The 909,376-nt window shown below is 59.5% G+C and carries 828 protein-coding genes, 9 tRNA genes, 3 rRNA genes, 1 other RNA gene, 8 pseudogenes and 1 riboswitch (2 of these 850 cut by a window edge); of the genes and pseudogenes, 454 read left to right on the forward strand and 395 right to left on the reverse strand.

The window, feature by feature from the left end:
- Together PFAS1_RS11460 and PFAS1_RS11465 are read right to left on the reverse strand one after the other, a co-directional pair.
- Positions 1–139 carry the 5' end (the start) of an amino acid ABC transporter permease gene (locus PFAS1_RS11460; protein ID WP_074872130.1) on the reverse strand. 698 nt of this gene lie to the left of the window's left edge, so 139 of the gene's 837 nt are visible here — the first part of the coding sequence; its start codon is at positions 137–139; its stop codon lies off the left edge, out of view.
- Positions 136–957, reverse strand: coding sequence for an ABC transporter substrate-binding protein (locus PFAS1_RS11465; RefSeq protein ID WP_076029235.1), 822 nt, complete (start codon positions 955–957; stop codon positions 136–138). Before PFAS1_RS11465 ends, PFAS1_RS11460 begins: the two co-directional genes overlap by 4 nt.
- 112 nt (positions 958–1,069) lie before the next feature.
- Here PFAS1_RS11465 and PFAS1_RS11470 point away from each other — a divergent pair, with 112 nt between their 5' ends.
- A complete protein-coding gene (locus tag PFAS1_RS11470) occupies positions 1,070–1,969 on the forward strand; it encodes a homocysteine S-methyltransferase family protein (RefSeq protein WP_076029236.1) in 900 nt (299 codons plus the stop codon).
- 120 nt (positions 1,970–2,089) lie between these two features.
- Here the strand turns inward: PFAS1_RS11470 and PFAS1_RS11475 are convergent, their stop codons facing one another.
- Genes PFAS1_RS11475 through PFAS1_RS11485 form a run of 3 tightly spaced genes read right to left on the reverse strand, consistent with a single transcriptional unit; the run spans position 2,090 to position 3,858 of the window.
- A complete protein-coding gene (locus tag PFAS1_RS11475; RefSeq protein WP_076029237.1) occupies positions 2,090–2,761 on the reverse strand; it encodes a GNAT family N-acetyltransferase in 672 nt (223 codons plus the stop codon).
- Between the two features lie 17 nt (positions 2,762–2,778).
- Positions 2,779–3,225, reverse strand: coding sequence for a GNAT family N-acetyltransferase (locus PFAS1_RS11480; RefSeq protein ID WP_076029238.1), 447 nt, complete (start codon positions 3,223–3,225; stop codon positions 2,779–2,781).
- A 9-nt stretch (positions 3,226–3,234) separates the two neighbouring features.
- Positions 3,235–3,858: an FMN-binding negative transcriptional regulator gene (locus tag PFAS1_RS11485; RefSeq protein WP_076029239.1), complete on the reverse strand. Its 624-nt coding sequence runs from the start codon at positions 3,856–3,858 to the stop codon at positions 3,235–3,237.
- A 90-nt stretch (positions 3,859–3,948) separates the two neighbouring features.
- Here PFAS1_RS11485 and pdxR (PFAS1_RS11490) point away from each other — a divergent pair, with 90 nt between their 5' ends.
- Positions 3,949–5,499 (forward strand): MocR-like pyridoxine biosynthesis transcription factor PdxR, encoded by a 1,551-nt coding sequence (gene pdxR / locus PFAS1_RS11490; protein WP_076029240.1) that lies wholly within the window; start codon positions 3,949–3,951, stop codon positions 5,497–5,499.
- Positions 5,500–5,621: 122 nt separating this feature from the next.
- On the opposite strand, the gene PFAS1_RS11495 is transcribed toward pdxR (PFAS1_RS11490), so the two are convergent.
- From PFAS1_RS11495 to aspA, 7 genes are all read right to left on the reverse strand, one after another.
- The gene (locus PFAS1_RS11495) at positions 5,622–10,247 is read right to left on the reverse strand and encodes a dermonecrotic toxin domain-containing protein (protein ID WP_076029241.1); all 4,626 of its coding nucleotides are present in this window, start codon (positions 10,245–10,247) and stop codon (positions 5,622–5,624) included.
- Positions 10,248–10,406: 159 nt separating this feature from the next.
- The gene (locus PFAS1_RS11500) at positions 10,407–11,507 is read right to left on the reverse strand and encodes a polyamine ABC transporter substrate-binding protein (protein WP_076029242.1); all 1,101 of its coding nucleotides are present in this window, start codon (positions 11,505–11,507) and stop codon (positions 10,407–10,409) included.
- Between the two features lie 12 nt (positions 11,508–11,519).
- Positions 11,520–12,551 (reverse strand): histone deacetylase family protein, encoded by a 1,032-nt coding sequence (locus PFAS1_RS11505; protein ID WP_076029243.1) that lies wholly within the window; start codon positions 12,549–12,551, stop codon positions 11,520–11,522.
- Positions 12,552–12,808: 257 nt separating this feature from the next.
- A complete protein-coding gene (locus tag PFAS1_RS11510; protein WP_076029244.1) occupies positions 12,809–13,801 on the reverse strand; it encodes an AraC family transcriptional regulator in 993 nt (330 codons plus the stop codon).
- 175 nt (positions 13,802–13,976) lie between these two features.
- Complete coding sequence (locus tag PFAS1_RS11515; RefSeq protein WP_076029245.1) at positions 13,977–14,981, reverse strand: asparaginase; 1,005 nt, start codon at positions 14,979–14,981, stop codon at positions 13,977–13,979.
- A gap of 131 nt (positions 14,982–15,112) precedes the next feature.
- Positions 15,113–16,561, reverse strand: coding sequence for an alanine/glycine:cation symporter family protein (locus PFAS1_RS11520; protein ID WP_076029246.1), 1,449 nt, complete (start codon positions 16,559–16,561; stop codon positions 15,113–15,115).
- Between the two features lie 533 nt (positions 16,562–17,094).
- The gene (gene aspA / locus PFAS1_RS11525; RefSeq protein ID WP_008150027.1) at positions 17,095–18,519 is read right to left on the reverse strand and encodes an aspartate ammonia-lyase; all 1,425 of its coding nucleotides are present in this window, start codon (positions 18,517–18,519) and stop codon (positions 17,095–17,097) included.
- A gap of 180 nt (positions 18,520–18,699) precedes the next feature.
- Between aspA and PFAS1_RS11530 the strand changes: the two genes are divergently transcribed.
- From PFAS1_RS11530 to PFAS1_RS11550, 5 genes are all read left to right on the forward strand, one after another.
- Positions 18,700–19,608: a LysR substrate-binding domain-containing protein gene (locus PFAS1_RS11530; protein ID WP_074872107.1), complete on the forward strand. Its 909-nt coding sequence runs from the start codon at positions 18,700–18,702 to the stop codon at positions 19,606–19,608.
- 328 nt (positions 19,609–19,936) lie between these two features.
- On the forward strand, positions 19,937–20,428 hold the full coding sequence (purE, locus tag PFAS1_RS11535; protein ID WP_008150032.1) for a 5-(carboxyamino)imidazole ribonucleotide mutase: 492 nt from the start codon (positions 19,937–19,939) through the stop codon (positions 20,426–20,428).
- Between the two features lie 11 nt (positions 20,429–20,439).
- The gene (locus PFAS1_RS11540; protein ID WP_074872103.1) at positions 20,440–21,522 is read left to right on the forward strand and encodes a 5-(carboxyamino)imidazole ribonucleotide synthase; all 1,083 of its coding nucleotides are present in this window, start codon (positions 20,440–20,442) and stop codon (positions 21,520–21,522) included.
- A 109-nt stretch (positions 21,523–21,631) separates the two neighbouring features.
- The gene (locus PFAS1_RS11545; protein WP_074872101.1) at positions 21,632–21,877 is read left to right on the forward strand and encodes a GlsB/YeaQ/YmgE family stress response membrane protein; all 246 of its coding nucleotides are present in this window, start codon (positions 21,632–21,634) and stop codon (positions 21,875–21,877) included.
- 89 nt (positions 21,878–21,966) lie between these two features.
- A complete protein-coding gene (locus PFAS1_RS11550) occupies positions 21,967–22,503 on the forward strand; it encodes a DUF3299 domain-containing protein (RefSeq protein WP_076031523.1) in 537 nt (178 codons plus the stop codon).
- Between the two features lie 130 nt (positions 22,504–22,633).
- Here PFAS1_RS11550 and PFAS1_RS11555 read toward each other — a convergent pair whose 3' ends face one another.
- Positions 22,634–23,533 carry a D-hexose-6-phosphate mutarotase gene (locus tag PFAS1_RS11555; protein ID WP_076029247.1) on the reverse strand — a complete coding sequence of 300 codons (900 nt, stop codon included), beginning with the start codon at positions 23,531–23,533 and terminating at the stop codon, positions 22,634–22,636.
- A gap of 57 nt (positions 23,534–23,590) precedes the next feature.
- Positions 23,591–23,995 carry an acyl-CoA thioesterase gene (locus PFAS1_RS11560; protein WP_003177184.1) on the reverse strand — a complete coding sequence of 135 codons (405 nt, stop codon included), beginning with the start codon at positions 23,993–23,995 and terminating at the stop codon, positions 23,591–23,593.
- A gap of 362 nt (positions 23,996–24,357) precedes the next feature.
- Between PFAS1_RS11560 and PFAS1_RS11565 the strand changes: the two genes are divergently transcribed.
- The 8 genes from PFAS1_RS11565 (at position 24,358) to PFAS1_RS11600 (ending at position 35,073) form a co-directional block, all read left to right on the forward strand.
- Complete coding sequence (locus tag PFAS1_RS11565) at positions 24,358–25,656, forward strand: MFS transporter (protein WP_076029248.1); 1,299 nt, start codon at positions 24,358–24,360, stop codon at positions 25,654–25,656.
- A gap of 233 nt (positions 25,657–25,889) precedes the next feature.
- Entirely contained in the window at positions 25,890–26,888 is a 999-nt protein-coding gene (locus PFAS1_RS11570) for a phosphate ABC transporter substrate-binding protein PstS (RefSeq protein WP_074872095.1), read from the forward strand.
- A 224-nt stretch (positions 26,889–27,112) separates the two neighbouring features.
- Positions 27,113–29,395: an ABC transporter permease subunit gene (locus tag PFAS1_RS11575; protein ID WP_076029249.1), complete on the forward strand. Its 2,283-nt coding sequence runs from the start codon at positions 27,113–27,115 to the stop codon at positions 29,393–29,395.
- A 15-nt stretch (positions 29,396–29,410) separates the two neighbouring features.
- Positions 29,411–31,081 carry a phosphate ABC transporter permease PstA gene (gene pstA, locus PFAS1_RS11580; protein WP_076029250.1) on the forward strand — a complete coding sequence of 557 codons (1,671 nt, stop codon included), beginning with the start codon at positions 29,411–29,413 and terminating at the stop codon, positions 31,079–31,081.
- Positions 31,082–31,269: 188 nt separating this feature from the next.
- The gene (gene pstB / locus PFAS1_RS11585; protein WP_007896484.1) at positions 31,270–32,103 is read left to right on the forward strand and encodes a phosphate ABC transporter ATP-binding protein PstB; all 834 of its coding nucleotides are present in this window, start codon (positions 31,270–31,272) and stop codon (positions 32,101–32,103) included.
- A 71-nt stretch (positions 32,104–32,174) separates the two neighbouring features.
- Complete coding sequence (phoU, locus tag PFAS1_RS11590; protein WP_008150055.1) at positions 32,175–32,936, forward strand: phosphate signaling complex protein PhoU; 762 nt, start codon at positions 32,175–32,177, stop codon at positions 32,934–32,936.
- 167 nt (positions 32,937–33,103) lie between these two features.
- Positions 33,104–34,054, forward strand: coding sequence for a response regulator (locus tag PFAS1_RS11595; protein ID WP_076029251.1), 951 nt, complete (start codon positions 33,104–33,106; stop codon positions 34,052–34,054).
- A gap of 122 nt (positions 34,055–34,176) precedes the next feature.
- Positions 34,177–35,073: a peptidoglycan DD-metalloendopeptidase family protein gene (locus PFAS1_RS11600; protein ID WP_076029252.1), complete on the forward strand. Its 897-nt coding sequence runs from the start codon at positions 34,177–34,179 to the stop codon at positions 35,071–35,073.
- Between the two features lie 113 nt (positions 35,074–35,186).
- Here PFAS1_RS11600 and PFAS1_RS11605 read toward each other — a convergent pair whose 3' ends face one another.
- From PFAS1_RS11605 to phoB, 3 genes are all read right to left on the reverse strand, one after another.
- Positions 35,187–36,527: a hemolysin family protein gene (locus PFAS1_RS11605; protein ID WP_076029253.1), complete on the reverse strand. Its 1,341-nt coding sequence runs from the start codon at positions 36,525–36,527 to the stop codon at positions 35,187–35,189.
- A gap of 123 nt (positions 36,528–36,650) precedes the next feature.
- Complete coding sequence (gene phoR, locus PFAS1_RS11610) at positions 36,651–37,937, reverse strand: phosphate regulon sensor histidine kinase PhoR (protein ID WP_232252249.1); 1,287 nt, start codon at positions 37,935–37,937, stop codon at positions 36,651–36,653.
- A gap of 81 nt (positions 37,938–38,018) precedes the next feature.
- A complete protein-coding gene (gene phoB / locus PFAS1_RS11615; RefSeq protein ID WP_046045002.1) occupies positions 38,019–38,708 on the reverse strand; it encodes a phosphate regulon transcriptional regulator PhoB in 690 nt (229 codons plus the stop codon).
- Positions 38,709–38,860: 152 nt separating this feature from the next.
- On the opposite strand from phoB, the gene PFAS1_RS11620 reads away from it, so the two are divergent.
- Entirely contained in the window at positions 38,861–39,247 is a 387-nt protein-coding gene (locus PFAS1_RS11620) for a COG4315 family predicted lipoprotein (RefSeq protein WP_076029254.1), read from the forward strand.
- 155 nt (positions 39,248–39,402) lie between these two features.
- On the opposite strand, the gene ubiA is transcribed toward PFAS1_RS11620, so the two are convergent.
- Both ubiA and PFAS1_RS11630 read right to left on the reverse strand, forming a co-directional pair.
- The gene (gene ubiA, locus PFAS1_RS11625) at positions 39,403–40,293 is read right to left on the reverse strand and encodes a 4-hydroxybenzoate octaprenyltransferase (protein WP_076029255.1); all 891 of its coding nucleotides are present in this window, start codon (positions 40,291–40,293) and stop codon (positions 39,403–39,405) included.
- Complete coding sequence (locus tag PFAS1_RS11630) at positions 40,293–40,856, reverse strand: chorismate--pyruvate lyase family protein (RefSeq protein WP_076029256.1); 564 nt, start codon at positions 40,854–40,856, stop codon at positions 40,293–40,295. The genes ubiA and PFAS1_RS11630 overlap by 1 nt, the downstream gene beginning before the upstream one ends.
- 200 nt (positions 40,857–41,056) lie before the next feature.
- On the opposite strand from PFAS1_RS11630, the gene PFAS1_RS11635 reads away from it, so the two are divergent.
- The 3 genes from PFAS1_RS11635 (at position 41,057) to PFAS1_RS11645 (ending at position 42,861) form a co-directional block, all read left to right on the forward strand.
- Positions 41,057–41,224 carry a rubredoxin gene (locus PFAS1_RS11635; protein WP_074872076.1) on the forward strand — a complete coding sequence of 56 codons (168 nt, stop codon included), beginning with the start codon at positions 41,057–41,059 and terminating at the stop codon, positions 41,222–41,224.
- Positions 41,225–41,244: 20 nt separating this feature from the next.
- The gene (locus PFAS1_RS11640) at positions 41,245–42,393 is read left to right on the forward strand and encodes an NAD(P)/FAD-dependent oxidoreductase (RefSeq protein ID WP_076029257.1); all 1,149 of its coding nucleotides are present in this window, start codon (positions 41,245–41,247) and stop codon (positions 42,391–42,393) included.
- Between the two features lie 192 nt (positions 42,394–42,585).
- Positions 42,586–42,861: an HU family DNA-binding protein gene (locus PFAS1_RS11645; RefSeq protein ID WP_003213368.1), complete on the forward strand. Its 276-nt coding sequence runs from the start codon at positions 42,586–42,588 to the stop codon at positions 42,859–42,861.
- Between the two features lie 89 nt (positions 42,862–42,950).
- Here PFAS1_RS11645 and PFAS1_RS11650 read toward each other — a convergent pair whose 3' ends face one another.
- The 20 genes and pseudogenes from PFAS1_RS11650 to tssA form a co-directional block, all read right to left on the reverse strand.
- A complete protein-coding gene (locus PFAS1_RS11650) occupies positions 42,951–43,346 on the reverse strand; it encodes a DUF6124 family protein (RefSeq protein ID WP_076029258.1) in 396 nt (131 codons plus the stop codon).
- Between the two features lie 473 nt (positions 43,347–43,819).
- Entirely contained in the window at positions 43,820–44,254 is a 435-nt protein-coding gene (locus PFAS1_RS11655) for a tetratricopeptide repeat protein (RefSeq protein ID WP_076029259.1), read from the reverse strand.
- Between the two features lie 35 nt (positions 44,255–44,289).
- Positions 44,290–44,547 (reverse strand): annotated as a pseudogene (locus tag PFAS1_RS30390) (hypothetical protein); the annotation flags it as partial.
- 195 nt (positions 44,548–44,742) lie between these two features.
- Positions 44,743–45,276, reverse strand: a complete 534-nt coding sequence (locus PFAS1_RS11665) for an SMI1/KNR4 family protein (RefSeq protein ID WP_232252229.1) — start codon at positions 45,274–45,276, stop codon at positions 44,743–44,745.
- Between the two features lie 85 nt (positions 45,277–45,361).
- The gene (locus PFAS1_RS11670; protein WP_076029260.1) at positions 45,362–45,973 is read right to left on the reverse strand and encodes an Imm43 family immunity protein; all 612 of its coding nucleotides are present in this window, start codon (positions 45,971–45,973) and stop codon (positions 45,362–45,364) included.
- 31 nt (positions 45,974–46,004) lie between these two features.
- The gene (locus tag PFAS1_RS11675; RefSeq protein ID WP_076029261.1) at positions 46,005–46,616 is read right to left on the reverse strand and encodes an imm11 family protein; all 612 of its coding nucleotides are present in this window, start codon (positions 46,614–46,616) and stop codon (positions 46,005–46,007) included.
- Between the two features lie 11 nt (positions 46,617–46,627).
- Positions 46,628–51,043, reverse strand: coding sequence for an RHS repeat-associated core domain-containing protein (locus PFAS1_RS11685; protein ID WP_083671737.1), 4,416 nt, complete (start codon positions 51,041–51,043; stop codon positions 46,628–46,630).
- A gap of 12 nt (positions 51,044–51,055) precedes the next feature.
- Entirely contained in the window at positions 51,056–51,490 is a 435-nt protein-coding gene (locus tag PFAS1_RS11690) for a DcrB-related protein (protein ID WP_008007718.1), read from the reverse strand.
- Between the two features lie 18 nt (positions 51,491–51,508).
- On the reverse strand, positions 51,509–53,446 hold the full coding sequence (locus tag PFAS1_RS11695; RefSeq protein ID WP_076029262.1) for a type VI secretion system Vgr family protein: 1,938 nt from the start codon (positions 53,444–53,446) through the stop codon (positions 51,509–51,511).
- A gap of 162 nt (positions 53,447–53,608) precedes the next feature.
- Complete coding sequence (gene tssH / locus PFAS1_RS11700; protein ID WP_076029263.1) at positions 53,609–56,287, reverse strand: type VI secretion system ATPase TssH; 2,679 nt, start codon at positions 56,285–56,287, stop codon at positions 53,609–53,611.
- Between the two features lie 4 nt (positions 56,288–56,291).
- Positions 56,292–57,332, reverse strand: coding sequence for a type VI secretion system baseplate subunit TssG (gene tssG / locus PFAS1_RS11705; protein WP_076029264.1), 1,041 nt, complete (start codon positions 57,330–57,332; stop codon positions 56,292–56,294).
- Positions 57,296–59,155, reverse strand: coding sequence for a type VI secretion system baseplate subunit TssF (gene tssF / locus PFAS1_RS11710; RefSeq protein WP_076029265.1), 1,860 nt, complete (start codon positions 59,153–59,155; stop codon positions 57,296–57,298). Before tssF ends, tssG begins: the two co-directional genes overlap by 37 nt.
- Positions 59,152–59,664 carry a type VI secretion system baseplate subunit TssE gene (gene tssE, locus PFAS1_RS11715; protein ID WP_076029266.1) on the reverse strand — a complete coding sequence of 171 codons (513 nt, stop codon included), beginning with the start codon at positions 59,662–59,664 and terminating at the stop codon, positions 59,152–59,154. Before tssE ends, tssF begins: the two co-directional genes overlap by 4 nt.
- Positions 59,658–60,155, reverse strand: a complete 498-nt coding sequence (locus tag PFAS1_RS11720) for a hypothetical protein (protein WP_232252230.1) — start codon at positions 60,153–60,155, stop codon at positions 59,658–59,660. The genes tssE and PFAS1_RS11720 overlap by 7 nt, the downstream gene beginning before the upstream one ends.
- Positions 60,156–60,165: 10 nt before the next feature.
- Positions 60,166–60,606 (reverse strand): hypothetical protein, encoded by a 441-nt coding sequence (locus PFAS1_RS11725; RefSeq protein WP_074872055.1) that lies wholly within the window; start codon positions 60,604–60,606, stop codon positions 60,166–60,168.
- Positions 60,603–61,061: a type VI secretion system amidase effector protein Tae4 gene (locus PFAS1_RS11730; RefSeq protein WP_076029268.1), complete on the reverse strand. Its 459-nt coding sequence runs from the start codon at positions 61,059–61,061 to the stop codon at positions 60,603–60,605. Before PFAS1_RS11730 ends, PFAS1_RS11725 begins: the two co-directional genes overlap by 4 nt.
- Positions 61,062–61,142: 81 nt before the next feature.
- Positions 61,143–61,631 carry an Hcp family type VI secretion system effector gene (locus PFAS1_RS11735; RefSeq protein WP_074872051.1) on the reverse strand — a complete coding sequence of 163 codons (489 nt, stop codon included), beginning with the start codon at positions 61,629–61,631 and terminating at the stop codon, positions 61,143–61,145.
- A gap of 205 nt (positions 61,632–61,836) precedes the next feature.
- Positions 61,837–63,330, reverse strand: coding sequence for a type VI secretion system contractile sheath large subunit (tssC, locus tag PFAS1_RS11740; RefSeq protein ID WP_074872049.1), 1,494 nt, complete (start codon positions 63,328–63,330; stop codon positions 61,837–61,839).
- A gap of 15 nt (positions 63,331–63,345) precedes the next feature.
- Positions 63,346–63,855 carry a type VI secretion system contractile sheath small subunit gene (tssB, locus tag PFAS1_RS11745; RefSeq protein WP_007894500.1) on the reverse strand — a complete coding sequence of 170 codons (510 nt, stop codon included), beginning with the start codon at positions 63,853–63,855 and terminating at the stop codon, positions 63,346–63,348.
- A gap of 80 nt (positions 63,856–63,935) precedes the next feature.
- Positions 63,936–64,970, reverse strand: coding sequence for a type VI secretion system protein TssA (gene tssA, locus PFAS1_RS11750; protein WP_076029269.1), 1,035 nt, complete (start codon positions 64,968–64,970; stop codon positions 63,936–63,938).
- Positions 64,971–65,373: 403 nt separating this feature from the next.
- On the opposite strand from tssA, the gene tagH reads away from it, so the two are divergent.
- From tagH to tagQ, 12 genes are all read left to right on the forward strand, one after another.
- The gene (tagH, locus tag PFAS1_RS11755; protein ID WP_076029270.1) at positions 65,374–66,774 is read left to right on the forward strand and encodes a type VI secretion system-associated FHA domain protein TagH; all 1,401 of its coding nucleotides are present in this window, start codon (positions 65,374–65,376) and stop codon (positions 66,772–66,774) included.
- Positions 66,775–66,835: 61 nt separating this feature from the next.
- On the forward strand, positions 66,836–67,342 hold the full coding sequence (tssJ, locus tag PFAS1_RS11760; protein ID WP_076029271.1) for a type VI secretion system lipoprotein TssJ: 507 nt from the start codon (positions 66,836–66,838) through the stop codon (positions 67,340–67,342).
- A 16-nt stretch (positions 67,343–67,358) separates the two neighbouring features.
- A complete protein-coding gene (gene tssK, locus PFAS1_RS11765) occupies positions 67,359–68,693 on the forward strand; it encodes a type VI secretion system baseplate subunit TssK (protein ID WP_076029272.1) in 1,335 nt (444 codons plus the stop codon).
- A gap of 6 nt (positions 68,694–68,699) precedes the next feature.
- Entirely contained in the window at positions 68,700–69,998 is a 1,299-nt protein-coding gene (locus PFAS1_RS11770; protein ID WP_076029273.1) for a DotU family type VI secretion system protein, read from the forward strand.
- Entirely contained in the window at positions 69,995–73,495 is a 3,501-nt protein-coding gene (gene tssM / locus PFAS1_RS11775; protein ID WP_076029274.1) for a type VI secretion system membrane subunit TssM, read from the forward strand. Before PFAS1_RS11770 ends, tssM begins: the two co-directional genes overlap by 4 nt.
- A complete protein-coding gene (gene tagF, locus PFAS1_RS11780; RefSeq protein WP_076029275.1) occupies positions 73,492–74,145 on the forward strand; it encodes a type VI secretion system-associated protein TagF in 654 nt (217 codons plus the stop codon). Before tssM ends, tagF begins: the two co-directional genes overlap by 4 nt.
- Entirely contained in the window at positions 74,146–74,877 is a 732-nt protein-coding gene (locus PFAS1_RS11785) for a PP2C family protein-serine/threonine phosphatase (protein WP_076029276.1), read from the forward strand.
- Positions 74,874–77,948 (forward strand): serine/threonine-protein kinase, encoded by a 3,075-nt coding sequence (locus tag PFAS1_RS11790; protein ID WP_076029277.1) that lies wholly within the window; start codon positions 74,874–74,876, stop codon positions 77,946–77,948. The genes PFAS1_RS11785 and PFAS1_RS11790 overlap by 4 nt, the downstream gene beginning before the upstream one ends.
- Positions 77,948–78,664, forward strand: coding sequence for an ABC transporter ATP-binding protein (locus PFAS1_RS11795; RefSeq protein ID WP_076029278.1), 717 nt, complete (start codon positions 77,948–77,950; stop codon positions 78,662–78,664). Before PFAS1_RS11790 ends, PFAS1_RS11795 begins: the two co-directional genes overlap by 1 nt.
- A complete protein-coding gene (locus PFAS1_RS11800) occupies positions 78,664–79,857 on the forward strand; it encodes an ABC transporter permease (protein ID WP_076029279.1) in 1,194 nt (397 codons plus the stop codon). Before PFAS1_RS11795 ends, PFAS1_RS11800 begins: the two co-directional genes overlap by 1 nt.
- A gap of 37 nt (positions 79,858–79,894) precedes the next feature.
- Positions 79,895–81,592 carry a formylglycine-generating enzyme family protein gene (locus PFAS1_RS11805; protein ID WP_232252253.1) on the forward strand — a complete coding sequence of 566 codons (1,698 nt, stop codon included), beginning with the start codon at positions 79,895–79,897 and terminating at the stop codon, positions 81,590–81,592.
- An 84-nt stretch (positions 81,593–81,676) separates the two neighbouring features.
- Complete coding sequence (gene tagQ / locus PFAS1_RS11810) at positions 81,677–82,606, forward strand: type VI secretion system-associated lipoprotein TagQ (RefSeq protein ID WP_074872025.1); 930 nt, start codon at positions 81,677–81,679, stop codon at positions 82,604–82,606.
- A 138-nt stretch (positions 82,607–82,744) separates the two neighbouring features.
- On the opposite strand, the gene PFAS1_RS11815 is transcribed toward tagQ, so the two are convergent.
- Positions 82,745–83,140 (reverse strand): DUF6124 family protein, encoded by a 396-nt coding sequence (locus tag PFAS1_RS11815; protein WP_076029281.1) that lies wholly within the window; start codon positions 83,138–83,140, stop codon positions 82,745–82,747.
- A gap of 474 nt (positions 83,141–83,614) precedes the next feature.
- Here PFAS1_RS11815 and PFAS1_RS11820 point away from each other — a divergent pair.
- Both PFAS1_RS11820 and PFAS1_RS11825 read left to right on the forward strand, forming a co-directional pair.
- Positions 83,615–83,854 (forward strand): annotated as a pseudogene (locus PFAS1_RS11820) (hypothetical protein); the annotation flags it as partial.
- A 291-nt stretch (positions 83,855–84,145) separates the two neighbouring features.
- Positions 84,146–84,535, forward strand: a complete 390-nt coding sequence (locus tag PFAS1_RS11825) for a hypothetical protein (protein WP_056738657.1) — start codon at positions 84,146–84,148, stop codon at positions 84,533–84,535.
- Positions 84,536–84,787: 252 nt separating this feature from the next.
- Here the strand turns inward: PFAS1_RS11825 and PFAS1_RS11830 are convergent, their stop codons facing one another.
- The 6 genes from PFAS1_RS11830 to exbB form a co-directional block, all read right to left on the reverse strand.
- On the reverse strand, positions 84,788–86,188 hold the full coding sequence (locus tag PFAS1_RS11830; protein WP_076029282.1) for an aminoacyl-tRNA deacylase and HDOD domain-containing protein: 1,401 nt from the start codon (positions 86,186–86,188) through the stop codon (positions 84,788–84,790).
- A gap of 78 nt (positions 86,189–86,266) precedes the next feature.
- Positions 86,267–88,342, reverse strand: coding sequence for an ATP-dependent DNA helicase RecG (gene recG, locus PFAS1_RS11835; RefSeq protein ID WP_074871985.1), 2,076 nt, complete (start codon positions 88,340–88,342; stop codon positions 86,267–86,269).
- A 9-nt stretch (positions 88,343–88,351) separates the two neighbouring features.
- Positions 88,352–89,281, reverse strand: a complete 930-nt coding sequence (locus PFAS1_RS11840; protein WP_008150125.1) for a hydrogen peroxide-inducible genes activator — start codon at positions 89,279–89,281, stop codon at positions 88,352–88,354.
- A gap of 276 nt (positions 89,282–89,557) precedes the next feature.
- Positions 89,558–90,307, reverse strand: a complete 750-nt coding sequence (locus tag PFAS1_RS11845; RefSeq protein ID WP_076029283.1) for a TonB family protein — start codon at positions 90,305–90,307, stop codon at positions 89,558–89,560.
- Complete coding sequence (gene exbD / locus PFAS1_RS11850) at positions 90,304–90,732, reverse strand: TonB system transport protein ExbD (RefSeq protein WP_010465232.1); 429 nt, start codon at positions 90,730–90,732, stop codon at positions 90,304–90,306. The genes PFAS1_RS11845 and exbD overlap by 4 nt, the downstream gene beginning before the upstream one ends.
- A gap of 6 nt (positions 90,733–90,738) precedes the next feature.
- The gene (exbB, locus tag PFAS1_RS11855; protein ID WP_076029284.1) at positions 90,739–91,707 is read right to left on the reverse strand and encodes a tonB-system energizer ExbB; all 969 of its coding nucleotides are present in this window, start codon (positions 91,705–91,707) and stop codon (positions 90,739–90,741) included.
- 191 nt (positions 91,708–91,898) lie between these two features.
- On the opposite strand from exbB, the gene PFAS1_RS11860 reads away from it, so the two are divergent.
- Positions 91,899–92,756: an SDR family oxidoreductase gene (locus tag PFAS1_RS11860; protein ID WP_076029285.1), complete on the forward strand. Its 858-nt coding sequence runs from the start codon at positions 91,899–91,901 to the stop codon at positions 92,754–92,756.
- A gap of 51 nt (positions 92,757–92,807) precedes the next feature.
- Here PFAS1_RS11860 and PFAS1_RS11865 read toward each other — a convergent pair whose 3' ends face one another.
- The 7 genes from PFAS1_RS11865 to PFAS1_RS11895 form a co-directional block, all read right to left on the reverse strand.
- On the reverse strand, positions 92,808–93,542 hold the full coding sequence (locus PFAS1_RS11865; RefSeq protein WP_076029286.1) for a hypothetical protein: 735 nt from the start codon (positions 93,540–93,542) through the stop codon (positions 92,808–92,810).
- A 77-nt stretch (positions 93,543–93,619) separates the two neighbouring features.
- Positions 93,620–94,360 carry a hypothetical protein gene (locus PFAS1_RS11870; RefSeq protein ID WP_074871972.1) on the reverse strand — a complete coding sequence of 247 codons (741 nt, stop codon included), beginning with the start codon at positions 94,358–94,360 and terminating at the stop codon, positions 93,620–93,622.
- Between the two features lie 57 nt (positions 94,361–94,417).
- The gene (locus tag PFAS1_RS11875; RefSeq protein ID WP_003229509.1) at positions 94,418–94,798 is read right to left on the reverse strand and encodes a RidA family protein; all 381 of its coding nucleotides are present in this window, start codon (positions 94,796–94,798) and stop codon (positions 94,418–94,420) included.
- Positions 94,799–94,823: 25 nt separating this feature from the next.
- Positions 94,824–96,929, reverse strand: coding sequence for a bifunctional GTP diphosphokinase/guanosine-3',5'-bis pyrophosphate 3'-pyrophosphohydrolase (spoT, locus tag PFAS1_RS11880; protein WP_033059343.1), 2,106 nt, complete (start codon positions 96,927–96,929; stop codon positions 94,824–94,826).
- Between the two features lie 56 nt (positions 96,930–96,985).
- Positions 96,986–97,249 carry a DNA-directed RNA polymerase subunit omega gene (gene rpoZ / locus PFAS1_RS11885; RefSeq protein WP_007894670.1) on the reverse strand — a complete coding sequence of 88 codons (264 nt, stop codon included), beginning with the start codon at positions 97,247–97,249 and terminating at the stop codon, positions 96,986–96,988.
- 167 nt (positions 97,250–97,416) lie between these two features.
- Entirely contained in the window at positions 97,417–98,037 is a 621-nt protein-coding gene (gmk, locus tag PFAS1_RS11890) for a guanylate kinase (RefSeq protein WP_076029287.1), read from the reverse strand.
- A 12-nt stretch (positions 98,038–98,049) separates the two neighbouring features.
- Entirely contained in the window at positions 98,050–98,913 is an 864-nt protein-coding gene (locus PFAS1_RS11895; protein ID WP_008150145.1) for a YicC/YloC family endoribonuclease, read from the reverse strand.
- Between the two features lie 269 nt (positions 98,914–99,182).
- Here PFAS1_RS11895 and rph point away from each other — a divergent pair, with 269 nt between their 5' ends.
- Complete coding sequence (gene rph, locus PFAS1_RS11900; RefSeq protein ID WP_074871968.1) at positions 99,183–99,905, forward strand: ribonuclease PH; 723 nt, start codon at positions 99,183–99,185, stop codon at positions 99,903–99,905.
- A 28-nt stretch (positions 99,906–99,933) separates the two neighbouring features.
- Positions 99,934–100,302 (forward strand): DUF4870 domain-containing protein, encoded by a 369-nt coding sequence (locus PFAS1_RS11905; RefSeq protein ID WP_074871966.1) that lies wholly within the window; start codon positions 99,934–99,936, stop codon positions 100,300–100,302.
- Positions 100,303–100,483: 181 nt separating this feature from the next.
- Here PFAS1_RS11905 and PFAS1_RS11910 read toward each other — a convergent pair whose 3' ends face one another.
- Complete coding sequence (locus tag PFAS1_RS11910) at positions 100,484–101,263, reverse strand: exodeoxyribonuclease III (protein WP_007934608.1); 780 nt, start codon at positions 101,261–101,263, stop codon at positions 100,484–100,486.
- 82 nt (positions 101,264–101,345) lie between these two features.
- On the opposite strand from PFAS1_RS11910, the gene pyrE reads away from it, so the two are divergent.
- Positions 101,346–101,990: an orotate phosphoribosyltransferase gene (gene pyrE, locus PFAS1_RS11915; RefSeq protein WP_076029288.1), complete on the forward strand. Its 645-nt coding sequence runs from the start codon at positions 101,346–101,348 to the stop codon at positions 101,988–101,990.
- 115 nt (positions 101,991–102,105) lie between these two features.
- Here the strand turns inward: pyrE and PFAS1_RS11920 are convergent, their stop codons facing one another.
- From PFAS1_RS11920 to coaBC, 7 genes and pseudogenes are all read right to left on the reverse strand, one after another.
- The gene (locus PFAS1_RS11920) at positions 102,106–102,489 is read right to left on the reverse strand and encodes a hypothetical protein (RefSeq protein ID WP_076029289.1); all 384 of its coding nucleotides are present in this window, start codon (positions 102,487–102,489) and stop codon (positions 102,106–102,108) included.
- Positions 102,476–103,048 carry a hypothetical protein gene (locus tag PFAS1_RS11925; RefSeq protein WP_076029290.1) on the reverse strand — a complete coding sequence of 191 codons (573 nt, stop codon included), beginning with the start codon at positions 103,046–103,048 and terminating at the stop codon, positions 102,476–102,478. The genes PFAS1_RS11920 and PFAS1_RS11925 overlap by 14 nt, the downstream gene beginning before the upstream one ends.
- Positions 103,049–103,065: 17 nt before the next feature.
- Positions 103,066–103,278 carry a hypothetical protein gene (locus tag PFAS1_RS11930; protein ID WP_074871958.1) on the reverse strand — a complete coding sequence of 71 codons (213 nt, stop codon included), beginning with the start codon at positions 103,276–103,278 and terminating at the stop codon, positions 103,066–103,068.
- Between the two features lie 191 nt (positions 103,279–103,469).
- Positions 103,470–104,375, reverse strand: coding sequence for an acetylglutamate kinase (gene argB, locus PFAS1_RS11935; protein WP_076029291.1), 906 nt, complete (start codon positions 104,373–104,375; stop codon positions 103,470–103,472).
- Positions 104,376–104,400: 25 nt separating this feature from the next.
- A pseudogene (locus tag PFAS1_RS11940) lies at positions 104,401–105,777 on the reverse strand (phosphomannomutase/phosphoglucomutase); the annotation flags it as partial.
- Between the two features lie 345 nt (positions 105,778–106,122).
- Positions 106,123–106,578, reverse strand: coding sequence for a dUTP diphosphatase (gene dut / locus PFAS1_RS11945; protein ID WP_007894692.1), 456 nt, complete (start codon positions 106,576–106,578; stop codon positions 106,123–106,125).
- A 5-nt stretch (positions 106,579–106,583) separates the two neighbouring features.
- Positions 106,584–107,792, reverse strand: coding sequence for a bifunctional phosphopantothenoylcysteine decarboxylase/phosphopantothenate--cysteine ligase CoaBC (coaBC, locus tag PFAS1_RS11950; RefSeq protein WP_074871951.1), 1,209 nt, complete (start codon positions 107,790–107,792; stop codon positions 106,584–106,586).
- Between the two features lie 136 nt (positions 107,793–107,928).
- Here coaBC and radC point away from each other — a divergent pair, with 136 nt between their 5' ends.
- The gene (gene radC, locus PFAS1_RS11955; protein WP_076029293.1) at positions 107,929–108,603 is read left to right on the forward strand and encodes a RadC family protein; all 675 of its coding nucleotides are present in this window, start codon (positions 107,929–107,931) and stop codon (positions 108,601–108,603) included.
- Between the two features lie 38 nt (positions 108,604–108,641).
- On the opposite strand, the gene PFAS1_RS11960 is transcribed toward radC, so the two are convergent.
- On the reverse strand, positions 108,642–110,228 hold the full coding sequence (locus PFAS1_RS11960) for an ABC transporter substrate-binding protein (protein WP_076029294.1): 1,587 nt from the start codon (positions 110,226–110,228) through the stop codon (positions 108,642–108,644).
- Between the two features lie 445 nt (positions 110,229–110,673).
- Between PFAS1_RS11960 and rpmB the strand changes: the two genes are divergently transcribed.
- Positions 110,674–110,907, forward strand: a complete 234-nt coding sequence (rpmB, locus tag PFAS1_RS11965; protein ID WP_007894701.1) for a 50S ribosomal protein L28 — start codon at positions 110,674–110,676, stop codon at positions 110,905–110,907.
- Between the two features lie 11 nt (positions 110,908–110,918).
- Entirely contained in the window at positions 110,919–111,074 is a 156-nt protein-coding gene (rpmG, locus tag PFAS1_RS11970; RefSeq protein ID WP_008150173.1) for a 50S ribosomal protein L33, read from the forward strand.
- A gap of 84 nt (positions 111,075–111,158) precedes the next feature.
- On the opposite strand, the gene PFAS1_RS11975 is transcribed toward rpmG, so the two are convergent.
- Positions 111,159–111,443: a hypothetical protein gene (locus PFAS1_RS11975; RefSeq protein ID WP_076029295.1), complete on the reverse strand. Its 285-nt coding sequence runs from the start codon at positions 111,441–111,443 to the stop codon at positions 111,159–111,161.
- Positions 111,444–111,628: 185 nt separating this feature from the next.
- Entirely contained in the window at positions 111,629–111,991 is a 363-nt protein-coding gene (locus tag PFAS1_RS11980; protein ID WP_076029296.1) for a cupin domain-containing protein, read from the reverse strand.
- A 237-nt stretch (positions 111,992–112,228) separates the two neighbouring features.
- On the opposite strand from PFAS1_RS11980, the gene PFAS1_RS11985 reads away from it, so the two are divergent.
- Complete coding sequence (locus PFAS1_RS11985) at positions 112,229–113,722, forward strand: aldehyde dehydrogenase (protein WP_074871942.1); 1,494 nt, start codon at positions 112,229–112,231, stop codon at positions 113,720–113,722.
- 160 nt (positions 113,723–113,882) lie between these two features.
- A complete protein-coding gene (locus tag PFAS1_RS11990) occupies positions 113,883–115,028 on the forward strand; it encodes an MFS transporter (RefSeq protein ID WP_074871940.1) in 1,146 nt (381 codons plus the stop codon).
- 130 nt (positions 115,029–115,158) lie between these two features.
- Here the strand turns inward: PFAS1_RS11990 and PFAS1_RS11995 are convergent, their stop codons facing one another.
- Positions 115,159–116,727 carry a phospholipase D family protein gene (locus tag PFAS1_RS11995; protein ID WP_076029297.1) on the reverse strand — a complete coding sequence of 523 codons (1,569 nt, stop codon included), beginning with the start codon at positions 116,725–116,727 and terminating at the stop codon, positions 115,159–115,161.
- Between the two features lie 60 nt (positions 116,728–116,787).
- A complete protein-coding gene (locus tag PFAS1_RS12000) occupies positions 116,788–118,221 on the reverse strand; it encodes an aminotransferase-like domain-containing protein (RefSeq protein ID WP_074871937.1) in 1,434 nt (477 codons plus the stop codon).
- A gap of 179 nt (positions 118,222–118,400) precedes the next feature.
- Between PFAS1_RS12000 and PFAS1_RS12005 the strand changes: the two genes are divergently transcribed.
- The gene (locus tag PFAS1_RS12005; protein ID WP_074871935.1) at positions 118,401–118,646 is read left to right on the forward strand and encodes a DUF1127 domain-containing protein; all 246 of its coding nucleotides are present in this window, start codon (positions 118,401–118,403) and stop codon (positions 118,644–118,646) included.
- A gap of 183 nt (positions 118,647–118,829) precedes the next feature.
- Here the strand turns inward: PFAS1_RS12005 and PFAS1_RS12010 are convergent, their stop codons facing one another.
- Positions 118,830–120,143: an NAD(P)/FAD-dependent oxidoreductase gene (locus PFAS1_RS12010; protein ID WP_076029298.1), complete on the reverse strand. Its 1,314-nt coding sequence runs from the start codon at positions 120,141–120,143 to the stop codon at positions 118,830–118,832.
- A gap of 147 nt (positions 120,144–120,290) precedes the next feature.
- Between PFAS1_RS12010 and PFAS1_RS12015 the strand changes: the two genes are divergently transcribed.
- The gene (locus PFAS1_RS12015) at positions 120,291–120,644 is read left to right on the forward strand and encodes a YkgJ family cysteine cluster protein (RefSeq protein ID WP_007947437.1); all 354 of its coding nucleotides are present in this window, start codon (positions 120,291–120,293) and stop codon (positions 120,642–120,644) included.
- Between the two features lie 52 nt (positions 120,645–120,696).
- Here the strand turns inward: PFAS1_RS12015 and PFAS1_RS12020 are convergent, their stop codons facing one another.
- On the reverse strand, positions 120,697–121,185 hold the full coding sequence (locus PFAS1_RS12020; protein WP_003176896.1) for an Lrp/AsnC ligand binding domain-containing protein: 489 nt from the start codon (positions 121,183–121,185) through the stop codon (positions 120,697–120,699).
- Between the two features lie 157 nt (positions 121,186–121,342).
- Between PFAS1_RS12020 and dadA the strand changes: the two genes are divergently transcribed.
- From dadA to PFAS1_RS12050, 6 genes are all read left to right on the forward strand, one after another.
- A complete protein-coding gene (gene dadA / locus PFAS1_RS12025) occupies positions 121,343–122,647 on the forward strand; it encodes a D-amino acid dehydrogenase (protein WP_046053837.1) in 1,305 nt (434 codons plus the stop codon).
- Positions 122,619–122,972 carry a RidA family protein gene (locus PFAS1_RS12030; protein WP_076029299.1) on the forward strand — a complete coding sequence of 118 codons (354 nt, stop codon included), beginning with the start codon at positions 122,619–122,621 and terminating at the stop codon, positions 122,970–122,972. The genes dadA and PFAS1_RS12030 overlap by 29 nt, the downstream gene beginning before the upstream one ends.
- A 95-nt stretch (positions 122,973–123,067) precedes the next feature.
- The gene (gene alr / locus PFAS1_RS12035) at positions 123,068–124,141 is read left to right on the forward strand and encodes an alanine racemase (protein WP_008150193.1); all 1,074 of its coding nucleotides are present in this window, start codon (positions 123,068–123,070) and stop codon (positions 124,139–124,141) included.
- 125 nt (positions 124,142–124,266) lie between these two features.
- Positions 124,267–124,815, forward strand: a complete 549-nt coding sequence (locus PFAS1_RS12040; RefSeq protein ID WP_064680419.1) for a cupin domain-containing protein — start codon at positions 124,267–124,269, stop codon at positions 124,813–124,815.
- A gap of 168 nt (positions 124,816–124,983) precedes the next feature.
- A complete protein-coding gene (locus PFAS1_RS12045; RefSeq protein ID WP_074871930.1) occupies positions 124,984–125,409 on the forward strand; it encodes a c-type cytochrome in 426 nt (141 codons plus the stop codon).
- Positions 125,410–125,543: 134 nt separating this feature from the next.
- Entirely contained in the window at positions 125,544–127,466 is a 1,923-nt protein-coding gene (locus PFAS1_RS12050; protein WP_076029300.1) for an acetyl-CoA hydrolase/transferase C-terminal domain-containing protein, read from the forward strand.
- A gap of 129 nt (positions 127,467–127,595) precedes the next feature.
- Here PFAS1_RS12050 and PFAS1_RS12055 read toward each other — a convergent pair whose 3' ends face one another.
- Complete coding sequence (locus tag PFAS1_RS12055; protein ID WP_008150200.1) at positions 127,596–128,168, reverse strand: xanthine phosphoribosyltransferase; 573 nt, start codon at positions 128,166–128,168, stop codon at positions 127,596–127,598.
- Positions 128,169–128,224: 56 nt separating this feature from the next.
- Positions 128,225–130,234 (reverse strand): DNA helicase Rep, encoded by a 2,010-nt coding sequence (rep, locus tag PFAS1_RS12060; protein ID WP_008150203.1) that lies wholly within the window; start codon positions 130,232–130,234, stop codon positions 128,225–128,227.
- Between the two features lie 263 nt (positions 130,235–130,497).
- Here rep and PFAS1_RS12065 point away from each other — a divergent pair, with 263 nt between their 5' ends.
- Entirely contained in the window at positions 130,498–132,171 is a 1,674-nt protein-coding gene (locus PFAS1_RS12065; RefSeq protein WP_076029301.1) for a putative bifunctional diguanylate cyclase/phosphodiesterase, read from the forward strand.
- Between the two features lie 108 nt (positions 132,172–132,279).
- Here PFAS1_RS12065 and PFAS1_RS12070 read toward each other — a convergent pair whose 3' ends face one another.
- Positions 132,280–133,677 (reverse strand): NorM family multidrug efflux MATE transporter, encoded by a 1,398-nt coding sequence (locus tag PFAS1_RS12070; protein ID WP_076029302.1) that lies wholly within the window; start codon positions 133,675–133,677, stop codon positions 132,280–132,282.
- Positions 133,678–133,835: 158 nt separating this feature from the next.
- On the opposite strand from PFAS1_RS12070, the gene PFAS1_RS12075 reads away from it, so the two are divergent.
- Positions 133,836–134,756 (forward strand): LysR substrate-binding domain-containing protein, encoded by a 921-nt coding sequence (locus PFAS1_RS12075; RefSeq protein ID WP_008150208.1) that lies wholly within the window; start codon positions 133,836–133,838, stop codon positions 134,754–134,756.
- An 82-nt stretch (positions 134,757–134,838) separates the two neighbouring features.
- Here PFAS1_RS12075 and PFAS1_RS12080 read toward each other — a convergent pair whose 3' ends face one another.
- From PFAS1_RS12080 to PFAS1_RS12095, 4 genes are all read right to left on the reverse strand, one after another.
- Positions 134,839–135,399, reverse strand: a complete 561-nt coding sequence (locus PFAS1_RS12080; RefSeq protein WP_074871923.1) for a lipid-binding SYLF domain-containing protein — start codon at positions 135,397–135,399, stop codon at positions 134,839–134,841.
- A gap of 259 nt (positions 135,400–135,658) precedes the next feature.
- Entirely contained in the window at positions 135,659–137,464 is a 1,806-nt protein-coding gene (locus PFAS1_RS12085; protein WP_076029303.1) for a DAHL domain-containing protein, read from the reverse strand.
- 228 nt (positions 137,465–137,692) lie between these two features.
- The gene (ftsH, locus tag PFAS1_RS12090; RefSeq protein WP_076029304.1) at positions 137,693–139,519 is read right to left on the reverse strand and encodes an ATP-dependent zinc metalloprotease FtsH; all 1,827 of its coding nucleotides are present in this window, start codon (positions 139,517–139,519) and stop codon (positions 137,693–137,695) included.
- Positions 139,520–139,818: 299 nt separating this feature from the next.
- Entirely contained in the window at positions 139,819–140,367 is a 549-nt protein-coding gene (locus tag PFAS1_RS12095) for an Hsp20/alpha crystallin family protein (RefSeq protein ID WP_076029305.1), read from the reverse strand.
- A 376-nt stretch (positions 140,368–140,743) separates the two neighbouring features.
- Here PFAS1_RS12095 and PFAS1_RS12105 point away from each other — a divergent pair, with 376 nt between their 5' ends.
- Both PFAS1_RS12105 and PFAS1_RS12110 read left to right on the forward strand, forming a co-directional pair.
- Positions 140,744–142,720, forward strand: coding sequence for a methyl-accepting chemotaxis protein (locus PFAS1_RS12105; RefSeq protein ID WP_076029306.1), 1,977 nt, complete (start codon positions 140,744–140,746; stop codon positions 142,718–142,720).
- 267 nt (positions 142,721–142,987) lie between these two features.
- Entirely contained in the window at positions 142,988–144,202 is a 1,215-nt protein-coding gene (locus PFAS1_RS12110) for an aldose 1-epimerase family protein (protein WP_076029307.1), read from the forward strand.
- A gap of 6 nt (positions 144,203–144,208) precedes the next feature.
- On the opposite strand, the gene PFAS1_RS12115 is transcribed toward PFAS1_RS12110, so the two are convergent.
- Positions 144,209–145,702, reverse strand: a complete 1,494-nt coding sequence (locus tag PFAS1_RS12115; protein WP_076029308.1) for a YifB family Mg chelatase-like AAA ATPase — start codon at positions 145,700–145,702, stop codon at positions 144,209–144,211.
- 284 nt (positions 145,703–145,986) lie between these two features.
- On the opposite strand from PFAS1_RS12115, the gene PFAS1_RS29485 reads away from it, so the two are divergent.
- From PFAS1_RS29485 to PFAS1_RS12155, 9 genes are all read left to right on the forward strand, one after another.
- Positions 145,987–146,148, forward strand: a complete 162-nt coding sequence (locus tag PFAS1_RS29485) for a hypothetical protein (protein WP_156886717.1) — start codon at positions 145,987–145,989, stop codon at positions 146,146–146,148.
- Between the two features lie 3 nt (positions 146,149–146,151).
- Complete coding sequence (locus PFAS1_RS12120) at positions 146,152–146,736, forward strand: HalD/BesD family halogenase (protein ID WP_076029309.1); 585 nt, start codon at positions 146,152–146,154, stop codon at positions 146,734–146,736.
- Between the two features lie 22 nt (positions 146,737–146,758).
- Positions 146,759–147,217: a VOC family protein gene (locus PFAS1_RS12125; RefSeq protein ID WP_076029310.1), complete on the forward strand. Its 459-nt coding sequence runs from the start codon at positions 146,759–146,761 to the stop codon at positions 147,215–147,217.
- A gap of 59 nt (positions 147,218–147,276) precedes the next feature.
- Positions 147,277–147,660: a DUF3291 domain-containing protein gene (locus PFAS1_RS12130; RefSeq protein WP_232252231.1), complete on the forward strand. Its 384-nt coding sequence runs from the start codon at positions 147,277–147,279 to the stop codon at positions 147,658–147,660.
- 11 nt (positions 147,661–147,671) lie between these two features.
- A complete protein-coding gene (locus PFAS1_RS12135; protein WP_076029312.1) occupies positions 147,672–148,544 on the forward strand; it encodes an iron-containing redox enzyme family protein in 873 nt (290 codons plus the stop codon).
- A complete protein-coding gene (locus PFAS1_RS12140; RefSeq protein ID WP_076029313.1) occupies positions 148,544–149,779 on the forward strand; it encodes an ATP-grasp domain-containing protein in 1,236 nt (411 codons plus the stop codon). The genes PFAS1_RS12135 and PFAS1_RS12140 overlap by 1 nt, the downstream gene beginning before the upstream one ends.
- Positions 149,780–149,863: 84 nt before the next feature.
- Positions 149,864–151,114, forward strand: coding sequence for a cation:proton antiporter domain-containing protein (locus PFAS1_RS12145; RefSeq protein WP_076029314.1), 1,251 nt, complete (start codon positions 149,864–149,866; stop codon positions 151,112–151,114).
- A gap of 94 nt (positions 151,115–151,208) precedes the next feature.
- Complete coding sequence (locus tag PFAS1_RS12150) at positions 151,209–152,063, forward strand: DMT family transporter (protein WP_076031525.1); 855 nt, start codon at positions 151,209–151,211, stop codon at positions 152,061–152,063.
- A 267-nt stretch (positions 152,064–152,330) separates the two neighbouring features.
- The gene (locus PFAS1_RS12155; protein ID WP_076029315.1) at positions 152,331–153,239 is read left to right on the forward strand and encodes a LysR family transcriptional regulator; all 909 of its coding nucleotides are present in this window, start codon (positions 152,331–152,333) and stop codon (positions 153,237–153,239) included.
- A 76-nt stretch (positions 153,240–153,315) separates the two neighbouring features.
- Here PFAS1_RS12155 and PFAS1_RS12160 read toward each other — a convergent pair whose 3' ends face one another.
- A complete protein-coding gene (locus tag PFAS1_RS12160; RefSeq protein WP_008076132.1) occupies positions 153,316–153,576 on the reverse strand; it encodes an accessory factor UbiK family protein in 261 nt (86 codons plus the stop codon).
- A gap of 421 nt (positions 153,577–153,997) precedes the next feature.
- On the opposite strand from PFAS1_RS12160, the gene glnK reads away from it, so the two are divergent.
- The 4 genes from glnK (at position 153,998) to sutA (ending at position 156,776) form a co-directional block, all read left to right on the forward strand.
- Positions 153,998–154,336, forward strand: a complete 339-nt coding sequence (glnK, locus tag PFAS1_RS12165; protein WP_002555808.1) for a P-II family nitrogen regulator — start codon at positions 153,998–154,000, stop codon at positions 154,334–154,336.
- A 35-nt stretch (positions 154,337–154,371) separates the two neighbouring features.
- Positions 154,372–155,709 carry an ammonium transporter gene (locus tag PFAS1_RS12170; RefSeq protein ID WP_076029316.1) on the forward strand — a complete coding sequence of 446 codons (1,338 nt, stop codon included), beginning with the start codon at positions 154,372–154,374 and terminating at the stop codon, positions 155,707–155,709.
- Between the two features lie 214 nt (positions 155,710–155,923).
- On the forward strand, positions 155,924–156,349 hold the full coding sequence (locus tag PFAS1_RS12175) for a secondary thiamine-phosphate synthase enzyme YjbQ (RefSeq protein ID WP_076029317.1): 426 nt from the start codon (positions 155,924–155,926) through the stop codon (positions 156,347–156,349).
- 103 nt (positions 156,350–156,452) lie between these two features.
- Positions 156,453–156,776 (forward strand): transcriptional regulator SutA, encoded by a 324-nt coding sequence (gene sutA, locus PFAS1_RS12180; protein ID WP_046045079.1) that lies wholly within the window; start codon positions 156,453–156,455, stop codon positions 156,774–156,776.
- A gap of 201 nt (positions 156,777–156,977) precedes the next feature.
- Here sutA and PFAS1_RS12185 read toward each other — a convergent pair whose 3' ends face one another.
- Genes PFAS1_RS12185 through lptM form a run of 6 tightly spaced genes read right to left on the reverse strand, consistent with a single transcriptional unit; the run spans position 156,978 to position 161,582 of the window.
- Entirely contained in the window at positions 156,978–157,682 is a 705-nt protein-coding gene (locus PFAS1_RS12185) for an HAD family hydrolase (RefSeq protein ID WP_076029318.1), read from the reverse strand.
- Positions 157,679–158,578: a tyrosine recombinase XerC gene (gene xerC, locus PFAS1_RS12190; protein ID WP_076029319.1), complete on the reverse strand. Its 900-nt coding sequence runs from the start codon at positions 158,576–158,578 to the stop codon at positions 157,679–157,681. Before xerC ends, PFAS1_RS12185 begins: the two co-directional genes overlap by 4 nt.
- Positions 158,579–158,580: 2 nt before the next feature.
- Positions 158,581–159,306 carry a DUF484 family protein gene (locus tag PFAS1_RS12195; protein WP_074871905.1) on the reverse strand — a complete coding sequence of 242 codons (726 nt, stop codon included), beginning with the start codon at positions 159,304–159,306 and terminating at the stop codon, positions 158,581–158,583.
- Between the two features lie 13 nt (positions 159,307–159,319).
- Entirely contained in the window at positions 159,320–160,150 is an 831-nt protein-coding gene (gene dapF, locus PFAS1_RS12200) for a diaminopimelate epimerase (protein WP_076029320.1), read from the reverse strand.
- Between the two features lie 4 nt (positions 160,151–160,154).
- Complete coding sequence (gene lysA / locus PFAS1_RS12205) at positions 160,155–161,402, reverse strand: diaminopimelate decarboxylase (RefSeq protein ID WP_076029321.1); 1,248 nt, start codon at positions 161,400–161,402, stop codon at positions 160,155–160,157.
- A gap of 9 nt (positions 161,403–161,411) precedes the next feature.
- Positions 161,412–161,582: an LPS translocon maturation chaperone LptM gene (gene lptM, locus PFAS1_RS12210; RefSeq protein ID WP_074871901.1), complete on the reverse strand. Its 171-nt coding sequence runs from the start codon at positions 161,580–161,582 to the stop codon at positions 161,412–161,414.
- 330 nt (positions 161,583–161,912) lie between these two features.
- Between lptM and cyaY the strand changes: the two genes are divergently transcribed.
- From cyaY to rnk, 3 genes are all read left to right on the forward strand, one after another.
- Entirely contained in the window at positions 161,913–162,245 is a 333-nt protein-coding gene (gene cyaY / locus PFAS1_RS12220; protein WP_046053810.1) for an iron donor protein CyaY, read from the forward strand.
- A 4-nt stretch (positions 162,246–162,249) separates the two neighbouring features.
- Complete coding sequence (locus PFAS1_RS12225; RefSeq protein ID WP_076029323.1) at positions 162,250–162,468, forward strand: DUF1289 domain-containing protein; 219 nt, start codon at positions 162,250–162,252, stop codon at positions 162,466–162,468.
- Positions 162,469–162,737: 269 nt separating this feature from the next.
- Positions 162,738–163,148: a nucleoside diphosphate kinase regulator gene (rnk, locus tag PFAS1_RS12230; RefSeq protein WP_076029324.1), complete on the forward strand. Its 411-nt coding sequence runs from the start codon at positions 162,738–162,740 to the stop codon at positions 163,146–163,148.
- 4 nt (positions 163,149–163,152) lie between these two features.
- Here the strand turns inward: rnk and PFAS1_RS12235 are convergent, their stop codons facing one another.
- From PFAS1_RS12235 to PFAS1_RS12245, 3 genes are all read right to left on the reverse strand, one after another.
- A complete protein-coding gene (locus PFAS1_RS12235; protein ID WP_076029325.1) occupies positions 163,153–165,993 on the reverse strand; it encodes a class I adenylate cyclase in 2,841 nt (946 codons plus the stop codon).
- 205 nt (positions 165,994–166,198) lie between these two features.
- Positions 166,199–166,444, reverse strand: a complete 246-nt coding sequence (locus tag PFAS1_RS12240) for a TIGR02647 family protein (RefSeq protein ID WP_008150272.1) — start codon at positions 166,442–166,444, stop codon at positions 166,199–166,201.
- Positions 166,445–166,803: 359 nt separating this feature from the next.
- A complete protein-coding gene (locus tag PFAS1_RS12245; RefSeq protein WP_074871893.1) occupies positions 166,804–167,100 on the reverse strand; it encodes a hypothetical protein in 297 nt (98 codons plus the stop codon).
- 124 nt (positions 167,101–167,224) lie between these two features.
- Between PFAS1_RS12245 and PFAS1_RS12250 the strand changes: the two genes are divergently transcribed.
- Entirely contained in the window at positions 167,225–167,884 is a 660-nt protein-coding gene (locus tag PFAS1_RS12250) for a glutathione S-transferase family protein (protein ID WP_076029326.1), read from the forward strand.
- A 114-nt stretch (positions 167,885–167,998) separates the two neighbouring features.
- Here PFAS1_RS12250 and argH read toward each other — a convergent pair whose 3' ends face one another.
- A complete protein-coding gene (gene argH, locus PFAS1_RS12255) occupies positions 167,999–169,393 on the reverse strand; it encodes an argininosuccinate lyase (protein ID WP_033060676.1) in 1,395 nt (464 codons plus the stop codon).
- Between the two features lie 144 nt (positions 169,394–169,537).
- On the opposite strand from argH, the pseudogene PFAS1_RS30395 reads away from it, so the two are divergent.
- From PFAS1_RS30395 to PFAS1_RS12290, 8 genes and pseudogenes are all read left to right on the forward strand, one after another.
- Positions 169,538–169,857: pseudogene (locus PFAS1_RS30395) on the forward strand (sensor histidine kinase); the annotation flags it as partial.
- A complete protein-coding gene (locus PFAS1_RS12260; protein WP_046045093.1) occupies positions 169,854–170,600 on the forward strand; it encodes a LytR/AlgR family response regulator transcription factor in 747 nt (248 codons plus the stop codon). The pseudogene PFAS1_RS30395 and the gene PFAS1_RS12260, both read left to right, overlap by 4 nt.
- A 138-nt stretch (positions 170,601–170,738) precedes the next feature.
- On the forward strand, positions 170,739–171,680 hold the full coding sequence (gene hemC, locus PFAS1_RS12265) for a hydroxymethylbilane synthase (protein ID WP_076029327.1): 942 nt from the start codon (positions 170,739–170,741) through the stop codon (positions 171,678–171,680).
- The gene (locus tag PFAS1_RS12270; RefSeq protein ID WP_076029328.1) at positions 171,677–172,444 is read left to right on the forward strand and encodes a uroporphyrinogen-III synthase; all 768 of its coding nucleotides are present in this window, start codon (positions 171,677–171,679) and stop codon (positions 172,442–172,444) included. Before hemC ends, PFAS1_RS12270 begins: the two co-directional genes overlap by 4 nt.
- Before the next feature lie 16 nt (positions 172,445–172,460).
- On the forward strand, positions 172,461–173,615 hold the full coding sequence (locus PFAS1_RS12275; protein ID WP_076029329.1) for a uroporphyrinogen-III C-methyltransferase: 1,155 nt from the start codon (positions 172,461–172,463) through the stop codon (positions 173,613–173,615).
- Positions 173,612–174,850: a heme biosynthesis protein HemY gene (locus PFAS1_RS12280; RefSeq protein ID WP_074871886.1), complete on the forward strand. Its 1,239-nt coding sequence runs from the start codon at positions 173,612–173,614 to the stop codon at positions 174,848–174,850. The genes PFAS1_RS12275 and PFAS1_RS12280 overlap by 4 nt, the downstream gene beginning before the upstream one ends.
- A 229-nt stretch (positions 174,851–175,079) precedes the next feature.
- Complete coding sequence (locus PFAS1_RS12285; protein WP_074871884.1) at positions 175,080–175,631, forward strand: disulfide bond formation protein B; 552 nt, start codon at positions 175,080–175,082, stop codon at positions 175,629–175,631.
- Positions 175,632–175,809: 178 nt separating this feature from the next.
- Positions 175,810–176,268: an Rsd/AlgQ family anti-sigma factor gene (locus tag PFAS1_RS12290; RefSeq protein ID WP_033053386.1), complete on the forward strand. Its 459-nt coding sequence runs from the start codon at positions 175,810–175,812 to the stop codon at positions 176,266–176,268.
- A 63-nt stretch (positions 176,269–176,331) separates the two neighbouring features.
- Here PFAS1_RS12290 and PFAS1_RS12295 read toward each other — a convergent pair whose 3' ends face one another.
- Positions 176,332–176,997: an FKBP-type peptidyl-prolyl cis-trans isomerase gene (locus PFAS1_RS12295; protein WP_076029330.1), complete on the reverse strand. Its 666-nt coding sequence runs from the start codon at positions 176,995–176,997 to the stop codon at positions 176,332–176,334.
- A gap of 192 nt (positions 176,998–177,189) precedes the next feature.
- Here PFAS1_RS12295 and PFAS1_RS12300 point away from each other — a divergent pair, with 192 nt between their 5' ends.
- Positions 177,190–178,311, forward strand: a complete 1,122-nt coding sequence (locus PFAS1_RS12300; protein WP_076029331.1) for an AlgP family protein — start codon at positions 177,190–177,192, stop codon at positions 178,309–178,311.
- On the opposite strand, the gene PFAS1_RS12305 is transcribed toward PFAS1_RS12300, so the two are convergent.
- A complete protein-coding gene (locus PFAS1_RS12305) occupies positions 178,308–178,772 on the reverse strand; it encodes a TIGR02444 family protein (RefSeq protein WP_076029332.1) in 465 nt (154 codons plus the stop codon). The genes PFAS1_RS12300 and PFAS1_RS12305 overlap by 4 nt on opposite strands.
- Before the next feature lie 50 nt (positions 178,773–178,822).
- Here PFAS1_RS12305 and PFAS1_RS12310 point away from each other — a divergent pair, with 50 nt between their 5' ends.
- The 3 genes from PFAS1_RS12310 to PFAS1_RS12320 all read left to right on the forward strand — a co-directional run bounded on the left by PFAS1_RS12310 (position 178,823) and on the right by PFAS1_RS12320 (position 182,185).
- Positions 178,823–180,733: an ATP-binding cassette domain-containing protein gene (locus PFAS1_RS12310; protein WP_074871876.1), complete on the forward strand. Its 1,911-nt coding sequence runs from the start codon at positions 178,823–178,825 to the stop codon at positions 180,731–180,733.
- Complete coding sequence (locus PFAS1_RS12315; protein ID WP_076029333.1) at positions 180,733–181,314, forward strand: mechanosensitive ion channel family protein; 582 nt, start codon at positions 180,733–180,735, stop codon at positions 181,312–181,314. Before PFAS1_RS12310 ends, PFAS1_RS12315 begins: the two co-directional genes overlap by 1 nt.
- A 238-nt stretch (positions 181,315–181,552) precedes the next feature.
- Positions 181,553–182,185, forward strand: coding sequence for a LysE family transporter (locus PFAS1_RS12320; protein WP_076029334.1), 633 nt, complete (start codon positions 181,553–181,555; stop codon positions 182,183–182,185).
- A 214-nt stretch (positions 182,186–182,399) separates the two neighbouring features.
- Here PFAS1_RS12320 and PFAS1_RS12325 read toward each other — a convergent pair whose 3' ends face one another.
- Genes PFAS1_RS12325 through PFAS1_RS12340 form a run of 4 tightly spaced genes read right to left on the reverse strand, consistent with a single transcriptional unit; the run spans position 182,400 to position 185,555 of the window.
- Positions 182,400–183,143: a penicillin-binding protein activator LpoB gene (locus PFAS1_RS12325; protein WP_076029335.1), complete on the reverse strand. Its 744-nt coding sequence runs from the start codon at positions 183,141–183,143 to the stop codon at positions 182,400–182,402.
- 3 nt (positions 183,144–183,146) lie between these two features.
- Positions 183,147–183,734, reverse strand: a complete 588-nt coding sequence (gene lpoB / locus PFAS1_RS12330; protein ID WP_076029336.1) for a penicillin-binding protein activator LpoB — start codon at positions 183,732–183,734, stop codon at positions 183,147–183,149.
- Positions 183,735–183,773: 39 nt separating this feature from the next.
- Positions 183,774–184,145: a YcfL family putative periplasmic lipoprotein gene (locus PFAS1_RS12335; RefSeq protein ID WP_076029337.1), complete on the reverse strand. Its 372-nt coding sequence runs from the start codon at positions 184,143–184,145 to the stop codon at positions 183,774–183,776.
- A gap of 15 nt (positions 184,146–184,160) precedes the next feature.
- A complete protein-coding gene (locus PFAS1_RS12340; RefSeq protein WP_076029338.1) occupies positions 184,161–185,555 on the reverse strand; it encodes a COG3014 family protein in 1,395 nt (464 codons plus the stop codon).
- A gap of 317 nt (positions 185,556–185,872) precedes the next feature.
- On the opposite strand from PFAS1_RS12340, the gene PFAS1_RS12345 reads away from it, so the two are divergent.
- A complete protein-coding gene (locus tag PFAS1_RS12345) occupies positions 185,873–187,771 on the forward strand; it encodes an FTR1 family protein (protein WP_076029339.1) in 1,899 nt (632 codons plus the stop codon).
- Positions 187,772–187,881: 110 nt separating this feature from the next.
- The gene (locus PFAS1_RS12350; RefSeq protein ID WP_074871863.1) at positions 187,882–188,337 is read left to right on the forward strand and encodes a YaiI/YqxD family protein; all 456 of its coding nucleotides are present in this window, start codon (positions 187,882–187,884) and stop codon (positions 188,335–188,337) included.
- A 107-nt stretch (positions 188,338–188,444) separates the two neighbouring features.
- On the opposite strand, the gene elbB is transcribed toward PFAS1_RS12350, so the two are convergent.
- Positions 188,445–189,113: an isoprenoid biosynthesis glyoxalase ElbB gene (gene elbB, locus PFAS1_RS12355; RefSeq protein ID WP_074871861.1), complete on the reverse strand. Its 669-nt coding sequence runs from the start codon at positions 189,111–189,113 to the stop codon at positions 188,445–188,447.
- A gap of 115 nt (positions 189,114–189,228) precedes the next feature.
- Here elbB and PFAS1_RS12360 point away from each other — a divergent pair, with 115 nt between their 5' ends.
- Positions 189,229–190,464 carry a sterol desaturase family protein gene (locus PFAS1_RS12360; RefSeq protein ID WP_076029340.1) on the forward strand — a complete coding sequence of 412 codons (1,236 nt, stop codon included), beginning with the start codon at positions 189,229–189,231 and terminating at the stop codon, positions 190,462–190,464.
- Here PFAS1_RS12360 and PFAS1_RS12365 read toward each other — a convergent pair.
- A complete protein-coding gene (locus PFAS1_RS12365) occupies positions 190,445–191,068 on the reverse strand; it encodes a DedA family protein (protein ID WP_074871857.1) in 624 nt (207 codons plus the stop codon). The genes PFAS1_RS12360 and PFAS1_RS12365 overlap by 20 nt on opposite strands.
- Positions 191,069–191,276: 208 nt before the next feature.
- Here PFAS1_RS12365 and hemB point away from each other — a divergent pair, with 208 nt between their 5' ends.
- A complete protein-coding gene (hemB, locus tag PFAS1_RS12370) occupies positions 191,277–192,290 on the forward strand; it encodes a porphobilinogen synthase (protein ID WP_007899362.1) in 1,014 nt (337 codons plus the stop codon).
- An 18-nt stretch (positions 192,291–192,308) separates the two neighbouring features.
- Positions 192,309–194,531, forward strand: a complete 2,223-nt coding sequence (gene ppk1 / locus PFAS1_RS12375) for a polyphosphate kinase 1 (protein ID WP_076029341.1) — start codon at positions 192,309–192,311, stop codon at positions 194,529–194,531.
- A 171-nt stretch (positions 194,532–194,702) separates the two neighbouring features.
- On the opposite strand, the gene ppx is transcribed toward ppk1, so the two are convergent.
- From ppx to PFAS1_RS12400, 5 genes are all read right to left on the reverse strand, one after another.
- On the reverse strand, positions 194,703–196,205 hold the full coding sequence (gene ppx / locus PFAS1_RS12380) for an exopolyphosphatase (RefSeq protein WP_074871853.1): 1,503 nt from the start codon (positions 196,203–196,205) through the stop codon (positions 194,703–194,705).
- A gap of 234 nt (positions 196,206–196,439) precedes the next feature.
- A complete protein-coding gene (locus PFAS1_RS12385) occupies positions 196,440–197,177 on the reverse strand; it encodes an amino acid ABC transporter ATP-binding protein (RefSeq protein ID WP_076029342.1) in 738 nt (245 codons plus the stop codon).
- Complete coding sequence (locus PFAS1_RS12390) at positions 197,164–197,814, reverse strand: amino acid ABC transporter permease (RefSeq protein ID WP_076029343.1); 651 nt, start codon at positions 197,812–197,814, stop codon at positions 197,164–197,166. Before PFAS1_RS12390 ends, PFAS1_RS12385 begins: the two co-directional genes overlap by 14 nt.
- Positions 197,811–198,479 carry an amino acid ABC transporter permease gene (locus PFAS1_RS12395; RefSeq protein ID WP_076029344.1) on the reverse strand — a complete coding sequence of 223 codons (669 nt, stop codon included), beginning with the start codon at positions 198,477–198,479 and terminating at the stop codon, positions 197,811–197,813. The genes PFAS1_RS12390 and PFAS1_RS12395 overlap by 4 nt, the downstream gene beginning before the upstream one ends.
- 21 nt (positions 198,480–198,500) lie before the next feature.
- Positions 198,501–199,286 (reverse strand): transporter substrate-binding domain-containing protein, encoded by a 786-nt coding sequence (locus PFAS1_RS12400; RefSeq protein WP_076029345.1) that lies wholly within the window; start codon positions 199,284–199,286, stop codon positions 198,501–198,503.
- A gap of 256 nt (positions 199,287–199,542) precedes the next feature.
- On the opposite strand from PFAS1_RS12400, the gene PFAS1_RS12405 reads away from it, so the two are divergent.
- From PFAS1_RS12405 to PFAS1_RS12430, 6 genes are all read left to right on the forward strand, one after another.
- On the forward strand, positions 199,543–200,250 hold the full coding sequence (locus PFAS1_RS12405) for a FadR/GntR family transcriptional regulator (RefSeq protein WP_076029346.1): 708 nt from the start codon (positions 199,543–199,545) through the stop codon (positions 200,248–200,250).
- Positions 200,251–200,370: 120 nt separating this feature from the next.
- Positions 200,371–200,700: a thioredoxin TrxA gene (gene trxA, locus PFAS1_RS12410; RefSeq protein ID WP_008150340.1), complete on the forward strand. Its 330-nt coding sequence runs from the start codon at positions 200,371–200,373 to the stop codon at positions 200,698–200,700.
- Positions 200,701–200,949: 249 nt separating this feature from the next.
- Positions 200,950–202,209, forward strand: coding sequence for a transcription termination factor Rho (rho, locus tag PFAS1_RS12415; protein WP_007942421.1), 1,260 nt, complete (start codon positions 200,950–200,952; stop codon positions 202,207–202,209).
- A 139-nt stretch (positions 202,210–202,348) separates the two neighbouring features.
- Complete coding sequence (ubiD, locus tag PFAS1_RS12420) at positions 202,349–203,815, forward strand: 4-hydroxy-3-polyprenylbenzoate decarboxylase (protein ID WP_074871848.1); 1,467 nt, start codon at positions 202,349–202,351, stop codon at positions 203,813–203,815.
- Positions 203,815–204,783, forward strand: a complete 969-nt coding sequence (locus tag PFAS1_RS12425; RefSeq protein WP_076029347.1) for a CDP-6-deoxy-delta-3,4-glucoseen reductase — start codon at positions 203,815–203,817, stop codon at positions 204,781–204,783. Before ubiD ends, PFAS1_RS12425 begins: the two co-directional genes overlap by 1 nt.
- Before the next feature lie 248 nt (positions 204,784–205,031).
- Positions 205,032–205,700, forward strand: a complete 669-nt coding sequence (locus tag PFAS1_RS12430; protein WP_076029348.1) for a gamma-glutamylcyclotransferase — start codon at positions 205,032–205,034, stop codon at positions 205,698–205,700.
- On the opposite strand, the gene glpT is transcribed toward PFAS1_RS12430, so the two are convergent.
- Together glpT and PFAS1_RS12440 are read right to left on the reverse strand one after the other, a co-directional pair.
- Positions 205,676–207,025 (reverse strand): glycerol-3-phosphate transporter, encoded by a 1,350-nt coding sequence (glpT, locus tag PFAS1_RS12435; RefSeq protein WP_074871843.1) that lies wholly within the window; start codon positions 207,023–207,025, stop codon positions 205,676–205,678. The two genes, PFAS1_RS12430 and glpT, sit on opposite strands and share 25 nt — an antisense overlap.
- A 319-nt stretch (positions 207,026–207,344) precedes the next feature.
- Positions 207,345–208,322, reverse strand: coding sequence for an NADPH:quinone oxidoreductase family protein (locus tag PFAS1_RS12440; protein WP_074871841.1), 978 nt, complete (start codon positions 208,320–208,322; stop codon positions 207,345–207,347).
- Positions 208,323–208,472: 150 nt separating this feature from the next.
- Here PFAS1_RS12440 and PFAS1_RS12445 point away from each other — a divergent pair, with 150 nt between their 5' ends.
- Positions 208,473–208,880 carry a flagellar basal body-associated protein FliL gene (locus tag PFAS1_RS12445; RefSeq protein WP_076029349.1) on the forward strand — a complete coding sequence of 136 codons (408 nt, stop codon included), beginning with the start codon at positions 208,473–208,475 and terminating at the stop codon, positions 208,878–208,880.
- Between the two features lie 78 nt (positions 208,881–208,958).
- Here PFAS1_RS12445 and PFAS1_RS12450 read toward each other — a convergent pair whose 3' ends face one another.
- From PFAS1_RS12450 to PFAS1_RS12465, 4 genes and pseudogenes are all read right to left on the reverse strand, one after another.
- A complete protein-coding gene (locus PFAS1_RS12450) occupies positions 208,959–210,077 on the reverse strand; it encodes an ABC transporter permease (RefSeq protein ID WP_076029350.1) in 1,119 nt (372 codons plus the stop codon).
- Positions 210,077–212,800 (reverse strand): ribosome-associated ATPase/putative transporter RbbA, encoded by a 2,724-nt coding sequence (gene rbbA, locus PFAS1_RS12455; protein ID WP_076029351.1) that lies wholly within the window; start codon positions 212,798–212,800, stop codon positions 210,077–210,079. The genes PFAS1_RS12450 and rbbA overlap by 1 nt, the downstream gene beginning before the upstream one ends.
- Positions 212,797–213,761 (reverse strand): annotated as a pseudogene (locus PFAS1_RS12460) (HlyD family secretion protein). The gene rbbA and the pseudogene PFAS1_RS12460 overlap by 4 nt, the downstream one beginning before the upstream one ends.
- Before the next feature lie 132 nt (positions 213,762–213,893).
- The gene (locus PFAS1_RS12465) at positions 213,894–214,343 is read right to left on the reverse strand and encodes an EVE domain-containing protein (RefSeq protein ID WP_076029352.1); all 450 of its coding nucleotides are present in this window, start codon (positions 214,341–214,343) and stop codon (positions 213,894–213,896) included.
- 200 nt (positions 214,344–214,543) lie between these two features.
- On the opposite strand from PFAS1_RS12465, the gene PFAS1_RS29495 reads away from it, so the two are divergent.
- Positions 214,544–214,696, forward strand: a complete 153-nt coding sequence (locus PFAS1_RS29495; RefSeq protein WP_008024268.1) for a hypothetical protein — start codon at positions 214,544–214,546, stop codon at positions 214,694–214,696.
- 34 nt (positions 214,697–214,730) lie between these two features.
- Here the strand turns inward: PFAS1_RS29495 and PFAS1_RS12470 are convergent, their stop codons facing one another.
- The 4 genes from PFAS1_RS12470 to PFAS1_RS12485 form a co-directional block, all read right to left on the reverse strand.
- Entirely contained in the window at positions 214,731–215,336 is a 606-nt protein-coding gene (locus PFAS1_RS12470) for a 5-formyltetrahydrofolate cyclo-ligase (RefSeq protein ID WP_074871830.1), read from the reverse strand.
- An 85-nt stretch (positions 215,337–215,421) separates the two neighbouring features.
- Positions 215,422–215,600: non-coding RNA, 6S RNA (gene ssrS, locus PFAS1_RS12475), on the reverse strand.
- Between the two features lie 30 nt (positions 215,601–215,630).
- Positions 215,631–215,948, reverse strand: coding sequence for a cell division protein ZapA (locus tag PFAS1_RS12480; RefSeq protein ID WP_007942435.1), 318 nt, complete (start codon positions 215,946–215,948; stop codon positions 215,631–215,633).
- On the reverse strand, positions 215,945–216,154 hold the full coding sequence (locus PFAS1_RS12485; protein ID WP_007942437.1) for a TIGR02449 family protein: 210 nt from the start codon (positions 216,152–216,154) through the stop codon (positions 215,945–215,947). The genes PFAS1_RS12480 and PFAS1_RS12485 overlap by 4 nt, the downstream gene beginning before the upstream one ends.
- Positions 216,155–216,282: 128 nt before the next feature.
- Between PFAS1_RS12485 and PFAS1_RS12490 the strand changes: the two genes are divergently transcribed.
- The 9 genes from PFAS1_RS12490 (at position 216,283) to gcvP (ending at position 228,466) form a co-directional block, all read left to right on the forward strand.
- Complete coding sequence (locus PFAS1_RS12490; protein WP_074871828.1) at positions 216,283–216,843, forward strand: YecA/YgfB family protein; 561 nt, start codon at positions 216,283–216,285, stop codon at positions 216,841–216,843.
- A gap of 27 nt (positions 216,844–216,870) precedes the next feature.
- A complete protein-coding gene (gene pepP / locus PFAS1_RS12495) occupies positions 216,871–218,205 on the forward strand; it encodes a Xaa-Pro aminopeptidase (protein ID WP_076029353.1) in 1,335 nt (444 codons plus the stop codon).
- Positions 218,202–219,389 carry a 2-octaprenyl-6-methoxyphenyl hydroxylase gene (gene ubiH, locus PFAS1_RS12500; protein WP_076029354.1) on the forward strand — a complete coding sequence of 396 codons (1,188 nt, stop codon included), beginning with the start codon at positions 218,202–218,204 and terminating at the stop codon, positions 219,387–219,389. Before pepP ends, ubiH begins: the two co-directional genes overlap by 4 nt.
- A gap of 103 nt (positions 219,390–219,492) precedes the next feature.
- Positions 219,493–220,710: a 2-octaprenyl-3-methyl-6-methoxy-1,4-benzoquinol hydroxylase gene (locus PFAS1_RS12505; RefSeq protein ID WP_198044980.1), complete on the forward strand. Its 1,218-nt coding sequence runs from the start codon at positions 219,493–219,495 to the stop codon at positions 220,708–220,710.
- 234 nt (positions 220,711–220,944) lie between these two features.
- On the forward strand, positions 220,945–221,949 hold the full coding sequence (locus PFAS1_RS12510; protein WP_074871821.1) for an extracellular solute-binding protein: 1,005 nt from the start codon (positions 220,945–220,947) through the stop codon (positions 221,947–221,949).
- A 213-nt stretch (positions 221,950–222,162) separates the two neighbouring features.
- Entirely contained in the window at positions 222,163–223,779 is a 1,617-nt protein-coding gene (locus tag PFAS1_RS12515; RefSeq protein WP_076029356.1) for an ABC transporter permease, read from the forward strand.
- Between the two features lie 156 nt (positions 223,780–223,935).
- The gene (gene gcvT, locus PFAS1_RS12520; RefSeq protein ID WP_076029357.1) at positions 223,936–225,018 is read left to right on the forward strand and encodes a glycine cleavage system aminomethyltransferase GcvT; all 1,083 of its coding nucleotides are present in this window, start codon (positions 223,936–223,938) and stop codon (positions 225,016–225,018) included.
- Between the two features lie 50 nt (positions 225,019–225,068).
- Positions 225,069–225,452 (forward strand): glycine cleavage system protein GcvH, encoded by a 384-nt coding sequence (gene gcvH, locus PFAS1_RS12525; RefSeq protein ID WP_074871817.1) that lies wholly within the window; start codon positions 225,069–225,071, stop codon positions 225,450–225,452.
- Positions 225,453–225,592: 140 nt separating this feature from the next.
- Entirely contained in the window at positions 225,593–228,466 is a 2,874-nt protein-coding gene (gene gcvP / locus PFAS1_RS12530) for an aminomethyl-transferring glycine dehydrogenase (protein ID WP_076029358.1), read from the forward strand.
- 176 nt (positions 228,467–228,642) lie between these two features.
- Here the strand turns inward: gcvP and PFAS1_RS12535 are convergent, their stop codons facing one another.
- The 3 genes from PFAS1_RS12535 to PFAS1_RS12545 form a co-directional block, all read right to left on the reverse strand.
- Positions 228,643–228,960 (reverse strand): DUF2388 domain-containing protein, encoded by a 318-nt coding sequence (locus PFAS1_RS12535; protein WP_074871813.1) that lies wholly within the window; start codon positions 228,958–228,960, stop codon positions 228,643–228,645.
- Positions 228,961–229,033: 73 nt separating this feature from the next.
- Positions 229,034–230,818: a type IV pilus assembly ATPase TfpB gene (gene tfpB, locus PFAS1_RS12540; RefSeq protein ID WP_076029359.1), complete on the reverse strand. Its 1,785-nt coding sequence runs from the start codon at positions 230,816–230,818 to the stop codon at positions 229,034–229,036.
- Positions 230,819–230,908: 90 nt separating this feature from the next.
- Positions 230,909–231,247: a hypothetical protein gene (locus PFAS1_RS12545; RefSeq protein ID WP_076029360.1), complete on the reverse strand. Its 339-nt coding sequence runs from the start codon at positions 231,245–231,247 to the stop codon at positions 230,909–230,911.
- Between the two features lie 126 nt (positions 231,248–231,373).
- On the opposite strand from PFAS1_RS12545, the gene PFAS1_RS12550 reads away from it, so the two are divergent.
- Positions 231,374–231,844, forward strand: a complete 471-nt coding sequence (locus PFAS1_RS12550) for an Lrp/AsnC family transcriptional regulator (RefSeq protein WP_018927598.1) — start codon at positions 231,374–231,376, stop codon at positions 231,842–231,844.
- Between the two features lie 52 nt (positions 231,845–231,896).
- Here PFAS1_RS12550 and PFAS1_RS12555 read toward each other — a convergent pair whose 3' ends face one another.
- Positions 231,897–233,264, reverse strand: coding sequence for a CYTH domain-containing protein (locus tag PFAS1_RS12555; RefSeq protein WP_074871808.1), 1,368 nt, complete (start codon positions 233,262–233,264; stop codon positions 231,897–231,899).
- A gap of 157 nt (positions 233,265–233,421) precedes the next feature.
- Between PFAS1_RS12555 and argE the strand changes: the two genes are divergently transcribed.
- Positions 233,422–234,591 (forward strand): acetylornithine deacetylase, encoded by a 1,170-nt coding sequence (gene argE / locus PFAS1_RS12560; RefSeq protein ID WP_074871807.1) that lies wholly within the window; start codon positions 233,422–233,424, stop codon positions 234,589–234,591.
- Between the two features lie 265 nt (positions 234,592–234,856).
- On the forward strand, positions 234,857–236,155 hold the full coding sequence (gene argA, locus PFAS1_RS12565; RefSeq protein ID WP_076029361.1) for an amino-acid N-acetyltransferase: 1,299 nt from the start codon (positions 234,857–234,859) through the stop codon (positions 236,153–236,155).
- A gap of 133 nt (positions 236,156–236,288) precedes the next feature.
- Here argA and tauA read toward each other — a convergent pair whose 3' ends face one another.
- Positions 236,289–237,278 (reverse strand): taurine ABC transporter substrate-binding protein, encoded by a 990-nt coding sequence (gene tauA, locus PFAS1_RS12570; RefSeq protein WP_074871803.1) that lies wholly within the window; start codon positions 237,276–237,278, stop codon positions 236,289–236,291.
- Positions 237,279–237,628: 350 nt separating this feature from the next.
- On the opposite strand from tauA, the gene PFAS1_RS12575 reads away from it, so the two are divergent.
- From PFAS1_RS12575 to PFAS1_RS12615, 9 genes are all read left to right on the forward strand, one after another.
- Positions 237,629–238,957, forward strand: a complete 1,329-nt coding sequence (locus PFAS1_RS12575; protein WP_076029362.1) for an OprD family porin — start codon at positions 237,629–237,631, stop codon at positions 238,955–238,957.
- A 348-nt stretch (positions 238,958–239,305) separates the two neighbouring features.
- Positions 239,306–240,649 carry an OprD family porin gene (locus PFAS1_RS12580; protein WP_076029363.1) on the forward strand — a complete coding sequence of 448 codons (1,344 nt, stop codon included), beginning with the start codon at positions 239,306–239,308 and terminating at the stop codon, positions 240,647–240,649.
- Positions 240,650–240,943: 294 nt separating this feature from the next.
- Positions 240,944–241,582 carry a peroxiredoxin gene (locus tag PFAS1_RS12585; RefSeq protein WP_076029364.1) on the forward strand — a complete coding sequence of 213 codons (639 nt, stop codon included), beginning with the start codon at positions 240,944–240,946 and terminating at the stop codon, positions 241,580–241,582.
- Between the two features lie 237 nt (positions 241,583–241,819).
- Complete coding sequence (ssuE, locus tag PFAS1_RS12590; protein ID WP_076029365.1) at positions 241,820–242,413, forward strand: NADPH-dependent FMN reductase; 594 nt, start codon at positions 241,820–241,822, stop codon at positions 242,411–242,413.
- 101 nt (positions 242,414–242,514) lie between these two features.
- Entirely contained in the window at positions 242,515–243,480 is a 966-nt protein-coding gene (locus PFAS1_RS12595) for a sulfonate ABC transporter substrate-binding protein (RefSeq protein WP_076029366.1), read from the forward strand.
- A 26-nt stretch (positions 243,481–243,506) separates the two neighbouring features.
- A complete protein-coding gene (gene ssuD / locus PFAS1_RS12600) occupies positions 243,507–244,655 on the forward strand; it encodes an FMNH2-dependent alkanesulfonate monooxygenase (protein ID WP_008026018.1) in 1,149 nt (382 codons plus the stop codon).
- Between the two features lie 8 nt (positions 244,656–244,663).
- Complete coding sequence (ssuC, locus tag PFAS1_RS12605; protein ID WP_076029367.1) at positions 244,664–245,446, forward strand: aliphatic sulfonate ABC transporter permease SsuC; 783 nt, start codon at positions 244,664–244,666, stop codon at positions 245,444–245,446.
- A complete protein-coding gene (gene ssuB, locus PFAS1_RS12610) occupies positions 245,443–246,249 on the forward strand; it encodes an aliphatic sulfonates ABC transporter ATP-binding protein (protein WP_076029368.1) in 807 nt (268 codons plus the stop codon). The genes ssuC and ssuB overlap by 4 nt, the downstream gene beginning before the upstream one ends.
- 33 nt (positions 246,250–246,282) lie before the next feature.
- Positions 246,283–246,498, forward strand: a complete 216-nt coding sequence (locus tag PFAS1_RS12615; protein WP_003229256.1) for a TOBE domain-containing protein — start codon at positions 246,283–246,285, stop codon at positions 246,496–246,498.
- A gap of 94 nt (positions 246,499–246,592) precedes the next feature.
- Here PFAS1_RS12615 and PFAS1_RS12620 read toward each other — a convergent pair whose 3' ends face one another.
- The 3 genes from PFAS1_RS12620 to PFAS1_RS12630 form a co-directional block, all read right to left on the reverse strand.
- Positions 246,593–247,357, reverse strand: a complete 765-nt coding sequence (locus tag PFAS1_RS12620) for a hypothetical protein (RefSeq protein ID WP_076029369.1) — start codon at positions 247,355–247,357, stop codon at positions 246,593–246,595.
- 15 nt (positions 247,358–247,372) lie between these two features.
- The gene (locus tag PFAS1_RS12625) at positions 247,373–248,005 is read right to left on the reverse strand and encodes a TetR/AcrR family transcriptional regulator (RefSeq protein ID WP_074871789.1); all 633 of its coding nucleotides are present in this window, start codon (positions 248,003–248,005) and stop codon (positions 247,373–247,375) included.
- A gap of 243 nt (positions 248,006–248,248) precedes the next feature.
- Positions 248,249–249,625: a glutamine synthetase family protein gene (locus PFAS1_RS12630; protein ID WP_008150449.1), complete on the reverse strand. Its 1,377-nt coding sequence runs from the start codon at positions 249,623–249,625 to the stop codon at positions 248,249–248,251.
- 278 nt (positions 249,626–249,903) lie between these two features.
- On the opposite strand from PFAS1_RS12630, the gene PFAS1_RS12635 reads away from it, so the two are divergent.
- From PFAS1_RS12635 to PFAS1_RS12670, 8 genes are all read left to right on the forward strand, one after another.
- Entirely contained in the window at positions 249,904–250,680 is a 777-nt protein-coding gene (locus PFAS1_RS12635; protein WP_074871787.1) for a gamma-glutamyl-gamma-aminobutyrate hydrolase family protein, read from the forward strand.
- Between the two features lie 37 nt (positions 250,681–250,717).
- Positions 250,718–252,076, forward strand: coding sequence for a glutamine synthetase family protein (locus PFAS1_RS12640; protein WP_076029370.1), 1,359 nt, complete (start codon positions 250,718–250,720; stop codon positions 252,074–252,076).
- 59 nt (positions 252,077–252,135) lie between these two features.
- Positions 252,136–253,500 (forward strand): aspartate aminotransferase family protein, encoded by a 1,365-nt coding sequence (locus PFAS1_RS12645; protein ID WP_076029371.1) that lies wholly within the window; start codon positions 252,136–252,138, stop codon positions 253,498–253,500.
- A gap of 197 nt (positions 253,501–253,697) precedes the next feature.
- On the forward strand, positions 253,698–254,795 hold the full coding sequence (locus PFAS1_RS12650) for a polyamine ABC transporter substrate-binding protein (protein ID WP_074871782.1): 1,098 nt from the start codon (positions 253,698–253,700) through the stop codon (positions 254,793–254,795).
- Between the two features lie 188 nt (positions 254,796–254,983).
- The gene (locus tag PFAS1_RS12655; protein ID WP_076029372.1) at positions 254,984–256,081 is read left to right on the forward strand and encodes a polyamine ABC transporter substrate-binding protein; all 1,098 of its coding nucleotides are present in this window, start codon (positions 254,984–254,986) and stop codon (positions 256,079–256,081) included.
- A 73-nt stretch (positions 256,082–256,154) separates the two neighbouring features.
- A complete protein-coding gene (locus tag PFAS1_RS12660) occupies positions 256,155–257,297 on the forward strand; it encodes an ABC transporter ATP-binding protein (RefSeq protein ID WP_076029373.1) in 1,143 nt (380 codons plus the stop codon).
- 35 nt (positions 257,298–257,332) lie between these two features.
- The gene (locus PFAS1_RS12665) at positions 257,333–258,214 is read left to right on the forward strand and encodes an ABC transporter permease subunit (RefSeq protein WP_232252254.1); all 882 of its coding nucleotides are present in this window, start codon (positions 257,333–257,335) and stop codon (positions 258,212–258,214) included.
- Positions 258,211–259,104 carry an ABC transporter permease subunit gene (locus tag PFAS1_RS12670; protein WP_074871774.1) on the forward strand — a complete coding sequence of 298 codons (894 nt, stop codon included), beginning with the start codon at positions 258,211–258,213 and terminating at the stop codon, positions 259,102–259,104. The genes PFAS1_RS12665 and PFAS1_RS12670 overlap by 4 nt, the downstream gene beginning before the upstream one ends.
- A gap of 124 nt (positions 259,105–259,228) precedes the next feature.
- On the opposite strand, the gene PFAS1_RS12675 is transcribed toward PFAS1_RS12670, so the two are convergent.
- Positions 259,229–259,870: an HD domain-containing protein gene (locus tag PFAS1_RS12675; RefSeq protein ID WP_076029374.1), complete on the reverse strand. Its 642-nt coding sequence runs from the start codon at positions 259,868–259,870 to the stop codon at positions 259,229–259,231.
- Between the two features lie 260 nt (positions 259,871–260,130).
- Here PFAS1_RS12675 and PFAS1_RS12680 point away from each other — a divergent pair, with 260 nt between their 5' ends.
- A complete protein-coding gene (locus tag PFAS1_RS12680) occupies positions 260,131–261,096 on the forward strand; it encodes a GlxA family transcriptional regulator (RefSeq protein ID WP_076029375.1) in 966 nt (321 codons plus the stop codon).
- Between the two features lie 122 nt (positions 261,097–261,218).
- Here PFAS1_RS12680 and PFAS1_RS12685 read toward each other — a convergent pair whose 3' ends face one another.
- Both PFAS1_RS12685 and PFAS1_RS12690 read right to left on the reverse strand, forming a co-directional pair.
- Complete coding sequence (locus PFAS1_RS12685; RefSeq protein ID WP_076029376.1) at positions 261,219–263,630, reverse strand: penicillin acylase family protein; 2,412 nt, start codon at positions 263,628–263,630, stop codon at positions 261,219–261,221.
- 78 nt (positions 263,631–263,708) lie between these two features.
- A complete protein-coding gene (locus PFAS1_RS12690; RefSeq protein ID WP_076029377.1) occupies positions 263,709–264,320 on the reverse strand; it encodes a DUF6436 domain-containing protein in 612 nt (203 codons plus the stop codon).
- Between the two features lie 97 nt (positions 264,321–264,417).
- Between PFAS1_RS12690 and bipL the strand changes: the two genes are divergently transcribed.
- A complete protein-coding gene (gene bipL / locus PFAS1_RS12695) occupies positions 264,418–265,365 on the forward strand; it encodes a phospholipase BipL (RefSeq protein WP_076029378.1) in 948 nt (315 codons plus the stop codon).
- A 144-nt stretch (positions 265,366–265,509) separates the two neighbouring features.
- Here the strand turns inward: bipL and PFAS1_RS12700 are convergent, their stop codons facing one another.
- Positions 265,510–266,262: a DUF2059 domain-containing protein gene (locus tag PFAS1_RS12700; RefSeq protein ID WP_076029379.1), complete on the reverse strand. Its 753-nt coding sequence runs from the start codon at positions 266,260–266,262 to the stop codon at positions 265,510–265,512.
- A gap of 108 nt (positions 266,263–266,370) precedes the next feature.
- On the opposite strand from PFAS1_RS12700, the gene PFAS1_RS12705 reads away from it, so the two are divergent.
- Together PFAS1_RS12705 and PFAS1_RS12710 are read left to right on the forward strand one after the other, a co-directional pair.
- Positions 266,371–267,003, forward strand: a complete 633-nt coding sequence (locus PFAS1_RS12705; protein WP_076029380.1) for a 2OG-Fe(II) oxygenase — start codon at positions 266,371–266,373, stop codon at positions 267,001–267,003.
- A 2-nt stretch (positions 267,004–267,005) separates the two neighbouring features.
- Positions 267,006–267,491 (forward strand): 2-thiouracil desulfurase family protein, encoded by a 486-nt coding sequence (locus tag PFAS1_RS12710; RefSeq protein WP_076029381.1) that lies wholly within the window; start codon positions 267,006–267,008, stop codon positions 267,489–267,491.
- 128 nt (positions 267,492–267,619) lie between these two features.
- On the opposite strand, the gene PFAS1_RS12715 is transcribed toward PFAS1_RS12710, so the two are convergent.
- On the reverse strand, positions 267,620–268,204 hold the full coding sequence (locus PFAS1_RS12715; RefSeq protein WP_074871762.1) for a transporter substrate-binding domain-containing protein: 585 nt from the start codon (positions 268,202–268,204) through the stop codon (positions 267,620–267,622).
- A gap of 135 nt (positions 268,205–268,339) precedes the next feature.
- Between PFAS1_RS12715 and PFAS1_RS12720 the strand changes: the two genes are divergently transcribed.
- Positions 268,340–268,765 (forward strand): DUF4399 domain-containing protein, encoded by a 426-nt coding sequence (locus PFAS1_RS12720; RefSeq protein WP_008150497.1) that lies wholly within the window; start codon positions 268,340–268,342, stop codon positions 268,763–268,765.
- A gap of 63 nt (positions 268,766–268,828) precedes the next feature.
- On the opposite strand, the gene serA is transcribed toward PFAS1_RS12720, so the two are convergent.
- The gene (gene serA, locus PFAS1_RS12725; RefSeq protein ID WP_076029382.1) at positions 268,829–270,058 is read right to left on the reverse strand and encodes a phosphoglycerate dehydrogenase; all 1,230 of its coding nucleotides are present in this window, start codon (positions 270,056–270,058) and stop codon (positions 268,829–268,831) included.
- A gap of 204 nt (positions 270,059–270,262) precedes the next feature.
- Between serA and PFAS1_RS12735 the strand changes: the two genes are divergently transcribed.
- From PFAS1_RS12735 to PFAS1_RS12750, 4 genes are all read left to right on the forward strand, one after another.
- Positions 270,263–271,657: an FAD-binding oxidoreductase gene (locus PFAS1_RS12735; RefSeq protein ID WP_076029383.1), complete on the forward strand. Its 1,395-nt coding sequence runs from the start codon at positions 270,263–270,265 to the stop codon at positions 271,655–271,657.
- Positions 271,658–271,693: 36 nt separating this feature from the next.
- On the forward strand, positions 271,694–272,359 hold the full coding sequence (locus PFAS1_RS12740; RefSeq protein WP_074871756.1) for a fumarylacetoacetate hydrolase family protein: 666 nt from the start codon (positions 271,694–271,696) through the stop codon (positions 272,357–272,359).
- Between the two features lie 281 nt (positions 272,360–272,640).
- Positions 272,641–273,570 (forward strand): SdiA-regulated domain-containing protein, encoded by a 930-nt coding sequence (locus tag PFAS1_RS12745; RefSeq protein ID WP_076029384.1) that lies wholly within the window; start codon positions 272,641–272,643, stop codon positions 273,568–273,570.
- A gap of 130 nt (positions 273,571–273,700) precedes the next feature.
- Positions 273,701–274,618: an SdiA-regulated domain-containing protein gene (locus PFAS1_RS12750; RefSeq protein ID WP_076029385.1), complete on the forward strand. Its 918-nt coding sequence runs from the start codon at positions 273,701–273,703 to the stop codon at positions 274,616–274,618.
- Positions 274,619–274,741: 123 nt separating this feature from the next.
- Here the strand turns inward: PFAS1_RS12750 and rpiA are convergent, their stop codons facing one another.
- The gene (rpiA, locus tag PFAS1_RS12755; protein ID WP_076029386.1) at positions 274,742–275,416 is read right to left on the reverse strand and encodes a ribose-5-phosphate isomerase RpiA; all 675 of its coding nucleotides are present in this window, start codon (positions 275,414–275,416) and stop codon (positions 274,742–274,744) included.
- Between the two features lie 338 nt (positions 275,417–275,754).
- On the opposite strand from rpiA, the gene ilvA reads away from it, so the two are divergent.
- Positions 275,755–277,269: a threonine ammonia-lyase, biosynthetic gene (gene ilvA, locus PFAS1_RS12765; protein WP_076029387.1), complete on the forward strand. Its 1,515-nt coding sequence runs from the start codon at positions 275,755–275,757 to the stop codon at positions 277,267–277,269.
- A 39-nt stretch (positions 277,270–277,308) separates the two neighbouring features.
- Entirely contained in the window at positions 277,309–277,737 is a 429-nt protein-coding gene (locus tag PFAS1_RS12770; RefSeq protein ID WP_076029388.1) for a DUF2269 domain-containing protein, read from the forward strand.
- 104 nt (positions 277,738–277,841) lie between these two features.
- Here the strand turns inward: PFAS1_RS12770 and PFAS1_RS12775 are convergent, their stop codons facing one another.
- Positions 277,842–278,498 carry a histidinol-phosphatase gene (locus PFAS1_RS12775; protein ID WP_076029389.1) on the reverse strand — a complete coding sequence of 219 codons (657 nt, stop codon included), beginning with the start codon at positions 278,496–278,498 and terminating at the stop codon, positions 277,842–277,844.
- A 143-nt stretch (positions 278,499–278,641) separates the two neighbouring features.
- Here PFAS1_RS12775 and PFAS1_RS12780 point away from each other — a divergent pair, with 143 nt between their 5' ends.
- Positions 278,642–279,121, forward strand: a complete 480-nt coding sequence (locus PFAS1_RS12780) for an RNA pyrophosphohydrolase (RefSeq protein ID WP_008150514.1) — start codon at positions 278,642–278,644, stop codon at positions 279,119–279,121.
- 22 nt (positions 279,122–279,143) lie between these two features.
- Positions 279,144–281,423 (forward strand): phosphoenolpyruvate--protein phosphotransferase, encoded by a 2,280-nt coding sequence (ptsP, locus tag PFAS1_RS12785; RefSeq protein WP_074871745.1) that lies wholly within the window; start codon positions 279,144–279,146, stop codon positions 281,421–281,423.
- A gap of 114 nt (positions 281,424–281,537) precedes the next feature.
- On the opposite strand, the gene PFAS1_RS12790 is transcribed toward ptsP, so the two are convergent.
- Positions 281,538–282,284 carry an NRDE family protein gene (locus tag PFAS1_RS12790; RefSeq protein WP_076029390.1) on the reverse strand — a complete coding sequence of 249 codons (747 nt, stop codon included), beginning with the start codon at positions 282,282–282,284 and terminating at the stop codon, positions 281,538–281,540.
- Between the two features lie 134 nt (positions 282,285–282,418).
- Between PFAS1_RS12790 and PFAS1_RS12795 the strand changes: the two genes are divergently transcribed.
- The 3 genes from PFAS1_RS12795 to PFAS1_RS12805 all read left to right on the forward strand — a co-directional run bounded on the left by PFAS1_RS12795 (position 282,419) and on the right by PFAS1_RS12805 (position 285,110).
- A complete protein-coding gene (locus PFAS1_RS12795) occupies positions 282,419–283,201 on the forward strand; it encodes a sulfite exporter TauE/SafE family protein (RefSeq protein ID WP_076031527.1) in 783 nt (260 codons plus the stop codon).
- A gap of 82 nt (positions 283,202–283,283) precedes the next feature.
- Positions 283,284–284,090: a prolipoprotein diacylglyceryl transferase gene (lgt, locus tag PFAS1_RS12800; RefSeq protein WP_076029391.1), complete on the forward strand. Its 807-nt coding sequence runs from the start codon at positions 283,284–283,286 to the stop codon at positions 284,088–284,090.
- Positions 284,091–284,138: 48 nt separating this feature from the next.
- Positions 284,139–285,110, forward strand: coding sequence for a thymidylate synthase (locus PFAS1_RS12805; RefSeq protein WP_033060541.1), 972 nt, complete (start codon positions 284,139–284,141; stop codon positions 285,108–285,110).
- Between the two features lie 125 nt (positions 285,111–285,235).
- Here PFAS1_RS12805 and cadR read toward each other — a convergent pair whose 3' ends face one another.
- Positions 285,236–285,685, reverse strand: a complete 450-nt coding sequence (gene cadR / locus PFAS1_RS12810) for a Cd(II)/Pb(II)-responsive transcriptional regulator (protein ID WP_076029392.1) — start codon at positions 285,683–285,685, stop codon at positions 285,236–285,238.
- A gap of 85 nt (positions 285,686–285,770) precedes the next feature.
- Between cadR and PFAS1_RS12815 the strand changes: the two genes are divergently transcribed.
- The 8 genes from PFAS1_RS12815 to PFAS1_RS12850 all read left to right on the forward strand — a co-directional run bounded on the left by PFAS1_RS12815 (position 285,771) and on the right by PFAS1_RS12850 (position 295,348).
- Positions 285,771–288,056 carry a heavy metal translocating P-type ATPase gene (locus tag PFAS1_RS12815; RefSeq protein WP_076029393.1) on the forward strand — a complete coding sequence of 762 codons (2,286 nt, stop codon included), beginning with the start codon at positions 285,771–285,773 and terminating at the stop codon, positions 288,054–288,056.
- Positions 288,057–288,072: 16 nt separating this feature from the next.
- Complete coding sequence (locus PFAS1_RS12820) at positions 288,073–288,936, forward strand: LysR family transcriptional regulator (protein WP_076029394.1); 864 nt, start codon at positions 288,073–288,075, stop codon at positions 288,934–288,936.
- A gap of 221 nt (positions 288,937–289,157) precedes the next feature.
- Positions 289,158–290,234, forward strand: a complete 1,077-nt coding sequence (locus tag PFAS1_RS12825; protein ID WP_076029395.1) for a putative 2-aminoethylphosphonate ABC transporter ATP-binding protein — start codon at positions 289,158–289,160, stop codon at positions 290,232–290,234.
- The gene (locus PFAS1_RS12830; protein ID WP_076029396.1) at positions 290,234–291,958 is read left to right on the forward strand and encodes a putative 2-aminoethylphosphonate ABC transporter permease subunit; all 1,725 of its coding nucleotides are present in this window, start codon (positions 290,234–290,236) and stop codon (positions 291,956–291,958) included. The genes PFAS1_RS12825 and PFAS1_RS12830 overlap by 1 nt, the downstream gene beginning before the upstream one ends.
- Before the next feature lie 31 nt (positions 291,959–291,989).
- A complete protein-coding gene (locus PFAS1_RS12835) occupies positions 291,990–293,015 on the forward strand; it encodes a putative 2-aminoethylphosphonate ABC transporter substrate-binding protein (RefSeq protein ID WP_076029397.1) in 1,026 nt (341 codons plus the stop codon).
- Positions 293,016–293,140: 125 nt separating this feature from the next.
- Complete coding sequence (locus PFAS1_RS12840) at positions 293,141–294,274, forward strand: TIGR03364 family FAD-dependent oxidoreductase (protein WP_076029398.1); 1,134 nt, start codon at positions 293,141–293,143, stop codon at positions 294,272–294,274.
- Positions 294,274–294,840 (forward strand): phosphonate degradation HD-domain oxygenase, encoded by a 567-nt coding sequence (locus PFAS1_RS12845; protein WP_076029399.1) that lies wholly within the window; start codon positions 294,274–294,276, stop codon positions 294,838–294,840. Before PFAS1_RS12840 ends, PFAS1_RS12845 begins: the two co-directional genes overlap by 1 nt.
- An 85-nt stretch (positions 294,841–294,925) precedes the next feature.
- Entirely contained in the window at positions 294,926–295,348 is a 423-nt protein-coding gene (locus PFAS1_RS12850; protein ID WP_076029400.1) for a hypothetical protein, read from the forward strand.
- Between the two features lie 112 nt (positions 295,349–295,460).
- Here the strand turns inward: PFAS1_RS12850 and PFAS1_RS12855 are convergent, their stop codons facing one another.
- Together PFAS1_RS12855 and PFAS1_RS12860 are read right to left on the reverse strand one after the other, a co-directional pair.
- Positions 295,461–296,837, reverse strand: a complete 1,377-nt coding sequence (locus PFAS1_RS12855) for a GTPase/DUF3482 domain-containing protein (protein WP_076029401.1) — start codon at positions 296,835–296,837, stop codon at positions 295,461–295,463.
- Positions 296,830–298,209, reverse strand: coding sequence for a DUF2868 domain-containing protein (locus PFAS1_RS12860; protein ID WP_076029402.1), 1,380 nt, complete (start codon positions 298,207–298,209; stop codon positions 296,830–296,832). The genes PFAS1_RS12855 and PFAS1_RS12860 overlap by 8 nt, the downstream gene beginning before the upstream one ends.
- Before the next feature lie 85 nt (positions 298,210–298,294).
- On the opposite strand from PFAS1_RS12860, the gene PFAS1_RS12865 reads away from it, so the two are divergent.
- Positions 298,295–298,807: a dihydrofolate reductase gene (locus tag PFAS1_RS12865; RefSeq protein ID WP_076029403.1), complete on the forward strand. Its 513-nt coding sequence runs from the start codon at positions 298,295–298,297 to the stop codon at positions 298,805–298,807.
- 110 nt (positions 298,808–298,917) lie between these two features.
- Here the strand turns inward: PFAS1_RS12865 and PFAS1_RS12870 are convergent, their stop codons facing one another.
- Positions 298,918–300,309 (reverse strand): L-cystine transporter, encoded by a 1,392-nt coding sequence (locus PFAS1_RS12870; protein WP_076029404.1) that lies wholly within the window; start codon positions 300,307–300,309, stop codon positions 298,918–298,920.
- 254 nt (positions 300,310–300,563) lie between these two features.
- On the opposite strand from PFAS1_RS12870, the gene PFAS1_RS12875 reads away from it, so the two are divergent.
- Positions 300,564–301,619 (forward strand): HAD family hydrolase, encoded by a 1,056-nt coding sequence (locus tag PFAS1_RS12875; protein WP_076029405.1) that lies wholly within the window; start codon positions 300,564–300,566, stop codon positions 301,617–301,619.
- A 171-nt stretch (positions 301,620–301,790) separates the two neighbouring features.
- Here the strand turns inward: PFAS1_RS12875 and ilvD are convergent, their stop codons facing one another.
- From ilvD to PFAS1_RS12900, 5 genes are all read right to left on the reverse strand, one after another.
- Positions 301,791–303,632 carry a dihydroxy-acid dehydratase gene (gene ilvD, locus PFAS1_RS12880; protein WP_074871713.1) on the reverse strand — a complete coding sequence of 614 codons (1,842 nt, stop codon included), beginning with the start codon at positions 303,630–303,632 and terminating at the stop codon, positions 301,791–301,793.
- A gap of 258 nt (positions 303,633–303,890) precedes the next feature.
- Positions 303,891–305,096 (reverse strand): multidrug effflux MFS transporter, encoded by a 1,206-nt coding sequence (locus tag PFAS1_RS12885; protein WP_076029406.1) that lies wholly within the window; start codon positions 305,094–305,096, stop codon positions 303,891–303,893.
- On the reverse strand, positions 305,089–306,066 hold the full coding sequence (locus tag PFAS1_RS12890; RefSeq protein WP_076029407.1) for a diiron oxygenase: 978 nt from the start codon (positions 306,064–306,066) through the stop codon (positions 305,089–305,091). Before PFAS1_RS12890 ends, PFAS1_RS12885 begins: the two co-directional genes overlap by 8 nt.
- On the reverse strand, positions 306,063–307,142 hold the full coding sequence (locus PFAS1_RS12895; RefSeq protein WP_076029408.1) for a SagB family peptide dehydrogenase: 1,080 nt from the start codon (positions 307,140–307,142) through the stop codon (positions 306,063–306,065). The genes PFAS1_RS12890 and PFAS1_RS12895 overlap by 4 nt, the downstream gene beginning before the upstream one ends.
- Before the next feature lie 424 nt (positions 307,143–307,566).
- A complete protein-coding gene (locus tag PFAS1_RS12900; protein ID WP_033060516.1) occupies positions 307,567–308,763 on the reverse strand; it encodes a class I SAM-dependent rRNA methyltransferase in 1,197 nt (398 codons plus the stop codon).
- A gap of 322 nt (positions 308,764–309,085) precedes the next feature.
- Between PFAS1_RS12900 and PFAS1_RS12905 the strand changes: the two genes are divergently transcribed.
- From PFAS1_RS12905 to PFAS1_RS12915, 3 genes are read left to right on the forward strand one after another with little or no spacing between them, the layout of a single operon-like run.
- On the forward strand, positions 309,086–309,901 hold the full coding sequence (locus PFAS1_RS12905) for an HDOD domain-containing protein (protein WP_198044981.1): 816 nt from the start codon (positions 309,086–309,088) through the stop codon (positions 309,899–309,901).
- A 28-nt stretch (positions 309,902–309,929) separates the two neighbouring features.
- Positions 309,930–310,742: a bifunctional DNA-formamidopyrimidine glycosylase/DNA-(apurinic or apyrimidinic site) lyase gene (mutM, locus tag PFAS1_RS12910; RefSeq protein WP_074871703.1), complete on the forward strand. Its 813-nt coding sequence runs from the start codon at positions 309,930–309,932 to the stop codon at positions 310,740–310,742.
- Between the two features lie 53 nt (positions 310,743–310,795).
- Positions 310,796–311,119 (forward strand): multidrug transporter, encoded by a 324-nt coding sequence (locus PFAS1_RS12915; protein ID WP_076029410.1) that lies wholly within the window; start codon positions 310,796–310,798, stop codon positions 311,117–311,119.
- A 142-nt stretch (positions 311,120–311,261) separates the two neighbouring features.
- Here PFAS1_RS12915 and PFAS1_RS12920 read toward each other — a convergent pair whose 3' ends face one another.
- From PFAS1_RS12920 to PFAS1_RS12940, 5 genes are all read right to left on the reverse strand, one after another.
- Positions 311,262–311,513, reverse strand: a complete 252-nt coding sequence (locus tag PFAS1_RS12920; RefSeq protein WP_038358877.1) for a YfhL family 4Fe-4S dicluster ferredoxin — start codon at positions 311,511–311,513, stop codon at positions 311,262–311,264.
- 103 nt (positions 311,514–311,616) lie between these two features.
- Positions 311,617–312,096 carry a pantetheine-phosphate adenylyltransferase gene (gene coaD, locus PFAS1_RS12925; protein ID WP_074871700.1) on the reverse strand — a complete coding sequence of 160 codons (480 nt, stop codon included), beginning with the start codon at positions 312,094–312,096 and terminating at the stop codon, positions 311,617–311,619.
- Positions 312,097–312,211: 115 nt separating this feature from the next.
- Positions 312,212–313,807, reverse strand: a complete 1,596-nt coding sequence (locus PFAS1_RS12930) for a GMC family oxidoreductase (RefSeq protein WP_076029411.1) — start codon at positions 313,805–313,807, stop codon at positions 312,212–312,214.
- Between the two features lie 129 nt (positions 313,808–313,936).
- Positions 313,937–314,482 (reverse strand): twin-arginine translocation pathway signal protein, encoded by a 546-nt coding sequence (locus PFAS1_RS12935; RefSeq protein WP_076029412.1) that lies wholly within the window; start codon positions 314,480–314,482, stop codon positions 313,937–313,939.
- Between the two features lie 28 nt (positions 314,483–314,510).
- A complete protein-coding gene (locus PFAS1_RS12940; RefSeq protein ID WP_076029413.1) occupies positions 314,511–315,941 on the reverse strand; it encodes a coniferyl aldehyde dehydrogenase in 1,431 nt (476 codons plus the stop codon).
- Positions 315,942–316,087: 146 nt separating this feature from the next.
- Here PFAS1_RS12940 and PFAS1_RS12945 point away from each other — a divergent pair, with 146 nt between their 5' ends.
- Both PFAS1_RS12945 and PFAS1_RS12950 read left to right on the forward strand, forming a co-directional pair.
- Positions 316,088–316,759, forward strand: a complete 672-nt coding sequence (locus PFAS1_RS12945; RefSeq protein WP_074871692.1) for a TetR/AcrR family transcriptional regulator — start codon at positions 316,088–316,090, stop codon at positions 316,757–316,759.
- A 44-nt stretch (positions 316,760–316,803) separates the two neighbouring features.
- Positions 316,804–317,658 (forward strand): sulfurtransferase, encoded by an 855-nt coding sequence (locus tag PFAS1_RS12950; protein ID WP_076029414.1) that lies wholly within the window; start codon positions 316,804–316,806, stop codon positions 317,656–317,658.
- Positions 317,659–317,779: 121 nt separating this feature from the next.
- Here the strand turns inward: PFAS1_RS12950 and PFAS1_RS12955 are convergent, their stop codons facing one another.
- The 5 genes from PFAS1_RS12955 to PFAS1_RS12975 form a co-directional block, all read right to left on the reverse strand.
- Positions 317,780–318,616, reverse strand: a complete 837-nt coding sequence (locus PFAS1_RS12955) for an AraC family transcriptional regulator (protein WP_076029415.1) — start codon at positions 318,614–318,616, stop codon at positions 317,780–317,782.
- Positions 318,617–318,618: 2 nt separating this feature from the next.
- Positions 318,619–319,617, reverse strand: a complete 999-nt coding sequence (locus tag PFAS1_RS12960; RefSeq protein ID WP_076029416.1) for a hydrolase — start codon at positions 319,615–319,617, stop codon at positions 318,619–318,621.
- Positions 319,618–319,680: 63 nt separating this feature from the next.
- Complete coding sequence (rsmD, locus tag PFAS1_RS12965) at positions 319,681–320,292, reverse strand: 16S rRNA (guanine(966)-N(2))-methyltransferase RsmD (RefSeq protein WP_033060498.1); 612 nt, start codon at positions 320,290–320,292, stop codon at positions 319,681–319,683.
- Entirely contained in the window at positions 320,292–321,782 is a 1,491-nt protein-coding gene (locus PFAS1_RS12970; protein WP_076029417.1) for a M16 family metallopeptidase, read from the reverse strand. Before PFAS1_RS12970 ends, rsmD begins: the two co-directional genes overlap by 1 nt.
- On the reverse strand, positions 321,775–323,130 hold the full coding sequence (locus PFAS1_RS12975; protein ID WP_074871683.1) for a M16 family metallopeptidase: 1,356 nt from the start codon (positions 323,128–323,130) through the stop codon (positions 321,775–321,777). Before PFAS1_RS12975 ends, PFAS1_RS12970 begins: the two co-directional genes overlap by 8 nt.
- 344 nt (positions 323,131–323,474) lie before the next feature.
- Here PFAS1_RS12975 and ftsY point away from each other — a divergent pair, with 344 nt between their 5' ends.
- The 4 genes from ftsY (at position 323,475) to rpoH (ending at position 327,629) form a co-directional block, all read left to right on the forward strand.
- Positions 323,475–324,974: a signal recognition particle-docking protein FtsY gene (gene ftsY, locus PFAS1_RS12985; protein WP_076029418.1), complete on the forward strand. Its 1,500-nt coding sequence runs from the start codon at positions 323,475–323,477 to the stop codon at positions 324,972–324,974.
- Positions 324,971–325,642 carry a cell division ATP-binding protein FtsE gene (gene ftsE / locus PFAS1_RS12990; protein WP_056738938.1) on the forward strand — a complete coding sequence of 224 codons (672 nt, stop codon included), beginning with the start codon at positions 324,971–324,973 and terminating at the stop codon, positions 325,640–325,642. The genes ftsY and ftsE overlap by 4 nt, the downstream gene beginning before the upstream one ends.
- Positions 325,639–326,661 carry a permease-like cell division protein FtsX gene (ftsX, locus tag PFAS1_RS12995; RefSeq protein WP_074871679.1) on the forward strand — a complete coding sequence of 341 codons (1,023 nt, stop codon included), beginning with the start codon at positions 325,639–325,641 and terminating at the stop codon, positions 326,659–326,661. Before ftsE ends, ftsX begins: the two co-directional genes overlap by 4 nt.
- A gap of 113 nt (positions 326,662–326,774) precedes the next feature.
- Entirely contained in the window at positions 326,775–327,629 is an 855-nt protein-coding gene (rpoH, locus tag PFAS1_RS13000; RefSeq protein ID WP_007897890.1) for an RNA polymerase sigma factor RpoH, read from the forward strand.
- A 210-nt stretch (positions 327,630–327,839) separates the two neighbouring features.
- Here the strand turns inward: rpoH and mtgA are convergent, their stop codons facing one another.
- Positions 327,840–328,562: a monofunctional biosynthetic peptidoglycan transglycosylase gene (gene mtgA / locus PFAS1_RS13005; RefSeq protein WP_076029419.1), complete on the reverse strand. Its 723-nt coding sequence runs from the start codon at positions 328,560–328,562 to the stop codon at positions 327,840–327,842.
- Between the two features lie 74 nt (positions 328,563–328,636).
- Here mtgA and PFAS1_RS13010 point away from each other — a divergent pair, with 74 nt between their 5' ends.
- The 4 genes from PFAS1_RS13010 to trmB all read left to right on the forward strand — a co-directional run bounded on the left by PFAS1_RS13010 (position 328,637) and on the right by trmB (position 330,889).
- Positions 328,637–329,008: a DUF423 domain-containing protein gene (locus PFAS1_RS13010; protein WP_076029420.1), complete on the forward strand. Its 372-nt coding sequence runs from the start codon at positions 328,637–328,639 to the stop codon at positions 329,006–329,008.
- 90 nt (positions 329,009–329,098) lie between these two features.
- Positions 329,099–329,299 (forward strand): sulfur carrier protein ThiS, encoded by a 201-nt coding sequence (thiS, locus tag PFAS1_RS13015; RefSeq protein ID WP_168185100.1) that lies wholly within the window; start codon positions 329,099–329,101, stop codon positions 329,297–329,299.
- 60 nt (positions 329,300–329,359) lie between these two features.
- Complete coding sequence (locus PFAS1_RS13020; protein WP_008068101.1) at positions 329,360–330,154, forward strand: thiazole synthase; 795 nt, start codon at positions 329,360–329,362, stop codon at positions 330,152–330,154.
- 9 nt (positions 330,155–330,163) lie between these two features.
- Positions 330,164–330,889, forward strand: a complete 726-nt coding sequence (trmB, locus tag PFAS1_RS13025; protein WP_076029421.1) for a tRNA (guanosine(46)-N7)-methyltransferase TrmB — start codon at positions 330,164–330,166, stop codon at positions 330,887–330,889.
- A gap of 131 nt (positions 330,890–331,020) precedes the next feature.
- Here trmB and PFAS1_RS13030 read toward each other — a convergent pair whose 3' ends face one another.
- The 10 genes from PFAS1_RS13030 to PFAS1_RS13080 all read right to left on the reverse strand — a co-directional run bounded on the left by PFAS1_RS13030 (position 331,021) and on the right by PFAS1_RS13080 (position 338,037).
- Complete coding sequence (locus tag PFAS1_RS13030; RefSeq protein WP_074871666.1) at positions 331,021–331,344, reverse strand: DUF3392 domain-containing protein; 324 nt, start codon at positions 331,342–331,344, stop codon at positions 331,021–331,023.
- A 22-nt stretch (positions 331,345–331,366) separates the two neighbouring features.
- Complete coding sequence (gene hemW / locus PFAS1_RS13035) at positions 331,367–332,572, reverse strand: radical SAM family heme chaperone HemW (RefSeq protein WP_046053676.1); 1,206 nt, start codon at positions 332,570–332,572, stop codon at positions 331,367–331,369.
- Positions 332,569–333,165: an RdgB/HAM1 family non-canonical purine NTP pyrophosphatase gene (rdgB, locus tag PFAS1_RS13040; RefSeq protein ID WP_076029422.1), complete on the reverse strand. Its 597-nt coding sequence runs from the start codon at positions 333,163–333,165 to the stop codon at positions 332,569–332,571. The genes hemW and rdgB overlap by 4 nt, the downstream gene beginning before the upstream one ends.
- Complete coding sequence (locus PFAS1_RS13045) at positions 333,162–333,596, reverse strand: DUF4426 domain-containing protein (RefSeq protein ID WP_074871661.1); 435 nt, start codon at positions 333,594–333,596, stop codon at positions 333,162–333,164. Before PFAS1_RS13045 ends, rdgB begins: the two co-directional genes overlap by 4 nt.
- A gap of 26 nt (positions 333,597–333,622) precedes the next feature.
- On the reverse strand, positions 333,623–334,243 hold the full coding sequence (metW, locus tag PFAS1_RS13050; protein WP_074871659.1) for a methionine biosynthesis protein MetW: 621 nt from the start codon (positions 334,241–334,243) through the stop codon (positions 333,623–333,625).
- A gap of 7 nt (positions 334,244–334,250) precedes the next feature.
- Positions 334,251–335,390 carry a homoserine O-succinyltransferase MetX gene (gene metX, locus PFAS1_RS13055; RefSeq protein ID WP_076029423.1) on the reverse strand — a complete coding sequence of 380 codons (1,140 nt, stop codon included), beginning with the start codon at positions 335,388–335,390 and terminating at the stop codon, positions 334,251–334,253.
- Between the two features lie 198 nt (positions 335,391–335,588).
- A complete protein-coding gene (locus PFAS1_RS13065; RefSeq protein ID WP_076029425.1) occupies positions 335,589–335,885 on the reverse strand; it encodes a DUF167 domain-containing protein in 297 nt (98 codons plus the stop codon).
- Positions 335,885–336,472, reverse strand: a complete 588-nt coding sequence (locus PFAS1_RS13070; protein ID WP_074871653.1) for a YggT family protein — start codon at positions 336,470–336,472, stop codon at positions 335,885–335,887. The genes PFAS1_RS13065 and PFAS1_RS13070 overlap by 1 nt, the downstream gene beginning before the upstream one ends.
- Before the next feature lie 24 nt (positions 336,473–336,496).
- A complete protein-coding gene (proC, locus tag PFAS1_RS13075; RefSeq protein ID WP_076029426.1) occupies positions 336,497–337,315 on the reverse strand; it encodes a pyrroline-5-carboxylate reductase in 819 nt (272 codons plus the stop codon).
- Between the two features lie 35 nt (positions 337,316–337,350).
- Positions 337,351–338,037 (reverse strand): YggS family pyridoxal phosphate-dependent enzyme, encoded by a 687-nt coding sequence (locus PFAS1_RS13080; RefSeq protein ID WP_076029427.1) that lies wholly within the window; start codon positions 338,035–338,037, stop codon positions 337,351–337,353.
- A gap of 55 nt (positions 338,038–338,092) precedes the next feature.
- Here PFAS1_RS13080 and PFAS1_RS13085 point away from each other — a divergent pair, with 55 nt between their 5' ends.
- Positions 338,093–339,127 carry a type IV pilus twitching motility protein PilT gene (locus PFAS1_RS13085; RefSeq protein ID WP_076029428.1) on the forward strand — a complete coding sequence of 345 codons (1,035 nt, stop codon included), beginning with the start codon at positions 338,093–338,095 and terminating at the stop codon, positions 339,125–339,127.
- 128 nt (positions 339,128–339,255) lie between these two features.
- On the opposite strand, the gene PFAS1_RS13095 is transcribed toward PFAS1_RS13085, so the two are convergent.
- On the reverse strand, positions 339,256–339,873 hold the full coding sequence (locus tag PFAS1_RS13095) for a C40 family peptidase (protein WP_076029429.1): 618 nt from the start codon (positions 339,871–339,873) through the stop codon (positions 339,256–339,258).
- Positions 339,874–340,123: 250 nt separating this feature from the next.
- On the opposite strand from PFAS1_RS13095, the gene PFAS1_RS13100 reads away from it, so the two are divergent.
- On the forward strand, positions 340,124–340,555 hold the full coding sequence (locus PFAS1_RS13100) for an NINE protein (protein WP_076029430.1): 432 nt from the start codon (positions 340,124–340,126) through the stop codon (positions 340,553–340,555).
- A gap of 101 nt (positions 340,556–340,656) precedes the next feature.
- On the opposite strand, the gene PFAS1_RS13105 is transcribed toward PFAS1_RS13100, so the two are convergent.
- The 7 genes from PFAS1_RS13105 to gshB all read right to left on the reverse strand — a co-directional run bounded on the left by PFAS1_RS13105 (position 340,657) and on the right by gshB (position 346,753).
- Positions 340,657–341,928 (reverse strand): dihydroorotase, encoded by a 1,272-nt coding sequence (locus PFAS1_RS13105; protein WP_076029431.1) that lies wholly within the window; start codon positions 341,926–341,928, stop codon positions 340,657–340,659.
- Complete coding sequence (locus PFAS1_RS13110) at positions 341,925–342,929, reverse strand: aspartate carbamoyltransferase catalytic subunit (RefSeq protein WP_074871640.1); 1,005 nt, start codon at positions 342,927–342,929, stop codon at positions 341,925–341,927. Before PFAS1_RS13110 ends, PFAS1_RS13105 begins: the two co-directional genes overlap by 4 nt.
- 27 nt (positions 342,930–342,956) lie before the next feature.
- Positions 342,957–343,460 (reverse strand): bifunctional pyr operon transcriptional regulator/uracil phosphoribosyltransferase PyrR, encoded by a 504-nt coding sequence (gene pyrR, locus PFAS1_RS13115; RefSeq protein ID WP_008152613.1) that lies wholly within the window; start codon positions 343,458–343,460, stop codon positions 342,957–342,959.
- An 84-nt stretch (positions 343,461–343,544) separates the two neighbouring features.
- Entirely contained in the window at positions 343,545–343,982 is a 438-nt protein-coding gene (gene ruvX, locus PFAS1_RS13120) for a Holliday junction resolvase RuvX (protein WP_005792259.1), read from the reverse strand.
- The gene (locus tag PFAS1_RS13125) at positions 343,982–344,554 is read right to left on the reverse strand and encodes a YqgE/AlgH family protein (RefSeq protein ID WP_074871638.1); all 573 of its coding nucleotides are present in this window, start codon (positions 344,552–344,554) and stop codon (positions 343,982–343,984) included. The genes ruvX and PFAS1_RS13125 overlap by 1 nt, the downstream gene beginning before the upstream one ends.
- A gap of 268 nt (positions 344,555–344,822) precedes the next feature.
- Positions 344,823–345,722 carry an energy transducer TonB gene (locus tag PFAS1_RS13130; RefSeq protein WP_076029432.1) on the reverse strand — a complete coding sequence of 300 codons (900 nt, stop codon included), beginning with the start codon at positions 345,720–345,722 and terminating at the stop codon, positions 344,823–344,825.
- A gap of 77 nt (positions 345,723–345,799) precedes the next feature.
- Positions 345,800–346,753: a glutathione synthase gene (gene gshB, locus PFAS1_RS13135; RefSeq protein ID WP_074871634.1), complete on the reverse strand. Its 954-nt coding sequence runs from the start codon at positions 346,751–346,753 to the stop codon at positions 345,800–345,802.
- A 234-nt stretch (positions 346,754–346,987) separates the two neighbouring features.
- Between gshB and pilG the strand changes: the two genes are divergently transcribed.
- The 6 genes from pilG (at position 346,988) to PFAS1_RS13165 (ending at position 356,999) form a co-directional block, all read left to right on the forward strand.
- Positions 346,988–347,392 carry a twitching motility response regulator PilG gene (gene pilG, locus PFAS1_RS13140; protein WP_008152601.1) on the forward strand — a complete coding sequence of 135 codons (405 nt, stop codon included), beginning with the start codon at positions 346,988–346,990 and terminating at the stop codon, positions 347,390–347,392.
- Positions 347,393–347,449: 57 nt separating this feature from the next.
- Entirely contained in the window at positions 347,450–347,815 is a 366-nt protein-coding gene (pilH, locus tag PFAS1_RS13145) for a twitching motility response regulator PilH (RefSeq protein ID WP_008068134.1), read from the forward strand.
- Between the two features lie 10 nt (positions 347,816–347,825).
- On the forward strand, positions 347,826–348,374 hold the full coding sequence (locus PFAS1_RS13150) for a chemotaxis protein CheW (protein ID WP_076029433.1): 549 nt from the start codon (positions 347,826–347,828) through the stop codon (positions 348,372–348,374).
- 156 nt (positions 348,375–348,530) lie between these two features.
- The gene (locus PFAS1_RS13155; protein ID WP_076029434.1) at positions 348,531–350,588 is read left to right on the forward strand and encodes a methyl-accepting chemotaxis protein; all 2,058 of its coding nucleotides are present in this window, start codon (positions 348,531–348,533) and stop codon (positions 350,586–350,588) included.
- 53 nt (positions 350,589–350,641) lie between these two features.
- A complete protein-coding gene (locus PFAS1_RS13160) occupies positions 350,642–356,548 on the forward strand; it encodes an Hpt domain-containing protein (RefSeq protein ID WP_076029435.1) in 5,907 nt (1,968 codons plus the stop codon).
- Positions 356,541–356,999 (forward strand): chemotaxis protein CheW, encoded by a 459-nt coding sequence (locus PFAS1_RS13165; RefSeq protein WP_074871622.1) that lies wholly within the window; start codon positions 356,541–356,543, stop codon positions 356,997–356,999. The genes PFAS1_RS13160 and PFAS1_RS13165 overlap by 8 nt, the downstream gene beginning before the upstream one ends.
- Positions 357,000–357,148: 149 nt before the next feature.
- Here the strand turns inward: PFAS1_RS13165 and PFAS1_RS13170 are convergent, their stop codons facing one another.
- A complete protein-coding gene (locus PFAS1_RS13170; RefSeq protein ID WP_076029436.1) occupies positions 357,149–357,526 on the reverse strand; it encodes a DUF6124 family protein in 378 nt (125 codons plus the stop codon).
- Positions 357,527–358,065: 539 nt separating this feature from the next.
- Between PFAS1_RS13170 and PFAS1_RS13175 the strand changes: the two genes are divergently transcribed.
- The 11 genes from PFAS1_RS13175 to madM all read left to right on the forward strand — a co-directional run bounded on the left by PFAS1_RS13175 (position 358,066) and on the right by madM (position 366,577).
- Positions 358,066–358,695, forward strand: a complete 630-nt coding sequence (locus tag PFAS1_RS13175; RefSeq protein ID WP_076029437.1) for a nucleotidyltransferase domain-containing protein — start codon at positions 358,066–358,068, stop codon at positions 358,693–358,695.
- Complete coding sequence (locus tag PFAS1_RS13180; protein WP_076029438.1) at positions 358,658–359,083, forward strand: hypothetical protein; 426 nt, start codon at positions 358,658–358,660, stop codon at positions 359,081–359,083. Before PFAS1_RS13175 ends, PFAS1_RS13180 begins: the two co-directional genes overlap by 38 nt.
- 262 nt (positions 359,084–359,345) lie before the next feature.
- The gene (mdcA, locus tag PFAS1_RS13185; protein ID WP_076029439.1) at positions 359,346–361,016 is read left to right on the forward strand and encodes a malonate decarboxylase subunit alpha; all 1,671 of its coding nucleotides are present in this window, start codon (positions 359,346–359,348) and stop codon (positions 361,014–361,016) included.
- The gene (locus PFAS1_RS13190) at positions 361,016–361,873 is read left to right on the forward strand and encodes a triphosphoribosyl-dephospho-CoA synthase (RefSeq protein WP_076029440.1); all 858 of its coding nucleotides are present in this window, start codon (positions 361,016–361,018) and stop codon (positions 361,871–361,873) included. The genes mdcA and PFAS1_RS13190 overlap by 1 nt, the downstream gene beginning before the upstream one ends.
- Positions 361,873–362,172, forward strand: a complete 300-nt coding sequence (locus PFAS1_RS13195; protein ID WP_076029441.1) for a malonate decarboxylase subunit delta — start codon at positions 361,873–361,875, stop codon at positions 362,170–362,172. The genes PFAS1_RS13190 and PFAS1_RS13195 overlap by 1 nt, the downstream gene beginning before the upstream one ends.
- Positions 362,165–363,007, forward strand: coding sequence for a biotin-independent malonate decarboxylase subunit beta (locus tag PFAS1_RS13200; RefSeq protein ID WP_076029442.1), 843 nt, complete (start codon positions 362,165–362,167; stop codon positions 363,005–363,007). Before PFAS1_RS13195 ends, PFAS1_RS13200 begins: the two co-directional genes overlap by 8 nt.
- Positions 363,004–363,807: a biotin-independent malonate decarboxylase subunit gamma gene (mdcE, locus tag PFAS1_RS13205; RefSeq protein WP_076029443.1), complete on the forward strand. Its 804-nt coding sequence runs from the start codon at positions 363,004–363,006 to the stop codon at positions 363,805–363,807. The genes PFAS1_RS13200 and mdcE overlap by 4 nt, the downstream gene beginning before the upstream one ends.
- Complete coding sequence (locus PFAS1_RS13210; protein WP_076029444.1) at positions 363,801–364,421, forward strand: malonate decarboxylase holo-ACP synthase; 621 nt, start codon at positions 363,801–363,803, stop codon at positions 364,419–364,421. The genes mdcE and PFAS1_RS13210 overlap by 7 nt, the downstream gene beginning before the upstream one ends.
- Positions 364,418–365,329 (forward strand): malonate decarboxylase subunit epsilon, encoded by a 912-nt coding sequence (mdcH, locus tag PFAS1_RS13215; RefSeq protein WP_076029445.1) that lies wholly within the window; start codon positions 364,418–364,420, stop codon positions 365,327–365,329. The genes PFAS1_RS13210 and mdcH overlap by 4 nt, the downstream gene beginning before the upstream one ends.
- Positions 365,330–365,394: 65 nt before the next feature.
- Positions 365,395–365,811 carry a malonate transporter subunit MadL gene (gene madL, locus PFAS1_RS13220; RefSeq protein WP_033060440.1) on the forward strand — a complete coding sequence of 139 codons (417 nt, stop codon included), beginning with the start codon at positions 365,395–365,397 and terminating at the stop codon, positions 365,809–365,811.
- A 1-nt stretch (position 365,812) separates the two neighbouring features.
- Entirely contained in the window at positions 365,813–366,577 is a 765-nt protein-coding gene (madM, locus tag PFAS1_RS13225; RefSeq protein ID WP_076029446.1) for a malonate transporter subunit MadM, read from the forward strand.
- Positions 366,578–366,761: 184 nt separating this feature from the next.
- Here madM and PFAS1_RS13230 read toward each other — a convergent pair whose 3' ends face one another.
- Positions 366,762–367,682 carry a LysR family transcriptional regulator gene (locus PFAS1_RS13230; protein ID WP_076031528.1) on the reverse strand — a complete coding sequence of 307 codons (921 nt, stop codon included), beginning with the start codon at positions 367,680–367,682 and terminating at the stop codon, positions 366,762–366,764.
- A gap of 200 nt (positions 367,683–367,882) precedes the next feature.
- On the opposite strand from PFAS1_RS13230, the gene trhA reads away from it, so the two are divergent.
- On the forward strand, positions 367,883–368,500 hold the full coding sequence (trhA, locus tag PFAS1_RS13235) for a PAQR family membrane homeostasis protein TrhA (protein WP_076029447.1): 618 nt from the start codon (positions 367,883–367,885) through the stop codon (positions 368,498–368,500).
- A 59-nt stretch (positions 368,501–368,559) separates the two neighbouring features.
- Here trhA and PFAS1_RS13240 read toward each other — a convergent pair whose 3' ends face one another.
- Positions 368,560–369,522, reverse strand: a complete 963-nt coding sequence (locus tag PFAS1_RS13240; protein ID WP_076029448.1) for a LysR family transcriptional regulator — start codon at positions 369,520–369,522, stop codon at positions 368,560–368,562.
- A gap of 107 nt (positions 369,523–369,629) precedes the next feature.
- Here PFAS1_RS13240 and PFAS1_RS13245 point away from each other — a divergent pair, with 107 nt between their 5' ends.
- The 3 genes from PFAS1_RS13245 to PFAS1_RS13255 are packed head-to-tail and all read left to right on the forward strand — an operon-like array spanning position 369,630 to position 372,170.
- Positions 369,630–370,892 carry a D-amino acid dehydrogenase gene (locus tag PFAS1_RS13245; protein ID WP_076029449.1) on the forward strand — a complete coding sequence of 421 codons (1,263 nt, stop codon included), beginning with the start codon at positions 369,630–369,632 and terminating at the stop codon, positions 370,890–370,892.
- A complete protein-coding gene (locus tag PFAS1_RS13250) occupies positions 370,889–371,239 on the forward strand; it encodes a RidA family protein (RefSeq protein WP_074871612.1) in 351 nt (116 codons plus the stop codon). Before PFAS1_RS13245 ends, PFAS1_RS13250 begins: the two co-directional genes overlap by 4 nt.
- A gap of 28 nt (positions 371,240–371,267) precedes the next feature.
- A complete protein-coding gene (locus PFAS1_RS13255) occupies positions 371,268–372,170 on the forward strand; it encodes a transporter substrate-binding domain-containing protein (RefSeq protein WP_076029450.1) in 903 nt (300 codons plus the stop codon).
- A 117-nt stretch (positions 372,171–372,287) separates the two neighbouring features.
- Here PFAS1_RS13255 and PFAS1_RS13260 read toward each other — a convergent pair whose 3' ends face one another.
- Positions 372,288–373,007, reverse strand: a complete 720-nt coding sequence (locus PFAS1_RS13260; RefSeq protein WP_074871609.1) for a 16S rRNA (uracil(1498)-N(3))-methyltransferase — start codon at positions 373,005–373,007, stop codon at positions 372,288–372,290.
- A gap of 134 nt (positions 373,008–373,141) precedes the next feature.
- A complete protein-coding gene (locus tag PFAS1_RS13265) occupies positions 373,142–374,548 on the reverse strand; it encodes an adenosylmethionine--8-amino-7-oxononanoate transaminase (RefSeq protein ID WP_076029451.1) in 1,407 nt (468 codons plus the stop codon).
- Positions 374,549–374,771: 223 nt separating this feature from the next.
- On the opposite strand from PFAS1_RS13265, the gene PFAS1_RS13270 reads away from it, so the two are divergent.
- Entirely contained in the window at positions 374,772–376,526 is a 1,755-nt protein-coding gene (locus PFAS1_RS13270) for an FAD-dependent oxidoreductase (protein WP_076029452.1), read from the forward strand.
- A 357-nt stretch (positions 376,527–376,883) separates the two neighbouring features.
- Here PFAS1_RS13270 and llpB read toward each other — a convergent pair whose 3' ends face one another.
- Positions 376,884–377,396: a lectin-like bacteriocin LlpB gene (gene llpB / locus PFAS1_RS13275; protein WP_076029453.1), complete on the reverse strand. Its 513-nt coding sequence runs from the start codon at positions 377,394–377,396 to the stop codon at positions 376,884–376,886.
- A 465-nt stretch (positions 377,397–377,861) separates the two neighbouring features.
- Between llpB and PFAS1_RS13280 the strand changes: the two genes are divergently transcribed.
- The 3 genes from PFAS1_RS13280 to PFAS1_RS13290 all read left to right on the forward strand — a co-directional run bounded on the left by PFAS1_RS13280 (position 377,862) and on the right by PFAS1_RS13290 (position 379,954).
- A complete protein-coding gene (locus tag PFAS1_RS13280) occupies positions 377,862–378,413 on the forward strand; it encodes a cytochrome b (protein ID WP_076029454.1) in 552 nt (183 codons plus the stop codon).
- Between the two features lie 32 nt (positions 378,414–378,445).
- Positions 378,446–379,039: a YceI family protein gene (locus PFAS1_RS13285; protein WP_074871600.1), complete on the forward strand. Its 594-nt coding sequence runs from the start codon at positions 378,446–378,448 to the stop codon at positions 379,037–379,039.
- Positions 379,040–379,357: 318 nt separating this feature from the next.
- Positions 379,358–379,954 carry a YceI family protein gene (locus PFAS1_RS13290; RefSeq protein ID WP_076029455.1) on the forward strand — a complete coding sequence of 199 codons (597 nt, stop codon included), beginning with the start codon at positions 379,358–379,360 and terminating at the stop codon, positions 379,952–379,954.
- Between the two features lie 182 nt (positions 379,955–380,136).
- Here the strand turns inward: PFAS1_RS13290 and PFAS1_RS13295 are convergent, their stop codons facing one another.
- The 4 genes from PFAS1_RS13295 to ahcY form a co-directional block, all read right to left on the reverse strand.
- On the reverse strand, positions 380,137–382,017 hold the full coding sequence (locus PFAS1_RS13295) for a DEAD/DEAH box helicase (protein WP_074871595.1): 1,881 nt from the start codon (positions 382,015–382,017) through the stop codon (positions 380,137–380,139).
- Positions 382,018–382,240: 223 nt separating this feature from the next.
- Positions 382,241–383,056, reverse strand: a complete 816-nt coding sequence (locus PFAS1_RS13300) for a substrate-binding periplasmic protein (RefSeq protein ID WP_074871594.1) — start codon at positions 383,054–383,056, stop codon at positions 382,241–382,243.
- Between the two features lie 193 nt (positions 383,057–383,249).
- Entirely contained in the window at positions 383,250–384,095 is an 846-nt protein-coding gene (metF, locus tag PFAS1_RS13305; RefSeq protein WP_074871592.1) for a methylenetetrahydrofolate reductase [NAD(P)H], read from the reverse strand.
- 161 nt (positions 384,096–384,256) lie between these two features.
- Positions 384,257–385,666 carry an adenosylhomocysteinase gene (gene ahcY, locus PFAS1_RS13310; RefSeq protein WP_046045260.1) on the reverse strand — a complete coding sequence of 470 codons (1,410 nt, stop codon included), beginning with the start codon at positions 385,664–385,666 and terminating at the stop codon, positions 384,257–384,259.
- Positions 385,667–385,689: 23 nt separating this feature from the next.
- Positions 385,690–385,792, reverse strand: a riboswitch (S-adenosyl-L-homocysteine riboswitch).
- 198 nt (positions 385,793–385,990) lie between these two features.
- Between ahcY and PFAS1_RS13315 the strand changes: the two genes are divergently transcribed.
- Entirely contained in the window at positions 385,991–386,395 is a 405-nt protein-coding gene (locus PFAS1_RS13315; protein ID WP_076029456.1) for an acyl-CoA thioesterase, read from the forward strand.
- Between the two features lie 204 nt (positions 386,396–386,599).
- Positions 386,600–387,484: a formate/nitrite transporter family protein gene (locus PFAS1_RS13320; RefSeq protein WP_076029457.1), complete on the forward strand. Its 885-nt coding sequence runs from the start codon at positions 386,600–386,602 to the stop codon at positions 387,482–387,484.
- A gap of 115 nt (positions 387,485–387,599) precedes the next feature.
- Here the strand turns inward: PFAS1_RS13320 and PFAS1_RS13325 are convergent, their stop codons facing one another.
- On the reverse strand, positions 387,600–388,769 hold the full coding sequence (locus PFAS1_RS13325; RefSeq protein WP_076029458.1) for an MFS transporter: 1,170 nt from the start codon (positions 388,767–388,769) through the stop codon (positions 387,600–387,602).
- A 285-nt stretch (positions 388,770–389,054) separates the two neighbouring features.
- On the opposite strand from PFAS1_RS13325, the gene PFAS1_RS13330 reads away from it, so the two are divergent.
- Together PFAS1_RS13330 and PFAS1_RS13335 are read left to right on the forward strand one after the other, a co-directional pair.
- Positions 389,055–389,888 carry an EamA family transporter gene (locus PFAS1_RS13330; protein ID WP_076029459.1) on the forward strand — a complete coding sequence of 278 codons (834 nt, stop codon included), beginning with the start codon at positions 389,055–389,057 and terminating at the stop codon, positions 389,886–389,888.
- Between the two features lie 40 nt (positions 389,889–389,928).
- Positions 389,929–390,312 (forward strand): MAPEG family protein, encoded by a 384-nt coding sequence (locus PFAS1_RS13335; RefSeq protein WP_074871585.1) that lies wholly within the window; start codon positions 389,929–389,931, stop codon positions 390,310–390,312.
- Positions 390,313–390,458: 146 nt separating this feature from the next.
- Here PFAS1_RS13335 and mltA read toward each other — a convergent pair whose 3' ends face one another.
- A complete protein-coding gene (mltA, locus tag PFAS1_RS13340) occupies positions 390,459–391,643 on the reverse strand; it encodes a murein transglycosylase A (RefSeq protein ID WP_076029460.1) in 1,185 nt (394 codons plus the stop codon).
- A 127-nt stretch (positions 391,644–391,770) separates the two neighbouring features.
- Here mltA and PFAS1_RS13345 point away from each other — a divergent pair, with 127 nt between their 5' ends.
- On the forward strand, positions 391,771–392,220 hold the full coding sequence (locus tag PFAS1_RS13345) for a c-type cytochrome (protein WP_074871582.1): 450 nt from the start codon (positions 391,771–391,773) through the stop codon (positions 392,218–392,220).
- Positions 392,221–392,352: 132 nt separating this feature from the next.
- On the opposite strand, the gene PFAS1_RS13350 is transcribed toward PFAS1_RS13345, so the two are convergent.
- From PFAS1_RS13350 to PFAS1_RS13365, 4 genes are all read right to left on the reverse strand, one after another.
- A complete protein-coding gene (locus PFAS1_RS13350) occupies positions 392,353–392,748 on the reverse strand; it encodes a DUF1090 domain-containing protein (RefSeq protein WP_076029461.1) in 396 nt (131 codons plus the stop codon).
- A gap of 98 nt (positions 392,749–392,846) precedes the next feature.
- Positions 392,847–394,520 carry an NAD-dependent DNA ligase LigB gene (gene ligB, locus PFAS1_RS13355; RefSeq protein ID WP_076029462.1) on the reverse strand — a complete coding sequence of 558 codons (1,674 nt, stop codon included), beginning with the start codon at positions 394,518–394,520 and terminating at the stop codon, positions 392,847–392,849.
- A gap of 213 nt (positions 394,521–394,733) precedes the next feature.
- Positions 394,734–395,924, reverse strand: coding sequence for a methionine adenosyltransferase (metK, locus tag PFAS1_RS13360; protein WP_076029463.1), 1,191 nt, complete (start codon positions 395,922–395,924; stop codon positions 394,734–394,736).
- Positions 395,925–395,942: 18 nt separating this feature from the next.
- Entirely contained in the window at positions 395,943–396,938 is a 996-nt protein-coding gene (locus PFAS1_RS13365) for an ArsR/SmtB family transcription factor (protein ID WP_076029464.1), read from the reverse strand.
- A 273-nt stretch (positions 396,939–397,211) separates the two neighbouring features.
- Between PFAS1_RS13365 and tkt the strand changes: the two genes are divergently transcribed.
- From tkt to fba, 6 genes are all read left to right on the forward strand, one after another.
- On the forward strand, positions 397,212–399,209 hold the full coding sequence (tkt, locus tag PFAS1_RS13370; RefSeq protein ID WP_076029465.1) for a transketolase: 1,998 nt from the start codon (positions 397,212–397,214) through the stop codon (positions 399,207–399,209).
- Positions 399,210–399,359: 150 nt separating this feature from the next.
- The gene (gene epd, locus PFAS1_RS13375) at positions 399,360–400,412 is read left to right on the forward strand and encodes an erythrose-4-phosphate dehydrogenase (RefSeq protein ID WP_076029466.1); all 1,053 of its coding nucleotides are present in this window, start codon (positions 399,360–399,362) and stop codon (positions 400,410–400,412) included.
- A gap of 12 nt (positions 400,413–400,424) precedes the next feature.
- Complete coding sequence (locus PFAS1_RS13380; RefSeq protein WP_074871570.1) at positions 400,425–401,588, forward strand: phosphoglycerate kinase; 1,164 nt, start codon at positions 400,425–400,427, stop codon at positions 401,586–401,588.
- 34 nt (positions 401,589–401,622) lie between these two features.
- Positions 401,623–401,844 (forward strand): hypothetical protein, encoded by a 222-nt coding sequence (locus PFAS1_RS13385; protein WP_046045274.1) that lies wholly within the window; start codon positions 401,623–401,625, stop codon positions 401,842–401,844.
- A 56-nt stretch (positions 401,845–401,900) separates the two neighbouring features.
- Positions 401,901–402,233, forward strand: coding sequence for an MliC family protein (locus tag PFAS1_RS13390; RefSeq protein ID WP_076029467.1), 333 nt, complete (start codon positions 401,901–401,903; stop codon positions 402,231–402,233).
- A gap of 129 nt (positions 402,234–402,362) precedes the next feature.
- Positions 402,363–403,427: a class II fructose-bisphosphate aldolase gene (gene fba / locus PFAS1_RS13395; protein ID WP_007975467.1), complete on the forward strand. Its 1,065-nt coding sequence runs from the start codon at positions 402,363–402,365 to the stop codon at positions 403,425–403,427.
- Between the two features lie 208 nt (positions 403,428–403,635).
- Here fba and PFAS1_RS13400 read toward each other — a convergent pair whose 3' ends face one another.
- The 3 genes from PFAS1_RS13400 to PFAS1_RS13410 all read right to left on the reverse strand — a co-directional run bounded on the left by PFAS1_RS13400 (position 403,636) and on the right by PFAS1_RS13410 (position 405,710).
- The gene (locus tag PFAS1_RS13400) at positions 403,636–403,950 is read right to left on the reverse strand and encodes a hypothetical protein (protein ID WP_076029468.1); all 315 of its coding nucleotides are present in this window, start codon (positions 403,948–403,950) and stop codon (positions 403,636–403,638) included.
- Positions 403,951–404,190: 240 nt separating this feature from the next.
- A complete protein-coding gene (locus PFAS1_RS13405; protein WP_076029469.1) occupies positions 404,191–404,484 on the reverse strand; it encodes a fructose-bisphosphate aldolase in 294 nt (97 codons plus the stop codon).
- Between the two features lie 557 nt (positions 404,485–405,041).
- Complete coding sequence (locus PFAS1_RS13410; RefSeq protein ID WP_076029470.1) at positions 405,042–405,710, reverse strand: polysaccharide lyase family 7 protein; 669 nt, start codon at positions 405,708–405,710, stop codon at positions 405,042–405,044.
- 323 nt (positions 405,711–406,033) lie between these two features.
- On the opposite strand from PFAS1_RS13410, the gene PFAS1_RS13415 reads away from it, so the two are divergent.
- The 3 genes and pseudogenes from PFAS1_RS13415 (at position 406,034) to PFAS1_RS13425 (ending at position 409,021) form a co-directional block, all read left to right on the forward strand.
- Complete coding sequence (locus PFAS1_RS13415) at positions 406,034–408,157, forward strand: putative bifunctional diguanylate cyclase/phosphodiesterase (RefSeq protein WP_076029471.1); 2,124 nt, start codon at positions 406,034–406,036, stop codon at positions 408,155–408,157.
- A gap of 45 nt (positions 408,158–408,202) precedes the next feature.
- Positions 408,203–408,694 (forward strand): M48 metallopeptidase family protein, encoded by a 492-nt coding sequence (locus tag PFAS1_RS13420; RefSeq protein WP_076029472.1) that lies wholly within the window; start codon positions 408,203–408,205, stop codon positions 408,692–408,694.
- Between the two features lie 31 nt (positions 408,695–408,725).
- Positions 408,726–409,021, forward strand: a pseudogene (locus tag PFAS1_RS13425) (winged helix-turn-helix domain-containing protein).
- A gap of 123 nt (positions 409,022–409,144) precedes the next feature.
- Here the strand turns inward: PFAS1_RS13425 and PFAS1_RS13430 are convergent.
- Entirely contained in the window at positions 409,145–409,597 is a 453-nt protein-coding gene (locus PFAS1_RS13430) for a GNAT family N-acetyltransferase (RefSeq protein ID WP_074871556.1), read from the reverse strand.
- A gap of 171 nt (positions 409,598–409,768) precedes the next feature.
- On the opposite strand from PFAS1_RS13430, the gene PFAS1_RS13435 reads away from it, so the two are divergent.
- Positions 409,769–410,506 carry a substrate-binding periplasmic protein gene (locus tag PFAS1_RS13435; RefSeq protein ID WP_076029473.1) on the forward strand — a complete coding sequence of 246 codons (738 nt, stop codon included), beginning with the start codon at positions 409,769–409,771 and terminating at the stop codon, positions 410,504–410,506.
- A gap of 138 nt (positions 410,507–410,644) precedes the next feature.
- Here PFAS1_RS13435 and yccS read toward each other — a convergent pair whose 3' ends face one another.
- From yccS to betI, 9 genes are all read right to left on the reverse strand, one after another.
- Complete coding sequence (gene yccS / locus PFAS1_RS13440) at positions 410,645–412,828, reverse strand: YccS family putative transporter (RefSeq protein WP_076029474.1); 2,184 nt, start codon at positions 412,826–412,828, stop codon at positions 410,645–410,647.
- Positions 412,829–413,124: 296 nt separating this feature from the next.
- On the reverse strand, positions 413,125–414,303 hold the full coding sequence (locus tag PFAS1_RS13445) for a BaiN/RdsA family NAD(P)/FAD-dependent oxidoreductase (RefSeq protein WP_074871549.1): 1,179 nt from the start codon (positions 414,301–414,303) through the stop codon (positions 413,125–413,127).
- 132 nt (positions 414,304–414,435) lie between these two features.
- Positions 414,436–415,773 (reverse strand): ATP-dependent RNA helicase DbpA, encoded by a 1,338-nt coding sequence (gene dbpA / locus PFAS1_RS13450; protein ID WP_232252256.1) that lies wholly within the window; start codon positions 415,771–415,773, stop codon positions 414,436–414,438.
- Between the two features lie 105 nt (positions 415,774–415,878).
- Positions 415,879–417,306, reverse strand: a complete 1,428-nt coding sequence (gene mdtD, locus PFAS1_RS13455; protein WP_074871546.1) for a multidrug transporter subunit MdtD — start codon at positions 417,304–417,306, stop codon at positions 415,879–415,881.
- A 65-nt stretch (positions 417,307–417,371) separates the two neighbouring features.
- A complete protein-coding gene (locus PFAS1_RS13460; protein ID WP_076029475.1) occupies positions 417,372–418,721 on the reverse strand; it encodes a TldD/PmbA family protein in 1,350 nt (449 codons plus the stop codon).
- Positions 418,721–420,163: a TldD/PmbA family protein gene (locus tag PFAS1_RS13465; RefSeq protein WP_074871540.1), complete on the reverse strand. Its 1,443-nt coding sequence runs from the start codon at positions 420,161–420,163 to the stop codon at positions 418,721–418,723. The genes PFAS1_RS13460 and PFAS1_RS13465 overlap by 1 nt, the downstream gene beginning before the upstream one ends.
- Positions 420,164–420,428: 265 nt before the next feature.
- Entirely contained in the window at positions 420,429–422,132 is a 1,704-nt protein-coding gene (betA, locus tag PFAS1_RS13470) for a choline dehydrogenase (RefSeq protein ID WP_074871538.1), read from the reverse strand.
- Between the two features lie 144 nt (positions 422,133–422,276).
- Positions 422,277–423,749, reverse strand: a complete 1,473-nt coding sequence (betB, locus tag PFAS1_RS13475) for a betaine-aldehyde dehydrogenase (RefSeq protein ID WP_074871536.1) — start codon at positions 423,747–423,749, stop codon at positions 422,277–422,279.
- A 107-nt stretch (positions 423,750–423,856) separates the two neighbouring features.
- The gene (betI, locus tag PFAS1_RS13480) at positions 423,857–424,450 is read right to left on the reverse strand and encodes a transcriptional regulator BetI (RefSeq protein WP_033060362.1); all 594 of its coding nucleotides are present in this window, start codon (positions 424,448–424,450) and stop codon (positions 423,857–423,859) included.
- 379 nt (positions 424,451–424,829) lie between these two features.
- Between betI and PFAS1_RS13485 the strand changes: the two genes are divergently transcribed.
- Positions 424,830–426,779: a BCCT family transporter gene (locus PFAS1_RS13485; protein WP_232252259.1), complete on the forward strand. Its 1,950-nt coding sequence runs from the start codon at positions 424,830–424,832 to the stop codon at positions 426,777–426,779.
- A gap of 187 nt (positions 426,780–426,966) precedes the next feature.
- On the opposite strand, the gene choV is transcribed toward PFAS1_RS13485, so the two are convergent.
- The 3 genes from choV to PFAS1_RS13500 all read right to left on the reverse strand — a co-directional run bounded on the left by choV (position 426,967) and on the right by PFAS1_RS13500 (position 430,015).
- A complete protein-coding gene (choV, locus tag PFAS1_RS13490; RefSeq protein ID WP_074871534.1) occupies positions 426,967–428,145 on the reverse strand; it encodes a choline ABC transporter ATP-binding protein in 1,179 nt (392 codons plus the stop codon).
- Positions 428,142–428,987, reverse strand: a complete 846-nt coding sequence (gene choW / locus PFAS1_RS13495) for a choline ABC transporter permease subunit (RefSeq protein WP_074871533.1) — start codon at positions 428,985–428,987, stop codon at positions 428,142–428,144. Before choW ends, choV begins: the two co-directional genes overlap by 4 nt.
- A gap of 77 nt (positions 428,988–429,064) precedes the next feature.
- Entirely contained in the window at positions 429,065–430,015 is a 951-nt protein-coding gene (locus PFAS1_RS13500; protein ID WP_076029477.1) for a choline ABC transporter substrate-binding protein, read from the reverse strand.
- 438 nt (positions 430,016–430,453) lie between these two features.
- Between PFAS1_RS13500 and PFAS1_RS13505 the strand changes: the two genes are divergently transcribed.
- Both PFAS1_RS13505 and gbdR read left to right on the forward strand, forming a co-directional pair.
- On the forward strand, positions 430,454–431,830 hold the full coding sequence (locus PFAS1_RS13505; RefSeq protein WP_076029478.1) for an L-serine ammonia-lyase: 1,377 nt from the start codon (positions 430,454–430,456) through the stop codon (positions 431,828–431,830).
- Positions 431,831–432,403: 573 nt separating this feature from the next.
- Positions 432,404–433,507, forward strand: coding sequence for a choline metabolism transcriptional regulator GbdR (gbdR, locus tag PFAS1_RS13515; protein WP_074871528.1), 1,104 nt, complete (start codon positions 432,404–432,406; stop codon positions 433,505–433,507).
- A gap of 157 nt (positions 433,508–433,664) precedes the next feature.
- Here the strand turns inward: gbdR and PFAS1_RS13520 are convergent, their stop codons facing one another.
- The 6 genes from PFAS1_RS13520 to PFAS1_RS13545 all read right to left on the reverse strand — a co-directional run bounded on the left by PFAS1_RS13520 (position 433,665) and on the right by PFAS1_RS13545 (position 439,132).
- Positions 433,665–433,928, reverse strand: a complete 264-nt coding sequence (locus PFAS1_RS13520) for a hypothetical protein (RefSeq protein WP_074871527.1) — start codon at positions 433,926–433,928, stop codon at positions 433,665–433,667.
- Between the two features lie 389 nt (positions 433,929–434,317).
- Positions 434,318–435,481: a gamma-butyrobetaine dioxygenase gene (locus PFAS1_RS13525; RefSeq protein ID WP_076029479.1), complete on the reverse strand. Its 1,164-nt coding sequence runs from the start codon at positions 435,479–435,481 to the stop codon at positions 434,318–434,320.
- 14 nt (positions 435,482–435,495) lie between these two features.
- Entirely contained in the window at positions 435,496–435,972 is a 477-nt protein-coding gene (locus PFAS1_RS13530) for a thioesterase family protein (RefSeq protein WP_076029480.1), read from the reverse strand.
- A gap of 144 nt (positions 435,973–436,116) precedes the next feature.
- Positions 436,117–437,082 carry an L-carnitine dehydrogenase gene (locus PFAS1_RS13535; RefSeq protein ID WP_076029481.1) on the reverse strand — a complete coding sequence of 322 codons (966 nt, stop codon included), beginning with the start codon at positions 437,080–437,082 and terminating at the stop codon, positions 436,117–436,119.
- A gap of 142 nt (positions 437,083–437,224) precedes the next feature.
- The gene (gene cdhC, locus PFAS1_RS13540; protein ID WP_008151915.1) at positions 437,225–438,112 is read right to left on the reverse strand and encodes a 3-dehydrocarnitine:acetyl-CoA trimethylamine transferase CdhC; all 888 of its coding nucleotides are present in this window, start codon (positions 438,110–438,112) and stop codon (positions 437,225–437,227) included.
- A gap of 75 nt (positions 438,113–438,187) precedes the next feature.
- The gene (locus PFAS1_RS13545) at positions 438,188–439,132 is read right to left on the reverse strand and encodes a choline ABC transporter substrate-binding protein (RefSeq protein ID WP_076029482.1); all 945 of its coding nucleotides are present in this window, start codon (positions 439,130–439,132) and stop codon (positions 438,188–438,190) included.
- Between the two features lie 222 nt (positions 439,133–439,354).
- On the opposite strand from PFAS1_RS13545, the gene PFAS1_RS13550 reads away from it, so the two are divergent.
- A complete protein-coding gene (locus tag PFAS1_RS13550) occupies positions 439,355–440,314 on the forward strand; it encodes a GlxA family transcriptional regulator (RefSeq protein ID WP_076029483.1) in 960 nt (319 codons plus the stop codon).
- A gap of 128 nt (positions 440,315–440,442) precedes the next feature.
- On the opposite strand, the gene PFAS1_RS13555 is transcribed toward PFAS1_RS13550, so the two are convergent.
- Positions 440,443–440,859, reverse strand: coding sequence for a DUF3010 family protein (locus PFAS1_RS13555; protein ID WP_076029484.1), 417 nt, complete (start codon positions 440,857–440,859; stop codon positions 440,443–440,445).
- Between the two features lie 61 nt (positions 440,860–440,920).
- The gene (locus tag PFAS1_RS13560; protein ID WP_074871517.1) at positions 440,921–441,322 is read right to left on the reverse strand and encodes a lysozyme inhibitor LprI family protein; all 402 of its coding nucleotides are present in this window, start codon (positions 441,320–441,322) and stop codon (positions 440,921–440,923) included.
- Positions 441,323–441,558: 236 nt separating this feature from the next.
- Between PFAS1_RS13560 and PFAS1_RS13570 the strand changes: the two genes are divergently transcribed.
- The 7 genes from PFAS1_RS13570 (at position 441,559) to PFAS1_RS13600 (ending at position 450,087) form a co-directional block, all read left to right on the forward strand.
- Positions 441,559–442,536, forward strand: coding sequence for a dipeptidase (locus PFAS1_RS13570; RefSeq protein ID WP_007907542.1), 978 nt, complete (start codon positions 441,559–441,561; stop codon positions 442,534–442,536).
- A 78-nt stretch (positions 442,537–442,614) separates the two neighbouring features.
- Positions 442,615–443,145, forward strand: coding sequence for a DUF5943 domain-containing protein (locus PFAS1_RS13575; RefSeq protein WP_008033249.1), 531 nt, complete (start codon positions 442,615–442,617; stop codon positions 443,143–443,145).
- Between the two features lie 15 nt (positions 443,146–443,160).
- A complete protein-coding gene (gene dgcA, locus PFAS1_RS13580; RefSeq protein ID WP_076029485.1) occupies positions 443,161–445,221 on the forward strand; it encodes a dimethylglycine demethylation protein DgcA in 2,061 nt (686 codons plus the stop codon).
- Positions 445,222–445,442: 221 nt separating this feature from the next.
- Positions 445,443–447,392, forward strand: coding sequence for a dimethylglycine demethylation protein DgcB (gene dgcB / locus PFAS1_RS13585; RefSeq protein WP_076029486.1), 1,950 nt, complete (start codon positions 445,443–445,445; stop codon positions 447,390–447,392).
- Positions 447,392–448,612, forward strand: coding sequence for an electron transfer flavoprotein subunit alpha (etfA, locus tag PFAS1_RS13590; protein ID WP_076029487.1), 1,221 nt, complete (start codon positions 447,392–447,394; stop codon positions 448,610–448,612). Before dgcB ends, etfA begins: the two co-directional genes overlap by 1 nt.
- Before the next feature lie 15 nt (positions 448,613–448,627).
- Positions 448,628–449,398, forward strand: a complete 771-nt coding sequence (gene etfB / locus PFAS1_RS13595; RefSeq protein ID WP_030128552.1) for an electron transfer flavoprotein subunit beta — start codon at positions 448,628–448,630, stop codon at positions 449,396–449,398.
- 122 nt (positions 449,399–449,520) lie between these two features.
- On the forward strand, positions 449,521–450,087 hold the full coding sequence (locus tag PFAS1_RS13600) for a GNAT family N-acetyltransferase (RefSeq protein ID WP_076029488.1): 567 nt from the start codon (positions 449,521–449,523) through the stop codon (positions 450,085–450,087).
- Between the two features lie 841 nt (positions 450,088–450,928).
- On the opposite strand, the gene gbcA is transcribed toward PFAS1_RS13600, so the two are convergent.
- Positions 450,929–452,224, reverse strand: a complete 1,296-nt coding sequence (gene gbcA / locus PFAS1_RS13605) for a glycine-betaine demethylase subunit GbcA (protein ID WP_038981128.1) — start codon at positions 452,222–452,224, stop codon at positions 450,929–450,931.
- Between the two features lie 282 nt (positions 452,225–452,506).
- Between gbcA and gbcB the strand changes: the two genes are divergently transcribed.
- On the forward strand, positions 452,507–453,607 hold the full coding sequence (gene gbcB / locus PFAS1_RS13615) for a glycine-betaine demethylase subunit GbcB (protein ID WP_074871501.1): 1,101 nt from the start codon (positions 452,507–452,509) through the stop codon (positions 453,605–453,607).
- 105 nt (positions 453,608–453,712) lie between these two features.
- Here gbcB and PFAS1_RS13620 read toward each other — a convergent pair whose 3' ends face one another.
- The 3 genes and pseudogenes from PFAS1_RS13620 to PFAS1_RS13630 all read right to left on the reverse strand — a co-directional run bounded on the left by PFAS1_RS13620 (position 453,713) and on the right by PFAS1_RS13630 (position 456,578).
- Complete coding sequence (locus tag PFAS1_RS13620) at positions 453,713–454,537, reverse strand: SDR family oxidoreductase (RefSeq protein ID WP_076029489.1); 825 nt, start codon at positions 454,535–454,537, stop codon at positions 453,713–453,715.
- Between the two features lie 217 nt (positions 454,538–454,754).
- Positions 454,755–455,288: pseudogene (locus PFAS1_RS13625) on the reverse strand (REP-associated tyrosine transposase).
- Between the two features lie 249 nt (positions 455,289–455,537).
- Positions 455,538–456,578: a threonine aldolase family protein gene (locus PFAS1_RS13630; protein WP_046045314.1), complete on the reverse strand. Its 1,041-nt coding sequence runs from the start codon at positions 456,576–456,578 to the stop codon at positions 455,538–455,540.
- Between the two features lie 131 nt (positions 456,579–456,709).
- On the opposite strand from PFAS1_RS13630, the gene PFAS1_RS13635 reads away from it, so the two are divergent.
- The 9 genes from PFAS1_RS13635 (at position 456,710) to PFAS1_RS13675 (ending at position 467,686) form a co-directional block, all read left to right on the forward strand.
- Entirely contained in the window at positions 456,710–457,426 is a 717-nt protein-coding gene (locus PFAS1_RS13635; protein WP_076029490.1) for a TraX family protein, read from the forward strand.
- 285 nt (positions 457,427–457,711) lie between these two features.
- Positions 457,712–458,965: a serine hydroxymethyltransferase gene (glyA, locus tag PFAS1_RS13640; RefSeq protein ID WP_074871495.1), complete on the forward strand. Its 1,254-nt coding sequence runs from the start codon at positions 457,712–457,714 to the stop codon at positions 458,963–458,965.
- A 23-nt stretch (positions 458,966–458,988) separates the two neighbouring features.
- Complete coding sequence (locus PFAS1_RS13645; RefSeq protein ID WP_007947735.1) at positions 458,989–460,239, forward strand: sarcosine oxidase subunit beta; 1,251 nt, start codon at positions 458,989–458,991, stop codon at positions 460,237–460,239.
- 14 nt (positions 460,240–460,253) lie between these two features.
- Positions 460,254–460,583 (forward strand): sarcosine oxidase subunit delta, encoded by a 330-nt coding sequence (locus tag PFAS1_RS13650; RefSeq protein WP_033053963.1) that lies wholly within the window; start codon positions 460,254–460,256, stop codon positions 460,581–460,583.
- Positions 460,580–463,597 (forward strand): sarcosine oxidase subunit alpha, encoded by a 3,018-nt coding sequence (locus tag PFAS1_RS13655; RefSeq protein WP_076029491.1) that lies wholly within the window; start codon positions 460,580–460,582, stop codon positions 463,595–463,597. Before PFAS1_RS13650 ends, PFAS1_RS13655 begins: the two co-directional genes overlap by 4 nt.
- Positions 463,598–463,772: 175 nt before the next feature.
- Positions 463,773–464,405, forward strand: a complete 633-nt coding sequence (locus PFAS1_RS13660) for a sarcosine oxidase subunit gamma (RefSeq protein ID WP_076029492.1) — start codon at positions 463,773–463,775, stop codon at positions 464,403–464,405.
- Positions 464,406–464,538: 133 nt separating this feature from the next.
- Positions 464,539–465,396 carry a formyltetrahydrofolate deformylase gene (purU, locus tag PFAS1_RS13665; RefSeq protein ID WP_074871490.1) on the forward strand — a complete coding sequence of 286 codons (858 nt, stop codon included), beginning with the start codon at positions 464,539–464,541 and terminating at the stop codon, positions 465,394–465,396.
- 205 nt (positions 465,397–465,601) lie between these two features.
- On the forward strand, positions 465,602–466,801 hold the full coding sequence (fdhA, locus tag PFAS1_RS13670; RefSeq protein WP_074871488.1) for a formaldehyde dehydrogenase, glutathione-independent: 1,200 nt from the start codon (positions 465,602–465,604) through the stop codon (positions 466,799–466,801).
- A gap of 324 nt (positions 466,802–467,125) precedes the next feature.
- Positions 467,126–467,686 (forward strand): DUF2780 domain-containing protein, encoded by a 561-nt coding sequence (locus PFAS1_RS13675; protein WP_076029493.1) that lies wholly within the window; start codon positions 467,126–467,128, stop codon positions 467,684–467,686.
- Position 467,687: 1 nt separating this feature from the next.
- Here PFAS1_RS13675 and PFAS1_RS13680 read toward each other — a convergent pair whose 3' ends face one another.
- A complete protein-coding gene (locus PFAS1_RS13680; protein ID WP_076029494.1) occupies positions 467,688–468,575 on the reverse strand; it encodes an acyltransferase in 888 nt (295 codons plus the stop codon).
- Between the two features lie 270 nt (positions 468,576–468,845).
- Between PFAS1_RS13680 and rloA2 the strand changes: the two genes are divergently transcribed.
- The 4 genes from rloA2 to creD all read left to right on the forward strand — a co-directional run bounded on the left by rloA2 (position 468,846) and on the right by creD (position 473,106).
- Positions 468,846–469,352 (forward strand): retropepsin-like aspartic peptidase RloA2, encoded by a 507-nt coding sequence (rloA2, locus tag PFAS1_RS13685; protein WP_076029495.1) that lies wholly within the window; start codon positions 468,846–468,848, stop codon positions 469,350–469,352.
- Positions 469,353–469,426: 74 nt separating this feature from the next.
- Entirely contained in the window at positions 469,427–470,107 is a 681-nt protein-coding gene (creB, locus tag PFAS1_RS13690) for a two-component system response regulator CreB (protein WP_076029496.1), read from the forward strand.
- A complete protein-coding gene (gene creC, locus PFAS1_RS13695; protein ID WP_076029497.1) occupies positions 470,107–471,528 on the forward strand; it encodes a two-component system sensor histidine kinase CreC in 1,422 nt (473 codons plus the stop codon). Before creB ends, creC begins: the two co-directional genes overlap by 1 nt.
- Positions 471,529–471,735: 207 nt before the next feature.
- Positions 471,736–473,106, forward strand: a complete 1,371-nt coding sequence (creD, locus tag PFAS1_RS13700; RefSeq protein WP_076029498.1) for a cell envelope integrity protein CreD — start codon at positions 471,736–471,738, stop codon at positions 473,104–473,106.
- Between the two features lie 210 nt (positions 473,107–473,316).
- Here creD and PFAS1_RS13710 read toward each other — a convergent pair whose 3' ends face one another.
- The 8 genes from PFAS1_RS13710 to PFAS1_RS13745 all read right to left on the reverse strand — a co-directional run bounded on the left by PFAS1_RS13710 (position 473,317) and on the right by PFAS1_RS13745 (position 482,551).
- Positions 473,317–473,946, reverse strand: coding sequence for a glutathione S-transferase (locus PFAS1_RS13710; protein ID WP_076029500.1), 630 nt, complete (start codon positions 473,944–473,946; stop codon positions 473,317–473,319).
- A gap of 176 nt (positions 473,947–474,122) precedes the next feature.
- Complete coding sequence (locus PFAS1_RS13715; RefSeq protein ID WP_076029501.1) at positions 474,123–474,302, reverse strand: hypothetical protein; 180 nt, start codon at positions 474,300–474,302, stop codon at positions 474,123–474,125.
- Positions 474,299–475,429, reverse strand: coding sequence for a PepSY-associated TM helix domain-containing protein (locus PFAS1_RS13720; protein WP_076029502.1), 1,131 nt, complete (start codon positions 475,427–475,429; stop codon positions 474,299–474,301). Before PFAS1_RS13720 ends, PFAS1_RS13715 begins: the two co-directional genes overlap by 4 nt.
- A 72-nt stretch (positions 475,430–475,501) precedes the next feature.
- On the reverse strand, positions 475,502–477,937 hold the full coding sequence (locus tag PFAS1_RS13725; protein WP_076029503.1) for a TonB-dependent siderophore receptor: 2,436 nt from the start codon (positions 477,935–477,937) through the stop codon (positions 475,502–475,504).
- Between the two features lie 235 nt (positions 477,938–478,172).
- Positions 478,173–479,144, reverse strand: a complete 972-nt coding sequence (locus PFAS1_RS13730) for a FecR domain-containing protein (protein ID WP_076029504.1) — start codon at positions 479,142–479,144, stop codon at positions 478,173–478,175.
- Positions 479,141–479,659 carry an RNA polymerase sigma factor gene (locus tag PFAS1_RS13735; RefSeq protein WP_076029505.1) on the reverse strand — a complete coding sequence of 173 codons (519 nt, stop codon included), beginning with the start codon at positions 479,657–479,659 and terminating at the stop codon, positions 479,141–479,143. The genes PFAS1_RS13730 and PFAS1_RS13735 overlap by 4 nt, the downstream gene beginning before the upstream one ends.
- 247 nt (positions 479,660–479,906) lie before the next feature.
- Positions 479,907–480,614: a 3'-5' exonuclease gene (locus tag PFAS1_RS13740; protein WP_076029506.1), complete on the reverse strand. Its 708-nt coding sequence runs from the start codon at positions 480,612–480,614 to the stop codon at positions 479,907–479,909.
- Positions 480,611–482,551, reverse strand: coding sequence for a putative nucleotidyltransferase substrate binding domain-containing protein (locus PFAS1_RS13745; protein WP_076031529.1), 1,941 nt, complete (start codon positions 482,549–482,551; stop codon positions 480,611–480,613). Before PFAS1_RS13745 ends, PFAS1_RS13740 begins: the two co-directional genes overlap by 4 nt.
- Before the next feature lie 250 nt (positions 482,552–482,801).
- Here PFAS1_RS13745 and PFAS1_RS13750 point away from each other — a divergent pair, with 250 nt between their 5' ends.
- On the forward strand, positions 482,802–483,263 hold the full coding sequence (locus PFAS1_RS13750; protein WP_074871465.1) for a response regulator: 462 nt from the start codon (positions 482,802–482,804) through the stop codon (positions 483,261–483,263).
- Positions 483,264–483,334: 71 nt separating this feature from the next.
- On the opposite strand, the gene PFAS1_RS13755 is transcribed toward PFAS1_RS13750, so the two are convergent.
- Entirely contained in the window at positions 483,335–485,512 is a 2,178-nt protein-coding gene (locus PFAS1_RS13755; RefSeq protein ID WP_076029507.1) for a malate synthase G, read from the reverse strand.
- 599 nt (positions 485,513–486,111) lie between these two features.
- Here PFAS1_RS13755 and PFAS1_RS13760 point away from each other — a divergent pair.
- Entirely contained in the window at positions 486,112–486,630 is a 519-nt protein-coding gene (locus PFAS1_RS13760; protein ID WP_007947710.1) for a glycine cleavage system transcriptional repressor, read from the forward strand.
- 215 nt (positions 486,631–486,845) lie between these two features.
- Here PFAS1_RS13760 and rarD read toward each other — a convergent pair whose 3' ends face one another.
- From rarD to PFAS1_RS13785, 5 genes are all read right to left on the reverse strand, one after another.
- Positions 486,846–487,733, reverse strand: a complete 888-nt coding sequence (gene rarD / locus PFAS1_RS13765; RefSeq protein ID WP_076029508.1) for an EamA family transporter RarD — start codon at positions 487,731–487,733, stop codon at positions 486,846–486,848.
- 207 nt (positions 487,734–487,940) lie between these two features.
- Complete coding sequence (locus tag PFAS1_RS13770) at positions 487,941–488,915, reverse strand: serine/threonine protein kinase (protein WP_076029509.1); 975 nt, start codon at positions 488,913–488,915, stop codon at positions 487,941–487,943.
- Positions 488,916–489,112: 197 nt separating this feature from the next.
- A complete protein-coding gene (locus PFAS1_RS13775) occupies positions 489,113–491,014 on the reverse strand; it encodes a PhoX family protein (protein ID WP_076029510.1) in 1,902 nt (633 codons plus the stop codon).
- 58 nt (positions 491,015–491,072) lie between these two features.
- Positions 491,073–491,837, reverse strand: a complete 765-nt coding sequence (locus tag PFAS1_RS13780; protein WP_076029511.1) for a TOBE domain-containing protein — start codon at positions 491,835–491,837, stop codon at positions 491,073–491,075.
- Between the two features lie 190 nt (positions 491,838–492,027).
- Entirely contained in the window at positions 492,028–492,768 is a 741-nt protein-coding gene (locus PFAS1_RS13785) for a ComF family protein (protein WP_076029512.1), read from the reverse strand.
- A gap of 92 nt (positions 492,769–492,860) precedes the next feature.
- On the opposite strand from PFAS1_RS13785, the gene bioB reads away from it, so the two are divergent.
- The 10 genes from bioB to PFAS1_RS13835 all read left to right on the forward strand — a co-directional run bounded on the left by bioB (position 492,861) and on the right by PFAS1_RS13835 (position 505,300).
- On the forward strand, positions 492,861–493,916 hold the full coding sequence (gene bioB / locus PFAS1_RS13790; RefSeq protein WP_008147151.1) for a biotin synthase BioB: 1,056 nt from the start codon (positions 492,861–492,863) through the stop codon (positions 493,914–493,916).
- 156 nt (positions 493,917–494,072) lie between these two features.
- Positions 494,073–495,251 (forward strand): 8-amino-7-oxononanoate synthase, encoded by a 1,179-nt coding sequence (gene bioF, locus PFAS1_RS13795; RefSeq protein ID WP_076029513.1) that lies wholly within the window; start codon positions 494,073–494,075, stop codon positions 495,249–495,251.
- A complete protein-coding gene (locus PFAS1_RS13800) occupies positions 495,244–495,975 on the forward strand; it encodes an alpha/beta fold hydrolase (RefSeq protein ID WP_076029514.1) in 732 nt (243 codons plus the stop codon). Before bioF ends, PFAS1_RS13800 begins: the two co-directional genes overlap by 8 nt.
- Entirely contained in the window at positions 495,968–496,780 is an 813-nt protein-coding gene (gene bioC, locus PFAS1_RS13805; RefSeq protein WP_076029515.1) for a malonyl-ACP O-methyltransferase BioC, read from the forward strand. Before PFAS1_RS13800 ends, bioC begins: the two co-directional genes overlap by 8 nt.
- The gene (bioD, locus tag PFAS1_RS13810; protein ID WP_076029516.1) at positions 496,777–497,457 is read left to right on the forward strand and encodes a dethiobiotin synthase; all 681 of its coding nucleotides are present in this window, start codon (positions 496,777–496,779) and stop codon (positions 497,455–497,457) included. Before bioC ends, bioD begins: the two co-directional genes overlap by 4 nt.
- A 120-nt stretch (positions 497,458–497,577) precedes the next feature.
- Positions 497,578–497,874, forward strand: coding sequence for a pyrroloquinoline quinone biosynthesis protein PqqE (locus tag PFAS1_RS13815; protein ID WP_076029517.1), 297 nt, complete (start codon positions 497,578–497,580; stop codon positions 497,872–497,874).
- 277 nt (positions 497,875–498,151) lie between these two features.
- Positions 498,152–499,957: a phenylacyl-CoA dehydrogenase gene (locus PFAS1_RS13820; protein ID WP_076029518.1), complete on the forward strand. Its 1,806-nt coding sequence runs from the start codon at positions 498,152–498,154 to the stop codon at positions 499,955–499,957.
- Positions 499,958–500,156: 199 nt separating this feature from the next.
- Positions 500,157–501,446 (forward strand): GGDEF domain-containing protein, encoded by a 1,290-nt coding sequence (locus PFAS1_RS13825; RefSeq protein WP_074871439.1) that lies wholly within the window; start codon positions 500,157–500,159, stop codon positions 501,444–501,446.
- A gap of 90 nt (positions 501,447–501,536) precedes the next feature.
- Positions 501,537–503,333 (forward strand): acyl-CoA dehydrogenase C-terminal domain-containing protein, encoded by a 1,797-nt coding sequence (locus PFAS1_RS13830; protein WP_076029519.1) that lies wholly within the window; start codon positions 501,537–501,539, stop codon positions 503,331–503,333.
- Positions 503,334–503,521: 188 nt separating this feature from the next.
- Complete coding sequence (locus PFAS1_RS13835) at positions 503,522–505,300, forward strand: acyl-CoA dehydrogenase C-terminal domain-containing protein (protein WP_076029520.1); 1,779 nt, start codon at positions 503,522–503,524, stop codon at positions 505,298–505,300.
- A gap of 227 nt (positions 505,301–505,527) precedes the next feature.
- Here PFAS1_RS13835 and PFAS1_RS13840 read toward each other — a convergent pair whose 3' ends face one another.
- The gene (locus PFAS1_RS13840; RefSeq protein WP_074871434.1) at positions 505,528–506,457 is read right to left on the reverse strand and encodes a LysR family transcriptional regulator; all 930 of its coding nucleotides are present in this window, start codon (positions 506,455–506,457) and stop codon (positions 505,528–505,530) included.
- Between the two features lie 169 nt (positions 506,458–506,626).
- Here PFAS1_RS13840 and PFAS1_RS13845 point away from each other — a divergent pair, with 169 nt between their 5' ends.
- Positions 506,627–507,910 (forward strand): aspartate aminotransferase family protein, encoded by a 1,284-nt coding sequence (locus PFAS1_RS13845; RefSeq protein WP_076029521.1) that lies wholly within the window; start codon positions 506,627–506,629, stop codon positions 507,908–507,910.
- Between the two features lie 208 nt (positions 507,911–508,118).
- Positions 508,119–508,277, forward strand: a complete 159-nt coding sequence (locus PFAS1_RS13850; RefSeq protein WP_007904205.1) for a YqaE/Pmp3 family membrane protein — start codon at positions 508,119–508,121, stop codon at positions 508,275–508,277.
- A gap of 148 nt (positions 508,278–508,425) precedes the next feature.
- Here the strand turns inward: PFAS1_RS13850 and PFAS1_RS13855 are convergent, their stop codons facing one another.
- From PFAS1_RS13855 to PFAS1_RS13900, 10 genes are all read right to left on the reverse strand, one after another.
- Positions 508,426–510,252, reverse strand: coding sequence for a S9 family peptidase (locus PFAS1_RS13855; RefSeq protein WP_076029522.1), 1,827 nt, complete (start codon positions 510,250–510,252; stop codon positions 508,426–508,428).
- Positions 510,218–511,393: a pyrroloquinoline quinone biosynthesis protein PqqE gene (pqqE, locus tag PFAS1_RS13860; protein ID WP_076029523.1), complete on the reverse strand. Its 1,176-nt coding sequence runs from the start codon at positions 511,391–511,393 to the stop codon at positions 510,218–510,220. Before pqqE ends, PFAS1_RS13855 begins: the two co-directional genes overlap by 35 nt.
- A complete protein-coding gene (gene pqqD, locus PFAS1_RS13865; RefSeq protein ID WP_008024193.1) occupies positions 511,365–511,640 on the reverse strand; it encodes a pyrroloquinoline quinone biosynthesis peptide chaperone PqqD in 276 nt (91 codons plus the stop codon). Before pqqD ends, pqqE begins: the two co-directional genes overlap by 29 nt.
- On the reverse strand, positions 511,637–512,389 hold the full coding sequence (gene pqqC, locus PFAS1_RS13870; protein ID WP_074871423.1) for a pyrroloquinoline-quinone synthase PqqC: 753 nt from the start codon (positions 512,387–512,389) through the stop codon (positions 511,637–511,639). The genes pqqD and pqqC overlap by 4 nt, the downstream gene beginning before the upstream one ends.
- A gap of 126 nt (positions 512,390–512,515) precedes the next feature.
- Positions 512,516–513,427 carry a pyrroloquinoline quinone biosynthesis protein PqqB gene (pqqB, locus tag PFAS1_RS13875; RefSeq protein ID WP_076029524.1) on the reverse strand — a complete coding sequence of 304 codons (912 nt, stop codon included), beginning with the start codon at positions 513,425–513,427 and terminating at the stop codon, positions 512,516–512,518.
- Positions 513,428–513,503: 76 nt separating this feature from the next.
- Positions 513,504–513,578 carry a pyrroloquinoline quinone precursor peptide PqqA gene (pqqA, locus tag PFAS1_RS13880; RefSeq protein WP_009045898.1) on the reverse strand — a complete coding sequence of 25 codons (75 nt, stop codon included), beginning with the start codon at positions 513,576–513,578 and terminating at the stop codon, positions 513,504–513,506.
- 155 nt (positions 513,579–513,733) lie between these two features.
- On the reverse strand, positions 513,734–516,166 hold the full coding sequence (gene pqqF, locus PFAS1_RS13885) for a pyrroloquinoline quinone biosynthesis protein PqqF (RefSeq protein ID WP_076029525.1): 2,433 nt from the start codon (positions 516,164–516,166) through the stop codon (positions 513,734–513,736).
- Between the two features lie 48 nt (positions 516,167–516,214).
- The gene (locus tag PFAS1_RS13890; RefSeq protein WP_074871418.1) at positions 516,215–517,009 is read right to left on the reverse strand and encodes a carbon-nitrogen hydrolase family protein; all 795 of its coding nucleotides are present in this window, start codon (positions 517,007–517,009) and stop codon (positions 516,215–516,217) included.
- Positions 517,010–517,021: 12 nt separating this feature from the next.
- Positions 517,022–518,704: a flavin monoamine oxidase family protein gene (locus tag PFAS1_RS13895; protein WP_076029526.1), complete on the reverse strand. Its 1,683-nt coding sequence runs from the start codon at positions 518,702–518,704 to the stop codon at positions 517,022–517,024.
- Positions 518,705–518,925: 221 nt separating this feature from the next.
- Positions 518,926–519,387 carry an Lrp/AsnC family transcriptional regulator gene (locus PFAS1_RS13900; protein WP_007980298.1) on the reverse strand — a complete coding sequence of 154 codons (462 nt, stop codon included), beginning with the start codon at positions 519,385–519,387 and terminating at the stop codon, positions 518,926–518,928.
- A 204-nt stretch (positions 519,388–519,591) separates the two neighbouring features.
- Here PFAS1_RS13900 and PFAS1_RS13905 point away from each other — a divergent pair, with 204 nt between their 5' ends.
- Positions 519,592–520,239, forward strand: a complete 648-nt coding sequence (locus PFAS1_RS13905) for a peptidase M41 (protein ID WP_076031530.1) — start codon at positions 519,592–519,594, stop codon at positions 520,237–520,239.
- 93 nt (positions 520,240–520,332) lie between these two features.
- Here PFAS1_RS13905 and PFAS1_RS13910 read toward each other — a convergent pair.
- The 5 genes from PFAS1_RS13910 to rpsU form a co-directional block, all read right to left on the reverse strand.
- Positions 520,333–520,409: transfer RNA gene (locus PFAS1_RS13910), tRNA-Ile, on the reverse strand.
- Between the two features lie 15 nt (positions 520,410–520,424).
- Positions 520,425–524,171 carry a bifunctional diguanylate cyclase/phosphodiesterase gene (locus PFAS1_RS13915; protein WP_076029527.1) on the reverse strand — a complete coding sequence of 1,249 codons (3,747 nt, stop codon included), beginning with the start codon at positions 524,169–524,171 and terminating at the stop codon, positions 520,425–520,427.
- A gap of 121 nt (positions 524,172–524,292) precedes the next feature.
- Positions 524,293–526,143 carry an RNA polymerase sigma factor RpoD gene (gene rpoD / locus PFAS1_RS13920; RefSeq protein WP_074871412.1) on the reverse strand — a complete coding sequence of 617 codons (1,851 nt, stop codon included), beginning with the start codon at positions 526,141–526,143 and terminating at the stop codon, positions 524,293–524,295.
- 67 nt (positions 526,144–526,210) lie between these two features.
- Positions 526,211–528,178 (reverse strand): DNA primase, encoded by a 1,968-nt coding sequence (dnaG, locus tag PFAS1_RS13925; protein WP_076029528.1) that lies wholly within the window; start codon positions 528,176–528,178, stop codon positions 526,211–526,213.
- A 482-nt stretch (positions 528,179–528,660) separates the two neighbouring features.
- Complete coding sequence (rpsU, locus tag PFAS1_RS13930) at positions 528,661–528,876, reverse strand: 30S ribosomal protein S21 (RefSeq protein ID WP_002551877.1); 216 nt, start codon at positions 528,874–528,876, stop codon at positions 528,661–528,663.
- A 199-nt stretch (positions 528,877–529,075) separates the two neighbouring features.
- Between rpsU and tsaD the strand changes: the two genes are divergently transcribed.
- Positions 529,076–530,101 (forward strand): tRNA (adenosine(37)-N6)-threonylcarbamoyltransferase complex transferase subunit TsaD, encoded by a 1,026-nt coding sequence (gene tsaD / locus PFAS1_RS13935; protein ID WP_046045367.1) that lies wholly within the window; start codon positions 529,076–529,078, stop codon positions 530,099–530,101.
- Positions 530,102–530,124: 23 nt separating this feature from the next.
- Here the strand turns inward: tsaD and plsY are convergent, their stop codons facing one another.
- Entirely contained in the window at positions 530,125–530,694 is a 570-nt protein-coding gene (gene plsY, locus PFAS1_RS13940; RefSeq protein WP_076029529.1) for a glycerol-3-phosphate 1-O-acyltransferase PlsY, read from the reverse strand.
- A gap of 74 nt (positions 530,695–530,768) precedes the next feature.
- Here plsY and folB point away from each other — a divergent pair, with 74 nt between their 5' ends.
- Both folB and folK (PFAS1_RS13950) read left to right on the forward strand, forming a co-directional pair.
- Complete coding sequence (gene folB, locus PFAS1_RS13945; RefSeq protein ID WP_008008297.1) at positions 530,769–531,125, forward strand: dihydroneopterin aldolase; 357 nt, start codon at positions 530,769–530,771, stop codon at positions 531,123–531,125.
- The gene (gene folK, locus PFAS1_RS13950) at positions 531,116–531,634 is read left to right on the forward strand and encodes a 2-amino-4-hydroxy-6-hydroxymethyldihydropteridine diphosphokinase (RefSeq protein WP_076029530.1); all 519 of its coding nucleotides are present in this window, start codon (positions 531,116–531,118) and stop codon (positions 531,632–531,634) included. The genes folB and folK (PFAS1_RS13950) overlap by 10 nt, the downstream gene beginning before the upstream one ends.
- Positions 531,635–531,717: 83 nt before the next feature.
- On the opposite strand, the gene PFAS1_RS13955 is transcribed toward folK (PFAS1_RS13950), so the two are convergent.
- The 11 genes from PFAS1_RS13955 to PFAS1_RS14005 all read right to left on the reverse strand — a co-directional run bounded on the left by PFAS1_RS13955 (position 531,718) and on the right by PFAS1_RS14005 (position 545,909).
- Positions 531,718–532,947, reverse strand: a complete 1,230-nt coding sequence (locus PFAS1_RS13955) for a multifunctional CCA addition/repair protein (RefSeq protein WP_076029531.1) — start codon at positions 532,945–532,947, stop codon at positions 531,718–531,720.
- Between the two features lie 63 nt (positions 532,948–533,010).
- Positions 533,011–534,573, reverse strand: coding sequence for a SpoVR family protein (locus PFAS1_RS13960; protein WP_074871405.1), 1,563 nt, complete (start codon positions 534,571–534,573; stop codon positions 533,011–533,013).
- Positions 534,570–535,841, reverse strand: coding sequence for a YeaH/YhbH family protein (locus PFAS1_RS13965; protein ID WP_076029532.1), 1,272 nt, complete (start codon positions 535,839–535,841; stop codon positions 534,570–534,572). Before PFAS1_RS13965 ends, PFAS1_RS13960 begins: the two co-directional genes overlap by 4 nt.
- A 201-nt stretch (positions 535,842–536,042) precedes the next feature.
- Positions 536,043–537,965: a PrkA family serine protein kinase gene (locus PFAS1_RS13970; RefSeq protein WP_033056218.1), complete on the reverse strand. Its 1,923-nt coding sequence runs from the start codon at positions 537,963–537,965 to the stop codon at positions 536,043–536,045.
- Between the two features lie 296 nt (positions 537,966–538,261).
- Positions 538,262–538,591 (reverse strand): thiosulfate sulfurtransferase GlpE, encoded by a 330-nt coding sequence (gene glpE, locus PFAS1_RS13975; protein ID WP_074871401.1) that lies wholly within the window; start codon positions 538,589–538,591, stop codon positions 538,262–538,264.
- Between the two features lie 33 nt (positions 538,592–538,624).
- Positions 538,625–539,506: a symmetrical bis(5'-nucleosyl)-tetraphosphatase gene (locus tag PFAS1_RS13980; RefSeq protein ID WP_074871399.1), complete on the reverse strand. Its 882-nt coding sequence runs from the start codon at positions 539,504–539,506 to the stop codon at positions 538,625–538,627.
- On the reverse strand, positions 539,506–539,886 hold the full coding sequence (apaG, locus tag PFAS1_RS13985) for a Co2+/Mg2+ efflux protein ApaG (RefSeq protein WP_074871397.1): 381 nt from the start codon (positions 539,884–539,886) through the stop codon (positions 539,506–539,508). The genes PFAS1_RS13980 and apaG overlap by 1 nt, the downstream gene beginning before the upstream one ends.
- Before the next feature lie 123 nt (positions 539,887–540,009).
- The gene (rsmA, locus tag PFAS1_RS13990; protein WP_076029533.1) at positions 540,010–540,828 is read right to left on the reverse strand and encodes a 16S rRNA (adenine(1518)-N(6)/adenine(1519)-N(6))-dimethyltransferase RsmA; all 819 of its coding nucleotides are present in this window, start codon (positions 540,826–540,828) and stop codon (positions 540,010–540,012) included.
- Positions 540,825–541,814: a 4-hydroxythreonine-4-phosphate dehydrogenase PdxA gene (gene pdxA / locus PFAS1_RS13995; protein ID WP_076029534.1), complete on the reverse strand. Its 990-nt coding sequence runs from the start codon at positions 541,812–541,814 to the stop codon at positions 540,825–540,827. The genes rsmA and pdxA overlap by 4 nt, the downstream gene beginning before the upstream one ends.
- On the reverse strand, positions 541,811–543,127 hold the full coding sequence (surA, locus tag PFAS1_RS14000) for a peptidylprolyl isomerase SurA (protein WP_156886719.1): 1,317 nt from the start codon (positions 543,125–543,127) through the stop codon (positions 541,811–541,813). Before surA ends, pdxA begins: the two co-directional genes overlap by 4 nt.
- A complete protein-coding gene (locus PFAS1_RS14005) occupies positions 543,108–545,909 on the reverse strand; it encodes an LPS-assembly protein LptD (protein ID WP_076029535.1) in 2,802 nt (933 codons plus the stop codon). The genes surA and PFAS1_RS14005 overlap by 20 nt, the downstream gene beginning before the upstream one ends.
- 130 nt (positions 545,910–546,039) lie before the next feature.
- Between PFAS1_RS14005 and PFAS1_RS14010 the strand changes: the two genes are divergently transcribed.
- The 3 genes from PFAS1_RS14010 to PFAS1_RS14020 are packed head-to-tail and all read left to right on the forward strand — an operon-like array spanning position 546,040 to position 548,496.
- Complete coding sequence (locus tag PFAS1_RS14010; RefSeq protein ID WP_076029536.1) at positions 546,040–547,059, forward strand: aminoglycoside phosphotransferase family protein; 1,020 nt, start codon at positions 546,040–546,042, stop codon at positions 547,057–547,059.
- Positions 547,056–547,727 carry an N-acetylmuramate alpha-1-phosphate uridylyltransferase MurU gene (murU, locus tag PFAS1_RS14015; RefSeq protein ID WP_076029537.1) on the forward strand — a complete coding sequence of 224 codons (672 nt, stop codon included), beginning with the start codon at positions 547,056–547,058 and terminating at the stop codon, positions 547,725–547,727. Before PFAS1_RS14010 ends, murU begins: the two co-directional genes overlap by 4 nt.
- A gap of 1 nt (position 547,728) precedes the next feature.
- Positions 547,729–548,496, forward strand: a complete 768-nt coding sequence (locus PFAS1_RS14020; protein ID WP_076029538.1) for a TerB family tellurite resistance protein — start codon at positions 547,729–547,731, stop codon at positions 548,494–548,496.
- A gap of 156 nt (positions 548,497–548,652) precedes the next feature.
- Here PFAS1_RS14020 and PFAS1_RS14025 read toward each other — a convergent pair whose 3' ends face one another.
- Entirely contained in the window at positions 548,653–549,645 is a 993-nt protein-coding gene (locus tag PFAS1_RS14025; RefSeq protein WP_076029539.1) for an alpha/beta hydrolase family protein, read from the reverse strand.
- A gap of 73 nt (positions 549,646–549,718) precedes the next feature.
- On the opposite strand from PFAS1_RS14025, the gene PFAS1_RS14030 reads away from it, so the two are divergent.
- The 10 genes from PFAS1_RS14030 (at position 549,719) to trpE (ending at position 562,086) form a co-directional block, all read left to right on the forward strand.
- The gene (locus tag PFAS1_RS14030) at positions 549,719–552,118 is read left to right on the forward strand and encodes a PAS domain-containing sensor histidine kinase (protein ID WP_076029540.1); all 2,400 of its coding nucleotides are present in this window, start codon (positions 549,719–549,721) and stop codon (positions 552,116–552,118) included.
- Entirely contained in the window at positions 552,119–552,748 is a 630-nt protein-coding gene (locus tag PFAS1_RS14035; RefSeq protein ID WP_003210977.1) for a response regulator, read from the forward strand.
- 341 nt (positions 552,749–553,089) lie between these two features.
- Positions 553,090–554,214: an ABC transporter ATP-binding protein gene (locus PFAS1_RS14040; RefSeq protein ID WP_076029541.1), complete on the forward strand. Its 1,125-nt coding sequence runs from the start codon at positions 553,090–553,092 to the stop codon at positions 554,212–554,214.
- A 49-nt stretch (positions 554,215–554,263) separates the two neighbouring features.
- The gene (locus PFAS1_RS14045) at positions 554,264–555,307 is read left to right on the forward strand and encodes an ABC transporter substrate-binding protein (protein WP_074871379.1); all 1,044 of its coding nucleotides are present in this window, start codon (positions 554,264–554,266) and stop codon (positions 555,305–555,307) included.
- Between the two features lie 198 nt (positions 555,308–555,505).
- Positions 555,506–556,753: an ABC transporter permease gene (locus tag PFAS1_RS14050; protein WP_074871377.1), complete on the forward strand. Its 1,248-nt coding sequence runs from the start codon at positions 555,506–555,508 to the stop codon at positions 556,751–556,753.
- 12 nt (positions 556,754–556,765) lie between these two features.
- A complete protein-coding gene (locus tag PFAS1_RS14055) occupies positions 556,766–557,590 on the forward strand; it encodes an ABC transporter permease (protein ID WP_074871376.1) in 825 nt (274 codons plus the stop codon).
- Between the two features lie 224 nt (positions 557,591–557,814).
- Complete coding sequence (locus PFAS1_RS14060) at positions 557,815–558,963, forward strand: iron-containing alcohol dehydrogenase (RefSeq protein WP_076029542.1); 1,149 nt, start codon at positions 557,815–557,817, stop codon at positions 558,961–558,963.
- A gap of 80 nt (positions 558,964–559,043) precedes the next feature.
- A complete protein-coding gene (gene rpe, locus PFAS1_RS14065) occupies positions 559,044–559,718 on the forward strand; it encodes a ribulose-phosphate 3-epimerase (protein WP_008027088.1) in 675 nt (224 codons plus the stop codon).
- On the forward strand, positions 559,715–560,533 hold the full coding sequence (locus PFAS1_RS14070) for a phosphoglycolate phosphatase (protein ID WP_074871372.1): 819 nt from the start codon (positions 559,715–559,717) through the stop codon (positions 560,531–560,533). The genes rpe and PFAS1_RS14070 overlap by 4 nt, the downstream gene beginning before the upstream one ends.
- Positions 560,534–560,604: 71 nt before the next feature.
- Positions 560,605–562,086: an anthranilate synthase component I gene (gene trpE / locus PFAS1_RS14075; protein WP_076029543.1), complete on the forward strand. Its 1,482-nt coding sequence runs from the start codon at positions 560,605–560,607 to the stop codon at positions 562,084–562,086.
- An 80-nt stretch (positions 562,087–562,166) separates the two neighbouring features.
- Here the strand turns inward: trpE and estP are convergent, their stop codons facing one another.
- Positions 562,167–564,074: an esterase EstP gene (gene estP / locus PFAS1_RS14080; RefSeq protein WP_076029544.1), complete on the reverse strand. Its 1,908-nt coding sequence runs from the start codon at positions 564,072–564,074 to the stop codon at positions 562,167–562,169.
- Positions 564,075–564,479: 405 nt separating this feature from the next.
- On the opposite strand from estP, the gene PFAS1_RS14085 reads away from it, so the two are divergent.
- The 4 genes from PFAS1_RS14085 (at position 564,480) to PFAS1_RS14100 (ending at position 567,734) form a co-directional block, all read left to right on the forward strand.
- Positions 564,480–565,073 carry an aminodeoxychorismate/anthranilate synthase component II gene (locus PFAS1_RS14085; protein ID WP_074871366.1) on the forward strand — a complete coding sequence of 198 codons (594 nt, stop codon included), beginning with the start codon at positions 564,480–564,482 and terminating at the stop codon, positions 565,071–565,073.
- A gap of 9 nt (positions 565,074–565,082) precedes the next feature.
- Positions 565,083–566,132, forward strand: coding sequence for an anthranilate phosphoribosyltransferase (gene trpD, locus PFAS1_RS14090; RefSeq protein WP_056741323.1), 1,050 nt, complete (start codon positions 565,083–565,085; stop codon positions 566,130–566,132).
- Positions 566,129–566,965, forward strand: coding sequence for an indole-3-glycerol phosphate synthase TrpC (trpC, locus tag PFAS1_RS14095; protein WP_076029545.1), 837 nt, complete (start codon positions 566,129–566,131; stop codon positions 566,963–566,965). The genes trpD and trpC overlap by 4 nt, the downstream gene beginning before the upstream one ends.
- Positions 566,966–567,032: 67 nt before the next feature.
- A complete protein-coding gene (locus PFAS1_RS14100; RefSeq protein WP_076029546.1) occupies positions 567,033–567,734 on the forward strand; it encodes a lipoate--protein ligase family protein in 702 nt (233 codons plus the stop codon).
- On the opposite strand, the gene crp is transcribed toward PFAS1_RS14100, so the two are convergent.
- Positions 567,731–568,375 carry a cAMP-activated global transcriptional regulator CRP gene (gene crp, locus PFAS1_RS14105; protein WP_074871360.1) on the reverse strand — a complete coding sequence of 215 codons (645 nt, stop codon included), beginning with the start codon at positions 568,373–568,375 and terminating at the stop codon, positions 567,731–567,733. The genes PFAS1_RS14100 and crp overlap by 4 nt on opposite strands.
- A 223-nt stretch (positions 568,376–568,598) precedes the next feature.
- On the opposite strand from crp, the gene PFAS1_RS14110 reads away from it, so the two are divergent.
- The gene (locus tag PFAS1_RS14110) at positions 568,599–569,021 is read left to right on the forward strand and encodes an OsmC family protein (RefSeq protein ID WP_007941657.1); all 423 of its coding nucleotides are present in this window, start codon (positions 568,599–568,601) and stop codon (positions 569,019–569,021) included.
- Positions 569,022–569,137: 116 nt separating this feature from the next.
- Here the strand turns inward: PFAS1_RS14110 and coq7 are convergent, their stop codons facing one another.
- The 6 genes from coq7 to hemJ all read right to left on the reverse strand — a co-directional run bounded on the left by coq7 (position 569,138) and on the right by hemJ (position 573,637).
- Positions 569,138–569,785: a 2-polyprenyl-3-methyl-6-methoxy-1,4-benzoquinone monooxygenase gene (coq7, locus tag PFAS1_RS14115; RefSeq protein ID WP_008147238.1), complete on the reverse strand. Its 648-nt coding sequence runs from the start codon at positions 569,783–569,785 to the stop codon at positions 569,138–569,140.
- 128 nt (positions 569,786–569,913) lie between these two features.
- Positions 569,914–570,252 (reverse strand): histidine triad nucleotide-binding protein, encoded by a 339-nt coding sequence (locus PFAS1_RS14120; protein ID WP_008147240.1) that lies wholly within the window; start codon positions 570,250–570,252, stop codon positions 569,914–569,916.
- Between the two features lie 81 nt (positions 570,253–570,333).
- A complete protein-coding gene (locus tag PFAS1_RS14125; RefSeq protein WP_074871358.1) occupies positions 570,334–571,122 on the reverse strand; it encodes an SDR family NAD(P)-dependent oxidoreductase in 789 nt (262 codons plus the stop codon).
- A gap of 62 nt (positions 571,123–571,184) precedes the next feature.
- Positions 571,185–572,150: a DUF805 domain-containing protein gene (locus PFAS1_RS14130; protein WP_076029547.1), complete on the reverse strand. Its 966-nt coding sequence runs from the start codon at positions 572,148–572,150 to the stop codon at positions 571,185–571,187.
- Positions 572,151–572,206: 56 nt separating this feature from the next.
- Complete coding sequence (locus PFAS1_RS14135) at positions 572,207–573,175, reverse strand: NAD(P)H-dependent flavin oxidoreductase (protein ID WP_076029548.1); 969 nt, start codon at positions 573,173–573,175, stop codon at positions 572,207–572,209.
- Positions 573,176–573,208: 33 nt separating this feature from the next.
- The gene (hemJ, locus tag PFAS1_RS14140) at positions 573,209–573,637 is read right to left on the reverse strand and encodes a protoporphyrinogen oxidase HemJ (RefSeq protein ID WP_076029549.1); all 429 of its coding nucleotides are present in this window, start codon (positions 573,635–573,637) and stop codon (positions 573,209–573,211) included.
- Between the two features lie 135 nt (positions 573,638–573,772).
- Here hemJ and argC point away from each other — a divergent pair, with 135 nt between their 5' ends.
- Together argC and erpA are read left to right on the forward strand one after the other, a co-directional pair.
- On the forward strand, positions 573,773–574,807 hold the full coding sequence (gene argC, locus PFAS1_RS14145) for an N-acetyl-gamma-glutamyl-phosphate reductase (RefSeq protein WP_076029550.1): 1,035 nt from the start codon (positions 573,773–573,775) through the stop codon (positions 574,805–574,807).
- A gap of 166 nt (positions 574,808–574,973) precedes the next feature.
- The gene (gene erpA, locus PFAS1_RS14150) at positions 574,974–575,324 is read left to right on the forward strand and encodes an iron-sulfur cluster insertion protein ErpA (protein ID WP_007947969.1); all 351 of its coding nucleotides are present in this window, start codon (positions 574,974–574,976) and stop codon (positions 575,322–575,324) included.
- Positions 575,325–575,390: 66 nt separating this feature from the next.
- Here erpA and PFAS1_RS14155 read toward each other — a convergent pair whose 3' ends face one another.
- Complete coding sequence (locus PFAS1_RS14155; RefSeq protein ID WP_076029551.1) at positions 575,391–576,482, reverse strand: anhydro-N-acetylmuramic acid kinase; 1,092 nt, start codon at positions 576,480–576,482, stop codon at positions 575,391–575,393.
- 3 nt (positions 576,483–576,485) lie between these two features.
- A complete protein-coding gene (locus tag PFAS1_RS14160) occupies positions 576,486–577,910 on the reverse strand; it encodes a peptidoglycan DD-metalloendopeptidase family protein (protein WP_076029552.1) in 1,425 nt (474 codons plus the stop codon).
- 212 nt (positions 577,911–578,122) lie between these two features.
- Here PFAS1_RS14160 and tyrS point away from each other — a divergent pair, with 212 nt between their 5' ends.
- From tyrS to bfr, 54 genes are all read left to right on the forward strand, one after another.
- Positions 578,123–579,322, forward strand: a complete 1,200-nt coding sequence (gene tyrS, locus PFAS1_RS14165; RefSeq protein WP_076029553.1) for a tyrosine--tRNA ligase — start codon at positions 578,123–578,125, stop codon at positions 579,320–579,322.
- A gap of 552 nt (positions 579,323–579,874) precedes the next feature.
- Positions 579,875–581,413 (forward strand): 16S ribosomal RNA (locus PFAS1_RS14175).
- Between the two features lie 314 nt (positions 581,414–581,727).
- Positions 581,728–584,619, forward strand: a 23S ribosomal RNA gene (locus PFAS1_RS14180).
- A 168-nt stretch (positions 584,620–584,787) separates the two neighbouring features.
- Positions 584,788–584,903: ribosomal RNA gene (gene rrf, locus PFAS1_RS14185) — 5S ribosomal RNA — on the forward strand.
- The 16S, 23S and 5S rRNA genes sit together here, the layout of an rRNA operon.
- A 134-nt stretch (positions 584,904–585,037) precedes the next feature.
- Entirely contained in the window at positions 585,038–585,997 is a 960-nt protein-coding gene (gene birA, locus PFAS1_RS14190) for a bifunctional biotin--[acetyl-CoA-carboxylase] ligase/biotin operon repressor BirA (protein ID WP_076029554.1), read from the forward strand.
- On the forward strand, positions 585,987–586,736 hold the full coding sequence (locus PFAS1_RS14195; protein ID WP_076029555.1) for a pantothenate kinase: 750 nt from the start codon (positions 585,987–585,989) through the stop codon (positions 586,734–586,736). The genes birA and PFAS1_RS14195 overlap by 11 nt, the downstream gene beginning before the upstream one ends.
- 7 nt (positions 586,737–586,743) lie before the next feature.
- Positions 586,744–587,184, forward strand: a complete 441-nt coding sequence (locus tag PFAS1_RS14200) for a hypothetical protein (RefSeq protein ID WP_076029556.1) — start codon at positions 586,744–586,746, stop codon at positions 587,182–587,184.
- A 142-nt stretch (positions 587,185–587,326) separates the two neighbouring features.
- Positions 587,327–587,411: transfer RNA gene (locus PFAS1_RS14205), tRNA-Tyr, on the forward strand.
- Between the two features lie 24 nt (positions 587,412–587,435).
- Positions 587,436–587,509 (forward strand) — tRNA-Gly (locus PFAS1_RS14210).
- A 26-nt stretch (positions 587,510–587,535) separates the two neighbouring features.
- A tRNA-Thr gene (locus tag PFAS1_RS14215) sits at positions 587,536–587,611 on the forward strand.
- A gap of 84 nt (positions 587,612–587,695) precedes the next feature.
- Entirely contained in the window at positions 587,696–588,889 is a 1,194-nt protein-coding gene (gene tuf, locus PFAS1_RS14220) for an elongation factor Tu (protein ID WP_007896619.1), read from the forward strand.
- A 54-nt stretch (positions 588,890–588,943) separates the two neighbouring features.
- Positions 588,944–589,019, forward strand: a tRNA-Trp gene (locus PFAS1_RS14225).
- A gap of 45 nt (positions 589,020–589,064) precedes the next feature.
- A complete protein-coding gene (gene secE, locus PFAS1_RS14230) occupies positions 589,065–589,433 on the forward strand; it encodes a preprotein translocase subunit SecE (protein WP_008145488.1) in 369 nt (122 codons plus the stop codon).
- A gap of 9 nt (positions 589,434–589,442) precedes the next feature.
- Entirely contained in the window at positions 589,443–589,976 is a 534-nt protein-coding gene (gene nusG, locus PFAS1_RS14235; protein WP_007896622.1) for a transcription termination/antitermination protein NusG, read from the forward strand.
- 117 nt (positions 589,977–590,093) lie between these two features.
- Complete coding sequence (gene rplK, locus PFAS1_RS14240) at positions 590,094–590,525, forward strand: 50S ribosomal protein L11 (RefSeq protein WP_003210097.1); 432 nt, start codon at positions 590,094–590,096, stop codon at positions 590,523–590,525.
- Entirely contained in the window at positions 590,525–591,220 is a 696-nt protein-coding gene (gene rplA / locus PFAS1_RS14245) for a 50S ribosomal protein L1 (protein WP_007896626.1), read from the forward strand. Before rplK ends, rplA begins: the two co-directional genes overlap by 1 nt.
- Before the next feature lie 198 nt (positions 591,221–591,418).
- Entirely contained in the window at positions 591,419–591,919 is a 501-nt protein-coding gene (rplJ, locus tag PFAS1_RS14250; protein WP_008145489.1) for a 50S ribosomal protein L10, read from the forward strand.
- 80 nt (positions 591,920–591,999) lie between these two features.
- Positions 592,000–592,365 (forward strand): 50S ribosomal protein L7/L12, encoded by a 366-nt coding sequence (gene rplL / locus PFAS1_RS14255; RefSeq protein ID WP_008145490.1) that lies wholly within the window; start codon positions 592,000–592,002, stop codon positions 592,363–592,365.
- Between the two features lie 220 nt (positions 592,366–592,585).
- Positions 592,586–596,659 carry a DNA-directed RNA polymerase subunit beta gene (rpoB, locus tag PFAS1_RS14260; protein WP_046053257.1) on the forward strand — a complete coding sequence of 1,358 codons (4,074 nt, stop codon included), beginning with the start codon at positions 592,586–592,588 and terminating at the stop codon, positions 596,657–596,659.
- Between the two features lie 64 nt (positions 596,660–596,723).
- Positions 596,724–600,923 carry a DNA-directed RNA polymerase subunit beta' gene (gene rpoC / locus PFAS1_RS14265; RefSeq protein WP_007896632.1) on the forward strand — a complete coding sequence of 1,400 codons (4,200 nt, stop codon included), beginning with the start codon at positions 596,724–596,726 and terminating at the stop codon, positions 600,921–600,923.
- Between the two features lie 216 nt (positions 600,924–601,139).
- On the forward strand, positions 601,140–601,511 hold the full coding sequence (gene rpsL / locus PFAS1_RS14270; RefSeq protein ID WP_002555494.1) for a 30S ribosomal protein S12: 372 nt from the start codon (positions 601,140–601,142) through the stop codon (positions 601,509–601,511).
- A gap of 118 nt (positions 601,512–601,629) precedes the next feature.
- Positions 601,630–602,100 carry a 30S ribosomal protein S7 gene (rpsG, locus tag PFAS1_RS14275; RefSeq protein ID WP_002555493.1) on the forward strand — a complete coding sequence of 157 codons (471 nt, stop codon included), beginning with the start codon at positions 601,630–601,632 and terminating at the stop codon, positions 602,098–602,100.
- 30 nt (positions 602,101–602,130) lie between these two features.
- Complete coding sequence (gene fusA / locus PFAS1_RS14280) at positions 602,131–604,236, forward strand: elongation factor G (RefSeq protein ID WP_074871335.1); 2,106 nt, start codon at positions 602,131–602,133, stop codon at positions 604,234–604,236.
- Between the two features lie 31 nt (positions 604,237–604,267).
- Positions 604,268–605,461: an elongation factor Tu gene (gene tuf / locus PFAS1_RS14285; RefSeq protein WP_008145495.1), complete on the forward strand. Its 1,194-nt coding sequence runs from the start codon at positions 604,268–604,270 to the stop codon at positions 605,459–605,461.
- 141 nt (positions 605,462–605,602) lie between these two features.
- The gene (gene rpsJ / locus PFAS1_RS14290; RefSeq protein WP_003186070.1) at positions 605,603–605,914 is read left to right on the forward strand and encodes a 30S ribosomal protein S10; all 312 of its coding nucleotides are present in this window, start codon (positions 605,603–605,605) and stop codon (positions 605,912–605,914) included.
- Between the two features lie 80 nt (positions 605,915–605,994).
- Positions 605,995–606,630 (forward strand): 50S ribosomal protein L3, encoded by a 636-nt coding sequence (gene rplC, locus PFAS1_RS14295; RefSeq protein WP_003186059.1) that lies wholly within the window; start codon positions 605,995–605,997, stop codon positions 606,628–606,630.
- 12 nt (positions 606,631–606,642) lie between these two features.
- Positions 606,643–607,245: a 50S ribosomal protein L4 gene (gene rplD / locus PFAS1_RS14300; protein WP_007896707.1), complete on the forward strand. Its 603-nt coding sequence runs from the start codon at positions 606,643–606,645 to the stop codon at positions 607,243–607,245.
- Positions 607,242–607,541, forward strand: coding sequence for a 50S ribosomal protein L23 (gene rplW / locus PFAS1_RS14305; protein ID WP_002555488.1), 300 nt, complete (start codon positions 607,242–607,244; stop codon positions 607,539–607,541). Before rplD ends, rplW begins: the two co-directional genes overlap by 4 nt.
- Before the next feature lie 14 nt (positions 607,542–607,555).
- Positions 607,556–608,380: a 50S ribosomal protein L2 gene (gene rplB, locus PFAS1_RS14310; RefSeq protein WP_003176423.1), complete on the forward strand. Its 825-nt coding sequence runs from the start codon at positions 607,556–607,558 to the stop codon at positions 608,378–608,380.
- A 16-nt stretch (positions 608,381–608,396) separates the two neighbouring features.
- Positions 608,397–608,672: a 30S ribosomal protein S19 gene (rpsS, locus tag PFAS1_RS14315; protein ID WP_002555486.1), complete on the forward strand. Its 276-nt coding sequence runs from the start codon at positions 608,397–608,399 to the stop codon at positions 608,670–608,672.
- Between the two features lie 13 nt (positions 608,673–608,685).
- Positions 608,686–609,018: a 50S ribosomal protein L22 gene (gene rplV / locus PFAS1_RS14320; protein WP_003103908.1), complete on the forward strand. Its 333-nt coding sequence runs from the start codon at positions 608,686–608,688 to the stop codon at positions 609,016–609,018.
- A 13-nt stretch (positions 609,019–609,031) separates the two neighbouring features.
- On the forward strand, positions 609,032–609,718 hold the full coding sequence (gene rpsC, locus PFAS1_RS14325; RefSeq protein ID WP_003176422.1) for a 30S ribosomal protein S3: 687 nt from the start codon (positions 609,032–609,034) through the stop codon (positions 609,716–609,718).
- Between the two features lie 12 nt (positions 609,719–609,730).
- Positions 609,731–610,144 carry a 50S ribosomal protein L16 gene (gene rplP, locus PFAS1_RS14330; protein ID WP_008145497.1) on the forward strand — a complete coding sequence of 138 codons (414 nt, stop codon included), beginning with the start codon at positions 609,731–609,733 and terminating at the stop codon, positions 610,142–610,144.
- On the forward strand, positions 610,144–610,335 hold the full coding sequence (gene rpmC, locus PFAS1_RS14335; RefSeq protein ID WP_002555481.1) for a 50S ribosomal protein L29: 192 nt from the start codon (positions 610,144–610,146) through the stop codon (positions 610,333–610,335). The genes rplP and rpmC overlap by 1 nt, the downstream gene beginning before the upstream one ends.
- A gap of 2 nt (positions 610,336–610,337) precedes the next feature.
- Positions 610,338–610,604 (forward strand): 30S ribosomal protein S17, encoded by a 267-nt coding sequence (gene rpsQ / locus PFAS1_RS14340; RefSeq protein ID WP_003176419.1) that lies wholly within the window; start codon positions 610,338–610,340, stop codon positions 610,602–610,604.
- A gap of 23 nt (positions 610,605–610,627) precedes the next feature.
- On the forward strand, positions 610,628–610,996 hold the full coding sequence (gene rplN / locus PFAS1_RS14345; protein ID WP_002555479.1) for a 50S ribosomal protein L14: 369 nt from the start codon (positions 610,628–610,630) through the stop codon (positions 610,994–610,996).
- Between the two features lie 11 nt (positions 610,997–611,007).
- Positions 611,008–611,322, forward strand: a complete 315-nt coding sequence (gene rplX / locus PFAS1_RS14350; protein WP_008145498.1) for a 50S ribosomal protein L24 — start codon at positions 611,008–611,010, stop codon at positions 611,320–611,322.
- A gap of 20 nt (positions 611,323–611,342) precedes the next feature.
- Positions 611,343–611,882: a 50S ribosomal protein L5 gene (gene rplE, locus PFAS1_RS14355; RefSeq protein WP_003176415.1), complete on the forward strand. Its 540-nt coding sequence runs from the start codon at positions 611,343–611,345 to the stop codon at positions 611,880–611,882.
- A 13-nt stretch (positions 611,883–611,895) separates the two neighbouring features.
- Positions 611,896–612,201 carry a 30S ribosomal protein S14 gene (gene rpsN, locus PFAS1_RS14360; protein WP_003176414.1) on the forward strand — a complete coding sequence of 102 codons (306 nt, stop codon included), beginning with the start codon at positions 611,896–611,898 and terminating at the stop codon, positions 612,199–612,201.
- Positions 612,202–612,410: 209 nt separating this feature from the next.
- Positions 612,411–612,803 (forward strand): 30S ribosomal protein S8, encoded by a 393-nt coding sequence (gene rpsH / locus PFAS1_RS14365; RefSeq protein ID WP_003186040.1) that lies wholly within the window; start codon positions 612,411–612,413, stop codon positions 612,801–612,803.
- A 12-nt stretch (positions 612,804–612,815) separates the two neighbouring features.
- Complete coding sequence (rplF, locus tag PFAS1_RS14370) at positions 612,816–613,349, forward strand: 50S ribosomal protein L6 (RefSeq protein ID WP_003176412.1); 534 nt, start codon at positions 612,816–612,818, stop codon at positions 613,347–613,349.
- A gap of 10 nt (positions 613,350–613,359) precedes the next feature.
- On the forward strand, positions 613,360–613,710 hold the full coding sequence (rplR, locus tag PFAS1_RS14375; protein ID WP_003186037.1) for a 50S ribosomal protein L18: 351 nt from the start codon (positions 613,360–613,362) through the stop codon (positions 613,708–613,710).
- 3 nt (positions 613,711–613,713) lie between these two features.
- Positions 613,714–614,214, forward strand: coding sequence for a 30S ribosomal protein S5 (rpsE, locus tag PFAS1_RS14380; protein ID WP_007943782.1), 501 nt, complete (start codon positions 613,714–613,716; stop codon positions 614,212–614,214).
- Positions 614,215–614,216: 2 nt separating this feature from the next.
- Positions 614,217–614,393 (forward strand): 50S ribosomal protein L30, encoded by a 177-nt coding sequence (gene rpmD / locus PFAS1_RS14385; protein WP_003186033.1) that lies wholly within the window; start codon positions 614,217–614,219, stop codon positions 614,391–614,393.
- A gap of 3 nt (positions 614,394–614,396) precedes the next feature.
- On the forward strand, positions 614,397–614,834 hold the full coding sequence (gene rplO / locus PFAS1_RS14390; RefSeq protein WP_007896782.1) for a 50S ribosomal protein L15: 438 nt from the start codon (positions 614,397–614,399) through the stop codon (positions 614,832–614,834).
- Entirely contained in the window at positions 614,835–616,163 is a 1,329-nt protein-coding gene (secY, locus tag PFAS1_RS14395) for a preprotein translocase subunit SecY (RefSeq protein ID WP_007896784.1), read from the forward strand.
- 27 nt (positions 616,164–616,190) lie between these two features.
- Positions 616,191–616,307 carry a 50S ribosomal protein L36 gene (gene rpmJ / locus PFAS1_RS14400; RefSeq protein ID WP_002555468.1) on the forward strand — a complete coding sequence of 39 codons (117 nt, stop codon included), beginning with the start codon at positions 616,191–616,193 and terminating at the stop codon, positions 616,305–616,307.
- A 130-nt stretch (positions 616,308–616,437) separates the two neighbouring features.
- Positions 616,438–616,794, forward strand: a complete 357-nt coding sequence (gene rpsM / locus PFAS1_RS14405; RefSeq protein ID WP_003186020.1) for a 30S ribosomal protein S13 — start codon at positions 616,438–616,440, stop codon at positions 616,792–616,794.
- A 30-nt stretch (positions 616,795–616,824) separates the two neighbouring features.
- Positions 616,825–617,214 (forward strand): 30S ribosomal protein S11, encoded by a 390-nt coding sequence (gene rpsK, locus PFAS1_RS14410; RefSeq protein WP_002555466.1) that lies wholly within the window; start codon positions 616,825–616,827, stop codon positions 617,212–617,214.
- A gap of 18 nt (positions 617,215–617,232) precedes the next feature.
- Positions 617,233–617,853 carry a 30S ribosomal protein S4 gene (gene rpsD, locus PFAS1_RS14415; RefSeq protein ID WP_003210056.1) on the forward strand — a complete coding sequence of 207 codons (621 nt, stop codon included), beginning with the start codon at positions 617,233–617,235 and terminating at the stop codon, positions 617,851–617,853.
- A gap of 22 nt (positions 617,854–617,875) precedes the next feature.
- Positions 617,876–618,877, forward strand: coding sequence for a DNA-directed RNA polymerase subunit alpha (locus PFAS1_RS14420; protein WP_003186012.1), 1,002 nt, complete (start codon positions 617,876–617,878; stop codon positions 618,875–618,877).
- A 42-nt stretch (positions 618,878–618,919) separates the two neighbouring features.
- A complete protein-coding gene (rplQ, locus tag PFAS1_RS14425; RefSeq protein ID WP_008145500.1) occupies positions 618,920–619,306 on the forward strand; it encodes a 50S ribosomal protein L17 in 387 nt (128 codons plus the stop codon).
- A gap of 209 nt (positions 619,307–619,515) precedes the next feature.
- A complete protein-coding gene (locus tag PFAS1_RS14430) occupies positions 619,516–620,970 on the forward strand; it encodes a catalase (protein ID WP_076029557.1) in 1,455 nt (484 codons plus the stop codon).
- Positions 620,971–621,119: 149 nt separating this feature from the next.
- Positions 621,120–621,584, forward strand: coding sequence for a bacterioferritin (gene bfr, locus PFAS1_RS14435; RefSeq protein WP_076029558.1), 465 nt, complete (start codon positions 621,120–621,122; stop codon positions 621,582–621,584).
- A 140-nt stretch (positions 621,585–621,724) separates the two neighbouring features.
- On the opposite strand, the gene uvrA is transcribed toward bfr, so the two are convergent.
- Positions 621,725–624,559 (reverse strand): excinuclease ABC subunit UvrA, encoded by a 2,835-nt coding sequence (gene uvrA, locus PFAS1_RS14440; RefSeq protein ID WP_076029559.1) that lies wholly within the window; start codon positions 624,557–624,559, stop codon positions 621,725–621,727.
- A gap of 191 nt (positions 624,560–624,750) precedes the next feature.
- Between uvrA and PFAS1_RS14445 the strand changes: the two genes are divergently transcribed.
- Complete coding sequence (locus PFAS1_RS14445; protein ID WP_076029560.1) at positions 624,751–626,148, forward strand: MFS transporter; 1,398 nt, start codon at positions 624,751–624,753, stop codon at positions 626,146–626,148.
- Positions 626,149–626,157: 9 nt separating this feature from the next.
- Positions 626,158–626,688 (forward strand): single-stranded DNA-binding protein, encoded by a 531-nt coding sequence (locus PFAS1_RS14450; protein WP_008145505.1) that lies wholly within the window; start codon positions 626,158–626,160, stop codon positions 626,686–626,688.
- 187 nt (positions 626,689–626,875) lie between these two features.
- Here the strand turns inward: PFAS1_RS14450 and PFAS1_RS14455 are convergent, their stop codons facing one another.
- The 5 genes from PFAS1_RS14455 to PFAS1_RS14475 all read right to left on the reverse strand — a co-directional run bounded on the left by PFAS1_RS14455 (position 626,876) and on the right by PFAS1_RS14475 (position 631,462).
- Positions 626,876–627,244: an antibiotic biosynthesis monooxygenase family protein gene (locus PFAS1_RS14455; RefSeq protein WP_076029561.1), complete on the reverse strand. Its 369-nt coding sequence runs from the start codon at positions 627,242–627,244 to the stop codon at positions 626,876–626,878.
- A 79-nt stretch (positions 627,245–627,323) separates the two neighbouring features.
- Positions 627,324–628,034: a glutamine amidotransferase gene (locus PFAS1_RS14460; protein WP_076029562.1), complete on the reverse strand. Its 711-nt coding sequence runs from the start codon at positions 628,032–628,034 to the stop codon at positions 627,324–627,326.
- Between the two features lie 37 nt (positions 628,035–628,071).
- Positions 628,072–629,133 (reverse strand): 2Fe-2S iron-sulfur cluster-binding protein, encoded by a 1,062-nt coding sequence (locus PFAS1_RS14465; protein ID WP_076029563.1) that lies wholly within the window; start codon positions 629,131–629,133, stop codon positions 628,072–628,074.
- Positions 629,130–630,092, reverse strand: coding sequence for an AurF N-oxygenase family protein (locus PFAS1_RS14470; RefSeq protein ID WP_076029564.1), 963 nt, complete (start codon positions 630,090–630,092; stop codon positions 629,130–629,132). The genes PFAS1_RS14465 and PFAS1_RS14470 overlap by 4 nt, the downstream gene beginning before the upstream one ends.
- Before the next feature lie 38 nt (positions 630,093–630,130).
- Complete coding sequence (locus tag PFAS1_RS14475) at positions 630,131–631,462, reverse strand: MFS transporter (protein ID WP_232252131.1); 1,332 nt, start codon at positions 631,460–631,462, stop codon at positions 630,131–630,133.
- Between the two features lie 260 nt (positions 631,463–631,722).
- Here PFAS1_RS14475 and PFAS1_RS14480 point away from each other — a divergent pair, with 260 nt between their 5' ends.
- A complete protein-coding gene (locus tag PFAS1_RS14480; RefSeq protein ID WP_076029565.1) occupies positions 631,723–633,021 on the forward strand; it encodes a serine hydroxymethyltransferase in 1,299 nt (432 codons plus the stop codon).
- A 30-nt stretch (positions 633,022–633,051) separates the two neighbouring features.
- On the forward strand, positions 633,052–633,228 hold the full coding sequence (locus PFAS1_RS29740) for a hypothetical protein (RefSeq protein ID WP_198044911.1): 177 nt from the start codon (positions 633,052–633,054) through the stop codon (positions 633,226–633,228).
- Here PFAS1_RS29740 and pdxR (PFAS1_RS14485) read toward each other — a convergent pair.
- Entirely contained in the window at positions 633,225–634,721 is a 1,497-nt protein-coding gene (gene pdxR / locus PFAS1_RS14485; RefSeq protein ID WP_076029566.1) for a MocR-like pyridoxine biosynthesis transcription factor PdxR, read from the reverse strand. The two genes, PFAS1_RS29740 and pdxR (PFAS1_RS14485), sit on opposite strands and share 4 nt — an antisense overlap.
- Positions 634,722–634,856: 135 nt before the next feature.
- Between pdxR (PFAS1_RS14485) and serC the strand changes: the two genes are divergently transcribed.
- The 6 genes from serC to PFAS1_RS14515 all read left to right on the forward strand — a co-directional run bounded on the left by serC (position 634,857) and on the right by PFAS1_RS14515 (position 641,600).
- On the forward strand, positions 634,857–635,939 hold the full coding sequence (serC, locus tag PFAS1_RS14490) for a 3-phosphoserine/phosphohydroxythreonine transaminase (RefSeq protein WP_076029567.1): 1,083 nt from the start codon (positions 634,857–634,859) through the stop codon (positions 635,937–635,939).
- A 124-nt stretch (positions 635,940–636,063) separates the two neighbouring features.
- Positions 636,064–637,317: a benzoate/H(+) symporter BenE family transporter gene (locus PFAS1_RS14495; RefSeq protein ID WP_076029568.1), complete on the forward strand. Its 1,254-nt coding sequence runs from the start codon at positions 636,064–636,066 to the stop codon at positions 637,315–637,317.
- On the forward strand, positions 637,317–638,162 hold the full coding sequence (locus tag PFAS1_RS14500) for a YggS family pyridoxal phosphate-dependent enzyme (protein ID WP_076029569.1): 846 nt from the start codon (positions 637,317–637,319) through the stop codon (positions 638,160–638,162). Before PFAS1_RS14495 ends, PFAS1_RS14500 begins: the two co-directional genes overlap by 1 nt.
- Before the next feature lie 24 nt (positions 638,163–638,186).
- On the forward strand, positions 638,187–639,368 hold the full coding sequence (locus PFAS1_RS14505) for an aspartate aminotransferase family protein (protein ID WP_076029570.1): 1,182 nt from the start codon (positions 638,187–638,189) through the stop codon (positions 639,366–639,368).
- Positions 639,369–639,393: 25 nt separating this feature from the next.
- Positions 639,394–640,659 carry a serine hydroxymethyltransferase gene (gene glyA, locus PFAS1_RS14510; protein ID WP_076029571.1) on the forward strand — a complete coding sequence of 422 codons (1,266 nt, stop codon included), beginning with the start codon at positions 639,394–639,396 and terminating at the stop codon, positions 640,657–640,659.
- A gap of 251 nt (positions 640,660–640,910) precedes the next feature.
- On the forward strand, positions 640,911–641,600 hold the full coding sequence (locus PFAS1_RS14515; protein WP_076029572.1) for a flavodoxin family protein: 690 nt from the start codon (positions 640,911–640,913) through the stop codon (positions 641,598–641,600).
- A gap of 50 nt (positions 641,601–641,650) precedes the next feature.
- Here PFAS1_RS14515 and PFAS1_RS14520 read toward each other — a convergent pair whose 3' ends face one another.
- The 4 genes from PFAS1_RS14520 to PFAS1_RS14535 all read right to left on the reverse strand — a co-directional run bounded on the left by PFAS1_RS14520 (position 641,651) and on the right by PFAS1_RS14535 (position 646,683).
- Positions 641,651–642,541 carry an alpha/beta hydrolase family protein gene (locus PFAS1_RS14520; RefSeq protein WP_076029573.1) on the reverse strand — a complete coding sequence of 297 codons (891 nt, stop codon included), beginning with the start codon at positions 642,539–642,541 and terminating at the stop codon, positions 641,651–641,653.
- A gap of 64 nt (positions 642,542–642,605) precedes the next feature.
- Positions 642,606–643,595, reverse strand: coding sequence for an MBL fold metallo-hydrolase (locus PFAS1_RS14525; RefSeq protein ID WP_198044912.1), 990 nt, complete (start codon positions 643,593–643,595; stop codon positions 642,606–642,608).
- A 189-nt stretch (positions 643,596–643,784) separates the two neighbouring features.
- Positions 643,785–645,989: an OsmC domain/YcaO domain-containing protein gene (locus PFAS1_RS14530; RefSeq protein WP_076029574.1), complete on the reverse strand. Its 2,205-nt coding sequence runs from the start codon at positions 645,987–645,989 to the stop codon at positions 643,785–643,787.
- 139 nt (positions 645,990–646,128) lie between these two features.
- Positions 646,129–646,683, reverse strand: coding sequence for a cysteine hydrolase family protein (locus tag PFAS1_RS14535; RefSeq protein ID WP_076029575.1), 555 nt, complete (start codon positions 646,681–646,683; stop codon positions 646,129–646,131).
- A 102-nt stretch (positions 646,684–646,785) separates the two neighbouring features.
- Here PFAS1_RS14535 and PFAS1_RS14540 point away from each other — a divergent pair, with 102 nt between their 5' ends.
- The 3 genes from PFAS1_RS14540 (at position 646,786) to PFAS1_RS14550 (ending at position 649,843) form a co-directional block, all read left to right on the forward strand.
- Positions 646,786–647,778 carry a GlxA family transcriptional regulator gene (locus tag PFAS1_RS14540; RefSeq protein WP_076029576.1) on the forward strand — a complete coding sequence of 331 codons (993 nt, stop codon included), beginning with the start codon at positions 646,786–646,788 and terminating at the stop codon, positions 647,776–647,778.
- Between the two features lie 207 nt (positions 647,779–647,985).
- A complete protein-coding gene (locus PFAS1_RS14545) occupies positions 647,986–649,095 on the forward strand; it encodes a DUF3182 family protein (RefSeq protein ID WP_076029577.1) in 1,110 nt (369 codons plus the stop codon).
- Entirely contained in the window at positions 649,085–649,843 is a 759-nt protein-coding gene (locus PFAS1_RS14550; protein ID WP_074871310.1) for an alpha/beta hydrolase family protein, read from the forward strand. Before PFAS1_RS14545 ends, PFAS1_RS14550 begins: the two co-directional genes overlap by 11 nt.
- Before the next feature lie 44 nt (positions 649,844–649,887).
- Here the strand turns inward: PFAS1_RS14550 and PFAS1_RS14555 are convergent, their stop codons facing one another.
- The 5 genes and pseudogenes from PFAS1_RS14555 to PFAS1_RS14575 all read right to left on the reverse strand — a co-directional run bounded on the left by PFAS1_RS14555 (position 649,888) and on the right by PFAS1_RS14575 (position 655,297).
- Entirely contained in the window at positions 649,888–650,874 is a 987-nt protein-coding gene (locus tag PFAS1_RS14555; protein WP_076029578.1) for a lysylphosphatidylglycerol synthase domain-containing protein, read from the reverse strand.
- Positions 650,874–652,157, reverse strand: a complete 1,284-nt coding sequence (clsB, locus tag PFAS1_RS14560) for a cardiolipin synthase ClsB (protein WP_076029579.1) — start codon at positions 652,155–652,157, stop codon at positions 650,874–650,876. The genes PFAS1_RS14555 and clsB overlap by 1 nt, the downstream gene beginning before the upstream one ends.
- Entirely contained in the window at positions 652,154–652,951 is a 798-nt protein-coding gene (locus tag PFAS1_RS14565; protein ID WP_076029580.1) for an endonuclease/exonuclease/phosphatase family protein, read from the reverse strand. Before PFAS1_RS14565 ends, clsB begins: the two co-directional genes overlap by 4 nt.
- Positions 652,948–653,873 (reverse strand): annotated as a pseudogene (locus PFAS1_RS14570) (DUF72 domain-containing protein). Before PFAS1_RS14570 ends, PFAS1_RS14565 begins: the two are co-directional and overlap by 4 nt.
- Before the next feature lie 212 nt (positions 653,874–654,085).
- Positions 654,086–655,297, reverse strand: coding sequence for an MFS transporter (locus PFAS1_RS14575; protein ID WP_076029581.1), 1,212 nt, complete (start codon positions 655,295–655,297; stop codon positions 654,086–654,088).
- 355 nt (positions 655,298–655,652) lie between these two features.
- Here PFAS1_RS14575 and PFAS1_RS14580 point away from each other — a divergent pair, with 355 nt between their 5' ends.
- On the forward strand, positions 655,653–657,779 hold the full coding sequence (locus PFAS1_RS14580; protein ID WP_076029582.1) for a mechanosensitive ion channel family protein: 2,127 nt from the start codon (positions 655,653–655,655) through the stop codon (positions 657,777–657,779).
- A 123-nt stretch (positions 657,780–657,902) separates the two neighbouring features.
- Here PFAS1_RS14580 and PFAS1_RS14590 read toward each other — a convergent pair whose 3' ends face one another.
- Positions 657,903–662,219, reverse strand: a complete 4,317-nt coding sequence (locus tag PFAS1_RS14590) for an Lhr family helicase (protein WP_076029584.1) — start codon at positions 662,217–662,219, stop codon at positions 657,903–657,905.
- A gap of 327 nt (positions 662,220–662,546) precedes the next feature.
- On the opposite strand from PFAS1_RS14590, the gene PFAS1_RS14595 reads away from it, so the two are divergent.
- Both PFAS1_RS14595 and PFAS1_RS14600 read left to right on the forward strand, forming a co-directional pair.
- Positions 662,547–663,431 carry a sugar nucleotide-binding protein gene (locus tag PFAS1_RS14595; protein ID WP_046047341.1) on the forward strand — a complete coding sequence of 295 codons (885 nt, stop codon included), beginning with the start codon at positions 662,547–662,549 and terminating at the stop codon, positions 663,429–663,431.
- Positions 663,424–664,353: an NAD-dependent epimerase/dehydratase family protein gene (locus PFAS1_RS14600; protein WP_076029585.1), complete on the forward strand. Its 930-nt coding sequence runs from the start codon at positions 663,424–663,426 to the stop codon at positions 664,351–664,353. The genes PFAS1_RS14595 and PFAS1_RS14600 overlap by 8 nt, the downstream gene beginning before the upstream one ends.
- Before the next feature lie 149 nt (positions 664,354–664,502).
- On the opposite strand, the gene PFAS1_RS14605 is transcribed toward PFAS1_RS14600, so the two are convergent.
- The 5 genes from PFAS1_RS14605 to PFAS1_RS14625 all read right to left on the reverse strand — a co-directional run bounded on the left by PFAS1_RS14605 (position 664,503) and on the right by PFAS1_RS14625 (position 668,643).
- Positions 664,503–665,201: an OmpW/AlkL family protein gene (locus PFAS1_RS14605; protein ID WP_074871293.1), complete on the reverse strand. Its 699-nt coding sequence runs from the start codon at positions 665,199–665,201 to the stop codon at positions 664,503–664,505.
- A gap of 231 nt (positions 665,202–665,432) precedes the next feature.
- Positions 665,433–665,951, reverse strand: a complete 519-nt coding sequence (locus PFAS1_RS14610; RefSeq protein ID WP_076029586.1) for a DUF3299 domain-containing protein — start codon at positions 665,949–665,951, stop codon at positions 665,433–665,435.
- Positions 665,952–665,962: 11 nt separating this feature from the next.
- Complete coding sequence (locus PFAS1_RS14615; protein ID WP_076029587.1) at positions 665,963–667,228, reverse strand: ABC transporter permease; 1,266 nt, start codon at positions 667,226–667,228, stop codon at positions 665,963–665,965.
- A gap of 1 nt (position 667,229) precedes the next feature.
- A complete protein-coding gene (locus tag PFAS1_RS14620; protein WP_074871287.1) occupies positions 667,230–667,940 on the reverse strand; it encodes an ABC transporter ATP-binding protein in 711 nt (236 codons plus the stop codon).
- Between the two features lie 136 nt (positions 667,941–668,076).
- A complete protein-coding gene (locus tag PFAS1_RS14625) occupies positions 668,077–668,643 on the reverse strand; it encodes a DUF2796 domain-containing protein (protein WP_076029588.1) in 567 nt (188 codons plus the stop codon).
- A 136-nt stretch (positions 668,644–668,779) separates the two neighbouring features.
- On the opposite strand from PFAS1_RS14625, the gene PFAS1_RS14630 reads away from it, so the two are divergent.
- Positions 668,780–669,130, forward strand: a complete 351-nt coding sequence (locus PFAS1_RS14630; protein ID WP_076029589.1) for a hypothetical protein — start codon at positions 668,780–668,782, stop codon at positions 669,128–669,130.
- Here PFAS1_RS14630 and trxA (PFAS1_RS14635) read toward each other — a convergent pair.
- The 3 genes from trxA (PFAS1_RS14635) to PFAS1_RS14645 form a co-directional block, all read right to left on the reverse strand.
- Positions 669,127–669,999, reverse strand: coding sequence for a thioredoxin (gene trxA / locus PFAS1_RS14635; protein WP_076029590.1), 873 nt, complete (start codon positions 669,997–669,999; stop codon positions 669,127–669,129). The genes PFAS1_RS14630 and trxA (PFAS1_RS14635) overlap by 4 nt on opposite strands.
- Positions 670,000–670,195: 196 nt before the next feature.
- Positions 670,196–670,852: a class I SAM-dependent methyltransferase gene (locus tag PFAS1_RS14640; protein WP_076029591.1), complete on the reverse strand. Its 657-nt coding sequence runs from the start codon at positions 670,850–670,852 to the stop codon at positions 670,196–670,198.
- Positions 670,849–671,313 carry a YbaY family lipoprotein gene (locus PFAS1_RS14645; protein ID WP_076031533.1) on the reverse strand — a complete coding sequence of 155 codons (465 nt, stop codon included), beginning with the start codon at positions 671,311–671,313 and terminating at the stop codon, positions 670,849–670,851. Before PFAS1_RS14645 ends, PFAS1_RS14640 begins: the two co-directional genes overlap by 4 nt.
- Positions 671,314–671,441: 128 nt before the next feature.
- Between PFAS1_RS14645 and nrdR the strand changes: the two genes are divergently transcribed.
- The 11 genes from nrdR to PFAS1_RS14700 all read left to right on the forward strand — a co-directional run bounded on the left by nrdR (position 671,442) and on the right by PFAS1_RS14700 (position 679,707).
- Complete coding sequence (gene nrdR, locus PFAS1_RS14650; protein ID WP_003228656.1) at positions 671,442–671,906, forward strand: transcriptional regulator NrdR; 465 nt, start codon at positions 671,442–671,444, stop codon at positions 671,904–671,906.
- Positions 671,903–673,036 (forward strand): bifunctional diaminohydroxyphosphoribosylaminopyrimidine deaminase/5-amino-6-(5-phosphoribosylamino)uracil reductase RibD, encoded by a 1,134-nt coding sequence (ribD, locus tag PFAS1_RS14655; protein WP_076029592.1) that lies wholly within the window; start codon positions 671,903–671,905, stop codon positions 673,034–673,036. Before nrdR ends, ribD begins: the two co-directional genes overlap by 4 nt.
- A 46-nt stretch (positions 673,037–673,082) precedes the next feature.
- Positions 673,083–673,748, forward strand: a complete 666-nt coding sequence (locus PFAS1_RS14660; RefSeq protein ID WP_074871276.1) for a riboflavin synthase — start codon at positions 673,083–673,085, stop codon at positions 673,746–673,748.
- Positions 673,749–673,779: 31 nt separating this feature from the next.
- Positions 673,780–674,871, forward strand: coding sequence for a bifunctional 3,4-dihydroxy-2-butanone-4-phosphate synthase/GTP cyclohydrolase II (gene ribBA, locus PFAS1_RS14665; protein ID WP_033059428.1), 1,092 nt, complete (start codon positions 673,780–673,782; stop codon positions 674,869–674,871).
- A 91-nt stretch (positions 674,872–674,962) separates the two neighbouring features.
- Complete coding sequence (gene ribH / locus PFAS1_RS14670; protein ID WP_074871273.1) at positions 674,963–675,439, forward strand: 6,7-dimethyl-8-ribityllumazine synthase; 477 nt, start codon at positions 674,963–674,965, stop codon at positions 675,437–675,439.
- Complete coding sequence (nusB, locus tag PFAS1_RS14675) at positions 675,436–675,936, forward strand: transcription antitermination factor NusB (RefSeq protein ID WP_008153530.1); 501 nt, start codon at positions 675,436–675,438, stop codon at positions 675,934–675,936. The genes ribH and nusB overlap by 4 nt, the downstream gene beginning before the upstream one ends.
- A gap of 186 nt (positions 675,937–676,122) precedes the next feature.
- Entirely contained in the window at positions 676,123–677,088 is a 966-nt protein-coding gene (gene thiL / locus PFAS1_RS14680; protein WP_076029593.1) for a thiamine-phosphate kinase, read from the forward strand.
- Positions 677,085–677,588 carry a phosphatidylglycerophosphatase A family protein gene (locus tag PFAS1_RS14685; protein WP_008033735.1) on the forward strand — a complete coding sequence of 168 codons (504 nt, stop codon included), beginning with the start codon at positions 677,085–677,087 and terminating at the stop codon, positions 677,586–677,588. The genes thiL and PFAS1_RS14685 overlap by 4 nt, the downstream gene beginning before the upstream one ends.
- A gap of 285 nt (positions 677,589–677,873) precedes the next feature.
- The gene (gene ribA / locus PFAS1_RS14690; RefSeq protein ID WP_076029594.1) at positions 677,874–678,491 is read left to right on the forward strand and encodes a GTP cyclohydrolase II; all 618 of its coding nucleotides are present in this window, start codon (positions 677,874–677,876) and stop codon (positions 678,489–678,491) included.
- Positions 678,488–678,907 (forward strand): MFS transporter, encoded by a 420-nt coding sequence (locus tag PFAS1_RS14695; RefSeq protein WP_076029595.1) that lies wholly within the window; start codon positions 678,488–678,490, stop codon positions 678,905–678,907. Before ribA ends, PFAS1_RS14695 begins: the two co-directional genes overlap by 4 nt.
- Entirely contained in the window at positions 678,907–679,707 is an 801-nt protein-coding gene (locus PFAS1_RS14700) for a cobalamin-binding protein (RefSeq protein WP_076029596.1), read from the forward strand. Before PFAS1_RS14695 ends, PFAS1_RS14700 begins: the two co-directional genes overlap by 1 nt.
- Before the next feature lie 114 nt (positions 679,708–679,821).
- Here the strand turns inward: PFAS1_RS14700 and PFAS1_RS14705 are convergent, their stop codons facing one another.
- The 4 genes from PFAS1_RS14705 to PFAS1_RS14720 all read right to left on the reverse strand — a co-directional run bounded on the left by PFAS1_RS14705 (position 679,822) and on the right by PFAS1_RS14720 (position 684,991).
- Entirely contained in the window at positions 679,822–681,705 is a 1,884-nt protein-coding gene (locus tag PFAS1_RS14705) for a TonB-dependent receptor domain-containing protein (RefSeq protein ID WP_076029597.1), read from the reverse strand.
- 153 nt (positions 681,706–681,858) lie between these two features.
- Positions 681,859–683,757 (reverse strand): 1-deoxy-D-xylulose-5-phosphate synthase, encoded by a 1,899-nt coding sequence (dxs, locus tag PFAS1_RS14710; protein ID WP_076029598.1) that lies wholly within the window; start codon positions 683,755–683,757, stop codon positions 681,859–681,861.
- Between the two features lie 92 nt (positions 683,758–683,849).
- Positions 683,850–684,752, reverse strand: coding sequence for a (2E,6E)-farnesyl diphosphate synthase (ispA, locus tag PFAS1_RS14715; RefSeq protein ID WP_076029599.1), 903 nt, complete (start codon positions 684,750–684,752; stop codon positions 683,850–683,852).
- A complete protein-coding gene (locus PFAS1_RS14720) occupies positions 684,749–684,991 on the reverse strand; it encodes an exodeoxyribonuclease VII small subunit (RefSeq protein WP_007894317.1) in 243 nt (80 codons plus the stop codon). The genes ispA and PFAS1_RS14720 overlap by 4 nt, the downstream gene beginning before the upstream one ends.
- Before the next feature lie 508 nt (positions 684,992–685,499).
- Between PFAS1_RS14720 and PFAS1_RS14725 the strand changes: the two genes are divergently transcribed.
- Genes PFAS1_RS14725 through PFAS1_RS14750 form a run of 6 tightly spaced genes read left to right on the forward strand, consistent with a single transcriptional unit; the run spans position 685,500 to position 695,672 of the window.
- On the forward strand, positions 685,500–686,291 hold the full coding sequence (locus tag PFAS1_RS14725; RefSeq protein ID WP_076029600.1) for a YfaP family protein: 792 nt from the start codon (positions 685,500–685,502) through the stop codon (positions 686,289–686,291).
- A gap of 37 nt (positions 686,292–686,328) precedes the next feature.
- A complete protein-coding gene (locus PFAS1_RS14730; protein WP_076029601.1) occupies positions 686,329–688,041 on the forward strand; it encodes a DUF2138 domain-containing protein in 1,713 nt (570 codons plus the stop codon).
- Positions 688,026–688,676, forward strand: coding sequence for a DUF1175 domain-containing protein (locus PFAS1_RS14735; RefSeq protein ID WP_074871252.1), 651 nt, complete (start codon positions 688,026–688,028; stop codon positions 688,674–688,676). The genes PFAS1_RS14730 and PFAS1_RS14735 overlap by 16 nt, the downstream gene beginning before the upstream one ends.
- Positions 688,673–693,235: an alpha-2-macroglobulin family protein gene (locus PFAS1_RS14740; protein ID WP_076029602.1), complete on the forward strand. Its 4,563-nt coding sequence runs from the start codon at positions 688,673–688,675 to the stop codon at positions 693,233–693,235. The genes PFAS1_RS14735 and PFAS1_RS14740 overlap by 4 nt, the downstream gene beginning before the upstream one ends.
- Before the next feature lies 1 nt (position 693,236).
- Entirely contained in the window at positions 693,237–694,856 is a 1,620-nt protein-coding gene (locus PFAS1_RS14745; RefSeq protein WP_076029603.1) for a DUF2300 domain-containing protein, read from the forward strand.
- Between the two features lie 3 nt (positions 694,857–694,859).
- Positions 694,860–695,672 (forward strand): YfaP family protein, encoded by an 813-nt coding sequence (locus PFAS1_RS14750; RefSeq protein WP_076029604.1) that lies wholly within the window; start codon positions 694,860–694,862, stop codon positions 695,670–695,672.
- A gap of 82 nt (positions 695,673–695,754) precedes the next feature.
- On the opposite strand, the gene darG is transcribed toward PFAS1_RS14750, so the two are convergent.
- From darG to exaC, 13 genes are all read right to left on the reverse strand, one after another.
- A complete protein-coding gene (darG, locus tag PFAS1_RS14755) occupies positions 695,755–696,843 on the reverse strand; it encodes a type II toxin-antitoxin system antitoxin DNA ADP-ribosyl glycohydrolase DarG (RefSeq protein WP_076029605.1) in 1,089 nt (362 codons plus the stop codon).
- Positions 696,840–697,484, reverse strand: coding sequence for a type II toxin-antitoxin system toxin DNA ADP-ribosyl transferase DarT (darT, locus tag PFAS1_RS14760; RefSeq protein ID WP_076029606.1), 645 nt, complete (start codon positions 697,482–697,484; stop codon positions 696,840–696,842). Before darT ends, darG begins: the two co-directional genes overlap by 4 nt.
- Entirely contained in the window at positions 697,481–698,062 is a 582-nt protein-coding gene (locus PFAS1_RS14765; RefSeq protein ID WP_076029607.1) for a DarT ssDNA thymidine ADP-ribosyltransferase family protein, read from the reverse strand. Before PFAS1_RS14765 ends, darT begins: the two co-directional genes overlap by 4 nt.
- 164 nt (positions 698,063–698,226) lie before the next feature.
- Entirely contained in the window at positions 698,227–699,147 is a 921-nt protein-coding gene (locus PFAS1_RS14770) for a restriction endonuclease (protein WP_076029608.1), read from the reverse strand.
- A gap of 765 nt (positions 699,148–699,912) precedes the next feature.
- A complete protein-coding gene (locus tag PFAS1_RS14775) occupies positions 699,913–700,665 on the reverse strand; it encodes a S24 family peptidase (RefSeq protein WP_074871240.1) in 753 nt (250 codons plus the stop codon).
- A 223-nt stretch (positions 700,666–700,888) separates the two neighbouring features.
- Complete coding sequence (gene ppa / locus PFAS1_RS14780; protein WP_028620880.1) at positions 700,889–701,416, reverse strand: inorganic diphosphatase; 528 nt, start codon at positions 701,414–701,416, stop codon at positions 700,889–700,891.
- A 113-nt stretch (positions 701,417–701,529) separates the two neighbouring features.
- The gene (locus PFAS1_RS14785; protein ID WP_076029609.1) at positions 701,530–702,342 is read right to left on the reverse strand and encodes a M90 family metallopeptidase; all 813 of its coding nucleotides are present in this window, start codon (positions 702,340–702,342) and stop codon (positions 701,530–701,532) included.
- A 6-nt stretch (positions 702,343–702,348) separates the two neighbouring features.
- Positions 702,349–703,005: a DedA family protein gene (locus PFAS1_RS14790; protein WP_076029610.1), complete on the reverse strand. Its 657-nt coding sequence runs from the start codon at positions 703,003–703,005 to the stop codon at positions 702,349–702,351.
- 240 nt (positions 703,006–703,245) lie between these two features.
- A complete protein-coding gene (locus PFAS1_RS14795) occupies positions 703,246–703,707 on the reverse strand; it encodes a GNAT family N-acetyltransferase (RefSeq protein WP_074871233.1) in 462 nt (153 codons plus the stop codon).
- Positions 703,708–703,819: 112 nt separating this feature from the next.
- Complete coding sequence (gene eutC / locus PFAS1_RS14800; RefSeq protein WP_198044913.1) at positions 703,820–704,644, reverse strand: ethanolamine ammonia-lyase subunit EutC; 825 nt, start codon at positions 704,642–704,644, stop codon at positions 703,820–703,822.
- 8 nt (positions 704,645–704,652) lie between these two features.
- The gene (locus tag PFAS1_RS14805) at positions 704,653–706,047 is read right to left on the reverse strand and encodes an ethanolamine ammonia-lyase subunit EutB (protein ID WP_076029612.1); all 1,395 of its coding nucleotides are present in this window, start codon (positions 706,045–706,047) and stop codon (positions 704,653–704,655) included.
- Between the two features lie 51 nt (positions 706,048–706,098).
- Entirely contained in the window at positions 706,099–707,547 is a 1,449-nt protein-coding gene (gene eat, locus PFAS1_RS14810; protein ID WP_074871226.1) for an ethanolamine permease, read from the reverse strand.
- A 116-nt stretch (positions 707,548–707,663) separates the two neighbouring features.
- Positions 707,664–709,184: an acetaldehyde dehydrogenase ExaC gene (exaC, locus tag PFAS1_RS14815; protein WP_076029613.1), complete on the reverse strand. Its 1,521-nt coding sequence runs from the start codon at positions 709,182–709,184 to the stop codon at positions 707,664–707,666.
- A gap of 366 nt (positions 709,185–709,550) precedes the next feature.
- Here exaC and PFAS1_RS14820 point away from each other — a divergent pair, with 366 nt between their 5' ends.
- The 4 genes from PFAS1_RS14820 to PFAS1_RS14835 all read left to right on the forward strand — a co-directional run bounded on the left by PFAS1_RS14820 (position 709,551) and on the right by PFAS1_RS14835 (position 713,915).
- On the forward strand, positions 709,551–711,464 hold the full coding sequence (locus PFAS1_RS14820) for a sigma-54-dependent Fis family transcriptional regulator (protein ID WP_076029614.1): 1,914 nt from the start codon (positions 709,551–709,553) through the stop codon (positions 711,462–711,464).
- Between the two features lie 195 nt (positions 711,465–711,659).
- Positions 711,660–713,009 carry a UDP-N-acetylmuramate:L-alanyl-gamma-D-glutamyl-meso-diaminopimelate ligase gene (gene mpl / locus PFAS1_RS14825; RefSeq protein WP_076029615.1) on the forward strand — a complete coding sequence of 450 codons (1,350 nt, stop codon included), beginning with the start codon at positions 711,660–711,662 and terminating at the stop codon, positions 713,007–713,009.
- Complete coding sequence (gene ubiX / locus PFAS1_RS14830) at positions 713,006–713,638, forward strand: flavin prenyltransferase UbiX (RefSeq protein ID WP_074871217.1); 633 nt, start codon at positions 713,006–713,008, stop codon at positions 713,636–713,638. The genes mpl and ubiX overlap by 4 nt, the downstream gene beginning before the upstream one ends.
- Positions 713,631–713,915 carry a YceK/YidQ family lipoprotein gene (locus PFAS1_RS14835; RefSeq protein ID WP_074871215.1) on the forward strand — a complete coding sequence of 95 codons (285 nt, stop codon included), beginning with the start codon at positions 713,631–713,633 and terminating at the stop codon, positions 713,913–713,915. The genes ubiX and PFAS1_RS14835 overlap by 8 nt, the downstream gene beginning before the upstream one ends.
- 127 nt (positions 713,916–714,042) lie before the next feature.
- Here the strand turns inward: PFAS1_RS14835 and PFAS1_RS14840 are convergent, their stop codons facing one another.
- From PFAS1_RS14840 to PFAS1_RS14850, 3 genes are all read right to left on the reverse strand, one after another.
- Positions 714,043–714,684, reverse strand: a complete 642-nt coding sequence (locus tag PFAS1_RS14840) for an oxidoreductase (RefSeq protein ID WP_076029616.1) — start codon at positions 714,682–714,684, stop codon at positions 714,043–714,045.
- A 27-nt stretch (positions 714,685–714,711) separates the two neighbouring features.
- Positions 714,712–716,430: a C13 family peptidase gene (locus tag PFAS1_RS14845; protein WP_076029617.1), complete on the reverse strand. Its 1,719-nt coding sequence runs from the start codon at positions 716,428–716,430 to the stop codon at positions 714,712–714,714.
- 112 nt (positions 716,431–716,542) lie between these two features.
- Positions 716,543–716,998, reverse strand: a complete 456-nt coding sequence (locus PFAS1_RS14850) for a MaoC family dehydratase (RefSeq protein WP_074871210.1) — start codon at positions 716,996–716,998, stop codon at positions 716,543–716,545.
- A 196-nt stretch (positions 716,999–717,194) separates the two neighbouring features.
- Here PFAS1_RS14850 and PFAS1_RS14855 point away from each other — a divergent pair, with 196 nt between their 5' ends.
- Genes PFAS1_RS14855 through PFAS1_RS14865 form a run of 3 tightly spaced genes read left to right on the forward strand, consistent with a single transcriptional unit; the run spans position 717,195 to position 718,871 of the window.
- Entirely contained in the window at positions 717,195–717,557 is a 363-nt protein-coding gene (locus PFAS1_RS14855) for a CidA/LrgA family protein (RefSeq protein WP_076029618.1), read from the forward strand.
- Entirely contained in the window at positions 717,554–718,270 is a 717-nt protein-coding gene (locus tag PFAS1_RS14860; protein ID WP_074871207.1) for an LrgB family protein, read from the forward strand. The genes PFAS1_RS14855 and PFAS1_RS14860 overlap by 4 nt, the downstream gene beginning before the upstream one ends.
- Before the next feature lie 10 nt (positions 718,271–718,280).
- Positions 718,281–718,871 (forward strand): LON peptidase substrate-binding domain-containing protein, encoded by a 591-nt coding sequence (locus tag PFAS1_RS14865; protein ID WP_076029619.1) that lies wholly within the window; start codon positions 718,281–718,283, stop codon positions 718,869–718,871.
- A gap of 15 nt (positions 718,872–718,886) precedes the next feature.
- Here the strand turns inward: PFAS1_RS14865 and PFAS1_RS14870 are convergent, their stop codons facing one another.
- The 5 genes from PFAS1_RS14870 to PFAS1_RS14895 form a co-directional block, all read right to left on the reverse strand.
- Positions 718,887–720,923, reverse strand: a complete 2,037-nt coding sequence (locus tag PFAS1_RS14870) for a hypothetical protein (RefSeq protein ID WP_076029620.1) — start codon at positions 720,921–720,923, stop codon at positions 718,887–718,889.
- A 476-nt stretch (positions 720,924–721,399) separates the two neighbouring features.
- Complete coding sequence (locus PFAS1_RS14875) at positions 721,400–723,751, reverse strand: hypothetical protein (protein ID WP_156886720.1); 2,352 nt, start codon at positions 723,749–723,751, stop codon at positions 721,400–721,402.
- Positions 723,752–723,812: 61 nt separating this feature from the next.
- Positions 723,813–727,256, reverse strand: a complete 3,444-nt coding sequence (locus tag PFAS1_RS14880) for a calcium-binding protein (RefSeq protein ID WP_156886721.1) — start codon at positions 727,254–727,256, stop codon at positions 723,813–723,815.
- Positions 727,257–727,580: 324 nt separating this feature from the next.
- Positions 727,581–728,897 (reverse strand): bifunctional DedA family/phosphatase PAP2 family protein, encoded by a 1,317-nt coding sequence (locus tag PFAS1_RS14890; protein WP_076029623.1) that lies wholly within the window; start codon positions 728,895–728,897, stop codon positions 727,581–727,583.
- Between the two features lie 177 nt (positions 728,898–729,074).
- Positions 729,075–729,773, reverse strand: a complete 699-nt coding sequence (locus PFAS1_RS14895) for a DNA-3-methyladenine glycosylase (protein WP_076029624.1) — start codon at positions 729,771–729,773, stop codon at positions 729,075–729,077.
- 189 nt (positions 729,774–729,962) lie between these two features.
- On the opposite strand from PFAS1_RS14895, the gene PFAS1_RS14900 reads away from it, so the two are divergent.
- From PFAS1_RS14900 to PFAS1_RS14960, 13 genes are all read left to right on the forward strand, one after another.
- The gene (locus PFAS1_RS14900; RefSeq protein WP_076029625.1) at positions 729,963–731,234 is read left to right on the forward strand and encodes a glutamate-5-semialdehyde dehydrogenase; all 1,272 of its coding nucleotides are present in this window, start codon (positions 729,963–729,965) and stop codon (positions 731,232–731,234) included.
- A 64-nt stretch (positions 731,235–731,298) separates the two neighbouring features.
- Complete coding sequence (nadD, locus tag PFAS1_RS14905; RefSeq protein ID WP_162439956.1) at positions 731,299–731,925, forward strand: nicotinate-nucleotide adenylyltransferase; 627 nt, start codon at positions 731,299–731,301, stop codon at positions 731,923–731,925.
- 72 nt (positions 731,926–731,997) lie between these two features.
- On the forward strand, positions 731,998–732,492 hold the full coding sequence (rsfS, locus tag PFAS1_RS14910) for a ribosome silencing factor (protein ID WP_008152812.1): 495 nt from the start codon (positions 731,998–732,000) through the stop codon (positions 732,490–732,492).
- A 9-nt stretch (positions 732,493–732,501) separates the two neighbouring features.
- Positions 732,502–732,969 carry a 23S rRNA (pseudouridine(1915)-N(3))-methyltransferase RlmH gene (rlmH, locus tag PFAS1_RS14915; RefSeq protein WP_007937439.1) on the forward strand — a complete coding sequence of 156 codons (468 nt, stop codon included), beginning with the start codon at positions 732,502–732,504 and terminating at the stop codon, positions 732,967–732,969.
- Positions 732,970–732,979: 10 nt separating this feature from the next.
- Positions 732,980–734,875, forward strand: coding sequence for a penicillin-binding protein 2 (gene mrdA / locus PFAS1_RS14920; protein WP_074871193.1), 1,896 nt, complete (start codon positions 732,980–732,982; stop codon positions 734,873–734,875).
- Positions 734,876–734,906: 31 nt separating this feature from the next.
- Positions 734,907–736,010: a rod shape-determining protein RodA gene (gene rodA, locus PFAS1_RS14925; protein ID WP_074880374.1), complete on the forward strand. Its 1,104-nt coding sequence runs from the start codon at positions 734,907–734,909 to the stop codon at positions 736,008–736,010.
- Positions 736,011–736,027: 17 nt separating this feature from the next.
- Positions 736,028–737,038, forward strand: a complete 1,011-nt coding sequence (gene mltB, locus PFAS1_RS14930; protein ID WP_074871191.1) for a lytic murein transglycosylase B — start codon at positions 736,028–736,030, stop codon at positions 737,036–737,038.
- Positions 737,038–738,048, forward strand: coding sequence for a septal ring lytic transglycosylase RlpA family protein (locus PFAS1_RS14935; RefSeq protein WP_076029626.1), 1,011 nt, complete (start codon positions 737,038–737,040; stop codon positions 738,046–738,048). The genes mltB and PFAS1_RS14935 overlap by 1 nt, the downstream gene beginning before the upstream one ends.
- Before the next feature lie 180 nt (positions 738,049–738,228).
- On the forward strand, positions 738,229–739,386 hold the full coding sequence (locus tag PFAS1_RS14940) for a D-alanyl-D-alanine carboxypeptidase family protein (RefSeq protein ID WP_076029627.1): 1,158 nt from the start codon (positions 738,229–738,231) through the stop codon (positions 739,384–739,386).
- 80 nt (positions 739,387–739,466) lie between these two features.
- Positions 739,467–739,742 (forward strand): DUF493 domain-containing protein, encoded by a 276-nt coding sequence (locus PFAS1_RS14945; RefSeq protein ID WP_074871185.1) that lies wholly within the window; start codon positions 739,467–739,469, stop codon positions 739,740–739,742.
- Entirely contained in the window at positions 739,742–740,389 is a 648-nt protein-coding gene (lipB, locus tag PFAS1_RS14950; protein WP_076029628.1) for a lipoyl(octanoyl) transferase LipB, read from the forward strand. Before PFAS1_RS14945 ends, lipB begins: the two co-directional genes overlap by 1 nt.
- A gap of 1 nt (position 740,390) precedes the next feature.
- On the forward strand, positions 740,391–741,413 hold the full coding sequence (gene lipA, locus PFAS1_RS14955; protein WP_059402097.1) for a lipoyl synthase: 1,023 nt from the start codon (positions 740,391–740,393) through the stop codon (positions 741,411–741,413).
- A gap of 173 nt (positions 741,414–741,586) precedes the next feature.
- Positions 741,587–742,537 carry a S66 peptidase family protein gene (locus PFAS1_RS14960; protein ID WP_076029629.1) on the forward strand — a complete coding sequence of 317 codons (951 nt, stop codon included), beginning with the start codon at positions 741,587–741,589 and terminating at the stop codon, positions 742,535–742,537.
- Between the two features lie 71 nt (positions 742,538–742,608).
- On the opposite strand, the gene PFAS1_RS14965 is transcribed toward PFAS1_RS14960, so the two are convergent.
- From PFAS1_RS14965 to leuS, 5 genes are all read right to left on the reverse strand, one after another.
- Positions 742,609–743,931: a lytic murein transglycosylase gene (locus PFAS1_RS14965; RefSeq protein ID WP_076029630.1), complete on the reverse strand. Its 1,323-nt coding sequence runs from the start codon at positions 743,929–743,931 to the stop codon at positions 742,609–742,611.
- Positions 743,932–743,993: 62 nt separating this feature from the next.
- Entirely contained in the window at positions 743,994–744,158 is a 165-nt protein-coding gene (gene arfA / locus PFAS1_RS14970; RefSeq protein ID WP_047533707.1) for an alternative ribosome rescue factor ArfA, read from the reverse strand.
- Positions 744,159–744,345: 187 nt separating this feature from the next.
- Positions 744,346–745,383 (reverse strand): DNA polymerase III subunit delta, encoded by a 1,038-nt coding sequence (gene holA / locus PFAS1_RS14975; protein ID WP_076029631.1) that lies wholly within the window; start codon positions 745,381–745,383, stop codon positions 744,346–744,348.
- Positions 745,384–745,422: 39 nt separating this feature from the next.
- On the reverse strand, positions 745,423–746,028 hold the full coding sequence (locus tag PFAS1_RS14980; protein WP_076029632.1) for an LPS-assembly lipoprotein LptE: 606 nt from the start codon (positions 746,026–746,028) through the stop codon (positions 745,423–745,425).
- Between the two features lie 88 nt (positions 746,029–746,116).
- Positions 746,117–748,723, reverse strand: a complete 2,607-nt coding sequence (leuS, locus tag PFAS1_RS14985; RefSeq protein WP_076029633.1) for a leucine--tRNA ligase — start codon at positions 748,721–748,723, stop codon at positions 746,117–746,119.
- A gap of 279 nt (positions 748,724–749,002) precedes the next feature.
- On the opposite strand from leuS, the gene PFAS1_RS14990 reads away from it, so the two are divergent.
- Positions 749,003–749,323 (forward strand): hypothetical protein, encoded by a 321-nt coding sequence (locus PFAS1_RS14990; RefSeq protein WP_076029634.1) that lies wholly within the window; start codon positions 749,003–749,005, stop codon positions 749,321–749,323.
- Between the two features lie 108 nt (positions 749,324–749,431).
- Positions 749,432–750,211, forward strand: coding sequence for a YdcF family protein (locus PFAS1_RS14995; RefSeq protein ID WP_076029635.1), 780 nt, complete (start codon positions 749,432–749,434; stop codon positions 750,209–750,211).
- Between the two features lie 113 nt (positions 750,212–750,324).
- On the opposite strand, the gene lnt is transcribed toward PFAS1_RS14995, so the two are convergent.
- The 5 genes from lnt to miaB form a co-directional block, all read right to left on the reverse strand.
- Positions 750,325–751,848, reverse strand: a complete 1,524-nt coding sequence (lnt, locus tag PFAS1_RS15000; RefSeq protein WP_076029636.1) for an apolipoprotein N-acyltransferase — start codon at positions 751,846–751,848, stop codon at positions 750,325–750,327.
- A gap of 14 nt (positions 751,849–751,862) precedes the next feature.
- Entirely contained in the window at positions 751,863–752,702 is an 840-nt protein-coding gene (locus PFAS1_RS15005) for an HlyC/CorC family transporter (RefSeq protein ID WP_074871170.1), read from the reverse strand.
- A gap of 5 nt (positions 752,703–752,707) precedes the next feature.
- On the reverse strand, positions 752,708–753,202 hold the full coding sequence (ybeY, locus tag PFAS1_RS15010; RefSeq protein WP_074871169.1) for an rRNA maturation RNase YbeY: 495 nt from the start codon (positions 753,200–753,202) through the stop codon (positions 752,708–752,710).
- A complete protein-coding gene (locus tag PFAS1_RS15015) occupies positions 753,195–754,211 on the reverse strand; it encodes a PhoH family protein (protein WP_076029637.1) in 1,017 nt (338 codons plus the stop codon). Before PFAS1_RS15015 ends, ybeY begins: the two co-directional genes overlap by 8 nt.
- Before the next feature lie 215 nt (positions 754,212–754,426).
- The gene (miaB, locus tag PFAS1_RS15020) at positions 754,427–755,755 is read right to left on the reverse strand and encodes a tRNA (N6-isopentenyl adenosine(37)-C2)-methylthiotransferase MiaB (RefSeq protein ID WP_033053447.1); all 1,329 of its coding nucleotides are present in this window, start codon (positions 755,753–755,755) and stop codon (positions 754,427–754,429) included.
- A gap of 135 nt (positions 755,756–755,890) precedes the next feature.
- Between miaB and PFAS1_RS15025 the strand changes: the two genes are divergently transcribed.
- A complete protein-coding gene (locus tag PFAS1_RS15025; protein ID WP_007894425.1) occupies positions 755,891–756,220 on the forward strand; it encodes a DUF1820 family protein in 330 nt (109 codons plus the stop codon).
- A 124-nt stretch (positions 756,221–756,344) separates the two neighbouring features.
- On the opposite strand, the gene PFAS1_RS15030 is transcribed toward PFAS1_RS15025, so the two are convergent.
- The 4 genes from PFAS1_RS15030 to PFAS1_RS15045 form a co-directional block, all read right to left on the reverse strand.
- Positions 756,345–756,899: a tetratricopeptide repeat protein gene (locus tag PFAS1_RS15030; RefSeq protein ID WP_074871163.1), complete on the reverse strand. Its 555-nt coding sequence runs from the start codon at positions 756,897–756,899 to the stop codon at positions 756,345–756,347.
- A gap of 223 nt (positions 756,900–757,122) precedes the next feature.
- Positions 757,123–758,406, reverse strand: a complete 1,284-nt coding sequence (gene hemL / locus PFAS1_RS15035) for a glutamate-1-semialdehyde 2,1-aminomutase (protein WP_076029638.1) — start codon at positions 758,404–758,406, stop codon at positions 757,123–757,125.
- Positions 758,407–758,421: 15 nt separating this feature from the next.
- The gene (gene thiE, locus PFAS1_RS15040) at positions 758,422–759,045 is read right to left on the reverse strand and encodes a thiamine phosphate synthase (protein WP_076029639.1); all 624 of its coding nucleotides are present in this window, start codon (positions 759,043–759,045) and stop codon (positions 758,422–758,424) included.
- A 32-nt stretch (positions 759,046–759,077) separates the two neighbouring features.
- Complete coding sequence (locus PFAS1_RS15045; protein ID WP_076029640.1) at positions 759,078–759,875, reverse strand: hydroxymethylpyrimidine/phosphomethylpyrimidine kinase; 798 nt, start codon at positions 759,873–759,875, stop codon at positions 759,078–759,080.
- A gap of 429 nt (positions 759,876–760,304) precedes the next feature.
- Here PFAS1_RS15045 and PFAS1_RS15050 point away from each other — a divergent pair, with 429 nt between their 5' ends.
- The 4 genes from PFAS1_RS15050 (at position 760,305) to PFAS1_RS15065 (ending at position 766,812) form a co-directional block, all read left to right on the forward strand.
- Complete coding sequence (locus PFAS1_RS15050) at positions 760,305–762,689, forward strand: hybrid sensor histidine kinase/response regulator (RefSeq protein ID WP_076029641.1); 2,385 nt, start codon at positions 760,305–760,307, stop codon at positions 762,687–762,689.
- A 74-nt stretch (positions 762,690–762,763) separates the two neighbouring features.
- A complete protein-coding gene (locus PFAS1_RS15055) occupies positions 762,764–764,413 on the forward strand; it encodes an acyl-CoA dehydrogenase family protein (protein ID WP_076029642.1) in 1,650 nt (549 codons plus the stop codon).
- 187 nt (positions 764,414–764,600) lie between these two features.
- Positions 764,601–766,100 (forward strand): AMP nucleosidase, encoded by a 1,500-nt coding sequence (gene amn / locus PFAS1_RS15060; RefSeq protein ID WP_173860464.1) that lies wholly within the window; start codon positions 764,601–764,603, stop codon positions 766,098–766,100.
- A gap of 70 nt (positions 766,101–766,170) precedes the next feature.
- Positions 766,171–766,812: a pseudouridine synthase gene (locus PFAS1_RS15065; protein ID WP_033054187.1), complete on the forward strand. Its 642-nt coding sequence runs from the start codon at positions 766,171–766,173 to the stop codon at positions 766,810–766,812.
- Here PFAS1_RS15065 and PFAS1_RS15070 read toward each other — a convergent pair.
- Together PFAS1_RS15070 and PFAS1_RS15075 are read right to left on the reverse strand one after the other, a co-directional pair.
- The gene (locus tag PFAS1_RS15070) at positions 766,807–767,016 is read right to left on the reverse strand and encodes a DUF2788 domain-containing protein (protein WP_007937369.1); all 210 of its coding nucleotides are present in this window, start codon (positions 767,014–767,016) and stop codon (positions 766,807–766,809) included. The two genes, PFAS1_RS15065 and PFAS1_RS15070, sit on opposite strands and share 6 nt — an antisense overlap.
- Positions 767,017–767,253: 237 nt before the next feature.
- Positions 767,254–767,733, reverse strand: a complete 480-nt coding sequence (locus PFAS1_RS15075) for an Lrp/AsnC family transcriptional regulator (protein WP_007937367.1) — start codon at positions 767,731–767,733, stop codon at positions 767,254–767,256.
- Between the two features lie 436 nt (positions 767,734–768,169).
- Between PFAS1_RS15075 and PFAS1_RS15080 the strand changes: the two genes are divergently transcribed.
- A complete protein-coding gene (locus tag PFAS1_RS15080; RefSeq protein ID WP_076029643.1) occupies positions 768,170–769,174 on the forward strand; it encodes a DUF6515 family protein in 1,005 nt (334 codons plus the stop codon).
- On the opposite strand, the gene PFAS1_RS15085 is transcribed toward PFAS1_RS15080, so the two are convergent.
- Together PFAS1_RS15085 and PFAS1_RS15090 are read right to left on the reverse strand one after the other, a co-directional pair.
- The gene (locus tag PFAS1_RS15085; RefSeq protein WP_076029644.1) at positions 769,159–770,064 is read right to left on the reverse strand and encodes a cation diffusion facilitator family transporter; all 906 of its coding nucleotides are present in this window, start codon (positions 770,062–770,064) and stop codon (positions 769,159–769,161) included. The two genes, PFAS1_RS15080 and PFAS1_RS15085, sit on opposite strands and share 16 nt — an antisense overlap.
- Before the next feature lie 29 nt (positions 770,065–770,093).
- Complete coding sequence (locus PFAS1_RS15090) at positions 770,094–770,513, reverse strand: polyribonucleotide nucleotidyltransferase (RefSeq protein WP_076029645.1); 420 nt, start codon at positions 770,511–770,513, stop codon at positions 770,094–770,096.
- 109 nt (positions 770,514–770,622) lie between these two features.
- On the opposite strand from PFAS1_RS15090, the gene hrpB reads away from it, so the two are divergent.
- Positions 770,623–773,142: an ATP-dependent helicase HrpB gene (hrpB, locus tag PFAS1_RS15095; protein ID WP_076029646.1), complete on the forward strand. Its 2,520-nt coding sequence runs from the start codon at positions 770,623–770,625 to the stop codon at positions 773,140–773,142.
- 148 nt (positions 773,143–773,290) lie between these two features.
- On the opposite strand, the gene PFAS1_RS15100 is transcribed toward hrpB, so the two are convergent.
- A complete protein-coding gene (locus PFAS1_RS15100; protein WP_076031535.1) occupies positions 773,291–774,211 on the reverse strand; it encodes a LysR substrate-binding domain-containing protein in 921 nt (306 codons plus the stop codon).
- A 226-nt stretch (positions 774,212–774,437) separates the two neighbouring features.
- On the opposite strand from PFAS1_RS15100, the gene PFAS1_RS15105 reads away from it, so the two are divergent.
- The 5 genes from PFAS1_RS15105 (at position 774,438) to PFAS1_RS15125 (ending at position 780,356) form a co-directional block, all read left to right on the forward strand.
- A complete protein-coding gene (locus PFAS1_RS15105) occupies positions 774,438–775,931 on the forward strand; it encodes an aldehyde dehydrogenase (RefSeq protein WP_076031536.1) in 1,494 nt (497 codons plus the stop codon).
- A 31-nt stretch (positions 775,932–775,962) separates the two neighbouring features.
- Positions 775,963–777,333, forward strand: a complete 1,371-nt coding sequence (locus tag PFAS1_RS15110; RefSeq protein WP_076029647.1) for an aspartate aminotransferase family protein — start codon at positions 775,963–775,965, stop codon at positions 777,331–777,333.
- A gap of 399 nt (positions 777,334–777,732) precedes the next feature.
- Positions 777,733–778,719, forward strand: a complete 987-nt coding sequence (locus PFAS1_RS15115) for an ABC transporter substrate-binding protein (RefSeq protein ID WP_076029648.1) — start codon at positions 777,733–777,735, stop codon at positions 778,717–778,719.
- 9 nt (positions 778,720–778,728) lie between these two features.
- Positions 778,729–779,532: an ABC transporter permease gene (locus PFAS1_RS15120; RefSeq protein ID WP_008149230.1), complete on the forward strand. Its 804-nt coding sequence runs from the start codon at positions 778,729–778,731 to the stop codon at positions 779,530–779,532.
- Entirely contained in the window at positions 779,520–780,356 is an 837-nt protein-coding gene (locus PFAS1_RS15125) for an ABC transporter ATP-binding protein (RefSeq protein WP_076029649.1), read from the forward strand. The genes PFAS1_RS15120 and PFAS1_RS15125 overlap by 13 nt, the downstream gene beginning before the upstream one ends.
- Positions 780,357–780,496: 140 nt before the next feature.
- Here the strand turns inward: PFAS1_RS15125 and PFAS1_RS15130 are convergent, their stop codons facing one another.
- Positions 780,497–781,576: an endonuclease/exonuclease/phosphatase family protein gene (locus PFAS1_RS15130; RefSeq protein WP_076029650.1), complete on the reverse strand. Its 1,080-nt coding sequence runs from the start codon at positions 781,574–781,576 to the stop codon at positions 780,497–780,499.
- A gap of 202 nt (positions 781,577–781,778) precedes the next feature.
- Positions 781,779–782,453 carry a YciC family protein gene (locus PFAS1_RS15135; RefSeq protein ID WP_076031537.1) on the reverse strand — a complete coding sequence of 225 codons (675 nt, stop codon included), beginning with the start codon at positions 782,451–782,453 and terminating at the stop codon, positions 781,779–781,781.
- A 178-nt stretch (positions 782,454–782,631) separates the two neighbouring features.
- Here PFAS1_RS15135 and PFAS1_RS15140 point away from each other — a divergent pair, with 178 nt between their 5' ends.
- From PFAS1_RS15140 to PFAS1_RS15150, 3 genes are all read left to right on the forward strand, one after another.
- Complete coding sequence (locus PFAS1_RS15140; protein WP_076029651.1) at positions 782,632–783,387, forward strand: DUF2076 domain-containing protein; 756 nt, start codon at positions 782,632–782,634, stop codon at positions 783,385–783,387.
- Between the two features lie 211 nt (positions 783,388–783,598).
- Positions 783,599–784,078 (forward strand): LabA-like NYN domain-containing protein, encoded by a 480-nt coding sequence (locus PFAS1_RS15145; RefSeq protein ID WP_008149222.1) that lies wholly within the window; start codon positions 783,599–783,601, stop codon positions 784,076–784,078.
- 22 nt (positions 784,079–784,100) lie between these two features.
- A complete protein-coding gene (locus PFAS1_RS15150) occupies positions 784,101–784,712 on the forward strand; it encodes a 3'-5' exonuclease (protein WP_074871130.1) in 612 nt (203 codons plus the stop codon).
- Between the two features lie 122 nt (positions 784,713–784,834).
- Here the strand turns inward: PFAS1_RS15150 and PFAS1_RS15155 are convergent, their stop codons facing one another.
- Complete coding sequence (locus PFAS1_RS15155; RefSeq protein WP_074871128.1) at positions 784,835–785,284, reverse strand: Lrp/AsnC family transcriptional regulator; 450 nt, start codon at positions 785,282–785,284, stop codon at positions 784,835–784,837.
- A 163-nt stretch (positions 785,285–785,447) separates the two neighbouring features.
- Between PFAS1_RS15155 and yedA the strand changes: the two genes are divergently transcribed.
- Together yedA and PFAS1_RS15165 are read left to right on the forward strand one after the other, a co-directional pair.
- On the forward strand, positions 785,448–786,374 hold the full coding sequence (gene yedA, locus PFAS1_RS15160; protein WP_074871126.1) for a drug/metabolite exporter YedA: 927 nt from the start codon (positions 785,448–785,450) through the stop codon (positions 786,372–786,374).
- A gap of 52 nt (positions 786,375–786,426) precedes the next feature.
- Positions 786,427–787,761 (forward strand): DEAD/DEAH box helicase, encoded by a 1,335-nt coding sequence (locus PFAS1_RS15165; RefSeq protein WP_076029652.1) that lies wholly within the window; start codon positions 786,427–786,429, stop codon positions 787,759–787,761.
- A gap of 116 nt (positions 787,762–787,877) precedes the next feature.
- On the opposite strand, the gene PFAS1_RS15170 is transcribed toward PFAS1_RS15165, so the two are convergent.
- The gene (locus PFAS1_RS15170) at positions 787,878–789,116 is read right to left on the reverse strand and encodes a TIGR03862 family flavoprotein (RefSeq protein WP_198044914.1); all 1,239 of its coding nucleotides are present in this window, start codon (positions 789,114–789,116) and stop codon (positions 787,878–787,880) included.
- A 282-nt stretch (positions 789,117–789,398) separates the two neighbouring features.
- Positions 789,399–790,319: a histone deacetylase family protein gene (locus PFAS1_RS15175; RefSeq protein ID WP_033054220.1), complete on the reverse strand. Its 921-nt coding sequence runs from the start codon at positions 790,317–790,319 to the stop codon at positions 789,399–789,401.
- A gap of 74 nt (positions 790,320–790,393) precedes the next feature.
- On the opposite strand from PFAS1_RS15175, the gene PFAS1_RS15180 reads away from it, so the two are divergent.
- The 3 genes from PFAS1_RS15180 (at position 790,394) to PFAS1_RS15190 (ending at position 792,526) form a co-directional block, all read left to right on the forward strand.
- Positions 790,394–790,963: a GNAT family N-acetyltransferase gene (locus tag PFAS1_RS15180; RefSeq protein ID WP_076029654.1), complete on the forward strand. Its 570-nt coding sequence runs from the start codon at positions 790,394–790,396 to the stop codon at positions 790,961–790,963.
- A 103-nt stretch (positions 790,964–791,066) separates the two neighbouring features.
- Entirely contained in the window at positions 791,067–791,936 is an 870-nt protein-coding gene (gene tesB, locus PFAS1_RS15185) for an acyl-CoA thioesterase II (protein ID WP_008149206.1), read from the forward strand.
- On the forward strand, positions 791,933–792,526 hold the full coding sequence (locus tag PFAS1_RS15190; protein ID WP_076029655.1) for an HAD family hydrolase: 594 nt from the start codon (positions 791,933–791,935) through the stop codon (positions 792,524–792,526). Before tesB ends, PFAS1_RS15190 begins: the two co-directional genes overlap by 4 nt.
- Before the next feature lie 122 nt (positions 792,527–792,648).
- Here PFAS1_RS15190 and PFAS1_RS15195 read toward each other — a convergent pair whose 3' ends face one another.
- Together PFAS1_RS15195 and ypfJ are read right to left on the reverse strand one after the other, a co-directional pair.
- Positions 792,649–793,608 (reverse strand): alpha/beta hydrolase, encoded by a 960-nt coding sequence (locus PFAS1_RS15195; protein WP_076029656.1) that lies wholly within the window; start codon positions 793,606–793,608, stop codon positions 792,649–792,651.
- Positions 793,609–794,502 carry a KPN_02809 family neutral zinc metallopeptidase gene (gene ypfJ, locus PFAS1_RS15200; RefSeq protein WP_076029657.1) on the reverse strand — a complete coding sequence of 298 codons (894 nt, stop codon included), beginning with the start codon at positions 794,500–794,502 and terminating at the stop codon, positions 793,609–793,611.
- A 289-nt stretch (positions 794,503–794,791) separates the two neighbouring features.
- Here ypfJ and PFAS1_RS15205 point away from each other — a divergent pair, with 289 nt between their 5' ends.
- Together PFAS1_RS15205 and PFAS1_RS15210 are read left to right on the forward strand one after the other, a co-directional pair.
- The gene (locus PFAS1_RS15205) at positions 794,792–795,568 is read left to right on the forward strand and encodes an IclR family transcriptional regulator (protein ID WP_074871110.1); all 777 of its coding nucleotides are present in this window, start codon (positions 794,792–794,794) and stop codon (positions 795,566–795,568) included.
- Positions 795,569–795,713: 145 nt separating this feature from the next.
- Positions 795,714–796,592, forward strand: a complete 879-nt coding sequence (locus PFAS1_RS15210; RefSeq protein WP_076029658.1) for a DMT family transporter — start codon at positions 795,714–795,716, stop codon at positions 796,590–796,592.
- A gap of 46 nt (positions 796,593–796,638) precedes the next feature.
- On the opposite strand, the gene PFAS1_RS15215 is transcribed toward PFAS1_RS15210, so the two are convergent.
- Positions 796,639–797,940, reverse strand: coding sequence for an MFS transporter (locus PFAS1_RS15215; RefSeq protein ID WP_232252136.1), 1,302 nt, complete (start codon positions 797,938–797,940; stop codon positions 796,639–796,641).
- A 387-nt stretch (positions 797,941–798,327) separates the two neighbouring features.
- Here PFAS1_RS15215 and quiC point away from each other — a divergent pair, with 387 nt between their 5' ends.
- Positions 798,328–800,229: a 3-dehydroshikimate dehydratase QuiC gene (quiC, locus tag PFAS1_RS15220; RefSeq protein ID WP_076029660.1), complete on the forward strand. Its 1,902-nt coding sequence runs from the start codon at positions 798,328–798,330 to the stop codon at positions 800,227–800,229.
- A gap of 102 nt (positions 800,230–800,331) precedes the next feature.
- A complete protein-coding gene (locus PFAS1_RS15225; RefSeq protein WP_076029661.1) occupies positions 800,332–801,009 on the forward strand; it encodes a TetR/AcrR family transcriptional regulator in 678 nt (225 codons plus the stop codon).
- Between the two features lie 12 nt (positions 801,010–801,021).
- On the opposite strand, the gene PFAS1_RS15230 is transcribed toward PFAS1_RS15225, so the two are convergent.
- The 3 genes from PFAS1_RS15230 to PFAS1_RS15240 all read right to left on the reverse strand — a co-directional run bounded on the left by PFAS1_RS15230 (position 801,022) and on the right by PFAS1_RS15240 (position 803,375).
- Positions 801,022–801,885 (reverse strand): shikimate dehydrogenase, encoded by an 864-nt coding sequence (locus PFAS1_RS15230; protein ID WP_418328555.1) that lies wholly within the window; start codon positions 801,883–801,885, stop codon positions 801,022–801,024.
- The gene (gene aroQ, locus PFAS1_RS15235) at positions 801,882–802,322 is read right to left on the reverse strand and encodes a type II 3-dehydroquinate dehydratase (RefSeq protein ID WP_074871101.1); all 441 of its coding nucleotides are present in this window, start codon (positions 802,320–802,322) and stop codon (positions 801,882–801,884) included. Before aroQ ends, PFAS1_RS15230 begins: the two co-directional genes overlap by 4 nt.
- A gap of 141 nt (positions 802,323–802,463) precedes the next feature.
- A complete protein-coding gene (locus PFAS1_RS15240) occupies positions 802,464–803,375 on the reverse strand; it encodes a LysR family transcriptional regulator (RefSeq protein ID WP_076029662.1) in 912 nt (303 codons plus the stop codon).
- A gap of 315 nt (positions 803,376–803,690) precedes the next feature.
- On the opposite strand from PFAS1_RS15240, the gene PFAS1_RS15245 reads away from it, so the two are divergent.
- Positions 803,691–804,119 (forward strand): hypothetical protein, encoded by a 429-nt coding sequence (locus PFAS1_RS15245; RefSeq protein ID WP_056744643.1) that lies wholly within the window; start codon positions 803,691–803,693, stop codon positions 804,117–804,119.
- Positions 804,116–804,562 carry a DUF2442 domain-containing protein gene (locus PFAS1_RS15250; protein WP_076029663.1) on the forward strand — a complete coding sequence of 149 codons (447 nt, stop codon included), beginning with the start codon at positions 804,116–804,118 and terminating at the stop codon, positions 804,560–804,562. The genes PFAS1_RS15245 and PFAS1_RS15250 overlap by 4 nt, the downstream gene beginning before the upstream one ends.
- Positions 804,563–804,616: 54 nt before the next feature.
- Here PFAS1_RS15250 and trmA read toward each other — a convergent pair whose 3' ends face one another.
- Positions 804,617–805,696, reverse strand: coding sequence for a tRNA (uridine(54)-C5)-methyltransferase TrmA (gene trmA, locus PFAS1_RS15255; RefSeq protein ID WP_076029664.1), 1,080 nt, complete (start codon positions 805,694–805,696; stop codon positions 804,617–804,619).
- Positions 805,693–806,988, reverse strand: coding sequence for an NCS2 family permease (locus tag PFAS1_RS15260; protein ID WP_076029665.1), 1,296 nt, complete (start codon positions 806,986–806,988; stop codon positions 805,693–805,695). The genes trmA and PFAS1_RS15260 overlap by 4 nt, the downstream gene beginning before the upstream one ends.
- A gap of 214 nt (positions 806,989–807,202) precedes the next feature.
- Between PFAS1_RS15260 and PFAS1_RS15265 the strand changes: the two genes are divergently transcribed.
- Both PFAS1_RS15265 and PFAS1_RS15270 read left to right on the forward strand, forming a co-directional pair.
- On the forward strand, positions 807,203–807,658 hold the full coding sequence (locus tag PFAS1_RS15265) for a DUF4879 domain-containing protein (protein ID WP_076029666.1): 456 nt from the start codon (positions 807,203–807,205) through the stop codon (positions 807,656–807,658).
- Between the two features lie 66 nt (positions 807,659–807,724).
- Complete coding sequence (locus PFAS1_RS15270; protein ID WP_076029667.1) at positions 807,725–808,276, forward strand: DJ-1 family glyoxalase III; 552 nt, start codon at positions 807,725–807,727, stop codon at positions 808,274–808,276.
- Between the two features lie 6 nt (positions 808,277–808,282).
- Here the strand turns inward: PFAS1_RS15270 and PFAS1_RS15275 are convergent, their stop codons facing one another.
- From PFAS1_RS15275 to PFAS1_RS15285, 3 genes are all read right to left on the reverse strand, one after another.
- Entirely contained in the window at positions 808,283–808,570 is a 288-nt protein-coding gene (locus PFAS1_RS15275) for a HigA family addiction module antitoxin (RefSeq protein ID WP_076029668.1), read from the reverse strand.
- Between the two features lie 13 nt (positions 808,571–808,583).
- A complete protein-coding gene (locus PFAS1_RS15280; protein ID WP_076029669.1) occupies positions 808,584–808,862 on the reverse strand; it encodes a type II toxin-antitoxin system RelE/ParE family toxin in 279 nt (92 codons plus the stop codon).
- A gap of 84 nt (positions 808,863–808,946) precedes the next feature.
- Positions 808,947–810,185, reverse strand: a complete 1,239-nt coding sequence (locus PFAS1_RS15285; RefSeq protein WP_076029670.1) for an MFS transporter — start codon at positions 810,183–810,185, stop codon at positions 808,947–808,949.
- 484 nt (positions 810,186–810,669) lie between these two features.
- Between PFAS1_RS15285 and PFAS1_RS15290 the strand changes: the two genes are divergently transcribed.
- The 3 genes from PFAS1_RS15290 to PFAS1_RS15300 are packed head-to-tail and all read left to right on the forward strand — an operon-like array spanning position 810,670 to position 813,348.
- Entirely contained in the window at positions 810,670–812,109 is a 1,440-nt protein-coding gene (locus PFAS1_RS15290; RefSeq protein WP_076029671.1) for a cytochrome ubiquinol oxidase subunit I, read from the forward strand.
- 3 nt (positions 812,110–812,112) lie between these two features.
- Positions 812,113–813,120 carry a cytochrome d ubiquinol oxidase subunit II gene (cydB, locus tag PFAS1_RS15295; RefSeq protein ID WP_076029672.1) on the forward strand — a complete coding sequence of 336 codons (1,008 nt, stop codon included), beginning with the start codon at positions 812,113–812,115 and terminating at the stop codon, positions 813,118–813,120.
- Positions 813,121–813,180: 60 nt separating this feature from the next.
- Positions 813,181–813,348, forward strand: a complete 168-nt coding sequence (locus PFAS1_RS15300; protein ID WP_074880353.1) for a DUF2474 domain-containing protein — start codon at positions 813,181–813,183, stop codon at positions 813,346–813,348.
- A gap of 82 nt (positions 813,349–813,430) precedes the next feature.
- On the opposite strand, the gene PFAS1_RS15305 is transcribed toward PFAS1_RS15300, so the two are convergent.
- Both PFAS1_RS15305 and PFAS1_RS15310 read right to left on the reverse strand, forming a co-directional pair.
- The gene (locus PFAS1_RS15305; protein WP_076029673.1) at positions 813,431–814,555 is read right to left on the reverse strand and encodes a methyltransferase; all 1,125 of its coding nucleotides are present in this window, start codon (positions 814,553–814,555) and stop codon (positions 813,431–813,433) included.
- Between the two features lie 175 nt (positions 814,556–814,730).
- The gene (locus tag PFAS1_RS15310) at positions 814,731–815,462 is read right to left on the reverse strand and encodes a helix-turn-helix transcriptional regulator (RefSeq protein WP_076029674.1); all 732 of its coding nucleotides are present in this window, start codon (positions 815,460–815,462) and stop codon (positions 814,731–814,733) included.
- 317 nt (positions 815,463–815,779) lie between these two features.
- Here PFAS1_RS15310 and PFAS1_RS15315 point away from each other — a divergent pair, with 317 nt between their 5' ends.
- Positions 815,780–816,556 (forward strand): ferredoxin--NADP reductase, encoded by a 777-nt coding sequence (locus PFAS1_RS15315; protein WP_076029675.1) that lies wholly within the window; start codon positions 815,780–815,782, stop codon positions 816,554–816,556.
- Between the two features lie 46 nt (positions 816,557–816,602).
- Here PFAS1_RS15315 and mscL read toward each other — a convergent pair whose 3' ends face one another.
- Positions 816,603–817,016: a large-conductance mechanosensitive channel protein MscL gene (gene mscL / locus PFAS1_RS15320; RefSeq protein WP_008149145.1), complete on the reverse strand. Its 414-nt coding sequence runs from the start codon at positions 817,014–817,016 to the stop codon at positions 816,603–816,605.
- A gap of 629 nt (positions 817,017–817,645) precedes the next feature.
- Here mscL and radA point away from each other — a divergent pair.
- Entirely contained in the window at positions 817,646–819,013 is a 1,368-nt protein-coding gene (gene radA, locus PFAS1_RS15325; protein ID WP_076029676.1) for a DNA repair protein RadA, read from the forward strand.
- A 129-nt stretch (positions 819,014–819,142) separates the two neighbouring features.
- Here the strand turns inward: radA and PFAS1_RS15330 are convergent, their stop codons facing one another.
- Positions 819,143–819,511 carry a PilZ domain-containing protein gene (locus PFAS1_RS15330; RefSeq protein ID WP_076029677.1) on the reverse strand — a complete coding sequence of 123 codons (369 nt, stop codon included), beginning with the start codon at positions 819,509–819,511 and terminating at the stop codon, positions 819,143–819,145.
- 159 nt (positions 819,512–819,670) lie between these two features.
- Between PFAS1_RS15330 and PFAS1_RS15335 the strand changes: the two genes are divergently transcribed.
- The 3 genes from PFAS1_RS15335 (at position 819,671) to yjiA (ending at position 823,081) form a co-directional block, all read left to right on the forward strand.
- Positions 819,671–821,737, forward strand: coding sequence for a carbon starvation CstA family protein (locus PFAS1_RS15335; protein ID WP_076029678.1), 2,067 nt, complete (start codon positions 819,671–819,673; stop codon positions 821,735–821,737).
- Between the two features lie 14 nt (positions 821,738–821,751).
- Positions 821,752–821,949: a YbdD/YjiX family protein gene (locus PFAS1_RS15340; RefSeq protein WP_008154232.1), complete on the forward strand. Its 198-nt coding sequence runs from the start codon at positions 821,752–821,754 to the stop codon at positions 821,947–821,949.
- Between the two features lie 163 nt (positions 821,950–822,112).
- Entirely contained in the window at positions 822,113–823,081 is a 969-nt protein-coding gene (gene yjiA, locus PFAS1_RS15345; RefSeq protein ID WP_076029679.1) for a GTPase, read from the forward strand.
- Positions 823,082–823,155: 74 nt separating this feature from the next.
- On the opposite strand, the gene PFAS1_RS15350 is transcribed toward yjiA, so the two are convergent.
- The 6 genes from PFAS1_RS15350 to PFAS1_RS15375 all read right to left on the reverse strand — a co-directional run bounded on the left by PFAS1_RS15350 (position 823,156) and on the right by PFAS1_RS15375 (position 832,558).
- A complete protein-coding gene (locus PFAS1_RS15350) occupies positions 823,156–823,701 on the reverse strand; it encodes a hypothetical protein (protein WP_076029680.1) in 546 nt (181 codons plus the stop codon).
- Positions 823,702–824,177: 476 nt separating this feature from the next.
- Complete coding sequence (locus PFAS1_RS15355; protein WP_076029681.1) at positions 824,178–824,873, reverse strand: GntR family transcriptional regulator; 696 nt, start codon at positions 824,871–824,873, stop codon at positions 824,178–824,180.
- A gap of 44 nt (positions 824,874–824,917) precedes the next feature.
- Positions 824,918–825,622 (reverse strand): FadR/GntR family transcriptional regulator, encoded by a 705-nt coding sequence (locus tag PFAS1_RS15360; RefSeq protein WP_074871066.1) that lies wholly within the window; start codon positions 825,620–825,622, stop codon positions 824,918–824,920.
- A 67-nt stretch (positions 825,623–825,689) separates the two neighbouring features.
- On the reverse strand, positions 825,690–827,003 hold the full coding sequence (locus PFAS1_RS15365; protein ID WP_076029682.1) for a C4-dicarboxylate transporter DctA: 1,314 nt from the start codon (positions 827,001–827,003) through the stop codon (positions 825,690–825,692).
- 278 nt (positions 827,004–827,281) lie between these two features.
- Entirely contained in the window at positions 827,282–828,535 is a 1,254-nt protein-coding gene (glyA, locus tag PFAS1_RS15370) for a serine hydroxymethyltransferase (protein ID WP_033054266.1), read from the reverse strand.
- 174 nt (positions 828,536–828,709) lie between these two features.
- Positions 828,710–832,558, reverse strand: coding sequence for a sensor domain-containing protein (locus PFAS1_RS15375; protein WP_076029683.1), 3,849 nt, complete (start codon positions 832,556–832,558; stop codon positions 828,710–828,712).
- 285 nt (positions 832,559–832,843) lie between these two features.
- Here PFAS1_RS15375 and ettA point away from each other — a divergent pair, with 285 nt between their 5' ends.
- Both ettA and gdhA read left to right on the forward strand, forming a co-directional pair.
- Positions 832,844–834,508, forward strand: coding sequence for an energy-dependent translational throttle protein EttA (gene ettA / locus PFAS1_RS15380; protein WP_074871060.1), 1,665 nt, complete (start codon positions 832,844–832,846; stop codon positions 834,506–834,508).
- Between the two features lie 370 nt (positions 834,509–834,878).
- Positions 834,879–836,216, forward strand: coding sequence for an NADP-specific glutamate dehydrogenase (gene gdhA, locus PFAS1_RS15390; protein WP_076029685.1), 1,338 nt, complete (start codon positions 834,879–834,881; stop codon positions 836,214–836,216).
- Here gdhA and PFAS1_RS15395 read toward each other — a convergent pair.
- From PFAS1_RS15395 to PFAS1_RS15415, 5 genes are all read right to left on the reverse strand, one after another.
- Positions 836,213–836,707: a GreA/GreB family elongation factor gene (locus PFAS1_RS15395; RefSeq protein ID WP_076029686.1), complete on the reverse strand. Its 495-nt coding sequence runs from the start codon at positions 836,705–836,707 to the stop codon at positions 836,213–836,215. The two genes, gdhA and PFAS1_RS15395, sit on opposite strands and share 4 nt — an antisense overlap.
- Before the next feature lie 70 nt (positions 836,708–836,777).
- Positions 836,778–837,134 carry a hypothetical protein gene (locus PFAS1_RS15400; RefSeq protein ID WP_074871055.1) on the reverse strand — a complete coding sequence of 119 codons (357 nt, stop codon included), beginning with the start codon at positions 837,132–837,134 and terminating at the stop codon, positions 836,778–836,780.
- Between the two features lie 78 nt (positions 837,135–837,212).
- The gene (locus PFAS1_RS15405; protein ID WP_076029687.1) at positions 837,213–837,518 is read right to left on the reverse strand and encodes a chorismate mutase; all 306 of its coding nucleotides are present in this window, start codon (positions 837,516–837,518) and stop codon (positions 837,213–837,215) included.
- A gap of 34 nt (positions 837,519–837,552) precedes the next feature.
- Positions 837,553–839,406 carry an Lnb N-terminal periplasmic domain-containing protein gene (locus PFAS1_RS15410; RefSeq protein WP_076029688.1) on the reverse strand — a complete coding sequence of 618 codons (1,854 nt, stop codon included), beginning with the start codon at positions 839,404–839,406 and terminating at the stop codon, positions 837,553–837,555.
- Between the two features lie 105 nt (positions 839,407–839,511).
- A complete protein-coding gene (locus PFAS1_RS15415) occupies positions 839,512–840,000 on the reverse strand; it encodes a DUF3015 domain-containing protein (RefSeq protein WP_017340868.1) in 489 nt (162 codons plus the stop codon).
- A 276-nt stretch (positions 840,001–840,276) separates the two neighbouring features.
- Between PFAS1_RS15415 and PFAS1_RS15420 the strand changes: the two genes are divergently transcribed.
- Both PFAS1_RS15420 and PFAS1_RS15425 read left to right on the forward strand, forming a co-directional pair.
- Positions 840,277–842,715 (forward strand): Lon protease family protein, encoded by a 2,439-nt coding sequence (locus PFAS1_RS15420; protein ID WP_074871050.1) that lies wholly within the window; start codon positions 840,277–840,279, stop codon positions 842,713–842,715.
- Between the two features lie 291 nt (positions 842,716–843,006).
- Positions 843,007–843,348: a PA4575 family protein gene (locus PFAS1_RS15425; RefSeq protein ID WP_074871047.1), complete on the forward strand. Its 342-nt coding sequence runs from the start codon at positions 843,007–843,009 to the stop codon at positions 843,346–843,348.
- Between the two features lie 5 nt (positions 843,349–843,353).
- On the opposite strand, the gene PFAS1_RS15430 is transcribed toward PFAS1_RS15425, so the two are convergent.
- Complete coding sequence (locus PFAS1_RS15430; protein ID WP_076029689.1) at positions 843,354–845,183, reverse strand: hypothetical protein; 1,830 nt, start codon at positions 845,181–845,183, stop codon at positions 843,354–843,356.
- Between the two features lie 171 nt (positions 845,184–845,354).
- Between PFAS1_RS15430 and PFAS1_RS15435 the strand changes: the two genes are divergently transcribed.
- The 3 genes from PFAS1_RS15435 to PFAS1_RS15445 all read left to right on the forward strand — a co-directional run bounded on the left by PFAS1_RS15435 (position 845,355) and on the right by PFAS1_RS15445 (position 847,014).
- Positions 845,355–845,843 carry a TIGR00645 family protein gene (locus PFAS1_RS15435; protein WP_033054284.1) on the forward strand — a complete coding sequence of 163 codons (489 nt, stop codon included), beginning with the start codon at positions 845,355–845,357 and terminating at the stop codon, positions 845,841–845,843.
- Between the two features lie 132 nt (positions 845,844–845,975).
- Positions 845,976–846,275 (forward strand): DUF6482 family protein, encoded by a 300-nt coding sequence (locus PFAS1_RS15440; protein ID WP_074871044.1) that lies wholly within the window; start codon positions 845,976–845,978, stop codon positions 846,273–846,275.
- Positions 846,276–846,396: 121 nt separating this feature from the next.
- Complete coding sequence (locus tag PFAS1_RS15445) at positions 846,397–847,014, forward strand: FKBP-type peptidyl-prolyl cis-trans isomerase (RefSeq protein ID WP_046048787.1); 618 nt, start codon at positions 846,397–846,399, stop codon at positions 847,012–847,014.
- A 134-nt stretch (positions 847,015–847,148) separates the two neighbouring features.
- Here the strand turns inward: PFAS1_RS15445 and PFAS1_RS15450 are convergent, their stop codons facing one another.
- The 3 genes from PFAS1_RS15450 to PFAS1_RS15460 form a co-directional block, all read right to left on the reverse strand.
- The gene (locus PFAS1_RS15450; RefSeq protein ID WP_018925879.1) at positions 847,149–847,406 is read right to left on the reverse strand and encodes a PA4570 family protein; all 258 of its coding nucleotides are present in this window, start codon (positions 847,404–847,406) and stop codon (positions 847,149–847,151) included.
- Between the two features lie 206 nt (positions 847,407–847,612).
- On the reverse strand, positions 847,613–847,954 hold the full coding sequence (locus PFAS1_RS15455; RefSeq protein WP_008154270.1) for a zinc ribbon domain-containing protein YjdM: 342 nt from the start codon (positions 847,952–847,954) through the stop codon (positions 847,613–847,615).
- Between the two features lie 195 nt (positions 847,955–848,149).
- A complete protein-coding gene (locus PFAS1_RS15460; RefSeq protein ID WP_033054288.1) occupies positions 848,150–849,118 on the reverse strand; it encodes a polyprenyl synthetase family protein in 969 nt (322 codons plus the stop codon).
- A 240-nt stretch (positions 849,119–849,358) separates the two neighbouring features.
- On the opposite strand from PFAS1_RS15460, the gene rplU reads away from it, so the two are divergent.
- The 5 genes from rplU (at position 849,359) to PFAS1_RS15485 (ending at position 853,134) form a co-directional block, all read left to right on the forward strand.
- Positions 849,359–849,673: a 50S ribosomal protein L21 gene (gene rplU / locus PFAS1_RS15465; RefSeq protein WP_003176051.1), complete on the forward strand. Its 315-nt coding sequence runs from the start codon at positions 849,359–849,361 to the stop codon at positions 849,671–849,673.
- 34 nt (positions 849,674–849,707) lie between these two features.
- A complete protein-coding gene (gene rpmA / locus PFAS1_RS15470) occupies positions 849,708–849,983 on the forward strand; it encodes a 50S ribosomal protein L27 (protein ID WP_017340859.1) in 276 nt (91 codons plus the stop codon).
- A 194-nt stretch (positions 849,984–850,177) separates the two neighbouring features.
- The gene (gene cgtA, locus PFAS1_RS15475) at positions 850,178–851,401 is read left to right on the forward strand and encodes an Obg family GTPase CgtA (RefSeq protein ID WP_076029690.1); all 1,224 of its coding nucleotides are present in this window, start codon (positions 850,178–850,180) and stop codon (positions 851,399–851,401) included.
- A gap of 137 nt (positions 851,402–851,538) precedes the next feature.
- The gene (gene proB, locus PFAS1_RS15480; protein WP_076029691.1) at positions 851,539–852,657 is read left to right on the forward strand and encodes a glutamate 5-kinase; all 1,119 of its coding nucleotides are present in this window, start codon (positions 851,539–851,541) and stop codon (positions 852,655–852,657) included.
- 12 nt (positions 852,658–852,669) lie between these two features.
- Positions 852,670–853,134 (forward strand): CreA family protein, encoded by a 465-nt coding sequence (locus tag PFAS1_RS15485; RefSeq protein ID WP_076029692.1) that lies wholly within the window; start codon positions 852,670–852,672, stop codon positions 853,132–853,134.
- A 185-nt stretch (positions 853,135–853,319) separates the two neighbouring features.
- Here the strand turns inward: PFAS1_RS15485 and rpsT are convergent, their stop codons facing one another.
- Complete coding sequence (gene rpsT / locus PFAS1_RS15490) at positions 853,320–853,598, reverse strand: 30S ribosomal protein S20 (protein WP_008154937.1); 279 nt, start codon at positions 853,596–853,598, stop codon at positions 853,320–853,322.
- Positions 853,599–853,850: 252 nt separating this feature from the next.
- Here rpsT and murJ point away from each other — a divergent pair, with 252 nt between their 5' ends.
- From murJ to ispH, 6 genes are all read left to right on the forward strand, one after another.
- Positions 853,851–855,389, forward strand: coding sequence for a murein biosynthesis integral membrane protein MurJ (gene murJ, locus PFAS1_RS15500; protein ID WP_076029693.1), 1,539 nt, complete (start codon positions 853,851–853,853; stop codon positions 855,387–855,389).
- Between the two features lie 129 nt (positions 855,390–855,518).
- A complete protein-coding gene (ribF, locus tag PFAS1_RS15505; RefSeq protein ID WP_074871032.1) occupies positions 855,519–856,469 on the forward strand; it encodes a bifunctional riboflavin kinase/FAD synthetase in 951 nt (316 codons plus the stop codon).
- Positions 856,470–859,301, forward strand: coding sequence for an isoleucine--tRNA ligase (gene ileS / locus PFAS1_RS15510; protein ID WP_076029694.1), 2,832 nt, complete (start codon positions 856,470–856,472; stop codon positions 859,299–859,301). It abuts the gene before it with no gap.
- Positions 859,294–859,806 carry a signal peptidase II gene (lspA, locus tag PFAS1_RS15515; protein ID WP_074871028.1) on the forward strand — a complete coding sequence of 171 codons (513 nt, stop codon included), beginning with the start codon at positions 859,294–859,296 and terminating at the stop codon, positions 859,804–859,806. Before ileS ends, lspA begins: the two co-directional genes overlap by 8 nt.
- A gap of 7 nt (positions 859,807–859,813) precedes the next feature.
- On the forward strand, positions 859,814–860,251 hold the full coding sequence (gene fkpB, locus PFAS1_RS15520; protein WP_174553778.1) for an FKBP-type peptidyl-prolyl cis-trans isomerase: 438 nt from the start codon (positions 859,814–859,816) through the stop codon (positions 860,249–860,251).
- Positions 860,252–860,445: 194 nt separating this feature from the next.
- The gene (gene ispH, locus PFAS1_RS15525; RefSeq protein ID WP_076029695.1) at positions 860,446–861,393 is read left to right on the forward strand and encodes a 4-hydroxy-3-methylbut-2-enyl diphosphate reductase; all 948 of its coding nucleotides are present in this window, start codon (positions 860,446–860,448) and stop codon (positions 861,391–861,393) included.
- On the opposite strand, the gene PFAS1_RS15530 is transcribed toward ispH, so the two are convergent.
- Positions 861,362–861,919 carry a GspH/FimT family pseudopilin gene (locus PFAS1_RS15530; protein ID WP_076029696.1) on the reverse strand — a complete coding sequence of 186 codons (558 nt, stop codon included), beginning with the start codon at positions 861,917–861,919 and terminating at the stop codon, positions 861,362–861,364. The genes ispH and PFAS1_RS15530 overlap by 32 nt on opposite strands.
- Positions 861,920–862,050: 131 nt before the next feature.
- Between PFAS1_RS15530 and PFAS1_RS15535 the strand changes: the two genes are divergently transcribed.
- Genes PFAS1_RS15535 through thiO form a run of 7 tightly spaced genes read left to right on the forward strand, consistent with a single transcriptional unit; the run spans position 862,051 to position 868,853 of the window.
- Positions 862,051–862,524, forward strand: coding sequence for a GspH/FimT family pseudopilin (locus PFAS1_RS15535; protein WP_076029697.1), 474 nt, complete (start codon positions 862,051–862,053; stop codon positions 862,522–862,524).
- Positions 862,521–862,979: a type IV pilus modification protein PilV gene (gene pilV, locus PFAS1_RS15540; protein ID WP_076029698.1), complete on the forward strand. Its 459-nt coding sequence runs from the start codon at positions 862,521–862,523 to the stop codon at positions 862,977–862,979. Before PFAS1_RS15535 ends, pilV begins: the two co-directional genes overlap by 4 nt.
- Positions 862,976–863,689, forward strand: a complete 714-nt coding sequence (locus PFAS1_RS15545) for a PilW family protein (protein ID WP_076029699.1) — start codon at positions 862,976–862,978, stop codon at positions 863,687–863,689. Before pilV ends, PFAS1_RS15545 begins: the two co-directional genes overlap by 4 nt.
- 11 nt (positions 863,690–863,700) lie before the next feature.
- Entirely contained in the window at positions 863,701–864,180 is a 480-nt protein-coding gene (locus tag PFAS1_RS15550; protein ID WP_076029700.1) for a pilus assembly PilX family protein, read from the forward strand.
- Complete coding sequence (locus PFAS1_RS15555) at positions 864,167–867,286, forward strand: pilus assembly protein (protein ID WP_076029701.1); 3,120 nt, start codon at positions 864,167–864,169, stop codon at positions 867,284–867,286. The genes PFAS1_RS15550 and PFAS1_RS15555 overlap by 14 nt, the downstream gene beginning before the upstream one ends.
- 14 nt (positions 867,287–867,300) lie before the next feature.
- Positions 867,301–867,696, forward strand: a complete 396-nt coding sequence (locus tag PFAS1_RS15560) for a type IV pilin protein (protein WP_076029702.1) — start codon at positions 867,301–867,303, stop codon at positions 867,694–867,696.
- A gap of 56 nt (positions 867,697–867,752) precedes the next feature.
- Complete coding sequence (gene thiO, locus PFAS1_RS15565; protein ID WP_076029703.1) at positions 867,753–868,853, forward strand: glycine oxidase ThiO; 1,101 nt, start codon at positions 867,753–867,755, stop codon at positions 868,851–868,853.
- 37 nt (positions 868,854–868,890) lie between these two features.
- On the opposite strand, the gene PFAS1_RS15570 is transcribed toward thiO, so the two are convergent.
- The 4 genes from PFAS1_RS15570 to PFAS1_RS15585 form a co-directional block, all read right to left on the reverse strand.
- Positions 868,891–870,231 carry a sigma-54-dependent transcriptional regulator gene (locus PFAS1_RS15570; RefSeq protein ID WP_076029704.1) on the reverse strand — a complete coding sequence of 447 codons (1,341 nt, stop codon included), beginning with the start codon at positions 870,229–870,231 and terminating at the stop codon, positions 868,891–868,893.
- Between the two features lie 2 nt (positions 870,232–870,233).
- Positions 870,234–871,823 carry a sensor histidine kinase gene (locus tag PFAS1_RS15575; RefSeq protein ID WP_076029705.1) on the reverse strand — a complete coding sequence of 530 codons (1,590 nt, stop codon included), beginning with the start codon at positions 871,821–871,823 and terminating at the stop codon, positions 870,234–870,236.
- The gene (locus PFAS1_RS15580) at positions 871,813–872,046 is read right to left on the reverse strand and encodes a PP0621 family protein (protein ID WP_074871005.1); all 234 of its coding nucleotides are present in this window, start codon (positions 872,044–872,046) and stop codon (positions 871,813–871,815) included. The genes PFAS1_RS15575 and PFAS1_RS15580 overlap by 11 nt, the downstream gene beginning before the upstream one ends.
- Before the next feature lie 122 nt (positions 872,047–872,168).
- Positions 872,169–873,191, reverse strand: coding sequence for an outer membrane protein assembly factor BamD (locus tag PFAS1_RS15585; protein ID WP_076029706.1), 1,023 nt, complete (start codon positions 873,189–873,191; stop codon positions 872,169–872,171).
- Between the two features lie 151 nt (positions 873,192–873,342).
- Between PFAS1_RS15585 and rluD the strand changes: the two genes are divergently transcribed.
- From rluD to PFAS1_RS15620, 7 genes are all read left to right on the forward strand, one after another.
- On the forward strand, positions 873,343–874,305 hold the full coding sequence (gene rluD, locus PFAS1_RS15590; protein WP_007942311.1) for a 23S rRNA pseudouridine(1911/1915/1917) synthase RluD: 963 nt from the start codon (positions 873,343–873,345) through the stop codon (positions 874,303–874,305).
- Positions 874,302–875,027 carry a peptidoglycan editing factor PgeF gene (pgeF, locus tag PFAS1_RS15595; protein WP_076029707.1) on the forward strand — a complete coding sequence of 242 codons (726 nt, stop codon included), beginning with the start codon at positions 874,302–874,304 and terminating at the stop codon, positions 875,025–875,027. The genes rluD and pgeF overlap by 4 nt, the downstream gene beginning before the upstream one ends.
- 129 nt (positions 875,028–875,156) lie before the next feature.
- The gene (gene clpB, locus PFAS1_RS15600) at positions 875,157–877,721 is read left to right on the forward strand and encodes an ATP-dependent chaperone ClpB (protein ID WP_076029708.1); all 2,565 of its coding nucleotides are present in this window, start codon (positions 875,157–875,159) and stop codon (positions 877,719–877,721) included.
- Between the two features lie 298 nt (positions 877,722–878,019).
- Positions 878,020–878,095 (forward strand) — tRNA-Asn (locus tag PFAS1_RS15605).
- Between the two features lie 9 nt (positions 878,096–878,104).
- Positions 878,105–878,181, forward strand: a tRNA-Pro gene (locus PFAS1_RS15610).
- Between the two features lie 5 nt (positions 878,182–878,186).
- Positions 878,187–878,262, forward strand: a tRNA-Lys gene (locus PFAS1_RS15615).
- Between the two features lie 97 nt (positions 878,263–878,359).
- Positions 878,360–878,436 (forward strand) — tRNA-Pro (locus PFAS1_RS15620).
- Positions 878,437–878,551: 115 nt separating this feature from the next.
- Here PFAS1_RS15620 and PFAS1_RS15625 read toward each other — a convergent pair.
- From PFAS1_RS15625 to PFAS1_RS15645, 5 genes are all read right to left on the reverse strand, one after another.
- A complete protein-coding gene (locus PFAS1_RS15625) occupies positions 878,552–878,950 on the reverse strand; it encodes an HvfA family oxazolone/thioamide-modified RiPP metallophore (RefSeq protein WP_076029709.1) in 399 nt (132 codons plus the stop codon).
- A 316-nt stretch (positions 878,951–879,266) separates the two neighbouring features.
- Entirely contained in the window at positions 879,267–880,565 is a 1,299-nt protein-coding gene (locus tag PFAS1_RS15630) for an NAD(P)/FAD-dependent oxidoreductase (protein WP_076029710.1), read from the reverse strand.
- A gap of 60 nt (positions 880,566–880,625) precedes the next feature.
- Positions 880,626–880,799, reverse strand: a complete 174-nt coding sequence (locus PFAS1_RS15635) for a DUF3094 domain-containing protein (RefSeq protein ID WP_008154890.1) — start codon at positions 880,797–880,799, stop codon at positions 880,626–880,628.
- Between the two features lie 54 nt (positions 880,800–880,853).
- A complete protein-coding gene (locus tag PFAS1_RS15640; protein WP_076029711.1) occupies positions 880,854–881,381 on the reverse strand; it encodes an MOSC domain-containing protein in 528 nt (175 codons plus the stop codon).
- Positions 881,378–882,004, reverse strand: a complete 627-nt coding sequence (locus PFAS1_RS15645; protein WP_008154887.1) for a DUF1780 domain-containing protein — start codon at positions 882,002–882,004, stop codon at positions 881,378–881,380. The genes PFAS1_RS15640 and PFAS1_RS15645 overlap by 4 nt, the downstream gene beginning before the upstream one ends.
- A 253-nt stretch (positions 882,005–882,257) precedes the next feature.
- Between PFAS1_RS15645 and PFAS1_RS15650 the strand changes: the two genes are divergently transcribed.
- From PFAS1_RS15650 to PFAS1_RS15660, 3 genes are read left to right on the forward strand one after another with little or no spacing between them, the layout of a single operon-like run.
- A complete protein-coding gene (locus tag PFAS1_RS15650) occupies positions 882,258–883,622 on the forward strand; it encodes an aromatic acid/H+ symport family MFS transporter (protein ID WP_076029712.1) in 1,365 nt (454 codons plus the stop codon).
- Entirely contained in the window at positions 883,619–884,839 is a 1,221-nt protein-coding gene (locus PFAS1_RS15655; protein ID WP_076029713.1) for a benzoate/H(+) symporter BenE family transporter, read from the forward strand. The genes PFAS1_RS15650 and PFAS1_RS15655 overlap by 4 nt, the downstream gene beginning before the upstream one ends.
- A 16-nt stretch (positions 884,840–884,855) precedes the next feature.
- Positions 884,856–886,124 (forward strand): OprD family porin, encoded by a 1,269-nt coding sequence (locus tag PFAS1_RS15660; RefSeq protein WP_076029714.1) that lies wholly within the window; start codon positions 884,856–884,858, stop codon positions 886,122–886,124.
- Positions 886,125–886,586: 462 nt separating this feature from the next.
- Here the strand turns inward: PFAS1_RS15660 and PFAS1_RS15665 are convergent, their stop codons facing one another.
- Positions 886,587–888,041: a TrkH family potassium uptake protein gene (locus PFAS1_RS15665; RefSeq protein ID WP_076029715.1), complete on the reverse strand. Its 1,455-nt coding sequence runs from the start codon at positions 888,039–888,041 to the stop codon at positions 886,587–886,589.
- A gap of 245 nt (positions 888,042–888,286) precedes the next feature.
- Here PFAS1_RS15665 and PFAS1_RS15670 point away from each other — a divergent pair, with 245 nt between their 5' ends.
- Positions 888,287–888,976, forward strand: coding sequence for an energy-coupling factor ABC transporter permease (locus tag PFAS1_RS15670; RefSeq protein ID WP_074870976.1), 690 nt, complete (start codon positions 888,287–888,289; stop codon positions 888,974–888,976).
- 63 nt (positions 888,977–889,039) lie between these two features.
- The gene (locus PFAS1_RS15675) at positions 889,040–889,255 is read left to right on the forward strand and encodes a hypothetical protein (RefSeq protein WP_008153324.1); all 216 of its coding nucleotides are present in this window, start codon (positions 889,040–889,042) and stop codon (positions 889,253–889,255) included.
- Positions 889,256–889,258: 3 nt separating this feature from the next.
- Here the strand turns inward: PFAS1_RS15675 and yacG are convergent, their stop codons facing one another.
- Genes yacG through pilB form a run of 5 tightly spaced genes read right to left on the reverse strand, consistent with a single transcriptional unit; the run spans position 889,259 to position 893,870 of the window.
- The gene (gene yacG / locus PFAS1_RS15680) at positions 889,259–889,459 is read right to left on the reverse strand and encodes a DNA gyrase inhibitor YacG (protein ID WP_008153323.1); all 201 of its coding nucleotides are present in this window, start codon (positions 889,457–889,459) and stop codon (positions 889,259–889,261) included.
- A complete protein-coding gene (coaE, locus tag PFAS1_RS15685) occupies positions 889,456–890,079 on the reverse strand; it encodes a dephospho-CoA kinase (protein WP_074870974.1) in 624 nt (207 codons plus the stop codon). The genes yacG and coaE overlap by 4 nt, the downstream gene beginning before the upstream one ends.
- On the reverse strand, positions 890,076–890,948 hold the full coding sequence (locus tag PFAS1_RS15690) for a prepilin peptidase (protein ID WP_076029716.1): 873 nt from the start codon (positions 890,946–890,948) through the stop codon (positions 890,076–890,078). The genes coaE and PFAS1_RS15690 overlap by 4 nt, the downstream gene beginning before the upstream one ends.
- Before the next feature lies 1 nt (position 890,949).
- A complete protein-coding gene (locus tag PFAS1_RS15695; protein WP_076029717.1) occupies positions 890,950–892,167 on the reverse strand; it encodes a type II secretion system F family protein in 1,218 nt (405 codons plus the stop codon).
- Positions 892,168–892,169: 2 nt separating this feature from the next.
- Positions 892,170–893,870, reverse strand: a complete 1,701-nt coding sequence (pilB, locus tag PFAS1_RS15700) for a type IV-A pilus assembly ATPase PilB (RefSeq protein ID WP_076029718.1) — start codon at positions 893,868–893,870, stop codon at positions 892,170–892,172.
- 225 nt (positions 893,871–894,095) lie between these two features.
- On the opposite strand from pilB, the gene PFAS1_RS15705 reads away from it, so the two are divergent.
- Both PFAS1_RS15705 and PFAS1_RS15710 read left to right on the forward strand, forming a co-directional pair.
- The gene (locus tag PFAS1_RS15705) at positions 894,096–894,524 is read left to right on the forward strand and encodes a pilin (protein WP_076029719.1); all 429 of its coding nucleotides are present in this window, start codon (positions 894,096–894,098) and stop codon (positions 894,522–894,524) included.
- 733 nt (positions 894,525–895,257) lie between these two features.
- Positions 895,258–895,611 (forward strand): BON domain-containing protein, encoded by a 354-nt coding sequence (locus PFAS1_RS15710; RefSeq protein WP_076029720.1) that lies wholly within the window; start codon positions 895,258–895,260, stop codon positions 895,609–895,611.
- 283 nt (positions 895,612–895,894) lie between these two features.
- Here PFAS1_RS15710 and PFAS1_RS15715 read toward each other — a convergent pair whose 3' ends face one another.
- From PFAS1_RS15715 to PFAS1_RS15770, 11 genes are all read right to left on the reverse strand, one after another.
- Positions 895,895–896,194 (reverse strand): DUF2845 domain-containing protein, encoded by a 300-nt coding sequence (locus PFAS1_RS15715; RefSeq protein ID WP_076029721.1) that lies wholly within the window; start codon positions 896,192–896,194, stop codon positions 895,895–895,897.
- Entirely contained in the window at positions 896,191–899,142 is a 2,952-nt protein-coding gene (locus PFAS1_RS15720; RefSeq protein ID WP_076029722.1) for a DUF748 domain-containing protein, read from the reverse strand. Before PFAS1_RS15720 ends, PFAS1_RS15715 begins: the two co-directional genes overlap by 4 nt.
- Before the next feature lie 93 nt (positions 899,143–899,235).
- The gene (locus PFAS1_RS15725; RefSeq protein ID WP_076029723.1) at positions 899,236–900,252 is read right to left on the reverse strand and encodes a class I SAM-dependent rRNA methyltransferase; all 1,017 of its coding nucleotides are present in this window, start codon (positions 900,250–900,252) and stop codon (positions 899,236–899,238) included.
- A gap of 316 nt (positions 900,253–900,568) precedes the next feature.
- Complete coding sequence (locus PFAS1_RS15735) at positions 900,569–901,438, reverse strand: oxygenase MpaB family protein (protein WP_076029725.1); 870 nt, start codon at positions 901,436–901,438, stop codon at positions 900,569–900,571.
- Positions 901,439–901,503: 65 nt separating this feature from the next.
- Positions 901,504–903,441 (reverse strand): acetate--CoA ligase, encoded by a 1,938-nt coding sequence (gene acs / locus PFAS1_RS15740; RefSeq protein WP_076029726.1) that lies wholly within the window; start codon positions 903,439–903,441, stop codon positions 901,504–901,506.
- Positions 903,442–903,674: 233 nt separating this feature from the next.
- The gene (gene pgi / locus PFAS1_RS15745) at positions 903,675–905,339 is read right to left on the reverse strand and encodes a glucose-6-phosphate isomerase (RefSeq protein ID WP_076029727.1); all 1,665 of its coding nucleotides are present in this window, start codon (positions 905,337–905,339) and stop codon (positions 903,675–903,677) included.
- A gap of 230 nt (positions 905,340–905,569) precedes the next feature.
- Positions 905,570–905,950 (reverse strand): aspartate 1-decarboxylase, encoded by a 381-nt coding sequence (gene panD, locus PFAS1_RS15750; RefSeq protein ID WP_008153310.1) that lies wholly within the window; start codon positions 905,948–905,950, stop codon positions 905,570–905,572.
- A 196-nt stretch (positions 905,951–906,146) separates the two neighbouring features.
- A complete protein-coding gene (panC, locus tag PFAS1_RS15755; RefSeq protein WP_076029728.1) occupies positions 906,147–907,007 on the reverse strand; it encodes a pantoate--beta-alanine ligase in 861 nt (286 codons plus the stop codon).
- Positions 907,004–907,804 (reverse strand): 3-methyl-2-oxobutanoate hydroxymethyltransferase, encoded by an 801-nt coding sequence (panB, locus tag PFAS1_RS15760; RefSeq protein WP_076029729.1) that lies wholly within the window; start codon positions 907,802–907,804, stop codon positions 907,004–907,006. The genes panC and panB overlap by 4 nt, the downstream gene beginning before the upstream one ends.
- 368 nt (positions 907,805–908,172) lie before the next feature.
- Positions 908,173–908,658: a 2-amino-4-hydroxy-6-hydroxymethyldihydropteridine diphosphokinase gene (folK, locus tag PFAS1_RS15765; RefSeq protein WP_076029730.1), complete on the reverse strand. Its 486-nt coding sequence runs from the start codon at positions 908,656–908,658 to the stop codon at positions 908,173–908,175.
- Positions 908,659–908,661: 3 nt separating this feature from the next.
- Positions 908,662–909,376 carry the 3' portion of a polynucleotide adenylyltransferase PcnB gene (locus PFAS1_RS15770; protein WP_076029731.1) on the reverse strand. It continues 686 nt past the right edge of the window, so only the last 715 of its 1,401 coding nucleotides appear in the window; its start codon lies off the right edge, out of view — the gene reads right to left on this strand; it ends in the stop codon at positions 908,662–908,664.

Here is a 909,376-nt window from a genome sequence, read left to right on the forward strand (position 1 = left end):
AGCTCAGGAAGAAGCTGGCGAACAACCCGAGCATCACTGCCCAGGTCAGGTACAGCCGCGTGCGGAAACCGAAGATCCGTTGCAGTCGCGACTCAGCCACCGGTTGCGGCGGCTGGGGAGGTGTTGGGAAAGAAGTCATTTACTGATGTCGGCGCCGATCCATTTTTGCGACAGCTTGCTCAGGGTGCCGTCCTGTTTCAGCTGAGCGAAGACGTCACGCACTTTGGCGTCCCACTGGGCGTCGCCTTTTTCAATGGCCACCGAGTTCGGTTCCGAGTACAGCGGCTCGCCGGCGAGCTTGAAGCGTTTGTCTTCGGTCAGGCGCGGCTGGGCGGTGACAAGGTTGGTGAGGATCGCGTCCAGTCGAACGCCAGTGCCCAGGCCCAAGTCCTGGAATGCCACGTTGTCAGTGTCATACGGCGCAATCTGCACGTCCTCGAACGGGTACTGCAATTGCGTGTCTTCGGCGCCTTCGATCACCAGGTTCTTGTTCAGGTAGCTTTCGTAGCTGGAGGCGCTGGTGAGGCCGACTTTCTTGCCGCTCAGGTCCTTGGCGCCGTGGATGCTGTCGTCCTTGGCGTTGACCACAATCACCGCTGGCGAGGCGTAGTACTCGACCGGGAAATCGAAGACTTCGGCGCGGGCCTTGCTCGGGGTCATGGAGCAGATGCAGATGTCGTAGCGCCCGCTCCAGCGGCCGGCGGCGATCACGTCCCAGGACGGGGTTTCGAGGCGCAGTTTGACGCCCAGTTTGTCTGCCACGGCCTTGGCCACATCGACGTCGAATCCATCGAGCTGGTTCTGATCATTGAGGAACGAGAAGGGTGGATAGCTTTCCATCAACACGCCCACCAGTTCTTTTTTTTGCTCGACGCGATCCAGCGTGGCGCCGCCAAAGGCTTGGGTGGAGGCAGCCAGAATCGTCAGGCCCAGGGCCAGTAGCGGTTGGAATTTCACAGTCGATCCCTGATAAAAAAGAGGTTGTTATTAACCGAATGGTGCGTATTAAATAGTTATAAGAACGACTCCGATAGTGAGTAATTTTCATAAGCTTATGAGTGAAAAGCATATGGGCGCAGCAAGCACGGTAATTCTGGATGGCGGTATGGGTCGTGAGTTGCAGCGTCGAGGCGCGCCGTTCAGACAGCCCGAGTGGTCGGCACTGGCCTTGAGCGAAGCGCCGCAAGCGGTAGAGGCGGTGCACACGGCTTATATCGAAAGCGGTGCGAACGTGATCACCAGCAACAGTTACGCGGTGGTGCCGTTTCACATTGGCGAAGAACGTTTTGCAGCAGAAGGGCAGGCGCTCGCGGCGTTGGCCGGTGAGCTGGCGCGGCGAGCTGTAGAGGCTTCGGGCAAAGCGGTGCGTGTGGCCGGTTCATTGCCGCCGCTGTTTGGGTCCTATCGTCCGGACCTTTTCGACGCTGCTCGAGCGACTGAATTGTTGGCGCCGCTGGTGAAGGGGTTGGCGCCTCATGTCGATCTGTGGCTGGCGGAGACCCAGAGCTCGATCGTTGAAGCGCGAGCGATCCACGCCGGTCTGCCAACGGACGGCAAGCCGTTCTGGCTGTCGTTTACCCTGAAGGATGAAGACACGGACGAAGTGCCGCGCTTGCGTTCGGGTGAGCCGGTGGCTGAAGCCGCAGCCGCGGCGGCTGAGCTGGGCGTCGAGACGTTGCTGTTCAATTGCAGCCAGCCGGAAGTGATTGGTGCTGCGATTGATGCCGCGCGGGAAACCTTCGAGCGTTTGGGGGTGAAGATTCACATCGGCGCCTACGCCAATGCCTTCCCGCCGCAACCGAAAGAGGCCACGGCTAACGACGGTCTGGACCCGCTGCGCGAAGACCTCGATCCGCCGGGTTATTTGCAATGGGCGGCAGACTGGAAAGAACGCGGCGCCAGTCATTTGGGCGGTTGCTGCGGGATTGGGCCGGAGCATATTGCGGTGCTTGCCCAGAAATTGGCGTGAAGCCAATCGCGAGCAGGCTCGCTCCCACATTGGATTGGGGCTGGTCACAATTTTGTGGTCAACCCAAAACCCTGTGGGAGCGAGCCTGCTCGCGATGGCGTCCGTCCAGGCGCCGCTGATTTACCCGCGGCACTCCGCCAGGGTTCTCACTTGCCCCGAATCCGTCTGGTTCTCATCGGACAGCCAGCGCTCAAACCCCGCCCCGATTGCCGGCCATTCCGAGTCCAGAATCGAATACCACGCCGTATCCCGGTTCTGCCCCTTGACCACCATGTGCTGGCGAAATACCCCTTCAAAACTGAACCCCAGCCGCTCGGCCGCGTATTTGGAGCGGGCGTTGCCGTTGTTGCACTTCCACTCCAGCCGTCGATAACCCAGCGCAAAGGATTCCTTGGCGAGCAGATAAACCGCCTCGGTGCTTTTCGGCGAGCGCTGCATCGGCGCGCCGAAAGTGACATGGCCGATCTCGATCCGGCCTTGCGAAGGAACAATCGACATCAAACTGAGGAGGCCTTGCACATCGCCGCTGGCACGGTCGATCACGCTGAAGAAATACGGATCGCTATTGGCCGCATGATTGTTCAGCCAATCGTTGAACGCGCTGCGCTCCGGGAAAGGCCCATAAGGCAAATAGTCCCAGAGTTTCGGGTCGGAGCCGGGGCCTTGCAGGGCTTTCCACAAACCGTCGGCGTGACGCGCCGGGTCGAGTTTTTCCAGGCGGATGAAACGCCCTTCGAGGGTTTGGACGGATGGCGCCGGAACGCCTTTCCAGTCGGCGAGTGAAATCGACATGCTGTTCTCCTTGAACCTTACAGGGCTTTGCGAAACTGGATGAAACCGGGGCGTTCGGCGATGCGCTCGTAGAGCTGGATCGCGGTGGCGTTGGTTTCGTGGGTCAGCCAATGGACCTTGCAGCAACCGTCCTCTTTGGCTGTGGCGTAAACGTATTCGATCAACTGCCGGCCGACGCCAGTGCCGCGGGTTTCAGGCGTTACCAACAGGTCTTGCAGGTAGCAGGAGTTTTCGATGCTCCAGTTCGAGCGATGGTAGATGAAGTGCACCATGCCCACCGCTTTGCCATCGGCCCAGGCCAGCGCGGCATGGGTCGGCTCGCTCGGGTCGAGCAGGCGCTGCCAGGTGCTTTGGGTGACGGCCTCTGGCAGTTCGGTGTTGTAGAAACGCAGGTACGCTTGCCACAAGGGTAACCAGGCGGCGTGCTCGTCGGCGGTGACCTGGCGGATGTCGATCTGACTCATGTTCATTCCTTAACGCATCAAGTGGGCGAGGGCCTGGTCGTGCACATCAGGGCTGGCGGCAAGCCCCTCGCGCACTCCGGTGATGTCTGCGGCGTTGCGGTTCTGGCTGAGCTTGCGTTTGCCTTCCAGGCGCTGGATCGGCAAGGCAAAACCGACGATGGCCTTGAGCATTCCGTCAATGTAGTCAGCGGGGGCATCAGCGACTTTCCATGGATTGGCGCGACCCGCTTCATGACGATCGGTCAGCGCACTGACCAGAGTGCGCAGGCGATCGGCGTCGGTGAACACTTCGGCCGTACCGTATGCATGTACGGCAACGTAGTTCCAGGTCGGCACGACTTTGCCGTGCTCGGCCTTGCTCGGGTAAAACCCAGGGCTGATGTAAGCGTCGGCACCGGCAAAAATCACCAGGACTTCGGCGCCGTTTTGCAGTTCCTTCCATTGCGGATTGGCCTTGGCGAAGTGTCCATAAAGGGTGCCATTCGGGCCTTGGTCTGAACTCAGCAGCAGCGGTAAATGGCTGGCTTGCAGACCTTGTTCCCCGTGTGTGACCAATACCGCGAGGCGGGTGCCGAGTATCTGCTGGTGCAGTTCATGCAAATCATCGATGGCAAAGTTGCTGGGCGTGTACATGGAGATTTCCCTTGGCGAATGCCTGCATCCTAGGCAGGCTATTGGTCTGTTGTAAGAGCCATTAACGGCCAATTTCATAGGTCCATTGCCATGACCAGCGAGCCACTGTCCTTGTCATTCAACCCGGCGGGTATCGAACTCGATCGCCGTCAGGGTTTGAGTCGTCAGCTCTATCAAGCCCTGCGGGTGCGAGTGCTCGACGGTCGGCTGGCCAGCGGTACGCGATTACCGGCCAGTCGCGATCTGGCGGCGGCGTTGTCGATTTCCCGAAACAGCGTGGTCCGGGCCTACGATCAGCTCTACGCCGAGGGCTTTATTGAAGGGCGTGTGGGTGACGGGACGTATGTCGCGCAATTGCCTCAATCAGTGTTGCCGGTGAAAAAACTATCCACAAAAGTATCCACAGGGTTGTCAACAGGGTTACCCACAGCCTTATCCACAAATTGGCTGGATTTACCTGTGGTTTCATCCAGCAAAGTTATCCACAGCGGTGCGCTGGGGCGCGTGGAAAAGAACCATTTGGCCTTGCCGCCGAGTGGTCCGCCTCGTGCGTTTCGGGTCGGTGTTCCGGCGTTCGACCTGTTTCCTTTCGAGGTTTGGGCCAAGCTGAATGCGGCTTTCTGGCGTAAGCCGGATCTGCAGCAGTTGTGTTACGGCGATCCGGCAGGCGACGCCCGTTTACGCGGTCTGATTGCCGCGTATTTGCGCAGCTCCCGGGGGATGCAGTGCACGGCTGAGCAAATAGTGATCACCAGTGGCGCACAGCAAGGGATTAGCCTTTGTGCACAGCTGCTGGTAGAGCCGGGCGATGGCGTCGCGATCGAGAATCCGGGGTATCGGGCGGCGGGTCATGCGTTCGCCGTGGCCGGTGCGCGATTGCACGGGGTGGCGGTGGACAGCGAGGGTATCGACTGCACCGAATTGAACGGGCTCAAGGATTGTCGATTGGCCTATGTCACGCCGTCGCATCAATACCCGACCGGGGTGGTGATGAGTCTGGCGCGGCGCCTGGAGTTGTTGGCCTGGGCCGAGCGAACCGAAGGTTGGATCGTCGAGGACGATTACGATGGCGAATACCGTTACAGCGGCGCACCACTGGCCCCGCTGGCTGCGCTTGATCGCCACGGGCGGGTGCTCTACGTCGGCACGTTCGGCAAAGTGGCTTTCCCGGCATTGCGCCTGGGCTATCTGGTGCTGCCAGCAGCCTTGGTGGACGCTTTCGCCCAGCGCCGCGCGGTCGATGTTCGGCATTCCGAGGTAAGCACCCAAGCCGTCATGGCCGAGTTCATGGCGGCCGGGCATTTCCAGCGGCACATCCGCCGCATGCGCCGCGCCGCGTTGAGTCGTCGCAATACACTTCTGGCTAACTGGCCCGCGGACGTTTCCGGGGTTGGCAGCCTGCCGAATGTCGCGGCAGGGCTGCACTTGACGGTGGCGGTCGCCACTCAGGCCCGTGAACGCGAATTGATTGAAGCCGCCGCCAGCGTCGATGTCGAGATCAACGGCCTGAGCAGTTACTGGCTACCGGATTCGAGCACTCCGGTGGATCAGCGAGCGGGACTGGTGCTGGGTTTTGCGGCGGTGCCGGAGGCGGCCATCGAATCAGCGCTTGCGCGTTTGCGCAGTGCCTGGTGCCGGTAAAGGGCGCACTGGTGATTCGACGCAGTACGTAGTCGGCTGCAAGATCGTCTTTTCATCTCGCTGTGCAATGTCTTCGACGCTGACAGCGAGATGAACGGGAGAGCTGGTCGGTGGAGGGTGCGTCAGGAAGTGCTCACCTTGGGAAAGAACAGCGATCGGGCCAGCTGAGGGCTGATTCTGCTGCGATAGATCTCGATCGCTTCCTGGTTGCTGGTGCTTGCCCCTATATCGACACTGCCCAGCAGCCGTTGCTCGCGGGTTTTCAAATGAGCGGCGGTATAGGCCTGGACCTCGTCCTTGAGCTGGGCGTAGTGAAAGTGGGCGTACCAAAGCACGCGGGCAGTGGTGGCCTCCCGCACTTCGTATTCCTGCAGATAATCCCGGCGCTGCCCTTTGAGTCGACGTCGGTCTCCCACGCGCACGATGTCGACTTCGCCTTTGCTGTGTAACCATTCGACGCGGGCGGCGGTAGGCGGTTGTCGTTTGGTCATCTCAAGCCGCAGGCGATGGCCTTCGGCATAGAGTCGGGTGGTTTGTGTGGCCAGTTGCGTCAATACCGGTTGTGCCTCGTTCGCATGATCCTGCGTGGCATTGCTTTGGATGAGCGCTGCGTTGATCGCTTTGGCGGCGTCTTCAAGGCGAGAGGCCTGCTGGTGGAACACTTCCTCTATTTCCACCGGGAGCTGCCAGGACTGTTTTGAGTCAGCTTCGGCACGTTGCATAAAGGCGGGCAGAGAATCCAGCAGCGATTGTCCTGCCGTTATGCGTGCCCCCGGGTCAGGCAGGCGCCCTTTGGGAGCCTGCGGTTTCTTCGTCAACCGTTCGACCCAGACCCCAGGGGTCTTTTCGTGGAAAGTGGCGATCACCTTGCCGGTCACCGGGGCGGTGACGTCCACGAGGACCATTTTTCCGGGCGCGTTTTTACGGGTCTGGCCGATCACGGTGCCTTTGAAGCGCGTCGTGATGACTCTCTTGTTTGACGCCGATGAGGTGCGTGACGGGCCGGGTGCAGGCTCCAGGAGTCGCTGCTCGCGCAGCAAGTCCGCCAGATGCCCTACGGTCTGCTGATGGAACTCCTCGATACGGCCCTGCAGTCGCTCAAATTGCTTTTGCTCGATCTGCTCCTGGTAGGTCGCTGTGAAGCTCTTGAGGCGTTGTTCGATGGCGGCGAACTGATCGACCAGATTGTTCAAGGCCTCGATCCGGTCACCCATGTTCAGCAGCTGCTCATCACCCATCAACTCCATTGCACTATTCACCGTCAGATCGGCATCTTCGACAATCTGCTCGATGGAAGCTTTGGCTGCGGACCGTTCGGGCGTTTCGCCAGATTTGAGGCACAGCTCGCGGGCCAGCGTGACCTGCAGGGACTTGAGGTCCGGGAGGTTGAATTTAGGCAGTTGTTTTTGGTAATCGAGGAGCAACTGCTCAGCGTTTTTGCCCAGTCGTCTCAACTCCTGGAAGCGCAACTGAGCGAACTCGACCTTCTGAATAATCCCTTGGGTCAGGTCTGACATGGCTTCAAACGTCCCGGTGGGAGGAGGGGAGCCGCTTTTTTCTTCGGCATCGAGATGTTCCATGGTCAGCTTCAGGGCATCGACGAAGGCCGGGTATTTCTCGTCGATCCAGGTTTGGTTGAAAAACAGTTGAGTTCCCAGCATTTCGATCATCGCGACACGGTAGTTGGGCACTTCCTCGACCAGATTGAGCGATTTGACTTTCTCGATCGTGGTTTCATATTCGGCGGTGCGCTCCTCCAGTTTTTCGAGAAATGTTTGTCGAGCGGCAGCGATTGCCTCTGGGGGGGCGTCTTTCATGGTTTTGTAGGCGTCGGTAATACTTTTTCGTTTGTCCGCCATCTGCGCATCGAAAACGGCCAGATAAGTCTTGATCTCGGCGGTTTTGCTTGCGTTGGCTTTTTGTAATGCCTTGAGCCTGCTTTTCTTGCCGCCGCCCCGCAGGCGCAGCCTGATATCGATGACCCATTCGCCTTTGGAATTGCTGATCAACAAGGGGCCGGTGATGGACGGTTGCTTGCGGGTATCAATGATCTGAACGATTTCATCGTCGTTCACGAAGACTTCGAACCATCGTTCGCCCACCGGGGCATAGTATTTGGACTGATGTTCATAGAGGTGTTTGTACAAGCCTTCGGTACTGGCCTCTCCGAGTCCTTGCGGTTTGGGGATTTTGTATCGGTCCAGGGTTGGCCCAAGCCCTGCGCTGTTGCTATTGAGCACGGTCGTGGGGTGAAGCGAGGTCTGGTGTTCAACCGGCAGATAATCGTCCGCAATATCAGGCAGTTGTATGCTGGCCGGGGTCTGGGCCGGAGGAGTTTTCTGCGCGCTGGCAATGATGGGTTTTTCGGTCTGCGATACGCGGTCTCGCGCGGGTTGGCGGCGGGCGGTCGCGTGGTGAGCCAGCACCATGCCCAGGGTCAGGAACAAGTCGGTCAGGGCGGACCATTGTGCCGTCGTATCCTGGTTTTCCCGGGCGTCGATGCCTTCTTGCAGATCGTCCAGAATCTGCCAGATCCACGCAGCCGTTCCGGCGGTTCGACCGAGAAACGGCAACACGGCGCTGAATATCATCCAGGCGTGTTGTTTGAAACTGGCCCAGCGGCTTTCGGCATTGGACACCGAGTCCCGCTCGCTCTTCATGATCAGTGCGTTGGCGTTGGCCTTGAACAGTTTCATCAGGCGGTCGTGCTCGATCACTTTCTGCCCGAAGGACACCGGCCCGCTCATCTGCCGAGAGATGTCTGGGTCGACCAGCAGTTGTGACAACGTCCAGACCGAGGGTAATTCCCCCGGGAAGACATACTGCGAATAGTTGAACCGAACGTCGTCCGGCAACCATGCCAGGGTTGATGCCCGCAGCTCCTTGGAGTGTTTGATTGCATACAGCAGGTTGGCGGCCGTGGGGTACTGCGTCAGCGGTTGCTCAAGCAGTGGGCGATAGAGAATGCAGGGCCCCTTGGCCATGTCCCGTGGCCCGATCACAAACATGTTGGTGACTTCATCAGGGGTTTTGTTATTCCGCTGGCTGGGAATGAACGCCAGCGGACGGATCACGATCTCTTGCCCGTCGACCCACCGGTCGGCATTCAGCACATTCATTGCCGCCACGACGTAGCGATAGCCCTTTTCGTCGATGCCATGTTCGCCAAGGATTTTGCTTTGCAATGCTTGTAGCGCCAGTTGGATACGCAAGTTACTGGCGTAGAGGCGTTGACGGCGCAGCGATTCCAGCGGGTCATCCAGTAGCTTGCTCTTGACCCACGCGGGGTAGGCCGCACCGATATCGACGGCGCTGATGGCCGTCTTGACATAGTCGGGCGTCATCCAGGTCGGCACCGCTGTGCCGTCTTTGTACTGCACCGACTGGTTACCCAGAGGAAGGGCGATGAGGTTTTCGAGCGCCAGTTCGGCAAGGCCCAGGCGTTTGGTCTCGTTCATGCCGGGAGCCGTGAATGTCCCCCATACCACTTGACTGTCAATAACGATCTCGACGTTCTCAAGCTTCATGCTGGCTACATCACTGTGGCTTTTGAGCATGTGGGCTCGAAGTGCATCCAGCGTGAATGTCTTGATCGGAGCAATATCGTCGTCGAAGGATTTTCCGTTGTTACGCAGTTGCAGCAGCGCCAGATCAAACAGGTGTCGGCTGTAGCAACCCAGATCGAATGGCGAAGCGTCGTTCAGCCATTCGGGGATCAGCCGCTGCACCTTTTCGAAGTGCGAAACCTGGGTGGTTTGAGTCCTGCCGCTCACCTCTGTTGCGGGATGGGTGAGGGCGGGAATCGCCGGCCTGCTGGTCCGTTTTGCAAACTCCAGGCTGGCAATGGCATCCGTCTGAAGAGCAATCAGTGCGACGGCCTGATGATCGAAAAAATTCCCGGCGGGTTCGAACAGGCGCCATTGGAGCGTGGCCTCGGGAGGCAGTTCTTCAACATACTTCGGCAAATCCTCGCCGAGTTTTTCCAGCGACTCATATGTCCCAAAGCCTGACGCGATGGAGTGGGTCAGAATGATTGTGCGTGTCCCGACGGTGCCGATCACGACGGTCAGATCCGTACGATTGAGGTGGCTGGACACTGCGCCATCGAGCCGGTCGAAGTCGATCAGGCAGACCCGAATCTTGTAGGTGTCATGGGGGGTACGCAACTTTGCATCGGGATAGTTGAAGACGTTGCGCGCAATGGCTAGCTGGTGCGTATCCCAGCCCTCAACCTTTTCAACATTCCAGACCTGGCGCAATGACTGCGACAACGTCTGCCAACGCAGGGTCGTGCCTTGGGCGGGCTGGTCCCAGTATTCGAGTTGTTGTTCCTGGTAAGCCACCAACAGGAGGGGGGACAGTTTATTGATCAGGCGTCCTATCGCATCGATCTTGACCGGAAGGTGGATAGGCGTGGTCGCTCCGGGATTCAGGCTCAGGAAATGTTCACCGTCGAGATAGGTCACTGATCCGCCTGAGCCGGAGTGCCGCAGCAACGTGTCAGTCAATGACTCGAATCTCATTGATCCGGGGTGGACAGTCCCGGCGATGATTTTCCAGGTCGGTGTGACGACCATCGCCATAGCGGGGTTAATGTCCAATTGTGGATACAGCTTTTTCAGGTCGTCTCGAAGAATACGAGTGGCCACCTCCCTGATAGAGGGGCCAGTGACCAGTTGGGTGAGCAGATCATTTGGATTGCTGGATGCCGGATCGGCTTCGACTGCATTCGTTTCGGTAGAAGACATGTGCATTCCTTTCTGAGTGGCTGGGACGTGCGCGTCAACGCGCCGGTCAGGTTCGGAAAGTAGCGGGGTGGGGGGGCGGTCGGGCGGTACTTAAATATCGTCAGGTAAAAAAAGACCCGCACGGGGCGGGTCTTCAAGGGTGCGTAAATGATGGTTTGCTCAAGTCCCGGATTTGATCTTGGTCCAGGCCCGGGTCCGTGCCCGTTCGGCGTCACGGGGCAGCGGTTGCAGGGTGTACAGCGTGCTCATCGCCGCTTCGGTCGGGTACAGGTTCGGGTTGTTGCGGATCGCCGGGTCGACCAGTTCGGTGGCGTCCTTGTTCGGGTTCGGGTAGCCGACGAAGTCGCTGACCGGCGCAATCACTTGCGGCTGCAACAAGTAGTTGATGAAGGTGTAGGCGTCTTCCGGGTTCTTCGCGCCTTTGGGGATGGAGAGCATGTCGAACCAGATCGGCGCGCCTTCTTTGGGCAGGCGCATGTCGACGATCACGCCGTTCTTGGCTTCCTTGGCGCGGTTGGCGGCCTGGGAGAAGCTGCCGGAATAACCGACCGCGACGCAGATGTCACCGTTGGCAATGTCGGCCATGTACTTCGAGGAATGGAAGTAGGTGATGTACGGACGAATCTTCATCAACAGCGCTTCAGCCTTTTCGTAGTCCGCCGGTTTCTTGCTGTTGGGGTCCAGGCCGAGGTGTTGCAGGGCCAGTGGCAGGATCTCCGACGGCGAGTCGAGCAAAGCCACGCCGCACTGCTTGAGCTTGCTGATGTTCTCTTCCTTGAAGATCAGGTCCCAGCTGTCCACCGGTGCGTTGTCGCCCAAAGCCGTCTTGATCTTGTCCGGGTTGAAGCCGATCAGAATGGTCCCGTACATGTAGGGCACGGCGAATTTATTGCCCGGGTCGTTGGCTTCGATCAGCTTCATCAGCTTGGGGTCGAGGTGGTTCCAGTTCGGCAATTTGCTGCGGTCCAGCGGCTGGAACACTCCGGCTTCGATCTGCTTGGCGAGGAATACATTGGACGGTACCACCACGTCGTAACCGGAGTTGCCGGTCAGCAGCTTGGCCTCCAGGGCTTCGTTGGTGTCGAAGATGTCGTAGACCAGTTTGGTCTGGGGGTTCTGGGCCTTGAAATCTTCCAGCGCTTTGGGGGTGATGTAGTCGAACCAGTTGTAGACGCGCAACGTTCGCTCTTCAGCATGAACGGCGCCACTGAGCACGGTGGCACACAGGGCGGGCGCGATAAAACGCTTGAGACTGATCATTGTTCCAATTCCTCATTGGGCGCTTTCAAAACCTTCGAGAACGTTCACGGCATTGATGCCGATTTCTTCTACCGCGTAGCCGCCTTCCATCACGAACAGCGTCGGCTTGCCGAGGCCCGCGATGCGTGCGCCCATGGCCAGGTAATCCGGGCTGTCGAGCTTGAACTGGGAGATCGGATCGTCCTTGAACGTATCGACGCCCAGGGAAACGACGACGATATCGGCGCCGTACTTTTCGATCTCTTTGCAGGCTTGTTCCAGCGCGGCACTCCAGCTGTCCCAACCGCTCCCTGCCGGCAAAGGGTAGTTGAAGTTGAAGCCTTCGCCGGCGCCTTCACCCAGCTCATCTTCATAGCCGAGGAAGAACGGGAACTCGGCTTCCGGATGGCCATGGATCGAGGTGAACAGCACATCACTGCGCTCGTAGAAAATCGATTGAGTGCCGTTGCCGTGGTGGTAATCGACGTCGAGGATCGCGACCTTTTTATGGCCTTGGTCGAGGAAGGCTTGAGCGGCGATGGCGGCGTTGTTGAGGTAGCAATAACCGCCCATCAAATCGCTGGCGGCGTGGTGTCCCGGTGGCCGACACAGGGCGAAGGCACTGCGCGCGCCGCGTTGAATGGCGGCTTGGGCGGTCAACGCGACTTGCGCCGCACTGTATGCCGCTTGCCAGGTGCCGGCGGTAATCGGTGCGCCGCCGTCGAAGCTGTAATAGCCGAGCTGGCCGTGCAGGCTGGTGGGGATGATCCGGCGCAGGGTGCGGGCCGGCCAGGTGTAGGGCAGCAAATCGCCGTCAGTACCGAATTCGGTCCAGCGCGCCCAGGCACCTTTGAAGAAGTCGAGGTAGTCGCGGCTGTGGATGCGCGCGATCGGGTCGAGACCGAAATCCTGCGGCGCTTCGACCGGGCCGAGGTCGCGGTGCTGCACACGCTGCAGAACATGATCGGCTCGCGAAGGCATTTCGAAGCAGGGCATCAGTTGCCCGTCCATCAATTCACAACGGCCGTGGTGCAGGTGGTGATCGTGCGAGTAGATCGTCAGCATTTTCTTGTTCTCCGCAGGCTGATTCGGTTGAACACAGTCTTGCGGCGCGCGGCGTATGAGAGAACGGCAGGAAAGGCCAAAAGGGGATCGATATGGCCAAAAGAATTGACCGAAATTCGCCCCTTCCCTTATTGGCGCAAACCCTGGCCGATGTTTCCCATGCTCCGCGTGGGAATGCCTCTTGGGACGCTCCGCGTCCCGGTGACGCAGAGCGTCACTGGCTGCATTCCCACGCAGAGCGTGGGAACGATCAGTCGTCAGGGTCTGAACTGGCTCGGCGCTACACCGCTCCAGCGCACGAACGCATGACGGAAGCTCGCGGTCTCGCTGAAGCCCAATGCCTCGGCGATTTGATAGATCGGCAGTTGGTCATCGCAGAGCATGCGTTTGGCCTGCTCGAACCGCAGTTCATCAAGCAATTCCTGATAACTGCAGCCCAGATCCTTCAGATGCCGACGCAAGGTGCGCGCCGAGCAATTCATCTGCTCGGCCAAACCTTCGAGGCCGGGCGCCGCATTCAACTGCGCGCCGAGTAACTGGCGGATTCGCCCCAGCCACACCTGGCGACCGGTGAACTCGGTGTTTTGTTTGCGGCAGCGTTCGGCCATGGCCTGATGGGTGATGGCGTCGGCCAGAGGCAAGGGTTGATCGAGCCAGCGTTTATCAAAGGCAAAGGCGTTGGACGTAGCGTCGAACTGCAAGGGGCAATCGAAACGTTCGGTGTAGCGTGCCTGATAGTCCGGCGCCGGGTATTCGAAGCGGGCGCCAAGCAGCGGCAACGGTTGGCCGAGCAGGTCTTCGCAAGTGATCTTCATCGAAACCAGGCAGAACTCGACATTGAAGGGCGCCAGCGCAGGGTTTTCCCGATAGTCGCCAGCGGTGAGCCAGATGCGCTCGTTGTCTTCTTCCAGGCTCAACTCGAACAGTGTTCCCAATAGCGCCGGGTAGTGCAGTGCCAGCCGCAAGGCGTCACCTAAAGTGGCGCTGGTGAGTAAGGCGTACCCGAGCATGCCGTAGGACGAAACGTGCATCCGCCGGCCCAGTTCCAGGCCGATGTCACGCTTGAGCGCGACGGCGTTGGCGCAGACCTGCATCTCCTGATTGGTGGTGATGCGCGTGTCCGCCCGGCTCAGATCCGCCGGGCTTATGCCGCTGCCGGCCAGCAAGGCTTCGCTGGATAAGCCCTCGGCCTTGAAGGTGTTGAGCACCAGAGAGACGGCGTTGAGGGTGGTGAGGTGGGAGTGGAGCATGGGGTGTGTTCCAGCCGTTAAGTAGCTGGAGGCGAGCAAGTTATATGCCCAACGACGATCCTGTGGGAGCGGGCTTGCTCGCGAAAGCGTCCTGTCAGTCACATTGATGCAGGATATGCAGCCGTCTTCGCGAGCAAGCCCGCTCCCACAGGGTTTTGTATTGTGTCAGCTCAATTCAGCTCAGTTCGCCGCAGAGGTCGAGTTCAGCAAGCCGCCGCACTTCAGCGGTGTCGAGCCCGGCACCCAGCAGGCCATGCAACTTGCCGAACGCCGCTTCGCGCGTCATGCCTCCACCGGACAACACGCCGACACCGCGCAAGCGACTGCCAGCCTCGTAAACATCCAGCTCGACGCCACCTTCATGGCATTGGGTGACGGCTACAACGACAACACCTTTGTCCCGCGCCCGTTCCAGGCTCGCGAGGAATTCTGGATTGTCGCTGGGCCCGGTACCGCTGCCGTAGCACTCCAGCACCAGGCCTTGAATGCCGCTGTCGAGCAGGCCGTCCAGCATTTCGGCACTGATGCCGGGGAACAACGGCAGCACCGCGACTTTCGCCAATTGCCTGGGTTGGTTGTAGGTCAGCGACGCCGGAATTGAAGACGCCTTCTCACCGCCACTCTGGCGCTCAAGCCGCTTGAACGGATGACGACCGAAACTGCGCACCTTCGCGCAACGGGTAGGGTCCAGCTGCTCACCGTGGAAGTACAGGTGAACGCCCGGCGCCAGGCCGTGACCCAAAGCAACCAGTGCGCCACTGAGGTTCTCCCAGGCATCACTGTCGGTCACGCCGGCCGGCAGCATGGAACCGGTGAACACCACGCGGGCGTGAAGGCCGAGCAATTGAAAACTCATGGCCGCCGCGCTGTAGGCGAGGGTGTCGGTGCCATGCAGGATCAGCACGCTGTCGCAACCCTGGACATCGACGGCATCGACCACCGCTTCACGCAGTTGCTGCCAGTAAACCGGGGTCATGTTGGCGCTGTCGATCAGCGGCGACATCTCGCGAAAGCGCCATTGCGGCACGACCAGGTCAGGCTGGCTGTGCAGATACTCGCGCATCCGGGCTTCGAAACCGGACGCCGGGGCCAGGCCGCGGGCGCTGGCTTGCATGCCGATGGTGCCGCCGGTGTAGAGCACCATGACGTGCTGGGCGGCAGGGTAGGAATTGGGAGTCATGGGGGAAATCTCCTGGCAGGTGGGAGCGAGCCTGCTCGCGATAGCGGTATGTTAGACACTAATGTGTTATCTGACAGTCCGTCATCGCCAGCAGGCTGGCTCCCACAGGTTGTGCACCCGTCGTTTACTGATCAGCGTTGCGCTGCGGGTACGCCTTGCGGCTGGGCTTGAGCCTTGGTGGCGGCTGGCGGATTGGCTGGCCAGGCTTTCAGATCCAGGTCCAGGTCCGGGAATTTGCTCGAATCGAACACCGGGGTCTTGATGCCGGCTGCGCGCTGGTCATCGTAGTCACGCAGGATGCGCATGCCGACCTTGAACAGCAGGAACAGCGCGATCAGGTTCACGAACGCCAGCATCGTCATGGTGATGTCGGCGAAGGCGAACACGGTGCCGAGGTTTTCGATGGCACCCCAGAAGATCAATACCAGTACCAGTGCGCGGTAACCGATCAGCGCCTTGCGGTTTTCACCCAGCATGAAGCGCAGGTTGTTCTCGCCCAGATAGTAGTTGTAGAGGATCGAGGTGAACACGAACAACGACAGAGCCACCGAAATGAAGACCCGGCCCCAGTCACCGACCACGGCGGCCAGGGAGTTCTGGGTCAGGGCAATGCCATCGCCTTCGAAGCCTGGGGTATAGAAGCCCGACAGCAGGATCAGCAATGCAGTGCAGGTGCAGATCACGAAGGTGTCGAGGAACACGCTGAACGCCTGAACCACGCCTTGCGATACCGGGTGCTCGACCGAGGCCACAGCGGCCACGTTCGGCGCACTGCCCAGGCCTGCTTCGTTAGCGAACACGCCGCGCTTCACGCCCATGACGATGGCGCTGCCGATCAGGCCGCCGAAGGCTTGATCCAGGCCGAAGGCGCTTTTGACGATGGTCATCAACATGCCCGGAACGTGGTCGAACTGCAGCACGATCACGTAGAGGGTCACGCCGATGTACGCCAGGGTTTTCACCGGCACCAGCAGGTCAGCGACCTTGGCGATCCGCTTGATACCGCCGACGAACACCAGACCCAGCAACACCGCCAGTGCCAGCCCGGTGTAAGTGGTGTCGAAGCCGAACGCGTTATTCAGCGAGTGGGTCACGGCATGGGCTTGCAGGCCGTTGAAGGCGAAGCCAAAGGTGATCAGCAGCAGGAACGCCATAATCATGCCCAGCCAGCGTTTCTGCAGGCCGTGCTGGATGTAAAAGGACGGGCCTCCACGATACTGGCCTTCGGAGTCGCAGCGCTTGTAAAGCTGGCCGAGGGAGCATTCGAAGAAGCTGCTGGACATGCCGACCAGCGCGGTCACCCACATCCAGAACACGGCACCGGGGCCACCGAGGGTCACGGCGATACCGACACCGGCGATGTTACCTGCACCGACGCGGCCGGCGAGGCTGAGCATCAGGGCCTGGAACGAACTGAGCTGGCCAGCGCTGCTTTTGAGGCTGTCGCGGAACACCGCGAACATGTGGAAGAAATGGCGGAACTGAACGAAACGCGAGCGGATCGTGAAGTAGCTACCGAGCCCGACAATGAGCACGATCAGTACTTTCCCTGAGAGGAAGTCGTTAATGACTTCGAGCATGGATTATTCCTCGCTGTTTTTTGTGTAGGCAAATGCTGTGCGGTCAGAAATATCGCGTTACACCGCTTTGCACGCGGCAAAACAGGCTAGGCGAAGGTTCGTCCCGATTTCATATTGCGGGTTTGTTATTAGTTCGGGTTTCGCATGGGTTTGGGCCTCGTTACCGACGACCGCTCACGCGAAGAGGGGCGGCACTATACCTATGAGTGTGCCGTCCGTCTGCACGGTTGTGGTGCAAGCGATGAATCGAAGCCTTTGAAACACCTGACATTTTCGGTGTCAGGTTTATGCGGGAGCTGCTTTTCTGTGGGAGCGGGCTTGCTCGCGAAGGCGGTGTATCAGCCACAGAGTTGCCGGATGTGCCGCCGTCTTCGCGAGCAAGCCCGCTCCCACATTTCTCATCTCCCACAGGTTCTGCGTTGCTGCCAAAAAGTTAAAAAAAAGGGCTTGGGGAACAAATCCCCAAGCCCTCAAAAGGTGAGAGGTGTCTAGTCCCTCGACCTGGTGAGCGGTGCTACAAGTAACGCGTCGGATCAGGCTTTAAGCGGAACCAGACGCGGAGCAATCATGTTTTCCGGGCGCAGGATGTCGGCGAGCATTTCGTCGTCGAGCAAGCCTTCTTCGCGCACCAGTTCCAGCACGCCGCGGCCGCTTTCGAGGGCGATACGGGCGATACGGGTAGCGTTTTCATAGCCGATGTACGGGTTCAGCGCGGTGACCAGGCCGATCGAGTGCTCGACCAGTTCGCGGCAGCGCTCTTCGTTGGCGGTGATGCCGACGATGCAGTGCTCGCGCAGCATGTCCATAGCGCGCTGCAGCAGGCGGATCGAGTCGAAGATCTTGAAGGCGATCAGCGGCTCCATCACGTTCAGTTGCAGTTGGCCGCCTTCGGCTGCGATGGTCAGCGCCAGGTCGTTGCCGATGATCTGGAACGCCACCTGATTGACCGCTTCCGGGATCACCGGGTTGACCTTGCCGGGCATGATCGAGCTGCCTGGCTGACGCGCTGGCAGGTTGATTTCGTTGATGCCGGTGCGTGGGCCGCTGGACAGCAGGCGCAGGTCGTTGCAGATCTTCGACAGCTTCACCGCGGTGCGCTTGAGCATGCCGGAGAACAGCACGAAGGCGCCCATGTCGGAGGTGGCTTCGATCAGGTCGGCAGCTGGAACCAGCGGTTGACCGCTGATCAGCGCCAGACGCTCAACGGCCAGGTGCTGGTAGCGCGGGTCGGCGTTGATGCCGGTACCGATCGCGGTGCCGCCCAGGTTCACTTCGGTCAGCAGTTCCGGGGCCAGCGTCTTCAGACGGGCCAGGTCTTCGCCCAGTGTGGTGGCGAATGCGCGGAATTCCTGGCCGAGGGTCATCGGCACGGCGTCTTGCAGTTGGGTACGGCCCATTTTCAGGACGTGAGCGAACTCTTGGCCCTTGGCAGCGAACGCCTGGATCAGGCTGTCGAGGCTGGCCAGCAGCGCGTCGTGACCCAGCAGCAGACCCAGACGGATCGCGGTCGGGTAGGCGTCGTTGGTCGACTGCGCCATGTTCACGTCATTGTTCGGGTGCAGGTATTGGTATTCGCCCTTCTGGTGACCCATGGCCTCCAGCGCGATGTTGGCGATGACTTCGTTGGCATTCATGTTGGTTGAAGTGCCAGCGCCGCCTTGAATCATGTCCACGACGAACTCTTCGTGGAAATCGCCGCGGATCAAACGGGCACAGGCTTCGCTGATGGCAGCGTGCTTGGCTTCGCTCAGGTGACCCAGCTCGCGGTTGGCGTCAGCGGCGGCTTGTTTAACCATCGCCAGGCCGACAACCAGCTTCGGGTAATGCGAAATCGGAACGCCGGAGAGACGGAAGTTGTTCACCGCTCGCAGGGTCTGGATGCCGTAGTACGCTTGAGCAGGTACTTCGAGTACGCCAAGCAGGTCTTTTTCTGTGCGGAAAGATGCAGCGGAGGACATGATAGAAATCATCTCGATATGGACCCGGTCTGTGCCGGAACGCTGCAAATGCTAGGCTTGTGGAGAATTTTGGGCCAATGCTGTTAAACACTAGCCTATGCACATTCGGCATAATGCCCATGTGACGCCGTGTCTGTGGCGAGCGTGTGACCTAAATTGGTGCGTGTCCGGGAGGCCGTGATGAACCTTGAAAGTAAATGGCTGGAGGACTTTAGTGCCCTGGCTGCCACCCGCAGCTTCTCCCAGGCTGCCGAACGACGCTTCGTGACGCAGCCGGCATTCAGTCGACGGATCCGCAGCCTTGAAGCCGCATTGGGGCTGACCCTGGTCAATCGCTCGCGCACGCCGATCGAGCTGACGGCGGCAGGGCAGCTGTTCCTGGTCACCGCGCGGACGGTGGTCGAGCAGCTCGGTGAAGTGCTGCGTCACCTTCATCACCTGGAAGGCGGGCAGGGCGAGGTGATGCAGGTCGCCGCCGCTCACTCCCTGGCGCTGGGTTTCTTCCCGCGCTGGATCGCGCAGTTGCGTAACGAAGGCCTGAACATCGCGACGCGCCTGGTGGCGACCAACGTCGGCGATGCCGTGCATGCCCTGCGTGAAGGCGGTTGCGATCTGATGCTGGCGTTCTACGACCCGGATGCGGCGATGCAGATGGACCCGGAAATCTTTCCGTCGCTGCACCTTGGCAACACCGAAATGCTTCCGGTCTGCGCGGCGGACGCCGACGGCAAGCCACTGTTCGATCTGGAAGGCGAAGGCAGTGTGCCGCTGCTCGCCTACAGCGCCGGTGCATTTCTCGGGCGTTCGGTGAACATGCTGCTGCGCCAGCGCGCGCTGCGCTTCACCACCATTTACGAGACGGCCATGGCCGACAGTCTTAAAAGCATGGCGCTGGAAGGATTGGGCATTGCCTGGGTGCCGCGACTCAGCGTGCGCGCCGAACTGGCTCGGGGTGAACTGGTAGTGTGCGGCGGCCCGCAATGGCATGTGCCGCTGGAGATTCGCTTGTACCGCTGCGCGCTGGTGCGCAAGGCGAACGTGCGATTGCTGTGGCGCAAACTGGAAGGCGGCGCAGCGCAGAGTTCTTGAACATGTCGACTAACCCTGTGGGAGTGAGCCTGCTCGCGATAGCGGACTAATATTCAACGCAAATGTCGACCGGGCCGACGCCATCGCGAGCAGGCTCGCTCCCACAGGGAATGATGTTGTATTGACTGACTCTGAAGTCAATAAAACCGGCGCTTTGCGTCGTATGACAGATGGTCGTCTCGGGGGCTGTTTATCTGCCTCATTGAGGTATACTGCGCGGCCTTCGGCCGGTTCGTCCGGCCATAATTCGTACAATCAAGCCACGCATATTGCGTGGCTTGTTGTTTTTTGACGCGCCTGCGGGCGCCCAGAGAGAAGAGGCACGACGATGAGCGCACTGGTTGGCGTGATCATGGGCTCCAAGTCCGATTGGTCCACCCTTAGCCACACCGCCGATATGCTGGAAAAGCTCGGCATTCCTTACGAGGTGAAAGTGGTCTCTGCCCACCGCACCCCGGACCTGCTCTTCCAGTACGCCGAAGAGGCTGAGGCGCGTGGCATCGAGGTGATCATCGCCGGTGCCGGCGGCGCGGCCCACTTGCCAGGCATGTGTGCGGCCAAGACCCACCTGCCGGTACTGGGTGTGCCGGTGCAGTCGTCGATGCTCTCGGGCGTCGATTCGCTGCTGTCTATCGTGCAGATGCCCGCGGGCATTCCGGTTGCCACCCTGGCCATCGGCAAGGCCGGCGCGATCAACGCAGCGCTGCTCTCGGCGAGCATTCTCGGCGCCAAGCACCCGCAGTTCCACGCGGTGCTGAAAAAATTCCGCGCTGAACAGACAGACAGCGTCCTGGAAAATCCAGACCCACGCATCGCCTGAGGTTGTTGACGATGAAGATCGGTGTAATCGGTGGCGGCCAGTTGGGTCGCATGTTGGCGCTGGCGGGTACTCCGCTGGGCATGAACTTCGCTTTCCTGGACCCTGCGCCGGATGCTTGTGCAGCCGCGTTGGGCGAACACCTGCGGGCCGATTACGGCGATCAGGATCACCTGCGTCAGCTGGCCGATGAAGTCGATCTGGTGACTTTCGAGTTCGAAAGTGTCCCGGCCGAAACCGTCGCATTCCTCTCGCAATTCGTCCCGGTCTACCCGAGCGCCGAAGCCCTGCGCATCGCCCGTGATCGCTGGTTCGAGAAGAGCATGTTCAAGGACCTGGGGATTCCCACCCCGGCGTTCGCCGACATTCAATCGCAAGCCGACCTGGACGCTGCCGTAGCTTCGATCGGTCTGCCGGCCGTGCTGAAAACCCGCACCCTGGGTTACGACGGCAAGGGCCAGAAAGTCCTGCGCAAGCCTGAAGACGTGGCCGGTACGTTCGCCGAACTGGGCAGCGTGGCTTGCCTGCTGGAAGGCTTCGTGCCGTTTACCGGCGAAGTCTCGCTGATTGCCGTGCGTGCCCGCGATGGCGAAACCAGGTTCTATCCGCTGGTTCACAACACCCACGACAGCGGCATCCTCAAGTTGTCCGTGGCCAGCACCGACCATCCGCTGCAAGCCTTGGCGGAAGACTATTCCAGCCGTGTGCTCAAGCAGCTGAATTACGTTGGCGTGATGGCGTTCGAGTTCTTTGAAGTCGACGGTGGCCTCAAGGCCAACGAGATCGCCCCGCGTGTACACAACTCGGGTCACTGGACCACTGAAGGTGCCGAGTGCAGCCAGTTCGAAAACCACCTGCGGGCCGTTGCCGGTCTGCCGCTGGGTTCGACGGCCAAGGTCGGCGAGAGCGCGATGCTCAACTTCATCGGCAAAGTGCCGGAGACCGAGAAAGTCCTGGCCATCGCCGATTGCCATCTGCATCACTACGGCAAGGCGTTCAAGGTCGGTCGCAAGGTCGGTCACGCCAACCTGCGTTGTGCAGACCGCGAAACACTGGCTGCGCAGATCCTCAAGGTCGAAGCCCTCATCGCCGAGTAAACAGTTTCATGTGGCAGCGGTGGAACCATTCAGGGGCCGCCGTTCTCTCATGGCAAGATGCCAAAGTCTGACTAGGCTTGGACGTAGCACTTAATCAGAGGGAAATGCCATGGGAATTATCGGAACCATCTTTATCGGCTTGATCGTCGGCCTGCTGGCGCGGTTCCTGAAGCCGGGCGATGACAAAATGGGTTGGATCATGACCATCCTGCTCGGTATTGGCGGTTCGCTGGCGGCCACTTACGGCGGCCAGGCTCTGGGCATCTATCATGCGGGCGAAGGTGCAGGCTTCATCGGTGCGCTGGTTGGCGCGGTGGTGTTGCTGGTGATCTACGGTTTGATCAAAAAGAACTGATTCAAAGCGACAAAGCCCCCTCTGCGCTGCAGGCAGAGCGGGCTAGAATGCTCGGCGTTGCACTGTCCTCTCCTTTGCCGAGCACCTTCATGCGCCGTCTTCTGCTGACTTTTCTTTTACTGGGCTCGGGCCTCGCCCATGCTGGCGAACTGCCGGAAACCGACTGGCTCGAACTGATGCCCAAGTCGGACCAGAAAGCCCTCGAGGCCATGCCCGAAATCGATCACAACTCCCCCGAAGCCAATGGCACTTTTACCGAAAAGGGTGGCATGAAGCAGAGCAAAGGCCTGCCGGCGGTGATGTATTCGAGCAAAACCGTGGCGTCGATGAACGACAAGAATATCCGCATCGGAGGTTATCCGGTGCCGCTGGAGTCCGACGCCCAGGGCCGCAGCACACTGTTCTTCCTCGTGCCGTATCCGGGCGCCTGCATCCACGTGCCGCCACCACCCCCAAATCAATTGGTGTTGGTGCGTTATCCCAAAGGTTTGAAGCTGAATGACATCTACACGCCGCTGTGGGTGACCGGCACGCTGAAGGTCGAGAAGGTCAACAACGACCTGGCTGATGCAGCGTATGCGCTGGATGCGGCGAAGGTGAGAGTGGTCAAAGAATCGGATCTGTAACGCCAGTAGCTCTGACACCAATCAAATGTGGGAGCGGGCTTGCTCGCGAAGGCGGTGTGTCATTCAACTTTTATGTCGACTGGCACGACGCCTTCGCGAGCAAGCCCGCTCCCACATTGGTTTTGGGGTGTTACAGGGGTTTGCTGCCGATGTTGACACCCAGGGTATGACTCGCACCCGGCGCCAGCGTCACCACATCATCCATCACGTTCGCCGTTTCAATGCACAGCATGCGCTGCCAGCCATCATCGGCCATGTCACTGAACGCTGCGGCGCGTTCAATCCACGGATTCCAGATCACCGCCGAGCGTGAACCGCTGCTGGTCAGCTCGATGCGCCGTTCCCAGGCCGGATCGATAATGCTCAGCTTCGCAGGGGTATTGAGGTAGATACGGTCGGTCTCGCCGGCAAAACGCAGATCGCCGGTCTGAGTGACGGCTTTCCAGTCGTCCAGGGTTTCGATGTAACTCAAGCCATCCAGCCCTTCGACATGTACTTCGCGTACATCGCTGACCGCGAAATAGCTGTGCAGCGCCTGGCTGATGGTGACGCTGTCAGCACCCTGGTTATGGCTGGTCAGGCTGATATGCAGTTGCTCGTCCAGACGGATGCTCAGCTTCAAATCCACCTGATGCGGCCAGCCCGGGAAGCCGTCTTCGGGGTAGGGCAGAAGGAATTCCACCTTCAGGCTTTCGCCTTCGGTTTCGATGCCGCCCAGTTCCCAGTCCATTGTCCGGACAAAACCGTGGGCGGTTGGCGCTTCGTTGCCGACGCGCATGGCCTGAACGCTCTGCGGGTTGCGCGACAGATTGCCGAACCACGGCCAGCACACCGGAACCCCGGCGCGGATGCTCTTGCCAGTCTTGAACACGGCCTCGTCGTTGAGCCAGATCAACGGCGGTTCCCCGGCCACTTGATAACTGAGGATGTGTGCGCCCTGCTGGGCAACCAGCAATTCGGCCTGACCGTGGCGGATGCGCCAGCAGTTCAGTTCATCCAGTTTCACGGCTTCAACGTTGGGCGTGCTCATGGGGCAACTCTCGATCAGGAACAATGACTGCAATGGACCGCAGAAAGGTCGCAGTGTTTAACGAGCTCTTGGCGGAACAGAACGGGTGCGACCGCTGCCGTCGATCGCGACAAACACAAACACGGCTTCAGTCACCTTACGCCATTCGCTGGACAGCGGATCGTCACTCCAGACCTCGACCATCATCTGAATCGAGCTGCGGCCGATTTCCAACGCCTGGGTATAAAAGGAGAGCTGAGCGCCCACCGCTACCGGAACCAGAAACGCCATGCGGTCGATCGCAACCGTAGCCACGCGGCCACCCGCGACTTTGCTGGCCATTGCGGTGCCGGCCAAATCCATCTGCGACACCAGCCAACCGCCGAAAATATCGCCGAAGCCGTTGGTTTCGCGGGGAAGCGCGGTAATTTGCAGGGCCAGGTCGCCTTGCGGGATTGGATCTTCTTGTTCGAGCTCTATCATGCCGGGGGTGCCTCTGACCCGTGACTCTCATAAGTACTTCAGGTGAATAGCCGTCTCAAGGAAAAACGATTCAGCCCCGAACATACTACGTTCGTCACGTTTTTCGTAAGGCGCCTAAAGGGAAACTCTGCGAAATCGACTGGTAGAGCCAGCAGCGTCTTCGCACAGCAACCCTTGCAAGCTGTCGCAAGATTGCGAGTATATCGATCGGTAGACTCCGAGACGACCGTCCGGTTCTCATTTCGACCGTCAATTACGCACCTCTATGTGCTTTTTCGAACAATTTGCTATCGTGCCGGACCTGCCCAAGCCTCAGCCAGCGTTGTTGGGGTTGCAGATCCGACTATAAGAGAAGCCTTGCCATGACCACAGCGCCCTCGAGCATCGCGCAGCCCACTCAATCCGCACGTCCGCTGACCCGCAGCGATTACAAGACTTTATCGCTGTCTGCCCTGGGCGGTGCGCTGGAGTTTTACGACTTCATCATCTTCGTGTTCTTCGCCACGGTGGTCGGCAAGCTGTTCTTCCCGGCCGACATGCCCGAGTGGCTGCGCTTGATGCAGACTTTCGGGATCTTTGCCGCCGGCTACCTGGCGCGGCCGCTGGGCGGCATCGTCATGGCGCATTTTGGCGACCTGCTGGGACGCAAGAAGATGTTCACCCTGAGCATTTTCATGATGGCGGTGCCGACCCTGATCATGGGTCTGCTGCCGACTTACGCGCAGATCGGCATGTGGGCGCCGATCCTGTTGCTGCTGATGCGCGTGATTCAGGGCGCTGCGATTGGCGGTGAAGTGCCGGGCGCGTGGGTATTCGTTTCCGAACACGTGCCGCAGCGGCACATTGGCTACGCCTGCGGCACCCTGACCTGCGGCCTGACGGCCGGTATCCTGCTGGGCTCGCTGGTCGCCACCGCGATCAACAGCATTTACACCCCGGTCGAAGTCTCGGATTACGCCTGGCGGATTCCTTTCCTGCTGGGTGGCGTATTCGGCCTGTTCTCGGTTTACCTGCGCCGCTGGTTGCACGAGACGCCGGTATTCGCCGAGCTGCAACTGCGCAAGGCCCTGGCAGAAGAAGTGCCGCTGCGGGCCGTGTTGCGCGACCATCGCGGGGCGATCCTGATTTCCATGCTGCTGACCTGGCTGCTGTCCGCCGGCATCATCGTGGTCATCCTCATGACCCCGACCGTGCTGCAGACCGTCTACCACTTCTCGCCAACCACCGCGTTACAGGCCAACAGCCTGGCGATCGTATTTCTGAGCCTGGGCTGTGTCGCCTCCGGTGTACTGGCGGACCGCTTCGGCGCGGGTCGTGTCTTCGTGTTCGGCAGTGCTGCGTTGCTGATCAGTTCCTGGACCTTTTACCACAGCCTGTTCAACCACCCGGACTGGCTGTTTCCGATGTACGCCTTGACCGGTTTGCTGGTCGGCACCATCGGTGCGGTGCCGTATGTGATGGTCAAAGCCTTCCCGGCGGTGGTGCGCTTCAGCGGGTTGTCGTTCTCCTACAACCTGGCCTACGCCATCTTCGGCGGCCTGACCCCGATGGTTGTCACCTTGCTGCTCAAGGAAAGCCCGATGGGACCTGCCTATTACGTAGCGATCATCTGCGGTGTCGGGGTTCTGGTGGGCGCGTATCTCTGGAAGAAAGGTCGCTGAACACGTAACCGATCGTTCCCATGCTCCGCGTGGGAATGCATCCCGTGACGCTCCGCGTCACCTCTCACAGCGGACGCAGAGCGTCCATGGCGGCATTCCCACGCAGAGCATGGGAACGATCTGTCGCTACATGCTGGCCTTTCATCTAATTGTCATATTTCAGCCATAGAGTGTTCACACGGCCTGCTGATACTTGGCCCCGACTTAACACACCTATCTGCTAGGAGTAAGGCATGAAACTGAAGCGTTTGATGGCGGCAATGACTTTTGTCGCTGCTGGCGTTGCGACTGCCAACGCGGTTGCCGCTGTTGACCCTGCTATCCCGAGCTACACCAAGACCACTGGTGTGTCGGGCAACCTGTCCAGCGTCGGCTCCGATACCCTGGCCAACCTCATGACCCTGTGGGCTGAGAACTACAAAAAAGAATACCCGAACGTAAATATCCAGATTCAGGCTGCCGGTTCTTCTACCGCGCCACCTGCGTTGACTGAAGGCACCGCTAACCTGGGCCCGATGAGCCGCAAGATGAAGGACAACGAACTTCAGGCCTTCGAAACCAAGTATGGCTACAAGCCAACCGCAATCCCGGTTGCCGTGGATGCCCTGGCGGTCTTCGTTCACAAAGACAACCCGATCCAGCACATGACCATGGAACAGGTCGACGCGATCTTCTCCTCGACGCGTCTGTGCGGCGCCAAAGCCGACGTGAAAACCTGGGGCGACCTGGGTGTGACCGGCGACCTGGCCAACAAGCCGGTTCAACTGTTTGGTCGTAACTCGGTATCCGGCACCTATGGCTACTTCAAAGAAGAAGCCCTGTGCAAAGGCGACTACAAGCCAAACGTCAACGAACAACCAGGCTCGGCTTCGGTCGTGCAGTCGATCAGCTCCTCGCTGAACGGCGTGGGTTACTCGGGTATCGGCTACAAGACCGCCAGCGTGAAGACCGTGGCCCTGGCCAAGAAAGGCAGCACCGAGTTCGTTGAAGACACCGAAGAAAACGCCCTGAACGGCAAGTACCCGCTGTCGCGTTTCCTCTACGTTTACGTCAACAAAGCCCCGAACAAGCCTCTGGCCCCGCTGGAAGCCGAGTTCGTGAAGCTGATTCTGTCCAAACAGGGTCAGGAAGTGGTTGTGAAAGACGGCTACATCCCGCTGCCAGCCAAGGTTGCTGCAAAAGCACTGGCTGACCTGGGTCTGCAAGAAGGTAACAACGTAGCAAAAAAGTAAAACCTTGAGTCCGGGGTAAACCCGGACTCAATGTGGGAGCGGGCTTGCTCGCGAAAGCGGTGGATCAATCGACATTGATGTTGAAAGTGACGGCCCCTTCGCGAGCAAGCCCGCTCCCACATACCCCCCAAATTTCCGGTCCACTGCCAGTTCCCGCTGGCGGCGGATTTGTTGCGTCACTGCATTGTCATCTTTCTGTCATACAGGATCGCTAGGGTGTGCGAATGAATGATCTGGCCAACTCCACCATGACTACAAATCCCCCCAAGCGAATTGACTTCAATACGCCTGAGCTGCAACGCAAGCGCCGTATTCGTGCGCTTAAAGATCGCCTGACCCGCTGGTACGTCCTCGTGGGCGGCCTCGCCGTTCTCGGCGCGATCACGCTGATCTTTTTCTTCCTCGCTTACGTTGTCGCACCGCTGTTCCAGGGTGCCGACCTGACCTCCAAGGACGCCATCACGCCCGCCTGGATGCAAGACGCCGGCAAGCCGTTGATGATCTCCCTGGAAGAACAGAACCAGGTCGCCATGCGGGTTTCCGACAAGGGCCAGGCGCTGTTCTTCGATATCGACAGTGGCGCTGAACTCAAGCGTGTCGATCTGTTGATTCCGGCCGGCACCACCGTGACCTCGATCGGCGAAGACCAACCGGGCCATCCCTTGGTGGCGGTGGGCTTGTCCAACGGCCAGGCGCTGGTGTTCCGTCACACTTATAAAGTCAGCTACCCGGACGGCAAGAAAACCATCTCGCCAGCCATTGAATACCCGTACGGTGAAACGCCGATCGTGCTGAACGAGGCGGGCGGAGCCCTTGAGCACGTCAGCCTCAACGCGAGCGATTCGACGCTGATGCTGGTCGGCTCCACCGGTTCTCAGCTCAATGTTTTGTCGCTGACCAGCGAAGAAAACATGATGACCGGCGAAATCACCCACGAGCAGAAGCGCATCGATCTGCCGCAAATGACCGAGCCGGTGAAGAACATCTTCGTCGACCCGCGTCAGCAGTGGCTGTACGTGATTAACGGTCGTGCCCAGGCCGACGTGTTCAGCCTGCGCGACAAGAGCCTCAACGGTCGCTACAAACTGCTGGAAAACGGTGACGCCCAAATCACCGCCGCCACTCAATTGGTGGGCGGCATTTCCTTGATCATCGGCGACTCCTCCGGCGGCCTGGCCCAGTGGTTCATGGCGCGCGACCCGGATGGCGAACTGCGTCTGAAGCAAATTCGAACGTTCCAGATGGGCACCACGCCAATCGTTGAAATCTCGGCCGAAGAACGTCGCAAAGGCTTCATCGCCCTGGATGCTTCCGGCAAGCTCGGCGTGTTCCACAGCACCGCCCACCGCACCTTGCTGGTGGACCAAGTCGTCGAAGGCCAAGGCATTTTCGGTCTGTCGCCACGGGCCAACCGGGTGATCGTGGAAGCGGGCGGCAAGATTCAACCGTTGCTGCTCGACAACCCACACCCGGAGGTTTCCTGGAGCGCGTTGTGGAGCAAGGTCTGGTACGAGAACTACGACGAGCCTAAATACGTCTGGCAATCGACCGCCGCCAACACTGACTTCGAACCCAAGCTGAGCCTGTCTCCGCTGACGTTCGGTACCTTGAAAGCTGCGTTCTACGCCATGCTGCTGGCCGCTCCACTGGCCGTCGCCGCTGCGATCTACACCGCGTACTTCATGGCCCCGGGCATGCGCCGCAAGGTCAAACCGGTGATCGAGCTGATGGAAGCGATGCCGACGGTAATCCTCGGTTTCTTCGCCGGTCTGTTCCTCGCACCGTATGTGGAAGGACATCTGCCGGGCATCTTCAGCCTGTTGCTGTTGATGCCGATCGGCATCCTGGTCGCCGGTTTCACCTTCAGTCGCCTGCCTGAATCGCTGCGCCTGCGGGTGCCGGACGGTTGGGAAAGTGCGATCCTGATTCCGGTGATCCTGTTGGTGGGCTGGCTCTCGCTGTACATGAGCCCGTACATGGAAACCTGGTTCTTCGGCGGCGACATGCGCATGTGGATCTCCCACGACCTGGGCATCACCTACGACCAGCGCAACGCTCTGGTGGTCGGTCTGGCCATGGGCTTCGCGGTGATCCCGAACATCTACTCCATCGCCGAAGACGCCGTGTTCAGCGTGCCTCGCGGGTTGACCCTCGGTTCCCTGGCCCTCGGCGCCACGCCGTGGCAGACCATGACGCGCGTGGTGATCCTCACCGCCAGCCCGGGCATCTTCTCGGCGCTGATGATCGGCATGGGCCGTGCGGTGGGTGAAACCATGATCGTGCTGATGGCCACCGGCAACACCCCGGTCATGGAAATGAACCTGTTCGAAGGCCTGCGCACCCTGGCCGCCAACGTTGCGGTGGAAATGCCCGAATCGGAAGTCGGCGGCAGCCACTACCGCGTGCTTTTCCTCTCGGCGCTGGTGCTGCTGTTGTTCACCTTCGTCATGAACACCCTCGCGGAACTGATTCGTCAGCGTCTGCGCAAGAAATACTCGTCGCTTTAAGAAAGGTAGAAGTCTGTGAAACAGAACTCCCTGAAAGGATGGTTCAAGAGCGGCGCCCCTGGCGTCTGGATCAGCGGTGGCGCGGTGTCCATCGCGGTCATCATGACCATTGGCTTGCTGGCAGTGATTGCCGTGCGCGGCCTGGGCCATTTCTGGCCGGCGGACCTGGTGCACGCCAGTTACGACGTGCCGGGCCAGGCCAACCACCTCGTCATCGGCGAAGTGGTGCAGAAAGAACAAGTGCCGCGCGAGCGCCTGAAAAGCGCTGGCCTGCCGGTGCCCGATCAGGGCCCGGAGTTCATGACCCGCGAGCTGATCAAGGTCGGCAACCGTGACCTGAACGGCAACGACTTCACCTGGATCGTCGGCGAGTGGCTGACCAATCAGAAGACGCCACCCGAGTTGATGGCCATCGAGCGTCGCGAGTGGGGCAACTTCTACGGCTACCTGGTTAACGTCAAACAGGACGGCAAGGTCATCGCTGAAGGCGAAGCGGCATGGCCTGAATTGCAGGCCCGTGTCGCGCGCGTCAACCAGCTTGCCGCACAGCTCAAGAGCCTGGAAAAATCCGACATTGGCGCGATCAACGCTGGCCTCGAGCGCGTCCGTCTGAACGGTCGCAAACTGGAACTGGCCGGGACGATGGACGCTGCCGCGCAAGCGGACATGGAGTCCGAGCGTGCCGAACTGAACGCGCGTTATCAGGACATCGAAGCCCGCCTGAACGACCTGCACGCCCAATTCAACCGCGATAGCCTGACGGCCCGCGACGCGAACGGCAAAGAGATCGAAATCGGTATCGGCAAAGTGGTTCACGCCTATCAGCCGAACGCCATGAACACCTTCACCAAGATCGGCTTCTATATCAGCAAGGTCTGGGAGTTCTTGAGCGACGACCCGCGTGAAGCGAACACTGAAGGCGGGATCTTCCCGGCGATTTTCGGCACCGTGATGATGACGTTGATCATGGCGATGATCGTGACCCCGTTTGGCGTACTGGCCGCGGTTTACCTGCGTGAATATGCCAAACAGAACACCATGACGCGCTTGATCCGCATCGCCGTGAACAACCTGGCGGGCGTTCCGGCCATCGTTTACGGCGTGTTCGGTCTGGGCTTCTTTGTCTATGTGCTGGGCGGTTCGGTCGACCGGTTGTTCTTCCCGGAAGCACTGCCGGCGCCGACCTTTGGTACGCCGGGTCTGCTCTGGGCGTCCCTGACCCTGGCGCTGCTGGCAGTACCGGTGGTGATCGTGGCCACGGAAGAAGGCCTGGCGCGGATTCCCCGCACCGTGCGCGAAGGCTCGTTGGCCCTCGGCGCAACCAAGGCTGAAACCTTGTGGAAAATCGTACTGCCGATGGCCAGCCCGGCGATGATGACCGGCATGATCCTCGCCGTGGCTCGCGCCGCCGGTGAAGTGGCGCCGCTGATGCTGGTGGGTGTGGTGAAACTGGCGCCGTCGCTGCCGGTGGATGGCAACTACCCGTACTTGCACCTGGACCAGAAGATCATGCACTTGGGCTTCCACATCTATGACGTCGGCTTCCAGAGCCCGAACGTCGAGGCCGCACGGCCGCTGGTGTACGCCACGGCGCTGCTGCTGGTGCTGGTGATCGCGACATTGAACCTGTCGGCCGTCTATATCCGTAACCACCTGCGCGAAAAATACAAAGCGCTGGATAGTTAACAGGTCGGCGCGGACCCTGTGGGAGCGGGTTTGCTCGCGAAGACGTCGGCACATCCAGCGGCGATGTGACTGACAGATCGCTTTCGCGAGCAAGCCCGCTCCCACATTGGACCGCGTTCAACCGAACATTTATTGGCATGCCGCAAAGCGGTGTTCCGAACCGAATTTGTTAGCACAGGGAGCCTCCCATGCAGCACGAAGCACACACCCACGGCATCAACATGTCGGCCCTGGGCCGCGACAAACAGAGCCTGAGCCTCGAGCAGGAAACCGTCGCCATTGAAGTGCCGGGCCTGAGCCTGTTCTACGGCGACAAACAAGCGCTGTTCGACGTCAGCATGAACATCCCGAAACAGCGCGTGACCGCCTTCATCGGCCCGTCCGGCTGCGGCAAGTCCACGCTGCTGCGCACCTTCAACCGCATGAACGACCTGGTGGATGGCTGCCGCGTCGAAGGCGCGATCAACCTCTACGGCAACAACATCTACCGCAAGGGCGAAGACGTGGCCGAGCTGCGTCGTCGCGTTGGCATGGTGTTCCAGAAGCCCAACCCGTTCCCGAAAACCATCTACGAGAACGTGGTCTACGGCCTGCGCATCCAGGGCATCAACAAGAAGCGCATCCTCGACGAAGCCGTCGAATGGGCGTTGAAAGGCGCGGCGCTGTGGGACGAAGTCAAAGACCGTCTGCACGAGTCGGCACTTGGCCTGTCCGGTGGTCAGCAACAACGTCTGGTGATCGCTCGCACCATCGCCGTGGAGCCGGAAGTGCTGCTGCTCGACGAACCGTGCTCGGCACTTGACCCGATCTCCACGTTGAAAGTCGAAGAGCTGATCTACGAACTGAAATCGAAGTTCACCATTGTCATCGTGACCCACAACATGCAACAGGCCGCGCGGGTTTCCGATTACACGGCGTTCATGTACATGGGCAAACTGGTGGAATTCGGCGACACCGACACCCTGTTCACCAATCCGGCGAAGAAGCAGACCGAAGACTACATCACGGGTCGCTACGGCTAGGAAGCTGTTGTTGCTCACTGAACTGACGCTGCGGTCCACCGCACCTTACCGGACGCTCCAAGGACGCCAACATGATTAGTAAAGAAGGCCTTACCCATCACATCTCCGCGCAGTTCAACGCTGAGCTCGAGGAAGTGCGCAGCCACCTCCTGGCCATGGGCGGGCTGGTGGAAAAGCAGGTCAACGACGCGGTCACCGCGCTGATCGAGGCCGACTCCGGCCTGGCCCAGCAGGTTCGCGAAATCGACGACCAGATCAACCAGATGGAACGCAACATCGACGAAGAATGCCTGCGCATTCTGGCCCGTCGTCAGCCGGCGGCGTCGGACTTGCGTTTGATCATCAGCATCTCCAAGTCGGTGATCGACCTGGAGCGCATCGGTGACGAAGCGACCAAGATCGCCCGTCGTGCCATCCAGTTGTGCGAAGAAGGCGAAGCCCCACGGGGTTACGTCGAGGTTCGTCACATCGGCGACCAGGTCCGCAACATGGTTCGCGATGCACTGGACGCCTTTGCCCGCTTCGACGCCGACCTGGCGTTGTCGGTGGCCCAATACGACAAGATCATCGACCGCGAATACAAGACCGCGCTGCGTGAACTTGCCACCTACATGATGGAAGACCCGCGCTCTATCTCGCGGGTTTTGAGCATCATTTGGGTGCTGCGTTCGCTGGAGCGGATCGGCGACCACGCGCGCAATATTTCGGAACTGGTGATTTACCTGGTGCGCGGCACAGACGTGCGGCACCTGGGCCTCAAGCGCATGAAAGAAGAAGTTGAAGGCACAAGTGGCGAAACCGCTAATGTTCCGGGCAAAGCTGACGATAAGTAAGATTGCCTGAGAAAAGCGCCCGGCCTTTTGGCCGGGCGTTTTTGTTTGTGGTCGATGAATTCGAAAGCAGCACCCGCGAACGAAAAGTCCCGGCGTGACTGAAGGTTTTTGGCAATGTGCCATCAGCAAAGCGCTATGCTTGCCGGGATTTTTTAAAGGGGTGATGGATGAGTAAGGTCAGTGTGTTGGTCGTGGACGACGCGTCGTTCATTCGTGACCTGGTGAAGAAGTGCTTGCGCAACTACTTCCCGGGGATCCGGATCGAAGACGCGGTCAACGGCAAAAAGGCTCAGGCCTTGCTGGCCCGGGAAGCGTTCGACCTGGTCCTGTGCGACTGGGAAATGCCGGAAATGTCCGGCCTGGAGCTGCTGACCTGGTGCCGCGAGCAGGACAACCTCAAGACCATGCCGTTCGTGATGGTGACCAGCCGTGGCGATAAAGAAAACGTCGTCCAGGCGATCCAGGCCGGGGTTTCCGGCTACGTCAGCAAGCCGTTCACCAACGAGCAACTGCTGACCAAGGTCAAGCAGGCCCTGAACAAGGTCGGCAAGCTCGACACTTTGATGAACAGCGCGCCGACCAAAATGAACTCGGCGTTCGGCAACGATTCCCTGAGCGCATTGACCGGTGGCAAGGCTGCCGTGGTCGCACCCGCCGCGGCGCCGGTCAACCCGTTCGCCAAACCTGTTGCCGCCGCGCCAGCCCCGGCGGCTGCGCCGTCTCGCGGTCTGCTCAACAGCCCGCCGATCAAGCCTCCAGCGACCTCCGCAGCGCCGACGGGCGGTCGTGGCCAGGGCCAGCTACGCTTGCCGAACGGCATTCAGCAATGCGTGATCAAGGCCCTGAGCCTCAAGGAAGCGTTGCTGGTGGTGAAACGCACCGACACCCTGCCGCAAGTGCTCGACAGCGCCGTGCTCGACCTGGAGCAGGGCGATAACGCCGAAACCGCTCGTCTGAATGGCTACCTGCACGCCATCGTCGCCCACGAGCCGAAACCCGACAGCGACTGGCTGCAACTGACCTTCCGTTTCGTCGACCAGGACGCGCAGAAGCTCGACTACATCTCCCGTTTGATCGCACGTGGCACGGCGCAGAAGCATTTCGTACCGGGCGCGTAATCCCTACCGTTGATCGTTCCCACGCAGAGCGTGGGAACGATCATTTGAAACATCTGCCGACTACCCGGGTCCATTGCAGCTGCTAGGCTCCTACCCAGGACTTACTCGACAGAATCTTGCCCATGCTCGCGCGCCTGCTGTTTTTTTGCGGTCTTTTCATGGCCTCCCTCTCGGCGATGGCCATGACGATCTACAAGTCCACCGACGCCAATGGCGTGGTCTCCTACAGCGACCGCCCCACGACGGGCTCCAAGGTGTTCGTTTTTCGTGATCGCATGGTCGAGAACCTGGAGCGCCAGGTGTACGTGGTCATCACCAAAAAGAAGGGCGTGGACAGCGTTTACGTACGCAATGACCTGTACGCGCCGGTTGAAATCGAGTTGAGCTTCGCCGGCCTGAAGAACGTCAGTGGTGCACCCAGCCGACCGATTCGCCGGGTGATGCCGGCACGCAGCAGTATTCGTCTGGCGCTGCTCACGGCCACGAAGTCCGGTAAGCCGCTCGCGTACACCCCGAAATTCGAATACTCCCTGGGCGACCCCTCAGGGGCCGCCATGGCCTATCGATACCCGTTGCCCTGGCGCGGTGGACCGTTTCGGTTGAGTCAGGGCGCCAACGGTCAATACAGCCACTTCGGTCCCAAGAACCGCTACGCCATGGACATCGCCATGCCCGTAGGCACGCCGATCGTCGCGGCGCGTGGCGGTGTGGTGGTGAAAACCGAGAATGCGCAGACCGGGCGCGGCACCGATCCGTCGGGTAATTTCGTGCGGGTGCTGCACAACGACGGGACGATGGGCGTGTATCTGCACCTCAAACAAGGTTCGGTGAGCGTTCGGGAGGGGCAACGGGTGTCAGTGGGGAGTCCGCTGGCCCTGTCCGGCAATACCGGCAACAGCAGCGGGCCGCACCTGCATTTCGTGGTGCAGCGCAATACCGGGTTGGGGCTGGTGTCGATTCCGTACCAGTTCAATCAACCGGTGGGCGCATTGCCCAACTTTGCGTTGGGCAAGCAGTGATGTGTTGCCTGTTCTGACGCCTTCGCGAGCAAGCCCGCTCCCACATTGGAATGCATTTCAATGTGGGAGCGGGCTTGCTCGCGAAGGGATCGACGCGGATCCGGATCAGCCTATCAATCCAGCATCAACACCTTGGCCAGAATGATCTTCGGCCCTTTCATCTTCTTGATGATGATCCGCAAGCCTTCGACTTCCAGCACTTCTTCCTCTTCCGGCACCCGTTTCAGGGTTTCGTAGACCAGCCCGGCGAGGGTTTCGGCTTCGATGTGGTCCAGATCGATGCCCAGCAGGCGCTCGACCTTGAACAGCGGCGTGTCGCCACGCACCAGCAGCTTGCCCGGCTGGTACGCGAGGATCCCGCGCTCAGCCTTGCGGTGTTCGTCCTGAATGTCGCCGACCAGTACTTCCAGCACGTCTTCCATGGTCAGGTAGCCGATGATGTTGCCATCGGCTTCTTCGACCAGGGCGAAGTGCGAGCCGCCCTTGCGGAACTGTTCCAGCAACTGCGACAACGGCATATGGCGCGAAACCCGCTCCAGCGGCCGGGTCAGTTCGGCGAGGTTGAACGACTCGGGAATGTGGTCCAGGGCCGCCAGTTCCAGCAACAGATCCTTGATGTGCAGCAGGCCGACGAACTCCTGGCTATCGCTGTCGTACACCGGATAGCGGCTGAACTTGTGGCGACGGAACATCGCCAGGATTTCCTTCAGCGGCGCGTTGAATTCCAGCGTCACCAGGTCTTCCCGGGAATTGGCCCAGTCGACCACTTCCAGCTCGCCCATTTCCACCGCCGAGGCCAAAACACGCATGCCTTGGTCGCTCGGGTCCTGGCCACGGCTGGAGTGCAGGATCAGTTTCAGTTCTTCACGGCTGTAATGGTGCTCGTGATGAGGGCCGGGTTCGCCTTGGCCGGCGATCCGCAGGATCGTGTTGGCGCTGGCGTTGAGCAGGTAAATGGCTGGGTACATCGCCCAATAGAACAGGTACAGCGGCACGGCGGTCCACAGCGACAGCAGCTCGGGTTTGCGGATGGCCCAGGATTTTGGGGCCAGCTCACCGACCACGATGTGCAGGTACGAGATGACGAAGAACGCGGCGAAGAACGACACGCCTTTGATCACTTCGGGCGACTGCACGCCGACGGCTTCAAGGATCGGTTCGAGGATGTGCGCGAACGCCGGTTCACCGACCCAGCCGAGGCCGAGGGAGGCGAGGGTGATACCCAATTGGCAGGCCGACAGGTAAGCATCGAGCTGACTGTGAACGGTGCGCAGGATGTGTCCGCGCCAGCCGTTTTTTTCAGCGATGGCTTCGACCCGGGTCGAGCGCAATTTGACCATGGCGAATTCGGCGGCAACGAAAAAACCGTTGAGCAAAACCAGGATCAGAGCAAAAAGAATCATGCCGAAATCGGCGAAGAGTGTCGCAAGGGTCAAGCCAGGGGAAGGGTCCATGATGGAGTTTTGCGGGTTCCGTGTATTCGAAAGGAAAGAAAAAAGTGCGCCTGAAGGGCAGGCACAAGTCAGCCAATGTAGCGGCTGACCAAGTGATTGACTAGTGGCGCGTGCCGGCCGGTATCAGTCGGTGGTGCTGATGACCCGGGATTTGGTGACCTGGGCCGGCGCAAAATGGCAGGTAAACGTGCTGCCGTGGCCCGGTACACTGCTGATTTCCATCCGCGCGCGGTGGCGCAGCAGCACGTGTTTGACGATCGCCAGCCCGAGTCCCGTACCGCCAGTGTTGGAGTTGCGGCTGGAATCGACGCGGTAGAAGCGTTCGGTCAGGCGCGGCAGGTGTTTGCTGTCGATGCCGATGCCCGAGTCCTGCACGCTCAGGTGTGCGCCTTGCTCATCCCCCCACCAGCGAATGCGGATGTTGCCCTCGGCCGGGGTGTATTTCACCGCGTTGAACACCAAATTGGAAAATGCACTGCGCAACTCGGCTTCGCTGCCCTTGAGCAGAATCGTCGGGTCGGCTTCCAGGGTGATCTTCTGATTGCGCTGGGCGGACAGTTGCTGAGCGTCGCTCTTGATCGATTGCAGCAAGCCGTCGATGGCCACCGGCTGGTTGTCCGAGGGGTAATCGGTGGCTTCCAGTTTGGCCAACAGCAGCAAATCGTTAAGCAACGTCTGCATGCGCCCGCCTTGCTGCTGCATTTGTTGCAGGGCACGGGACCAGCGCGGGTTTACGTCCTCGACGTTGTCGAGCAGGGTTTCCAGATAACCGCAGATCACCGTCAACGGCGTGCGCAGTTCATGGGAGACGTTGGCGATGAAGTCTTTGCGCATCTGTTCCAGTTGATGGATGCGCGTCACGTCGCGCACCAGCATCAAGTGTTCGTTGTTGCCGTAGCGGGTGATGTACAGCTGAATGCGCAGGCGATCATTGATCGGTGAAGGGATTTCCAGCGGCTCGGCGTAGCTGTCCTGCTCGAAGTATTCCTTGAAGCGCGGATGACGCACGAGGTTGGTTACCGGTTGGCCGCTGTCTTGCGGGGTCTTGAGGCCGAGCAGGGTTTCGGCGGCGCGGTTCCACCATTCGAGGTTGCCGTCGCTGTCGAGCATGATCACCGCGTCTTTCAGCGCGGCAGTCGATTCCTGGACCCGGTCGATCACCGCTTGCAGGCGCCCGCGCACACGCTGATCGCGACGTTGCAGGTGATAGATGCTGTCGAATACTTCGCCCCACAGGCCATAGCCATCGGGCGGTGCTTCATCGGGTTTGTGCAGGCGCAGCCATTCGTGCAGACGCAGCAGTTGCTTGAGCGTCCAGGCCAGGTAAAGGCCCAGGCCCGCGGCGAGGCTCCAGCCGTAATAGCCGGTAATCAGGCCGATCACCAGGCAACCGGTCACCAGCAAAAGCATGTGGCGGATCAGGGTGCCATGCCAGTTTTGGTTCACTTGAACGCGCGTCCTTGTCAGCTTGTCGAGCGGGATAGATCCGGATCAGGCTTTGGTGGAGAACCGGTAACCGGTGCCGCGCACGGTTTGTACCAGATTTTCGTAAGCATCACCCAGGGCTTTGCGCAGGCGGCGGATGTGCACGTCGACGGTGCGCTCTTCGACATAAACGTTGCCACCCCAGACCTGGTCCAGCAACTGGCCACGGGTGTAGGCACGTTCCTGGTGGGTCATGAAGAATTGCAGCAGGCGGTATTCGGTGGGGCCCATCTCGGCGGGTTTGCCGTCGATGGTCACGCGGTGGCTGATCGGGTCCAGTAGCAGGCCGCCAACTTCGATTGGCGTTTCGCCATCGGTTGGCCCGGCACGGCGCAGCACGGCCTTCAGGCGCGCAACCAGCTCACGTGGGGAAAAAGGTTTGGTGATGTAGTCATCGGCGCCGACTTCCAGGCCCTGGATCTTGTTGTCCTCTTCGCCCTTGGCGGTGAGCATGATGATCGGGATGTCCCCGGTCAGCTCATCGCGCTTGAGACGTCGGGCCAGCTCGATGCCGGACGTGCCGGGCAGCATCCAGTCGAGCAGGATCAGGTCCGGCTTGCGGTCGACAATGATGGCGTGGGCCTGCTGCGAGTTCTCAGCCTCCATGCAGTCATAGCCGGCCATTTCCAACGCAACGGCGATCATTTCGCGAATGGGCGCTTCGTCGTCGACGATCAGAATGCTCCTGCCAACCATGCGTTAATCCTCTTGTCATTTAACTGTCTTGCGCCGCATTAGATAACGGAATTATTGCAGTCGTGTGACAGTATTTTAGTCGCCCGGCGATTGTCCTGATCCTGAACTAAGCTCTAAGTCCGAATCCTGACAACCACAAAAGGAAGGTTTTCATGAAGCACATCGCTCAATCCTGGAAGGCGCTGCTGGTCACTGCTGCGCTAATGATGCCGACAATGGCCTTCGCCGCAGACCCGGGCATGGTTAAAGACGGCATGTTGGTCGACCACAAGGGCATGACGTTGTACACCTTCGACAACGACACTGGCGGCAAGTCGGCGTGCACCGGCAAGTGCGCAGAAAACTGGCCCCCGCTCAAAGCCACCGCCGCCGACAAGGATGAAGGCAAGTGGACCATTATCACGCGTGACGATGGCACGAAGCAGTGGGCGTTCGACGGCAAGCCGCTGTACTACTTCGTTCAGGACAAGAAGCCTGGAGACATGACCGGCGACAAGAAAATGGACAAGTGGCACATCCTGCAAGGGCCGAAAATGTAACGAGTTCAATATCCGCAAACCTGCTGCCATTGGCGGGAGCAGGCTTTTGTGGCGAGGGAGCTTGCTCCCGTTCGGCTGCGAAGCAGTCGTCGCTTTCAGGGCCGCTTCGCGGCCCAGCGGGAGCAAGCTCCCTCGCCACAGGGCTTGGTGTTTCTTCAGCGGGTCGCGTAATCCAGTACGATCCCCACAAAAATCGCCAACCCGGCCCAGTGGTTGTGCAAAAACGCCTTGAAGCAACGCATCCGATCCTTGCCACGGGTGTACCAGAACTCCCACGCAAAACAGCCCGCCGCCGCCAGCAATCCCAAGTGGAACCAGCCACCGAGCTCGAATTTCGACCCGGCCAGCAGCAGGCAACCCAGTGCCAGCCCCTGCAGAATCAGAATGATCACCCGATCCGCTTCGCCAAACAGAATCGCCGTGGATTTCACGCCGATCTTTAAGTCGTCGTCGCGGTCAGTCATCGCGTAATAAGTGTCGTAGCCCACTGTCCACAGCAGGTTGGCGATCCACAGCAACCACGCCGCCGCCGGCAGTTCACCGGTTTCGGCGGTGAATGCCATCGGCATGCCCCAGGAAAACGCGGCGCCCAGCACCACTTGCGGGTAATAGGTGTAGCGCTTCATGAGCGGGTAAGTGAGGGCCAGTGCCAAACCGCCGAACGACAGCCAGACCGTTGCCGCATTGGTGCACAACACCAACAGGAAACTCACGCCCATCAGCAGCGCGAAGAACACCAGCGCTTCTTTGGAGCTGATCTTGCCGCTCACCAAGGGCCGCTGTTCGGTGCGTTTCACGTAACCGTCGACCTTGCGATCCGCCCAATCATTGATCACGCAACCGCCAGCGCGGGTCAGCACCACGCCCAGGACGAAAATCACGATATTGGCCAGCGACGGCGAACCTTTACCAGCAATCCACAGCGCCCACAGCGTCGGCCACAGCAGCAGATAAATGCCGATCGGTTTGTCCATACGGGTCAGCTGAATGAAATCCCAGGCCCGTGGATTCAAGCGATTCAGGGACTTGAGCAGGCTTTGGTACATCAGCAATTCTCCGGATGGGCGCGGGTGGCGTTCCACAAGGTCGGCAAGAAAATTTCGGCCACCAGCACGCTCAAGGCCCCGCGGTCGAAACGCGAACGGCGGCCCCACAGTTCCGGTGCTCGGGACTCCACCGGCAGCCACTCCTGAGGATAGTGACAAACCTCAATGGCGCGGCGTTGAAATGCCTGATCGCAAAACAGCAATTCGCCCAGGGATCGGCTGCCCAATTCGTCCATGTGCAGGCCGTCGCCCTGCAACGCACTGCGCGCCGCCACGCTGCGGGCAAACACCCAGGCTTCGCCGTGGCCGCGCAGATACACCTCGCGCACCCAGCCTTCGCTGCCTTCGGCCAGCTCCAGCGCGGCACATTCGTCGGCGCGCAGCGGTTGCCAGCCTTCGAAGAGTGGCGTGACGCTGAAGCCGTCATTCGACAGACGGATCAGCCGTCGAGTCAAAGAGCCTTCGTCGAACAACCAGTCGAGGGTAGACGTGTCGGGGAGGGGCGTCAGTTGGCTTCGAGGGAGCCAAAGCGGGGTCACGGCGGGGGATTTTGAGTGCGGCACAGTGAGTCATTATTGGCAGCAAATGAGGCGGCGAGCTTACCATGTCAGCCTGCGATTTTGATTGATCCGGCCGGCCATTGCGTCGAACAGGCTTGCATCTGCCGGGCCCGATCAGTACAAAACGCCCTGAGCCGGACGGCAGCGCTCCAACCATCGACCGTTCGCGCCGGCAAAAGCCTGAATCCTGAGGATGTACGTGAATGAAAAAGTGGCAATGTGTGGTCTGCGGCCTGATTTATAACGAAGCCGACGGCTGGCCGGATGACGGCATTGCGCCGGGCACCCAATGGCAAGACGTGCCGGAAGACTGGCTATGCCCGGACTGCGGCGTAGGCAAGATGGATTTCGAAATGATCGAAATCAACTAAGACTTTTAGAGGAGCAAGGAATGAACGCACCTGTCGTGATCGTCGGCACCGGGCTGGCTGGCTACAACCTGGCCCGGGAGTTTCGCAAACTCGATGGCGAAACCCCGCTGCTGCTGATTACGGCCGATGACGGACGCTCCTACTCCAAGCCGATGCTCTCCACCGGTTTCGGCAAAAACAAAGACGCTGACGGCCTGAGCATGGCCGAACCCGGTGCCATGGCTGAGCAGTTGAAGGCCGAAGTGCGCACGCACACGCGCATCAGCGGCATCGATCCTGGTCACAAGCGTCTGTGGATCGGGGAGGAAGCGGTGTTTTACCGTGACCTGATCCTCGCCTGGGGCGCGGAAACCGTGCGGGTGCCGATCGAAGGCAATGCGACTGACGCCGTTTTCCCGATCAACGACCTGGAAGACTACGCACGCTTTCGTGCCGCGGCGGCCGGCAAACGTCGGGTGTTGTTGCTCGGTGCTGGCCTGATCGGCTGCGAATTCGCCAACGACCTGATCCTTGGCGGCTACGAGGTGCAACTGGTTGCACCGTGCGAGCAGGTCATGCCGACCTTGTTGCACCCGGCAGCGGCCGCTGCGGTCCAGGCCGGACTGGAAAGCCTGGGCGCACGTTTCCACCTCGGGCCGGTGCTCAATCGTTTGCAGCGTGTTGAAGATGGACTGGAAGCACATCTATCCGATGGCCAGGTGATCCCTTGCGATGTGGTGGTGTCGGCCATTGGCCTGCGCCCGCGCATCGATCTGGCGGCTGCGGCCGGTGTGCAGGTCAATCGCGGCGTGGTGGTCGATCGTCAGCTGAAAACCTCTCACGCCAATATCTATGCCTTGGGCGACTGCGCCGAGGTCGATGGGCTGAATCTGTTGTACGTCATGCCCCTCATGAGCTGTGCGAGAGCGCTGGCCCAGACCCTCGCCGGAAACCCGACGGCGGTGAGCTATGGACCGATGCCCATCACCGTCAAAACGCCGGTCTGCCCATTGGTGGTTTCACCGCCACCACGGGGTTTGGAGGGCGTCTGGACAGTCGAAGGGCAGGGCGCGGACATCAAGGTCTTGTGCCGCGATGCCAGCGGCAAACTGCTGGGTTATGCCCTGACAGGCGCGGCGGTGATGGAAAAACTGGCCCTGAACAAAGAGCTTCCGGCACTGCTGGCGTAAATACCGGTCGTTCTGTCGGAATCACCCCTCTTTTGCCCTTACAAAGGTCGCGCCGAGACTGGCGCGGCTCTTCACTGCGTGCCATCCTCACTCCCGTCTGCCGCAGAGTAGAGCACCTGCGGCGCTTTGGGCGCTGTTCCAACGAGAACAGCACGGACATAACAACAAAAAACCGTCAAAGGGGCTTCACTAATGCGTAAACCAGAACTCGCCGCTGCAATTGCTGAAAAAGCAGACCTCACCAAAGAGCAGGCCAACCGCGTCCTCAACGCTGTTCTCGAAGAAATCACCGGCGCTCTGCACCGCAAGGACAGCGTCACGCTGGTGGGCTTCGGCACCTTCCTGCAACGCCATCGCGGTGCCCGCACCGGCAAAAACCCGCAAACCGGTGAGCCCGTCAAAATCAAGGCCAGCAACACTGTTGCGTTCAAGCCAGGCAAGTCGTTGAAAGACAGCGTTAATCCGTAATACGCACCGACTTCCCGCGTAGCGGGTTAGCGGGATAAAAAATGGGCACGCCAACCAGGTTGGGTGCCCATTTTTTTATGGGTGGCGGATTAGATGGCGCGGCTTTGTTGCTTGGCGAAGATCGCCGCTATCTCCGGTTCATCCAGATGATCCAGCATTCGCTCCACCAACAAATGCACCCCGTCAGCCATGCGGCTGAGCGCCAGGGCTACGGAGCGGCGTGAGCCGTCCACATCGTCGGCGAGGTTGGCGGCGATGGCGCTGATGGACAGCAAATCTTCCGAGGCATTGGCGAGAAGGGTTTCAGGGTTGATGCCCGGGCTGACGCTGAAGAGCTGACCATTGCGTCTGGGTGGTTTGGGGTCGGCTGGCGGGAAGTGATGGTCGAGGGCGCGCTCGGCGGCGTCGTTGAGTTTTTTTGAATTGGGACTTTCATATGGGGAGACCGGATCGGTGTCCGGTGGGTTGGGTGTAACTTTGAACATGATCTTCAATTCCTTGAGTGATGCTGACACCTCTTCGCCGACTAAACGAAGGGGGTGGCAGCTGTACGCAGGTTAGTCGGACCGGGGAATTGAAGAAGCCGGCGCACCCAAAGGTGCCCTACGCACAGCTACCATCAAATGCAGGTAGGAAATACCTGTCTGACGGACGCTTGAACAACTTCAATTACCAGCGGGCGACTAAACCCGACCACTGACGATCAGTGACACGAATCAAGTTACCGACCGGCCCCAAAGCGCACAAGCCGGCGGATTCTGGCGTAGCCGTAGGCAACGACGCAAGGTGTTGTAGCTTTCACGACGTTACCTACAAGGCTTTTAAACAAGCACTGTCAGGCATTGGCGTGGGACCGACTGGAAAACCATTTTTGATCAGGATTGGGGTTGCCTACGTAATCGTCAGGCAGAAGGTACCGTCGATCTCGGTGAATCGGTCCTAGAGCCCTCGGTCATGGTCAGGCTTTTTTATTTAAATAGAACTTCAGATATTTTTTTGGTCTTTCTTGAAAGGCTCGTGCCTTACCGAAGCTATAAGCATCGTCAAAGTATTTATAAGCCTGTGAATGATCTTCCAGTTCAAAGTAGACCATTCCCAAGTTGATCAACGGACCTGTATCGATATCTGACTCTCGGCCATCCAAGGTCTTTTGTGCCCAATCTTTAGCGGTCTCAAAGTCACCGTTGTCGAAGTGCAGGTTGAAAAAAGAACCTGTGACCCATGACGACAGAGGTGTCCATTCAAGTTTTGGCTCAGGAAGCAAGTCCCATGCTTTTTGGTACAAGGTTTGGGCTTCATCTTTTTTGTTTTGCACGTCGAGCTCATTGCCCGAGGCCATGATGGCCACTATTTCATCTGCCAGCGTGGGTTTTTTATCTGCTAAATCTTTCATATAACAATCCTTTCCTGATATATGGGGTCTTCAACCTCGCCGAGTGGGTAGCCGTTGGTGTCGTGCTCGGTTTTTTCGATGCGCCGGCCCAGCGGGTCGTAGGTCATCCTGACCACACTGCCGTTTTTGTTGCGCACTTCAATCAATCGACTCTCGGCGTCGTAACCTAAGCGCTACAGGTCCCGTTTAGCGCTGCGTTTTTCGATCATCCGGCCAGACGCGTCATAGCGGTAATGCTTATCCCGGTAGGTCAGCAGTTTGTTGTGCACCACCAGCCCGGCGCCATGCTTCGGGCTGCCCTACAGTTCGTGGCGAGGGAGCTTGCTCCCGCTCGGCGGCGCAGCCGTCGTAAACCGGCTGATGCGGTCTACCTGGAAGAATGTATCAACCCTTTTGGGGCGGCTGCGCCACCCAACGGGAGCAAGCTCCCTCGCCACAGGGGATCTGCGTTTCTAACCAAGTCCGCTACTTGTGCGGCATTGGCTCATTCACTTCTCGTCCAAATCTTCCTCATCGATCAGCCCTTGAACAAACCGAAGGAAATTCGAGCAGACCAGCTTTTCGGATTCAGCCTGATTTTCTTCAGGGCTTAGGTCACTATCAAAGCTGTCAGTGGTGAAGTAACTAACGGCCTCCGTATCAAGATTCAGGCAAAAGAAGTTACCACCCCAGTCGTTCGCGAAAGGCAGAAGGTGTGCAGGAAGTACCTGTTTTTTTAGCATCAACTGGTAGGTGGATAGCAGCGAGGAGTCGCCACCGGGAATTGGCTTGAATGCAGCCACTTCCAGTGGCTCGTCAAAATCTTCGCTGACCCAATAGGTCCGCTCCGGTACACCTCCGTTGTACTTGAGATAATGGTTTTTAAAGGGCGTCGGTAGCTTCTTACCAATGGCGCATTCCAGGTGATCCAGATCCGCTGGCGTAATGGCCGCCTCGTCATTCGAAAATGTGTTTTCGAGCATCATTAATCTCAGCGTTAATGGATCCTCACCGTTCTGATCCACTTTTTCATAAGGGATCAATGCAGCCGCCCTTGAGTCAATCGATTGGTTTGGTTTCGGTTAGTTGGATCTTGAAAAGGGTAATCACCTGCATGCTGAGTGAAACCTAGGCCCTATCTATTGAGCCGACCTTCTCCGTATCGACCACTTCTGCACCTACCAGATCTAGTTCTTTAAGCACAGTGGCGGCGTGAGGCGAAAGAAATACGAATCCAAGTAAAGTTATTTCATCGATACTAAAAAAATCGATGCTGACATTTTCTTTGATTGTCAGGCTGATGATATTTTTGATTTCGCCGCTCGCTCGAAAATTAATCTTCGACTGTGTCTGATCGATCACGTCCACAGGCTCCTTGTCTATTCGTTGCTGGCGCATAAAAAAATATTGGCGCTGTGCGACCGAAACGCCTTTTGGGTTGACAATCTCCAGTTCTGCGATCTCCCATCGGGAAGTCTTGAGGGTCTGGAAGACTTTCAGGAAGCGCTCACTGACAATATGCCCCTCAATGGCTGTGCAAAAGTCAAAGTCATAGCGCTTGTCCTTGGTAATCAGCACCAGCTTTTTCGGGAGGGGAGCGAGAGCTTCGTCGGGGCCCGCGTCGTGCCAGTCGGCATCCATCGCATCGTCATAGGCGCCAGGGCTGAACGACTCATGAATGACGCCATCAATGAAGGTGGGGCAGTTTTTGTCTTTCTTGAATGCAAGGGTATAGAACATGAAAGCCTCTTGTCTCATGAGGGCCAGAAGCCTAGGCCTGATTTTTATAAGGGACAAACGTGCGGTTGGCGATATAGAAACCCAAGCCTTTGTTGCTTTTGAATTTTTTCTCGATCATAGAATCGGCCAACTGCTGAGAGATCAGAAGGTCTCCTGACTCTGGCTCACGAGCGATTCCGCGCATGCCGGCAGCATCGTCCAGGAACCAGGTTTTAGTGAAATAGATGATCGATCCGTCATCATCCCGTTCAGCGGCAGATTGCCCTTGATCTATCGCGTTGACGGTATTGATTGCATTCACTATGAAAAAAGCTTCGTCGACCTCTTCCCCGTCTGCAATGACGACAGCAGGTTGAATGAGTTGAATGTCCTGAGCAGATTGATGGGTGAGAAAATCCGCAAGTCGCTCAGTGACTAATGGGACTCCCCCAAGTAGCCATAGGCAGTCATACGCAAGCAGCTTTTTTTTCTTGCACGGAAAATAGACCTTTGGCTTGTCCATATTCAATGGATAGGGTTTTCCCGCCAACAATGACAGGTAGTCAAAATTCGAACCGGCGGTTTCATAAGAACCGCTTTCGATGTCATACGAGCCGATCAGTTGTTCGCTGTAATAGGTAGGGGCTTTCCAACTTAAGATCATGCTTGATTTTCCTAATCGTAATAAGCGCCGGGACGGGCATTTTTGTTCAGTTGCCTCTCGCCGGAACGGAGTAGTTTGCGCTCATCGGAAACTATTTTATCCAGGGCCTTGCGATATTGCGCCTGGTTCCAGTTGTTCCGCTTGCCGGCTTTCTCTACTTGGGTCATTCGTCCGGCCAGGTTGTCGTTGACTCTGCCGGCGTGGCGTCCCTCATGGATTGATCGGCGTCCGTCGGTCATGGCGGTAGCCTTATTGGGTAGGAAAATTTTATTTTGTCTGCTTTGCAAGTCAAATCCAGCTAACTTGAGCAGCGGATGATTTTTGGTGCTGGCGTGTTTATCACTCAGTATGTGATGGTCCTGATAGCCCTGTTTTTTCAGCTTGTTGATTCGTTTGTTAATGGATGACGAGCAACTCCATCCCAACGGGTCCACCCACTCGAGTGGGTTGGCCGCATACAGATATAGATTGATTCCCCCTGCCAACCCAATCGGATCCGGCGTAGTAAACCGCCCCACATCCGGATCATAAAACCTGAACGTATTGAAATGCAGCCCCGTCTCCCGGTCCAGGTACTGCCCCTGAAACCGCAGGTTCTGCTCTTCGATGTAGTACGGCTCGCGCACCTCTTCTAACGTGTTGCCCCACACCCGATAAGTCGCCTGCCAGACGTTGTGGCCGTCCGCCTCGGTGAGTTGTTCCGGCAGGCCATTGAGGTCGTTGTGGTAGTAGCGGATTTTTTGCAGCGGGCCGGTGCCGTCGACCCGGGCCAGAGGTTCGTAGCCTTCGTCCTCGTAGAGGTAGAGGCTGGTCTGCTGATGGCGATGTTCCTGCAACAGGCGCAGGCCGTCCCAGGTGAAGCGGGTTTCGCCGAGTGGGTAGCCATTGGTGTCGTGCTCGGTTTTTTCGATGCGCCGACCCAGTGGGTCGTAGGTCATCCTGAGCACGCTGCCGTTTTCATTGCGCACTTCAATCAATCGGCTTTCGGCGTCGTAACCGAAGCGCTGCACGCCCCGTTTAGCGCTGCGTTTTTCGATCATCCGGCCGAAGGCGTCGTAGCGGTAACGTTTGTCCTGATAGGTCAGCAGTTTGTTGTGCACCACCAGCCCGGCGCCGGGTTGCGGGCTGTCCAGCAGGTTGGCGGCGGCGTCGTAGGCGAAGGTTTCGCGCTGGCCGTGCAGGCTGTCCTGGCTGGCGATGATGCGGCCGGTGGCGTCGTAGTGCAGCAGTTGGCGGTGTTGCGCGGCGGGTTGCTGGTCGAGTTTGCCGATCAGGTTGTCGGCGGGGTCGTACTCGAAATGTTTCTGCACGGCGGCCGGCATCAGCGATGGCTGGCTGGTGTGTCGGCGTTGGCGTGAGCGTAAACGCCCGCTGCGATCGTATTCGCTGCGGGTGCTGATCTGGCCTTGGGTGCGCAGCACTTCGCGGTGCAGGCGGTCGCGTTCGAAGTCGCTGATGACCTGGCCGTCGAGGTTGATCTGGTGCAGGTGGCCGCTGCCGTAGTACAGGCGATTGATCCAGCGGCCGTCGGGCAGTTGGGTCTGGATCAGGTTGCCGAGTTCGTCATAGTGATATTGCAGGCTGCCAGCCGCGCTTTGTTCTTCGAGCAACTGGCCGAGGGCGTCGTAAGCGAAGCTCAGGGTTTGTGCGTTGCCGTGGTGGTCGGTGAAGGTGACGGCGGTGAGCTGGTCCAGTGGGTCGTAGCTGTAGTCGGTGCGGCCATCGTCAGTGATTTTGGCGATCAGCCGGCCAACGGCATCGCGTTCCAGCCGATGAACGATGGGGACCAGGGGCGTCTCGGGGACGACGGCCAAGCCGTTGCCGTAAGGTGCCGGAACAGCCGTTATCGTCGCGACGTTATCCAACGGGTCATAGGCGTAGCGCTTGGCGCTGCCGTCGAGGTCTTGTTGTTCGGTCAGTCGATCGCCGGCGTCCCAGGCAAACCGATAACTCTCGCCGTTCTCATTGGTCAGCGCTTGCAGCCGCCCGTAGCTGTCATACGCGAATTGCACCTGCCGGCCGTGGGCGTCGGTGCGCTGACGCACCTGGCCGCGACGATTGTGTTGATAGAGCGTGGTGTGCCCGGCCGGGTCGGTATAACCGGTCAACTGGCCGCTGACGTCGCGCTGATACTGCTCGGTGCGGCCGTCCGGCAATTGGCTGCTGAGCAACCGCCCCTGGGCGTCGTAGCTGAATTGGGTGCGCTCGCCGAGGGCATCGGTGATGGTTTGCAGATTGCCCCGGTTGTCGTAGCTGAACCGCGTCGGATAACCCGAGCAATCGATGTGTTCGATCAATTGACCGAACGGGTTCCAACGCAGCTTTTTGCTTTTGCCGGTGGCATCGATGATCTCGACGACCTGACCGTGGGGGTCGTAGCGGTAGCGGGTGATGTGGCCCAGCGGATCGGTTTCGGCGATACAGTTGCCGCGCTGATCGTAGCGGTACTGCCAGCTGTTGCCGGCAGCGTCGGTTTGCACCAGCGGCAAGGCCCAGTGTTCGAGCCACAAGGTCGAATCGCTGCGGCCCAGCGGGTCGGTTTCGCCGATCAGGTTGCCGGCATCGTCGTAGCTGTATTCATAGCGACCGCCCTGTGGGTCGGTGGCGCTGAGCAATTGGCGCTCGTCGTTCCATTCGAACTGCCAGGTCTGGCCGAGGTTGTCGGTGTACTCGGTGATCTGGTGCTGGGCGTTCCAGCGGCGAGTACTGATGCGCTGTAAGCCGTCGGTGATGCGCGTGATACCGGCGGCGAGGTCATAGTCGAACTGGTAGGCGTCGCCGTCGTCGGTCCAGTGCCGGACCACGCGCCATTCTTTTTCCTCGATGCAAGCCCACTGATAAAAACAGCGAAGGCCTGTGGGCAACTGATGCTCAGTCATCCGCCGCTCACTGTCGTAAACGAAACGGCGCTGTATCTGGCCTGCGGTATCGCGCACTTCTGTCAGGTTGCCTGACGGATCGTAGCCATAACTCACCAGCACTTCGCGGTGTTGGTCAGGGTAGACCCGTTCCACCTGACTGACCCGTGTCTGAAGGTAGGTCAATTCCACCTGAACCAAGTCAAAGGTGTCGCGCAGTTTTACAAGGCGTCCGGTGGCGTCATAGTCGAGGTGAACCCGGTTGTCATTACGATCACCCAGCTGGCTAAGGCGCAGTGCCGATGAATTTCCAGGTGTTGCATCGAACAGTCGATACAGTCCGCTGTCGCTTTCAATCAACAACTGCCCATTGCGATGCCGTCGAACACTCAGCCCTTCGCCCGCGCTGAACACCGCACCACCCAGAGGGATCGAGCCCATGTCGATGCGCCGACCCTGTTCATCGGTGTAGACCAGCGTTTCACCACCCTCGGGGTGAGGCAGGATTTCAACCCGCACCTCATAGGACACACTCCAACCCGCGCCAAACAACCCATCGCGCCGCTCGTCACGGCTGTTGTAAAAGCGCTGCCAATCTATCGGCAGCACCCCCGGCAACACGAAATCCAACTCTTCATCACCACCCAGCACCTTGGCCCCGGTCGCCGCATGCACCGGGTTCGACGAGCCCATGGCGGCGTTGGCCATGGCGCCCATCGCGCTGCTGACGGCCATCGACGTCGCGCCACCGATCAGCATGCACGGCAATTTGCTGAAGAATTTGCCCTTGCCGCCCTTGAGCATCAGCAGCGCCGTGACCGCCAGCCCTACACCCGGGGTCTTGCCGCTGCGGATCTCGCGCACCACCACCGAACCGCCGCCAATGGTCACGTTGGAAGAGATCAGCCCGGACGATACGACCTTGGCATCGCAGGTGCTGCGATCGCCGCTGCGCACGGCGGGTTGGCCGTTGATGGTGACCTTGTCCGAGCCCTCGGCCAGAAACTGCGGCGGCATCGGCGGATGCTTCATGCAGACGAGCAGGTCCAGCGGCTTGGGCACCGCGCCGGGCGCCGGGGTGGCGACGGTGGGGCGCCACATCTGGGAGAAGAAGCTCTCGGCCATGTCGAGGTAACTGGCTTCGGCTTCCGGCTCGGGCATTTCCAGTTCGGTGCCGGCCGGCGCGACATGGGACGGGATTGCCCCGGCGGCCCGTGCGGCGGGAATGTTATTGGTGAGGGTGTTGGTGGAGCCGGTGAGAATGTTCGCCTGCACCGTGGGCGGAAACAGCGCGTTACTGAAGCTCTCGCACAAATTGCTCAGGCCCTTGTCGGCCCCGGTCTTGCTCATGGCAAGGCCGACGATCGTGCCCACCACCAGGCCAAGCACGACGCAACCCAGCCCCCCGGTGACGACCGTGATGCCCGTGGCCGCCACCACGGCAGCGGTAGCCAGTGCGGTGATCGCGATGTTGGCCGCGACCTCCAGCACGCCGCCGAGGATGTCGGCCATCATCGAGGTGTGGTCGAGCGCATCGCCCAGCCGGGCGGCCCAGAGTGCGTCAGGCATGCAGGGTGCTCATCAGGCCGGAACGTCGAACAACAGCGAACTCTTGATGGTCGCCCAATGCGCGGCTTCGGCATCGCCGAGTTTTTCGGCCTTCACGTAGCTCAGGGCGAGCATTTTGCGGGTGCCGGGCAACACCAGTGCCAACTGGTATTGGAAGACTTTGTCGTTGCCCTTGTTGAACTGGCTGCGCAACTCGATGCCTTCGACTTCCTGGCTGGCACCCAGGCGCACGGCGACGCCCGGTTGGAAACGCAAGTCTTGCACTTGTTTTTCCAGACGCTTGAGCTGGTCGTCGAAGTTGCTTTGCAGGGTTTCACCCTCGGCCAGCAAGCTGCGGCTGACAATCAGCGAAGTACCCAGTTCAGGGAACTTGAGGATGTTGATCGAGGCATCTTGCAGTTCGCCTGCCGGCAGTTGGAACTGGAATTCATTGATTCGGTAAGTCATGGAACACAGATCTCGTGATTAGCCCTTGGGCTTGGGAAACGCGGCGTTGATGTTGGCGTCGATGCTGGCCTTGACGCCCTGGCCATCAGGCGTGGCGCCAGCGCCGCCGCCGTTGTTCAGGTGCAGCACGCCGCCGGTGTTGAACTCGGCATCACCGCTGGCATAGAAGCTGATTTGCACGCCGGTCAGGTTGATCTGGCCGCTGGCATTGAGCTCCAGGATGCTTTCACCACAGACCAGCCGCAGGTTCTCGCCCACTTCAATGACGTAGCTCTGGCTGATGCTGTCGGTCTTGCGCTGGCCCACCGAAAGAATGTCTTCCTGTTTGACGATACGCAGGCGGTTGTTGCCAATGGTCACCGTCTCGTTATGCCCAATGCTCTTGTTGCGGTCGTGACCTACCGAGTGGCTTTCATCCACCTCGACCACGATGTCCTGATTGCGCTCGGCATGGATGTACAGCTGCTCGGCGCCTTTCTTGTCTTCCATGCGGATTTCGTTGAAGTTCGCCGGTGTGCCGCCCTTGCTCGAACGGCTTTTCATGCCGCTTTGGGTGGCGTTTTCGGGCAAGTCGTAGGGCACGGTTTGTTCGGCGTTGTAGACGCGGCCGGTGATGATCGGCCGGTCCGGGTCGCCTTCGAGGAAGCTGACGATCACTTCCTGGCCGATCCGCGGGATCTGCATCGAGCCCCAGTTTTTCCCGGCCCAGGATTGCGACACGCGAATCCAGCACGAACTGTTTTCGTTGGACTGGTCGTGGCGGTCCCAATAGAAATGCACCTTCACCCGGCCGAACTGGTCGGTCCAGATTTCCTCGCCCTTGGGGCCGACCACCAATGCGGTCTGCGGACCTTTGACGATAGGCCGGTGGGTGTTGGGCAGGGGACGGTAGCTTTGTTGCGCGTCGATGCAGGTCAGGCTGCTTTCGAACTGTGCCGAAGCAGCAGCGCCGCCGGTTTCCCCGCTTTCCTGGGCGACGTAGTAACGGGCGCCGACGATCAGGTATTCGCGGTTCTGGTCCTGGCGGCTGAAGCCCGTGAGGCTGAACAAATGTCCCGACCCCAAACCCCGGGCGTTGCCGGCGAACTCGACCTGTTCGTGCAAGGTCTGCAAGGCTTCGATGCGGGTGCGGGCGTAATGTTCGCCGTCCGCGCTTTGCACATAAGTGCCGGGGTAGTCGTACAGCGGATAGTCGCCGGCGGTGTGCGGACGAGGCATGGTCGAGCGCACGTCAATTCGCGCGCTGGGGCGCTGGAAGTCATAGTCGTTGAGTTCCAGCGAACCTGGCTGGACTTCCTGGGCCAGGTGCCAATCGTGGATGTGATCGCGTTCGCGCTGCTGTTCATTCTTGGGGTAGTAGGGCACTGAGGCATAGCCGGGCGCACTGGTATGGGCGCCGTAAGCATCGGCCAGTACCAGCACATGACGACCCTGTTCATGGCGGAAGAAGTAGTAGATCCCTTCCTGTTCCATCAGGCGGCTGACGAAATCGAAGCTGGTTTCGCGATACTGCACGCAGTATTCCCACTCGCGATAAGGCCGGCTCAGGGCATCTTCGAAATCGGAAAAACCCAGGTCGCGAAACACCTGCTTGATGATCTGCGGGATGGTCAGGTTCTGGAAAATCCGGCAATCGGAGGTGCGGGTCAGCAGCCAAAGCCAAGGCCGCAGCGTGGCTTGATAGCTGGCGAACTGGCCCTGGTCGACGTTCTGGCTGCAGCGGGCAACGATGCCATGGAAATGACGTTCGCCACCGCCCTCCAGTTGCAGGCTCAGGCACATGGGTTTGCCCAGCAACTGGTTGAGGTCGATGGCGTTGTCCAGCGAGTGCAGTTGCAGCTCATAGTTGAACAGCCGCCCCAGCTCTTCGCCGCCGCCCATGTCCTTGAGCAACAGCACATCCGGCCCCAGGGGGCTGGTGATTTTTGCCAGGCGTGAGAGTTGCTTGAATAGCATCAGTTATCCCGTAAACGTTTCGTTGCTTTCTTACTGCCGGAACCGGACTTAGTGTGGGAGCGGGCTTGCTCGCGAAGGGGCCATGACATCCAGCATCAATGTTGAATGTCAGTCCGCCTTCGCGAGCAAGCCCGCTCCCACATTGACCGTGTTCCAGGCCGGTCAGGCCGCGTCGCTGAAGTCGTAGTGCAATTCGTTATCCCGGGCGCTAATCCGTACGCCTGCCAGCGCTTTGCCTTCGAGCATGCGGGTGAGGAACTCGCGGCTCATGTCCGGCAACAGGCTGTTGGTCAGGATGGTGTCGATCATCCGCCCGCCGCTTTCGGTTTCGGTGCAGCGGGAGACGATCAGGTCGATCACCGCGTCGTCGTAGTCGAAGGCCACTTTATGGGTGTTCTCCACGCGCTTTTTGATGCGGTTGAGTTGCAGGCGGGTAATGGCCTTGAGCATGTCGTCGTTGAGCGGGTAGTACGGAATGGTCACCAGGCGGCCCAACAATGCCGGCGGGAAAATCTCCAGCAGCGGCTGGCGCAGGGCCTTGGCGATTTCTTCGGGCTCGGGCACGTTTTGCGGGTCTTTGCAGACCTGGGCAATCAGATCGGTACCCGCGTTGGTGGTCAGCAGGATCAAGGTGTTCTTGAAGTCGATCACCCGGCCTTCACCGTCCTCCATCACGCCTTTGTCGAAGACCTGGAAGAAGATCTCATGCACGTCCGGGTGGGCTTTTTCCACCTCGTCCAGCAGCACCACGCTGTAGGGTTTGCGCCGCACGGCTTCGGTCAGCACGCCGCCTTCGCCATAGCCGATGTAGCCCGGTGGCGCGCCCTTGAGGGTGGACACGGTGTGAGCTTCCTGGAATTCGCTCATGTTGATGGTGATGACGTTCTGCTCGCCGCCGTACATGGCTTCGGCCAAGGCCAGGGCGGTTTCGGTCTTGCCCACGCCGGAAGTGCCCGCGAGCATGAACACGCCAATCGGTTTGCTCGGATTGTCGAGGCCGGCGCGGGAGGTCTGGATGCGCTTGGCGATCATCTGCAAGGCATGGTCCTGGCCGATGATGCGCTTCTTCAGGTGCTGGTCGAGGTTGAGCACGGTTTCCAGTTCGTTACGGGCCATGCGGCCCACCGGGATACCGGTCCAGTCGGCGACCACCGAGGCCACGGCCTGGTAATCGACCGTCGGCAGAATCAACGGGGTTTCCCCTTGCAGAGCGCTCAGACGCTGTTGCAGGTCCACCAGTTTCTCGCGCAGAGCGTGGCTGTCTTCACTGCCAACGTCGCGGTCTACCACGCCGACGCTTTCGCGCAGGGTGGCGCGGGTGGCGAGCAGTTCGTCCACCAGGGTTTTCTCTTCGGCCCAGCGGCTTTCGAGTTCGGCCAGGCGTTCGCGCTCGGCGGCCAGCAGGTTTTCGCTGTTGGTCTGACGGGCGCCGATGACGATGCCGATGGCGTGCTCGCGGGCGATGATTTGCAGTTCGGTTTCCAGCGCCTCGATGCGGCGACGGCTGTCGTCCACTTCGGCCGGCACGGCGTGCAGGCTGATGGCGACCCGGGCGCAAGCGGTGTCCAGCAGGCTCACGGATTTGTCCGGCAACTGGCGCGCCGGGATGTAGCGATGGGACAGCTTGACCGAGGCTTCCAGAGCTTCGTCGAGGATCTGCACCTGATGGTGTTTCTCCATGGTCGAGGCCACGCCGCGCATCATCAACAGCGCCTTGTCTTCGGACGGCTCGGCGACTTGCACCACCTGGAAGCGGCGGGTCAGGGCCGGGTCTTTCTCGATATGTTTTTTGTACTCGGCCCAGGTGGTGGCGGCCACGGTGCGCAGGGTGCCCCGGGCCAAGGCTGGCTTGAGCAAATTGGCCGCGTCCCCGGTGCCGGCGGCGCCACCGGCACCGACCAGCGTGTGGGCTTCGTCGATAAACAGGATGATCGGTTTTGGCGAGGCCTGGACGTCTTCGATGACCTGGCGCAGGCGCTGTTCGAATTCACCTTTCATGCTCGCGCCGGCCTGCAACAGGCCGACGTCGAGGCTGCGCAGTTCCACGTCTTTAAGCGCTGGCGGTACATCACCGGCGACAATGCGCAGGGCAAAACCTTCAACCACGGCGGTTTTACCGACGCCGGCTTCACCGGTCAGAATCGGGTTGTTCTGCCGACGGCGCATGAGGATGTCCACCAGTTGGCGGATCTCTTCGTCACGCCCGACAATCGGGTCAAGCTTGCCACTGCGGGCCTGCTCGGTGAGATCGACGGTAAAACGCTTGAGTGCTTCCTGCTTGCCCATGGCGCTGGGGGCCATGGCGCCGCTGGCTTCACCGGGCACGCTGCTGGCGTTGAAACCGTCGCTGGCGCTGAGCGCATTTTCCGGCGAGTCACCGACGTATTCGTCAAAACGCTCGCTCAGGGCCTCGACCTTGATTTTGTCGAACTCTGCCGACAGCCCGAGCAGCCCGTGGCGCAGACTCGGTGTCTTGAGGATGCCCAACACCAGGTAACCGGTACGCACCTGGCTTTCGCCGAACATCAGGCTGCCGTAGACCCAGCCACGTTCCACGGCTTCTTCCACATGAGAGGACAAGTCAGTGATAGAAGTCGAGCCCCGTGGCAAACGGTCCAGGGCTTCGGTCAGGTCCCGGGCCAGGCGTGCCGGCTCGATATTGAACTGGCGGATGAGGCGGTGCAGGTCCGAGTCCTGCAATTGCAGCAACTGATGAAACCAGTGGGCCAGTTCCACATAAGGGTTGCCGCGCAGTTTGCAGAATACGGTGGCGGCTTCGATGGCTTTGTAGGCCACGCTGTTGAGTTTGCCGAACAACGCGGCGCGACTGATTTCACCCATGCTCTTAGCTCCTTGAGGTTTGTGAGGTGTTGGCCTGCTCGGCGTAATGCCGGGCCAGTATTAAGTCCTTGGCATCTTTTTCGGGCTTGCCCAGCCAGGTATTGAACCCCAGGCGGAAGCGGCCATTGAGCTGCAGCGCCGGTACTTCGGGCTGTTTCAGAATCAGGTTCAAATCCCAGTCCAGTTCATGGCCCAGGTATTCGGCGACCCAGGCCACCAGCTCATTGAAGGGTTGGCTGCCGGGCAACATGCCCATGTAGTCATCCAGCTTGAGTGGCCCCAGGCGAATGCGGAATTTGTGCTGGCGATCCCAGACGTAACGGCCCAGGCAAAAATCCACGCCCAATTGATGGGCGCTGACGCCCACGCGGCTGCGTTCCGGCAGTTCCAGCCATTGGCCGACGTACTCTTCGATCTCCACCGGCAGGCCGAAGTACTCGCTGAGAATGGCTTTCAAACCATCCGGGTAGCGGGTTTGTGCCGACAGATGACCGCTGTAATGCAACTTCGCCGTGTCGGGGATCAGCCCTTGTTTGAGCAGGCTCGGCATGCCCCGGCCGCTCAGTGCGGCCAGGCGTGCGGACCAGTAGTCATCGTCCGGACGGTCATGGCTGACCGTCGGCCGCGCTTCGGCCCAGGCCCGGTAAAACAGGCTCAGCAGGCGGTGATGGAACACATCCAGGAAGCGTTTGCTGGTGCTGTCGGCGTTGTTGCGCTGGCGTTCGCGCACATATTCGGTGAGGTGCAGCGGCAACGGACCGTTGGGGCCGCCGAGGCCGAAAAAAAACTGCTCCAGGCGCGCTGGCGCGCCGTCGACGCCCGGCTGGACCGACGCCAGGGTCGCCGGGGCGAAGGTGCATTCGGCCTGCTGCCCAAGGCGCAGCGGATCATCGGCCAGGCGCAACGAATGGCCCAGGCGCGGCAGTTCGGGCGATTCGCACTCGATGCGCCGCAACGCCTGGAAGAAGTCGTATTCCCAGGGCTCCTGGTGCATCGCGTCCAGGGTACTCACAGGGTCGGACGGCGTCCGGGCTTGGCTTTCCATCGCATGATCTCGCCGCGTTCGGTGGTACGGATCACCGTCTCGGTAAAACTGTTGATCGACACGTAGCGTGCCAGGAAGCGCTCGAACACTGCACCGAGCAAAAAGACGCCAGTGCCGCGAAACGCGTTTTCATCGAATTCCAGGGTGATCTCCAGGCCACGACCAAACACGATCGGGCCAGGCATTGGCAGCCGTCGGGTGCAGGCCTTGCTGCTGACTTCGCGCAGGCCTTCGATCTGCAATTGCAACGCCGCGTCGTTGCTGTCGCCGTACAGGCGCAGCAGCTCGCGCAGGGCGGCGGCGCCCTGGCCTTGTTCGCTGAGGGACAGGTAATTCAGCGACAGCTGGCTGATCAATCGCCACGCCTTGGCGTCATGGGCATGGCTGGCGCGTGGGCGGCTCGGGCCTGCCACGCAACGCACCGCCGCGACAGGTGCGCTGTCGGCCAGGGTGAAGTCGGTCTTGCTGTTGCCCACACTCATGAACAGCGGCAGGTCGCGGTTGGTGCACAACGCGGTGACGCCCAATTGGCGCAAGTCGTGGCGATAAGGCGCCTGCTGGCTGTCCACCAGGCTGACGAAGGTTTCGCTGCCGATGTACGTCGAGCGCGGGCCGTTGCGCCGCTGGCCGCTGGACAGCACGCGGGGTTCGCGCCGCACCGTGTACCAGGCCTGGTCGCGGCCGTAGCGAGATGGATCGCGTACCGCATAGAACGGCAGAAAAGGCTGCTCCGACCCGGTGCCGTGGCCGGTGAGGGTGGTCAGGGAATGAATCTCGAAATCCATTGGCCGGGTGCGGTCGGCGATCACATGGTGTTCATTGACCCGATCCGAAAGATGGATGCGATCCAGGCGCTTGGGAAACAGGTTGATGGCCGGGGTGCAGAACGGCAGGAACTGCGCGGCTCCGACGCTGCCTTCCAGGCTTGGATCGTGACGGTCGAACAGCACGATCAATTCCAGTTCCTGGCCATCGCAGCGTTTGACCGCCCGGCTCAACTGGGTGAAGTCGACAAACAGAAAGCGCTGGGGCAGGGCGAAGTATTCCTGCAACAGGCGATAGCCCTGGAAGGCTCGCGAGACCACTGGCAGCGCGGCGTCGGTATCGTCGAATCCCTGGGAGCGCAGTGCGTCCTGCGGCAGGCGTTCCACCCAGTCGGCGCCGGGCTGGCGGACGAACACGGCACAGGCATTGCCCAGCAACTGTTCATAGAGACGGAAGGGCTGCTCGTCTGCGCCACTGAGGTACAGCGGCAGGTTGTCCAGGGCCAGACTGTTGAACGGCAGTTCGGCGCCGGTGCGCAGGGTCAGGCGCAGACCGGCCTTGGCCTTGGGTTCACTGGCGACCAAGCGCCCGAGCACGGCGGACGGGTTGCCGAAGTACTCGGCCTGGCTGACCTGCAACGGCCACAACGTCACCGCATGGGCGGTGCGGTACTCGCAGCAGGTTTGGCTTTCGCGGCCCAGGGCGGTGCGCAGGACTGTGTCCCGGGGCAGCGGGAAGCCGCTGCTCAGCGAGCCTTCATCGGGGTCGGCCTGCAATTGCACCACGGTCATCGACGGGGTCGGCGCCAGGTAATGGGGGTAAGCGATTTCCAGCAGGTTGTGGGTGAAGGTTGGGTATTCAGCGTCGAGCTTGAGCTGTACCCGCGCCGTCAGGTAGGCGAACCCTTCCAGCAAGCGCTCGACGTACGGGTCGGCGCAGTCCATGCCGGACAACGTCAGCCGACTGGCGATCTTCGGGTATTCCTGAGCGAACTCCGCCGCGCTTTCGCGCACGTGGTGCAATTCCTGGTTGTACAGCTCCAGCAGGCGCGGGTTCATGAGCGTCTCCGCTGATCGGCGTTGATCACGCGCACATGGCCGGATTCCAGGTCCAGGTCAGTCTGCAGCATCAGGCGCAGCGGCACTGGCTGCGCCCAGAGATCGCCTTCGATCTCGAAACTCAGGGCGTTGTGGTTCATCTCGGCGGATGTCCGGGCCCGCACGCGCAAGGTGTTACGCAGGATCCGCGGCTCGAACGTGGCGATGGCCTGGTGGATCAACGCTTCAAGCGCCGCGATATCGACATTCGACGCGCTGTTGCCGGCCAGGGCTGGCAGCCCGAAGTTGATCACCGACGTGCCGGCCGGGGTGTGCAACGTCGCATCAGCGCCGAGCAATGAAGTGGTGTTGAGCAGCCACGCCAGGTCCCGCAGCACCGAGGCTTTCAGTTGGGTCAGGGAGAGCACGCGCTTGTCGGCGCTTTCCTTGAGGTTGCTCGGGTCGTCATCGGTCAACCGGTCCAGCAGGGACGGTTGCAGGCGATCGCGGGTGGCGATTTCGGTTACCACGAGAAATGCGCCACGAAACTTTTCTGGTCCATGACGCCGGTCATGCAGCCAGCACTATGAGCGACTTTCGACACTTCCATGGGCTGGTCTTTGATTTGGCGGATGGCCTGATACCGAGCGTCACAATCATGGCTCGGAGCGGGTTCGGGTGTGGAGTGTTCCACGATAATGATTTGGGCGTTGTTGAAGATTTCGACCCGTGGCTGACCTTTTCGGTCGACACTCAGAAAACAAGGCCACGGCATGTCTAGTTTCAAGAGGCTTTGGTCCTGTTTGCGCAAGGCGCATTGCTGATCGTGGTTTTCCAGGGTCAGTGTTTGTCCGGCAAAAATGATTTGATTGCTGGGTGCCGCGAGTTGCTTTTGTTCGGCCCAGGCATTAGCGCTCAACAGGAGGCCGCTAGAGAGCAGAATCAACAGGGTTCGCTTAGTCATTTCAAGCCTCAAAGCCAACCTGTCATGAGTGATACGCAAAGTCGTGGGCGATTGCATGTGAAGTCGCTTACCAAGTGAAAAGCGCTGTGTAGTCTTTCTGATCGCCTGCACCGCGCAAGCAACTGGCACTGGGTGCGACGATCGAAGGTTCGAGCTGGCCGTTGATTTGACGAATGGCGCGGTACTCGGACCGGCATTCACGACTGTTCGCTGGGTCAACGTTCACATGCAGCACGATCACGATCGGTACGTTGTTGAAGGATTCGACGTGAGGTTTGCCCTGTCGGTCGACAGCAAATTGGCAAGGCCATGGCATTTCGAGGGGCAGCACGCTCTGATCCGGTTTACGCAACACGCATTGCTTCTGATCGTTCTCCAGCATCAATCGTTGTCCGCCCAAGGTGACGACTTGATCCTCGGAAGCTGGAGTAGTTTCCTGGCCGGCACACGCCCACAGGCTCGGCAACACGCAGCACAAGGCCGCCAGGTTTCGGCTGGATTTGATCATGTCAGCTCCCAGAACCAGATGGCTCTGGATTGGTAGGTAAGGTCGCTGTAACGGCCGATGGTAAAACCGCGATTCCAAAGGTCGATATGGTCGCCCGTGCGATTTTCTGCAGCTTCCCCAGGCTGCCGGAAACAGTCCTTGAAGAAGATGAGCCCGGTCTTGTCTTTCAACTTGCGGCGTTCTTCGGCACTTCCACCGAGAATCAGTGGCCGCCCCAGATGGTGCTTCCATAACCAGTTCGCCAGCGACTCGGCTCCCCTGGCATGTTCATGCGCACATTTGGGTTCGGTATAGGTAGATTTATTGACCTTGATGGTCAGCTCCGCATTGAGCGTCATGCTCATACGGATAGCGCACTGGTTTGCCCACGGACCGTCGCAAGGCTTTGCGTCAGGATGAGTAACCAGCAGATCGGAATACGCTTTCCACAAATTAATAAACGAAGGCTTGGCCATGACTCAGACACCGCAGGGAAAGGATTGGATTCGAGCAAGCACCAAAACACCCCCGGCGCATAACGCCGGGGGCCTCTTCGATTACACCTTGACGTTCTGGCGGATGTTCCAGCCGAACTTGACCGGCCCGCCGTCCTTGGTGCCGTCGGCTTTTTGTGGCTGATAGTCCACCAGCACCTTGGCGAAGTTCAGGGTGACGTTTTCGGTCAGGCGATCATCGCTGCCCGAGCCGCCGGTGCTCAGGGAAGTGATCAGCACTTCTTCCAGGTTGATGATCATGTACTCGACCTGGCTTTCACCGCCGGCCTTGCGCACGGTCAGCTTGACCTTGTCGATGTGCTTGCCGCTGGCGCAGTGCATCATCAGGTTCGGCGTGGCCTTGTCGACGTATTTGGTCAGCGACAGGTCCTGGATATTCACCTTGCCGGCACCGCCGCCGCTGCCCACGTGCATGTTGCCGGACTGAGCCATGCCCCAGCTCCAGTTCAAGACGTCGATTTCGTCCTTGTGGGCCTTGTCCATGGACTCGCCCTTGATGTCGCCGATCTTGATGAAAATATCAACAGCCATGTTTTCTCCCTGTGTGGTCTCTACCACATTGTTTGGTTGACGCCGACCTTGCGAAATCTCTTTGAATGTCAGGCAAGACACAGAACCTGTGGGAGCGGGCTTGCTCGCGAAAGCGTCGGATCAGTCGACATCAATGTTGAATGATCCGACGCTTTCGCGAGCAAGCCCGCTCCCACATTTTTACCGCGTACCGTTCAGCAGGTTTTTACGCGCCTTTGGCCGAAGGCAGCTTGGATACCAGGCGCAGCGACACGGTCAGGCCTTCGAGCTGATAGTGCGGGCGCAGGTAGAACCTGGAGTTGTAGTACCCCGGGTTGCCTTCCACGTCCTCGACGATCACTTCGGCCGCAGCCAATGGGTGCTGGGCCTTGGTGGTTTCGGTGGAGTGCGCCGGATCACCGTCGACGTAGTTGAGGATCCAGTCCTGCAACCAGCGCTGCATTTCGTCCTTCTCTTTGAAGGAGCCGATCTTGTCGCGCACGATGCACTTCAAGTAATGGGCGAAACGGCAGGTGGCGAACAGGTACGGCAGGCGCGCAGCCAGGTTGGCGTTGGCGGTGGCGTCCGGGTCGTCGTACTCGGCCGGTTTCTGCAACGACTGGGCGCCAATGAACGCGGCGAAGTCGGTGTTTTTCTTGTGCAGCAGCGGCATGAAACCGTTCTTCGCCAGCTCCGCTTCACGGCGGTCCGAAATGGCGATTTCGGTCGGGCATTTCATGTCCACGCCACCATCGTCAGTCGGGAAGGTGTGCGCCGGCAGGTTTTCCACTTCACCGCCAGACTCCACGCCACGAATGCGCGAGCACCAGCCGAAGTGTTTGAACGAGCGGTTGATGTTCACCGCCATCGCGTAAGCGGCGTTGGCCCAGGTGTACTTGGAGCTGTCGGCGCCGTCGGTGCTTTCTTCGAAGGCGAAGGCCTCCACCGGATCGGTCTTGGCGCCATACGGCAGACGCGCGAGGAAGCGCGGCATGGTCAGGCCGATGTAGCGCGAGTCTTCCGATTCGCGCAGCGAGCGCCAGCCGGCGTATTCCGGAGTGGTGAAGATTTTGGTCAGATCGCGCGGGTTCGACAGTTCCTGCCATGAGCCCATGCCCATCACGGTCGGCGAGGCGGCGGCGATGAATGGGGCGTGCATGGCGGCGCAGACTTTCGACAGTTCGCCCAACAGTTCCACGTCTGGAGGCGACTGGTCGAAGTAGTAATCGCCCACCAGGCAACCGTAAGGTTCGCCGCCGAACTGGCCGTATTCTTCCTCGTACATCTTCTTGAAGATCGGGCTCTGGTCCCACGCGGTGCCCTTGAATTTCTTCAGGGTCTTGTGCAGATCATTCTTGGAGATGTTGAGCACGCGGATCTTCAGTTGCTCGTCGCTCTCGGTGTTGTTGACCAGGTAATGCAGGCCACGCCAGGCGCTTTCCAGTTGCTGGAAATCCGGGTGGTGAATGACCTGATTGACCTGAGCGGTGAGCTTGGCGTCGATGGCGGCGATGATCGACTCGATCGACTTGATCGCGTCGTTGGACACCAGGTCGGTCTGCGCCAGGGCCTGTTCGGCCAGGGTGCGCACGGCGGTCTCGACGGCTTCGCGGGCACGGTCGGTCTTGGGTTTGAATTCTTGCAGCAGCAGGGAGGCGAACTCGCTGGCTTCTTCGGTGGTGCTCAGTGTCTGAGCGTCTGCACGTACTGAATCGGTCATGATCATTCGTCCTGATTAAGCCTGAGGCTCGGCTGGCTTCGGCGCACTGGCAAGTGCCTGGAGCAGCGCCGGATCCTTGATGGCCTTCATGATGATTTCTTCGGCGCCAGTCTTGCCGTCCATGTAGGTCAGCAGGTTGGCCAGTTGGGTGCGCGCTTCGAGCAACTTGTTCAGCGAGTCGACCTTGCGCGCCACGGCGGCGGGGCTGAAGTCGTCCATGCTTTCAAAGGTGATGTCCAGGCTCAGGTTGCCTTCGCCGGTCAGCTCGTTGGGCACGTGGAACGCGACGCGTGGCTGCATGGCCTTGAGGCGCGAGTCGAAGTTGTCGACATCCACTTCGAGGAACTTGCGATCGGCCACGGGTGCCAGAGGCTCGGCGGGCTTGCCGGCGAGGTCCGCCATGACGCCCATGACGAAGGGCAACTGGACCTTTTTCTCGGCGCCGTAAAGCTCGACGTCGTACTCGATCTGCACTCGAGGCGCACGGTTGCGCGCGATGAATTTCTGAGAACTTTGCTTCGCCACGTTGCTGCTCCTGGTCGCTCAAGCGACGGTGTTGGCGTCACCGGTGATACCGGTGACGTGACTGCGTGATCCGTTCGCTTTTATTCGCTGTCTGGTCCGCGCAGATTTTCAAATTGGCTCATGCCGTCGGGAATCAGATTGCGCACGATGGCCGCAAAGTCGGCGTGCACCAGATTCTTCGCCCGGTTCAACAGCACCGGCAGCGGGCTGGAGGGCTCATGACGGGTGTAGTACGCAAGAATCCGGTCCAGGCTGCGCAGCACGTCGTCGCGGTTGTTGATCTCGCCAGTGCCGGTACTGCGCGGAGCACTCGGTGCGCTCGGTGTGGTGGCGTATTCAACCGGCGCGGCGCTGTCGTCGCCGAGGGTATCGGGCAGGGGGCTGTCACCGCTCTGTGGGGCGAACTGGCCGAGGATCTGCAAAGCCATTTTGAGCGGTTGCTTCAACGGGCCAAGGTCAACGCCTTGGGCGGAACCAACTTGTTCGCTGACGTGCTGTTCGATGGCCTCGGCAGCACCGCGGGCCTCGTGCAGGGCGGCGCGGGTGATTTCCAGCTGTTCGGGATCGCTGTCGAGGAACGCTCCGGCGAGTTGCTCGGCACCGAGGTTTTCGTCAGGGAAGCTTTGCAGCCCGCTGGCGTTGGCGGCGGCGCGCAGGCTGACAGGGCCAAAGGCACGCGAGCGGGCCAGGATGCTTTCGCGCAGCAGGCGAATGGTGACATCGGAGGTCAGGCCGGCGAGGGCATTGATGCGCACGGTGGGGTCGTTGTTGTCTTCGGCATCCAGGCGCGGATGCAGGTCGGCCCAGTATTGCTTGAGCAATTCACTGATCAGTGTCAGGACGCGGGCCAGGCCGCTGACGCCTTCGAGGGCAAGGGAACTTTGCAAAAGGAAATGGGTGATGCGCAGGTCTTTGCTGCGTTGCAACAACGCCAGGCTTTGCTGCTGGATGCTGCGCCATTCTGGGGGTTCGGCAGGCAATATCGAGTCGCCCATGCTGCGCTCGGGCTTGCCTAGGGAATCGCGTTCCAGGTGCAAAAAATCCGCGTCATATTCCAGATCTTCGCCACAAGGCGAAGTCGCGGACACGGCGGCGAGCAGCAAAGGCACTTCCACTGAATTTGATCTCCATATCGCCCGCTCGGGAGTCGGGCAGTTCCATGTTAGTTCCAAGTGGAGCTTCACATGTTTCCTTGAATGTAATGGCCCTTTAGATGCTCAATGATCTTAAAGTGCCATCATTCTTATTCAAGAAGTTGTGCATTTTTGGTGTAGTACTTATGGCTTGTCAAGGTAAGCTATTTCCCCTGTGTGACAGATGTGAGGTGCTTAACAACCCGTGCGACCAGTGGGTCAAGGCAGGCACTGGTGCAGGTTTTTTGTCACGTAAGCCGGGTAAGATCAGCAATCATGCTGGTAAAAAGGCTGTTTTCAAGGTTTTTGCAAGGGTTGTCGGCGAGTCGCTCGGGCGTTAAGTCCCTCACTCGCCCGCGCGCAAAGTGTTCAGCAAGGAGGCAAGATGTCGCTGTGTTTGACTATCACTAGTTATCACAAAATTACCCCTGGTCAGTGCTCTGAAAAATCCATGGATCAGGGTGTGATGGCGATTGGCCGCAATTTGGATAATGACTGGATATTGCCCGATCCCGAGCGCTTGGTGTCCGGCAAACATTGCGTAATTCAATACAAAGATGGCCGCTACTACTTAACCGATAACAGCACTAATGGTGTGGAATTGGTCAAGGCGGGTATTCGTTTGCGCAAAGGAAACAGCGAGCCATTGCAAGATGGCGAAGTTATTAGAATCGGTGATTACGAAATCCAGGCGCGCATCGACTTCAGTCTGCCGGCGACTGACAGCAACCCTTTCGCCGATTCGTCCAACAGCTTCGAGGCCATGATGGGGCGTCAGGGCGCCGTTGCGACTACCCCGACGTCGTTGCCCATGACACCACCTGCACATTTTCAGGGTGTGTCGGCCATGGACACACTGCCAGACCTGTTCGACTTCCTGGCACCGACCACCGTCCCGCCGGCCACCCAGCCCGACCATGTCCCGGCCGAGCTGCATGACTTCCGCCCACCGACCCCGATACCCCATCCAACGCCTGTGATCGAGCCTGTGCCGCAGACGTCAATGCCGGTGATTCCGGAAGATTGGGATCTGTTCAGCGACACGCCTGTGCCGGTAGCGGTCGCCCCTTTGCCGGTCGCAGAGGTTGCGCCGCCCCCCATGCCTGAACTCAGCGTGCCGATCGAGCCGGCCCCCGAACCGCCCGCGGCCATCGTCGAACGCCCGGTCAATCCGGTCAGTTCGGCCGACAACGCTCAGCCCGACCTGTTGCAAGCCTTCCTGCGTGGCGCCGGGCTGGATCAGTTGCGCCTGGACAAGGCCCAGGCCGAAGCGCAGATGGAAAGCATCGGCCGCAGTTATCGGCTGATGGTCGAGGGCCTGATCGATGTCTTGCGTGCCCGCAGCAGTCTCAAGGGCGAGTTCCGCATTCAGCAGACGATGATTCAACCGGTGGAAAACAATCCGCTGAAATTCGCGCCCAATGTCGATGAAGCCTTGCTGTTGCTGTTGCGCCAGAGCAATCAGGCGTTCATGGCGCCGGACATGGCGGTGCGCGACAGCTTCGATGATTTGCGTGCCCACCAATTGGCAGTGATGGCCGGTGTGGAAGCGGCGATCAAGCACCTGCTGGCGCGCTTCGAGCCAGCGCAACTGGAAGAGCGCATGGGCAAGCCCGGTGGCCTGTCGAGCATTTTCAGTGGCTCGCGACAGGCCCAGTACTGGCAGCAGTTCACCGAGCTCTACAGCAATATTTCCCGTGAGGCCCAAGAGGATTTCCAGGACCTGTTCGGTCGGGAATTCAGCCGCGCCTACGAACAACACAGTACAAGGCAGCGTCGCGGCTGAGCGCGCCATTCATAGCAAAAAATGGAACAACGGATAGCTGAAACGTCATTGAGGACGCAGGATGATTCCCAGGTTTTTACTCGCAGTCGCCACCGTGCTTCTGCTGGCCGCGTGTGCCAAGGATACGGTCAAACCCGAGGCCGCTGAGGCCGAGGCCGACACCGCCGCCGTCGAGTTGCACTTCCACGCCATCGCCAGCCTCAACCCCGGCACCAGCGGTCAACCGGCCCCGGTCCGGGTGCGCATTTTCGAACTGAAAAATGCCGCCACCTTCGGCCGTGCCGATTATTTCGCCTTGGCCGAACGGGCCCAGGCGACGCTCGGCGCAGACCTGATCGACCAGGACGAAGTGCTGGTCCAGCCCGGCCAGCAATTGAGCCTGCAACGCGACCTCGATCCGGCCACCCGCCACATCGGTGTGCTGGTGGGCTATCGCGAACTGGATCAGGCGCAGTGGCGCACGGTGATGAATGTCCCGCCGCGCCAATACACCGAATACCAGATCAGCCTCGATGTGCGCGCCGTGCGCAGCGCCGTCGTGGTTCCCCCATCCAGCCCTGCCCAATAAAGCAATCGGAGCTCCCATGTCTTGGAACAATCGCGTGGTCTGGTCAGAAGGCATGTTCATTGGAACGCAGCACTTCCAACAGCATGACCGTTACCTGGAAAACCTCATCGACGCCCGAAGCCGCCCGTTATCGGCCGGCGCCTGGGGTTTCTCCGAATTGCTGATCGATCAGGGCCTGTTGGCCCAGGGCAAACTGGCAATCATCTCGGCGCGGGGGCTGTTGCCGGACGGCACGCCCTTCAACATTCCCCAGGATGACCTGGCGCCGAGCCCACTGAATGTCGACGACAACCTGCGCGATGGCTTGGTGTACCTGGCCTTGCCGCTCAAGCGCGCCGGTGCCCGGGACACCGTTGATGACGGCGAAACCCTGGGCGCTGCGCGCTACGTGAGCCAGGTGCGCGAAGTACGCGACGACAACGCACCGTTCGAAAACCGTGCGCCAGTGGCCGTGGGTTCCAGGGCGCTGCGATTGTTGATTGCCGAGGATGGCATCAGCGACTACGCCGCCATCGGCCTGGTACGAATCAAGGAGAAACGCGCCGACCGCGCCCTGGTGCTCGACGACACTTACATCCCGCCGCTGCTGGATGTCTCCGCCGCCAAACCGCTGGCCGCGTTTCGCAGCGAAATGCTGGGCCTGCTGCACCAACGTGGCGAAGCCCTCGCCGGGCGGGTGGTGGCGTCCGGTGCCGGCGGTGCCTCGGAAATTGCCGACTTCATGCTGCTGCAACTGGTCAACCGCGCTCAGCCGTTGATCCAGCACTTGAGCCAGTTGAGTCCGTTGCACCCCGAGCGGTTCTACAGCGAACTGGTGAGCCTGGCCGGCGAGTTCTCGACCTTTACCGCTTCCGGGCGGCGACCGCAGGAATACCCGCAGTACCAGCACGATAACCTCGCGCTGAGTTTTGCGCCGGTGATGCAAGCCTTGCGTGAAGCGCTGTCGATGTTGATCGACAGCAAGGCCACGCCGATTCCGATTGTCGAAAAAGCCTACGGCGTGCATGTGGCGATGCTGGCCGACAAGACCCTGCTCGACAGCGCCAGCTTCATCCTGGTGGTGCGCGCCGACGTGCCCGCCGAAACCCTGCGCGGTCACTTCGGCCAACAGAGCAAGGTCGGCTCGGTGGAGCACATCCGCAACCTGGTCAACCTGCAATTGCCGGGCATTGGCCTGCTGCCGCTGCCGGTGGCACCACGGCAACTTCCTTATCACGCCGGCTCCACCTATTACGAACTGGACCGGGGCAGCGAGCATTGGCAGCAACTGGCCAACTCCGGCGGTTTTGCGTTCCACATCGCGGGGCAGTTCCCGGGGTTGAACCTGGCTTTCTGGGCGATCCGAGGATAAACCGCGATGAGCAACGACGATCGTACCCAGTTCATGCCGACCCCCGGTGGTCGTGGCGCCGACCCGGTCCGCCCGCAGGCTGGCCGTGCCCAGCCCGCGCCGCTTTCGATGCCGGCCGCGCCGCTTTTGACCGGCAAAGCCGAAGGTCTCAACCCCTTGGAAAGCGCCGCTGGCCCGCTGCTGGCTTTGCTGACCCGCTTGCGCAATACGATTGCCCACCCGGCGCCAGCGAGCCTGCGAGCGCAATTGTTGGCCTACCTGCGCCAGTTCGAGGAGCGCGCCGAGGCCGCCGGCGTGGTGCGCAACGATGTGTTGCTGGCCCGTTACGCCTTGTGCACCGCCCTCGATGAAGCGGTGTTGAGTACGCCGTGGGGCGGCACCAGCGACTGGGGCAAACAGAGCCTGCTGATCACCGTGCACAACGAAGCCTGGGGCGGCGAGAAGGTGTTCCAGCTGTTGGAACATTGCCTGCAAAGCCCCCGCGAACGTTTGTATCTGCTGGAGCTTTTGTACCTGTGCATGTGCCTGGGTTTCGAAGGGCGCTATCGGGTCATGATCGACGGTCGCAGCCAACTGGAAGCCTTGCGTGAGCGCACCAGCGCAGTCATCCGCAGCGCCCGTGGCGAATACGAGCGTGAACTCTCGCCCCATTGGCGCGGCGTCACCGTGGCCCGCGACCGGCTGGCGCAATTCATGCCGCCATGGATCGCCGTGGTCATCGGCGTGGCGCTGCTGCTGGCTCTGCTGTTCGGTCTGCGTTTGAAACTGGCTGCCGATGCTGAGCCGGTGTTCAAGAACATCCATGCCCTCGGCGAGATCCCGGTGCAGGCCATCGACCGTCCGGTGGTGCAACCGAAACTCATCGAGCGTCCGCGTCTGGCAGGTTTCCTGGCGGATGAAATCAAGGCCGGTCGGGTGGCTGTGGAAGATGCCGTTGACCGTTCAGTGGTGACCATCCGTGGCGATGAGCTGTTCGCCTCGGGCAGCGCCAGCGTCGTCGACAATTTCCAGCCGCTGATGCTGCGCATCGCCGATGCGATTCGCAAGGTCAAGGGGCAGGTCCGGGTGACCGGTCACAGTGACAATCGCCGGATTGCCACCCTACGGTTTCCATCGAACTGGGCCTTGTCCGAGGCTCGGGCCACCTCGGTGCTGCAAATCCTCTCGGCCAAGACCGGCCAGCCTGAGCGCTTCAGCGCCGAAGGCCGTAGCGACACCGAGCCACTGGCCTCGAACGCTACAGCAGAGGGCCGCGCACGCAATCGTCGGGTCGAAATCACAGTGTTGGCGGAGGGGGTCGAGTGAAGGCGTTTTTCAGTTTTATCATCCGCTGGGTCATCCCGCTGCTGGGGCTGATCGCCCTGAGCCTGATCATCTGGTTTATCGGGCCGCTGCTCGAATGGCTGGTGCCTGAAGGTCGGCGCTGGGCGCTGATCGTTCTGGTGTTCGCGGTGTGGATTGCCTACCGGGTGTTTCGCATCATCCAGGCCCGCCGTCAGGCCGCCGAAGTGATGCGCAGCCTGGCGGCGCAAACCCCGCCGGACCCGACCAGCATCGCCACGGCCGAAGAGCTTGAAACCCTGCGCCAGCGCATGGACGAAGCCTTGACGCTGTTGAAGAAAGCCAAGCTGGGCGGTGACGAGCGGCGCAATCTCTATGAACTGCCGTGGTACGTGATCATCGGCCCGCCGGGTTCGGGCAAGACCACGGCGCTGGTCAACTCCGGGCTGCATTTTCCGTTGGCGGCGCAATTGGGCGCCGGGGCGGTACGCGGCGTCGGTGGCACGCGCAATTGCGATTGGTGGTTCACCGATCAGGCCGTGCTGCTCGACACGGCCGGGCGCTACACCACCCAGGACAGCGATGCGACGGTGGATAAAGCCGCATGGCTGGGCTTTCTCGGCCTGTTGAAAAAACAACGGCCCCGACGCCCGATTGACGGTGCGTTCATCGCCATCAGCCTTTCCGATCTGCTACTGGGCAGCGACGCCGAGCGCGCCGCCCATGCCGCCGCGATCCGCCTGCGTATCCAGGAGCTCTACACGCAACTGGGCGTACGTTTTCCGATCTACCTGATGCTGACCAAACTCGATCTGGTGCCGGGGTTCATGGAGTATTTCGATACCCTGAGCAAGGAAGAGCGGACTCAGGTCTGGGGCACGACCTTTGCCCTGGACGACGGTAAAAGCAATGACAGCCCGCTGGCCCATCTGCAAAGCGAATTCGCCGGCCTGGAGCAGCGCCTCAACGATCGTTTGGTGGAACGTTTGCAACAGGAACGCGACCCGGCGCGGCGCGATCTGATCTACGGCTTCCCGCAGCAGTTCGGCGCGTTGAAGGATTGCCTGCAAAGCTTCCTTGAGGGCGTATTCAAACCCAACGCCTTTGAAGAGCGAGTGCTGTTGCGCGGGGTGTATTTCACCAGCGGTACCCAGGAAGGCAGCCCGATTGACCGCCTGATCGGTTCCATGGCCCAGAGCATGAACCTGGACCGCCAGCACCTGGCGCGCCAGAACGGCACCGGACGCAGTTACTTCATCGAAAAACTCTTCAGCGCCGTGGCCTTCGCCGAGCGTGGGCTGGTGGGGGTCAACCCGAAAGTCGAACGTCGGCGCAAGTGGATTGCCCGGGGCGTGCTGGCCTCGACCGTGGCCTTGGTGCTGGTGGTCGGGACCTTGTGGTGGGTCAGCTACCGCGCCAACCAGGCGTATATCGCGCAAGTCGATCAGAAAGTCGCACCCCTGGGCCAGGCCGTGCAAAACCTCAGCCCGGTGCAACGGGACGTGCTTGCGGTGTTGCCGTTGCTCAACGCGGTGAAGCATCTGGCCGGCGACGCACCGAACTGGGCCGAAGGCCTGGGCCTGTATCAGGGCGACATGCTTGAAGCCGAGTCCGGCAGCGTCTATCGCAAGCTGTTGATCGCGGTCTTCGCGCCACGCTTGCTCACGCGCATCGAAGAGCAACTGCACGGCGGCGGCAATTCGGACTTCCTTTACGAAGGCTTGAAGGCCTACCTGATGCTCGCCGACAGCGAGCATTACGATGCCGACTTCATCAAGGCGTGGATCGCCCTCGACTGGGACCGCAGCCTGCCGCGCGACTTGCCGGCCGATCAGCGTCTGGCCCTGGCAGAGCACTTGCGGGCGCTGTTCGAGCGCCATCCGCCCACCGCACGTCTGGACCCGCGCCTGATCGATGACCTGCGCCGACAGTTGCAACAACTGCCGGTGGCCCAGCGTGTCTATGACCGGGTCAAGCGGCAGAAACTGCCGGACGGCATTCCGGATTTTCGTATCAACGAAGCGGCCGGGCGCGATGCCGCGCTGGTGTTCAGCCGCAAGAGCGGCAAGCCGCTGGGCGAACCCTTGAGCGGCTTCTTCACGGCCAAGGGTTACCGCCAAGGGTTTTTGCTCACCAGCCTGAACCAGACCGGCACCCTGGCCGAGGAGCAGTGGGTGCTCGGTCGCGACCAGGCAGAACAGCAGGACGTCGCCAGCCTGGCCGCCGATGTGCGACGCCTGTATTTCCAGGATTACCAGCGTCAGTGGGACGCCTTGCTGGCGGATATCGACTTTGTGCCGATCACCAGCGTGGCCCAGGCCGCCGATGTGTTGCGGGTGATTTCCGGCCCGACCTCGCCATTGAAAAAACTGCTGGTGGCGGTGGCGAAGGAAACCGATCTGCAACAGGAAGAACGCCTGCTGGCCGCCAAGGGTGCGCCGGTGGAAGGCGGGGTCGACAAGCTCAAGGAGCGCTTGGGCAGCTTGCTCGGCCAAGAGCAGGCGAGGCAAAACACAGCTGCGGCGAGCGAAGATCCAATCACCGCGCATTTTGCCGAGCTCAACCGCATCGTCAGCAAAAGCGAAGGCGAGCCGGCGGCCATCGACGGCCTGCTGGCCGACATGAACGCCCTGTACGTGCAGGTCAGCGCCATGGTCGGCGCCAGCGGCGATGCCTTGCTCGGCGAAGCCAAGAACCAGGCCGTAGCCGCTGCGACACGGGTCAACCTCAATGCCGAACGTCAGCCGCCGCTGGTGCAGGGGCTGGTCAAGTCGGTGGTCAACTCCACCACCAACAGCATGATGGGCGGGGTACGCAATCAATTGAATGCGGCCTGGACCAGCGAAGTGGTGAACATCTATCGCCAGTCCCTGGCCGGGCGTTATCCGATGTCGCCGGGCAGTGCGCGGGACGCGACGCTCGACGACTTCGGCCAGTTCTTCGGTGTGGGCGGGGTGATGGACAACTACTTCCGCAAATACCTGCAACCGTATGTGGATACCTCGACCCAGGCCTGGCGCTGGCAACCGGGCGCCGCGCAGAAGCTCGGTATTGCCCCCGGCGTGCTGCAAACCTTCCAGCGGGCAGCGACCATCCGGGACGCGTTTTTTCGTTCCGGCGGTACCCAACCGATGGTGCGCTTCGAACTCAAGCCGGTGACGATGGACGCCACTGTCACCCAGTTTTTGCTCGACCTCGACGGCCAGCAATTGAGCTACGACCACGGTCCGAGCCGCCCGACCTCTATGCAATGGCCCAACCCCGGCAGCATCGGCGTGGTGCGGATTTCGATCATGCCGCCTTCGGCCAGCGGTCGTTCCGGCATCACCCTGGACGGGCCATGGGCGTGGTTCCGTCTGCTGGAGCAATCGGACCTGACGGCCGGCAATTCGCCGGATCGCTTCAACCTGCGACTGCGGGTCGACGGTGCCAGCGCCTCTTATGAACTGCGCGCCAACAGCGCCTTCAACCCGTTCAAGAGCCGTGTGCTCAGCGGTTTCAGCTTGCCGGAGCGGTTATGAACACGCCGGGCTTCTATGGAAAGTTGGCCAGCCGCGGGGACTTTGTCAGCCGAGGCTTGCCGCAGAGTTTTATCGGCCCCTGGGATTCGTGGCTGGCGGCGGGCCTGCTCGCCAGCCAGACCAGCCTCGGCGACCGTTGGCTGGATGCCTATCTGGTCAGCCCGCTGTGGCGCTTTATGGTCGGGCCCGGAGTATGCGGGCCGCAGGCCGCCGTTGGGGTGGTGATGCCGAGCATCGATCGGGTTGGCCGGTATTTTCCGCTGACCGTCGCAGTGCTGCTGGACCACGATGCTGATCCGGCATCGGTGGTGGGCGGTTCGGATATCTGGTTTGAACAGGTTGAGCAATTGCTGTTGAGCACGTTGAGCGTGGAGGCGAGCTTCGAAGCCTTCGGCGCGGAGTTGGAAGCACTGGGTAGCCCGGCGTGCCTGCCGCGCACGCCAAGCAGCCGTTTTGCCGGCCTGCATCGCTTCGATGCCACCGATTCGAAGGCGCGCATGAGCGCACTTGCCGAACAGGCCTGCGAAGGCTCAAGCCTGTGGTGGGGCCAGGGTTCGGAGCGTATCGCCCCCGCTTTATTACGGTGTCAGGGCCTGCCTGTCGCCGCCGATTTTGCGCAATTTTTGCTCGGCCAAGAAGGTGTTGCGTAGATGCGTCCAAGCGCTGGAAAGATGTTCAAGTCTGCAAGCAAGAGCCACGTCGGTATGGTCCGCCAGGTTAATGAAGATGCTTATCTGGACCTGCCGGAAAACGGCCTGTGGGTGGTCGCCGATGGCATGGGCGGGCACGCGGCGGGCGATTACGTTAGCAGCCTGATCGTCGACAGCCTGCGCCGTATTGGCGTGGGTCGTTCGCTGGATGAATACGTCGCGGCCTTGCAAACCGACCTGCAGCGAGTCAACGCCGCCGTGCGCGAAGAAACCGCCCATCGTGGCGTGATCATGATGGGCAGCACGGTGGTGGTGCTGGCCACGCGCGACTTGCGCGGGGTATGCCTGTGGGCGGGTGACAGCCGCTTGTATCGCCTGCGTGACGGCCTGCTTGAAGGCATCTCGCGGGACCACAGTTACGTTCAGGATTTGCAGGACAGCGGCCTGCTCAGCGAAGCCGAAGCCCGGGTGCATCCACGGGCCAATATCGTCACCCGCGCCATCGGGGTCGAGGCACAACTGGAGCTGACGATGGTGGAGCTGCTGTTGATGCCCGGCGACAGTTACCTGTTGTGCAGCGACGGGCTGAACAAGACCGTCGAAGACCATGAAATCACCGAGGTGCTGAGCCACGACGAGCCCGGGGAAATCGCCAGCAGCCTGGTGTCCCTGAGCCTGATGCGCGGCGCTCCGGACAACATCACCGTCATCGTCGTGAAGGTGCCTTCATGATCCCCACCGCGAACATTCTGATCCCCGGCTACGACATCGGCGACGAGATCGGCGAAGGCGCCATGGCCAGCGTTTACCTGGCGACCCAGCGCTCGCTGGAGCGCAAGGTGGCATTGAAGATCATGGCCGCCGCGCTGGCGGCCGATCCGAGCTTCTGCGAGCGCTTCCTGCGTGAAGGCAAAACCCTGGCGCGCCTGTCTCACCCGCATACGGTCACTATCCATGACATCGGCAATGTCGGTGAGCTGTATTACATGGCCATGGAATACCTGCCCAACGGCACGCTCAAGGAGCGCATCGCTGCCGGCCTGACGCCGGAGCAGGGCTTGATCTACATCCGCCAGATCGCTTCGGCCCTGGGTTATGCCCATGGGCTGGGACTGGTTCATCGCGATGTCAAACCGGCGAACATTCTGTTCCGTGCCGATGGCACGGCGGTGCTCTCGGACTTCGGCATCGCCAAGTCCCTGGACGACCGCACCCAATTCACCCAGGCCGGTTTCGCCGTCGGCACGCCCAGCTACATGAGCCCGGAACAGGCGCGCGGCCAGGACATCGACGGCCGGGCCGATCTTTATGCCTTGGGCGTGGTGCTTTACGAAATCCTCGTCGGCAAGCTGCCGTACACCGGCAACGACGCGCTCTCCACGGCCCTGGCGCATTTGACCGAACCGTTGCCGGAACTGCCGGAGCACCACGGTCGGTATCAGGACGTGCTGCGCAAGCTGTTGGCCAAAGACCCGGCGGAGCGTTTCGCAGACGCAGCGGCGCTGTTGCAGGCGCTGGATACTCTGCCCAAGGCATCGACTGAAGTTGAAGCGACCTTGATCCAGCCGTTGGCGATTCCGCTGTCGCTGAAACCGACCGGCGATGACCTGGCGGGATTGACGCCGGTGTCCATCGACATACCCAGCGGCCCCGCGCAGCCTCAATCCCGAACCACGCCAGTTCCGCCGACCGTCAAGCCGACGCCGCAGTCCTCGATCTCGGAGCAGCGAAAGGGCCCCGTGTTCGCACTCGCTGCCGTCGCGGTGGCCGTGGCGCTGGCCTTGGGCGGCATGGGTTACTGGTGGTTGGGCAGTGATGCTGAAGTCGATGCCGACGTGAAGACGCCGGTGGTTTCAGCACCGCCAACCCCTGCACCCCCGGTCAATACGCCGCCCGCCGTGGTGCCACCGATGACGCCATCCGTGGCGACGGTGGAGGTCGATGGCGGTCAACGTCCGCTGCTGATGGCCGGCAAAAAAACCTTGTTCCAGCGGGTGCTCAGCAAGCCGGGGGCGAAGCTCTCCAGCGAAGCGGGGACCGCGGCTGGCAAGGCCTTGCCGGCGTTTTCCGTGCTTTACGTCTATCAACGCAAAGAGGTTGATGGCAACCCGTGGCTGCGGGTCGGTGCCGCCACCGACGGGCGCAGTGACGGCTGGTTGCCGGCCGCGCAGGTCAGCGACTGGAAGCAGAGCCTGGTGCTCAAGTTCACCGAACGTTCCGGCCGTGCGCCGGTGATGTTCCTGCGTCAGCCCGGCGACGTGGAGAAGCTGCTGGCTGATCCGTCGGCGGCGAAAAACCTGCTGCTCAAGACCCAGCAGAACCACGAAGACAATCAACGCGTGTTGGCCCTGGAACCGGCGGCCAGCGCGGTGCCGCAGAACCAGTTCTATCTGTTGCCGATCTTCGATTCCCGCGAGAGCTTCGATGAAAACGGCCAGCCGGTGCAGTTGCTGAACGTGGCATCCATCGACCCCGGTAATGCACTGAAGGCTGCCGCCAACAACACACCGATCACGACCGCTAACGCCGACGCGTTCCGCACCGCCGTGGTGCTGGTGGTCGATACCACCGTGTCCATGCAGCCCTACATCGATCAGGTACGCGATGTCGTGCACGAACTGCAAACCCGCATTGCCGAGCGTGGCGAGTTGGGCAGTGTCAGCTTCGGCCTGGTGGGCTTTCGCAGCAGCACCCAGAAAACCCCGGACCTGGAATACGTCGCCAAAACCCTGATCACCCTGGAACAGGGCCGCGACCCGCAGCGCTTCATGGACCTGGCGCGGCAGGTCAAGGCGTCTACGGTTTCCAGCCATTCGTTCAACGAAGATGCGTTTGCCGGTGTGATGGAAGCGGTCGAGGGCATGGACTGGTCCGGTTATGGCGGGCGTTTGATCCTGTTGGTCACCGATGCCGGTGCCTTGCGCAAGAACGACCCCTATGCCGCCACGCAAATGAACGAGGCCGAAGTGCGTCAGGCTGCGCTGGGCAAGCAGATCAAGATCTACGCCTTGCACTTGCTCAGCGACGCCGGCAAGAAAACCCACGGTGGTGCGCAAAGCCAATACCGCACCCTGACCGCCGACGCCAACCCGCAGATCGGCGACCTGTACATTCCGGTGCCGGGCGCCGATGTGCGCAAGTTCGGGGAGCGGGTGGACGAGATCGGTTCGGTGTTTGCCGACCTGGTGCATCAGGTGCGTAGCGACAAGCCGCAAGCCGTGCCGCTGTTGAGCGCCGCGCCGAGCCTGAGTGATAAATCGGCGGCCGTCGGTTACGCGATGCATATGGACTTCCTGGGGCGTAAAGCCGCCAGCCAGGCGCCGCAACTGGTCAGCGCCTGGACCGCCGACCGCGACCTGACCAACCCGGCTCTGCCGGCGTTCCAGGTGTGCGTGATGCTGACCAAATTGCAGCTCAACGACTTGCAGCAATCGCTGAAACTGATCGTCGATGCCGCCCGCAAGACCCAGAGCTCGCCGAAGAATTTCTTCCAGGAAATCGCCAGCGCCAGCGCCTACATGAGCCGCGATCCTTCGGCTTTGCGCAAGGGTGGCAACCTGGCCAATGGCGGGGTTCTGGGTGAGTACCTGGAAGGGCTGCCCTATCGCAGCAAGTCGTTGAGCATGACCCAGGACTTGTGGCTTTCGTTGAGCGTGGCCGAGCAGGAAGACTTTATCGACGAGCTGGATTCGAAAATCCGCCTCTACGAAACCTTCCACAACGACTTGGCCAACTGGGTGCGTTTCGGCGATGCCGAACCGGGTGATGCCTTGTACCGCGTTCCGTTGTCGACGCTGCCGTGATGTTGAACATGAGCGCGGTGCACAAAAGCCGGGGCGCCGGCAGCCAACGCTACAGCCTGGTGATTCCACGGCTGCAACTGCGTGCCGGTGAACAACTGGCGGTGGTCGGTCCCAGTGGCTGTGGCAAAAGCACATTGCTGGATTTGCTGGCGCTGGTGCTGGCTCCGGATCAGGCCGGGCAGTTTGATTTTGCGCCCGACCAAACCAGAACGGACATCGCCGGGCTGTGGCGTGCAGAGGCTCAAAGTGCCTTGGCGGACCTGCGTCGCCGGCACTTGGGCTACGTGCTGCAAACCGGTGGCCTGCTGGAGTTTCTGGATGTGCGCGGCAACATCGACCTGTCGCGCAAACTACTCGGTTTGAAAGACGACGGCAGCGTGGATCGCCTGGCCGGGGCGTTGGATATCGTCGAGCAACTGGGCAAAAAACCTGGCGACTTGTCCGTCGGCCAACGGCAACGGGTCAGCTGCGCCCGCGCCCTGGCCCATGGGCCGCGTTTGCTGCTGGCCGATGAGCCGACCGCCGCCCTCGATCCGCTGAACGCCGAGCGGGTGATGCAGTTGCTGGTGACCCAGGCCCGCGAACACGGCGTGTGCTGCGTCGTCGCCACCCACGATGAGTCGCTGGCCCGCGCCAGCGGTTTGCAGGTGCGGCGCATCAGTTGTCGTCGCGACGTCGATGGCGGTGTCACCGCCACCCTCGGGGAGGCCTGCTGATGCGCGCGCTGGTGGCTTCCCTGGCCTGGCAGGATTACCGCAACGACGCGTGGCTGTCGGCCTGTTCGGTTCTGGCGCTGGTGGCAGTGGTCGCGCCGTTGCTGGTGCTGTTCGGCTTGAAATTCGGCCTGGTCAGCAGTTTGACCGAGCGCCTGGAAAACGACCCGGCCACCCGGGAAGTCATCCCCTTGGGTGGCGGTCGGTTCAGTGCTGCGTTTATCGAACAATTGAACCAGCGCGGCGACGTGGCTTTCGCCTTGCCGCGCACCCGGCAGATTGCCGCGACGGCGGATCTGAGCGCTGGTGCTGCGACGGTAACCGTCGAAATGATCCCCACCGCCGTCAACGATCCCTTGCTCGGCAATCTGCCGGTGCCCCAAGGGCTGGATCAGGTGCTGCTCAGCCAGACCGCCGCCGAAAAGCTCGGGGCCAAGGCCGGTGATTGGCTGCAGGCCAGCGTCGGCCGGCAAGTAGCCGGTCGTGGCGAGGCGCAGCGCACGCGCGTTCAGGTGTTGCGCGTACTGCCGCTGGAAGCCTTCGCCCGGGACGGGGTGTTCGCACCGTTGGCCTTGCTCGAAGCGGCTGAAGATTACCGGGACGGTCGCGCCGTGCCTGCGCTCGGTTGGCCAGGTGATGCGGTGGGCGTGACAGAGCAGCGGGTGTATCCGGCGTTTCGCCTGTACGCCCGCAGCCTCAAGGATGTCGAGCCGCTGCGTCAGTACTTCGCTGTGCAGAACCTGTTGGTCTCGACCCAGGCCCAGACCATCGCCCAAGTGCAATCGCTGAGCCGCAACCTGTCGATCGTGTTCTGGATCATCGCCGGCTTGGCCTTGGCGGGAGCGTTCGCAGCGATTTTTGCCGGGGCGTTGGCGGCGGTCGAGCGCAAGCGCCGGGAGTTGTCGGTGTTGCGCCTGCTGGGGTTTTCCACGGCGGCGTTGCTTTTGTTTGTGGTGTTGCAGGCGCTGTACAGCGCCGGCCTTGCCGCCCTGTTGAGTGCCGGGCTGTATGGCCTGGCGCAATCGGGCCTGAACCATTTATTTGTGCAGATGCCAGGCGAGTACGCCAGCCATCTGCTGGCGCGTCACTACGCGTTGGCCCTGGTGGCCGTGCTCGGCGTCAGCGCCGTGGCAGCGGCCTGTGGTGGCTGGCGAGTGGCGCGTATCCAGGCATGTGAAGGAATTCGAGATGTATAAGTTACTGGGCGCCGCCGTGGCGCTGAGCCTGGCCAGCATGGGCATGGCTAGTCTGGTGGGTGCCGATGAAAGCACCGACAAACTGGACAACCCCAAGCCGCTGGCCGACGACGTCAGCCTGCCGCTGCCGTGCGAAGGGCAGATGGTGTTCCGCTACGTCTACATCCTGGCTCAAGGCACGCTGGACGACCGCGAGATCAGCCTCGGCTATCCCTTCAGCGAGGGCGAGGCCGGTTATCAACAGTCGTTCATCTCCGGTTACCGCCGGGACTTTATCAACGGCCAGTTCACCCTCAAGGATCTGCCCAAGGATTGGGGCAAGACCATTACGCCGTTGATGCCCAAGACGGACGCCAAGACTCCACTCAAACCGATGCTCTATTTCATCGGCAAATACGAAGTCACCGCCCGCCAATACGCCCAGGTCATGGCCCAGGCGCAATCGCTGGCCAGCGGCGAGCCGGCGCCGGCCTGCGAGGCCTTGCAAGCCGAGGCGCCGCAAGGCATGGCCGGGCGTTTGCCCAAGGTGAAATTGTCGCGCTTCGAGGCCGAACGCTTCTCGGCGGTGTACAGCGCCTGGCTGATGAAATACCACAAGGAGCTGCTGCCAGTGAGCGGTCGTGGTACCTCGGCGGAGGAGGGCGGGCTGGGTTTTGTGCGCTTGCCGACCGAGGTCGAATGGGAATTCGCTGCTCGTGGCGGGCAGGCCATCAGCCGTCAGGATTTGGAAGGGCGGCTGTTTCCCCGTCGTCAGGAGGGCAGCGAAAGCGACGGCCCACTGGCGGACTGGGCAGTTTTCAACCAGGTCGCCGGCGGCACCGGCCAGGCCGCGCGGCTGATGCCGATCGGTACCAAACTGCCCAACCCCATCGGCCTGTTCGACGTGATCGGCAACGCCGCCGAGATGGTCCAGGAATCTTTCCAGCTCGTGCACGCCGGACGCCGCCAGGGCACCTATGGCGGTTTCGTGGTCAAGGGCGGCAACTACCTGGAAGGCGAGGGCACCTTGTTCACCGGGATGCGTCGCGAGTACCCGCTGTTCGCCGCCGACGGCACCGAGCAAAGCAACGAAACCACCGGGTTCCGGGTGGCGATTGGCGCGTTGTCGGCGCCACGTTCGCGCTACAAGGAACTGTTTGCCCAATGGCAGAAAGAAGGTCGGCTGGCTTCGCTGACCGATGCCATCGACGACGCCCAGGACCCGACCAAACGCCTGGACAGCATCATTGCCGCCAGCGTCGATCCGCGCCTGCAAGCCGAGTTGGGGCTGGTCAACGAAGAGCTCAAGCGCAACGTCTCGCTCATCGCCCAGCAGCGCGAGGAAGCGGCCGGCAACCTGATCCAGTCGGCAGCCCTGGTGGCCGAAACCGTCAACAACTACAACATTCGCCTGACCAATTTACAGAAGAGTCGCCAACAGGCCTTGGACGCCAAGGACGAGGCCAGCGCCAAGCTGTTCGCTACCGCCATCGACAACGGTCGCAGCGCGCTGGACGGCGCGGTAGCGATCTACATCGACAACCTGGCGACCGGCACGCGCTACACCGATGCCGTGATCCAGGCGCAGTTTCAACGCATCAAGGAAGAGTTGGAGCGCAAGCCGGTACTGGGCAAAAGCCTGGTCACGCGCGCAACGTTATTCGTTCGCCATGTCGGTGATTATCGTCAGCAACGACGAGCCGACCCGGCGGCGATATTGAAGGAACTGCTCGCATCGAACGCTCAGCGGTCTTGATCGTTCGTTGTACAGCGAGCTTGGAAGGGACTCAGGCGGCGGTGGGCCGTGCTGAGCTAGTCAAACTTAAAAGAGAACACAACCATGCTTTCCTCCCGTAAAACAATTGCTTCGCTTTCCAAGCGTCATCTGCTGCTGATGGCCGTTGGCTTCAGCACCGTACTGACCGGTTGCGCCACGTCGCCGACCTCCAAGGTCGCTTCGAGCACCAAGGTCGAGTACTACCCGAACTGCTACGAGCCGGTGCAGCACCTGCGTGCCACCGATTCGAACATGACCAAGTCGGTCGTCACCGGCGCGGCTGTCGGCGCTGTCGGCGGTGCCCTGCTGGGCGCCCTGGTCGATTCCGAGAACCGTGGCCGCAACGCCGCCATCGGTGCAGCGGGCGGTGCCGTGGCGGGTGGCGCGGCCGGTTACTACACCGAGCGCCAGAAGCAGATCACGGATGACAACCAGCGCATCGCCTCCTACGCCACCGACGTCAACAAAAGCGCTGCCGACATCGATCGCAGCACGGCGTACGCCAAGACTTCGCAACAGTGCTACCAGAACGCATTTACCAAACTGGTCGCCGACCGCAAGGCCAAGACTGTCAGCGACACCGAAGGCCGCAAGCGTCTGGTAGAAATCGTCGCGGGCCTCAAGGAGTCCAACGACCTGATCGTCGCGGTAAACGGTAAAGCCAGCGAAGACCTGAACAACTACACCCAGGCCTACGAAAAAGACCTGCAGCAAGTAGGCGTGCAGCGCACTGACGTGGTCACCGTGGCAACTGCCGACACCACGCCGGTCGTGGCACCGACCAAGAGCAAAAAAGCGGTGAAACCGGCGAAAAAACCGGTGCTGCCAGCCGTGCCGAAAGAAGCGGTCACCACCGAGAAAACCCTGCAGACCGCAAAAGCCAAACAGGCTGAAAGCAAGCAGGTCGCCAGCGCCGGCACCACTCAGGTCAACAGCATGTGCAAAAACCCGGACCTGGGCGACTGGGCACCGGTGCCTTGCCCGAATGTTTGATTGAGTTTTCTGTAGGCCTTCAGGCATTCCCACGCGCTACGCGTGGGGGTGCTTTGTACGGGCGACCCCTTGGCGCCGTGCCGAGAAAAACCCCGATGGGTGGGACACACTCATCGGGGTTTTTTACTGCTTGGCGAGTCAGCAGGTTCGGCTTTGCTGCTTGGCGAGTATGGCCGCCATTTCCGGCTCATCCAGATGATCCAGCATTCGCTCCACTAACAAATGCACCCCATCGGCCATGCGGCTGAGCGCCAGGGCTACGGAGCGGCGTGAGCCGTCCACATCGTCGGCGAGGTTGGCGGCGATGGCGCTGATGGACAGCAAATCTTCCGAGGCATTGGCGAGAAGGGTTTCAGGGTTGATGCCCGGGCTGACGCTGAAGAGCTGGTCGTTGCGTTTTGATGGTTTCTTTTCGGTGGGTGGGAAGTGATGGTCGAGGGCGCGTTCGGCGGCTTCGTGGAGCTTGTTCGAATCGAGTGATTCGTAGGGCGATGCCGGATCGGTTTCCGGCGGATTTGGTGTGACCTTGAACATTGGCTCAATCCTCAGATGAGTGAGGCTGCAACCCGTTCGCTACTAAACGTTAGGGTGGCAGCTGTGCACAGGTTAGTAGACCGATGAGCCAAGAAATCGGCGCGCCGAAGCGCCCTGCACACAACCGCCATCAAGTGCGGGCATGGGCTGCCTGCTTGATAGAGACGTTGTGCGTCTTGACATCGACGGGCTACTAAACCCGATCACTGATGGGCAGTGACAGGGAAACGATAGAGGCCAAGGCTAAGGCGCACAAGCCGGCGGATTCTGGCGTAGCCGTAGGCAATGACGCAAGGTGTTGTAGCTTGCAGGAAGTAACCTTTAAACGTTTTAAACAAGCACTGTCATCGGTGTCAGCTACCGGAAGTTTTCACGTTCATTGAGGCTCTGGATTCTTCCGTAAGCGGTCGATGTTGACCCACTCGCCTTTGCCACGAAGACGTATGCCAAATAGTCCGCCTCGACCACCGATAGCGACACCCGTTCCGCCGCTTGCCCTCGACCGAGGCCCGCGACGGCCACCTCGACCGCCAGTTGCACGCCCCCGGGAATCTCCCGAAGCATTGCTGGCCAGCCCTGCGAACGGCGTTGGCTTTCGATGTGGCAAAGCGGACCGTCACTGCCGCGCAACTGCGTGACACATTCGCGCGCACCGCCATGGGCGGCATTTCGCCTTGGCTGCAACGTCTGCGCGACTGCGGGCGTAATGGCTGACTGCGCGTGGCGTGTTGAAGGAAATGTCCGAGAGGTTTGGGGGGATCAAGGATTGGGTTTCTTCAGGTGTAGGGACGGTATCGGGAAGTGACGCGGAGCGTCACGGGATGCATTCCCACGCGGGAGCGTGGGAACGATCAGGTACGCGGGGGGCGGTGGTTGGAAAATGTGACTTGGCGGTCATCATGCGGGAAAAGTAGTTCATCTTCTTCTAACGTAAGCAGATAGTGGCGTTCTTGCATGAAGCCGCTACACTGCGCCGGCCGTTCACTTTTCTCTGAGGCTGTGCGCATGAAATTTCGTTTTCTTCTGTGGATGCTGGGTTTGTTGATGGGTAAGGCCAGTCGGACTAATCCTGCGTTTCAGCAGCAGTTGGGTGATAAGGAGCTGGTGTTTCAGCTACAGACCCTGGATGGGAAAGTGGCGCGGCATTTCTTTGTGAAGGATCAGCGCATCACCAGCAAGTCCGGCGTGTACGCCGAGCCAGCGTTTGCAATTGCCTTTAAAGACGCCGCATATGGCTTTGCCACGATGCAGGCGAAGAACAAGCAGTTGGCGTTCATGACGGGGATTCAGGACAAGTCGATCCAGATCAAGGGCAACCCGGCGCTGGTGATCTGGTTCCAGGGGTTGACCAAGTATTTGAAGCCGAGGAAGGCGAAGGTAAAAGCCAAGGCTTGAGGTCGATGGTAAACCTTGTGGCGAGGGGACTTGTCCCCGTTGGGCTGCGAAGCGGCCCTAAAGCCTGAGACCTTGGGTGTATCTGACATACCGTGTTGGCTGGGTTTGCGACTGCTGCGCAGTCGAACGGGGACAAGTCCCCTCGTCACAGGGGTTGGTGGTCAGTTAGACCGAGGTGGATTCATCGCGGGCAAGCCTCGCTCCTACAGGGTTTTGGTGATCCGTAGGAGCGAGGCTTGCCCGCGAAGCTTTTCAGGGTTGGCTGAATTGCGAAGCCAGTTCACGCAGCAGCACTTCTGCTTCCAGAACCTTGCTGACCACGTCGTTGGCCTTGTCGCGCGTCAGCCCCACACGCTCCAGTAACGCATCCGGGATGTCTTCATCCGGCCCGGACCCGACTCCGCGACTACGCAGCAAGCGCACCGCCAGGCACACGAGGTTCGGGTACTCGGCGTAATCGCCGTCGTAACTCGGGTCGTGCTGGAAGCGCAGCGCGGTGGCCAGTTCTTCAGGCATGTCCCAGTAACGCATCAGCCACGAGCCGATCTGTTCACGGCTGATGCCCAGCAAGTGCTGCTCGACGTAGCTGTGGCACAGGTGCGGGTTGACCTCCAGGTGGCGGCAGATCAGCGAGAAGTGCGGTGGGAACACGTGGGCCAGCAGCAAGTAGCCGAAGTTGTGCAGCAGGCCGGCGAGGTAGGTCAGGCCGGCTTCCGGGCGCTGGGCGCGGGGCATGGCGCGGGTCAGGCCTTCGATGACGGCGGCGGTGTAGATCGATTGCTGCCAGTACGGCGTGGTGTGTTGCGGATGGTCTTTTGGCAGGCTCAGGGTTTTGCCCAGAGCCAGGCCCAGCGCCAGGTTGATCACCAGGTCGAAACCCAGCACCCGCACGATGGCGTCTTCTACTGAACGAATCTTGCCCGGCGACGCGTAGTACGGCGAGGCTGCCCAGCTCACGACTTGTGCGGCCAGGGCAGGGTCGGTTTCGACGACGCCGGTGATGTCGTCGATGGTGGCGTTGGGGTCGACGCGCAGTTTGATGATTTTCTGCGCGGTCTCGGCCAGCGGCGGAATTTCGATGGTCTCTTCCAGGCGTTGCTGGATGCGTCGCGCGGTGAACGCTTGAACGGCCTGGGTGATTTCCTCGCGGTCATCGTGAGGGCGGTCCAGGTTCGGGCGAATGCTGGTCAGGGCTTCGCCGAAGTTGGCGGCGCTGGCCTTGGTGAGCATGGTCTTGAAGTCTTCGCTGGTGATCTCCAGCAACACGCCCGGCTCGCCCGAGTTGATCAGCAACTTCGGCTCGCGCAGCAGGCTTTCTTCATACAGGCACGGTGTACTGGTAAGCGCCGGCATGCCGGGCAGCAGGCTCAGGTTGTGTTTGCCGAGCATTTTTACCAGCCGTTCGGTCGACACGGCGGTGAGGCGGCGGCCCGTCAATTCAGCGAGGCTGTTGAGGTCCAGCAATTGGTTCTGCGGGAACAGCACCATGAGGGTGCCCACGGCGTCATCGAGCAGAACAGCCTGCATTTTGCGTGCGGCGTTCAGGCCGTGATGGTCGATGACTTCTTCGTAGGCGATACCCAATTTGCCCAGCATCAGCCGAATAACCGACGGAGCGTGCGGGGTGGCGGGTGCGAGGGCAACTTCGGTCATGGTCTGTATCCGTTGTAAAACAATGGCAGGAGTATAACCAGCTTGCTCAGAACGGTGGTTCAGAAACTGCGACGGTGCTCACACTTGGCCGTATTGCTGCCCATGACGTAGCCAGCGGTCGAGCAGCGGGCTGACGTGATCCGGCCAGCGCTCCAGCAACGCCTGGGCGGCGTCGCGCACGGCGGGCAGCAGATCGGCGTCGCGCATCAGGTCAGCGACCTTGAATTGCAGCAGGCCGGTCTGGCGCGTACCGAGCATTTCGCCGGGGCCGCGCAGCTCAAGGTCTTTCTCGGCGATGACAAACCCGTCGTTGGTTTCGCGCATGATGCCCAAACGCTGACGACCGATCTGGGACAGCGGCGGATGGTAAAGCAGCACGCAATGACTGGCCGCGCTGCCCCGACCGACACGACCGCGCAGCTGGTGCAATTGCGCAAGCCCGAGGCGTTCCGGGTTTTCGATGATCATCAGGCTGGCGTTGGGCACGTCGACGCCGACTTCAATCACCGTGGTGGCGACCAGCAGTTGCAGGTTGCCGGCCTTGAATTCGGCCATGACCGCGGCTTTCTCGACAGGCTTCATGCGCCCGTGGATCAGCCCGACCTTCAGTTCGCCGAGGGCGGCGGTGAGGTCTTCGTAAGTGGTTTCGGCGGCCTGGCAGGTCAGCTCTTCCGACTCTTCAATCAGCGTGCACACCCAATAGGCCTGGCGCCCTTCAGCGCAAGCGCTGCGTACCCGCTCGATGACTTCGACGCGCCGGGTATCGGTGATCAGCACGGTGTTCACCGGCGTCCGGCCGGGCGGCAGTTCGTCGAGGATCGAGGTGTCGAGGTCGGCGTAGGCGCTCATGGCCAGCGTCCGGGGAATTGGCGTCGCGGTCATGATCAGTTGGTGCGGACACATCCGCCCGCCGACGCCTTTCTGCCGCAATGCCAGGCGCTGCTGCACGCCGAAGCGGTGCTGTTCGTCGATGATCGCCAGCGCGAGGTTTTTGAACTGCACTTCGTCCTGGAACAGCGCGTGGGTGCCGACCACCATGGGTGTGCCGTTGGCAATCTGCTCCAGTGCGGCCACGCGGTTCTTGCCTTTGAGCTTGCCGGCCAGCCACGCAACTTCAATTCCCAGCGGCTCGAGCCAGCGCTTGAAGGTGATGAAGTGCTGCTCGGCGAGGATTTCGGTGGGCGCCATCAGCGCCACTTGATATCCGGCCTCCAGCGCCTGCAACGCGGCGAGGGCAGCGACCACGGTTTTACCCGCGCCGACGTCGCCCTGAATCAACCGCAGCATCGGCTCGTGCTGACTGAGGTCGTAGGCGATTTCGTTGCCGACTCGTTGCTGAGCGCCGGTCGGGGTGAAACCGAGGTTGGCCAGATATTGAGCCGGCAGCTTGGTGGCTTTCGGCATCGCTGGCGCGCGCAGGGAACGCATGCTCTCGCGCAGGCGCTGCTGGGACAGTTGGTGTGTCAGCAGTTCTTCAAAGGCCAGACGGTGCTGCGCCCAGTGATGACCGAGGGCGAGTTCGTCGACATCGGCATCGGCCGGCGGGTGGTGCAAGTAGCGAATCGCATCGGCCAGCGGCGCCAGTTGATAGTCCCGCGCCAGTTCGGTCGGCAGCCAGTCGGGCAGGCTGGTGGGGCCGAGCATCGTCAGGGTTTGCATGCACAATTGGCGCAAGCGCTGTTGGGTCAGGCCTTCGGTGAGCGGGTAAACCGGGGTGAGGGTTTCGTCCACCGGCGGCGGCTCGTCGCCGGTGATGGCGCGGTATTCCGGGTGGTAGATTTCCAGCCCCGACGCACCGGGCCGTGCTTCGCCGTAGCAGCGAATGCGCGTGCCGCGTTTGAGGCCTTCTTTCTGGGCGTTACTGAAATGGTAGAAACGCAGGCTGAGCCCGCCAGTGCCGTCCTGCAGGCGCACCACCAGGCTGCGGCGGCGGCCCATGACCACATCGGCGCCACTGACGGTGCCTTCGATCACGGCGTCTTGCCCGGGTCGCAAATGGCCGATCGGAACCACGCGAGTGCGGTCCTGATAGCGCAGCGGCAGGTGGAAAAGCACGTCCTGGAGATTCTCCAGGCCGACCTTGGCCAACTTCTCGGCCATGGCTTCGCCGACACCCTTGAGTGCCGTCACCGACACTTGCGACAACTCGGTCATGGCAGCGACTTAGGCCGCAACCACCGGTGCTTGCGGCTTGGCCACCGAGCACAGGCGAATGGAGTCAGCGAGGATTTCAATCGCCTTCGGCCGCGGAAAGCTCGCGCGCCAGGCGATGGCCACGGTGCGGAACGGCACCGGCGGCGTCAGTGGACGCACTTCGATCACACCGGGAGCGTAGTGATGGCTGTCCACCGCCGACAGCGGCAGGATCGAGATACCCAGGCCGGACGCAACCATGTGGCGGATGGTTTCCAGGGAGCTGGATTCCACCGTGGTGTGCTTGGCGCCGTCATTGCCTTTGGCCAGGGTCGGGCAGGCTTCCAGCACTTGATCGCGGAAACAGTGGCCTTCGCCGAGCAGCAGTAAGCTCTTGTCGTTGAGCAGGGCGGCGTCGATGGATTCTTTTTGGGTCCAGGGGTGCTGGGCCGGCATCAGGACGTAGAACGGTTCGTCGTAGAGCTGCAGGGTCAGCACGTCGGCTTCGTTGAACGGCAGGGCGATGATGATCGCGTCGAGCTCGCCGTTGCGCAGTTTGTCGCGCAGCACGTGGGTGAAGTTTTCTTCTATGTACAACGGCATCTGCGGGGCGACCCGGTGCAGTTGTGGAATCAGGTGCGGAAACAGGTACGGGCCGACGGTGTAGATGGCGCCGACTTTCAGCGGTGCGGTCAGCTGGTTCTTGCCGGCCTGGGCCAGTTCGCGGATGCCTTGGGCCTGTTCCAGCACTTTCTGCGCCTGGGCAACGATGCCTTCGCCGACTGGGGTCAGGCGCACGGCACTCTTGCTGCGCTCGAAAATCAGCACACCGAGTTCGTCTTCAAGCTTTTTCACGCCCACCGACAGGGTCGGCTGGCTGACGTGGCAACGCTCGGCGGCGTGGCCGAAGTGCTGCTCTTGGGCGAGGGTAACGATGTAGCGTAATTCTGTAAGAGTCATAGCAAGCGTCCATGAAGTTGCGGGCCAAGCATACCGGCTGCAATCGATAGACGCACGTTATCAGACTGAGTGCGTTGAGTGACACAGGGCAAAGCAGGTTTGCCGCTGGCGGATATGCAAAAGGCACCTTTCGGGTGCCTTTCACAGATATTCCTGCTGCCGGAGATCTCTGTGGGAGCGAGCCTGCTCGCGAAAGCGATGTATCAGTCAACATGGATGTTGGATGTGATGGCCTCTTCGCGAGCAGGCTCGCTCCCACAATGGTTCGGCGGTGGTTTAACGCCGGCGTTTTTCCAGCGAGTAAACAAACGGTGCAACGATTTCGATGGCGCCGTTGGTCAACATGTCCGCCGGTGGCTTGGGCAGTGGCTGGGCGCGGCGGATCATTTCCAGGGTCGCCCGGTCCAGATCCGCTGTACCAGAGCCGCCCACCAGTTCGAACGACAACACGTTACCTTCCCCATCCACCACGAAGCGCAGACGGTTCATGCCTTCCTTGCCCCGCGCCTGCGCACTGGCCGGGTACTTCTTGTACTTGGCCAAGTGAGCGAGCAGGGTGCCTTGCCAGCTGGCCTTGGCCGCTTGCTGCGCCGGTGATGGGCCCGGTGCCGGCTGAGCGGATTTCTCCGTTGGCGCCCGAGTCGGTTGCGCGTCGCTCGGTTTTTCCTCGGACGGCTTCTCTTTAGGCGGCTCCGGCTTTTTCTCCACAGGCTTGGGCGGTTGAGGCTTTGGCTTGGGTTTGACCGGTTTCGGCACCGCGATCTCCGCCTTTGGCACTTCAGCCAGCTTCGGTATCGGCAGTTCTTCCACCGGGGCGGGTGGCTGTGGCGGCGTTATCACCTTCGGCGGTGCCGGCGGTGGCGGGGCCGGAACCGGCGCCAACTCGACCATCATCGCCTGCGGCGGCAGCTCGATCGGTGGGCGCGAGGTCCAGTTCAGCGCCAGCGCAATGGCCAGCGCATGGACGCCCAGCACCACGGCCAGGCTCGTGCTGTAACGCGTCAACTTTTGGCGCGTCGTGATCATTTCTTGACTGCCGTCTCGAGTCCGACCAGACCCACCTTCAGGTAACCGGCAGAGCGCAGGTTGTCCATCACGCTCATCAAGTCGCCGTAATCCACGCCTTTGTCAGCCTGGAAGAAGATCGTCGTGTCTTTCTTGCCTTGGGTCCTGGCGTCGAGGGTGGCGCCGAGTGCTTCGGCCTTCACTTCGTCTTCGCCGAGGAACAGGCGCTGGTCAGCCTTGACGCTGAGGAACACGGGTTTCTCTGGCCGTGGCGCCGGTTTGGCGCTGGAAGCAGGCAGGTCGACCTTGATGTCCACGGTGGCGAGCGGGGCCGCCACCATGAAGATGATCAACAGCACCAGCATCACGTCGATGAACGGTGTGACGTTGATTTCGTGGTTCTCGGCCAGATCGTCGTCTGCGCCTTCTTTCAAATGCAAGCCCATGGCTGATTACCCTACTTTGACCATGTGGGGTTGCACGGAGCGCTCGGTGGTCGGCAGGTGATCGAGGTCACGGCTAACCAGCAGCAGGACTTCAGCCGAGGCATCGGAGACTTGTGCCTTGTAACCGGCAATCGAGCGGGCAAAGACGTTGTAGATCACCACGGCCGGAATCGCTGCAACCAGACCCAGCGCGGTTGCCAGCAGGGCTTCGGCGATGCCGGGAGCCACCACGGCGAGGTTGGTGGTCTGGGTTTTGGCGATGCCGATGAAGCTGTTCATGATGCCCCACACGGTACCGAACAGGCCGACGAACGGCGCGGTGGAACCGATGGTGGCGAGTACGCCGGTGCCGCTGCTCATGTTGCGACCGCAGGCTGCAACCAGGCGCTCGAGACGGAAGGCAACGCGTTCCTTGATGCCTTCTTTCTCGCGACTGTTGACCGACAAACGCATCTCTTCCAGGGCGTCATGCACCAGCAAATTGGCGAGGGTGCCTTGCTTGGTGGCTGAAGCGCTGGCTTCTCTGAGCGTGGTGGCTTTTTTCAGGTGGACGATTTCGGTGCGCAGGCGACGTTTGGCGCCCATCAGCTCGAAACCCTTGGCGATCCAGATGGTCCAGGTGATGATCGAGGCGATGGCCAGGCCGATCATCACGATTTTCACGATGATATCGGCGTTCTGGTACATGCCCCACGGCGACAGGTCATGGGCCATGCCCAGGGAGTTGTCGGCCTCGAGGACTTGCGGAACGTCTTCGCCGGTAGTGTCTACGGCTTGGGCTGGATCGGTCGCAACCGGCGTAACCTGAGCGGCTGGAGCTGGAGCTGGAGCAGCGGTGGCGGCCGGAGCGGCGGGCGCTTGTGCGTCAGCGAAAGCGGCGGTCGGCGCCAGCATCAGGCTGAGCAGCAGGGCGGCCACTGCGCTCCAGGCGCGAGGTCGTTTGGTTGGCGAAGCGGGGAATTGATTGCGTGTCATGCTGGCCGGACCTGAGAAAGAAAAAGACGGTAAATGTTCTTCCAGGCCTCGTGAGGCCGAGAACAAAAGTGGCGGGCATTATTGCAAGTAATTCTTGTTAACAAAAGTAATAGAGTATCTTTTTTTCCTTCATTGCTAGCCGCTTGTCCATTGCCAGCGCTAGTCTGTGCCTTTCTGATGGGAGTTTTCTGATGTCTGCGCCTTCTGTTTTGATCGCCGGCTGCGGTGATGTTGGCAGTCGTCTGGCTACGCAATTGCTGGCAGGCGGGTGGGAGGTTCATGGTCTGAGGCGTGACGTCTCACGTCTGCCTGCGGGGGTAATTGGCGTTGCCGGTGACTTGTTCAATGAAGACTGTCCAGCGACCTGGCCAGTCGGTGCGTTGGATTACCTGGTGTATTGCGCGGCCGCCACCGATCACGATGAGGCGGGTTACCGCGCTGCTTATGTGCAGGGTTTGCAGCATGTGCTGGAGTGGCTGAACGACTATGGGCAGGTGCCCAATCGCCTGCTGTTCGTTTCCAGCAGCAGTGTGTATGGCCAGCAGGATGGCGAGTGGGTCGATGAGACCTCGCCGACCATTGCAACAGGCTATTCGGGTCGATTGATGCTGGAGGCGGAGCAAGTGGCGCTCGATAGTGGCATCCCGGCCAGCATCGTACGTTTGACCGGCATTTACGGCCCAGGTCGCGAATGGCTGCTGACTCAGGTCCGTCGGGGTTATCGCGTGGCTGTCGACCCACCGTTGTACGGCAATCGCATTCACGCCGACGACGCGGCGGGGTTGCTGGCGTGTCTGCTTGAAGCGGATCGTCGCGGTGTAGCGCTGGATGACATCTACATTGGTGTAGACGACGCGCCTGCGCCGCTGGCCGAAGTGGTGGGCTGGTTGCGTGAGTATCTGGGCGTGACCGAATGGGCCGAAGACGCGAGCGTGCGCCGCACTGGCAGCAAGCAATGCAGCAATGCCCGGGCGAAAGCCTTGGGCTGGACACTGAAGTACCCGAGTTACCGCGAAGGCTACGCCGCGATACTTGCCCAGGGGGGTTGAGCTGAGCGAGCCTCTAAACAACAGGCGCCTGCGGGCGCCTTTGTTTTTGGGTCATTGTTTTACCAACAGCCACTGGCGTGGGCCGGGGGTGAAGTGGGGGATTTCGTCTGGCCGGGATTGATTGATTGCCTGGAAAATCTCCAGTTGCTTGCCTTTGCGAACGAAAATCCATGTGTCACTCAGGTCGCCCGTGCCCAGATACAAGGTGTCATTGCCTGCACCTTGGCTGGCGCAATCACCGTCAAGGCATAACTCGTATCGATCGGTTCCCGGTAACCCCGAAACGTGGCCATCTTCCGTAAACACGACCATTTGGCCTGTTCCGTGACTGTCGATGATTTCCCACTGTCCGCCCATGTAAGCAGCGTTCAAGGCGTTCCGGAAGGTATCAACCCACCCTGTTTTCGTTTTGGCGGTCTTGCTGGGGCGACTGAACACCTGCTGGGGGACTTGCTCCTTGGCCAGTTGAGTCAGTCGCTTGCCATCCAGGCGCAGCTCGTCAGTGCCGTAGCCGTTGTAGTCGACGGTCCAGGCATTGGGTGACTTTTGCAGCAGTTGGCCTGCACCCACCTCAAAACCGCTGCTCACTTGCGCCTTGCTGGTGTGGGTATTGATGTCCCATTCCAGATTCCGACCATGGGTGTTCAGGGCTTCACGTAAAGACTGGCCTTGGGCCGCTGCATCGATGGCCGCCTGATTGATCCAGATACCACTGATATCCGTTTCTGCGGGCATGGAGGTGCAACCGCCGAGCAGCAATAGGCCAAGGATAAGCAGTGGGCGCATGATCAATCCTTGAGGGGGCAAAGAATTCGACGGTGCAGGCTAAAGAAAAAGGAGCCCGTAGGCTCCTGTATTCTGTATCACTGTTTTTCCAGCAACCACTTGCGATTACCCGGGGTGAACTGCGGCATTTCATCCGCCTGTGCGGTGTTCACTGCCTGGAGGATTTCCAGTTCCTTGCCCTTGCGCGCAAAGATCCAGGTATTGCCCTGACCATTCGCCTGTAACCACATATTGTCATTACCGCCGCTCATCGACGCGCAATCGCCTGCCAGACACAAGGCATAACGATCCGCCCCCGGCAGGCCGGCAACCTGGCCATCAGCCTGGAATTGCACGGTATTGCCTTCACCGGGACCGCTGACGACTTTCCAGCTACCGCCCATGTAGGCCGAGTACAGTGCGCGTTCAAAACTGGCACCTATCGGTGCGCCGTCCGGCACCGTAACTTGCGCGCGGTCGAAGACTTGCTCCGGCTCATTGTCGCTGGCGACCTGGCTCAGTTGCTTGCCGTCACGCTTGAGCTCACTGGCGGAGCTGCCATAAAAGTCGACCTTCCAGGCGCCGGACTCTTCGCCCAGCAGCTTGCCGTCGACATTTTCAAAACCGTTGGTGTAGCGGGCCTGGCCGGCCTTGGTATTGACGTCCCATTCCAGGTTCGGGCCATAAGCCTGGAGCGCTTCGCGTAGCGGGCCGCCTTTGGCTGCAGCATCGATCGCCGCCTGATTGATCCAGGTGCCGCTGATATCACGATCGGCAGGGTTGCTGGCACAACCGCCCAAGAGTAGGGCGACCAGCGAGAGAGCTAGCGCTTGGCGCATGGTGGAATCCTTTCAAAACAAGATCGGCGCAGCCTTTGGAAGGCTGCGCCGGACACATTACTCGATGACCAGAATGGCATCCATCTCAACCTGCGAACCCTTTGGCAGGGCTGCTACGCCGATGGCGGCGCGGGCAGGGTAAGGCTGGTCAAAGTACTTGCCCATGATCTCGTTGACCTTGGCGAAGTGGCTCAGATCGGTGAGGAAGATGTTCAGTTTGACGATGTCCTTGAACGAACCGCCAGCGGCTTCAGCCACGGCTTTGAGGTTCTCGAACACCTGGACGGTCTGGGCTTCGAAGCCTTCAACCAGTTCCATGGTTTTTGGGTCCAGAGGAATTTGACCCGACATGTAAACGGTGTTGCCGGCCTTGATCGCCTGGGAGTAAGTGCCAATGGCGGCCGGGGCCTTGTCGCTGGTGATAACTGTTTTGGTCATGAATGACTCCTTGTAATGGGGTGGCTTAGGCACGCATGCGGGTGATGCGAATCACCCCGGTCAGTGCACGCAGTTTCTTGATTACGCGGGCCAGGTGTACGCGGTCGTGCACGCTGACCACCAGTTGGACCACGCTGATGCGGCCATCGCGTTCGTCCATGCTGATTTTTTCGATATTGCCGTCGGCCGCGTTGACGCTGCTGGCCAGCAAAGCGATCAGGCCGCGCTGGTGTTCCAGCTCGACGCGCAGTTCGACATTGAATTCGCCGGTGACATCCTTGGCCCACGAGAGCTGGATGCATTTTTCTGGGTTGTGGCGGATTTCGCTAATGTTGCGACAGTTGTCCAGGTGCACGACCATGCCTTTGCCCGCGGACAGGTGGCCGACAATCGGGTCGCCGGGGATCGGCGTGCAGCACTTGGCGTAACTGAGCACCAGGCCTTCGGTGCCGCGAATCGCCAGCGGGCCTTCCGCGCTCGGCAGTTGCTCGCCTTCACCCAGCAGTCGGCGGGCGACTACGTAAGCCATGCGATTGCCCAGACCGATGTCTTCGAGCAGGTCTTCGATCAGTTCCAGGCGGTACTCGGTGAGCATCGCCTTGACGCGCTCGGCGGCTACTTTCTCCAGCGAGCTGTCGAAACCGTTGAGAACCTTGTTCAGCAGGCGTTCGCCGAGGCTGATGGACTCGGAGCGGCGCTGCAGTTTCAACGCATGGCGGATGTGAGTCCGCGCCTTGCCAGTGACCACGAAGTTGAGCCACGCCGGATTCGGTCGCGCGCCGGGAGCGCTGACGATCTCGACCGTGGAACCGCTTTGCAGCGGTTCGGACAGCGGTGCGAGACGACGATTGATCCGACAGGCAATGCAGCTGTTGCCCACGTCGGTATGCACCGCGTAAGCGAAGTCGACCGCCGTGGAGCCTTTGGGCAACTCCATGATCCGGCCTTTGGGCGTGAACACGTAGACCTCGTCCGGGAACAGGTCGATCTTCACGCTCTCGATGAATTCCAGCGAGTTGCCGGCCCGTTGCTGCATCTCCAGCACGCCTTTGACCCACTGCCGGGCGCGGGCATGCGTGCCTTTTGGCTGCTCGTCGCCGCTGGATTTGTACAGCCAATGGGCAGCGATGCCGTTGTTGGCCATTTCTTCCATTTCACGGGTGCGGATCTGGATTTCGATCGGTACACCGTGCATGCCGAACAGCGTGGTGTGCAGCGACTGGTAGCCGTTGGCCTTGGGGATCGCGATGTAATCCTTGAAGCGACCTGGCAACGGTTTGTACAAATTATGTACAGCGCCCAGCACGCGGTAGCAGGTATCGACCTTGTCGACGATGATCCGGAACGCATAGACGTCCATGATCTCGTTGAAGGCCCGACGCTTGCCGCGCATTTTCTTGTAGATGCCGTAAAGGTGTTTCTGACGACCGCTGACCTCACCCTGAATGCCGTCGATGGCCAGGCAGTGGCTGAGTGATTCTTCGATCTTGTTGACGATTTCCTTGCGGTTGCCCCGGGCGCGCTTGACCGCCTGGTTGATCCGCGCGGAACGCATCGGGTGCATCGCCTTGAAGCCGAGGTCTTCGAATTCTATGCGGATGGCGTGCATGCCCAGCCGATTGGCAATAGGCGCATAGATTTCCAGGGTTTCCTTGGCGATCCGTCGGCGTTTTTCGCCGGACAGGACTTCCAGGGTCCGCATGTTGTGCAGGCGGTCAGCCAGTTTGACCAGGATCACGCGAATGTCGCGGGCCATGGCCATGGCCATTTTCTGGAAGTTTTCAGCCTGGGCTTCGGCCTTGGTCTCGAAGTTCATCTGGGTCAGTTTGCTGACCCCGTCGACCAGTTCGGCCACGGTTTCGCCGAATTGCGCTTGCAGCGCTTCCTTGGCAATACCGGTGTCTTCGATCACGTCATGCAGCATCGCAGCCATCAGGCTCTGATGGTCCATGTGCATGTCGGCAAGAATATTCGCAACCGCGAGTGGGTGCGTGACGTACGCCTCACCGCTACGGCGGCGTTGGCCGTCGTGGGCTTGTTCGGCGTAGAAGTACGCTCGGCGGACCAGGTTGACCTGGTCCTTGCCGAGGTAGGTCGATAAGCGATCGGCGAGGGCGTCTATGCTCGGCATGATGAAACCTGCCGTTCGTTGTGACCCCGCGCCGTGCTACGTCGACCAGGCATGGCTTAGACGGCCTCGTTGGACTCGTCCTCGAACGCTGCGAACAGCGGTTCGTCTTCGACGATTTCAGCGTTGGCGATGAACTCGTAGCTCATCAGGCCTTCAGCGATTTCACGCAAGGCTACAACAGTAGGCTTGTCGTTTTCCCACTGAACCAGTGGCTCTTTGCCGCCGGTGGCCAGTTGACGGGCACGCTTGGTAGACAGCATGACCAGCTCAAAGCGGTTTTCCACGTGGTTTAGGCAATCTTCAACGGTTACGCGGGCCATGGTATTCCTCGGAGCGAATGCAATATGCGCGCTGCCCGGTTGGGCGAGCGGACTCGACAGTTTAAAAAATCACCAGCGATTAGGGAAGCGCTGATTTTTTGACCAAGCCCTTCAACGCGCTGCAAGTGCCAATGTAAAGCCCTTGCAACGGTTTTGGGAAGAGCTGTTTAGCCGAGCAATTCGGCCAAAAGTTTTCCGTGCCGCTGCTGCTGGCGCTTCTGATGCAGCTGATTGGCGCGGAAAATCGCCTGCAAATCGCGCAGTGCGTGGGCGAAATCGTCGTTGATGATCAGGTAATCATAGTCAACGTAGTGACTCATCTCGCTGACGGCTTCGCGCATCCGGCCTTCGATGATCTCGTCGCTGTCCTGACCGCGATTGGTCAGGCGCTGGTGCAAGGCTTGCAGGGACGGCGGCAGAATGAAGATCGAACGAGCCTGGGGCATCAACTTGCGCACTTGCTCGGCGCCTTGCCAGTCGATTTCCAGAATCAGGTCGTGGCCTGCGTCGAGGGTCTGCTGCAAGTGGCTTTGCGAGGTGCCGTAGAGATTGCCGAACACTTCGGCGCGCTCCAGGAAGTCGCCATGTTCGCCCATCTTCACGAACGCTTCGCGGGAGACGAAGTGATAGTTCACGCCGTTCACTTCACCGGGGCGCATGGCGCGGGTGGTGTGGGAGACGGAGACGCGGATCTCCTGATCGGCGTCGGTCAAGGCCTTGACCAGGCTGCTCTTGCCCGCGCCCGAAGGGGCGGAAATGATGTACAGGGTGCCGGTGCTGTGGGTCATGTGGGGTTTGCCTTACTCAATATTCTGCACTTGTTCGCGCATCTGCTCGATCAACACTTTGAGGTTGACCGCCGCCTGGGTGCTGCGCGGGTCGAAGGCTTTGGAGCCCAGTGTGTTGGCTTCGCGGTTGAGCTCTTGCATCAGGAAGTCCAGGCGCCGACCGGCAGCACCACCGGATTTGAGTACCCGGCGAACTTCGATGATGTGAGTGCTCAGGCGATCCAGTTCTTCGGCGACGTCGCTCTTCTGCGCGAGCATGACCATTTCCTGCTCCAGCCGCTGAGGGTCCATCTCGGCCTTCATGTCGGCGAAGCGGTCGAGGACCTTCTGACGCTGGGTGGCAAGCATCTGCGGCACCAGTTCGCGCAGGGTCACCACGTCTTCTTCAATGGAGGTCAGGCGATCGTTGATCAGCCGTGCCAGCTCCGCGCCTTCGCGCTCGCGGCCGGCCTTGAGTTCTTTCAGGCCTTCGTTGAACAGCGCCAGGGCTTCGGCATTCAGGGCTTGCGGGTCGGTCGCATCGCCCACCAGCACGCCAGGCCAGGCCAGGACTTCCAATGGGTTGAGCGCGGCCGGATTTTTGATCAGGCCGGCGATGGTCTCGGCGGCGGCGACCAATTGCGCGGCGCGCTCGCGGTCCACTTGCAGGGGTTTGTCGGTGTTTTCTTCGGTGAAGCGCAAGGTGCATTCGAGCTTGCCCCGGGAGATTCCTTGGCGCAGGGCTTCGCGGACTGCGCCTTCGAGGTCGCGAAAGGACTCCGGCAGACGCAAGTGCGGCTCCAGGTAACGGCTGTTGACCGAGCGCAGTTCCCAGCTAAGGGTGCCTTGGGCGCCGGCTTTCTCGACGCGGGCGAAGGCGGTCATGCTGTGCACCATGGAGGTACCTCGCAATGCAGGTCCATGCGTTACCAAAGGTTTCGCAGGCCTGATCTATATGAATTTAAGCCCAGAGGCAGCAAAGGCGCAGGATTGTAGCGCAGTGGGGCGAATGCGCCCAAACACACGAAGTGACAAAGGGCTACAGGCCGTCGGTAAAGCGCTATTGCGGGCCTTCAGTCGTCGGGGGATTTTTTAGAAGTGCCCACTCGTGGCCCTGCGGCTCTATAATGCTCGGCAGTTTTCCGTCCCCCGTACAGGTATTCCCTATGAAACGTCCAAGTGGTCGCGCTGCCGATCAGCTCCGCTCGATCCGCATTACCCGCAACTACACCAAACACGCCGAGGGATCCGTACTGGTCGAGTTCGGTGATACCAAAGTCATCTGCACCGTCAGCGTCGAGAACGGCGTGCCGCGTTTCCTTAAAGGTCAGGGCCAAGGCTGGTTGACCGCTGAGTACGGCATGCTGCCGCGCGCCACTGGCGAGCGTAACCAGCGTGAAGCGAGCCGCGGCAAGCAAGGCGGCCGCACCCTGGAAATCCAGCGTCTGATCGGTCGTTCCCTGCGCGCTGCGCTGGACATGTCCAAGCTGGGCGACGTCACCCTGTACGTCGATTGCGATGTGATCCAGGCTGACGGCGGCACCCGCACCGCGTCCATCACCGGCGCCATGGTTGCACTGGTCGATGCCTTGAAAGTGATCAAGAAGCGCGGCGGCCTGAAAGGCGGCGACCCGCTGAAGCAAATGATTGCTGCCGTATCGGTGGGCATGTACCAGGGCGAGCCGGTACTCGACCTCGACTACCTGGAAGACTCGGCCGCCGAGACCGACCTGAACGTGGTGATGACCAGCACTGGCGGTTTCATCGAAGTCCAGGGAACTGCCGAAGGCGCTCCATTCCAGCCGGAAGAACTGAACGCTATGCTTGAGTTGGCGAAGAAAGGCATGACCGAAATCTTCGAGCTGCAAAAGGCTGCACTGGCTGACTGATCGGACTATTCCACGCAAGGAGGACGCCATGAGTGACGAGCAACAGCTGCTTCCCACACCGAGCAAAGAGGTTCGGCAGTGGGCGATGTTTTGTCACCTGTCCGCCTTGCTGGGGATCTGGATTCCGTTCGGTACGCTGATCGGCCCGCTGATTCTCTGGCAGATGAAGCGCGAGATGGACCCGTTTGTTGATGCTCAAGGCAAGGAGGCGCTGAACTTTCAGATCACCGTCGCCATTGCCTCCGCCATCTGCTTCCTGCTGATGCTGGTGATCGTCGGGTTCTTCCTGTTTGGCCTGGTCGCGATCGGTGCACTGGTGCTGACGATCATTGCCGGGGTGAAAGCCAATGAAGGGGTGCCTTACCGGTATCCGTTTACCTGGCGGTTGATCAAGTAAGCCACACAACACAGATCCCCCTGTGGGAGCGAACCTGCTCGCAATGAGGCATTCACATTCAACATTAATGTGACTGGTCTACCGCTATCGCGAGCAGGCTCACTCCTACAAAGAGCCAGAAATCAGCGTGCACAAAAAAGCCGACAGCGATGTCGGCTTTTTTGCATCTGCGAAACGACGCTTAGATAGTCAGCGTCCAGTCGTAGTCCACGATCAGCGGTGCATGTTGCGAGAACCGTGGCTGACGAGGCAGGCGCGCGCTACGAACGAAGCGACGCAAGCCTGGTGTCAGTAACTGATAGTCGAAACGCCAACCGAGGTTGAGCATTTCAGCCTGTTCGTTATCCGGCCACCAGCTGTACTGGTCGCCTTCGCGGCTGACTTCACGCAGGGCATCGACATAGCCCATGTTGCCGACAATCTCGTCCATCCAGGCACGTTCAGGTGCCAGGAAGCCCGGGGATTGCTGGCTGTCGCGCCAGTTCTTGATATCCAGCTTCTGTTGCGCCACGTACAGCGAGCCACAGTAAATGTACTCGCGACGTTTGCGTCGCTGTTTATCCAGATAACGGGCGAAATCGTCCATTAGCTTGAACTTCTGGTTCAAGTCTTCATCGCCGTTCTGCCCCGAAGGGAGCAGTAAGGTCGCGATGCTGACCTTGTCGAAATCGGCTTGCAGGTAGCGCCCGTAGCGGTCGGCCGTCTCGAAGCCGAGACCGCTGATGACTGCCTTCGGTTGCAGCCGCGAATACAAAGCCACGCCACCTTGGGCGGGAACTTCGGCTTCGCAGGCATAAAGGAAGTAGCCATCCAGTTGGAAGGCTGGATCGTCCAGTTCAAAGGCGGAGGCGCGGGTGTCCTGCAGGCAGATGACGTCGGCATTCTGTGCTTGCAGCCAACTGAGCAACCCTCGCTCCACTGCAGCCTGAATACCATTGACGTTCACACTGATGATCCGCATAAATGGCCCCAAAAATCGCGTGCGTGTATGATACACGGCGTCAACCTAATTAGCTAAATCCGTGGTATTTGGGGTTTTTTTCATGCAAGCGTATCAGCGCGATTTCATTCGTTTTGCCATCGATCGCGGCGTTTTGCGCTTCGGCGAGTTCACCCTGAAGTCCGGACGCACCAGTCCTTACTTCTTCAATGCCGGCCTGTTCAACTCAGGGATGGCCCTTGCGCAGCTGGGGCGTTTCTACGCGGCAGCCATCGTCGAGAGCGGTATTTCGTTCGACGTTTTATTCGGTCCGGCCTACAAAGGCATCCCTTTGGCGGCGACCACCGCAGTGGCCTTGGCCGAGCATCATGACCGTGATCTGCCATGGTGCTTCAACCGCAAGGAAGCCAAGGCTCACGGCGAAGGCGGCAGTCTGGTCGGCGCACCGTTGACCGGCGACGTGCTGATCATCGACGACGTGATCACCGCTGGCACTGCCATCCGCGAGGTGATGCAGATCATCGCTTCCCAGGACGGCGCCAAGGCGGCGGGCGTGTTGATCGCCTTGAACCGTCAGGAGCGTGGCAACGGTGAGTTGTCGGCCATCCAGGAAGTGGAGCGTGACTTCGGCATTCCGGTGATCAGCATCGTTTCTCTGAACCAGGTGCTCGAATTCCTGGCGGATGACCCGCAGCTCAAGCAACACCTGCCAGCCGTAGAAGCCTACCGCGCCCAGTTCGGCGTCTGACCACAATCACCTGTGGGAGCAAGCTCCCTCGCCACAAAAGGTGGATTGTCACAGGGATTGCAGGCAAAAAAAGACCCCGCTCAGCCAGGCTGAGCGGGGTCTTTTGTTTTGGTCGTCAGCGCAGTCTTCGCCATTTTCCGATTAGTTTTAGTACCAATCCCAGGTTGAACAGCGCAAACACCAGCAGCGCCAGGACGACTAGCACGTAGAGCGTGCGATCCACATCAAAATCCCACAGATCCAGTGTGCTGCTTCCCATGATCCTCACGGCGGCAGGGAAGTTGACGTAAAACAGCGCTATGAAGGCGGTCGTCAGCGGAAGAGCGCGGCCGAACAAAGCGTTCATTACTGTTTTCCTGCTGCGTTTTCTGGCGAGTGGACCTGGCTGTTTTTCATCCAGTTCTAGCGCTTCATGCAATCTTGGCCACGCCAGGTTGAACATGAAGGTGGTCAGGGTCAGCAGCAAGCCGCTGACCGCGACGATGTCACTGAACGGCATTCAGGCCCAATGTCTGGCACAACAGCGCGTGGGAATCTTCACTGATTTCAAACTGCCCGGCGCTGCCTTTGCGTTTTGTAATGGGTTTGAAAGTCGGCTCGTTCTGGGTAATCAGCATGTTCAGCTCATCACGGATGACGTCGGAGCTGATCACCACCAGATAAACCGTCTGCGCATGCTCTGCCGTCTCAATCACGGCCCTCATGCTGTGTTGAAGAATTTCGTCCAGCTGATTGCGAAAGCGCGAAACCGTGTTTTTCAGCAGGGTTTTGCTTTGGCTCTGGGTCAGCTGAAAAATCGTAGATATCTGAGATTCGGTCGGCAATGTCTGCCCGAAGTAACTTTGAATCAGATACAGCAAGCGATCCTGCTTCGCTTCATCGGCCCGACTCGGCATGCCGCCTTCCACCAGCATTTTCAAGTATTCGGTCAGGCTCGCCTTGGCGATTCGCTGCAGGGCGTGGGCGATTTCGTGGTCGGAGATCTTCAAGGTCTTTTTGACCGGCTCCTTCTGCTCCTGCTCGAACGCCTGGGCGTCGATCGTGAATGAGATCTGCATTTTTCAGCCCCCCGGGATTACTTGGAAGGCTTGTTTGGATACGGATCTGCCACGGCGTCACCTTGGCCGGTCAGGATATTCCAGCCATTGAGTACGTGGGTGCTTGGTTTGAAGTCTGGACACGGCGGAAGCGAAGTCTTTGACTGATTGGTGTATTCGCGCCCGCAGTCTGCGCACTCGTAAGTGCCTGCTGAAACATCACTGCCGTAGGGAACGTGGTCTTTTTTCATGGGGTAGATCTCCTGTGGATGCAGGGAAGATCCTATGCGGATTAATGCTGGCTGGATGTCGGACGTTTCGCATAGTCAGGTCGGACATTTCCTGCGCGCATAAAAAAGATCGCAGACTTCGTCAGCTCCTACGGAATATTCGTACATCCGTAGGTGCTGCCGAAGCCTGCGATCTTTTAAGGCTTTATCAATCAGGGACGCTTGCGATTGCTGATCAAGGTACCCACACCGGTATCGGTGAAGATTTCCAGCAGAATCGCGTTCGGCACCCGGCCATCGATGATCAACGAACTGCCCACGCCACCCTGAACCGCTTCCAGCGCGCAACGAATCTTCGGCAGCATGCCGCCGTAGATGGTGCCGTCGGCGATCAAAGCGTCGACCTGTTGGGTGGTCAGGCCGGTCAGGACCGTGCCCGACTTGTCCATCAGGCCGGCGATATTCGTCAGCAGCATCAGCTTTTCAGCTTTCAGCGCTTCGGCGACTTTACCGGCCACCAGGTCAGCGTTGATGTTGTACGACTCGCCGTTGGAACCGACACCGATTGGCGCGATCACCGGGATGAAGTCACCTTTGACCAGCAGGTTCAGCAAGTCGGTGTTGATCCCGACCACTTCACCGACCTGGCCGATGTCGATGATTTCCGGTTGAGTCATCTCCGGCGTCTGGCGGGTCACGGTGAGCTTTTTCGCGCGAATCAGCTCGGCATCTTTACCGGTCAGGCCGATGGCGCTGCCGCCATGACGGTTGATCAGGTTGACGATGTCCTTGTTGACCTGGCCGCCGAGGACCATTTCCACCACGTCCATGGTTTGCGCGTCAGTCACGCGCATGCCATCGATGAAGTGGCTCTCGATCGACAGGCGCTTGAGCAGGTCGCCGATTTGCGGGCCGCCGCCGTGAACCACCACCGGATTGATACCCACGGCTTTCATCAGCACGATGTCGCGGGCGAAGCCGGTTTTCAGCTCCTCGCTCTCCATCGCGTTGCCGCCGTATTTGATCACCAGCGTCTTGCCGACATAGCGGCGAATGTAAGGCAGCGCTTCGGACAGGACCTTGGCGGTGTTGGCGGCGGCTTCGCGTTCGAGGGTCATTCAGGGCTCCGGGTGCTTCAGAAGATCAAAACGGTAATTGGAGATCGGGGGCAACACGCTTCAATTGGACTTTGAAAACGTCCTTGATGCGTTGCAATTCAGCCTCGTCATCGGCCTCGAAGCGCAGCACCAGCACCGGTGTGGTGTTGGAGGCGCGCACCAGGCCCCAGCCTTTGGCGTAGTCGACTCGCACGCCGTCAATGGTGGTCAGGTCGGCGCCTTCGCCCCACTTCGCGTCGTGCAGAGCATCAATGATGCTGAATTTGCTCTCTTCGGTCACATGGATATTGATCTCCGGCGTAGAAATATCGTTCGGGAAGGTCGCAAACAGCTCTTCCGCGGTGGATTTTTCCTTGCTGAGGATCTCCAGCAGGCGCGCGGCGCTGTAAATGCCGTCGTCGAAACCGAACCAGCGTTCCTTGAAGAAGATGTGCCCGCTCATTTCGCCGGCCAACAGGGCGCCAGTCTGTTTCATTTTCTTTTTGATCAACGAGTGACCGGTCTTCCACATTAGCGGACGGCCGCCGTATTCCTTGATCAGCGGTGTCAGACGACGGGTGCATTTGACGTCGAAGATGATCTCCGCGTCAGCGTTGCGCGCCAGCACGTCACGGGCGAACAGCATCAGCAGGCGGTCGGGGTAGACGATGCTGCCGGTGTTAGTCACCACGCCGACGCGGTCGCCGTCGCCGTCGAAAGCCAGGCCCAGGTCGGCGTTGGTTTCCTTGACCTTGGCGATCAGGTCGACCAGGTTTTCAGGCTTGCCCGGGTCCGGGTGGTGATTCGGGAAGTTGCCATCGACTTCACAGAACAGCGGGATGACTTCGCAGTTCAGGGCTTCGATCAACTGCGGGGCGATCACACCGGCCGCGCCGTTGCCGCAATCGACCACGACTTTGAGGCGACGAGCCAGTTTGATGTCCTGGACGATTTCGGTGTTGTAGCGGTCGAGGATCTCGACCTGGGTGATGCTGCCCTTGCCGCTGCTCAGGTTGTTGGTCTTGAGGCGTTCGTGCAGGGCCTGGATCTGTTCGTTGGCCAGGGTGTCGCCAGCGATGACGATTTTGAAGCCGTTGTAGTTCGACGGGTTGTGGCTGCCGGTGAGCATCACGCCGGATTTGCCGGCCAGCACGTTGGCGGCGTAGTACAGCGCAGGCGTTGGCACCAGGCCGACGTCGCTGACGTGGCAACCGCTGTCGGCGAGGCCTTTGATCAGTTGTTCGACCAGTTCCGGACCGGACAGGCGACCGTCGCGGCCGACTGAAACGTTCGGTTCATCCTGGGCCAGGCTCTGGGAGCCGATGGCGCGACCGAGCCAATAAGCGGTTTCAGCGTTCAAGAATTCCGGGACGGTGCCGCGAATGTCGTAGGCGCGGAAGATGCTGTCGGGAAACTTGGGTGCGACTTGGGCTGGGGTGCTCATCTGTAGGAATGCTCCATCTCGAAAGTGGCTGGACCTGCCGGCGAAAAACTCGTCGGCAGGCTCAAACTGAAGGGTATGACGGCGTTTTCTACTGAGAGTTCGTGGTGTGAAAAGGCCATGACCCCGACATCAGCGTGTAATGGAGCGGCCAATGCCTTGATTTTCAGTGATAAACCTTTCAGATGACGTCTGTGCAATTCAGTGCAAAACCTGTGGGAGCGAGCCTGCTCGCGATAGCGGACTCGCAGGCGACATCTTTGTCGAATGTGCAACCGTCATCGTCGGAACGCCGCCCGGAGCCGGCTCGCTCCCACAAGGAAATCATCAGTGGCTGCCGGAGTGGCCGAACCCGCCCGTGCCGCGCTGGGTTTCGACGAACTCTTCAACCATTTCAAAATGCGCTTGAACCACCGGCACTAGCACCAATTGTGCCAGGCGTTCGCCTACCACCATGTTGAAGTCGGTCTGGCCACGGTTCCAGCACGACACCATCAGTGGGCCCTGGTAATCGGAGTCGATCAGGCCAACCAGGTTGCCCAGCACGATGCCGTGCTTATGGCCAAGGCCTGAGCGCGGCAGAATCAGCGCCGCCAAACCCGGATCGCCAATGTAGACAGACAGGCCGGTAGGGATCAGCAGGGTTTCGCCCGGCTTGATGACGGTGTCTTTTTCCAGCATGGCGCGCAGGTCGAGGCCGGCGGAGCCTGGCGTGGCGTATTGCGGCAGCGGGAATTCGGTACCGATGCGTGGGTCGAGGATCTTGGCTTGCAAAGCGTGCATGTAAATTAAACCTGGTTCAGACGTTCGGCGATAAAAGTGATCAGCTGGCGAGCGATTTTGCTCTTGCTGGTCTGGGCGAAAAGTGTGGCGTGTAGCTGGCGGTCGATCACGCTGCAGGCGTTTTCTTCGCTGTTGAAGCCAATGCTCGGGTTGGCGACGTCGTTGGCGACGATCAAATCGAGGTTCTTGTCTTTCAACTTGCGGGCAGCGTAATCGAGCAAGTGTTCGGTTTCGGCGGCGAAGCCGACACTGAACGGACGGTCGGGGCGAGTGGCAATGGTGGCCAGAATGTCTGGGTTACGCACCATCTGTAGCAACAAGCCGTCGCCGTTCGTAGGGTCTTTCTTGAGTTTCTGTGGGGCGACGACTTCCGGACGGTAGTCCGCGACCGCTGCCGAGGCGATGAACAGGTCGCAAGGGATTGCGGCTTCGCAGGCGGCGAGCATGTCGCGGGCGCTGACCACGTCAATGCGGGTGACGCGATCCGGGGTCGGCAGGTGCACCGGCCCCGTAATCAGCGTTACGCGGGCGCCGGCTTCCACTGCGGCCTCGGCAAGGGCAAAGCCCATTTTTCCGGAGCTGTGGTTGGTGATGTAGCGCACCGGGTCGATGTTTTCCTGGGTCGGACCCGCGGTGATCAGCACGTGTTTACCGGTCAGCGCCTGACGCTGGAAGCAGTCCGCGGCGCACTGGGCGAGGTCGGTGGCTTCGAGCATGCGGCCCATGCCGACGTCGCCGCAGGCCTGGCTGCCGGAGGCCGGGCCGAAGGATTTCAGGCCGCGGCTTTCGAGGGTTTGCAGGTTGGCCTGGGTGGCCGGGTCGCGCCACATGGCCTGGTTCATCGCCGGGGCAACGGCGACCACGGCGTCGGTGGCCAGCACCAGCGTGGTCAGCAGGTCGTCGGCAATGCCTTGGGCCAGGCGGGCAATGAGGTCCGCGGTGGCGGGGGCGATCAGCACCAGGTCGGCCCATTTGGCCAGCTCGATGTGGCCCATGGCCGCTTCGGCCGCCGGGTCGAGCAAATCGAGGTGGACCGGATGCCCGGACAAGGCCTGCATGGTCAACGGTGTGATGAACTCGCTGCCGCCGCGGGTCATGACCACGCGCACTTCGGCGCCCTGGTCGATCAGGCGGCGAACCAGGTCGGCGCTCTTGTAGGCAGCGATGCCGCCGCCGACGCCCAGAACGATGCGTTTCCGATACAGCCGCTGCATAGGTCTGCCTTTCATTTCGTTGATGACTGCATGGCGATACCCCCTCCCCAGGGATGAAATCGCCCGCAAAAAAGATGGGCTACGATATCACAGCGACCGCAACGGAACAGCGGCGCCCACAGACCAGGGAGGTGCTATGAGTATTCGCGATTGGCCAGCGGCGGAACGGCCGCGGGAGAGGTTGCTTGAGTTGGGCTCGGGGAGCCTTTCGGACGCCGAGCTGTTGGCGATTTTTTTACGAACGGGTGTGTCGGGTAAAAGCGCGGTAGATCTGGCGCGACACCTGTTGAATCAGTTTGGCAGCCTGCGTTCATTGCTTGAGGCCGATCAGGAGGCGTTCAGCAGGCAGTTGGGGCTGGGGCCGGCGAAATTCGCTCAGTTGCAAGCGGTCCAGGAAATGAGCCGGCGGCATTTGGCCGAACGTGCGCGCCAAAAAAACGCGCTGGAAAATCCGCAGGCGGTTCGCGATTACCTGAAGTCAATGCTGCGCCATGAGCCTCACGAGGTGTTCGGCTGTCTTTTTTTGGATTCCAGGCATCAAGTGCTGACCTTTGAAGTGCTGTTTCGCGGGTCCATCGACAGTACGAGTGTCTATCCGAGACAAGTGGTTAAACGCGCATTGGCCCACAACGCCGCAGCGTTGATCCTCTGTCATAACCATCCGTCGGGAAATACCAATCCCAGCCAGGCCGACCGAGTGCTGACCAAGCGCCTGCAAGAGGCGCTGGACCTGATCGATGTGCGGGTGCTCGACCATTTTATCGTCGGGGACGGTGATCCGCTGTCCATGGCCGAGTACGGCTGGATGTAAGTGGAAGGGCGGATTAAGCGAGCCCATGTGGGAGCGGATTACTTTAGGTTGACCTTCGAGTAGTCCTGCCGGCCAAACGGACTGACCTGGTAGCCCTGCACATCCTTGCGCGTCAGTGCGAAGGCGGTCGGGTGGGCCAGCGGCAGCCACAGCGCCTGCTGTTGGATCTGTGCTTGGGCCTGTTCGTAGAGCTTGGTGCGCACACCTTGCTCGCCGGTGGTCTTGCCGGCGCTGATCAGCTTGTCCAGGTCCTGGTTGCAGTAGCGCGCGAAGTTGGTGCCGGACTTGACCGCGGCGCAGGAAAACTGCGGCGTGAGGAAGTTGTCCGGGTCGCCGTTGTCGCCCGCCCAGCCCATGAACAACAGATCGTGTTCACCGGCCTTGGCGCGGCGAATCAGCTCGCCCCATTCGATCACCCGAATTTCCGCCTGAATGCCGATTTCCGCGAGGTCCGATTGCAGCATTTGCGCGCTGAGGCTCGGATTCGGGTTGAGCAGGCTGCCAGAAGGGCGGGTCCAGATGGTGGTCTTGAAACCGTCCTTGAGCCCGGCCTTCGCCATCAGTGCTTTGGCTTTTTCGACGTCGTGCGAGTAACCCGGCAGGCCTTTGGCATAGCTCCAGGTGTTCGGCGGGTATGGACCGTTGGCAGGTTCGGCGGTGTCTTCGAACACGGCTTTGACGTAGTTGGTCTTGTCGAATGCGAGGTTGATGGCCTGGCGCACTTCAGGCTTGTCCAGCGGCGGATGCTGGCTGTTGATGCCAACGAACGCGGTCATGAAGGCGTCAGTCTTTTCCACTTTCAGGGTCGGTTCTTTCAGCGCTGCCTGTACGTCCAGAGGCTTGGGCGACAGGGCGATCTGGCATTCGTTGCGGCGCAATTTCTGCAGCCGCACGTTGGCGTCGGGGGTAATGGCGAAAATCAGCGGGTCCACCGAAGGCTTGCCACGGAAGTAATCCGGGTTGGCCTTGTAGCGAATCGAGGCGTCTTTCTGGAAACGCGTAAAGATGAACGGACCGCTGCCGATCGGCTGGCTGTTGAGCTTCTCCGGGGTGCCGGCCTTCATCAGTTTGTCGGCATATTCGGCGGAGTAGATCGAGGCGAAGCCCATGCTCAGGGTCGCGAGGAAAGTCGAATCCGGGTGGTCGAGGGTGAACCGTATGGTCAGCGGGTCCAGTGCGTCGATCTTCTTGATCAATGCAGGCAATTGCATCGACTGGGCATGCGGGAATCCGCTCTGGGCGACCTTGTGCCATGGGTTGGCCGGGTCGAGCATGCGGTCGAAGCTGAATTTCACGTCCTCGGCGGTCAGCTCACGCGTCGGGCTAAAGTATTCAGTGCGGTGGAATTTCACCCGTGGGTGAAGCTTGAACACATACGTCAGGCCATCGGGCGTGACTTCCCAGCTGTCCGCGAGGCTGGCGATCACCTTGCCGCTGGCTGTATCGAAGTCCACCAGACGGTCCATCAGCACGTCGGCCGAAGCATTGGTGGTGGTCAGCGAGTTGTATTGCACCACGTCGAACCCTTCCGGGCTTGCCTCGGTGCAAACGCTCAGAGCGGCGGCATGAGCCAGCGGGCTCAGCAGAAGAGGGGCGAGCAACAGCGGTAGGGCAGCGAGGCGCATGGTCGGATTCCTTTACAGATCGAAGGCCCATCTGCAAGTGCAGTCTGGAAAAGGCTTACCCTAGTGGGCTCTTTTGCAAATGACTATCTCCTTTTTCAATTTAAGTGGACTATGTGCGCTTGTTTTCGGTGATGCGGGCCGAGGAAAACCCGGAATCGGTCGGTTGGCCGATTCTCTGCGACGAGCGGTCTTAATCGACGACAGCCTTTATCCAAGGCGCTCTGCGCGTGAAAAATGGGGAATTTACCAAGTCCGCGCACACGGAATGTTGTTGCTCTCCAGTCTTTCTGGTATAAAGCAGCGCTCTTTTCTAGGGGCCCGGTTCCTTCACTGTAGGTGTAGCCGGTAAGACCTCTAAAGAAACGCGGCGCCTGGCGCCAAATGACTGAGAGATTAAGCGGCCAACCCATGCCGGGTTGGGCATGTGGTTTTAGAGGGCTGAGGCATGTCGAGAGTATGTCAAGTTACCGGTAAGGGTCCGGTGACTGGGAATAACATTTCCCACGCAAACAACAAAACCCGTCGTCGTTTCCTGCCGAACCTGCAGCATCACCGCTTCTGGGTTGAAGAAGAGAAACGTTTCGTGCGTCTGCGCGTATCTGCCAAAGGCATGCGTATCATCGACAAGCGTGGCATTACTGTCGTGCTGGCCGAAATTCGCAAAGCTGGCAAGATCTAAGGGAGCTAATCATGCGTGAATTGATTCGAATGATTTCTAGCGCCGGTACTGGTCACTTCTACACTACCGACAAGAACAAGCGTACTACTCCGGACAAGCTCGAAAAGCGCATGTTCGATCCGCGCGTTCGCAAGCACGTGATGTACAAAGAAGGCAAAATCAAGTAATTGATTTTTCCCTCTTACGAAAAAGGCCCGTATCGCGAGATACGGGCCTTTTTTGTTGCCCCCAATAGTGGGGCCTGCGAATGATCAACCGCAGTAAATGGCAATAATATCCAGGTTTATATCGGTCCTGATTTGCAGGCGATTGTTGTCAGGGTCCAGGTCGCGGGAGTTGATTTTAATGCTGGTCGCCCGTGACTCCCTGAAGGCCTCATCGCGAACGGACCGGGACAGGTATTCGCCGATGAGGTACGTGACCCTCCGTGCATCGCATCGCTGCGCTGGCTGTTCCGGCTCGTTCGCATGCGCCGACGTCAGGGTGACGGCCAGGAAAAGACCTGCCAGCAGGCCAGTGGTGAGAAAGTTTTTCATGTTGATTCACTTCCATGTGAAATATGACGGTGAGGCTCCTTTATTCGGGAGCGAGAACAGCATCCGGCAAGGTCGGCGATTGAGTGCGGTAATTACCTATTTCACTTGGCATCTGGCCGTGCAGCCAAGCAAAAAAAAGGCCCATATCTTGCGATATGGGCCTTTTTGATGCCTTAACAAATTGCTCAGGTCTTTTGTTCAAACGCCACATAGATCTTGCGGCACGTCTCCAGCACTTCCCAGGTGCCCCGGAACCCGGCCGGGATGACGAAGCGGTCGCCCGCCCGAACGGTCTTGCTGTTGCCGTCGTTGTCGCGTAGCACGGACACGCCCTGGACGATTTCGCAGTATTCATGCTCGGTAAAGTTCACCAGCCACTGGCCAATCGCACCTTCCCACACGCCGGCGTTCAACTGACCACAAGGGCTGTTGTAGTGGTTGTACACTGCTTGCTCGGGGTCGCCCTTGAGGATTTTCGCCTGGTCTGGCCGATAGCGTTCGGGCTGGGTGGTGGCCTGGCTGAAATCGACGATGTCCTGGATGCTCATTGTTGTAATCCCCCGTAATTGCGGCGCAAGTGACTGGAAAGCCCAAAGTCTATGTTTATTAAAATGAACATCGCAAGGCCGTTTGCCAGCCTTTTGTCAAATATATTGAAACTTCACCTGCCGCTGGTTTAGGGTGGCAGTTGCCTTGGGCCGAAAAAACAGGCTGGCTGGGCAGAATTCCTGAGACCGTCCGCGAAGACCGCGGGCGCTCGTATTCAATAAGAGGAGGACACTCGTATGACCACCCTGACTCGTGCCGATTGGGAACAACGGGCTCGCGATTTGAAGATCGAAGGCCGCGCCTACCTCAATGGCGAATATACCGATGCCGTCTCCAGCGAGACCTTCGAGTGCATCAGCCCGGTCGATGGCCGTCTGCTGGGCAAGATCGCCAGCTGTGACGCCGCCGATGCCCAACGTGCTGTTGAAAACGCCCGCGCCACTTTCAATTCCGGCGTCTGGTCGCGCCTGGCGCCGACCAAACGTAAAGCCACCATGATCCGTTTCGCCGGCCTGCTGAAACAGCACGCCGAAGAGTTGGCCCTGCTTGAAACCCTGGACATGGGCAAGCCGATCAGCGATTCCCTGTACATCGACGTTCCTGGCGCGGCGCAAGCCCTGAGCTGGAGCGGTGAAGCCATCGACAAGATCTACGACGAAGTAGCCGCGACGCCCCATGACCAGTTGGGTCTGGTAACCCGCGAACCGGTCGGCGTCGTCGCCGCGATCGTGCCGTGGAATTTCCCGTTGATGATGGCCTGCTGGAAACTCGGGCCGGCGCTGTCCACCGGTAACTCGGTGATCCTCAAGCCGTCCGAAAAATCCCCGCTGACCGCCATCCGCATCGCTGCGCTGGCCGTCGAAGCCGGTATTCCGAAAGGCGTGCTGAACGTCCTGCCAGGTTACGGCCACACCGTCGGCAAGGCCCTGGCCCTGCACAATGATGTGGACACTCTGGTGTTCACCGGTTCGACCAAAATCGCCAAGCAACTGCTGATCTACTCCGGCGAATCGAACATGAAACGCGTCTGGCTCGAAGCCGGCGGCAAGAGCCCGAACATCGTGTTCGCCGATGCGCCGGACCTGCAAGCTGCCGCTGAATCGGCGGCTGGCGCCATCGCCTTCAACCAGGGCGAAGTCTGCACGGCCGGCTCGCGCTTGCTGGTGGAACGTTCGATCAAGGATAAATTCCTGCCGCTGGTGATCGAGGCGCTGAAAACCTGGAAACCGGGCAACCCGCTGGACCCGGCGACCAACGTCGGCGCGCTGGTGGATACCCAGCAGATGAACACGGTGCTGTCCTACATCGAATCCGGCCACACCGACGGCGCCAAACTGGTGGCGGGCGGCAAACGCATTCTTCAGGAAACCGGTGGCACTTACGTCGAGCCAACGATTTTTGACGGTGTCAGCAACGCGATGAAAATCGCTCAGGAAGAAATCTTCGGCCCAGTGCTGTCGGTGATCACTTTCGATACCGCCGAAGAAGCCATTGCGATTGCCAACGACACCCCTTACGGCTTGGCCGCAGCGGTGTGGACCAAGGATATTTCCAAGGCCCACCTGACCGCCAAGGCACTTCGCGCGGGTAGCGTGTGGGTCAACCAGTATGACGGCGGCGACATGACGGCACCGTTCGGTGGCTTCAAACAGTCCGGCAACGGTCGCGACAAGTCGCTGCATGCGTTCGACAAGTACACCGAGCTGAAGGCGACCTGGATCAAGTTGTAAGTACCACACAACGACGATCCCCTGTGGGAGCGGGCTTGCTCGCGAAGGCGCCGTGACAGCCAACGATGATGTTGGATGTGATGGCCTCTTCGCGAGCAAGCCCGCTCCCACATTTGTTTTGTGCGGTGTCTGAAAAATAATATCCACAGGAGCGTGGGAAATGCGTTGGGCGACTTATTTCGCCGTGTTGGCGTCTGTCTTGAGTGTCGGCCTGGCCTTGGGCGTCAGCATGCCGCTGGTGTCGTTTCGTCTGGAAGGCTGGGGTTACGGCTCGTTCGCCATTGGCGTGATGGCGGCGATGCCTGCCATAGGCGTGCTGTTGGGCGCGAAGGTCTCCAGCCATCTGGCCGCGCGTCTGGGCACGGCCAATCTGATGCGTTTGTGCCTGTGGGCCGGGGCGTTGTCCATCGGTTTGCTGGCGCTGTTGCCGAGCTATCCGATTTGGCTGGCGTTGCGCCTGATGATCGGGGTGATCCTGACCCTCGTGTTCATCCTCGGCGAAAGCTGGATCAACCAGCTTGTGGTGGAAGAGTGGCGCGGACGATTGGTGGCGTTGTATGGCAGCAGCTACGCGCTGAGTCAGCTGGCCGGGCCGTTGCTGCTTGGCGTACTGGGCACTGAGCACGATTACGGATTCTGGGTCGGCGTCGGTTTGCTGATGGCGGCACCGCTCCTGTTGCTGGGCCGCAGCGGCGCGCCGACCAGTGAAGCCTGCAGCGTGACCTTCAGCGACTTGCTGGGTTTCTGCCGTGGCCTGCCGGCGATTGCCTGGGCGGTGTCGCTGTTCGCCGCGTTCGAAGCGATGATCCTGACGTTGTTGCCGGTTTATTGCCTGCGTCAGGGCTTTACGACCGAAATTGCGTTGGCGATGGTCAGCACGGTGGTAGTGGGTGATGCCTTGCTGCAGTTGCCGATTGGCGCGCTGGCCGATCGCTTGTCACGACGTACGCTGTTCACCGGGTGTGCGGTGGTCCTGCTGATATCGAGCCTGGCCATCCCGTTGTTGATCGACACATTGCTGATCTGGCCGTTGTGGGTGTTGTTCGGTGCCAGTGCCGGCGGCTTGTTCACCTTGTCACTGATCCTGATCGGCGAGCGCTACCGCGACGATGCACTGGTGCGCGCCAATGCGCATATCGCGCAACTGTGGGGGATCGGTTGTCTGGTCGGACCATTGGCGGCCGGCGCCGGCAGCCAGTGGATCAGCGGACATGCGTTGCCGCTGCTGATGGCGGCGGGTGCGCTGGGGTTGGTGATTCTGCTGTCGCGGCAAGGCGCGTTCGGCACGGTTGTCGAGCCTGCCTGACGCCAACCAGGTAGCCACATCCCTGTGGGAGTGAGCCTGCTCGCGATAGCGTCATGCCAGCCAGTACAAAGGGTGACTGACACACCGCCTTCGCGAGCAGGCTCACTCCCACAGGGCTCTTTATCGCCTGCTAAAGCATCCGCTCCAGGCCGACCGCCGTGCTGAACCAGGAATTGAACCGGCGCCACAAGCTGCCCGGTTCCTTGGTCAACACATGCATCTTGCCGTCGTCTTCCGTCTCCCAGACGATCCGGTCATTTTCCAGTTTCACCTGATAACTCAAGGGCGGCGCCATACCTTCCATGGCCGCTTTGCGCACATGCGCGGCGAGTTCGGGGCTGTCCACCAGCACCCCGACTTCGGTGTTCCACAGCACCGAGCGCGGGTCGAAATTGAACGAGCCGATGAAGGATTTCTGCTGGTCGAAGATCATCGCTTTACTGTGCAAACTGGAATCAGAACCCCGGTAGGACTTGCTGTAGAAAATATGCGGCCCGCTGCCGCCACCTTCGCCGGGCTGGCGGCGCAATTCGTACAGCTTCACACCATGTTCCAGCAGCGCTCGCCGATAAGGTGCGTAACCGCCGTGCACGGCCGGCACGTCCGTGGCTTCCAGGGCGTTGGTCAACAAACTCACCGACACCCCGGCGTCAGCCCGGCCGGTGAGGTACACCAGTCCCGGCTGCCCCGGTACGAAGTAAGCCGAAATCATGATCAATTCTTTACTGACGCCCCTGAGTTCGGGCGCCAGTTGCGTGGTCAGCAGCAAGTGCGGGTCAGGCTCGCCGTCTGACAGGACCTTGCTCGGGGCATCCCACAACGCCTGGTTCCAGGCCCAGATCAACTCCCGGCGCCAGATGTCCAGGCGTGGCTTGGTGGTGTAAATCATCAGCTGCTGATACAGCGCGTGATTCTGCTTGCGGGTCTCTTCCAGCGATTCTTCCAGTCGGGTCCGGGTGTTTTCCAGGTCCATGGCCGTCGGTTTGCTCGAGAGGAACTCGTCGATCGGCTTGCTCAGCGCACTGTTCCAGTATTGGTCGAAACTATGCCCCAGCTGTTCGGCGACCGGGCCGACGCCGAGCATGTCGATGTCGGTGAAATTAAGGTTGGGTTCGGCATCGAAGTACTCATCCCCCAGATTGCGTCCACCGACGATGGCCATGCTGTTGTCGGCCAGCCATAGCTTGTTGTGCATGCGCCGGTGTTGCTGCGACAGGTTGAGCAACCGTCCCGCGGTTCGAGTCACGCCGGTACTGCGGCCAAGGTGCAATGGGTTGAATACGCGGATCTGGATCTGCGGATGTGCCGCCAGTGTGGCGATGATGCGGTCCAGGCCATCGCTGGTGGTGTCGTCGAGCAGAATGCGCACGCGTACGCCACGGTCGGCAGCCTTGAGCAGTTCGTCCACCAGCATCCGTGTGCTGATGCCGTCGTGAACGATGTAGTACTGCAAATCCACGCTGCTTTGGGCGTTGCGGATCAGCTCGGCGCGGGCCGTGAAGGCTTCGGTGCTGTCGGACAGCAGGCGAAAGCCGGACTGCCCTCCGTGGGGGGCCGCCTGAGCCTGGACCGAGCGACCGAACGCCGAGTCACTGGCGGGCAGCGCCTGGCTCGGTTCGCGCGGAACGTTGAATGTCGCACAGCCGTTGAGGAACGAGGCGAGAAACAGTAGAGCGAGCAGGGGCTGTCTGACTCTCACGTAGGATCGTTCCGATTGGCGGCAGGTGTCGGCATATGGACGCTGGATTCCCGAGAAAGGTCAGTCGGTGGCGCAGTCGCTTTGCGCGAGCAGTTTGATCGCTGCGGCGCCGACCTTGCGCACCGCTTCTTCAATTTGCGGCGTTGGCTTGGCAGCGTAGTTCATCCGCAGGCAATTGCGGTATTTGCCCGAGGCGGAAAAGATACTGCCGACGGCAATCTGTACGCCTTGGTCGTGCAGCGCACGATTCAGTTTCAGGGTGTCGAAACCCTCCGGCAGCTCGACCCAAAGCATAAAGCTGCCCTGAGGGCGACTGGCGCGGGTGCCGGCCGGAAAATAGCGGCTGACCCAGTCGATCATCACGTCGCGATTGCGTTGGTATTGGCTGCGCATCCGCCGTAAATGCGGTTCGAAATGTCCGGCCTTGAGAAATTCGGCAATCGCGATCTGCGGTTGCGGCGCGGTAGAGCCGGTGCTGATGTATTTCATGTGCAGCACCCGTTCCAGATACCGTCCTGGCGCCACCCAACCGATACGCAACCCCGGCGCCAGGGTCTTGGAAAAGGAACTGCATAGGAGGACGCGGCCGTCTTCGTCGAAGGATTTGATCGTGCGCGGGCGCGGGTAGGTGTAGGCCAGTTCGCCATACACATCGTCCTCGATGATCGCCACGTCGAAGCGCTGTGCGAGTGTCAACAACGCGCGTTTGCGCGACTCCGGCATGATGTAGCCCAGCGGGTTGTTGCAGTTGGGGGTCAACTGTATGGCCTTGATCGGCCATTGTTCCAAAGCCAGTTCCAACGCATCGAGGCTGATCCCGGTGAGCGGATCGGTGGGGATTTCCAGGGCTTTCATGCCCAGGCCCTTGAGGGTCTGCATGGCGCCGTGAAAGCTGGGCGAGTCCACGGCCACAATGTCGCCCGGCTCGCAGATGGAGCGGATGCTGGTGGACAGCGCTTCGTGACAACCGGTGGTGATCACCAGGTCGTGAGCCGTCAATTGGCAACCGGAATCGAGCAGCAGGCGGGCGATCTGTTCGCGCAGTTCGAGGGTGCCGTAGATGTTGTCGTAATACAGGCCGGGCATGTCCTGTCGCCGGCTGATTCGCGCCAGGTTGCGCAGCAGCGGTTTCATGGTCGGCGTGGTGATGTCCGGCATGCCGCGACCCAGTTGCACCACGTCCTTGCGTGGCACCGCGCGGATCAGTTCCAGCACCTGATCCCACTGGGAAATTTCCACCGGCCGCTGCGCCGGGCGGCCAATGGCCGGAAGCTCCGGCAGTTCACGACCCACCGGTACAAAGTAGCCCGACTTGGGTTTGGGGGTGGCCAGGCCGCTGTCTTCCAGCACGCGATACGCCTGCTGCACCGTGCTCAGGCTCACGCCATGTTCAACACTCAACGCCCGCACCGACGGCAGCCGGTCACCGGGGCGATAGAAGCCCTGTTCGATACGCGTGCCGAGCAGTTCGGCGAGGTTGACGTAAAGGGTCATGGTGCAGTCTCGGTGTGGGTGATTCGGTTGACCAGTACAGATGGGGCGAAAATAGGGGATTCAGACGCTGAAATGCAAAATCTGTATGGAGTTAATACAGTCTCGTTGAATCTGTAATGCTTTTGGCCGTCGACGCATCATGAAAGCTCTGGCTACCCAAGTAAACAGGAGCAATCAAAATGAACGGCTTGAGCGATGTGCGGCTGACGTTACACAGTCAGGAACTGGCGGCAGGGCAAAACCACGGCGCACGCGAGGCGGTCATGCGCAACGCACCGTCCGGCCTGAGTCGCTGGGGCCTGTTCTGGCATCGCCGGCACACGCGCAAGGCATTGCTGGAACTCACGACCGAGCAGCTCAAGGACATCGGGTTGAGTCCGGAGCAGGCGCGGGAGGAGGGACTTAAACCGTTCTGGCGGATTTGAGATGAAATGCGATTCCTTGTAGCAGCTGCCGAAGGCTGCGTCCGACTGCGAAGCAGTCGTAAATCAGACACCGCGGTTTGCCTGAAAGAGCGCGGTTGCAGGATTTGCGACGGCTTCGCCGCCGAACGCTGCCTCGCGGTGCTCGTCAGCTGCTACAAGGGTGGATATGTCGCTTAATCAGGTTCAGACCAACTCTTTAAGCCGATGCCACAACATCCCCAACGCCAACAACGGCGAGCGCAAATGCTTACCGCCAGGAAAGGTGATATGCGGCACCTTGGCAAACAGATCGAATCCTCCACTGTGCTGGCCACTGATAGCCTCAGCCAACAACTTCCCCGCCAGGTGCGTGGCATTCACGCCATGACCGGAATAAGCCTGGGCGTAATACACGTTCGGCTGATCCTTTAACCGCCCGATCTGCGGCAGGCGATTAGCGCCGATGCCAATCATCCCGCCCCATTGATAGTCGATCTTGACCCCGGCCAGTTGCGGGAAAACCTCCAGCATTTTCGGCCGCATGTACGCGGCGATGTCCTTCGGGTCGCGACCTGAATAGTGACAGGCGCCGCCAAACAGCAAGCGTCGGTCCGCCGAGAGCCGGTAGTAATCCAGCGCGACCCGCTGATCACAGACCGCCATGTTCTGCGGCAGAAGCGCGTGAGCCAGTTCTTCGCTCAAGGGTTCGGTGGCGATGATGTAGCTGCCGGCGGGCAGCACCTTGCCGCTGAGTTCGGGATTGAGTTCATTGAGGTAGGCGTTGCAGCCCAGCACCAGCGTTTTGGCGCGGACCGAACCTTGGGCGGTGTAGACCTTCACCTCGGGGCCATAATCGATGCGGGTGACTGCCGATCGTTCGAACAGCTTCACCCCCAACTGTTGGGCGGCGGCCGCTTCACCCAGCGCCAGGTTCAGCGGATGCAGGTGCCCCGAGCCCATGTCGATCAAACCGCCAACGTAGCGGTCGGAACCCACTACCGAATGCATTTCACTGGCTTGCAGCAGACGGGTTTCGTAACGATAACCGAGGCTGCGCAGCTCTTCGGCGTCTTCGGCAAAACCTTCGAGGTCTCGGGGTTTGTTGGCCAGGTCGCAATAACCCCACGTCAGGTCGCAAGGAATCTGAAAACGCTCGACGCGCTGTCGGACGATTTCCACCGCTTCCAGGCCCATGAGTTTCATCTGACGCACGCCGTCCGCACCGACCACGTTGACGAACTGATCGAGGCCATGGCCGATACCACGAATCAACTGCCCGCCATTGCGTCCGCTGGCGCCCCAACCGATTTTGTGGGCTTCGAGCAGAATTACACTCAAGCCGCGATCGGCCAGTTCGAGTGCCGTGTTCAACCCGGAGAACCCGCCACCGACCACGCACACGTCAGCCACCAGATCGCCTGCGAGCACCGGATGATCGGGCTGCGGCAGGCTGCTGGCGGCGTAGTAAGAAGCAGGGTGCTTGTGGTTCGGGGCCGGTTGCTGGGCACGGGCATTCATGTGCGTGTTCCTGATTCTTGCGTTTAGAAAATTTGACGGAGCATAAGCCGGACCTTCGGACACGGGCAACACTGGTCGGTTGGTGCTGTCTGGATCGGGGCTTTTGCGTCAGAATCGCGCTCTATTTCGCTTTTGGTCACCGCTTCGATGAGCTGCAACAGTCAGAAAATTCGCACGCTACGGCAGCAAATTCCCTCGTTCGAGTGCGTGCCCGGCTGCCATGACTGCTGTGGGCCGGTGACCACCTCACCGGAAGAAATGTCTCGCCTGCCACGCAAGACCCGGGCCGAGCAGGATGCGGCAATGGATGAACTCAATTGTGTTCACCTCGGACCCAACGGCTGCACCGTGTATGACGAGCGGCCACTGATTTGCCGGTTGTTCGGCACCACCAAGACCTTGCCATGCCCGAATGGGCGGGGGCCGGTGGAGCTGATTCATCCGCGGGTCGAGAAGCAGATCCATGAGTACATGGCCAGCACCCGGCAAGTTCTCGTTTGATTGATCGTTCCCACGCGGAGCGTGGGAACGATCTGTGACGATCTGTGTGGGCTCAATCCGGAATCGGCAGGTTCAAGCTTTCTTTCACTTCTTCCATCACGATGTAGCTCTTGGATTCGCGCACATGCGGCAGCTTGAGCAGGATGTCGCCCAGCAGTTTGCGGTACGAGGCCATCTCGGAAATCCGCGCCTTCACCAGATAGTCGAAATCCCCTGACACCAAATGGCACTCCAGCACGTGGGGAAGCTTCAGGACCGCGCGTCGGAACTCTTCGAAAGTATCGCCGGATTTGTAGTCGAGGCTGATCTCGACGAATACCAGAAGACTGCCCTTGAGGTGCTGCGGATTGAGCCGGGCGTTGTAGCCCATGATGATCCCTTCGCGCTCCAGCCGCCGGACCCGCTCCGTACAAGGCGTGGTCGAGAGCCCGACCTTTTCACCCAGTTCGGTGAAAGAGATGCGTCCGTCCGTTTGTAGGATCCGCAGGATGTTGCGGTCGATCTTGTCCAGCTCACGTTTGGTCTGAGTGTTGGTACGCATAGGGGATGCGCCTCCGTGAAAAGCGTTTTTGCCGAGAATTCTCGCCAAATATAGGCACTTATATAGTGAAAAGCACTGCCTGATCTTTTTTACACTGCGCACATCAATGCTCGACAACTACAAACGTCAGCGGCAAGCCGCGATGAGGGATATGAAAATGCGCGTTATGGTCTTGGGTAGCGGCGTCATCGGTACCACCAGTGCTTACTACCTGGCGCGTGCCGGGTTTGAAGTGGTGGTGGTGGACCGTCAGCCGGCCGCTGCCATGGAGACCAGCTTCGCCAACGCCGGGCAGGTTTCGCCGGGTTATGCCTCGCCGTGGGCTGCGCCGGGCGTTCCGCTCAAGGCCATCAAGTGGCTGTTGCAGCGCCACGCACCGCTGGCGATCAAGGCCACCGCCGACATCGACCAATACTTGTGGATGGCGCAAATGCTGCGCAACTGCACCGCCAGCCGTTATGCGGTGAACAAGGAGCGCATGGTCCGCCTGTCCGAGTACAGCCGTGACTGCCTCGATGAATTGCGCGCCGAAACCGGTATTGCCTACGAAGGCCGCAGCCTCGGTACTACCCAACTGTTCCGCACCCAGGCCCAACTCGACGGCGCCTGGAAAGACATCGCCGTGCTGAAAGAATCTGGCGTGCCATTCGAACTGCTCGACCGCGCCGGCATTGCTCGCGTTGAGCCGGCGCTGGCCAGCGTCACCAATATCCTCGCCGGTGCCCTGCGCCTGCCGAATGACCAGACGGGCGACTGCCAGATGTTCACCACCCGCCTGGTCGAAATGGCGACCAAACTGGGTGTGGAATTCCGCTTCGACCAGGACATTCAGCGCCTCGATTACGCCGGTGACCGCATCAACGGCGTATGGATCGACGGCAAGCTGGAAACTGCTGATCGCTACGTGCTGGCCCTGGGCAGCTACTCGCCGCAACTGCTCAAGCCGCTGGGGATCAAGGCGCCGGTGTATCCGCTCAAGGGTTATTCCTTGACCGTACCGATCACCAACCCGGCGATGGCCCCGACTTCGACTATTCTCGACGAGACCTACAAGGTCGCGATCACCCGTTTCGACAATCGCATCCGCGTCGGTGGCATGGCTGAAATTGCCGGTTTTGACCTGTCGCTGAATCCGCGTCGGCGCGAAACCCTGGAGATGATCGTCAACGACCTCTATCCTCAGGGCGGCGACCTGGCCCAGGCGAGTTTCTGGACCGGCCTGCGTCCGACCACCCCGGACGGTACGCCGATCGTGGGTGCTACGCCGTTCAGCAATCTGTTTTTGAACACGGGTCACGGCACGCTTGGTTGGACCATGGCGTGCGGTTCCGGTCGCTTGCTGGCCGATTTGATGGCGAAGAAAACGCCGCAGATCAGCGCCGAAGGCCTCGATATTTCCCGTTATGGAAAAAAACTTCAGGAGTCTGCAAAACATGTCAATCCAGCGCCAGCTCACCAATGAGCGCATGAGCCAGATCGTAGTCCACAGCGGTACCGTGTATCTGGCAGGGCAGGTCGGCGACGATATGAACGCCGGGATTGAACAGCAGACCCGTGAAACGCTTGCCAACATCGAGCGTTTGCTGGATCTGGCCGGGACCGACAAGAGCCGTTTGCTGTCGGTAACGATTTACTTGAAAGACATTGATGCACACTTCGAAGGCATGAACGCGGTCTGGGACAAGTGGCTGCCAAAAGGCGTCGCCCCGGCCCGTGCCACCGTTGAATCGAAGCTATGCGAACCGCAAATCCTGGTTGAGCTGTCGGTTGTCGCCGCTCTGCCATAACCCGTCTGAAAAATCCCTCTCCCGGTGCTAGTGGTGGTGTATGCCGTCAGCCAGCACCGGTTTTTCTTCCCATGACCGCCTAGAAGTCTGCCGCCATGCGTCCAGCCCGTGCCCTGATCGACCTTCAAGCCCTGCGTCACAACTACCAAATCGCCCGTGAAGTCACGGGGGCCAAGGCCCTCGCGGTGATCAAGGCCGATGCCTACGGCCATGGCGCGGTGCGTTGCGCCCAGGCGCTGGAAGCCGAAGCAGACGGTTTCGCCGTAGCCTGTATCGAAGAAGCGTTGGAGCTGCGAGCCGCGGGCATTCGTGCGCCGGTGTTGTTGCTGGAAGGTTTTTTCGAAGCCGATGAACTGTCGCTGATCGTCGAGCATGACTTCTGGTGTGTGGTGCATTCGCTGTGGCAGCTCGAAGCCATCGAGAACGCTGCACTGAGCAAGCCGATCACGGTCTGGCTCAAGCTCGATTCGGGCATGCATCGAGTGGGCTTGCATCCAAAGGATTATCAGGCGGGCTATCAACGGCTGCTGGCCAGCGGCAAGGTGGCGAAGATTGTTCTGATGAGCCACTTCGCCCGGGCCGATGAGCTGCACAGTCAGGCCAGTATCGAGCAGGTCGCGGTGTTCGAAGCGGCGCGCCAAGGCTTGTCAGCCGAGGTCAGCCTGCGCAATTCACCGGCAGTACTCGGTTGGCCGCAGATTCCAAGTGACTGGGTTCGCCCGGGCATCATGCTCTACGGCGCGACCCCGTTTGAAGAAGCCAACGCCGTGGCATCGCGCCTGCAACCGGTGATGACCCTCGAATCGAAAGTGATTTGCGTGCGTGAACTGCCGGCCGGCGAGCCGATCGGCTACGGCGCCAAATTTATCACCCAGAAACCGATGCGCGTGGGCGTGGTGGCCATGGGTTACGCCGACGGCTATCCGCGTCAGGCACCGACCGGTACGCCAGTAATGGTCGCCGGGCAGCGCAGCCAGTTGATTGGCCGGGTGTCGATGGACATGCTCTGCATCGACCTGACCGATGTGCCGCAAGCCGGCCTCGGTTCGACTGTCGAGTTGTGGGGCAAAAATATCCTCGCCAGTGACGTGGCGGCCGCCGCAGGCACGATTCCCTACCAGATCTTCTGCAACCTGCGCCGGGTGCCAATGCTCTATTCCGGGGCTTAGGTTAAAGCGCCCCGACCGAAAGTCGCTTCACCGAACAGGATTCAGGCCCAAGTGTTGTAAATACTGAACGCTGTCGCCATGATAACGCTCATATTCCAACAACCTGAATCCCGGAGGCTCCAGCATTGGACGTCGGTGAACGACTGCAATCGATCCGTAAGCTCAAAGGACTTTCCCAGCGTGAACTCGCCAAACGCGCGGGCGTCACCAACAGCACCATTTCGATGATCGAGAAGAACAGCGTCAGCCCCTCGATCAGTTCGCTGAGGAAGGTACTGGGCGGGATTCCCATGTCCATGGTCGAGTTCTTTTCCGAAGAGATCCTGCAGGAAAAACCGACTCAGATCGTCTACAAAGCCAACGAGCTGATCGATATTTCCGATGGTGCAGTGACCATGAAGCTGGTCGGCAGGGCTCACCCAAGCCGGGCCATCGCGTTCCTTAACGAAATCTACCCGCCAGGCGCCGACACCGGCGAAGAGATGCTCACCCATGAGGGCGAGGAAACCGGGATTTTGCTCGAAGGTCGACTCGAACTGGTGGTAGGGCTTGAAACTTTTGTGCTCGAAGCAGGCGACAGCTACTACTTTGAAAGTACAAAACCGCACCGTTTCCGTAATCCGTTCGATGCGCCAGCGCGACTAATCAGCGCAGCTACTCCAGCGAATTTCTAAGAAAGAGGCGTCCGGCAAGCATTGCGCAGGGGCCCGAGTCGTTTTTCCGCCACGTATAAGACCCCTCCGACTTTAGGGTTGTTTCAGTGTGGCGGGCTTATCGTTATACTTGCGCCCGCCTGCGAACCGTGGCCGTGGGCGTGACTAGCCACCATTGAGGGTGAACGCGTGAATCTAATTATGAAAATGCTGGCCGTACCAGCAACCGTATTGGCCCTTTGGGCAGTCAGCGCACAAGCTGCGACCAACGACGATATTGCCAAACGCCTTGAGCCAGTCGGCCAGGTTTGCGTTCAGGGTAAAGAGTGCAAGGGGATGGAAGTTGCTGCGTCTGCGGGTGGTGGAGATGCCAAGACCCCTGACTCAGTGATTGCAAAACATTGCAACGCTTGCCACAGCACTGGCCTGTTGGGCGCGCCGAAAATCGGTGATGCCGCAGCGTGGGGCGAGCGCGCCAAGAAAGAAGGCGGCCTCGATGGTCTGCTGGCGAAAGCCATCTCCGGCATCAATGCAATGCCTCCAAAAGGCACCTGCGCCGATTGCTCTGATGCCGACCTCAAGGGCGCCATCCAGAAGATGTCCGGCCTGAAATAAGCCTTCGTCTTCATCAAAAAGCCGCTTTCGAGCGGCTTTTTTGTACCTGCGATTTACGCCCGAGGCTGTTCATTGCAGTAAAGACCCGGCAAGCTCGGTCCAACCCCAATTCACGGAATGTAAGGGAGGATCAGATGGTGCAGCTGTGTTCTATCGAGCAAGCGGTCGATGATGTCTTGGCACGGTTGCCGGCGCATATCCACATGGGCCTGCCCCTCGGTCTGGGCAAACCCAACCACTTCGTCAACGCGCTGTTCCAACGCATCGCGCAATTGCCCGAGCGGCAGCTGACGATCTACACAGCCCTGTGCCTGGGCCGTCCTCCCTTGGGCGACGGTTTGCAAAAGCGCTTTCTCGAACCCTTCATCGAGCGGGTTTTTGGCGATTATCCGGAACTGGATTTCCTCGCTGAGCTGCGCCGAGACAGCCTGCCGCCCAACATTCATATTCAGCAATTCTTCATGCAACCCGGCAGCCTGCTCCACAGCGCGCAGGCCCAGCAGGATTACGTCAGCAGCAATTACAGCCACGCCGCTCGGGACATCAACGCCGCCGGGTTGAACCTGGTGGCGCAATTGGTCGCCAGCCATAGCGAGCACCCCGACCGCCTGAGCCTGAGCTGCAACCCGGACATCACCCTCGACCTGTTCCCCATGATCGCCACGCGTCGGGCGGCAGGGGAGACGATCCTGCTGGTGGGCCAGGTGCACAACGATTTGCCGTACATGCCGGGCGATGCCGAAATCGCTATCGATATGTTCGACCTGCTGATCGACGAGAAGGACAGCACCACGCTGTTCTCCACGCCGAACATGCCGGTGGGTTTCCAGGATCACTTCATCGGGCTGCACGCCAGCACGCTGGTGCGCGACGGCGGCACCTTGCAGATCGGCATCGGTGCCATGGGTGATGCCCTGACCGCTGCGCTGCTGGCGCGGCAGGCCGACAATGACGGTTACAAGGCGTTGCTGGCGGACGTGAATCTCAGCCAGTGGGCGCAACTCATCGACCGCGAAGGCGGCGTCGAACCGTTCGCCAAAGGGCTTTACGGTTGCAGCGAAATGTTCGTCAACGGCTTGCTGGTACTGGTTGACGCCGGGATCGTGCGGCGCAAGGTCTACCCGGACGTGCCGACCCAGCAGCAAGCGAATGCCGGCACCCTGGACGAAGCTGCGCAGACTGACGGCATCTCGGTGCACGGCGGTTTCTTCCTTGGGCCGCGCAGTTTCTATGAGCGCCTGCGCGAGTTGCCGCAGAGCAAGCGGCTCGAATTCAACATGACCCGCATCAGCTACATCAACGAGCTTTATGGCCAGGAAGAACTCAAACGCTTGCAGCGCCTCGATGCGCGTTTCATCAACACCGTGTTCACCATGACCCTGCTGGGTGCCGGCGTCGCCGATCAGCTCGAAGACGGGCGAGTACTCAGCGGTGTCGGCGGGCAGTACAACTTCGTTGCGCAAGGCCATGCACTGGAAGGGGCGCGCTCGGTGTTGCTGCTGCGCAGTTGGCGCGAATCGGGCGGTGAGGTCAGTTCGAACATCGTCTGGGAGTACGGCCATTGCACGATCCCGCGACACCTGCGAGACATCGTGGTCACCGAATACGGCATCGCCGATCTGCGGGGCAAGACCGACGCGGCGGTGATCGAGGCGTTGCTGAATATCAGTGACTCACGTTTCCAGCCGGGGTTGATCGAACAGGCGCAGGCAGTCGGCAAGTTGCCGAAGAATTTCCGCCTTGATCCACGCTTCGCCGACAACAGTGCGCAGCGCTTGCAGGCCATTCAGGCGCGGCATCCGCAGTTGTTCCCGGAGTATCCATTGGGCTGTGATTTCACCGCTGAGGAGAAGGATCTGTTGCGGGCGCTGAACTGGCTGAAGAGCAAGTTCAAGCTCACGGAAATTCTGGAACTGGGCAAGGCAGCGCTGGATGCGCCGGAGCCTTCATCGTTTCCCGAACATCTGGAGCGCATGCAGCTGAGCAACCCGGAAGGGCTGAAGGAGGATTTGTTTCAACGGCTACTGCTCACCGGCCTCAAAGCCACCGCACAGTAACAGCCAACACAAATCAAATGTGGGAGCGGGCTTGCTCGCGAATGCGGTGTATCAGTCGACATCAACGTTAACTGACACACCGCATTCGCGAGCAAGCCCGCTCCCACATTGGTTTTGCGGTGTTGCGGGTTACTCGATGAAGGTTACGACACCGCCAGCCAGCGACTGAACACGCGCCAACGATTCAACGCGATAACCCTGGGCATCCAGTTCCGCACGGCCGCCCTGGAACGACTTCTCGATCACGATACCCAAGCCAGCAACCGTCGCGCCGGCCTGTTTGATGATTGAGATCAGCGCTTGCGACGCCTTACCGTTGGCCAAAAAGTCATCGATGATCAGCACGCGATCGCTGCTGGTCAGGTGGCGCGGGGAGATCGCCACGGTGCTTTCGGTTTGTTTGGTGAACGAGTAAACGGTCGCCGACAGCAGGTTCTCGGTCAGGGTCAGGGATTGATGCTTGCGCGCAAAAATCACCGGCACGCCGAGGTTCAGACCGGTCATGATCGCCGGCGCGATGCCCGAGGCTTCAATGGTGACGATCTTGGTGATGCCCGAATCCTTGAACAGCGAGGCGAATTCATCGCCGATCAGCTTCATCAGGGCCGGGTCGATCTGGTGGTTCAGAAAGGCGTCGACTTTCAGGACCTGATCGGAAAGCACGATGCCTTCTTCGCGAATTTTCTTGTGCAGTGCTTCCATGAAGCGTTCCTCTAAGGACGGCTATGCGTCTAAGGCTGGTTAAAAAGTAGTCGATTCTAGCGCTTTAACATCGCGCGTATATCCGCCAATGCGGTATTGCCGCGAACGGCTTTGACTTCAACGGGCGTGTCGTCGGTGCCTTCCCAGGCCAAGTCGTCCGGCGGCAGTTCATCGAGGAAGCGGCTCGGCGCGCAATCGATGATCTCGCCGTATTGCTTACGCTTGGCGGCGAAGGTGAAGGCCAATGTCTGACGCGCCCGGGTAATCCCGACATAGGCCAGGCGACGTTCTTCTTCGATGGTGTCGGCTTCGATGCTGGAGCGGTGCGGAAGGATTTCCTCTTCCATGCCCATGATGAACACGTAAGGGAATTCCAGGCCCTTGGAGGCGTGAAGGGTCATCATCTGCACACCTTCGGCGCCGTCTTCCTCTTCCTGCTGACGTTCCAGCATGTCGCGCAGGACGAGTTTGCCGATGGCGTCTTCGACGGTCATCTCGCCTTCTTCGTCCTTCTCGAGGGTGTTCTTCAGTGCCTCGATCAGGAACCAGACGTTACCCATGCGGTAATCGGCGGCCTTGTCGCTGGAGCTGTTGGTGCGCAGCCAGTTCTCGTAGTCGATGTCCATGACCATGCTGCGCAGGGCCGAGATCGGGTCCTCGCCGGCGCATTGCTCGCGGACCTTGTCCATGAAGCGCTTGAAGCGTGACAGACGATCGGTAAAGCGCGTGTCCAGATGTTCGCCCAGGCCGATTTCGTCGGTGGCGGCGTACATCGAGATTTTGCGTTCGGTGGCGTAGTTGCCCAGCTTTTCCAGGGTGGTCGAACCGATCTCTCGGCGTGGGACGTTGATCACCCGCAGGAAGGCGTTGTCGTCGTCCGGGTTCACGATCAGGCGGAAGTAGGCCATCAGGTCTTTCACTTCCTGACGTCCGAAAAAGCTGTTGCCGCCGGACAGGCGATACGGAATCTGGTGGTGTTGCAGCTTCAGCTCGATCAGCTTGGCCTGGTAGTTGCCGCGATACAGGATCGCGAAATCGCTGTAAGGCCGGTCCGTGCGCAAGTGCAGGGTCAGCAGTTCCACGGCCACGCGCTCGGCTTCGGCGTCTTCGTTGCGGCAGCGGATCACGCGAATCTCGTCGCCGTGGCCCATCTCGCTCCACAGCTGCTTTTCGAATTCGTGCGGGTTGTTCGAGATCAGTACGTTGGCGCAGCGCAAAATGCGGCTGGTGGAGCGGTAGTTTTGCTCCAGCATCACTACTTTCAGGGACGGGTAATCGTCCTTGAGCAGCATCAGGTTTTCCGGCCGCGCGCCGCGCCAGGCATAGATCGACTGGTCGTCATCGCCCACCACAGTGAACTGGTTGCGTATGCCGATGAGCAACTTCACCAGCAAATACTGGCTGGCGTTGGTGTCCTGGTATTCGTCCACCAGCAGGTAGCGGACTTTGTTCTGCCATTTTTCGAGGATGTCGGCGTGTTCCTGGAACAGCTTCACCGGCAGCAGGATCAGGTCGTCGAAGTCCACCGCGTTGAACGCCTTGAGCGTGCGCTGATAGTGGGTGTAGACGATGGCGGCGGTCTGTTCCTTGGGGTTGCGCGCGTTTTCCAGGGCTTCGGGCGGCAGGATCAGGTCGTTTTTCCACGAGCCGATCATGTTTTTGATCTCGTCGACGCCGTCGTCGCCCGAGTATTCCTTCTGCATGATGTCGGTCATCAAGGCTTTGACATCGGTCTCGTCGAAGATCGAGAAACCCGGCTTGTAGCCCAGCCGCACGTGTTCCTTGCGAATGATGTTCAGGCCCAGATTGTGGAAGGTGCAGACCGTCAGGCCGCGGCCTTCGCCGCCCTTGAGCAGGGTGCCGACCCGTTCCTTCATCTCGCGCGCGGCCTTGTTGGTAAAGGTCATGGCGACGATGTACTGGGCGCGGATGCCGCAATTCTGGATCAAGTGGGCGATCTTGCGGGTGATCACGCTGGTCTTGCCGGAGCCTGCACCGGCGAGCACCAAAAGAGGGCCGCCGACGTAGCTCACGGCTTCTTGCTGCCGGGGATTGAGTCGGGACATACGAAATCAGGAAGTCGTTTGCGAAATGGGCCGGCATTTTAACAGGCTCAGCGAATTGTGCTGCTCTCTCCGACTTGTGACGCAGCACGCTATCTATATTTGCCGGTTTTGATACTTTCACGCAGGATGCGCGTTGAATGTGCGTCTATTGTTCGTTATTCAAGATACAAAGCCGCGTTTGATAACCGGGGTCATTTGGTCATTGGTTACCGGCGCTGCATAATGCCCGCCGCCTACATCTTTGCAGAGTCTAGGGAGCTAGCTTGTCTACGCCTGTCGAACCCTTGCGTTTGCTGCTACTGGCCGAAGAGCCAGCGTGGGCAGCGTTGTTGCGCGAGTGTCTGGCTCCGATGGGGAGCTCGACCGTGCTCATCAGCGCTCCGGGCTGGGAGTCAGTCAGCAGTCTGTTCGATGACAACCGCAACGCGGTGTTGTTGACGATTCCAGCGCTTCAACCTTTACCTGGCCGTTGCAGCCTGCCGACGGTATTGCTGCTCGAACATGAGCCACTGTTGCCGCCCGATGGTGTGAGTGACTGGCTGGTGCGCGATTTGCTCGATCCCGGCATGTTGCGCCGGTGCCTGCGGCATGTGCGCGAACGTGGCTTGCTGGAAAACACCCTGCAACGCTTGGCCGAGCAAGACCCGCTGACCGGCATCGCCAACCGCCAGGGTTTCCAGACCTTGCTGGCGGCACGCCTGGCGGAAAACGACGGTCGCGGCTTGGCCCTCGGTCACCTCGACCTCGACAACTTCCGCCACGCCAACGACGCCCTCGGCCACCAGGCCGGTGACCGGCTGATCCTGCAAGTGGTCGCGCGGCTGAAAAGCCAGCTTGAGGCCAGCGATCAGTTGGCCCGACTGGGCAGCGATGAGTTCGCCCTGCTGATCGACACCCGTCGCGCGCCTCAGCGCGCCGAATGGATGGCCGAACGGATCACCGAAGCGCTGGCCGAGCCTTACTGGGTCGACGGCGAAAGCCTGTTGATCGGCTCCAGCCTCGGCATTGCCCACGCCCGAGCCCAGGCCGGCGCCGACCCGCTGATGTGGCACGCACACATCGCCATGCAACAGGCCAAAAGCACTCAAGGCTGTACCTTTCACATCTTCAACGAACGCATCAATCGCAATGCCCGCAGCATGGCCGACCTCGAAAGCGAGCTGCGCCGGGCGTTGCGCCGGGATGAGCTGGAACTGCATTACCAGCCTCGCCTGAACCTTGAGGACGGGCAGATCGTCGGCCTCGAAGCCCTGGTGCGCTGGCGTCATGGCGAGCGCGGCTTGCTGCCACCCAGCGAATTCGTGCCGCTGGCCGAGCAAAGCGGCTTGATTGTGCCGCTGGGTTACTGGGTAATTTCCCGGGCCTTGCGCGACATGCAAGCGTTGCGCGAACGGGGTTTGCCGGCGTTGCACATGGCGATCAACCTGTCGTTCCGGCAGTTTCAGGACAGCCAGTTACTCTCGACACTGAGTCGGCTGATTGCCGAGCGCGGTGTCGAGGCGCAATGGCTGGAGTTCGAATTGACCGAAACCGCGGTGATGCGCCGCAGCGATCTGGTGAAGCAGACCATGGATGCGTTGGGGCGTCTGGGTGTGCGCTTCTCCCTCGACGACTTCGGCACCGGATTCTCTTCGTTCGTGCACCTCAACAGCCTGCCGATTACCTTGCTGAAGATCGATAAGAGCTTTGTCGGCGGCATGGAACAGCGCGAAGAGAATCGCAAACTGGTCCACGCGATGATCAATCTGGCGCACAACCTCAATCTTGAAGTGATCGCCGAAGGCGTAGAAACGCCGGAGCAACTGGACCTGTTGCGCGGGTTTGGCTGCGATCAGGTGCAGGGATATTTGATCAGCAAGCCGTTGCCGCTTGCGGAGCTGGTTGAGTACCTGACGTTCGGTTCCAGCCAGCAGTCAGCACTGGAAGTCGTGAACTAACCCCGTACCAATGTGGGAGCGGGCTTGCTCGCGAAAGGGCCGTGTCAGTCGACATCTACTTTGACTGACACACCGCTTTCGCGAGCAAGCCCGCTCCCACAGGGGATCTCAGTCTGGCTGAGCGATTTGGAAACTTGCCCCTGACGACGGCTCCTGCCGAATCATCTTTTTCATCTTCCACTCAAACGCCCACGTCAGGCTCACCGCCGCGCACGCCAATCCCAGCGCCAATCCCCACCAGACCCCCGTCGGCCCCCAGTTCAAATGGAAGGCCATCCACCAGGCAGCCGGCGCGCCAATCAGCCAATAACAGCCCAAACCCACCAGGAACGTGGTCTTGGCATCCTTGAGCCCGCGAATGCAGCCCATGGCGATGGTTTGCGTGCCGTCGAACAGCTCGAACCACGCGGCGACCGCCAACAGGCTCACGGCCAGGTTGATGACGTCACGGAACGCCGGATCGTTGTGGTCCAGGAACAAACCGATCAACTGATTCGGCAGCAACCAGAAGACCATGGCGAAGGCAATCATCGCCGCCGCGCCAAAAGCAATGCCGACCCGCCCGGCCAGCCGTGCGCTTAACAACTGCCCGGCGCCGTAGTGCTGCCCGATGCGCATGGTGATCGCATAGGAAATCCCCGCCGGAACCATGAACGCCACCGAGACGATTTGCAGGGCGATCTGGTGTGCGCCCATTTGCGTACTGCCCATGGTGCCCATGCACAGCGCGGCGAACGCAAACAGTCCGACTTCCACTGCGTAGGTGCCGCCAATCGGCAGGCCCAGGCGCCACAGTTCCCTCAGATACTGACGGTCAGGCCGCGACAGGCCTTGGCGCAAGGGATAAGCGTTGTAGGCCGGATGCCGATGGATGTGCCAGGCCAGCGCCAGCGCCATGCAGTTGGCGACGATAGCGGTGACCAGCCCGATGCCCATCAGCCCCAGTTTCGGCAGGCCGAACATGCCGGAAATCAATGCGTAATTGAGCAGGAAGTTGGCCACGGTGCCGCCGAGGCTGATGACCATCACCGGTGTTGCCCGGCCGATGGCGCTGGTGAAACCGCGCAAGGCCATGAAGCTCAGGTAGCCGGGCAGGGCGAACGGCAGGATCAGCAGGAACTGCCCGGCCGCGTGGACGTTGGTTTCGGTCTGGCCGAACAGCAGCAACACCGGTTTGAGGTTCCACAGCAGCAGCCCGGCCACCAACGCCATCAACCACGCCAGCCATAACCCGGCCTGGGTCAGCCTGGCGGCGCCGACGATGTCGCCGGCACCCTGACGGATCGCCACCAGAGTGCCGACCGCGGCGATCACGCCAATGCAGAAGATCGACACGAACGAGTAAGTGGCGGCGCCCAAACCGCCACCGGCCAGCGCTTCGGGACTCAGGCGCGCCATCATCAAGGTGTCGGTGAGGACCATCAGCATGTGCGCCAACTGCGAGGCAATCAACGGCCCCGCCAGCCGCAGGATGGCCCAGAGTTCGGTACGTGCTGGATGCTGCATGGTCATCACGCTCGATAATTGAAGAGGGACAGAAAGCGTTGATTCTCGGCGCTCTACGGGGTTTGCACAAAGGGATAAAAAGGATGGGTGGCATGATTCAAACTCATGCTGGAGAGTTTCTGCTAGGGTGATCGAATCCCGCTATAGGAGCTTTCCGAATGTCCCGTCGTCTTCCTCCCTTGTATGCCCTGCGCGCATTCGAAGCGGCGGCGCGGCACAGTTCGTTTACCCGTGCGGCCGAAGAACTGTCGATCACCCAAAGCGCGGTTAGCCGACACATTCGTACGCTCGAAGAGCATTTTGCCTGTCGGCTGTTTCACCGCAGCGGACGCAATCTGCAACTGACCGAGTCGGCGCGGCTGATCCTGCCCGGCATTCGCGAAGGCTTCACCGCCCTGGAGCGAGCCTGCAATACCTTGCGCGCCGAAGATGACATCCTGCGCATGAAAGCGCCGTCGACCCTGACCATGCGCTGGCTGCTGGCACGGCTCAGCCGCTTTCGGCACTTGCAACCGGGCAACGAAGTGCAATTGACCAGCGCGTGGATGGACGTCGATTCGGTGGACTTCAACCATGAGCCGTTCGACTGCGCCGTCATCCTAAGTAACGGAAATTTCCCACCGGACTGGGAGACGAGTTTCCTGTTCCCGGAAGAGCTGATTCCAGTCGGTGCGCCGAATCTTCTGCAGGATCAACCGTGGGATGTCGCACGGCTGGCCAATGCCGAACTGCTGCACCCGACCCCGGATCGCCGCGACTGGCGCAGTTGGCTGGAACGCATGGGGCTGGCGGATCAGGTGTCGCTCAAGGGTGGGCAAGTGTTCGACACGCTGGAACTGGGCATGATCGCCGCTGCCCGAGGGTATGGCGTGTCCATGGGCGATCTGTTGATGGTGGCGGAAGATGTGGCTCAGGGACGTCTGAGCCTGCCGTGGCCGACGGCCGTCGCCAGCGGTGAGAAATATTACCTGGTCTGGCCGAAAACCCGTCCCGGAGGTGAACGTTTACGCAGGCTCAGCGACTTCCTGCAAGGCGAAGCCCGAGCAATGGAATTGCCCGACGTTCAACATTTGGGCTGAATCGCTGGCCGCCGCAATGACGGACTCGAGCCCTATGCCCGCATTTTTGGTACTGGCGCATCCATGCGCCAGACGACCTTTTTCAGCGCTTGATCAGGGAAATCTTGGTTCCCTCGATGCTGATCCCGGCCATTAACCCCTGCTGGTCGAAAATGAACGCGTAGGCATCGTCCTTCACTGTCGTGCTGGACAGATTCTTCGCCACCCCTTCATCAACCAATACAACGGTGGGCCCTACGCCGACTTCCCAACCCTTGGTTTGACGCAGATAGTCCACGGCTTTGTCGGTCATCAGGAAAACCGCATAGCCATACGACTGGGCGCCTGCCTGCAGTCCCCAGGACCCGGTTACGGAGTTGTAATAATTCTCTACTTGCGAGCCCTTCATCAGCACGCCTTCGCCATAGCTGCCACCAAACACAAGGCCGGCCTTGATGATTTTCGGGAAGACAAGAATCGCTTTGGCATTCTGCGAAATGTTTTTGGCAACGGGTGACGCCTTGTAAAGCGTTTGCAACGCTTGCTTGGAATCGGCATTCAGGTCCTCGGCGGTTGCCGCACCTGCAGTGTTGAGGAGGCTCGCTGATGCCAATGATGCTGTCGCGAGGAAGATCGATAGGAAGAAGCGCATTGACTGAGTCATGTTAGTACTCCGATACGGGAGCATTGGATGTCAGCAGTCAGCACTTGCCCCTCGGAACGATCCGAGCCTGCTGAAACTATCCGGCGCACCCTAAAGTATGTGAGCTACTGACTTCGCCCTTGAATGAGGCCTTTGAACATTGGCGACGTCATCACCTGCTTTGACCTCTGGGTCTCAGCCGGGTTCGTTGTCACCCATGGCGATGGAATCAGATTTCGAATTGGACCCTCTTCGCGAGCAAGCCCCACACGGACTGCGCTTAACTGACTGGCACATCAGCAGCCTGCAACGCATGCGCCGTCTCCAGCGGAATCTCCAGGGTGAAAACCGCTCCGTGGCCTGGTCCATCGCTATGCACGCGAAGATGCCCGTTCATTTCTACCGCCGCCAGCGCACAACTGTGCAGGCCAAAACCATGGCCTTCCTTACGCGTGGTAAAGCCGTGATTAAAGATGCGGGTGATGTTCTCGGCAGCGATCCCTTCGCCCTGATCTTCCACGCTGAGGCGCAGTGTTGCGTTATCGACAATCTTGACGCCCAGTATCATCTGGCGCTGACGATCGCTGATCTTGGACATTGCATATTTGGCATTGCTGATCAGGTTGATCAGGATCAACAGCAGTCGGTGTTTGTCGCCGATGATCGTCGGCGTGTCCTGGTAGTCCTTGGTGACAACGACATGATGGCGACTCAACGCCCCGGAATTCATGCGTAGCGCGTCCTCGAACAGATCGACGACGTTCAACGGCTCGACCAGCCTGGCGGCGCCGGCATAGGCCTGTTGGGTGGAAACAATGTCCTTGATGTGATCGATGCTTTTGGTGAGTTGTGATAGTTCGTCAACGATGCTCGATTGTTCGGTCGCGATGGAGTCGACCAGTTGATTGAAGTAACCGCGCAGCAGTTTGCCTTTTTCATCGAAGGTCATGAATTGCCCCAGGTCGTCGGCATGCTCGTTCATCATGTTTACCGCTTTACCCAGGCCCAGGGTTTTGCTGACCGCTATTTTGCGGGTGATTAAATCTGCCGATACGTTAACGCTGTTCAGCACATTGCCGACGTTGTGCAACACATTGGTGGCGATCTCAGCCATGCCGGCCATTCGCGCGGCATCGACCAATTCGCGCTCGGCTTCGATCAACTCGCGGGTGCGTTCCTCGACGCGTTGCTCCAATCGCTCGTTTGCCGTTTGCAATTCATTGTTCATTTTGTTGATCAGGGCATAACTGCGAATCAGGCGGCCGGCCAGATACAACAACAGCAGCGCCATGATGCCGGCGCATATTCCGAGATAAAGGTGATATTGGCGGTCTGTCGCGCCAGTGCGCCGTTGTGTCTCGTTCAATAATTCGTTGATGCTGTCCAGTTGCTGTGCGACCGGAATCACACTGATGCGGTCAAGCAGATCATTGACGATGGGCTGCTCTCGAACGATGGCGTTTACATGCTCGACAAATGCAGTAAAAGGCTGGCGCCGATCAAGTGGCAGCTGGTCGATGTATTCGTTGAGTTCGTTCAGTTGATGGGCGATCTCGTCGGCTTTGTCACGGGATACATAGAGGGCGTACTCAAGGGTTGCCAGCGTGAGATCGAATACGTTTGAGGCGGCGGTTAAATCCTGGTTGTTATTGTCCAGTAATGCCTGAATGTCATCTTCCTGTTCAGGCAGGGCATCCAGTGAAGTGCGCAATACCGTGTTGTGCTGTTTGAATTGCTCGACCAGTCGGGTTTTGTTTTCCACCGCATCCAGATAACCCTGGCGTCGGGATTGCCAAAGGGTCGAAAGCGGTCCGGCAGCGTTGAGGTCGTCGAGCTTCTGCCATCGTTGCTCTGCTTCAGGATGCGCTACCAGAAGCAGATTGTTGTTCATGCCGATCTTTGCTCTCAGGATCTTCACGTTCCAGTTGGCATCGAACTGTTTGAGTTGGCGAACGAAGTCGCGCGACTCGAAGTAGGTCGATGTGTCGTAGGTATAGGATTTGATCAGCAAAAATATCAGTACGCTGAAAAGGGTCAGCGTAATGGCGCCCAGGGCAGTCCATTTGTAATGATTGGAAAGCTTCATTGCGGCAGTTCTCCCTGGGCCTTCTTGAAAGAGAGGGATTGCCGACGGTTAATGATTTCCATTTTTGCGCTCCCTGCAAAATGGCGATAGTCACCACAATGTTTGTAAGCCTAGCGTTGTTGGCGGACATCGTTGATAAATACACCGAATGCACTATCGCTATCTGCACCGCTATCGTGTCAATCAGGCTCGTCGCGCTTGTTGCGCCGCCCACGATTGATCGGCGCGTCACGGTCGCGGTAATGCCGGGGCTGGCTTTAACGGCAGCAGAGGCGGGAATTCCTCCGGCGTGAGGGTTTCCTTTTCCAGCAACAGGCGGGCCCCCTCATCCAGGTCGGCCCGACGACTCTCCAGCAACGCCTTGGCCCGTTGGTAGGCTTCATCGAGCAGGGCGCGGATACCCAGGTCGATTTCCCGGGCGGTCTGCTCCGAATAATCCTTCTCGCCCACCGTGGCCATGCGGTCTCCCAGGTACGTTGCGTTTTGCCGTTCCAGCACCGATTGTCCGAGCTCGACACTCATGCCGAACCGGGTGATCAGTTGCCGGGCGATATCGGTCGCGCGGACCAGATCATCGGCGGCCCCGGTGGAGATCTGGCCATAGACCAGATCTTCGGCGGCGCGCCCGGCCATCAGCACGACAATCCGGTCCTTGAGGGTCTGGCAACTGATCAGGAAGTGATCCTCGGTCGGTCGTTGCAGGGTATAGCCGAGCGAGCCGATGGCACGGGGCACAATCGACACTTTATGCACAGGGTCCATTGCCGGCAGCGTGCTGGCGGCCAGGGCATGCCCCATTTCGTGATAGGCCACCACTCGGCGCTCGTCGGCATCGAGCAGGCTGCTCTTGCGTTCGAGCCCCGCGATGAGGCGTTCTACCGCTGCGGTGAAATCGTTCAGGCTGACCGCTTCAGCGCCACGTCGGGTGGCGACGATGGCCGCCTCGTTAACCAGATTGGCCAGGTCGGCGCCGGTGAAACCGGTGGTGATCTCGGCGATACGTGCGCCATCGAGCCCTGACTCCACGATGACTTTCTTGAGATGAACCTTGAGGATTGCTTCCCGGCCTTTGCGGTCGGGGCGGTCGATCAGAATCTGCCGATCGAAGCGCCCGGCCCGCAACAACGCCGGGTCGAGGACCTCCGGCCGGTTGGTCGCCGCCAGCAACACCACGCCCTCGCGGGGATCGAAGCCATCCAGCTCGGCCAGTAACTGGTTGAGGGTCTGTTCTTTTTCGTCATTGCCGCCCAGCGTACCGACGCCGCGCATCTTGCCCAGCGCATCGAGTTCATCGATGAAGATGATGCAGGGTGCTGCCTGCCGTGCCTGTTCGAAAAGGTCGCGGACCCGGGCGGCACCGACCCCGACGAACATCTCGACGAACTCGGAGCCGGAGATCGAGAAAAATGGCACACCGGCTTCACCGGCGATGGCTTTGGCCACCAGCGTCTTGCCGGTGCCGGGCGGGCCGACCAGCAAGGTTCCCTTGGGAATGTGTGCGCCCAGGCGTTCGTATCGGGCCGTGTCCTTGAGAAACGAGACGATTTCCACCAGCTCGGCCTTGGCTTCGTCGATGCCCGCGACATCGGCGAAGGTCACGCCAGTGTCGCGTTCGACAAACACCTTGGCCCGGGATTTACCGACATTCATCAAACCGCCAAGACCTTGTTTGTCCACCATCCCGCGAAACAGAAAATTCCAGAACACCATGATCAGGACAAAGGGCAAGAGCCAGCCCAACAGGCTGCTCAAAAAGGTGTTTTCGATGATTCCGGTAAAACTGGCGCCTGATTGAGAGAGTTCTGTCGCCAGCGCCGGATCGACCCGCACGGTGGAGAATCGATCGCGTCCGTTGATGGGTTCTTGCAACTTGCCGCTGATCTGATCCTTGTTGACCTGCAAATCACTGACTTTTTGCTCGTTCAGTAATTGCAGAAACTGGCTGTACGGGAGGGGCTGCACCGCCTGGCGCTCGCCAAAGAAAATCTGCATGAGGCTCAGCACGATAAAAGCGATCGCGAAGTAGGACAGATTCCACTGCTCATTCTTTTTCATGGCCTTGGCTCAGCATCAGCATGAGAACGCAGGGTCGTCAAACACGAGCCACGCACGCCTGATGCTGGTTTAACACTTGAACCTGTGGGAGCGAGCCTGCTCGCGATGGCGGCGGGTCAGTCAACATCGATGCTAAATGTATCGTTGTCATCGCGAGCAGGCTCGCTCCCACAGGTTTATGCACATCAACTGACTGGCATTAAAACCGCGCCCGCCCGGTTATTTTTAGACCCCATCAAAAAAGCCCCGTGCCGGCTTCCCGACAAGGGGCTTTTCTGGCGGGGAGGGCTGTCTCGAATTCAACCGGATTTGATTTGCACCTTTTTGTCCGCTTTCATCGCTTCCGGCTTTTTCGGCAGCGAAATACTCAGTACGCCATTGCTGAATTTGGCTTCGATCTTGTCGCCATCGACACCTTTTGGCAGGCTGAATGCCCGCTCGAAGGCGCCATAGTGACGCTCTGACAGGTGATAGCCCTTTCTTTTTTCTTCCTTGTCCTCCTTCTTTTCACCCTTGATGATCAAATTGCCGTTGGACAATTTGATGTCGATATTTTCCTGGTCCATGCCTGGCAATTCAGCGGTGATTTCGAAGCTTTCATCTTTCTCGGTAATGTCCACCGCAGGCAGGCTGCGGCCGATAAATTCCCGACTCCAGAACGGTTCGACATCGAACAGCCCTCGCCGAAAAGGCGTCAGCCCCGAGCCACGATTGAAGTCTTCGAACAGGTGATCGACCTGCTGGCGCAGTTTTTCCAGAGGACGCCAAGGGTCTGATGTAGCCGTCGGTTGCTGACTGGTTTTTTCATCGTCGGTCTGTACCGGCATTTTCTTCTCGAAATTGGCCATTTTTCATTCCTCCTATCGAGTACTGCGGTGGGCCGGGAACAACTCGGAGGCCGGCCCACCACGACAAATTCAGGCCTTGCCCTGAAAGATTAGTATTCCTGCGACCGCCAGACCGACCAACAGTCGGTTTCTGACGGCGAGCCGTCTATTTCGAGAGCTTGCGCGCACCGATGACTGGTGAGAATTCTGTTTGTAACTATTCGAAGAAAACCCGTCGGTAAGAAGGTTGTGCGAGTACCAATACTCAAGTAATCCGATTGCCCGCCGAAAATGCAGGTGGAACCTTCGTGCAGGTTCGACGCAATTCCCATTATTAGAATTTTGCTGAGTGTGCAGCCAGATCAAGGAAGATCCGGTCGCTCGGCCAGGAGCTGTCATGTCTCAACCTCGTGCCCGGATCGCCTCACAGCTTGGTCTTGCGCTTGCCGTGATACTGGCGATTGTCATCAGTGGCAGTACCGTGTTCGCCCTGCGTTCGCTGGACACCGCCAACCTCGCCACCCGCGAAGAGCACCTGGCCAGTGAAGCCCGGTTGCTGGCCGATCAATTGAGCACCTTTCACGGCACATTGCGTGAAAGCACCCAGCGTCTGGCCGGCCTGTTCGAGAAACGCTTCAACGCGGGGCTGAGCGTGCATCCGGACGAGCCGGTAACCGTGGCGGGCATCCAGACGCCGGGTCTGCATCTGGGCGCCGAAGTGTTGAACAACAACTTCAAGGAAGTCGATGAGTTCAAGCAAATGACGGCGGGTGTCGCCACGGTGTTCGTGCGCAGCGGCGACGACTTCATTCGGGTCAGCACCAATGTGAGCAAACAGGACGGCAACCGGGCTATCGGCACCGTGCTCGATCACGCGAACCCGGCATACGGCCGTTTGATGGCGGGGCAGAGTTTCGTCGGTCGGTCGTTGCTTTTCGAACGCTTCTACATGTCGCAGTACACCCCCGTACGGGACAGCAGCGGTAAGGTCATTGCCGTGTTGTACGTAGGATTCGACTACACCGACGCGCAGAACGCGCAGTTCGCCAACCTCAAGCGCTTCCGCATCGGCCAGAGCGGCTCTCTGGCGTTGCTTGATGAGCAGAACAAATGGCTGGTGCCGATCGCCGGCGTGCAAGCACTGGAGCGGGCTGTCCCCGCGATCAACAGCCTGGTGAAGACTCCGGGCAAGGGCGAGTTCTGGAGCGACAAGGCCGAAGATTTCTACAGCATTGCCGTACCGTTTGAAGACGGTCCATGGTCGGTCGTGGCGAGCATGCCGAAAACTGAAATCCGTGCCGTGACGTGGAGTGTCGGCATTCAATTGGCGATTGGCAGTCTACTGGCGATGTTGATCGCTGTGGGCTCGGCAGTCTGGTTGCTACGCAGCAAACTCGCCCCTTTGGGTGATCTGGTGCGACAAGCCGAAGCCTTGGGCGCCGGTGATTTGAGCGTGCGGCTGAACGTATCGAGCAACGACGAAATCGGCCAGTTGGCCCGTGCGTTCAACCAGATGAGCCAGGCGCTGTCGACCATGGTCGAGCACATCCGCAAGGCCTCGCAAGAGGTCAACAGCCGTGCCCAGGCCTTGTCCGGTCTCTCCGGTGGCGCCTATGAAGGGATGGAGCAGCAGTCGGGCGAAATCACCAGCATGGCCGGCGCGGTGGAAGAGTTCAGCGCCACGTCCTTGAACATTGCCGACAACATGGGCAGCACTCAGCGTCTGGCTCAAGAAAACGCACAACAAACCCAGATCGGTCGTACGTCGATGGACGAAGCGTCCTCGTCCCTGGAGCAAATCGCTGGCGCGCTGAACAGCACGGCGACGGTGATCAATACCTTGGGCCAGCGCTCCCAGGAAATCGGCGGCATTGTCGGGGTGATTACCTCGATCGCTGAGCAAACCAACTTGCTGGCGCTCAACGCCGCCATCGAAGCCGCGCGCGCCGGCGAGCAGGGGCGTGGTTTTGCCGTCGTGGCTGATGAAGTTCGTAACCTGGCGTCGCGCACCCGCCAGGCGACGGACGAGATTTCCGGGATGATCCAGAGCATTCAGCTGGAAACCGGGAATGCCATCAGCACCATGGAGCAGGGCAACTTGCTGATGCAGGAAGGCCTGTCGCGCAACGCCAACGTCGCTTCGGCGCTGGCGCGGATTGACGAACAAAGCCGTTCGGCCGGGCAGCAATTCGCCGCCATCACCACCGCGACCCAGGAACAAAGCAGCACCGCGACCCTGCTCAGCAGCAATCTGCAAAGCATCGCCTTGGCGAACAGTGAGCAGCGAGAAGTCGTGTCGAACCTGGCTGTGACGGCCAAAGAGCTGGAGAAGCTTGCGGCGGACTTGCGCCATGAGGTTGACCGGTTTCGTTAAGGCGCCTCTGAAATCGCCATCGCGAGCAGGCTCACTCCCACATTTGATCTCGGTTGTTCACAAATTCTGTGTTCACCGTCGATCCAATGTGGGAGTGAGCCTGCTCGCGATGGCATCGACTCAATTGCCGATTTGTCGCAAATCTGCGAATCAATTCCTCTCTAGTCGTCTTCCTTGGCATTTAGCACCAATGTCTCTGTTTTTGTGCTTGCTGAAACGTTTCTTCAAGTCTATAAAAATGGCACAACTCCAAGAAAGGCTGCTGCCATGACCCCGCTCAAACTCTTCGTTGCCCTCAGCGCACTGTCCGCTGCTTCCCAAGCCACGGCCTGGGACTATTTTTTGCTCGACACCGACAAAGCCGCCCAGAACTGGCAAATCACCAGCCAGCAACTCGGCGTAAAAACCGACAAACCCTTCAGCGTCACCCTGCGCACCTTGCACGGTGGTCGGCAGGAGGGGGTCAGCATCGTCGACATCGATAACGGCACGATGAAACTCTCGGTGGTGCCGACTCGTGGCATGAATGTCCTGCAGGCCTCGGTCGGCGATGTGCGCATGGGCTGGGATTCGCCGGTCAAGGAAGTGGTCAATCCATCCTTCATCGAACTCAACGGCCGCGGTGGCCTGGGCTGGCTGGAAGGTTTCAACGAACTAGTCACCCGCTGCGGCTACGAATGGGTCGGCCACCCCGGCATCGACAACGGCGAACTGCTGACCCTGCACGGTCGCGCCGCCAACATCCCCGCGAACAAAGTCACCCTGCACATCGATGAAAAACCGCCGTACGCCATCACCCTGCGCGGCGAGCTGAAAGAACAGGCGTTCAAGAAAGTCGACTTCTCCGTCGCGACCGAACTGGTCACCGAGCCCGGCAGCGTAGCGTTCGCCCTTAACGACACCCTGACCAATAACGGCGACTATCCGAAGGAATACCAGGCGCTGTACCACAGCAACTTCAGCACGCCGTTCCTGGAACAGGGCGCCCGCTTCGCCGCGCCGGTGAAACAGGTGTCGCCGTTCAACGACAAGGCCAAAGGCGATCTGCCGGACTGGCAAACTTACCGCGCACCGACCAAGGATTACGACGAAACGGTTTACAACGTAGTGCCGTACGCCGATGCCAAGGGCGATACGTTGACCGTGCTGCATAACAAGGCCGGCAGCCTGGGGGTTTCGGTCGGCTTCAACACTCAAACACTGCCCGTGTTCTCCCTGTGGAAAAACACCGATACCCAAGGGCAGGGCTATGTCACGGGGCTGGAGCCAGGGACGAGTTTTTCCTACAACCGCCGGTATCAACGGCCACTGAACCTGGTGCCGACGATTGGGCCGAAGGAACAGAAGCAGTTCGGGATCAGCTACAGCTTGTTGGCGGATAAGGCGGCTGTGGATAAGGCGTTGAAGCGGGTGAGCGAGATTCAGGGTGGGCGGGAGACTGAGGTGCGGCAGACGCCGTTGGTTGATCTGACCAAGGGGTGACGCCGGCTAGAGTGTTGTCGGCCGATATTGCAGCGCTTCGGCCAAGTGTTCACGGGTAATGCCTTCGACTTGCTCAAGGTCCGCCAAGGTGCGAGCCACCTTGAGCAGTCGATGGGCCGCTCGAAGGGACAAGGTCAGCCGTTCACACGCTGTTTCCAGCCAGGTTTCGTCGACTGTGGATAACTTGCAGTGTCTGCGCAGGCCCGGCAAATCGAGGAACGCATTGGCGCAGCCCTGGCGCGTTTGTTGGCGTTCTCGTGCATCGGCCACCAACTCGGCGGCGGTGGCAGTGTCGTCACCGGGTTTTAACGCAGGATTCAACGCCGTGGCTTCGCGAGCGACGGTCAGGTGCAGATCGATGCGGTCCAGCAGTGGCCCCGACAGCTTGTTGCGGTAACGCTGGACCATGTCCGGCGTACAACTGCATTTACCACTGGGCTCGCCAAGATATCCACAGGGGCAGGGATTCATCGCCGCGACCAGTTGAAAGCGTGCCGGGAAGCGTACGCGGTCCTTGGCGCGGGAAATCACGATGTGGCCGGATTCCAGTGGCTCTCTCAATACCTCCAATACCTTGCGATCAAATTCCGGAAGCTCATCGAGGAACAGCACGCCATGATGGGCGAGGGTGATTTCGCCGGGTTGTGGTTTCGAGCCACCGCCCACCAGTGCCGGGCCTGAAGCGGAGTGGTGCGGCTGTCGGAAGGGACGCTGTGGCCAATGACTCAACGGCACACAACTGGCGACCGATTGAATTGCCGCGACTTCCAGTGCTTCGCTCTCGGCCAATGGCGGTAACAGCCCTGGCAAACGACTCGCCAACAACGTTTTCCCCGTCCCCGGTGGACCGCTGAACAGCAAGTTATGAGCACCCGCCGCCGCAATCAGCAAGGCTCGCTTGGCCGCAAGTTGCCCCTGCACTTCGTTCAAGTCTGGATAGGGTTTGCTGGCGTAGAGCAAACCGTTGGACGCATAGGGGGCGATGGGCGTGTGGCCATTGAAATGCGCGACCGCTTCCAGCAAATGATCCACCGCAATCACCTTCAACCCCGAAGCCAGGCAGGCCTCCTCGGCATTCGCCCGCGGCACTACCAGCGTGCGCCCGGCCTTGCGCGCCGCCAGCGCCGCCGGCAACACCCCGCGAACCGCCCGCACCGCACCCGATAGCGCCAACTCCCCAAGACACTCCACATCATCCAGCGTCAAAGTCGGTACCTGCACACTGGCCGACAGAATCCCCAATGCAATCGCCAGATCGAACCTCCCGCCGTCCTTTGGCAAATCGGCAGGGGCGAGATTCAAGGTGATGCGCCGTGCCGGAAATTGCAGGCCCGAATTGATGATCGCGCTACGCACCCGGTCCTTGCTTTCCTTCACCGCCGCCTCGGGCAGCCCGACCATGGTCAGCGACGGCAAGCCGTTGGCCAGGTGCACTTCTACGGTAACGGCGGGTGCTTCCACGCCAATCTGGGCGCGGCTGTGGACGATGGAGAGGGACATGGTCGTTCCTTGAGCTGACGAGGACCGCTTCCTGCGGTTTAGAAAGCATAGGTCGAGGTTGTCGGTTCGCTGGTAATTCGATAGCTGGATATACTTCAGGATGTTGCAAATAATTATTTAAAATTTATACGGCCAGTATCGGCGCCGGACATTGGCCTGTATTACTTCATTTCACGAATGACAGTAGTTCCGCTGCTTGTGTTTATCCCACGTTGAAAGCTGGATAGGATCATTGGTGTCGCAACAAATTGTTAATGTTGCCAACTAACGTAAAGGAGTTAGTGATGTCTGTGAGTTTGGATGTTATAGATGTTGATCAATCTCATTTGGAAATTCTTGACAGTGATCCCTATAAGGATCGCGACTTTTTCTGGGAGCAGCATCGATTTGCACGCGACGGCTATTTGAAAATAAATCATTTGGTTGATCCTATGGTCCGCGATTAAATCATGGCTGACGTGAAGTTTCTCATGGCTAATCACGCCAAGCGTCGTGATTTCCTGATCGAGTCTACCGGCAATACACCGCGCTATTTGAGTAACGTAAGTCGAGATAATATCGAAGAGTTCGGCAGGTACATTCCCCTGGCCTATAATTCGAAATATCTGATGAGCCTAATTTCCAATATTGTCAAGGAAGAGGTAATACCGACGCCTTGGAAGTGGGATAACTATATTATCAACAGCCAGCACAAATCGGGCGATACCCATGGCTGGCATTGGGGCGATTACCCTTACACCATTATCTGGATTGTCGAAGCTCCGAGCATTGACAGCGGCGGTTTGCTCGAGTGTGTCCCGCATACCAACTGGGACAAAAAGAATTCCAGAATTGAAAACTTACTGGTAGAAAATACCATCGATTCCTATTTTCATATGACGGGTGATGTCTATTTACTCAAGGCAGATACTACGTTGCACCGAGTAAAACCACTGACTCAAGATGTCCGTCGGATCATTCTGAACACAACGTGGGAGCGCGCTCGCGACGTTGATCGTCATGTGGAACACGAGACTTTCGTTTTTCGCGATTGAGCAAGAAGTCGGACGGCTGATAATGAATACAGTTAAATATACCCATACTAATCTCATTGCGTCTGATTGGAAAAAGATTGCCAGATTTTATTCAGATGTTTTTGATTGTGAACAGGTAGGGCCCGTACGATATTTGTCAGGAGTGAATATTTCCGGGGGCACGGGCGTTGCAAATGCCCAGCTCGAAGGTGTGCATCTGCAACTGCCGGGTTACGGCCCTGAGGGGCCTACTCTGGAGATATTCCAGTATGTCGAAAATCAAGAGCGAGAAGTGGCTTACGCCAATTCAAAAGGCCTGACTCACCTAGCATTCGAAGTATCGAATTTGGACGATACCTGTTCGAAAGTAATAAGGGCAGGTGGCTGGATGCTTGGAAAACTAGTCAGCCAGGTAATCGACGGCGTTGGGGTTTGCACGTTTGTGTATGTGCGAGACCCTGATCGAAACATTATTGAAGTTCAGATGTGGGATCACAGTTGATGGCAGTCTTGGCGCAGTTTGATCTTGTGCAACCGCGTTATCGAAAGGACAACCCTCTCATGACCGGATTTTATGAGTCCGTTCGATACGTTAACAATCTTGCAGAACAACACCCCGGATTCATCTGGCGTGAATTGAATGAAGATCAGACACTCTTGGATGAGTTATGGGGAGAAGGATATCTTTACACGCTTTCATTATGGAAAAGCCCAGAAGCGTTAAAGGACTTTTTGTACAAGACACCCCATAACGAGTTTAGAAAACGAGGCGGTGAATGGTTCATACCGATTACCAAGCCACGGGTCGTACTGTGGTGGGTGGATGAGGGGCATACTCCCACACTGAGTGAGGCGCATCAAAAAATGCAGATCCTTTATGAACTCGGACCTTCCCATCAGGCGTTTGACCTCAAGTCCAGTGCACTGCCAATCGTTATTTACTGAGGGAGCTGAAAATGGATTTTGAACAACGTGAAAGTCAGCAGTTTATGGCTGATTATTACCGCGATTTCTTGAATGATCCGGCTGCGCTGGTGGGCCAAGGTAAGTTTCTCCATTCTCGACGGGCGAGTGTAGAAGGCATCGAAGATGAGTGGAGTCATGCAGAAGAGCTGAAAGTTGATCTCCGAGAATTACCAACAACCCGAGAAAATTTTCTGACCTGGTATCTGGATTGCGAAAAGAAGATCAATGAGGATATTGACTTTTTTGTCGATTATATGAAAAACAGCGCGACGCTTGAGCAAGTAGCTTATTACATCTGCATGGAAGAAATGGTCGACGGCTCTTTCGATGACTTGATGGCTGTCGTGCAGCTGGGTATGCCGATCAATTGCAAAATGGTCGCGGGTGAAAATTATTGGGACGAAATGGGGAACGGTAATTTCGACTTTGTTCACACCTCCATGTTCAAAACCTCTTCAGCTTATATGCGCAATATATTGGCGCAAAAAAACATTACTCCCGAGATTCCGCCTAAAGAATGTTTGATGAATGGCAACATTCTCCTAATGTGGGCTGTGCGCCGCGAATACAACATGCGTTTGATTGGCGCAATGGGCTTGGTTGAGGGATCTGCTCCGACACGTTTTGGTGCCACCACTCAGGCGTTGGAGCGTCTCGAACAACCCAAGGAAGTGATTGCATACCACAAGGCGCATATCGGTATTGATACCCATCACAGTGAAGCGTGGTTCGATACGGTGTTGCAGCACTATTCCAAAGGTGGAGCCGAGGTTATTCAGGAACTGGCCATGGGCGTGATGATTCGCTACAACGTCGCCGTTCGTTACTACCGATACATGTATGACGCCATGCGGGGAATCTGATGAAGACGCCAGCAGCCTCTATCGTGGTCATTGACCCAGTGAGTTCCGGTCGCCGTTATGGCCGTGAAATAGGCGAGAAGGGCTTCCACTCTATCGCCCTGACAACGCGTGACAGGTTCCCGGGATTGCTTGATCGTTTGCACAGTTGTGAAGGGTTCAGTCAATCCATCAAGGCTTACAGTTTTGATGAAGCAGTGGAGAAACTTTCCAGCCTTAACGTCAAGGCCATCATTCCGGGTTCGGATTCGGCACTCAAGTTCACTGACCAGCTCGCGCAGCATTTTGCGCTCGTCGGTAATCCGGTCGCGACGCGGCAAGCGAGAGCCAACAAGTATGCGATGAAGCAACGACTTCGACTGCAGGGAGTTTCCGCAACGCAATCTGTGGAAGTGTCACTCGATCAAATGCTCAACAGTGAATTGGCGTTGTTGGCGTTTCCCGCAGTGGTCAAGCCAAGTCAAGGCACGGGCAGCAAGAACGTCAAGGTTTGTCATGATCGCGCTGACGTATATAAGGCGCTGGCAGCGATTGAATCTGCCAATGAAGGGCATGTGGAGGAGGAGTGTGGTGCACTTATTGAGGAATTTATCGAAGGTCCTGAGTATTTTATCGCTACGGCAAATTTTGGAAAAAGAAAAAAAAAGAAGATTCTATGCTTCGCAGAATACGAAAAAATCAGCATCGGTAACAACCCCAGCATTTATAAAAACATACGATCCCTTCCGCCCCTGAATGTAAAGGCGATTGAGGCTTTTGCCTATATCAATCAAGTGAACGAGGCGTTGGAGGCCGATTTTGGAATTAACGATATCGAGTTCAAAATCAATGATAAAGGCCACTTCATCATTGAACAGAACGGGCGCCTACCCGGTGCGAATGTCCCTTCACTGATAGAAGCATGCACTGGCCTGAACTGCTACAGCCTGAACTTGGATATTTTTCTGGGGCGGGAGATGGTTGATTTGGCTGATATCGACTATTCAAAGCACTTTTGTATTTGTTGCCTTATCAATACGCAGGCTGGTGAAATCAAGTCGATAACGGGATTGGAAGCTGTCTCTAAATTGTCCTCCGTGCACGATCTGGCGCTGTTGGTAAAGGAAGGGGAGTATATCGAGGATACTCAGGACTTCCTGTCTACGTGGGGGTTTGTTTACCTTGTCCACGAGGATCCCAAGGTGCTCGCTGAGCATTCGAGATTTGTACACGAAACACTGCGGCTGCATTACTCCTGATACGAGAGCGGTTGCGTCGGGCAGCCGCGTGCTTGTTTTGAGTAGGACATACCAGGTTGTAGCGATTGTTTGCAGGAGAAGTTCATGTCGCATTGGATGCTTCAAGTCTGTCTGATTCTAGGTGTTTCCATATTGCTCGGCCGGATGGCAGAAAAACTCGGTCAGAGCCGCGTCATCGGTGAAATCACTGCGGGTATTTTGTTGGGACCTTCCGTATTAGGAGCGCTTTCCCCCATTTTTTCTGAGTTTTTGTTTTTCACCGAATCGCTGCGTAACTTGAAAGTGCTGGCGGAGCTTGGGTTAGTGCTTTTAATGTTTGAAATTGCCTGGCACATGCCTGCTCAACGCTCCGGCGAGGGAGCAGCAGCGAAGTTCGCGCCCATTACGATCGCGCTCTTTGGCATGCTTTTATCATTTCTGATCGGTTGTGTTATTGCGGTCCTTTCAAAAAAGGATTTGGCTCCGGACAAGGCGCTCTGGTCGTACACACTGTTCTGTGGCTTGGCACTTTCGGTCACGGCGCTGCCGGTATTAGTACGGATCATTGCCGACGCCACTAACATCAACGCTGAATCCGCTTCATATGCATTGTCCTCGGCGATCTATACCGATGTATTTGCCTGGCTAGGTGTGGCTCTTCTGGTTTCTTTTCATTCGATGGGGGCGACGGACCTTCTCGACTCCTTGATCAAGACGCTATTATTGATCGCATTCTTCCTGTTGTCCTTTTATATGGTACGGCCTCTTATATTGAATTGGCGCCTCATGAACTCGACTGGCGGAGTTAGCGTTCAATTATCTATTGCGTTCTGCTACTGTTTGATCAGCGCAGAAATAACCGCAAGACTTGGCTTTCACCAAGCCATTGGAGCCATAGTGGCTGCGTACGTCTTCTGCAAAGTCCCGTGTTTGCAACTTAACTGGGAAAATGTAATAGGGCGATTCTCTGGTACGTTTTTGACGCCTTTATTCTTTGCTTATTCTGGACTTCAAGCGTCGTTTGGTTCTTTTTCCGAGAGCAGTGTCTGGTGGTGGTTGGGACTGTTTGTTGTTGGCAGTTTTTTTGGAAAAATTGGCGGTACGTATTGGGGCGCAAGAATATGCGGTCTGCCTTCCGCAACGGCAATGGAAGTAGGCGTGTTAATGAATACGAAGGGGCTAGTTGAATTGGTAGTGTTGAGCATTGGTCTTGAATTAGGTGTTTTGTCAGCGACTACTTATAGTGTGTTACTAGTTATTGCATTGGTATCCACCGTCATGACCATGCCACTATTGAATGTGTGGATGCAACGTTCGCTGCGTATACGGGTTATATCTAAAGTTAGTGATGACTGATAAAAATGTTTGACTTTTTTATTGGGTTCAGTCTATTTTTAAGGCGAAAATAAAATTGGATCCAAAAAAAAGGAAGACGGTTTTGGACATATTAATGGGATTAGTTGCTGCCTTGTTTTGGGGCGGAACTGACTTTCTAGTCGGTTTAAACGCACGGGCTGTTGGCGTAAAACGAGCGGTATTTTTCGGTCAGGCGCTGGGTTTTGTTTTGATGAGCGCTCTCCTGCTGCTCTACCCGGTTTATCTCATCAAGTCCATGTCGGCGCCGTTGCAAGTTTGGTTCCTTGGTGCCCTTGCCGCGATTTTTACAGTCGCAGGCGCTCTCGCACTGTCCAAAGCCTTCTCATTGGGCAAGGCCGCGATTGTTGCACCGCTGGTGAAATCCTATGGAGTGTTTACGACTGCATTTGCCTGGGCAAGCGGCGATATTATTGTGCTTAGCCAATTCCTCGGAATCGCTGTGTGTGTGACGGGGGTCCTGCTGACAAGCGCCCACGATAACGCGGATGGAAAGGTGAAGCGCCAAAACAAAGTGTCCATTGTGTATGGGTTGCTCGCAGCATTGTTATATGGCGCAAGTTTCTGGATTCAAGGTAAGTACACACTACCGACATTAGGCCCGATTACCATGTTATGGCTGGGTTATGCCGTTGGACTGTTTATCTTGTTTTTCCTAGTCTTAAGGGTGGAGTCGGGGCTGAAGCTACCCTCGGTAAAAAGCGTTGGTACGCTCACAAGTGCTAGTTTATTGAACCTTGGTGGGTTCTCGGCATTTTCGTTTGGAGCCATTAACGGTTCGGTATCGGTGGTGACAGTCATCAGCACCTTGTCAGGAGGTATTGCTGCAGTGTTGGGTTATCTGTTTTTCAAAGAGCGGCTTGGCAAGGTCCAAGTGGCAGGAATTGTTCTGGTGCTCCTGGGTGCGATTATTCTTCATCTGTTTCATTGAGAGGTTTCAAAAAAGCAAACGTTTGCACATAGTGAATGAGGCGCTGAAGTCGCCATTTTAGTCAATGGAGGGCTTGATCCCCTTGTTATTAGTCTGCAAGGGGCTTGCGACTTAATTAATAAAGACAACGGCCTTCGGGGCACGCTGTCAAACTTAGCTTCGATTAAAAATTATTGACCACTGCCTCTCGTTATGGCTGAACACGAGTGTCGAACCCGTTGTCAGTCCGCAGATTTTAAACAGCTTCCCGAAGGATTGAGAATCTATATGCATAAAGGTCATATTGAAATGCTCCCTTACATGGCCGCTTTTGCAGTCGTTGTAGAGACAGGTAGTTTTGTTGATGCCTCTACGAAACTGGGAGTTTCGGCCTCAGCCGTGAGTCGGCAGATATCAAAGTTAGAGCGAGCTCTGTCATTGCGCTTATTGGAGCGTAGCACGCGACATCTGAAAGTAAATGAAGACGGCGCCAAGATTTATTCACACTGCAAAGCAGTGCTGCACTCATCTTCCAGAGTATTTGAGTTAAAAGATGAACTGGTGAGACCGCAAGGCTTGATCAGGGTCAGCGCTCCGAAAATGATGAATAATATCTGCAATCAACTTGTTCCTGAGTTTCTGCGTAAATATCCTGATATCAATGTTCAGTTCATATTTGATAACTCGGAGATTAATCTCATCTCCAGCGAGATAGATCTCAGTATCAGAATTACCGATTCTCCACCACTGGGTTTGATTGGGCGGAAGTTGTTCAAGGTCGGTTATATCCTATGCGCATCGCCTGAATACATTGATGAATTCGGGGTTCCGTTGCACCCCTCTGACCTGGCGATGCACAGTTGCATTGTCATGTCTGAGGACTCTGCCGGAGAGAAGTGGGAATTTAAAAAAGGTGCGGAAAAGTTTCAGATCGGCGTGAAGGGGCGTTATTGCTCGAATGACAGCGAAGCCGTTCTTGAGGCTACGTTGAGTAATCTCGGCGTCGCTTGCCTGCCGGTTGCTGTGGCGGACCAGGCTATTAAAGAGATGCGCTTACATACCGTGCTGACAAGTTGGGATTACGTGGGTGCCTCACAAGGTATGGCATGGTTGTTGTATCAACCAAACAAGCACGGTTCGCAAAAACTGAAAGTCATGGTCGACTATTTGCTCGCCAAACTCTATTGCGTTAGCTAGGCACTGCAACATGCCCTCATCTTGAACATCTCTTCTTTATTGCGGTATTGCCCCGCGCCGCGCGCGGGGAATTATGTTACTCGGCAGGTGGGTTGAGCTTCGCTTCAAGCTCCGCCACTTTCGCCTCAAGGCTCTCCAACCGTGCGCGGGTGCGTGCCAGTACGACCATCTGGCTATCAAACTCTTCCCGGCTCACCAGATCCAGCTTGCTGAAGCCACTCTGCAACAAAGCCTTGAACTGGCTTTCGATTTCGCTTTTCGGCAATGGGGTATCGCCGCTGAAGAGGCGGGAGGCGGTGCCGCTCAGGGCGTCGAGGAAGTCTTTGGGCGCGAGCATGGGTAATGTCCTGTCAAACAATGGCGGGCAGTGTATCACGCAGTGTCTATAGTCAATCCCGACAGGAAGTCATGCACGCTTTTCGCGCATGCGGACGGATGGCATCGCACTGTTGTTGTGCGTAACGCAGCGGGAGTGGCGGTGAAGTGGCAGGGTTCAGCGGCTAAAGGCCTGAAAACAGGGAGCTTTGTGGAGATGGCAAGCTTTCTGCTTAGTGCCTAGTGACCCATGCACTGATGCAGTCACTGTGACGAAATGCAGTGCGCCAAACGGAACGGGGGAAGTGTTTCGTGCGGAGTGGTTAGCAGGCGTCGGACGGGCAGGTAAGGCCGACGATGCGTTACAAAGCCAGGCACTGCGCTTAGACTTGAGTCGGGTTTGTTTTCCTGGGGCAAGTCCACCAATTCGGGAGAGAGTTTTCATGAAGCTAGTCACTGCCATCATCAAGCCGTTCAAACTGGACGACGTACGCGAGTCGCTGTCCGAGATCGGCGTGCAGGGCATTACCGTTACTGAAGTCAAAGGCTTCGGTCGGCAGAAGGGTCACACCGAGCTGTATCGCGGCGCGGAGTACGTGGTCGATTTCCTGCCCAAGGTGAAAATCGATGTCGCCATTGACGACAAGGATCTGGACCGGGTTATCGAGGCGATAACCAAGGCCGCCAACACCGGCAAGATCGGTGACGGCAAGATCTTCGTGGTCAATCTGGAACAGGCGATTCGCATCCGTACCGGCGAAACCGATACCGACGCAATCTAAGCCGCCACAAACCCAACGCCCCAGGAGAAAACAATATGACTCTGCGTAAATTCGCAGGGCTAGGAGCCCTGTTGTCCCTCGTAATGCCCAGCCTGGCTATGGCGGCAGACGAAGTGGCGGCCCCAGTCCTCAACTCCGGCGACACCGCCTGGATGATGACCTCGACAGCCCTTGTGCTGTTCATGACCATTCCCGGCCTCGCGCTGTTCTACGGCGGCATGGTTCGTTCGAAAAACATTCTTTCCGTGATGATGCAGTGCTTCGCCATTACCGGCTTGATCAGCATCCTGTGGGTCATTTATGGCTACAGCATTGCGTTCGACACCACCGGCATGGAACAGGGCGTCGTCAACTTCAATTCATTCTTCGGCGGCATGGGCAAGGCGTTCCTTGCCGGTGTCACGCCTTCGAGCCTGACCGGGCCGGCGGCGCTGTTCCCTGAAGCGGTGTTCATCACCTTCCAGATGACCTTCGCCATCATCACCCCTGCGTTGATCGTCGGTGCCTTCGCCGAGCGGATGAAGTTCTCCGCCATGCTGATCTTCATGGGCGTCTGGTTCACCCTGGTTTATGCACCGATCGCGCACATGGTCTGGTCCGGTAACGGCGGCCTGATGTGGGACTGGGGCGTGCTGGACTTCGCTGGCGGCACCGTGGTGCACATCAACGCCGGTGTGGCCGGTCTGATTGCCTGCCTGGTACTGGGCAAGCGCAAAGGCTTCCCGACCACCCCGATGGCGCCGCACAACCTCGGTTACACCCTGATGGGCGCCGCGATGCTGTGGTTCGGCTGGTTTGGCTTCAACGCCGGTTCCGCTGCCGCCGCCAACGGCACTGCCGGTATGGCGATGCTGGTGACCCAGATCGCAACCGCCGCCGCTGCATTGGGCTGGATGTTCGCCGAGTGGATCACACACGGCAAACCAAGTGCTTTGGGTATTGCATCGGGTGTTGTGGCCGGTCTGGTTGCGATTACGCCAGCCGCTGGCACCGTGGGCCCGATGGGCGCATTGGTCATCGGTCTGGCAGCCGGCGTGGTGTGCTTCTTCTGCGCCACCACCCTGAAACGCAAACTCGGTTATGACGACTCCCTGGATGCCTTCGGCGTGCACGGCATCGGCGGTATTCTCGGCGCAATCCTGACGGGTGTGTTCGCGGCACCGGCTCTTGGTGGCTTCGGTACCGTGACCGACATTGGTGCACAAGTCTGGATTCAGTGCAAAGGCGTGGGCTTCACGGTGATCTACACCGCGATCGTCACGTTCATCATCCTCAAGGTCCTGGACGCCGTCATGGGGCTGCGTATTACCGAAGAAGAAGAGGCTGTCGGCATCGATCTGGCACTCCACAACGAACGCGGCTACAACTTGTAAGCACGCGCATAAAAAATTTGCCCGGCTTGCCGGGCATTTTTTTGTCTGAAGTTTGTCAGTGAAGGAACTGCTGAAAGGTTTTTTCGTACACGTTTAGAGGCGTTTATGACGAGCGTTTTTCTGCGGCCAATGGCTTACATGATAGAAGGAATATTAGGGCCTTTGTTTTTTCCCAGAGCGCGCTAGAATGCGCCCCGAACGTGCGGAGAACTGTATGTGGCGACAGACTCTGATTACCCTGCGGGCGAGGCCCCGGGGCTTTCATCTGGTAACGGACGAGTTACTCGCCGGCTTGCCTGAACTCAAGGCATGTCGGGTCGGTCTGTTGCATTTGTGGCTGCAGCATACCTCGGCCTCGTTGACCATCAACGAGAACGCCGATCCGGCGGTACGTCGCGACTTCGAACGATTTTTCAATCGTCTGATCCCACAAGGAACAGACGGCTATGAGCATAACGACGAAGGCCTGGACGACCTCCCGGCGCACTTCAAGGCCAGCGTACTTGGCTGTCAGCTCAGTTTGCCGATTTCGGCAGGCCGACTGGCGCTGGGAACCTGGCAAGGCGTTTATCTGGGCGAGCACCGTGATTTTGGCGGTGCCCGTAAAGTCCTCGCCACCGTGCACGGTGAAGAGGCATAAAACTGCTGGTTACCAGCGGTGGTTGATTTTTTTCCGGCAGCCGTCGACAGACGGCGAAGCTGGGCTATAACTAATCTGCTTTTCGCAAGTCATGAGGTAGAACATGAGCGACGATGATCTGGAAAACGACGACCTCGAAGTAGGCGACGACGACGAAACCGAAGAAGGTCTGGAAACAGCAGCGGAAGACGTTGCTGACGACGATGGCGGTGAAGCGCCCGTTCCGACCGCTAAAGGCAAAGCCAAGGCAGCGGTGTCGGTCGATGAGCTGCCGAGCGTCGAAGCGAAAAACAAGGAGCGTGATGCTCTGGCGCGGGCCATGGAAGAGTTCCTGGCCAAGGGTGGCAAGGTGCAGGAAGTGGAGGCCAATGTGGTCGCCGATCCGCCCAAGAAGCCTGACAACAAGTACGGCAGCCGGCCTATCTGAGGCCGCCGCTTGCTTGCTGAAAAAGCCCGCCGTCGCTGCGGGCTTTTTCATGGGTAAAACAAAACTTTTGAGCCTGCGTCGATCCCCTGTGGGAGTGAGCCTGCTCGCGATAGCGGTGTGTCAGGCAATATAAATACTGAATGTCACTCCGCTATCGCGAGCAGGCTCACTCCCACAAGGGGAATATCGGTGATCTCAAGGTTAGTGTTGGGCGTTCCAGAGGGCCAATAACCCCGGCAACTCGGTCAAGCTGCGAATCTCGGCATCCGGTGCCTTTTCGGCTTCCCAAACCTTGCCGGCCGGGTTAAACCAGATCGCCCGCAATCCCGCCTGCTGGGCGCCGGCAATGTCATCGCCGGGATGATCGCCGATATGTACCGCTGTTTCGGCAGTCGCGCCGCCCCGCAGCAACGCTTCATGAAACAGTAGCGCATCCGGTTTGCCGATGCCGATGTCTTCGGCGCACAAGGCAAACTTGAAGTAATCCGCCAGCCCGAGCCGGCGCACATCGGCGTTGCCATTGGTGACCACGCCAAGGGCATAGTGATTGGCCAGCGCCTCCAGGGTCGGTTGCACCTCCGGGAAGATTTCCAGCTGATGCCGCGCATGCAGAAACACTTCAAAACTCTGATCGGCCAGGTCTGAAGCCTGACCCTGGTCGTAACCGGCCTCTTCCAGCGCGTGGAACAAGACTCGGCGGCGCAGGGCGCTGATGCGGTGCTTGAGGCTTGGTTCGCTGTTGAGGATCCGCTCGCGAATCGCCCACAAATGCTCCACCGGCACGGCGCCCAGGTTCGGTGCATGCTCGGTCAGCCATTCACGCAATACGGCTTCGGCGCTGACGATCACCGGGGCGGTATCCCACAGGGTGTCGTCGAGGTCGAAGGTGATCAATTGAATTCTCATGACTCATCGCCTTTGATGCGTTTGGCCCGTGGATGGGCGCTGTCGTAAACCGTCGCCAGGTGTTGGAAGTCCAGGTGGGTGTAGATCTGGGTGGTTTTGATGTCCGAATGGCCGAGCAATTCCTGAACCGCCCGCAGGTCCTGGGAGGACTCCAGTAAATGGCTGGCGAAGGAGTGCCGCAGCATGTGCGGATGCAGGTTTTGTCCCAGTTCGCGCTCGCCAGCGGCTTTAACCCGCACTTGAATCGCCCGTGGGCCGAGGCGCCGGCCTTGTTGGCTGACAAACACAGCGTCATCCGCCGGGTTGGTCATGGCCCGCAGTGGCAGCCACAACTCCAGCGCTTCGCGAGCTTTTTTGCCCACTGGCAACAGTCGAGTCTTGCTGCCCTTGCCCAGCACTTGAACCATGCCGTCGGCCAGGTCCAACTGGTCCAGATTGAGCCCGGTCAGCTCCGACAGCCGCAAACCTGAGGAATATAACAGCTCCAGGATCGCCTGATCCCGACGCGCCAGAAAATCATCTTCCACCGCGCCCTCAAGCAGTTGCAACGCACGGTCGGTGTCGAGGGTTTTTGGCAGCCGGCGTTCGCCCTTCGGCGGCGCCAGGCCGTTGGCCGGGTCGTGATCGCACAGACCTTCGCGGTTCAGATAGTGATAGAGCCCGCGCACTGCCGACAGCAGCCGCGCCAGGCTGCGGGACGATTGGCCTTGTGAATGCAGGCGTGCGATCAAGCTGCGCAGGCCCTGAATGTCCAGGGCCGCCCAGCTGCTGATGTTCTGTTTGACGCACCAGCCCAGCACTTTGTCGAGGTCGCGACGGTAGGCATACAGCGTGTGGAGCGACACCTGCCGCTCACTGCGCAAGTGTTCGCAGTAAGCGTCCAGTTGTCGTTCCATGGTCAGCGTACCGAGCGCAGGGAGGTGTTGACCCGTGGCAGCACGCGGCCCATGACTTCGGCGATGTAACTGAGGAACAGCGTGCCCACCGAACTCTTGTAGTGCTGCGGGTCGCGGCTGGCGATGGCCAGCACGCCATGGATACCCTGATGGCTGATGGCGACGACGGCGGTGGAGCCGATCTGCTTGCGCTGTTCTTCGCCAAACAAAAAGTCCAGTTCGTGTTCGCGCAGGCTGCCGCTGACGCTTTTGTCTTCCGAGAGCAAGCCGCCAATGGCCGTTTGCGCGTCGGCATGAGTCACCCAGCGGCCCACCGGCATCGGGTTGTCACCCAGCAGGATCAGGCTGACGAAGGGCACCTGGAAGTCCTGGCGCAGACTGTCTTCGACGCTGATTACCACGTCTTCCAGGCTGGTGGCGTCCATCAGCGCGAGAATCAGGCGGCGGGTCTTGTCGAAGAGGCGGTCGTTATCGCGGGCGACGTCCATCAAGTGCGAAAGGCGATGACGCAACTCGATGTTGCGGTCGCGCAGGATCGTCATCTGGCGTTCGACCAGCGAAATGGTGTCGCCGCGCTGGTGCGGAATACGCAAGGTTGCGAGCAGGTCTTCATGCTCGACGAAGAAATCCGGATGAGCCTCCAGGTACGCGGCAATCGCCGCCGCCTCAAGGCTTTCGGAAGGGGATTCGTCGGGCTGTAGGGCGGGAACCTGGGGCTTATCTTTCATGGATTCGACTCTCTCAAAGACGCACTTGTCCTTCATAAACGCGCACTGCCGGGCCGGTCATCATGACCGGTTGGCCAGGGCCTGCCCATTCAATGGACAAACGCCCGCCAGGCAGGTCGATCAATAGCGGCGAATCCATCCACCCCTGGCTGATCGCGGCCACTGCGGCAGCGCAGGCGCCGGTTCCGCACGCCTGGGTTTCCCCGGCCCCGCGTTCCCAGACGCGCAATTGCGCGCGGTTTCGGTCGATGACCTGGAGAAAGCCGACATTGACCCGCGCCGGAAAGCGCGGATGGTTCTCGATTTTCGGTCCCAGTTCATGCACCGGTGCATTGTTGATGTCGCTGACTCGCAGCACGGCATGGGGGTTGCCCATGGAGATGGCGGCCAGTTCGATCGCCGTGCCATCGACGTCGATCTTATAACTCAGGGCCTGTTCCGGCGCGTCGAACGGGATGTCGGCTGGCACCAGGCGCGGTGCGCCCATGTTGACACCGATCTGCCCGTCGTTGCGGACATCCAGTTCGATGATGCCGCTTTTGGTCTCGACACGGATCTGCCGCTTCGCCGTCAGGCGCTTGTCGAGCACGAAGCGTGCGAAACAGCGCGCACCGTTGCCGCACTGTTCTACTTCGGAGCCGTCGGCGTTGAAGATCCGGTAACGGAAATCCACGTCCGGGTTGCTCGGCGCTTCGACGATCAGCAACTGGTCGAAACCGATCCCCGTGTGCCGATCGCCCCATTGCTTGGCGTGTTTGGGCAGGATGTGCGCATGCTGGCTGACCAGGTCAAGGACCATGAAGTCATTGCCCAGGCCGTGCATCTTGGTAAAACGCAGCAGCATGGGTTTACTCCGGCAGCAGGCTTTCGCCAGCAAACAACTCGGCTACCGTCTCACGGCGACGCACTTCAAATGCCTGATCACCGTCCACCAACACTTCAGCGGCACGGCCGCGGGTGTTGTAGTTGGAACTCATGACAAACCCGTAGGCACCGGCCGAATGCACGGCCAGCAGATCGCCTTCTTCCAGGGCCAACTCACGATCCTTGGCCAGGAAGTCGCCGGTCTCGCAGATCGGGCCGACGATGTCGTAGGCGCGAGCGACGCTGTTGCGCGGGCGCACGGCGGTGACGTCCATCCAGGCTTGATACAGCGCCGGGCGGATCAGGTCGTTCATGGCCGCGTCGACGATGGCGAAGTCTTTGTGTTCGGTGTGCTTGAGGTACTCGACCTGGGTCAACAGCACGCCGGCGTTGGCGACGATAAAGCGACCCGGCTCGAACACCAGCGCCAGGTCACGACCGTCGAGACGCTCGCGCACGGCTTTGATGTAGTCGGCAGCCAATGGCGGCTCTTCATCGCGATAACGCACGCCCAAACCACCACCGAGATCGATGTGGCGCAGGTAAATGCCGCAATCGCCGAGGCGGTCGACCAGGCCCAGCAGGCGGTCGAGGGCATCGATGAACGGCGGCAGGGTGGTCAGTTGCGAACCGATGTGGCAATCGACGCCGACCACTTCCAGGTTTGGCAGTTGGGCGGCGCGGATGTACACGTCTTCGGCGTCGGCGATGGCGATGCCGAACTTGTTCTCTTTAAGACCGGTGGAAATGTACGGGTGAGTGCCGGCGTCGACATCCGGGTTCACGCGCAGCGAGATCGGCGCGCGAACGCCCAGCTCGGCGGCGACGACTTGCAGACGTTCCAGCTCATCGGTGGATTCGACGTTGAAGCAATGCACGCCAACTTCAAGCGCACGACGCATGTCGTCACGGGTCTTGCCGACACCGGAGAACACGATCTTGTCAGCAGTGCCACCAGCGGCCAGTACGCGCTCCAGTTCGCCACGGGAAACGATGTCGAAACCGGCGCCCAAACGCGCCAGGACATTCAGTACACCCAGGTTGGAGTTGGCCTTGACCGCAAAGCAGACCAGGTGCGGCATGCCGGCCAGCGCATCGGCGTAAGCCAGGTACTGGGCTTCGATGTGCGCGCGGGAGTAGACGTAGGTCGGTGTACCAAAGCGCTCGGCGATGGCGGACAGGGCAACCCCTTCCGCGAACAGCTCACCGTCACGGTAGTTAAAAGCGTCCATGGCGTTCCCTTAGTAGACGTCGTGCTTGTGGGCTTTCGACGGAGTCTGCTGCGACGATTTGGCTTGCTCTGCAGGGTCCTGATTTTCATCAGGTAGATACAGCGGGCCTTTTTGACCACAGGCCGACACAAGGCAAGCAACCGCGACGAGCGCAGCAAGGGAAGAGATCAGGCGCTTCATGGCGAAATCCTTGAAAATGCGTTAATTGCGCCGGAGTATACCGGCCACCCGGCAGCTTGCCTATGCAACGGGGCTCCCGTCCGGCGGGGCTTCGCACGATGCCTGCCAGTTATGTGCAATCCATTGTGGGAGCGGGCTTGCTCGCGAAAGCAGTGGTTCAGGCAACAAAGATGTTGAAGGTGCTGGCCTCTTCGCGAGCAAGCCCGCTCCCACAGGTACAGTGTTTGATGTACCTATATCGGCCCTTGGTCGTTATCCTTTGCAATCACCGGGGCTCGCCCGTATCTTGCGGCGCTTGAGCGTGAGTAGACACTTTTTGAGGTTCCCGCAATGAGTTTGACTGAAGCCCGTTTCCACGACCTGGTCGATGCCACCCAGCAGGCGCTGGAGGATATTTTTGACGAGTGTGACCTGGATATCGATCTGGAGAGCTCGGCCGGTGTGCTCACCGTCAAGTTCGAAAACGGCAGCCAATTGATCTTCAGTCGTCAGGAACCCCTGCGTCAGCTATGGCTGGCGGCCGTGTCCGGCGGGTTCCACTTCGATTACGACGAAGAGAGCAAGCGCTGGATGTGTGACAAGAGCGACGAACAACTCGGCGAGATGCTCGAGCGCATCGTCAAGCAGCAAGCTGACGCCGAGCTCGATTTCGAAGGTCTGTGAGATCGTGACCCAGCCTGCGCCCGTTCGTCCGCCAAAACCGCTCTACAGCAATGTCAGCCCGGCGGTGGCTTCGCCGTGCAGCGGCGTGTGTCGGCTGGATGAGCAGAAGGTCTGCCTTGGGTGTTTTCGCCATGTCGAAGATATCCGCGAATGGCGTTCGGCCGATGACGATCGGCGACGCTTGATTTGTGCGCAGGCTGCACAACGCAAAGCTTTGGCTTAAGGGCTTTTGTGGCGAGGGAGCTTGCTCCCGCTCGGCTGCGCAGCAGTCGTGAACTTTTCGGGGCCGCTGCGCGCCCCAGCGGGAGCAAGCTCCCTCGCCACAAAGTTACTCGCCAACCCTAAAGAGGGCGTTCAGCGGCCTCACTTGTATATTTTTTGAGCTGTGATAGTGTCCAGAAACGCCTCAACCCATCGAGGCTCGTGAAAACCCCGCCTTTTTCTGGCGGGGTTTTGCTTTTTCTGTGCAGAAGAAAGGAGTCTGCCCAAATCATGACCGCACCTTCAATCACCCTTACCCGTCTGGACGTGCAACGTCTGGAGCGCCTGATCGACAGCCTGGATGACTCGCTGCCGGGCGTTATCGCGCTGCAAACCGAACTGGACCGCGCCGATAGCGTGGTCGGTCACGATGAAGTGCCCGCCGATGTCGTGACCATGAACTCCCGTGTGCATTGCCGTGAAGAAGGCAGCGGCAAGGACTATCACCTGACGCTGGTTTATCCGAAGGATGCCAATGCCGACGAAGGCAAGATTTCCATTCTGGCGCCAGTGGGCAGTGCCTTGCTGGGCTTGAAGGTGGGTCAGCACATCGACTGGCCGGCTCCGGGCGGCAAGACGCTGAAACTGACCCTGCTGGAAGTCGAATCGCAGCCGGCCGAGGGCGGCCACTTCCCCGAGTAAATCCTCAGACCTGCTCGAGCGCCTCGTTCAATGCGCGCTCCAGATCAGCCTTGTAGCGCAAATACAAAATGCTTGAACTCTGACCATCACCGAGCAGGCCCGACAGGTCCAGGTCGGTGATGTAGCAGCGATAGCGTTCGGTTTCACGGCGCTGCTCGACGATTTCCCGGGCGACCACGCTGAACAGTCGTTCGCCATGTTCCAACTCTGAAAATTCCCGCTGATTGCAATACAACGTGACCTGCACCTGCCCCGGTGCGGCTTTGCCGACAATCGCCTGCACGTCGTAGAACGGTTTGTTGACCGGGGTTTGCGGCGCTGGCCGGGATTCGACCCGACGCGCCCTTACGGGGCCGGAGGGCAGCAGTTGGTAATACAAGATGTCCAGACTCTGGGGCTGGGCGACTTCCATCGGCAGCAAGGCGTCGCGTCGGTACTGGATCGATTGCAGGAAACGTTGCAGCGGCACCAGCAGGCTTTGCTCGTCGTGGTAAGGCAAGCGCTGCTGCCACAGGACATTGAGTTCATCCAGCACGTACAGGTCGGCGTGGTATTCGTTGATCCGGTAGAACACCTGAATGCAATCGGGCTGCCCCATTGGCAGGACCAGCGCCAGGTCGTGGTCTTCCAGCACCATCGGGTCCAGGTGCAGCGGGCTATAGCTTGCCCGCTCTTCGCCCAGGTAATCGATCAGCGCCGGCAGCGTGTCCAGGGCGATATGTTTGACCTTGCCGGGCACCAGTTCGAGCACGTGGTAGTGCTGCTGGACTTGAATCAGGTAGCGATGATTGAGTTGGCTCAACAGCAGGTTCTGCGCGGTGTCGAGGATCTCTTCGACTCGCCGGGCAATAAACTGTGCGCGGTTGTGGCAGAAGCATCGAACCCGCAACGTGGGTTGTTGTAGCCCGCCGGGCAGGTTGTTGAGGTAATCGCGCACGCAGTCGAGCAGCGCGTGAGGGCCGTCGAAGCGGCTGACCAGCACTTCGTTCCAACTGTTGAGCGTGACCTGATCGAGGGTCAGAACCAGGTTTTCCCGGACGCCGGCGTAACTCAGGGAGTCGGTGCGCTCGGTGGTCATCAGGATGTTCAGGTCGCGGTGGTGCTTGAGTGGATCGACGCCGACGTTCACCAGAATCAGCACTTCGCTAGGCACACTCGCGCGCAGTAACTGTTCTTCGGCGACGGTTGTCAGCGGCAGCGCGATGCTCTGTTGCAAGCTGCCGAGCAGGTTGAACAGTTCGAACTCGCTCAGGTCGCTGGTGCCGGGATGCAAGGCCAGGCGAGTGCTGCTGTCGATCACGCCGTTGCGGTGACACCAGGTCAGCAGTTCCAGCAGTTGGCGGCTGCGCTTGATCGGTGCGAAATGCTCCCATTCGAGGGCTGTCAGGCTGCCGTTGTACAAACCCCACTGAGTTTGACCCGATTCTTTCTTGTTCGGCGCGTGCACCAGCGTGAGGGTGTCTTCGGCCAGATCCGGGGCGATGCCAGGGTTGATGAACTCGATCTTGTCGGCCTTGCGCTCGAACGCTGCGTACAGCCGTCGACCCAGTACGTTGAGGTCGCGCTTGTTGATCAGGCTGACAGTCTGTTCGTTGCGGGCGAATTGGGTCAGGAAACGGTAGCTGTAATTGAGCTCCTTGACCAAGGCCCTGCGTTCAGAGCCGACCTGACGGACTTTCCACTGACTGCGGCTGTCGAGCAGGGCCAGTTGACGATGATCCCACTGCCATTCGTGGGCCAGACGTTCGAGCAACGAGCGCTGCCAGCTCTGCGTGCGGCTGTTGCTGCCGGTGAGTTTGCGATTGACCTTCAGGTACAACGCCCGGCGCACCAGCTCCAGGCGTTCCGGCTCGCCGCGGGCGGTGAGGTATTCCTCGATGCGTCGGTAAACCACGATGTACGGATCCAGCTCATCAAGGTCGAGCTGATTGGCAAACACCGCTTGCTTGAAGCGCAGGCTCAGGCAATGAACCTTGGGATGTTCGCTGGCGTACACCTCGATCAGCAGCAGTTTGAGTACCGATTTGTAGGGCGACTCGATGCCTTTGAACAACTGCCAGAGCCCGGCGCCGATAAATTCGCCGGGCGGGATATTGGCCAGATGGCCCAGGTCGAGGGTTTCATCGGCACGGATGAAGCGCTTGGACATCAGCGTGTGGGTGTAACGGTCGTAGCTCGCTTCTTCGTAGACGGGCACCAGCCACCAGATGGGCGTGCGTCCGGCCAGCCAGATCGCGGTGCGATAAAACTCGTCCAGCAGCAGATAGTGCTGGGTGGTGCCGCAGTCTTCCGAGCTCAGTTGCGTATCACGTTCGCCGCGTACGAAACGGGTCGGGTCGATCAGGAAGAAATGTGCCTCGGCGCCCTGACTGGCAGCCCAGGTTTCGAGGAGCTGGCATTTTTTGCGCAGTTCAGCGAGCTCGCTTTCGCTCAAGTCCGGCCCGTGACAGACCCACACGTCCATGTCGCTCTGGTCGGCCTGGGCGAGAGTGCCGAGGCTGCCCATCAGGAACAGGCCATGAATCGGTCGCGGGGGATTGCTGCCGTGGCGGGGTTTATAGGAAAACGAGCGGGTCAGGCGTTGGGCTTCGGCGAGGGTGTTGGCGTCGGGTTCGTAATTCGACAGCCCGGCCGGCGCACTGCCCGAAACGTACCCCGGCAACAGCGGATGATTGACGTGGAAAAACAGCGGCAACAAGGTCAGCACCGCTTGCTGGCGGGTTGACAGCCCTTCCATGGCGCGGGCCATACGGCCTTCGTTGAGCTTCAGAAAACGTGCGCGCAGCTGGCTGAGAACCTTGCGGTCGATTCCCTCGTCCAGATCGGGGCGGATTTCATGGGTCATGTCAGCTCAAACCGGCTCGCGGGGCTCAGACGTGATTGTCTGCGGATGAGGGGCAGTTTAGCGCCTCGGCTCCAGGACTTTTAAGCTGATTTTGTTTTTCTGGCGTCAGATTTTTACGCGGGGCGACGGCAGGCAACAGGGCAGGTAACGAAATGTGCCCGCGGAAATCCCGTAGCAGGGGTTTCCGTGGGCGCGACGGTAATGCTCAGGCAGTTTCCCGGACGTTGAGAATGGTCAGAACGGTTTGCACATTTTGCGCGGCGTCACGACCCAGACTGGTCAGATAACCACCATCTGGCTGGGTGATCAGTTCTTTGTCGAACAGTCTTTGGGCGGCGGCAATGGCTTTCGGGGCAGCGGTCTGATGAATTTTCAAACCTTCCTGGGAACTGTCCAGGTTGAAGAGTGCGAGGATTTCCAGTTCGGCAACCAACTCAGGGGTAAGCGACATAAGGACTCCAGACTTTCTAGGAATTGGACGACAGCGCCCCTAAGGTGATCCCACTCGGGCGGCATGTCCAGTGCTCGCGACAGGGTTTTTTCGCCTTGGGAAGCATTCCCCGGTGGGTGGTGCGGCAGCGGGGTGGGTTCAGTGTAGTCAGGGGCTGGGGGAGGGCGGGACTGATGGGTGACAATTTGTGTGGAAACGGGCTCTTGTGGTTGTGGAGGTTGCCTGTGGCGAGGGGATTTAGCGAAACGTCGCACCGCCCCGTTGGGTCGCGAAGCGGCCCCAAAAAGCTCACGACTGCTGCGCAGCCGAACCGGGGGCAAGCCCCCTCGCCACAGAAGCCAGCGTCCAACAAGTAGCGGTTATTTCTTTTCGGGCGGCAACTCTGGCAATGCACGCAGCGCAGCTTCGTACCACTCGGTGTTGAACGCGCGGTCTTCTTCGAGGATCGCGTCGATTTCCACGGCCAAAACGTGGGCCATCAGATTGAGGATTTCTTCACGTTCGTAACCCACCAGGGTCAGCTTGTTGAAGGTGGCCTTGGCGGCTGGCGGATTGTCGCTTTCGATCTGGTTTTCGATGGCTTCGACCAGGGTGTTTTCGGCGAACTCTTCTTCGTCGATCTCGTCGTTGTTGATGCCGGGGGTTGGCTCGCTCATGGCAGGCTCCTCAAGTTAAGGCGGCCAGTTTACCTGCATTCAGCGCTGTGATGCTGCTGGCAAGAAACGTCGCGGCATTCTATAAAAGGCACCTGCCAACCCCGCACGGCCTGGAGGCGATGTGATGCTCAAGCTTTATGGATTTTCCGTCAGCAACTACTACAACATGGTCAAGCTGGCGCTGCTCGAGAAGGGACTGCCTTTTGAAGAGGTACTGTTTTACCCGGGGACGAGCCCCGAGGCATTAGCCATCAGCCCTCGCGGGAAGGTGCCGGTGCTGGGTGTCGAACAAGGTTTCATCAACGAAACCAGCGTGATTCTCGAATACCTCGAACAAAGCCAGAAAGGTACGCCGCTGTTGCCGAGCGATCCCTTTGAGCGTTCGCAGGTGCTGGCACTGGCCAAGGAAATCGAGCTGTACATCGAATTGCCGGGGCGTGCCTGCTACGCCGAAGCATTTTTCGGCATGACGGTGCCGGATGCAATCAAGGACAAGACCAAGGCCGAGTTGCTGCTGGGGTTTGCCTCACTGGGCAGGCACGGCAAGTTCACCCCTTATGTGGCAGGTGACAGCCTGAGCATTGCGGATTTGTATTTCCTCTACAGCGTGCCGTTGGCCTGTGCGGTGGCGCAGAAGCTGTTTGACCTGGATTTGCTGGCGGAGATGCCGGCGGCCAAGGCGCTGCTGGAGCGTCTGGGGCAGAACCCGCATGTGCAGCGGATTGCGAAGGACAAGGAAGCGGCGATGCCTGCGTTTTTGGCGATGGTCGCGTCTAAGAAGTAGGTTTTTGCAGCGTCTTCAAGACCGCTTTCGCGGCTCGCTCCCACAGGGGAATGCATTCCAAATGTGGGAGCGAGCCTGCTCGCGAAGCTTTTAGCGGTTTAGCGGTTTAGCGGTTTAGCGGCTGGCGAGCAATGCCTGGCCGCGAGCCACAGCCTTCTTCACCTGTGCCGGCGCAGTACCGCCGATGTGGTCACGGGCATTCACCGAGCCTTCCAGGGTCAGCACGGCGAACACGTCCTGATCGATCTGGTCGCTGAACTTGCGCAGCTCTTCCAGGCTCATTTCCGCCAGGTCTTTACCGCTTTCCACGCCGTACTTCACGGCATGGCCAACGATTTCGTGGCAGTCACGGAACGGCAGGCCACGGCGAACCAAATAGTCGGCCAGATCGGTGGCGGTGGAGAAGCCGCGCAGGGCTGCTTCACGCATCATCGCGTGCTTGGGTTTGATCGCCGGGATCATGTCGGCAAAGGCCCGCAGCGAGTCGCGCAACGTGTCGGCGGCGTCGAACAGCGGCTCTTTATCTTCCTGGTTGTCCTTGTTGTAGGCCAGTGGCTGGCCTTTCATCAGGGTCAGCAGGCCCATCAGGGCGCCGAATACGCGACCGGTCTTGCCACGCACCAGCTCCGGGACGTCCGGGTTTTTCTTTTGCGGCATGATCGAGCTGCCGGTGCAGAAACGGTCCGGCAGATCGATGAACTGGAACTGCGCGCTGGTCCACAGCACCAGCTCTTCGGAGAAACGCGACAAGTGCATCATCGCGATGCTCGCAGCCGAACAGAACTCGATGGCGAAGTCGCGATCGGACACGTTGTCCAGCGAGTTGCCGCCCACGGCGTCGAAACCCAGCAGTTGAGCGGTGTATTCGCGGTCGATCGGGTAGGTGGTGCCCGCCAGTGCGGCGCTGCCCAGCGGCATGCGATTGGTACGTTTGCGGCAGTCGACCAGACGCTCGTAGTCGCGGCTGAGCATTTCGAACCAGGCCAGCATGTGGTGCCCGAAAGTTACCGGCTGCGCGGTTTGCAGGTGAGTGAAGCCCGGCATGATGCTGCCGGCTTCACGCTCGGCCTGTTCCAGCAAGCCTTTTTGCAGGCGGGTGATTTCGCTCAAGATCAGGTCGATCTCGTCCCGCAGCCACAGGCGGATGTCGGTGGCGACCTGGTCGTTACGGCTGCGACCGGTGTGCAGCTTTTTACCGGTGACGCCGATGCGGTCGGTCAGGCGCGCTTCGATGTTCATGTGCACGTCTTCGAGGTCGATGCGCCAGTCGAACTGGCCGGCCTCGATTTCACCCTGGATGGTCTTCAGGCCATCAGTGATGCTGTCGCGCTCGGCATCGGTCAGCACGCCGACCTTGGCCAGCATCGTGGCGTGAGCGATCGAGCCCATGATGTCGTGGCGATACAGTCGCTGGTCGAAAGTGACGGAGGCGGTGAAGCGGGCGACGAAGGCGTCGACGGGTTCACTGAAGCGGCCGCCCCAGGACTGATTGGTCTTGTCAGTGCTCATGAATTCGCTCGTGTCGGCTGAAGAAAGATGGCGTAGAAAGCTGTCGCGGATAATAACAGGGTTGCCAATCCTGTCGGTGACACTGGTCGATACGTTTTTTTCTCAGGTGGCGGGCCATACTCGAATCAATGCCGAGGCGGATTTGCGCAACGATATTTTTCAATTGAGCAATATCGTGCCGGCAACCGTCTACAGTTGGACAGTAGGATCAGCGCACTTCCAGACGCTGCAGCTGACCATAAGAAGAGGGGGTGTTCATATTGTGTATCAACAAACCCTACGGTGAAGCCTCGCCAATGCGGGCCAGGACCGCCAAACGCACGACAGATGAAAATTTAGCCGTCGGTCGGGCGGCACTTTTTGGCCCTCGCGCTAGTCTTAGCGTGGATCGCGGTGACGGACGTCACTTCACCTGTCTACGCTATCCTTGTGCGAGACTCACGCAGGAATCCAGCGCAATATGAATGTCCTGATCGTTGATGACGAACCCCTTGCCCGCGAGCGCCTGAGCCGAATGGTTGGCGAACTCGAGGGATACAGTGTCCTGGAGCCTAGCGCCACGAACGGCGATGAAGCGTTGGCTCTGATCGACAGCCACAAACCCGATATCGTGCTGCTCGATATCGGCATGCCGGGCCTCGATGGCTTGCAAGTGGCTGCACGATTGTGCGAACGCGAAACCCCGCCCGCCGTGGTGTTTTGCACAGGCCCCGATGAATTTGCCGTGGAAGCCTTACAGGCCAGCGCCGTAGGCTATCTGGTGAAACCTGTGCGTACAGAACAATTACATGAAGCGTTGAAAAAAGCCGAGCGGCCCAATCGCGTCCAGCTCGCGGCCCTGACCCGTCCCGCCGCCGAAAGTGGCAGCGGCCCACGCAGCCACATCAGCGCTCGAACCCGTAAAGGCATCGAGCTGATCCCGTTGGGTCAGGTGGTCTATTTCATTGCGGATCACAAATACGTGACCTTGCGCCATGAAGGCGGCGAAGTGCTGCTGGATGAGCCGCTCAAGGCCCTTGAAGATGAATTTGGCGACCGCTTCGTGCGAATCCACCGCAACGCGCTGGTCGCCCGCGAACGCATCGAACGCCTGCAACGCACGCCTCTGGGGCATTTTCAGCTGTTCCTCAAAGGCTTGAACGGCGACGCCCTGATCGTCAGCCGACGGCATGTGGCCGGCGTGCGCAAGATGATGCAACAGCTTTAATCCGCCATTTACGGGCGGGTTTCATCCCGATTGCTGGATGCCTGAGGCCAGGGAGGCCACGCGGTTTTCTGATACAAGTCAAAGTGGATTTGGCTGAGCTGTTATTATCCGCCGTATCTATTCAGTACGGATTGATCCATGTCCTCTCGCGAAATCCGCATCGCCACCCGTAAAAGTGCACTCGCCCTGTGGCAGGCCGAATACGTCAAAGCCCGTCTGGAAGAGGCCCATCCGGGTCTGCTCGTGACGTTGGTGCCCATGGTCAGTCGCGGTGACAAGTTGCTCGACTCGCCACTGTCGAAAATCGGCGGCAAGGGCCTGTTCGTCAAAGAACTGGAAACCGCGTTGCTGGAAAACGAAGCCGACATCGCGGTGCACTCCATGAAAGACGTGCCGATGGACTTCCCTGAAGGCCTCGGTCTGTTTTGCATCTGCGAGCGCGAAGACCCGCGCGATGCATTCGTCTCCAACACCTACACCAGCCTGGACGAATTGCCGCAAGGCAGCATCGTCGGCACCTCCAGCCTGCGCCGTCAGGCCCAGTTGCTGACCCGTCGCCCAGACCTGGAGATTCGTTTCCTGCGCGGCAACGTCAACACGCGCCTGGCCAAGCTCGATGCCGGCGAATACGACGCCATTATCCTCGCTGCTGCCGGCCTGATTCGTCTGGGCTTTGAAGATCGCATCACCTCGGCCATCAGCGTCGACGACAGTCTGCCGGCCGGTGGCCAAGGTGCGGTGGGTATCGAATGCCGCAGCATCGACAGCCAAATTCACGCGCTGTTGGCACCGCTTCACCATCAGGACACCGCCACCCGCGTGACCGCCGAACGTGCTCTCAACAAACATTTGAATGGTGGCTGCCAAGTGCCGATCGCCTGCTATGCCGTGCTTGAAGGCGAACAAATCTGGTTGCGCGGTCTTGTCGGAGATCCGAACGGCGGCCTGCTGCTCAGCGCCGAAGCTCGTGCGCCACGTAGCGATGCCGAAGCCCTGGGCGTGCAAGTGGCTGAAGATCTGCTGAGTCAAGGCGCCAACGACATCTTGAAAGCAGTCTACGGCGAGGCAGGTCACGAGTGACGGCTTGGCGCCTGCTGCTGACGCGTCCCGCGGATGAGTCGGCGGCGCTGAGCGGCTTTTTGGCCGAAAAGGGGATTTTCAGCAGCAGTTTGCCGCTTTTGGAGATCGAGCCGATTCCTGCCTCTGACACAATGCGCGAGATGATTCAGGGGCTGGATCGCTATTGCGCAGTGATTGTCGTCAGCAAGCCGGCTGCCAGAATTGCCGTGGATCTGCTCGACAGGTATCGGCCGCAACCCCCTCGTTTGAAGTGGTTCAGCGTAGGCGCAGCCACCGCGCAGATCCTCGAGGAGCGCGGGTTGGACATCAGCTTTCCGGTGGAGGGCGATGACAGCGAAGCCTTGCTTGAACTTCCGCAGTTGCGCGAAGCAATCGCGCGGCCCGGTCCGCGCGTGCTGATCATGCGCGGGGAGGGCGGGCGCGAGTTGCTGGCTGAGCGTTTGCGTGAGCTTGGTGCTAGTGTCGAGTATCTGGAGTTGTACCGCCGCGACCTGCCGCAGTACCCGCCGGCAGCGCTGCCTGACCGGATCGAAGCGGAACGCTTGAACGGGCTGGTGGTCAGCAGTGGACAGGGTTTTGAGCACCTGCATCAATTGGCCGGCGATGCCTGGCCGCAGTTGTCGCGGTTGCCGTTGTTTGTTCCAAGCCCCAGGGTCGCCGAGCTGGCACGTGCCGCCGGGGCCCAAACAGTTGTGGATTGTCGTGGCGCCAGTGCCGCGGCATTGCTGACGGCGTTACGGGAGCATCCCGGACCCGTTCTCTAATGCAAAGGATGGATACGTGAGCGAAACAGCCTTGCCTAAAGATGACGTCCAGCCAGTGCTCGATGCACCGGTTGAAGCACCGGTTGAAACCGGGCCACCTGCTGCAGAGCAGCGCCGAGGCAATGGGCTGGCAATCGTCGCGCTGCTGCTGGGCGCTGCCGGTGTTGCCGTGGGCGGTTGGGGTGTCTGGCAGGTGCGTCACCTGCAAGCCAATACTCAACTGCAGTTGAGCCAGGTCCAGGCATTGAACGATCAGGCGCAGGAGCTGAAGCTCAATGAACAACGCCTGACGGCTCGCCTGGAACAAATGCCGGCCGCCGACGAGCTCGACGCGCGCAGTCGTTTGGTCACTCAGCTTCAAGGTGATCAGCAACGCTTGAACCAACGTCTGGAAACCGTTCTGGGCGCCAGCCGCAAGGATTGGCGCCTGGCCGAGGCCGAGCATCTGCTGCGTCTGGCCAGCCTGCGTCTTTCCGCGTTGCAGGACATCAGCAGTGCCCAGGCTTTGGTCCAGGGTGCCGATGAAATTCTGCGCGAACAGAACGACCCAGGCTCTTTTGCCGCTCGCGAGCAAGTAGCCAAGACACTGGTGGCATTGCGTAGCACCCAGCAGCCGGATCGCACCGGTCTGTTCCTGCGATTGGGGGCGTTGCGCGATCAGGTGATCAGCCTCACCGAGCTGGCACCCGAGTACAAGGACCGTGGTGAATCCCTGTTGGGTCTCACTGCTGATGGCGACGGCGCCAGTCGTTGGGCGCAATGGTGGGATCAGGTCTCGCGCTACATCCGCATCGACTTCAACGCCGACAAGAATGTGCGTCCATTGCTGGCCGGGCAGAGCCTGAGCCAGGTGCGCCTGGCCCTGAGCCTGGCGCTGGAGCAGGCGCAATGGGCCGCGCTCAACGGCCAGGCCGCGGTTTATACCCAGGCGCTGGCCGAAGCGCGGGACGTACTTAAAGGTAACTTCAACCCGGACAACCCTCAGAGCAAAGTGATGCTTGAGCAGGTTGGCGAGTTGAGCAAGCAACCGGTCACCGTCGTCACGCCAGACCTGACCGGCACGCTGAGTGCGGTTCAGGGGTATCTGGAGCGGCGTAACGTCAACGCCGAGGACTCGATCAAACCGATGGCCAAACCTGCCGCGGACACCGTTCAGGAGGCGACGCCATGAAACGCCTCTATGTAATCGTGTTCCTGGTGATCGCCGCTGCTGCCGCGCTGGGGCTGGCGATCGCCGAGCATTCCGGTTACGTGCTGATCGCCTACAAAAGCTTCCGTTACGAATCGAGCCTGTGGGCAACCCTGGCGTTGGTCGCTGTGCTCTGGCTGGTGTTCTGGGGCATCAAGGCGTTGATCGAACTGGTGATGACCTCCAGCGGCGTGGTCAATCCCTGGTCGCGGCGCAATCGCAGTCGCCGGGTGCAGGTGGCGATTGAACACGGTCAGCTGGATCTGGCCGAAGGTCGCTGGGCCAGTGCGCAGCGTCATCTGCATCGGGCTGCGGAAGCCGAGCGCCAGCCGCTGCTTTACTACCTCGGCGCTGCCCGGGCCGCGAACGAACAAGGGCAATACGAGGAAAGCGACAATTTGCTCGAGCGCGCTCTGGAGCGACAGCCCCAGGCAGAGTTGGCCATTGCCCTGAGTCACGCGCAACTCCAGACCGACCGCGGCGATACCGATGGCGCCCTGGTGACCTTGCAAGCCATGCACGAGCGTCATCCTCATAACGTCCAGACCTTGCGCCAGTTGCAGCGCTTGCACCAACAGCGCGGCGACTGGTCGGCCGTGATTCGCCTGCTGCCGGAGCTACGCAAGGACAAGGTCCTGCCAGCGTCCGAGCTGGCCGAACTGGAGCGCCGGGCCTGGGGGGAGAACCTGTCCCTGGCGGCGCATCAAGAAGCAGACGGAACGGTCGGCTTGCAATCGCTCAATCGCGCCTGGCAGCAACTGACCTCAGCTCAGCGTCAGGAGCCGCAACTGGTGCTCGCTTATGCCGAGCAACTTCGGCAACTGGGGGCTCAGGTCGAGGCCGAAGAGATCCTGCGAACAGCGCTCAAACGCAACTACGACAGTCATCTGGCGCGCCTCTACGGACTCGTTCGCGGCAGCGATCCGGCCCGTCAACTGCACACCGCCGAAGGCTGGCTCAAGGATCATCCGGCCGACCCGAGCCTGCTGCTGACCCTGGGGCGCTTGTGTCTGCAAAGCAGCCTTTGGGGCAAGGCGCGGGATTATCTGGAAAGCAGCCTGCGCGTGCAGCGAAACCCGGAAGCCTGTGCGGAACTGGCGCGGCTGCTGGCGCAGCTGGGTGACACTGAACGCAGCAATCAGTTGTTCCAGGAAGGCCTGGGTTTGCTGGACGAGCGCCTGTTGGCGGCACCGTTGCCGGTTCCTGTTCACGCTTGAAGAGCGGATGACGGGTCGCTCCAAGGAGCGACCCAGCCGCCTGCAAATTGTCGGTATTTTCCCTTTGTAGTCCGTAAACGGCAAAGTCCTACAGAGGACTACACCTAATCCTCTCGTTCCTGTCGGGAATTCCCTACACTTCTGTTGAAGTGTCCCCGCTGGCCTGCCTTGAAAGCCTGCGGCGCTTTCCTCTACCGTAACCGCCTGTCTCTACTGTTACGGAAATGCCATGTCTTTGGCCTGCTCACGCTCCTTGTTTTTCATGGCTTTCATTGCAGGTGCCCTGGCCTTGGGCGTGTCCTATTACCTGGAATATGCGGTCGGCCTCAAGCCTTGCGGGTTGTGCCTGTTGCAGCGCTTTTGCCTCGCGTTGCTCACGGGTGTCTGCCTCGTGGCTTCGGTGCATGGGCCCGGCCGCTTCGGGTCTTTCCTGTATTGGGTACTCGGACTGTTTTGCAGTCTGGCGGGTACGATCACGGCATGGCGCCAGGTTTTGCTGCAGAGCGATCCCACGCATCAGCTGTTGACGTGTCCGCCTGATCTGGCGGTTCCGTACGAGGACATGCCCTGGTTTTGCCAGGTGACACAGATGTTCAAAGGGGTGGCCGAGTGCGCGGAGATTTCCTGGACACTGTTCGATCTGAGCATTCCTGAATGGAGTCTGCTGCTCTTCATGGCGATGACGATTTTAGGTATTTATCAGTTGCTGCGTCTTGCCTGGAAAGCGTGTCAGCGACCGCTCAGCGGCGGTTCGTCGCATCGGGCGCTGGCGGGTGATTAAACACTTGTATGAACTTTATCTCCTGCGTACCTTGAAGCCATTGTCGCGCGGGCATAATCTGGCCCGCACGTGTCATTGGAATTATGTTGCTCGAATGACGCTCTGCCTGGCCGATACTTGATTTTCAAGTGTGCGACGGGTGTAGGGCAGCATGACCCACAAGGGAAGAGAGATCACCATGCTCGAAAGTTGTCAGAATGCTCAGGAACGTTGGGGTGGAGTGCATCTGCTGATCGATCGCTGGTTGCAGGAGCGTCACGAACTGGTTCGGGCCTATGATGCTCTCGGCGCCAAGCCTGAGGCGCTGGGTGAGAACCGTAAGCCGTTGCAGGAATTCTGCGGCGTGCTGGTCGATTACGTGTCTGCCGGGCACTTCGAGATCTACGAACAGCTGACCGGTGAAGCCAAGGCGTTTGGTGACACTCGCGGGCTTGAGTTGGCCGAAACCATCTACCCTCGCATCGATGTCATCACCGAGAAACTGCTGGCGTTCAATGACCTGTGTGATGCAGGTCAATGCGTGGCAGAGAAATTCAAAGAGCTGGGTGGCCTGTTGCACGAGCGCTTCGAACTGGAGGACTGTCTGATCGAAGTGTTGCACACCGCTCACAAGGAAGAAGACCCGGTTCAGGCCTGAACCTCCTTCCTGCAAGACCTGCAAAAACGGTGCGCTATGCGCGCCGTTTTTCGTTTCCGGTATTCAGCCTGTGACACCGCGCAGTTCGACTTCGAATACCAGCGGTGTGAACGGCGCAATCAGGTCGCCGGCACCCTCGGCGCCATAGGCTTCGGCCGATGGAATCACCAAGCGCCATTTCGCACCGACCGGCATTTGCTGTAACGCGCTGCGCCATCCGCTGATCACGCTGTCGAGACTGAACCACTGCGGCTGACTGTTCTGATCGAACACCGTGCCGTCGGGAAGTCGGCCGATATACAGCACCTGGACTTTGCCGTTGGGGCCGGCTTTGGCACCCGTGCCTGGCGCCAACTCGGTTAGCAATATCCCATCGGCCAGCTCACGAACGCCCGGTCTGGCTTTTTCCTCGGCGAGAAAAGCCTGCTCTTTTTCGAGGGCGATTTCGCTTTGCGGCATGCTCGGTTGCAAGGCGACCTGGGCTTCGTGCTCGGCAAGAATCTGTTCGATCTGCTCATCTTTCAGTGCCAGGGGTTTGCCTTGATAGGCTTGTTGCAAGCCTTGGATCAGCGCCTGCAGTTGCAGATCAGGAACCTCCTGGCGCAGGCGTTCGCCGAGACTTGCACCCAGGCTGTAAGAGAGATCATGAGTGTCATTTCCCTGGGTTTTTTCGGCGGCCTGGGCCACTGAAAAAAACACGCACAGAGATAAAAAAAGGTAGCGCGACATGGGCACTCTCCGACCTGAGATGCGGGGGATTATGCCAGTGTGAATGCGCTCGACGGTGAACTGGTTTTGCGCAACCGCAGAAGAATTTCAATCCGTTGCAACGCAGCGCTTTGGATACTGTCAACATGCCCTAGCGGCGGTAGCAGCAGAGGTCTAGTATGAGCCGCACCCACGTCAGCCAGGAGGTAAACCATGTCGGCCACCAAGAAGCCTGTAAATACCCCGTTGCACTTACTCCAACAACTCTCGGGCAGCTTGCTCGAGCATCTGGAAAACGCTTGTTCCCAAGCCTTGGCTGATGCTGAAAAACTGCTCGCCAAACTGGAAAAGCAACGCGGAAAAGCGCAAGAAAAACTGCACAAATCCCGTACCAAATTGCAGGACGCTGCGGCGGCCGGCAAGGCCAAGGCACAAGCCAAGGCCAAGGGCGCGGTGAAGGAGCTTGAGGACTTGCTCGATGCCCTCAAGAATCGTCAATCCGAAACTCGCAGCTACATTCTGCAACTCAAGCGCGATGCTCAAGAAAGCCTGAAACTGGCCCAGGGCGTCGGTCGTGTACAAGAGGCTGTCGGCAAGGCGTTGTCCCTGCGTTCGGCCAAGCCTGCTGCGGCTCCTGCCAAAAAAGCCGCTGCCAAACCGGCTGCTGCAAAAGCACCGGCCAAGCCTGCTGCCAAACCGGCCGCCAAAGCACCGGTGAAAGCCGCAGCAAAACCAGCAGCAAAACCTGCGGCGAAAAAACCAGTCGCTGCCAGCGCTGCGAAACCGGCGGCTAAAACAGCCGCTGCCAAACCTGCCGCCAAGCCAGCCGCTGCCAAAACAGCTGCCGCTAAACCGGCTGCAAGAACCGCTGCTGCTAAATCCGCGGTGGCGAAAACTGCAGCGACGAAAACAGCTGCCAAACCGGCTGCAAAAACTGCCGCTGCGAAACCTGCTGCCAAGCCTGCCGCGAAATCAGTCGCGACTAAAACTGCGGCCAAGCCAGCTGCAAAACCAGCTGCAAAACCAGCTGCAAAAGCTGCAGCCAAACCGGCTGCCAAAACTGCTGCTGCAAAACCTGCCGCAGCCAAGCCAGCCACTGCTGCAAAACCTGCCGCAGCGAAACCAGTAGCCAAACCTGCCGCTGCCAAACCGGCTGCAAAACCAGCGGTGAAAAAACCCGTTGCCGCCAAGCCAGCCGCCGCGCCAGTTGCCAAGCCAGCCAACCCGGCTCCGGCAGCAACGTCTGCTTTAGCAGCGGCTACCTCGACAGCCACGCCAGCGCCAACGCCGGCCGCCGCATCGATCGCAGCAACCACCCCAACCAGCGCTTCCTAAGTGCCGGTTGCCGCGACGCGCAGCTGATGCAGCGCGTCGCGGTCCAGGTGGACGGCACCCGCCGCCACACCTTCCAGCCAGGCCGATAGATCGGTCGCCTCATCCTGCGGCCAACTCAACGCCAATCGATCCAGTCGCACCAACAGATGTCGCTCGGCTTGCAGCTCGAGTGCCTTCACTTGTTCGCGTAACGCATTCAGTTCGCTATCGTCAGTGGCAACGACTTTCCAATTCACCCGCAAGGCTCGCAGCGGTTGCACCACGTCTGCGTCCCACGGCTCGGCCACGCTACGCAATTGCTGCAATCGGTGCTCGTTACAGGTGACGCCACGTTCTCCCAGCCACAGCCCGCACAGCAGCAAGCACACATTGATACCCGCCGACTGCAATTGCAGGCACGCGGGTTCAACGCCGGGACGGGCGTAAGTACTAAGGGAAAAGCTCCACAGGTCAGAGGACATAGTGCTACTCGCGCCAGTTGCGAGCGAAGCTGGTAGACTCCGCCGCCATTATGATTCGACTTCAGAACCTGACTTTACAGCGTGGCCCGCAACGTCTGCTAGAAGACGCCGAGCTGACCCTGCACGCCGGCCACAAAGCCGGCCTCATCGGTGCCAACGGCGCCGGCAAATCGAGCCTGTTCGCCTTGCTTCTGGGTGACCTGCACCCGGACTCGGGTGATTGCTTCTTGCCGGCGGACTGGCGCATCGCCCACATGCGCCAGGAGATCGACACTCTCGATCGGGTGGCGGTCGACTATGTGCTCGATGGCGACCTGCGCCTGCGCGAGGTGCAACGCGACCTCGCGGCAGCCGAAGCGGCCCATGACGGTACCGCTCAGGCCCGCCTGCACTCGGAACTCGACAGCGCCGACGGTTACACCGCCGATGCCCGGGCCCGAAAACTGCTGGCCGGCCTTGGGTTCACCAATGAACAGATGGATCGCCAGGTAGGAGATTTCTCTGGCGGTTGGCGGATGCGTCTGAACCTGGCGCAGGCTTTGATGTGCCCCTCGGACCTTCTGCTGCTCGACGAACCGACCAACCACTTGGACCTCGACGCCATCATCTGGCTCGAAGAATGGCTCAAAAGCTATCCCGGCACCTTGATGTTGATTTCCCACGACCGGGATTTCCTCGATGCCGTGGTCGATCACGTGGCCCACGTCGATCAGCGCAAGATCACCTTGTATCGCGGTGGTTACAGCGCCTTCGAACGCGCTCGCGCCGAACGTCTGGCCCAGCAACAGCAGGCCTACGAGAAGCAGCAGGCGCAACGGGCGCACATGGAAAGCTACATCGCCCGTTTCAAGGCCCAGGCCACCAAGGCCCGTCAGGCCCAGAGCCGGATCAAGGCGCTGGAGCGGATGGAAGAGCTGTCCGCCGCCCACGTCGATTCGCCATTCGATTTTGTCTTCCGCGAATCGGTGAAAATCTCCAGCCCGTTGATTGACCTCTCCGACGCCCGACTGGGTTACGGCGAGCGCGCCGTGCTGGAGAAGGTCAAATTGCAATTGATCCCCGGTGCGCGGATCGGTTTGCTTGGCCCGAACGGTGCCGGTAAGTCGACTCTGATCAAAAACCTTGCCGGTGAACTCGAGCCGTTGTCCGGCCGACTGACCCGTGGCGAGAACACCGTCGTTGGCTACTTCGCCCAGCATCAGCTGGACTCCCTCGACTCCAAGGCCAGCCCGTTGCTGCACATGCAGCGCCTGGCGCCGACCGAGCGCGAGCAGACGCTGCGCGACTTCCTCGGTGGTTTCGATTTCCGCGGTGCGCGGATCGATGAGCCGGTGCTGAACTTCTCCGGTGGCGAAAAGGCCCGTCTGGCGCTGGCGTTGATCGCCTGGGGCCGGCCGAACCTGTTGCTGCTCGACGAACCGACCAACCACCTGGACCTGGAAATGCGCCTGGCGCTGACCATGGCTCTTCAGGAATTCAGTGGCGCGGTACTGGTGGTCTCCCACGATCGCCATTTGCTCAAAAGCACCACTGACAATTTCTATCTGGTGGCGGACGGCAAGGTCGAGGAATTCGACGGCGACCTGGAAGACTACACCCGTTGGCTGGTGGACTACCGTCAGCGCAACGCCCCGGTCAGCAATACGCCGGTCAATCCGGACAAGACCGACAAGAAGGCCCAGCGCCAGGCGGCAGCCGCGTTGCGTCAGCAACTGGCACCGCACAAGCGCGAGGCTGACAAGCTCGAAGCCGAGCTGGGCAAGCTGCACGAGAAACTGGCGAAGATCGATGCCAGCCTCGGCGACAGCGACATTTACGAGCCGGCGCGCAAAAACGATTTGCGTGATCTGCTGGCCGAACAGGCCAAGCTGAAGGTCCGTGAAGCCGAACTGGAAGAAGCCTGGATGGAAGCGCTGGAGTTGCTTGAAAGCATGCAGGCGGAGCTGGAGGCTCTGTCCTGATGGAAGCCTTCAAGTTGCCGCTGCCGGCTGGGTGGGGCGAGCCGCTCTGGCTGGTCGTGCAAATTCTGCTGATCCTGCTGGCCGGTTATATCGCCCAGCGGGTTGTCGCTAAATGCCTGACTCGCCTGGGCGAACGCTATCCGTTTCCGCCGCAATTTTTCATGCCGCTACGCGGTGGTTTGCGCTGGCTGATCATGGGCAGCGCGCTGATCTTCGTGCTGGAGCGCCTCGGCGTTTCGGCGACGGTGCTCTGGACCGCGTTGTCCGGGTTTGTCGCGGTAGCGGCCGTGGCGTTCTTCGCCATGTGGAGCGTGCTCTCCAATCTGCTGTGCGCGATCCTGATCTTCACCGTCGGCCCGTTTCGGATCGGTGATGTGGTCGAATTGGTGGACACCACCGACAAGCCTGGCGTCAAAGGCCGGGTGGTGGCGATCAATCTGCTCTATACCACGCTGATCGAAGCCGAAGAACTCGGTACCGGCAGCGCCATGGTGCAAGTGCCCAACAGCCTGTTCTTCCAGCGCTCGGTTCGACGCTGGCGCGGCAGCGATGTGTTTCCTTCCAGCGGTTTCGAAAAGTAAGCCTTCTGTTGCCTGACATACCGCTTTCGCGAGCAAGCCCGCTCCCACATTAGATGGATGGTGTTCACATTTTTTGTGTTCGCTGAAGATCCCCTGTGGGAGCGGGCTTGCTCGCGATGAGGCCTTACAGCCATAAACGCTGGTCGGCAGTCCACCCTGTCCTGCAAAAAATCGGTAGTCATCGGCCCAAAGCCGCATTAGCTTAGACGTCTGTCACGAGTCTGAGTCGAGGTGTGCGATGGTGCTTCAAACATGGCTGGCGTTTTTTGCCGCCTGCTGGGTGATCAGTCTGTCTCCCGGTGCTGGCGCCATTGCGTCGATGTCCAGCGGTCTGCGATACGGATTCTGGCGCGGTTACTGGAACGCCCTGGGCCTGCAACTGGGTCTGGCGTTGCAGATTGCGATTGTCGCCGCCGGTGTCGGCGCGATCCTCGCGGCTTCGGCCACTGCTTTCTACGCGATCAAATGGTTTGGCGTGGCTTATCTGGTTTACCTGGCGGTCAAGCAATGGCGCGCGCTGCCCAATGACATGAGCGACGATGCGGCAGTCCGGCAAATCGGCAAGCCGATGGCGCTGGTGTTCCGCGGTTTCCTGGTGAACGTCAGCAATCCCAAGGCGTTGGTGTTCATGCTCGCGGTGCTGCCGCAATTCATCGATCCACATGCACCGCTGGTGGCGCAGTACCTGATCCTAGGTATGACCATGATCTGCGTCGACCTGATCGTCATGGCCGGTTACACCGGGCTGGCAGCGAAGGTGCTGCGGATGTTGCGCACGCCCAAGCAGCAGAGACGCATGAATCGCACATTTGCCGGGCTGTTCATTGGCGCGGCGGCGTTCATGGCGACGCTTCGCAAAGCGGCGGTGTAAAACTCTCGGGTACAAACGCGACCTAATGTGGCGAGCGAGCTTGCTCGCGCTGGGTTGCGAAGCGGCCCCCAAATATTGCGAGCGCTACGCACTCGAGCGGGAGCAAGCTCCCTCGCCACATTAGGACTCAGTACGGTTCAGATTTATTTGATGGGCATAAGAGCAAGCATAAAAAAGGCGACCCTTTGGGTCGCCTTTTTCGTTTTCCGGAGGGTCAGCGCAGAATGACCGGCGCTATGTCCGCTGGCAGGTTGTTACGCCGCGGCGCTTGCTCCGGCTGCTCGTAACCACCGCCGCCGAGCTGTTGGCTCAGTTGCCCTGCCACGTCCTCTCCCAAGGACTTGGACACGTCACGCACCACCCGCGGACGGTTCAGCGAGACACGGATGTCCCGATGGTTCATCAGTTTGGTGTCCTGACCTTCGCCCATCGCCGTGAAGGCCGAGGTGATTTCGAAGGTCTTGGTGTTGATCAGGCTGAAATCCGCCACCAGGGTCAACGCCAGCACCGCCGAATAGCTGTCGGTGTTGGCGAGCTCGTTGATGTCCTTGTTGAAGTCGATGTCCGACACGGTGCCGAACAACACGTAGTCCGCGCCTTTGAAGTTGCCGGCCTTGATTCGCTTGATCACGTCATAGACGTCACCCTTGGACGCCGAAGTGTAAGGCGTGCCCTGGACCAGCTGGAACATGCCGGTACGAAGAATCTCGCCCTTGATGTCGCCCGTGAATTTGCGCAATTCACCCTGTTCGATGTAGCTGCTGGTGGCTTCGATTTCGTTGTAGCTCGACGAGCCGCTGGCGCCGTAGTAACTCTGGATGTGGTTGCTCTGTGCCGAAACGATGTGGATGTACTGCTCCACTCGCTCCTGATACGCGAGGTCCGTCACTGCGACTTTCGGGGCCGCTTGCACGCTGAACGCGCAAGCCAGGGCCATCATGCCAATCCATGCGCGCATTGATTAACGCTCCGTGGTCTTGCGGATCTCTTTCTCGTCCATCCACTCGGCCAGACCGCTTTCAACGTCAATCAATTGCAGGCTGAATTTGTAGAAGACGTCCTTGTAGTCACTGCTGCGCTTGACGATCGAGCTGATCGAACCTTCGATACGGTATTTGGCGGCGATCATGTTGCCGGTCTTGGCTACCGTGCTCTTCTTGTACAGGCCGCTCTGGTTTTGCAGCTTGAGCTGGTCAACCTGGCTCTGCATCGCGTTGTTATCGCTGGCGAAGCGCGCGACACCGGTTTTCATCAGCTGGGTCTTGATGCTGGTGGTGATTTCACGAGTATCGATGTATTCGCTGGTCTTGTTCTTCACGTCGTAGACCTGAACCACCGGACGACCCTGCATGATGCCGGATTGGGCCAGGGAACGGGTCATGGACTCGGCGATCATCTGCAGGTCCGTGGAACCGAACTCGTTGGTCACGGTTTCCACAGCCTTGGTGTCGCCGTAGCTGATGCTTTTGCTGCCCAGGGTCGGCGAAGTGTTGGCGCAGCCGCTGGCCAGGAGGGCGAAGACGGCGATGAACGAAAAACGTGCAAACATGGGAATGCTCTCTGGAACTGAACGAATAGGGTGTCGGGCTTAAGGCGTTTTGATTTCGAGACGGAAATCCACGGCCTTGGCGGTTGGCGCGATCGCTTGGATGAAGCTGGTCTGCTCGCCGTACATCATCTGGCTTTTCCAGGTTTCTTCTTCGGCGACGGGGAAGCCCTCAGGGCCGAGCCAGGCAAAACGGTAGTAGAAAGTCTTGTTGTTGAAGCTGGTGTTGCTCAACTGTGCATTGACCGTCATGAAGCCGTTTTCCCGGGCGACGCGCATGGCACCGACCACGATGTTCTTGAGCTTGCCCATGGCCACAACCTTGCTGGCGGCGCTGCCAGGTTCCGGCGGTGGCGGGGTGGCGCACCCGGCCAGCAAGGCCAGGGCGACAACAGCGATGAATTTGAAACGCATGCAAAGACTCCGTTCTTAAGGTTTGAGGCTGGCCACGGCGGTCGGGTTGGCTTTCGGGATCACCTGCGCGGCCAAGCCGCTGGCGAACACCTGATTGCCCACGGCGCGCAGGCTGATGACCTGGTAGCGCTGATCGACGGTGACCTTGACCACCGAACCGCCCACGGCGCTCGGCAGGGTGACTTGGTGCTCACCTTTCTTCAGGCGCAGACGCACCACTTGCGTGTAGTCCGGCAGGGTGCGCCACGTACGGGTATCGGCACCTTCGAGCACGGCTGAAGAAATACCCACCGCCAGGCCCGCCAGCGGGTTGGTTTCGTTGATCTGCTTCTGCGCCACGCCTTTGGTCACGGCACGCACGGTGGTGCGCAGGATGATGCCCGGCATGTCGTCACGCAGGGCGCGACGAGACATGGCAGTGGTGCTGTTGAGTTGCGTCAAGTTCAGTTGCTGTCCATCCACACCGATCTGGCTGAGCGTGGCGGTGGAGGTGTCCGCCTTGATGATCGGGAACGACAGTGGCGTGATCACCAATTGGTTGCTGATCGGCAAGGGCAACGGGATGCGGATCGAATCGCGCGACGGCGCCAGGCCGCTTTGCACGACGATCAGGATGTCACTGTCATCGTTCTTGCCGCCTGGCTTGTCGAGATTGACCAGCGCCTGTTCGAGCAGCGGGGTGTTCGGACGCAGTTCGGCGGCTTTGCGGTAGCCCGGCGCAGCCAGGTTTTTTTCACCCAGGGCTTCATAGACGAAGCCGGCCAGGTAGTGGCTGAATGCACTCTGGTAGCTGTTTTTCAGGCTGACCACTTCCGGTGCGTCGAGGCTGGCGACCGGGTAACCCTGCAAGTCCTTGTACTGGGTCTTGACGCCTTCTTTCTCGGCTTCCTCTTCGCTCTTGAGGTATTCCTTGTCGCGCAGATCGGCGATTACGGCTTCGCGTTCGTGGGTCTTTTTGATCGACATGCGCGCGCCGTCGAAGTCGTTGACTGCCAGCAGGTTGAGTGCCATCTGCGTGGTCAGCATGACTTTTTCGTAGTCGTAGCCTTCGTAGCGACGGACCTTGTCGTTCACCACGAAACTGCCGAACTGGGCCAGGTATTTGCCGGTATCAAGCTTGACCGAATCTTCCCACTTGCCCACCACCTGATCGGCGCTGGACCAGGCGTTCTGGCTGCCGGACAAGTCGCCCTTGGCGCGCAGCAGTTCACCTTTCTCGAAGTAATAGAGCAGGTCTTTGTCTTTGCTGGTGTTGTTCTTTTCCAGCAGGGTCAAGGCGGCATCGACATTGCCGGAAGCCAGTTGCTGGTTGGTTTGTGCAAGTTCCGAATCGTAGTTACGAAAGGCCGAGCAGCCGCCAAGCAAGGTGACAGCGCTGAGCGCGATCGAGGTAAGGGCGCGGGATGCCATGGGGTACTTCTTCCCTGAATGTAAGCAGCCGCAAATGCTGGCCGGGCTGATGGGACCTATTGGCGGGAAGGTTGGCATCCTGCCAATTCCTCATAAAAAGAGGAGCTTAAATGCCGTTTAGCAATAACGACGGCGCGGCATTATAAGCAAGGATGCTGGCTATGTAATGGCTTTTTAATTTCATATTTCCGAAATGTGCCATTAGTTATTTCAGGCCGCACGCCCTATGGCTGTCTCAGGAAACTCCAACAAAGCTTGAGTGAAACTCATTGAGAGTGAACAATGTGTTACTTCGTATTTCCATTTGAGAGTTATTCATGATTGCCTCCTCTCGTTTTCTGGCGTGGCTCGTGCTGCCAATGATCGCGTTCTGCAGCTTCAATGCGCTGGCCGAAACCGCGGAAGGTGCGCCCAAGGCCCTGCATCTGCTCGATTACATCGGCGCCGATTACCCGGCGACGGTGGAGGCGGGCAACGTCATCGATGAGTCTGAATACCGCGAACAGCAGGAACTCCTGAAAGTGTTGCAAGGTTTGATCGCCGATTTGCCGGCCAAACCCGAACGCGCAGAGCTGGAGCAGGGCGTCGACAGCCTTGGCGCTGCCATCGCTGCTCGCAAGGATGGCGCGGAGGTTGCCCGTCAGGCACGTCAGCTGGGGGCCAGACTGGCGGTGACCTATGAAGTCAGCCAGGCTCCGGTCATCACCCCGGACCCGACTCGCGGCGCACCGCTATATGCCCAGCAATGTTCGGTGTGTCATGGCGATACGGGCGCCGGTGACGGCCCGGCGGGTGTCGGCATGACGCCGCCGCCAGCCAATCTGCGCGATGCTGCGCGACTGGACCGACTGAGCCTCTACGCGATCTACAACACCTTGGGAATGGGCGTCGAAGGCACCGACATGCCGGCCTTCGCCGATCAACTGGATGATCGTCAACGTTGGGATCTGGCGACCTACATCGCGAGCTTCAGTGCCGACCCGACCGCGGCAAAATCCGAGAAATCCTACAACATCGCCGACCTCGCCCGTCAGACGCCAGCCGAAGTGCAGGCCGCTGAAGGTCCTCAGGCGGCTGCCACCTTCCGTGCCCAGCGAGCGCAACCGCCGCTGGTCAAGCGTGGTCCGGGGCAGTTGCTTGATTACACGGCGGCCACCCTGGACAAGAGCATCGCAGCCTACCGCGCGGGCGATCACGATCAGGCTTATGACTTGTCGGTAGCGGCGTACCTGGAAGGCTTCGAGTTGGTCGAAAGCTCGCTGGACAACGTCGACGCCAACGTGCGCAAAGACACCGAAAAATCGCTGATGGCGTACCGTCAGTCGTTGCAGGACGGCTTGCCGGTGGCCCAAGTCCAGCAGCGTCTGGATGCAGCCAACGCCAAGTTGAAGGAAGCCGCCAGCCTGTTGGGCAGCGATGGTTTGAGTTGGTCCCTGAGCTACATTTCCGGTTTGTTGATTCTGTTGCGCGAAGGCCTGGAAGCGATTCTGGTGCTGGCGGCGATCCTCGCGTTCCTGCGCAATACCGGCCAGCAATCGGCGGTGCGCAGCGTCAACGTCGGTTGGGGACTGGCGCTGCTGGCAGGTCTGGCGACCTGGGCGCTGGCGGCGTACGTGATCGATGTCAGCGGCTCGCAACGCGAACTGCTGGAAGGTGCGACGGCGTTGTTCGCCGCTGTCATGGTGCTTTGGCTTGGCGTGTGGATGCACGACCGTCGTCACGCGGCGGCCTGGCAGGATTACATCAAGAGCAGCTTGGTGGGCGGCGGTGGTCGTTTCGGGTTTGCGACGCTGGCGTTCTTCTCGGTGTATCGCGAACTGTTTGAAGTGATTCTGTTCTACGAGACCCTTTGGTTGCAGGCAGGTCCCGCGGGCCATAACGCGGTACTGGCGGGTGGTGCGACGGCGTTGGTCATGTTGGTGGGGCTGGCCTGGGTGATCCTGCGCGGTTCGGCGAAACTGCCGCTGTCGTTGTTCTTCAGCATCAACGCCGGTCTGTTGTGCGCGTTGTCGGTGGTGTTTGCCGGGCATGGCGTGAAGGCATTGCAGGAAGCCGGGATTTTCGGCACCCGGCCGGTGCCGTTCTTTGACTTCGACTGGCTGGGGATCCATGCTGACGCGTATTCGCTGAGTGCGCAGGCGGTGGCGATTATCGCGATCATCGTGCTGTATAGCCGTAGTCGGATAGCCGAGAAGCGGCGGGTGCAGGTTTCTTAACAACAGCATTCGCTTCGCTCACAATCGCGAGCAGGCTCGCTCCCACAGGAATTGCGTATAACCTGTGGGAGCGAGCCTGCTCGCGATTTTTTTTGGAAGAGGAAAACACAATGCGCGTGTGGATCGATGCCGACGCCTGCCCCCGGGCGGCCAAGGATCTGGTGGTGAAGTTCGCCCTCAAGCGCCAGTTCGAAGTGGTGCTGGTGGCCGGACAGCCGCAGATCAAGCCGGGCTTGGCGCTGGTGAAGTTGATCGTAGTGCCCAGCGGCCCGGATGCGGCCGACGACTATCTGGTGGAGCACGCGGTCCCTGGCGAATTGGTGATCTGCAGCGATGTGCCGCTGGCCGACCGTCTGGTGAAAAAGGGCGTTGCGGCGCTGGATCCACGGGGCAAAGAGTTCGATACGCAGAACATGGGCGACCGGTTGGCGGTGCGGAACCTGTTTACCGATCTACGTGAACAAGGGCAAATGAGCGGCGGGCCAGCACCCTTTGGCGAGCGCGAGAAGCAGGCGTTTGCCAATGCGCTGGACCGGATCCTCACGCGGCTTACCCGTTCACACTGATCGTTCCCACGCTCTGCGTGGGAATGCCTAACTGGACGCTCTGCGTCCGCTTTGGGACGCGGAGCGTCCCGGGCTGCATTTCCACGCAGAGCGTGGGAACGATCAGGTCAGGCGTCGTTTTCGTGGGTCAGTTCGAGCACGCGGTCGACCAGTTTGTTGATGCCCGACGCCGCTTCGCTGATGCTCTGCGCCAGCATGTACGCCGGGGTGCTGACCAGTTTGCGCGCCTTGTCTTCGACGATGTCAGTCACTGCGCAGTCGGCGTGGGTGGCGCCCATCTTGTTCATGGCGGCGGCGGTATCGGCGTCATTGCCGATGGTGCAGGTCACGCCCGGTCCATAGATTTTCGCCGCGAGCGCCGGCGAGATGCAGATCAGCCCGACCGGCTTGCCGGCCTCGGCGAACGCTTCGGTCAACGCCAGGACGTCAGGCTGAACGCTGCATCCGGCGCCTTCGACGGCAAAGTTCGACAGGTTCTTGGCCGATCCAAATCCGCCGGGAACGATCAGCGCATCGAAGTCTTCGACGCTGGCTTCGCGGATATCCTTGATGTTGCCCCGGGCGATCCGCGCCGATTCCACCAGCACATTGCGCGACTCGGGCATTTCTTCGCCGGTCAGGTGATTGATCACGTGCAACTGCGCGATGTTCGGCGCGAAACACTGCACCTGAGCCCCCCGCTGGTCCAGACGCAGCAGGGTGATCACACTTTCGTGGATCTCGGCGCCGTCGTATACGCCACAGCCGGACAGGATCACTGCAATTTTTTTGCTCATGGGCTTTTCTCCAGATTCATGGCGTTAAATGTCCACTAATTTGTCACTCGTTGCCATAGGGTTAATTCGCGGCTACACCTAGGATCTGTCCTCAAGATTCCGATCAGGGCGCGTCATGGACTTCATTCTGTATGCGGTGCCGTTTTTCTTTGTGCTGATTGCCGTCGAACTGCTGGCCGACCGTTGGCGCGGGGTGAGCAATTATCGCGTGGCGGATGCGATCAACAGCATAAGCACCGGCGTGCTGTCGACCACCACCGGCCTGTTGACCAAAGGCGTCGGCCTGGTGACGTATGCGTTTGCCCTCAAGCACCTGGCGCTGTTCGAACTCTCGGCCGACAGCGTTTGGGTCTGGGTATTCGCCTTCGTCCTCTACGACTTCTGCTATTACTGGCTGCATCGCATGGGCCATGAACGCAACATTCTCTGGGCGGCGCATTCGGTGCATCACCAGAGCGAGGACTACAACCTGTCCACGGCGTTGCGCCAGACCAGTACCGGCTTCCTGTTGAGCTGGGTTTTCTACCTGCCGATGGCCGTGCTCGGCGTGCCGCTGATGGTGTTCATCAGCGTCGCCTCGCTGAACCTGCTGTACCAATTCTGGGTGCATACCAAACACATTCCCAAGCTCGGCTGGTTCGAGTGGTTCTTCGTCACGCCGTCCAATCATCGGGCCCACCATGCACAGAACGCTCTCTACATGGATCGCAACTACGGCGGGGTGTTCATTATTTGGGACCGTCTATTTGGCTCGTTTCAGGAAGAGGACGACAACGAGCCGGTGATTTTCGGTGTGACCACGCCGCTCGCAAGCTGGAACCCGTTGTGGGCGAACGTGCAGTTCTACGCGCAGCTGTGGGATGACGCGCGGCGTGCGCAAAGCAAATGGGACAAGGTGCGCATCTGGTTTATGCGCACCGGTTGGCGGCCGGCTGACGTGGCGGCCAGATACCCGATGAACAAGCCTGACCTGAGTCAGTTCCGTAAATTCGAGGTGCCGCTTGACGGGCGTCAGCAGCTGTACGTCGTGTTGCAGTTCTGCGTCTACATCGCGCTGGGCAGCTACTTGATGAACCTGGAGCAGGGTTTGCCAACCGCCGCGCTGGTGCTCGGCTGGAGTGCCGTGGCGCTGGGGTTGTTTACGTTGGGCGTGGCCCTGGAGAATCGCCCGTGGGCGCTGAAGCTGGAGCTGCTGCGCCTGGCGTCGAATGTGCCGCTGGTGTGGCTGGCGCCGGTCGTTGGGCTGTGGCCGGCCAGCGCGGCAGGCTGGGTCGGCCTGCTGAGTTACAGCCTGCTCAGCGGAATCGGTCTCTACTGTTGCAGAAACCGTTTCACTCGGCTGGCGTCTTAGTCTCGGCAGATTTGGCCAGTGCGGCTTGCTCGTCGGCGTAGATCTTCTTCGCCAGACGGGCGTTCTTGAGGCGTCGGCGCAACCACAGGCAAAAGCCCAATACCAGCAGGGCGCCAAGCACCCACAGCTCGTACTTCTTGACGCTGCCGAGCATGCCTTCGAGTACCGCGCCGAAGTGATAGGCGGCGGCAGCCAGCGCGGTGGCCCAGATCGCGGCACCAATCCCGTTGAGCAGCAGATAACGTCCTGGCGGATAGCCCGACAGGCCGATCGCCACCGGCATCACCGTGCGCAGGCCATAGACAAAGCGGAAGCTCAGTACCCAGATGTCCGGGTGCCGGCGGATGTGTTCCAGTGCCCGGTCGCCCATCAATTGCCAGCGCGGTTTGCGTGCCAGCAACTTGCGGCCGTGCTTGCGCCCCAGGAAATACCACAGCTGATCACCGGCATAACTGCCGAGGAACGCCACGATCATCACCACTTTGAGGTCCATGTATCCGCGGAACGCGAGGAAGCCTGCGAGCACCAGAATGGTTTCGCCTTCGAAAAACGTGCCGAGAAAGAGGGCGAAGTAGCCGAATTCCTGAAGAAATTGTTGGAGCATTGTCTGGATGCTGGCGAAATGAACGCGCAGCCTAACCCTTCGGGAACATTCATGAAAGTGTCCAAATGTGTCTCGACGTGAACATTTCCTACAAGGACAATGGAATGCGGCTACGTGTCACAGGGCTAAGCACAACTGTCATGTGTTCGTCATAATGGCCGCTTATAACTGTCACGCTCGCCCGCCAACGCGGGCTCAGGAGTCTGCCGTGAGCTTTACCCCCGCCAACCGCTTGTTTCCAGCAACCCGCCTGCGTCGCAATCGCCGTGATGATTTCTCGCGTCGACTGGTCCGTGAAAACGTTCTGACCGTCGATGATTTGATCCTGCCGGTGTTCGTGCTGGACGGTGAAAACCGTCGCGAAGCGGTGGCGTCGATGCCGGGCGTCGAGCGCCTGACCATCGATCTGTTGCTTGAAGAAGCGGCCAAGTGGGTCGAGCTGGGGATTCCGGCACTGGCGCTGTTCCCGGTGACGCCACCAGAGCTCAAGTCTCTGGACGCCGCCGAAGCCTGGAACCCCAACGGCATCGCCCAGCGCGCCACCCGCGCCCTGCGTGACCGGTTCCCGGAGTTGGGTGTGATCACTGACGTCGCCCTGGACCCGTTCACCACTCATGGCCAGGACGGCATCCTCGACGAAGAAGGCTACGTGCAAAACGACATCACCGTCGACGCACTGGTCAAGCAGGCGCTGTCCCACGCCGAAGCCGGCGCTCAGGTGGTGGCCCCGTCGGACATGATGGACGGTCGCATCCAGGCGATCCGCGAAGCGCTGGAGCTGGCCGATCACGTCAACGTGCGGATCATGGCCTACTCGGCGAAGTACGCCAGTGCCTATTACGGCCCGTTCCGCGATGCGGTCGGTTCGGCGCTGAACCTGGGCAAGGCCAACAAGGCTTCCTATCAGATGGACCCGGCCAACAGCAACGAAGCCCTGCACGAAGTGGCGGCGGACTTGTCAGAAGGCGCGGACATGGTCATGGTCAAGCCAGGCATGCCGTATCTGGACATCCTTTACCGGGTCAAAGAAGAATTTAAAGTGCCGACCTTTGTCTATCAGGTCAGCGGTGAATATGCCATGCACATGGCGGCGATCCAGAATGGCTGGTTGAGCGAAGGGGTTATCCTCGAATCCCTGACCGCTTTTAAACGTGCAGGCGCTGATGGCATCCTGACGTACTTTGCCGTCCGTGCTGCTCAATTGTTACGAGAGCAAAAATAGCCCTCCCAGGAACATTCGATGAATACCGAAGTGCTCACTGAAGTTGCCGTAAAAGACGCTCAACCTGTGGTGGAGCAAATCGCCGAAACCCCGCCGGAACTGGAGCCTGCTCCACCCGCGGTGGTGGCCGAGCCCGTTGTAGCGGCGCCAGCGATTGCCATTCCCGGCCTGGATGACAGCAGCCTGTACATCCATCGCGAGCTCTCGCAACTGCAGTTCAACATCCGCGTGCTGGAGCAGGCGCTGGATGAGTCCTACCCGTTGCTGGAGCGGCTGAAGTTTCTGCTGATCTTCTCCAGCAACCTGGACGAGTTCTTCGAAATCCGTGTGGCCGGCCTGAAGAAGCAGATCACCTTCGCCCGTGAACAGGCCGGTGCCGATGGCCTGCAACCGCATCAGGCCCTGGCCCGCATCAGCGAACTGGTCCACGGTCACGTCGACCGCCAGTACGCGATCCTCAACGACATTCTGTTGCCGGAGCTGGAAAAGCATCAGGTCCGCTTCATCCGTCGGCGTCACTGGACCACCAAGATCAAAACCTGGGTGCGCCGCTATTTCCGCGACGAGATCGCGCCGATCATCACCCCGATCGGCCTCGACCCGACGCACCCGTTCCCGTTGCTGGTGAACAAGAGCCTGAACTTCATCGTCGAGCTCGAAGGCATCGACGCCTTCGGCCGCGATTCCGGTCTGGCGATCATTCCGGCGCCACGTCTGCTGCCGCGCGTCATCAAGTTGCCGGAAGAAGTGGGCGGCTCTGGCGACAACTACGTGTTCCTGTCGTCGATGATCCATGCGCACGCCGATGACCTGTTCCAGGGCATGAAGGTCAAGGGCTGCTACCAGTTCCGGCTGACCCGAAACGCCGACCTCGCCGTCGACACCGAAGATGTGGAAGACCTGGCCCGCGCCCTGCGCGGCGAGTTGTTCTCGCGTCGCTACGGTGACGCGGTGCGTCTGGAAGTGGCCGACACGTGCCCGAAACACCTGTCCGACTACTTGCTCAAGCAGTTCAACCTGCACGAGACCGAGCTGTATCAGGTCAACGGGCCGGTCAACCTGACCCGTCTGTTCAGCATCACCGGTCTGGACAGTCAGCGAGCGCTGCAATACACGCCGTTTACCCCGCAGATCCCGAAACTGCTGCAAAACAGCGAGAACATCTTCAGCGTGATCAGCAAGCAGGACATCCTGTTGCTGCACCCGTTCGAGTCCTTCACCCCGGTGGTCGACCTGCTGCGCCAGGCGGCCAAGGACCCGCATGTATTGGCGGTCCGCCAGACCCTGTATCGCTCCGGCGCCAACTCGGAAATCGTTGATGCGCTGGTCGATGCGGCGCGTAACGGCAAGGAAGTCACTGCGGTGATCGAATTGCGTGCGCGGTTCGACGAAGAGTCCAACCTGCAACTGGCCAGCCGTCTGCAAGCGGCCGGTGCGGTGGTGATTTACGGCGTGGTCGGCTTCAAGACCCACGCCAAGATGATGCTGATCTTGCGTCGCGAGGCCGGCGAGATTGTCCGTTACGCCCACTTGGGCACCGGCAACTACCACGCGGCCAACGCCCGTCTGTACACCGACTACAGCTTGCTGACCTCGGATGACGCCTTGTGCGAAGACGTCGGCAAACTGTTCAGCCAGCTTATCGGCATGGGCAAGACCCTGCGCATGAAGAAGCTGCTGCACGCGCCGTTCACGTTGAAGAAGGGCATGCTCGACATGATTGCCCGGGAGACCCAGTTCGCCCTCGACGGCAAACCGGCGCATATCATCGCCAAGTTCAACTCGCTGACCGATCCGAAGATCATCCGCGCGTTGTACAAGGCCAGCCAGTCCGGGGTGCGTATCGATCTGGTGGTACGTGGCATGTGCTGCCTGCGTCCGGGCATCGCCGGGGTTTCGCACAATATCCACGTGCGCTCGATCATCGGGCGTTTTCTGGAGCACACTCGGGTCTTCTACTTCCTCAATGGCGGCGAAGAGCAGATGTTCCTCTCCAGCGCCGACTGGATGGAGCGCAACCTCGACAAGCGCGTCGAGACTTGCTTCCCGGTCGAAGGCAAGAAGTTGATCATGCGGGTCAAGAAAGAGCTGGAGCTGTATCTCACCGATAACACTCACAGCTGGAGCCTGCAGGCGGACGGCCGTTACATCCGCAACACGCCGACCGGCAACCAGAACCCGCGCAGCGCGCAGGCGACGTTGCTGGAGCGTTTGGGTAGCCCGATCCTCGCCGTTCGCTAACGCACGTACCCTTGTGGGAGCGGGCTTGCTCGCGAATGCAGTGTGTCAGTCGACATCAATATTGACTGACACACTGCATTCGCGAGCAAGCCCGCTCCCACAGGGGGCAATGCGTTGTTTGCTGAATTGCGGACACAAAAAAAGGCCTTCCGAAGAAGGCCTTTTTCATTTTCAGCGAACGTTAAGCACAAAGCCGACCCGGGTCAGCCACTCCGCTTCAAGGGCGAAGTCGGCCTGGGTCAGCTGGTTTTCGTCCAGCCAGTTCTCCGGAAACTGCACATCAAGGCTATCGCCGTTGGCGTGCAGCACGACCTGGGGCATTTCCTGGGTGCCGCGGATGTGATGGAACAGGATCGCAAAGCGCAGCAGCACGCACAGGCGAATCAGCTTGATGCCCTCATCGCCGAAATCGGCAAACCTGTCCCGGGGAATATTGCGGCGGTGGCCGCGCACCAGCAGCGCGAGCATCAATTGGTCTTCGCGGGAGAACCCGGCCAGGTCCGAGTGTTCAATCAGGTAGGAGCCGTGCTTGTGATACTGATAGTGGGCGATGTCCAGGCCCACTTCATGGACCTTGGCCGCCCAACCCAGCAATTCGCGCCAGACGCCGTCATCCAGCTCCCAATCCTCGGCCACTTGGTCGAAGGCATGCAGCGCCTTGCGCTCAACGCGCGCCGCTTGTTCCAGATCGACGTGATAACGCTCCATCAACGAGCTGAGGGTGCGTTCACGGACGTCTTCGTGATGATGACGGCCCAACAGGTCATAGAGCACGCCTTCGCGCAGGGCACCTTCACAGTGATCCATGCGTTTCAGCTCGAGCGCGTCGAAGATCGCTTCGAGAATCGCCAGGCCCGCCGGAAAGATCGCCCGGCGGTCGGGCTTGATGCCTTCGAAATCGATCTTGTCGACATCGCCCAGTTTGAACAGCTTGCGCTTGAGCCAGGCCAGGCCTTCGGCGTTGACCTCGCCAGTGCCATGACCGCCGGCCTTCAACGCCAGGCCAATGGCACGGATGGTGCCCGAGGAGCCGATGGCTTCATCCCAGGTCAGGCGGTGCAGGGCGTGTTCGATGCTCATGATCTCCAGCCGCGCCGCGGTGTACGCCTGGGCGTAGCGGGCCGGGGTGATCTTGCCATCCTTGAAATAGCGCTGGGTGTAGCTGACGCAGCCCATTTGCAGGCTTTCGCGCAGCAGCGGTTCGAAGCGCTGGCCGATGATGAATTCGGTACTGCCGCCGCCGATGTCGGCCACCAGGCGTTTGCCCGGGGTGTCGGCGAGGGTGTGGGAAACGCCGAGGTAGATCAGGCGCGCTTCTTCACGGCCGGAGATGACTTCCACCGGGTGGCCAAGGATTTCTTCAGCACGGTGGATGAACTCGGCACGGTTACGGGCTTCACGCAGGGCGTTGGTGCCGACGATCCGCACGGCGCCGGTCGGCATACCGTTGATCAGTTGGGCGAAACGCTTCAGGCAATCGAGCCCGCGTTGCATGGATTCTTCACTGAGCTGGCGCTCATCGTCGATGCCGGCGGCCAGCTGAACCTTCTCCCCGAGACGCTCGAGAATACGGATTTCGCCGTTCTGGGCCTTGGCCACGACCATGTGAAAGCTGTTGGAGCCCAGGTCGATTGCGGCGATCAGGGACAGATTCTTGGCTTGGGATTGCGGCATGGTCAGGGGGTCTCGGTCGATAACCCCGACATCGTGCCACGATCAAACGCTGACGCCAACGCGTAGGAGCTGCCGAAGGCTCGATCTTTTACCGCGGGAATATTTGCGGTGTTGCTGATGACTCCTTCGCGAGCAAGCCCGCTCCCACATTTAACCGAGTACCTCAGTAAGAACGCGGTCAACTGTGGGAGCGGGCTTGCTCGCGAAAGCGGCCTCGCAGGCGCCGAAGATCCGTTAGCCCGCCGCCTCAACCGTCCCAATGAAATTCGCCAGCTCCGCCGTTTGCGGATTGGCAAACAACACCTTCGGATCCCCCACCTCATGCACCTTGCCCTGATGCATGAACACCAACTTATCCCCAACCTCCCGGGCAAAACGCATCTCATGGGTGACCATGATCAATGTCATCCCTTCCTTGGCCAGTTGCCGGACCACGCTCAGCACTTCATTGACCAATTCCGGGTCCAGCGCCGAGGTAATCTCATCGCACAGCAAGACCTTCGGCGACATCGCCAGCGCCCGGGCAATCGCCACCCGTTGTTGCTGCCCGCCCGACAACCGATCCGGAAAGGCATCGAATTTTTCCCCCAATCCGACCCGCTCCAGCATCTCCCGCGCCAGTTCTGCCGCTTTGGCCTTTGGCACTTTCTGTACAACCTGCGGCGCGAGCATCACGTTCTCGCCGACCGTCAGGTGCGGGAACAGGTTGAACTGCTGAAACACCATCCCGACTTTCTGTCGCAAACTGCGCAGATCGGCACGGGCGGCGTCGAGGTATTCGCCGTCGACTTCGATCACGCCGTCGTTGATCGATTCCAGGCCATTAAGGGTGCGCAACAAAGTGGATTTGCCCGAGCCGCTGCGGCCGATAATCGCCACCACCTGGCCTTCCTCGACGCTCAGGTCGATGCCTTTGAGCACATGGTGGTCGCCGTAATATTTATGCAGGGCCGAGATTCTAAGCAGAGGCATGCAGTCTCCTTTCCAGGTAGCGCGCACTGAGGGACAAGGGGTAGCAGAGCAGGAAATAACCGAGGGCCACGAGGCCGTAGACCATGAACGGTTCGAAGGTCGCGTTGGCGAGCATGCCGCCGGTCTTGGTCAGTTCGGTGAAGCCGATGATCGAGGTGACGGCGGTGCCTTTGACCACTTGCACCGAGAAGCCCACGGTCGGCGCCACGGCGATCCGCAGCGCTTGCGGCAGGATCACGTAACGCAGTTGCTCCAGCGGGTTCAGCGCCAGGCTCGACGAGGCTTCCCACTGACCGTTAGGGATCGATTCGACGCAACCACGCCAGATCTCCGCCAGGTAGGCGCTGGTGAACAGCGTCAAGGCAATCGCCGCGGCCATCCACGGCGAAATCTCCACCCCGGCCAGCGCCACGCCGAAGAACACCAGAAACAGCTGCATCAACAGCGGCGTGCCCTGGAACAGTTCGATGTAGGTGCGGGCGAAGCTGCGCGGCAGGGTTTTTTTCGAGATGCGCATGACCATGATCAGCAAGCCGATCAGTCCGCCACCGATAAACGCCACCAGCGACAGCGCCAGGGTCCATTGCAGCCCGGTGAGCAGGTTGCGTACGACGTCCCAGAAGGTGAAATCGCTCATTGGCTGCTCCTCGCAATGAAGCGGCGGCCAATCCAGTTCAGCAACTGGCGGATCAGCAGCGCCATGCACAGGTAGAGCAACGTGGTCAGGGCGTAGGTCTCAAAGGCGCGGAAGTTGCGCGACTGAATGAAGTTGGCAGCGAAGCTCAGCTCTTCGGTGGCGATCTGCGAGCAGACCGCCGAACCCAGCATGACGATGATGATCTGGCTGCTCAACGCTGGCCAAACCTTGCCCAGTGCCGGCAGCAGCACCACATGGCGAAAGGCTTCGAACCGAGTCATCGCCAACGCGGCGGCCGCTTCCAGCTGTCCTCGGGGGATCGCCTGGATACCGGCGCGGATGATCTCGGTGGAATAGGCGCCCAGGTTGATCACCATCGCCAGCACCGCCGCCTGCCATTCCGAAATCTGCACGCCCAGTGACGGCAGACCGAAGAAGATGAAAAACAACTGCACGAGAAAAGGCGTGTTACGGATCAACTCGACGTAGACCGCAAAAATGCCGGCGAACGGACGGATGTTCCACGCCCGCACCAGCGCCCCGACGATGCCCAGACCCACCCCGAGCACCGCGCCGATGGCCGTCAGTTCAAGGGTGAACAGCGCACCGCGCAACAGCAGGTCGGTGTTGTGCACCACCGGTATGAAATCGAACTGATAAGCCATGTTCAGTCTCCGCTACGACGATCAGAGATCAGCCGGCAGCGGCTCTTTGAGCCAGGTCCGGGAGTTCTTCTCCAGCGCGCCGTCGGTCTTGGCGGTGGCGAGGATCTGGTTGACCTTGTCCAGCAGCGCCGGCTCGTTTTTATTCACGCCGACGTAGACTGGCGAATCCTTGAGCTTCACTTTCAGCGCCGGAATGCGTTTCGGGTTGCGCTCGCTGATGGTCACCATCACCACGTTGCCGCTGGCGATCAGGTCAACTTGCCCGGCGAGGTAGGCGGCGATGGTCGAGTTGTTGTCTTCGAAGCGCTTGATGGTCACGCCTTCGGGCGCGACTTTGGTCAGCTCGATGTCTTCGATAGCGCCACGGGTGACACTGATGGTTTTGCCCTTGAGATCGTCCAGGCTTTTGATGCTGGCGTCTGGCGGACCGAACACGGCGAGGTAGAACGGCGCGTAGGCACGGGAGAAATCGATGGCTTTCTCGCGCTCGGGGTTCTTGCCGAGGCTGGAGATCACCAGATCGACCTTGCCGGTGGTCAGGAACGGAATGCGGTTGGTGCTGTTGACTGGCGTCAGCTCGAGTTTGACCTTGAGTTGGTCGGCCAGCAGTTTTGCAGTATCGATATCAAGGCCGCGCGGCTTCATGTCCGGGCCGACCGAGCCGAAGGGCGGGAAATCCTGAGGCACGGCCACCTTGAGGACGCCGCGCTTGACCACATCCTCCAGACCGTCGGCGTGGGCGGGCGCCTGGCTCAGCATCAGGCTGGCAAACAGGGCGGCGAGGAGGGCGCTGTAACGCTGGGTCATGGCAAATCTCCGAATCGGCGAGAAGTGAATTCTGCGGATCGACAGAGCATGGGCCGTGCCAAGAATTGGTATTGGGTGCCGAAAGCCACGGTTTTGCTGGATTCGTTCGGTCTTACTGGTCTGAACAGTCATGCGCGGTTTCGCACTCCGATAGCGCACCGCCGGATTTCGCCGAACCCCCTTGGGGCACGACTTGCCGGGCGTCGCGAATAGCTTTACAACTAACCGCTCATTGGCCTGGTTCGTCTGAAAAACCATGAACTCGATCTCCCGCGCCGTACCTGAAGTGGCGCTGCAAGCCATCCGTAAATTGATCACTGAGCAAGGTTTCGGGCCGGGCGATGCCTTGCCCTCGCAACGGGATTTGGCGGTGCAATTGGGGGTCAGTCGGGCGTCGCTGCGCGAAGCGTTGTCGTCATTGAGTGCGTTGGGGGTGATCAGCATCCAGCCGGGCAAAGGCGTGTTTGTGCAGTCACCGGTTGATTTGCCGAAAGGTGAAGCGGCGCTGAGTTGGCCGTTCGCGGCCCAGGCCTCGCCGCTGGACATCTTCCAGTTGCGCTATGCCCTGGAAGGCTTTGCTGCCGGTTTGGCGGCGGCGACCCTGAGCACTCACGAGCTCGATGCGCTGGAAGATAACGTCGCCGCCATGCGCCTCGAATTGAAGGCCGGCGACTTCGAGGCAGCGGCGCGGCTGGATTTCGAGTTTCACCGACGCATCCTGCTGGCGAGCGGCAATCAGGCGATGCTGAGCATCCTGACCGCCAGCGCCGACATCTTTCTAGAGAGCCAAAAGCTACCGTTCATCCGGGCCGAGCGGGCCATGGAAACCTGGCAGGAGCACCGCAAAATCCTCCGCGCACTGACCCGGCGGGCCTCCGGCGCAGCGCAGAAGGCCATGCACGAACATGTGCGTAACGCGGCATTACGCACTGGAATTGCCTTCGTCGCTCCCGCCACCTCGTGACTTGAGCTATACCCAAACTCATGCGGCACCATAGCGAGACTCAATCATCTGCACCTTCCTGAACGAGGGAAGGGCGGCTATGATGGGCCACGTTTTTTTGCTTACAACCTGGAGACTTCCATGAGCAGCGATCTTATCAAACACGTCACCGACGCTAGCTTCGACGTCGACGTCCTCAAGGCCGAAGGCGCTGTACTGGTCGACTACTGGGCTGAATGGTGCGGCCCTTGCAAAATGATCGCTCCTGTTCTGGACGAAATTGCTGAAACCTACAAAGGCAAGCTGACCGTTGCCAAACTGAACATCGACGAAAACCAGGAAACTCCGGCCAAGCATGGCGTGCGTGGTATCCCGACCCTGATGTTGTTCAAGAACGGCAACGTTGAAGCGACCAAGGTCGGCGCACTGTCGAAGTCGCAACTGGCTGCTTTCCTCGACGCCAACATCTAAGCGTCGTTTAAGCGTCATCAAAAAGGCCCCGCACATCGCGGGGCCTTTTCGTTATTGAGGGCTAGACGCTCCGAAACTCAGGTGGTACATTCGGCCCCGCACTGGTTTCTCCATTGCCCCCTGCTAGCCGTCGCCGACGCACTCCTTTTCGAATAAGTACGCGATCCTGTCGCCTTCTCTGCGGCGCGGCCTCATTAAGCCCAAAAGCTTAATTTCCCCCCCCTCCATAAATGATTACGTCATTCCTATATGAATCTGACTGAACTCAAGCAAAAGCCGATTACCGAACTGCTCGAATTGGCCGAACAGATGGGCATAGAAAATATGGCCCGTTCGCGCAAGCAGGACGTGATTTTCTCCCTGCTCAAAAAGCACGCTAAAAGCGGCGAGGAAATTTCCGGTGATGGCGTGCTGGAGATTCTCCAGGACGGCTTCGGCTTCCTTCGCTCCGCTGACGCTTCCTATCTCGCCGGCCCAGACGATATCTACGTCTCGCCGAGTCAGATCCGTCGCTTCAACTTGCGCACCGGTGACACCATCGTTGGCAAGATCCGCCCTCCAAAGGAAGGCGAGCGTTATTTCGCGCTGCTCAAGGTCGACACGATCAACTACGATCGTCCCGAGAACGCGAAAAACAAGATTCTCTTCGAGAACCTGACCCCGCTGTTCCCGACCGTGCGCATGAAGATGGAAGCCGGCAACGGTTCCACCGAAGACCTGACCGGTCGTGTCATCGACCTGTGCGCCCCGATCGGCAAAGGCCAGCGCGGTCTGATCGTTGCACCGCCGAAAGCCGGTAAAACCATCATGCTGCAGAACATCGCGGCAAACATCGCACGTAACAATCCTGAAGTTCATCTGATCGTATTGCTGATCGACGAACGTCCGGAAGAAGTGACCGAAATGCAGCGCACCGTGCGCGGCGAAGTAGTTGCCTCGACGTTCGACGAGCCGCCAACCCGCCACGTGCAGGTTGCCGAAATGGTGATCGAGAAGGCCAAGCGCCTGGTCGAACACAAGAAGGACGTGGTGATCCTGCTCGACTCCATCACCCGTCTGGCTCGCGCCTACAACACCGTGATCCCGAGCTCCGGCAAGGTACTCACCGGTGGTGTCGATGCCCACGCCCTGGAGAAACCTAAACGTTTCTTCGGCGCCGCACGGAACATCGAAGAAGGCGGTTCGCTGACCATCATCGCCACCGCGCTGGTTGAAACCGGCTCGAAGATGGACGAAGTGATCTACGAAGAATTCAAAGGCACGGGCAACATGGAACTGCCGCTGGATCGTCGCATCGCTGAAAAACGCGTGTTCCCGGCCATCAACATCAACCGTTCCGGCACCCGCCGCGAAGAGTTGCTGACCGCCGACGACGAGTTGCAGCGCATGTGGATTCTTCGCAAGCTCCTGCACCCGATGGACGAAATCGCTGCCATCGAGTTCCTGGTCGACAAGCTGAAAACGACCAAGACCAACGATGAGTTCTTCCTGTCGATGAAACGCAAGTAAGTCGATAAGGCCAAGAAGCCGGGGAAACCCGGCTTTTTGCTATCTGATTTTTGATGAACCGGCAGTTCGTGGTTCTGAATAGAGGGGTTCGGCGCTAAACTGCCACCCCCGAACGGCACGGCCAACACGAGGCTCACGCATGCAGTATCGCGACTTGCGCGACTTTATCAGCGGTCTGGAAAAGCGCGGCGAACTCAAGCGCATCCAGGTTCCGGTGTCCCCAGTGCTCGAAATGACCGAGGTCTGCGACCGCACCCTGCGTGCCAAAGGTCCGGCCCTGCTTTTCGAAAAGCCCACGGGATATGACATCCCGGTGCTCGGCAACCTGTTCGGCACCCCTGAGCGCGTGGCGCTGGGCATGGGCGCAGAAGCGGTCAGCGAATTGCGCGAGATCGGCAAGCTGCTGGCGTTCCTCAAGGAACCCGAACCGCCGAAAGGCCTGAAAGATGCCTGGTCCAAGCTGCCGATCTTCCGCAAGATCATCGCCATGGCGCCGAAAGTCGTCAAAGACGCGGTGTGCCAGGAAATCGTCATCGAAGGCGACGACGTCGACCTCGCGATGCTGCCGGTGCAGACCTGCTGGCCGGGCGACGTCGGCCCGCTGATCACTTGGGGCCTGACCGTCACCAAAGGCCCGAACAAGGACCGCCAGAACCTCGGTATCTACCGTCAACAAGTGATCGGCCGCAACAAGGTCATCATGCGTTGGCTCAGTCATCGTGGCGGCGCGCTGGATTACCGTGAGTGGTGCGAGAAGCATCCTGGCCAGCCGTTCCCGGTGTCCGTGGCGCTGGGCGCCGACCCGGCGACCATTCTCGGCGCGGTGACGCCTGTGCCGGACAGTCTCTCCGAATACGCTTTCGCTGGTCTGTTGCGCGGCAACCGTACCGAGCTGGTGAAGTGCCGTGGCAACGACCTGCAAGTGCCGGCCACCGCCGAGATCATCCTTGAAGGTGTAATCCATCCGGGCGAGATGGCCGATGAAGGTCCCTACGGCGACCACACCGGTTATTACAACGAAGTCGACAGCTTCCCGGTGTTCACCGTCGAGCGCATCACCCACCGGATCAAACCGATCTACCACAGCACCTACACCGGCCGTCCGCCGGATGAGCCGGCGATTCTCGGTGTGGCGCTGAACGAAGTGTTCGTGCCGATCCTGCAGAAGCAGTTCCCCGAGATCACTGACTTCTACCTGCCGCCCGAAGGCTGCTCGTATCGCATGGCCATCGTGACCATGAAGAAGTCGTATCCTGGCCATGCCAAGCGGGTAATGCTCGGTGTCTGGTCGTTTTTGCGACAGTTCATGTACACCAAGTTCGTTATCGTCTGTGATGACGACATCAACGCACGCGACTGGAACGACGTGATCTGGGCCATCACCACGCGCATGGACCCCAAGCGCGACACGGTGATGATCGACAACACGCCGATCGATTACCTGGACTTCGCCTCGCCGGTTTCCGGCCTGGGTTCGAAGATGGGGCTCGATGCCACGAATAAATGGCCGGGCGAAACCACTCGCGAGTGGGGCCGGGTGATCGTCAAGGACGAAGCCGTTACCCAGCGGATCGATGCCATCTGGAATCAGTTAGGAATAGATTGATGCGTGTAACCTTGCAGCCCTCCGGAGCAGTGCTAGAGATTCTGCCCGGCGAGCGGATTCTCGACGGCGCACGGCGTCTGGGCTATGAATGCCCGCAAAGCTGTCGTAACGGCAATTGCCACGTGTGCGCCGCGCTGCTGGTGGAAGGGCGGGTCGAACAAGCCGGCGATGTGCGCGACCATGGCGAGTTCTACACTTGCATTGCAGAGCCGCTGGAAGACTGCATCGTGCTGTGGGATGGCGTGCTCGCGCTGGGAGAATTGCCGGTGCGCAGCTTGTCATGTCAGGTCATTGAGTGCAGGGACGTCGGCGGCGATACCTGGCGTGTGCGTCTGCGAGCGCCGGCTGGCAAGCCACCGCGTTATCACGCCGGTCAGTACCTGATGATCGAACGCGAGAATGGTGAGAAATCCGCGTTCTCCCTGGCCTCGGCACCGCATGGCGGGCGTGATCTGGAAATTCATGTACTGGCGCGCGAAAGCAGTGCGCTGAGCCTGATCGACCAGTTGCAACGCAACCCGATGGTGCGGATCGAAATGCCATTCGGCGACACCCATCTGGCGGAACTGCCGGACGGTCCACTGGTGCTGATTGCCGCGGGCACCGGCATGGGCCAGATCCACAGCCTGATCGAACATTGCCGCGCCAAGGGCTTCAAGCATCCGGTGCATCTGTATTGGGGCGTGCGTCGTCCTGAAGACTTTTATGCCATCGAACATTGGGACGAATGGCTGAAACTGCCCAACCTGTTCCTGCATAAAGTCGTCAGTGATCAATGCGGCTGGCAGGGACGCTGCGGGATGCTGCATGAGGCGGTGTGCGAGGACTTCCCGGATCTGAAACCCTTGCATGTCTACGCCAGCGGCTCTCCGGCCATGGTCTACGGCACGCTGGATGCTTTGGTCGAAGCCGGGATGGATGCCCATCAAATGCGCGCGGATGTGTTTGCGTACGCGCCGCGATCTTGATCCGCGATCTTGATCCGCGATTTTGATCCGCGATTTTGATCCCCCGCTCTTAATCGTTATAACTCTCTATATAGCCGATCGGTATTTATAAATTTATGTAAATGCCGGTAGGTTATATGTCATCCAGGCAAATAGTTAAGAACTGTGCCATGGCACTTAAATTGCCTTAAAACATATGTGCCTTATTGTTACAGCGGTGCGTTCTATTAAGTAATTCTTCACCCGCGGGGAGCTGAACGCTAATCGCCATGAGCGCCATTGAATCTGCTTTTTTGAATCTGGCTTACCCTCCGCGGCTCGATCTGGGGCCGCAGCTCACGCACGAACAATTGATCAACTCAATGCAGTCGACCATGGCGCGCCACAAGGGCGGGCCGGTGTGGCTGTTCGCTTACGGTTCGCTGATCTGGCGTCCTGAATGTGCAGCGGTGGAGCGAGTGCGGGGTCGTGTGCATGGCTACCATCGCGGTTTGTATTTATGGTCCCACGAACATCGCGGCACACCCGAAGTGCCTGGGCTGGTATTCGGCCTGGATCGCGGTGGTTCTTGCAGCGGCTTCGCCTATCGCTTGCCTGAAGAACAACTTGAAGCCTCTCTTTACGCACTTTGGCAGCGCGAAATGCCATTCCCGTCCTATCGCCCACACTGGCTCAACTGCCGTCTTGAAGACGGAAGTCAGGTTCAGGCGTTGGGTTTTGTATTGGAGCGGCATCTGCCCAGCTATGCGGGCAACTTGCCGGATCACGTGCTGAGCCACGTGTTCGAAAACGCTTGCGGGCGTTACGGCACCACTCGCGATTATGTCGAGCAGACCGCCCACGCCCTGCGTAGCCACGCCATGCCAGACCGGAATCTGGAGGCGCGGCTCAAGCGCTGCAAATCAAAAACCGATCAGGCGATTGCTTCGCGGCTCTGACTGGCGACTTGTTTGTGCCACAGCGTCGGCGCCAGGAACGCCATCGCCAGTAAGCATGCGCCGATCAGCAGCACGAAACCGCCATCCCAGCCGAAGTGGTCCACGGTGTAGCCCATCGCTGCACTGGCCGCGACCGAACCCCCCAGATAACCGAACAGACCCGTGAAGCCCGCTGCCGTACCGGCGGCTTTCTTCGGCGCCAATTCCAGCGCTTGCAGGCCGATCAGCATCACCGGGCCGTAAATCAGGAAGCCGATCGAGACGAGCGCGATCATGTCGACTGTCGGGTTGCCGGCCGGGTTGAGCCAGTACACCAGGGTCGCCACGGTCACCAAAGCCATGAACACCATGCCGGTCAGGCCACGGTTGCCACGGAAGATCTTGTCCGACATCCAGCCACAGAGCAGCGTGCCCGGAATACCTGCCCATTCGTAGAAGAAGTAGGCCCACGAGGTTTTATCCACAGTGAAGCCCTTGGCTTCCTTGAGGTAGGTCGGTGCCCAGTCCAGCACGCCGTAGCGCAACAGGTAGACGAAGACGTTGGCCAGGGCGATGTACCAGAGCATTTTGTTGCGCAGCACGTACTTGACGAAGATTTCCTTGGCGCTGAATTCTTCTTCGTGGCTGGCGTCGTAGCCTTCCGGATAGTCGTTCTTGTACTTCTCGATCGGCGGCAGGCCCACCGATTGCGGGGTGTCGCGCATGGTGACGAAGGCAAACACCGCCACCGCCATGGCGACCGCCGCCGGCACGTAAAACGCTGCGTGCCAATCATTGAACAGGCCCATGCCGAGCAGGAACAGCGGGCCGATCAGGCCGCCACCGACGTTATGCGCCACGTTCCACAAGGACACTACTCCACCGCGTTCCTTCTGCGACCACCAGTGCACCATCGTCCGCCCACTCGGCGGCCAGCCCATACCCTGGGCCCAGCCATTGATAAAGAGCAGGATGAACATGATGGTCACGCTGGACGTCGCCCAGGGCGCGAAGCCGAAAATGAACATCACACCGGCCGATACCAACAGGCCGAAGGGCAGGAAGAAACGCGGATTGGAACGGTCGGACACAATGCCCATCAGGAACTTGGAAAGGCCATAGGCAATGGCAATGGCCGACAGCGCCAGGCCCAACTCGCCGCGGGTATAGCCCTCTTCGATCAGATAGGGCATGGCCAGGGAGAAGTTTTTGCGCAGCAGGTAATAGCCGGCATAACCGATAAAAATACCGGCGAAGATCTGCCAGCGAAGGCGTCGGTAGGTGTTGTCTATTTTTTCTTCAGGCAATGGAGCCTGATGTGCGGCAGGACGAAAGAAAGCAAACATTCAAGAGCTCCAGATTTCTTGTTTTGACTGCGGATGCGAATGTTACAGTTTCGTTACCGAAAATAGCACCGGTTCGCATCGGCCAAATAGCGGAAATGCTGGAGATTGCATGTTCTTTTATGAACATGTCGCTCAGGTATAAATGTAGGGCGTTGTGGGAAAGGTTACTTGCAGATCTACGTGCCGCATTTCGGTCCAGGGTAGGACGAGGCTTTGGGAAATGTCCTTCGTGTGTATGGGAAGTCGTGGCGTTTTGTTCCCAGGACAATAAAAAGCGGTCTGAACAACTTCATTTGAAGTCCAGACCGCTGCATTGGGCTCAGCGAACCTGAACCACCACTTTCCCGACCGCTTTGCGCTGGCCAAGATCATTGATCGCCTGCCCCGCATTGCTCAGTGGATACACTTGCGACACCAACGGCTTCAACTTGCCCTCGGCGAACCAGCCAAACAATTGCTGGAAGTTCGCCGCGTTGTCTTGAGGCTGGCGCTGGGCGAATGAGCCCCAGAACACGCCGATCACCGCTGCGCCTTTGAGCAGCGCGAGGTTCACGGGGAGTTCGGGGATGCGTCCGCTGGCGAAGCCGACAACCAGCAGGCGGCCATTCCACGCGATGGCGCGGATGGCCTGGTCGAACAGATCGCCACCGACCGGGTCGTAGATCACGTCGGCGCCCTGGCCATCGGTCAGGCGCTTGATTTCGTCCTTGAGACTGGTTTCGCTGTAGTTGATCAACTCATCGGCACCGGCGGCCTTGGCTACTGCGAGTTTTTCGGCGCTGCTGGCGGCGGCGATCACGCGGGCGCCCATGGCTTTTCCGATTTCCACGGCGGCCAGGCCGACACCCCCGGACGCGCCGAGTACCAGCAAGGTTTCACCCGGTTGCAGGTTTCCCCGTTGCTTGAGCGCGTGCATCGAAGTGCCATAAGTCATGCTGAACGCGGCGGCGGTGTTGAAATCCATCGATGGCGGAATGGGCAGCACGTTGTAGCCCGGCACCGCGACCTGTTCGGCGAAACTGCCCCAACCGGTCAGCGCCATGACCCGGTCGCCGACCTTGAGGTGGCTGACCTTTTCGCCTACTTGGCTGACCACGCCAGCCGCTTCGCCGCCCGGGGAAAACGGGAAGGGCGGCTTGAACTGATATTTGCCCTCGATGATCAGCGTGTCCGGGAAATTCACCCCGGCGGCGTGCACGTCCAGCAGGATTTCATTCTTCTTCGCGACAGGACTGGCGACGTCTTCCAGCACCAGCGATTCGGCAGGGCCGAAGGCTTTGCACAGCACGGCTTTCATCAGGGCTATTCCTTTGGGAGTGATGGCCGATAAGTGTAGGTGTGTGAGTCGATGGGTCAACGAGCATGCCCGGCCCTGATAGTCAGCCATAAGCTTGTGCTTGAGCGGCGGGTCGTTATGCTAGGCCGCAAACCGGATAAGGAGCGAATTGTGAAAGCGTGGATCATGTTGTTGCTGGCCCTGTCTCTGCCTGTGGCAGCGATGGCCGAAGAAGCCAAAGAAGGTGCAGCGCCGAAGGTCAATTACATCACCCTGAGCCCGCCGTTCGTGGGCAATTACGGGCTGGACGGGACGCCGAAGCTCAAGGTCTACAAGGCCGATGTGGCGTTGCGAGTGACCGGTGAAGAGGCGACCAAACTGGTGAAAGCCAACGAACCGTTGATTCGTAATCAACTGGTGGCGTTGTTTGCCCAGCAGACCACTGAAGCGATGAACAACGTCGAGGCCAAGGAAAAGCTGCGTCAGGAAGCCCTCAAGCAGACCCAGCAAATCATGAGCGACGAAACCGGCCAGCCGGTGGTTGAGGATTTGTTGTTCAACAACCTGATCATCCAGTAATGCTGGATCTGTAGGAGCAAAGCTTGCTCGCGATAGCGCCCACAAGACCGCCATCGCCGGCAAGCCGTGCTCCTGCATTCAGGACGCCAGACTCTTGCGAAACCGCATTAGCGCAATCGCAAAGAACAGCAGCCCAATGACCGTGAGCGCCAGTAAGTCCGGCCAGACCACGCTCAACCCGGCGTCGCGAAACAGTATCGCGGCGCTGAGGCTGACGAAGTGCGTCGATGGCGAACCCTGCATCACCCATTGTAGCCATTGCGGCATGCTGTCGAGTGGCGTACTGCCACCAGATAGCAGCAACATCGGGATAATTACCGGAATCGCCAACAAGCCGAACTGCGGTGTCGAGCGGGCGAGGGTCGCGAGGAATATCCCCAGGGCTGTGCTGGCGAACAGATAAACCGCGGTCACCAGCAAAAATAAGGTCATCGAGCCGGCCAGCGGCACGCCGAGCGCGCCTTTGACGATCACTTCCAGCGACAGCCAGGTGCACAGCACCACCACCAGCATGTTGCTCCAGATTTTCGCCAGCATGATTTCCAGCGCTGTCAGCGGCAGCACCAGCAAATGGTCGAGGGTGCCGTGTTCGCGCTCGCGCAGCAGCGCCGTGCCGGTCAGGATGATGGCGAGGATGGTGATGTTGTTGACGATCTGAATGACAGCCAGAAACCAGCCGCCCTCCAGATTTGTATTGAATAGCGAGCGGGTGGTCAGCAGGACTGGCGCTTTACTCGCCACATCGCTCTGGCCGCTGTAATTCAACAATTCGCGCTGGAAAATCCGCCCTATGTAACCCGCGCCCATGAACGCCTGGCTCATGGCTGTGGCGTCGACATTCACTTGCACGGCAGGCTGGCGACCGGCCAACAAATCCGTCTGAAAGTTCGCCGGCACGTTGATCACAAACGTGTACTGGCCGCTGTCCATGACCTGATCGAGTTGCCCATAAGGCAGCAAGACCGGGCGTTGAAACTCCGGCGGTTGCAGTGCCTGCGCCAGTTGTCGCGACACTAGGCTGTGATCTTCGTCCACGATAGCCACGCTGGCGTTATGCACGCCAATCACCGAGCCGGCAGCCGGCATATAGATCGCCACCGTGAAGGCGTAGAAGAGGAACAGCAGCAGGACGCTGTCATGCCGCAGGCTGGTGAGTTCCTTGAGACCCAGGCGCAGGATGTGCGCGAGCTTGTGCATCAGGCCTCCTGCTTTTTCAGCATGACCAGGCTGAGCCCGGTGAATCCGAGAAAGAACCCGAACAGCGCCAGGCATTGTGGCCAAAGCTGTCGTATGTCCAGGGCCTTGGTGAAAGTGCCTACCGCGATATCGAGAAAGTGACCCGCGGGGAACAGCATGCCCATCACGGATGCCGCACCCTCCAGGGACGAGCGCGGCACAATCAGCCCGGAAAACTGGATGGTCGGCAAGCTGGTGATGATCATGGTGCCGAGGATGGCAGCGATCTGGGTTCGGGTGAACGCCGAGATCAACAGGCCCATGCTGGTAGTTGCCAGCACATAAAGCAGTCCACCAAAGGTCAGGGTCAGGAAGCTGCCCTTGAACGGTACACCGAACAGCCACCGGTTCATGGCGACCAGTACCGCGAGGTTGACCAGGCTGACTGCCAGATACGGTACCTGTTTGCCCAGCAGGAACTCGAGTCGGGTCAGCGGCGTGGCGTAGAAGTTGGTGATCGAACCCAGTTCTTTCTCCCGTACGATGCCCAGCGCTGTCAGCATGGCCGGGATGAACGCCAGGATCAGCGCCATGACGCCAGGGCCGATGGCGTTGACGCTGACCACGTCCTGGTTGTAGCGGAAGCGGGTTTCCAGTCGGGCGGCTGCTTGGCGGTTCAGCGCGGGGCTGCTCTGTTCGGCCAGTTGTTCAATATTGGCCAGGTGCACGGCCTCGACGTAGTTGCGGCTGGTCTCGGCGCGAAACGGCATGCCACCATCGAGCCAGGCAGCCACGACCGGTTGACGCCCGGCGTACAAGTCCCGGCCAAAACCCGGCGCAATCTCAAGTGCCAGTTTGATTTCAGAGCGCTGAAGGCGGCGATGCAGCTCTTTGGCATCGCGGATAGAGGGTTGTTCGTCGAAGTACCGAGAGCCGCGAAAGGCTTCCAGATACGCGCGGCTCTGCGGCGTCTGATCCTGATCGTAGACGGCGAAGGCGAGTTTCTCTACGTCCAGGGAAATGCCGTAGCCGAAGATCACCATCATGAAAATTGCCCCGAGCAGGGCAAAGGCCATCCGCACTTTGTCGCGCAGCAGTTCCTTACCCTCACGACTTGCTACCGCCATCAGGCGTCCGAGACTGAAGCCGCGGTCTTTCTTGGGCATGGCCGGCATGACGGGCGCATTCGCAGAATCTGGAGGTTTCGGCGGTTCAGGGGTGTCCTGGGCTTGCTCCAGGCATGTGACAAATGCAGCTTCCAGTGTTTCGCCTTTGAACTGTTGTTGCAGTGCTGGCGGCGTATCGCAAGCCAGCACCTTACCGGCATGCATCAACGAGATGCGATCGCAACGTTGGGCTTCGTTCATGAAATGGGTGGAGAGGAAGATGGTCACACCTTGTTCACGGGACAACTCGATCAGCAGTCGCCAAAAGTCGTCCCGCGCCGCCGGGTCGACGCCGGAAGTCGGTTCGTCGAGGATCAATACTTCCGGGCGATGCAACACCGCCACCGCCAGGGACAGGCGTTGACGCAAGCCCAAAGGCAGCGCCCCGGACTGCTGATCGCAAACGCTGCCCAGATTGAAGCGCTGGATCAGCTCATCGATGCGTTGTGTGCTTTGGGTTTTGGGCAAGTCGAACAGGCGTGCGTGCAAATCCAGGTTCTGCCGCACGCTGAGTTCGCCATACAGCGAAAAGCTCTGGGACATGAACCCGACCCGTTTGCGGGTGGCCAGGTCCTTGGCATTCACCGGATTGCCCAGCAGCGTGGCACTGCCTTCACTGGCGGGTATCAGCCCGGTGAGGACTTTCATTGTGGTGGTTTTGCCGCAGCCATTGGAACCGAGAAAGCCAAAGATTTCGCCATGACCGATGGCAAAACTGACCTTGTCTACAGCAGTGAAGTCGCCGAAGCGCAAGGTCAGATCGTGGGCTTCGATAGCGATATCGGTGGTGGTGCCGGTTCGAGGCGGGATCACCAGAGGCTGATTGTCGTGGCTGCTGTCGCCCTGATAGTGGGTGAAGGCTTCGTCGAGTTTGCCGCTGGTTGTGACTGCCCGTAATTCCTTGCTTAACCCGGTGGCAATCAGCTTGCCGTCATCGAGCATCAGGCAATGCTCGAACTGCTCGGCCTCCTCCATATACGCGGTGGCAACCAGCAGTGTCAGTTGTGAACGCTGGCGCCGCACATCGTCAATCAGTTCCCAGAAATGCCGACGGGACAGGGGATCGACGCCGGTTGTCGGTTCATCAAGGATCAGCAGATCCGGCTCATGGATCAACGCACAGCACAGGCCCAGCTTCTGTTTCATGCCGCCGGACAGTTTGCCGGCCGGGCGGTCGGCAAAGCGCAACAGGTCGGTGGCCAATAACAGATTGTGCATGCGCTGATCGCATTCAGCTTTTGACAGGCCGAACAGGGTGGCGAAAAAGTGGATGTTCTCGCTGATCGACAACTCGGGGTAAAGGTTGCCCCCCAAGCCTTGGGGCATGAAGGCGATGCGCGCATAGAGGGTATTGCGATGGTGGCGATCCTGGATCGAGCCGCCGAGCACTTCCAAATGGCCCTGCTGCAGCGTTTTCACCCCGGCGATAAGCCCAAGCAGACTCGATTTTCCAGCGCCATCGGGGCCGATCAATCCGCAACGGGTTCCAGCGGGCAGGCTGAACGTGATGTCACTTAGCGCCTGTTGTTTGCCGTAGCGATGATTGATGCCGGTCGCTTGAACCGCCTGGCCGGTCATTGCAGATTGGCCGGCCAGGCAACGGAGGTGGTGCGCACATAGCCGGCACCGGGCATGCCGGGTTTGGCTTGCGGCAGTGCCCTGGGATCCGTCAGGTGTAACTTGACGCGGAACACCAGTTTTTGCCGCTCATCGCGGGTCTCGACTTCTTTGGGGTGAATTGCGACTTGGCTGCCACAAAGCTGATTTTTGCCGGCAGGGGGCGGTCGGGCAGAGCATCGAGCAAAATCCGCGCTTCATCGCCCACCGCCAGGCGTCCAGTCACGGAGGCCGGGAGGTAGAGGTTCATGTATTGATCGTTCGGGTCGATCAGCAGTAATACGCGTCCGCCAGCCCCCAATACCTCACCGGCTTCGGCCATGCGCAGCTGGATCACTCCGTCGATAGGGGCTCGCAAACTGCTGTCGTCGATTTCGCTGGTCAACATCGCGACTTGGGCTTGTGCCGCACCAATCGCGGCGCCAACGGCCGATACCTGGGCTCGAGACGCGGCGACCGACGCGATGCAGGTGTCGAGGCGCGCCTGCTGTTGATCGATAATCTGGCCACTGACGAAACCGTGTTTGAACAGTTCCTGAGAGCGCTTGAGTTCCTGCCGGGCCAGCAATTGCTCGCTCTGGCGCAATTGCACGTTGGCTTGTGCTGCGTTGAGGTTTTCCCGGGCGCGCAACACTTCAGCTTCGGCCTGGTGGCGTTGGGCTTCAAGGGTGCGGGTGTCCATGCGGGCCAGCAGTTGGCCCTTGGTGACCTTGTCGCCTTCATCGACAAGCACCTCTGCCAGTCGGCCCGATGTCTTGCTGGCGATTTGCACTTCGGTGGCTTCGAGACGGCCGTTGCCGACATACAAACCTTCGGGCAACCGGTCATGCATCGACTTCCAGTAGCCAAAACCACCGGCGGCCAGCAGCAGTACCATTAAAGCGCTGGCGAAAAAAATCGAAGAGCGGCTGTGCGTAGACATGCGGGCATCCTGCGGCTGTTGCGTCCTAGTCTGGTTGATCAAACACCGAGGCGCGTTGATACCAGTCAACTGAGGACCAAGCCTAACCCTGTTCGGTGCAAAAAAGAGGGTGACCGGGTGGTTCTGCTGTATTTAACGTAAATCGAGCACCGCAGCCCATTGCGCGTTAGTCACCGGCATCACCGACAGTCGCGAACCTTTCTGCACCAGCGGCATCTCGGCCAGCGCCGCCTGCTGTTTCAGATAATCCAGCTTAAGCACCTTGGGAAACGTCTCGACATGCGCGACATCGATCGCGCTCCAGGCGTTTTTCTCTGGCGTGGCCTTCGGATCGTAGTAAGGGCTCTCCGGCTCCAGCGCCGTCGGGTCCGGATACGCGGCTTCGACGATCTTTCCGATCCCGGCGATCCCCGGTTCGGGGCAGCTTGAGTGATAGAAGAAAAACTCGTCGCCTACGGCCATGGCCCGCAGAAAATTACGCGCCTGGTAGTTGCGAACCCCGTCCCAGCGCGCCTTGCCGAGCGTCTCCAGGCCCTTGATCGAGAGCTCGTCCGGCTCGGATTTCATTAGCCAATAAGCCATGGTTTTTGCTCCTTGCGAAGTGGTGGGCAAGTTGTCCGGGGATTTTATGACAAACCGACGGTCGGTTGACGCCAGCGTTTGCGTGTCGGTTCACGTTGTCGCAAAATGCCGGCCTTCTAAGCTTGACGCTGCTGCACGGCCTACACCTGAAACGGAAACCGCTGCTGTCATCGTGTTGATGTGCCTTTGGGGGGCAATCGATGAAACGCAAACCGGATTTACTATGGATTTTGGTTATTTTGTTCGGCCTCGGCGTCGTGACTACCGGCTATGCCCAAAGCCTGTGGAGCAACAAGACCGACGCACCGATCGAAATCGCGCAGCAACAACAGCCGTCGGCGTTCAAGCGCTGAACCTGTCTTCGGGCGCCGCTGATTCCAGTGGCGTCTAGCCGGCGAAATACCGCGCCTTGTCTGTCACCGTTCCCTGTAACGGCACATCCCAGCTCGCTTGAGCCAATCGTTCGACCTTCTGACATTCATGGGCCAGCCCCAATAGCGTCGGCTTGCGCCAGTTTTTACGTCGTGCCAGGTACGCCAGGCTTCGATCATAAAAACCACCGCCCATGCCCAGGCGTCCGCCGACATCGTCAAATCCCACCAATGGCAACAACACCAGATCGAGCGCCCAGACTTTGCGTTGCCGGGCGAGGTTGTGCCGGGGTTCGAGAATACGGAAGCGGTTGGGTTTGAGTTTTTCGCCGGGGCGAATTCGCTGGAACACCATTTTGGTTCGTGGCCAGGCGCTGAGTACCGGCAGATACGTCGCCTTGCCCCGACGTTGAGCGGCACGCAGCAAAATGCGCGGGTCGATTTCACCGTCGGTGGGCAGATACAGGGAGATATGTTTTGCGCGGCGAAACAACGGCTGCTGGGCCAGTTGCTTGTACAGCCCGCGAGCGGCCTGGCGCTGCTGACTGGGAGTCAGTGCGCGGCGGGCCTTGCGCAGCATGCGTCGAAGTTGCGGGCGGGGCAGCAGCGCAGGTTCGGTCATGAATTCGGCTTCAGAAGGGCAAGTACGTAAAGCGTACCCGTAAAAAAGCCGATGCCGGTATTTAAACCGGCATCGGACTGGAATCAGGCTCCCCGGATGAACCGCTGCTGACTTAGCCCTTGAACCCGAAAGTTCAAGGTGGAAGATGCAGTAGGCTTTAAGGCTTTCCGTCTAGCGGACATGCACACCAGCCCAACGTGCAACTTCCAGGGTAGTGCGAATCGGCTCAGGGACGTGGTCAACTGGCAAGCACCCCAGGGAGTGATGCGAGTATACCCCAAGCGGTTTCGCGTTTCAGCCCTTGGTGACGTCCGGATCGGTTGCGAGCACCAGATCGACGCGATCCAGCAGGTCGCGAACCTGCTCCCGGGTCGAGCCGCTGGCCTGTACATCCGGGCGTTCTTCCTTGTGCAGAAGATCGTGGGTGATGTTCAGGGCGGCCATCACGGCGATGCGATCGGCGCCGATGACTTTGCCGCTGCTGCGGATTTCGCGCATCTTGCCGTCCAGGTAACGGGCGGCGCTCACCAGGTTGCTGCGCTCTTCCTGGGGGCAGATGATCGAATATTCTTTATCGAGGATCTGCACGGTAACGCTATTGCTTGAACTCATGAGTCTTGCTCCAGGGCCTTGAGGCGCGAAATCATTGATTCGACCTTACGCCGGGCGATTTCGTTCTTTTCAATGAGGTGAGCGCGTTCCTCGCGCCAGGTCTTTTCCTGAGCTAATAGGAGTCCGTTTTGACTCTTTAGTTGCTCGACGCGGCTAATTAGCAGTTCGAGTCTGGCCATCAGCGCTTGCAGGTCGGTGTCTTCCATTGTGTCCACTGAATTTGAGTCTGATGAGTGGTAGCTGGCGGACAGCCTTTAATAGTCTTGGCGAGTCTGTCGATGTAGGATACAAGGCCTTCATTCTAGACATAGCGCCGTCTGGCGCCTAGCTGCCCATGCCCATTCAGAATTCCCCGTACCAAGCCTTCGCCAAACTGCTGACTTCCAGCGGTCATAACGTCTCGCCTGCCGAACTGCATGGCCTGTTGCTCGGCCGCAGTTGCGCCGGTGCCGGTTTCGATGCCGAAGGCTGGCTGGTCGATGCCGCCGAACTGCTCGAGAGCGAGCCGCAGGATAATGTCCGCAACGCCCTGATCGGCTTGCAGGAAATGGTCAAAGGCGAGCTCACCGGCGACGACGTGACCGTCGTTCTGCTGCTGCCGACCGATGACGAGCCACTGGCCGACCGTGCCGCCGCACTGGGCCAATGGTGCCAGGGTTTCCTCAGCGGTTTTGGCCTGAACTGCCGTGACAGCAGCATGCTGAGCACCGAGGCCACCGAAGTGCTTCAGGACCTGGCGGCTATTTCACAGGTGCAAGACGCCCTGGAAGAGTCCGACGACGGCGAAAGCGATTACATGGAAGTGATGGAGTACCTGCGCGTCGCGCCGCTGCTGCTGTTCACCGAAAGCAAAAAGCCGGACGCGCCGGCTGCCGCCAAGCCGTCGTTGCATTAATCGCGTGCCAGGGAAAGCCATCTGCCCATGATTCATATCCCGAAATCGGAATACAGCCGTCGCCGCAAGGCCCTGATGGCGCAGATGGAACCCAACAGCATCGCCATCCTGCCCGCCGCCGCCGTTGCGATCCGCAACCGCGACGTCGAGCACGTCTACCGTCAGGACAGCGACTTCCAGTACCTCAGCGGTTTTCCCGAGCCTCAGGCGGTCATCGTTTTGATGCCTGGGCGTCTGCACGGCGAATACATTCTGTTCTGCCGTGAACGCAATGCCGAACGGGAGTTGTGGGACGGCCTGCGCGCCGGGCAGGAAGGCGCGATTCGCGACTTTGGCGCCGACGACGCCTTCCCCATCACCGACATCGACGACATCTTGCCGGGCCTGATCGAAGGTCGCGACCGGGTTTATTCGGCCATGGGCAGCAATCCGGAATTCGACCGCCACCTGATGGACTGGATCAACGTGATCCGCTCTAAAGCGCACCTCGGCGCCCAGCCGCCGAACGAATTCGTTGCCCTGGATCACCTGCTTCACGACATGCGCCTGTATAAATCGGCGGCAGAAGTGAAGGTGATGCGCGAAGCCGCACGGATTTCCGCCCAGGCGCACATCCGCGCGATGCAGGCCAGTCGTGTGGGGCTGCATGAGTTCAGCCTCGAAGCCGAACTCGACTACGAGTTCCGCAAGGGCGGGGCGAAAATGCCGGCCTACGGCTCGATCGTCGCCGCTGGGCGCAACAGCTGCATCCTGCATTACCAGCAGAATGACGCGGTGCTCAAGGACGGCGATCTGGTATTGATCGACGCCGGTTGCGAGATCGACTGCTACGCCAGCGACATCACCCGCACCTGGCCGGTCAACGGCAAGTATTCAGCGGAACAGAAAGCAATCTACGAGTTGGTGCTGGCGTCGCAAGAAGCTGCGTTTGCGGAAATTGCCCCGGACAAACACTGGAATCAGGCCCACGAAGCCACGGTCCGGGTGATTACCACCGGTCTGGTAAAGTTGGGCCTGTTGCAGGGCGACGTCGACGAGTTGATCGCCAGCGAAGCCTATAAAGCGTTCTACATGCACCGCGCCGGCCACTGGCTGGGCATGGATGTGCATGATGTCGGCGAATACAAGGTCGGCGGCGAATGGCGTGTATTGGAAGTCGGCATGGCGCTGACCGTGGAACCGGGCATCTACATTGCCCCGGGCAACCAGAACGTAGCGAAAAAATGGCGCGGCATTGGCGTGCGCATCGAGGACGACGTAGTGGTCACCAAAACCGGCTGTGAAATCCTGACCAAAGGCGTACCGAAAACGGTCGCCGAGATCGAGGCCTTGATGGCCGCCGCGCGGACACAAGCGGCATGAGTCGAGTCAATCTGGCAATCATCGGTGGTGGTCTGGTCGGCGCCAGCCTGGCGTTGGCGTTGCAAGCCGGGGCCAAGGCTCGTGGCTGGAAGATCGTGCTGATCGAACCGTTCGCCCCCGGCGATACTTATCAACCGAGCTATGACGCCCGTTCCTCGGCGTTGTCCTACGGTGCCAAGCAGATTTATCAACGGCTGGGCGCGTGGCAGGAAATCTCTCGCCGCGCCGAGCCGATCAAACAGATTCATGTCTCCGACCGTGGACGCTTCTCCACCGCGCGATTGTCGGCGATGGAAGAGGGCGTTCCGGCGCTGGGTTATGTGGTGGAAAACGCCTGGCTCGGCCAATGCCTCTGGCAGGGGCTGGACAAGGACGTGATCAGCTGGCGTTGCCCGGCGGAAGTCACGCGCATGGAGCCGCTGATCGATGGCTATCGCCTGACCCTCAACGACGAAACCACTCTGGAATGCGATCTTGCGGTGCTGGCTGATGGCGGCCGTTCCGGCCTGCGCGAGCAACTGGGGATCGGCATCAAAAAGCGCCCGTATAACCAGAGCGCGTTGATTGCCAACATCACGCCGAGTGAAGCGCACAACGGCATGGCCTTCGAGCGTTTCACCGATGACGGGCCGATGGCCTTGTTGCCGTTGCCGGAAAACCGCTGCGCACTGGTCTGGACCCGATTGGGGATGGACGCGCAACGGCTGGCTGCCCTCGATGAAAAGAGCTTCCTCAGCGAGTTGCAAGGCGTGTTCGGTTATCGCCTCGGCACTTTGAAGCAGGTGGGCGCGCGGCACTTGTACCCGCTGACATTGATCGAGGCCGAAGAGCAGGTGCGTCCGCACCTGGCGATTCTCGGCAATGCTGCCCACAGCCTGCACCCAATTGCCGGGCAAGGTTTCAACCTGTCTTTGCGTGATGCTCAAGCGCTGGCCGATGCGTTGCTGGGCAGCGAAACATCTCCTGGCGACTTTGCGACCTTGCAGGCCTACCGCGAGCGTCAGCGTCTGGACCAGAACCTGACCGTGGGTTTCTCCGATCAGGTCACCCGTTTGTTCGGCAGCACTCAACCGTTGGTTTCCCTGGGCCGCAACATCGGCCTGCTCGGGCTGGACCTGTTGCCGCCGGCCAAACGCTGGTTCGCGCGTCAGGCCATGGGGCTGGGTACGCGTCCCGATGCTTAAGTGGTTCGGCAGCTGCTACCCGCCGTACCTCGGCGCGGGCACTTTGGTTAAATCCCTTTTTAGGCGGCTCAAGCCGCAAGCGAGACAGGCTTAAAGCATGGAAATGCGCGCAGATCTGCTGATTGTCGGGGCCGGAATGGTCGGCAGCGCCCTGGCGCTGGCGTTGCAGGACAGCGGGCTGGAAGTCCTGCTGCTGGACGGCAGCCCCCTGAGCGTCAAACCCTTCGATGCTCAGGCTTCGTTCGAGCCGCGAGTCAGCGCCTTATCGATTGCCAGCCAGCGGATTCTTGATCGTCTGGGCGTCTGGGACGGCATCGCCAAACGGCGCAGCAGCCCCTACACCGACATGCAGGTCTGGGACGGCAGCGGCACCGGGCAAATCCATTTCTCGGCGGCCAGTGTGCATGCCGACGTGCTGGGGCATATCGTCGAGAACCGCGTGGTTCAGGACGCCTTGCTCGACCGCCTGCACGACTGCGATCTCGGCATGTTGGCCAATGCGCGCCTGGAGCAAATGCGTCGTTCCGGCGATGACTGGTTGCTGACCCTGGCCGATGGCCGCACCTTGCGCGCACCTTTGGTGATCGCAGCGGATGGCGCCAATTCCGCCGTTCGGCGTCTGACCGGCATGGCGACGCGCGAGTGGGACTACATGCACCACGCGATTGTCACTAGCGTGCGCAGCGCCAAACCTCATCAACTGACCGCGTGGCAGCGCTTCACCGACAACGGTCCGCTGGCGTTCTTGCCGCTGGAGCGTGATGGTCAGCAGGATTGGTGTTCGATCGTCTGGTCGACCACCCCGAGCGAAGCCGAACGCCTGATGGCGCTGGATGACGAGGGATTCTGCAAAGAACTGGAACGGGCCTTCGAAGGCCGACTGGGCGAGGTGGTCAGCGCCGACCCGCGCCTGTGCGTACCGCTGCGCCAGCGTCATGCCAAGCGTTATGTGGCTGAAGGTTTGGCGTTGATCGGTGATGCGGCGCACACCATTCACCCATTGGCCGGGCAGGGCGTGAACCTGGGTTTTCTCGATGCTGCCGTGCTGGCCGAAGTGCTGTTGCAGGCGGCCACGCGTGGCGAGCGTCTGGCGGATGTGAAAGTGCTCAGCCGTTACGAACGTCGGCGAATGCCCCATAACCTGGCGTTGATGGCGGCGATGGAAGGCTTCGAGCGCCTGTTCCAGGCCGATCCGTTGCCGATTCGCTGGTTGCGCAATGCCGGGCTGAAGATGGTCGAGCAAATGCCCGAAGCCAAGGCGCTGTTCGTGCGTGAGGCGCTGGGGTTGACCGGGGATCTGCCCGCGTTGGCCAAAGCCTGACCTGTGGCGAGGGGGCTTGCCCCCGTTGGGTTGCGAAGCAGCCCCGGCATATCTTCAGACAAACCTTGCATTTCGATTTGCGACCGCTTCGCGCTCGAACGGGGGCAAGCCCCCTCGCCACATTGTTCATGGTTCCGTGCAACATCTGGTAACGTCTCCACCAACTGTTCGATTGAGAAGGTAAATGTGAGTCCATATCATTTGGCTTCATTTTTTCAATCGAGGATCGCTCCCATGTTGGTACCGAAGCGTCTATTGACCGCGCTCGCCCTGACCCTGATTGGTAGCACTGCGGCCCAGGCCGCTGACGAGGTGGTGGTTTATTCCTCGCGTATCGACGAGCTGATCAAGCCGGTCTTCGATGCCTACACCGCAAAAACCGGTGTGCAGGTGAAGTTCATCACCGACAAGGAAGCGCCGCTGATGCAGCGGATCAAGGCCGAGGGCGAGAACGCCACTGCGGATCTGCTGCTGACCGTCGATGCCGGCAACCTCTGGCAGGCCGAGCAAATGGGCATCCTGCAACCGTTCACCTCCAAGGTGATCGACGCCAACATCCCGCTGCAATACCGCTCATCCGCCCATGCCTGGACTGGCCTGAGCCTGCGGGCGCGGACCATCGCTTACTCCACCGATCGGGTGAAACCCGGTGAGTTGACCACCTACGAGGCGCTGGCAGACAAGCAGTGGGAAGGCCGCCTGTGCCTGCGCACGTCGAAGAAGGTCTACAACCAGTCCCTGACCGCCACCATGATCGAAGTCCATGGCGCCGACAAAACCGAGAAAATTCTCAAGGGCTGGGTGAATAACCTGTCCACCGATGTGTTCTCCGATGACGTCGCGGTGCTGGAAGCCATCAACGCGGGTCAATGCGACGTCGGTATCGTCAATACCTATTACTACGGTCGCCTGCACAAGCAGAAGCCAGACCTGCCGGTGAAGCTGTTCTGGCCAAACCAGGGTGACCGTGGCGTGCACGTGAACCTGTCGGGCATCGGCCTGACCAAACACGCCCCGCACCCGGAAGCCGCCAAGGCGCTGGTAGAGTGGATGACCACGCCTGAAGCGCAGAAGATTTTCGCTGACGTGAACCAGGAATTCCCGGCCAACCCTGCGGTTCAACCTTCTGCAGAAGTGGCGGGCTGGGGCAAGTTTGTGGCTGATACGTTGCCTGTGGAAATTGCCGGCAAGCGTCAGGCTGAAGCGATTCGCATGATGGATCGGGCTGGCTGGAACTGACCCCCACCGTTATTGTGGCGAGCGGCTACCTGTGGCGAGGTAGCTTGCTCCCGCTGGCCTGCGAAGCGGCCCCGTTGGCGTCGACAGGTCAGGATCGAGATGATCTGATAACCTCCTGCGGCTGCTTCGCACCCGAGCGGGAGCAAGCTCCCTCGCCACAAAATGGAGCCGACTTCAGGTTAGAGTTGGCCCAATATTTTCTAGAGAATCTCCTTGGCCCACCCCGCCCAACGCCGCTGGTACCCCCTGGTCTTCGCCATCGCTGCGCTGGTCCTGTTGCCCCTCAGCGTTTTGCTGTTGTCATGGCAAACCGTCGATCATCAAATCTGGTCCCACCTCTGGGATACCCAAATGCCGCGCCTGCTGGGCAATACCCTGACCCTGGTGCTCGGCGTCGGTATCGGTGTGACGCTCTTGGGTGTAAGCCTGGCCTGGCTCACCAGCCTCTGCGAATTCCCCGGTCGGCGCTGGCTGGACTGGGCGCTGATGCTGCCATTTGCCATTCCCGCCTATGTGTTGGCGTTCGTCTTCGTCGGCCTGTTGGATTTCGCCGGGCCCGTGCAAACCCTGTTGCGCGAATGGTTCGGCACGGGTTTGAGGTTGCCGCGCGTGCGCTCCACCGGCGGCGTGATTCTGGTCCTGGTGCTGGTCTTTTATCCCTACGTTTACCTGTTGGCGCGAACCGCGTTCCTGGCTCAGGGCAAAGGCTTGATGGAAGCGGCGCGAGTCCTGGGGCAATCCCCGTGGCAAGCGTTCTGGCGAGTCGCGTTGCCCATGGCGCGCCCGGCCATCGGCGCTGGCGTGGCGCTGGCGTTGATGGAAACCCTGGCGGATTTCGGCGCGGTGTCGGTGTTCAACTTCGACACGTTCACCACCGCCATCTATAAGACCTGGTACGGATTTTTCAGCCTCTCCACCGCTGCGCAACTGGCCAGCCTGTTGCTGCTGGTGGTGATGGTCGTGCTGTACGGCGAGCGCCGTGCTCGCGGGGCCAACCGGGCGAGCAACGAACGACCGCGGGTCAAGGCGCTGTATCACCTGCGCGGTTTCAAGGCGCTGGCGGCCATGAGTTGGTGCGGCCTGGTGTTCGCCTGCGCTTTCGTCATTCCAGTGCTTCAACTGGTGGTGTGGTTCTGGCAGCGCGGGCGTTTCGACCTCGATGAGCGTTACGCGGGGCTGATCGTCCATACCCTGTACCTGGGCGGCATGGCGGCGCTGATCACCGTCAGTGTGGCTTTAGTGCTGGCGTTTGCCCGGCGTCTGGCCCCGACCCGAGCGATCCGCTCGGGCATCAGCCTGGCCAATCTCGGCTACGCCTTGCCGGGTTCGGTGCTGGCGGTGTCGATCATGCTGGCGTTCAGTTACCTGGACCGCGAACTGGTGATCCCGTTGTCGGGTTGGCTGGGCGGCGCCGGCAAGCCATTGTTGCTGGGCAGCCTGTCGGCGTTGTTGCTGGCTTATATGGTGCGTTTCATCGCGGTGGCTTATGGACCGCTGGAAAGCAGTCTGGCGCGAATACGGCCATCTTTGCCTGAAGCGGCACGTAGCCTTGGCGTCAGTGGGCCACGACTGTTTTTCAAAGTGTATCTGCCGTTATTGCTGCCAGGAACGTTGAGCGCCGCGTTGCTGGTGTTCGTCGATGTGCTCAAGGAAATGCCTGCGACCCTTCTGATGCGGCCGTTTGGCTGGGACACGCTGGCGGTACGCATCTTCGAAATGACCAGCGAAGGCGAGTGGGCCAGAGCCTCGTTGCCTGCCCTGACCCTGGTTTTGGTCGGGCTGTTACCGGTCATCGGATTGATTCGGCGTTCAGCGCATCGAAACGCCTAGGTGCCAGTCCTACACCTTGAGGCTACAATGCGCGGCATTCGGTGCGGTCCGTCCTACGGACCAGGTAGCTGAAATCGGCTGAAAGCCTTCTATTTCAAGGCTTTCACCCCGTGCAGTACCGGCCCGCACCTTCGCCACGCCCGGAAGGAGAAACCCATGGGACAGCGCACGCCTCTGTATGACCTTCATCTCGCCCTCGGCGCGAAGATGGTCGATTTTGGCGGTTGGGATATGCCTTTGCATTACGGCTCGCAGGTCGAGGAACACCATCAGGTGCGCCGCGATTGCGGTGTTTTCGATGTATCCCACATGACCGTGATCGATGTCAGCGGCCCTCAGGCCAAGGCCTGGCTCCAGCATTTGCTGGCCAATGACGTCGAACGTCTGCACAGCCCTGGCCGTGCCTTGTACAGCACCATGCTCAACGAGCGCGGCGGCATCGTCGACGACATGATCGTCTACCGTCTCGACGACGGGTATCGGCTGGTGGTCAACGCCTCCACCCGCAATCAGGACCTCGCCTGGATGCAGGCTCACCTCGAAGGTTTCAAGGTGCAGCTCAACGAGCGCTCCGAGTTGGCGATGCTGGCCATTCAAGGTCCCCACGCCCGGCACAAAATCTCGGAACTGGTGACCCAGTCCCGGGGCAACCTGATTCAGATGCTCAAGCCCTTCGAAGGCCAGGCCGATGGTGACTGGTTCATCGCACGCACGGGCTACACCGGTGAAGATGGCCTGGAAATCGTTCTGCCGGCCAATCAGGCGCCAGGATTCTTTAACGATCTGGTGGGCGCGGGCATCTCGCCGATCGGCCTCGGCGCGCGCGATACGCTGCGGGTCGAAGCCGGCATGAACCTCTACGGTCAGGACATTCATCAAGACGTTACACCGCTGGCCTCCAACATGGCCTGGAGCATTGCCTGGGAACCGGCCACTCGCCAGTTCATCGGTCGTAGCGCTCTTGAAGCCGAGCGGGCGGGTGGTGTGCAGCACAAACTGGTCGGTCTGGTCCTTGAGGAGCGTGGGGTTTTGCGCGCTCATCAAGTGGTCCGCATCGCCAATGTTGGCGAAGGGGAGATCACCAGTGGTAGTTTCTCTCCTACGCTTAGCAAGTCGATAGCACTGGCGCGCGTGCCGATGGCGACAGCCGACCGCGCCGAAGTGGAAATCCGTGGCAAGTGGTACCCGGTCCGAGTGGTCAAACCGACCTTCGTACGCCATGGCAAAACCTTGATCTAACCTTTTCTGGCGGGCAACGACCGCTGACAATTCTCTTGAGGACACAGAACATGAGCGATATTCCTGCCGACCTGCGTTTTGCCGAAAGTCACGAGTGGGCCCGTCTCGAAGCCGATGGCAGCGTCACCGTGGGCATCAGCGATCACGCTCAGGAAGCCTTGGGCGACGTGGTGTTCGTTGAGCTGACCGAAGTCGGGACAGTCTTTGCTGCCGGTGATCAATCCGGTGTGGTGGAGTCGGTTAAAGCCGCTTCGGACATCTACTCCCCGGTTGCCGGTGAAGTGATTGCCATCAACGAAGAACTGAGCGCTAACCCTGAGTTGCTCAACTCCGACCCGTACGGTGCCTGGATCTTCAAGCTCAAGCCAAGCAACGCTGGCGATCTGGACAAGCTGCTCGATGCAGCAGGCTACAAGGCCGCCATCGGCGAGTAAGCCTTAAGCGTCACCCCCCAAAGCCCCGACTTGTCGGGGCTTTTTCATTCTTAAGATCAAAAGATCGCAGGGACATCGACTGCTATGCTGGTTTGACCGTGTTGCATCGACGTTGAGCGCCAGTCAAGAGAGAGCCCGTCATGTCCCAGTTGCCGTCCTTGAGCCAGTTACGCGACCCCAATGCCTTCCTTCGCCGTCACCTCGGGCCCGATGCCGCCGAGCAACAAGTGATGCTCGACAGCCTCGGACTTGGCAGCCGGGTCGAGTTGATCGAGCAGACCGTGCCGCCAGGAATCCGTCTGAACAGGCCGCTCGACCTGCCACCCGCCCTCGACGAAGAAGCCGCGCTGGCCAAACTGCGCGGTTATGCCGAGCAAAACCAGGTGTGGACCAGCCTGATCGGCATGGGCTACCACGGCACCCTCACGCCAGCCGTCATTGTGCGCAACGTGCTGGAAAATCCCGGTTGGTACACCGCGTACACGCCCTATCAACCAGAGATCGCCCAGGGCCGGCTCGAAGCGCTGCTGAACTTCCAGCAATTGACCATCGATCTCACGGGCCTGGAATTGGCCAACGCCTCGCTGCTGGACGAAGCCACGGCAGCGGCGGAAGCCATGGCTCTGGCCAAGCGGGTCGCCAAGTCCAGAAGCAATCTGTTCTTCGTCGACGAGAACTGTCATCCGCAGACCATTTCCGTGGTGCAGACCCGAGCAGAAGGGTTCGGCTTCGAGCTGATCATCGACACTGTGGACAACTTGAAACAGCACCAGGTATTCGGCGCGCTCCTGCAATATCCCGATACCCACGGCGAAATCCGCGACCTTCGTCCCTTGATCGATCATCTGCATGCGCAGCAAGCCCTGGCGTGTGTCGCCACCGATTTGTTGAGTCTGCTGTTGCTGACGCCGCCGGGGGAGTTGGGCGCCGACGTGGTGTTCGGTTCCTCCCAGCGTTTCGGCGTGCCCATGGGTTACGGCGGCCCTCACGCGGCGTTTTTTGCCAGTCGCGATGAGTACAAACGGGCGATTCCCGGGCGAATCATCGGCGTGTCGAAGGATGCTCGCGGTAACGTCGCTTTGCGCATGGCCCTGCAAACCCGCGAGCAACATATCCGCCGGGAGAAAGCCAACTCGAACATCTGCACCGCGCAGGTGTTGCTGGCCAACATTGCCAGTTTCTATGCGGTTTACCACGGTCCGGAAGGGCTCAAACGCATTGCCCAACGCGTCCATCGGCTGACCTGCATCCTGGCCGCTGGCCTGGAGCGCCACGGCATCACCCGCCTCAACACGCACTTTTTCGACACGCTGACGCTGGAAGTCGGGGGTACTCAGACCGCAATCATCGAAAGCGCCCAGGCTGCTCAGATCAACTTGCGCATTCTCGGGCGCGGGCGGTTGGGGCTGAGCCTTGACGAAACCTCTGACGAATCCACCGTCGCGAAATTGTTTGATGTGTTCCTCGGTTCCGATCATGGGCTCAACGTCGACGAACTGGACGCTGATACCCTTGATTCCGGCATTCCTGCCGGTCTGCTGCGTACCTCGCCTTATCTGCGTCATCCGGTGTTCAGCGCCCATCACAGCGAAACCGAGATGCTGCGCTACCTCAAGCAGCTGGAGAACAAGGACCTGGCGCTCAATCAATCGATGATCCCGCTGGGCTCTTGCACCATGAAGCTCAATGCCACCAGCGAGATGATCCCGATCACGTGGCCGCAGTTCGCCAACCTGCACCCGTTTGTACCGAAAGAGCAGGCGGTCGGTTATTCGCTGATGATCGAAGAACTGGAGCGCTGGCTCTGCGCGATTACCGGTTTCGACGCGATCTGCATGCAACCCAACTCTGGCGCCCAAGGCGAGTACGCCGGGTTGCTGGCGATCCGCAAATATCACGAGAGTCGTCATGAGGGCGCGCGGGATATCTGCCTGATCCCATCCTCGGCCCACGGCACCAACCCGGCGTCGGCGCAGATGGCCGGGATGCGGGTGGTGATCGTCGAATGCGACGAGGCGGGCAACGTTGATCTGGATGACCTTAAAGGCAAAGCAGCCGAGGCGGGCGACAAACTCGCCTGCCTGATGGCGACGTATCCTTCGACCCACGGCGTATACGAGGAAGGCATCAGCGAAATCTGCGAAGTTATCCACAGCCACGGCGGCCAGGTGTACATGGATGGCGCCAACCTCAACGCGCAGGTTGGACTGGCGCGCCCGGCAGACATCGGCGCCGACGTGTCCCACATGAACCTGCACAAGACTTTCTGCATTCCCCATGGTGGCGGCGGGCCGGGCATGGGGCCGATTGGTGTGCGCGCGCATCTGGCGCCGTTCGTGGCCAACCATCCGGTGGTGCCGATCGACGGGCCACTGGCGCAAAACGGCGCAGTCAGCGCGGCGCCTTGGGGCAGTGCGAGCATCCTGCCGATCAGCTGGATGTACATCGCGATGATGGGGCCGCAACTGGCGGATGCCAGTGAGGTGGCGATCCTCGCCGCGAATTACCTGGCGCAACACTTGTCCGGGGCGTTTCCGGTGCTCTACACCGGGCGCAACGAGCGGGTGGCTCACGAATGCATTCTTGACCTGCGGCCACTCAAGACGCTGACCGGAATCAGCGAGGAGGACGTCGCCAAGCGGCTGATGGACTACGGCTTCCATGCGCCGACCATGTCGTTTCCGGTACCGGGGACGTTGATGGTGGAACCGACCGAAAGTGAATCGAAGGCCGAGCTGGACCGGTTTATCGGGGCGATGCTGAGTATCCGCGCGGAAATCACCGAGGTGCAGAACGGCAACTGGCCAGCCGATGACAACCCGCTGAAACGTTCACCGCATACCCTGGCGGATATCACCGGGGTTTGGGAACGGTCCTACAGCATCGAGCAGGCGGTGACGCCGGATGCTCACACCAAGGCGCACAAGTACTGGCCGGTGGTGAACCGTGTCGATAACGTTTACGGCGATCGGAACCTGTTTTGCGCTTGCGTCCCGGTGGATGATTACCGCTGATCTGCGGCGCAACACAAACCCAGTGTGGGAGCGGGCTTGCTCGCGAATGCGGTTTAACATTCAACATTTATGTTGACTGACACACCGCTTTCGCGAGCAAGCCCGCTCCCACAGGGTTTTGTATCAGGCATAAAAATGCCGCTCATGGGAGCGGCATTCTTGTTCAGCGGTAAATCTTAATTCGACGCGACGGCATTCTTCGCCAGGATCGCGTTCGCCAGTTCCATGTCCGTGGCTTGCAGGCCAGGGTTGTCGGCGCGGACTTTCTGCATCGCGGCCTCCAGGTATGGACCGCGAATACCGCCGTCGCTGGCGACAAAGCTGCCGGCATCGTCCTGGGCAGCAACGATCAGTTTGTGATCCTTGAACGTCAGGTAGGTCGAACCGGTGGTCGCACCGGATGAGATGACGTTACGCCAAAAGCTATCGGCCATCGCCGAACCGACAGGAAGGGACAACAAGGCGATGGTAGCGACAGCAAGTTTGAAACGCATATTGGGTGACTCCACTGGGTTAACTGCGGCGTTGGATTACAAATCCCCCAATCGAGTTCCGTAACGGCCGCCCCTACTTTTGCTCGCTCTGCGGCGTTACCCGCAACACCTCCTCAATCGTCGTCAAACCCGCCGCCACTTTCTGCGCGCCTGACAATCGCAAGCTGCGCATGCCTTCCTTGAACGCCTGTCGCCGCACGGCCAGCAAATCGGTGTCGGGGCTGATCAGCGCTTTGACGCCGTCCGTCAGCTGCATGATTTCGTAGACCCCGGCGCGGCCGCGGTAACCGGTATCGCGGCATTCCAGGCAACCGATGGCGCGATGTGCGTTGTTCGGCAACGGTGCCTGCCAAGGCCGGGTCAGGGTTTGCCAGTCTTCTTCACCCAGGGTCAGCGGCGCCTTGCAATGCGGGCACAAGGTGCGGACCAGGCGCTGGGCCATGACGCCGAGTACCGTGGCTTTGATCAGGTAATGCGGCACGCCCAGTTCCAGCAAGCGGCTGATTGCGCTCGGCGCATCGTTGGTGTGCAGCGTCGAGAGCACCAAGTGGCCAGTGAGCGCAGCCTGGATCGCCATTTCAGCGGTTTCCAGATCACGGATCTCACCGATCATGATGATGTCGGGATCCTGCCGCATCAGCGCGCGCACACCGGCGGCGAAGGTCAGGTCGATGTTGTGCTGGACCTGCATCTGGTTGAACGCCGGCTCGACCATTTCGATCGGGTCTTCGATGGTGCAGAGGTTGACCTCCGGCGTCGCCAGTTTCTTCAGGGTGGTGTACAGCGTGGTGGTCTTGCCGGAACCGGTCGGCCCGGTGACCAGGATGATGCCGTTGGGCTGGCTCGTCATGTCCTGCCAGCGGCGCAAGTCATCGGCGGAGAAGCCCAACTGATCGAAGTTCTTGAGCAGTACTTCCGGGTCGAAGATCCGCATGACCATTTTTTCGCCGAACGCAGTGGGTAATGTCGACAGCCGCAGCTCGACTTCGCCACCGCCCGGGGTCTTGGTTTTCACCCGGCCGTCCTGGGGTTTGCGTTTTTCCGCGACGTTCATCCGCCCCAGGCTTTTCAGGCGGCTGACGATGGCCATGGTCACTTGCGGCGGGAATTGATAGACGTTGTGCAGCACGCCGTCGATGCGAAAGCGCACCGTGCCTTGTTCGCGCCGGGGTTCAATGTGGATGTCACTGGCGCGTTGCTGGAACGCGTACTGGAACAGCCAATCGACGATGTTGACGATGTGCGCGTCGTTGGCGTCCGGTTCCTGGTCGCTGGCGCCGAGGTTGAGCAACTGCTCGAAATTGCCCAGGGTGTTCATCTGCTGATCGGCGTTGGTCGCGCCGCTGACCGATTTGGCCAGGCGGAAAAACTCCACGCTGAAGCGCTGGATATCCACCGGGTTGGCAACCACACGCTTGATCGGCAGCTTCAGCACATGGGTCAGGTCGGCTTCCCAACCGGTGACGTAGGGCTGGGCGCTGGCCACGGTCACCGCGTCGCGGTCGATGGACACCGCCAGAATCTTGTGGCGCTGGGCGAAGGCGTAGGACATCAGCGGCGTAATCGCTGCAACGTTGATTTTCAGCGGATCGATACGCAGGTAAGGCTGACCGGCCTGCTGCGACAGCCACAGGGTCAGGCTTTCCAGATCAAGGTGTTTACCGGGACGGCTGAGATCGTCCAGCAGTTGGCTGGCAATGAATTCCAGCGGGTGCATCTGGCCATTGGCAGCGTGACGGCGTCGAGCATTGAGCGCGTGTTCGGCCGAGTCCTGGCTGATGAAACCTTGGGCGACCAGTTCACGCAGCAAATCATTGAGATCCAGCCAGCGGTCCTGAATGGCAAGTTGAACGGACATGCGGGCTCCTCATGAACAACAGTTCGCAAAGGATAGTCGCGGACCCGCAGACCGTTGGGCCACTACGCGACGAAGCCGTGTCGAGTTTTTTCAGCCCGCCGCCTGAGCCGGTTCATTCCACGCGGAATCAGCTGCTTGCAGCTCCACCGAACAGACGCTGATCAGGTTACGTAATTTTTCCGCGATCACCTGGGCGCGGTGCCCGCTCAGGCCGTCTATCACGATGTCGATCGACAACAGATCGTCCATCCGCTGCACGCTGACCTGTTGCGGCGTCAGAAACTGCAATGCGAACAGGTTGAGCGCCCGGCACAGCAGGTCGGGTTCGGCCTCGGCCAACATTTGATAGTGCACGCGGCAGTGGGCGTTGCTGACGTTCCAGACATCGGCGCGGGTGTGCGGGGTGTTGACGGCTTCTAGATGCGGCATGCTCGGTCTCCAAACTCAGTGGAGGAATTTTTACATTCGGTGTCGGGCATTTCTTATCTATGATTGAGCTTATTGGCGGTTGTTTGAATTGCTTGATTCGGTAAGTTATCAATTAAAGGTTTTTTTATGCATAGCGAGTTGGATGGCTACGACCGCAAGATTCTCGCGTTGCTGCAAGAGGACGCTTCGCTTTCCAGTGCACAGATTGCCGAACAGGTGGGGCTGTCGCAGTCGCCGTGCTGGCGGCGGATTCAGCGGATGAAGGAGGAGGGGATTATTCGCGGGCAGGTGACCTTGCTTGACCGGAAGAAAATCGGGCTTAACACGCAGATCTTCGCCGAAATCAAACTCAACGCTCACGGGCGTTCGAACTTCACCGAATTCACCGAGGCGATTCGCGGCTTTCCCGAAGTGCTGGAGTGTTATGTGCTGATGGGGTCGGTGGATTTCTTGCTGCGGATTGTGACGGCGGACATCGAGGCGTATGAGCGCTTCTTTTTCGAGAAGCTGTCGATGGTGCCGGGGATCCAGGAGGTGAACTCGATTGTGGCGTTGTCGGAGATCAAATCAACGACGAGTTTGCCGGTGTTGCGCTGACCCTACACTGATCATTCCCACGCAGAGCGTGGGAACGATCATCATCACGAGATTACATGCGCAGCAGCATTTTCCAGGCGCGATTCTGATACACCGCAATCGCCTGCTGCTTGCGCGCATCCAGCGATTCGTCGGTGATCGGCTCGTTGGCCAATTGAGCAAGCTGTTTCAGCTCACCGTACAGGCGATCCATTTCCGGGATGTCCAGCACGTTGCGGGCGTGGTGCAGCCAGGCCTGGATGCGCTCGATGCGCGGCAGTTGCTCGGCCAGGTCTTCCGGCTGTTGCTGATAACGCTGCAGTTGCAGGGAAGTCGCTTCCTCGCCCAGCAGACGCGGCAACCAGCTGCCCAATTGCGCAGCGCCCTGGCGATTGCCGCGGACGTTGCGATCGGCAGCCCAGGTGCGGGCCAGCAGCCAGCGCGAAGTGTTCAGCGAGAACAAGCCCCAACGCGGGTCTTCCAGTTCTTCGAGGAACTGCTCCGGCGCGGCTTTGCGCACGTCTTCGTCGTCGATACCGGCCTGTACCAGCGGGCGCCAGTCTTCGAGCAAGGCGTCCAGCGCGACGCGCAGATCGTGCGTCGACTGACGTGGCGCGGCTTGGCCCAGGCTGCTCAGCAGCGCGCGCAATTCAGCCAGGTTTTCGACCCAGTCCTGCAACAGGCGCCAGTGGCCATTGAAGCGATACTGCTCGGCCAGGCGCTGGCTGCTGCTCAGCAAGTGCCAGCTCAGCGCGGCGAAAGCGTCATCCAGCGGCATTTCGGCGGTGATCTGCGGCGCCGGCAGGCTCAACGAATAGCTGTTGGCGTCGTACAAGCGATAACCGCGCTCGGCCTTGCTGATGTCACACGGCATCAGGGCCAGGGTCGCGGCCAGTTCGGCGGCCAGCTCCAGCAGAGCGGCCGGCTCGCCTTCGCGCAGTTCCAGTTCCAGCTCGCAGATTTCTTCTTTCTGCTTGCCCACGATCACGTGACCCAGATCCAGTGCGGCTTCGATCACCACTTTGGTCTTGCCACGGCCCCAGGCGATTTCCGCGCGTTCGCGGACAAAATCGGTGGTGAAGATCGGCTTGAGGGTTTTCTTGTCCAGCTCGGCCAATTCTTCAGGCCAGCATTCGCCGTCGAGTTTCTTCACGTCGAGCTTGGCTTTGGGCAGGTTCCAGTCGTATTCGTTACGCTCGGACAAACCGGCGACGCTCTGGCCGCGGGTCTTGAGGGTCTGAATCACTTCTTCGCCATCGCGGCGCAGGCGCAGGGCAACCTTGGCGCGGGCCAGGTCGCGCTCAGGCGTGTCGAAGTACTGGTTCATCAACTCACGGCGTTCCCAGCCACTTTTGTTGCGTTTTTTCAGGAGCGGGTGCTCGCGCAGGGCAGCGAGCGTTTCTCGGCTGACGCGGAGTTTGATTTCGGTTTCTTTCTGCATGGCCGGAAAATCCAGGATCGGGAGCGCAGCCGGGGGAAATGTGTGGCTGCCAAGGTCGTGCAGTGTACAGGACTCCTCCGAGATAGGGTCCGCGACGGTTTATTCCTGTCGCCGGATGGTTCTATGATGGAGTTCAAATCGGGAGTTGGAGTCAGCGATGCCTTTGCCGTCCATGAAAGATCAGTTCGCTGCGCTGATCGCCGCGCCGTCCGTCAGCTGTACGCAGGCCCGCCTCGATCAATCCAACCGACCGGTGATTGATTTGCTGGCGACGTGGCTCGGCGATCTGGGTTTTGCCTGCGACATCCAGCAGGTCAGCCCCGGCAAATTCAATCTGCTGGCCAGCTTCGGCTCCGGCCCCGGTGGCCTGGTGCTGGCCGGTCACAGCGACACCGTGCCGTTCGATGGTGCGCTGTGGCAGACCGATCCGCTGAAACTGACCGAAGTCGACGGCCGCTGGGTCGGGCTGGGCAGTTGCGACATGAAGGGCTTTTTCGCGCTGGCCATCGAGGCCGTCATACCGCTGCTCGATCAGCCGTTCAAGCAACCGCTGCTGATCCTCGCCACCTGCGATGAAGAAAGCTCGATGTCCGGCGCTCGCGCCCTGGCCGAAGCCGGGCGGCCGCTCGGTCGTGCGGCGGTGATCGGCGAGCCGACCGGGCTCAAGCCGATCCGCATGCACAAAGGCATCATGATGGAGCGCATCGACATCCTCGGTCAGAGCGGCCACTCCTCGGATCCGCGACTGGGTCACAGCGCCCTCGAAGCCATGCACGATGCCATCGGTGAACTGCGTGGTTTGCGATTGGCATGGCAGCGTGAGTTCCGTAATCCACAGTTCAGCGTGCCGACGCCGACCCTGAATTTCGGCTGCATCCATGGCGGCGATAATCCCAACCGTATTTGCGGCCAGTGCTCGCTGGAATTCGATCTGCGTCCATTGCCGGGCATGGACCCCAATGCCCTGCGTGCGCAGATTCTGCAGAAGCTCAAGCCCATTGCCGAGTGGCATCAGGTGAAGATCGATTACGCGCCACTGTTCCCCGAAGTGCCGCCGTTCGAGCAGGCCGAGGACGCCGAATTGGTCCGTGTCGCGGAAAAGCTCACCGGCCATCGTGCCGAAGCAGTGGCGTTTGGCACCGAAGCGCCTTATCTTCAGCGTCTTGGCTGCGAAACCCTGGTGCTCGGCCCCGGCGACATTGCCTGTGCGCACCAGCCGGGGGAATACCTCGAAATGTCACGTTTGCAGCCTACGGTGCATCTATTACGTCAACTGATTGAACATTACTGCCTGACACCGGCCAAAACGCCAATGCCAGTCGGTTGAGCGAGATCCCTGTGGGAGTGAGCCTGCTCGCGATAGCGGTGTGTCAGACACTTCAGTATCGACTGACATTCCGCTATCGCGAGCAGGCTCACTCCCACAGGGGCTGTGTTACGGCTGGCAAGCCTTGTAAATTGCCGGTGTCCCAACCCGTATTCATGAGGAGAGCGCGCGTGTCGCCAAGCCTGTTCCGACGATAACCATCAGCCCGCTGTGCGTTTTCTGTTTCGCCCATTTTTTGGCTGCTATTTGTTACAGGCCCAGGTTCATGCCCGAATACGTTAATTGGCTTCGTCACGCTTCGCCCTACATCAACGCCCACCGCGATTGCACGTTCGTCGTCATGCTGCCCGGCGACGGCGTGGAGCACCCGAACTTCGGCAATATCGTCCACGACCTGGTGCTGTTGCACAGTCTGGGCGTGCGGCTGGTGCTGGTTCACGGTTCCCGTCCGCAAATTGAAACCCGCCTCGCTGCACGCGGCCTGACCCCGCATTACCACCACGGCATGCGCATCACCGATGCCGCAACGCTGGAATGTGTGATCGATGCGGTAGGCCAGCTGCGTATTGCCATTGAAGCGCGGCTGTCGATGGACATGGCTTCATCGCCAATGCAGGGCTCGCGTTTGCGGGTGGCCAGCGGCAACCTGGTGACGGCGCGGCCGATTGGCGTGCTGGAAGGTGTCGACTATCACCACACCGGCGAAGTGCGTCGGGTCGACCGCAAGGGCATCAATCGCCTGCTGGATGAGCGTTCCATCGTGTTGCTGTCGCCGTTGGGTTACTCGCCGACCGGTGAAATTTTCAACCTCGCCTGCGAAGGCGTCGCCACCCGCGCGGCCATTGATCTGGGGGCAGACAAGCTGCTGTTGTTCGGCGCCGACCTGGGCCTGATCGATGAAAACGGCCGTCTGGTTCGTGAGTTGCGTCCGCAACAGGTGCCGGCGCATTTGCAGCGACTGGGCAGCAACTATCAAGCAGAGCTGTTGGATGCGGCCGCCGAGGCCTGCCGCGGTGGTGTGGCGCGCAGTCATATCGTCAGCTACGCCGAAGACGGCGCGCTGCTGACCGAACTGTTCACCCGCGACGGTGGCGGTACGCTGGTGGCCCAGGAGCAATTCGAGATTGTCCGCGAAGCGGCCATCGAAGACGTCGGTGGTTTGCTGGATTTGATCAGCCCGTTGGAAGAGCAGGGCATTCTGGTGCGGCGTTCCCGCGAGGTGCTGGAGCGTGAGATCGAGCAGTTCAGCGTGGTCGAGCGCGAAGGCATGATCATCGCGTGTGCGGCGCTGTATCAGATTGCTGATTCGGATGCGGGGGAGTTGGCGTGTCTGGCGGTGAACCCGGAGTATCGCCATGGCGGTCGTGGAGATGAGCTGCTGGAGCGCATCGAAACCCGCGCCCGGGCGCAGGGGCTGAAAACCCTGTTCGTACTGACGACCCGCACCGCTCACTGGTTTCGCGAGCGTGGGTTTGTGCCGAGCAGCGTTGAGCGTCTGCCATCAGCGCGTGCGTCGCTGTACAACTACCAGCGTAATTCGAAGATCTTCGAAAAAACCCTGTGACCTGATCGTTCCCACGCTCTGCGTGGGAATGTAGCCCGGGACGCTCCGCGTCCCATCCAGAGCCGAACGCGGAGCGTCCGTTGAGGCATTCCCACGCGGAGCGTGGGAACGATCATCACAGGTTTTCAGCCTGTTACTCAGTGACAAACTTCGCACTGACATACGGCGAATAATCCGGCAGCACCGTCTCGACCTTCCCCTGTTCCTTCAAGAACTTCGCCGTCTCGCCAATCGCCTTGGCCGTGCCGCCGTTCAGCAACGCGGCGGTCTGTTGGGCCTTAGCGTCCGGGAACGTGGAACCGGCCAGCAACTCCGGCACATCCACAGCATTGGCACCGGTCAGTTTGGCGATTTTTTGCACCGGTACCGAGTCGGCAGTCCAGCTGTCCTTATGCGCGGCATAGTCGGCGAAAGAGTCCAGCGTGACCTTGGCGAATCTGGCCACAACCTCTGGGTGCTTCTCGGCGTAATCCTTGCGCGCGACCCAGACCTCGAAGGTCGGTGCTCCCCATTGGCCGACCTGTGCCGCGTCGGTCAAGGTCTTGCCAGTCTTGCGAATTTCCCCCAGCGCCGGCGACCAGACAAACGCCCCATCGATATCACCGCGCTTCCACGCGGCAGCAATTTCCGCTGGCTGTAAATTCACCACTTTGACTTTCGAGGCATCCAGGCCCCAGTGCTTCAACGCACCCAGCAAACTGTAATGGGAGGTTGAAACGAAGGGTGTGGCGATGGTCTTGCCGATCAGATCTTCCGGTTTATCAATACCGCTGTCGTTGCGTACCACCAGTGCTTCAGCGGCGTTGATCTGGGCGGAAACAATAAACGCAACGATTGGCAGATTGCGCGAAGCGGCGGCAGCCAGCGGACTGGAGCCGAGATTACCAATCTGCACGTCGCCGGAAGCGATGGCTGTAACCACTTCCGGGCCGCTATTGAAACGACGCCAGTCAATTTTCTGACCCAGGGTTTTCTCGTACAGTCCGTCTGCCTGGGGGACTTTGCTGGGGTCGATGCCGGTTTGATAACCGATCGTGAGGTTCGCCGCCTGAGCGCTAACGGAAATTAATAGCGATACACAAACTGTAACAATTGGACCGGATAGTGCGCGTTTGGTCGTCATGGCGCTGCCTTTCGATAGGGATTGATCGTGTGTGGCATCAAGCTAATCGATCTAAAAAAAGGCTAATAAATACCATTTAGGAATTAGCTTATGAGTCGGTGACCGTGTCCCGACTCAAGGGAGTGTGCGGAGCTAAATTCCTGAACGGTATGAAAAAAAATGGGGTGATTCTTTTTGGGTTTAAGGCCCGGAAAGGAAGGAATTTATAGAGGGGTTAGACCATGGTCGTAGACACACGAAGTTACGATTGACTTGTGAGTCACGGTCTGGCGCTAATCGCGGATCTTAGGAGCCCGGGCGAACGACCCAGGACCAGGAACACAAGAATTAGAAACGAGAGGAGCGAAACAATGAACAAGTCCACCTTGGCTCTGGCCGTGGCTGTAGGGGTTTTGGCGCAGCAGGCAGGCGCCGCCGGTTTCCTGGAAGACAGCAAGGCTTCCGTCAGTTCCCGCACCATGTATTTCAACAACGATAACCGTGACGGCGGTGCTGATCAGAAAGAGACCGCTGAAGGCCTAAAGTTCGATTACCTGTCCGGTTTCACCCAAGGTTCGGTTGGTTTTGGTATCGACGCTCAAGCACTGGTCGGTATCCATCTGGACGGCGGCAAGGGGCATCACCCGTACCCGAGCTCATTCTTCCCAAGCGACTCCGATGGTTCGGCGGCGAGTGAATGGAGCCGTGCGTCAGCTAACGTAAAGGCACGCTTCTCAAAGACCGAGGCCCACTTGGGCGGCGCGTTGCAACCGAGCATGCCGATTCTGGTCGCGAACGACAGCCGTCTGCTGCCACAGACCTTTGACGGTGGCACCCTCACCTCGAAGGAAATCGACAACGTAACCCTCAATGTGGGTCAGTTGGAGCACGCGGCGGGTCGCGCCTCTTCCAACAGCACCGGTCTGGCCGTGGCTGGTGGTACCGAAGAGAGCAACCAGTTCCGTTATGCCGGTGCCGACTGGAAGGTCACCAAAGACCTGACTCTGCAGTACTACCATGCGAATCTGAAGGACTACTACAAACAGGACTTCCTGGGTCTGGTGCATGTCTGGCCGATTGGTACCAATCAGTCCTTCAAGACTGACCTGCGCTACTTCGATAGCGGTTCCGATGGCAAGAACGGCGATGCGGGCTATCAGTTCAACAACAACGGTGGTTTCGCCAAGACCCCGGGCGAGGTCGACAACAAGACCTGGAGCGCCATGTTCACCTACACCCTGGGTGGCAACGCGTTCCTGCTGGGTCATCAGCGCGTCAATGATGACGGCGGATTCGTCTACCTGAACCAGGGTAGCGTTGTGAATGACAACCGTCGCAGCGAAGAAGCGGGCGGCGCGAGCTTTTACCTGTTCACCGATTCCATGATCAACGGCTTTGTTCGGGCCGGTGAAAACACCACGTTCGGTCAGTACTCCTACGACTTCGCTGCGTTGGGTGTGCCAGGTCTGAAAGCCTCGGTCGCCTACCTGTATGGCGATAATATCAAGGCCAAAAACGGTACCAGCCCTGATCAATCCGAGTGGGAACGCGACCTGCGTGTGGACTACACCATCCAGCAAGGCGTACTCAAAGGCTTTGGCACAACACTGCGTCATGGCACTTACCGTGGTAGCGATACCGGTATCGCCAGCCAGGACCAGACCCGTCTGATCTTCAACTACACCTACAGCTTCCTCTAAAAGCCATCAGGAAAAGCCTCGCTGGCAAGCGAGGCTTTTTTGTGGGTTTGTATATTCCAAATAGCACTTAATCAGTAATTTATTATTCTTTTTAGCTTTTATGATAAACGCCTAAAGTGAGTGGCACAGGAGCCGATACCTTGTGTCCCGACTCAGCGTAATAGCGCGAAGCCATATTCCTGAATGGCATGAAAAAAGATGAAATAATTCTTTTTGTGTTTATTATGCGGGCCAAAATCACAGGGTCAGACCATCGCCGTAGTTATACGGTCTGGTACTCACCGAGCTTTCAGGATCCAGGGCATTCGACCCAGGACCTAAAAATTAGAAACGAGAGGAGCGAAACAAATGAACAAGTCCACCTTGGCCCTGGCTGTGGCCGTAGGGGTTGTGGCGCAGCAGGCAGGCGCCGCCGGTTTCATCGAAGACAGCAAAGCTACTTTGGGGCTGCGTAACTTCTACATCAACACCGATAACCGTAGCGGTGCTGCCGATCCAAGCAGAAACGAAGAATGGGGCCAAGGCTTCGACCTGCGCTTCATCTCCGGCTACACCCAAGGCACTGTCGGCTTCGGTATCGATGCTATCGGCCTGCTGGGTGTGCGTCTGGATTCGGGCGGCGGCACTAATGGCAACGTTAGCGCCAATGGCTCCCCTGGTAGCGCTTATGGCGGCACTGTTTTCCCAAGCGAGTCCAACGGCGAAGCGGTTGATAACTTCTCCAGCCTGGGCCTGACTGCCAAAGCCAAGATTTCCCAGACCGAACTGAAGCTGGGTACCTTGCAGCCAAAACTGCCGGTGATCGTGACCAACGACGGTCGTCTGCTGCCGCAAACTTTCCAGGGCGGCCAGATCACTTCGGGCGAGATCAAGGACCTGACACTGATCGGTGGTCAGATCGAGCACGTCAAGGGTCGTAACTCCAGCAACAATGAACAAATGTCTATCGGCGGCGCTTCCGCGCGTACCGCCAACAGCAACAAGTTCATTTACGCCGGTGGTGACTACAAGATCACCAAAGACCTGACTGCCCAGTACTACTACGGCAATCTGGAAGACTTCTACAAGCAACACTTCCTGGGTCTGGTACACAACTGGGCGATCGGTCCAGGTGTATTGAAATCTGACCTGCGTTATTTCAACAGCTCCGATGACGGTCTCAATAGCAACACTCCGACCTATTACAGCAGCGGTAACTACAACAGCACCGTCAACGGTAAAGGCAAGGTCGACAACAACCTGTACAGCGGCCTGTTCCTGTACACCGTTGCCGGTCACACCTTCGGCGGCGGTTATCAGGTCAGCAACGGCAGCAGCGACTTCCCTTGGTTGAACCAGGGTGACGGCTCGTCGGCTTACCTGACTACCGACAGCCAGATCGCCAAGTTCGCCCGTGCCGGCGAACGTACCTGGCAGGCACGCTACTCGTATGACTTCGCCAAGGTTGGCGTGCCTGGCTTGACCGCCGGTATGGTTTACTTGCATGGCGACGACATCGATACCCGTTCCCCAGCAAGCACTGGCAGCTCCGAATGGGAACGTGACCTGACCGTTGGTTACGTCGTACCGGAAGGCCCGTTGAAAAACGTTGGCCTGATGTGGAAAAACGCTACATGGCGCACCAACATCCCGGGCCAACGCGACCAGGACGAAAACCGCCTGATCGTCAGCTACTCGATCCCGCTGTTGTAATAGCGCTCGCGTAACTGAAGTAAAAAAAGCCCCGCCCGGCATCTCGCCGGGCGGGGCTTTTGCGTTTTCAAGTCAGGCTCACCCCCGTAAACCCTCCTCGAATTTCCCTCTTTGTGCAGCAACTCAAGGCCTTCTCGAACCTTGAGGGCGATAGTCGTCCTGACCGCTGCCGAGGTCCAGTGAACAGTTTTTTAATATTCATTAATGATCTAAATAAATCGATATTTATTCTTTTTAATGAATAAGAAATACAGGCACAGTTGCCCTCAACAAGCACTCACCAGGAGCAGCACCATGAGCCTCAGACTGGGCGATATCGCCCCCGACTTTGAACAGGATTCCAGCGCCGGCCCCCTCCGTTTCCACGAATGGCTGGGCGATAGCTGGGGCGTGCTGTTTTCCCACCCGGCGGACTTCACTCCAGTGTGCACCGCCGAGTTGGGCTTCACTGCCAAGCTCAAGGACGAATTCGCCCAACGCGGCGTGAAAGCCATTGCCCTGTCCGTGGACCCGGTGGACTCGCACCACAAGTGGATCGAAGACATCAACGAAACCCAGAACACTCTCGTCAACTTCCCGATCCTTGCCGACGCCGACCGAAAGGTCTCGGACCTCTACGACCTGATCCATCCCAATGCCAACGACACCCTGACCGTGCGTTCGCTGTTCGTGATCGACCCGAACAAAAAGGTTCGGCTGACCATCACCTACCCGGCGAGCACCGGCCGTAACTTCCATGAAATTCTGCGGGTGATCGACTCGCTGCAACTCACCGACAACTACAAGGTAGCCACCCCGGCCAATTGGCAGGACGGTGATGAAGTGGTGATCGTGCCGTCGCTCAAGGACGAAGACGAAATCAACAAACGCTTTCCCAAGGGCTATCGCGCGGTGAAGCCGTACCTGCGTCTGACGCCACAACCGAACAGATAACTCAGCTGACTCTCGTTCCCACGCAGAGCGTGGGAACGATCACCACAAAGCAGGGGATTTCAGGCCGTTTTTACGGCCTGTTTTTTTGCCTGGGAAAAGACATTCCTTATAGATCTACAAAGAATAACCAAATGAATAAATATGATTTATAGATATAACAATCACCTGTTAAGGTCACTTCCATCAAAGCGAGATCGCAAGCCGCGAATCGCCCACACCGTTCAAGGAATCGTCTGAATGTTGGTTGTCTCACTCGGTGGCAGTCCCAGCCAACGCTCCCGTTCCGGGGTGTTGCTGGCACGCTCTCAACGCTGGTTGCAGGAGCAAGGTGTGGAAGTGGTGAGTTATCAGGTGCGGGACTTCCCGGCCGAGGATTTGCTGCATGCGCGCTTCGACAGCCCAAAGGTGATCGACCTGCTGCAACAGATTGAAAACGCCGATGGCCTGCTGATCGCCACGCCGGTCTACAAAGCGTCGTTCTCCGGCGCACTGAAAACTGTATTGGACCTGCTGCCCGAGCGTGCCCTGGCCCACAAAGTGGTATTGCCAATGGCCACCGGCGGCAGCATCGCGCACATGTTGGCGGTGGACTACGCGCTCAAACCGGTGCTGTCGGCGTTGAAAGCCCAGGAGATGCTCCACGGGATTTTCGCCGTAGACAGCCAGATCGCTTATGGCGAAGGCTGCGCCCAGGCGCAGTTGGCACCGGAACTGGAAGAACGACTGAATGAATCGCTGGAACTGTTTTTCAGCGCCATGGCCCGACGGCCCAAGCCGATCGATCCGAACCTGTTGAATGAACGTTTGTTGAGTGCTCGCTGGAGCATTTAAGCCAGCACTTAAGCCACACCTGAATTTGAAGTACTCACCTTACTCAGCCGCCAACGGCCAAGCAGGTGCAGCCAAAACCCAACTGCAAAAAGGAGAGCGCCATGCGCACTGTCATTTTGCGTCGTGGTCTGGTCGCTCTGTTTGCTGCGGCTGTCACCTTCGGCGCCATTACTCAAGCTCAAGCCGAGACGCTTCGAATCGGCTATCAAAAATACGGCACCCTGGTGCTGCTCAAAGCCAAAGGTACCTTGGAAAAACGCCTCGCCGCCCAAGGCGTGGACGTGCAATGGACTGAATTCCCCGGCGGCCCGCAATTGCTCGAAGGGCTGAACGTCGGCTCCATCGACTTCGGCGTGACGGGTGAAACGCCACCGGTATTCGCTCAAGCCGCCGGCGCCGATCTGCTCTACGTCGCCTACGAACCACCCGCGCCTCACAGCGAAGCGATCCTGGTGCCGAAGGACTCGCCGATCAAATCGGTGCTGGACCTCAAGGGCAAGAAAGTCGTCCTGAACAAAGGCTCCAACGTTCACTACCTGCTGGTCCGTGCGCTGGAAGATGCCGGCCTCAAATACACCGACATCCAGACCGTCTTCCTGCCGCCGGCCGATGCCCGCGCCGCGTTCGAACGTGGCAGCGTCGATGCCTGGGTGATCTGGGATCCGTACCAGGCCGCCGCCGAACAACAGTTGCAGGCGCGCACCCTGCGTGATGGCCAAGGCATCGTCGACAACCATCAGTTCTACCTCGCGACCAAGCCTTATGCGCAGAAAAATCCTCAGGTAATCAAGACCCTCGTGGAAGAAGTGCGCGCGGTCGGTGAATGGTCCAAGGCCAATCCCGTCGAGGTGACCCAACAAGTCTCGCCGCTGCTCGGCCTGCCCGCCGACATCACCCTCACTTCGATGAAGCGCCAAGGTTTCGGCGCAATGTTCATCACGCCAGACGTGGTCGCCGCGCAACAGAAAATCGCCGATACCTTCTATCAGCTCAAGCTGATTCCAAAGCCACTGAGCATCAAAGACGTGATCTGGACGCCACCGGCGGCCGTTGCCAACGCTCAGTAATTCGAATCCCCAAGGAGACCACTCCAATGAGCCTCAATATCTTCTGGTTCCTGCCTACCCACGGCGACGGCCATTACCTTGGTACCGCCGAAGGCGCTCGCGCCGTCGACCACGGTTATCTGCAACAAGTCGCGCAAGCGGCGGATCGGCTGGGCTTCGGCGGGGTGCTGATTCCTACCGGGCGCTCTTGCGAAGATTCGTGGCTGGTGGCCGCGTCGCTGATCCCGGTGACCCAGCGTTTGAAATTCCTCGTCGCCCTGCGCCCCGGGATCATTTCCCCGACGGTGGCCGCGCGTCAGGCTGCGACGCTGGATCGCCTGTCCGGCGGCCGTGCGTTGTTCAATCTGGTAACCGGCGGTGATCCGGAAGAATTGGCCGGCGACGGTTTGTTCCTGACTCACGAAGAGCGCTATCAAGCCTCGGTGGAATTCACCCGCATCTGGCGCCGCGTGCTGGAAGGCGAAACCGTTGATTACGACGGTCAGCACATCAGCGTGAAGGGCGCGAAGTTGCTCTACCCGCCGATCCAGCAACCGCGTCCGCCGCTGTACTTCGGCGGTTCTTCGGAAGCGGCGCAGGATCTGGCAGCCGAGCAGGTTGAAATGGTTTTGACCTGGGGCGAACCGCCGGCCGCCGTTGCCGAGAAGATCGAGCAAGTGCGCGCCAAAGCCGCAAAACTCGGGCGCACCGTGCGCTTCGGCATTCGCTTGCATGTGATCGTTCGTGAAACCAATGCCGAAGCCTGGCAAGCGGCGGATCGGCTGATCTCTCATCTGGACGACGACACCATCGCCCGCGCCCAGGCTTCTCTGGCGCGCTTCGACTCGGTCGGCCAGCAACGCATGGCCGCCCTGCATGGCGGCAGCCGTGACAACCTGGAAGTCAGCCCCAACCTGTGGGCGGGTGTCGGCCTGGTGCGTGGCGGTGCCGGTACGGCATTAGTGGGCGACGGCCCGACCGTGGCCGCACGCGTCAAGGAATACGCGGACCTGGGCATCGACACGTTCATCTTCTCTGGTTACCCACATCTGGAAGAGTCGTACCGTGTCGCCGAATTACTGTTCCCGCACCTCGATATCGAGCGTCCGGAACTGCCGAAAAGCGCCGGTTACGTCAGCCCGTTTGGCGAGATGGTCGCCAACGACATCCTCCCCAAAGCCGCCTCGCAGAGCTGAGGCGCGCCATGAAGAAACTTATCCATAGCCTCGCGCCATGGGCGTTGCCGGTGTTGCTGCTGGCGGTGTGGCAGTTGTCGGTGTCGGCGGGCTGGTTGTCGACACGGTTTTTGCCGGCACCCATCGCCGTCATCGAAGCCGCCGTCAGTCTGGTGCGCAGCGGTGAAATCTGGACTCACCTGGCGATCAGCGGCTGGCGCGCAGCGCTGGGCTTCGCCATCGGCGGCATCATCGGCCTGGCTTTAGGCTTCATCACTGGCCTGTCGAAATGGGGCGAACGGCTGCTCGACAGTTCGGTGCAGATGATCCGCAACGTGCCGCACCTGGCGCTGATTCCACTGGTGATCCTGTGGTTCGGCATCGATGAGTCGGCGAAGATTTTCCTGGTGGCGTTGGGCACGTTGTTCCCGATCTACCTCAACACTTATCACGGCATCCGCAACGTCGATCCGGCACTGGTGGAAATGTCCCGCAGTTATGGCTTGTCCGGTTTCAGCCTGTTCCGACAGGTGATCCTGCCGGGCGCGCTGCCTTCGATTCTGGTCGGCGTGCGGTTCGCGCTGGGCTTCATGTGGCTGACGTTGATCGTCGCGGAAACCATTTCCGCCAGCTCCGGCATCGGCTACCTGGCGATGAATGCCCGGGAGTTCTTGCAGACCGACGTGGTGGTGCTGGCAATTCTTTTGTATGCCGTGCTCGGCAAACTCGCCGACCTCGCGGCCCGTGGGCTTGAACGCGTGTGGTTGCGCTGGCACCCGGCCTATCAGGTTGTCAAAGGAGGTGCGGCATGACGGCTCAACAACCTCCACGCCTGCTGCACGGAATTCCGCTGGCAGTGCGCAAACTGCAGAAGACGTTTGGTGCGCGACAGGTTTTGCGCGAGATCGATCTGCACATCCCGGCCGGTCAGTTTGTCGCCGTGGTCGGTCGTAGCGGTTGCGGCAAAAGCACCTTGCTGCGCTTGCTCGCCGGTCTCGACACGCCCACGGGCGGTGAACTGCGCGCGGGCTCCGCGCCCCTGAGTGCGGCGCGGGAAGACACTCGATTGATGTTTCAGGAAGCGCGCTTGCTGCCATGGAAAAAGGTTATCGATAACGTCGGCCTCGGGCTCAAGGGCAACTGGCGTGCGCAAGCGCTGGAAGCGTTGGAGTCGGTGGGCCTGGCTGATCGCGCCAATGAATGGCCGGCCGCCTTGTCCGGGGGCCAGAAGCAACGCGTGGCCCTGGCCCGCGCGCTGATTCACCAGCCGCGTTTACTGTTGCTCGACGAACCACTGGGCGCGCTGGATGCCCTGACCCGAATTGAAATGCAGCAACTGATCGAACGGCTCTGGCAAAAGCACGGTTTCACTGTGTTGCTGGTCACCCACGACGTCAGTGAAGCGGTGGCGATTGCCGACCGGGTGATCCTGATCGAAGAGGGCGAAGTCGGCCTCGACCTCCATGTTGAGTTGCCGCGCCCTCGGGTTCGCGGCTCCCATCGGCTGGCGGCGCTGGAAACCGAAGTCCTCAATCGCGTACTGGCGTTGCCCGGGGAACCGCCGGCTCCGGAACCTGTTTCACCCTTGCCCACGCAATTGCGCTGGGCTCAATAACTCAAGCCTAATCCAACGACAGGAATCAACATCATGACGATCAAAGCCATCAACGTTCGCAATCAGTTCAAAGGCTCCATCAAGGAAATCGTACTCGGCGACGTGCTGTCGGAAATCGACGTACAAACCGCTTCCGGCATCGTCACTTCGGTAATCACCACTCGCTCGGTGAAAGAGCTGGAACTGGTAGTCGGCAGCGAAGTGATCGCGTTTGTGAAATCCACCGAAGTGTCGATCGCCAAGTTGTAAGCGTGTGCACAAACAACAACCCCGAACGGTTTAAGCCCTGATCGTTCCCACGCTCTGCGTGGGAATGCCTCTACGGACGCTCTGCGTTCGGCTCTCAGGGCTCCGGCGCGCAGCGCCAACCGGCGGCAGGTGCATAGGTGCCGAGTGAAGACAACAGGCGTGGGTCGCTGAATATCTCGCCGGCGTTTGGATCGATGTCTGCCGGTAACAGTGGTTGCCCGGTCAACACGGGCAGTGTGGAATAGTCGATGTGCCACGGGGTTTGCCCGGCATGGTGGCGACCGAAAGAGAGTTCGCAGGCAAGCTGTTGCGGTGCGGTTGCCGTATTGATGTGTTCACGCAAATGGCCGCCGGGATTGAGCGCGACCGCGCGGCTGGCGGCGAACAAAAAGTAGTCGCCGGCCAGCACCAGGCAGGCAAATCGCGCCGGATCATCGACCGCCTGCAGCCACTGGCCGCGACCAGTGCCGCGAGAGTCCGGCAACCGCTCCCAGATCTCGTAGTAGCTGTCGTCCAGAGCGGTTTCGATCAGGCGTTCGCTGGTTTCGAAATGCATGCGCCCGATGTCTTCTTCGAAGCTGACCGGCTGGTAGTCGAGTTTGCGATGCCACTGGCAAATGTCGCCGTCGACCTGGGTCACGCCGGCGAAGCCTTTTTGCTCGCTCAGGGTCAGCAGGGCAGCGTGATTCTGTTGCACCAGCGGCAAGGCCGGAAGCGGTGCGGGCGGGATGCGCAGATCGGCAAACAAGCGCGGGGTTTGCAGCCAGTACACAACCGTTTCGCTGTCAACGCGTCCCGACTGGAATTTGATCAGGCGTCGTTGCCACACGCCAAGGTAGTTGTCTGGAACGTGCGGCATGACGACCTCGTTGTATTACAGGCTGCGCTTGGGCAGATAGGGCGGCAAATACAGCCCCAGGTAGGCGTCGAATACCCGCATGCCTTCCTCAGCCATGCGCGGCGTGATCTGCCCGTGTTGTTGCACCGAGCGCGCATAGACGCGATCGCCCAGCTCCATGGCCAGCGCAAACACGTCGACATCATTGGGAAGCCTAGGCAGTTCGAAGTGATGATCGAACAGCTTGTGCATCAGGTCGCCGAGTTCGATGTCGTGCTGGCGGTCGGCCTGGGTGACTTCGGTCAGCCCGTGCTGGGCGAGGATCAGTTGCCGGGCGGCGGCGTCTTCGTCATAGATGTCGAGCATGCGTTGTTCCACCAGTCGCGACAGATCGCGCCAGCCGTGGAGGGCGTCGTGGTCGATGGGCGCTTGCAGGCAGGCACGGAATGCCGCGTGGACGTCGGCCGTCAGGGCTTCGAGCAGCGCCGGGACGCTGGCGAAGAAGTGGTAGACGGAGGAGGGCGGGATCTCTGCGCGCTCGGCGACGCTGTAGATCGACAGGCTGGCCACGCCCTCGGCAGCCAGCAGCGTGCGGGCGGCATCGAGTATCGAATCGATCCGGGCCTGGCTGCGGGCGCGGGGTTTGCGAAGGGTGGCGGTGCGCGTCATTGAAGTCTCCTGCGGGGCAGCGGGCATTGTACGAGGCGGGTTGTGTGTTGTCTTCTCGGACGCCTTCGCGAGCAAGCCCGCTCCCACATTTGATCGATGTGAAACACAGATTTCGCGTACGCAGGAAATCCCTGGTGGGAGCGGGCTTGCTCGCGAAACAGGCGCCTCGGTCCCGCTGAAAAAAAGCCATAAAAAAAACGCCGCCGGCTGTGAAGCCGGCGGCGTTGTTTTTACTGCAACCGCTTACACGGTATGCAGGTACCAGTTGTACTCGAGGTCGGAGATGGAGTGTTCGAACTCCTCCAGCTCGCTCTCTTTGCACGCGACGAAGATATCGATGTATTTCGGATCGATGTACTTGGCCATGACTTCGCTGTCGTCCAGCTCACGCAATGCATCGCGCAGGTTGTTCGGCAGGCTTTGCTCGTTCTGCTCGTAGGAGTTGCCTTCCACGGGTGCGCCCGGCTCGATCTTGTTGGTCAGGCCGTGGTGCACGCCTGCCAGGACCGAAGCCATCAGCAGGTACGGGTTGGCATCGGCGCCGGCAACGCGGTGCTCCAGACGGACCGCGTCGGCGGAACCGGTCGGCACACGCACTGCAACGGTACGGTTGTCCAAACCCCAGCACGGTGCGTTCGGCACGTAGAACTGTGCGCCGAAACGACGGTAGGAGTTGACGTTCGGGCAGAGGAAAGCCATCTGCGCCGGTAGGGTCTCGAGCACACCGCCGATCGCGTGACGCAGTGCGGCGTTCTGCTCGGGATCCTCGCTGGCAAAAATGTTCTTGCCATCTTTATCAAGAATCGAGATGTGGACGTGCAGACCGTTGCCCGCCTGGCCCGGGTAAGGCTTGGCCATGAACGTGGTGTCCATTTCATGGTCGTAGGCGATGTTTTTGATCAGGCGTTTCAGCAGGACCGCGTAGTCGCAGGCCTTGATCGGGTCGGCAACGTGGTGCAGGTTCACTTCGAACTGCGCCGGGGCACTTTCCTTGACGATCGCGTCGGCAGGGATGCCTTGCTCTTTCGCACCTTCCAGAATGTCCTGGAGGCAGTCGACGTATTCGTCGAGGTCGTCGATCAGGTAAACCTGGGTCGAATGCGGACGTTTGCCGGAGATTGGCGAGCGAGGCGGTTGTGGACGACCGTTCACGTTCTCCTGGTCGATCAGGTAGAACTCCAGTTCGAACGCGGCGCAGATGGTCAGACCCATCTCGTCGAACTTGGCAACAACTTGACGCAGAACTTCACGGGGATCCGCGAAGAAAGGTTCACCTTCGAGTTCGTGCATGGTCATCAACAGTTGCGCGGTAGGGCGCTTCTGCCAAGGCTCGTTGCACAGGGTGTCAGGGATTGGATAGCAGATTCGGTCAGCATCGCCGATGTCCAGGCCCAGGCCGGTGCTTTCCACCGTCGAGCCATTGATATCCAGAGCAAATAGAGAGGCCGGCAGGTTGATGCCTTTCTCGTAAACCTTGTGGAGGCTGGTGCGTTCAATGCGCTTGCCGCGCACCACACCATTCATATCCGCAATCAGAAGGTCAACGTACAGAACCTCAGGATGTTCCTTAAGGAACGCGTTCGCTTCGTTAAGCTGAACGGCACGCGGGGGTACCGACATGATGCAACACCTTTGTTGTTAAAAATATCAATCATTGATCTCTTCGGATTCCAGTCAACCCGAACGGCATGCCGAAGTCAAGCGAGGCCTTTTTTGCCCTAAAAAAGCACCCATTGAGCTTTTTTGAGGCACTTTGGGGCGTTTTTATGCCTTTGAGCGCTTTAGCGTCTGCGGGCTTGAGCGGGCCGTGTTGTATTTTTTACGGGGGTGTTGTGTAAAAAAATGAACAAGGCTAAGCTCGATTCAAACCCATAACAGCAATAATACCGGGGTGCTTCATGTCTCGCCTGCCGTTAATCGGCGTCACCGCCTGCTCTAAGCAGATCGGTCTGCATGCTTATCACATCAGTGGCGACAAGTACGTCCGCGCCGTGGCCTCGGCGGCCAAGGGCCTGCCGGTGATTCTTCCGTCCCTGGCCGATTTGCTGGCACCGTCCGATATTCTGGACGGTCTGGATGGCATCCTCTTTACAGGCTCACCTTCCAATATAGAACCGTTTCACTATAGCGGCCCAGCCAGCGCGCCGGGCACTGCTCATGATTCTGCACGTGATGCCACCACCCTCCCGTTGATCCGCGCCGCTGTCGAGGCCGGTGTTCCCGTGCTCGGCATTTGCCGCGGCTTCCAGGAAATGAATGTGGCGTTTGGCGGCACCCTGCATCAAAAAGTTCACGAAGCCGGTCCATTCATGGATCACCGTGAAGACGATAGCCTACCGCTTGAAGGACAGTATGCGCCAAGTCATCCGGTGCACATTCAACCGGGTGGCGTGCTCGCGGGCCTGGGGCTGGCGAGTGAGATACAGGTCAATTCGATTCATGGCCAGGGCGTTGAACGTCTGGCGCCGGGCCTTTGCATCGAAGCCTTGGCGCCTGACGGGTTGATCGAGGCCGTCTCGGTCCCGCAGGGCAAGAGTTTTGCTTTGGGAGTGCAATGGCATCCCGAATGGCAGGTAAGCTCAAACCCGGATTACCTTGCGATCTTCCAGGCATTTGGCGATGCCTGCCGTAAGCGCGCATTACAACGCGACGCCGATGCGTCAAACAACGCCTGACTTATCAGAGTCAGGAAACTCAGCCTAAGAGGCATTTATGAGTAACAACCTCGACCAGCTCACCGATTGGTTGAAAGACCACAAGATCACAGAAGTCGAATGCATGATCGCCGACTTGACCGGGATCACCCGGGGCAAGATTTCGCCGACCAACAAGTTCATTGCCGAAAAAGGCATGCGCCTGCCTGAAAGCGTTCTGTTGCAGACCGTGACCGGCGACTATGTCGAAGACGACATCTATTACGAACTGCTCGACCCGGCCGACATCGACATGATCTGCCGCCCCGACCAGAACGCGGTGTACCTTGTGCCCTGGGCCATCGAGCCCACCGCTCAGGTGATCCACGACACCTACGACAAGCAAGGCAACCCGATCGAGCTGTCGCCGCGCAACGTGCTCAAAAAGGTGCTGAAACTCTATTCCGACAAGGGCTGGCAGCCGATCGTGGCGCCAGAAATGGAGTTCTACCTGACCAAGCGCTGCGAAGACCCGGACTTCCCGCTGCAACCGCCGATTGGCCGTTCCGGTCGTCCGGAAACCGGTCGTCAGTCCTTTTCGATTGAAGCGGCGAACGAATTCGATCCGCTGTTCGAAGACGTCTACGACTGGTGCGAATTGCAGGAGCTGGACCTGGACACGCTGATCCACGAGGACGGCACGGCGCAGATGGAAATCAACTTCCGTCACGGCGATGCCCTGTCCCTGGCTGACCAGATCCTGGTGTTCAAGCGCACCATGCGCGAAGCCGCGCTCAAGCACGATGTGGCTGCCACCTTCATGGCCAAGCCCATGACCGGCGAGCCGGGCAGCGCCATGCACTTGCACCAGAGCATCATCGACATCGAGACCGGCAAGAACGTCTTCTCCAACGAAGACGGGAGCATGAGCCAGCTGTTCCTGCATCACATCGGTGGTTTGCAGAAACTGATCCCCGAGTTGTTGCCGCTGTTCGCGCCGAACGTCAACTCGTTCCGCCGCTTCTTGCCGGACACCTCGGCGCCGGTGAACGTGGAATGGGGCGAAGAGAACCGCACCGTGGGCCTGCGGGTTCCGGATGCCGGGCCGCAAAACCGTCGGGTGGAAAACCGCCTGCCGGGCGCCGACGCCAACCCGTACCTGGCGATTGCCGCGAGCCTGCTCTGCGGTTACATCGGCATGGTCGAAGGCCTCAACCCGAGTGCGCCGGTGGTGGGGCGTGGCTATGAACGCCGCAACCTGCGCCTGCCACTGACCATCGAAGACGCGCTGGAACGCATGGAACACAGCGCGACTATCGAGAAATACCTGGGCAAGAAATTCATCACTGGCTACGTCGCGGTCAAGCGGGCCGAGCATGAAAACTTCAAGCGCGTGATCAGTTCGTGGGAGCGGGAATTCCTGCTGTTCGCCGTCTGATGCGCCGGGCGCCGCTGATGTTGGCGGCGCTCTCACTGAAAAATCTTAGGAGAGTTCGCATGACCAGCAACAACCCGCAAACCCGTGAATGGCAAACCCTGAGCAACGATCACCACCTGGCCCCGTTCAGCGATTTCAAGCAGCTGAAAGAGAAAGGCCCGCGGATCATCACCAACGCCAAAGGCGTTTACCTCTGGGACAGCGAAGGCAACAAGATCCTCGACGGCATGGCCGGCCTGTGGTGCGTAGCCATCGGCTACGGTCGCGATGAACTGGCCGATGCCGCCAGTAAACAGATGCGCGAACTGCCTTACTACAACCTGTTCTTCCAGACGGCTCACCCGCCGGTGCTGGAACTGGCCAAGGCCATCTCCGACATCGCGCCACAAGGCATGAACCACGTGTTCTTCACCGGTTCCGGCTCTGAAGGCAACGACACCATGCTGCGTATGGTTCGTCACTACTGGGCGATCAAGGGTCAGCCGAAGAAGAAAGTCATCATCAGCCGCAAGAACGGCTATCACGGTTCCACCGTGGCCGGCGCGAGCCTGGGTGGCATGACGTACATGCACGAACAAGGCGACTTGCCGATTCCGGGCATCGTCCACATCGCGCAGCCGTACTGGTTCGCTGAAGGCGGCGAGATGACACCGGAAGAGTTCGGTATCTGGGCGGCCAACCAGCTGGAAGAGAAGATTCTGGAAGTCGGCGTGGACAATGTCGGTGCCTTTATTGCCGAGCCGATCCAGGGTGCCGGCGGCGTGATCATTCCGCCAGCCACCTACTGGCCGCGCATCAAGGAAATCCTCGCCAAGTACGACATCCTGTTCGTGGCTGACGAAGTGATCTGTGGTTTCGGCCGTACCGGCGAGTGGTTCGGTAGCGATTTCTACGACCTCAAACCCGACATGATGACCATCGCCAAAGGCCTGACCTCCGGCTACATCCCTATGGGTGGCCTGATCGTGCGCGACGAGGTGGTTGAGGTGCTCAACGAAGGCGGCGATTTCAACCACGGTTTCACCTATTCCGGGCACCCGGTGGCCGCTGCGGTGGCACTGGAGAACATCCGCATCCTGCGCGAAGAAAAAATTATCGAGCGCGTTCATGCAGAAACGGCACCCTATTTGCAAAAGCGTCTACGGGAACTGAGCGATCACCCGTTGGTGGGCGAAGTGCGTGGCGTGGGTCTGTTGGGGGCCATAGAACTGGTTCAGGACAAAGCCACTCGCAAGCGTTTCGAAGGCAAGGGCGCCGGCATGATTTGCCGTACGTTCTGCTTCGAAAACGGCCTGATCATGCGCGCCGTGGGCGACACCATGATCATTGCTCCGCCACTGGTGATTACACCGGCTGAAATCGACGAGTTGGTGACCAAGGCACGCAAGTGCCTGGACCTGACCCTGAGTGCGTTGCAGGGCTAAGTGCTAGGCTCTGAGCGAGGTGTGAAGTGTGCACTTCGCTCAGCGCAAACAAAGGATGGGTCTTTCCTTGAAAGCCTGCCTTGGATCTTGCCAGACTACCGGTTGTTTTAGTTGCCCAGGAAAAGGCCGCTGGCTCTTGGTTAACAAGAACGTGGTTAAAAAGAATAATTGGAGCATTACCCATGAAGGCATTAGGTATGAAGATAGCTGGCAAGACCCTCCTCGCCATGTCCCTGATGGGCATGATGGCGGGCGCAGTTCAGGCGGACGACAAGGTTCTTCGCGTGTACAACTGGTCCGATTACATCGCGCCGGACACCGTCAAGAAGTTCGAAGCCGAGTCGGGGATCAAGGTTGTTTATGACGTCTTCGACAGTAATGAAACCCTGGAAGCCAAGTTGCTGGCAGGCAAGTCCGGCTACGACATCGTCGTACCGTCGAACAACTTCCTGGCCAAGCAGATCAAGGCTGGCGTTTACCAGAAGCTCGACAAGTCCAAGCTGCCTAACTGGAAGAACCTGAACACTGACCTGCTTAAAGCAGTATCGGTAAGCGACCCGGGCAACGAACACGCGTTCCCGTACATGTGGGGTTCGATCGGTATCGGCTTCAACGCCGAGAAGGTCAAGGCTGCACTGGGCGCCGATGCGCCAACCAACTCCTGGGACCTGCTGTTCAAACCTGAAAACGCCGCCAAGTTGAAGTCGTGCGGTATCAGTTTCCTCGATTCGCCAACCGAGATGATTCCGGTGGCGTTGCACTACCTCGGTTACCCAACCGACAGCCAGGACAAAAAACAACTGGCCGAAGCCGAAGCCCTGTTCCTGAAGATTCGTCCGTCGGTGGGCTACTTCCACTCGTCCAAGTACATCTCCGATCTGGCCAACGGCAACATCTGCGTGGCCGTGGGTTACTCGGGCGACATCTACCAGGCCAAGGCTCGCGCGGCTGAAGCCGGTGACAAGGTGAAAGTCAGCTACAACATTCCGAAAGAAGGTGCAGGCAGCTTCTACGACATGGTCGCCATCCCTAAAGATGCCGAAAACGTCGAAGGCGCCTACAAGTTCATGACCTTCCTGCAGAAGCCGGAAATCATGGCTGAAATCACCAACGCCGTACGTTTCCCGAACGGTAACGCGGCCGCCACCGCATTGGTCGATAAAGAAATCACCGCCGACCCGGGCATCTACCCGCCAGAAGACGTGCTGGCCAAGTTGTACGCGATTGCCGACTTGCCGGCCGCGACGCAGCGGATCCTGACTCGCAGCTGGACCAAGATCAAATCCGGTAAGTAAGCCCGGTTGAGGCAATAACCTGCTGTCGTTGCCTGCGCGGTGACGGCAGCAGGGGTAATTAAATGACAGAAAGTTTTGCTGGAACGGTTTTTCGAGGGTAAGTTGCGCGCCGGTTTTGTTGCCAGGCAGCCATGGCTGTCATGTAACGCGGGGCAACTTGGGCCCAACTAATTTTAGAGGACCTCCACGTGCCTGTTTTTTCTTTGTTGCGCAATGCACTGCTCATCGGTGCCGGACTGACGCTTGCCGTTAGTGTCCAGGCCGCTGGCACCGTGCATATTTATAACTGGTCGGACTACATCGGTTCGACAACCCTGGCCGACTTCCAGAAAGAGACCGGCATCAAGCCGGTGTATGACGTCTTCGACTCCAACGAAACCCTGGAAGGCAAGTTGCTGGCCGGGCGTACCGGTTATGACGTGGTCGTACCGTCCAACCACTTCCTCGGCAAGCAGATCAAGGCGGGCGCTTTCCAGAAGCTCGACAAGTCCAAGCTGCCCAACTATGCCAACCTCGACCCGGTGCTGCTCAAGCGCCTGGAGCAAAACGATCCGGGTAACGTGTACGCCGTGCCGTACCTGTGGGGCACCAACGGCATCGGTTACAACGTCGACAAAGTGAAGGCTGTTTTGGGCCTCGACAAGATCGATTCCTGGGATGTGGTGTTCGAGCCGGAAAACATCAAGAAACTGCAAAGCTGCGGCGTGGCGTTTCTCGACTCCGCCGATGAAATGATGCCCACGGTCCTCAACTACATGGGCCTGAACGCCAACAGCACCAACCCCGAAGACTACAAAAAGGCCGAAGCCAAGTTGCTGGCGGTGCGGCCTTACGTGACCTATTTCCACTCGTCCAAATACATCGCAGACCTGGCCAACGGCGATATCTGCGTGGCGATCGGTTTTTCCGGCGACATGTTCCAGGCCAAGGCCCGCGCGGCTGAAGCCGGCAAAGGCATGAACATCGCCTACTCGATTCCGAAAGAGGGCGGCGCGCTCTGGTTCGACATGCTGGCGATCCCCAAGGATGCAGCCAACGTCAAGGAAGCCCACGCCTTTATCAATTATTTGCTGAAACCCGAGGTGATCGCCCAAGTCAGCGATTACGTGGGTTACGCCAACCCTAACCCAGGGTCGGACAAGCTGATGGACGAATCCATTCGCACCGACGAATCGGTTTATCCACCGCAAGCCGTCCTCGACAAGACTTACGTGTCTATCGAGTTGCCACCAAACATTCAACGTTTGATGACCCGCAGCTGGACCAAGGTCAAGTCGGGTAAATAGCGACAAGGCTCAAACTATCCAAGGTTGGCTCACCTTGAGCGAACTGCACTCTTTTTTTCTGGGAGTTTCGTAAATGGCAGTTGCCTCCGGCGCCTATAAGAAAGCCCTCGAGGGCGACCAGACACCTAAACAGGTGTTGGTCAAAATCGACCGGGTCACGAAGAAGTTCGACGAGACGATTGCCGTGGACGACGTGTCCCTGGAAATCAAGAAAGGCGAGATTTTCGCCCTGCTCGGCGGTTCGGGATCGGGCAAATCCACGTTGCTGCGCATGCTCGCAGGCTTCGAACGGCCCACGGAGGGGCGCATTTTCCTCGATGGCGTAGACATCACGGACATGCCGCCCTACGAGCGGCCGATCAACATGATGTTCCAGTCCTACGCGTTGTTCCCGCACATGACCGTGGCGCAGAACATCGCATTTGGCCTCAAGCAGGACAAAATCCCCGCCGCTGAAGTCGATGCCCGTGTCGCGGACATGCTCAAGCTGGTTCAGATGACGCAATACGCCAAGCGCAAGCCGCATCAGTTGTCCGGTGGCCAGCGTCAGCGTGTGGCCCTGGCGCGTTCTTTGGCCAAGCGGCCGAAGCTGTTGCTGCTCGACGAACCGATGGGTGCGCTGGACAAGAAGCTGCGTTCGCAAATGCAGCTTGAGCTTGTCGAGATCATCGAGCGGGTCGGCGTAACCTGCGTGATGGTGACCCACGACCAGGAAGAGGCCATGACCATGGCCGAGCGTATCGCGATCATGCACCTGGGCTGGATCGCCCAGATCGGCAGCCCGATCGACATCTACGAAACCCCGACCAGCCGCCTGGTCTGCGAATTCATCGGCAACGTCAACATCTTCGAAGGTGAAGTGATCGACGACGCCGAAGGCCACGCAATCATCACCTGCAAGGACCTGGACCGGCAGATTTACGTGGGCCACGGTATCAGCACGTCGGTGCAGGACAAATCCGTGACCTACGCGATCCGTCCGGAAAAACTGCTGGTGACGCCGACCATGCCGACCTGCGAATACAACTGGTCCAGCGGCAAGGTGCACGACATCGCCTACCTCGGCGGCCACTCGGTGTTCTACGTCGAACTGCCGAGCGGCAAGATCGTCCAGTCTTTCGTCGCCAACGCCGAGCGCCGCGGCCAGCGCCCAACCTGGGGTGACCAGGTTTACGTGTACTGGGAAGACGACAGCGGCGTGGTACTTCGCTCATGAACATGCGCAAATTCAAACGCCGCCTCAATCGAATAATTCCCGGTGGCCGCCAGTTGGTCATCGGGGTTCCGTTCATCTGGCTGTTCCTGTTCTTTATGTTGCCGTTCTTCATCGTCCTGAAGATCAGCTTCGCCGAAGCCGACGTGGCCATTCCGCCGTACACCGAGATCTACAGCTACCTCGACCAAAAGGTGCAGTTGCTGCTTAACCTGAGCAACTACGCGATGCTGGCCGGCGATGATTTGTACATCGCCGCCTACCTCGGCTCATTGAAGATGGCGCTGATCAGCACTGTCCTCTGTTTGCTGATCGGCTACCCGATGGCCTACGCCATCGCCAGTGCCCGCAAAGAGATGCAAACGGTACTCGTGCTGCTGATCATGATGCCGACCTGGACCGCGATCCTGATCCGCGTTTACGCGTGGATGGGCATCCTCAGCAACAACGGTCTGCTCAATGGTTTCCTGATGACCATGGGCTGGATCGACGAACCGCTGCAGATCCTCAACACCAACCTCGCGGTGTACATCGGCGTGGTTTATTCGTACCTGCCGTTCATGATCCTGCCGCTCTACGCCAACCTGGTGAAGCACGACAACAGCCTGCTGGAAGCCGCCTCCGACCTGGGTTCAAGCACGTTCAACAGCTTCTGGAAGATCACCATTCCGCTGTCCAAGAACGGCATCGTCGCCGGCTGCATGCTGGTGTTCATTCCGGTGGTGGGCGAGTTCGTGATCCCGGAACTGCTCGGCGGTCCGGAAACCCTGATGATCGGCAAGGTGCTCTGGCAAGAGTTCTTCAACAACCGTGACTGGCCGGTGGCGTCTGCCCTGGCGGTGGTGATGCTGGCGATCCTGATTGTGCCGATCATCCTGTTCAACCGCAGTCAGGCCAAGGAAATGGAGGGTAAAGAATGAAGCGCTTCCGTTTCTCAAGTTTCATGCTGGTGGCGGGTTTGCTGTTCATCTACGCGCCGATGCTGATCCTGGTGATCTACTCGTTCAACGCCTCGAAACTGGTGACGGTGTGGGGCGGCTGGTCGATCAAGTGGTACGTCGGCTTGATGGACAACACCCAACTGATGGGCTCGGTGGTGCGCTCGCTGGAAATCGCCTGCTACACGGCGATTGCAGCGGTGGCACTGGGGACGCTGGCGGCATTCGTACTCACCCGTATCACCCACTTCAAGGGCCGCACGCTGTTCGGTGGCCTGGTCACCGCGCCGCTGGTAATGCCTGAGGTGATCACCGGCCTGTCGCTGTTGCTGCTGTTCGTGGCGATGGCGCAGATGATCGGTTGGCCACAGGAACGCGGCATCCTCACCATCTGGATCGCCCACACGACGTTCTGTGCGGCGTATGTGGCGGTGGTGGTCTCGGCGCGCTTGCGTGAGCTGGACCTGTCCATCGAAGAAGCGGCGATGGACCTTGGGGCGCGGCCGTGGAAGGTGTTCTTCCTGATCACCATCCCGATGATCGCGCCATCGTTGGGGGCTGGCGGCATGATGTCGTTCGCCTTGTCCCTGGATGACCTGGTGTTGGCGAGCTTCGTGTCCGGCCCGGGTTCCACGACCCTGCCGATGGAAGTGTTCTCGGCGGTGCGTCTGGGCGTGAAACCCGAGATCAATGCGGTGGCCAGTCTGATTCTGCTGGCGGTATCGCTGATGACGTTCCTGGTCTGGTTCTTCAGCCGCCGGGCCGAAGAAAGTCGCAAACGTGCGATCCAGCAGGCGATCGAAGAAAGCGCTGCCGATTCCTGGAAACAACCGGACGTGCGTCGCGCCCCGCAGGCGCCGGAAGCGGCTTGAGCCTCACCTGATCGTTCCCACGCTCTGCGTGGGAATGCCTCAACGGACGCTCCGCGTTCGGCTTTGGATGGGACGCGGAGCGTCCCGGGCTGCATTCCCACGCTGAGCGTGGGAACGATCAAGATCAGGAAACCCAAGGGGACTTGCGGATGATCTCGACGAAGTTCATCGGTTTGAAGCCCGGCTCGCTATCCACCAGCACATCCGCGTTCACAGTACCGAACGTGGTATCCGGCCGATGTTTGAAGCCATTGGCAAACGCACACAGGATGCACTCCTTGAACCCTTCGCCACGTGGGTGGGCATGCACCACTGCTTCGCGTTGCGCGCTGGGGAACGCTGCGTAGTCGATGCCCAGCACATCCATTTCAACACCCGCGGTGACCAGCGCCACATTAGGCCGAAGGTGTTGCGGCACGCCCGGTGTTGTGTGCAGGGCAATCGATAACCAGACCTGCTCGATATCGTCATCGGACAAACCGTAGGGTTTGAGGAACGATTTGGCTGCATTGGCGCTATCGACTTCGAAGCGTTCGTCGTCGCTGCGATGACCCTCCACCAGACCCAAGTCATGGAACATCGCGCCGACGTACAACAGCTCGGGGTTATAGGCCAATTGTTTGCGTTCTCCGCTCAAGGCACCGAACAGAAACACCCGGCGCGAGTGGTGATACAGCAGGTCTGATTCGACGTCGCGAATGTATTCCGTGGTGGCCTTGGCCACCGCGCTGTCGGGGATCTTGATACCGGCGATGGTGCTGCTCATGGTGCTGTCCTCATGGGGAACGCCGTGGCGGCGCTGATGGGTTCAGTCTGTCCGCGCCCCCGAAACCGGACAATCGATCCAAGGCTGCGATCCCGGCCAATGAGCATGCATATCGCGCCAACCTCGCGTGTTGGGCGCCGATTGGCTAAGTTTGGTATCGGGGAATAAGCTTTTGTGGTGAGGGGATAAATCCCCTCGCCACAAAGACGCGCTTGCCACAGATTAGTGTTGGCCCTGATTCATTGAGAGCGATTCCTGCCATGAGTAAAACCGTTGCCATCGTGATCTTTGCCGGCGTTCAGTCCCTGGACGTCACCGGTCCCATGGATGTGTTTTGCGAAGCCAATCGTTTCCTTGAACCCTCCGACCACTATCGACTGGAGGTGATCGGCGTCGAGCGCGGGATGATGGCGTGTTCCAACGGTTTGTCACTCAATGCCCATCGGCATTTCAGCGAAGCGCTGGAGGCCTATGACTTGCTGCTGGTGGCCGGTGGGCCGCAGTTGCCGTTCATGGATTTTGGTGCGGCGTTCGATACCTGGCTGCGCGACGCCTGCGCTCAGTCGCAACGCTTTGGCTCGATCTGCAACGGCGCGTTCATGCTCGCCCGGGCCGGGTTGCTGGAAAGGCGAACGGTCACCACCCACTGGGGTGACGCCGCGGCGCTCGCGCAGTTGTGCCCGTCGACTCAGGTCGAGGCGGATCGCCTTTACGTGCAGGACGGCGAGCTCTACACCTCGGCGGGTGTCACGGCGGGGATTGATTTGTCGCTGTATTTACTGGCCAGGGATCACGGGCCGGAAGTCGCGCTGAATGTGGCAAAGCGACTGGTGGTGTTCACCCAGCGCTCGGGCGGGCAGTCACAGTTCAGCCCATTCCTCACGCCACACGCCGAGCCCACTTCGGCCGTGGCGTTGGTGCAGCTCTATGTATTGGCCAACCTGACGGGCGACCTGGCGATTGCCGACCTGGCCAACGCCGCCAACATGAGCGCCCGCAACTTTTCCCGGGTGTTTGCCAAAGAGGCGAAAGTCACCCCAGCGGAATTCGTCGAACGGGCCAGGGTGGATGCGGCGCGGGTGCTGCTCGAAAGCACCCACTCGCCGCTGAAGACCGTGGCTTACCAGTGCGGATTTCGCGATGCCCAGCACATGCGCAGTGTGTTCAATCGCAGGCTGGGCGTGACGCCGCAGCAGTTCAGGCTGAACTTTTCGGCGATGGTTTGAACGCTGATCGATCGTTCCCATGCTCTGCGTGGGAATGCCTCCACGGACGCTCCGCGTTCGGCTCTGTAAGGGACGCAGAGCGTCCCGGGCTGCATTCCCACGCAGAGCGTGGGAACGATCAACTACTGAGCTGAACGCGCCGGCAACAGCTTCAACGTGCTGCGGGTATTGGCCGTGACTTCTTCGTCGTTGAGATACGCCTGGTAGTAAATCCCTTCGATATACGCCTCAGCCTGATCGTCATAGTGGCTGTCGAACAGTACGCCACTCTGGCCGACCGGGTTGACGGTCAGGCTGTGGGTCGGGTCGGCGAAGTCGATCAGGCGCCGGGTCGAGGGGCCGTAAGTCACTGGCCATGGCGCGGGGCCGATTTTGGCCGAGAGGTTGTTCGGTACTTCATGGGTACCGGGTGCCGCGAAGGGGCCGACATTGAAGATCCGCTCCAGCGGCTTTTGCTGTCCCAGCGGATGGCCATGGGTCAGCGTGTGCGCCTTGCCCCACTGCCATTGCGCGAAATCGCCGCCGAGGGTGGTCTTGAGATGAGCAATGCTCGCCTGCCATGCAACCTTGACCGTATCGGCGCGGGTTTCCTTGTCGGGGGTGTTGCGGTTGTCCCACCACGGCGAATCGGCAGTCGCGGCCAGGCGAGGCAGTGCGGAATCAATCACCCGGGTCGACAGCAAAGTCTCGAAGAAGTCATTGCCCAGCTCATCGTGCATCGTCGCGTCAGCCAGGTTGAACAGGAACTGGTTGAACAACGTGGCGCTGGTGGAATCGAGCGGGTAGTCACCTTGCCATTGGGCCAGTTGCTCAACCAGTTTGAGTTCGGCGGGATCGCTCACTACTTCACGTAATACCGGCAATAGCGGCGCCAGCAGGCGCGGGCCGTAAGCGGTTGTGGTGCCCAGTTGCAGCTTCTGGCTGGCGTCCAGATCCCACTTGATGGTTTTGTCGCTGAGCTGGCGATTGAGCTGCTGACCTCGATCGGCCAGGTTGTAGTAACCGGGAATCTCCATGCCGGTCGGCGACACCGGCTGGAAGTTGGCCGACACGATGTAACCGCGTGCCGGGTTCTCTTCCTGTGGGTTGGCGCTGAACGGGTAGAAACCTTCCTTGTCCGCGTCGGCGGTGCTGCCATCGAGGATGAACCCCGGACGCACACCCGCCGGACGTTTTGGCAATTGCGCTGCTGCCCACCAGCCGATGTCGCCCTTGGCGTTGGCCCAGACGATGTTCAGGCCCGGCGCCTGGATCTTTGCAGAGGCACTGCGCGCCTTGGCCAGGGTGTCGGCGCGGTTGAGCTGATAGAAGCCCTCAAGGATCGGATTCTGGCTTTCGAGAAAACCCCACCACATGGCGATCGGCGTTTTACCGACGCTGCTGCCCAGCGCATCGTTGACGATCGGGCCGTGGGGCGACTGGCGCAGCACCAGTGTCACCGGGGCCTGGCCCTTGACCGCGATCTGCTGTTCGCTGGTCACCATGTCTACCCACTTGCCGCGATACCAGACCTGATTGGAGTTGTCCGGGTTGACCTTCTCGGCAATCAGATCGAGGTCGTCGTTCTGGAACATGGTGATGCTCCAGCCGAAGTCGCGGTTCATCCCGAGAGAGGCGAATGGCATCAATGCCTGATAGTGGCCGTAGAGCTCGAAACCCGGTGCCGAGAGCTGCGCTTCATACCACACCGACGGCGCGGAAAAACGGATATGCGGGTCGCCGGCCAACAGCGGCTTGCCGCTTTTGGTCCGACTGCCGGAGACCGCCCAGGCGTTGCTGCCCTCGAACTGCGGCAAGCCGTTGTCGGCCAGCGCCTGTTCGCTGAGACGGGCGAGGGCGTTGAGATCTTTCCAGTCGGTGCTGGCGAGGGGCGGCATGGCAGCGCTGCGGTTTTTCGTCAGTACACCCTTGGGCTGCCAGTCGAGATCGAAGACGTTCAGGTAGTTGGCGCCCAACTGATCGCGCACGTAGGTCAGCAACGGTTCGGTGCGAAACGCCGCAGCAAAACTGTAGGCCATGTAACCGGCGATGCTGATGGTGTCCTGGGCGGTGAAAGGACGTTTGGGAATGCCCAGTACATCAAATTCCGCAGGTTTTGAATGGCCGTCCTGATATTGATTGATGCCATCCAGATAGGCTTGCATGGCGATAAAGGCCGGCGACTGTTTGTCCATGTTCGCCAGGTAGGTGTCGGCGCGTTCGCGAATGCGCAGGCTGCGCATCAGCTTGTCGGTGTCGAGCAGTTTCGGGCCCAGTACCTCGGCCAGCTCGCCGCGTGCGAGACGGCGCAGGACTTCCATCTGGAACAGCCGATCCTGGGCGTGCACGTAGCCGAGGGCGCGGTACAGGTCGGTTTCGTTATCGGCGCGGATGTGCGGGATGCCGCGCTCGTCGTAGCGCACGGTGACCGAACCTTGCAGGTGTTGCAGCTCCACCATGCCTTGGCGTGTCGGCTGCTTGCTGAAAACGTACCAGCCTGCACCTGCGGCGAGCGCGGCAACCAGCAGGGCGAGGACGGTCAGGCTGCGTTTCATGGTGATTCCTTGTTGTTATGTGTGGCAGCAGTTCCTGGCGCCACTGTTTAACACGGCTTGCCGACATGGCCATCGCACTTAGGAGGGATTCGCGTCTCCTGTCAGCGTTTGCTTCTGTGTGTCGACTGGCCACGGGCAATAACAACCCACGGCCAGTGTGTGCGTGGCATTCACCGCGCGGCCTTCGTTCAACGCTTGCAGAATCGGTTCGATAAAGCTGTTGCTGGAATTGCAGGTCAGGCCTTCGCTGTACGGGCCGAAATACGCCAGTTTGCCGTTGCGATCCCAGATCGCCACGGCCGGGCTTGCGGGGATCTGTTCGGAACCCGGCAGGACCGCGATGCTTTTCAGGCTGCTTAAGGTGTTCGGCAACTGGCCGTGGCTGCCAGGCTTTTGTACCGCATAAAACTCCACGCCTTGCGGTACATAATGCTCAACCAGTTCGCTGAGGTGTTGTTGGTTACCGACGTTGCACGGACAGGCCGGGTCCCAGAAATGCACGAGGCGGATGGCGCCGGGGCCGGCGAGGTTATCGGGCAGGCGCAGCGGGTCGCCGGAGAACACCGCGGTGTGCTCGCTGAACGCTCGCAGGTAGCGTCCCTCAAACCAGTCGTAGGCAGCCCACAGCACGCCGGCACACACGAGGGCGAGCAGGCTGGCAAGCAATGTGGCGCGGTAGGGCGAGCGCATGGATTTCAGTCCTCGAAGGTGCGCTAGCTTGCCATGCTTGCCCCAACAGATGAATATCGCAGGCCCATAAAGTCCGTTTCGCGTTCTGGAATTGCTCATGTCTGCCACTTTCGACCCCGATCACCTGCGTGCCAGCCTGCGGCCGCTGGCCGACTGGCAGCCGCTGTCGGTAGAAGCGCTGGCTTACCAGCGTTTCTACGGGCTGGATTTTGCGGGGCGCAACGTGCGCAGTGGCCTTGGGCGTTTCGCGATCGATGGTTATGAAGTGGTCAGCCAGGTCTGGTGGCCCGAGCGGGCGAAGGCGACGCTGTTTTTGTTCCACGGTTATTACGATCACACCGGGCTTTACCGGCATGTGATCGAGTGGGCGCTGGAGCAGGATTTTGCGGTGATTGCCTGCGACCTGCCGGGACACGGGCTGTCCAGTGGCGAACGGGCCAGCATCAAGGATTTCACCGAGTATCAGGACACGCTGCAAGGGTTGTTCACCGAGGCGCAATCCCTCGATCTGCCGCAGCCGTGGCACCTGTGCGGGCAAAGCACGGGCGGCGCGATCGTGATCGATCATGTGCTCAATCAGGGGGCCAGCAGTCCGGCCCAGGGCCAGGTCATTCTGCTGTCGCCGTTGGTAAGGCCGCGGGCCTGGGGCTGGTCGCAGCTCAGTTATTACCTGCTCAAGCCTTTCGTCAAAGCCATCGCCCGGCGCTTCAGCGAGAACTCCAACGATCCGGATTTTCTGCCCTTCCTGCAAGCGGACCCGTTGCAGCCGCTCCGTTTACCGACCGCCTGGGTCGGTGCGCTGGCGCGCTGGATCAAGCACATCGAAGCCGCACCGTACAGCATGCGGCGACCGCTGATTGTGCAGGGGCAGGCGGACATGACCGTGGATTGGGAGCATAACCTTGAAGTGTTGCGGGGCAAGTTCGATCGGCCGCAAGTGCTGATGTTGCCTGAGGCACGGCATCACCTGGCGAATGAAACGATGGCGTTGCGGCGGGAGTATTTCGGGTTTTTGACCAAGCGGATCAAGGGCAGGAATCTTTAGCGTCTGTGCTGGCCTCTTCGCGAGCAAGTCGAATCGTCGCACCGCCGCTCCCACAGGGTTTTTGTGTACGCCATAGAGCCCATGTGGGAGCGGCGGTGCGACGATTCGACTTGCTCGCGAAGGCAATCTTCCAGACGCCAAAAATCACTGACCAGAATTGGATGTGTTCTGCCCAACCGCCAGCCCCGCGCGAATCGCCGCCAAGGCTGCCTGGTAATAAGCCTTGCCCTCGGCGGACTCGGCGAAAGTCGCGAATTCTTCCAGTTCTTCATCCGACAGGTCGCGATAGACATACAACAGCGTGTTGTTCAGGTCGTTGCCGATCTGCTCCATCAAGCGCTGACGCTGACCATTCAACATGCCTTGCGCCTGACCGCCGCCGAGCAGGCCGGGGATCATCGAGCTGAGGCTGTCGGCCGCGACGCCGGCGATCGCCAGGCTGACTTCCGCGCCGGCTTCGCGAGCGGGCAGGGCCTGGGCCAGATGGCCAATGATCAGCATGCGGGTGTCGCTGGCCTGGATCTTGGGCAGGCCCTTGGCGTTTTTTGCCAACTGATCGCGACGGGTCGCAAGCAATTCGGCGGCCACGATTTTCTTGCCCAAAGGTGACTGAAAGAATGTCAGCGCAGGTTTCGGATCGGCGAGGGCCTTGCGCAATTGCGCTTCGGCGCGCTGGTCCACGGCCTGGGGGGCAAAGCGCTGATTGCTGTTATTCACCAGCGCCTGGAACACTGCCGGCGGCAGGCTGTTCTGGTACCGCTGCTGAGCGGCCGAGAGAGCGTCGTTGAAATGCGCGCGTTGTTCTGGCCAACCGGCGACCTTGTACAGCTGGTCGTGGCCGTCTGCCCAAGCGGGCAATACACAGAACATCAACAGTGAAAAAAGCAAACGGCGCATAGGGACTCCTGTCAGCAGGCGACTATTCTCCGTGTGGCATTCGTCCTTGTCGAGAATTCGTATCAACCCGCTGCGCGGCTCTGTCGGATTTTCAGGCACAGGAATACTATGCGCGGCATGCGAATACCCTCTGATCACCCGCTGCTGTTACGTATCGTCGACGACCTGGCCGAGCACGGCTGGTCGCAGCAGAATATTTTCCTTCCTCTGGGTCTGACCCGGGAACTGGCGGCTGAGTGCCGTAAACGTGCTGCCGAGGGCGAATTGGCCCCGGCCGCCGTAGGGCGCGGGGCGACATCCGGGATTCGCGAGGGGATTCGCGGCGACCATATCCAGTGGATCGAGCCCGGCCAGGCGTTGGCGTGTGACAGTTACCTGGATTTGATGGACAGCCTGCGCGAGGCGATGAATCGCGGTTTGTTTCTGGGCCTGGAAGATTTCGAAAGCCATTTCGCGCTGTACCCGCCCGGCGCGTTCTACCTCAAGCATGTCGACCGTTTCCGCGACGACGACCGGCGCATGGTGTCGGCGGTGGTCTATCTCAACGACGCCTGGCTGCCCGAGCACGGCGGCCAGTTGCGCATGTACCTCGATGAAAGCGTCGAACATGATGTGGTGCCCGCCGGTGGTTGCCTGGTGGTGTTCCTGTCGGGTGAAGTGCCCCATGAAGTCCTGCCCGCGACCCGCGATCGCCTGTCGTTGACCGGCTGGTTCCGGCGCCGTGGCAACGAGCCGTTCTGATCATGCAAAAAATACTGGTAAGCCGCTGTCTGCTGGGCCACCGCGTACGTTACGACGGCGGTGCGAGTGGGCCGTTCGATCAGCTTCAGCAGTGGCTTGATGAAGGTCGAGTGGTGCCATTGTGTCCGGAGGTGGCCGGTGGCTTGCCGACGCCAAGGGCCGCCGCGGAAATTCCGGGCGGGCAGGGTGGTGAAGTGCTGGATGGCCTCGCCTCAGTCATCACCACCGAGGGCGAGGACGTCAGCGCCGAGTTTCTCTCGGGGGCTTGTCAGGCGTTGGAACTGGTGCAAAAGCACGGCATCCGCATTGCCGTGCTCAAGGCCAACAGCCCGTCTTGCGGGAATCTGTTGACCTACGACGGGACGTTCAGTGGGGTGAAGGTGAGTGGCGAGGGCGTGACGGCGGCGTTGCTCAGGCGCCATGGGGTTCAGGTCTTCAGTGAGCTGGAACTGGCCGAGGCGGCGGTGACCTTGGCAATGCTTGACTAACGATCAATACAAAACAAATGTGGGAGCGGGCTTGCTCGCGAAAGCGGTGTGTCAGTCGACATCAACTATGATTGATACACCGCTTTCGCGAGCAAGCCCGCTCCCACATTAGATCCATTGCTGGCTGATCAGGGTTTCGGCGCCACGCTCGCATCCGCCCCCAACCACTTCTGTTCCAGCGCCTCCAGTCGCCCATCCGCCTTGATCCGCTGCAGGGCGTTCTCCAGGCTGGCATGAAATGCCGGGTTACCCTTCTGAAACGGAATCGCCAGATTAACCGGCGATGTGTCTTTTGGTTTCTCTTGCGTCAGCGACTGCACCAGCAAAATCGAACGTGGCTCTTCCTTCTGCGCGATCAATTGCGGGTTGGTCTGAACGTAAGGCTCGCTGAAATCGAAACGATCCTTGAGGTCCGGGGTCACTGCTATGTGGTTGATGGCGATGTCGTATTTACCGCTTTCGACACCGGCCAGCAGATCGTTGGAATCGGTAATGACGAAGTCGGCTCGCACATCCAGCTCATTGGCCAGCATTTGCCCCAACTCGACTTCAAAACCCGAGAGTTGGCCGTCTTCCTTGAAATTGAAGGGCGGTGTATTAGCCTCAATGGCAATACGCAATTCGCCGCGGTCGTTTACATCGTCAATCAGTTCGGCATGAACCAAAGGGCTCAGAAGGGGTAGCAGGCAGATCAGGCCAGGCAAAAAGCGCATGGTCACTCCTTTGAATTCATTATTGCGATGCTCTGATACAGGCTCGCTTTGCTATGGTTGTCGAGTGCCTTCGACAACGATTGGCCGTGAAGTTGTCATGGCCACACGGATTTTACGAAAAAACTGGAGAAGAAAATGAAAACCTTTATGTCACGTGCAGCATTGGCTGGCCTGTTGATGGGGGCTTCGATGCTGGCAACGGCGGCTACACCGGCTCCAAAAGGTGCAGAAGTATCCATCGTTTCTCCTGCGGATGGCGCCACGGTTCCGCAGACCGTCGTCGTCAAGTTCGCTGTCGAGAACATTGCGCTGGCGCCAGCGGGCGATGTCACCAAGAACACCGGCCATCACCATTTGCTGATCGACGTCGACAAACTGCCAGCTGCTGGCGCCCCGATCCCGAATGATGCCAACCATTTGCACTTCGGCAAAGCGCAGACCCAGGCCGAAATCAAGCTGACACCGGGCAAGCACACCTTGCAGCTGGAACTGGGTGATAGCGGCCACATGCCGTTCGATCCGCCGATCGTGTCGGAAAAAATCACCGTCAACGTTAAGTAACGTTAGTCGCGCCCATGAAAAAGGAGACCCGAAGGTCTCCTTTTTTTGTCGCTCAAGTCACTCTCAGAACAACACGCGGCAACGAATGGTGCCGTTGATGTGCTGCAGCTTCTCTTGCGCCATTTCCGAGTATTCGGCGTCGACGTCGATCACGACGTAGCCGACTTTCTCGTTGGTCTGCAGGAACTGACCGGAAATGTTGATGCCGTTTTCGGCGAAGACCTTGTTGATCTCGCTCATCACACCCGGAATGTTTTCGTGGATGTGCAGCAGACGGTGCTTGCCAGGGTGAGCCGGCAGGGCCACTTCCGGGAAGTTCACCGACGATACCGAAGTACCGTTGTCGCTGTACTTGACCAGTTTCTCTGCCACTTCCAGACCGATGTTGGCTTGTGCCTCAGCGGTGGAACCGCCGATGTGCGGGGTCAGGATCACGTTGTCCAGGCCACGCAGCGGGCTTTCGAACTCTTCTTCGTTGGAGCGTGGCTCCACCGGGAAGACGTCGATGGCCGCGCCGATCAGGTGCTTGTCCTTGATCGCGTCCGCCAGGGCGTCCAGTTCAACAACAGTGCCGCGAGCCGCGTTGATCAGGATGCCGCCCTTCTTGATGGCGCGGATTTCCTTCTCGCCGATCATCCACTGGGTCGCAGCGGTTTCCGGAACGTGCAGGGTGACGATGTCGGACATGCCCAGCAGCTCGTGCAGGTTGCCGACCTGAGTGGCGTTGCCCAATGGCAGCTTGGTCACGGTGTCGTAGAAGTACACCTGCATGCCCAGGCCTTCCGCCAGGACCGACAGTTGAGTACCGATCGAGCCGTAACCGACGATGCCGAGCTTCTTGCCACGGATTTCGAAGGAGTTGGCAGCGCTCTTGATCCAGCCGCCACGGTGGCAGGAAGCGTTCTTCTCAGGGATGCCGCGCAGCAACAGGATCGCTTCGGCCAGCACCAGCTCGGCAACGGAGCGAGTGTTGGAGTACGGAGCGTTGAACACGGCGATGCCGCGTTCGCGGGCAGCGTTAAGGTCGACCTGGTTGGTGCCGATGCAGAAACAGCCGACAGCGACCAGTTTCTTCGCGTGATCGAAGATTTCTTCAGTCAGTTGAGTGCGCGAGCGAATGCCGATGAAGTGCGCCTCAGCGATCTTTTCCTTCAGCTGGGCTTCCGGCAGAGAACCTGTGAGGTACTCGATGCTGGTGTAGCCCGCCGACTTGAGGACGTCGACAGCCGATTGGTGGACGCCTTCGAGAAGAAGGAACTTGATCTTGCTCTTATCGAGAGAAGTCTTGCTCATCTGCGTAAACCTGTATCCCGGAGAAAAATGGCAGGAAATAGCCAGCAGACGCTGACCCGAACGGCAAGAATGCCGTTACCGCAGAATAGCCGTTGGGCACTACCCTGCGGGGTCGGTATGCTAGCATACGCACCCCGCTAAACACTCATTCCTGCGACGTGAAGCGTTCTCAGGATGACCATGAATTGTTCGAGAGTTCTGTCGATGACCAATCCTGCCCTGATTGAAGAGCTGAAGACCCTGGTTGAGCCTGGCAAGGTGCTGACCGATGCCGACTCCCTGAATGCTTACGGTAAGGATTGGACCAAGCATTTCGCCCCGGCCCCGACCGCCATCGTGTTCCCCAAGACCACCGAGCAGGTCCAGGCCATCGTCCGTTGGGCCAATGAGCACAAGGTTGCGCTGGTGCCGTCCGGCGGTCGTACCGGGCTGTCCGCCGCTGCCGTGGCTGCCAATGGCGAAGTCGTCGTGTCCTTCGACTACATGAACCAGATTCTCGACGTCAACCTGACTGACCGCACTGCGGTCTGCCAGCCGGGTGTGGTCACCGAACACCTGCAGAACGTCGCCGAAGAAAAAGGCCTGTACTACCCGGTGGATTTCGCTTCGGCAGGTTCCAGCCAGATTGGCGGCAATATCGGCACCAATGCCGGCGGGATCAAGGTGATTCGCTACGGCATGACCCGCAACTGGGTCGCTGGCATGAAAGTGGTCACCGGCAAGGGCGATCTGCTGGAACTGAACAAAGACCTGATCAAGAACGCCACCGGTTACGACCTGCGCCAGCTGTTCATTGGCGCTGAAGGCACCCTCGGTTTTGTGGTCGAAGCCACCATGCGTCTGGACCGCGCGCCGAAAAACCTCACCGCGATGGTCCTCGGTACTACCGATTTCGACTCGATCATGCCGGTGCTGCATGCGTTCCAGAGCAAGCTCGACCTGACCGCCTTCGAATTCTTCTCCGATAAAGCCTTGGCCAAGGTCATGGGCCGGGGCGACGTACCCGCGCCATTCGAAACAGATTGCCCGTTCTACGCGCTGCTGGAATTCGAAGCGACCACCGAAGAAGTGGCCAACCACGCCCTGGAAACCTTCGAGCACTGCGTCGAGCAGGGCTGGGTGCTGGACGGCGTGATGAGCCAGAGCGAAACCCAGCTGCAGAACCTCTGGAAGCTGCGCGAATACATCTCCGAAACCATTTCCCACTGGACGCCGTACAAGAACGACATTTCGGTCACTGTGTCGAAAGTCCCGGCGTTCCTGAAGGAAATCGACGCGATCGTCGGCGAACACTATCCGGATTTCGAAATCGTCTGGTTCGGCCACATCGGTGACGGCAACCTGCACCTGAACATCCTCAAGCCGGAAAACCTGAGCAAGGACGAGTTCTTCGCCAAGTGCGCGACCGTCAACAAGTGGGTGTTCGAAACCGTCGAGAAGTACAACGGTTCGATTTCCGCCGAACACGGCGTGGGCATGACCAAGCGTGATTACTTGACCTACAGCCGCTCGCCGGTTGAGATCGAGTACATGAAAGCAGTCAAAGCGGTGTTCGATCCGAACGGCATCATGAACCCGGGCAAGATTTTCGCTGTTTGATTTTCGAACGTTAAGAGCACGAATCAGGAGTCGGTAATGAGCTATCAGCACCAGTATGTCGACGGTACGCGTATTCACTTCCCGCTGGGGAAAGTGGTGTGCATTGGCCGTAACTACGCCGAACACGCCAAGGAACTGGACAACCCGGTGCCTACAGAACCGCTGCTGTTCATCAAGCCGGGCAGTTGCGTCGTGCCGCTGGAAGGTGGTTTCAGCATTCCGACCGAACGTGGTTCGGTGCATTACGAAGCGGAAATCGCGGTGTTGATCGGCAAGCCTTTGTCGACCAAACCGAGCCGTGAAGAAGTGCTCGATGCTATTTCTGGCTTCGCCCCGGCCCTGGACCTGACCCTGCGCGACAAGCAGGCCGAGCTGAAAGCCAAGGGCCTGCCGTGGGAAATCGCCAAGTCCTTCGACGGTGCGGCGGTGATTGCGCCATTCGTCTCGGGCAGCACGTTCGCTGACCTGACCGACATCGGCATCCGCCTGACCATCAACGGCGAAGTGCGCCAGGATGGCAACAGCAGCGCGATGCTCAACCCGATCGTGCCGATGATCCAGCACATGGCCGGTTGCTTCTCGCTGCAGGCCGGTGACGTGATCCTGACGGGTACGCCGGTTGGCGTCGGTCCGCTGAATGTGGGTGACGAACTGGTGCTGGAATTGCCAGGCGTCAGCCGCTTCACCAGCAGCGTCCGCTAGTCAGATCACCGCTGACCCCTGTGATGATCGTTCCCACGCTCTGCGTGGGAATGCCGCCATGGACGCTCCGCGTCCCGCTTCGAATGTGACGCGGAGCGTCACGGGATGCATTCCCACGCGGAGCGTGGGAACGATCATCAGGCTGGGGTGCCCGCAAAGGGCTTTACCGCCATTTCCCGTTTTTTTCACATATCTTCCGGATAATTCCGGGACTTGCGGCGTCTGAGCCGGTCCCACTTGTGCTATTACCCTTAGCCTGAATTTCTGGAACGCATCCCTCGATGGTCACCCAACCCCTGCCCAAGCTTAAAACTGCACGCCGTTCGCGCTTTGTCATGCGTTGGTATTCCTGGCTTTTGCTGGTGGCCGCTGCCGCCTATGGCCTCGCGTTCGCGATGCATTGGGATGACCGTGGCGTGCTCTGGCTGCTGGAGCGTTTCGAAAGCCCCGCCGAACGCCAGGAGAGCATCTGGCTGCCGGATTATCGGGCAGTGATCGATGCCAAGGTGCTGCCGGGCATGGAGAAGGACGAGGCGTCGGACCTGGCTTACGACCCTCAGTCAAAAACCCTGTTTTCGGTCATGGGCAATAAACCGTTCCTGGTCGAGCTGACGTTGCAAGGCGACGTGCTGCGCAAGATGCCGCTGGTGGGTTGGAGCAACCCGGAGGGGGTCACCGCCATGGGCAACGGTCTGCTGGCCATCGTCGATGAGCGCGACCACATGCTCTCCATCGTCAAGGTCGATGCCGATACCCGCGAGCTGAACATCGCCAACTTCCCGAAATACGACCTCGGTCCTTCGAAAGACCAGAACAAGGCGTTCGAAGCCATTGCCTGGGATTCGCGCAATCAGCAAATGTTGCTGGGTGTAGAACGTCCCCCGGCGTTGTTCACCTGGAAAAGCAACGATGGTCAGACACTCACCGGTGACAAGCAAAAACTCGCCAGTGACGAACTGGACATCCGCAACCTCTCGGCCCTGGCCATCGACCCGCGCACTGGCCATATGCTGGTGCTGTCTGCTGACTCGCACTTGTTGCTGGAGCTGGACGAGAAGGGCGAGCAGGTCAGCTTCATGACCTTGCTGAGCGGCTTCAATGGTTTGAACAAGACCATCCCTCGCGCCGAAGGCGTGACCATGGATGAAGCGGGCACGCTGTATCTGGTGAGCGAACCAAATCTGTTCTACCGCTTCGAAAAGCACAAATAAGCCCGCCGTGAGGGTGGCGCGCGGCCGTCCGTTGGGGTACACCTGCGGGACCGCGGCCACTGGCCATTAAGCTTCAATTCAGACTGGCGTGGTATTTCATCCACCCGTTCTGATTCCGAGCTTTGCCCGAATGCGCCGACTTGCCCGCCCCAAACCCCTGATTCTGATTTTGTCGGTCATTGCGCTGATCGCTCTGGTTGCGGCCGGCCAGTACCTGCGCCTGTTCGAACGCGCCTGGTTCAACCTGAACACCCTTTGGCAGCCCATGAACGGTCAGTCCATCGCTCTGGATCAGTACCAGGTAGCGGTCGAGGCGCGAGTCATTGTCGGGCTGGATGACGATGTGTCGGCGTTGACCTTCGATCCTGTACGCAAAAGCCTGTTCACCGTCACCAACAAAAACTCAGAACTGATCGAGCTGTCGCTGGACGGTCAGATTATTCGACGCATTGCGTTGGTCGGGTTTGGCGATCCGGAAGCCGTGGAATTCATCAGTGCCGACACCTACGTGATCACTGACGAGCGCGAGCAGCGGCTGATCAAGATTCATCTGGAAAACGACACAACGTTCCTCGACGCGGCGGATGCCGAGCAGATGACCCTTGGTGTACACATGAGCGGCAACAAGGGCTTCGAAGGCCTGGCTTACGACTCGGTGGGCAAGCGGTTGTTTGTCGCCAAGGAACGCGACCCGATGTTGATCTACGAAGTGCAGGGCTTTCCCCATTACAACCCGGAAAAATCCTACGCGGTGCACGTAGTAAACAACCCCAAGCGCGATGCCGGGATGTTCGTGACGGACCTGTCGAGCCTGCAATACGACGAGCGCAGCGGCCATCTGTTGGCGTTGTCGGATGAATCGCGGCTGATTCTGGAGCTTGATGTAGACGGGCGACCGCTGAGCACCATGTCGCTGAGCAAGGGGCGTCAGGGGTTGCAGAAGACAGTGCCGCAAGCGGAAGGGATCGCCATGGATGACGACGGCACGATGTACCTGGTGAGCGAGCCGAACCTGTTCTACGTCTTCAAAAAACCGGCACAACCCTAACCAACACCCCAGAACCAATGTGGGAGCGGGCTTGCTCGCGAATGCGGTGTGTCAGTCGACATCTCTATTGACTGACACACCGCATTCGCGAGCAAGCCCGCTCCCACAGGTTTTGCGTTTGGCTTACTTCGCGCGCAGGGTCTTCACGCCTTCGCTGGTGCCCAGCAGCAGCAAATCCGCCGGACGTGCGGCGAACAAACCGTTGGTGACCACGCCGACGATGGCGTTGATCTGCTTCTCCAGCTCCATCGGGTTGGTGATCTGCATGTTGAACACATCGAGGATGATGTTGCCGTTGTCGGTCAGAACGCCTTCGCGGTAAACCGGGTCGCCGCCCAGCTTCACCAGCTCGCGGGCCACATGGCTGCGGGCCATCGGGATCACTTCCACCGGCAGCGGGAACGCACCGAGCACCGGCACCAGTTTGCTGGCGTCGGCGATGCAGATGAAGGTCTTGGCCACGGCCGCCACAATCTTCTCGCGGGTCAGGGCTGCGCCGCCGCCCTTGATCAGGTTCAGGTGCTCGTCGCTTTCGTCGGCGCCGTCGACGTAGAACTCCAGGTCGCTGACCGTGTTCAGCTCATACACCGGAATGCCGTGGCCCTTGAGGCGGGCAGCGGTGGCTTCGGAACTGGCGACCGCGCCGTCGAACGCGCCTTTGTGCTTGGCCAGTGCGTCGATGAAGCAGTTGGCGGTGGAGCCGGTGCCGACCCCGACGATGCTCTTGTCGTCGAGTTTCGGGAGGATGAAGTCGACGGCGGCCTGAGCCACTGCCTGTTTGAGTTGATCCTGGGTCATGCGGGCTCCGAAGTGCCGAAGAGGGGACGAAAGGCCGGCATTATAGGCTTCGCGATGGGGAAGGTCATTGCCGGTATGTCGAATGGTGGCGAGGGGGCTTGCCTGTGGCGAGGGAGCTTGCTCCCGCTCGGCTGCGCAGCAGCCGTAAAACCTGCCCGCGCGGTATGTCTGAAAGAATGCAGGGGGACCGCTTCGCGCTCCAACGGGAGCAAGCTCCCTCGCCACAATGGATCTCCAGCGCCAGTGAGCGGCTAAAACCACCTGTTTAGTGTGGTCGCTCAGGCGAAAGCCGGGTTAGACTCCTTGGCCCTGCCCAACCCGCTCAGTGATGCTTTCCGATGCTCGAACAGTACGTCAAAAAGATCCTCACCTCGCGCGTTTATGACGTTGCCGTAGAAACCCCATTGCAGACTGCCCGCCAGCTCTCCGAGCGGCTGGGCAACAGTATTTGGCTCAAGCGCGAAGACTTGCAGCCGGTGTTCTCGTTCAAGATTCGTGGCGCCTACAACAAGCTCACGCAGCTTTCCGATGAAGAACGCGCTCGCGGCGTGGTCACGGCTTCCGCGGGCAACCACGCCCAAGGCCTGGCCCTGGCGGCGAAAGTGTTGGGCGTGAAAGCGACCATCGTGATGCCCAAGACCACCCCGGAAATCAAAGTCGAAGGCGTGCGCTCACGTGGCGGCAAAGTGGTGCTGCACGGGGATTCGTTCCCGGAAGCCCTGGCCTACTCGCTGAAACTGGTCGACGAAAAAGGCTACGTCTACATCCACCCTTACGACGATCCCCACACCATTGCCGGGCAGGGCACGGTGGCCATGGAAATTTTGCGCCAGCACCCTGGCCGTCTGGACGCGATCTTCGTCCCGGTGGGCGGTGGCGGATTGATCGCCGGGATCGCGGCGTACGTGAAGTACCTGCGGCCTGAAATCAAAATCATCGGCGTAGAGCCGGACGATTCCAACTGCCTGCAAGCCGCCATGGCCGCTGGTGAACGCGTGATCCTGCCGACCGTGGGCCTCTTCGCCGACGGCGTCGCTGTGGCGCAGATTGGTCAGCACACCTTCGACATCTGCAAAGACTATGTCGATGAAGTGATCACCGTCAGCACCGATGAAATCTGCGCGGCGATCAAGGACATCTACGACGATACCCGCTCGATCACCGAACCTGCCGGCGCCTTGGGCGTGGCCGGGATCAAGAGGTACGTCGAGCAGCGCGGTGTCACCGGGCATACCTTCGTGGCCATCGACTCCGGTGCCAACGTCAACTTCGACCGCCTGCGCCACGTCGCCGAGCGCGCCGAACTGGGCGAGGGCCGCGAAGCGATTATCGCCGTGACCATCCCCGAGAAACCGGGCAGCTTCAAGGCGTTCTGCGAGGCCATCGGCAAGCGCCAGATCACCGAATTCAACTATCGCTACAACACCGGCAGCGAGGCGCACATCTTCGTCGGCGTGCAGACGCACCCTGAAAACGATCCGCGCAGTGCGCTGCTTGCCAGCCTGACCGAGCAGGGTTTCCCGGTGCTCGACCTGACCGACAACGAACTCGCCAAGTTGCACATCCGCCACATGGTCGGCGGCCGTGCGGCGCATGTGGTGGATGAAGTGATTCTGCGCTTCGAATTCCCGGAGCGTCCGGGCGCGCTGTTCAACTTCCTCAACAAGCTCGGCGGGCGCTGGAACATTTCGATGTTCCATTACCGCAACCATGGCGCGGCGGATGGTCGTGTGGTCGCGGGCCTGCAAGTGCCTCATGAAGAACGTCATCTGGTGCCCGCAGCGCTGGAAGAAATCGGCTACCCGTACTGGGACGAAAGCGACAACCCGGCCTATCAGCTGTTTCTCGGCTGAGCGGCTACGCTGATGGCCAGGCCATAAGGAAATCGAACAATGGAAACGTTAACCGCCCTGAAAATCGCTCATATGGTGGCGACGGTGTTGCTGCTGGTCAGCGCGCTGGGTCTGGCGATCTGGGTCTGGCGCACGCGCCGTAACGGCGACGCAACGGCTCACACGCGCACGTTGCAGCGACCGTGGGTGTTTATCTGGCTGGTGATGGGGCTGGCGCTGCTGAGCATGCCGTTTACCGGCTGGTGGATGGTGCATCTGGTGGGCTGGCCGCTGGGGCAGGTCTGGTTGTTGGCTTCCAGTGTGCTTTACACCGTCGCGGCGTTGGGCTGGTTCTGGTTGCTGGTGCGGCTGAATCGGCTGCGCAAGGCGCCGGCAGCGGGCACTGGGAGGTTTACCTTTGCCCTCGCACTGTTCAGCTTCGTCTGCTTTATCGCCATTGCGGGGTTGATGGGCGCGAAGCCGGTTTAAGTCGTGAAACCGAGTTGACCCCATCGCGAGCAGGCTCGCTTCCACATTGGATTTGTGTTTGACGCAAATCTCCTGTGGGAGTGAGCCTGCTCGCGATGGCGATTTCAATCGCGCAACGAAATCACCGGCCAGCCACGCTTCTCGGCTTCAGCGCGCAAATTCGGGTCCGGGTCGACCGCAACCGGATTGGCCACTTGCTCCAGCAGCGCCAAATCATTCATCGAGTCGCTGTAGAAATAGCTGTCCTCCAACGAATACCCGGTTTCTTCCAGCCAACGATTCAACCGCGTCACCTTGCCTTCACGGAAGCACGGAACATCGGTGCTGCGCCCGGTATAGCGGCCATCAACCATTTCACATTCGGTGGCGATCAGGGTTTCAACGCCCAGACGTGCTGCAATCGGCCCGGTAACAAAACGGTTGGTCGCGGTGATGATCACCAGCTTGTCGCCGGCCTCGCGGTGCTTGGCCAGCAGTTCGATAGCCTTGGGCAGGACAATCGGCTCAATGCAATCGCGCATGTAATCCAGGTGCCATTGATCCAGCGTGGCCATCTCGGTGCGGCCGAGGACTTCGAGGCAGAAGTTCAGGTAGGCATCGTTATCGAGCTTGCCGGCCAGGTAATCCTGATAGAACTCGTCGTTGCGTGCCTTGTAGGCAACGGCGTCGAGGAAGCCGCGCTCGCACAGGTAATCGCCCCAGGCGTGGTCACTGTCACCGCCCAAGAGCGTGTTGTCCAAGTCGAATAAAGCCAGCCGCATTGCAGTTACTCGCTGAAAAGTCTGTAGAAAGGCGTCCAGAATACGGACTTTTCACAAGAGTGCACATAAGGTAGACCGGCTCGTTGCTGCTATCACAACCTTTGTGGAACAATGCGGCGACATGCGTTTGCGAGGTTGTTGCCGTGATCGACCCCGATGGTTTCCGCCCCAATGTCGGGATCATTCTCACGAATGATGCCGGACAGGTGCTATGGGCTCGCCGTATCAATCAAGATGCCTGGCAGTTTCCACAGGGCGGGATCAACCCCCAGGAGACGCCGGAAGACGCCTTGTACCGCGAGTTGAACGAAGAAGTGGGTCTAGAGCGCGAAGATGTTGAAATTCTCGCCTGCACCCGGGGCTGGTTGCGCTATCGTTTGCCGCAACGTCTGGTCCGCACGCACAGCCAGCCGCTGTGCATCGGCCAGAAACAGAAATGGTTTCTCCTGCGCCTGGTCTCCAACGAGCAGCGGGTGCGGATGGATTTGACCGGTAAACCGGAATTCGATGGCTGGCGCTGGGTCAGCTATTGGTATCCGTTGGGCCAGGTGGTGACATTCAAGCGCGAAGTGTATCGACGCGCTCTCAAAGAGCTTGCCCCGCGCCTTTTATCGCGCGACTGACGACGGAGTTCGACCCCGAGCCATGCTCAATACGCTGCGCAAGATCGTCCAGGAAGTTAACTCCGCCAAGGATCTCAAGGCGGCGTTGGGCATTATTGTATTGCGCGTCAAAGAGGCCATGGGCAGCCAGGTCTGCTCGGTCTACCTGCTTGACCCTGAGACCAACCGCTTCGTGCTGATGGCCACCGAGGGCTTGAACAAGCGCTCGATCGGCAAAGTCAGCATGGCACCCAACGAAGGTCTGGTTGGCCTGGTCGGCACGCGTGAAGAACCGCTGAACCTTGAAAACGCCGCGGATCACCCGCGCTACCGCTACTTCGCCGAAACCGGTGAAGAGCGTTATGCCTCGTTCCTCGGGGCGCCGATCATTCACCACCGCCGCGTCGTCGGCGTGTTGGTCATTCAGCAAAAAGAACGCCGCCAGTTCGACGAAGGTGAAGAAGCCTTCCTCGTGACCATGAGCGCGCAGCTCGCCGGCGTTATCGCCCACGCCGAGGCCACCGGTTCGATCCGCGGGCTGGGCCGTCAGGGCAAGGGCATCCAGGAAGCCAAGTTCATCGGCGTACCGGGTTCGCCGGGTGCGGCGGTCGGTACCGCGGTGGTCATGCTGCCGCCGGCCGATCTGGACGTGGTACCGGACAAGACCATCACCGACATCGCCGCCGAACTCGGGCTGTTCAAGACCGCGATCGAAGGCGTACGCGCCGACATGCGCGCCTTGTCCGCCAAACTGGCCAACCAGTTGCGCCCGGAAGAGCGCGCGCTGTTCGATGTTTACCTGATGATGCTCGACGACGCGTCACTGGGCAGCGAAATCACTACCGTGATCAAGACTGGCCAGTGGGCCCAAGGCGCGTTGCGTCAGGTGGTCGCCGAACACGTCAACCGTTTCGAATTGATGGACGACGCCTACCTGCGTGAGCGCGCCTCGGACGTCAAGGACCTCGGTCGGCGCTTGCTCGCCTACTTGCAGGAAGAGCGTCAGCAGACCCTGGTCTACCCCGACAACACCATTCTGATCAGCGAAGAACTGACGCCGGCAATGCTCGGCGAGGTGCCGGAAGGCAAGTTGGTCGGCCTGGTGTCGGTACTCGGTTCCGGCAACTCTCACGTGGCGATCCTGGCACGCGCCATGGGTATCCCGACGGTGATGGGCCTGGTCGACTTGCCGTATTCCAAGGTCGACGGCATCCAGATGATCGTCGACGGCTACCACGGCGAGGTCTACACCAACCCCAGCGAAGTGCTGCGCAAGCAGTTCGCCGAAGTGGTCGAGGAAGAGAAGCAACTGGCCCTCGGGCTGGATGCACTGCGGGACTTGCCGTGCGTGACCCTCGATGGCCATCGCATGCCGCTGTGGGTCAATACCGGCCTGCTGGCGGATGTGGCGCGAGCGCAGAAGCGCGGAGCCGAAGGCGTCGGTCTGTACCGCACCGAAGTGCCGTTCATGATCAATCAGAGGTTCCCAAGCGAAAAGGAGCAGCTGGCGATCTATCGCGAGCAGCTCGCCGCATTCCACCCGCAACCGGTGACGATGCGCAGCCTGGACATCGGCGGCGACAAATCGCTGTCGTACTTCCCGATCAAGGAAGACAACCCGTTCCTCGGCTGGCGCGGCATTCGCGTCACGCTCGACCACCCGGAAATCTTCCTGGTGCAGACCCGCGCCATGCTCAAGGCCAGCGAAGGCTTGAACAATCTGCGGATTCTGCTGCCGATGATCTCCGGCACTCACGAACTGGAAGAAGCCCTGCACCTGATTCACCGGGCCTGGGGCGAAGTCCGCGACGAAGGCTGTGACGTGCCTATGCCGCCGATCGGCGTGATGATCGAAATTCCGGCAGCGGTTTATCAGACCAAGGAACTGGCGCGGCAAGTGGACTTCCTGTCGGTCGGTTCCAACGACCTGACCCAGTACCTGTTGGCGGTGGATCGAAACAATCCGCGGGTAGCCGACCTCTACGACTATCTGCACCCGGCGGTGCTGCAAGCCCTTCAGAGCGTGGTGCGTGACGCGCATGCCGAAGGCAAGCCAGTGAGCATCTGCGGTGAGATGGCCGGTGACCCGGCGGCGGCGGTGCTGTTGATGGCGATGGGCTTCGACAGCCTGTCGATGAACGCCACCAACCTGCCGAAAGTGAAGTGGATGTTGCGTCAGATCAACCTGAGCAAGGCCAAGGAATTGCTCGCGGAGCTGATGACCATCGACAACCCGCAAGTTATCCACAGCTCGCTGCAATTGGCGCTGAAGAACCTTGGGTTGGCGCGGATGATTAATCCGGCTTCGGCCAAGACCCTTTAAAAGGCTGATGGCCCCATCGCGAGCAGGCTCGCTCCCACAGGGGATTTGTGTAGATCACAAATCAAATGTGGGAGCGAGCCTGCTCGCGATGGGGCCCGCCCGGGCAACACCAATCTAAACCCTGACCTCTACCTCCCCCAAATGCCCGCCATACGGCCCAAAGCTCCGCTCGACCATATGCCGCGTCCCATCCGCATGCACGATCAACGCCGTACTCGCCCGCGTCCCATAAGTCGGACTGGCAATAAACACACTCGACAGCAACGTCTCGGTGGCCAACCCGACCCCGGTATCCGGCAGTTCGGCAAAAGGCGCCGTCTGCGGATCATTCAGCAACGCCAATAAAGCCTGGGGTTGCGGGTCGTCCAGCACTTCTTCCAGCGCCGCCCGCGCCTTGAGCAGTTTCGGCCATGGCGTATCCAGCCCGGCGTTCGACACCCCATAAACCCCCGGTGGCAGCATCACCGCCTCAGTCTCCCGGGCATTGAAGTGCCACAGTTCGTTGGCATTACCGACCAGCAGGTTAAATCCGGCATATTCCAGCGAACGTGCAACAACGTCGCTCAAATAGTCATCTATCAGCATATCCCCACCAAGAAATCGCGCCACCAGCTCTCCTCGCGACTTGCGTGCGGGCGGTTGATGCGGATCGCGGATATTGGTCAGTGCGGCGAAGCGTCCATTGGCGCCAACACCGAGCCAGGTGCCGCCGGCCTCCAAGTCGCGACCGGCATACACCTGCGGTGCTTCGGGCCACTGCGCCAGCGGCAGGCTGGGCCGGGCATAGAATTCGTCGCGGTTGGCCGCCACGATCAGCGGCTGGGCGTGACCCGGTCGCCAAGCGAAAACAATCAGGCACATAAGGTGGTCCTTGTGTGTTTTTTGCTCACTCTACGCAGACATCGCTCATCGATCCATCGCCATCCACAGTGGAGCCAGAGGCCATGCTTCCGTTACCATGCCGCTCCTGATTCGGGATGCTTGGGGATGTGGCCATGGAATTTCTGCTCTATCTGGCGCTGGGCGCCTGTGCGGGCGTGTTGGCCGGACTGTTCGGGGTCGGCGGCGGGATCATCATTGTCCCGGTGCTGGTGTTCAGTTTCACCTTGCAGGGATTTGATGCGTCGATCCTGACGCATCTGGCAGTCGGCACCTCCCTGGCGACCATCATATTTACCTCGATCAATGCGATCCGCGAACATCACCGCCGCGGTGCCGTGCGTTGGCCGATTTTTGCCTGGATGACCCTCGGCATTCTGATTGGTGCCGGTTTCGGCGCGCTGACGGCCGAAGCGATTTCCGGGCCTAATTTGCAGAAGATCATTGGTGTATTTGCGCTGATCATCGCCGTTCAACTCGCTTTGGACTTCAAACCCAAGGCCAGCCGAACGGTGCCGGGCAAAGTCGGTCTGACCGTGGCGGGCAGCGTCATTGGCTGGGCCTCGGCGATTTTCGGGATCGGCGGCGGCTCGTTGACCGTGCCGTTCCTGACCTGGCGCAGCGTGCCGATGCAGCAGGCGGTGGCCACTTCGTCGGCCTGTGGCCTGCCAATCGCCTTGGCCAGTGCATTAAGTTTCATGATTCTGGGCTGGCACGATCCGTTGTTGCCAGCCCATAGTCTCGGTTTTATTTATTTGCCGGCGTTGCTGGGGATTGCCCTGACCAGCATGGTCTTCGCCCGCCTCGGTGCGCGACTGGCCCACTCGCTGTCGCCGCGCTTGCTGAAAAGACTGTTTGCCGCTTTGCTGTTTTGCGTCGGCTTGAGCTTCTTGCTCTGACGCGAAGCGCAATCCTGGCTTAATCCTGGCGTGACAGCGTCGCCCGGGAATTTGAAGGTTTCAACTCTAACGAGGAGTCGCAATGCTGCCTTACCCGCAGATCGACCCGGTGGCATTGGCCATCGGTCCGCTGAAAATCCACTGGTACGGCTTGATGTACCTGATCGGCATCGGCGGCGCCTGGCTGCTGGCGTCGCGCCGGTTGAACCGCTTCGACCCGACCTGGAGTAAAGAGAAACTCTCCGACATGGTGTTCTGGATGTCGATGGGGGTCATCGTCGGCGGCCGCTTGGGCTATGTGCTGTTCTACGATCTGAGCGCTTACCTCGCCAACCCGCTGTTGATCTTTGAAGTGTGGAAGGGCGGCATGTCGTTCCATGGCGGGTTCATCGGCGTGATGCTGGCCGCGTTGTGGTTTGGTAAAAAGAACGGCAAGTCGTTCTTCCAGCTGATGGACTTCGTCGCACCGATGGTGCCGATCGGTCTGGGCGCCGGACGGATCGGCAACTTCATCAACGCCGAGTTGTGGGGCAAGGCCACCGATGTGCCTTGGGCGATGGTCTTCCCGACCGATCCGGCGCAACTGGCGCGCCACCCGTCGCAGCTGTATCAGTTCGCACTCGAAGGCGTGGCGCTGTTCGCCATTCTCTGGTTGTTCTCGCGCAAGCCGCGGCCGACCATGGCGGTGTCCGGGATGTTCGCGCTGTTCTATGGCATCTTCCGTTTCATCGTCGAATTCGTCCGCGTACCGGACGCGCAACTGGGCTATTTGGCCTGGAACTGGCTGACCATGGGTCAGGTACTGTGCGTACCGATGATCCTCGGCGGTCTGTTCCTGATCTGGCTGGCGTATCGCCGTGCACCGGCGGCTCCAGCAGCGGTTGTATAAATTCGAACCCCGGGGCGACGGTCCCGGGTTCAAGGACACAGGTAACTCATGAAACAATATCTCGAACTGGTCGCCCACGTCATCAAGAACGGCACCAAACAGGCCAACCGCACCGGCGTGAACACCATCAGCTTCCCAGGCGCGATGCTGCGTTATGACCTCAAGGAAGGTTTCCCGGCGATCACCACCCGCAAGATGGCCTTCAAATCGGCCATCGGCGAGATGTGTGGTTTTCTGCGTGGGGTGAACAACGCCGCCGAATTCCGTGCGCTGGGCTGCAAGGTCTGGGATCAGAACGCCAACGAAAACGCCCAGTGGCTGGCCAATCCTTTCCGTCAGGGCGAAGACGACCTTGGCGAGATCTACGGCGTGCAATGGCGCAAATGGCCGGCGTACAAGCAGATCCCGGTCAGCAACCAGGCCGCCATCGAACAGACCCTGAGTCAGGGCTACCGCCAGATCGCCGAAGGCGAAGAAGACGGTCAAGCCTACGTGGTGCTGTACAAGGCGATCGACCAGATCCGCCAATGCGTCGATACCATCATCAAGGACCCGGGCAGCCGCCGCATCCTGTTCCACGGCTGGAACGTTGCCCAGCTCGACGAAATGGCCCTGCCGCCGTGCCACTTGCTGTACCAGTTCCATCCGAATGTGGAGACCAAAGAGATTTCTTTGACTCTGTACATCCGCTCCAATGATTTGGGCCTGGGCACGCCGTTCAACCTCACCGAAGGCGCCGCGCTGCTGAGCCTGATCGGCCGCCTGACCGGTTACACGCCGCGCTGGTTCACCTATTTCATCGGTGATGCCCACGTCTATGAAAACCATTTGGACATGCTGAATGAACAGCTCAAGCGCGAGCCGTTCCCGATGCCGAAACTGGTGATCAGCGACCGTGTGCCGGAGTTCGCCAAGACCGGTGTTTATCAGCCGGAGTGGCTGGAGTTGATCGAGCCGAGCGATTTCTCGCTGGAAGGCTACGAGCACCACGCCCCAATGACCGCGCCGATGGCGGTGTAAGCCTCGACACCGAACCAATGTGGGAGCGGGCTTGCTCGCGAAGGCGGTGGATCAGTCGACATCAATGTTGAATGAATGACCGCCTTCGCGAGCAAGCCCGCTCCCACATTTGATTTTCGGTGGTCTTAATGGCCGTGGCTGCGGCCGACATGGGAATGCTCAATCTCCGTCGCTACAACCCCGCCGCTGACCTCCAACCGCTGCAAAATCCCGCACTGATCGATATCCGGCCCTTCGCTGCAACGTTGGCGCAGGTCGTGCAGTTGTGTCTGCAACGCCATCAACCCATCGATCCGCGCCTTCACGTGATGAATGTGTTCGTCGATCAATGCATTCACGCTTTCGCACTGATCCTGCGGACTGTCGCGCAGGGCCAGCAGGCTGCGGATTTCTTCCAGCGTCATGTCGAGGGTGCGGCAGTTGCGGATGAACGTCAGACGCTCGGCGTGGGCCTGGGTGTAGACGCGGTAGTTGCCGTCGCTGCGGGCCGGCTCTGGCAGGAGGTTTTCGCGCTCGTAGTAGCGGATGGTTTCGACGGCGCAGTCGGTGAGTCTGGCCAGTTCTCCGATCTTCATGACGGCAATCTCCAAAAGGGTGCTTGACCCTATAGTGGCTACAGGGTCTTTACTTGGCAACAGGCATCTTTCCGGACGCGACCCAATGAGTGATTCCCTTCACACGCACAAACCCAAGGCTGATCACGATCACGATCACGATCACGATCACGATCACAGCCACAAGCTGCAGCCTGTACAGAAGCATGAGCATGGCAGCCACGGGGATTCCTGCTGTTCCGCCAAAGTGGCGGCACCGTCGCTGATCAAGTTGAGCGAAACCCCAACGGCCGGTGCGCGACTGAGCAATTTCCGCATCGACGCCATGGATTGTCCGACCGAGCAGACGCTGATCGAGAACAAACTCGGCAAACTCTCGGGCGTGCAGCAACTGGAATTCAACCTGATCAATCGCGTGTTGGGCGTCACCCATGACCTGCCGAGCACTGCGCCGATCATCGACGCGATCAAGTCCCTCGGCATGCTGGCCGAGCCGCTGGAGCAGGGCGTTGAACCGCCAGCGCCGACGCCCGAGAAAAAGCACTGGTGGCCCTTGGCGCTGTCGGGTGTTGGCGCCCTGGTCGCCGAAGTTATCCACTTCACCAACGCTGCGCCGAACTGGGTGGTGGCGGTCATCGCGCTGATCTCGATCCTCAGCGGCGGCCTCGGCACCTATAAAAAGGGCTGGATCGCACTTAAAAACCTCAACCTGAACATCAACGCGCTGATGAGCATCGCAGTGACTGGCGCGATCCTGATCGGTCAGTGGCCGGAAGCGGCGATGGTGATGTTCCTGTTCACCGTGGCCGAATTGATCGAAGCCAAGTCTTTGGACCGGGCGCGCAATGCCATCAGTGGCCTGATGCAGATGACCCCGGAACAGGCCACGGTGCAGCAGGCCGATGGCAGTTGGGTCTTGCAGCCTGTCAAATCCATCGAGTTGGGCGCGCGAGTGCGGGTGCGTCCCGGTGAGCGGATTGGTTTGGACGGTGAAGTGGTGTCGGGCAGTTCAACCATCGATCAGGCGCCGATCACCGGTGAAAGCCTGCCGGTGGAGAAGACTGTCGGTGACAAGGTTTTCGCCGGGACCATCAATCAGGCCGGCTCCCTGGAGTACTCGGTAACCGCTGCGGCCAACAACTCGACCCTGGCGCGGATCATCCATGCCGTGGAACAGGCCCAGGGCGCGCGGGCGCCGACCCAGCGTTTCGTCGACAGCTTCTCGAAAATCTACACCCCGGCGGTGTTCATCCTGGCCCTCGCGGTGGCGGTGATTCCGCCACTGTTCATGGGGGCGTTGTGGTTTGACTGGATCTACCGGGCGTTGGTGTTGTTGGTCGTTGCCTGCCCATGTGCGCTGGTGATTTCTACACCAGTGACCATCGTCAGCGGCCTCGCGGCGGCGGCGCGCAAAGGCATTCTGGTGAAGGGCGGCGTCTATCTGGAGGGCGGTTACAAACTCGATTACCTGGCCTTGGACAAGACCGGCACGATCACACACGGCAAACCGGTGCAGACCGATTACCTGTCGCTTGATCCGACGGCGGACGAATCAGCCCCGGCGATTGCCGCAGCGCTCGCCGGTCGCTCCGATCACCCGGTGTCCCTGGCCATTGCCAACGCGGCTGTGGATAAACAATTTGCTCCGCTGATTGTGGATAACTTTGAGGCGCTGGCCGGTCGCGGTGTACGCGGCGAAATCAACGGCCAAGTTTACCACTTGGGTAATCACCGTTTAGTGGAAGAACTGAACCTGTGCTCGCCTGAACTGGAGGAAAAGCTGTTCGCGCTGGAGCAACAGGGCAAGTCCGTGGTGCTGCTGCTCGACAGATCCGGCCCGCTGGCGCTGTTCGCCGTGGCTGACACCGTGAAAGAGTCTAGCCGCGAGGCGATCCAGCAGTTGCACGAGCTGGGCATCAAAACCCTGATGCTCACCGGCGACAACGTCCACACCGCTCAGGCGATTGCCGCGCAAGTCGGCATCGACGAGGCCAAGGGCGATCTGCTGCCGACCGACAAACTGCAAGCCATCGAAGCCCTTTATGCTCGGGGCCATAACGTTGGCATGGTCGGCGACGGCATCAATGACGCTCCGGCGCTGGCGCGCGCCGAGATCGGTTTTGCCATGGCGGCGGCGGGCACCGATACCGCCATCGAGACCGCCGATGTCGCCCTGATGGACGACGATCTGCGCAAGATCCCGACCTTCATTCGCCTGTCACGGCAAACCTCAAGCATCCTCAAACAGAACATTGCCCTGGCATTGGTCATCAAAGCGATCTTTCTTGGGGTAACCTTCGCCGGGATCGCCACCATGTGGATGGCGGTGTTCGCCGACATGGGCGTGAGCCTGTTGGTGGTGTTTAACGGTTTGCGCCTGTTGCGCAAATAAGCGATGGGGGAAGGGTGTGCTGAGTGCCGAGCTGAAGGCGTTTTACATGGTTGCCCGCTTGGGCAGCATTACCCTGGCGGCGAAAAAACTCGGCCTGAGCCAACCCACGGTGACGACCCAGATTCGCAATCTGGAAAGTCAGTACTCGGTTGAACTGTTCTACCGTGGCGGCCGTCGCCTCAGCGTCAGCGATGAAGGTGCGCGGCTGTTGCCGATGGTCAAGGCGCTGTTGCAGCAGGAAGCCGACATCGAGTTTTTCCTGCGCAACAGCGGTCAGGTCCAGGGCACGTTGCGCATCGCCGCGACGGCGCCGTATTACATCCTCGATCTGGTGAAGACCTTTCGCGAGCGCTTGCCGCAGGTGGAAGTGTCGGTGGAGATCGGCAACTCCCAGCAGGTGCTTGAAGCGCTGGAGGATTACCGGGTGGATGTCGCGGCGTCGTCGCAGTTGCTCGACGATGCACGGTTGATTCGCCGGGTGCTCGGCAGCGATCCGCTGGTGCTGGCGGTGCATCGCAATCATCCGCTGGCGGTTCACGAGCATGTGCCGCTCAGTGCGTTGGCCGGGCATACGTTATTGATGCGCGAGTCGGGCTCGACTACTCGACGCCTGACCGAAGAGTTGCTGGCCGGCGCCGGGGTGAGTTTCGGGCCGCTGCTGGAGATTGGCAGCCGGGAGTCGATCCGTGAGGCGGTGCTGCGCAATATCGGCATCAGCATCATCGCCCGTCAGGAAGTGCCGCATGATCCGCAACTGCGCGTGCTGACCCTGGAGAATGCGCCGCAGATCCCTGAGTATTTGTACTGCCTCAAGGAGCGAAAAAACGCACGGCTGCCGGCGGCGTTTCTGGGGTTGGCGCAGGAAATGGCGCCCGCGTAATGATCGTTCCCACGCTCCGCGTGGGAATGCAGCCCGGGACGCTCTGCGTCCCAAGAGCCGAACGCGGAGCGTCCGTTGAGGCATTCCCACGCAGAGCGTGGGAACGATCGGCGGTGAACCCAAATCCTCGAATACCACTATCAGCCGTTTTTGCCTCACTGCCACATGACGGACGCATTACAAATCTAGGATGGCCTTCATCTGCTTGATGAGGCCTGTCCATGAACCACTCGATCGCAACTGCCCTGACCAACCCCGGCGCCCCGATGAAAGTGCGCGGTGTGCAGAAACGCTTCGGCGCCTTCACCGCGCTGGATAACGTTTCCCTCGACGTGGCGGCCGGTGAACTGGTATGCCTGCTTGGCCCGTCGGGCTGCGGCAAAACCACTTTGTTGCGTTGCATCGCTGGTCTTGAGAAGCAGGACAGCGGCGAGTTGTACCTCGGCGATCGCGACGTTTCCCACCTGGCGCCCCAGGCTCGGGACTACGGCATTCTGTTTCAGTCCTACGCGCTGTTTCCCAATCTCACCGTCGAAGCGAACATAGCCTACGGCCTCGCCGGCAGTGGTCGCGATGAAGTGCGCCAGCGTGTCGGTCAGATGCTGGAGCTGGTCGGCCTGATCGGCAGTGAGAAAAAGTACCCCGGCCAATTGTCCGGCGGCCAACAGCAGCGCGTCGCACTGGCTCGGGCCTTGGCGCCGGCACCTTCGTTGCTGCTGCTGGACGAACCGATGTCGGCCCTCGATGCCCGGGTCCGCGAGCATCTGTGCACCGAACTGCGCCAATTGCAGCGCAACCTCGGCATCACCACCCTGATGGTCACCCACAACCAGGACGAAGCGATGCTGATGGCCGACCGCATCGCCGTGATGAACAACGGCAAGGTCGAGCAATACGCCACGCCGCAGGAAATCTACGACCGCCCGGCTACACCGTTTGTGGCGGAGTTCGTCGGCCAGGGCAACTGGCTGCCATTCCAGCGCAGCAGCGACAGCCACGCCCAGGTCGGCGGGATGAACATGCGCCTGGGTGCCGATTCGGGCAACGCCGCATCGGGTCGTCTGTTTTGCCGTCCCGAAGCGATCAACGTCAACCCGCCCGCGCATGAAGAAAACCTGTTCCCGGCCAAGGTTCGCGAAATCACCTTCCTCGGCAACCGCTGCCGCATGAGCTTCGAACTCGATCAACTGCCGGGCCACGCATTGCTGGCGGAACTGGCGCCGGAAGCCATGCCGCGCCTCGGCGCGCAGCAGATCATGGTTGCCTTGCCTCCGCGCAGCCTGCAGGTGTTTGCCTGATGAGCGCGAACCTCGCGCTGCCGATACCGCACAAGCAGGTTCGGCAGACCTCCCGTGCCGAGATCGGTGACCGGGTGTTCGTGGTCGGCGGCAAAGTCCTGTTGCTGGTGTTGCTCGGCGTTGCGGTACTGATGCCGTTGCTGGCGATCTTCTGGCGCGGTTTCAGCTCGGAAGCCGGGCAGGGCGGCGGTCTGGTGGCCGCCCGTGAATTGGCGACCAGTGCCAATTTCCACTGGTTGCTCGGCAATAGCCTGAAAGTTTCCCTGAGCGTGGCGGCGATTGTCGTACCGCTGGCTTACCTGTTTGCCTACGCCCTGCAACGCACCTTGATTCCAGGCAAAGGCATCTGGCGCGGCATGTCGCTGTTGCCGCTGATGGCGCCGTCGATGTTGCCGGGTATTGCGCTGGTCTATCTGTTCGGCAACCAGGGCATGTTGCGCGGTTTGCTCTCAGACAATATCTACGGTTTCTGGGGCATTGTTCTGGGTGAGGTCATCTACACCTTCCCACACGCGCTGATGATTTTGCTGTCGGCCCTGTCCCTGGCGGATGCGCGACTGTTCGATGCCGCCTCCAGCATGGGCGCCAGTCCGGCGAAGGCCTTTCGCAGCATCACTTGGCCGGCAACGCGTCAGGCTGTGTTCGCGGCGTTCTGTCTGGTGTTCACCCTGACCATCACCGACTTCGGCGTGCCCGTGGTGGTCGGCGGCGATTATCAGGTGCTGGCGCTGGAAGCCTACAAAGCCGTGGTCGGCCAGCAACAATTCGGTCGCGGCGCGTTGATCGGCATGGTCCTGCTGTTGCCGGCGCTGTTCAGCTTCGGTGTCGACGCCTGGTTGCGTCGAGGTCACGGCGATTCCATGAGCGGTCGGGCGCAGGTCTTTCAGCCCGCGCCGTCAAAACTGCGGGACGGTTGCTACCTGACCATCGTGCTGCTGATCTGTGCGGTGTTGCTGCTGGTGTTCGGCATGGCGGTGTACTCGTCGCTGGTGAAATTCTGGCCGTACAACCTGTCGCTGTCGCTCAACCATTACCAGTTCAACGACACGGCGGGCGGTGGCTGGCTGGCCTATGGCAACAGTGTGAAGATGGCCTTGTGCACGGCGTTGATCGGCAGCGTGCTGATCTTTACCGGCGCGTACCTGATGGAAAAAACCAAGGGCCAGCGCGGGCTGAATTTGACACTGCGCATGCTCAGTTTCGTACCGATGGCGGTGCCGGGTCTGGTGCTGGGCCTGGGTTACGTCTTTTTCTTCAACCTCAGCGGCAACCCGCTGCATGTGCTCTACGGGACCATGACCCTGCTGGTGGTCTGCACCATTGCTCACTATTTGACCACCGCGCAAATGACCGCCACCACCGCGTTGCGCCAACTCGATGCCGAGTTCGAAGCCGCCGCGCTGTCGCTCAAGGCGCCGCTGTATCGGCATTACCTGCGCGTCACCGTACCGATCTGCCTGCCGGCATTGCTGGACATCGTGCGCTATCTGTTCGTCTCGGCCATGACCACCGTCTCGGCAGCGATCTTCCTCTACAGCCCCGACACCATCCTCGCGGCGGTGGCAGTGTTGAACATGGACGACGCCGGCAACGTCGGCGGCGCGGCGGCGATGTCGACCCTGATTCTGTTCACCTCGGCGGGCGTGTCCCTGCTGCTGGCCTGGGCTTCGCGCGGTTTGTTGCGCCGCTCCCAGGCCTGGCGGCAGACCGCGCCTGGTCATTGATTCAACCCCTCAACTCAAACAGGAAAAGATCATGTTCAAGCCTATGGCCCTGGCCGCTGCTGTCCTCACCGCTTTCAGCCTGAACGCCTTCGCGGCGAAAACCGAGTTGACGGTGTACACCGCCCTCGAAGCCGAGCAATTGAAGACTTACAAAGCAGCCTTCGAAAAGGCCAACCCGGACGTCGAGATCAAGTGGGTGCGCGACTCCACCGGCATCATCACTGCCAAACTGCTGGCCGAAAAAGCTCGCCCGCAGGCTGACGCCGTGTGGGGCCTGGCGGCGTCGAGCCTGGCGATCCTCGATCAGCAAGGCATGCTGCAAAGCTACGCACCGAAGGACCTGGGCAAGATCGGTAGCAACTACCGCGACGCCGCCAACCCTCCAGCCTGGGTCGGCATGGACGTCTGGGCGGCGACCATTTGCTTCAACACCGTCGAGGCCGCAAAGCAGGGTTTAACCAAACCGGTGAGCTGGCAGGACCTGACCAAGCCTGAGTACAAAGGCAAGATCGTCATGCCCAACCCGGCCTCGTCCGGCACCGGTTTCCTCGACGTCAGCGCCTGGCTGCAAACCTTCGGCGAGAAGCAGGGCTGGCAGTACATGGACGACCTGCACCAGAACATCGGCCAGTACGTTCACTCCGGTTCCAAGCCTTGCAAACTGGCGGCTTCGGGGGAGTTCCCGATTGGCATTTCCTTTGAATACCCGGCCGTTCAGCTGAAACGCCAAGGCGCACCGCTGGACATCATCCTGCCGAAAGAAGGCCTGGGCTGGGAGATCGAAGCGACCGCAGTCATCAAGGGCACACCGCACGAAGAGGCCGCGAAGCAACTGGCTGATTTCTCCGCCAGTCCGGCGGCGATGGAGCTTTATAAAGAGAACTTCGCCGTCCTCGCGCAACCGGGTATCGCCAAGCCACAGACCGAATTGCCGGCCGATTATGAGCAGCGTTTGATCAAGAACGACTTTGCCTGGGCCTCGAAGAATCGTGACCAGATCCTGGCCGAGTGGCGCAAGCGCTATGACGGCAAGTCCGAGAAAGTGGCTGCCAAGTAAGCACCGCCGATCGTTCCCACGCTCTGCGTGGGAATGCAGCAAAGGACGCTCCGCGTCCCCTGTGACGCAGAGCGTCACGGGATTCATTCCCACGCGGAGCGTGGGAACGATCATTGGGGAACTTCATGACACAACACAGCGACATGCTGATCGTCGGCGCCGGCATCCTTGGTCTGTCCCACGCCTATGCCGCCGCCAGGCGCGGTCTGAAAGTTACCGTTTTCGAGCGCAGCGAAACCCCTTTGGGCGCCTCGGTCCGTAACTTCGGCCAGGCCCTGGTCACCGGCCAGCCACCGGGCCCGATGCTCGAACTGGCCAAAGCCAGCCGCGAGATCTGGGGCCAATGGGCACAACTCGCCGGCCTGCAACTCAAGCGCAACGGTTCATACCTGTTTGCCCGCACCGAAGCCGAAGAACACCTGCTGGAAGCCTTCTGCGCCGGTCGCGCCGTGGAACACGGTTACCGCGTCGACCTGCTACGCGGCGCTGCATTGCGCGATGTGTACCGCGGCCAATTCAGCCATCACCGCGCCGCGTTGCACGGGATGGACGATCAGCAACTGTATTCCCGCGAAGCGATTCCAGCGCTGATCGACTACCTGCATCACGAACTCGGCGTCACGTTTCACTTCTCCACTCTCGTGCGCGACATCGAGCCCGGCCGCGTGCACAGCACCGCCGGAGCCTTCAGTGCCGAGCAGATCATCGTCTGTTCCGGCCACGATTATCAGACGCTGCTGGCCGAGCCGATCGTCGAACTCAACCCGCAAATCTGCCGCCTGCAAATGCTTCGCGCCCGACCGCAGATCAACCTCAACCTGCAACACGCGTTGCTCACCGGTCTGAGTTGCGTGCACTACGGCGCCTTCGCCGATCTGCCGGAAGCGGCGGCGGTGCAGGCGCAAATCCTGCGCGAGGAACCGCACCTGCATGAACACGGCATTCACCTGCTGATCAGCCCGACACCGTATGGCGAACTGATCATCGGCGACTCCCACCATTACGGCAGCGATCCGTCGCCGTTCAACGCCGAGCAGGTGGATAACTGGATGATTGAACTGGCCGAGCAGACGTTGGGCTGCAGGGTGCAAGTGGTCGAACGCTGGCAAGGCGTCTATGGTTCAGGGGGGCCGGGGCCGTTCTCGTTCCTGCGGCCGATGCCGGGTGTGAGCGTGGCCCTGATGCACACGGGTGTCGGCATGAGCGTCGGGCCGGCGATGGCTGAACGCAACGTGGCCACCTTATTGGGAGAGTATTGATGGACCGCAATGAGCAAGTAATCGCCGAGGTGTTCGCACTGTACGAGCGCTTTGGCGACAGCGATTACATCGGCGAGCCGGTGTCGCAGATCGAGCACATGTCCCAGGCTGCCGAACGGGCGATGGCCGAGGGCTTCGATGACGAAGTGGTCCTGGCTGCGTTCTTCCACGACATCGGGCATATCTGCGCCGAGAGTGCCGAGAACATGGGCGGCTTCGGCGTGGTCAGTCACGAGCGCCTGGGCGCGGACTACTTACGCCGCGCAGGTTTCAGCGAACGCATGGCGGGGCTGGTGGAGTACCACGTTCAGGCCAAGCGTTACCTGACGCTGAAAGAGCCTGGGTACTACGAGCGCTTGAGTGAAGCCAGCCGCCGGACGCTGGAGTATCAGGGCGGTGTGATGACGGCCGCCGAGGCTGAAGCGTTCGAGCAAGATCCGTTGTGCGAGGTCAGTCTGCGGATGCGCCAGTGGGATGAGTTGGCAAAGGAGATGGCGGTGCCGGTGATGGATCTGGAGGTGTTGAAACGCAAAGCGGTCGGTCTCTTGTCCCGCAAGGTGCAATGAGTTGTCTCACAGGCAATTGAGAAACGGCGGATGGAGGGGCTTGCAGTAACGGTTCAATCTGGGCTTTTCGCAAGGAAGCGCACGGATGCGTTATTTGAAAGTGATTGCACAGGATCGAAGCAGGAAGGGCTCGGCAGATACCGTTCATTTTGAATTCCATGAAGATGATCGGTTGCAGCGTGAGGCGACGGATGCGGATCGGCAGCGGCTCAAATCTTTTGGCAAAACCTATTTGAAATGCGCCTGGTTCAACGAGGGTGAAGGTGAGGATCGACACTTGCGCATCTTCTCGCAGAATCCATCCGCTGACGGCACACCTGAAACGGTGCGGCTGCATTTTCACGAGGGGCAGAAGATTGCCTGTAAAGCCGCGGCTCACGATCTTGATAACGATGGTGGGCTGGAGGTGATACTGAGTTCGGATGTGGACAATGACGGGCGCGCGGATCGCACGGATCGCAGTCGTGTCACAGCGTTGGTGAGAGAGTTTCTGAAGGTCGATTGGTAGTGGTTGATCGTTCCCACGCTCTGCGTGGGAATGCCTCAAGGGACGCTCCGCGTCCAGTGACGCGAAGCGTCACGGCCTGCATTCCCACGCGGGAGCATGGGAACGATCAGGTTCAGAGTTGCTGCGCCAACGCTTCGATCTGCTCCTGCCGCTCCGCCTGATTCAATTTCGAGTGTGGATTAAGCGAAGACCACTGCGGATGTGCCCGGGCCTTGTTCAGCGCTTCGGGCAGTTTGCCTTCGCGCCAGGATTTGTCCTGTGGCGTGGCGACCTGAATGCTGTCCATCGCCGCATGCCCGCGCGCATTGAGCGCATGCAGCAGTTGCCGCTGGCGCAACGCCAACAGCCGCAGCACGCTGTCATCGACGGTCAGCTCCCGCTGGCCTTTGATCTTGCCCATCAACCGACTGCCATAACTGCGGGCCGTTTGCAGGGCGCCACCGGCAATCGCGCCAGCCAATGCGGCCGCACCGAGGGTCAGGCCGCCGACCAGCAAGTCCACGCCAGCCCCGGCTGCCGCGCCGGCCGCGATACCGCCACCGACTCGCACGCCGAGCTGCTTCAAGGTTTCCGGGTTGAACAGGTCGTCACCCCAGCGGCCATCGAGCAGCGGCAGATCGCTGGCCGCCGCGTCCTGTGGGCGGAAGGCGTAGAGCTTGAGCAGCGCTTCGACGCAGCGTTGTTCCCGTTGTCGAACCGCTTTGCGCAGTTCGTTGATGGCCTGCTGTTCTTGCTCGGCTTCGCTGACCACGCTGCGCCGGCAGGCGGCGCAGTCGATCAATAATTCGGCAATCAGCCGCGCTGCACTCCGTTGCCGGGCCTGGCGTTGCGCTTGCTGATCGGCGATCAAACGTTCCAGTTGCGGCCGGGCGTTTTCCAGCAGCAGGGCGAGGCTTTCATAGAGTCGACGTTCGCCATCCTCCGGCGGTGCGACGCTGTCGAAACGCACCAATGCGTGCAAGCCCAGACGTGCCAATGCCTCGCGCCAATCCGGTTCGCGGTGGTTGGCGCTGCTGACGAAATTCAATACCGGCAACAGCGGTTTGCCGCAGCTGGCCAACACTTCCAGCTCGTCGCGGTATTTGGCCAGCACCGGTTCCCGGGCGTCGATCACGTAAAGGCCGGCATCGCAGGTCAGCAGTTGCCGCAGCACCTTGGCTTCCTGTTCGAAACGCTGCCGGGCTTCGCTGCCCTCAAGGAATCGCGCCAATCGAGCCGGACCGTCGAGGCGTTCGCCCGGTCGTTCCAGACGCTCGAGGTAGTCGAGCAGGGCGATGGCATCTTCCAGGCCGGGGGTGTCGTAGAGGTCGAGCAACGGTTCGCCGTCCACCGACAACCGTGCGCCTTCCACGTGTCGTGTGGTGCTGGGGCGATGGGACACCTCACCAAAACCGACATCGCGGGTCAGGGTGCGCAGCAACGAGGTTTTGCCGACGTTGGTGTGGCCGACCACGGCGAGCTTCAACGGCGCTTTCCAGGGATTAGTCATGACCGCTCTCCAGCCAGTTCAACGGCGCGCAATCGGCGAACGGCAGATCCAGCTGTTGCAGCGCCACGTGCCAGTCGCCCAGCCTTTGGGCGTCGAGCGCTTCGCCCGGCGGTGCTTGCAGCAACCAGACGCGAGTGGCGCTGGCGCTGCGGGCCAGTTCGGCGATCAGTGCCAGGCTGCCGCGGTCCGGCGAGCGTCGCGGATCGCAAGCGATGGCCAGACGGGCTGGGGGGAAGCGACTCAGCTGTTCGAGGAGTTTGTGCCGCGATTCGCGACTGTCGAGGATGCCGGCATTGCTCACGGACTTCGGCAGTGGCGGCGGCCAGGGGCGTTGATCGTCCAGCTCGATGGCCACCAACAGCGCGCCATCGCTTGGCAGGTCGCTGACACCGTTGTCGATTCGATGCAGTTGCTCTGGCGCCGCGTCGCTGATGCCCAGGCGTTCACTGGTCGGCATCAGCCGTTCGCGCAGTTGGGCGTAGCCGGGCAGGTTCAAATCCAGGTGCAAGGCTGCTTGGCCGGTTTTCCAGCGCCACAGGCAAAACAGCGCCAGCAACAGGCGCGGCAAAACACCGTAGACCACCAGCACGCCGACCAGCCATGTGGCCCAGGCTTGACGGGCGCTTTCGATGTTGAGCGCGGCATCGCCGCTGGCGCGGATCATTTCCACGGTCGGAACGTTGAAACCCAGCATGGCGGGCAGGGCGCCGAGGGCCTGGGTCATGGCGACGAAGGTGTCGCCGCCCAGGAGCGTGGTTTCCCAGACGAAGCCATAACGCCGGGTCGCCATCAGCATCAACAGCATGACCAGCGCGCTGAGCATGGCGAGCAACCACAAGCTGTTGACCAGTACGCCGACCGCCCAGCGATTGAGTTTCTGTCGTTGCAGCAAAAGCAGCAGGGCCGGGGCCAGTTGCGCAGCTTTGGCATCGCGGGCGAGTTTTTCGCTGAGCCATAACCATAAGCGGCCGAGGGTGGCGCCGTGTTCGCCGGCAAACACCAGGCCCAGCGCCCAGCTCAGCAATAGAATCAGGTTCAGCCCGAGCAAACTGCCCAAGGCCCAGAACACATTGACCGGGGTTTGTCCGTCGCCCAGCGCGGCAAACGCCAGGCCGGCGCCGCTGGCAATGGCCAGCAGCGCCATCACGATCAGCGCCAAACGTGCGCCTTGCAGCCAATGTGTGAGGGCGTTGGTCAGCCCATCGCGCTCGGCCAGCCACAGGGCGCGGCGTTGAATCCGTGTCGGCAGATCACCGCCCGCGCTGCGGGCCAGTCGGTTGGCTTCCAGATCATCCAGGGGGCCGGCGTGTTCTTCACGCAGGCGCACCGTCTCGGTCACCCAGAGGTTTTGCAGTGGAGTCAGTTCAGTCACGCGGCATCCCGTCGCTCAATCGAGCTGTGAGCATAACCGCTGTGACGCTTATCGGGGTACGGGAGGCTCTGGTATCCTCGCCAGCATGACTAAATCACTCCCCCTCAGCCTGATCGCAGCCCTCGGTGAAAACCGTGTGATCGGCGTCGACAACAGCATGCCCTGGCACTTGCCGGGGGACTTCAAATACTTCAAGGCCACGACCCTCGGCAAGCCGATCATCATGGGTCGCAAAACCTGGGATTCCCTCGGTCGTCCGTTGCCGGGCCGATTGAACATCGTGGTCAGCCGTCAGGCGGATCTGCAACTCGAGGGCGCGGAAGTTTATCCGTCGCTGGAGGCTGCGGTGGTTCGCGCTGAAGAGTGGGCTCGGGAGCAGGGCGTCGATGAACTGATGCTGATCGGCGGGGCGCAGTTGTATGCGCAGGGGTTGGCGCAGGCTGATCGGCTGTATTTGACGCGCGTGGCGCTGAGCCCGGAAGGGGATGCGTGGTTTCCGGAGTTTGATTTGAACCAGTGGAAGCTGGTGTCGAACGTGCCGAATCCAGCGGAAGGCGACAAGCCGGCCTACAACTTCGAGGTGTGGGAGCGCGCATAGATCATTCCCACGCTCTGCGTGGGAATGCAGCCCGTGACGCTCCGCGTCACTGGACGCGGAGCGTCCCTTGAGGCATTCCCACGCGGGAGCATGGGAGCGATCAGAGCGGGTTAAGCGTGAGCCAACTCAGAATGCGCATCCGCATCCAGCAGCTCTTTATCGGTCTGCTGCATGATCTGGCTGGTGATCGCACCGGCCGTTATCGAACCGCTGACGTTCAACGCCGTGCGGCCCATGTCGATCAGCGGCTCAACCGAAATCAGCAACGCCACCAGTGACACCGGCAAGCCCATCGCCGGTAACACGATCAACGCGGCAAACGTCGCGCCACCGCCAACCCCCGCCACACCGGCCGAACTCAGCGTCACAATCGCCACCAGCGTCGCGATCCACAGCGGGTCCAGCGGGTTGATGCCCACGGTTGGCGCGACCATCACCGCCAACATTGCCGGGTACAGACCGGCGCAACCGTTCTGGCCAATGGTCGCGCCAAACGACGCGGCGAAACTGGCGATGGACTGTGGAATACCCAAACGGCGGGTCTGGGCTTCGATGCTCAGCGGAATGGTCGCAGCGCTGGAGCGGCTGGTGAAAGCAAACGTCAGCACCGGCCAGATCTTGCGGAAGAACCGCAGCGGATTGATCCCGGCGGCCGAGACCAGCAGGCCATGGACCACAAACATCAGGCCCAGCCCGAGGTAGGAAACCACCACGAAACTGCCGAGTTTGATGATGTCCTGCAGGTTGGAGCCGGCGACCACTTTGGTCATCAGCGCCAAGACGCCGTACGGGGTCAGCTTCATCACCAGACGCACCAGACGCATCACCCAGGCTTGCAGGGTGTCGATGGCGTTGATCACTTTCTGACCTTTCTCGACGTCATCTTTCAACAGTTGCAGCGCCGCGACCCCAAGGAACGCAGCAAAAATCACCACGCTGATGATCGAGGTCGGCTTCGCGCGAGCGAGGTCGGCGAACGGGTTTTGCGGAATGAACGACAGCAACAGCTGCGGCACATTCAGGTCGGCAACCTTGCCCGCGTAGTCGGTCTGGATGGTTTGCAGGCGGGCCATTTCCTGAGTCCCGGCCACCAGGCCTTCGGCGGTCAGCCCGAAGAGATTGGTCAACCCGATACCGATCAGCGCCGCAATGGCCGTGGTAAACAACAGCGTGCCGATGGTCAGGAAGCTGATCTTGCCCAGCGACGAGGCGTTGTGCAGACGGGCCACGGCGCTGAGGATCGAGGCGAACACCAATGGGATCACGATCATTTGCAGCAACTGCACGTAACCGTTGCCCACCAGATCGAACCAGCCGATCGAGGCTTTCAGCACCGGGTTACCGGCACCGTAAACGGTGTGCAGAGCCACACCGAAGACCACGCCCAGCACCAGCGCGAGCAGGACTTTTTTCGCCAGGCTCCAGGTGGTGTGACGGGTTTGCGCCAGGCCAAAGAGCAGGGCGAGGAACACCAGCAGATTGAGGATCAGCGGCAGATTCATTGGAACTCCGATAGAGACTTGTGCCGGCCACCTTCCGGGGCAGCCGCGAACCGGCAAGCCTAACAGCTTGATATCTAATGAATTAATATCGAAAACATCTGACTACTGTCGTTTTTGGAATAAGCGGATGTCGCGGACAGGGATGCAGCTGGCGTAATAGGGACGCAGGCGGTCGCGGGCAGACGAGGGCTGTCATATTTATTTGATAGCGTCGAGCTCTTTGAATCAGGGTCTTTTAACAAGGAAGCATGCCGATGAAGCTCGCACCGAAATTTCTGGTCGCTGCACTTTGCCTGGGCCTTGCCGGCCAGGTATTCGCTACGGATTTGAAGCATTGGCCAGCCGATCAGGCCAAGGCGCTGGACGCAATGATTGCCGCCAACGCCAATAAAGGTAACTACGCGGTGTTCGACATGGACAACACCAGTTACCGCTACGACCTCGAAGAGTCGTTGCTGCCGTTCATGGAAAACAAGGGCTTGATCACCCGCGAGAAACTCGACCCCTCCCTGAAACTGATGCCGTTCAAAGACACTGCCGATCACAAGGAAAGCCTGTTCAGCTACTACTATCGCCTCTGCGAACTTGACGACATGGTCTGCTATCCATGGGTCGCGCAAGTGTTCTCCGGCTTCACCCTCCAGGAACTCAAAGGCTACGTCGATGAGTTGATGGCGTCCGGTAAACCGGTGCCTGTGACGTATTACGAAGGCGACGTGGTCAAGAAACTCGACGTCAACCCGCCGAAAATCTTCACCGGCCAGAAAGAGCTCTACAACAAGCTGATGGAGAACGGCATCGAGGTCTACGTGATGACCGCCGCCTCCGAAGAACTGGTGCGCATGGTCGCCGCCGATCCGAAGTACGGCTACAACGTCAAACCGCAGAACGTGATCGGCGTGAGCTTGTTGCTCAAGGACCCGAAGACCGGCGAGCTGACCACGGCGCGTAAGCAGATCACCGCGGGCAAGTATGACGAGAAGGCCAACCTCGGCCTTGAACTAACCCCGTACCTGTGGACCCCGGCAACCTGGATGGCCGGTAAGCATGCGGCGATCCTGACCTACATCGATGAGTGGAAAAAACCGGTACTGGTGGGCGGCGATACCCCGACCAGCGACGGTTACATGCTGTTCCACGATGTCGACGTGGCCAAGGGTGGCATCCACTTGTGGGTCAACCGCAAAGACAAATACATGACCCAGATTAACGGCATGATGGCCAAGCACGCCGCGGCTCAGGCCAAAGAAGGGTTGCAGGTTACGGCGGACAAGAACTGGGTGATCGTGAAGCCTGAAGAGATTCAGTAACACGACACCGATCCAATGTGGGAGCGGGCTTGCTCGCGAAGGGGCCAGAACTTTCAACATCAATGTTGAATGTCAGACCGCTTTCGCGAGCAAGCCCGCTCCCACATTTAGCCGAGTACAACAAAAATACCCCGCACTTGGCGGGGTATTTTTTTGTTCGACGGTTACGTTTTACAGCCCGTCGAGCATCGCCTTGTTACGCACGGCACCCTTGTCGGCGCTGGTCGCCAACAGAGCGTAAGCCTTCAGTGCGGTGGTCACCTTGCGTGGACGTTTTTCCACTGGCTTCCAGCCTTTCTGATCCTGCTCGGCACGGCGACCGGCCATTTCTTCGTCGCTGATCAACAGGTTGATCGAGCGGTTCGGAATGTCGATCAGCACTTTGTCGCCATCCTGCACCAGGCCAATCGCGCCGCCCGCCGCCGCTTCTGGCGAAGCGTGGCCGATGGACAGGCCCGAGGTGCCGCCGGAGAAGCGACCATCGGTGAGCAGGGCGCAAGCTTTGCCCAGGCCTTTGGATTTCAGGTACGACGTCGGGTACAGCATTTCCTGCATGCCCGGGCCGCCTTTCGGACCTTCGTAACGAATGATCACGATGTCGCCGGCCTTCACTTCGTCCGCGAGGATGCCGCGTACGGCGCTGTCCTGGCTTTCGAAGATCTTCGCGTTGCCTTCGAAGACATGAATCGACTCGTCGACGCCGGCGGTTTTCACCACGCAGCCGTCCAGCGCGATGTTGCCGTAGAGAACAGCCAGGCCGCCTTCTTTCGAATAAGCGTGTTCGACACTGCGGATGCAGCCGTTTTCACGGTCGTCGTCCAGGGTTTCCCAACGGGTCGACTGGCTGAACGCAGTTTGGGTCGGGATGCCCGCAGGACCGGCCTTGAAGAAGTGATGCACCGCTTCGTCGTCGGTCTGGGTGATGTCCCACTTGGCGATGCCTTCAGCCAGGGTTTTGCTGTGCACGGTCGGCAGGTCGGTGTGCAGCAGACCGCCACGGGCCAGCGAGCCGAGGATGCTGAAGATCCCGCCGGCGCGGTGCACGTCTTCCATGTGGTACTTCTGGATGTTCGGCGCGACTTTGCACAGTTGCGGCACGTGACGGGAGAGGCGGTCGATGTCGCGCAGGTCGAAATCGATCTCGGCTTCCTGGGCCGCGGCCAGCAAGTGCAGGATGGTATTGGTGGAGCCGCCCATGGCGATGTCCAGCGTCATGGCGTTTTCGAACGCCTTGAAGTTGGCGATGTTGCGCGGCAATACCGACTCATCGTTGTCGCCGTAGTAACGCTTGCACAGCTCGACGATGGTGCGGCCGGCCTGCAGGAACAGCTGCTCGCGGTCGCTGTGGGTGGCGAGGGTCGAACCGTTGCCCGGCAATGCCAGGCCCAGGGCTTCGACCAGGCAGTTCATCGAGTTGGCGGTGAACATGCCGGAGCACGAGCCGCAGGTCGGGCAGGCGCTGCGCTCGTACTCAGCGACTTTCTCGTCAGAAGCGCTGGAGTCGGCGGCGATCACCATGGCGTCGACGAGGTCGAGACCGTGGCTGGCCAGTTTGGTCTTGCCGGCTTCCATCGGGCCGCCGGAAACGAAGATCACCGGGATGTTCAGGCGCAGGGCGGCCATCAGCATGCCAGGGGTGATCTTGTCGCAGTTGGAGATGCAGACGATCGCGTCGGCGCAGTGGGCGTTGACCATGTACTCGACGGAGTCGGCGATGATCTCGCGGCTCGGCAGCGAATACAGCATGCCGTCGTGGCCCATGGCGATGCCGTCATCTACGGCGATGGTGTTGAATTCTTTGGCTACACCGCCGGCGCGTTCGATTTCGCGGGCGACCAGTTGGCCCAGGTCCTTGAGGTGGACGTGGCCCGGTACGAACTGGGTGAAGGAGTTGGCAATGGCGATGATCGGCTTTTTGAAGTCGTCATCTTTCATCCCCGTTGCGCGCCACAGTGCGCGGGCGCCGGCCATGTTGCGGCCATGGGTGGATGTTTTCGAGCGGTAATCAGGCATGAAGCACTCCGGGCGGCTAATCAGGTATCAAAAGGGAAGTGAGCTTCTATTGACGTCTGGAACACTCAGAAATGGCCGTGTGTCCGGAAGTTGCCGATAACTTTGCGGGATCGCCGCGCGCTTCAGCTTGAGCTCATAAACCCGCCGGGGGATGACTGGCGATGAATGTCGCGATTCTACACGGCTGGCGTCAGGAGGGAATGCCGGAAAAGGGGGATCCAGCGCTGACGGGGCGTGTGGGATGACGACCGGCAGGAATCACCCGCTATTCAACGAGAGCTGCCGACGCGTGATCAGCGCATTGAAGGAAACGCCGACGGTGCTCAAGACGAGGAAACTCAACGCCAGAGTCGTTTGCAGATGGGCTCCACTGAGATTGATCAGGGCGCTGATCAGGCCACCGCAGATAAATACCAGCGTGTTTCCGGCCGACGCCGATGTGCCGGCATTGTCCGGGAACACTTCCATGGCTTTGGAGGTGGCGACAGGGCGGACGATGGTCGTGCCGGCGGTGCAGATGATCATCGGGATCAGCACGGTCAGGGCTGAAAGCCCCAGCAGGTTTGAGAGCAAGAGCATCACCAGCCCTGAGAAGAAGATCAGGCCCAGGCCGACGACGATCTGTGTATGGGCCGCGATCCGCCCGGCGAGGGCTCGAGCGACAATGCCGCCGAAGATGTAGGCCACGCCATACAGCAGCAGTGTCAGGGAAAACTCGTAGGCTGAAAGCTGTAACTGCTCCATGAAGATCAGGGGTGAGATGACAATGAAGGAAAAGTGGCAGGTGAAGGCGATTGCGGCGATCAGCCAATAGCCGAGGAACCCTGCATCGCGACAGACACGCCGGTAGGACTGAAGAATGCTTCGGCGCGGGGTGGTGGCGGTGTGCCGGTTTTCAAGAAAGAAGCAGGCCTTGAGGAACACGGCGGCGGCGAGGGCAATAAAGACAATGAAGCTTGCGGGCCAGTCCAGTGCCTGTTGCAGCAGGGTGCCAGCCAGTGGCGAGACGGAAATGAAGATGCCGCTGGCGGTAACCATCAGAATCCGCAGTTGATCCCGCTCCTTGCCGTCGAACAGGTCCTGGATCAGCGCCTGCGAGAGTACGAAGCAACCACAGCCGATGGCCTGCACCACCCGGAACACCAGGAACCAGGCGTAGTCGGTGGACAGCACGCAACCTGTCGCACCGACAATCGAGACCGCCATTCCACCCAGCAGCAGACTTTTACGCCCGATGACATCCGAGAGCGGCCCGACCAGCAGTTGGGACAGTGCGATCCCGATGGCAAACAGGCTGATGGAAAACGCGATGTCGCCTGGGGTGGTCCGGAAGTGTTCGGCCAACGCCGGGAACGATGGCAGCAGGACATCCAGAGGGAAGACCCCGAGCATTACCATGGTCATTAACAGGGTGATGGCAGAGCGGCGGTGTTTGACACTGACCGCGGATTTTCCTTCATCCATCGACAAGCCCTGCCTGTGCGAAGAGCTGCTGGTTAAACGGCAGGTCGAAAAAACCTGCCTTCTCCATTGCCTGGAGCGTCGCGCCTGCACCTGATCGGGCGCGCTGCAGGCAGGCTTGCGGGCCGGTCAAGGTACTGAGGATTTCTGCGACACAATTCTCCCCGAGGTCCACGCTGTTCAGACTTCCCTTCAGCCATCGCTCGTCGACCTCAAAGAACATCAGGATGATGTCCACCAGCAGCTTCGCGGCGAACGTGCGTTGGCTGCTGTTCAGGGTCAGCCACAGATAGTGGAACACTTGGCAAAAATAACGACTGTGCCGGGCCTCGTCGGTGAGGTGGTCCCTGAGCATTTCCTGGACGCTGGACACCAGCTCGTTGCGGCAAACCTCGAGCAGTTCCCGGGCGATGATGGTCTCGGACACGAAGCCGACGAGAAACCAGGCCAGCGCCTTATGCCTGTCAGGTGCCTGGTCAAGCAAGGCGTTCAGTCGGGTAATGCGACGTGGCATCACCGGGCGCTGGTTCATGCCGTAGAGGTCGGCGATCTGCTCGGCGAGACTGTTGGAGAACAGCGCGTGATAACCCTCATCGGTATACAGCTGGAGGGCGGCGGTTTTCATTCGGCGGGGGATGGACACCCCGAGCTCATCGTGGACGATGGTTTCCACGGAGCGGTTGACGATCCGATGTTCGAGCCGGGTGGTGTAGTCGAGGAAATACACCAGATGGTTGGCCGATAATCGATGGATGATCGCGCTGCCGGCGGCTTCGATCACCGGGTGATTCAGGTAGGACAGGAAGGCGGGCGGGAACCAGTGTCGTGTTTCCAGTTGCCGTTCCAGATCGGATGGCAATTGATAGGAATGTTCGCTGGTGCGTACCGAAGCTCGGCTGTTCCAGTCACCGAGGGTGTAGCGCTGTGCCCAGGCGTCGGGCAGTGACAGGTCGTCTGTACGAGGCTCGGTCATTGTTGTGGCCCCCGGCTGCTTAGCAGTGCTTTCAATTCCTTGCACATCACTTGCCCGTCACTCTGGCCGCAGCCGACAAAAAACAACGGTTGTTCGGCGCTGTCCTCGATCCCCAGCAACGTTTCGACCTGGTCGTCGGCCAGTGCACCCGTCAGCCAGGTGCTTAACCCAAGTGCGGTGGCCACCAGTTGAAAGGTCTGGGAAATATGACCGGCCTCGACGTAAGCCATTCGGTAGGCCCGCGAGTGTTCATATTTCCACCACAGTTTGTCGAAGCGAGCGGTGATGAACAGGCTGACTGGCAGGTTGTTGATGAAGTGCTGTCCACACAACAACTGACCCAAGGGCGAATCAGGCACTGGATTGACGAAGGTCAACGCATGTTCGTCAGGGTGGTAGGCGTAGAGCCCGGGATCCAGGCCTTTGACGTTCTGAACATGAAGAAAACCTTCACAGGCATTCAGCCCTCCGCCGGAGGGGCTGCTGCGCCGGGCGCCGAGACCTTCAGCGATGGTTTCGTCGATGTCGTTGTCGCGCTCACGCAGATAGCCAAGGGACAAATACAAAAGAGTGCCCACATCGTCGAGAGAAACCCTTTCACCCGTGAAAGAGCGACAGGTCTTTCGGTCGATCAAGGTCTCTACAAGTGCTTTTGCCGGGAAGCCGGAAGGTTGAGGCAGGGCAATTCGTTCGGTTGTCGGGCGCTCTGTGCGTCTGGTCTCCGGGGCAGGAGTGGCCAGTACTTCGGCGCAATGCTCCAGATAGTGTCTCGACCATTCATTAATATCCTGGGGAATATATTCACAAGGAATGTTCTTGGTGCCGATATGAAATATCTTCGACAGTTCATCCCAACCCCATTCAAGTGGCGTCTGGATTGAAGATGTGAGTATTCCCGCATTCAGGAGTTGCGTGTCGATTATGTTGTTGTCATCAAACTTTTCAGGATTGTCGATAAGCTGTGCGAGACGGGCTGAATATTCAAGATTCAATTCGAATTGTTTGTGGTTCTTGTAATCCCAGACTATTTGGTCGGGCGTGCGAGGAAGTATGAATATATAAGGGTTTATCTGCATGATTGACGACTCACTCTGGTCTTTGCCATAGAAAACGCTGGGTAGCCGGCACTCCCCAGTGTTTTATTTACTTAGCGGGCTTTTGGTGCGACCAGAAAAGCCAGGTTGGCGAGTTTGTTGGTTTCCAGAGTAATTGCTTTCATGTTTTAAACTCCTTGTAGTTGATAGTAAGTGTCACTCCGTTGTGACGACTTAATCATAGTTTGTAATGAATTCTTATCAAGGGGAGATTGGGTAGGAATGTTCCAGTAATTTTGTCGGATTGATCTGACGGGTGAATGAATCTTGTAAGTTCTATCTGAAAATATAAAAGGCAAAGCGAAACGTCCTGCAAGGCATTAAGACCGCTGGAGTAGGAAATTTGAGAGCTCAATAACAGATAACAGAACAGGGAGCCGACTGGCTCCCTGTCATACCGGCGAAATCAGCTGTTTGGCAGCAGACGGCAGGTGATGCTCTTGATGTAGCGGGTTTCGGCGATGGCCGGGTGAACCGGGTGATCCGGGCCCTGACCGCCGCGCTCCAGCATCTGGATATTGCGGTCCAGGTGACGGGCGCTGGTCAGCAGGATGTTCTGCAGATCGTCCTCGGGCAGGTGCATCGAGCACGAAGCGCTGACCAGGATGCCGTCCTTGCTGAGCAGGCGCATGGCTTGCTCGTTCAGGCGACGGTAGGCACCTTCACCGTTCTTCATGTCTTTTTTGCGTTTGATGAACGCCGGAGGATCGGCAACGATCACGTCGAAACGCTCTTCGCTGGCTTTCAGCTCTTTCAGGGCTTCGAACACGTCACCTTCAATGCAGGTCATCTTGTCGGCGAAACCGTTCAGCGCGGCGTTGCGCTCGACGCCGTCGAGGGCGAAAGCCGATGCATCGACGCAGAACACTTCACTGGCGCCGAACGCGGCCGCTTGCACGCCCCAGCCGCCGATGTAGCTGTACAGGTCCAGTACGCGTTTGCCTTTGGCGTAAGGTGCCAGGCGTGCGCGGTTCATGCGGTGGTCGTAGAACCAGCCGGTTTTCTGTCCCTGGATGACGGGCGCTTCGAATTTCACGCCGTTTTCTTCCAGCGCAACCCACTCCGGCACCAGGCCGAACACGGTTTCGACGTAGCGGTTGAGGCCTTCGGCATCACGGGCAGCGGAGTCGTTCTTGAACAGAATGCCGCTAGGCTTGATCACTTGGGTCAGCGCTGCGATCACGTCTTCTTTATGGGCTTCCATGGTCGCAGAAGCGATTTGTACCACCAGGATGTCGCCGAAACGATCGACCACCAGGCCTGGCAACAGGTCGGAATCGCCGTAGACCAGGCGATAGAACGGCTTGTCGAACAGGCGATCGCGCAGGGACAGCGCGACGTTCAGGCGATGCACCAGCAGCGACTTGTCCAGCGGCAACTTGATGTCGCGCGACAAGAGGCGGGCGCAGATCAGGTTGTTCGGGCTCATGGCAACGATGCCCAGCGGCTTGCCGCTGGCGGCTTCGAGGATCGCCTGGTCGCCGGCCTTGAAACCGTGCAAAGGCGTAGCGGCTACATCGATTTCGTTGCTGTAGACCCACAAGTGGCCGTTTCGCAGGCGACGGTCGGCGTTGGCTTTGAGGCGCAGGCTAGGCAGGGACATGACGTCGCTCCGGAAAAAAGAGCGGGAGTATAGCGTGTTGAGGGAGTGGCGGGTTTGGTGGTCGATGAAACGCGGATGAGGGCCGTCAGTAAGGTGCTGATCCTGTGGGAGCGGGCTTGCTCGCGAAGGCGGGGTGCCAAGCAGCATTAATGTCGACTGACACGCCGCCTTCGCGAGCAAGCCCGCTCCCACATGGATTGCGCCTGATTGACTGTCGGATCCAACTTTATAAGGGTTAGAATCGCCGCCTGTCCCAGAGTGTGTACTTATGTCCCCAGAGCTGACCACCGAACAGATTCGACAGTCCCTGCAAGGCATCAGCGTGCCGGCCCAGCCGCAAATCATGGTGGATTTGCAGATGGAACAGTACATGCCCGATCCGGATCTGGAGGTGATCGCGAAGCTGATCTCCCAGGACCCGGGTCTCTCTGGCGCCTTGTTGAAAATCGTCAATTCGCCGTATTACGGCTTGAGCAACAAGATTGCCTCGATTCAGCGTGCGGTGAACCTGCTGGGCAGCCGCTCGGTCATCAACCTGATCAACGCGCAGTCGATCAAGGGCGAGATGAACGACGACACCATCGTCACCTTGAACCGTTTCTGGGATACCGCCCAGGACGTGGCGATGACCTGCCTGACCCTGGCCAAGCGCATCGGCACCCAGGCTGGCGATGAAGCGTACGCCCTGGGTCTGTTCCATGACTGCGGTGTGCCGCTGATGCTCCAGCGCTTCCCCAACTACATGACCGTTCTGGAAGAGGCTTACGCCAGCGCCAGCGCTGAATGCCGGGTGGTGGATACCGAGAATCGGGTGTTCAATACCAACCATGCGGTGGTGGGTTATTACACCGCCAAATCCTGGCGCCTGCCGGAGCATGTGACCGCCGCCATCGCCAATCACCACAATGCGTTGGCGATCTTCAGCGATGAGTCGTCGCGCAACAGTCAGCTGAAAAACCTGCTGGCGATCCTGAAAATGGCCGAGCACATTTGTGCGTCCTTCCGGGTGCTGGGCAGCCAGCGTGATGACCACGAGTGGGACAGCATCGCACCGCTGGTTCTCGATTATGTCGGTCTCTCGGACTACGACTTCGAGTCCCTCAAACAAACCATTCGTGACCTTGGCGCTCACCGCTGAGCGTTGCACAGCCTGATTCGAGAGCGCCATGCCGGAACTGCCTGAAGTCGAAACCACCCGCCGCGGAATTGCGCCACACCTGGAAGGCCAGCGCGTCAGCCGGGTGATCGTGCGAGAGCGGCGCTTGCGCTGGCCGATTCCCGAAGACCTGGATGTGCGGCTGTCTGGCCAGCGCATCGTGCTGGTGGAGCGACGCGCGAAGTACCTGCTGATCAATGCCGAAGTCGGCACGCTGATCAGCCATTTGGGGATGTCAGGGAATCTGCGTCTGGTGGAAGTCGGCATGCCGGCGGCCAAGCATGAGCATGTGGACATCGAGCTGGAATCCGGCCTGGCCCTGCGTTACACCGACCCGCGCCGGTTTGGCGCGATGCTCTGGAGTCTCGACCCGCTCAACCATGAGTTGTTGATTCGCCTGGGGCCGGAGCCGTTGACCGACCTGTTCGACGGCGAGCGCTTGTTCCAGCAGTCCCGCGGACGATCCATGGCGGTCAAGCCGTTCATCATGGACAACGCGGTGGTGGTCGGCGTGGGCAATATCTACGCAACCGAAGCGTTGTTCGCTGCCGGTATCGACCCGCGTCGTGAGGCCAAAAGCATTTCTCGGGCGCGTTATCTGAAACTGGCGATCGAGATCAAACGCATCCTGGCGGCCGCTATCGAGCGCGGCGGCACCACACTGCGCGACTTTATCGGCGGAGACGGTCAGCCGGGTTATTTCCAGCAGGAACTGTTCGTGTACGGCCGTGGCGGTGCGCCCTGCAAGGTCTGTGGCACGGAACTTCGGGAAGTGAAGCTCGGGCAGCGCGCCAGCGTGTTTTGCCCACGTTGTCAGAGCTGAAACGCTTAGGGTCTATAGTCAGTGTTCTGATTGCCTAGCCCAAGGACCGTGCCATGAACCTGTTTCGAACCCTTGTCGTCGTTTTGCTGCTGAGCGTCGGTGCGCCAGCGCTGGCAGCAAACACCGGCAGTGGCGACCCGCGCTACACCATCCAGAATCCCCCGGCGTACGCCATGCTCGGCGATTTGCTGATTGCCCGACCTTTGCTGGTGGTGGCGACGGTGATTGGTGCCGGAGCGTTTGTGCTGTCGTTGCCGTTTACCGCGCTGGGCGGCGGCATCGGCGATGCGGGACAGGCGTTGGTGGTCGACCCGGCGAAAGCGGCGTTCGTGCGGTGTCTGGGGTGTATCGGGGAAGGGTTTGAGCAGACGGAGTGAAGTCAGTTACATCTTCGGTGTGGCTGATGACGTCTTCGCGAGCAAGCCCGCTCCCACAGGGGATGTGCGTCGATCACAAATCCAATGTGGGAACGGGCTTGCTCGCGAAGAGGCCCGAATAAGCGCTACGAAAACCTCAGATTCAAGCCTTACCGGTAATGATCCGGTACTTCTCCATCAACTGTTCTTCAGTCTCCGGATGCGCCTCGTCCAGCGGAATGCAATCCACCGGGCACACTTGCTGGCACTGCGGTTCGTCGTAGTGGCCGACGCACTGGGTGCACAGGTTCGGGTCGATCACGTAGATTTCTTCGCCCTGGGAGATGGCGGCGTTCGGACACTCGGGTTCGCAGACGTCGCAGTTGATGCAATCGTCGGTGATGATCAGGGACATGCTAACTCCAGCCAGGGACGGAAGGCCCGGGCGCAATAAACCAATGCGGGCAATTGTGCCGCATTGGCGCCCGCAGTGCACGCGGGCGCCGCTTGAGCGGTTGTTACTTCTTGAAGCGTTCGGTCAGGGCGTCTGCCACCGCAGGGTGGACGAACTTGGTGATATCGCCGCCCAGGGCTGCGATTTCACGGACCAGCGTCGAGGAAATGTACGAATAACGCTCGGACGGAGTAAGAAACAGGCTTTCCACATCCGGTGCCAGCTGACGGTTCATGTTGGCCAGCTGGAATTCGTATTCGAAGTCCGATACCGCACGCAAACCCCGCAGGAACACATTGGCGTTCTTCTCTTTGGCGAAATGCGCCAGCAACGTCGAGAAGCCGACGACTTCAACGTTGGGCAGATGTTTAGTGACCTCGCGGGCCAGCGCCACACGTTGTTCCAGGGGAAACAACGGGTTTTTCTTCGGGCTGGCAGCGACGGCGATGATCACATGATCGAACAGGCGCGCGGCGCGTTCGACCAGATCGCCATGGCCCTTGGTAATAGGGTCGAAGGTACCTGGGTACAACACTCGGTTCATCGCGTCGTCCTGGCGGGAGTCCGTTGGGGAGTCGGATGGTATCGCAGCCTTCCCGGTCGGCCAAGTCGCCTTTTGAGTAAGAAAGCACTATAGACGATGGGAATATTCTCCATTTTCATGGGTTTTTCAAACGTTCGGCCAAAGAAGTTGCCAGCTGCGCGGTCAGCCCGTAGACCGACAATTGCGGGTTTGCGCCAATGCTGGTGGGGAACAGCGAGCCGTCATGAATCGACAGATTGCCTAGTTGATGATGCCGGCCGAGGCTGTCGGCCACGGCGTTTTTCGGGTCTTCACCCATGGCGCAACCGCCCATCACATGGGCACTGCCCAGGCGTGTGCGATACAGCTCAAGGCTCAGGCCGTCGATCAGCGTGCGCGCTTCGGCCAGGGTTTTCACGTAGCGAGCATCGGCGTGCATGGGCATTACCGCCTTGGCACCGCCCGCGAACTGGATCTCGGCCATGCTGTGGAACGAGCGACGCAATCCGTCCCAGGCGTAGGGTGAAACCTGATAGTCGAGCACCGGCGTGCCGTCACCACGCAACTCGACGCTGCCGCCGGGGCTGTCCGGATGAAAGCCGTCCCGCAGCAATGCCAGCATGGCGTGGGTGTGGGGCAGGTTTTCCATGTGCTGGGCGTTTTCCTTGCCAAAACCGCCGAGCAGGGTCGTCGCCAGTGCCGGGTGCAGCGGCGGCACTTCGAGTTTGTAAGACATTTTGCCGGTGGTGCCGTCCTGCCATTGGAAGTGGTCGGAATAGATTGATTGTGGGGCGCCATAAAACGGGTTGATCACCTCATCGAACAGCCCGGCCGACATGTTCACCAGATGTAGAAACGTCCGTTTGCCCAGCCGCTTGTGCGGATCGGGCGCCTCGGAGCGCATGAGCAGCGCCGGGCTGTTGATCCCGCCGCCGGCCAGCACGTAGTGCCGCGCCTTGACCGTGATCGTGTGTCCGGTAGGTGCGACGCAGCGGTCGTCCATCGCTACGCAGTGCAAGCCTGTGACCTTGTCGCCGCTGATCAAGAGCTTTTCGGCGCGAGCCAGATAGAGCAACTCGCCGCCTTTTTCCAGCGCCGCCGGGATGGTCGTGACCAGCATCGATTGCTTGGCGTTGGTCGGGCAACCCATGCCGCAGTAGCCCAGGTTCCAGCAGCCACGCACGTTGCGCGGGATCACATGCCAGGCATAGCCGAGTTTTTCGCAGCCTTTGCGGATCACGTCGTTGTTGGCGTTGGGCGGGATCATCCAGGGCGCGACGCCCAGGCGTTGTTCCATTTTCTCGAACCACGGCGCCATCTCGGCCGGCGTGTGGCCTTTGACCTCGTGTTCCTTGGCCCAGTGGTCGAGGGTCGGGTCCGGCGTACGAAAGCTTGAAGTCCAGTTGATCAGCGTGGTGCCGCCCACTGCGCGGCCCTGAAGGATGGTGATCGCGCCGTCCTTGCTCATGCGGCCAATGCCTTCCTGATAGAGGCTGGTGTAGGCCTGGTCTTCGAGCATCTTGAAGTCGCTGCTGGTCTTGAGCGGGCCTTCCTCGATCAGCAATACCTTGTAGCCCGCAGCGCTGAGGATTTCGGCGGTGGTGCCGCCGCCCGCGCCGCTGCCGATAATCGCCACGTCCGCTTCGAGGGCCAGGTCCTGGGTCAGTTGTGAACCGTTGTAGGTTTTCCAGCCACGGGCCAGGCCTTCGCGGAACGGATCGGGTACGGGCATCTTCGGGTTCTCTTTTTATTTTGGATTCTATGGTGAGGCGGCTGACGTCATCGCGAGCAGGCTCGCTCCCACATTGGATCGCGTGCCCACTGTGGGAGTGAGCCTGCTCGCGATTGGGTCAACTCGGTTTCAGACCGTAGGCGGCCCGGGATACCCGCAATGCGCCCATGACTCCGGCCGGCTGTACCACGCCATCATCACCAGTTGCATCAAGGAGCTATGGCCCATGCGCAGCAAACTCAGCGAGCTGTTTTCCCAGCGATCGAGAAAGTGCCGGATATCGTCGGCACTGGCGTTTTCCCAGCGGCCCCAGATCCCGGTCAGTGGTCCGCGGGTGATGCTCATTCCCAGCACATCGAATAGCTGCCGGGTCAGCTTGAGCATTTCCGGCGACAGGTGATTCAGACCGTTATCCAGGCAGTGCAGGGTTTCAGCGACGGCCGCCGGCATTTTTTCAACGGCCACGGCGCCGTCGAGCATCACCGGAAGCAGTGCCCGCAGAAACAGCAAGTCACCGCTGCGCAGAATCGCAAAACCGCTGGCTGGCGCGCTCGATGAGCAACCGCTGAGGCTCGCGCCCAAACCGGCAGTGGCGAGAAAAGCGCTGGCACCCAGGCTGAATTTAAGCAAGCCGCGCCGTGACAGCGCGGGTGTGTCGGACAGACTTGGGCTCATTATTGTTATTACCCGATGGGAATGATCGTTAGCGGATAAACAGCTTCTGGATCAGCTTCTGAATGGATTTTCCGTACGGCGGGTAGATCAATTTAGCCGCATTGAACCGCTGTTTGATCAGCACGCTTTTGGCTTTGCTGAAGGTCAGGAAACCTTCATGACCGTGGTAATGGCCCATGCCCGAAGCGCCGATACCGCCGAATGGCATGTCGTCCTGAGCGACGTGCAGCAGGGTGTCGTTTAGGCACACGCCGCCGGAATGGGTTTCGTTTAGTACGCGGTGTTGCTCACGCTTGTCGTAGCCGAAGTAATACAGGGCCAGCGGACGAGGTCGTTCATTGATGTAGGCAAAGGCCTGATCCAGATCCTTGTAGGGAACGATCGGCAACAGCGGACCGAAGATTTCATCCTGCATCACGATCATGTCGTTGCTGACATTGAGCAGCAGGCTGTGGCTCATGCGGCGCCCCTGGCCCTTGTCGAACAACGGAATCAGCAGCGCGCCCTTGCTGGTGGCGTCGCTGATGTAGCCGTTAAGGCGCGCCAATTGTCGGTCATTGATGATCGCGGTGTAGTCCGGGTTGTCGACCAAGGTCGGATAAAACCCGCGAACCGCCTGACGATAGGCTTCGACGAAAGCACCGACGCGATCTTCCGGCACCAGCACATAGTCCGGGGCCACGCAGGTCTGCCCGGCGTTGAGCGTCTTGCCGAAGGCGATGCGTTCGGCAGCGTCCTTGAGCGGCACGTCGCGCGAGACGATGGCCGGGGATTTGCCGCCGAGTTCGAGGGTCACCGGGGTCAGGTTCTCGGCCGCGGCACGCATCACGTGTTTGCCGATGCTGGTGGCGCCGGTGAACAGCAAGTGATCGAAGCGCAATCTGGAGAACGCGACACCGATATCGGCTTCACCCAGCACCACGCAAACCAGGTCCTGAGGGAAAATTCGGCCCAGCAGTTCCTTGAGCAACAGACCGGTGGCGGGGGTCGATTCGCTGAGCTTGAGCATCACCCGATTGCCTGCCGACAACGCGCCGACCAATGGGCCGATGGCCAGATACAGCGGGTAGTTCCAAGGCACGATCACCCCGACCACACCCAATGGTTGATAAATGACTTTGGCCGCCGCGGGTTGAAAGGCAATCCCGACCTTGCGCTTCGACGCCTTCATCCAGCCTTTGAGGTGCCGACTGGCGTAGTGAATGCCGTGCAGGCTGGGCATCAGTTCGGCGAGCAGGGTTTCATCGGCGCTGCGATGACTGAAATCCTGGCTGATGGCATCGATCAATGCCTGACGCTCATTGCTCAACAGGTCGCGCAGGGCTTTCAGCCATTGCTGGCGCTGGGCGGCGGGCGGCATCGGGTTGGCGGCGTACGCCGCGCGTTGATCGTCGAACAGGGTCTGGAGTTCTTCCAGAGGCTGCTGCAGGTTTTGCAGATAGGCGATGTCAGCAGTCACGGTCGACTCCGGATTTATTGTAATAAAGGCCTTTTTAGAGTCTATGCTCTAGAAAGTCAAATGACATCCTGGCGCAGCTTTGTTTTATCCATCCGCGGATAGGTCGTAAGATGCCCGTCAACGCACTTTGAATTAAAGCCCAAGCCATGGCCCCTCGGATCAAAACCAGCGAGCGCATCGTGCAGAACAGCCTGGAGCTGTTCAATCAGCAGGGTGAGCGCAGCATCAGTACCAACCACATCGCTGCCCACATGGAAATTTCCCCGGGCAACTTGTACTACCACTTCCCCAACAAGCAGGCGATTATCGCGGTGCTGTTCAGTGAGTACGAAAGCCTGGTGGACAGTTTCCTGCGCCCGCCCCAGGGGCGTGCCGCCACGGTCGATGACAAGCGCTTCTACCTTAAGGAACTGCTGGCCGCCATGTGGCGCTACCGGTTTTTGCACCGTGATCTGGAGCACCTGCTCGACAGTGATCCGGACCTGGCCGCCCGTTATCGACGCTTTTCCCAGCGCTGTCTGATCCATGGCACGCACATCTACGCGGGCTTCGTCGAGGCTGGCATCCTGCAAATGGACAAGGTTCAGATCGAATCCCTGACGCTCAATGCCTGGATCATCCTGACGTCCTGGGTGCGTTTTCTGTGCACCACCCGTGAAAACTCCAATCACCTGAGCGAGCAGGCCATAAAACGTGGCGTGTATCAGGTGCTGGTGCTGGAGGCCGGTTTTGTCACGGATCAGTCTCGCGCGGCGGTGACCGCACTGTTCGAGGAGTTTTACGTGCCACTGGCCCAAGCGTTGGAAGAAGCGGGCTAGAAACTGCAGTTGCATCAAATATCGTCTAATCACAGGAGCCCGTTATGCCCATAGCGCAACTGATCAGCCCGCAAGCGTTGGACCTGAAAAAGGAGCAGCCGGGGCTGGTGATTCTGGATTGTCGTTTTGCCCTCGAAGACCCGGATTACGGGCAGCGCAGCTATGCCGAAGGGCATATTGCCGAGTCGAGCTTTGCCGATCTTGAGCGTGATTTGAGCGGGACAGTGGTCAAGGGTGTGACCGGGCGCCACCCGTTGCCTGAACCTGAAGACTTGATCGAACGTCTGCAAGCCTGGGGCGTCAACGCCGACAGCGATGTGGTTTTGTACGACGACGGCCCGGGTGCCTACGCGGCGCGGGCCTGGTGGTTGCTGGCCTGGCTGGGTAAACGTGACGGCGTGTTCATCCTCGATGGCGGGCTCAAGGCCTGGCACGCGGCCGGTTTGCCCTTGAGTCTTGATGCGCCACAGATTGAGCGTGGCACCTTCACGGGGACACCGGACAAGTCGCTGGTCTTGAGCGCCGAACAGCTCCAGCAGCGTCTCGGCCAGCCCGCGCTGACCCTGCTCGATGCTCGCGGCTTGCCGCGTTTCAAGGGCGAAGTAGAACCGATCGACCCGATTGCCGGGCACATTCCCGGCGCGCAATGTGCGGCGTTCACCGACAACCTGGGCAGCGACGGGCGTTTTCTGCCGGCCGATCAGCTCAAGCAGCGTTTTGCCGAGAAGCTCGGTAATCGTTCGCCGACCGATCTGGTGGCGTACTGCGGTTCTGGCGTGACGGCCTGTCACAACTTGTTTGCGCTGTGTCTGGCGGGTTATCCGTTAGGCTCGTTGTATGCCGGTTCATGGAGCGAGTGGATCAACGATCCTGCGCATGGCATCGCTAAGGGCGAGTAAACACAGATCCAATTGTGGGAGCGGGCTTGCTCGCGAAGGCGGTGGGCCAGTCGACATCAATGTTGATTGATCCGCCGCCTTCGCGAGCAAGCCCGCTCCCACATTTGGATCTTCGTCGCTATCAAGATTTATGTTGCCGGGCACTTCGATACGCCCCCGGCCCAACCCCGTAAACCTGCTTGAACTGCCGGCTCAGATGACTCTGGTCAGCAAACCCCAACTGCGTCGCCACTTCCAGCGGCAAACAACCGTTCTGCAACAACGCCCGCGCCCGAGCGATGCGCTGCTGCATCAGCCAGGTGTGTGGCGGCATGCCCGTGGCTCGGCGGAACACCCGGGCGAAGTGAAAGGGCGAAAGGTTGACTGCCGCTGCCAGTTCTTCCAGCGAAGGCGGCGCCGCCAATTGTGCTTGCAGCAACTCCTTGGCCAGCGTCACCGCCCGGTGTTCCTTGCCCGGCTTGCCTGCAATCGGCACCGCTGCGTGCCGTTGCAGCAGCGACAGCATCATTTCCCGCCAGACCGTTTGTTGTTGCAAGGCAGTGGACGGACTTTCCAGCAGACGATGCAGCTGGCAGAAACCCTCTACCAGATCCGGATCGCGATACAGCGTCGCACCGAACGCCGGCAAGTTGCTGGTCGGCAGTTCCAACTCATCGAGTAGCGACAGAATCTGATCGCTGTCGGGATAGAACGCCCGATACAACCAACCATCCTCCGTGCCTTTATGGCCGGTGTGCAGTTCGTCTGGATTGATCAATACCAGCGTGCCGCTACCGGCCAGGTGTTCGGCACCGCGATAGCGATAGCGTTGGGCGCCGGCCATGATCATGCCGATCACGTACCCGTCGTGCACATGGGGCGCGAAGCGGTGTTCGATGTAGCGCGCAGACAACAGTTCGACGCCGGCCAGCGGCGCTGTTTGCCAGAATCGGATCGACTCGCCCTGATCGACGCCCATCCTTACTGGCGACCCACGGCGGTCAACCACTGCGGGATGCGGCGTTCCAGGTAGTAACCCGGTTGCCTGAACGAGCCTTCGACGAAGCCGACATGCCCACCCTTGGTCTGTAACTCGAATTGAGTGCAGGCGGACAATTCGTCGGCTTGCGGCAGGCTGTGAGGGAAGACAAACGGGTCATCGGCCGCCTGAATAATCAGGGTCGGCGTACGAATCTCGCCAAGGAAATAGCGACTCGAAGCGCGGCGATAGTAATCCTCGGCATCGGCGAAACCGTTCAACGGCGCGGTGACCCGGCCATCGAAATCCCAGAACGTGCGCATGTTCTCCAGTGAGCCCAACGCGGCCAGCGCCGCCAGGCCATCCTCGTGCCCGTCATGCTGGAACTGGCGTTGCTTGTTCTTGATGTAGGCGACCATCTCCCGCATGAAATGCGCCTGATAGAACTTCGAAAAACCCTGGCCGATACGGTCGGCGCATTGATCAAGACGAAACGGCACCGACACCGCCACCGCACCGACCACGCCACTGTTGCTGCCGGATTCGCCCAAGTGCTTGAGCAACACATTGCCGCCCAGGGAATAGCCGACCGCATACAACGGCGCGAGCGGTCGTTGGGCCTTCAGGTGTTTGATGGTTTCGGCGAGGTCTTCACTGACGCCGGAGTGGTAACTGCGCGGCAACAGATTCGGCTCGCCTGAACAGCCGCGCCAGTTCAGTGCGACGCTGGCCCAGCCTTGGGCACCTAGCGCTTTTTGCACGCCGGCCACGTAAGGCGAATTTGAAGAGCCGGTCAGACCGTGCAACACCAACACCAGTGGCGCACTGACGCTGTGTGGGCCGTGCCAGTCGAGGTCGAGAAAGTCGCCATCCTCAAGCCACAAGCGTTCGCGCTGGCGTTCGATGTGCGTGGTTTTGCGCCACAGCGGTCCCCACAAGGTTTGCAAGTGCGGGTTGCCGAGGCCGAAGGCAGGGGTGAAGCGTTCTGGCAGATGAGGCACGATGGTTCTCGATGCAGCGGTGCGAGCCTCGTGTGAGGCGCGCCCCTTTTTCAGGCCGGTTGATTAACCGGCAATCTCTGCCATACGTTGCCATAGCGCGTAATACACCCGCCCGGATTTCTGCTCCCGGTGCAGGCGCCAGTTGCCTGGTAAGCCAAGGCTCGATGGCGCATTCTCGCTTTCAGTGTAGATCCAGGCTTCGTCGGCCAGCCACTGACGTTCTTCAAGTAATGCACAAACGCCTGGCAACAGGTTCTGGTTGAACGGCGGATCGAGGAACACCAGGTCGTAGGCAGTCGCTGTCTGGGTTTCCAGGTAGCGCAGGGCATCGGCGGTCTGAATCTGGCCGGTGGTGCAGCGCAGCGTGCCCAGATGCTCCTTGATGCTGGCGACCGCGATGTTGCTGGCGTCCAGCGCCTGACCCATGGCCGCCCCACGGGACAAGGCTTCGAGGAACAACGCGCCGCTGCCCGCGAACGGGTCCAGGACCTTGGCGCCTGCAACATACGGCGCGAGCCAGTTGAACAGGGTTTCACGCACCCGGTCCGGGGTAGGGCGCAGGCCTGGGGCATCCGGGAAGCTCAGCTTTCGGCTGCCCCATTCACCGCCGATGATGCGCAGTTGGTTCACGCCGTTATGGACGTTGTGTACGGGTTTTTTTGGACGAGTGGCCATTAATGCTCCGGAACCCCGAGCGGTTGCTCGGCAGGTTTATCAGTGGGGGCCGGTAACGGCTTTTGCGGCACGGTCGGGCCAGCGCTGACGATGACCATTTTGTCCGTGCTCAAGTGTTTGTTCAGTGCAGTTCTGACCTGCTCGATCGTCAGGCTCTGGGACTCGCGCATAAAGTCATCCAGGTAACTCAGCGGCAGGTTGTAGAAACCCATGGCGCCGAGTTGGCCGACGATATCGGCGTTGCTGGCAGTGGACAGCGGGAAGCTGCCGGCCAGTTCACGCTTGGCGTCGTCGAGTTCTTTCTGGGTCGGGCCGGTTTTAAGGTAGTCGGCGAGCACATCCTGCACCAGCTTCAACGTGCCTTCGCTCATCTCGGCGCGGGTTTGCAGGTTGATCATGAACGGGCCGCGCGCCTGCATCGGGGTGAAGCCCGAATAGACGCCGTAAGTCAGGCCGCGCTTCTCGCGTACTTCGCTCATCAGTCGTGTACCGAAACCACCGCCACCGAGAATCTGGTTGCCCAGGGACAGTGCCGCGTAATCCGGGTCGTCACGGTCGATGCCCAATTGCGCGAGCATCAGGTTGGTCTGCTTGGACGGAAACTCGATGTGGCCGATGCTGGCTTTCGGTTCCTCCGGTTGCGGGATTTTCGCCAGCTCCGGGCCTTTTGGCAGCGCGCTGGAAACTTGTGCGGCAATCGCTTCGGCTTCAGCGCGAGACAGGTCGCCTACCAACGCAATCACCACGTTGCCGGCTGCATAAGCCTTCTCATGGAACGCGCGCATCTGGGCCACGGTAATCGCCGGAACGGTTTTAGCCGTGCCGTCGCTGGAATGTGCGTACGGATGATCGCCATACAGACGGTTCATCAGCTCCAGGCTCGCGAGTTTGCCGGGGTTCTGCTTCTGGTACTCGAAACCGGCGAGCATCTGGTTCTTGATGCGCGCAAAGGAATCGGCCGGGAAGGTCGGTTTGCCGACGACTTCTGAGAACAACTTCAGCGCCGGTTCTCGTTTGTCCGCGGCACTGAGGCTGCGCAGCGAAGCCAGAGCCATGTCTTTGAATGCGCCGTTGCCAAAGTCTGCGCCCAGGCCTTCGAAGCCCTGAGCGATGGCGCCGACATCTTTGCCGGCCACACCTTCGTTGAGCATGGCGTTGGTCAGCATGGAAAGGCCAGGTGCGTCACCGTCCTGGCTGCTGCCGGCGGCAAAGATCAGGCGCATGTCGAACATCGGCAGCTCCCGGGCCTCGACGAACATCACCTTGGCGCCCTCGGCGGTTTTCCACGTCTGCACGTCCAGGGTGCGGTGGCTTGGCGCTTTGCCGTCGAGTTCGGCCAGTGATTGCAGTTTCTGGCTGGCCTTGGCCTTGTCCAGGGCTTCGCTGGCCTTGGAATCGTCGGTCTTGGAGAAGTAGAACGCGGCAGATCCGATCAAGGCGACAACGATCAGGCCAATCAGCGCCAGGCGCGGTTTTTTACGCTCACTCATGAGTCGTCTCCTCTGGCAATACATGGGCGACGCTGAGACGTTCGCGGGTGAAATACAGCTTGGCGGCTTTCTGGATGTCTTGCGGGGTCACGCTTTCCAGTTCGGCGAGTTCGGTGTCCATCAGCTTCCAGGACAGGCCGACGGTTTCCAGTTGGCCAATGGCGGTGGCCTGGCTGGTGATCGAGTCACGCTCGTAAACCAGGCCGGCGATGACCTGCGCGCGGACGCGTTCCAGTTCTTCAGCGGACGGCGCGGTGGTTTTCAGCTGTTCGAGCAGCTTCCACAGTCCCGCTTCGGCCTGGGCCATGGTTTTGTTTTTCTGGGTATTGGGCGTCGCCGACAAGGTGAACAGGCTGTCGCCACGGGTGTAGGCGTCGTAACTCGACGAACCGCCGGAGACCAGCTCTTCGCCGCGCTCCAGTTGTGTCGGGATACGTCCGCTGTAGCCGCCGTCGAGCAGGGCGGAGATCAGGCGCAAGGCGTTGACCGAGCGTTTGTCTTCAGCGGTGGCGATGCTTGGCACGTTGAAGCCCAGCATCAGGCTTGGCAGTTGAGTCTGCACATGCAGGGTGATCTTGCGCTCGCCGGGTTCGGCCAGTTCCAACGGGATTTTTGCCGAGGGCACATCACGTTTGGCGATCGGGCCGAAATAGCGCTGGGCCAGGGTCTTGACCTCGTCCGGGGTCACGTCACCGACCACTACCAGCGTGGCGTTGTTTGGCACGTACCAGGATTGGTACCAGTGGCGCAGCTCTTCGACCTTCATGCGGTCCAGGTCAGCCATCCAGCCGATGGTCGGCGTGTGGTAACCGCTGGCCGGGTAGGCCATGGCCTTGAAGCGTTCGTAGGCCTTGGACATCGGCTTGTCGTCGGTGCGCAGGCGACGTTCTTCTTTGATGACTTCGATCTCGCGGGCGAACTCGTCGGCCGGCAGGCGCAGGCTGGCCATGCGGTCGGCTTCCAGTTCGAAGGCCACGCCCAGACGGTCGCGGGCCAGCACCTGGTAATACGCCGTGAAGTCATCGCTGGTGAACGCGTTCTCTTCGGCGCCGAGGTCGCGCAGGATCAGCGAGGCTTCGCCGGGGCCGACTTTCTCGCTGCCCTTGAACATCATGTGTTCCAAGGCGTGGGACAAACCGGTCTGACCCGGGGTCTCGTAGCTGGAGCCGACCTTGTACCAGACTTGGGAAACCACCACCGGCGCACGATGGTCTTCGCGCACGACGACCTTCAGGCCGTTATCGAGGGTGAATTCGTGGGTGGGTTGAGGATCGGCAGCCAGGGCCGAGAGGGGCAGACAAACTGTGCTGAGCAGCAGGCCTGCAGCGCGGCGGGCTAGAGCATTCATTCGTTTTTAAACCTTTGGGGCTGCCCGCTTGGTCTTAGCCTAGGCGGGCGAGGAGGTGCTAGGATACTGATCCGTTTTACTGGCGGCCACGCCTATCAGGCCTTTGATCGGTCAGCAGGTTGTTTGGGTTTACGGCGGAAGCTTTGAGTTTGTCAGCTAAACTCTGCGTTTTCGCCGACGATGCCGTTCCAGTCCTTCGTATTAGTCGACCTTTGAGGTGCTGTTTGCACCTCGACAAAATGTTGCGCGTGAACAAGCTGGGTCAATCGCAGTCTGTTCTGCATCGAATATTTATTTGCCGAGGCGCCCTTTGGCGCGTCGCTACCGTGAGATAGCCGTCCTCCATGTTTGGTTCCAACGACGACAAGAAAGCCCCAGCTGCGGCTGGTGAGAAGAAAAGCCTGTTCGGATGGCTGCGCAAAAAGCCGCAGGAACCCGTCGTCGAACAGCCACAGCCACTTCCTGAACCCACGCCTGCGCCGGTAATAGAAGAAGAGCCTGCGCCGATTGTCCTGCCGATCGCCGAGCCGGTGCTGCAACCGGTCACCGAGCCTGAGCCTGATGTCGTCGCCGAAGTCGTGACCCAGGTGCCGCTCACGCCCGTTGCCGAGCCATGGCTGACGTTGCCCGTGGCGGAAGAGCCGGTGGCATTGGTCGAAGACGAGCTGGCGCCGCACGTTACGCCGCCGATTCCAGCGCCCACTGCATTTGCTCCTGAGCCCGTTCAAGCGCCAGTGGGTGAGCCGGTTGTCGCGCCAGTGGTGGTGGCCGAGCCTGAACCGGTTGTTGCAGAACCTGTGGTGCCCGCATTCATTGCTCCGGTTGCTCCGGTTGCTCCAGCACCTGCGCCGGTCGTCGCTCCCGTCGTTCCCGTAGAAGCGCCTGCCGAGCCCGTGCGTACCGAAGAAACCAAAGCCGGTTTCTTCGCCCGCCTGAAACAAGGCTTGTCCAAGACCAGCGCCAGCATCGGCGAAGGCATGGCCAGCCTGTTCCTGGGCAAGAAGATCATCGATGACGAGCTGCTCGAAGACATCGAAACCCGCCTGCTGACCGCCGATGTCGGTGTCGAGGCGACTTCGGTGATCATTCAGCGCCTGACCCAAAAAGTCGCCCGTAAAGAATTGGCCGATGCCAATGCGCTTTACAAATCCCTGCAAGCGGAATTGGCGGCCATGCTCAAGCCTGTCGAGCAACCGTTGAAAATCACTTCGCAGAACAAGCCGTTCGTAATCCTGGTCGTTGGCGTCAACGGTGCCGGCAAGACCACCACCATCGGCAAACTGGCGAAGAAGCTGCAGCTCGAAGGCAAGAAAGTCATGCTCGCGGCCGGCGATACCTTCCGCGCCGCCGCGGTCGAACAATTGCAGGTCTGGGGCGAACGCAACAAGATCCCGGTCATCGCCCAGCACACCGGCGCGGATTCGGCTTCGGTTATCTTCGATGCCGTGCAAGCGGCCAAGGCCCGTGGCATCGACGTATTGATCGCCGACACCGCCGGTCGCCTGCACACCAAAGACAATTTGATGGAAGAGCTGAAGAAGGTTCGCCGGGTCATCAGCAAACTCGACGCTGACGCGCCTCACGAGGTGCTGCTGGTGCTTGATGCCGGTACGGGGCAGAACGCGATCAGCCAGGCCAAACAATTCAACCAGACCGTCGAACTGACCGGCCTGGCGCTGACCAAACTCGATGGCACCGCCAAAGGCGGGGTAATTTTTGCCCTCGCCAAGCAGTTTGGCCTGCCGATTCGCTATATCGGTGTCGGTGAAGGCATCGATGATTTGCGTACTTTTGAAGCAGAACCCTTTGTCCAGGCACTGTTTGCCGAGCGGGAGCGTTCATGATTCGTTTCGAACAGGTCGGTAAACGCTACCCGAACGGCCACGTCGGCTTGCATGAGCTGAGCTTTCGAGTCCGTCGGGGCGAGTTTTTGTTTGTGACCGGCCACTCTGGCGCCGGTAAAAGCACCTTGTTGCGCCTGCTGCTGGCGATGGAGCGTCCGACTACCGGTAAATTGCTGCTGGCCGGGCAAGACCTGAGCACCATCAGCAACGCGCAGATTCCTTACCTGCGCCGGCAGATCGGCGTGGTGTTCCAGAATCACCAGCTGTTGTTCGATCGCACGGTGTTCAACAACATCGCGCTGCCCTTGCAGATCCTGGGGTTGTCCAAGGCCGAGATCACCAAGCGGGTGGATTCGGCGCTCGAGCGCGTGGCGCTGTCGGACAAGACCGACTTGTACCCTGGCGACCTGTCCACCGGTCAGCAACAGCGTGTCGGTATCGCCCGCGCCATTGTTCACCGCCCGGCCTTGCTGTTGGCGGATGAACCGACCGGTAACCTCGATCCACGTCTGGCGGCAGAAATCATGGGCGTGTTCGAAGACATCAACCGTTTGGGCACCAGCGTGTTGATTGCCAGTCACGACCTGGCACTGATCGCCCGCATGCGCCACCGCATGCTGACCCTGCAACGCGGTCGATTGATCGGTGACGGGGAGGCCGGCGTATGAGTGCGACACGCAGCCCCAAGGTTTCCGAGCGCGTGGCCCCGAAGGCCGCCGACCAACAGCCGCAGAAGAAAAAACGTGACGATGATGACGGCCCGGATTTCGCCACGTTGTTTCGTGCCTGGGTCGAAAGTCATCGCGCCAGTTTGCTCGACAGCTTGCGCCGTTTGGGCAAGCAGCCCATCGGTAGCTTCTTCACCTGCATGGTGATGGCGGTTGCCCTGAGTTTGCCGATGGGCCTGTCACTTTTGCTAAGTAACGTCGAGCGTCTTGGCGGTTCCTGGCAGCGTGCGGCGCAGATTTCCCTGTACCTGCAAATCGAGGCCAGCCCTGCGGAAGGCGAGTCGTTGCGTGAGCAGATCAAAGGGATGCCTGGCGTAGCTGATGCTGAATATGTCGGCCGCGATCAGGCGCTGGAAGAGTTTCAGTTGCAGTCCGGTCTGGGCGAGGCGTTGAAAGAACTGCCGGAAAACCCGCTGCCGGGCGTGGTTCTGGTGACGCCGAACGAGGTCGACAAGCCAGCCCTTGAAGCATTACGACAAAAACTTTCCGAGCTGCCGAAGGTACAACAGGCGCAACTTGATCTAGTCTGGGTCGAGCGTCTGGCAGCCATCCTCAAGCTGGGTGACCGTTTTGTCTTCGGTCTGACTGTGCTTCTGGTGTCTGCATTACTTTTGGTGATAGGCAATACCATTCGTCTTCATATTGAAAACCGCCGCACCGAGATAGAAGTGATTAAACTCGTCGGCGGCACTGACAGCTATGTTCGCAGGCCCTTTCTGTATATGGGTGCGCTTTATGGCTTCGGTGCGGGGATTCTTTCCTGGGGCGTATTGGCGTTCGGCCTTGATTGGCTGAACGACGCGGTGGTTGGGCTGGCCGGCCTGTACGGCAGTGATTTTGCGCTGGCCGGAGTGCCAGTTGCCGACGGTCTGTCTCTCTTGCTTGGCGCGGTGCTGTTGGGGTATATCGGTGCATGGATTGCAGTCGCACGCCACCTGAGGGAGCTTGCGCCTAAGTAGTATCATTTTGCTCGTATTGACCTTTCAGCGTTTATGGGAACTTGTCTTTCGGTTCCCGGTCAATTTTCGCAGTGCTGAACTGCACGAGTTATGTAAGTCGGAGGTTTTTTCGTATGACCAATTCTTTGCAACCTGCATATGCTCTGGTCCCGGGTGCAAACCTGGAGGCCTATGTGCACACGGTGAACAGCATTCCATTGCTGACACCGGAGCAGGAGCGCGAACTGGCCGAGAGTCTCTATTATGAGCAGGATTTGGGGGCGGCTCGGCAGATGGTGCTCGCCCACCTGCGTTTTGTTGTACATATCGCCCGTAGCTATTCCGGCTACGGTCTGGCTCAGGCTGACCTGATCCAGGAAGGCAACGTCGGCCTGATGAAGGCGGTGAAGCGCTTCAACCCGGAAATGGGTGTGCGCCTGGTGTCCTTTGCGGTGCACTGGATCAAGGCGGAAATCCACGAGTTCATCCTGCGTAACTGGCGGATCGTCAAAGTCGCGACCACCAAGGCCCAGCGCAAGCTGTTCTTCAACCTGCGCAGCCAGAAGAAGCGTCTGGCGTGGCTGAACAACGAGGAAGTCCATCGTGTGGCGGAAAGCCTCGGTGTAGAGCCTCGGGAAGTGCGTGAGATGGAAAGTCGCCTGACCGGTCATGACATGGCCTTCGACCCGGCCGCGGAAGCGGACGACGACAGCGCTTTCCAATCGCCGGCCAACTATCTGGAAGACCACCGGTACGACCCGGCCCGTCAGCTGGAAGATGCCGACTGGAGCGACAACTCCAACCACAACCTGCACGAAGCGCTTGAAGTGCTGGACGACCGCAGCCGTGACATCCTCTACCAGCGCTGGCTGGCGGAAGAAAAAGCCACGCTGCATGACCTGGCGCAGAAGTACAACGTGTCGGCCGAGCGTATTCGTCAGCTCGAGAAGAGCGCGATGAACAAGCTCAAGTTGTCGATTGCCGCTTAACAGCAGCTCAGGTATAAAAAAACGCCCCGATCATTGATCGGGGCGTTTTTGTTTGTGTCCGATATTTCCGAATCACCACAAAGCCAATGTGGGAGCGGGCTTGCTCGCGAATGCGTCGTGCCAGTCGATATCAATGCCGAATGATCAACCGCATTCGCGAGCAAGCCCGCTCCCACAGGAGATTTTCGGTGTTCATGAGGATGTGATCGGCTACTGAGACCAAGGCGCCCGGCGCGAATCGTTGATGCCAACCAGATAGCTGTCGCCACCAAGCTGACTCATCTGCTGCCGAATCCACCCGGCTCGCCGTGCGACGTAGTTAGTCGGATGACTGGCGCTCCAAACCCGCGGGTTAGGCAGCGCCGCAGCCAGCAAACTGGCCTGCTGCCGGGACAGCGAGCGAGCGCCGACGCCAAAGTGATGCCTGGCGGCTGCTTCAGCGCCAAACACACCGTCATCCCACTCAACGCTGTTGAGGTACACCTCAAGAATTCGCTGCTTGGGCCAGAACACTTCGATCAGCCCGGTAAACCAGGCTTCCAGGCCTTTGCGTAACCAGCTGCGGCCGGACCACAGAAACAGATTCTTCGAGACCTGTTGGCTCAAGGTGCTGGCGCCGCGAATCGTTCCGCCGAGTTCGTTGTGGGCCAGTGCGGCCTGGATCGCGCCAAAGTCAAAACCCCAATGCTCCGGGAATTTCTGATCTTCGCCGGCAATCACCGCGACTTTCAGGTCATCGGAGATTTCATCCCAGGGTTTCCAGGTGCGTTGCAGGTCGATGGGCTCGCCGTCGAACCAGGATTCGACCTTGCGCTCGACCATCAACGCCGTTCCCGGTGGCGGTACCACGCGAAAGATCAGCACCAGCAATACGCTGCCACCCGCGAACCAGAGCAGGGCCTTCGTGAATCGTCGCAAAATTAAACGCAGCATAGAGATGGCTTGGCCGAACCCGTTGAGCGGGCCATTATACAGACCCTGTGGATCGAGTCTGACTGGAGTTCTTCATGCTGCGTGGCTTTCTGATGCTGGCCGCTTTTTTCGGCTTCACCGGCGTTGCCCTTGGCGCGTTCGCCGCCCACGGCTTGAAAAGCCGCCTGACACCCGAGTACCTGGCGATTTTCCATACCGGCGTCACCTATCAGTTGGTGCACACCTTGGCACTGCTGGGCGTTGCGCTGCTGGCCACGCAGGTTCCCGGTCGCCTGATCACATGGGCGGGTGCATCGTTCGTCGTCGGCATCCTGTTGTTTTCCGGCAGTCTGTACCTGTTGACCATGACCGGCGTCAGCAAGCTAGGGATCATCACCCCTTTCGGCGGCCTGGCATTTCTGGTCGGCTGGTTGTGCCTGGGGCTTGCCGCCTGGCGGTTGAGCTGACCGGGCAGTCCATTTCATGACGAATGGCTTGGGTCGCCAAGACTGATCGGGCTAGAATGCCAGCCCCTAAAAATGATGGCGGCATTCGGCATGCGCATTCAGTTGAACGGCGAATCCCTTGAACTGCCCGACGGTGAAACCGTTGCGGCCCTGCTGACCCGTCTGGAACTGACCGGACGCCGGGTGGCGGTGGAACTCAATCTGGATATCGTCCCGCGCAGCCAGCACGCAGAAACCACGCTGAACGACGGCGATTGCGTCGAAGTGGTACACGCCATCGGCGGCGGCTAGCCGTCCGGCCCTCAAGGGCACAGAATTCTGCAAGAACCTCACCCCTACAGAGGATTTCCCATGAGCATCGTTCGTAGCGACAAGCCCTTCGTCCTGGCCGGTCGTACTTACCAGTCACGTTTGCTGGTAGGTACCGGCAAGTACCGCGACATGGAAGAAACCCGCCTGGCCATCGAAGCCTCGGGTGCCGAGATCGTCACCTTCGCCGTGCGCCGCACCAACCTCGGCCAGAACCCGGGCGAACCGAACCTGCTCGAAGTCCTGTCGCCGGATCGCTACACCTTCTTGCCTAACACTGCCGGTTGCTTTGACGCTACCGAGGCTGTGCGCACCTGCCGCCTGGCTCGTGAACTGCTCGGCGGCCACAACCTGGTGAAGCTGGAAGTGCTGGCGGACCAGAAAACCCTGTTCCCCAACGTGATCGAAACCCTCAAGGCCGCCGAAGTGCTGGTCAAGGAAGGCTTCGACGTGATGGTCTACACCAGCGATGACCCGATCATCGCCCGTCAACTGGCGGAAATCGGCGTTATCGCGGTGATGCCACTGGCCGGTCTGATCGGTACAGGCCTGGGGATCTGCAACCCGTACAACCTGCAGATCATCCTCGAAGAAGCCAAGATTCCTGTGCTGGTGGATGCCGGTGTCGGTACTGCTTCCGACGCCACCATTGCCATGGAACTGGGTTGCGAAGCGGTGCTGATGAACTCGGCCATCGCCCACGCCCAGCAGCCGATCATGATGGCTGAAGCCATGAAACACGCCATCGTTGCAGGTCGCTTGGCCTACCTCGCCGGCCGCATGCCGAAAAAACTCTATGCCAGCGCCTCCTCGCCGCTGGATGGTCTGATCAAGTAAGAGCCATTGATGACTGAATCAAACGACACGCCAATCCAGACGGAAGAAAGCGACGAGCGCCAACACCGCCGCATCAAGAGCTTCGTGATGCGCGCCGGTCGCATGACCGAAGGCCAGCAACGCGGTCTGGAACAGGGTACGCCGCTGTTCGTGCTGCCTCTGGCCGACGCGCCGGTGGACTTCGACCAAGTGTTCGGTCGCTCGGCACCGCGATCCCTGGAAATCGGTTTTGGCATGGGCCATTCGCTGCTGGAAATGGCCGCGGCCTCGCCGGAGCAGGATTTCATCGGCGTGGAAGTGCACCGTCCGGGTGTTGGCGCGCTGCTCAATGGCGTGCTGACTCAGGGCCTGACCAACCTGCGGGTCTACGATTGCGACGCGATCGAAGTACTCAACCGTTGCATCGCCGACAACAGCCTCGATCGCCTGATGCTGTTTTTCCCGGACCCGTGGCACAAGAGCCGTCACCACAAGCGCCGTATCGTTCAGGCGTCTTTCGCTGAGCTGGTGCGCAGCAAGTTGAAGGTCGGCGGTGTGCTGCACATGGCCACCGACTGGGAACCGTACGCCGAGTACATGCTGGAAGTGATGAACGTTGCGCCGGGTTATCGCAACCTGGCCGAAGACGGCAAATGCGTCCCGCGCCCGACCGAGCGCCCGATCACCAAGTTCGAACGCCGCGGCGAACGTCTTGGGCATGGCGTGTGGGACCTGAAGTTCGAAAAACAGTCTTAAGCCCTACGCAATACCAAATGTGGGAGCGGGCTTGCTCGCGAAAGCGGTGTGTCATTCAACTTTAATGTCGACTGACACGACGCCTTCGCGAGCAAGCCCGCTCCCACATTTGTTTTGTGTTGTCGGTGAAGTCAGCGGCGGTCGGCGACGACACCGATGAGCACCAGCACCACCAACAACACCGGTGCCAGGCTGTAGTTGTTGAACTGGCTCAGGCCTTTGATGATCCATGGCGTGGCGTAGATCAGTGCGACGCCGCTGCCGATCATGCACAGCAGGGCCATCAGCGGGACGCGCAAGGCGCCGGCGATGCTGCCCAAGCGTGCGTCGACCCAGCTTTTGATATCCGCGCCAAACAACACCAACAGACAGCCCACCAGGGCCAGTGCGATTTCAGACAGGTTGCTACGGCTCCAGCGGGACGCGGTGGCGAGCAGGTCGAGTATCAAATCCATTCGTTTTCCCTTAAGGCTGAAATCAGCTCAAAAATGTCTGCAGCAAGTCATTGAGGAAGAGTTGTCCGCGCTCGGTGGCCGCCAGACGTGACGGTTCGACCTGCAACAAGCCACTTTGTTCGGCTTCGCGGCGGCCTTCGGCGAGACTTTCCAGGCTCATCCCGGTGCGTTCCGGGTACAGTCGCGATTCCACGCCCTCGGTCAGGCGCAAGGCGTTCATCAGGAACTCGAACGGCATTTCTTCATTGGTCAGGGCTTTCTCCCCGGCCTTGAAGCTTTTGGCCGGGTTGAGGTAGTCCTTCGGCAAGCGGGTCTTCCAGGTGCGGACAATGCGCCCGTCCGGGTGGCTGAGCTTGCCGTGAGCCCCGGCACCGATGCCGATGAAGTCGCCGAAACTCCAGTAATTGAGGTTATGCCGCGCCGGACGGCCGGGCTGGGCATACGCCGAGACTTCGTATTGCGCGTAACCGTGCTCGGCCAACAGCGCCTGGCCGGCTTCCTGAATGTCCCACAGCGTGTCGTCTTCCGGCAGCGTTGGCGGCTGGTTCCAGAACACCGTGTTGGGCTCCAGGGTCAGCTGATACCAGGACAAGTGGGTCGGCTTCAAGGCGATGGCCTGGCGCAGGTCGCTCAGGGCGTCGTCCAGGGACTGATCGGGCAAACCGTGCATCAGGTCCAGATTGAAGTTGTCGAACCCGGCCTGACGGGCCATGCCGGCGGCACGTACCGCTTCGTCACCGTTGTGAATCCGCCCCAGCGCTTTGAGTTTTTCTTCCTGAAAGCTCTGGATGCCGATCGACAGGCGATTGATGCCCAGCGCGCGGTAGGCGACGAACTTCTCTTGTTCGAACGTCCCGGGGTTGGCTTCCAGGGTGATTTCGATGTCGCTGGCGAAGGGTATGCGCTGCTCCACGCCTTTGAGCAAACGGCCCAGGGCTTCAGCGCTGAACAGGCTCGGCGTGCCGCCCCCAAAGAAGATTGAACTCAGCTCACGACCATAGACCGCATGCAGGTCCTGGTCGAGGTCGGCCAGTAGCGCGTCCACATACTCTTCTTCCGGCAGCACCGGGCTGGCGGTATGGGAGTTGAAGTCGCAATAAGGGCATTTGCGCACACACCACGGAATGTGGATGTACAACGCCAGGGGCGGCAGCACGGGGAGCGCGGCCCGAGGCGACTGGGCGGCGCCGCCGAAGATCAGCGGCGACGCGGATGAGTCGTGGATCATTTCAGGCCCAGACGCTGGCGCAGCAGATCCATTGCACGGGCGCGGTGGCTGATGAGGTTCTTGTCGCTCGGGCTCAGTTCGGCGCTGGAACATTCACGCTCCGGCACCCAGAACAGCGGATCGTAACCAAAACCGTGTTCGCCGCTGGCCGCTGGCAGGATTCGTCCGTGCCACAAGCCTTCGCAGATAATCGGCAGCGGATCGTCGGCATGACGCACCAGCGCCAGCACACAGACGAACTGGGCGCCGCGTTCGGCTTGCGGCACGTCTTTCAACACATCGAGCAGTTTGGCGTTGTTCGCCGCATCGCCCTGGCCATCAGCATAACGAGCCGAGTAGATACCCGGCGCGCCGCCAAGGAAATCCACTGCCAACCCCGAATCGTCTGCCAACGCAGGCAGACCGGAGATGCGCGCAGCATTGCGGGCCTTGAGGATGGCGTTCTCGACGAATGACAGGCCGGTTTCTTCAGGTTCGACACTGCTGAACTCGCCGATCGAGCGCAGTTGCACCGATTCGCCGAGCATGGCCTGGAGTTCCTTGAGTTTGCCGGCGTTGTGGCTGGCCAGTACGAGTTGCGTGAAATTGATCATTGGCCAGGAAAAAGCTCTTGGTTGAAATTGATGGTGTTGGTTTTGTCGCCGGTTTTGACATCGATCTTGAAAGTGCGGGTTTCCTGCTGATCCACCGGGAACTGGGCGATGTAATAGATAGCGCCTTGTTCAGTGATTTCGCGGAACTTCAGGTTCACGCTTTGGCTGGTGAGGTCTTTGACTGTTCCGCTGACTTGAGCCATCTGCGGTTTGCCGTCCTTGAGCACCGAAACGTTGATCACACCTTGGTTCTTGCTACGGGTGAGCTGCGCGGCCTTGGCAATGTCGGGTGTCAGGAAAGTGGAGTTGAAGGTGTTGTAATGCACCGTCACATCGCCAAACTTTTCCTGTCGGTCACCTTTTATAGTGTCAGCGGCCATGGCCGTGACGCTCAGGCAGGCAGTAAGTACAAACAGCGCTAGACGACCCATGATCATTCTCCTCGAAGTGACGCTGTTCAGACCGCGACCTTGTGGTCTTGCAGCCCGGGGCTGCTGACGCGGTAAATACCGATTTCACCTAATAGATTAGGCCATAGCTTACTGGCCCACCCGTGGCGGTGCTGTTGATCCACGGCAAGCCGATCAATGACCCTGGCTTCACGTTCGCGACATAACGCTTCAAAGTCTGCGAAGGTGCAAAAGTGGATGTTCGGCGTGTTGTACCAGGTGTACGGCAGGAAATCGGACACTGGCATCCGGCCCTTGCTCGCCAGGTACCAGCGGCAGCGCCAGTGACCGAAGTTGGGGAAGGTGATGATGCACTGGCGACCGACGCGCAGCATTTCGTCGAGGATTCTGTCCGGGTAGTGCACGGCTTGCAGCGCCTGGGTCATGACCACGACGTCGAAGCTGTTGCTGGCAAAGTTGCCCAGGCCTTTGTCCAGGTCCTGTTCAATGACGTTGATGCCCTTGGCCACGCACTCGGCGATGTTGTCCGGGTCGTTTTCCAGGCCATAGCCGGTGACTTGCTTGTTGTCGCGCAGCCAGGTCAGCAATTCGCCATCGCCGCAACCGAGGTCGAGCACGCGGCTGCCGGCGGGGATCCATTCCTGGATGATTTCCAGATCAGCTCTCATGGCTTTCTCACAACGTAATGCGGTTCATGTAATTGCTGAAGGCCTGCAAGTAACGCGGGATCGGAATCAGGAAGGCGTCGTGGCCTTGCGGAGCGTCGATCTCGAGGTAGCAGACGTCTTTCTTGGCCGCCATCAACGCGTCCACCAATTCCCGCGAGCGGGCAGGGGAGAAGCGCCAGTCGGTGGTGAAAGACATCACGCAGAACTTGGCCTGGGCGTTGGCGAAGGTTTTCGCCAGGTCATCGTCGAAGTTCGCCGCTGGATCGAAGTAGTCCAGCGCCTTGGTCATCAGCAGGTACGTGTTGGCGTCGAAGCGCCCGGAGAACTCTTCGCCTTGATAGCGCAGGTAGCTTTCGACCTGGAATTCGACGCTGTGGAAGTCGTAGTTGAGCTTTTCGCTCTTCAGGCCACGACCGAATTTCTCACCCATCGAGTCATCGGAGAGGTACGTGATGTGCCCGACCATCCGCGCCAGCATCAAGCCACGCTTGGGAATTACGCCCGCTTCCTGGAACGAACCGCCGTGGAACTCGGGGTCAGTGAGGATCGCCTGGCGCGCCACTTCGTTGAACGCGATGTTCTGCGCCGACAGCTTGGGGGCCGAGGCGATTGCCAGGCAGTGGCGAATGCGGTCGGGGTAGGTGATGCTCCATTGCATCGCCTGCATGCCACCGAGACTGCCGCCAATCACGGCGGCCCATTGGCCAATGCCGAGCAGGTCTGCCAGGCGCGCCTGGCTGTGAACCCAGTCTTCCACGGTCAGTACCGGGAAGTCGGCGCCAAACGGCTTGCCGGTTTCCGGATTGACGCTGCTCGGGCCGGTAGAGCCGTTGCAACCGCCGAGGTTGTTCAGGCTGACCACGAAGAATTTGTGGGTATCAATTGGCTTGCCGGGGCCGATGCAGCTGTCCCACCAACCGGGTTTGCGGTCGTCGGGGCTGTGGAAGCCGGCAGCGTGATGATGACCGGACAGCGCGTGGCAGATCAGCACGGCGTTGCTCGCCGCGGCATTCAGCGTGCCGTAGGTTTCGTAGATCAGGTCATAAGCTGGGAGCGAACGGCCGCAGGCCAAGGCCAGGGGTTCGCTGAAGTGCGCCACTTGCGGCGTCACCAGACCAACAGAATCGGGGGGAAAGGCAGCTGGCATCGACCCTGCTCTCGTTGAAATGAGGCGTAAGTCTAAAGACCGCTGACCCTAGCAGCAAGCTAACTTCCCCACCACTAACGATCGTTCCCACGCTCTGCGTGGGAATGCCTCGCTGGACGCTCTGCGTCCGCTTCGGCTGGGACGCGGAGCGTCCCGGGCTGCATTCCCACGCGGAGCGTGGGAACGATCATGATGCGGTCAGCCTGCCGGGCGCGCCAGATCCGGCAAATCCGGCAGCTTCTTCGGCGAGCAAATCCGCACCCGCTTCTGCCGGTTCAACTCGCCGCTGATCAGACTCACCTGACTCTTGGACACTCCAAACGCCTTGGCCAGAAACGCCATCAAATACGCGTTGGCCTTGCCTTCAACCGGCGGCGCCGTCAGGCGAATCTTCAATCGATCCCCGTGCAGCCCGCAGAAGTCATCGCTGCGGGCTGCCGGTTGCAGGTGACACTCCAGAATCAGGTCGTCACCGTCCCAGCGAAAGTAGCTCATCAGATCAGGCCGAGCAGCCCCTGCGGCATGAGGGCGTAGTACGCAAGGCGTGGGATCAGCCAGCTTTGCAGCAACTGGATCACGATAAACGCGAAGATCGGCGAGATGTCGAGGCCGCCCAGGCTCGGAATGATCCGGCGGAACGGGGCGAGTACCGGTTCAGTAATCTGAGCGACCAGCTCTGCGCCCGGATTGTGGCTCCTTGGGGCGACCCAGGAGAGGATCACACTGATGATCATCGCGTAGAACAGAATGTTCAAAAACAGCGAGAAGATCGCGATCAGCGCCCAAGGCACCAACAGTAGCCAGTCGACCGCGAAGCCCTTGAGCAACAGGATGACGGCGATCAGCAGCATTTGCACGATCAGCGCCAGCACCAGTGACGACATGTCCAACCCGAACATGCTCGGGATGATCCGGCGCAGAGGCTTGAGCAGCGGTTGAGTGGCTTTCACGATGAACTGGCAGAGCGGGTTGTAGAAATTCGCCCGAACCAATTGCAGGATGAAGCGCAACAGCACGATCAGCAGGTACAGGCTGCCCAAGGTTTTGATTATGAAAATGGCAGCGTCGTTGAGTCCGAGCATCATTGATTCCTTTGTAAGAGCTGATTAACGACCCAGTTGCTCGGCCATCTCGGCCGAGCGGTGCGCAGCGGCGCCGAGTGCTTTTTCTACCAGGGCTTCGAAGCCACCGGCCTGGAACGACTTGATCGCCGCTTCCGTGGTGCCCGCAGGCGATGTCACGCGGCGCCGCAATTCCGCAGCGTCGACGTCACTGGCCACGGCCATGTGAGCAGCGCCCAAAGCGGTTTGCAGGGTCAGTTGTGCAGCGATGTCTGCCGGCAGGCCGAGCTTCACGCCGGCGGCGGTCATGGCTTCGATCAGCAGGAAGAAGTACGCCGGGCCCGAGCCGGAAACGGCGGTGACCGCGTCCAGTTGCTGTTCTTCGTCCAGCCACAGTGCGATGCCGACGGCGGACAGCAGTTCTTGTGCCTGTTGGCGTTGTTCGGTGTTCACTTCAGCCGTGGCGAACAAACCGCTCACGCCCTGACGCAGTAGCGCCGGGGTGTTGGGCATGCAACGCACGATCGGTTGGGCGCCGAGCCAGTTGTTCATGCTGGCGCAGGTGATGCCGGCAGCAATCGAGACCACCAGTTGATTGGGCTTGAGGCTTGGGCGAAGCGCTTCGCAGACAGCTTTCATCGCTTGAGGTTTGACCGCCAGTACGACGACATCGGCGCCCTGGATGGCGTCGGCGTTGTCGGCGAATACCTCGATGCCGTGTTCAGCGTTCACGCGAGCGCGGGTTTCGGCGCCCGGATCGCTGGCGCGGATCTGCGCGGCGTCCAGACCTTTGGCGCGCAGGCCGCCGATCAGACTGGCGGCCATGTTGCCGGCACCGATAAAGGCAATACGAGTCTTGCTCATGTCAGGTCCTTATAAAGAGAGGAGTCAGCCATATTTCAAGGCTGACCATAGTCGCGGGCGCCAAACAGGGCCGTACCGATACGGACCCAGGTGGCGCCCATGGCGATGGCCGACTCAAGGTCGTGGCTCATGCCCATGGAAAGTGTGTCGAGCGGCAGGTTCAGGCTGGCTTGCAGGCTTTGTACGGCAGCAAAAGCGGCATCCTGGGCGGCGCGATCTTCGGTCGGCTCGGGGATTGCCATCAGCCCGCGCAGCTTGATGCGCGGCAGTTTGCTGATGGCATCGGCCAAGGCCGGCAGGTCGGCCGGGGTGCAGCCGGACTTGCTGGCTTCACCGCTGACGTTGACCTGGATGCAGATGTTCAGTGGGGGCAACTCGGCAGGACGTTGTTCGGACAGGCGTTGTGCGATTTTCAAACGATCCACGGAATGCACCCAGGCGAAGTGCTCGGCGATAGCGCGAGTCTTGTTCGATTGAATGGGGCCGATGAAGTGCCAGATCAAGGGCAGGTCGGCCAGTTCGAGCTGTTTGCTCAAGGCTTCCTGCAAGTAGTTCTCGCCAAAGTCGCGGAGGCCGGCGGCATACGCTTCGCGCAGGGCCTCGGCCGGCTTGGTCTTGCTCACGGCCAATAGCTGGACGCTGTCTGCGTCGCGCTTTGCGGCAAGGGCGGCAGCGTGGATGCGTGAACTAACCTGAGCGATGTTGTCTGCTATCGTGGACATCAAGAGGCGCCGGCGGCTGAAGGTTCGCGGCATTCTACTGGAATTGAGGAACGCTATGGATATCACTGAGCTGCTGGCTTTCAGCGCGAAACAGGGCGCATCCGACTTGCATCTGTCTGCCGGCCTGCCCCCGATGATTCGGGTCGACGGCGATGTACGGCGCATCAACCTGCCGGCCATGGACCACAAGCAGGTTCAAGCGCTGATCTACGACATCATGAACGACACACAGCGGGTGGACTTCGAGAAGCACCTGGAGACCGACTTCTCCTTCGACGTGCCCGGCGTGGCGCGTTTTCGGGTTAACGCGTTCAACCACAATCGCGGTGCTGGCGCGGTGTTCCGGACCATTCCGTCCAAGGTCCTGAGCATGGAAGACCTCGGTATGGGGGAGGTGTTTCGCAAGATTACCGAAGCGCCGCGGGGGCTGGTGCTGGTGACCGGGCCGACCGGTTCCGGCAAATCCACCACTTTGGCGGCGATGATCGATCATCTGAACAGCCATCGTCATCAGCACATCCTCACCATCGAAGACCCGATCGAGTTCGTCCACGAGTCGCGCAAATGCTTGATCAACCAGCGCGAAGTCCATCGTGATACGCGCAGTTTCGCCACGGCGCTGCGCTCGGCCCTGCGGGAGGACCCGGACGTGATCCTGGTGGGGGAAATGCGCGATCTCGAGACCATTCGCCTGGCGTTGACCGCCGCCGAAACCGGCCACTTGGTATTTGGCACGCTGCACACGACATCGGCGGCGAAAACCATCGACCGGGTGGTGGACGTGTTTCCGGGAGACGAGAAGTCGATGGTTCGTTCGATGCTGTCAGAGTCGTTGCTGGCGGTGGTGTCGCAGACGTTGATCAAGAAGATCGGCGGCGGGCGGATCGCGGCCCACGAAATCATGCTCGGCACGTCAGCGATCCGTAACCTGATCCGCGAAGACAAGGTGGCGCAGATGTACTCGTCGATTCAGACCGGGGGCAACCTGGGGATGCAGACGCTGGATATGTGCTTGAAGGAGCTGGTAAGCAAGGGCTTGATCAGCCGCGAGCATGCGCGGGAGAAAGCGCGCACGCCGGATGGTTTTTGAGGGGGAGTAGATCGTTCCCACGCTCTGCGTGGGAATGCCTCAATGGACGCTCTGCGTCCGCTTCGGCAGGGACGCGGAGCGTCCCGGGCTGCATTCCCACGCAGAGCATGGGAACGATCAGTGCCGGATTAGCGTTGAACAACCTGTAGGGTGTTCTTCTCTTTCGGCATAACCCGCTTGGCCACCACGTAGTGTTTTTCCCAGTATGGTTTCTTCAGGGTGTCGATGCTCACCGACTTGCCACGACGCGGTGCGTGGATGAAGCGGTCGTTGCCCAGGTAGATGGCAACGTGATTGACCCGACGACTCTTGATGTTGAAGAAAATCAGGTCGCCAGGCTTCAGATCCTTGCGATCGACTTTGTCGCCATGACCGCTGGCCATCGCATTGGACGTGCGCGGCAGGTCAAACGTGGCGTCGTTGAACGCGTATTTCACCAGGCCACTGCAGTCGAACCCTTTACTTGGGCTGCTGCCGCCCCAACGGTAGGGTGTACCGAGGACGTTAACGGCGCGGCTCAGCACGTCGCTGCTTTCCTTGCTCGCCATTGGCGGAACAAGGCCGCTTTTGCTGCTCAGTTGAGGAGCGCGTTTTACGGTCTGTTTGTTTTTGCTCGAAGGAGCAGAAACATGGGATTTTTGGGTGTAACCATTAACGTTAGGAAGACGTTGCTCACGATTGGTGGCGTGGGCGGCCAGTGGCATCAAAAGGCAAATGGTTAGCCATGTCTTGAAAAATGGACGCATTAGGCAAGGCTCATATAAGTTAGCGCGCAACTTTATAACAGCTTTTTTGGCCCTTTCGAGGCCGTTGGTCGATTCAACCTTGGGGTCAACGGAACCAAATAAGCTGAAAATAGACGCGATTGTCGGACACAACGCTTGTGCTACAAGGCTTTGACGGGACACAAGGTAGCATTTGCCATACGTCGGCCACCTGTAAAAAAGTCACAAAGATTTAAAGAATATTTATCTATCGTGTGAATCGAGGTCCTTCATGAACACCTATCAACAACCTGTCTCGCAACAAGACACGCACAGCAAGGTGATTGGTTACCTGCTGTGGATTTTCGGTTTTACCGGCGCTCATCGCTTCTATTACGGCAAGCCGGTGACCGGGACGATCTGGTTCTTCACCTTCGGTTTGTTGGGTATCGGTTGGCTGATCGACCTGTTTCTGATCCCTGCCATGGATCGTGAAGCGGACCTGCGTTTTACCGCCGGGCCCATTGAGTACAACGTTGCGTGGATTCTGCTGACGTTTCTTGGGGTTTTTGGCGTACACCGCATGTATCAGGGGAAGTGGATCAGCGGATTGCTGTACCTGGTGACGGGCGGGTTGTTCTTTCTGGGGGTGCTGTATGACTTCTGGACGCTGAATGACCAGGTATCGATTCGCAATGCGCAGAACCGAGGCGCCTTCCAGTAAGCCTTCGCGAGCAAGCCCGCTCCCACATTTGACCGCATTCCTCTGGGGGAACTCGGTCAAATGTGGGGGCGGGCTTGCTCGCGAATGCAGGCAACGCGGTCTTACGCCTGGTGGCTGATGCGTCCATCCACCAAGGTGTAACGCACTACGCCCGGCAGGCTGTGGCCAATGAACGGGCAGTTTTCGCCTTTGGACAGCCAGGTCTCGCCGGCCACGGTCGATGCCGCCGGGTCGAATAGCACGATGTCCGCCGGTCCACCTACCGCCAGTTTGCCCGCCGGCAGGCGCAATGCCTCGGCAGGTCCGGTGCTCAAGCGCGCCAGCAGCGTCGGCAGGTCCAGCAAACCGTCTTCCACCAGCGTCATCGCCAACGGCAGCAGCAGTTCAACGCTGCTGATACCCGGCTCGGTGGCCCCGAACGGCGCCAGTTTGGCATCTCGCTCGTGGGGTTGGTGATGGCTGGAAATCGCCGACACCACTCCCGATTTCACCGCTTCACGCAGGCCATCGCGGTCGGCGCGGGTGCGCAGCGGCGGCTGGACGTGATAGAGGCTGCTGAAATCGATCAGCGCTTCGTCGGTCAGGATCAGCTGATACAGGGCGACATCGGCCGTCACCGGCAGGCCGCGAGCCTGGGCCTGAGCGATCAGGGCCACGCCACGGGCGCTGGTGAGCTGGCTGAAGTGCGCACGCACGCCACTTTGCTCGACCAGCAGTAGATCCCGGGCCAGAGCCACGGTTTCAGCGGTTTCCGGGATGCCCGGCAAACCGAGGAAGCTGGCGGTCGGGCCTTCGTGGGCCAGGCCTCCTTCGGCCAGGTCATGGTCCTGAGAGTTGAAAATCACCGTCAGGTCAAATGTTGCGGCGTATTCCAGCGCCCGGCACAGCGTGCGGGTGTTGCGGAAGTTGTCCAGGCCATTGCCGAAGGCCACGCAACCGGCATCGCGCAAGGCGATCAACTCGGCCAGCTGTTCACCGTCCAGGCCTTTGCTCAGGGCGCCAATCGGGAACACCTTGGTGTTGCCGGCCTCGCGGGCGCGGTCGAGGATCAGTTCGGCCACGGCCGAGGTGTCCAGCACCGGTTTGGTTTTCGGCGGGCAGCACAGGCTGGTGACGCCGCCGGCCGCGGCGGCGCGGGTTTCGCTGACGATTGAACCTTTACGGCTGTAGCCCGGCTCGCGCAGGGCGACGTTCAGGTCAACCAATCCAGGGGCGGCGACCAGGCCTTTGGCGTCGAGGGTGTCGACGGCGACAAAACCGGCGGGCGCGGCGCCAAGGGCAATGATCTTGCAGGCTTCAATATGGACATCGGTAACTTGATCCAGGCCGCTGGCCGGATCGATAACGCGTGCGCCGAGAATGCTGAGCTTCACTGGGCGTTCTCCTGCTCGAATTGGCGCTGGGCTGTTTGCCCGCTCATGGCCATGGACAGCACAGCCATACGAATTGCGATGCCGTAGGTAACCTGGTTGAGGATGACCGAGTGCGGGCCGTCGGCCACCGCCGACTCAATTTCCACCCCACGGTTGATCGGCCCCGGGTGCATGACGATGCAATCCGGTTTGGCCCCGGCCAGGCGCGCGGTGGTCAGGCCGAACAGGCGATAGAACTCACCTTCGCTCGGCAGCAGGCCGCCAGTCATGCGTTCACGCTGCAGGCGCAGCATGATCACCACGTCGACGTCTTTCAGGCCTTCGGTCATGTCGGTGTAGACCTTCACGCCGTACTGCTCGACGCCGATTGGCAGCAGGGTTTTTGGCGCGATCACGCGGATGTCCGGGCAGCCAAGGGTTTTCAGCGCCAGCATGTTCGAGCGCGCCACCCGCGAGTGCAGGATGTCGCCGACGATGGCTACGGAAAGGTTTTCGAAACCGCCCTTGTGCCGACGGATGGTGAGCATGTCGAGCATGCCCTGAGTCGGGTGGGCGTGACGGCCGTCGCCGCCGTTGATGATCGCCACTTGCGGGCAGACATGTTCGGCGATGAAGTGCGCCGCGCCGGAATCACCGTGACGCACAACGAACATGTCGGCGGCCATGGCTTCCAGGTTGCGCAGGGTGTCGAGCAGGGTTTCGCCTTTGCTCGCCGACGACGTGGACACGTTCAGGGTGATCACGTCAGCCGACAGCCGCTGAGCCGCCAGTTCGAAGGTGGTGCGGGTGCGGGTGGAGTTCTCGAAGAACACGTTGCACACGGTCTTGCCGCGCAGCAACGGGACTTTCTTCACCGCCCGTGCGCCGACTTCGAGGAACGAGTCGGCGGTGTCGAGGATTTCCGTCAACAGCTCGCGGCGCAAACCGTCGAGCGATAGGAAGTGGCGCAGCTGGCCCTGATCATTGAGCTGCAGCGGGCGCTTGGTTTCTAGAGGCGTCATCGCGAGGGGGACTCTCAATAGGGCGAATTAAAGGGCGAGGTCTTGCAGTTCGAGCTTGAGTTCCGGGCCGGACAGTTTCACCCGTTCGTGGGCGGCCAGCGACAGGGTCGCGCCGACCACGTTCGGGCGGATCGGCAGCTCGCCGGCGTCCAGGTCCAGCAGGCACACCAATGTCACGCTGGCCGGGCGGCCGTAGTCGAACAGCTCATTGAGGGCGGCGCGGATGGTCCGGCCGCTCATCAGCACGTCATCGATCAGCACCAGGTGCTGGCCTTCGATCTCGAACGGCAGGGCAGACGGGCGTACTTGTGGGTGCAGGCCGTTCTGGCTGAAGTCGTCGCGGTAGAAGGAGACGTCCAGGGTGCCGAGGGGCGAGTCGCTGCCCAGTTCATCGAGCAACGCCTGGGCGACCCAGACGCCACCGGTACGAATACCGATGTAGCGCGGCTCGCTGATGCCACGGTGTTCCAGGTGCGCCTTGAGACGGGTCGCCATCTGGCTGATCAGTTCGGCGGGATTGGGCAGGCTCATGGTTGCTCCTTCTTGGGCCCGAGCCGGGTTCTGCTGGAGAGGTGGCTCGGGTTGTCGCTAAGTAGAGACGCGTGTTGCGGCTCTTCAGGATTCGAACAATGCGGTGTTTTCGTCGAGCCAGCCTTGCAGCAGCAGGGCGGCGGCGATGGCGTCCACCGGGTTGTCGCGGTAGCTGCCCTTTTGTCCGCCACGATCACGCCGTTCACCCTTGGCTTCGAAGGTGGTCAGGCGTTCATCGTGGGTATAGAAGGGCAGGTTGTAGCGGCCGTTGAGGCGGCGGGCGAATTTCTCAGCGCGCAGGCACATGTCACTCGGCGTGCCGTCCATGTTCAAGGGCAGGCCCACCACCACGGCATCGGGTTTCCACTCTTTGATCAGGGCTTCGACCTGATTCCAGTCGGGAATACCGTTTTGTGCCTTCAAGGTGCACAGCTCGCGGGCCTGGCCGGTAATCACCTGGCCGACCGCAACGCCGATCTGTTTGGTGCCGTAGTCGAAACCCAAAATCAGGCGCAGGGCCATCAGGCGTGTCCCGCCTGGCTGGTCAGCAGGCTGAGATTGACGCCCAGGTGCTTGGCCGCTGCTTCCAGGCGCAGTTCGCTGCTGGTGTTGAACAAGATTTCGGCATCGAACGGGCAGGTCAGCCAGGCGTTCTGGGCCAGTTCGGCTTCCAGCTGCCCGGCTTCCCAGCCAGCGTATCCGAGGGCGATCAGGCTTTTTGCCGGACCGACGCCGTCGGCGATGGCGAACAGCACATCCTGGGAGGTCGACAAGGCCAGTTTTTCATCGAGCTCAACGGTGGCCTGATAACTCTGCCCCGAGGGATGCAGGACAAAACCACGATCGGTCTGCACCGGGCCGCCGATGAAGATCGGCACATGCTGGCAGAGCACCGGCGGTTCGATCTCGGGGCGCAGTTGCTCGAGAATATCGGCCAGGTTGAGGTCTTGCGGACGATTGACCACCAGGCCCATGGCACCATTGGCCGTGTGCTCGACGATGTAAGTCAAGGTGTGCGCAAAGTTCGGGTCGACCATGTGAGGCATGGCGATCAGGAAGTGATGCTTGAGGTAGCTGGGGCTGACGTTCTTCATGAGCGCTAGTGTGGCGTTGGAGGCGCAAACTGACAAGCTGAGGATGGCGCAATTTGGCAGTTGGCACAGACCAAATGTGGGAGCGAGCCTTTGTGGCGAGGGGATTTATCCCCGTTGGGTTGCGAAGCGACCCCAAGCTTGCAACCCCGTTATGACTGACACACCGCATGCAATGGTTTTACGACTGCTGCGCAGCCGAACGGGGCGGTGCGACGTTTCGCTAAACCCCCTCGCCACAAGGGCCCACTTCCACAGGGGGGGTGGGGTGTCAGTTGCTGGAGAGTCTGTCCCCGCGTGCAAACTTCCAGGTGCGGATGATTTCCAGGCGATCGATATCCGCCAAATCCCCGGTAAACGGTGAAAACGGCGCCGCCAGCCGCACGATGCGCTGCGCCGCCTGGTCCAGCAGCGGTTGCCCGGATGACTCCAGCACCAGCACTTCAAACAGTGAGCCGTCGCGGTTGATCGACACCATCAGGCGCAAATTGCCGTAGATCTGCTTGCGTCGCGCTTCGTCGGGGTAATTCAGGTTGCCGATGCGCTCGACCTTCTTGCGCCACTCGTCCTTATACCAGGCGCCCTTGTCGCGCATGGTCGACGCGGCGCTCAGGCGGTGGATGCGCGGGCGCTTGGCATATAGCTGTTGTTCGCTGGCCAGTTCCGCTTCCAGGCTGGCGATGTCGCTGGACAGCTGTTCACTGTCGAACGTCGGCGCGGCGACTGCGGGTTTGGTGACAGGCTTGGGTTCTTCGGTTTTGGCCGGGGCCTTTTTCGGCTTGGGCGCGACGGTGGTCACGGCTGCTTTCGGTGCGGCTTCGCGCACTTCAGGCTTGGCCGCCGGCGGTGGCGTGACTTTCTGCACCTTGTTGTCCTGGAAAGGCGCGACCTCGGTGGTCTTGGGAATGGCCTTTTTATCCAGGGTGCCGCTGCCTTGCTGATTCTCTTGAGCGAGGAAATCGGCTTTTTCAGGCTTCTTTTCGCTTTTGAAGGTGGCGAGGGTGATTTCCAGGGTTTTGCTGATTTGCTGGGGTTCGACCATCGTAAAGCCGATGCCCAACAGCAAGGCCAAGTGAATCAGCGCCGCGAGAAACAGGGTAAAACCGAGACGATCAGCCGGGCGCACGCCACGATGGGCGAGTTCAGCAGGTAGATCGGACGGGAGCGTCATGACAAAAAAACCAACATCGCGTTTTTCACAGGCCGCGGATGATAACGCAATGTTGGTCGTTTCTTGGCTGTTCTATATCAACGAGCCTTGAGCTTCTGATCGATGGCATCCATCAACAGGCCGCCGATGTCGGTGCCGAACGCGTTATCAATCTCGCGAATGCAGGTCGGGCTGGTGACGTTGATCTCCGTCAGATGCTCGCCGATCACGTCGAGACCGACGAACAGCAGGCCCTTCTCACGCAGGGTCGGGCCGACTTGGGCGGCGATCCAGCGATCTTTCTCGGTCAGCGGTCGGGCTTCGCCACGGCCACCGGCGGCGAGGTTGCCACGGGTTTCGCCAGCGGCCGGAATCCGTGCCAGGCAGTAATCCACCGGCTCGCCGTCGATCATCAGGATGCGCTTGTCACCGTCAACGATTGCCGGCAGGTAACCCTGGATCATGATCTGCTGTTTGCCATGCAGGGTCAGGGTTTCGAGGATCACCGACAGGTTCGGGTGGCCGGCGGTGTGACGGAAGATCGAAGAACCGCCCATGCCATCCAGCGGCTTGAGGATCACGTCGCCGTGGTGATCGGCGAATTCACGCAGTACGTCCGGGCGACGGCTGACGATGGTCGGCGGCGTGCACTGCGGGAACAGCGTGGCGAACAGTTTCTCGTTGCAGTCGCGCAGGCTTTGCGGCTTGTTGACCACCAGCACGCCAGCGCGTTCGGCTTGCTCCAGCAGGTAAGTGGAATAGACGAATTCCATGTCGAACGGCGGATCCTTGCGCATCAGGATCACGTCCAGATCGCTCAGCAGCGCGTCGGTCTCGGCTTCGAGCTCGAACCATTTTTCCGGGTTGGCGAAGACTTTCAACGGACGCATCCGCGCCCGCGCTTCGCCTTCGGCCTGGTACAAATCCCCCTGTTCCATATAGAACAGTTCCCAGCCGCGCTTCTGTGCGGCCAGCAGCATGGCCAGCGAGCTATCCTTTTTATAGGAAATGCCGGCAATAGGATCCATGACAATCCCGACGCGAACGCTCATGGGTTTTTCCTCGAATTTGGGTGGTCCGATCGGACACGAAAAAGTGGCGTCAGATTGGCGCTCAGTGTGTTCCCGGTCAAGGAAAAACCACCGCGCCGGTCCCCCGATAGATTGCATTTGGAGACTGTGCTAAAAAGGCTGCCATATCGTTCCGGCCCTTAAACATCAAGGGTTTCGAGCCTCCGGTTATCGGAAATGGACAATTTGATTCGCAAAGGCGACGGCAGAGCATTTATGGAACAGCATTCCAGCGCCTTGAAGGTCATGGTGATCGACGATTCGAAGACGATTCGCCGCACCGCCGAAACGCTGTTGAAGAACGTGGGTTGCGAAGTGATCACCGCCATCGATGGTTTCGACGCCCTGGCCAAGATTGCCGACAATCACCCCGGCATCATCTTTGTCGACATCATGATGCCGCGTCTGGATGGTTATCAGACCTGCGCTTTAATCAAGAACAACAGTGCGTTCAAGTCCACGCCAGTGATTATGCTGTCGTCCAAGGACGGGCTGTTCGACAAGGCCAAGGGGCGCATCGTCGGCTCCGACCAGTTTTTGACCAAGCCTTTCAGCAAGGAAGAACTGCTCAACGCGATCCAGGCCCATGTTCCGGGCTTCGCCGCCGTTTTGCCGCAGTAGGACACGCACAGTGACGCTCGGCCAGCGGGCCCGGCGTCGACAAGAATGGGGAAGACCATGGCACGTATTCTGATCGTCGATGATTCGCCGACCGAAATGTACAAACTGACCGGCATGCTGGAAAAGCACGGTCATGAAGTGTTGAAAGCCGAAAACGGCGCCGACGGCGTGGCCCTGGCCCGTCAGGAAAAACCCGACGCCGTGCTGATGGACATCGTCATGCCTGGCCTCAACGGTTTCCAGGCAACCCGCCAGCTGACCAAAGACCCGGAAACCGGACACATCCCGGTGATCATCATCACCACCAAGGATCAGGAAACCGACAAGGTCTGGGGCACGCGCCAGGGCGCCAAGGACTACCTGACCAAACCGGTAGACGAAGAGACCCTGATCAAGACCTTGAACAACGTGCTGGCCGGTTGATCGTCCGGCCATGACCGAGTCGCTGACGGCTTTCGAACTGCTGCTGCAGATCGACCGGCGTTGTCGTCTGCTGGCGGCGGACTTGCCGTCCCAGCCGACCCGACAGGACAGCTGGAGCGGCATCGGCTTTCGCCTGGGCGAACACTGGTACGTCGCGCCGATGGGCGAGGTCAGCGAAGTGTTGCATGAACCGCGGTTCACTCAGCTGCCGGGGGTCAGGCCCTGGGTCAAGGGCGTGGCCAACCTGCGCGGGCGTTTGTTGCCGATCATCGACTTGAGCGGCTTCTTTTCTGGTAATGAGCCAGGGCATGAGCTGTCAGTCGTGCGCAAGCAGCGCCGGGTCTTGGTGGTGGAGCATAACGACGTGTTTACCGGGTTGATGGTCGATGAAGTCGTCGGCCTCCAGCACTTTGCCCAGGATAGTCTTGAGCCGCCGGATACCTTGAGCGGCCCGATTGCACCGTTCATCAAAGGCCGGTTCCAGCGTGAGCAGACCTGGCAGGTGTTCAGCCCGTTTGCGTTGGTGCAGTCACAAAGCTTTATGCACGTGGCGCTGTAACCGCAATGACGCAGATCCAATGTGGGAGCGGGCTTGCTCGCGAAGGCGGTGGGTCAGTCAGCATCAATGTTGAATGAATGACCGCATTCGCGAGCAAGCCCGCTCCCACAGGGGATCTATGGCGGGTTCTAAAGGTGCGATAACAGGCGAGGACCGATGATAAAAGCAAAAACAGGCAAGCCAGAAGGGTCGCGCAGCCGGTCACAGATCATCGCGCTGTTCATCGCGCTGATCGTCTTCATCATGCTGCTGTTCGCCAACTTCGCGTACCTCAACACCCAGGCCACGTACGACAAACAGTACATCGGCCACGCCGGTGAGCTGCGCGTGTTGTCCCAGCGCATTGCCAAGAACGCCACCGAAGCGGCGGCCGGCAAGGCGGCGGCGTTCAAGCTGCTCAGCGATGCGCGCAATGACTTTGCCCAACGCTGGGGCTATCTGAAGCAAGGCGACCCCGCCACCGGCCTGCCGCCGGCGCCGTCCACCGTGCGCCCGGAAATGCGCGCCGTGCAACTGGACTGGGAACGCTTGCTGAAAAACACCGACGCGATCCTCTCCAGCGAGCAGACCGTGCTGTCGCTGCATCAAGTCGCCGCGACCCTGGCCGAAACCGTGCCGCAGTTGCAGGTCGAGTACGAAAAAGTCGTCGAAACGCTCCTTCAGCGCGGTGCCCCGGCCGCGCAGGTGGCCATGGCCCAGCGCCAGTCGCTGTTGGCTGAGCGGATTCTCGGTGCCGTGAACACCGTGCTCTCCGGTGATGAAAATTCGCAGCAGGCCGCTGATGCCTTCGGTCGCGATGCGGCGCGATTCGGCCAGGTGCTCAACGGCATGCTCCAGGGCAATCCGTCACTGAAAGTCAGCCAGGTTGAAGACCGCGATGCGCGCGCGCGGTTGATCGAGATTTCCGAGCTGTTCGAATTCGTCTCGGGTTCGGTGGATGAAATCCTCGAAACCTCGCCGGAGCTGTTCAAGGTCCGTGAATCGGCCACCAGTATCTTTACCCTGTCGCAGACCCTGCTCGAGGAAGCCTCGCACCTGGCCGGCGGTTTCGAAAACCTGGCCGGCGGGCGCAACACCGACACCATTGGCGGCTACGTGCTGGGCCTGTTGGCGCTGATGTCGATCATCCTCATTGGTCTGGTGATGGTCCGTGAAACCAACCGTCAGCTGCGCGAAACGGCCGAGAAGAACGAGCGTAACCAGAACGCGATCATGCGCCTGCTCGACGAGATCGAAGACCTGGCGGATGGCGACCTGACCGTGACCGCCTCGGTGACCGAAGACTTCACCGGGACCATCGCCGACTCGATCAACTACTCTGTGGACCAACTGCGCGATCTGGTGGCGACCATCAACCTCACCGCTGGCCAGGTCGCTGCCGCCGTGCAGGAAACCCAGGCCACCGCCATGCACCTGGCCCAGGCTTCGGAGCATCAGGCGCAGCAGATTGCCGAAGCGTCCACCGCGATCAACGACATGGCCCAGTCCATCGATCAGGTCTCGGCCAACGCCGCTGAGTCCTCGGCGGTGGCCGAGCGTTCGGTGGAAATCGCCAACAAGGGCAACGAGGTGGTGCACAACACCATCCACGGCATGGACAACATTCGCGAGCAGATTCAAGACACCGCCAAGCGGATCAAGCGCCTGGGCGAGTCTTCTCAGGAAATCGGCGACATTGTCAGCCTGATCGATGACATTGCCGACCAGACCAACATCCTTGCACTCAACGCGGCGATCCAGGCTTCGATGGCCGGTGATGCTGGGCGCGGTTTTGCGGTGGTCGCCGATGAAGTCCAGCGGCTGGCGGAGCGCTCTTCCGCCGCCACCCGGCAGATCGAAACCCTGGTGCGGGCAATCCAGACCGACACCAACGAAGCGGTGATTTCCATGGAACAGACCACCACCGAAGTGGTGCGTGGCGCGCGTCTGGCGCAGGATGCCGGGGTGGCCCTGGAAGAAATCGAAGGCGTGTCGAAGACCCTCGCCGCGTTGATCCAGAGTATTTCCAACGCCGCACAGCAACAGACGTCCTCGGCCGGTCAGATTTCCCTGACGATGAACGTGATCCAGCAGATCACCACGCAGACGTCGTCCGGCTCCACCGCCACCGCCGAGAGCATTGGCAACCTGGCGAAAATGGCCAGTCAGCTGCGGCGTTCGGTGTCCGGTTTCACCTTGCCGGCCGCCAAGGCTGAGGTTGCGGATAAAGTGTGAAACGCCTGCGAGTGAATGCTTTTTTTTGAGTAGAGCAGTGATTTGGAGTGGTTATGGGTGATCGGCACGACTATGTGGCCCTCGAGTGGGTCAAAGGCGAGATTGCCGAAACGCTGAAAGTGGCTCACCAGGCGATTGAAACGTTGCTTGATGACCCGCAGGCGACGCACGCCCTCAGCGAATGCCTGGCGTGCGTCCATCAGGTTCACGGCAGTTTGCAGGTGGTCGAGTTCTACGGCGCGGCGCTGCTCGCCGAAGAGATGGAACATCTGGTCACCGCCTTGCAACAGAACCGCGTCAGTCATCGCGATGAGACGCTTCACCTGTTGCTGCAAGCCCTTGGTCAACTGCCGATTTACCTCGATCGGGTGCAAGGTGCGCGCCGCGACCTGCCGCTGGTGGTGCTGCCACTGATCAACGATCTGCGCAGCGCCCGTGGCGAAAGCCTGTTGTCGGAAACCAGCCTGTTCAGCCCGCAATTGCCGGACCTGCCGCCCCTGGACGAAGCGTCGCTGGCGCTGCTGGAGCCGGCGGATTTACCCAATGTGCTGCGCAAGTTGCGGCAAATGTTGCAAATGGCCCTGGTCGGGTTATTGCGTGAGCAGGATGGCGAAACGAATCTCGGTTACCTGACCAAGGTTTTTGCGCGCCTCGAAGGGCTGTGCGGCAACGCGCCCTTGAGCCCGTTGTGGCAAGTCGCCTCGGCGCTGGTCGAAGGCATGCGCGACGGCTCGATTGCCAACAGCCCGGCGTTGCGCAGCCTGTTCAAGGAGGCCGACAAAGAACTCAAGCGCCTGCTCGAACAGGGCATGCCCGGCATCAATCAGCCGGCGCCGCTAGAGTTGCTCAAGAGTTTGCTGTTCTACATTGCCAAGGCCGAACATCCCACCGGGCAGATGCTGACCATGAAAGATCGCTACGGACTGGACGACGCGCTACCTGACAGCGCAATGGTCGACGAAGAACGCGTACGGCTGGCCGGTCCCGACCGCGATGCCATGCGCTCGGTGTTGGCCGCTTTGTGTGAAGAGCTGGTGCGGGTCAAGGAACGCCTTGATCTGTTTGTGCGCAGCGACCGCCAACACACCTCGGACCTCGAAAGCCTGCTGGCGCCCCTGCGGCAAATCGCCGACACCCTGGCGGTGCTCGGTTTCGGCCAGCCACGCAAGGTCATCATCGACCAACTGGCGGTGGTGCTGAGTCTGGCCCAGGGTCAACGTGAGCCCAACGACGCGATCCTGATGGACGTCGCCGGTGCCTTGCTCTACGTCGAAGCGACGCTGGCCGGCATGGTCGGCACCGTCGAGCCGGAAAGCCAGGAAGACAGCCGCCTGCCGACCACCGACCTGACCCAGATCCATCAGATCGTGATCAAGGAAGCGCGCATCTGCCTGCAACAGGCCAAGGACATGATCGTCGACTACATCGACGCCGACTGGGACCGCCAGCACTTGCAGCCACTGCCGGCCTTGCTGACCCAGGTGCGCGGTGCATTGGCGATGATTCCGTTGAGCCGTGCGGCGAGCCTGATCGAAACGTGCAACCACTTCATCCGCGAGCACCTGCTGCTGGATCCGGATCATCCCGGCTGGCAGGAGCTGGACAGCCTGGCCGACGTCATCACCAGCATCGAGTACTACCTGGAGCGCCTCGGCGACGACCCCGAAGCGCCGGGCGAAAAGTTGCTCGACGTCGCGGAAAAAAGCCTGGCCGCACTCGGCTTTTTCCCCAGCGAGCAACAGGTGCCGGTGCTTGAAGATGTGCTCAGCCCGAGTGAAGCGCAGGTCATGCAGGATCTGCAGGAACTGGACGACCCTGAGACCGTCAAGTCGCTGGCCGATGTGTTAGCCAGCCCTGTGTCCTCCGTCAATCCGCCCGCCCTGACGACCCCGGGAAGCCTGTTGCCGCCGCCCAGCGGTGAAGAACCGGTGGACGATGAGCTGCGGGAAGTGTTCCTCGAAGAAACCGATGAAGTGCTGGAAATCCTCCGGGAGTACCTGCCGCGCTGGACGGCTAACCCCGACGATAAGCCTGCCCTGAGCGAACTGCGCCGGGCATTCCACACCTTGAAAGGCAGTGGCCGGATGGTCCGTGCGCTGGTGCTGGGCGAGCTGGCGTGGGCGGTGGAAAACCTGCTCAACCGTGTGCTGGAACGTAGCGTTGCGCCGGGGCCGGCGGTGCAACAACTGCTGGGCGATGCGCTGAATCTGCTGCCAGAACTGGTGGCCGAGTTTGCCAACCATGCCCAGCGCCAGCGCAACGACGTTGACCAATTGGCCGCACGCGCCCACGCCCTTGCCAAGGGCGATACGCCTGCCAGCGATGAAGATACCCAGGATGTGGCGGCCCTCGATCCGCTGTTGCTGGAGATCTTCCGCAAGGAAGCCGAGACCCATCTCGCCAGCCTCAACCGCTTCCTCGATAAAGCCGCGGAGCACGTGCCGTTGCAGGCCAGCGACGAGTTGCAGCGGGCGCTGCACACCCTCAAGGGCAGCGCCTCCATGGCGGGCGTATTGCCAATCGCCGAGCTGGCGAAACCGCTGGATCATCTGGCCCGGGAGTACAAGGCGCACCTGCTCGCCCTCGACCTGGACGAAGTCGAACTGCTGCTCGAAGCCGAAGGCTTGTTCCGTCTCGGCTTGCGACAGCTCAAAACCGACCCGCTGGCGGAGATTCCCGGCGCCCGCTCATTGATCGAGCGAACCCAGGCGTTGCTGGCCGAGCGCCTGGAAACGCTCCTGAGTGCACCGAATTCCGGATTGCGCATCAAGCGTGATCCGCAACTGATCAACAACTTCCTCGCCCAAGGCATGGACATCCTGCTGGACGCCGAAAGCCTGTTGCAGCGCTGGCAGCAACATCCCGGCGAGCGTCAGGAACTCAGTGCGTTGCTGGACGAATTGACCACCCTCGGCGAAGGCGCGCACCTGGCTGATCTGCATCCGGTGGATGAGCTCTGCGAAGCCTTGCTCGACCTCTACGGCGCGGTGGAAGAAAGCAGCCTGGCGGTCAGCGAGGCGTTTTTCCATGAAGCGCAAAGTGCCCATGAAGCGCTGATCAACATGCTTGACGAGCTGGCCGCCGGCCAGGAAGTCAGCCCGCAACCGCAACGCATCCGGGCCTTGCGCGGCTTGCTCGATGAGAGCCTGGATCCGTCGGCGATGGGGCTGATTCGCAGCGATGGCAGCCGCACGCTGAGCATCCGGGAACTGGGCAGTGCCACGGCCGAACTGGAACAGACCGCGACCCAGGTCGAGCTGGACGACGAGATCGTTTCGATCTTCCTCGAAGAGGCGGTGGATATCCTCGAAAGCGCCGGTCAGGCGTTGCAGCGCTGGCTGGACGACCCGGACAACGCTGCGCCGCTGTTGTCGTTGCAGCGAGATTTGCACACCCTCAAGGGTGGTGCGCGGATGGCCGAAGTCGAGCCGGTCGGTGAGCTGGCCCATGAACTGGAAAGCCTTTACGAAGGCCTGGTGGATCGCCGCTACGCTTACAGCGAAGCCTTGGCGCACTTGCTGCAACACAGTCATGACCGGCTCGCGCAGCTGCTTGAACAGTTGCAGAACCAACGGCCATTGGGCGATCCGGGTGAGGTGATCGAGGCCATTCGCGAGTTTCGCCAGGGCAACGCCAGCGCTGTTGAAGCGGTCGAACCGGCACGGGCCGAGGATTCACCGGGGCATGATCCAGAGCTGCTGGAGATCTTCCTTGAGGAAGGTTTCGACATCATCGAAAACTCCGGCACGGCGTTGGTGCGCTGGCAGGCCGAGCCGTCGAATCGTCAGGAAGTGGAAACCCTGCTGCGTGATTTGCACACCCTCAAGGGTGGCGCGCGGATGGTGGAAATCGCCCCGATCGGCGACCTCGCCCATGAGCTGGAATTCCTCTACGAAGGCCTGTCCGCTGGCGTGCTGCAACCCACCGCCGCGTTGTTCGGCTTGTTGCAAAGCAGCCACGACCGACTGGCGCAGATGCTCGACGCGACCCGCGCCGGTCAGCCTTTGCCGCCCGCCGATCAACTGATCGATGAGATCAGGAATTTCAGTCATCCGGCCGTGCCCGAAACACCGGCGCCGGTCCAGGTGCCTGCAACGCCGAAAATCGAGACGCCGGTACAGCAACCCGATGCCAGCGCGGACATGGTCAAGGTCTCGGCAGAACTGCTCGACGATCTGGTCAACCTGGCCGGCGAAACCTCGATCTTCCGTGGGCGGATCGAACAACAGGTCAACGATGCACGTGTGACTTTGAGCGAAATGGAAACCACCATCGAGCGCATGCGCGACCAATTGCGTCGGCTCGATACCGAAACCCAGGGGCGGATTCTCAGCCGTCAGCAAGTCGACGCCGAACGCCTGGGCTACGAAGAATTCGATCCGCTGGAAATGGACCGCCACTCACAGTTGCAGCAACTGTCGCGGGCGCTGTTCGAATCCGCCTCCGACTTGCTCGACCTCAAGGAAACCCTCGAGCGCCGCAATCAGGACGCGGAAAACCTGCTGCAACAACAGGGCCGCATCAACACCGAATTGCAAGAAGGCCTGATGCGTACGCGCATGGTGCCGTTCGAGCGGATGCTGCCGCGCTTGAAGCGGATCGTCCGTCAAGTCTCCAGCGAACTGGGCAAGGACGTGGAATTCATCGTCGGCAATGCCGAAGGCGAGATGGACCGCAACGTCCTCGAACGCATGGCCGCGCCGCTGGAACACATGCTGCGCAACGCCGTGGATCATGGCCTGGAATCGGCCGAGGTGCGTATCGCGGCGGGTAAACCGGCTCAAGGTCGTATCACCCTCGACCTGTCGCGAGAGGGCGGCGACATCATTTTCGACATCCGCGACGACGGTGCCGGCGTGCCGCTGGACGCGGTGCGGCGCAAGGCGATCAAGCGCGGGTTACTGGCCCCGGACAGCGACATCAGCGACCGCGATGTCCTGCAATTCATCCTGCAACCGGGGTTCTCCACCGCCGAGAAAATCACCCAGATTTCCGGGCGCGGCGTCGGCATGGACGTGGTGCATGAAGAGGTCCGGCAGCTCGGTGGCAGCATGAGCATCGATTCTGTGCCGGGGCAGGGCGTGCACTTCCGCATTCGCCTGCCGTTCACCGTGTCGGTCAACCGGGCCTTGATGGTGCAATGCGGGGAGGATCAGTACGCGATCCCGCTGAACACCATCGACGGCATCGTTCGCGTGCTGCCCAACGAACTTGAAGGGCACTACCGGCTCGATCCGCCGACCTACCAATACGCCGGGCAAGACTATGAACTGTGCTACCTCGGCGAACTGCTGAAAACCAGCCATCGCCCTAAACTGCTGGGCCAGAGCCTGCCGTTGCCGGTGTTGCTGGTGCAGTGCAACGAGCGGCACATCGCGGTGCAAGTCGACGCCATGGCCGGCACTCGCGAGATCGTGGTCAAAAGCCTCGGCCCGCAATTTGCGGCGGTGCAGGGTTTGTCCGGGGCGACGATTCTCGGCGATGGGCGGGTGGTGCTGATTCTTGATTTGCTGGCGCCGATCCGCGCGATGCAGGCCCGCTTGCCGCAACAGCCAGTGACTCAGGACGCGGAGGCCGAACCGCATAAACCGCTGCTGGTGATGGTGGTCGATGACTCGGTGACCGTGCGCAAGGTCACCAGCCGTCTGCTGGAACGCCACGGCATGAACGTGCTGACCGCCAAGGACGGGGTCGACGCCATGCTGCTGCTTGAAGACCACATGCCTGACCTGATGCTGCTGGACATTGAAATGCCGCGCATGGACGGTTTTGAAGTCGCGACCCAGGTCCGCGCCGACGAACGTCTGCAGCACCTGCCAATCATCATGATCACCTCCCGCACCGGGCAGAAACACCGCGATCGCGCCATGGCCATCGGCGTCAACGACTACCTCGGCAAGCCGTACCAGGAATCGGTGCTGCTCGACAGCATCCACCTGTGGAGCAAAACCCATGCTTGAGCACCGCACCAGCAACCTCACCGGCCTGCTGCTGCCCTTGGCTGACCGCAACCTGATCTTGCCCAACGTCGCTGTGGCGGAGCTTATCGATTACCAACCCAGCGCCTTCGACCTCGACACACCGCCGTGGTACCTGGGGTTGGTGAAGTGGCGGGATCGACAGATTCCGTTGATCAGTTTCGAGTCGGCATGTGGGCAGAAAATCGTCATCGGCGAGCGGGCGCGGATCGTCATCCTCAATGCGCTCGGCGGGCGGCCCGATCTGAAATTCATTGCCTTGCTGGTGCAGGGGATTCCGCGGTCTTACAAGCTTGATAGTCAGTTGAGCTATGTGGATGTGCCGTTGTGCTCGCTGGAACAGGCGGCGGTGCAGGTGGGGGAGCAGGTGGCCAAGGTGCCGAATTTGTTGGCGTTGGAGGAGTTGCTCGTAAAGGCCGGTTTGGCCAGCTGATCGTTGACTGGCCCCCAACTGATCGTTCCCACGCTCCGCGTGGGAATGCCTCAACGGACGCTCCGCGTTCGGCTCTGGATGGGACGCAGAGCGTCCCGGGCTGCATTCCCACGCAGAGCGTGGGAACGATCATGGCATCGGTTTCTGCGCTAAGCCCCGGCCCGAGCCTTCATCTGCAACGACTCATGATGATCCAGCGCCCGCTCCACCAACAACTGCACCCCATCCGCCATGCGGCTGAGCGCCAAGGCTACAGAACGGCGTGAGCCTTCCACATCGTCCGCTAGATCGGCAGCAATGGCGCTGATGGACAGCAGGTCTTCGGAGGCATTGGCCAGAAGGGCTTCGGTGTCGATATCGGGGGCGACGGTGAAGAGCTCGGATTTACGGCGTTTGGCCGGTTTTTCGTGGAGTGGGGGGAAGTAATGGGAAAAGGCGCGGTCAGCGGCTTCCTTCATTTTTTCTGCATCGAGGGATGCTTGGGAATCGGCGTCGGTTTCCGGGGGATTGGGAGTAGCTTTGAACATAGTGAAGCTCCATTTAATGAGTTTCAGCTGCTCCATCGGGTTCCAATCGAAGGGGTGGCAGCTGTACGCGGGCTGGAACCCGGGCAAACGGACAAAACCCGACAGACACTAAGGTCTCCCGCGCACAGCCGCCATAACGGAGTGCACACATTAAAGGTGCGCAAGCATACGTTATGAAAGGCGCTTTTGCCTCGTTAACACCACGGGGTTCCAATCCCGGTCGCTGCGTTTGCAGCGACCCCCAAACGATAAAGATCAACGCAAAACCGCACCAGTCAGCGGGTTCCGGCATTGCTGTAGGCAGCGACGCCAGACTGCGTAGCCTCACACCATTCCTGAGGACAAACTTTTAAACACAAAACCCCAAGCGGTCGGACCCTGTGGCGAGGGGGCTTGCTCCCGCTGGGTTGCGAAGCAGCCCCAAAACCTGCAACCGGGGTGTATCAGGTACACCGAGAACAATGGTTTACGCTGCGCAAGGTTGAAGATTCCCAAAAAGGGACCTATCGTTCCTTTTTTGGGACTTATCGGTCGTTGCCGTGAAAAACCTGTCATTGAGCGAAGCCTTGTTCACCACCACCCAGCAAAAAGTGCTCGGCCTGCTGTTTGGTAAACCCGACCAAAGCTTTTACGCCAACGAGATCGCCCGCTGGGCTCAAGTGGGTAAAGGCAGCCTCATGCGCGAGCTGGATCGGTTGCAGCGGGCAGGCGTGTTGACCATGACCCGTCAGGGCAACCAGACCCACTATCAAGCCAATCCCGTCTGCCCGATCTATGCCGAACTGCTGGGCATCGCCCGCAAAACCTTTGGCATTGCCGAGCCTCTGCGTCAGGCGCTCCAACCCTTTGCCGAACAGATCACTTGGGCATTTGTGTACGGCTCTATCGCCAAGGATCAGGCAAACGCATCCAGTGACATTGATCTCATGCTGATCGGCGAGGGCCTGCACTACAGTGAAGTGATGGAGCGGCTCATGCCGATGGAGGAGCAGTTGGGCCGCGTCCTCAACCCGACGCTCTACACCCCCGACGACTGGGCCGCAAAACTGGCGGCTGAAAACAGCTTTGTCGTGCGGGTAGCGCAGCAGGACAAGATCAATCTGATGGGGGGAAACCCTTTGGAGTCCAAGGATGGGCAGCAACGAGAACCTGGAAAACCTGTTACGTAGCGGTGGACTGAAAGCTGAGCCGCCGGATCGCAAGGAATGCGAAGGGTTGATGCGTTCGGCTGTGGACCGATTGAAAGACGCGCAAACGTCTTCGCTTTCCTTCGCGAGTCGTTTCGACCTGGCTTACAACGCTGCCCATGCCCTTGCACTGACGGCTCTTCGCTTGTGCGGCTACCGTTCAGACAAGCGATATCTGGTGTTTCAGTGCCTGGTTCATACGGCTGATATTGGCAAAGTACAGGTTCGGCTGTTTGCCCTGTGTCATGAGCGACGAAACCTGGCGGAGTACGAAGGCTATATGGATGAAGATCCGGCGTTGTTGGCGCAGTTGTTGGAAAGTGCTGAGCAGTTGCAGATTCGTGTGCAGCAGCAGATGACCGGACTGTAATGCTCCGTCATCCAAAACTGGTGGGATTGTTCTGGCCCCTTCGCGAGCAAGCCCGCTCCCACAGTGTCCGTGTCGTGTTCAAATCCTGAGTCATCCACAATACCTGTGGGAGCGGGCTTGCTCGCGAAGGCGTCAGCGCGGGCAACGAATCCCTCCCGCCAACCATTACCCTGACCGTAACGATCCACCACTCTGCTTGATTGATGCCCCCCACCCAACGCTCCTAAGGTGACTCCCACGACAGCGAACCCGTGGAGTGGTCATGACAACAACAATATCCCCCGACTCGCGATGGACGCGGCGGCGCAGCGAAAAACAGCGGCGTCTCGAGCTGGTGCGGGGTCTCGCCGACGGTGTGGTCCTGCCCACCGACAAAATCGTTGCGGCGCTGGAGGCATTGATCCTGCCCGGTGACCGTGTGGTGCTGGAGGGCAATAACCAAAAGCAGGCGGATTTCCTGTCCCGCTCCCTGGCCAAGGCCGATCCCGCGAAGCTGCACGACCTGCACATGATCATGCCCAGTGTCGGACGCTCCGAGCATCTGGACCTGTTCGAACGCGGCATCGCCCGCAAGCTCGACTTCTCTTTCGCCGGCACCCAGAGCCTGCGCATCAGCCAGCTGCTGGAAGACGGCCTGCTGGAAATCGGCGCGATCCACACCTACATCGAGCTCTATGCGCGACTGGTGGTCGACCTGATTCCCAACGTCGTGCTCTCGGCCGGGTTCATGGCCGACCGGGCCGGCAACATCTACACCGGCCCAAGCACCGAAGACACCCCCGCATTGATCGAACCGGCCGCTTTCAGCGATGGCATCGTCATCGTTCAGGTCAATCAACTGGTGGACGATGTCAGCGACTTGCCCCGCGTTGACATCCCCGCGTCCTGGGTGGATTTCGTGGTGGTGGCCGACAAGCCGTTCTACATCGAGCCGCTGTTCACCCGCGACCCACGTCACATCAAGCCTGTGCATGTGTTGATGGCGATGATGGCGATCCGTGGGATCTACGAAAAACACAACGTCCAGTCCCTGAACCACGGCATCGGTTTCAACACCGCCGCCATCGAATTGATCCTGCCGACCTACGGCGAATCCCTCGGCCTGAAGGGCAAGATCTGCCGCAACTGGACCCTCAATCCGCACCCAACCTTGATCCCGGCCATCGAAAGCGGTTGGGTCGAAAGCGTGCATTGCTTCGGCACCGAATTGGGCATGGAAAACTACATCGCCGCCCGACCCGACGTGTTCTTCACAGGGCGCGATGGCTCCCTGCGTTCCAACCGGATGTTCTGCCAGCTGGCCGGGCAATACGCGGTGGACCTGTTCATCGGCGCGACGCTGCAAGTCGACGGCGACGGCCATTCCTCCACCGTGACCCGCGGCCGCCTGGCCGGTTTCGGCGGTGCGCCGAACATGGGCCATGACCCGCGCGGTCGTCGTCACGGCACGCCGGCCTGGCTCGACATGCGCCATGACGATGCGCCTGAAGCGCTGCTGGAGCGAGGCAAGAAACTCGTGGTGCAAATGGTCGAGACTTTCCAGGAGGGCGGCAAACCGACCTTCGTCGAAACCCTCGACGCGGTGGAAGTGGCGAAGAAAAGCGGCATGCCGCTGGCGCCGATCATGATCTACGGCGACGACGTCACCCACCTGCTGACCGAAGAAGGCATCGCCTATCTCTACAAGGCGCGTTCGCTGGAAGAACGTCAGGCGATGATCGCGGCCGTGGCCGGAGTCACCGTCATCGGCCTGCGCCACAACCCGAAAGACACCGCGCGCATGCGCCGCGAAGGCCTGATCGCCTTGCCCGAAGACCTCGGCATCCGCCGCACCGACGCCACTCGCGAATTGCTCGCCGCCAAAAGCGTGGCCGATCTGGTCGAGTGGTCCGGTGGCCTCTACAACCCGCCCGCCAAGTTCAGGAGCTGGTAATGCACGCATTCAACCTGCAACCGAAAACCCTGTCCCTGGCTGAGCGGCTGGCAGATCTGGCCGTGGACGCACTGATCGACGAAGCGGACCTGTCGCCGAAACCGGCGCTGGTCGACCGTCGCGGCAATGGCGCGCACACCGATTTGCACCTCGGGCTGATGCACGCCTCGGCGCTGTCCCTGTGGCCTGCGTTCAAGGAAATGGCGGAGGCCGCCATCGAGTTCGGCGAAGTCGGTTTGCCGCTGCGCGAAGCCATTGGCCTGATCGGTCGTGAAGGCGAGGAAGTGATGCTCGCCACCACGGGCGGCGTGAACACCCATCGCGGGGCGATTTGGGCGTTGGGTCTGTTGGTCGCGGCGGCTGCGCTGGAGCCCGAATCCACGGCAGCAGGCTCGATCACTTTGCGCGCCGCACGTCTGGCCTTGCTCGACGACCGTTACGCGCCGCGTCCTCTGAGCCACGGCGCGCAAGTCGCCCAGCGCTATGGCGCACGCGGTGCCCGTGAAGAAGCACAGCTCGGCTTCCCGGCGGTGATTCAACGGGCGCTGCCGCAACTCAAACTCAGCCGCGCCGCCGGTCATGGCGAGCAGAACGCCCGGCTCGATGCCTTGCTGGCGATCATGACGAGTCTGGCCGACACCTGCGTGCTCTACCGCGCCGGTGAACAAGGCCTGCAGACCATGCAACTCGGCGCCCAAGCCGTGCTCGATGCGGGTGGCAGTGCCAGCCTCGCCGGTCGCCGTCGTTTGCATGTCTTGGATGAACAACTGATCGCGTTGAACGCCTCGCCCGGCGGTGCTGCTGACTTGCTCGCCGCTTGCTTGTTCATCGACCGCCTCGAATCCGGAGCTTTCTGATGGAAACCTTATCTTTTGAATTCCCCGCCGGGCAGCCGCCACGCGGCCGGACGCTGGTGGGCTGTGTCGGCTCGGGCGATCTGGAAGTGCTGATCGAGCCAGGCCAGGCCGGCAAACTGACGATCAAGGTGCAGACCTCGGTCAACGGCGCAGAACAACGCTGGCAGCATCTGTTCGCGCGGATGTTCGACGGTCAGACGCCACCGGCAATGGCCATCGATATCCACGATTTCGGCGCCACACCGGGAGTGGTGCGCTTACGTCTGGAGCAAGGCTTTGAGGAGATCAGCCATGACTGATCTCCTCAACAAACACAGCTTCGTCGAACTCGGCGCCCGACAACGAGCGAAAGCCTTGCTCGACGCCGGCACCTTCCGCGAACTACTCGACCCGTTTCAACGCGTCATGTCGCCATGGCTGTCGCGCCAGGGCGTGGTACCGCAAGCGGATGACGGCGTAGTCATCGCCAAGGGCAGCATCGGTGGATTGCCGGTGGTAATCGCCGCCATCGAAGGTGCATTCCAGGGCGGCAGCCTCGGTGAAGTCGGCGGGGCGAAGATTGCCGGTGCGCTGGAACTCGCCGCCGAAGACAACCGCGAAGGCATTCCGACCCGCGCCGTGTTGCTGCTGGAAACCGGTGGCGTGCGTTTGCAGGAGGCCAACCTTGGGCTGGCGGCGATTGCCGATATTCATGCGGCGATTGTCGATCTGTGCCAATACCAGCCTGTTGTGGGTGTGGTGGCGGGCAGCGTTGGCTGCTTTGGCGGGATGTCGATTGCCGCCGGGTTGTGCAGTTACTTGCTGGTCACTCAGGAAGCGCGGCTTGGCCTCAACGGTCCGCAAGTGATCGAACAGGAAGCCGGGCTTGAGGAATACGACTCCCGTGATCGTCCTTTCATCTGGAGCCTGACCGGAGGCGAGCAACGTTTTGCCAGTGGTCTTGTTGACCGATATGTCGCCGATGATGTGGCGCAGATTCAGCAGCAGGTCAGTGAATTGCTTAAGCAAGGTTTGCCGGAACAGCAACGCAGCCGTCAGGCCGAGCTGTTCCTGCAACGACTGGCCCGTCTGGACGCCGAGCCGCAAATCGAGCCGTCAACGGTTCGCGATCTGTATCAAGGAGAGCGCTCATGAGTTCGTATTCCCTGAGAGGTTTGAACTGGTTCAACGCCTTGAGTGCGGGCGCCAAACCGGTCGATGGTTTGCCCGCTTCGTTGAAGGTTGCCGACGGTGTGTTGGGTGACCAACCCGTTCGCTTTATCGCGGTGGTGGCTGATCCCGACAACCGTTTCGTCCGCGCCCGCAATGGCGAGGTCGGTCTGCTGGAAGGTTGGGGGCTGGCCAAAGCCGTGGATGAAGTCATCGCAGCGGATCTGAATAATTCGCAGAAACGTGCCTTGATCGCCATCGTCGATGTGCCGAGTCAGGCCTACGGTCGGCGCGAAGAAGCGCTCGGCATTCATCAGGCCTTGGCCGGTGCCGCCGACAGCTATGCCCGCGCTCGACTGGCCGGCCATGCCGTGATCGGGTTGCTGGTGGGCAAGGCAATGTCCGGGGCGTTTCTGGCGCATGGGTATCAGGCCAATCGGCTGATTGCCCTGCGCGATCCAGGCGTGATGGTGCATGCGATGGGCAAGGCGTCGGCGGCGCGGGTGACGTTGCGCAGTATTGAAGAACTCGAAGCACTGGCCGCCAGCGTGCCGCCGATGGCCTATGACATCGACAGCTACGCGAGTCTTGGACTGCTCTGGGAAACCTTGTCGGTGGAACAGATCGAGCAGCCGACGGCGGCGGATCTGACGCGGGTGACTGAATGCCTGAATCAGGCGATTGGTGATGTCGCCGCGAAAGGGCGCGACCTGAGCAGCCGCTTGGGCGCGAGCAACCGTGCGGCGTCGAGCCAGGTTCGCCAATTGCTGAGAGAGCAGTGGTGAACACGCTTCTCGCCCACGACCTGCTCTGGGGGATGACCCCGGAGCAGTTGCCTGCGGATGCACCTTCGTGGGTGATCGAGTCGATCCGTGCGGGTCAACCGGTGGTGGTTCGGCGTGCGTTGAGCGCGGCGAATCACATCGCGGTCGGCGTGCGTGGACGTTTGCGTGAGCAGCGTTATGCAACGGTGATGTCGGTCGATGCAATCCAGCGCCAAGTTCGGCCGGAAGCGCTTTGTCATGTCGCGCTTGATCGGAATTTACCGGCAGTGCGCGCCCTCAATCAACTGCGTCCGATGCTCGATTCCTGTGAGTGGGTGTGGGGTGTCAGCGGCAGCGCCGGGTTTGAATTGGCCAGCGGTTTTCAGGCATTGCATGAGGGCAGCGATCTCGACTTGATCCTGCGTACACCGCAGCCGTTGGAGCGTATGCAAGCGCAGTCACTGGTGAAGATTCTTGATGCTGCTGTCTGCCAGGTGGACCTGCAGTTGCAGACTCCATTCGGAGCAGTCGCCTTGCGCGAATGGGCCGGTCCGTCGCAACGGGTCCTGCTCAAAAACGCCAGTGAAGCCTGCCTGGTCACCAATCCGTGGAACCCGCAGGAGCAAGCAGCGTGAGCAGTTTGCTAGTGTTTCCGGGCCAGGGCGCGCAGCAGCCAGGCATGCTTCATCGTTTGCCTCGGGAAACTGTGATCGAGGCAAGTGAAGTCCTCGGGGAAGACGCTTTTCTTCTGGATTCTGCCGAAGCGCTGAAGTCGACAAGAGCGGTTCAACTCAGCTTGCTGATCGCCGGCGTCGCGGCTTCACGCCAGTTGTTAATGACGGCGGATTACGTGGCGGGATTGTCCATCGGCGCCTATCCGGCGGCAGTGGTTGCGGGTGCCTTGAGTTTCAGCGATGCGCTGCATCTGGTCAGCCTGCGCGGTGAGTTGATGCAACAGGCTTATCCACAAGGCTATGGCATGACCGCGATCATCGGTCTGGACCTGGCCACGGTGGAAGCGTTGCTGGCGCAGGTTCACAGCGGCGCAACACCGGTTTACCTGGCCAACATCAACGCCGATAACCAGGTGGTGATTGCCGGCAGCGATGGTGCGATGAAAGCGGTCGCCGACTTGGCGAAAGGTCGCGGTGCAGGGCTGGCCAAACGTCTGGCCGTCAGCGTGCCGTCTCACTGCCCGCTGCTGGAAGCCCCTGCGAAAACCCTGGCCGATGCCTTCGCCAAGGTGCAGCTGAAAACACCGACGCTGGGCTATCTGAGCGGCAGTCGCGCCCGGCCTGTCAGCAACATTGAAGCCTTGCGCGACGACCTGGCGTTCAACATGTGCCGCGTGGTGGATTGGCGCGGCACGGTACAAAGCGCCTACGAGCGCGGCGTACGTCTACAGATCGAACTGCCGCCCGGTGCGGTGCTGACCGGGCTGGCGCGCCGGGTGTTCGAGCAGGGCACCGTGATTGCCTTCGACGGTGCGCGGCTCGATACCTTGCAGGCGCTGTTGCGTGAGGAGGGAAGCCGCCAACCCTAGAACACCGACTCAGGCCTTCGAACAACAAAAACAACATTCGACGATGCACTTTGAGGACAACAACAATGATTATTTACGGTGTGGCGCTGTTGGCGATTTGTACGCTGGCAGGGGTGATCGTGGGCGACATGCTTGGCGTGTTGCTGGGCGTGAAATCAAACGTCGGCGGCGTCGGGATCGCGATGATCCTGTTGATCTGCGCGCGGTTGTGGATGCACAAGCACGGCGGCATGACCAAGGATTGCGAGATGGGCGTCGGCTTCTGGGGCGCCATGTACATTCCGGTGGTGGTCGCGATGGCTGCGCAACAGAACGTCGTCACCGCCCTGCACGGTGGCCCCGTGGCGGTGCTGGCGGCGATCGGCTCGGTGGTGATCTGCGGTTGCACCATTGCGCTGATCAGCCGGACTCACAAAGGCGAACCCTTGCCCGATGAACCGGCGGACATAACGCCGGTCGGCACGCCAGTAGGAGGTCGTTGATATGTGGGATCTCATTGAGAAAGGTCTGGAACATAACGGTCTGGTGACGGCGTTCGCGTTTGTCGGCGTGATCATGTGGGTGTCGGTGGTGCTGTCCAAGCGCCTGACGTTCGGACGGATTCACGGTTCGGCAATTGCCATCGTCATCGGGCTTGTTCTGGCCTGGGTCGGCGGCACGATGACGGGCGGGCAAAAAGGCTTGGCGGATTTGACGCTGTTTTCCGGCATCGGTCTGATGGGCGGCGCGATGCTGCGGGACTTTGCGATTGTTGCCACGGCATTCGAAGTGCAAGCCACCGAAGCGAAAAAGGCCGGTTTGATCGGCGTGATTGCGCTGCTGCTGGGCACGATCCTGCCGTTCATTGTTGGCGCGAGCATGGCCTGGGCGTTCGGTTATCGCGATGCGATCAGCATGACCACCATCGGCGCGGGTGCGGTGACTTATATCGTCGGGCCGGTGACTGGGGCGGCGATTGGTGCGAGTTCGGATGTGGTGGCGTTGTCGATTGCCACCGGGTTGATCAAGGCGATTTTTGTGATGGTCGGCACACCGATGGCGGCGAAATGGATGGGGCTGGATAACCCGCGCTCGGCGATGGTGTTTGGTGGGTTGGCTGGCACTGTGAGCGGTGTGACGGCGGGGTTGGCGGCGACGGATCGGCGGTTGGTGCCTTATGGCGCGTTGACGGCGACGTTCCACACCGGGCTTGGGTGCTTGCTGGGGCCTTCGTTGTTGTACTTCATTGTTCGCGGGATTGTGGGGTAGGACTCAAGATCGACCCCTCACCCTAACCCTCTCCCCAGGGGGGCGAGGGAACTGATCCGGGATTTCTTTAGAAATACTGCGACCTGAAATATCGAGTCGAACTCAGGTTTTGAAAACCATGGAGATCGGCTCCCTTTCCCCTCTCCCCACTGGGGAGAGGGCTGGGGTGAGGGGTGGTTCTTAGTCACACCGCAGCATTTCGATTGGCATACATCCGACACTCCGCCAGCAACGCCAACAAATTCGGATCCCGCTCCTTGGCCTTCAAAAACACCACCCCAATGTGCTGCTGCAACCGATACTTTTCCTGCAGCGGAATCAGCTTCACCCGGTTCTCATACACCGCCGCAATCCGTCCCGGCAGCAACGCATAACCCACGCCCGAGCTGACCATGCTCAGCAAGGTGAAGATGTCGTTGACCTGCATCGCCACCTTCGGTTCGAACCCCGCCTGCTTGAACACCCGATTACCGTCCTGGTGCGTGGCAAAGCCCTGGGTCAGCGTAATGAATGTCTCGTCGCGCACTTCGGCCAGGTCGACTTCGGTCCGTTGGGCAAACCTTGAATCAGCCGGTGTGGCAAGAAAGATGTCGTCGGAAAACAGCTGAATCTGCTCGCAGTCCGGGTCGTTGACGCTCTCGTCCAGCGACACCAGGATCGCGTCGACTTCCATGTTCTTGAGCTTGTACAGCAGGTCGAAGTTCGAGCCGAGGATCAGGTCGATGTTGAGTTCGCTGCGGCGAATCTTCAGGCCCATGATCAGCTGCGGCACGGTTTTCACCGTCAGTGAATACAGCGAACCAAGCTTGAAGCGCTCAGCGGAGAACCCGGCGGCTTCGCGGGTCAGGCGCACGGTTTCGACCACGTCCTGAATCAGCTTCTGCGCGCGTTCTTCCAGCACATAAGCGCTTTCGAGTGGGGTCAGGTTGCGACCTTCGTGTTTGAATAGCGGGCAACGCAGGGCGCTTTCCAGGGAATGGATCGCTCGGTGCACGCTGACGTTGCTGGTTTGCAACTCGGCAGCGGCGCGGGCCAGGTTGCCGGTGCGCATGAAGACCAGGAACACCTCGAGTTTTTTCAGGGTCAACTCTTCGTCGATCAGCATGGGCCAGACTCTTATTCGAATCGTTCGATTGTGCCCAATTGGCTGACGTTTGGCTCGATGGCTTTTGTAGGAGCTGCCGAAGGCTGCGATCTTTTGATCTTCGGCATCTTCAAGGGCGCCGAAAATTAAGATCAAAAGATCGCAGCCTCGTTTCACTCGACAACTCCTACACAGCTCCTACATCTTGAGGTGAGCAACACATGTATCACGGGGAAAGATTGAACGCCTGGACGCATCTGGTCGGGGCGGTGGCAGCGGTGGTCGGGGTGGTGTGGATGCTGGTGATCGCCGGCATGGACGGCAGCCCGTGGAAGATTGTCAGCGTGGCGATCTACGGGTTCACCTTGTTGGTGCTTTACAGCGCGTCGACCGTTTACCACAGCGTGCGTGGACGCAAGAAAGCGATCATGCAGAAGGTCGATCACTTTTCGATCTACCTGTTGATTGCCGGCAGTTACACGCCATTCTGTCTCGTGACGCTACGTGGGCCGTGGGGCTGGACGCTGTTCGGAATTGTCTGGGGGTTGGCGCTGATCGGCATCCTGCAAGAAATCAAACCGCGCTCGGAAGCGCGGATTCTGTCGATCGTGATCTACGCGGTGATGGGCTGGATCGTGCTGGTGGCGGTCAAGCCGTTACTGGCGGCGTTGGGCAGTACAGGTTTCGCCTGGCTGGCGTCGGGCGGCGTGCTGTACACCGTGGGCATTGTCTTTTTTGCGCTGGACAGTCGTTTGCGCCATGCCCACGGGATCTGGCATCTGTTCGTGATTGCCGGGAGTTTGCTGCACTTCGTGGCGATTATGTTTTACGTCGTGTAGACCGCACTGCAGCTACCTGCAAAACCTGTGGGAGCGGGCTTGCTCGCGAAAGCGTCAGGTCAGTCGACATCATCGCTGACTGATCCACCGCTTTCGCGAGCAAGCCCGCTCCCACAGGGATACAGGTGATCCAGCTGCGCCTGCGCCCGTCGGCTGAACACCTGCAACAAGTCGCTCAGGGTGTGGGGCGGCGATTCGTCGGCGCGGGTTATCGCATACAAGGTGATCGGTAGCGCGGGTGCCAGAGGTCGAATCGCCGTGGCGGCGGGGGAGGCGCCGAGCGCGGTAAACGGGTCGATCACTGCGAGCCCGGCGCCGGATTCAACCATCGCCCGCGCCAGCGAATAGGTCTGCACGGCGATGCGAACCCGTGGTGGCGGCTCGACCGCCTCAAGGTAGCTGTCGAGCCTGGCCGCCAGCGGATCGGCGCTGGACAGGCCGATCAGCGGCGCGCCGGCCAGTTCGCTCAATGGCAATGGTTGGCCCAAGGCGTCGTCGGCCCAATAACCCAGCGGCGCCAGCGCCACCAAAACCCCGCAAGCCAACACCTGTGCCTTCAGGCCCGGGTGATCCGGCGGCTGCAAGGTCAGTGCGACATCCACTTCGCGCATCAACAAATTCTGCATCAGCTCACGGCTGTGGGCGCTGGACAGCTCGCAGACGATGTCCGGGTAGCGTTGCGTCCATTCGTTGATGGCCGGCGGCAGCAGCGACAAGGCCAGCGCCGGGATCGCGCCAATCCGTACGCTGTGACCCGGCTCGCGTCGCAGGCTCTGGGCCAGACGTCGCACGCCTTGCAGGCTTTCGGTGACCTTGTCGACTTCGCGCTCAAGCTCCAGCGCTTCGGGCGTGGCCTGCAATTTACCGCGCACCCGCAGGAACAGCGGGAAGCCCAGTTGCTGCTCGGCGTGTTGCAGCACTTTGCTCACCGCCGGCTGCGACACGTGCAGCAATTGCGCGGCGCCACTGACCGAACCGGTCTGGCGAATGGCCTGGAAAATCTCGATGTGTCGCAGTCGCATGGCAAGTCCATAACCTTTGTTTATGGGTCAAGCATCTTTATGCATTGTTCAACGCCTGTCACCTGGTCCTAACCTGAAGCCTGTTTCAACAACGGTTAAGGACAGACATGGCTCAGCGGGTTTGCATCATCGGTGGCGGCGTCATCGGGCTGACGACGGCTTACGCACTGGTGCGCGACGGCATCGACGTGACGCTGATCGAGGCCCGGGATTCGTTGGGCAGCGAGACCAGTTTCGCTAACGGCGGCCAGTTGTCCTACCGTTACGTCGCGCCGCTGGCCGATGCCGGCGTACCGCTTCAGGCGCTGGGCTGGATGCTGCGCGGTGATTCGCCGTTGAAGCTGCGCCCGCGCCTGGACCCGGCTCAATGGCGCTGGATGGCGTCCTTCCTGGCGGCTTGCCGTCGTTCGGTGAATCAGCGCAACGGCGCGCACCTGCTGCGTCTGGCGCTGCTGAGCCAGTCCACACTGCAAGGCTGGCGCGAAGAAGACCGTCTTGACGGATTCGACTGGCGGCGCAACGGCAAACTGGTGACGTTTCGTGAAACCGCGAGTTTCGAGCATGCGCGCCATGGCCTGGCCGATCCGCAACAGCAACACGTGCTGTCGCGGGCCGAATGCGCACAACTCGAGCCCGCACTCGCTGAGGCGCCGTTTGTGGGCGCGATTTATACCCCCGACGAAGAAGTCGCTGATTGCCATGCTTTCTGCCAGCGATTGATGGCTAGGCTCCAGGCGTCGGGGCGGTGCGAGTTTTTGCTCGGCCGCAAGGTCACCGGCATTCGCCACGCGGACGGTGCGGTGCAGGCCGTCGAAATGGGTTCGCAAGTGCTGCCGGTCGAGCAACTGGTGATTGCCGCCGGCCATCGCAGCCCGGCGCTGGCATTGCCGGGCATGAACCTGCCGCTGTATCCGCTCAAGGGCTACAGCCTGACTTTGCCCATCCGCGCCGAACATCGTGCGCCGGAGCTGAGCATCACCGATTACAACCGCAAGATCGTTTACGCCCGTATCGGTGACCAACTGCGCGTAGCGGCGATGGTCGACATCGTCGGCTTCGACCCGGCGCTCGACCCCAAACGCCTTTCGCTGATCAAGCGCCAGGCGCAGGAAACCCTACCGAATGCCGGCGATTACGACGCCGCCATCGAATGGGCCGGCATGCGCCCGGCCACCCCCAGCGGCGTGCCGTTGATCGGCGCCACGGCATACCGCAATCTCTGGCTCAACCTCGGCCATGGCGCCCTGGGTTTTACCCTGGCCTGTGGCAGCGCCCGGTTGCTCAGCGAGTTGATCGCCCGGCGCACACCTTCAATCGAAATGCAGGGCCTCGCCCCCGCGTCGCCTGACTTGAAAAGGAAAAACCGATGAGCATCAACCGTATCAACAGCAACAGCCGGCTCTCTGGCGCGGTGACCTTTGGCGATCTGGTGTTTCTCTCGGGACAGGTTCCGGGTGACAGCACCGACGTCACCGGCCAAACCGCCGAAGTGCTGGCGAAGATCGACGCGTTGCTGGCCGAGGCTGGCAGCGACAAGGATCATCTGCTCAACGCGACCATTTACCTGAACGACATTGGCCGCGATTTCGCCGCCATGAACGAGGTCTGGTCGCAGTGGCTGTCACCGGGCAAGGCGCCGACCCGCACTACTTTGCAGGCGCAACTGGCCCGCCCAGAGGTGCTGGTGGAAATCACCGTGATCGCCGCCCGCCGCTAATCGTTTAAACCCACAACGGAGAATAACAATGCAAAAAATCACGTTGATCGGCTGCACCCTCGGCCTGCTGCTCACTAGTCAGGTCCAGGCCAACGAAGCGCCGCTGACCGGCACGCTGAACAAGGTCGCCAATGCCAAGAGCATCACCCTGGGTTATCGCGACGCGTCGGTGCCGTTCTCCTACGTGGGTGATCACACGGGGCAGCCGATGGGCTATTCGGTGGACCTGGCGAGCAAGATTGTCGAGCGCATCAAGCAAAAGCTTGAACTGCCGGATCTGCAGGTGAAGTACAACCTGGTGACCTCGCAAACGCGCATTCCGCTGGTGCAGAACGGCACGGTCGACCTTGAATGCGGCTCCACCGGCGTGACCGCCGAACGCATGCAGCAAGTGGCGTTTTCCTACGGGTTTATCTACGTGAAGGGGCAGTTGCTCACTTCGAAAGACAGCGGCATAAAAAGCTTCGCCGACCTGCGCGGCAAGAACGTCGTGACCACCGCCGGCACCACCAACGAGCGGTTTCTGAAGAGCTACAACGTCGATCACAAGATCGATATGTTTGTGATCAGCGCCAAGGACCACGGCGAAGCGTTCCAGATGCTGCAGTCGGGTCGGGCGGCGGCGTTCTATATGGATGACGCGCTGCTCTACGGCGAACGCGCCAAGGCCCGCGATCCGCATAACTGGGTTGTGGTGGGCGAGGAGCAGTCGCGGGAAATCTACAGTTGCATGGTGCGCAAGGGTGACCCGCAGTTTCTCGAATTGGTGAACTCGACACTCGCTGATCTGTACAGCTCAGGGGAAATCAACGGCATCTACAACCGCTGGTTCCAACAGCCGATTCCGCCCAAAGGCCTGAACCTGGAATTCCCGATGACCAGCGAGCTGAAGGCAATCATCGCCAAGCCAGTGAGTGATCCGGTGCAATAGCTCCTGAATGATCGTTCCCACGCTTTGCGTGGGAATGCAGCCCATGACGCTCCGCGTCACTGGACGCAGAGCGTCCCTTGAGGCATTCCCACGCAGAGCGTGGGAACGATCATGGGGTCAGAAGTCGCCCCACAGTTGTTGGGCCACCGCCAACGCCACCACCGGCGCGGTTTCGGTGCGCAACACGCGAGGGCCGAGGCGGGCGGCGTGAAAACCGCCAGCCTTGGCCTGCTCGACTTCCGCATCGGACAACCCGCCTTCCGGGCCGATCAAAAACGCCAGCGTCGCAGGCTTCGCATGACTCACCAATGGTTCGGCCACCGGATGCAGCACCAACTTCAATTCTGCTTGAGTCTGCTTCAACCAATCCGCCAGTAGCAGCGGCGGATGAATCACTGGCACCCGTGAACGCCCGCACTGCTCGCAAGCGCTGATCGCAACCTGGCGCCAGTGCATCAGGCGCTTGTCGGCGCGCTCATCCTTCAGCCGGACTTCACAGCGGTCGCTAAAAATCGGGGTGATTTCCGTGACGCCCAACTCGGTGGCTTTCTGAATCGCCCAATCCATCCGCTCGCCACGGGACAAGCCCTGGCCGAGATGGATCTGCAAAGGCGACTCGACCTGCCCGGTGAAGCTTTCATCGATCTGCACGACGACGCGCTTTTTGCCGACCTCCACCAGCGTGGCGCGGAACTCATGGCCCGAACCGTCGAACAGTTGCAGCGCATCACCCTCGGCCATGCGCAGCACGCGGCTGATGTAATGGGCCTGGGCCTCGGGCAACTCGTGTTCGCCAGTGCTCAAGGGGGCGTCGATAAAGAAGCGGGACAGTCTCATGCTGGGTCTCTACTGAATTGATCGTTCCCACGCTCTGCGTGGGAATGCCTCACCGGACGCTCTGCGTCCGCTTTTGGGACGCGGAGCGTCCCGGGCTGCATTCCCACGCAGAGCGTGGGAACGAGCGTTGCCAATCAGCCCGGATCGCGGAAGCCCGGGTGAAAGTCCTTCGGCACGGAAACACTGACGCTGTCGCGAGTCGCGATGTCGATACCTTCACTCGCCACTTCGGCCAGAAAGTCGATTTGTTCAGGCGTGATCACGTACGGCGGCAGGAAGTACACCACGCTGCCCAACGGTCGAAGTAAAGCACCACGCTCCAGCGCATGCTGGAACACTTTCAAGCCGCGACGTTCCTGCCATGGATAAGCTTCCTTGGTGGCCTTGTCCTTGACCATCTCGATGGCCAGCACCATGCCGGTCTGGCGCACTTCCGAAACGTTCGGGTGCTCGGCCAGATGCGCGGTGGCGGTGGCCATGCGCTGGGCCAGTGCCTTGTTGTTCTCGATGACGTTGTCTTCTTCGAAGATATCCAACGTCGCCAATGCCGCCGCGCACGCCAGCGGATTGCCGGTGTAGCTGTGGGAATGCAGGAAGGCGCGCAGGGTCGGGTAGTCGTCGTAGAAAGCGCTGTAGACATCTTCGGTGGTCACGCAGGCCGCCAACGGCAGGTAGCCGCCGGTCAGGGCCTTGGACAGGCAGAGGAAGTCCGGGCGGATGCCGGCCTGTTCACAGGCGAACATCGTTCCGGTGCGGCCGAAGCCGACGGCGATTTCGTCGTGGATCAGGTGTACGCCATAGCGGTCGCAGGCTTCGCGCAGCAGCTTCAGATAAACCGGGTGGTACATGCGCATGCCGCCGGCGCCCTGGATCAGGGGCTCGACGATGACGGCCGCGACGCTGTCGTGGTTCTCGGCCAGGGTCTGTTCCATGGCGGCGAACATGTTGCGCGAATGTTCTTCCCAGCTCATGCCTTGCGGGCGCAGGTAGCAATCGGGGCTCGGCACCTTGATGGTGTCCAGCAGCAGCGCCTTGTAGGTTTCGGTGAACAGCGGCACATCGCCCACCGACATCGCCGCCATGGTCTCGCCGTGGTAGCTGTTGGTCAGGGTGACGAAGCGTTTCTTGTTCGGCTGGCCGCGGTTGAGCCAATAGTGAAAGCTCATTTTCAGCGCGACTTCGATGCAGGACGAACCGTTATCGGCGTAGAAACACCGGGTCAGGCCTTCCGGCGTCATCTTCACCAGACGCTCGGACAACTCGATCACTGGCTGATGACTGAAACCGGCAAGGATGACGTGCTCCAGCTGATCGACCTGATCCTTGATGCGCTGGTTGATCCGCGGATTGGCATGGCCAAACACGTTGACCCACCAGGAGCTGACGGCATCGAGGTAGCGTTTGCCTTCGAAGTCTTCCAGCCAGACCCCTTCACCGCGCTTGATCGGGATCAGCGGCAGCTGTTCGTGGTCTTTCATCTGGGTGCAGGGATGCCACAACACCGCGAGGTCGCGTTGCATCCACTGATCATTCAGGCCCATTTTCAGTCTCCTCGAGGCGGCTCGCTGGGTGCGCGGGCAAACAATCGCGCAAGCCTATGCAATGCGTGACGTGGGGACAACCCATTGTGTCGATTGAGCTACTTTGTATAGGTGGATAGACGTCGCTGGCGGCCTTTTGATGGCTGACGTATTCTTCGCGGTTCTTTGAGCCGTCTGGCTCGCAAAACCGCTATTTTCCTCGTGTATTTCCGGAGTTCGCTGAATGTCTGCTGGTTGGCTGCGCGCCTGTGCGCTGGTGATGTTGGGGCTGTTCAGCGTGTCTGCGCTGGCCAAGGATAAAACGGCGATCGTGATCGGCGGAGGGCTCTCTGGCCTCACGGCGGCTTACGAACTGCAAAACAAGGGCTGGCAGGTCACCCTGCTGGAAGCCAAACCGAGCCTGGGCGGTCGCTCGGGCATGGCCACCAGTGAGTGGATCGGCAACGACAAGACCCAACCGGTTCTGAACAAGTACGTCTCGACCTTCAAGCTGAGCACCACGCCAGCCCCAGAGTTCGTGCGGACCCCGGGCTACCTGATTGACGGTGAGTATTACACCGCCGCCGATCTGGCCACCAAGCAGCCGGCCACCAGCGACGCGCTCAAGCGCTACGAAAAGACCCTGGACGATCTGGCACGCTCGATCGAAGACCCGCAGAACCCGGCGGCCAACAGCACACTGTTCGCTTTGGACCAGATCAGCGTGTCCAACTGGCTCGACCGCCTGAATCTGCCGGCCACGACACGTCAGTTGGTGAATCAGCAGATTCGTACCCGTTATGACGAACCGTCGCGCCTGTCGCTGCTGTACTTCGCACAGCAAAGCCGCGTTTACCGTGGCGTTGCCGACCGTGACCTGCGCGCTTCACGCCTGCCCGGCGGTAGCCCGGTGCTGGCACAGGCTTTCGTCAAGCAACTGAAAACCATCAAGACCAGCTCCCCGGTCTCGGCGATCAGCCAGGACAAGGACGGCGTGACCGTCAAAGTCGGCAGCGTTGGCTACCAGGCTGATTACGTCGTTGTGGCCGTGCCCCTGCGCGCACTGAACAAGATCCAGATGACTCCGTCGCTGGATGCCCAGCACATGGGCGCGATCAAAGGCACCAACTACGGCTGGCGCGACCAGATCATGCTGAAGTTCAAGACGCCAGTGTGGGAAAGCAAGTCGCGGATGACCGGTGAGATCTACAGCAACACCGGCCTGGGCATGTTGTGGGTTGAACCGGCGATGAAGGGCGGCGCCAACGTGGTGATCAACCTGTCCGGCGACAACGCGCGCGTGATGCAAGCCTTCGGCGACAAGCAGATCGCCGATCAGGTGCTGATCCGTCTACACGCCTTTTATCCACAGGCACGCGGTGCGTTCACCGGTTATGAGATCCGCCGTTACAGCAACGACCCATCGATGGGCGGCGCTTACCTGGCCTTCGGTCCTGGCCAGATCAGCAAGTACTGGCGCCTGTGGGAGCGTCCGATTCAGCGTGTAGTCTTTGCTGGCGAACACACCGACACCTTGTACCCAGGCACCCTGGAAGGCGCATTGCGCACCGGTCAGCGGGCGACCAGTCAGGTAGAAGACCTGATGGCCGGCAAGTCGTTTGAACCGGCGAAAGTTGTTCCGGCGGCGACCGCTGTTGCGGCTGGGGCGGTAGCGGCGAAGAAAGGTAACTTCTTCACCAACCTGTTCGGTGGTTCTGACGACAAAACGGCACCGGTCAAGGCGCCAGAGCCAGTGGCTCCGGTTGCTCCGGCTCCAACGCCAGCACCGGCAGCAGCACCTGCTCCGGTTGAGGCGCCGAAACCAGTGGCACCGGTGAAAGCCGAGCCAGCGAAGAAGGCTCCGGCTAAAACTCCAGCCAAACCGGTAACCAAGACCGAAGCGAAAAAAGCTCCGGCCAAGACTCCAGCAAAGAAAGCTGAGCTGGCGAAGAAGCCAGCGAGCAAACCGGCTGCGACTACTGAGACCAAGGCTCAGTAACGTTCAGGCGTAAAAAAAAGCGCGGCCCGAGGGTCGCGCTTTTTTTTGCTCATCCGATTGCCGTCCTACAGGATTTAGCGGTGGGTCAGATATTTCTCACAAGATAATCAGAAGCAAATGATTGATCGTGCGTGAACTACAAACCTATGCTCTTCAAGAAATATGGAGGACATATGAAGGCGCTAGTAGCATTAATAGTAGTAATCGTACTTTCTGGCTGTGCGAGTGGTGAGTTCTTTCCTAAAGGCTATGGTCATCGACTGGCATATAAATGTCAGATTGATCCGTACTATTATGAGTGCTTGAATCCACCTCCAGCCTTCAAAAATTAATAAGTCGATAAGTTGCCAGGAACTATTAGAGAGGGCCTAGCGAGAACTTCCATGTCTTAATCTCCGTTCCATCTTCTAGCACTCTGGTGAACCTTTCCTTTGCCTTTGGGATACGACCAGGGACGAATCCAGAGCGAGCCCAGCACAGATTTCCCGTACGCTGATCGTAAATGACCAGATTGCCGTCATCTTGAATAACCATACTTGTGTTGTACCACAGCGATTTGTCAGTGCTGTGAGTGCTCTCGGCAATCCATAAACGTCTCCGGGATGGATCATAAAGAAAGCCGTTATTACTGATCACAAACATCAGAGGCTCACGCATTTTTTTTGGATGCAAGGTCCTGCTATAAGTCTGACTTCCATCTGCGATCCAGACTACTTCACCATTATCCGTAATTATTAAGTTGCCCTCTGCCTGCAATAGCAATCGGAATCGACCATTCAGGGACATAAGATACTGTCCTGGTGACATCGTTTGATTGGGCGGCAGCACCGGCGAGCCACTTGCTTGAAAGGGCGTGTATGTAATAGCCATATTTTTTCCTTTCCTAAATGAGTGTTGAGTCCTCATTAAATCAAATTGAAATAAGGAAATGGCGATGCATATGTATTGCATGGCTTAAAAAGCGCAGGTGAGCTAGAAACTAGCTGGCACCAGTCGCCGCTCAGGCGAAAAACGAACCAGTTGATAATCCAGCGACACGCTGGCGACTAATGTTGAGACCGGGGTTAGTGACGTTCAGGCGTAAAAAACAGCGCGGCTCAAAGACCGTGCTTTTTTGCCTGGAAAAAATCGCAGGTAGGCATCAAATACACCTTTTGATGCAGGTGTTCTCTGGTGTGTATTCATTTTTCCTCACAATTTTCGACGTTAATCTTTCCTTAACCCGCCTGTTTCAGGCTCTTGATCGTATTTCTCGATATTTCAAAGCGAAATTTTCCGCTTTATCTCGATAGATAACTCGATAGTCTTGGTCGCAGTTCTCACAGGATTTGGGCAATGCAGCTACGTAATTCTTCTTCGCTCTACGGTTGGATCAGCATTTTCATGCACTGGGGCGTGGCGCTGGCAGTCTTCGGCCTGTTTGCGTTGGGCTTGTGGATGGTCGGTCTCGACTACTACAGCACCTGGCGTAAAGACGCGCCCGAGCTGCACAAGAGCATTGGCCTGGTGTTGTTAGCCGTTATGGTGCTACGAGTGCTGTGGCGTTTTATCAGTCCGCCACCACCCGCGCTTGAAAGCTATAGCCGCATGACGCGTATTGGCGCCACGTTCGGCCATGCGATCCTGTATCTCAGTCTGTTTGCTGTGATGATTGCCGGTTACCTGATTTCCACCGCAGACGGTGTCGGGATTCCGGTGTTTGGCCTGTTTGAAGTTCCTGCACTGGTTTCCGGACTACCGGATCAGGCAGACACCGCCGGTGTGATTCATCTGTATCTGGCGTGGGCACTGGTAATTTTTTCCGGTCTCCATGCGTTGGCAGCACTGAAACACCACTTTATCGATCGTGATGCGACCCTGACGCGAATGCTGGGCCGCAAAGCTTGAAGTTCAACCTCGACTCCAAAGGAATAGAAAGCATGTTGAAAAAAACGCTCGCCGCTCTGGCAATCGGTTCTGCTCTGCTGTCCGCCAACGTAATGGCGGCCGACTACGTCGTCGACAAAGAAGGCCAGCACGCCTTCGTTGACTTCAAGATCAGCCACCTGGGCTACAGCTACATCACCGGTACCTTCAAGGACATCGACGGCAAGTTCAGCTTCGACGCTGCCAAGCCTGAAGCCAGCAAGATCGAGTTCAACGTGAACACCGCCAGTGTGTTCACCAACCATGCCGAGCGCGACAAGCACATTGCCAGCGGTGACTTCCTGAACGTGAGCAAATTCGCTAAAGCGACGTTTGTTTCCACCAGCGTCAAATCCACCGGCAAAAACGCCGCTGGCAAAGACACTGCAGACGTGACCGGTGACCTGACCTTGATGGGCGTGACCAAGCCAATCGTGGTCAAGGCCACTTTCCTGGGTGAAGGCAAGGATCCATGGGGCGGCTACCGTGCCGGCTTCGAAGGCACCACCAGCATCAAGCGTTCCGATTTCGGCAAGCAGAAAGACCTGGGTCCTCAGTCCGACGCAGTTGAGCTGTACGTTACGTTTGAAGGTGTGAAAGCGAAGTAAGGCTGAGACCGTAGGAGCTGGCGAAGCCTGCGATCTATTGATCCTAATAGATCGCAGCCTGCGGCAGCTCCTACAAAAGCAGTGCGCTACACCCACAAAAAAGCCCCGCCGATCTTTCGACCTGCGGGGCTTTTTATTGCCCGGGATTCGGCGCTTCTGCGAATCGTATTCGTGAATTCGTACACTGCGTCGTTACGTTTCCTACGCCGCGTCCTACAGACCTCATTAATCATTGGTTAACGAACCCGACGCATATTCCTGTTCAACGTTGAGGGGGCACTGACTCTCGATTTTGTCTCGTTGATATAAGGTTTGAATATGCTGAAAAAGTCCGTTTCTACCCTCGCCATGGGCGCTGTCCTGCTGGCTGGTGGCCAGGCCATGGCCGCTGACTATGTCCTCGACAAAGAAGGCCAGCATGCTTTCGTGAACTTCAAGGTCAGCCATTTGGGGTACAGCTACATCACGGGTACTTTCAGGGACATGGATGGCAAGTTCAGCTTCGATGCCGATAACGTTGAAGAAAGTACGGTTGAAGTCAATGTCCGCACTTCCAGTTTGTTCAGTAATCATGCGGAGCGTGACAAACATCTGGGTGATAAAGAGTTCCTGAATATCAGCCAGTACCCCAACGCCAGGTTCGTATCGACCCGTGTCCAACCCACCGGGAAAAATTCCGAAGGCAAGCAGACAGCCGATGTATTGGGTGATCTGACGATTAGTGGAGTCACGAAAGCGGTCGTGATCAAGGCGGTCTTTTTAGGGGAGGGCGCGGATCCTTGGGGTGGCTACCGTGCTGGATTCGAGGGTACGACGACGATCAGGCGTGAGGATTTCGGTCAAGTCGGAAAACTTGCTCCCGGCTCCAGTCTTATTGACCTGTACATCACGTTTGAAGGCATCAGAGCGATATAACTTTCGCGCGCCACAGATCCCTGTGGGAGCGGGCTTGCTCGCGAAGGCGGTGGATCAGTTGATGTACATGCTGAATGACACACCGCCTTCGCGAGCAAGCCCGCTCCCATAGGTTTTTTTGTAAGGCTGAAAAAAATGCCCCTGATCTCGCGATCAGGGGCATTTTTTATGACAGCGTTAAATCAGCGATTGCGAGTCAGCAACGCTGGTTTTTCGCCGCGCGGACGGCCTGGCAGTTGATCCAGTTGCTCAGGAGTCGGGAACCGATCGGTTTTCGACTCTTTATGGATGATCTTCGGTGCCGGGCCGCGCGGGTTTTGCACGGCCGGTTCCGAACGCGGCTGGTCGTCGGCGCGAGCCGGGCGACGGTTGCGGGACTCTTCGCGACGGGCCTGGCCGTCACGTGGAGCACCGTTGCGTGGGCCGCTGCGCTTGGCGGGCGGCGTGCCGGTGGTGGCGCCATCGCTGCTACGCGGGCCGCTTTGACGACCCTGAGGCTTGCCGCCAGTGCGCGGAGCGCCTGCGCCGGCTGCTGCGCCTTGTGCCGGAGCACCCGGACGACGGCCACGACCCTGAGCCGGTTTGGCTTGAGGCACATAGTCGACGCGGTTACCGAAGTTATCGATATCGTCGTCCAGGAACTCGTCCGGAGCACGGTCTGCAGCGGCAGCGCGTGGCGCTGGACGCTGTTGTTCGCGGGCCGGAGTGCCTTCGCGTGGCTTGTGTTCACGGGCCGGACGATCGCCGCGGCCAGTGGCAGCAGGTTTTTCCTTGCCGCCCTTGTCCTTGCCTTTGTCTTTACGACCGCCGCCACCGCCGGTGCCGTTCGGACCGTCGCCGCGCGGGCCACGTGGGTTGCGCGGGTTACGCACATCCGGACGCTCGCGAACTTCAGGCTTCTCGGCTTCTACAGCGCTGGAATCGAAGCCCATCAGGTTGCCGTCGGCAATCTTCTGCTTGGTCATGCGCTCGATGCTTTTGAGCAGCTTTTCTTCGTCCGGAGCGACCAGCGAGATCGCCTCGCCCGAACGACCGGCACGGCCGGTACGACCGATACGGTGCACGTAATCTTCGTCGACGTTCGGCAGTTCGAAGTTGACCACGTGTGGCAACTGGTCGATGTCCAGGCCGCGAGCGGCGATGTCGGTGGCGACCAGGATGCGCACTTCGCCGGCCTTGAAGTCGGCCAGGGCTTTGGTGCGGGCGTTCTGGCTCTTGTTACCGTGGATGGCGACGGCGGTGAGGCCGTGTTTGTCCAGGTACTCGGCCAGGCGGTTGGCGCCGTGCTTGGTGCGGGTGAACACCAGCACCTGTTCCCAGGCGCCAGCGGTGATCAGGTGCGCCAGCAACGAACGCTTGTGGTTGGCTGGCAGACGGAATACCCGCTGTTCGATCCGCTCGACCGTGGTGTTCGGCGGCGTGACTTCGATGCGTTCCGGGTTGTGCAGCAGCTTGCCGGCGAGGTCGGTGATGTCTTTGGAGAAGGTCGCCGAGAACAGCAGGTTCTGACGTTTGCTCGGCAGACGGGCCAGGACTTTTTTCACGTCATGGACGAAGCCCATGTCGAGCATGCGGTCGGCTTCGTCCAGCACGAGGATTTCCACGTGGGACAAATCGACACTGCCTTGGCCGGCGAGGTCGAGCAGGCGGCCAGGGCAGGCTACCAGCACGTCGACACCGCGGGACATGGCCTGAACCTGTGGGTTCATGCCGACGCCGCCGAAGATGCAGGCGCTGACGAACTTCAGGTCACGGGCATAAACCTTGAAGCTCTCGTGTACTTGAGCCGCGAGTTCGCGGGTAGGGGTCAGGACCAGTACGCGCGGTTGGCGCGGACCGTGGCGCTGGGATTTGTCCGGGTGACCGTTGGGGAACAACCGCTCCAGAATCGGAAGGGCGAAGCCGCCGGTTTTACCAGTACCTGTCTGAGCCGCGACCATCAGGTCGCGACCTTGCAACACGGCGGGAATGGCCCGCTGTTGCACCGGAGTAGGCTCGGTATAGCCCGCTGCCTCGATGGCGCGGACTAAAGCCTCGGAGAGACCGAGGGAAGCAAAGGACATGAGTAATCCTGTTTTAGTTAGGGCTTGGCCCAATGGGAGTCTTGCCTGGCGCGAATGGCGTTTATGAGGAACGCAATCCCGTCCGGTCCTGCTGGGGCTTGAAAGCTCGTCTGGAGTGCTCGCGCGGGCTGAAAAGCTGCGCTGTAGCGGGTTCGAGATGCCTTGAACAAGTCCGAGCGTCCGGGCGTGAGCCTGGCGGGAAGGCCGGAGTATAACAGAGCAATCACTGCGCGCCGCTTTCCTGCTGCTCAACGGTTTTTTCCCGGGCGGCGGTGGTGCCAGGGGTTTTTACTTCGGCCGCCGGATTGGCGCCATAACGGGCGCTCAATTCAGCGTACGCAGGCTCGCGCTTGAAGCGTTTTAGCTCGGCGCCGAAGCGCTGCACCAACAAGTCCATGCCGGCGTTGCGGCGTACTGCCAGAAACTGGCTCTGGTGGCTGATGACGGTGGGGTTCTCGGTAATCTTGTCGCGGATGCCCAATTGGTCGAGCAAGTGCTGACCCACCCGGCGATCAGTGATCAGCAGGTCGATCCGCCCGCGCACCAGTTTGCCGAAGTTGGCTTCATGGGTCGGCGCCGGTTCGCGAGTGAATAGGGTCGATTCGCTGAAATCCTGGCTGTACAGATAGCCTGGGGACGTGCCGATGGTAAGCCCCTTCAGGTCGGTCAGGTTGCGAAAAGGGTGCGGCCGCTCATTGGCGTAGAACATCACGAACTCCACTTCCGAGAGCGGCTCGCCGGGGTAGAGCAGGGTGGCGTCGCGCTCATCGCTGTGGAAGATGTCCAGGGCGCCATCTGCCTGGCCCGTTTCGAGCATCGACAGGCAGCGTTTCCATGGCAGGAACTGCCATTCCACTTCGATGCCCAGGCGTTTGAAGACGATGGCGGTGGTTTCGTAGTCCAGCCCCAGGGATTTGCCGTTTTCCTCATACACGTACGGCGCCCAGGGTTCGGTGACAATGCGCAGCTTCTCGCCCCGAGCGGCGAAGCTCAGGCAAGTAAAAAGAAACACGGTTAGTAGCTGCGCGATCAAAGGCATGGCTTGAGATTACGACGAGAAACCGGAAAGAGCCAGAAACGGGATCCAGAAGCTCTGACTCTGTTCGTGCTGCACAATAAAAGGGCGTTAAAAGCAAAAGGTCGCAACCTGCGGCAGCTCCTACACGGGTTAAACACGCCCGATGCAGGAGCTGTCGCAGGCTGCGACCTTTTGATCTTGCTGGTAACGACTATTAGCGCGGCAACTTCAGATTGTTCCACACCGCCAGGCTCGGTTCGGCCTGGTTCAGCGTGTAGAAGTGCAGCCCTGGCGCGCCGCCTTGCAGCAGGCGTTCGCACATCTCGGTGATGACTTGCTCACCAAAGCCTTGAATGCTCTGGGTGTCGTCGCCGTAGGCTTCCAGCTGCTTGCGGATCCAGCGCGGGATTTCCGCACCGCAGGCATCGGAGAAGCGCGCCAGCTTGCTGTAGTTGGTGATCGGCATGATCCCCGGAACGATCGGGATGTTCACGCCCTTTGCCCGTACACGCTCGACGAAGTAGAAGTAGCTGTCGGCGTTGAAGAAGTACTGGGTGATCGCACTGTTGGCGCCAGCGTTGGCTTTGCGCACGAAGTTGTTCAGATCGTCTTCGAAATTGCGCGCTTGCGGATGCATTTCCGGGTAGGCGGCGACTTCGATGTGGAAATGATCGCCGGTTTCTTCACGAATGAATTCAACCAGGTCATTGGCGTGGCGCATTTCGCCACTGGCCATGCCCATGCCGGAAGGCAGGTCGCCGCGCAGGGCAACGATACGGGTGATGCCGGCCGCCTTGTATTGGGTCAGCAGGCCGCGCAAGTCGTCCTTGCTGTCGCCAACGCAGGACAAATGCGGTGCGGCAGGGACTTTGACTTCGCTTTCAAGCTGCAACACGGTGTTGAGGGTGCGATCACGGGTAGAACCGCCAGCGCCATAGGTGCAGGAGAAGAAGTCGGGACTGTAGGTCGCCAGGTGACGGGCAGTGGCGATCAGTTTTTCATGCCCAGCGTCGGTCTTCGTAGGGAAGAACTCGAAGCTGTAGCGACGTTCTTGGGACATGGTCATATCCTTGGAAACACGTAAGCCTGGAAGGCTTGCACATCCCAGTGTGGGAGCGGGCTTGCTCGCGAAAGCGGTGGGTCAGTCGACATCAATGTTGAATGTTAAACCGCATTCGCGAGCAAGCCCGCTCCCACAGGGAGAGCAGGCAGCAGAACCAATCAGTAGCGGTATGCGTGCGGCTTGAACGGACCTTCAACGGTCACGCCGATGTAGTCGGCCTGGGTCTTGGTCAGTTGAGTCACGACGCCGCCGAAACCGCGGACCATTTCCAGGGCCACTTCTTCGTCGAGTTTCTTCGGGAGTACTTCAACGGTCAGGCGCTCGGCTTTCTGGGCTGGCGACAGGTCGGCGTACTTCTGGCCGAACAGGAAGATCTGCGCCAGAACCTGGTTGGCGAACGAACCGTCCATGATGCGGCTTGGGTGACCGGTGGCGTTGCCAAGGTTAACCAGGCGGCCTTCGGCCAGCAGGATCAGGTAGTCGTCGTTCTGTGCGTCGAATGCGCCAGGGCCGGTACGGTGGATCTTGTGAACCTGTGGCTTCACTTCTTCCCATGCCCAGTTCTTGCGCATGAAAGCAGTGTCGATTTCGTTGTCGAAGTGGCCGATGTTGCAGACAACAGCGCGCTTCTTCAGGGCTTTGAGCATGTTCGCGTCGCAAACGTTGACGTTACCGGTGGTGGTCACGATCAGGTCGATCTTGCCCAGCAGCGCTTTGTCGATGCTTGCTTCGGTGCCGTTGTTGATACCGTCGATGAACGGCGAAACCAGCTCGTAGCCGTCCATGCAGGCTTGCATGGCGCAGATCGGGTCAACTTCGGAGACTTTAACGATCATGCCTTCCTGACGCAGGGACTGGGCCGAACCCTTGCCCACGTCACCGTAGCCGATGACCAGCGCTTGCTTGCCGGACAGCAGGTGGTCGGTGCCGCGCTTGATCGCGTCGTTCAGGCTGTGACGGCAGCCGTACTTGTTGTCGTTCTTGCTCTTGGTCACCGAGTCGTTGACGTTGATGGCCGGGATTTTCAGCTCGCCCTTGGCCAGCATGTCCAGCAGGCGGTGAACGCCGGTGGTGGTTTCTTCGGTGACGCCGTGGACGCGGTCCAGGATCGCCGGGTATTTCTTGTGCAGCAGCTCGGTCAGGTCGCCGCCGTCGTCGAGGATCATGTTGGCATCCCAAGGCGCGCCATCTTTAAGGATGGTTTGCTCCAAGCACCACTCGTACTCTTCTTCGGTCTCGCCTTTCCAGGCGAAAACCGGGATGCCGGCAGCAGCGATAGCGGCAGCGGCCTGGTCTTGAGTCGAGAAAATGTTGCAGGACGACCAGCGAACTTCGGCACCCAGGGCAACCAGGGTTTCGATCAGCACGGCAGTCTGAATGGTCATGTGGATGCAGCCGAGGATCTTCGCGCCTTTGAGCGGCTGCTCACCGGCGTACTTGCGGCGCAGACCCATCAGGGCTGGCATTTCGGATTCGGCGATGATGGTTTCGCGACGGCCCCAGGCAGCCAGGGACATGTCGGCAACTTTGTAATCGTTAAAATCTGCAGGCGTGATAACAGCGCTCATGATGAGCCTCCATTCGTAATGTATGCGAATGGGCGCCGTTGTGCGTTTAGTGTCTGACCGATCACGGTCAAGCAACGCCCCATCCGAGCCTGACAGGTCGAACCTGCTGCAGCGCCCCTCGGACAGGTGGCGGGAAAACGGTATCAATGGAACGTTACCGTTTTGAAACGGTGGCGATTATAGCCGTGTGAGCGATACTTCCAAAGCGTTTCTGTTGGTCAATGTCTGAACGGTAATCGAGGCCATAGTCGATGCTTGATAGAGCTCTAGGTCGGGCTCTGCCATGATGTCCCCCATCATTCGGCAAGACGCTCAGGAGTGAAGATGAATTTCCACACCCGCAAATGGGTAAAACCCGAAGACCTCAACCCCAACGGCACGCTGTTCGGCGGCAGTCTGTTGCGCTGGCTCGACGAAGAAGCGGCGATCTACGCCATCGTCCAGCTGGGCAATCAGCGTGTGGTCACCAAGTACATTTCCGAGATCAACTTCGTCAGCGCTTCGCGCCAGGGCGACATCATCGAGCTGGGCATTACCGCCACCGAGTTCGGTCGCACCTCCATCACCCTGAAATGCGAAGTGCGTAACAAGATCACCCGCAAAAGCATCCTGACGGTGGAGAAGATTGTCTTCGTCAATCTGGGTGAAGACGGCTTGCCCGCGCCGCACGGCCGCACCGAGATCACGTACGTCAAAGACCAGTTCAAGGATGACATCATCAGCGAGTGATATCGGCGGCGCGCCCTTCGCGAGCAAGCCCGCTCCCACATTGGATCGAGTTGATCCCTGATTCTGTGTCCTGCACAAACCAAGTGTGGGAGCGGGCTTGCTCGCGAAGGCGGTCTACCGATTAACGATGATTTAGCGGACCACTGAACAGCTCCGAACCGCGCGTGTCGTACCTACATCACACACCACGGGTTCCGGAGCTTTATGGACGCGCAAAAAGACGGCAAGACCCCGAACCTCTCCCCTGAAGAACAGCACGACGTCGACAAGAGCCAGCCTCCACGCGCTGCTGTTCTGCATGAAATCATCCGCACCCAGGGCGATCTGGAGCTCGAGCGCAGTGTCGCTGCCTTGTGGTGGTCGGCGTTGGCCGCCGGCCTGACCATGGGCCTGTCGCTGATGGCCATGGGGCTGCTCAATTCCCGTCTGCCGGACGGCGAAGGCTTCAAGGTGATTGCCAGTTTCGGTTACTGCGCAGGCTTCCTCGCGGTGATCCTCGCCCGTCAGCAATTGTTCACCGAGAACACCCTGACGGCGGTGCTGCCGGTCATGACCAAGCCCACACTGAACAATTTCGGTCGATTGCTACGCCTGTGGTCGGTGGTGCTGGTGGGTAACCTCAGCGGCACGTTGCTGGTGGCGTATGTAATGCTGAATCTGCCGATTTTCGACAGCAAGACCGACCTGGCCTTCCTCGATATCGGACGCAAGATCATGGAGAACGACGCCAGCCAGATGTTCGCCAAAGGCATTGTGTCGGGCTGGATGATCGCCACCATGGTCTGGATGATTCCGTCCATGGAGAGCGCGAAGATGTGGATCATTATCCTCATCACCTACCTCATGGCGCTGGGGGACTTCACCCACATCGTGGTCGGGGCCGCCGAGGTTTCGTATCTGGTGTTTGCCGGCGAGTTGCCGTGGAAGGATTTCTGGCTGGTGTTCGCCGGGCCGACGCTGGCGGGGAACATCATCGGCGGCAGCTTCATCTTCGCGCTGATCAGCCATGCGCAAATTCGTAGCGAGAGCGGCCCGCCGAAGAAGAGTACGGATCAGGCGTCGGATTCACGCAAGCGCGAAGAGAAGTAAAGACAGGTGCGCCGTATCAACTTCATCGCGAGCAGGCTCACTCCTACAGGGAGGGGCGCGGTTCATGTGGGACCGAGCCTGCTCGCGAAAGCAATGTCATGGGCGATGCAGCTATTCAACCGGACACATTGACCGCAGCCGAACTGCGACGCTGCAGGTAAATAAAGAACAACGCGGTCAGTACCGTCAGACCGCTGACCAGTGCGCCGGTCCAGGGCAAGTCCGCCAGATCGGCGCCGCTGGCAACCACCAACCCGCCAATCCACGCACCGGCCGCGTTACCGAGGTTGAACGCGCTCTGGTTCAACGTCGAGCCCAGATTCGGCGCTTCATGGGCCTGATCGATGATCAGCAGTTGCAAGATCGGGCACAGGGCAAAGGCGAAGATGCCCCACAACACCAGGGTGATTGCGGCTGGAATCATTGAGTGGCTGGTCTGTGTGAACGCGGCCAGCACGACCAGCACTGCCAGCGCCATGCCCACCAGCGACGGCAGCAAACGACTGTCCGCCAGACGGCCGCCGAGCATGCTGCCCGCGGTCAAACCGACCCCGAATAACAGCAGCATGATGGTCACGCCATGGGGGCTGACGCCGGTGATGTCTTGCAGGATGGGGGCGATGTAAGTGAAGACGCTGAACAGGCTGGTCGACGCCAGCACGCTCATGCCCAGCGCCAGTAACACGTTGACCTTGCCCAGTACTTTGAACTCGCTGGCGAGGTTGGCCTTGTCCATCGCGATGTCCTTCGGCAACCAGACCCATTGCGCGATAGCCGCGATCACACCGATCACCGACACCGCCCAGAACGTCGAGCGCCAGCCGGCGTATTGCCCGAGCGCAGTGCCCAACGGCACGCCCAGCACGTTGGCCAGGGTCAGGCCGGTGAACATCATCGCAATCGCCTGGGCGCGCTTGTTCGGTGCCACCAAGCCGGCGGCAACCACCGAACCGATGCCGAAGAACGCGCCGTGGCAAAGCGCGGTGACCACGCGTGCGGCCATCAGCGTTGCGTAGTTCGGCGCCAGGGCGCAGAGAATGTTGCCGAGGATGAACATCAGGGTCATGCCCAGCAGCGTGGCTTTGCGCGGCATGTTGGCGGTGCCGACCGCGAGGATCGGCGCACCGAACACCACGCCGAGGGCGTAGCCGGTGATCAACAATCCAGCATCAGGAATGCTCACGGCGAGGTCGCGGGCGACATCGGGCAACAAACCCATGATGACGAATTCAGTGGTGCCGATGCCGAACGCGGCAACAGCGAGGGCAAGCAAGGCGAGTGGCATGCGCAAGGTCTCTGTCGGTAGTCTTGACGCTCTGATCAGGCATACGCATGCCGACGCCCGTTCTCGACGAGAGCGGGCGGAGGCAGAAATTATTGGAATTAGTCTGTGCGCAACTGAGTGCGGCGTGGTCGCTTGCAGTATAAACAGCTGCTGACATATGGCGAATCAATTATCTCCCCGCTTCCTGTAGGAGCACGGCTTGCCGGCGATGGCGTTCTTGAGACCGCTATCGCGGGCAAGCCTTGCTCCTACAGAGCTGGGGTGGTCAACAAAAAGGAGTGTGCCGTGCTCGCAACAGCATTGGTGTTGGTCGCGGCGCTGTTGCACGCGGCGTGGAATACCCTGATCAAATTCAGCGCGGAACGGCTGCTGGTGGTGGCCTGCATGGACAGCGTGGCAATGCTGTTCGTCGCGCTGATGCTGCCATTCGTGGCGCTGCCACCCTTGGAGATCTGGCCGTGGATTCTGGCGTCGGCGGCGTTTGAATTGCTCTATCGCTATTTGTTGATCCAGGCCTATCGGGTGGGCGATCTGGGGTTGGTCTACCCGCTGATGCGGGGCTTGTCGCCGCTGGTGGTGCTGGCACTGACGCTGATTTTTGCTGGAGAAGTGCTGACGAACCAGCAGATCTTCGGGATTCTGCTGATCCCGTTCGGCATGCTTTGCCTGCTCTGGCAGGGCGGCGGCGGAGTGCGATTGCCATGGTCGATGCTGCCGGTGGTGGCGTTGATCGGCCTGTGCATCGGCTGCTACACCTACATCGATGGCCAGGCGTTGCGGCGTTGGTCGCATCCGCTGGATTACCTGGTGTGGGTCACGTTGCTCAGCGCCTGGCCATTCCCATTGTTGGCGCTAGTGCGTAAGCGGCCGGCCTTCATGTTGTTCTGGCGTGAACAGTGGCGACTGGGTCTGGCGGTCGGGTTTTGCGTGTTGTTCAGCTACGCTCTGGTGCTGTGGGCCATGCAGTTGGGCTCGATTGCCGAGGCGGCGGCGTTGCGCGAGATCAGCGTGATCCTGGTGGTGTTGTTTGGCATGCGCTACCTCAAAGAACCTTTTGGCAGGCCACGGCTCTTAGCCTGTGGGCTGGTATTGATCGGCATGCTGGTGATGAAGTTTTGACTGGAGCTCGACTCTTGAAACTTGAAGAAGGGATTGCGTTATGACGGTTGCTCTGTGGTGCATTTTGATCGCGATTATCCTGCCCTATATCTGCACGGGCATCGCCAGGGCCAGTGGCGGATTCAGGCCCAAAGACAACCATGACCCCCGTGACTTTCTCGAGTCACTGAATGGTTTTGGCCGCCGCGCATATGCGGCGCACCTGAACAGTCTGGAAGTGATTCCCGCGTTCGCGGCGGCAGTCATCGTTGCGCACCTGGCCGGCAATGCCGAACTGGTGACGATCAATGTGTTGGCGGTGTTGTTCATCACCAGTCGGCTGCTGTACATCATTTGCTACCTGGCGGACTGGGCGATGTTGCGGTCGCTGGTGTGGTTGGTGGGGATTGGGTTGATCGTCAGTTTCTTTGTGGTTTCTGTCTGAAAATTCGTGGGTGTTTGTGAGGGCCTCATCGCGAGCAGGCTCGCTCCCACATTGAATCTCGGTCGTACACGTATGTTGTGTTCACTGGAGATCCAAATGTGGGAGCGAGCCTGCTCGCGATTGCTATCTATCAGTCGCAGCGGATCTCAGGGTTTGGCTTTAGCCGCATCAGCCACCTGTGGCACTTGCGGCAACGCTGCGCCTTTAGGCCAGAGCATCCAGATCTGCCCCTGCTGTTTCATGTCGCCGGCCAATTGCCCGGCCGCCTCGCCCGTGCCCCAGAACAGGTCTGCACGGACCTCGCCGGCAATTGCGCCGCCGGTGTCCTGAGCGGCAACCGGGCGAACCAGTGCGGTACCGTCCGGTTTAGTCGTCGATAACCACAACAGACTGCCCAGGGGAATCACTTTGCGATCCACCGCCGCGCTGTAGCCGGCGGTCAGCGGTACGTTCAACGAGCCGCGAGGTCCTTCGTTGCTGTCCGGATTGCGGGTGAAGAATACGTAGCTGGGGTTGCTGCCAAGCAGTTGCGGAATACGTGTCGGATTGGCCTTGGCCCAATTGCTGATGGCGCCCATGGTCACTTCTTCTTTTTTCAGCTCGCCCTGGTCTACCAACCAGCGGCCTATCGGTCGATACGGGTGACCGTTCTGGTCGGCATACGCAATGCGCAACTGGCGGCCATCATCGAGCTGGATACGACCCGAACCCTGGATTTGCAGGAATTGCAGGTTCATCGGATCGGTCAGCCAGGCAACGACCGGTGCCTTGACCCCTTTGGTTTCAATCGTGGCCGCATCGTCGTAAGGCTTGAGCACGCGACCTTCGAGTCGTCCGCGCAGGCGCTTGCCTTTGAGTTCCGGATAAATGCTGTCCAGAGAGACGATGATCATGTCCTCGGGCACGCCATACACCGGGATGTTGGCCACTTCGGTCTGGGTCAGGCTGCCGGGGTAGACCGGTTCGTAATAACCGGTGATTAAGCCGTTGGGATTGTCATTGGCGGCGCGCAGGCCGTAGACGTCGAGGTTCTGCTTGAGGAAGCCACGAATGTCATTGGCGGTTTGCGGTACGTTGGCGGCAGCCGCACACGTTGAGCCCCACACCGGGTCGGCCTTGAGTCGGGTGCAGGCGCTGCGCCACGAACCGAAGCCGGCAACCAGGTCGATGTCGGACACCGTCGGAAGTGCTTCCCACGTGGCGCTGGAGTAAGTCGCCAGGGCGTGGGTTTTCGGTGTGTTGTTGTCGCCACCGGTGCAGCCCGCAAGCACGGCCACCATCGGAAGGGTCCAGGCGAGGTTGTGACGCCATGCCTTGAAACGGCTGTTCATGGAGTAATTCCTTTGTCGGTTGCCTGAGTGCTCCATGCGCTCAAACAACCCGTATTGATAATAGGGCTATTGGTCTTTGCCGATGACGCGAGGATACTGGCCGCCGTTCCCGTGACCTGAAACCACCATGACTCTTAAAAGACTTTCTGTTGTATTGCTGGCCTGCCTGACGTTGTCCGCCTGTGGTGGGGTCGACCCCAACTCGCCGCTGGGTCAGCGTAAGGCAATCTTCAAGCAGATGCTCAAGACCGGCGAAGACCTGGGCGGCATGTTGCGTGGTCGCATCCCGTTTGACGGTCCGAAATTCGCTGACGGTGCCGTGAAGCTCGATGCATTGTCCCGTGAGCCCTGGAAACATTTTCCGCAGCTGCGCGAAGAAGATCACACCAGCGCCAAGAGCGATGTCTGGCAGAAACAGGAACAGTTCCAGGACATGGCCCGCACCCTTGAAGCCGCCACCGGTGAATTGGTGGTTGTCAGCAAGGTTCAGCCCTACAAGGCCAGTAATCTTGGGCCAGCGGTGCAGAAGGTCGAAGATGCCTGCAGTGCTTGCCATAAAGAGTTTCGGGATCATTGATTCCTGAGCTCATCGATCGTTCCCACGCTCTGCGTGGGAACGCCTCTAGGGACGCTCCGCGTCCAGTGACGCGGAGCGTCACGGGCTGCATTCCCACGCAGAGCGTGGGAACGATCAGTGCTGAACTGATCCTTACTTATCCAGCTCATCGAGTGCTTCCTGCAATTCCTTGCGGGACTCGGCGAGTTTGTCTTTGCGTTTGTTGATCTTCTCGGCGTCACCTTTCTTCATGGCCTTGTCCAGGTCAGCCTGACGCTGGCTGACTTCGTGCTTGGCGTCGAGCACCTTGTTCTCCCGTTCTTTCTTCAGGGAAGCATCGGTGCAATGAGCAGTGACTTCGCTCAGGGCCGTTTCAAGGCCTGCCTGCTGGTCGGCGTTACCGTGAGACTTGGCCAGTTCGATCTGATTGATGATGCCCTGCTTCTTTGCGGCGCAGCCGGTCAGGCCTGGAGCTTCTTCGGCGGCCATCAGTGGAGCGGCCAGCACGCTGCAAAGGGTCAACAGGGCGAGCGGTGAAAGAAATTTCATAAAAGCTCCGTGTAAAAAAGCGATCGGGTCGATATGGCGATGGGGTGTTTGAGCCCGTCGGTACCATTGGGTTCCCCGGGGCCGGGCATCGCCGGCGGCTAGAAACCGTCAATCCCCGCAACACGTAATGTTTCTCTCAAGGCCAGGACCTGCGGGTCGCGGAAAAATGCACTCAATTGCGCCGCGCGTCCCGGGCCGATGCCGGGTTCGGCCTGCCATTGTTCGATATCTCTGTGTGCCAGTTCCTGCCATGAATCGGCAAGCTGTGCCTGGCCGGTCGGCGGCAAACCCAGGGCTTTGAGCCAGCGAACGAAAGGGCGTTGTCGGGCGCTGTTGAAACTGTTCAATAGGCGAGCGCTGCTGCGTTCGCCGAAGCCGTCAATGTTAGCAAGCTCTTGAGCATCGAGGGTCAACCAATCCAGCAGGCCATTCAGACGGCCTGTTTCGAAAAGTTTCTCCCAGGTGCCAGGGCCGACATGCGACAACGCCAGGCCCTGCTTGCCGCTGAGCCAGGCCAGTCGGGCGAGGAATTGGCTTTCGCACCCTGGTGTCGGCTGCCAGCAACTCAAATGATGAAAGTCCTCCGCCAGCGGTACGCTCAATTCAGCGCGTTCGGTGCTGCGCAGCATGACACTGTCTAACCTTGGAATGGTCAGGCCCGCCAGGCTGATGGCGACCTGGTCTGCGGGCCGGATATCCAGCGTTTCCCAGCGTTGCAGTGAGCTCACACTGACTCGCTTGATCTGCCGGTCGTCGAGCATGACCGGTGTCAGCTCCAGTACCGGGGTGATTCGTCCGGTTCGCCCTATCTTGAAGTGGACCTTGCGCACCTCGGCCAAGGCTTGGGCAAAAGGGTATTTCCAGGCGACGCTCCAATAAGGCGGTTTAGCCTGCCAGCGCTCGGCGGCTTGGCGTTGATCCTGGCGCAGGACGATGCCATCACTGGTGAAGGGCAGGGGCGAGCGATACCAGTGATCGCGCCAGCGTTCAGCGTCGGCAAATTCCTTGATCGAGTGACTGTAAGGGGCGGTGCTCGGAAAGCCCAGCTCATCCAGGACTGCGATGCGCGCGGGCAAACTGGCCGGGCCTTGGGGCCAGTCCCAGACAAACAGGCCGATCCCCGCGGCTTGCTCCATGCTCAAATTTTTGCGGGCCATCAAGCCAGCCACTGTGGCGCGTGTATTGAGGCTGCCGGCGCGGGCCTGTACGTGATCGGTCAGGCGCCAATAGAGTTCGCCTTGCAGCAGCAGGTCCAGTGGCTGCGGCAGTTGTTGGGGGATGGCGGCGATCTGGCGCGCCGAAGCTGTCCAGTCCTGGCCATTTACGCCGTCACCGCGGCTGATGGCTTGAGTCAGCAGGCCTTTGCGGTAGATCAGCGTCACCGCCACGCCGTCGATCTTGGGCTGAATCCAGACATCGCTCCGTCCTTTTAGCCAGGCTTCGACGGCGCGACCATCGTGGAGTTTTTCCAGGCCAGTGTGGGCGATGGGATGAGGCATCGTGCCGCCCGCGGTGCGTAGCGGTTCTGCGGGTTGGCCCAGGTCGAAACAGGTGCGCCATTCGGTCAGCCGAGCACGGGACTGATCGTAGAGTTCGTCGGCGACCAATGAACGGCCGCGCCGGTGATAGCTGTCGTCCCAGAGGTCGATTTGTTTCTGCAGTGACGTGATTTCGTCCAGGGCGCGTGCGGGTGGCCAGTCGGGGCACTCGATAGCGTTTGCGCTCAGGCAAGGAAATGTCAGGAAAAAACAGAAAAACAGGCGCAGAAGCATCGTGAGCGTCCTTGCTCAGGGAGATGCTTCAAGGCTAGTCAGTATTTGCAGGCGAGATGGGTGGGTGTTTTGCCTGGTGTTTCCGATGGTGGCTGGTCTGGCGTCTTCGCGATCCGACTTGCTCGCGAAGGCCGCGCCCCGGTCTCAAGCGAAAGACAATAAAAAGCCCCACACGGCGAACCGTGCAGGGCTTTTGGTACCGCCGGGGAAGCCTTACAGGCCGGCAGCAGCGCGCAAGGATTCGGCGCGGTCGGTCTTTTCCCAGGTGAAGGTGGTGAAAGTGTCATCGCCCACAGTCTTGGTAGTCGGCGTGCGACCGAAGTGGCCGTACGCAGCGGTTTCCTGGTACATCGGGTGCAGCAGGTCGAGCATGGTGGTGATTGCGTATGGACGCAGGTCGAACACTTCGCGAACCAGCTTGACGATTTTTTCGTCGCTGATTTTGCCGGTGCCGAAGGTGTTCAGCGAGATCGACGTAGGCTGAGCAACACCGATGGCATAGGAAACCTGAATCTCACAACGCTCGGCCAGGCCGGCCGCCACGATGTTTTTAGCCACGTAACGACCGGCGTAGGCGGCCGAACGGTCAACCTTCGATGGATCTTTACCGGAGAACGCGCCGCCGCCGTGACGGGCCATGCCGCCGTAGCTGTCGACGATGATCTTGCGACCGGTCAGGCCGCAGTCGCCTACCGGGCCACCGATGATGAACTGGCCTGTCGGGTTAATGTGGAATTGGGTGTCCTTGGACAGCAGCTCGGCAGGCAGTACGTGCTTGACGATCAGCTCCATCACGCCTTCGCGCAGGTCTTTGTACGATACGTCAGGGTTGTGCTGGGTCGACAATACAACGGCGTCGATACCGACAACCTTGCCGCCTTCGTAACGGCAAGTCACTTGCGACTTGGCGTCCGGACGCAGCCAAGGCAGCAGGCCGGATTTACGGGCTTCGGCCTGACGCTGAACCAGTTGGTGCGAGAAGGTGATCGGTGCTGGCATCAGCACGTCGGTTTCGTTGCTGGCGTAGCCGAACATCAGGCCCTGGTCGCCGGCGCCCTGATCTTCAGGCTTGGCACGGTCGACACCCTGGTTGATGTCAGGGGACTGCTTGCCAATGATGTTCATCACGCCGCAAGTGGCGCCGTCGAAACCGACATCGGAGCTGTTGTAGCCGATGTCCAGAATCACGTTGCGCACGATTTCTTCCAGGTCGACCCAGGCCGACGTGGTGACTTCACCTGCGATGATTGCCACGCCGGTTTTTACCAGAGTCTCGACCGCTACACGGGCGAACTTGTCTTCAGCAATGATGGCGTCCAGCACAGCATCGGAAATCTGGTCGGCGATTTTGTCCGGGTGCCCTTCGGACACGGACTCGGAGGTGAAGAGGGAGTATTCGCTCATCTCGATTTTTTCCTGAATTTACCGATGGTGAGTGTCGCCAGCCGGTCGCTGAAAATGGCGGACCTGGATCTGGAAACCATTACGTAAGCCGATATAGAGGCTTTCCCCGGGAGCGAGTCCCGCAGCGGTGGCCCAACGGGCCAAATCGTCCTGTTCAAACCCCAACCATAGATCACCGCAGGCCTCCCTGGCCCAACTCTGGTTGTGGCTACATAACTCTGTCACGAGCAGACTGCCGCCCGGTTGCAGCAAGTTGGCCATGTGCTTGAGTGCTTCGGCCGGCGCGGCGAAATGGTGCAGCACCATGTTCAGTACAACGCAATCGGCCTGAAGGCTTACACCATTCAATGCATCGGCCAGTTGCAGGCTGACGTTAGCCAGCGTTTCACGTTCGCAAACCTGGCGCGCCAGTTCGAGCATCGCCGGGCTGTTGTCCAGCGCCGTGACCTGGGTGAAGCGGCGCGCCAGTTCCGGCAGAAACGCACCGTCACCGGGGCCGACTTCGATGGCCGTGGCGCCTTCGTTGAAACTCAGCTTGTCGAGCAATGCCAGCACGCTTTCGCGGTATTGCGGCAGGCCGGCGATCAAGTCTTGCTGGGCACGAAACTTCTCCGCGACCCGTGAGAAAAAGTCCTGGCTGACCGCCGCGCGTTGCCCATGGACCTGACCGATCCGCGACTGCACTTCGGCAGGCAGGGTCAGGTTGTCCACTTCTTCCAGTAGCGCGGCATGCAGCTTGCCGCCCAACAGGTCGGTGTGGGGCAGGGCGCGACGGTAGAAAATCGCGTTGCCTTCACGGCGCGTCGCCACGAGGTCGGCCTGGGCCAATACCTTGAGGTGGTGACTCATGCCGGACTGGCCGATGCCGAAGATCTGCGCCAGCTCCAGTACGCCAAACGAATCGTTGGCCAGCGCCCGCAAAACATTCAGCCGCAGAGGATCGCCGCCGGCCTTGCACAGGGCCGCCAGCTCATCGCAATCGTCATGTCGAATGGAAGGTGCAGGTAAATTCATAAGGCCAGCAGTCTAGTGATGGTCAGAAAACACCGCAAGAGCAATATCAAAAAGTTTTGATATTGCTCGATAGATGGCACTTCTCAGGGAAAGGGTCACTCTACAAATCGTCAGCGGAAAGGTTTCACCAGGCGAATGCGACTTTATCCACCGGAAAAACGCCTTCAGATGACTATCTGTCATTGCCCCGAGGCGGGTGGGTGAGGGAAAATGCTCGCCTTTTTTCCGTTTCGTTTTATTCACTCTCGATTCAATATCCGCAGGAGAACAGCGATGCCCAGCCGTCGTGAGCGTGCCAACGCCATTCGTGCCCTCAGCATGGATGCCGTGCAAAAAGCCAACAGCGGCCATCCCGGTGCCCCTATGGGTATGGCGGATATCGCCGAAGTACTTTGGCGTGACTACCTGAAGCACAATCCGAGCAATCCATCGTTCGCCGACCGTGACCGCTTCGTGCTGTCCAACGGTCACGGCTCGATGTTGATCTACTCGCTGCTGCACCTGACCGGCTACGATCTGTCGATCGAAGACCTGAAGAACTTCCGCCAGTTGCACAGCCGTACCCCGGGTCACCCGGAATTCGGCTACACCCCAGGCGTTGAAACCACCACCGGTCCTCTGGGCCAAGGCCTGGCCAACGCCGTTGGTTTTGCCCTGGCAGAAAAAGTCCTGGCGGCGCAGTTCAACCGTCCGGGCCACAACATTGTCGATCACCACACCTACGTGTTCCTGGGTGATGGCTGCATGATGGAAGGCATTTCCCACGAAGTCGGCTCCCTGGCCGGTACTTTGGGCCTGAACAAGCTGATCGCTTTCTACGACGACAACGGTATCTCCATCGACGGCGAAGTCGAAGGCTGGTTCACCGACGACACGCCCAAGCGTTTCGAAGCCTATAACTGGCTGGTGATCCGCAATGTCGACGGTCACGACCCTGAAGAGATCAAGATCGCGATCGAAACGGCGCGCAAAAGCGATCAGCCAACCCTGATCTGCTGCAAGACCACCATCGGTTTCGGTTCGCCGAACAAGCAAGGCAAGGAAGACTGCCACGGCGCCCCGTTGGGTGACGCGGAAATCGCTCTGACCCGTGCTGCGCTGAAATGGAATCACGGTCCGTTCGAAATCCCGGCCGACATCTACGCCGAGTGGGACGCCAAGGAAACCGGTCGCGCGGCCGAAGCCGAATGGGATCAGCGTTTCGCTGCCTACTCCGCTGCCTTCCCTGAACTGGCCAATGAGCTGATTCGTCGCCTGAGCGGCGAACTGCCGGAAGACTTCGCTGAAAAAGCCGATGCTTATATTGCTGAAGTCGCCGCCAAGGGCGAAACCATCGCCAGCCGTAAAGCCAGCCAGAACGCATTGAATGCCTACGGCCCGCTGTTGCCTGAACTGCTGGGCGGCTCCGCTGACCTGGCCGGTTCCAACCTGACCCTGTGGAAAGGTTGCAAAGGTGTTACGGCTGAAGACGCCAGCGGCAACTACATGTACTACGGCGTTCGCGAGTTCGGCATGAGCGCGATCATGAACGGCGTGACCCTGCACGGCGGTCTGGTGCCTTACGGCGCGACCTTCCTGATGTTCATGGAATACGCCCGCAACGCCGTGCGCATGGCCTCGCTGATGAAGCAGCGTGTCGTGTTCGTCTACACCCACGACTCCATCGGTCTGGGCGAAGACGGCCCGACTCACCAGCCGATCGAGCAACTGACCAGCTTGCGCAGCACACCGAACCTCGACACCTGGCGTCCAGCCGATGCCGTTGAATCGGCGGTGTGCTGGAAAATGGCTCTGGAACGCAAGGACGGCCCTTCGGCGCTGATCTTCTCGCGTCAGAACCTGCAGCACCAAACCCGCAATGCATTCCAGATCGCTGACATCGCCCGTGGCGGTTACGTGTTGAAGGATTGCGAGGGCGAGCCTGAGCTGATCCTGATCTCCACCGGTTCGGAAGTCGGTCTGGCCGTTCAGGCCTACGACAAGCTGACTGAACAAGGTCGCAAAGTGCGGGTTGTTTCGATGCCTTGCACCAGCGTGTTCGATGCTCAGGACGCCGGTTACAAGCAAGCAGTCCTGCCGTTGCAAGTCAGCGCCCGTATCGCCATCGAAGCCGCCCACGCGGACTACTGGTACAAGTACGTGGGCCTGGAAGGTCGCGTGATCGGCATGACTACCTACGGCGAGTCGGCGCCTGCGCCAGCCTTGTTCGAAGAGTTCGGCTTCACCCTGGAAAACATCCTGGGTCAGGCTGAAGAGCTGCTGGAAGACTGATCCAGAAAGTGCGTCGCCTGGACTGCCGCTTTCGCGAGCAAGCCCGCTCCCACATTGGAATGCATTTTCCTGTGGGAGCGGGCTTGCTCGCGAAGGCGTCGGTCCGACCAACACTGCAATAACGGATTCACCACGGTAATCGAGAACCCCATGCCTCAACCGCGTCCTTACAAAGTTGCACTCAACGGCTACGGCCGGATTGGTCGTTGCGTCTTGCGTGCGTTGTTTGAGCGAGGCGATAAGGCCGGGTTTGAAATTGTTGCGATCAACGATCTGGCGGACATGGCCAGCATCGAATACCTGACACGTTTCGACTCCACTCACGGGCGGTTTCCCGGGGAAGTGAGGGTCGAGGGCGATTGTCTGCATATTAATGGCGACTGCGTGAAGGTCCTGCGCAGTGCCACCCCTGAAGGCATCGATTGGGCGTCGCTGGGCGTCGATCTGGTGCTGGAATGCTCCGGCGCTTACCACACTCGCGAAGATGGCCAGCGTTTCCTCGACGCCGGTGCGCCGCGGGTGCTGTTTTCCCAGCCGATGGCCAGCGAAGCGGATGTCGACGCCACCATCGTCTACGGCGTGAACCAGGATTGCCTGACCGGCGACGAGTTGCTGGTGTCCAACGCGTCCTGCACCACCAACTGCGGTGTGCCGCTGTTGCGCCTGCTGGATCAGGCCATTGGTCTGGAATACGTGTCGATCACCACCATTCACTCGGCGATGAACGATCAGCCGGTGATCGATGCCTATCACCACGAAGACTTGCGCCGCACCCGTTCGGCGTTTCAGTCAGTGATTCCGGTGTCCACTGGTCTGGCGCGTGGCATCGAGCGCCTGTTGCCGGAACTTGCCGGCAGAATTCAGGCCAAAGCCGTGCGGGTGCCGACGGTTAACGTGTCTTGCCTCGACATTACGATGCAGACCGTAAGCGACACCGACGCCACCGAGGTCAACCGGATTCTGCGCGAGGCCGCCACCCATGGCCCGCTCAAAGGCCTTCTGGCCTATACCGAGTTGCCTCACGCCAGTTGTGATTTCAACCATGACCCACATTCGGCCATCGTCGATGCCAGTCAGACTCGAGTTTCCGGCCCACGGCTGGTGAACATCCTGGCCTGGTTCGACAACGAATGGGGTTTTGCCAACCGAATGCTGGATGTTGCGGAACACTATCTGCATATATCTGCCTCTCCAAAACAGTAGGAAATGCGACCCATGACCGTGTTGAAGATGACCGACCTCGATCTGCAAGGTAAGCGCGTACTGATCCGCGAAGACCTCAACGTCCCAGTCAAGGACGGTGTAGTCACCAGCGATGCGCGAATCCTGGCTTCGCTGCCGACCATCAAGCTGGCCCTGGAAAAAGGCGCGGCCGTGATGGTCTGCTCGCACCTTGGCCGTCCGACCGAAGGCGAGTTCTCGGCCGAGAACAGCCTCAAGCCAGTCGCTGACTACCTGAGCAAGGCTCTGGGGCGTGAAGTGCCACTGGTGGCCGATTACCTGAACGGCGTTGACGTGAAGGCCGGCGACATCGTGCTGTTCGAAAACGTGCGCTTCAACAAAGGCGAGAAAAAGAACGCTGACGAACTGGCCCAGCAATACGCCGCCCTGTGCGACGTGTTCGTGATGGATGCCTTCGGCACCGCTCACCGCGCCGAGGGTTCGACCCATGGCGTGGCCAAGTTCGCCAAAGTCGCCGCTGCTGGCCCATTGCTGGCTGCCGAACTGGACGCACTGGGCAAAGCCCTCGGCGCCCCGGCGCAGCCAATGGCGGCGATTGTTGCCGGCTCCAAGGTCTCGACCAAACTCGACGTGCTGAACAGCCTGAGCCAGATCTGCAACCAGCTGATCGTCGGCGGCGGCATTGCCAACACCTTCCTGGCCGCTGCCGGTCACCCGGTCGGCAAATCCCTGTACGAGCCGGACCTGCTGGACACCGCTCGCGCCATCGCCGCCAAGGTCAGCGTGCCGCTGCCGGTCGACGTCGTGGTTGCCAAGGAATTCGCTGAAACCGCCACCGCGACCGTCAAGCTGATTGCCGACGTGGCCGCAGACGACATGATTCTGGACATCGGCCCGCAGACCGCGGCGAATTTCGCCGAGCTCCTGAAGTCGTCCAAGACCATTCTGTGGAACGGCCCGGTGGGCGTGTTCGAATTCGACCAGTTCGGTAACGGCACCAAAGTCCTGGCCCAGGCCATCGCAGAAAGCTCGGCATTCTCCATCGCTGGCGGCGGCGACACCCTGGCCGCTATCGATAAATATGGCGTTGCCGATCAGATCTCCTACATTTCTACCGGTGGCGGTGCGTTCCTTGAATTCGTCGAAGGCAAGGTGCTGCCGGCCGTTGAAGTCCTGGAAAGCCGGGCCAAGGCCTGAGGCCGCCCATTTGACCAGGCAAAGGAGTGTTCAGATGGTCAAAACATTAGCGCTGTTGATCATCGCCGGGTCGCTGGCGGCTTGCGGGAGTAACCCGAAAGCCCCGAAGGTGCCCGAGACGCCTGAACAGGACAAAGGCTGCTACCAGGCCGACTGGCAGGCCGAAACCAATCCGGTGATCAACAAGCGTTCCGGGCCTGATGGCCTGGACAAATATGAGACACAGACCCCGGCCAAGGAACATGGCTGCCCTTGACGGGTCTGACACTTTACTCAGGGCTGGCGGCGTGCGCCGTCAGTCGAGGAACATGGATGAAAGGTTTTATCGCCGTCATGGCGCTGGCGCTGCTGGCAGGTTGCTCGAATTTCAATCTGTTCAAGCCTGCCGAATCGACGGACAGCTGGACCACCTGGACCTGCGACAGTCAGGCCAAAGTGCTCTGGCGCTACACCGACGAAAGCCGCAAGGAAGTCGACGTTCGCCTGGGCGGTGCCGATCAGGTCTACCGCTTGAAGCATGAGCCGGGCGCCGACGGTTCGCTGTACAGCAACGACATGCTGGCGTTTCACTTAAAAGGTGAGGAAGGCCTGGTGTACTGGGTCGCCACCAATGATTTGATCGGCCGCGGTTGTAAAGCGCAGTAACGCCGCAAGATTGAGGCAACACCGAATTGGCAGGCAGGGCTGACCCCCGATCTGCAATAACTTGAATAGCCGCCGCCGCTACGGCAGGCTGGCACGATTAACGACCCTCAACCGGGAGATACACACACAATGGCACTTATCAGCATGCGCCAGATGCTGGACCACGCAGCCGAGTTCGGCTACGGCGTTCCAGCCTTCAACGTCAACAACCTTGAGCAGATGCGCGCCATCATGGAAGCCGCTGACAAGACTGACTCCCCGGTGATCGTCCAGGCTTCGGCCGGTGCTCGCAAATACGCCGGCGCACCGTTCCTGCGTCACCTGATCCTCGCGGCAATCGAAGAATTCCCGCACATCCCGGTGTGCATGCACCAGGACCACGGCACCAGCCCTGACGTCTGCCAGCGCTCCATCCAACTGGGCTTCAGCTCGGTGATGATGGACGGTTCCCTGGGCGAAGACGGCAAGACCCCGACCGACTACGACTACAACGTCCGTGTTACCCAACAAACCGTCGCCATGGCTCACGCCTGCGGCGTTTCGGTCGAAGGCGAGCTGGGCTGCCTGGGTTCGCTGGAAACCGGCATGGCCGGTGAAGAAGACGGCATCGGCGCCGAAGGCGTTCTGGATCACAGCCAAATGCTGACCGACCCGGAAGAAGCCGCTGACTTCGTCAAACGCACCCAGGTCGACGCCTTGGCCATCGCCATCGGCACCAGCCACGGCGCGTACAAGTTCACCAAGCCGCCTACCGGCGACGTGCTGGCCATCGACCGCATCAAAGAGATCCACAAGCGCATCCCGAACACCCACCTGGTGATGCACGGTTCGTCTTCGGTACCGCAAGAGTGGCTGGCGATCATCAACCAGTACGGCGGCGACATCAAAGAAACCTACGGCGTACCGGTTGAAGAAATCGTCGAAGGCATCAAGCACGGCGTACGCAAGGTCAACATCGACACCGACCTGCGCCTGGCATCCACCGGTGCGATGCGTCGCCTGATGGCCACCAATCCGAGCGAGTTTGATCCGCGTAAATTCTTCGGCGCGACTGTGACTGCCATGCGTGATGTGTGTATCGCACGTTATGAAGCGTTTGGTACTGCCGGTAATGCTTCGAAGATCAAGCCGATCTCGTTGGAAGGAATGTATCAGCGTTATTTGAAGGGTGAGTTGAACGCTAAGGTTAACTAAGCCGTAAGCGTTTGAGTTGCATTAAAAACCCGCCGTGAGGCGGGTTTTTTGTGGGTGGGACGTTTTGCTTGAAATGCGCCGACATAAGGCGGATGGCATGTAACCTATAGCGGACATGTTTCTACTCAATCTGGAAAAAGTCCGTAATAGGTGACATCTTTATCCTGAGTGTTTATGGCTGATATTCCCTGTTTTATATGTTTTGCGCTCACCCAATCCGACCAAGCCCTACTTGTTGAGAGTACGAAATGCCGGTGGCTTCAATGAAACTTCGGGTCCCATTCAGAGTGTTAAAGTCGGAAGTTGTAAGTGTCCAGTTTTCTGTGTTTCCACCCACCATCCCGCTGAGCGTAATAGTTGTGTAGTTTGCCCAGATGCTCTGCGTCCCGTTGATTGTTCCGGTTTTTCCATTAACATTGACGGTCGCATTAACAGGACCTGCATAGTCATCACTGCTATGGACCGTCAAATAGACGTGATACTCGGCAAACGCACCATAAAAAGTTCCTACTAAAGCGCCCATACTTTATATCCTTATGATGTTGAAGATAAAAAAATTAAAAAAGAACATGGGGTTTTTGTTTATGTGTCCTGTTCTTGTTTTTTTGTGTTTCGTAGATAAGGCTAGTTCTGTGAGGGTGCGCGGTCACCTGTAATAAGTGACAGTTTTTAATATCTTTTTGCTATAGGAAGACAGGTTTATTGCGGGGGACGTGAGGGGAAGGGGCAGATTTATTTAATCGTCCCCTTTTTCTCAAAGAGCTTAGCTATTTGTTGGTTTATCAAACCCGCGCTGCTCAATCACCCGAAACACATCGCTTACATCCTGGACCATGATCCGGGCGATGTTGGTGACGGTGTTGATGTCGTTCTCGGCATAGTCCGGCAGGCTGGTGCAGGCCATGAGGTGCAGGTATTTGAGGACGGCGCTGAGGCGTTCGCTGACGCAGTTGTGGAGTTCTTGGAGGGGGGCGTCGCTGTCGATGAGCAGGACGGGGTAGTCGGTGGCGAATTGGGACATGGGGGTGAAGCGGCGAGGCGGTTGTTGATTGCTCATGGAAAATCCTTAACTCAAGAAAGAATTCGCCACCGTTTGCTGCGAAACAAATGGGGTGGCAGCTGTGCGCGGGTTCGCAGACCGAGGAGTTAAGACCCGGCAGACCCGAGGGTCTCCCACGCACAGCCGCCATAAAGAACGAGTACGGGCATGCGCTGCCCGTGTCGTATTTTGACGGTTGTGGTTCTAACTCGGTAGGGCTGCGAAACCCTATCGCCGACTGCTGTCAGCGACGGGGCGAACTATAAGCGGCGACTTTGGTGGCTGCAACCGGGGTGTAGGATCGCGCGCGGTCATTGTGGCGAGGGGGCTTGCCCCCGTTCGGCGGCGCAGCCGTCGTAAAACCGGGCGCTGCGGTGTGTCTGAGGAAATTGCGTAGCAGGGTTTGGGGCTGCTTCGCATCCCAACGGTGGCAAGCCCCCTCGCCACAGAGGGAGTGGTCCTACGAGGTTTTCGGACGCTGGGATTTGTAGACGCTGCCGAGATGGAGTTGTTCTTCTGAGCGTCCCAGGCTGCATTCCTTTGCTGCGCGTGAGAAACGATCAGGGTGAGGGGGATTACCTGTCGTGATCAATATCCAGCTTGCTGAACGTCACTTTCCCGCCTTCGCTGGTGTACCCGGTGTTGTCCTGCACATACGCCCCGGCCTTGAAGTACAGCGGCTTGACGCTCCAGGTCCTGCTGATGTCGGTGTCCCACTGGTAGCCCGCCGCACTGATGCCCAGCGCTCCGCCCGGGCTCAGGTGGATGAGGTAGGAAAACTCCCGATCCAGCTTCACCCCGGTAGCGATGGTGATTATCCGGGCGGTATCGTCATCGGGGCGCATACGAACCTTGGCGACGAGGTTGCCCGACTGTGTGCTGGTCGAGTACTGATACTCGAGCTTCACCATCGGTTTCTGGCTTTCATAGGCGTGGATCTGGCCGATGACGATCTTGCCTGAGGTCGGGACCTGATTTACCGCCAGGGTGGCGCGCAGGGAATTGTCGGCGTCCGGGTAGAGCCAGTTTTTCAGTGTGCCGTTGCTGTAGGTTTCGCGAAGTTCAGTGCGCGGATACTTGGCGTTTTCAGTGGTAGAACCGGTGACCGGCGTCCAGAAAAACAAAGTGCCGGTGTCGGAGTGGAAGTATTGGTCCTTGAAGCCATCCACCAGTTTTGACGTTTCAACGGTGTACGGCGGACTGCCGACGGGAACGCTGAGGTTCCAGGTTGCGAGATCGATCATAGACAAAAGCTTCCACGGATTTTTACTGCACGAACGTGCCAGATGCTCTAGCACGCGCCTTGGAGGGCGGTCTTTATAATCGCAGAAGGCACGTTTGTTAATGCCCGTCTGGCAGATGGTTGACGTCAACATCCTGTCGAAATGCCATCTTTCCCGGTTTTAGCGGGCTGTGGCGCCGACCGTTAGTCGGCAAATGGACGCTTTGGTTAAATGATGGCGTACTGATAGCTTCTGCTTTTGCGGAACCCGGTCTAGAGTGAAGGCTTAGTATTTGTCCGGTTTTCACGAGAAACCGGCCTGACGTCCCGCATAAGAGAAGCAGCATGGAATGCGCGCACCCCACGCCAGCTGAAGGCAATTCAATTCTTTTAATCGTCGATGATTACCCTGAAAACCTGATCAGCATGCGCGCGTTGTTGCAGCGCCAGGACTGGCAGGTCATGACCGCCGCCTCGGGCTTCGAGGCGCTCAGCCTGTTACTCGAACACGATATCGACCTGGTGCTGCTGGATGTGCAGATGCCGGGCATGGACGGTTTTGAAGTGGCACGCCTGATGCGCGGCAGCCAACGAACCCGCCTCACGCCAATCATTTTCCTTACCGCCAACGAACAGTCCCAGGACGCCGTGATCAAGGGCTATGCCAGCGGTGCGGTGGATTACCTGTTCAAACCGTTCGACCCGCAAATTCTCAAACCCAAAGTCCAGGCGCTGCTCGAACACCAGCGCAATCGCCGTGCGTTGCAGCGCCTGAGTCGCGATCTGGAGGTCGCACGCGCGTTTAATGCCTCGGTGCTCGACAATGCCGCCGAAGGCATCCTGGTGGTCGGTGAGGACGGTCTGATCCGCTATGCCAATCCGGCGATGTCGCGGTTGCTCAATGCCACGGTGCAAGACCTGCAAGGCAAAGAGTTCCTGGATTTCCTGCAAAAACCGCACATTCCGGTCTGGGCCGACTCCGAATTTTTCACGGGTTACAAACGGGGTGAAACCCTGCGCCTGCACGATGCCTTGCTGCGTACGGCGCCCGGCCAGCAGGTGCCCGTGGCGCTGTCCTGCGCACCGTTGCCCAGCGAACAAAACGCGATGGTGGTGACGGTGCTGGACATGTCGGTGGTGCGCCATCTGCATCAGCAACTGGAGTTTCAGGCCGTCACCGATCCATTGACCGGGCTGCTCAATCGTCGTGGCTTTTACCAGACGGCGGAAAACCTGCTGTTGCGTGGCGACCGTTCCGACAGTGCCTGGGTGCTGCTGTATCTGGACCTCGACGGCTTCAAGCGGGTCAACGATTCCCTCGGTCACGATGCCGGCGACCGGGTGCTGCGGTGGGTGTCCGAGCAGTTGAAGGCCTGCCTGCGGCCCTTCGACATTCTGGCGCGCATGGGCGGTGATGAGTTCACCGCGTTGCTGGATCTGGAATTCCCCGAGCAAGCGGCAAAGATTGCCGAGAAGCTGATTGAGCGGGTGTCGGTCTGTCAGCAGATCGATGGTTTGGATATCGCCTTGGGCGCCAGCATCGGCATTGCGACGTACCCGGATTGCGGTTCCAATCTTGACGGTTTGTTGCGTGCGTCTGACATCGCGATGTACGAAGCCAAGCGCGCCGGCCGTCAGCAGTATCGTTTCTACGATCATGAAATGAACGGCCGGGCACGCTCGCGGTTGATGCTCGAAGAAAGTGTGCACGCGGCGATCGAGAACCGTGATTTCAATTTGGTGTATCAACCCCAGGTGGCCATTGCCAGCGGGCAGATTCGCGGGTTCGAAGCGCTGATCCGCTGGCAGCACCCGAGCGTCGGCGATGTACCGCCGGGGCTGTTTTTGCCCTTGCTGGAAGAGGCGCGGTTGATCAGTCGCCTGGGCAGCTGGATCTATCAACAAGGGGCTAGCCAGCGAAAAGCCTGGGAAACCCTGTTCGCCGACAACCTTGTGCTGGGCGTGAGTTTGAGCAGTACGCAATTCGGCATGCCCAATCTGGTCACCGAGTTGCGCCAGGTGCTCGAGCGCCATGGCTTGCAGGCGCACCATCTGGAAGTCGAGGTCACCGAAGCGGCCTTGATGCAGAACCCTGAGGAAACCCGTAAACAGCTGCGCCTGCTGCGAAACCTGGGTGTGCGGGTGGCCCTGGATGACTTTGGTTGCGGGCCGTGTTCGCTGTCTCATCTGCGGGATCTGGAGTTGGACACGCTCAAGTTCGACCGGCATTTGATTGCCCGGCTTCTGGAGTCCTCACGCGATGCGGCGCTGGTGCGCAATGTGATCGAGCTGTGCAAGGAGTACGGGATGCTGGTGATTGCCGAGGGGGTGGAAACCGTTGCGCAATATCGGTGGCTGCAAGCCAATGGTTGCGAGTACGTGCAAGGGTTTCTGGTGGCACGGCCGATGATGGCCGAGGACGTCGGCGACTTTGTGCGGCCGTTCGACTGGAACACGCTGACCGGCTGAATTCGCTACACTGGCGACCTTTTGGTGAATCGTGTTGCCGCCCCAATGACCGCGTTGAAATACCTCCAGGCCTATCCTGCTGCTCTGCAGGACCAAGTGCGCCAGCTGATCGCCGACGGTCGGCTGGGCGACTACCTGAGCCAGCGTTACCCGGAAAAACACCGGATCCAGAGCGACAAGGCGTTGTACACCTATACGCTGGACCTTAAGCAGGAATACCTGCGTAACGCCCCGGCCGTCGATAAGGTGTTGTTCGACAACCGCCTGGACCTGACCCACCGCGCCCTCGGATTGCACACCGCGATATCCCGGGTGCAGGGCGGCAAGCTCAAGGCCAAGAAAGAAATTCGTGTGGCTTCATTGTTCAAGGAAGCACCGGCCGAGTTTCTGAAAATGATCGTGGTGCATGAATTGGCGCATTTCAAAGAGTCGGATCACAACAAGGCGTTCTACAAGCTTTGCGATCACATGTTGCCGGGGTATCACCAGGTTGAGTTCGATGTGCGGGTGTACCTGACGTGGCGGGACATGCAATAAAAATCAAGATATCGCAGCCGGGAGTGTTTCGATGGATGTAAGCAAGACCAAAAGCAGCTTCTATCGTCGGTTATACGTGGCGTACCTGATCGATAGCGGGTTGGCCAGTAGCGTCCCGGCGCTGACCGAAGTGACCGGCATGCCCCGGCGCACGGCTCAGGACACCATCGCGGCATTGGCGGATCTGGACATTGTTTGCGAGTTCCAGCAGGAAGAAGGCGCGCGCAATCATGCCGGGCGTTATCGGATTCGCGAGTGGGGGCGATAGATCGGGGGTGGATCGAGCGCAATCTTCGGCAGATCAAAGCGGTGTTGGAATATCCCTGAACGCTCGACTCTGATCGTTCCCACGCTCTGCGTGGGAATGCCTCAATGGACGCTCTGCGTCCGCTTCGGCAGGGACGCGGAGCGTCCCGGGCTGCATTCCCACGCAGAGCGTGGGAACGATCATTACGGGCGGCGCATCCCGATATGCGGAATGCCATCCTCAAGAAATTCCTCGCCCGCCACCACAAATCCGTATTTAGCGTAGTACCCCTGCAAATGCGCCTGGGCCGAGAGATAGATCGGTACTTCAGGCCAGCGCTTTTCAGCCTGCTTCAACGCCTGTGCCATCAACTCATGTCCAAGCCCGGTACCGCGCGCTTGAGGGGCAATGATCACTCGCCCGATGACCACGTCACCCCCCTGTAACTCCGGATCGAGCAACCGCAGGTACGCCACCAGCCGATCCCCGTCCCAGGCCATCAGATGGCAGGTGTCACCTTCCAGATCCTGGCCGTCGATGTCCTGATAGACGCATTTCTGCTCAACGACAAACACTTCTGCACGTAGCTGCAGAATGGCGTACAGCTGCTCTTTGCCCAGATCGCTGTGGTGTTTGCAGACCCAATCGATTGTCATCTTCACACTCCCTTGAACATCGTCGCTCCGATACTAAGCGTCCAGGCGAAAGATGTCTGTATGGCAAAGAAATCTGTGACATAGGCCAAAATGCCATCATTCATTTCGCGCGGCGTTGTCTTGTTTGTGTAATCTGGGCTGGAGTGTCTCGCCCGCTAAGGATTTTCTAGCATGCCGCAATTGCATCGAGCCTTTGCTTTGATTGGATTGCTGTTGCTGACTCAAGGCGCAGCAGCGGAAAAGCTGCGATTGGTCGCCGATGCCTGGCCGCCCTTTACCGACGCCACGCTGGTCAACGGTGGGTTGGCCACGGACATCGTCAGCACTGCGCTGGCCCGGGCCGGTTATGCCAGCGACTTTGAACAAGTGCCTTGGGCGCGTGCCTTGATGGGGGTTGGCGAGGGTCGATACGACGTGTTGGTCAACGCCTGGTACACCGACGATCGTACGAAGCTTGGCCAGTTTTCCGGCGAATACCTGCTCAATCGAGTGCGCTTTCTCAAGCGCAAAGACACGCCGATCGAATACAACAACCTGCATCAACTGCATACCTACCCGATAGCGGTGGTGCGCGGTTACGCCTATTCGTCGGCGTTCGATGACGACGTATCGCTGCAGAAAGTCCCGGTGCACAGCTTTTCCATGGCGGTGCGCATGGTCGCCGCCAACCGGGTCAAGTTGACGCTGGAAGATGAGTACGTTGCGCGTTACTACCTGGCCCGGGAATCAGCCAAGGTGCGCAATGCGGTGGAATTTTTGCCCAAGCCATTGAGCGAGAACAGCCTGCACATCCTGGTCAGCCTGAAGAACCCCAGGCATGAACAGATCGTTGCCGGTTTTGACCGCGAGATCGCGGCGATGAAAGTGGATGGGAGTTATCAGCGGTTGATGAAGCAGCATGGGATGTAAGCGTTGTGGTGGAGCTGATAGCCCCTTCGCGAGCAAGCCCGCTCCCACAGTGGATCTGCAGTGGATGCAGATTTTGTGTACGGCAGAGATCAAATGTGGGAGCGGGCTTGCTCGCGAAGGGGCCATCAGCCACACCTCTCAATCCTTACTCGTTTCCTTGATGAGGTGCGCCGCCAACGTGCGCAATGGCCCAAGCTGACGGCAGATCAAGGCCAACTGCGTCTGCACCAGCCGCTGCCCTTCATCGATTTCGTCCGGCATCTGTTCAAGCTCATTGGCCAGTGCCTCTTCCTCATCGCTCTGAATCGCAATCGGCAGTTTGCTCGCCAGCCCTTGGGCAATTTCATCGATGCTGGCGGCCAGTCTCACGCCCGCACCGTCGATCAAATGCTCGCGTACATCGGGTGGCAGCTGGGTTTCCCGGTGTGCGCCCAGTCCGGACAAATAACTGAGCAAGGTGTGCGAGAGCACCAGGAAGCGGAACCCGACATCCGCTTCCTTACGGAAATGCCCCGGTTCCATCAGCATGTTGGCGAGCGTCGTCGACAGGGCCGCGTCGGCGTTGTGCGCATTGCGTCGGGCCAGCCGATACGCCAGGTCGTCGCTTTTGCCGGCGGCGTATTGCTGCATGATCTGGCGCAGGTAAATGCTGTTGCACGTGAGGGTGTTGGCCAGCACTTTGTTCAGGCGTCGACCCTGCCAGTCCGGCAGGAAAAGGAACACCGCCAGCCCGGCGATCAGGCTGCCGAGCAAGGTATCGAACAGCCGTGGCAGGAACAACCCGTAACCATCCCCGACCTGGTTGAAGCAGAACAGCACCATCAAGGTGATCGCGGCCGTCGCCAAGGTGTAGCGGGTGGTGCGGTTGATAAAGAACACCACCCCGGCGGCGATCGCGAAGCACGATTGGACCAAGGGATTCGGAAACAGATCGAACAGCGCCCAGGCCACGGTCAGGCCGATGGCGGTGCCGATGATCCGCTGGCCGAGTTTGCGGCGGGTGGCGCCGTAGTTCGGTTGGCAGACAAACAGCGTGGTGAGGATGATCCAGTAACCCTGGGACGGGTGGATCAAATGCACCATCCCGTAGCCGATGCTCAAGGCCAGGGGCAAACGCAGTGCGTGACGGAACAGCAATGACGTTGGTGTCAGCTGCGTGCGTAACCGAATCCACACATCCTTGAGGTTGCGGGGCGAACGGTCGAGCAGGCTGCTGTCGGTGGCGTCCGCCAGGGCATCGGGGTTGCTGGCGTCGCTGAGCAAACGGTCGAGCGTGCCGAGGTTGGCCGCCAGTGCCCGCAACGACCGCAACAGTCCGCGCCAGGCCGGGTTGCTCTGGATGCGCAGGTGTTCGAGGGAGGCGTGCAGGTCGCTCAGGGCTTCGGCGAAGTTGGCGTCATAGACGAACGGCTGGCGCATCTGGATTGACTCGGCCAGCGCCCGGCAGGCTTTGCCTTGCTGGCGCAGCAAGCGTTGGCAGCGGAACATCACGTCGCTATGAAAGAAGGCATCGGCGAGGGCGTTGTAAGGGTAGTGCGAGGAACTGGCGCGTTCGTGGATGTCCTGGGCGAGGAAGTACAGCTTCAGGTAACGGCTGAGTTTCGAGCCCGGCCGGCCGTTGCCGACCCGGTGCAGGATGATTTCCTTGGCGGCGTTCAGTGCGGCCACGACACGGCCGTTTTGCTGCGCCAGTTCCAGTCGGCGCGCTTCCACGTCCAGTTGCCGGATCGGCTCGAACAGCGACGATTTCAGCTTCAGGTACAAACCCAGTTCGCGGAACAATCGCGCCAGGCTTTGCTGCACCGGCTGATTGGAAAACATCGCCTGCCACAGCACCGAGAGCAAACCGTACCAGGCGGCGCCGGCCACCAGCAGCACCGGTTCGTGCCAGAAATCGATGACTTCGCCGCCGCGCTGGTCCACGCCGATCATGGTGTAGACCGACAGGATCAACGTCGCCGAGGCAATCGCGCCATAGCGTTCGCCCAAGGCGCCGAGCATGGTCAGGCCGAAACTGGCCAGGGCCAGGGCGATGACAAAAACGACGGGGTAGGGGAAGAGCAGTTCGACGGAGAGGGCGGCGACGCTGAAGCACACCAGCGTCACGGCCAGTGCGTTCAGGCGGCCTTGCCAACTGTCGTCGGTCTCGGCCAGGGCGCTGGCGATGATCCCGAGGAACAGCGGGATCAGCAGCCCCATTTCATCCTTGTACCAACACAGCGCCATGCTGCCGGTCAGGGCGATGAACACCCGCACGCTGTAGCTGAATTTATCCAGCGCCCAGAGGCGACGCAGAGACTGATTGAAGGGGGTCGATGACATGAAGTGCGAGGGCCTTCCGAGGCAATGACGCTAAATTGAGCCAGTAATGACGTCGACGCAATGGCGCCGATCACATCTGACAGCAAAATCTGTTCCTTGTATGTATCTGAGGTCCGCATTCAATTATGTGGCGAGGGGGCTTGTCGGAACGCCGCATCGCCCCGTTCGACTGCGCAGCAGTCGCAAAACCGTAAATGCGGTTTACCAGGTGGAATGTGTTTGCTGCATTAGGGGCCGCTTCGCAGCCCAACGGGGGCAAGCCCCCTCGCCACAAAAGCCCCTGCAAACGATGGGCGTCAGACGTACTGCGCAGCCGCGTAACCGGAGGCCCACGCCCACTGGAAGTTGAAACCGCCCAGATGCCCGGTGACGTCGAGCACTTCGCCAATGAAATACAGACCGGGGCTTTTCAGCGATTCCATGGTCTTGGACGACACTTCGTTGGTATCGACGCCGCCCAATGTCACTTCAGCAGTGCGATAACCTTCAGTGCCGGCCGGCACCACTTTCCAGCTCGCCAGTTTTTCGGCGATGTCGGCAATTTCCGCGTGGGTGTATTGCTTCATCGGTTTGGAGACGAACCAGTTGTCCGCCAGCAGGTTGGCCATCTTCTTGGTGAAGATTTCCCCCAGCAGGGTTTTCAGCTCGCTGTTCGGCCGTTCGGCTTGCTGCTGTTGCAGCCAGGTCGGCACGTCATGGTCCGGCATCAGATTGATCTCAACCGTGTCGCCGGATTCCCAGAACGATGAAATCTGCAAAATCGCCGGACCACTGAGGCCGCGGTGAGTGAACAGGATGTTCTCGCGAAAACTCTGGTCGTTGCAGCTCACCAGGCAATCCACCGACGTACCGGAGAGCTCGGTGCAAAGCTCCTTGAGCTGATCGGTGATGGTGAACGGCACCAGCCCGGCGCGGGTCGGCAGCAAGTCGTGGCCGAATTGTTTGGCCACCTGATAGCCGAAACCGGTGGCGCCCAGCGTCGGGATCGACAAGCCGCCCGTGGCGATCACCAGCGATTCGCAGGTGATCTGATCGAGGGTGGTTTGCAGCAGGTAGCCGCTTTCCATTTTCTCGATGTGCTGGATCGAGGTGTCCAGGTGCAGGCTGACGCCGACCTGATCGCACTCGTTGAGGAGCATGTCGAGGATGTCGCTGGATTTGTTATCGCAGAACAGCTGGCCGAGTTTCTTCTCGTGGTACGGCACGCCGTGCTTGGCGACCATGCCGATGAAATCCCACTGGGTGTAGCGGGCCAGGGCGGATTTGCAGAAGTGTTCGTTTTGCGAGAGGAAATTGCCCGGTTCGGTGTACATGTTGGTGAAATTGCAGCGGCCACCGCCCGACATCAGGATTTTCTTGCCGGCCTTGTTGGCATGGTCGAGCAACATCACCTTGCGCCCGCGCCCGGCGGCGGTCAGCGCACACATCAAACCTGCGGCGCCAGCGCCAATGATCACGACTTCGGTAGAGCGCAAAACGGTGTCCTCACACAATGATCGTTCCCACGCTCTGCGTGGGAATGCCGCCATGGACGCTCTGCGTCCGCCGTTATGTGACGCGGAGCGTCACGGGATGCATTCCCACGCAGAGCGTGGGAACGATCATGATCAGAGGATACGAACGCGCAGCGAACGGCCTTTGATCTTGCCGTCATTCAGGCGTTGCAAGGCTTGCTTGGCGATCCCGCGTTCTACAGCCACATAGGCCTGGAAGTCGAAAATCGCGATCTTGCCAACCTGAGCGCCGGGAATGCCCGCATCGCCCGTCAATGCGCCCAGAATGTCGCCCGGACGCACCTTGTCTTTACGGCCAGCGCCGATGACCAGCGTGCTCATCACCGGCAGCAGCGGTGCGCCGCCCTGGGATTTGAGATTGTCCAGCTGATCCCAGCTCAACGGCGACTTCTGCAGTAGCTCGATGGCTTGGGCGCGGTGGGCTTCGGACGGTGCGACCAGGCTGATCGCAATCCCTTTCTCACCGGCACGACCGGTACGGCCAACACGGTGGATGTGGATTTCCGAATCACGGGCCAGTTCGACGTTGATCACCATGTCCAGCGCATCGATGTCCAGGCCGCGAGCGGCGACGTCAGTGGCGACCAGCACCGAAGTGCTGCGGTTGGCGAACATGGCCAGTACCTGGTCGCGGTCACGCTGTTCCAGGTCGCCGTGCAGGCCGACGGCAGAGATGCCTTTGGAGGTCAGGTGATCGACGGTTTCCTGAACCTGCTGCTTGGTGAAGCAGAAGGCGACACACGATGCCGGACGATGATGCGCGAGGACTTTGACCACGGCGTCCATGCGCTCTTCCGGGGATATCTCGTAGAAACGCTGCTCGATCTGCGTATCGTCGTGGAACGCCTCGGCCTTCACGATCTGAGGCGTGCGCATGAATTTCGCCGCCAACTGCTTGATACCCGTCGGGTACGTGGCGGAGAACAGCAGGGTCTGGCGACGCGCCGGGGTCTGGGCAATGATTTCTTCGATGGAGTCGTAGAAACCCATGTCGAGCATGCGGTCGGCTTCGTCGAGGATCAGCGTGTTCAGGCCATGGAGCACCAGCGAACCTTTGCGCAAATGCTGTTGAAGGCGACCCGGGGTGCCGACGATGATGTGCGCGCCATGCTCCAGGGAGCCGATCTGAGGGCCGAAGGACACGCCGCCACACAGGGTCAGGACCTTGATGTTGTCTTCGGCACGGGCCAGGCGACGGATTTCCTTGGCGACCTGGTCAGCCAACTCGCGAGTCGGGCAGATGACCAGCGCCTGGCAACCGAAGAAGCGCGGATTGATCGGGTTCAACAGGCCGATACCGAAGGCGGCGGTCTTGCCGCTGCCGGTCTTGGCCTGGGCGATCAGGTCCATCCCCTTGAGGATCACCGGCAAGCTTTGCGCCTGGATCGGCGTCATCTCGGCATAACCCAAAGAGTCGAGGTTAGCCAGCATGGCGGCGGACAGCGGCAAAGTATTAAAAGCGGTGGCGATGGTGGTCACGGGACTGGCCTGCAAAACAAAATGTCGCGCAGTGTATCAGTCTCGTGGCCATTCGCCCTAAGGCTCTATGTGCTCTTCCGGACGTTTGACGCGCCGTCCGTCTTCCTTTGAAAGCTGGGAGAAGATCGTCGCGGCCAGCATCGCCATGATTCCGACCGTCACAAACGTCAGCTGGAACGCACCCAGCACCGTGTCCACGCCGTCGTTGCCGATCTCTGCGGTGAACCCGCCGAGCAAGGCGCCGGCACAGGCAACGCCAAGGCTCAGGGACAATTGCGCGACCACCGACAGCAGGCTGTTGCCGCTACTGGCGCTGGCGTCGTCGAGGTCGATCAGGGTGACGGTGTTCATTGCGGTGAACTGCAAGGAGTTGATCGCCCCCAGAATCGACAGCATCACCAACAGCAGCCAGTACGGCGTTTGTTCGCTGACCAGCCCCATGCTCGCCAGCATCAGCCCCAGCGCCAATGTGTTGCCGGTCAGCACGATGCGATAGCCCAAGCGTTCGATCAACGGTCGCGCCACCGACTTGGCGACCATCGCAGCCGCCGCCAGTGGCAGCATGCTCATCCCGGCCTGGGACGGCGAATAGCCCAGCGCCACTTGCAACAGCAATGGCACGAGAAACGGCAGGGCGCCGCTGCCCAGGCGGGCGAACAGGTTGCCGAGGATGCCCACGGCAAACGTCCGGGTCTTGAACAGTGACGGCGCGAACAGCGGATTATCGATGTGCCCGGCCCGCAACCAGTACGCCGCCAGACACGCCATGCCGCCGAACAGCAGCAACATCACCCGCAAGTGCGGCAGGTGCAATTCGCCCAGACCTTCCATGGCAACGGTGATCAGCACCATCGCCGCGCCGAACAGCAAAAAGCCCAGGCTGTCGAAGCGGGTGCGTTCAGTGCCGCGCAGGTCGGGGATGAATTTCCACACGGCGTAGCAACCGACGGCGCCGACTGGCAGGTTGATCAGGAAGATCCAGTGCCAGGTCAGGTATTCAACCATCCAGCCGCCCATGGTCGGGCCGATCAACGGGCCGAGCAATCCGGGGATGGTGATGAAGCCCATGATCCGCACCAGCTCCGAACGCGGGTAGGCGCGCAACACCACCAGTCGTCCGACAGGCAACATCAGCGCACCGCCCAGACCCTGAATCACCCGCGCGCCAATCAACTGGCTGAGGGTGCTCGACAGGGCGCAGAGCAACGAGCCGAGGCTGAACAGCAGGATCGCGCTGAAGAAGATTTTGCGGGTGCCGAAACGGTCGGCGATCCAGCCCGAGGCGGGGATCAGCAAGGCGACGGTGAGCATGTAGGCGATGATCACGCCTTGCATGCGCAGCGGGTCTTCGGCCAGGTCTCGGGCCATGGCGGGCAGGGCGGTATTGAGGATGGTCCCGTCGAGGGACTGCATGAAGAACGCGATGGCGACAACCCACGGCACCCAGCGGGCGGTGACAGCGTCGAGAGGCGGGCGGTTGGGCATGGGACCTCATTTGATTTAAACGACGACGATGATCGTTCCCACGCAGAGCGTGGGAACGATCAGGGTCAGAGGGTCAAGGTCAATTTGCTGATCAGCGCCCCCGGCAACAACGCCGACGCCGTGGCCCGCTGGCTGTAGGTACTGGCCGACAACATCAGCTCGCGCTCTTCGGTCAATGCTTCCAGCTGCGATCCCAACAGACTGTAGGCGCTGTCATCAAAACGCATGGTGCTCACCGGTGCCTGAATCTCGCCGTTCTCCACCCAGAAGGTCGCAAACCGCGTCATGCCGGTCAGGCGTGCCGCCGGCTGATCGGAGTAGTTCAGGTACCACAGGTTGCTGATGTACAAGCCCGTGCCCAATTGCTTGAGAATCTCTGCATCAGGCAACGTACCGGCCGCCATGTTCACTGCGCTTGGCATTTCACCGCCGCTGGCGCCGTTGGCGGTCAGGCCGTACTCGGCCGCACTGCGTGAACTGACCATCTGTGCGCCGGCCTTGCCGTTGACGATCAACCCCAGATCGCTGCGCGGATAACCTTCGCCGGAGAAGGCCGGGCTCAACGAACCGCTGACCTTTTCATCCACCGACACCAACGGACTGAACGCACTGTCGCCCGCATAAAGCTTTTGCAGCGGGCTGTTTTTGCTGGCAATCGACTGCGCCGAGAAACCGCCCCAGCCCAGCATGTCCATGATTTCCCCCAGGGCTGCCGGTGCCAGATAGGCGCGATACTGACCCGGCGCCAGGGTGTGTTGCGGTCTGCCGAGAAACGCCAACTGCTCGCGTGCCTGCGCAAAGCGCTTGGCAAAACCTTCGCTGTTCCAGTCGTGCCCGGCGTAACTGGCTTTCACCGCCTGGCCGTTGTCATGCACCAGGCTGAAATCAAAGTTGAAGCTGTTAGCCTGATGCCAGCCGAACGCGCCCGAAGAGCTGGCGAAACCACGGCTGATCGGGCCAGCGGCGTAGAAACCGACCAGGTCCAGCCCTTCGGCGGCCTGGGTGATTTCAGCAACCACTTGCTCGGTGTCCGGCAGCGGATGCTCCTGCACATTCTTGCTCTGCCAGCCGTTGTGGTTGAGCAGCAGGTACGGATCCTGCGGCAGCAACGGCAAGGTTTCGCGCAGCTGTTGCAGACCTTCGGCCAGGCGCTGCACATCGACGGCGGCATCACCCGACAGCGTGATGTTCAGGTCGGCGTGGCGCCCCTCGTTGATCAGTTTGAAACCGACGCTCGCCTGCTGCACCTGCCCGGCCTGACGGACCTTGGCGTGGTTGAAGCGCACGAAGGCCGAGGACTCGGCGGCATAGCTGAGGGTGAATTGTTCCGGCTCGTGAATCGCATCGCGCAGCCAATCGACCAAGGCCTTGAATGCATCGGCCTGATTTTTTGGGACGCTTTTAAAATCAGTCATCAGGCAGCTCCCCCAAACACATCAACGTTGCTGAACACACAGGCCGGCGAGGCATGGCCGACGCGGATCACCTGGTTCGGCTCGCCTTTGCCGCAGTTCGGCGTGCCCAGGACCTTGACGGAGTTGGCATCGCCGACGGCGCTGAGGCTTTTCCAGAACTGCGCGGAAATCGCCCGGTAGTTCGGGTTCTTGACCACGCCTTTGAGTTCGCCGTTTTCGATCAGCTGGCCCCATTCACAGCCGAACTGGAACTTGTTGCGGGCATCGTCGATGGACCACGAGCGGTTGGTGCTCATCAAGATGCCGTGCTCGATGTTGCCGATCATCTGCTCCAACGGTTGATCGCCAGCCTCGATGTTCAGGTTGGCCATGCGATCGATCGGCGGACGGTTCCAGCTGCAGGCGCGGCTGTTGGCCACGCCTTCCATGCCCGCGCGAAACTGCGACAGCGCGCCACCCAATGGACGCAGCAGCAAGCCTTCTTTAATCAGGAATTGTTTGCTCGCGGCCGTGCCGTCGTCGTCATGCCCGTAGCTGGCGAGCTGCTCGGGGATGTCCGGGTCGAAGGTTACGTTGAGCAGTTTGGAGCCGTATTGCAGGCGGCCAAAGTCTTCGGCCTTGACGAAACTGGTGCCGGCGTAATTGCGCTCGTCACCGAGGATGCGGTCCAGTTCCAGCGGGTGACCGATGGACTCGTGGATCTGCAGCATCATCTGGTCCGGCATCAACAGCAAATCACGCGGGCCTTTCGGGGTGTTTGGCGCCAACAGCAATTGCAGCGCCTGATCGGCGATTTTCGGACCGGCGCCGACCAGGCCACAGCGGCTGATCACATCAAAACCGCCCTGTTGACCGAAGTTCTCGCGGCCCAGGGTTCGTGTCTGGCTGTCGTTGCCGTCGTAGGCGGTGACTTCCAGGCTCGGGTAGACGAACCGCTGGGCCTGGCGCAGTTCGGCGCCAGCGTTGCTGAGGTAGATCTGTTCGACGTTGGTGATGCCGATGCTCACTTCCCAGTTCACCAGTCGCTCGTCCTTGGGCACGGCGGCGGACTCGGCGCCGAGCAGTTGGTAGCAATCGCTCAGGGACGGGAAGGGCTGGTCGAGGTTCGGCGAAAAGTAGTCGGCGCGGTCGCTGGAGACCACTTGCGCGCTCAGGTCGAGCAGGGCGTGGGGCTTGAGTCGGCGGGCTTGTTGCTCAGCCTTCTCCAGTGCGGCTTGCAGGCCGGATTGCGACAGGTCGTTGGTCGCGGCGTAGGCTTCGACGCCGTTGACCCGAACGGTCAGCATCGCGCCTTCGTCACGGCTCAGGCTCGGAGGTTCGGCGACATTCTTGCGCACCGACAGGTACTGGCCGGACTCGCGTACATAACGCAGCGAAAAGAATTCAGCGCCCGTGCGCAAGGCAGCAAAACGCTGCTTGAGCTGGGGATGGAAATCGAACATTCGGGAACCTCCTTGGTATGGAGTGGCGGTGTATCGATGTCGCGAGGGGGTGAAACGTTTGCGTGGCGCTAGATTAGGCCGGTGCGGGGGGTAGGATCAAGCTTGGAGAGGTGTAGGAAGGGGTTATCGGGGAGTGTCAGGAGTTTGATTGTTGTTTAGTCGGGCCCCTTCGCGAGCAAGCCCGCTCCCACATTTGATCTGTGTCGTTCACAAATCCAATGTGGGAGCGGGCTTGCTCGCGAAGGCAGCACTGCGGTGTTACGACTTACTGAGCAGTCAGGCTCACATCCCGCAACGGCTTGCCACGCACCGGCGCATCGCCAGCCACGAAGTAGGCAGCCTTGCTACGTGGCAGCGGCTTGCGACCACGGATCTTGTCGGCGATTTTCTCGGCGATCATGATCGTCGGCGCGTTCAGGTTGCCGGTGGTGATGATCGGCATGATCGAGGCATCGACCACGCGCAGGGCTTGCATGCCATGCACACGACCTTCGCCATCGACCACGGCCATTTCGTCGGTGCCCATCTTGCACGAGCAGGACGGGTGGAACGCGGTTTCGGCGTGTTCGCGGATGAACTTGTCGAGCTGTTCATCGGTTTGCACGTCGATGCCCGGGCTGATTTCGCGGCCACGGAAAGCGTCCAGTGCAGGCTGTTGCATGATTTCACGGGTCAGGCGGATGCCGTCGCGGAATTCCTGCCAGTCCTGCTCGGTGGCCATGTAGTTGAACAGGATGCTCGGGTACTCGCGCGGGTCCTTGGACTTGGCCTGGACCCGACCGCGGCTCGGCGAACGCATGGAACCCATGTGCGCCTGGAAACCGTGCTCTTTCACACCGTTGCTGCCGTTGTAGTTAATCGCCACCGGCAGGAAGTGGTACTGGATGTTCGGCCAATCGAATTCCGGGCGGGTACGGATGAAACCGCCGGCTTCGAACTGGTTGCTGGCGCCGATACCGGTGCCGTTGAACAGCCACTCGGCACCGATGGCCGGCTGGTTGTACCAGAGCAGCGACGGGTACAGCGAGACCGGTTGGGTGCAGGCGTATTGCAGGTACAACTCGAGGTGATCCTGCAGGTTCTCACCCACGCCCGGCAGGTCGTGGACCACCGGGATGTCGAGTTTTTTCAGCAGTTCGGCCGGGCCGACGCCGGAGCGTTGCAGGATCTGCGGCGAAGCGATGGCGCCGGAGCACAGCAGCACTTCTTTGCGGGCGCGGGCTTCAACGCGCTCTTCAGCGGCGCCGATCAGGTAACGCACGCCGACCGCACGCTTGCCTTCGAACAGGATCTTGTCGGTCAGGGCGTGGGTGACGATGGTCAGGGTCGAGCGCTTCTTGGCGATGTCCAGGTAACCGCGAGCGGTGCTGGCGCGACGGCCGTTCGGCGTCACGGTGCGATCCATCGGGCCAAAGCCTTCCTGCTGGTAGCCGTTCAGGTCTTCGGTACGCGGGTAACCGGCTTGTACGCCTGCTTCAACCATCGCATGGAACAGCGGGTTGTTGCCGGCTTTGGGCGTGGTCACGCTGACCGGACCGTCGCCACCGTGGTAGTCGTTCGGGCCGATGTCGCGGGTTTCGGCCTTGCGGAAATACGGCAGGCAGTTCAGGTAGTCCCAGTCTTCCAGACCTGGCAGTTTGGCCCAGTTGTCGTAGTCCATCGCATTGCCGCGGATGTAGCACATGCCGTTGATCAGCGAAGAACCACCCAGGCCCTTGCCGCGACCGCATTCCATCCGGCGACCGTCCATGTGCGGCTCTGGATCGGTTTCGTAGGCCCAGTTGTAGCGACGGCCTTGCAGCGGGAACGCCAGGGCGGCCGGCATTTGTGTACGGAAATCCATGCGGTAGTCCGGGCCGCCTGCTTCGAGCAGCAGGACGGTGACGCCTTCGTCTTCAGTCAGACGGGTCGCCAGGGTGTTACCGGCCGAGCCGGCACCGATGATGATGTAATCGAATTCTTGGGACATTGAATGCACCCTCTTTGAAATTGGTCAGGTCGGCGAGTGCTGCGCACTCGATCGCCAGCAGGCTGGCTCCCACATTGGAATGCGTACTCCTGTGGGAGCCAGCCTGCTGGCGATGACGGCCTCGCAGGCGAAGCAAATACCGCCTTAGAACACCGAGGCGTAATCGCCCAGTTCGACCTGTACCGATTTGATGCGTGTGAAGTTGTTCAGCGAGCTGATGCCGTTCTCACGCCCCACGCCCGACTGCTTGTAGCCACCGACCGGCATCTTGGCGTCGGACTCGCCCCAGGCGTTGATCCAGCAGATACCGGCTTCCAGTTGATGAATCACGCGGTGAGCGCGGTTCAGGTCCTTGGTGACGACGCCGGCGGCCAGGCCGAACTCGGTGTCGTTGGCGCGACGGATGACTTCTTCTTCGGTTTCGTAGGTCAGGATGCTCATCACCGGGCCGAAGATTTCTTCGCGAACGATGGTCATCTCGTCGGTGCAGTCGGTGAACACGGTCGGAGCCACGAACGCGCCTTTGGCGAACTCGCCTTCGGTCAGACGGCTGCCGCCGCACAGGACGCGAGCGCCTTCTTCCTTACCTTTGGCGATGTAACCCAGCACGCTTTCCATGTGGGCGAAGCTGACCAGCGGGCCGAAGTTGGTGTTCTCGTCTTCCGGGTTGCCGACACGAATGCGCGCAACGCGCTCAACGATCTTGGCTTCGAACGCAGCTTTCAGGTGGCTCGGCACGAACACGCGAGTGCCGTTGGTGCAAACCTGACCGGAGCTGTAGAAGTTGGCCATCATTGCGGTGTCGGCGGCGCGGTCGAGGTCGGCGTCGTCGAAAATGATCAGCGGGGATTTGCCGCCCAGTTCCATGGTCACGTCTTTGAGCGACGAGGCGGAAGCGCTGGCCATGACCTTCTTGCCGGTGTCGGTGCCGCCGGTGAAGGAGATTTTTTCGATGCGTGGGTGTTCGGTCAACCAGGTGCCGACTTCACGGCCGCTGCCGGTCAGTACGTTGAACACGCCAGCCGGAACGCCGGCTTCGGTGTAGATCTCGGCCAGTTTTAGCGTGGTCAGGGAAGTGACTTCGCTTGGCTTGAAGATCATCGCGTTACCGGCCGCCAGGGCAGGTGCGGATTTCCACAGGGCGATCTGGATCGGGTAGTTCCACGCGCCGATACCTGCCACGACGCCCAGCGGCTCGCGACGGGTGTAGACGAACGAAGTGGTGCGCAGCGGGATCTGCTCGCCTTCGATAGCCGGCACCAGGCCTGCGTAGTACTCCAGCACGTCAGCGCCGGTGACGATGTCGACGTACTTGGTTTCGGAGAACGCCTTGCCGGTGTCCAGGGTTTCCAGGGCGGCCAGTTCATCGTTGCGCTCACGCAGGATGTCGACGGCACGACGCAGGATGCGCGAACGCTCCATGGCGGTCATCGCAGCCCAGATTTTCTGGCCCTTTTCGGCGCTGACTACAGCGCGTTCAACGTCTGACTGGGTCGCACGCTGTACGGTTGCGAGGACTTCACCGTTAGCCGGGTTGATGGCTTCGAAAGTGGCGTCGCTGCTGGCGTCACTGTAGCCGCCATCGATGTAGAGTTTTTGCAGTTCGAAACGGGCCATAAAGTCCTCGCAAGTGCATAAGTGGTTGGCGTTGGTCACCGGGCGTGCCGTGTAGCATTGGCGGCGCTGGTCAGTGACGGTTCAGGTGCCGAGCGGTTCTGTGTGCTCTAACTCACCTGCTTGGCCAGTTGGAAATCCATGTATTCGTAAGCGATCTGGTGCGCCTGCCCGGTGTCGAAAGCATCTCCCGACAGCGCGCCGCGCAACCACAAACCGTCAATGAGGGCTGCCAGGCCGCGGGCTGCACTGCGCGCATCATCGAGCGGCAATACACGGCGGAACTGGCAGCACAGGTTGGAATACAGACGGTGATCGTTGATCCGCTGCAACCTGTGCAAAGACGGGTGGTGCATGCTGGTGGCCCAGAAGGCCAGCCAGGTTTTCATTGCCGGGCCATTGACCTGGCTGGCGTCGAAGTTGCCTTCGATAATCACCTGAAGGTGCGCCCGCGGGCTGCTGTCTTCCAGCGCCTGGCGACGCGCGGTGACGTTCTCGCTGAGGACGCTCATCAGATACTGCGCGGTGGCCGCGATCAGGCCGTTCTTGTCCTGAAAATAGTGACTGATGATGCCATTCGAGACACCGGCCAAACGGGCGATCAGCGCAATGCTGGCGTCCCCCATGCCGACCTGATCGACCGCCTGTAGCGTGGCTTCGATCAACTGCTGGCGGCGGATGGGTTGCATACCGACCTTGGGCATCTTGCACATCTCCTTAGGCCTTCCGGCGGACGTAAAACGTCTATCGGTTTGAAGGCCAGTCTATTTTGTTTTGATTGAACGTTCAATCAACAAAGAATAAGATCTGCGACAATTCGTCGCTACCTACAGGTTTTTCCTACATGTAGTTGGCGGAAAAACGACATCTGAAAATGCTCGAAACCCACACGCTCAGGCGTTCAGGGGTTTCGGGCTTTTTTCGGGCTGTCTTTATATCACCCGCTGGTCGGCTGCCAACTAACCGAATGGTCGGGTAACGCGTTGCCTTGTGTTTTTCTCTCGCACTGCCTGGAGCATCTGTGCCATGAGTTCTGCCTCTCTAATAAAGACCCCACCCGAGAAGGTGACGGTCAACGGTTGGGTGTTCTACACCTCTACCGCGTTGATCCTGTTGTTGACCGCCATTTTGATCATCGCCCCGCAAGAGGCCGGCAGAATGCTCGGCATTGCCCAGGCCTGGTTGTCCCGCAGCTTCGGCTGGTACTACATGGTGGTGATCGCCGCTTACCTGGTCTTCGTGGTCGGCCTGGCGTTTTCGTCCTACGGCAAGCTCAAGCTGGGCAGCAAGGACGATACCCCGGATTTCAGCTACGGCGCCTGGGCGGGGATGCTGTTCTCGTCGGGTATCGGCATCTCGCTGCTGTATTTCGGCGCTTCGGAGCCGCTGGACCACTACTTCAATCCGCCGGAAGGCGTGGCCGGTAGCAACTTGGCTGCGCGCCAGGCTGTTCAGCTGACGTTCCTGCACTGGGGCCTGCACGGCTGGGCGATCTACGCATTGGTCGGCCTGGCCGTTGCTTACTTTGCTTACCGTCATAACCAGCCGCTGGCATTGCGTTCGGCGCTGTATCCGCTGGTGGGCGAGCGTTGGGTCAAAGGCGCCGCCGGTCACGCGGTGGACGGCTTCGGCATGTTCGTGACCCTGCTGGGTCTGGTGACGAACCTGGGGATTGGTTCGCTGCAAGTGTCGTCGGGGCTTGAAAACCTGTTCGGCATGGAACACAGCAACACCAACCTGCTGATCGTGATCATCGTGATGAGCACCGTAGCGACCATCGCGGCGGTGTCTGGCGTGGAAAACGGCATTCGCCGCCTGTCTAACCTGAACATCGTGCTGTTCAGCGGTCTGCTGATTTTCGTGCTGTTGTTCGGCCCGACCCTGCACCTGCTCAACGGCTTCGTGCAAAACATCGGCGACTACCTGAACGGCGTGGTGCTGAAGACCTTCGACCTCTATGTGTACGAAGGCGACAGCGAGAAATCTGACCGCTGGTTGGGCCTGTGGACTTTGTTCTACTGGGCCTGGTGGATTTCCTGGGCCCCATTCGTGGGTATGTTCATCGCGCGTATTTCCCGTGGGCGCACGGTGCGTGAACTGGTCGCCGGTGTGTTGCTGATTCCTCTGGGTTTCACCCTGGCATGGCTGTCGATCTTCGGTAACTCGGCCCTGGACCTGGTGATGAACCATGGGGCGGTGGAACTCGGGAAGACGGCGCTGGAACAGCCGTCGATGGCGATTTACCAACTGCTTGAGCATTACCCGGCGTCGAAGATTGTGATCGGCGTGTCGATCTTTGTCGGCTTCGTGCTGTTCCTGACCCCGGCGGATTCCGGCGCGGTGATGATGGCCAATCTTTCGTGCAAGGGCTGTAACGTCGACGAAGATGCGCCGCACTGGTTGCGGATCTTCTGGTCGGCGGTGATCACCCTGGTGACCATCGGCCTGCTGTTCGCCGGTAACTTCGAAGCCATGCAAACCATGGTGGTGCTGGCCGGTTTGCCGTTCTCGGTGGTGCTGGTGTTCTTCATGTTTGGCTTGCACAAGGCCATGCGCCAGGACGTGCAGATCGAACAGGAGCAAGCGGAACTGGCGGCGCGTGGTCGTCGTGGTTTCAGCGAGCGTTTGACCCAACTGGACTTGCAGCCAAATCAGTCGATCGTTCAGCGTTTCATGGACAAGCGCGTCAGCCCGGCGCTGGAAGACGCGGCTGTGCAATTGCGTGCTCAGGGCCTGGATGTGCAGACGTTGCTTGGCAAGGCCAAGCGCTGCATGGGCGTGCGGATCGAGATGGAAGAGGGCAACCCTTTTGTCTACGAAGTAAGCCTGGACGGCTATCTGGCGGCGGCGAGTGACACGGTGTCGGCTGAAAGTGCCGATGAACCGCGCGCACGTTACTACCGCGCCGAGGTGTACCTGCACAACGGCAGCCAGGATTACGATCTGATGGGCTTCACTCAGGATCAGATCACCCGCGACGTGCTCGACCAGTTTGAAAGCCATCGGCAGCTGCTTGGCCGGGTTTATAGCTGAGGTGTGATTCAAGATCGTTCCCACGCTCTGCGTGGGAATGCCTCCTGTGACGCTCCGCGTCACGCGGCTAGGGACGCAGAGCGTCCCGGGCTGCATTCCCACGCAGAGCGTGGGAACGATCAATACCCCAATATCCCGCAAACAAAAACGCCGCGATCTCTCGCGGCGTTTTTGTGTCTGCTGCTTATTACCCCAGGTTCTTGCCGAGCAGTGCGTGATACAGCTCGCTGTCGCCAAGAATCCCGACAACCTTGTTGTTGTCGTGCAGCACCAGCTTGTTACCCGTCTGATAACGAATCTGCAGCGCGTCGCGCATGCCGATGTTCGAATCCACCAGCGTCGGCCGACGGCCCAGGCCTTCAACGGCTTGCCCAGGGATCCAGTTCTGCAGGTCCAGGCTCGCGCCGTTCTGGCGTGCGCCTTTGATGGTGTTGCCTTCGGCCAGGTCCAGCCAGGAATCGCCACCCGGATCGAGGCATACCGAACCGTTGATGCGCTTGCAGTTGTCCAGGGTGCGCATCAGGCTGCGACCGCACAGTACGTTCAGCGGATTGGTGTGGGCGACAAAGGTGCGCACGTAATCGTCCGCAGGGTTCAACACGATCTCTTCCGGCTTGCTGTACTGAATGATCCGACCGTCTTTCATGATCGCGATACGGCTGCCGAGCTTCAGGGCTTCATCGAGGTCGTGACTCACGAACACGATGGTCTTGCTCAGCTTGCGTTGCAGTTCCAGCAGTTCGTCTTGCAGGCCTTGGCGGATCAGTGGGTCGAGTGCCGAGAACGGTTCGTCCATCAGCAGGATGTCGGCGTCCATCGCCAGGGCACGGGCCAGGCCCACGCGTTGTTGCATACCGCCTGACAGCTCGTTGGGTTTCTTGTTGCGCCATTGGGTCAGGCCCACCAGCTCAAGTTTTTCATCGACCAGTTTTTTCCGCTCTTTCTCCGGACGACCCTGCATTTCCAGACCGAAGCTGATGTTCTCGCGAACGGTCAGCCAAGGCATCAGGGCGAACTTCTGGAACACCATCGCAATGCGCTTGGTGCGCATCATTTTCAGTTCTGCCGGGGTGCAGGACGCGATGTCGATCTGCTTGCCTTCGTGCTCGACGAACAACTTGCCGCGGCTGACGGTGTTGAGGCCGTTGATGCAACGCAGCAAGCTGGACTTGCCGGAGCCGGACAGGCCCATCAGTACGCAGATTTCACCTTTTTCGACATCCAGGCTGGCCTTTTCGACGCCAACGATCTGCCCGGTCTTTTTCAGGATCTCGTTACGGGTCATGCCTTGGTCGAGGAGTTTCAAGGCCTCGCGCGGGTCTTTGGAGAAGATTACGTCGACGTCTTCGAAGCGAATAATGCTCATGCGTCACCCCCTACTTTGGCTTCGGGTTGTTTGCAGATACGGTCGAGCATGATCGCCAGCAGTACGATCGCCAGGCCTGCTTCGAAGCCCAGAGCGATATCGGCAGTGTTCAGTGCGTTGACCACGGGTTTGCCCAGGCCATCGGCGCCCACCAGTGCCGCGATCACCACCATCGACAACGACAGCATGATGCACTGGGTGATACCGGCCGCGATGCTTGGCATGGCGTGGGGCAGTTCGATTCGCGAGAGCAGCTGACGTCGCGAGCAGCCAAAGGCCTTGCCAGCGTCCATCAATTCTTCCGGGACATCGCGAATACCCAGGTAAGTCAGGCGGATAGGTGCGGCAATCGCGAACACCACCGTAGAAATCAGACCCGGGACCACACCCAGACCGAAGAGGGTCAGGGTAGGAATGAGGTACACGAAGGTCGGCACGGTCTGCATCAGATCGAGCACCGGCCGCATCACTGTGTAGAACATCGGTTTGTGCGCAGCGACGATGCCCAACGGCACGCCGATCAATACGCACACCAGGGTGGCGAACAACACCTGGGCGAGGGTTTCCATGGTTTCCTGCCAGTACCCCAGATTGAGGATCAGCAGGAAGGAGGCGACGACAAAAACGGTCAGGCCCCATTTGCGTTGAATGAAGTGTGCCAGTAACGCGATAAGGCCGATCAATGCCAGCGGGTTGAACCAGGTCAGCGCGAAAGTCACGCCGTGGATCATCGTTTCCAGTGACACGGCGATTGCGTCGAAGGTGTTGGCGCCGTTTTGCGTCAACCATTCAACGAAGCCCGCAATGTACTGGCCTAAAGGTATTTTCTGATCAATCAGCATGGTAGTGAACGTCCGCATGCAAGGAAATAAACAGCCCGGGCGAGCGAACTCGCCCGGCGTAAGCGATGCTTCCTAATTCAAGGCTGCGCGAGCTTGGTTTTCACGGCCTCCAGGCCTGGTTTACCGTCAATGGTGGTTACGCCAGCGAGCCAGGTATCGAGCACCTGTGGATTCTTTTTCAGCCAGGCCTTGGCGGCCGCGTCAGGCTTCATTTTGTCGTCCAGGACGTTGCCCATCAGCGTGCTTTCCATGTCGAGGGTGAACACCAGGTTTTTCAGCAACTGTCCAACGTTGCTGCATTCCTGTGCGTAGCCCTTGCGGGTGTTGGTGAAGATGGTTGCCTGACCGAAGTTCGGGCCGAAAAAGTCGTCGCCGCCGGTCAGGTACTTCATCTTGAAACGCGTGTTCATCGGGTGTGGTTCCCAGCCCAGGAACACCACGGCGGTGTTGCGGCGCTGGGCGCGATCGACTTGCGAGAGCATGCCTGCCTCGCTGGATTCGACCACCTTGAAGCCGGCGTCTTTCAAGCCGAAGGCGTTCTTGTCGATCATGCTCTGGATCAGGCGGTTACCGTCGTTGCCTGGTTCGATACCGTAGATCTTGCCGTCGAGTTCTTTCTTGAACTTGGCGATATCGGCAAAATCTTTCAGACCTTTGTTATACAACTCTTCGGGGACGGCGAGTGTGTATTTTGCGTTTTCCAGATTAGCGCGCACTGTCTCCACGGTACCGGCATCGCGGTAGGCCTTGATGTCGTTTTCCATGGTCGGCATCCAGTTACCCAGGAACACGTCCATGTTCTTGCCATCGGCCAGGGACTTGTAGGTCACCGGAACGGAAATCATCGTGGTTTTGGTCTTGTAGCCAAGGGCCTCGAGAACGACGCTGGTAGTGGCGGTGGTGACGGTAATGTCAGTCCAGCCGACATCTGAGAAGTTTACGGTGCTGCATTGGGCCGGTTCTGCGGCTTGAGCCAGAAACGGCAGACTCAGCATGGCGGCCAACAACAACGACGGGGAACCTTTCATAAAGGGCGACTCCTTGGTGTTTTTTTTGGCAGTGTTCCGACTGGACCACCGCACTTATAGGTTGCGGTTGGATGGCGTTTTGGAGACATCTCTACCACGGCGCCTTGCAATCGAGTCGATACGATCATGTACCAGTGAAAATCTGACGCCTACAGGGTGCGTCGTAACCAGTACAGGGATGGTCGCATCCAGTGTCGGTGACGTCGTTTACAGCTTTTTTCAGCCCACTTTGCCTCTCTGATCTGCAAAAAAACGGCGAAAACGTAGCGTCCGCGCCTCGCGGCGTTTGTGGGCATGAGTGCGTCGGTGTGAGACGTCGAACGACATGACAAAAGCCTGATGATGCGGCCATCTCGGCGGATTGCAGCTTGAGCGTAGCAGCTCCGTCACTGGGCGCTTTTGGCGTCTGGAGTTGGCACATCCAGGAGTTCGGCAGTAATGGCTATCAGTGTTTTCGACCTGTTCAAAATCGGCATCGGCCCTTCCAGTTCGCACACCGTGGGGCCAATGCGCGCCGCGGCGTTGTTCGTGCAAGGTTTGCGTGAGCAAGGTCTTTTGGAACAAGTACGGCGCGTCGAAGTTCAGCTTTATGGTTCGTTGTCGGCCACCGGCATCGGCCACGGCAGCGACAACGCGGTGATCATGGGCCTGATGGGCGAATGGCCGGACGCGATCGATCCGTCGCAAATCGGCATTCGCATCGAAACCCTGCGCGAAACCCAAACGCTGTTGCTCGACAGTCGTTTGCCGGTGCCGTTCATCTGGGCTCGCGACATGCGCCTGATCGACGAGAACCTGCCGTTCCACCCTAACGCCATGACGCTGATCGTCGAAGGGGATGACGGCGAACTGCATCGCGACACCTACTATTCCATCGGCGGCGGTTTTGTCGTCGATGAGGCGCAGGCTTCCAGCGGCGTGGTCGATCTGGATCGCACCGTGTTGCCGTACGACTTCTCCAGTGCCGTCGAGCTGCTCAGTCTCTGCAAGCAGCACAACCTGCGCGTTGCAGAGTTGATGCTGGCCAACGAGAAAGTCTGGCGCAGCGAGGAAGAAATTCGCGCCGGCCTGATGACACTCTGGCGCGCCATGCAAGATTGCGTCGAACAAGGCCTCAAGCACGAAGGCATCTTGCCCGGTGGCCTGAATGTGCGTCGTCGCGCGGCCAAGTTGCACCGCAGCCTGCAAGAGTTGAACAAGCCCAATGTGATCGGCTCGACCTTGAGTGCCATGGAGTGGGTGAATTTGTTCGCCTTGGCCGTCAACGAGGAAAACGCTGCCGGCGGGCGCATGGTCACGGCGCCGACCAATGGCGCGGCGGGGATCATTCCGGCGGTGCTGCACTACTTTATGAAGTTCAGCGAAGTGGTGACCGAGGCCAACGTAGTCGACTATTTCCTCAGTGCGGCGGCGGTCGGGATTCTGTGCAAGAAGAACGCTTCGATTTCCGGTGCCGAAGTCGGTTGCCAGGGCGAAGTCGGTTCGGCCTGCGCCATGGCGGCAGCCGGGCTGGCGGAGATTCTGGGGGCGACACCGGAGCAGCTGTGCAACGCGGCGGAAATCGGTCTGGAACACAACCTCGGCCTGACCTGCGATCCGGTGGGCGGGCTGGTGCAAGTGCCGTGCATCGAGCGCAATGCGATTGCCGCGGTGAAGGCCATCAACGCAGCGCAGATGGCGCTGCGTGGCGACGGTCAGCACTTTATCTCGCTGGATCGGGTGATCCGCACGATGCGTGATACCGGTGCCGACATGCATGACAAATACAAAGAGACATCGCGCGGTGGGTTGGCGGTTAGCGCGGTTGAGTGCTGAGACCCTTTAACTCTCTGGTGGAATGAGTATCTGTGGCGAGGGAGCTTGCTCCCGCTGGGGCGCGAAGCGGCCCTAAAATCTTTACGACTGCTACGCAGCCGAGCGGGAGCAAGCTCCCTCGCCACAGAAAGCTAATTACCCATGAAGACCAGTCAAAACTGCGCACAAAGTGAGCACCCGATTCAAAGCACGCCACGTTTTGGCGCGTCGCTTACAGATAAGCCCCTTGCCCCAGATCCGGGATCCAAGTTGGCCATTACCGCCTGTCACCTGTGCTTGCGGTGACACTCTTCTCCAGGTCGCTGTAGCCCTGTTCCCACAAGTGCTACCGATTTGCTCACGCCCAACGGGGCAGAGCGTCTCCCGCCGATAATGGCACTTATAACCTCTACTCGCGACGCGGCTTATATAGACGCGGTGCGACGTCGTTTTCAGGAGTTATTGAACAGCCATTCAATTTTAGGCATGGCAATTGCTCTGTCATTACAAAGCCCGTCTCCCACGCGAGAACGATGGCAATAAAAAGAGCCTCCGCCTGAGGCCATCACCCGCTTTGTGTGAGGAGATACCGCGATGACGACGTTCAACTCCGGGGCCCAACCCCAGAACCGTGCGCCTCAATCCATCGGCTTTCTGCTGCTGGACAATTTCACGCTTATTTCTCTGGCTTCCGCAGTAGAACCCCTGCGCATGGCCAACCAATTGTCCGGCCGCGAGCTGTATCGCTGGACCACACTGACCGTCGACGGTGGCCAGGTCTGGGCCAGTGACGGTCTGCAGATCACTCCCGACTGCTCCATGCACAAAGCGCCTCCCATGGACACCATCATTGTCTGTGGCGGTATCGGCATCCAGCGCACTGTCACCCGTGAACACGTGTCGTGGCTGCAAAGCCAGGCGCGTCAGTCCAAGCGTCTGGGCGCAGTCTGCACCGGTAGCTGGGCCCTGGCCTGCGCCGGCTTGCTGGACGGCTTTGATTGCAGCGTGCACTGGGAATGCCTGGCCGCCATGCAGGAAGCGTTTCCGCGTGTGGCCATGAGCACCCGGTTGTTCACCCTCGACCGTAACCGTTTCACCAGCTCCGGCGGTACTGCGCCGCTGGACATGATGCTGCACCTGATCAGCCGCGATCACGGCCGTGAACTGTCCGCCGCGATTTCGGAGATGTTTGTCTACGAACGTATCCGCAACGAGCAGGATCACCAGCGTGTGCCGCTCAAGCACATGCTCGGCACCAACCAGCCGAAGTTGCAGGAAATCGTCGCGCTGATGGAGGCCAACCTCGAAGAGCCGATCGACCTCGACGAACTGGCGGTGTATGTCGCCGTGTCGCGTCGTCAGCTGGAGCGGCTGTTCCAGAAATACCTGCACTGCTCGCCGTCGCGTTACTACCTCAAGCTCCGTCTGATCCGCGCTCGGCAGTTGCTCAAGCAAACGCCGATGTCGATCATCGAAGTGGCGTCTGTATGTGGCTTCGTGTCTACGCCGCACTTCTCCAAGTGCTACCGCGAATACTTCGGCATTCCGCCACGTGACGAGCGCGTGGGTTCCAACACCACGCAACAAGTGGCGATGATGCCGCTGCCGCAAGCACTGGTGCTGTCGCCGTTGTCCGGGCCGTTGTCGGCGCTGAGCCAGGCGCGTAACGAGTCGACCTTCGCCAGCGTAAGGCTCTAACCGCGCGGGCTATTGTGGCGAGGGGGCTTGCCGGAACGCCGCATCGCCCCGTTGGGTCGCGCAGCGGCCCCAAGATTTTACGACTGCTGCGCAGCCGAACGGGGCGATGCGGCGTTCCGACAAGCCCCCTCGCCACAAAGTGTTCACACCCTGGAAATCAGGCGCTACGGCTTTGCTGATACTCCGCCAACGCCGGCAGCAGTTGTTTGTCGATGGCCTGTCGCACGGCCGGCAGGATGGTCGCGCTGCTGGTGTACATCTGCTTGACCATGGTCCGCAGCGTCATCGCCCGTTCATCGTTCAAGCCTCGCACTGCGCATTCACAAGCTTGCGCAGCTGTAGAGCCACTCGGTACTTGAAAACCCAACGATTTCAGCTGGCCCAACAGGTCTTCCTGGTCAATCAAATCGGCGTGCATCATGACGCAATCCTTCTTCAGGGAACGGTGTCGTGGTTCGATTCTCATAGGGGTACGGAGTGGCGGCAAGGACGATTTGTCGCAATGGCCGCAATACCTATGAACAGGTCGTTTTCGGCTAACTTGCTATGGCTGGGAGTGGGCACACTGGGATCAGCTGGCTTCACGAAGGTTTGGTCACCCTCGCGCAAACGGCTCCTCAACAGTACCCACCTCTGCCCCGATCCTGTCACGGCTTGATCGGGGTTTTTTTTGCCTGTGAATCAGGAAGGGATGTGGTGTCTGGGCTGATGCCATCGCGAGCAGGCTCACTCCCACATTCGCCCGCATTCTCCTGTTAGAACCCGTTCAACTGTGGGAGCGGGCTTGCCCGCGATGAACGATGACGCGGTCTAGCGTTGCAGCACCAAAATCCGCGACAACAACTCATCCCGATCCACATAACAACCCTGAAAATGCCGGGCGCCAGTAGCAGGGTCGAAGGCGTTGCGGGCGTGGAGGGTGCGGCGGTTGTCGAAACACCACATTTCGCCTGGGTTTAACCGCGTCATCACGCGGAATCGCGCTTCCCGGGTCATCGCAATAAAGCGGCGGTAGGCGTGATAGAGCGCGGGCATCTGCTCGACCGACGCATCGAACGGACCGCGCAGAAAATTCGCCATGCGAATTTCCGAAACCTGCCCAAAGGCATCCAGTGCGATGATCGGCGCGAGACGGCGGTAGTCGCTGTGGCGGTCTTTATTGCGGAACTCCACCGGGATTTCGCAAAGGCTTTTGAACGCCTCGGGATCTTCATCGCGCAAGGCTTCGGCGATGGCAAAACCGTCGACGAAAATACTCTCGCCACCCTCGGCGTCATTCACCAGGCAATGCAGAAATTGCAGCCCCGGTTGTAACTCCCGGGTTGGCAGGTCGCTGTGCAGCGGCAGGTTGAAAGCGGTGTAGGCATTGCTGTCGGCATCGGCCTTGGATTGCACATTGAACAGCACGCCAAAATTGCTCTCGCGGATGAAGGAAATCCGCTGCGCTATCAACTTCAACGAGCCCGGCTCGGTGGGCACACCGCGGACCTGAGTCAGGCCGGTATCGCGCACCGCCAGCAACCATTGCAGCAAGGCGTCGTTATCGTTCATCAACGCCGGGTAGTCGAACACCGGCAGCGTCAGGTTGCTGTGCCAGAGCTGGCTTTTGGGCTTCGCGGCCCGGCGCTCGGCACGGGACTCGTCGTCGTAGGCGTGGGCCCGTAGCCAGCCCGGATCGAAGCGGCTGAGATGGCCGTCCTGCCAATCGACACGCAGACAGCCTTCGGCATCAATGCTGACATTCGAGGGCTTCAGGTTTTCGGCGACATCGACGATTTCCAGCACTTGCTCGCGGGTTACGGTGTAGACGCACAGCGGGCACGGGCAGTTGTCCCGCAACCACTGATGATGAAACGGGCTGACACGATCATCGGCCCACTTCACTTGAATTCGGTCCGCCAGGGTGTGTACGGCGGTCAACGCGCTGATCAACGGGTAGGTGCGGAAGTCGGCAAAAGCGGCGGCGGTGTTCAATGGCGATCTCCTTGTTATTTTTTAGGGGGTAACGCGATCACTCGGCCAATGTAGTCAGGGGCGGGAAGGTCGGTTTGCTCGGCGACGATGGCTTGCAGCTTGCTCAAGGTGTCTTCGCTGAACGGCGCGGATCGCGGGCCGGCAAGGTCGACGTGCAGCAGCATTTGTTCGTTGCCCGCCAGTTCCTTGTCGTCGCCCACCCGATGCAGGCTGTGATAGAGGTGCAGGCGTTTGCTGTCGTGGCCGATGATTTGGGTGTGCACTTCGACGTCGGCGTCGAGCTTCACTTCGTGCAGGTAATTGAGGTGCAGTTCGAGGGTGAACAGCGAGTTGCCGCTGGCTTCGCGGTTGGTGCTGTCCATGCCCAGACGATCCATCAGCGCATCGGTGGCGTAGCTGAAAATCAGCAGGTAGAAGGCGTCGCGCAGGTGGCCGTTGTAGTCGACCCAGTCGGGGATGATTTTGGTTTGGTAGGTGGTGAGGGTGGACATGATTCTCTCCAGGCATGATCGGGGTTGATCGTTCCCAGGCTCCGCGTGGGAATGCCTCAATGGACGCTCTGCGTCCGCTTTTGGGACGCGGAGCGTCCCGGGCTGCATTCCCACGCAGAGCGTGGGAACGATCAGTGGGGAGGGTTACTCACTGAACGCCATCCCATGCTTCTCTTTGGTGGTCTTCACCGCTTCCAGCACCGCCAGCAAACAATCATCACGATAGCGCTCCAGCGCGGAAATGCTGTGCGTGCCCAACTGATCGCTGGTGCCATCCACCACATCATCAATCAATTTGTCCGTCAGCTCCGGCGCCGGCAGATACGTCCACGGCAATTGCAACGCCGGCCCGAATTGCGCCATGAAATGCCGCATGCCCGCATCGCCACCCGCCAGGGTGTACGTCAAAAACGTGCCCATGAACGACCAGCGCAGCCCCGCGCCAAAGCGAATCGCATCATCGATTTCGCCGGTGGTCGCCACACCGTCGTTGACCAGGTGCAGCGCCTCACGCCAGAGCGCTTCGAGCAAGCGGTCAGCGATAAAACCGGGTACTTCCTTGCGCACGTGCAGCGGACGCATGCCCAAGGATTCATAGACTTTCATGGCCGCTTGAACCGCTTGCGGCGCGGTGTTTTTTCCGCCCACCACTTCCACCAGCGGCAGCAGGTAAACCGGGTTGAACGGGTGGCCGACGACGCAGCGTTCCGGGTGCGTCGAGCTCTCGTAGAACTCGCTCGGCAACAGGCCGGAAGTACTGGAACCGATCAAGGCATTGGGCTTGGCCGCCGCGCTGATTTTGGCGTGCAGTTCCAGTTTCAGGTCCAGACGCTCGGGGGCGCTTTCCTGGATGAAATCTGCATCGCGAACGCATTCTTCGATAGTGGCGACAAAGCGCAACCGATCCTGCGATGCGCCTGGCGCAAGGCCCTGTTTCTCCAGCGCGCCCCAGGCATTGGCGACGCGTTTGCGCAGCGCGGCTTCAGCACCGGGCGCCGGGTCCCAGGCCACCACGTCGAGGCCGTGGGCGAGGGCGCGGGATACCCAGCCGCTGCCGATGACACCGCTGCCCAGAGCGGCGAAGGTTTTGATTTCAGTGATAAAGCTCATGGTCACTTCCTGAGTTTGGCTCGGAAAAAACTGTGGGAGCGAGCCTGCTCGCGATGGCGTCGGTACATCCGATGCATCAATTGAGGCAGGTAAACCGCTATCGCGAGCAGGCTCACTCCCACAGGGGGAAAGTGTGTAAGGCTCAGCCGCGCTTGGTCAGGCCCATTTTTGCCCGGCCTTCGGCTGGGGTCAGGACGCGGGCGCCGAGGCGGCTGAGGATTTCCGAGGCGCGTTCGACCAGTTGGCCGTTGGTCGCCAGGACGCCCTTGTCCAGCCAGATGTTGTCTTCCAGGCCGACCCGCACGTTGCCGCCGAGTAGCACCGCTTGGGCCGCCATCGGCATCTGCATGCGACCGATGCCGAAACCGGCCCAGACCGCATTGGCAGGCAAATTGTCGACCATGGCTTTCATGGTGGTGGTATCAGCCGGCGCACCCCACGGAATGCCCAGGCAGAGTTGGAACAGCGGATCGTCGAGCAGGCCTTCCTTGATCAACTGTTTGGCGAACCACAGGTGACCGGTGTCGAAAATTTCCAGCTCGGCTTTCACGCCCAGCTCTTGAATGCGTTTGGCGCCAGCACGCAGTTGGGCCGGGGTGGACACGTAAATGGTGTCGCCGTCGCCGAAATTCAGGGTGCCGCAGTCGAGGGTGCAGATTTCCGGCAGCAGTGCTTCAACGTGGGCCAGACGGGTCAGCGGGCCGACCAGGTCGGTGTTCGGGCCGAACTCCATCGGGTTCTCGCCCGCACCGATTTCCAGGTCGCCGCCCATGCCGGCGGTGAGGTTGACGATGATGTCCACGTCCGCCTCGCGGATGCGCTCCATCACTTCGCGATACAGCGCGACATCACGGCTGAATTTTCCGGTTTCGGGGTTACGAACGTGGCAGTGAACGACCGTGGCGCCAGCCTTGGCGGCTTCCACGGCGGCTGCGGCGATTTGTTTCGGGGTGACCGGCACGTGTGGGCTCTTGCTGGTCGTGTCGCCAGCACCGGTGAGTGCGCAGGTGATGATGACGTCGTGGTTCATGAGGCGGGTTCCTTGCAGGCGTGATGATTCCGTTCGCAGCCCGGTCGGGCTGCGAGTCGGTGGTTCATTTCAGGTTTATTTACTGGTCAGTTTCAGGTTTTCAGCGGCGGGCTTGCCATCGAAGGTGGTCACGCCTTCGAGCCAGCGTTGCTTGTCTTGCGGGTGATCCTTGAGCCATTGCTTGGCCGACTCGAAAGCGTCCTTGTGATCCAGCAACGGCTGCATCATCCGGCTCTCGTCTTCGGCGGTGTAGGTCAGGTTGCTCAGCAAACGACCGATGTTCGGGCATTGTTCGGCGTATTTCGGCGCGGTGACGGTCCAGACCGTGGCCATGCCTTCGTTCGGGCCGAGGGCGTCTTCGCTGCCAGTGAGGTAAGTCATTTGCACGTTGACGTTCATCGGGTGCGGCGCCCAGCCGAAGAACACCACGGCTTCTTTGCGTCGTACGGCGCGATCCACCGCCGCGAGCATGCCGGCCTCACTGGACTCGACCAGCTGAAACTTGCCGAGGCCAAACTGGTTCTTGGCGATCATCGCCTTGATCTGGGTGTTGGCGCCCGAGCCGGGCTCGATGCCGTAGATTTTTCCGCCCAGTTCTTTCTCGAATCTGGCGATGTCGGCAAAGGTTTTCAGGCCTTTGTCGGCGAGGTAAGTCGGCACGGCGAGGGTGGCGCGAGCATCCTTGAGGCTCGGCGCTTCCAGCACTTCGACCTGCTTGGCATCGACGAACGGGGTGATGGTCTGGGTCATCAGCGGGTTCCAGTAACCGAGGAACAAGTCCAGGCGCTGGTCGCGGATGCCGGCGAAGATGATTTGCTGGGACGCGCTGGTTTGTTTGGTGTTGTAGCCGAGGCCATCGAGCAGGACTTGGGTCATGGCACTGGTGGCGATCACGTCGGTCCAGTTCACCACGCCCATGCGCACGTTCTGGCATGAAGCAGGTTCGGCCGCCATGACGCTGGCGCTCAGGAAAGCGGTACCGCTGAGTGCAAGAACACAGCTGCTGATCAGTCGTTTCATGTCGGGTTCCTCGGCAGACGTTATTGTGGGTTCCGGCATCTTTGTGTGCCGGTGATGCCAAGTTACGCAGCTAAGGCCCTGTGAAAACGCACTGCGGCGACCAGCTCTTGCACTGCGGCGACCTGCGCTCTTGAATGCCGCGTGCAAGTGGCGTATCAACGTCCACACGGTACCCGCCTCTCGTTACCTGGCCTCTTTTTACCTGCTAAGCGAGTGCGCTCCATGTCCCAGGATTTCTACTTCTTGTTGATGCCGGGTTTCTCGGCGATTGGATTTATCTCGGCCATCGAGCCGTTGCGGGTCGCCAATCGTTTTCGTGGCGAGCTCTACCGCTGGCATGTACTCAGCGCGGACGGCGGGGCGGTATTGGCCAGCAACGGCATGTCGGTCAACGCCGATGCGGCGCTGGAACCGCTGAAGAAAGGCGCAACCTTGCTGGTAATCGCCGGATTCGAACCGCTGAAGTTCACCACCCCGGCCCTGGAGCACTGGTTACGCCGCCTGGATAACGAAGGCGTGACCCTCGGCGCCATCGACACCGGCAGTTTCATCCTCGCCGAAGCCGGCCTGCTCGACGGCCATCGCCTGACCCTGCACTGGGAAGCCATCGACGCCTTCAAGGAGTCCTATCCTCAGCTCAGCGTCACCCAGGAGTTGTTCGAGATCGACCGCCGACGCATCACCTCTGCCGGCGGCACCGCATCGATTGATCTGATGCTCGACCTTATCGCCCAAGCCCACGGCCCGGAACTGGCGATCCAGGTCAGCGAACAATTCGTACTCGGCCGTATCCGCCCGCGTAAAGACCACCAGCGCATGGAAGTCGCCACGCGGTATGGCATCAGCAACAAGAAACTTGTTCACGTGATTGGGGAGATGGAACAGCACAGCGAGCCGCCGCTGAGTACGCTGGAATTGGCGGAATCGATCAAGGTGACGCGACGGCAACTGGAGCGATTGTTTCGCCTGCACCTGAACGACACACCGAGCAATTTCTACCTGCGCTTGCGGCTGGAGAAGGCGCGGCAGTTGTTGCGGCAGACCGATATGAGCGTGCTGGAAGTGAGTATCGCCTGCGGGTTTGAATCGCCGTCGTACTTCACCCGCAGCTATCGGGCGAAGTTTGAGCGGTGCCCGCGCGAAGACCGCCGACGGTTGGGGGATGGGCGAGAGCTGGTTTGAGCCAAACGCAAAACGAAATGTGGGAGCGGGCTTGCTCGCGAAAGCGGTCAGTCATTCAACATTGATGTTGGCTGACACAACGCCTTCGCGAGCAAGCCCGCTCCCACAGTTTTGATCTGCTGTGGGCCTTACTTCTTCATCAGCACCGAGCACGCCGCCTTGTAAGCCTCATGCTGGTACTTGTTCAGCGTATCCGGCAGTTCAAAGTCGAATTTCTTGTTCTGCGCATTGATCGTCTGTGGCGACAGCAACGTGACCTCGCAATTCTCCAGCAACTGGAAAACACCCTCGATCTTGAACGTGGTCGGCCCACCGGCAAACTCGCCTTTCTTGCTGCGCTTCTTGATCGCGATCCGATCAATGGAGTTCTCGCGCACAAACGACGCCACTTGAGCCGCAAAGACTTTGACGTTCGCGGCTTCATCGTCATCGTCGAGGGCGATTTTCTTGGTGGTCAGGGCGACATGGCTCAAGACCTGATCGTCGAGGGAGGCCACGGCGATGATGGCTTCGCTGCCTTTGATTTCGATGCCGCAGATTTTCATTTGAATCCCTTTACTGGCAGAAGATGTTCAGCTTACAGGTCTGGTTGGCAGGGGTTTGTACTTACTCCTGCCCAATCGACTCCAAAAACTCCGACCGCTCGTCACTCATCCGTGCCACGCAATCATTCTGCGCAATGGTGAACGCCTTGCTACCACTGGTCGCCGGAAACGCCTCAACCGCGCAATCTGCATCCCGGGTCTTCAGCCACTGCTGTTGAGCCGCCTTGAGCTTGGCGGTGATGTCGGTCAGTTGCGCGGGGTTCTTTTCGTAGAGCATTTGCATGCGATCGGCCAGGCTTTTGTAATTTTCGCTCAGCAGGTCTTCGGCGGCGGTTCTGCTGTAGACCGAGCATTCCAGGGTCTGGACCTCATTTTCGACTTTGTCGCAGGGGTTGTCGTCGGCTTCTTCAGCCGCGTGTACGCCGGTCGCCATCAGTGCCAAAGCCAGGAAGATCGATTTCATTGCGCCGCCGCCCCTTTTTCCAGTGAAGCATCCAGTAATGGCGCGAATTCTGGCTCATGCGCAGGCCCTTGAACAGGTGGCCCATGTCGTCTGTCGACGACCCTTTGTCGCGGATTGACGCTTTCGGCAAACCCCCTGTCGTTTTTGCACCCGGCTGCCCCCTCCCTCAGGCATATGCTGGCCCCAAAGCGCCGGCACACGATTCGGCGCATGAATCGCTAATAGGGGACAGCCTGATGAGCCCAGCCGAATTGCACGCCGACAGCATCGTTATCGACGGTCTGATTATTGCCAAGTGGAACCGTGAGCTGTTCGAAGACATGCGCAAGGGCGGTCTGACCGCGGCCAACTGCACCGTGTCGGTGTGGGAGGGCTTCCAGGCCACCGTCAACAATATCGCCGCCAGCCAGAAGCTGATCCGCGAAAACAGCGACCTGGTGATTCCAGTGCGCACCACCGCCGATATCCGCAAGGCTAAAGAGCAAGGCAAGACCGGCATCCTGTTCGGCTTCCAGAATGCTCACGCCTTTGAAGACCAGATCGGCTATGTCGAGGTGTTCAAGCAGCTGGGCGTCGGTATCGTGCAGATGTGCTACAACACCCAGAACCTGGTTGGCACCGGTTGCTACGAGCGTGATGGCGGCCTGTCGGGTTTCGGTCGTGAAATCGTCGCCGAGATGAACCGCGTCGGCGTCATGTGCGACCTGTCCCACGTCGGCTCGAAGACCTCCGAAGAAGTCATCCTCGAATCGAAGAAGCCGGTCTGCTATTCCCATTGCCTGCCGTCGGGCCTGAAAGTCCACCCGCGCAACAAGTCCGATGAAGAACTGAAGTTCATCGCCGATCACGGCGGTTTCGTCGGCGTGACCATGTTCGCGCCGTTCCTGGCCAAGGGCATCGATTCGACCATCGACGACTACGCCGAGGCCATCGAATACACCATGAACATCGTCGGCGAAGACGCCATCGGCATCGGCACCGACTTCACCCAGGGCCATGGCCAGGACTTCTTCGAATACCTGACCCATGACAAGGGCTACGCCCGCCGCCTGACCAGCTTCGGCAAGATCATCAACCCGCTGGGCATCCGCACCGTCGGCGAGTTCCCGAACCTGACCGAAACCCTGCTCAAGCGCGGCCATTCAGAGCGCGTGGTGCGCAAGATCATGGGCGAGAACTGGGTCAACGTCTTGAAGGACGTCTGGGGCGAGTAAGCCACAGCACCTCTGAATCCTTTCCCCCGGCCGTCCGAGCCGGGGGCAACACCAAAATTTTTCTGGAGTTAAGTTTCCATGGCCAAGATCGCCCCGCAATTGCCAATCGAAGTCGACAGCGAAACCGGTGTCTGGACCTCCGACGCCCTGCCAATGCTGTACGTACCGCGTCACTTCTTCGTTAACAACCACATGGGCATCGAGGAAGTGCTGGGCGCCGACGCCTACGCCGAAATCCTCTACAAGGCCGGCTACAAGTCCGCCTGGCACTGGTGTGAAAAAGAAGCTGAATGCCACGGCCTGGAAGGCGTTGCGGTATTCGAGCATTACATGAAGCGTCTGTCGCAGCGCGGCTGGGGCCTGTTCAAGATCCAGGACATCGACCTCGACAAAGGCACCGCCAGCGTCAAGCTCGAACACTCTGCATTTGTCTATGTGTACGGCAAGGTCGGGCGCAAGGTCGACTACATGTTCACCGGTTGGTTTGCCGGTGCCATGGACCAGATCCTGCAAGCCCGCGGCAGCAAAATCCGCACCGTTGCCGAACAGGTTTACGGTGGCTCCGAAGAAGGCCACGACGACGGCCTGTTCACCGTCAAGCCGTTGTAAGTCGAGGAACCCGCCATGGCTTTCGAAGCAATGTTCCAGCCGATCCAGATCGGCAAACTGACCATCCGTAACCGCGTGCTCAGCACCGCGCACGCCGAGGTTTATGCCACCGACGGCGGCATGACCACCGACCGGTACGTCAAGTATTACGAAGAGAAAGCCAAGGGCGGGATCGGCCTGGCGATTTGCGGCGGTTCCTCCAGTGTGGCCATCGACAGCCCGCAAGGCTGGTGGAAGTCGGTCAACCTGGCCGACGACCGGATCATTCCGCACTTCCAGAACCTGGCCGATGCCATGCACAAGCATGGCGCCAAGATCATGATCCAGATTACCCACATGGGCCGTCGCTCGCGTTGGGACGGTGAGCATTGGCCAACCCTGCTGTCGCCGTCGGGCATCCGTGAGCCGGTACACCGTGCGACCTGCAAAACCATCGAGCCGGAAGAAATCTGGCGGGTGATCGGCAACTACGCCAGCGCCGCGGCGCGGGCCAAGGCCGGTGGCCTGGATGGCGTCGAGCTGTCCGCCGTGCACCAGCACATGATCGACCAGTTCTGGAGTCCGCGAGTCAACAAGCGTACCGACGAATGGGGCGGCAGCTTCGAGAACCGTATGCGTTTCGGCCTGGAAGTGATCAAGGCTGTGCGCAAGGAAGTCGGTCCGGATTTCTGCGTCGGCATTCGTCTGTGCGGTGATGAATTCCACCCGGACGGCTTGTCCCACGAAGACATGAAGCAGATCGCCAAGTACTACGACGACACCGGCATGATCGACTTCATCGGCGTGGTGGGTTCGGGTTGCGACACCCACAACACCCTGGCCAACGTTATTCCGAACATGAGTTATCCACCGGAGCCATTCCTGCATTTGGCCGCCGGTATCAAGGAAGTGGTGAAGGCCCCGGTGCTGCACGCGCAGAACATCAAGGACCCGAACCAGGCGACCCGGATTCTGGAAGGCGGCTACGTGGACATGGTCGGCATGACCCGCGCCCACATCGCCGACCCGCACCTGATCGCCAAGATCAAAATGGGTCAGGTCGACCAGATCAAACAATGCGTCGGCGCCAACTACTGCATCGACCGTCAGTACCAAGGCCTGGACGTGTTGTGCATCCAGAACGCCGCGACCTCCCGTGAATACATGGGCGTGCCACACATCATCGAGAAGTCGACCGGTGTGAAGCGCAAAGTCGTGGTGGTCGGTGCCGGTCCTGCCGGGATGGAAGCGGCTCGCGTGTCGGCCGAACGTGGCCACGACGTGACCCTGTTCGAGAAGAAAGAATTCATCGGCGGGCAAATCACTACCGCGTCGAAAGCTCCACAACGGGACCAGATCGCCGGTATCACTCGTTGGTTCCAACTGGAACTGGCGCGTTTGAAAGTCGATCTGCGCCTGGGCGTGGCCGCCGATGCGGCGACTATTCTCGACCTGCGTCCGGACGTGGTGGTGCTCGCCGTCGGCGGTCATCCATTCCTGGAGCAGAACGAGCACTGGGGCGCGGCTGAAGGCCTGGTGGTCAGCAGCTGGGACATCCTTGATGGCAAGGTTGCACCGGGCAAGAACGTGCTGGTCTACGACACCATCTGCGAGTTCACCGGGATGTCGGCCGCGGACTTCCTCGCCGACAAGGGCAGCCAGGTCGAGATCGTCACCGATGACATCAAACCGGGTGTGGCGATTGGCGGCACCTCGTTCCCGACGTACTACCGCAGCATGTACCCGAAAGAAGTGATCATGACCGGGGACATGATGCTGGAGAAGGTCTACCGCGAAGGCGACAAGCTGGTGGCGGTGCTGGAAAACGAATACACCGGCGCCAAAGAGGAGCGGGTGGTGGACCAGGTCGTCGTTGAAAACGGCGTGCGTCCGGACGAAGAAATCTACTACGCCATGAAGGAAGGCTCGCGCAACAAAGGCCAGATGGACATCGAAGCCTTGTTCGCGATCAAGCCACAACCTTCGTTGAGCCAGGCGGGCGACGGCTACTTGCTGTTCCGCATCGGCGACTGCGTGGCGCAGCGCAACACCCACGCGGCGATCTACGACGCGCTGCGGTTGTGCAAGGATTTCTAACGGCATCACCACCATCACTGTGGCGAGGGGGCTTGCCCCCGTTGGGCTGCGAAGCGGCCCCAAAATCAGTCAATGTGGTCTGTCAGAACAAGCGCGTTGGCCGGTTTACGACTGCTTCGCAGCCGAACGGGGGCAAGCCCCCTCGCCACAGGTAGGTGCCAGGCCTTCACCGGCACGCACATGAACCCGTGCAAGACCCCGAGGTCTTTGGGAGCTCCACCATGTTGAACACCCTTCTTCCAATCCTGTTGTTCGCCGCCCTGGGCCTTGCCGTCCTCGGCGCGTTGCGGCGGGTGGCTATGTGGCGCCGAGGCCGGGCTTCGAAAGTCGACCTGATCGGCGGCCTGTTCGCCATGCCCAAGCGCTATATGGTCGACTTGCACCATGTCGTCGCGCGGGACAAATACATCGCCAACACTCACGTCGCGACGGCTGGCGGTGCGGTGACGTCCATTGTGCTGGCGATTCTGGTTCACGGTTTTGGCCTGCATAACCGCATCCTCGGTTATGCACTGCTGCTGATGTCGGCGGTGATGTTTGTCGGCGCGATCTTTATGTTCCTGCGCCGTCGCAATCCTCCAGCCCGCTTGTCCAAAGGCCCATGGATGCGCCTGCCGAAAAGCCTGATGGCGTTCTCGGCGTCGTTCTTCCTGTTGACCCTGCCGGTCGCTGGCATCCTCCCGGAAAACTTCGGTGGCTGGGTCGTGGCTGCGATCCTCGGCGTCGGTGTGCTGTGGGGCGTTAGCGAACTGTTCTTCGGCATGACTTGGGGCGGGCCGATGAAGCACGCCTTCGCCGGTGCCTTGCACCTGGCCTGGCACCGTCGCGCCGAACGTTTTGGCGGCGGTCGATCCACCGGTTTGAAACCTTTGGACCTGAACGACCCAACCGCGCCACTGGGCGTGGAAAAACCCAAGGATTTCACCTGGAACCAACTGCTCGGCTTCGACGCCTGCGTGCAGTGCGGCAAGTGCGAAGCCGCATGCCCGGCGTTCGCTGCCGGCCAGCCGCTGAACCCGAAAAAGCTGATTCAGGACATGGTCGTTGGCCTGGCCGGTGGCACCGACGCCAAATTCGCCGGCAGCCCGTATCCGGGCAAGGCCATCGGCGAACACGCTGGCAATCCGCATCAACCGATCGTCAACGGTCTGGTAGACGCCGAAACCTTGTGGTCCTGCACCACTTGCCGCGCCTGCGTCGAGGAGTGCCCGATGATGATCGAGCACGTCGACGCCATCGTCGACATGCGCCGCCACCTGACCCTGGAAAAAGGCGCGACCCCGAACAAGGGCGCCGAAGTCCTGGAAAACCTGATCGCCACCGACAACCCTGGCGGATTCGCCCCGGGTGGACGGATGAACTGGGCGGCGGACTTGAACCTCAATCTGATGAGCGAGAAGAAATCGGTCGACGTGCTGTTCTGGGTCGGCGACGGAGCCTTCGACATGCGCAACCAACGCACCCTGCGCGCCTTCGTCAAAGTGCTGAAAGCGGCCAAGGTCGACTTCGCGGTACTGGGCCTCGAAGAGCGCGACAGCGGTGACGTCGCCCGACGTCTGGGTGATGAAGCGACCTTCCAGCAGTTGGCCAAACGCAACATCCAGACCCTGGCCAAGTACAGCTTCAATCGCATCGTCACCTGCGACCCGCACAGTTTCCACGTGCTGAAAAACGAGTACGGCGCCTTCGACGGCAACTACCTCGTGCAGCACCACAGCACCTACATGGCGGAAATCATCGGCGCTGGCGCCCTGAACCTCGGCCAGCACAAAGGCAGCAGCGTGACCTATCACGACCCGTGCTACCTCGGTCGCTACAACGGCGAATACGAGGCGCCGCGTGAAGTGCTGCGCGCCCTGGGGATCGAGATCAAGGAAATGCAACGCTCCGGTTTCCGCTCACGCTGCTGCGGCGGCGGTGGCGGTGCGCCGATCACCGACATCCCGGGCAAGCAACGGATCCCCGACATGCGCATGGAAGACATCCGCGAAACCGGCGCCGAACTGGTGGCCGTGGGTTGTCCACAGTGCACCGCGATGCTCGAAGGCGTGGTCGAACCTCGGCCGCTGATCAAGGACATCGCCGAACTGGTGGCGGACGCGTTGCTCGAAGACGCGGCCCCGAGCAAGCCGACCAAACCGGCCCAACGTGAACCTGCGGAGGCCCACTGATGAGCGACATTATCCGCCGCGACCCACGCGCCGAATGGATCGCCCGCAACCGTCTGCACCCGCTGCACGCGGCCATGCAACCGGCCCAACACAGCTGGATGGGGCCTAACGGCGTCATCCGCAAGAATCCTCACGGGGTCGGTTTTATCGGTCCCAACGGGATCAAACGGATCGACCGCAGCGGCGCGCAACAAGGCGGGGCGACCAAACGCTCGGCTGCGGTTGAAGTGCAATTGCCGCTGCATCAAGTGCCGCAACCGGCGTTCTACATCAGCGTGGTGCCGGATATGGTCGGTGGCCGCTTGAGTAGCCACGACCGCGACTTGCTCGGCCTGGCTCATCAGTTGGCCGGCAAAGACGGCGCGGTGTTGGCCGTGGTCTTCGGCGAGCACAAGGAAAATGCCTTCGCCACCGCTGGCGTCGATCGCTTGCTGGTGCTGGATGGCGAAGAATTCAGCGGTTATGCACCGGAACAACGGGTCCAGGGCCTGCGGGCTGTGGATAACCAGTTCAGCCCGCGTCACTGGCTGCTGCCGGACAGCCGCAGCGGCGGTGGTGAATTGGGTCGACGCTTTGCCGCCGCACTGGGCGAACGCCCGGCCACGCGGGTCTGGCAGGTCAAGGATCAGGAGTGCATCGGCCGTGCCGGGGCCGGTTTGCAAGACCTTGCGCGCCCGGTGGCACGCTTGATCCTGGCTGCCGTCGAATGCGCAGAACCGGTCAGCGAAACCCGTCACGAAGCCTTGCCGGTGGAGTTATCCACAGCGGTGGCGCGCAGCTTGTCGCGCATCGAGGATTTGGGCGCGGTGGCGGTGGACCCGGCGGCGATTCCGATGGCCGAAGCGGAGTTCATCTTCTCCGGCGGCAACGGGGTCAAGGACTGGGGACTTTTCCACAGGACCGCCGAAGCGTTGGGTGCTACCGAAGGCGCGTCCCGCGTGGCAGTGGACGATGGCTTCATGGCGCGCGACCGTCAGGTCGGTGCGTCCGGCACCTGGGTCACCGCTCGGGTTTACGTGGCCGTGGGGATTTCCGGGGCGATCCAGCACCTGCAAGGCATCGGTGCCTGCGACAAGGTGGTGGCGATCAACCTCGATCCTGGTTGCGACATGATCAAACGGGCCGACTTGTCGGTGATCGGCGAGAGTGCCGAGATTCTTCAAGCCTTGATCGATGCGGTAGCGGCTTACCGCAACGAAGCCAAGCGCGATGCGGCTTAAGGAAAGGAAAGGGTTATGAGCACGAAAATCATCAGCCTGGTGTCCATCGGCGCCCACCCGACTTCCGGCCGGCCACGTCGCGCGGAGCAAGATGCGCGGGCGGTGGAGCTGGGCTTGCAACTGGCTGGGGATAACCTGCAAGTGCTGCATGCCGGCGACGTCGCGGAACCGGCGTTGCGCGCTTACTTGGGCATGGGCCTGGAACAGCTGCACGTGCTGGAGCAACCGGAGGGCGCCGATGCGCTGCCGGCATTGACCGCGTATTTGCGTGACGCTGGGGCGCAGGTCGTGCTGACCGGCAGCCAGGCGGAAACCGGTGAAGGCTCGGGCATGTTGCCGTTCTTGCTGGCCGAAAGCCTGGGCTGGCCGCTGGTGGTGGGGTTGGCGCAGGTCGAATCCATTGATGGCGGTTCGGCGCTGGTGCTGCAAGCCTTGCCTCGTGGTCAGCGCCGTCGCTTGAAAGTACGGCTGCCGTTCCTCGCCACTGTGGATAACGCGGCGCCGAAACCTCGGCAGAGCGCCTACGGCCCGGCCCGACGCGGGGTGTTGCAGGCGGATGAAGTCGAAGTCATCGACGATGAACTGCTGGCGGTCGCCACCCTGCAACCGGCCAAGCCTCGGCCTAAACGCTTGAAGGTGATCAAGGCCAAGAGCGGCGCGGACCGGATGAAAGCCGCAACGGCCAAGGCCAGCGGTGGCGGTGGGCAAGTGCTTAAAGGCGTGACGGCGCAAGCCGGTGCCGAGGCGATCCTCAAGTTGCTGATCGAAGAAGGCGTAGTCCGCTAACGAATACCCAATACAGATCTAATGTGGGAGCGGGCTTGCTCGCGAAGGCGGTGGTTCAGTCGACATCAATGTTGAATGTCGGGCCCCTTTCGCGAGCAAGCCCGCTCCCACAAGGAAAAAAAATGACCGTTGAATTTCGTTCGGCCCTGCGCGCGGATGCGCGGGAGATTGCTCGCTTGTTCCAGATTTCGTCGGAAGGTGCTGCGGATTACATCTGGAGCCAACTGGCGCAACCCGGTCAGGATCTACTGGACGTGGGCGCCAGTCGTTACGCCCGTGACGACGTCGATTTTTCTTATCAGAATTGCCTCATCGCCGAGGCGGATGGGGCTGTCATCGGCATGATGCACAGCTACGTGATGCGTCACGACCCGCTGGCGCCTCCAGTGACCGATCCAGTCCTGGCGCCGTACGCCAAGCTGGAAATCCCCGACACCCTCTATATTTCCAGCCTGGCGCTGCATGAAGGCTGGCGAAACCAGGGCCTGGGCAAGCAATTCCTCGCCTACGCCTACGACCGTGCCAATCAGCTGGGGCTCAATGGCTTGAGCCTGATCGACTACGCCATGAACACCGGCGCCTGTCGGTTTTACGAGCGACATGGCTTTCGTATCGTCGATACCTGCCAGATCACGCCGCATCCGATGATTCGGGTCACGGGCGAGGCCTATCTGATGTATCGGCCTTGATGAGCTACATGTTTCGATGAGCTGGCTTCTGGATCGACACGGAATGGTCTTGTTTCAACAGGACCTCATCGTGGTTACCCACAATCCCTGTTAGCGCTTCTGTGGATAACGTGTTCGCCCATCGCTACACCCCATACAAATCAGGCCCTGCAAGCCTTCGTACAAAAAACAACCAGCCTAACTTGCGGTTTTTTCAGGCTTTTTCCATAGGATAAGTTTGTGCGCGAGCCAATACTTGCCCCCAATCTCTGTTAGCGCATCTGTGGATAAGATGTTCGCTGTCCTCTACAGACCATATAAACCGGGCCTGTCAGGTGGTTGATCGAAAAACGATCAAATCATCGTTTTAAGCTGGTAAACCTTGCGCAAACCCCGATTTGTCGCGGCTTTCAACGGTTTTCCACAGATTCGCCCAAGTTGCCCCCAAAGTCTGTTGGCGCTTCTGTGGATAAGGTGTTCGCGATCTTCTGCAAGCCACGTATAACGTGCCTTTCAAGCTTCTGATTAAAAAACAACCAATCGCTGTTCAAAACCCTGCTTCTGGATAAGTCACGGATTTTATTCAGTTTCTGTGGAGAAAGTTTCCACGAAATTCACACTTGTCCCCAATAGCTGTGGGTGGAGGTGTGGATAACTTGTTTGCGGAAGGCTGGGAACCACGTGGCGTATAGGCCTGAACGTAATAGATCATATTTCGTACAGTTCTATAGGAGGAGAAGGTTTCGCGGGAGAGGGATGTAGTGACTGGGAGGGCGCTTTCGCGAGCAAGCCCGCTCCCACAAGGGATCTTCAGTGCGTCATAGATCCAGTGGGAGCGGGCTTGCTCGCGAAGCTTTTGACGTTAGCCTTGAACCGGAACGCCTTTGAGGTAAGGCGCAGGTTCCGCGCCCAGGTTGTTCAGCAAACGCTCGCTGTACCAATCCACAAAGTTCACCACGCCAAACTCATAGGTCTTGGAGTAAGGGCCTGGCTGGTAAGCCGTGGAGTTGATTCCGCGCTGGTTCTCTTCGGCCAGGCGACGGTCCTGGTCGTTGGTTGCATCCCAGACCTGGCGCATGCGCTCCACGTCGTAGTCCACGCCTTCGACCGCGTCCTTGTGGACGATCCACTTGGTGGTGACCATGGTTTCCTGCGCGCTGATCGGCCACACGGTGAACACGATGATGTGGTCGCCCATGCAGTGGTTCCAGGAGTGCGGCAGGTGCAGGATGCGCATCGAGCCCAGGTCCGGGTTCTTGATCCGGCCCATGAGTTTGGCGCAGCCTTGTTTGCCGTCCAGGGTCATCGACACGGTGCCCTTGAGCAGCGGCATGCGCACGATGCGGTTACGCAGGCCGAAGCTGGCGTGGGCGTAAGGAATCTTCTCGGCTTCCCAGGCGGCGGCAGAGGCCGCGACGTGATCCTTGAAGGCCTGGTCGGCACGCGGGTCGGTGACGTCGTCCCATTCCAGCAGGGTTTTCAGCAGTTCCGGGTGCGACGCGTTGCAGTGGTAGCACTCGCGGTTGTTTTCCAGCACCAGCTTCCAGTTGGCTTTTTCGAACAAGGTGGTCTGGATCGCCACCTTGGTGTTCTCCATGTCGTACGGTTCCATGTAATGGTTCAGCGTCGACAGGAAGTCATCAATGGCCGGCGGGTTTTCCGACAGGCTGATGAAGATGTAGCCGCCGGCAGTCTTCACGTTTACCGGTTTGAGGCCGTACTGCTTCATGTCGAAGTCGGCGCCCATTTCGGTGCCGGCGAACAGCAGGCGACCGTCCAGCTCGTAGGTCCACTGGTGGTAGTGGCAGACCAGTTTGGCGACCTTGCCTTTTTCACTGGTGCACAGACGCGAACCACGGTGGCGGCAGACGTTGTGGAATGCATGGACCACACCGTCGGCACCGCGAATCACGATGATCGGGTTCTTGCCGACTTGCAGGGTCAGGTAGTTGCCCTTGGTCGGGATTTCGCAGGTCATGCCGGCGATCAACCACTCTTTCTGAAAGATTTCCTGCATGTCGATATCAAACAGCCGCTCGTCAGAGTAAAACGGCTGCGGCAGCGAAAACGTGCGTTCGCGCTCTTGCAGCATCTGCGCGGTGGCCTTGCGTGCGGGTTCCAGTGGATCGCCCAGGCTCAGTGTAGTGGTGACGTCCATCGTGTGTTTCCTCAAGGCCATCTGCGTGGCCGCGAAAGTGGCTGATCAGGTTTGCTACGCAAGGTGTAAAGGTTGTGTCTTGGTATGGGGCGAGTGTGGGGCCGGCGCTCGCCAGAACCTTATCCATGGGCGACATGGCCAAATCTGTTCCCGACGCGCAACCCCCGGTAATTGGGGGCTGGTCGCGATAAGTATGTGAATGTCGCAGATAGGTAAATGGAGGAGCTGCGCTATACGCAGAATCGCCAACATAAAGGCCGGTAGTCGGCCGTGGAGAACAGCATGTCCAACAGCTTCCTGAACCCGGTAACCACCCAGACCTGGGCCAATGGTCGACACATTGTCCGTTGCGTCAAAGTCATCCAGGAAACCTGGGATGTGCGCACCTTCTGCTTTATGGCCGACCAGCCAATCCTGTTCTTCTTCAAGCCGGGGCAGTTTGTCACCCTGGAGCTGGAAATTGACGGCGTGCCGATCATGCGCTCCTACACCATTTCCAGCTCGCCATCGGTGCCGTACAGCTTTTCGGTGACCATCAAGCGTGTGCCGGGCGGCAAAGTGTCGAACTGGCTGCACGACACCCTGCACGAAGGCCAGGAGCTGGCGGTGCACGGGCCGGTCGGGCTGTTCAACGCCATGGATTTCACTGCGCCGAAGGTGCTGTACCTCAGCGGTGGCGTCGGTATCACACCGGTCATGTCGATGGCGCGCTGGTTCTACGACACCAACGGCAACGTCGACATGGTCTTCGTCCATAGCGCCCGCTCGCCCAAAGACATCATTTACCATCGCGAGCTGGAACACATGGCGTCGCGGATCGATAACTTCAGCCTGCACCTGATCTGCGAGAAGCATGGTCTGGGCGAACCGTGGGCCGGTTATCGCGGTTACCTGAACCACAAGATGCTTGAGCTGATGGCGCCGGACTTCCTTGAGCGGGAAGTTTTCTGCTGCGGCCCGACGCCGTATATGAATGCGGTCAAGCGCATGCTCGAGTCAGTCGGCTTCGACATGTCGCGTTACCACGAGGAGTCGTTCGGCGCTACGCCACCGGAAGCCCGTGCCGATGCGGTGGAGCAAGCCGAAATCGCCGCAGACGCACCGGACATCGACGTGGCGGACCTGCACCAGGTGGAATTCACCGCGTCCGGGAAAAGCATTCGTGTGGCGCCGGGTGAAACCGTGCATGCCGCCGCTGCCAAATTGGGGCTGTTGATTCCGAAGGCTTGCGGGATGGGGATCTGCGGGACGTGCAAGGTGATGAAGCTGGGCGGTGAGGTCGAAATGGACCACAACGGCGGGATCACCGAGGAAGATGAAGCGGAAGGGTTCATTCTTTCGTGCTGCAGCGTGCCGAAGGGCGACGTGCGCATCGAGTTCTAAACCTGTGGGAGCGGGCTTGCTCGCGAAGACGGCGGTACAGTCAACATTGATGTCGCCTGACACACCGCTTTCGCGAGCAAGCCCGCTCCCACAATGGTTAGTATTTCAGTCCACAAACAGGTCTGGCATCAACTTGTCGTTGGTGCCGGGCTCAAAGCGGTAATGATCGAATTCGGTCACCCCGTGCTCCCGCAAAATCTCCTCATCAATCAGCAATCGCCCCGTCATGCTGCGACCGCTGCTGCTCAAAATCACATGGGCGGCATCGGCCATGATCGCGGGCGTGCGCGCATGCTTGAACGACTCACGTGAGCCGAGCTGAAACTCGATGGCGGCAGTGGCGATCATCGTTTGCGGCCACAGGGAATTTACGCTGATGCCGTAGTTCTTGAATTCCTCGCTCATGCCCAATGTCAGCATGCTCATGCCGTATTTGGTCACCGTGTAGGGGCTGTACTGGGCGAACCATTTGCTTGCCAGATTCAGTGGCGGGGAAAGATTGAGGATGTGTCCGCTGCTTTTCTTCAGATAGGGCAGGGCGGCCTGGCTGCACAGCAGGACGGCGCGGGTGTTGATCTGGTGCATCAGGTCGAAGCGCTTGAGCTCGATGTGTTGAACCCCGGTCAACTTGATCGCCCCGGCATTGTTGATCAGCGCATCAATACCGCCGAAATGCTCGTCAGCCTTGGCCAGCGCCTCACGCACTGCGACTTCATCGCGCACATCCACCTGCAAGGCCAGCGCCTTGCCGCCCGCGGCTTCGACTTCCGCGGCCACGCTGAAAATGGTGCCGGGCAGTTTGGGGTGAGGGGTGGCGCTTTTGGCGGCAATCACAATGTTGGCCCCATCCCGCGCAGCCCGCAGCGCGATCTCACGACCAATCCCGCGGCTCGCGCCGGTGATGAACAGGGTTTTGCCTTGTAAAGACATGCGTGCGCTCCTGATTATTATTGTCTGAGCGGATTAATGTAGACCAAGGCGCACGCCACGGTTGATCGTTCCCACGCTTTGCGTGGGAATGCCTCTCGGGACGCTCCGCGTTCCTGCCTCACCGCTGATGTAATGCCGAACACCGTTGTGACGCAGAGCGTCACGGGCTGCATTCCCACGCGGAGCGTGGGAACGATCAGGTGGAGGACCGTACGCCTCAATACCAGCGCTGAATCTCGATCAGGCCTTCCATCCCCGCATAGTTCCTCGCACTGGAGTAACGCCACTGCTCCGGCAAATTCACATACCCACGCTTAACCGGGTTGAAATGAATGTAATCCAGCTTCTGACGCATCACCGTTTCGCTGTACACCATCTCTGCGTGCGAACCTTCCTGCCACAGCTGATAAACCCGGTCCTGCTTATGCGCGCGTTTGCTGAAACGCAGGCGCTGCAATGCGCGATCGGCGCCTTTGCTTTGCAGGTCGTTGATGATTTGTCGGGCGGTGAAGGATTTGAACTGGCTGAGGCATTTGTTGAGGTCTGGAGCTTCTGCAACAAAGTGCAGATGGTTTTCCAGGACGACATAGCCCTACAGCTTTAGATCTTGATGGGTTTGTTGATAGCGCCAGCAATTGAGCAGGTGATCGACGATGTACGGTCGGATGAACAGCGGGAGCCATTCCATGAGGGTGCAGGTGAGGAAGTGCGGTTTGTCGGGTTCAGTGATGGTGTAGCGGCTTCGGCCCATGGGTGCATTCCTTTGCGCGGGAATGACTAGGGTGGGCGCCGTAATGCGATGTCGCTAGCAGACAGCGCCGCGGAGCGAGTGGGAAATTGCGACGCGCCCGTAATGATCGTTCCCACGCTCTGCGTGGGAATGCAGCCCCTGACGCTCTGCGTCACAACAATGTCAGGCATCGCGTCGGTTGTGAGGCAGGAACGCGGAGCGTCCCGAGAGGCATTCCCACGCGGAGCGTGGGAACGATCATGAGGGAAGTTAGCGGGACATGACTTCGCGAATATCCGCCGCCAGTTCGCGTACGCGTTCTTCTTCGGTGTCCCACGAGCACATGAAGCGTGCGCCGCCGTTGCCGATGAAGGTGTAGAAGCGCCAGCCCTTGGCGGTCAGTGCGGCAATCGCTGGTTCGGAGAGTTGCAGGAACACGCCGTTGGCCTGTACCGGGAACATCAGTTCCACGCCGGGAATATCGCTGACCAGTTCAGCCAATAGCTGAGCGCAATGGTTGGCGTGGCGGGCGTATTTGAGCCAGGCGTCGTTTTCCAGAATCCCGACCCATGGCGCCGACAGGAAGCGCATCTTCGAGGCCAGTTGGCCGGCCTGTTTGCAGCGGTAGTCGAAGTCTTCGGCCAGTTTGTGGTTAAAGAACAGAATCGCTTCCCCCACCGCCATGCCGTTTTTCGTGCCGCCGAAGCACAACACGTCGACGCCGGCCTTCCAGGTCAGGTCGGCTGGCGAACAGCCGAGAAAGGCGCACGCATTGGAGAAGCGCGCGCCGTCCATGTGCAGGTTCAGGCCCAGCTCCTTGCACGTGGCGCTGATGGCGCGGATTTCTTCCGGGGTGTAGACGCTGCCCACTTCGGTCGCCTGGGTCAGGGTCACGACGCGCGGTTTCGGGTAGTGGATGTCCTGGCGCTTGAGCGCAATTTCGCGGATCGATTCCGGGGTCAGCTTGCCGTTTTCAGTGCGGGCGATGAGCAGTTTGGAACCGTTGGAAAAGAATTCCGGGGCGCCGCATTCGTCGGTTTCGACGTGGGCGGTTTCCGAGCAGATCACGCTGTGGTAACTCTGGCACAGCGACGACAGGGCCAGGGAGTTGGCCGCGGTGCCGTTGAAGGCGAAGAACACTTCGCAGTCGGTTTCGAACAGTTTGCGAAAATCGTCGGACGCGCGTGCGGTCCATTCGTCGTCGCCATAGGCGCGTTGGTGGCCGTGGTTGGCCTGTTCCATGGCAGCCCAGGCTTCAGGGCAGATACCGGAATAGTTGTCGCTGGCGAATTGTTGGCTCTTATCGGTCATGGCCGGCTTCCGTGGTCGAGGCTCTTATGGTGAAGAGCTTCGTGGTCAATGATGATGCGCACTTTACCCAAGATCGTCAGGAGAGCACACGGGATGATGCTGTCAGAAAAATACAAGGACGACGGGCAATTATGCACATGACGCAAAGGGATGGGGCGCTGGATCTGCTCAAGTGGCTGGCGCTGCTGAGCATGGTGCTCGATCACCTGCGATATGTCGGGTATTCCGTCGATCTGCTGTATATACCTGGACGGTTGGCATTCCCGTGGTTCTGTCTGGCGATGGCCGCAAACCTGGCGCGGGCCCGCGCGGTGACGAACGACGGCCAGTGGCGTTATCTGGGGTGGTTGCTGCTGTTTAGCGCCATCAGCGAAATCCCGTACAGGATGTTCATTCCTGATCCCGGGACCTTGAATGTGCTTCCCACGTTGGTCCTGGGATTACTGGTGACCCGTGGCTGGCAGGACCGAACCCTGCAAATGCGACTGTTGGCGGCTGGTGCCTTGTTGCTGGCGGCGCTATTCCCGGAGCGGTTGATGTTCGGCTTCTTCGGTGTGCTGTTGCCGCTGGCGATGTTGCTGGTGATCGGACGGCCCTGGTATTTCGCCCTGTTGCCGGGGTTGGTCTGCCTGGCGGCCAATCAGTGGCCAGTGCTGTATTCCTCGGCGCGGTTTCACAATGTTGAAGCCATCCTTGGTATCGCCGCTTGTCTGATTGCGCCATTGCTGGGGCTGCTCTTGTTGCGACAGGCCAAGCATCTCAAGCCACCGCCGATGCGGCGTTGGGCGTATGCGCTCTATCCCGCGCATTTCCTGCTGTTGCTCGCAGTTCGCCAAGTCATCACCTGACCCCTGTGGGAGCGGGCTTGCTCGCGAATGCGCCGGGCCAGTCAGCATCAGTGTTGGATGACAAACCGCATTCGCGAGCAAGCCCGCTCCCACAGGGGATCTTTGTTGGTTCAAAGGTTGTGTTAGGCCAGCCATTTCGGTCCATGTCGTAAACGCACCTTTGCGTGGCGTCCGTAGGCATTTGGCCTGTCTGCGCCGGTCATACCATCGCATTCAAAGGGCACTGTCGAAACACCAGTGCCTTACCGAGACGAATGGCGCATAGATGCCGCTGGGAGAGACGCGATGTTCAGCAAGCAAGACCAGATCCAGGGTTACGACGATGCACTGCTGGCGGCGATGAATGCCGAGGAGCAACGCCAGGAAGATCACATCGAGCTGATCGCGTCCGAGAACTACACCAGCAAGCGCGTGATGGAAGCGCAAGGCAGCGGCCTGACCAACAAATACGCCGAAGGCTATCCGGGCAAGCGTTACTACGGTGGCTGTGAGCACGTCGATAAAGTTGAAGCGCTGGCCATCGAACGCGCCAAGCAACTGTTCGGTGCCGACTACGCCAACGTGCAGCCGCACTCCGGTTCTTCCGCCAACAGCGCCGTTTACCTGGCCCTGATCCAGCCGGGCGATACCATTCTCGGCATGAGCCTGGCTCACGGCGGTCACTTGACCCACGGCGCGAAAGTGTCGTCCTCGGGCAAGCTCTACAACGCCGTGCAGTACGGCATCGACACCAAGACCGGGTTGATCGACTACGACGAAGTTGAACGTCTGGCCGTCGAGTGCAAGCCGAAAATGATCGTCGCCGGGTTCTCGGCTTACTCCAAGACCCTCGACTTCCCGCGCTTCCGGCAGATTGCCGACAAGGTCGGTGCGCTGCTGTTCGTCGACATGGCCCACGTGGCCGGTCTGGTTGCCGCTGGCCTGTACCCGAATCCGCTGCCGTACGCTGACGTGGTCACCACCACCACCCACAAGACCCTGCGCGGTCCACGTGGCGGGTTGATCCTGGCCAAGTCCAACGAAGAGATCGAGAAAAAGCTCAACGCCGCGGTGTTCCCCGGCGCACAGGGCGGCCCGCTGATGCACGTGATCGCTGGTAAAGCGGTGTGCTTCAAGGAAGCGCTGGAGCCTGGTTTCAAGGCCTACCAGCAACAAGTGATCGACAACGCCCAGGCCATGGCCGGCGTATTTATCAAACGCGGCTACGATGTAGTGTCCGGCGGCACCGATAACCACCTGTTCCTGGTCAGCCTGATTCGTCAGGGCCTCACCGGCAAAGACGCGGATGCAGCACTCGGTCGCGCCCACATCACTGTGAACAAGAACGCTGTCCCGAACGATCCACAGTCGCCGTTCGTGACCTCCGGCCTGCGCATCGGCACCCCGGCGGTGACCACTCGCGGCTTCAAGGTGACCCAGTGCGTCGAGTTGGCCGGCTGGATTTGCGACATCCTCGACAACCTCGGCGACGCCGATGTCGAGGCCAATGTTGCGCAGCACGTTTCGGCCTTGTGCGCGGACTTCCCGGTTTATCGCTGAGCGCGGTTTTGGAGTAAATGACTATGCAACGCTACTCGGGCTTCGGCCTCTTCAAACACTCCCTCAGCCATCACGAAAACTGGCAGAAGATGTGGCGCACGCCGACCCCTAAAAAGGTCTATGACGTGGTCATCGTCGGCGGTGGCGGGCATGGTCTGGCGACCGCCTACTACCTGGCCAAAGAGCACGGCATCACTAACGTGGCCGTGGTCGAGAAAGGCTGGCTGGGCGGCGGTAACACCGCGCGCAACACCACCATCGTTCGCTCCAACTACCTGTGGGACGAGTCGGCGCACCTGTACGAACACGCGATGAAATTGTGGGAAGGCCTGTCCCAGGACCTGAACTACAACGTGATGTTCTCCCAGCGCGGCGTTTACAACCTGTGCCACACGCTTCAAGACATCCGTGATTCCGAGCGTCGGGTCAGCGCCAACCGCCTCAACGGCGTGGACGGTGAGCTGCTCGATGCCAAGCAAGTAGCCGACGAGATTCCGTACCTCGACTGCTCGAAAAACACTCGCTACCCGGTGATGGGCGCCACCGTCCAGCGTCGCGGCGGCGTGGCCCGTCACGATGCCGTGGCGTGGGGCTTTGCCCGTGCCGCCGATGCCTTGGGCGTGGACCTGATCCAGCAGACCGAAGTGATCGGTTTCCGCAAGGAAAACGGCGTGTGCATCGGTGTCGAAACCAACAAGGGCTTCATCGGCGCCAAGCGCGTCGGTGTGGTCACCGCCGGTAACTCCGGGCACATGGCCAAACTCGCCGGTTTCCGTCTGCCGATCGAATCGCACCCGCTGCAAGCGCTGGTGTCCGAGCCGATCAAGCCGATTATCGACAGCGTGATCATGTCCAACGCCGTACACGGTTACATCAGCCAGTCCGACAAGGGCGACCTGGTGATCGGCGCCGGTATCGACGGCTACAACGGCTACGGCCAGCGTGGTTCGTACCCGGTGATCGAGCACACCATTCAAGCCATCGTCGAGATGTTCCCGGTGTTGTCCCGCGTGCGCATGAACCGTCAGTGGGGCGGTATCGTCGACACCACGCCGGACGCCTGCCCGATCATCTCGAAAACCCCGGTTCCGAACATGTTCTTCAACTGCGGTTGGGGCACCGGTGGCTTCAAGGCAACACCTGGCTCGGGCAACGTGTTTGCCGCGAGTCTGGCCAAGGGTGAAATGCACCCATTGGCTGCACCTTTCTCCATCGACCGTTTCCACAACGGTGCGTTGATCGATGAACACGGCGCTGCTGCGGTTGCCCACTAACAGGAGAAATCCCCATGTTGCATATCTTCTGTCCTCACTGCGGCGAACTGCGCTCCGAAGAGGAATTCCACGCATCCGGCCAGGCGCACATCCCGCGTCCACTGGATCCGAACAGCTGCACCGACGAGGAGTGGGGCGACTACATGTTCTTCCGCGACAACCCTCGCGGTCTGCACCACGAGCTGTGGGATCACGTCGCCGGTTGCCGTCAGTACTTCAACGCCACCCGTGACACCGTGACCTACGAGATTCTCGAAACCTACAAGATCGGCGCCAAGCCACAATTCACCGACAAGACCGATAGCCCGAAAGCGGCCGCCACGGCTCTGGGAGAGAAGGTATGAGCCAGATCAATCGCCTGTCCAACGGCGGACGCATCGACCGTAACAAAGTGCTGAGCTTCACCTTCAACGGCCAGACCTACAAAGGCTTTGAGGGCGATTCTTTGGCCGCGGCCTTGCTGGCCAACGGTGTCGATATCATCGGTCGTAGCTTCAAGTACTCGCGTCCACGCGGCATCTTCGCCGCCGGTGCCGAAGAGCCGAACGCCGTGCTGCAGATCGGCGCGACCGAAGCCACGCAGATCCCGAACGTACGCGCCACGCAACAAGCGCTGTATCAAGGTTTGGTCGCCACCAGCACCAACGGCTGGCCGAGCGTGAACAACGACATGATGGGGATTCTCGGCAAGGTCGGCGGCAAGCTGATGCCGCCGGGCTTCTACTACAAAACCTTCATGTACCCGCAATCGTTCTGGATGACTTACGAGAAGTACATTCGTAAGGCTGCTGGTCTTGGCCGCTCGCCGACCGAGAACGATCCGGACACCTACGACTACATGAACCAGCACTGCGACGTGCTGATCGTCGGCGCTGGCCCTGCTGGCCTGGCCGCTGCACTGGCAGCTGCCCGCAGCGGTGCCCGTGTGATCCTGGCCGATGAACAGGAAGAGTTCGGCGGCAGCCTGCTCGATTCCCGCGAAAGCCTCGACGGCAAGCCTGCCACCGAGTGGGTTGCCAGCGTCATCACCGAGCTGAAAAATACCCCGGACGTGTTGCTGTTGCCCCGCGCCACAGTCAATGGTTACCACGACCACAACTTCCTGACCATTCACGAGCGCCTCACCGATCACCTCGGCGACCGCGCCCCGATCGGCCAGGTGCGTCAGCGCATCCACCGGGTTCGCGCCAAGCGTGTCGTGCTGGCGACCGGTACTCACGAGCGTCCACTGGTTTACGGCAACAACGACGTGCCGGGCAACATGCTCGCCGGCGCTGTGTCGACTTACGTGCGTCGTTACGGCGTGGCACCGGGCAAGAAACTGGTGCTGTCGACCAACAACGATCACGCCTATCGCGTTGCACTGGATTGGCTCGACGCCAGCCTGCAAGTCGTGGCGATCGCCGACGCCCGCAGCAACCCTCGCGGTGCGCTGGTGGAAGAAGCGCGCGCCAAGGGCATCCGCATCCTGACCGGCAGCGCTGTGATCGAGGCCCGTGGCAGCAAGCACGTCACCGCCGCTCGCGTTGCCGCGATCGATGTCAAAGCACACACCGTGACCAGCCCGGGCGAGTGGCTCGATTGCGACCTGGTCGCCAGTTCTGGCGGTTACAGCCCGGTGGTTCACCTGGCGTCGCACTTGGGTGGCAAGCCGATCTGGCGTGAAGACATCCTCGGTTTCGTACCGGGCGAAGCACCGCAGAAACGCGTGTGCGTAGGTGGCATCAACGGCGTCTATGGCCTCGGCGATTCCCTGGTCGATGGTTTTGCAGGTGGTGCTCGCGCCGCCAGCGAAGCCGGTTTCAGCGTGGTCGAAGGCACCTTGCCGAAAGCCCTGAGCCGTCTGGAAGAGCCAACACTGGCGCTGTTCCAGGTGCCGCATGAAAAGAACACCGCACGTGCGCCGAAGCAATTCGTCGACCTGCAGAACGACGTCACCGCTGCCGCCATCGAACTGGCGACCCGCGAAGGTTTCGAGTCGGTCGAGCACGTCAAGCGCTATACCGCACTGGGCTTCGGTACGGACCAGGGCAAGCTCGGCAACGTCAACGGCCTGGCCATCGCCGCCCGTTCGTTGAACGTGACCATCCCGCAGATGGGCACCACCATGTTCCGTCCGAACTACACGCCGGTAACCTTCGGCGCCGTGGCCGGCCGTCACTGTGGGCACATCTTCGAGCCGGTACGTTTCACCGCGCTGCATCACTGGCATGTGAAGAATGGCGCTGAATTTGAAGACGTTGGTCAGTGGAAGCGTCCTTGGTACTTCCCGAAAAACGGTGAAGACCTGCACACCGCCGTGAAGCGTGAATGCAAAGCCGTGCGCGACAGCGTCGGCCTGCTGGACGCTTCGACCCTGGGCAAAATCGACATCCAGGGCCCGGATTCGCGTGAGTTCCTCAACCGCATCTACACCAACGCCTGGACCAAGCTCGACGTGGGCAAGGCCCGCTACGGCCTGATGTGCAAAGAAGACGGCATGGTGTTCGACGACGGCGTTACCGCTTGTCTCGCCGACAACCATTTCGTGATGACCACCACCACCGGCGGCGCTGCACGCGTGCTGCAATGGCTGGAAATCTACCACCAGACCGAATGGCCAGATCTGAAGGTGTATTTCACGTCCGTGACGGATCACTGGGCAACCATGACCCTGTCCGGGCCGAACAGCCGCAAGCTGCTCAGCGAAGTCACCGACATCGACCTGAGCAACGAAGCCTTCCCGTTCATGACCTGGAAAGAAGGCCTGGTCGGCGGTGTGCCGGCGCGGGTGTTCCGGATTTCGTTTACCGGTGAACTGTCGTACGAAGTCAACGTTCAGGCCGACTACGCCATGGGCGTTCTGGAAAAAATCGTCGAGGCCGGCAAGAAGTACAACTTGACGCCTTACGGCACCGAAACCATGCACGTTCTGCGGGCGGAGAAGGGCTTCATCATCGTCGGTCAGGACACTGACAGCTCGATGACCCCGGATGACCTGAACATGGGCTGGTGTGTCGGTCGCACCAAACCGTTCTCGTGGATCGGCTGGCGTGGCATGAACCGCGAAGACTGCGTGCGTGATCAGCGCAAACAGCTGGTCGGTCTGAAGCCGATCGATCCGACCAAATGGCTGCCGGAAGGGGCGCAATTGGTGTTCAACACCAAGCAAACCATTCCGATGACCATGGTCGGTCACGTGACTTCCAGTTACCTGCACAACTCCCTGGGCTATTCGTTTGCCATGGGTGTGGTCAAGGGCGGCTTGAAGCGCATGGGTGAGCGGGTGTTCGCACCGCTGGCCGACGGCAGCGTGATCGAGGCGGAAATCGTTTCTTCGGTGTTCTTCGATCCGAAAGGCGATCGCCAGAACGTCTAACGGCCCTAGATCTTGTGGGTGGGCAATGACACCGAGTCGGCCCATTCGCGAGCAAGCCCGCTCCCACAGGGGACCGCGGTCGAAATGTGGGAGCGGGCTTGCTCGCGAAGACGGCAGCCCAGTCACCATAAGGGTTGAGACCAACCGCACAACAGAATTCAGGAACAGGTGCTTTATGACCGCAGCCAATGTTTACCAACAACGCCCAACCACCGGGGCCAAGGCCGAGTCGTCGCTGCATCACGCCGACCTCGCCAGCCTGGTGGGCAAGGGTCGCAAAAACGCCGGCGTGATCGTGCGTGAGAAAAAACTCCTCGGCCACCTGACCATCCGTGGTGATGGCCATGATGCTGCGTTCGCAGCCGGCGTGCACAAGGCCCTCGGCATCGAATTGCCGGGCGCGCTGACCGTCATCGTCAAAGGCGAAACCAGCCTGCAATGGATGGGGCCGGATGAGTGGCTGCTGATCGTGCCGACCGGTGAAGAATTCGCCGCCGAGAAGAAACTGCGTGAAGCGCTGGGCGACCTGCACATCGCGATCACCAACGTCAGTGGCGGCCAGCAACTGCTCGAACTGAGCGGCCCGAACGTGCGCCAGGTGCTGATGAAGTCCACCAGCTACGACGTGCACCCCAACAATTTTCCGGTGGGCAAGGCGGTAGGCACGGTGTTTGCCAAGTCGCAACTGGTGATCCGTCACACCGCCGAAGACACCTGGGAACTGCTGATTCGTCGCAGCTTCTCGGATTACTGGTGGTTGTGGTTGCAGGATGCGGCCGCCGAATATGGCCTGAGCGTCCAGGCGTAAAGATCGTTCCCACGCTCTGCGTGGGAATGCATCCCGGGACGCTCCGCGTCCCAAAGCGGACGCAGAGCGTCCATGGCGGCGTTCCCACGCAGAGCGTGGGAACGATCAGTTTCGCTACAGGAGTCACCGCACTATGAGCCGCGCCCCAGACACATGGATTCTGACCGCCGACTGCCCTAGCGTCCTCGGCACCGTGGACGCGGTGACCCGCTTTCTGTTCGAGCAGGGCTGCTACGTCACTGAGCACCATTCCTTCGATGATCGGCTTTCGGGCCGTTTCTTCATTCGCGTGGAATTCCGCCAGCCCGACGGCTTCGACGAGCAAGCCTTCCGCGCCGGTCTTGAAGAGCGTGGTAAAGCCTTCGGCATGATCTTCGAACTGACACCGCCGAATTACCGCCCGAAAGTGGTGATCATGGTTTCCAAAGCCGATCACTGCCTCAACGATTTGCTCTACCGCCAGCGCATCGGCCAGCTCTCGATGGATGTGGCCGCCGTGGTCTCCAACCACCCGGACCTCAAGCCATTGGCGGACTGGCATCAGATTCCGTACTACCACTTCCCGCTGGACCCGAACGACAAACCGTCGCAGGAGCGTCAGGTCTGGCAGGTGATCGAAGACTCCGGCGCCGAACTGGTGATCCTTGCCCGCTACATGCAAGTCCTGTCGCCCGAGCTGTGCCGCAAACTCGACGGCAAGGCGATCAACATCCATCACTCCCTGCTGCCGGGTTTCAAGGGCGCCAAGCCCTATCACCAGGCCTACAACAAGGGCGTGAAACTGGTCGGCGCCACCGCGCACTACATCAACAACGACCTGGACGAAGGCCCGATCATCGCCCAAGGCGTGGAAGCTGTGGATCACAGTCATTACCCGGAAGATTTGATCGCCAAGGGGCGGGATATCGAAGGGCTGACCCTGGCGCGAGCCGTTGGTTATCACATTGAACGGCGGGTGTTTTTGAACGCCAATCGCACCGTCGTTCTTTAGATCGCCATCGCTAGCAGGCTAGCTCCCACAGGGTTTTGGGTTGTTCACAAATCCTGTGCTCACCCGAATCACTGTGGGAGCTGGCCTGCCAGCGATGAGGCCATAACAGACAACACAAGACACACAGGCAATAACCCGAGCAATCAACGCGCCGCCGACCCATGGCGACGCGACCGTTACATAAAAACAACAGCGAGGTGAAAGCATGTCTGGCAATCGTGGTGTGGTGTATCTCGGCAATGGCAAAGTCGAAGTACAGAAAATCGACTATCCGAAAATGCAGGACCCGCGCGGCAGGAAGATCAACCACGCTGTCATCCTGCGTGTGGTTTCCACCAACATCTGTGGTTCCGACCAGCACATGGTGCGCGGTCGTACAACCGCTCAAACCGGCCTGGTACTGGGCCACGAAATCACCGGTGAAGTGATCGAGAAGGGCAGCGACGTCGAGAACCTGCAGATCGGCGACCTGGTGTCCGTACCGTTCAACGTAGCTTGCGGGCGCTGCCGTTCCTGCAAGGAAATGCATACCGGCGTTTGCCTCAGCGTGAACCCGGCGCGTCCGGGCGGTGCTTACGGTTATGTCGACATGGGCGACTGGACCGGCGGTCAGGCTGAATACGCGATGGTGCCGTATGCCGACTTCAACCTGCTGAAACTTCCTGACCGCGACAAGGCCATGGAAAAAATCCGCGACCTGACCTGCCTCTCCGACATCCTGCCGACCGGTTACCACGGCGCAGTGACGGCTGGCGTTGGTCCGGGCAGCACCGTGTACATCGCCGGTGCCGGTCCTGTCGGTCTGGCCGCTGCCGCTTCCGCTCGCCTGTTGGGCGCGGCAGTGGTGATCATCGGTGACGTCAACACTGTCCGCCTGGCACACGCCAAGGCTCAGGGTTTCGAAATCGCCGACCTGTCCCTGGACACCCCGCTGCACGAGCAAATCGCCGCACTGCTGGGCGAGCCAGAAGTGGATTGCGCCGTCGACGCCGTAGGCTTCGAAGCGCGTGGTCACGGCCATGACGGCGTGAAACACGAGGCTCCGGCCACCGTGCTCAACTCGCTGATGGGCGTGGTTCGGGTGGCTGGCAAAATCGGTATCCCGGGCTTGTACGTGACTGAAGATCCAGGTGCCGTCGACGCCGCCGCGAAGATGGGCAGCCTGAGCATCCGCTTCGGCCTGGGCTGGGCCAAATCCCACAGCTTCCACACTGGCCAGACGCCAGTCATGAAGTACAACCGCCAGCTGATGCAGGCGATCATGTGGGACCGTATCCACATTGCCGACATCGTTGGCGTGGAAGTCATCAGTCTGGATGACGCGCCACGGGGTTATGGCGAGTTCGATGCGGGCGTGCCGAAGAAGTTTGTGATCGATCCACACAAACTGTTCAGCGCAGCGTAAAGGCTTCACGCAAAACAAAACGGCGACCCTCGGGTCGCCGTTTTTTTTGGATGATGATCGTTCCTACGCTCCGCGTGGGAATGCAGCCCGGGACGCTCCGCGTCCCAAAGCGTGACGCAGAGCGTCACAGGAGGCATTCCCACGCAGAGCGTGGGAACGATCATTTACAGGGCTGCCAGCGCGCGGCCTGCGCCGGTCAATTTTTTTTCGACTGTTCGTCAGGCGCTTGCCAAACCTGGGAACAATCCCCCTGGATGCCAGTCCAAACCACGGTTTTTCGCCGCCCATTGCCGGGCGGTTTTCATGGCACTTGAGGATGTCTGGATGAAGATTTCACGCGGTTTTGCACTGGCTTCGCTGATGTGTCTGGCGGCCGGTCCGGTCTTTGCTCAGTTCAACCTGTTCGATGCGGCCAATGCCCTCTCCGGCACGCAGGGCGATGACGCCGCCGCGCCGACTTCGCAGACCGCGCAGACGGCCGGTCTGCTGAGTGCGCTCAGCCAATTGAACGTGACGCCGGAACAAGCCATTGGCGGTGCCGGGGCAATGCTTGGCCTGGCGAAGAATCAATTGAGTTCGACCGACTACTCGGAGTTGGCCAAAAGCGTGCCCGGCATCGACTTGCTGGCCGGTGGCGGTGAACTGGGCGTCCTCAGCGGTTTGCTTGGCTCGTCCGGTAAATCGGCAGGTCTGGACAACCTCATGGGCAACGTGAGTAACACCAACGACCTGAACAGTGCCTTCAGCGCATTGGGCATGGACACTGGCATGATCGGCCTGTTTGCCCCCGTGCTTCTGCAATTTTTCGGCCAACAGGGCGTCGGCGGCTCACTGCTGACAAGCCTGGGCGGGATCTGGGGCGCAGGCACCGGTACCGGTATCTGATTCAGCGGCGCTCGGCGCGCAACGCGTCGATGCGCTGATCCTTCTCGATCCAGAGCTGGTTGACCCAGTTCTGGATGGTTTCGCGAAACTGCGGATCGTTTTCGTAATCGCCCTGCCACAGCGCCGGGTCGAGTTCGCGGGTCTGGATGTCGATGATGACCTTCGGCACGTTACCGCTGAGCAAATCCCAGAAGCCCGGAATCGTCTGCTGCGGATACACCACCGTCACATCAAGGACGGCGTCCAGCTGTTCGCCCATTGCCGCCAGCACAAACGCCACGCCGCCAGCCTTGGGCCTGAGCAGGTGGGTGAAGGGTGATTGCTGCCGGGCACTTTTCGCCGCGGTATAGCGCGTGCCTTCCAGGTAATTGACCACTGTCACCGGCTGACGCTTGTACAACTCGCACGCCGCTTTGGTGATCTCCAGGTCCTGGCCGGCCAGTTCAGGGTGCTTCGCCAGGAATGCCTTGGTGTAGCGTTTCATGAACGGGTAATCCAGCGCCCACCACGCCAGCCCCAGAAACGGCACCCAGATCAGCTCTTTCTTGAGGAAGAACTTGAAGAACGGCGTGCGTCGGTTCAGCGTTTGGATCAGCGCCGGGATATCGACCCAGGATTGATGGTTGCTGATCACCAGATACGACGTGTCGACCCGCAGGTCATCGCCGCCACGGATGTCCCATTGCGTGGGGATGCACAGGCGGAAAATCAGCTTGTCGATTTCGGCCCAGGTCTCGGCGATCGCCATCACCGTCCACGAGGCGTAATCACGCAAGCGCCCCGGCAGGACCAGTTTGAGCAAGGCGAACACCATCAGCGGCCCGAACAGGACCAGGGTGTTGAGCAACAGCAGCAGGGTAACGAAACAGCCGGTGAGCAGGCGGCGCATAAGTAACTCTTGAAAGCATCTGGGCGCGCAATGATAAGCAGCTTCGGACGGCAGGCCAAATCGGCGCCGACAAATGTTTCACCTTCGAAGCGCTAACCTCTCTACACCGATCGTTCCCGCGCTCTGCGTGGGAATGCAGCCCGGGACGCTCCGCGTCCCAGCACCGTGACGCAGAGCGTCACATGAGGCATTCCCACGCAGAGCATGGGAACGATCATGCGTTCAACGGTCTAAAATTCCGCTGCCCACTCCTTCAAGGAAGCCCATTACGTGAAATCCCTCCTTGCACTGCTTTCCCTCGTGGCCCTGCCGGTCCTGGCTGCTGAGCCGACCCTGTACGGGCGCTACGAATACATTGCGTTGCCGGAAATCGGTGGCGAAGTCCTCAAGGCCAAGATGGACACCGGCGCCCTGACCGCGTCGCTGTCGGCCAAAGACATCGAAACCTTCACTCGAGATGGCGACGAGTGGGTGCGTTTCCGCCTCGCTACCAAAGGCGCGAGCAACAAGGTCTACGAACACAAGGTCGCGCGGATCAGCAAGATCAAGACCCGGTCCGAAGAAGATGACGACGACAACGAAGTGGTCGAGCCCACCAAGCGTCCGGTGGTCGATCTGGAACTGTGCCTGGGCAACGTCAAGCGCACCGTGGAGGTCAACCTCACCGACCGCAGCAGCTTCAATTACCCTTTGTTGATTGGCGCCAAAGCCTTGCGTGAGTTCGGCGCGGCGGTGAACCCGGCACGGCGCTTTACGGCGGACAAACCCGACTGCTGATTTCAAGTGGTCTCATTGACGTGACGTGAGCCTTGGGGCACCGTTCGCCCACTTAACTGCCGGGCTCGGACGCCATGCCTCATATCCTGATTGTCGAAGACGAAGCGGCGATTGCCGACACCCTGATTTTCGCCTTGCAGGGCGAGGGCTTCACCACCACCTGGCTGGGCCTTGGCGCCGCCGCGCTTGAGCATCAGCGCCAGACGCCGGCCGACCTGGTCATTCTCGACATTGGCCTGCCGGACATCAGCGGCTTCGAGACCTGCAAGCAATTGCGCCGTTTCAGCGAAGTGCCGGTGATCTTCCTCAGCGCCCGGGATGCCGAAATCGATCGCGTCGTGGGCCTGGAAATCGGTGCCGACGATTACGTGGTCAAACCGTTCAGCCCAAGGGAGGTGGCGGCGCGGGTCCGGGCGATTCTCAAGCGCATGGCACCGCGAGTCAGCGCCGAGGTGGCATCGACGTTGTTTCGCATCGACAGCGAACGGGTACAGATCAGCTACCGCGGTCAGCTGCTAACCCTGACCCGCCATGAATTCCGTCTGCTGCAATGCCTGCTGGAGCAACCCGAACGGGTCTTCAGCCGCGAGCAATTGCTCGACGCGCTGGGTGTCGCCGCCGATGCCGGGTACGAGCGCAGCATCGACAGCCACATCAAGAGCGTGCGCGCCAAACTGCGCCAGGTGAAAGCCGACGCGGAGCCCATCCAGACCCATCGCGGCCTCGGTTACAGCTACAGCCCGGGGCGTAGCTGATGCCTCTGGGGATCCGGATTTTTCTGGTCTACGTGCTGTTTATCGGCCTGACCGGTTATTTCGTGCTGAACACCGTGATGGAAGAAATCCGTCCCGGCGTGCGCCAGTCCACCGAAGAAACGCTGGTCGACACCGCCAACCTGATGGCCGAAATCCTGCGCGACGACTTCAAGGCCGGCACCCTGAACCAGAACCGCTGGCCCGAGCTGCTCAAGGCTTATGGCGAACGGCAACCGAAGGCGAACATCTGGGGCTTGCCGAAGAATCAGGTCAACCACCGCATCTACGTCACTGATGCCAAGGGCTTTGTGGTGCTGGACTCCAGCGGTGTGGCAGTGGGGCAGGATTACTCGCGCTGGAACGACGTTTTACTCACCCTGCGAGGCGAATACGGCGCTCGTTCCAGCCGCAGCGATCCGGACGATCCGAGCTCCTCAGTGATGCACGTCGGCGCCCCGATTCGCGACAACGGCAAGATCATCGGTGTGGTCACCGTCGCCAAACCCAACAGCTCGTTGCAGCCATACGTTGATCGCACCGAACGGCGATTGCTTGCCTGGGGGGCCGGGTTGATCGGCCTCGGTCTGCTGTTTGGCGCGCTGTTGTCGTGGTGGTTGAGCGCCGCGCTGCGGCGGTTGACTGCTTACGCTCAGGCGGTCAGTGAAGGCCGGCGGGTCGAGGTTCCGCATTACCGTGGCGGCGAACTGGAACAACTGGCGACGGCGGTGGAGCAGATGCGCACGCAGCTCGAAGGCAAAGCCTATGTCGAGCGCTACGTGCACACCTTGACCCACGAACTGAAAAGCCCGCTGGCGGCGATTCGCGGCGCGGCGGAGTTGCTGCAAGGCGAGATGCCGCTGGCCCAGCAACAGCGTTTTGTCAGCAACATCGACAGCGAAAGCGCGCGGATGCAGCAGTTGATCGAACGCCTGTTGAACCTGGCCCTGGTCGAGCAACGCCAAGGGCTGGAAGAGCGGGTGACGGTGCCGCTGGCGAAGTTGGTCGATGAATTGCTGAGCGCTCAGGCGGCGCGCATCGAAGGCAAGCAGTTGCGCGTGGAGCAAACCATTGCAGCGGATCTGCTGCTGACCGGTGAGCCGTTCCTGTTGCGTCAGGCGCTGGGCAATCTGCTGGAGAATGCTTTGGACTTCACCCCGGCTCGGGGCTTGCTGCGATTCAGTGCCGCGAAGGTCGGCGCGCAAATCGAATTCAAACTGTTCAACCAGGCCGAGGCGATTCCCGACTATGCGTTACCGCGGTTGAGCGAACGATTCTATTCGCTGCCGCGCCCGGACAGCGGGCGCAAGAGCACGGGGCTGGGGCTCAATTTTGTTGAAGAGGTGATGAAGCTGCATGGCGGAGAACTGTGCATAGGCAATGTCGGGGACGGTGTTGAAGCAGGTTTGCGCTTCCCCGTGTGATCGTTCCCACACTCTGCGTGGGAATGCCTCAGTGGACGCTCTGCGTTCGGCTTTGGATGGGACGCGGAGCGTCCCGGGCTGCATTCCCACGCAGAGCGTGGGAACGATCAAAGAAATCAAACCAGTCTCCACACACTCTCCACATTCCTCCCATAAATCCCCCACACACACCACCCAGACTCGCCCCATCCAAACAGGGAGAGTCCCATGAACCGCAGCTTGACCCTAAAACTCGGGGCAATTGCCCTTCTGATTCTGTTGTTGCTGATCCCGCTCTTGATGATCAACGGCGTGATCCAGGATCGCCAGCAACTGCGCGACGGTGTCCTCGAAGACATCGCCCGCAGTTCCAGCTACAGCCAGCAACTGAGCGGTCCGATCATGGTGGTGCCGTATCGCAAGGTGGTGCGCACCTGGAAGACCAATGAGAAAACCAACAAGCGCTTTCAGGAAATCGGCGAAGAACGCGGTCAACTGTATTTTCTGCCGGAGCGTTTCGAGCTCGACGGCAAGGTGCAGACCGAGTTGCGCTCGCGGGGCATTTACGAGGCGCGGCTGTACCACGCCGACAACCACATCAGCGGCCTGTTTTCGATTCCCGCGCAAATGGGCATCGAGGAAGATTTCGCCGATTATCAGTTTGACCAAGCGTTCCTGACGATAGGCATCAGCGATATCCGCGGGATCGAAAATGCCCTGAAACTGGACCTCAATGGTCAGAGCCTGGACTTTGAACCGGGCACGCAGCTGGGCTGGCTAGGCGAGGGGGCACACGTCAAGTTGCCCGCGCTGGACAGACACAAAGGCGCGGAACTGGCGTTCGCCTTTGACCTGCGCCTGCAGGGCACCGGCCAGTTGCAGATCACTCCGGTCGGCAAAACCAGCAAGGTGCAACTGGCCGCCAACTGGCCTCACCCGAGTTTTATCGGCAACTACTTGCCGGCTCAGCGTGAAGTCACCGGCACAGGTTTTACCGCGAATTGGCAGACTTCGTTCTTTTCCACCAACCTGGAAGAAGCCTTGACCAACTGCCTGACCAGCGACCGTTGTGACGAGTTCAAGAGCCGCAACTTCGGGGTGAGCTTCATCGATCCGGTGGATCAGTACCTGAAAAGCGATCGGGCGATCAAATACGCGCTGCTGTTCATTGCCCTGACCTTCGCCGGATTCTTCCTGTTCGAAGTGCTCAAAAGCATGGCCGTGCATCCAATCCAGTACGCGCTGGTGGGTGTGGCGCTGGCGTTTTTCTACCTGCTGTTGCTGTCGCTGTCCGAGCACATCGGCTTTGCCCTGGCGTATCTGTTGTCGGCGGGCAGCTGTGTGTTGTTGATCGGGTTTTATGTCTGCCATGTGCTGCGCAGCGTGCGTCACGGCTTGAGTTTTTCGGCGGGACTGGCGGCGTTGTATGGCTTGCTCTATGGCTTGCTCAGTGCCGAGGATTACGCGTTGCTGATGGGGTCGCTGCTGTTGTTCGGGTTGTTGGGCGTGTTCATGGTGCTGACCCGCAAGCTGGACTGGTACGGGATCGGGCAGAAGCCGGCCAAGCCGTTGGTGTTTGATCTCGGGGCTGTGGAATGAGCCGGTCGTTGGGGTTGCGTGAGGATCAGCGGGAAGGGGAAGCGTTGGCGACGCGGATTGCGGTGTTGTTTCCAGTGGATCCGCTGTGGTGCCATCGCGAGCAGGCTCGCTCCCACAAGGGATCTCCAGTGAACACAAAATTCGTGCACACAACCGATCAACTGTGGGAGCGAGCCTGCTCGCGAAGAGGCCCGAACAACCAGTGAAAATCTAAACCTTGGGCATCGTCGCCAGCATCGAAGCCCGCTGACTGACTTCGAAGTACCAAGCAGCCAGCTTCGGATTCACCGTGCGCCATTCCAGATCCGGATGGCGCAAATCCAGGTAGCCCAACGCACAGGCGACACTGATCGCCGCCACGTCGAAGTGGCTGGTCAGCTCGGCAATCGCGTCCGCTTCCAGCAATGCCAGGCCGCGACGAATCTTCTCGCGCTGGCCGTCGAGCCACTCATCCCAGTGTTTTTCCGGGGCACGCAGGGCGACTTCATAACGAATCAGCACCGCAGCGTCCATGATCCCGTCGGCCAGGGAGGCCAGGGTCAGGCGCCGCCAGCGGGCCGAACCGTCGCGCGGTATCAGCGGGTTGCCGACGTGCTGATGGTCGAGGTAATCGAGGATCACCCGGCTGTCGTGGATGACGCTGCCATCGGCCAGGCGCAGGGCCGGGATTTTACCCAGCGGGTTGTCTTCGTTGAGCATCAGGTCCGGGCTGACCGGCGTGAGCACGCAGTCTTGCAGTGCCACGCGGTCCTGTTGACCGGTTTCGTGCAGCAGCACCATGACTTTGCGAACGAAGGGCGACAGGGGGTTATGGAACAGGGTCATGCTGTGGGCGGACATGGCAGTGTCTCGATATGGGTCAGTGCTGGGCAGCATAGCGCGTGGATCCGGGAGCTCAAGATCGAAGTCAATACTTACCCCCTGTGGGAGCGGGCTTGCTCGCGAAGGCGGTGTGTCAGACAGCTTCAATGTTGACTGACACGCCGCCTTCGCGAGCAAGCCCGCTCCCACAGTTTTTAGCGGCGTTGCAGCAGGCCGCGCAGGGCGAGGATGGCGGGAATGCCCAGGCCTAGCCAGCTCAAGGCGTCCCACATGCCATCGCCCAGCAACGCGGAAAACAACCCCGCCGCGCTGAGCAGGGCGATCACCGTTGGGGTGGAGAACACCTTCCAGAAATTCGACTGCCGCGGCCTCATGCTGCACTCTCCGCGTTCTCGAGCACCGGTTTCGCCGCCTTGCGCCGCACCACCCAAAGATAAACGCCGCTGCCGAGCACGACGATGGTCAGTCCATCCAACGTCGCCCAGAGGATTTTCATCGGCATGCCGCCGTAATCACCGAAGTGCAGCGGCTGGGACATGCCCATGGCGTCCATGTACCACGGGCGTTCGGCCACGGCGGTGACTTGCAGGGTGCTGGCGTCGATCAGCACCGGTGTCAGCAGGTGCGAGGTCAGGTGAGTGCTGCCTTTCATGAACACCGCGTAATGGTGTTCGCTGGAGAAGCGTGTGCCGGGAAAGGCAATGAAGTCCGGCTGCATGCCCGGTGCGACTTCCTTGGCGATGTCGAGCAAGCGGGTCGCAGGCGCCAGTTGGGTCAATGGCGGCGCGTCGCGATAGGGCGCGACCATCGCGCTCAAGCTGTCGTTGCGCCACGCGGCGATCAGCAAGTCGGCGCAAGCGCTGATGACGCCGGTGACGCCGACCACCAAGGCCCAGGTCAAGGTCACCACGCCGATCAAATTGTGCAGATCGAGCCAGCGCAGGCGCGTGGATTTGTCCTGGCGCACGGTGGCGAATTTCAAGCGGCGCATGAACGGCAGGTACAGCACCGTCCCGGAAACAACCGCCACCACGAACAGAATGCCCATGAACGCCAGCAGCAACTTGCCCGGCAGACCGGCGAACATGTCCACGTGCAGGCGCAACATGATCATCATGAAGCCGCCGTTGGCCGACGGCATCTCCAGCGCTTCGCCGGTGCGGGCGTCGAGCATGAAGGTGTGAGAAGAATTCGGCTCAGTGCCCGCGGTGGCCGCCATGATCGTGATCGCGGCGTTGGGCTCGTCTTCGTCGAAGCCGAAATACTGCATCACTTCGCCGGGGCGATGTTTTTCAGCGGCCAGCACCAACTGCTGCAAATTCAGATGCGGGGTGTCCGCCGGCATCGTCTTCAATTCAGCGGCATCGCCCAGCAAGTGGTCGATCTCGTGATGGAAGATCAATGGCAGGCCGGTCAATGCGAGCATCAGCAGGAACACGGTGCAGATGAGACTGGTCCAGGTGTGGACGAAGGACCAGCGGCGAATTGTTTTGCTTTTCATTTCATAGCCTTCAGAAATACCAAAGCCGTCTTCGAGGGACGGCTTGGATATCAGGTGTGTCAAATCAAGGCGTTACCACTTGTAGCCGACGCTGGCCATTACGTTGCGACGGTCGCCGTAGTAGCAGTAAAAACCGTCGCAGGTCGAAATGTATTCTTTGTCGAATACGTTGTTGGCATTGACGCTGAGACTCACACCCTTGAGCGTATTGTTCAGGCGGCCCAGGTCGTAATGGACTGCCGCGTCATAGACGGTGTAGGAACTGCTATGGCCGTCTGATGGATCGCGTACGAAGCCCATGCTGCCGATGGCGATATTGTCGGTTTCGCCGATATAGCGCACACCGAAGCCAATTCCAAAGCCATCCAGAACACCGGTATGCCACGTGTAATCAGCCCATGCAGAAGCCTGGTTTTCCGGGGTCAGTGGGAGTGGGCGGTTTTTATCCAGAGGGTCGGTGACTTTAGTCATCTTGCTGTTGGCGTAGGTGTACGCGGCCGTCAATTTCAAGTTCTCGTTGACGTTTCCGGTAGCTTCCAACTCGAACCCGCGCACGTTGGCCTCACCCAGAGGGCGAGATACACCCAGGGTGTCACTGAGCACGATGTCCTTGCGGGTCAGGTCATAGGCCGCTGCGGTGAACAACATGTCGCTGCCCGGAGGCTGGTACTTGATACCGATCTCATATTGTTTGCCAGTGCCTGGACGGAACGCCTCGCCATTGGCGCCGCCGGCTTCCGCCTGGAAGGATTCGGCGTAGGAGATGTACGGTGTAAAGCCGGAATCGAACACATAGCTCAGCGCAGCGTTGCCGGTGAAGGCGGTGTCGTCGCGGGTGTCCTTTGCATCGTTCATGTTGTAGAAAGTCGTATCGGTGTGCAGCCAGTCCTGACGGCCGCCCAACGTCAGGCGCCAGCTATCCAGGGCCATCTGGTCCTGGAAGTACAGACCTGTGTCATGGGTCTTCTGGTTGTAATCATTGAACGCGGTGTAGCTGACGTTGCTGAAGTCCTGGCCGTAGATCGGGGTGATGATGTTGCTGGGCGGCGCGCTGCCATACAGCCATTTGTAATTGGTGTTGACGCGCTGGTGGTCCAGGCCCAGCAACACGGTGTGCCTGATCGAGCCCGTATCGAAGTCCGCCTGGAAATTGTTATCCACGGCGAACTGGCTGATGTCTTCGTTGACGATGTTGGCACCTCGGGCGAGGGTACCGTCGTCACTCACCGAACCATAAAAACCGCCTGCGGTAATGCCTTGGAAGGACAGGTCGCTCTTGGTGTAGCGCAGGTTCTGACGGAACTGCCAGACATCGTTCATCCGGTGCTCAAAAGCATATCCCAACGCGTAATAGGTCTTGTCGTAGAACTCCCACTCCGGATCACCGAGATTCTTGTGGTACTTCACTTCGCCAGCAGGCGTTGAAAGCTTGGTGCCTTGTAAAGGAAGGAACTGGCTGGTGATGCCTGTGTCGTCACGGTTGAACTGGCTCAGGAACGTCAGCTTGGTATCGGGATCGATGTTCCATGTCAGGCTGGGAGCGATGTTGTAACGCTTGTCATCGTTGTGCTCGATGGCTGTATTGCTGTCTCGCACCACGCCGCTGACACGGTAAAGAAAGCGTCCTTCGTCATCGATGGGGCCGGTGCTGTCGAAGCTGATCTGCTTGCGCTGATAGCTGCCGATCTGCAATTGCACTTCGTTGCTGGCAATGTCTTCGGGGCGGCGGCTGACCATATCGATCAAGCCACCAGGAGGCGTCTGGCCATAGACCGACGATGCCGGGCCACGCAACAATGCCACACGCTCCAGATCCCAGGTTTCCATCTTCGGCATGGCATAGGTGCCCTTGGGCAGGGGCAGTCCATCAAGGAATTGGGTGGGCTCAAATCCACGAACCTTCAACCACTCGGCGCGGCTATCGCTGCCGTAGCTGCTGGCTACGACGCCGGGCATGTAACGGACTGCGTCATCCAGGTTTTGCACGGCGCGGTCTTGCATCTGTTCACGGGTGGCAACAGAAATTGACCGCGGTGCCTCCGCCAGCGCCGTATCGGTTTTAGTCCCTGCTGCCGTACGTTTTGCGAGGTAGCCTTGTACTGGACCCCAAGCGCTCTCGGTGTTTTCCGCGCCGATCACGCTGGTCGCCGGCAGGGCCATCACACCCTCGGGCACGGCCACCAGGCTGAAGGTGCCAGTGCTGCTTTGTTCCAGTTGCAGACCGGTGCCGCGCAAGGCTTCGCGCAGGGCGTTGGCTGCGTCGAACTGGCCTTTGACCGGCGCCGAGGTCTTGCCTGCCGCCAGCGATGGATTCAACGACAGCGCCAGGCCGGCCTGGCTGGCTATCTGGTTCAGGGTGCTGGCCAATGGCGCGGCCGACAGGTTGTAGGCGCGAACGCTGGACACCTGTTCAGCGGCCATCAGCTGACTACTGGCCAAAGGGGCACAAAGGGCAATGGCAATCGCCAGCAAACTGGGGCGCAACACGGTGTCGAGCGAACGGGACATACAGCGGCTCCTGAATGGAAATATTTCTCAATTGCCTAGGTGCCGCACGAGAATTCAAAAGTGATAGGGCTGATTGAAAATAATTTCGATTCAGTAAACCAGTCGTTTTGATGGAGCGAGGCAGGGGATCGTTCCCACGCTCTGCGTGGGAATGCCTCAATGGACGCTCTGCGTCCGCTTCGGCATGTGACGCGGAGCGTCACGGGCTGCATTCCCACGCAGAGCGTGGGAGCGATCATTTAGCGTCAGTCTTCGCCGCGACCGTCACCCACCACGGCGTGTGCTGTTCGATCTGCACCGGCAGGGTCGGCAGCAGGGCGCTCAGGGCCAGATCGGTGTCGTGCAGCGGGAAGCTGCCGGTGATGCGCAGGTCGGCGATTTCTGGCGCAACGCCAAGATGCCCGCGTCGATAACGACCGAGTTCATGGACCAGGTCTTCCAGCCGTGTGTTGTCCACCACCAGCATGCCGCGGGTCCAGGCATCGGCGCCGAGGTTGAGCGCGACGATCGGCCCGAGGCCATTGCTGCGCATCAGGACTTGCTGGCCTTCACGCAGAATCTGCTCTTCCGGGCTCGACTCGGGGTGAGCCGCCACCGCTGATTTCAGCACGCTCAGGCGTGTACCTTGTTCTTCACGCTTGACCAGGAACCTTGTTCCCAGTGCGCGCATGCTGCCTTCGCGGGTTTCGACGATGAACGGCCGGGCATCGCCATGGCCGGTTTCGACGAGGATTTCCCCTTCCTGGAGGATGATCAGCCGTTGTTTTTCATCGAAGCGCACATCCACGGCACTGTGGGTGTTGAGGTTGATCAGCGTGCCGTCGGTCAGGCGCAGGGTGCGTTGCTCACCCGTGGCGGTGCGCTGGTCGGCCAGCCAGTAGTCGATCGGCAGATAACGATCGCCGGCGAACAACGCCAACCCGATCACCGCCACGATGCTGGCCACGCCGCTGCCGAGTTTGCGCACGCGCCGGCGAATGCTTTCGCGCGATTGCAGTAACGCGGTGCGTGCCGGGCCACTGGCGACGCTGAAGCGCTGGTCGAGCATGCCCAGTTGGCGCCAGGCCCGCGCATGTTCTTCGTGGGCGGCGTGCCATTTGGCGAACTCTTCGCGCTCCACCGGGTTGCCGGAGTCCAGGGACAACTGCCAGGCAATCGCGGCATCCAGCACCTGCGCCGAGACGGGTTTGGAGCTGACCGGACTCATACCGGCTCACCGTACAGCGCGACGTAGCACTGACGAATGCCTTGGGCCAGATACTGACGAACCCGAGGCACTGACACGCCCAGGCGCTCGGCGATTTCGGCGTGTCCGAGGCCGTCGAGACGGTTATAGAGAAACGCTGCCCGGGCCTTGCTTGAGAGCTTGCCGAGCAGGCGGTCGATGGCCTTGAGGTCTTCGAGGATCAGCTGCTGTTCCTCCACCGACGGTTGTTCACCGGCGGGGATCAACATCAGTTCGGTGAGGTAGGCCTGTTCCAGCGCGGCGCGGCGGAAATAGTCGAACAGCAACCCCTTGGCAATCGCCACCAGAAACGCGCGCGGTTCGCGTGGCGCCTTCAGTTCTTCACGACCCAGCAAACGCACGAAAGTGTCCTGACTCAGGTCTTCGGCCCGTTGCGGACAGGCCACATTGCGTCGTAGCCAGGCCAACAGCCAACCGCGATGGTCGCGATACAACGCACCAACGAGCTCACTTTGAGGGCTTTGGACTGACGACACGCAGCATCACCGATTGGGAAGTGTTAAGTAACGAGAATTGTTCGCGATTGTGGCAGAGGCGGGGGAGGTAAGCAATTGGCGCTGGTCGGTTGGATTGAGTGGCGTGTATTCAATTGAACCGCGTCATCGTTCATCGCGGGCAAGCCACGCTCCCACAGGTTTTGAGTCGTTCGCGAAATGGGTGAACGACACAGAACCTTGTGGGAGCGGGCTTGCTCGCGAAGGCGCCGGACCAGGCGCCAGAGATTTAGAAGGAAGGCACTCGCTGTCTGCGTTTCCACTGACTCAACCGCTGCTGCAGATTCAACGGGCTATGGATCTGCAACTGCCGCGCCCGGCTGAACAGAATCAACGCCAGCTCAGCGGTGGCCAACGCATCGGCACTGGCATTGTGGCGCTCGAACACTTCGAGTTTGAACCAGTCGATCCACTGATCCAGCCCGGCATCGCGAATGTGCGCCTGAGGGCAAAGCAGCGGCGCGATATCAGCCACATCCAGAAACGGATGCTGCAACTTGTAGCCCAGATGGTCTTTCAGCGCGCGCCCGAGCATGTGCTGATCGAACGGCGCATGAAACGCCAGCACCGGGCTGTCGCCGACGAACTCCATGAACTCGACCAGGGCCTGAGCCGGATCACTGCCCGCGGCAATCGCACTTGGCCCCAGGCCATGGATCAACACACTGGGCGCCAACTTCATGTCGGCGCATTGCAACGTGCGTTCGAACTGCTGGCTGAAGTCGATCGCGCCGTCCTCGATCACCACCGCGCCGATGGACAACACACGATCCTTGTTCAGGTTCAACCCGGTGGTTTCCAGGTCGAGCACCACCCAGCGTTGTTCGCGCAGGCTGCATTCGCCCAGCTCTGCGGCCAGTGGCAAGCGTTGCAGGCGTTGTTGAAGGTCGCAGGGAAGGCTGGGACCTGCTGGACGCAGCCATGAAAACAGGCTCATAGCTGATACCTCAGGGCCAGGCTGCTTTGCAGGCGTTGGGCCTGGCGCAGGGATTCACGCAGGATCCGTCGATCCAGATGATTGAGGCTGTCCGGATCGACCCGGTTGGAGTAGGGCAAGTTCTCCCGAGTCTGTAGCTGATGTTGCTGCATGCGGGTTTGCTGGATGAAGTGATAGGCCTCTTCGTACGCCGCACCGTCCAGCCGTTCGATGACTTCTTTGTCCACCAATTGGCGAAAGCGCTCCAGCGTGTTGTTCGCCTCGACGCCATGGGCCAGGGCGAGCAGTCGGGCACCGTCGACAAACGGCGTCAGTCCCTGGACTTTCAAATCAAGGGTGGCTTTCTCACCATTCTTGCGAGCCAGTACGAACTCACGGAAACGTCCTACGGGCGGACGGTTGCGCAGGGCGTTCTCGGCCATCATTCGCTGGAACAGGCGGTTGTCATTCACCTGATCGAGAATGCCCTGACGCAGCTGCTCGCAGCCTTGCTCGTCGCCCCAGACCACCCGCAAGTCGAAATAAATGCTCGAACCCAACAGGTTCTCCGGCGTGGCTTCGCGGATAAACGCGGCAAAACGTCGTGACCATTCGGCCCGGGACAGGCACAGCTCAGGGTTGCCGGCCATGATGTTGCCCTTGCACAGGGTGAAACCGCAGAGCGCCAGGCTCTGGTTGATCTGCTGGGCGATGGGCAGCAATTTGCCGCGAATTTCGGCGGCGTGGGCCGCGTCCCGGGCTTCGAACAGAATGCCGTTGTCCTGATCGGTGTGCAGCGTCTGTTCGCGGCGGCCTTCGCTACCGAAGCACAGCCAACTGAACGCAATGCCGGGGTCGCCTTTCTCGGCGAGGGTCAGTTCGATCACCCGGCATACTGTGTGGTCATTGAGCAGGGTGATGATGTGCGTGATCTGGGTTGAAGAAGCGCCGTGGGCCAGCATGCGCTCCACCAGCTGACCGATCTCGCCGCGCATCGCGACCAGGTTTTCCACCTTCTGGGCGCTGCGGATGGTCCGCGCCAGATGCACCAGATCGACCCGTTGCAGGGAAAACAGATCACGTTCCGAAACCACGCCGCACAGGCGATGATCTTTCACCAGGCAGACGTGGGCGATGTGCCGCTCGGTCATGGCAATTGCCGCATCGAAGGCGCTGTGGTCCGGCGACAGGAAAAACGGCGCCCGGGTCATGTGGCGCTCGATGGCTTCGTTGAAATCGTCAGTGCCGTCGGCCACCACATGACGCAAGTCGCGCAGGGTGAAAATCCCCAGCGGCGCTTTATTTTCGTCGACCACCACAATGCTGCCGACCTGCTGCTCATGCATCAGGGTCACGGCTTCACGCAGTGGCGTAGTCGGGCTGCAGGTCACCGGATGGCGCATGGCCAATTCGCCCAGGCGGGTGTTGAGCGAGTACTGCGTGCCGAGGGTTTCCACGGCTTTTTGCTGGACTTGCTGGTTGACCTGATCCAGCAGGCTGCTCACGCCGCGTAGGGCAAAGTCGCGAAATGCGTTGGAAAGCGCGAACAGTTTGATGAACGCCAGCTTGTTCAGCTGTAGGCAAAAGGTGTCTTCGGAGGCCAGATGTTCGGTGCGCGTCGCGCGCTCACCCAGCAGCGCGGCGAGGGGGAAACACTCGCCGGTGGTGATTTCAAAGGTGGTTTCGGTGCCGCCCTTGGCCGTATGCGGGCGTTCTCCCACGACCCGGCCTTGCTTGACGATGTAGAAATGCTCGACCGGGCCGTCGGCGGGCTTGAGGATGCTCTCGCCGGGCGCATAAAAACGCAGCTGGCACTGCTCGACCAGGTACGCCAGGTGAGCGTGTTCCATTTGATTGAAGGGCGGGAAGCGCTGAAGGAACTGCAAAGTGCCCTGGATGTTCTGCAACACCGCGGTTTTCCCTGCCTGTGTGAAGGCATCCTCTTTACTCATAACCATTACCGCAGTCTTTTGATTGTTGTTGTCGGATGACTCAGCCATGGTCGGCCCCTGCGCGCGGGGTGCCCATTGGACGTAAGTCTAGGTAGGACGTGAAGCTGTAGGTATTTGGGAAATGTCTGACGCAACTGTGCGAAAAACCTCCTACATTGGCTATAGGAAATTTTTCCGACGAAGTGCACATTGAAGGCCTGCTTAGCGATGTCTGACGGATGTGCTAGGGAATAGAAATGAAATCGTAGAGTAAGCCATGTCCGACCACGATATTTTGAGTGACGCCGAGCGCGAGGCGCTGAGTGCCCTCATGCTGGAACCTGCCCTGCCGACGCAAAGGGTATTGATCGTTGACGATGATAGAGACGCGCGGGAGTTGTTGTCGCAGATTCTGGAACTCGGTGGGGTTCGATGCATTACCGCAGCAAGTGGCGAAACTGCACTCAAGATGTTGGTTGATGAAGCTGAACTGAAAAAGCTTTCAATCGGTTTGATGATCACTGACTTACGCATGGGCAATGTCGATGGCCTGGATCTGATCCGTCAGGTACGTGAGTCGGTGCGGGCGGCGTTGCCGATCATCATTGTCTCCGGTGACGCCGATGTTAAAGACGCCATCGAAGCGATGCATTTGAGTGTGGTGGATTTTCTGCTCAAGCCTATCGATACCGACAAGCTGTTGGCGCTGGTCAAGCATGAGCTGGGAATGGATGTGTAGGTGATCGTTCCCAAACAAAAATGCCCTGATCTTTCGATCAGGGCATTTTTTTGTCCGGCGTCAGCGCTTAGTTACAGGCCATTGGCAGTCTTGAACTCGCGGCGACGACGGTGCAGGACCGGCTCGGTGTAGCCGTTCGGCTGCTTCGTGCCTTCGACCACCAGTTCGACCGCCGCCTGGAAGGCGATGTTGCTGTCGAAGTTCGGGGCCAGCGGACGGTACAGCGGGTCATTGGCGTTCTGACGGTCAACCACTGGCGCCATGCGCTTGAGGCTTTCCATGACCTGATCTTCGGTGACGATGCCGTGACGCAGCCAGTTGGCGATGTGCTGGCTGGAAATTCGCAGCGTCGCACGGTCTTCCATCAGGCCGACGTCATTGATGTCCGGCACTTTCGAACAGCCCACGCCCTGGTCGATCCAGCGCACCACATAACCGAGAATGCCCTGGGCGTTGTTGTCCAGTTCGTTCTTGATCTGCTCTGCAGTCCAGTCTGGATTGACGGCCAGCGGGATGGTCAGGATGTCATCCACCGAAGCGCGCGCACGTTTGGCCAGTTCGGCCTGACGGGCGAACACATCGACCTTGTGGTAATGCAGCGCGTGCAGCGCGGCAGCGGTCGGCGATGGAACCCAGGCAGTGTTGGCACCGGCCAGCGGGTGAGCGATTTTCTGTTCGAGCATCGCAGCCATCAGGTCCGGCATTGCCCACATGCCTTTACCGATCTGGGCGCGACCTTGCAGGCCGGTGCTCAAACCGATATCGACGTTCCAGTTTTCGTAAGCGCCGATCCACTTCTCGGCCTTCATGTCCGCCTTGCGCACCATCGGGCCGGCTTCCATGGAGGTGTGGATTTCATCGCCGGTACGGTCGAGGAAACCGGTGTTGATGAACACTACACGCTCGCTGGCAGCCTTGATGCAGGCCTTGAGGTTGACCGTGGTACGGCGTTCCTCGTCCATGATCCCGACTTTCAGCGTGTTACGTGGCAAGCCGAGCACTTCTTCGATGCGACCGAACAGCTCGTTGGTGAACGCGGCTTCTTCCGGGCCGTGCATCTTCGGTTTCACGATGTAGACCGAACCGGTGCGGCTGTTCTTGCGCGAGTTGTTACCGTTGAGGCTGTGGATCGCCGCGAGGCTGGTGACCAGACCGTCGAGGATGCCTTCCGGCACTTCGTTGCCGTCTTTATCGAGGATCGCGTCGATGGTCATCAGGTGACCGACGTTGCGCACGAACAGCAGAGAACGACCATGCAAGCTCAGTTCTTTACCATCGACACCGGTATAAGTGCGGTCGGCGTTCATGGTGCGGGTAAAGGTCTGACCGCCCTTGGAGACTTCTTCCGACAGATCGCCCTTCATCAGGCCGAGCCAGTTGCGGTAGATCACCACTTTGTCATCGGCATCGACGGCGGCGACGGAGTCTTCGCAGTCCATGATGGTGGTCAGCGCGGCTTCCATCAGGATGTCTTTGAGGCCGGCAGCGTCGGTCTGGCCGACCGGGGTGCTGGCGTCGACCTGGATTTCGAAGTGCAGGCCGTTGTTTTTCAGCAGGATCGCGGTCGGTGCGACGGCATCGCCGTGGAAACCGATCAGCTGTGCATCGTTGCGCAGGCCGGTATTGCTGCCGCCTTTAAGGGCGACCACCAGTTTGCCGTCAACGATCTTGTAGCCGGTGGAATCGACGTGAGTGCCGGCAGCCAATGGCGCCGCTTCGTCAAGGAAGGCGCGGGCGAAGGCGATGACCTTGTCGCCGCGAACCTTGTTGTAGCCTTTGCCTTTTTCCGCGCCGTCAGCTTCGCTGATGGCATCGGTGCCGTAGAGCGCGTCATACAGCGAACCCCAACGGGCGTTCGAGGCATTGAGCGCGAAACGGGCGTTCATCACCGGAACCACCAGCTGTGGACCGGCCATGCGGGCGATTTCGTCATCGACGTTTTGCGTCGTTGCCTGGAAATCAACCGCTTCTGGCAGCAGATAACCGATGTCTTGCAGGAAGGCTTTGTAGGCCACCGCATCGTGCGCAACACCTGCACGAGCCTGGTGCCAGGCATCGATACGAGCCTGGATATCATCGCGTTTGGCGAGTAGGGCTTTGTTCTTCGGCGCCAGGTCATGAATGACCTTGTCGGCACCGGCCCAGAACTTATCGGCGGTGAGGCCGGTACCGGGAATGGCTTCGTTGTTCACGAAGTCGAACAGGACTTTGGCGACCTGCAGGCCACCGACTTGAACGTGTTCAGTCATTGCTTGCCTCACTCTGCTCAGCTATTTCGCTTTTCAGCTCTTCAATTTAACAATGAAGCCTCTGGCATTTAAACCACAAACCTGTTGACCAGTACATGCCATTGCGGGCGGCTGGGTTATGACCAATCAACGGCGTTGAGGCCGTGCTGACGGGGCTTTCAGGTTGTGGCTGCACCTGCGGCAGACATCGATCCAGCGTTATGTAGTGCGCGCTGCGGCATACTACATGATGAATTGCGCTTGTGAAAATTAGACTAAATACGTCGTTCTGCGACGCCATGACGCATTGCGGTCACGTCGGGGAACGGGATGTTCTCAAAAAACTATTGGATTGTTCCAGTTAAATATAAAAAGTTGTACACATAATCTTCATTGCCCTGCTATGGGGCCTTGCTTTTGTGGCGAGGGAGCTTGCTCCCGCTCGGCTGCGCAGCAGTCGCAAAATCAGCGAAAGCGGTCCGTCTGGGCTATTCAGGGGGCCGCTTCGCGCCCCAGCGGGAGCAAGCTCCCTCGCCACAAAAAAGTAGTGCCGGGCTGATTCCGGTCCCTTGCCTATACTTGCTTTTCTATAACAAAAGTCATGACAAGAGGGCTGCGCCATGGACCACCTCGTACTCACTGTATTCGCTCCGGACAAGCCTGGGCAGGTCGAGCGCATTGCCCAATGCATTGCCGAGCACGGCGGTAACTGGTTGGAGAGCCGCATGTCACGCATGGCCGGGCAGTTCGCCGGGATTCTTCGCGTGGGCGTGCCGGCCGAGGCCTACGATGAATTGGTCGATGCCCTACAGGCGTTGTCCGCCCACGGCATTCGCGTGCTGATTGCCGAAAGCGGAATCGAGCAATCCTGCACCTGGAAACCCATAGCCATGGAATTGGTGGGCAATGACCGCCCCGGGATCGTACGCGACATCACGCGTCTGCTGAGTGAACAGGGGGTGAACCTGGAGCGTCTGGTGACCGAAGTACGTCCTGCGCCGATGAGCAGCGAGCCTTTGTTCCACGCCGAAGCGATTCTCGCCGTGCCGCTGACGTTGTCCCTGGACGTGCTGCAATCGCGCCTGGAAACCCTGGCGGATGATTTGATGGTCGAATTGGTGCTGCGCAGTGAACCCTGATCAGGTTATCCAAGTTATACGTGCACCTGCCTGTGGATAACCTGTAGAGACCATCCTCCAGGCCACGTCGGCCGGGCTTCTTCAGGATTTGATCAAAAAACCAGCAGTTTCAGGGACTTGCGCACAAACGCCGGGGATCACGTTGTGGATAACCTTGGGAAGGATTGATGCAGGCCACGGTAGCCGTGGCCTGTAGAGGTTTGTGTGTTTTTTGATCAGCGGCGACGACGCATACTTATCCACGCGTCGACGCTGTAAATCGCCAGGCCCGCCCAGATAAAGATGAACGCAACCAGTGTGCTCGACGACAAATGCTCGCCAAACAGCAGCACGGCTTGCAACAGCACCAGCGTCGGCGCCAGGTACTGGAGGAATCCCAGCGTCGTGTAGGGCAAATGCCGTGCGGCGGCGTTGAAACACACCAGCGGCACCAGCGTCACCGGACCCGCGGCCACCAGCCACCAGGCTTCGGACGTGGTCCAGAATTCGGGTTGAGCGCTGGTGGCCGTCTGATTGAAAAGCAGCCAGGCAATCGCAATCGGCACCAGCATCCAGGTTTCCACCACCAGACCCGGCAGCGCCTTGACCGGTGCCTGCTTGCGGATCAGTCCGTAGAAACCGAAGGTCAGCGCCAGCACCAACGACACCCACGGCAGACTGCCGACTTGCCAGACCTGCTGGGCGACGCCGACCGCCGCGAGGCCAACCGCCAGCCATTGCATGCGCCGCAGTCGTTCGCCAAGGATCAACATGCCCAGCAGCACGTTCACCAACGGGTTGATGTAGTAACCGAGACTGGCTTCGAGCATGCGCCCGTTGTTCACCGACCAGACGTAGGTCAGCCAGTTGGCCGCGATCAGCGTGCCGCTCAGGGCCAGGATCGCCAGGCGTTTCGGATTGTCACGCAACTCGCGCCACCAGCCCGGATGTTTCCACACCAGCAGCAGCAAGGCGCCGAACAGCGCGGACCAGAGCACTCGGTGGATGATGATCTCCACCGCAGGCACGTTGGCGATGGCTTTGAAGTAGATCGGGAACAGACCCCAGATGATATAGGCACTCAGGCCCAGGATGTACCCGCGACGCGGGTTGGCAGCTTGCATGCAGAATCCTTGCTTAGGCAGCTAACAAAGAGGGGATTGTAAGGAGAATTGTCTACGGATGTCCTACCTGATTAGGTTGGTTATTTGTGAACACAAACAACTGTGGGAGCGAGCCTGCTCGCGAAAGCGGTAGTTCATTCAGCATCACTGTTGAATGTGAAACCGTATTCGCGAGCAGGCTCGCTCCCACTTGGGGATTTGTGTTCGTCAGAAGAGCTTCAACGGTTCTTCGTTGAGTGCCGCCAACTGTTCGCGCAAGGCCAGCACTTGGTCTCCCCAATACCGTTCACTGCCGAACCACGGAAAACTGTGCGGGAACGCCGGGTCGTCCCAGCGGCGGGCGAGCCAGGCGCTGTAGTGCATCAGGCGCAGGGCGCGCAGTGGTTCGATCAGCGCCAGTTCCCGCGGATCGAAGTCGTGGAACTCACTGTAGCCGTCCATCAATTCCGACAACTGACCGAGACATTCCTGACGATCACCCGCCAGCATCATCCAGATGTCCTGCACCGCAGGACCCATGCGGCAGTCGTCGAGGTCGACGATGTGGAACATCTCGTCGCGGCACATCATGTTGCCGGGATGGCAGTCGCCGTGCATGCGGATGTTCTTGTGCGGCGTTGCCTTGTAGACCTCTTCCACCCGCTTGAGCAGGTCGCGGGCGACGGACTCGTAGGCTGGCAGCAGGCTTTTGGGTACGAAATTGCCTTCGAGCAATGTGGTCAGCGAGTCATGACCGAAGTTTTTCACACCCAGCGCTTCGCGGTGTTCGAACGGTTTGGTAGCGCCGACCGCGTGCAGGCGACCGAGCAGTTGCCCCAGGCGATACAGCTGATCGAGATTGCCCGGCTCCGGCGCACGGCCACCACGGCGGGGGAACAGGGTGAAGCGGAAACCGTTGTGCTCGTGCAGGCTGGCACCGTTGTGAATCATCGGCGCGACCACCGGTACGTCGCACTCGGCGAGTTCGAAGGTGAATTGGTGCTCTTCGAGAATCGCTTCGTTGGTCCAGCGCTGCGGGCGGTAGAACTTGGCGATCAGCGGCTCGGAGTCTTCGATACCGACCTGATAGACACGGTTCTCGTAGCTGTTGAGCGCCAGAATGCGCGCGTCGCTGAGAAAGCCGATGCTTTCGACGGCATCGAGCACGAGGTCTGGGGTGAGGGTTGCAAACGGGTGGGCCATGCTGACTCCTGCGCGCAGCAGGCTGCCGCGTCCGGCCAAGCATGGTAGCGCAGACGGGGCTTCTTTAGGGGTTTGGCTTGATATGAGTGTTGTCTGGGCTGATGCCTTCGCGAGCAAGCCCGCTCCCACATTCGACCGTATTCTTCTGGGAGAACTCGGTTAAATGTGGGAGCGGGCTTGCTCGCGAAAAGGCCCTATCAGGCGCCGACGATGCCGCCATCTTCACGCGAAATGGCCATCACCGAAGACCGCGGCTTGCCATTCGGCAGATGCTCGGGGAACGTCGACCCGCCGTTTTCTCCCGGATGCTGAATCCCGACAAACAAGGTCTTCTGATCCGGCGAAAAGCTGATCCCCGTCACCTCGCAGCCTACTGGCCCGACCATGAAGCGGCGGATCTCCCCGGTGACCGGGTCAGCGCAGAGCATCTGGTTATTGCCCATACCGGCGAAGTCGCCTGCGTTGCTCGAATCGCCATCGGTCAGAATCCACAACCGCCCAGCCTTGTCGAAACCCAAACCGTCCGGGCTGTTGAACATGTTCTGCTGTGTGATGTTCGATGAACCGCCCTTCGGCGTGCCGGCGTGGACGCCCGGGTTGCCAGCGACCACAAACAGATCCCAGGCAAAGCTTTTCGAGCCGTGATCGTCACGGTCAGTGCGCCAGCGCAAAATCTGCCCGTAGACGTTTTTCTCGCGCGGGTTTGGCCCGTTCACCGGTTGCCCGTCCTCGCCACGCTTGGCGTTGTTGGTCAGCGTGCAATAGACCTGGCCATCCTTGGGGCTGACGACGATCCATTCCGGGCGGTCCATGCGCGTAGCTTTGACCACGCTGGCGGCGAGGCGGGCGTGAATCAACACCTCGGCCTGATCGGCGAAACCGCTGCTGGCGTCGATGCCGTTTTTACCGTGGGTCAGTTCGATCCACTCGCCCTGGCCTTTCGGGTGATCGGCATTGCCGTCGCCCGCGTCGAAACGCGCCACGTACAAGGTGCCGTTGTCCAGCAGGTCGCGATTGGCCTTGGGGTTTTTGTGGTTGATCTTGTCGCGGCTGACAAATTTGTAGATGAACTCGCCGCGCTCATCGTCGCCCATGTACACCACGGCGTGACCGTCACTGGTTTCGGCCAGGGCGGCGTTTTCATGTTTGAAGCGGCCCAGCGCGGTGCGTTTGACTGGCGTCGATTGCGGATCGAACGGGTCGATCTCCACGACCCAGCCGTGACGGTTGAGCTCGTTCGGATTCTTTGCCAGGTCGAAACGCTCGTCGTGTTGATGCCAGTTGATCTCTTTACTGGTCGCTACTGCGCCGTAGCGTTTTTGCGCGGCATCGAATTTCTGTTCGGCATTGCTGCTGCCGAAGCAGTCGGTGAAGTTCTCTTCGCAGGTCAGATACGTGCCCCACGGCGTCTTGCCATTGGCGCAGTTCTGGAAGGTGCCAAGAACGTTCTTGCCGTGTGGGTCGGCACTGGTTTTCAGCAGCGCGTGGCCGGCGGCCGGGCCGCTCAGGCTGATCGGCGCGTTGCCGTGAATGCGCCGGTTGTAGCGCGAACCCTGGACGAAATGCCACTGGCCGTTCTTGCGCTGCACTTCGATCACCGACACGCCTTCACAGGCCAGAGCCTTGCGCACGTCAGCAGCCGACTGCGGCATGCCGCCGTGTGGATAGAGGTAGCGATAGTTGGTGTATTCGTTGTTGATCGCCATCAGCGCCCGGTTGTTGTCGTCGGGGAATTCGAACAGGCTCATGCCGTCGTTGTTGTCGCCGAACTGGACTTCCTGATGCTCGGCCGTGCCATTGCCGCTCGGGTCGAATGCCGGGCCGTTCTTCTGCAGGGGTTGGCCCCAACTGATCAATACCGAAGATTTGTAGCCTGGCGGCAGGGTGATGGCGTCGCTGGTGGCAGCGGGAATGCTGTCAAAACCCAACAGTTTGCTGGAGCCGGCGCTGACGCTGGCGGCCAGCACGCTGCGGCTCAACAGGTTGCCGCCCAGGAACATCGCTGCACCGCAAAGGGCGCCGGCGCTGATGAAGCCTCGACGGCTGAGACCGACCATGTTCTCGAGGTCGGTGGATTGGTTGTCTTCTAATAGGCTCACATCAGGCTCCCTGCTGGTTTTTGCAGTCACCTTAATGAGCGTTAATGACACTTGTGTTTCAAAGCGGTGTACCGAGCAAAACGTTGGATGGCGCGAACTGCACCCGCACCGGCTTATCAGCGGCCAGACCGAGGGTTCTCAAGTGCAGCGGTTCGGCCAGTGCGCAGAGTGTCTGGCCATTGGGCAAGCCGATGCGCACTTCGCTGGGGCCGTCCTCGGCGTCGAGAATTTCTTCGATGATGCCTTTCAGGCAGTTATTGCCGGGTGTTGCCACTTGATCGATGCCCAGCAACTCCAGCCATCCGGCCTTGATTAGTGCGACCACTTCGGTGCCGGTTTCCAGTTCCAGGCGCGTGGTGCTGTCGTGAGTGATCTGCGCATCGATGCTCAAGCCTTCGGCCAATTCAAGACGAATCCGGTCGTTGTGCCCTTGGTTATCTATCGCCGCTACCTTGCCATGCAGTTGATTGCGCGCGCTGGTTCTGAGCATCAGTCGGCCGAGCAGGTCGAGATCGCTAGCATCCTCGGCAGCTTCCAGCACCTGAGCCTGCAAGGCTTGCAGCTTTTGATACAGGCGCAATACGCGTTCGCCTTCGCTGGAGAGTCTGGCGCCACCGCCGCCCTTGCCGCCGACACTGCGCTCCACCAACGGTTTTTGCGCGAGGTTGTTCAGCTCATCGATAGCGTCCCAGGCCGCTTTGTAACTCAGCCCCGCGCTTTTCGCGGCGCGGGTAATCGAGCCTTGTTCGGCAATGTGTTGCAGCAACGCGATGCGCTGCGGACGACGGACAATGTGCTGCGACAACAACGTAGGCAAGGACATGGCAAGACGCTTTGGGCTGTGGCGATGGGAAGGACGTTGGCGGCTGGGAGCCCGGGAGTCAAGTCAGGTGTAACACTGTCCAGTGTGGGAGCGGGCTTGCTCGCGAAGGCGTCAGTTCAGGCGACATTTCTGTTGAATGTCAGTCCGTCTTCGCGAGCAAGCCCGCTCCCACAGTTTTTTGTGTCGTTAGTCAAACCACGTCGCCGGGTTTGGGTGTGCGGGCCAGACAATAGACGTCGACCCGGGCGGCGCCGGCGTCCATCAGCAGGCGAGCCAGGGCTTGGGCCGTGGCGCCGGTGGTCAACACATCGTCCACCACTGCTAAATGACGACCCTTGATACACGCATCGGGCGTCAGGGCGAAGGCGTTGCGCAGGTTCTTTTTGCGGGCCTCGGCATTCAGGTCCTGTTGAGCGCTGGTGTCCTGAATCCTCAGCAACAACGTTTCATCGCACGGAATGTCGAGGCTGGTGCTGAGCCAGCGGGCGAGCATCGCGGCCTGGTTGAAACCCCGTTTACGCAGTCGTTTGGAGGCCAGCGGAACCGGGATGAGCGCGTCGGGCCGATTCAGGTCTTCATCAAAGCGATGTTGCAGGAACTGAGCGAGAAGTTCGGCGAGCAGGCGACCAAACGGCCACTTCGCAGCGTGTTTGAAGCGTGTGATCAACGTGTCCACCGGAAAGCTGTAAGTCCAGGGCGTGGCGACCCGTTCAAAAGCTGGCGGGTGTTTCAGGCATTGGCCGCAGGTCAGGCCAGCGGCAGGTAACGGCAGCGCGCAGGTTTGGCATTGATCGCCAAGCCAAGGCAACTCCGTTTCACAGGCCATGCAGAGGGGTGTGCATTCATCGGCGGGTTCTGCGCAAAGCAAACAGGTCTGGTTGTTTTTTAACCAGATGTAAACCGGTCCCTCGTATCGTGGTTGACAGCGCATGACTCTTCCTTAAATATGCCGAACATCCGTGTCGCGTCTGTGGGTATTCCATTCCCCAGGCGCTTGCCAAGCATAAAACAAAGGAAACGCCCATGAGCGCCAGCACCACTGCAACCCTGCGTCATGACTGGTCTTTGGCCGAAGTCAAAGCACTCTTCGTTCAGCCATTCAATGACCTGTTGTTCCAGGCGCAGACGGTGCACCGCGCGCATTTCGACGCCAATCGGGTCCAGGTGTCGACGCTGCTGTCGATCAAAACCGGTGCCTGCCCGGAAGATTGCAAATATTGTCCGCAGTCCGGTCACTACAACACCGGCCTGGAAAAAGAAAAGCTGATGGAAGTGCAGAAGGTCCTCGAAGAGGCCGCTCGCGCCAAGGCCATCGGTTCGACCCGTTTCTGCATGGGCGCGGCGTGGAAACATCCGTCGGCCAAAGACATGCCTTACGTGCTGGAAATGGTCAAAGGCGTGAAAGCCATGGGCCTGGAAACCTGCATGACCCTCGGTCGTCTCGATCAGGACCAGACAGTCGCCCTGGCAGACGCCGGCCTCGATTACTACAACCACAACCTTGATACCTCGCCTGAGTTCTACGGCAGCATCATCACCACCCGCACTTACAGCGAGCGCCTGCAAACGCTGGCCTACGTGCGTGAGTCGGGGATGAAGATCTGCTCCGGCGGCATCCTCGGCATGGGCGAGTCGCTTGATGATCGCGCCAATCTGCTGATCCAGCTGGCCAACCTGCCGGAACACCCGGAATCGGTGCCGATCAACATGCTGGTGAAAGTCGCCGGTACGCCGCTGGAAAATGCTGACGATATCGACCCGTTCGACTTCATCCGCATGCTGGCTGTCGCCCGTATCCTGATGCCGCAATCCCACGTGCGCCTGTCCGCTGGCCGCGAAGCGATGAACGAGCAGATGCAGGCCCTGGCGTTCTTCGCCGGCGCCAACTCGATTTTCTACGGCGAAAAACTGCTGACCACCGCCAACCCGCAGGCCGACAAGGACATGCAACTGTTTTCGCGCCTGGGCATCCTGCCGGAAGCACGCGAAGAACACGCTGACGAAGTCCATCAGGCGGCGATCGAACAAGCGCTGGTTGAGCAGAAGAGCAGCGAGCAGTTCTATAACGCTGCCGTCTGATTCGACACAAATCGAGTGTGGGAGCGGGCTTGCTCGCGAAAGCGGCGGTACAGTCGACATCAACCTTGAATGTCAGTCCGTCTTCGCGAGCAAGCCCGCTCCCACATTGGTTTGTACCCAACCTTGGATTATGTAATCTGACTGCCCGAGGCCTGCATGTCTTTCGATCTCGCCGCACGCCTTGCTGCCCGTCGTGCCGAAAATCTCTACCGCCAACGCCCATTGCTCGAAAGCCCCCAAGGCCCGGAAGTAGTGGTCGATGGTCAGCCGTTGCTGGCGTTCTGTAACAACGACTACCTGGGCCTGGCCAATCACCCGCAAGTGATTGAAGCCTGGCGTGCCGGTGCGACCCGTTGGGGCGTCGGCGGCGGGGCGTCGCATCTGGTGATCGGCCACAGCAGTCCGCATCACGCACTGGAAGAAGCCCTCGCCGATTTCACCGGCCGCCCGCGCGCGCTGTTGTTCACCACCGGTTACATGGCCAACCTCGGCGCGGTCACCGCGCTGGTCGGGCAGGGCGATACGGTGCTGGAAGACCGGCTCAATCACGCGTCCTTGCTGGATGCGGGTTTATTATCCGGAGCGCGCTTCAATCGCTATCTGCACAACGACGCGGTAAGTCTGGCCAAGCGTCTCGAGAAAGCGACCGGCAATACCCTGGTGGTCAGCGACGGAGTGTTCAGCATGGACGGCGACATCGCCGACCTGCCGGCGCTGGCGCGGGAAGCCAAGGCCAAAGGTGCATGGTTGATGGTCGATGACGCGCACGGCTTCGGTCCGCTGGGTGCCAATGGCGGCGGGATCGTCGAGCATTTCGGTTTGAGCCAGGAAGATGTGCCGGTGCTTGTCGGCACCCTCGGCAAGGCGTTCGGCACCGCCGGGGCTTTTGTGGCGGGCAGCGAAGAGCTGATCGAGAGCCTGATCCAGTTCGCCCGTCCCTACATTTACACCACCAGCCAGCCGCCTGCGCTGGCCTGCGCGACGCTGAAAAGCCTTGAGTTGCTGCGTACCGAGCACTGGCGACGGGAACATCTGAAAACGTTGATCCGCCAGTTCCGCCACGGGGCCGAGCAGATCGGCCTGGAGTTGATGGACAGCTTCACGCCGATCCAGCCGATCATGATCGGCGATGCCGGGCGTGCGGTTCGACTGTCGCAGATGCTGCGTGAACGCGGTCTGATGGTCACGGCGATCCGTCCCCCGACCGTGCCCGCCGGCAGCGCCCGACTGCGGGTAACCCTGACCGCTGCGCACAGCGAGGCGCAGGTACAGCTATTGTTAAATGGACTGGCCGATTGTTTTCAACAACTGGGACCGGAGCCAAGCCATGCGTAATCGCCTGATTCTGCTGCCCGGCTGGGGGCTCGGCATTTCTCCCCTGGAACCCTTGGCGGCAGCGTTACAAGGACTGGATGAACACTTGCGGGTCGAGATCGAGCCGTTGCCGGAACTGCAATCGAGCGATCTTGAGGAGTGGCTCGATGAGCTGGATTCGACGGTGCCTCAGGACGCCTGGCTCGGCGGCTGGTCGCTGGGCGGCATGCTCGCTTCAGAGTTGGCAGCCCGGCGCGGCGATCGCTGCTGCGGCTTGTTGACCCTGGCGAGCAATCCTTCTTTTGTCGCTCATGAACAATGGCCGAGTGCGATGCCTGCCGAAACCTTCGATGCGTTTCTGGCCGGCTGCAAGGCTGATCCTCGCATGACGTTGAAACGTTTCTCGCTGCTCTGCGCTCAGGGTGCCGAAGACCCGCGCGGGTTGTCTCGGCTGTTGCTCGGTGGCGCGCCACACACTTCGGCAGAGGTGCTGATGAGTGGCCTGGAGTTGCTCGCACAACTGGATACCCGTCAGGCTTTGCAGGCGTTCCGCGGCCCGCAACTGCACTTGTTTGCCGGCCTCGATGGACTGGTTCCAGCCGAAGCGGCGGGGGACCTGCTGACATTGCTGCCGGATGTTGAAATTGGCCTGATCGAACAGGCCAGTCACGCGTTTCTTCTGGAAGACCCTCACGGTGTGGCGGGGGCGATCCAGGCCTTTTTGCATGAGTCCGGTGATGACTGATTTATCCCTTCCCAACCTGCCCGGCGGTTTGCCCGACAAACGCCAGGTGGCGGCATCTTTTTCCCGTGCGGCGGCAAGCTACGACAGCGTGGCCGAATTGCAGCGCGACGTTGGCAGTGAATTGTCGAGTCGTTTACCGAAGGACTTCGTGCCGGGTGTCTGGCTGGACCTGGGCTGCGGCACCGGGCATTTCAGTCGTGCATTGGGCGAGCGATTTCCTGCAAGTCACGGCCTGGCAATGGACATCGCCGAAGGCATGCTCAATCACGCCCGGCCGTTAGGTGGCGCAACACATTTCATTGCAGGCGATGCCGAGCGATTGCCATTGCAGGATTCGACCTGCGACCTGATCTTCTCCAGCCTGGCGGTGCAGTGGTGCGCGGACTTCGCTTCGGTGCTCAGTGAAGCCAATCGGGTGCTGAAACCAGGCGGAATTTTCGCGTTTGCTAGTCTGTGCGTAGGCACACTGTTCGAGCTGCGTGACAGCTGGCGGCAGGTGGATGGCATGGTGCACGTCAACCGCTTCCGCGAGTTCGGGGTTTATCAACAGCTTTGCGCGGACAGTGGGTTGAGCGTCGCGAGTCTGCAAGTTCGACCGCACGTGTTGCATTACCCGGATGTGCGCAGCCTGACCCATGAATTGAAGGCGCTGGGTGCCCACAACTTGAACCCCGGTCGGCCGGGTGGTTTGACCGGCAGGGCGCGGATCCTCGGTTTGATCGAGGCTTATGAGCGGTTTCGTCAGGCCGAAGGATTGCCGGCGACTTATCAAGTGGTCTACGCCGTGTTGGAGAAACCCTTATGAGCGCAGCCTATTTCATCACCGGTACTGACACCGATGTCGGCAAGACCACCATTGCCGCCGCTTTGCTGTATGCCGCGCGGTCGGCCGGTTTGAGCACGGCGGCGGGTAAACCGGTCGCCTCAGGATGCGATGTGACGCCCAAGGGCTTGCGCAATGCCGATGCGTTGGCGTTGCTGGCGGAGTGCTCAGTGCCTTTGACTTATGCACAGGTCAACCCTGTGGCGTTCGAACCGCCGATCGCGCCGCACCTGGCAGCGAGGGAGGCCGGCATGGCATTGACGGTGCAATCACTGTTGACGCCCATGCGGGAGATCCTCGATATGCAGGCGGACTTCACCTTGATCGAAGGTGCTGGCGGCTGGCGAGTGCCTTTGGCGGATCAGGACAACCTGTCGGACCTGGCGATGGCGCTGGATCTGCCGGTGATCCTGGTGGTGGGCGTGCGCCTGGGTTGCATCAACCATGCGCTGCTGACGGCTGAAGCGATTGCTCAGGACGGTTTGCAGTTGGCGGGGTGGGTGGCCAATATCATCGATCCGAAGACTTCGCGCCTGGAAGAAAACCTCGCGACACTCGCTGAGCGGATCCCGGCACCGTGCCTGGGGCGCGTGCCGAAACTCAAGTTGGTGACGGCTGAAGCGGTGGCGGAGCATCTGCAACTGGATCTGCTGGACTGAGTTTTCTTACACGGGTTTTAACTATGACAAGGCACTGTGCTATTAGGGTTTTTGTCGGGCCTTTTGTCGGTGGCTCTGGTTCAATGGCCGCTGTTGATCCTTTGTAGGACGAGTTCTGCCATGGAAATCTCAGGAAATACCGCTTTTTATGCCGGTCTGAGCACTATTCAGACAGGGCAGAACCGTGTCGATCAGGCCTCAGGCCAGATCGCCAACACGACGATCGAGCGTTCGGTGACCAGCCAGTCTTCCGACGCTCAGGTTGATCGTCTGCGCGCGGTGGATATTAGCCAGCAGTCGGACCTGTCCAGCAATATGGTCGAGATGTCCCAAGGCAAATTTCAGGTTGAACTGGGTGTCAAAGTCGCCAAGGCATCCGACGAAATGCTCGGTACGCTGATTGATACCTACGCTTGAATCCTCGCTGAATCCGTACCCCCAACGCCGCGAATATTCGCGGCGTTTTTCTGCGTAAGTCCTTCTCGCTCAACTAATCTCTTCTGCACTGTGTATTGCTCAGGCGACGGTGTTGCATGGCTGTGGATCTGGCATTTGCCTCGGATGATGACGAACGGCAAAAGATCGGCGCTTGACAAGATTTAGGCGTAAACGTATGTTTCAAACAACTGTTTGACCGCCACAACAAATCAACGCGGTCGTTCATTCCCGGTTACATCAGCAGAGGTTTATCGCTATGCCTGACTACAAGGCCCCCTTGCGTGATATTCGCTTCGTTCGTGACGAACTGCTCGGCTACGAAGCGCACTATCAGAGCCTTCCGGCTTGCGCAGACGCAACTCCGGACATGGTTGACGCCATTCTCGAAGAAGGCGCCAAGTTTTGTGAGCAGGTGCTGGCTCCGCTGAACCGCGTGGGTGACACCGAAGGCTGCACCTGGAGCGAGTCCGGCGTTAAGACGCCGACCGGTTTCAAGGAAGCCTACAAACAATTCGTCGAAGGCGGCTGGCCAAGCCTGGCCCACGACGTAGAGCACGGCGGCCAAGGCCTGCCGGAATCTCTGGGTCTGGCCGTCAGCGAAATGGTTGGCGAAGCCAACTGGTCGTGGGGCATGTACCCAGGCCTGTCCCATGGTGCGATGAACACCATTTCCGAGCACGGCACGCCTGAGCAGCAAGAGGCTTACCTGACCAAGCTGGTTTCCGGCGAATGGACCGGCACCATGTGCCTGACCGAACCGCATTGCGGCACCGACCTGGGCATGCTGCGCACCAAGGCTGAACCTCAGGCCGATGGTTCCTACAAAGTCTCCGGCACCAAAATCTTCATCTCGGCCGGTGAACACGACATGGCCGACAACATCGTCCACATCGTGCTGGCACGTCTGCCGGATGCACCGGCTGGCACCAAAGGCATTTCGCTGTTCATCGTTCCCAAGTTCATGCCGAACGAAGACGGTACGATCGGCGCGCGTAACGCTGTGACCTGTGGTTCCCTGGAACACAAGATGGGCATCCACGGCAACGCCACCTGCGTGATGAACTTCGACGCGGCCACCGGTTACCTGATCGGCCCGGCGAACAAAGGCCTGAACTGCATGTTCACCTTCATGAACACCGCACGTCTGGGCACCGCGCTGCAAGGCCTGGCTCACGCCGAGATCGGCTTCCAGGGCGGTCTGAAATACGCTCGTGATCGTCTGCAAATGCGCTCCCTGACTGGCCCGAAAGCGCCGGAAAAAGCTGCTGACCCGATCATCGTTCACCCTGACGTACGTCGCATGCTGTTGACCATGAAAGCCTTCGCCGAAGGCAACCGTGCGATGGTTTACTTCACCGCCAAGCAAGTCGACATCGTCAAGTACGGCGTGGACGAAGAAGAGAAGAAGAAGGCCGATGCATTGCTGGCGTTCATGACGCCGATCGCCAAAGCCTTCATGACTGAAGTCGGCTTCGAATCCGCCAACCACGGCGTGCAAATCTACGGCGGCCACGGCTTCATCGCCGAGTGGGGCATGGAGCAGAACGTTCGCGACAGCCGCATTTCGATGCTGTACGAAGGCACCACCGGTATCCAGGCGCTCGATCTGCTGGGCCGTAAAGTGCTGATGACTCAAGGCGAAGCCCTGAAAAGCTTCACCAAGATCGTCCACAAATTCTGCCAGACCAACGAAGGCAACGACGCGGTCAAAGAGTTCGTCGAGCCATTGGCTGCGCTGAACAAGGAATGGGGCGAGCTGACCATGAAGGTCGGTATGGCGGCCATGAAGGATCGCGAAGAAGTCGGCGCGGCGTCGGTGGATTACCTGATGTACTCCGGTTACGCCTGCCTGGCTTACTTCTGGGCTGACATGGCGCGCCTGGCTGCCGAAAAACTGGCTGCCGGCACCACCGAAACGGCGTTCTACACCGCCAAGCTGCAGACTGCGCGCTTCTACTTCCAGCGCATCCTGCCGCGTACCCGCACTCACGTTGTGACCATGCTGTCGGGCGCCAACAACCTGATGGACATGAAAGAAGAAGACTTCGCGCTGGGTTACTAAGCCCCACGCTGTCGCTTCATAAAGCCGCTGCTTCCTCGGGAGCAGCGGCTTTTTTGTGCGCGATATCTACGGGTAAATATTTCCTGACTAAAACGCTAAGAAGAAAGTCTTTGCTGCCGTTAAAGAGGGTGGCGATATGACATGTCGCCCGAAGAGAAGGCACAATGCCATCTTTATTTGCCGGGTCGGAGCTTTCCCCTTGCCGCGTTCTTCCGCTGTACGTTTCAGCCATTTCCTGCCGTCATTACTGCTTTTGCTCGCGGGACTGGCGGCTGCGTACGTGAAGGATCTGAACGTTTTTTTCACCTCGCTGTTCAACGTACTGCCAACCCTGGTGTTGTTGCTCGGCGGTGCTTACTGCGCGGTTTACCGACGTCAGCGTGAGCTGTTTCTGATGGTCACGGTGTACATCGCCTACTTCCTGCTCGACACCCAGACCGACTATTACCGCGACAACGGCAAGGTTCGTGAAGACGCCGCGGTGGTCTTCCATCTGTGCTGCCTGTTGCTGCCGCTGCTATTTGGTGTGTTCGCCGCATGGCAGGAGCGCACCCACCTGTTCCAGGACATGGTGGCGCGCTTCGCCGTGTTGCTGGCGTTCGGTAGCGTAGCGTTGGGACTGGAACAAAGTTACCCACAGGCGCTGTTGATGTGGCTGTCGGAGATCCGTTGGCCAGCGTTGCATGGCGCCTGGATGAGTCTGATCCAGCTGTCTTATCCCGTGTTCATCGCCTCGTTTGCGTTACTGGCCTGGCAATACTGGCGCAACCCGAGACCCTTGCATGCGGCCCAATTGGTAGGCCTGCTCGGGTTGTTCTGGATGTTGCCGAAAACTTTCATCTTGCCGTTTACCCTGAACATCATGTGCAGTCAGGTGATGTTGATGATTGCCGCGGCGGTCGCCCACGAGGCCTATCAAATGGCCTTCCGCGACGAGCTTACCGGCCTGCCAGGCCGTCGCGCCTTGAACGAGCGGATGCAGCGATTGGGGCGCAATTATGTGCTGGCGATGAGCGACGTCGATCACTTCAAGAAATTCAATGACACCCACGGCCATGATGTCGGTGATCAGGTGCTGCGATTGGTCGCCAGCAAGCTGTCGAAAATCGGCGGAGGCGGTAGGGCATATCGCTACGGCGGTGAGGAATTTGCCCTGGTGTTCGCAGGCAAGACTCTCGAAGAGTGCATGCCGCACCTGGAAGTCATTCGCGAGTCCATCGCCACCTACAACATTCAACTACGCAATCAGGACAGCCGTCCTCAGGACGACCAGCAAGGTCGTCAACGTCGCGCCGGCTCGGGCGCCTCAAGTGTGTCGGTCACTGTCAGCATCGGCGTGGCCGAACGACTGGAGCAGCGCACCCCCGAGAAAGTGCTCAAGTCCGCTGACGAGGCGCTCTACAGTGCCAAAGGTGCGGGGCGCAACTGTGTGGTGGCGTTCGGTCAAAACCGTCGTGGCGCGGTGCGCATGGACGCCGCTACTGATTGAGTGATGATGGCGCATTCAGCGTCTGGACTGTGATTGTGAGGCCGGGTGTGCGGCAGTAGGTTTGGGGAATCTGCTGCCGGAGAAATGACCATGCCTGAGTACAAAGCTCCCCTGCGCGACATGCGCTTTCTGATCGACCACGTCTTCGATTTTCACAGCAACTACGCCGCGCTGGGTGCCACCGATGCCAGCCCGGACATGGTCAACGCGATCCTCGAAGAAGGTGCGAAATTCTGTGAGAACGTTCTTGCACCGCTGAACCGCAGCGGCGACGAAGAAGGCTGCCATTTCGACAATGGCGTGGTGACTACGCCTACAGGCTTCAAGCAAGCCTTCGCACAATATGTGGAAGGCGGCTGGCACGGTCTGGCGGCTGATCCGGTTTACGGTGGCCAGGGGTTGCCGAGTTCGCTGGGGCTGGTCATTAGCGAAATGGTCGGTTCCAGCAACACCTCCTGGGGTATGTACCCCGGTCTGACTCACGGCGCGATGTCGGCAATCCACGCCCACGGCACCGAGGAACAGAAACAGACTTACCTGAGCAAGCTCACGGCCGGCCAATGGACCGGCACCATGTGCCTGACCGAAGCCCATTGCGGCACCGACCTGGGCATCATCAAAACCCGCGCCGTACCTGCGGCCGACGGCAGCTATGCGATTTCCGGCAGCAAGATCTTCATCTCCGCCGGCGAGCACGACATGAGTGAAAACATCATTCACCTGGTGCTGGCGAAACTGCCGGACGCCCCGGCCGGGACCAAGGGCATTTCCCTGTTCATCGTTCCTAAATTCCTACCCAACGACGCGGGTGACGCGGGGGAGCGCAACGGTGTTTCCTGCGGCTCGATCGAACACAAAATGGGCATCAAGGCCTCGGCTACCTGCGTGCTGAACTTCGACGACGCCAAGGGCTTCTTGATCGGTGAGCCGAACAAGGGCCTGAACTGCATGTTCACCATGATGAACCATGCTCGGCTGGGCACCGGCATGCAGGGTTTGTGTCTCGGGGAGGCAAGCTTCCAGGGTGCGATCAAGTACGCCAATGATCGCTTGCAGATGCGCGCGCTGACCGGCCCGAAAGCACCGGAAAAAGCCGCCGATCCGATCATCGTTCATCCTGATGTGCGCAGGATGTTGCTGACCATGAAGGCCTTCAACGAAGGCAACCGGGCGCTGACTTATTTCACCGCGCAGTTGCTCGACGTGGCGCACCTGAGCGCGGATGAAACGGCGCGTCAGGAGGCCGAAGACCTGCTGGCATTCCTCACGCCGATCTGCAAAGCCTTCATGACCGATACCGGGCTGGAAGTGACCAACCACGGCATGCAGGTGTTTGGTGGTCACGGTTTCATCCGCGAATGGGGCATGGAGCAGTTGGTACGCGACTGCCGGATCGCACCGATCTACGAAGGCACCAACGGCATTCAGGCGCTGGACTTGCTGGGCAGAAAAGTCCTCGGCAGCCAGGGGAAACTGCTGCGCGGGTTCACCAGAATCGTCCACAAGTTCTGTGCGGCAAACGCCGGACACCCGCAACTCGCCAGCTACGTGGCGCAGCTCAACGACCTGAATCAGCAGTGGGGAGAGGTGACCACCAAAGTCGGCATGGCGGCGATGAAAAATCCGGATGAAGTCGGCGCGGCGTCGGTGGATTACCTGATGTACAGCGGTTACATCATCCTCGGCTATCTGTGGCTGCGCCTGGCGCTGGTCGCTCAGGCGCAGCTCGATTCGGGTAGTGGCGATGCCGATTACTGCCAGGCAAAACTGGCGACCAGCGAGTTTTACTTCAAGCGTTTGCTGCCACGCACGGCGGCTCACCGGGCGGCCATCGAGGCAGGCAGCGATTGTCTGATGAAGCTGCCAGCGGAGTTATTCGCACTATAGTGTTTCAAACAGACGTAAAAGAGCCCGCCTAGTTGCGGGCTTCTTTAATGGTTCGCTTTTCAGTGACTAAAAATAACAAAACGGTCATGTGCTGACCCTATGTGTCGTAAAAGTTGTTGGGTTACACTCAAATTCAACGAAAGCACTACTCCTACGAATTACCCTGTTTAGATCTTGCGAGGTTTGCCATGGCTGACTACAAAGCGCCCCTGCGCGATATGCGCTTCGTCCTCAATGAAGTTTTCGAGGTCGCCAAACTCTGGGCCGAGCTGCCGGCGCTGGCCGAGACTGTCGATGCTGAAACGGTCGAAGCCATTCTTGAAGAAGCCGGCAAGGTCACCAGCAAAAGCATCGCGCCCCTGAGCCGTGCGGCTGACGAAGAAGGTTGCCATTGGGCGGACGGTGCCGTCACCACGCCGGCAGGTTTCCCACAGGCTTATCAGACTTACGCTGAAGGCGGTTGGGTCGGTGTCGGCGGCGATCCGACCTACGGCGGCATGGGCATGCCCAAGGCCGTTTCGGCGCAAGTCGAAGAAATGGTCAACTCCGCCAGCCTGTCGTTCGGCCTGTACCCGATGCTGACCGCGGGCGCCTGCCTGTCGATCAACGCCCACGCCAGCGAAGAACTGAAAGCCGCGTACCTGCCGAACATGTACGCTGGCGTCTGGGCCGGTTCCATGTGCCTGACCGAGCCACACGCCGGCACGGACCTGGGCATCATCCGCACCAAAGCCGAGCCTCAGGCCGACGGGTCCTACAAAGTCAGCGGCACCAAGATCTTCATCACCGGCGGTGAGCACGACCTGACCGAGAACATCATCCACCTGGTGTTGGCCAAACTGCCGGACGCACCGGCGGGGCCGAAAGGCATTTCGCTGTTCCTGGTGCCGAAGTTCATGGTCAATGCCGATGGCACCCTGGGCGTGCGCAACCCGGCGACCTGCGGTTCGATCGAACACAAAATGGGCATCCAGGCCTCTGCGACCTGCGTGATGAACTTCGATGAGGCCGTGGGTTATCTGGTCGGCGAGCCAAACAAAGGTCTGGCCGCGATGTTCACCATGATGAACTACGAGCGTCTGGGCGTCGGTATCCAGGGCCTGGCCTCTGGTGAGCGCTCCTACCAGAACGCCGTCGAATACGCCCGCGACCGCCTGCAAAGCCGTTCGCCGACCGGTGCGCAGAACAAGGACAAGGTCGCTGACCCGATCATCGTCCACCCGGACGTGCGTCGCATGTTGCTGACCATGAAAGCCTCGAACGAAGGCGGTCGTGCCTTTTCGACTTACGTGGCCATGCAACTGGATACCGCCAAGTTCAGCGAAGACGCCATCACCCGCAAACGCGCGGAAGATTTGGTGGCCTTGCTGACCCCGGTAGCCAAGGCGTTCCTGACCGACCTGGGTCTGGAAACCACCATTCACGGCCAGCAGGTTTTCGGCGGCCACGGTTACATCCGTGAGTGGGGCCAGGAGCAACTGGTGCGCGACGTGCGCATCACCCAGATCTACGAAGGCACCAACGGCATTCAGGCGCTGGACCTGGTAGGCCGCAAGATCGTTGGCACCGGCGGCGCGTTCTACAATCTGTTTGCCGACGAGATCCGTCATTTCACTGCGACCGCCAGCGCTGACCTGGTGGAGTTCACCAAACCGCTGAACGATGCGGTGACCACCCTCGACGAACTGACCGCCTGGTTGCTGGATCGGGCGAAAAACAACCCGAACGAAATCGGCGCTGCCTCGGTTGAGTACCTGCAAGCATTTGGTTACGTGGCGTATGCGTACATGTGGGCACTGATGGCCAAGGCCGCTTTTGGCAAAGAAGCGCAGGACGATTTCTACGCGAGCAAGATGGGCACGGCGCGCTTCTATTTCGCACGTCTGCTGCCGCGTATTCACTCGTTGAGCGCGTCGGTGAAGGCCGGCAGCGAATCACTATTCCTGCTGGACGCAGGGCAGTTCTGACAATGTAACGTCATGTAAGCATTCTCTTACATGACGTGCTGCTTTTCTCCCATAGATGCAGATTGGATCCACGGCTAATCTACTTCACATGGACGTCGCGCAGGAAGCGCAAAGCAACAACACGGACACGTAGGATTCTGCCAGGACGGCGGAGTGAAATGGATGTCAGGGAAACAGTCTGCAAAGCCCCGCTTCGGCGGGGTTTTCTTTTGCCTGCAGAAAAGTGCTCAGCTCATCTCATCCAGTGTTGCCGGGCTGATCAAGCGCCCCTCCGAGCCATTCATCACTTCTTCCAGCAACGTACGCAACAAGGTCAGCGAGGCCTGTTGCCGCTGCACATCCCGACACACCAAGCCAACTTTCAGCGGCACCCGCGGCTCGCTCAGTGGTTTCCACAACAGCTCCTTGTTGCCGTGTGCCTGTTGTGAGCGTCCGGGCAGCACCGTCGCCAGTCGCGTGTGCGGCAAACTGTCGAGAATCCCCGCCATGTTGTTCAGTTCTGCCTGTACTTGCGGACGTCGTCCCAGATTGGCCAGTTGCGCTTGCCAGATCTGCCGCACTTGAAACTCTTCACCCAGCAGCAACATCGGCAATTCGGCAGCCTGACTCATCGAGACTTTCTTGAATTCGCGCAACGGGTGATCCGCCGGGATCACCAGGGTCAGCTCGTCTTCGTACAGCATCACGCCGTGCAGCCCCGGCTGACGAGGCGGCAGATAGCTGATGCCGATGTCCAGCGAGCCGTTGAGCAAGCGTCGCTCGACTTCCAGCCCCGTCAATTCATAGATTTGCACCACCAAATGCGGCTGCGCCTTGCGCACGCGTTCGAGCATCTGCGGCACCAGGCTGCTATGGACGGTCTGCAATACACCGATGGCGAGTGTGCGCAGCGCCTGGCCCTTGAAGTTGCCCAAGGCTTCACGTGCCCGCTGCAATCCATCCAGCAAAGGCAGGGCATGGTTGTACAACGTATGGGCAGCCAGGGTGGGCAGCAGGCGTTTGCTGCTGCGTTCGAACAAGCTCACATCGAGGTTTTGCTCGAGGTGGCGGATCTGCTGGGACAGTGCCGGTTGGGAGATTGAAAGCCGCTCGGCAGCCCGGCCCACATGACCTTCTTCGTAGACCGCGACGAAATAACGCAGTTGCTTGAAATCCATAAGGTGTGCTTATCGAAAATGCTGGGAAATCGGAATGGCTCAAGGCCTCGCGTGAGCCTAGTCTAACCGCATTCACAGGGCTTACAGGGCCACAGATCGCGATGAATACCGTTTGCTTCGATGGTGTTTACATAGGCACGGCAAAAAACCTCGCACGAGGTTCGATCAGATGAATTTGTTCAGCTTGCGGCGCAATCCCCCGAGTCTTGATGACTTGGCCGTGGACGCCTCCTTGCCGTCCCAAGGCGACAATCTTTCCAGCGAGTGCCTGATGCCCAGTGTCGAGCGACCGAAACAGATATTCGTGCGCGGCCAGGGCTCATGGTTGTGGGACAGCGATGACCGCGCGTATCTGGATTTCTCTCAGGGTGGCGGGGCCAATAGCCTCGGACACAGCCCTTCGGTACTGGTCAACGCCATAGCGGCGCAGGCTCAGTCGCTGATCAACCCCGGCTTCGGCCTGCATAACCGCGGCATGCTCAATCTTGCTGAGCGACTGTGTTCCAGCACCGGCAGTGATCAGGCGTACCTGCTCAACAGTGGCAGCGAAGCCTGTGAAGCGGCGATCAAACTGGCGCGCAAATGGGGCCAGCGGCATCGCGGCGGGGCTTCGCGGATCATCGTTGCCAACAACGGCTGCCATGGTCGTAGTCTGGGGACGCTGTCGGCGTCGGACAGTTCAAATCTGCCTAACCGATTCGAGCCGCTGCTTCCAGGCTTCAGTCACGTGCCGTTCAATGATCTTGCGGCCTTGCATGCAGCCGTCGATGCCCGGACCGTGGCGGTCATGCTCGAACCGATCCAGAGCGAAGCCGGGGTGATACCGGCCACGGAGCATTACCTCAAAGGTGTTGAGCGCCTGTGCCGTGAGCTTGGGATTCTGCTGATTTTCGACGAAGTGCAAACCGGCATCGGTCGTTGCGGCACTTTACTTGCCGAACAATCCTACGGCGTGCAGGCAGATATCGTCGTTCTCGGCAAAGGGCTGGGCGGCGGCGTGCCATTGGCCGCGTTGTTGGCGCGAGGCAAAGCCTGTTGTTTCGACATTGGCGAAGTGACAGGCACTCATCATGGCAATGCACTGATGACGGCGGCCGGTCTTGCCGTCCTCGACAGCGTTCAGGACAAGGGGTTTCTCGATCATGTCGGGGAAATCGGTCAGCACCTGAGCGAAGGTCTGCAGCGTTTATCCCGTCGCTATGGTCACGGCGAGTTGCGCGGGCAAGGGCTTCTCTGGGGTCTTGCCTTGTCCGACGAATCGGCTGACGCCGTCGTCAAGGCGGCGTTGTACGAAGGCCTGCTGCTCAACGCTCCGCAGCCCGATTGCTTGCGCTTCACCCCGGCCCTGACCGTCAGCAAAGCCAACATCGACGAAATGCTCCTGCGTCTGGCCCGCGCCTTCTCCCGTGTGCGCACTGCGCAACTGCAGTGCCGCAAAGGGATTGCCGTCTGATCAGACCTGTCCTACACGAATTCCCGAACCGTCTCGCGGTATAACGCATCGCCCCATGCCTGATTCTTTTGGTGTGGGGCGTTTTTTTGTCTCTGGATTTCGCCGGAAAGGTTTCACTCTCGGACGTGATGGCACTGAACCCTGACGAACGGCAAAGGTCGATTAGCTGTAGGCTCACACGAGCCAACTTTAATCAGGAGCTGACCCCATGGACTTTATTCGTATCATCATCGCCATTCTGTTGCCGCCACTGGGTGTGTTTCTGCAAGTCGGTTTCGCCGGGGCGTTCTGGCTGAATATTCTGCTGACGCTGTGCGGTTACATTCCCGGGATCGTGCATGCGGTGTACATCATCGCCAAGCGCTGAGTTTCGCGGCGCCCGTTAGATCGCTTTCGCGAGCAGGCTCGCTCCCACAATGGATCTTTGGTGTACAGAAATCCCTGTGGGAGCGGCGGTGCGACGATTCGACTTGCTCGCGAAGGGAGCACCGCAATTTCCGCACTCAGTGCAATCTTCAGTCCGCTAACGCCATCACCCTTCGATAAAACAACCACTCCTGCTCCAGCGCATGGGCCTGATTGCCGGCCTTGCGAAAGCCATGGCGTTCGTCGGCGTAGTAATGCGCTTCAACCAGAATGCCTTTGTCCTGCAACGCCGTGACCATGTCGCGGGTTTGTTGCGGTACCACCACGGCGTCCAGTTCACCCTGAAAGAAAATAACCGGAACACTGATGTTGCCCGCGTGCAGCAACGGCGTTCGAGCAGCGTAGCGTTCGGCATCCTGCACCGGGTCGCCGATCAGCCAATCCAGATAGTCGCCTTCGAACTTGTGAGTCGTCCGGCCCAGCGCCACAGGATCACTGACGCCATACAGGCTGGCGCCGGCGCGGAAGACTGTGTGAAAGGCCAGGGCACACAGCGTGGTGTAGCCGCCGGCACTGCCACCGCGAATAAATGCCTTGTTGCCGTCGATCAGCCCGCGTTCGGCAAGTTGAGTGACGACTGCGCAGGCATCCTCCACGTCCACTTCGCCCCAGCTCAAATGCAGCGCTTGTCGATAAGCCCGACCATAGCCACTGCTGCCGCGGTAGTTGAGGTCGGCCACGGCGAAGCCGCGTTGCGCCCAGTACTGAATCCGCGGATCGAGCATCGGGTAGCAGGCCGACGTCGGGCCGCCGTGGATGAACACCACCAGAGGTGGCTTCGCCTCACCGGTCATCGCGGGATAGAAGAAGCCGTGGGCCTCGCCCGAACCGCTCGGGTAGCGCAGGGTTTGCGGCACGCTGATCTGCTCGGCGGGCAACGGTGCAATTCCGCCCGCCAGTGTTTTGACCTGGCGGGTCTGGCGGTCGATGGCAATGACTGCCGACGAACTGACTGGCGAAGCGGCGATGCAGTAAATGAACTGCTCATCCAGTGCGAGTGAGCGGAAGCGACTGTAGTCGCCGGTGAAATCCTCACCGGCATCACCACAAAGCCCCAGTTTGCCAAAGCCGTCTTCAGTCCAGCTCGCCAGATAGCGGCCTTCGCTCAGCGGCAACCAGGTGCAGCCACCCAACTGCCACGGTGCTGGCCCATGATCCGCAAGGGCACTCGGCAGCGGGCTCAGACCGTCTGCCGATTCCACCCAAGGCTGCCAGTAGCCGGCGCGATCAGTCAGGCAAAACAGGCGGCCGTTTGCATCGAACCTCGGTTGTTGCAGCGATTCCTCCGCGTCTTCGCCCGCCACGCAACGCGGCAGAGCAAAGCGGCCATCGTCCTGGCGTTCGGCAACCATCAGGCGAGTCGCGGTCCATGGCTGGTCCGGGCGGCTCCACTCGATCCATGCCAGTCGTTGCGCGTCGGGACTCAACGTCGGCGCGGCATAGAAATCGGCGCCTTCGGCCAGCAGATGACGTGCGCCGTCAGCCAGGTCGATAGCCACCAGACGATGCCGATCGCGGTTTTCCTCAACCGCCAATACCTGCCCGTCAGCGAACTGCAGATCGCCATATCGGCATTCGCCTGAGCTCAGTAATTCGGGTGTCTCACCGGTCAGCGACTGTCGATACAGCTGTTGGTCCGCCTCGTTGACGAACACGATCCCGTCATCGGTCAGACAGAACGCGCCGCCGCCGTATTCGTACACGCGACTGCGTACACTGAAACCCGCTGGTGTCAGGCAATTCGCCTGGCCGTCACGCCAATGCCAGATCCGGCAGGCGGCGTCCTCGGGCCGGTACTCGTTCCAGAACAAGCCATGCGGGCCGACCTGCAACTCGGCGAAGTCGATGCCGGCCGCAACAGCCTTGGCAGCGCTGAAGGGCTCAGCTTTTAGCGATGAGTCGTGAATTTCGTTCATTACGAAAGGCCAGTTGTTCAATGGTCTGGGTCGCGTGCTCGGCTTCTTCGCGAGCCTTGAGGATCACGCCGTGATGGTCCGACTTGCTGCACACCGGGTCGGCGTTGCTCGCGTCCCCCGTGAGCATGAAGGCCTGGCAGCGACAGCCGCCGAAGTCTTTTTCTTTCTCGTCGCAGGAACGGCACGGCTCGGGCATCCAGTCGTAACCGCGAAAGCGATTGAAGCCGAACGAGTCGTACCAGATGTGCTGCATGCTGTGGTCGCGCACGTTAGGAAATTGCACCGGCATCTGTCGGGCGCCATGACAGGGCAAGGCGGTTCCGTCCGGTGTGACCGTCAGAAAAATACTGCCCCAGCCATTCATGCAGGCTTTCGGGCGTTCTTCGTAATAGTCAGGCGTGACGAAAATCAATTTGCACGGATGCCCTTCGGCTTCGAGTTTGGCGCGGTATTCGTTGGTGATGCGTTCGGCGCGGACCAGTTGTTCCTTGGTCGGCAACAGACCGACCCGGTTGAGCTGCGCCCAGCCGTAGAACTGGCACGTGGCGAGTTCCACAAAGTCCGCCTCAAGGGCGATGCACAGCTCGATGATCCGGTCGATCTTGTCGATGTTGTGCCGATGGGTCACGAAGTTCAGCACCATCGGATAACCGTGGGCTTTCACCGCGCGAGCCATTTCCAGCTTCTGGGCGAAGGCCTTTTTCGAGCCCGCCAGCAAGTTATTCACCTGCTCGTCGCTGGCCTGAAAGCTGATCTGAATATGGTCCAGGCCGGCCTTTTTGAAGTCGCTGATTTTCTGCTCGGTCAGGCCGATGCCGGAGGTGATCAGGTTGGTGTAGAACCCCAGCTTGCGCGCCTCGACAATCAGCTCGGCGAGGTCCTGACGCACCAGCGGTTCACCGCCGGAAAAGCCCAACTGCGCCGCGCCCATCTCCCGCGCTTCGCGGAACACCTTGATCCACTGTTCGGTGCTCAGTTCCTTGCCTTGCTCGGCGAAATCCAGCGGATTGGAACAGTACGGGCATTGCAGCGGGCAGCGATAGGTCAGCTCGGCCAACAGCCACAGCGGCAGGCCGATTTCCGGTTTGGGCGGTAACTTGTCTGACGCGGATTCAGGCAAGTTCGATCCAGTGCTGAGCACGGGCAACCTCCATGAATTGTTCGATGTCGTCACCGAGCTCGGGCACGCCGGGGAACTGCGCGTCCAGTTCGGCGATGATTGCCGCGACGTCTCGCTCGCCGTCGATCAAACCGCCGATCAGCGCGGCGCTTTCATTGAGTTTGATCATGCCTTCCGGGTAAAGCAGCACATGACCTTTCTGCGCCGGTTCGTACTGGAAGCGGTAGCCGGGACGCCAGGTCGGGGTCTTGCTGCGATCGAAACTCATAAGGTGATTCCTTTATGCCAGACCCGTTGCTCGGTCACGCTGTGATATGGCGGGCGTTTCAGTTCGTAGGCCATGCTCATGGCATCGAGCATGCTCCAAAGAATGTCCAGTTTGAACTGGAGAATTTCCAGCATGCGCTCTTGGCCGGCCCGCGTCGTGTAGTGCTGCAAAGTGATCGCCAAGCCGTGTTCCACGTCGCGGCGCGCCTGACCCAGGCGGGTGCGGAAATACTCGTAGCCAGCCGGGTCAATCCACGGGTAATGCTGCGGCCAGCTGTCCAGGCGCGACTGGTGGATTTGTGGCGCAAACAGTTCAGTCAGCGAGCTGCTGGCGGCTTCCTGCCAACTGGCCCGGCGGGCGAAGTTGACGTAGGCGTCGACGGCAAAACGTACACCGGGCAGTACCAATTCCTGCGAGCGTAGCTGATCGGGGTCGAGGCCGACGGCCTGGCCCAGGCGCAGCCAGGCTTCGATGCCGCCGTCTTCGCCGGGGGCGCCGTCATGGTCGAGCAAACGCTGAATCCACTCACGACGAATCTCGCGGTCCGGGCAGTTGGCGAGGATCGCGGCGTCCTTGAGCGGGATGTTCACTTGGTAATAGAAACGGTTGGCGACCCAGCCCTGGATCTGCTCGCGCGTTGCCCGGCCTTCGTACATCGCCACGTGGTACGGGTGATGGATGTGGTAGTAAGCGCCCTTGGCGCGCAGGGCCGCTTCGAACTCGGCGGGGGACAGTGCGGTGTCAGTCATTTCGGTTCTCCGGGGACGACCGGTGGATTCTTTGGTGTCTGGTCGGACGCCTTCGCGGGCAAGCCCGCTCCCACAGGGTGACGCGATCCACTGTGGGAGCGGGCTTGCCTGCGAAGAGGCCATCCACTACAGCACAATACTCATGCCGTCATACGCCACTTCAACCTCACGTCGAACCAGTTCCGCCCGCTCCGGCGAATCCTCATCAAGAATCGGGTTGGTGTTGTTGATGTGGATAAGCACTTTGCGCTGGTTGGGCAGCTGTTCCAGCACTTCCAGCATGCCGCCGGGGCCGTTCTGCGCCAGGTGGCCCATTTCCCGGCCGGTGCGGGTGCCGACGCCACGGCGCTGCATTTCGTCGTCATCCCACATCGTGCCATCCACCAGCAGGCAATCGCTGCCGGCCATGATTTCCAGCAACGGTGCGTCGACCTTGCCCAGGCCCGGCGCGTAGAACAGTTTGCCGCCGGTGTTGAGGTCTTCAACGATCAGGCCGATGTTGTCGCCGGGGTGCGGGTCGAAGCGGTGCGGCGAGTACGGCGGCGCGGCGCTGCGTAGCGGCAACGGGGTGAAGCGCAGGCTGGGGCAGGCCGGGATGGTGAAACTGCGGTCGAGCTCGATCGGGTTCCAGGCCAGCCCGCCGTTCCAGTGGGTCAGCATGGTGAACAGCGGAAAACCGGTGCTCAGGTCCTCGTGGACCATGTCGGTGCACCAGACTTCGTGCGGGCAACCTTCGCGCAGGCTGAGCAGGCCAGTGGTGTGGTCGATCTGGCTGTCCATCAGGATGATCGCGTTGATGCCGGTATCGCGCAGGGCGCGGCCCGGTTGCATCGGGGCAAAGCTCTGGAGCTGGGCGCGGATGTCCGGCGAGGCGTTGCACAACACCCAGTTCACACCGTTATCGGAAATGGCGATGGACGACTGGGTCCGCGCCTTGGCGTTCAGGCTGCCATCGCGAAAACCGGCGCAGTTCACGCAGTTGCAGTTCCACTGAGGGAAACCACCGCCGGCGGCGGAACCTAGAATCTGGACAAACATGGCCGCTCCATCATTTTGAAAACTGAAAATAAAAACGCCTCGGCGAGCCGAGGCGTTGCACTGCGCTACAAAAAGATTAGCGGCTTGCGAAGTACATGGTGACTTCAAAGCCGATACGCAGGTCGGTGTAAGCAGGTTTGGACCAGGACATAAAAGCGCTCCTTCGGGTGATGGGACAGTTGAGATCTATACATATAGTCCACCTCCAGCCGGAGATGTTCAGATAGTTAGGTGGCTATGTTACTCAAAATTACAGGGCGATTGGCCGCGAATCTTTGAGAAAGCTAATTGCAGCCCCGGTAATGATCATTTTGCCGCTTGCCAAGGCGAGCCCGGGCACGGTCCGCTGGCCAGACAGCGCCAACCGCCTTCAGCCTGATTCAGTCGTTGTGCTGCGGCCAGTAACGTTTCGCGGTCGATCATCAGAATCGTCTGAGGTAGAAGCTCCAGATAATCCGACGAGTGGCCGGCCAGTTTGCCCTGCCAGAGCAGTTCGGCGGCTTGGGCACTGGGCAGCGCCGCGCTATCGAATTGATCGGCCAGTGCCTGGCGCTGGTCGATGAAGGTCTCGTCATCAATGTCTTCGATAATCCCGGGCAATCCGCTCAGGAAGTGTTCGATGTGTTCCAGCAGATCCAGAGGGGCGACGCTGGGTGATTGCACGCCGAACAGCAGCCCGGTCTGCCCATGGATCTGCCGCAGGGCGCTGAGCACCGCATAACCGAGCTGCAGTTCTACCCGCAGGCGTTGGTAAAACGGCGTCTGGCAGACGTGAGCCAGCAAGCGCCAGGCGGCTTCGTCAGCGATGTCCGCGGTTGCCGTCGGGCAGAAGAGCAACAACGCGTGTTCGCTGGACCCGGTATCGACAGCGCTCCACAGATGCTGCGCGTTTATCGGCGAGGGCGGTGTGAGTTGATTGTCCGCAGTGCCGGGCACACGACTCAAGGCAAAGCCCATCGCTGCCTGTGTCTGGGAGGACAGCCCGGTCGCCAGGCCATCCCAGCGTGCGCTCGACCAAAGCTGCATCAAATCGTCCGAGTCAGCGCTGCGCTCAAGGCAGTGATCAGGCAGCGCTTTAAGCAACTGTCGAATCGGCATCAACGCAATGCTCGGCGGCTCTTCTTGCGAGAAACCGGCATCGGCTGTTGTCAGTTCTTTCAGCGCGTGTTCTAGGACGTTTGGTATCGGCTCCTGTAGCCCGGTCATTTTCAGCAGCCATTCATTGCCCGATGCGTTGAAGGAAAAATCGACACCTGCCTGACGCGCGTCTTCACGCAATGGCTGAAGGCGGTTTTCCAGGTTTGCCTGGAGGCTGCTGCGAGGTGCCGAGTCCAGACGCCAGCGCAGGTAAACGGCACCTTCGGCACTGTTATCCGGCAATGCCTGACTGAACTGCATGGGCGAACGTTCACGGCGACCGCGCGAGCGATCCTGGGCAAAGGTCCGCAAGCCTCGGTGTTTGCTGGTCTGGCCGCGGATCAGTCCGGCACTTGGGGCCGCAGCCTCGGCGCGTAAAAACGGATTTGGGGTTGGCAGTTGCCATTGGCCGGTGAAGTTATCCACAGCGCCGATTTGTTTCAGGACGTCCTTGAGGGCAGCAACAGCCGATTCGGATAACCCGGCTTCACGCTGTTCGCTGTCCAGTCGGGCCAGTTGCAGGGCGCCGCTGACTTGCTGCTGACGTTGCAGCAACGCAGCGTATTCTTCGCGCAACCCGGCCCAGGGTTGCTGTGAGGCAAAGAATCCAAGCCAATCCAGTAGCTGTTCGCGGATCCCGTTGGGCGTCGCGTTGGCAGGCAATGTGAACTCGATGTGCAACAAAGCCTGGCCGGCGAACTGATACAACGGCGCAGCTTTCAGGCTGTCAGCCAGCCCGCGTTCGCGCAATTGCGCCACCAGACCACCGGGTTTCGCGGCGTTCAGCCAATGACACAGGAACGCCAGCGCCTCCGACGATGAATCGGGCAACGCTTCGAAGGCAAACAGCAGATCCAGTCGACGCGCTCCAGCCTGTTGATAACTTTTGTCCGAAGAATCCATCAGCGATGGAGGCGCCTGTTGTGGGACCTTTTCTCCTATGGGAATCGCAGTGCTAAAGCGCTGAGCCATCGCCCTCAATTCATCGAGACTCTGTGGCCCGGTCAGGCTCAAAGTCATCTGCCCGGTCTGATAAAACCGCTGATAGAAACTCTGCAAGGCTTGCTGGAACTCAGGTTGCGGCACCGGCAGGCTGTAGCGGTTACCAGCATGAAACGCCCGCAACGGATGCGCTGCTGAAAGACCATCGAACAGCGCGAATTGCTGCTGAGCGGTCGTATCCCGAGACCAGGCGACAAATTCTGCGTGCAGCACTTCCCGTTCCCGCCGCTGATCGTCCGGATTCATACGCGGATGAGCGAGCATGTCCGACAGACGCTCCAGCCCTCCACTAAACGACTGCGGCGGTAATTCGAAAAAGTAGTCCGTGGTGCGTTCGCTGGTCCGTGCATTCACCTGGCCACCATGGCCCTGGACGTAGGCCATCAGTGCCTGGCTCGCAGGAAAGCGCTCTGTACCGAGAAACAGCAGGTGTTCGAGAAAGTGCGCCAGCCCGGGCCATGCCAGCGGCACGTCATGGCTGCCCGCCGCAACGCGCAACGCTGCTGCACTGCGCTTCAAATCGGGAGCATGACGCAGCGTCACCCGCAGACCGTTGGCCAGGGTTTCTGTGTGAGGGCGAGGGTGATTCAGCGCAGGCATGAGCACTTCCAGAGCAGAGAAGCGCTAATGCTAGCGGATTACAGAGGCTCAGCGCTTGTTAAGGTCGTCGTAAAGCTCGGGGCGACGATCGAGGAAGTAGCGATTGGCGGCGCGGGAGTCGACCATCAACTGACGATCCAGCTCACCGACAATCAGTGCTTCATCGAGACCGGCCTGGGCGATGCGGCTGCCATCCGGCGCGGCGATGCTGCTCTGGCCGCAATACTGGATCTCGCCTTCGTTGCCGCAATAGTTGGCGTAAGCCACATAGCACTGGTTTTCGAAAGCCCGGGCGCGGACGGTGACGTCGGCGATGAAGTCGTAAGGAATCATGTTCGCTGTCGGCACCAGAATCAGCTCGGCGCCGGCCAGGGCCAGGCGGCGGGCGTTTTCCGGGAACTCCAGGTCGTAGCAGATCAGGAAGCCGAGCTTCCAGCCATTGAGTTCAACCAGCGGAAACTCATCCGGCCCGGCGCTGAACATCGAATGATCGAGGTCGCCGAACAGGTGAGTCTTGCGGTAGTTGCACAGGCGTTCGCCATTGGCGTCGATCAACTGCACGGCGTTGTAGATCTGCCCGTCCTCGGTGCGCTCGGGATAACCATACAAAATGGCTATCCCGGCCGTCTTGGCGATGCGCGCAATTTGCTGCGCCGACTCACCGTTGTGCACCTCTGCCAGCACATTAACGGCATCGAGGCCGATGTTGTAACCGGTCAAAAACATCTCCGGCAGCACCAGCAAGTCTGCGCCCTTGGCCTCCAGCGCCAATTGATGCAGACGTTGCAGGTTGCCTGCGACGTCCAGGGGCAGCGGTGGACATTGGTAAAGGGCTACGCGCATTTCGGATTCCTCTTACTCGGGCAGGGCGATCGGACCGATCTCGTTGAACACATCTCCTGGACCCGGGTTCTCGGCGTGAGTTTCACCGCCGAAGTGTTTCATGATGCCCCACACCGCATTAAGCGAGGTCTGTACCGCGCCTTCGACCCAGGCAGGCGTCCACGAAACGTCGTCGCCGGCGATGAAAATCCCGCGCTGCTCGGCCGGCATGTCGTCCTGCATGAAGTGCGCGTACATGCGCTGGTTGTAGCGATAGTGGCCGGGCAGGGCGCCTTTGAAAGCCCCGAGGAAATGCGGGTCGGCTTCCCAGGACACGGTGATAGGATCGCCGATGATCCGCGCGGCGATGTCGACTTTCGGGTAGATCTTCTTCAACGCATCCAGCGCCAGTTTCACGCGTTTTTCCACCGGTTGCGGGAGCATTTTCAGCGCATCGCTCATCCACGAATAGGACAGGCAAATCACCCCCGGCTTGTCGTCGCCGTTGTCGAACAGATAAGTGCCACGGGTCAGACGATCGGTGAGGGTCATGCTCATCAAGTCGCGGCCGGTTTCCGGGTCCTTGTCCTTCCAGAATGGCCGGTCGACCATCACGAAGGTTTTCGACGATTGCATGTAGCGGGTGCGGTCCAGGGCCATCCACATCTTTTGCGAGAACAGGGTTTCATCGCATTCGATCTGGGTGGTCAACAGCCAGCTCTGGCACGTGGTCAGCACTGCTGCGTATTCGCGGGTGTCGCCCCAGTTATCGGTGACGGCAAAGCGCCCGTCTGCCGCGTGGGCAATTTTTTTCACGCCGGTACGTGGCGCGCCATTGTGCAAGGAGCTGAGGCTGGTGCCTTCTGGCCAGTGCACACAACGTTCCGGCACATGACGCCAGATCCCCAATGGCACTTGCTCCACGCCGCCGACCACCAAATGCTGGTGATCGTCGCAGTTGGTCATGACCACGCGGAAGATTTCCAGCATCGAATTCGGGAAGTCCGAGTCCCAGCCGCCGGTACCGAAACCGACCTGACCAAACACTTCGCGGTGATGGAACGAGAGTTTGGCGAAGGCTTTTGAGGTGGCCACGAAGTCGTAGAACGTGCGGTCGTCCCACAGCGGAACGAGGGTGTTCCACAGTTCTTTCAGGCGCGGCACATCACGGTCGCGGATCGCTTGCTGGATGTCAGAGAACTGCGAACCGGCTTCCAGCGCATCGGCCCAGGCGTCGGCGACTTCCTGGAACAGCGCAGGAAGATCCGCCAGTTTCTGTGCGTAATGGGTCTGGCCTTCGAGGTCGATCACCGTGCTGCCCGAAGCAGGGGTCAGCGGGTTCGGGAAAGGTTTGGTTTCGAGGCCAAGCTTGTCGACGTAGTGATAAAACGCGGTGGACGACACGGGGAAGCGCATGCCGCCGAGCTCGGCGATGATGCCTTCGGCGCCGTTGAACGCCTGGGAGCGCAGACGGCCGCCCATTTTCGAGGCTTCGTACACGACAGGTTTCAGGCCCAGCTTCATCAATTCGTAAGCCGCCACCAGACCGGCGATGCCGGCACCGACGATCGCAACCTCGGCGCCATGGTTGTGGGCAGGGATGCTGCCCAGGCCGGCCGGGTGTTCGATCCAGTCATCGAAACCGAAGGGAAAGTCCGGACCGAAAATGGTGACTGGTTTTTTACCGTCTGCAGGATGGCGATTGTTCTTGTTCATGGCTGACCTTGCTGGCGACCGGACGCGGCATGCGCGTCTGAGTATAGGAAAAGATGGCTGCCATTCTAGAGAGCGTAGAACACGTTAATAAGACGCAATGTGTCGTCGTTTTGATAATTGTTTGAGCAGAATGACGACAAATTGCTGCACATCGTCAATGTAGGAGCCGAGTTTGCTCGCGATGAGGCCCTCCCAGACACCAAAGAGCTATCGGCAAAAACTCAAACCGGCTGCCCCCGATCAATCTTGCTACTCAAAATGATCGACGTAGTCGTCTTCTCCACCCCATCCACGCTGCCTATCTGATCCAGCAACTGATCAAGTTGCTCTGGTGAGTCGGTGCGCAACCACGCCACGTAATCAAATTCGCCACTGACTGCGCACAACTGCTGCACCTGGGCCATTGCGCTGAGGCGTCGCAACACTTCCTTGCCCGAGCGCGGTTGCACCGTGATCCCGACGTACGCCTGCAAGCCGCCATCCACGACACGTTGACCCAAACGCACGCCGTAACCGGTGATTACCTTGGCTTTTTCCAGCCGGGCCAGCCGCGAAGTCACGGTGGTGCGAGCGATGCCCAATTGGCGCGCGAGCATGGCCACACTCTCGCGGGCATTGATCTGCAAGGCTGCAATCAATTGGCGGTCAATTTCGTCAAGAACGGGCGGGCGAGTGTCAGGCAAGGGGCGTCTCCAGCGGCACAGATCAATGGGTTGGCATGTTACAGGCACATCTCGCACCGCGGATGGTTGATCTCGCCTCAGTACCGTTCAGAGCGCTTCTGCCTCTCGGGTTTTTCTTTGGCTTGAACAAGGCGTAATCGACGGTATGGACACCAACAGTCAGTCGTAGTCGAATGCGAAATCGAGGGATGCGAGGCGATGGAAATGACAAAGAAAATGCCACCCGCTGTACGCGAACGTGCGTTGCAGATTGCCAATCACGAAATGGCGCATTACGTCATGGCCCGAGCCTTGGGGTTTGAAACGGGTGGCGTGACCCTGACAGTGACCATGGATTTGCGGCATCAAGGCGGGGCGTCCATTAGCCTGGTGCGGCCAATTTCGTCGATGGTAGCCATGAGGGAACATCTGGAGGCGCGGATGATGGTCCTCTTTGCTGGCGCGATGGGGCAGACGTTAGCTTCACAGCATTCGCCCGACAAACGCGTCGATAAGTCGAAAGCGACAGCCATCCTCAAAGGAGAGCTGGGGGCGGAACAGGATTACGCAAAAATAAGGGAATTACGGCACTTGCTGCGCAATATCGCCTACCCCGATACGGATCCGGCCTCGTCTGACCGCATAACGGCTGAACTGAAAGAGATTACTGATCGTGTGTGGCTGAGGACTCAAATGATCGTAGAAGAATTGGCCGATACGATTACCGAATTGGGACGCGTGCTGGTCGACGGCATGGTCATCGTTGAACAGTGGGGCAGGGCTGCGGATACGTATGAGGTCGTGTTGACGGGTGCAATGCTTGAGCAGCTGCGATCAGTGCAGGCCATTCCAGCGTTAACGGTTGCTTCTTAAGCTGTGAGTGATCTGCGCGCATGTAGATTGGAAGCCCCGAACACGTTATTCCAACAGACACGAAAAAGCCGCGCGTTGCGCGGCTTTCTTGTTTGGTGGGCCCAGTAGGACTCGAACCTACGACCAAGGGATTATGAGTCCCCTGCTCTAACCAACTGAGCTATAGGCCCTCAGTAGGCCGCGGATTATAGCGACGGTTTCTCGGCTGTGCTATCCGAAAAGTCTGAAATGGCTATACGAAGAAACGTCGCGGCAAATTCTTCCGGTGGCAAAGGCAGGCTGACGATGTAGCCCTGGATCTGTTCACAGCCCTCGGCAGCTAGGAATTGCTGCTGTGCGAGGGTTTCGACGCCCTCGGCGATGATGGTGAATTGCATGCTTCGGCCCAGGGCGATGATGGCGCGAACGATGGCTGCGTCGTGGGGGTCATCCGGCAGGCCGCGGACGAAAGACTGGTCGATCTTGAGAATGTCCAGTGGTAGGCGTTTGAGGTAACTCAGGGACGAGTAACCGGTGCCGAAGTCGTCGATCGCCAGTTGCACGCCCAGGTGTTTGAGTTGATGCAGCACGGCCAACGCCTCTTCAGCTTGGCTCATGATGAAGTTTTCGGTGATTTCCAGTTGCAGGAAATCGGGTTTGAGGCGGTTGTCCTTGAGCAGTTGTTCGATCCGGCCGAGCAGGTTCGGCTGGCGCAATTGAGCGCCTGCGAGGTTGACCGACAGTGGGCCGACGGGTTCGTAAACCTGATTCCACTGGAACATCTGCCGGCAGGCGGTTTCGAGAACCCAATCGCCGATTTGCAGGATCATGCCGTTTTCTTCGGCCAGCGGAATGAAGTGCTCCGGTGGCACCTCGCCGAAGGTCGGGTGGCGCCAGCGAATGAGCGCTTCTGCGCCGACCAGGCGATGGTCGACCAGGCTGATCTTCGGTTGGTAATGGAGGTGCAGTTCGTTGCGCTCGATAGCACGTCGCAGTTCATGTTCAAGTGCCACTCGCTCGCTGGCTTGGGCGGTGAGGTCGCGGGTATAGCTTTCGACCCGGTTGCGACCCTTGGCCTTTGAGCGGTACATCGCCGCATCGGCGTTCTTGACCAGCGTGGCGACGTCGCAGCCATCCTTGGGATACAGGCTGGTGCCGATACTGGCGCTGATAAAAAACTCATGTTCGCCAGCCTGGAACGGTGCGCCGAAGCAATTGAGCAATTTGGTCGCGATGTTGTCGGCGTCACTGGATTGCTGCAGCCCGGGCAGCAGGATGATGAATTCGTCGCCACCCAAGCGCGCCACGGTGTCGATGTCGCGCAACTGCTCCTTGAGGCGCACGGCAATGCCCTTGAGCAGCAGGTCACCGACCGGGTGACCCAGGCTGTCATTGATGTGTTTGAAACGGTCCAGGTCCAGGAACAGCACCGCCCCCTGGCCACCGTTTTCCTGTTGATTGTTGAGCGCAGTCAGCAATCGGCTCTCAAACAGCGTGCGATTTGGCAGCCCGGTCAGCGGGTCGTGGTGTGCCTGGTAATCGAGCTTGGCCTGGGCGTGTTTGAGGCTGGAAATGTCCGCGAACACCGCGACAAAGTGGGTGACGAATCTGTCCCGGTTGCGCACCGCACTGATGGTCAGCCAGCTCGGATAGAGCTCGCCATTCTTGCGCCGATTGGAGATTTCGCCTTGCCAATGACCTTCAGCGGTCAGTTGATGCCACATGGCGGCATAAAACGCGCTGTCGTGCAGGCCCGAGGCGAGCAGGCGAGGGGTGTGGCCCAATGCTTCGCTTTCGCTGTAGCCGGTGATTTCGGTAAACGCACGGTTGACCGCGCTGATGTGTTGTTGAGTGTCGGTGATCAAAACACCTTCGGCGGTGCTCTCGAATACCGTGGCAGCCTGTTGCAGCTTTTCCTGCATCAGGTGTCGCTCGGTGATGTCCCGGGCGATGGTCAGCATGCAATCTTCATCGCCGATCGGTAGCGGCCTGCTGGACACTTCGCAGAGGCGGATCTGTCCGTCGCTGCGGCGTATATGGCAACTGAAGTCACGGACGAAACCGTCCCGGTGCAGCAGGTCGAGCATCTGTTTGCGTTCGTTGAGATTGACCCAGATTCCCAGCTCGAGGGCGGAGCGATCCACGGACATTGCGCTGTTGAAACCGGTAATGCGACTGAAACCCTCGTTGACCTCAATCAGTAAACCGTCGCTCTGTCGTGACAGCAGTAGGCCGTCGGGTGAGGCATGGAAGGCCTTGGCGAATTTCTCTTCGGAGGTTTGCAGTTGTTGCTGGGTTTCCTTGAGCTGGCTGATATCCCGCACGACCACTACCAGCGCAGGAGTTGTATCGAGGTCGAACGGTTCAGCGGAGATCAGGCCGGTAAACACCTGGCCATTGTTGCGGCGAAAGGGCATCTCCAGGTTTCGGATGCTGCCGGCCTGCAACCGTTGCAACAAGCCTGGCCCGACGCCGGGGACTCCCCAGATATTGAGGTCGGTGGCTGTCTGGCCGATGACGTCTTCGGCCTTGAGACCGATCTGTTCTTCGAACGCTTCGTTGACCTCCAGCAGGCAGCCGTCGCAGAGCCGCGCAATGACCAGTATGTCCGGGCATTGCTGGAACACCGAGGCGAACTTCTGCTCCGACAGGCGCAACGCCTCTTCGGTGCGCTTGGCTTCGCTGATGTCGATCATCAGCCCGCGCATCACCGGTTCATGGCCGTGCTCGATCAGGCTGACGATATCTCGCACCCAAATGCAGCGGCCATCGGCGGTGATGACCCGGTAATCGTGGCTGTGATCGCGCCCGGCCAGTACTTCGTGATCACAGAAGGTCTGGGCGCGAGTCAGGTCGGCGGGGTGAATGATGTTGCGCCAGAAGCCCGGAATCAGCCAATGAGACAAGGGGTAACCGAGCAGATCCTCGGCATGGGGGGACACATAGCTGTAGGTGAAATCGCTGATCCGCGCTTCCCAGGCAATGGCCGAAAGGCTCTCCACCAGCCCGCGGTAATGGTATTCACTGCTTCGCAGTTCCTGTTCCAGGTCGACCCGGCGGGCAATTTCTGAACTCAGCCGACGGTTGATCCGGATAACCATCGCCAGCACGATGATCAGCAGCAGCAATCCCGGTAGACCGTAAACCAGCAGATCGTTCCAGAAAGTCCGATGATCGAGGACGTTGCCGACCCACTGCTCCTGAATCTCATTGATTTCGTCCGGGGACATGTCCGCCAGGACTTTATCCAGAATGCCGACCAGTATCTTGTTGTCCCGGGGCACGCCCATCGCCAATTGATAGCGATAAGGGGTTTCGCCGCTGACGTAGAGCCCGTCGAGCTTTAACTGACGCAGGCTCCAGACGCTGGAGGCGAGATCGCCGACCACCGCATCGACTTCATCGGTAGCCAGCGCTTGCAGCGCTGAGCTGACGTTGGGCATCGCCACCAGATTGAGGTCGGGATTGTGGGTGCGCAACAGCTCATGGGGCGCATAGTTTTCCACCACGGCGACTTTCAGACCGTACAAGTCTTCGAGTTTACGGGGCTGAGGGCCTCCGACATGGGCAAGGATAACAATCGGGAAGTCCAGGTAGGGGCGAGTGAAGGAGAGGTAAGTCTGGCGCTCCGGGGTCGACATGATGCCGGGCAACAGGTCCAGCTTGGCTTGTTTGGCCTGCTCCAGGACGACGGTCCAGCTGACGGGCTCGATGGGCGTGAGCTTGATGGCCAGGCGTTGACGGATCCTGTCGATATAGTCTGCTGCAAGGCCCTGATAGCGGCCCTGATCGTCGCGAAACTCGAAGGGGGGCCATGACGCATCGACACCCAGGCGCAAGTCCGGGTGAGTCGCCAGCCAGCTACGTTCTTCGTCGGTCAGAGTCAGCGCGCCAGCCGTTGCGGTCCAGGTCAATAGCGACAGCAAAAAAAGCACGGTCGGCAGTCTGGGCATAACGGTCTCGTTATGGCTCGGGGAATGTTTCGAGTGTAGACGGGCAATTCGGAGGGGGGGAGGTGCGAGGGATTTAATCTGTATAAAAGCAAAACCCCCGGCCTGGGCCGGGGGTTTTGTATTACTCGTCGAGGAAGGAGCGCAAATGCTCGCTTCTCGTCGGGTGGCGCAGCTTGCGCAGCGCCTTGGCTTCGATCTGGCGAATCCGTTCACGGGTCACGTCGAACTGCTTACCAACCTCCTCGAGGGTGTGGTCGGTATTCATGTCGATACCGAAGCGCATGCGTAGAACCTTGGCTTCACGGGCAGTGAGGCCGGACAAGACTTCGCGAGTCGCTTCTTTAAGGCTCTCAACAGTGGCGACATCGATTGGCGACTGCATGGTCGAGTCTTCGATGAAGTCACCCAGATGGGAGTCTTCGTCATCACCGATCGGGGTTTCCATGGAGATCGGCTCTTTAGCGATCTTCAATACCTTGCGGATCTTGTCCTCAGGCATTTCCATGCGTTCGCCCAGCTCTTCCGGGGTCGGTTCGCGACCCATTTCCTGCAACATCTGGCGGGAAATACGGTTGAGCTTGTTGATCGTCTCGATCATGTGCACCGGAATACGGATGGTGCGGGCCTGGTCGGCGATCGAGCGAGTGATCGCCTGACGGATCCACCAGGTGGCATAAGTCGAGAATTTGTAGCCGCGGCGGTATTCGAATTTATCTACCGCTTTCATCAAGCCGATGTTGCCTTCCTGGATCAGATCGAGGAATTGCAGGCCACGGTTGGTGTACTTCTTGGCGATGGAGATCACCAGACGCAAGTTCGCTTCTACCATCTCTTTCTTCGCGCGGCGGGCCTTGGCCTCACCGATCGACATGCGACGGTTGATGTCCTTGATCTCGGCGATCGTCAAACCGGTTTCGGTTTGCAGCGCGGTCAGCTTCTGCTGGCAACGAATGATGTCCGGTTGCAGGCGACCAATGGCTTCAGCGTATTTGCTTTTGCCTTTGGCCAGCGCATCGGTCCAGCTTTCGTCGACTTCGTTGCCCGGGAACTGGCGCAGGAAGTCGGCACGCGGCATGCGGGCATCACGAACGCAAAGTTGCATGATCGCGCGCTCTTGCTGACGCAGACGATCCAGGGCACTGCGAACACGCTCGACCAGGCCTTCGAATTGCTTCGGAACCAGTTTGATCGGCATGAACAGCTCAGCCAGCAGCACCAGCTCGGCAATTGCCAGCTTGTTGCCACGACCATGCTTTTTCAGCGCCTTGCGGGTGATTTCCATCTGGTCGGCAACAGCGCCAAAGCGCTGAGCTGCGATGACCGGATCCGGACCGCTTTCGGCTTCTTCTTCGTCGTCGGTGCTGGCTTCAGCTTCGTCGTCGTCGGTGTCGTCGTCCGCTTTCACGGCTTTCGGGTCGACAGGCGGCGGCACTTCTGCAGCAGGCGGCGCAATGCCGTCGTCCGGGTCGATATAACCGCTCAGGACGTCGGACAGGCGGCCACCTTCGGTGGTGACGCGAGTGTATTCGGAGAGAATATGGTCAACCGTGCCAGGGAAGTGCGCAATTGCGCCCATCACTTCGCGGATGCCCTCTTCAATACGTTTGGCGATTTCGATTTCGCCTTCACGTGTGAGGAGCTCTACCGTACCCATCTCACGCATGTACATGCGCACTGGGTCGGTGGTGCGACCAATGTCGGTCTCGACCGCTGCCAACGCTGCTGCTGCCTCTTCGGCCGCGGCTTCGTCGGTATCGGCGTCGGCCAGCATAAGGGAATCCTTATCTGGCGCAACCTCGAATACGTTGATCCCCATGTCATTGATCATGCGGATGATGTCTTCCACCTGTTCCGGATCTGAAATATCCTCCGGCAGGTGGTCGTTGACCTCCGCGTAAGTCAGGTAACCCTGCTCACGACCAAGTGTGATCAACTCTTTGATACGAGACTGCTGTTGCGCTTTTCCGGACATAACACCCTATCCACTGAAGGTCTTGGCGGGCAAAAAACAAGCCGAGGATTATACCTGAGCTATGACCTCACGCGCCAGTTGAGGTCGGGCTTGTTGCGGAAACATTGCGACTTAATAGGTCGCGCAGTTGGTTTTTCTCTTCGGCACTCAGTTCACTTTGACGTGCTTTCCTGAGAAGTTGTTCCAGGTTTCGCTCGCGTTGGCGGGCTGACAAGCTAGTAATGGTGTCGAAAAACTGTTGTTCAAGGTTATCTCCGTCAATCAGCCATTCCTTTTCCGCCAGCGCCTTGAGCAAACGTCCTTGCTCCGTACCGTGCCAGCGTGCAATCAACTGAAATGAGTTTAGCTTGGGATTCTTCTGTACGGCTTCGAGCAAGGCCACCAGCAGTTGCGTGTTGGTGTGATCCTCGGCAGCAAAGTGCCCGGCATCCTCGACTTTCTCGGCCAGTTGCGGGTGATGCAATAGCGTGCGCAAGGCGGCCAGGGTTGGTGGCTCTACAGCGGCCGGCACCCGTGGCGCGCGGGGTTGATCGTGATCACCGCCGCGTTTGCCATTTTTGTCCCACGGTTTTTTGTCCCATTTCTTGCCGCCGGCGCCGGGTTTCTTCGGTGTCCATTCCTGCTGCGGCACATACATCTCTTGTGCCTGCGGCTGATGGTAGTCGCTGTAATCCGGCATGGCGTCGTAATCGATGCCCGGATCGTACGCCGGCGGCGCTTCCTGGGGCGCGCTTTGCACCAGCTGGCTCACAGCTTCACCGCTAAGCCCGGTAATTTCGGTCAGGCGCTGACGCATCAGGATGCGCAGGTTCGCCCCGGGGACTTTGTCGATCAGCGGCGCGGCGAGGGTGGCCATGTGGGCCTTGCCTTCGAGCGAGCGTGGGTCCGATTCCTCGGTCAGCTGTTGAAAAAAATAATCCGCTAATGGCTGGGCGTGCTGGTTGATCCGTGCGCGGAAGGCGTCAGTGCCTTCGGAGCGGACCAGCGTATCCGGGTCTTCGCCTTCGGGGAGGAACAGAAAGCGTGCGCGCCGTCCGTCCTGCAGGCTCGGCAGCGTTGCCTCCAGTGCCCGCCAGGCGGCATTTCGGCCCGCCTGATCGCCGTCGAAACAGAACAGCACGTTGGGCACGACGCGAAACAGACGCTTCAAGTGCTCTTCGCTGGTGGCGGTGCCTAGGGTCGCGACAGCATTGCGCAGGCCTTGCTGGGCCAGGGCGATAACATCCATGTAGCCTTCGACGACGATTATTTCGTCGAGGTTGCGGTTGTTCTTGCGTGCTTCATAAAGGCCGTAGAGTTCCTGGCCCTTATGGAATACCGGGGTTTCCGGTGAGTTCAGGTATTTCGGCTTGTCGTCGCCCAATACCCGGCCGCCGAAGGCGATGATTCGCCCGCGGCTGTCGCGGATCGGGAACATCACGCGATCGCGGAAGCGGTCATAGCGTTTGCCGGTTTCGGCGTTCTCGATCAGCAGGCCGGCATCGATCATGGCTTTCTGTTGCAGGGTGTCGCTGCTCAAGTGCTTGAACAGATTGTCCCAGCCGGGCGGTGCAAAGCCGAGGCCGAAGTCTCGGGCGATTTCGCCGGTCAGCCCGCGACCCTTCAAGTAATCCACCGCTGCTTTTCGCGATGGATGGCTTTTCAGCGCCTGGCGGTAAAAGTCGGCGGCGGCGGTGAGTAGCGGGTAGAGCGGCGAATCGGTCGGCTGCCGCGGTTTGTGCGGTCGTCCGCTTTCTTCGCGAGGGATTTCCATGCCGGCGGCTTTGGCCAGTTCTTCGACAGCCTGGACGAAATCCAGATTGTCGTGGTCCATCATGAAGCCGAGGGCGTTGCCGCCAGCGCCGCAGCCAAAGCAATAATAGAACTGCTTGTCGGGGCTGACGCTGAACGAGGGGGTTTTCTCTTTGTGAAACGGGCAGCAGGCGGTGTAGTTCTTGCCAGCCTTTTTTATTTGCAGGCGCGAGCTGACCACGTCGACGATGTCGGTGCGGTTCAGAAGGTCGTCAATGAAGCTCTGGGGAATTAGCCCGGCCATGGCGTTCTCGTCATCTGCGCTGCAATGGATCCGAAACGAAGAGCGGCTGAGCGCGGGTCCTTGTTTGAGGCGCGCAAAATGTGCGGCTCGACCAGTGTCGTCTGCGTAATCGCTGTCGGGAAGTGTATCTGCCGAAAATCCACTGACGTTAGTACCAATCAGTATTCGACTATTTGAAAGTGTTGCGCTGAAATCCGCTGCGGCCTGTCGATGGCCTCGGATAGCTCATAAGCTGGCACGCAAGAAGGTGCCTTGGGCTGATCGTCGTGAGAGGAATCAGTGGGTGTGCTCGTCAGTAGCCTTGGAAGGCTCGTCAGAAAAGACGTGCACCGCTGGCAAAAGAGCCAGGTCTGACGCTGTGAAGCAGATTTGTCTCGGTCGCGTGTGCGGCTTTGACGGTGAAGCATCAAGCATTTTCCGCAAATGCCATTAGCCCGGCTGAGGGCCGGGCTTGGCAGAAGCTTGCTACGAACGTCTGTGTATTAGTACAGACGAACGGCGCGGCGCTGTTCGCGCTGAACTTTCTTGGCGTGACGCTTAACAGCGGCTGCTGCTTTGCGCTTACGCTCAGAAGTAGGCTTCTCGTAGAATTCGCGGCTACGAACTTCAGCCAGTACACCGGCTTTTTCGCAGGAGCGCTTGAAACGACGCAGAGCTACGTCGAAGGGTTCGTTCTCTTTTACTTTGACGGCTGGCATCCAGAGCTACCTTCATTCATTACCGGGGTCAACATCCTCGTGGCAAAAGAGCACTTGAAGACGTCGGTTTTTAAGGGTTGCGGATGTTAACCCCTCATCGCTCGGAATGCAAAGCCTCTGATCGAAAACCGCTAGTCGGGGCATCACATGGCGACTATTATGCGCGCCTTCGAATTCAGCCTAAACAAGGCGCAAACCCATGCTAGTACTGGGATTAGAAACCTCCTGCGACGAAACCGGTGTCGCATTATATGACAGTGAACGCGGCCTGCTGGCCGACGCGCTGTTCAGCCAGATCGACCTGCACCGCGCCTATGGCGGGGTCGTGCCGGAGCTGGCCTCGCGTGACCACGTCAAACGCATGCTGCCCTTGATTCGTCAGGTGTTGGCTGAAGCTGACTGTGTACCGACCGAGATCGACGCCATCGCTTATACCGCGGGTCCTGGCCTGGTCGGTGCCTTGTTGGTGGGTGCTTCCTGCGCTCAGGCGCTGGCCTTCGCCTGGGGCATTCCGGCACTGGGCGTGCACCACATGGAAGGTCACTTGCTGGCGCCGATGCTGGAGTCGCAGCCGCCGGAATTCCCGTTCGTCGCTTTGTTGGTGTCTGGCGGTCATACGCAGCTGGTTCAGGTCGACGGGATCGGTCAATACACGCTCCTGGGCGAGACCCTCGACGATGCCGCCGGTGAAGCTTTCGACAAGACCGCGAAGATGATGGGCCTCAATTATCCAGGTGGCCCGGAAATCGCTCGACTGGCGGAGCAAGGGGTTGCAGGACGTTTCACTTTCCCGCGTCCGATGTGCGACCGTCCAGGCCTGGCTTTCAGTTTCAGTGGCTTGAAAACCTTTGCCCTGAACACCTGGCAGCAGAGCGTCAGCGCCGGGGACGACAGCGAGCAAGCCCGTTGCGACATCTCGCTGGCGTTCCAGCAGGCCGTGGTGGAGACTTTGACCATCAAGTGCAAGCGTGCCCTGAAACAGGCCGGTATGAAGCGTCTGGTGATCGCTGGCGGCGTCAGCGCCAACAAGGCACTGCGTACCTCACTGGAGAAGATGCTCGGCGACATGAAGGGCGATGTTTTTTATGCCCGTCCGGAGTTCTGCACCGACAACGGCGCGATGATCGCCTTTGCCGGCTGCCAGCGTTTGCAGGCCGGTCAGCACGAAAGCCTGGCGATCAGCGTGCAGGCGCGTTGGCCGATGGAGCAATTATCGGCGCTGTGATGAACGGCGTTCATGTCCGGTATTTAAAAATGCCGTTCGCGCCCGGCAAACAGGTCGCGTAGATTGCCCCGATGACGCCAGACGATCAGTCCCGTGAGTGCGCTCATGGGCAGCAGGGCCGCCGGTTCTTGCCAGGCCAGCAGCGGCAGGGTCAGCGGTGTGGCGATCAGGGCTGCCAGTGAGCTGGTGCGAGTCAGGTAGAACGTCAGCAGCCAGGCGCAGACCGCCAGCAGTGCGGCGGGCGGGTAGAGTCCCAGCAGCATGCCGGCAGAGGTGGCGACACCCTTGCCACCGCGAAAGCGAAAGTACAACGGGAACAGGTGGCCGATGACGGCACAGACGCCGATCCAGGCCTGTTCTTGAAGCGAAAGGCCCGCAACGCTGGCGATCAGTACGGGTAGCAGGCCTTTGAAGAGGTCCCCGATCAAGGTCAGGACGGCGAGTTTTTTGCCGGCCAGGCGCAACATGTTGGTGGCGCCCGCATTGCCCGAGCCACTCATTCGCGGATCGGGGTTACCGGTCAGGCGGCTGAGCAAAATGGCGAAGGACAGAGAGCCGAGCAGGTAGGCGAGGGTCGCCAGTAACCAAAACATGCTAACTATTCCGGGCGAGGACGCCCTGATTCTAACGGCGCATTGCGCCCTTGTCGTGCAGCGGAGAAAAGTGCTTGGACAGAGTGTTTATCGAGGGCCTGGAAGTCGACACCGTGATTGGTGCCTACGACTGGGAGCGAGGCATCCGACAGTGCTTGCGTCTTGATCTGAGTTTCGCCTGGGATAATCGCCCGGCCGCCGCCGGTGATGACCTGACTCTGGCACTCGATTACGCCAGTGTGTCGTCGCGTATCCAGGCTTTTGCCGAGCAGGCGCAGTTCCAACTGGTCGAGACCTTCGCCGAACGTCTGGCTGAAGTCCTGATGAGCGAATTCAATATCACCTGGATGCGCCTCAAGCTGACAAAGCCAGGCGCCATCCCGGCTGCTACGGGCGGTGTGGGCGTGGAGATCGAGCGCGGATGTCGCTGACACAGGTGTTTCTCGGGCTCGGTAGCAATATCGAGCGCGAATCCCATTTGCAGGCTGGCCTGGAAGCCTTGGCCGGTTTTCTCGTGGATATACGCTGCTCGGCGGTGTTCGAAAGCCAGCCGGTGGGGATCAAGAGCGGGCCTTTCTTCAATTTTGTGGTGTCGGCTTTTACCGATTTGCCGCTGATGGAGCTGGATCGCCGGCTGAAATTCATCGAGGCGGACAATGGCCGTTATGCACCGGACCGCAAGGGTTTGCCGCTGGATATCGATGTGCTGCTGTTCGGCGATCTGGTGGGCAACTTCGATGGCCTGATCCTGCCGCGGGCAGAAATTCTGAAAAATGCCTTCGTGCTGTGGCCGTTGTCGCTGATTGCGCCGGATCGCGTGCATCCGGGTGTGGGCAAGAGCTTTGCGGTGTTGTGGCGCGAGGCGCAGATTGATCAGGTGTTGGCGCCGGTGGCGTTTGAGTGGCGTGGGGAGCAGCTGACCCCATCGAATTTGTTGTGAGGCGAAAGAAGCCTTCGCGAGCAAGCCCGCTCCCACAGGGCTTGCGCTGACCTTGTGGGAGCGGGCTTGCTCGCGAAGCTTTTTCAGGCAGACGCCGCGTCTTTGTAAGCCTTCAGCGCCTTGAGCCGCTCGCGCTTGATCGCCTCGCCCAGCTCCGGTCCTTTGAATCCCTTGTCCAGCAACGGCTGAACCGCTACAGCCCGCGCAGCATTCGCTGCTCCGCGCAAATAATCAGCCTGTGGATAACTTCGCTGCTCCAGCCCTTTACGTCCTCGGGCGTCCATCTCGCACGCCGCGATAAATTCCTCGAACCGCTGCGGCCGACGGTAAATGTCAAAACTCTGCAGCAACGCCAGCAAAGTCGACGGCTTCAGTTCCTGCGCGCGATGGCCGTGGGTGTGATATTCGCCCACCAGCAGAGCCAGCTCCTGACAGTCCTTCGGCGCCTTGAAACGTTCGTTGACCGCTTTGATCAGCTTCAAGCCCTTGTGCTCGTGAGCAATGTGTCGCGGCCATTCTTCCTCGGGCGTCAGCCCCTTGCCGAGGTCATGCAGCAGGCAGGCCCAACGCACGGTAAGTGGTTGTTTGTGCCGCGCTGCCTGCTCCAGCACGCTCAAAGTGTGCACGCCGGTGTCGATTTCCGGGTGGTGGGCTTCCGGTTGCGGTACGCCGAACAGGGCATCGACTTCCGGCATCAGTACCTTGAGAGCGCCACACTCGCGCAGCACTTCGATAAACACCTGTGGCTGATCTTCCATCAGGGCGCGGGAAATTTCCTTCCAGCTGCGTTCGGCGGTCAAGGCTTCCAGTTCGCCTGACTCGCTGAGTTGGCGCATCAGTTCCAGTGTCTCCGGCGCCACGGTGAAACCGAGCCCCGCATAACGAGCTGCGAAGCGGGCAACGCGCAGAACCCTGAGCGGATCTTCGGCGAATGCGGGGGAAACGTGACGAAGCAAGCGCGCCTCGAGGTCGCGCTGGCCGTGGTAAGGATCGGTCAGGTTCTGCTGATCGTCTTCGGCCATGGCATTGATGGTCAGGTCACGACGGATCAGGTCTTCTTCGAGGGTGACTTCGGGGCTGGCATGAAAGGTAAAGCCGCCATAACCGCGTCCGCTTTTGCGTTCGGTGCGGGCGAGGGCGTATTCCTCGCCGCTTTTTGGGTGAAGGAATACCGGGAAGTCCGCACCCACCGGGCGAAAGCCCTTGGCGAGCATTTCTTCAGTGGTGGCGCCAACCACAACCCAGTCGATGTCGGTGACGGGCTTGCCCAGCAGGCGATCGCGTACCGCGCCGCCGACTTTATAAATCTGCATAAAAAACCTCCGTTAGCTCGACAGAATAACCTTTGCGTCGAACTTCCGGAGGCCGAAACGGGATCAAAGATGGATAACGGCCAGGTCCAGTCGCCCGTAATCGCCTTCAGCGTGCTCGCCTCTAGGCGGGACGTGGTGGGTTTTCATCACCTGGTCGCCTTGTAGGGTTTCCAGATGAATATCGAAGCCCCACAGGCGATGCAGGTGTTTGAGCACTTCCTCGGTGGACTCGCCCAGCGGTTTGCGGTCGTGTTGCTGGTGACGCAAGGTCAGGGAGCGGTCACCGCGCCGGTCGATGCTGTAGATCTGCACGTTGGGTTCGCGATTGCCAAGGTTGTACTGCGCCGCCAGGGTTTCACGGATGATGCGGTAACCCCCTTCGTCGTGAATGGCCGGGACCAGCAGATCCTCCTTCTGGTCGTCATCGAGAATGCTGAACAACTTAAGGTCACGGATCACCTGGGGTGACAGGTATTGCAGGATGAAGCTTTCATCCTTGAAGCTGCTCATGGCGAACTTGATGCTCGACAGCCAGTCGGTGCCGGCAATCTCAGGGAACCAGCGGTAGTCCTCTTCGGTAGGGTGTTCACACATGCGCCGGATGTCCCGATACATGGCAAAGCCCAGGGTGTAGGGGTTGATGCCGTTGTAGTAGGGGCTGTCGAAGCCGGGTTGGTAGACCACGCTGGTGTGGGACGTCAAAAACTCCATCATGAAGCCGTCGGTCACCAGGCCTTCGTCATACAGGTCGTTCATCAGGGTGTAATGCCAGAACGTCGCCCACCCCTCGTTCATCACCTGAGTCTGGCGTTGCGGGTAGAAATACTGAGCGATCTTGCGCACGATCCGCACGATTTCCCGCTGCCATGGTTCCAGCAGTGGTGCGTGTTTTTCGATGAAGTAGAGGATGTTTTCCTGAGGTTCGGCGGGGAAGCGCGCGTTGTCCTTGTCGCTGTACTTGTCCGCACCTTTTGGAATGGTCCGCCACAGATCGTTGATCTGCTTCTGCAAATGCTCTTCCCGATCCTTTTGCCGGCGACGTTCTTCTTCGGCGGAAATCGGATATGGGCGTTTGTAGCGATCGACTCCATAGTTCATCAGGGCATGGCAGGAATCCAGCAAGTCCTCGACCGCGTCGATACCGTGGCGCTCTTCGCACTGCATGATGTATTGCTTGGCGAACACCAGGTAATCAATGATCGAACTGGCGTCAGTCCAGGTGCGGAACAGGTAATTGCCTTTGAAAAAGCTGTTATGCCCGTAGCAGGCATGGGCGACGACCAAAGCCTGCATGCAGATGGTGTTTTCTTCCATCAAGTAGGCGATGCACGGGTCGGAGTTGATCACGATTTCGTACGCCAGCCCCATCTGGCCGCGACTGTAGGATTTCTCGGTGCTGAGGAAGTGTTTGCCGTAGGACCAATGGTGATAACCCAGCGGCATGCCGACGGAGGCGTAGGCGTCCATCATCTGCTCGGCGGTGATCACTTCGATCTGGTTGGGGTAAGTATCGAGCGCGTAGCGAGCCGCCAGGCGACTGATTTCTTTGTCGTAGGCCTGAATCAGCTCGAACGTCCATTCGGAGCCGGTGGAAATGGGTTGGCGCTTCTGCTCTTTGGCGGTCATGTCACTAACCTGCGCTGGAAGAGTTCACGGAAGACCGGATAGATATCCCCGGCCGAGACCAGTTGTTGCTGGGCAAAAGTGTCAGAGAAGGCTTCGGCGATGCGTTCGTACTCGAACCACAGGGCCTGATGTTCGCGCGGGGTAATCTCAACGTAAGTGTAGTACTGCACGAACGGCATGATCTGGTTGATCAGAATGTCGCGGCAGATCGGCGAGTCGTCGTTCCAGTTATCGCCGTCGGAGGCCTGGGCGGCATAGATGTTCCACTCATTGCTCGGATAACGTTCGGCCATGATCTCCTGCATCAGCTTCAAGGCGCTGGAAACGATGGTGCCGCCGGTTTCACGAGAATAGAAAAACTCCTCTTCGTCCACTTCCCGGGCACTGGTGTGGTGGCGAATGAACACGACGTCGATCTTGTCGTAGTTACGCTTGAGAAACAGGTACAGCAGGATAAAGAAACGCTTGGCGATGTCCTTGGTCGCTTGGGTCATGGAGCCGGACACGTCCATCAGGCAGAACATTACTGCCTTGGAACTGGGGTTGGGCTGCTTGATGAGCAAGTTGTACTTGAGGTCGAAGGTATCGAGGAACGGTACGCGATGAATGCGCGCACTGAGTTTTTCGATTTCCGCCTCGATTTTCTGAATGTCGCCGAAGTTGTCTGGCTCTTCACGCTTGAGGCGCAGCAGTTCTTCCTTGGCCTCGCGTAGTTTTGCCCGGCTGCTGCCAGACAGGGCGATGCGTCGTGCATGGGCCGAGCGCAAGGTGCGGATGATGTTGATCCGCGACGGATTGCCTTCGTTACTGATCCCGGCACGAACGGTCTTGAAGGTGTCGGTGCCGGTCAGGTTGCGCTTGACCAGGTTCGGCAGCTCGAGGTCCTCGAACATGAATTCGAGGAATTCCTCCTGGGTGATCTGGAAGACGAACTCGTCCATCCCTTCGCCCGTGTTGCCGGCCTTGCCCGGTCCTCTGCCACCGCCACCTCCGGGTGGGCGGGCAATGTGCTCGCCACTGGTGAACTCCTTGTTGCCCGGGTGCACGACGGTCTGCTTGCCACCGCGACCGTGGTGAAGCACCGGTTCGTCAATGTCGCGACCGGGAATGCTGATTTGTTCGCCGTGTTCCATATCGGTAATGGAACGCCGGCTGACCGCCTCTTCGACAGCCTTTTTGATGTGATCACGGTAACGCCGCAGAAACCGCTGACGGTTCACCGTGCTCTTGTTCTTGCCATTGAGACGTCGGTCGATCACATAGCTCATGACTGCTCCTTAGAAGCTGTCCTGAAAGGGGCGAGCGGTTATGCAGCATCGACGGTGCCAAGGGATGTGCACGCTCCCCCAAGCGCTTTTGGACGCTGACTGACCTCGCTACCGACTTTCGAACACCTTCCAGAGGTCTGTGTAACAGAAAATGCGTACACAGGCCTCTGGCTGACGACAACCGGTCTGACCGGCAGCGGGTTATTGTGATTTTCTGACCCGCAGGTACCACTCGGACAGCAGTCGTACCTGTTTGTCGGTGTAGCCCCGCTCGACCATCCGTGTGACGAAGTCGTTGTGCTTCTGCTGGTCCTCTTTGCTGGCCTTGGCGTTGAAGCTGATGACTGGCAGGAGGTCCTCGGTGTTGGAGAACATTTTCTTCTCGATGACCACCCGCAGTTTTTCGTAGCTGAGCCAGGTCGGGTTCTTGCCGTTGTTATTGGCGCGGGCGCGCAGCACGAAGTTAACGATTTCATTGCGGAAATCCTTCGGATTGCTGATGCCGGCCGGTTTTTCGATTTTCTCCAGTTCTTCGTTCAGCGCTACGCGGTTGAGGATCTCGCCGGTTTCCGGGTCGCGGTATTCCTGGTCCTGGATCCAGAAGTCGGCGTACAGCACATAGCGATCGAAGATGTTCTGGCCATACTCGCTGTAAGACTCGAGGTAGGCGGTCTGGATTTCCTTGCCGATGAACTCGATATAACGCGGTGCCAGGTACTCCTTGAGGAAGCGCAGATAGCGTTCGCGGGTTTCCGCCTGGAATTGTTCCTGTTCGATCTGTTGTTCCAGCACGTAAAGCAAGTGCACCGGGTTGGCAGCGATTTCGTGCGGATCGAAGTTGAACACTTTCGACAGGATCTTGAACGCGAAGCGAGTCGACAGGCCGTTCATGCCTTCGTCGACACCCGCGTTGTCGCGGTATTCCTGGATCGACTTGGCCTTCGGATCGGTGTCCTTGAGGTTTTCACCGTCGTACACGCGCATCTTGGAGTAGATGTTGGAGTTTTCCGGCTCTTTGAGTCGCGAGAGTACGGTGAACTGGGCAAGCATCTTCAGGGTGTCAGGCGCGCAGTGAGCCTTGGCCAGGGAGCTGTTGAACAGGAGCTTGTCGTAGATCTTCACTTCGTCGCTGACCCGCAGGCAGTACGGCACTTTGACGATGTAGATCCGATCGATGAAGGCTTCGTTGTTCTTGTTGTTGCGGAAGGTATGCCATTCCGATTCGTTGGAGTGGGCCAGCAGGATCCCGGTAAACGGAATGGCCCCCAGACCTTCGGTACTGTTGTAGTTGCCTTCCTGGGTGGCGGTCAGCAGTGGGTGCAGCACCTTGATCGGCGCCTTGAACATTTCGACGAATTCCATCAGGCCCTGGTTGGCCCGGCACAGTGCGCCCGAGTAGCTGTAGGCGTCGGCATCGTTCTGCGGGAATTCTTCGAGTTTGCGGATATCGACCTTGCCCACCAGTGCCGAGATGTCCTGGTTGTTTTCATCTCCCGGCTCGGTCTTGGCCACTGCGATCTGGTTGAGGATCGACGGATACAGCTTCACCACACGGAACTGGCTGATGTCGCCGCCGAACTCGGCGAGGCGTTTGGTCGCCCATGGCGACATGATGGTGTTGAGGTAGCGCCGTGGAATGCCGAAGTCTTCCTCGAGGATCGCGCCATCTTCGGTGGCGTTGAACAGACCCAGAGGTGATTCGAACACCGGCGAGCCCTTGATCGCGTAGAAGGGCACTTTTTCGATCAGCTGTTTCAGCTTCTCGGCCAGGGACGATTTACCGCCACCCACAGGACCGAGCAGATAGAGAATCTGCTTCTTCTCTTCCAGGCCCTGAGCGGCATGACGGAAATACGACACGATCTGGTCAATGCATTCTTCCATCCCGTGGAAGTCTTCAAAGGCCGGATAGCGGCGGATTACCTTGTTGGAAAAGATTCGCGACAGCCTCGAGTTGGCCGAGGTGTCGAGAAGCTCCGGCTCACCGATGGCCAGTAACAGTCGCTCGGCGGCGGAAGCGTAGGCGCTGCGGTCGCTTTTGCACAGTTCAAGATACTCTTGCAGCGAGAGTTCTTCCTGGCGTGTGGACTCGAAGCGTTGTTGGAAGTGGCTAAAGATACTCATGACGTCACCTCGCTCGATACGTGGAGCCGACGCCGGATCATTCAGTCGATGCTGGCAGCGACCGAATATGCAGTCGCTGTTTACCCCCCAGAACTCTTTCGAAGCTGACGACCCCGAAAGCTACTCCCGATGACCCGCGCGCCGGTGTACCGGCTCTCCCCTGTTTTGGATGGCCTGCGCTTAAGGATAGTTGCTTATTCGGCAGGTAAAGGCGAGATACGTAATTAGTTGTGGCAGACCGTTCGTCTGCCACCGCGCAAGCCCGCGGGGGACGGGGCTTGCGCGTTACAAAAAAATTATTCGGAAGTGCCTTGCGCCGTTTCCGAAGGATAAGTCGTACGCCACAGCTCAAAACCGCCATCCATGCTGTAGACGTCGGAGAAGCCCTGACTAATGAGGTACGCGGCGGCGCTCTGACTGGAATTGCCGTGGTAGCAGACGACCACTGTCGGTGCGTCGAGGTCGGCAGCGCGGATGAAATCCGAGAGGGAGTGGTTATCCAGATGCTTCGAGCCGGCGATGTGCAGCGCGGCAAAGGTCGCTGGGTCGCGGACATCGACCACTACCGCGCCTTGCTCGCGCAGGGCTTGGGCCTGTTCCGGGGGGATACGTTTGAATTCGCTCATGGCGGGATCCTGTGGCTCGGCTGAAAGCGCAGTCTAGCGCGGGGCGCTTGCTGACGATGGTTCGGGGATAGGTGCGGCGACTGGCGGCAGGGCAAGGCCATGCTCATCGCATTTGCAAGACAGGCGTTCACCGGTGTCGACATTCATCAGGGTCAAGGCGCCACCCCAGACACAACCGGTGTCGAGGGCCGAGATGCCCGGCTCATTGCATCGGCCTTCCAGAGCGGCCCAGTGGCCGAAGATGATCTTCAGGCCCTTGGTCTTGCGCTCTTTGTGTTGAAACCAGGGTTTGTAGCCCGGTGGCGCATTGTCGAGGCCTTCCTTGCTTTTGAGGTCAAGCTTGCCCTCGGCGGTACAAAACCGCATGCGGGTGAAATAGTTGGTAATCACCCGCAAGCGTGTCACGCCTTTGAGGTCGTTGTCCCATTTCGCCGGATCGTTGCCGTACATGCCGTCGAGGTAAGGCGGCAACAGGTTATCGTCGCGCAATGCAGCCTCGACTTCGGCGGCGTACTTCAAGGCTTTGCGCAGCGACCACTGGGGCGGAATGCCAGCATGTACCAGGGCAACATCGCGTTGTTCGTCGTAATGCATGAGTTTTTGCTGGCGCAGCCACTCCAGCAGTTCCGCGCTATCGGGCGCTCCCAGAATCTCGAGCAGGGTGTCGGACTTCTTCAGGCGTTCGATGTTTTTCCCGGCGGCCAGCAAGTGCAGGTCGTGGTTGCCGAGCACGCACACCAGCGATTCGCGGATGCTATAGAGGAAGCGCAAGGTGTCCAGCGACTGCGGGCCACGGTTGACCAGGTCGCCGACCAGCCACAGACGATCCCGTGTCGGGTCGAAGGCGACTTGCTTGAGCAGGCATTGCAGTGCTTGAAGGCAGCCCTGCAGATCGCCGACGGCATACGTTGCCATCAGTGCAGGGCTCCGGGCACCGCCAGGCGGAATGGGGCGATGATGGCGTCGAAGTGTTTACCGTCGTCGGCAACCATTTCATAAGTGCCCTGCATCGTGCCGACCTTGGAGGTCATGACGGTGCCACTGCTGTAGGTGTGACTTTCGCCTACCGCGATCAACGGTTGCAGGCCGACAACGCCGGCTCCGCGAACCTCTTCGACATGCCCGTCACCGTCGGTGATCACCCAGTGTCGCGACAACAGTTTGGCCGGTAGCTCGCCATTGTTGTGCACGGTGATGGTGTAGGCGAAGGCAAAGCGGTTTTGCTCGGGTTGCGATTGTTCTGCCAGATAGCGGGTAACGACGCTGACGTCGACCTGATAACGAGGATCGGACATGCAAGAGGCCTTAAAAACGAAGCGGGACGCGGGGCGTAGCTGATTGAACTCAGTCTAGGCCAAGTATCGGGTAGTAAACCAGACATCGCGTCTGGCGTCCTACCCGATAACGCTCATTGCCTGTCAGTCGACGGCAGGCGTCTGTAGGACTTGTTCGCTGAGCTTGTCGGCCAGGCGCACGAAGGCGGCGAGATCGAGTTGTTCGGGGCGCAGGCTGCCATCAACGCCGGCGGCTTCGATTTCAGCGTTGCTCAGCAGCAACTTGAGGGTGTTGCGCAGGGTCTTGCGGCGCTGGTTAAAGGCTTCGCGCACGACACGTTCCAACAGCTTGTGATCCTTGGCCGGGTGCGGCAGCACCGCGTGAGGAACCAGGCGCACGATTGCCGAATCGACTTTGGGCGGCGGATTGAACGCGCCCGGTCCAACGTTGAACAGGTGTTCAACCCGGCAGTGATACTGAACCATGATCGACAAGCGACCCCAGTCACCACCACCAGGGCCTGCTGCCAGGCGCTCGACCACTTCCTTTTGCAACATGAAATGCATGTCGCGAATCAGACTGGCGTTATGCAGCAGGTGAAAAATCAGCGGCGTAGAGATGTTGTACGGCAGGTTGCCGACCACCCGCAGGCTGTTCGGCGCGGCGTTCAGGCTGGTGAAGTCGAATTTCAGCGCGTCGCCCTGATGCAGGTTGAAATTGCTCTTGCTGGCGAACTGCTGGTTGAGGATCGGGATCAGATCCTTGTCCAGTTCCACCACGTCCAGCTGGGCGCCGCTGTTAAGCAGGCCTTGAGTCAGCGCACCTTGGCCAGGGCCGATTTCCAGCAGACGGTCTTCGGGCTTGGCGCGGATGGCGCGCAGGATACGGTCGATGACGCCGGCATCGTGCAGGAAGTTCTGGCCAAAGCGTTTGCGCGCCTTGTGTTGGTAATGCTCGGTCATAAACGGGTCTCGGCCATCTGGTAGGCGGTTTCCAGGGCGACTTGCAGGCTGCCGGTGTCGATTTTGCCGCTACCGGCCAGGTCCAGGGCAGTGCCGTGGTCCACCGATGTGCGGATGATCGGCAAGCCGAGGGTCACGTTGACTGCCGCGCCGAAGCCTTTGTACTTCAGCACCGGCAGGCCCTGGTCGTGGTACATCGCCAGCACTGCATCGCAGTGCTCCAGATACTTGGGGGTAAACAGAGTGTCGGCGGGCAGGGGGCCGCGAAGGTCCATTCCTTCGCCGCGCAGGCGCTCTAATGTAGGTTCGATGATGTCGATTTCTTCATGGCCCAGGTGTCCGCCTTCGCCGGCATGGGGGTTGAGCCCACACACGAGGATGCGTGGCCGGGCAATGCCGAATTTTTCTTGCAGGTCGGCGTGCAGGATTCGCGTGACCCGTTCCAGGCGCTCCGGGGTGATCGCATCGGCAATCTCGCGAAGGGGCAGGTGAGTGGTGACCAGCGCCACGCGTAATCCGCGAGTGGCGAGCATCATTACCACTTGTGCGGTATGGGTCAGGTCGGCGAGAAATTCCGTATGCCCCGAAAACGCGATCCCGGATTCATTGATCACGCCCTTGTGCACAGGGGCGGTGATCATGCCGGCAAAATGCCCGTCCAGGCAGCCTTGGCCCGCTCGGGTCAGGGTTTCCAGAACGAAAGCCGCGTTGGCCTTGTCCAGTTGCCCGGCAGTGACCTTGGCGTTGAGCGGTGTATCCCAGACATACAGGCTGTTGGCTGGCGCGGGTACATCCGGCCAGCGGTCCGGGGTTACCGGCAGCAAATCGACGACCACACCCAGCTGCACGGCCCGCTCGAGGAGCAGGTCGCGGCTGGTAATGGCAATCAGGGGATGTGGCTGGGCTTGCGAGGCGAGCAGCAGGCACAGGTCGGGACCTATGCCGGCCGGTTCGCCGGGTGTCAGCGCGAAACGTTTGGGTTTCACTGCGCTGCCTGGTCTGCACCAGGGAGTTTGATCTCTACGTACGCTTCGTCACGGATCTGACGCAGCCAGGTTTGCAGCTCTTCATCATATTTGCGGTTACGCAATACGGTCATGGCTTGCTGCTCACGGGCCTGGCTGGTGCTGTCAGTGGCTCGACGGCCAAGGACTTCCAGAACGTGCCAGCCATATTGAGTCTGGAACGGCTTGGACAGCTGACCTTGTGGGGTCTTGGCCATCACTTCGCGGAACTCGGGAACCAGTGCATTCGGATCAATCCAGTTCAGGTCGCCACCGTTGAGGGCGGAACCTGGATCTTCCGAGAAGCTTTTCGCCAGTTCGCCGAAGTCTTCGCCCGATTCGATGCGGGAGTAGAGGGACTCAGCGAGCGCTTTGGTTTTTGCTTCGTCGCGGATCGGGCTTGGTTTGACCAGGATATGGCGCACGTGCACTTCGTCACGCACCTGGGTTTCGCCGCCACGCTTGTCGAGGATCTTCAAAATGATGAAGCCGCCCGGGGTTCGCATAGGTTGGGTCACATCACCCACTGCCATGGTGCCCAGCAGGCGATCGAACGGAGGTGGCAGTTGAGCGGCTTTACGCCAGCCCATGTCGCCGCCTTCCAGTGCGGTTTCGCTGGCGGATTTGGCGATTGCCAACTGACCGAAGTCAGCGCCTTGCTGGAGTTGCTGGTAAACCGCGTCGGCTTGCTTGGCTGCATTCTGAATCGCGTCGGAGTTGGCGCTTTCCGGCGTAGGAATCAGGATGTTGGCCAGGCGGAATTCTTCGGACAGCTGCATTTTGCCAAGGTCGGAAGCGAGGAAGTTCTTCACTTCCTGTTCGGAAACCTGGATACGCTCGGCCACACGACGCTGACGCACACGGCTGATGATCATTTCGCGGCGAATCTGGTCTCGAGCGTCGTCGTAAGACAGACCGTCGCGAGTCAGAGCGGCGCGGAATTGATCCACGGACATGTTGTTGCGCTGGGCAATGGTGCCGACAGCCTGGTTCAGTTCTTCATCGGTAATGCGGATGCCGGAACGTTCGCCGATCTGCAGTTGCAGGTTTTCGACGATCAGGCGTTCAAGTACCTGCTGATCCAGCACGTTGGCCGGCGGTACTGCAGCACCGCGCTTGGCGATGGTTTGCTGAACTTCATGAACCCGTTGGTCCAGTTGGCTCTGCATGACCACGTCGTTATCGACAATGGCCACCACTTTATCGATGGACTCCACCGCGGCGTTCGCCGCGGTACCCAGGAACAGCGCGCCCAGCATCAGCGGGCGCAGACAATCAGAAAGCTTGGTCTTCACGTTCACGATAACCTTGGATGCCTTTGTCGAGGAAGCTCTCTACTTTGGCGCCGGTGAGGCCGCCGAGTCCCTTCAGAACAATTTGTAGGAAGATGCCGTGGTCGCCTTTTTCGTTTTCCGGGGCGTTCTGACTGAACTCGTCATACGAAACCCAGTAACGGTTGATCAGGCGCAGTTTCCAGCAGCAGTTGTCGTACTCGAAACCACCGAAAGCTTCCAGGGTACGGTTACGGTTGTAGTCATACTGCCAGCGGCTGATGGCGTTCCATTGCGGCACGATCGGCCAGATCACCGAGAAATCGTGCTGTTGGATCTTGTAGTAGTCCTTCACGTAGCCAGGTTGGCCCGGGGTGCCGTAGTCACCGCCGCCCACTTGCCATTTACCGGTGTTCTGGTCGTAACGGACCTGGTCATTACGATAGCGATAGCCGGCGTTGATGACCTTGTTCGGGTTGTCTTCAGGCTGGTAGTGGAACATCGCGCTGCCCGAGCGAGGGCTGCGGCTGTCCGGGTCCCAGTTGTAATCGGCCGTCGTGCGCCAATCGCGATTCCAGCGGTATTCATATTCAAGCGCGTATGGCGAGACGTTAGCCTGCGCATCGTCACGGGTTTTTGCATCGATACCCGGCAACTGAACTTCACGATCCTTGAAGTACACGGCCTGACCAACGCTGATGCGTTGACGTTCGAAGCCATTGTCTTCGATCCAGCGGTTGGTTACGCCCAAGGACAGTTTGTTCTCGTCGCCGACGCGGTCGGAGCCAGAGAAGCGGTTGTCACGGAACAACGACGCATAGTTGAAGGTGTATTCGCTGGTGTCGAAGACCGGAATGTCTTCCTGATCCGTTTCAGGGACGTACAGGTAGAACAGGCGCGGTTCCAAGGTCTGGCGATAATTCTTGCCGAACCATTGGGTATTGCGATCGAAGTACAGGCCGCTATCGATGCTGGCAATCGGCACACCACGGTTCTGGCTGCTGCTGAAGGTACCGTTGAGCTTTTGCTGTTCTGCGGTTTGCGCGTCAATCTGGCTTTTGCCGGTACCGTCCAGATCCAGTTGGTACTGGGTGTATTGGTACTTGAGCGATGGCTTCACGAAGCCATAAGTCCAGTCCAACGGCAGGCTGACACCCGGTTTGAGATTCAAACGGTCGCCATTGGCACGTGCCAGTCCGGTAACGTTGTTATCAAGACGCGGTTCAATAGAGCCATCTTCGTTTACGAAGTTGCCGTCCTTCAAGTCACGGTCAAATCGAACGACTTCTGTCTCGTAATCGAAATTCAGGCCACCTGGGTGAGTCGGCAACTGACCCACGAAAGTGATCTGCGGCAAGCGGTCGTACGGGGTAATGTCCGAAACGGTTGCGAGTTGATAAGCCTGTGCGTTCACACGAGCGGTGTAGCTGTCGCCACGATAGGTGACAGAACCCTGCTGGTTCACGAAGTCAGAACTTTTCACACCGATCTGGTCAGTCTGCAGATCCTGGAAGTAATACGGATCGCTGATCTTGGTGTAATCGACCTGGGTCAGAACGCGCGAGTCGAGACCGCCCTTGTGCTGCCAGTTATACATGTAGCGGTTTTTCTGGTAGTCGGTCTGACCACTGCGGTCGGTGTCTTCGTCGTTGAGGTACGCGGCGCCGAACTGACCTTCGCTGGACGGGGTCAGGTAACGGAACTCGCCTTCCATCAACAAGCCGTGCTTGCTCATGTAGCGCGGGTACAACGTGGCATCGTAGTTGGGTGCCAGGTTGAAGTAATACGGTGTGACCAGCAAGAAGCCGGTATCGGTGCCGGTGCCGATGGTCGGCGGCAGGAAACCGGACTGGCGACGGTCGTCGATCGGGAAATAGATATACGGCGTGTACAGGACCGGAATGTCCTTGACCCGCAGCGTCACGTTGGTCGCGGTACCGAAGCCGGTGGCCGGGTTCAAGGTGATGTTGTTGCCCTTGAGCTGCCAGGCGTTGCTGTCCGGTTCGCACGTGGTGTACGTACCATCCTTGAGGCGGATGATCGCGTTCTCGGCACGCTTGGCGTACAGCGCACTGCCGCGGATACGGGATTTGTGCATCACGTATTCGGCGTTGTCGACCTTGGCTTCACCGGTGTCGAGCTGCACGTCGGCGTGGTCGCCAACGATCAGTGCGCCGTTGTCGCGAACACGGACGTTGCCGCTCAGTTCGCCACGGCTCTCGGCCTGGTAAAGGTTCGCTTCGTCGGCTTCGACCTGCATGCTGCCCTGGCGCATGACCACGTCACCCGCGAGGGTCGCGACTTGCTCATCCTGCTTATAGCGAGAGGCTTTGGCGCCGAGGAAGGTCGGAGCGTCACTTTTATTCGTCTTGTCATTCATGCCAGGACGAATCGGTTCGATATAGGAACCAGCGCAGTAAGGACCGGTTTCGGCCAATTGCGCTGCAGTGAGCTTCTCGCGCGGAACCCAGTCGAGGTGACTGTAGTCTTCGCTACGCGACTTCAGGCCGCGGCCCTTGGCTTCGGTCACCAGCACAGGCTTGGCGCCGGTGTCTTGACTTGAACCGCTGTCAGCCGGAGTCTCACCGCTGGTGGTTGCCGCCGCACTGCCGTCATGGACGGGGCGCGGTGGCAGCGCAGCTGCTGGAGATTTGGGCGCACAGTTCCAGGCACCCGAAGCAGAGACTGAGCAGTCATACTGTTCCGCGGCGACCACGAACGAAGTGGCTAGAGGTTGCAGGGCCAGCAGACTGCCGGTAACCAACAACGGAAATTTTTTACGAAACGCGGGGGATTTCAATGCCATCTTATTAGTCCGGGCTTCCTGCGTGCCATCTGCCCGCGGTGTGGGCCGCACGCCTCTCGATGGTCTGAAAAAGATGCTGGATAATAAAGCATGACCCGCTTGACGGCTAGCGCCGTCGGAGACCCTTGCAATGCCTGATCAAGATGTACGTTTGCAACACCTGAAAGTTTGGCTCGATGAGCAATTGGCTGTCCTATTTGCAGAGCAGGGTTGGGGTGCCGTACCCCCGGCCACGTTGACCGCGGCCAGTAGCGATGCGAGTTTTCGACGGTATTTTCGTTGGGAAGGCGAGGGCCGAAGCTTTGTCGTGATGGACGCGCCACCGCCCCAGGAAAACTGTAAACCCTTCGTGGATATCGCTTTTTTACTGGGGAAATCCGGAATAAATGTTCCGAAAATTTATGCTGAAGACCTCGAACGTGGTTTTCTTTTGCTCAATGACCTGGGCAACAAGACCTACCTCGACGTGATCGACAGCGAAAATGCCGACGATTTGTTCAAGGATGCCCTGCAAGCGTTGCTGGCTTTTCAGCAGTTGCCGATGGTTGCGCCGCTGCCAAGTTATGACGTGGCGCTGCTTCGTCGCGAGCTGGAATTGTTCCCTGAGTGGTACGTGAAGCGCGAGTTGGGCATCGAGTTCGACTCGGCGCAGCAAGTGCTCTGGCAGAACGTGACCGAGCTATTGATCGACAGCGCACTGGCCCAGCCCAAAGTGCTGGTGCACCGCGATTACATGCCGCGCAACCTGATGCTCAGCGAGCCCAACCCTGGCGTGCTGGATTTCCAGGACGCCGTCTATGGTCCGGTGACCTACGACGTGACCTGCCTGTTCAAGGATGCATTCCTCAGCTGGCCCGAGGAACGCGTGCGCGGCTGGCTGGAAGCTTACTGGCAGCAAGCGGGCGATCTCGGAATCCCGGTTCAGCCCGACTTCGAAGATTTCCTGCGGGCCAGTGACCTGATGGGCGTGCAGCGGCACCTGAAAGTGATCGGCATCTTTGCCCGCATCTGCCACCGTGACGGCAAGCCACGTTATCTCAGCGATGTGCCACGCTTCTTTGCCTATATAGATGCCGTGATCGCCCGCCGTCCTGAATTGGCCGAGCTGGATGTGTTGCTGCTGAGTCTGCGTGCTGGAGCGAATGCATGAAGGCAATGATTCTGGCCGCAGGAAAAGGCGAGCGCATGCGCCCGCTGACCCTGACCACGCCGAAACCGCTGGTTCGCGCTGGCGGCATACCGTTGATCGAGTATCACTTGAAAGCCTTGGCGGTGGCGGGGTTTACCGAGGTGGTGATCAACCATGCCTGGCTCGGCCAGTTGATCGAAAACTACCTGGGCGATGGCTCGCAATATGGCGTACGCATTCAGTATTCGCCGGAAGGTGAGCCACTGGAAACCGGCGGCGGGATTTTCCGCGCGCTGCCGTTGCTGGGTGATGAGGCCTTTATGGTGGTCAACGGTGACATCTGGACCGACTACGACTTCAGCGTGTTGCATCAACCCATCACCGGGCTGGCGCATTTGGTGTTGGCGGACAACCCTGCCCATCACCCGACCGGCGATTTCAGTCTGATCGACGGGCAAGTACGCGACGGTCAACCGGACACTGCAACCCTGACCTACAGCGGCATCGCGGTCCTGCATCCGCAGCTGTTCGACGGTTGCTCCGCCGGTGCCTTCAAGCTTGCACCGCTGCTGCGCAAGGCCATGGCCGATGGACAGGTCACCGGCGAGCACTTGAAGGGACATTGGGTGGATGTTGGCACTCACGAACGTCTGGCTGAAGTCGAAACCCTGTTAGAAGCGAGACGCTGACATGTTGTGGCCAGGGACTCTGATTGGAGCCGGAGCGGGCTTTTACATCGCCAGCATTCCGGGGGCCATGCTGGGCGCCTTGTTGGGGCAGGTGCTGGATCGGCATTTGCACATACAGAGCTGGGCGCACTTGCGAGAAAGGCTCGGTGGCCGCTCGGTGCTGCGCAATGATGAACTGCTGTTTGTGTTGTTGGGACGCCTGGCCAAGAGCGATGGCAGGGTGGTCGAGGGCCACATCCAGCAGGCTCGTCAGGAAATGCGTTCTCTGGACATGACCGAGTCGGCCCAGCGCCGGGCCATTGCCGCGTTCAATCGCGGCAAGTCGGGAAATGACCGGTTGCGCGGTTATTTGCGCCGCTTGAGCACTCAGCCTCATGCGGCCGAAGGCGTCTTGCGCGCCTGCTGGCGGATGATCTGGGCGGATGGCCGCGCCGGCAGTGCTGAGCGAGAGCTGATCAGGCAGTGGGGTAAATGGCTGGGCTGGACGTCACAACAGGTGCAGGCTCTGGCGGCCGATTACGAGCAGCACAAGTTTGTAAAGACCGGCAGCGCGCTGACCTATCAGGATGCCCTGCGGCTTCTGGGCGTTTCGGCGACCACCGAGCCGGCGCAGATCAAGCGTGCTTATCGACGCCTGCTGAGTCGCCATCACCCGGACAAGATCGCCGGCAGCGGTGCGACGGCGCTGCAGGTGCGCGAAGCCACTGACAAGACCCGCGAACTGCATAGCGCCTACACATTGATCCGTGAACGGCGGGATTTTCGTTAGGGCACCAGATTGTGTTGTCTCTGAAGCCGCCATCGCGAGCAGGTCGAATCGTCGCACCGTCGCTCCCACATTGAATCTTCAGCGGACGCAGAATGTGCGTACGACCGAGATCAACTGTGGGAGTGAGCCTGCTCGCGAAGGGGGCGACGCGGTCTATCAGTTGACCGCGTTCTGTGGACTCAACCAACCCCGCACCCGACGGAACAGTTGCTCTTGCTCAGCCTTGGAATTACCCGGCAACGCCTTGAGCGAAACCTGACTGAACCCCACAGTCTTCAAGCGTTTGCTGGCTTGCAAGCGCTCAAGCGCCAGGTTGCGATCCAGCGGCTTGTCCATATAGAAAATGTCTGCGGTGGGCAGCTTCAGGGTCGGTGTCAGTTCGACCAGCTCTGGTTTGGCTTTCGCCGGCATCTGAGCGGCGACCATCACAAATTTCTCCACTTGCGAGGGCTGCTTCTCGCTCAGGTATCGCGCGGCCCAGTAGGCGCCAGTGCCATGCCCCAGCAGGACAATGCGGCGAGCGCTTTGCTGTTCGGCGTAGGCAATCGCGGCGTCGATGCGGGCGAAGATTCGTTCGGCGTCGGCTTTGGCCTGTTCCTCGGTGGTTTCGGCGATCGCCTTGTCCGCCACCTCCGCTTCACCTCCCGCTGCTTGTTCAATGGGCGCGGCGGTGGTCGAGTCTTTGCTGCCAGGGTCAGCGGCTTTTGGTGTGGGTGCGACTTCGACGATACGCGGCGCGATGGCATCGCTTTGCAGGTCCGGCAGGGTGATACTCAGGCTGCTCCACTCGGCGTCCGGCAATTTACGGCGCAATGGACCGATTGCTTGCGGCCAGTCAACGGTTTCGCCGGCCCCCGGGATGATAATCACCGCGCCTTTGGGTTCGGCGGTATTGGCCGGTTTCCACAAGGCCAGAAACGTGTCGCTGCCTGCTTGCAATTGCTGTTGTTCCTGAGCCGGGATCTGTCGCTCAAGTGCAGACGCCTCTTCCTGACTACGCTCAAGCAGCGGCTGGCGCTCGATCGGTTTTTCTTCTGCGGGTGTTTGCATTGCGGCAGGTGCCGGGTCGGCGGCCTCGACAGAAAAGGCGCATGGCAGGATCAGCGACAGGCACAATGCTGGCAGTGCCAGGCGGTAGACAGGGGGCATCGGATATTCCAGGCCAGAAGTTATTCCGGCAGCCTAATGGGTTGGTCAGTATTTGTCAGTGTGTGAGATTTCGATGATGCGTTTTCGCTGCCTGTGGGTTATCGGCTGTTTGTGGTTTCCCTTGATGGGCTGGGCGGCTCCCGCGCCCCCGGTGCACGTCGCGCAATTGTCCGCAGGCCAGCAGCAATGGCTGGCGCAGCATGGCGAATTGCGCGTGGGGCTGGTGTTGCAGGTGCCCTACGCCCAATACGATCGCCGTTTGCAGCGTTTGTCCGGGGTCAATGTCGAGCTGATGAAGTGGCTGGCCAAGGCGCTCAAGGTCGAGCTGAGCTGGCGCAACTTTCCCGACCTGGCGCAACTGGAAGCCGCCGCGCGCGAGGGTGAAATCGACATCGCTCCGGGGCTGACCCAAACCCCCGGTGGCTTGCGGCTCTGGCAGTTTTCCGACCCGTACATGCGGGTGCCGCAACTGGTGGTCAGCGACCAGAAAAGCACCGGCGTGGTCGAGCTGGAAAAACTCGACAGCCAGACCCGCGTCGCCGTGCGCATGCCCGGTGCCACCGCAGAATACCTGCGCAGTAATTACCCGCACCTGAACCTTCAAGGCGTACCGATCGAACGCCAGGCACTGCAACTGTTATTGAGTCAGCAGGCCAGTTACGCCGTGGTCGACGAAGCGCAGTTGGGGCGTTTGTCTGCCGAACCTGAGTTCGCCGGGCTGGTGGTGGTCGGTGATATCGGCTTGCCGCAACTGTTGCGGGTGGCCACGCGCCGGGATTGGCCAGAACTGGCCGGCATCGTCGAAAGCGCGCTGCGGGCGATCCCGGCCAAGGACCTGGAGCAGCTGCACAACCAATGGCTGCAACCCAAGTACCCGCGGCTGACCGAGTCCCCGGGGTTCTGGCAAAACCTTTGCCTGTTGCTGGCGGTGCTGATGCTGAGCAGCATGGCCATCGTGTTCTGGCAGCGTCGGCAGCAGCACAGTCTTGAGCATCGTTTGCGGGCCGCGCGTGAAGACATTGCCTTGCGTGCCGCCAGCGAAGAAGCCTTGCGCCTCACCCAGTTTTCCATCGACCAGAGCACTGTCGGCATCCTTTGGGTCAACTGGGACAGCCATGTGCGCTACGCCAATCGCGCGGCCGAAACCATGCTGGGTTATCCGGCGGGCGGGATCATTGATCGGCCGCTGATCGACTTCGAGCCCGGCTTGCACATGGACCGCTGGCTGAACCTGTGGAAGCGCGCCCGGGCCAGCGAGGACGGCCCGCAAAGTTTCGAAACCAACTGCATACGGGCGGATGGCAGCAACCTGCCGGTGGATGTTTCGCTGAGCTTTTTGCGGTTTCGCGACAGCGAATACCTGGTGGTTTACCTCAATGACGTCACCGAGCGCCGTCGTGCATTGGCTGCTCTGCAGGAAAGCGAGGCGCGTCTGCAAGGGATCGCCGCCAACGTTCCGGGGCTGGTCTTTCGTCTGGAACGGGCGCCGGTGACGGGGCAGATCGACTTTGCCTATATCAGTGAAGGCAGCGAGAGCCTGGTCGGTTACGCGCCGGCCACCCTGGCCCATCGCGACAAAGGCTTGCGCAGCCTGGTGCACCCGGACGACAAGGCCAGTTATCACCAAACCCAGGACCATGCGCTGGACACCGACAGTGACTGGTCATGGCAGGGACGGATTCTCACCCGTTCCGGCGAACAGCGCTGGGCCGAGATCAAGGCCATCACCCGCCGACTCGAAGACGGCGCCTATGTCTGGGACGGGATCGTCTGGGACATCAGCGAGAGCAAGCGCATCGAACTGGAGCTGGCCAGCTCTCGCGAACAGTTGCGTGAATTGTCCGCTCACCTGGAGAGCGTGCGGGAAGAGGAAAAGGCCCGCATCGCCCGGGAAGTTCACGACGAACTGGGTCAGATGCTTACCGTGTTGAAGCTGGAAACCTCCATGTGCGAATTGGCCTACGCCCAGCTCGACCCTGGTCTGAACGAGCGCTTGAACAGCATGAAGCGACTGATCGCGCAGCTGTTCCAATTGGTACGCGACGTGGCCACGGCGCTGCGGCCGCCGATTCTCGACGCCGGGATCGCCTCGGCTATCGAATGGCAGGCCCGCCGATTCGAGGCGCGCACGCAGATTCCGTGTCTGGTGCAGGTGCCGGAGAACCTGCCGCTGCTCAGTGATGCCAAGGCGATTGGTCTGTTTAGGATCCTTCAGGAAGCGCTGACCAATGTCATGCGCCATGCCCAGGCGCATACTGTTGAACTGACGCTGGTGCTTGAAGGTGACGAGTTGTGTCTGACCGTCAGCGATGATGGCGTAGGATTTGTCCCTGCCACCGGTAGGTCAACCTCCTTCGGGGTGGTCGGCATGCGCGAGCGAGTGTTGATCATGGGCGGGCAGTTGTTGCTTGAGAGTGAACCGGGTGAAGGCACGACCCTGAGCGTGCGAGTGCCGCTGGATGAGGAGAAGTAAGTGATCCGTGTACTGGTAGCCGAAGACCACACCATCGTCCGCGAAGGCATCAAGCAATTGATCGGCCTGGCCAAGGATTTGCTGGTGGTAGGGGAGGCGAGCAATGGCGAGCAGTTGCTTGAGACCTTGCGTCATGTTCCCTGTGAAGTGGTCTTGCTGGACATCTCCATGCCCGGGGTTAACGGGCTGGAAGCGATTCCGCGGATTCGCGCGCTGAACAATCCGCCGGCGATTCTGGTGTTGTCGATGCACGACGAAGCGCAAATGGCCGCTCGTGCGTTGAAGGTCGGCGCCGCGGGTTATGCGACCAAGGACAGCGATCCGGCACTGCTGCTGACGGCGATCCGCAAGGTCGCGGCGGGCGGGCGCTACATCGACCCGGACCTGGCCGACCGCATGGTCTTCGAAGTCGGCCTGACCGATTCGCGGCCGTTGCACTCGTTGTTGTCCGAGCGTGAATTCTCGGTGTTCGAACGTCTGGCCCAGGGCGCCAACGTCAACGACATCGCCCAGCAACTGGCCCTGAGCAGCAAAACCATCAGCACCCATAAGGCGCGGCTGATGCAAAAACTCAACATCACCTCCCTGGCGGAACTGGTGAAGTACGCCATGGAGCACAAACTTCTCTAAGAACACCGCTGTCCCCTGTGGGAGCGAGCCTGCTCGCGATAGCGGACTATCAGTCGACATTAATGTTGAATGTCAGACCGCAATCGCGAGCAGGCTCGCTCCCACAGGGATAGTGGTCGCATGCCCATTTACGACATCCTGCAAAGCCGCTTTTACCCGTTCTTGCGGCTTGCAGCTTGAAGCTTGTCGCTGCCCCTATCCATCCCCGCCATCCTTGTAGGGCAATCCCTACCCCCAACCTTCCATCCTGCTGAGGCCATTCTCTCCTGCGCCCCGATTTGCGTGGTCGGCAGCGTCCACTAGGCTTAGTCCACAGCAGTCATCACAATAAAGGTGTGGGTATGAGCCAGGTCGATTCAAACGCAGGGGCCAGCGATATTCTGGTCAGCTTTCGTGGAGTGCAAAAAAGCTACGACGGCGAGAACCTGATCGTCAAAGACCTCAACCTGGAGATTCGCAAAGGCGAATTCCTCACCCTGCTCGGACCGTCCGGCTCCGGCAAGACCACCAGCCTGATGATGCTCGCCGGTTTCGAAACACCGACCGCAGGCGAAATCCTGCTGGCCGGGCGTTCCATCAACAACGTGCCGCCGCACAAACGCGACATCGGCATGGTGTTCCAGAACTACGCATTGTTCCCGCACATGACCGTTGCCGAGAACCTGGCGTTCCCGTTGACCGTGCGCGGCTTGAACAAGAGCGACGTCAGCGACAAGGTCAAAAAAGTCCTGAGCATGGTCCAGCTCGACACCTTCGCCCAGCGTTATCCGGCGCAATTGTCCGGCGGTCAGCAGCAGCGTGTGGCTTTGGCCCGGGCGTTGGTGTTCGAACCGCAACTGGTGCTGATGGACGAACCCCTCGGCGCACTCGACAAACAACTGCGCGAACACATGCAGATGGAAATCAAGCACCTGCACCAGCGCCTCGGCGTGACCGTGGTCTACGTGACCCACGACCAGGGCGAAGCCCTGACCATGTCCGACCGTGTAGCCGTGTTCCATCAGGGCGAAATCCAGCAGATCGCGCCGCCGCGCAGCCTCTACGAAGAGCCGAAAAACACTTTCGTCGCCAATTTCATCGGCGAGAACAACCGCCTCAATGGCCGCTTGCACAGCCACACCGGCGACCGCTGCGTGGTTGAGTTGGGGCGCGGTGAAAAAGTTGAAGCCCTGGCGGTCAACGTCGGCAAGACCGGCGAACCCGTCACGCTGTCGATTCGCCCCGAGCGCATCAGCCTCAACGGCGCAAGCGATCAATGCGTCAACCGCTTCTCAGGGCGGGTGGAGGAATTCATCTATCTGGGCGACCACGTCCGGGTTCGCCTGGAAGTCTGCGGCAAGAGCGATTTCTTTGTGAAACAACCGATTGCCGAGCTCGATCCCGCGCTGGCTGTTGGGGATGTGGTACCGCTTGGCTGGCAGGTCGAACACGTTCGCGCGCTCGACCCACTTTTAGAGGCGCATTGATCGCCCCCTGCTTCAACAACACCAACCCTGCACGTGGAGAGAACAATAAATGTTGAGATCCCTGAAATTCACCGCTTTGGTCATGGGCATGATCGGTGCGGCACACGCAATGGCGGCGGGCCCGGACCTGACCGTGGTGTCCTTTGGCGGGGCGAACAAGGCGGCGCAGGTCAAGGCCTTCTATGCACCGTGGGAAGCGGCAGGCAACGGCAAGATCGTGGCAGGCGAGTACAACGGTGAAATGGCCAAGGTCAAAGCCATGGTCGACACCAAGAGCGTGTCCTGGGACCTGGTAGAAGTCGAATCGCCAGAACTGTCCCGTGGTTGCGACGAAGACATGTTCGAGCAACTCGATCCTGCGCTGTTCGGCAAGACCGAAGACTACGTCAAAGGCGCCATCCAGCCATGCGGCGTGGGCTTCTTCGTGTGGTCGACCGTGCTGGCCTACAACGCCGACAAGCTGAAAACCGCGCCAACCAGTTGGGTCGATTTCTGGGACACCAAGACATTCCCGGGCAAACGTGGCCTGCGCAAAGGCGCCAAGTACACCCTGGAATTCGCTCTGATGGCCGACGGCGTTGCGCCGAAAGACGTCTACAAAGTACTGGCCGGCAAGGATGGTCAGGACCGCGCGTTCAAGAAGCTCGATGAGTTGAAGCCAAGCATCCAGTGGTGGGAAGCCGGCGCGCAACCGCCGCAATACCTCGCTTCCGGCGACGTGGTCATGAGCTCGGCCTACAACGGCCGGATCGCTGCCGTGCAGAAAGAAAGCAACCTCAAAGTCGTGTGGAACGGCGGTATCTACGACTTCGACGCATGGGCCATCCCTAAAGGTCTGGACCCTAAGCGCGCCGAAGCGGCGAAGAAATTCATCGCGTTCTCCGTGGCGCCGCAGCAGCAGAAGACCTACTCGGAAAACATCGCTTACGGCCCGGCCAACATTCAGGCCGTACCGTTGCTGGCCAAGGATGTCCTGAAAGACATGCCGACCACCCCGGAAAACATCGCCAACCAGGTGCAGATCGACGTCAGCTTCTGGGCTGACAACGGTGAGCAACTGGAACAGCGCTTCAATTCCTGGGCTGCGAAGTAAGCAAGTCACACGGGACGACGGTTCACCGGATGATCGTTCCCACGCTCTGCGTGGGAATGCCGCCCGGGACGCTCCGCGTCCCTGTGACGCAGAGCGTCACTGGATGCGTTCCCACGCAGAGCGTGGGAACGATCAGTACCAAAAGTTCGAGGCGGCGTTTGTCGCCTCTGTAACGATCAAAGATTTCCGGAGTACGCCATGGCCACCGCCATTCCCCTGAACGCGGGCACCGACCCCACCTTGAAGCAGCGGCTCAAGCACGCCGAGCGGATCAACCGCTGGAAAGCACAAGCCTTGATCGCGCCGCTGGTGCTGTTTCTGTTGCTGGTGTTCCTGGTGCCCATCGTGGCGCTGCTCTACAAAAGTGTCGGTAACCCTGAAGTGGTCGGCGGCATGCCGCGCACCGTGGCGGCTATCGCCAGTTGGGATGGCCGAGGCCTGCCCGCTGAACCGGTTTACAAGGCCGCCAGCGAAGACCTGGCTGAAGCCCGCAAGAATCAGACATTGGGCGACCTGTCCAAACGCTTGAACATGGAATTGGCCGGCTACCGCAGCCTGCTGACCAAAACCGCACGTGCCTTACCGTTCGCCACCGAACCGGCCTCTTATAAAGAAGCGCTGGAAGCTCTCGACGAGCGCTGGGGCGATCCCGCCTACTGGCAAGCCGTGCGCCGCAACACCAGCAACATCACGCCTTATTACTTGCTGGCGGCAGTCGATCACCGTATCGACGACCTCGGCGAAATCGCCCCGGCCACGCCCGATCAGGCGATCTACCTCGACATTTTTGCCCGGACGTTCTGGATGGGTCTGATCATCACCGCCATTTGCCTGGTGCTGGCGTATCCGTTGGCCTACCTGCTGGCGAACCTGCCGTCACGGCAAAGCAACCTGCTGATGATCCTGGTGCTGTTGCCGTTCTGGACTTCGATCCTGGTGCGAGTCGCCGCGTGGATCGTGTTGCTGCAATCGGGCGGCTTGATCAACAGCGGCCTGATGGCGATGGGCATCATCGATAAACCGCTGGAACTGGTGTTCAACCGCACCGGGGTTTACATCTCCATGGTGCACATCCTGCTGCCGTTCATGATTCTGCCGATCTACAGCGTGATGAAAGGCATTTCGCCGACCTACATGCGCGCCGCGATTTCCCTCGGCTGCCACCCGTTCGCCAGTTTCTGGCGGGTGTACTTCCCGCAGACCTATGCCGGTGTCGGCGCCGGTTGCCTGTTGGTGTTCATCCTCGCCATCGGCTACTACATCACCCCGGCCTTGCTGGGCAGCCCGAACGATCAGATGGTCAGCTATTTCGTCGCTTTCTACACCAACACCAGCATCAACTGGGGCATGGCGACCGCACTCGGTGGGCTGCTGCTGTTGGCGACCGTGGTGCTTTATCTGATTTACAGCTGGCTGGTGGGCGCCAGTCGCCTGCGCCTGAGCTAAGGGGAGAACGAAATGCTGAGTCCTTATATGTCGCCCATTGAACGGGTGTGGTTCTACAGCTTGCGGATTCTCTGCGGCTTGATTCTGTTGTTCCTGATTCTGCCGGTGCTGGTGATCATTCCGCTGTCGTTCAACTCCGGGAGTTTCCTGGTGTACCCGCTGCAAGGCTTTTCGCTGCAGTGGTATCAGGACTTTTTCGCCTCGGCGGAATGGATGCGGGCGTTGAAGAACAGCATCATCGTCGCTCCGGCGGCGACTGTGTTGGCGATGATCTTCGGTACGCTGGCGGCTATCGGCCTGACCCGTGGCGACTTCCCCGGCAAACCGCTGGTGATGGCGCTGGTGATTTCGCCGATGGTGGTGCCGGTGGTGATCATCGGTGTGGCGAGCTATCTGTTCTTTGCGCCACTGGGCCTGGGTAACAGTTTCTTCTCGCTGATCGTGGTACATGCGGTGCTGGGTGTGCCGTTTGTGATCATCACGGTGTCGGCGACCTTGCAGGGGTTTAACCAAAACCTGGTGCGCGCCGCTGCGAGCCTGGGCGCTTCACCGCTGACGGCGTTCCGTCGGGTGACCTTGCCGCTGATTGCGCCTGGTGTGATCTCTGGTGCGCTGTTTGCCTTCGCCACTTCGTTCGATGAAGTAGTGGTGACGCTGTTCCTCGCCGGTCCTGAGCAAGCGACATTGCCACGGCAGATGTTCAGCGGCATCCGCGAAAACCTCAGCCCGACCATCGCGGCGGCGGCGACGTTGCTGATTGCCTTCTCGGTGATCCTGCTGCTGACCCTGGAATGGCTGCGCGGCCGTAGCGAAAAACTGCGCACCGCCCAGGTCTGACCCACCCGCAATGATCGTTCCCACGCTCCGCGTGGGAATGCAGCCCGGGACGCTCCGCGTCCTATCGAGAGCCGAGCGCGGAGCGTCCGTTGAGGCATTCCCACGCAGAGCGTGGGAACGATCGGTAGGCTACGGGTATGATCATTCATGACCTGAATAGCAGACAAACCCCAATCCCCAGCTACTCTTGTGCCCAGCTCCCCTATCTATAAGAGGCTGCGCACATGAGTCTTTCCTCTTTCAAAATCGCTCACAAACTGATCACCGGCGCAGCTGCCATCGAGCAATTGGCGGCTGAACTGACACGCCTGGACATCGATAACCCGCTGATCGTCACCGATGCCGCACTGGTCAAGTCCGGCACGGTCGAGCTGGCGCTGGCGCAGTTGGGCGACCGAACCTACGAAATTTTCGACCGCGTGCTGCCAGATCCGGAAATCGCCATCGTCGAAGATTGCATGCGGGTCTACCGCGAGGGCGGGCATGACGGACTGATCGGCCTCGGTGGCGGCAGTGCCATCGACATCGCTAAAAGTGTCGCGGCCTACGCCGGTTATCACGGGGCGCTGGAGGATCTGTTCGGCATCGATCAGGTGCCGCGCAAAGGCCCGCCGCTGATCGCCATTCCGACCACCGCCGGCACCGGCTCGGAAGTCACCAACGTGGCGATCCTTTCCGACAAGGTCGCGCAGCTGAAGAAAGGCATCGTCAGCGACTATCTGTTACCGGATGTGGCGCTGGTCAGCCCGCAAATGACCCTGACCTGTCCGCGCAGTGTCACGGCTGCCAGTGGCGTGGATGCACTGGTGCACGCCATCGAATCCTATCTGTCGCTCAACGCCTCACCGATTACCGACGCGCTGGCCATCGGCGCCATCAAGCTCATCGCCAAGGCGCTGCCGAAGGCCTACGCCAATCCATCCAATCTCCAGGCCCGCGAAGACATGGCCACCGCCAGCCTGATGGCCGGCATGGCGTTCGGCAATGCCGGGGTCGGTGCGGTCCACGCGCTGGCGTATCCGCTGGGCGGCCGTTTCAACATCGCCCATGGCGTCAGCAACGCCTTGCTGCTGCCGTATGTCATGACCTGGAACAAAATGGCCTGCGTGGAGCGCATGCAGGATATCGCCGAGGCCATGGGGGTGAAGACCGCTCATTTGAGCGCCAACGACGCGGCGGACAAGGCCGTAGAGGCGATGACCGAATTGTGCGCCGCGGTGGAAATCCCGCCGGGCCTGCACAGCTTCGGCGTTCCAGAAGATGCCATCCCGGCCATGGCCGTGGAAGCGGCGGGAATCGAGCGCCTGATGCGCAACAATCCGCGCAAATTGAGTGCGATCGATATCGAGAAGATCTACCGAGCGGCCTACTGATCATCGCGGCCACGGTGCGCGGGTCAAAGCATGAGGTATACAATGCGCGCCATCGTGATTCTGCTCAAAAAAGGTGCGTCATGCAGCCCTTCGTAATTGCTCCGTCGATTCTCTCCGCCGACTTCGCCCGCCTGGGTGAAGAAGTGGACAACGTCCTGGCCGCTGGCGCCGACTTCGTGCACTTCGATGTCATGGACAACCACTACGTGCCGAACCTGACCATCGGCCCGATGGTGTGTGCCGCGCTGCGCAAGTACGGCGTGACCGCGCCGATCGACGCACACTTGATGGTCAGCCCGGTGGACCGCATCGTCGGCGACTTCATCGAAGCCGGCGCGACCTACATCACTTTTCACCCGGAAGCCTCGCAGCACGTCGACCGCTCCCTGCAACTGATCCGCGAAGGCGGCTGCAAGTCGGGCCTGGTGTTCAACCCGGCGACGCCGCTGGACGTGCTCAAGTACGTGATGGACAAGGTCGACATGATCCTGTTGATGAGCGTCAACCCGGGCTTTGGCGGGCAGAAGTTCATCCCCGGCACCCTCGACAAACTGCGTGAAGCGCGGGCGCTGATCGATGCTTCCGGCCGCGATATCCGCCTGGAAATCGACGGCGGCGTGAACGTGAACAACATTCGTGAGATCGCCGCTGCTGGCGCCGACACCTTCGTCGCCGGCTCGGCGATCTTCAATGCGCCGAACTACCAAGAGGTGATTGAAAAGATGCGTTCCGAACTGGCGCTGGCCCGCCCATGAGTGGCTTTGAGCAGTTGTTTCCGGGGTCTCTGCCACGGCTGGTGATGTTCGATCTGGATGGCACGCTGATCGATTCGGTCCCCGACCTCGCAGCGGCTGTGGATAACATGCTGCTCAAACTCGGGCGAAAACCTGCCGGCATCGAATCGGTGCGTGAGTGGGTGGGCAACGGTGCTCCGGTGCTGGTTCGTCGCGCGTTGGCCGGTGGCATCGACCATTCGGCGGTAGATGACGGCGAGGCCGAAGGTGCGCTGGAAATTTTCATGGAGGCCTACGCCCAAAGCCATGAACTGACGGTGGTCTACCCCGGCGTACGCGATACCTTGAAATGGCTGCACAAGCAGGGTGTCGAGATGGCGCTGATCACCAACAAGCCGGAGCGTTTCGTCGCGCCGCTGCTGGATCAGATGAAAATCGGCCGTTATTTCCGCTTGATCATCGGTGGCGACACCCTGCCACAGAAAAAACCAGACCCGGCCGCGCTGTTTTTCGTGATGAAAATGACCAACATCCCGGCGTCGCAATCCTTGTTCGTCGGCGATTCGCGCAGCGATGTGCTGGCGGCGAAAGCGGCGGGGGTCAAATGCGTGGCGCTCAGTTACGGCTACAACCATGGTCGACCGATTGCCGAAGAGTCGCCGGCGCTGGTGATTGACGATCTGCGCAAGTTAATTCGCGGTTGCCTGGATCCAGCCGCTGAGATAACGTTGCCCGACGCTGTTCAACCCCCTTCTGGAAACGCCATCGTGGTGGTCACTCGCAAACTCTGGATGAAAGTCATCAAGGCCCTGGCCCGCTGGCGTTGGCGCGCCTGACTTGTTCCTGGCCGGCATACCGGCGCGTTTGCATACCTGACTGTCAGACCCTCAAGCCACGAGGCTACCCCATGATCCGCGAAGAATTCCTGCGTTTGGCCGCTGCCGGCTACAACCGTATCCCGCTTGCCTGCGAAACCCTGGCCGACTTCGACACGCCGCTGTCGATCTATCTGAAACTGGCCGATGAGCCCAACTCCTACCTGCTGGAATCGGTGCAGGGCGGGGAGAAGTGGGGGCGTTACTCGATCATCGGCCTGCCGTGCCGCACCGTGCTGCGGGTTCACGATCATCACGTCAGCGTGACCCACGACGGCATCGAGATCGAAAGCCACGAAGTCGAAGATCCGCTGGCCTTCGTCGAAGCATTCAAAGCGCGCTACAACGTGCCGACCATTCCTGGCCTGCCGCGCTTCAATGGCGGTCTGGTGGGTTACTTCGGTTACGACTGCGTGCGCTATGTGGAGAAGCGTCTGGGCAAGTGCCCGAACCCGGATCCGCTGGGGGTGCCGGACATTCTGCTGATGGTTTCCGACGCGGTGGTCGTGTTCGACAACCTCGCGGGCAAGATGCACGCGATTGTCCTGGCCGATCCTTCGCAGGACGATGCTTTCGAGCAAGGTCAGGCGCGCCTGGAAGAGCTGCTGGAAAAACTCCGTCAGCCGATTACCCCGCGCCGCGGCCTGGATTTCAGCAAGCAACAATCGGCTGATCCAGTGTTTCGTTCGAGCTTCACCCAGGACGATTACGAAAAAGCCGTCGACACCATCAAGGAATACATCCTGGCCGGTGACTGCATGCAGGTCGTGCCGTCCCAGCGCATGTCGATCGACTTCAAGGCTGCGCCCATCGACTTGTACCGCGCTTTGCGTTGCTTCAACCCTACGCCTTATATGTACTTCTTCAACTTCGGCGACTTCCACGTCGTCGGCAGTTCGCCGGAAGTGCTGGTGCGGGTCGAAGACAACCTGATCACCGTGCGCCCGATCGCCGGCACTCGCCCACGCGGGGCCAGCGAAGAAGCGGACCTGGCGCTGGAAAAAGACCTGCTGTCCGACGACAAGGAAATTGCCGAGCACTTGATGCTGATCGACCTGGGCCGTAACGACACCGGTCGGGTCTCGGAAATCGGTTCGGTGAAGCTCACTGAAAAAATGGTCATCGAGCGTTATTCCAATGTGATGCACATCGTGTCCAACGTCACCGGTCAATTGAAGGCCGGCCTGACCGCGATGGACGCATTGCGGGCGATTCTGCCGGCGGGAACCTTGTCTGGCGCACCGAAGATTCGCGCGATGGAAATCATCGACGAACTGGAACCGGTCAAGCGTGGTGTCTACGGCGGTGCCGTCGGCTACTTCGCCTGGAACGGCAACATGGACACCGCGATCGCGATTCGTACCGCAGTGATCAAGAACGGCGAACTGCACGTGCAGGCCGGTGGCGGCATCGTTGCCGACTCGGTGCCGGCGCTGGAATGGGAAGAAACCCTGAACAAGCGCCGGGCGATGTTCCGTGCCGTAGCCCTGGCCGAGCAAACCCCGGCAAGCTGAGCTCCCACAAGAAACTCACTACATAAAAAAACGCGGCACCCGTGAGGGCGCCGCGTTTTTTGTGCCTGCTGTTTACCGGATCAGAAGTCCAGTGCAACCCCGACGGTAAGCCCTTGCTGGGTAAAGTCATCATCCTTGCGGAACGTGTACCCACCGCGCAACGCCAGATCGGCCGTCAACTTGTGACTGACCCCCAGGCTCACGCGATTCAAGTGGCTTTGCGGGGTGTAGCCGTCCAGCTTGAAGTCCAGGGACGGCAGGCTGTTGAGCGCGATATTTACTTTCTGAGTGTCATCCTCGTATTCATGCTCATACGCGTATTCACCAAACACTTGAGTCTGTGGAGTGATCTGATACTTACCCTGCAGACCGGCGCCCAGACGTTTTGAATCGCGAGTCTGATCATCAAAAGTCAGCGCTGTAGAGCGAGTGCTGTTTTCCGAATAGCCGTCGACTTCCACTTTTGCGTAATCAGCGCTGATGAACGGCGACAGGTGCCACTCGCTGCCCGGTTGCGCAATGTCGTAGCCAAGGCGGGTGCTGAAGGCCCACAGATCACCATCGGTATCGCCTTTCTCCGCTCCTTCGCCGCCGCCCAGATCAAATTTGCGTTTGAGGTTGTCGTAATCCAGCTTGCCGCCGGTCAACGCGGCATCGGCCCACCAGCGATTCTGCTGGAACTGGGCGAAGGCGGTGGCCAGGTAGTTGTTGAGTTTGTAGTCCGAATCGTTACTGCCTGCTTCCAGGTTCTGACGATAGAAACCCGCCGCCACACCGACGCGCCAGGCATCATTAAGCCGATAGCTGCCGCCGATGTTCAGGTTGTAACCGTCGCCATCAGCGCTGGCGCCGCTGCTCTGGCTATCGACATCCAGATGCTGTCCGCCTCCGGCGACAATCGCGCGCCATTGGCCGACCGCCTGCCAGTTCCCCCAGTCCGATTGCCATTGGCTGCGCAGTTCATCCTGGTGCGCACGCAAGGTGGCGTGGGCCATTTCCGGCAACAACGTCAGCTCCCACGGCGCCGCCAGCAAGGAATAGGCGTAGTCGGAAATGAGTTTCTGCCCGGCTTCGGTCGGATGAACCCCATCGTTATAAATCAGCTTGCCGGGGTCCGGCGTGGCACTGTTGATGCCATACGCAGGGTTTTCGGTGCAGCTGTTACCGCTGAAGCACGTCGCTGTCAGGTTCTGGCCAGCAGCAAAACCGAATCGAGCCGGATCGGCGAAGGTTTCCTGCAACAGCAGCGGAATGTTCAACGGGATGATTTCGGCATCGATCCCTGCGAGGCGAGTGACCAATTGCCGATTGAAAGCAGCGCTCAGTAGTGAAGTAGGCGTCTGCTGGGGCGTGCCGTTGATGGCGGGCGTTAAACCCAGGTCGGGCAGCAGCCATACCATGATGTATCGGGCGCCGGCGGTTTGCAGGACCTGGACGCTGTTGGCCAGTCGATCCGCAGCGGCATTCGCTTGGGCGCCACTTTGTACGCGTCCCTGAAGAAAATCGTTCCCGCCCCCGGAGATGTAATACAGCGCATTCGGATCGGCGCTGAAGTTGTTTGTCGGCAGATAGCCCGCGCGCGCGCGTTCACCCGTGGCGGATACGCTAGTGATCGAGGTGAGGATCTGGTCCGTGCGGTAACCGCCTACGGCCCAGTTGTTCCCGTCCGGCAGGCCCTGGTTCGCACGCGCCGCCGAGGTCGAGGCGGCGGTCTGGTCCGGTGAAAAGCCGAGCCTTTCGCCCAGCAGTTGGGTCGAGTTGGCGGAGTAGACTTCGCCGCTGCCGTTCCGGTAAGTCGGGCCGGTTCGGTTGGTGAAGCGCACGGTCGAGCCGGGAGGGCCGCCCGTGTCGGTAAACTGCCCGGCATCGTTAAGGCTATCGCCGAAGACAATGAAATTCGAATAAGGGTTGGGCGCTGCGATCGCCTGGGTGCAGGCCATCGCGAGCAAGCAGCTGGCAAGCGGTACAGCCAATGTCTGTCTGATCATGAGCAAGTCCGTTTGTTATTGTTGTAGTGAGCAAAACGATAGTGCCAAAAACTATAGGGCCTGTTGCCGTTCGGCGCGAACCGATCAATTGTTTCAAGAGCTTCGATCGCCCCATATTGCACGCTCTGCCCAGCTAAGTTACTGTGCCGAGACGTATAAATGAGACCTTCCCCGTGTTGATCGTCAGCAAACTTCTGGATCAAGTCATCAAGGCACACGCCCGTTGGCGTTGGCGCGCCTGAATCCTTCTGCCGGCCCGGCCGGATCTTTACCGCTTTGCCTTCTTTACCCGCAAGACAAACCGCTTTGCAGCGCGACTCCAGCGACTGACAAAGTGCAGGAAGCTGCGGGTAAATCTTTCGAAGGCTGTATTCAAAGTCAGTAAATTCAAGAGGTTTTTACGCCATGTTGCTGATGATCGATAACTACGACTCTTTTACTTACAACGTTGTGCAATACCTCGGTGAGCTCGGCTCCCAGGTCAAAGTCGTGCGCAACGATGAGCTCACCATTGCCGAAATCGAAGCCCTCAACCCTGAGCGGATTGTCGTTTCACCCGGTCCTTGCACGCCGAACGAAGCCGGCGTGTCGATTGATGTGATCAAGCATTTTGGCGGAAAACTGCCGATTCTCGGCGTTTGCCTGGGGCATCAGTCCATCGGCCAGGCCTTTGGCGGCGATGTGGTGCGTGCCCGTCAGGTCATGCACGGCAAGACCAGCCCGGTGTTCCACGAGGACAAAGGCGTATTTGCAGGCCTGAACCATCCGCTGACAGTCACCCGCTATCATTCACTGATCGTCAAACGTGAAACCCTGCCCGATTGCCTGGAGCTGACCGCCTGGACCCAGCTTGAAGACGGCTCGGTCGACGAGATCATGGGCCTGCGCCACAAGACCCTGAACATCGAGGGCGTGCAGTTTCACCCTGAGTCGATCCTCACTGAACAGGGCCACGAGCTGTTCGCTAATTTCCTCAAACAAACCGGCGGCACGCGCTAAGGACTTTTCATGAATATCAAGACAGCCCTGAGCCGTATCGTCGAGCAGCTCGACCTCAGTACCGACGAGATGCGCGATGTCATGCGCGAAATCATGACCGGTCAATGCACGGACGCGCAGATCGGCGCGTTCATGATGGCCATGCGCATGAAGAGTGAAAGCATCGACGAAATCGTCGGCGCCGTGTCGGTCATGCGCGAGCTGGCGGACAAGGTCGAACTCAAGACCCTCGACGGCGTCGTCGATGTAGTGGGTACCGGTGGCGATGGCGCCAACATTTTTAACGTCTCGACCGCTTCCTCGTTCGTGGTCGCGGCGGCCGGTTGCACGGTGGCCAAGCACGGTAACCGTGCGGTCTCGGGCAAAAGCGGCAGCGCCGATTTGCTGGAAGCGGCGGGTATCTACCTGAACCTTACGCCGGTTCAGGTCGCACGCTGCATCGACAACGTCGGCATCGGCTTCATGTTCGCCCAGACCCATCACAGCGCCATGAAGCACGCCGCAGGCCCGCGCCGCGAGCTGGGCTTGCGCACGCTGTTCAACATGCTCGGCCCGCTTACGAATCCGGCCGGCGTGAAGCATCAGGTGGTGGGCGTGTTCAATCAGGCGTTGTGCCGGCCGCTGGCCGAAGTCTTGCAACGTATGGGCAGCAAGCACGTGTTGGTAGTGCACTCGAAGGATGGCCTGGACGAGTTCAGTCTGGCGGCGCCAACCTTCGTGGCGGAATTGAAGGATGACCAGATCACCGAGTATTGGGTCGAACCAGAAGACCTGGGCATGAAAAGCCAGAGCCTGCACGGTCTGGCAGTGGATAGCCCGGCGGCTTCCCTGGAGCTGATTCGTGATGCCCTGGGCAAGCGCAAGACCGAGAACGGTCAGAAAGCCGCGGAAATGATTATGCTCAATGCCGGTGCTGCGCTCTACGCCGCCGACCATGCCAGCAGTTTGAAAGAAGGCGTTGCCCTGGCGCACGATGCGCTGCACACAGGCCTCGCTCGGGAAAAACTGGAGGAGTTGGGTGCATTTACCGCGGTATTCAAAGTGGAGAATGAGGGATGAGTGTACCGACGGTTCTGGAAAACATTCTGGCCCGAAAAGTCCAGGAAGTCGCTGAGCGTAGCGCTCGCGTAAGCCTGGCGGAGCTGGAAAGTCTGGCCAAGGCGGCCGATGCACCCCGTGGTTTTGCCCAGGCACTGTTGGCTCAGGCCAAGCTCAAGCAGCCAGCGGTCATTGCAGAAATCAAGAAGGCTTCACCGAGCAAAGGCGTTATCCGCGAGAATTTCGTTCCCGCCGACATCGCCAAGAGTTACGAGAAGGGCGGCGCGACCTGCCTGTCAGTGCTCACCGATATCGATTACTTCCAGGGCGCCGATGCGTATCTGCAACAGGCGCGTGCCGCGTGCAAACTGCCGGTGATCCGCAAGGACTTCATGATCGATCCATATCAGATCATTGAAGCCCGAGCGTTGGGCGCCGACTGCGTGCTGCTGATCGTCTCCGCACTGGATGACGTGAAAATGGCCGAGTTGGCTGCCGTCGCCAAAAGTGTCGGCCTCGATGTGCTGGTGGAAGTTCACGATGGCGACGAGCTGGAGCGGGCCTTGAAAACCCTCGACACTCCGTTGGTCGGCGTAAACAACCGCAACTTGCATACTTTCGAAGTCAATCTGGAAACCACCCTCGATCTGTTGCCGCGTATTCCGCGTGATCGCTTGGTGATCACCGAAAGTGGCATTCTCAACCGGGCCGATGTCGAACTGATGGAAATCAGCGATGTGTACGCGTTCCTGGTTGGCGAAGCGTTCATGCGCGCCGAAAGCCCGGGCACCGAGCTGCAGCGTCTGTTCTTTCCTGAGCGTGGTATCGCGGTGAGCGGTTCTACACTCGACTGAACGTGACTTGATGAAGAAGCCGGCGATGCCGGCTTTTTTATACCCCAAACAAAGGATGTCTACTGCCATGACCCAGCCCATCGCCTTGACCGTCGAAGCCGGCCTGCTCGCCGAACAGAATCTGTTGGCGCATGTGTGCACTGGTGATTCGGAGTTTGGCCTTCTGTTCTGGCAACCCAGTGATAAGGCGCTGGTCATGCCGCGACGATTGAATCGTCTGCCTGGGTTCGAGGCCGCGTGCGAAGTGTCGGCGGCGGCAGGTTGGCCGGTGTTGTTGCGTGAAACCGGCGGTGAACCGGTGCCGCAATCGGCCTCGACGATCAACATTGCACTGGTCTACGCGCCACCGCGTAGCGAGGGTGACCAGAACCGCATCGAAGCCGGTTATCGCCGGCTTTGCGATCCGATTTGTCAGTTACTCGATGAACTGGGCGGCGTTTCGTCTTTGGGCGAAATAGAGGGGGCATTCTGTGATGGGCGTTTCAACGTCAACCTTGATGGGCGAAAAATGGTCGGCACGGCTCAACGCTGGCGCCAGAGCAAGGGTGGTACGCGTCCGGTAGGGTTGGTGCACGGGGCTTTGTTGCTCGATAACGAGCGTGAGTCGATGGTTGCTGCGGTCAACCGTTTCAATGAAGCCTGTGGCCTGGAACCGCGGGTTCGCGCCGAGAGCCACATTGCTCTTCATGAAAAATATGCAGCACCTGATGCGTTGGGGCGACTCGACAGTTTGTACCGCGAATTGCTGACAGACATGTTCAGGGTTTAGCGCGTACCGAAGACCACCATGGTCTTGCCTTTGACGTCCACCAGGTTGCGCTCTTCCAGATCCTTGAGAACGCGACCGACCATCTCACGTGAACAACCGACAATCCGCCCGATTTCCTGACGGGTCACCTTGATCTGCATGCCGTCGGGATGGGTCATTGCATCTGGTTGCTTGCACAGTTCCAAGAGGCAGCGTGCGACGCGGCCGGTAACATCGAAGAACGCAAGGTCACCCACTTTGCGGGTGGTGTTACGCAGGCGCTGTGCGATTTGTCCGCTGAGCACGTAAAGAATGTCTGGATCCTGTTGGGACAGTTCGCGGAATTTTGCGTAGCTGATCTCCGCGACTTCGCATTCGATCTTGGCGCGCACCCAGGCGCTGCGTTCCTGTTCCAGGCCGGCCTGTTCGAACAGGCCCAACTCGCCGAAAAAGTCTCCGGAGTTCAGGTAGGCAATGATCATTTCGCGGCCGTCGTCATCCTCGATCAGGATGGTGACCGAACCCTTGATGATGAAGAACAGGCTTTCCGAGCGGTCGCCGGCACAAATGATATTGCTTTTGGCTGCATAACGACGGCGCTGGCAGTGCATCAACAGCTTGTCGAGGTTTTTGATTTTGGGTGTTGGGGTAATAGCAACCATGGTTGTATCCCGAAAAGACTTCACGGTGTGTTTGATTTTCTTATGAGTCGCTGAGATTGCTGGCAATGCGCCATTGAATTGGCGCCAGCTTAACAGACACTTCCTGCAATATTCGAGAATTTACCTACAGCGCAACGGCTTGCGTCGTAGGAAGGCGAGGCGTCGTCAATCAAGGCCCCTGTGCTAAGCTGGCGACCCTTTTTTATACAGTGGAGTCTTGGCGATGAAGGCACGCATCCAATGGGCTGGCGAAGCCATGTTCCTCGGCGAATCCGGCAGCGGTCATGTCGTGGTCATGGACGGGCCGCCCGATGCCGGCGGTCGCAACCTGGGTGTCCGGCCGATGGAAATGCTCCTGCTGGGTGTTGGCGGTTGCAGCAATTTTGACGTGGTCAGCATCCTCAAGAAGTCCCGTCAGGCCGTTGAAAGCTGCGAAGCCTTCCTCGAAGCTGAGCGCGCCACCGAAGATCCTAAGGTTTTCACCAAGATCCATATGCACTTCGTGGTCAAGGGTCGAGGCTTGAAAGAAGCCCAGGTCAAACGCGCCATCGAGCTGTCTGCCGAGAAGTATTGCTCGGCGTCGATCATGCTTGGGGCTGCTGGCGTGGCAATTACCCACGACTACGAGATCATCGAGCTCGGTTGAATCGACATCCCACTACCGTAAAAGCAGCGCGGACGGTCGCGATCCCAAGCTGATGTCTGTAAGGCTTGCCCGCGATTGCGTCCTTGAGATTGCCATCGCGGGCAAGCCATCTGAGGTCAGATCCGGTAAGTACTCTTGGTCATGACCTTGGCCATCAGGCTCATGCCGAACTTCACCGGTGCCGGAAAGCGGAACCCCCCAGCCTCCAGCGCGCTTTCGGCGTGGTGTTCTTCATCAATGCGCATCTGCTCGAGGATCGCCCGGGACTTTTCATCCTCGGCAGGCAGTTGCTCAAGGTGTTCGTTGAGGTGTTTGCAGACCTGATGCTCGGTCGCCGCAACGAAACCCAGGCTGACTTTATCGCTGATCAACCCGGCTACCGCGCCAATCCCGAACGACATGCCGTAGAACAGCGGATTGAGAATGCTGGTATGGCTGCCTAGCTGTTTTATGCGTTGTTCGCACCAGACCAGATGGTCGATTTCTTCCTCGGCGGCGTGTTCCATGGCGGCGCGCACTTGCGGCAGCTTGGCGGTCAAGGCCTGACCTTGATACAGCGCCTGGGCACAGACTTCGCCGGTATGGTTGATGCGCATCAGGCCGGCGACGTGCCGGGTATCTTCGTCGCTCATTTGCGCATCCGGCTGCACGATAGCGGGCGAAGGGCGGTACGGCTGGCCACTGAAAGGCAGCAAGGTGCGCATCGCGGCATCGGCTTGTAGCAGAAGGCGGTCAATCGGCGAGTAGTGACGTTGGGTTGTCATGCTGACCTCCGGGAAAAATCTCGGCGGCCAGTTTAACCCAATCGGCCGGGGGAAGGTTTGCGCTGAGTCATTGCGACGCAGGTGCTAGTGGGGGCGGGATTGCCCACCCCCACAGGAACTTGCTGCGATCAGCCCGGCGGCCAATGCATCTGGCGCTGACCCAATACATGCATATGTATGTGATAGACGGTCTGCCCACCCAATGGATTGCAGTTCATGACCACGCGAAAGCCTTCTTCGCAACCCAGTTCCAGGGCCAGACGCTGGGCGGTGAACAGAATATGCCCGGCCAATGCCTTGTCGTCCTCGGTCAGGTCGTTAAGTGTGCGCACCGCTTTTTTCGGAATCACCAGAAAATGCACGGGTGCCTGTGGGGCGATGTCGTGGAAGGCCAGTACCTGGTCGTCCTCGTAAATGATCTTCGCCGGGATTTCCCGGTTGATGATCTTGGTGAACAGAGTATCCACAGCTTTTTTCTCCGTTGTTTGGGCTGGCCTGAGTGTAACCATGGGTTATGCCCGAGCCCAGCCTTTTACCTTGAGGGGCGATCAGCGCGGGCAGTAAACCTTGTTGACCATGCCGGCAATTGTCCGGGTCAGCCAGCGCGAGCCGAGTCGCGGCAGGAAGGCGCGCCAGCGGTTGCGTCGACCCGGAATAATAATGGCGCGATTTTTCTCCAGCGCGCGGACGGTGTAGAGCGCGACTTCCTCGGGGCTCATCAGCATTTTGCTGTCGGCCAGTTTGCTAGCGTCCAATTGCGCGGTGCGGAAAAACGCCGTGCGGGTAGGGCCGGGGCAGAGCACCGAGACCTTGACCGCGCATTTTTTCAGTTCGACGCGCAACCCTTCGGAAAAATGCAGCACATAAGCCTTGCTGGCGTAATAAGTACTCATCCACGGGCCGGGATGGAACGCCGCAACCGAGGCGACATTCAAAATCTGCCCGCCGCCCTGCAGCGCCATACTGTTGCCGATCGCGTGACACAGGCGAGTGAGCGCAAGGATGTTCACTTCGATCAGGTCCTGCTCGGTCATCCAGTCCTGAGCCAGGAAAGGCCCGCAGGTGCCGATGCCGGCGCAGTTGACCAGCAAATCGATCTGTCGGTCACCTTCCTCCAGCTCCAGCAGAAAACCCGACAGCCGTAGCGGCTCGCCGAGGTCACAAGCTCGGAACAGCACTTCCACGCCAAAACGTTGGGTCAGTTCAATTGCAATACTTTCCAGCTGATCACGCTGACGGGCCACCAGAATCAGACTGCGGCCGCGCCGGGCCAGCGCTTCGGCCATCGCCAGGCCGATGCCGCTGGAAGCGCCAGTGATCAGTGCGTAACGGGTCATGCATTTCTCCATCGCAACAGCTCCGCGCCGACGACGCAGGTGTCAAGGGCGGGGAGCGCTGTTCATTCTTTCGCAGAGTCTACAGGGGGCTGGGCTGCTTCGGCTGCATCGTCGGCTGAATTTGGCGCGGACTCTGCTTCCACAGCGGTTTGATCTTCGATCTCTTCGGTGGTCACGGAGTCACTTTCATAGCTGCTCTGGGTAGCACTTTCATACTCACTCTGAATGGTAGTAAGGCCACCGCTCAGTCCGCCGATGAACAGGATCGCGATAAACACCAGCCACAATGAAGACAGAACTTTAACCGCGGTGCTGTTGGGCGGTGGTGGCGCACCGTATCGATTGGCGGTGTTATTGCCCGGCACAATCATCATTACGAACGGGAAGATGCTGCCCACGAACGGTACGAGCGTCAGTAGCCAGAGCCAGCCAGACCAGCCGATATCGTGCAGACGCTGGACACTGAACTGAATACTGACGAACGCCAGCGCCACGAAGAGAATGAAGACCAGCAAGCCACCGAGAATCAGGCCGGCGGTAGTGTCCGTAGTGATAAGGGCCAAGCCGAAAACAGCAAGCACAGCGCCAACGCCAAGAGTCACCAGGGTCAGCGACATCGTCCAGGCCAGATAACGCAAGCGGCCGATCCGACCCTCGAAGCTGAACGGTTTGAGTGTGGAAAACGCTGGCAAGGCTTCGCCAACGGTAGCCTGGGGTGGTGCGTAAGGGGATTCGGGGTCTGCCGCGACGGCAGGGGCGTGTTCGTGAACGTCAGCCAGGTTCAGCTCGATCGAGGGTTCGGATTCGATCCGGGCATCGACACCGGTTTTGTTCAGCGCCTGGAGATAGGTCTGCGCATCGACCTGCGACAGGTCGCGTTTGAGCGCAACCGGCTTGCCACTGAACAGCCGCTCGATGGCAGCCACATCGGTTTTGAACAGCTCGGCGAGATTAAGCTTGGCGGTGGTGACGTCAACACCTGGCAGCAGAGCGCCGTCGAACACGATCTTGAAACGGTTTTCGCTCATTACGAGGCATCCTTGCAGTGTGAAGCCAGCCGGAATGGACTGGCCTGGTTTTCCCGTCAGCGTGGCCAGCGCTTGGGCAACTCTGCCGCCAGCTCTAGCGCTTTGCGGTACTCGGCATCAAGGCGGGCGACCAATTGATCGACGCTTGGCAGGTCATCGATCTCGCCGACACCCTGTCCTGCGGACCAGACGGTTTTCCAGGCTTTGGCTTCATCGCTCATGGGCTTGAGTTTGGAGCCGAAGTCCACCTCACCCTTGCCTTGCAACGCGGCCATGTCGAAACCTGCAGCCTCAAGACTCTGACGCATAAAGCTCGCCGGTACTCCCGATACCGCTGGAGTATGGACGATGTCCGCGGCTCTGGCAGTCAGCAGCATCTCTTTATAGGCGTCAGGCGCATGACTTTCGGTGGTGCCGATAAATCGTGTGCCGAAGTAGGCCAGATCCGCACCGAGTAGTTGTGCCGCGAGAATCTCGTGGCCGTGGTTCAGGCAGCCGGCCAGCAGCAGGGTCTTGTCGAAGAATTGGCGGATCTCGGCAATCAGCGAGAACGGGCTCCAGGTCCCGGCATGTCCGCCGGCGCCCGCTGCCACGGCGATCAAACCGTCGACACCGGCCGCGGCGGCTTTCTCTGCGTGGCGACGAGTCGTCACGTCATGGAACACCAGGCCGCCGTAGCTGTGCACTGCATCGACCAGTTCTTTCACGGCGCCGAGACTGGTGATCACAATCGGCACTTTGTGCTCGATGCAGATCTCCAAGTCCGCTTGCAGCCGCGGGTTGCTGTGGTGGACGATCAGGTTCACCGCATAAGGCGCCGGATTCTCTATTGTCGCCAACCCTGCTTCGATCTCTTCCAGCCAGGCCCTGAAACCGCTGCTCTCGCGCTGATTCAGCGCAGGAAAGCTGCCCACCACGCCATTACGGCAGCAGGCGAGCACCAGCTGCGGGTTGGAAATCAGGAACATTGGCGCGGCCACCACCGGCAGACGCAAGCGTTGTTCGAGCAGAGCGGGCAGCGACATTGGAAGTACCCCGATGAGTTGTGCTTATTGGAGTTAGAACGGCCGGACGACGACCAGAATTACAATGGCCAGCAATATCAGAACCGGCACTTCATTGAACCAGCGATAAAAGACATGACTGCGGGTGTTCTCGCCACGGGCAAAACGTTTCACCTGGGCGCCGCACATGTGGTGGTAGCCGATGAGGATCACCACCAGGGTCAACTTCGCGTGAATCCAGGCACCTTGACTGAATATGCTGGGGTTCAAGGCGATCAGAGCGATGCCGAAAACCAGGGTGGCGATCATCGCCGGCCCCATGATGCCGCGGTACAGCTTGCGCTCCATGATGCTGAAGCGTTCCTTGCTGACGGTGTCTTCACTTTGGGCGTGATAAACGAACAGGCGGGGCAGGTAGAACAGGGCGGCAAACCAGCAGACCATGCTGACGATGTGAAGCGCTTTAAGCCACAGATAAAGCATTTTTAGTTATTCCCAGGTTCACGGTAGCGAAGATAGTAGAGGGTAGAGCGCCCGCACGTCACCTTGCCGGTTGTCGCAGGACGATACGGGCCCTATTATCGACGGCTTTCCAGTGGGTTCGTTGAGGGCAGGTTTATGGTCAAGGTCGGTATCGTCGGCGGCACGGGTTACACCGGTGTCGAACTGCTGCGTCTGTTGGCGCAACATCCGCAAGCTGAAGTGGCAGTCATCACTTCCCGATCCGAGGCCGGTCTGGCCGTGGCTGATATGTATCCGAACCTGCGCGGTCATTACGACGGTCTGGCGTTCAGTGTTCCGGACATCAAGACACTGGGCGCTTGCGACGTGGTGTTCTTCGCCACGCCTCACGGTGTTGCCCATGCGCTGGCTGGCGAACTGTTGGCGGCTGGGACCAAAGTCATCGATCTGTCGGCGGACTTCCGTCTGCAAGACGCTGATGAGTGGGCCAAGTGGTACGGTCAGCCGCACGGCGCGCCGGAGCTGCTGGAAGAGGCGGTTTACGGCTTGCCGGAAGTCAATCGCGAGCAGATCAAGCAGGCTCGTCTGATCGCCGTGCCGGGTTGCTATCCGACTGCTACGCAATTGGGTTTCCTGCCATTGCTTGAAGCAGGTCTGGCTGACACCACTCGCTTGATTGCCGACTGCAAGTCCGGCGTCAGTGGTGCCGGTCGTGGCGCGTCTGTAGGTTCGCTGTACGCCGAGACGTCGGAAAGCATGAAGGCTTACGCGGTCAAAGGTCACCGTCATCTGCCGGAAATCCGCCAGGGTCTGCGTCGTGCTGCGGGCAAGGACGTCGGTCTGACGTTCGTTCCGCACCTGACGCCAATGATTCGAGGTATCCACTCGACGCTCTACGCGACAGTCGTGGACCGCTCCGTAGATCTGCAAGCGCTGTTTGAAAAGCGCTATGCCAACGAACCGTTCGTCGATGTCATGCCGGCCGGCAGCCATCCGGAAACCCGCAGCGTGCGTGGTGCCAACGTTTGCCGTATCGCCGTGCATCGTCCGCAGGATGGTGATCTGGTGGTGGTGTTGTCGGTGATCGACAATCTGGTCAAAGGCGCGTCGGGTCAGGCGGTGCAGAACCTGAACATCCTGTTTGGTCTGGATGAGCGCTTGGGTCTGTCTCATGCAGGCATGCTGCCGTAAGGTTTTCCTGCTCAGAAAAAAGGCCCGTCTGACGGGCCTTTTTGCATTCGGGGCTTACGATTGGGTTGATTGATATACCGTAACAATAGTTGACCGATTTTCTAGGAGAAGCGGATAATGCGCGTCATCACGCATTATGGCGGCGTAACGCCGGGAGATAGTTAGCATGAGCGTCGAATCCTTCACCCCCACGGCTTTGCAATTTACCCACGGTGCCGCGCACAAGGTGAAGAGCCTGGTCGATGAAGAGGGGAATGATCGTTTGAAGCTGCGCGTATTCGTTACGGGCGGCGGTTGTTCAGGGTTTCAATACGGCTTCACCTTCGATGAAGAAGTGGCCGATGACGACACCATCGTCGAGCGCGAAGGTGTCAGCCTGGTGGTCGATCCGATGAGCTTCCAGTACCTGGCAGGTGCTGAGGTGGATTATCAGGAAGGTCTGGAAGGTTCGCGCTTCGTGATCAAGAATCCGAACGCCAGCACTACGTGTGGCTGCGGATCTTCGTTCTCGATCTGATCGCAATCATCGCATCACCAAGCGCCGCGTGGCCTCAGGGCTTCGCGGCGTTTTGCTGTGTGCAGATCAAGCGGGGTAGATGGCGCCGAGTACGCGCAGGCCACTTGCACCGGTAACGCTCGGGCGATTGGCTGCGATGCCTTCAAGGCAGCAATGGGCCAGCCAGGCGAAGGCCATGGCTTCGACCCAGTCCGGGTCTACACCGAAAGCCGCGGTGCTGCTGACGTTGGTGTTTGGCAGCAAGCTGGCCAAGCGGTTCATCAGCGTAGCGTTATGGGCGCCGCCGCCGCAGACCAACAGTTCCCGGGTATCTGATTGAGCGCTTTGCAGTGACTCGACAATAGTCAGGGCGGTCAGTTCGAGCAGGGTTGCCTGCACGTCTTCTGCGGTAAAGGTCGCCAGTTTCGATAAATGCTGTGTCAGCCATGCAAGGTTGAATACTTCGCGGCCGGTGCTCTTTGGGCCTTTGGTCACGAAAAATGGATCACTCAGCAGTTCGTTCAGCAGAACCGGTTGGACCTTGCCGCTGGCGGCCCACTGGCCGTCACGATCAAAGTTGTCGCCGCGTTGCTGGTGAATCCAGGCATCCAGCAGAACATTGCCCGGGCCGCAGTCGAAACCGGCAACCGGTTTGCCGGGCTCGATCAGGCTGAGGTTGCTGAATCCGCCAACGTTCAATACCGCGCGATTGCCTGCGCGTTCTTCAAACAACGCTTCGTGAAAGGCTGGAACCAGTGGGGCGCCTTGTCCGCCAGCCGCCACATCGCGGCTTCGAAAGTCGCTGACCACGGTGATACCGGTCAACTCGGTCAAAAGGGCAGGGTTGCCAATCTGCACAGTAAAGCCGCGCGCCGGCTCGTGGCGAATGGTCTGGCCGTGGCTGCCAATCGCGCGAATATCTTCGGGTTTCAGTTTTTGTTGGTCGAGGAGGGTGTGAATACCCCGTGCCGCCAGTTTCACCCAGTTCTGCTGGGCGATGGCGGAGCGGGCAATCTCGTCCGGGCCGCTGGCGCACAAACCAAGCAGCTCTGTGCGCAGGGAGTCAGGCATGGGAATGTAGTGCGTGGCGATCAGTTTGATCGCTGGGGCCAGCTCGACCAGCGCTATGTCCAGGCCGTCGAGGCTGGTCCCTGACATCACACCTATATAAAACGTCATGGTTTAGCGCTTTCTCGAAGCCAGTTGCGTGGATTTCTCTTGATCCATGCGCGCCATCAGCGGTTGGCTCTGCGCGAGGAAACGTGCGCGTTCAGCTTTGGAGATCGGATCAGCCATGGCAACTTTCTGACCTAGTGGGTCAACGTGCACGCCATTGACCTGGAACTCGTAGTGCAAGTGCGGGCCGGTGGAGAGGCCAGTGGTGCCGATGTAGCCAATCACCTGGCCTTGCTTGACGCTGCCGCCAGTCTTGACGCCTTTGGCGAAGCCCTGCATATGACCATATAACGTGCGGTAGGTATTGCCGTGCTGGATGATCACGGTGTTGCCGTAACCGCCGCGACGACCCGCCAACAATACTTTTCCGTCACCGGCAGCCTTGATCGGCGTACCGCGTGGTGCCGCGTAATCGACACCTTTGTGGGCGCGGATCTTGTTCAGGATCGGGTGTTTGCGTCCCATGGAGAACTTCGAGCTGATGCGGGCGAAATCCACCGGGGTACGGATGAACGCCTTGCGCATGCTGTTGCCGTCAGCAGTGTAGTAGCTGCTGTTGCCTTGTTTATTGGTGTATCGCACGGCGGTGTAGGTCTTGCCGCGGTTAGTGAAACGTGCAGAAAGGATCGGGCCATTGCCGACAACCTTGTCGTTGATGACTTTCTGTTCGTAGATGACATCGAACTGGTCGCCTTGGCGAATGTCCTGGGCGAAGTCGACGTCATAACCAAACACACTGGCCATGTCCATGGTCAGGCTGTGGGACAAACCGGCGCGCGCAGCGGACTGCGACAGCGAACTGTTGATTACGCCATGAACGTAGGCAGAGCGCACGGTCGGTTTGGCTGTAATGCGGTTGAATGCATAACCCTTGTCATTCTTGGTGAGGGTTATGCTTTCAACGTCGCTGACCTTGCTGTGCAGATTGGTCAACTGGCCATCGGGGCCCAGTTCGAATTCGAGTTTCTGGCCATGTTTGAGTCGGCTGAACTGCTTGGCTTGTTTGTCGCTGGCCAGTACTTCATGCACCAAAGCTGTTGGAAGGCCGACTTTTTCAAACAGTGTGGAGAGGGTGTCGCCTTTAGAGACGATCACTTCCCTGTGGTTTGGAGACTTTTTTTCTTCGATCACAGGCGCCGGCACGGGCGCGGCCTGAGCGGTTTCCTGTGGTTCTTCGACGCTGTTTTCGATCTGCGCGAAAGGGGAAGCTGCTGGCTCATTTGTGGCCTGGACGGCCTCGGCAGCGTCTTGATCTTGTGTCAGTTGTTCTGCGGGGCTTTCCAGTTCAAGACTCAGGGTCGTCTTTTTGGCTTCAACATCACTGGAAGGAAATACCAGAAGCGCCAGGCTCAGAAGGGCGGCGATGCCACTTGCTGCGAGCAGGTGGGTCTTCGGGTAAAGCGGCGGCGCTTTAGACGATTCTTTGGTCATAGGTAATTTTTGACTTTGAAAAAGATGAATTGAAAAAGATGAATGACATGATGAAGATGAAATAACTGTATAAAATATAACCAAATCATCTCTGAAGCAAGTCCGCGAACGCTGTGTTCGCGGATTGGCGTCCGTGCGCCGGGCAAAACTTGTATTTGACGCGCGATCTTGTATGGTTGGTTCCCTTTGAATTCGAGTCTTGCGGGTCTGTTATGAAGTCGGTTGAAGAGCAGCTAGCGCTGATTAAACGTGGTGCAGAAGAACTGTTGGTCGAGTCCGAGCTGATCGAAAAGCTCAAGCGTGGCCAGCCGCTACGTATTAAGGCAGGCTTCGATCCGACCGCGCCGGATTTGCACCTTGGTCATACTGTGCTTATTAATAAGCTGCGCCAGTTCCAGGAGTTGGGGCATCAGGTGATCTTCCTTATAGGTGACTTCACCGGGATGATCGGTGATCCAAGCGGCAAGAGCGCGACACGTCCTCCGCTCACCCGTGAGCAGGTTCTCGAGAATGCCGAGACTTACAAGACTCAAGTCTTCAAGATTCTTGACCCAGCCAAGACCGAAGTGGCGTTCAACTCCACCTGGATGGATCAGATGGGCCCAGCCGACTTCATTCGTCTGACTTCGCAATACACCGTGGCTCGCATGCTTGAGCGCGACGATTTCGACAAGCGATACACAACCAATCAGCCAATTGCCATTCACGAGTTCCTCTATCCGCTGGTTCAGGGTTATGACTCGGTTGCTTTGCGTGCTGATGTCGAGCTGGGTGGTACTGATCAGAAGTTCAACCTGTTGATGGGGCGTGAACTGCAGCGTGGATATGGTCAAGAGGCTCAATGCATTCTGACGATGCCGCTGCTCGAAGGTCTGGATGGCGTGAAGAAGATGTCCAAGTCCCTGGGCAACTACGTGGGGATCCAGGAGGCGCCGGGTGTGATGTACGGCAAGCTGGTTTCCATTCCGGATGTGCTGATGTGGCGCTACTTCGAATTGCTCAGCTTTCGCTCCATGGAAGAGATCAATGCATTCCGTGCCGATGTCGAGGCGGGAGCCAATCCGCGTGATATCAAGATCAAGCTAGCCGAAGAGATCGTCGCACGTTTCCATGGTGAAGAGGCTGCGGCCAATGCTCACCGCGGGGCGGGTAACCGTATGAAGGATGGCGAGCTGCCGGACGATCTGCCGGAGATCGAATTGACTGCTACTGAAGACATGCCGATTGCCGCTGTCCTTAATAAGGCAGGCCTGGTCAAGAACTCGGCTGTCGCGCGGGACCTTCTAGGTTCTGGTGGTGTGCGTATAGATGGTGAGGTTGTCGATCGCACTTTTATATACGTACTGGGCGCGACCCACGTTTGCCAGGCCGGGAAGAAGGCATTTGCACGTATTACGCTCAAATCCGAGTGAAGCTTGAATTAGGTGTTGACGGCAGATTCTGGAAGTCTATAATTCGCCCCACTTCCGGCGCAGTCGAAACGGAAAACTCCTTGGTAAACAATGAGTTATGCAGTTTTCGGCAGCGAGTTGCTTCAGTTCATCGAAGCCCAGAAGGAGTTGAAAGAGCGAGGTGGTTTGGCTCTTTTGACGATTCGATCTTCTCGGTCGAAAGCGGTGTAAAAGAGGTGTTGACAGCAGCGAGTAACGCTGTAGAATTCGCCTCCCGCTAACGAGAGATCGCAAGCGCAAGTGGTTGAAGTTGCAAAGGAAACTTTGAAAACTTCGAAAAATAACCGCTTGACAGCAACAGAGGCTGCTGTAGAATGCGCGCCTCGGCTGAGACGAAAGATCTTAACCAACCGCTCTTTAACAACTGAATCAAGCAATTCGTGTGGGTGCTTGTGGAGTCAGACTGATAGTCAACAAGATTATCAGCATCACAAGTTACTCCGCGAGAAATCAAAGATGTAACCAACGATTGCTGAGCCAAGTTTAGGGTTTCTTAAAAACCCAAAGATGTTTGAACTGAAGAGTTTGATCATGGCTCAGATTGAACGCTGGCGGCAGGCCTAACACATGCAAGTCGAGCGGCAGCACGGGTACTTGTACCTGGTGGCGAGCGGCGGACGGGTGAGTAATGCCTAGGAATCTGCCTGGTAGTGGGGGATAACGCTCGGAAACGGACGCTAATACCGCATACGTCCTACGGGAGAAAGCAGGGGACCTTCGGGCCTTGCGCTATCAGATGAGCCTAGGTCGGATTAGCTAGTTGGTGAGGTAATGGCTCACCAAGGCGACGATCCGTAACTGGTCTGAGAGGATGATCAGTCACACTGGAACTGAGACACGGTCCAGACTCCTACGGGAGGCAGCAGTGGGGAATATTGGACAATGGGCGAAAGCCTGATCCAGCCATGCCGCGTGTGTGAAGAAGGTCTTCGGATTGTAAAGCACTTTAAGTTGGGAGGAAGGGCATTTACCTAATACGTAAGTGTTTTGACGTTACCGACAGAATAAGCACCGGCTAACTCTGTGCCAGCAGCCGCGGTAATACAGAGGGTGCAAGCGTTAATCGGAATTACTGGGCGTAAAGCGCGCGTAGGTGGTTCGTTAAGTTGGATGTGAAATCCCCGGGCTCAACCTGGGAACTGCATTCAAAACTGTCGAGCTAGAGTATGGTAGAGGGTGGTGGAATTTCCTGTGTAGCGGTGAAATGCGTAGATATAGGAAGGAACACCAGTGGCGAAGGCGACCACCTGGACTGATACTGACACTGAGGTGCGAAAGCGTGGGGAGCAAACAGGATTAGATACCCTGGTAGTCCACGCCGTAAACGATGTCAACTAGCCGTTGGGAGCCTTGAGCTCTTAGTGGCGCAGCTAACGCATTAAGTTGACCGCCTGGGGAGTACGGCCGCAAGGTTAAAACTCAAATGAATTGACGGGGGCCCGCACAAGCGGTGGAGCATGTGGTTTAATTCGAAGCAACGCGAAGAACCTTACCAGGCCTTGACATCCAATGAACTTTCCAGAGATGGATTGGTGCCTTCGGGAACATTGAGACAGGTGCTGCATGGCTGTCGTCAGCTCGTGTCGTGAGATGTTGGGTTAAGTCCCGTAACGAGCGCAACCCTTGTCCTTAGTTACCAGCACGTTAAGGTGGGCACTCTAAGGAGACTGCCGGTGACAAACCGGAGGAAGGTGGGGATGACGTCAAGTCATCATGGCCCTTACGGCCTGGGCTACACACGTGCTACAATGGTCGGTACAGAGGGTTGCCAAGCCGCGAGGTGGAGCTAATCCCAGAAAACCGATCGTAGTCCGGATCGCAGTCTGCAACTCGACTGCGTGAAGTCGGAATCGCTAGTAATCGCGAATCAGAATGTCGCGGTGAATACGTTCCCGGGCCTTGTACACACCGCCCGTCACACCATGGGAGTGGGTTGCACCAGAAGTAGCTAGTCTAACCTTCGGGAGGACGGTTACCACGGTGTGATTCATGACTGGGGTGAAGTCGTAACAAGGTAGCCGTAGGGGAACCTGCGGCTGGATCACCTCCTTAATCGACGGCATCAGCTGCTCCATAAGTTCCCACACGAATTGCTTGATTCATTGAAGAAGACGAGAAGCCAGCCAGCACGGTGGCCGTTGTCGTTAGAGTTTAGAAATGAATATTCCGGTGTGAATATTGATTTCTAGTCTTTGATTAGATCGTTCTTTAAAAATTTGGGTATGTGATAGAAAGATAGACTGGACGTTACTTTCACTGGTAACGGATCAGGCTAAGGTAAAATTTGTGAGTTGCTCTTTGGAGCAAGAATCGAATTTTCGGCGAATGTCGTCTTCACAGTATAACCAGATTGCTTGGGGTTATATGGTCAAGTGAAGAAGCGCATACGGTGGATGCCTTGGCAGTCAGAGGCGATGAAAGACGTGGTAGCCTGCGAAAAGCTTCGGGGAGTCGGCAAACAGACTTTGATCCGGAGATATCTGAATGGGGGAACCCAGCCATCATAAGATGGTTATCTTAAGCTGAATACATAGGCTTAAGAGGCGAACCAGGGGAACTGAAACATCTAAGTACCCTGAGGAAAAGAAATCAACCGAGATTCCCTTAGTAGTGGCGAGCGAACGGGGACTAGCCCTTAAGTGGCTTTGAGATTAGCGGAACGTTCTGGAAAGTACGGCCATAGTGGGTGATAGCCCTGTACGCGAAAATCTCTTAGTCATGAAATCGAGTAGGACGGAGCACGAGAAACTTTGTCTGAATATGGGGGGACCATCCTCCAAGGCTAAATACTACTGACTGACCGATAGTGAACTAGTACCGTGAGGGAAAGGCGAAAAGAACCCCGGAGAGGGGAGTGAAATAGATCCTGAAACCGTATGCGTACAAGCAGTGGGAGCCCACTTTGTTGGGTGACTGCGTACCTTTTGTATAATGGGTCAGCGACTTATTTTCAGTGGCGAGCTTAACCGAATAGGGGAGGCGTAGCGAAAGCGAGTCTTAATAGGGCGTCTAGTCGCTGGGAATAGACCCGAAACCGGGCGATCTATCCATGGGCAGGTTGAAGGTTGGGTAACACTAACTGGAGGACCGAACCGACTACCGTTGAAAAGTTAGCGGATGACCTGTGGATCGGAGTGAAAGGCTAATCAAGCTCGGAGATAGCTGGTTCTCCTCGAAAGCTATTTAGGTAGCGCCTCATGTATCACTGTAGGGGGTAGAGCACTGTTTCGGCTAGGGGGTCATCCCGACTTACCAAACCGATGCAAACTCCGAATACCTACAAGTGCCGAGCATGGGAGACACACGGCGGGTGCTAACGTCCGTCGTGAAAAGGGAAACAACCCAGACCGTCAGCTAAGGTCCCAAAGTTATGGTTAAGTGGGAAACGATGTGGGAAGGCTTAGACAGCTAGGAGGTTGGCTTAGAAGCAGCCACCCTTTAAAGAAAGCGTAATAGCTCACTAGTCGAGTCGGCCTGCGCGGAAGATGTAACGGGGCTCAAACCATACACCGAAGCTACGGGTATCACTTAGGTGATGCGGTAGAGGAGCGTTCTGTAAGCCTGTGAAGGTGAGTTGAGAAGCTTGCTGGAGGTATCAGAAGTGCGAATGCTGACATGAGTAACGACAATGGGTGTGAAAAACACCCACGCCGAAAGACCAAGGTTTCCTGCGCAACGTTAATCGACGCAGGGTTAGTCGGTCCCTAAGGCGAGGCTGAAAAGCGTAGTCGATGGAAAACAGGTTAATATTCCTGTACTTCTGGTTATTGCGATGGAGGGACGGAGAAGGCTAGGCCAGCTTGGCGTTGGTTGTCCAAGTTTAAGGTGGTAGGCTGGAATCTTAGGTAAATCCGGGATTTCAAGGCCGAGAGCTGATGACGAGTTACCCTTTGGGTGACGAAGTGGTTGATGCCATGCTTCCAAGAAAAGCTTCTAAGCTTCAGGTAACCAGGAACCGTACCCCAAACCGACACAGGTGGTTGGGTAGAGAATACCAAGGCGCTTGAGAGAACTCGGGTGAAGGAACTAGGCAAAATGGCACCGTAACTTCGGGAGAAGGTGCGCCGGTGAGGGTGAAGCATTTACTGCGTAAGCCCATGCCGGTCGAAGATACCAGGCCGCTGCGACTGTTTATTAAAAACACAGCACTCTGCAAACACGAAAGTGGACGTATAGGGTGTGACGCCTGCCCGGTGCCGGAAGGTTAATTGATGGGGTTAGCTAACGCGAAGCTCTTGATCGAAGCCCCGGTAAACGGCGGCCGTAACTATAACGGTCCTAAGGTAGCGAAATTCCTTGTCGGGTAAGTTCCGACCTGCACGAATGGCGTAACGATGGCGGCGCTGTCTCCACCCGAGACTCAGTGAAATTGAAATCGCTGTGAAGATGCAGTGTATCCGCGGCTAGACGGAAAGACCCCGTGAACCTTTACTATAGCTTTGCACTGGACTTTGAATTTGCTTGTGTAGGATAGGTGGGAGGCTTTGAAGCGTGGACGCCAGTTCGCGTGGAGCCAACCTTGAAATACCACCCTGGCAACTTTGAGGTTCTAACTCAGGTCCGTTATCCGGATCGAGGACAGTGTATGGTGGGTAGTTTGACTGGGGCGGTCTCCTCCTAAAGAGTAACGGAGGAGTACGAAGGTGCGCTCAGACCGGTCGGAAATCGGTCGTAGAGTATAAAGGCAAAAGCGCGCTTGACTGCGAGACAGACACGTCGAGCAGGTACGAAAGTAGGTCTTAGTGATCCGGTGGTTCTGTATGGAAGGGCCATCGCTCAACGGATAAAAGGTACTCCGGGGATAACAGGCTGATACCGCCCAAGAGTTCATATCGACGGCGGTGTTTGGCACCTCGATGTCGGCTCATCACATCCTGGGGCTGAAGCCGGTCCCAAGGGTATGGCTGTTCGCCATTTAAAGTGGTACGCGAGCTGGGTTTAGAACGTCGTGAGACAGTTCGGTCCCTATCTGCCGTGGACGTTTGAGATTTGAGAGGGGCTGCTCCTAGTACGAGAGGACCGGAGTGGACGAACCTCTGGTGTTCCGGTTGTCACGCCAGTGGCATTGCCGGGTAGCTATGTTCGGAATAGATAACCGCTGAAAGCATCTAAGCGGGAAACTAGCCTCAAGATGAGATCTCACTGGGACCTTGAGTCCCCTGAAGGGCCGTCGAAGACTACGACGTTGATAGGTTGGGTGTGTAAGCGCTGTGAGGCGTTGAGCTAACCAATACTAATTGCCCGTGAGGCTTGACCATATAACACCCAAGCAATTTGCTGACCCTTCTTTATAAATGAAAAGGGGCACCAGATTGCGGTGTGTGAAGACGATACAAGTCGAAAATTCGAAACGAAACACACAAATCTATCGCATACCCATTCGCTGGAGCGTGAACCGTAAGGTAAACGACCTGGCTACCGAATTTCTTGACGACCATAGAGCATTGGAACCACCTGATCCCATCCCGAACTCAGCAGTGAAACGATGCATCGCCGATGGTAGTGTGGGGTTTCCCCATGTGAGAGTAGGTCATCGTCAAGATTGAATTCCGAAACCCCTATCTGCGTATGCAGGTAGGGGTTTTGTTTTGTCCGCAGAAAACTGCTCAGTAGGGTTTCTATGCAATGGCGCGGGGCATGGCTATCATGCGGACCTCATTGTGAGGCGAGACTTGCATGCTGACATTGTTAAAGCTTCTTAAAGATGGTCGATTCCATTCGGGGCAGGCCTTGGGTGCCGCCTTGGGTATCAGTCGTAGTGCCGTTTGGAAGCAGCTTCAGCATCTAGAGGCTGAGCTGGGATTATCCATTCATAAAGTGCGGGGGCGCGGCTATCAACTGGCTGCGCCATTGACGCTGCTTGATCCTGTCGAGATAAAAGAGCAGGCACCTTCTTGCGATTGGCCCATCCTTGTTTTCGATTCAATTGACTCCACTAATGCCGAGGCTTTGCGCGCTATCGAGCGGGGCCAGACGGCGCCCTTTCTGGTGCTTGCTGAGCGGCAAACTGCAGGTCGTGGGCGGCGCGGACGTAAATGGGCAAGCCCATTCGCGGAAAACATCTATTACAGCCTCGTGCTGCGTATTGAAGGTGGAATGCGTCAGCTTGAGGGCTTGAGTCTGGTTGTTGGACTCGCCGTCATGCAGGCCTTGCGTGAGTTCGGTATTTCGGGAGCTGGCTTGAAGTGGCCCAACGATGTTTTGGTTGGTCAGAAGAAAGTCGCCGGGATATTGCTCGAGCTGGTGGGAGATCCTGCCGATGTGTGCCACGTGGTGCTAGGTGTGGGAATTAATGTGAACATGCAGATTACCGATGGGGTAGATCAGCAGTGGACGTCGATGCGGCTAGAGTCGGGCAAGGTGTTTGATCGGAATCACTTGGTCGGGAAGTTGGGCGCGATGCTCCAGGCATATCTGTCTCGTCATCAGCTCGACGGTTTTTCAGCTATCCAGGCAGAGTGGGAGCAAAATCATCTCTGGCAAGGGCGGGCCGTGTCATTGATCGCAGGTGTTAACCATATAGATGGCGAAGTGCTGGGTATTGATGGTCAAGGTGCTCTGCGCTTGAGGGTGGGTGGTGTGGAAAAGGTCTTTAGTGGTGGTGAGCTCAGTCTGAGGTTGCGTGATGATTCTTGAGCTCGACTGCGGAAACAGTTTTATCAAATGGCGTGTGCTCGACGCGGATGTTCGGCGGGTGGTTGGCGAGGGTGTCGTTGATTCTGATCTCGCTTTGTTGGAGGGATTGAAAGCGCTTGAGGGGCTCGCTCTCAAGTTTTGCCGGTTGGTTAGTGTGAGGACAGCCGAAGAAACCAGTGCGCTGATTTCTCGGCTGACAGAAGCTTTTGGTGTGTCGGTGGTGTGTGCTGCGCCATCACGCGAAATGGCCGGCGTTCGTAATGGTTATGAGGAGTTTGAGCGGTTAGGGCTCGACCGTTGGCTGGCAATGCTTGGGGGGTTCCAGTTGGCTTCCGGTGCGTGCCTTGTGCTTGATTTTGGCACGGCTGTAACTGCGGACTTCATCTCTAGGGATGGAGAGCACCTTGGAGGATTTATATGCCCAGGAATGCCTCTGATGCGAAACCAGTTGCGTACCCACACACGTAGAATTCGTTATGGCGATCTGGCAGCTGAGCGTGCTTTGGAAAGTCTCGTTCCTGGTCGGACAACTGTCGAAGCGGTAGAACGGGGATGCTCGTTGATGCTGAGGGGCTTTGTCCTGACGCAGCTAGAGTTGGCGCGTAGCTATTGGGGGAGCGATTATTCTGTTTTTCTCACTGGGGGAGATGCAGACCTGGTTTCCGGCATCGTGCCTCGGGCCCGGGTGGTTCCTGATCTTGTGTTTGTAGGTTTGGCTATGGCGTGTCCCTTGTCGTGAGGTTTCTATGCGTTGGTTGTTTCTTCTGCTGCTTGTTCTGAATGTGTTCTATTACGTCTGGCACCAACAAGAGGCTCCTTTGCGTGCGAAGGATGTAACCCCTTTGAGTTTGTATCGTGGGTCGCAGCAGGATATTCGCTTGTTGAGCGAGACAACTGACGCGGCTCGGGATAAAGGAAAGTCTGCTCCGGCAGACGATGGCTGTCTCTATCTGGGCGGTTTTGCTCGTCAGGAGGCGGCGCAGGCGGTTGAGCGACGATTGAGTGGCATGGACATCAAGTTCGAATCCTTGCTGAGGGCTCCTGCCGGGGCTGATGGTTACTGGGTGCGTGTGGCACCAGAAAGCCGACGTTGGCTGGATGACTCGCAGCTGAAAAACCTTTCTAGAGAATTCAATGAGTTAAAACATAAAATAATGCCGTGTGAGGGGGTTGCACCCACCGAATAGTTTGCATAGAATGGCGCCCGCTTCGCAGTGAAGACCTTTACTGGTTAACGCCGCAAAGTGACGTCAACGCAGCTAACCTCAGGTTTTTAATGAGAAAATGCTTGACAGAAGGCTGGCATGATATAGAATGCCGGCTCGCTTAGGAGGGGTTCCCGAGCGGCCAAAGGGATCAGACTGTAAATCTGACGTCTACGACTTCGAAGGTTCGAATCCTTCCCCCTCCACCATTTTTAGCGAGAGCTGCAAGCTCCGCGGGTATAGTTTAGTGGTAGAACCTCAGCCTTCCAAGCTGATGATGCGGGTTCGATTCCCGCTACCCGCTCCAAGTTTGCAGATCCTGCATAGCGTTACGCTCTTGTAGCTCAGTTGGTAGAGCACACCCTTGGTAAGGGTGAGGTCAGCGGTTCAAATCCGCTCAAGAGCTCCATATAACAAGGCAGATATGAAAATATCTGCCTTTGTTTTAATGGCTTGTTTGACCTGCTCAATTCTTCTCCTAAGGGTGATTTTGATGGCTAAGGAAAAGTTCGAACGTAATAAGCCTCACGTCAACGTTGGTACCATTGGTCACGTCGATCACGGTAAAACCACTCTGACTGCTGCTTTGACCCGTGTCTGCTCCGAGGTTTTCGGTTCGGCAAAGGTTGACTTCGACAAGATCGATAGCGCCCCTGAAGAAAAAGCTCGTGGTATTACCATCAACACCGCTCACGTTGAGTACGATTCGGCCGTGCGCCACTACGCGCACGTTGACTGTCCAGGTCACGCTGACTACGTAAAAAACATGATTACCGGTGCTGCTCAGATGGATGGCGCGATTCTGGTTTGCTCGGCCGCTGATGGTCCGATGCCGCAAACCCGTGAGCACATCCTTCTGTCCCGCCAGGTTGGCGTTCCGTACATCGTTGTCTTCCTGAATAAGGCTGACATGGTTGATGATGCGGAGCTGCTCGAGTTGGTTGAGATGGAAGTGCGCGACCTGTTGAGCACTTACGATTTCCCAGGTGATGACACTCCGATCATCATTGGTTCGGCGCTGATGGCGTTGAATGGTCAAGACGATAACGAGATGGGTACTACTGCCGTCAAGAAGTTGGTCGAGACTCTGGATAGCTACATTCCGCAGCCTGAGCGTGCTATTGATAAGCCGTTCCTGATGCCGATCGAGGATGTTTTCTCGATCTCTGGTCGCGGTACTGTTGTGACCGGTCGTGTTGAGCGTGGCATTGTCCGCATTCAGGAAGAAGTAGAGATTGTTGGTCTTCGTGACACTGTCAAAACTACTTGCACTGGTGTTGAGATGTTCCGCAAGCTGCTCGACGAAGGTCGTGCTGGCGAGAACTGCGGCGTGTTGCTGCGTGGTACCAAGCGTGATGATGTTGAGCGTGGCCAGGTTCTGGTCAAGCCGGGCACTGTCAAGCCGCATACCAAGTTCACTGCAGAAGTTTACGTTCTGAGCAAGGAAGAGGGCGGTCGTCATACGCCGTTCTTCAAGGGTTACCGTCCACAGTTCTACTTCCGTACTACGGATGTGACTGGTAACTGCGAATTGCCAGAAGGCGTTGAAATGGTGATGCCGGGTGATAACGTTCAGATGACCGTTACCCTGATCAAAACCATCGCGATGGAAGATGGGCTTCGCTTCGCTATCCGTGAAGGCGGTCGTACCGTCGGTGCTGGTGTCGTAGCTAAAGTCATCGAGTAAGTTGTTGTAATGTCTTTTTCGGGCCGGCATAATGGTCGGCCTGATTTTGTTTTTAGGTCAGTAGCTCAATTGGCAGAGCGACGGTCTCCAAAACCGTAGGTTGGGGGTTCGATTCCCTCCTGACCTGCCAGATTCACTTGGTGTGTCTGGCTTTCTTTTCACAGGATCTTCATAGATGACTCCTAAAGCTGAAGCTCAAGGCTCTCGCTTCGATCTGCTCAAGTGGCTAGTAGTAGTTGCTTTGGTGGTTGTTGGCGTTGTTGGCAATCAGTATTACTCTGCTTCGCCGATCCTGTACCGCGTACTGGCTTTGCTCGCCATTGCTGCTGTAGCTGCCTTTGTAGGCCTGCAGACAGTCAAGGGCAAGTCTTTCTTTGTACTGGTTAAGGAAGCTCGCACCGAGATTCGTAAAGTCGTATGGCCAACTCGCCAAGAAACCACGCAGACCACGTTGATCGTTGTGGCTGTTGTTCTGGTTATGGCGTTGCTGTTGTGGGGGCTAGATTCCCTGCTCGGCTGGCTTGTTTCCTTGATTGTCGGCTAAGGGTGTCCCGTGGCTAAGCGTTGGTACGTTGTGCATGCTTACTCCGGTTACGAGAAGCATGTCATGCGCTCGTTGGTAGAGCGCGTAAAGCTGGCTGGCATGGAAGATGGCTTCGGCGAAATTCTGGTTCCCACTGAAGAAGTGGTTGAAATGCGTAATGGCCAGAAACGCAAAAGCGAGCGCAAGTTCTTTCCAGGTTATGTGCTGGTTCAGATGGACATGAATGAGGGTACTTGGCACTTGGTCAAGGATACTCCTCGGGTGATGGGTTTTATCGGCGGTACAGCTGATAAGCCTGCACCTATCACAGATAAAGAGGCAGAAGCGATTCTGCGTCGCGTTGCTGATGGTAGTGACAAGCCGAAGCCGAAGACGTTGTTCGAGCCAGGCGAGTCGGTACGTGTCAATGATGGTCCGTTTGCCGACTTTACTGGCACGGTCGAAGAAGTTAATTACGAGAAGAGCCGGATCCAAGTGGCAGTGCTCATTTTCGGTCGCTCTACTCCGGTAGAGCTAGAGTTCAGTCAGGTCGAAAAGGTCTAGCTGAGCAAGCATCCCAACCCCGCAGCCCTAGGCTGTGGGGTTTTGTCGTCACTGGGATAAACGCGCAAGTAACCGGGGAGCCTTTCGAGGCGTTCGAACCCGTAATTGGAGTGCCTCATGGCCAAGAAGATTACCGCTTACATCAAGCTGCAAGTGAAGGCCGCTCAGGCTAACCCAAGCCCACCTGTTGGTCCTGCTCTGGGTCAGCACGGCGTGAACATCATGGAATTCTGCAAGGCTTTCAACGCCCGTACTCAGGGTATTGAGCCAGGTCTGCCGACTCCAGTGATCATCACTGTCTACAGCGACCGTAGCTTCACTTTCGAAACCAAATCCACACCTGCTTCGGTTCTGCTGAAGAAAGCTGCTGGTCTGACTAGCGGTTCCGCTCGTCCGAACACCGTTAAGGTTGGCACCGTTACCCGTGCTCAGCTGGAAGAAATCGCGAAAACCAAAAACGCGGATCTGACTGCAGCTGATATGGACGCGGCCGTGCGTACTATCGCCGGTTCTGCTCGTAGCATGGGCCTTAACGTGGAGGGTGTGTAATGGCTAAGTTGACCAAGCGTCAAAAGGCTATCGCCGGCAAAATCGAAGCAGGCAAGTCCTACAACTTTGTAGACGCTGCCGCTCTGCTGGCTGAGCTGTCGACCGTCAAGTTCAGCGAGTCGTTTGACGTTGCTGTAAACCTGGGTGTTGACCCGCGTAAATCCGACCAGGTCGTTCGTAGCGCTACTGTGCTGCCACACGGCACTGGCAAGACCGTTCGCGTTGCTGTGTTCACCCAGGGTCCAGCTGCTGAGGCCGCTTTGGCTGCCGGCGCTGACCGTGTAGGTATGGACGATCTGGCTGCCGAAATGAAAGGCGGCGACCTGAACTATGACGTAGTTATCGCATCCCCGGATGCAATGCGCGTTGTTGGTCAGTTGGGTCAGATCCTGGGCCCGCGTGGCCTGATGCCTAACCCTAAAGTCGGCACCGTAACGCCAGACGTAGCTACCGCGGTTAAAAACGCCAAGGCTGGTCAGGTTCGTTATCGCACCGACAAAAACGGCATCATCCACACCTCCGTTGGCAAAGTCGGTTTCGACGCCGTCAAGCTGAAGGAAAACGTTGAAGCCCTGATCGCTGATCTGAAGCGTATCAAGCCAGCTTCCTCGAAAGGTATTTACGTCAAGCGCGTTACCCTGAGCACCACCATGGGTCCAGGCCTGGTCATCGACCAAGGTTCGCTCGACGCGTAAGACACAGGTTGGCGCAAGCGATTGCGCCAATTGAAAGATTGGGGTCCCTGCCTGGCGGGGGCTATCCAAGACCGTAGGCGACGCAAGTCTTAAACCTCAAGCCTACGCAGATGGTGCTCCCGGTTCCTTACCGAATCAGACACCAAAACGACATCTGGCCTCGGTTGGATGAAACGGTAACAAGCAGGAGTTTTTCCCGTGGCAATTAAACTTGAAGACAAGAAGGCCATCGTCGCTGAAGTCAACAAGGCTGCCCAAGTTGCTCTGTCCGCTGTCGTGGCTGATGCCCGTGGCGTAACAGTAGGCGCTATGACCGGACTCCGTAAAGAGGCTCGTGAAGCTGGTGTTTACGTACGTGTTGTACGTAACACTCTGCTCAAGCGCGCCGTTGCTGGCACTCAATATGACGTGCTCAACGACGTGTTCACCGGCCCGACCTTGATTGCATTCTCCAAAGATCATCCGGGCGCTGCTGCTCGTATCTTCAAAGAGTTCGCAAAAGGTCAGGATAAGTTCGAGATCAAGGCAGCTGCGTTCGAGGGCAAGTTCCTCGCAGCTAATCAGATCGACGTACTGGCAAGCCTGCCGACCCGTGACGAAGCAATTTCTCAGCTGATGAGCGTGATTCAAGGCGCAACCAGCAAATTGGCTCGTACTCTGGCGGCTCTTCGCGACCAGAAAGAAGCTGCCGCAGCCTAAGGCTGAGCGACTCCTTTCAGCGTTTATTGTTTATTTCGATGGCCGCGTAGGCTGTCACCCCAATACAGGAATTTATAGTCATGTCTCTGACTAACGACCAAATCATCGAAGCAATCGGCGAAAAATCCGTTCTGGAAATCGTTGAGCTGATCAAGGCCATGGAAGAGAAGTTCGGCGTTTCCGCTGCCGCTGCTTCCGCTGGTCCAGCTGCTGTCGCTGCCGTTGTTGAAGAACAAACTGAATTCAACGTCATGCTGCTGGAAGCTGGCGAGAAGAAAGTTAACGTGATCAAGGCAGTACGTGAACTGACCGGTCTGGGCCTGAAAGAAGCCAAGGCTGTAGTTGACGGCGCTCCTGGCGTTGTTCTGGAAGCTGTTTCGAAAGACGCAGCTGACAAAGCAAAAGCCACTCTGGAAGAAGCAGGCGCTAAAGTCGAGCTGAAGTAAGCATCGACTTTGCGTCTCCAGCCCGAGCGTTAAGCGAAAGGCTGATGGCTGGTGGCTCTTGCCACCGGCCTTTTTCCGTTATTGGCAGCCGACTGGGTCGGTGCTGATAACGAGCTGTAACCACCCGATGCGGTGGCGCAAACCATGGGGTTTGCACGATTTTCTGGCTGCTCCCGTCGGGAGGGGCCAAACAAGCAGGTGACCAAGCTGGGGAACGCTGATGGCTTACTCATATACTGAGAAAAAACGTATCCGCAAGGACTTTAGCAAGTTGCCGGACGTCATGGATGTGCCGTACCTCCTGGCCATCCAGCTGGATTCGTATCGTGAATTCTTGCAAGCGGGAGCGACTAAAGATCAGTTCCGCGACGTGGGCCTGCATGCGGCCTTCAAATCCGTTTTCCCGATCATCAGCTACTCCGGCAATGCTGCGCTGGAGTACGTCGGTTATCGCCTGGGCGAACCGGCATTTGATGTCAAAGAATGCGTATTGCGCGGTGTAACTTACGCCGTACCTTTGCGGGTAAAAGTGCGCCTGATCATTTTCGACAAAGAATCGTCGAACAAAGCGATCAAGGACATCAAAGAGCAAGAAGTCTACATGGGTGAAATCCCACTGATGACTGAGAACGGTACCTTTGTAATCAACGGTACCGAGCGTGTAATCGTTTCCCAGCTGCACCGTTCCCCGGGCGTGTTCTTCGACCACGACCGTGGCAAGACGCACAGCTCCGGCAAACTGTTGTACTCGGCGCGTATCATTCCTTACCGCGGTTCGTGGTTGGACTTCGAGTTCGACCCGAAAGACTGCGTATTCGTGCGTATCGACCGTCGTCGCAAGCTGCCTGCATCGGTACTGCTGCGCGCGCTCGGCTATACCACTGAAGAAGTGCTCGACGCGTTCTACACCACCAACGTTTTCCACCTGAGCGGCGAAACCCTCAGTCTGGAACTGATTGCTTCGCGTCTGCGTGGTGAAATCGCTGTACTTGATATTCAGGACGAGAAGGGCAAGGTCATCGTTGAGGCTGGTCGCCGTATTACTGCGCGTCACATCAACCAGATCGAAAAAGCCGGTCTCAAGACCCTGGAAGTGCCTCTGGACTACGTCCTGGGTCGCACTACCGCCAAGGCCATCGTGCATCCGGCAACCGGCGAAATCCTGGCAGAGTGCAACACCGAGCTGAACACCGAGATCCTGGCAAAAATTGCCAAGGCCCAGGTTGTTCGCATCGAAACGCTATATACCAACGATATCGACTGCGGTCCGTTCGTCTCCGACACTCTGAAGATCGACTCCACCAGCAACCAATTGGAAGCGCTGGTCGAGATCTATCGCATGATGCGTCCAGGCGAGCCGCCAACCAAAGACGCTGCCGAAACCCTGTTCAACAACCTGTTCTTCAGTCCTGAGCGCTATGACCTGTCTGCGGTCGGCCGGATGAAGTTCAACCGTCGTATCGGTCGTACCGAGATCGAAGGTTCGGGCGTGTTGTGCAAAGAAGACATCGTTGCGGTGCTGAAGACTCTGGTCGACATCCGTAACGGTAAAGGCATCGTCGATGACATCGACCACCTGGGTAACCGTCGTGTTCGCTGCGTAGGCGAAATGGCCGAGAACCAGTTCCGCGTTGGCCTGGTACGTGTTGAGCGTGCGGTCAAAGAGCGTCTGTCGATGGCTGAAAGCGAAGGCCTGATGCCGCAAGACCTGATCAACGCCAAGCCAGTGGCTGCGGCGGTGAAAGAGTTCTTCGGTTCCAGCCAGCTTTCCCAGTTCATGGACCAGAACAACCCGCTGTCCGAGATCACCCACAAGCGTCGTGTTTCTGCACTCGGCCCTGGCGGTTTGACTCGTGAGCGTGCTGGCTTTGAAGTGCGTGACGTACACCCGACTCACTACGGTCGTGTATGCCCGATTGAAACGCCAGAAGGTCCGAACATCGGTCTGATCAACTCCCTGGCCGCTTATGCGCGCACCAACCAGTACGGCTTCCTCGAAAGCCCGTACCGCGTGGTGAAAGACGCTCTGGTCACCGACGAGATCGTGTTCCTGTCCGCCATCGAAGAAGCTGATCACGTGATCGCTCAGGCTTCGGCCACGATGAACGACAAGAAAATGCTGATCGACGAACTGGTAGCTGTTCGTCACTTGAACGAGTTCACCGTCAAGGCGCCGGAAGACGTCACCTTGATGGACGTTTCGCCGAAGCAGGTAGTTTCGGTAGCAGCGTCGCTGATCCCGTTCCTCGAGCACGATGACGCCAACCGTGCGTTGATGGGTTCGAACATGCAGCGTCAAGCTGTACCAACCCTGCGCGCTGACAAGCCGCTGGTCGGTACTGGCATGGAGCGTAACGTAGCTCGTGACTCCGGCGTTTGCGTCGTGGCTCGTCGTGGTGGCGTTATCGATTCCGTCGACGCCAGCCGTATCGTGGTTCGTGTTGCTGATGATGAAGTTGAAACCGGTGAAGCTGGTGTCGACATCTACAACCTGACCAAATACACCCGCTCCAACCAGAACACCTGCATCAACCAGCGTCCGCTGGTGCGTAAAGGTGATCGGGTTCAGCGTAGCGACATCATGGCTGACGGCCCGTCCACCGACATGGGTGAACTGGCGCTGGGTCAGAACATGCGCATCGCGTTCATGGCCTGGAACGGTTACAACTTCGAAGACTCCATCTGCCTGTCGGAACGAGTTGTTCAAGAAGACCGCTTTACCACGATCCACATTCAGGAACTGACCTGTGTGGCACGTGACACCAAGCTTGGGCCAGAGGAAATCACTGCAGACATCCCAAACGTGGGTGAAGCTGCACTGAACAAGCTGGACGAAGCCGGTATCGTTTACGTAGGTGCTGAAGTTGGCGCAGGCGACATCCTGGTAGGTAAGGTCACTCCGAAAGGCGAGACTCAACTGACTCCGGAAGAAAAACTGCTGCGTGCCATCTTCGGTGAAAAAGCCAGCGACGTTAAAGACACCTCCCTGCGTGTGCCTACCGGCACCAAGGGAACTGTCATCGACGTACAGGTCTTCACCCGCGACGGCGTTGAGCGTGATGCTCGTGCACTGTCGATCGAGAAGACTCAACTCGACGAGATCCGCAAGGACCTGAACGAAGAGTTCCGTATCGTTGAAGGCGCAACTTTCGAACGTCTGCGATCCGCTCTGGTCGGCCACAAAGCCGAAGGCGGCGCTGGTCTGAAGAAAGGTCAGGACATCACCGACGAAATTCTCGACGGTCTTGAGCATGGTCAGTGGTTCAAACTGCGCATGGCTGAGGATGCTCTGAACGAGCAGCTCGAGAAGGCTCAGGCCTACATCGTTGATCGCCGCCGTCTGCTGGACGACAAGTTCGAAGACAAGAAGCGCAAACTGCAGCAGGGCGATGACCTGGCTCCAGGCGTGCTGAAAATCGTCAAGGTTTACCTGGCAATCCGTCGCCGCATCCAGCCGGGCGACAAGATGGCCGGTCGTCACGGTAACAAAGGTGTGGTCTCCGTGATCATGCCGGTTGAAGACATGCCGCACGATGCCAATGGCACCCCGGTCGACGTCGTCCTCAACCCGTTGGGCGTACCTTCGCGTATGAACGTTGGTCAGATCCTTGAAACCCACCTGGGCCTCGCGGCCAAAGGTCTGGGCGAGAAGATCAACCGGATGATCGAAGAGCAGCGCAAAGTCGCTGAGCTTCGTAAATTCCTCGACGAGATCTACAACCAGATCGGCGGTCGTAACGAAGATCTGGATAGCTTCTCCGACCAGGAAATCCTGGATCTGGCGAAGAACCTGCGTGGCGGCGTTCCAATGGCCACTCCAGTGTTCGACGGCGCCAAGGAAAGCGAAATCAAGGCCATGCTGAAACTGGCAGACCTGCCAGAAAGCGGCCAGATGCAGCTGACCGACGGCCGTACCGGCAACAAGTTCGAGCGCCCGGTTACTGTTGGCTACATGTACATGCTGAAGCTGAACCACTTGGTAGACGACAAGATGCACGCTCGTTCTACCGGTTCGTACAGCCTGGTTACCCAGCAGCCGCTGGGTGGTAAGGCGCAGTTCGGTGGTCAGCGTTTCGGGGAGATGGAGGTCTGGGCACTGGAAGCATACGGTGCTGCTTACACTCTGCAAGAAATGCTCACAGTGAAGTCGGACGATGTGAACGGCCGTACCAAGATGTACAAAAACATCGTGGATGGCGATCACCGTATGGAGCCGGGCATGCCCGAGTCTTTCAACGTGTTGATCAAGGAAATTCGTTCCCTCGGCATCGATATCGATCTGGAAACCGAATAACACGTGACGCGAATCGAGAGCGGGGCAGGATTGCCCGCTCTCTGCTCCGCCAGGAGGAAAGGCCTTGAAAGACCTACTGAATTTGCTGAAAAACCAGGGTCAAGTCGAAGAGTTCGACGCCATCCGTATTGGATTGGCATCGCCTGAGATGATCCGTTCGTGGTCGTTCGGTGAAGTTAAAAAGCCGGAAACCATTAACTACCGTACGTTCAAACCTGAGCGTGACGGCCTGTTCTGCGCCAAGATCTTTGGCCCGGTAAAGGATTACGAGTGCCTGTGCGGTAAGTACAAGCGCTTGAAGCACCGCGGTGTGATCTGCGAGAAGTGCGGCGTTGAAGTCGCGCTGGCCAAAGTTCGTCGTGAGCGCATGGCGCACATCGAACTGGCTTCCCCGGTTGCCCACATCTGGTTCCTGAAGTCGCTGCCGTCGCGTATCGGCTTGCTGATGGACATGACCCTGCGTGATATCGAACGCGTTCTCTACTTCGAGAGCTATGTCGTTATCGATCCAGGCATGACCACCCTTGAAAAAGGTCAGCTGCTCAACGATGAGCAGTACTTCGAAGCGCTGGAAGAGTTCGGCGACGATTTTGATGCCCGCATGGGTGCCGAAGCTGTCCGTGAACTGCTGCACGCTATCGACCTGGAACACGAGATTGGCCGCCTGCGTGAAGAAATTCCGCAAACCAACTCCGAAACCAAAATCAAGAAGCTGTCCAAGCGTCTGAAGTTGATGGAAGCCTTCCAGGGTTCCGGCAACCTACCAGAATGGATGGTGCTGACCGTTCTGCCGGTTCTGCCGCCAGATCTGCGTCCACTGGTCCCGCTGGATGGCGGTCGTTTCGCGACTTCCGACCTCAACGATCTGTATCGTCGAGTGATCAACCGTAACAACCGCTTGAAGCGCCTGCTTGATCTGTCCGCTCCGGACATCATCGTGCGCAACGAAAAGCGTATGTTGCAGGAAGCTGTCGATGCACTGCTCGATAACGGTCGTCGTGGCCGCGCTATCACCGGTTCCAACAAACGTCCTCTGAAATCCCTGGCTGACATGATCAAGGGTAAGCAAGGTCGTTTCCGTCAGAACTTGCTCGGTAAGCGTGTTGACTACTCCGGTCGTTCGGTAATTACCGTGGGTCCGACCCTGCGTCTGCACCAGTGCGGTCTGCCGAAGAAGATGGCTCTCGAGCTGTTCAAGCCGTTCATTTTCGGCAAGCTGGAAATGCGTGGTCTCGCTACCACCATCAAAGCTGCCAAGAAGATGGTCGAGCGCGAGCTGCCAGAGGTTTGGGACGTTCTTGCTGAAGTGATTCGCGAACACCCGGTTCTCCTCAACCGTGCACCGACCCTTCACCGTCTGGGTATCCAGGCGTTTGAACCGGTACTGATTGAAGGTAAGGCTATCCAGCTGCACCCTCTGGTCTGTGCTGCGTACAACGCCGACTTCGACGGCGACCAAATGGCCGTGCACGTACCGCTGACACTGGAAGCCCAGTTGGAAGCGCGTGCGTTGATGATGTCGACCAACAACATTCTGTCGCCAGCCAACGGTGAGCCAATCATCGTTCCGTCGCAGGACGTTGTATTGGGTCTGTACTACATGACTCGTGAAGCGATCAACGCCAAGGGCGAAGGTCGTGTGTTCGCGGATCTGCAAGAAGTTGACCGTGTGTTCCGTGCCGGCGAAGCCGCACTGCACGCCAAGGTCAAAGTGCGGATCAACGAAACCGTCAACGATCGTGATGGTGGCAGCGTCAAGAACACCCGTATCGTCGACACCACTGTCGGCCGTGCGCTGTTGTTCCAGGTTGTTCCACCTGGCCTGTCGTACGACGTCGTCAACCAGCCGATGAAGAAAAAGGCGATCTCCAAGCTGATCAACCAGTGCTACCGCGTGGTTGGTTTGAAAGAGACCGTGATCTTCGCTGACCAGTTGATGTACACCGGTTTTGCCTATTCGACCATTTCCGGCGTTTCCATCGGTGTTAACGACTTCGTTATCCCGGATGAAAAAGCCCGCATCATCGGTGCTGCTACCGACGAAGTGAAAGAGATCGAAAGTCAGTACGCCTCCGGCCTGGTAACCCAGGGCGAGAAGTACAACAAAGTGATCGACCTTTGGTCCAAGGCGAACGACGAAGTTTCCAAGGCGATGATGGCCAACCTCTCGAAAGAGAAAGTCATCGACCGTCATGGCGTCGAAGTCGACCAGGAATCCTTCAACTCGATGTACATGATGGCCGACTCGGGCGCACGGGGTTCTGCTGCGCAGATCCGTCAGCTCGCCGGTATGCGTGGTCTGATGGCCAAGCCGGACGGTTCCATCATCGAAACGCCGATTACTGCGAACTTCCGTGAAGGTTTGAGCGTACTTCAGTACTTCATCTCCACTCACGGTGCTCGTAAAGGTTTGGCGGATACCGCGTTGAAAACTGCGAACTCCGGTTACCTGACTCGTCGTCTGGTAGACGTGGCGCAGGATCTGGTAGTAACCGAGATCGATTGCGGCACCGAACATGGCTTGGTAATGACTCCGCACATTGAAGGCGGTGACGTTGTTGAGCCGCTGGGTGAGCGCGTATTGGGTCGTGTTATTGCCCGTGACGTGTTCAAGCCAGGTACCGAGGAAATCATCGTTCCTGCCGGCACGCTGGTAGACGAGAAGTGGGTCGAGTTCATCGAGCTGAACAGCATCGACGAAGTGATCGTGCGTTCGCCGATCAGCTGCGAAACCCGCTACGGCATTTGTGCCAAGTGCTACGGCCGTGACTTGGCTCGTGGTCACCAGGTGAACATCGGTGAAGCGGTCGGCGTTATCGCTGCCCAGTCCATCGGTGAGCCGGGTACCCAGCTGACCATGCGTACGTTCCACATCGGTGGTGCGGCAAGCCGGACCTCCGCAGCCGACAGCGTTCAGGTGAAGAATGGCGGTACCGTCCGTCTGCATAACCTGAAGCACGTTGAGCGAGTGGATGGTTGCCTGGTTGCTGTGTCCCGTTCCGGTGAGCTGGCGATCGCTGATGACTTCGGTCGTGAGCGCGAGCGTTACAAGCTGCCGTACGGTGCTGTGATTTCGGTTAAAGAAGGTGACAAGGTCGACGCTGGCGCAATCGTGGCCAAGTGGGATCCGCACACTCACCCAATCGTTACCGAAATGAAAGGTACCGTGACCTACGTGGGCATGGAAGAAGGCATCACGATCAAGCGTCAGACTGACGAATTGACCGGTATGACCAACATTGAAGTACTCGACGCCAAAGACCGTCCAGCTGCCGGTAAAGATATCCGTCCTGCTGTGAAGATGGTTGATGACAACGGCAAGGATCTCTTGCTGCCGGGTACCGACGTAATTGCTCAGTACTTCCTGCCTGCTAACGCCCTGGTGGGTGTAGCGGACGGTGCGAAAATCGCGATCGGTGATGTTATCGCTCGTATTCCGCAAGAGACTTCGAAGACCCGTGACATCACCGGTGGTCTGCCGCGTGTTGCCGACTTGTTCGAAGCCCGTCGTCCGAAAGAAGCCTCGATTCTGGCTGAAGTCAGCGGCACCATCGCGTTCGGTAAAGAGACCAAAGGCAAGCGCCGTCTGGTCATTACCCCGAACGACGGTAGCGATCCGTACGAAGAGCTGATTCCGAAGTGGCGTCACCTGAACGTCTTCGAAGGCGAACAGGTAAACCGCGGCGAAGTTATCTCCGACGGCCCGAGCGATCCACACGACATCCTGCGTCTGCTGGGTGTGAGTGCGCTGGCCAAGTACATCGTGAACGAGATCCAGGACGTTTATCGTCTGCAAGGCGTGAAGATCAACGACAAGCACATCGAGACCATCTTGCGTCAGATGCTGCGTAAAGTTGAAATCGCTGAATCCGGCGATTCCAGTTTCATCAAGGGCGACCAGATGGAATTGACTCACGTACTGGTAGAGAACGAGCGTCTGGCTGGTGACGAGAAATTCGTTTCCAAGTTCACTCGTGTGCTGTTGGGTATCACCAAGGCGTCGTTGTCCACCGAATCGTTCATCTCGGCGGCTTCCTTCCAGGAAACCACTCGCGTACTGACCGAGGCGGCGGTAACCGGCAAGCGCGATTACTTGCGCGGCCTGAAAGAAAACGTGGTCGTGGGTCGTCTGATCCCGGCTGGTACCGGTCTGGCTTATCACAGCGAGCGCAAGCGCCGCCGTGATGCTGACAAACCGTTGCGCGTAAGCGCCAGTGAAGTGGAAGCTGCACTGACCGAAGCGCTGAACTCGAGCGGTAACTGAGTTCTGCGGTAAATGAGCGTAAGGCCCTGGCCATTCCGTTCATCGAATCGAGACAATTTGTCGAGGTTGGATGAGCGGGGAGGTCGGGGCCTTGCCTTGACTGGGGGCAAGATCCTCTTTAGACTCTTGTACCCCTAAATTTGGCGGGAATTCGTTCCTGCCATTTTGCTTTTCTTGCAAGACAATAGCGTCGCAAGACAACAGTGGAGCTAGTAGATGGCAACTATCAACCAGCTGGTACGTCAGCCGCGTAAGCGTATCGTCGAGAAATCCGACGTGCCTGCGCTGCAGAACTGCCCGCAACGTCGTGGCGTATGCACCCGTGTGTATACCACCACGCCGAAAAAACCTAACTCGGCACTGCGTAAAGTATGCCGTGTGCGTCTGACCAACGGTTTCGAGGTTTCCTCGTACATCGGCGGTGAAGGCCACAACCTGCAAGAGCACAGCGTGGTACTGATCCGCGGCGGTCGTGTAAAAGACTTGCCAGGTGTTCGTTACCACACCGTACGCGGTTCTTTGGATACTTCCGGCGTTAAAGGTCGTAACCAGGGTCGCTCGAAGTACGGTACCAAGAAGCCTAAGTAGTAACGGCTTTTTGTAAAAACTGATTTTCTATTTTTCTGAGTCGATAAGAGTAAGGTCGGAGGCGTCCCGAAAGGGCACCGATTCCGAGCGAACCTGAAGACCGTTTGAGGGCTTATCCATGCCAAGAAGACGCGTAGCAGCCAAGCGCGAAGTGCTTGACGATCCAAAATACGGAAGCCAAATCCTGGCCAAGTTCATGAACCACGTAATGGAAAGCGGCAAGAAAGCCGTTGCCGAGCGTATCGTTTATGGCGCGCTGGAGAAGGTTAAAGAACGCAAGAACAGCGACCCCCTGGAAATCTTCGAGAAAGCTCTCGACGCCATCGCTCCGCTGGTCGAAGTAAAGTCGCGCCGTGTAGGCGGTGCTACTTACCAGGTTCCGGTTGAAGTTCGTCCGTCCCGTCGTAACGCCCTGGCAATGCGCTGGTTGGTAGACTTCGCCCGCAAGCGCGGCGAGAAGTCTATGGCTCTGCGTTTGGCTGGCGAACTGTTGGACGCTGCCGAAGGTAAAGGTGCTGCAGTTAAGAAGCGTGAAGACGTGCACCGTATGGCTGAAGCTAACAAAGCTTTCTCGCACTACCGCTTCTAATTTTAGCGTCACTAATTTTGCGAGGGCTTTATGGCTCGTACTACACCGATTAACCGCTACCGTAACATTGGTATCGTTGCTCACGTGGATGCTGGTAAAACCACCACCACCGAGCGCGTCCTTTTTTACACTGGCAAAAGTCACAAAATGGGCGAGGTGCATGACGGCGCCGCGACCACAGACTGGATGGTGCAGGAGCAGGAGCGTGGTATTACCATTACTTCTGCTGCTATTACCGCCTTCTGGCAGGGTTCCGAGAAGCAGCACAAGGACCAATACCGCTTCAACGTTATTGATACCCCGGGCCACGTTGACTTCACTATTGAAGTTGAGCGTTCCCTGCGTGTACTCGATGGCGCGGTCGTTGTGTTCTGCGGTACCTCGGGTGTTGAGCCTCAGTCGGAAACCGTATGGCGTCAAGCCAACAAATACGGCGTTCCACGTCTTGTTTATGTAAACAAGATGGACCGTGCTGGTGCAAACTTCCTGCGCGTGATCGGTCAGATCAAGCAGCGTCTGGGTCACACTCCGGTGCCAATTCAGTTGGCTATCGGTTCCGAAGATAACTTCCAGGGTCAGATCGATCTGATCGCCATGGAAGCTGTTTACTGGAATGACTCTGACAAAGGCATGGTTCCAGTTCGCAAGCCAATCCCTGCTGAGTTGCAGGAACTGGCTGACGAATGGCGCGGCAACATGGTTGAGGCTGCGGCCGAAGCCAGCGAAGAGCTGATGAACAAGTACCTCGAAGGTGAAGAACTCACCAACGTGGAAATCAAGGCCGCTCTGCGTCAGCGTACTATCGCTGGTGAGATCGTTCTGGCTGTTTGTGGTTCTTCCTTCAAGAACAAGGGTGTTCCCCTGGTTCTCGACGCCGTAATCGACTACCTGCCGGCTCCTACCGACATTCCTGCCATCAAGGGTACTGACCCGGATGACGAGACCAAGGAAATGGAGCGTCACGCAGACGACAGCGAGCCGTTCTCGGCTCTGGCGTTCAAGATCGCTACCGACCCATTCGTGGGTACCTTGACCTTCGTTCGAGTTTACTCGGGCGTGTTGGCCTCCGGCGACGGCGTGATCAACTCGGTTAAAGGCAAGAAAGAGCGCGTGGGTCGTATGGTGCAAATGCACGCAAACGCCCGTGAAGAAATCAAGGAAGTACGCGCTGGTGACATCGCGGCCTTGATCGGCATGAAGGACGTCACCACTGGCGAAACTTTGTGCAACGCTGACAAGCCAATCATCCTGGTTCGCATGGACTTCCCGGAGCCGGTTATTTCGGTTGCCGTAGAGCCTAAGACCAAGGACGACCAGGAAAAAATGGGTATCGCTCTGGGCAAACTTGCTCAGGAAGACCCGTCTTTCCGCGTCAAGACTGATGAAGAGACTGGTCAAACGATCATCTCCGGCATGGGCGAGTTGCACCTGGACATCCTGGTTGACCGGATGCGCCGTGAGTTCAACGTCGAAGCCAACATCGGTAAGCCTCAAGTTTCGTACCGTGAGCGCATCACGAAGAGCTGCGAAATTGAAGGCAAGTTCGTTCGCCAGTCCGGCGGTCGTGGCCAGTTCGGTCACTGCTGGATTCGTTTTGCTCCTGCTGACGAAGGTCAGGAAGGTCTGCAATTCCTGAACGAAGTAGTGGGTGGTGTGGTTCCTAAGGAATACATCCCGGCTATCCAGAAAGGTATCGAAGAGCAGATGAAGAACGGCGTTGTCGCCGGCTATCCGCTGATCGGCCTGAAGGCTACCGTGTTTGATGGTTCCTACCACGACGTCGACTCCAACGAGATGGCGTTTAAGGTGGCTGCTTCCATGGCGACCAAGCAACTGGCCCAGAAGGGCGGTGGTGAGTTGCTTGAGCCGATCATGGCGGTAGAGGTTGTTACGCCTGAAGACTATATGGGTGACGTGATGGGCGACCTTAACCGTCGTCGCGGCATGATCCTGGGTATGGAAGACACGGTCTCCGGCAAAGTGATTCGCGCCGAAGTTCCGCTGGGTGAGATGTTCGGTTACGCAACCGACGTACGCTCCATGTCCCAAGGTCGCGCAAGCTACTCTATGGAATTCAAAAAATACAATACGGCTCCGTCGCACATCGTCGAAACCGTAACCAAAAAACAAGGCTGATTCAGCCCCTTTAGGCTAGGAGTTAATTGTCGTGGCTAAAGAAAAATTTGACCGTACCCTCCCGCACGTCAACGTTGGCACCATCGGTCACGTCGACCACGGTAAAACCACGCTGACCGCTGCTCTGACTCGTGTCTGCTCCGAAGTTTTCGGTTCGGCTGTTGTTGCTTTCGATAAAATCGACAGCGCTCCAGAAGAGAAGGCTCGTGGTATCACCATCAACACCGCGCACGTTGAATACAACTCGCTGATCCGTCACTACGCTCACGTTGACTGCCCAGGTCACGCTGACTATGTGAAGAACATGATCACCGGTGCTGCTCAGATGGACGGCGCTATCCTGGTTTGCTCGGCCGCTGATGGTCCGATGCCACAAACCCGTGAGCACATCCTGCTGTCCCGTCAGGTTGGCGTTCCGTACATCGTTGTCTTCCTGAACAAGGCTGACATGGTTGACGACGCTGAGCTGTTGGAACTGGTTGAGATGGAAGTGCGCGATCTGCTGAGCACTTACGACTTCCCAGGTGACGACACTCCGATCATCATCGGTTCGGCTCTGATGGCTCTGAACGGCCAAGACGACAACGAAATGGGCACCACTGCCGTTCGTAAACTGGTTGAGACTCTGGACAGCTACATTCCAGATCCAGTCCGTGTTATCGACAAGCCGTTCTTGATGCCAATCGAAGACGTATTCTCGATCTCCGGTCGCGGTACTGTTGTAACTGGCCGTATCGAGCGCGGTATCGTCAAGGTTCAGGATCCACTGGAAATCGTTGGTCTGCGTGACACTACCGTCACCACCTGCACCGGTGTTGAAATGTTCCGTAAGCTGCTCGACGAAGGTCGTGCTGGCGAGAACTGCGGCGTGCTGCTGCGCGGCACCAAGCGTGACGACGTTGAGCGTGGCCAGGTTCTGGTCAAGCCAGGTTCGGTTAAGCCGCACACTACCTTCGAAGCCGAAGTGTATGTGTTGAGCAAAGAAGAAGGCGGTCGCCACACTCCGTTCTTCAAAGGCTACCGTCCACAGTTCTACTTCCGGACCACTGACGTGACCGGTAACTGCGAACTGCCGGAAGGCGTTGAAATGGTAATGCCAGGCGACAACATCAAAATGGTTGTCACCCTGATCAAAACCATCGCAATGGAAGATGGTCTGCGTTTCGCTATTCGTGAAGGCGGTCGTACCGTCGGCGCTGGCGTCGTAGCCAAAATCATCGCTTAATAAGTGATGACTTGAAAAAGCCCCCGCCTAGCGGGGGCTTTTTTATTGGGTTGACACTGTAGTAGCCCGTCTATAGAATTGCGCCTCCTTTTAACGGGCGTATTGCGCTCGGTGGGAATAGCAGCCGGAGTCTGAAATCCAATGCAAAATCAGCAAATCCGTATCAGGTTGAAGGCTTTTGACCATCGCCTGATCGACCAATCCACCCAGGAAATCGTGGAAACCGCGAAACGTACTGGTGCTCAAGTGCGTGGTCCAATTCCACTGCCTACCCGTAAAGAGCGGTTCACCGTTCTGGTCTCCCCGCACGTCAACAAAGACGCGCGTGACCAGTATGAGATCCGTACTCATAAGCGCGTTCTGGACATCGTCCAGCCAACGGATAAAACCGTTGATGCTCTTATGAAGCTTGATCTTGCGGCCGGTGTGGAAGTGCAGATCAGCCTCGGCTAAGACTCGGTCTTAGTCGTGTAACGCTCTGAAATGGGCGGCCATAGCGGGTGAAAGCCCCGTACACTCATGAGGTTTACAACATGACTATTGGTGTAGTCGGTCGTAAATGCGGTATGACCCGTATTTTCACCGAAGAAGGTGTCTCCATTCCGGTCACGGTCATTGAGATCGAACCGAATCGCGTCACCCAGTTCAAAACTGAAGAGACCGATGGCTATCGTGCAGTGCAAGTCACTGTAGGTGAGCGTCGTGCTTCGCGTGTTACAGCTGCTCAAGCTGGCCACTTCGCTAAAGCGAACGTTGCCGCTGGTCGTACCGTAATGGAATTCCGTCTTGAAGAAGGCGAGTACCAGGCCGGCGATCTGATCAACGCTGAAATCTTCGCTGCTGGTCAACTGGTTGATGTAACCGGTCAGTCCAAAGGTAAAGGCTTCCAGGGTACGATCAAGCGTTGGAATTTCCGCGGGCAAGATAATACCCACGGTAACTCCGTATCCCACCGCGTTCCAGGCTCTATCGGCCAGTGCCAGACTCCTGGTCGTGTATTCAAGGGCAAAAAAATGTCCGGTCATATGGGCGCTGAGCGCGTGACCGTGCAGTCCCTCGAAGTAGTGCGCGTGGACGCTGAACGCAATCTGTTGTTGGTCAAGGGCGCTGTTCCTGGCGCTACTGGCGGCAACTTGGTTGTACGTCCAGCAGCCAAGGCTCGCGGTTAAGGGGAAGCTGACATGCAATTAAATGTAAATGACGCTCAAGCGATCGAAGTTTCCGAACTGACATTTGGCGGCGAATTCAACGAGACGCTGGTTCACCAAGCAGTCGTGGCCTACATGGCCGGCGGCCGTCAAGGTAGCAAGCAGCAAAAGACCCGTTCCGACGTTCGTGGTGGCGGTAAGCGCCCATGGCGTCAGAAAGGTACTGGCCGTGCTCGTGCCGGTACTATCCGTAGCCCAATCTGGCGTGGCGGCGGTACCACTTTCGCAGCTCGTCCTCAGGATCACACCCAGAAGCTGAACAAGAAGATGTATCGCGCAGCAATGCGTTCCATCCTTGCTGAGCTGGTGCGTACTGATCGTCTGGTTGTGGTTCAGGACTTCGCTGTTGATGCACCGAAGACCAAAGATCTGCTGAACAAACTGACCGGCATGGGCCTGACTGACGTCTTGATCGTGTCTGAAGTGGTTGATCAGAACCTGTACCTGGCTGCTCGTAACCTGCCACACGTTGATGTACGTGACGTGCAAGGTTCCGATCCAGTTAGTCTGATCGCATACGACAAGGTGTTGATCACCGTGTCGGCCGTGAAGAAATTCGAGGAGCTGCTGGGATGAACCAGGAACGCGTATTTAAAGTTCTGCTTGGCCCGCACGTTTCCGAGAAGGCTACGGTTCTGGCTGACAAGAAAGGCCAGTTCGTTTTCAAGGTTGCAACTGACGCAACCAAGCTGGAAATCAAGAAGGCCGTCGAAAGCCTGTTCAGCGTGAAAGTAGAGCGTGTTACTACCCTGAATGTTCTGGGTAAGAGCAAGCGCACTGCTCGCGGTCTGGGCAAGCGTAATGACTGGAAGAAGGCAGTTATCTCCCTTCAGCCAGGCCAAGATCTCGATTTCAGCAGCAGTGCTGAGTAAGGAAGGGGTGCATCATGGCAATCGTTAAATGCAAACCGACTTCCCCTGGCCGCCGTTTTGTGGTCAAGGTGGTCAACCAGGAGCTGCATAAAGGCGCTCCTCACGCACCGCTGCTCGAGAAAAAATCGAAGACTGGTGGTCGTAACAACAATGGTCGCATTACCACTCGTCACATCGGTGGTGGCCATAAGCAGCATTATCGTCTGGTCGATTTCCGTCGCAACGACAAAGATGGCATCTCTGCCACTGTCGAGCGTATTGAATACGATCCAAACCGTACTGCTCACATCGCTCTGCTGCTGTACGCAGATGGCGAGCGTCGCTACATCATCGCCCCTAAAGGCGTGAGTGCTGGCGACCAGCTGATCGCAGGTGCTCTGGCGCCGATCAAGCCGGGCAACGCTCTGCAACTGCGTAACATTCCAGTTGGTAGCACCGTACACGGCATCGAATTGAAGCCAGGTAAAGGCGCGCAAATCGCTCGTTCCGCTGGTGCTTCGGCTCAGCTGATCGCTCGTGAAGGTGTCTACGTGACCCTGCGTCTGCGTTCTGGTGAGATGCGTAAAGTGCTGGCTGAATGCCGCGCGACCTTGGGCGAAGTCTCGAACTCCGAGCACAGCCTGCGTTCGCTGGGTAAAGCTGGTGCCAAACGCTGGCGTGGCGTTCGCCCAACCGTTCGTGGTGTTGCCATGAACCCGGTTGACCACCCACATGGTGGTGGTGAAGGTCGTACCTCTGGTGGTCGTCATCCGGTATCGCCATGGGGCTTCCCGACTAAGGGCGCGAAGACTCGTGGTAATAAGCGTACCGACAAAATGATCGTCCGTCGTCGCAAGTAAATAGAGGGATACGACAGTGCCACGTTCTCTGAAAAAAGGTCCTTTTATTGATCTTCACCTACTGAAGAAGATCGAAGTGGCGGCGGAAAAGAACGATCGCAAACCAGTTAAGACCTGGTCGCGTCGTTCGATGATCCTGCCACAAATGGTCGGTTTGACCATTGCAGTGCATAACGGTCGTCAACATGTTCCAGTTCTCGTGAACGAAGACATGGTCGGCCACAAACTGGGCGAGTTTGCCGGTACCCGCACATATCGTGGGCACGTGGCAGACAAGAAAGCCAAGCGTTAAGGGGTAAGGAACGATGGAAGTAGCCGCTAAGTTGTCGGGCGCTCGAATCTCCGCCCAGAAAGCCCGCTTGGTCGCCGACCAGATCCGCGGGAAGAAGGTGGGCGAAGCGCTCAACCTGTTGGCTTTCAGCAGTAAGAAAGCCGCCGAGATCATGAAAAAAGTGCTGGAGTCGGCCGTAGCCAACGCCGAGCATAACGAAGGCGCAGACGTTGATGACCTTAAAGTCAGCACCGTTTTCGTCAACGAAGGGCGTTCGCTGAAGCGAATCATGCCACGTGCCAAAGGCCGTGCTGATCGCATCGTCAAGCGGTCTTGCCATATCACTGTCAAGGTTGCTGACAAGTAACGGAGTCGAAGAGATGGGTCAGAAAGTACATCCCATTGGCATTCGCCTGGGAATCGTCAAGGAGCACACCTCCGTCTGGTACGCAGACGGTCGGACTTATGCGGACTATTTGTTCGCTGATCTGAAGGTGCGCGAGTATCTCCAAGACAAACTAAAAAGCGCGTCCGTAAGCCGTATCGATATCCATCGTCCGGCTCAGACTGCACGTATCACCATCCACACCGCTCGTCCAGGTATCGTTATCGGGAAGAAAGGTGAAGATGTTGAGAAACTGCGTCAGGACCTGACCAAGCAAATGGGTGTGCCTGTGCACATCAATATCGAAGAGATCCGCAAGCCGGAGCTCGACGGTATGCTGGTTGCGCAGAGCGTAGCTCAGCAGCTGGAGCGTCGTGTAATGTTCCGTCGCGCTATGAAGCGCGCTGTTCAGAACGCCATGCGCATTGGTGCCAAAGGCATCAAAATCCAAGTGAGCGGTCGTCTCGGCGGTGCTGAAATCGCACGTACTGAATGGTATCGCGAAGGTCGTGTGCCACTGCACACCCTGCGTGCCGACATCGACTATGCCAACTACGAAGCTCACACCACTTACGGTGTGATCGGTGTAAAGGTTTGGATCTTCAAAGGCGAAGTAATTGGTGGTCGCCAAGAAGAACTTAAACCACAAGCACCAGCGCCTCGTAAAAAAGCTGCTAAGTAAGGGGTACGCCAAATGTTGCAACCAAAGCGTACGAAGTTCCGCAAGCAGATGACAGGCCACAACCGTGGTCTGGCACAGCGCGGTAGCAAAGTCAGCTTCGGCGAGTTCGCGCTGAAGTCTGTAGCTCGTGGTCGTCTCACCGCTCGTCAGATCGAGTCAGCGCGTCGTGCTCTGACCCGTCACGTTAAACGTGGCGGCAAGATCTGGATCCGTGTATTCCCGGACAAGCCTATTTCCAAAAAGCCACTCGAAGTTCGGATGGGTAAAGGTAAGGGTAGTGTGGAGTACTGGGTTGCCCAGATTCAGCCAGGCAAAGTCCTGTATGAAATCGAGGGTGTTACTGAAGAGCTGGCGCGTGAGGCTTTTGCCCTGGCTGCTGCAAAGCTGCCGCTCGCCACCGCCTTTGTTAAACGGACGGTGATGTGATGAAAGCGAATGAACTTCGTGAAAAATCCGCACAGCAGCTGAACGAGCAACTGCTCGGCCTGCTGCGCGACCAGTTCAATCTGCGTATGCAGAAAGCAACTGGCCAGTTGGGGCAGTCTCATCTGCTCTCGCAAGTTAAACGTGACATCGCTCGCGTGAAGACTGTGCTTAACCAGCAGGCAGGTAAGTAATCATGGCTGAAGCCGAAAAAACTGTCCGTACGCTGACTGGCCGTGTTGTCAGCGACAAGATGGACAAAACCATCACCGTTCTGATCGAGCGTCGCGTTAAGCACCCGATCTACGGTAAATACGTTAAGCGTTCGACTAAGCTGCACGCGCACGACGAAACCAATCAGTGCCACATCGGCGACAAAGTCACTATTCGTGAAACTCGTCCGCTGGCCAAGACCAAGTCTTGGGCATTGGTTGATGTTCTCGAACGCGCTGTGGAAGTCTAAGGACTAGGGGTCGGAGAAATTATATGATTCAGACTCAATCCATGCTCGATGTGGCCGATAACAGCGGCGCTCGCCGTGTTATGTGCATCAAGGTGCTGGGTGGCTCCCATCGTCGTTACGCTGGTATCGGTGACATCATCAAAGTTACCGTCAAGGAAGCAATTCCTCGCGGTAAAGTGAAAAAAGGCCAAGTGATGACTGCTGTTGTAGTCCGCACTCGTCACGGCGTACGCCGTGCTGATGGCTCCATTATCCGCTTTGATGGCAACGCTGCTGTTCTTCTGAACAACAAGCAAGAGCCGATCGGCACCCGTATCTTTGGGCCAGTGACCCGTGAACTTCGTACTGAGAAGTTCATGAAGATCGTCTCGCTCGCCCCAGAAGTGCTGTAAGGAGATCCGACATGCAAAAGATTCGTCGTGACGACGAGATCATCGTGATCGCCGGCAAAGACAAAGGTAAGCGCGGTAAGGTGCTTAAGGTTCTCGCTAATAACCGTCTGGTTATTGGTGGTCTGAACCTGGTTAAGCGTCATACCAAGCCTAACCCGGCGTCGGGCGTACAAGGCGGTATCGTCGAAAAAGAAGCTCCACTGGACGCTTCTAACGTCGCCATTTTCAACGGCGAAACCAACAAGGCTGATCGCGTTGGTTTCAAAGTAGAAGACGGCAAGAAAATTCGTGTCTTCAAGTCGACCCAAAAAGCGGTTGATGCTTGAACACTGCTAGGTAGAAGACCATGGCACGACTAAAAGAGATTTACTGGAAGGAAATCGCACCGAAGCTTAAGGAAGAACTTAAGCTTTCGAACGTGATGGAAGTTCCACGCGTTACCAAAATCACCCTGAACATGGGTCTGGGCGAAGCGGTCGGTGACAAAAAAGTCATCGAGCACGCTGTTGCCGACCTGGAAAAGATCACCGGCCAGAAAGTCGTTGTGACCTACGCTCGGAAATCCATCGCTGGCTTTAAAGTCCGTGAAGGTTGGCCGATCGGCGTCAAAGTGACCCTGCGCCGTGAGCGTATGTACGAGTTCCTGGATCGTCTGCTGTCGATCTCCCTGCCTCGGGTTCGCGACTTCCGCGGCCTGAATGCCAAGTCCTTCGATGGTCGTGGTAACTACAGCATGGGCGTTAAAGAGCAGATCATCTTCCCGGAAATCGACTACGACAAGATCGATGCTCTCCGCGGTCTGGACATTACCCTGACCACCACTGCCAAGAACGATGATGAAGGTCGCGCCCTGTTGCGTGCTTTCAAATTCCCGTTCCGCAACTGATTGGAGTAGGAAAATGGCCAAGATGAGCATGAAAAACCGCGAGCTGAAGCGTCAGCTCACGGTTGCCAAGTACGCCAAAAAGCGTGCAGCACTGAAAGCTATCATCGTTGATCTGAACGCAAGTCCAGAAGCACGTTGGGAAGCTACAGTCGCTCTGCAGAAGCAGCCACGTGACGCAAGCGCTTCGCGCATGCGTAACCGCTGCCGCCTGACCGGTCGTCCACACGGCGTTTACCGCAAGTTCGGCCTCGGCCGTAACAAACTGCGTGAAGCTGCAATGCGTGGTGACGTACCTGGTCTGGTTAAAGCCAGCTGGTAAGCACTATCAAAGTCTCGGTGTTCGGGATCGCAAGATCCTGACCGCCGGTGACCTTGAACTTGAATCAAGCCCCTTTTGGGGCTTGATTCATTTGTGGGGTGTGTCTAGAATACCCGGCTCGCCTGAGCCCGTGCTTTTTCCGCATGGATGAGCTCGGCGACAAGTAGTAGCCGCAAGGCTAATTTTTTTGTATTAGGAGCGTCTAGCCCATGAGTATGCAGGACCCGTTAGCGGACATGCTAACTCGAATCCGTAATGCCCAGATGGCTGAAAAGTCCGTCGTAAGCATGCCATCTTCTACTTTGAAGGTAGCTGTTGCCAAAGTCCTGAAGGACGAAGGTTACATTGCGGGTTATCAGATCAGCAGCGAAATCAAACCACTGCTGTCCATCGAGCTGAAGTACTTCGAAGGCCGTCCGGTCATCGAGGAAGTGAAGCGCGTTAGCCGTCCAGGCCTGCGTCAGTACAAGTCCGTCGATGATCTGCCAAAAGTTCGTGGCGGTCTCGGTGTGTCTATCGTCTCCACCAACAAAGGTGTGATGACGGATCGTGCTGCGCGCGCTGCCGGTGTCGGCGGCGAAGTTCTTTGCACTGTGTTCTAAGGGGGGATAAGCATGTCACGCGTCGCTAAGAACCCCGTTAAGCTGCCAGCCGGTGTCGAAGTCAAATTCGCAGGCCAACAGCTTTCGGTGAAGGGTGCCAAGGGTACTCTCGAACTGAACATCCATTCGTCCGTTGAGATCGTTGAAGAAGCTGGTGAGCTGCGTTTCGCTGCTCGCAATGGCGATCAACAAACTCGCGCAATGGCTGGTACCACTCGTGCGTTGGTAAACAACATGGTCCAAGGCGTAAGCCAAGGCTTCGAGCGCAAGCTCCAGCTGGTCGGTGTTGGTTACAAAGCGCAAGCAAAAGGCACAGTGCTGAACCTGGCTCTTGGCTTCTCGCACCCAGTGGATTATGAACTGCCGGAAGGCATCACCGCTGAGACTCCTAGCCAGACCGATATCCTGATCAAGGGCATCGATAAGCAGCTGGTAGGTCAAGTGGCCGCCGAGATCCGCGACTTCCGTCCACCAGAGCCGTACAAAGGCAAAGGTGTGCGCTACGCGGACGAAGTCGTCCGTCGTAAAGAAGCCAAGAAGAAGTAGGGCATAGCAAATGACCGACAAAAAAGTTACTCGACTGCGTCGCGCTCGCAAAGCACGCCTGAAAATGCACGAACTCGAAGTCGTGCGTCTCTGCGTGTTCCGCTCGTCGCAGCACATCTACGCCCAGGTCATTTCGGCCGACGGCAACAAAGTCCTGGCATCTGCCTCGACTTTGGATAAAGAACTGCGTGATGGCGCCACTGGCAACATCGACGCGGCCACTAAGGTTGGCCAGCTGGTCGCTACGCGTGCTAAAGCCGCTGGCGTCTCGCAGGTGGCTTTCGACCGCTCTGGCTTCAAGTATCACGGCCGCGTCAAGGCGCTGGCTGATGCTGCTCGTGAAGCTGGGCTGGAGTTCTAAGTTATGTCAAATAACGACCAAAAGCGCGACGAAGGCTACATCGAGAAGCTGGTTCAAGTTAACCGCGTAGCCAAAACCGTTAAAGGCGGCCGTATCTTCACTTTCACCGCGTTGACCGTGGTTGGTGATGGTAAAGGGCGTGTTGGCTTCGGCCGTGGCAAGTCGCGTGAAGTGCCTGCTGCGATCCAGAAGGCAATGGAAGCTGCTCGCCGCAACATGATCCAAGTTGATCTGAACGGCACCACTCTGCAGTACGCAATGAAGTCCGGTCACGGCGCTTCGAAGGTGTACATGCAGCCTGCTTCTGAAGGTACCGGTATCATCGCTGGCGGCGCTATGCGTGCTGTTCTCGAAGTTGCTGGCGTTCAGAACGTTCTGGCCAAGTGCTACGGCTCGACTAACCCGGTAAACGTGGTTCACGCCACTTTCAAAGGTTTGAAAGCTATGCAGTCTCCTGAATCCATTGCCGCCAAGCGTGGCAAAAGCGTCAAGGAGATCTTCTGATCATGGCTACCGTTAAAGTTACGCTGATCAAAAGCATGACCGGCCGCATCCCTAACCACAAACTGTGCGTTAAGGGTCTGGGTCTGCGTCGCATCGGTCACACTGTAGAAGTACTTGATACTCCCGAGAATCGCGGGATGATCAACAAGGCTTACTACATGCTGCGTGTCGAGGGTTAATCGATGAAACTCAATGATCTGAGTCCAGCGCCGGGTTCCCGTCGCGAAAAGCATCGTCCGGGCCGTGGTATCGGTAGTGGTTTGGGCAAGACCGGTGGCCGTGGCCACAAAGGTCAGTCCTCCCGCTCCGGTGGCACCATTGCTCCAGGCTTTGAAGGCGGTCAACAGCCGCTGCATCGTCGCCTGCCGAAGTTCGGTTTCGTTTCCCTGAAGGCCATGGATCGCGCAGAAGTGCGTTTGTCCGAGCTGGCTAAAGTGGAAGGCGACATCGTCACCGTGCAGTCCCTGAAAGATGCCAACGTGATCAACGTCAACGTTCAGCGTGTGAAAATCATGCTGTCCGGCGAAGTTACTCGCGCTGTTACCATCGGAAAGGGAATCGGCGCCACCAAAGGTGCGCGTGCGGCTATCGAAGCAGCTGGCGGCAAGTTCGAGGAATAAATGGCTAAGCAAGGTGCTCTCTCTGCGCTCGGCAAAGGCGGTATGTCTGAACTCTGGGCTCGTCTGCGTTTTCTATTCTTGGCGATTATCGTCTACCGAATAGGCGCACACATCCCGGTTCCAGGTATTAACCCGGACCGACTCGCGGACCTGTTTCGACAGAATGAGGGGACCATTCTTAGCTTGTTCAACATGTTTTCCGGCGGTGCGCTGGAGCGGATGAGCATCTTTGCATTGGGGATCATGCCGTACATCTCGGCATCGATCATCATGCAGCTGATGACCGCCGTCAGCCCACAGCTGGAGCAGTTGAAGAAGGAAGGTGAAGCTGGGCGTCGCAAGATCGCTCAGTACACCCGCTACGGCACTGTCGTCCTCGCTCTCGTTCAGGCTATTGGCATGTCCATTGGTCTGGCAGGGCAGGGCGTTGCGTTCACTGGTGACTTTGGCTTCCATTTCGTCGCGGTATCCACGTTTGTGGCTGGTGCGATGTTCATGATGTGGCTGGGTGAGCAGATTACTGAGCGTGGTGTTGGCAACGGTATCTCGATGTTGATTTTCGCAGGTATCGTCGCCGGTCTTCCGAGAGCGATCGGGCAGTCTTTCGAGTCTGCGCGTCAGGGTGATATCAACATTTTTGCCCTGGTTGCCATCGGTTTGCTGGCAGTAGCGATTATCGGTTTCGTGGTGTTCATTGAGCGTGGTCAGCGTCGTATTGCTGTTCATTACGCCAAGCGTCAGCAAGGCCGTAAGGTCTTTGCTGCGCAGACTAGCCACTTGCCGTTGAAGGTGAACATGGCCGGTGTTATTCCGGCCATTTTCGCGAGCAGCATTTTGCTGTTCCCGGCTTCGTTGGGTACCTGGTTCGGTCAGTCTGAAGGTATGGGCTGGCTGCAGGACATCTCGCAGTCGATCGCTCCTGGTCAGCCGTTGAATATTCTGCTGTTTAGTGCAGGGATTATTTTCTTCTGCTTCTTCTATACGGCGTTGATGTTCAATCCGAAAGACGTAGCGGAAAACCTGAAGAAGTCCGGTGCCTTTATTCCGGGCATCCGTCCAGGTGAGCAGTCTGCGCGCTACATTGATGGCGTTCTGACTCGTTTGACCCTGTTCGGTGCTCTATATATGACGGCCGTGTGTCTGTTGCCCCAGTTCCTGGTGGTTGCGGCAAACGTTCCGTTCTACCTTGGCGGGACCTCGTTGCTGATCGTCGTCGTGGTTGTGATGGACTTCATGTCCCAAGTACAATCGCACCTCGTTTCGCACCAGTACGAATCCCTGATGAAGAAAGCCAACCTGAAGGGTTACGGCAGCGGCATGTTGCGCTGAGTACCCATAAGGTTCGAGGAGTTGGTGATGAAAGTTCGTGCATCGGTGAAAAAGCTGTGCCGTAACTGCAAGATTATTCGCCGCGAAGGTGTTGTTCGAGTAATTTGCAGCGCGGAACCGCGTCACAAACAGCGCCAAGGCTGAGTGTGATTGTGCTTCAAGCCCGGTAGCTAGTGCGCTACCGGGTTGATTATTTGTTATTACAGCGATATTATCTCGCGCCCTATTTCTTGGCTTCCGGGGCGTAGGTAGCTGTCAATTGGAGTCCCACTGAATGGCCCGTATTGCAGGCGTTAACATTCCAGATAACAAGCATACTGTTATCTCGCTGACCTACATCTATGGTGTTGGTCGCACTACTGCACAGAAGATCTGTGCAGTGACTGGGGTAAACCCAGCCGCAAAGATCAAAGATCTGAGCGACGAGCAGATTGAACAGCTGCGTGGCGAAGTGGCGAAGTTCACCACTGAAGGTGACCTGCGTCGCGAAATCAACATGAAAATCAAGCGTTTGATGGACCTCGGTTGCTATCGCGGTCTGCGTCATCGTCGTGGTCTTCCAGTGCGCGGTCAGCGTACCAAGACTAACGCGCGTACCCGTAAAGGTCCGCGTAAGCCGATCCGCAAGTAATCGCCCCAGCGAATCGACAGGAAATTAATCATGGCTAAACCTGCTGCTCGTCCTCGTAAAAAAGTCAAAAAGACAGTGGTTGATGGCATCGCCCACATCCACGCGTCTTTTAACAACACAATCGTGACCATCACCGACCGTCAAGGTAACGCTCTTTCCTGGGCTACCTCCGGTGGTTCGGGTTTCCGCGGTTCCCGCAAGTCCACCCCGTTCGCTGCTCAAGTAGCTGCTGAACGTGCTGGTCAAGCTGCGCTGGAATACGGCCTGAAAAACCTCGACGTCAACGTCAAAGGTCCAGGCCCAGGTCGTGAATCTGCAGTCCGCGCTTTGAACGGCTGTGGCTACAAGATCGCCAGCATCACCGACGTGACGCCAATCCCGCACAACGGGTGCCGTCCGCCGAAGAAGCGCCGCGTGTAATCCAGGAGATTGTAAAGAATGGCTCGTTACATTGGTCCAAAATGCAAACTCGCTCGTCGCGAAGGCACCGATCTCTTCTTGAAGAGCGGCGTGCGCGCGATCGAATCGAAGTGCAACATTGAAGCAGCACCTGGTATCCACGGCCAACGCCGCGGTCGCCAGTCCGATTACGGCACCCAACTGCGTGAAAAGCAGAAGGTCCGTCGTATCTACGGCGTTCTCGAGCGTCAATTCAGCGGCTACTACAAAGAAGCTGCTGGCAAGAAAGGTGCAACTGGCGAAAACCTGTTGCAACTGCTCGAATGCCGTCTGGACAACGTTGTATACCGTATGGGTTTTGGCTCTACTCGTGCCGAATCCCGTCAGCTGGTATCGCACAAATCCGTAAGCGTTAACGGTCAGACCGTAAACGTGCCGTCGTACCAGGTTCGTGCTGGTGACGTGGTCGCGATTCGCGAGAAAGCAAAGAACCAACTTCGCATTGTCCAAGCTCTCGATCTGTGTGCCCAACGTGGCCGCGTAGAATGGGTAGAAGTAGACACTGAGAAGAAGTCGGGCGTTTTCAAGAACGTTCCAGCTCGCAGTGATCTGTCCGCCGACATCAACGAAAGCCTGATTGTCGAGCTCTACTCCAAGTAAGGGCTAGAAAATAGGTGCATCCATGCAGATTTCGGTAAATGAGTTCCTGACACCCCGCCATATTGATGTGCAGGTTGTCAGTCCAACCCGCGCCAAGATCACTCTCGAGCCTCTCGAGCGTGGTTTTGGCCACACCCTGGGCAACGCGCTGCGCCGCATCCTGTTGTCCTCAATGCCCGGCTGCGCAGTAGTCGAGGCCGAGATTGACGGTGTGCTCCATGAGTACAGCGCCATCGAAGGTGTACAGGAAGACGTAATTGAAATCCTGTTGAACCTTAAAGGTCTGGCTATCAAGCTGCACGGCCGTGACGAAGTTACGCTGACCTTGTCGAAGAAGGGTTCGGGGGTGGTTACCGCTGCCGATATTCAGCTGGATCATGATGTCGAGATCGTTAACCCCGATCACGTAATCGCTAACCTGGCGTCTAACGGCGCCCTGAACATGAAGCTCACCGTAGCTCGTGGTCGTGGTTATGAACCGGCAGACTCGCGTCAGAGCGATGAAGACGAAAGCCGCAGCATCGGTCGCTTGCAGCTTGACTCTTCGTTCAGCCCGGTTCGCCGTATCGCATACGTGGTGGAAAACGCCCGTGTCGAACAGCGTACTAACCTGGACAAGCTGGTTATTGATCTGGAAACCAACGGTACTCTGGATCCTGAAGAGGCTATTCGCCGCGCTGCAACCATTCTGCAACAGCAGTTGGCTGCGTTCGTCGACCTCAAAGGTGACAGTGAGCCAGTGGTTGTCGAGCAGGAAGACGAGATCGATCCGATCCTGCTTCGCCCGGTTGACGATCTGGAACTGACTGTACGTTCGGCTAACTGCCTTAAGGCGGAAAACATCTACTACATCGGTGACCTGATTCAGCGTACCGAAGTAGAGCTGTTGAAGACTCCGAACCTTGGCAAGAAATCCTTGACTGAAATCAAGGACGTTCTGGCCTCCCGCGGTCTGTCCCTCGGCATGCGCCTCGACAACTGGCCGCCTGCAAGTCTTAAGAAGGACGACAAGGCGACTGCCTGATCGTCGTAATCACCGAACGTCGTGTTTGGTAAGGAATGAACCATGCGTCATCGTAAAAGTGGTCGTCACCTGAGCCGCACCAGCTCGCACCGCAAGGCCATGTTTCAAAACATGGCAGTGTCGCTGTTCGAGCACGAGCTGATCAAAACTACACTGCCGAAAGCTAAAGAACTGCGTCGCGTTGCTGAGCCGCTGATCACTTTGGCCAAGACAGACAGCCTGGCTAACCGCCGTCTGGCTTTCGACCGTACTCGTTCGAAAGCTATCGTTGGTAAGCTCTTCAACGACCTGGGCAAGCGTTACGCTACCCGTGAGGGTGGCTACCTGCGCATCCTCAAGTGCGGTTTCCGCACTGGCGACAACGCGCCTATGGCGTACGTCGAGTTGGTTGATCGTCCTGCCGGTGGTGAAGCTGTATCCGCTGAGTAAGACGTCAGTCTGAAACGAAGAACCGGGCCTAGTGCCCGGTTTTTTGTGTGCGCTCGAAAAGTATCGAAAAGCCTCGGCGAGAATGCTGTATTAGTATTTATCTATCGATTCTCACAATTTAATGAATTTGATGGTGTCATGTTGATGGTCAATACTCCCTTTCAGCCGATTAGCCGGCAGTAGGAAAGACTGACAAAGGAAGATATCGCATGAGCCCAAATAAAACCCTTACCACCGCCAGTGGCGCTCCTGTCGCTGATAACCAGAATTCTCGTTCCGCCGGCCCTCGTGGCCCGCTGCTGCTCGACGACTTTCACCTGATCGAGAAGCTTGCTCACTTCAACCGCGAAAACATCCCTGAGCGCCGCGTACACGCCAAAGGTTCGGGTGCTTACGGTACGTTCACCGTCACTCGTGACATCACCGAGTACACCAGCGCCAAACTGTTTGAGTCTGTTGGCAAGCAAACGCCAACCTTCCTGCGGTTTTCCACTGTGGGCGGTGAGCGCGGTTCTGCAGATACCGAGCGCGATCCTCGTGGTTTCGCGCTGAAGTTCTACACCGAAGAAGGCAACTGGGACATCGTCGGCAACAACACACCAGTGTTCTTTATCCGCGATCCTTTGAAATTCCCGGACTTTATTCATACCCAGAAACGTCTGCCGCAAAGCAATCTGAAAAGCGCGCAAATGATGTGGGACTTCTGGTCGCACTCACCTGAGGCGTTACATCAGGTCACCATTCTGTTCTCGGACCGCGGCATCCCCGATGGCTACCGTCACATGCACGGCTTCGGCAGCCACACCTACAGCCTGATCAACGCCAATGGCGAGCGTCACTGGGTTAAGTGGCACTACAAGACCAAGCAAGGGATAAAAAACCTGGCACCAGCAGAAGCAGCACGCCTTGCGGGTACCGATCCAGATTACGCACAGCGTGATCTGTTCGGCGCGATCGAGCGCGGTGATTTTCCGAAATGGCGCGTGTGCATCCAGATCATGACCGAGGCTCAGGCAGCGGCGCACTACGAGAACCCGTTTGACGTGACCAAGACCTGGTCGCAGAAAGAGTTTCCGCTGATCGAAGTGGGTGAGTTGGAGCTTAACCGCAACCCGCAGAACTATTTTGCTGAAGTCGAGCAAGCGGCGTTCGGGCCAAGCAACATGGTGCCGGGGGTTGGTTTGTCTCCTGACCGCATGCTGCAAGGTCGAGTATTCGCTTACGCCGATGCTCACCGCTACCGCATTGGCACTAACCATCAGCAATTGCCGGTGAACGCGCCTCGTAGTCCGGTGAACAGCTATCAGCGCGACGGTTCGATGGCGTTTGGCAGCAATGGCGGTGCGACCCCTAACTACGAGCCGAACAGCTACATCGAATCGCCGAAACAAGTCCCTCGCTATGCAGAGCCAGCGCTAGCGCTGAGTGGAGCGGCAGATCGTTACGATCATCGCGAAGATACTGACTACTACAGCCATGCGGGTGCGCTGTTCCGACTGATGAGCGATGCGCAGAAAACGCTGCTGATCAACAACATTGCTGGTGCCATGGCGGGCGTTTCCGGTGATGTGATTGATCGTCAACTGCAGCACTTCTTCAAGGCCGATCCGGCGTATGGAGAAGCAATCGCAAAGGCGTTGGGCGTACAGCTTAACGAAGTCTAAACGAGAAGCAGAACCGCCCTCATTTGGGCGGTTTTTGCGTTATTTGAACCACTTTTCTCAGAATATCTTCGCTTTTATCGCGCAAGCAGAGTGACCAAACAGTCTGCTTGGTTCAAACTACAGACTTTCAAGCAGGGAGATGTAGGGCGATGCAAGGCCACCCAGACGTAATCGATTACCTCAACACGTTGCTGACCGGCGAACTGGCAGCCCGTGATCAATATTTCGTCCATTCGCGGATGTATGAGGACTGGGGTTTCACCAAGCTCTACGAACGTATCAACCACGAGATGGAAGAAGAAGCCGGGCACGCTGATGCCCTGATGCGTCGGATTCTGATGCTCGAAGGCACGCCACGCATGCGTCCAGACGACCTTGACGTGGGCACCACTGTGCCAGACATGCTCGCCGCTGACCTGCGTCTGGAATACAAAGTACGCGCCGCGCTCTGCAAGGGCATCGAGCTCTGCGAGCAGCACAAGGACTACGTCAGCCGCGAGATGCTGCGTGTTCAACTGCATGACACCGAAGAAGACCATACCTACTGGCTTGAAAAGCAGATGGGTCTGATCAAGTTGATTGGTCTGGAGAATTACCTGCAATCGCAGTTCTGATTCTGCTTTGTAGGAGCACGGCTTGCCTGCGATGGCGTTCTCGAAATCGCCATCGCGAGCAAGCTTTGCTCCTACAGAGGCAAGACACAAAAAAGCCCCTGTCACCGATGAAGTGACAGGGGCTTTTTCGTGGGCCCGATTCAGGCCTTGTCGCGTGCCAACAGCGGTTTGAGATAGAAGCCGGTGTGCGACTGTTTCATCTCCGACACTTCCTCTGGCGTACCGACGGCGATGATCTGTCCGCCCTTGGAGCCGCCTTCCGGCCCAAGATCCACCAGCCAGTCGGCCGTCTTGATCACATCAAGGTTATGTTCGATCACCACCACAGTGTTGCCGTGGTCGCGCAGGCGATGCAACACGTCGAGCAATTGCTGAATATCCGCGAAGTGCAGGCCAGTCGTCGGCTCATCGAGGATATACAGCGTCTTGCCGGTATCGCGCTTGGACAGTTCACGGGACAGCTTCACCCGCTGGGCTTCACCACCCGACAGCGTGGTCGCCGATTGCCCGAGTTTGATGTACGACAGGCCGACATCCATCAGGGTCTGAAGCTTGCGCGCCAAGGCCGGAACCGCGTCGAAGAACACCCGCGCTTCCTCGATCGTCATCTCGAGGGTTTCGTGGATGCTCTTGCCCTTGTACTTGATCTCCAGGGTTTCGCGGTTGTAGCGCTTGCTCTTGCAGACGTCGCACGGGACATAGATGTCCGGCAGGAAGTGCATTTCCACCTTGATCAGTCCATCGCCCTGACAGGCTTCGCAGCGTCCGCCCTTCACGTTGAAGGAGAAGCGTCCAGGGCCATAACCGCGGGAGCGGGACTCCGGGACACCGGCGAACAGTTCGCGGATCGGTGTGAACAACCCGGTATAGGTCGCGGGGTTGGAGCGTGGCGTTCGACCGATCGGGCTCTGGTCGATATCGACAACCTTATCCAGATGCTCCAGACCTTTGATGCTGTCGTGAGCGGCCGCTTCGAGCGTCGTCGCACCGTTCAATGCCGTAGCGCTAAGCGGGAACAGGGTGTTGTTGATCAGCGTTGACTTGCCCGAGCCGGACACGCCGGTGACACAGGTCAGCAGGCCGATTGGAATGTCCAGATCGACATTGCGCAAGTTATTGCCACGGGCGCCTTTGAGGGACAGCGACAACTTCTTGTTACGCGGCGTGCGTTTGGCCGGGACTGCAATCTTCACCCGGCCCGACAGGTATTTGCCGGTCAGCGAATCTGGATGAGCCATCACCTCGGCCGGCGTACCTTCGGCGACGATATGTCCGCCGTGTACACCCGCACCCGGACCGATATCCACCACGTAGTCAGCCAGGCGAATCGCATCTTCGTCGTGCTCGACCACGATCACCGTGTTGCCGATATCCCGCAGGTGCTTGAGGGTGCCGAGCAGCCGATCGTTGTCCCGCTGGTGCAAACCAATCGACGGTTCGTCGAGAATGTACAGAACGCCCACCAGGCCTGCGCCGATCTGGCTGGCCAGACGGATACGCTGCGCTTCACCACCGGACAAAGTGTCGGCACTGCGATCCAGCGACAAATAGTCCAGGCCGACGTTGACCAGGAACTGCAGTCGCTCGCGAATTTCCTTGAGAATCTTGTCGGCAATTTCACCGCGACGGCCAGTCAGTTTCAGTCCACCGAAATATTCACAGGCATCGCCAATCGGCAGATTGGTCACCGCCGGAAGCGTCTTCTCGCCCACCCACACATGCCGGGCTTCACGACGCAGGCGAGTACCGCGGCAATCCGGGCAATGCTGGGTGCTGAGGAACTTGGCCAGCTCTTCACGCACCGAGGCGGACTCGGTTTCGCGGTAGCGACGTTCCAGATTCGGCACGATGCCTTCGAACGGGTGCGAACGTTTGACGATGTCGCCACGGTCGTTCAGGTATTTGAAGTCGACGTTCTGCGATCCGCTGCCGTGCAGGATGAACTTCTGCTGATCGGCCGGCAGGTCGTTGAACGGTACTTCCAGGCTGAACTTGTAGTGCGAAGCCAACGAGCCGAGCATCTGGAAGTAATAGACGTTGCGCCGGTCCCACCCGCGAATCGCACCCTCGGCCAGCGTCAGATCGCCATTGACCAGTCGCTTGATGTCGAAGAACTGCTTGACCCCCAGGCCATCGCAAGTCGGGCAAGCGCCGGCCGGGTTGTTGAAGGAGAACAGCTTGGGTTCCAGCTCGCTGATGGCATGGCCGCAGATCGGGCAGGCGAAGCGCGCGGAGAAGATGATCTCTTCGCCGGGCTCGTCGTCCATCGGCGCGACCAGGGCAATCCCGTCCGCTAGCTTCAGCGCGGTCTCGAACGACTCGGCCAGGCGCTGCTGCAGGTCAGCGCGGACCTTGAAGCGGTCGACCACCACATCGATCGAGTGCTTCTTCTGCTTATCCAGCTTCGGCAATTCGTCCAGCTCACAGAGCCGGCCGTTGACCCGGGCTCGCACAAAGCCCTGGGCGCGCAGTTCTTCGAAGACCGAAAGGTGTTCGCCTTTACGCTCGCGGATCACCGGGGCCAGCAGCATGAGCTTGCTGCCCTCCGGTTGGGCGAGGACCAGGTCGACCATCTGGCTGACGGTCTGCGCTTCCAGCGGAATGTCGTGATCCGGGCAACGCGGAATACCCACGCGTGCATAAAGCAGGCGCAGGTAGTCGTAGATTTCGGTGATGGTGCCGACTGTCGAACGCGGGTTGTGCGAGGTCGACTTCTGTTCGATGGAAATGGCTGGCGACAGACCTTCAATGGTGTCGACGTCAGGTTTTTCCATCATCGACAAAAATTGCCGGGCGTACGCCGACAGCGATTCGACGTAGCGGCGCTGGCCTTCGGCATACAGCGTGTCGAATGCCAGGGATGATTTTCCGGAGCCGGACAGGCCGGTGATGACGATCAGTTTGTCCCGTGGCAGGGTCAGGTCGATGTTCTTCAGGTTGTGGGTTCGGGCCCCACGAATCAGGATCTTGTCCAAAGTGGCCTCGCTCGGCGGGCGTCGAAAACGTAGGAGTATACGGCCAAATACTGGATGGATGCACACTATCGAATGAGCGGGTTGCAGGCTTACATGAAGAGTCTGTCAGCAGAGCGCGTCAAAGCGTCGCGATATACCCCGTCAATCGATGGGACTGGTAGAATCGCCGCCGGTTCACATGAGGTTTTTCCATGCACGATCCCCACAGCGAACGCATGAGTGGCAGTGAGACACGCGCGGCAAGCGGTCTGGCCCTGGTGTTCGCCTTCCGTATGCTTGGCATGTTCATGGTGTTGCCGGTACTGGCGACCTATGGGATGGATCTGGCAGGAGCGACCCCAGCCCTCATCGGGCTGGCGATTGGCGCCTACGGCCTGACCCAGGCGATCTTCCAGATTCCTTTCGGCTTCATTTCCGACCGCATCGGCCGTCGTCCGGTGATTTACCTGGGTTTGATCATTTTTGCCCTCGGTAGCGTGCTGGCGGCCAATGCCGATTCGATCTGGGGCGTGATCGCCGGACGAATCCTGCAAGGCGCCGGGGCGATTTCTGCGGCGGTGATGGCGTTGCTGTCAGACCTGACCCGTGAACAGCATCGGACCAAAGCCATGGCCATGATTGGCATGACGATTGGTCTGTCGTTCGCTGTCGCGATGGTTGTAGGACCGTTGGTGACCCGCGCCTTCGGCCTGTCCGGATTGTTCCTCGCCACGGGCGGCATGGCGTTGTTCGGCATCGTGATCGTGATGTTCATGGTGCCGCGCTCGACCGGGCCGTTGCAGCACCGCGAATCCGGTGTTGCGCGCCAGGCGCTGATACCGACGCTCAAGCACCCCGACCTCCTGCGCCTGGACCTGGGTATTTTTGTGTTGCACGCGATGTTGATGTCGAGCTTCGTTGCGTTGCCTCTGGCGCTGGTCGAAAAAGCCGGGCTGCCCAAAGAGCAGCACTGGTGGGTCTACCTCACTGCGCTGCTGATTTCCTTCTTCGCCATGATCCCGTTCATTATCTACGGCGAGAAGAAACGCAAAATGAAACGAGTTTTACTCGGCGCCGTCGCGACGCTGATGCTCACTGAGCTATTCTTCTGGCAGTTCGGCGATAGCTTGCGAGCTCTGGTGATCGGGACAGTGGTGTTCTTTACCGCGTTCAACTTGCTGGAAGCTTCTCTGCCATCGCTGATCAGCAAGGTTTCACCGGCAGGCGGCAAGGGCACGGCCATGGGGGTTTATTCCACCAGCCAGTTCCTTGGTTCGGCGCTCGGTGGCATCCTCGGCGGTTGGCTGTTCCAGCATGGCGGTTTGTCGGTTGTATTCCTTGGATGCGCCGGCCTGGCTGCCCTCTGGCTGGCCTTTGCTGTTACCATGCGCGAACCACCCTATGTCACGAGCCTGCGCTTGCCGTTGTCGCCCGAGGCGATCCGCGAAGCGGGTCTGGTTGAGCGCCTGAAGGCCGTCGTAGGGGTAACAGATGCGGTGATCGTTGCTGATGAAGCAGCGATTTACATCAAATTGGACACAGAACTATTGGATCGCACCACCCTTGAGCGCCTGGTGAACAACCCGGCCGGGGCAGCGTGCGTAGCCTAGGAGAACGTTATGGCCCGTGGGGTTAACAAAGTCATATTGGTCGGCACTTGCGGCCAGGATCCCGAAGTTCGCTACTTGCCTAACGGTAACGCCGTGACCAACCTGAGTCTGGCGACCAGCGAACAGTGGACCGACAAGCAAACCGGTCAGAAGGTCGAGAAGACCGAATGGCACCGTGTGTCGATGTTCGGCAAAGTGGCCGAAATCGCCGGCGAGTACCTGCGCAAAGGTTCGCAGGTCTACATCGAAGGCAAGCTGCAGACCCGCGAGTGGGAAAAAGACGGTATCAAGCGTTACACCACTGAAATCGTGGTCGACATGCAAGGCACCATGCAGCTGCTGGGCGGCCGTCCACAGCAGGGCGACCAACAAGGCGGGGGCAATAACTATCAGCAGTCCGCCCCGGCTCCACGCCAGCAGGCTCCGCGTCCGCAGCAGTCGGCAGCACCGCAACAGTCGCGTCAGGCGCCGGCTCCACAGCAGGCTGCTCCGCAACCGGCTCCGGATTTCGACAGCTTTGATGACGATATCCCGTTCTAATTCCTACCTAATATTTGGTGGTAAAGGTAAGCGGGGGCTTTAGGAGCTAAGACTCCTTACGCGCTGAACCTTTTAGCGTTAGATGAAAACCCTCTTTGCTGTAAAGCCAGGAGGGTTTTTTTTGCCACGTGTAAAGCTGACCTGCAATTTGCTCCCTCGCCCCTGTGCAGCTGACGAGAATACGGCGTTATACCACCGCGGCAGCCGTGGCGGGTTTACCGTCGACCACTACGTTGTACGGTGCCTGTTCGCGATCACGCAGGCCGTAATCACGAATCACCGATGTCACGCGCACGCGATAGTCATCGAAGATTTTGTCGCGCCCGGCGCGCTGGGCCGACAGGTGGGCTGTCACGTTGCGCCACTGCACCACGGCTTCCTCATCGCGCCAGGTTGTGACCGACATCACCTTCTTGGGGTTCAGCGTGCTTTGAAAGCACTCGACGGAGATAAACCCGTCCATGGGTTCAAGAAGCGGGGTCAGCTTGTTGACCAGGTCAACATAGGTCTGGCCCTGGCCTGGCAGTGCCTGCAACTCAAACAAAACTACGATCATTTTTGACTCCTCATCCTTGACGGTATTTTTCAGGTGGTTTTACACGGTGTAAATGCGGTGGGAGGTTGTCCGGCCGCCTTTAGTGTTTTATCGGGGTGCCCAGGTTGTTCAGCCAGGCCCGCATGACGTGGCCCGCAGCGCGGGTCAGGCGGTCGCCGAGGTTAATGGCCTCGCTCCGCAACGCAACAGGATCGATGCCGGTTTGAGCCAGTTCGCTGGCATGGCCAACCAGCCATTGCTCGATGTTGGCGGTATCGGCTTCGAGGTGAAATTGCAGGCCGAGAATCGTGTTGCCCACGGCAAACGCCTGATGAGCACCCACCTGGGTACTGGCCAGCAGCACAGCACCTTCCGGCACATCGAACTGGTCGCCGTGCCAGTGCAGCACGGGGGTGTCCATCAGCGCGGCGAGCGGCGAGTCTTGACCGGCCGCGGTCAGGGTCAGCGGTGAAAAACCGATCTCCTTGACCCCCATCGGGTAGACGTCGGCATGCATGGCCCGGGCGATCAATTGCGCACCGAGGCAGATGCCCAGCAGGGGATTACCGGACGCAACGCGCTGGCGCACCAGCTTCAATTCGTCGTGCAAAAACGGATACAGCTGCTCGTCATAGGCCCCGATAGGACCGCCGAGTACGATCAGCAAGTCGGCCTGCAACACCTGCTCGCTGTAGATGGCGTCGACCGTGGGGTCCAGGTAAATCAGCGTATAGCCTTCTTCGGCCAGAACGGCATCCAGGGTGCCAACGTCTTCGAAGTGAATGTGGCGCAATGCAATGGCAGTTTTCATGGAAAAACCCAGTTGTTGAAGTAAGCACGGTAACGGTTCATGCCGTGGTGGTGAGGTCGACCTTGATCGTCCCGGATTGCGGGAAGGTGCAGCAGGCGAGGGCGTAGCCTTCGTCCTTGTCCTTGTCCGTCAGGCAAAAGTCGGGCTCAAGGGTGTAGTGACCCTCCGACACCTTCAGCCGGCAGTGACCGCAGATGCCGGCGCGGCAAAGGCTGCGCACCGCAATGCCGTTGGTTTCGAGCATATCCAGCAAACTCTTGCCGGCGGGAAGCTCCAGCAGCTGATCGTTGTGGTTCAAGTACAGGCGCAGCGTCGCGTCAGTCTGGGCCTCGGTCTGTGCGGCGGTGACCGGCGCGGCCGGTGGCGTGAATGACTCGATCAGCAAGCGGCTGGCGGGGAACATGGCCAGCGCGTGTTCGCGCATGCCCTGGGCGAAGCCATGGCTCCCGCAGATCACCACGCTCTCGGGGTTACCCAGCCGGCTCAGGTCCTGGCCTTGGGGACGACCGGCGCTGAAGTGTCCGTTGTTGTGTACCGCTTCGCGGGTGACGAACACCTGCAAGGAGAACCACGATGTGGTCATCTCAAGCTCCAGCAACTCATGTAGAAACGAAATCTCGGCGATGGACGGCACACACAGCAGCAGACTCACATCGGGCACCGCCAGTCCGCGTCGCGCGCGCTCGACCAGGCCGCGTAGTAACGCAATCGGCAAGGTGATGCCGATACCGCCGGCGAGCATGCCGACTTGTCGGCAACCCAGAACCGACGCCAGCGAAATATCACCCGCCACAAACTGCACCGAGATGGTCGAGCCGGCTTGCAGCGTAGCGTGCAACTGGTCCGAAACCCCGCCATGGCCTTCGCGCTTGACCGCAATGTCGAACCGGTCGGCGCCGCGCTTGCGCGTGATCGAATACAGCCGCTGGTGATGGGTGCCTGCCATGTCAGCGGCGTACAGGGCCACGTGTTTTCCTGCCTCCAGGCTGTCGAGGAATTCGGCGGGTGCGCCCACCGCGCGCAGGGTGAAGACTTTTACGTTGGCCGTTTCAATGGTCACGTGTTCGCACAGCGCCTGGAGAGATGTCATGGCGTTCATGCGCGGGCCTTCTCGCCTAAGGTTTCAATGGCATGCTCGGCACTGCTGAGGCCGTTGCCGTTCAAGCCGATCCGGTCTATCAGGGCTTCGAGCGAGTCGGTGTAGACGCTGATTTCGTTGTTGTCGCCCACGTCATGCAGGATCTCGCCGGCATGGGGGAAATCCAGCATCGAAAACACGGTGGACCATGCGCCCATTTCGTTATTGGCGAACATCTGCACCGTGCGCAGGATGATCGAGCGCAGGTACTCGCGTTCCTTGCGGCTCAGGCCATTGACGATGTCGGAAGCGACGAAGCTGAAGACGCTGGAATGGCTCCACTCATCCATGGCATGGGTGCGCGTGACCTCATGGCACACCGCCTGAATGCTGCCGTCCTCGGCCATAGTCTTGAGGTAGTCGGTGATCAGCGTTTCGCTGGCGCACGCGACGCCGAAGCGGGTCAGGCGTCGCTCCCATTCTGCGGTGCAGTTTGCCAGTAGGGCCTCGCGCCAGGTCACCAGGTTGAAGGCGCTGAAATCCAGCGGGGTGAGTTTGCGCATGTCATAGATATAGTTGCAGGCCATGATGGACATGCGCGTGTGCAGGGCTTCGTCAAGCAGTGCCTGAGACATCACGTCCTGCAGCAGGGCGCGGTTGTTGCTCGGCGGCGGGGTTTTGATAATGTCCTCGCAGGCCGGCACGACCACATTGCATTCGATGTAGATGGTCTTGAGGTTGTAGATGCCCCACGCGTAGGACAGGCATTTGGATTGCAGGTCCTGGGGGGCTTCGAGCCAGGCCTGGTGATGACGAAACGGCAGCAGCGACAGACTGAAGTCGTGCTTGTCGGCATCAAAGGCGAGGCCCCAGTAGTTCGGTTGCGGGTTGTTGACGGCGGCGCGGGTTTTCCAGAGCGTGGATAGTTTGGCCAGCATGTTTTTTACCACGTCATCGGTACCACAATTCAAACGTTCCATGTTTTAACTCCAAAGAAATCGGCTATTGGTGTTCGGGTTTACCGTGCAGTCCTTGCAAAAATAACGGGTCCGCACAAGCGGGGGTGCCGCGCAATAAATGCGGGACGGTGCCCTCCAAGTCTGCGGCAAAAACACAATGGGGCTATTGACCCAGGTCGCTTGAATGCCATTTGGAGTGCCATCACTTTTCGGGTCCTGGCCATGGATCGCTCCTGCATCAGGGTCAGTACAACGGTCAGGCCCATGAAGGCGGCGCTGGCCCAGAAAATTGCCTCGGGGTGGCCTTGGTCGAGCAGCCAGCCGAACCCGACGGGGCCGATGGCGCCACCGATATTGAAACCGGTAGAGACGATGCCGAAGGTTTTGCCTTCGGCGCCCTTCGGGGCGGCCGCACGTACCAGCATGTCGCGGGACGGTGCAATCACCCCGGTCAGGAAACCCGCTGTTCCCAGCACAACCAGCAGCGCCGGCTCGCTCAAGCGTGCCGTGGCGACCAGCAGCATCAGCACGGTGGCCAAGGCAAACGCGCTGGCTGCCACTACGCCATGGCGGCGGGTCCGGTCGGCCAAGGCTCCCCCTGCCAGCACGCCGAAGGCGCTGGCAAAGAGGAAGGCGGTCAACGCCGAGTTGGCCCAGGTCAAGGCCACGCCCTGGCCTTGCATCAGGGCGGCGACCGAGAACTTCTCAATCGCGCCGGTGCTCAGGTTCAGCAGCACGAACAACAGGGTCAGGCTTAGCACCATAGGCGAGAGCAGTGACAGGCGACGGGCGCCGAGGGGTGTCGGGGCGGCGGCGGGATGCGGGCGACTGACCCGGGCCAGTGCGGAGCCCGGGATCAACAACAGCGCCAGCGCGACAAACCCCACCAGTGCCGCCGCCGCGAAGGCCATGGCCGGGGTGCTCGCCACTGCGATACCCAGCAAAAACACAGGGGCCACGGCCGCGCCAAGGAAACCGGCAAAGGTATGCACGGAGAACGCCTTGCCGATGTGGGCGGGGTCAATGTGTCGGGACAGCAGGGCGTAGTCGGCCGGGTGATAAATGGCGTTGGCGACGCCGGCCAGCGCCATGCCGATCAACAAACAGGTGTAGCCGGGCAGGAGTGCAATCAGCAGGAAACTGCTGCTGCCCAGTGCCAGCGCGACCAACAGCAAGCGCCTGGCACCGTGGCGGTCCACGGCAAACCCCATGGGCGCCTGTACCAGCGCCGTGACGATATTGAACAGGCTCAAGGCCAGGCCCAGCTCGACATAATCCACGTTGAAAAAAGCCGGAAGCAGGGGGAACAGCGCCGCCAGCACCATGATGTGCAAATGACTGACAAAGTGCGCTGCGGCGACCTGAGGCAACAACCCGATACGAATCGTCATGGCGAAACCTGTGTGATGAGCATGGCAAAACCGGCGCAGAGCTTAATGAGGCGATGATCTTGCGCGATAGTCCATTACCGATGAGTCCATCAGACCACTTTGAATGGCTGCGATGCCGCGACGCCTGCCCCTGCGTAGACGTGTGGCAGCGCCATTGAGCGCGGTGGTCTGCAACGTCGGCACGAACTGGTATGGCTGGCCGGTCCGTGGGCGGCTAGGGTAGTGCGGCGTGTTATCGGACGTTTACACAGGGAGTGACCATGCCGCATTTCGCTTATCGGGAGGGCCACGCGCTGCCAGGGGTCAGTGGCGTTGCGCTGCCCCAGGTGGACGCGGAGGTGTGGCGCGCCATCGACGCCGAGCGTCAGCGCCAGGTGCAGTCAATCGAGCTGATCGCCGCCGAAAACGTGGTCAGTCGTGCGGTGCTCGAGGCCCAAGGGTCGGTGCTCACCAACAAATATGCCGAGGGCTACCCAGGGCGTCGCTATTACGCCGGTTGCTGCAATGTCGATGCAATTGAAGAACTCGCCATCGATCGGGCCAGGCAACTGTTCAGCTGTGCCTATGCCAACCTGCAACCCCATTCGGGCAGCCAAGCCAACCAGGCTGTGTTTCTGGCTCTGTTGGCGCCGGGGGACAAGATCCTGGGCCTGGATCTCAAGTCCGGTGGGCACCTGTCCCATGGTGCAGCGTTCAACTTGTCCGGGCGTTGGTTTCAGGCCCTCAGCTATGGCGTGCACCCGTTGACCCATAGGGTCGACATGGATCAGGTCGAGCAGATCGCCCGACAAGAACGCCCACGCCTGATCATCGCAGGGGCCTCGGCGTATTCACGGACGCTGGATTTCGCCCGGTTTCGCACGATTGCCGACGAGGTGGGTGCGTTCCTGATGGCCGACATCGCCCACGTCGCCGGGCTGGTCGCGGGTGGTGCGTATCCGTCTCCAGTGCCGTTCGCCCACGTCACCACCCTCAGCACCCACGCCACGTTGCGCGGTCCGCGTGGCGGGATGATCCTGTGCAATGAGCAGGCCATTGCGCAGAAGATCAATGCGGCTGTATTCCCAGGCCTGCAGGGCGCGGCACTGATGCACACCGTAGCGGCCAAGGCCGTGGCGCTGGGCGAGGCATTGCAACCGGCCTTCGGCGCTTATGCCCACGCCGTGGTCGCCAATGCCCAGGCCTTGTGCGGCCGATTGGCTGAAGGTGGACTGTTGGTTGTGTCGGGCGGCACTGACTGTCACTTGGGGGTGATTGACCTGCGGCCCTGGGGCCTGGTGGGGAATGTCGCCGAGCGAGCGTTGGAGGCAATCGGCATCACCGTGAACAAAAATGTCGTGCCCGGCGATGAGGTCAAGCCCACCGTGACGTCCGGCATTCGTCTCGGCAGTGCGGCGTGCACTTCGCGTGGCATGGGGGTCGATGAGTTCAGGGAGATCGGCGACATGATTCTGGCCATGCTTGGTGGTGTGCGCAGCGGCGCCCTCGACGGCCGCACTGAACGCTCGATTCGTGAAGGCATCAGCGACCTGACCAAGCGTTTCAGGCTGCCGTATTAACCGCCTGCGCTTTTTTGAAAAGGAATTCCAATGCCCGGGATCATCCCCACCGGCCGCCTGGCGGCCACCCGTACGTCACGGTTCAGACTGTTCGCCACTGCCAAGCCTCAACCCGTCATCGCGGTTGAATGCCCAAAGCTGCCCAGGCGTGCGCGGATGGCCGCCCAGGCTCAGCAGCTGCTGATGAATTATGCGCTGGGCCATTAGATTTTCAGGGCGTTGGCCAGGCGCAACATGGCGGCTTCGATTTCATACGCGGTCAGGGAAGAGTAGCCCAGCAGCCAGCCTTGTTGCTTCGGGTCACCCGCGTACAAGCCGCTGAGGCCGGACAGTTGCACGCCGGCAGTGGCGGCCTGGCGGATGGTTTTTTCCTCGGACCATCCGGCTTTCAGCAAGCAGGGGATTTGCAACCCGCCCGGCGGCAGTTCGGCGGTGACGACCGTGCTCAAGTACTTGCCGATGGCATCGTGCATGATCGACCGGCGTCCGGCATACAGCTTGCGCATGGCCCGAACATGCGCGTTGTAATGGCCGTCTTCCATAAAGCGCGCCAGCGTCAGTTGCAGCATTTGCGGAGTGTGGCCGTCCATCATGCTGCGCGCATAGGCAAAGGGCTTGACCAGCTCGGAGGGCAGCACCATATACCCCATGCGCAGGCCGGGGTAGAGCGTCTTGCTGAACGTGCCGATGTAGAGCGTGCGCTGATACTTGTCCAGGCCCTGTACGCACGCCGTGGGTTGCCCGTCGTAATGGAACTCGCTGTCGTAGTCATCCTCGATGATCCACTTGCCTTTTTGCGCCGCCCAATTGATCAACTCAAGACGCCGCTCCAGCGGCAACGTCGCGCCGGTGGGGTATTGGTGCGAGGGCGTGACATACACGCAATTGGCGCCGCTGCGGTCGGCGTACAGCAGGTCGGTGCGGATGCCCCGTTCATCGACATCAATGGGCAGCACCTTGGTTTCGGCGATTTCGAAGGCCTTGCGGGCGCCGTAATAGCCGGGGTTTTCCAGCAGAATCGGTTTGCCGGCGTCCACCAGCAACTGCGCGCACAGATACAACGCCTGACGCGTACTGCTCAATACCAGCACCTGGTCGGGGGAGCATTTGGCGCCGCGTTCGAGGTTCAGGTAGGTGGCAATCGCTTTGCGCAGGGGCTCGGCCCCTTGTGGATCGCCATGCAGCAGCACGTTCGCGCGATAGTCCTTCATGACCTGGCGCTGCAAACGCTCCCAGACATCCGTCGGGAAGCTGCGGGTTTCCGGCAGGCCGGTGGCGAATGCCTTGATGACTTGCTGATCGCGCACGCCGCCGGTGTCGAAGATCATGCGCCCTCGTTGGCTGAGTTCGGCGCCCGGTGCGGCGACACTGCTCCTGACTTCCTGAGCCTTGAGGCGTCGGCGGCCGGCACCGCGCAATTCGACGCCCACCGTGTCGCAGACGTAACTGCCGGCGCCTTCGCGGCGCACGATAAACCCGTCCCGATGCAACTGCACATAGGCGTTCTCAACGGTGTCGCGAGCGCAGCCCAGTGACTTGGACAGTACCCGCGTGGCGGGCAGTTTCAAGCCGGGGTCAAGGGCCCCGTCGAGAATCAGCGCACGCAACGCACGTTGGATCCGCTGGTGCAAATCCAGCAACTGAAACTCAGCGTCGTTGAGGCGCATCTTCAGGGTTTCCAGCTCGAAGGTCTTCGCCATGTGGTCTGCTCTCTTTCCATGAATTGGCAGGTAAAGGCAGGCCAGTTTATCCGTAGACTCTGGCCCTCGCCACCCCAGGCTTTACCTCGGTGATTACGCACAGGGCAAGCGTTCTTGAACAGGAGTTACTCAACCATGGCTCGGTCACACAACTTCAGCGCAGGCCCCACCGCGGTGCCGTTGGACGTCCTCGCTCAGGCGCATGAGGAGTTTTTCGATTTTGCCGGCACCGGCATGTCCGTGATGGAAATCAGCCATCGTTCGCAGGTGTTCATGGCGGTGGCCCGCGAGGCCGAACGGGACCTGCGCGATATCCTCGGGGTGCCGCCCGCCTACAAAGTGTTGTTTCTGCAAGGGGGCGCCTCGTTGCAGTTCGCTCAAGTGCCGATGAACCTGATAGGCGATAAAGGCACGGCGGACTACCTGCACACCGGCCTCTGGTCGGGCAAGGCGATCGAGGCAGCACGGCGCTACTGCGATGTGCGCGTGGTTGCCAGTGCCCACGCGTCCGGTTTCGACCGTGTCCCCCACGCCTCGGACTGGCGCCTTAACGCCGACGCCGCCTATTTGCACTACACCGAGAATGAGACGGTGCACGGCGTGCAGTTCATCGACACGCCCGCGAGCGACGCGCCGCTGGTGTGCGATGCCTGTTCAAGCCTGCTGTCCAAGCCGATCGACATCGCCAGGCATGGGCTGGTGTATGCCGCCGCGCAAAAAAACATGGGCGTGGCCGGGTTGACGGTGGTCATCGTGGACCCGGCATTGCTGGAGCGTTCCCATGCCTTTACCCCGGACATTCTCAACTACGCGCGCATCAGCGACGCGCAGTCGATGCTCAATACCCCGGCGACCTTCTCCTGGTACCTCACCGGCTTGACGCTCAAGTGGATCAAGCGCAGCGGCGGTCTGCAGGCCCTGCATCAACGCAACCAGGCCAAGGCGGGAATGCTGTACCGCGCCATCGATGGGAGTGACGGGTTTTATCGAAACCCTGTGCAGTTACCGTATCGCTCCATCAACAACGTGCCCTTCCGGCTGGCCGAGGCGGCTCTGGAGAAGGCCTTTTTGCGGAGCGCCGAGCAGGCCGGCCTCAATGGCCTCAAAGGCCACGCCAGCGTCGGCGGCCTGCGCGCCAGCCTCTACAACGCCGTTTCAGTGCAGGCGGTCGAGGCGCTGTGCGATTTCATGAACGCGTTTGCGCGCGAGCATGGCTGAGCCGACCGCGCAAAGTGGTCTGGTCTGCTGCGTTAAAGCGTAGGGGTAAAACCTGCCATTCAACGGCTATAAATGACCGCTTACCAGCGGCCGGATTACATCGTCCAGCAAGGAGCCAAGACCTATGTCATCTACTCAATTCCTTTCGTCCCTGCGTCTGCGGGACCTGCTGCACCCGGTGGTTGCCGGGCTGATTTCGGTGATCGTCAATTACGGCGGCACCTTCATCCTGGTGTTTCAGGCTGCCAAGGTCGCAGGGCTCAGCCCTGAGTTGACGGCGTCGTGGGTTTGGTCAGTGTCGATCGGGGTAGGGGTGACCGGGCTGTTCCTCAGCTGGGTGAGCCGCGAGCCGATCATCACCGCCTGGTCGACCCCGGCGGCGGCTTTTTTGATCGTCGCCTTGGCGACCACACCGTACGCCGAGGCCATCGGGGCGTACATGATTTCGGCTGCAGCGTTCGTGCTGCTGGGCTTGTCGGGCTACTTTGAAAAAGCCGTTCGCCTGATCCCGCCCGGTGTGGCAGCGGGCTTGCTGGGCGGCATCCTGTTGCAGTTCGGCATCGGTGCGTTCGCCAGCATGAGCGTCGACCCGTTATTGGTCGGGGTGTTGATCGGCGCCTACATCCTGTTCAAGCGCTTGAGTGCGCGCTATGCGGTGGTCGGCATTCTGGTGCTGGGGCTTGGCTTTCTGCTGATGCAGGGGCGCGTGGATTTCACGGGGCTGGCGCTGGAGTTTGCGACACCGGTGTTCACACGCCCCGAGTTCTCGATCAATGCGTTGTTGAGCGTGGCGTTGCCGCTGTTTCTGATCACCCTCACGGGGCAGTACATGCCGGGCATGCTGGTGCTGCGCAATGACGGGTTCAACACCAGTGCCAACCCGATCCTCAGCGTGACCGGGCTGGGTTCTTTGCTGATGGCGCCGTTCGGTTCCCATGCCTTCAACATCGCGGCCATCACGGCCGCCATCTGCACTGGCAAGGAAGCGTCTGAAGACCCGTCCAAGCGCTGGATCGCAGGCGTGGCCGCGGGCATCTTCTACATCCTGGTGGGGATTTTCGGCGTGACCCTGGCGGCGGTGTTCATGGCCTTCCCGGCGACCTTCATCACCACCCTGGCCGGGCTGGCACTGTTGGGCACCCTCGGCGCGAGCCTGGCCAATGCCATGGCGGACGTGAAATCGCGGGAAGCGTCGCTGATCACCTTTCTGGCCTGCGCGGCCAATATCACCCTGTTGGGCATCGGCGGCGCGTTCTGGGGCCTGGTCATCGGCCTGGCGGCCTACGCCGTGCTCAATGGGCAGTTGCCGCGGCGTGAAAAGACTGCGGTCCCACAGGCCGAACCGGTTGCAGTGCCCACCAAAGGAGCGGCCAACTGATGCCTGATCAAACCGAAGACCTGAACATCCTGCATGCGCGCCATGGTCGTTACCCACAGGCCGACAGTGTCGAAGACTTTCGCCGCAACCTGGCCGCCGTGCAGCAACGCATTGTCGAGGCGTGCCGTCGGGTAGGGCGGGACCCGGCCGGTGTGCGCTTGCTGCCGGTCAGCAAAACCTTTGATGAAGCTCATCTGCGTCTGGCCTATGCCGCCGGTTGCCGCCTGCTGGGCGAGAACAAAGTGCAGGAAGCACAGCGCAAGTGGGAAGCCATGACCGACCTGCAAGACCTGCAATGGTCGGTGATCGGCCACTTGCAGACCAACAAGGCCAAGCAGGTCGCACGCTTCGCCAGTGAGTTCCAGGCCCTGGACAGCCTGCGGGTGGCCGAGGCGCTGGACCGTCGCCTGCGCATTGAAGGTCGGCAGATGGACGTGTTCGTCCAGGTCAATACCTCAGGCGAAGCCAGCAAGTACGGGCTGGCGCCCGATGACGTGGCGGCTTTCCTGGAAAATATGCCAGCGTTCCCGACGCTGCGGGTTCGCGGGTTGATGACGCTGGCGCTGTTCTCGGCCGACGCGGTGCGGGTGCGCCCATGCTTCGTCCGGCTGCGTGAATTGCGCGACCGCTTGCGTCATTGCGCCCCTGATGGGGTGTCGCTGCAAGAGCTGTCGATGGGCATGTCGGGCGACTTTGAAATCGCCATTGAAGAGGGCGCGACCGTGGTGCGCGTCGGACAGGCGATCTTCGGTGCCCGAGCCATGCCGGATGCCTACTACTGGCCGACCGCCGATGCCCGCCCTCGCAGTGAAGACACGTTGTTGTCGATCGATACCAGCCGTTGATCCCCCTCTACAGGAAGGCCCGCAATGTCCGCTGCACCCGCTTACCTCATGCACACCTCAGCCCGACAACCGGTTTCGTTCAGCCGAGGCCAGGGCGCCTCGTTGTGGGACACCGAGGGTGTTGAATACCTGGATGCCATCGCCGGTGTGGCGGTGGCGAGCCTGGGGCATGCCAACCCCGAAATTGCCGCGGCCATCGCCGAACAGGCCACGGTGTTGCTGCACACGACCAACCTGTTTCGTATCCCATGGCAGGAGCAATTGGGCGAACGACTGTGCCTGCTCTCGGGCATGCAACGGGCGTTTTTCTGCAACTCCGGAGCGGAGGCCAACGAAGCGGCGCTCAAACTGGCCCGCCTGCACGCCAACGCCCGGCAGGTGACCCAGCCGCAAGTGTTGGTGATGGACAACAGTTTTCACGGGCGCACCCTGGCCACCCTCGCCGCCACCGGCAACCCCGCCGTGCATCGCGGCTTCGAGCCCCTGATGCCGGGATTTGTGCGAGTGCCTTACGACAACATCGAGGCGATTCGCCAGGTCGCGGCGCAGTCACCCGATATCGTCGCGGTGCTCGTCGAGCCGGTGCAGGGTGAGGGAGGCGTGCACGCCGCCTCTGCCGGCTACCTGCAGGCCCTGCGCCAACTGTGTGATGAACACGACTGGCTGATGATGATCGATGAAGTGCAGACCGGGCTGGGCCGCACCGGTGCCTGGTTTGGCTTTGAGCATGCGGGCATCGAGCCGGACGTCATTACCCTGGCCAAAGCGCTGGGCAACGGTTTCCCCATCGGCGCGTGCCTGGCGCGGGGCAAGGCCGCCGAGCTGTTTTCCCCCGGCCACCATGCGTCCACGTTCGGCGGTAACCCGCTGGCGTGCCGCGTGGGCTGCACAGTGCTCGACATCATGCAGCGCGATCACATCCCGCAACGCGCTGCCGCCTCGGGCCGGCGCTTGTTGGCGGCCTTGAAGCTGGCGCTGGGCAACCATCCTGAGGTGGTGTCCGTTCGCGGCATCGGCTTGATGATCGGCATTGAACTCAATGGCCCGTGCGCCGAACTGGTCGGCCGGGCCCGTGAAGAACAACGTCTGCTGATCACCGTCACACGGGGCACCACCGTGCGCCTGTTGCCGCCGCTGATCTGCGATGACGCACAAATCGATGACATCGCCGCGCGCATCACGCGCCTGCTGTCACCCGCCGCTTGAATTCTTGACCAAGGACACTTTGCCCATGTACGACTCGACGCTGACCCTCAACGCTTTCGACCCTGAGCTGTATGAATCGATTCACAACGAAGAGCATCGCCAGGAAGACCATATCGAGCTGATCGCCTCGGAAAACTATGCCAGCCCGCTGGTGATGAAAACCCAGAGCACGGTGCTCACCAACAAGTACGCCGAAGGCTACCCCGGCAAGCGTTATTACAGCGGCTGCGAATACGTCGATGTGGCCGAGCGGCTGGCCATCAAGCGGGTCAAGGCCCTGTTCGACTGCGACTACGCCAACGTGCAACCCCATGCGGGCGCCCAGGCCAACGCGGCGGTCTTCCTGGCACTGATCAACCCCGGTGACACGGTGATGGGCATGAACCTGGCCCAGGGCGGTCACCTGACCCACGGCAACCCGGCCAACTTTTCGGGGCGTCACTACACCATCGTGCCTTACGGACTGAACCCGAAAACCGGCTTTCTTGACTATGACGAGATGGAGCGCATCGCACTGCAGACACGCCCAAAAATGTTGATCGGTGGTTTTTCCGCGTATTCGCGGTACAAGGACTGGGCACGCATGCGCAGCATTGCCGACAAGGTAGGGGCTATTTTTTGGGTCGATATGGCCCACGTCGCCGGGCTGGTCGCCGCGGGCGAATACCCGGACCCGCTTCCCCATGCGCATGTGGTCACCAGCACCACGCACAAAACCCTGCGCGGGCCACGCGGCGGTTTGATTTTGTCCAAGGGACAGGATGAAGCCTTCTACAAAAAGCTCGACTCCGCTGTGTTTCCCGGCGTACAGGGTGGGCCGCTGATGCACCAGATCGCGGCCAAGGCCGTGGCGTTCAAGGAAGCGCTTGCGCCGGAGTTTAGAATTTACCAGACCCAAGTGGTCATCAACGCCCGGGCCATGGCCGGGGTGTTGCAAAAACGCGGGTACAAGATCGTCTCGGGCGGCACCGACAACCACATGATGCTGATCGACCTGTCCGACAAACCATACACCGGCAAGGAGGCCGACGCGGCCCTGAGCAGTGCCTATATCACCGCCAACAAAAACTCGGTGCCGGATGACCCGCGCTCACCGTTTGTGACCTCCGGCCTTCGTATCGGCACCCCGGCGGTGACCACCCGCGGGTTTGGTGTGGAGGCTTGCGAGCAAGTGGCCGGCTGGTTATGCGACGTACTGGACGCCCTGGAAAACGGTGAAAGCGACAAGGTCGAGCACCACGTGCGCGAACAGGTTGTCGCGCTGTGCCGTCGTTTTCCGGTCTATCGCTGAGTCCGGCCCGGCCATTGCGTGATCGGGTGGTGGCCGGGTGTTCAACGGTTTTATCAGGCGATCCCCTTGGCCACACCCTCGCGTCATTCGCCGATTGTGGTTCGCCAGCGTGCGCGCATTACGCCATAACCGGTTTACCTCGCCGAACTTTTCAAACAAGCCCCTGCATCGGCCCTCGCGAATAGTGACCTGTTGTCTTAGAGTTACGGCACCAACCCGTATCCAGTGGCAGTCCTAATCAGGAGAAATAAATGACTATCGTCGTAATTGTGTATTCATCCGGACGAGGACACACACGGACTGTTGCGGAGCATGTCCAGCAAGGCGCAGCAGAGGTTGCGGGAACATGTGCCGAACTCATCGAGATTGTGCCCGCTCAGATCGGTAGTGATGGCAGATGGCGTGATGATGCTGTCATGAGCCGGCTAGCGGAGGCTGACGCCATAATCTTTGGTGCGCCCACCTATATGGGGTCGGCCCATGGATTGTTCAAGCTGTTCCTCGAGGCTGGTATCGCGCCTTGGCGTAGCCAGGATTGGAAGGACAAGATCGCTGCCGGGTTCACAAACTCTGGAGCGCGCTCCGGCGACAAACTCGTAACACTGCAGCAGATGTCGATCTTCGCGGCGCAAATGGGAATGATGTGGGTAAGCGCCGGGGATTTGCCGGGTGGCAACTTTACCGATGGCGGTTTCACCGACGTGAACGTCAACGGATCATGGCTAGGCCTGATGACTCAAAGCCTGAATGATGGCACGGCGGAGAACGCTCCGCACCCAGGCGACAGGCTTAGCGCGGAGCGCTTTGGACGTAGGGTGGCGCGAGCGACGGCACGTTGGGCAGTCGGTGCAGACAAGTTTCCTTCCCAGAGGATCGATGCACAGGAAAACCGGCGGCGCAATCTCGCAGGGATCGACGAATGGAAGCAATTTAAAGACTGACCCCTTCTTCAATCGGTGGGATCAGAGGCCCGAGACTGACGTCACTCTCATCAGCAGGACTCAGGCGCCTTACAGCGGGCGTTCTTCACGATGAAGCTTCCCGTCGCCAAAATCAGCTCATCGACCAGCTTCTCGTTCTGGAATGCATTGAAAAAGTGATCCATGGGCCTGACGAACAACTCGCCTTCTCCATGGTGGTAACGGATCAGGCTCTCGCCCAGGGCGGGTTGCGGGAAGACGATGTTGTCTTGGGTGCCGACGGCGACGAATAACGGCCCGTGATAGTTGGCGATCTCCGCAGCCGGAACCAGGGTGAGCAGGCTAACGAAAAAGGCTGACTTGACCTTGAGCGGCTGCCCCTGCGGCATCGGCAGTTCCACCGGTTTGTCACCGCTGGCCAGGGCCTCTTTGATCTTCTCGGCCCCCCACAGCAGCGGGAACGACGCCGGCATGTTGATCGCCGGATTCCACAGCGCTACGGCGTCCAGTTTATGTGGTGTACGGGCCGCCACTGCGGTGGACACTGCACCGCCCATGCTCCAGCCGACCAGAACCATTCGGTTGGCATCGACGCGGCCGGAATTGGCGAGGTAATCGAGCGCGGCCAGTCCGTCCGCGACATGCGCATCCAGCGTAGCGTCAGCGCTATCTCCCTCGCTGGCGCCGCCGGCGAAACGATAGTCGATCCGTAAACTGGCAATACCCTGGTCGGCCCAGATGCGTGCGGCGCGTGCAAAAATCCCCTCATTGACTGCAGGGATCTTCACTTCATCCCGGCTACCACCAAAGCTGTGTAGCAGCAGAGCGACCGGTGGTTTTTCCACGCCTTCGGGTAGGTTGAGGGTACCGACAACCTTCATGCCCTCCACCGTGAAGGTGACAGTTTGTTCGGCTGCCTGTGCAACCAAGCAAACGGCAAGAAGAAAGATGGCCAGTGCCATACGGCTAAGTGAGGTAAATATGATGAGTTCCTCAAGGATGATGGGCGGGTTGAACCTCGTCCGATTATTGATCGGTTGAGGGCTTCGCGTTTTTTTCGGCCGAAGGCTGGCTGAGCAGCCCGACCCCGCTATACCACAGCGGGCCGAGATTAAATCGGTTGGGGTAGAGCTTGATCATTTGGTCATAGAACTCACGCGGGGTCGGGTTCTGCGCCAGCAGCCGTTGAGCATCCAGCAAGTATTGACGGGTTTCGTCCAGGATGACCGGATTGTCGGGGAGGGCTTTCTGTTTATGGCCCGCAACCACTGCCCGCGGCTTGAGCGCCTTGACGCGATCAATCGCCTCTATCCAGGACTGCAGGCCGCCGTGCCCGCCTTCAAGCAAGTACTGATGCACACCGTTGTAGGCGACATCGCCGGCCACCACCAGGCCGATGGCCGGCACATGCAAGACGGTGGTGTCGTCGGTGTCGGTGTGGCCGACCTCGACCGGAAGAACGACATTGCCTTCCAGCAGGAAGCCGTCGGCAGGCACCGGTTGGGCAAGAATCGGCGTCTCGCCAATCAGGCCGGGGAAGTCCTTGTCGTACACTCGCTCCCGGCCGGCCGTCGCCTGCAAATTCATGAGTTTGATCGTGCCTTCGGTCGCATAGACGGTGGCGCTGGGGAAGCGCGCCATCAGCTGCTTGGTCCCGAACCAGTGGTCGCCATGCCCATGGGTGACATAGATGTATTTCAGCTGTTTGCCCGAGGCCGCTACCCAGTCAGCGACGGCTTTAGTCTGTTCGAGCGTCATCGGCGGATCGACCAGCACAGCCTCCTTCTCCCCGAAAATCAGGGTAGACGAAATCGGCGAGGATACGATGGGCTCGCCGTTCGGCAATCGAGCACCGGAGGCACGTTGAACCCCATCCGAGACAAGTACCTCATACGACAGCGGAGGGGAAGATCGGGTGGTGTTGCTAGTCCCGGCCTCAGGGGTGGCCGCATGGGCAATGCTGGAAATGGCAGCAAAAACAGTGGCGAGCACCGTGCGGGTGGATGGCATGTGCATGATGCAACCTCCATGAGGTTTACTCGTCGGATTGCGGTTGCCGCTCGGCTCGTGCGGCGACACCAGCAGACGCAATAAGCACTGTTTCAGCGTGTGCTGCCCTCAGCAAGTCTAGGCAGTGACGAACCCTGCCACCCAGTTTTTTTTGTTCAAGCGAAGCCATCTGGCTTCGCTTTTTTGTTGGCGCTATTAACTGAATAACGCGGTCACGTTGGCCCTTGCCGAGTGCAGTTTCTTGTAGCTATCGATCAACCGCAGGTGCCTGTCGAGCCCCTCCAGTTTCAAGCTGGTCGGCGTCAAGCCATGGAAACGCACGCTGCCGTCCACCGAGCCGATCGCTGCATCCGTGCGCTCGTTGCCAAACATCCGGCGGAAATTGGCCTCGTAGTCTTCCAGTTCCAGGTCTTCGTCCAGCTTCATCTCCAGCACCACATTGACCGCTTGGTAAAACAAGCCGCGTTCAACCGTGTTGTCGTTGTACTGCAGGAACATTTCTACCGCCTCTTTCGCCTCTTCATATTGCTGCAAGGCGAGATAAATCAGCAGCTTCAACTCCAGGATCGTCAGCTGACCCCACGCCGTATTGTCGTCAAATTCGATGCCGATCAGGCTCGTGATGTCGGTGTAGTCGTCCAGCTCACTTTCCACCAGACGTTCAACCAGCGATTGCAGTTCTTCATCGTTCAGGCGATGCAGGTTGAGGATGTCGGCACGGAAGAACAGCGCTTTGTTGGTGTTGTCCCAGATCAGATCATCCGCGGGATAGATTTCCGAATAGTCCGGTACGAGGATGCGGCAGGCCTTGGCGCCGATATGCTCGTAGACCGCCATGTACACTTCCTTGCCCATGCCTTCGAGAATGCCGAACAAGGTCGCGGCTTCCTCTGCGTTCGAGTTTTCACCCTGGCCGGAGAAGTCCCACTCCACGAATTCGTAATCCGATTTGGCACTGAAGAAGCGCCACGACACCACGCCGCTGGAGTCGATAAAGTGCTCGACGAAGTTGTTCGGCTCGGTCACCGCATGGCCTTCAAACGTCGGCTGGGGCAGGTCGTTGAGGCCTTCGAAGCTGCGGCCCTGCAACAATTCGGTCAGGCTGCGTTCCAGCGCCACTTCCAGGCTCGGGTGCGCGCCGAACGAGGCGAACACACCGCCGGTACGCGGGTTCATCAACGTGACGCACATCACCGGGAACTCACCCCCCAGGGACGCATCCTTCACCAACACGGGGAATCCCTGCTCTTCCAGCGCCTGAATACCGGCCAGTATGGCGGGGTACTTCGCCAGCACGTGGGCCGGCACATCCGGGAGTGCGAATTCGCCTTCGATGATTTCGCGCTTTACCGCACGCTCGAAGATCTCCGACAGGCACTGCACCTGGGCTTCGGCCAGTGTATTACCGGCACTCATGCCGTTGCTCAGGAACAGGTTTTCAATCAGGTTGGACGGGAAGTACACCACTTCGCCGTCCGACTGGCGCACGTACGGCAACGAACAGATGCCGCGCTCTTCATTGCCCGAGTTGGTATCGATCAGATGGGAGCCACGCAGCTCGCCGTCGCGGTTGTAAATCTTCAGGCAATACTCGTCGAGAATCTCAGTCGGCAGCTCATCTTTACGGCCAGGCTTGAACCAGCGTTCGTCCGGGTAGTGCACAAACGCAGCGTTGGCGATGTCTTCGCCCCAGAACTGGTCGTTGTAGAAGAAGTTGCAGTTGAGTCGCTCGATAAACTCGCCCAACGCCGACGCCAACGCGCCTTCCTTGGTCGCACCCTTGCCGTTGGTAAAGCACATCGGCGAGTGCGCGTCGCGGATATGCAGCGACCACACGTTGGGCACGATATTGCGCCACGAAGCGATTTCAATCTTCATGCCCAGGTCCGCCAGGATGGCCGACATGTTGGCGATGGTTTGCTCCAGCGGCAGATCCTTGCCCGCGATATAGGTGTGCGCCTCTGAATTGGACGCAGGCATCAGCAACGCCTGGGCATCGGCGTCGAGGTTTTCCACTTCTTCGATCACAAACTCAGGCCCGGCTTGCACCACTTTTTTCACGGTGCAACGGTCGATGGACCGCAGGATGCCTTGGCGGTCCTTGTCGGAGATGTCCGCCGGTAGCTCGACCTGGATTTTGAAGATCTGGTTGTAACGGTTTTCCGGGTCAACAATATTGTTCTGCGACAGGCGGATGTTCTCGGTGGGGATATTGCGCGTGCTGCAATACAACTTCACAAAGTAGGCGGCACACAACGCCGACGACGCCAGGAAGTAGTCGAACGGACCCGGTGCCGAGCCATCGCCTTTGTAGCGGATAGGTTGATCGGCCACCACCGTGAAGTCGTCGAACTTGGCTTCAAGTCGAAGGTTGTCGAGAAAGTTGACCTTGATTTCCATGGGGGATTACCAGAATAACGGCTAGACGATTTGGTCGCCATTATCCGGCTTTTCGGCCGTAAGTCTCAGAAAAAAGGCCAGTCACGTGCGCACGCGACTGGCCTTCCTTGTTTCGGGAATGTCGGATTGCAAGCGTTGATCAGTGATGCGCCGCCAGGAACTCATCAGTGGACACTACGCTGGCGTAGGCAAAACCAAGGGCTGACATGAAGGCAGCGTGCACGTGGGCTGCCGGAACAGTGACGCCGTTGAACTCCAGGTCACGAGTAGCGCAGGCGTCGTGGATCACTGTGACGGTGTAGCCAAAGTCGGCGGCGGCGCGGGTGATGCCATCGATACACATGTGGCTCATGCTGCCGACGACCACCAGTTCCTTGATGCCTTGCTCGTCGAGGATCGATTTCAGACCGGTTTCGCGGAACGAGTTGACGAAGTGTTTGAGCACGACCGGCTCGTCGGCACGGTTGAGGACTTTGGGGTGCAGCTTCGCGCCTTCTGAGCCCGGAGTGAAGAAGGGTGCTTCGTCGGAGGTGAATTCGTGGCGGATGTGCACCACCGAATCACCGGCGTCGCGAAAGGCTTTGAGCAGACGAACGGCGTTGTCCGCAGCAGCGTCGGCGCCGACCAGCGGCCACTTGCCTTGGGGGAAGTAGTCATTTTGGATATCGACTACGATGAGTGCTTGCTTGGCCATGACTGTTTCCTCGAAGTGCTTGTTGGGTGTGGAGTGAAGTATTGGGTCTGGCAGGCTGTCCGAGGATTGGCCGCACCGACAATAGAAGGGGGAAAACTGACAATGGATGCACAAAGGCCAATCGCCGAGTTGGGCGTGCTGATCTATCCGGGTGCGCAAATGGCGGCGGTGCATGGGTTGACGGACTTGTTCGGGGTGGCGAACCGGATTGCCGCCGAGCATCAGGCGGTGCAATTGCCGTTGCTGCGGGTCAGCCATTGGCAGGTTGATGGCGATCAGGCGCCCGAGCGGGTCTACGACAGTCATCCCTCTGCGGGCGGTGCGTTGGTGGCGGTGCTGATCCCGCCGTCGATCGGCGGTTTTTCCGAAGGCCAGGCACCGCAGGGGCTGGTTCGCTGGCTGCGTCAGCAACACGCCAATGGCGCGACACTCGGCGGGGTTTGTGTGGGGTCGATTCTGTTGGCCGAGAGCGGCCTGCTCGACGGTCGCAGCGCCACCACTCACTGGACCTCGGCCAAGGCCTTCGCCGAGCGTTATCCGGCGATCAAGCTCAAGGCCGACACGCCCATCGTCGACGACGGAGACCTGATCACCACCGCCGGGCTGATGGCCTGGTCCGAACTGGGTTTGCGCCTGGTCAACCGCCTGCTGGGGCCGAGCATCGCCACCGGTACCGCGCGGTTTCTGGTGGTGGAACACAGCGACAGCGCGAGTGAGTGCGGCAGCAATTTTTCACCCATTCTCAGCCATGGCGACGCTTCGATTCTCAAGGTCCAGCATTGGCTGCAGAGCACCGGAGCGACCGATGTGTCGCTGGCAACGATGGCCGAGCGGGCAGGGCTGGAAGAGCGCACGTTCCTGCGTCGATTTCGTGCGGCAACCGGGCTCAAGCCCACCGAGTATTGCCAGCACCTGCGGGTCGGCAAAGCCCGGGAAATGCTCGAATTTACCAACGGCACCATCGATCACATTGCCTGGACGGTGGGGTATCAGGATCCGAGTGCGTTTCGGGCGACGTTCAAGAAGATTACCGGGTTGGCGCCGAGTGACTACCGGACGCGGTTTGGGGTGACACCGACTGCCGTAACTCGGTAGCCAGATCACAACAGATCAAAAATGTGTACGGCTTCGGTCGTGCAAAATGCCGGAATGTTGAAGGCTGTCGTGCAGAATCAAACAGGCAGGGTGCCATCATGTTTTTCGCAACTGGCTGATTTGGAAAACGTTTGTCCTGAGCCCCCGTTGGCCTGATCTCTGCACCCCTTCAACTACATTCATCAAGCGCAGATTGAAGGGGGACGCATGACCCCAGCAAATCGCAAGAAACTGGTGGTCGCCCATTCCGTGCATGCCGATGCTCCGTTGCACGAAGTGGAAACCAATCGTGCGCTGGCCCGTTGGCTGGCGCAGATCCTGGGGCTTCAATACGGCGGCAGTTACGACCCGGCACTGCACAACGGGCGAGAGCTGTATCTGTTGCCGACCCAGACCCTTGTTGGCGCTGCTGCCGCCCGGCAGTTAGGCGTCAAGGGGCCGGAGGATATGTGGGGCGGTTACGTCGAGCATGATTTCATCTGCACCAAGGCCATCAGTCACGGGTTGCGCAACAAAAATGCTCACGCTCCGCAAGGCTGGTCACCGTTGTTTTCCGAACGTGTGCGCAGCGTGGTGCTCGACGGTCTCAGTGTGTTTTCCATGGACGATGCGCGGCCCGCGGCAGAGCACCTGCTCTACACCGGCCCGATCCGCATCAAGCCTATTCATGCCTGCGCCGGGCGCGGTCAGGAAGTGATCAAAAGCCTCGACCAGTTCGATGCCTTCCTTGCCAGACCCGATGCTAAAACGCTGTTCACCGAAGGTGTGGTGCTGGAGCAGGACCTAGATCACGTGATCACCCACAGCGTCGGTCAGAGTTTTATCGGCGACACGGTGCTGAGTTATTGCGGTGATCAATACTTGACTGAAGACGGTCAGGGCGAGCAGGTTTATGGAGGGTCCAACTTGCTGGTAGTGCGGGGTCATTACGATGATCTGCTCGAACTGGAACTGCCGGACGACGTCCGGCTGGCGATCCACCAGGCGCAAGTGTTCGACCGTGCCGCGGATGAGGCTTTTCCCCGTTTCTACGCTTCGCGGCGCAACTACGACATTGCCCAAGGCGTGGACAGTAACGGCAAACAGCGCAGCGGTGTGCTCGAGCAGTCCTGGCGGATCGGCGGTGCCAGCGGCGCTGAAGTGGCCGCCTTGCAGAGTTTCCTCAACGACCCCGGGATGCGCGCCATTCGCGTGTCATCGGTCGAGACCTACACCGATCAGCCGCTGCCGGCAGACGCCATCGAGGTGTATCGCGGGCCGGCGCAAAACAGTGACTTTCTCCTCAAGTACGTAACGGTTAAATCCTATGACGGCTAGAAGCGAAACCATTCAGATCGACATCGACGATGAACAGATGATCGGGACTTTTCTCAGCCCCAAATCAAAAGTGCCCGGCGTGCTCTTTGTACACGGTTGGGGCGGCAGCCAGGAGCGGGACCTGGAACGGGCCAAAGGCATCGCCGGTCTGGGTTGCGTGTGCCTGACGTTCGACTTGCGCGGGCACGCCGGCGGGACCGGTATTGCGCTCAATCGAGTCACCCGCGAAGACAATCTGCGCGACCTGCTGGCGGCGTATGACCGCTTGCTCGCGCACCCGGCGCTCGACACCTCGGCGATTGCCGTGGTCGGCACCAGTTATGGCGGTTACCTGGCCTCGATCCTGACCTCATTGCGCCCGGTGCGCTGGTTGGCGCTGCGGGTGCCGGCGCTGTATCGCGATGATCAATGGCACACGCCCAAACGTGAACTGGACAAGCTCGATCTACGTGATTACCGCAGCACGCTAGTGCGCGCCGACAGCAATCGTGCGCTGCACGCGTGTTCGCAATTTACCGGGGATGTGCTGCTGGTCGAATCCGAGACCGACGACTATGTGCCCCACGCGACCATCATGAGTTACCGTGCGGCCTGTCAGCAGACTCACTCGCTGACCCACCGGATTATCGACGGCGCCGATCACGCCTTGAGCGAGCCTGTTTCGCAACAGGCGTACACCTCGATTTTGGTGGGCTGGATCACCGAGATGGTGGTGGGCGAGCGATTGAGCATTATCCAATCGACGTAAGTTTGGCGGTGGATTCTTCGCGGGCAAGTCGGGTCGCGATGGCGTCATCCCGGCTTCTTCTCGATCCGCAACGACTTGGCCTTGGCTTCCACGATCAGGTACATCACCAGGGTAATCAGTAGCGGCAAGATGAAATAGATCGCTCGATAGGCCAGCAATCCGGCCACCAGGCTGCCTCGGGACGCTTCATGTTGCAGCAGCGCCACAAACACCGCCTCAAGCACGCCGAGCCCGGCAGGTATGTGCGTGATGACCCCGGCAATCGCGCTGATCAGCAACACCCCGAGCACCAGCGGGTAATCGAGCTTGCTCGGCAGCAAGGTGAAAATCACCGCCGCCATCAGCGACCAGTTCAGCGCCCCGAGGGCCAGTTGCAGCACCGCCATGCGCAACGACGGCAGGTTGATTTCCACCCCGCGTATCGCCCACTCCCGCCGCCTGGAAAACTGACACGCGGCCAGATAGCACGCGCTCAACACCAGCAACAACACGCCCACACCTTGCAACGCACCGGTGCTCAGCTTCCAGCCTGGCGGCATTCGCACCAGTCCGCTGCTGAACACGGCACCGGCAATCACCATGTAACCGAACCAGTTCGTCGCGAGGCTCAACCCGAGAATTTTCGCGATGTTGCCCTTGCTCACCCCGAGTCGCGAATACAGCCGATAACGCATGGCAACACCGCCGACCCAAGCGCTCAGATTGAGGTTGAAGGCATAGCTGATAATCCCCACCGGCAAGATCTGCTTCCACGTCAGGTCCTGGCGAATGTAAGTACGGCCGATCAGGTCGAAACAGGCGTAGACCAGAAAACTCACCACGGTCAGAGCGGACGCGATGATCAGCGTGCGCGCCTTGAACTCGGTGAGGTTGTGGAACACTTCATCCCATTCGATGCGCTGGGCAAGCATCGTGAACAGGACGATCAGCGCCAGGAAAAACAGCATGGTCAGAGGCCGTTTCCAGCGGCTCCAGCGGGATTTGCGCGGCGTTTCGGCATGGGTCGCCGGTTGCGTATCAGAGTGGCTCATCAGGTGTCGCTCCCGGCGGAATGGGAAAAGGGTTTCAGGCGCGGCTTGTGCGCCGGCAGCCAACCGGCCCAGGCCGGGAAGTGCCGCAGGAAGTGAAACACCAGAAAGCCGACGGTCATGTGCCAGAGCCGCCCGCGAGGGGACTTGTCCGCGGACATGACCTTGCAATGGTTTTTACTCAGGTATTCGAGGCGCTCGTACAGATCGCGGTTGAAGGTGCGATCGCGGATCAACACATTGGCTTCCAGGTTCAAGGACAGGCTCAGGGGGTCGAGGTTGCTCGAACCGACCGTGCTCCAATCCTCATCCACCAGCGCGACTTTACCGTGCAGCGGACGGTCGCAATATTCGTAAATCTTTACGCCGGATTCGAGCAGGTAGTCATAGGTCATGCGCGCGGCGAGTTTGGCCGCCAGCAGATCGGGCTGGCCTTGCAGGATCAGCCGCACATCGACACCACGACGTGCCGCGTTGCGGATCTCGCGCAGCAGGCGATAGCCCGGAAAGAAGTAGGCATTGGCGATCACCACCCGACGCTGGGCACTGCGCAGCACCTGTCGGTAAACCTCTTCGATGTCGGTCGGATGCTCGCCGTTGTCGCGGTACACCAGGCGAACCTGGCCGTCATGATCGGTGAACGCCAGCTCTGAGCGCCGTTGCCGGCGTCGTTGCCACCAGTATTTGGCGCGAGCCGGGCGACCGCTTTGCAGCAAGGCGAAGTGATGGATGTCGGCCACCGCCGGGCCTTGCACTTCAACGGAATAATCCTGCTTGGCCTCAGGGCCGAAGTCAGCCAAATGGTCGGCCGAAAAGTTGATACCGCCGATGAAGGCAATCGTGCCGTCGACCACCACGATCTTGCGGTGCAGACGTCGGAACCAGTTGGTGCGGATGCCCAGATGTTTGGGCGCCGGGTCGAAAATCTGGATGCGTACGCCCGCCTCGCTCAAGGTACTGAGGTATTGCGTGCTCAGTTCACCGCAGCCAAAACCGTCGAGACTGGCGGTGATTCGCACACCGCGTTGAGCAGCGGCAATCAGCACTTCCTGCAGCTCATTACCGACCTTGTCCTCAAACACAATGAAGGTTTCCAGGAGAATTTCAGTCTTGGCCTGACGCATGGCTTCGAACACCCGAGGGAAATATTCTTCGCCGTTTTCCAGCAGCTCTACGCGGTTGTTGCCTTGCCAGCCATATTCGACGTCGACCACACCCGGCTCACGGATCGGCGGAGTTGTGGATAAGTGTTCCACGTTGGTTTTATCCATCGATGGGGTGCTCATAGCTCGATCTCCACCGATAGCGGTGCATGGTCGGAAAGGTGTGACCAGGGCCGCGCGGCCAGCACTTGCGGCCGACTGGCCTTGAGGTTGCGCACATAGATGCGGTCAAGGCGCAACGCCGGAAAGCGCGCTGGAAAACTGCGCGCCGGTTTGCCGTGGAGTTCGGCGAAAACCTCCCGTAGACCGCTGGGTTTGAGCAGCGCGTCGGCACGCTGGCGCCAATCGTTGAAGTCACCGGCAACGATCACCGGGGCATCGCTGGGCAGTTCTTCGAGGCGCCGGGCCAGCAACTTGAGCTGTTCGGTGCGGTGGGTTTCGCGAAGGCCCAGATGCACACAAATGGCATGCACTTCCTGGCCGTCACCGGGCAGGCGCAGCACGCAATGCAGGATGCCGCGGTTTTCGTGACCGCTGATGGACACGTCGAGGTTGTCATGGCGAATGATCTGGAATTTCGACAGCAGTGCATTGCCGTGATCGCCCGCCGGATAGACCGCGTTGCGCCCATAGGCAAACTGCGGCCAGAGGGTGTCGGCGAGGAATTCGTATTGCGGCATCGCCGGCCAATTGGTGTAGCGCTGAGGGTGATGCTCGTGGGTGCCGTGGACTTCCTGCAAAAACACCACGTCAGCGGACACGCTGCGCACCGCTTCGCGCAGTTCCGGCAGGATAAAGCGCCGGTTGAGCGCGGTGAACCCCTTGTGCGTATTGACCGTCAGCACCGTGAAGCGGCGCACGGCGGTGATGATGGGGGGCTGTTCATCGCGAGGGCCGACCTGTTCGGGAATGCTCATGACAGCACTCCTTCGGCGGCCCGTTCACCGGGGCGGGTGGCGAGGTCTTTATCCAGGTGAAAGCGCTCCAGCAAGCGGCGGGCATCGAAGGGCGCGCGGACCTTGATGTCGTTGTCAAAGTAGCAAAACACCTCACGGGATTTGCGCGCCTTGGGCTTTTGCCGGGGGGCGATCAGCTGCGGGTCGGGCGGTTGCCGGCCGTGGTGCCAAGCCTCGATCCGGTCGCCCCAGCGTTTCAGTGCTTCGGGGGTGTAACCGCTGGCATAGAGTTCTTCGGCACCGTGCAGGCGCAGGTAAACGAAGTCGCTGGTGAGGTCCTCGCGGTACGGCCATTTACCGGCGGTGTCAGCGATAACCAGCGCAGCATTGTGGCGTTTGAGCAGGCGGATGAAGGCGGGGTCGACGAAGCTCTCGTTTCTGATTTCTATGGCATGGCGCAAAGGCTTTTTTCCATAGGCCTTCAGGCTGGCGTGACCGTTCAGGTGCGAATCATGCTGGCGGGCGAGGGCGGCGGCCTCTTCGGTGTTGCGGGGCAACTGCTCCAGAAAGGTCTCGAACAACTCGGCATTGAATTTGAAGTTGGGCGGGAATTGCCAGAGGATCGGGCCGAGTTTTTCCTTGAGTTCCAGCACCCCCGACGCAAAGAAATTCGCCAAGGGTTTATGGATGTCTCGCAGTCGCCTGATGTGGGTGATGAAGCGCGGGGCTTTGACGCTGAAAACGAAGCCCCTCGGGGTTTCGGCGTACCACTGGGCATACCGTTCCGGCCGTTGCAGGGCGTAAAACGATCCATTGATTTCGATGCTGTTGACGGCCCGTGAAGCGAATTGCAATTCGCGCTTGTGGGTCAGCCCCTTCGGGTAGAACTCCCCCGCCAGGGCGTGTAGCGCCAGCCTGAAATGCCGATGTGGATCGCCGCCATGTCGCCTCCCGTCTAATGGTCTTCGGACCGCCCTGTCTTTTGATGACTGCGCGGCAGGCGAGAAAGTTTCGACGGGGCTACGGACGGTACACGCTCGACAAAACACCGCAGATCAAATGTGGGAGCGGGCTTGCTCGCGAAAGCGGTGTGTCAGTCACATCATCGCTGGATGTGCCGCCGCCATCGCGGGCAAGCCCGCTCCCACAGGGGCATCAGTGGCCTGTGACTACTCGGGTTAAACCTTCAACCGATTCGGCATATGCCGGACCTAATCGATCAAGACGACCGCTCCACGCGGTCAGCGCCAACGCCACCAACACCACCAGACCCCCGATCCACGCGGTGTGGATCAAGCCCATGTGAGCAACGATCAAGCCACCGCCCCACGCGCCACCGGCGATGCCGAGGTTGAACGCTGCGATGTTCAGGCCCGACGCTACGTCCACCGCATGCGGGGTGTGATGTTCGGCCTGGCGCACCACGTAAACCTGCAGGCCCGGCACGTTGCCGAACGCAACCGCACCCCAGACCAGCACGGTCGCCAGGGCCAGCCATGGGTTGCCGGCGGTAAAGGTCAGTAGGAACAACACGGCGGCAAGCAGGGCGAAGATGATTTTCAGGGCGCTGATCGGGCCGCGTTTGTCCGCCAGTTTGCCGCCCCAGATGTTTCCGACGGCCACCGAGATGCCGTAGACCAGCAACACCAGGCTGACGGTGCTGGCGCTGAAGCCGGAAATGTCCTGAAGAATCGGTGCCAGGAAGGTGAACGCGATGAATGAGCCGCCGTAACCGACCGCGGTTATGGCGTACACCAGCAGCAAACGGGGTTGCTTGAGCACCTGCAATTGCTGCAACAGTGAAGCGGGTTTGCTGTGGGCAATGTTTTTCGGCACGTAAAGCAGGCTGCCGATGAACGCAATCACCCCCAGCGCAGACACCGCGAGGAAGGTTTCACGCCAGCCGAAATGCTGACCAATGAACGTCCCTAGTGGCACGCCGGTCACCAAGGCCACCGTCAGGCCGGTGAACATGATGGCGATCGCGCTGGCGGCTTTCTCTTTCGGCACGAGGCTGGTGGCGATGGTCGAGCCAATCGAAAAGAACACCCCGTGGGCCAGACCGGTAACGATCCGCGCAATGATCAGTGACTCGTAACTCGGCGCTTTCCAGGCCAGCAGGTTACCCAGGGTGAACAGCACCATCAGCGACAACAGCAGCAGTTTGCGCGGGACTTTGCCGGTGAGGGCGGTCAGCACCGGGGCGCCAATGGCAACGCCCAATGCGTAGAGACTGACCAGCAGGCCGGCGGACGGCAGGCTGACGCCAAGGTCGGCGCCGATGGTGGGTAACAGGCCAACGATGACGAACTCGGTCGTCCCGATGGCGAAGGCGCTGAGGGTCAGCGCGAGCAAGGCAATGGGCATGACTGCAACTCCGGTGGATTGATTGATGGAGCGCAGTGTCGGGGTTTGGGTTATGCGGAAAAATAGGGGGATGGGCATTTGATATTTGCCTTGCGCGCAAAGATCACCTCGGGCTGAAAATTACCTGTGGCGAGGGGGCTTGCCCCCGTTGGGCTGCGGAGCGGCCCCAAAACCCGTCAATCGGTATTCTCCAGATACACCGCGAACAATGGGTTTACGCCTGCTTCGCAGTCGAACGGGGGCAAGCCCCCTCGCCACAGGGAGTCGCATTGGCTTGCAATCTCACGGCCAAAACCGAACTTGCCTACAATTCCCCGATCAGTTCCTTACAGACCCTTTTGCAGGAGCACCGCGTTTGTTCAAGTTCAAGACCGCGATACTACTGGGGGCATTGGCGATTCTGGGCAGCAACGAGCTGGAGGCTGCCGCCGCACTGCCGGGTGTGCCGGCCACCGCCGCGACACCACTGGCCCACCCCGAACCGCTGGTACAGGGTGGTTTGCTGGGGGCGATCAGTTCGAGCATTGATCAAGTCCAGGGGAAACTCGATCTCAACGAGGACCTGCTGGATGCCTGGCGTCTGCGGGCAGACCGGGCAGCGGTTGAGGTGGATCGACTGGTCAATCATCCATCGTCCCGTTCGAGCTGGAGCGTGGCGGGGGATTTCCTGCTGTTGTCCGGTGTGTGGGTGGGTGTTTTCGCGCTGCTCTGGTTGCTTGGCGGTCTGCTCGCCAAACGTCTGTGCCAGAACCGCCTGTTGCTGACTCGCGAGCGCGGTCAGGCGTTACTCGGTTATGTGTTGCCCTACACGGTTCCGGCGCTGATCAGCCTGCCGCTGACGCTGTACGTCAGCCACTTCCTGCAAGTGTCCGCTGGCCGGGCCCTGGCGTTGTGTTTCGCTTATGCCACCAGCAGCGGCATCTTCGCCGCGTCGTTGCTGTTGTCGCTGGTGGTGCTGTTCAACGCTGGCCACAAGCGCCGGGCGGTGCAGCTTATTCATCAGTACAGCCCACGACCGCTGTTTTTGATGGGCTTCCTCGTGGCGCTGAGCGATGGCTTGACCAGCCCGCAGATCGCCCGTCTGCTTGGCGGCAATCTCACCAGCAGCGTCGCGGTGTTCACCGGGGTGGCGGCCTCGGTCACCTTTGGCATTCTGGTGATCAAGATGCGCCGTCCGGTTGCCCATCTGATCCGCATTTTGCCGTTGGCCCAGCGCCTCAGCCAGCCGGCCTTGCGTGAAATGCTGCGGATCTTTTCCGGGCTCTGGTACTGGCCGATTCTGTTGATGGTGCTGGTGTCGGTGATCAACCTGATCGGCATCGGCGATGACAACCAGGAAGTGCTTCGCTGCGCGCTGTTTACTACTGTCTTGCTGATTGCGACGGTATTTCTCAGTACGTCGCTTCATCATTTGTTCAAGTCACGCAGTGAGTTGGCCGTGCGTCGCAGCAGTGCCTACAAGGAACGCTTTCTCAGCCTTTCCCACGCGTTGCTGCGCATCGCCCTGGCGATTGTGTTCATCGATGTCCTGGGGCGCATCTGGGGGGTGTCGCTGTTCGAATTTGCGGTGAGCAATTCGGTCGGCCGGGCGATCAGTGATTCCCTGAGCCGCATCGGTTTGATTTTCCTGGTGACCTGGATGGTCTGGGTGGTGTTGGACACGGCGATTCAAGAAGCCCTGAAGCCACCCGTCAGCAAACGCTCGGCGCGCCAGCCCAGCACCCGGATCAAAACCATCCTGCCGCTGCTGCGCAACGCGATCAAAATCATTCTGGCGGTGATCTGCGCGATCACCACCATGGCTAACCTGGGGATCAACGTTGCACCGTTTTTGGCCGGTGCCGGTGTCGTGGGGCTGGCGATCGGTTTCGGTTCCCAGCAGCTGGTGCAGGATGTGATCACCGGCTTGTTCATCATCATTGAAGATACGTTGTCGATTGGCGATTGGGTGGTCCTCGACTCTGGCCACGCCGGCACCGTCGAAGGCCTGACCATCCGCACCTTGCGCTTGCGCGACGGCAAGGGCTTTGTGCACTCGGTGCCGTTCGGTCAGATCAAGGCCGTGACCAATCAATCGCGGCAATTCGCCTATGCGTTCTTTTCAGTGCAATTCACTTACGACACCGATGTCGACAAGGCTATCGAGTTGATCCGCGAGGCCGGGGATTCCATCCGCGACGATGCGTTCCTCAAGTACAACCTGCAAGGGCCGCTGGATGTGTTTGGTGTTGACAAGATGGACCTCAACGGCGTGGTGCTGACGGCACAGTTTCGCACCGTGTCGGGAGGGCAATACGCAGTGAGTCGAGCGTTCAACCAGCGTTTGAAAAAGCTTGTGGATAACAGCCCGTGGGTGCATTTCGCGCAGACTTATCCACAGCAGGTGTTGATGCCCCGGCAAGCTGTCGAGCCGCTGCAAGGCGATGAGCTTGCATCGGAGCATTCATCGGTGTTCCTGCCGGATCAGCCGCGCACCCAATAGCCCCACACAGCTGATCGTTCCCACGCTCCGCGTGGGAATGCAGCCCGGGACGCTCTGCGTCCCTTTCGTGAGCTGGAACGCGGAGCGTCCCTTGAGGCATTCCCACGCTCCGCGTGGGAACGATCAGTGTCGGGCGAGTTTGTTGTGCAGCTCGGCAGTCGATTGCTGATCCAGCTCCAGCCAGAAAATCTGCTTTCCGGCAATCTCGGCAGCGGCGGGCAACCCATCTCGATACACCAATCGATTACTCGCCAATGCCGGTACTTTTGCGCCCGGTAAAAGCGTCCCGGCGAGGTTCAGTGGATCAACTCCGCACACGGCAATCAAACTCCCGTCATGCGGCCGTCGCCGCACCTCGCGCAACAATGGTATGGCCTCGGGCAGCGCAAACTGCTCACCGGCCAAGCCACTGACAAACCTTCCGCCGCGAATCTCGCCTCGAGCTTCCAGCCGATGAAAAGTGCGCAGCAATTCCCGCCAGCTTGGCAACCAATCCGCTTCCCTTTCCAGCAAGCGCCAGAACACCACGCCGTAACGCCGGAGCAAGGTCATGGCGATGTGTTCAAGGGTGTCGGTCGGCGTCGGTGCCGGACGTTTATTCTCCACAACCGGAGCTTGTGCGCCGCGTCGCAGCAAGGCCCAGCGTCCGGCATCGTCCATGCCGCCGACAAACGCTCCGCGCCCGCGTCGGCTGCTGCGATTCTGGCGTTTGCTGGCCGGCGTAATCAGTGCACGCAGCCCGGCGAAGCTGTCGGCATTCACCAACCCGGCGCCGACCAATTCCTGCAAGGCGATTTCCAGTTCCGAGCGCAGCAGATGAGCCTCGTGAGTCAGCTCATCGAAAAACAGCGCACCGTGTTGGCTGAGTGCTTCATAAACTTTTTGCGTCTTGGGCGACAGCTCGCTGGCGGGTGTCTGTTCGGTCAATCCGCTCCACAACCCGACCTGGCTGCGCGGCAGCAGCAGAATCGGTGTGCTGCGCAGCGCCGTGCTGGTGCTCTTGTTGCGCGCGGTCAGTCGCGTCCACACCAGTTTGCCGCTGCGACACAGGTCATCCAGCCAACTCGCTGAATAGTCTTTTATTCGCGCCGGCAAAATATCGCTGTCCCAGGCTGAAGCGGCGGCGGGGTAGCCTTCGAACTGACCGACTATCGCGGGCAATACTGCGCTGCCCTGGCCTTGGCCCGCGGCAGACAGATGCTGCCAATCGAACAGGAACCGCATGAAATCCTGTAACGCTACGGGCTCGATTTCCCGCCGAAGACGCTTGACGGTGTAGCGGTGAATCCGCGCCAGCAAATGCCGTTCGCACCATTCTTCCTCCGCCGTGCCGGGGGTGAATTGACCGCGCAGCACATAGCCTTCGCGTTCCAGTTGCGCCAACGCCTGGGTGACTTGAGTCGTCGGTAAACCGAGCGGTTCGGCAATCGCGCTCAGCGGCAATGGGCCAAAGGCACTGAGCCGCGCACGAATCACTTCCAGCACCGCTTCGTCCGCCGACCAGACTTCATCGAACCCGGGCAACGCCTCCAACGGTGGCTGCAAAATCGCTTGTGGATAAATCGCGTTCAGGCAAGTCAGCCGCTCCAGTGCCAACCACAGCGCTTGCCCGGCATTCACTTGCAAGCGGCTGGCGCGACCGCTGTCGGCCAGGGCATTCAGCCATTCGAGCCAGTCTGGATTAGCCAAGGCCTCGGCGTCGGAGATGCACGCAAGGCTCATCAACGCTTCATGCATTTCATCGGCACCCGTCGGCGTTGGCCAGGCTTCCTCGCGCACGGCTTGAATCGCGTCAGCATCCAGCGCACCGAGGTCGTCGGTGGACTGTGGATCGCTCCAGCGGCGGTTGAGCACTGCCTGAGTGCGGCGCTCTTCCAACGGCGCATCGTCGAGAAAGGTGTAGGGGCGGGCACTGAGAATTTCCGCTGCCAGCGGCGAGGGCGCCGGCAGGTCGCGGCTGATCAGGCGGATCTCACCGCGTTCCATGCGCCGCAACAACGCCAGCCAGCCTTCGCTGTCCATGGCTTCGTGCAGGCAATCGTCGAGGGTTTGTTCCACCAGGGGATGGTCGGGAATTTCCCGTTCGCCGGCGAGGTTTTCCACGCAGGCAATCTGGTCGGGAAACACGCTGGCGATCAGGTCTTCGCTTTTCATTCGCTGGATCTGCGGCGGGACTTTGCGCCCGCCACTGTAGCGTGGCAGCGCCAGCGCGACCCCGGCATTCCAGCGCCAGCGCACACCGAACAGCGGGGCCTCGAGTACGGCTTGAATCAGGGTGTGCTCGGCGCTGTTGCTGTGCAGGTAACGCCAGACATCATCGAGTTCAAAACTGTGGCCGGTGGACAGTGACAGGACGATGGCGTCTTCGCTGGCGGCGGCCTGCAATTCGAAGTTGAAGGTGCGGCAAAAACGCTTGCGCAGGGCCAGGCCCCAGGCGCGATTGATGCGGCTGCCGAACGGCGTGTGGATGATCAATTGCGTGCCGCCGGACTCGTCGAAAAACCGCTCCATCAGCAGCGTGTCCTGTGACGGCAGGGCGCCGAGAGTCAGGCGCGCGCGGGCCAGGTAATCGACTAATTGTTCGGCACTGGCCAGGTTCAGACCGAGGGTGTCGGTCAGCCAGTCAGTCGCGGGCTGCAAGTCACCGGGGGTGGCGCCGAGCAGCGCATCGAGTTGCGCTTGCAGGCGCGCCACCGCGAACGACAGTTCAGCGCTGCGCCCCGGCGCTTCGCCGAGCCAGAAGGGAATGGTCGGCGGTTGGCCCTGAGCGTCTTCCACCCGGACCTTGCCGGTTTCGACCCGCAGAATCCGGTAGGAGGTGTTGCCCAACTGGAAGACATCCCCGGCGATGCTTTCCACCGCAAAGTCTTCGTTGACGCTGCCGATGTTCAGCCCTTGGGGTTCGAGTAAAACGCTGTAGTCGGCGTTGTCCGGGATCGTTCCGCCGCTGGTCACGGCCGTCAGCTTGGCGCCCCGCCGACCGCGCAGGGTGCGGGTCACGGCGTCGCGGTGCAGGTAAGCGCTGCGGATGCCCAGGCGACCGTTGTAGCCTTCGGAGAGCATGTGCAGCAGCGCCTGATAATGTTTGTCGTCGAGCTCGCTGTAGGGCGAGGCGTTGCGGAACATCTCCAGCAGCGCCTGCTCCTGCCATTCCTGGCAACTGACCTCGGCGATGATCTGTTGCGCGAGGACGTCCAGTGGCGCCTTGGGGATCAGCAAAGTGTCGAGTTCGCCGCGCCGCACGCAGTCGAGCAGGGCGGCGCATTCGATCAGGTCGTCGCGGGTGGTGGCGAACAAACGGCCCTTGGGCGTGCCACCGACCTGGTGCCCGGAGCGGCCGACCCGTTGCAGAAACCCGGCGATCGAGCGTGGCGAGGCAATCTGGCAGACCAGGTCGACATCGCCGATATCGATCCCCAGTTCCAGGGACGCCGTGGCGATCAGCACTTGCAGCTCACCGCGCTTGAGCCGTTGTTCGGCGTCGAGACGAAACTCCTTGGCCAGACTGCCGTGGTGGGCGGCCACCGCGTCCTTGCCGAGGCGTTCGCTCAAGTGACGGCTCAGGCGTTCGGCGAGGCGTCGGGTGTTGACGAAAATCAGCGTGGTGCGGTGTTCGCGGGCGAGGGCGGCGAGTCGGTCGTAGACCAGTTCCCAGATGTCGTTGGCCATCACCGCCGACAACGGCACGGGCGGCACCTCGATGTCCAGATCTCGCGGACGGGCGTGGCCGATGTCGATGATTTCGCACGCGCGATCACGGCCAACCAGAAACTGCGAGACGGCTTCGATGGGTTTTTGCGTGGCAGACAGGCCGATCCGCATCAGCGGTTGCGCGCACAGCGCTTGCAGTCGCTCGAGGCTCAGGGCCAGGTGACTGCCGCGCTTGCTGGCGGCGATGGCGTGGATTTCGTCGACGATCACCGTGCGGGCGGTACTGAGCATCAGCCGGCCGGAGTCGGAGCCGAGCAGCACGTAAAGGGATTCCGGGGTGGTCACCAGAATGTGTGGGGCGATCTTGCGCATCGCCGAGCGGTCTTTTTGCGGCGTATCGCCGGTGCGCACGGCGGTGTTGATCTGCAGTTCGGGCAGACCCATTGCGCGTAATTGCTCGGTGATGCCGGCCAGCGGGTTTTGCAGGTTGATCTGGATGTCGTTGGACAAGGCCTTCAGCGGCGAAACGTAGACCACCAGGGTTTCATCCGGCAGATGGCCGCCGTTGGCCATTGCGCGGTGGACCAGGTCGTCGATGACCGCGAGGAACGCGGTGAGGGTCTTGCCGGAGCCCGTGGGTGCGGCGACCAGGATCGAACGCTGCTGGCGGATCAACGGCCACGCCCGGGCCTGGGCGGCGGTGACCGTCGGGAAGGTGCTGCTGAACCAGGCGCTGACGGCGGGGTGGAAGCCTGCCAGGGCGCTGTCCGTCGGGATTGGCAGATTCATGCCCTGATTTATGCGGGCGAGTCGGGGAAGTTGCAAGTACCGCTCAAGACTTCTGGTGGTCCTTAGGGCCCCTTCGCGAGCAAGCCCGCTCCCACATTTGAACGGTGTCGGTCACAAATTATGAGTACACAGGAGATCCAATGTGGGAGCGGGCTTGCTCGCGAAGGGGCCAGAACAGGCGCCGCAGAACTCAGGTATCTACACTTTACGGATGACGGTTGCGCACTAAACCCGCAAAATGCAACGATTCCGGCAACTATCGACGGCATCGCCCGCGAGCGGTGTCGATAAAGCCATTGTTTCAATCAGACTGGGCCTGCTGACTCTATGCGAATGCGCCTTATGTTACTGGGCGGCGGAAATGCCCTTGGGCAGGCGCTGATTCGCCTCGGTGCGGAGGAAGACATCGGCTTCCTCGCCCCCCGCCCACCGCAAGACGGCTGGGATGCCGCGAGCCTGACGCAGCTGCTCGACGACACCCGTCCAGACGCGTTGATCAACCTCGCCTATTATTTCGACTGGTTTCAGGCGGAGACGGTCAGCGAACAGCGTCTGGCCGGGCAGGAACGGGCGATCGAGCGTCTGGCCGAACTGTGCCAGCATCACAACATCGTGCTGCTGCAACCATCGAGCTATCGGGTGTTCGATGGTTCCCGGGCGACGGCCTACAGCGAAAAAGACGAACCAGTGCCCTTGGGCCTGCGCGGTCAAGCCTTGTGGCGGATCGAACAAAGCGTTCGCGCCACCTGCCCGCAACACGTGTTGCTGCGATTCGGCTGGTTGCTGGATGACAGCCCCGACGGCACCCTCGGACGTTTCCTCGGCCGCGCCGAACTGCCGGAAGAATTGCTGATGGCCGACGATCGCCGGGGCAATCCGACGCCGGTCGACGACGCCGCCCGAGTGATCATCTCGGTCCTCAAGCAACTCGATTGTTCGGCGCCGCTGTGGGGCACCTACCATTACGCCGGGCATGAGGCGACCACGCCGCTGGCACTTGGGCAGGCGATCCTCACCGAAGCACGCGCCCTGCATCCGCTGGCCATCGAAGCGCCGACCGCCCAGGCTCACGCCGCCCGGCCCGACGCCGCCGAAGAGCCGCAACATGCGGTGCTGGCCTGCAAGAAAATTCTGCACACTTTCGGGATCAAGCCCCGCGCCTGGCGCGCGGCACTCCCGGGCTTACTGGATAGGTTTTATCGCCATGGCTGACGGCCCTGTTTTAATCACCGGCGGCGCCGGTTTCATCGGTTCGCACCTCACCGATGCCTTACTCGCCAAGGGCCATTCGGTGCGCATCCTCGATGACCTATCCACGGGCAAACGCAGCAACTTGCCGCTGGACAATCCAGGCGTCGAACTGATCGTGGGCGATGTCGCCGATGCTGCGCTGGTGGCGCGGGCGATGGTCGGTTGCAGCGCAGTGGCGCACCTGGCCGCGGTGGCGTCGGTGCAGGCGTCGGTGGATGATCCGGTGAAGACTCACCAGAGCAACTTCATTGGCTCGCTGAATGTCTGTGAAGCCATGCGCCAGGCCGGCGTCAAGCGAGTGCTGTATGCGTCCAGCGCAGCGGTCTATGGCAACAATGGCGAAGGCGAGTCGATTGACGAAGACACGCCCAAGGCACCGTTGACGCCCTACGCGTCGGACAAGTTGGCGAGCGAGCATTACTTCGATTTTTACCGTCGCCAGCATGCTCTGGAACCGGTGATTTTCCGCTTCTTCAACATCTTCGGCCCGCGCCAGGATCCGTCCTCGCCGTATTCCGGGGTGATCAGCATCTTCAGCGAACGCGCGCAGAAGGGCCTGCCGATCACGGTGTTCGGTGACGGTGAGCAGACTCGCGATTTCGTCTACGTCGAAGACCTGGTCGACTTGCTGGTGCAAGCCATCGAGAAACCGCAGGTCGAAGTCGGTGCGGTCAATGTCGGCTGGAACCAGGCCACGACCCTCAAGCAAATGCTTGAAGCCCTTGAAACGGTGGTCGGTCCATTGCCGCCGGTGAGCTATGGCCCGGCGCGCTCCGGTGACATCCGCCACTCGCGAGCGAACAATCAGCGTTTGCTGGAGCGCTTTACCTGCCCTGAGCAGACACCGATGCATGTCGGCCTGGCGCGGTTGTTGGGACGATAGATCGTTCCCACGCTCCGCGTGGGAATGCAGCCCGGGACGCTCCGCGTCCCAAGAGCGTACGCAGAGCGTCCATTGAGGCATTCCCACGCAGAGCGTGGGAACGATCAAAAAAGGCGCCTTTCGAAGGCGCCTTTTTTTGTGTGGCGGGTTTAGAACTTGTAACCCAGGCCAACCATGTAGATGAACGGGTCCACGTCCACATCGACCTTGGCGCGAGTGCCTTGGGCCACTGCGTTGTTTTCTACGGTCGCGGTGGTGTCGATGTCGATGTAGCGCACCTGGGCGTTGATCATGATGGTGTCGGTCAGCATGTAGTCGGCACCGACCTGAAACGCCATACCCCAGGAGTTATCCGCCTTGAAATTGCTGAAACCGTTGGCGCTGGCTTCGCTGCTAACGTGCTCGTCGTAGATCCAGGTGTAGTTGATACCGGCACCGACATACGGCTGGAACGCGGACTTCGAGTCCAGTGGGTAGTACACAACGCTCAGCGTCGGTGGCAGGTGTTTCAGCGAACCGAGTTTGCCGTTGGCTGCGCCCAGGGCAGTGCCTTTGAGCTTCACGTCATGCTCGAACGGCGAGGCCGCCAGCAGCTCGATCCCCCAGTGGCTGTTGAGCATGTAAGCGAAGTTCAGACCCAGTTGCGTGTCGCTGCTCATAGTGGCCTTGCCACCCAGATCGGCACCCTTCAGCGGACCTTGATCAACCTTGACGCTGGAGCTGTCGGCTTCCGGGTTGACGGTGATTGCGCCGGCACGAAGGATGATATCGCCGGCTTCGTGGGCGTAGGCTAACGGTGCTGCGAGCGCGAGGGCAAACAGCGAAGCGCTGAGCAAGGACTTGTGCATGGAGGGCTCCAAAGGACGTTAAAAATGTTTGATGTCCAATAGTACGGAGGCGTCTGATACGGTCTTTTGACTCAGCTCAATGAAACAGTGATGGCCCTGGTTTTTGTGGAACCTTTGATGACCTCATCGCGAGCAGGCTCGCTCCCACAGGGATTTGTGTTGATGCACAGATCCAATGTGGGAGCGGGCTTGCTCGCGAAGGCTATCTATCAAACACCGCATAACTGCCGGTCACTGCGGCAATTCATACGCATAGATCTTGTCAGCCTCCATCTGATACCCGGCATCCGCCAACTCGCTAGTGGATGCTTTCACCTGCAACGCACCTTCGATCCAGTACGGCTGATACAGCTCATCCAGCTTCACGCCGACTTCGCTTTTGACATGAACGATCTGATTCGACGGCGGTGGCGGCACATGGATGCAGGCGCCGAAGTAAGGCACCAGCAGAAACTCCGTGGTGCGACCTTCTTCACTCACCTCCAGCGGCACGATGTAACCCGGCAGCCGAATGTTCTGACCGTCGAGGCTTTTCACCACCGGCGCATTGGGCATGTCTTGCTTGGCTGCTGGCGCCGATTCGGCGGCCAACGCGTTGCCCATCTGCGAAAGATCGTGCAGCGGCGTCATGTTCGGCACTTCAGGGGCAGCGTCCGGCGGGATCATTTCCGACCAGGTCAGGTCTTTCGGCTCGGCCGCCCACAGGGGCAGGGCGACCAGCATCAACAACGCAAACACAATGCGGGGCATGTTCAACGTCCTCATAAACGGATCGACAGGCCATCGGCCAAAGATTGGCGATACGCGCGCCAGGCTGGCACGCTGCCCATCAGCAACGCGGCGATCAGGATGCCACCGAGCAGCGTCCATTCATATTCGCTCGGCCAGGCCAGCGGCAAATACAAACCGTAATTGGCTTGCACGTAACCTTGGGCCAAGGCGATGCCCACATACAGCAGCGCTACACCGGCAATCACGCCGGACAGCGCCAAGGCAAACGCCTCCAGCACCAGCAACGTCGCGATGTGCCACGGCCGGGCACCCACCGATCGCAGAATCGCCATCTCCCGACGGCGTTCGTTGAGGCTGGTGAGGATCGCCGTGAGCATGCCGATCAACCCGGTCAGCACCACGAACAGCGAGACCACGAACAAGGCTTTTTCCGCCGTGCTCATCAAACTCCACAGTTCTTGCAGCGCCACGCCCGGCAGGATCGCCAGCATCGGTTCACCGCGGAATTCGTTGATCTCACGTTGCAGCGCGAAGGTCGAAATCTTGCTGTTGAGGCCGAGCATGAACGCAGTGATCGCTTGCGGCGTCAGGTCCATGTTGCGCGCCTGATCGGCACTGATCCGACCGTTACCGCGCGCCGGCACGCCGTTGTGCCAGTCGACGTGAATCGCTTCCATGCCGCCGAGGCTGATGTGCAAGGTGCGGTCCACCGGGGTGCCGGTGCGTTTGAGAGTGCCGACTACGGTGAATGGCTTGTCGTCGTGCTTGACCAGGCTGATCACTGCCACGCCATGGGCCAGCACCAGTTTGTCGCCGAGTTTGTAGTGCCGCGCATCGGCCACTTCGGCGCCGAGTACCACCTCGAACGGGTCGGTGGCGAAGGCGCGACCGTCGGCCAGTTCCAGGTGTTGCCGATGACCGTATTGGTAATGCTCGAAGTACGCCTCGGTGGTGCCCATCACGCGGTAGCCGCGATGGGAATCGCCGAGGGACATCGGGATCGCCCACTTCACTTTCGGGTTGTTGGCGAAGTGTTCGAAGCTGTCCCAACGGATGTTGTTGGTGGCGTTGCCGATGCGAAACACCGAGTACAGCAACAGGTTCACCGAGCCGGAACGGGCGCCGACAATCAGGTCGGTGCCGCTGATGGTGCTGGCGAAACTGGCCTTGGCTTCGGTGCGCACCCGCTCCACCGCCAGCAGCAGGCAGACCGACAGGGCGATGGCGAACGCGGTGAGAATCGCGGTGAAGCGGCGGTTAGCCAGGCTGGCCATGGCTAGACGAAACAAATACATCTCAGACCTCGGACGGGGTGGCGGCGCGATTGAGATCGGCCAGCGACAGGTGGCGATCGAACAGCGGTGCCAGGCTTTGGTCATGGCTGACGAACAGCAGGCTCGACCCGGCTTCGCGGCATTCGGCGAACAGCAAGCGAAGGAAATTCTCGCGGGCGTCGTAATCCAGGGCCGAGGTCGGTTCGTCGGCGATCACCAATTCAGGCTGCCCTATCAACGCGCGCGCTGCGGCGACCCGTTGCTGTTGGCCGATGGACAGCGAATCGGCGCGACGACTGAGGATGCTTTCATCCTTCAAACCCAAGTGGGCAAGGAGGGTGGCCGCCGCCTGATCGACGCTGCCGTGGCGCTGGATCGCCCGTTCGGCGCGCAGTTTGGAGAAGTGGCAGGGCAACTCGACGTTCTCGCGCACCGAGAGAAACGGCAGCAAGTTGAACTGCTGGAAGATGTAGCCGGTGTGATCGACCCGAAAGCGGTCGCGAGCGCCGGCCGAAAGTTCGGTCAGTTCCTGGCCCAGCAATCGGATGCTGCCGCGATTGGGCTTCTGCACACCGCCGAGCAGGCCGAGCAGGGTGGTCTTGCCGCTGCCGCTGGGACCTTTGAGGAACAGGGTTTCGCCGGGCTCCAGGCGAAACGCCGGGATATCCAGCAGCGGCGGATGACCGGGCCAACTGAAGCCCAGGTCGGACAGTTCGATGAGTGCTTGGGTCATGTGAAACCGGTCAGGTTGGTGGTGAACCCTGTGGGAGCGGGCTTGCTCGCGAAAGCGGTGTATCAGTCGACATCAATGTTGTATGAGACACCGCTTTCGCGAGCAAGCCCGCTCCCACATTGGTTCTACGGTGAATTTAGAATTTCAGGGCGGCAGCCTTGGCCGTCACTTCTACGCCTTGCTGCCCGCTCGGGCTGATCAGTTGTACCTGAATTTTCTGGGTCGCCGGGAAGGTGTTGAAGATATTCGCCAGGTCCAGGTTTTTCAGCGCGCCGGGTGCCGAGCAGCTGAATTGATAATGAGCGTGGATTTCGCTGTGGTCGTGGTGATGTTCGCCCTTGGCCTCTTCATCGGCATCCGGCTTGTCACCGAACAGCGGGCTTTCCAGTTCTTGGGTCGCCACCACGCAACCGGCGGCTTTCGGTAGGTTGAACAGCACCAGCGGTTTCTCAAGCTGCGCACGAACGGCGGCGACTTTGGCTTTGTCGGCATCGGTGCTGGCGGCGTGTTCGAAACCCACCAGGTTCATCGCCGGGCTTTCCAGTTCCAGCTCCAGGGTTTGTCCAGCCAGCGCTGCGTTCAGGCGACCGACACCATGTTCGTGGGCGTCGAGGCTGCCGTGCTCATGATCATGTTCATCAACAGCGTGGGCGACCGCCAGCGGCAACAGGGCAAACGGCAAAGCGAGAAGCAGACGGCGCATGGTGGGGTCTCCGAAAAGTAAAATGAAGAACTTGTTATGTAATCTTATAACGTAAGTGCCGAGAGTTTGACCGTCTGCTTGGCGTTGCACAAGTCCCATGGGAGCATGCAAGTCAGAAATTTGCAGGAGCAGACTTATGTTGCGTATACGCGGAAGCATCGGCGACTGGCCGGTGGATTTGACGCTGGAGATGGATGACGGCGACTGGGCACGGCTCGGTGCGCAGTTGCAGGTGGTGAAACCGGAGGCCAGTGCTGCGCCGGCAAAACCGGTCAATCAGGATGAGGCGCTGTGGCAGATCGCCAAGGATTTGCTGCGCAAGGCCGGGCAATTGAGCGGACCGGATTTGCTCGATCAGCTGGAAGGGCTGACCGGCAGTGCGGCGTCGGGCAAGCGCTTGCTGGTGCGTTTGCGTCATTGCGCTGATGTGAAGGTGACGAGCGGCGGGGATACGCCGCTCTACAGCTGGCAAGAACCAGCTACTTAATACAACGCGGCAAACAACTTGCGGCGGTACGTGGTCACCAGCGGGTGATCGTTGCCCAGCAGTTCGAACACCTGCAGCAAGGTCTTGTGCGGCAGGCCTTCGCTGTAGCTGCGATTGCGTACGAACAGCTTGAGCAACCCATCCAGCGCTGCGTCGTACTGCTGGCGGGCCAGTTGCTGGATCGCCAGCTGATAAACCGCTTCATCGTCCTGCGGGTTTTTTGCCAGGCGCGCTTTCAGGTCTGCCGCATCCGGTAAATCCCTGGCCTGGCCGAGGAACTGGATCTGCGCCTTGGCGCCGGCCAGCGCGGCCTTGTGTTCATCGGTCTTGACCGCGTCGAGCACGATTTGCGCTTCGCCCAATTCGCCACGTTCGGTGAGGCAGCGAGCGTAGAGAATCAGCGCCTTGGCATTGGTGTTGTCTTCGCCCAACAGCACTTTGAGGATGGCTTCGGCATCGGCAAAGCGGTTGTCATCGAACAGCGCCTGAGCTTGCTCAAACGGATCGGCAGCCGTCGGCGGCGGCATTTGCACGTGAGGTTCGAGCATCGCGCGCACGGCAGATTCCGGCTGTGCACCGGCAAAACCGTCCACCGGCTGACCGTCCTTGAACAGCACCACTGTCGGCAGGCTGCGAATGCCGAAGCGCGAAACGATGTCCGGCTCGACGTCGCAGTTGACCTTGGCCAGCAGCAACTCGCCCTGATAGCTCTCGGCGATGGTTTGCAGCATCGGCATCAAGGCCTTGCACGGCGCACACCATTCGGCCCAGAAATCCACCAGCACCGGTTTGTGGAAAGAGTTCTCGATCACCGACTGCTCGAAATCGGCAGTCGTGGCGTCGAAGATGTACGGCGTTTCCTGACTCATGGGGGATCTCGTAAAAGCGTGAATGGGGCAACTATACGACTTGGTGGGGGGCAGCTGAAAGCGGGGGGCTTTGATAGATGTGTTGCCTGACAGGACGCTATCGCGAGCAAGCTCGCTCCCACACTGGTTTTGTGTAGATAACAAATTTTGTGATTGACCGAGACCCCCTGTGGGAGCGGGCTTGCTCGCGAAGCTTTTAGCCGCGCCGCGCGTGGTAGAGGCTCACATGTCGAAACTCTTCGGGCTCGGCCAGATCGGGCAAGGTCATTGCCTCCAGCATCTCGATGCGTTGATACAACGGATGACGAAAGTCTCTCACCCGTGAATCCGCCACCAGCGCTTCCCGGCCGCGACTCAGGAATTCATCCAACAGCGGCAAATTCGCCCGGTCGTACAGCACGTCGGCCACCAGAATCAGATCAAACCGATCCGCTTCGGCGAAAAAATCCGTCGAGTAGTTGAGGTGTACGCCGTTGAGTTCGGCATTCGCCCGGCACGCCGCAATCGCCAGCGGGTCGAGGTCACAAGCCACCACTTCCAGCGCTCCGGCCTTCACCGCCGCAATCCCCGCCACCCCGGAACCGGCGCCGAAATCCAGCACCCGCTTGCCTTTGACCCATTCAGGGAATTCAGCGAGATAGCGGGCGACCGCCAGCCCACTGGCCCAGCAAAAACTCCAATAAGGCGGCTCATGGAGAATTCGCCGGGTTTCTTCCGGGCTGAATGCGCGGTCCATGTTGTCGCCATCGATCAGCCAAAGCTTCAGATCGGTGTCCGGCAGTTCACAGGCAACCAGCTGCGCGTCACCGAGCAGTTCACCCAGCGCCAGTTGCAGGTCGAGCGGTGCAATCATGGCGCTTTGACGAATTGCAGCTGACCCAGCATTTGCGTCGTTGGCTGCGTGATGACTTGCGGCGGCAGATGCAAAATCAGCTGGCCGGACTGGCTGGCGCGGCCACGCAGTTCAACGCGGGCCCCGGCCGGGAAGGATTCCGGGTTGAAACGCAGGTGAAACGGCAGAATCTGATTGGTGCCGATCAGACTGGAACTGGCCAGCAATTGTTGCGGACGGTCCTTATCGTCGATCACCAGCAGCGCCAACTCGACTTCGGCACCGGCCGGAACGCCTTGCAAGGTACCGCTCAATTCACGCTGATACGCGGGCAACGGGCCGAGGTTGGCCGATTCCTTGGCTTTCTTCTGCGCGGCCTGTGGCGCGGGGCCTGGCGTCGGCGGCTGGGGCTTGGGCGCATCGCTGCTGCAGGCCACCAGCAGGCTGAAAAGACTGAGCAAAACCAGCGGTCTTAGGGACATTTTCGGCTCCAGCAAGGTGAAATCCATGGATCTAGCTCTATAGCCCGTCTGTATACCGCAAACCCTATGGCTTGTCTTGCCACGGGGATGCGCTACCATGGCCCTCCCTTTTTTTGTTGCCTGCCACCATGCACTGTCCCTTCTGCGGTGCCAACGACACCAAGGTCATCGACTCGCGTCTGGTCGCCGAGGGCGAACAGGTACGCCGCCGGCGTGAATGCCTGGCCTGCGGCGAGCGTTTCACGACGTTCGAGACGGCCGAACTGGTGTTGCCGCGCCTGATCAAAACCGACGGCAGCCGCCAGCCGTTCGACGAAGAAAAACTCCGCGCCGGCATGCAGCGTGCGCTGGAGAAGCGCCCGGTGAGTGTCGAGCGCCTGGAATCGTCGTTGGTGCACATCAAACACAAACTGCGCGCCACCGGTGAGCGAGAGGTTAAATCCCTTGTCGTCGGTGAACTGGTGATGGCCGAGCTGCAAAAGCTCGACGAAGTCGCCTACATTCGTTTCGCCTCCGTGTATCGCCGCTTCCAGGACCTCAACGAGTTCCGCGAAGAGATCGATCGCCTGGCCCGTGAGCCGGTGAAAGAATGACCCCCACTTCCGAACAAGCCATCCTCGACGCTCATTACATGGCCCGCGCGCTGGAACTGGCGCGCAAAGGTCATTACACGACCCACCCCAACCCGCGGGTTGGCTGCGTGATCGTGCGTGACGGGCAAATCGTCGGCGAAGGCTGGCACGTGCGCACCGGCGAACCCCACGCCGAAGTCCACGCCCTGCACGCCGCCGGCGACAAGGCTCGAGGCGCCACCGCTTACGTGACCCTCGAACCTTGCAGCCACCACGGACGCACGCCGCCTTGTGCGGACGCGCTGGTACATGCGGGTGTGGCTCGGGTCGTCGCGGCGATGCAAGACCCGAACCCGTCGGTGGCCGGTCGAGGCATGCAGCGCCTGGCCCAGGCCGGCATCGCTACCGAAAGCGGTGTGCTGGAAGGCGAAGCACGCAAGCTCAATGAAGGTTTCCTCAAGCGCATGGAGCACGGCTTGCCGTTCGTGCGGGTCAAGTTGGCCATGAGCCTCGACGGGCGCACGGCGATGGAAAGCGGCGAAAGCCAATGGATCACCGGCCCGGCGGCACGTTCGGCGGTACAACGCCTGCGCGCTCAGGCCAGCGTGGTGCTGACCGGCGCCGACACGGTGCTGGCAGACAATGCCCGTCTCACTGTGCGTGCCGATGAGCTGGGCCTGGACGCCGAGCAAACCGCTCTGGCCATGAGTCGCCCGCCGCTTCGCGTGCTGATCGACGGTCGCCTGCGCGTGCCGCTGGACGCGCCGTTCTTCAAGGCTGGCCCGGCGCTGGTCGCCACGTGCATGGCGATTGAAGAGCAATACGCCAATGGCCCGGAATGCCTGATCGTGGCGGGCGAGGATGGCTTGGTCGACCTGCGCAAACTGCTGGTCGAACTCGCCGCCCGTGGGGTCAACGAAGTGTTGGTCGAAGCGGGCCCGCGTCTGGCCGGGGCTTTCGCTCAGCAAGGGCTGGTGGACGAGTTTCAGATTTTCATCGCTGGCAAGTTTTTAGGTTCGTCTGCGCGGCCGTTGCTGGATTGGCCGCTCGCGCAAATGAAGGATGCGCCTGAACTCAAAATCACCGAAATCCGCGCGGTTGGCGATGACTGGCGAGTCATCGCCATTCCTTCGCCAGCGGCGAGCGTATAATTCCGGGCCTGCGCCACGCGACGGCCCTGTTCTCGAGGAGGACTCCATGTTTACCGGCATCATCGAATCCATCGGCAGTATTCGTGCATTGACCCCAAAAGGCGGAGATGTGCGGGTTCACGTAGAAACCGGCAAGCTCGACCTGAGCGACGTCAAACTGGGCGACAGCATTGCGGTCAACGGTGTGTGCCTGACGGCGGTTGAATTGCCAGGCAACGGCTTTGCGGCGGACGTCAGTCGCGAAACCCTCGACTGCACCGCCATGAATGATCTGAAAAGCGGCAGCCCGGTGAACCTGGAAAAAGCCCTGACCCCGACCACTCGCCTCGGCGGGCATCTGGTCAGCGGGCACGTTGATGGCGTGGGCGAAGTGGTTGCCCGTACCGAGAATGCTCGCGCTGTGGAGTTCCGCATCCGCGCTCCCAAAGAGCTGGCCAAGTACATCGCCCATAAAGGCTCGATCACCGTCGACGGCACCAGCCTGACCGTGAACGCGGTCGATGGCGCCGAGTTCATGCTGACGATCATTCCGCATACCCTGAGCGAAACCATCATGGCGTCTTACCAGCCAGGTCGCCGGGTGAATCTTGAAGTTGACTTGCTTGCCCGTTATCTGGAACGCCTGCTGTTGGGCGACAAGGCCGCAGAGCCAGCAAAGTCCGGAAACATCACTGAAAGCTTTCTGGCCGCCAACGGCTACCTCAAATCCTGAAGCTCAAATTTCGAAAGAAGGGGGGTGCCTTGTGGCGCTCAATAGCATCGAAGAACTGGTTGAAGACATCCGCCAAGGCAAGATGGTCATCCTCATGGATGACGAAGACCGCGAGAACGAAGGCGACCTGATCATGGCCGCCGAGTGCTGCCAGCCTGAACACATCAACTTCATGGCCAAGCACGCCCGTGGCCTGATCTGCATGCCGATGAGCCGCGAGCGCTGCGAACTGCTGAAACTGCCTTTGATGGCGCCGCGCAACGGTTCCGGCTTCGGCACCAAGTTCACCGTGTCCATCGAAGCGGCCACCGGCGTGACCACCGGCATCTCTGCTGCTGACCGTGCGCGCACCGTGCAAGCCGCTGCCGCAAAAGACGCCAAGGCTGAAGACATCGTCAGCCCCGGCCACATCTTCCCGCTGATGGCCCAGGCCGGCGGCACCCTCGCTCGCGCCGGCCACACCGAAGCGGCGTGCGACCTGGCGCGCATGGCCGGTTTCGAGCCGAGCGGCGTGATCTGCGAAGTGATGAACGACGACGGCACCATGTCCCGTCGCGCCGAACTGGAAGCGTTTGCTGCCGAACACAACATCAAGATCGGCACCATCGCCGACCTGATTCACTACCGGATGATCCACGAACGTACCGTTCAGCGGATTGCCGAGCAGCCGCTGGACAGCGAACTGGGCCAATTCAACCTGGTGACCTATCGTGATTCCGTGGAAGGCGACGTGCACATGGCCCTGACCCTGGGCACCGTGTGCGCCGAAGAGCCGACCCTGGTTCGCGTGCACAACATGGACCCGCTGCGCGACCTGTTGATGGTCAAGCAACCTGGCCGCTGGAGCCTGCGCGCCGCGATGGCCGCGGTTGCCGAGGCTGGCAGTGGCGTGGTGCTGTTGCTCGGTCACCCGCTCGATGGCGACGTGTTGCTGGCGCATATCCGCGAAACCGCGGAGCACGTTCCGGCGAAAAAACCGACCACCTACAGCATCGTTGGTGCCGGTTCACAGATCCTCCGGGACCTGGGCGTGCGCAAAATGCGCCTGATGAGTGCGCCGATGAAATTTAATGCGATATCCGGTTTCGATCTGGAAGTTGTAGAATACGTGCCCTCCGAATAATGACCGGTTGTTTCCAGTCCTTGATTCGCGGTTAACACATCACTGAGGGATGCGTAGAAAACGCGTCCCGGCTCTTTAAGAGATCTAACGAATGACCCTGAAGACCATCGAAGGTACCTTCATCGCCCCTAAAGGCCGCTACGCTTTGGTAGTAGGCCGTTTCAACAGCTTCGTCGTTGAAAGCCTGGTCAGCGGTGCAGTTGATGCCCTGGTTCGCCACGGCGTGAGCGAAAGCGACATCACCATTATCCGCGCACCTGGCGCCTTCGAAATTCCGCTGGTTGCGCAGAAAGTCGCTCAGAAGGGCGAATACGCGGCAATCATCGCCCTGGGCGCGGTCATTCGTGGCGGTACTCCGCACTTCGAATACGTGGCGGGCGAATGCACCAAGGGCCTGTCCCAGGTGTCCATGGAGTTCGGCGTTCCAGTCGCATTTGGCGTGCTGACCGTTGACTCCATCGAGCAAGCCATCGAACGTTCCGGCACCAAGGCCGGTAACAAAGGTGCTGAAGCTGCCCTGTCCGCTCTGGAAATGGTCAGCCTGCTGGCGCAGTTGGAGGCCAAGTGATTAGCGACGAAAGCGATCGTTTCAACCCGCGCGATCCAAAGCCTGCGGATGCCGGCAAGCCATCGAAAAGCGTCAAGCGTCGCGAAGCCCGTCAGCTCGCGACTCAGGCGCTGTACCAATGGCACATGGCCAAGCAATCTTTGAACGAGATCGAAGCGCAGTTTCGGGTCGATAACGATTTCAGCGATGTCGATGCCGCGTACTTCCACGACATCCTGCACGGCGTTCCGGCTCACAAGCCTGAAATCGACGCTGCACTGACGCCGTGCCTGGACATCACCATCGAAGAGCTGGACCCGGTTGAACTGGCCGTTCTGCGCCTGTCGACCTGGGAACTGCTCAAGCGCGTCGACGTGCCGTACCGCGTTGTGATCAACGAAGGTATCGAGCTGGCGAAAGTCTTCGGTTCCACCGACGGCCACAAGTTCGTCAACGGTGTACTCGACAAGCTGGCCCCGCGTCTGCGTGAAGCTGAAGTGAAGGCGTTCAAGCGCTGATCGGCGCTTGAATACTTTGTCTCAGTGTCCTGTCTCGCCGATACGTTCGTTTTTTAGCGAGTGGCTGGTGTTGCCAGACAAGGCGCCGCGACGAGTCATAGCGGGCTATGGCAAGGAGCGGCAACGCAGTATGGCGACACCAGACGCCGCTAAAAAATGAACAGTATTGGTGAGACGGGACACCCAATGGGCGAGTTTGAGCTGATCCGCAATTTCTTCGCCGCCGCGCCCTGTGCGCAGGGCGGCGAAGGCGTTGCCCTTGGGATCGGCGATGACTGCGCCTTGCTGGCTGTTCCCCCCGGGGAGCAGTTGGCCATTTCCACCGACACACTCGTAGCCGGTGTGCATTTCGCAGACCCTTGCGACCCGTTCCTGCTCGGTCAGCGCTCGCTGGCTGTGGCTGTCAGTGATCTGGCCGCCATGGGCGCCACCCCCATTGCCTTTACCCTTGCCCTGACCTTGCCGACGGTGACCACCGATTGGCTGGACGCCTACGCCCGTGGTTTGAACATCATGGCGCAGCGCTGCGGTGTGGCGCTGGTGGGGGGGGATACCACCCGTGGGCCATTGAGCCTGACCATGACCGTGTTCGGTCGTGTGCCGGCAGGTCTGGCGTTGACCCGCAGCGGTGCGCAGCCAGGCGATTTGCTGTGCGTTGGCGGTGAGCTTGGCAACGCGGCGGGTGCATTGCCGCTGGTGCTCGGTCAGCGGACGGCTGATGCGGCCATCGCTGATCCGTTGCGTGCCCATTACTGGTCGCCGCAACCGCAGCTGGGCCTGGGCATGGCGTTGCGCGGCAGAGCTAGTGCGGCGCTGGACATCTCCGATGGCCTGCTCGCCGACTGCGGGCACATTGCCCTGGCGTCGAAAGTCGGGGTTCAGGTAGAGCGCAGTAAACTGCCATTGTCGAAGGCGCTGCTGGCCTTCCTCGGCCAGTCTGGCGCTGAGCAAGCCGCCTTGAGCGGCGGTGACGATTACGTGCTGGCCTTTACCTTGCCGCCCGCCGAGTTGCCATCATTGCTGGCGGACGGCTGGCCAATCCATGTGGTCGGCCGTGTAGTGGCGGGGCAGGGCGTAGTGCTGCTCGACGCCAACGGACAAGACATCACCCCGCAAACCCGGGGCTATCAACATTTTCGGGAGACACCGTGACAGATCATCCCAAACAGGTCCCGGCGGAATTCGTGCCGCCCTCGGTATGGCGCAATCCGTGGCATTTCCTGGCGTTCGGCTTCGGCTCGGGCACCTTGCCAAAAGCACCGGGCACCTGGGGTTCGTTAGTTGCGCTGCCCTTTATCCCGTTGTGGCAGATGCTGCCCGATTGGGGTTACTGGCTGATGCTCGGCATCACCATGCTGTTTGGCTTCTGGCTGTGCGGCAAGGTCGCCGACGATTTGCGGGTACACGACCACGAAGGCATCGTCTGGGACGAAATGGTCGGGATGTGGATCACCCTTTGGCTGGTGCCGGAAGGCTGGTACTGGTTGCTCGCCGGATTTTTGGTGTTCCGCTTTTTCGACATTCTCAAGCCTTGGCCGATTCACTGGATCGACCGGCATGTGCACGGTGGCGTCGGCATCATGCTCGATGATGTGTTGGCCGGGGTGTTTGCGTGGTTGGCGATGCAGGGGCTGGTTTGGATTTTTGCCTGACGGGAAAAACAGGCGACTAGGGATGGCTCGCTCGCGCGGACCCCTGTAGCGCTTGATTAACCCTGTGGGAGCGAGCCTGCTCGCGATGACGGTGTATCAGCCGGCATCAATGGTGAAAGACAGACCGCTATCGCGAGCAGGCTCACTCCCTCAGGGAGCTGTGGTGGCTTGAGATCTAACTTTTTGATTGTTATGCCCCATAATTCAGCCTAAGCGTCTGTTGGAACGTGCTGTTACAATGCCGCGTCTGCGAATCTCCAGTACTTATTGATCAGGAGCACACCGGTGCCTGTCGTTTTTGTCGCCGCTTCCAAGCTGCCAACGCCTTTTGCGCAATTCACCATGCACGGCTTTCTCGATGAGGAAAACGGGCGCGAGCACGTTGTGCTGAGCCTGGGTGAGTTCGCCGACGGTGCCCCGGTACTCGGCCGGTTGCACTCCGAATGCCTGACCGGCGATGCCTTGTTCAGCCAGCGTTGCGACTGCGGCTCGCAACTCGAGGCCGCTTTGCAGGCCATCGCCCGTGAAGGCCGAGGCGTGTTGCTGTACTTGCGTCAGGAAGGTCGTGGCATTGGCCTGCTGAACAAGATCCGCGCCTATGAATTGCAGGATGGCGGTGCCGATACCGTTGAAGCCAACGAACAGTTGGGCTTTGCCGCCGATCAGCGCGACTACGCCATGTGCCTGCCGATGCTGGAGCATTTGGGCGTGAAATCCCTGCGTCTGATGACCAATAACCCACGCAAGGTCAAAGCCTTGACCGATATGGGAATCGTGGTCTCCGAGCGCGTGCCGCTGCACACCGGTCATAACCCGCATAACAAACTCTATCTGGCCACCAAGGCCAGCAAGCTCGACCACATGATGGGCAACGAGCACCAGGGCGAGGCAGACCGGGCGTGACCCGCGGTCAGGTTCGGCGGCGACTGTCCGTCAATTGGTGGCAATACCTGGCGCTGGCCTTGGTGCCGCTGTTCGTGATCAACGGCGTATTCGGTCAGAGCGAGGCGATCCTGCCGGTGCTGGCGATGCCGTTGTTCATCGCCGGTGTGGCGTCGATGTTTGTCAGCCTGAAATTCTTCGGCGGCTACAAACACGCGTTGATCGCCACTCAAAAAGCCCTCGATACCCCTGAAGAACCTGCTGCATGGATCGCCCTGGCTGCCAAGCGTCGCACGGCATTCCTGGCTGCCTGCCTGCCGGCCTGGATCGCTGCGCTGGCGGTATTCGTCGGCCTCGAAGCCGTGCCGTTGATGCTACTGGCGCTGTCGACCCTGGTGCTGTTTTACCTCTACCGTATTCCGCGTCAACTCGGCTGATGCGGCCCGTCTGGCTGGCGGTTTTGCTGCTGGCCGTCAGTGGCCCGGCGGCTGCGGTCGAACGCGTTGTCAGCCTCGCTCCGTCGCTCTCTGAAATCGTTGTTGAACTGGGTTCGGCTGACCTGCTGGTGGGTGTGCTGGATGCCGGTGAGCGTCCTGCCGAGCTTGAAGATCTGCCTTCGGTTGGCCGCTATGGTCAGCTGGACATGGAGCAATTGCTCAGTCTCAAGCCCGATCTGTTGTTGCTCTGGCCCGGCAGCGTTGGCCCGGCCCAGCGTGAACAGCTCAAACGGTTGAACATCCCGACCTACGTGGCGGAACCGCACAACCTCGAACAACTCACTGCGCAGATTGAGGCGATCGCCTCACAACTCGGCCGTCCAGAGCGTGGTGTTTCATTGGCTGAAAAGTTGCGTCAGCGGCTGGATTCGCTGCGCCAGCGTTATCGTCGAGATGTGCCATTGCGAGTGTATTATCAGGTCTGGGATCGGCCGCTTTACACCGTTGGAGGCGGGCAGATCATCAGCGATGCGCTTGAAGTGTGCGGGGCGCGCAATGTGTTTGCCGACCTCACGCTACCGGCGCCGCAGGTCAGTATTGAAGCGGTATTGCAGCGCAATCCCGAGGTGATCCTGGCTAGTGATCAGGCGCAGCTTGATGCGTGGAAAGCCTGGCCGCAGGTTGCGGCGGTGGTGCAGGGGCAATTGCTGTTGGTAACGGATAAAGGCCTGGAGCGGCCGAGTGGGCAAATGATCGAAGCGACGGCCAAACTCTGTCAGCTGATTTCGCCTTCACGCTGATCGTTCCCACGCTCTGCGTGGGAATGCCGCCATGGACGCTCCGCGTCCGCTTTAGATCGTGACGTAGAGCGTCACAGGATGCATTCCCACGCGGAGCGTGGGAACGATCGTGGGCTAAAGTTCTGGTGTCCAGGTCACCCCAAACATCCACGCCCGACCTTCCTCGCGATACCCATACTGGCTACCTTCATGGCTGTACAGCGCCCGGCTGTAACCCTTGTCCAGCAGGTTATCGACCTTCAGCTCAAGCTTGATCTCACGATTCAATTCCCAACTGCTGCGCAACCCCAGCAACGCGTACCCGCCCAACGGCTGCTGATTGTTCTCATCGTCATAGCTGCTGCTCACCGCTTGCCAGCTGGCGCCGAGCCCTAGCCGGTCGAACTGCCGATCCAGATCCAGGCTCAAGGTCCGCCGCGCGCGCCGAGCCAGGGTGTGGCCGCTGTCGCGATCCCGCGGGTCGATGATTGCTACGCCGAGGTTGCTCTGCCAGCCGAACAGTTCCTGTTTCAACGCCGCTTCGAAACCGTTGATGCGTGCCTGCGCGACGTTCTGCGGCCGGTTGTTACTGCCGAAAATAATCGCGTCTTCCAGGTCCGTACGGTAAAGCGAAGCTTCCAGGCGAGCGGTGTCGGTCAGTTGACTGCGCCATTGCAGCTCGTAGCTTTTCGACGTCTCGGGTTTCAGATCCGGATTACTGAAATCGGGGTAATACAAGTCATTGAACGTCGGCGCGCGGAAGCCTTCGCTGTAGGTCAGCAATACATCGTTGTCCGGATTCAGCGGCAGAGTGAAGGTGCCGCTCCAGCTGTTCTGGCCACCGAACTGCTGGTTCTGATCGCGGCGCAGGCCCAGTTCGGTGGAGAAACTGTCCGCCTGGTAATGATGTTGAATGAACGCGGCACGGTTCCAGCGGCTGTCCTCGTCGAATGGCGTGCTGCTGTTGACCCGGTCCTCATACCAGTCGCCGCCAAGGATCAGGCTGTTGCGCTCGTCAAGGGTCAGGTCGTTCTGCCAGTTCACCGAATCTCGGTAGGTGTTGAACACGCTGCGTTCATCGCTGAGCTTGTCGATGGTTTTTTCGCGGTTCTCGCTATGGCCGAACTCTACGCGGGTTTTCCACAGGTCGTTGATGCGCGCATCGACATAGCTGCTGACGCCGCTAACGGTGAAGTCGCTATAAAGCTGCTGCTGAAGTGATTGCTTCGTATCGAAATCGTAGCGGCCAAACGGGCTATCGAGCTCACTTTTACCACGGTTATCCAGCACGTTCGCGCCGATTTCGATGTCCTCGGTGAGGGCATGGCTCAGGCTCAAACTCACCGACTTATTGCGGTATTCATCGTGATCGCCATCGCTGGGATACGACTCGTGGGTCCGGTCGATCCCGGCGGTTTCATCGAGGCTGGCGCCCAGATTGAAGCGGGTTTTCTCGTCACCACCCGATAACCCAAGGCTACGCTCCCACGTCTGATTACTGCCAAACCCAACATACAGCCGTGGTTGCAGGCCTTGCTCGCCGCCGCGCCGCGTGAAGATCTGGATCACCCCGCCAATCGCATCGCTGCCATAAATCACCGAGCGGGAGCCGCGCAACACTTCCACGCGCTCGACCTGTTCAATGTTGATGTGTTGCAGGTTGCTGTCGCCGGAGGTGGAGTTGCCGATGCGCTGGCCGTCGACCAGCACCAGGCTCTGGGCCGATTTGGTGCCGCGAATGTAAATCCCCGGCAGACTGCCGCGCCCGCCGGTTTGCCCGACCTGTACGCCCGGCACACGACGCAGCAAGTCAGTCACGCTGTTCGGTTGCAGGCGATCGATGTCTTCGCGGGTGAACACGGTGTTGGCGGCGCTGCTGTCATTGCGCGCTTCGACCTGACGGTTGGCGCTGATCAGCACGTCGGGCAGTTTCAGGGCCTGGTCGCGTTCGAAGGTGTCGGCCAGCAGTTGGCCGGCCGGCAGAAGGGTCAGCGTCAGGGCGAGGCGGGAGAGTTTCATCGGTAATCCGTTGGCGCTTTAAAGCGAACACAAATCAAATGTGGGAGCGGGCTTGCTCGCGAAAGCGGTGGGTCAGTCAACATTTCAGTCAACTGGCCGTCCGCATTCGCGAGCAAGCCCGCTCCCACAAGGGGTTTTGCAAGTATTTGAGGTTTAGATGTTCAGCAGTTGCAAACGCTCACGCACCGACGCTTCGATCCCGGCCTCATCCAGCCCGCACTCGGCCAGCATCTGCGCAGGCTTGGCGTGTTCGACGTAACTGTCCGGCAAGCCCAGGTGCAGCATCGACTTGAGGATGTTTTCGCGGGCGAGAAACTCGCTGACGGCGCCACCGGCACCGCCCATGATCGCGTTCTCTTCGATGGTCACCAGCAATTCATGGCTGCCAGCGATTTCGCGCACCAGTGCTTCATCGAGCGGTTTGACGAAACGCATGTCGACCACAGTGGCATCCAGCGTCTCGGCGACTTTCAGCGCCTCGGCCAGTTGCACGCCGAACACCAGCAGGGCGACTTTGCTGCCCTGACGACGAACCACACCCTTGCCGATTTCGATCGGTTCGAGGTCTTTCTCGATCGTCGCGTTCGGGCCAGAGCCGCGCGGATAGCGCACCGCCGCCGGGCCGTTGAACAGGTGGCCGGTGGTGAGCATCTTGCGCAGTTCGTTTTCGTCGCTCGGGGTCATCACTAGCATGCCGGGGATGCAGCGCAGGAACGACAGGTCGAAGCTGCCCGCGTGAGTCGGGCCGTCTTCGCCCACCAGACCCGCGCGGTCGATGGCGAACAGGACGTCGAGGTTTTGCACCGCCACATCATGCACAAGCTGGTCGTAGCCCCGTTGCAGGAACGTCGAGTAAATCGCCACCACCGGTTTCGCGCCTTCGCAGGCCATGCCGGCAGCGAGGGTGACGGCGTGTTGCTCGGCAATCGCCACATCGAAATAGCGCTGCGGGAAACGCTCGCTGAAGGCCACCAGGTCGGAGCCTTCCTTCATCGCGGGAGTGATGCCGACCAAGCGCGGATCAGACGCGGCCATGTCGCATAGCCATTCACCGAACACACCGGAATACTTCGGCCCGCCGGCTTTCTTTGGCGCGGCGGCCGGAGCGTCCAGCGGTTCGAGTTTGGTGATCGCGTGGTAACCGATCGGGTCGACTTCCGCCGGGGCGAAGCCTTTGCCTTTCTTGGTGACGACGTGCAGGAACTGCGGGCCTTTGAGATCGCGCATGTTGCGCAGGGTGGCGATCAGGGTTGGCAGGTCGTGGCCATCGATCGGGCCGATGTAGTTCCAGCCCAGTTCTTCGAACAGCGTGCCGGGAACCAGCATGCCTTTGGCGTATTCTTCGGTGCGCCGGGCGATTTCCCAGGCGCCGGGCAGGCGCGACAGGACCTTTTTGCTGCCTTCGCGCATGCTCGCGTAAGTGCGGCTGGAAAGGATCTTCGCCAGGTAATTCGACAGCCCGCCGACGTTGCGCGAGATCGACATGTCGTTGTCGTTGAGGATCACCAGCATGTTGGCGTTCACTTCCGGCGCATGGTTCAGCGCCTCGAAGGCCATGCCGGCGGTCAGTGCGCCATCGCCGATCACGGCGATCGCCTTGCGATCACTGTTTTGCAGGCGGGCGGCAATGGCCATGCCCAGCGCTGCACTGATCGAGGTACTGGAGTGGCCGACGCCAAAGGTGTCGTACTCGCTCTCGGAACGACGCGGGAAGGCCGCGACGCCGTCCTTCTGGCGCAGGGTGCCCATGCGCTCGCGACGACCGGTGAGGATTTTGTGCGGATAGGCCTGATGACCCACGTCCCACACCAGCCGGTCGTCCGGGGTGTCGAAGACGTAATGCAGCGCGATGGTCAGCTCGATGACGCCCAAGCCGGCACCGAAATGCCCGCCGGTCTGACCGACCGTGTAGAGCAATTCCAGGCGCAACTCATCGGCCAGGGTTTCCAGCTCGGCTTCGCCTAACCGGCGCAGGCCGTCCGGCGTGTTGGCACGGTCGAGCAGGGGCGTGGTCGGGCGCTTGCGGGGAATCTCATGAAACGTCGTGGGCATCAGGCGAATCGTTATAGGTATAAAAGATGCGGCAGTTTACCTGATGCATCGCCCCCTGCCCACGCGTTGGTTTTAACTTGGCGGATACGCCGTCAGCTGCGCCGGTCGACGATGTAGCGGGCCAGATCGCGCAATGGTTCGGCCGCCGCGTCAAACGGTCGCAGCGCGTGCAGGGCCTGATCACGCAGTTCCAGGGCGTAAGCCTTGGCGGCGTCGAGGCCGAGCAGGGCCGGATAAGTCGGTTTGTCGCGAGCAATGTCGGCGCCCTGGCGCTTGCCGAGGGTTTCGGTATCGCTTTCGACGTCGAGAATGTCGTCCTGCACCTGGAACGCCAGGCCGATGGCCTGCGCGTAAGTCTGCAAGGACTTCAATTCGTCCTTCTCGGCACGGCCGCTCGCCAGGGCGCCGAGTTTGACGCTGACCTCGATCAGGGCGCCGGTCTTGTGCCGGTGCATGTATTCGAGGGCTTTCTGATCGAGTTTCAGACCGACCGAACCGAGGTCGATGGCTTGACCGCCGACCATACCGGCCGGGCCTGCGGCCAATGCGAGAGCACTGACCATTTGCAGGCGGAGGTGATCGGAGGTGAGAGCAGCGTCAGAGTTGCTCAGGCGCGGATCGAGCAGGGCGCTGAAGGCCAGGCTCTGCAAGCCGTCACCGGCCAGAATCGCGCAGGCTTCATCGAATTTTTTGTGAGTAGTCGGTTGGCCACGACGCAGATCGTCGTCGTCCATGGCCGGCAAATCGTCATGCACCAGGGAATAAGCGTGAATCAGCTCCACCGCGCACGCTGCGCCGTTGGCCTGCTCAGCCTTGCCGCCCAGCGCTTCGCACGCGGCGTAGGCCAGCAGCGGGCGGACCCGTTTGCCGCCATTCATCACGCTGTAGCGCATGGCTTCGTACAGCCGCGCGAGCTCAGGGCTCGGCGCAATGAACAGGGTTTCCAGTGCAGCATTGACGCGGGCCTGGCTGGTCGCCGAATACGCTGCAATCATTCTGGCTGATCCGCGTCGAAGGGTTCCTCGGCCAGCTCGCCATCACGCTCGAGCAGCACCTGAACCTTTTGCTCGGCCTGGGCCAGCGCCGCCTGGCAATCGCGGGTCAGACCGATGCCTTGCTCGAAAGCCGTCAGCGAGTCTTCCAGCGACAATTCGCCGTTCTCCAGACGCTCTACCAGCGTTTGCAGGTCAGCGAGAGATTGTTCGAAATCCAGTGCAGCTTTTTTGCGGGCCATGGCGGCTATTTCCGGTTGACGTTAAACCGGCGCGACACTAGCAGACATGGGGGGTATGGGCAAATGAACGGGGCGTTTCGGCCACTGCGCTTGGGGGAGAACGCGACCCTGTGGCGAGGGAGCTTGCCCCCGTTCGACCGCGAAGCAGTCGCAAATTGCTGAATGTGGGATGCCTGATGAAACGCGGTGCCTGTTTTTGGGGTTGCTTCGCAACCCAACGGGGGCAAGCCCCCTCGCCACAGGGTTTGGTGTCTCCGGGGAATGATGTGGGGATTCGGCTCATTTGGTGAGCCGAATACCCTCGCTATTCGGCTCACGCCCAACAATCACCGTGAATCCCACCGCAAAATTAGATGTATCCGATTGTTAAAAAACCGCCAAATGGCTAATCTTCGCGCCTTCTACGACCCGAAATTCTGGGTCTTTCTGACGAAACGCAGTTTTTTTGGATCTGTAACGCGCCGAGGATCGGGTGCAAGGTTTCGTTATGCATGGCAGGAGGCGTCACATGCGTTCATTTCTTCTATTGCTGATGGGGCTTGTCTGCGCGACCGCTGCCTGGGCCGAGCCGACGGCCGAGTTGTCGGAGCCGGTCGGCGGCTGGCGCTACAACGGCTTGCTCGATCGCAGCGAATATCCTCAAGTCGCCTATCCGACGCCACCGATCGATCGCGGCGTGCAGCGCAATCGCACCATGATCCAGGGCCAACTCAAGGCCATCGGCACTCAGCGAGGGCCGCATGCGCTGGCCGTCAACGGCAATCCGCTGAATCTGTACACCGACGACCAAGGGCGTTTCGCCCGGCCGTATGCGTTTGGCGCCGGCTCCAACAGCGTTGAAGTCCGCAGCGCTGAAGGCAAGTCGCTCAAGCGCGTTCAATTCTATGAAGCCAACAACGTGCGTACCCCGGCGCGGATTCGCGTGGTGCTGGGTTGGGACGATCCGAAAGCCGAACTCGACCTGCACATCATTACCCCCGACGGCCAGCATGCGTTCTGGGCTCGCCCGGCGATGAGCAACGGCGGCGGTCTGGACCCGGACGGCGTCGATGGCCCCGGCCCGGAAATGTTCACCATGACCGCGCCGATGCATGGCACCTATCTGGTTTACGTGAACTATTGGGGCAACTTCGGCAGTGGCGGCTATAACTTCGATGAGACCAGCAACCAGAACGAGGTGATCACCTCGCAGATCAACCTGGTGCTCAACGAAAACACTGTCGACGAAAAACGCGAGACCTTCATCGTGCCCCTGCGGGCCATCGGTGACCTGCTGCTGGTCAAGACTTTCAACTATTAAGCATCCCGCTCCACGGATGACATCGGGTTTTGTGAACATGAGCGATAACACTGTTTCTCCGGCCGCCGAAACGCCTGCAGCCAAAACTCCTCGCCGCTGGCCGGTGCTGCTGGCCGGGCTGATCCTGGTGGCGGGCGTCGCGGCCGGGTTGGGCTGGTTCATGCACAAACCCAAGGCGCCGCCGGCGGAGTTGGCCAGCGACAAACTGGGCATGAGCCGGCCGGACGGTCTGCTCGAAACCCACTCCTTGAGCCAGTTGCCCAAGGATTTGCTGGCGGTGCCGTTCCTCAAGGAAACCCTGACCGAAGATTTCGTCTTCTATTACGAAGCGCACGCCGATCGCCTCGGCTTGATCGGCAGTCTGCGGCGGATCATTTACGAACATGACCTGAAATTGCAGGACAGCCTGATCGAGCAGCTCTTCGATCAACCGGCAGACGTGGCGCTGTGGCGTGGGGCGGATGGTCGCCTGAAAGACTTTTTGTTGGTGATGGATCGCGGTGGTCTGGCCAAGGTGCTGGAGCCGCTGGCGAAAGTAGCGCTGGATGATTCGCAGCTGACCAAGCTCGGCGACGTGAAAGTCGGCGCTGACGATGTGGCGCTTTATCAACTCAACTACAACGCCAGCAAAGCGCTGGTGTTCGCCTCCCACGGCGACAAGCTGGTGGTGCTGTCCAACCCGACCAAACTCTACGATCCGGAAAGCGGCTCATCGGAAGAGCCGGGCAGCGTTTCGACCAAAGCCATCGCCGCGTTGCTCAACGGCGACAAACTCTTCCCCGAAGCCTTCGGCCTGCCACCGCGCACGCCTGAGGTGAAACAACGCCTGTCGGTCAATTCCAGCGTTCTGGCCATGGGGTATCAACGTTTCATCCCGAACTTCGCCGGGCTGCGTTTCGACATGGACGACAAGGGCTGGCACAGCTTTCTGGCCATGGACGAACTGGACGACCAGCCGGATTTCGATTTCAAACCGATCTGGCAAGCCATGCCCATGGGTGCCAGTGCCTGCGTCGCTTTGCCGCTCGCCGCCGAACAACAAAAACCATTACTGGTGAAACTCGGCGCGGAAGAAAAAGTGGCCCAGGCCCTGACCGAACACATGGCCGGTGCCGCTGGCCTGTGCTGGTACGCCGATTCGCGGTTGTACACGCCGCTGCTGGTGGCCAGCCTGAACGATGACGACAGCGCCAAACTCGACGGCGACCTGGGCAATCTGTTCGGCTCGATGGTCGGCGCCTACGAAGGCAACGTCGAAGAGCACGCGTTCCCGGTGATCGAGAAACAGCAAGGCCCAACCCACCAATGGCAGCGTCAGGTCAGCTCCAATTTCGGTCCTTACAAGGCCAAGGATGCTGAGAACCCGGACGCGATCACCGGCAAGGCGTTCATGAAAGTCAGCCTGGCGCGCCACGGTTCGACGCTGCTGTTTTCCCTCGACGACAAGCTGGTGGACAAAGCCCTCGGTACCCTCGACAAACGCTTCCCGCCGATGGCCGACGTGGTGCCCAAAGACCTGCTGATGCCGGTCTACTTCGGCCCGGATTCCATGGCGCAACTGATGCAACAGGAAACCCTCGACAGCCTGCCGCAGGACATGGAACCGGTGTTCTACAACGCCGCGCAAACCTACCTGATCCCGAAACTGCGCAAGCTCGGCGGCTACGGCAAATACGCCCTGACCTTGCCCGAAGGCAGCGAACCCGACGGCCACTGGCAATGGCTGCCACTGGAATGGAAAGCCCTGTGACAGCTCTTATCCGAGGCCTCGGCCTGCTGGCGATGTTGCTGGGCAGTCGCGCATTTGCCGGTGACGCCGCACCGCTGGACCCGCAGCAATCCCAGGTGTTCCGCGCCTGGTTCGTGCGCATCGCCCAGGAACAACTGACCCAAGGCCCGAGCCCGCGCTGGTATCAGCAGGACTGCGCGGGCCTGGTCCGTTTTGCCGCCAACGAAGCACTGAAAGTCCACGACGACAAATGGCTGCGCAGCAATGGCCTGTCCAACCGTTACCTGCCGCCAGAGCTGCAACTGAGCGAGGCGCAACGCGGCCTGGCCCAGCAATGGCAGCAGGGCGGCGGCAAGGTCGGCCCGTACGTCAACGCGATCAAACTGATTCAGTTCAACAGCCATTTGATCGGCCGCGACCTGGCGCAAGCCCGGCCCGGCGACCTGATGTTTTTCGATCAGGGCGACGACCAGCACCTGATGATCTGGATGGGCCGCTACATCGCCTATCACACCGGCACCACCACCCCCACTGACAACGGCATGCGCTCCGCAAGCCTGCAGCAACTCATGACATGGAAGGACACCCGATGGATACCCGACGCAGCCAACCCCAACTTCATCGGCGTCTATCGACTGAACTTTCTCTCCCAATGATCGGTGCCCGCATGTTGCGTTTTCTGCCTCTGCTATTGGTCCTGGTGCTGCCTTTTTCGGCGGTCAACGCCGAAGACACCGTCGAGCCGAGCGGCTACACGCCGGTGGCCGGCGAAAGCTTTTTCCTGCTGGCCGACAGCAGTTTTGCCAGCGACGAACAGGCGATGGTTCGCCTCGAAGCACCGGGTCGCGACTATCGTCGGTTCCGCATGGAGCCTTACGGCGGCGCCGACATTCGCGTGTACCGCATCGACAAGCCGCTGGATTTCCTCAAGCGCCAGAAGAACCTGCACCGCGTTGTCAGCGACGGTCAGTTCAAGGGCGAAGGCCTGTCGAACACCCTCGCGTACCTGTGGGACAACTGGTACCGCAAATCCCGTCGCGTGATGCAGCGCGCGTTCTCCTACGAGTCGCGCAAGCAAGTCACCGAGGAAGTGCCGGAGCTGAAGATGGGCGCCGCCATGGCCGCGCCAACGCCTTACGACGCTCAGCCGCAATTCGCGCTGATTCCGGGCTTGCCGGTGGTCAGCCAATTCCGCTATCCGCTGTGGCAAGCCAAACCGATCCAGCCGCCTGAAGGCGTGAACCTGGCCGGCTCTTCCAGTGAGTTCGTCAGCGTTGCGCCGGGCAACGTGTACATCCCGTTGGGCAATCTGAAACCGGGCCTGTACCTGGTGGAAGCGCTGATCGGCAAGTACCGTGCGACCACCATGGTCTTCGTCTCCAACACCGTGGCCGTGAGCAAGATTGCCGGTGATGAATTGCTGGTGTGGGCCGCGCGCAAACACCAAGGCAGTTCGGTGCCGAAGGTGAATGTGCTGTGGACCGATGGCCTCGGCGTGATGAGCAGTGGCGCCACCGATGCCGATGGTTTGCTGCGTCTGAAACACGTCAGCCCTGAGCGTTCGTTCGTGATTGGCGAGGACGAAGAGGGCGGGGTGTTTGTCTCCGAAAACTTCTACTACGACAGCGAAATCTACGACACCAAACTCTATGCCTTCACCGACCGGCCGCTGTATCGGCCGGGGGATTGGGTGTCGCTGAAGATCGTCGGTCGCGAGTTCAAGAACGCCCGCGACTCGGTGCTGCCCACTGCTGCCGACGTCAACGTGACCGTGCTCGATGCCACCGGCACGGCGCTGCAATCGCTGGCGTTGAAACTCGATTCCAAGGCCGGCACTCAAGGCCGTTTCCAGTTGCCGGATAACGCGGTGGCGGGTGGTTACGAGCTGCGTTTCAGCTACAAGGATCAGGCCTACAGCAGCGCCTTCCGTGTCGCCGAATACATCAAGCCGCACTTCGAGATCTCCCTGAACCTGGCCAAGCAGGATTACCGCACTGGCGAACCGGTGAAGGGCAGCCTCGTGCTGCTGTACCCGGACGGCAAACCGGTGGCGAACGCCAAGTTGAGCCTGAGCCTGCGCGCCCAACAACTGTCGATGGTCGACAACGAACTGCAATACCTCGGGCAATTCCCGGTTGAGCTGACCAGCACCGAACTGACCACCGATTCCAAGGGCAACGCGACGCTGGATCTGCCGGCGGCCGAGAAGCCGAGCCGCTACATGCTCACTGTGTTCGCCAGCGATGGTGCGGCGTATCGAGTCAAGACCACCAAGGAAATCCTCATCGACCGCGGCGCGGCGAGTTTCAGCCTGCGCGCGCCCCAGCGTTTTAGCGCGGTGGGCGACAAGGTTGCGTTCAACTACTTGAACGAAGGCGGCAGCGAACAAAGCAAAGCGGTCACGCCGAGCAGCTATAGCTGGGTGCGCCTGGAAGACCAGACGGTTGGCGAAGGCAAACTCGCCGCGAAAGACAAAGGCTTCACCCTGGCCTTCGACCGTCCGGGTACTTACAACCTGACGTTGAAGGATGACCATGGCCGCGTGGTGGGCGCCACTGGTCATTCGGTCACGGGCGACGGCGTCAAAGCCGTGCCGGGCACCGTGGAAATCGTCCTCGATAAACCCGAGTACAAGGCTGGCGACGAAGCCCTGGCATTGATCACGTTCCCTGAGCCGATCAGCGATGCACTGCTGTCGCTGGAGCGCGACAAGGTCGAGGCCACCGCGCTGCTGTCCAAGGGCGGCGACTGGCTGAAGATGGAAAAACTCAGCGAGACCCAATACCGCGCGCGGATCCCGGTGAAGGACAATTTTGCGCCGAACCTGACGTTCTCCGTGCTGTACACCAAGGGCGGTCAGTACAGCTTCCAGAACGCCGGCATCAAGGTGATCGCGCCGCAAATCGACGTGGCCATCGTCACCGATAAAGAGGCGTATCAGCCGGGCGATACCGTGTCGGTGGACTTGACCACGCAGTTCGCTGGCAAGCCTGTTCCAGCGCACCTGACGGTCAGCGTGGTGGACGAAATGGTCTACGCGTTGCAACCGGAAGTGGCGCCGACCATCGACCAGTTTTTCTACCACCCGCGCCGCAACAACGTGCGCACCAGCGCCAGCCTGTCGTTCATCAGCTACGACGTGGCATTGCCGGGCAGCCCAGGCGCGCCGGGCAAAGCCAACCGCAGCGAGCGGGGCGTGAAAGTGCTGGAGCGACCGCGTCGGGAAGACGTCGACACTGCCGCGTGGCAGCCGGAGTTGATCACCGACGCCAACGGCAAAACCCGTTTCACCTTCAAGATGCCGGACTCGCTGACCCGCTGGCGCATCACCGCCCGGGCCATCGCCGATGACGGTCAGGTCGGGCAGAAGAAGCAATTCGTGCGCTCGGAAAAACCGCTGTACCTGAAGTGGAGCGGGCCAACCAAATTCCGCAACGGCGACAAACCGGATCTCGGCGTGTTCGCGTTCAGTCAGGCCGAGAAACCGGTCAAGGCTGAGCTGGTGATTCATTTCGGCGGCACCGAACAACGCGTCCCCGTGACGCTGAATAACGGCATCAACTACATCGCGCTGCCGGCGTTCGCGCTGGCCAGTGGCGAGTGGACGGCTGAGCTGGTGCTGGACGGCAAAACGGCTGATGCCCTGGCTGTGCGGCTGACCGCGACCGGCGAAGGTTGGCAGGTGACGCAGAGCCAAAGCCTGGACGTGGCCAGCGGTGATACGCCGCTGACCTTGCCAGCGGATGCGACGGATATTCGCCTGCGTCTGGATGACAGTCCGCAAGCGCTGTTCCGCTCGGCACTCGACGATCTGTTGAGTTACCCGTACGGCGGCGTCGAACAAACGGCCAGTCGTTTGCTGCCGCTAAGCATCGCGTATCCGACCTTGTCGTCGAATCCGCAAATCCGCGATCGCTTGCGTTTGATCATGCAAAACAGCCGTCTGCGCCTGGTGCAAATGGCCGGGCCTTCGGCGAGCTTCACCTGGTGGGGCATGGACGGCGAGCCGGATGCGTTCCTCACCGCTTACGCTTACTACGCCGACTGGCACGCCAGCAAAGCCTTGGAGCTGAGCCTGCCGCCGGAGCATTGGCAGCGGGTGTTGGAGGTCTATTCGAAGCAGGCCAAGAACACGCTGTTGCAGCGGGCGCTGATTCTGTCGTTCGCCAAACAGATGCAATTGCCGGTGAACACCTTGCTCAGCGGTTTGATGGATGACTTGGCGAAAGCAGGCGAGGGCCATGCGGCGAATCTGATGGAGGATGGCGAAGACAGTATCGTCATGAGCGATCCAGACTCGGCGTTGGGTTTGGCGGCTGCTCGTGCGCTGACGGCGTCGTTGGCTCGCCAATCCAAGGTGACTTTGCCCGACGCTTTCAATCGTCAATTGCCAGACGCGCAACAACGATTGGCGGTCAGTTCGCAGCCGTTTGCCGAAGCCTTGAACCTGTCGCTGCAAGCCTTCGATCAGGCTCACGCGCAAGCATTGTTGCAACGACTGTTGCCACAGCAATCGACCCTGGAGCGCGCGTTGGCATTGACCTGGTTGCAGCGCAGCATCGAGCAGGCTTCGCCCACCATTGCACTGGCACCGGGTGAAGGCTGGAAGAAAAAATACGGTGATACCGGTGAGATTTACTGGACATGGCAGGGTGCTGAGCCGGTGCCCGCTGTGCTGTCGCTGACCGGTGCGCAAGAGCGTCCGCTGCGAGCGGCCTTGAGCTTCCAGACCCAACAACCGCTGGTTGATCCGATGGCCGTGACCATCACCCGTCGCCTGTCGCGTCTGGTGCCGGGCGACGAAGCCTTCACCTTCAAACTGGAAGCGGTCGGCAACAAACCGTTGTCCAGCGACAGCCTGTATCTGGACGAAGTGATCATCACCAGCAAAGCCGCCAAACCACTGCGCTACGGCATGCTCGAAGTGCCGCTGCCACCGGGTGCCGATGTCGAGCGCACCACGTGGGGCATCAAGCTCATGGGCAAGGCCGGCACCGAACCGTCCGCGTTGGAGAAAGCGCGTTTCGAGCCGGGGCAAATGGCTTATGCGATTCCGGTGGATGCCTTGAGTGGCGAATTGCGTCTGCGTCATTTGGTGCGTTTCTCGCAGAAGGGCCAGTTCAACCTGCCGCCGGTGCGTTTCACTCAGGTCTACGCGCCACAGCATCAGGCTCAGGAACAGAAACCGGCCCTCGGCCAGGTCACGGTCAACTGACATGACCCGGCCTCTGGTCTGGTGGCTGCTTTGCTTGATCCCTGCGCTGGCGACAGCGCAGGACGAACCGCTGCGGCTGGGCTTTAAGGGTGAGTTGCTGTCGTTGAGCCAGACTCAGGTGATCGCGCGCGAGCCGTTGCCTGCTGATCTGCAGACGCCTCTGGGCAGTGTGTGGAAGTTGTTTGTCTATGGCTGGCTGGTGGATACCAATGCCCATGAGCCGGCTTACGAATGTCGCGGTCAGTCGAAAGACGAAGTTTACTGCTGCACGGCGGGCGGCAGGATTGAGCGCGATCAGGCCTTGGTGAAGTCGTGCGGCTTATATTTTGAGCCTGCGCGGTTGGGTATTTCTGATGCTGGTTGGCGGGAATATTGGCAGGCACGTAAGGCGCCGGAGTGGTTGCTGGATTTGGCTTCGTTGCAGCCTTCCACTCGCGTTTCAGTGACGGAGTTGCTGCAAATGCTAGCCGTGATGCCAGCGCAGGATCAAGCGCGGCGGGTGTTGCTGGATGTGGTGTTGAATGCGGCTGACGGCAATGTCGTGGGCGAACTCGGTGGCCGGTTGCGGGTGAAAACCTGGAGCTGGTTGGGGGATCAGGACCCTTCGTCGCGTCAGGGCGGTTTTGCCGGGTGGACAGTGGATGGCACTCCGGTTTGGGCGGGTGGGCGTGGGACCAGTCAAATGGTCCTGCGTCACTACGGTGGGGCGTTGGCTTCGGTGTTGCCGGTGAATTGGCCTTTGGAGGGGGGACGCTGTGTCGAGGTGGGGCTGTTTTCACGCTATCCCATCGGGCGCGTTCTGGCGGGGGATCGTGTTGTTGAGTCCGGGCCCTTGCTGGGCGATTACCGCGTCGAATTCAATAACGGCAACCAACTCGATATCCACAGCGACGGCGAACTGTTTTTGCTGAAAGACCAACTGATCGCCCGTCTGGACCGCGAAGAATACGTCGCCCGTGTCCTGCAACGCGAAGCCAGACCCGAACCCGCCGAAGCCGCCAAGGCTTTGGCCGTCGCGATCCGCACGTACCTGCTGCAAAACGCCACCCGCAACGGCGACTGCCTGAGCATCGACGACAGCAGCAGCCGGCAACGCGTCGCCCCACGTCCAGCCACCGCCGAGTCACGCCACATCGCCGCCTGGACCAGCGACCTGGTCCTCGCCGGCAGCACCGTCACCTACCACTCCGACCAACCCGGCCCGGACAAACTCTCCTGGCAGCACGCCGTCGAACAAGCCAGCGCCGGCCAACGCTACGACGCCATCCTGCTCCACGCCTACCCCCGCGCCAGCCTCAGCCGCTGGGACAATCCAGTCGCTTCCTGCGAAGCACTCCCCGCCGCGCAAGACTGGCTGCTGAACCAACGCCGCGGCTGGCGTCCGCGGTTGGAAAGCGAGGTTGGCTACAACGAAGTCAGCACCTTCGCCGTCTGCCGTCTGGCCTTCGGCCGTCCCTATGTCGACCGCGAACGCCAGCGCATTTACGTGCGCGGCGTGTTGTCGCTGCAAGACCGCCTCGACCTGACCCACGAATACCTGCACCTGGCCTTCGAAGCACACCCCAACGGCCAGGATGAAACCTACATCGAAGGGCTCGCCCGCCACCTCTTGCTGGAATAGGCCATGAAACTCCGTTACCCACAGGTCTTCCTGTTCCTCTGCTCCTTTTGCGTAGGGCCGACGACCTTCGCCGAAAGCGCCGCCAAACTCGACACCCCCGTTGGCGGCTGGCGCACTGGCGCCCCTGAAGGCGAAGGCGAAAGCTTTCGCCAGATCGTCAACTACCCGGCCTCCTCGGTGAACACCCCGGCGGGGCAGGCCAACACTGCACGCATCACCGGACAAATCAACGCGACGCCCAAGTCCGGCGAGCCAGGCCGGTTGATCGTCAACGGCGTCAGCATGCCGCTGAAAATCGATCCTGCCGGACGCTTTGATCGCCCGTTCTCATTCCCCAATGGCAGCAACAGCGTCGAAGTCCGTAGCCCCGATGGCCAGCAACGGCATCGCACGCAATTCCTCAACGCCAGCGGCGGGGCCACTCCGGCGAAGTTGCGGGTGCTACTGGCTTGGGACAGTGACGGCACCGACCTCGACTTGCACCTCATCACCCCCGACGGCGCCCATATCTGGTATGGCGATCGTGCTGTGCCTAATGGGGCGGCGCTGGATGTTGACGTGACGACGGGCTACGGCCCGGAAATCTTCGCCATGCCGGCGCCGATCAAGGGGCAGTATTTGGTGTATGTGAATTACTTTGGAGGTGGGTATCGGAGTGATGAGGACGGGCAAGAGGACGCGGTTCAGCCGCTGACGACGGCGCAGGTGACTGTGATTACGGAGGAAGGGACGCCGGACGAGAAGATGGAGACTTTTTTGGTGCCGATGCGGGCGGTGGGGGAGTTGACGTTGGTTAAGGGGTTTAGTTATCCGTGAGGGAGGTGGTTGTCCAACGGTTTGTTGGACAACCACCTCCAATCGAATTTTCTGAAGATGACCAATCAATGGGCTGTTGAATTTAACAGACAGCCATTACCGGCTTGAAACTACTGCTGGTAAGACGTTTGAGTGCAATATCAAGCGCCGGATCGTCGAACAGCCTGCTCTTGCGAGCGGCGGCACCGGCTCCCCCGTCCCAATGCTTCAACGCTTCGCGTACGGCAGGGACGGTCGGGGATACCTTCTCCTGGCTTAGCAACCAGTCGACCGTCGCCAGCAATTCCATGCCGAAGGGCGACTCAAAGCCGTCGATTAACTCAGCAGTGCGCTCCAAGGCTTGGGAGTACTCCTTGGCCTCTGTCTTTAGATATGTTTGCAAAAAGGCTTTGCGCTCTTGGTCAAACCAGATCACATCACTGATACCTGCATCACTGATGCGCTTGTCGCAATGCAGATAGCTTCCATCCAGGTTATTGAGCAGATGTTCCAACCGATTGGCGTACGGCCCGTATTTATGAGCTACAAACTTAAGGTTCAGCGGGTTTTCAGTGTCCGGTAGATTCTCTATAGCTCGTTCCAGGAACCAGGCCAGCTTCTGAATCTCAAGCAGACTGCATTCCATTCCTAAAACCCAGTAGCGTCGGACCAGTTCTGCGATGAGCGCGCGAGCAGGCGTGAGCTTTTCCACGCCACTACGCTTGGCGACATTCAGATACTGGTTGGAAGGTTCGAATACCAACACATCGATATCCAGATCACTCAGTACATCAACAATCTGTTCACGAACTTCTGGCCATTTCAAACCACCGTTGCCCGCACCTAGCGGTGGAACTGCCACGGACTTCACGTGGTTTTCAATCAGGAAGCGACGCAGATCGTGCAAGCCTTCAGTAATCCACGCCATCTGCGACGGTGATCGCCAGTGACGTTTGGTAGGAAAGTTTACGATCCAGCGAGGGCCGTCCAGTTCGTTGACTGCCGTTACGTGAACCTTGCCTGTCTCTACCTCGCCAGCCTTGCAGGCGGCCGAATACAGACGGTAATTATCCGCGAAGCGTTCTTTGAACATCAGCGCGATACCTTTGCCCATCACGCCCACGGTATTGACTGTGTTGACGAGGGCTTCAGTGTTGGCTTCCAGAAGGTTGCCCTGGGTAAATCTGATCATTGGAAATACCATCCCGGACGCGCATGAACAGATAACGTCAGGCCTCTAGCGGCCACGTCCTGCTCTATGCATTCTTTCATTGCATCGTTGTAGCACATGATGCCAAGGAGTCCTGTAATCGGTAGGTGATGGTGAATCAGCGCTTCGGCCTGATAGCGCTCCATCTTTCGAGGGTCATCAGGGTCACGTTTGAAGTCGCGTCGTTGAAGGATAGACCAATCGATCTCGCCGAGATTCGCCAAGTCGCTGTAATAGTCTGTCCAATCCGGGTAGGCGTGTGCATTTGTGAAGACGAATGGTAGGCCAAGCTGTTCTACGCGGTACAGGCTGGAGACCAGAATCACGATCTCATCGTTGCTGCGTTGCTGAACGCTCCATCCGGAGTGAATGTTTTTCATCATCACAGAGAAGGGAGTGAAGTAGAAGGGTACGTAGTCGGCCAATACGCCCGCTGGAGGGATAGGAACACAGCGATTGCGGCGCTTGTCGATCAAGTCGGCGTTGCCAATATTCACGTACTGCGGTGCCTGTGCCTCCGAGCTGGCGCAATGCAACCCATTGTCCAGAATCCAAGGCAGGTTATCGCGGTGGACGATCCGCCAAATCAGAGCCTTCTCTGGATTCAGACTGGTGTAGTTCATTGATAAAACATTCTCTGATTCGCGCCGGTGAGTACATTAACACCGGCCGCTCGCATTTTAGCCACGCAGAGTGCTTCGACCTCCTCGTTAGGAGTGAAGATTTTGAAGAAGGCGTTTGGTTTCACAACGCCAGGCGCCAAACATTCCGCCATGCAGATGCTTTTGCAGTGTGCGTCGTGATACTCCCGGCTGTTCATGACCTCCCACTCGATGGCTTCAAAACCCTCGTCGTAATCGAGTAACTGGATTGAGTCGTTTGCCAGAGGGTGCCGAGGAATGACTTTCCAACCGTTTTGTTTCGCAATAGACCTGTAAACGGAGATCAGGACGAATTTCACATCAGGGTTGTTACGTTGCACACTTCCGTCAAATGGATTTGCAGCAAACCAGTGAAACGGCACATAGCTGTCAAGCTCAAGGGCTTTGCGCTTCTTCAGAATTTCACTGTCAGCTACATCTTTGAAGTCGGTGAGTTCAGCGCGAGGCTTTAGACCTCCCTGAAAAATGCCATCCAGGTTTTCGACCGAAGTGAGGTGATATAGAAGCTTTTGTTCCTTGATATTTCTGACGTCTGGCATCGTGGTCTCCTTGACCTGTACAGCTATCTAAACTCGCTTTAGCCCTATCTCTTCTGTGCGTTAACCGCGACCTTCCAATTCGAGTGTACTTCGTGATTCTAGTGTGCCATCACCTTGGGCCACAAGCGTCGCAGGGGAAGAGGCTGGTTTCCAAAACCGATCTCTCACTCCTCATCAAAATAATCACGATCCAGCGCCGGCAACCGCAGCAATCGCGATGTAACACCCACCTCATGATCCATCATCAGATGCACCAGTCGCGTGCCATCCACCAACACAATACCGTCCACCGATTTAGCGAAGTCGACAGCGTGTGCCGTGAAACCAGAGGTTGTGATGAATACCCCGCGCTTAGCCTTTTGTCCGGCGAGTGCACCGTAGAATGCCTGCAGCTCAGGACGACCTACCGTGTTCTGCCAACGCTTGGCTTGGACATAAACCTTCTCTAGCCCCAGCTTGTCTAGCGAGATGATGCCATCGATGCCGGCATCCCCTGAACCTCCGACACGCTGCAAGTCATTGCGACTAGCGCCGTATCCCAGGCGATGAAGCACATCCAGCACAATCACTTCGAAGCGGTTGGGGGTGACCTGTAGCAGGTTATCCAAAAGGTCGGCAGCTGTGGCGTCGCGCAACTCCTGGAGGGCTTGTTCAAGCCGATCATCGGGGCTGGCGGTGGCAGAGGTTACGTCAGGTCCAACAGGCGTTTCGTCATCAAGCGGTGCCGCGTCAGGTGCAATCTTCAGCTTCACATTCATATAGCCAATGGCTAAATGTTCCACTACACCGGCCGACATGGGGGCTGGATGTTCCTTGGCGTAGGCCACACCCGCGTCAGTCAATTTCCAATACCCGCGTTTGGCACTGCTGGAAAGGCCGGCACGCTTGAGCCGATCGTGTGCCCAGCCAGCTCTGTTCTTATAGGTGGCCTGCCCACTGGCGATCAGTTCTTCACGTTGCTCTACGGTTAATTGCAACATTTTTGCCGCCGCCTCATGGGCATCCCGAGCGGGTGCACCTTCTGGTTTCGTGGCGAGAAACCGTAGGATGGGTTCGATGAACTGATCGTAAGTTGGAACGGACATGGACGCTTCCCTGTGATGACTACGGTTTTGTGCTGATTGGCGGGCGAGTATAAGTTAACGTGCTTTCAGGTATCCCGCGCGAGGGAGGCGTTGGCGCTGATAAAACGTAAGCCACTGTGTATAGAAAGGCTTTCTTCCTACAGAACATCGCTGCGCAATAAATTCTGCCGTCTGGCATAGAAAGCTTTACCCAGGCGCTATCATCCCCCCTCACTTTTTAGCACCTGCTCAGCGGGCGCGTGAGCTGTGGAGCAACACACGGGAGTCACCGGCGAACTCAAGATCAAAATCGACTGAGCGAATTTGACAGGTCTTGCCGATTAGGCCGCGTAGGTCCATCAGGTACTAAAGGGAAATGTGCTTCAGCTGGATTCATGCATGAGAACAACCTGCTTCAGTCTGATTTGCCAACGGCTGACGAGTTGGATCAGCGCGGGATGTCGATCTAGCTCGCTAATCGTTGAGGCTCACTTTTTCGCAGGCATTAAAAAGCCGGCTTGTGGCCGGCTTCTCGGGGACTGGCTTGGATCATTTTTGGTAAACCGCGCCAGCCTTCAAAACGTACACCCGGATCTTGCGTCCGGCTGTGGGACTTGGCGAGAAAGTCATCTGCCTTGTCGGTGCGATTTGACGCCGCGAGGCGGGTCGATGCGCAAATGTGGGGCGCAGCATACTGATTTTTTGGGGGAATTCCCAGCGTGGTGTGCGACCTAGAGCTATTCCGTGACTGGTAGCAGCTTCTTTAGCTGCTACACAGTTATGTGTTTATAGAAAAGGTATGGGGGGCCTGCGTTTGTTCAGGGTCGACCACCAGAACACCCATCCCAGAACTCTTATGTTTTGTTCTTCGATTTGTGGAGGTCTGAAGACTTCATCCGGGTAATCGGAGCTGTTGTGGCTGCGCATGCGTATTGCGTTGCCTGGTACACGGCTCAGGTATTTGATGCGCAACATGCCGTCGTGCTCGATTGCGTAAATCTCTCCGTCGACAATTTGCGTGAGCCCGCGGTCGATGGCGACGATGGAGCCATCTTCAATTCTTTCGGCCATGCTGTTACCAACCATGCGGGCGCAGATGGCATCGGCGTGGTTGATTTCCAGGGAGTCAAGATCGCTGCGCGGGAAGCGGATCGATTCGCTGGGGTCTTTGATGACATGGGTTTTATCGGAGCCGGGGGCCGTGGCCGTTTCTTTGTAAAAGGGGAGTTCGATATCGACTGGGTCGATGACCCGATAGGTGCCCCGGATTGACTGTGCGTCGAAGGTGTTGCCGGACGCGTCGATCAGGTGCAATTCCCGGGCGTCTTGGGGACCTTCGCCGGTTTTCAGCCATTCAGTGTTTACGGACAGTCTTCTGGCGACATCTTCCATGCGGTAGTCAGGCACCCCGCGGGTATACCAGTTATGGACAGTTTGAGGGTCGGAAATGCCCAGGAATTCGGCAAATCTCGTTGTCGTGATTTGTAGCTCTTTCAGGAGCATTCTGAATCGTGGACCGCAGGTTTTGTTCTTTTTCATAAACACGAGTCTAGCCGTGCGGCATAAGGCTTTGATTCAACAAAACGTTCAAATCTGGCGTGAAATTTAAGTCCTGATGTAAGACGTCTTTTGTAAAAATTAAACAAGAAAAAACCGGTTCGCCCGCCAGTTAAATGTGCTGTTGAACAGGGTTTTCAGGCACCCACAAAAAACCCCGGATCAACCGGGGTTTCTCGTTACAGCCGTTCGTGAGAGACGGCTATCAGCCTTTATAGGCAGCAACCGACTTCATGATCTCGGTGCGTGCGGCTTCTGCGTCGCCCCAGCCTTCGATCTTCACCCATTTGCCTTTTTCGAGGTCTTTGTAGTTCTCGAAGAAGTGCTTGATCTGTTCCAGCAGCAGAGGTGGCAGATCGGTGTATTCCTTCACGTCGACGTACAGCTGGGACAGCTTGTCGTGTGGGACTGCGATGACTTTGGCATCGCCGCCGCCGTCGTCGGTCATGTGCAGGATGCCGACCGGACGGGCGCGGATGACCGAACCTGGCGCTACCGGGTAAGGGGTCACGACCAGCACGTCGAGGGGGTCACCGTCGTCAGCCAGAGTGTTCGGGATGAAACCGTAGTTGGCCGGGTAGAACATCGGGGTGGCCATGAAACGGTCAACGAACAGGCAATCGCTGTCTTTGTCGATTTCGTATTTGATCGGCGCGTGGTTGGCCGGAATCTCGATCGCGACGTAGATGTCGTTCGGCAGGTCTTTGCCAGCCGGAATCTTGCTGTAGCTCATTGGGCGTTGCCCCCGTTAGTTGACCAAAATCACTTGGCCGGATTGACCAAAAAGTGGCGGCGATTATAGGCATATTCCGCCGCCGATGCCACGCTCCAAGGGTCGTAGAGACCTTAGTCGCGTGCCTGATAGACCGGGTTCTCGGCCAGAAGTTGCCGCAGCCGGGCCAGCGGGTCCTGGCGGTAAAACAGCTTCAGCTGCTCATAGACCTGAGGATACGCCTCGTGCAGCAAATCCGGGGCGCTGAAGAAGTATTCGCTGGTGACTGCGAAAAACTCGGCGGGGTTTTCCGCCGCGTACGGGTCGATGGCGGTGTCAGCGTCGGGATTGTGGTCCAGTTGCCGATCAAGGTCGTCGTAAGCTTCTTGCATGACTTTGGCCCAATCGCTGATCCGCATGTCGGCGTGCAGTGGCGGCAGGCCGTTGGCGTCGCCGTTGAGCATGTCGAGTTTATGCGCGAGTTCGTGGATCACCAGGTTGTAGCCTTCCCAGCCACCACTGGCCATCACGCCGGGCCAGGCGAGGATGATCGGGCCTTGCTGCCAGGCTTCGCCGCTGTGTTCGCCGTCCCATTCGTGCTCGACACCGCTGGCGTCGCGATGGCGCTGGGGGCTGAGAAAGTCGTCGGGATAGAGGACGATTTCGTGGAAACCCTGATACCAGTTCAGATCGCCCAGGTGCAGCAGCGGCAGTTGCGCCTGGGCGGCAAGCAGCAAGCGTTGCTCCTGGTGGAGTTCGACGCCAGGCAGGGCGGTCAGGTGTTTGTCCTGGAGGAACAGCGCGCTGGCTTCACGCAGCCACCGGTCCTCAGCGGCGCTGAGGCCATCGAGAAAACTCAAGTGATGACGAACCCGCTGCCACATGTCGTCGGCAATCGGGTATTTGGCCAAGGTGCGCCGACGACGCCAGGCGCTCAGGGACCACATGGTAAATCAGCGCGATTGTGCTTTGGACGCGCCGTTGCCGAAGCGGCTGCGGATGATGCCGATGATCATCGGTACCAGCGACAGCAGGATGATGCCCACGACCAGCAGCGACAGGTTTTGTTTGATGAACGGTACGTTGCCGAAGAAGTAACCGAGGGTCACCAGGCCACCGACCCACAGGATGGTGCCGAGAACGCTGAAGGCAAAGAACCGCGGATACGGCATTTTCGCCACGCCGGCGACGAACGGTGCAAACGTGCGGATGATCGGCAGGAAGCGCGCCAGGGTCACGGTTTTGCCGCCGTGTTTGTCGTAGAAGTCGTGGGTTTGCTGCAGGTAGTCGCGGCGGAAGATTTTCGAGTTCGGGTTGCTGAACAAACGCTCACCCGCCGTTCGTCCGATCACATAGTTGGTGCTGTCGCCAAGGATCGCCGCCAGCATCAGCAGGCCGCCCAGCAGCACCGGGTCCATGCCGCCACCGGCCGCAACGGCACCCGCGATGAAGAGCAGGGAGTCGCCCGGCAGGAACGGCATCACCACCAGACCGGTTTCGCAGAAGATCACCAGAAACAGAATGGCGTAAATCCATGGCCCGTAGTTGGTTACCAGCAAATCGAGGTAAACATCGAGATGCAGGATAAGGTCGAGCGGGTTGAAATCCATGGAGAGCACCTGAGGTGACGGCCCGACTCGGCAGGCCTGTGCGGATGACTTCGCGAAAGGCTACAGACGGGTGTAGTTTTTCTTACAAGCCGGAAAGGTCGGCATTATACGGTCTGACAGGTGAAAAGCGCGTTGAGTTTGTAGCGGGGAATGTCGACAGGATCAACGGTTGGTATGCACCACTCTGGGAGCGAGCAAGTCGAATCGTCGCGCCGCCGCTCCCACAGGTATTAAGGCGGATCAGAGCTCCTCGCTGATCGGCAATACGTAGTTCTTGAACTCGGTGTCTTCCTTGAATCCGATGGATTCGTAGGTTTTCTGCGCGACTTCGTTATTGCTGCTGGTGGAAACGCGCATGCGTACTGCATTGGTTTCCTTGGCCATTTTTTTCGCGGTGCGGATGAGGTTGTCGGCCACCAACTGGCGGCGGGCCTCTTCGGCAACGTAGATGTCGTTGAGGATCCACACGCGCTTCAGCGAAAGGGACGAAAAGCTCGGATACAGCTGACAGAAACCCATCAGTTTGTTGCTGTCGTCATCGGCCAGGGCCAGGTAGATCACCGACTCCTTGCGACGCAGGCGTTTTTCAAGGAATGCCCGGGACGAGTCGGGATAAGCCAGGGAGCCATAAAACTCGCGATATTTGACGAATAACGGCGTCAACAGGTCCAGGTGTTCGAGGGTCGCTTGAATAATCCGCATGGTAGGTCTCGTCTTCAAGTGGCTGTCTTACATGGGGACGGCGACGGGAAACCCTGGCGGCCGTGCATCGATCCTGCCTGAAACATGGATAGAAACGCAATGCGGAAACGGTTCAGGTTTCCGACGGGCTTAGTAGGAAATTACCTTTCACGTCCACCCCCTCTTCCGACTCCAGTGTCAGAACCTGGGCTTCGTCCTTGAGATTGACCCCTGACAACTGCCGCCGACAGGCCTCGCGCATCAAATACAGCAAGCGGTGTGCCGCCATGCCGTAACTCAGGCCTTCGAGTCGGACGTTGGAGATGCAATTGCGATAGGCATCCGTCAGCCCGACCTTTGGATTGTAGGTGAAATACAGTCCCAGGCTGTCAGGGGAACTGAGGCCAGGGCGTTCGCCGATCAGGATGACCACCATTTTCGCCCCCAGCAGTTCGCCGATCTCATCGGCTACCGCGACACGGCCCTGTTCCACCAGAATGACCGGTGAGACGGACCAGCCGTCATTCACAATCTGATCTTCCATTCGCGCGAGAAACGGCAGGGTATGGCGATGAACGGCCAGTGCCGATAAACCATCGGCAACGACAATGGCCAGATCGACACCGTCGGGATGGCTCAATGCGTAATCGCGCAGTGCCTGAGCCGACTCGTCACTCAGCTTTCGCCCTAAATCGGGGCGTTGCAAATAACTGTTCCGGTCCGTAGCGGCACTATGTAGCAGCAAACTGGCTCGCCCGCGTTCAGCCAGTTGTGCGCTGAGCCCCGCAGAGTCGAACGGCAAGTGCACCGCATCCCGCGCTTGAGCGTGGGCGTACTGGAAATCCAGCTGCGCGCTGGTCGGCATGCTGGTGCCGGTTCTACCCAAAGCGATCCGTGCCGGCGTCAGGCGACGCAGTTCCAGCAAAGGGTTCTGTGGGTCAGCAGGTGGTTTGTCCATTTCAACACTCATCCCAGTTGCGCCATCGCTTGGCGGAAAGCCGGCGGCAGGCTGTCGCCGAAGTGAATCTTGCCGTCTGCCTGGGTGAAAATGCCCATTCTCGCCAGCCATTTTTCGAATTCCGGCGCAGGTTTGAGGCCCAGCGTCTGGCGGGCGTAAAGCGCGTCGTGGAACGATGTGGTCTGGTAGTTGAGCATGATGTCGTCGGAACCGGGGATGCCCATGATGAAGTTGATCCCGGCCACGCCCAGCAGGGTCAGCAGGGTGTCCATGTCGTCCTGGTCGGCTTCGGCGTGGTTGGTATAACAGATGTCGCAACCCATGGGCACGCCCAGGAGCTTGCCGCAGAAGTGATCTTCAAGGCCGGCGCGGATGATCTGTTTACCGTTGTAAAGGTATTCCGGGCCGATAAATCCTACGACGGTGTTCACCAGGAACGGCTTGAAATGGCGCGCCACGGCGTAGGCGCGGGTTTCGCAGGTCTGTTGATCGATGCCGTGGTGGGCGTTGGCTGACAAGGCGCTGCCTTGACCGGTTTCGAAATACATCAGGTTCTGCCCCAGCGTCCCGCGATTCAAGCTCAAACCGGCGTCGTAGCCTTCCTGCAGCACGTTCAGGTTGATACCAAAACTGGCGTTCGCTGCTTCGGTGCCGGCGATCGACTGGAACACCAGGTCCAGCGGAACACCGCGATTTATGGCCTCAATGGACGTGGTGACGTGGGTCAGCACGCAGGCTTGTGTAGGAATTTCGTAGCGCTGGATGATTGCGTCGAGCATTTCCAGCATGGTGCAGATCGAGGCGATGCTGTCGGTAGCCGGGTTGATGCCGATCATCGCGTCGCCGTTTCCGTACAGCAGACCGTCGAGAATGCTCGCGGCGATACCGGCGGGTTCATCGGTGGGGTGGTTGGGTTGCAGGCGGGTGGATAGCCGACCGCGCAGGCCCATCGTGCCGCGGAATTTTGTAACAACTCGAATTTTCTGCGCGACCAGCACCAGATCCTGCACGCGCATGATCTTCGACACGGCGGCGGCCATTTCCGGGGTCAGGCCGGGCGCGAGGGCGCGCAGGCTCTGTTCGTCCGCGGCATCGCTGAGCAGCCAGTCGCGAAAGCCGCCGACGGTGAGGTGGCTGACGGCGGCGAAGGCTTGTTTGTCGTGGGTGTCGATGATCAGACGGGTGACTTCATCGGCCTCGTACGGAATGAGTACTTCTTGCAGGAAGTGGCTGAGGGGGATATTGGCGAGGGCCATCTGCGCGGCTACCCGTTCGCCGTCATTGAGGGCGGCAACGCCGGCCAGAAAGTCCCCGGAACGCGCCGGACTGGCCTTGGCCATGACGTCCTTGAGACTCTCGAAGCGATAGGTCTGGGCGCCGACCGAGTGAGCAAAACTTGCCATACAGATTCTCCGTGACGGCGCAGACAGGGCCTGCGCCGTGATTTCTGGCCGTTAGTGCAGGGCTTTTTCAGCGTTCTGAATGGCCGCGAATTCTTCTTCGGGCGTACCTGCTACCAAGTGATGCCGACTGTAGAAAGCAAAGTAAGCAATTAACACTCCATAGATGATCGCCGCGCCAATCACCACGCGTGGGTCTACCAGAAAACCCGCCACCACGGCGATGCAAGCCAACACCAACGCTACACCCGAGGTGAAGATACCGCCGGGTGTGCGGTATGGCCGATCCATTTTGGGGCGTCGAATGCGCAGTGTGATATGCGCCGCCATCATCAGGACGTAGGAAATGGTCGCACCGAACACCGCTACCAGAATCAGCAGGTCGCCCTGACCGGTCAGCGACAAGCCGAAACCGATGATGCCGGGAATAATCAGCGCCAGTACGGGGGCCTTGCTTTTGTTGGTCTCGGACAGTTTGCGTGGCAAGTAGCCAGCGCGGGACAACGCGAAGATCTGCCGCGAATAGGCATAGATGATCGAGAAGAAACTGGCGATCAGACCCGCCAGGCCCACCAGATTGACGAAGTGGCCCATCCAGGTCGAGCCGCCATAGGCCTTGCTCAATGCTTCGACCAACGGATTACCCGAGGTCAGCAGCGCGTTGGCGCCAGCACCGCCTGGCCCGATGACCAGAATCAGCAGGGCAAAGCTCACCAGCACCAGCATGGCGCCGATCAATCCGCGAGGCAGGTCGCGTTTCGGGTTTTTGGTTTCTTCTGCTGCCAACGGCACGCCTTCGACAGCGAGAAAGAACCAGATCGCGTAAGGAATTGCCGCCCACACGCCGACGTAGCCGAAGGGCAGGAAGCTGCTGGCGCCCTTGGCGTCAGTCACCGGGATGTCGAGCAGATTGGCGACATTGAAGTGCGGCACCATTGACACCAGGAACACGCCCAGTGCCAGCGCGGCGACGGCGGTGATACCGAACATCAGTTTCAGGGCTTCGCCGACCCCGAAAATGTGAATGGCGATAAAGATGATGTAGAACGCCAGGTAAATCATCCAGCCGCCGATGCCGAACAGTGATTCGCAATAGGCGCCGATAAACACCGCGATCGCCGCCGGGGCGATTGCGTATTCGATCAGGATCGCGGTCCCGGTCAGAAACCCGCCCCACGGCCCGAATGCGCTACGGGCAAAACCGTAGCCGCCACCCGCGGTAGGAATCATGGAAGACAGTTCCGCCAGGGAGAAACACATGCACAGGTACATGGTTGCCATCAGCAACGTGGCGAGAAACATACCGCCCCAGCCACCTTGGGCGAGTCCGAAGTTCCAACCCGCATAATCGCCGGAGATGACGTAGGCCACGCCCAGACCCACCAGCAGGACCCAGCCTGCTGCACCTTTTTTCAGTTCCCGTTGCTGGAAATAGTCGGAGCCGACTTTTTCAAAGTCGACCGAGGAGGTAGCCGGCTGCACGCTGGCTTGATCGCTAGGCATAGGGGTTCACCTGTTCTTATTGTTTTTGACCGGCATGGTTGCCGGGTGGGCGCGAAGGTCTAAGGTGCAAGCAAGCTCACTCCCGCAAGGAGAGTGGCTTGCCTGCGACAGACGCTTTAGAAGAAGCCCAACGGATTGATGTCGTAGCTCACCAGCAGGTTTTTGGTCTGCTGATAGTGGTCGAGCATCATCTTGTGGGTTTCACGACCGACGCCGGATTTCTTGTATCCGCCGAACGCGGCATGCGCCGGGTACAGGTGGTAGCAGTTGGTCCACACACGGCCGGCCTTGATGGCGCGGCCCATGCGGTAGGCGCGGTTGATGTCGCGGGTCCAGAGACCGGCGCCGAGGCCGAACTCGGTGTCGTTGGCGATGGCCAGGGCTTCGGCTTCGTCCTTGAAGGTGGTGATGCTCACCACCGGGCCAAAGATTTCTTCCTGGAACACGCGCATTTTATTGGTGCCCTTGAGCAGGGTCGGCTGGATGTAATACCCGGTCGCCAGGTTGCCCTCGAGTTTTTCCACCTTGCCGCCGGTCAGCAGCTCGGCGCCTTCGCCCTTGGCGATTTCCAGGTACGACAGGATTTTGTCGAATTGCTGCTCGGACGCCTGGGCGCCGACCATGGTGTCGGTGTCCAGCGGGTCGCCACGTTTGATCGACAGGACCTTCTTCATCACGACTTTCATGAAGTCGTCGTAGATCGACTCTTGCACCAAGGCGCGGGAAGGGCAGGTGCAGACTTCGCCCTGGTTGAAGAATGCCAGCACCAGGCCTTCGGCGGCTTTTTCGATGAAGGTTTCTTCGGCTTGCATGATGTCTTCGAAGAAGATATTCGGCGACTTGCCACCCAGCTCCACGGTGGACGGAATGATGTTTTCGGCGGCGCATTTCATGATGTGCGAGCCGACCGGGGTCGAGCCGGTGAAGGCGATCTTGGCGATGCGTTTGCTGGTGGCCAGCGCTTCGCCGGCTTCTTTGCCGAAGCCTTGTACCACGTTCAGCACGCCCGGCGGCAGCAGGTCGCCGATCAGCTCCATCAGCACGGTAATGCCCAATGGCGTTTGCTCGGCAGGCTTGAGCACCACGCAGTTACCAGCCGCCAGGGCCGGGGCGAGTTTCCAGGCGGCCATCAGGATCGGGAAGTTCCACGGGATGATCTGCCCGACCACGCCCAGCGGTTCATGGATGTGATAGGCCACGGTGTTGCCGTCGATTTCGGCGGCGCTGCCTTCCTGGGCGCGGATGCAGCCGGCGAAGTAGCGGAAATGGTCCGCCGCCAGCGGGATGTCGGCGTTCAGGGTTTCACGCACGGCCTTGCCGTTGTCCCAGGATTCGGTGATTGCCAGGACTTCGAGGTTCTGTTCGATGCGGTCGGCGATTTTCAGCAGCACCAGCGAGCGAGCCTGGGCGGACGTGGCGCCCCAGGCATCGGCGGCGGCGTGGGCAGCGTCCAGAGCCTTTTCGATGTCTTCGGCCGTGGAGCGCGGGAATTCGGCAATCGGTTGGCCATTTACTGGCGAGGTAGTGGTGAAGTACTGACCTTTGACAGGCGCGACGAACTCGCCGCCGATGTAGTTACCGTATTTGCTCTTGAACGAAACGATAGCGCCTTCAGTACCGGGGTGAGCGTAACGCATGGTGATTTCTCCTTGGCTTTTGTGCTTATAAGGGAGAGCGCATGTGCGCCTGCTATAAGCGTAGAGCAAAGGTCGGGCCACTGCGTTGCAGGTCAGGTAAATCAAGGCCTTGCGCGGTTTTTGTCGGACCGGCGGACTGCGTCTGTGACGGTTTCGGTACGGTCGCCGTGACACTTTGTACCGCTTCTGGCGCAAGGTGTGACGGGTCGGTCTCGCCAGCATTGCAATGCGCGTCGCGCTGGAGGATGCTCGGAGCCCATATGACTCAGTCATAGCGATCTATGCACCTTTGATGGCTGCTGCATAACCTGTAGGAGCAAGCTCAGCTCCTACAGGGGGGTAAGCCGCTCGGGAGAACAATAAGAAATGCACGACAACCATTTGAGTCGCCATGCCCAGCAGGTCCTGACCGTCACTCAGGGCAAAACCCACCTGCACGGCCCCGGCAGCGACCCGTCGATTGCCCGTTCCTGGCTGCGCTGTCTTGAGGACTACCACCTCGACCCGGCCCTGACCATGGCGCCGACGGTGCTGGAACATGGTCGCGTCCTGGAAAGCCGCGAGCGCTTGCAACAAGTACTGCACATCGCCGGCAGTGAAATGACCAGCCTTCATCAGCAGCTCTCCGGCGCTGGCCACGCGGTTCTGCTGACCGACGCCCGTGGCGTGATCCTCAATTGCGTCACCGCGCCTGCCGAGCGGAAGATTTTCGAGCGCGCCGGCCTCTGGCTCGGTGCCGACTGGAGCGAAGCCTGCGAAGGCACCAACGGCATTGGCACCTGTCTGGTGGAGCGTCAGTCCCTGACCATCCACCAGGACGAGCACTTTCGCGGCCGTCACACCGGCCTGACCTGCTCGGCGAGCCCGGTGTTCGACCCGCATGGCGAACTGCTGGCAGTGCTCGACGTGTCCTCGGCGCGGCACGAGGTCTCGCGTCAGAGCCAATTCCATACCATGGCCCTGGTCAATCTTTCGGCGAAGATGATCGAGAGCTGCTATTTCCTGCGCTACTTCGACAATCAGTGGCTGCTGCGTTTTCATCTTCAGGCCGAATCTGTCGGGCTGTTCAGCGAAGGGTTGCTGGCGTTTGACGGGGAAGGGCGGATCAGTGCGGTCAACCAGAGTGCGTTGAACCTGCTGGGGCATATTCGCGGTGGGTTGCTGGGCAAACCGGTGGAGGCGTTTTTCGATTGCTCGCTGGATGAGTTGCTCGGCCGTGCCAGCGTCAATGCCAGCGCCAGCTGGCCGTTGCGCACCCGCGACGGGCGGAGCCTGTTTGCGGTGTTGCGCGGGCAGCCGCGCAGCATTCCGGTGCCGGTGGTGCAACGTGCGGTGATCGCCGAACCTTCGCGCTTGTCGGGCATTTGTCTGGGTGACACGGGCTTGCAGGAAGATTTCCGCAAATCCTTGCGTGTGTTCGAGCGGGACGTACCGCTTCTGATCAACGGCGAAACCGGGTCCGGCAAAGAAGCCTTTGCCAAAGCCGTTCACCAGGCCAGCCAGCGAGCAGAAAAAGCCTTCGTCGCCCTCAACTGCGCCGCCATCCCCGAAAGCCTGATCGAGAGCGAACTGTTTGGTTATCGCGGCGGCAGTTTTACCGGTGCGCGCAAGGAAGGCATGCGCGGCAAGTTGCAACAGGCCGATGGCGGGACTCTATTCCTCGATGAAATCGGCGACATGCCCCTGGCTTTGCAGACCCGGCTATTAAGGGTGCTGGAGGATCGTCAGGTAGTGCCGATCGGTGGTGAGCCGGAGTCGGTCAACGTACGGATCATCAGCGCCACTCACCGCAATCTGCTGGAGCGGGTGCAGGACGGCAGCTTCCGCGAGGATTTGTATTACCGGCTCAACGGGCTGGAAGTTGCACTGCCGGCGTTGCGTGATCGCAGTGATAAATCCCAGTTACTCGACTTTTTGCTGGCCGAAGAGGCGGGCGGGGAAACCGTCTTAATCGATGGTCCGGCGCGCCAGGCGTTGCTGAGTTTCGCGTGGCCGGGGAATGTGCGGCAGTTGCGCAATGTGCTGCGGACTTTGGCGGCGTTGTGTGATGGCGGGCGGATCGGGCTGGAGGATTTGCCGGCGATGATTCGTCAGGCTCGGGCGGTACCGGCTGTTGCGGTTGAAGAGTCGTCGGAGCATCCGCTGGATGACGCTGAGCGGTTGGCCTTGCTGAATGCGCTGGAACAGACGCGTTGGCATATGACTCATACAGCGGAACAGTTGGGCGTCAGCCGCAATACCCTCTACAGAAAACTGCGCAAACACGGGATAGCCCGCTAGGCCGTTGATCGTTCCCACGCTCCGCGTGGGAATGCCTCCCCGGACGTTCCGCGTCCGCTTTTGGGACGCAGAGCATCCCTTGCTGCATTCCCACGCAGAGCGTGGGAACGATCAGCGTGGGGACGATCATTAAAGACAGAGTGCGAATTTTCCCACCCTACGCTAACCTGCGGCCATGTTTTGCGAGGTCGACTAATGCACATTCACATTCTTGGTATCTGCGGCACTTTCATGGGTTCGATGGCGGTTCTGGCCAAAGAGCTGGGCCATCACGTGACGGGCTCCGATGCTAACGTCTACCCGCCGATGAGCACTCAGCTTGAAGCTCAGGGCATTGAGTTGACCCAAGGCTACGACCCGGCGCAGCTCGATCCGGCGCCGGATCTGGTGGTGATCGGCAATGCCATGTCCCGCGGCAACCCGGCTGTCGAATACGTGCTGAACAAAGGCCTGCCGTACGTTTCAGGCCCGCAATGGCTGGCGGATCACGTGCTGCAAGGTCGCTGGGTGCTGGCCGTCGCCGGTACCCACGGCAAAACCACCACCAGCAGCATGCTCGCCTGGGTGTTGGAACATGCGGGCATGAGCCCGGGTTTCCTGATCGGCGGCGTGCCGCAAAACTTCTCGGTGTCCGCTCGTCTGGGTGATACGCCATTCTTCGTGATCGAAGCCGATGAGTACGACAGCGCGTTCTTCGACAAGCGTTCCAAGTTCGTTCACTACCGCCCGCGCACGGCGATCCTGAACAATCTTGAATACGATCATGCTGACATCTTCCCCGACTTGCCGGCCATCGAGCGGCAATTCCATCATTTGGTACGAACCATCCCGAGCGAAGGCCTGGTGATTCATCCGACCACCGAGCCGGCATTGCTGCGTGTCATCGAAATGGGCTGCTGGACCCCGGTGCAAACCACCGGCGCCGGCGGTCAGTGGCAGGTCAAGCTGCTCAGCGAAGACGGTTCGAAGTTTGAAGTGATGTTCGAAGGTGTTGCCCACGGTGTGGTCGAGTGGGACATGACTGGCCAGCACAACGTCGCCAACGCCCTGGCCACGTTGGCTGCGGCGCGCCACGTCGGTGTTGTGCCGTCCATGGGCATCGCTGCGCTGAGCGCCTTCAAAAGCGTCAAGCGCCGGATGGAGAAAGTCGCGGAGGTTCGTGGCATCACCATCTACGACGACTTCGCTCACCATCCGACGGCTATTGCGACGACCCTCGACGGGCTGCGCAAGCGCATCGGCGATGCACCGCTGATCGCGATCATCGAGCCGCGCTCCAACTCGATGAAGCTCGGCGCTCACCGCGACGGCTTGCCGGAAAGCGTGGTCGATGCCGATCAAGTGATCTGGTATGCGCCGGCCAACCTCGGTTGGGATCTGGGGGCTACTGCTGCGTTGTGTTCGGTGCCGTCGATCGTCAGCGATTCGCTGGAAGGCATCATCGAGCGCGTGAAGAGCCAGGCCCAGCCCGGCACTCACGTAGTGATCATGAGCAACGGCGGCTTCGGCGGCCTGCACGGCAAACTGGCCGAGGCGCTGCAATGAACAACGGCCCGGAGCGCATCACGCTGGCGATGACCGGTGCTTCCGGCGCCCAGTACGGTTTGCGCCTGTTGGACTGCCTGATTCGTGAAGACCGCGAAGTGCACTTCATGATCTCCCGGGCTGCGCAACTGGTGATGGCCACCGAGACTGACGTGAGTTTGCCGCCGAAAACCCAGATGATGCAGGCCTTCCTCACCGAATACACCGGCGCTGCCGCCGGGCAGATCCGGGTGTATGGCAAGGAAGACTGGATGTCGCCCGTGGCCTCGGGCTCCGGCGCGCCGGCAGCGATGGTGGTGGTGCCGTGTTCCACCGGCACCTTGTCGGCCATCGCGACGGGAGCCTGCAACAACCTGATCGAGCGTGCCGCCGACGTCACCTTGAAGGAACGTCGCCAGCTGATTCTGGTGCCGCGTGAAGCGCCGTATTCGAGTATCCATCTGGAAAACATGCTCAAGTTGTCGAACATGGGCGTGACGATTTTGCCGGCGTCGCCCGGTTTTTATCATCAGCCGCAGACCATCGACGATTTGATCGATTTCGTCGTAGCGCGAATTCTCAATCTGTTGAACATTCCCCAGGACATGCTGCCGCGTTGGGGCGAACATCATCTGACCAGCGATGAATAAGCTGCTGGCGATTGTGCTTGCGCTGCAATTGGCTGGCTGCGCCACGGCGCGAACGCTCGATGCCGCCAAGCCGGGAGCGCCCGTGGTGTATTCGGGGACGCGTCTGGATTTGTATGCCTTGAATGGCGGCTGCTGTGCCATGGACCGCTTCGGCGCCGAAGCCCCGAGCTACCCCGGCATTGACCTGCCGGCCAGTGCGTTGCTCGACACGCTGCTGTTGCCGCTGTCGGTGCTCACGGTGATCGGCGTAAGTTTTCAGGCTACGGGTGGTCTCTGACTGATCGCTGACTGATCGTTCCCACGCTCTGCGTGGGAATGCAGCCCGGGACGCTCTGCGTCCCAAGGACGCAGAGCGTCCATTGAGGCATTCCCACGCAGAGCGTGGGAACGATCTTAGTAGGGCTTTACTTGCCGAGTTTTCGCAACTCATCCGACTCGACAATCCGCACCCCTTCCTGCTCTTCCAGCGCCAGCCGCCACATCGCGCGGGCCAGTTGGCAGGCTTCGATGCCGCGGTATTTGCCAGGGATCAAGCGCGACAAAGGCCCGACGAATTGCTCTGCCATGCGCGGTTCCATACGCTCGCCCAGCAGCAGCGAAGGTCGGCAAATGGTCAGTTGCGGCCAGTCCTGTGCGCGCAATGCATATTCCATCTCGCCTTTGACCTTGTTGTAGAAAATCGGGGACCTGCGATCGGCGCCCAGGGCACTGATCACGATCAGGTGCCGTGCGCCCATCTCCCGTGCACGTTTGGCGAATGCCACCACCATGTCCAGGTCCACTGCGCGAAACGCCTGTTCCGAGCCGGCCTTCTTGAGGGTGGTGCCCAGGCAGCAGTAGGCGATATCGACGCGACCACTCAATTGCGGCAGAAACTCCGCCGGGTCGCCAACCGGGTTTTCCAGGTGGGGATGCTCGGCCAATGGCCGGCGTGAGGGCGCCAATACTCGTGAGATCGTGGGCTCATTGAGCAGGCGATCAAGTAAATGCTCACCGGTCAACCCGGTAGCTCCGGCAAGCAATACGTGCTGAGGCGTCAAGTACATAGTGTTTCCCCCTTGATACATTTCAGCTTAGTTGCTCTTTGCATCCTTGCTGCTGATGGAGACACTTTGAAGCGCTTTTCGTGCCTGTTGCTTGCGCAACAGCTGCCAGTGGGAAAGAACGGTTTTCGGCGCCCAGATCTGCGGTTCAGAGGCTTCGAAGCTGTCCGCCAGTTCGCGCTCTGCGATGGTGGCCCTGGCCAGTTTGAAGGCGTGCTCCAGGTCGTCGGTCTGGTTCAGTGCCTTGGCGAACAGCGCGTCGCCGAAGTAGGTGAAGTTGGCTTCTTCCGAGCAGCCGAAGGACACGCGGTCAGCGCGCGAGGCGGTCATGATCAGGGTGCGTTCATCCTTGAGCGCCGGAATGAAGCCGCCTGAGTAGCAGGACGAAATCACGATGATCTTGTCGCGGTTTTTCAGCGGCGAGAGAACTGCGGCGAGTTCGTCGGCCGGCAGATCGGACAGTTCCATGCGCGGCTGGTCGAGCACAAATTCGTGTTCGCTGGTGCCGTGGCTGGTCAGGTAGATGAAGATCAGGTCTTCCGGGCCGCTGCGTTCGGCCAGGGCGGCGGCAGCGCGACGCAGGTTTTCACGGGTAGCCATCGGCCGGTCGACGAGGTGGTCGCGATGGTTCACCAGGCGGATCTGGCCAACGGCACTAAAGCGACTTTTGAGCATGTTGCTGACGTAATCGGATTCGCGCAGGAACACGCTTTGCTTGCCGTCACCGCCGAGCGTCAGGGTGTACAACTCGACTGTCGGCGTCGAAGCCGGCACGCTGGACAGTGCATCGTCGAGCAAGCGGCCCTGAGCCAGCAACCCGAGTTCCAGGCTGTCCGGCAGCAGCTTGCCATCGGCATCGCGAACCCGCTGGCCGTTGACCCACGTACCGTTTTGCACTGTGCCGTCAGTCAGCACCAGGGTGCCGCGCCCAGAATAACTGTCACCGTCGAATTGACCGATGTAGAAGCTGCCGTCGGACAGGTTCAATCGACCTTGGCCGGAGAAGCGCCAGTCAACGAACTGGCCGATGTAATGGCTGCCGTCGGCGCCGATCAACTCGCCCTTGCCGTTTAGCGATCCTTCCTTGAATTGACCGAGCCAGACATCACCGTCGGCGTTCTCGTAGCGGCCCTTGCCATGCAACTGGTTGTTCTTGAAGCCACCGACATATATATCGCCATCGGCGCTGTTGAACGTCCCGTTGCCTTCGAGCTGACCGTCGACGAAATGCCCGGTGAACTGATTGCCGCTGGCGTCGCCCCGTTGGCCTTCGCCGTTGGGTTTGCCGTGGGCGAACTGGCCCTGGTACGAGCTGCCGTCTTCGAGTTCGAGACGACCGAGCCCTGAATATTGATCGGCCTTGAATTCGCCGCGGTAGGTCATGCCGTTTTCTTTGAGGGTGCCTTCGCCGTCCCGTCGACCGGCTTTGAAACTGCCGGTGAAGCTGCTGCCGCTGGTGGTCAGTGTGCCCTTGCCGTCGAACAGCCCCAGATTGAATCCGCCGCGATAGACTTCGCCGTTACTGCCGTGCCATTCGCCCTGGCCATGCCATAGGCCTTTGTCGAAATCGCCGGCGTACCAGCTGCCGTTCGGGTAATCGATACGGCCCTGGCCTTGCAGCAATCCGTTGACCAGTTCACCGCGATAGCGTCCGCCGTCCGGCAACCGGGCGTCGGGGGGCAACAGCGATTCGCCGTCGCCGCAAGCGGTGAGCAATAAGGTCAGGGCGAGGAGTGCAAGTGGGCGCATAGCGGGATCCGGGCAATTAGGCGACCGAGTATGCCGCAGCTGTTTGACCTTATATAGCCAGGAAACAGAAGAGGGCGCGAAACAGCGTGAGCTGCTTCGCATCCGGGATGGGTTACACGAAACAGAGGGACAGTGGCTCGGCGATGTAGGCCGGTTTGTCCGAGCCTTCGATCTCAAGCGTGGCGGTGGCCTTGAGCAGCCATTGGCCGGGTTTCTTCTCGATGACTTCGTTCATGTCGACCTTGAGTCGTACCCTGGAATTGACCTTCACTGGCTGGATGAAACGCACGGTATCCAGACCGTAGTTGACCACCATCTTCGCCCCTTCAGGCAGGATCAGGATGTCTTCCATCAGTTTGGGGATCAGCGACAGCGACAGGAAACCGTGGGCAATGGTGCTGCCAAATGGCGTTTGCGCGGCTTTGACCGGGTCGACGTGGATGAACTGAAAGTCCCCTGTGGCTTCGGCGAACAGGTTGATGCGCTCCTGATCGATGGTGAGCCATTCGGAACGTCCAAGTTCCTTGCCGACATAATCTTTGAGCTCTGCAACTGGAACATAGGGCATTGAGACTCTCCTTGGGTTCATCGGTTTTATAGTTTTTGAGGTGGGGGGATTTGACCTCCCGAGTTACCACTTTAGATCAACATGGCAAATGGCTCCGGTCAACTGACCATGATTTTGGCGAATGCCGGTCTATAGCGTTGACGTGCTTATAATGCTCGGCGCGTTCGTGCGGGATGAGATTGGCGGGAGATGACGGATGTTGTTACGTGGCCTGACCTGGCTGGTGCTGTTCCAATTGCTGGGCACAGCCATCAACCACTTGTTTCTACCCATACTGCCGGGGCCGATTGTCGGCCTGCTGTTGCTGTTGGTGTTCCTGATCAGCCGTGGCCAGGTCGGCGAGCCGCTGAACCTCGCAGCCAGCAGTCTGCTGCGTTACCTGCCGTTGTTGTTGGTGCCACCGGCCGTGGGTGTGATGGTTTACGCCAAGGACATTGCCGCAGATTTCTGGGCCATCGTCGGTGCGCTGGTGTTGTCTCTGTTGTTGTCCATGGCTTTCGCTGGCGTGCTGATGCAACGCATGGTCAAGCGTCACGCTCATCGTGAGGACAGCCAATGATCTTCGACTGGCACGGCGCCTGGGCGTCGGTGATTCATCATCCGTTGTTCGGCATCGGCATTACGCTGGGCGCTTATCAGCTTGTGCTTGCGGCGTACGAGAAAACCCGCTGGATCTTTCTGCAACCGGTGCTGGTCTCGATGCTGCTGGTGATCGGCGTAGTGGTGGGTTGCGGCCTGAGCTATGCCGAGTACCGCAAGAGCACCGAAATCCTCAGCATCCTGCTCGGGCCGGCGACCGTGGCGCTGGCGGTCCCGCTGTACCTCAATCTGCGACGCATTCGGCAGTTGTTCTGGCCGATATTTACTACGCTGGTGATAGGTGGTGTTGTCGCCACCGGCATGGGCGTATTGCTGGGCTGGTCGTTTGGTGCCGAACACATGATCCTGATGACCATGGCGCCGAAGTCGGTGACTTCGCCGATTGCCATGCTGGTGGCAGAGCAGATCGGTGGCGTTGCGGCGCTGGCGGCGGTGTTCGTGTTGATTACCGGAGTGATCGGGGCGATCTTCGGGCCGAGTCTTTTGACCCGGCTGGGCGTGCACAGCCCCGAGGCACGCGGCATGGCGCTGGGCATGACCGCCCACGCGGTCGGCACGGCGGTGGCAATGCAGGAAAATGAAGAGTGCGGCGCCTTTGCGGCGCTGGCGATGAGTCTGATGGGCGTGGCCACGGCGGTTTTGCTGCCGTTGGCGGTGTCGATGGTGGTGTAAGGAAATGTCTATGAGCTTGCCGCTTTTTCCGCTGAATACGGTGTTGTTCCCTGGTTGCATCCTCGATTTGCAAATTTTCGAGGCGCGCTACCTGGACATGATCAGTCGCTGCATGAAGCAGGGCGGCGGCTTTGGCGTGGTGTGCATCCTCGACGGCGAAGAAGTCGGCATCGCGCCGGCGGGCTACGCGCTGGTCGGGTGCGAGGCGCTGATCACTGATTTCAAACAGCAGGACAATGGCTTGCTGGGCATTCGGGTGCAGGGCGGACGGCGCTTCCACGTGTTGAGTACCGAAATTCAGCGCGATCAGCTGACCGTCGCCGAGGTCGAGTGGCTGGAGGACGAACCTGAACAACCGCTGCAAGACGAGGACGCCGACCTGGTTGCGCTGCTCAAAGCCTTGGCCGAACACCCGATGGTCGAAGCGTTGAACATGGGCACCGAAGCAACCGGGCAGCAGTCGCTGGCCAATCAGTTGGCGTACCTGTTGCCGTTTGCCGAAGTGGACAAGATCGACCTGCTGCAACTCGATGATCCGCAGCAGCGACTGGATGCGATTCAGGCGCTGCTGGATGAGTTGCAAGGCGAGTTGTTTGCCTAGTGTCTGCCGACAGGATCAGGCGGTTGTCGGCGTTATCAAGTCAGGCGTAAAGACCACGTCGTTGGAGAACACTTCTTTACCGGCGGGAAAGTTAATCACCGGTTTGTTGGCCGCCGCCACCTGATCAATCAACATGTCGTAGTCACTCAGGTTGTTTGCGCCGGCCCATGTCCGCTCTTCGATACTGTCAGCCTCGCCTCTGGTTGAGTGGTCGGCGTGAACATAGGATTGCAAGTAGATGTCACTGACCCGAGCTGCGCGGGTAAAGGTCGAGTTGACCAGCCAGATCCGGTCTGCGCTGAAGCCACGGCTGGATACTGAAATATGCCCTTCCAGATCATCATCGGGAAACCAGGTTTTACCGCCGGTTCTTTTCGATTCGTCGAGCGCATCCCTGTTGAAATGATAGTTTTCACGAGCCGGGACGATCTCGATGTTGCGGGTGTCGAGCAGGTAACAAAAGGCAATGTTCTGGTTGAGTCTTTTCGGGTAATAGTCCTTCTCCGTGATTCGTCCCGGTTCGCTGTCCGAGCCGCTGTCGGTATCGGAGTCTGCCGCACTGTCAACGGATTCTGTATCGCTCGACTCGGTTCGGCTCAAGTCGCCGGGGTACTTGTGGTACTGAGTGTCGTACAGAAGTTCTTTTATCCCGGATTGCTTGCCGAATTGGCGGATGTACTGTTTCGCGTTGTTCAGACTGAAGGTCGCGCTGACAGCCTTTTGTGTCGTTGAACCTTCACCGAGATCCTGGCGCGGGAGCATATGGCCGTCCCGGGAAAATTCGAAAGGCGTGCGGTCATCGCCCCTGAACATCGCGGGTATATCGGTACGGTACAAACAGTTGTATTTATTGCGCTTGTACCCGGCGTAAGCCAGTAAGCCATCGAGATAGGTGCGGGTGTAATTGGCATTGAAATCCGTAAAGCCCCGCCCGCGGTTTCGCAGGCTGAAGATTTCAGGCAGCAACTCCTCGTAGGCGTCGTTGAACCGGTTGATGTTTGTCTCGTCGATGGACGTTTGTTTATGGTTCTCGGCCCACTGCGGGGCGGTGCCGTTGGCCTGTATCTCGGCGAGCATCTGTGTGAGTTGCCGGTTCGACAGGTTGTAAGGCTTCATCGTCGCCGCCACCTCATCCAGGGTTTTGTGCGGGCCTCGCAAGTTCATCCGGACTTGAAGCTGTTCAAGAAGCTTGCCTCTTTCTTCTGCGGTTATACGCGCCATCTCGACGTAATCAGTGGTGTTTCCCGTCTCTGTGGTCGGCTGCGTATCCGGCAGGCGCGGTGGTGTCGCCGGCAAACCGGGCCCCGATAGATCCTCGATCAAGGGGCGTTTTTTAGACGGCCCTGGTTGCTCGTCGATCTGGGGCCGCTTTTTGGGCGTTGGTTGAGGATGGAGTCGGTTGAGCTGCACATTGTCGTACATCGCCTTCAATTGCCCGTACGAGTGTGGCTCCATTAACTCGGCAAATTCGTCCTGCTGCTTGTCAGGTGCCATCCAGCGTCGCAATTCGTTGATCAGATGGGGTTTGCGGCGTCGGTTTGCACGCGGTTGCGCCCATTGCGGCTTGTTGCCGGTACTGGCGACCTCGGCGCGAAATCGGCTGATCTGTGCTCCCTGCAATCCGTAAAAGTCCCAGATGTCGTAGTCCGTCCAGGCGGGAATTTGCTGCGCAGGCTGATTCATCGGGGTGTCTGGTGGATCGACTTTGACAAAGTGTCCGTTGATCTCGACAAAAGCATATTGGGTCACCGGACCGACGAGCGGGTCCGCATCCTGTTTTCTATGCATCACCACATACCCATGAAGATTGGTTGCCTGTGGGTCCCAGGTGTAGTGGGCAATGTCGACGTAGCTTTGTGCGGGGGGTTGTTGTGCAGACGCCGGTTGAGGCGCTTGTGATGGTTTGATCGAGGACTCGCCGGACAGCGACTCGGCATCCAGGCGCCAGGTCCTGCTGTCTGGGTTGAGCCGCAACGCCGGTCCAGAGGCCGTCAGTTCGTTACGCCGTTTTGCCCGATACAGTCCGACGGCGGCGTCGAACTCGACAAGCACCGTTCCACCGGACTGAATGTCGACGTACCGGCGTTGCGCCTGGACTCTAAACCCGTCCGCGCCGGGGGCGGGCAAGAGGTTTGAAGAGGATGTGGACAGACGGAACCGATGCAGTGGGTCGGAGCCGGAAGCGGTGGTTGGTGCTCCGGCAGTGGCAGTGTCCTGGACATTTAAGGCGGGCGATGGCAGCAGAGAAGGTTGAGTCAGGGAGGCGTCATCGATGGGTAACAAGGGGGCTGGCGGCGTAGTGTTCGATGACATGCCTGCCTGCAGATTTGGGTGAACGATTGCAGAGTGTCCTGGCCCATGCAGTGGCGGCAGATTCAATGCGGGTGGTTCAGGTATGTTTATTTTCGGTATTGAAGATACTGGTGGTTTTGGTGGCATGTTGGAATCCTTTCCAATAGTGGCCTGAAAGATGACCGGCCCCCCAAAAGTCGAGGGCCGGTCTTATTCAACAATGATCAGAGCGGACTTTATGGAAACACAATGTCGTTTGAGTATATTTCCCTGTCCGGAAGTTCGATGACAGGTTTGCCCAAGTTTGCGGCCTCATCGATCAAGTCATCATATTCCCTCTTGTTGTAATCACCGCTCCATGTTCTTTCTTCGATGGGTCTGCCCGCACTGGGTCTGTGCCTGGCGGACTCGGGCTTACTTAGGTACAGGGCGCAGATGTCATTGACCTTCGCTGCACGTGTCCCGCTCGAGTTGATCAGCCAGATCCTGTCAGCACTCAAGCCGCGCGCAGACATTGAAATGTGCCCTTCATATGAATCGTCGGGAAACCAGGTCTTTTCACCGGTCTTTTTTTCGGTTTGCGCATAGGCATTGAAAACCAGGTTTTCTTCACCAGGCACAACTTCAATATTGCGGGTATCGAGCAAATAGTTAAAACCGAAGCGCTGGTGTTGCCTTTTTGCGATGTAGTTTTTGTCATGGAGCCAGAAGAGCGAGTTACCTGGGCTGTTGTCGGACGAGCTATCGTTGTCCTCGTCACTGCTTGATGAGCTCTCGTCACTTTCTTCGTTTTTGCGGGTTCCACTGTAGTCGATTCTTTTCCCCGGGTATTTGTGATGCTGAGAGTCAAACAGCAACGCTTCCACGGCCGAAGCGCCGCGAGCATGTTCACCTGCCACCGACAGACTGAACGTTGCGCTCACGGCTTTTTGTGTGGTTGAACCAGTACCGTGGTTCTGGCGTGGACGCATGTGATCGTTGAAAAACTCGAAAGGGTTGCGGTCGTCCCCCCTGAACATGGCGGGAATATCGGTTCTGTATAAACAGTTGTATTTGTTGCGCTGGTAGCCGGCCTTTGTCAGCAGGGCATTGAGGTATGGACGGGTGAAGTTGGCGGCGAAGTCGATGTTGTGGGTTGTCTGGTTTCTGATGTTCAGTATCTCGGGCAACAGTTCTTCGTAGACTTCATCGAACCGATGAGGGTTGGTTTCGTCCATGGAGGAATGTCTGAGGTCCTCAACCCACTGGGGAATGCGCCCTTGGGCCTGCACGTCAGTGATCAGGCGCGAGAGCTGTCGCGTCGACAGGTTGTAGGGTTGAAGCTGGCGGGTGATCTCCTCCAGCGATTTCCAGCCGGTGTCCGTACTTGCCCAGGACTGGAGGTATTCGATCAGCTGTTTCCTCAGTGTTCCGTTCTCAAGGGACTTGATCTCGTAGTCGGGCACTGCGGGACTATCCGCTGTGGGGGATTGTTCGTCCGCCAGGCGTGGGCGTTTTGCCTCGGCAGTGGTTTGCGCTTGCGGGTTGGCCAGCTTGCGCTTGTGTACTTCACGTTGGCGCCTGGCGACCGAATCGAGACTGACCCTGTCGAGTTGCACCGCCCATTGCTCGACCGAATAGTTCAGAGGCTCCATTCGCCAGTTAAATTCATCCCGGCTCATATGTGGCGCCAACCAGCGGCGAAGTTCATCGAGCAGATACGATTTCTGAAGCCGCTCCTGTCGAATGGAGGCCCACTGTGGCTTCATCCCGGTGACCGTGACTTCGTCGCGAAAACGGGTGATATCACTACCGGAAAGATCGTACATATCCCACAGGTCACGATCGGTCCATGCCGCTAGCTTGGCCGCCGGCTGGTCGATCGGGGTCGAGCCCGGTTCGACTTTGACGAACGAACCGTTGTCATCCTGAAAGGCCGTATGGGTTTGGGGTCCCACGTGTTCGTCCAGGCCTCTTTTTCGATGCAGAATGACGTATCCCTGAAGGTTTGTTGCGTCCGGGTTCCAGACATAGTGTGTGCTATCAAGGTAGATGCGTGGGGCGATGGCAGTCGTTGACGTGTTTGCTGGCGCCGCGGCGAGCGGGGTGAGGCTCCAGCTTTTGCCATCGTTGTTCAGGTGCAATACCGGTCCGCTGGGAGTCACTTCGAAGCGACGTTGCGCCCGGTATGTGTTCGTGCCAGCGTCATAGCTGACTTGGACTGTACCGTTGCCCGGGATGTCGGCGTACATGCGTTGGGCATGGATTCGCAAGCCGGCGTCGTTTGGCGGGGGCAACGTGTTTGCCGAGTAGGCCGACACTCGAAACCCATTCAATGGATCATTGCTGAGAGGACGTGCCGGCACTGTGGACGCAGCGAGAGCCTGTGTTTGTATCGGCTGCGGGGCGTCGGGCAACAGACCGGGTGTCAGCCCAGGCGCATGGGGCGTGCCATCAGGCCATCCGGCAGCAGGTTGCATCGACTCCAGCCCTGTGTTCACGCGAGGGCCCGGCAGCGACGCATCCGCTTGCAATCGCGACGGGGTCGTCGTCGGCAGCTCAGGCCGGTTGATTTTGGGTATCGAAGATATCGGTGGTTTGGGTGCCATGTTGGAATCCTTTCCAGTGTTGAAGCGGTGTTTGAATGAAATCAGGTGTGGCGCAATTCGATCATTGATCCATAGGGGTTTCGTTCGTGGGGGAGTGCGCGATGTGCATGTCCGCCAGGTGCAGCTTGCGCGACCAGTCACCTTCGAGCGTCCAGTCCTCGGCGACGCTGTCGTAGTAAATGGCTTTGCTGTCATCGTCACGCAATTGCAGATGGCGGATGAGCACCAGGTCGGTCATCGGTTCGTTGCTTTGGCGATGCAGCCTGATCTCTGCCTGGATCGCGTCGATGCTGGAATAGGCTTGGGCATTGATTTCTGCCAGAAGCACCACGGCAAATTCCTGTTCGATGTCGTATCGGTGACCGGATGAGGTGAAAACGCGCACCGTTTCCATCAGCGCGTCACCGGTCTCGTCATTGGGCAGCAGAATAAGGAGGTGGCCGACCCATAGCTGGGCGCCGCTCAGGCGGATGTGCTCGCGGCCGATCGTCTCACTCAGGTGCTGTGTATGAATATTCCAGGTTGAAGTACCGATAGCAGTGGCAATCGCGACCGAAGTCGACAGCCTGAGGATGGTATCGGCCGCCGGGTGGATGTCGTAGGTCGCGGCCTGCCCCTCCAGCACGAGAATGCCGGTCTGGGGGGCGGCTTGGATGTCCACTCTCAGGTCCTGCGGTTTAAGCACGGTGGGCGGATGGGCCGCGGGTTGCTGCATCAGGTAGTGGCCGGTACGCTCAATCAGCGAGCGGGGTGTCAGTAGCGTCTTGCGACCCGGTTGGCGTTGGTCTTCAAGATAGGAGTGGCGTGGCAGTTCTACCCGGTAGGAGATTCCGTCGCGCATGATGAGCACAAAGTTGTGTGTGCGCATCAGCCCTGACGCGATCACGTTGCCCATGACATTGCTACCGACCCCCGCGCGATCGCGGGCCATGTCTTTGAGCGTCAGGCGCTTTTGATCCATGAAGCGCAAGGTCAAGTTGACGTCCTGGTAGCGCAGGTACTCGGAGTTGATGTTGCGTGTTGACCTGACCGTGTACTGCGCCTCTACGGCTTCTAATTCGTGACTGTCGTAATCCAGGAATAGTGTGCTGAGCGCCGTTTCGCTTGCATGCCGGACAGCCAGTACGGTCGAAGCCAAATGTCGATAGACGAAGTAGCTTGAGTGCGGTGCGCTGGAGGCGATATGGTCTCCTCCCTTCAACAGTTGCGGCGGAGTTGCAGGTTTGCCCCGCGCCAGGATGATTGCGTTGACGTCGACGCTGTCGCGGCCATCGAGCTGTTGCGGCAAGTCAGGTTTGAGTGAGTAGAGATCCCTGGTGCGCACTATCAGTTTGTCGTTGCGCAGCAGGCGTTTGTCGGCTTCCTGGCGATAAATCCCTTTGACCGTGACGGTGATCTGCGGCAGTTCTCCATCTATCCCGTGAAGAGCGGACAGCACCAGCGAAGTCCCTTCGACCCGCCAGCCTTGAATGCGTTCGAGCGTCCAGTCGAGGTCGATGAGGCTGGGGTCCTGGCCATCTTCGATCAGCGTGGTGGCGCCGGTTTTGTCGGCGATGATGTAGTGATCTTCGCCGGGACCGCCGTTGGCCTGGCTGTTTGGCCCTTTGATCACAATCGTGTCGGCACCTGCGCCGGTGTCGGCAATGTCCGCGTTTCCGCGCAGGACGATTCGGTCCGCCTGCGAACTGCCGGTGAGGCTATTCGCGGCGTCCGCCAGCGTTTCGACAGTCTCCACAGACTCAAAGCGCAGCGGCGGAGTGTCGGGGCTGGCGCGCAGGTTCAGTTGCCCTGTTTGCAGGTCAATGCGCACGCCCTGATGCGGCTTGTCGCGCGAGACCTTGCCTTCCAGTTGCAGCGTGTCATTGCCGGCACCACCTCGCAGCTGACTGCCTGACAGATCGCTAGGCTGGAGAGAGTCGGCGGCGATCCGAAAGCTGAAAATATCATCCTTGTCGCCACCGGTGAGGGTCTTTTTTCCCGCGCCGTAGCTGAACTGGTTGGGTTTGTCCCTAACCCCCACAACGGTGTCGTCGCCGCCTCCCAGTTGCCAGAGGATGGCCTTGTGCTCGCCCGCGCTGCCGATGATTGCGCCCGGAAGGTGGCTGATGCCTTCACTGGCATCGAACGCGTCGTCGGTTTCCTTGATGACGGCTTCCTTTTCCTCGATGTAAGGACTTTCGCCGCCGGCATCGTCCCACTGGTATTTCCAGTGCTTGACGGTCTGCAATTCGACTTGATAGCTGCCTAACACTACCGTTTCGACAGTGTCTTTCAATTCGTTGTCCAGCCAGCCTCGGGCCGTCTTTCTCAGTAGCTCGCTGTAGTTGCTGTCGGTTTTGGCGACAAGGTAGCGGTCGAGGACGTCTCGATCCATGGTTTGTCCGGTGAACGCAAACCAACCCGAGCGCAAGCGTTCGTGGGTGCTCAATGTAATGTAATCGTCGATGTCATCGACCTGGCGGGCGGCACCGTAAATTCTTGCACCCAGGATGAGCACGGCACCCGCCGCAATCCCGATCGGGCCGGCGGCACTGAAACCGGCAAGTGCCGCTATACCCAGAACAATACTCAGCCCGGCGCTGGTCAGGCTAAGCGCTGCATTGAAGTAGTGATCCTGAGCTTGTTTGCCGGTGGCGCTGGCGGCGTCGTTGAACGCTTTGATGGCGGTGTAGATATCGAAGGGAAGAGTCAGGACACTGGCAAGCAGGCCGGCGCCGCGTGCCAGGTACTTGCCGGCACTGGTTTTGCTGAACCCTGTAAACACCTTGCCGCCACTGAGCATCATGTTTCTGCCGATGTTTTCCAGACCTCGCTCGAGGAACAAAGAACCCACCTCGGCAGTGATCCCGCCTACGTTGATGCCGGCTTCAACCAGGTCGCCTTTCTTCAGTGCTTCTGCGGTGCCCATGATGCCGCTGTAGATGCCGTAGCCCTGCAGCCCGACGCCCATGCTGGTCATGCTGCGGCTTTTGACCTTGTCGGCCCAGCTCGGCAGGTTTTCAGGCAGCGATGGGGTACCCAATGACAATTGCTGGGCGGAGTCCAGCAGTTTGCCAAGGCTTTGCATGGACGCTGACAAGTCGGAGGATGATGCTGAAAGCAAAGATTGGGCGCTGGCCGAGCGCAGAACGCCGAGTTCAAACAACAACCCCGCGTAGGTGTCGCTATGTTGAGGGGATTGCAGCCTGCCCTCGACCTTGGCCGGATCAAATTGCAGAGCGTTTATGAACGTTTGGTCGGGCTCAAGCTGAATCGGATGATTTGCGTTGATCACCTGACCATTGAGCCTTGCCCCCATGTCATACAAGTCCTGGCGACTGATGGTTAATTCGCCAATGCGAATCGGACCGTTCAATTGATCCTGGAGTAAGAGTCTGTTCCGACGTTGTTCATCTTGGGGCGTGGAGGAGGGCATTCGTGCCGAGAGAGAAGGGGGCGTTTCGGTAATACGGATGTTTGTCGGCAGTGTTGGATTTTGCCCGGTGGATATGGATGGCGTGGACATGGTTCGAATATCTCTTCTTTCATATAGATGTAATTCGGTTCTTTGGGCCTCATGTTGGCGTTGAAAAAGTATTGTTGAGATGGTTGTTACAGGTGCGGTACATATTTATTGCTTTCGTTGTTTTATATACCCTCGCGGACGCTTTTTTTAAGATGCAATGATGTTGCAGGTTGAGGTTGAATTAAGTAACGCAATAAATAGGGGGCGCTGTTTCATCAACTACGACGATCTGCTGATCGGTAATAGCGGTCAGCCCAGGCAGTTCACAGCTTCTCTTCGAAAGGAGAAGCTGCATTCAGGTTGGTATCGGCGAGCCCTTCGCTATCAGTACGAGTAACGCAACAGAGCGTGAGGCAAATTCCATAGCGCGAAGAAGCCGAACATTGCCATCAATACCGGCAAGACCAACCACCAGACTTTGGTCGGCATCGGGTTCAAAAGTGTCTGGCGCTGGGTCACGGCCAGGCTGGCCGCACAAACACAAGCCGCCAGTACCGCTCCGGCCAGGACATCGGTTGGCCAGTGCGCGCCAAGATAAACCCGCGACATGGCGATGGACACAGCCGGCAAGCAGCCGAGCAGCAGCCAGGTCAGGCGCATGCGCGTTGGCTGGCCTCGGCCGGCCAGTACCGCCAAGGTCAGGAACAGCGCAAACGAACCGGACGAATGACCACTGGGCATGCTGTAGCTGCTCAGCGGATCGGCCAGTACTTCCGGGCGCATCCGGGCGAACAGGTTTTTGGTTCCGGTGTTCGCCAGCGCGGTGATCAGCAGCGTGCTGCCGGCGAAGAGCATGTGTCGCCATTGTCGGGTAACCAGCAGCAGGATCGTCAGCGCCGCGCTGATCGCGAACATGTTTTTGAACTCGCCGAGCTGGGTGAGCATCACCGCCACTTCATCCAGCAGCGGGCTGCGGTGCTCCTGTATCAGCGTCATCAAGCCCTGATCGAAGGCGTTCAGATGCGCAAAGCCAATGAACAACCCACCGAGTATCACCAGGCTGAGGCCGGCGATGTATACGGTAACCAGGCGATGAGCGCGCACGCTGCTGTTGACGCTCAGGCCTACCAGCGCCGCGATGCTGCCGACCACCAGCCCGACCTGTGGCCAGAAACCTTCCGGCAGCGGCAGACGAATCGCCGCGCCAGTGGCCCAGCCGGGCAGCAGATAGGCAACGGTCCAGCCAGCGGCGGCCAGCAGGCTGACGACAGCGAAGCGCGGGAAGGGCATGTCGAACATCCCCGCGACCATCGGCAGCATCGGCCGCAGTGGTCCGATGAAGCGCCCGACCAACAGGCTGGCGATGCCGTAACGCTGGAAATATGCCTCGGCCCCGGCGATCCATTCCGGATGATGACGCAACCCCGGCAGGCGCCGGATGTTCTGATGGAAATGTCGCCCGATGAAGTAAGAGACGGTATCGCCGAGAACGCCAGCGACGAACCCCAGCAATAACGTTTCGCTCAATGACAGGGCGCCACTGCCGGCCAGTACCGCCACGGCGAACAGCAACACCGTACCGGGCACGATCAGCCCGGCAATCGCCAGGCATTCTACAAAGGCCACTATGAACACTGCCGCGGCCAGCCATTGTGGGTTGACCGTCAACCAACCGGTCACGCTATCGAGCCATGGGCCCATAAAAACAACTCCATTGAATAATCAATCGGTCCCAAGGGACGAACGCAATCTTCAAAACACTACAGGTCTCATGTGGAAGCGAGCCTGCTCGCGATAGCGGAGTGTCAGACGACATCTACTTCGACAATCAGTCTGCTATCGCGAGCAGGCTCACTCCCACAATGGATTTTCAATAATTCAGGTCAGCAAAAAATAATCGCGACCTTCTATCTGCCCCCGTCGCAAGGGGTTGCGCGTGCAATACGGCGCGTAAGCCGCGTCGACGAAACGGTACATCAGATGCTCATCGCGACCGTGGGGAATGCCCAGGCGCGTGGTTTGTATGATGTGAGCGGGCGCCGGGCCGACATCTTCCACCAGCAACACTTCATGATCGAAGCGCTTGGCGTCCCAGACCGGTACCTTCAAGCCCAATGCCTTGCAAAGCAACGTCTGTCCGGCGCAGAGCTTTTGCGAGGGGCGAGGGCGACCCTGGGCGTCGGGATTGTTCAACAGCATCTGCGCCAGGCTTGCCGGCCCGCTCAAATCATCGACCCACGGATAGGCGGATTTGATCAGCACGGCATTGCCCGGTCCCTGGGCGCTGAAGTTCAGGGAATCGCCGCCACGGGCGTAGTACATATAGATGTGGCCGCCATCCAGAAACAAAGCCTTACGTTTTTCTGTGTAGCCGAGGGAGGCGTGGCTGCCTTTTTCTTCGAAGTAATAGGCCTCGGTCTCGATAATCCGAGCGCTGAGCCACAAGTCGCCGACCCGATGTCGAATGACTTTGCCGAGTAAATCCCGGGCCAGCGTTTGGGCATCTCTGTCGAAAAATGCGTCCGCGAGCCCCTTGGGCAGGCTCGTCGCAGATGTGCGAACAGTCAGGTTAGTCATGATGAACGGCGTTTATCAGGGCTGATTGAGTCGCGATGATAACAATTTGCAGCTTAATCACGGCTGAACGTCGGCAAATTGCCCTCCATTTCGACCATCCGCCCGTCACCGCTGTTAGTCCCGGGACGCGACAGCTATAATCTGCCGCTTTACTCTTTACCAAGACCTTAGCAAAGACCACTCCAGACCATGACTGAGTCCGTTCTTGATTACATGACCCGATTGGGTCGCGCTGCCCGCGAAGCTTCTCGCGTCATCGGCCGTGCCAGCACCGCGCAGAAAAACCGCGCCTTGCAGGCTGCTGCCAATGCGTTGGACGCCGCACGCGCCGAGCTGACGGCTGCCAATGAACTGGATCTGGCCGCTGGCCGCGCCAATGGTCTTGAGCCTGCATTGCTTGAGCGACTGGCGCTGACCCCGGAGCGCATCGACGGCATGATCGTCGGTTTGCGTCAGGTAGCGGCTCTGCCGGACCCGGTCGGCGCGATCCGCGACATGAGTTTTCGGCCGTCGGGCATTCAGGTCGGCAAGATGCGCGTGCCGTTGGGCGTGATCGGGATCATCTACGAATCCCGGCCGAATGTGACCATCGATGCCGCCAGCCTGTGCCTGAAGTCCGGCAACGCAACTATCCTGCGTGGCGGCTCCGAGGCGATTCATTCCAATCGTGCCATTGCCGCCTGCATCCAGCGCGGTCTGGCCGAAGCCGATTTGCCTGCCGCCGTGGTGCAAGTGGTCGAAACCACTGACCGTGCCGCCGTTGGCGCGCTGATCACCATGCCTGAATACGTCGACGTTATCGTGCCCCGTGGCGGCCGTGGCCTGATCGAGCGCGTCAGTCGTGACGCCCGCGTGCCGGTTATCAAGCATCTGGATGGCATCTGCCACGTTTACGTCAGTGCTCACGCCGACCTGCCGAAAGCCCAGCGCATCGCGTTCAACGCCAAAACCTACCGCTACGGTATCTGCGGTGCCATGGAAACCCTGCTGGTGGACCAATCGGTCGCCAAGGATTTCCTGCCATCGATGGCTGCACAGTTCCGCGAAAAAGGCGTCGAGCTGCGCGGCTGCGAACGCACCCGGGCGATCATCGAGGCGGTTGCTGCCACTGAGGAAGACTGGCACACCGAATACCTGGCGCCGATTCTTTCGATCCGCGTGGTCGACGGGCTGGACCAGGCCATCGAGCACATTAACAAGTACGGCTCCCATCACACCGATTCGATCGTCAGCGAAAACCTGGCCGACACCCGGCGTTTCGTGGCCGAAGTCGATTCGTCTTCGGTGATGATCAATACGCCGACGTGCTTTGCCGATGGCTTCGAATACGGATTGGGTGCCGAGATTGGCATTTCTACTGATAAGCTGCACGCCCGCGGCCCGGTGGGCCTCGAAGGTCTGACCTGCGAGAAGTACATCGTGGTCGGTGATGGCCAGTTGCGCGGCCAGGCGTCGGACTGACTTGGGCGACCTCGATCTGTCAGCCCCGGTAACCGCCAGCGAGCCTGCGCCTCGACGCATTGGCATGTTGGGCGGGACCTTCGATCCGGTGCACATCGGCCATTTGCGCGGTGCGCTGGAAGTCGCCGAATCGCTGGCGCTCGATGAGCTGCGTCTGACGCCCAGTGCCAGACCACCTCATCGCGGTACGCCGCAGGTATCGGCGAAAGACCGTCTGGCGATGGTCGAGTGCGCGGTGGCCGGTGTGGCACCGCTGGTGGTGGACGCCCGCGAATTGCAGCGGGACAAACCGTCCTACACTATCGACACCCTGGAACTGATGCGTGCCGAACTGGCCGCCGAAGACCAGGTTTTTCTACTTTTGGGCTGGGACGCATTTTGCGGCCTGCCCACTTGGCACCGCTGGGAAGAGTTGCTCCAGCATTGCCACATCCTGGTGCTGCAACGCCCGGATGCCGACAGCGAACCGCCGGATGCCTTGCGCAATCTGTTGGCGGCACGCTCGGTGAGCGACCCGCTGGCCCTCAAAGGGCCGAGCGGACAGATTGCATTCGTCTGGCAGACACCGCTCGCGGTATCCGCCACCCAGATCCGTCAACTGCTGGCCAGCGGTAAGTCGGTACGTTTCCTGGTGCCCGACGCGGTCCTGGCCTACATCGATGCGCACGGTCTCTACCGTGCGTCGAACTGAAAAAGGGAGCGCTTCAAAACACGTGAACGCGTGTACCGAAGCGCCCGAACATACGAGCAAAACGAGTTTTATATGACTGACAAAGACGTAACTAAAGTAAAGCGCAAAGGCACGTTCAAGAGCGCCCCACTGCCAGTAGAAGTTCCAACCGGCCCCGAGCTGCGCGGCGAAGAGCTGGTCAAGGTTGCCGTAGCTGCCCTGGAAGACGTCAAGGGCCAGGACATTCAGGTGATCGACGTTCGTGAAAAGCAGAGCATCACTGACTTCATGATCATCGCCACCGGTACGTCCAACCGCCAGATCGGCGCGATGCTGGATAAGGTCCGCGAAGCGGTCAAGGCCCAGGGCGTCAAGCCGCTGGGTGAAGAAGGCAAGGGCGACAGTGACTGGGTCCTGCTGGATATGGATGATGTCATCGTGCACATGATGACCGCTTCGGCTCGTCAGTTTTACGACCTGGAGCGTCTGTGGTCCGGTGCAGAGCAGAGCCGTGCCCTGAACGCGGCTCACCACAGCCCGGAAAACACCCATGAGCACTTCGTCAAGCTCAACAAAGACCAGCAATAAGGGACCGCTGTGCGACTGCGACTGATCGCCGTCGGTTCACGCATGCCCAAATGGGTGGAAGAAGGCTGGCATGAATATGCCAAGCGTCTTCCGTCCGAGCTGGCGCTGGAACTGGTGGAAATACCGCTCAACACCCGTGGCAAGAACGCCGACGTGGCGCGCTTCATCCGTCAGGAAGGCGAAGCCATGCTGGCGAAGGTCGGGCCGAACGAGCGCGTTGTCACCCTCGAAGTCCACGGCAAGCCCTGGAGTACCGAGCAACTGGCGGTCGAGCTCGATCGCTGGCGGCTGGACTCGCGCACGGTGAATTTCATGGTCGGCGGCCCCGAAGGGCTGGCGCCGGAAGTCTGTGCCCGGGCCGATCAGCGCTGGTCGCTCTCGCCGTTGACGTTGCCGCACCCGCTGGTGCGAATCCTGATCGGCGAACAGCTGTATCGTGCCTGGACAGTCCTGTCCGGCCACCCTTACCACAAGTAGTTCTGCCCTCATGCCCCAGCCGATCCGCATCAAGGACCACGAAAAAGACGCCCGTCTGGTGCGTGGCCGCGTCGTGTTCGGGGCCATTGCGGTGGTGGCGCTGATCTGTGTGCTGATCGCGCGTCTGTATTTCCTCCAGGTGATTCAGTACGAGTACCACTCGACCCTGTCGGAAAACAACCGTGTCCATGTGCAGCCGATTCCACCGACTCGCGGGTTGATCTTTGATCGCAATGGCGTGGTGGTGGCCGATAACCGGCCCAGCTTCAGTTTGAGCATGACCCGTGAGCGCTCCGGCGACTGGCAGCAAGTGCTCGACGTCATTGTCGAAGTGCTGGAACTGACGCCCGAGGACCGGGTGATCTTCGAGAAACGCATGCGCCAGGGGCGTCGGCCGTTCGAGCCGGTGCCGATCCTGTTCGAGCTGAGCGAAGAGCAGATCGCCCGCATCGCGGTGAATCAGTTCCGTCTGCCGGGGGTGGAAGTGGTCGCGCAGCTGGTGCGTCACTACCCGCAGGGCCCGCACTTTGCGCACTCGGTGGGTTACATGGGGCGGATCAACGAAAAAGAGCTGAAGTCGCTCGATCCGGTCAATTACAGCGGCACCCACCACATCGGCAAAACCGGTATCGAGCGCTTCTACGAGCCCGAACTGCACGGCCAGGTGGGTTACGAAGAAGTCGAGACCAATGCTCGAGGCCGCGTATTGCGCGTGCTCAAGCGTACCGATCCGATTCCCGGCAAGGACATCGTCCTGAGCCTGGACATCAAATTGCAGGAAGCGGCCGAAGCTGCGCTTGGCGGTCGTCGTGGTGCAGTGGTGGCACTGGACCCGAAAACCGGCGAAGTGCTGGCGATGGTCAGTGCGCCAAGTTTCGATCCTAACCTGTTCGTTACCGGCATCAGCTTCAAGGCATATGCCGAGTTGCGCGATTCCATCGACCGGCCACTGTTCAACCGCGTGCTGCGCGGTCTGTACCCGCCGGGTTCGACCATCAAACCGGCGGTGGCGATTGCCGGCCTGGATGCTGGCGTTGTGACTGCATCGAGCCGAGTGTATGACCCCGGCTATTACCAGTTGCCCAACTACGATCACAAATACCGTAACTGGAACCGTACCGGTGACGGCTACGTCGATCTGGACACGGCGATCATGCGGTCCAACGATACCTACTTCTACGACCTGGCCCACAAACTGGGAATCGATCGGTTGTCGGCCTATATGGGCAAGTTCGGCATCGGCCAGAAGGTTTCGCTGGACATGTTCGAAGAGTCGCCGGGGCTGATGCCTACTCGTGAATGGAAGCGCGCGACCCGGCGTCAGGCTTGGTACCCAGGCGAAACGCTGATTCTCGGGATCGGTCAGGGCTATATGCAGTCCACTCCGTTGCAGTTGGCCCAGGCCACGGCGCTGGTGGCCAACAAGGGGGTGTGGAATCGCCCGCATTTGGCCAAGACCCTCGAAGGTGCGAAGCCAGTGGACGAAAATCCGATGCCTGACATCATCCTGCGTGACCCGTCCGACTGGACCAAGGTCAACCACGGCATGCAGCAGGTAATGCACGGTGCCCGGGGTACGGCACGCAAAGCGGCGATCGGTGCGCAATACCGCATCGCGGGCAAAAGTGGTACGGCTCAGGTCGTTGCGATCAAGCAGGGTGAGAAGTACGACCGTTCCAAGGTTCAGGAGCGCCATCGTGACCACGCCTTGTTCGTCGGCTTCGCACCGGCCGACAACCCGCAAATCGTGGTGTCGGTGATGGTCGAGAACGGTGAGTCTGGTTCCGGCGTCGCCGCGCCCGTGGTGCGTCAAATCATGGACGCCTGGCTTCTGGATCAGGACGGTCGGTTGAAGGCCGAGTACGCCAGCCCTATCAGTGCGGAGGCTACGGCCCGTGAAGAGTAATTTCGACCGCATCCTCTCCAGCGAGGATGTGATGCGTCGCCGCGCGACGCTGTTGCAACGCATGCACATTGACGGCCCGTTGCTGATCCTGTTGCTGACCCTCGCCGCCGGCAGCCTGTTCGTGCTGTATTCGGCCAGCGGCAAGAGCTGGGATCTGCTGGCCAAGCAAGCCACTTCGTTCGGCATCGGTCTGGTATCGATGATCGTCATCGCCCAATTCGAGCCGCGCTTCATGGCCCGCTGGGTGCCAGTGGGGTATGTGATCGGTGTGCTGTTGCTGGTGGTGGTAGACGTCATGGGCCACAACGCCATGGGCGCCACACGCTGGATCAACATTCCCGGGGTGATCCGCTTCCAGCCTTCGGAATTCATGAAGATCCTGATGCCGGCGACCATCGCCTGGTACCTGTCCAAGCGCACCTTGCCGCCGCAGCTCAAGCATGTGGGCGTCAGTCTGTTTCTGATTGGCTTGCCGTTTATCCTGATCGTGCGTCAGCCGGACCTCGGCACTTCGCTGCTGATCCTCGCCGGTGGCGCGTTTGTTCTGTTCATGGGCGGCCTGCGCTGGCGCTGGATCCTCAGCGTGCTCGCCGCCGCTGTGCCGGTGGCTGTCGCCATGTGGTACTTCGTCATGCACGATTACCAGAAGCAGCGAGTCCTGACCTTCCTCGACCCCGAAAGCGATCCGCTGGGCACCGGCTGGAACATCATTCAGTCGAAAGCCGCCATCGGTTCCGGCGGTGTGTTCGGCAAGGGCTGGCTGCTTGGCACCCAGTCGCACCTCGACTTCCTGCCGGAAAGCCACACCGACTTCATCATTGCGGTCATGGGCGAAGAATTCGGCCTGGTGGGCATCTGCGCACTGCTGCTGATCTACCTGCTGTTGATCGGCCGCGGACTGGTGATTACCGCCCAGGCCCAGACATTGTTCGGCAAATTGCTCGCAGGCAGCCTGACAATGACGTTTTTTGTTTACGTTTTCGTCAACATCGGTATGGTCAGTGGCCTGTTGCCGGTTGTGGGGGTGCCGTTGCCGTTCATTAGCTACGGAGGAACTTCGCTGGTGACGCTGCTGTCAGCGTTTGGGGTTTTGATGTCGATCCATACCCATCGCAAGTGGATCGCTCAGGTTTGAATAAGGTGAAGATTTCAATGCAAGTAATGCGTGGCTGGGCGACTCGATATGCGCCGTGGGTCGGCCTGGTAAGCATCCTTGGCACAGCGCAGGGTGCGCTGGCCGGCGATTACGAAGGCTCACCGCAGGTGGCCGAATTCGTCGGTGAAATGACCCGCGACTACGGTTTTGCCGGCGAGCAGCTGATGGGCGTGTTCCGCGAAGCCGAGCGCAAGCAGTCGATCCTGGACGCTATCTCGAAACCCGCCGAGCGGGTCAAGCAGTGGAACGAATACCGTCCGATGTTCATCACCGACGCGCGCATCGCCCGGGGTGTCGACTTCTGGCGTCAGCACGAAGCGGTACTGGCCCGTGCCGAGCAGGAATACGGCGTGCCGGCGCAGGTCATCGTCTCCATCATCGGCGTCGAGACCTTTTTCGGCCGCAATACCGGCAATTTCCGGGTAATCGACGCCTTGTCGACCCTGGGTTTCGACTATCCTCCCCGTGCCGAATTTTTCCGCAAGGAATTGCGTGAGTTCCTGTTGCTCGCCCGGGAAGAACAGGTCGATCCACTGACCCTCAAAGGTTCTTACGCCGGCGCCATGGGTTTGCCACAGTTCATGCCGAGCAGCTTTCGCGCCTACGCGGTGGACTTCGACGGTGACGGCCACATAAATATCTGGACCAATCCGGACGATGCCATCGGCAGCGTCGCCAGTTATTTCAAGCGTCACGGCTGGGTTGCCGGCGAACCGGTGGTCGGCCGCGCCGATGTGCGTGGCGATCAGGTGGACGAAGGTTTGACCACGGGCATCGAGCCGACAAAAACGGTTGGGGAGTTGCGGGCGCTGGGGTGGGCAAGTCATGATGCGCTGCGCGATGATATGCCGGTTACGGCGTTCCGCCTGGAAGGTGACAATGGCCCTGAATACTGGATGGGCCTGACGAATTTTTACGCAATCACGCGTTATAACCGCAGCGTGATGTACGCCATGGCCGTACATCAACTGTCTGAACAGCTGGTCCAAGCACGGGGCGTCAAGTAATGCGGGCATTGCCTATGAATAAACCCCTGAAGCTGATGGCATTCGCCGCGTTGGCGATGCTGGTCGCCAGTTGCTCGACCAGCCGCGCGCCTGCTCAGAAATCTGCGACCGCCGTTCGTTCGGCACCTGGCCTGGATATCAACCGGGCGCACAAGGATGGCGCACCTTGGTGGGATGTCGACGTATCGCGTATCCCGGATGCTACGCCAACCCTGCACAGCGGGCCCTATAAAGCCAACCCGTACACCGTGCTGGGCAAGACTTACTTCCCGATGCAAGAATCCAAGACCTACGTGGCCTCGGGCACGGCGTCCTGGTATGGCACCAAATTCCACGGTCAGAACACCGCCAATGGCGAGGTCTACGACCTGTACGGCATGAGTGCTGCGCACAAGACCTTGCCACTGCCGAGTTACGTTCGGGTGACCAACCTGGACAACAACAAGAGCGTAGTCCTGCGGGTCAACGACCGCGGGCCGTTCTACTCGGACCGAATCATCGATTTGTCCTACGCAGCGGCCAAGAAACTCGGTTATGCCGAAACCGGTACGGCGCGGGTCAAGGTCGAAGGCATCGACCCGCAGCAATGGTGGGCCGCCAAAGGGCGTCCGGCGCCTTTAATGCTCAACGAGCCGAAAATTGCGCAGAATAGCGCGCCGGTGATTACGGCTTCGGCCGGTACCGTCGAACAATGGACGCCACCGCCGCAGCAGCACGCCGCGGCCGTTGTGCCTTCGCCGATCGATGCAAAAAAAAACGCTTCTGTACCAGCCTCTGGCCAGTATCTGCAGGTGGGCGCGTTCGCCAACCCGGACGCTGCAGAACTCCTGAGATCGAAGCTCAGCGGGATGGTGAGCGCTCCGGTGTTCATCAGTTCGATCGTGCGCAATCAACAGACGCTGCATCGGGTACGCCTGGGGCCGATCGGCTCGCCGGGTGAAATCCAGCAAGTGCAGAACAGTGTGCGCCTGGCCAATCTCGGTTCGCCGAGCCTGGTCACTGCCGAGTAATACGTAGTACTTGATTGACGGTTCGCTTGCAGTTTGGGGGGTGGACCTGGTTGTTGGCTCGTTGAAGAACAAAAGCCCGGCAAGGGTCTGAGTGAACAACTGAACACGCGACAGCTCGTTAGAAAGCTGTCTGATTAGTTTTGCCTTAGGGCAGTTTCCATTAGCGATTTCGAGAGACGGATGAATATCACCACCTTTGCCAAACGCCTTTGCCTGCTAGTCCCGCTGCTCCTCTCGCCTGCCGCTTTCGCGGTCGAGATGATGCCGTCGCCGCCGCAACTGGCCGCCAAAGCCTATGTACTCATGGACGCCAGCAGCGGCAACGTGCTGGTAGAGAACAACGGTGACCAGCGCCTGCCGCCGGCCAGCCTGACCAAGCTGATGACCGCTTACATCGCGACCCTGGAAATCCGTCGCGGCCAGATCGGCGAGAATGACCCAGTGACCGTCAGCGAAAACGCTTGGCGCACCGGTGGTTCGCGGATGTTCATCAAGGTCGGCTCGCAAGTCACTGTCAGCGACCTGCTGCACGGCATCATCATTCAGTCGGGCAACGACGCCAGCGTTGCGCTCGCCGAGCACATCGCCGGCAGCGAAGACGCTTTCGCCGACCTGATGAACAAAAACGGCGCCGACCTGGGCCTGACCAACACCCACTTCATGAACCCGACCGGTCTGCCAAACCCTGAACACTACTCGTCGGCTCATGACATGGCGGTGTTGGCTCGCGCGATCATTCACGAAGACCCGGCTCATTACGCGATCTACTCGCAAAAAGAGTTCTTCTGGAACGGCATCAAGCAACCTAACCGCAACCTGCTGCTGTGGCGCGACAAGACCGTTGACGGTCTGAAAACCGGCCACACCGACGAAGCCGGTTACTGCATGGTGTCTTCGGCAGTACGTGATGGCATGCGCCTGATCGCCGTGGTGTTCGGCACTAACAGCGATGTAGTCCGCGCCTCTGAAACCCAGAAGCTGCTGACTTACGGTTTCCGCTTCTTCGAAACCCAGACGTTCTATCAGAAAGGCGCCGAGCTGGCTCAGGCTCCTGTCTGGAAAGGCACCACCAATCAAGTCAAGGCCGGCCTGGCTCAAGACCTGACCATGACCCTGCCAAAAGGCCAGCTGAAAAAGCTCGCCGCGAGCATGACCATGAACCCGCAACTGATTGCGCCAATCGCCAAGGGCGACGTAATCGGTAAAGTCGAAGTGAAGCTGGACGACAAAGTGGTGCATAGCGCTGACCTGATCGCTCTGGACGCAGTCGACGAGGGTGGTATCTTCCGCCGCATGTGGGATAGCATCCGTCTATTCTTCTACGGCTTGTTCAACTGAATTAGTGTGGACCTGCATGGCCCTGTTCCAATCCGGAACGGGGCCATGTCCGTTGCCACGGCTTACGAGGCCGTTACGCCATGACAGACACCGAAGTAAAGGCGCCAAAAATCGAATTCCCCTGCGCGGATTACCCGATCAAGGTAATCGGCGACACCGGCGTGGGTTTCAAGGACAAGATCATCGCGATCCTTGAGAAACACGCGACCGTTGATCACGACACCTTTGCCGAACGGCAGAGCACCAACGGCAAGTACACGACCATCCAGTTGCACATCATCGCCACCGGCCAGGAACAGCTGTACGACATCAACAGCGAGTTGCGGGCTACCGGTTTCGTGCACATGGTGTTGTGATGTCGGGCACGCTGGGCTTTCGTGAGCTTGGCCAGATGGCTTACGAGCCGGTCTGGCATGCCATGCAACGCTTCACCAACGAACGTGGCAGCGATGCCGCGGACGAGATCTGGCTGGTCGAGCACCCACCGGTGTTCACCCAGGGGCAGGCCGGCAAGGCCGAGCATTTGTTGCTGCCGGGAGATATTCCGGTTGTGAAGGTCGATCGCGGTGGCCAGGTGACTTATCACGGTCCCGGCCAATTGGTGGCCTACCTGTTGCTCGATGTACGCAAGCTGGGTTTCGGCGTGCGTGACCTGGTCAGTCGCATGGAACAATGCCTGATCGAATTGCTGGCCAGCTACGACGTCACCGCCGTGGCCAAGCCGGATGCCCCGGGTGTCTACGTCAATGGGGCGAAAATCGCTTCTCTGGGTCTGCGGATCCGCCACGGTTGCTCCTTTCATGGCCTGGCCTTGAACGTGGATATGAACCTGGAACCGTTTCGACGGATTAATCCCTGCGGCTACGCCGGGCTGGCGATGACCCAGCTGAGCGATCACGCAGGATCGATTGAATTTGCCGAGGTAAGTGCCCGGCTGCGCGCGCAGCTCGTCAAACACCTCGACTATGCTGAGCAGACGACCCTAACGGGCGGAATCGACTGATATGACTACTGATGCAGTGCAAACCATGATCCCGACGCTGGATGTCACCGAGCGTCCGGCCCCGCGTGCCAAGGTTGAAGCCGGCGTGAAGCTGCGCGGCGCCGAGAAGGTTGCACGTATCCCGGTGAAGATCATTCCGACCACCGAACTGCCGAAGAAACCTGACTGGATTCGCGTGCGTATCCCGGTTTCCCCGGAAGTCGACCGCATCAAGGCCCTGCTGCGCAAACACAAGCTGCACAGCGTGTGCGAAGAGGCGTCCTGCCCGAACCTGGGCGAATGCTTCTCCGGCGGTACTGCGACCTTCATGATCATGGGTGACATCTGCACCCGTCGCTGCCCGTTCTGCGACGTTGGCCACGGTCGTCCGAAGCCACTGGACGTCAACGAGCCGGAAAGCCTGGCCATCGCCATCGCCGACCTGAAACTCAAGTACGTGGTGATCACCTCGGTAGACCGCGACGACCTGCGTGACGGCGGTGCCCAGCACTTTGCCGACTGCATCCGCGAGATCCGCAAGCTGTCGCCGAACGTGCAGCTCGAAACCCTGGTCCCGGACTACCGTGGCCGCATGGACGTTGCGTTGGAAATCACTGCTGCCGAGCCGCCAGATGTGTTCAACCACAACCTGGAAACCGTGCCGCGCCTGTACAAGGCCGCGCGTCCGGGTTCGGATTACCAGTGGTCGCTGACCCTGCTGCAACGCTTCAAGCAGATGATGCCGCACATTCCGACCAAGTCCGGCCTGATGCTGGGTCTTGGCGAAACCGACGAAGAAGTGATCGAAGTCATGAAGCGCATGCGCGAGCACGACATCGACATGCTGACCCTGGGCCAGTACCTGCAGCCGTCCCGCAGCCACTTGCCGGTCCAGCGTTTCGTGCACCCGGACGTGTTCGCCTGGTTCGCCGAGGAAGGTTACAAGATGGGCTTCAAGAACGTCGCTTCCGGCCCGTTGGTACGTTCCTCGTACCATGCTGACGAACAGGCGAAACTGGTTAAAGCCGAGCTGATGTCGTCCTGATCGGTTGCCAGACATGAAAAACGCCCGCAGGCATTCAGCCTCGCGGGCGTTTTTTTGCCTGCCCACCGCAATGGCAGACTTTTCCTGCAACTTTCGGTGCGACTGACCCTCTTCTGTTTGTCCCCGTTCCTGACTACTGTGTGCTTGACGCATTCACGCAGGGAGATTCATGGATGACCGTTCGACCGAACCATACCCTTTGTCCACATGCCCCCGTACCGGCCCTGCCGTCTGCCGGGCTGATCGCCGTGATCGCGCCCGCCGGCCCTGCGGCACTGAACACTGATAAAGCCATTGCCTGGATGCGCTCTCGCGGCTATTCGCTGCGGGTATTTCCCGGCGTTTATGAGCAAGAGGGTTATCTGGCCGGCAGCGATGATGTGCGGCTCAACGACTTGCATGACGCATTCGCCGACAGCGAGGTCGATGCCATTATCTGTCTGCGTGGCGGTTACGGTACGCCGCGTTTGCTCGATCGCATCGACTTTGAACTGCTGCGCAACAATGCCAAGCCGTTCATCGGCTACAGCGACGTCACTGCGCTGCACTTGGCCATCAGTCGTCATGCCGGGTTTGTGACCTTCCATGGCCCGATGCTCAACGCGGACCTGCTGGGTGACAAGCAGCAACCCACCGAGTTCTCGTTTTTTAACATGCTGCGCGGGCAGGTGAAGGCGGGCAGTGTGCTTTCACACCCGGTGGCCTGGCCGTTGACCACCATCGAGCCCGGTATCGCTCACGGGCGCTTGCTGGGGGGCAATCTGTCGATGATCGCCGCAACCATGGGCACGCCGTACGAGATCGATGCCGAGGGCGTCATCCTGTTCATCGAGGATATTAACGAGCCGCTGTATCGCATCGACCGGCTGCTGACTCATTTGCGACTAGCCGGCACGCTGCACAAGCTGCGCGGGGTTTTGGTGGGGGATGTGGCGGGGGTCGATACGGTTTCTCTGGAGCGCTTGCTCAAGCAGACCTTTGCACCTTTGCGGATACCGGTGTTGGCAGGGTGGCGTAGCGGGCATTGTGATCCGAACCTGACGTTGCCGATGGGCGCGCTGGTCAGATTGGATGCGGGGGAAAAGGTGTTGGTGCTGGAGCAGGATGTGGTGAGCAGGGCTTAAATGTTCATCGCCTGACAGTCCGCCTTCGCGATCCGACTTGCTCGCGAAGGCGGCATCCGCCATACGGCTAACTATCGGTTACGCAAACCTTCGAGCAACTTGTGCGTCGGATACCCATCCGCCGGCCAGCCAAACGACTGCTGGGCGCTGCGGATCGCCTTGCGGGTATTGGCGCCGATAATCCCGTCGGCGTTGCCCGCGTCGTAGTTCTGGGCACTCAACAGGCTTTGCAGTTCGATCCGCTCGGTACGGCTCAGCGGCAAATCATCTTTGGGCCACGTGCCGTCGATCAGGCCGGCGCCGTTGAAACGCTCGGACAACAAGCTAACGGCCAAGGCGTAAGACGACGAGTTGTTGTACTTGAGGATTGCGCGGAAGTTATCGAGGACCAGGAACGCCGGACCGCGGTAACCGGCCGGCAGCAGCAGGGCGGCCGACAGGTGTTCGGAGCCTGCCGGAACCTTGCCGCCATTGGGCAGGGTGACGCCCAGTTGCTGCCATTCGGCGACGCTCTTGCGAATCGTGCCATCGGCCAGAACGTAATTGAAACTGCCTGGCAGCTGCACTTCAAAGCCCCACGGCTGGCCTTTCTGCCAGCCTGAGCTTTGCAGGTAGTGCGCCGTCGAGGCCAGTGCGTCGGCCGGGCTGCCCCAGATGTCGCGGCGACCATCGCCATCGAAGTCTACGGCGTGGGTGTTGTAGGTGGTCGGGATGAACTGGGTCTGGCCCATGGCGCCAGCCCAGGAGCCGAGCATTTTCTCGGGAGCGATATCGCCCTGTTGCAGGATCTGCAGGGCGGCGATCAGTTGCGCGTGGGCAAACCCGGGACGCCGACCTTCATAGGCCAGGGTCGCCAGGGAATTGATCACCGACTTGTTGCCCTGGAACTGTCCGAAGTTACTTTCCATGCCCCATACCGAGACCAGTGCCTGGCGATCGACGCCGTAGCGCTGTTCGATGCTTTGCAGGATGTCGGCGTACTGGCTGACCAGCGCCTGGCCTTTGTGTACCCGCAGCGGCGAAAGGGCGCCGTCGAGGTATTCCCAAACCGGACGGGAAAATTCCGGCTGGCTGCGGTCGGCACGGATCACGCTGGAGTCGAGGCTGACATTAGCGAAGGCGCGGTCGAACAGATCGGCGCGGATGCCGGCGGCCAGAGCGTCCTTGCGGAAACCCGCCTGCCATTCGGCGAAGGTCTGGGTGGGCTGGATATCGAGGTTTTCACCGGTCGGCACCACTGGCGGAATGACCGCAGGGGCTGTCGCGACAGGGAGGGTCTGAAGCGGCTTGGCGTCGGCTGCGGTGGGTTTTTCCGCGCAGGCGACTAGCAAAATGAGGCTGGAGGCAGCTATCAGTTGGCGCACAGGCCAACGACGGGAAATACAAAAGGGCATGCACGGGTCCAGGGAGTACGAATCAGGTGCAGACCTTAACATGTTGAGCGAGCGCTTGCCTTTCAGGCCGCCAGAAAGTAAGAAGCCTCCCAGCTATTAGACTGGAAGGCTTCGCGGCGGTAGCTGCCTTTGCCCTTGCCGGCTCGTTCCTGACGGCTGCGGAACAGTGGCTGGGCGATGATGGATTTGGCCTTGTTGGGGCCACGTTTAGATGGCTTTTTGCTCATGATCGGATCTCTCGATTGAGTGGGTTTTGCGGGGGAAATAATCTGCCGAAGTTGAGGTTATGTCTAGTCCCTACATTGTGTAGGACCTTTCGGACGCCTTCGCGGGCAAGCCTCGCTCCTACAGGAGTCACACGATTTCTGTAGGAGCGAGGCTTGCCCGCGAATGGCCATTATTTGATCAAAAACGTTATTCGGCGGGTAACGACAATCTCTGCCCGGCCATCAACAGCGTCAACCGACTCAGGCTCATCCACGGCGAGCCCGCAGCCTGGCCTTTGATTTGCGCATCGATGCGCTGAGCTTCCAGCAATAGTTGCGCCCAGCGTTGCGCCGAGTAGCGTTGCAAGGCTTTGCTCATCAGTGGCTTGCGTTTGTCCCAGACCGGCGGTCGGGCGGAGCTGAAGGCTTTGTCCAGCGGCACGCCCTGGCTGTACTGCAGCGACAGGCTGGCCAACAAACGCAGCTCCCGGGCCAGAGCCCAGAGGATCACTGGTGGCTCAACGCCTTCGCCGCGCAGCCCTTCGAGCATGCGCAGGGCATGAGCGGCTTCGCCGTTGAGAATCGCGTCGGTCAGGCCAAAGACATCGAAGCGCGCACTGTCGGCCACCGCCGCTTGTACGGTTTCGACGGTGATCTGACCACCTTCGGCCATCAGCTTGAGCTTTTCGATTTCCTGGGCCGCCGCCAGCAGGTTGCCCTCGACCCGTGCGGCGATCAGTTCGACGGCGTCCTGGCTGGCGGAAAGCCCGGCCTGGGACAACCGTTGACGGATCCAGCTCGGCAACTGGTTGGTCTCTATCGGCCATATTTGCACGAACTGGGTCTGCTGACCTTCGACCAGCGCCTTGCCCCACTTGGTTTTCTGCGCGCTGCCATCAAGTTTCGGCAGGCTGATCAGCAACACCGTGTCTTCGGCGGGCCGTGAGCAGTACTCGATAAACGCGGCAGCACCTTTGTCACCGGGTTTGCCGGACGGCAGACGCAGTTCCAGCAGGCGCTTTTCAGCGAATAGCGACATGCTCGCGCCAGCTTGCAGCAACGTTCCCCAGTCGAAACTGGCGTCGGCGGCGAAGACCTGGCGTTCGTCGAATCCCTGTTGGCGGGCGGCGGCACGAATGGCGTCGGCGGCTTCCTGACACAGCAGTGGGTCATCGCCACTGATGATGTAGACCGGCGCGAGGGCACCTTGCAGGTGTTTGGCGAGTTGGGCGGGGGCGAGTTTCATAGGCGAGGGCTAACGGGGCGCCTGAGCGCCCCGTAAGTCTTACTGCTGCGGCAGTTCGATTGGCGACTGGCGCGGCGTTTGCGCTTCAACCTTCTGCGCCGCTTCCAGTGCATCGGCCTCAGCCTTGGCTTTGGCGTTGGCGGTCTGTTGCATCTGGTCCAGCTGAGCAGGCGTGAGCTGTTGCAGACGCAGCATCATCCGTTGGACCAGTTCACGACGGGTTTCCTTGCGGGCGTCGTTGGCTTCCTGGTCGGAACCCACCAGATTGCTGCCGTCGTGGATAAAGATTTTTTGCACTTCGAGCTTGTCGCTCAGCAGCGGCAGGTTGCTTTCACCACGGATGTCGTAGCTCAGCACGGTGCTTACCTGGTACTCGCCAGTACGACCGGCACCTGCGTAGCTGAGGATGCGCTGGCTTTCCTGCTCATCGGTCAGCACCAGCTTGTAAGGTGCACCGCTGTAGACCTTGACGCCGCTGCTTTCCAGCACTTGACGCAGTTGCGTCACGATTTCGCCGTAAGCGTTACGGGCACTCAGGTCGAGTTCCTTGATCGCCAGTTCATTGGTGCCGGTGCCGCGCAGCTGGAAACCGCAGGCGCTCAACAGGACCGCAAGGCCCATCACCAGCAAATTGCGTTTGATCATCTTGTTGCTCCCCTTGAAACCATGTGGGCCGATCTTGCGGCCCGAAAGGTTTTACTCGGCGCCAGGCATGACCTGGCGCCTGATCCAATTAGCTTGCGACGATATTGACCAGTTTCCCGGGCACTACGATCACTTTACGAATGGTCAGACCGTCGACAAAGCGCAGCACGTTCTCGTTGGCCCGTGCGGCGGCTTCGACTTCTTCGCGGCTGGCGCTGGCAGGCATTTCGATGTGGCCGCGCAGCTTGCCGTTGACCTGGATGACCAGTTGCAGGCTGTCCTGTACCAGCGCGCTTTCGTCCAGCACCGGCCAAGCGGCGTCGATCACCGGGTCAGCGTGACCCAGTTGATTCCACAGCTCGTGGCTGATGTGCGGCGTGATCGGAGCCAGCAGCAGCGTTACGGCTTCCAGACCTTCGTGAATCAGCGCGCGATCCTGTTCAGTACCTTGCGGGGCTTTTTCCAGCACGTTCATCAGCGTCATCACCTGAGCGATGGCGGTGTTGAATTTGTGGTTCTGGCCGACGTCGTGGCTGGCCTGCTTGATCGCCTGGTGGATCGAGCGGCGAATGGCTTTCTGCCCGTCGTTCAGGCTGGCGAGGTCCAGTTTGCCCGGCAAGCCCTGAGTGACGTGGGCCTGAGCCAGGCGCCAGACACGCTTGAGGAAGCGGTGCGAACCTTCTACGCCGGAGTCGGACCATTCCGCGCTCATGTCGGGTGGCGAGGCGAACATCATGAACAGGCGGCAGGTGTCTGCGCCGAACTGGTCGATCATCGACTGTGGGTCAACGCCGTTGTTCTTCGACTTGGCCATCTTCTCGGTGCCACCGATTTCCACCGGCAGGCCGTCCGCGATCAGCTTGGCGCTGATGACCTTGGCCTTGCTGTCGCGTTCGAGTTCGACATCTGCCGGGTTGAACCAGGTGTAAGCACCGTTGGCTTCGCGGCGATAGTAAGTCTCGGCGATCACCATGCCCTGGGTCAGCAGGTTCTTGAATGGTTCGTTGGAGCTCACCAGGCCTTCGTCGCGCATCAGCTTGTGGAAGAAACGCGCATAAAGCAGGTGAAGAATGGCGTGTTCGATACCGCCGATGTACTGATCAACCGGCAACCAATGGTCGGCCGCCGATTTTTCCACCAGGCCGCCTTCATAGTGCGGCGAGGCGTAACGGGCGTAGTACCACGAGGACTCGACGAAGGTGTCCATGGTGTCGGTTTCACGCTTGGCCGGTGCGCCGCATTTCGGGCAGCTGCACTCGTAGAACTCGGGCATGCGCGCCAATGGCGAACCGGCGCCATCCGGCACGACGTCTTCCGGCAGTATCACGGGCAACTGATCTTCCGGGACTGGTACATCGCCGCAGGTGTTGCAGTGGATGATCGGGATCGGGCAGCCCCAGTAGCGCTGACGGCTGATGCCCCAGTCGCGCAGGCGGAACTGGGTACGCGAGGCGCCGAGGTTCTTCTTGATCAGCGCGACTTCGATGGCGTCGAAAGCGCCTGGGAAGTCGAGGCCGTCGAATTCGCCGGAGTTGATCAGCGTGCCGTGCTCGCCGTACGCGTCCTGCCAAGGGGCCGGGTTGGTGTCACCGGAACTGGTGCGCACCACGGACTTGATTGGCAGGTTGTACTTGGTAGCGAACTCGAAATCGCGTTCATCGTGAGCCGGAACAGCCATCACCGCGCCATCGCCGTAGTGCATCAGCACGTAGTTGGCGACCCACACCGGGAGTTTCTCGCCGGTCAGCGGATGTTCGACGAACAGCGAAGTCGGCAGGCCTTTCTTCTCTTGGGTGGCGACGTCGGCTTCGGCAACGCTGCCGCCCTTGCATTCAGCGATGAACGCTTGCAGCTCAGGGTTGTTCTGCGCGGCCAGGGTCGCCAAATGGTGCTCGGCGGCTACGGCAACGTAGGTCGCGCCCATCAAGGTGTCTGGACGGGTAGTGAATACTTTCAGCGCGCCGGCTTCGCCGATGGACGCGACGTCATACGGGAACTGCACTTCCATGCCGCGGGATTTGCCGATCCAGTTGCGCTGCATTGTCTTGACCTGTTCAGGCCAGCCAGTCAGTTCGTCGAGGCTTTCCAGCAGCTCATCCGCGTAGGCGGTGATCTTGAAGTAGTACATCGGGATTTCGCGCTTTTCGATCAGCGCGCCGGAACGCCAGCCGCGACCGTCGATCACTTGCTCGTTGGCCAGGACGGTCTGGTCGACCGGGTCCCAGTTCACGGTGCCGCTTTTTTTGTAAATCACGCCTTTTTCGAACAGGCGAGTGAACAGCCATTGTTCCCAGCGGTAGTAATCCGGCTTGCAGGTGGTCACTTCGCGCGACCAGTCCACCGCGAGGCCCAGGCTGCGCAGCTGGGTTTTCATGTAGGCGATGTTTTCGTAGGTCCACTTGGCGGGCGCTACGTTGTTCTTCATCGCGGCGTTTTCCGCCGGCATGCCGAAGGCGTCCCAACCCATGGGTTGCAGGACGTTCTTGCCTTGCATGCGCTGATAGCGGGAGATCACGTCGCCGATGGTGTAGTTGCGCACGTGCCCCATGTGTAGCTTGCCGCTGGGGTAAGGGAACATCGACAGGCAGTAGAAAGTCTCCTTGCCTGGCTGTTCACTGACTTCAAAGGACTTTTGCTCGTCCCAGAACGACTGGGCGGCGGCTTCGATTTCACGGGGCTGATATTGTTCGTGCATGGCTACTTTTGAACTGAATAGGGGTGGCCTAATCCTCTTCAATGCAACGCTGGACGGTGATCACGCCAAATCGGCGTTTCGGTGCCCAGGCGAGCTGGAAGTGGAGTTACAGGAAGCGCCGTAGCATACATGACCGCACTCTACCGAGGGAAACCCTGATTGCTGCTGCGGGTCGCCCAAAAACCGCTGCGAGGGCCGTTGGTCGCAGTACTCAGCCGGTTTGTTGATGGAGGCTAAGCTCTAAATGGGGAGTGAGTCTTATCTTCAATGAGGTGATGGATGGTTGAGTCACGGCAAAAAGTTACAAAACCGGAGCTGTACGAAAGACTGATCGATCGTTTGGGAATGGCCTTGGACGCGGCGAAAACCGCTGACCGGTTACGCGATGAGCGTCCGTTGGAACTGGAATTGCGTGGCTTGAGCCCCGCAGAGTTTGATCTGGTCAAGGCGTATCTCGATCGCAGTGAACGTGAGACGCACGGATGCTTGTCAGAAGCAGTGAAGCAACTCGATGCACCACGTTCGGCCAAGATCATCTGGCTCAAGGACAAGGTTCCTGGCAAGGACGCGGTAAAGGTCCGGTCTTTGCAGTTCAAGTAAGGACACTGGAAGCAATGTCTGATGTATTTGTGAGGCTTGGTCCTTCCGTATTTGTTGTCGCATTGCGTCAACCCACTTAGGCTTCGGGCATCTTTTTGGAGATGCTCGATGCCTTTTCGATATTTCGTTAAACAACTCCTGTTACCGCCCGGCATTCTTTTGTTGCTGTTGGTGCTTGCCTGGTGGTTGCGCCGCTCGAGACCGCGCCTTGCCGGGTTGTGTTTTGCCTTGGGCGTGGGCGGCTTCTGGCTGATGAGCTTGCCGGTGGTGGTGCAGTGGGGCGCCAAGGCGCTGGAGCGTGAAGCGCCGCTGGCTCGTAATGAATGGGCGACATTGGCGCAGCGTGCCGATGCGATTGTCGTGCTGGGCGCGGGGCGTGAGCGTGGCGATCTGGCCTGGGGCGACGACCAGCCGACGGGTGCGGCGCTGCAGCGCGAGCGTTATACGGCGCGGCTGGCCAAGGCGTCGGGCTTGCCGGTCCTGACCAGTGGTGGTTTGCATTACGGTACGCCGCCGACTGAGGCCAGGTTGATGGCCGACTCGTTGCAAGATGATTTCGGCGTGACGGTGCGTTGGCAGGAAGGGCGCAGCCGCACGACCTGGGAGAACGCGCAGTTCAGCGCCGAGGTGTTGTTGCCGCAAGGGATCAAGCGCGTGGTGATCGTGACTCAGGCCTGGCACATGCCGCGAGCCGTCTGGAGTTTCGAAAAAGCAGGTTTTGAAGTAGTCCCGGCGCCGATGGGGTTTTTAGGCGTGGACAATGCCCGGCCACTGGGTGGCTGGATGCCGGAATTCAAGTCGATCTGGCAGAGCGGGCAGTTGATGAATGAGGCGGTGGGGCAGATCGGGTATTCGATCTTTTACCGAGGCGATGTTGGTGCTGATTGATCGTTCCCACGCTCCGCGTGGGAATGCCGCCGGGGACGCTCTGCGTCCCGCTGTTGACGCTGTGACGCAGAGCGTCACGGGATGCATTCCCACGCGGAGCGTGGGAACGATCATCAGACTGTCTTGGCCATCCGGCTCGCGATCAGTGCCCAGCCAAACAACAACACGCAAACAATGATCAGCGGCCACGAACGCCATTCCAGATAAGGCGTCAGGTTGTGCATGGGCACCACTTCACCGTACAAAATCCCACGTTCGAACTGAGGAATCTGCACAGTGATCTGGCCGAACGGGTTGATCAGGCCGGTCACGCCGTTGTTGGTGGCGCGGATCATCCAGCGACCAGCCTCCAGCGCGCGCATCTGCGCCATCTGTAAATGTTGCAGCGGGCCGATGGACGTGCCGAACCAGGTGTCATTACTGATGGTCAGCAGCAGATCGCTGCGCGCCGCAAGGCTGGCGGCGAATTCCGGGTAAACCACTTCGTAGCAGATGAACGGCGCAATCTGATAGCCCTTGGCTTGCAGCATCGCCTGATCGGCGGGGCCGCGGGCAAAGTCCGACATCGGCAGGTCGAAGAAGGCGATCAGCCCGCGCAGCACGTCCTGCAACGGAACGTATTCGCCAAACGGCACCAGCTTCTGTTTGAGGTAAGTGCCATCGCCTTCGCCCACGACGGTGATGCCGTTGTAGAAACGCTTCTGGTGATGGACTTCCTCGCGAATCGGTACACCGGTAATCAGCGCGGATTTACGCTCTGCGGCGAAGCTCCCCATCATGTTCAGGTAGCCCTCGGCGGACTCCTTGAGCACCGGGATGGCCGTTTCCGGCCAGATCAGCAAGTCGACCGGTTTGGAGCTGAAACTCATGTCACGGTACAGCGCCAACTGCGCGTTGAGCTGCGTCGGATCCCACTTCATGCTCTGTTCGATGTTGCCCTGAATCGCTGCGACAGTCAGTGGTGCACCCGCCGGGGTTGTCCAGGCGTGTTCCTTGAGCGCCATGCCGGCCACCCAAGGGCCAATCAGCAGCAACACACCTGCGGCGATAAAGCCTTTGCGGCCGGTGCGCAGCAGGCGCAATGCGTTATAGATCAGCGCTGCCGTCAGGGCCAGGGTGAAGGAAATCAGCCACATCCCGCCCAGCGGTGCGAGCCCGGCCAACGGGCCGTCGAGCTGACTGTAGCCGGAATAAAGCCAGGGGAAACCGGTCAGGAACCAGCCGCGAAAGGCTTCCTGGCCGACCCACAACGCCGCAAACGCCAGGGCGTCGGCCAGCGGCGCTTCGTTACGGCGCAGCCAGCGCGTCCAGATCCAGGCCGGCAGGGCGAAGAACCAGGCAATTGCCGCCGTGAAGATCAGCATCAGGAAACCGGCCAGCAGCACCGAAGCGCCGCCGAAGTGGTGAATGCTGTAGTAGATCCAACTGGTGCCAGCGCCAAACAGGCCGAAACCGAAACACCAGCCACGGCCCAGGGCCTGACGTGGGTTCAGTTCGCGCAAGCCGGCATAAAAGAAACCGACCGCCAGCAACGCCAACGGCCAGATATCGAACGGCGCCAGGGCCAGGGTGGTGATTGCACCGGCCACCACGGCCAGCAGGTTACCGGGCCAGCCGGGGCGGGTCAGACGATGCATTTCAATCCTTAGAATTACCGGGCGATAGGTGACAGGCGCAGCAGGTGAATCCGACGGCTGTCGGCGTTCAGGATGCGGAAGCGATAGGGGCCGATTTCAGTGATTTCGTTGCGTTTTGGCAGGTGCCCGAACGCGCTCATCACCAGACCGCCGACCGTGTCGAATTCGTCATCGGAGAATTGGCTGTCGAAGAATTCGTTGAAATTCTCGATCGGCGTCAGGGCCTTGATCAGGAAGTCACCGCTGGGCAGCGGCTTGATGTAGCTGTCTTCTTCGACGTCATGCTCGTCTTCGATGTCGCCGACGATCTGTTCCAGCACGTCTTCGATGGTCACCAGGCCCGCCACGCCGCCGTATTCGTCGATGACGATGGCCATGTGGTTGTGGTTGGCGCGGAACTCGCGCAGCAGCACATTCAGACGCTTGGACTCGGGCACGAAAGTGGCCGGGCGCAGCAAGTCCTTGATGTTGAAGCTGTCGCCGTTCTCCTTGAGGATCAACGGCAGCAAATCCTTGGCCAGCAACACGCCCATCACGTCATCGTGGCTTTCGCCGATCACCGGGTAGCGGGAGTGGGCCGAGTCGACCACGGCAGGCAGGAACTCGCGGGGTGTCTGGGTCGCCTTGATGCTGATCATCTGCGAGCGCGGGACCATGATGTCCCGTACTTGCAGGTCAGCCACCTGGATAGCGCCTTCGACGATGGCCAGCGCTTCGCTGTCCAGCAACTTGTTTTGGTGGGCATCGCGCAGCAGCTCCAGCAGCTCCTGGCGGTTCTTCGGCTCGTGGGCAAAAGCCTGGGTGAGCTTACCCAGCCATGACTTTTGCCCGTTGCTCGATCGATCTTCGCTCATAGCGATTACTCTGAATCCTTTGTTGTAACGATAGGGGATGTGTCTGTTTCGTCGTCCGCATACGGGTCGGGATAGCCCAACTCTGCAAGCAACGTTCGTTCCAGTGCTTCCATTTCTTCGGCTTCCTCGTCATCGATATGGTCGTAACCAAGCAGATGCAGGCAGCCGTGAATGACCAGGTGAGCCCAATGGGCCTTGAGTGCCTTGCCTTGTTCGGTTGCTTCGCGCTCGACCACCGCCACGCAGATCACCAGATCGCCCAATAGCGGGATATCCAGAAATTCGTCGGGCACATCGGCGGGAAACGACAAGACGTTAGTGGCGTAATCCTTTTGCCGCCAGGTGTGGTTCAGTTCGCGACCTTCCGCTTCATCGACCAAGCGAATGGTCATTTCGGAGTCGGCTGTGCGCTGGCGCAGCGCCAGTTCGCACCATTGGCGGAACTCGGCTTCGCTGGGCGCAGGCGCTTCGGTAGCCAGTTGCAGATCAAGCTCAAGCATCGTGGCGATTGTCCTTGGACGAGACCTTCGCCGGTTCGTCGGCCACGCGATTCTCGAAGCGCTCGTAGGCTTCGACGATGCGCTGCACCAGTGGATGGCGCACGACGTCTTTGGGCATGAAATGGGTGAAGCTGATGCCCGGTACGTCCTTGAGCACTTCGATCACATGGTGCAGCCCGGACTTGGTGCCTTTCGGCAGGTCGACCTGGGTGATATCACCGGTGATGACGGCGGTAGAGCCGAAGCCGATCCGGGTCAGGAACATTTTCATTTGCTCGACGGTGGTGTTCTGGCTTTCGTCGAGGATGATGAAACTGTTGTTCAAGGTGCGACCGCGCATGTAGGCCAGTGGCGCAACTTCGATCACCTGACGCTCGATCAGCTTGGCCACGTATTCGAAGCCGAGCATTTCGTAGAGTGCGTCGTAGAGCGGGCGCAGGTACGGGTCGATCTTCTGCGACAGGTCGCCGGGCAGGAAACCAAGCTTTTCGCCTGCTTCAACCGCCGGTCGTACCAGCAGGATGCGGCGAATCTGCTCGCGTTCCAGTGCGTCTACCGCGCAGGCAACGGCCAGATAGGTCTTGCCGGTACCGGCCGGGCCGATGCCGAAGTTGATGTCGTTACCGAGGATTTCCTTCACATAGCGCAACTGATTCAAGCCGCGAGGGCGAATCATGCCTTTTTTGGTGCGCAGGGCGACGGAAGGTTCGGAGGGGGAGACGTTGTCCAGCTCTTCGACGGCCGATTCCTGCAGGAACAGGTGAACCATGTCCGGCGACAGCTCGGTACCCTTGGTTTCCCGGTACAGGCGGCGCAGGAGGTTTTCCGCGGAGGTGGTGTGCTTGGGCTCGCCGATCAGTTCGAACTGGTCTCCGCGGTTGCGGATCTCGATATTCAGGCGCTGTTCGATCAAGCGCAGATGCTCGTCGAATTGCCCGCACAGATTGGCGAAGCGGCGAGCTTCAAAAGGCTCGAGGATAAAACGATGTGGTTCTATGGGTGCGTTCAAGGTCGTATTTAGCCGCCCTGGGGCAATTAAGATGAAATCAAGGATAACGCCAGAGGCCTGGGTGCGAAAGGCCTTATACAGACCAAGTTGATTCCTGCGCCTGGCGCGGTCTTTGTGGGAGCGGGCTTGCTCGCGAAGAGGGAGTGTCAGGCGACATTAATGTAGCTGACACATCGCCTTCGCGAGCAAGCCCGCTCCCACACTGATCGGCGGTGTTATTGGATCAGCGAACCCCGCAGCGAGTGCGGTTGTGCGGCATCGATATGCACATCGGCGAACTGCCCGATCAACGTCGGATTGTCGCAGCGGAAGTTGACGATGCGATTATTCTCGGTCCGGCCTTGCAGTTCACCGGGGTCTTTTTTCGAATAATCGGTGACCAGAATCCGCTGAATGGAGCCCACCATTTGTCGGCTGATCTCGAAACCTTGCTGGTTCAGGCGATGTTGCAGGGCGTTCAGGCGTTCTTTTTTCAGCGCTTCCGGCGTTTCGTCGGCCAGATCGGCAGCCGGAGTGCCCGGGCGTTGGCTATAGACGAACGAGTAGGAGAAGTCGAAACCGACGTCTTCAATCAGCTTCATGGTCTGTTCGAAGTCTTTTTCGGTCTCGCCCGGGAAGCCGACGATGAAGTCCGAGCTGATGCAAATCCCCGGTACGGCAGCACGCAGCTTGCGCAGTTTGGATTTGTATTCCAGCGCGGTGTGGTTGCGCTTCATCGCCGCCAGGATTCGGTCCGAGCCCGATTGCACCGGCAAGTGCAGGTGTTTGACCAGTTCCGGCACGTCGGCGTGGGCCTGGATCAGGCTATCGGAGAATTCCAGTGGGTGTGAGGTGGTGTAGCGGATGCGATCAATGCCATCGACGGCGGCGACGACGCGGATCAGTTCGGCCAAGTCAGCCAAACGACCGTCATGAGTGGTCCCGCGGTAGCCATTGACGTTCTGCCCGAGCAGGGTCACTTCACGCACGCCGTTTTCAGCCAGGTGGATGATCTCGGCGATCACGTCGTCGAAAGGTCGGCTGACTTCTTCGCCGCGGGTGTAGGGCACCACGCAGAAAGTGCAGTACTTGCTGCAGCCTTCCATGACCGACACGTAGGCGCTTGGGCCATCGATGCGCGGCTCGGGCAAGTGGTCGAATTTTTCGATTTCCGGAAACGAGACGTCGACTTGCGGCAGCTTGGTCGCGCGGGCGGCGTCGATCATTTCCGGCAGGCGGTGCAGGGTCTGCGGGCCGAACACCACATCGACGTACGGCGCACGATCGCGGATGGCCGCGCCTTCCTGGCTGGCCACGCAACCGCCAACGGCAATCACCATGTCCGGGTTGGCCAGTTTCAGTTCGCGCCAGCGGCCGAGTTGGGAATACACCCGGTCCTGGGCACGTTCGCGGATCGAGCAGGTATTGAGCAGGATCACGTCGGCATCTTCAGCGCGAGCGGTGACTTCCAGGGCCTGATGTTCGCCCAGCAGATCGACCATGCGCGAGCTGTCGTACTCGTTCATCTGGCAACCGTGGGTTTCGATGTAAAGCTTCTTGGCCATGGACAGAGTCATCACGTGATTCAAAGAACCGCGCATTATAGGGAACATGTTCCAAGGTTCCTACCGTTGCGCGTCCGGCGGCTATGCTATAGTTCGCGCCCTCATTTTTATCCCCCGATGTGTTGCTCGCCCACCATGACCAAACGTGAAGCTCCAATCTACAAGGTGATTTTCCTCAACCAGGGCCAGGTGTACGAAATGTATGCCAAACAGATCTATCAAAGTGATCTGTGGGGCTTCCTGGAAGTTGAAGAGTTCGTCTTTGGCGAGCGCACGCAAGTGGTCGTCGATCCGAGCGAAGAGAAGCTCAAGGCTCAGTTCGAAGGCGTTGTGCGCAGCTTTGTGCCGATGCATTCGATCGTGCGGATCGACGAGGTCGAGCGCCTCGGTACACCGAAAATCAGCGAAGCCCGCGGCGCGGTCGGCAATGTCATGCCGTTTCCGATGCCGATGCCTGAGAAGTAAGCCTCAAGACCGAGTCGCCCCCATTCGCGAGCAAGCCCGCTCCCACATTTGATTTGTGTATGACGCAGATCAAATGTGGGAGCGGGCTTGCTCGCGAAGGGGCCGGAAAGATCGAAGCAGAATTTTAAGGAAGTGGCGAGAACGGCGTACGCCCATCGGCGCTTTGCAATTCCATCAGATACTTGCGGAAGATTTGCCCCAGCACCTGGGTAGCGACTTCCAGTTCTTCGCGGGGCATTTTCTCGGCGACTTCGTCGGCAGTGTCCAACGCTTCTTCGGCGCCATTGACCGCCGCCATTTTCAGCACGATATACGCCTGGACGTTGTTGGCCGGTACGCCTTCGCCGTGGAAGAACATGGAGCCGAGTTTGAATTGCGCCTGAGCATGGCCTTGCAACGAGGCTTTTTCGAAGTAGCCCAGGGCTTTTTTGAGGTCGCGCGGCGTATTTGTGCCGTCGTAGTAGAACTCGCCCAACTCGTATTGCGCCTGCGCATCCCCTTCATCCGACGCTTTCTGGCAGGCGGCGAGCGCCTGTGCCAGGTCTTGCGGCTGAGTATTGAGGGTGCAACGACCCATCGCTGGGATTAACAACGAGTTGCCGCCTGCTTGTGCGAGCGCGAGCAGGGGCTGAAGGAGCAACAGGCAGCCCAGTGCAAGGGCGCGGCCGGTGCGGTTCATGGGAATCGACTTACCTCTGAGGGGCGCGCGGACCCGTCGAGGGATCCAATAAGCGCGCATTATGAAATAAGCAGGGCCAACCTTACAAAGTCTTTACTCGTTTTTCTGCTGCGCGGGGAATATATCGGCCACTTTGCCGAGTATTTGAGCAGAAGCGCAGGAATAAGGACGGGAGTGCAGGTGAAAGCTGACGCTGGCAACTGCCAGCGTCAGCGGCACAGCGTTATTTCAATGCAGCAAATGCGCGTTCGGCAGCATCCAGCGTCAGTTTCAGCTCGGTTTCGCCGTGGGCAATCGAGGTGAAGCCGGCTTCGAAGGCGCTCGGCGCCAGGTACACGCCGCCTTCAAGCATCAAGTGGAAGAAGCGTCCGAACAGGGCGGCGTCGCTGTCCATCACGTCATCGAAGGTCACGATGTCGTCGGCGCCGCTGAAGTACAGACCGAACATGCCGCCGGCCTGTGTGGTCACGAACGGTATGCCCGCGGCATCCGCGCGCTGTTGCAGGCCATCGAGCAGGCGACTGGTGTAGTCAGTCAACTCTGCGTGGAAGCCCGGGCGGCTGATCAGGCGCAAGGTCGTCAGGCCGGCAGCCATGGCCAACGGGTTACCCGACAAGGTACCCGCCTGATAGACCGGGCCCAAGGGTGCGATGTGCGACATGATTTCGCGCTTGCCGCCGAAGCAGCCAACCGGCATGCCGCCACCGATGATTTTGCCGAAGGTGGTCAGGTCTGGCGTCACGCCGTAGTGGGCTTGTGCACCACCAAGGGCGACACGGAAACCGGTCATCACTTCGTCGAAAATCAGCACCACGCCATGCTTGTCGCACAGGGTGCGCAGGCCCTCGAGGAAACCTGGTGCCGGCGGTACGCAGTTCATGTTGCCGGCCACGGGCTCGACGATGATGCAGGCCACTTCCTGGCCGACTTCGGTGAGCATGGTTTCTACCGCGTCGATGTCGTTGAACGGCAGGGTCAGGGTGTGTTTGGCGAAAGCCGCCGGCACACCGGCCGAACTCGGCACGCCTTGGGTCAGGGCGCCAGAGCCGGCCTTGACCAGCAGGCTGTCGGAGTGACCGTGGTAGCAGCCTTCGAATTTGATGATGCTGTCGCGGCCGGTGAAACCACGGGCCAGACGAATCGCGCTCATGGTGGCTTCGGTGCCGGAGCTGACCATGCGCACCATTTCCATCGATGGCACGATCGAGCAGACCAGGTCCGCCATCTGGGTTTCCATCTCGGTCGGTGCGCCGTAGGACAATCCGTGCTCAAGCTGTTTGCGCACGGCGTCCAGCACATCCGGGTGGCTGTGGCCGAGAATCATCGGCCCCCAGGAGCCCACGTAATCCACATAACGCTTGTTGTCTTCGTCGGTGACGTAGGCGCCTTCCGCGTGTTTGAAGAACAACGGCGTGCCGCCAACGCTTTTAAACGCACGAACAGGCGAGTTCACGCCACCGGGAATGTGTTTCTGGGCATTGGCAAACAGGGTTTCGGAACGAGACATGATCGGGCTCTCAAATCAGATTTTCAGTAATTCGTTAAAGGCGCGGGCGCGGCGTGTCACTTCCGCCGTGCTCTCGGCGCCAAACAGGCCGTTGACTACCGCCAGCAGATCGACCCCGTGGGCCACCAGTGGCGCGGCGTTTTCCAGGGTGATGCCGCCAATCGCGCAGATCGGCAGGTGCAGTTTGCTGCGGGCCTGGTCGAGCAGTTCGAGGCTGCAAGTGGGGGCGCCGGGTTTGGTATTGGAGTTGAAGAAGCGACCGAAGGCGACGTAACTGGCGCCTTCCTTGGCCGCTTGTTCGGCGAGTTCGAGTTGCGCGTGGCAGGTCGAACCGATGATCGCCTGGCGACCGAGCAATGCGCGGGCCGGGGTCAGCGGGCCGTCGGTCTGGCCCAGGTGCACGCCGACGTTCAGGCGCGCAGCGAGTTCGGCATCGTCATTGATAATCAGCTGGGTCTTGTAGCGTTCACACAGATCGCGCAGGGCTTGGGCCTCGCGCAGACGGCGGGCCTCGTCGTTGCTCTTGTCGCGGTATTGCAGCAGGGTGACGCCGCCTTCCAGCGCCGCCTCCACGTACGAAAGAAATTTACCGGCCAGCAGTTGGCTGTCGGTAATGGCGTACAGGCCACGTAGCTTCATCGGACAATCCTTTTTGCTTTACGCAGGGACAGTTACGAACAGAAATCCAGCGGCAGGCGGCGCGGCACGAACTGGCCTTTGCCCAACTGCTCCGCATCACGCAGGGTGCGCCACGTGTAGTTAAGCGCGGTCTGCACGGCACTGGCGAGATTTTCACCGAGGGCCAGACGACCGGCCAAGGCACTGGCCAGCGTGCAACCGGAACCGTGATAACTGCCGGGCAAGCGCTGGCAAGTGAAGGTTTCGCGGTGACCGTCGCGGCTATACAGGCGATTGTGGATTTCGTGTTCATCGCCATGGCCGCCAGTGATCAGCAGGTGTTTGACGAATGGCAGGAGTTTTTCCGCGCACTCGTCCGCGGTGCCTTCGGGCAGTTCGGCGAGGATGCGGGCTTCGGGAAGGTTTGGGGTGGCGATGATCGACAGAGGCAGCAGGCGTTCGCGCATGGCGTAGCCGACTTCGTCCTTGCCCAGTCGTCCGCCGCCGCCGGCGCGCAGCACCGGGTCGCAGACCACCGGCAAATGCGGGTGCGCCGAGAGCAGTTCGACCACGGTGTCGACCATTTTCAGGGAGCCGAGCATGCCCAGTTTCACCGCCGCGACTTCGGAATCGTTGAGCACGGCATTGGCCTGGGCCAACACCCACTCACGGTCGAGGACGCGGAAGTCAGTGACGTTGACCGTGTCTTGCACGGTCAGGGCGGTGACGGCCGGGGCCGCATGACAACCCTGAGCGAGCAGGGCTTCGATATCTGCCTGCAAGCCGGCGCCACCACTTGGGTCGTGGCCGGAGAGACAGAGGACAACGGGGCGAGAGCTGTAGATATTCATGGTGCGCGAGCTTACCACCAAACATCTTTTTTCGGGTGGAGTGGCCGCCAGGTTTGCCGATACATTGTGGCGAGGGGGCTTGCCCCCGTTGGGTGCGGAGCGCCCCCTTTGCATTCGATAAGGAACACCGCGTCATCAGGTTTACGACTGCTGCGCAGCCGAACGGGGTGATGCGGCATTCCGACAAGCCCCTCGCCACAGAAGTTCGGCATTGTCACAAACTGACCGGTGAAATAGCTCTAGCTCAATGTGTGTGGCTGGAACGCCCGTGCTAGAGCCTTTGTAGGAAAAATTACAATGGTGTTCAATGGCCACCAACGGCTATGCTAGAGTGGATCCAAACCAATAACAGGTAATGCCGGTTTTACGTCTACTCAAAAGGAATGAGGGGCTTCCTTGGATAACCGGACAGGCCACGCTGGGGCTTAAATGCGCTATTTGCTGATGATGCTGTTGTGCTTGCCCCTTATGGCGAGTGCAGTCGAATTCGACGAGTTCACTCAAAGCCTTCCCCTGGGCCGAACCCTGCAAGTGTTCGAAGACGCGGGCGGTCAGGCGAGCATCGCCGATGTCCGCGCACAAGCCGCGGCCGGAAACTTCAAACCCCATGACAAAGCCACCCTCAACGCCGGTTACTCGCGTTCAGTGTTCTGGCTGAAAATCGACCTGCATTACCGCCCGAACAACCCCGCGGTGCAACGCACCTGGTTGCTGGAGCTGGCCTATCCGCCCCTTGATCACATTGATCTCTATTTGCCCGATGCGGCCGGTGGCTATCAATTGGCACGTCAGACCGGTGATGCCTTGCCGTTCGACAGTCGCGAGATCCGTCAGAACAACTATTTGTTCGATCTGAACTTCACCCCTGATCAAGAGCAAACCCTGTACCTGCGCCTGCAAAGTGAAGGGTCGATCCAGGCGCCGGTCACCCTATGGTCGAGCACTGCCTACCTGGAAGAGCAGCCGGTCCGACTGTATGTACTGGGGCTGATCTACGGCGTGTTGCTGGGAATGCTGGTGTACAACCTGTTCATCTATCTCAGCGTGCGCGATACCAGCTACCTCTATTACATCTTCTATATCGCCTCGTTCGGCTTGTATCAGCTGTCGGTCAACGGCGCGGCCGTGGAGTATTTCTGGCCGAACAATCCCTGGTGGGCCAACGCGGCGACGCCTTTTTTCATCGGTTGTGCAGGGCTGTTCGGCAGCCAGTTCGCGCGCAGTTTCTTGCAGACGGCGACCCACAGTCGTTGGCTCGACCGCATCCTGCTGGCGTTGATTGCGTTTAGCGCAGTCGTGGTCGGGTTGTCGTTGATGACCAGTTACGCCATGGCCCTGCGCCTGGCGACGACGCTGGCACTGATCTTCACCGTGGTGATTTTTGCCGCAGGGATTTTCGCCTGGCTGCGTGGCCTGCGAGTGGCGCGTTATTTCATTATTGCCTGGTCGGCGTTTTTACTCGGAGGCGTCGTCAACACCCTGATGGTGCTGGGTTACCTGCCGAACGTGTTCCTGACCATGTACTCCAGCCAGATCGGCTCGGCGATTGAAGTGGCGCTGCTGTCCCTGGCGCTGGCCGATCGCATCAACGCCATGCGCGAGCAACAGGCACAGACCCTGTTCGATGCCGGTCAAACGCTTGAAGTGCTCAACCAGCAATTGGCTCACAGCAACAAGCTCAAGGACGAATTCCTCGCCACCCTGACCCACGAACTACGCACGCCCATGAACGGTGTAATCGGCTCGCTTGAGCTGATGCAGACCGTCGAGATGGACCCGGAGCTGGAGCAATACCAGCAAACGGCCGCCGGTTCCGCGCGAGACATGATGCGCATGGTCAACGGCATCCTCACCCTGACGGAGTTGCAGGCCGGCAAGCTCAAGACCTATCCGGCCGTTTTCAGTTTGCGCGGCGTGATCGAGGCTTTGCGCCTGCAATTCGAGGGCAACGCGTCGAGCAAGTCGCTGGACTTCAAAGTCGAGGTCTCGCCGGGGCTGCCGGATCGCTTGCACGGCGACAGCGCCAAATTGGCGCAATGCCTGGAATGCCTGCTGGATAACGCGATCAAGTTCACGCGGATCGGCGGACTGGCGCTGCGGGTGACGGGTAAACCCGCGGCGCCCGACCGATTCGCGCTGTCCTTTGCAGTGATCGACACCGGCATCGGCTTCACCGATCTGGGAGAGGCGACACTGTATCAGCGGTTCTTCCAGCTCGATGGCTCGATGACCCGTGAATACGGCGGCCTGGGCGTCGGCCTGGCGATCTGTCGGCAATTGGTCGAACTGCTCGGTGGAAAACTCACCCACCGCTCCGAACCTGGTCGTGGCAGCCGCTTCCAGCTCGACGTCGAGTTCGAACTGCCCGTGGTGGAGCGGCCGCCAGCGCCCCTGATGAACCGGGAATTTCCGCGCCTGCGACTGCCTCAGGACTGCACCGTCCTGCTGGTCGATGACAACAGCATCAACCAGTTGGTGATGCGCGGCATGTTGCTCAAGCTTGGGTTCCGGGTGCGCAGCACCGACAACGGGGCTGCCGCGCTCGATCACTTGCAGCGCGAAACCTTCGATGCGGTATTGCTCGATTGCCAGCTTCCACCGCTGGACGGCACCTCCCTCTGTTGCCAGATTCGCGCGTTGCCGGGCTGCGCCGAACTGCCGGTGTTCGTGATTGCCTTGAGCATTGATCGGGAACATTGCCCGACCGGTGCCTTGATCGACTATCTGAATAAACCGGTGAAGTTCGAGGACTTGCAGGCAGCGCTCTATCGCCGGGTGCTGTGTCCAAGGCAGGGCGAAAGCGCCGACAGTTAGGCAGATATGACACTTTGTTCGGCCGGGGGGCGGTGCTTAACTGAAGTTCCTTGGCTGACCAAAGGAGCCCCGTCATGAACCTGCATCAGTTCGCCGAAACCCACGAAGTCACCAACCAGCCACCGTCGCTGGACGGCGCCAACCTCTATCGCATCGACCTGCCGTTGCAGGAGTGGTCGCGGCGTTTCGGGGCCGGGTGGGCCGAGTCGCGGATCGACGCTTACGGCGCCCTGGCCGGTGGGCCGCTGATGGAAGCAGGGTTCCTGGCCAATCAAAACAAGCCGGTTTTCAGCAGTCATGACCGTTACGGCCATCGCATCGACCTGGTTGAATTTCACCCGGCGTATCACGAACTGATGCGCACGGCGGTCGAGCACGGTTTGACTTCGTTGCCCTGGGCGCATCCACAGCCCGGTGCCCACGTCGCCCGCGCTGCCATGACCTACCTGCACAGCCAGGCCGAGGCCGGCAGTGGTTGCCCGCTGACCATGACTTTCGCCAGCGTCCCGGCAATGCGCCTGCAAGCGGACCTTGCGGAGCAATGGCTGCCGAAAATCCTCTCCACCGAATACGACCCGCGCAACGTCGGCATGGCCCACAAGGCCGGGGTCACCATCGGCATGGCGATGACCGAGAAACAGGGCGGCACCGACGTGCGGGCCAATACCACCAAGGCTTTTCCGGTCGGGGTCAGTGGTCCGGGCCAGGCGTATGAACTGGTGGGCCACAAGTGGTTCTGTTCGGCCCCGATGTGCGATGCCTTTCTCACCCTGGCTCAGACTGACAAGGGGCTGACCTGTTTTCTGCTGCCGCGCCATCGCCCGGACGACACGCGCAATCAGTTCTACATACAGCGCTTGAAGAACAAGCTCGGCAATTGCTCCAACGCATCCAGCGAAGTGGAGTTCCGTGGTGCGCTGGCGTGGATGGTCGGCGAGGAGGGCCGGGGTGTTCCGACCATCATCGAAATGGTCGCCATGACCCGCTTCGATTGCATGGTCGGTTCCAGTTCGCTGATGCGCCAGGCCCTGACCCAGGCCAGCCATCACTGCGCTCACCGCAAGGTCGGCGGCAAATTGCTTAGCGAACAACCCTTGATGCAAAACGTACTGGCTGACCTGGCCCTGGAAAGCGAAGCTGCTCTGGCCTTGAGCCTGCGCATGGGCCGGGCGCTGGATCATCTGGATGACGAGCACGAAGCCAAATTCGCTCGGCTGGTCACGGCGGTGGGCAAGTACTGGATCTGCAAACGTGCGCCCGGAATGATCAACGAAGCTGCCGAATGCATGGGCGGCGCCGGTTATGTCGAAGACAGCATCCTGCCGCGGTTGTACCGTGAAGCACCGGTCAATTCGACATGGGAAGGTTCCGGCAACGTGCAATGCCTCGACGTATTGCGAGCGTTGTCCAAGGAACCGGGCGTGCTCGACGTATTGTTTGGCGAATTGGGCGATGGCCATGGCGACAAGCGCCTGGCCGCACACATCACTCAATTGCAGGCAGCGTTCAAGGACACCGGCGACATTCAATATCGTGCGCGGCAGCTCACCGAAGACATCGCCTTGGGCCTTCAGGCCAAGCTCTTGCTGGAGGCGGGCAATGCGGCGGTCAGTGATGCCTTCATCGCCAGCCGCCTCGGTTCCGCCGGTCGGGTGTATGGGGCATTGCCGCGCGGGCTGGAAGTGGAGGCGATTGTCGCCCGCTCGACACCTCAGGGATTTTGACCACGCTCGCGTGAACGACACTGAACCAATGTGGGAGCGGGCTTGCTCGCGAAAGCGGTTCAACATTCAACAGCTATGTTGGCTGACAGTCCGCCTTCGCGAGCAAGCCCGCTCCCACATTGGAACTACGTTGGACTTGGCATTTGTGTAACAACCGCTGTTCCCGTGAAGCGACGATGCAGGCAAGATGAAGGCCTGCAAGTCAGAACACAGGATGCTGATCGTGACCGAAGCTTTTATTGTCGTTCAAACCGCCGAGCAAGCCGTGGACCGGCTTGCGCTCTTGCACCATCGTGCAACCACCGCGCTGAACCAGGCGCTCAAGCGTTACCTCCATGATCGAGTCGAACCGGACGCCGAACAGCGTGCGATGTTTCGTTATCCCGAACTGCGTCTGACCTACCATTGCCAGGGCGAAGTCCCACAGACCACTCGCGCCTACGCCAAGGTTCAACTGCCGGGGACCTACAGCGTCACCGTCACTCATCCCGCCGCGTTCCGTAAATACCTGCTGGAACAGCTGGTGCCGCTGATGCACGACTTCACCGTGACGGTGGAAGTCGGCATCAGCCAGCAAAACATTCCTTATCCGTACGTGGTCGAGCAGGGCGATGAACTGGCCGGTTCCGGCGTTACCGCCGCCGTGCTGGCGCGGGTGTTCCCGAGTACCGACCTGTCTGCCGCGACCGATGGCATCGCCGACGGTCTGTACGATTGGGAAAACACCGACCCGCTGCCGTTGGCCTTGTTCGACGCTGCGCGGGTGGATTTCTCCCTGCGTCGGCTGGTGCATTACACCGGCAGCGACTGGCGCCATGTGCAGCCGTGGATTCTGCTGACCAACTACCACCGCTACGTTGACCAGTTCATCGTTCATGGCCTGGAGCAACTGCGCAACGATCCGCGTTTCGTGCGCATGGTCTTGCCGGGCAATGTGATCATCGAAAAGAGCATGGACCACGGCGAAGCCTCGGCGATTGCCGCCGGTGTGGTCTGGCACCGCTATCAGATGCCGGCCTATCACCTGATCGCCAGCGACGGCCACGGTGTGACCCTGGTGAACATCGGCGTCGGCCCGTCCAACGCCAAGAACATCACCGACCACCTGGCGGTGCTGCGTCCGCATTGCTGGCTGATGATCGGCCACTGTGGCGGCTTGCGTCAGTCGCAGACGATTGGCGATTACGTGCTGGCCCACGCTTACATGCGTCGCGACGGGATTCTCGACCGGGTCGTGCCGCCGAATATTCCGATTCCGGCCCTGGCCGAAGTGCAAATGGCGTTGCAGCAAGCGGCGGCCAATATCACCGGCGAGAAGGGCGACGAACTGAAAAAACGCCTGCGCACCGGCACCGTACTGACCTACGACGACCGTAACTGGGAATTGCGCTGGGCTCAGGAACGTCCGTTGATCAACCTGTCCCGCGCCGTGGCGGTGGACATGGAAAGCGGCACCATCGCTGCGCAAGGTTATCGCCTGCGGGTGCCGTACGGCACGTTGCTCTGTGTGTCGGACAAACCGTTGCACAGTGAAATCAAACTGCCGGGTTCGGCCAACGCCTTCTATGAGCGTGCGGTCAGCCAGCATTTGAAGATCGGCATCGAGGCGGTGGATTTGTTGCGCACCGAACTCAACTCGCTGCACTCGCGCAAACTGCGCAGCTTCGACGAGCCGCCGTTCCGCTGATTGTTCTCATGGTCATTTAGCGGTCAGGGCACTAGCATTAGCAGCCCTGACCGTTAGATGTTCCTTCCCCATGTCCCGTCCTCAACGTCCCGTTTCCCGCCGCCCTGGCGTGAAGCCTGCGCCATCGTCCTCAGCCCCGCGCCGTGTCGCCAAAGCGCCACCAGCCGAGCCGAAGCTGATTTTGTTCAACAAGCCTTTCGATGTGCTGACGCAATTCAGCGACGGCGAAGGGCGGGCGACGCTCAAGGACTACATCGAGATTCCCGGGATTTACCCGGCAGGACGGCTGGACCGCGACAGTGAAGGTTTGCTGCTGCTGACCAACGATGGCCAGCTTCAGGCGCGGATTGCCGACCCGAAACACAAACTGGCCAAGACCTATTGGGTGCAAGTGGAAGGTGAGCCGAGTGCCGAGCAATTGCAGCGTTTGCGCGATGGCGTGGAGCTCAACGATGGCATGACGCTACCGGCTGAAGCGCGGCAGCTTGAAGAACCTGAACTGTGGCCACGCAACCCGCCTGTGCGCTTTCGCAAAAGCGTGCCGACCAGTTGGCTGGAGCTGGTGATTCGTGAAGGGCGCAACCGTCAGGTACGGCGCATGACCGCGGCGGTCGGCTTGCCGACGTTGCGTCTGGTGCGGGTCAGAATCGGCGACTGGTCGATCGAAGGGCTCGATCAGGGCCAGTGGAAGGAAGTGCCAGCGCGCTTATAACGTGCCGGATTCGATCAGGCCGATGACCACGCTTTTGATCACGAACGCGGCCACGCCCAGGCCAAGTACGAAGAACAGAATGAACGAGCCGAAGCGTCCGGCCTTGGACTTCTTCGCCAGATCCCAGACGATGAAACCCATGAAAATGATCAGGATGCTGACCAGTCCGGTCATCATCCACTCTTCGAATACTGCAGGATCCATCGAACATCTCCAGCGCGGGCGGGGCTAAAAGGCGCTGGAGTATACGCCACGACGAATTGGCGGAGTATTGACCTGCGTCGGTGTGTCGCAGTCATTCGTCGCCTTGGGCAGTGATCGTTCCCACGCTCTGCGTGGGAATGCCGCCATGGACGCTCCGCGTCCGCTTTAGATCGTGACGCAGAGCGTCACAGGATGCATTCCCACGCGGAGCGTGGGAACGATCAGTCAAAGCCATCATCAGCTGCGCAGATGAGTCAGCGGCAACTCGGTGCTATTGAGCACCTGGTTCAACACAAAACTCGACCGTACACTTGTCACCCCTTCAATCCGGGTGAGGTGCCCCAGCAGCAGTTTCTGATAGTGATCCATGTCCGGCACGACGACCTTGAGCTGATAGTCGGCATCCATCCCGGTCACCAGACTGCATTCCAGCACTTGCGGTAATGTACGAATCGCCGCTTCGAAGTTCTCGAAACGCTCTGGCGTATGTCGGTCCATGCCGATCAACACGTAAGCCGTCAGGCTCAGGCCGAGCATCTTGCGGTCCAGCAGGGCCACCTGGCGGGAGATGTAGCCGTCATCTTCCAGCTGCTTGACCCGCCGCGAGCATGGCGAGGGGGACAGGCCGATGCGTTCAGCCAGCTCCTGGTTGGAGATGCGCGCGTCACGCTGCAATTCCGCCAAAATGCTCAGGTCGTATCGGTCGAGTTTGCTCATCAATCAGGCCTTTGTCATAACTATTGCGGCGGATTATCTATCCAGGGTTAAAAATTGCGCAAGTGATGTTTATTTGAGCAATATTCGCAATCCTCTGCCGGCGCCGCGAGCCTATTCTTATCACCAGAATCACTGCTCGGACAAACAGTCCAGTGCGGCTCGCCCAATCAGGCCAGCTGCGGTCGCCACCCCCACCGGGGATGAGCCGACCCCCGAGCTACACACTGTCCAGAAGACGGCGTGAGGTGAGCCGACGTCAAAAGCGTCGAGCACGGACGAAGTTCTCAAAGGGAGGCCGACGGGTCTCCCTTTTCTTTTGCCCGGAATTTGCCGATCTGCCCTCAATAAATAAGTTGCGCGACTGATAACCTGTTGCAGAACCGGCCTGTGCTTTCCCAGTCTTACGTTCAGGCCCTAACCCGCAGTGAGGAAAAGCATGAAGTCGCGCATCTGGCGTTTGGCCGGTGTTGGTTTGCTGTGTGTAAGTGTCACTGCGCAATCGCTGGCCGATGAGCCGCAAGACCGTGGCCCCGACGGCGGGCAACGCGGCTCGGATGGCCATCAGGGCAACAATCAGGGCCACGGCGGTAATAACCCGCCGCGTGCGCAGAATAACGACATCATTCGTGGCGACAACAGCCGTCAGTTCGAGCACAACGGCCAGAATCAGAACGACGGTCAACGGCAGAACCGGGCGCCGCATGACTACAACAGTCCGGATCGGCCGCCGCAGCAACCGGCCAATGACCTGCCGATCCAGGGCCGGCCCGATACCGTGCGCCAGACCCAGCAGCCGCAGCGTGGTTACTACCAGGACGTGCCGCGGCGCAACGATAACAACCCGCATTGGCAAAACAACGGTCCGCGTCCCGATGACTATCGCTGGGCCGGTCGCCCGGATGGGCATGGCAATGGCTGGGGACCTGGCCCGCAGTACCGTCCCGGTCATGTGATCGATCGCTTCCCCGATCGTGATTACCGTGTGCCGTACCGTGGCCAGGATTACTTCTACTCCGGCGGCTACTGGTATCGCCCACAAGGCCCACGCTATGTGGTGGTGCAACCGCCACGCGGGATTCGCGTCAGCTACTTGCCCGATTACGCGCGCGAAGTGTGGATCGGCGGGGCGCTGTTGTTCCTCGCGGCCGGCTCTTATTACGCCTATCAGCAAAGCACTCAGGATTACGTCGTGGTCGAGCCGCCCGTACAACCGCAGCCGCAACCGGTCAGCAATGGTTATGACGTGGTGGCGTATCCGGCCAACGGTCAGTCGCCAGAGCAGGTCAACCAGGACGGTTACGAGTGCTATCAATACGCGGTGCAGCAGAGTGGTTTCGATCCGCGAACGGCCACCTACCAGCCAGCCCCGTCGGTGGTGCAAGCCTACCGTCAGGCCCAAGGCAACTGCCTGAGCAGTCGCGGTTATCAGGTTTCTTTCTGAGTCGTGCCTGCCAGCACCACTTCCTGCGGGTCGGCGTGCACCAGCACTTCGGCTCGCGGATAAGCCGCGTGAATTGCATCGGCGGCTTGATCGCTGATGCCGTGAGCGACTGACAGGGTCAAATCCCCCGGCAACTCCAGGTGCAACTGCACGAACCACTGATTGCCGGAAACCCGCGTACGCAGGTCGTGCGCGCCCAATACCCCCGGTACGCCGCAGGCCAGTTCGAGCATGTGCTGGCTGACGTCCGACGGCAGCTCTTCATCCATCAGCACCATAAAACTTTCCCGGGCGATATGAATCGCGCTCCAGAGAATGTAGGCGGCGATCCCCAAACCGAACCAAGGATCGACCTGATGCCAGCCATACCCGGCGAGCACCAGCGCCACCAGAATGCTGCCGTTGAGCAGCAAGTCCGAGCGGTAATGCAGGGAGTCGGCGCGCACGGCGTTGGAGCCGGTCGCCTTGACGACCCGATGTTGCAACACCAACAGGGCCATGGTCAGCGCCAGGGAAAACACAATCACCCCGATACTGATCCACGGCGCCCCCACCGGTTCCGGGTGTTTCAGTCGATCGATCGCCTGCAAGGCGATCAGCACCGCACTGCCGCCAATGAACAACGCCTGCGCCATGCCCGCCAGCGACTCGGCCTTACCGTGTCCATACCGGTGATCATCGTCAGCCGGGCGCAAGGCGTAATGCACCGCGAGCAAGTTGAGCAGCGAGGTCACGCCGTCGAGGGTCGAGTCGGTCAACCCGGCGAGCATGCTCACCGAACCGCTCAACCACCAGGCGATGGCTTTGGCGACGATCAACGTGCACGCCACCGCCACCGAGGCACGGGTCGCCAGCCGCAGCAGGCGGGCGTGTTCGGAGCTGGAGATCATAAGTGCGGCTATTCCTTTAAGTGCACGGGTTACGCGGCAGGTTGCAGGCCGAACATGGCCAGTTGCTGAGCGCTGCCCTTGTGCTGGATCAGGCGTGGGTCATCCAGCGGGAAGCTGCGGCCCAGTTCGGTTTCAAGAATAGTCTGCAACTTGTGATTATCGACCTTGCCGTCGACGCCGATGGCTTCCTTGAGTTTTTCCGGGGCCACATGTGCGGTCTCGCCGGGCGCGTAGTAAATCGCGCCAGTGGCGAAGTCCACGGCGAACGCGATCAGGCCGGGGATGATGTAGAACAGCAGGCCCACGGCATCCAGCGCGGCGATGGCCGGGTCGATCTTGCCGTCAATCTGGCCACGACGGTCAGGGTAGAAAATCGATCCGCAAGCGGTCACCTGGGTCAGCAACGTCGCGACCAATACACCGCCAATCAAGCGAAAGGGAACACGCATATGAAATCTCCTGGGTAATTTCAAAACGAAAGGACGCCTGTATGAATTAGGACCGTGATTAACGCCGAGCAGTTCGCCGTTATACTCGCCGCTCTGTTTTGGAGCCAGCATGATTTCTTTGCCGATTGATGAAGTTTTACCCGCCCTGCGTGAAGCCTTGGCTACACGCCACGAAGCCGTGCTCGAAGCACCGCCCGGCGCCGGTAAAACCACCCGCGTGCCACTGGCCTTGCTCAACGAGCCCTGGTTGGCCGGGCAGACCATTCTGATGCTCGAACCGCGGCGTTTGGCTGCGCGGGCAGCAGCGGAACGCTTGGCCAGTGAACTGGGCGAAAAGGTTGGCGAAACCGTCGGCTATCGCATTCGTCTCGACAGCAAAGTCGGCCCCAACACCCGTATCGAAGTAGTCACCGAAGGCATTCTGACCCGCCGTTTGCAGGACGACCCGGCGCTCGAAGGTGTTGGCCTGGTGATCTTCGACGAATTCCACGAGCGTAGCCTCGACGCCGATCTGGCGCTGGCCCTGAGCCTGAATGGCCGCGAGCTGTTTCGCGACGATCAGCCGCTGAAAATCCTGTTGATGTCGGCAACCCTGGAAGGCGAGCGCCTGGCCGGGTTGCTCGATGACGCGCCGATCCTGCGCAGTGAAGGGCGCATGTACCCGGTGGCGATGCGCTGGGGGCGGCCGTTCCAGCCCGGTGAGTTCATCGAGCCGCGACTGGTGCAGACCATTCTCGAAGCCTTGAATGATGAGACCGGCAGCGTGCTGGTATTCCTGCCGGGGCAGGCGGAAATCCGTCGGGTGCATCAGCAACTCGCCGATGCGCTGGGCGAGAGCACGCAAGTTCTGCTCTGCCCGTTGCACGGTGAACTGGATCTGGCCGCGCAACGCGCCGCGATCGATCCGGCCCCCGCCGGCAAACGCAAAGTGGTGCTGGCGACCAACATCGCCGAGACCAGCCTGACCATCAACGGCGTGCGCGTGGTAATCGATGCCGGGCTGGCGCGGGTGCCGCGTTTCGATCCGGGCAGCGGCATGGCCCGCCTCGACACTCAGCGTATTTCCAAAGCCAGCGCCACTCAGCGCGCGGGTCGGGCCGGGCGGTTGGAACCGGGCGTGTGTTATCGCTTGTGGTCGCAGGATCAGCACGAGCAACTGGCGGCCTACGCCAGCGCGGAAATCCTCTCGGCGGACCTTGCCGGATTAGCGTTGCAACTCGGCCGCTGGGGCGTGACACCGGGGCAATTGGTGTGGCTCGACGTACCGCCAGCGGCCGCTTACGCGCAGGCTCAGGACTTGCTTGAGCGCCTGGGCGCATTGGACGGCGAAGCGCTGACCCGTCACGGTCAGGCCATGGCCGAACTGCCGGCGCATCCGCGCATCGCGCATTTGCTGTTGCGCGGTCAGGCGCTCGGCCTGGCCGACATGGCCTGCGATGTCGCGGCCTTGCTCGGCGAGCGGGATATCTTGCGTGGCGCCGGGGCGGATCTGCACAGCCGATTGGTGCTGTTGTCTGGCGAAGAACGGGCCGCACGCGGCGCGCAGGGTGGCGTGCAGCGTGCCCGGCAACTGGCGCGGCAGTATCGCGGTTACTTGCGGGGTAAAGCGTCGGAACCGGTCAGCGATCCGGATCATCCGCGTTGGCTGGGCGCGCTGTTGGCGTTGGCCTATCCCGACCGCGTTGCCCAGCAGCGTCGTGCCGGTGGCGCGGAGTATCGTTTGGCCAATGGCCGTGCGGCGTTGTTCGCCGAAGCGGACAGTTTGATGAAGCAACCGTGGCTGGTGATCGCCGATCTCGGCAGTCGTCAAGGCCAGCGTGAAGAACGGATTTATCTGGCGGCGGATTTCGATCCGGCGCTGTTCGATTCGGTGCTGGCCGAGCAAGTGCGCGTGGTCGATCAACTGGATTGGGATGAGCGCGAAGGCGTGTTGCGCGCCGAGCGTCAGCGCAAGGTCGGTGAATTGATCCTCAGCCGCGAACCGTTGACCGGGCTCGATGAAACTGCCCGCAGTCAGGCGTTGGTCAATCTGGTGCGACGCAAAGGCCTGGAGCTGTTGCCGTGGACCCCAGAGCTGCGTCAGTGGCAAGCGCGCGTGGCGTTGCTGCGACAGCTGGACCTCGGCAGTAAGGAGCAGAGTGAATGGCCGGATGTCAGCGACGCTGCATTGCTCAAAAGCCTCGAACAGTGGCTGATGCCGTATCTGGGTAAAGTCTCGCGGCTCAGTCATTTCGCCAATCTGGACCTGTCGAGCATTGTTCATAACTTGCTGCCGTGGCCGCTGCCGCAACGGCTCGATGAGCTGGCGCCGCACCATTTGAGCGTGCCTTCGGGTTCATCGATTCGTCTGGATTACAGCGAACAGCCGCCGATTCTGGCGGTGCGGTTGCAGGAGCTGTTCGGCCTGGCCGAGACCCCGCGGATTGCCGGTGGCCGGCAGGTGGTCAAACTGCATCTACTGTCCCCGGCAAGGCGACCGGTGCAGGTGACCCAGGATCTGGCGAACTTTTGGCGTAGCACGTATGCCGAAGTGAAGAAGGATTTGAAAGGTCGGTATCCGAAGCACTATTGGCCGGATGATCCACTGGTGGCCGAAGCGACCGCGCGGATCAAACCCCGTAAAAGCTGAATCGCTGATCGTTCCCACGCTCCGCGTGGGAATGCATCCCGTGACGCTCCGCGTCACTTCGGTGCCAGGCCCGACGCCAGCGGTGCTGCTGGAACGCGGAGCGTCCCTTGAGGCATTCCCACGCAGAGCGTGGGAACGATCATAAGCGCTAAGCTCTGGTCCCGGCCTTGGCCGTCAACTGCTCCCGGCAATAATCAGCAAACAACTGCGCCGGTTTGGTCAACTGCCCGCGCTTCAACCACGCCGCCACCAGCCCTGAGCCGGTGACGTCTTCGACGATGTCCACGCACACCACTTTCTGGCCGTCATAGGTGCATTCCGAATGCGGCCGGGTGACCAGGATCGAGAAGCCGAAGCCTTGCCCGACCATGCCCCGGACCATCTCGATCGACGGTGAGCTGAAGGCAATGTTCGGCGTCAGCCCCAACTCTTCGAACAGGCTGACGAAGTAGGTCCGGCTCGGTTGCACGTCCAGCAAAATCATCGGCTCCAGGCACAAATCGCGCAGTGATACTTGCTTGAGCTGTGCAAAGCGATGATCCGCCGGCAGCAACGCATAAGGCCGTTGCGCCGGCATCAGGGGTTCGGTCTGGATGGTGGCGTCGAGGTCGTGTTCATACAGGATCGCCAGGTCGAAGGTGCCCGAGGTCAAGCCTTGCACCAGCTCTTGCTGCTCGCCGTCGCGGATGCGGATTTTCACCCCCGGATACAGCGCCGAGAACCCGGCAATCAACTGCGGCAGGTACAGCGGCGCGACCGTTTCGAAGCAACCGATATCGATTTGCCCGGCCACCACGTCGTTGTCGGCGAGGGCGTTCTGTTCGAACTCCTTGGCCATGCGCAGCAGTTCCTGGGCCTTGCGGTAGAAGCGTGCACCGCTGGGGGTCAAGGACACGCCCTGGGCGTGATGACGGATCAGCAGTTGCACGCCGAAGCTGTCTTCCAGGCCTTTGATCGCCGTGGAAATCGCCGGTTGGGCGATGTACAGCTTGCGCGAGGCCTCGGCGACGCTGCCGCATTCGACGGTGGTGATGAAGTACTTCAATTGACGCAGGTTGTAGGCAGCCACGGCAAACCTCGGGGTGGATGATGTCGACATCCAGGCAATTTTCGCGCCGACTGCATCCGTTCTGACGACGGTGTTGTTGTGCCTGAACAATAACCACATACCGCGCCACCGGGGAGATCGGCTGCCCAGTTTTTTCATGGTCTGCGAAGACATTTTTACTATTTTTCCTCGACACAGGCCTGGGCCACCATCCAATTCACAAGAAAAGCCCATGGAGCATCTGAACGTGTTCGAGCTTACAGACTGGCAAAACAAAGCCGCTGCGCTGCGGTTTCCCGATCAGGCCGTGATCGACGGCAAACCCCGTGCGGCGCAGTCGGGGCAGACCTTCACCGCGATCAACCCCGCCACCGGCCAGTGCCTGGCCAACGTGGCCGCGTGCGGCGAAGAAGACGTAGACGCTGCGGTGCGCAATGCGCGGCAAGTGTTCGAGGCCGGCACCTGGGCGGCGCGTTCGCCGAGTGAGCGCAAGCAAGTGCTGTTGCGCCTGGCCGATCTGATCATGACCCACCGCGAAGAACTGGCGCTGCTCGATTCGCTGAACATGGGCAAACCGGTGATGGACGCCTACAACATCGACGTGCCGGGCGCCGCCGGGGTGTTTCGCTGGTACGCCGAAAGCCTCGACAAACTCTACGACCAGATCGCCCCGAGCGCGCAGAACGTGCTGGCGACCATCACCCGCGAAGCACTGGGCGTGGTCGCTGCGGTGGTGCCGTGGAATTTCCCGCTGGACATGGCCGCGTGGAAACTCGCACCGGCGTTGGCGGCGGGTAATTCGGTGATCCTCAAACCCGCCGAGCAATCACCGTTTTCCGCCCTGCGTCTGGCCGAGCTGGCGCTGGAAGCCGGCCTGCCAGCCGGGGTACTGAACGTGCTGCCGGGGCTCGGCGAACAGACCGGCAAAGCCCTCGGTTTGCACCCGGATGTCGATTGTCTGGTGTTCACTGGCTCCACCGAAGTCGGCAAATATTTCATGCAGTACTCCGCGCAATCGAACCTGAAACAGGTGTGGCTGGAGTGCGGCGGCAAGAGCGCCAATCTGGTGTTCGTCGATTGTCAGGACCTCGACCTCGCTGCCGAGAAAGCCGCGTTCGGGATCTTCTTCAATCAGGGTGAAGTGTGCTCGGCCAACTCGCGGTTGCTGGTGGAGCGGTCGATCCATGACGAGTTCGTCGAGCGCCTCAAAGTGCAGGCCGAGCGCTGGCAACCGGGTGATCCATTGGACCCGTCGAGTCGCGCCGGAGCCATCGTCGACAGCCGTCAAACCGCACGCATCATGAAGTTCATCCAAAACGCCGAGAGCCGAGGCGCGACCAAGGTGTGCGGCGGTCGACAATCGGTTTTCAACGGCACCGACAACTTCATTCAGCCGACGATTTTCACTGGCGTGAGCCCGGACATGCCGCTGTTTCGCGATGAAGTGTTCGGCCCGGTGCTAGCGGTCACGGCGTTCGATGATGAGGCCCACGCCTTGCAACTGGCCAACGACAGCGTCTACGGCTTGGCGGCGTCGCTGTGGACCGACGACCTCAATCGCGCCCACCGCGTGGCGCGACAATTGCGAGCCGGCACGGTGTCGGTCAACAGCGTCGATGCGCTGGACGTGACCGTGCCTTTCGGGGGCGGCAAACAATCCGGTTTCGGCCGCGACCTGTCGCTGCATTCATTCGATAAATACACCCAGTTGAAGACCACCTGGTTTCAGCTGCGCACATAACAGCCGCTCATAACAAAACGGAGAACTGGCGATGACCACACCACGTGAAACCCGCGACTACCAGGCCGCCGATGCTGCGCACCACATCCACGCATTCGTCGATCAAAAAGCGCTCAACGATGAAGGGCCCCGAGTGATGGTCCGTGGCGAGCGCCTGCACCTGTGGGACAACGATGGTCGGCGTTACCTCGACGGCATGTCCGGATTGTGGTGCACCAACCTCGGTTACGGGCGCAAGGACCTGGCCGCCGCCGCGACCCGGCAGCTGGAGCAGTTGCCGTACTACAACATGTTTTTCCACACCACCCACCCGCAGGTGATCGAGCTTTCGGAGCTGCTGTTCAGCCTGTTGCCGGGGCACTACAGCCACGCGATCTACACCAACTCCGGCTCCGAGGCCAACGAGGTGCTGATCCGCACCGTGCGTCGTTACTGGACGATCCTCGGCAAGCCCGAGAAGAAAATCATGATCGGTCGCTGGAACGGTTACCACGGCTCGACCCTGGCAGCGACAGCGCTCGGCGGCATGAAATTCATGCATGAAATGGGCGGCATGATCCCCGACATCGAACACATCGATGAGCCGTACTTTTTCGCCCACGAGGGCAACCTGATCCCGGCCGAATTTGGCCTGCGGGCGGCGCAGCAACTGGAAGCGAAGATTCTCGAACTCGGCGCGGACAAGGTTGCCGGGTTTATCGCCGAACCGTTCCAGGGCGCTGGCGGGATGATCTTTCCACCCGAGAGTTACTGGCCGGAAATTCAGCGCATCTGCCGCAAGTACGACGTGCTGTTGTGCGCTGACGAGGTGATCGGCGGCTTCGGCCGCACCGGCGAATGGTTCGCCCACGAGCACTTCGGTTTCGAGCCGGACACGCTGTCGATCGCCAAGGGTTTGACCTCGGGTTACATCCCCATGGGCGGTCTGATTCTGTCGAAGAAAATGGCTCAGGTACTGGTGGAGCAGGGCGGGGTGTTTGCCCACGGCTTGACCTACTCCGGGCACCCGGTGGCGGCGGCGGTGGCCATCGCCAACCTCACGGCATTGCGCGATGAAGGGGTGGTGGCGCGGGTCAAGGATGACATCGGGCCGTACCTGCAACAGTGCTTGCGCGAGGTGTTCGGCAATCACCCGTTGGTGGGCGATATTCAGGGTGTCGGCATGGTCGCGGCGCTGCAATTGGCTGAGGACAAGACCAGTCGCAAGCGCTTTGCCAATGAAGGCGACATTGCCTGGCGTTGCCGCACGATTGGCTTTGAAGAGGGGGTGATTATTCGCTCGACGTTGGGGCGGATGATCATGGCGCCGGCGTTGATTGCCAGTCGGGAAGAGGTGGATGAACTGGTCGGCAAAACCCTGAAAGCGGTTGATCGTACGGCGCAGGAATACGGTCGGCTCTGATCTCCACTGATCGTTCCCACGCTCCCGCGTGGGAATGCCTCCGGTGACGCTCTGCGTCACGTCGACAGGGACGCGGAGCGTCCCGGGCTGCATTCCCACGCGGAGCGTGGGAACGATCATTCCTACAATAAACCCCCTGATTCTCTTGGCTTGCACCCGCCTCGGGCATCCCCGCCCACAGCGCCCTTTTACGGCGCACGCTACCCAGTTTTTTCATCACTCCCAACGACATATTTCCTGATTTTCCTTCTCCCGGCCTTGGGCCAACATCGACCTCGCCAGTCAGCCAAACGCTGTTCACCGAAAGGTCCACCAGAGACCGCAGGTGGCAGCACTTCTCCAAGGCCGCTGGCCGTACTGCCCATGACAAAACTAAATCAACAGCTTTGGGAGTGCTCCATGATCAAGTCCTTGCTGAACTGCATCACTCATCCACTGGCGGTCACCGCCATCGCCGCGACGGTCGCTACCAGCGCCCAGGCCGGCACCCTCTCTATCGGCCACACCACGTGGGTCGGATACGGCACGCTCTACCTGGCTCAGGACCTGGGCTACTTCAAGGAAAACGGTTTGACCGTCGAATTGCCCGTCGTCGAAGAGGCTTCGATGTACATGGCCGCGCAAGCCTCGGGCGAGTTGTCGGGCTCGGCGTCGACCATCGACGAAGTGCTCAAGTACCGCCCGCAATTCTGCTTCAAGGCTGTGGCTGCACTGGATGACAGCCATGGTGGCGACGGTGTTTTGGTCGGCAAGGACGTCAAGAGTTTGCAGGAGCTGAAAGGCAAGGCCGTGGCGGTGAACGAAGGTTCGACTTCGCAGTTCTGGCTGTCGTACCTGCTGAAAAAACACGGCATGAAAATGAGCGACATCACCGTGCAGAACATGACGGCTGACGATGCAGCCACCGCGTTCATCGCCGGTCGCGTGCCCGCCGCCGTGACCTGGGAACCGCATCTGTCGATGGTCCGCAATAAGCAAAAAGGCAAAGTGCTGATCGACAGCAGCAGTACGCCGGGAGTGATTGTCGACGTGGTCGCGCTCAACTGCACGGTCATTGAAAAGCAGCCGGAAGACGTCAAGGCGTTGGTGGCCGGTCTGTACAAGGCCGTGCAGTACACCAAGGACCATCCGCAAGAAGCCTACAAAATCATGGCCAAAGGCGTCGGCGGTTACCTCGCCGATCCCAAGGAGCTGGCCGCTGCCGCACAGGGCGTGCGCTTCTACGATCAGGCCATGAGCGAGAAACTCCTCGGCTCGCCGGGCAAACCGGGCGACAGCGAACTGCTGATCAAACTGGCCAACGAGACCGCTAGCGAATTGCAGGGCAAACCCTACAACGTCAGCCATGACGACCTGATCGACAACCGTTTCGTCAGCCCGCTCTAGGAGGTTCGCATGTTCAAGCGCAATTCATGGCTGAGCCGCTGCATCACGCCCAAGACCGGTTTGCCGGTGTCGGTGATCTGGAGCGCGAGCGGTCTGGCCTGGGTGTTGTTGGTCGGCCTGTGGGCCGGGTTGTCTTACGGCGGCGTGGTGCCGGGCATGTTCCTGCCGACACCGGGCGCGGTGGTCGAGGCCGCCGTGCGCCTGAGTCGCGACGGCACGCTCGGTCTGCATGTGTGGGCCAGCCTCGAAGTGGTGATGGTCGGCTTCATCGTGTCGTCGCTGGTGGCGGTGCCGCTGGGGTTGCTGATGGGCAGCTTCCGTATCGTCCAGGCGTTCCTTGAGCCGATGGTCAATTTCATCCGCTACCTGCCGGTCACTTCGTTCGTGCCGCTGTTCATCCTGTGGATCGGCATCGGTCTGGAGCAGCGGGTTTCGGTGATCATCTTCGGCGTGTTTTTCCAACAACTGGTGATGATCGCGGACGTGTCCAAAGGCATCTCCAAGGACCTGATCAACGCGTCCTACACCTTGGGTTCGAACCGCCGCGATGCGGTGCTGCATGTGATCGCCCCAGCGTCGTTGCCGGGTGTGCTCGACACCTTGCGCGTGACCATGGGCTGGGCCTGGACTTACCTGGTGGTTGCCGAGCTGGTCGCGGCTTCCAGCGGTCTGGGCTACTTGAGCCTTAAAGCCATGCGCGGCTTTCAAGTGGATGTGATTTTCCTGGCAATCGCGATCATCGGCCTGCTGGGCCTGGTCACCGATCAACTGTTCCGTTTCCTTCGTCTGAGGATCGCCGCATGGGCTCAGTAAGCGCCGTCAACCCTCGTTTCATCACGCCACAACCCGCCCCGGTGCACGCCGCACCACGGCTGCAAGTGGACAAGGTCAGCCTTCGCTATCAAAAGCCCGACGGTGGCGTGTTCACCGCGCTGGATCAGGTGTCGTTCGAAGTGCCGGACCAGCAATTCGCCGTGCTGGTGGGGCCTTCGGGCTGCGGCAAGTCGAGTCTGCTGTACCTCACGGCGGGTTTGAATGAGCCCACGGAAGGCGAGATCTACGTCGGTGGCCAGCAAGTTCAGGGGCCGGGTGCGGATCGCGGCATGGTGTTCCAGAGCTATACGCTGTTCCCGTGGCTGACGGTGCGGCAGAACGTCGAGTTCGGCCTCAAGCGTCGCGGCATGGCCGCCGCCCAGCGCAAGGAGATCGTCGATTACTACGTCAACGAAGTGGGCCTGTCCGGGTTTGCCGACAACTACGCCAAGCAACTGTCCGGCGGCATGATGCAGCGCGTGGCGATTGCTCGGGCGCTGGCCAACGACCCGCAAATCCTGCTCATGGACGAGCCCTTTGGTGCGCTCGACAGCCAGACGCGCCTGCAAATGCAGCAGCTGTTGTTGCGGGTCTGGGGCAACAGCAAGAAGACCGTGTTGTTCGTGACTCACGATATCGACGAGGCGATTCTGCTGGGTGATCGGGTCTACGTGATGGGCGCTCGGCCGGGTCGGATCAAGCAGATTCTGGACGTGCCGATCGAACGCCCACGGACGCTGGACATGGTCATGGAACGCTCGTTTATTGACATGAAGCGCAAGATCTTCGGGCTATTGCACGATGAGCTGGAGGAGGCGCATTGACCGTGCACAAATCCCTGTGGGAGCGGCGGTGCGACGATTCGACTTGCTCGCGAAAGCGGTGGGTCAGCCGACATCAATGTTGAATGATAAATCGCCTTCGCGAGCAAGCCCGCTCCCACAGGTTTTGCATTGATCCGAGGTTAGGGCGCCGCTGGCAAGAGGAACCGGGCAATTACTGGCAAATGATCGGAAATCCGCAAGGTATCGTCCTGCCTCACCGTTGCCTCGACCCGTTTGATCCGCGGACTGTAGAACAGGTAGTCGACAGTCCGGTCCGGGCCATTCAAGCCCGGATCATTCGGGTAATGGGTCAACCACCGCGCCCGGTCGATGCCGCTGGCTTCGTTGTTGGTCGGGATCATCGGGTATTTGTCCCACAGCACATGCAGCGCACTGTCGGCGGAGTAGGGCGTGCGTTGCTCGTCGGGCAGACGTCGATATTGCCCCAACGGCAACAGGTTGAAGTCGCCACCGATCAACCACGGCGTGCTCCGGCTTTCGAGCTTGTCGAGGACTTTGACGATGGCCGACACCTGGGACTGCAGTGTTTCGTCTGGCGGGAGAACGTGGTCCAGATGAGTATTGAGCACCGCTAGCTGACCACCGTCGCTCAAGGGCAGATACGTGACCAGCAAGGCATTTTTCGGTTTGAACTGACGGCTGATGAAATTGGCCGGTGCGACCGGTAATTGCAGGCGTTCGGCCTGTTTTATCTGGTAGCGGCTGAGGGTGACCAACTGCCGGCCGACGCTGCCGAAAATGTGCGGCTCAGGCACGAAATCGGCTTTCCAGTCGAAGGCGTGGGCGCTGCATGGATACAGGTCCGCGACTCGTTCCTGAAGCAGCTTGAACTGGTTTTGGTAATCGCTGGCCTTGGCGCCTTCATCGAGCTCCTGCAACAGCACGACGTCCGGTTGCTCGTCACGGATCACCCGCGCCACTTCATCGAGGCTGAAGGCCATGTCTTCGGGCGTGGGTTTTTCGTCATTGCCGGCCGCCAGGTCATTCCAGAACACGTAGCGTTTTCCCGCCAGGTACTGGACGTTCCAGGTCATCACCTTCAGCGCCTGACCGGGCACCAGCGTCGGAGCCTGGGCGTTGCAACTGACCGGCAAGGCTTCCTTGGCTTCGGGGCGCCAGGTCAGGTTGTAGATCAGCAAGGCCATCAGGCCGGTCGCGATCAACAGGCCCAGCAGGGTGTAGCGCAGCAGACGGGTCATGGCTCGGCTTATAGCGTTACAAAAGTTGACCCCGAGCATAACCGAGCGTCGGGTTTAATCCCAAGGGCGAAACGGCCCTCCCAACAATTAGCCAAAACACACCCCTGTAGCCGCGGCCCTGTGGCGAGGGGATGAATCCCCTCGCCACAGTCCTCCATGTCCCAGGTCAAAACAGGCAGTGCTACAAGGGGCACGTTGTTCTTTAAAGAGGTCGATCAATCTTTTCTGGCACCTCGTCGATCAACATGTACAAGCGAAACAGCACCACGCTGACGAACAGTTGCAGGAAGCTGTGGGCGCTGTCGATCAGCAGGGAAATCACCGCGTTCTGCGGTTCTGGATAAACCGCCAGGGTCGCGCCCTTGAGCACCCACAACGGGCCCATTACGCAGAGAATGCACACCAGAATGCGCAGAAAGTTGCCGCGGGTCAGGCGCAGGCTTTCCTTCATCGCCGCCAGCGGTGCCATGCCGCGCAGCACCAGCAAATACTCGCCAAACGCGAGGGTCACCATCAGCCAGATGCCCGGCAGGAAATACAGCGACAGGCCGATCAGGATCAGCAGCGTATTGAGCGCCGTCAGCACGGCAAAACGCGGCCATAAGTAGGCGGACCTCGACAGCAGGTCGCGAATGCGCGGCGACTCGCCACGGCTGCGGGCATCGAGGAACAGGATCAGTGCGCCGGTGTACAGCGGATAAACCAGCAAGCCGACCATCACGCTGATACCGGGAAAGCTGTCCGGCTCGGTGGAGTGATCGACCACTTGTTGCAGCAGCGCCTCGAAGATCACCAGCGGCAGGCACAGCCGCACGATCTGGCCCAGATTGCGCTTGAAGAAATACAGTGAGTCACGCAGTACATCGAACGAATTCATCAGTCGGTATCGCAGGTTGGAAGCAGTGGCCCACTTTAACCGATGAAGCGCTTTGAGGCGCAAACGTAAACGTTCGGTAAAGACCATTGAAACATCCTTTATCAGCCTCCATTACGGATGAGCACCTTTTCCACAGTGGAAAAGGGCGACGATTTTCCCGGCAATCTACGAGGTCGCCATGAACAGCGAAGAACAAACCCTGATCGATGGACTGTTTTCCCGGCTGCAACAGGCCGAAACGGACTCAGCCCCGCGCGACGCCCAGGCCGAGGCGCGGATCAAGGAACACCTGACTCGCCAGCCCGCGGCAGGCTATTTCATGACCCAGGCGATTCTGGTGCAAGAGGCGGCTCTCAAAAGCCTCGACGAACAGAACAAACAGCTCGCCCGGCAAGTCGAGCAATTGCAGGCCGAACTGCAATCGGCCAAGGCGCAGCCGGCGGCTGCAGCTCCGAGCAGCGGTGGCTTCTTGTCGAGCATCTTCGGTGGCGGTTCCCGTGATCCGCAGCCAGCACCCACCCAAAGCCCACCCGCATCGAGTGGTGGCGGCTGGCGTGAACCGGCGCGGCCGTCGTTCAACTCGCAGCCGCCACAACAGAATTTCGGTGCGGCACCGCCTCGGCAGAATTACGCCCAGCAACAGCCTGCCGGCAGTGGTTTCCTCGGTGGTGCGCTGAAAACCGCCGCCGGTGTGGCCGGTGGCGTGATGCTGGCGCAAGGCATCAGCAGCCTGTTCCATCAGAACCAGCAGCCGGAAGTGGCTGAGGTCACCAAGGAAGAACCGGCTCAGGTCAACGATCAGAGCGGTGACAACGGCTCGGGCGAGGATCAGCGCGTGGCTGACAACTCCAGTGATCAGGGCGGCTTCACCGACGCCGACTACAGCGATGACAGCTCATCGTTCTTCGGCGGCGACGACGATTCCTTCGTCTGATTCACTGTGGCGAGGGAGCTTGCTCCCGCTGGGGTGCGAAGCGCCCCTTGCTTTAGAACCTAAGGGCCTGCTACGCAGTCCAGCGGGAGCAAGCTCCCTCGCCACACGGCCGATTATTCGCGGAACAATCCTTCAGGCTGGCATACTGGGCAACTTTTCGGGCCTGGTGCCTGATCCTGCCTGCGCTGCGGCGCGCCAACGAGGATGACCGGTGAAAAAAATCGCAGTGTTCGCCGATGTCCAGAACCTCTATTACACCGTGCGTCAGGCCTATGGTTGCCATTTCAACTATGCCGCGCTGTGGGCTGATATCAGCAAACAGGGCGAGATCGTCGAGGCCTACGCCTACGCCATCGATCGTGGCGACAGCAAACAGCAGCAATTCCAGCAGATCCTGCGCAACCTCGGTTTCGTCGTGAAGCTCAAGCCCTACATCCAGCGCAGCGATGGCTCGGCCAAAGGCGACTGGGACGTTGGCATCACCCTCGACATCATGGACGCCGCCGATCATGTCGACGAAGTGGTGCTGGCCTCCGGTGACGGTGATTTCGACATGCTGCTGGAGCGCATCATCACCAAGCACGGTGTGCAAGCCGTGGCCTACGGCGTGCCGGGCCTGACGGCCAACTCGCTGATCCGCGCCGCCAGCCGCTACGTGCCGATCGAAGGCGCGTTGCTGCTCAAGAATTGATTTTTACGGAGTTGAAACAGGTTTGGAACGCATAGCAGTCATCGACTTTGAAACCACCGGGATCTCCCCGAGCAGCAGCTGCCGGGCCACGGAAATTGCCGTGGTGATCCTTGAACAGGGGCGCATCGTCGAGCGTTACCAAAGCCTGATGAATGCCGGCGTGCGCGTCCCGGCCTTCATTGAACAACTCACCGGCATCAGCAACGCCATGCTGCGCACCGCGCCATCGGCGGAGCAGGTGATGAACGAAGTCAACGAATTCGTCGGGATCACACCGCTGCTGGCGCACAACGCCGCGTTCGACCAGAAGTTCTGGGACTTTGAGCTGGGGCGAATCAAACGCACACGCTTGCAGAACTTTGCCTGCTCGCTGCTCCTCGCCCGCCGTTTGATGCCCGCCGCGCCGAACCACAAACTCGGCACCCTCACCACGTTCGCCAGCCTGCCTCACACCGGCAAGGCTCACCGGGCGATGGCCGATGCTGAAATGGCGGCCAACCTGACGGCGTATCTGGCCCAGGAACTGCGGCAGAAACACGGGTTGCGCGAGTTGTCACATGATCTGCTGGTGAGCTTGCAAAAAGTGCCGGCGGCGAAGATCAATGAGCATCTCAAGCGCCATCGCGGGTTCTAAATTCACCACCACTGATCGTTCCCACGCTCCGCGTGGGAATGCAGCCCGGGACGCTCCGCGTCCCAAAGCGGACGCAGAGCGTCCATTGAGGCATTCCCACGCAGAGCGTGGGAACGATCTGATCAGGGTTTTCCTTCCAACTGCCCCAGCGGCACGCGCTTCTCTATCGCGCTCGACAACACAATCGACGTCTTGCTGAACCCGAACTTGGCGATCCGGTTGATCAGCTCTTCCAACTCCGGCATCGAACCCACCGCCGCTTGCATGATCACGCAGGGATCACCCGTCACCCGGTGGCATTCGGTCAGTTGTGGGATTTTGATCAGGTCGTCGTAGGCCTTCTGATTACCGTGTTGGTTCAGGCGCAGTTCGATCACGCACTGGATCGGCAAGCCAAGCTTGGCCATGTCGACTTTCGCCTGGTAACCGGTGATCACCCCGCAAGCTTCCAGTTTGGCCACGCGCTCGGCCACGGCGGGGGCGGACAGGTTCACTTTGCGCGCCAGGTCGGCGTAGGACGCACGACCGTTTTCCAACAGGGCGCTGAGGAGCATGCGGTCGTATTTGTCCATCGTCGGATTCCTGAAAAATGGCTGACTTTCGAAAACACGGTTTATAGCGATGAACTCCGTGTTTTGAAAAGTGTACCGGCGCTATAAACAGGTTTTGTAACTTATTTTAAGCGACTGGCCTTTCTAGAATAGCTGCTCACTTGTCTTGCCTACGAGCTGCCCCATGCCTGGCTTACGTCGTTTTCCCTTACCGTTGATCGCTGCCTTTTTCGCGTTGTACGTGATTTGGGGGTCGACTTACCTGGTGATTCGCATCGGTGTGGAGTACTGGCCGCCGCTGCTGCTCGCCGGTATCCGCTTCGTGATCGCCGGGACGCTGATGTACGCGTTCCTGCGCTGGCGCGGGGCGCCGGCACCGACCTGGCCACAGTGGAAAGCCGCCGGGATCATCGGGATTTTGCTGCTGAGTTTCGGTAACGGCGCGGTGAGCGTGGCCGAGCACACGGGCGTGGCCTCGGGTGTGGCTGCGTTGGCGGTGGCGACGGTGCCGCTGTTTACCTTGCTCTGCGGATATTTCTGGGGCGCGCGTAATACCCGTCTCGAATGGGCCGGGATTGCGCTCGGGCTGATCGGCATTGCCATGCTCAATCTCGGTTCCAACTTGCAATCGAGCCCGTTGGGTGCCGCCTTGCTGATATTCGCCGCAGCGTCCTGGGCCTTCGGTTCGGTGTGGAGCAAACACTTACCGCTGCCCCAAGGCGCGATGGCCAGTGCCGTGGAAATGCTGGTCGGCGGTGTAGCGCTGCTGATCGGCAGTGCGGTAAGCGGTGAGCATCTGCAAGCCATGCCCCCGATCGAAGGCTGGGCGGCCCTGGCCTACCTGACCTTCTTCGGCTCGATCATCGCTTTCAACGCTTATATGTATCTGTTGAAAAACGTGCGTCCGGCGGCGGCCACCAGTTATGCCTACGTCAACCCAGCGGTGGCGGTGTTGCTGGGGATCGTGTTTGTCGGCGAGACCATCGGGATAGAAGAAGCGCTGGCCATGTTGGTGATCATCAGCGCCGTGGTGTTGATCGGTTTGCCGCAGTGGCGCCGGGCGCCGGAAAGACCTGCGGCCGTGGTGCAGACAGAATCGAGTGTGAATTAGGGTAAACTGCGCGCCATTGCACACCCGCGCTGAATTTTCCTACGGTAATCCCATGACTTTCGCCTCCCTTGGCCTGATCGAACCCTTGCTGCGCTCTCTCGAGACGCTCGGCTACCAGACCCCGACGCCGGTTCAGGCGCAAGCCATTCCGGCGGTGCTGGCCGGTCGCGACCTGATGGCCGCCGCCCAGACCGGGACTGGAAAGACCGCCGGCTTCGCGCTGCCGCTCCTGCAATTACTGGCCATGGAAGGGCCGAAAGTGGCGTCCAACTCGGTGCGCGCACTGATCCTGGTGCCGACCCGCGAATTGGCCGAACAGGTTCACGAAGCCGTGCGTCAGTACGCCGAGAATCTGCCGTTGAGCACTTACGCGGTGTACGGCGGCGTCAGCATCAACCCGCAAATGATGAAGCTGCGCAAGGGTGTTGACGTGCTGGTGGCGACGCCGGGTCGTTTGCTTGACCTGTATCGCCAGAAGGCCCTCAAGTTCAATCAGCTGCAAACCCTGATCCTGGACGAAGCCGATCGCATGCTTGATCTGGGTTTCTCCGAGGAACTGGGGAATATCTACCGCGTGCTGCCCAAGCAACGTCAGACGCTGTTGTTCTCCGCGACATTCTCCGACGCGATCCGTTTGCTGGCCGGACAAATGCTCAACGATCCGTTGAGCATCGAAGTCAGCCCGCGCAACGTGGCTGCCAGCACCGTCAAGCAATGGGTGGTGACGGTGGACAAGAAGCGCAAGCCGGAGCTGTTCATCCACTTGCTGCGCAAGGGCAAGTGGAAGCAGGTGCTGGTGTTCGCCAAGACCCGCAATGGCGTGGACGCGCTGGTGGAAAAACTCCAGGGCCTGGGCGTCAATGCCGACGGCATCCACGGCGACAAACCTCAGGCAACCCGTCAGCGCGCACTGGACCGTTTCAAGGCCAGTGAAGTGCAGATTCTGGTGGCCACCGACGTTGCAGCCCGTGGTCTGGATATCGAAGATTTGCCATTGGTGGTCAACTTCGACCTGCCGATCGTGGCGGAGGACTACATCCACCGGATCGGCCGTACCGGTCGCGCGGGTGCAACCGGGCAGGCGATTTCGCTGGTCTGCGCTGATGAAGTGAATCTGCTGTCGGCCATCGAGACGTTGACCCGTCAGACATTGCCTCGCCAGATGGAGCATGACTTCGAGCCTGAGCACCGGGTGCCGGATACCGATGCCAGCGGTCAGGTCGTCAAGAAGCCGAAAAAACCGAAGAAGCCGAAGACCTCCGGTGGCGGTAAACGCAATCTGGGTAAGTGGGTCGAGAGTGGGGATGCGTCGGCGCCGGAGCCTTCGATCAAACCTGTGCGCAAGGTGCCGGTGTTTAATACCGGGCCGCGTAAGAAGAAGCCTTGAATACACGCGGCGTCTGTTAGGCCGCCTTCGCGAGCAAGCCCGCTCCCACAAGGGATTTGTGCACGACACAGATCCAGTGTGGGAGCGGGCTTGCTCGCGAAGGGGTCAACTCGGTTTCAAGCCTTGTGCTTCAACCACTCCACCATCCCCAACCCCGCCGCTCGCCCACTGGCGAAACACGCGGTCAGCAGATAGCCGCCGGTCGGCGCTTCCCAATCCAGCATTTCTCCTGCGCAGAACACGCCGGGCAGTTGCTTGAGCATCAAACGCTCATCCATTGCTTCGAACAGCACGCCACCGGCAGTGCTGATGGCCTCGTCCAGTGGGCGGGTTTTCACCAGAATCAGTGGTAACGCCTTGATCGCTTTGGCCAGCAGCGCCGGATCGGCGAAGTGTTCGGCTGGCGTCAGTTCGCGCAGCAACGCCGCTTTCACGCCATCAATGCCGAGCTGACTGTGCAGGTGCTTGGACATTGAGCGTGAACCACGCGGTTTGCACAGCGCAGACTGTACTTTATCCACAGGCTTGCCCGGCAACAGGTCCAGGTGAATGGTTGCCGAGCCGTGCTGATTGATGGCTTCGCGGATTGGCGCGGACAAGGCGTAGATCAAACTGCCTTCGATCCCGGTTGCTGTAATCACACACTCCCCGAGCCGCGGCACGTCGTCATTGAGGCCAATGGCGATGTTTTTCAGCGGGGCGCCGGCGAATTTGCTGACCATCAACTCGCTCCAGGCCTGCACCTCGAAGCCGCAATTACTCGGTTGCAGCGGCGCGAGTCCTACGCCGTGTTGTTCCAGCGCCAGCATCCAGGCGCCGTCCGAGCCCAGCCGCGACCAGCTACCGCCACCGAGGGCCAGCAAGGTGGCGTCAGGTTTGACGGTTTTTTCGCCTTCAGGGCTGGCGATGCGCAATCCACCGCTGTCATCCCAGCCGAGCCAGCGGTGGCGGGTATGGATAACGACGCCGCTGTCTCGCAGGCGTTTGAGCCAGGCGCGCAATAGGGGGGCGGCTTTCATGTCTGTAGGAAAGACTCGCCCGGAGCTGCCGACAAAGGTTTCGATGCCCAGGTCATGAATCCATTGGCACAGCGCATCGGCACCGAAGCCACGCAGCAGTGGCGCAATCTGCGGCGCGCGTTCGGCGTAGCGTGAGAGAAATGCCGGGTAGGCTTCGGAATGGGTGATGTTCATGCCGCCGACGCCGGCCAGGAGGAATTTTCGCCCTACTGACGGCATGCCGTCGTACAGGTCAACCTTGACCCCGGCCTGGCTCAGCACTTCGGCGGCCATCAAACCGGCGGGGCCGCCGCCGATGATGGCGACGTGAGGGGAGAGGGCGGCGGATTGGGTCATGGCGAGAGCTGCGGCTTGGCGGAATAAGCCGCGCATTCTACCAGCACCATTCCCTGTGGGAGTGAGCCTGCTCGCGATAGCGATCTGACCGTCACTTCAATTACTGGATGTGCCTCCGCTATCGCGAGCAGGCTCACTCCCACATGGGTTCTGTTGTGTTTATAAGATAGTGATCAAAAAACAACCAGTGTTCTGTAGGCTACACAGCACATAGCCTGTAGGCCCTTTCACTCAGGTTATCCACAGGCAGTTCCACAGGCATTGTGGGTAAAGACCCAGACCTCAATGACAACCTGATGACTGCCAGACCCGTTGCGCACTGTGATGCAGGATTCCATGACGGCGCGCCAACGCCTTGCGGTCCTTGCTGTAGCCGCCGCCGATCACCCCGACCACCGGGATATCCCGGCCCAGGCAATGGCGCATCACGCTTTCATCGCGGGCGGCGACGCCTTCGTCTGTCAGCTTTAGATAACCGAGTGCGTCATCCTTGTGCACATCGACGCCGGCGTCGTACAACACCAGGTCAGGTTGGTAGAGCGGCAGCAAATAATTCAGCGCATCGTCCACCACCTTCAGGTAATCGGCATCGCCCATGCCCTTGGGCAGTGGAATGTCCCAGTCACTTTCGGCTTTGCGCGCAGGAAAGTTCTTCTCGCAGTGCAGGGAAACGGTCACCGCTTCGGGGGTGTTGTGCAGGATCCGTGCAGTCCCGTCGCCCTGATGCACATCGCAGTCGAAGATCAGCACCCGATTCACACGGCCGCTTTCCAGCAGGAAATGGCTGATCACCGCCAGGTCATTGAAGATGCAGAACCCGGCAGGATGGTCGTAATGCGCGTGATGGGTGCCGCCAGCCAGATGACAGGCCAAACCATGCTCCAGCGCCTGCTCGGCCGCCAGCAGCGAGCCGCCAACCGCCCGCACCGTGCGCCGGGCCAGGGCTTCGCTCCACGGCAGGCCGAGGCGTCGCTGGTCTTCACGGGACAACTCGCCGCCCATGTAGCGTTCGATATACGCAGGGTCATGTGCGAGCGCGAGAATCTCTGGCGGGCAGAGGTCGGGGCGCAGCAGGTCGGCGTCGCGAGTCAGTCCGCTGTCCACCAGGTGATCGCGCAGCAGGCGAAACTTGTCCATGGGGAAGCGGTGATCCGCCGGGAACTCGGGGCTGTAGTCTTCGTGGTAGATCAGGGGCAGGGGCATGACGAATTAACGTAGGAATGAAGGACGGATCCTACCAGCGTTGTAGACTTGTGGCATGGGAACGGGGGAGCACGATGGAACCGATACTGGAACTCGAGAGCGCGCGACTGCTGTTACGGCAGTGGAGCGATGAGGATTTGCCGGAGTTTGCGGCGATGTGCGCCGATCCACAGGTGATGCGTTATTTTCCGGCGCCTTTGAGTCGACTGGAAAGTGCCTCGCTGATCGGACGGATTCGTGGCCATTTTGCCGAACATGGCTTCGGTTTCTGGGCGCTGGAGCGCAAGGACACCGGGGCATTTATCGGTTTTACCGGGCTCGCCGTGGTTGGCTTCGACGCGCGCTTTGCCCCGGCCACCGAAATCGGCTGGCGCCTGGCTCGCGAGCACTGGGGCCTTGGTTACGCCAGTGAAGCGGCGTGGACCGCTCTGCGCTGCGGGTTTGATCGGTTGGCGCTGAAAGAAGTGGTGTCCTTCACCACCGAAACCAACATGCCGTCGCAGAAAGTCATGCAGGCCATCGGCATGCATCATGATTCAGCCGGTGATTTCGAGCACCCGATGCTCGCGGCCGATCATCCCCTGCGTCACCATGCGTTGTACCGCATCACCCGTGAACAATGGCTGCAAACCTTGCATGGCTAAGCCGACACGGACGTTTACAATGGCTGCCGTGGGCCCTGGCCAGAAATTGAATCGACCGTCGCAGCCAAGACTGCGCGGCATGCGTTGTGTGAGGAGAGTCTGAATGAGCCAAGTGTTGGATGATCTGGTTGACCTGCTGACCCTGGAACCGATCGAAGAAAACCTGTTCCGTGGCCGCAGCCAGGACCTGGGTTTTCGTCAGCTGTTCGGCGGTCAGGTGATCGGCCAATCCCTGTCGGCGGCCAGTCAGACGGTCGAAGAAGCGCGTCATGTGCATTCGATGCACGGTTATTTCCTGCGCCCCGGCGATTCCGCGTTGCCTGTGGTTTATCAGGTTGACCGGGTGCGCGATGGCGGCAGTTTCAGCACGCGCCGGGTGACGGCGATCCAGAAGGGCAACCCGATTTTCACTTGCAGTGCGTCGTTCCAGTACGACGAAGAAGGCTTCCAGCACCAGGCCGAGATGCCGGTTGTGGTCGGCCCGGAAAACCTGCCCTCGGAGCTGGAACTCACTCAGCAGCGCGCGCACCTGATCCCTGAGCACATGCGCGAAAAATTCCTGTGCCCGAAGCCGATCGAGTTTCGCCCGATCACCGAGAAAGATCCCTACAACCCGCAGCCGTCCGATCCGATCAAGTACGTCTGGTTTCGCGCCGACGGTGCCTTGGCCGACTCCCCGGCGCTGCATAAATACCTGCTGGCCTACGCTTCGGATTTCGGGTTGCTGACCACCTCGATGCAGCCCCATGGCAAATCGGTCTGGCAGAAAGACATGCAGGTCGCCAGCCTCGATCACGCGCTGTGGTTCCATCAGGATCTACGTGCCGATGATTGGTTGCTGTATGCGATGGACAGCCCTTGGGCGGGCAACTCCCGCGGTTTCTCCCGTGGCAGCGTGTTCAATCGTGCCGGGCAACTGGTGGCGTCGGTCACTCAGGAAGGCCTGATTCGCCACCGCAAGGATTGGGCATGAGCCTGGCCGAGGTGCGGCACTGGGTGTTCGACATGGACGGCACCCTGACGGTGGCCGTGCATGACTTCGCGGCGATCCGCGTGGCGTTGGCGATTCCTGCCGATGACGACATCCTGACCCACCTCGCCGCGCTGCCGGCCGATGAGGCCGCCGCCAAACATGCGTGGTTGCTGGAACATGAACGCGACCTGGCACTGGGTTCGAAAGCGGCACCGGGCGCGGTAGAACTGGTGCGCGAGCTGGCCGGGCGCGGTTATCGCCTGGGCATTCTCACGCGCAATGCGCGCGAACTGGCGCATGTCACGCTAGAGGCGATCGGCTTGGCTGACTGCTTCGCGGCGGAGGATGTACTGGGCCGCGATGAAGCACCGCCAAAACCGCATCCCGGCGGTTTGTTGAAGTTGGCCCAGGCCTGGAATGTCCCGGCCAGCGAGCTGGTGATGGTCGGTGATTACCGCTTTGATCTGGATTGCGGTCGGGCGGCAGGGGCGCGGACGGTGTTGGTGAACCTGCCGGATAATCCCTGGCCGGAGTTGGCGGATTGGCATGCGGCGGATTGCGTGGCGTTGCGGGAAATGTTGTCGGCTTGAGGGCTTAATCGCGAGCAGGCTCGCTCCCACAAGGTTCTGTGTTGATCACAATACTTTGTCCAACACAAAACCTGTGGGAGCGAGCCTGCTCGCGATGGCTTCGGTTCAGCCACCACAAAAACTCACTGACTGAACAACGCCTTGCGCCCCTGCGGCGAGTTGAACATCCCATCCCCGTCATGCCCGACCCCGGGCACTTCAATCAGTTGCTGATTCAATCCTTGAGGTTGCAGCCGCTTCAGGTGAGCAAAATAATTGCGCCCGCGAGCCAATCGATTGGCTCCCTGAGCTTGGGCTTCACAGCTTTTATCCAGCGCCGGCTGCTTAGGGTCGTTATCCTGCTGTCCGATTAGATAAACGACATCACGTTTGACATAGATTTCCTTCAACTGCTTGGCCGTTTGCCCTTCGGCATAGGCGGGTAAATTCGCCAGCCCATATTTCCAGCGATTGAAATTCGGGCAACCGGCGTGGTTGAACGCCACTGGTCGTCGTTCATCGAAGTACGCATAAGACGACGGGTTGGCAATGACGTAACGCACCTGTATGTCGGCCGCCTTGAGCGCTGGCTGGTCGTGGCCCAGCAACGCGTATCGCTGCACCACCTGAGCGCCGCCGGAGTGACCGGCGATGACAATTTGCTTCACATCCGGAAACTGTTTTCGATCGCCGATTCGGCCAATGATTTCGTCGAGCGCCGCGTAGGAACTCATGGCAAACGGTGCGGTGGATAAACCGCCCGCCATCCAGTCATTGCCCTGCCAGCGCAATACGCTATCCGCCACGGGATGGGCCGCGACGTCGGCTTCATTGAGAAATTGCGGGGCGATCACCAAGGTGTTCGCGGTTTGCCCGGCCTGTTCGGCCGCGCGCACGGCGCTCTGGCGATAGGTATCGGCATCGCGCAATCGACCATGGATGACGATCAGCACGCGTTCGATTTTCGCCGGCGCCGGGCCGATGCCCACCGCGATTTCACCTGAAGTCAAAAGCAGGCGCCCGGAGCTGACCTCTTTGACCGCATGCTCGGCAGCCTGGGCGCTTGCGCAGGTGATCAGTAGAGCTAACAGCCACTTGTTCATTTATAGGTTTTTCGCTGCAAAGGTATCGCACTCGCCGACCTGGCCTTGTGCGAATCCGGTTTTGAACCAGCGCACCCTTTGCGCCGACGTACCATGAGTAAACGAGTCCGGCACCACACGCCCCTGACCTTGCTGTTGCAAGCGGTCATCGCCGATGGCATTGGCGGCGTTCAAGGCTTCTTCGATGTCACCGGGTTCCAGCCAGTTCAGCCGTTTCTGCGCATTGTTGGCCCAGACTCCGGCCAGGCAATCGGCCTGAAGTTCCTGGCGCACCAGCAAACCGCCGTCGCCTTCCATCTGCCGTCCCTGTTGGCGGGCGGTCTGAATTTTCGCCGATACACCGAGCAGCGTTTGCACGTGGTGTCCGATTTCGTGAGCGATCACGTAGGCCTGAGCGAAGTCGCCAGCGGCGGAAAAGCGTTGGGACATTTCCTGGAAGAAACTCATGTCCAGGTAGACCTTCTGGTCCGCCGGGCAATAGAACGGACCGGTCGCCGAACTGGCCAGACCGCAGGCCGAGTTGACCCGGCCGCTGAACAGCACCAGGGTCGGGTCCTTATATTGACGCCCGGCCTGCTGGAATATCTGACCCCAGGTGTCTTCGGTATCGCCGAGGATCGAGCGCACGAACTCGGCTCCTTCATCAGTGGCCGGTGGCGCCTTGCGGGTTTGAGTCGGGGCCGGTGCCGATTGCTCGCTCATCTGTCCGGTCAATTGCCCGAGGATTTGCAGCGGGTCCTGTCCGGTCATCCAGCCGATCCCGACGATCAGGATAATCGCCGTCAGGCTCAGGCCCTTGCCGCCACCGAAGCGCATTCCGCCACCGCCACTGCCGACATCATCTCCACGGGCATCGACCACGTTGTCGCTGCGTCGGCCTTTTTTCCATAGCATGTGGGAATCCTCTGATTGTCCGTGGGGATGAGTGTTGCTGCTGAGTGGGAGCGGCGCCAGTCCGGTCGTCCATCTTTTGTTGCGCACAGCAGCCGTCCCGGCAACCTGTGGTGGGTGGCCGGGAGTCTTCCAGACTCGTATTGAACACAGACAACCCATCTAATTCCTTCGGGCGACCGGTTTTTATCGAGCAGGCGACCGCCTGCTTCGTTTTCGGACAGTGGGTTCCAGATTTCGCATACGGTCGGTTGTCTTCTAGAATCGGACAAAATTTGTGTGGAACCTCTCAATGGCAGGCAGTCAGATCGAACGTGTTTTCAGCGTGCTTGAAAGTCTCACCAGTGACCCTCGTGGCCTGCCGATGCAGAAGCTGGCGGAGCAGCTGGATATTCCCAAAAGCGCGACTCACCGGTTGCTCGCCGAGCTGATCCGGCTGGGTTATGTGCGACAGAATCCGGAGAATTTGCGGTATCACCTGTCGACCAAACTGGTGGCGATGGGTTTCCGTTACCTGTCGGGCAGCGGCGCCGATATTGTGCAGCCGGTGCTTGATCGCCTCGCCCAGGAAACCGGCGAGCTGGTGCGTCTTGGGGTGATTGAAGGTGAGCGGCAGATCTGGATCGCCAAATCCCAGGGCGCCCGTTCCGGACTGCGCTACGACCCGGACATGGGCCGTGATGCGCCCTTGTTTTACACCGCGTCCGGGCATGCGTGGCTGGCGTGCATGAGCGATGCCGAGGCGCTGTCCCTGGTCGAACGACAGGGTGTCGAGCGGCCAAAGGACCTCGGGCCAAATGCTCCGCGTTCCAACATCGAATTGCTGGAACGCCTGCGCCTGGCGCGGGAGCAGGGTTATGCCTGGGTCGAGGAAAGTTCGGCAGTGGGCACTTCGGCGATAGCTGCGGTAGTGCGACATCCCAGTGATGGTCGAGTCATCGGTGTGCTGAGCATCGCCGGGCCCAGCGCGCGGATGCCGGGGGCGCGATTGCATGAGTTGGCGCCACTGTTGTTGAAATTCGCCGATGAGCTGTCGGCGGCCAGTCTGGCCTCGGAGTTGTTCAACTGATCGCTCCTACAGAAACCGTGCGCTGTTCGCACACTTTTTTGGTTTGCCTGTGTAGGAATCTGGAACAAGGTTCTAAATTATTCGGGTTCGTCTTTCCGGTAAGGGATGCTTTTAAATAGTTGATGCACAACACAAGGGATACTGAATGACCGTCAGCACTCCGCTCTCAGGCGTAAACCAACCCTTCAAAGGGATTGTGCTGATCGTCGTTGCGACCTTCCTGTTTTCCAGTCACGACGCCTTGTCGAAATACCTTTCAGGCTTCTACCCGATCGTCATGGTGGTCTGGGCCCGTTATCTGGTTCACACCTTACTCATGGCCGGGATTTTCCTGCCGCAATCCGGGTTGGGTGTCCTACGCACCAAACGGCCGTTACTTCAGCTGTTGCGGGCGTTGTGCCTGTTGGGCACCAGTCTGTTTTTCACCACCGGTTTGCAGTACATCCCTTTGGCCGAAGCCACGGCGGTCAATTTTCTTGCGCCGGTTCTGGTGACGGCGCTGTCGGTGCCATTGCTGCGCGAGCACGTCACGCGTGGCCAGTGGATTGCGGTGATTTGCGGCTTCATCGGCGTGTTGATCATCGTCCACCCCGGCGGAGATCTCTTTACCCCGGCGGTGTTGCTGCCGCTCTGCTCGGCGCTGTTTTTCTGCTTCTATCAGTTGCTCACCCGCAAGCTCAGTGAAATCGACAGCCCGACCACCAGCAACTTCTTCGCCGGGCTGTGCAACACCCTGGTGATGAGCGCGCTGGTGCCATTCTTCTGGCAAGTCCCCAGCCTGGGCCATGGATTCATGATGGTGGCGCTGGGCGCCTGCGGGATGACGGCTCACTTGTTTCTGACGCAAGCCTTCCGCCATGCAGCCCCGGCGTTGTTGGCGCCGTTCGGTTATTGCCAGATTGTCTTTGCCGGGTTGCTGGGCTGGTTGCTGTTTTCCCACACGCCGACCCTGACCACCGTGGTCGGGATCGCGGTGATTTGTTGCAGCGGGTTGGCTGCAGCCTGGCAGCAGAGTCGTCGGTGAGAGCCGCAGGGCAGGCCTGGAATCAGGCCTGCCGGGAGGAGGGGATTTACGGGGTGACGGTAGGAATCTTGCGCGGTGCCATGAAGTACATCCAGATCAGCGCGATGAAGTACATCGCCGGAATCATGGTGAACAGCACGGTGTAGTTGTTGTTGGTGATCGTCAGAATGTGGCCGACCAACTGGGTCATGAACATCCCGCCGATGGCCGCGCACATGCCACCGAAGCCGAACACCGTACTCATCATGTGTTTAGGCGTGTAGTCCATCACCAGGCTCCAGATGTTCGCGGTCCAGGCCTGGTGCGCACCGATGGCCAGGGAGATGGCGGCCACGGCGACCCACAGACTGCTCGAACCCGCCGCCATGATCACGCCGACGATGCAGCAGGCGAACAGGAACATGGACACCAATCGCGCCTTGATCGGGTTGACACCGCGGCCGATCAGGAACGAGGACAGGATCCCGCCGCCGACGCTGCCGAAATCGGCAGTGAGGTAAATGATGATCAGCGGGATACCCATCTGGGTCACGTTGATCCCCAGGTTGTATTGCTGATTGAGGAACGGCGGCAGCCAGTAGAGGTAGAACCAGAACACCGGCGCGGTGATCGCATAAGCCAGGGCGAAGGCCCAGGTGCCACGCATGCGCAGGATTTTGGTGAACGGCACGCGGGATTGTTCCGGTTCGACTTCCTTCTGGATGTAGTCCAGTTCCGATTGTTTAACGCTCGGATGATCTTCCGGGTTGTAGTACTTCAAGCCCCAGAACAGCAACCAGATCCCGCCCAGCGACGCCATGCACAGGAACGCGGCCTGCCAGCCCCAGACATGCAGGATCAGTGGCAACAACATGGGGGTGAACATCGCACCGACGTTGGTCCCGGCGTTGAAGATGCCGGTGGCCACGGCGCGTTCGCCGGCCGGGAACCATAACCGTGTGGTCTTCACGCACGCCGGGTAGTTGGCGGCTTCCGTCAGACCGAGGATGAATCGGCAAACCATGAAGCCGACGGCCGAAGTGGCCAGGCCATGAGCGCCGGTGGCCAGGCTCCAGAGCAGCACGGCGAAGAAGAACACGCGCTTGACGCCGACCCGATCGATCAACCGGCCTTGCAGCACGAAACCGATGGCATAGCCGACCTGGAACCAGAAGTTGATGTTGGCATAGTCCATCGCCGTCCAGCTCATTTCCTTGGCAAGGATAGGCTGCATCACGCCCAGTGCGGCGCGGTCGATGTAGTTCAGGGTGGTGGCGAAAAACACCAGCGCCAGCATGCCCCAACGGGTTTTGCCGACCGCCATGGCGCCGCGGATCTTGTCGCCGATGCCGCCAGTGGCAGGAGTCATGGAGGAACGCTCCACGGGAGAGCTTTGAGAAGGAGTCATGTAGGCCACCGATTATTTTTATGTGGTGTTCTGGGTCTTGGGTAACCGGGGCCCGTGGTTGGTGACGGGACCCAATGTGGCGTTGATGTTGCGCAGTGGACGAAAAATCGTCAATTCGCCCAGGGCCATTGTGTTCGATAATCGCACGCAAAACTAACCGGGTAGTACACTTTAAATTGCTGTGTCGATTCCACCGGCCAATAATCCCCCAAGTTAAAACGCGGTTCCTGCAGGAGCACGGCTTGCCGGCGATGGCGTCCTCGAAATCGCCATCACCGACAAGCCGTGCTCCTGCACGAAGCGTGCGATGTCGATAACAAGATTGTCTCCACCACCGGGAGTCGAAATATGCAGCGTTCCATTGCCACCGTGTCCTTGAGCGGTACCCTGCCGGAAAAACTTGAAGCCATTGCCGCCGCCGGTTTCGACGGGGTGGAGATTTTCGAGAATGACCTTCTCTACTACGACGGCAGCCCGCGGGAAATCAAACAGATGTGCGCCGATCTCGGGATCGCGATCACGCTGTTTCAACCCTTCCGGGATTTCGAGGGCTGCCGCCGCGACCGCCTGCCGCGCAACCTGGAGCGGGCCGAGCGCAAGTTCGACCTGATGCAGGAACTGGGCACCGACCTGGTGCTGGTGTGCAGCAACGCTTCGGCCGACGCCATCGGTGACGAACAGATTCTGATCGACGATTTGCGCTTGCTGGCCGAACGCGCCGGTGCCCGTGGTTTGCGGATCGGCTACGAAGCGCTGGCCTGGGGCCGCCATGTAAACACTTATCAACAGGTGTGGAACATCGTCCGTCAGGCCGATCACCCAAACCTGGGCGTGTTGCTGGACAGTTTTCACACGCTGTCGCTCAAGGGCGATCCGAGCGCGATTGCCGAAATCCCCGGCGACAAGATTTTCTTCGTGCAAATGGCCGACGCGCCGATCCTGACCATGGACGTGCTGGAGTGGAGCCGGCATTTCCGCTGTTTCCCGGGCCAGGGCGAATTCGATCTGCCGGGTTTCCTCGCGCCGATCATCAAGAGCGGTTACACCGGGCCGTTGTCGCTGGAGATCTTCAACGACGGCTTCCGCGCCGCACCGCCACGGGCCAATGCCGCCGATGGTTTGCGCTCGTTGCTGTACCTGGAGGAGAAAACCCGCGAGCGTATAGCGCAAGAAACCACGTCACCGGCGACTGTCGACATTCTGTTCGAGACGCCCAAGGCCAGCGAGTACAACGGCATCGAGTTTCTTGAGTTCGCCGTGGACGAAAGCCTTGGCGCCAAACTGTCTCATTGGCTGGAGCGGCTGGGTTTCGTCAAAGCCGGCCAGCATCGTTCCAAGAGCGTGAGCTTGCTGCGTCAGGGTGATATCAACCTGATCCTCAACTCCGAGCCTTACTCCTTCGCCCACAGTTTTTTTGAGGCGCATGGCCCCTCGCTGTGTGCCACCGCCGTGCGGGTCAAGGATAGCGCCAGTGCGCTGTCCCGGGCCGTGGCTTATAAAGGCCAGCCGTATCGCGGGCTGGTCGGCCCCAATGAACTGGAACTCGCCGCTGTGCGCGCACCGGATGGCAGCCTGATTTATCTGGTGGACCAGGACGCCGATGTCTACGGCACCGATTTCAATCTGCAACCTGCCGCGGTGGCCAGCGGCGGTCTCAAGCGCATCGACCACATGGCCATGGCGCTGCCGGCCGACAGCCTCGACAGTTGGGTGCTGTTCTATAAAAGCCTGCTGGATTTCGAAGCCGATGATGAAGTGGTGCTGCCTGACCCATACGGCTTGGTAAAGAGTCGGGCGCTGCGCAGCCGGGACAGTTCGATCCGCTTGCCGCTGAACATTTCCGAGAACCGCAACACCGCTATCTCACACGCGCTGTCGAGTTATCGTGGCTCCGGCGTGCATCACATCGCCTTCGATTGCGACGACATCTTTGCCGAAGTCAGCCGGGCCAAGGAGGCGGGCGTGCCGCTGCTGGACATCCCGCTCAATTACTACGATGACCTTGCCGCGCGGTTCGATTTCGACGACGAGTTCCTCAGCGAGCTGGCTTATTACAACGTGCTCTACGACCGCGATGCCCAAGGTGGCGAGCTGTTCCATGTGTATACCGAACCGTTTGAAGGTCGCTTCTTCTTCGAGATCATCCAGCGCAAGAACGGTTACGCAGGTTACGGCGCCGCCAACGTCGCGGTGCGGCTGGCGGCCATGGCCAAGTCTCGAAGCGGTGCCGTTCGCCAGGCCAAGTTGTAGGGAAATCGTAAACGCGGGCACAAACCGCTGCCGCGCGGCTTCCTTCACTGGGCGGCGCGGCCCATAATCGCCCACCTGTGCAGTGATGGCCGTGAGCCCGCAATGACAATAACTTCAGAACTCTCCACAGCACCCGACAAGCCGATGGTCGAGCCGCGCAAGAGTCGCAAGAACAACCCGGAAAAGACCCGCGAGAATATCCTTCAAGAGGCGATTGTCGAGTTCGTCCAGCAGGGGCTTTCCGGCGCTCGCGTCGATGCGATTGCCGAGCGCATCCACACCTCCAAACGCATGATCTATTACTACTTCGGCAGTAAGGAACAGCTCTACATCGAGGTGCTGGAAAAACTCTACGGCGATATCCGCACCACCGAAAACCGGTTGCACCTGACTGAACTGGCGCCGGTGGACGCGATTCGGCGGCTGGTGGAATTCACGTTCGATCACCATGATCACAACGTCGACTTTGTGCGCATTGTCAGCATCGAGAACATTCACAACGCGGAATACGTGAAGCGCTCCGATGCGATCAAGGCGATGAACAACACCATCCTCGATTCACTGGGCGAGATTTTGCGTCGCGGTGCTGAGGAGGGTGTGTTCCGGGCGGGGCTTGATCCGTTGGATGTGCATCTGCTGATCAGTTCGTTCTGCTTCTATCGGGTGTCGAACCGCCATACCTTAAGTGAGATTTTTCAGATCGACCTGCCGGAAGAAAGCATCAAGCAACGTCATCGGGCGATGATCTGCGAGGCGGTTTTGCGCTATCTGCAGGCCTGATGCCTTCGCTTTTCAGCCATTCATGCTCTGGAAATGCTCGAGCATCCGCTGCGCATCCGGCACCACGCCACTGAACAACTCAAACGCCTTCACCGCCTGAAACACCGCCATGTTACCGCCATCCAGCGTGCGGCAACCCAACGCGCGGGCGTTGCGCAGCAGTTCGGTTTCCAGCGGAAAGTAAACGATCTCCGCCACCCATAACTCACCTCGAAGCAGCTCCGCCGGCACCGGCATGCCCGGCAGTTTCTTCATGCCCACGGGGGTGGTGTTCACCAGACCGTCAGCCTGGGCGAGAGTACTTGGCAAGTCATGGCCCGCCACAGCCCGGCCGCTGCCGAAATGTTGATTGAGGTTGTCCGCCAGGCTCTGGGCACGGCTGGTCTCCACGTCGAAAATGCTCAGCAGCTGCACACCTTCACTCAAGAGTGCGTGGGCCACTGCCGCGCCAGCGCCACCGGCGCCCATTTGCACGACGCGCTCAAGGGCAACGCCCTTCAAACCACGACGAAAACCCTCGGCGAAGCCCAGGCAATCGGTGTTGTGGCCGATGCGTTTGCCGTCCTTCAACACAACCGTATTCACCGCCCCAATGCCGCGGGCCTCCGGTGACAATTCGTCGAGTAGCGGGATGATCGTCTGCTTGCACGGAAAGGTGATGTTCAGGCCGGTGAAGTTCATCCGCTCGGCGGCTACCAACAGGTCGGGCAGGGCACTGCTGTCGAGTTTCAACGAGTCCAGATCGATCAGGCGATAGAGGTAACGCAACCCCTGGGCATCGCCTTCATGCTCGTGCAGCGCCGGGGTGCGAGAAGCCTGGATGCCGGCACCGATCAGTCCGGCCAGTACAGCGTTGGTCTGAGTCACGGTCTTCATCCCTTTAAACGTTGGCTGAAATGCTCCAGCGCCAGACGATAGCCGTGGCTGCCGAAACCGGCCATCACCGCCGTGGCGATGGCCGACACAAAAGAGTGGTGGCGGAAGGGCTCGCGGGCATGAACGTTGGACAGGTGGACTTCGATCACCGGCAGTTCGCTGGCGACCAGGGCATCGCGGATCGCGACGGAGGTGTGGGTCCAGGCGGCCGGGTTGATGACGATCCCGGCACAACGGCCGCGCGCGGCGTGAATCCAGTCGAGCAGTTCGCCTTCATGATTGGTCTGGCGAAACTCCACCGCCAGGCCGAACTCTTCGGCGGCACGACCGCACAAGGCTGAGAGGTCGGCCAGGGTTTCGTGACCGTAAGTCGCCGGTTCACGGGTGCCGAGCAGGTTCAGGTTCGGGCCGTTGAGCACCAGAACGATTGGGGGCATCGGGGGTCTCTCCACGTATTGTTTTTGGCATTGGCCGAGGGTTTCAGCCTGTGGAGATAAATTGTACTAGCTGGTTAATTTGGTCAATTGAAGAGGCGGTTTTCAGGGTTAATGTGTGCGGTGATCGGACGGTTTCGACTTTCAGCGGGGCAGATGCTCCACCAGAAAATCGATGAAGGCCCTCAGGCGCAACGGCATATGGCGAGTTTGCGGGTAGAGCAGGGTGAACGGTCGCGAGCGTCCGCCATAGGGCTTGAGCACTTCCACCAGCGAACCATCGGCCAGTTCGTTTTCGACGATGAAGCGATAGGTCTGGAACAGTCCCGCGCCATGTTTGGCCAAGGTCACGCCGCCCAGCACATCGTCGGAACAACTGAGATTGCCCTCGGCCAGAATCTCCCGGTGCACGCCTTTGTCGTTGAACAGCCAGGCAATCCGCCGACCGCTGCTGGGCAATTCGTACTGGATGCACTCGTGCTGTTTAAGATCATCCAGCGTTTGTGGAATGCCCGCGTGCTTGAGGTAGTCAGGACTGGCAATCATCACCAGTGCGGCGTCTTCCAACTGTCGGGCGATCAGGCCGGAATCCGGAATCGCCCGCACACGGATCGCCATGTCATAGCCTTCACCGACGAAATCGATGTTGCGATTGCTGATGTGCGACTCGACCTTCACCGCTGGAAAACGCGCCCGGAAAGCCGGCAACAACGGCAAAATCCGGTGATGGGCATAGGTGGTGGGAATGCTGATGCGCAAGGTGCCGGAAGGCTGTTGCTGCTGACCCATGACTTCACGCTGGGCCTCGACCAATTGCGCCAGCGCCTGGCGACATTCCTCGTAATAGCGCCGACCACTGTCGCTCAGCTTGACGCTGCGAGTGGTGCGGGCGAACAACCGCACGCCCAGGCGTTCTTCCATGCGCGACACCGAGCGGCTCACAGCCGCGGGCGTCACGCCAGCCACCAGCGCGGCGGCGGTAAAGCTGCCAGCCTCGGCGGCCAGGCAAAACAGTTCGATGCTGCCCAGCTGAAGATCGTCGAATTGTCGCTGCATGATTGATTACACCGTGAATCAAATGAAGTGTGTGAGTCAGTGTTTATCAGAAGCCAGCACACAGATACAGCGAGTTTGTGATGAGCCAACCAGCCGGGTTGATTGCCTGACAAGCCAAGACGGCCGCCTTCGGGGCGGCTTTTTTGTCGGCGCCAGGAAAGGATTGCTTACCATTTAGCGGTGTGATCCACCGGCCCGAGCCGAACCTTGGCGCTAGTCTCAAAAGTCGCAGTGACGATTCAACGCAGCGCCAGTTATCGGATTTTCCAAGGAATGTCGGGTCTTCGGATTCATTAACCTAACGGATGGGTTAGCATGCGATTATTCAGCTACAAAGGATTCTCAATGGTGATCATGTTGCGCGATGAGCACTGTCCGCCGCATGCCCATGTAGATGCCGGAACCTGGAGTGCGCGCTTCAAATTCAGCTTCTGGCACAACAGCGTGGAGCTGTGGGATGTGGTTCCTCATTCTCGCCGGCCACCTGTGGCGGTGCTGGAAGGGTTGCGTCATGCACTCGGACAACCCGCTCATTTGCGCCGCGCCCGGTGTATCTGGTGGGACAAGCTGCACACGGTCTGCCTCGATCATCAGATATGGGACTGGCAAACCAGCGAAGTCGTGGTGGTGAAAAGGGTCGCCAGTACGACCTGCATGATTGGCTCGGCTTGCTATGAGCCCGAGACGAACAAGACCCTGCTGGCGCTGATGGGCGTTCCGGAGGGCGTGGAGATCGAACTATGAAAACGATAACAGCAAAAATGTTGGTGGATCGTCCGGTAACCGAGGCCACGCTGGATGATGCCATCCAGCGTGGCCAACTGCGCCACAAAGGCGGTCTGCGGGCGACTTCAGTGACCTTTGTGGAGCCGTGCCTGGCGGTCAGTTTTATTGATGGCAGTGGCGTGCTGTTACCCGTGCAGCACTATCCAGAGTTTGATGATTTCGACGTCGAGGATTTCGCCGACCTCAAAGTCGGCTTTTCCGGGACAGCCCTTTGCCACGAGGGTAAGGACCTGCAGGTCTCCATTGCCGGGATGATTTCGGCGAGCAAGCCGCTGATGGATATGGCCGCATCGGTCATCGCCTCGCGTAATGGTCGCCAAAGCAGCGCCGCCAAAGCAGAGGCTGCGCGGGCGAATGGCCGTAAGGGCGGGCGTCCGCGCAAGACCGATATCCCCCTTTAAGCACGCACAAAAAAGCCGTCGTGATGACGGCTGATCTGTTTCTGCCAACGGCAATCAACGACGGGTCAACAACACCCCGGATTCCATGTGATGGGTCCACGGGAACTGGTCGAACATTGCGCAGCGGGTGATGCGATGGGTGTCGTGCAACTGGGCGATGTTGGCCGCCAGGGTTTCCGGGTTGCAGGAGATGTAGAGAATGTTGTCGAAGCGGCGGGTCAGCTCGCAGGTGTCCGGGTCCATGCCGGCGCGAGGCGGATCGACGAAGACGCTACCGAACTCGTAGCTCTTCAGATCGATACCGTGCAGACGACGGAACGGACGAACTTCATTCAGGGCTTCGGTCAGCTCCTCGGCGGACAAACGCACCAGAGTGACGTTATCCACCGCGTTTTCGCTGAGATTGCTCAACGCAGCGTTGACCGACGCCTTGCTGATTTCAGTGGCCAGCACTTTGCGTACGCGCGTCGCGAGCGGCAAGGTGAAGTTGCCGTTGCCGCAATACAGCTCCAGCAAATCGTCGGAGCGATCACCGAGCGAGTCGTAAGCCCAGTTGAGCATCTTCTGGTTCACGGTGCCGTTGGGCTGGGTGAACGCGCCTTCCGGTTGGCGATAGCTGAAGGTGCGACCGCCGACGTTCATCTGCTCGACCACATAATCGTGACCGATCACTTCGCGTTTGCCCTTGGAGCGGCCGATGATGCTGACGTTCAGCTCGGCTGCCAGTTTCGACGCCGCCGCGTGCCAGTGCTCGTCCAACGGACGGTGATAGCACAGCGTGATCATCGCATCGCCGGCCAGTGTGGTGAGGAACTCCACCTGAAACAGCTTGTTGCTCAGGGCCGCACTGGCTTGCCACGCTGCCTTCAGCTGCGGCATCAACTCGTTGATGCGCAGGCTGGCGATCGGGAATTCTTCGATCAGGATCGGCGTGCGCTTGTCTTCCTGGGAAAACATCGCGTAGTGACGCTCACCGGCTTCGCGCCACAGGCGGAATTCGGCGCGCAGGCGGAAGTTTTTCAGCGGCGAGTCGAACACCGCAGGTTCTGGCGCACCGAACGGGGCCAACAGGTCACGCAGGCGCGTGACCTTTTCTTCGAGCTGAACGGCGTAAGCCTTGGAATCAAAAGTCATGCGTTGAACCAACCCAACTTGATCACGAACAGAATCGACAGAATCACCAGTGCCGAGTTCAGCTCACGGCCGCGGCCGGACAGCAACTTGATTGCGGTCCAGGAGATGAAACCGAAGGCGATGCCGTTGGCGATGGAATAAGTGAATGGCATGGCCAGTGCGGTGACCACAACCGGTGCGGCGACGGTGATGTCGTCCCAGTCTATTTCGGCCAGGCCGGATGTCATCAATACCGCGACGAACAGCAGTGCAGGCGCGGTAGCAAAGGCAGGAACGCTGGCCGCCAATGGCGAGAAGAACAGCGCCAACAGGAACAAAATCGCTACGACAACGGCGGTGAGGCCGGTGCGGCCACCGGCACTCACGCCGGCTGCGGATTCGATGTAGCTGGTGGTGGTCGAGGTGCCCAGCAGCGAACCGGCCATGGCCGCGGTACTGTCGGCGATCAGGGCGCGACCCATTTTCGGCATGTGGCCGTCCTTGCCCATCAGGCCCGCGCGCTTGGCGACGCCGATCAGGGTGCCGGAGTTGTCGAACAGGTCGACGAACAGGAAGGCGAAAATCACGCTGACCAGACCGATGTCCAGGGCGCCTTTGATGTCCAGTTGCAGAAAGGTCGGTGCCAGCGACGGAGGCATCGACATCACGCCGCCGAATGGGGTGAAGCCCATCACGATTGATGCGATGGTCACTGCCAGAATGCCGATCAGTACCGCGCCGCGCACTTTCAGTGCTTCAAGCGCCACGATCAGGGCGAAGCCGAGGGTGGCGAGGATCGGGGCCGGTTGTTTCAAATCGCCGAGGCCGACCATGGTTGCCGGGTTGCTCACCACGATGCCCGCGTTATGCAGGGCGATCAGGGCCAGGAACAGGCCGATACCGGCGGCAATCGCCGAGCGCAGCGGCAACGGGATGCTGTTGATGATCCATTCGCGGATGCGAAAGATCGACAGCAGGAAGAACAGCACCGCCGAGATGAACACCGCCCCCAGCGCCACTTGCCAGGTGTGGCCCATGTGCAGGACCACGGTGTAAGTGAAGAAGGCGTTCAGGCCCATGCCCGGCGCGAGCGCGATCGGGTAGTTGGCGATCAGGCCCATCACCGTCGAACCGATGGCGGCTGCCAGACACGTGGCGACGAACACCGCGCCCTTGTCCATGCCGGTCTCGCCGAGGATGCTCGGGTTGACGAACAGAATGTAGGCCATGGCCAAAAAGGTCGTGACGCCCGCTAGAATCTCGGTTCGCACGTTGGTGTTGTGTGCCTTGAGTTGAAACAGCCTTTCCAGCATGTCTGCTCCCCGTGGCGCGCCAGGCGCCGTGAATGTATCGACCTCAACAGCAAAGCACAGACCGCTGTTGGCGCCTGGTAATTTTCTGTGGGTCGGAAAAAGCCGCGCATCATACCAGCCGCGTGGGGTTATGGCTGCTTATGGCTGCGATCGTCGTCGATGTTTTGCGCTAAAGCCAAGTGCGCCATACTGCGCGCTGGTTTTGGGGGTACTTATGTATTGCATGAATAAACGTCTGATTGCCGCATTCGGAGTGTCGATCGCCTTGTTCCTGGGGACGCACACCGCTGCGGCTGCATCGGCAGCGCCGTTGAGCCAGGTGAAGGTGCTCAAGGTCGAGTCGCCGGGTTGCGGCTTTGAAGACATCGCGCAGGGGCAAGAGCAAACCCGCTGCAATCACAGCGGGCCGAACATCAAGGTCTACGTGCTGGAGGTCGGTTACGGTCGTAGCGCGCAGATCGGGCTGGACGGTTTTGAAGTGAACGGCACCCGGACCCCGGTCTGTGCTTTTGATAATGGCAACCTGACTGAGTGCACCGTCGGGAAAAAAACCGTCGGTTATCTGTACGTCTTCGATCTGGCGGGTAAACAGGAAGGCACGTTCACCTTCAGCAACACGTCGATCAACGCGCCAGGCAATACGCTGTCGACGCAGCTTTACATCAAGTAACGGCGGGCTCGAACAAGGGGCAGGAAAGCTGACTACGCTTTAAAGATTATCCAGTGGACTGCGCCCATGACCTTTAGAGCTCTGATTACCCTCGCTGAGGGCATCGATGACCTGCAATCAGTAACCCTGATCGATGTGCTGCGCCGCGCCAAGGTTGAAGTGGTGGTGGCCAGCGTCGAGGGACGGCGCATGCTCACCTGCGCGCGCGGCACCCGAGTGACGTCCGATGCGATGCTGGTGGACGTGCTGGCGCAGCCGTTCGACCTGATCGTCCTGCCCGGTGGTGACGTGGGGGCGCAACACCTGGCGGCGCATCAACCCCTGCAACAATTGATCAAGGATCAAGCGGCGGCCGGGCGCCTGTTCGCCGCCATCGCCGAGTCTCCGGCAGTCGCGCTGCAAGCCTTTGGCGTATTGCGTCAGCGGCGCATGACCTGCCTGCCCTCGGCCAGCCATCAACTGTCGGGATGCAACTTTGTCGATCAACCGGTGGTGGTCGACGGCAACTGCATCACTGCCCAGGGTTCAGGCGCGGCATTGCAATTCGCCCTGACGCTGGTGGAACAACTCTGTGGCAAGGCCACGCGAACGGCGGTGGCGGGGGAGTTGGCGGTTTAGAAAATGTCAGGCGTGGGCGGCAATGGGTTCGATGACCGGTTGCTCACGCTGCTCTGCTTGCCAGAGATCGTAGTCAGTCTGAGCACCTAGCCACATTCGAGCCTTACCAATTCCAGCCCGCTCCAGGCGTACCGCCAAATCAGGGCTGATCGGCGCGTGGCCATGCAGCACTCGCGATAGATGCGGACGCGCAAATCGCAGGTGCTGGGCCAGCTCTGTGACGCTGACGCCAAGTTCAGGCAATACATCCATCAAAAGGGTTTCGCCAGGGTGTGGCGGGTTGTGCATGGGCATGTCCTGCCTCCTGTCAGTGGTAGTCCAGATAGTCGACGAGTTCGATATCCGAACCGATAAAACGAAAAATAATTCGCCAGTTCCCCGAAACGCTCAGTGACCAGTATTCGGTCAACTCTCCCCTGAGTGGGTGTAATCGCCATCCCGGAATGTCAAGGTCGCCAGGTACTGCTGCGTGGTCCATGAACTGAAGCATTCGAGACAGACGCTTCGCATGGTCTGCCCGGATCCCGCGAGTCGAACCTGTTTCATAGAAGCCACGAAGGCCTTTGTGCTGAAAGGATTTGATCATGGGACAAGTGTAAGGCGACACATTACACCTGATGCACTATCTATGTATTGCACCTGCTCGGCAAAAGTGTGATCGGCAACGGCTTCAAACCTTCACTTCCTCCACCGGCACATGCATGCGGTCGCGGTTCGCCAGGGTCGGGAACAGTTTGATCCACGCCCCGGTCACCACCAATGTGCCAATCCCCCCCATGACCACGGCCGGCACAGTGCCGAACCAGTGGGCGGTCAAGCCGGATTCAAACTCGCCCAACTGGTTCGAAGCGCCGATGAACAGACCGTTCACGGCACTGACCCGGCCGCGCATTTCATCCGGGGTTTCCAGTTGTACGAAGGAGGCGCGGATAACCATGCTGATCATGTCCGCCGCGCCCAACACCACCAACACCGCCAGGGAAAACCAGAACGAGGTCGACAGGCCGAACGCAATGGTCGCGACACCGAACACACCAACGGCGGTGAACATGACCCTTCCGACTTTGCGCTCCACGGCGAATCTCGCCAGGTACAGCGACATCAGCAGCGCACCGACTGCCGGCGCTGAACGCAAAAGACCCAGACCCCAAGGGCCGGTCAGCAGAATGTCCTTGGCGAACACCGGCAGCAACGCCGTCGCGCCACCGAGCAGGACGGCAAACAGATCCAGAGAAATCGCCCCGAGAATGTCCGGGCGACTACGAATGAAGCGGATGCCCGCCAGCAGCGAATCCAGCGTCGCCTTGCCCTTGTTCAGCGGTGTCTGCCGTGCAGGCAGGTTGACCATCAGCAGGCAGGCGATGAGGTAGAGGATCACCGTCGGGCCATAGACCCAAACGCTGCCGAAGGCGTAAAGCAATCCGCCGAGGGCCGGGGCAACGATCGTCGCCGATTGCTGTGCGGATTGGGCGGCGGCGACCGCGCGGGGGAACAGCGCGCTGGGCACAATGCTCGGCAACAGAGCCTGAGTGGTCGGCATTTCGAAGGAACGGGCGGCACCGAGCAGGAACGCGAGGATGAAGATCATCTCGCGGGTGACATTGTCGGTCGCGCTACCGATGGCCAGCGACAGGGCGATCAGCGCTTGCACGGACTGACAGATTGCCGCGACCTTGCGCCGGTCATAACGGTCCGCGACATGCCCGGTGTGCAGCATGAACAGCACCCGCGGGGCGAATTCCACCAGACCGACCAGGCCCAGGTCGAGCACATTGCCGGTCAGTTGGTAGAGGTTCCAGCCAATCGCCACCGTGAGCATCTGGAAACCGCTGGCGGTAAATACCCGAGCCAGCCAGAACGCGATAAATGGGCGGTGATGGCGTAACAGCAAGGGCGCTTGGCTGGGCATCTGAGGGCCGGTCTTGAGCGAGGGGAGGGTCGAGATTATCACCAAGCTGTAACCAAAAGTTGCAGGGCGGGAAATTTCGTTAGCTAAACACCGATCTCGAAAACACGGAAATTCCCCTGTGGGAGCGGGCTTGCTCGCGAAGACGTCGGCACATCCAACATAAAGGTGCCAGACCGATCGCTTTCGCGAGCAAGCCCGCTCCCACAGGGAATGTGTTTCTGCCTATGACCGCATCAGTGAGGCAACCTGTCACGCGGCAAAAGACCACACCGTCCATCGTCAAAAATGGGACTACTCTTTTAACGTTGCTTGATCCAGATCAAGACCGTTCATGGAATTGATCCGGCGGCCAGATGGCCAGACTCCCTACGTTGTGATGTTTGTAAAAAAAGAACGAATTCAAATTCGCCACACTCCATATCCGTGGGGGCAGTGGGTGTAGGCCGCAAGCCTTCAGCCGGTATTACCTGACAGAGGAAGACTTATGTTCGGTTTGGAGGCACTCGATCTCGCCCGGATTCAGTTCGCGTTCACCATTTCGTTTCACATTCTATTTCCCGCTATCACCATTGGCCTGGCGAGTTACCTGGCGGTGCTCGAAGGCCTGTGGCTGAAAACCCATAACGACACGTACCGCGATCTGTACCACTTCTGGTCGAAGATCTTTGCCGTCAACTTCGGCATGGGCGTGGTCTCCGGACTCGTCATGGCCTATCAGTTCGGCACCAACTGGAGCCGCTTCTCGGATTTCGCCGGTTCCGTGACCGGGCCGCTGCTGACGTACGAAGTACTCACCGCTTTCTTCCTCGAGGCCGGTTTCCTCGGCGTCATGCTGTTCGGCTGGAACAAGGTCGGGCGCAATCTGCACTTCTTCGCCACGGTCATGGTCGCCATCGGCACGCTGATCTCGACTTTCTGGATTCTCGCCTCCAACAGCTGGATGCAGACGCCCCAAGGCTACGAAATCGTCAATGGCCAGGTTATTCCGGTGGACTGGCTGGCGGTGATCTTCAACCCGTCCTTCCCGTACCGCCTGCTACACATGTCGACGGCAGCGTTCGTCGCGACCGCCTTCTTCGTCGGTTCCTCGGCGGCCTGGCATTTGCTGCGCGGCAAGGACAACCCGGCGATCCGCACCATGCTCTCGATGGCCATGTGGATGGCCTTGATCGTGGCGCCGATTCAGGCGGTCATCGGTGACTTCCACGGCCTCAATACGCTCAAGCATCAGCCGGCAAAAATCGCTGCGATCGAAGGTCACTGGGAAAACCACGGCGATGAGCCGACCCCGCTGATCCTGTTCGGCTGGCCGGACATGAAAGAAGAACGGACCAAATTTGCAGTAGAGATCCCGTACCTGGGCAGTCTGATCCTCACGCACTCGCTGGACAAACAGGTCCCGGCGCTCAAGGAATTCCCGCCTGAAGACCGGCCGAATTCGACCATCGTGTTCTGGTCGTTCCGGATCATGGTGGGTCTGGGCATGCTGATGATCTTCACCGGTTTGTGGAGCCTGTGGCTGCGTAAACGCGACAAGCTCTATACCTCGCGACCGTTCCTGTACCTGGCGTTGTGGATGGGGCCGTCCGGCCTGATTGCAATCCTCGCCGGTTGGTTCACCACTGAAATCGGCCGTCAGCCGTGGGTGATCTACGGTCTGATGCGCACGGCAGATGCGTCCTCCAATCACAGCTTCATGCAGATGAGCATCACGTTGATCATGTTCGTCGTGGTCTATTTCGCGCTGTTCGGTGCTGGCCTTGGCTACATGATGCGCCTGGTGCGCAAAGGGCCGAAGATCGACGAAGGCAAGGAAACCAACGAGGGTGGTCCTGGCAAGAAACGCACGCCGGCCCGTCCGCTGTCCGCCGCCGATGACAACGGTGACAGCGACCACAGCTCTAGCCTGACCAAGGAGATTTGACTCATGGGTATTGATCTTCCGCTGATCTGGGCCGTGATCATCATCTTCGGCATCATGATGTACGTGGTCATGGACGGTTTCGATTTGGGGATCGGGATTCTCTTCCCGTTCATTCCGGGCAAGACCGATCGTGACGTGATGATGAACACCGTCGCCCCGGTATGGGACGGTAACGAAACCTGGCTGGTGCTGGGCGGCGCCGCGTTATTCGGGGCCTTCCCGCTGGCCTATTCGGTGGTGCTTTCGGCGTTGTACCTGCCGCTGATTTTCATGCTGATCGGGCTGATCTTTCGCGGCGTGGCCTTCGAGTTTCGCTTCAAGGCCAAGGACGACAAGCGCCATCTCTGGGACAAGGCGTTCATCGGTGGTTCGGTCGCCGCCACCTTTTTCCAGGGCGTGGCGTTGGGTGCGTTCATTGATGGGTTGCCGGTGGTCAATCGCCAATTTGCCGGTGGCTCACTGGACTGGTTGACACCGTTCACGATGTTCTGCGGTGCAGCGCTGGTGGTGGCTTACGCTCTGCTCGGTTGCACCTGGCTGATCATGAAGACCGAAGGCAAGTTGCAGGAACAGATGCATGATCTGGCTCGGCCACTGGCTTTCGTGGTTCTGGCGGTGATCGGTATCGTCAGCATCTGGACCCCGCTGGCCCATGCCGAGATTGCCGCTCGCTGGTTTACCCTGCCGAACCTGTTCTGGTTCCTGCCGGTGCCGATCCTGGTGCTGGTGACCATGTACGGTCTGATCCGCGCGGTGGCTCGCAATGCGCACTACACGCCATTCCTGCTGACGCTGGTACTGATCTTCCTCGGCTACAGCGGTTTGGGCATCAGCCTGTGGCCGAACATCGTGCCGCCATCGATCTCGATCTGGGACGCCGCCGCACCGCCGCAAAGCCAGGGCTTCATGCTGGTGGGCACGTTGTTCATCATCCCGTTTATCCTGGGTTACACCTTCTGGAGCTACTACGTGTTCCGCGGCAAGGTCACCCACGAAGATGGCTATCACTAGAACGCGCGACTGTGGCGCAGGGCTGATACCTGCGCCATTTCTTCAGAGGAGATTGCGATGATGGCGGGTAAACATTCCTTGCAGGAAATCGAAGCAGCTGAAAAAAAGCCGCTCTGGCAGCGACTCGGCTGGCTGGCGATGATCTGGACCGGTAGCGTTGTGGCGCTGTTCATCGTGGCCAGCCTGATGCGCATGTTCATGAATGCCGCGGGGCTGACGACCCACTGAATTTTTGCAGCAGATCCCATCCCGTTGCCTTGCGGCACGGATTCACAGCCCTCCTTGGCCGGAGGGTTTTTTTTGCCCGGGATTATTTTCGGGCTTTAAGGATCACGAACTTGGGTGTGGCCGCCACTTGCTCGACACCGCGGAACAACCGCGCGAGCTTGCTGTGATAACCCAGATGACGGTTCCCGACGATGTACAGCGCGCCACCGACGACCAGCGCCTCTCGGGCCTGCTGGAACATGCGCCAGGCCAGGAAGTCGCCAACGACTTGTTGTTGGTGAAACGGCGGGTTGCACAGTACGACGTCCAGAGATTGGGGTTCCTGCCCCGCCAAACCATCGCCGGCACGTACAACCACTTCCCGGTCACCGAGCGCCGCGCGCCAGTTTTCGGCTGCCGATTGCACCGCCATGAACGACTCGTCCACGAGCGTGTAGTGGGCCTCAGGGTTTTGCAGAGCGCTGGCGATGGCCAAAACCCCGTTGCCACAACCGAGGTCGGCAACCCGCGCGGTGCCGAGGTTATTCGGCAGGTGCGGCAAAAACGCTCGCGTGCCGATGTCCAGGCCTTCGCGGCAGAACACATTGGCGTGATTCAGCAGTTCGATCTCAGGCGCGTCGAGTCGATAACGGGTCGGGTAGGGGGATGCGACAGGTGCTTTGTCTTCAGCGGTCGCGATCAACAGTCGAGCCTTTTTCACCGCCAAGGACGCTTGCACCGGGCCGATGTAGCGTTCCAGCAGATCGCCCGCAGCGCGAGGTAAATGCTTGATCATCGCCGCTGCAATCACCTGCGCGCCCGGCGCCAGTTGGCCCTGCAAACGAATCAGTTGTTCTTCCAGCAACGCGAGGGTTTTCGGAACCCGGATCAGTACCCGGTCAAAGGGGCCTGAAATAGCTTCACTGGCCGGTACGCTTGGCACCGCATCAAATGGCAGGTCGTTACGGATCAGATTTTTTTCCAGTCCTTGAAAGGCCAGGAACGAGTCGCCGCTGCTGGTCACTTGAACCTTGCCGACCAGGCTGGCGGCCAATGCGCCAAAGCTGTCGTTGAGCACCAAAACCCGAGTGCCGGCCGAGGGCTGTTGGTCAGCCAGATGGGTGAGCAGGTATTCGTCTGCGGCGTCAAACGCCTGCAACGGTTCGTTCTGCTGTTCGGGCTGGCGGATCAGGTCGAGTCGGGCGAAGGGTGTTTCGAGCAAAGGCATGAGGCGGGGCTCTGGGTAATCAACGGGGTCATCAACAGGTGTCCCGCCGCCTAAGGGCGTTGTAGCGGGCGAGACCGTCCGAGTGTACTGCGCCGTGAAGGTTTACACGTCATCACTCAAGAAGGACCGCAAATGGTACGTTTTTTTCTTTTGGATTACTTGCAGGTTTTTTGGCTCAGCGAATCGCGCTGCTGTTGAGAATACCGTCCTTGGTTGCGGCGATGACTGCGGAAATCTTGTTGTTGACTCCCAGTTTCAGAATCGCGCTTTGCACATGAAAATTGACCGTACGGGCGCTGAGATTGAGGATCCTGGCGCTCTCATAGGCAGTCTTGCCATCAGCCGCGAGCCTCAATACATCGATTTCACGGGGAGACAAATGCGGCACGACCGGCTTCGCCGATCTCTTGGGCAATGTCTGTGTGATCAACCCATGCAGGTGACGCCCGATGAACACTGAGAAACCGAGATTTTCATACAGCTCAAACGCAGTGATCGGACAATGGCTTCTGGCCAGGCTCAGAATGCTGCAAACACCACTGCCCTCGTCATGCACCGATTGCGACCAGCCGTGCTGCAAGCCTTGTTTCTCAAGCGCATCCCACAACCAGGGAGTCTTGGAAAAAAGCTCTTCGCTCCAAAGGACAGGCAATCTGGAGTGATTGCAGTGAGCCACTATTGGGTCTATTGCGTTGAAATTCTTTTGTTCATATTCAATGTTCCAATCCGTCGGGTAGTTGTTGAGCTGGACTGTATTAAAGTGGTCAGTTTTTGTTTGGTATGTTGTTGAAAAAGCGAAAAATTTAAAACCTAGGTTTTTCGCAAAGCCGAGTGAAATCCGGTAGGCAGTCTCAATCTCCGTTGCCCGGGATAATTGGTTGAGCTGTGATTCCTTCCACCTCTCCATTGTGTGTCTCCAGATGATGTTACTTGGGGGTGCCATTTTGGATCCAGTCTCTGGCACGAAGGCGAGTGTAGGATGTTTCCTACGTCCGTGTGAGACTTTTTAGCTTTGTTTGAGATTTTTAAACAGATATCTAGTTCTAACGTCGCGGAGTAATTGGCGTATATAAGGAAGTGTCGGGGATTTAACCGCACGGTTAGTCTTAAGTCGTACCATGAAGTTAATGTGAATAAGGTCCTGGCTAAAGCCACTACAAATCACCGGTGTTTAAGCCGCCCGCTTTGCGGGACACTGTGGCTATCTGTTGAATGGAGCACCCCATGACCGCCAGTGCAGAAAAGTTCACTCGCCAGACCTTGCTCGACGTCCAGTCGCTGACCCCCAGTCTGTTCACCCTGCGCACCACACGGGACCCGGGTTTTCGTTTTCGTGCAGGGCAATTCGCCCGGCTGGGCGTTACCAAGGCTGACGGCAGCACCGTATGGCGCGCCTATTCCATGGTGTCGTCGCCTTATGACGAGTTCCTCGAATTCTTTTCCATTGTGGTGCCAGGGGGGGAGTTCACCAGTGAGCTGAGTCGGCTGGGAGTCGGCGATACGCTGCTGGTCGAGCGTCAGGCCTTCGGTTACTTGACGCTGGATCGCTTTGTCGACGGCCGTGATCTCTGGCTGTTATCCACAGGCACCGGCCTGGCGCCGTTTCTGTCGATCCTGCAGGACTTCGAGGTCTGGGAGAAATTCGAACGAATCATTCTGGTCTATAGCGTGCGCGAAGCCCGGGAACTGGCGTACCAAGACCTCGTCAGCGGCTTGGCCCAGCGCGACTATTTAGCGGAGTTTGCGCACAAGCTGCAATTCATCACCACGGTCACGCGCGAGCAGCATCATGGCGCTCTGAGTGGGCGGATCACTGCGCTGATCGAAAATGGCGAGCTGGAGCGGGCGGCTGGCGTGGCGCTGACGGCCGAGCACTCAAGGGTCATGCTCTGCGGCAACCCGCAGATGATCGATGACACGCGCAAATTGCTCAAACAGCGCCACATGCACTTGAGCCTCAGTCGCCGGCCCGGGCAGGTGGCGGTGGAAAACTACTGGTAAAAAAACGGCGCCTCAAGGGGCGCCGTTGGTTGTTTGACTAACGTGTTCAGGGCCGATTGTTCTGAGCCTTGAGCAAATCGCGGATCTCTTCCAGCAGCTCTTCTTCCTTGGTCGGAACCGGCGGCAGCGTTGGCGCAACGGCCTCTTCGCGCTTCAGGCGGTTGATGGCTTTGACGCCCATGAAGATCGCGAAAGCGACGATGATGAAGTCAATCAGGCTCTGGATGAATTTGCCGTACGCCAGCACCACCGCGGGGACATCGCCGTTGGCTGCCTTGAGCGTGACGGCCAGGTCACTGAAGTCCACCCCTCCGATCAGCAGGCCAATCGGTGGCATCACCACGTCGCCGACGAACGATGAAACGATCTTGCCGAAGGCGGCGCCGATGATGATACCGACCGCCATGTCGACTACGTTACCTTTGACCGCGAAGGCCTTGAACTCACTAATCACGCCCATAGGTTATTCCTTGTTACAGATGAGGTTGGTGAGCGCAGTGTAAATCAGCACGATGCTTCTTGCTCGAAACAACTGTTTACAGCGCTTGCCGGCTACCGTGTTCGGTAGCCGCTCAATCCAGGGCGCCCCGCGCGCCCGTCCGGCATTTTCCTCTCGATCGCTCAGTCTCTACTCAGTGGAGGGCGAGTGCAGGAAAAAACATAGAAAGTAGGGGCTTTAGTATCGCTCGCTTGATGCAAGGGTAATTTGCGGCATATGAAGTTTTATATGAATAATTTGCCGGATGTATGGACTTGTACCTTTAAACAGCCCTCTGTTATTCAGTGCTGAAAACGCCACTACATTGCCATCAACTTGGTTGTCTGTATTGTAAGGTTTACTTAACGACCGGATTGTACATTCAAGTTCAAAATGATGAAGGCCTGTACAGGTTCTGATTTTTGTTTCATTGAGCGAGACAACTATTGGGTCGGGTATTCTTTGAAAAGTTGTACAGTTTTTCAAAGTTGGTAATGCAGTGGATGTATTCAAAGTGCTGTACAAGTTGTTACCAGGGGGCCGCTGGGTAACTTCGCCGCGCGTGACCGACGCCAGCTGAGCTATCATCGCGGTTTTTGCCGGGAGTTCAGATGGCCAAGGCCAAGCGCATGTACGGCTGCACCGAGTGCGGCTCAACCTTCCCCAAGTGGGCTGGCCAGTGCGGCGAGTGCGGGGCCTGGAACACCCTGACCGAAACCATGGTGGAGAGCGGTGGTGCCGCAGCCCCCAGCGGTCGCACCGGCTGGACCGGTCAACAGGCACAGATCAAGACCCTGGCCGAAGTCAGCGTCGAAGAAATCCCGCGTTTTTCCACAGCTTCCAGCGAGCTCGATCGGGTGCTGGGCGGTGGTCTGGTAGACGGCTCGGTGGTGCTGATCGGCGGTGATCCGGGCATCGGCAAATCGACCATTCTGCTGCAAACCTTGTGCAACCTCGCCAAAGTCATGCCGGCACTGTACGTCACCGGCGAAGAATCCCAGCAGCAAGTGGCCATGCGTGCTCGCCGTCTCGGCTTGCCTCAGGATCAACTGCGGGTGATGACCGAAACCTGCATCGAAACCATCATCGCCACCGCCCGGCAGGAAAAACCCAAGGTAATGGTGATCGACTCGATCCAGACGATCTTCACCGAGCAACTGCAATCGGCACCGGGGGGCGTGTCGCAGGTCAGGGAAAGCGCGGCGTTGCTGGTGCGCTATGCGAAGCAGAGCGGCACGGCCATTTTCCTGGTTGGCCACGTGACCAAGGAAGGCGCTTTGGCGGGGCCGCGAGTGCTGGAGCACATGGTCGACACGGTGCTGTATTTCGAAGGCGAATCCGACGGACGTTTGCGTTTGCTGCGGGCGGTGAAAAACCGTTTCGGCGCCGTCAACGAACTGGGCGTATTCGGTATGACCGACAAGGGGCTGAAAGAAGTCTCCAACCCTTCGGCGATTTTTCTCACCCGTGCCCAGGAAGAAGTGCCGGGCAGTGTGGTCATGGCGACGTGGGAAGGCACGCGGCCGATGCTGGTGGAAGTCCAGGCGTTGGTGGACGACAGTCACTTGGCCAATCCACGTCGGGTAACGCTGGGTCTGGATCAGAATCGGCTGGCGATGTTGCTGGCGGTGCTGCACCGTCACGGCGGCATTCCGACCCACGATCAGGATGTGTTTCTCAATGTGGTTGGCGGGGTGAAGGTGCTGGAAACGGCCTCCGACCTGGCGCTGATGGCGGCGGTCATGTCCAGTTTGCGCAACCGGCCACTGCCCCACGATTTGTTGGTGTTCGGCGAGGTCGGGCTGTCCGGCGAAGTACGCCCGGTGCCGAGTGGCCAGGAGCGCTTGAAAGAAGCCGCCAAGCACGGCTTTAAACGCGCCATCGTGCCTAAGGGCAATGCGCCCAAGGAAGCGCCGCCGGGGTTGCAGGTTATTGCCGTAACGCGTTTGGAGCAGGCGCTCGACGCCCTGTTCGAATAACCTTCCAGACAGCACAAGCCCTGTGGGAGTGAGCCTGCTCGCGATAGCAGTATGTCAGTCGACTTAAATGTTGAATGTCAGACCGTATTCGCGAGCAGGCTCGCTCCCACATGGGTATGGGTTTGGCCTTCAGATTTCGATCAAAGCGCCCAATTCGCGCTCCAGTTCCTCAGGATCGCCCAGATTGAGCTCAACCAACCGCCGCAGGCGTTCGATGGATTCCAGGCTGATGTGTTTGCAGACGAACCCGAGCTGACCATGATCATCGTGGGTCAGTTGCACATCCATCTTGATGGCGACGTCCTCGTTGAGATGAATATCGACCAGAAAATGCCACTCACGATTTCCCAGCCACGGTTCGGGCTTTTCGATCAACAGCCCCTTCAATGACAGGTCGATCAACTTCACCGGCCAGATGAATTCCCCTTGGCTCAGCTCGGTTCGGGCATCGAACGCAATACGTTTGAAGCGGCGGCGATCGGCAGGGTGCTCGCTCATGGCGCAATCCTCGTAAATGTCCGGTGACTATAGACCCGCATTGTCCAAGGCTGCCAGCAAAGTGATGGCTCAACCCATGTCGGGGGGATGGTCTTTGCCGTCAGGAGAGCTAAACTCCGGATGGCTGTCTTTCTTGTCCACCCTGGCTGGAATCATAAAATGAAAAACAATAATAGCCTGCTACGCCATATACCCTGGCTGCTGCTGGCAATCGTGGGGGCGTGCGCCCTGGGTGTAGTGGCATTGCGCCGAGGCGAGGCGATCAACGCCTTGTGGATTGTGGTCGCCGCCGTGGCCATCTATCTGGTTGCGTATCGTTACTACAGTTTGTTCATCGCTACCAATGTGATGCAACTCGACCCGCGACGGGCCACCCCCGCCGTGCTCAACAATGACGGTCTGGACTACGTTCCGACCAACAAACACATCCTCTTCGGCCACCACTTCGCGGCCATTGCTGGCGCGGGGCCGCTGGTCGGTCCGGTGCTGGCGGCGCAGATGGGCTACCTGCCCGGTACGCTGTGGCTGATTGCCGGCGTGGTACTGGCCGGTGCCGTTCAGGACTTCATGGTCCTGTTCATGTCCACCCGCCGCAACGGCCGTTCCCTGGGCGACATGGTCCGTGAGGAAATGGGCCGCATCCCCGGGACCATCGCGCTGTTTGGCTGCTTCCTGATCATGATCATCATCCTCGCGGTGCTGGCCCTGATCGTTGTGAAAGCTTTGGCCGAAAGCCCTTGGGGCATTTTCACGGTGATGGCGACCATTCCGATCGCGATGTTCATGGGCATTTACATGCGCTACATCCGCCCGGGCCGCATCGGTGAAATCTCCGTGGTCGGCGTGCTGTTGCTGCTCGGTTCGATCTGGCTCGGCGGGCAGATTGCTGCTGATCCGGTCTGGGCCAAGGCGTTCAGCTTCACAGGTGTGCAGATTACCTGGATGCTGGTCGGTTACGGTTTCGTAGCCGCCTCGTTACCGGTCTGGCTGATTCTGGCGCCGCGGGACTACCTGTCGACCTTCCTGAAAATCGGCACCATCGTGGCGTTGGCGATCGGCATCCTGATCACCATGCCCGACCTGAAAATGCCGGCGCTGACCCAGTTTATCGATGGCACCGGCCCGGTATGGAAGGGCGGTCTGTTCCCGTTCCTGTTCATCACCATCGCTTGTGGCGCGGTCTCCGGTTTCCACGCGCTGATCTCCTCCGGCACCACGCCGAAACTGCTGGATAACGAGGTCAACGCCCGTTACATCGGTTACGGCGGCATGCTGATGGAGTCCTTCGTCGCCATCATGGCCATGGTCGCCGCATCGGTGATCGAACCGGGCGTGTACTTCGCCATGAACAGCCCGGCGGCAGTCGTCGGCAGTGACGTGGTGGCCGTGGCGCAAACCGTCAGCAGCTGGGGCTTTGCGATTACCCCGGAAGCGCTGCAAGCGGTGGCCAGGGACATCGGTGAAACCACCATCCTGGCCCGTGCCGGCGGTGCGCCGACCCTGGCGGTCGGTATCGCGCAGATCCTGCACAGTGTCCTGCCGGGTGAAAACACCATGGCGTTCTGGTACCACTTCGCGATCCTGTTCGAAGCACTGTTCATCCTGACGGCTGTGGATGCCGGTACCCGTGCCGGCCGTTTCATGCTGCAGGACTTGCTCGGTTCCTTCGTGCCAGCGCTGAAACGCACCGAATCCTGGACCGCCAACCTGATCGCAACCGCCGGTTGCGTGGCGATGTGGGGTTGGTTGCTGTACCAGGGCGTGATCGATCCGCTGGGTGGCATCAACACCTTGTGGCCGCTGTTCGGTATCTCCAACCAGATGCTGGCCGGTATCGCGCTGATGCTCGGCACTGTCGTGCTGATCAAAATGAAACGCCAGCGCTATGTCTGGGTCACCATGCTGCCCGCTGTGTGGCTGCTGATCTGCACCACCACCGCCGGCTTCATCAAGCTGTTCGATGCCAACCCGGCGATCGGCTTCCTGTCGCTGGCCAAGAAGTACAGCGATGCCCTGGCCAACGGTCAGATCCTCGCTCCGGCCAAGGACATTACGCAGATGCAGCACGTGATCTTCAACGCCTACACCAACGCAACGCTGACGGCGCTGTTCCTGTTCGTGGTATTCAGTATCTTGTTCTACGCGCTCAAGGTCGGTATTTCCGCCTGGGGCAGCAAGGAACGTACGGATAAAGAAGCGCCATTCCAGGTTCTGCCGGATGCGTAATCGAGGAGTGCAGCATGTTCAATGACCTGAGTCGCCTCGGTAAATACCTCGGTCAGGCCGCCCGCCTGATGGTCGGCATGCCCGACTACGACAATTACGTCGAGCACATGCAAACCAAACACCCGGACAAACCGGTGATGACCTACGAAATGTTCTTCCGGGAACGCCAAGAGGCTCGTTACGGTGGCAAGGGTGGGCCGAAGTGCTGTTGATCCAGTTATCGGGTTAACAGCAATACCTGTGGGAGCTAGCCTGCTGGCGATGGCGGCTGAACATTCAACATCACTGTTGATTGACAGTCCGCCATCGCCAGCAGGCTAGCTCCCACATTTATTTTGTGTTGATACTTCTATTCAGTGAGTCAGGAGATTCAGTTTGTCCTCTCCCATCCCCGTCACGATCCTCAGCGGCTTCCTCGGCGCCGGCAAGACCACGCTGCTGCGGTACCTGCTCAAAGCCGAGCACGGCCTGAAAATCGCCGTGATCGAGAACGAATTCAGCGACGCCGGTATCGACACCCAACTGTTGGGCGACGAACCGGTGCAAGTGATGACGCTGTCCAACGGCTGCGTCTGCTGCACCATCCACACCGATCTGACCAAAGCCTTGTACTTGCTGCTCGAGCGCCTGGACAGCGGCGAAATCGCCTTCGACCGTCTGGTGATCGAATGCACCGGCCTGGCCGACCCGGCACCCGTGGCCCAAACCTTTTTCATCGATGAAGAGCTGCGCGAGCGTTACATTCTCGACGGCATCATCACCCTGGTCGATGCGGCGCACGCCGACACTCACCTGACTCAAACCATCGCCCAGGCGCAGATCGGTTTCGCCGACCGCTTACTGGTGAGCAAGCGCGATCTGGTGGACGAGGCGACCTTTACCGCGCTCAGCGAGCGCCTGACCCGGATCAACCGTCGCGCACCGATCCGCGTGGTCGAGCACGGCAAGATCGATCTGGCCGAATTGCTCGACGTGCGCGGTTTCAATCTCAATGCCGACCTGGGTGGCGGCGTCAGCCTGCGTCCGGTGAGCAAAGCGCCGTCCATCGACCGCATTTCCAGCCTGGTGCTGCGCACCGACAAGGCGCTGGATATCGACAAGCTCAGCGAGTTCATGAACGAACTGCTGGAAGACCATGGCAAGCAATTGCTGCGCTACAAAGGCGTGTTGAACATCCTCGGCGAGCCCCGGCGCATGGTGTTTCAGGGGGTATTGAAGTTGTACGGATTCGATTGGGACACGGAGTGGGCCGACGATGAAACGCGCGAAAGCGTGATCGTGTTCATTGCCGATGATTTGCCGGAAGAGAAGATTCGTGAAGGCTTTTCTCGCGTAGAAGCATAACTGCCGAGGTATTTGCTCGATAGTAAGTTTGTCCTGCCTTTTCTTGTTATATGAAAAGGCAGGTGCTGAAATGATTAAACGGTCAGGATGCTCGAGTCTACGTTGCGCTTGATGATTTTCAGTGTGAAGTTCATCTGGACTCCGGCGCCTGTATAGATAATAAATCCTTCACTTGTATTCTTTCGGCGCTTTAGCGAGTAGTTGTTAGCATGAATTGTTACGGGTAGGGTGTTTGATTTGGGGTCGTCGAGAGAAGCAAGGTTACCGTTATTGTCTAAAAAATGAAACATGGCGGGTTTCTTGGGGCCTGCATTCGGACCCTCCATTGCGGTAAGACAGTCATTTTCGTCTATACCGACTAGTCTGCCAAAGAGCGGGCCAGGCGTAATAACAAACATGCGATAGACAAAACCTCCAATATTCAGGAAGTAGAACTGCAAGGGAGCGCGAGGCAGGTCTCTATTGGCGAATAAAGTATCTGAAACGAATGTATGAGTGGGGGAGAAGTCGAAGAAGTCCGTGATAGGGATCGTGACTTCGCGGCCGTGTGTCAGGCGAGGGAAATGCAGGTGGCCGTGATCACTGGTCAGTTCTGCAATAAAGGATTTTTCAGCGGTCATAGTTATATCTTCCTTGATAATAAATTGAGGTTAAGGTGTTTTTGTTCAGTCGGCTGGACGAAGCCTTTTTGTATACATAAGTCCAGAGCTTGGTCTGAAAGTTGTGCCCTGGAGACTCGTGCTCTTCGCAACTTTATTGTCGCCATCAAACGCCTCAAGTGAGTAGAGGCAGGTTTTTGATGCAGTGTAATGATTATGAAGTCATATTGTATGTTTGTGTTGATTGCTTGGTCTCAGTAAAAGTCGAACCAGAGATTAAATTGTTTTTTACTGGTTGTGCTTGTTCCTTTTGTTTCAGGAAGTTGGAGGTGTAAATGAGGTTTTTATGTGGGGGGTCTAAAGCAATAGTTGGCAGTTAAAAGCGTGAGATTGTGGAGTGATATCAGGTTTCAATAGTTTCAAGTTAAAAAACCGGCTAAAGAGCCGGGTCTCGGGACGTTCAGAAAATGTTGTACGCAAGCGGTTATAAAACCCGATTATGGGTTCAGCAATTTCACCTCTAAATGCTCCAGAAGTCGGGTCATCAAGCCCTCGGCAACTTTGGCATCTCCGCACTCCACCGCCTCGACGATCACCGCATGTTCTTGCCACGAGCAGTCACTACGCGCTTGTTCTTCGTAGTAGGCGATGGCCAATGAGGTCAGCGGCACGAGGCTGCCGAGAAATTGTGCCAACGGTACGTTGCCTGCGAGTTGCGCCAGTTGCAGGTGGAACTCGCCCGACAGACGAATAGCCGGCCCGCGTTGGTTTTGCTCGATACAGCGGCGTTCGCGCTCTATCAATTCGCGTAACTGCGGCAGGTGCCGGGAAGCTGGTTGCTGGCAGGCCAGTCGCACCAGAGTGGTTTCGATGAGCCGGCGGGCATGGAGAATTTGACGGGTTTGTTCGGCATCGGGGGTCGCGACTTGCGGGCGATGATTGGGCCGCAGAATGATGACCTGCTGATGCGACAATCGCGCCAGTACCTGGCGGATGATACTGCGGCTGACACCGAATGCCTGGCCAAGGCTTGCTTCGGTCAAACGGCTCCCCGGGGCAATACGTTGTTCGAGAATGGCGTCGAAAATTTGCGGATAGATGTCGTCGACACCATGCTTCTTGTCGCTCTGGCGGCGCAAGGGCAGGGCAGTGGAAATCGAGAAAACGGGAATCTTCAAGGCGTAGGAATTCATGGCCTGTCTCCAGTCCGGTTGCCGATAGGTTTTTTTCAGTACGGCTATTTGCCCAGATTGTCGTCCGGAATATTCAATTCGATGCCCATCCGCTGGCCTTCCCGAAGGATGTGCCGACGCATCTCGGCGCTGGCCTGGGCACTGTTTTTGCTGCGAATAGCGCGCACCACGGCTTCGTTCTCTTCAAGGCGCTCCGCCAAATGCTCCGGGGAGTTGCGCAGTACGTCGGCGCTTTGCTTGAGGGCGTTGCTGGTCTGTTGCACCACACTCTGGAAGATCGGGTTCGAGGTCAGGGTGAACAGTTCTTCGTGGAACGCGATGTAGGCGTTCACCCCGGCTTCGCTGTCGTTGGCTTCCAGCGCTTCGCGCATGTCCATCAGGGTCAGGCGCAGTTGCCCGACTTCCTTGCTGCTGATCGACTGCGCCACCAGGCCGACAATGAACGGCTCGAGGGTGTAGCGCAGTTGCAGCACATCTTCCAGGCTCGCTCCGGCGACTGCGCTGTCGTGGCTTTGGCTGTCGCTGAGATTGGCTTCCAGCACCACCACGCCTTTACCCGGCATGGAACGCACCAACCCAAGGGTTTCCAGGACGATGACGGCTTCACGCAGGCTTGGGCGGCTGATGCCCAGTTGTTCGGCCAGCTCACGCTGCCCCGGTAGCATCTCGCCGGAGCGCCACTGACCCCGGGCCAAGGCGGCCCGAAGTTTTTCTACTACTGAATTCACAACGGTCGACGAGGTGATCACTGTTCGCTCCATGAGCATCCAAAACGATTGATGACCGTGCCTGCCCGTAGGCAGGCACGGCGATTATTCAGAATTCCTGCTGATGCGCAGGGCCGACGGGCTTTCTCGGCTGGAAGGTATAACCCACCTGGCCGGAAAGTACTTTGTTTGCCCGTTGGATATCGATGTCCTTTTCCCAGCGCGCAATGGCCACGGTGGCGACGCAATTGCCGATCAGGTTGGTCAGCGCCCGGCCGATGCCCATGAACCAGTCCACTGCCAACACCAGCACCAGGCCGACCACCGGAATCGCCGGGATCGCCGTCAGTGTCGCCGCGAGAATCACCAGCGCCGAGCCGGGAATCCCGTGGGCACCTTTGGAGGTGATCAACGACACCAGCAGAATCGTCAGCAGGTCGCTCATCGCCAGTGGCGTGCCGGTGGCATTGGCGATGAACACGATGGCGAGGGTGAGGTAGATCGAGAAACCGTCCAGGTTGAACGAGTAACCGGTAGGAATGACCAGCCCGACCGTCGAACTGCCGATGCCCAGATGCTCAAGCTTGCGCATGATTTGTGGCAGCACGGCGTCGGAAGAGGCGGTGCCCATGACGATCAGCAGTTCTTCGCGCAGGTACTTGAGCAACGGCCACATCTTCAGGCCTGAAAGGCGCATCACCAGGCCGAGGATCAGCGCCACGAACGCTACGCAGGTTATGTAGAAAAGACCGACCAGGCTGCCCAGGTGCTGCAGCGAGTCCAGGCCATATTTGCTGGTGGTGAAAGCGATGGCGCCGAACACGCCGATCGGCGCCAGACGCACGATCATGCCCATGATGCGGAAGATCACATGGCTCAGCTCATTGATCAGCCGGGAAATCCCCGACGCTGCTTCGCCCACCAGGTTCAGCGCACTGCCGAACAGCACCGAAAACAGCAGGACCTGCAGAATGTTGTTTTCCGCGAAGGCGCCGATGACCGAGGTCGGGATCAGATTCATCAGGAACTGGGAGGTGGTTTGCATGTGCTCACCGCGCTGGGCAATGTCGCCCATGTCGGCAGCGGAAAGCTGATCCAGATGAATGTTCGCGCCGCTGCCGATACCGGTGGTGAAGGCGAACACCAGACCAATCACCAGCGCGATGGTGGTCAGGATTTCGAAATAGATCACCGATTTCAGGCCGATGCGTCCGACCTTCTTCAAGTCGCCGGCACCGCTGATGCCGCTGACCACCACACAAAACACGATCAGACCGATGAGCATCTTGATCAGTTTGATGAAGCCATCGCCAAGCGGTTTGAGCTGAGCGGAGTATTCAGGAAGGGTCAGCCCGCAGACGATGCCGAGCACCAGTCCGAGAACCACTTGGAGGAAGATTGAACGCGAGCACCATCTGAGCATGGGAGGAATCCTGGTCGGTGTCCTGGCTGCCGTGCGCTAAGCGCATCAGATTCAGGACTTAATTATTGTGGTCTTACCGGTATGTCCAGTGCAGGCGCAGTCTAGGCGCTGTTTTTGGGTGATCGCAAGCAAATTTTGAATGATTGGCATGACCGGTCTTACCAGTTGCGCGCAATGCCCCGACCTTGAGCCTTTTCGCGGTTGTAAAAAAATTGCGGACGAAAAAAAAACCGGCCATCACTGGCCGGTTTTTTCATTGCTGCGGTTTAGCGGGCTGATTAAGCGCCGTACACCGGCAGCTTCTTGCAGATAGCCTTGACCTTCTCACGAACGGCGTCGATCACCGCTTCGTTGTTCAGGTCCGCCAGGATGTCGCAGATCCAGCCGGCCAGTTCTTTGCACTCTGCTTCCTTGAAGCCACGAGTGGTCACAGCCGGAGTACCGAAGCGCAGACCGGAGGTGACGAACGGGGAGCGTGGATCGTTTGGCACGGAGTTCTTGTTCACGGTGATGAACGCTTTGCCCAGAGCGGCGTCGGCGTCTTTACCGGAGATTTCCTGCTTGATCAGCGACAGCAGGAACAGGTGGTTCTGAGTACCGCCCGACACCACGTCGTAACCGCGCTCGATGAACACGCCGGCCATGGCCTGGGCGTTTTTCACCACTTGTTGCTGGTAGGTCTTGAACTCAGGCTGCAGCGCTTCCTTGAAGCAGATCGCTTTGGCGGCGATCACGTGTTCCAGCGGGCCACCCTGGGCGCCCGGGAATACGGCGGAGTTCAGTTTCTTCTCGATGTCGGCGTTGGCGCGAGCCAGGATCAGGCCGCCACGTGGACCGCGCAGGGTCTTGTGCGTGGTGGTGGTCACGACGTCAGCGAAAGGCACCGGGTTCGGGTAGACGCCAGCGGCGACCAGACCGGCCACGTGGGCCATGTCGACGAACAGGTAAGCGCCAACCTTGTCAGCGATTTCGCGGAAACGCGGGAAGTCCAGAATCTGCGAGTAGGCAGAGAAACCGGCCACGATCATTTTCGGCTTGTGCTCAACCGCCAGGCGCTCGACTTCGTCGTAGTCGATCAGGCCGTTGCCGTCGATACCGTACTGAACGGCGTTGTACAGCTTGCCGGAGGAGGAAACGCTGGCACCGTGGGTCAGGTGACCGCCGTGCGCCAGGCTCATGCCCAGGATGGTGTCGCCCGCTTGCAGCAGAGCCAGGTAAACGGCGCTGTTGGCTTGCGAACCAGCGTGTGGCTGAACATTGGCGTAATCGGCGCCGAACAGTTCTTTTGCACGGTCGATGGCCAGTTGCTCGACCACGTCGACGAACTCGCAACCACCGTAGTAACGCTTGCCCGGGTAGCCTTCGGCGTACTTGTTGGTCAGTACCGAGCCTTGAGCTTCCATCACCGCAGGGCTGGTGTAGTTTTCCGAAGCGATCAGCTCAATGTGCTCTTCCTGGCGCTGAGCTTCTTGCTCCATGGCGGCAAAGAGATCGGCGTCGTACTTGGCAATAGTCAAATCACGGCTGAACATGGCGGTCCTCAGGGATCGGGGCAGAAAAGGGGGGCATTCTAACCCAACCGCTTTTAGAAGGCATATGAAAGGACATCATGTCGCGGACAAGTGGGCTTCATGACGGGATCAGCGGTGATTGTGTCGGCAGGTGTTAGGTGATCGTTCCCACGCTCTGCGTGGGAACGATCAATCTCAGTCGAGCATGAAGAGCGCATCATTGCTGAACTGCGCCTCAAACCGGTTCGCCGGCATCGGCCGGCCGAACAGATACCCCTGGACCTCGTCGCAACCATGCTCACGCAGAAAGTCGAGTTGCTCGTGGGTTTCCACGCCCTCGGCTATCACCGCCAGATTGAGGCTGTGGGCCATGGCGATGATCGCGCGGGCAATCTGCGCATCCTGCTCACCCGACGGCAGGCCGTCGACGAAGGTGCGGTCGATTTTCAGCACGTCGATGGGGAACTGCTTGAGGTAGTTGAGCGATGAGTAACCGGTGCCGAAGTCGTCGACCGCGATGCTCAGGCCGAGGTTTTTCAGCCCGGCAAGAATCTGCATCGCTTCGCTGACTTCGCGCATCAGAATACTTTCGGTCAGTTCCAGCTCCAGGCACGCCGGCGGCAGGCCGGTTTCCTTGAGGATATTGGCGATTCGCGTGCCGAGCTGGCCGTCGGAGAATTGCCGGGCGGAAATGTTCACCGATACCTTCGGCACTCGGACCTTGGCCTGATGCCAGGTCTTGAGCTGACGGCAGGCCTCGCTGATCACCCAATCGCCGACATCCACCACCAGGCCGAGTTCTTCGAGCACCGGAATGAAGTCTCCCGGCGGCACCAGACCGCGTCGCGGATGGCGCCAGCGCAGCAAGGCTTCGGCGCCGGTCAGGCGTTTGCCATCGCCGCTGAACTGCGGTTGGTAATACAGCACAAACTCGTCTTGCTCCAAGGCATGACGCAAGTCGCTTTCCAGCTCCAGACGCTCCAGGGCGCTGGCGTTCATGTCGGCCTGATAGAACTGGAAGTTGTTCTTGCCACGCTCCTTGGCGTGATACATCGCGGTGTCGGCGTTTTTCATCAGCTGGCTGAGTTCGTTACCGTCCTGAGGGCTCAGGGCGATGCCGATACTGGCGGTGACGAAGAACTCGCGGCCTTCAAGCACGAACGGTTTCACCAGGCTGGCGAGAATCTGTTCGGCCACATGAATCGCCCGGTTCAAGGCAGTTTCACGGTTGGCCCGCGGTTGCAGCAGCAAGGTGAATTCATCACCGCCCATGCGCGCCACGGTGTCGTCATCATCAACGCAGCCGAGCAGGCGCGTGGCCATTTCCTTGAGCATGCGATCGCCGGCGGCGTGGCCCAGCGAGTCGTTGATCGGCTTGAAGCGGTCCAGGTCGAGGAACATCAGCACCACCCAGGACTTCTGCCGTTCGGCCGATTGCAGCGCCGAGTGCAGGCGATCCTGGAACAGCGTGCGGTTGGGCAAGTGGGTCAGGGCGTCGTAATAGGCGAGGCGGTGAATCCGCTGCTCGCTGGCCTTGCGTTCGCTGATGTCACTGAAGAAACACACGTAGCTGGCCAGATCGCCTTCGTCATCCAGCACCGCCGTGATCCCGACCCAGGCCGGGTAATGCTCGCCATTGCGTCGTTTGAGCCAGACTTCGCCTTCCCACGTGCTGTGCTGATGCAGTTGCTTGAGCACATAACGCAGATGGGCTTCTTGCTGTTCGTCGACGGTCAGCATGTTCGGCAACTGGTCAAGCACCTGCTCCACCGCATAACCGCTGACACGGCTGAAGGCTTCGTTAGCCTGGACGATGTAACCGGCCGGGTCGGTGATCAGGATCGCAGACGTCGAGTGCTCAAATACGGTCGCAGCCATGCGCAGGTCTTTTTCGGCCCGGCGTTGCTGGCTGATGTCGCGACCGACGCCCAGCACGCCTTCGAATGCACCGTGTTCATCCCAGACCAGCACCAGCCGCAGTTCGATCGGAATCTTGCGCCCGTCGGCCCGCAGGCAGTCGAACAAAAACAGTTGGGTCTGCATCTGGCTGCGCAACAGCGCCAGTTGCTCGGGTTTATTCAGTGCTTTGCTGACCCGGTCCATCAGGCTGTAAATGCCGGTCAGTTGTTGCGGGTTGGCGATGGTCGATTGCCAGCCGTTCTGGAAAATCCAGTCGGCGTCGTAGCCCAGCACGGCTTGCACCGACGGGCTGACGTAGTTGAGCGCCATCTTGCTGTCGGTTGAGAAAATCACGTCGCTGATGCTTTCGGCGAGCATCCGGTAGCGCTGCTCGCTGTCGCGCAGGGACTCACTGGCTTCAATCTGATCGGTGATGTCCTTGGCCACGCCGATGATCCGCGTAACCTGATCGTGCTTGTCCCGCGCCAGTGCCTGTTCGCGGATATCGAAGCGCCGCCATTTACCGTCCCGGTGGCGGAAGCGCAGCTGGCATTGCATCAATTGCCTGTAACCGGTCTGCCGCTGGGTCTGGCGCGAGCGGTGGTAGAAGTCGGCATCTTCGGGGTTCAGCAGGATCTCCCAGAAATACTCGCCCATCTGGTGCAGTTCGGTACGGTTGTATCCGAGCGTCTGGCCCAGGTGGTGGTTGCTGAAAATCATTCGCTGGCTGACCACGTCCTGCACGTACAGATGATCCGGCACGGTGCGTACCACGTCGGACCAGAATCCTTCACGCTCTAGCAGCGACAGTTCGACGAGCTTGCGGCTGGTGATGTCGGTGATGCTCAGGATCACCGCTTTGTAATCGTCCTGGTCTTCCGGCAGACGCAGGACCAGCCACAAGTGCTGGTCGCGGCCATTGGCGTCTTGCAATTTGATTTCCAGCTCAAGCTGTTTCTGCCGGTTGAGCACCGCGTCGAGCACTTGATTGCCGATGGCGGTGCCGTCCTGCGGGTTACCGTCGATCAGCAGTTTCCAGGCTTGATCGCAGGTGTTGACGTTGAGCAGTTGCAGGGCGACCAGGTTGACTTCGGTGATGCGCAGTTCCTGCAGCACATGCTGGCGCTGTTGCGGTGCTTCGAGCCAGGCTTTCAGTTGTTCGCTGCTGTGCAGCTGAGCTTTGTCGAAAAAGCTTTTGACCCCTGACACGTCGAGTACACACAATGCGACGCCGGTGCCTTCGAAAATATCCTGGTAGCGTCGGCGGCCTTCGTGCACCTGGCGTTGGCGGCGGCGTATGTTCAGCAGAGCGATGAACGGCAGGAGCGAGAACGCCAGGCCCAGAAGACATTTGCCGATGAACGCCGGCAGCAGGTGTTCGATCACCCGTTGCCGGTCGAACAACCCGCGCAGTTGCCAGTCGCTGCTGCTCAGGGGCACGGTCAGCACGCTGTTGGTCAGCTCATCCGGTGTTATGACCGTCGGTGTGGCCGAGGGCTGCCCATCGTCGCGGCTGATGATCTGGTGATTGATGCGGTTTTCCACCAGCCATAGCGGACGAATACCGGTTTCGTTTTGTTTGGTCAGCGCTGAGAAAAATGTCGGCGTCAGGCGCAGAACCCAATAGCCGCGGGTGCTGCCGCTGGCTTGACGCAGCAGCAGATGCACCACCGAACCGTCATTGGCGTTGCTGAAATAATGGGCCTGGGCGTGACTGCGCCGGACCAGTTCGCTCAGGTAGTCGGCATCGTCGCTGGTGTCGGCACTGTCGGTGAGGACTTTCCCGGAAGGGCTGAGCAACGCAAGGCTGCGCAACTCGGGCAAGGATCTTTGCAGTTTGCGCAGCAGCGCCTGCTGTTCGTCGGCGCTTTGCGGCTGTTCGACGATCGGCAGCAGGTTGAGGGCGATCTGGGCGTTGAGCGCCATGTTCAGGCTGATTTGCGAGGCCAGATCGGCGGTGTAGTCGATGGTGTACTGACGCTGATGTTGTTGGGTGTCGCGCAACTGATCCAGCAACTGCCAGAACAAAAGCGCAAGCAACATCAGGGCGAGCGCCGCCAGCGCGCCCTTCAAGGACCCACGCAAGGGTGAGCCGGTCGCAGGATTGAGTGCGCTCACGGAAGAAGGTGGGGTGACATTAGACAAACTGTAATCCTGCGGTTTGGCTGGACTGGCGCGACGTGCACTATAAGCCGGACGCCCGGAGGGCGGCTAGCATGCCCTGAGTTGTGGCAAAGTGCCAGTCCCGCTCGGCTGGACTGCCTTCCGTCAATCAGGTAGCTTTGCCGGTTACGCGGGAGCGTTCCAGCTCCTAGAATCAGGCTTTTTCAGCGCGCACGCATTGACGACTATCAATCGGACGACGCGCACGGCCTGGCCGGGCATCGCCCGCGCCCCAATCATTCATCGTTCACTGACCCTAGGTTCTCCATGGCTCAATACGTATTCACCATGCATCGGCTGGGTAAAGTTGTTCCGCCGAAGCGGGAAATCCTGAAAAACATTTCGCTGTCGTTCTTCCCGGGCGCCAAGATTGGCGTACTCGGCCTTAACGGTTCGGGTAAGTCCACGCTGTTGAAAATCATGGCAGGCGTCGACACCGAGTTCGAAGGCGAAGCCCGTCCGATGCCGGAACTGAACATCGGCTACCTGCCGCAAGAACCGATCCTGGACCCGACCAAGACCGTGCGTGAAGTGGTTGAGGAAGCGGTCAGCGTGATCAAGAACGCCCAGGCGCGCCTGGACGAGGTCTACGCCGCATACGCCGATGAAGATGCCGACTTCGACAAACTGGCCGCCGAACAGGCCAAGCTCGAAGCCATCCTGCAGGCCAGCGACGGTCACAACCTGGATCGCCAACTGGAAGTCGCCGCCGATGCGCTGCGTCTGCCGGCCTGGGATGCCAAGATTGAATTCCTGTCCGGTGGCGAGAAGCGTCGTGTGGCCCTGTGCCGCCTGCTGCTGTCCGCTCCCGACATGCTGCTGCTCGACGAACCGACCAACCACCTGGACGCCGATTCCGTCGCCTGGCTGGAGCATTTCCTGCACGATTTCCCGGGCACCGTGGTCGCGATCACGCACGACCGATACTTCCTGGACAACGTTGCCGGCTGGATCCTCGAGCTCGACCGCGGCGCCGGTATCCCGTACGAGGGCAACTATTCGGGTTGGCTCGAAGCCAAGTCCGATCGTCTGGCTGCCGAATCCAAGCAGCAGTCGGCCCACGAAAAAGCCATGAAGGAAGAACTGGAGTGGGTGCGCAAAGGCGCCAAGGCCCGCCAGTCCAAATCCAAGGCTCGTCTGCAACGCTTCGAAGAAATGCAATCGCAGGAATTCCAGAAGCGCAGCGAAACCAACGAGATCTACATCCCGGCCGGTCCACGCCTGGGCGACAAGGTCATCGAATTCAAGAACGTTACCAAGGGCTATGGCGATCGCGTGCTGATCGACAACCTGTCGTTCTCCATGCCTAAAGGCGCCATCGTTGGCGTGATCGGCGGTAACGGCGCGGGTAAATCGACCCTGTTCCGCATGCTGATGGGCAAGGAAACGCCGGATTCGGGCAGCATCGAAGTCGGCGAAACCGTGCAACTGGCGTGCGTCGATCAGAGCCGCGAAGACCTGGACGGCAGCAAGACTGTGTTCCAGCAAATCTCCGACGGTTCGGACCAGATCCGCATCGGCAACTACGAGATCCCGTCGCGCACCTACGTCGGTCGCTTCAACTTCAAGGGCGGCGATCAGCAGAAGTTCGTCAAGGACCTGTCCGGTGGTGAGCGTGGTCGCTTGCACCTGGCGCTGACCCTGAAAGAGGGCGGCAACGTCCTGCTGCTCGACGAACCGTCCAACGACCTCGACGTTGAAACCCTGCGTTCCCTGGAAGAAGCCCTGCTGGACTTCCCGGGCGCTGCCATTGTGATCTCTCACGATCGGTGGTTCCTTGACCGCGTCGCGACTCACATCCTGGCGTACGAAGACGACTCGCAAGCGGTGTTCTTCGAAGGCAACTACACCGAGTACGAAGCCGATCGCAAGAAACGCCTCGGCGAAGCGGCTTCCCAGCCGCACCGTGTACGGCACAAGAAACTCGCCTGATTTCAGGTGGGTTGCATGAAAAAGCGGAGCCTTCGGGGCTCCGTTTTTTTTGTCTTTCAGATAGACCGAGGTGCGACATTCGCGAGCAAGCCCGCTCCCACACTGGATTTTCAGTGGACTCTGGATGTGTGTTCACCGGAGATCAAATGTGGGAGCGGGCTTGCTCGCGAAGACGATCTCCAGGACGGTGCAATTCTCCCTTTGTGCATCCCCGTTCAGGTGCAAAAACAGACCAAAACAGGATTAATTTATATCCTGTGCACCATTTAATTTCACAAATGCGACATCTCGCTCTGTTCCTGTGCGCGATTCGTTTGCTAAAGTCCGGCCCAATCTCTTCCAACGACAATAAATTTGCCGAGACTTTTCCATGATCGAATCCGTTGAATCCTTCCTTGCCCGCCTGAAAAAACGCGACCCTGACCAGCCTGAATTCCACCAGGCCGTGGAAGAGGTCCTGCGTAGCCTGTGGCCATTTCTGGAAGCCAATCCACGCTATCTGACGTCGGGCATCCTGGAGCGGATGTGCGAGCCGGAGCGGGCGATCGTTTTCAGGGTTTCCTGGGTCGACGATCAAGGCAAAGTGCAGGTCAATCGCGGATTCCGCATCCAGATGAACAGCGCGATTGGTCCGTACAAGGGCGGGTTGCGTTTCCATCCTTCGGTAAACCTTGGCGTGTTGAAGTTCCTGGCCTTCGAACAGACCTTCAAAAACTCGCTGACTTCGCTGCCGATGGGCGGTGGCAAGGGTGGTTCGGATTTCGATCCCAAAGGCAAAAGCGATGCTGAAGTCATGCGGTTTTGCCAGGCCTTCATGAGCGAGTTGTACCGTCACATCGGCGCAGACGTTGACGTTCCGGCCGGTGATATCGGCGTCGGTGCCCGCGAGATCGGTTTCCTGTTCGGCCAATACAAGCGCCTGAGCAACCAGTTCACCAGCGTGTTGACCGGCAAAGGCCCGAGCTATGGCGGCAGCCTGATTCGCCCGGAAGCCACAGGTTTCGGCTGTGTGTACTTCGCTGAAGAAATGCTCAAGCGCAGCGGTGAAACCGTCGAAGGTAAACGTGTGGCCATTTCGGGTTCCGGCAACGTGGCGCAATACGCGGCGCGCAAGGTCATGGACCTGGGCGGCAAAGTGATTTCGTTGTCCGACTCCGAAGGCACGCTGTACTGCGAAAGCGGTTTGACCGAAGAGCAGTGGCTGGCGGTGCTGGAGCTGAAAAACGTCCAGCGCGGGCGCATCAGTGAACTGGCCGGCCGTTTTGGCCTGGAGTTCAAGGCCGGCCAGCACCCATGGGCGCTGAGTTGCGACATCGCGCTGCCCTGCGCGACACAAAACGAACTGGATGCCGAGGCGGCCCGCACGTTGTTGCGCAACGGCTGCCTCTGCGTAGCGGAAGGCGCGAACATGCCGACCACGCTTGAAGCCGTAGACCTGTTTATCGAGGCGGGAATTCTGTTCGCGCCGGGCAAGGCTTCCAATGCCGGTGGTGTTGCGGTGAGCGGGCTGGAGATGTCGCAGAACGCCATGCGCCTGCTGTGGACCGGGGGTGAAGTGGACAGCAAACTCCACGCGATCATGCAGTCGATCCACCACGCTTGCGTGCATTACGGCGAAGAGAATGGCCGGATCAACTACGTCAAAGGCGCGAACATCGCCGGCTTCGTCAAAGTCGCCGACGCGATGCTCGCCCAAGGCGTGGTTTAAGCCGGCTCGATACGGATGATCTCGATCAACTGATCGCCCGCCGGACGTTGCCACAATACCTCGTCACCGAGTTGCGCCCCGAGCAGCGCCCGGCCCAGCGGTGAACCCCAGTTGATCAGGCCCGCCGACGCGTCGGCCTGATCTTCACCGACCAGTTGCACGGTTTGCTCGGTGTCGTGTTGGTTAGCGAAGGTCACGCGGCTGCCGATCTGCACTTTTTGCGTTGAGTTGGCGGTGGTCACGACCTGAGCGCTTTGCAGGCGCTGCTTGAAATACCGCAAATCCCGTTCAAGGTCCGCCAGGCGCTGCTTGTCGGCGTGCTCACCTTTGGCCGATTGCTCGCTGTGCAGGTGTTGCAATTGGGCGACTTTCACCTGCAACTGGGCCAGCCCGGTGGGCGTGACGTAATTGGGCTGCGCACTGACCTGTCGTTCGACGGGCTGATCGGCTTGCGCGGCGGCGTTATCTTCATTGACGAAGGCACGACTCATGGTTTTCTCCCGTTATAGGGTTTGGGCCATGGTCGCAGGCTTTTAGTTTCGACAGATATCTGTCAGCGACTTATTGCGAGCGAAAAGCACGAGCGGCGTCCTGGTCCTTCTGTTGCTGCCAGGCTTTGTCTCGGTCGTCCCAATGGTGGCTGCGATAATCCTCGCGGTCCTCGCTTTCGCGCATCGCCTGACACTGACGGAAGCCATCGCTCCAGCCCTCGGCGTACTGCTTGTCCTTGAGGTAACGCGGAACGTTTTTACGAAACTCTCCGGTGATTGCCCCCGCCGCTTGCCGGCCACTGCTGCAACCGTCATCGAAGCCATCGGCGAATGCCGGTGGATAACCCTTGGCGATCAAATCTTCGTGGGTCGTCTGGCAACCCGCGATCAACATCAGCAAACCCACCACACCCACGCAACGCCACATCTCAGACTCCCAGACCGTCAACGGCCTATATGAGAAGTCTAGGAGTGGATTCGTGAGGCGTTTGTGAAAGGCCTGTGATTAATCTGTTGGCGTTTTGGCCAGGCGCGCGTGTTCAGACAATTCCTGTTCGATGAACGCAGCGATCATGGCGCGGTAAACCTGCTCCGCTACCGCTGGGCTGGCGCCTGCGCCCTCAGCCAGTGCGCGAACTTTGGCGATGACCTGCTCGACCCGCGCCGGGGCTTTCACCGCGTCGGTGTCCTTCTTGAAACGAGCCGCCTGCGCCACGTAAGCGCCGCGCTCGGCCAGCAGGGTGACCATCTGACGGTCCAGTCGATCAATATTTTGGCGAACGTCTTCGAGGGAGTTGCAGGTAACGACCATGTTGTTCGAGCTCCATTTTTCTACGGGGGACGGATTAATAGTGATACCACTTCACCTCAAGCATCACTTCATTCTCGGGCGAAGCCAGGTGGCTGAATTCGCGCTGGGCACTCAGGCGTAAACCCAGGTTGCGCGACAATTCCCACTGCTGATTCAGACTCACGCTACGGCGCACTTCGCCGTTGGTGAAAAAGTCCCCCTTGGCTTCCAGGCTGAAGTTGCCCAGCGGGTTTTTCCATAGCACGCCGCTGTTGAAACCCGCCGCAGGGGCGATGAAGCCGGCAAAGTCGTTGTTGTGTTCAATGCGCACGGTGCCCAAAGCAAAGCCGAGCATGTCGTCGCCCAGTTGCCAGGTCCCGCCGCCACCGCCATTGACGTGGCTGACCAGGGTTTCGTCGTCATGCTTGCCCGGCACGCGCTCCAGGCCGCCAGTGACTTGCCACGAGAGCGGCTGCAGCAATTCATTGCGCGGGGTCAGGGAGCGGATGGTCGCCAGGTCAAATTGCTGCAACTGCCAGTGATTGCCCTCGTACTGGCGCAGTTTCATTTGCAGGATTTCGATCTGCGCGCCAAGGGGGAAACTTTCGGCGTTGTCGTTAAGGTCGTGATACGCCATGCGCAAGCCGTACTCGCCAAACGCCTTGTCGCCTCGAGTGCCGATACCGGCCTGCCAGGTGCGCGATTCATGGCCATTTTCAGGCAGGCCAGGTTGCGGGATGTCCAGTTCCGGTGCCGGGTTCTGGTTGATCGCCCGCAGCAATTCGAAACTGCGCTGCGCCCGTTGTGAGTCGCGTTCCTGACCGTTGGCGCGGTAGCGCTCCAGGCGATAGGCGGCGTCGATGATCAATGCCTGGCGATCCTTGGGTTGAGCCTTGAACGCCGGTTCTTGCAACTGCTTCTGGTCGGCGCTGACTTTCAGCACCCACTCCTGTTCTTCATGGGTCAACGGTTCGGCGCGGCTCAGCAGTTCACGTTCGCGAGACGGTCGATACTGAATGGATTCCACCAGCCCGGCTTCTTTCACCGCTTTCACGGTGTCGGTAGGAATCGCGGTCAGCGGGAACAGTTCGGTCAATCGCAGGCTCGGGCGGGCCACTTGTAGCAGTTCGAGCAGGCGATACGAGCAGTTTTCATCGAAGAAAAAATAGTCGAACTGGATCTGCTTGAGCTCCCAGACGTGCTCGACCATGCGCTCGGTTTCTGCCTGGGTCAGATTGAGGCGGTATTCCCACAGATCGCGATTCTCCAGGCTGCGGTATTCCGAGAGTTTTTCCTGATAAGGCACCAGGGCAAACAGACCGGGATAGCCGCCCATCAAGCCTTTCCAGGCATACAGGATGCTGTTGTCCGAGCCTTCGATGTACGCGCCGAAGTTGATGGCATAACTGAGCAGGGCGGTTTGATCGCTCTGCACATTGGCCTGGTCGATGCGCAGCAACGTGTGGCCGAACATCGATGACGGACTGTTCAGATACGCCGCCGGGAAAATCATCACCGCACTGTGGGGCGAGACATCCTTGAACCATTGCTTGAATTCGGTGCAGGGAGGCGTCGGCAGATCGGTCAGGTTGAGCTGTGCCTTGAGCCAGCGGGTACGGGCCGGGTAGACGCATTGCGCATGTTTTTCGCCCGCACTGGCCGGGGCGTACAGCGCTTGCACAGTGGCCGCCAGCTCGCGGTCAGGATGTTGATTGCCGTCGGCGGCGAGGAAGAATTTACTGTCGCTGACATAGCTGCGCCAGCCGCCGAGTTTGGCGGTTTCGTAGTGACCCAGGGAAATCCAGAAGGGATCATTGGCCAGTTGCTGCAAACGTTGATGGTCGATTTTGGGCGTGGCAGACAGCGGGGCGCAGACACAGAGCGCCAGCCAGGCAAGGCGTTTGAGCATAGTGGGCAACTTAAGTCGGAAGAAACAAAGACCCGAAGGGGCAGGCCAAAAGGGCCAGGTTCAAAAAATAAAGCCCGCTCCCCGAAAGGAGCGGGCGGGTCGAGCTTAAGCTTGAGTGGCGTACTTGGCCAGACGCGGATCGCTCTTCAGAACGGCCAGGGTGTTGGTATGCACGTCGTCAGCGGTCACGTCAGCCTTGCTGAAGATCTGCTGGAAGTGCTCATGAGTGACGGCGGCGAAATGCGCACGGTCTTCCGGCGCCACGCCCAGTACCACAGCGTAAGTGGTCAGCGCTTCGCCCTGACCTTTAGCCATGTCTTCGGACAGCTCGTTCATCATGCCATTCATGGCAATCCAGGATTTGCCGCCATAGGTCAGCGACGCATTGGTCGAGCAACCGTTGGTACCCGAGGTCATACCGAACGTTGCGTTGCCGGAAGTGCCGTTGGTGGTGGATGCCAGGAAGTGAGCCGGGGTGCCACGCTGACCTTCGAACAGCATGTTGCCCCAACCGCAATCCGGGCCGCCTGGCGCCTGAGCCATGGCATTGAGGGATACAGCGGTGAAGAGAGTACCGAGAAGAATCCGTTTCATAGCTTTGTTCTCTTTATGTGCATACCAATGGACAAGGGGTCTGGCCCAATCTGGCGCCAGTGGGCCGGTTATCGTTCCAGCCGCGCAGTTTGGAGTTTAGGCACGTTCCTGAGGTTCCGTTATTTTTTGCATAACATTCGTTGAAAACGTTGATTTAGACCCCGCCCGCGCGTCAATACCGCTTTGTCTATGCTTTGGCCAGAGGCGCGCCTTGCAAGTGAGGTATGGGCAGCGCCAGAATGCCGCTATCTGCCCCGCCTGATGTAAGGAAGCCCGATGTCTGATCCTGTTGCTGCCAGCTTGCGTCTAGCGCCTGAAGCGCTGACCCGTCCGTTTTCCGCTGAACAGTTCAGCTTCTCTACCACCAATGATCTGGAGCCCTTCCGCGGTGTGCTTGGCCAGGAACGTGCGGTCGAAGCCTTGCAGTTCGGTGTGGCGATGCCACGCCCCGGTTACAACGTATTCGTCATGGGCGAGCCCGGCACCGGCCGGTTTTCGTTCGTCAAACGCTACTTGAGAGCCGAAGGCAAACGCCTGCAGACCCCGGCCGACTGGGTCTACGTCAATAATTTCGATGATCCTCGCGAACCTCGAGCATTGGAGTTGCCGTCGGGCACTGCTGGCGCCTTTATCGATGACATCAACGGCTTGATCGACAACCTGCTGGCGACTTTTCCAGCCGTGTTCGAACACCCGTCCTACCAGCAAAAGAAAAGCGCCATCGACCGCGCCTTCAACCAGCGTTACGACAAAGCGCTGGACGTTATCGAGCGCCTGGCGCTGGAGAAGGACGTTGCGCTGTACCGCGACAGCACCAATATCGCCTTCACGCCGATGAGCGAAGGCAAAGCTGTGGACGAAGCCGAATTTGCCCAGTTGCCGGAAGCCGATCGCGAGCGTTTTCACGACGACATTGCATGGCTGGAAGAGCGGCTGAACGAAGAACTCGCCAGCCTGCCGCAGTGGAAGCGTGAGTCGAGCAATCAACTGCGCCAGCTCAACGAAGAAACCATCACCCTGGCCTTGCAGCCATTGCTTTCTCCATTGTCGGAGAAGTATGCGGAAAACGCGGCGGTCTGCGGTTACTTGCAAGCGATGCAGGTGTACCTGCTCAAGACTGTGGTCGAGCAATTGGTGGACGACAGCAAGACCGACGCCATCGCCCGCAAGTTGCTGGAAGAGCAATACGCGCCGAGCCTGGTGGTTGGTCATCCGTTCAGCGGCGGTGCGCCAGTGGTCTTTGAGCCGCACCCGACTTACGAAAACCTGTTCGGCCGCATCGAGTACACCACCGATCAGGGCGCGCTCTACACCACGTATCGACAGTTGCGTCCGGGTGCACTGCACCGCGCCAACGGCGGCTTCCTGATTCTTGAAGCGGAAAAAATGCTCAGCGAGCCGTTCGTGTGGGACGCGCTCAAACGCGCGCTGCAATCGCGCAAACTGAAAATGGAATCGCCGCTGGGCGAGATGGGCCGTTTCGCGACCGTGACCCTTAATCCGCAACATATTCCGTTGCAGGTCAAAGTCGTGATCATTGGTGCCCGACAGCTTTACTACACGCTGCAGGACCTCGATCCGGACTTCCAGGAGATGTTCCGCGTCCTGGTGGACTTCGACGAAGACATTCCGATGGTCGATGAGAGCCTGGAGCAGTTCGCCCAGTTGCTCAAGACCCGCACCTCCGAGGAAGGCATGGCGCCGCTGACCGCTGATGCGGTGGCGCGCCTGGCGACTTACAGTGCTCGCCTGGCTGAGCACCAGGGGCGTTTGTCGGCGCGAATCGGTGATCTGTTCCAACTGGTCAGCGAGGCGGATTTCATTCGCCAACTGGCCAGTGACGAAATGACCGACGCCGGGCACATCGAACGTGCGCTCAAGGCCAAGGCCACGCGAACCGGGCGCGTCTCGGCGCGGATTCTCGATGACATGCTGGCCGGGATCATCCTGATCGACACGGACGGCGCAGCGGTGGGCAAATGCAACGGGCTGACAGTGCTGGAGGTCGGTGACTCGGCGTTCGGTGTGCCGGCGCGGATTTCCGCCACGGTGTATCCGGGCGGTAGCGGCATCGTCGACATCGAGCGCGAGGTCAATCTTGGCCAGCCGATTCACTCCAAGGGCGTGATGATCCTCACCGGGTATCTGGGCAGCCGATACGCCCAGGAGTTCCCGCTGGCGATTTCCGCGAGTATCGCCCTGGAGCAATCCTACGGTTACGTCGATGGCGATAGTGCATCGTTGGGCGAGGCTTGCACGCTGATTTCGGCGCTGTCGAAAACTCCGCTCAAACAGTGTTTTGCGATCACCGGTTCGATCAACCAGTTCGGTGAAGTGCAGGCGGTGGGCGGGGTCAACGAGAAGATCGAAGGCTTCTTCCGGCTCTGCGAAGCCCGCGGGTTGACCGGCGAGCAGGGAGCAATCATTCCCCACGCCAACGTTGCCACGCTGATGCTCGACGAGAAAGTGCTGACGGCGGTGCGCGCGGGGCAGTTCCACGTTTACGCCGTGCGCCAGGCTGATGAAGCCCTGAGCCTGTTGGTCGGCGAACCGGCCGGTGCGCCGGACGCCGATGGCCAGTTCCCTGAAGGCAGCGTTAACGCGCGGGTGGTGGAACGCTTGCGGGTCATCGCAGAAATGATCAGCGAAGAAGACCTCAAGGAAGCCGAGAAAGAAGCTGCGCAGGAAGCCCTGGTCGAGGCCAAGCCGGCCTAAACGGTGATCGTTCCCACGCTCTGCGTGGGAACGCCTCCTGTGACGCTCCGCGTCACACTTTCAGGGACGCGGAGCGTCCCGGGCTGCATTCCCACGCAGAGCGTGGGAACGATCAGTGCCATCACTCTGACGTCAATATTCACACAATGACCATTCGGCGCCTTCTGGTCCCGCTTGACGTGCTAGTCAGACTTTTCCTCTATTCTCAGGTCAAGGATATCGACAGTAATCACTGGATCGAGACAGCCCTCCCGTGGGGGTTGAATACCGGATCTACCGAGGGTCGCCGCCATGTCGCGCAACCTCTGCCTTACCCGTCAATGCCTGGGCCTTGTGACCCGTATCGAGTGCGCCATCCGCCCATTGGCGGGGGATACGGGCATGTGGACCTTACTCTTCGCCGCCGGAATGGCCGGCGAACAACCTTCTGCCATTAAAGCCCAAGGCCCGTTTCATGGCCCCTTTGTGGCTGAGTCGATTCTCGACACCATCGTTGAAAGTCTCACTCTGCACGGCTATGAGCTGGCCGATGATCCGCAAATCTGGTGCCTGCACCTGCAAGCTCAGTTGCGGGAAATCAATGGTGGCCGCTGCCGCAACTCTGGAGGCTTCGAGTTTCGGCCCGAGCATTGAACAGGCTATTGAACAAGGTGGGACGTGTCTGCCTTGTCGAGTTTGACCTCAAAGCCATATTGCACGGTGGAGAGGTCGGTTCGTTGATAGGTTTCCAGGCGGGTTGGTTGCCCGTAGAAATAATGCACCCCCAATAATGCCGGGCCTTCCGCGCTCGCATCGTGGCTGACCGCCAGAATCTCCTTCAGATAATTGCCGCTGTCGTCCTTGGCGAAGAAACGCCAGTCCTGGGCGGGAAACTGCTTCAGATCAACCACCAACGCATTGCCTTTGAGCGTCAGCCCTTTGGGCAACTGGTGGGCGTCGATGGTTTTCTTTTCGATGCTGGCGAGAAACAACGGCATGGAGCCCACTGCGTAAGCCGGCGTTTCCGGAAACAGGTTCAAGTCGTAGGTGATAGTGCCGCGCAGGGGATCGACCTGATAAGCCTCAGGCGGCAATTCGATCGGCTCATCGCGCTTGCCGTTACTGTCCTCGGTAAAGAAGCTGACCGGGCTTTCGCCAGGGTTGAAGGAGGTGCCGAGCAGCTCATCATTGAAGCTTTTGGGATGATCGAAGTCGATACGCGCGGCGCTGGGGTCTTCGACCGACTGACTGATTCGGACGCTTTTTTTCAGTTGCTCCTCGCCAAGTGTGGCGCCCTTGAGCCAGCTCGGGGCTTGGTCGTCGTACACCACCACCGGCAGCGTCAGGGGCTGGAAGGTCTTTTGCGTGGTGTGTGGGTCGAAGCGAAGTACCGGCAGATTCAAGTCCTTGCGAGTCACCGTGGCCGATGAAAAGTCCAGTACGCTGACCTCAAGCGTTTCGATCGGCCCGTTGAAGTAGACCTTGGAATACTGTCGGCTCTGTTGCTTCTCAAAGGCGCGCTGTTCTTCCTCGAGCTGTTTTTCGAAGCTCTCGCTCCAGGCTTTCTGCTGTTGCATTTTCGCCAGTTGTTTTTGATAGAAGGCTATTTGTGCGGAGGTTTCGTTGATCGAGCCTGAGCGCGAGAGAAATTGCCCGGTGCTGTCCCTGGCCTGGACGATCAGCGGGTTCAACGGTATTTGGCTGACCTCCGGGGCCAGTGGCGCGCTGTTGTTGAATTCGATTTCGGCATAGTTGTTTGCAAGGTTGAGCAGGGTGACGCTGATGTTGTCGTTGGTGCGAGTCTGGCCAACGTCCTTTTTCGTCAGGTCGAAGCTGTAGAGCCGACCCGGCGCGATGACTTCCACCTTGCCTTGCAGGCTCACCGGTTGTGGCTGTTTCGTGTTTTCGACACCCAGGCCATCGATGAAGGGGTAGGTCACCGTCAGGTCTTCAGGGTTGGTCAGGTTTGAGCTCGATGGGCTCAGTTGAATTCCAGGATCGGTTTCTGACCATTCCGGTTGATACGGAATGACGCGTTTGTTGCTCAAAGTAACCGATTGCCATTCAAGACTATGGGGAAAGAGATACGCGGCCGGAATGTTGAAGTTGAAGGGGAATACCGGTTGCAGGTCGGTCAGGTAGTCGGAACTGGAATCCTTGTGCAGCACGAACAGACCGTTGATATACGTGTCGACCAAAGCCTGGGGCGTCGGATAGTGCTTGAGGATCGCGAGGGCGTCTTCGCCATATTCTGTTTCCACCGGTTTGCTGTCGAGCTTGAGTTGCGCACGCTCAAGCAACAACAGTGAGCCGCCAAGTTCAGCCACGGCATCCTTGAGCTTTGGGTCCTGAATCGCCTCCAGAGACTTCTCGAACTGCGCCGTCCTTTCCTCGAGGCTAACCTGGCGCTTCTCCTCGCTGGGTGAGCAGGCACTCATCAGCAAAGCCAGGCAAATTCCGGCGCTCGTTAAAGGCAATCGCACATCCATTTCCCGTCTTCCTGTCCGATGTCGCTGAGCTGTCATTGCTTTGGACACTAGCAGAAAAACCTTGTCACACACGCGCAGGTTGCGGATTTCCCAACGGTTTCTGTCTGCTTCTGGGTATGGACGGGCGGCTGGTATACTCGCAGCCATTTTCAACCCCACGTGTGAGAGTCAATGGAACGCTTTATCGAAAACGCAATGTACGCCAGTCGCTGGCTGCTGGCGCCAATCTACTTCGGTCTGTCCCTTGGGCTGCTGGCCCTGGCGCTGAAATTCTTCCAGGAAGTCTTCCACGTCATCCCTAACGTGTTCTCGATGGCCGAGTCGGATCTGATTCTGGTGCTGCTCTCGCTGATCGACATGGCGCTGGTAGGCGGTTTGCTGGTGATGGTGATGATTTCCGGCTACGAGAACTTCGTTTCCCAACTGGACATCGACGACGACAAGGAAAAGCTCAACTGGCTGGGCACCATGGATTCCTCTTCGTTGAAGATGAAGGTGGCTGCTTCTATCGTGGCCATTTCGTCCATCCATCTGCTGCGGATTTTCATGGACGCCAAGAACGTCGATCCCGAGCATTTGAAGTGGTACGTGATCATCCACATGACCTTCGTGATTTCGGCGTTTGCCATGGGCTATCTGGATAAGCTGACCAAGCACTGATCGCTTTTATCGCTATACCCAACCGCCCGACTGTTGCGAAACAGACGGGCGGTGTCGTTTATGGCTTGTACTTTGATGCGCCGAGGCCTATGCCTGTAATGATCTTGGCTCGCCACTGTGTGAGGTGTGTTCATGAACCTGCAAGAGTTGAATGCCTATGCCATCGCCGGGAAGATTGATGAACTCAACCTGATCTCGATGGAAGGCGGGATCTACCTGTTGGAAGCGCGGATGCATGGCGCGGCGTACCCATTGAGTGATGCCCGCGGCCAGATGTTTCATTTGCGTTCGGTCGAGCATGCGCGTGAAGTGCTTCATGCCTTTCCCAGCTTGCCGTTCAACCTTGTACACATTTCGGTTCATGACGAGATGTGTGGGCTCGGTGCCAGTTCCGAAGAGAGCCTGAAGGTACCCATCGCGTGGCAGCACTGACAGCTCTCATCAACTCAATGGCATCTGTGCTAGTCTGCTGGCCCTTTTGGTTCCGGGCGCTCCGGGGCGCGCTGTGTACGCACGGCGAGTTCCAGGGCCGTCCGCACAGCGGAGCAGTGTCATGTCCGAAGTAAATCTGTCCACCGACGAAACCCGCGTCAGCTACGGTATTGGCCGTCAGTTGGGCGACCAACTGCGCGACAACCCGCCACCGGGCGTTAGCCTGGACGCGATCCTGGCAGGGCTGACCGACGCTTTCGCCGGCAAGGAAAGCCGTGTGGGCCAGGAAGAAATGTCCGCCAGCTTCAAGGTCATTCGCGAAATCATGCAAGCTGAAGCAGCTGCTAAAGCTGAAGCGGCTGCTGGCGAAGGCCTGGCATTCCTGGCTGAAAACGCCAAGCGTGATGGCATCACCACCCTGGCTTCCGGCCTGCAATTCGAAGTGCTGACTCAAGGTGAAGGCGCCAAGCCAACCCGTGAAGATCAAGTACGCACTCATTACCACGGCACCCTGATCGACGGCACTGTGTTCGACAGCTCCTACGATCGTGGTCAGCCTGCAGAATTCCCGGTTGGCGGCGTGATCGCTGGCTGGACCGAAGCCCTGCAACTGATGAACGCCGGCAGCAAATGGCGCCTGTACGTGCCGAGCGAACTGGCTTACGGCGCTCAAGGCGTTGGCAGCATTCCGCCGCACAGCGTGCTGGTGTTCGACGTCGAACTGCTCGACGTTCTGTAATCCCTGGCCCGATGCTACGTCGGGCTAATGTGGGAGCGAGCCTGCTCGCGATAGCGGCATAACAATCGACTGAAATGTTGAATGCTAGTCAGCCTTCGCGAGCAGGCTCGCTCCCACAGTTTTTGCAGTGATCTTCATACCTCGAACTTTGTATTGAGATCATGAGACGGGCGCAATGCCCGGGCATAGCAGAACAGAAACAGATTGCGCACCAGTTCCTTGAGCACCACCGGCTCGCTGGAACTCAAGCCGTTGACGTCCAGATCACCCTGATCCTGCAGCTCGTTCAAGGCTTCTTCTTCAAGCACCGCACAGACTTCCCCGGTTTCCCGATGCAGGATCCTGAGGTAAGGGTGTGGGCGGTCCAGCCAGGCGTCGATCAAATAAGTCATGGGTCTCATCTCCATTGATGGGTTTCAATGAGAATAATTCTTATTCATCAAATAGCAAGGACCTATTGGCGGTTTGTGTTTTTTTAAGGGTAAAGGTTGCGTAAGGTCAAAACGGCTGGCGTTTGGCTATTGCGAGGGATTATTGGGCGACGCGGGAGAGGGTGAAGCACCATCCCACGCAGGACGCGGGATGGAATACAGCAGGCTCAGACTTTTCTGACGAACTCGGATTTGAGCTTCATCGGGCCGATGCCGTCGATCTTGCAGTCGATGTCGTGATCACCATCGCACAGGCGGATGTTCTTGACCTTGGTACCGACCTTGACCACCAGCGATGTGCCTTTGACCTTTAGGTCCTTGATCACGGTGATGGTGTCGCCGTCCTGCAGGACGTTGCCGACCGAATCCTTTTTCACGGTGTCATCGGACACTGCTTCGGCTTCGCCGCTGGCGGACCACTCGTGGGCGCACTCAGGGCAGATCAACTGGGCGCCGTCTTCGTAGGTGTATTCGGAATTGCATTTTGGGCAGGGTGGCAACGTGCTCACTAAAGCTCCTTGGATTGAGGATCGCTAAAAGTCGCACATTATATAGGGTTTTAGGCAGAAGAGGGCGTGGCGCTAAATAACCTGTGGGAGCGGCCCTGTATTTCAAAGATAAACCGCATGCAATGGGTTTACGACTGCTTCGCAGCCGAACGGGGGCAAGCCCCCTCGCCACAGGTCGCTCCCACAGGGGATGAATCAGTGCGTGCGGGCGACCGCAAACTCACTCAGCTCGACCAGAGCATCGCGGTACTCGCTGGCAGGCAGTGCATCGAGGCATTTGATCGCGCGGGCCACGTAGTCACGAGCCAGTTGCGCGGTGTAATCCAGCGAACCAGACGCTTCCACGGCTTCGCGGATGCTTTCCAGGTCTTCGATACCGCCTTTCTGAATCGCCTTGCGCACCAGTGCAGCCTGCTCCGGCGTGCCTTCGCGCATGGTGTAGATCAGCGGCAGGGTCGGTTTGCCTTCAGCCAGATCGTCACCGACGTTCTTGCCCAGGGTTTCGGCGTCGCCTTTGTAATCCAGCAGGTCGTCGACCAACTGGAACGCCACGCCCAGGTGATCGCCAAAGGTACGCAGGGCTTCTGATTGTTCCGATGTCGCTTCGCAAAGCGCGGCAGCACTGTGTGTCGAGGCCTCGAAGAGCATCGCGGTCTTGCCGCGGATGACTTCCATGTAGGTTTCTTCGGTGGTGCTGGCGTCACGAACCTTCGACAGCTGCAACACTTCGCCTTCGGCGATGATGCGCGTGGCTTGCGAAAGGATTTTCATCACCGGCATGGAGCCCAGTTCGACCATCATTTCGAAGGACCGCGAATACAGGAAGTCGCCCACCAGCACGCTCGGGGCGTTGCCCCACATGGCGTTGGCGGTCGAGCGGCCACGGCGCATGCCGGACATGTCGACTACGTCGTCATGCAGCAGGGTGGCGGTGTGCAGGAACTCGATGGTCGCGGCCAGCAGGCGCAGGTCATCGCCTTCGCGCCCCAGTGCCTTGCCACACAGCAACACTAATAGAGGACGCAGGCGTTTACCGCCAGCCGAGGTAATGTAATCGCCGATTTTCGATACCAGCGGCACTCGGGAAGTCAGCTGCTTCTTGATGATGCCGTCGACGGCGCTAAAATCGTCCGCCACCGCGCGGTAGAAAGCTTGGGGTTGCATCAGCGACAGTTGCTCCAGAAGGGTTGCGCGGCATGCTAGGACCCACGTCGGCGGGTGTCAAGGCACGATGGACGGCCTCTTGCATCGACTCGGCAGCTTGCGTACAATCGCGCACCCTGAACTTCCTGGGCAGCACCTGCCTTACGCAATTGCAAACAGGCCTTCCAGCCCAATGCAGCCATGCCAGCCAATACCTCTTCTTATAAAGAGCTGGGTGAGCAGGATTATCGGAGAAATACCATGTCGTACGCAGTAATTGTTACTGGTGGCAAGCAATACAAGGTCGCCCCAGGTGAATACCTGAAGATCGAAAAACTGGAAATCGCTACCGGCGAATCCGTAACTTTTGATCGCGTTCTGTTGGTCGCCAATGGCGATGACGTGAACATCGGCGCTCCAGTTGTTGCTGGCGCTACCGTTGTGGCTGAAGTGATCTCCCAAGGTCGTCACGATAAAGTCCGCATCATCAAGTTCCGTCGTCGTAAGCACCACATGAAGCGTATGGGCCACCGCCAGTGGTACACCGAGATCAAAATCACCGGTATTCAGGCTTAATTTCAGCCTAATTCCTCACTAGGAGAATTGACTCATGGCACACAAAAAAGCTGGTGGTAGTACCCGTAACGGTCGCGACTCAGAAGCCAAACGCCTTGGCGTGAAGATGTATGGCGGCCAGGTTATCATTCCGGGCAACATCATCGTGCGTCAGCGCGGCACCCAATTCCACGCCGGTTACGGTGTTGGCATGGGTAAAGATCACACTCTGTTCGCTAAAATCGACGGCGTGATCAAGTTCGAAGTAAAGGGCGCCTTCGGTCGTCGTTACGTAAGCATTGTCCCGAAGACTGAAGTCGTCGCGGCATAATTGCGTAGTTGCTGGAAAAGCCCTGTCTCGCGACGGGGCTTTTTCGTTTGTGGGGTGAGTCTCTTGCAAAGCTGTTTGTGATGGGCTCCAGCGCTGGATTTGCGGTCGTTGATTGAGGTCGCTGCGCTCATTTTTGCAAGAGTCTTATGTCTTAGTGTTTTTCGGCTCGTCCGTATGACGAGAGGCGTTTTGTTATGAAGTTTGTTGATGAAGTATCGATTCGAGTAAAGGCCGGTGACGGCGGCAACGGTTGCATGAGCTTCCGTCGCGAAAAATTCATTGAAAACGGCGGCCCGAACGGCGGTGATGGTGGTGATGGCGGCTCGGTCTACATGATCGCCGACGAAAACCTCAACACCCTGGTGGACTACCGTTACACCCGGCACTTTGATGCCGAGCGTGGTTCCAACGGCGGCAGCACTGACTGCACCGGCAAGAAAGGCGAAGAGCTGGTCCTGCGTGTTCCGGTCGGCACTACCGTCATCGACTCTGCCACCCAGGAAGTGATCGGCGACCTGACCAAAGCTGGCCAGAAACTGCTGGTGGCTCATGGCGGCTGGCACGGTCTGGGTAACACCCGATTCAAATCCAGTACCAACCGTGCTCCGCGCCAGACCACTCCGGGTAAACCGGGTGAGGCGCGTGACCTGAAGCTGGAAATGAAGGTATTGGCTGACGTCGGCCTGCTGGGCTTGCCGAACGCCGGTAAAAGTACCCTGATCCGCGCTGTATCGGCCGCCAAGCCGAAAGTCGCCGACTACCCGTTCACCACGCTGGTGCCGAACCTGGGTGTGGTCAGTGTCGATCGCTGGAAAAGCTTCGTGGTCGCGGACATTCCGGGCCTGATCGAAGGTGCTTCCGACGGCGCAGGCCTGGGGATTCGCTTCCTCAAGCACTTGTCGCGTACCCGTCTGTTGCTGCACCTCGTGGACATGGCGCCGCTGGATGACACCAGCGCTCCGGATGCTGCTGAAGTGATCGTCAGCGAACTGACCAAGTTCAGCCCGTCCCTGGCTGAGCGCGATCGTTGGTTGGTGCTGAACAAGTGCGACCAGATTCTTGAGGAAGAGCACGACGAACGCGTCAAGGAAATCGTAGATCGCCTGGAGTGGACCGGTCCTGTCTATGTGATCTCGGCGATCTCCAAGCTGGGTACCGAGCGTCTGTGCCACGACATCATGCGTTATCTGGAAGATCGTGCCGATCGCCTGGCTGCCGACCCTGCGTACAAAGAAGAGTTGGCCGAACTCGATCAGCGCATCGAAGACGAAGCCCGTGCTCAGTTGCAGGCCCTGGATGACCAGCGTGCCCTGCGCCGTAGCGGCGTGAAGTCGGTCCACGACATCGGCGACGATGATTGGGACGAAGAAGATGTGGATGACGAAGACGGTCCGGAAATCATTTACGTGCGTGACTGATTCGTTGCGATAAACTTAAACGCCGCTCACTGGAGCGGCGTTTTAGTATCTGGAAATCGATAGTTGGTCACGAATAACCACGAATAACGTTACGGGCAGTGCCAGGTCGCGCTGTCCTCAAGCTAAGGTTGAAGATGATGCGGAGCAAGGTGACAGGTGCGCGGCGTTGGGTCGTGAAGATCGGCAGCGCTTTGCTGACAGCGGATGGCAAGGGGCTGGATCGCGCGGCAATGAGTGTTTGGGTCGAGCAGATGGTGGCTTTGCATGAGGCTGGCGTCGAGCTGGTGCTGGTGTCCTCCGGGGCGGTGGCGGCCGGCATGAGCCGCTTGGGCTGGACCGTGCGACCCAGTGCGATGCACGAGCTGCAGGCCGCCGCCGCCATCGGTCAGATGGGGTTGGTGCAGGCCTGGGAATCGAGCTTTGCCGTGCATGGCCGGCATACCGCGCAGATTCTCCTCACTCACGACGACTTGTCCGACCGCAAGCGCTACCTGAATGCCCGCAGCACCTTGCGTGCGCTGGTCGAGCTGAAAGTTATTCCGGTGATCAATGAGAACGACACCGTGGTCACTGATGAAATACGTTTCGGCGACAACGACACCCTGGCGGCGTTGGTAGCCAACCTGGTCGAGGCTGACTTGCTGGTGATCCTTACTGATCGCGACGGGATGTTCGACGCTGATCCGCGCAATAACCCTGACGCCAATCTGATTTACGAAGCGCGCGCCGATGATCCGGCGCTGGATGCGGTGGCGGGCGGTACGGGTGGTGCGCTGGGTCGTGGTGGCATGCAGACCAAATTGCGTGCTGCGCGGCTGGCGGCTCGCTCCGGTGCGCACACCATCATCGTTGGTGGGCGTATTGAGCGCGTGCTGGATCGTCTCAAGGCTGGCGAGCGCATCGGCACCTTGCTGTCGCCCGAGCGCGGCATGCTGGCAGCGCGCAAGCAATGGCTGGCCGGGCATCTGCAAACCCGCGGCACGCTCGTGCTGGATGCTGGTGCGGTGACGGCGCTGTCCCAGGGCAACAAAAGTTTGCTGCCTGTGGGGGTCAAATTGGTCCAGGGCAGCTTCCGTCGTGGCGAGATGGTGGTTTGCGTGGCGCCGGATGGTCGTGAAATCGCTCGAGGCCTGGCCAACTACAGCGCGCTGGAAGCACAAAAAATCATCGGTCAGTCGTCTGAGGCGATTGTCGGTCTGTTGGGTTACATGGCGGAGCCGGAACTGGTTCACCGCGATAACCTGATCCTCGTCTGAAGGAGTACCTGAATGCGCGTGGCAAAAGGATTGTTGGGTCTGCTGTTGGCGATGCCGTTGCTGGCCTCGGCCGAGGAGATTGGTCAGGTGTCGACGGTGTTCAAGTTTGTCGGTCCGAACGACCGCATCGTCGTCGAAGCGTTTGATGATCCAAAGGTCGAGGGTGTGACTTGCTACCTGTCGCGGGCCAAGACGGGTGGCGTGAAGGGTGGTTTGGGGCTGGCTGAAGATCGCGCGGAAGCGTCTATCGCTTGTCGTCAGGTCGGACCGATCAGCTTCAAAGGAGAGTTGAAGGATGGTGACGAGGTGTTCAAGGAGCGCACGTCGCTGGTGTTCAAGACCATGCAGGTGGTGCGTTTCCTCGACAAGAAGCGCAATACGCTGGTGTACCTGGTCTATAGCGATCGCGTGATCGAGGGCAGTCCGCAGAATGCGGTCACCGCCATCCCAATCCTGCCGTGGGCGAGCGCTCAATAAGCTAGCGAAGATCCAAATTGTGGGAGTGAGCCTGCTCGCGAAGAGGGGGTGTCAGTCGGCATTAATGTCGTCTGACACGCCGCTTTCGCGAGCAGGCTCACTCCCACATTTTTTTGCGGTGCTTTTGCCAAATCGCAGGCAATAAAAAACCGACCCTGAGGTCGGTTTTTTAACAAGCTTATCGCTTATGCGGCAACAGCAAGGTTCAGAGCCTTGACGTGACCGTTCAGGCGGCTCTTATGACGAGCAGCCTTGTTCTTGTGGATGATGCCTTTATCGGCCATACGGTCGATAACTGGCACGGCCAGAACGTAAGCAGCTTGAGCTTTTTCAGCGTCTTTTGCGTCGATGGCTTTAACTACATTCTTGATGTAGGTACGAACCATGGAACGCAGGCTGGCGTTGTGGCTGCGACGCTTCTCAGCCTGTTTTGCACGTTTTTTGGCGGAAGGTGTGTTGGCCACCGTCGAGCTCCTCGAAAGACTTTTTAGGAAATAGCAAACAAAATAGGCCGCGAATCATGCCGATGAGTTGATGTCTTGTCAAGGGCGGTTGAGACGTTCCGCTAAGTGGTAGGTATAAAGAGGCGGGATATTTATTTCCGGCGCTTGACCTGTAAACTCGCGAGCTTTGGCTCTGTGCTGCTGCGGCGCGGAGTATCGCATAAGTAGGCGCTTTGTTCGCCTGCTGTTTATCGACAGGCACAAACTCTTTCAATGAATCTGCTCAAATCGTTAGCCGCCGTCAGCTCTATCACGATGCTTTCCCGGATTCTGGGGTTCATTCGTGACACTCTCATTGCGCGCATATTTGGCGCCGGGATGGCGACTGACGCCTTCTTTATCGCCTTCAAATTGCCCAATCTGCTACGGCGGATCTTCGCCGAGGGGGCTTTTTCCCAAGCATTCGTGCCGATTCTTGCCGAATATAAAAGCCAGAAGGGCGAGGAGGCGACGCGAACCTTCATTGCCTACGTCTCGGGCCTACTGACACTGGTGCTGGCGGTGGTCACCGCTTTGGGCATGCTCGCTGCGCCGTGGGTCATCTGGGCGACCGCGCCGGGTTTCGCCGATACGCCGGAAAAATTCGAGCTGACGGCCAGCCTGTTGCGCGTGACTTTTCCTTATATATTGCTGATCTCCCTGTCTTCATTGGCTGGCGCGATCCTCAATACCTACAACCGTTTCTCGGTGCCGGCCTTTGTACCGACACTGCTCAACGTCAGCATGATCGTCTTTTCGCTGTTCCTGACCCCGTACTTCGATCCGCCGGTGATGGCACTGGGCTGGGCAGTACTGGTGGGTGGTCTGGCGCAATTGCTCTATCAGCTGCCGCACCTGAAAAAGCTCGGCCTGCTGGTGTTGCCGCGCCTGAACCTGCGTGACAGCGGCGTCTGGCGGGTCATGAAACAAATGCTGCCGGCGATTCTCGGTGTGTCCGTGAGCCAGATTTCGCTGATCATCAATACTATTTTCGCCTCATTCCTGGTCGCCGGTTCCGTGTCCTGGATGTACTACGCCGACCGTTTGATGGAATTACCGTCCGGTGTGCTGGGCGTGGCGCTGGGCACGATTCTCCTGCCGACCCTGGCCAAGACCTACGCCAGCAAGGATCGCCAGGAATATTCGCGGATCCTCGATTGGGGGCTGCGCCTGTGCTTCATGTTGGTGTTGCCGTGCTCACTGGCACTGGGGATTCTCGCCGAACCGTTGACGGTTTCTTTGTTCCAGTACGGCCAGTTCAGCGCGTTTGACGCCTCCATGACCCAGCGGGCGCTGATCGCTTATTCGGTCGGTTTGCTTGGGATTATCGTGATCAAAGTGCTGGCACCGGGCTTTTATGCGCAACAAAACATCCGTACGCCGGTAAAAATTGCGATTTTTACCCTGGTCGTTACCCAGTTGTTCAACCTGGTGTTGATCGGCCCGCTGGCCCATGCTGGCCTGGCCCTGGCCATCAGCATCGGCGCGTGCATTAACGCCGGGCTGCTGTTCTATCAGCTGCGCAAACAGCAGATGTATGAACCGCAACCGGGTTGGGCGAAATTTGGCTTCAAACTGTTGATAGCGGTGTTGGTGATGTCGGCTGTGTTACTGGTCGGAATGCATTTCATGCCAGCCTGGGATCAGGGGCATATGCTGGAGAGGTTCCTGCGTCTGGGCGCATTGGTCGTTGCCGGTGTGGTGGCTTATTTCGGCATGTTGCTGTTGATGGGCTTCCGTTTGCGCGACTTCAATCGCAAAGCGCTGAGCTGAGGTCATGACCTCGATAAACACGGGCGAATCGACGGTTTTGTCGGCTCGATCACTTTGGGTTACGGTGTTGCCTGTCGTCGGCCGCCGGGTGTGGTTATAATCGACCACTTTATGAGCAAGAAGCGCGTTATGCAGCTGGTTCGAGGCCTCCACAACCTGCGCCCCCAGCATCGGGGCTGTGTCGCCACTATTGGCAACTTTGACGGTGTTCACCGCGGCCACCAGGCTATCCTGGCGAGGCTCCGTGAGCGTGCGCTCGAGTTGGGCGTGCCCAGCTGCGTGGTGATTTTTGAGCCGCAGCCGCGGGAGTTTTTCGCCCCGGACACGGCACCGGCCCGTCTGGCCCGGCTGCGGGACAAACTGCAGCTGCTGGCCGAAGAAGGTGTCGACCGGGTCCTGTGCCTGGCCTTCAACCAGCGCCTGAGCAAGCTCAGCGCCGCCGAATTCGTCGATACCATTCTGGTGGACGGCCTCGGTGTCCAGCACCTGGAGGTCGGTGACGATTTCCGTTTCGGCTGTGACCGGGTAGGGGATTTCGATTTCCTGCAACAGGCCGGCGTCCTGCAAGGTTTTACCGTCGAAGCAGCACAGACGGTCGTACTCGACGGTATTCGCGTCAGCAGTACCCAGGTCCGCAATGCCCTGGCTGCTGCCGATTTTGCCCTGGCCGAGCGACTGCTCGGGCGTCCGTTCCGGATTGCCGGGCGTGTCCTGCATGGCCAGAAGCTGGCGCGCCAGTTGGGTACGCCGACGGCCAACATACAACTCAAGCGTCGTCGCGTGCCGCTGACCGGGGTTTACCTGGTCAACGTCGACATCGACGGCAAGACCTGGCCAGGCGTCGCCAACATTGGCGTGCGGCCAACCGTTCAAGGTGATGGCAAGGCCCACCTCGAAGTGCATCTTTTAGATTTTGCCGGCGATCTGTATGACCGGCGTTTGACGGTGGTTTTCCACCACAAGCTGCGTGAAGAGCAGCGTTTCGCCTCTCTGGAGGCGCTTAAGACGGCGATCAATGCGGATGTTGCCGCCGCCCGTGCCCTGTCGCACCTAGCGCCAATCGCTAATGAAGAGCCTTAAATGACCGACTATAAAGCCACGCTAAACCTTCCGGACACCGCCTTCCCAATGAAGGCCGGCCTGCCTCAGCGCGAACCGCAGATTCTGCAGCGCTGGGACAGCATTGGCCTGTACGGTAAGTTGCGCGAGATTGGCAAGGATCGTCCGAAGTTCGTACTTCACGACGGTCCTCCGTACGCCAACGGCACGATTCACATCGGTCATGCGCTGAACAAGATTCTCAAGGACATGATCATCCGCTCGAAAACCCTCTCGGGTTTCGACGCGCCTTATGTTCCGGGCTGGGACTGCCACGGTCTGCCGATCGAGCACAAAGTCGAAGTGACCCACGGCAAGAACCTGGGCGCGGACAAGACCCGCGAACTGTGCCGTGCCTACGCCACCGAGCAGATCGAAGGCCAGAAATCCGAATTCATCCGTCTGGGTGTATTGGGCGACTTTGCCAACCCGTACAAGACCATGGACTTCAAAAACGAGGCCGGTGAAATCCGTGCCTTGGCAGAAATCGTCAAGGGCGGTTTCGTGTTCAAGGGCCTCAAGCCTGTGAACTGGTGCTTCGACTGTGGTTCGGCTTTGGCTGAAGCAGAAGTCGAGTACGAGAACAAAAAGTCCTCGACCATCGACGTGGCGTTCCCGATTGCCGACGAAGCCAAACTGGCTGCCGCTTTCGGTCTGCCGTCGCTGGGTAAACCCGCTTCGATCGTGATCTGGACCACCACCCCGTGGACCATCCCGGCCAACCAGGCGTTGAACGTTCACCCGGAATTCAACTACGCCCTGGTCGACGTCGGCGACAAACTGCTGGTGCTGGCTGAAGAGCTGGTCGAGTCGTGCCTGGCCCGTTACAACCTGGAAGGCTCGGTCATCGCGACCACCACCGGTAAAGAGCTGGACCTGATCAACTTCCGTCACCCGTTCTACGATCGTCTGTCGCCGGTTTACCTGGCCGACTACGTTGAACTGGGCGCTGGCACCGGTGTGGTTCACTCCTCCCCGGCCTACGGCGTGGACGACTTCGTGACCTGCAAGAAGTACGGCATGGTCAACGATGACATCATCAATCCGGTTCAAAGCAACGGCGTTTACGTACCGTCGCTGGAATTCTTCGGCGGCCAGTTCATCTGGAAGGCCAACCCGGCCATCGTCGACAAGTTGACCGAAGTCGGTGCGCTGCTGCACACCAGCATCATCGAACACAGCTACATGCACTGCTGGCGTCACAAGACCCCGCTGATCTACCGCGCCACCGCGCAGTGGTTCATCGGCATGGACAAAGAACCTGTGACCGGCGACACCCTGCGCAAGCGGGCGATCAAAGCCATCGAAGAGACCAAGTTCGTTCCGGCCTGGGGCCAGGCACGCCTGCACTCGATGATCGCCAACCGTCCGGACTGGTGCATCTCCCGTCAGCGCAACTGGGGCGTGCCGATTCCGTTCTTCCTGAACAAGGAAAGCGGCGAGCTGCACCCACGTACCGCCGAGCTGATGGAAGAAGTCGCCAAGCGCGTCGAAGTCGAAGGCATCGAAGCCTGGTTCAAGATGGACGCCGCCGAGTTGCTCGGTGACGAAGCGCCGCAGTACGACAAGATCAGCGACACCCTGGACGTCTGGTTCGATTCGGGCACCACGCACTGGCATGTTCTGCGCGGTTCGCACTCGATGGGCCACGAGGCCGGTCCACGTGCCGACCTGTACCTGGAAGGTTCGGACCAACACCGCGGCTGGTTCCACTCGTCGTTGCTGACCGGTTGCGCCATCGACAACCACGCGCCATACCGCGAGCTGCTGACCCACGGCTTCACCGTCGACGAGTCCGGCCGCAAGATGTCCAAGTCCCTGGGCAACGTGATCGCGCCGCAAAAGGTCAACGACACCCTGGGCGCCGACATCATGCGTCTGTGGGTCGCTTCCACCGATTACTCGGGTGAAATGGCGGTTTCCGAGCAGATCCTGCAGCGCAGTGCGGACGCCTACCGGCGGATCCGTAACACCGCGCGCTTCCTGCTCTCGAACCTGACCGGTTTCAACCCGGCCACCGACATCCTGCCGGCCGAAGAAATGCTGGCGCTGGACCGTTGGGCCGTGGACCGCACCCTGCTGCTGCAACGCGAGCTGCAAGAGCACTACGGTGAATACCGCTTCTGGAACGTCTACTCCAAGATCCACAACTTCTGCGTGCAGGAACTGGGCGGTTTCTACCTCGACATCATCAAGGACCGTCAGTACACCACTGGCGCCAACAGCAAGGCGCGCCGTTCGGCGCAAACCGCGCTGTATCACATCTCCGAAGCGCTGGTGCGCTGGATCGCGCCGATCCTCGCGTTCACCGCTGACGAACTGTGGGAATACCTGCCGGGCGAGCGTAACGAATCGGTCATGCTCAACACCTGGTACGAAGGCCTGACCGAGCTGCCGGAAAACGTCGAGCTGGACCGCGCCTACTGGGAGCGGATCATGGCGGTGAAGGTCGCGGTCAACAAGGAAATGGAAATCCAGCGCGCGGCCAAGGCCGTCGGTGGCAACCTGCAAGCCGAAGTGACGCTGTTCGCCGAAGAGGCGCTGAGCGCCGACCTGGCCAAGCTGAGCAACGAACTGCGCTTCGTGCTGATCACCTCGACCGCCACCGTTGCACCGTTCGTTCAGGCGCCGGCCGATGCCGTGGTCACCGAAGTCAGCGGTTTGAAACTGCAAGTGGTCAAGTCGAGCCACGCCAAGTGCGCCCGTTGCTGGCACTGCCGTGAAGACGTCGGCGTGAACCCGGAACATCCGGAAATCTGCGGTCGTTGCGTCGACAACATCAGCGGCGCTGGCGAGGTTCGTCACTATGCCTAATGCCGTTGGCCGTTTCGGACGGCTGAGCTGGCTCTGGTTGAGTTTGCTGGTCCTGGTCATCGACCAGGCCAGCAAGTTCTACTTCGAAGGCAAGCTCGAGATGTTCCAGCAAATCGTGGTGATCCCCGATTTGTTCAGCTGGACCCTGGCCTATAACACGGGTGCGGCATTCAGCTTCCTGGCCGACAGTTCCGGCTGGCAGCGCTGGTTGTTTGCCCTGATCGCTGCAGTGGTCAGTGGCGTGCTGGTGGTATGGCTCAAGCGCCTGGGGCGTAACGAAACCTGGCTGGCCGTCGCTTTGGCGCTGGTGCTGGGTGGCGCGCTGGGTAATCTGTACGACCGCATTGCCCTGGGCCATGTGATCGATTTCATTCTGGTGCATTGGCAGAACCGCTGGTATTTCCCGGCGTTCAACTTTGCTGACAGTGCAATCACTGTCGGTGCCGTAATGCTTGCGCTGGACATGTTCAAAAGTAAGAAAACCGGAGAAGCCGTTCATGACTGAACAGGTATTGGCTGAGCAACGCATCCGCCAGAACACGGAAGTCACCTTGCACTTTGCACTGCGCCTGGAGAACGGCGACACGGTCGACAGCACCTTCGACAAAGCCCCGGCGACCTTCAAGGTCGGCGACGGCAACCTGTTGCCAGGTTTCGAAGCAGCGCTGTTCGGCTTCAAGGCTGGCGACAAGCGTACGCTGACGATTGCGCCGGAAAACGCTTTTGGCCAACCCAACCCGCAGAACGTACAGATCATCCCGCGCTCGCAGTTCAAGGACATGGATCTGTCGCCTGGCTTGCTGGTGATCTTTAACGATGCAGCCAATACTGAGTTGCCTGGTGTTGTGAAAGAGTTCGATGACGAGCAAGTGACCATCGACTTCAACCACCCGCTGGCCGGCAAGGCATTGACCTTTGACGTCGAGATCATCAACGTCAAATCGCTGTAACTGACCTGACACGGTCAAAAATGTGGGAGCGGGCTTGCTCGCGAATGAGTAGTGTCAGTCAACATCAATGTTGAATTTGATGGACTCTTCGCGAGCAAGCCCGCTCCCACATTAAGATATTCGCTGTTTTCGAACCCGGTGTTCGTATGACAGGTGGCACCACTATTTCTTGCGCGCAAGACACGAGGCACAGCATGCAAATCAAACTCGCCAACCCCCGTGGCTTCTGCGCCGGTGTGGACCGGGCGATCGAAATCGTCAATCGCGCCCTGGAAGTCTTCGGGCCGCCGATCTATGTGCGCCACGAAGTAGTCCACAACAAATTCGTCGTCGAAGACCTGCGTGCTCGCGGGGCGATTTTCGTCGAAGAACTGGATCAGGTGCCCGATGACGTGATCGTAATCTTCAGCGCCCACGGTGTTTCCCAGGCCGTGCGCACTGAAGCCGCCGGTCGTGGCCTGAAGGTGTTCGACGCCACTTGCCCTCTGGTAACCAAGGTTCACATCGAAGTGGCACGCTACAGCCGCGATGGCCGTGAATGCATCCTCATCGGCCACGCTGGTCACCCGGAAGTCGAAGGCACCATGGGCCAATACGATGGCAGCAATGGCGGCGCGATTTATCTGGTCGAAGACGAAAAAGACGTCGCCGAATTGCAGGTGAACAACCCTGAAAGACTGGCGTTCGTGACCCAGACTACCCTGTCCATGGACGATACCAGCCGCGTCATTGACGCTCTGCGTACACGCTTCCCGGCGATCGGTGGTCCACGCAAGGACGACATCTGCTACGCCACGCAAAACCGTCAGGACGCGGTCAAGCAACTGGCCGACGAATGCGACGTGGTCCTGGTGGTCGGCAGCCCGAACAGCTCCAACTCCAATCGCCTGCGTGAACTGGCCGAGCGCATGGCCACCCCGGCCTATCTGATCGATGGCGCCGAAGACCTGCAAAAGAGCTGGTTCGACGGTGTCAAGCGAATCGGCATCACCGCTGGCGCCTCCGCACCGGAAGTACTGGTGCGCGGCGTGATCCAGCAATTGCAGGCGTGGGGCGCTACCGGTGCCGATGAGCTGGCCGGTCGCGAGGAGAACATCACCTTCTCCATGCCTAAAGAGTTGCGCGTGCGCTCCCTGCTTTAACGTTATTGCCCGCTGGACACAGCGCCTGCTCAGCCTTATGGCTGCGCAGGCTGACACGGCCGGTTGCAGCCAGCACCACCTGGAGCTGAGTGACCGGTTCGCCGGCGGCGCAAATGTGCAATGTCCCCGCTTGAAAGGCCCGTCCGGGCATCTGTGGCTCGCCATTACTGTTGAAGCGTATGTATCGCCTGACCGGCCAATTGCCGACAATCGGCACCCGAGTGCCACTCGCGCGCTCGACCAGCAGCGGATTGCTGTTGTCCTCCGCCCCTTTGCCACTGATATCCAGAATGATCCGCCAGCCCTGACTCCAGTCGCCGTTGATGGCGTGAATCACGACGCTCTGATTGCGAGTGATGGCAACGGTTCTGGCGTTGCGTATACCGCTGACAAGCGACTCGGCCATCTGCTCGCGATAGTTCGATTCAGTCAGTGCAGCAAACGCCGGACTGACCAACAGCAGAACAATCCCGACAATTGTCAGTCCCATGAGCAGTTCGATCAGGCTGAAACCTCGCTGATGCATGTCATCTCCCTCCCTGGAGTGCTGCGGCCCGCGCGATCCCTGCGCGAGTAATGGCAAAACAACCGTACATCTGCCGGTCGAATGCTCTAGCGTGTAGAAGCAGGTATAGCCGACGGCAACGGAGGGCACCGATGGATCATCGTACAAAAGGTTTCACGCTGGTCGAGCTGCTGATCGCGCTCGCCGTGTTTCTTATCCTGATCACCTTGGCCGTGCCGGCGTTTACCCGCTCGGTGCAAAACACCAAGGCCGATACCGAGATCGGCGACCTGCAGCGTGCGCTCAATTTCGCCCGGCTTGAGGCTATCGACCGGGGCGTTACCACCCGGGTTCGCCCGACAGCAGACGGCAGCGTCTGGACCGGCGAGTTGACTGTTTATGACAGCCCTGACGATCCGGCCAATGTATTGCGGGTTGTTCCAGCGATGAGCAGCGGTGCGACTCTGACGCTAACCTCAGGAGTGACCGCAATTGATTTCAACAATCTGGGCGGTTTGTCGGCGCCGTCCACGGCCGTCGTGATCAGTTATGTACTGGGGGCACAGAGCAGGACGCTGAATGTGTGTTTGAACGGACGAATTCTATTGGGTGGAAGTTGCGGATGAGGGGTTGGAGCAAGCGCGCACAGGAAGGCATGACGCTGATCGAGGTACTGGTCGCGTTGTTGGTGCTGGCCGTGGGGTTGTTGGGCGCGGCGGCGATTCAGCTCAATGCGCTGAAATACACTGACAGCTCGCGGATGACCAGCCAGGCGAGTTTCATCGCCTACGACATGATGGACCGCATTCGCGCCAACTCCGGCGCCGACTACACCGTCACGCCTCCGACCTCGGGCAACCTGAGCGTCGCCCGGGATCAGGACCTTTACGATTTCACCAGCAACATCGTCAATTTCGGCGGCGCCACGGCGACCGGCAGCATTACCCGCAACCAGCGGGTGTACACCATTACCATTACCTGGGACGACTCACGGGCCGCCAATACCGCCAATGCCGCCGATTCGCGCCGCAGTTTTGTCCTTACCAGTCGCGCCACCGTTGATCCGGCGACAACACCATGATCAGAGCCAGCAAAGGGTTCGGCCTGATCGAATTACTGATCGCCCTGGCGTTGAGTCTGGTCGTGGTGCTGGGTGTGGCGCAGATCTTTATCGCCGCTAAAAACACCTACGTCAGTCAAAGCACCGCCGCCGGCATGCAGGAAGATGCACGGTTCGTCCTGAGCAAAATGATTCAGGAAATCCGCATGGTCGGCATGTTCGGTTGCCTGGGCACGATTAGCGACGCCAGCTCGGCCGGGAACTTCAATGCCAGTCAAATCACGCCGATCAGTTGGGACAATGCCAACCTTAAATTAACGCTGGTTACCGCCGATGTTGGCGGCAGTGGCGGGGTGCCAACCTGGACGGTGATTTCCGATTGCCGCAACACCGCAACGGCCTACACCGATGCACGAACGCCGACGTCTGGGCAGTTGGCATTTCCGATCCGGCGATTGGTCTACAGCTTCAGCAACAACCAACTGCTGATGGGCTCCGGTGCCGGCACGCCGACGCAACAGGTGCTGGTGAACAATGTCAGGGCCTTCAATGTGAGCTTTGGCCTCGCCAGTTCGGCCACCGATTCGGCCGCCTCTACCTACAGCAGCAACCCATCCGATCCGGCAAGAATCCGCAGTGTGCGACTGACGCTGACGCTGACCGACCCCAACGACCGGGTACGCGAACAAACCTTCAACGTGGTTGCCGCCTTGCGTAACCGGTTGCCATGAGGGGAGGGCCGATGAGAATTGCTCCCATGACCCCTCAGGCCCAGCGCGGTATGGCGCTGTTGGTCAGCCTGGTGTTTCTCCTGGTGCTGACGTTGATCGGGCTTTCATCAATGCAGAGCGCCACGTTGCAGGAAAAAATGGCCAGCAGCGTGATCCTGCGCAACCAGTCGTTCCAGGGCGCAGAAGCGGCACTGCGTGTCGGCGAAAGCGCGGTGCAAATGGACACCTATTCATTGCCTGTTTGCAGCGGCACCAGCCAATGTGCGCCGCCGGCTGAAGCGTCGGTCATAACCGCCGCCGGGTTCAACTCAACATCGGGGGTGGCCTGGATCGCCTCTGGCAGCGGCTTTTACGGGGTGCAGAACATCGGCACCACCCTGACCGCCGTGAACGTGCCGAGCAACACGTCGACAACGCTGTACCGGGTGACCGCCGTGGGCATCGCGGGCAACTCGCGCAGTGTGGTGGAGAGTATCTATGCGAAGTACTGAGACCCGCACAGGCTGGCGCCGTTGGTTGTTGCAGTTGTTCTGCGGCGCGGCGTCGAGCCTTTATCTGGCAGCGCCGACATATGCCTTCACACCCTCGGATTCGCCGCTGTTGAATGCCGCCGCCGTGGCCCCCAATGTGATGCTGTTACTCGATGACTCGGGGAGTATGAACAGCATTATCTGGGCGGCAGACTTCGACCCGACGATTGCGCGCCCTCAGGTGAGTATTTGCCTCTCGAATGGCTCCTGCTCGAAAGGGCGGGAACTTGATATGACCGACAGCAATATTTCCTTGTCGAGTTTGACTCGAGGAACATGTTCGAAGGATTGGTACGGTTTTTATAGCAACAGCGTTATCGGTCAGGATTCGTTTTGCCTGAAGCTTCCCGATCCGGTGGGAGGGGAGGACACTCGCTATTCGGCGAAATACTTGTCGTATCTGGTAAGCCTTGCAAAGAATTCCGACCGGGATTTCACCGATGGCTCGATTCCCAATGATTACCGGATGAATGTGGCGCGCAACGTTTCCAAGACGTTGGTGGCCAGCAACCGCTCGCTGCGCATTGGTCTGGCGACGTTCAACCTGGCGGTCGGCAACCATAAGAATGACGGCGGTTACATCGTCCGTTCGATCAGCGATTTGGCGGCCGTCAGCGGCTCCGTGACCCAGGCTCAGGCCGATGACAACTACAATGACTTGATCGCCGGAATCGATGAACTGAGCGCGCAGGCCAATACGCCCTTGGCTGAAGCCTATTACGAGATCACCCGTTATTTTCGTGGCATGACGCCGTACAACAACTCGAGGCCCACCACCTATACCAGCCCGGTTCAGTATCGCTGTCAAAGAAATTACGGGGTGGTGATCACCGATGGACTGCCCACCTACGACCGAACCTTTCCCACTGACGATCCGCTGGCTGGCAGCCGCTTGCCGAACTGGGACGGGATCAGCAACAACGATGGCGCCAACCGCTTTGGCGACGACGAGGGCGATACCCTGTATCTGGATGACATCGCCAAGTTTGCCTTCGATATCGACATGCGCTCCACAGGAGTCGATGCTGCTGGCAAACGCTGGGATGCCGCGGATTTTCCCCGGCAGAACATGAGTACCTACACCGTGGGGTTTGCCGCGGCCAACCAAATGCTGGCGGACGCCGCGACCTACGGGCAGGGCAAGTACTATCAGGCGACTGATGACGCCGGGCTCAACAGCTCGCTGTCTTCAGCCCTCAGCGACATCACCTCCAAGGCGGGCTCTGGTGGCAGTGGTGTGGCCAACGGCACGACGTTGTCCAGCAATTCAAGTTACTTCCAGACCAGCTACGACCCCAAGGACTGGCGCGGCACCATCAAGTCTTTTGGCTTCACATCGGATGGAGCGGTGAACACGGCCGCAGTGCTGTGGACGACCGATACCACCATCGTGCCCGGTGCTGCCGCGCCGACCTACCAGTCCTGGAATACCGTGACCAACGCCGCTGTTACCCTGGCCTACGGCAATTTTTCCTCGGCGCAGCAGACCTCTCTCAGCCAGAACCTGCCCACGGGTATCACTGGCAGCGATCTGGTGGAGTGGAGCAAAGGCACCAACAAAACCGGATTGAGAACGCGCAGTGTATTGCTCGGCGATATCATCAATTCGCCTCTCGTGCTGGCCGGGCCCACGGACCAAACCGCGTCCGATCTAGTGGGTGACACCACTTACAGCTCCTACCTCGCCATCAAAGCGGCCAACATGACCTCCAGTCTGGTGGTGAACGCCAACGACGGTTTTGTAAATGTCATCAACTCGACCAGCGGTGTCAGACGCTACGGTTATATGCCCTCCAGTGTGCTGCCATCATTGCGCTACATCGCTGACCCCACTTACATCAATGGGGTGAGCCACAAATACCTGGTCGACGGTCAGGTCGGCGTGTTCGATACCCAACTCGACAGCGCCTGGAAAACCCTGGCGATTGGAGGAACAGGGGCGGGCGGCAAAACCTTTTATGCACTGCAACTGTTCGACGCATCGGCCGGTAACGTAACGAAAGCGTTGTGGGAGATCAGCGCGCCGGCCACAGCAAACACGGCGAACGTTTTCAATGATCTGGGTTATGCCTACGCGCGACCGGAAGTGGCACGCTTGGCCGACGGTCGATGGGCGGCATTCATTTCCAACGGTTATGGCAGCAACTCCGGGTTGGCAGCGCTGTATGTGGTGGATATCCGCGACGGCTCGCTGATCAAGAAAATCGTGGTCGACAGCACGGAAACCACCAATGGCCTGTCGTCGGTGAAGCTCAGGGTCAACTCGCAAAATGTGGTGCAGGCCGCCTATGGGGGCGATCTGAAAGGGCGGTTGTGGAAGTTCGATTTGAGTGGCACTAGCTCCGACACCTGGGGCGTGGCGTTTTCCGGCAAGCCGTTTTTCACCACGGCAGGCGGCGCGACCCAACCGATTACTGCGCAACCGTTGCTGGCCGATCACGCATTGGGCGGCAAGGAAGTGTTTTTCGGTACCGGCAAATTCAATGAGGCCGCCGACAAGACCAACAAGGATCTACAGGCGTTCTACGCGGTGTGGGATGCGGAGGGTGGCGCGGGACAAGTCACCGCTTCCAGCTTGCAGGCGCAGGCGGTGACCGGCGTTTTTTCGGGCAGCACGGGGCAATTCATCACCACCAGCCAGAACGAAGTGATCTACCCGGCGAAGAAAGGCTGGTACTTGCCGCTGGTGTACAACAACGTGCTGACGGGAGAGCGGGTAATCAATCAGGCCAATCTGGTGGCCAGCCGGATCGTGTTCACCACGGCCAGCGTCGACACCACCGATCCTTGCGCCAGTTTCGGTACCGGCAAACTGGTCGAGCTCGATGCATTCAGCGGTAAGATGCTCAATTACGCGGTGCTCGACAGCAATGGCGACGGCTTGGTCGACATCAAGGATTCGATCTCCAGCGGAGTGATTTTCACCGGTGGTATTCCGACGCTGAACGCGATCGTCAACAATGCGACCCGCAAGATTGTGAACGACTCCAGCGGTGGCATCAGCTCCCTGGTGGAAAAGCCCGGCAGCGGCGGCAGCCGTCGCATCATGTGGCGACAAATACAGTAAGTGAGAGTTGAGGCATGCGCAGATCCAACCGAGGTTTTACCCTGATCGAAATCATGATCGTGATTGCGATCATCGGGATCGTCATCACCATTGGCTACCCGAGCCTCACCGAGTATGTGAACAAGGGCCGACGCACTGAAGTCGCCGGCCTGCTCTCCGAACAAGCGCAGATCCTTGAACGCCACTATTCGAAGACTAATGTCTACACCAATGCCACCGGCCTGAGCGCCGGTAATGACTTCTACACCATCACCCCGACCCTGACCGATCAGACCTTCCTGCTGACGGCGGTGCGCAAGCCCGGCAAGGCCATGGCCGCTGACAAGTGCGGTGATTTCACTCTCACCAACACTGGCGTCAGAAGCATGGTCAATGCGACGGCCACGACCAAGGATTGCTGGGGGCGCTGAGTTCCTTTTCCGGGTGCCTTTTGTACCCTCTGTCTATTTAACGGTTGGATCAGAACATGACCAGGCAACAGCAAGTGGTGATTGTCGGCGGTGGCGTGATTGGCCTGCTGACGGCGTTCAATCTCGCGTCCGAAGTGCAGAGTGTTGTGCTACTGGATCGCTCGAACGTCGGTCAGGAGTCGTCCTGGGCGGGTGGCGGCATCGTTTCTCCTCTCTACCCGTGGCGCTACAGCCCGGCGGTCACCGCATTGGCGCATTGGTCCCAGGATTTTTATCCCCAGCTGGGTGAGCGACTGTTTGCCGCCACCGGTGTCGATCCCGAGGTGCATACCACCGGGTTGTACTGGCTGGACCTGGATGACGAGGCCGAGGCGCTGGCCTGGGCCGAGCGGGAAAACCGTCCGTTACGGGCTGTGGATATCTCGGCGGCTCACGACGCGGTGCCGGTATTGGGGAGCGGTTTTTCCCGGGCGGTCTACATGGCCGATGTGGCCAATGTGCGCAATCCGCGACTGGTGAGGTCCCTCAAGGCTGCATTGCTGGCGCTGCCGAACGTGACGATTCATGAGCAGTGTGAAGTCAGCGGATTTATCCGTGAAGGCGCTACGGTGGTCGGGGTGCAGACCTCGGCGGGAGCGATTCATTGTGATCAGGTGGTGCTGACCGCGGGTGCCTGGAGCGGTGATTTACTCAAGAGCCTGGATCTGGAGCTGCCGGTCGAACCGGTGAAAGGGCAGATGATTCTCTACAAATGCGCGGCGGATTTCCTGCCGAGCATGGTTCTGGCCAAGGGGCGTTATGCGATCCCTCGGCGCGACGGGCACATTCTGATTGGCAGTACGCTGGAGCATGAAGGCTTCGACAAAACGCCGACCGAATCTGCCCTGGAGAGCCTGAAGGCGTCGGCGGTGGAGTTGATTCCTGCACTGGCGGAGGCCGAGGTCGTCGGCCACTGGGCCGGGTTGCGCCCGGGGTCGCCGGAGGGTATTCCTTACATCGGTCGGGTGCCTGGGTTCGAAGGGCTTTGGCTGAATTGCGGGCATTACCGTAATGGCTTGGTGCTGGCGCCTGCGTCGTGTCAGTTGTTTGCGGATGTGATGTTGGGGCGTGAGCCGATCATTGATCCGGCGCCGTATGCACCGATCGGGCGGATTTAGTCGCGGGATTTTCGGCGCCTTGCCCGCGAAGGGGCCTTCAATCCAACCCGAATTTTTTGAGCCTGTAACGCATCGACCGGAATGAAAGATTCAACCGCTGAGCCGCCGCCGTGCGGTTCCAGCGGGTTTCTTCCAGGGCCTGGAGGATAAGGTTGCGTTCGATGTTTTCCAGGTAGTCCTCCAGATTATCGATCTGCGTCAGGTCCGGCACACCGCCTTCCGGGTTGCAGTTGCCTTCGGCCAGTCGCAGGTCGCTGGTTTCAATTTGTTTGTTTTCGCACAACGTGTGTGCCCGTTCGAGCACGTTCTCCAGTTCCCGCACATTGCCGGGGAAGCGATAGCTTTTCAGCGCGTCTAGGGCTTGGGGGTGGAGTTTTGCGGCGGGTTGGCCGGTGCTGATGGCCAGGCGTTTGAGCACATGGCTGGCGAGGGATTCAATGTCGTCACGGCGTTCGCGCAAGGACGGCACTCGTAGTTCGATCACGTTCAACCGGTAGTACAAATCCTGGCGAAAACGTTCGGCGGCGACTTCGGCGTCGAGGTCTTTGTGGGTGGCGCACAGGATACGCACATCGACCACGGTTTCCTGTTGCTCACCGACACCGCGAACGGCTTTTTCCTGTATGGCCCGTAGCAGCTTGACCTGCATCGCCAGCGGCAAATCAGCCACTTCGTCGAGGAACAGGGTGCCGCCATGGGCTGCCTGGAACAGTCCGGGTTTGTCTTCGATGGCACCGCTGAAGCTGCCTTTGCGATGCCCGAAAAATTCGCTTTCCATTAATTCCGACGGAATCGCCCCGCAATTGACCGGGACAAACGGTTTGCTGGCGCGCGGCCCTTGCTCATGGATCAGTCGCGCGACCAATTCCTTGCCGCTGCCGGATTCGCCGCTGATGTACACCGGCGCCTGGCTGCGGGCCAGTTTGTCGATATGTTTGCGCAAGGCGCGCATGGGGGGTGAATCACCCAGCAGCCGGCGATCGATGGCGATGCCGGTGCCGCCCGGCGCAGGCAACCGAAGCGCGCTGCTGACCAGTTCCCGCAGGCGAGTGAGGTCCACCGGTTTGGTCAGGAAGTCAAAGGCACCGGCCTTGAGGGCGTTGATCGCCGTTTCCAGGCTGCCATAAGCGGTGATCATCGCCACCGGTACGTTTGGGCAGCGTTGCTGGATGTGTTGCACCAGCTCAAGACCGGTGCCGTCCGGCAAGCGCATGTCGGTCAGGCACAAGTCGAACGCCTCTCGGGACAGCAGGGCCTGGGCTTCGCTGAGGTTGCGGGCACTGAACGTGTCGAGTTTCATCCGTCCCAGGGTAATTTCCAGGAGTTCGCGGATATCCGGCTCGTCATCGACGATCAGGACTTTTTGCCGTGGGCTCATCTTCAACTTTGTTTCCGTCCGTGAGCGAAAGTGATGCGAAAGCAGCCGCCGCCTTGGCGTGGCTTGAAGTCTAGGCGGGCCTGGTTGCTTTCGCACAGCTCACGGGACAGATAAAGCCCCAGGCCGGTGCCTTGGGTGCTGGTGGTGAAGAACGGTTCGAACAAATGCACCTGATGCTCCGGTGCCACGCCGGGGCCATCGTCCAGGATCTCGAGGACCGGCAGCTGGCTGTCCGGGTCGACGAACAGCTCGAGCCAAGCCTGTGCTTGATCGTGATTCAAGGCGCTATGGCGCCAGGCATTGCGCAACAGATTGTCGAGAATCTGAGTCAACTGGTCTGGATCCATCAGGGTTTTGAAGTCTCCTGAGCCGATGCGCAGGTGAATCTGCTGATGCTCAATCGTCCTCGCGCGGGTTTCGTTGACGAACTGTTCCAGCCACGGCTTCAGATCAAGCCGCTGCGCTACGGTTTGCTGGCGGCGGGACAGTTGCAGGACGTTTTCGATTACCCGATTCATTCGCTGAGAGTGGTCTTGAATAATCTGGGTCAGACGTCGATCCGCGCTGTTCAGTTCCTCTGATTCCTGCAATAGCTGCGCGGCATGACTAACGGCGCCCAGTGGATTGCGGATTTCATGGGCGATACCGGCGGTCAGGCGACCAAGGGCGGCTAGCTTCAACTGCTGGGCTTGTTGAGCGATTTGCGCGAGGTCTTCGAGAAAGACCAGAGTCTGGTGGTGCGGGCTTTGGTCCAGGGCAATGAAGCTCGGTTGCAGCTCCAGACCACTGCTGGCGACTTTCAGGCTCTGGGGACGCAGCGTTGGATTGTTGAGCCACAGTTGCAGGCGTTCGACCAGGCTGGGCAAGTAGTCGTCGATCAGTTGGCCTGCGAGACTTTCCCTGCCTAACAGGTTCAAGGCGCTGTGGTTGGCCAGTTGAACGCGCCGCTTGTCGTCGAGAACCAGGATGCCGGTACGCATGCGTTGCAGGATCAGGGCGTTGAGGGCTTCAAGGCTGACGACTTCGCTGGCCCGTTGTTCGGCGAGGGTTTCGCTGACCTCCAGGCGTCGGATCAGCCCTTGCACCAGCAATGCCGCAGCAAAACACAAGGCGCCGAGCGTACCGACTTGCAGGTAATCGTTGGGGGTGGCGGGATGGCTGAAACTGAGGAGGAAGCTCAGCCCGACAATGCCGAGCGCGCCAACGGCGGCAATCAGCAGGCCGATGCGCCCTCGCAACAAAGTGTTGCTGATGGCGACCGATACGATCAGCAAGTTGCCGATGGCGCTGGCCACACCGCCGGCGGCGTAGAACAAGCCGCACAGCAGCAGGACATCGGTCAGCGCCAGGCTGAACAGTTGCGCCGGGCGCCGGGTGTTCCCGAGGAATACCACCAGCAGGATGTTCAGCACCAAGTAAAACCAGCTGCCACTGCGCAGAAGGTCGTCATTGCTGAACGTCAGCAACTGGTTGTCCATGTTGCTGGCGATCAACAGCACCAGGGTGATGCCGATGCTCAAACGGTAGAGGTGATAGAGGCGCAGCAGTCGCTGGGCCTGTTTGCTGCCGGGACTGGAGGTCTCAGCGATCACTGGAGCCCGGGCCTTGCTCAAGATGAGCCTGGCTGCAATACCACTGTTGTTGAAGGCTCAGCGCGCGGTCGCGTGGCAGGTGTACGCCGCAATGGGCACAGCGGACCATGGGCGCCGCTTCCAGCTCGGCAGATGACTTGGGCACGGAAGCCTGGCCCTTGAACTTGCGCCACAACCATACCGCAGCGGCAATCAGGGCGATCCAGAACAGTAAACGAAGCATGATGAGCTGCTATTCGACGAGTGATGAACCAGTTTAGCCAAGGACATGACCAGCGCACAGCGTAATCATCGAGTCCATAAAAAAGGAGCCTCGAAAGGCTCCTTTTCGTACCGCCCGACGTGTCAGTCAAACACGCCGAAGGTCATGTAGCTGAACCACGAGCGATCGCTGTTATTGGCTTCGGACTCGTGTTCCTCTTCTTCGATCACATCGCCGTTTTCATCTTTAGGCTTGAGCTCGCTCGGAATCGAGTCCTTGGCGTCCTGGAACTGTCTCTGCACGTCCTGGTTGGCGCGGGTTTCGCCCGGTGGCAGCGGTGGACGGGACTCGATCAGGCCCAGGGTCGCCTTGCTCAACCACGAGCGGTTGTCGGCTTCGGCCACCGAAGGCTGGAACTGACCGTCGACCAGGCTTGGATGGTTCGGGTAGTTGAGCTTCAGGGTTTCGAGGCTGGTGGCAGCCAGGTCATCCAGGTGCAGACGCTGGTAGGCCTCTGTCATCACCGCCAGGCCGTCACCGACCGAAGGGGTTTCCTGGAAGTTTTCCACCACGTAGCGACCACGGTTCGCGGCGGCGACATAGGCCTGACGGGTCAGGTAGTAGTCGGCAACGTGAATCTCGTAAGCCGCCAGCAGGTTGCGCAGGTAGATCATGCGCTGCTTGGCGTCAGGCGAGTAGCGGCTGTTGGGGAAGCGGCTGGTCAGCTGGGCGAACTCGTTGTAGGAGTCGCGGGCAGCACCCGGGTCACGCTTGGTCATGTCCAACGGCAGGAAGCGCGACAACAGGCCGACGTCCTGGTCGAAAGAAGTCAGACCCTTGAGGTAATACGCGTAATCCACGTTCGGGTGCTGCGGGTGCAGGCGAATGAAGCGCTCGGCGGCGGACTTCGCTGCTTCAGGCTCGGTGTTCTTGTAGTTGGCGTAGATGAGCTCGAGTTGAGCCTGATCGGCGTAGCGACCGAACGGATAACGCGACTCCAGCGCCTTCAGCTTGGCTGTGGCGGCGGTGTAGCTATTGTTGTCCAGATCGTGCTGAGCCTGCTGGTACAGCTCGACCTCGCTCAGGTTTTCGTCTACGACTTCCTTCGATGAGCAAGCAGCGGTCAATGCGAGGATGGCGATCAGCAGCAGGTGTTTCACTTGCATGGCGGCTTGCGTCCCTATGACGGCCGCTGTCTTGGGCGAGGCCGTCCTGTTATGATGAGCGCCCCGTTGAATAGCCTCGGGGCAAAAGACGCCGTATTTAACCACAAGCGCGCAGCCGAAACCAAAGGCTGTGCCGACGCCTAGTCTGAGCATGTCCGATAAAATTGAACTTCGCGCAGAGGTGCCGTCCGAATTGGGCGGCCAACGCCTCGATCAAGTCGCCGCACAATTATTCGCTGAGCACTCGCGCTCGCGCCTTTCCGCCTGGATTAAAGACGGCCGCCTGACTGTGGATGGGGCGGTTATCCGCCCGCGAGACATTGTTCACGGTGGTGCCATTCTTGAACTCACTGCCGAGCAGGAAGCTCAGGGCGAATGGATCGCTCAAGACATCGAGCTGGACATCGTCTATGAAGACGACGACATCCTGGTGATCAACAAACCCGCGGGCCTGGTGGTGCATCCTGCCGCCGGTCACGCTGATGGCACCTTGCTCAACGCCTTGCTGCACCACGTGCCGGACATCATTAATGTGCCCCGCGCCGGTATCGTGCATCGCCTGGACAAGGACACCACCGGTCTGATGGTGGTGGCCAAGACCATTCAGGCGCAGACACAGCTTGTCACGCAATTGCAGAGCCGCAGCGTAAGCCGGATCTACGAGTGCATCGTGATCGGTGTGGTGACTGCCGGCGGCAAGATCAACGCGCCGATCGGTCGTCACGGTCAGCAACGCCAGCGCATGGCCGTGATGGAAGGTGGCAAGCAGGCCGTCAGCCATTACCGCGTGCTCGAGCGTTTCCGCTCCCACACGCACGTGCGGGTGAAGCTGGAAACCGGTCGTACGCACCAGATTCGTGTGCACATGGCCCACATCAACTACCCGTTGGTCGGAGATCCTGCCTACGGCGGTCGTTTCCGCATTCCGCCGGCAGCCAGTGTGACCATGGTCGAATCGTTGAAGGCATTCCCGCGTCAGGCGCTGCATGCGCGGTTCCTGGAGCTGGATCACCCGACCACCGGTAAACGCATGAGCTGGGAATCGCCACTGCCGGACGATTTCGTCTGGTTGCTGACGCTGCTCAAGCAAGACCGCGAGGCGTTCATCGGATGAGTGACTGGCTGATTCCCGACTGGCCTGCGCCTGCCGGGGTGAAAGCCTGCGTTACCACCCGTGCGGGCGGCGTCAGTCTGGCGCCGTTCGACAGCCTCAATCTCGGCGATCACGTCGATGACAGCCCCGAAGCTGTTGCCGAAAACCGCCGTCGCCTCACCGATCATTTCTCTATTCAGCCGGCCTGGTTAAAGCAGGTTCACGGCATTGCCGTGGCCCACGCAGACCCAAGCCTTACGGCCACTGCCGATGCCAGCTGGACGGCAACGCCCGGTATTGCCTGCACAGCGATGACGGCGGATTGCCTGCCGGCGCTGTTCTGTGACCGTGCCGGTACTCGCGTAGCGGCGGCTCATGCCGGATGGCGCGGGTTGGCGGCGGGTGTGCTGGAAGCAACCCTCGACAGCCTGGCCGTGCCGCCAGAAGAAGTGCTGGTCTGGCTCGGCCCCGCCATTGGTCCGCAAGCCTTTGAAGTCGGCCCGGAAGTGCGCGAAACCTTCGTCGAGCAATTGCCCGAAGCCGCCAAAGCCTTTGTGCCGAGTCAAAATGCTGGCAAATTCATGGCTGATATCTATGAGCTGGCGCGTTTGCGCCTGGCCACTCGCGGGGTTACCGCTGTTTATGGTGGCGGTTTCTGCACCGTGACCGATCCTCGCTTCTTTTCCTACCGCCGCAGTCCACGCACCGGTCGGTTTGCCTCCTTGGTCTGGCTCGAACGCTAGACTTCTCTGATCTACATCAACATCACGACGCTTGAATCTCCCAGAATCGACCACATCTAAGTGATATCCGGCAGGTTTCTTCATTCAGGATGTTTCATAGGTCCGGCCTGCTCAAAAGGAAGGTGACCCATGCGTATAGACCGTTTAACCAGCAAGTTGCAGTTAGCCTTGTCCGACGCCCAATCCCTGGCCGTCGGCCTCGATCATCCGGGCATTGAACCGGCGCACTTGATGCAAGCCATGCTTGAACAGCAGGGTGGTTCGATCAAACCCCTGTTGATGCAGGTTGGCTTCGACGTCAACAGCCTGCGCAAAGAGCTGACCAAAGAGCTCGATCAACTACCAAAAATCCAGAACCCGACCGGCGACGTCAACATGTCGCAGGATCTGGCGCGTCTGCTCAATCAGGCCGACCGCCTGGCCCAGCAGAAGGGCGACCAGTTCATCTCCAGCGAGCTGGTGTTGCTCGCCGCCATGGACGAGAACAGCAAACTCGGCAAATTGTTGCTCGGTCAGGGCGTCAGCAAGAAAGCCCTGGAAAACGCGATTACCAATCTGCGTGGTGGTGAGGCCGTCAATGACGCCAACCATGAAGAATCGCGCCAGGCGCTGGATAAATACACCGTCGACCTGACCAAGCGTGCCGAAGAAGGCAAGCTCGATCCGGTGATCGGCCGTGACGACGAAATTCGCCGGACCATTCAAGTCCTGCAACGCCGCACCAAGAACAACCCGGTGTTGATCGGTGAGCCTGGCGTGGGTAAAACCGCCATCGCCGAAGGCCTGGCCCAGCGCATCATCAACGGCGAAGTGCCGGATGGACTGAAAGGCAAGCGCCTGCTGTCCCTGGACATGGGGTCGCTGATTGCCGGTGCCAAGTACCGTGGCGAGTTCGAAGAACGCCTCAAATCCCTGCTCAACGAACTGTCGAAGCAGGAAGGGCAGATCATTCTGTTCATCGACGAACTGCACACCATGGTTGGCGCCGGTAAAGGCGAAGGCTCGATGGACGCGGGCAATATGCTCAAGCCTGCATTGGCCCGTGGTGAACTGCACTGCGTCGGCGCGACCACGCTCAACGAGTACCGCCAATATATAGAGAAGGACGCGGCCCTCGAGCGGCGCTTCCAGAAAGTCTTGGTGGATGAGCCGAGCGAAGAAGACACCATCGCGATTCTGCGTGGCCTGAAAGAGCGTTACGAGGTTCACCACAAGGTAGCGATTACCGACGGCGCGATCATCGCCGCGGCCAAGCTCAGTCACCGTTACATTACCGATCGTCAGCTGCCGGACAAAGCCATCGACCTGATCGACGAAGCCGCCAGCCGTATCCGCATGGAGATCGACTCCAAGCCGGAAGTGCTCGATCGTCTGGAGCGCCGTCTGATTCAGCTGAAGGTGGAATCCCAGGCGCTGAAGAAAGAAAGCGATGACGCGGCGAAGAAACGCCTGGAAAAACTTCAGGAAGAGATCGTTCGTCACGAACGTGAGTACTCGGACCTCGAAGAAATCTGGAACGCGGAAAAAGCCGAAGTCCAGGGTTCTGCGCAGATCCAGCAGAAAATCGAACAGTCCCGTCAGGAACTGGAAGCCGCCCGCCGCAAAGGCGATCTGAACCGCATGGCCGAGTTGCAGTACGGGATCATCCCGGACCTGGAGCGCAGCCTGCAAATGGTCGACCAGCACGGTAAAACTGAAAACCAGTTGCTGCGCAGCAAGGTGACTGAAGAAGAGATCGCCGAAGTTGTCTCGAAATGGACCGGCATTCCGGTGTCGAAAATGCTCGAGGGCGAGCGCGACAAGCTGATGAAGATGGAAAGCCTGTTGCACCAACGTGTGATCGGCCAGGACGAAGCGGTGATTGCCGTTTCCAACGCCGTGCGGCGCTCCCGCGCCGGGTTGTCCGATCCGAATCGCCCGAGCGGTTCGTTCATGTTCCTCGGCCCGACCGGTGTCGGTAAAACCGAGCTGTGCAAGGCACTCGCCGAGTTCCTCTTTGATACGGAAGAGGCGATGGTGCGGATCGATATGTCCGAGTTCATGGAGAAACATTCCGTGGCTCGCCTGATCGGTGCGCCACCAGGCTACGTAGGCTATGAAGAGGGCGGTTACCTGACCGAGGCGGTGCGTCGCAAGCCTTATTCGGTGATCCTCCTGGACGAGGTCGAGAAGGCCCACCCGGACGTCTTCAACATCTTGCTGCAAGTGCTGGAAGATGGCCGGCTGACCGACAGTCATGGCCGCACGGTGGATTTCAAAAATACCGTGATTGTCATGACCTCCAACCTCGGTTCGGTGCAGATCCAGGAATTGGTCGGTGATCGTGAGGCTCAACGTGCGGCAGTGATGGACGCAATTTCCACGCACTTCCGGCCGGAGTTCATCAACCGGGTCGATGAAGTGGTGATCTTCGAGCCGCTGGCTCGGGATCAGATCGCGGGCATTACCGAGATCCAGTTGGGTCGCCTGCGCAGTCGCCTGACCGAACGCGAGCTGAAGCTTGATCTGAGCCCTGAGGCCATGGATAAGCTGATCGCGGTGGGTTACGACCCGGTTTACGGTGCGCGGCCGCTCAAACGGGCTATCCAGCGCTGGATCGAGAACCCGCTGGCGCAGCTGATTCTGTCCGGTCGTTTCATGCCAGGCGACACCGCAACAGGCACTGTGGAAAACGACGAAATCGTTTTCGTCTGACTCAAAACGGCAGTGCAATGGATGAGGCCTCGCATTGCGAGGCCTTTTTTTCGCCAGGCTGTTGAACTCTAAGGAAAAGGCTTGTAAAGTGCGCCCCGCAGTAAGTCGCCCTGAAGGGTTCCAGCTCCCCAAGCCGGAATCTGAAATAAGTTGCAAATCATTAACTTGAAAGCAATTTAGGGGGTTGACAGAGGTGCTTAAGATTGTAGAATAGCGCGCCTCAGACACACGAACGCAGCGATGCGAACGGGTCGAAGAGGTGAAGCAAGCTTCACAGTTGTAAATTGAAATATGTAGTTCCGTGATAGCTCAGTCGGTAGAGCAAATGACTGTTAATCATTGGGTCCCAGGTTCGAGTCCTGGTCACGGAGCCAATTTCAAGCCGGGGTATAGCGCAGTCCGGTAGCGCGCCTGCTTTGGGAGCAGGATGTCAGGAGTTCGAATCCCCTTACCCCGACCATTTTTGGGTCGTTAGCTCAGTTGGTAGAGCAGTTGGCTTTTAACCAATTGGTCGTAGGTTCGAATCCCACACGACCCACCATTTTTGAAACCAGTTCACGCTGGGATCAGATCTTAAGATCAGAGGCCAAAAGCACTGATCGAAGAAGGCGACTTTTTAAAGGTCGCCTTTTTATTACCGGGGTATAGCGCAGTCCGGTAGCGCGCCTGCTTTGGGAGCAGGATGTCAGGAGTTCGAATCCCCTTACCCCGACCATATTAAAAATCCTCGTATCGAAAGATACGGGGATTTTTTTTTGCCTTCGAAAAATGTTCCAGATGCAAAAAAGCCGCGCTTCTCGACGGAAAAGCGCGGCCTGGTTCTCGGCGGATTAGGCGCCGTCTTGGTCTTTCAAGTGCTCGAACAGGCCTTTTGGCATTTTCTTGCCATTTGCTTCGTAGTTGGCTTTCACGTTATCGAATGCCTCTTGCTCGTCGATGAAGCCGTCATGGTTGGTGTCGATCTTGTCGAAATTGGATTTCGGCGCAACTTTCTGGAATTCGGCACGGGATACCTTGCCGTCATCATCCGTGTCGGTTTTTGCCATCGAGGCATCGCCACACTTGCCCTCGCCACATTTCCCTTCAGGAGTCTTCACGACCTGTTCGGCCGAGGCCAGCAGGTAGCCCTGAGTCAGTGGTTGCGCGGCGAACACAGAACCGGACAACATCATGCCTCCGGCCAAAACAGCGCCGAGAAAACCGATAGTGTTTTTGGTGGTACGGGACATTTCAATACTCCTGGGTTGCACGACACAACCGTTCGATAAAGGACGCCACGCAAGTGCGGCGATAACCGTAGCTGGCGGTAGCCTTGCTCGGGAGTGGCCATTTAGCGGGCGTGGTGTATCGCTACTGTGTCGCGCAAGGGGGAGTTTGTATGCGAAGGGGAAGAAACGGCGGGGGAGATACAGTGAGACACAGATCTACAAGGTAATGAATAACAATGTGGGAGCGGGCTTGCTCGCGAAGGGGGCATAACATTCAACATCTCTATTGACTGTCATACCGCCTTCGCGAGCAAGCCCGCTCCCACAGTGGATTGTGTTAGTGAAGTTTGAGCCGTGGCTCAGTCCCGCGCCCGATCTTGCTCCCCAACATCAACATCGCCGTACGAAACGCGCCATACAACGCCATCTGGTGCATGCGATACAGCGACACGTAAAACATCCGCGCCAGCCAGCCTTCAAGCATCACGCTGCCGGTGAGGTTGCCCATCAAGTTACCCACAGCCGAAAAACGCGACAGCGAGATCAGTGAGCCGTAGTCGGTGTATTTGTACGCCGGCAGAGATTTGCCTTCGATTCGCAGCTTCAGCGATTTGGCCAGCAACGAAGCTTGCTGATGCGCAGCCTGGGCGCGCGGCGGCACATTGCGATCGGTGCCCGGCTGCGGGCACGCCGCGCAGTCACCGAAGGCGAAGATGTTCTCGTCGCGGGTGGTTTGCAGGGTCGGCAGCACCTGCAGCTGATTGATCCGGTTGGTTTCCAGGCCATCGATGTCCTTGAGGAAACCCGGTGCACGAATCCCGGCCGCCCAGACTTTCAGGCTGGCGTTGATGACTTTGCCATCGGCGGTAATCAGGCTGTCGGCCGTCACTTCACTGACGGCGGCATTGGTCATGACGTTGACCCCGAGTTTCTCCAGGGTTTTATGCACAGGGCCGCCGATACGTTCCGGCAGCGCTGGCAGTACCCGCGGCCCGGCTTCGATCAAGGTGATGTGCATGTTCTCCGGTTTGATCCGGTCCAGGCCGTAAGCCGCGAGTTCGTGGGCGGCGTTGTGCAGTTCGGCGGCCAGTTCGACCCCGGTGGCACCGGCGCCGACGATGGCCACGCTGATCTGCTCGACCTTGTCGGTCTGTCCGGCGTGTGCTCGCAGGTAGTGGTTGAGCAATTGCTGGTGGAAGCGCTCGGCCTGTTTGCGGGTGTCGAGGAACAGGCAGTGTTGCGCCGCGCCCTGTGTCCCGAAATCGTTGGTGGTGCTACCGACCGCGATCACCAGCGAGTCGTAACCCACTTCGCGCGCCGGGACCAGTTCAATGCCGGCTTCGTCGTAGGTAGCGGCCAGCTGGATTTTTTTCTGTGCGCGATCAAGCCCGCTCATGCGCCCCAGCTGGAACTCGAAGTGGTTCCATTTTGCCTGGGCAACATAGTTGAGTTCGTCTTCGGAAGAGTTCAGGGAGCCTGCCGCCACTTCGTGTAACAGCGGTTTCCAGATGTGGGTCAGGTTCGCGTCGACCAGCATTACACTGGCCGTGCCGCGCTTGCCCAGAGTCTTACCCAGACGGGTAGCCAACTCCAGACCGCCGGCGCCGCCGCCAACGATGACAATACGATGAGTCATGGGGATATCTCGCAAGGCTAAAAGAAATCGGTGCAGTCAACCGAGCGAGCGCGATGCAGCTCATAGCGTCAGGTAACTGATAAGTCGGCTCAACAGGCCTAAACCAATGGTCACTGCCAACACCACCACCAGGAGCATCCACGGCCGGAAAGGCCGGCGCTCGACTTGGTGCTGGGACAGTTGCAGGTACTCTTCGACATGCTTTTGGTCGTCGGGGTTCAGGCGGCTGGTCATATTGGGCCTCGTCAGGGGTAGACGTAGCTGAATGTGTAGAAGCTACAGGCTGATTTAACGAACGTTGAACGGAGCATAGCCGCTGTCAGGAACGGGCTCGACGCTCACCGTATCGTCCAGGCGAATGATTCCACTTTGTAACACCCGGGCGGTGATTCCGCCATGTCCGCGAACGGCCTGAAAGGTCCCGGGACCGAGGTTGTTCTCGAGACGGGCGCAGGGTTGGCACCAGCCAGTGGTTTCGAAAATCGCCTGGCCAATCCTGAAGCGCCGACCCTTGAGACTGAAGAGATTGATGCCGCTGATAACGAGGTTGCGTCGCAAATCATTAGGTAATACCGGTTTATCTTCCGGCCGGCCCATCAGTGAGTTGATCACCGCCAGATGCTCCCATTGGATCAGCGTCACTTGCCGTGCATTGCGTACGCCGGGACGTGCGTGATCACCGGTCAATCCGGCTTCGAGCCGCGCCTCCACGGCATCGAGTTCGATCATTTGAGAACGTGATTGCGGCCGCACGCCGATCCAGCGAACGCGACCGGTTTGCGGCACTTCGGCAATCAGTTCCTGCAATGGACTCACAGGCTGATCCCGACGTCGAAAACAATGCTGCGACCCAGGTTGCTGCGCAGAAAGTCCGGGGCATCCGGGTGAGCGAACAGCACACGGGCGAAGGTCGGGCCGACCAGCGACAACGAGCGCCAGCCTTGGCGCAGGTATTCGGTTGGTGGCGGGAAATGGCTGTTGAGGTCCAGCACTTCGCGCTTGAGGCTGGCGAAGGCGATGATGTCCAGTTCGCCCAGGTCCATGCCGCGTTCTTTGTAGTTGTGGGCTTTTTTGCGCAAGGTTGGCGCGAGCCTGAGCAAGAACTCATTGGCCGGAATGCGCCGGGGCTTGGCCTCGCGGCGCACCAGCGAACTCAGGGAAAACGCACTGCGCCGGCGTTGCAGCTCATCGCGCCATTCGTCGTTGAGGCGTCGGCCCTCATCGAGCACGAAAAACACTTCGAAACTGGCGTCACGAAAAAGCACGTCCGGCGGCTCCCCGGCCGGGGCGAATTCGTCGGCGCGATAGGGAATGTTCAGGCCTTGCAGCAGGCGCTGGCAGACCCAACGCTCACGCTCCCATTTGCGGGCATTGGACAGGAACGCGTTGGCTTGCTCGGCCGCAATGGTCAGCAGGCGTAAATAATCTGAGTCATCCATAAGCCCAAGCTTAGCGTTCAAATGTGATCGCAAAAAAGACAATTTGTCGTAGAGGGCAAAGTCTGCCCGATCTTCGTCGCGCTATTGCCGGCCTCAATCCTGATTCAGCGCCTGTTTCAGGGCATTGCACAAAACGGATAGCGATCTGCGCAAAGCGGATATTGCCCCGCGCCTGGCGCCTCTACCCTCGGCTGTACGGACGTTAGCCGTGTTGCCGACGCTCTTAAAAAAATAACAACAAGAGATAAATGCCATGCGCAAGATCGACGTACATGCGGTTATCGACAACGCTCGATTCAACCGCTTTCACTGGATGGTGCTGTTCTGGTGTGCCCTGATCATCATTTTTGACGGTTACGATTTGGTGATCTACGGCGTGGTGCTGCCGATGCTGATGAAAGAGTGGGGGCTCAGTCCTCTGCAAGCGGGCGCACTGGGCAGCTATGCGTTGTTCGGCATGATGTTCGGCGCGCTGTTTTTCGGCCCGCTGTCGGACAGGATCGGTCGCAAAAAAGCCATCACGATCTGCGTGATGCTGTTCAGCGGTTTCACCGTGCTCAATGGTTTTGCCCGCAACCCCACCGAATTTGGTCTCTGCCGGTTCATTGCCGGGCTGGGCATTGGCGGGGTGATGCCCAACGTGGTGGCGCTGATGAACGAGTACGCGCCGAAGAAAATTCGCAGCACGCTGGTGGCGATCATGTTCAGCGGCTATTCGGTCGGCGGCATGCTCTCGGCGGGGCTCGGTATCGTGCTGATCCCGAGTTTTGGCTGGCAATCGGTGTTTTACGTAGCGGTGCTGCCGTTGCTGTTGTTGCCGTTGATCATGTACTTCCTGCCCGAGTCGGTGGGTTTCATGCTGCGCCAGGGGCGCAATGAAGAGGCGCGCAACGTCCTGCAGCGAATTGACCCGGCGTACGTCGCGCAAACCAGCGATCAGTTGCACATGAGTGAAGTGAAGGGCACTGGCACGCCGGTGTTGCAACTGTTTCGCGAAGGTCGTGCACTGCGCACGCTGATGTTGTGGCTGGCGTTTTTCTGCTGCTTGCTGATGGTCTACGCCTTGAGTTCCTGGCTGCCAAAACTGATGGCCAACGCCGGTTACAGCCTGGGCTCGAGTCTGTCGTTCCTGCTGGTGCTCAACTTCGGTGCCATTTTCGGCGCGGTGGGCGGCGGTGTGCTGGGAGACAAACTCAACCTGCCGCGGGTGTTGGCGGTGTTCTTCGCCGTGGCTGCGGTGTCGATCACCTTGCTGGGCTTCAACAGTCCGATGCCGCTGTTGTACCTGCTGATCGCCATTGCCGGCGCCACCACCATTGGCTCGCAGATTCTGTTGTACGCCTGCGCCGCGCAGTTCTACTCAATGACCATTCGCTCCACCGGTTTGGGCTGGGCCTCGGGCATCGGGCGCAACGGTGCCATCGTCGGACCGCTGCTGGGCGGTGCCTTGCTCGGGATCAGCCTGCCGCTGCAACTGAACTTCATGGCATTCGCCTTGCCCGGTGCGGTGGCCGCGATTGCCATGACCGTGTTCGCCATCAGCAGTCGGCGCAGTGCCCAACAAAAGTTGCCGGGTATCCATGGATCGCCTGACGGGGCTGTCGGCGAGGCTTCATGAAAAGCTTATTCCAGGACTTTTCCCTGTCTGCGGCCGTGGCCGGATTTATCGCCACGGTGATTTCCTACGCAGGCCCGTTGGTGATCATCTTTCAGGCTGCCGAGACTGCGCACCTCTCGCGGGAGGTGCTGTCTTCCTGGGTTTGGGCGATTTCCATCGGCAGCGCCGTGCTCGGAATCGGTTTGAGCCTGCGTTACCGCGTGCCGGTGATCATCGCGTGGTCAGCGCCGGGTTCGGCGTTGCTGGTGGCGCTGTTGCCGGGGATCTCCATGCCGGAGGCAGTAGGCGCGTATCTGGTCAGCAGCCTGATTATCTTTCTGGTCGGAGTCTCGGGGGCGTTTGACCGGATCATCGGCAAACTGCCCGCGGCGATTGCGGCAGCGATGCTCGCGGGGATCCTGTTCAGCTTCGGCACCGGGTTGTTCGTCTCGTTGCAGGGCAAGCCGTTGCTGGTGCTGGCGATGTTCGCCACGTACCTGGTCTGCAAACGGCTGATACCGCGGTATGCGGTGTTGATGGTGCTGCTGGTGGGTTGCTCGATGGCTTTTCTCGCCGGTGATTTGCACAGCGAGGCGTTGGTGATCGGGTTGGCCACGCCGGTGTGGATCACACCGACGTTCAGCCTGAGCGCGACCCTGAATATCGCCTTGCCGCTGGTGATGGTGGCGCTGACCGGCCAGTTCGTTCCCGGCATGGCGGTGCTGCGCGCCAGCGGTTACCCAACGCCGGCCGGCCCGATCATCGCCAGCAGTGCGGTGGGCACGGCGCTGTTGGCGCCGTTCGGTTGCCATGGGCTGAATCTGGCAGCCATCACCGCGGCGATTTGTACCGGGCGCGAAGCCCATGAAGATCCCGGCAAACGCTATGTGGCCGGGGTTGTGGGCGGGCTGTGTTACCTGGTGCTGGGGATTTTCGGCGCCACCCTGGTTTCACTGTTTTCGGCGTTCCCCAAAGAACTGATCGCGGCCCTGGCCGGGCTGGCGCTGTTCGCCGCGATTGCCGGGGCGTTGGCCGGCGCAATGGCCGTGCCGAGTGATCGCGAAGCCGCGTTGGTGACTTTTCTGACCACCGCCTCGGGCATGTCGTTGTTGGGTTTGTCCGCTGCTTTTTGGGGGCTGATTTTCGGCATGGTCACCCACGTGTTGCTGAACGCCCGTCGTCCCGCTCCCCGCAGCAAATCCGCTGCGACTGAAGCACTTCAACCTGTCGATCAATAAAAACAAGAGAAAAACGATGAAACAGATTCTTCCAACAACCGGTTCCGTGTTGTCCATGGCGGTCGTCTCCAGTTTCTCCGCCGGTGCGATGGCGGCCGAGGGCGGCTTCATCGAAGACACCACCGCCACCTTGCAAGCACGCAATTACTACTTCAGCCGGGACTTTTCCGACATCGTCGGGGCCAACCAACAATCGAAAGCCGAAGAGTGGGCGCAGGGCTTCATCCTCAACGTCAAATCCGGTTATACCCAAGGCCCCGTCGGATTTGGTGTGGATGTTATTGGCCTGCTCGGCCTCAAACTCGACAGCAGCCCGGACCGGGTCAACACCGGTTTGCTGCCGGTGCAGGATGACGGGCGCGCGGCGGATGATTACAGCCGTCTGGAAGGCGCGTTAAAAGTGCGATTCTCCAAAACCGAATTGAAGGTGGGTGAACTGCAACCGAACCTGCCGGTGCTGGCTTTCAGCGATATCCGTTTGCTGCCGCCCAGCTATCAGGGCGCGAGCGTCAGCTCGAACGAGATCAACGGCCTGACCGTACAAGGTGGCCACTTGAACTCGACCAGCCTGCGCAACGAGGCCGGCGACGAAAAGATGCAAGCCATGCTCGGTCATGTGCCGAAGCGTCAGGTCAGCAGTGATGGTTTCAACTTTGCTGGCGCCGATTACGCCTTCAACGATAAACGCAGCTCGGTCAGCGCCTGGTTCGGGCAGCTTGAGGATATCTACAACCAACGCTTTCTCGGCCTCAAGCACAGCGAGCCGTTCGGTAACTGGATCCTGGGCGCCAACCTTGGTTATTACGATTCGCGCGAAGACGGCAAAAAGCTGCTGGGCAACATAGACAACCAGGCGTTTTTCTCCTTGCTGTCGGCCAAGCGTGGCGGGCACACGTTCTATGTCGGCTATCAGGGCATGTACGGCGACAGCGCCTTCCCGCGAGTGTTTGCCAACATCAGCCCTCTGGGTAACGAAGTGCCAACCTACGAGTTCGCCTACACCGATGAGCGCTCCTGGCAGGTGCGTTACGACTACGATTTCGCCGCCCTCGGCGTGCCGGGGCTGACCAGCACCGTGCGCTACATCACCGGCAACAATGTCGATACCGGCAAAGGGTTCGAGGGCAAGGACCGCGAGCGCGATCTGGACATCGGCTATGTGCTGCAGAGCGGCAGCCTCAAAGGCCTCGGGATCCGTGTGCGCAACGCGATGGCGCGTTCCAACTACCGTAGCGATATCGACGAAAACCGCTTGATCCTCAGCTACACCTGGACGCTGCTATAAGAGCCAGATCAACAGCTCCCGACACCCACTGATCGTTCCCACGCTCTGCGTGGGAATGCATCCCGTGACGCTCCGCGTCACCCCTGCGCAGGACTCGAGCCTTGTGTCGACAGCGGAACGCGGAGCGTCCCCGGCGGCATTCCCACGCAGAGCGTGGGAACGATCAACACGCGCAGGCGTTGAGGAAACAGGCCGGCCGGTAGGCCGCCTCGCTTTGCTTTTGCGGTGTACGCCCCATTGAGAGGCCAAGCGCAGGTTCTGCGCAGTGGGCAACCCGGCACGGATGCCCCCCCAACCTTAAGTGACTTTCTCAAAGCCGAACTACCCAAGCTGTTCGCTGAACACGAGGCGGTGATGAACGATCCACGGCATTGGACCTGAAGTGCCGGTTACGTCATCCCCATCCAGTTCGGCAGGACCAGAAACGCATTGGCTCGGCGGACAAGAGGTGTCCAGACAGGGCTAGTACTTCCAGAAAACCGGGATGAACAGCACCAGAACGGTGAGGATTTCCAGTCTTCCCAGCAGCATGCCAAAGGTCAGCAGCCATTTGGCGGCATCGGGCAGTGTGGAGAAGTTGCCTGCCGGGCCAATGATCGAACCAAGGCCCGGTCCCACGTTGCAGACCGCGGTAGCCGCGCCACTCAATGCCGTGGTCCAGTCCAGGCCGATGAGCGCCAACCCCATGGCGATGGCCCCGATGGTGATGGTGAAAAAGAATGAAAACGTCAGGAGTGAGCGGGCGATATCTTCATCGATCGGGCGATTGTTGTATTTCTTCTGGATGACGGCGCGAGGATGAATCAGTTGTTTCAGGCTGCCCATGAGCAAGGCGCCAGCCACTTGAAAACGGAAGATTTTAAGACCGCCGGCAGTGGAGCCGGAGCAGCCGCCGACAAAGGTCAGATAAAAAAACAGCAACACGGAGAAGCTGCCCCATAACGTGTAATCCCCTAGCGCCACGCCGGTCGTCGTGACCACCGACGTCACGTTGACCGCCACGATCCGAAACGCGTCCCACCAGCCGTACTCGCTGTTCAAGCACAGCCAGGTGCCGAACAGCAGCCAGGTGATGAGCAAAAAACCAATGAAGCCGCGTACCTGATGATCGTTGAACAAGGCCTGTTTGTTTCCGCGCACCATGCTCACATACAGGGCAAAAGGCAGGCTGCCCAAAATCATGACAACCACCGACACCCAATGAATGGCCGGTTGCGTCCAGTGCGCCAGAGAAGCATCGGAGGTGGAAAAACCTCCTGTGGAAATCAACGCCATTGCATGATTGACGGCTTCGAACGGCGTCATTCCGGCTATCCACAGGGCCAGCGTGGAAACAGCGGTAAGCCCGACATACAGCCCCAGAATATATTTGGCGGCGACATGGGAGCGAGGTGTGACCTTCTCCGACCAGTCGGATGATTCGGTCTGGAACAGGCGCATCCCCCCGACCCGCAATAGCGGCAGGATGGCCACGGCCATGCCGATGAAGCCGATTCCGCCCAGCCAATGCAGCATTGAACGCCAAATCAGCAATCCGGGAGAGGCAGTGTCCAGGCCGGTCAGAATGGTCGATCCGGTGGTGGTGATACCGGACATCGTTTCAAAAAACGCGTCGGTGTAGCTGATTTGCTGGATAAAGACCATGGGTAACGCGGCAAACATGCAAACGACCACCCAACTGGCCGTGGTCAGCATGTACATATCGCGGGGACGCAACTGAGCGTTTTCAGGACGTCCCTTGTTAATCAGCAGCAGCCCGGACACCATCGTGATCACAATTGACCACCCAAAGGCTGACATCTCATCGTTGCGTTCGTAGATCACCAGCGTGAGCAGCGGTATCGCCATACTCACTGCGAGCGTGATCAGAAAAATACCCAGGATGAAACCGATAAACCGCAAAACCGCAATGGACATAGATAACGCCTGTCTTGTTAGCGCCGCGCAGTATCGACCGGCTTGCCATTTTGTCTCGTAAAGTTTGCGTAACTTTTTTCTTTCCCTGGATTCTCTGCGCGCCCGGCTGGAAGTGCGATACGGCCAGTCATAAACGCCGGTATAGACTCATAGCTATCACGACGGGAGAGACGCGTGAAATATAGAACAATGTTGCTGCTCAGTCGTTTGCTTGCGCGGGGCCCGGCGTCCAGGAAGGCGCGCCCATGATCGGCGCCGAGTTGCTGTCAGCGCAAAGCCTTGCGGTTGGCTGGCTGATATACGTGCCGGCAGTGATTTGGGCTGTCTGTCGAGCACCGTGGGTCGAACTGTTCAGCGACAGTCGCCGCCAGCATCTGTTGTTCGGCACGGTGTTCGCGTTGTTCTTGCTCTGGCTGGTGCGGCAAGACTTCGACACCGGCGTGTCCTATCACTTTATCGGCATGACCGCCGTGACCCTGTTGCTCGACTGGCCGCTGGCGATTGTCGGCGGGTTGGTCGCGCAAGCGGGACTGGTGCTGCTCGGGCGCCAGGATCTGGCGGCGATGGGGGTCAACGGTGCGCTGCTGATTCTGCTGCCGGTGCTGGTCACCGAATGCTGCGCGATCCTGGTGGAGCGAGCGCAGCCGCGTAATCCCTTTGTGTATATCTTCGTGTCCGGTTTCTTTGCTGCGGCGTTGTCGGCGTTGCTGTGCCTGCTTCTGGCGCTGTGGTTGCTGTGGTTCGACGAACGTTTCGCCATGCCCTATTGGCTGGAGGATTTTGTCGGTTATCTGTGGCTGCTGATCTTTCCGGAAGCGTTCATCAACGGCATGGTCGTCAGCGCGTTGGTGGTGTTTTGCCCCGAGTGGCTGGAGACGTTCAATCGCACGCGCTACCTTTCAGCGCCCTGGAAAGACGACGATCCCAAATCTTGATCCATATCAAAGGCAAAAATCGCCCGCGAATCCATGCTCTGGAAAACCTTCAGGAGCATCGAAATGAGTGTCTACGAGTGGGCAAGGCAGGAGTTGCGTCAAAGTCTGGATGGGGCGCAGGAGGTAGGCTTTGATCCGGGGTTGAGCCTGCGTGCCTTGCTCAGTGCAGTGGTGCAACAGAGCAAGGCAGTGCGCAGTGTCGAAGACCTGGCCGATGAGTTGCGTTTTCTTGCGGAAAACCTCGATGACAGCCAGGACTACGGTTTTATGCGACCTTGAAGATCAGTGACGCGGCTCGAAGTCTTCGCTGAACAGGTCGTCTTCGGCATCCGGGCTGACCGGAATCTTGTGTTCTTCCGAGGCCCATGCCCCGAGGTCGATCAATTTGCAGCGATCCGAACAGAACGGCCGGTTGACGTTGCTGGCGACCCATTCGACAGGGGCGCCACAGGTTGGGCAATTGACGGTTGGGGTCTGGCTCATGACTGGCCTCCACGCAAAGTAAGGTAAAAGTGATGCAGGCGTTCGACCTCGCTGTGCAGCCAGGCGAGGTCGCGGTCGTTGACCACCACATCGTCGGCATGGCTCACGCGGTCCTGGCGGCTGGACTGGGCCTTGAGGATCGCCTGGACCTGTTGCTCGCTGGTCTGGTCACGCTGCAGGGTGCGCTCAATCTGTAGTTGTTCCGGGGCATCGATCACCAGGACTCGTTGGGTCATGGCGTACTGCCCGGACTCGATCAGCAATGGCGAAACCAGAATCGCGTAAGGCGATTGTGCCTTGGCCAGATGCTCGGCGATTTCCTTGGCGATCAGCGGATGCAGCAACGCTTCGAGCCAGCGGCGTTCCTCTGGCACTTCGAAGATCAGTTTGCGCAACGCCGCGCGATCCAGTTGCCCGTCGGCTTGCAATACGCCGGGGCCAAAGTGTTCGGCGATCCTGGCCAGCGCCGGGCGCCCCGGCTCTACCACCCAGCGCGCCGCGTGATCGGCGTCCACAACGTGTACGCCCAGGTCGATGAAGTGCTGGGCCGCCGCGCTTTTGCCGCTGCCGATGCCGCCGGTCAGGCCGAGAATCCAGGGTTTTTCCACAGGGGTATTCATTTCAAACCGACAAACTGCCAATAGAAGCCGGTTATTTGACCACCCCAGAGCAAGGCAATCCAGCCGGCAATTGCCAGATAGGGTCCGAAGGGTATCGGCGTGGAGGTTTTCGCGTTGCGCAACCGCAGCAAAATCACGCCGACAACGGCGCCCACCATCGACGATAACAGGATGGTCAGTGGCAGGATCTGCCAGCCACCCCAGGCGCCGAACATCGCCAGCAACTTGAAATCACCGTGGCCCATGCCTTCCTTGCCGGTGATCAGCTTGAACAGCCAGAACACCGACCATAACGCCAAATAGCCGGCCACCGCGCCCCACAAAGCATCATGCAAGGGCACGAACAGCGCGAAGCTGTTGACGATCAGCCCCAGCCATATCAGCGGCAGCACCAGCACGTCCGGCAGCAGTTGGTGCTCGGCGTCGATCAGGCTCATGGCCAGCAACCCCCAGCTCAGGAGCAGCGTCATGCAAGCCTGCCAGCCGAAACCGAAATGCCAGGCGATAAACGCCGAAAGCAGACCGCAGGCCAGTTCGGTCAGTGGGTAGCGTTTGCTGATGGCTGCCGTGCAGTTCGAGCATCGCCCCCGCAAGAACAGATAACTGAGCAGCGGAATATTTTCCCAGGCACGGATTCGATGGCCGCAATGGGGGCACTGGGAGTGGGGCAGCATCAGGTTGAAGGTCGGCAGCGGTGTTTCGCCTGGCAAACCCAGCACTTCACGAGCCTCCTCACGCCATTCGCGGTCAAGCATTTTTGGCAGGCGCCAGACCACCACGTTGAGGAAACTGCCCATCAGCAGGCCGACCAACATGGCTGCAATCACGAAGGACAACGGGTGGAGGGTCAGAATGTCGTTCAAGGGCATGTCAGATCGCTGTGCCGAGTTGGAAGATGGGCAGGTACATCGCAACCACCAGGCCCCCGACGATAACACCCAGCACCACCATGATGAACGGCTCCATCAGGCTGGTGAGGTTATCGACCATGTTGTCCACTTCGTCCTCATAGAAGCTCGCGACCTTGTCGAGCATGTCATCCAATGCGCCGGACTCTTCGCCGATGGCGGTCATCTGGATCGCCATACTCGGAAAAATGCCGGAGGCGCGCATGGAAAAATTCAGCTGCATACCGGTCGACACGTCCTGCTTGATCCGCAGCACCGCGCGCTTGAACACAATGTTGCCGGTAGCGCCGGCCACCGAATCCAGGGCTTCCACCAGTGGCACGCCTGCCGCAAAAGTCGTCGACAGTGTGCGGGCGTAACGGGCCACGGCGGACTTGTACATCAGCGTGCCAATCAGCGGCATTTTCAGCAGCCAGGTGTCCATTCGGTCGCGAAAGCCTTGCGACGTTTTAAACGCGTGGCGCACGCCGAAGATGGCCGCGATCAGCACGCCGAGCATCGCCCACCACCAGTCCTGCATGAATTCCGAGAGGCCGATGACCATCACCGTGAAGGCTGGCAATTCGGCGCCAAACCCTTTGAATACCGATTCGAACTGCGGCACCACTTTGACCAGCAGGATCCCGGTCACGATGATCGCGACGAACACCACCGCCAGCGGGTAGGTCATGGCTTTCTTGATCTTGGCCTTGAGGCTTTCGCTTTTTTCCTTATAGGTCGCCACTCTTTCCAGCAGGGTATCGAGGGCACCGGCCTGCTCGCCGGCATCGACCAGGTTGCAGTAGAGCTCGTCGAAATACTGAGGTTTTTTGCGCAAGGAGGCGGCGAAGCTGTTACCCGCCGCGACTTCCTGTTTCACCTCGTCGATCAGCGCGCGCATGGCCGGGTTTTCGAAGCCTTCGCCGATGATGTCGAAGGACTGCAGCAGCGGTACGCCGGCCTTCATCATGGTCGCCATCTGCCGGGTGAACAGGGCGATGTCCTGGGCCTTGATGCGCTTGCCCAGGTTGAAAATCGAGGTGGACTTCTTGCGCACCTTGCCGGGGTTGATGCCCTGCTTGCGCAACTGCGCCTTGATCAACGCCGGGTTCTGGCCGCTCAACTCGCCCGTCATTCTAGTGCCTTTGCGGTCGGTGCCTTCCCAGGCGTAGACGCTGATTTTTGCTGCTTTGACCGCCATATTCAGTCCTTGGTGACCCGGTTGATTTCTTCAAGGCTGGTGATGCCTTGCATGGCCTTGAGCAGGCCCGACGTGCGCAGGTCGTTGAAGCCGTCTTTACGCATCTGGATGTCGATTTCCAGTGAATTGCCTTCGGCCATGATCAGCCGTTGCAGCTCCGGTGTGTTTTTCACCACTTCATAAATCCCCACTCGCCCTTTGTAACCGCCGTTGCACAGATCGCAACCGACCGGTTCATAGATCGTGAATGAGCCGATGCGTTCCTCGGGGAAGCCTTCCTTGAGCAGCGCTTCCCGGGGAATCTCGATGGGTTTCTTGCAATGGCTGCACAGCTTGCGCGCCAGGCGCTGGGCAATGATCAGGCTGATCGAGGTGGCAATGTTGAAACCCGGGATGCCCATGTTGTGCAGGCGCGTCAGGGTTTCGGCGGCGCTGTTGGTGTGCAGGGTCGACAGCACGAGGTGACCGGTCTGGGCGGCTTTGATGGCAATTTCGGCGGTTTCGAGGTCGCGGATTTCGCCGACCATGATCACGTCCGGGTCCTGTCGCAGAAATGAGCGCAGCGCCTGGGCGAAGTCCATTCCCTGCTTGGGATTGACGTTGACCTGGTTGATGCCTTCCATGTTGATCTCTACCGGGTCTTCGGCGGTGGAGATGTTGATGTCCACGGTGTTGAGAATGTTCAGCCCGGTGTAGAGCGATACGGTCTTGCCCGACCCGGTGGGGCCTGTCACCAGAATCATGCCCTGGGGTTGCTTCAGCGCGGCCATGTACAGGTCTTTCTGGTCCTGCTCGTAACCGAGGGCATCGATGCCCATTTGTGCGCTGGACGGGTCGAGGATCCGGATCACCACTTTCTCGCCCCACAGGGTCGGCAGGGTGTTGACCCGAAAATCGATGGACTTGGTCTTGGACAGGCGCATCTTGATCCGCCCGTCCTGGGGCCGGCGTCGCTCCGAGATGTCGAGGCTGGCCATGACTTTCAGCCGCGCGGCGATGCGACTGGCCAGGTGGATCGGTGGCTTGGCCACTTCACGCAACATTCCGTCGGTGCGCATCCGCACTCGGTAGGTTTTTTCGTAGGGTTCGAAATGCAGGTCGGAAGAGCCGCTTTTGATCGCGTCCAGCAACATCTTGTGGACGAAGCGCACCACGGGCGCGTCATCGGCATCCTGGCCGGCAATGGCGTCTTGTCTGTTGTCATCGATCGACTCGATGTCCACACCATCGAGGTCAACGTCAGCCATGTCTTCCAGGCCGGAGCCTTGGTTATCGAAGAATTTTTCGATGGCGTCGCTGAGCTTGTCGTCCTCCACCAGGATGGCTTCGGTATTCAGCCCGGTGCTGAACTGGATGTCATTGATGGCTTGCTGATTGGTCGGGTCGGAAACCCCCACGAACAACTTGTTGCCGCGCCGCCAGAGGGGCAGGGCGTGGTGCTGGCGAATCAGTTTCTCGCTGATCAGTCCCTTGGGCTGGCTCTCCTTGTCCAGGCAGTTGAGGTCGAGCAAGGCCATGCCGAAGTGCTCCGACGCGATCTCGGCGACCTGGCGACTCTTCACCAGTTTGTTCTGCACCAGATAGCTGATGAGGGAGATTCGGCTGCGCTGGGCTTGCTGATACGCCTGTTGCGCGCTTTGGTCAGTGAGCAGCTCGGCCAGGACCAATTGCTTGGCCAGACCGCTAAGGGCAATGTCATTCATTGGGATACCGGACGCAGACAGTTCATGACTTATAGCCTAGTCAAGCGGAGGAACCAAACCAGCGGTGTTGAGGTGACAAAAAGTGTCAGATAGTGCGGATTCTGGGGGTAGGAAACGGCGTTGCACTCGCCTCACGTCCCGGCCAACAGGCGCGCGGCGCTTGGCATGGGCTGTGCTGCGGCTAGTTCAGGTCATGAGATTTCGACTCATGCATGGAGCTTGTCTATGAATACTCAGAAAGGTTTTACGCTTATCGAGCTGCTGATCGTGGTGGCGATCATCGGGATTCTTGCGACGTTTGCGTTGCCGCAATATTCCAAGTATCAGGCCCGGGCCAAGGTCACGGCGGGGCTGGCTGAGATCAGCGCGTTGAAAGTGCCGTTCGAGGATCTTATGAATCAAGGGACCGATGTGACACTGGATAATATCGGTGGCGCCGCAACGACCTCCAACTGCACGACGTCAGCGACTGGCAAAGCGGCTGATGGGACAGGCTCTATCGCTTGCAAAATTCTTAATGCTCCGGGTCCGGTGTTGAATAAGTCCATTACTCTGACGCGCGCGTTGACTGGCTGGACATGCACCACCGAAGTCGATGCTGAATATGCGCCTAAAGCCTGCGCCGCTGCCGCTTCCACTGCCACATCAGGCTGATTTAAAACCGTTTTGCCTAGTGCCCCATCTTGCGGGTCGGGGGCATATCCGTTTTTGCGGTCACGGCGGCTGGCGGTTCCGCCCTTACGGCGGGTCACTTGGAAAAGCCCCAAGTAACCAAGGGCTCTTGCCCCTTTCGGTCGGTGCCTCGCCCAGGCTCGGCATGCCCTCGCTCCGGTCCTGCTCCGTGGGCCCGCCGCCATCGGCCATCCATGGCCGGGGGCGGCTAACCCGGCATCCATGCCGGGTTGCCCACTGCGCAGAACCTCCACTCGGCCTCCCGATGGGGCGTGCACCTCAAGATCAAAAGCTGGAGGCGAGCTAACGCTCGACCTGACTCTTCAAGCGTACGCATTCCCCTGTAGGAGCGAGCCTGCTCGCGAAAGACGTGAACGATAACGCGTGCTGTCTGAATGAACGCGGTGACCCAAACCTTAAATGAACAGCATTACGCCTTGCGGGGCGTTTTTTGTTCGCACTCCGGGAAAAATCGAGTAATTGAGAAAACTTCCAATAATTCATGGCCTTAGGCCTGCGGTAAAACCCGCAACTTGCATGTCGATAATTCCCAAGTCATGCATTCTGCATGATTTCGAAAATCAGGTGTTTTTTTAAGTCGTTGATTTATATGTATTTATTGGTTGATTCAAAGTTGGCACAGCGTTCGCACTATCTCCTGTAACCCTGCTGACAAGACACGCAGCAGACTTTATGAAAAACAGGAGTTACTCGTATGAAGAAGTTCGCTATCGCTGCCGCTACTGCTACCGCGCTGACCCTGACCATGGCCAACGTCGCATTTGCACAGACCCAGGCTACCCAGGCTCCAATGGTTCTGGCCGCTGGTGAAGTGACCGAAGTCAAGGAAGCTACTTCCGATACTTGGATCACCACCAAGGTCAAAGCAGACCTGGTGACTGAAAAAGGCATTCCTGGCACCGACATCAAAGTCGAAACCAACAAAGGCGTAGTGTCCCTGTCGTCCACTGTTGCGGTAACTGACGCTCAGAAAGCCACCGCTGTGGCGATCGCCAAGAAAATCAAAGGCGTTCAGGCAGTCTCTGCTGATGGCCTGAAATCCGAGTAAGGCAAGGCTTCTCGCCTGGACTGGGAGAAGGCGCGACAGACGGGCCGAGCAATACGTCTGCCGCCTCAGGAGAGTTCATGCGAAGGCCATAAGGATGTGGCCATTACAGGCCCCGGACATTCGTGTCAGGGGCCTGTTCTATTTGGGGCAGCGCAAAACCAAATGTGGGAGCGAGCTTGCTCGCGATTGCTGACTCACATTCGACGCCTATGTTGAATGAAAGACCGCTATCGCGAGCAGGCTCGCACACATTAAATTGTGCCCACATGATGTTGTGGTGGATTCAGTTGCCGCGCTTGCTGGTGATCTGCTTCAAACGATTACCTTCAAAACGCAGGTACTGATACATCCCGCCGTTGGGCCCGTAGGTCCATTCTTCGACTTGAAACTCTTCCCGGCGGTTAGCGCTGCGCTTGTAGCCCAACAGATCACGGCTGACCGGTTCTCCGCATTTCTGCAGCACTTCGCTGGACCTGTCACCGACACTGACCAATTGACTGCCGCAACGCAGGGTGTCGGCTGCCGAAGCCTGCGCTGCGGCTATCGCCAGAGCCAGGCTCATCAGCCATTTCGCGCCTGTCATTCGGCGTCCAGATGCAGCGGCGTAACCACCCGACCGTCACTTTCCGCTTCACCGAGGCTGGCGTCGATGAAGTACACGCGGTCATCGGCCAGCTGACCCTTGTCGACCAGATAATCCTTGATGCTGCTGGCGCGTTCCTGACCCAACTCACGCAACAGCACGTCGCTGGAACTCCAGAACTTGATCACGCCTTCGCGCATTTTTACCGTGCGTTCTTCCTTGCCCAGATCCTTCCATTCAGCGGGCGGCTGCGTTTTCAGGCGCGTGCGGTAGATCCCTTCCAGCAGTGGACCTTTTTCGTTATCCGGTACTTGCAGCAATGAAGCCTTCGCCGGCACCTTGTCACCGCGACGCTGGAGCATTTTGTAGTAGTTGTACTGGTATTCGCGTTCCAGACGTTGCTCGGCGATCAGCGGGCCATCGCTGCTGGCGGCCGCCGTGCCTTCGATTTCCAGGCGCAGGGCCGGGCGCTCCTTGAGGGCCTGGGACAGTTTGACCAGCGAATCTTCGGCGTCCTTGCTCAGGTCGCTTGAACCCGGCGCAAACGACACGGTGCCCAAATCTTCCGAACCGCCACCACTGACCAGCCCGCCAATCATTTTGAAGGGCGCTGCTGCGGCCTTCACGATCAGGTTGCGCAGGGTCTGCCAAATGATAGGCATGACACTGAATTGCGGGTTGTTCAGGTCGCCGCTCACTGGCAGCTCGATGGATATCTTGCCGTCGACATCCTTGAGCAAGGCAATCGCCAGCTTCAGCGGCAGGCTCACGGCGTCCGGGCTGTCGACCTTTTCACCCAGTTGCAGCTGCTCGACCACCACTTTGTTTTCAGCCAGAAGTCGGCCGTTGGTGATCTTGTAGTGCAGGTCCAGATTGAGCCGGCCCTTGCGGATGCGGTAACCGGCGAACTTGCCGGAGTAGGGCGTGAGCGTGGTCAGTTCGACACGTTTGAAACTGGTGGCGATGTCGAGGCTGGCCATCGGGTCGAACGGGTTGACCGCGCCCTTGATGGTGACCGGCGCATAACGGTCGACCTTGCCTTTGATATCGACGCTGGCCGGTTTCGCCTGACGGCTGTCGATGGTGCCGATTTGCCCATTGAGCTGTTGAACGGCCGTGGCGAAATTCGGGGTCAGGCTGAAGTCGGCGAAGTTGGCCGAGCCGTCATTGATGGCAATACCGCCAATGTGAATGCCCAGCGGTTTTTCCTTACCAGCAGGTTTGCCAGCAGCCGTTTTGGCGCCGGAGTCCGGCGGTTGCGGAATCAGCAGATCGTCGACGTTTGTGGTGCGGTCATCGTTGATCATGAAGCGCACATAAGGCTGGAACAGGTTGACCTTGTCGATCGACAGGCTGTCGCCGTGCTGATAGTTCAGGCCTTCAAGCACCAATTGCTGCCACTTGAGGAAGTCGCGGGTTTTGAGGGTGTCGAGGGTATGCAGTTGATCGACCTGGGCACGGCCGGTGACGTTGAATGCCAGCGGCTCAGTGCTTTTGAGATCGACCGCCAGATCACTGCCGAGCATGCCGCTGCGCAGTTCCAGGCGAATGAACGGGTTGATATAGGACTGGGCGACGCGTAGGTCGATGTCCTTGGTTTGTACGTTTAACCTGGCGCTGACCGGGGCCAGATTGACGATACCGTCTGCCGTGATCTTGCCTTGCTTGCCCACGCCCGTATCGAGCTTGAGGTTAAAAGGCGAGCCATTGAGGCTGTCGAAATTCTGCAGGTCCAGGTTCAGCGGGCCGACGTCCAGCGCCACGGCGGGTTGCGCCTTGCGGTCAGCCAGATGCACCTGGTAATTGCGCAGTTGCACGTCTTTGAGCAGCACCTGCCATGGCTTGCTCGGGGGCGCCGGTTCGGGGTTCGGTGAATCGGCGGCGGCCGGGGCGCTGGCCGGTTCGGCCTTGGCTTTAACGGCGGCTTTGGACGGTTGGCTGGCGAACAGTTTCTGCCAATCGAGTTGCCCGTCGGCTTCGAGTGCGGCCCAGGTTTCCAGTTTCTGGCTGCGGATCTTGCCGACGACCACTTGTTGCTTGGCCAGGTCCACGGTGGTTTCACTGATGTCCAGACGCTCAAGCTTCGCCAGTGGCCGGCCGTCTGGTGCTTTGATCGCGAACGGCGCGATGCTCACGGCAACGTTGCTCAACAGCAGTTCGGTTTCCTTGGACAGGTTGAGTTTGTAGTCGGTGCTCATGCTGAGGACGCCGTCTTCAAGCACCAATGGCACCGCGTCACGCACATAGGGCCAAAAGGATTTCATCTTGCCATCAGTGATTTTCAGCTTACCTTCGGAGGCGATCGGGATCAGGCTGAAATTGCCGGTCCAGTCGATCTGTCCACCGCCCGGGCCAACGGCCATCAAGGTCATGTCGGCACTGTCTTCCGGCAGGGTGCTGAGGTTCTTCAACTCGAAATCGAGTTTGTCGTAGAGGAATTCGATCGGTTCGCTGGGCCGTGCGTCCTGGAAGTGCACATAGCCGCCGGCCAGTTTGATCCGCTCGATGCGCAACGGGAACGGCTGGGCGTCCGGGTCGGCCGGGGTTGGCTCGCTGACAGGGATTTTGAACAGGCCGAGCAAATTGAGTTTGCCGTCCTTGCCGAAGAGGATTTCGGTCTTGGGTTTATCGATTTCGATATCGGACAGGTGCAGCGCTTTGGTCCAGAGGCTGTCGATCTGCAAATTGGCGTACAGGCGCTCGAAGCCGACCTGCTCCTTGCCCGGCTCGCCGATGATCAGGCCCCACAGGGTGACTTCCAGGCTGAACGGGTTGAGTTCGATCCGCTGGATCGTCGCGGGCGTCGTTGCGTAACTGGCCAATTGTTGATTGGCCACCCGCAACGCGATACCCGGCAAAATCAGAAACCCCAGCAGGCTGTAGAGGGCTAGAGCGGTCAACAGAGCGCCGATAGCGCGAATCAATCCTTTGGGCATGTGTGGCTTCATCTGTCTGAATCGGAGTGCGTTGGAGTATGGCACGCGTTTCTGGTTCCGAAGTGATCCTGCTTTATAGGATTTGTCTGATTTTCTGGACGAATCTCAGAGCTGGAGGATCAGGGTTTTCAGCGGCGGCTGCTCATCCATTGACGGAAAATCGCCGCCCGGCTTCATCACGGTCCACTCGCGCACCGGCCGGCCGGCTTTCTCGGCACAACGCAAAACCTGCTCGCGCCAGTCGTCCATGCTGACTTTTGCCAGGTTGTTGCAGCAGATCAGCACGCCATTGTCGGCGGTGGTCAGCAGTGCGGGTTTCAGCAGGCTCTGATAGTCGCGCAGCAGGTCGACGGTGCCGAAAGCGCTCTTGGCCCAGGCTGGCGGGTCCAGCAGCACGAGGTCGTACTGACGCTGTTCCAGACGCTGATAGCTCGGCAGTTTTTGCCCGCGGCGCTGGCTGATCGGCAGGCCGGCCAACTGGCGGATGGCCGGGAAGTAGTCGGACTGGATGAAGTCCATGGTCGGCAACTGCGGATTGAGCAGCCCGTTCTCGCGGCCGACGGCCAGGTTGCCCTCAGCGAAATCGAGGTTGCAGACTTCGCTCGCGCCACCGGCCGCCGCACTCAGGCCGACACCGCAGGTGTAGGCGAACAGGTTCAGCACACTTTTGTTTTTGCTGTGCTGCTTGACCCAGCCGCGCGTGTTGCGCAGGTCGAGGAACAGCAGCGGGTCCTGGCCGGCGTGGCGGCCGCGAACCCGGTAATTCAAGCCCCACTCGTGACCGACCAAGTCTTGCAGTGCAGCCTCGTCGGCGCGGTAGACGGTGTCTTCACGGTCGATGCGCGAGTTGCCCCGGGAGCGATCGTTGTAGACCAGCAGCGTTTCGAGGCCCAGGTGCTGATTGATGGCGTCGTGCAGTTGCAGCAGCGCATCCCGTTCCAGCGACTGGTGAAAACTTTGCACCAGCAATTGCGGGCCGTAGCGGTCGATCGTCAGGCCGCCGGCGCCTTCCTGGCTGCCGTGGAACAGGCGATAGCAATCGGTGCCTTGCTGATGCAGTTCGGTCAGCAGGTCCTGACGACGATCGAGGGCGGCGCGCAGCGCCTGATTCAAGGAAGACATGCTGTGCGCCTTGCAGGAGGGGAATTTGGCGCGGGAGTTTAACAGCATTGCACCTGTGGCGAGGGAGCTTGCTCCCGCTGGGCTGCGAAGCGGCCTCCATAATCTCAGTACTTGTCGAAGATTTTGCGAGCGCTTCGCACTGGTGCGCCAGCCCGGTCGGGCGGGAGCGGCTCCCTCGCCACAGAAGGCTGACATTCAGCGTTTTGATCGTTCCCACGCTCCGCGTGGGAATGCAGCCAGGGACGCTCCGCGTCCCACAAGCGGACGCAGAGCGTCCGGTGAGGCATTCCCACGCGGAGCGTGGGAACGATCAAACCTACAACAATCCCATCCGTCGTTTGGCCCGGTGCATCGAACCGTTACGCACCGCCCAGCGCAGCATTGGCACGCTGCGATTGACGCTGGCGCGGATCAGCTTGCGTTGCAGCGGGCTCTGGCTGACGCCCAGCATGTCACTGGCCCAATCCGGCAGCAGGTCGATCCCGGCCTTCATCATCAAACCGCCGAAAGGTCTGGCCAAACGGCTGGGGGACGGGGCGTTCAACAACAGCCGCAACACCTCTCGACTGCGCTCGTCGCACAACAGCTGTGGACGAATGCGCTGAAGGTAATCGGCAATTTCCTGCCGCGAACGGGGCACATCACGGGCGCCCAGCCGTTCGGCAACTATCGCGATCTCTGCGTAGTAACGGTCCTGATCAGCCAGGGACAAATCCGGATTGCGATAACGCAAATGGGCCGCGAGGAAGTTGCTGACTTCGGCCACGTGCACCCAGGTCAACAGATCGGGATCGCTGGCGGCGTAGGGCCGGCCATCCGGTGCCGTGCCGGTCACTTGCAGGTGGATGGTGCGGACTTTCTCGATCAGCCAGTCGGCATCCTTTCGCGAGCCGAAGGTGGTGCCGGAAATGAACTGCCCGGTGCGGCGCAGTCGGCCGATCATGTCTTCGCGGAAGTTCGAATGGTCCCACACCCCGGCCAGGGCCAGTGGATGCAGGGCTTGCAGCATCAGGGCACTGATGCCGCCGATCAGCATGCTGCTGAAGTCGCCATGCACTTGCCAGCTCACCGAATCGGGGCCGAACAGGCCGGGATCACCCTTGGGGTTTTCCAGGTCGAGCTTGCCCAGAGACAGACCGGTCAGGCTCATGATCTGGGTTTCGATGCGGGTTCGAATGAATTCCATGACGACTCAGTGGCGGAAAAGAAGGCGCGGCCATTAACGGCCGCGCAGGCTTTTGAAACAAGCATTTATTGGTTCAGGCGTTTATCGACCAGCTCCTGGACCACGCTCGGGTCAGCCAGGGTCGAGGTGTCACCCAGGCTGTCCAGTTCGTTGCAGGCGATCTTGCGCAGAATGCGCCGCATGATCTTGCCCGAACGGGTTTTCGGCAAGGCCGGCGCCCACTGGATCAGGTCCGGTTTGGCAAAGCTGCCGATTTCCTCACTGACGTGAGCCAGCAGTTGTTTCTTCAGTTCGTCACTGGGCTCGGTGCCGTTCATGGGGGTGACGAAGGCATAGATGCCCTGACCCTTGACGTCATGCGGGTAACCGACCACCGCCGCTTCGGCGATGCTGTCGTGCAGCACCAGCGCGCTTTCCACCTCCGCGGTGCCGATGCGGTGCCCGGAAACGTTGATCACGTCGTCGATGCGCCCGGTGATCCAGTAATCGCCATCCTCATCGCGCCGGGCACCGTCGCCAGTGAAGTAGTAGCCGGGGTAGGGCTTGAAGTAGGTGTCGACCATGCGTTGCGGGTCGCCGTAGACGCTGCGGATCTGCGCCGGCCAGCTGGATTTGATCGCCAGCACGCCGCTGCCGGCGCCTTTGATTTCCTTGCCCACTTCATCAAGCAACACCGGTTGCACGCCGAACATCGGTTGTGTGGCGCAACCGGGTTTGATCCGTTGAGCACTGACCAGCGGGCTGATCATGATGCCGCCGGTTTCGGTCTGCCACCAGGTATCGACGATCGGACAACGCTGTTCGCCGACGGCATTGAAGTACCACTCCCACGCTTCCGGGTTGATGGGCTCACCGACAGTGCCGAGTAATCTGAGGCTCGCGCGGGAAGTTTCCTTCAACGGTTCGGGGCCTTCACGCATCAGGGAGCGCAGGGCGGTCGGGGCTGTATAGAAAATGTTGACATGGTGTTTGTCGATCACTTGCCAGAAGCGCGAGCTGCTCGGGTAGCTCGGTACGCCTTCGAAGATTAGCGTGGTCGCGCCGTTGGCCAGAGGACCGTAAACGATGTAGCTGTGGCCGGTAACCCAACCGACATCGGCGGTGCACCAGAAGACTTCGTCGTCGCGGTAGTCGAGCACGTACTTGAAGGTCATCGCCGCTTGCAGCAGATAGCCGCCAGTGGTGTGCAGCACGCCTTTGGGTTTGCCGGTGCTGCCGGAGGTGTAGAGGATGAATAGCGGGTCTTCGGCGCCCATCGGTTCAGGCGGGCAATCGTCGCTAACGTCGCGCAGCGCCTGGTGATACCAGATGTCGCGGCCTTCGACCCAGTCCACTTCGCCCTGGGTTCGCTCGACCACGATCACGGTGCTGACGTTCGGGCAACTGAGCAGTGCCTTGTCGACCTTCTGCTTGAGCGACACGACTTTACCGCCGCGCACGCCTTCATCGGCGGTGATTACGGTGTGGCAGTCGGCATCGAGAATCCGGTCTCGCACAGAGTCCGGAGAGAAACCACCGAACACCACCGAATGCACCGCGCCAATGCGCGTACAGGCGAGCATGGCGTAGGCCGCTTCGGGGATCATCGGCAGGTAGATGCACACGCGGTCGCCTTTTTTCACGCCACGGCTTTTGAGCACGTTGGCCAGGCGGCAGACGTTGTGATGAAGCTTTTTGTAGCTGATCTGGGTGGATTCGGCAGGGTCGTCGCCTTCCCAGATGATCGCGGTTTGATCGCCGCGCTTTTCCAGGTGACGGTCGATGCAGTTGTAACTGACATTCAACTTGCCGCCGGCAAACCAGCTCGCTTCACCGGTTTTCAGGTTATAGCGCTGGACGGTATCCCAGGGGGTGCTCCAGTCGAGAAAGCGTGTGGCCTGTTCGGCCCAGAAGGTGCTGGGGTGCTCGATGGATTGGCGGTACAGGCGCTTATAGTCGTCTTGACTCAGATTTGCAGCCCGGCGGACGGCATCGGCTTGGGGGAACGTGCTGATATCGAACATGACGGTTCCTTATTCTTGTTTTGCGACAAGTAATAAAGATGCGCCGAGTGAGGAGAGGGTTCAAGTCAGCTGCCGATCGGTGTGGAAGGGGACGGATACAAAATTTGTGACTGACGCAAACCAATGTGGGAGCGAGCCTGCTCGCGATGGGGCATGACATTCAACATTAGTTGTATGTCAGACCGCTATCGCGAGCAGGCTCGCTCCCACAAGTGCCGCCGAGTGGCGTCAGGTTAGCCGCGGTGACGACCGCGGAAGTAGTTGATCAAGCCTTGGGTCGAGGCATCGTCAGCCGGGGTTTCTTCGCTGCCGACCAGACGGTTGTAAACGCCTTTGCCCAGCTCTTTACCCAGCTCCACGCCCCATTGGTCGAAGGCATTGATGCCCCAGATCACGCTTTGCACGAAGACTTTGTGTTCGTACATCGCCACCAAAGCGCCGAGACGACGCGGGCTGATGCGTTCGACTACCAAGGTATTGCTCGGACGGTTGCCCGGGATCACCTTGTGCGGCGCGAGTTTCTGCACCTCTTCTTCGCTCATGCCTTTGTCGCGCAACTCGGCTTCGGCCTCGGCAAGGGTCTTGCCCAGCATCAGCGCCTGGCTTTGCGACAGGCAGTTGGCGTACAGCCACTGGTGGTGGTCGGACACCGGGTTGAAGCTGACGATCGGCACGATGAAGTCGGCCGGGATCAGTTGGGTGCCCTGGTGCAGCAACTGGTGATACGCGTGCTGACCGTTGCAACCCACGCCGCCCCAGATCACCGGACCGGTGTCGGTGGACACTGGCGTGCCGTCCTGGCGCACGCTCTTGCCGTTGGATTCCATGTCCAGCTGTTGCAAATGCTTGGTGATGTTACGCAGGTAGTGGTCGTACGGCAGGATCGCGTGGCTTTGCGCGCCCCAGAAGTTGCCGTACCACACGCCGAGCAGCGCCAGCAGTACCGGCATGTTCTGTTCGAAAGGCGCGCTCTGGAAATGCTGGTCCATGGTGTAGGCACCGGACAGCAGTTCCTTGAAGTTCGACATGCCGATGGCCAGGGCAATCGGCAAACCGATGGCCGACCACAGCGAGTAACGGCCGCCAACCCAGTCCCACATCGGGAAGATGTTTTCTTCGCGAATCCCGAAGGCCACCGCCGCTGCATTGTTGCTGGAGACGGCGATGAAGTGACGGTACAGCTCGGCTTCCGAACCACCCTGAGCCAGGTACCAGGCGCGTGCGGCCTGGGCATTCTTCAAGGTTTCGAGGGTGTTGAAGGATTTCGACGAAACGATGAACAGCGTGGTTTCGGCGCGCAGCTTCATGGTCAGTTCGTGGAACTCACTGCCGTCGATGTTTGCCAGGTAATGGCAACGCACGCCTTTCTGGGCGTAGGACAACAGCGCTTCGGAGACCAGCTCCGGGCCGAGGAACGAGCCACCGATGCCGATGTTCACCACGTCAGTGATCGGCTTCTCGGAGTAACCGCGCCACAAACCGTCGTGGATACGGCCCACGAGGTCGGTGATCTGGTTCAGGACCTTGTGCACTTCCGGCATCACGTTGACGCCGTTGACCTTCAGCTTGTCGCCGACCGGACGACGCAGGGCGGTGTGCAAGGCCGGACGACCTTCGGAGGAGTTGACGATCTCGCCTTCGAACAGCGCTTTGATCGCGCCCTGGAGGTCGACTTCGTTGGCCAGGCCCACCAGCAGATCGCGGGTCTGGGCGTTGATCAGGTTTTTCGAGTAATCGAGAAACAGACCGCAGCTGCTGAGGGTGAATTGGGTAAAGCGCTGCGGATCGGCATTAAAGGCTTCGCGCATGCTGAAATCCTGCATGGCTTGGCGGTGGTCATTCAGCGCTTGCCAGGCGGGCAGAGCGGTAACGTCTTGAGGGGTGCGGTAATACGCCATCGCTGCGGTTTTCCTTTTTACTTGAACGGCCTTTTGAACACTAAAAATACCGGAGCGCTACGGGTGGGCGTCCGGTCAACTGCGTCGACACGATTTCATGACACAGGGCGAATACAGTAAACCTCGCGCTGCGATCTGTCTTGACTTTGTCTGACCCGTTCCCGGTACTTTTTTATACATCGAGCAGGGAACGGTCCGACAAACGGAAGGGGGAGGGGGCTAAGACCGGATCAGGCGACCTGAACCGGAATGGCATTGCTGGTGTGGCTCAGTTCATTACCCGGCGCCATGTAGAGCATGCGTGGCTTGAAGTTGAGCAGCTCGGCTTCGCTGTAGTGGGCGTAGGCGCAGATGATCACGCGGTCACCGACCTTGGCCTTGTGTGCGGCGGCACCGTTGACCGAGATCATGCGCGAGCCTTCTTCGCCCCGAATCGCGTAGGTGGTGAAGCGTTCACCATTGTCGATGTTGTAGATCTGGATCTGTTCGTACTCACGGATGCCGGACAGGTCCAGCCATTCGCCGTCGATGGCGCAGGAACCTTCGTAATCGAGTACTGCGTGGGTGACTTCGGCGCGATGCAGCTTGGCTTTGAGCATGATGGCGTGCATGAGTGTTTCCCCAGGTCGGAATCGAACGGCGGGCATTGTGCCCAAAGGCTTGAGGGTCAGCAATACAGTCTTGGAGCCGCCGCAGACCCCATGTGGGAGCGAGCCTGCTCGCGATGGCTTGCTCACAGGCAACATCTCTGTCGACCGTGATATCGCTATCGCGAGCAGGCTCGCTCCTACAGTGGTTTTGTAGTGTTTATGCGGGCGCGTCGAGGTTCAGATGCAGGTTATCGATCAACCGCGTAGTGCCCAGGAACGCTGCCACCAGAATCACCAGATCCCGATCCTGCGCAGTTGCCGGGCGCAAGGTCAGCGCATGACGAATCTCCAGATAGTCAGGACGCAAACCTGCCGCTTCAAGCTGCTTGATCTGCGCATCGATCAACGCCGGGAAATCCCGTTCGCCCTGTTTGATCGCATCGGCAATCTGGCTCAAACCGCGATAAACAACAGGCGCAACGGCCCGCTGTTCTTCGCTGAGGAAACCATTGCGCGACGACAGCGCCAGGCCGTCGGCTGCACGTACCGTCGGTTCGCCGATGATCTGGATCGGCATGTTCAGGTCATGCACCAGGGCACGGATCACCGCCAGTTGCTGGAAGTCTTTCTGGCCGAAGATCGCCAGGTCCGGCTGGACCATGTTGAACAGTTTGGTGACCACTGTCGCCACACCTTCGAAATGCCCGGGACGGCTGGCGCCGCACAGGCCTTCGGAGAGTTGCGGAACGCTGACGCGGGTCTGGCCGATCATGCCGTCGGGGTACATTTCTTCAACGGTTGGCGCGAACAGCAAGTGGCAACCGGCCTGGAGCAGTTTCTCCTGATCGGCCGCGAGGGTGCGCGGGTACTTGTCGAGGTCTTCGCCGGCGCCGAACTGCAGCGGGTTGACGAAAATGCTCGCGACCACGAAATCCACCCGTTGGGTGGCTTTGGTCACCAGTGCCACATGACCGCTGTGCAGGTTGCCCATGGTCGGCACGAAGCCGATGCGCTTGCCTTCACTGCGGGCACGGGCCACGGCGGCCCGCAATTCGCGTACGGTTTTTACGGTGTTCATGCAGAGAATCCGTGTTCGATACCAGGGAAAGTCGCCGCTTTGACTTCAGTGACGTACGCACCAAGCGCCGCTTGAATGTTTTGTTGCCCGGCCATGAAGTTCTTCACGAACTTCGGCACGCGGCCCGTGATCGACAGGCCGAGCATGTCGTGCAGAACCAGTACCTGGCCGTCGGTGCCGCTGCCGGCGCCGATGCCGATCACCGGGATACCCACCGCCTGGGTGATTTCCTCGGCCAGTTCACTCGGAACGCATTCGAGCAACAGCATGGCTGCACCCGCCTGTTCCAGGGCAATGGCATCGGCGCGCATCTGCCGTGCCTGGTTCTCGCTACGGCCCTGGACTTTGTAACCGCCCAGAATATTCACCGATTGCGGTGTCAGCCCCATGTGGGCGCACACCGGGATACCGCGTTCGGCCAGCAGACGGATCGAGTCCGCCAGCCACAGCGCACCTTCAACCTTGACCATGTGCGCACCCGCCTGCATCAACAGGGCACTGTTGGTCATGGTTTGTTCGAGGGTGGCGTAGGCCATGAAGGGCAGGTCGGCGAGGATCAACGCATCGGTGTTACCGCGTTTGACGGACGCCACGTGGTAAGCCATTTCTGCGGTGGTGACCGGCAGGGTGCTGTCGTGACCTTGCAAAACCATGCCAAGGGAGTCGCCCACCAGCAGCACTTCGACACCAGCCTCATTGCAGGCGTGGGCGAAGGTCGCGTCATAGCAGGTCAGCATGGTGATCTTTTCACCTTTTTGCTTGAGACCTTGCAGAGTGGTCAGGGTGATGGCTGGCATGAAAAGTTCCTCATTCAGGCGCTGTGGAAACTACTGCGAGTAACGCGCGTGATTCTTCGTTAAATACAGGCGCACGGTCTGTTGTCGTGCTTTTAAGGCCTGGATTGCGCCCTTCAACGCCGTGTTGGCGGCAGCGGGACGCCTATAGTCGTGAGGAGAACTCGGGAAGTCAATTGCGTGTGTTACCGCATTGTTACGCGTGGGGTGTTACCGGGGTAACTGATGCGATTCAGCAACTACTGATCTCATGTTCGACACAAACCAATGTGGGAGCGGGCTTGCTCGCGAATGCGGTGTGTCAGTCAACATTGATGCTCAATGGAACACCGCATTCGCGAGCAAGCCCGCTCCCACAGGGGGATTTTTTGTCAATTTTGAGAGAGGCGTTCCAGGCCGACGAACGGGCAGGCAGCGAGCAAATCACTCAGGCAACGGCCATCAGCCAGACGCAAATCCGCAGGCGCCAGTTCGGCCAGTGGATAGAGAACGAAAGCGCGTTCCTGCATATGGTAGTGAGGCACCTTGAGGCGAGGTTCGTCGATCAGCCGATCACCGAACAGTACGATGTCGAGATCCAGCGTACGTGGCCCCCAACGTTCAAGGCGCTCGCGGCCCTGTCCGTTCTCGATGGCTTGCAGCGCATCAAGCAGCTCCAGCGGCGCGAGCGTGCTGTCGAGGGCGGCAACCGCGTTGGTGTAACGCGGTTGGCCGGGTAGCAGGGAGTCGCTTTGATAAAACCCGGAAACCCCAATCAGGTCGCTCTGCGGCAACTGCGCCAGCGCGTCGACGGCGCTGCGCAATTGTTCGGCGGGGTCAGCCAGATTGCTGCCCATGCCGATGTAGATGCGTTCCATGGCTTACTCGCCCGTAGCGCTCGGTGCGCCGGCGGTGCGTTTGCGCTTGGCGCCACCGCTGCGGCGACGCTTGCGTGGGGCGCCGGTGCCGTCATCCTTGCCGCTGAGGTCGCGGATCATGTCACGACGTTCGCTGTCGTTGGCGTCCTGATAATCCGTCCACCATTCGCCCAGGCCGTCGGTCTGCTCACCGGCGCTTTCGCGCAGCAGCAGGAAGTCGTAACCGGCACGGAACCGCGGGTTGTCCAGCAACAGGTCGGCGCGCTTGCCGCTGCGGCGTGGCAGACGCTCCTGCATGTCCCAGATCTCGCGGATCGGCATGGTGAAGCGTTTCGGAATCGCGATGCGCTGGCACTGTTCGGCAATCAGTTCATGGGCGGCTTCCTGCATCGCAGGAATCGGCGGCATGCCACGTTCTTGCAGGCGCAGGACCCGAGCAGGAAGGGCAGGCCACAGCAGCGCCGCAAACAGGAACGCCGGGGTCACCGGTTTGTTCTGCTTGATCCGCAGGTCGGTGTTGATCAACGCATCGCTGATCAGCGTGTGGGTGTAGGTCGGGTTGTATTCCAGAGCCTCGGCACTGGCCGGGAACAGCGGATCGAACAGCTGCAAGTCGACCAGCATCTCGAAGGTGTCCGCGGCGTGGCCGGAAAGGAACAGCTTGAGCACTTCTTCGAACAGGCGAGCCGATGGAATCTCGCGCAGCATCGGCGCCAGT

Origin of the sequence: Pseudomonas frederiksbergensis (assembly GCF_001952935.1) — a bacterium.
Lineage (GTDB): Bacteria > Pseudomonadota > Gammaproteobacteria > Pseudomonadales > Pseudomonadaceae > Aquipseudomonas > Aquipseudomonas frederiksbergensis.

Coding starts and splice junctions, on each gene's coding strand:
- PFAS1_RS11470 (WP_076029236.1), top strand. CDS start 1,070: ATGGGCGCAGCAAGCACGGTAATTCTGGATGGCGGTATGGGTCGTGAG.
- PFAS1_RS11475 (WP_076029237.1), bottom strand. CDS start 2,761: ATGTCGATTTCACTCGCCGACTGGAAAGGCGTTCCGGCGCCATCCGTC.
- PFAS1_RS11480 (WP_076029238.1), bottom strand. CDS start 3,225: ATGAGTCAGATCGACATCCGCCAGGTCACCGCCGACGAGCACGCCGCC.
- PFAS1_RS11485 (WP_076029239.1), bottom strand. CDS start 3,858: ATGTACACGCCCAGCAACTTTGCCATCGATGATTTGCATGAACTGCAC.
- pdxR (WP_076029240.1), top strand. CDS start 3,949: ATGACCAGCGAGCCACTGTCCTTGTCATTCAACCCGGCGGGTATCGAA.
- PFAS1_RS11495 (WP_076029241.1), bottom strand. CDS start 10,247: ATGTCTTCTACCGAAACGAATGCAGTCGAAGCCGATCCGGCATCCAGC.
- PFAS1_RS11500 (WP_076029242.1), bottom strand. CDS start 11,507: ATGATCAGTCTCAAGCGTTTTATCGCGCCCGCCCTGTGTGCCACCGTG.
- PFAS1_RS11505 (WP_076029243.1), bottom strand. CDS start 12,551: ATGCTGACGATCTACTCGCACGATCACCACCTGCACCACGGCCGTTGT.
- PFAS1_RS11510 (WP_076029244.1), bottom strand. CDS start 13,801: ATGCTCCACTCCCACCTCACCACCCTCAACGCCGTCTCTCTGGTGCTC.
- PFAS1_RS11515 (WP_076029245.1), bottom strand. CDS start 14,981: ATGACTCCCAATTCCTACCCTGCCGCCCAGCACGTCATGGTGCTCTAC.
- PFAS1_RS11520 (WP_076029246.1), bottom strand. CDS start 16,561: ATGCTCGAAGTCATTAACGACTTCCTCTCAGGGAAAGTACTGATCGTG.
- aspA (WP_008150027.1), bottom strand. CDS start 18,519: ATGTCCTCCGCTGCATCTTTCCGCACAGAAAAAGACCTGCTTGGCGTA.
- PFAS1_RS11530 (WP_074872107.1), top strand. CDS start 18,700: ATGAACCTTGAAAGTAAATGGCTGGAGGACTTTAGTGCCCTGGCTGCC.
- purE (WP_008150032.1), top strand. CDS start 19,937: ATGAGCGCACTGGTTGGCGTGATCATGGGCTCCAAGTCCGATTGGTCC.
- PFAS1_RS11540 (WP_074872103.1), top strand. CDS start 20,440: ATGAAGATCGGTGTAATCGGTGGCGGCCAGTTGGGTCGCATGTTGGCG.
- PFAS1_RS11545 (WP_074872101.1), top strand. CDS start 21,632: ATGGGAATTATCGGAACCATCTTTATCGGCTTGATCGTCGGCCTGCTG.
- PFAS1_RS11550 (WP_076031523.1), top strand. CDS start 21,967: ATGCGCCGTCTTCTGCTGACTTTTCTTTTACTGGGCTCGGGCCTCGCC.
- PFAS1_RS11555 (WP_076029247.1), bottom strand. CDS start 23,533: ATGAGCACGCCCAACGTTGAAGCCGTGAAACTGGATGAACTGAACTGC.
- PFAS1_RS11560 (WP_003177184.1), bottom strand. CDS start 23,995: ATGATAGAGCTCGAACAAGAAGATCCAATCCCGCAAGGCGACCTGGCC.
- PFAS1_RS11565 (WP_076029248.1), top strand. CDS start 24,358: ATGACCACAGCGCCCTCGAGCATCGCGCAGCCCACTCAATCCGCACGT.
- PFAS1_RS11570 (WP_074872095.1), top strand. CDS start 25,890: ATGAAACTGAAGCGTTTGATGGCGGCAATGACTTTTGTCGCTGCTGGC.
- PFAS1_RS11575 (WP_076029249.1), top strand. CDS start 27,113: ATGAATGATCTGGCCAACTCCACCATGACTACAAATCCCCCCAAGCGA.
- pstB (WP_007896484.1), top strand. CDS start 31,270: ATGCAGCACGAAGCACACACCCACGGCATCAACATGTCGGCCCTGGGC.
- phoU (WP_008150055.1), top strand. CDS start 32,175: ATGATTAGTAAAGAAGGCCTTACCCATCACATCTCCGCGCAGTTCAAC.
- PFAS1_RS11595 (WP_076029251.1), top strand. CDS start 33,104: ATGAGTAAGGTCAGTGTGTTGGTCGTGGACGACGCGTCGTTCATTCGT.
- PFAS1_RS11600 (WP_076029252.1), top strand. CDS start 34,177: ATGCTCGCGCGCCTGCTGTTTTTTTGCGGTCTTTTCATGGCCTCCCTC.
- PFAS1_RS11605 (WP_076029253.1), bottom strand. CDS start 36,527: ATGGACCCTTCCCCTGGCTTGACCCTTGCGACACTCTTCGCCGATTTC.
- phoR (WP_232252249.1), bottom strand. CDS start 37,937: ATGCTTTTGCTGGTGACCGGTTGCCTGGTGATCGGCCTGATTACCGGC.
- phoB (WP_046045002.1), bottom strand. CDS start 38,708: ATGGTTGGCAGGAGCATTCTGATCGTCGACGACGAAGCGCCCATTCGC.
- PFAS1_RS11620 (WP_076029254.1), top strand. CDS start 38,861: ATGAAGCACATCGCTCAATCCTGGAAGGCGCTGCTGGTCACTGCTGCG.
- ubiA (WP_076029255.1), bottom strand. CDS start 40,293: ATGTACCAAAGCCTGCTCAAGTCCCTGAATCGCTTGAATCCACGGGCC.
- PFAS1_RS11635 (WP_074872076.1), top strand. CDS start 41,057: ATGAAAAAGTGGCAATGTGTGGTCTGCGGCCTGATTTATAACGAAGCC.
- PFAS1_RS11640 (WP_076029257.1), top strand. CDS start 41,245: ATGAACGCACCTGTCGTGATCGTCGGCACCGGGCTGGCTGGCTACAAC.
- PFAS1_RS11645 (WP_003213368.1), top strand. CDS start 42,586: ATGCGTAAACCAGAACTCGCCGCTGCAATTGCTGAAAAAGCAGACCTC.
- PFAS1_RS11650 (WP_076029258.1), bottom strand. CDS start 43,346: ATGTTCAAAGTTACACCCAACCCACCGGACACCGATCCGGTCTCCCCA.
- PFAS1_RS11655 (WP_076029259.1), bottom strand. CDS start 44,254: ATGAAAGATTTAGCAGATAAAAAACCCACGCTGGCAGATGAAATAGTG.
- PFAS1_RS11670 (WP_076029260.1), bottom strand. CDS start 45,973: ATGTTCTATACCCTTGCATTCAAGAAAGACAAAAACTGCCCCACCTTC.
- PFAS1_RS11675 (WP_076029261.1), bottom strand. CDS start 46,616: ATGATCTTAAGTTGGAAAGCCCCTACCTATTACAGCGAACAACTGATC.
- PFAS1_RS11685 (WP_083671737.1), bottom strand. CDS start 51,043: ATGCCTGACGCACTCTGGGCCGCCCGGCTGGGCGATGCGCTCGACCAC.
- PFAS1_RS11690 (WP_008007718.1), bottom strand. CDS start 51,490: ATGACTTACCGAATCAATGAATTCCAGTTCCAACTGCCGGCAGGCGAA.
- PFAS1_RS11695 (WP_076029262.1), bottom strand. CDS start 53,446: ATGCTATTCAAGCAACTCTCACGCCTGGCAAAAATCACCAGCCCCCTG.
- tssH (WP_076029263.1), bottom strand. CDS start 56,287: ATGGGTGAAATCAGTCGCGCCGCGTTGTTCGGCAAACTCAACAGCGTG.
- tssG (WP_076029264.1), bottom strand. CDS start 57,332: ATGGAAAGCCAAGCCCGGACGCCGTCCGACCCTGTGAGTACCCTGGAC.
- tssF (WP_076029265.1), bottom strand. CDS start 59,155: ATGAACCCGCGCCTGCTGGAGCTGTACAACCAGGAATTGCACCACGTG.
- PFAS1_RS11720 (WP_232252230.1), bottom strand. CDS start 60,155: ATGCAATCGCCCACGACTTTGCGTATCACTCATGACAGGTTGGCTTTG.
- PFAS1_RS11725 (WP_074872055.1), bottom strand. CDS start 60,606: ATGATCAAATCCAGCCGAAACCTGGCGGCCTTGTGCTGCGTGTTGCCG.
- PFAS1_RS11730 (WP_076029268.1), bottom strand. CDS start 61,061: ATGGCCAAGCCTTCGTTTATTAATTTGTGGAAAGCGTATTCCGATCTG.
- PFAS1_RS11735 (WP_074872051.1), bottom strand. CDS start 61,631: ATGGCTGTTGATATTTTCATCAAGATCGGCGACATCAAGGGCGAGTCC.
- tssC (WP_074872049.1), bottom strand. CDS start 63,330: ATGACCGATTCAGTACGTGCAGACGCTCAGACACTGAGCACCACCGAA.
- tagH (WP_076029270.1), top strand. CDS start 65,374: ATGTCGCTGTGTTTGACTATCACTAGTTATCACAAAATTACCCCTGGT.
- tssJ (WP_076029271.1), top strand. CDS start 66,836: ATGATTCCCAGGTTTTTACTCGCAGTCGCCACCGTGCTTCTGCTGGCC.
- tssK (WP_076029272.1), top strand. CDS start 67,359: ATGTCTTGGAACAATCGCGTGGTCTGGTCAGAAGGCATGTTCATTGGA.
- PFAS1_RS11770 (WP_076029273.1), top strand. CDS start 68,700: ATGAGCAACGACGATCGTACCCAGTTCATGCCGACCCCCGGTGGTCGT.
- tagF (WP_076029275.1), top strand. CDS start 73,492: ATGAACACGCCGGGCTTCTATGGAAAGTTGGCCAGCCGCGGGGACTTT.
- PFAS1_RS11785 (WP_076029276.1), top strand. CDS start 74,146: ATGCGTCCAAGCGCTGGAAAGATGTTCAAGTCTGCAAGCAAGAGCCAC.
- PFAS1_RS11790 (WP_076029277.1), top strand. CDS start 74,874: ATGATCCCCACCGCGAACATTCTGATCCCCGGCTACGACATCGGCGAC.
- PFAS1_RS11795 (WP_076029278.1), top strand. CDS start 77,948: ATGTTGAACATGAGCGCGGTGCACAAAAGCCGGGGCGCCGGCAGCCAA.
- PFAS1_RS11800 (WP_076029279.1), top strand. CDS start 78,664: ATGCGCGCGCTGGTGGCTTCCCTGGCCTGGCAGGATTACCGCAACGAC.
- PFAS1_RS11805 (WP_232252253.1), top strand. CDS start 79,895: ATGGGCATGGCTAGTCTGGTGGGTGCCGATGAAAGCACCGACAAACTG.
- tagQ (WP_074872025.1), top strand. CDS start 81,677: ATGCTTTCCTCCCGTAAAACAATTGCTTCGCTTTCCAAGCGTCATCTG.
- PFAS1_RS11815 (WP_076029281.1), bottom strand. CDS start 83,140: ATGTTCAAGGTCACACCAAATCCGCCGGAAACCGATCCGGCATCGCCC.
- PFAS1_RS11825 (WP_056738657.1), top strand. CDS start 84,146: ATGAAATTTCGTTTTCTTCTGTGGATGCTGGGTTTGTTGATGGGTAAG.
- PFAS1_RS11830 (WP_076029282.1), bottom strand. CDS start 86,188: ATGACCGAAGTTGCCCTCGCACCCGCCACCCCGCACGCTCCGTCGGTT.
- recG (WP_074871985.1), bottom strand. CDS start 88,342: ATGACCGAGTTGTCGCAAGTGTCGGTGACGGCACTCAAGGGTGTCGGC.
- PFAS1_RS11840 (WP_008150125.1), bottom strand. CDS start 89,281: ATGACTCTTACAGAATTACGCTACATCGTTACCCTCGCCCAAGAGCAG.
- PFAS1_RS11845 (WP_076029283.1), bottom strand. CDS start 90,307: ATGATCACGACGCGCCAAAAGTTGACGCGTTACAGCACGAGCCTGGCC.
- exbD (WP_010465232.1), bottom strand. CDS start 90,732: ATGGGCTTGCATTTGAAAGAAGGCGCAGACGACGATCTGGCCGAGAAC.
- exbB (WP_076029284.1), bottom strand. CDS start 91,707: ATGACACGCAATCAATTCCCCGCTTCGCCAACCAAACGACCTCGCGCC.
- PFAS1_RS11860 (WP_076029285.1), top strand. CDS start 91,899: ATGTCTGCGCCTTCTGTTTTGATCGCCGGCTGCGGTGATGTTGGCAGT.
- PFAS1_RS11865 (WP_076029286.1), bottom strand. CDS start 93,542: ATGCGCCCACTGCTTATCCTTGGCCTATTGCTGCTCGGCGGTTGCACC.
- PFAS1_RS11870 (WP_074871972.1), bottom strand. CDS start 94,360: ATGCGCCAAGCGCTAGCTCTCTCGCTGGTCGCCCTACTCTTGGGCGGT.
- PFAS1_RS11875 (WP_003229509.1), bottom strand. CDS start 94,798: ATGACCAAAACAGTTATCACCAGCGACAAGGCCCCGGCCGCCATTGGC.
- spoT (WP_033059343.1), bottom strand. CDS start 96,929: ATGCCGAGCATAGACGCCCTCGCCGATCGCTTATCGACCTACCTCGGC.
- rpoZ (WP_007894670.1), bottom strand. CDS start 97,249: ATGGCCCGCGTAACCGTTGAAGATTGCCTAAACCACGTGGAAAACCGC.
- gmk (WP_076029287.1), bottom strand. CDS start 98,037: ATGACCCACAGCACCGGCACCCTGTACATCATTTCCGCCCCTTCGGGC.
- PFAS1_RS11895 (WP_008150145.1), bottom strand. CDS start 98,913: ATGGTGCACAGCATGACCGCCTTCGCCCGCGTCGAGAAAGCCGGCGCC.
- rph (WP_074871968.1), top strand. CDS start 99,183: ATGAAACGTCCAAGTGGTCGCGCTGCCGATCAGCTCCGCTCGATCCGC.
- PFAS1_RS11905 (WP_074871966.1), top strand. CDS start 99,934: ATGAGTGACGAGCAACAGCTGCTTCCCACACCGAGCAAAGAGGTTCGG.
- PFAS1_RS11910 (WP_007934608.1), bottom strand. CDS start 101,263: ATGCGGATCATCAGTGTGAACGTCAATGGTATTCAGGCTGCAGTGGAG.
- pyrE (WP_076029288.1), top strand. CDS start 101,346: ATGCAAGCGTATCAGCGCGATTTCATTCGTTTTGCCATCGATCGCGGC.
- PFAS1_RS11920 (WP_076029289.1), bottom strand. CDS start 102,489: ATGCCGTTCAGTGACATCGTCGCGGTCAGCGGCTTGCTGCTGACCCTG.
- PFAS1_RS11925 (WP_076029290.1), bottom strand. CDS start 103,048: ATGCAGATCTCATTCACGATCGACGCCCAGGCGTTCGAGCAGGAGCAG.
- PFAS1_RS11930 (WP_074871958.1), bottom strand. CDS start 103,278: ATGAAAAAAGACCACGTTCCCTACGGCAGTGATGTTTCAGCAGGCACT.
- argB (WP_076029291.1), bottom strand. CDS start 104,375: ATGACCCTCGAACGCGAAGCCGCCGCCAACACCGCCAAGGTCCTGTCC.
- dut (WP_007894692.1), bottom strand. CDS start 106,578: ATGCACGCTTTGCAAGCCAAGATCCTCGACCCACGCATCGGTACCGAA.
- coaBC (WP_074871951.1), bottom strand. CDS start 107,792: ATGCAGCGGCTGTATCGGAAACGCATCGTTCTGGGCGTCGGCGGCGGC.
- radC (WP_076029293.1), top strand. CDS start 107,929: ATGAGTATTCGCGATTGGCCAGCGGCGGAACGGCCGCGGGAGAGGTTG.
- PFAS1_RS11960 (WP_076029294.1), bottom strand. CDS start 110,228: ATGCGCCTCGCTGCCCTACCGCTGTTGCTCGCCCCTCTTCTGCTGAGC.
- rpmB (WP_007894701.1), top strand. CDS start 110,674: ATGTCGAGAGTATGTCAAGTTACCGGTAAGGGTCCGGTGACTGGGAAT.
- rpmG (WP_008150173.1), top strand. CDS start 110,919: ATGCGTGAATTGATTCGAATGATTTCTAGCGCCGGTACTGGTCACTTC.
- PFAS1_RS11975 (WP_076029295.1), bottom strand. CDS start 111,443: ATGAAAAACTTTCTCACCACTGGCCTGCTGGCAGGTCTTTTCCTGGCC.
- PFAS1_RS11980 (WP_076029296.1), bottom strand. CDS start 111,991: ATGAGCATCCAGGACATCGTCGATTTCAGCCAGGCCACCACCCAGCCC.
- PFAS1_RS11985 (WP_074871942.1), top strand. CDS start 112,229: ATGACCACCCTGACTCGTGCCGATTGGGAACAACGGGCTCGCGATTTG.
- PFAS1_RS11990 (WP_074871940.1), top strand. CDS start 113,883: ATGCGTTGGGCGACTTATTTCGCCGTGTTGGCGTCTGTCTTGAGTGTC.
- PFAS1_RS12000 (WP_074871937.1), bottom strand. CDS start 118,221: ATGACCCTTTACGTCAACCTCGCCGAACTGCTCGGCACGCGTATCGAA.
- PFAS1_RS12005 (WP_074871935.1), top strand. CDS start 118,401: ATGAACGGCTTGAGCGATGTGCGGCTGACGTTACACAGTCAGGAACTG.
- PFAS1_RS12010 (WP_076029298.1), bottom strand. CDS start 120,143: ATGAATGCCCGTGCCCAGCAACCGGCCCCGAACCACAAGCACCCTGCT.
- PFAS1_RS12015 (WP_007947437.1), top strand. CDS start 120,291: ATGAGCTGCAACAGTCAGAAAATTCGCACGCTACGGCAGCAAATTCCC.
- PFAS1_RS12020 (WP_003176896.1), bottom strand. CDS start 121,185: ATGCGTACCAACACTCAGACCAAACGTGAGCTGGACAAGATCGACCGC.
- dadA (WP_046053837.1), top strand. CDS start 121,343: ATGCGCGTTATGGTCTTGGGTAGCGGCGTCATCGGTACCACCAGTGCT.
- PFAS1_RS12030 (WP_076029299.1), top strand. CDS start 122,619: ATGTCAATCCAGCGCCAGCTCACCAATGAGCGCATGAGCCAGATCGTA.
- alr (WP_008150193.1), top strand. CDS start 123,068: ATGCGTCCAGCCCGTGCCCTGATCGACCTTCAAGCCCTGCGTCACAAC.
- PFAS1_RS12050 (WP_076029300.1), top strand. CDS start 125,544: ATGGTGCAGCTGTGTTCTATCGAGCAAGCGGTCGATGATGTCTTGGCA.
- PFAS1_RS12055 (WP_008150200.1), bottom strand. CDS start 128,168: ATGGAAGCACTGCACAAGAAAATTCGCGAAGAAGGCATCGTGCTTTCC.
- rep (WP_008150203.1), bottom strand. CDS start 130,234: ATGTCCCGACTCAATCCCCGGCAGCAAGAAGCCGTGAGCTACGTCGGC.
- PFAS1_RS12070 (WP_076029302.1), bottom strand. CDS start 133,677: ATGCAGCATCCAGCACGTACCGAACTCTGGGCCATCCTGCGGCTGGCG.
- PFAS1_RS12075 (WP_008150208.1), top strand. CDS start 133,836: ATGTCCCGTCGTCTTCCTCCCTTGTATGCCCTGCGCGCATTCGAAGCG.
- PFAS1_RS12080 (WP_074871923.1), bottom strand. CDS start 135,399: ATGACTCAGTCAATGCGCTTCTTCCTATCGATCTTCCTCGCGACAGCA.
- PFAS1_RS12085 (WP_076029303.1), bottom strand. CDS start 137,464: ATGAAGCTTTCCAATCATTACAAATGGACTGCCCTGGGCGCCATTACG.
- ftsH (WP_076029304.1), bottom strand. CDS start 139,519: ATGAAAAAGAATGAGCAGTGGAATCTGTCCTACTTCGCGATCGCTTTT.
- PFAS1_RS12095 (WP_076029305.1), bottom strand. CDS start 140,367: ATGGCCAATTTCGAGAAGAAAATGCCGGTACAGACCGACGATGAAAAA.
- PFAS1_RS12105 (WP_076029306.1), top strand. CDS start 140,744: ATGTCTCAACCTCGTGCCCGGATCGCCTCACAGCTTGGTCTTGCGCTT.
- PFAS1_RS12110 (WP_076029307.1), top strand. CDS start 142,988: ATGACCCCGCTCAAACTCTTCGTTGCCCTCAGCGCACTGTCCGCTGCT.
- PFAS1_RS12115 (WP_076029308.1), bottom strand. CDS start 145,702: ATGTCCCTCTCCATCGTCCACAGCCGCGCCCAGATTGGCGTGGAAGCA.
- PFAS1_RS29485 (WP_156886717.1), top strand. CDS start 145,987: ATGTCTGTGAGTTTGGATGTTATAGATGTTGATCAATCTCATTTGGAA.
- PFAS1_RS12120 (WP_076029309.1), top strand. CDS start 146,152: ATGGCTGACGTGAAGTTTCTCATGGCTAATCACGCCAAGCGTCGTGAT.
- PFAS1_RS12125 (WP_076029310.1), top strand. CDS start 146,759: ATGAATACAGTTAAATATACCCATACTAATCTCATTGCGTCTGATTGG.
- PFAS1_RS12130 (WP_232252231.1), top strand. CDS start 147,277: ATGACCGGATTTTATGAGTCCGTTCGATACGTTAACAATCTTGCAGAA.
- PFAS1_RS12135 (WP_076029312.1), top strand. CDS start 147,672: ATGGATTTTGAACAACGTGAAAGTCAGCAGTTTATGGCTGATTATTAC.
- PFAS1_RS12140 (WP_076029313.1), top strand. CDS start 148,544: ATGAAGACGCCAGCAGCCTCTATCGTGGTCATTGACCCAGTGAGTTCC.
- PFAS1_RS12145 (WP_076029314.1), top strand. CDS start 149,864: ATGTCGCATTGGATGCTTCAAGTCTGTCTGATTCTAGGTGTTTCCATA.
- PFAS1_RS12150 (WP_076031525.1), top strand. CDS start 151,209: ATGGGATTAGTTGCTGCCTTGTTTTGGGGCGGAACTGACTTTCTAGTC.
- PFAS1_RS12155 (WP_076029315.1), top strand. CDS start 152,331: ATGCATAAAGGTCATATTGAAATGCTCCCTTACATGGCCGCTTTTGCA.
- PFAS1_RS12160 (WP_008076132.1), bottom strand. CDS start 153,576: ATGCTCGCGCCCAAAGACTTCCTCGACGCCCTGAGCGGCACCGCCTCC.
- glnK (WP_002555808.1), top strand. CDS start 153,998: ATGAAGCTAGTCACTGCCATCATCAAGCCGTTCAAACTGGACGACGTA.
- PFAS1_RS12170 (WP_076029316.1), top strand. CDS start 154,372: ATGACTCTGCGTAAATTCGCAGGGCTAGGAGCCCTGTTGTCCCTCGTA.
- PFAS1_RS12175 (WP_076029317.1), top strand. CDS start 155,924: ATGTGGCGACAGACTCTGATTACCCTGCGGGCGAGGCCCCGGGGCTTT.
- sutA (WP_046045079.1), top strand. CDS start 156,453: ATGAGCGACGATGATCTGGAAAACGACGACCTCGAAGTAGGCGACGAC.
- PFAS1_RS12185 (WP_076029318.1), bottom strand. CDS start 157,682: ATGAGAATTCAATTGATCACCTTCGACCTCGACGACACCCTGTGGGAT.
- xerC (WP_076029319.1), bottom strand. CDS start 158,578: ATGGAACGACAACTGGACGCTTACTGCGAACACTTGCGCAGTGAGCGG.
- PFAS1_RS12195 (WP_074871905.1), bottom strand. CDS start 159,306: ATGAAAGATAAGCCCCAGGTTCCCGCCCTACAGCCCGACGAATCCCCT.
- dapF (WP_076029320.1), bottom strand. CDS start 160,150: ATGCTGCTGCGTTTTACCAAGATGCACGGCCTGGGCAATGACTTCATG.
- lysA (WP_076029321.1), bottom strand. CDS start 161,402: ATGGACGCTTTTAACTACCGTGACGGTGAGCTGTTCGCGGAAGGGGTT.
- lptM (WP_074871901.1), bottom strand. CDS start 161,582: ATGAAGCGCCTGATCTCTTCCCTTGCTGCGCTCGTCGCGGTTGCTTGC.
- cyaY (WP_046053810.1), top strand. CDS start 161,913: ATGAGTTTGACTGAAGCCCGTTTCCACGACCTGGTCGATGCCACCCAG.
- rnk (WP_076029324.1), top strand. CDS start 162,738: ATGACCGCACCTTCAATCACCCTTACCCGTCTGGACGTGCAACGTCTG.
- PFAS1_RS12235 (WP_076029325.1), bottom strand. CDS start 165,993: ATGACCCATGAAATCCGCCCCGATCTGGACGAGGGAATCGACCGCAAG.
- PFAS1_RS12240 (WP_008150272.1), bottom strand. CDS start 166,444: ATGTCGCTTACCCCTGAGTTGGTTGCCGAACTGGAAATCCTCGCACTC.
- PFAS1_RS12245 (WP_074871893.1), bottom strand. CDS start 167,100: ATGAGCGAGCCAACCCCCGGCATCAACAACGACGAGATCGACGAAGAA.
- PFAS1_RS12250 (WP_076029326.1), top strand. CDS start 167,225: ATGCTCAAGCTTTATGGATTTTCCGTCAGCAACTACTACAACATGGTC.
- argH (WP_033060676.1), bottom strand. CDS start 169,393: ATGAGCACTGACAAGACCAATCAGTCCTGGGGCGGCCGCTTCAGTGAA.
- PFAS1_RS12260 (WP_046045093.1), top strand. CDS start 169,854: ATGAATGTCCTGATCGTTGATGACGAACCCCTTGCCCGCGAGCGCCTG.
- hemC (WP_076029327.1), top strand. CDS start 170,739: ATGTCCTCTCGCGAAATCCGCATCGCCACCCGTAAAAGTGCACTCGCC.
- PFAS1_RS12280 (WP_074871886.1), top strand. CDS start 173,612: ATGAAACGCCTCTATGTAATCGTGTTCCTGGTGATCGCCGCTGCTGCC.
- PFAS1_RS12285 (WP_074871884.1), top strand. CDS start 175,080: ATGTCTTTGGCCTGCTCACGCTCCTTGTTTTTCATGGCTTTCATTGCA.
- PFAS1_RS12290 (WP_033053386.1), top strand. CDS start 175,810: ATGCTCGAAAGTTGTCAGAATGCTCAGGAACGTTGGGGTGGAGTGCAT.
- PFAS1_RS12295 (WP_076029330.1), bottom strand. CDS start 176,997: ATGTCGCGCTACCTTTTTTTATCTCTGTGCGTGTTTTTTTCAGTGGCC.
- PFAS1_RS12300 (WP_076029331.1), top strand. CDS start 177,190: ATGTCGGCCACCAAGAAGCCTGTAAATACCCCGTTGCACTTACTCCAA.
- PFAS1_RS12305 (WP_076029332.1), bottom strand. CDS start 178,772: ATGTCCTCTGACCTGTGGAGCTTTTCCCTTAGTACTTACGCCCGTCCC.
- PFAS1_RS12310 (WP_074871876.1), top strand. CDS start 178,823: ATGATTCGACTTCAGAACCTGACTTTACAGCGTGGCCCGCAACGTCTG.
- PFAS1_RS12315 (WP_076029333.1), top strand. CDS start 180,733: ATGGAAGCCTTCAAGTTGCCGCTGCCGGCTGGGTGGGGCGAGCCGCTC.
- PFAS1_RS12320 (WP_076029334.1), top strand. CDS start 181,553: ATGGTGCTTCAAACATGGCTGGCGTTTTTTGCCGCCTGCTGGGTGATC.
- PFAS1_RS12325 (WP_076029335.1), bottom strand. CDS start 183,143: ATGCGCGCATGGATTGGCATGATGGCCCTGGCTTGCGCGTTCAGCGTG.
- lpoB (WP_076029336.1), bottom strand. CDS start 183,734: ATGTTTGCACGTTTTTCGTTCATCGCCGTCTTCGCCCTCCTGGCCAGC.
- PFAS1_RS12335 (WP_076029337.1), bottom strand. CDS start 184,145: ATGCGTTTCAAATTCATCGCTGTTGTCGCCCTGGCCTTGCTGGCCGGG.
- PFAS1_RS12340 (WP_076029338.1), bottom strand. CDS start 185,555: ATGGCATCCCGCGCCCTTACCTCGATCGCGCTCAGCGCTGTCACCTTG.
- PFAS1_RS12345 (WP_076029339.1), top strand. CDS start 185,873: ATGATTGCCTCCTCTCGTTTTCTGGCGTGGCTCGTGCTGCCAATGATC.
- PFAS1_RS12350 (WP_074871863.1), top strand. CDS start 187,882: ATGCGCGTGTGGATCGATGCCGACGCCTGCCCCCGGGCGGCCAAGGAT.
- elbB (WP_074871861.1), bottom strand. CDS start 189,113: ATGAGCAAAAAAATTGCAGTGATCCTGTCCGGCTGTGGCGTATACGAC.
- PFAS1_RS12360 (WP_076029340.1), top strand. CDS start 189,229: ATGGACTTCATTCTGTATGCGGTGCCGTTTTTCTTTGTGCTGATTGCC.
- PFAS1_RS12365 (WP_074871857.1), bottom strand. CDS start 191,068: ATGCTCCAACAATTTCTTCAGGAATTCGGCTACTTCGCCCTCTTTCTC.
- ppk1 (WP_076029341.1), top strand. CDS start 192,309: ATGAATACCGAAGTGCTCACTGAAGTTGCCGTAAAAGACGCTCAACCT.
- ppx (WP_074871853.1), bottom strand. CDS start 196,205: ATGCCGCAATCCCAAGCCAAGAATCTGTCCCTGATCGCCGCAATCGAC.
- PFAS1_RS12385 (WP_076029342.1), bottom strand. CDS start 197,177: ATGCCTCTGCTTAGAATCTCGGCCCTGCATAAATATTACGGCGACCAC.
- PFAS1_RS12390 (WP_076029343.1), bottom strand. CDS start 197,814: ATGAGCGATTTCACCTTCTGGGACGTCGTACGCAACCTGCTCACCGGG.
- PFAS1_RS12395 (WP_076029344.1), bottom strand. CDS start 198,479: ATGGCTTATCAGTTCGATTTCATACCGGTGGTGCACAACACCGACCTG.
- PFAS1_RS12400 (WP_076029345.1), bottom strand. CDS start 199,286: ATGACCCAGCGTTACAGCGCCCTCCTCGCCGCCCTGTTTGCCAGCCTG.
- PFAS1_RS12405 (WP_076029346.1), top strand. CDS start 199,543: ATGAACTCGATCTCCCGCGCCGTACCTGAAGTGGCGCTGCAAGCCATC.
- trxA (WP_008150340.1), top strand. CDS start 200,371: ATGAGCAGCGATCTTATCAAACACGTCACCGACGCTAGCTTCGACGTC.
- rho (WP_007942421.1), top strand. CDS start 200,950: ATGAATCTGACTGAACTCAAGCAAAAGCCGATTACCGAACTGCTCGAA.
- ubiD (WP_074871848.1), top strand. CDS start 202,349: ATGCAGTATCGCGACTTGCGCGACTTTATCAGCGGTCTGGAAAAGCGC.
- PFAS1_RS12425 (WP_076029347.1), top strand. CDS start 203,815: ATGCGTGTAACCTTGCAGCCCTCCGGAGCAGTGCTAGAGATTCTGCCC.
- PFAS1_RS12430 (WP_076029348.1), top strand. CDS start 205,032: ATGAGCGCCATTGAATCTGCTTTTTTGAATCTGGCTTACCCTCCGCGG.
- glpT (WP_074871843.1), bottom strand. CDS start 207,025: ATGTTTGCTTTCTTTCGTCCTGCCGCACATCAGGCTCCATTGCCTGAA.
- PFAS1_RS12440 (WP_074871841.1), bottom strand. CDS start 208,322: ATGAAAGCCGTGCTGTGCAAAGCCTTCGGCCCTGCCGAATCGCTGGTG.
- PFAS1_RS12450 (WP_076029350.1), bottom strand. CDS start 210,077: ATGCACAAGCTCGCGCACATCCTGCGCCTGGGTCTCAAGGAACTCACC.
- rbbA (WP_076029351.1), bottom strand. CDS start 212,800: ATGACCGGCCAGGCGGTTCAAGCGACCGGCATCAATCATCGCTACGGC.
- PFAS1_RS12465 (WP_076029352.1), bottom strand. CDS start 214,343: ATGGCTTATTGGCTAATGAAATCCGAGCCGGACGAGCTCTCGATCAAG.
- PFAS1_RS29495 (WP_008024268.1), top strand. CDS start 214,544: ATGAAACGCAAACCGGATTTACTATGGATTTTGGTTATTTTGTTCGGC.
- PFAS1_RS12470 (WP_074871830.1), bottom strand. CDS start 215,336: ATGACCGAACCTGCGCTGCTGCCCCGCCCGCAACTTCGACGCATGCTG.
- PFAS1_RS12480 (WP_007942435.1), bottom strand. CDS start 215,948: ATGAGTTCAAGCAATAGCGTTACCGTGCAGATCCTCGATAAAGAATAT.
- PFAS1_RS12485 (WP_007942437.1), bottom strand. CDS start 216,154: ATGGAAGACACCGACCTGCAAGCGCTGATGGCCAGACTCGAACTGCTA.
- PFAS1_RS12490 (WP_074871828.1), top strand. CDS start 216,283: ATGCCCATTCAGAATTCCCCGTACCAAGCCTTCGCCAAACTGCTGACT.
- pepP (WP_076029353.1), top strand. CDS start 216,871: ATGATTCATATCCCGAAATCGGAATACAGCCGTCGCCGCAAGGCCCTG.
- ubiH (WP_076029354.1), top strand. CDS start 218,202: ATGAGTCGAGTCAATCTGGCAATCATCGGTGGTGGTCTGGTCGGCGCC.
- PFAS1_RS12505 (WP_198044980.1), top strand. CDS start 219,493: ATGCGCGCAGATCTGCTGATTGTCGGGGCCGGAATGGTCGGCAGCGCC.
- PFAS1_RS12510 (WP_074871821.1), top strand. CDS start 220,945: ATGTTGGTACCGAAGCGTCTATTGACCGCGCTCGCCCTGACCCTGATT.
- gcvT (WP_076029357.1), top strand. CDS start 223,936: ATGGGACAGCGCACGCCTCTGTATGACCTTCATCTCGCCCTCGGCGCG.
- gcvH (WP_074871817.1), top strand. CDS start 225,069: ATGAGCGATATTCCTGCCGACCTGCGTTTTGCCGAAAGTCACGAGTGG.
- gcvP (WP_076029358.1), top strand. CDS start 225,593: ATGTCCCAGTTGCCGTCCTTGAGCCAGTTACGCGACCCCAATGCCTTC.
- PFAS1_RS12535 (WP_074871813.1), bottom strand. CDS start 228,960: ATGCGTTTCAAACTTGCTGTCGCTACCATCGCCTTGTTGTCCCTTCCT.
- tfpB (WP_076029359.1), bottom strand. CDS start 230,818: ATGTCCGTTCAACTTGCCATTCAGGACCGCTGGCTGGATCTCAATGAT.
- PFAS1_RS12545 (WP_076029360.1), bottom strand. CDS start 231,247: ATGCCGCATCTAGAAGCCGTCAACACCCCGCACACCCGCGCCGATGTC.
- PFAS1_RS12550 (WP_018927598.1), top strand. CDS start 231,374: ATGCATAGCGAGTTGGATGGCTACGACCGCAAGATTCTCGCGTTGCTG.
- PFAS1_RS12555 (WP_074871808.1), bottom strand. CDS start 233,264: ATGCAGAAAGAAACCGAAATCAAACTCCGCGTCAGCCGAGAAACGCTC.
- argE (WP_074871807.1), top strand. CDS start 233,422: ATGCCTTTGCCGTCCATGAAAGATCAGTTCGCTGCGCTGATCGCCGCG.
- argA (WP_076029361.1), top strand. CDS start 234,857: ATGCCCGAATACGTTAATTGGCTTCGTCACGCTTCGCCCTACATCAAC.
- tauA (WP_074871803.1), bottom strand. CDS start 237,278: ATGACGACCAAACGCGCACTATCCGGTCCAATTGTTACAGTTTGTGTA.
- PFAS1_RS12575 (WP_076029362.1), top strand. CDS start 237,629: ATGAACAAGTCCACCTTGGCTCTGGCCGTGGCTGTAGGGGTTTTGGCG.
- PFAS1_RS12580 (WP_076029363.1), top strand. CDS start 239,306: ATGAACAAGTCCACCTTGGCCCTGGCTGTGGCCGTAGGGGTTGTGGCG.
- PFAS1_RS12585 (WP_076029364.1), top strand. CDS start 240,944: ATGAGCCTCAGACTGGGCGATATCGCCCCCGACTTTGAACAGGATTCC.
- ssuE (WP_076029365.1), top strand. CDS start 241,820: ATGTTGGTTGTCTCACTCGGTGGCAGTCCCAGCCAACGCTCCCGTTCC.
- PFAS1_RS12595 (WP_076029366.1), top strand. CDS start 242,515: ATGCGCACTGTCATTTTGCGTCGTGGTCTGGTCGCTCTGTTTGCTGCG.
- ssuD (WP_008026018.1), top strand. CDS start 243,507: ATGAGCCTCAATATCTTCTGGTTCCTGCCTACCCACGGCGACGGCCAT.
- ssuC (WP_076029367.1), top strand. CDS start 244,664: ATGAAGAAACTTATCCATAGCCTCGCGCCATGGGCGTTGCCGGTGTTG.
- ssuB (WP_076029368.1), top strand. CDS start 245,443: ATGACGGCTCAACAACCTCCACGCCTGCTGCACGGAATTCCGCTGGCA.
- PFAS1_RS12615 (WP_003229256.1), top strand. CDS start 246,283: ATGACGATCAAAGCCATCAACGTTCGCAATCAGTTCAAAGGCTCCATC.
- PFAS1_RS12620 (WP_076029369.1), bottom strand. CDS start 247,357: ATGCCGCACGTTCCAGACAACTACCTTGGCGTGTGGCAACGACGCCTG.
- PFAS1_RS12625 (WP_074871789.1), bottom strand. CDS start 248,005: ATGACGCGCACCGCCACCCTTCGCAAACCCCGCGCCCGCAGCCAGGCC.
- PFAS1_RS12630 (WP_008150449.1), bottom strand. CDS start 249,625: ATGTCGGTACCCCCGCGTGCCGTTCAGCTTAACGAAGCGAACGCGTTC.
- PFAS1_RS12635 (WP_074871787.1), top strand. CDS start 249,904: ATGTCTCGCCTGCCGTTAATCGGCGTCACCGCCTGCTCTAAGCAGATC.
- PFAS1_RS12640 (WP_076029370.1), top strand. CDS start 250,718: ATGAGTAACAACCTCGACCAGCTCACCGATTGGTTGAAAGACCACAAG.
- PFAS1_RS12645 (WP_076029371.1), top strand. CDS start 252,136: ATGACCAGCAACAACCCGCAAACCCGTGAATGGCAAACCCTGAGCAAC.
- PFAS1_RS12650 (WP_074871782.1), top strand. CDS start 253,698: ATGAAGATAGCTGGCAAGACCCTCCTCGCCATGTCCCTGATGGGCATG.
- PFAS1_RS12660 (WP_076029373.1), top strand. CDS start 256,155: ATGGCAGTTGCCTCCGGCGCCTATAAGAAAGCCCTCGAGGGCGACCAG.
- PFAS1_RS12670 (WP_074871774.1), top strand. CDS start 258,211: ATGAAGCGCTTCCGTTTCTCAAGTTTCATGCTGGTGGCGGGTTTGCTG.
- PFAS1_RS12675 (WP_076029374.1), bottom strand. CDS start 259,870: ATGAGCAGCACCATCGCCGGTATCAAGATCCCCGACAGCGCGGTGGCC.
- PFAS1_RS12680 (WP_076029375.1), top strand. CDS start 260,131: ATGAGTAAAACCGTTGCCATCGTGATCTTTGCCGGCGTTCAGTCCCTG.
- PFAS1_RS12685 (WP_076029376.1), bottom strand. CDS start 263,630: ATGAAACGCAGCCTGACCGTCCTCGCCCTGCTGGTTGCCGCGCTCGCC.
- PFAS1_RS12690 (WP_076029377.1), bottom strand. CDS start 264,320: ATGCGCTCGCCCTACCGCGCCACATTGCTTGCCAGCCTGCTCGCCCTC.
- bipL (WP_076029378.1), top strand. CDS start 264,418: ATGTCTGCCACTTTCGACCCCGATCACCTGCGTGCCAGCCTGCGGCCG.
- PFAS1_RS12700 (WP_076029379.1), bottom strand. CDS start 266,262: ATGCGCCGTTTGCTTTTTTCACTGTTGATGTTCTGTGTATTGCCCGCT.
- PFAS1_RS12705 (WP_076029380.1), top strand. CDS start 266,371: ATGCGCGGCATGCGAATACCCTCTGATCACCCGCTGCTGTTACGTATC.
- PFAS1_RS12710 (WP_076029381.1), top strand. CDS start 267,006: ATGCAAAAAATACTGGTAAGCCGCTGTCTGCTGGGCCACCGCGTACGT.
- PFAS1_RS12715 (WP_074871762.1), bottom strand. CDS start 268,204: ATGCGCTTTTTGCCTGGCCTGATCTGCCTGCTACCCCTTCTGAGCCCT.
- PFAS1_RS12720 (WP_008150497.1), top strand. CDS start 268,340: ATGAAAACCTTTATGTCACGTGCAGCATTGGCTGGCCTGTTGATGGGG.
- serA (WP_076029382.1), bottom strand. CDS start 270,058: ATGAGCAAGACTTCTCTCGATAAGAGCAAGATCAAGTTCCTTCTTCTC.
- PFAS1_RS12735 (WP_076029383.1), top strand. CDS start 270,263: ATGACCAATCCTGCCCTGATTGAAGAGCTGAAGACCCTGGTTGAGCCT.
- PFAS1_RS12740 (WP_074871756.1), top strand. CDS start 271,694: ATGAGCTATCAGCACCAGTATGTCGACGGTACGCGTATTCACTTCCCG.
- PFAS1_RS12745 (WP_076029384.1), top strand. CDS start 272,641: ATGGTCACCCAACCCCTGCCCAAGCTTAAAACTGCACGCCGTTCGCGC.
- PFAS1_RS12750 (WP_076029385.1), top strand. CDS start 273,701: ATGCGCCGACTTGCCCGCCCCAAACCCCTGATTCTGATTTTGTCGGTC.
- rpiA (WP_076029386.1), bottom strand. CDS start 275,416: ATGACCCAGGATCAACTCAAACAGGCAGTGGCTCAGGCCGCCGTCGAC.
- ilvA (WP_076029387.1), top strand. CDS start 275,755: ATGCTCGAACAGTACGTCAAAAAGATCCTCACCTCGCGCGTTTATGAC.
- PFAS1_RS12770 (WP_076029388.1), top strand. CDS start 277,309: ATGGAAACGTTAACCGCCCTGAAAATCGCTCATATGGTGGCGACGGTG.
- PFAS1_RS12775 (WP_076029389.1), bottom strand. CDS start 278,498: ATGCGGCTGGCTTTATTCGACTTGGACAACACGCTCTTGGGCGGTGAC.
- ptsP (WP_074871745.1), top strand. CDS start 279,144: ATGCTCAATACGCTGCGCAAGATCGTCCAGGAAGTTAACTCCGCCAAG.
- PFAS1_RS12790 (WP_076029390.1), bottom strand. CDS start 282,284: ATGTGCCTGATTGTTTTCGCTTGGCGACCGGGTCACGCCCAGCCGCTG.
- PFAS1_RS12795 (WP_076031527.1), top strand. CDS start 282,419: ATGGAATTTCTGCTCTATCTGGCGCTGGGCGCCTGTGCGGGCGTGTTG.
- lgt (WP_076029391.1), top strand. CDS start 283,284: ATGCTGCCTTACCCGCAGATCGACCCGGTGGCATTGGCCATCGGTCCG.
- PFAS1_RS12805 (WP_033060541.1), top strand. CDS start 284,139: ATGAAACAATATCTCGAACTGGTCGCCCACGTCATCAAGAACGGCACC.
- cadR (WP_076029392.1), bottom strand. CDS start 285,685: ATGAAGATCGGAGAACTGGCCAGACTCACCGACTGCGCCGTCGAAACC.
- PFAS1_RS12815 (WP_076029393.1), top strand. CDS start 285,771: ATGAGTGATTCCCTTCACACGCACAAACCCAAGGCTGATCACGATCAC.
- PFAS1_RS12825 (WP_076029395.1), top strand. CDS start 289,158: ATGAACCACTCGATCGCAACTGCCCTGACCAACCCCGGCGCCCCGATG.
- PFAS1_RS12830 (WP_076029396.1), top strand. CDS start 290,234: ATGAGCGCGAACCTCGCGCTGCCGATACCGCACAAGCAGGTTCGGCAG.
- PFAS1_RS12835 (WP_076029397.1), top strand. CDS start 291,990: ATGTTCAAGCCTATGGCCCTGGCCGCTGCTGTCCTCACCGCTTTCAGC.
- PFAS1_RS12840 (WP_076029398.1), top strand. CDS start 293,141: ATGACACAACACAGCGACATGCTGATCGTCGGCGCCGGCATCCTTGGT.
- PFAS1_RS12845 (WP_076029399.1), top strand. CDS start 294,274: ATGGACCGCAATGAGCAAGTAATCGCCGAGGTGTTCGCACTGTACGAG.
- PFAS1_RS12850 (WP_076029400.1), top strand. CDS start 294,926: ATGCGTTATTTGAAAGTGATTGCACAGGATCGAAGCAGGAAGGGCTCG.
- PFAS1_RS12855 (WP_076029401.1), bottom strand. CDS start 296,837: ATGACTAATCCCTGGAAAGCGCCGTTGAAGCTCGCCGTGGTCGGCCAC.
- PFAS1_RS12865 (WP_076029403.1), top strand. CDS start 298,295: ATGACTAAATCACTCCCCCTCAGCCTGATCGCAGCCCTCGGTGAAAAC.
- PFAS1_RS12870 (WP_076029404.1), bottom strand. CDS start 300,309: ATGAATCTGCCGCTGATCCTCAATCTGCTGGTGTTCCTCGCCCTGCTC.
- PFAS1_RS12875 (WP_076029405.1), top strand. CDS start 300,564: ATGAAGCTCGCACCGAAATTTCTGGTCGCTGCACTTTGCCTGGGCCTT.
- ilvD (WP_074871713.1), bottom strand. CDS start 303,632: ATGCCTGATTACCGCTCGAAAACATCCACCCATGGCCGCAACATGGCC.
- PFAS1_RS12885 (WP_076029406.1), bottom strand. CDS start 305,096: ATGGATGAAGGAAAATCCGCGGTCAGTGTCAAACACCGCCGCTCTGCC.
- PFAS1_RS12890 (WP_076029407.1), bottom strand. CDS start 306,066: ATGACCGAGCCTCGTACAGACGACCTGTCACTGCCCGACGCCTGGGCA.
- PFAS1_RS12895 (WP_076029408.1), bottom strand. CDS start 307,142: ATGCAGATAAACCCTTATATATTCATACTTCCTCGCACGCCCGACCAA.
- PFAS1_RS12900 (WP_033060516.1), bottom strand. CDS start 308,763: ATGTCCCTGCCTAGCCTGCGCCTCAAAGCCAACGCCGACCGTCGCCTG.
- mutM (WP_074871703.1), top strand. CDS start 309,930: ATGCCGGAACTGCCTGAAGTCGAAACCACCCGCCGCGGAATTGCGCCA.
- PFAS1_RS12915 (WP_076029410.1), top strand. CDS start 310,796: ATGAACCTGTTTCGAACCCTTGTCGTCGTTTTGCTGCTGAGCGTCGGT.
- PFAS1_RS12920 (WP_038358877.1), bottom strand. CDS start 311,513: ATGTCCCTGATCATCACCGACGATTGCATCAACTGCGACGTCTGCGAA.
- coaD (WP_074871700.1), bottom strand. CDS start 312,096: ATGAACCGAGTGTTGTACCCAGGTACCTTCGACCCTATTACCAAGGGC.
- PFAS1_RS12930 (WP_076029411.1), bottom strand. CDS start 313,807: ATGCCCGTACCCGATCCGTTCCGCGAAGGCCTGGCCCGTGGCTGGAAA.
- PFAS1_RS12935 (WP_076029412.1), bottom strand. CDS start 314,482: ATGAGCCCAAGTCTGTCCGACACACCCGCGCTGTCACGGCGCGGCTTG.
- PFAS1_RS12945 (WP_074871692.1), top strand. CDS start 316,088: ATGGCCCCTCGGATCAAAACCAGCGAGCGCATCGTGCAGAACAGCCTG.
- PFAS1_RS12950 (WP_076029414.1), top strand. CDS start 316,804: ATGCCCATAGCGCAACTGATCAGCCCGCAAGCGTTGGACCTGAAAAAG.
- PFAS1_RS12955 (WP_076029415.1), bottom strand. CDS start 318,616: ATGGGCGTCGATCAGGGCGAGTCGATCCGATTCTGGCAAACAGCGCCG.
- rsmD (WP_033060498.1), bottom strand. CDS start 320,292: ATGGCCACTCGTCCAAAAAAACCCGTACACAACGTCCATAACGGCGTG.
- PFAS1_RS12970 (WP_076029417.1), bottom strand. CDS start 321,782: ATGAGTGAGCGTAAAAAACCGCGCCTGGCGCTGATTGGCCTGATCGTT.
- PFAS1_RS12975 (WP_074871683.1), bottom strand. CDS start 323,130: ATGAATGCTCTAGCCCGCCGCGCTGCAGGCCTGCTGCTCAGCACAGTT.
- ftsY (WP_076029418.1), top strand. CDS start 323,475: ATGTTTGGTTCCAACGACGACAAGAAAGCCCCAGCTGCGGCTGGTGAG.
- ftsE (WP_056738938.1), top strand. CDS start 324,971: ATGATTCGTTTCGAACAGGTCGGTAAACGCTACCCGAACGGCCACGTC.
- ftsX (WP_074871679.1), top strand. CDS start 325,639: ATGAGTGCGACACGCAGCCCCAAGGTTTCCGAGCGCGTGGCCCCGAAG.
- rpoH (WP_007897890.1), top strand. CDS start 326,775: ATGACCAATTCTTTGCAACCTGCATATGCTCTGGTCCCGGGTGCAAAC.
- mtgA (WP_076029419.1), bottom strand. CDS start 328,562: ATGCTGCGTTTAATTTTGCGACGATTCACGAAGGCCCTGCTCTGGTTC.
- PFAS1_RS13010 (WP_076029420.1), top strand. CDS start 328,637: ATGCTGCGTGGCTTTCTGATGCTGGCCGCTTTTTTCGGCTTCACCGGC.
- thiS (WP_168185100.1), top strand. CDS start 329,099: ATGCGCATTCAGTTGAACGGCGAATCCCTTGAACTGCCCGACGGTGAA.
- PFAS1_RS13020 (WP_008068101.1), top strand. CDS start 329,360: ATGAGCATCGTTCGTAGCGACAAGCCCTTCGTCCTGGCCGGTCGTACT.
- trmB (WP_076029421.1), top strand. CDS start 330,164: ATGACTGAATCAAACGACACGCCAATCCAGACGGAAGAAAGCGACGAG.
- PFAS1_RS13030 (WP_074871666.1), bottom strand. CDS start 331,344: ATGGATTTGATACTCGACCTGCTCGCCACCGCGTCCCGCTGGAGCCGT.
- hemW (WP_046053676.1), bottom strand. CDS start 332,572: ATGATCCACGACTCATCCGCGTCGCCGCTGATCTTCGGCGGCGCCGCC.
- rdgB (WP_076029422.1), bottom strand. CDS start 333,165: ATGATCAATTTCACGCAACTCGTACTGGCCAGCCACAACGCCGGCAAA.
- PFAS1_RS13045 (WP_074871661.1), bottom strand. CDS start 333,596: ATGGGTCGTCTAGCGCTGTTTGTACTTACTGCCTGCCTGAGCGTCACG.
- metW (WP_074871659.1), bottom strand. CDS start 334,243: ATGAGAGCTGATCTGGAAATCATCCAGGAATGGATCCCCGCCGGCAGC.
- metX (WP_076029423.1), bottom strand. CDS start 335,390: ATGCCAGCTGCCTTTCCCCCCGATTCTGTTGGTCTGGTGACGCCGCAA.
- PFAS1_RS13065 (WP_076029425.1), bottom strand. CDS start 335,885: ATGAGCTACTTTCGCTGGGACGGTGACGACCTGATTCTGGAGTGTCAC.
- PFAS1_RS13070 (WP_074871653.1), bottom strand. CDS start 336,472: ATGCTCGGACTCAACGACGCTGCCATTTTCATAATCAAAACCTTGGGC.
- proC (WP_076029426.1), bottom strand. CDS start 337,315: ATGAGCAAGACTCGTATTGCCTTTATCGGTGCCGGCAACATGGCCGCC.
- PFAS1_RS13080 (WP_076029427.1), bottom strand. CDS start 338,037: ATGTCCACGATAGCAGACAACATCGCTCAGGTTAGTTCACGCATCCAC.
- PFAS1_RS13085 (WP_076029428.1), top strand. CDS start 338,093: ATGGATATCACTGAGCTGCTGGCTTTCAGCGCGAAACAGGGCGCATCC.
- PFAS1_RS13095 (WP_076029429.1), bottom strand. CDS start 339,873: ATGCGTCCATTTTTCAAGACATGGCTAACCATTTGCCTTTTGATGCCA.
- PFAS1_RS13100 (WP_076029430.1), top strand. CDS start 340,124: ATGAACACCTATCAACAACCTGTCTCGCAACAAGACACGCACAGCAAG.
- PFAS1_RS13110 (WP_074871640.1), bottom strand. CDS start 342,929: ATGACGCCTCTAGAAACCAAGCGCCCGCTGCAGCTCAATGATCAGGGC.
- pyrR (WP_008152613.1), bottom strand. CDS start 343,460: ATGAGCCTGCCCAATCCCGCCGAACTGATCAGCCAGATGGCGACCCGT.
- ruvX (WP_005792259.1), bottom strand. CDS start 343,982: ATGGCCCTGCGCCTGATTTTGGGTTTCGACTACGGCACCAAACAGATC.
- PFAS1_RS13125 (WP_074871638.1), bottom strand. CDS start 344,554: ATGAAGAACGTCAGCCCCAGCTACCTCAAGCATCACTTCCTGATCGCC.
- PFAS1_RS13130 (WP_076029432.1), bottom strand. CDS start 345,722: ATGACGCTCCCGTCCGATCTACCTGCTGAACTCGCCCATCGTGGCGTG.
- gshB (WP_074871634.1), bottom strand. CDS start 346,753: ATGAGCGTTCGCGTCGGGATTGTCATGGATCCTATTGCCGGCATTTCC.
- pilG (WP_008152601.1), top strand. CDS start 346,988: ATGGAACAGCATTCCAGCGCCTTGAAGGTCATGGTGATCGACGATTCG.
- pilH (WP_008068134.1), top strand. CDS start 347,450: ATGGCACGTATTCTGATCGTCGATGATTCGCCGACCGAAATGTACAAA.
- PFAS1_RS13150 (WP_076029433.1), top strand. CDS start 347,826: ATGACCGAGTCGCTGACGGCTTTCGAACTGCTGCTGCAGATCGACCGG.
- PFAS1_RS13155 (WP_076029434.1), top strand. CDS start 348,531: ATGATAAAAGCAAAAACAGGCAAGCCAGAAGGGTCGCGCAGCCGGTCA.
- PFAS1_RS13160 (WP_076029435.1), top strand. CDS start 350,642: ATGGGTGATCGGCACGACTATGTGGCCCTCGAGTGGGTCAAAGGCGAG.
- PFAS1_RS13165 (WP_074871622.1), top strand. CDS start 356,541: ATGCTTGAGCACCGCACCAGCAACCTCACCGGCCTGCTGCTGCCCTTG.
- PFAS1_RS13170 (WP_076029436.1), bottom strand. CDS start 357,526: ATGTTCAAAGCTACTCCCAATCCCCCGGAAACCGACGCCGATTCCCAA.
- PFAS1_RS13180 (WP_076029438.1), top strand. CDS start 358,658: ATGGGCAGCAACGAGAACCTGGAAAACCTGTTACGTAGCGGTGGACTG.
- mdcA (WP_076029439.1), top strand. CDS start 359,346: ATGACAACAACAATATCCCCCGACTCGCGATGGACGCGGCGGCGCAGC.
- PFAS1_RS13190 (WP_076029440.1), top strand. CDS start 361,016: ATGCACGCATTCAACCTGCAACCGAAAACCCTGTCCCTGGCTGAGCGG.
- PFAS1_RS13195 (WP_076029441.1), top strand. CDS start 361,873: ATGGAAACCTTATCTTTTGAATTCCCCGCCGGGCAGCCGCCACGCGGC.
- PFAS1_RS13200 (WP_076029442.1), top strand. CDS start 362,165: ATGACTGATCTCCTCAACAAACACAGCTTCGTCGAACTCGGCGCCCGA.
- mdcE (WP_076029443.1), top strand. CDS start 363,004: ATGAGTTCGTATTCCCTGAGAGGTTTGAACTGGTTCAACGCCTTGAGT.
- madL (WP_033060440.1), top strand. CDS start 365,395: ATGATTATTTACGGTGTGGCGCTGTTGGCGATTTGTACGCTGGCAGGG.
- madM (WP_076029446.1), top strand. CDS start 365,813: ATGTGGGATCTCATTGAGAAAGGTCTGGAACATAACGGTCTGGTGACG.
- PFAS1_RS13230 (WP_076031528.1), bottom strand. CDS start 367,682: ATGCTGATCGACGAAGAGTTGACCCTGAAAAAACTCGAGGTGTTCCTG.
- trhA (WP_076029447.1), top strand. CDS start 367,883: ATGTATCACGGGGAAAGATTGAACGCCTGGACGCATCTGGTCGGGGCG.
- PFAS1_RS13240 (WP_076029448.1), bottom strand. CDS start 369,522: ATGCGACTGCGACACATCGAGATTTTCCAGGCCATTCGCCAGACCGGT.
- PFAS1_RS13245 (WP_076029449.1), top strand. CDS start 369,630: ATGGCTCAGCGGGTTTGCATCATCGGTGGCGGCGTCATCGGGCTGACG.
- PFAS1_RS13250 (WP_074871612.1), top strand. CDS start 370,889: ATGAGCATCAACCGTATCAACAGCAACAGCCGGCTCTCTGGCGCGGTG.
- PFAS1_RS13255 (WP_076029450.1), top strand. CDS start 371,268: ATGCAAAAAATCACGTTGATCGGCTGCACCCTCGGCCTGCTGCTCACT.
- PFAS1_RS13260 (WP_074871609.1), bottom strand. CDS start 373,007: ATGAGACTGTCCCGCTTCTTTATCGACGCCCCCTTGAGCACTGGCGAA.
- PFAS1_RS13265 (WP_076029451.1), bottom strand. CDS start 374,548: ATGGGCCTGAATGATCAGTGGATGCAACGCGACCTCGCGGTGTTGTGG.
- PFAS1_RS13270 (WP_076029452.1), top strand. CDS start 374,772: ATGTCTGCTGGTTGGCTGCGCGCCTGTGCGCTGGTGATGTTGGGGCTG.
- llpB (WP_076029453.1), bottom strand. CDS start 377,396: ATGGCTATTACATACACGCCCTTTCAAGCAAGTGGCTCGCCGGTGCTG.
- PFAS1_RS13280 (WP_076029454.1), top strand. CDS start 377,862: ATGCAGCTACGTAATTCTTCTTCGCTCTACGGTTGGATCAGCATTTTC.
- PFAS1_RS13285 (WP_074871600.1), top strand. CDS start 378,446: ATGTTGAAAAAAACGCTCGCCGCTCTGGCAATCGGTTCTGCTCTGCTG.
- PFAS1_RS13290 (WP_076029455.1), top strand. CDS start 379,358: ATGCTGAAAAAGTCCGTTTCTACCCTCGCCATGGGCGCTGTCCTGCTG.
- PFAS1_RS13295 (WP_074871595.1), bottom strand. CDS start 382,017: ATGTCCTTTGCTTCCCTCGGTCTCTCCGAGGCTTTAGTCCGCGCCATC.
- PFAS1_RS13300 (WP_074871594.1), bottom strand. CDS start 383,056: ATGCCTTTGATCGCGCAGCTACTAACCGTGTTTCTTTTTACTTGCCTG.
- metF (WP_074871592.1), bottom strand. CDS start 384,095: ATGTCCCAAGAACGTCGCTACAGCTTCGAGTTCTTCCCTACGAAGACC.
- ahcY (WP_046045260.1), bottom strand. CDS start 385,666: ATGAGCGCTGTTATCACGCCTGCAGATTTTAACGATTACAAAGTTGCC.
- PFAS1_RS13315 (WP_076029456.1), top strand. CDS start 385,991: ATGAATTTCCACACCCGCAAATGGGTAAAACCCGAAGACCTCAACCCC.
- PFAS1_RS13320 (WP_076029457.1), top strand. CDS start 386,600: ATGGACGCGCAAAAAGACGGCAAGACCCCGAACCTCTCCCCTGAAGAA.
- PFAS1_RS13325 (WP_076029458.1), bottom strand. CDS start 388,769: ATGCCACTCGCCTTGCTTGCCCTCGCTGTTGCCGCGTTCGGCATCGGC.
- PFAS1_RS13335 (WP_074871585.1), top strand. CDS start 389,929: ATGACGGTTGCTCTGTGGTGCATTTTGATCGCGATTATCCTGCCCTAT.
- mltA (WP_076029460.1), bottom strand. CDS start 391,643: ATGAACAGCCGTTTCAAGGCATGGCGTCACAACCTCGCCTGGACCCTT.
- PFAS1_RS13345 (WP_074871582.1), top strand. CDS start 391,771: ATGACTCTTAAAAGACTTTCTGTTGTATTGCTGGCCTGCCTGACGTTG.
- PFAS1_RS13350 (WP_076029461.1), bottom strand. CDS start 392,748: ATGAAATTTCTTTCACCGCTCGCCCTGTTGACCCTTTGCAGCGTGCTG.
- ligB (WP_076029462.1), bottom strand. CDS start 394,520: ATGCTTCTGCGCCTGTTTTTCTGTTTTTTCCTGACATTTCCTTGCCTG.
- metK (WP_076029463.1), bottom strand. CDS start 395,924: ATGAGCGAATACTCCCTCTTCACCTCCGAGTCCGTGTCCGAAGGGCAC.
- PFAS1_RS13365 (WP_076029464.1), bottom strand. CDS start 396,938: ATGAATTTACCTGCACCTTCCATTCGACATGACGATTGCGATGAGCTG.
- tkt (WP_076029465.1), top strand. CDS start 397,212: ATGCCCAGCCGTCGTGAGCGTGCCAACGCCATTCGTGCCCTCAGCATG.
- epd (WP_076029466.1), top strand. CDS start 399,360: ATGCCTCAACCGCGTCCTTACAAAGTTGCACTCAACGGCTACGGCCGG.
- PFAS1_RS13380 (WP_074871570.1), top strand. CDS start 400,425: ATGACCGTGTTGAAGATGACCGACCTCGATCTGCAAGGTAAGCGCGTA.
- PFAS1_RS13385 (WP_046045274.1), top strand. CDS start 401,623: ATGGTCAAAACATTAGCGCTGTTGATCATCGCCGGGTCGCTGGCGGCT.
- PFAS1_RS13390 (WP_076029467.1), top strand. CDS start 401,901: ATGAAAGGTTTTATCGCCGTCATGGCGCTGGCGCTGCTGGCAGGTTGC.
- fba (WP_007975467.1), top strand. CDS start 402,363: ATGGCACTTATCAGCATGCGCCAGATGCTGGACCACGCAGCCGAGTTC.
- PFAS1_RS13400 (WP_076029468.1), bottom strand. CDS start 403,950: ATGGGCGCTTTAGTAGGAACTTTTTATGGTGCGTTTGCCGAGTATCAC.
- PFAS1_RS13405 (WP_076029469.1), bottom strand. CDS start 404,484: ATGAGCAATCAACAACCGCCTCGCCGCTTCACCCCCATGTCCCAATTC.
- PFAS1_RS13410 (WP_076029470.1), bottom strand. CDS start 405,710: ATGATCGATCTCGCAACCTGGAACCTCAGCGTTCCCGTCGGCAGTCCG.
- PFAS1_RS13415 (WP_076029471.1), top strand. CDS start 406,034: ATGGAATGCGCGCACCCCACGCCAGCTGAAGGCAATTCAATTCTTTTA.
- PFAS1_RS13420 (WP_076029472.1), top strand. CDS start 408,203: ATGACCGCGTTGAAATACCTCCAGGCCTATCCTGCTGCTCTGCAGGAC.
- PFAS1_RS13430 (WP_074871556.1), bottom strand. CDS start 409,597: ATGACAATCGATTGGGTCTGCAAACACCACAGCGATCTGGGCAAAGAG.
- PFAS1_RS13435 (WP_076029473.1), top strand. CDS start 409,769: ATGCCGCAATTGCATCGAGCCTTTGCTTTGATTGGATTGCTGTTGCTG.
- yccS (WP_076029474.1), bottom strand. CDS start 412,828: ATGTCATCGACCCCCTTCAATCAGTCTCTGCGTCGCCTCTGGGCGCTG.
- dbpA (WP_232252256.1), bottom strand. CDS start 415,773: ATGCTGGCTAACCTCGACTCTTTGGGTTATGCCGAGATGACGCCGATC.
- mdtD (WP_074871546.1), bottom strand. CDS start 417,306: ATGCCCAACCGCCCGCCTCTCGACGCTGTCACCGCCCGCTGGGTGCCG.
- PFAS1_RS13460 (WP_076029475.1), bottom strand. CDS start 418,721: ATGACTGATTTTAAAAGCGTCCCAAAAAATCAGGCCGATGCATTCAAG.
- PFAS1_RS13465 (WP_074871540.1), bottom strand. CDS start 420,163: ATGTTCGATTTCCATCCCCAGCTCAAGCAGCGTTTTGCTGCCTTGCGC.
- betA (WP_074871538.1), bottom strand. CDS start 422,132: ATGTCCCAAGAATTCGATTACATCATCATCGGTGCCGGCTCGGCCGGT.
- betB (WP_074871536.1), bottom strand. CDS start 423,749: ATGGCCCGTTTCGAACTGCAAAAACTCTACATCGATGGCGGCTACAGT.
- betI (WP_033060362.1), bottom strand. CDS start 424,450: ATGCCCAAGGTCGGTATGCAACCCATCCGCCGCCAGCAGTTGATCGAA.
- choV (WP_074871534.1), bottom strand. CDS start 428,145: ATGAGCATTATTCGCTTCGAAGACGTCGACGTAATCTTCTCCAAAGAC.
- choW (WP_074871533.1), bottom strand. CDS start 428,987: ATGCTGATTGATCAGAAAATACCTTTAGGCCAGTACATTGCGGGCTTC.
- PFAS1_RS13500 (WP_076029477.1), bottom strand. CDS start 430,015: ATGAAAGGTTCCCCGTCGTTGTTGTTGGCCGCCATGCTGAGTCTGCCG.
- PFAS1_RS13505 (WP_076029478.1), top strand. CDS start 430,454: ATGGCTATCAGTGTTTTCGACCTGTTCAAAATCGGCATCGGCCCTTCC.
- gbdR (WP_074871528.1), top strand. CDS start 432,404: ATGACGACGTTCAACTCCGGGGCCCAACCCCAGAACCGTGCGCCTCAA.
- PFAS1_RS13520 (WP_074871527.1), bottom strand. CDS start 433,928: ATGATGCACGCCGATTTGATTGACCAGGAAGACCTGTTGGGCCAGCTG.
- PFAS1_RS13530 (WP_076029480.1), bottom strand. CDS start 435,972: ATGTCCACCCTCACCACCTACCAAACCAAAATCATCCCCGACTGGGTC.
- PFAS1_RS13535 (WP_076029481.1), bottom strand. CDS start 437,082: ATGAGCTTTATCACTGAAATCAAAACCTTCGCCGCTCTGGGCAGCGGT.
- cdhC (WP_008151915.1), bottom strand. CDS start 438,112: ATGAACCACGACGTCATCATCACCTGCGCACTCACCGGTGCTGGCGAC.
- PFAS1_RS13545 (WP_076029482.1), bottom strand. CDS start 439,132: ATGAAACGACTGATCAGCAGCTGTGTTCTTGCACTCAGCGGTACCGCT.
- PFAS1_RS13550 (WP_076029483.1), top strand. CDS start 439,355: ATGTCCCAGGATTTCTACTTCTTGTTGATGCCGGGTTTCTCGGCGATT.
- PFAS1_RS13555 (WP_076029484.1), bottom strand. CDS start 440,859: ATGAAAATCTGCGGCATCGAAATCAAAGGCAGCGAAGCCATCATCGCC.
- PFAS1_RS13560 (WP_074871517.1), bottom strand. CDS start 441,322: ATGAAATCGATCTTCCTGGCTTTGGCACTGATGGCGACCGGCGTACAC.
- PFAS1_RS13570 (WP_007907542.1), top strand. CDS start 441,559: ATGAGCCCAGCCGAATTGCACGCCGACAGCATCGTTATCGACGGTCTG.
- PFAS1_RS13575 (WP_008033249.1), top strand. CDS start 442,615: ATGGCCAAGATCGCCCCGCAATTGCCAATCGAAGTCGACAGCGAAACC.
- dgcA (WP_076029485.1), top strand. CDS start 443,161: ATGGCTTTCGAAGCAATGTTCCAGCCGATCCAGATCGGCAAACTGACC.
- dgcB (WP_076029486.1), top strand. CDS start 445,443: ATGTTGAACACCCTTCTTCCAATCCTGTTGTTCGCCGCCCTGGGCCTT.
- etfA (WP_076029487.1), top strand. CDS start 447,392: ATGAGCGACATTATCCGCCGCGACCCACGCGCCGAATGGATCGCCCGC.
- etfB (WP_030128552.1), top strand. CDS start 448,628: ATGAGCACGAAAATCATCAGCCTGGTGTCCATCGGCGCCCACCCGACT.
- PFAS1_RS13600 (WP_076029488.1), top strand. CDS start 449,521: ATGACCGTTGAATTTCGTTCGGCCCTGCGCGCGGATGCGCGGGAGATT.
- gbcA (WP_038981128.1), bottom strand. CDS start 452,224: ATGGACGTCACCACTACACTGAGCCTGGGCGATCCACTGGAACCCGCA.
- gbcB (WP_074871501.1), top strand. CDS start 452,507: ATGTCCAACAGCTTCCTGAACCCGGTAACCACCCAGACCTGGGCCAAT.
- PFAS1_RS13620 (WP_076029489.1), bottom strand. CDS start 454,537: ATGTCTTTACAAGGCAAAACCCTGTTCATCACCGGCGCGAGCCGCGGG.
- PFAS1_RS13630 (WP_046045314.1), bottom strand. CDS start 456,578: ATGACCGATAAGAGCCAACAATTCGCCAGCGACAACTATTCCGGTATC.
- PFAS1_RS13635 (WP_076029490.1), top strand. CDS start 456,710: ATGCACATGACGCAAAGGGATGGGGCGCTGGATCTGCTCAAGTGGCTG.
- glyA (WP_074871495.1), top strand. CDS start 457,712: ATGTTCAGCAAGCAAGACCAGATCCAGGGTTACGACGATGCACTGCTG.
- PFAS1_RS13645 (WP_007947735.1), top strand. CDS start 458,989: ATGCAACGCTACTCGGGCTTCGGCCTCTTCAAACACTCCCTCAGCCAT.
- PFAS1_RS13650 (WP_033053963.1), top strand. CDS start 460,254: ATGTTGCATATCTTCTGTCCTCACTGCGGCGAACTGCGCTCCGAAGAG.
- PFAS1_RS13655 (WP_076029491.1), top strand. CDS start 460,580: ATGAGCCAGATCAATCGCCTGTCCAACGGCGGACGCATCGACCGTAAC.
- PFAS1_RS13660 (WP_076029492.1), top strand. CDS start 463,773: ATGACCGCAGCCAATGTTTACCAACAACGCCCAACCACCGGGGCCAAG.
- purU (WP_074871490.1), top strand. CDS start 464,539: ATGAGCCGCGCCCCAGACACATGGATTCTGACCGCCGACTGCCCTAGC.
- fdhA (WP_074871488.1), top strand. CDS start 465,602: ATGTCTGGCAATCGTGGTGTGGTGTATCTCGGCAATGGCAAAGTCGAA.
- PFAS1_RS13675 (WP_076029493.1), top strand. CDS start 467,126: ATGAAGATTTCACGCGGTTTTGCACTGGCTTCGCTGATGTGTCTGGCG.
- PFAS1_RS13680 (WP_076029494.1), bottom strand. CDS start 468,575: ATGCGCCGCCTGCTCACCGGCTGTTTCGTTACCCTGCTGCTGTTGCTC.
- creB (WP_076029496.1), top strand. CDS start 469,427: ATGCCTCATATCCTGATTGTCGAAGACGAAGCGGCGATTGCCGACACC.
- creC (WP_076029497.1), top strand. CDS start 470,107: ATGCCTCTGGGGATCCGGATTTTTCTGGTCTACGTGCTGTTTATCGGC.
- creD (WP_076029498.1), top strand. CDS start 471,736: ATGAACCGCAGCTTGACCCTAAAACTCGGGGCAATTGCCCTTCTGATT.
- PFAS1_RS13710 (WP_076029500.1), bottom strand. CDS start 473,946: ATGTCCGCCCACAGCATGACCCTGTTCCATAACCCCCTGTCGCCCTTC.
- PFAS1_RS13715 (WP_076029501.1), bottom strand. CDS start 474,302: ATGAGGCCGCGGCAGTCGAATTTCTGGAAGGTGTTCTCCACCCCAACG.
- PFAS1_RS13720 (WP_076029502.1), bottom strand. CDS start 475,429: ATGAAAAGCAAAACAATTCGCCGCTGGTCCTTCGTCCACACCTGGACC.
- PFAS1_RS13725 (WP_076029503.1), bottom strand. CDS start 477,937: ATGTCCCGTTCGCTCGACACCGTGTTGCGCCCCAGTTTGCTGGCGATT.
- PFAS1_RS13730 (WP_076029504.1), bottom strand. CDS start 479,144: ATGAGTCCGGTCAGCTCCAAACCCGTCTCGGCGCAGGTGCTGGATGCC.
- PFAS1_RS13740 (WP_076029506.1), bottom strand. CDS start 480,614: ATGAGCCTGTTTTCATGGCTGCGTCCAGCAGGTCCCAGCCTTCCCTGC.
- PFAS1_RS13745 (WP_076031529.1), bottom strand. CDS start 482,551: ATGGTTATGAGTAAAGAGGATGCCTTCACACAGGCAGGGAAAACCGCG.
- PFAS1_RS13750 (WP_074871465.1), top strand. CDS start 482,802: ATGTCCGACCACGATATTTTGAGTGACGCCGAGCGCGAGGCGCTGAGT.
- PFAS1_RS13755 (WP_076029507.1), bottom strand. CDS start 485,512: ATGACTGAACACGTTCAAGTCGGTGGCCTGCAGGTCGCCAAAGTCCTG.
- PFAS1_RS13760 (WP_007947710.1), top strand. CDS start 486,112: ATGGACCACCTCGTACTCACTGTATTCGCTCCGGACAAGCCTGGGCAG.
- rarD (WP_076029508.1), bottom strand. CDS start 487,733: ATGCAAGCTGCCAACCCGCGTCGCGGGTACATCCTGGGCCTGAGTGCC.
- PFAS1_RS13770 (WP_076029509.1), bottom strand. CDS start 488,915: ATGGCCCACCCGTTTGCAACCCTCACCCCAGACCTCGTGCTCGATGCC.
- PFAS1_RS13780 (WP_076029511.1), bottom strand. CDS start 491,837: ATGTCCTTGCCTACGTTGTTGTCGCAGCACATTGTCCGTCGTCCGCAG.
- PFAS1_RS13785 (WP_076029512.1), bottom strand. CDS start 492,768: ATGCGCTGTCAACCACGATACGAGGGACCGGTTTACATCTGGTTAAAA.
- bioB (WP_008147151.1), top strand. CDS start 492,861: ATGAGCGCCAGCACCACTGCAACCCTGCGTCATGACTGGTCTTTGGCC.
- bioF (WP_076029513.1), top strand. CDS start 494,073: ATGTCTTTCGATCTCGCCGCACGCCTTGCTGCCCGTCGTGCCGAAAAT.
- PFAS1_RS13800 (WP_076029514.1), top strand. CDS start 495,244: ATGCGTAATCGCCTGATTCTGCTGCCCGGCTGGGGGCTCGGCATTTCT.
- bioC (WP_076029515.1), top strand. CDS start 495,968: ATGACTGATTTATCCCTTCCCAACCTGCCCGGCGGTTTGCCCGACAAA.
- bioD (WP_076029516.1), top strand. CDS start 496,777: ATGAGCGCAGCCTATTTCATCACCGGTACTGACACCGATGTCGGCAAG.
- PFAS1_RS13815 (WP_076029517.1), top strand. CDS start 497,578: ATGGAAATCTCAGGAAATACCGCTTTTTATGCCGGTCTGAGCACTATT.
- PFAS1_RS13820 (WP_076029518.1), top strand. CDS start 498,152: ATGCCTGACTACAAGGCCCCCTTGCGTGATATTCGCTTCGTTCGTGAC.
- PFAS1_RS13830 (WP_076029519.1), top strand. CDS start 501,537: ATGCCTGAGTACAAAGCTCCCCTGCGCGACATGCGCTTTCTGATCGAC.
- PFAS1_RS13835 (WP_076029520.1), top strand. CDS start 503,522: ATGGCTGACTACAAAGCGCCCCTGCGCGATATGCGCTTCGTCCTCAAT.
- PFAS1_RS13840 (WP_074871434.1), bottom strand. CDS start 506,457: ATGGATTTCAAGCAACTGCGTTATTTCGTCGCGGTCTACGAAGAAGGT.
- PFAS1_RS13845 (WP_076029521.1), top strand. CDS start 506,627: ATGAATTTGTTCAGCTTGCGGCGCAATCCCCCGAGTCTTGATGACTTG.
- PFAS1_RS13850 (WP_007904205.1), top strand. CDS start 508,119: ATGGACTTTATTCGTATCATCATCGCCATTCTGTTGCCGCCACTGGGT.
- PFAS1_RS13855 (WP_076029522.1), bottom strand. CDS start 510,252: ATGAACGAAATTCACGACTCATCGCTAAAAGCTGAGCCCTTCAGCGCT.
- pqqD (WP_008024193.1), bottom strand. CDS start 511,640: ATGAGTTTCGATCGCAGCAAGACCCCGACCTGGCGTCCCGGCTACCGC.
- pqqC (WP_074871423.1), bottom strand. CDS start 512,389: ATGACTGACACCGCACTGTCCCCCGCCGAGTTCGAAGCGGCCCTGCGC.
- pqqB (WP_076029524.1), bottom strand. CDS start 513,427: ATGTTTGTCCAGATTCTAGGTTCCGCCGCCGGCGGTGGTTTCCCTCAG.
- pqqF (WP_076029525.1), bottom strand. CDS start 516,166: ATGCCTGCGCTGAATCACCCTCGCCCTCACACAGAAACCCTGGCCAAC.
- PFAS1_RS13890 (WP_074871418.1), bottom strand. CDS start 517,009: ATGCGCGTAGCCCTTTACCAATGTCCACCGCTGCCCCTGGACGTCGCA.
- PFAS1_RS13895 (WP_076029526.1), bottom strand. CDS start 518,704: ATGAACAAGAACAATCGCCATCCTGCAGACGGTAAAAAACCAGTCACC.
- PFAS1_RS13905 (WP_076031530.1), top strand. CDS start 519,592: ATGACAAAGAAAATGCCACCCGCTGTACGCGAACGTGCGTTGCAGATT.
- PFAS1_RS13915 (WP_076029527.1), bottom strand. CDS start 524,171: ATGCCCAGACTGCCGACCGTGCTTTTTTTGCTGTCGCTATTGACCTGG.
- rpoD (WP_074871412.1), bottom strand. CDS start 526,143: ATGTCCGGAAAAGCGCAACAGCAGTCTCGTATCAAAGAGTTGATCACA.
- dnaG (WP_076029528.1), bottom strand. CDS start 528,178: ATGGCCGGGCTAATTCCCCAGAGCTTCATTGACGACCTTCTGAACCGC.
- rpsU (WP_002551877.1), bottom strand. CDS start 528,876: ATGCCAGCCGTCAAAGTAAAAGAGAACGAACCCTTCGACGTAGCTCTG.
- tsaD (WP_046045367.1), top strand. CDS start 529,076: ATGCTAGTACTGGGATTAGAAACCTCCTGCGACGAAACCGGTGTCGCA.
- plsY (WP_076029529.1), bottom strand. CDS start 530,694: ATGTTTTGGTTACTGGCGACCCTCGCCTACCTGCTCGGCTCTCTGTCC.
- folK (WP_076029530.1), top strand. CDS start 531,116: ATGTCGCTGACACAGGTGTTTCTCGGGCTCGGTAGCAATATCGAGCGC.
- PFAS1_RS13955 (WP_076029531.1), bottom strand. CDS start 532,947: ATGCAGATTTATAAAGTCGGCGGCGCGGTACGCGATCGCCTGCTGGGC.
- PFAS1_RS13960 (WP_074871405.1), bottom strand. CDS start 534,573: ATGACCGCCAAAGAGCAGAAGCGCCAACCCATTTCCACCGGCTCCGAA.
- PFAS1_RS13965 (WP_076029532.1), bottom strand. CDS start 535,841: ATGAGCTATGTGATCGACCGACGTCTCAATGGCAAGAACAAGAGCACG.
- PFAS1_RS13970 (WP_033056218.1), bottom strand. CDS start 537,965: ATGAGTATCTTTAGCCACTTCCAACAACGCTTCGAGTCCACACGCCAG.
- glpE (WP_074871401.1), bottom strand. CDS start 538,591: ATGAGCGAATTCAAACGTATCCCCCCGGAACAGGCCCAAGCCCTGCGC.
- PFAS1_RS13980 (WP_074871399.1), bottom strand. CDS start 539,506: ATGGCAACGTATGCCGTCGGCGATCTGCAGGGCTGCCTTCAAGCACTG.
- apaG (WP_074871397.1), bottom strand. CDS start 539,886: ATGTCCGATCCTCGTTATCAGGTCGACGTCAGCGTCGTTACCCGCTAT.
- rsmA (WP_076029533.1), bottom strand. CDS start 540,828: ATGACCGAGCATTACCAACACAAGGCGCGCAAACGCTTTGGCCAGAAC.
- PFAS1_RS14005 (WP_076029535.1), bottom strand. CDS start 545,909: ATGGCATTGAAATCCCCCGCGTTTCGTAAAAAATTTCCGTTGTTGGTT.
- PFAS1_RS14010 (WP_076029536.1), top strand. CDS start 546,040: ATGCCTGATCAAGATGTACGTTTGCAACACCTGAAAGTTTGGCTCGAT.
- murU (WP_076029537.1), top strand. CDS start 547,056: ATGAAGGCAATGATTCTGGCCGCAGGAAAAGGCGAGCGCATGCGCCCG.
- PFAS1_RS14020 (WP_076029538.1), top strand. CDS start 547,729: ATGTTGTGGCCAGGGACTCTGATTGGAGCCGGAGCGGGCTTTTACATC.
- PFAS1_RS14025 (WP_076029539.1), bottom strand. CDS start 549,645: ATGCCCCCTGTCTACCGCCTGGCACTGCCAGCATTGTGCCTGTCGCTG.
- PFAS1_RS14030 (WP_076029540.1), top strand. CDS start 549,719: ATGATGCGTTTTCGCTGCCTGTGGGTTATCGGCTGTTTGTGGTTTCCC.
- PFAS1_RS14040 (WP_076029541.1), top strand. CDS start 553,090: ATGAGCCAGGTCGATTCAAACGCAGGGGCCAGCGATATTCTGGTCAGC.
- PFAS1_RS14045 (WP_074871379.1), top strand. CDS start 554,264: ATGTTGAGATCCCTGAAATTCACCGCTTTGGTCATGGGCATGATCGGT.
- PFAS1_RS14050 (WP_074871377.1), top strand. CDS start 555,506: ATGGCCACCGCCATTCCCCTGAACGCGGGCACCGACCCCACCTTGAAG.
- PFAS1_RS14055 (WP_074871376.1), top strand. CDS start 556,766: ATGCTGAGTCCTTATATGTCGCCCATTGAACGGGTGTGGTTCTACAGC.
- PFAS1_RS14060 (WP_076029542.1), top strand. CDS start 557,815: ATGAGTCTTTCCTCTTTCAAAATCGCTCACAAACTGATCACCGGCGCA.
- rpe (WP_008027088.1), top strand. CDS start 559,044: ATGCAGCCCTTCGTAATTGCTCCGTCGATTCTCTCCGCCGACTTCGCC.
- PFAS1_RS14070 (WP_074871372.1), top strand. CDS start 559,715: ATGAGTGGCTTTGAGCAGTTGTTTCCGGGGTCTCTGCCACGGCTGGTG.
- trpE (WP_076029543.1), top strand. CDS start 560,605: ATGATCCGCGAAGAATTCCTGCGTTTGGCCGCTGCCGGCTACAACCGT.
- estP (WP_076029544.1), bottom strand. CDS start 564,074: ATGATCAGACAGACATTGGCTGTACCGCTTGCCAGCTGCTTGCTCGCG.
- PFAS1_RS14085 (WP_074871366.1), top strand. CDS start 564,480: ATGTTGCTGATGATCGATAACTACGACTCTTTTACTTACAACGTTGTG.
- trpD (WP_056741323.1), top strand. CDS start 565,083: ATGAATATCAAGACAGCCCTGAGCCGTATCGTCGAGCAGCTCGACCTC.
- trpC (WP_076029545.1), top strand. CDS start 566,129: ATGAGTGTACCGACGGTTCTGGAAAACATTCTGGCCCGAAAAGTCCAG.
- PFAS1_RS14100 (WP_076029546.1), top strand. CDS start 567,033: ATGACCCAGCCCATCGCCTTGACCGTCGAAGCCGGCCTGCTCGCCGAA.
- crp (WP_074871360.1), bottom strand. CDS start 568,375: ATGGTTGCTATTACCCCAACACCCAAAATCAAAAACCTCGACAAGCTG.
- PFAS1_RS14110 (WP_007941657.1), top strand. CDS start 568,599: ATGAAGGCACGCATCCAATGGGCTGGCGAAGCCATGTTCCTCGGCGAA.
- coq7 (WP_008147238.1), bottom strand. CDS start 569,785: ATGACAACCCAACGTCACTACTCGCCGATTGACCGCCTTCTGCTACAA.
- PFAS1_RS14125 (WP_074871358.1), bottom strand. CDS start 571,122: ATGACCCGTTACGCACTGATCACTGGCGCTTCCAGCGGCATCGGCCTG.
- PFAS1_RS14130 (WP_076029547.1), bottom strand. CDS start 572,150: ATGAGCGAAAACCGTTTCAAGATCGTGTTCGACGGCGCTCTGCTGCCA.
- PFAS1_RS14135 (WP_076029548.1), bottom strand. CDS start 573,175: ATGTCGCTGCCCGCTCTGCTCGAACAACGCTTGCGTCTGCCGGTGGTG.
- hemJ (WP_076029549.1), bottom strand. CDS start 573,637: ATGCTTTATCTGTGGCTTAAAGCGCTTCACATCGTCAGCATGGTCTGC.
- argC (WP_076029550.1), top strand. CDS start 573,773: ATGGTCAAGGTCGGTATCGTCGGCGGCACGGGTTACACCGGTGTCGAA.
- erpA (WP_007947969.1), top strand. CDS start 574,974: ATGAGCGTCGAATCCTTCACCCCCACGGCTTTGCAATTTACCCACGGT.
- PFAS1_RS14155 (WP_076029551.1), bottom strand. CDS start 576,482: ATGACGTTTTATATAGGTGTGATGTCAGGGACCAGCCTCGACGGCCTG.
- PFAS1_RS14160 (WP_076029552.1), bottom strand. CDS start 577,910: ATGACCAAAGAATCGTCTAAAGCGCCGCCGCTTTACCCGAAGACCCAC.
- tyrS (WP_076029553.1), top strand. CDS start 578,123: ATGAAGTCGGTTGAAGAGCAGCTAGCGCTGATTAAACGTGGTGCAGAA.
- birA (WP_076029554.1), top strand. CDS start 585,038: ATGCTGACATTGTTAAAGCTTCTTAAAGATGGTCGATTCCATTCGGGG.
- PFAS1_RS14195 (WP_076029555.1), top strand. CDS start 585,987: ATGATTCTTGAGCTCGACTGCGGAAACAGTTTTATCAAATGGCGTGTG.
- PFAS1_RS14200 (WP_076029556.1), top strand. CDS start 586,744: ATGCGTTGGTTGTTTCTTCTGCTGCTTGTTCTGAATGTGTTCTATTAC.
- tuf (WP_007896619.1), top strand. CDS start 587,696: ATGGCTAAGGAAAAGTTCGAACGTAATAAGCCTCACGTCAACGTTGGT.
- secE (WP_008145488.1), top strand. CDS start 589,065: ATGACTCCTAAAGCTGAAGCTCAAGGCTCTCGCTTCGATCTGCTCAAG.
- rplK (WP_003210097.1), top strand. CDS start 590,094: ATGGCCAAGAAGATTACCGCTTACATCAAGCTGCAAGTGAAGGCCGCT.
- rplA (WP_007896626.1), top strand. CDS start 590,525: ATGGCTAAGTTGACCAAGCGTCAAAAGGCTATCGCCGGCAAAATCGAA.
- rplL (WP_008145490.1), top strand. CDS start 592,000: ATGTCTCTGACTAACGACCAAATCATCGAAGCAATCGGCGAAAAATCC.
- rpoB (WP_046053257.1), top strand. CDS start 592,586: ATGGCTTACTCATATACTGAGAAAAAACGTATCCGCAAGGACTTTAGC.
- rpsL (WP_002555494.1), top strand. CDS start 601,140: ATGGCAACTATCAACCAGCTGGTACGTCAGCCGCGTAAGCGTATCGTC.
- rpsG (WP_002555493.1), top strand. CDS start 601,630: ATGCCAAGAAGACGCGTAGCAGCCAAGCGCGAAGTGCTTGACGATCCA.
- fusA (WP_074871335.1), top strand. CDS start 602,131: ATGGCTCGTACTACACCGATTAACCGCTACCGTAACATTGGTATCGTT.
- rpsJ (WP_003186070.1), top strand. CDS start 605,603: ATGCAAAATCAGCAAATCCGTATCAGGTTGAAGGCTTTTGACCATCGC.
- rplC (WP_003186059.1), top strand. CDS start 605,995: ATGACTATTGGTGTAGTCGGTCGTAAATGCGGTATGACCCGTATTTTC.
- rplD (WP_007896707.1), top strand. CDS start 606,643: ATGCAATTAAATGTAAATGACGCTCAAGCGATCGAAGTTTCCGAACTG.
- rplW (WP_002555488.1), top strand. CDS start 607,242: ATGAACCAGGAACGCGTATTTAAAGTTCTGCTTGGCCCGCACGTTTCC.
- rplB (WP_003176423.1), top strand. CDS start 607,556: ATGGCAATCGTTAAATGCAAACCGACTTCCCCTGGCCGCCGTTTTGTG.
- rplV (WP_003103908.1), top strand. CDS start 608,686: ATGGAAGTAGCCGCTAAGTTGTCGGGCGCTCGAATCTCCGCCCAGAAA.
- rpsC (WP_003176422.1), top strand. CDS start 609,032: ATGGGTCAGAAAGTACATCCCATTGGCATTCGCCTGGGAATCGTCAAG.
- rplP (WP_008145497.1), top strand. CDS start 609,731: ATGTTGCAACCAAAGCGTACGAAGTTCCGCAAGCAGATGACAGGCCAC.
- rpmC (WP_002555481.1), top strand. CDS start 610,144: ATGAAAGCGAATGAACTTCGTGAAAAATCCGCACAGCAGCTGAACGAG.
- rpsQ (WP_003176419.1), top strand. CDS start 610,338: ATGGCTGAAGCCGAAAAAACTGTCCGTACGCTGACTGGCCGTGTTGTC.
- rplN (WP_002555479.1), top strand. CDS start 610,628: ATGATTCAGACTCAATCCATGCTCGATGTGGCCGATAACAGCGGCGCT.
- rplX (WP_008145498.1), top strand. CDS start 611,008: ATGCAAAAGATTCGTCGTGACGACGAGATCATCGTGATCGCCGGCAAA.
- rplE (WP_003176415.1), top strand. CDS start 611,343: ATGGCACGACTAAAAGAGATTTACTGGAAGGAAATCGCACCGAAGCTT.
- rpsN (WP_003176414.1), top strand. CDS start 611,896: ATGGCCAAGATGAGCATGAAAAACCGCGAGCTGAAGCGTCAGCTCACG.
- rpsH (WP_003186040.1), top strand. CDS start 612,411: ATGAGTATGCAGGACCCGTTAGCGGACATGCTAACTCGAATCCGTAAT.
- rplF (WP_003176412.1), top strand. CDS start 612,816: ATGTCACGCGTCGCTAAGAACCCCGTTAAGCTGCCAGCCGGTGTCGAA.
- rplR (WP_003186037.1), top strand. CDS start 613,360: ATGACCGACAAAAAAGTTACTCGACTGCGTCGCGCTCGCAAAGCACGC.
- rpsE (WP_007943782.1), top strand. CDS start 613,714: ATGTCAAATAACGACCAAAAGCGCGACGAAGGCTACATCGAGAAGCTG.
- rpmD (WP_003186033.1), top strand. CDS start 614,217: ATGGCTACCGTTAAAGTTACGCTGATCAAAAGCATGACCGGCCGCATC.
- rplO (WP_007896782.1), top strand. CDS start 614,397: ATGAAACTCAATGATCTGAGTCCAGCGCCGGGTTCCCGTCGCGAAAAG.
- secY (WP_007896784.1), top strand. CDS start 614,835: ATGGCTAAGCAAGGTGCTCTCTCTGCGCTCGGCAAAGGCGGTATGTCT.
- rpmJ (WP_002555468.1), top strand. CDS start 616,191: ATGAAAGTTCGTGCATCGGTGAAAAAGCTGTGCCGTAACTGCAAGATT.
- rpsM (WP_003186020.1), top strand. CDS start 616,438: ATGGCCCGTATTGCAGGCGTTAACATTCCAGATAACAAGCATACTGTT.
- rpsK (WP_002555466.1), top strand. CDS start 616,825: ATGGCTAAACCTGCTGCTCGTCCTCGTAAAAAAGTCAAAAAGACAGTG.
- rpsD (WP_003210056.1), top strand. CDS start 617,233: ATGGCTCGTTACATTGGTCCAAAATGCAAACTCGCTCGTCGCGAAGGC.
- PFAS1_RS14420 (WP_003186012.1), top strand. CDS start 617,876: ATGCAGATTTCGGTAAATGAGTTCCTGACACCCCGCCATATTGATGTG.
- rplQ (WP_008145500.1), top strand. CDS start 618,920: ATGCGTCATCGTAAAAGTGGTCGTCACCTGAGCCGCACCAGCTCGCAC.
- PFAS1_RS14430 (WP_076029557.1), top strand. CDS start 619,516: ATGAGCCCAAATAAAACCCTTACCACCGCCAGTGGCGCTCCTGTCGCT.
- bfr (WP_076029558.1), top strand. CDS start 621,120: ATGCAAGGCCACCCAGACGTAATCGATTACCTCAACACGTTGCTGACC.
- PFAS1_RS14445 (WP_076029560.1), top strand. CDS start 624,751: ATGCACGATCCCCACAGCGAACGCATGAGTGGCAGTGAGACACGCGCG.
- PFAS1_RS14450 (WP_008145505.1), top strand. CDS start 626,158: ATGGCCCGTGGGGTTAACAAAGTCATATTGGTCGGCACTTGCGGCCAG.
- PFAS1_RS14455 (WP_076029561.1), bottom strand. CDS start 627,244: ATGATCGTAGTTTTGTTTGAGTTGCAGGCACTGCCAGGCCAGGGCCAG.
- PFAS1_RS14460 (WP_076029562.1), bottom strand. CDS start 628,034: ATGAAAACTGCCATTGCATTGCGCCACATTCACTTCGAAGACGTTGGC.
- PFAS1_RS14465 (WP_076029563.1), bottom strand. CDS start 629,133: ATGAACGCCATGACATCTCTCCAGGCGCTGTGCGAACACGTGACCATT.
- PFAS1_RS14470 (WP_076029564.1), bottom strand. CDS start 630,092: ATGGAACGTTTGAATTGTGGTACCGATGACGTGGTAAAAAACATGCTG.
- PFAS1_RS14475 (WP_232252131.1), bottom strand. CDS start 631,462: ATGACGATTCGTATCGGGTTGTTGCCTCAGGTCGCCGCAGCGCACTTT.
- PFAS1_RS14480 (WP_076029565.1), top strand. CDS start 631,723: ATGCCGCATTTCGCTTATCGGGAGGGCCACGCGCTGCCAGGGGTCAGT.
- PFAS1_RS29740 (WP_198044911.1), top strand. CDS start 633,052: ATGCCCGGGATCATCCCCACCGGCCGCCTGGCGGCCACCCGTACGTCA.
- pdxR (WP_076029566.1), bottom strand. CDS start 634,721: ATGGCGAAGACCTTCGAGCTGGAAACCCTGAAGATGCGCCTCAACGAC.
- serC (WP_076029567.1), top strand. CDS start 634,857: ATGGCTCGGTCACACAACTTCAGCGCAGGCCCCACCGCGGTGCCGTTG.
- PFAS1_RS14495 (WP_076029568.1), top strand. CDS start 636,064: ATGTCATCTACTCAATTCCTTTCGTCCCTGCGTCTGCGGGACCTGCTG.
- PFAS1_RS14500 (WP_076029569.1), top strand. CDS start 637,317: ATGCCTGATCAAACCGAAGACCTGAACATCCTGCATGCGCGCCATGGT.
- PFAS1_RS14505 (WP_076029570.1), top strand. CDS start 638,187: ATGTCCGCTGCACCCGCTTACCTCATGCACACCTCAGCCCGACAACCG.
- glyA (WP_076029571.1), top strand. CDS start 639,394: ATGTACGACTCGACGCTGACCCTCAACGCTTTCGACCCTGAGCTGTAT.
- PFAS1_RS14515 (WP_076029572.1), top strand. CDS start 640,911: ATGACTATCGTCGTAATTGTGTATTCATCCGGACGAGGACACACACGG.
- PFAS1_RS14520 (WP_076029573.1), bottom strand. CDS start 642,541: ATGGCACTGGCCATCTTTCTTCTTGCCGTTTGCTTGGTTGCACAGGCA.
- PFAS1_RS14525 (WP_198044912.1), bottom strand. CDS start 643,595: ATGCACATGCCATCCACCCGCACGGTGCTCGCCACTGTTTTTGCTGCC.
- PFAS1_RS14530 (WP_076029574.1), bottom strand. CDS start 645,989: ATGGAAATCAAGGTCAACTTTCTCGACAACCTTCGACTTGAAGCCAAG.
- PFAS1_RS14535 (WP_076029575.1), bottom strand. CDS start 646,683: ATGGCCAAGCAAGCACTCATCGTAGTCGATATCCAAAATGACTACTTC.
- PFAS1_RS14540 (WP_076029576.1), top strand. CDS start 646,786: ATGGATGCACAAAGGCCAATCGCCGAGTTGGGCGTGCTGATCTATCCG.
- PFAS1_RS14545 (WP_076029577.1), top strand. CDS start 647,986: ATGACCCCAGCAAATCGCAAGAAACTGGTGGTCGCCCATTCCGTGCAT.
- PFAS1_RS14550 (WP_074871310.1), top strand. CDS start 649,085: ATGACGGCTAGAAGCGAAACCATTCAGATCGACATCGACGATGAACAG.
- PFAS1_RS14555 (WP_076029578.1), bottom strand. CDS start 650,874: ATGAGCCACTCTGATACGCAACCGGCGACCCATGCCGAAACGCCGCGC.
- clsB (WP_076029579.1), bottom strand. CDS start 652,157: ATGAGCACCCCATCGATGGATAAAACCAACGTGGAACACTTATCCACA.
- PFAS1_RS14565 (WP_076029580.1), bottom strand. CDS start 652,951: ATGAGCATTCCCGAACAGGTCGGCCCTCGCGATGAACAGCCCCCCATC.
- PFAS1_RS14575 (WP_076029581.1), bottom strand. CDS start 655,297: ATGCCCATTGCCTTGCTCGCGCTGACCCTCAGCGCCTTCGCCATCGGG.
- PFAS1_RS14590 (WP_076029584.1), bottom strand. CDS start 662,219: ATGAATCTGCCAATCCCGACGGACAGCGCCCTGGCAGGCTTCCACCCC.
- PFAS1_RS14595 (WP_046047341.1), top strand. CDS start 662,547: ATGCGAATGCGCCTTATGTTACTGGGCGGCGGAAATGCCCTTGGGCAG.
- PFAS1_RS14600 (WP_076029585.1), top strand. CDS start 663,424: ATGGCTGACGGCCCTGTTTTAATCACCGGCGGCGCCGGTTTCATCGGT.
- PFAS1_RS14605 (WP_074871293.1), bottom strand. CDS start 665,201: ATGCACAAGTCCTTGCTCAGCGCTTCGCTGTTTGCCCTCGCGCTCGCA.
- PFAS1_RS14610 (WP_076029586.1), bottom strand. CDS start 665,951: ATGCCCCGCATTGTGTTTGCGTTGTTGATGCTGGTCGCCCTGCCCCTG.
- PFAS1_RS14615 (WP_076029587.1), bottom strand. CDS start 667,228: ATGTATTTGTTTCGTCTAGCCATGGCCAGCCTGGCTAACCGCCGCTTC.
- PFAS1_RS14620 (WP_074871287.1), bottom strand. CDS start 667,940: ATGACCCAAGCACTCATCGAACTGTCCGACCTGGGCTTCAGTTGGCCC.
- PFAS1_RS14625 (WP_076029588.1), bottom strand. CDS start 668,643: ATGCGCCGTCTGCTTCTCGCTTTGCCGTTTGCCCTGTTGCCGCTGGCG.
- PFAS1_RS14630 (WP_076029589.1), top strand. CDS start 668,780: ATGTTGCGTATACGCGGAAGCATCGGCGACTGGCCGGTGGATTTGACG.
- trxA (WP_076029590.1), bottom strand. CDS start 669,999: ATGAGTCAGGAAACGCCGTACATCTTCGACGCCACGACTGCCGATTTC.
- PFAS1_RS14640 (WP_076029591.1), bottom strand. CDS start 670,852: ATGATTGCACCGCTCGACCTGCAACTGGCGCTGGGTGAACTGCTCGGT.
- PFAS1_RS14645 (WP_076031533.1), bottom strand. CDS start 671,313: ATGTCCCTAAGACCGCTGGTTTTGCTCAGTCTTTTCAGCCTGCTGGTG.
- nrdR (WP_003228656.1), top strand. CDS start 671,442: ATGCACTGTCCCTTCTGCGGTGCCAACGACACCAAGGTCATCGACTCG.
- ribD (WP_076029592.1), top strand. CDS start 671,903: ATGACCCCCACTTCCGAACAAGCCATCCTCGACGCTCATTACATGGCC.
- PFAS1_RS14660 (WP_074871276.1), top strand. CDS start 673,083: ATGTTTACCGGCATCATCGAATCCATCGGCAGTATTCGTGCATTGACC.
- ribH (WP_074871273.1), top strand. CDS start 674,963: ATGACCCTGAAGACCATCGAAGGTACCTTCATCGCCCCTAAAGGCCGC.
- thiL (WP_076029593.1), top strand. CDS start 676,123: ATGGGCGAGTTTGAGCTGATCCGCAATTTCTTCGCCGCCGCGCCCTGT.
- PFAS1_RS14700 (WP_076029596.1), top strand. CDS start 678,907: ATGCGGCCCGTCTGGCTGGCGGTTTTGCTGCTGGCCGTCAGTGGCCCG.
- PFAS1_RS14705 (WP_076029597.1), bottom strand. CDS start 681,705: ATGAAACTCTCCCGCCTCGCCCTGACGCTGACCCTTCTGCCGGCCGGC.
- dxs (WP_076029598.1), bottom strand. CDS start 683,757: ATGCCCACGACGTTTCATGAGATTCCCCGCAAGCGCCCGACCACGCCC.
- ispA (WP_076029599.1), bottom strand. CDS start 684,752: ATGATTGCAGCGTATTCGGCGACCAGCCAGGCCCGCGTCAATGCTGCA.
- PFAS1_RS14720 (WP_007894317.1), bottom strand. CDS start 684,991: ATGGCCCGCAAAAAAGCTGCACTGGATTTCGAACAATCTCTCGCTGAC.
- PFAS1_RS14725 (WP_076029600.1), top strand. CDS start 685,500: ATGCGTTCATTTCTTCTATTGCTGATGGGGCTTGTCTGCGCGACCGCT.
- PFAS1_RS14730 (WP_076029601.1), top strand. CDS start 686,329: ATGAGCGATAACACTGTTTCTCCGGCCGCCGAAACGCCTGCAGCCAAA.
- PFAS1_RS14735 (WP_074871252.1), top strand. CDS start 688,026: ATGGAAAGCCCTGTGACAGCTCTTATCCGAGGCCTCGGCCTGCTGGCG.
- PFAS1_RS14740 (WP_076029602.1), top strand. CDS start 688,673: ATGATCGGTGCCCGCATGTTGCGTTTTCTGCCTCTGCTATTGGTCCTG.
- PFAS1_RS14745 (WP_076029603.1), top strand. CDS start 693,237: ATGACCCGGCCTCTGGTCTGGTGGCTGCTTTGCTTGATCCCTGCGCTG.
- PFAS1_RS14750 (WP_076029604.1), top strand. CDS start 694,860: ATGAAACTCCGTTACCCACAGGTCTTCCTGTTCCTCTGCTCCTTTTGC.
- darG (WP_076029605.1), bottom strand. CDS start 696,843: ATGATCAGATTTACCCAGGGCAACCTTCTGGAAGCCAACACTGAAGCC.
- darT (WP_076029606.1), bottom strand. CDS start 697,484: ATGAACTACACCAGTCTGAATCCAGAGAAGGCTCTGATTTGGCGGATC.
- PFAS1_RS14765 (WP_076029607.1), bottom strand. CDS start 698,062: ATGCCAGACGTCAGAAATATCAAGGAACAAAAGCTTCTATATCACCTC.
- PFAS1_RS14770 (WP_076029608.1), bottom strand. CDS start 699,147: ATGTCCGTTCCAACTTACGATCAGTTCATCGAACCCATCCTACGGTTT.
- PFAS1_RS14775 (WP_074871240.1), bottom strand. CDS start 700,665: ATGAAAAAGAACAAAACCTGCGGTCCACGATTCAGAATGCTCCTGAAA.
- ppa (WP_028620880.1), bottom strand. CDS start 701,416: ATGAGCTACAGCAAGATTCCGGCTGGCAAAGACCTGCCGAACGACATC.
- PFAS1_RS14785 (WP_076029609.1), bottom strand. CDS start 702,342: ATGTGGTCCCTGAGCGCCTGGCGTCGTCGGCGCACCTTGGCCAAATAC.
- PFAS1_RS14790 (WP_076029610.1), bottom strand. CDS start 703,005: ATGGATTTCAACCCGCTCGACCTTATCCTGCATCTCGATGTTTACCTC.
- PFAS1_RS14795 (WP_074871233.1), bottom strand. CDS start 703,707: ATGCGGATTATTCAAGCGACCCTCGAACACCTGGACCTGTTGACGCCG.
- eutC (WP_198044913.1), bottom strand. CDS start 704,644: ATGGACAAACCACCTGCTGACCCACAGAACCCTTTGCTGGAACTGCGT.
- PFAS1_RS14805 (WP_076029612.1), bottom strand. CDS start 706,047: ATGGCAAGTTTTGCTCACTCGGTCGGCGCCCAGACCTATCGCTTCGAG.
- eat (WP_074871226.1), bottom strand. CDS start 707,547: ATGCCTAGCGATCAAGCCAGCGTGCAGCCGGCTACCTCCTCGGTCGAC.
- exaC (WP_076029613.1), bottom strand. CDS start 709,184: ATGCGTTACGCTCACCCCGGTACTGAAGGCGCTATCGTTTCGTTCAAG.
- PFAS1_RS14820 (WP_076029614.1), top strand. CDS start 709,551: ATGCACGACAACCATTTGAGTCGCCATGCCCAGCAGGTCCTGACCGTC.
- mpl (WP_076029615.1), top strand. CDS start 711,660: ATGCACATTCACATTCTTGGTATCTGCGGCACTTTCATGGGTTCGATG.
- ubiX (WP_074871217.1), top strand. CDS start 713,006: ATGAACAACGGCCCGGAGCGCATCACGCTGGCGATGACCGGTGCTTCC.
- PFAS1_RS14835 (WP_074871215.1), top strand. CDS start 713,631: ATGAATAAGCTGCTGGCGATTGTGCTTGCGCTGCAATTGGCTGGCTGC.
- PFAS1_RS14840 (WP_076029616.1), bottom strand. CDS start 714,684: ATGTACTTGACGCCTCAGCACGTATTGCTTGCCGGAGCTACCGGGTTG.
- PFAS1_RS14845 (WP_076029617.1), bottom strand. CDS start 716,430: ATGCGCCCACTTGCACTCCTCGCCCTGACCTTATTGCTCACCGCTTGC.
- PFAS1_RS14850 (WP_074871210.1), bottom strand. CDS start 716,998: ATGCCCTATGTTCCAGTTGCAGAGCTCAAAGATTATGTCGGCAAGGAA.
- PFAS1_RS14855 (WP_076029618.1), top strand. CDS start 717,195: ATGTTGTTACGTGGCCTGACCTGGCTGGTGCTGTTCCAATTGCTGGGC.
- PFAS1_RS14860 (WP_074871207.1), top strand. CDS start 717,554: ATGATCTTCGACTGGCACGGCGCCTGGGCGTCGGTGATTCATCATCCG.
- PFAS1_RS14865 (WP_076029619.1), top strand. CDS start 718,281: ATGAGCTTGCCGCTTTTTCCGCTGAATACGGTGTTGTTCCCTGGTTGC.
- PFAS1_RS14875 (WP_156886720.1), bottom strand. CDS start 723,751: ATGGCACCCAAACCACCGATATCTTCGATACCCAAAATCAACCGGCCT.
- PFAS1_RS14880 (WP_156886721.1), bottom strand. CDS start 727,256: ATGTCCACGCCATCCATATCCACCGGGCAAAATCCAACACTGCCGACA.
- PFAS1_RS14890 (WP_076029623.1), bottom strand. CDS start 728,897: ATGGGCCCATGGCTCGATAGCGTGACCGGTTGGTTGACGGTCAACCCA.
- PFAS1_RS14895 (WP_076029624.1), bottom strand. CDS start 729,773: ATGACTAACCTGACTGTTCGCACATCTGCGACGAGCCTGCCCAAGGGG.
- PFAS1_RS14900 (WP_076029625.1), top strand. CDS start 729,963: ATGACTGAGTCCGTTCTTGATTACATGACCCGATTGGGTCGCGCTGCC.
- nadD (WP_162439956.1), top strand. CDS start 731,299: ATGTTGGGCGGGACCTTCGATCCGGTGCACATCGGCCATTTGCGCGGT.
- rsfS (WP_008152812.1), top strand. CDS start 731,998: ATGACTGACAAAGACGTAACTAAAGTAAAGCGCAAAGGCACGTTCAAG.
- mrdA (WP_074871193.1), top strand. CDS start 732,980: ATGCCCCAGCCGATCCGCATCAAGGACCACGAAAAAGACGCCCGTCTG.
- rodA (WP_074880374.1), top strand. CDS start 734,907: ATGCGTCGCCGCGCGACGCTGTTGCAACGCATGCACATTGACGGCCCG.
- mltB (WP_074871191.1), top strand. CDS start 736,028: ATGCAAGTAATGCGTGGCTGGGCGACTCGATATGCGCCGTGGGTCGGC.
- PFAS1_RS14935 (WP_076029626.1), top strand. CDS start 737,038: ATGCGGGCATTGCCTATGAATAAACCCCTGAAGCTGATGGCATTCGCC.
- PFAS1_RS14940 (WP_076029627.1), top strand. CDS start 738,229: ATGAATATCACCACCTTTGCCAAACGCCTTTGCCTGCTAGTCCCGCTG.
- PFAS1_RS14945 (WP_074871185.1), top strand. CDS start 739,467: ATGACAGACACCGAAGTAAAGGCGCCAAAAATCGAATTCCCCTGCGCG.
- lipB (WP_076029628.1), top strand. CDS start 739,742: ATGTCGGGCACGCTGGGCTTTCGTGAGCTTGGCCAGATGGCTTACGAG.
- lipA (WP_059402097.1), top strand. CDS start 740,391: ATGACTACTGATGCAGTGCAAACCATGATCCCGACGCTGGATGTCACC.
- PFAS1_RS14960 (WP_076029629.1), top strand. CDS start 741,587: ATGACCGTTCGACCGAACCATACCCTTTGTCCACATGCCCCCGTACCG.
- PFAS1_RS14965 (WP_076029630.1), bottom strand. CDS start 743,931: ATGCCCTTTTGTATTTCCCGTCGTTGGCCTGTGCGCCAACTGATAGCT.
- arfA (WP_047533707.1), bottom strand. CDS start 744,158: ATGAGCAAAAAGCCATCTAAACGTGGCCCCAACAAGGCCAAATCCATC.
- holA (WP_076029631.1), bottom strand. CDS start 745,383: ATGAAACTCGCCCCCGCCCAACTCGCCAAACACCTGCAAGGTGCCCTC.
- PFAS1_RS14980 (WP_076029632.1), bottom strand. CDS start 746,028: ATGATCAAACGCAATTTGCTGGTGATGGGCCTTGCGGTCCTGTTGAGC.
- leuS (WP_076029633.1), bottom strand. CDS start 748,723: ATGCACGAACAATATCAGCCCCGTGAAATCGAAGCCGCCGCCCAGTCG.
- PFAS1_RS14990 (WP_076029634.1), top strand. CDS start 749,003: ATGGTTGAGTCACGGCAAAAAGTTACAAAACCGGAGCTGTACGAAAGA.
- PFAS1_RS14995 (WP_076029635.1), top strand. CDS start 749,432: ATGCCTTTTCGATATTTCGTTAAACAACTCCTGTTACCGCCCGGCATT.
- lnt (WP_076029636.1), bottom strand. CDS start 751,848: ATGCATCGTCTGACCCGCCCCGGCTGGCCCGGTAACCTGCTGGCCGTG.
- PFAS1_RS15005 (WP_074871170.1), bottom strand. CDS start 752,702: ATGAGCGAAGATCGATCGAGCAACGGGCAAAAGTCATGGCTGGGTAAG.
- ybeY (WP_074871169.1), bottom strand. CDS start 753,202: ATGCTTGAGCTTGATCTGCAACTGGCTACCGAAGCGCCTGCGCCCAGC.
- miaB (WP_033053447.1), bottom strand. CDS start 755,755: ATGGCCAAGAAGCTTTACATCGAAACCCACGGTTGCCAGATGAACGAG.
- PFAS1_RS15025 (WP_007894425.1), top strand. CDS start 755,891: ATGACCAAACGTGAAGCTCCAATCTACAAGGTGATTTTCCTCAACCAG.
- PFAS1_RS15030 (WP_074871163.1), bottom strand. CDS start 756,899: ATGAACCGCACCGGCCGCGCCCTTGCACTGGGCTGCCTGTTGCTCCTT.
- hemL (WP_076029638.1), bottom strand. CDS start 758,406: ATGTCTCGTTCCGAAACCCTGTTTGCCAATGCCCAGAAACACATTCCC.
- thiE (WP_076029639.1), bottom strand. CDS start 759,045: ATGAAGCTACGTGGCCTGTACGCCATTACCGACAGCCAACTGCTGGCC.
- PFAS1_RS15045 (WP_076029640.1), bottom strand. CDS start 759,875: ATGAATATCTACAGCTCTCGCCCCGTTGTCCTCTGTCTCTCCGGCCAC.
- PFAS1_RS15050 (WP_076029641.1), top strand. CDS start 760,305: ATGCGCTATTTGCTGATGATGCTGTTGTGCTTGCCCCTTATGGCGAGT.
- PFAS1_RS15055 (WP_076029642.1), top strand. CDS start 762,764: ATGAACCTGCATCAGTTCGCCGAAACCCACGAAGTCACCAACCAGCCA.
- amn (WP_173860464.1), top strand. CDS start 764,601: ATGAAGGCCTGCAAGTCAGAACACAGGATGCTGATCGTGACCGAAGCT.
- PFAS1_RS15065 (WP_033054187.1), top strand. CDS start 766,171: ATGTCCCGTCCTCAACGTCCCGTTTCCCGCCGCCCTGGCGTGAAGCCT.
- PFAS1_RS15070 (WP_007937369.1), bottom strand. CDS start 767,016: ATGGATCCTGCAGTATTCGAAGAGTGGATGATGACCGGACTGGTCAGC.
- PFAS1_RS15075 (WP_007937367.1), bottom strand. CDS start 767,733: ATGAGCAAACTCGACCGATACGACCTGAGCATTTTGGCGGAATTGCAG.
- PFAS1_RS15080 (WP_076029643.1), top strand. CDS start 768,170: ATGAAGTCGCGCATCTGGCGTTTGGCCGGTGTTGGTTTGCTGTGTGTA.
- PFAS1_RS15085 (WP_076029644.1), bottom strand. CDS start 770,064: ATGATCTCCAGCTCCGAACACGCCCGCCTGCTGCGGCTGGCGACCCGT.
- PFAS1_RS15090 (WP_076029645.1), bottom strand. CDS start 770,513: ATGCGTGTTCCCTTTCGCTTGATTGGCGGTGTATTGGTCGCGACGTTG.
- hrpB (WP_076029646.1), top strand. CDS start 770,623: ATGATTTCTTTGCCGATTGATGAAGTTTTACCCGCCCTGCGTGAAGCC.
- PFAS1_RS15110 (WP_076029647.1), top strand. CDS start 775,963: ATGACCACACCACGTGAAACCCGCGACTACCAGGCCGCCGATGCTGCG.
- PFAS1_RS15115 (WP_076029648.1), top strand. CDS start 777,733: ATGATCAAGTCCTTGCTGAACTGCATCACTCATCCACTGGCGGTCACC.
- PFAS1_RS15120 (WP_008149230.1), top strand. CDS start 778,729: ATGTTCAAGCGCAATTCATGGCTGAGCCGCTGCATCACGCCCAAGACC.
- PFAS1_RS15125 (WP_076029649.1), top strand. CDS start 779,520: ATGGGCTCAGTAAGCGCCGTCAACCCTCGTTTCATCACGCCACAACCC.
- PFAS1_RS15130 (WP_076029650.1), bottom strand. CDS start 781,576: ATGACCCGTCTGCTGCGCTACACCCTGCTGGGCCTGTTGATCGCGACC.
- PFAS1_RS15135 (WP_076031537.1), bottom strand. CDS start 782,453: ATGAATTCGTTCGATGTACTGCGTGACTCACTGTATTTCTTCAAGCGC.
- PFAS1_RS15140 (WP_076029651.1), top strand. CDS start 782,632: ATGAACAGCGAAGAACAAACCCTGATCGATGGACTGTTTTCCCGGCTG.
- PFAS1_RS15155 (WP_074871128.1), bottom strand. CDS start 785,284: ATGGACAAATACGACCGCATGCTCCTCAGCGCCCTGTTGGAAAACGGT.
- yedA (WP_074871126.1), top strand. CDS start 785,448: ATGCCTGGCTTACGTCGTTTTCCCTTACCGTTGATCGCTGCCTTTTTC.
- PFAS1_RS15165 (WP_076029652.1), top strand. CDS start 786,427: ATGACTTTCGCCTCCCTTGGCCTGATCGAACCCTTGCTGCGCTCTCTC.
- PFAS1_RS15170 (WP_198044914.1), bottom strand. CDS start 789,116: ATGACCCAATCCGCCGCCCTCTCCCCTCACGTCGCCATCATCGGCGGC.
- PFAS1_RS15175 (WP_033054220.1), bottom strand. CDS start 790,319: ATGCCCCTGCCCCTGATCTACCACGAAGACTACAGCCCCGAGTTCCCG.
- PFAS1_RS15180 (WP_076029654.1), top strand. CDS start 790,394: ATGGAACCGATACTGGAACTCGAGAGCGCGCGACTGCTGTTACGGCAG.
- tesB (WP_008149206.1), top strand. CDS start 791,067: ATGAGCCAAGTGTTGGATGATCTGGTTGACCTGCTGACCCTGGAACCG.
- PFAS1_RS15190 (WP_076029655.1), top strand. CDS start 791,933: ATGAGCCTGGCCGAGGTGCGGCACTGGGTGTTCGACATGGACGGCACC.
- PFAS1_RS15195 (WP_076029656.1), bottom strand. CDS start 793,608: ATGAACAAGTGGCTGTTAGCTCTACTGATCACCTGCGCAAGCGCCCAG.
- ypfJ (WP_076029657.1), bottom strand. CDS start 794,502: ATGCTATGGAAAAAAGGCCGACGCAGCGACAACGTGGTCGATGCCCGT.
- PFAS1_RS15205 (WP_074871110.1), top strand. CDS start 794,792: ATGGCAGGCAGTCAGATCGAACGTGTTTTCAGCGTGCTTGAAAGTCTC.
- PFAS1_RS15210 (WP_076029658.1), top strand. CDS start 795,714: ATGACCGTCAGCACTCCGCTCTCAGGCGTAAACCAACCCTTCAAAGGG.
- PFAS1_RS15215 (WP_232252136.1), bottom strand. CDS start 797,940: ATGACTCCTGCCACTGGCGGCATCGGCGACAAGATCCGCGGCGCCATG.
- quiC (WP_076029660.1), top strand. CDS start 798,328: ATGCAGCGTTCCATTGCCACCGTGTCCTTGAGCGGTACCCTGCCGGAA.
- PFAS1_RS15225 (WP_076029661.1), top strand. CDS start 800,332: ATGACAATAACTTCAGAACTCTCCACAGCACCCGACAAGCCGATGGTC.
- PFAS1_RS15230 (WP_418328555.1), bottom strand. CDS start 801,885: ATGAAGACCGTGACTCAGACCAACGCTGTACTGGCCGGACTGATCGGT.
- aroQ (WP_074871101.1), bottom strand. CDS start 802,322: ATGCCCCCAATCGTTCTGGTGCTCAACGGCCCGAACCTGAACCTGCTC.
- PFAS1_RS15240 (WP_076029662.1), bottom strand. CDS start 803,375: ATGCAGCGACAATTCGACGATCTTCAGCTGGGCAGCATCGAACTGTTT.
- PFAS1_RS15245 (WP_056744643.1), top strand. CDS start 803,691: ATGCGATTATTCAGCTACAAAGGATTCTCAATGGTGATCATGTTGCGC.
- PFAS1_RS15250 (WP_076029663.1), top strand. CDS start 804,116: ATGAAAACGATAACAGCAAAAATGTTGGTGGATCGTCCGGTAACCGAG.
- trmA (WP_076029664.1), bottom strand. CDS start 805,696: ATGACTTTTGATTCCAAGGCTTACGCCGTTCAGCTCGAAGAAAAGGTC.
- PFAS1_RS15260 (WP_076029665.1), bottom strand. CDS start 806,988: ATGCTGGAAAGGCTGTTTCAACTCAAGGCACACAACACCAACGTGCGA.
- PFAS1_RS15265 (WP_076029666.1), top strand. CDS start 807,203: ATGTATTGCATGAATAAACGTCTGATTGCCGCATTCGGAGTGTCGATC.
- PFAS1_RS15270 (WP_076029667.1), top strand. CDS start 807,725: ATGACCTTTAGAGCTCTGATTACCCTCGCTGAGGGCATCGATGACCTG.
- PFAS1_RS15275 (WP_076029668.1), bottom strand. CDS start 808,570: ATGCCCATGCACAACCCGCCACACCCTGGCGAAACCCTTTTGATGGAT.
- PFAS1_RS15280 (WP_076029669.1), bottom strand. CDS start 808,862: ATGATCAAATCCTTTCAGCACAAAGGCCTTCGTGGCTTCTATGAAACA.
- PFAS1_RS15285 (WP_076029670.1), bottom strand. CDS start 810,185: ATGCCCAGCCAAGCGCCCTTGCTGTTACGCCATCACCGCCCATTTATC.
- PFAS1_RS15290 (WP_076029671.1), top strand. CDS start 810,670: ATGTTCGGTTTGGAGGCACTCGATCTCGCCCGGATTCAGTTCGCGTTC.
- cydB (WP_076029672.1), top strand. CDS start 812,113: ATGGGTATTGATCTTCCGCTGATCTGGGCCGTGATCATCATCTTCGGC.
- PFAS1_RS15300 (WP_074880353.1), top strand. CDS start 813,181: ATGGCGGGTAAACATTCCTTGCAGGAAATCGAAGCAGCTGAAAAAAAG.
- PFAS1_RS15305 (WP_076029673.1), bottom strand. CDS start 814,555: ATGCCTTTGCTCGAAACACCCTTCGCCCGACTCGACCTGATCCGCCAG.
- PFAS1_RS15310 (WP_076029674.1), bottom strand. CDS start 815,462: ATGGAGAGGTGGAAGGAATCACAGCTCAACCAATTATCCCGGGCAACG.
- PFAS1_RS15315 (WP_076029675.1), top strand. CDS start 815,780: ATGACCGCCAGTGCAGAAAAGTTCACTCGCCAGACCTTGCTCGACGTC.
- mscL (WP_008149145.1), bottom strand. CDS start 817,016: ATGGGCGTGATTAGTGAGTTCAAGGCCTTCGCGGTCAAAGGTAACGTA.
- radA (WP_076029676.1), top strand. CDS start 817,646: ATGGCCAAGGCCAAGCGCATGTACGGCTGCACCGAGTGCGGCTCAACC.
- PFAS1_RS15330 (WP_076029677.1), bottom strand. CDS start 819,511: ATGAGCGAGCACCCTGCCGATCGCCGCCGCTTCAAACGTATTGCGTTC.
- PFAS1_RS15335 (WP_076029678.1), top strand. CDS start 819,671: ATGAAAAACAATAATAGCCTGCTACGCCATATACCCTGGCTGCTGCTG.
- PFAS1_RS15340 (WP_008154232.1), top strand. CDS start 821,752: ATGTTCAATGACCTGAGTCGCCTCGGTAAATACCTCGGTCAGGCCGCC.
- PFAS1_RS15350 (WP_076029680.1), bottom strand. CDS start 823,701: ATGACCGCTGAAAAATCCTTTATTGCAGAACTGACCAGTGATCACGGC.
- PFAS1_RS15355 (WP_076029681.1), bottom strand. CDS start 824,873: ATGAATTCCTACGCCTTGAAGATTCCCGTTTTCTCGATTTCCACTGCC.
- PFAS1_RS15365 (WP_076029682.1), bottom strand. CDS start 827,003: ATGCTCAGATGGTGCTCGCGTTCAATCTTCCTCCAAGTGGTTCTCGGA.
- glyA (WP_033054266.1), bottom strand. CDS start 828,535: ATGTTCAGCCGTGATTTGACTATTGCCAAGTACGACGCCGATCTCTTT.
- ettA (WP_074871060.1), top strand. CDS start 832,844: ATGGCTCAATACGTATTCACCATGCATCGGCTGGGTAAAGTTGTTCCG.
- gdhA (WP_076029685.1), top strand. CDS start 834,879: ATGATCGAATCCGTTGAATCCTTCCTTGCCCGCCTGAAAAAACGCGAC.
- PFAS1_RS15395 (WP_076029686.1), bottom strand. CDS start 836,707: ATGAGTCGTGCCTTCGTCAATGAAGATAACGCCGCCGCGCAAGCCGAT.
- PFAS1_RS15400 (WP_074871055.1), bottom strand. CDS start 837,134: ATGTGGCGTTGCGTGGGTGTGGTGGGTTTGCTGATGTTGATCGCGGGT.
- PFAS1_RS15405 (WP_076029687.1), bottom strand. CDS start 837,518: ATGGTCGTTACCTGCAACTCCCTCGAAGACGTTCGCCAAAATATTGAT.
- PFAS1_RS15410 (WP_076029688.1), bottom strand. CDS start 839,406: ATGCTCAAACGCCTTGCCTGGCTGGCGCTCTGTGTCTGCGCCCCGCTG.
- PFAS1_RS15415 (WP_017340868.1), bottom strand. CDS start 840,000: ATGAAACGGATTCTTCTCGGTACTCTCTTCACCGCTGTATCCCTCAAT.
- PFAS1_RS15420 (WP_074871050.1), top strand. CDS start 840,277: ATGTCTGATCCTGTTGCTGCCAGCTTGCGTCTAGCGCCTGAAGCGCTG.
- PFAS1_RS15425 (WP_074871047.1), top strand. CDS start 843,007: ATGTCGCGCAACCTCTGCCTTACCCGTCAATGCCTGGGCCTTGTGACC.
- PFAS1_RS15430 (WP_076029689.1), bottom strand. CDS start 845,183: ATGGATGTGCGATTGCCTTTAACGAGCGCCGGAATTTGCCTGGCTTTG.
- PFAS1_RS15435 (WP_033054284.1), top strand. CDS start 845,355: ATGGAACGCTTTATCGAAAACGCAATGTACGCCAGTCGCTGGCTGCTG.
- PFAS1_RS15440 (WP_074871044.1), top strand. CDS start 845,976: ATGAACCTGCAAGAGTTGAATGCCTATGCCATCGCCGGGAAGATTGAT.
- PFAS1_RS15445 (WP_046048787.1), top strand. CDS start 846,397: ATGTCCGAAGTAAATCTGTCCACCGACGAAACCCGCGTCAGCTACGGT.
- PFAS1_RS15450 (WP_018925879.1), bottom strand. CDS start 847,406: ATGACTTATTTGATCGACGCCTGGCTGGACCGCCCACACCCTTACCTC.
- PFAS1_RS15460 (WP_033054288.1), bottom strand. CDS start 849,118: ATGCAACCCCAAGCTTTCTACCGCGCGGTGGCGGACGATTTTAGCGCC.
- rplU (WP_003176051.1), top strand. CDS start 849,359: ATGTCGTACGCAGTAATTGTTACTGGTGGCAAGCAATACAAGGTCGCC.
- rpmA (WP_017340859.1), top strand. CDS start 849,708: ATGGCACACAAAAAAGCTGGTGGTAGTACCCGTAACGGTCGCGACTCA.
- cgtA (WP_076029690.1), top strand. CDS start 850,178: ATGAAGTTTGTTGATGAAGTATCGATTCGAGTAAAGGCCGGTGACGGC.
- proB (WP_076029691.1), top strand. CDS start 851,539: ATGCGGAGCAAGGTGACAGGTGCGCGGCGTTGGGTCGTGAAGATCGGC.
- PFAS1_RS15485 (WP_076029692.1), top strand. CDS start 852,670: ATGCGCGTGGCAAAAGGATTGTTGGGTCTGCTGTTGGCGATGCCGTTG.
- murJ (WP_076029693.1), top strand. CDS start 853,851: ATGAATCTGCTCAAATCGTTAGCCGCCGTCAGCTCTATCACGATGCTT.
- ribF (WP_074871032.1), top strand. CDS start 855,519: ATGCAGCTGGTTCGAGGCCTCCACAACCTGCGCCCCCAGCATCGGGGC.
- ileS (WP_076029694.1), top strand. CDS start 856,470: ATGACCGACTATAAAGCCACGCTAAACCTTCCGGACACCGCCTTCCCA.
- lspA (WP_074871028.1), top strand. CDS start 859,294: ATGCCTAATGCCGTTGGCCGTTTCGGACGGCTGAGCTGGCTCTGGTTG.
- ispH (WP_076029695.1), top strand. CDS start 860,446: ATGCAAATCAAACTCGCCAACCCCCGTGGCTTCTGCGCCGGTGTGGAC.
- PFAS1_RS15530 (WP_076029696.1), bottom strand. CDS start 861,919: ATGCATCAGCGAGGTTTCAGCCTGATCGAACTGCTCATGGGACTGACA.
- PFAS1_RS15535 (WP_076029697.1), top strand. CDS start 862,051: ATGGATCATCGTACAAAAGGTTTCACGCTGGTCGAGCTGCTGATCGCG.
- pilV (WP_076029698.1), top strand. CDS start 862,521: ATGAGGGGTTGGAGCAAGCGCGCACAGGAAGGCATGACGCTGATCGAG.
- PFAS1_RS15545 (WP_076029699.1), top strand. CDS start 862,976: ATGATCAGAGCCAGCAAAGGGTTCGGCCTGATCGAATTACTGATCGCC.
- PFAS1_RS15550 (WP_076029700.1), top strand. CDS start 863,701: ATGAGAATTGCTCCCATGACCCCTCAGGCCCAGCGCGGTATGGCGCTG.
- PFAS1_RS15555 (WP_076029701.1), top strand. CDS start 864,167: ATGCGAAGTACTGAGACCCGCACAGGCTGGCGCCGTTGGTTGTTGCAG.
- PFAS1_RS15560 (WP_076029702.1), top strand. CDS start 867,301: ATGCGCAGATCCAACCGAGGTTTTACCCTGATCGAAATCATGATCGTG.
- thiO (WP_076029703.1), top strand. CDS start 867,753: ATGACCAGGCAACAGCAAGTGGTGATTGTCGGCGGTGGCGTGATTGGC.
- PFAS1_RS15570 (WP_076029704.1), bottom strand. CDS start 870,231: ATGAGCCCACGGCAAAAAGTCCTGATCGTCGATGACGAGCCGGATATC.
- PFAS1_RS15580 (WP_074871005.1), bottom strand. CDS start 872,046: ATGCTTCGTTTACTGTTCTGGATCGCCCTGATTGCCGCTGCGGTATGG.
- PFAS1_RS15585 (WP_076029706.1), bottom strand. CDS start 873,191: ATGCAAGTGAAACACCTGCTGCTGATCGCCATCCTCGCATTGACCGCT.
- rluD (WP_007942311.1), top strand. CDS start 873,343: ATGTCCGATAAAATTGAACTTCGCGCAGAGGTGCCGTCCGAATTGGGC.
- pgeF (WP_076029707.1), top strand. CDS start 874,302: ATGAGTGACTGGCTGATTCCCGACTGGCCTGCGCCTGCCGGGGTGAAA.
- clpB (WP_076029708.1), top strand. CDS start 875,157: ATGCGTATAGACCGTTTAACCAGCAAGTTGCAGTTAGCCTTGTCCGAC.
- PFAS1_RS15625 (WP_076029709.1), bottom strand. CDS start 878,950: ATGTCCCGTACCACCAAAAACACTATCGGTTTTCTCGGCGCTGTTTTG.
- PFAS1_RS15630 (WP_076029710.1), bottom strand. CDS start 880,565: ATGACTCATCGTATTGTCATCGTTGGCGGCGGCGCCGGCGGTCTGGAG.
- PFAS1_RS15635 (WP_008154890.1), bottom strand. CDS start 880,799: ATGACCAGCCGCCTGAACCCCGACGACCAAAAGCATGTCGAAGAGTAC.
- PFAS1_RS15645 (WP_008154887.1), bottom strand. CDS start 882,004: ATGGATGACTCAGATTATTTACGCCTGCTGACCATTGCGGCCGAGCAA.
- PFAS1_RS15650 (WP_076029712.1), top strand. CDS start 882,258: ATGCGCAAGATCGACGTACATGCGGTTATCGACAACGCTCGATTCAAC.
- PFAS1_RS15655 (WP_076029713.1), top strand. CDS start 883,619: ATGAAAAGCTTATTCCAGGACTTTTCCCTGTCTGCGGCCGTGGCCGGA.
- PFAS1_RS15660 (WP_076029714.1), top strand. CDS start 884,856: ATGAAACAGATTCTTCCAACAACCGGTTCCGTGTTGTCCATGGCGGTC.
- PFAS1_RS15665 (WP_076029715.1), bottom strand. CDS start 888,041: ATGTCCATTGCGGTTTTGCGGTTTATCGGTTTCATCCTGGGTATTTTT.
- PFAS1_RS15670 (WP_074870976.1), top strand. CDS start 888,287: ATGATCGGCGCCGAGTTGCTGTCAGCGCAAAGCCTTGCGGTTGGCTGG.
- PFAS1_RS15675 (WP_008153324.1), top strand. CDS start 889,040: ATGAGTGTCTACGAGTGGGCAAGGCAGGAGTTGCGTCAAAGTCTGGAT.
- yacG (WP_008153323.1), bottom strand. CDS start 889,459: ATGAGCCAGACCCCAACCGTCAATTGCCCAACCTGTGGCGCCCCTGTC.
- coaE (WP_074870974.1), bottom strand. CDS start 890,079: ATGAATACCCCTGTGGAAAAACCCTGGATTCTCGGCCTGACCGGCGGC.
- PFAS1_RS15690 (WP_076029716.1), bottom strand. CDS start 890,948: ATGCCCTTGAACGACATTCTGACCCTCCACCCGTTGTCCTTCGTGATT.
- PFAS1_RS15695 (WP_076029717.1), bottom strand. CDS start 892,167: ATGGCGGTCAAAGCAGCAAAAATCAGCGTCTACGCCTGGGAAGGCACC.
- pilB (WP_076029718.1), bottom strand. CDS start 893,870: ATGAATGACATTGCCCTTAGCGGTCTGGCCAAGCAATTGGTCCTGGCC.
- PFAS1_RS15705 (WP_076029719.1), top strand. CDS start 894,096: ATGAATACTCAGAAAGGTTTTACGCTTATCGAGCTGCTGATCGTGGTG.
- PFAS1_RS15710 (WP_076029720.1), top strand. CDS start 895,258: ATGAAGAAGTTCGCTATCGCTGCCGCTACTGCTACCGCGCTGACCCTG.
- PFAS1_RS15715 (WP_076029721.1), bottom strand. CDS start 896,194: ATGACAGGCGCGAAATGGCTGATGAGCCTGGCTCTGGCGATAGCCGCA.
- PFAS1_RS15720 (WP_076029722.1), bottom strand. CDS start 899,142: ATGAAGCCACACATGCCCAAAGGATTGATTCGCGCTATCGGCGCTCTG.
- PFAS1_RS15725 (WP_076029723.1), bottom strand. CDS start 900,252: ATGTCTTCCTTGAATCAGGCGCTGCGCGCCGCCCTCGATCGTCGTCAG.
- PFAS1_RS15735 (WP_076029725.1), bottom strand. CDS start 901,438: ATGGAATTCATTCGAACCCGCATCGAAACCCAGATCATGAGCCTGACC.
- acs (WP_076029726.1), bottom strand. CDS start 903,441: ATGTTCGATATCAGCACGTTCCCCCAAGCCGATGCCGTCCGCCGGGCT.
- pgi (WP_076029727.1), bottom strand. CDS start 905,339: ATGGCGTATTACCGCACCCCTCAAGACGTTACCGCTCTGCCCGCCTGG.
- panD (WP_008153310.1), bottom strand. CDS start 905,950: ATGCACGCCATCATGCTCAAAGCCAAGCTGCATCGCGCCGAAGTCACC.
- panC (WP_076029728.1), bottom strand. CDS start 907,007: ATGAACACCGTAAAAACCGTACGCGAATTGCGGGCCGCCGTGGCCCGT.
- panB (WP_076029729.1), bottom strand. CDS start 907,804: ATGCCAGCCATCACCCTGACCACTCTGCAAGGTCTCAAGCAAAAAGGT.
- folK (WP_076029730.1), bottom strand. CDS start 908,658: ATGGAACGCATCTACATCGGCATGGGCAGCAATCTGGCTGACCCCGCC.